The organism is Paenibacillus sp. FSL R5-0623, assembly GCF_037974265.1.
GTDB lineage: Bacteria > Bacillota > Bacilli > Paenibacillales > Paenibacillaceae > Paenibacillus.
Genome location: NZ_CP150233.1, coordinates 4,440,705 through 5,363,450 on the forward strand (window position 1 = coordinate 4,440,705; position 922,746 = coordinate 5,363,450).

The window sequence follows — 922,746 nt, forward strand, 5'->3', positions numbered from 1 at the left end:
CTCCCGGTAATCCCTTAACTGAAATGTCGCATCTTCCAATTGATAAAATGCGGATTGAAGCTGTTCTACGATTGGTTGCAGTCCTTTGTTATCATATCCAGAAATGTCTTCAATCCTTGAAAGGGCAATGCTCACAGCTTCAAGTCCGCGTTGACCACTGAGCAGATCATATGCACCAGCAACACTGTCCATCATTTTCTCACTATGGGATAGTTTGACCCGTTCTTCCCCGAGTAATTCATCCTCGCCTCGTGTAAGGCTTGCAGCTGCGATCTCCTCAAGCTGAAAGCGATACATGTCCAAGAGTTGATATGCCCGCTGACTGGACTCCTGAAGCGCACGCAGTTCCTTTTCCGCCGTGATAAACTTGCTGTAACGCTCTTGATACTTCGCTTTGACAGGTCCGATGACTTCCGAGCCATAAGTATCGAGAAGCCCCAGATGGCTCTCTGCACGCAGCAAACTCTGATGTTCATGTTGTCCATGAATATTGATCAGCTTCTCGCCTACTTCCCGCAGCATGGTGAGATTGACCAATTGACCATTAATGCGGGATGTACTCTTCCCCTGTGTATTCAGTTCACGTCGAATGACCAGATGCTCTTCAGGCTCACAATGGATACCCAGCTTCTCCAAAGTCTGCCATACCGGATGACTCTGCTCCATCTCGAACAAGGCTTCCATCTCTGCCTTGTCACAACCGTAACGGATCAGATCCGCTGAACTTCGTCCACCAGCAATTAAGCCAAGTGCATCTATAATAATCGACTTTCCTGCACCCGTTTCCCCTGAAAGTACATGGAATCCCGGATGGAATACAACGTCCACTTCTTCCACCACAGCCAGATTTCGAATTGATAACGTAACTAACATCTGCAAAAACACCTCCGGATGACTAACTCAGAAATTATGTTTTTGAACCATTGATTAGGAAATGTAACCCATGATGCGTTCAATAACGGTCACGCTGTTACCTTCAGTCCGGCAGATAATCAGAATGGTATCATCTCCACAGATCGTCCCCATGACTTCATTCCACTCAATATTATCAAGTAAAGCTGCAATGGAGTTGGCTGTTCCTGGCAAACATTTCATCACAACCAGATTGTTTGTGTGATCAATGTGCAAGAAGTTGTCAACAAGTGCACGCTTCAACTTTTGAATCGGGTTATATCGTTGATCTGTTGGCAAAGAGTATTTGTATCTTCCGTCATCCATCGGAATCTTGATTAACAGAAGTTCCTTGATATCCCGGGATACCGTCGCCTGAGTCACCTGAAAACCTGATTTGCGTAGTGCTTCAACCAGATCATCCTGGGTCTCAATTTCATTTTGACTAATGATTTCACGAATCTTGATGTGCCTTTGTCCTTTCATACATGCCTCCAGTTAGATGTATTGCAATAAAGCAGCATTTGTAATTCGCCGCAGACTTTGCCCTGCAATGTTCATTCTTTTATATTAGTCCAGATCATCCCCATCATACACATCTTCCTGATAGTCCATGAGCCTGATTAACTTAATATCGGAATCCTCCACGTCAACATACAGCAATCCTTCACAGCCAGGATATAACAACAGATAATTGAGGAAGCGATCCCTTAGCGCAGGGCCGGTCATTTCAATTGGCTGTCTGCGACGAGACGTTTTCACGAGGTATCTGAGATCCTCACGTTCTGCAACATAATCAATAAATAATCTGCTGTAATAAACGGATTCATTGGCCTCAAAAGCCAGAGGGACTTTCATTTTGCCACCGATGACTTCGTAACCCTGTGCTTCAAGCAAATCCAAGGCCGGGGAATCCTGAATCTTCATGTTTAGCTGCATTCCAGACAAGCTTACCTGCGTCGGTCGGTTCACCCAATTACGCAAGCCAAAGAACAGCCACAAGATCAAACAGACAGCAAGTACACCTATAAAGATTGTGTCATATTGACCATCCATTATCGCTCACCTCGAAGACATATTCGAGGTTCAGTAACGATTTCCCTTTACGTCAATCACCTTTCCAGCGAAAAGAAACCCATCTTATGATGAGTTTCCCTTAAATGTATGAGCTGCTTCCTTCGCAACTTGCTCTGCAAGTGCGTCAAGTGAAGCTGGATCGATCTCTGGTTGTGTTGCCTCTGGTGCTTCCAGACGCCAATGTGCGAGAAATTCGATATTACCTTCTCCACCGGTTATCGGTGAAAAAGTTAAACTCCGCAGATGCAAACCAAGTTGACTGGCAAAATGAAGCATCGTCTGCAATACATCCTTGTGTACCTTCGTATCACGTACCACACCGGACTTGCCTACTTTTTCACGCCCTGCCTCAAATTGAGGTTTAATCAATGCAACGATATCTGCAGGTTGTTTCAAAAGAGCCAGAAGTGGCGGCAATATGATTCGCAGTGAAATGAACGACACATCAATGCTCGCAAAGTTAGGCACGGGTCCCGCCAGATCTTCAGGAGTCACATAGCGAAAATTAGTTCGTTCCATAACAGTAACCCGCTCATCATTACGCAAAGACCAGTCGAGCTGATTATACCCCACATCAATAGCGTAGACGTGAGATGCGCCATGCTGAAGTGCACAATCCGTAAATCCACCGGTGGATGAACCAATGTCGAGCATGACAAGTCCATTCATATCAAGGCCGAAATGACGGATCGCTTTTTCGAGCTTCAATCCGCCTCTGCCGACGTAGGGATGTACCGAGCCTTTAACTTTCAGCTCGGCTTCCCTTGGAATTTTCATGCCCGCCTTTTCGATCGGCTCATTATTGGCATATACCAGTCCAGCCATGATTGCAGCTTTTGCCTTCTCACGACTTTCATAATAGCCCTGCTCAACCAGCAGAACATCAATTCGTTCTTTCGGGAGTGACATGTCTGTCTCCTATCATGTAAATTTACGAAGGAAAACGTGTTTTGGGTATGCCGTAAGATGATTGAACAGCCATCTTGCGCAGTTCAGCACATACATTTTCAACGGTAAGACCCACTTCCTCACGTTGTTCCTTAATACTGCCATGCTCGATGAAGCGATCCGGAATCCCCATCAATTGTACATGAACATCATGTAGTCCCTGTTCTGCATAAAACTCCAGCACTGCACTACCCATGCTGCCAGCTTGGGATGTTTCTTCAAGTACAATCAATTTGGTGCCTCGAACAGCTAAATCACGCAACATTTGCTCATCAAGAGGTTTGAGGAAGCGAGCGTTGATTACGCCTGCTGTAATCCCTTCCCTCTTCACCATCTCTGCTGCTTCTTCTGCAAGCTGCACCATCGATCCTGAAGCGATGACAGCATATCCTTCGGATGGACGCAGTTGCTCCCATGATCCGATCGGAATCGGAACAAGCACATCATCCAGAGGTACACCAACCACATTGTTTCGCGGATAACGGTAAGCAATTGGACCTTCATTATAATCAAGCGCCGTTTTCATCATGTGACGCAATTCATTTTCGTCTTTTGGCATCATCAGAACGATATTTGGAATATGGCGCATAAATGCCACATCATATACCCCTTGATGTGTTTCCCCATCCGGACCAACAAACCCGGCACGGTCAATGGCAAACATCACGTTAGCGTTATGTCGGCAAATATCATGTACGATCTGATCATATGCACGTTGCATAAACGTAGAATAAACGGCAAAGACCGGCTTCAAGCCTTCCATAGCCAGTGCAGCACACATGGTTGCCGCATGCTGTTCTGCGATCCCTACGTCAATCATGCGGTCAGGAAATTCCTTACTAAAAGGAATGAGACCTGATCCTGTAGGCATTGCGGGCGTTACCGCTACGACCCGCTTATCCTGCTTCGCAAGATCAATTAACGTTTGACCAAACACTTCCGTGTACATCGGTTTTCCAACTGCCTTCAGCACTTGCCCAGATTCAATTTTGTACGGAGAAATCCCGTGCCACTTGTGCGAATCTGCTTCTGCTGGCTGATAACCTTTGCCTTTGGTCGTGAGCACGTGAACGAGCACAGGACCATCAACGTTATCTGCCTGTTTGAAGGTTTCAATCAATTTGGGAATATCGTGCCCATCAATCGGTCCCAAATACGTGAAGCCCAGTTCTTCGAAAAGAACACCTGGTACCATCATATATTTGACACTATCTTTGATCCAGCTTGCCGATTTGGCCAAACGGTCCCCAATAGCAGGAATTTTTTTAAGCATCCCCTCGACATCATCTTTCGCTTTCAGATAATGACGATCCGAACGAATCTTGCTCAAATATTTATGCATGGCCCCAACGTTTGGAGCAATGGACATTTCATTATCATTCAGAATAACCATCAGTTTTCTCTGCTCATGACCGATATGATTAAGGGCCTCAAAAGCCATACCACCTGTAAGCGCTCCATCACCAATCATCGCGATAACTTGGTTGTTCTCACCCTTCAGATCACGTGCAAGGGCCATCCCCATCGCAGCGGACAATGAAGTACTGCTGTGTCCAGCTTCCCATACATCATGTTCACTTTCGTTGCGTTTGACAAACCCGCACAGGCCGTTATGTTGACGCAATGTATCAAAGCGATCCATACGCCCTGTCAGGACTTTATGCACATACGCCTGATGCCCTACATCAAAAATCATTTTGTCTGCTGGACTGTTATAGCAGTAATGCAGGGCTACCGTGAGCTCAACCACGCCTAAGTTGGGTGCGAGATGCCCACCTGTAACAGACAGTTTCTCAATCAGAAACTGCCGGATCTCTGCCGACAAAAGGGCAAGATCATCCTGAGACATCGACTTTAGATCACTGGGTTGTTTAATTTGTGGAAGCAGCACGAGAATCTCCCCGCTTTCCTAGATTGTTTAGTTATTGTTGTAAATCGATATATACATTATGAATCAAATGACATTAAATCATTATAACATAAAAGAACAAGAATCATAATTTACTGCACTATACTCCCGATAACGAGCATTCTCGCCAGCAAGTTATTTAAAATTCTTCTCCATATGTATTCACGCATCCACTCGGGACAGCTCTTTCCATCTACTCGGAAAAAGGACATTACATTCATTACACGGTTACATAGATTTTGAAACAGACCGCTCCGTCAGAATCTAATGGTCACGACTCATCAGATAATCGGCAATTTCCAGCAATCTGGATGAATCAGGTAACTCGGCTCTTTCAAGTGCATCTTTTGCAGATTGGGTAAGGGATTTCACTTCCTCTACAGAAGCCTCCATGCCAATAAAATAAGGATATGTTACCTTCTGCTGATTCACATCGCTCTGTGTTTTCTTGCCCATCTTCTGCTCGTCACCCGTCAGGTCGAGAATATCATCCTGAATCTGGAACGCCAGCCCCAGATCACGGCCAAACACACGTAAGGCTTCCAATTGTCCTTCCGTTGCTCCACCAATTCGTGCTCCAGCAATGAGTGAGAAAACAATCAGGTCACCTGTTTTGTGCAAATGAATATATTCGAGCTGTGAAAGATCAGTCATGCCTTGTTCGCCTTCCATATCCGCAACTTGGCCGCCGACCATCCCTCTTGCTCCAGCAAGTTCGGACATGTCCTCTACGATGGACAGCAACGCATCTGCCGCCACACCACTACGGCGTCCAGCTTGAACAATGCTATAAAAAGCATGAGTTAGCAACGCATCGCCCGCCAATATAGCTGTTGCTTCACCATATACCTTATGATTCGTTAATTTTCCCCTGCGGTAATCATCATTATCCATAGCAGGCAGGTCGTCGTGGATCAGTGAATACGTATGAACCATCTCCACGGCGCAGGCTACCGGCATTGCAGCTGTACGCTGTGCACCGAAGGCTTCCGCCGCAGCAACGACCAGAAGAGGACGAAGGCGTTTGCCTCCGGCCATGAGTGAGTACTGCATCGCATCCGTCAACGATTGGGGTACATCCCAGTGATCGGGAAGCGTGTGTTTCAACGCTTCTGTCACCTCAGCTGTGACCTCTTCGAGATATGCTTGAAACGAAGGACGATTACTCATGGACTTCACCGCTCTCATCGTCAGCAGTTCCGAAAGGCTTCTTGCGAAGCTCTCCATCTTCTTCTACGATCATCTCGATCTTGCGTTCCACTTGTTCCAGCTTCAGACCGCAAAGTTGCGAAAGTTTCATCCCGCGTTGAAACAGATCGATGGCCTGTTCCAACGGAACATCACCATGTTCCAGCTGACCTACGATGTCTTCCAATGCCGCCATTGCCTCTTCAAAATTCAATTCCGGTTCATTCGCCATGGGCATTGTCGTCCTCCTTCATTCCCCAAACCTGACAGTCCAGCTGTCCGTCTGTTAATTTAATCTTAATTGAATCTCCAGGCTGTACATCCTTCATCGACTTGATCAATCGCTGTTCTTGCTCGTCATAGACAAGGCTGTATCCCCGTGACATGACTTTAAGCGGGCTAAGCGCATCCAGATGCCGCACAGATGATTTCCACTGCTGCTGCTTCGATCTGGTTATAGACCTGATCGCAAGTTCCAGTTGTCTGCGTGCTGCCGCATTCTCACGGCGTGCTGCATTGACCTGCTCACGAGGATTGAATCGTTGCAGTGCTGCCCGCAGACGCTCCTGCTTCTCTCCTGTCCATTTCATACGCGTATCCACTGTTCTCAAAAGCCGTTGATGCATCATATCCAGTCGTTCCGTGTGCTGCATCAAGGTACGTCTTGGATGAACCAGCACTGGCGAACGCTGTAATCTTGCGAGCCGTTCACGATTATGTACAGCACGCTGACGTAAGCTGTGCTGTAACTGGCGCTGACGTTGTCCGATCTGATCAAGCAACTCAGCTCGATTAGGTACAGCTAATTCAGCAGCTGCTGTAGGTGTAGCCGCACGCAAATCGGCTGCAAAATCAGCAATAGTGAAGTCCGTTTCGTGCCCAACCGCAGAAATGACAGGAATATCCGAAGCAACTATTGCTCTTGCCACAATCTCCTCATTAAAGGCCCACAACTCCTCCAGTGAACCGCCTCCGCGTCCAACGATAAGTACATCGGCTTCTCCCATCCGGTTCAGGTTGCCAATCGCTTTGACAATGGAAGGTGCTGCACCCTTCCCTTGAACCAGAACCGGATATAAAACAACTTTGGCAGAAGGGTATCTGCGCTGGAGTGTGATCATGATGTCTCGCACCGCCGCTCCCGTCGGTGAAGTTACAACCCCGATGGTCTGTGGATAACGAGGGATCTGTCTTTTTCGCGAAGGTGAAAATAACCCTTCATCCTCAAGCTTTTTCTTCAGCTGTTCGTAAGCCAGATACAGACTTCCAATTCCGTCCGGTTGCATATGGGTAGCGTAGAATTGATACTGCCCATCCCGTTCATACACCGAGACATTACCACGGGCAATAACCCTTGCACCCTCCTTCGGTACAAAGGGTAATCGCTGGTTATGGGACGCAAACATAATGGACTTGATCCGGCTGTCCTTGTCCTTCAATGTAAAATACATATGGCCGCTGGAGTGATGTGTGAAATTCGAAATCTCCCCGCGCAGCCAGACGTCCGACAGGACCTGATCCGATTCCAGTTTCATCCGGATGTATCGGTTCAGGTCTTTGATGGAGTAGATCTTTTGATCTGCCACAGACAAAACCCTAGGCCAATCCGTGAGCGCGCTTGGCAGCGATCAATGTATTTTGCATTAGCATTGTGATTGTCATCGGACCAACACCACCTGGAACGGGTGTAATTGGACCAGAAACTTCTTTCACACTCTCGAAATCAACGTCTCCTGCCAGTTTGCCATTCTCCAAACGGTTCATGCCGACATCAATAACAACAGCACCTGGTTTCACAAAATCAGCATCCACAAAGTTTGCACGACCGATGGCTACAACCAAAATATCCGCCTGACGTGTAATTTCTTTCATGTTTGCTGTACGGGAATGACACATGGTTACTGTTGCATTCTCACGTTGCAGTAAAAGCGATACCGGTTTACCAACGATGTTGCTTCTTCCAATGACCACCGCATGTTTACCGGACATTTCCAACCCAGTACGTTTGATCAGTTCAATTACACCCGCTGGGGTACATGGAAGCAGACTATCGTCTCCTATAACAAGATTACCAACATTGACTGGATGGAACCCGTCTACGTCTTTATCCACGGCAATCGCGTCAATGACCGCTTTCTCTTCGATATGCTTCGGTAGTGGGAGTTGAACCAAAATTCCGTTAATGGATTGTTGATTGTTCAGCTTGTCCACCAGCGCAAGCAGATCTTCTTGGGACGTATCTGCATCCAAGCGATGCACTTCGGAGTAGAAACCGAGGTCGTGACATGCTTTTTCTTTATTACGCACATATACTTGGGATGCCGGATCTTCCCCGACGAGCACAACAGCCAGACCAGGTACTACCCCCTGTTCGCTAAGCTGTTTTACTTCTGTTGTCATGCTTGCGCGGATCTCTTGGGATACTTCTTTACCGTTAATAATAGATGCTGTCATTGTACTCTCTCTCCCTTATGTGAATATAAATTTAGAGGTTGTTCAAAAAAACCGCTTTTGATTACGAAGGATACTGAAAACCGGTCCTTTTGAACATGCTCCATAGTTAATCATAACTTAAGATAATTTTGCTTTAATCGCGTCAACTTCCTGAATCATGCGTCCAAGTACGCCATTGACGAATTTGCCGGATTCTTCTGTACCAAAATATTTGGACAGTTCAATTGCTTCATTGACCGATACCTTTGCCGGAATGTCATCACGAAACACCATTTCATACGTAGACAGTCGTAGAATCTGGCGATCTACACGTGACAGACGGCTAATCTGCCAACCTTTCAAATAATCCACAAGCAGACCGTCAATTGCTTCCTTATTGTTCCAGGCTCCTTGTACAATCTCAGTAACATAAGTACGCATTACATCTGCATCGCGGATAACTACTTCGGTTTCATTATCTTCTGCAGCTTCATTGATCAACATGTTTACAGCTTCTGCTGCACCCACCTCATTCATTTCCATCTGATACAGACTTTGTACTGCAATTTCCCTTGCCAAACGTCTTTTCATGTCCTGCCTCCTGCAGCGCTCCGTCTGGAGCGTCATCATGCTTATTTTATAATCCATGCATCCATCTCATCAAATCCAGTATAGGTTGAATCAATGGCTTCCATGGTATTGTTATTGTTATCCCTTTTCACAAAAAAACCTGCAATACGTTTCCTCCAAAAAACGGGCAACCTAAACTACAGCTCTATTTTCGGAAGAAACATATTGCAGGGTTCAGGTAGGTCACTTAAACGGACGCCAGCGATCGCCAAGCCATTGTCCCCACTCCCTCCAGGGAATGGACGAACCCAGCTTCGAATCGCTTCGTCTGCCTAACGTATAACCGATGAACACCAAGAGTGCAAAGAACAACATATCCCAAAAACCGATCCATACATAAAGAAATCCAAAAAAGATGCCGCCGATAATTCCGGTAATTCGGCCTCTGTGACTATCCCAAATCTCTTTCCACAGCATCAGTGAAACTCACCTCATTCCACTCGACTCTTGTAGTTAGGCGACTGGGTTACATTAGCGATATACACCGTGACAAAAGAAACCGGGATGCCCGTAATCTCTTGTACATGATCATGTATCGCCTTTTGCAGATCAGAAGTCAGCGCAGGAATAGGTGTCTCACCATCCACTACTGCACGGATCATAATCTCCAGTCCTGACTCAACCACACGTATGCGTGCCTTGACATCACGTACTCCCCGGAAACGGGAAGTTGCCTTCAAACAGAGATTCTCAATCGTCTCCATCGAAATCTGTACATCACCAAACTCAGTACGTTGATCTACAGATGGCAACGATGCACGCTCACGCCGAACCGAGATGTAGAAAAATCGCAAACTCAGGATAAACAAAATCGCTGCTGCAATAACCGACGCAACAATAACGTTTTGTTCCTGCTGGTAATTCAATTCGTAAGGCAGCACACCGCTAATCAGAAGAATGACGGCTGCCGATATTGCTCCAACGCTTATGCTGTATATAAACAACAGAAGCCGATCCAGTATTTTAGCCACGAACTGCACAGCCTCCCTTGCTCACTAACATTACTTAACCAGTTCACTAGCAAAAAATCAGATCCTCATCTAGCTTTCGCTATAATGAAGACCTGTCCAAGACGGGATAACCCCCGGCAGATGATGCCGGGGGAATCTGTCTTCTTTTATTTTACGCGCTGACTGTTCAGGTCGATCTCTTCCACTTTCTCGGTGCTCTTGAACTGAACGTCATGAATGTGCACATTCACTTCATTCACATTCAATCCTGTCATGTTCTCGATGGAACGTTTCACGTTCTGTTGAATCTCCGTAGCTACTTGTGGCAGACGGTATCCGTACTCGATAATTACGGAAACATCAACTGCCGCTTCACGTTGGCCCACTTCAACTTTAACGCCTTTGGAAAGGTTTTTGCGACCAAGCAATTCAGCAAATCCGCCAGCGAATCCGCCACTCATGCCTGCAACACCTTTCACTTCAAGGGTCGCCAATCCAGCAATCACTTCAATAACTTCAGGTGCGATCTGGATTTCACCGATATCCGTTCGTTCAAATTCAGTCGGTAGTGTACTCATAACTGTTCAACACACCTTTCGCGAGATAAGTTTGCGGCCATCCGTCAGGGCGCTGGACTCAGGTTAATCAACCTTCAGAACCCTTCCGGTCCGGCTTTACCGGAACTCCTGCAAACATCCGCGAGGTGCGGGCTTATCCTTTGCAGGAGACATGCGCTCTTATTATTCATACTATATCATTTGGGCTACATTATGACAAACAAGCCCAATATACCTTTTAAATCTCGTTTTCCTCAAGAAATTTGATATCAAAGTCACCACGAATGAACGTTGGGTGCTCCAGCAATTTCTGATGGAAAGGAATAGTTGTGGATATGCCTTCAATCGCAAATTCCCCAAGCGCACGTTTCATCTTGGCAATCGCCTCTTCACGATTCGCTCCCCACACGATCAATTTTGCGATCATGGAGTCATAGAAAGGTGAAATGGTATAACCCGGATAAGCAGCACTATCTACACGAACACCAGGTCCTCCCGGTGCAAGGTAGAATCCGATTTTGCCTGGTGATGGCATAAAGTTACGGTCCGGATCTTCCGCATTGATACGACATTCAATGGACCAGCCATTGATAACCACGTCTTCCTGACGGAATGAAAGTGGGTTGCCTTCAGCTACCGAGATCATCTCACGGATCAGATCCACGCCAGTAACCATCTCAGTTACCGGGTGCTCTACCTGAATACGCGTATTCATCTCCATGAAATAGAACTCGCCGTTCGGGCTGAGCAGGAACTCCAATGTACCCGCTCCCGAGTAATCCACAGCAAGGGCAGCCCGTACCGCAGCTTCACCCATCAATGTACGCACATCTTCGGAGAGAATCGGACACGGCGCTTCCTCTACCAATTTCTGGCGACGACGCTGAACCGAGCAATCACGCTCTCCCAGATGTGCCGCATTTCCGTGTTTATCAGCAATGATCTGAATTTCCACGTGTTTCATGCCTGTCAGGAATTTCTCCAGATATACACCTGCATTGCCAAATGCCTTTTGTGCTTCCTGCTGAGCAGCGGTAATCTGCTTAATCAGCGTTTCTTCATCTTCGGCAATACGAATTCCCTTACCTCCGCCACCAGCAGTAGCTTTGATAATAATAGGATATCCGATATCTCTAGCAATCATGATGGCTTCATCCATATTTTCAACAAGGCCGTCTGATCCAGGAATAACAGGTACTCCTGCATCTTTCATCGTCTGTTTGGCAACAGCTTTGTCACCCATTTTGGTGATGGCTTCAGGAGAAGGTCCAATAAACGTAATATTGCAAGACTCACAAATTTCCGCAAAATCAGCATTCTCCGCCAAAAAACCGTATCCAGGATGGATTGCATCACATTCCGTCAGCGTAGCTACACTCATCAGATTTGTGAAGTTGAGGTAACTGTCCTTAGACAGTGTCGGTCCGATACAATAAGCCTCATCTGCAAGACGAACATGCAGAGAATCCTTGTCCGCTTCCGAGTAGACGGCTACCGTTGAGATACCGATTTCACGGCAGGCACGAATAATACGTACCGCAATCTCTCCACGGTTCGCAATCAGTATTTTTTGAAATTTCATTTCGTTTTGTCCTCCTTCGAAGCTCATGCGGTTAGCTGTTTACCAGCTATAACGGTTATTCCGGTTTCACCAGGAAAAGGGGCTGCCCATACTCGACCAGCTGTCCGTTCTCAACCAGCACTTCAACGATTTCTCCCTTGATGTCCGCATCAAGCTCGTTCATCAGCTTCATAGCTTCGATGATACATACCGTTGTTTTCTCAACAACTTTATCACCAGCGCTCACAAAAGGACCCGCTTCCGGCGAGGAAGCTCTGTAAAAAGTACCTACCATCGGAGATACAATTTTATGTAAATGACTTGTAGTATCGACCTGCGGTGCAGCTTCACTTACCACTGCTGCCGGCTGTACTTGCGGAGCAGCAATCATTTGCGGTTGCACAGCAGCTGCTTGAACATACTCCGTTTTGCCCGGTTTGCGGATTGATAACCGTGATCCTTCATTTTCAATTTCCAACTCTTGAACGGAACTTTCATCTACCAGTTTAATCAGTTCTTTGATTTCACTCAATTTAAACATTTCCATTATTCACTCCTTCGGCATCATGCCAGTCTCACTAGGACGGTCATATGGCTTTATGTATTATATCATAATCATTAAAAATGGAAAGAGCCCGAGAGTACAACCAGCTCCCGGGACTGCATTTCCATGATTTGGATTACTGTTCAGTGACGTATTGCACGCTGATTTTGTTCTGTGAAACCGCCAATTCTTTCATGACCAGATCCACAATGGATACCGCCTGTTTTACATCCAGTTTGTCACTGAGGACCACAACTTTATACTTGTCGGCATCTTCTTGAACGATCGCATTAGCGAACTGTTGAGAGAGCGTCTCCTCAATGCCAGTGATTTTAGCTTCTTTTTCTTCCAGTGTACGGAGTTGCTCCGTTGCTTTGGCATTCTCTTCTGGCGTTTTGCTCAGATCACCTGCCACGGTCATCAGTTCCTCATACTTACGATTGTTACTTTCCTCACGTTGCCACTGGTAGTTCTGGAACTGGCTGCTCGCAGATGCTGTCGTATTCTGTTCTTCCATTTCCTTGAGGACTTCCTCATCTGTCTTGGTTGCAGTGCCGCCTGCCTGACCCTCTGTCTCTGGTGTAGTTGTTGCCCCTTTGTCGGTCTCTTTGTTGGTTTCCTTGCCTGCCTCACCCTTATTCTCGCCTGGTTCGACAGCAGGTGTTTTCTCTGTATTTCCAGCTTCTTTACCTTCCGTAGCCGCCGGTTCTTCCACAGCGCCAGCCGCACTTGGATCACTTTCAACTTCGCCGCTATTCACCACTTCATTCATAACCAAACCTTCTGTAGGATCAAGAATGCCTGCCGTCTCCTTGGCTTCCCCTTGCTTGATTCCATCCACTTGCTGACTGTCAGCCACCGGCGCGTTGACTGGACCGGAATCCTCAGTGAACAGATAATACGCGGACAAAATGACCATCAGACTCAGCATGGAAACGAGCCATACCGTTTGACGTTTGTTATTCATTAGAACTTCCTCCTCAAATTGGCTTCAATCTTATGAGAATTGAATCTTGTGATTCAACACATCAGATTAGTCTTGTTTGCGCGGTACAACCGAGATCCGGTAGGCTGCCACATTCAGTCCTTTTTCCACAGCATCGGTTATCAGGTCCTTCACAACCTTGTTCTCTGCACCCCTCGCAACTACAAGCACCCCGCGGATCTGCGGTTTGAGCTTTTTGGTCACTATAGGTGTCTGATCCCCTGATATTTCGTACGTAATAATCTCGCCATCACGGGTATATTGCGTCATATGCCGTTTGCCCCCGCTAGCATCGGTTTCTTCGGTAAGTTGCTGAGAATCCTTCACATTCCGCTGAACGACCAATTCTTCTGTGGAATCCACGGTAACCATCACATCAACCGTTCCCACACCAACAATGTTTTCCAGCACACCTTTGATTTTGTCTTCAAATGCAATTTCGATCGCCTGAAAAGGATTCTGTTCCGACGGATTACTCTGTATGGATGCCATGGATGTTGCCGGGTCCGGTGGTTCCCGACCGATATTTTCGGAATCAATTTTTTTGACATTGACGAAGGAATTGAACAGCATGATTCCCACCCCGATCAAACCCAGGATAATCAGCCAGCGGAAGGTTTGACTGCGCCTTGCCCCACCCTCTCCCCCACCCATCCAGGTTTCCATCTTTTTGAACCATTGTTTCATCGGACACCCTCCTTCTCAGAGCACTTCAGCACTTTTGGGTTCTGTCACTTGAACGTTGTTTGCATCAACATCCCACTTCTCAGTCAACAATGTAATAATCTGCACCGCATGTTCGGACCTTGTGGATGTCTCACCTTGCTGCTTAGTCTCATCTGCTTGATCACGTGTAACAGGCTCGGAAGACGCTTCATTTCCATCACGTTGCTCTCTACTCACATTAATCTGTACATCAGGCACTTCAATCTGACCGATCTGGATGGGCTGCTGTATTTGATGTGATTTATCCTTCTCGACTTCTGTGTCTGTTCCAAATATGGGTTGTGTGTTAGCAGCGACTTCTTGCTGCCCTGCCTTCACTTCTCCTTCTACACCCTCTGCGGCCATCTCGACCAGGACACGCTGGATCACAGGCAGTTCGACTGATGAGGCAGCTTCCATCTCCGTTTCATATTTACTCATGGTCAGCTGTACCTCTACGGACCGCACCTTGGCTCCTGTTGTTTCTTCAATCTGACCTTTCATGACATTAGCCAGTTCTTTGGCTGTCCATTGTAAGGATTGTTCCTGTTCATTGGATTGCAGCCGTTTGCCCTGAGCTAATATCTGTTCGAGTGTCGCATTCCCATTCGATGGAGCATCCATTGCAGACATTGCCCGTTTCAGTTCGCCAACCGGATCACTTTTGAGCAGCTTGGTTATGGGTGATAAAAGGGTCAGCAGGATGAGAAGGCTCAGCACAAGCTTGACATAACGTTCCATGGATCGATTGGGCAACAACATATCCACAAAAGTCGCCAGCAGAACGATCATAATCAATTCCTGGAGCCAGTTGCTCAGCCACCCCATCCTTTCCACCCCCTTTCTTGCCAACATACATTCAGCGCATCATGACAGTCAGATTGCCCGCGGTCAGCAAGATGGTAATTGCCAGAAAAAACATCAGCCCGACGGCTGCGAGCGCCGCAAATACGTAGATCATACTCTTGCCGATGGCCTGGAGGCATCCTACAATCGGGGTGTCTCCAAGCGGTTGCATAATGGCACCAGTTACGTTGTATATCAAGGCAAGAGCCAGGATCTTGAGTGCCGGAAAGGCACATAGAAACAAAATGATGATCACTCCGGTAAGTCCAATTGCATTTTTGACAAGTAAAGAAGCTGTAATTACCGTATCCGTCGCATCCGCAAATGTTCTGCCCACGACAGGGACAAAGTTGCCTGCGATGTATTTGGCAGCCTTCAGGCTGACTCCATCCGCTACCGATCCCGATGCTCCCTGTACCGAGATTACACCCAAAAACATCGTCAGCAGGATACCCAGCAGTGCCACACTAATATTGCGCAGAAGGTCTGCCAGCTGTGTCAGCTTGTACTTATCAGACAATGAACTGACGAGATGCAGAACAGCTGAGAAGAAGAGTAACGGGAATACCAGCAAGTGAATCAAAGTACTCACCAGGTGAATCATGAAAATGATGAGTGGGTGTGTCACCGAGACGGTGATGACATTACCCATGGACGCAAGCAGTGTGAATAACAACGGAACCATGGCCATCATGAAGTTGATCATGCCAGTTATGGCATCCTTGGCGTATCCAATCGCCACACTGAAGCTGTTGATTGCAATGATGATGATGACCATATAACAGATGGAATAGGCGATTTTGCTAATATTATTTTTCTCAAATGCGGTCTGAAGCGTCTCCAGAATCATGCTGAGTACACTTAACATCACAATCGTGACCAGAAGTTTGCCATTATATAAAATTTCATGCAGCATGAAGGTTCCGATCGCCACAAACACCGATTTCAGGCTGAACCCTTCATTGCCGGGGATTAACATATCCATGAAGGAAGGGGTCTTCCCCTCCGGGAAGAAACCACCGTATTGTTGCATCAGTTGATCCCAGTATTTCTCCACCTGATCCTTGGGAAGCTGATCGGCCTGCTGCTCCATCCACTCACCGGAAGGCGAGGTTGCAGTAACCTGTCCCAGGATACCAAACAGAAAACAGAGCATCAGCACAACCGTAAGGCGCCACTGCGGCTTAAGATGCATTGATTTCATATGGAGTCCGCACGCCCTTTCTACACCGGCATCAGCTTCATGACGGTTTCGATAATAATGCTGATGATCGGTATAGCAAGTACAAGGATCAGTACCTTACCAGCCAGTTCGATTTTGGACGCAATGCTCTCCTGACCTGCATCCCTGACAATCTGTGCGCCAAATTCAGCGATGTACGCTATGCCAATAATTTTCAGCACTGTTTTCAGATAAATGCTTTCCATGCCTGAATTCTCGGCAAGCCGCTTCAACACTTCGATGACTGCACCGATTTTGCCAATCAACAACATGAAGATGACAATGCCGGTCGCGGCAGCAATCAGAAAGGCAAACATCGGTTTCTGTTCCTTAATGACCAGAATGAGCACGGTTGCGATGAGCGCCAAACCTACAACTTGGATAATTTCCACAGGTCACCACCATCCGGCTTCATGACCGTTTTTCATTGAAAAAGAAATATCGATTTGATCTCTTGTAGCAGGCTGTCCAGCATACGGACCACCATGAACAATACAACGACAAATCCGATTACGGTCACCCAGTGAGCCATATCTTCCTTTCCCATTTGTTTCAGTACCGTGTGAATCATGGCGATGATGATTCCGATACCCGCAATTTGAAAGATTGCGTTCACTTCTAGATTCATGACCTTGGCACCTCACTATCCCGGCTATTTCAGAAGATCAGAATGACGATTAACGCTCCGACAAGCATCCCGAGGCTTCGGCTCATTCGTTCATATTTCATTTGATCGGCCTGGGCACGGGATTCCTCATGCATTAGTTGTTGAATGGCTAACGATATATGTTTGGTCTGATCCTGACGGTCACTTGTGCCAAGGCTGAAGCTTAATTGCAGCATCACTTCCTTCTCGTCAGCCTTCATGGCCGATCTTCCCCACGCCAAATCCACGCCTGACTGCAGACTTTCCCGGGCAGTGAGTCCATGAGGAGGTTCCATCTGAGAAGCTGCATGAAGGAACAGCGTCTTTACAGGTTCTTTGGTCTGTGCTCCCATCTTGCCCATGGCATCAGGAAGTGGAGTGAGCCCATAGTTAATCTCCGTCATTAGTCGCTGGAGGGCTGCAATGAGTTCTCGCAACTGCCTCGGTCTTAATGCATACTGTCTGGCCTTGTAAAAACCGGCGAGGGTGCTGGCTAACAGAATAATTACCGCACCAAACATGTTAACCAAAGGCTTCACCTCCTGCCCCGGTCTGCTGCAACCCACGCATTTTGCCATCAGCCAGCCGAAAGGTCATGCCCCGGCTCGTCCGTTGCAGCTGGACATAACGTTGAAACATCTGCTCCGTAATTAAGGTTCTGAGGGCGGGTCTGGCCGACAGCTCTGATAGGTCACGGCCATGCGCAGTCGCAATCACTGAGACTCCTGCATGCAGGGCTTCCATCACCGCCTCGGCATCCTCCGGACGACCAATCTCGTCCACAATCAGGACATCGGGTGACATGGAGCGAAGCATCATCATCATGCCCTCAGCCTTCGGACAACCGTCCATCACATCTGTTCGGGGACCTACGTCGAAGCCAGGTACTCCTTTGTAGCTACCAGCGATTTCGGACCTTTCATCCACAATGCCCACTTTCAGACGTGGACGTATTCCCTGAACTAGTTCAGTTCCCCCTGTAAGCTTTGTACCACTGCTAATTTGTCTCGCCAGATCTCGCAGCAATGTCGTTTTCCCTTGTTGTGGTGGTGATAGGATCAACGTGTGCAGGACCTGTCCGCTCTTCATATCGAGAAGATAAGGCAGAATACGATCAGCTACTCCATGTACTTCACGGGCTACCCGAACGTTAAACCCGTTGATGTCACGCAGGTATTCGACACGCCCACCGCTTAGTACCGTTCGTCCAGCAAGCCCGATTCGATGTCCCCCAGGTATGGTGATGAACCCTTTGCGCAGTTCCTCTTCCAATGTATAAAGTGAATGGTTACTGATCAGGTCCAGCAACCTGTGCGTCACTTCTTTCTGAGGAACATACGCTTCTTCAGGATTCCCGGTCGGACAACCTTGAGGTGTCAGGAAGTGGTATGTGTTGCCTGCATTAATCTCCAGGGGTCTGCCTTCTCGAATACGTACTTCCTCCACTTGTTCCAATAGAGCGGGTGGCATTCTTCCGAGAATGGTTCGGATCGGTTCCGGAAAAAGTTCCCTCCAGTTCACCTTCATGAGTAGGCTCCTCCAACCTTGAGATCATTTGGTTCACACTTCTGGCGCTTGTTCATATCTCAAGTTTATGCCTGTACATTTAATTTATGACGCTGAAATCTATCAATTCTTCAGAATACGGTTGAGAGTTGAAACCATAGATGCACCTTCTGTTCTAGGCACCCGTCTAGATGTGCATGCATATAGTAATTGCAGATAGGTAAGTTCCATTTCGGTTCAAAACAGAACTACCGATCCCCAGATAAAGAAAGGAGTTGTGGGGAGTGCGAGTTGATGTCGTTGGCAATGTGAATGAAGTACGTACTATTGATATTGCAGGGCGAAGTGCAGTTGTCATTGATGTATTGTGTACGACCAGTACAATTGTTACGGCTCTGGCGTATGACGCTTCGGCTGTGATTGCCGTAGAGACCGTTCCACAAGCCAAACAAATGGAAGTGAAAGATTGCATACGAGGCGGGGAGCGTTTTGACAAAAAAATCACCGGATTCGAGGTGGGTAATTCCCCCTATGAATATATGACTAAGGACATTGCTAATAAAACGATCATACTGACCACAACCGATGGAACCCGAGCGTTGATTAAAGCTTCCAGGGCGAAACATGTACTAGCTGGATCATTTCTCAATGTCAGGGCTGTCGCAGCAGTTCTCTGCCAACTTCAACGAGATGTATTGCTGTTATGTGCGGGGAATCAGGATGAATTTGCACTGGAGGACGCCTTGTGTGCTGGATGTATCATCGACGAACTGCACCGTCAATCCTGTTCTCCCATCCAACTAAACGATCTCGGCATGGTACTTCATCAGGCGGTATCCCAATGTCAAGAGAGCATCCCGGAGCTGGTGCAGGGATCTGTTAGCGGGCGTAGGCTTGAAAAGTTAGGCAGGGTTCATGATATTTCATATTGTTCTCAATTAAACTTGCTGGATTGTGTTCCCGAGATGGGGGAGGGGAACCTCATGCAACCTTATAGAGGTATACGCGGCGGAAAGATGTTCAAGTTGATGTGAGAATTGCTATGAGAACAACAAAAAAGGTGTACTGCTGCCCGTTGGCAACAGTACACCTTTGCTAATTTACATACACAGAAGATACTTATCTGCGATCTTGAGGTCCACCGATAACGGCTTGCTCGGCAGTGTCGAGATCATATGCTGTATGCAATGCCTTAATGACGTCATGCAGCTTATCTCCGTCAATAACACAAGATACTTTGATCTCGGAAGTGCTCACCATCTTGATACTCACGCCTTCAGCGGAAATGACTTTGAACATCTTCGCAGCTACACCAGGATGACTGACCATGCCTGCGCCAACAATGGAGATTTTAACGAGGTTCTCCTCTGATGTGACTTCACGGTAAGGCAAACGGCTGTGAAGGCCTTCAATGACACGTAATGCGTTCTCACGATCAGACAGCGCCACAGAGAACGAGAAGTCCGCTTTGCCATCCATCACACCGCTCTGAACGATAATGTCCACATCCAGCTGATTGGATGCAAGCGCACCAAATACTTCGGCCAGAACTCCTGGTACATCCGGCACACCCAGAATACTGATGCGAGCCACATTTTTGTCATAGGCAATACCACTAACCACTACGCCTTGTTCCATTGCTGCTTCCTCCTTCACAACCGTTCCTTCATTATGGTTAAAGCTAGATCTTACAATTAAAGGTACACCGGAATGCTTCGCGTACTCTACTGCACGCGGATGCAGCACCGCTGCTCCCAAATTAGCAAGTTCCAGCATTTCGTCATAGGATATTTCCTTCAGCTTGCGCGCAACCTTAACGATCCGAGGGTCCGTAGAATAGATTCCGTCTACATCCGTATAGATCTCACACGCATCAGCCTTAATGGCTGCCGCCAGCGCTACAGCTGTTGTATCCGAACCACCACGACCCAGCGTTGTGATCTCGCCGTCTTCCGTCATACCCTGGAAGCCTGCAACAATAACAATGTTGCCCTCGGCAAGTGCTGCATTCACACGGGCAGGTTGAATATCATGAATACGTGCTTTTCCGTGAACCGGCTCTGTGCGGAATCCCGCTTGCCAGCCCGTAAACGATACTGCCTTACGTCCAAGCGCTTGAATAGCCATCGATAATAACGAGATCGAAATCTGTTCTCCTGTTGTTAAGAGCATATCCATCTCACGAGCAGGCAGATCACTATTCAGTTGTTTTGCCTGATCAATCAAATCATCTGTTGTATCCCCCATGGCCGAAACCACGACTACACACCGATGTCCTTCATCAGCTTTTTCTACAACACGTCCGGCTACACGCTTCATGCGTTCTGTATCTCCGACCGAGCTGCCCCCAAATTTCATGACGTACAATGACAACGCAAATCCACTCCCTACCTTGTGCAGTATGCATAATTAATGTCCATCGTCATTATTCTCTACGAGAAATGACTTTAACCCAGTATATTACGAAAGCGCCTGATAGGCTAATCTTTTTTCGAAAAAACCCTCTGCCAAAGGAATGGCAAAGGGTTGTTAATAACCTTTTTTAGCTTACAAGCTGTGAAAGTTACGCACGGGAAGAGTATTTACCTTCACGTGTGTCAATCAGGAGAACGTCACCTTCGTTAATGAACAAAGGAACTTGTACGTTCAAGCCTGTTTCCACTTTTGCATTTTTGGTAGCGCCTTGTGCAGTGTTACCTTTAACACTTGGCTCAGTCTCGATGACTTTCAACTCAACGCTTGTTGGCAAGTCAATTCCGAGGATTTCACCTTGGTAGCTAACGATCTTAACGACCATGTTTTCTTTCAGGAAGTTCAATTCCCATTCCAGTTGATCACTAGTCAATGTGAACTGATCATATGTTTCGTTATCCATGAACGTGTGCTCTGTACCGCTTGCATACAGGTAGGATACGCCACGGTTTTCGATGATGGCACGACCAATGGTTTCGCCTGCACGGAATGTTTTTTCAACGGTGTTACCGTTACGCAGGTTTTTCAATTTGGAACGTACAAAGGCAGCGCCTTTACCTGGTTTAACGTGTTGGAAATCAAGCACGGTATAGATATCGTTATCTACTTGCACGGTCAAGCCTGTTTTAAAATCGTTTACTGAAATCACAAAAAATCCCTCCTGATATGGTTAAAAAGTAGGTGATATAAGACGATGGGTTAATATAAAGGTGGGTTTATTCTGAATTGATGACCATGTGCGACGTGACCGTTACGGGTTCGGATCGTTCCTCCGATCGCTGTTGTCTCCTCATTTTCCCGACTAGACTTTAATAAGGTTTAAAATGAGGAGACAAAGGCGAGCGCTTCGCTTCTTCAGAATCGATTCCGCTCCCTTCACTACTTTTGCAATGGTCCATAACAAACAATCAGCAATAACCTGTACCTTTATATTAAAAATCGTCTTATATCCCTGTGGCTGTAATTTAGCCGATTACGGTGAACTTCTTGTCCGACTTCGTGAGAATATGAATACCCGTCTCGGTAATCACTACGTCATCCTCGATACGCACGCCGCCAAGCCCGTCAATATATATACCCGGTTCAACGGTAACAACCATACCCGGTTTCAATACATCGTCGCTAAGCTTGGACAAGCGAGGAGCTTCGTGAACTTCCAAACCCAGACCGTGGCCTGTGCTGTGTCCGAATTGATCTCCATATCCGTGACCTGCAATGATATCACGAGCCAATGCATCTGCTTCCCGTCCGGTCATGCCCGGTTTCAGGTTCTCCAGCGTATGTAACTGAGCTTCCAGTACAATGTCATAAATTTTGCGCAGTTCAGGTACAGGTGTACCTGTTGCAATGGTACGTGTCAGATCTGAACAGTATCCGTCCAAAAGTGCACCAAAGTCAAATGTAATTAACTCATTTTGTCCGATGACCTTGCTGCTCGCTACACCGTGGGGCATAGCAGAACGTTCACCCGATGCTACAATGGTGTCAAACGAAGAGGACGTTGCTCCATGCTTGCGCATGAAAAACTCCATCTCCAGATCCACTTCCCGCTCCGTCATACCTGGTTTTGCAAACTGCAAAACGTGGCTGAACGTGGCATCCGCCAGATCTGCTGCTCTCTGCATAACCGCGATCTCATCTGCATCCTTGAACATACGAAGTTGTTCCACGATCCCGGATACAGCTTTCAGTTCGATAGATTGAAGTGCTTCAGCATAAGCGGAATGCGTGCCAAATGTGACACTATCCTGCTCGAAGCCCACTTCTTTGATATTTGCGGATGCCAGTAGTTCACGCACTGTATCCATCGGCTTGGCTCCATGCTCCACAACGGTGAATCCTTTGGCTTGTTGAGGCGCTTGTGACATATAACGGAAATCAGTCAGCAGATATGCATCCTGTTCCGTAATCAGCACATATCCCGCCGAGCCTGTAAAACCCGTCATATAACGACGGTTAATCGGGTTTGTAATCAGCATTGCAGTGAGTTCATGAACACGCATGGCTTCACGCAACTTATTTACTCGTTTGTTTTCCATCGGTAACCCTTCTTTCTCTCACATTCCCGGGTTCCCGGCTCAGGTTTGTTTGTCCAGATGACGCACAAGAGCCAGCAATCCCAGTTCATAGCTTACTTCGCCAAATCCGGCAATCTGCCCGATTGTTTCCGCTGCAATCACTGAATGATGTCTGAACGCTTCGCGTGCATGAATGTTGGATAGATGTACTTCCACTGTAGGGACTTTTACAGCATTGATTGCATCACGTATAGCATAGCTATAATGGGTAAATGCTCCGGCATTCAGTATTATTCCGTCTGCCTCACCCAACGCTGCATGAATGCGGTCAATGATGTCCCCTTCATGGTTCGATTGATAAAAAGCGATGGAGACGCCAATTTCATCAGCCTGTCTGCGAATTTTGTCCTCAATATCCTTCAGACTAAGCGTTCCATAGATGCCCGGTTCACGTACACCAAGCATGTTCAGGTTCGGACCATTGATCACAATAATTCGTTTCATCGCTGCTCCACCCTCTCTGCAAATAACCATCTGCTATTTTAACACAGGCATTGCCGGATTGAGAAGCTTTTTTGCGCTATGCCCCCGCTTGCTCCGGCTCGCGTTTACGTTCATCCGTGTACTCCATGGCTACCGTGTAACCAATGAACAGCCCCCATAACAAAAAGAAACAGAGTTCCGTGATGATTGAATCCCACGTTAAACCGTTCAAAGGTTTCATCATCCCCAGTTTTGGTCCGACCAGTATAAAGAGAATCAGCCACCAGACGATTCCATATACCATGCCGGGTAACGGCCCTTTCAGTTTTCTAATCGTGAACGTGTAGAGTAAGGATGCCAAGATGGAAAAGACGATAAAAAACAGCCAGCCTGTCAAATGTCCTGCTGCGGTATATATATATTCATGTTTGAAAAAAGGCTCGGCCAGAAATCCGACAGGTACAATCGTAAAATGCAACAGATAGAATAGCCAATGCAACCCACCCCAGATAAAACCGGCAAAAAAGCCAAGCTCTAACGCAAAGGGAAATGGCTTCGTGTAGTAGTGAGCTTGACCTTGTCTCTGGGTAGGGCGCCTGCCTCTGTCTTTTTGCTGCCGTTCTTTCGGACGTTGGCCTTCATCTCGCGATGTATCTTCATGCGTACGCTCTGTCATCGATATTCTCCTTCATTCAGTTGATAATCCCGTACTATGCCTCGAATTTTCTGCCTGATTCTACGAGGTAGTATGTTCAAAACAGGACAATCTTAACAACATCCTTCAAGGATTGACTCACAAACTAGAAATTGCGCTTAAAATTCGATACAATAGGGTTATTAAACTGCCTTTGATCGCGAAGGCTTAGAACAGAATAGGAAGGTGAATAATTTGCCTCAACAATCCAAGCCTGTCAGCTATGGGGGGCAAGCTGTCATTGAAGGCGTAATGTTCGGTGGGAAACATGTCAACGTTACAGCTGTTCGTAGAAAAGACGGCGAAATTACGTATCTGGAAGTTCCCAAGCAAGACAAGTCCTGGGTCACGAAATTGCGGCGGATTCCTTTATTACGCGGAATTGTCAGCATTATAGATTCAAGCGTTAAAGGTAGCAGACATCTTAATTATTCTGCTGACGCCTATGCTGATGATGAACTGGAACCGGAAGAGAAAGCCAAGCAAAAAGAGAAAGATGGTTCGGGCTGGAGCCTTAGCATGATTATTGGTGTTACCGCCGTAGCCATTCTTTCATTCCTTTTTGGTAAAGTGGTGCTCACATTGCTTCCTGTTGTTATCGAGAATTTTCTATTCAAAAATGCATTCGACAATCAGTTTTTGCATAATTTACTGGAAGGCGGCATTAAGCTGATCCTGTTACTCGCCTATCTGTGGTTAATCTCACAGACGCCGATGATTAAACGTCTCTTCCAGTATCATGGAGCGGAACACAAAGTAATCAGCGCACATGAAGCTGGTGAAGAACTGACACCGGAGAACGTGCAAAAGTACAGCCGACTGCACTACCGCTGCGGAAGCAGTTTCATTATGTTGACTGTCATTATTGGAGTGTTTCTATACTCCCTCTTCACGTACGATAACCTCTGGGAACGGATGGGTCAGCGTCTATTGTTATTGCCAGTTGTGCTAGGCATTTCTTTTGAACTGTTAAAGCTCACGAATTCAGTACGTGATATTCCTGTACTGCGTTATCTCGGATACCCGGGATTGTGGCTGCAATTGCTGACAACAAAAGAACCGACCAACGAACAGGTAGAAGTCTCCATTGCTTCGTTTAACCGTATGCGTGAGTTGGATGCCAAGCTTGCTAATGTCTCTGCTACGTCAGAAGTACCTGTTGCAACACTCGATCCTGTGAAAGGGTGAATGATATGAACAAGCAGGCAATCTTATTTTGGACGTTCATCGCACTAGCTGCTGTTGGAGTCTTGACTTGGCTGGGGAATGCTAGTCCATCCAGGATCATTATTCCTCTGGTCGTGTTCGGAGCCGTATTCCTGCTGTACAAATATCCGCCTCGTCGCTGGGCAAGCAAAACCAAATCACCAAAGATTAAACCATCGGCACGAACCATGGCGAAAGTTAATGCACAGTCCAGTGCCAGAAAGAGCAGCGGCTCTTCAAAGAAACGTAAGGATTATCCTTTCCAAGTGATTCAGGGACAAAAAGGTAAAAGCGATGAAGATATACCGAAATTTCACTAAAAGCTACTGAAGATACAAAAAAAGCAGTTCTCCCAACTTGCGGAGAATTGCTTTTTTCACGTTTATACAGGGATCAGAGGCGGAGCTTCTGCCTGTTTCTTGCGCAATTCTTTTCTTTGTTTGTCCAGCTGTTCATCATACATTTTCATATTCCATCCGTTGAAAAAGTCGTTCCCTGCGGTTGCACCTGATCGATATAAGGCTGTGCTGTCCTGTAAAGATAAATGAAATTGCGTTGGTTTAATCCCAAGCGTTGGTATCTTCACTGTACGAAACCGGTTAATCTGTTCGATATAGCGTTCATCATGTGCTGTGAGCATCGTCTCCACAAGGGCCTGAAGCATGCTTAGCGGTCCTTTAATCCGGGCTGGTTCCACTTCCGTCTTCCCCACCATTTTGAATCCGACAACCGGAATAATGTCTCCCCCTCGTTCCGAACGCTCACCATCGAAGAGCCACAATGGAAAATTGCTAAGCAATCCACCATCCACGACATATACGAACTGATCTTGAAAAGGTAAACCTTTGGAGAATACCGGCGATTTGCGTATGACTACCGGATCGAAAAAATACGGAATACTGCAACTCATACGTACCGCTTTTGCAACATCCAGCTTGGCAGGATCAATGCCAAACCGCCGAATATCGTCCGGCAGCACCAGAATGGTCCCATTGGATATATCGGACGCCGTAATAAGCAACTTACCTTGCGGCAAGTCAGCGAATGTGCGAATTCCTTTCTGCTCCAGCATCTTGCGAATCCATGATTCCAGCGCCTCCCCCGAATACAAACCTTTCTTCAAGAACAGCCTTGCTGCCGGTCCGATCCATCGGGTATTAAATATGGGGGAACGACGAAGCAATGAAACAAAGGGGGTATTCTCAATAATGACTTTCATCTCTTCAGCCCGGTAACCTGCCGCTAGCAGAGCAGCTACAATGGAGCCGGATGATGTGCCTGCCACCCGATTGAACTGAATGCCACAGTCTTGAGCACCCTGCACAGCACCTGCAAGCGAGATCCCTTTGACGCCTCCACCTTCAAACACCGCGTTAATTAACATAACAAAAAACCCCCGTTCTCCAGGCAGCCACGTTTCTACTGCCACTCTATGAGAACAAGGGTTTGTCTTATCACTGTATTGTTAAAATGTTTTATAGACCATAGTAGGCTTTTAATTTGGCAATCAAGCCGAGAGGGTTCTTCGTCAAGTACTGTGAACTAAAGAAAATATCTCCTTTGACCGAACCATACTTCTTGTTGTAGTTCAGCTGATCGATGATCTCCTGTGATGTCTGCCAGCCAATCTCTGGCGTACCTAACTTATAAGGTGAGTGGCCGATATACAATTTTACATTTGTGTTAGCGACTTCATTCGCCCACCAGTCCACGACTTTGTCGTAACGGGCTACGTTCAGTGTCATACTCCAATACACCTGCGGAGCGACATAGTCGATCCACTCCTGGTTAATCCATGTCCGCACATCTGCATTCATGCTGTCATACGCGGTTACTCCTGCTTTGGTATCAGAGCCTGTCAGATCAACGGATTTGTTACGCCATACACCAAATGGACTAATTCCATATTCAACGTTAGCTTTCACGCTGTGAATACTCTGTCCGAGCTGCTTAACGAACTGATTGATATTGTCCCGACGCCATTCAGCACGGTCTTTGGTATTCAATGTGTTATAGGTTTTGAAAGCTGCATCATCATTAAAAGTCACATTGGACGGATAGAAATAATCATCCAGATGTACGCCATCAATATCATACTGATTGACCACTTCCATGATCGTATCGATAATATGCTGTCTGGCTTCCGGGATACCCGGGTTAATGTACAATTTGCCGGATGCATTCACAATCCAGTCGGGATGAAGCTTCGAGATGTGGTTTGCAGCCAAGTTCGATGTACTCGCTGAGTTCGTTGCTCTAAACGGATTAAACCAAGCATGGAACTCCAGGCCTCGTTTGTGTGCTTCCTCGACCATAAACGCGAGGGGATCATAACCTGGATCTTTACCTTGTGTTCCTGTCAATACGCTGTTCCAAGGTACCAGACCTGAAGGATAGATGGCATCCCCGTTGGCTCTCACTTGAACGAATACGGCATTAATGCCCATTCCTTGCAACGTATCGAGCTGTTTCGTGTACTCCTGCTTTTGCTTCTCTACATTTCCCTTCGCCCCGGATGAAGGCCAGTCTCCATTCACAGTGGAGATCCATGCTCCCCGCATCTCTTCAGAAGCTGGTACAGTGCCCGTACCTCCAGGCTCTGCTGGAATTGCCGGAGTTGGTTCAGGAGTTGGGACTGATTCGTCTCCTGTGTACAGATCAATGGTCTGGGCTGCCTGATTCCAGTTCACTCGAATGCCCAGATTCTCACTGACGAATCGAATGGGTACCATGACCCGACCTTGTTTCAATTCAACCGATGCATCCAGACCAACTACAGCGTTATCCACGCTCGCCTGCTGGCGCCCGCTCGTCATAGAGATGACCGAATCGGATTTCTGAATGGTCACGGTACGAGTAGCTTGAGACCATAGAACAGACGCACCCAGTCCTTCGCTAATAACACGCAGAGGCACCATCGTTACATTTACTTTGGGCAAGATGTAGGGTGATACATCCGATTCCAAACGGTTGCCGTCTAGAAAAATAGCGATTTCCTTCTGCCCGGCTGCTTGTGCCGTCATGCCTGCTGTCTGAAATCCAAGGACAAAAATGAGCAACAGCATCAATCCTTTACGAACGTTCATTAGTGCAGTCCTCCAAAATCATTATAAATTTGCGGTAAATTCTACTAGTTTAATAGACGCTCCTACCGTTCGTTTAGTTGCGAAAATCACCAAATTATGGTGTGATTGCACAAAAAAAAATGCTTCCTGCCATTGAAACGGCAAGAAGCATCCTTTGATCACGGGATACGATTCATTGTATATCACCATGTGTATTCCACTGCTGAAACTTAAGACTCCGTATTACTCATGACATCCTGAAGATTTTTGAGGTCACGCAACCGGCTCTCATCCTGACGGAAGTATTCAACCAAGGACTCAATGCATGTAATGGAGTCCCAGCTCAGATGATGTTCAATGCCTTCAACATCATTGTAGATATTTTGTTCCTGAACACCAATCGTTGTCAAAAATTGTTCAAGCAGATGATGGCGCTCCATCAAACGTTTGCCCATCTTTTTGCCTTTTGGAGTAAGCACCAGTCCGCGGTACTTTTCATAGATCAGGTACTCGTCTTTGTCCAGCTTTTGGATCATCTTCGTCACCGATGAAGGATGTACTTCCAGTCCTTCAGCTATATCAGACACACGAGCATAGCCCTTTTCATCAATTAATTTGTATATACGCTCCAAATAATCTTCCATACTGGGCGTTGGCATCTGCTTCCCTCTTTTCTCTCTGACCGGCCCCTATTCGTGCCTGGTCCCTATCTTATAATGATACATGTTATCAATACGCATTGGCAAGTCCTGCACAGTTCGGAGCGCGTTGTTACACAAGTAATTGGCAGGCGTGACTTCTCCCCAAACGAGGCAAACTAAGCAAAGTTCCGCATCGAAAGGAGTGATTTCGTGAGTACAAGTGTAGCCTCACCGCCAGTTCGTAAAGCAAAAGGTACTAAACCCTTTATTCCCGATTTGGTGTATTTTGAACCCGGTGCGTTGGAATATGATAAAGGCAAACGGATTATGGAGTGGGTGACATCCAAAAACATACCTTATCAGATGACCACATCCCATAACCGAATCACAAACTTGCCGGGTGAAACAGAACAAGAAAAATATCGGATGGCAAAGCGAACTCTGGTCGTTGGTGTGCGCAAGACACTCAAGTTTGACCAGTCGAAACCTTCAGCGGAATATGCCATTCCCATCTCTACAGGCTGTATGGGGCACTGCCATTATTGTTATCTTCAAACTACACTTGGTGCGAAACCTTATGTCCGTGTCTATGTTAATACCGAGGAGATCATTCAGGCAGCCAAAGGATACATCGAAGAACGCGCGCCTGAAATCACACGATTTGAAGCTGCCTGTACATCCGATCCCGTAGGACTGGAGCATATCACGGAGAATTTAAGTGACTTGATCCGTTTTATGGCTGAAGAAGAATATGGGCGCTTGCGATTTGTAACCAAATATCATCATGTTGATCCGTTGCTGAACCTTAAACATAACGGCCATACCCGTATCCGGTTTAGTGTCAATTCGGATTATGTCATCAAAAACTTTGAACCGGCTACCTCCAGATTTGAGGAACGTATTGAAGCTGCTGGCAAAATTGCACACGCCGGTTATCCCTTGGGATTCATTATCGCTCCTATCATGTGGTATGAAGGCTGGGAAGAAGGATACTCGGAGCTGTTGCAGAAGCTGGCAGATACGCTTCCAGAGGAAGCAACCAAGGATCTTACCTTTGAGATGATCCAGCACCGTTTTACCAAAACGGCCAAAGCAACCATTGAGAAACGTTATCCCAAAACCAAGCTGGAGATGGATATCGAGAAACGCAAGATGAAATGGGGCCGTTGGGGTCAGTACAAGTATGTGTATAAGGATGACCAGCAGGATGCGCTACGCGAATTCATTACGGAACGGATCTTTGAACATTTTCCACTAGCCAATATTGATTACTTTACCTAAACGAAAAACAGGACTGCTTATAATGATATGCTGGTATATGCATTTCTAACAAACGATTAAAAAGCAGGTTACATGACCCAGAGTGTCTCTGGTAACATGTAGCCTGCTATGCCATACATAATAATTAATAATACTTGAATTCAGTCATCCGTTTAAATAATCATCCAGTCTGGTGTAATCTGCTGCAACCAGATGGTAATCTTCGTCATCTGATCTGTAAAAAGTAATACCCCAAGGAACAACATTAATGCTCCTCCGACTTTCATCATGACATTGGAATACCGTAAGATCCAGCGTGTCGAACCGATGAAAAACGCCAAAATGAAAAACGGGATTGCAAACCCTGCCGTATAACCTGTAATCAACGCCAGCCAGGTCGTGGGCTCACTTGCAGCCATAGCAATGATTGCTGTTAGAATAGGGCCAATACACGGCGACCAGCCTGCTGAGAAACCGATGCCAAATATAAAAGAGCCCAGATAGCCTGCTGGTTTCCATTTCATATCCAACTTTCGTTCCTTCATCAGAAACTGCGGCTTGAACACCCCAAGCAAAAACAACCCCATAAGCATAATCAGAATCGCAGACAATTGACGAATCAATTCACGGTTATCATTGAAAAATTGGCCAAACAGTCCAGCACCAAGGCCAAGCGAATAAAATACTGCCGAGAAGCCTAAAATAAACGCCAGCGTATGCGTCATGGTCTTAAAGCGGACTTCACGCTGATTGCGGTCATCCTTCAATTGCTGCACCGTCATACCTGTAATGTAGGAGAGGTATGATGGATACAGCGGAAGACAACATGGTGATATAAATGAGACCAAGCCTGCTACAAAAGCCATCCATACATTAACATCAGGCATGAAGCGGATGTCTCCCTTCCCCGGGCTCACGTGCTTGCTCGTTCAGTCGTCAGGCTCGGAACCCTTTTTTTCCAATCATCGTCAGAATCAGCATCATGATCAGCAATAATACAATCGTTGCTCCAGGTGCGAGGTTCCAGATACCTGCTACAACCAGTCCAAGGACTACGGCAATTTCGCCGATAACCACGGACAAAATAATGGCGGATTTGAAACTTCGAGCCATCAACAGGCTGACCGCTACCGGAATGGTTAATAGCGCTGACACCAGGAGCGCACCAACAATCTTGATCGCCGTGCTTATGACAAGTGCTGTCATCACCGTGATTAACATGTTCAGAATTCTCACAGGCAACCCTGTAACCGCTGCCGCATCTTCCTCAAAGCTGAGCAGGAAAAATTCCTTATGTAACAATGCCACTACAATCACCACAATCAGCGTAACCACACCTACAAGCTTCAGATCCGTAGCATCTAATGTATATATACTGCCGAACAAATAACTCATGACATCTGCATTATATCCTTTGCCCAGCGTAAAGAACAAGGAAGCAAGAGCCACGCCACCGGACATGATAATGGCAATCGATAATTCGGCGTAACTCTTGTACGCTTTGCGCAATTTCTCTATCGCAAATGAAGCAAGCACGGCAAATATCAAGCCCACTGCAATGGGATACACTTCAATCAGGAATCCAAGTGCAACACCGGCAATGGTCACATGAGACAAGGTGTCTCCGATCATGGATAACCGCCGCAAGACCAGGAACAGTCCGATTAACGGAGCGGTAATGCCAATTAACAACCCACCCGCCAGGGCACGCTGAAAAAAATCACTCATTAATATTTCCAAAACAAACACGACTCCTTCGGCCTTACTCTAATCTAATGGGCCATAAATACGGCTAGCGTACCTGTGCAGTGGTATGTTGCAGATTGGTCTCAGCACAATCCTGTACCTCATGCGAATGACGGACATGAAAATTAATTTTGCCATTCGTTACCGCAGCTTCAGAACCCAGATAACTCTCCATTCGATCCATATCATGAGACACCATCAGAAAAGTCATGCGGTGATGTTCATGCATATGGGTAATCAGTTCAAAGAAACTGGCCTGTGATTCAGCATCAATACCTACAGTAGGTTCATCCAGAATCAACAGATCCGGGTGATTGATAAGTGCTCGTGCCAAAAATACACGCTGCTGCTGTCCGCCGGACAATTGACCAATACGTTTGTTCGCCAGATCCTCAATCCGCATGACCTGCATCGCATCCGTGCACTGTTGCTGACATTTGCGAGACATACGACGGAACATGTTTTTGTTATTATACAAGCCTGACATGACCACTTCACGAACGGTCGCAGGGAACAACGGGTTAAATGCATTCTTTTGAGGCACATACCCGATTCGGTCCCAGTCCTTGAACCTGCGGATCGACTGTCCGAATAGTTTGATATCTCCCTGCGCAGGAGGAAGAAGTCCTACCAGCATGCGCAGCAATGTCGTTTTACCCGCCCCATTGGAACCGATAATCCCAACAAAGTCCCGCTCTTGGGCCATAAAATCGAGATTCTCAATCACTCGCTGGTCCCCGTAGGAAAATGATAGTTTCTCGATCTCTATAATTGGATCATGACATAATGGCATGATTTGCTGCATGGCAAAGCCGCCCTTCATTATATATAAGAATCCCATAGCGTCCTAAGAGCCTTCACCGTGAACGGTAAAGACTCTTCGATCTGAATTCTTCATTCTATCTTATTTTAATGCGATCAGCAGATTTTGCAAATTTTTCTCCATGAGGGTGAAATAATCATCCCCGTTTGTTGCCTGCTCCTTGGTCAATCCCTCAACCGGATTAAGGACCATGGTCTCCACTCCTGCTTCACTTGCCAGTGTTTTCGCCAATTTGTCAGATACCAGCTCTTCGAAGAAAATATACTTAATGCCTTCATCTTTAACCAATTGCGCAAGCTTCACAATATCCTGTCCTGTCGGTTCAGCATCCGGGGAAAGTCCCATAATGGCATGCTGGGTTAATCCATAATCACGTGCAAGGTAGCCAAACGCTTGGTGCGAGACTACAATTTCGTTGTTCGGTACGGTAGCCAACTCATCTGTGAAACGCTGATCCAGTGTCTCTAGCTTGGTACGAAGCTCTTCATAACGTTGTTCGTAACCTGCTTTGTGATCAGGATCTGCCTCGACCAGACTATTTTTGATGTTTTCAGCCATGATCATGGCCGATTTCGGACTAACCCACGTATGTGGATCAATATGATGATCAGCGACATCTTCACTGGTATCCTCATCTGTATGTTCATCCGTATGTTCGTCTTCATGCTCTTCGCCGTGACCGTGCCCATCATCACCCTCAGCGGTTAACAGCTTAACCCCTTCACTGACGGCAACAGACTTCACCTGTGTATCGCTATTCAACGACTTCAGGAAATTCGGCACCCATCCTTCCAGTCCAGCTCCATTATAGAAAAACAGCTGTGCCTTGGACGTATTAACGATATCCTGACTCTTCGGAGTCCAGTCATGTGGCTCTACTCCCGTTGGCAGCAGGTTAATGACATTGGCATCCTCACCACCGATTGCAGTCGTAAAAGCATATACAGGATAAAATGTCGTCACAACGTTTACCTTGCCTTCCACAATCTTCGCACTATTGGAACTATCCTGCCCACACGCTGACAATACCAGCAAAGTGAGAATAAGCAAACCCGTCCACAGTAACTTCATGTTGCCTCTTTTGCTCGTCTTCCCTGTCCGGTTATCCTGAACTTGATGTTGCTCTTTATAAAATGTCATTATGATTCACTCCGCATCTCTTAATCGTAAACATTACTGAAAGAATTATAGGTAACCTGAACCTACTTGTCAAGCTATCCCGTCCTATTCATTCTTTCCTGAAGTATGGAGTTCATAACAGTATATGCTTGTTCTCTTCCCTTAAGATGCGATTTATATCAACAAAAAAAGGAGCCCGAATTACATCGGGCCACCTTGTGTCATTTTTATGACAGACTTTGAATCAATTTCATAACTCAATTCTTATTTCACTTGTGCCCCATTAGGCATGTTGTCCGGCACTGTAGCCAATGTTAGTTGGTCGCCATGGGATGCTGCAAGGATCATACCCTGAGACAGTTCACCACGAAGTTTCACCGGTTTGAGGTTGGTCACACAGATGACTTTGCGTCCAACCATCTCTTCTGGCGAATAGAACTTCGCAATTCCAGATACGACCTGGCGCTGCTCATAACCCAGATCGAGCTGCAATTTCAGCAACTTATCCGCTTTTTTGACCGGTTCGCAGGCAATGACTTGAGCCACACGCAGTTCAACTTTGGCAAAATCGTCAATACCGATCTCTTCCGTACCTTCAGGTGCAGTTACCGGTTCAACAGCTGCTGAAGTTCCAGCATCTGCTTGACTTGCTTCTGGCTCAGCTGCTTTTTGGCCACCAGTCATTGCTTCGGAGATATAAGCAATTTCCTGTTCGGAATCCAAACGTGGGAAGATTGGATCACCTTTTTGCAAGGCGTTTCCAGTTGGAACCAGACCCCATTGCTTGGCTGTATCCCAAGCCGTAAGTTCACCTTCCTGAATGCCGAGCTGTGCCCAGATTTTATGAGGAGCACGTGTCAGGAACGGTTGCAACAGAATGGAAGCAATTCGCAAGCTTTCGATCAGGTGAGCCATAACGGAGGCCAATTCATCGCGTTTTGCTTCATCCCGAGCCAGCGCCCATGGCTGCGTCTCATCAATATATTTGTTAGTGCGGCTGACAAACTGGCTGATCGCTGTCAGTGCTACGGAAAACTGCAGGTTTTCCATGGCCTGTTCCACTTTTTCCACTGTAGCATGGCCTGCTTCTTCCAGCGAAGCATCAAATTCCGTTACATTCGAAGCAAACGCAGGGGCTTTACCTTCAAAATATTTGTCTACCATGGCAACGGTACGGTTCAACAGGTTACCCAGATCGTTCGCGAGGTCGGAGTTAACACGCTCTACGAAGCTCTCTGGTGTAAACGTACCATCGGAACCAAACGGCACTTCACGCAGCAGGTAATAACGCAGTGCATCGAGACCGTAACGATCAATCAGAGTTACTGGATCAACGACATTGCCTTTGGATTTGGACATCTTGCCATCCTTCATCAACAACCAGCCGTGCGCAAACACTTTCTTCGGCAAAGGCAAGTCCAGCGCCATCAACATAATTGGCCAGTAGATCGTATGGAAACGAACAATTTCTTTCCCTACCAGATGAACATCCGCAGGCCAGAACTTGTTATACAGGGATGTATCGGATGAACCGTAGCCCAGTGCTGTAATATAGTTGGACAACGCATCAATCCACACGTAGACCACGTGTTTTGGATCGCCTTTAACTTTGACGCCCCATTCAAATGTAGTCCGCGATACGGCCAAATCTTCAAGACCTGGCTTGATGAAATTGTTGATCATCTCGTTTTTACGGGATTCCGGCTGAATAAAGCCCGGGTTCTCTTCATAATATTTCAACAAACGATCTGCATATTTGCTCATACGGAAGAAGTAGGATTCTTCTTTGACCAATTCAACCGGGTGTCCACTATCCGGGCTCTTGGCCGAGATAATCTCACCCTTCTCATTCTTCTCTACATCCACCAGTTGAGTCTCCGTGTAATACGTCTCATCCGGAATACTGTACCAGCCTTCGTACTCACCTTTGTAGATATCTCCCTGTTTCAGCAAACGGTCAAAGATATCCTGAACGACAGTTTTGTGACGCTCTTCGGTTGTACGAATAAAGTCGTCATTGGAAATGTCCAACTTGTTCCACAGTTCCTTGATCCCCACAACGATATCGTCGATAAAAGCTTGCGGTGTCTGCCCTTTCTCTTGTGCCTTGCGCTCAATCTTCTGGCCATGTTCATCGGTTCCTGTTAGATAGTGAGCATCATACCCGCGTAGACGCTTGTAACGAACCATCGCATCTCCCGCCACTGTTGTATACGCATGCCCAATATGCAATTTGTCACTCGGATAATAAATCGGGGTTGTCAGATAAAATGTTTTTTGGTCAGCCATGAATGACTTCTCCTCCTTCTAATGTTCCTGCTTCATGTGATCTCTTCGTCCAAAACAACTAAAAAAGAACACAAAAAACTCCCGCCCCTATGGGACGAGAGTTGCTCTCACGTGTTACCACCCAAATTCCCCATGTTTTTCACAAAACACAGGCTCTGTCGGTCCTTCGACCGCCCATTAACGCTGGATCACGCCTCAGCCTTACGACAGCAGCTCTGAAATCACTGTCTGCACGCTCGAAAGAGGTTCCTCCGGGACCATATTCCATCCTCCTCCCAGACCGGTTCTCAGCTCATCCGGCTCTCTGCACTGGGGGTGTGTCTGTACTTATCCCTTCACTGGAAATCATATAGGAAAAATATACTGAAATGCGGACCCCTTTGTCAAGTGGACAGCATACTCAAGTTCAATCCTGGCCTGCTTCCAGGCCACCCGAATACTTCAGGCTACATCGTTACTCCGATACCATCATGGATTTCTCCGCCTTTGGTGGCACCAGATCCACTCCACCTGGATGAAACGGGTGACATTTGGCAATACGTTTCGCTGTTAACAACGAGCCCTTGAGCGCACCGTGCACTTCAATCGCCTCCATGGCGTAAGCCGAACAGCTCGGATAGAACCGACATGTTGGCGGTGTTAATGGAGAGATATAATTGCGGTACACCCGAATGGGTGCCTGAGCAATTCTGCGCGATAACTTCATGGTCAGTGCTTCCCATGAGCGTGTTGATGTCCCGATGCCGTTTTGGCCGGAGCATGCTCAGCACAGTCCTTGCAATATCCAAATACCTCAAACTTGTGGTCCACAACCTGAAATTGCTCAGGCGCATCCGCAAGCTGCATCGGGCAAAAAATAATAGGATATGTCTTCTGACACTTCAGACAGATCATATGATGGTGATGATGATCTTCACTACAGTGCGCTTTGAATTTAACGCCATCTTCGAAGATGACCTGTTCCAGTACACCCAGTTCCTGCATCACCCGCAAATTACGATATACTGTGTCAAAACTCAGTCCGCTGTAAGTCTTACCCATATATTCATAGACGTCCTTGGGTGTAAGATACCCCGGAGACTCGGCAAATAACCGGGCCAGTGTTTTCCGCTGATCGGTAATGCGAAGCCCCTGTGAGGACATGGTCGAAATAATCTGTTCTGTCGACAGCATGATCTAAAGCACCTCCTGTCATACGAGCATTTTGCATCATTCATAGAGCGACAGTTTATTCGGCAAAAGCGAAAACTTTTGCTTTCTTGTATACCTCTAATAATGCATCAAATTACGATTAGAGTCAACGAAGACACCGGGTTAGGTCATTCCAACATCACATAAAAAGGACTCCATGCACATGCATTGCCATTAGTCTAGCTTGAGCTAATGACATTACATTTTGATGGAGTCCCTTCCTGACGGTTCAGATGATCAATCGTTCGGGCGACTTTTGGGGTGAACGGGTATATATGATATAAGCTTTCACTCCAAACCGTCCGTGCATGTTCATGATATTACTTTTCAGCCGGAAGCGGCGTGAACAGCAGGTTAACAGGCAAGTTACTTCCTGGTGCCGCCGAGAAGAGAATAGTTACACTCTCGCCGTACGAACCTGTGCGATACATTACGCTTTGCTCATTAGGTGCAGTTACAGATCTACCTGTGGAAATCTGAACGACCTGTCCGTTCACGAGTGCCACACCTGAGTATCTGCCTCCACGAGGGTTGAATGAAATCAACGTGCGCGGAGCAACATTATTCAATGTAATTTTGTACAATACACCGAAGTTACCTGCGTTGGAAGCTTCTGTGAAAGCCATAGGGTCCGTTCCCACAAGGTTTGGATCACTTGCATTGTCTCCAAGTGGAAGACGTTCAGGCTTCGATCCTATTTCCTGATCATACGTAATGATCCGTGTTGCATTCGGGTACGTTCCGCGGTTGTGAACACCATCACGATCCAGAACCGGCAGGCTCGATAACACTTCCATCGGGTCCTTGTTTTCTTCAATCATGATAATGTTGTAATCCAGTTCATAATCACTGAATACATCGGAATACAAGGAAATGACTTGTCCCTGCTTCATCGGAAGAACGCTCAGATCATTAAGAATCAGCTTGCTTTCTCCTGGCTGGATGTACACTTTCTTTTGTCCGGTACCATTCTGCATGGACTGGAACCAACGGTCAATCGACAGCTTTCCTGCTACCGTTGCAAAAGGAGACGGTCCTGCAAAACCCATGTTTTGCTGGTCAATGGATGCCGTGTATGCATTGTTGTTTGTCGCTACAACATACATTTTCACGTTTTTGCCCGTGTTGTTCACATGGTGAATCATGAAGCGTGTCTGTCCGAAGGAAGATTCCTTGTACACAATGCCTTCCGTATTCACGGTTTCCGGGCTGTTACTGCGGATCAGCAGACTTGGTTCATCATAATACGTGAAAGGAACTTTCTCCAATGCCGGTACTCCACCACCATCAAAAGTGAACTTCTCACCGACTGGTGTGAACAATTGATTGAAGTCAGTCACACTATAAAGTGTTTCTCCCGTAATATTAATCATCTTGGTATAGCTATCGCTAGCACCATGTTTATCGGTAACTGTAATCGTTACGGTCTTCGGTCCTGGAACAAAGAATGCAAGTGCATTGTTATCCCATTCTGTTTTTACAATTGCGTTCTCATCATCTGTACTTTGATCAATATAAGTGATTTTCTCACCCATTTTGTATTCTTCTTTATCTGTCGTAAACATCGCGACAGGTGGCAGATTGGGTCTTTCAACCTTAATCGTAACTGAATACGGATCACTCCATTGACCACTTGAATCCTGGACCGCATAGGTTACTGTGTATACACCTGGTTGGTCGAATGAATCCTGACGGCCTGTCCAACGTTCATCTACAATGCTGAGTCCCTTGGGAGAGCTGGATCTAGTTGTGTAGGTAACCTGGTCTCCGGCAAAAACCTCTTTTTGTACCGTGAAGCTCGCCACCGGTTTGGTACTCAGATTCAATACAACCGTTTTGGCAGATTGATTTACTTTATACGTAATGTCCAGAGCCTGTGTAATTGAAGTCAACGGCACCATGAACGTATTTTTTTGTTGATAAGCCGCGCCCTTCATCGTTCTGGACACACCATTAACGGTATAGATTTTGCTGTTTGTTTTGAAACGCAGCTCATCTTCACCACTAATAATGATCGTTTCTTTGGTTGTGTTATCATATTTGACATCATAGCCAACCCGATCAACGAGAGCACGGATCGCTACATAGGATACACCATTTTTAACAGCCATTGGCTGTCCAGCAAGATATGTTTTGCCATCTTGCATCATTTTATTACTGTTCATATAAAGAGTGAGGTCTCCACCCCCGCCTCCAGCAACAGATGAACCGCCTGTAGATGGTTGCTCCACTTCTACTGGTGCAGGTGCTGGTGTTTCCTCAGCTGTACCTTCTTCGTCCGTAGGTTCAATTACCGGCTCAACAGGAGTCGCGTCTGTTCCTGTAGGAACATCTGTCTCAGGGTTCACTTCTTCGGTTGTTTCATTATTTGATGTTGTCGTGTTTGTTCCGGATTTCACTTCGGATTCCGCGATGGTTTGTTCTTTTTTCACAACCTCCACGGATTTAACTTTGGCTGTATTCACTGATGTAGTATCGCTCTGATCTGCTGATTGTGCATTGGCAGGAATCACTGCAAACGCCTGAAACACAGCAAAAGCGGTAAGTATGGACAATTTCTTTTTCAAATTCATTCTTTGTCTTTGGCTCCTTCTGCTCCCATTTATAAATATCCCCCTCAAAAAGTCATATTATTAGACGCTTGGAACCGGGAAAAGTTGCTAAAAAGTTAAGAGGAGAATTGTAAACTTTTAATAGAAGGAAAATACTATGAAAATAGTTATCTATCAATTATCTTTTTAGTCTTCATATCCCAAAATCAACCAATAGAAAATTTCAACAAAAAAATCTCTCCGGGAGATGGTCAATTAACACCATATCGCAGAGAGATTTAAGGATTGAATAGGTCTAGCGCAAACGGACAGGCAGACTTCCTGTTGGCTGCAGTCCTCCGGTTAACACCTGGGACAGCACCCGAACAACTGCGGGTGTATTCTCATACGTACACACATAACTTCCCGGCCTCGAAATCTCCTGCAGATCATATGGATTGCGCAAAGCAATTACAATCAGGGAATGATTCTTACTAAGCTTTTCAACCAAATACTGTTGCCCTTTCGGAAGTTGACCTGCCGATGTGTACGTACATACGATAACTTGTTCACGATCCGACACATCCTTCCATATGCGATCTACTTCCTCATATGAAGGCTGAGTCGTTATTTTACGCTCACGAACTCTGCCTCGCAGCTGCGATAGCGCCATACCCAACGATTCTGTATGGGACCATGGTTCATCCACCTCTGTCCGTTGCACAACCTCAGGCCAGATGACATATACGTCCTTCTCTGGATTCAAGGGAAACAGCCCATCATTATGAACGATGGTAATACTGCTTGAAGCAATCTCGAATAGTGTTGATTCGTTTAGTTTACTGGAATCGGTGGATTCAGTGCAATTAACAGGTTCAACATCGGTTATCTCGACCGTTTCACTCGCTTTCGGCGAAACCAGATGATCATTCTGCTGCCCGCAGCGCTTTCTTTTCCATGTCATAATGCGTTCCACCGCCTGATGAATAACCTCTTCCGATATTCGCCCCATTCGAACTGCTTCCACAATGGCTTCCAGCGCAGCAACCTGATCTTGCAAGGTATGACTCACCAGAATCAGATCTGCTCCTGCTTCCACAGCACGAATCGCAGCTTCAGCTACCCCATATGGCTTGGATATCGCATGCATTTCAAGACAGTCTGTAATAATAATGCCTTCAAAACCCATTTCCTCACGTAATAGGCCCGTTAACACCTTATGCGACAACGTTGCCGGAATGGGCTCGGGCTCAATCGAAGGGAACATCACATGAGCTGTCATAATAGCATCAACTCTGGCCTCAATCGCCTTGCGGAACGGTAACAACTCCATCTGTTCCAGCCTGTTTCGATCATGAGGTACCGTAACCATACCAAGATGAGAATCTACGGCGGTATCTCCATGTCCCGGAAAATGTTTGGCAGTAGCAGCTATGCCCTGTGATTGATATCCGGTGATGGCTGCTACGCCATGAGTGGCCACACTTTCAGCATGTTCACCATACGAACGCACACCGATAACCGGGTTAAGCGGGTTGTTATTCACGTCGACCACTGGCGCAAGGTTCATATCAATACCGATGCTTTTTAACTCACAACCCAGAATTCGAGCACACTCCAGTGTATATTCCGGATTGCCTGTCGCACCAAGTGCCATATTACCCGGCACTTGGGTCATTCCCTCTTGGTCAATCCGTGCAACCATGCCACCTTCCTGGTCCACCGAAATCATGAGTGGTAGGGCCCCCGCTTCAGCAGCCATATCTTGCAGTTCGGCGGACAGCCGTGTCAATTGATCTACACTTTCGACATTACGCCGGAAATAAATGACGCCGCCGACGTGATAGTCACGGATTAAGCGAGTAATCTGTTCATCTGCGTGCTGACCGTGAAATCCACACATTAACAATTGGCCTACCTTTTGCTCCAATGTCAGATCATTTAAGACCTTCATTTGACCTCTCCTCTCGGTTCCCTTGCCACTACGAACCTAATCGTTTACTCTGCCTGTACTCGGAGGGTTTCATGTGGAAGTGTTTATGAAACACCTTGGAGAAGTAACGGCGCTCCTTGAACCCTGTTGCTTCCCCAATCGCTGTAATGCTCCATTCGGTTGTACTCAACAATAAAGCGGCACTTTCCATCCGTTTCTGCGTCATGTATTCCACAAAAGTAACACCCATTTGGGTTTTAAATAGCTGGCAGAAGTATCCCGGGCTGATTCCGAGCCAATCTGAGACTTCATCTATTCCCAAGTCCTGTTGCAGCCGTGCATCCATATACTCACATGCAGACAGGATCAGTTCCGATACAGAAGGACGTGGCTGAGTTTGTTTACCCTGATAGGCATGGGTAACAACCTCTGCAATTTCAAGGAGTTCCCTCATGGATACGGCCCCCTGCAGTGCATTCCAATAATTCACTTCGTGCTCTTCAGCGATGACCTGTACTTCACGAAGTTCCCGAAGCATGTGTACAAGCATAAACCGAAGATTGGTTTCATCTATCTTGCTAAAGGATTGTCCTGAATTCCCCATTTGCTGTTTAAGCCGCTCCAATACATCACGTAACCCCTGCTTGTTTCCTTGACGAATCCACCGAGTAACAAGCTCCAGATCTTCTCTTGTAATCCATGAGTTAGCCCCTTTGGAGGCCGTATGATCATAGGATAAGGTGGTTTCGGGACAACTGGCTTTCAGCACCCTTTCTTCACTCTCCCAATGGGACATCAGTATTTTTTGACAATGCCGGAATCGCTCCAGAATTTGACTTTCCAAGTTCACGGGCACAGCATCCTGAACAACCCTAACCTTCACATTTGAATCCAGGGATAATATCTCATTTAATTCGAGACACAGTTGATGGGCCAGATCCTCTGAGCGACGTTTCCAGTCCCCCGATGCCTCCAGCAGGATGCACCACTCCCCTTTGCGGGTCGAAAGAATCTGACAGTCCCCCTTAATTCTCTCTGCCACTTCCCTAAGTCTGGAACTTATGGTCTCATGCCATCGTTGATGCTGAAGTTCGGACCAGCCGATCGAATGGCGAAAATAACCGACTGCATCCACCAGCAGCAACGTATACGGTGCAGTAGTTGTTATGAATTCAGGAACAGAGGCAGGATAGGCAACCTTCAATGGTGCTTCTCCTCGCAACAGGTCAATCAACTGTTTGTGTCTGATCCAGCTTTCCATCTCTTGGTTGCGATAACGTTGCGATTCGTTTTCCAGACGTCTCTTCTGGATCTGCCCGGCAAGCTCACGCAGTTTATGTTCCAGATTCAAATAATCAATTGGCTTGCATATGTATTCATGTACGTTATACTTGATAGCGGTTCGAGCATATTCAAACTGCTGATAACCGGTCAGCAAAATAATCTCACACGTTTCACCCTGCTCTCGCAGTAAACGAATAAGTTCCAATCCATCCATAGACGGCATCCGAATATCACACAAGAGAATGTCTGGATGACTCTCTGTTACTTTGCCCAGCGCTTCTGCACCACTTCTCGCTGTACCTGTGATTTCAATCCCCATCTCTTCCCAGGGTAAAATGAAGTTCAGATTCTCCAGAATCGGCAGCTCATCGTCAACCAACATTGCAGTCAGATTCATCCGGCTTCCTCCTGCTCATATAATGGAATGATGCATCGAATAACTGTGCCATACCCCGGTGCTGAACATATAAATATGCCATAACCGGCCCCGTATTGAATACGAATTCGATCTGCCACACTTCGTAATCCTAATCCCCTGCGTTCCGTTATGGACGATAATGATTCCGCCCCTCCCGTGAGCATATCTTCCGGCGGATCTTCTGCCATATACTCAAATCGTGCGAGCATTTCCTGGGGAATACCGATCCCATTATCCTCAACGCATAACACCAGATGGCCCCGTTCTGCATATGCGCTTATCCGCAGTACACCTGGATAGGTGATCCCCTCAAACCCATGTTGAATGCTATTTTCCACCAGAGGCTGGAGGGTAAGCTTAAGCAGGATTGAGCTGTATAGATGGGGTGGAATGTCAATCTCATAGGTGAACAAATCACTGAACCTGTACTGTTGAATCTCCAGATAACTCTGCAAATGCCTGATTTCCTCACCCAGTGGAATCTCCTCCTGATCCTGAATGCTGATACGAAGCATATTGCCAAGTCGGGTCACCATCTCGCTTACTTTGCGGCCCTCCCCCCGCAGTGCTAATCCATTAATGGATTCCAATGTGTTAAACAGAAAATGAGGTTTGATCTGGGCCTGTAGTACACGCAGTTCCGCTTGGGCCTTCTGCTCTTGCTCTGCCCGAACACGACGGAATAATCCCCCGATCCGATCCAATAGTTCATTGAACCCTTGCGCAAGCAGCTGCATTTCATCGAATCCTTTTCCTTCCACCCTCGCATTAAAATCACCATCATCCACACGACGCATAAACCGTACAAGTACAGCAATGTTACCCGTGATGCGATTCATGAAAAAAAGATTAAAGATCATCGCTGCGAGCAGGCATAACAGAATAATAATGACAGACCAACCGGCAAAGGCATTGGTTTCCGCAGATAAGGCTTCCCATGAAGTCACACTTACGAGACTCCAGTTATAGTTCTTCAGATGATATTGCGAAATGATGCTCTCCTTGCCGTCAAAGACCGTTCTGACGCTACTAAAGCCAGGACCGTAACGGCTGGATTCAGCACCAAGGTTTTGCATGTTCTCACCGTTATATATACCTGCAGGATCATAGACGATCAGCCCTTCTTCATTAATTAACAGGAATGATGTATCCTGTGCCGAATCGCTGATTTGCAGGTGACGGAAGATCCGGTCGATCTCTCCTTTTTTGATCTGAACAACAAGCACGCCGATATTTTGAAAATAACTGAGTTCTTTGACCAGTCTGATCTGGGTGAAGACAGGCTCTACCCCGGTTAATTCGGGATATTCCAGTGGTGCGAGCCATTTGGGCACACCATTGAGTTGCTGAATTTCGTTGAATAAGGGATGCACTTTGAATTGCTGGAAAGGAAGGGCTTGAAAATTCTCTTTGGTGAAGATGGAGACAATCTGGTTGTTCTCGGACGAACGCAAATCATATAAAAAGGCATAACTGATGAACGGATAGTTATATAGAAGGGAACGGAAATTGCGCTGGCTGGCATTGAGGGATAACTGATTACCGGTTCCCAGATCCTGCTTGGTCGGATCTTTGGCGTTCAACGCCATTTGAAAAACCGATGTGGCTATCCCGTTGTCGGTCACATTGTTAATCTGCTGAAATACATTCTCGATATTGTAGCTGATGGCCTGAAGCGCATATTCGGCCTGTTGATTGTATTTTTTCTCAATCGTATGTGATGTGACCAGAAACATGCCAATGCCCAGTGCACACATCGGTACAATAATCAGCAGCAGAAATGCCAAGGCCAGCTTCATTCGCAAGTTCATATCCCGTTCTCCCTATTCACTGGTTCATGGTATTAACCTTTGACACCACCTGCAGTTACTCCTTCTATAATTTTCTCCTGGAGTATAGCGTAGATCACAAGTACAGGTACAACGCTGTATACAATACCTGCCGACATCTGGGCATAGTTCATCTGATATTGATCCCGAAACTGGACCATGCCCACTGGCAGCGTACGCAATTTATCGGTGGATAAGAAATAGTTGGCGAGTAAAAATTCGTTCCAGTTGCCGAGGAAATTAACGATAAAAACGGTAACAATAGCCGGAACGGTAAGAGGTATCACTATTTTAGCAAAGATACCCGGTGCCCTCAAGCCGTCCATGACAGCCGCTTCCTCAATTTCTCCAGGCAGAGAACGCATAAAAGCCGCCAGTATAATAATGGTAAACGGGATCGCATTGGCCACATAGGGCACGATCAATGCCAGATGTGTATCCAATATGCCCATTTTGCGAACAAGCAGATAAATCGGCAGCATAAGTGCATTGTTGGGAATAAGCATACCGGCCAGAATCAGGCTGTACAGAAACAGGCTCCATCTCCGGTGTCTCATCCGGGTTACGGCAAAAGCGAACATGGCCCCGAGCACAATCGTACACGCCGACGATAAAACCGAAATGTACAGGCTGTTCCAAAAATACGTACCAATCTTGGCATTCACCCAGGCTTCCACGTAATTGTTAAACTCCCATGTTGTAGGCAGACCGAATGGATTCAGGGCGATTTCATTGTTATCCTGCTTGAAGGAAGAGAAAATTACAAATAAAAAGGGAAACAAAATCGCGATTAAATACAACATTAACAACACATGAGGTATACTGCTTTTTATGTTTTTCGCCATCAATATTCCACCTTCTCGCCCCGCCTCGCCACCAGCAGTTGATACACCGCAGTGAGCACAAGCGTCAGAGCAAAGATCAGCACTGCAATGGTATTGCCATAACCATATTTGAAGTTGGTAATTGCATATTTGATCATATATGTCGCCAGAACCTCGGTGGACCCAGCGGGCCCACCTTTGGTCATGACAATCACGATGTCGGCTGCTTTCATGGCACCTGCAATGGACAACATGATCACGACCGAAATGATCGGCCGAATCAGCGGCAACGTAATTCGCATTGCTCGTTGTACCGCCGTTGCCCCATCAATGGCAGCCGCTTCATCCAGATCACGGGGAATCGCCAGTATGGCCGCCAGCACCATGACAATGTAAAATCCCGTCCACTGCCAGGCGTTGGTCACCAAGATGGACAACATGGCAAATCGGTTATCCGATAACCAGTAGATGGGATCGATGCCCAGCACATGAAGCATTTTGTTTAATAGTCCGATATTGGGCTCATAGATGAATCCCCACAAGATACCGATAACGGCTGTCGACATGATGGATGGTAAAAAAACAGCTGTTTTATACAGACCTTTCAGCCTTTTCACATTGGCAATCAGAAGCGAAAACAGGACGATCAGGGGTACCTGAATCAGTACCGAAAATCCGATGAAAAAGCCGTTATTCCTTGTGGAAATCCAAAAACGTTCATCGGTCAGTGCCTTCACATAATTGGATAAACCCACAAAACGTGGCTCAGCCGATACCCCATTCCAACTCGTCAGGCTGTAATACAGGGAGCTGCCAATAGGGTATAAGAAGAACATTACAAACAGAATTAGGGCTGGCATTACAAACAACGTATAGATTAACGGGCTGCGGAGTGAAGTATTCATAGTCAGCCTCCTTCAGTCACTTCAACGATCGCAGTTTCAACTTGGATTGATTTATTCCACTGAGGCGTTTGCTTCCTCTTGCACCTTTTGCAGCTCTTCTGCCATTTTCTCTGGCGTGGTCTGCCCACCAATCAACTTCTGGATTTGCAGATTGCTGATCTCTGTCGTCACATCGGCCTGAACGAGTGCATCAAATGCCGGGAACGACGTCTTGGACGCATTAAGCACAGCCACAATTTCTTTCATCAGATCATCGGTAATGCTATCGGTCAGCACTTTCTCGTCCAGCTTCATGGCAGGCAACACACCATCTTCCACAAGACCGCGGATCTGCATATCTTCATTGTAGAAATTTTTGATAAAAGCTTTCACTGCTTCCAGCTTCTGCGGGTCATCCGCCACTGCTGCCGAGAATCCGTATCCATTGTTAACATCTCTCATCAAAGACGTCTGATCTCCTGCTCCGTTCTCTACCGGAGGCATATTGAAGAATCCAACCTTGCCAATGAGCGATTCACCGCTCTGGCCTTCCTTGAATACAGATGATTTCCATGTTCCGTCATACATTAATACCACTTCTCCGCTTGTAAATTGCGTGGTATATTCGGCATACTCGAAGCCCAGCTCACCTTTTTTGAAATAACCCTTATCCACCCATTCCTTATGTTTGGCAAAACCTTGCACAACACCCGGATCGGTCCACTTCGCTTCACCCGTTGCAAACTTTGCGGTAATCTCCGGTCCGGCATACCGTGACCACAGGTGGTTGGTTAACATAAGCGGTACCCAGCCTGCCTTGGATGCGGAAGCAAGCGGCACTTTGCCATCAGCCTTGATCTCGGCCAGTTTATTGTCCAGTTCAGCCATGGTAGTTGGGGCTTTCCATCCTTTTTGTTCGAAGTACTCTTTATTATAGAAAAAACCTTCGCCCGAACCGCCAATCGGCAGTCCATATACCTTGCCTTCATACGTAAACGGTTCAAGCGATGTAAACTGGTCCTGAATGCCCAGCTCTTGCAGGATTGGAGTCAGATCAAGCAGCATACCTTCCTTGGCATACACTTTGGAATCCGGGCTTCCGAACAGTTCAAAAATATCCGGCGGGTTACCTGCCGCCATCTCCCCGCGAAGCTTCTCCTTACGATTCACATCGGATTCGACACCATCCAGCGTAAAGGTCAGATTGGGTATCTCACCTTCAACTTTGTCCACAACATCCTGCAGAATGGCCAGTCTTTTCTGTTTGTCGGCTCCCACCTGCGTGTGGCGGAGAAGCATTTCAACCGGTTCCTTACTTGTTTCCTCCACAGGTGTATTGCCTGCGCCTTGCTGTGGCTCGTTACTTGAGCTTGCACATCCCGCCAAAGTCCATGAAGTGATAAGCAATAATGAAAGCAGTAATGTCATTCTTTTTTTCATCGGGTTGACCCTCCTCAAGATATTGAGCATTTGGCTTTACACTCTGATTATAAAAAGCCGGAGCTTACATCGTAAGGATGACAATTCATCAATGGAGGGATAAAATCCTTCACTGGACCCATAATCTTGCATTTACAATGGATAACAGCAAAAAAACAGCCCCTGCGAAACATGTTCGCAAGGACTGCTTGGTTGATTGTTTTTATTACATATAAAGGTCAGATTACTTACCTGAACAAGCCACGTCAGCCGTTTCCTGGCGACCTTGTTCGATCAGGCGATACGCCCGCTCCACTTCTTCTTCACTTGGTGAAGGAACTCCATCCAGTGGATATACTTTACCGAGCGCTTCCCATTTGTAGATCCCCATCTGATGGTATGGAAGAATTTCGAACTTTTCGACGCCATTCAATGTTCCGATAAACCGTCCGAGGTTAAGCAGATCCTCTTCCTCGTTATGAATGCCAGGCACATACACGTGGCGTATCCACATTTTCCGACCTTGCTCCGACAACCACTTGGCTGTTTTCAACGTTCTCTCGTTGGATTTGCCTGTCAGCTTGATATGTTTCTCGTCATCAATATGCTTGAGATCCAGCAGAACCAGGTCTGTGTTATCCAACAGATCGTGAATCCGCTCCGGTTCGTTAAACCCATTGCTGTCCAGCGTCGTATGCAATCCCCAACGCCGCTTTACTTCCTTGAAGATTTCGGCTACAAAGTGAGCCTGTAACGTTGGTTCTCCGCCAGATATCGTGAGTCCGCCTCCAGAGCTGCGATAGTAGGATAGATACGGCTCAATTTCAGCCAGTACCTCCTCTAGCGTCATTTCTTTTCCACCATCCAGCGCCCATGTATCTGGGTTGTGGCAATACTGACATTTGAGTAGACATCCTTGCATAAAAAGCACAAAGCGGATGCCTGGGCCGTCAACCGTCCCGAAAGTTTCGAGTGAATGAATATGTCCGTTAACCATGCTGCCTCTTCCTTTCTGTATCCGCATCCGCTGTGCGTTTAATATGATTTGGAATGCCTTGCTCTAGCGGTCTTCTACTTGCAAATTACTTACATCGAGCCATGGAACGTACGGTTGATGACATCCAACTGTTGTTCACGAGTCAATTTAATGAAGTTAACGGCATATCCGGATACCCGTATAGTCAGTTGTGGATAGTTTTCCGGGTGATCCATCGCATCAATCAGTTGCTGACGATCAAATACGTTAACGTTCAGGTGATGAGCGTTTTGACCGAAGTAACCATCCATCATCGCAGTCAGATTGGATTTACGTGTAGTCTCCTCTTTACCCAATGCTTTTGGCACGATAGAGAAGGTATTGGAAATACCATCAAGACTGTGTTCATAAGGCAATTTGGCTACAGAGCCAAGGGATGCCAGTGCACCTTTTTTGTCACGACCATGCATTGGGTTTGCACCTGGAGCAAATGGTTCACCTGCTTTACGACCATCCGGTGTAGTCCCTGTTTTCTTACCATATACCACGTTGGAAGTGATCGTCAGAACGGATTGTGTTGGAACTGCGTTACGGTAAGCTTTGTGCTTGCGAATCATGCCCATGAAGTTCTCGACCAGTTCAACAGCAATGCTGTCTACGCTGTCTTCATTGTTACCGTAACAAGGGAAGTCTCCTTCGATTTCAAAATCAACTGCGATGCCTTGTTCGTTACGAATTGGTTTTACTTTGGCATATTTGATCGCACTCAGTGAATCTGCTGTAACCGACAGACCAGCGATACCGCAAGCCATCGTACGTACAATGTCACGGTCATGCAATGCCATTTCGATACGCTCATAGCTGTATTTATCGTGCATGTAGTGAATGACGTTGAGGGTGTTCATGTACAGCTTCGCCAGCCACTCCATCATTGGTTTGAAGCGTTTCATAACCTCATTGTAATCCAGCACTTCGCTAGTAATGGCAGGATACTCAGGTCCAACTTGTGCTCCGGATTTCTCGTCACGACCACCGTTGATCGCATACAGGAGAGCTTTTGCCAGGTTGGCACGAGCGCCGAAGAATTGCATTTGTTTCCCGATCTTCATCGCCGACACACAGCAAGCAATACCGTAATCGTCACCGTAGATCGGACGCATCAGATCATCATTTTCATACTGGATTGAGCTGGTTTCGATGGATACTTTACTGCAATAATCTTTGAAAGCTTCTGGAAGTTTCGTGGACCAGAGAACAGTCAAGTTTGGTTCTGGTGCAGGACCCAGGTTGTGCAGAGTATGCAGGAAACGGAAGCTGTTTTTGGTTACGCGTGTTTCGCCATTCACTGACATACCACCGATTGACTCAGTCACCCATGTTGGATCTCCACTGAACAGTTCGTTGTAATCCGGTGTACGCAGGAATTTGACAATCCGCAGTTTCATTACAAAATGGTCAACCAATTCCTGAGCCTGTTCTTCGGACAAAATACCTTCTTGCAGGTCACGTTCAATGTAGATATCCAGGAAAGAAGATACACGTCCGAGTGACATCGCAGCACCGTTCTGTTCTTTGATCGCAGCCAGATAACCGAAGTACAACCATTGGAATGCTTCTTTTGCTGTTGTCGCTGGCAAGGAAATATCGAACCCGTGCATATCGCCCAATTGTTTCAATTCTTGCAATGCACGAATCTGTTCAGACAATTCTTCCCGCAGACGAATGACATCTTCATCAATAACATCAACTTCGAGTGCATTCAGTTCGCCTTTTTTATTACGAATCAGGAAGTCTACCCCGTACAAAGCTACACGACGATAGTCACCGATGATCCGACCACGGCCGTAAGCATCTGGCAGACCTGTAATAATTCCTGCTTTACGCGCTGCACGCATGTCGGAAGTATAAGCATCGAATACACCCTGGTTGTGTGTTTTGCGAATGTTTGTAAATATATCAATGACGCCCTGTGGCATTTCAAAGCCATATGCCTCACATGCGTCAATCATCATGCGAATTCCGCCTGTTGGTTGAATGGAACGTTTGAACGGAGCATCGGTCTGAACGCCGACAATCTGTTCCTTGGTTTGATCCAGATAACCGGGTTGGTGAGAAACAATAGTCGCTGGTGTGTTTACATCAACGTCAAGGACACCGCCGTTATCCCGTTCTTTTTTGGTCAGATCAGATACGATATCCCACAATTCTTTGGTATTCTGGGTTGCACCTGCGAGAAATGCTTCGTCACCGTAATACGGAGACAAGTTGTGTGCCAGAAAATCATTCACATCTACGGATTTGGTCCATGTTCCTTTGGTAAAGTTTCTCCAGCCTGTTTGTTGTTTGACATCTTTTTCAATCACCGACATCGTAATCCCTCCACTAATTTGGATTTCTGGACACATAACATCTTGCTTCATTCGTAGCATTGTGTGCCCAGAGCCGCGATTAATGTGAATTGTTTCACATAAACCGGAACATGTTCTCTCTACTTGGGAACCGGAACCGCGGGATGAATGTTTTTCTTACATTTTCAGTATACGACTTGGGGCTTTCATCATCTGTGATTTTTGTCACAAAGTCAGTGAACTAACTCACTCCACCTGCGCTGTGTCCCATTGAACCCTGTAAATTCACACTTAGCCACTGCGCGGGCAGAACAACTTCCGATCGCTGTTATCCCCGGATTTTTTCAATTTTATATTTCAAAGGGGAAAATCCGGGGATAAAGGCGAACGCTCCGCTTCTTCAGTTTTTTCTGCCCTCTCCGTTATTGTGTGAACATCTGGCTCAAACAGCCACCTCACGAATTCCATTACTACCTCTCTAGAACCCTTTTGCTCCTCTATGCTCGGAGCAAACCAAATCTTAAAATACTCCTGAAAAACAGATGTTTTGCTCTTCTGTTTTTCTGCCCTCTGCGTTATTGTGTGAACATCTGGCTCAAACAGCCACATCACGAATTCCATTACTACCTCTTTAGAACCCTTTTGCTCCTCCATGCTCGGAGCAAATCAAATCTTAGAATACTCCTGAAAAACAGATGCTTCGCTCTCCTGTTTTTCTGCCCTCTCGTTATTGTGTGAAAGACGGCAATCGGGGCTCCCCTCTCGGGGAACCCTGATCTTATTGCCGTAAGGCACGCGTCGTTCTAAGTTTATTATTCAAACTTTCCGTAGAAAGCGTTGCGGTATACATCAGCCAGTTCAGTTACCAGCGGTAACTTCGGATTGGCGGTTGTACATTGGTCTTCGAAGGCACGGTCAGCCAGATAATCTACATGAGCTTCAAAGTCTTTGGCATCAAATCCGATTTCCTGGAACGATTCTTCAATGCCCAATGTTTTGTTCAGTTTGCGAATGGCATTGATAAGACTGGTTACGCCTTCTTCTGTTGTACGTGCAGGCAATCCCAGAATCCGGGCAATTTCGGCATACCGCTCATCCGCTATAAAGTGCGAATATTTCGGGAACGATGCAAATTTGGTCGGTTTTTTCGCGTTGTAACGAATGACGTGCGGCATCAGGATCGCATTGGTGCGTCCGTGTGCGGTGTGGTACTGACCGCCCCATTTATGCGCCAAGCTGTGGTTAATGCCCAGGAATGCGTTGGCAAACGCCATACCGGCAATCGTGGAAGCATTATGCATTTTCTCACGTGCCAGTTTGTCGCCTTGCAGTGCAGATTGCTCCAGGTATTGGAACACCAGTTGGATTGCTTTGATCGCAAGTCCATCCGTGTAATCATTCGCCATGACAGACACATAAGCTTCAATTGCATGCGTCAGTACGTCCATACCTGTATCTGCAACGGCTGTTCTAGGCAGGGAGTATACGAACTCCGGATCGACAATCGCTACGTCTGGTGTCAGCTCATAGTCTGCCAATGGATATTTGGTGTTACCTTGATTTTTATCTGTGATAACCGCGAACGATGTCACTTCAGAACCTGTACCGGATGTGGTTGGGATCGCTACAAATTTCGCTTTTACGCCGAGACGTGGATATTTGTAGATCCGTTTGCGGATATCCATGAATTTTTGTTTCAGATCGTTGAAGTCCGTGTCTGGATATTCATAGAACAACCACATGGCTTTGGCAGCATCCATCGGTGATCCGCCGCCGAGTGCGATAATGCAGTCCGGTTGGAAGCGGCGCATCATTTCGGTTCCGCGGTCTACTGTTGTTGTTGATGGATCTGGCTCAACATCGGAGAACACTTCGATTGCTACTGGCATTTGGCGTTGACGCAGATAGTGTTCTACCTTTTCAACATATCCAAGTTTCACCATCATGGCATCCGTAATAATCGCCACACGTGTGATGTCAGGCATTTTGGCAAGATACTGTGTTGCCCCTTTTTCGAAGTAGACTTTGTTCGGCACTTTGAACCATTGCATATTCACGGTACGGCGAGCCACCCTTTTCACATTGATTAAGTTCACAGCGGTTACGTTGGAAGAAGTCGAGTTACGTCCGTATGATCCGCATCCCAGTGTCAGTGACGGCATGTTTGTGTTGTAGATATCCCCGATGGCACCATGTGTGGATGGTGAGTTCACAATAATCCGTCCAGTTTGCAGACGATCTGCGAATTTGCCGATCACTTCTTCATTTGTGGAGTGGATAACCGAGGAGTGACCCATGCCGCCAAAAGCAACCACTTCTGCTGCACGCTCAATGCCCTCTGCTGCCGTTTTGACTTTGTAACAAGCCAGTACCGGACTTAATTTCTCAGCGGACAATGGGAATTTGGTACCTACCCCTTCAATCTCGGCCACGAGAATTTTGGTGCCTGCTGGAACTTCAATACCGCACAATTTCGCAATGCTTACCGCAGATTGACCAACAATCGCCGGGTTCACCGCACATTTCTCGGCATTAATCGCACCCGCTGTCAATTTTGCTGCTTCATCTTTGTTAACAAAGTAACAGCCGTTTGCGATCATTTTTTTCTTCACTTGATCGAAGATCGGTTCTTCAATGATGACCGCTTGCTCGGAAGCACAGATCATACCGTTATCGAAAGACTTGGACAGGATCAAATCCGTTACTGCCTGATTGATATCCGCGCTTTTCTCGATAAAGCAAGGTACGTTACCCGGTCCTACGCCCAGTGCAGGTTTACCACAGCTGTACGCTGCACGTACCATGCCTGATCCGCCTGTTGCCAGAATGAGAGCCACATCATTGTGATTCATCAGTTCGTTTGTACGATCCATGGAAGGATCATCAATCCACTGAATGCAATCTGCTGGTGCACCATGTTTCACAGCCGCTTCCAGCAGGATTTTGGCAGCTTCCCGGCTACAATTCTGTGCAGATGGGTGGAAACCAAAGATGATCGGGTTACGCGTCTTGATGGAGATCAGTGCTTTAAACATCGTCGTTGATGTTGGATTGGTAACGGGTGTAATCCCCATAATAATGCCGACCGGCTCCGCAATTTTCTGGAAGCTTTCATATTCGTTATCTTCAATCACACCTACGGTTTTGTCATATTTGATGCTGTGGTACACATATTCTGTTGCAAATATATTTTTGGTGATCTTATCCTCATATACTCCGCGGCCTGTTTCTTCTACGGCCATCTTGGCGAGCATCATGTGTTTATCCAGACCCGCAAGCGCCATCGCTTGCACAATACGGTCAATCTGCTTCTGGTCCATCTTCATGAATGCAGCGTGTGCTTTATTCGCTTTGTCGATTAACGTTTGAATATACTGACCTGCTGTCGGTTCTTTTGCTGGGGCGACTTCGTTCTTTACAGCCATCTCCCTCATCCTCCTAAAGGTTCGTATTAGTTTGTCTCTCTCGTTTACATTCACATCGTAACATGACATTAAACTTAATTATGTGATTTTTTTCACAAAGTATAACAAATTTAATTTAAGTTTTGTAGTGTCCTTCATACGACCATTTTCACTTCCTATTTAAAATATAGGGCTGTAAAATTCATCCTCCCCATCAAAAGTGAATTTTATCACAATGTTTGAAATTTCGTCATTTTTGCCCCCTTTCCTTCCCCCTCAAACGGTAAGATTAGGTATATACTGAACTTAAAAATTGAACCACCGCAATTTGTACCGTCCTTCCTCCCGGCCGAGATGACCCTGATCAGGACGGCAACGGTTTGCGGCGAACCTCGGAGGCTACTGCTTATTACAGAAGGTCGTCCGATGGACACAAAGGGGAGATAGACTTATGAGAGAACTAACAACTGTACTGGAAAAGCGCGGTAATACCAACTGTTTCTCGGAAGCCAATTTCAACCATCTGCTGGTTACAATGAAAGATAGAACTTATCCGGAAGGTACACATCTGTACTGGGAAGGCGATATCTCTGACAAACTTTATTATATGAAACGGGGTCGTGCCCAGATCACCAAATCCACGGATGAAGGCAAAGAACTGATCATGTACATGTATCAATCCGGTGATATGATTGGGCAGGCTGATCCCTTCTTTGGCTCTAAACACAGCTTCTCAGCGGAAGTGCTGGAGGATAGTGAGATCGGTGTACTGGAACATAAAGACCTGGAAATGTTAATCTGCCAGCATTGTGACTTCGCGATCGATTTTATGAAATGGATGGGCATCCACCACCGGTTGACACAGACCAAGTTCCGGGATCTCATGTTATATGGCAAACCGGGTGCACTTTGCTCTACCCTCATTCGGTTGTCGAATTCGTATGGTGAGCCTCATGGAGAGCATGTCATTATTCACAAAAAAATTACCCACACGGACCTGTCCAATATGATTGGAGCCACTCGTGAAAGTGTAAACCGCATGTTAAGCGACCTGCGTAAGAAAGACGGGATTGAATATGACAATGGCATGATTGTTATCAAAGATCTGAAGATGCTGCAAGGGATCTGTCACTGTGAGCTTTGCCCGAACGAGATCTGTCGTATTTAATATTTGACTATGCAATCGGAAATTGCTTATATATTTCAATGAAAAAAAGCCCAGTTCTCTAAAAAGAGATTGGGCTTCTTGGTATACTTAGGATGCATTGGTCAATTCAAGCTTTACCGCATCACGTGGATTCAATTTCATGTCGAGACCATTTTCCATTAATTCTTTGTCATTCACCATAATGACCCACCGCTCATTCATACGAGGCGTGACATTCTCGACCGAAACGACAAATTTGTTATTCTCCGACATTCTTACAATGCCGCTGGACTTCAACACATCGCGAACTGTGCACTCCTGAACATAGACGCCAGCATATTGACGATTAAGGGTTGGCATAATGTTTCCACCGCTAACCTTGAGTAACGTTGTCTGATATGCAACGCCATCCCCCCCACTGTCAGCGGCTTTCACGTAAATGATCACTTCATCTTTGGCATGAAGCTCCATGTCCCAATCTTCCTGCTCAATATCCTTGCCATTTAATTTGACAGCCCAGCTAAGCGAAGAATCCAGAGAAACTTCACCGACGGATTGAATCCGTTTGCCATCTGCCGTAAAATCAACCAGTCCGCTATTGAGTAATGCTTTTTTGAGTGTCAAACCCTCACTAAAATCTCGCTTAATGGACTTTGTTGCATCAGGCAAAAACGTACTGCCATCTACAGCCACTGTGATTGTATTCGCTGTTTCTGTCTCTTTGACAATTGGCTGCTCAGAAGGCTGTGTCTCACTACAACCAGCCAAGATCGCCAGTAGGAGCAAACATACACCTATGTAACCGGGGATTTTCTTCATCATGTAGGTAACACCACCCTGCGTAAAATCATTCACCCTGTTGTCCATAACCTCTATTATGGCACAACTTTCGGCAAAAAAAAGTGTCAAAGCCGTTACTTTTATAGGGTACCGCCTGCAAATAAGGCTTGTACAAGAAAGAGAGCCTGCACACAGGCTCTCCAATCTAAATCATTTTTACGTTCTCATTGGTTACGTTATCATTGGACACAAGCCTGCATGTATGTCCGTCCTCCATAGCCATCTTTCAGATATGGATTGAGTCCGAAGAACTGTTCCTCAGACACATATACCCCTGTCAGCAATCGACCTTCAAGCAATCCACCGTCCACCTGCACGCAGCATGAAGGTGCGTCTACATACTCCTGGTACAAAGGAATCTGCCCATATTGTTGATGTACCTTGAATACCTTGCCTTGCTCATGCAAAGGTCGTTCCGAGAAATAGGTAGGCACAATATAACGGGCAATGACATCCAGTTCCTGCACGCTGTAAAAGGGTTCATCACCAAGCCATGGTGCAAACATTCGAATCTTCTCATATTGTGACCAAACAACCGCCTGAATCAGCATTTCTGCCTGAACCAGCCGACCTTCTCCCACATCCAGAACCAACCGCTTCCCATGGATGGTTTCTTCCATCTGAGAAGTCGTTGAATCAGGTTGTCCCAGCTCACATCCGATACACTTCCAGCCCCTGGACGTTTGAATCCATTTTTGCAGCACCGCCGGAGCTAATCTCGGACCATCGCTGTTCACAGAATGCGTATTCACTTCGGCAAGATCATCCTTAACTGAACGGGAATATGCTGTGCGCTTAAACAACTCCGCAGCTTTTTTATAAATTAGATGGACCTGAATGGATGCGCTCTCAAGTTCTGCAATATCTTCTTTGCCGTAGCGTACTTCAAGGGATAAGCTTTCTTCTCTCATGACAAGTGGGCCTCCTTCGCTCCGGCCGTCTGTGGCCATTTTCTATAGATTATACTACAACTCATGACAACATGTGCATAGCCCAAGAGAAAAACGCCGATCCACATAATACTTAAGACAAAAACTCCTGATTTCCACGGAAATCAGGAGTCTATGTCATTCATGTAACAAAAGTGGGTGATGCTTATACGTTAGTCAACCCACTGCTCAGCCCAGTCTTGAATTTGATTCATAACGGGCTGGAGCGCTCTACCTTTATCCGTCAGTTCATATTCAATACGAACTGGCGTCTCGGGATAGACGTGACGAACCAGAATACCTTCACTCTCCAGATCTTTCATCCGTTCGGATAACATCTTATCACTCATGGATGGAATCAGATTGGAGATATCCTTGAATCGCTTCGAACCACTCATCAACGTTTGAATAATTAAACCATTCCAGCGCTTGCCCAAAAAAGAAAACGCCGTCTCAAAACGCGGACACATCCGCAAGTCTTGACCTTCCACATTAATCACCTCTTTAGAGATCACTCAAATCAACTTACATTTTGTTAGTATATTTCATAATAACATATTTAAGCTTCAAAGAAAACGCCTGCAACTAAAAAGTTTAAATTTTAGAAGCATAATATCCAAAATGGATCATATATCCCAGTATACATTACACGCTGCGTCGTAACCATGGGAAATATCGTATAACTTCCCATAGTACTATCTTACCCAAAAAGAACCCAACTGCCACAGTCATCATTGACTCGGAGAAGGGTTCTTTTTGAATAAAACGTATAATTTCCATTACACGATTGAGTTAGTGAATTAGACCAGCACGCCACCAAATGGTCTTACAGGTTCACTCTTGCCAAATTCCGGCTTAAAGCTGCGGGCAGGATATGCCCATTTCACAGCGTTACTGATCACTCTTAATATTTCCGGTTTGTAATAGGTCGGATATGTCTCATGACCTGGTCGGAAATAAAAGATTTTACCTTCACCACGCCGGAACGTACATCCGCTCCGGAATACTTCCCCACCCTGGAAGTTGCTTACAAACACCAGTTCATCCGGTACTGGAATATCGAAGAATTCGCCGTACATTTCTTCTTTTTCCAATACAATCTTGCCTTCGATGCCATCCGCAATCGGATGAGATGGGTTAACACACCATACAATTTCCTGCTCGTCAGCTACACGCCACTTCAGATCGCAGCTTGTTCCCATCAGCGCTTTGAATGGTTTGGAGAAATGACCTGAATGGAGCACAATCATTCCCATCCCGTTCAGCACTCGCTGCGCAACCTTCTGTGAGATCTCATCGCTTACGCGATCATGTGCCATATGTCCCCACCATATAAGCACATCTGTGGAATTCAGCACTTCATCACTTAATCCGTGTTCAGGCTGATCCAGTGTAGCTGTACGAATAGCAAAGCCTTCGCCGCCAAGTCCGTCAGCCAGTGCTCGATGCAGACCATCCGGGTAGACTTCCCTTACTTCATCGTGAATTTTCTCATGGACAAATTCATTCCAAATGGTGACGTTGATCATATTCAATTTCCCCCTAGTGTAGCTCTAAACCCACCACATATCGCCCAGCGGTTCTTCGATCAATACTTGCTGGAGATTTTGCACGGCTTTAGAGAATCCTTCTTCAACCGACATCAGACCGTCTTCGTGCTCAATACTTACTACATAATCATATCCGACCAGACGCAAGGCACTCATAATATCTGCCCATGTCTTGTTATCATGTCCATAACCGACCGAGCGGAACTGCCAAGCCCGATCCAGCATATTGGTATAGTCCTGCATATCCGTTACACCGTGTTTGTTCACGTTTACCGGATCAATCGTTGTATCTTTGGCATGGAAGTGATGGATGGCTCCTTCACGTCCCAAGATGTGAATTGCCTGAACCGGATCAATACCTTGCCACCACATGTGACTTGGGTCCAGATTGGCTCCGATCACTTCACCTGCTGCTTCACGCAGTCTCAGCAACGTTGCTGGAGTATGAACGGAGAATCCACCGTGCAGCTCCAATCCAACTTTTACGTTACGATCTGCTGCAAATTTACCCCACTCTGTCCAGTAAGGGATAACTTTGTTTTCCCATTGCCACTTCAGGATTTCTTGGAAGTCATTCGGCCATGGTGCAACAGGCCAGTTCGGATATTTGGCATCCTCATGATCTCCCGGACAACCGGAGAATGTATTCACTACAGGTACTTCAAGCTTCTCAGCCAGTTCTACTGTTTTAACAAAATCATCGTGGAAACCTTTGGCAATATCCTTTTGCGGATGTAGCGGGTTACCGTGACAGCTGAGTGCACTGATTGTCAAACCGCGTGATTCCACTGCATTTTTGAAGTTTTTCAATGCTGTAGGATTGCTTAACAACTCATCTGGCTTACAATGTGCATTGCCTGGATGTCCGCCTGTTCCGATCTCTACTGCTTTTAATCCCTTGGATGCTACATAATCAAGAGCATCCTCCAATTTACGTCCTCCGAATAGTACCAAAAATACGCCGAGTTTCAAGTGCGATTCCTCCCTGGATTAGATATCGTATGATTGCTGAATTCATGAATATTGAACTGTATACAATTACCGTTCAGATCACATGCCTGTTTGATTAGTGTGGAAAATCGAGAGTGTTTCTATCCTGAAATTGAACGTAAGAATACTGGTTATTCTGCATCACTCGTAAGAGCATCAAGCTTTGAACACTTTTTACTCAGACTAGTGTGATTCCACGGTTTCAATCTCAGTTTGAACTGTGTGAGTTACTGCAAAAGAATCATAGCTGCTCTCCAGATGTATATGCTTGCCTTCAAGTGAAGAACGCTGGAATGAATGCATGGCTTCCAGTACGTGATAAGCAAGCTTACCACTGGCTTTGTGTTCCCGTCCGGCACGAATGGATTCAACCATTTCCGTTACGCCGATGCCTCGTTCGTTTTGTCCACTTTCGAAGACTGGTTTAACCGTCTCCCAAGTGTCTTGACCGTATCTGCGAACCTTCACTTCCCCGTTAAAGTAATTGGGGTCAGGTACACTAAGTGTACCTTCTGTACCATAGATTTCAATACGTGGCAGATCCGAAGCTCCGCGAATATCGAAACTGGTAATCATGGTTGCAATGGCACCTTCTGCAAAATCAATGGTTCCTGCCAAGTGGGTAGGCGTCTCTACTTGAAGCGCTGTACCTTCCTTTGGCCCAGAGCCAATCTTGCGATCTGCAATCTGTATGCCTGCCGAGGCGCTGATTCTGCGTATCGGTCCAAGTAGCGTAATCAGAGCGGTCAGGTAGTAAGGTCCCATATCAAACATGGGTCCGCCGCCCGCGACATAAAAGAACTCTGGATTAGGATGCCAAGCTTCTGGTCCTCCACCCATGAAGAATGAAGTCGCTGCAACCGGCTTGCCAATCAGCCCATCCTCAATGGCTTTACGAGCTGTCTGTATGCCTGAACCAAGGAAGGTATCCGGTGCAGAACCAACATACAATCCCTTTTCCTCAGCCAACTCAACAACCTTGCGACCATCCTCAAGAGAAATTGCCAGCGGCTTCTCGGCATACACATGTTTGCCTGCTTCGAGTGCAGCCAGATCGGTCATGGCATGACTTCCAGGAACCGTAAGGTTCAACACAAGTTCAATTTCGTTATTTTGCAGCAACTCATCTACATTGTAAACGTTTGCGATATTAAATTCATCTGCCCGTTCCTGAGCGCGTTCACGAATCAAATCCGCAACAGCCACGACTTCAATGACCGGGTTGTTTTTGAGATTTTCCAAGTAGATGGCGCTGATGTTACCACACCCGATGATGCCTGCTTTCATTTTCTCCACTGTGACGTTCATCTCCTTACGCATGGTGAAAATCTGCGTTTGAATGGTTGAGATACATATGTTTTGTTGGATGTTTCCTGTTCCTTGAATCTAATACTATGGTATTCCGTTTCAGCTTCAATTAAAATGAATAATATGATTGAAACATGAACTATCTGGTCATAATTTTCAAATTGCAAGGAGTATGCCCATGCCGACAGATCAATCCTGCCAAGTTCTTACAGCAGGCTTTTCATTTCATCGTAAACCCTACGCTATGGTGCAGCCTGAAGGGGTGAAGAACTACCTATTAAGACTGCAAACAGACGGACGTTGCCGTGCACGCATAGACGGGGACATGTCCCTGATAGATGCGGGCGATCTGCTTCTTTTTGATCCTGACGAGCCCTATGAGCTAAGAATAGACAATGAAACCAATCCGATGGGAGAACGACTGGTGGAGAGTGGCGACTATCACATCTTCTTTAATGGTTCCTGGGTGGATGAGTGGTGGAAGCGTCACAAACGGCCGACCCGAATCAAAGTCGAACTGACGGAAAGCCTCCTGGTCCTGTTTCGACAACTCGTGCTGGAGCAGCGCCGCATCTCCAATCCTTATCCGGAAATTTCAAGTTATTATATGCGAATTTTATGTCTCGAAGTGGATCGTCTGCTCGCGGAGCATCCAACGATAACCAACACCAATTATGTGGCTTATGAGATCAAAAACTACATTGAAGAAAACGCTTCCTCTTTATTTAAGCTCGATGATGTGGCAACACATATTGGCATCAGTGTCTCACGGGGTGTACATCTCTTCAAAGAAGCGTTTGGCAAAAGCATCATGCAATACACGCTTGACGTACGGCTGAATATGGCCAGGGAACGGATTATTTTCAGTCCAATGACCCTGGAGCAAGTGTCTGAGTCTTCTGGCTTTAACAACTATACCTATTTTCATCGGGTATTCCGTTCCCGGTTCGGCATGTCTCCGAAGGAATTCCGCGTCATTCACCGGGAACAGATGTAATCATACCAGTATACGTAAGTTGAACTTATTTGCGCGCGGCTATGGCCTCGGATACAACCATCGCCAGATCTTCATTACCAAACATGGACAATACACCAAGTACCGTATCATCCGGGATTTCACCGGCTTCCTCCTTGGATACAATCAGCTTCTGCACCTGCTGCAAACGCTCGTTGCTCTGCTGATTCGGGTAGGCTTGCCGGTACATCTCTTCCGGGTCCAAACCATGATTGACACACCACTGGGCAAATACGAGGATCATCATCTCTTCTTCCTGTTTATAGGTTTCTACAACAGCTTCCTCGATCTGTTTATTACGTTCCTTTTCATATTCATCCATGACTTGTATTCCTCCGTATGTGTATTCTGCAATTATTTGCGAATCAATCGTTCCGCCAGTTCATGACTGTCCATGACATGACTTGCACTGATCAGGCAATCATCAGGTGAGTCCAGACAAGCCAGGAAATTATCAACTGCTCCGCTAAAACCTCTGCGTGTTAACACGGTGTCCCAGCTCCCGAACGTTTCTTTGGTTTCCAGACTCCCCTGTTCCATGCAGCTGATCGTGTCCATGTTCACCACTTCAACAGATCGTCCACCACCATGCAATTCGATCTTCTCCAGATCTGCCCCAGCTTCACGCACCATATCGAATCGACCGTAGGCTGTTCTGCCCAGCTTGGCCGTTCCGGTTGCATGCAGCAGTCTGTCCAGATCATTCTTCCGAATCCATTGATGAAGCAACTCCACATTATGATCCGAGTACCACAACATCAGATCCAGCATATGGATGAGATCATCATAGATGGTTTCTGCCGCAGGACGATCCTGAATGCCTGTACGATGTTTGGTCACTGTCAAGGATTCAAAACCTTTTCCACCCTGCATCCATTCTTTCGCTTTTTGGTACATCGGTGCGAATCTACGGTTGAAGCCTACTGCGAGTAGCAGCCCTTGTGCCTCGGCAAAAGCAGTCATCTCTTCCGACTCCCGAATCGTATAGGATAACGGTTTGTCTACGTACACGGCTAATCCCTGTTCCAGACATTGCATGACAATGTCAAAGTGCGCTTCCGTTGCTGTATGTACAAACACCGCATCCAAGTCCCAGGACAACAGTTCTTTCAGATCCGTTGTTCCCCGTTCTAATCGATACGCCTCCTGAACGACTTTGACCGGCTCCGGAGATCGGTTCATAATGCCTACAATCTCCACGTTCGGATGAGCTGTTAACAGCGGCAAATATACTTTACGTGCAATATCGCCGAGGCCGATAATTGCAACTCGTTTACGTTGGGTTGTTTCCATGATGATCATTCCACCTTCAGTTCGGTTCTATATTTCCACGTCCTATAGTGTAACCCTTCGGACAGCAACTTGCCAGTGATTGCAGCACACTTCGCACGAATTGTTCAGACAATGGGCGAACGTGGTAAACTTAGGAGGAACAGCAGTACAGATCGGGACACGACCAGACCTGCCTGATCTGAAAGGAGCGTTTGGGATTTTGCGAAAATGGTTATGGCTTCTGTTATATGTTTTACTTGCAGGAGTCACGTTTATTTACAGATATGAACTGCTGGCCTGGACAGATCTTCATCAGTCCATTCCGCTGTTACTCGCCATGGCAACATTGTTTGCTCTTGTGCCTGTAATTCCTTATAAGTTTGTTATTATCGCCTTTGGTTACAGTTACGGTACCACCACGGCAGCCTGGATATGCTGGCTTGGCACCACACTTGCAGCCATGCTCGTATATGGCGGAGCAAGAACCATCTTCAGACATCAGGCGAGATCGTACCTCGAACGTATTCGGGGTCTGAACCGTTTTACCACATGGATGGAAGCACATCCGTTCATGGGTGTCATGTCGATGCGACTGTTGCCGATCGTGCCTCAGATGGCCGTTAATATCTACGCAGGTATAACGTACACGCCATTCTGGGTCTTCATGCTTGCCACGGCCATTGGGAAAATGCCAGCGATTTTTGTATTTGCCTATGCAGGTGCGCAAGCTGAAACCTCAATCTGGCTGAGCCTGGGCATCCTTGCCGGATATCTGGTGTTCATGGCCATTGTATTGCTCTTATTTCGCTTTCGGTCACGCAACAAAGCCTGAATTCACAATTCGCAAACCGTTCAGATTCAGCTTGTTTTCATTCCGGCTTGGTTGGCTTGCCAATTCAGGATATAATAGAAGAGCAAGCCTAATGCTTGTGTAACAAGTTTTAATAAATCGGTAGATTGCTGGAGCTCGAACACGAGCGCTAAATCTTCATCAGAAATGGAGTGACTATAGCATGGAACAACATTCAAGTGAGTTAGCAACTTTTGCAGGCGGATGCTTCTGGTGTATGGTATCCCCCTTTGAAGAACTGCCCGGTATTCATAAAATCGTATCGGGTTATACAGGAGGACATACCGAGAATCCAACATATGAAGAGGTCTGCTCGGAGACAACAGGACATGTAGAGGCTGTGCAAATTACGTTTGACCCTGCCATCTTCCCTTATAAGAAACTGGTTGAACTGTTCTGGCAGCAGATTGATCCTACGGATACAGGCGGGCAATTCCATGACCGTGGATCTTCCTATCAGACGGCCATCTTCTATCATAGCGAAGAACAGCGCCAGATTGCGGAAGCTTCCAAAGCGGAGCTGGGACAAAGTGGACGTTTTGACAAACCAATCTTCACACCCATCTTGCCAGCAAAACCTTTCTATGAAGCGGAAGAACATCATCAAAATTATCACCGGAAGAACCCTGCCCATTACAAACGCTACAGCAAAGGTTCTGGACGTGTAGATTTCATCGAACGCAACTGGACCGGTAACGTGGATAAAGACGGGCTGAAAGAGCGTTTGACGCCGCTTCAATATGAAGTTACGCAGAACAGCGCAACCGAGCCTGCATTCCATAACGAATTCTGGGATCACCACGGTGATGGTATCTATGTGGACATCGTATCTGGCGAGCCATTGTTCAGTTCTACCGACAAATACGATTCCGGCTGCGGCTGGCCGAGCTTCACACGTCCATTGCGTGACCACAACGTGAAGGAAAAAACCGATCTCAGCCACTTCATGATTCGTACCGAAGTGAGAAGTCGTGAGGGCGATTCCCATCTGGGTCACCTGTTCAACGATGGTCCTGCCGAAGCAGGTGGAATGCGTTATTGCATCAACTCTGCGGCACTTCGTTTTGTACCCAAAGAAGACTTGCAAAAAGAAGGATACGGTGAGTACGCCGTCCTTTTCCAATAAGTTATAATACAAATACAAAAAAAGCAGTGGGATGGTCCCGCTGCTTTTTTGTTGTACATTCTTGTTTTTCATAGACGAACTATTGTTGCACGAAAATGCACTGGTTAGGTTTGGCTCGAAGAGATTTCCGAAGTCAAATGGCTGGCAGGAGCCGTCTGATCATCATGAAATTGAATACGCATCGCTGGAATAATACCCATGATCATCACGGTAACCGAGATTGCGTAGACGATAAAAATGGATGTGCTGTTCATCAGTACACCTGCCATGGAAGATCCAAGAAGCATACTTCCTATGAATAAAGGTGTGATGGTGCCATTCACTCTCCCGATCAAATGCTCATCGATCCGGGTGACCAAGTACGTGGAGATGATGACGTTGATAAATGCCAAACTGATGGAGCTCAAAAAGCTGATCAAAAGGGTCAGCCAGAACCAACTGGATAACACTTCCCCCATCGTGGCTACAGCAAGACACAACACACCTACGATTAGAGTTAAAGTCTGATTCAACTTGCCACTTACAGCAGCGGCAATCCCTCCTCCAATCAATAAACCTAATCCGGATGCTCCAGAGAGGAACTGTAACGACGTTGCTTCAAGTCCCAGACGTTCGGTGATCAGAAATATTCCAAGTGGGCTGATGAGACCCGCAGAAAGCCCTATACAGATGAATACCAGACTAAGCATTTTTAACGAGCGAGATCGAGCAACATATTGCCAGCCCTCTTTGATATCCGCTAATAATGAGGTATTTGTTTCCCGCTGCGTGGCGTCTTTAGGCAGAAATGTGAGTAGAAGCGCAGAGGTGAGGAATAGAATGAGTAATGCGTACATGGATGCCTGAATTCCCATTGCAGTGTATATAAACGTTCCGACGATTGGTCCGAGAATTAAAAACAACGATTGACCACTCTGTGTAATCGCAATTGCAGATTGCAAATGTTCTCCCTTTACATTTCGCCTCACAATCTTTAGAGAGGATGGTTGAGAAAACTGGCTAACTATAGAGGATACAAACGTGGCTACGTATAGAATCTGCCAATACCCGGAAGATAAAACGCCAATAATCATGACAATAGACAACGCACTCAGAATATCCCCCAGTATCATCGTACGTTTGGGATTCCAGCGATCAGCAAGTGCACCGCCAATGATGGAGAAAACAAAAATTGGGGCATATTCAAGTACGGTAATCAGCGAGACGGCTATTGGACTTCCCTGAGTTTTATCCATCACATAATAGAGGATCGCCATATTCCGGATCCATATCGCCAGATTTTGCAGCAGATCAGACCCTGTCACGATTAAAAAAGCTTTGTTCCTGAACAATGTGTTCATTCTCCATCTCCTCTTTTAAACCGACTGTCCGGTTTATTAATATTCAAAAAGAAAAACTGACGTTACATCAGCTTTTCATGGTTAACGTTGTTGAATGCCTGCCAGCAGACCGGCCATGCCTTTGTGGTAAATACGACGAATATCCGTCAGGTCCTTCTCATAATAGAGTGTAGTCAATCCACTAAACAGACCGTAGATAATGTGCATTACATCCTGTGGGTCATCGGGTTTTAACTCCCCATCTTCCATCCCTTTAGTAATAATGGACTCATATGTCGCATACGGAATTCGGATCAGGGAAAGCATCTCATCAAGCATCTCCTGACTGACGACCTGACCCGAGACAAACTCGTTAATGGCGTGATTCAGCGGGTTAGCCAAGTCATCCACGTAATGGTCAGCAAGTCCGTACAGTTTGTCTATGGCGGTCTTATACCCGGATTCTTTGTCCAGCCAAGCATTCATCCAATCTTCATTGTTAAGCTTGATTAGATACATGAATAACTCTTCTTTGCTTTTGAAATGATAATAGATGCTGCCTTTACTCCGATTGTTAATCGTACATATGTCTTCCATGGAAGTTGCACTATATCCCTTTTGGGCAAACAGTTCCTTGGTATTACGTGCAATGTCTTTTTTTATCTGGGTAACATCTTTTCTTCGTTTGACTTCGATTGGAAAAACCTCCATAAAAATAAACCGACTATTCGGTCTAATAGTATCACAGCACAAATACCCCGTCAATTCAATTTGCACAGACACCCTCATTTGCTACTTCAAAAGATGTACAAGAGAGTGCCTGGCGACAATTCAGGAGAGAAGTCGTCACATCATACTTACGATCCAACCTATCCAATACGCAAATGGAATTAATAACAACTGTGCCAACAGAGTACCAAACAAACGAGATACGAGCATGCAGCCATAAATCTGATTCATGCGATCCAAACGGATCTCGCCACGTAATGATCGGTCACTGAGCAGGGAAATCCGCGGATCAATCAGGATGGTTAACAAAATAGTGGCTATTCCGTTAATTAGCCCGGTTGATTGAGATGCAGCTACAGCCTGCCCTGGGTAAAGATAAGCTGCGTACAAGCTGGACAGGACACCCGTGGTGTAGATTGCGGTTACCGCTACATTCAGCATCATTAACCGTCTTGGCATCCCATGTTGCACCAAACGTTTGGCCATCTTCCAGGATGGCGGCGTGATGTAATACGTTGCATTTCTAATCTTGCTTCGCTTCAGCATACCGCGAACCATCGCAGGGATAGAACCAGCTGCTTCAAAATGCACAACCATTCTCGCTGAGAGCTTCACCATGGTTGGAAAACACAATATGGCTAATGCCGTTCCAATTGTTGCAGCACCCATTAACCAGTGCAGCTGCGCCGCAAAGTGTGGATTGGCTCCACGTGTTGCGGTATCCACCAGATTACCTACCATTGGACCCTGGGCCATATTCGAGGTTCGAGAAACCAGCAGTAAAATACCTGCCAAAGAAATGGCCAGTGCAATTCTGCGGGTGCGTAAACCACCAAGGCGCAGCGCGTATGATAAGCTGTCTGCGGTATGAATCAGCATGGTGAACAGCATAGGGATTGCCAGGCTAAGACTAAACATATGTATGTACTCCTTTATATTCCTGTTATTGAACTTATTTCTTTCATGGACAGCATTATACTCCTCTAGCTTGCAAAAGTATAGGAACGAGATCCTTTTATATAAGTTGAAATAAAGAATGTTTACACTGGACACTCCGATGACAGAACAACCTTCCGATCGCTGTTATCCCCAGATTTTTTGATTCCTTTTAGAAAGGGGTAAATCCGGGGATAAAGGCGAACACTTCGTTTCTTCAGGTTTTTTCTGTCCTCTCCGTTTCGTGTAAAGTTTATTTCAATTTATATAGATCATCGGTAAATGCACTTACGACCTCGGCTGTTCATCGTTTATCCCTCCCCTCAGAGGGTAATATACAACTAATCCATTATTGTACAGGAGGGGTTCATATGCCTTGGAACAAACAGGATTATCCGGTATCCATGAAGAATCTGGAACCACGTGTCAGACATAAAGCCATTGAGATTGCCAATGCTCTGCTCGATGACGGGTATGAAGAAGGGCGCTCGATTGCCATAGCGACAGCTAAGGCGGAAGAATGGGATGAAAATCATCCCGTGCCGGAAAGTTCGAAATCGGACTCCACATCTTCTTCCGAAAACTCCAACCGTAACAAGTCATCTTCCACGGATCGTCGTCATTCCGAGCCCATTTCTTCGTCCAAAAGTCATGATAACATCCATGTCGTGCCTACCGACTCCGGTTGGGCGATCAAGGAAGAAGGAAAGTCTACCTATCTGTCCACATTTGATAGTAAAGCAGAAGCTGTAGATAAGGCCAAAGAACTGAGTAGTAAACAAAATATTCGAGCGATTATCCATAATCAGGATGGTCAGATTGCTTCTTCGATCAAGCCCTGAATGAAACGGAAAACAATAAAATCCCTTTTGCTGCTGAAGAGCAGTCAAAAGGGATTTTGTATGAACTTTAACTATCAAGACCTGAATATGATGCATACAGGTTATGGTTATTCTGAAACGTATGGTTAATTGGATACCCCTCTAGCCACCGTAGTCCGTTGTGAAATAGCAGCAGCGTTAACTGCCTTGGCTGCAGCCGATGGCATCGGCAATTTCACAGCTGAAGTTGTAACCACGGTTCCGCGAGCCGGAACACTGACGACGTACGTGATGACTTTACTGGCAATCCATACGGCCAGAATCGTATATAAAGTTTCTTTTACCGGAAGAAAGAAAAGCGACAATCCCAATACAAAAGCATCGCTGACAAAGAAAACTGTTCCCAGCTTCCATCCCTTCCAGCGGCTAACCAGCACGGCGAGAATATCGTCTCCACCTGTCGCTCCACCGAATCGAAGCACGATCCCAGCGCCTACCCCTGTCAATATACCGGATAGAACTGCCGGAATCCACAGATTTCCGTTAAACGACAATACCAGTGTGGAGTATCGTTCAAAGCCGTCATAGAATAGGGAAAATGCACCGACGCCAAGCAATGCCTGAATCATGAATTTCCAGCCTTTGAGGAACCAAGCCAGGATCATGACCGGAATGTCCAGTAACAACATACCGATAGCAGGTGATAAGCCTGTTGCGTATTTTCCGAGCAGGGCCAGACCAACAAATCCGCCCTCCGATAAATGATTCTGAAAGTTAATGTGATAATAAGCAAAAGCTAAAATAAATGTACCGAGCAGCATAATGGCGAATTTGATCGCCTCTGTTTTAACGTGTTGTAAGGTTAACGATGTTCTCTTCATTCAGGTTCCCTCGCAGTTTGTAGGTTGGTTTTTTAGACCGACCGTACCCTGCAAAAGGTAAGCCTGGAAGAAATCATCGTGTACGTCCTTCGAATATTCATTCCAATCCCCTCTTTCGCAGAGTCAGCCGTTTTTTTGAACCGGTTGGTGTACTCTACAAGGGGCGCTATGTGTATGAGAGATCGTAACGTTTCCAGATCGTCCTTGGGGAGATTGTCCTTCGGGAACTCATGGTATCCTGATCCTTTCTGTTCTGTTGTGGTTAGCTGTGCTCAGTTAAACTGAAAAATAACTACAATGCATAAGCTTGAACATTTAATTGTACACTTACACTTGGATTACAGTACCCTCTTTTGATCGCGGTTATCCCCGGATTTTTGGAATTCCATTCTTCCCTCTGAGGAAAATCCGGTGATAGCCTATGCCTCCGAAGCTGCTTTCTTTCAGAAAGCTTTCAGGTGAACGCTTCGCTTCTACAGATGGGTTCTGCACTCTTCGTTCCTGTGTAAATTGTAAATCCAACTTACAGCAGTTGCAAGTTCATTCAGTTTAAACACCAAAGCTAACTTGCTTGTTCTTCTATTATATAACACCAACGTGACCGGGTCTAAACAGCAGACCCCTCAAAAACAGGCATAAAGCAGCCTTTGGACTGCTCCAGCAGTCATACGGCAACACCAGGATAAGCAATGCTTGCTAATGGTGCAACCTGCTCCTTTATTCTATGACCAAAGCTTCCAAAAATAACTGTCAGTCACCCAACTGTGACAAATTGGGGCCTTTTTTTTATTTTCTGGGGAGTGGTAAAGGAATCATTATCCTTTTGAACATACACTATAGCAAGCGTAATCGGCTTATTCTTGGTTCCGCTCAAACGTTTCCATACTTACTCTGCTGTTTATGGTATAATATAACAATTGAATCCCACTACCGTTTAAGCGAGGCGGATTGATGAAAACGTTAAAGCCAAGAGTCTTTATTGGCTGCTCGCTGGAAGCCAAGCCGATTGCAGCCGCAGTACACGAAAACTTACGTTTCTCAGCTGAAGTTACCCCTTGGTACTCCGGAGTTTTTAATCCAAGCAGCTATACCATGGACGACCTGGAAGCAGAAGTCCGTACAACAGACTTTGCCATTTTTATTTTTCATCCGGATGATATATCCAAAATTCGCGGGAAGTACTACGCGTCGGTCCGGGATAATACAATGCTTGAAATGGGTCTGTTTATGGGCCGTCTGGGACGAAAGCGTATTTTTTTCATTCTTCCTGAAGATATTACAGACATCAAGGACACAACCAAGGTCGAGGGATTGCGTATGCCTACAGATTTGCTGGGGTTAAATCCACTCGTGTATGAAATTCGTTCTGACGGAAAGTGGGCGCCAGCTGTCTCGGTGGCATGTTCCAAAATCGCAGACAGTATTGAGGAACAAGGACGCTGGAGTGATCCAGAATTGGAGAATATCATTGAGAAGCATAAACGCACTGAGGGAGAAGCAAGGTTACAACTGCTCAAGTTGCTGCGGTTCTTTAGGGAATTGCTGCGTACCCGCAAAGCAGATGCCAAAATGCTGGAGCGAATGAGCGATGCCCTGCGTACCGCCTTTGTCTCTCATCCTCCATTTGCCGTACGGGGCACTGCCATATACCGTACAGATGACAGTGGTTATATTGAGCAATTATGTGGTAATGTTGGAGAACCGGGGAGAAAGTATGACTTGTCCGCTAATGACGACAAACAACCGGATGATCCCAAGCGCATCCTGGTGATTGACTCTTACCGGGAAAACAAGATCAAGATCAATCTGTATGATGATTACCTTGAGAAAGAATATCTGCTATGCTATCCTGTAGCCAAGAGGTATGTAATCACCGTTCACATTATTGGACATATTGAAGCGGATGAGGCGGTATTTCAGCAGATTGACCTACAGAATCGTCAACTGTTCAACGCCATCAACGATTTGTTAGGAGGCGAACCGGAATGAAACCGGACACGAAAAAAATAAGCAAGCGCTGGGGCAGCGAAAAAAAGGTACGCCTCAGTTCTGCGCCCGAATCATCACGACCGGTTCCGGAACCCAAGGAAGAAGATCGTTTCCACAAGCCGGCCGTGCCGCTAACTACCATTGGGCCCTCCCTGAAGGGCAAGGAAAGACCTTATAAGGTCATCCTTGAAAAAGAGGCGTTCTACGAAAAGCCTCAATATCTTGCTTAATTTCTGAACACATCATCAAACCTGCCGCTGAATCGGCAGTATTCCATAGGCCCCGCCGCCCAAGGCAGGGGCTTTTTTGTTGCTCATTTTCGCTAAAATAAAACTGTTACTACTCGTTGACTTCGCATCATCGTGTTGCGGCAAATCATACTGAAATCCTTATTGTAATTCACTGCTCTAATTCATTGCTTGTAATCACTTCTGTAGCAGACTGCATTGCATAGGGCTTATTTGGTTTATGGCCTTAGGTTTCCTGCAAAACCCATAAATTATACCTTATTTTGGAGCAGGCTTGTCCCTAAATCCCTAGCCTCACTCACTATCTGTACCTTTAGGAAAATGCGATAATGTGTGCTTCCAATATTTCTCGGTTGTATTGTGTATCTCCATTACATATATTGATTATAATATAGGAACACATGTTCTGTAAATATAAAATTCCAATTAAAGGTTAAGGAAGTGAACATATGACATCCTCAACTTCCGCCCCATCCCCTGCGGATGAAGACCATCGTCTGATTAAAGGTCTGGTTGTGCGCACGCTTTTGCTGGATGTACTTGAACGAGATATTCGCACACTGGATACGCTGCTACTTAAGATGCCCGAAGTCTACATTCTGTCGCTGACCCGCATTCAGAACAATGTGCTCAAGGAGATGTTGGCCCTTCGTAAACAGATGAGAACCCGTGGTGTCAAGGTCCTGGAAGAGACACGGGAAGCCGAGGGTATCGAAACTCTGTATATGTGCAGGGGGTATTGGCAACGGTTCTATATGCTGTGGACATTCGCACGCAATGAAGTCAAAAAAGAACTCAGTCGGCATCTGCAGATGGACTTGGCGCAGACTTGATACAACTCTGACAATATTGAACCCATCCGTAGCAAAACAAGTTGACCATCGCTAGCTGTGTTCATTAAGATGGAGAAGAGATATCCAACCATTCCAATAAGGCATGAATTGATTTCAACCGGGTATACTCTCAACGTCTTATCAATCAAGGAGTTGTTACTTCATGGATCTGAATACACAATCGATTAAACAAACACCCGCACATACAGGCATTGCCGCAGATGTGACCGAACTAATCGGCCAGACACCTGCCGTTAAACTGAACAGACTCACAGACAGCGACTCCGCTGACGTATACGTGAAACTGGAATACTTCAACCCGAGTGGCAGCGTCAAAGACCGTGCCGCCTATAACCTGATCGTTCAGGCTGAACTTGCGGGACACTTGCTCCCTGGTGCTACCATTATTGAACCGACGAGCGGCAATACCGGGATTGGTCTTGCGATGAATGCCGCTGCCAAAGGATATAAAGCCATTCTGATCATGCCGGACAATATGTCCAAGGAACGCATCAACATTCTGAAAGCCTACGGCGCAGATGTGGTGCTCACCCCTGCTGCGGAGCGGATGCCTGGTGCGATTCGCAAAGCGAAAGAACTTCAGGCAGACATTCCAGGAAGTTTCATTCCGCAGCAATTCGAGAATCCGGCGAACCCGGATATTCACCGGATCACTACGGCTCCCGAGATTATGCAGCAGATGGATGGCAGGCTGGACGCCTTCATCGCTACGGCGGGGACCGGCGGAACCATTACCGGGACGGGAGAAGAACTGCGCAAGCAGTTACCCGATATCCGCATCTATGCGGTGGAGCCCAAAGGTTCTCCGGTGTTGTCCGGTGGCGAGCCCGGACCACACAAGCTCGTCGGTACAAGTCCGGGGTTCATTCCGGACATCCTGAATACCGACGTGTGGGATGCCATCATCCAGGTGTCCGATGAGGACGCACTGGATACGATGCGGCAGCTTGCTGCCCGGGAAGGGCTGCTGCTCGGCCCTTCCTCTGGCGCTTCGGTGTGGGCCTCCCTTCGCATCGCGAAGGAACTGGGGCCGGGGCACCGGGTGCTCTGCATTGCGCCGGATACCGGGGAACGGTATCTGAGCATGGGTATTTTTTAACACAGCATAAATCTGTACACATCAAAAAGGGGCTTCCATGTCCCATAAGTCATGAGCATGACAGAGCCTCTCCCTTATTAGCGTTGGGAAAACCCCTCGAAAAATGGGAATAGAAATACAATTGAGGAACCATCAGAATAAAAAATAAGCTCTTGCTCACATACGAATGATGAATCCGCAGAGAACAAGAACTTATTTTGGCAAGAAACCTTATCATCAAAAATAAAGCAAGAACATTTAACGTAAGCTGTTTAGTGTGTCAGGGTTGTCCATTCCACACCTTCAGGGAGCAGAGCCGCAATGCGGTCTTTGGCTTCCTTTTTGGTATACAGCGATTCATCGAGAATGACCGCAGAACCGGAATCCGTGCTTGTCCGAATCAGACGTCCAAGACCTTGCTTCACACGCAGGAGCATATACGGAAGATCGATCTCTTCGTATGGTGCTGCCGACGCACTGCGTTTTGCATTGAAGACAGGGTCCTGTGGTGGATACGGAAGCGACCAGATCATGACATTGGATAATGACGGACCTGGAACGTCCAGTCCTTCCCACAGATTAACGGAACACAGCACACTCTCCTCATCCTGCTGGAACGCGGCGATCAGATCACTGATCTCCCGGTCGCCCTCATACATAAAGCGCAAACCTTCTGCTTCGGGTACATGAACGATGTCCTGCTTGAACGCGCGTAGTTCTTCCATCGTACGGAACAGAACCAGCGCACGTCCTCCACTCTCCTGAAGCAACGACACCGCATCACGCATGCGATTTTCATTCTCAGGGTGACCCGGTACAGCTTCATCGGTAATTTTCATCTTCATTTTGTCCGCATAATCATACGGGGAAGCCACCGAGAATGATACAAAATCATCAATGCCCAGGCTGTCCGCCACATAACGGAATGAACTGTCCACAGATAACGTAGCGGAGGAGAATACGATTGGAATACCTGTGTTGAACACACGCTCGTTCAGCATTTCCTTCACGGTGCGCGGCATGATCGATAAGGTCGTCTCATCCTCGCTCTCTTCCGCCCAACAGATGTAACCATCTTCCTTGCGGAACAAGGCAAGCGCAGACTGAATCATATCGAGATGTTCTTCCACGACACGCATCTGATAACCATCCAGCGAGAACAATCCGCTCTCAAATACCAATTCTTCGCCGATTGCATCCAGCACACTCGTCAGTCGTTCAATCTCACGCAGAAGCGGTGCTTCTACCCGAACTTCTTTCCGTTCCGAACCAGGGATCGCCACCGTATACGTATCCAGCAATGCAAACAGTCGCTCACTGCTCTCAATCGCTTCATCTACACACTCCGCGAGGGATTCACGAATCTCTCCTTCTAACAGGCGAGTGACGAGCTCCTCAAAGATACGGTGTTTCAGCTTGTAGCTCAGTGCGTTCAGGGCTGCTTCTTCCAGCAAATGTCCTTCATCAAATACAACTGAACTGTGATCAGGCAGGAGTGGCAGTTGGCCCTCGCGTTTGCGCGCATCATAGGTCCACACATGCTCCATGTAATAATCATGGGAACAGATGATGATGTCTTTGGAACGACGGTAATGGTCACGCGACAGCGTCAGGCCGCAACGTTGACGTTTTGGACAAACAAAACAATCCTGGAATGGGTCCCAGTTGATTTTATTCCACTGACGATCATTCAGATGTGGATACTGTTTGCGGTCACCATACGGATGGAAGGCCTGAAGTGTACCCGGCGTATTCACAAAATCCGGCAGACTCTCATGCACTTCTTCAATAACGGGCGCATCTTCATCCGCAAATCGCATTGCACTTAATTTGTTCAGACAGACGTATTGGTCCGGTGATTTGCCCAGACGTGCGTCCACTTCCAAGTCCAGATGTGCAGCCAGCTTCGCAATATCTCCGCCGGGCTTCACAAGCTGTTCAATCAAAGACTCATCGGCACAGGCGATCACCGCCGGTTTGCCCGTATAACGTGCATAACAGACCGCGTAGAGCAGATAGACTAACGTCTTGCCTGTTCCGACACCGGCCTCCGCCATAATGGTCTTTTTATCTCCATAGGCCCGTTCGAGCTGGTACGCCATAAAAATCTGTTCATCCCGTACCTCGAAGCCGAACTCTGGCAAAATATCGTAAAAAACATCGGCAACCCATTCTCCCAGACGGGATACAAAAGGTTCAGCCGGATCATATGCAAAAGGATAACGTTGTGTAGACAATCCTAGGTCAGCCTCCATTCTTAGACGCGGTCCTCTTTCATTTTCCGTTCAAAAAAGGCCGCAGGGCAAAAGTTAATTATCTCACGCGATGAAGCGGGTGACAAGCTTTTTTTGTTAGGTTATTTGCAAGGTTGAATGTATAGAACCAATTTTCAGGGAAAATATATACAGGAATCCACTTTAAGGAAAGGCGGTGCTCCACTCCATGAATCATCAGTCTTCACAACCAGAGCATTCCTCAGACAAATCAGCAGACAAATCAGCTGACACATTAACGGATCGACAAGGTCATCCCATTACGGACAATCAGAATGTTCGAACCGTTGGCAGTCGGGGACCGACTACGCTGGAGAATTATCATTTTCTCGAAAAAATTACTCACTTCGACCGCGAACGTATTCCGGAACGTGTGGTCCATGCCCGCGGTGCTGGCGCTCATGGCATATTTGAAGCGTATGGAACAGCCGGGAGTGAACCAGTATCGAAGTACACACGTGCACGCCTATTTCAGGAAAAAGGCAAACAAACGCCCGTTTTCGTTCGCTTCTCTACCGTTATACATGGCGGACATTCACCGGAGACACTGCGGGACCCGCGCGGATTTGCTGTAAAATTCTATACCGAAGACGGCAACTGGGATCTGGTGGGTAACAATCTGAAAATTTTTTTCATTCGCGACCCGCTCAAATTCCCGGATATGGTCCATGCCTTCAAGCCAGACCCGTTGACCAATGCACAGGATATGGAGCGGTTTTTCGATTTTGTATCGTTAAGTCCTGAAGCTACCCATATGGTGACATTCCTCTTCTCTCCATGGGGCATTCCAGCGAATTATCGGCAGATGCAAGGCTCGGGCGTTAATACATACAAATGGGTCAATCAGGAAGGCACGGGCGTGCTCATCAAATATCACTGGGAACCGCTCAATCAAGGGATACGTAACCTGCTGCAAAAAGACGCGACCGAGATTCAGGGACTGAACTTCAATCATGCGACGTTGGATCTCTATCACGCTATTGAACAAGGTGACTATCCCGAATGGGAACTGTGCGTTCAGGTGATGGAAGACGGCGAGCATCCAGAGTTGGACTTCGACCCGCTGGACCCGACCAAGCTGTGGCCGCAGGATCAGTTCCCTTTTTTACCTGTGGGCAAAATGACGTTGAATCGTAATCCCGAGGATTATTTCAATGAAGTAGAACAAGCGGCGTTTGGCACAGGTGTATTGGTAGACGGGCTGGATTTCTCAGATGACAAACTGCTGCAAGGACGCACCTTCTCCTATTCGGATACCCAGCGTCACCGAGTCGGTGCGAACTATCTGCAACTGCCTGTGAATGCACCGAAGAACCGTGTTGCGACCAATCAAAGCGGCGGACAGATGCAATATCAAGTGGATCGTGCACCGGGTCAGAATCCGCATGTGAACTATGAGCCTTCGTCGCTTGGTGGATTAAAGGAAGCCGTCCCACGTGGCAAAGAACATGAACCACTGGTGGAAGGCCGACTTGTTCGTGAGAAGATTGAGCGTACCAATGACTTTGGACAAGCGGGTGATACGTACCGGGCGTTCGAAGATTGGGAGCGGAATGAGCTGATTAGCAACATGGTCGGCGCGTTGGCACAATGCAAACCAGATATCCGGGAGCGCATGATCTCTTACTTTACCCAAGCGGATGCCGATTACGGTCGGCGCGTCTCCGAAGGGCTGGCCTCTGTACCAACCGATGATAGTGCAACGGTCCAACCGAAACATGAATCAAGCGTGGAGCAAGCGAAGAAACGCAGTCGTGAGACGGACGGATATTAAAATAGCTGGACAGCGTTTAGACTGATAAGTCTGACACGGTTAGTACATTTGAGTATTTTGGTAAGCAGATTACGTTCTGAATTAAACATAGCCCTGATCATCAAGTTGCCAGTTGCAGCTGATATCAGGGCTTTTTCATGACTAGCTTGAGTGTAATCTCCACTTCAGGATGCATGCAGCTATATATTTTAAATTAAATGAAGTTCATATGAGTGGATCGAAGGTAAGACTTGTGCTCTCTGGATGGAAAAGCGTACTTCTCTACGTTCATTTCAGATGATCCTTCGTTAAATGAGAGCTATCACCCAATGGAAAGATTACATAATTCACGTGATATTACAGGTATTGGAAGATTGCAGGCCTGACCTGCCTGCATGTACCTCCATCTGATCAGATGATTATTGATGATGACGCTTACAACATTTACCATAAAGCTGTGTCCTAGAGATTACATCTAGCCAGCCGGCATGACTTATTTCATTTTTGATAACAGACAGTCTGGTACACGGCTACCACGTGCTCTTCATTCTATTCCCAATTAACCAAGGAGGTTTGCGTAATGAAATTATTCCCATCTACATCTACTCATGCATCTGTAAGATCCGAACGTTCACTGAAATCGAAAATGGCCCATATCTGTCTGAGCGCCGCGTTCCCTCTATTATTGATTGGTGGTGGATCGGCTGGTGCTGAAGAGCTGATCGAGAGCAGCTTGCAAAATCCCTCTGAATCGGTGGCGACTTCGAATATCGCACTTGCTGCTGGTGATCTGTATGTGTCTCCTGGCGGCTCGGCCAGCAATCCGGGAACACTGAACAGCCCTACGTCACTCGCTAACGCATTGACCCAGATCGCCCCAGGCAAGACCATCTATCTACGGGGCGGCAACTACAGCTTCTCCCAGACTATTACCATTGAACGTGGCAATAGCGGCACATCGAGCCAACGCAAAAACCTGGTGGCGTATGGATCGGAAAAACCGGTCTTTGATTTCTCAGCCCAAGCCTTCGCCTCCACCAATCGTGGACTGCAAATGTTCGGAGACTACTGGTTCGTCAAAGGGCTTGAGGTGAAGGGTGCGGGCGATAACGGCATCTTCATCGGGGGCAGCTACAACCGCCTGGAGCAGATCGAGGCTCATCACAACCGGGATACGGGTATTCAAATGGGACGTTATGCTTCCACGGCTGCCAAGAGTGAATGGCCTGCATATAATGAAGTGATTCGTTCCTACTCCCACAACAACTATGACCCGGATGACGGCGAGGATGCAGACGGTTTTGCGGCCAAACTGACCGTAGGCCCGGGCAATGTCTTCGACGGTTGTATTGCGGCCTATAACGTGGACGATGGCTGGGATCTGTATAGCAAAACGGACACAGGCGCCATCGGCGCGGTTACGATCCGTAACAGCATCGCCTATGCGAACGGGGCAACATCAGACGGCACCTCTACCTCCAACAGCGATGGCAACGGCTTCAAGCTGGGCGGTGAGAAGATTGCAGTGAATCATATCGTTGAGAACAGCATTGCGTTTAATAATAAAAAGCACGGTTTCACCTACAACAGCAATCCCGGTTCGATCCAGATGAAAAACAACACCTCCTGGAACAACGGCCAAAGCAACTTTGCCTTTGATGTAGGGACCCACATCTTCACCAACAACCTGTCCTTACAAGGCGGCGCCAGTGACAAAACAAGCGGAACCGACGTCAGCAGCACTAACGTCTGGTGGAAGAACAAAAAAAGCGAGAATGCCAAAGGCCTGCTCGCCAGCGCAGCCGACTTTGTCTCCCTCGTCCCTTCAGTAACGCGTAGCGCGGACGGAACACCTGTCCTGGGCAATTTCCTCAAGCTTGCGAAAGGCAGTGATCTGATCGGCTCGGGTACGCCAGCGGGTAAGAATATTGGGGCGCGGTAGGTGGTAGGTAATATGATAAAAGAATAATTTAATAGCAAAGTCCCCTCTCCCATTCCAGCCTGATCGGTGGTAATGGAGGAGGGGATTTTTGAATTGCTGTGTATTGTCTGCCGCTGGCTTATGAAGTAGGTAAATACTCACGGTTTAGCTAAAACCTCAATGATCAGTCTGCCGCCTGTGCGAAAACCTTGCTCAAACGCCGCTTCCACATACATAGATGTGGATTGTCCGATCAGGTCGATCAGTTGCTCCAAAGCATCGTATTCGTTCTCGGTTAGCTGTGTTTTGTAGTCCTGCATCAGGTCCGATATCTGGCGATTGATCTCTTGATACTCATCTTGCTCAGGATGAATCGACTCGTCCAACCGCAGGTTCCCGTGAAACAAATCTTCGATCAGGTTTGACATGTTATCCTTCATGGTAAGGTCACCTCAGAACGATTGTACATTAAGAGATAAGGTAAGACGGGAATTTAGCGGGAAATGCACTAAGTAAAGATTAAAAACAGAATTTCCTTGGCGAGGCACAACGATGGAGAGATGAATTAAAGTTTAGTTACAGAGAAGGTTGGATTCTTCCATTAAATGAAATATAAAATCTTTAAAAATCATATTATTGCTCCCCAATAAAACACACTTTCTGATCACCAATATACTCTTCCTCTTCTGGCATATGATAGGATGAAAATTGTACCTCCAGTGGACCTGAACCATAACCATGTCTTTCATGTCTCCAAAGTATTTTAAATGCTCTGGGAAAGTAAATAGTCCAGAAATAGGATTCGACTAATCTATCTATTTCAGTTTTTGTTGTCAGTATTTTGTACATCAATTCTTGATGTTCCCTTTGTCATCATTTAGAAGTTAGTTTTTGGGATTTTTATAACACCAATCCGGGTCATACGGTAAAAATTTCAGTTTTTGTATGTCCTCCCGGCTGTATACCCAATCATTGTCTGCAATCCAAAAATAATCATCAGGATTCAGCTTGAGATATTCGTAAATAAAATGAAGTATTAACTCTTGATTACCATAGATATCCTCAATGTGCCCGACTTGGCATATTGATAAATTAGGATCTAAACCTAAATCTTCGTGATAATAAAATTCAGTACTTAGGCTACTAATGCTGTGAATATGGAAAATCAATGAGGATTCATTGTCCCCTGTAAATGACTTATGATTAATATTCAGCGTTGTATACAGGAACTCTCCTTCATTTGTATACGTCTTATTGTTATAAAAATAGAGAGCTGCGTCCGAATGGAAAGCTGCAACTATAGTATTAGCTAAAAGCTGCTCTGGAGAATATCTATCTTTTTTTGTTAAAATAACAGCTGAAGTCCCCATTACTTCAATACCCCCTTGAGTTCTTCTAAAGAGTTCACAACAGTAACACCTTTAGATTTAATTATTTCCAATTTTATCAAATCGTTTGGATGTAGATTAGACAATGGCTTGTCAATATATAAAATAACATTCTTCTGATCATAGTTAAAATAATCTTGGTGTTTTACATTAACGTATTTATCAAACTGTTCCACATCTGTGACGGCTTTTAATGATTTTTTAACTTCAATAATCTCATGTTTAGTTACTACGTCGAAATCCCCTGCAGGATTGCCGTCGGTCCTTTGAATTTTCTGGCTAAACGCTGTAACTTCCTTACTCTCTCTAACAGCGTAAGCAGCTTTGGCTTCAGTTGCTTTTCCTGAGTCCTTGCTGTTTAACAATTGATCAATGTCTCGATTAATATTTTTGGGATGCTGATCATCCCAATGCAGCACATTACCGACTGGATTGGTGTATGTCGTTTTATTTCCTTCTTTAACTATACTACCGATTTTAAAAGCTTGCCCTGTAACCTCAGAACCCTTCTTTTGTCCATTCGCTTTCCTCGCCTCAGCCGCTTCCAAATTCTTTTTAATCTTCGCCACAGCTGGATGAGATGAAGGCAACCGAAAAGGCCCTTTGCCACCCGGCATACTCCCTCGAACCATCTGAAATGCCATAAATAGCTGGCTGAACTTCAGAGAAGTCAACATGAACTGAGCATACTTATCGGATACAGGCTCACCTGTGAAGGGATGGATTCCATTTTCAAAAGCTTTGATCTGCATCGCATAAATATCTTCCCCTGGCGCTTCAGCATCCGTAGCTTGCATCCGATTGATATCCAAATGTCCCTGATCCTTCTTATATGCCTGAAGGGCTGCCTGATCCGTAACACCATTCTTGTTCACAGGCATCCACATCAGCTTCCCATACATATTGACTTGCGCCATCCGGTAGCCTTTATCCTCCGTACCCGCATCATTTCCCAAGGTCTTCATCATCACTACCGCACCTACAGCGCCAACAGCATTGCCAAGACTCACTTTTTCAGCATCGACATTCTCAAATCGTGTGGCAATATCCTTCAGTTCCTTAGAGGTGTTCACCATACTTTCCAGCGCCCTCTGCAATACAGGACGTGACCGTGCAAACTCATCATAAAAACGCTCCTGCGTCACACCCAGCCACATCTGCTGAAGGAACAGGATCTGTCTTGTGAGATCCTCCCGTATATGCTCCAATTGTTGTCTCGCCTGATCCACTTGATTCGATACTTGATGTAACTGTTCAGGGGTAACTTTAATGGTATTCATCCATTTTCACCGCTCATCTAAGATATGATAGGACTATGTTAGCAGAAGTTTAGTGGCAATTACATCCGGCTAACCTCCTGATTTCACTGCATGAATCCACGCTCAGAATGATTTATATCCGTCCCTCAGCCCCATACGATCTCTATGTAGGTGTATACATGTTCCAGAGGGTTTTCCTTTTACGACTACAGGATACTGTGGCATTTTACTACGACAAGCCGAAAACTTTAACAAATCATAGTATTAATGAAGAAACTTGACTCGTGCGGATGATTAGGTGTACTATATGTTTGTATAAATGGAATATATTACAATTTAAATATTTATTTTGAAATCTTATATTTTCAAGATAGGTATCAGAGCCTATCATAGCTAAGATATCAATGCGTATAAATGAGTTTTACATTTTGTCTGCAACACATAATCATTGGCAGGCATTCATTTTACATATACATTCCTACTTCATAGAGTTTTCTAGCCTGTAGAGTTCTACCTCCTTAATTTCTTTTTCAGTAAAGAAAAAAGGGGAAGAACCATCTCTTTAAAAGAAAGGAGGGCAAGAGGCTTTAAGCTGCAAGCAGGTCTATTTGTCATATCCGCATGTTTTTGTTAAAGAATACCCATAACAAGAAAGGTGGAATTTATTGCTATGAGAAAATTGATTAGTTTAGCTCTTATTCTTGTTCTAGTGCTTTCATTTAATGTAGCTGCCTATGCAGACGGTGATGTGACTCAAGCCAAACCTATGACAAAGGAAGAAATTATTAATTCCAAAGAATTCCGTGAAGCTGTGAAAGCGGCTAAGGCTGAATTTGAATCGCAGAAGGCTGATAATGCGGGTGGTCCAGTTCTGTTTGCACCAGCTCCGAAAGTATCTCACATTAATGTATATGGTGTCGTATCTCCTAATGGCGGTCAAGAAATTTACGGCTTCAATAACAACCCACTGTCCACAACCAATGATCATGGTGGGGCTTGGATTCAGTGTATTACTTTCCAGATCGGTTATGACAGCAATCACTACGGCAAACTCGCCGGCAATACAATGACAAATAACTGGTCTGAAGCTATTGATCTGGACGGTGATCGTGTCGTAGATGCTTGGGCCCATTCTTGGGTTTATGAAGCGCCTAGTACAGGGGGACAATTTGTAGGTACGGTCTATTCCATTAATATTCCAACACAGTGGACCGCTTGGATTAATGTTCGTTAACAGGAAGGATGTAATCTGAATATTGGTGGAATTGGCTATCCTGGTTCTATCCTGAGGAATACGGGAAGTAAGCCCAAAAGCTCATCAGCTTTGGATACGAATTCAATCGCACCTAAATTGGATGTGACAGCTCACTCTTCTGCTAACAATTATGTTAGTACATTTTCTCAGGCGGCCTTGAAGAATGCGTCTCAAGAAGTCCAGGAGGAGTGGAACAAAGCATAGGAAAGAAACAGTGGCTTCAATCCCTTAACTGATGCTGATGGTAAACTTGCAGCTTCCGTTAACAAGTGCTAAAGGCTCTGCCCAGCTTGCGTTAGAAAAGCATTTTTTAGAGTCCTTTCTATCCTATCTGGATTGATGGACACGGATTTGATTCTTGATCAGGCGCAGGGATATACATCCCTGCGTCTTTTCTCGTACACCATATGCTTCCCCACTACCATCAAGTTAAAAGAGGCTTTTCCTTCTATACAGCCTCCTGCTACAGAATAGTGACAAGGATTATTTTTTATTTCATCAGCTTATCTACCTACTTCAAATCCAATACAACCGATACTTTAATCGAATCTCTCAACACCTTGTTTTTATAGTCGCTGTCCTCTTATGCAAAGGAGAAATACTTCGCCGAGCACTGATAATTATAGACTTCTAGGTATCGACTGGACATATCCACACACTCGCGCTCTACATGCCTTGAGTGTACCAAAAAGATGCCAGCTAACTAATCCCTCGCGCTTTCGATTAGTCTTAGTTTCTTAGTATCCCGAGCCGGAGATGAACCGAAGAAGCGGGAGTACTCTCGATTAAACTGTGAAGTACTCTGATAGCCAACTTGATATGCTGCACTGGTTACTGCATAGCCCTCATATGCAATGAGGTTTCTAGCCTCCAACAGCCTTAATTGCTTTTGAAATTGAATAGGACTTAAACCCGTTGCACGTTTAAACTGACGGTGAAAGGTGTTTATAGCCATACCAGATTTTGATGCCATCTCACCGATGTCTATTGGCCTCATAAAATTATCGCGTAACCATTTTACAATTTGAGAAATCTTAGAGAAATTACTTTCCGACAAACCAAGTTGTCTCAGGTACCATCCTTGTGATCCCATCAGAACACGATAAAGGATTTCGCGTTCATAGGCTGGTGCAAGAGCTGGAATATCTCTTGGTTTATTCGTTAATCGCAATAAGCGTAGCCATGCCTCCATAAACTCAATGTCTATTTCACAAGCTGCGAAATGCTCAGAAGCAGTTGGTATTAGATTTTCAGGAAGATCTCTTAATAAACTCTGAAGAACATTCTGATTCAACTCAAGACCAAGGGACATGTAAGTACGGCCATCACGGTCTGGATGTACACTCGCCGTTGCGGGAACATGTACCGGTACGACGTAATACGAGGGCCCTTCTAGTGTAGTGCTACGCCCCCCGATGGATAGAATCTTTGTTCCTTGAACCGTAAATCCAATCATCGGCTCGTAGAGCGCTGCGAGTTGATGTGCGGGAATGTCTCCCTTAATCATCCATAGCCCCGGCACTCCGGTTTCAATTGGTCGAGTTCCTGCACTTTTCATTAGATCAATAATTTCATCTACAATTTTATTCATGCACTTATTTTATCACATTATCCCTCAATACAACTCAGACACACATCGGCATTTTTAGGATCTTCTTATAATAAAGAGAAGGGATATTCTCGGTTTATCGAAATCATACATGGTGTTTTTAGGCAACTAATAGGCATTATTAGATCTATATTATTTCAATAGATGCGACTAAAATTGAAGACAGATCAAACACAAAACAAGGAGGATTTTATGAAAATTGCAATCGTAACAGGTGGAAGTAATGGCATTGGTAAAGCGACGGCTCTTGAACTGGGCAAGCGCGGAATTAGCGTGATTCTCACATACAATTCTTATAAGGACCGGGCAGAAGCTGTTGTTAAGGAAGTTGAGAAGAATAATGGAGTTCGGGCTGCAGCACTGAAGTTGGATCTGACGCAAGGATCAACATTCGAAGGTTTCTCCCTAGAAGTTAAGAAATGCCTCAAAGACATTTGGGATAGAACAACTTTTGATTACTTAGTTAATAATGGAGGTATTGGCGGACCCATGATGTTCAATGAGATGAGCGAAGAGTACTTCGACAAGATTCTTAATACGAACTTCAAAGGACCGGTTTTTCTAACACAACACCTCGTGCAATTCATGGATGATGCTGGAGCCATCGTTAATACCACAAGTTCATCCAAAAACCAATCATTCCCAGGTTACTCTGCCTACGGTTCGTTAAAAGCAGCCTTCTCCACATGGACTCGTTATATCGCCAAGGAACTTGCACCTCGCAACATTCGGGTCAACGCCGTTTCTCCCGGTCCTACGCACAGCAATTTCGGCGATGGAGTATTCGATAAGCATCCCGAATTCATCAAGCCACTGGCTGAGCAATCTGTATTTGGCAGAATAGGCCAACCCGAAGATATTGCGAAGGTCATTGTGAATGTATTGTCCGATGATTTCGGCTGGGTTACAGCTCAGGACATTGAAGTGTCTGGCGGACATTTGCTTTAAAAATGTAAAGACGACACGCTGTGAATAATGGCATATCTGCGGAGTTCCACACTGATATTGCTCTGCTTATAGAGCATTTTTCTAGCTGCTACGTTTGATTATACTAGGTTTGTTTAGCTCATGGTGTTTGGCCATGAGCATTTTTTATTTATTTTCGTAAGAGTAGTATTACATTGCTCTTTCCGGTTCGTGTATTTCTTGATTTGCTTGTTTAACGATTCGATCAGATGCGTCGAATACAGGCTTCTCCAGATCCGTTTGGGAAAGCTGTGAAAAGGTCTTCCTTTTTCTATTTACACAATATATTTTACGCTCTCCTCCGTAAGAAGTATTGAGATCGCTACGGCTACTTTCGTTCATTATTATGGAAGTTGATGAATCCGAAAGTGCGTAACCGTTGGTCGGCATCATGGTTCCAAGCGCAAACCATAGGAGCAGAAAAATGATAAAGCGGTAATAGTAATTTAGTCCTCAATGATAAGGTTATTTTCCTTTTATACTTCGATAACATTTGGAATCACTCTGATTAAATAGTCAATTTTCGGTAGTAAGTGATACTCGTAAGAGCATCCTCCAAAAGGTTGCTGCATACAACAAAAGCCGCCGGATGGCGACTTTTTAGAAAAAAGCACTTATCATTATAATCTGCTCACATAATACAAACTACTTTTCCTCTGTATATATAAACACATACGTACTCTCATCCGATTTCTCTTCTGAAAAAACAAACTCTAACCGATCAAAGCTTCTTACATCCTTCACATCTGTAATTTTACGCTCTGCCATATATCGTACCATCTCACCTCTAGCCATTTTGGCCCGGGTTGCCTTTTCAACAAGCTTCCCATCAACCATTTGTCCAAAAACACAAGTGATAAAGCGAGTTTCCTCGCTCAAAAAAGGCGTGATGTTTTTGCTATACTCTTTGGAAGCCAAATTCAGAATACAGTTGCTGTCCGCTTGAAGTTGATCTGCCAACTTGCTACCCCAGAATTGATAGAGCGATTTGAAACTTGGACCTTGCAGCTTGCCCTGCATCTCCAACCGATAAGGTGTAACCCCGTCCAAAGGCCGTAACATGCCATAAAAACCGGATAATATACGTAAATGCTGTTGAAGATACGCCAGTTCCTCATTTTGAAAAACACCTGGAGCCATATACTGATACTGAATGCCCTCATAGGCATATATTGCTGGTGTCAGATTTGCTTTTATATTCATATTCTGAATCCGCTCCACGTTCTGTTCGGCGATTGCATCGTTACACTTCCACATCGCTTTAAGTTCGTCATAGGATAACTTTTGAAGCAGACTCAATAGCTGTTCTGACTCGTTTATAAACTGCGGCATCTGCGCGATAGCCATAAGATCGGTATCAATCTTCATCTTTTTAGCTGGTGATATGATAATTCTCATCGTGCTGATCCATCCTTAATCTACCGTTGTTTTTGTCGTTATCCATTGTACAGGATTGGACAGACGAATCCAATGCCAAGGCTTAACTAAATCCCTTATTGTACCTTTGAAAAGACTCAAAATGAACAAGTCGGCCCACGATTGGACCGGCTTGTTCACTAGAATCAATAAATTCAATTGGATGAGAAAGTATTAAGTGCATTTTCAAGCGCTAATTAGGGAGATACACTCCCCGCGCCGCTATTTTGCTCTGTTTTTGTAGTTGGCAATTGAATCATTGGCGTATTGGACCCACTTACATATGGAAGGGCTCCATCCCATTTCTTGATTGTTTCATATTCAACGAGTTGACTTGTTAATGATTGCTGAAGCTCTTTATTTGCTTTAGCTTGACCTTCTGCTTCGATCAATAGTTTGTCTGCATTACCCTGTGCTTCCACACGCTTACGATCTGCTTCTTTCTTGGCGATCTCCAGTTCAGTCGTTTTACGTTCCAGTTCTTGAGAAGCTTCAACACGCTTATCGATTGCTTCCTGAGTCTTAGCGTCAGGCTGAGGAACACCTACGGTAACGTTTGATACAATAAAGCCTAACTCTTTAACATCATCAGAAAAACGTTGTTCGACGTCTACGCCTGCTTCGGATGACTTTTCACCATAAACATCAATGACTGTAAACTTGGAAATACCTTTACGAGCTGCATCACGGAAACGTGTTTTGAGATATGTATCCTCAATTTCTTGAATGCTAATTGGCCCAAATGTATTAAAGATCGAAGATACTTTACTTGGTTCTACTTGGTAGTTGTAAGCAAAGTCGATTGTGATGTTTTTCCCGTCAGAAGTAGCGATCTGAATATCTCTGTATTCCACCGTTTGAATTCGGATAGGATATTTTGTCACTTTATCAAACGCTCCAACGAGTTTCCACCCTTGACTCAGTGTACTATCTTTTACGCCTCCATTTGGTGAATACACGACCCCAACATATCCATTAGGAATTCGTGTTAAAAAGAAGGTCACCAGTAACACTCCCACTATAATAACGGATGCAACCGCAATCGCCCCTACTCTAAACGTCTTTGAATTTTTCATCACCATTCTCCTCTTGTTTGAATTTATTGTATTTCTTCAACACTCTACTACCTATTTTATTGAATAGCGGGAACATTAATGACCATAGAATAAATGCTAGGATAAAAATTAAAATGATTCCCCCAATAAATGGCATATCCGTCCTCCCCTCTATGGATGTAACCTAGGCAAACTACAGTGGCATGATCTACATCTGTTTAAAAATTAATTCTCATTCATCCAAATCTATAATTAATAATTTATATCCTTCTTTATATATACTTTATAAATTCGATTCGGTTTCAATATCCCGTGCCGCTTCTTGTAGTGGGTCCCCCCTAATGCATTGTAAGTATAATTAATATGCTGACTATTCCCATTGATGTGAATTACATTGCCATATATACTCAGTCTGTTGTAACGGAACATAGACACTATTCCGTTATTCTTCTACTTCTATCATTTGAAAAGAGAGTCATCAAGATACGGAAGAAATCCCCACACTCCTCACCTGCACAACCACAATATAAAACAAACCCCGGTACACGTCTGCATTCAGCAGCGTACAGCCGAGGTTCACCATTACCATTTCAAATGTTACACTACCTATCTCAACTTAACTCATCTCGTAAAATCATGCTGCCCAATGGTAAGCAGCGTCGGCCTGCTCTTACTCCACACCGAAGTGGCAATCTTCGGATTGTAATAATAGAGTGCCCCGTTCGTCGGATCTGCGCCATTCAATGCCTTACGAGCAGCCCTGTAAGAAGTCTGGGTTGGCTTGGTATTAAACTGGCCATCGTCTATAGCCGTGAACTGCCCTTTCTGGAAAATAACTTTCGAAATAGATGACGGGAATTCACTCGAATGTACTCGATTCAACACAACCGCTCCTACAGCGACTTGCCCTTCAAAAGATTCTCCGCGCGCTTCACCATGGATCAGCTTCGCTAACTGGCGTAGCGTTTCACCCTCAGCTTTGGCCTTTTTGTTCAGCCTGTTGAGCGTCGCGGGACCTGCAACACCGTCTGCACTCAGTCCCTGCGCCTGCTGAAACTTGCGGACAGCACCTTTGGTGATGGTACCGTAATATCCAGTCATTCCAGCATCGAAGTAGCCCAGACCGCTTAATTGCTCCTGCAATTGCAGCACATGCTCGCTACGAACGCCCTGTTCCAACTTCTGTGCTCCCGCAGAAGGAGCTGCCACGGTCAATCCCAGAGTCAATGCGCAGGCACCGAGAAGCATGCTGACCCGCCCTGCTCTTTTGCCAGCCATGTTCCCCTTCCCATGAGTGACTTTCCGACTGACAGTGATAGGTTCCATGTTGTCAGCAAACGTTAATTGATCCAGCCCCTCATTCGTACTATCGACTACAGTCAGTTCATCTGTACTGTTCATATTGCTAGTCACCTTCATCTCTTTCATCTCACTCACGCTATCTAATTCAATTATCATATTCTTTTCATTCATTTCATTCGGTTGATCCATTCCAATATTATTCTTCATCATTCCATTAACCTCCACTTTTCTGAATCCAGATCCCACTTCTCTCCCCTGAATCCTCACGGTTGGACATCCCGAGTGTCATTATAGGATATAGAAAAAATGAAGTCTATCGGACCGATGACGCAGTGAAAAAACGACGCTGAACATAACAAAAAGAGGCATGAGCCCATGGTCACACCATGGTCATGCCCCTTCTTGTATCAACCTTATCCCGCTTGTCCAACCCGTTATTTCCGTAGGCAGGCAGACCCGTACAAAAGTTGCGTTGTATTTATTGACAATTACTCGGCCAGTTCCTGACCCTTCGTTTCCCGGCCCCAGAACAGTATAGCCGCTGCGCCAATGAGGATTGTCACGAAGAAAATCGTGAAAATCAGGCTGATTGCCACTTCGCGCTGAACCAGCATACCGACCATTAATGGAGCAAGTACCCCACCGATTCGGCCAACCGATGTGGCAAGTCCAACACCTGTCGAACGAACGGAAGTCGGATACAATTCCGGGCTGTAGGCGTACAGACCACCCCAGGCTCCCAGATTGAAGAAGGAAAGACAGATCCCCGCGGTCAGGATTGTCGCTTCCGTTGTTGCCAGTCCAAACGCAATCGCACTGAATGCAGTCAAGGTAAGATACACAACCAGTACGAACTTGCGACCGTAACGTTCAATGAAGTACGCCGCGGTGAAGTAACCTGGCAACTGTGCGATCGTCATGATCAGCACGTATTGGAAGCTTTTGACCAACGTGAATCCTTTTGCCATTACAACCGAAGGCAGCCACAGGAACATTCCATAATAAGAGAAAATGACGGTAAACCACAAAATCCAGAGCATCAACGTTGTACGGCGATGTGGTGCTGACCAGACGGTAGCCACTTTCTCGCGGAACGTGATTTTATGAAGTTTGGTGTGATTCTTGTACCGCGGCGGGTCCTGAATGGCACGACGCAGATACAGTGCATAGAACGCCGGAAGTGCACCAATGGCAAAGGCAATTCTCCATCCGTACTCCGGGATGACAAAGTTGGCGATGAGCGCGGATACAATCCAGCCCCCTGCCCAGAAACTTTCCAATAATACAACGGCACGTCCCCGTTCCGCTGTAGGCATCGACTCCGATACCAGTGTGGATGCCACGGGCAACTCTCCGCCGAGTCCAATACCTGCAACCAGACGCAATGCACACAATACGGCGAATCCAGTCGCTAATGCAGATAGACCGCTTGCAATCGTAAAGATTAGCAAGGTCCACATCAGAATGGCTTTCCGTCCAAAACGGTCCGCAAGTGCACCTGCAAGCAAAGCACCGAGCGCCATACCGATGGAGTTAATACTCGTAAGCACGCCGACTTGTCCGGGACTGAGACTCCATTCCTTGGCGAGTGCAGCCACGATAAAGGAGATCATACCCACTTCCATCGCATCAAACAGCCAGCTCATGCCGGCACTGAACAGCAGCTTGCGCTGCTTGGGATTCCGCAATACTTCCAGTTTGCTCATCACTTATAGCTCCCTTGATCTCTATGTAGTCATTCTGACACTAAATCATTATTATGCAGAATGCTCCAGAAATCAATGCAAAATAAGCTTTTCCTTCCGATTTCTGCGATACCTCACCCCTTGAGTGAACCCGCTGTCAGACCTGCAACAAAGTAACGCTGTAGTAGCAGGAACAATACAATCATCGGAATGGCCGTTACCAGCACACCCGTAAGCATCATCGGATAGTTCGTCACGTATTCCCCGCGGAACTGCATAAGCGCGAGCGGTAAAGTGAGCTTGGACTTACTGCTGAGCATCAGCATCGGAATAAGCAAATCATTCCATACCATGACGAGCAGGAACGTAGCCGTTGCCGCCAGCGAAGGTGCAGCCAGTGGCAGTGCAATCCGCGTATAGAGTCTCCACTCGCTTGCTCCATCCATACTGCCCGCTTCCAGAATCTCCGAATTGAGCATGCGCATGAAACCTGTCAGCATAAATACTGAGACAGGCATCAGCATAGCCGCGGATACGACAATCAGGCCCGTGAGACTGTCCGACCAGCCCAGCGTACGCGTGAGGGAATAGATCGGCAGCATACTCACCTGGGAAGGAACGATCAGGCCGGCTACGAACAGAGCAAACACGATTTTTCCTACACTGCCGCCCCAGCGGACAATGGCGTAAGCAATCATGCTACTCAGCAATAACTCAATTGCAACCGTACCAAGCGTCACGACCATACTGTTGCCGAAATATTGCCACATCGGCTGATTGCGGAACATGCCGGTGATGTTATCCCACGTAAACGGGTCCGGCCAGCTGAATGGACTGGTGAAGAAGTTGCTGCTTGTTTTGAACGAGGATACAAATACAAAGTACAGCGGCACCAGGATTAGCAGCGCGTACACCAATAGGATCAGGCGATTGAACCATTTTAAAAACATGTGAACTCCCTTCTGCCTCGATTGCAGGATGAATGCTCCAACATCAACCTCAATAGCTTACCCGGTCGGCACGCAGTGCCTTGAACTGCAACAGCGTCAAGAGCGCCAGCAACACCAGGAAGATCATGGAACCAGCAGAAGCCAGACCAAATGAATAGCTGCCAAAGGCGGTATGATAGATATATGTTGTCAAAATTTCAGTTGCATAGTTCGGGCCTCCGTCCGTCATTGTGAAAATGAGGTCAAATGCCTTGAACGACTGAATGGTCGTATAGGCCACAACAATCGTTGCCGAAGGTGCCAGCAGTGGCCAGGTCACGGTACGGAATACCTGCCATTTGCTGCCGCCGTCCATACGAGCCGCCTCATACAGTTCTGCCGGGATGCCTTGCAGACCTGCGATGAATACAATCATCATCTGCCCAGCATGTGCCCATACCTGTACCGCAGCGATGGAATAGATGGCGATCTTGGGATCACCAATCCAGTTACGAGCGATGCTGCTCATCCCTGCTTCATTCAGTCCATAGTTGATCAATCCAATGGATGGATCATACATGAATGCCCAGATCAGTCCAACCGATACGGAGGACAGAATCGCAGGCAGGAAATACAATGCCCGAAGCACAATGCGTGTCTTAGTATTACGTACCAAGAGCAGAGCCAGGACAAGTGAAATAAAGGTTTGTGCAATAACAACCGTTAACATGAACTCCACGTTGTTGCCAAAGGCTTTGCGGAATACGATGCTGCTGAGACTGTCCTTGTAATTATCCAGCCCTACAAATGCATACGACGGGGATACCCCATCCCAGTCCGTAAAGGAATAGAACAGCCCCGTCAATGTAGGAAATACGAACAATCCAACGTACAGCAGCAACCCGGGGATCAGAAACAGGGATAGCTGAAGACGGTTTTTCATCGTTTATTTCCCGATATGCTGATCAATGATCGCTTGTGCCTGCTGTGCTGCTTCTTCTGGAGAAGTGCCGCTCAGCACGGCCTGAATGGAGTTGGTTACTGCTTTTTGATTATCTCCGTTCAGGATGGTGAACCGTGGCTGGAACACGGTCTTTTTGCTTGCCCATTCTCCGGCTACCTGAAGCTCAGGCGTATCGTACTTCACATCATTTACCGTTACATTCTGTCCTGTCTGGTTGGCGTAGTCACTTGCTACATCGGGATTGCTCAGGAATTCGAGGAACTTCTTCGCTTCTTCCGGATGTTTTGACTTGCTGTTCACAGCGAGCATGAATGTCGTCGTATGCACTCCTTCATACTTCGCTTGATCGGCACTTACCGTAATTGGTGCAAGCAGTTTTTGCTCCAGATTAGGATTCTGCTGCTTGTTCTGAGCCAATTGATATGATCCACTCGCCAGCATCGCTGCTTTCTCTTGGATAAACAGTGCTCCAGCCGCAGGGTCCTTCGTACCCAATGCATCCTGCTGGAAGTAACCTTTATCGTTCAGTTCCTTGATTTGAGTCAACGTTTTCACCCAAAACTCATCCGTCAGTTTGGCTTCTCCAGCTTCTACTTTGGTAAAAATGTCGTCACTCGGTGCATTGTTCATCACCATCGTATTCATGAATTGCCCTGGGCCAATGTCCGCTCCGGCAAAGGCAATCGGAATGATGCCGTTGTCTTTCAGCTTCTGGCAAAGTGCCAGGAAACCTTCCCAATCGGTTGGCGGCGTCAAGCCGTATTGTTCAAACAGTTTTACGTTATAGATGGGATCGTTATATACGAGTTGATACGGGATCGCATATTGCTTGCCATCGTGCTGTCCTGATTCAATCAGCTTCGAATTGTAGGCCGACAAAAACGATGATCCGCTCAGATCCGTGAACAAGCCAGCTTTGGTGAAAGCTTCGAACTGTGCACCTGGGAAGGATGCAAATACATCCCCTACCGAACCGTCGCTGATTTTGGATTGTACGGTGGACTGATATTGATCGGAAGGCAGTGTCTGCATCTCCACGTTGAAATTCGGGTTTTCTTTTTCAAATGCGTCAATAGTCTTGTTGAGTGCTTCGGAATCTTCTCCACGCCAGTGCATGAAGCTGATCGTAACTTTACCTGAACCCGAGGAGCCGTTCTCTCCAGATGACGCGTTATCCCCACCGCCGCAAGCTGACAGCAGGATGGACATCACCAGCATACTGACAAGCGGCAGGATCAATTTTTTATTTTTTTTCATGAAAGACGACCTCCTGAGGATGCTTGATATTTTAACTAAAGAATGTTTATACTGACCACTCCGATGACAGAATAACCTTCCGATCGCTGTTATCCCCAGATTTATTTGATTCCTTTTTATAAAAGGAAAAATCCGGGGATAAAGGCGAACGCTTCGCTTCTTCACGTTATTTCTGTCCTCTACGTTTTCGTATAAAAAAATTAGTTAAACTTACTTAGTTAGTAGTAACTTGATGCTGCTTCTGTCTTATTTTCCATTTCTCGCGAATGATCGGCATCACGGTCCGTCCGAAGATTTCTGCCTCTTCCAGATGCGGGTAACCGGACAGAATGAAAGTCGTAACGCCCAGATCTCCATACTCCATCAAACGCTCTGCCACCTGTTCGGCTGTACCTACAATGAGAATCGCACCGCCGGAACGCACAACGGACAAGCCTGTCCACAGGTTGGGACCTACGACAAACTGCTGCTTCTCGGACAGTTCCCGTAGCTCGTTCTGTCTGCGTTGGTTGGTTGCATCCGTCTCGGCAAAAGCGGCTTTGGCTTTCTCGATCGCTTCTGGTGATACTTTACTAATAATCTCCCAAGCTGCTGCCCATGCTTCTTCTTCGGTATCCCGAATGAGTACCTGAGCACGCATGCCGTAACCGAGCTGACGATCTTGTCCCGTTTCCTCTTTCACCTGCTGACGGATGACCTCAATCTCTTCGATCTGCTCCTGAATCCAGTCATGAGGCTCGCCCCACATGAGGAACGTATCCGCATGTTCAACAGCGACCTTCTTGGCAATCGGAGAGCTTCCTCCCAGATAGAATGGTGGATGCGGATTTTGCACCGTCTCCGGCATACCTACCGGTCCTTTGAAGTTGTAATACTGGCCGTTGAATTCAGGATTGGGATCGCTGGGCGCGTCTGCACCAGATTTTGAACCACTTCCCGCAAACTCCGTCAGATTCAAGCCCGTCGATTGGGTCCACGAACGCTTCATCACTTCCATATACTCACTCGCGCGAACATACCGTTCATCATGCGCATGTGCGAGTGGATCTCCCAGTTCCTCCAGATCCCGAACGGAACTGCCCGTCACCACATTGATCATGGTGCGACCACCAGAGAGCTGATCCAGTGCCGCTCCCATTCGTGCAGCGAGTACGGGTGTAACCAATCCCGGGCGAATGGCGACAAGGGGACGCAATGTCTTTGTGTGACTCATCACAGCCGAGCCAACTACCCACGCGTCCAGACAGGCTCCCCCTGTCGGAATCAGTACAAATTCGAATCCTGCCTTCTCCGCTGTCTGTGCCACATCAATCAGATAATCCAGACTCGGTTCCCGCTTCGGGGCAACCCCTACATACTTCCCATCCCCTGCTGTAGGCAAAAACCATCCAAACTTCATATCTTCCTGTTCGCTCACAAAAGTCAATCCCTTCTATGAATAAATAAAGTCTCATGTTAAAAAAAGTTACTGTTACGCCTCCTTGACGTTCCGGGTACGAATCGTTCTTCCGATCACTGTTATCCTTGAATTTTTTGATTCTCCTTTTTTAAAGGTAAAAATTCTAGGATAAAGGCGACCGCTTCGCTTCTTCAGAATCGATTTCGTCCCCTCCACTACGTTGGCATCTCTTGAAACTTATTTTTAAAGTACGCCTAATTTCTGATCATATTATTCGTATGAAAGCTCCGAATACCGATTAATTAACTTGGTTTAATAGGTATGGACATCATATCAATTGATTTGTCTGTGAGCAATGTCATTTCGCGGCAATTTTATTTTGTCATTTTGTGGTCTTTTCTCAGATTTAGGTCTTCCTGATCTTGAATATATATAAAACCCACCTGTATAATAGGTTTAAATACGTGTTCAAAAAGTCCGGTTTTCAGTACCGAGAAGATGGAATGAAGTTAGAAATGGAGTAGCGGAGCGTAGGAAAACTACGTGAGCAACCACAATGTTTCCAAAGGAAACATACTTCGTAAGCCTCCCGCTTATTTCGGCTGAATTTCAGCTTCGATGTTGATGATGCCATTAGGCATGATTCGTAATCAAAAGTGGACTTTTTGAACTACATCTGTAAGTGAAACTTTTAGATCGTATCTACGATACTTATACAATAAAGAGGTGTTCCTGATGACCGAGAGCATGAAGGAGGACCACCATGAGTTTTTGGAACTTATTTTCTTCACGCCATCTGAATTCGAGAAAGCTGGTGGCGCCTGGCCGATTCGCATCGGACGAAATATAGCCAAGACCAACTATCATATTGGCCCGCGTACTACGCCTTATTATTATTTGCTGTTTGTACTGGAGGGGGAAGGTACATTCATACAGAACGGACAGCATCACGCCCTTCGTGCCAGGGATGCGTTCTGTCTGTTTCCACATGTTACCCATGAGTACTGGACGGAACCGGAGGACACGTTGCAGAAAATATTTATTGCCTTTGACGGTGCACATGCAGCCGAGCTACTGTCTCGAATTGGACTTACACCCGACTCACCGCACCGTTCAGGTGTACTGACACCGGAGACTGCAAGTGCCATGCGCTCGTTCATGGAGGATGTTCGCAAACCGCAGGATGGAGCGAGTGATCTGGGACGACTCACCCGGTTTCTAACTCTATTCGACCGAATTGCCCGGTCCCCCGCAACCAAAGGATTGCAACCGGATTCAGCCACGCCTTGGCTCCAGAAAGGCAAGGAATACATGGACATTCATTTTGCAGGCGGCATCTCCGTGGAAGGTGTATCCGCTCATGCGGGTGTGGATCGAACCCATTTTGCCAAACAGTTCCGCAAAGCCTATGGTCTGTCCCCTGTGCAATATATCCAACAATTGAAAATGAATCAGGCTAAACGTCTGCTCGTGCAGACGTCGCTAAGCTTAACCGAAGTGGCTCATTCCGTAGGTTACCCGGACTTGTTCTCCTTCTCCAAAGCGTTCAAAAAGCAAGTCGGTTTGCCGCCCAATCGCTATCGCACAGCGGAGAGCACGAAAGAGTGAGGGAGCGACCTTTCGCTCCCCAGCCTAATCCATGCCTCTGCACCACGCCTTGTGTACGGTTGTGCAAGATGTCGCCTCTACCAAATTGCAATGTGGACTCCTGTGCTTCATATCCTGCACATCCTAGTGCTGCAAAACCCATTACTAATCCACCACCAAAAAAGGCAAGCCCCATCTACCCGGGACTTGCCTTCTTTCTATACTATAGTCTTGACTGCACGTACCTGAAACCAGCAACTTTTTTACGCTGATCTAACACTATTCCTTCTCCTCATTCTTACGCGCAAGTGGAATACCGTTCTCCTTCGCATACCATGCTTCATAATGATGCACAGCCACACCTGCAAATGAAGAATGAGAGGAGCCCAGATCGAACACCTTCGCCATTTCTTCATTCATATTGCTAACCGGTTTACGGAAAAAGGTCAGGTGATCCCCCTCGTGTGTATCCGCGAGTTCCGCTCCGATCCAAACTTTCTTGTCGAGATCATCCGCTTCGTCCAGTTCTTCCTTGGACAGATCATACATCTGCTGTCCACTATCCCGGTAAGCCATAATGGCCACCGCATCGAAATGGGAAATGACCCAGCGACTGAATGTACTATCATCTTCAGCCGACTGACGGGCATCAAGCCAGAACGGAATGGCAGCGCTCATGTACAGTCCGGCATCCTCGCCTGCTTTTGTCCAAGCCTTCATGTTGTTCTGCCATTCTGCAATGACGCTGCTCTCCTCGTTCTCCCAGCGCTTCAGCTGATACGGCTCCACATCCAGTTGAATGCCCTGGAAGCGTTCATTCTTGGCGGAAGCTGCATTATATGCTCGTACTCGCTCGATAAAAGCAAGCCCTTCATCCTGCTTCTCCTCATAGGCCCAGTCTGCATGACCGTTAAGTCCATGCACTTCAATCTCAGCCTGTCGGGCAGCCGCAATGAATTTGCGGTATGTTGCGTCAGGCAACTCATCCTGGATTTGCAGGAAGATGGTATCCACGCCCTGTTCTTTGGAAAAGGCAATAATCTCAGTTGTCTGTTCTGCAATAATGGACGCGTCCCACAGCCAGGTCGCTTTGTGTTCCTCCGTAGAGAACCATTTGAACATCCAGGACAGAAGCAGCAGGCACAACACCACAGCCAGAATGGCCCATTTCGCCATACCCACCAGTTTGCCCGGTTGCCTCATATATTTCCTCAGACGAGCAACGCTTCACTTGGCTCAAGCACAGGATGCTGTACCGAGTGACCAATCTTGTAGATATGCGGATGTGTGTACGAACGGAACGCATTACGTGTATCCAGAATCGGTACACCCATCTCGGCAATATCAAAGTAAGGCAAATCGCTGTGGTTGGTGATCAGCACGATGCAATCGTACTTCTTGAACTGTTCCAGATTAAACACTTCGCTGTGTACGGTCTCGCCATGCTTGTCCTGGAAGGAGTCCGCATGTGGATCGTAGTAGCTTACGTTAGCTCCACTTTCCTTGAACAGTTCATATACTTCCAGTCCTGGTGATTCACGCAGATCGGCAATATTTGGTTTGTACGACATGCCGAGCAGCAAAATATTGGATTTACGTACGGATTTAGCGTATTCGTTCAGAATCGTTGACGTTTTGTTCAACACATAATATGGCATGTTGTCATTGGTGGATTGCGCCAGCTCAATGAATTTACTATAGAAACGGAAGCCTTTGGCCTTCCATGACAGGTACATCGGATCAAGCGGGATGCAGTGTCCACCGATGCCTGGGCCTGGATAGAATGGCATGAAACCAAATGGTTTCGTCGCCGCCGCGTCAATAACTTCCCAGATATCAATGCCCATACGGTCACACATCATCGCCATTTCATTCACAAAGGCAATGTTCACACTGCGGAATGTATTCTCCAACAGTTTGGACATCTCAGCCACTTTTGGTGAAGATACCGGTACTACGGTTTCTACATATTTGCTATATAGCGCTGTTCCAAGTTTCAGGCAGGCTTCGGTTGTGCCCCCGATTACTTTCGGCGTATTAAATGTTGTGAAACGTCCGTTGGACGGGTCCACACGTTCAGGCGAGAAGCAGAGGAAATAGTCTTTACCTGCTTCTTGTCCGATCTTGTCCAGCTGCTGCTGGATCAGTTCTTCGGTTGTACCTGGATAAGTGGTACTTTCCAGCGTAATCAGCATGCCTGGTTTCATATGCAGTTTGATCTGATCTACAACGGTCTCGATGTAAGACGTATCCGGGTCCTGATTCTCACTAAGCGGTGTTGGTACGCAGATACTGAGTGCGTCGATCACGCGCAGCATGCTGTAATCTGTCGTTGGCTGGAAACGACCGCTTTGCATTACTTTTTTCAACTCATCGGACGAAATATCGTGAATATAGGAATCTCCTTGATAGATACTTTCTACTTTGGACGCATCCAGATCAATTCCGATTACCGTGAAACCTTGATTGACCATTTCCACGGCAAGTGGAAGTCCTACGTAACCGAGCCCGACGACGCCGAGTACAGCTTCTTTATTTTCAATCGCATTCAGTAATGTGTGGAATTGTTGATTCTCCATGATATTCCCTCCGGGCAGTGTATTTGGTGGTGCTTAAAATCCATATAAATAGATGAGTGTCTGTGCTCTACATGTTTCTCTAATCTATCTGATTCATAGTGTAAAAAAAGCTCTTACTTTGCACTTCACACAATCAGCTTATTCAAGCCGTCTTCTAATGCAGGCAGCGTCTGATTCGGGCATCCAGCTCTACAGGTGAGAACGGTTTGGTCATGTAATCATCCACGCCGCTGCGGAAGCATTGACTGATCGTCTGCTCGACACGTTGCTCAGTCAACACGACAATTTTGGGTGGGTGCTCCATCTCCAAGTTCTGGATATGATGGATGAACGGCAGACCGTCGATGCCATACAGATTCAGTTCGGTGAGCACCAGATCTGGTGTGACTTTCTCGATCAACTCCAGTGCAGCCAGTCCATCGACGGCTTCATAGGTTTCGTATCCCTGCATCTTCAACCGCAATTGCAGGAATTCGCGTACCGTAGGATCGTTGTCCACAATCAAAATTCGTTCCGGCTCGTCCGCCGTATTGTCCAGCGTGTAGATATGAATCTCCGACGAATCTATAAGCTTCGAGGACTCAGCCATATGCTGAATGGTTGCCTTCGAAGGGCGCTCCCCTTCCGGGAAACTGGCCAGTGTAATCTGTGGATCGGCACCGGGGACGGTCTCTTGCAACTCATGCTTGATCCGAAGTCCTTCATAATGAACTTCATCCAGTGACAACCCTGGCAGCAGGACGGCAATCGCTTGGGTCGCCCCATCCTTCCACACCTGGAAGGATGTCCCGCTTGTCTGCTCCAGATGTGTCCTGACCTGCTGCTCAGGTTGAGAGTTTCCTGCACAATGGATGAACATTAAGCCGCATGTTTCGGCACCCGTTTCCTTCAATCCCTGTTCTACACTTCGGTACACATTAACGGCAGCCTCACGCTGCAATGTCGCCGTATTTGGCATGTTCTTTTCCACCCTTCTCCTCGATTATCTATATTGTTGTCGCAATTTTGCCATGATCTCTTTACTTAAGCGGCTTCGCTTGTTTTCTTCTCATCCTCGGACCAACTTTGGCGTGTCATGGTACCCCATGAGTTGTTGTTTTGCATGAACTGCACATGTCCCTGCAATCTCCACAGTACGCCGAGTTGATGGTAACCCACGAATTTCAGCGCGGAGTAGACCAGCATTTTGACCAGATCGGAGAGCTTGTTGTAACGTTTGAAAGCAATCTCCTCCAGGACAAGTGCGCCTACACTCAGCAGATAACCACTCACGAAGTTCAGCAGTCCGAACAGAACCAGAATCGGCCATTGCGTCATATCCAAAAGCACATATCCGGCAAGAGCCAGAAGTCCGGTAATCCGGAAATATGGGTTGAGCGCTTCAAAAAGGACGTTATATGGCATGGTCACCATACCCATAACCTTATATTTCGGATTGAACAGCATCCCCCGATTCTCCAGCATGTTCTTCAAGTTCCCACGGCCCCAGCGCTTGCGCTGACTGGACAATATCCGGTAGGAATCCGGTGCCTGCGTCCAGCACACGGCCTCAGGGCAGAAGGCAATGCGATACTTCAATTTGTTTTCCAGCATATAACGGTGAAGCTTGATGATAATGTTCATGTCTTCCCCAGGATAACCATCCCGGTATCCGCCTACGGCGATTACAGCGTCTTTGCGGAACATGCCGAAGGCACCAGAGACAATGATCAGACCGTTCATGTGACTCCACCCAATCCGTCCGCCCAGGAAGGCTTTGAGATATTCAATCGACTGGAACATGGGCCAGATCTTGCGTGGCAGCGATACATCTTGCACTGCCCCGTTTTCAATTTTGCAGCCATTGGCGATCCTTACATCTCCACCGATGGCTACCGTCTCTTCCGGATTCTCCATATACATGCGTGCCATGCGGATCAGGGCATCCTTCTCCAGCAAAGAATCGGCATCGATGGAAGAGATCAACGGATAATGGGACAGGTTGATCCCCGCATTGAGGGAATCGGCCTTACCGCCGTTTTCCTTGTCAATGACATACAGATCCGGGAACTCCGGGTTATGATAGATCCCACGAATTTTCTGACAGGCGATCTTGCCCCGAATCTTCGTATTGGGTACTGGCTTCAGCCGATATTCTTCCAACAGGATATTTAGCGTGGCATCACTGGAGCCATCATTCACAACAATGACTTCATACGTTGGATAATTCAGCGTCATCAAGCAGTTCACATTTTCAATAATCGTCAGTTCCTCGTTGTATGCCGGTACCAGCAGAGAAACGGAAGGTACCAGTTCCGAGCCTGACAATGTATTGTATTTGGAATAATGTGACCGCCGGAAGATCGTCCAGATGTTACGGAATGATAAGGCCAGAATGGAAAAATAGAGCGTATTTACAAAAACAACATAGTAGATTGCGACCATGCCGTAGATTAATAGTAGATCCCTAAGCAGTGTAATCCCCTCCTACCGTAGCGACACCTGTGCGTTTCTTGCTGGTTCTGTTCTCTCGGACAGGGCCAAAATAGCGATCGTACAGCAGTCTTTTTTTGTTATGAGCAATCATCTGCTCTACAGCTCTGTCATCGGTTCTCGTGTGCTGCATGGTGCTCTCAATCTGCTGCATCGCAATCTCGCGCTCAGCAACTGTACCTTGCACTGCAGCCTGACACAGCGCTTCGAATCCCGGTTCACCGAGCTTGCTCAGACTCTCCGCACTGTTATATCGAACTCTCCAGTCTTCATCCCGCAGTGCTTTGCGCAGCAATGGAATGCTGCCAGACGCATGCTTCGAACCGAGCGCTTGTACCACTTCGGCGCGAACTTCCGGATCGGGGTCCTGGATCAGCTTCAGAATGGTCTCATCCCGGAGCGCCGGACTTGCGCTAAGATACAGCTTCACCGCTTCGGCACGTACATCCTGATGTTCTGCGCCTACCAGTCTGTCGAGTGCAGGCATCACTTCAGGTACAGCTTGTCCCCACATGGCAACCAGTCCGACTTTGACAAAATCAGGATTCCGGTCTTCCAGCAATTCGATTAGAATTCTACTCGTATCCAGACTCGTCTCAAGCAGAATATCTGCTGCCAGATGGTGAATGGACTTACCTTTGGTTAACAGCAATGCGAGCATGTCTTTCAGTTCACCTTGCCGAGTCGTACATCTCGAGATGGACCGACCAATCATAATGGCCATCGGGCCTGGTTTCTCATCCTTCAGCAATTCCATCAAACCCGGAACAGCTTCGGGACAACGCATGCCACCCAAGCGATAAGCTGCATCAATCTGGCGACCATAACGCAGACGGCCCAGTTCCTTCAGATCATGCTCTACGAATCCTGCTTCACGGCACAGTGCAATTAATTTGTCGCGATACTCACCCTTGAACTGGTCGATCCATTCAATCAGTCTGTCCTGAATGACTCTGCGTTCCAGTGGAGCCAGTTTGCCTGGTGGCAATTTGAGCGGACTATTCTCGGTCAAGGCTGTTTGCAGATAAGTGAAGTAGTCACGCTGCTTCAATTCATAAAACGCCGTCTTGCGTCGTTTGCCATTGTGGGACATTTTCATGGCAAACAATACGATGACGCCTACAACAACAAGTGCGATACAGATGTACAAAAACAGATAGGCCAAAGCCAAACTTGGAAACATGTGAAAAGGTCCTCCTTTATACTCATTTATTCGATCTGAAAACTAGGGATTTTTTCATAACTCTTCTTCATTTTTTCGTAGCTTAGCTTCAGCCGTTCACTATACTGCACCTGTTCCCAAGGCTGCCATCTATATACCGGCAATGTCTTCAGATCCAGGGTCGTCTGTTCACCCCCAGGCCAAGATACTTTCTTCGTGGCGCGGTCCGTTAACCATGGAATGAGAGTAATGCCTTCCACAGCAACTGTGGAGAACTCACGTCCATTCTTGAGCGATCCATAATCGATCGCTTGCAGCGAACTCGGATCACCGAACCCAAGCAGCATCCAGGGAATTCGCATCTCCACCTGATTGCCGTTATACTGCCATGCCGTTAATGAATCCGTATCGGACTGACCGGGAGCCGTCGTTCCCCGTTTCAATGTTCCGACCTTTTCATTCATGAACGGATGAGCAGATCGGGTATCTGGCGGTGTCATTCTCAGGCTGACTGCCAGATTCCATGGATGGAACGGATCTGCGGAGTCTGACTGCTGATCTGGCAGCATGTCGTATCCTTCTTTGCCGTACAAACGCTGATTAAAGTCATAATCCTTGGCAATCTCCACCTGTGATTCTTCATCCTGCCCCAGTGTAATCACCGTCTCAAGACCATCACTGAGCGTCCCGCCCGGGAGTAACTTGTCAGGCTGACTGCCTCCAGCAAGTGTATCGGTCCCAATTCGTAGCACTGTCTTAGCCGGGTCAAACGGTTGATCCAAGGTCAGCCCAATATACAGATAGGCTTCGTCATGGGTCATCTTCATTTCCTGAATGCCGTCCACTTGGCCCTGCCAGGTCGTGACCTCTTCATCCTTCAGATCATTCCAGTCATCCAGTGATCCATCGATGGTCAACTGTTCCTGTTTACCAGGGTCCATGGCAAGCAGACCAAACATTTTCTCGTTTGTCAGCACGTTCAGCCAATATGCACGGCGATCAGCCGGGATTTCCAGTGGCATCGTGTTCCATGTTTTTTTGAACCATTCATCCTGCCACATGAACACAATCGCTCCCGAGTATCCTTCATCATAGATATCCTGCGTCAGTGACGCGTCAATATCTCCCTGCTCTACTTCGTTATGTCCACCCTGATTCCGGCCTCCCATACCCAGATGGGAAATACCAAGAGAAGAGGGTACGCCATACTCTGTAATCATTACAGGCATATCGGAAAACTCGGCTTTCAGCTTGCGCAGATAACTTTTATACGTGTTGTACTCACCGTTCTCATCCTTGATGGTTTGGAGTGTTTTATCGATATGGAACAGATCCGGGTAATACGGGTACACATGGTAGGCTGCAAAATAACCTCCCTGCCACGCCTCCGGCTGAATATGTCGGGCATCCACACTGACGAGATCCTCTTCATACAACGGCTCCCCGGGATGATCCAGCACATCGGTGGTTACCCAGTTGGTGAAGGTCATCGGATGTTCCCATCCATATTTCTTCTCCAGGACAGCAGTATGATCCAGCAGTTCTGCGAGCCAGTTCTCGAACGGTGACGCTTCTGGACTCGCGGAGAAATGAACTCCCTTGTACTGCGGCACGTCCGCATGTTTTGCGTTTGTGTTGTCTACCATCGCCGGGTCCCATTCCGTCCCCACATGCCAGGCCATCAGGTATTTTCCTGCATTCGTTTTGTATTTGCCGCTGGACTCTCCCTGCTTGGCAGGAATGTCCGCATCGCCATAGACAGCAGATACGGCCTTTTCAATCTCCTGCTTGAACGTCTGCTCAATATGGGTCGCATAGGCATCCTGTTTCTCAATCAGCTCTTCTTCAGGTGACCATATGCCCTGTATAAAATATAACGGTTGCTCCCGGCCGCGGTTATATTCGACTAATGCGGAGTAGAAAATCGGTTCGTGAACCGTGTATACCCGGATTACATTGGCTCCCAGATCCTCGATCTGCTGGAACCACCGCAAGTAATCCTCTTTGGTCAGCGGGAATTCTCCCGGGTAATACCCCGGTGAAGTTGCGCCCAGGTTGACACCTTTGACGAACATCTCCCTCCACGTCCCATCTGGCCCGTATTCCATGAACCGGTCTCCATCGGTCTTGAATTTCATCTCCGTGCCGTTCTCCGCTGTGTACGTAACGAGCTTGGGTTGCATATAGTGCCACCCGGCAAATATCCCACCGGTCACCACCACTGCTCCTGTCAATACCGTTAATAACCAGCGTCTTCGTCTTTGTCTGCTCATGTCTTTAGATTGCTCACCTCTCTAATATGCATCCTGCTTCAACATCGAATGGTCCAACATGAAGTTTACGAATCATTCCGCTTCGGATGTCCGCTTGGTAGAGATGTCAGCGGTGTAGTTCTCACTATAGCGCTAAGACTCTGCATTTGTAACTAGGCTGATGGAAGCAAACATGAAATGGAACATTCTGCCCATGATTCGTAAAAAAGTCCATCAACTACCACTCGGAAGCCTCTGGGATACCTCTGATTCCCAATCACTAATATTTGCTCGAATTGCATGGATCAGATGCCTGCTGATCTTGCACTTCTGGAACCTTTATTGTTATGTGCAACGCGGGTACAGGCATCGTTTTCCGTTTGAACACATACCCCATTAAACGCGAGTCATATGTTAAAGTTGCGGACCTTTTTACAGTATTAACCATAAAGATTACAAAATTGATACTATAGTCCGATAACGCATCAGCGATATTCCGCGTCACATCAAGGTTTTCTGAAAAATGCAGAAAATCAAAAAAGGACGTCAGTCCCCCTCTATAGGACTGTGCCCATTTATAACCCTTTTACAAAAAACTGAATGAACGCCCGGTCATCACCCAGAGGTCACAGATCTCTCACATTAAATGTAAAAAAGCACATCTTATTTCCTAATTTTTGACTCTTATATAGCCTTAGAGCAATTGTGTCCAATTTGCAAAATAATTCCGGTTGCCGCATTTCGAATTGTCGGATATGCTTATAAAACAAGAACACTTGTTCCATACTGTAAATAAACTGTTAAATATCGATGTTCAAATGAAGATAATGGATGCTTAACAGAAGAGCTTAGCATCACGGATAAGGAGAGAAGTCTTATGCCCCGCCAAGACAGACGTGTCATCATGCTGGCAGACTGCCAGTCATTCTATGCCAGTGTGGAGAAGTCTGCACATCCCGAATACAAGGACCGCCCCCTCGTTGTTGCGGGAGATCCGGCGCGCCGTTCGGGTATTATTCTTGCGGCCTGTCCACTCGCCAAGTCCTATGGAATTACGACAGCAGAGCGACTGGGCGAAGCGCTCGCCAAATGTCCGGATGTTGTTGTTGTTCGCCCCCGGATGGCCGAGTACATTCGGGTGTCCCTTCATATTACGCGTATCCTTCAGTCTTACACCGATCTGGTGGAACCCTATAGTATTGACGAACAGTTTCTCGATGTCACCGGAAGCCTGGATCTGTTCGGCAGTCCTGAGACGATTGCCCGCAGCATTCAATCGAGAGTGATGGATGAGACGGGTGTGTACATTCGAATCGGTATCAGTGATACCAAGGTCGTTAGCAAGATGGCCTGTGACCTGTACGCCAAGAAAGTTCCCGGGGGCATCTGCACGCTGCCTCGCAAAGATCTGCCTTCAACCATCTGGAAGAAGCCTGTGCGAGACATGTTCATGGTTGGTTCCCGCATGGCGCAGCATCTCTACAAGATGGGGGTCCATACGATCGGTGATCTGGCCCAGACCCCACTATCCCGACTAAGAGAACGTTGGGGGGTGAATGGCGAGGTACTGTGGCGTATTGCCCGTGGTATCGACGATTCTCCGGTCAAACCCGGGACATATGCTCATCAGCAGCAGGGGATCGGACATCAGATGACGCTGCCCCGGGACTATGACTCCTGGGAAGATATCAAAGTGGTACTGCTTGAACTGGCGGAACTCGTCAGTCGACGTTCCCGGGACAAATCACTCATGGGCCATGTGGTCTCGGTTGGATGTCGCGGACAGGATTATGATCGGCCAACCGGTTTCTCCCGCCAGATGAAGGTGAATGAACCCACCAACATTACGGATGAAGTATATGATGCGGCCGCAGCTCTGTTCCTGCGCCATTGGGACGGATTACCCATCCGTCGTATCAGCGTGTCACTGACCGGACTTGTACCCGATTCCGAAGTACAGCTGTCCTGGTTTGATGACCGCGAACGCAAAAGAGAACTGGAACGTGCCACGGATGATATCAAGCGCAGGTACGGAGAAACCGCCATCATGCGGGCATCCTCCCTCTGCTCGTCCGCGCAAGCCCATGAACGTTCTCATAAAATTGGAGGTCATTATAAATGAGTAAAAAATTGCAGCAAAACGGTATCTTCGAGTCCTCACGCATGATGCTCCCCGAACACCGGGAAGCCTATATTCTTCATCAGGAACAACTTGCTCCCCGTACCCGCCCATCCCTGGATGCCCAAGCCGCGGAAGAAATGTCCCGGTTACTCAGCAACTCGATGATGCTTGGAGATAAGGTCACTATTACGTTGTTTCACGAACATGACGATATCCGTTACACGGGGCAGGTGCTTCGGCTGGACCGTCCTGCCCGTACCCTCAGACTACTGATGGAAGATGGGTCCCGGGATATTCAGATGAACCTCATTACAGATGTGGCCCTAGCCGATGAATGAATTAATAACTGAGGGCGTATATACCCAACCTCGATGTTGTGGATGTTCCATGATAGATGCAGCATGGTCGTTACCATGCAGGACTGTCTTCCTACACATCCTGATGAATGGCAAAAACAGCCGACGAAACATATCCAGACCATTCACTTCGTTCAAAAGAAGCAAAATATCGGATATGTGATTCATCGGCTACATATGAGGGTATGACTCTTTTCAGAAAACTTTTTAGAAAAAGCTCCAGTCAAATTCCTTCGACAGACGCTCGAGCAGATGCACGCCGGCAATACTGTTGCCTTTGCGATTCAGAGCCGGGCCAACAAGACCTATGCCGAATTGTCCCGGCACAAGGGTCAATATCCCTCCGGATACTCCACTTTTGGCGGGCAATCCAACCTCGATGGCAAATTCGCCTGATGCATTATACATACCACAGGTGGTCATGAAGGTTTTGGCAATCTGAACATAGCGACGAGGGATGAGTTCTTCTCCCGTAATTGGATCTGTTCCATTATAGGCCAGAACGAGTGACATTCGAGACAGATCTGCACACGTCACTTCAATGGAGCAATGACGGAAATACACGGCAAGCACGTCTTCAACGTCATCCTTAATGACTCCGTTGTGCTTCAAAAAGTAGCCAAGTGAACGATTCATATGACCACTCTCCGATTCGGACTGAAACACCTCTTCGTTATAGCCCAGGCGATCATTGTGTGCCAGTTTGCGGAAAAACTCCAGAATGCGGCGTGATTTCTCTTCCTTACAGTCTCCTCCAACAAGCGAGGACACCGTAATTGCACCCGCATTAATCAAGGGATTAAACGGAATACCGGGTTCGACTAGTTCAAGCTTAACCATCGAATCGTAATCGTCGCCTGTGGGTTCTTTTCCTACATTAAAGAAGACAGCTTCTTCTCCATGATCCATTAAAGCCAGAATAAGGGTAAATACTTTGGAGATACTTTGCATCGTAAATGGGACACCGCAATCCCCTGCCGATACATAGTTCCCTTCGGCGTCCATGATATGTATACCAAGCTCATCCTGAGAGGCTTTGACAAGCTCTGGAATATAAGAAGCCACCTTACCCTGCCCGGTGTGCAAACGACTGGTCTCCAGCCACTCCGGCAGCAATGCATTCAGACGTTCCATGGTTGAATTGCTCATATGTCATCTCCTCCACATCTCTATATAAGAAAGCATCTGATTACCCTCAGAACAGTTCCTTTATTGCTTCATTTGAAGATTTAACTCCAAAATCTCACCAGGAAGACCATCGTAATCGCCTGTCCAGGTGGATACAAAGTTCTGTCTGGTCAAAATCCGGCGGGAAGCAGCGTTAGCCGGATCGATAACTGCATAGAGTGATCCAATTCCTGCGGCTTGTGCCTGGATAATCAACCGGGACGCTATAGATGTGCCTTGGCCTTTGCCCCAATGTTCAGGCAGGATCATGTAACCTATCTCAGCCCTGGTCGGGTCCTCCTGATCTGGAATCAATTTGGCATACGCCACACCGGCACCATCTTCACTAAATACCCGGTAATGTCCGCAAGTGGAACGCTCATTAAACTCCAGCATAGACTCGAATTGCGTTCTCGCCTCTTGCTCAGGTACTGCACGTTCTGTAATCTGTTTCATCACTTCCATATTGGAAACCAACGCATAATAATCATCAAAATCAGGTTGTGTGTATTTAATGAACTTCATGATATGCCTCCTCTGGGGTACATAACTTATCTTGGTCTTGTTGAATTCACCTAGAGTATAACAGATGCGAATGATGGAATGCACACAAGGCAACACGCTTGCAAGCAGCCAGATGATCCGATAGGCCAACAAGTCAGCAATCTGACCACTGTAGGTACCAAAAAGCGGCCTCAACTGGAGACCGCTTTGTTTACTTTATTTTTTAATTTGCTTTTTAAGATGAAGAAATATTCTCTGTACCGTACTTCCCGTGCATGTTGTTAGCTTGCCCGTGATGAAGGGTTAAGGTTCATCTGTTTTTCACGCTGACGTGCACGACGACCTTGACCCGGAGGGGTAATGATCAGTGCCAGCAGTAATGAAACAGCGCAGAGTACAGCAATTACGATGAAGGTTAGATGGAATCCGCCCAGCAGGGCGCTGATGAATGATCCAGCCAAAGCACCAAATCCAAATCCCTGATAGATGACACCATAGTTTTTGCTCTGATTCTTCAGTCCGAAGTAATCGGCCACAATCGCCGGGAATACTGTAATGTTACCGCCGAAGCAGAATGCAACGGCCGCGACACAGGCGAAGAAAATCCCGAAGGTCAGTGGAACCAGACTAAGTGTCATGACAGCTACGGCTGTAACCAGCAGCGCACCAGCGATGACTTTCATTCGTCCTACTTTATCCGACAGCGCACCGAGAATAATACGTCCTGCCGTGTTAAAGATTGCAACCATGGCCACTGCGTTTGCAGCGGTAGCTACATCAAGTCCAGCGAGCTGTACACCGATATCTTTGACAATACCGATCAGATACAGGCCACTCATACACGCCGTGAAGAAAATAACAAACAGCATGTACGCTTCTTTTGTACGCAGCATCTCTTTGACCGTGTAGTCATGACGTGCTACGACTTGTTTGGATCCTTCCTTGCTTGCCGGAGCCTGTTCACGAACAACCGCTTCACGAATCAGGAATGATCCCGCAACGACCAGAGCCAGAACGATAATGCCCCAGTACATAAATGCCTGAGCAGGACCGACGGCACCAATCAATGCCGAGTTCACATATTTGAACAATAAACTACCGGTACCAAAGGCGCCGACCGAGATCCCCGAGATCAGACCTTTGCGCTCCGGGAACCATTTGATCAGATTAGACAGTGACGTAATGTACGCCGTACCATCTGCAAAACCAACAACAAATCCAGCCAAAATGTACAGCAGTGTTAACGAGGTGACTTGAGAACTCAGAATCAGACCCAGCCCAAGCACAACCCCGGCTACACGGATCAGGCGCTGAAGACCCCAACGTTCCTGCAACCGTCCTGCAAATAATGTGGCAAATGCCAAAGCAAAACTGGTAATTGAAAAAGTTATCGCGACCGAGCTGACGTCCCATCCGAAACGATCAGACAACGGTTGATTAAATAAACTCCAAGTATAGATGGTTCCAAGACCCATTTGTACAATGATGGTCCCCAAAACAATAAGCCAGCGGTTCATTTTTGTAGGTGCAGATGTTGATTCAGGTGTTGATGAAACGGATGAAATGGTTGCTTTCATCGTGATCTCCCCTTTGCCGATGTCATATACATGAATGCGTTCACAAGCTAATCATACATGAAAGGGGATTCATCACACCGTTTTGAGCATGAGTTGCATCAGATGCGGAATGAAATGCTTCTAGATGCGCATGAGTTGCCTGAATTCTTTGACCTTCCCACGACTCACGGGCACTTCAGCTTCCAAATCGCGCAGACGGAGCAGATACGTATTGTTAAACCAAGGTACAATTTCACGAATTTGCGACAGATTTACGACGTACGAACGGTGGCAGCGAAAGAACGTATCCTGTGGCAGACGGCTGTGAAAATCCGATATGCTCACTGGCATGGTGAACTCCCCATTTTTGGTATATACCTTCGTCACTTTCTCTTGCGCTTCCGCATAGTAGATATCTGCCGTATCCGTAACAATAATATTGTCATTCCGCAGCAGATTAATTCTTCTGTCTGTATGGGAATTCGTATCTCGTTCTCGTAACAGATCTCCCTGTGTAGCAGATCCGTCCACCAGAGTAGCTGGTCCATCCTCAACATGTTGCTCCACCGGCGCATGATCACGTTTGAATGCGAGCTCCAGTTTATGGAGCATTGCAGCAATTCGTTTCTCGTCATACGGCTTCAGAATATAATCAAACGCCTCCAACTCAAAAGCTTCTGCTGCATGTTCCTTGTACGCCGTAGTAAATACAATATAGGGTTTAATTGCAAACTTCCCAATATGATGGGCCAGCATCATGCCATCCAGCGAGGGAATATTAATATCGAGGAAAATGACGTCAATTTCTTGTTCCTGCAAAAACTTCAGTACATCCAGCCCGTCTTCAAGGCGATCCACCACCTCAATCTGACTATGTTCCTGGATTAAATAATTCAATTCCTCACTTGCCAGAATCTCGTCTTCCACAATAAGAGCTCTCATTGATCCATCATCACCTTGTTACGACATCTCCTTTGGGCACATCAAATAAAATATCGGTTCCTTGTTCCAGCCTAGTAATGGTTACACCTTGTCCGTAGATAAGCTTGACCCGGCGATGCACATTATATAGCCCGATCTGGTTACCAGGCATACGGTCATGGTAGACACGTTCAATAATATCTGCACTGATGCCTGCTCCTGTATCACTGACACTGATTCGTACAAACTCCGGATAATCCTGTACCCGAATTCGAACAGTCCCAGGTCCTTTGACCTTGAGAATGCCATGAATAATTGCATTTTCGACGAGCGGTTGGATAACAAGACTCGGAATATGCACCGCGACCTCATCAATGTCATAGATCACGTTAAGCCGACTACCAAAGCGAGCTTTCTCAATCTCTACATAATTACGGACCTGCTCCAGTTCCTTATGAATATCAATTAACTCATCCGACAGCTCCAGATTGTAGCGCATATACCCGGATAGGTTCACAATCAGCTCCCGCGCACGATCTGGTTTGGTTCGGATGGACGATGCAATCGCATTTAGCGCATTAAACAGAAAATGAGGATGAATGGTCGTCTGTAAGGCACGGAGCTCTGCTTTGTTCGCAGCAGCCTTGATCTCTTCTACCCGTGATACCTCCATCTGGGTCGAGATGATCTGCGACAGACCTACAGCCATCGTTTGTAATGGATACGTAATTTTGTACGCTTTGCGATAATAGATTTTGAGCGCACCTGTGATGTCTCCTCGTTCTTTGAGCGGAATGATTAACAACGAGTGGATATCGGGTGTTTTTTCATCAATCACATCATTGCTGATCGTAATCTCCCCGCTGGATATCGTCTTCTTTGTCATCTCACTAATAATCTCATTACCAATATGATATCGTTCCTCACCAAATCCTACGTAAGCCAGTACATTCCGGGTATCCGTAATCGCAACCGCATCAGCCTGGATATCCTCCTGAATAATTCGGCAGATCTTGCGCAGAGACTCCTCATCAATCGAACGGAAATACGGCAAGGTTTTGTTTGCAATCTCCAGCGCCAGCTTCGCCTGACGAGCTGCAATCATTTCCTTTTCCCCTTCAACACTCTGCACCAAGAGCACAATCAGCCCAATGTTGACTTCACCCAGAATCATAGGCAGCGCAATCTGCGAGACAATATCGGCACCCAGTGGATCGGGATAGGAAAATAGCAGGATTAATAACATCGTGAGCGCTTCACAGATCATTCCGGCACCAATACCGATAATCCATCGCTTAGGCTTGGGCGTGTATTTATGTATATATCCAGATACCAGACCTGCCAGGATACTTGTGATCAGACAAGGTATAGCTGTGACTCCATCCATATCAATCAAATATCGATGCACCCCAGATATAATACCCGTAATAATACCCACAGGCGCTCCGAACAAAATACCACCCGATAACACGGCGATGATCCGCACGTTCACCAGTGAACCTTCAACATTAATGCCCGTATATGTCCCGAAAATGGCAAAAGCACAGAATAACAAGGTAACCGCAATATATTCCTGCCACCTTAATTTCCCCTTTTGTAGAATCTGCCTAAACCTTGGCACCCTCGAAAGAAAGAATAAAAATATAATCAACAGCGCCGCCCGTTCAAATAAACCCAGCAGCATCGTAAACATTTCCAATCGTACTTCCTCCACATCTGTTTGAAAAATAAAATGCATACCGACACAGCCACGCCTTTTTTGACGTAAAATCCAGGACATTAGTCCATAAAGCTCGTATGCAACAGTTTACCGCTCCACCTGAAGGAAAGCAAAGTCCATCTTGTGAAAATGCATCAACAAGACTGCACCAAGCACACCATAGTTCATCCCTTAACTTCTATGAAAATCTGCGACTCCAGAAAAACCTATGTTATAATTAGTTGTCATGTTATTCCAATTATTGAGTGAAATTAATTACAGAAAGGTGTTCATGCATGCTTGCAATTCTACTTTTAGGTTTGCTTCTGCTTTTTAGTTTTCTATGGCTTACCCTGTATGTTGTCTCCAGACGATCCAGAAACCCTGATCACTCAACAGGACTTGTCCTGCAAATTATTGTATTTATCTCAATCCTGGTCTTACTTGTGCAAGACTACATACTCAAAGAATCCCCTTCCAATAGCATTATCATTGTAGTTTTAATCATAACTTTAATCATCATCAGCTCTTTTTCTGATCAAAGTAAGAGTGCAGCGGATGAAAATACATAAACACAATTTAAAGCCCAACTAAAACCTTCTTCATCCCTACCTCCACCAAAAAAAGGGGGTGTTCCATCATGTCATCTGCATGACTTAATGGAACACCCCACACACTAAAATTACTTCATAAATATTCGATGTAATTTGGTTTTTTATAAAATGAACTCCAGCTACACAGTAACGGAGAGTGCAGAACCAATCTGGAGAAGCGAAGCGCTCGCCTTTATCCCCGGACTTTACCCTTTGAAAGGATAATTCAAAAAAATTCGGGGATAACAGCGATCGGAAGATGGTACTGCACTCGTAGTGGCCACGTATAGCACCCAGTAGTTCATTTTATCCCACCCAACATTACATCCAAACCCTACCTAAACATCCCCCACAGCTTAATCAAATGAAACGTATTGTTCGGATCAATCTTCTGCGCGAGTACAAACGCAACAAATTGCTCCTCCTGCGCCGGAGAGAAATTCTCATTCATAATGACAGCTGAAGACTTGACCAACCTTCTGACCTTGGCCTTATCTTGCAGATCAGACTTGGTTACGCCATCAATCAACTTTTTGATACGCTCTTTGACAGCGGGATTTTTCATCTTTAATTTGATCCGCTCCACCAGCTGCGGACTAATTCCATATTGTTGATAACCCAAAACGTATAGCACCTCCCATAAGAATGAACTCACTTCTTATTCATATGTCGGGAGGGCTTGTACACTTGTCTTTTTTTACAAAGGTAATACGAAAAACTCGTTATTATGGCAAGCTTTAGTCAATCAGATCACCCTTGAATACTTGCTGTTGCTGCAGGAAATCACGCAGAGGTGCATAGTCCATAGAGGTCCAGAAGGTCGCATCCTCAATTAAATGGGTCACGTCATCTCTGGCTTGTTCGAGCACAGCAAAATCGGCAACCATGTCGGCAAGACGGAACTCGGGCAATCCGCTCTGTTTGGTACCAAAGAAATCACCCGGCCCCCGGAGATCCAGGTCACGCCGGGATACCTCGAATCCATCCTCCGTTTCCGTCATAACCTTCATACGTTCCTGTCCGACCTCCGTCTTGGGATCAGCAATGAGTACACAATAGGAAGCATGCGCACCACGACCGACCCGACCACGAAGCTGATGCAACTGGGAGAGACCGAAGCGGTCCGCGTCCATAATGACCATCAACGTGGCATTTGGCACATCGACCCCGACCTCGACAACGGTGGTGGAGACAAGCAACTGAATATCATTGCTGTAGAAGTCTCGCATCATCTCTTCTTTCTCCGCGGCTGTCATCCGTCCATGCAACAGACCTACACGATATTTTGGAAAGTTCTGCTGCATCTGCACATGCAGATCAATGGCATTCTGCACATCCAGCTTCTCCGACTCTTCAATGAGCGGACAGATTAGATAAGCCTGACGCCCCTGTTCCACTTCTCTGGAGATAAACCCGAGCACCCGCTCCATCATATCGTGTTTAACCCAATACGTGGAGATGGGAATCCGTCCTTTCGGACGCTCCGAGATCGTGGATACCTCAATATCCCCAAAAGCGGTAATGGCCAGTGTACGCGGAATAGGCGTTGCCGTCATTGTTAACACATCCGGATTATATCCTTTGCGTCGTAAAACGCTGCGCTGATTCACCCCGAAGCGATGCTGCTCGTCCGTCACCACAAGACCCAGATCACGGAAGAAAACATCTTCCTGAATCAGGGCGTGTGTACCCACCACGATATCAATCATGCCCATTTGCAACGAGGCGATCAGATCTTTACGTTTACGCCCATTTACACTGCCCGTTAACAGCCCTACGGTTACCCCAAACGGTTCAAACAGCTTTTGCAGTGAACGCATATGCTGCTCCGCCAGAATCTCCGTAGGCACCATCAGAGCCCCTTGGAACCCAGATCGAACAGTCGTGTATAGTGCAATTGCCGCAATAACCGTTTTACCCGATCCTACATCACCCTGCAATAACCGATTCATTGCATAGGGCGAACGCATATCATGCAGAATTTCAAGCTCCACCTTTTTCTGAGCATCTGTTAATTCAAAAGGTAAACTGCGAACAAACTCACGAATCGTCGTATTGTCCGTGGTATGCACTACACCATCCATGCGATTCCGGTTGAGCGCGCGATACGCCTGCATTTTCAACTGGAACAGAAACAGCTCTTCATACACCATCCGCTGTCTGGCCTGTTGACCTTCCCGGTTGTCCTGTGGACGATGAATTCCAGCAATCGCTTGTTTACGAGGCATCAAGCTGTATTTCTTCATCAAGGACTGAGGCAGAATCTCAGGAATCATATCTCCGAATTGGATTAATCCCTGATTGATCGTTTTCCGCATCCATTGTTGCGTCAGCTTGCCGGTTACCGAGTATACAGGTTGCAGTGTACCTGAACGCCCATCCCCTTTATCGGGGAACTCCGAGTCAGTGACCGTCATCTGCATACGTTTTTGTTCCCATTTCCCTGTGATCACAATCTCCCGATTGGGCGTAAGCTGCTCTTTGAGGAAATGGCGATTAAACCACGTTGCTGTAATCATCCACTCTTCCGTCATGATCTTACAGGTCAGACGGGACTTTTTACCGTATCGTTGTAATACAGGAATACCCATCACCTGTCCCTGGACCGTAATCTTGTCCCCATCCTTCACTTCACTAAGTGAACGCAGACGATAATCCTCGTAACGGAACGGATAGTACTCAAGCAGATCTTTAACAGTAGAGATGCCAAAGGCGTGAAGCTCTCCCTCTTTGAGAGCACTCACGCCGTTAATTTGCTTAACTGATATTTCTTCCAATTTCATGTCTAATCCCTCATTCCGGAACAGGCCACATAAAGATCGCAATGACACCCGGTCCAACATGACTGCCTATTACGGCTCCAATATTGGTATAGATCACTTCATTCAGTGTAAAATGACCCCGCAGCTGCTCTGCACAAGCGATCGCTGATCCCGGGTCAGCGGTATGACCTACCGCCAGGTTAACCCGTTTGCCTGCAAGATCCTTCTGGAACAGCTCAATAATGCGTGCCATTGCTTTTTTATGACCTCTGACTTTCTCAACTGCGTAGATAACGCCTTCTTCATCAATAGACAGGATTGGCTTAATGTTAAGCAACGTTCCCAAAATGGCTGAAGCTTTGCCAATCCGACCACCTTTTTGCAGATACTCAAGGGTATCCACGAGAAAGAACAATTTGCGAGATTGTTGCATCCCTTCAATGGCAGTAGTGATTTCGACTGCTGACTTACCCTTTTCGGCAAGTTCAGCAGCCTGTACTACCATTAGACCGTATCCATACGATGCTGACTTCGAATCCAGCACGGTGATGTCACCCTCACGCTCCAGCAAAGACTTGCCAAGCATGGCCGATTGGTAGGTACCACTCATGCCGGATGACAGGTGGATCGATACAATCGGGCGTTCCGGGTTCTCATCAAGAAGTGTTTGGTACACATTCATGAAGTCAGTTGGAGATGGCTGTGAAGTTGTAGGCAACACAGATACCTTCTTCAACTTTTCGTAGAACTGTTCCGAAGTCAGATCAACGCCATCTGCATATGTTTCTTCCCCGAACAGTACACGCAGCGGAACAATGTGAATCCCGTATTTGCGAATGAGTTCTTCAGGAATATCTGCCGTACTGTCTGTTACTATCGCAACCTTGTGGCTCATGACTCTCCTCCTCTTCGCTAGAGTGCTATTAGGACTCTACGGAGAACAGATAATAATACACAGGCTGTCCTCCAAGATGTACCTCTACCTCAGCATCAGGATACTGTACTTCAAGCCATGCAGCGAGGGCAGCAGTAACCTCAGGGTCAGCTTCGTCCCCTTCAAGGATTGTCACCACTTCATCTCCACTCTCCATCATCTGTTTGAGCAGACCTTCACATGCTTGAAGCATGGTTTCATCCGTCGCTACAATTTTGGAGTTATGAATACCGATATAGTGCCCTGCCTTGATATCCAGTTCATCATATTGCGTATCACGAACCGCATGAGTCACTTGACCGGACTGAACCCGGCTAATGGCCTCCAACATTTGATCACGGTTTGTTTCCACAGACTCATCTTCCTGGAAAGCAAAGGCAGCAGCCATCCCCTGTGGAATGGTTTTGCTTGGAATAACCGTAACCCGGCGCTCATCTTCAAGCAGTTCACGAGCCTGCTCCGCAGCCAGTACAATATTCGAGTTATTCGGGAGTATAAACACCTGCTCCGCAGAAATGGAACGAACGGCTTTTACAAAATCCTCAGTACTCGGATTCATCGTCTGTCCACCGGACAGAACGACATCAACGCCAAGACTTTGGAAGATCTCTGCTATACCGTCACCGGAGGATACCGCAATAAAACCATACGGTGCCATCTCATCTGCAGGAAGCACAGCCTCTTCCATACTGCGCGCTGCCTCAGGTGGAATCTCTGCAAACAATTCAGGTGATGGAGCAATGTCCATGCCTGCTGTGAGGAGATCCCGATGCTGTTCACGCATATTGAGAATATGAATCTGTGTAATCTCACCATAATGCAGCGCCAGGTTTAATACATCGCCTGGTGTCTTGGAATGGACATGAACTTTGATGACTTCATCATCGGCAATAATAATGATCGAATCTCCATTAACTGACAACGCTTTCCGGAATGCTTCGTCATCAAATGCCACTCCTGCGTTCTCTCCAAGCTCACGGTTAATGAAAAATTCCATATCATAAAGGAACTCAATATCTTCCGTTTCCAATCTCGCCTGAGCAGACAATGGCATCTCCGGTGCAATCACCTGCTGCTGTGCAGGCTTCTTGATATCCACTTCTGTCGGTGCAGCCGGTTTCAAAGCAGGTGCTGCCAAGGATGGGGTTACTTCTTTGTTCAGCGAAGTACGACTCACTCCGTCACTTTGCAGCAATACTTCCATAAAGCCCTCGTAGATATATACAAGCCCCTGACCACCTGAATCCACAACACCCACCTGTTTCAGTACAGGCAGTAATTCCGGAGTCATTGCCAGTGCTTCTTTTGCTTTTAACAAAACTTCATTCATTAATTCAGTAATATCATTCGTCCGTCTTGCGTAGTAGTTGGCATGTTTCGCCGCTTCCTTGGCTACGGTAAGAATGGTCCCTTCAACGGGCTTTACGACTGCTTTGTAAGCTGCGTCAACACCGTTCTGCAGGGCTGCTGCAAATTGGAGCGTATTCAGTTCCTCATAGGGAGCAGCTGAACGGCTAAAACCACGGAACAATTGCGACAGAATAACTCCTGAATTCCCCCGTGCGCCCATAAGCAGGCCTTTCGATAGAATACCGGCAGCTTCGCCGATGGAGGCAGAACTTTTTCTTTTAATCTCTGCGACTCCTGCACTCATTGTCAAATTCATGTTCGTTCCCGTGTCACCATCCGGCACAGGGAAAACATTCAGGGAATTGACGTGCTCTGCATGCTGTCCAAGTTGTTCCGCTCCGGCAAGTACCATTGCGGTGAAATCTGTTCCATTTAAAGAACGTATACTCAAGTGAGAATTCCCCTTCCTAGCTTGATACACGAACACCTTGCACCAAGATGTGTCTGGTCTGTTCATGCGCTAACGCGGACTGCGTTATTCTTCGTCCATACCTTGTCCGGCACAGGCATTACAATACAACATGTCAGCCGGATTAACGGTCTGGGCGGCCGGGCTACCAATATCCTGCACTCTCTGCACCCCTAACTTCGGGGCATACGGATATGCACCGGTATCAAGAGCCGACATGAATGCCGCATGGAGACTGGTGCCAATGATGGAATGCCGCAGCTCACAGCGTTGCCAAAAAGCAGACCACCGACCTCTATGTACGGTTTATTCTCCGACTTCCTCGCGGCAACAGCCTGTTCACCACTGTATTATGGACTACTCAACATTGTACTATATTAGACAGGAGAAATAAATAAAGTTTTTGGATCAGTTGACGAAGCTTTTTTAATTATGATATTATATTCAAGTATTGTTTTATGCAGGTTAAGTAATGGAAATGATCCGGTTCATGCCGGCTTAAACAACGCCATTAGCTACTGAAACCTGATCTTCATGATCAGGAAGAACAATTTAGCCCTTATGGAATGACTTTTCGTTTCTGAAGGCAACTGGTTATTTTAGGATAGGAGGTGTAATCTATGTCTCGCAAATGTTATGTGACAGGTAAGAAACCGGGCACCGGTAACCACGTATCCCACGCTAACAACCGTAACCGTCGTACTTGGGGCGTAAACGTTCAGAAGGTCCGCATTCTCGTTGACGGCAAACCAAAACGTGTATACGTAAGCACCCGTGCACTGAAAGCCGGTAAAGTGACTCGCGTATAATCACGCAAAGCTACTATAAATCGGGTAAGCAAAAAGCACCTTGTTCCTTGCAGGTGCTTTTTTGGTATTCAAAAAAAGGATTCTTGAATACGCTCATTAACATGTGAATGGCCGCCGCATGGCGCTTCGCAGGTACGAATTCCAGATAAGCCTGAGCCAAAGCGGCGGTATTCCCTGTTACCTTATCAATCGGATCAGTTCTTTTGAAACGTATTAAGTATCGCCTTTACAAACCCTCCCAAAAACTTCGGCAGTTTGAATGTGTAAAATTTCATAATTCACCCTCCCCATCATGCTCATGCGTCCGCCGTATCCTATGCTTCAGGCCTTCTTTACCTCAAACACGACAAAAAAGGCTACATGAGAAACCTGCTCATGTAACCATATTTATGCGGAACCTTCGATCCCTATTCCACAATGACAAGCCCGAAGATCAGTTCATTTACGTTTGGGAAGGAATATATTGATAGACAGCGATCATGAAAACACTCAGTACATAATACAGTATGCTGAATATGACAAAAGTAACCCGATGTCCGGTACGATCAAATTTGCGGAAATACATAATAACAACGCCTACCCCGATTAATGACGTAATGGCATTAAACGGGGATTGAATAACCGCAAACAAAGCAAGCACAAGTCCCGTCACGAGACTCGCAGCCATCGTCCACAGTGTCTCCTTGAAGGTCATAGATCAGCCTCCGTAGCTACGGCGAATTTCAGTAATCGCTGCAGCGCGATCCTCACGTCCAAATACGGCACTCCCGGCAACGAGCACATCTGCTCCAGCCTCCACTACAAGCGGGGCTGTATCGGCAGCAATCCCGCCATCTACTTCGATATGTACATCATGGCGTCCCTTTTCGTTCAACCAGGTACGAATCTGCTTGATTTTGTTCATGGTACCCGAGATAAATGCCTGTCCGCCAAAGCCAGGATTGACCGTCATAACAAGAACCATGTCCACATCATCCAGAACTTCGAGAATGGCAGACGCTGGCGTTCCTGGATTAAGGGCAACTCCTGCCTTCACTCCTTGCTCCTTAATGAGATGAATAACGCGGTGCAAATGCACACAAGCCTCAGCATGAACAGTAATTACCGCTGCACCCGCTTTGGCAAATTCCTCAACATAACGCTCCGGATTCTCAATCATCAAATGCACATCGAGCGGCAAGCTTGTATGTGGAGCAATTGCCTTCACAATAGCAGGTCCAAGTGTAATATTAGGGACGAAATGACCGTCCATAACGTCAACATGAATCCAGTCTCCTCCTGCAGCTTGGGCTTCTGCAACTTCCGCACCAAGGCGGGCAAAATCAGCTGATAATATCGATGGGGCAATTTTAATCATGTTAATACCTCCGCTTCTTATCTTTCATTTCGGTCAGGAACAGCACATAGTGGTGATATCGGCTTTCGGAGATCAGACCTTCCTCTTTGGCCGCAAGCACACGACAGCCTGGTTCATGTGTATGGGTACAACCTCGGAATTTGCACTGATCTGCAAACTGGGCGAATTCCCGGAAACAAGTGGAGAGTTCCTCCACACCGATCTCCAGAAAGTCCAGTTGGCTGAATCCTGGCGTATCCGCAACAAATCCACCATTATCCAACGGAATAAGCTCCACGTGCCTGGTGGTGTGTTTCCCTCGCCCCAGACGCATGCTGATTGCATTTGTCTCCAGCGTCAGGCCCGGCATCAATGCATTTAACATCGAAGACTTGCCTACACCGGATTGTCCGGAGAATACGCTGATCTTACCAGCCAGACGATCTCTGAGCAATTCACTTCCTTCACCGGTACGTGAACTTGTGGAAATCACTTCATAACCAACCTGTTCATACAATGCTTTCACTTCAGCAACAGTGTCTTTGGATGGATCAGCCAAATCCAGTTTGGTCAAAACAATGAGTGCATCCAGCCCCGCCTGCTCGATGTGAACAAGGAACTTGTCCAACAGGTTCAGGTTCATATCCGGTTCCTTCACAGAGAACACGAGAACAGCCAAACTTACATTCGCTACAGGAGGACGGATAAGTTCCGTCTCACGCTTCCGAATTTCATCAACCGTTCCTTCTCCGTTCTCAGTCAACATGTAGCTGACGCGATCACCTACAAGCGGTGACGTTCCCCGCTTTCTGAAGATACCTCTGGCTCGACATTGAACGGCGGAACCTTCAACCGAAGGAACCCCGTTGTCTTCCACTGGCATGACATAATAGTAACCGCTTAGCGCTTTAACGATGATACCTTCTGGCATAGCTCCGTCGCCCTCCTTTAGATGGTGGTACATTTACTCCAGACGCCAGCATAAGCCGCCCTTATGGACGGCTTGATGCGTTAATGACTTCCTTTTTCTTCTCTTTTTCCTTGCCGTGCCCCTTACCATTATTCATGGCAGAAGTGTCCTCATCTACACTGTCACCTTCACCGTCTGCCGGTGTGGACTCTGGTTCACCTTCCTGATTGGGATCAACACTTCCCTCATCAACGCTACCTTCACCTGGATCAGGCTCATTTTCTGGCGGCGTCTCGGTGCTTTGTTCCGGGTCAATGGAAGGTACGTTTACTGTTCCGTTTTTGGCTTCACTGTAGGAGACAAGATACGTATCCAGGAACTGTCCATCACGATATACGGACACAGCCCCATTTTCATTTGGAGCGAGCACAAGTGGAATGGTCAAGGTCTGGGTTGAGTTCACGGTGCGTGTTCCCCATTCCTGATTCTTGCCACGTGCGTCTTCATATGTGATACGGATTTTACTGTTTTTGCCCTCTTCTTTGGGTGATACATTAATATCAAAAGGATATTGCAGCGCTTCAGGTGGATACCCTGTACTAATAAAGATCGTAATCTTATCACCAGGATTCACCTCTGTGCCCGCTTCCACAGGCCATTGCTGCGTCACTTTGCCCTTTTCCATCGTATAACTTGGTTCTTCCTGCACCTGAGCAAGCACAAGTCCAGCAGATTTCAGTTTTTCTTCGGCTTCACTGCGGGTAAGGTCTTTCAGGTCAGGCATTTTGACCGTCTCAGTACCTTTACTTACGATTAACTCAATCTGAACTATAGCAGGATCAAATTCCTCATTCACACCCGGCGTCTGGGAAATAACAGAACCTGAAGCCACATCATTGGAGAAGTCATCTTTCCGCTGAATCTGATCTTCCTTAATGCCAAGCGCAGTCAATTTCTTGACAGCCTCATCATAAGTCTCTTGTTTGACATCAATCATCTTCACCAGTTCTTTTTTTGCACCAACACTGATCTGGACCTCGGAGCCTTCTTTGACAACATCGCCTTCTTTTCTGCTCTGTTCATAGACGATACCGGGTTCGACGCCTTCCTGGTACAGACGGATGACCTCATCACTGACGACGAGTCCTTTCTCCTCAAGCATTTCCCGAGCCTTTTCTTCTGTCTGGGTGATCACGTTAGGGACGGTTACTTCAGGTACAACCAGCATACCTTTGACATACCATACAACGCCCACCATGGCGATTAGAATAAGCACGGTTAATGAAATGAGTAGAGCTGGCTTCTTCCAGCTCTTGGATTTTGCCTTACCCTTGCCAGTTTCTTCATCAGACTCCATCACAGGCACTGCACCCGTCGATGTAACTCCACGAGGTTCAGGCTTGATCGCTGGCATAACGCGAGTCTGGTCTATATCGTCCTCATCCGGAAAATCAATCTTCGTTTCATTACGTCTCTCCGGCATCAGGCAAGTTTCCAGATCGGTCTGCATTTCTTTGGCCGACTGATAACGTTCCTGCGGATTTTTACGCATGGATTTTAAGATGACATTTTCCACACTTTGTGGAATCAATGGATTGAATTTGCGTGGTTCATCAAACTCTTCCTGCAAATGCTTCAATGCCACACTGATTGGACTTTCACCCAGAAACGGAAGTTGCCCGGTAAGCATTTGGTAAAGTACGATCCCAAGAGAATATAAGTCCGATTTTTCACCAGTAACGATGCCTTTAGCATGCTCCGGTGAGAAGTAATGTACAGAACCAACTACAGAACCCGTCTGTGTAATCGTTGTTGATGTAACGGCACGGGCAATCCCGAAATCCGTTACTTTCACACGGCCATTCCGGCCAATTAATATATTGTGGGGTTTGATATCCCGATGAATGATTTGATTATGATGTGCATGATCAAGAGCATCTGCAATCTGGGAAGCGATTCGCACCGATTCGTCCACCTGCAGAGGGGCACGTTCTTTGATAATTTCATTCAGGTTTTTGCCTTCCACGTACTCCATAACAATATAATGAACGTCATCTTCCTGCCCCACGTCATAAATGCTAACTACATTCGGATGAGACAGCGATGCTGCCGACTGTGCTTCCCTGCGGAAACGGCGAATAAACTCTTCGTCATGCACAAACTGTTGTCTAAGGACTTTGATCGCTACATTCCGGTTCAGCAGAAGATCCTGGGCTTTGTACACAAGAGCCATGCCGCCACCGCCGACACGCTCAATCACTTCATAGCGTCCGCCTAGCTGGTGCCCAATCATGACTCACACCCCGTTTCCGTATCCACGGAACCTTCCCTCTGCAACTCGAACAAAGCAAGCGTGATATTGTCGTCTCCCCCAGCAAGTAAAGCCAACTGAAGCAGTCGGTCCGCTCGATCTTCCAATGCCAGTTCCAGATTGCCAGCAACCTGAATAATCTGCTCATTGCTGACCAGGTTACTGAGACCATCACTGCACAGGAGAAGAACTTCGCCTTCCTCCAGCTTGACGGTATCCAGGTCTACCTTCACCTCGGCATCTGTTCCAAGCGCACGAGTTAGCACGTTGCGACGTGGATGATGGGACACATCCTCTTTGCTGATCTGACCATTCTTGAACAATTCATTCACCAGTGTATGGTCCTCAGTTAGCTGGATCACAGCTTTGTTCGCAATTTTGTAGGCTCTGCTATCACCGATGTGTCCAATAACACCCTCCGTATCGTTCAATAAAGCCGCAACCACCGTTGTTCCCATGTTGTGATACTTGTCATCTGTGGATGCCGTGCGGAAGATAACTTCGTTGGCATGCAAAATAGCATCGCTGAGAGCCGCAGACAGAGACGCATGTGACAGACCTGGTTCCAGTGTTCCCAGATCTTTCACCAACGTCTCTACTGCCAAGCGGCTTGCCGTATCCCCTGCAAGATGTCCACCCATGCCATCGGCAACAATACCCAGAATATATCCTGTATCGAGATTACGAATCCAGGCTGAATCTTCATTCACCGAACGCACTCGTCCGATATGGCTCACATGAACTGTTTTGATCAAAACGTTCTCACCTCAACTCCATATGCTTTGCACGAAGCTGACCGCAAGCGGCAGCAATATCATGTCCCTGTTCACGACGAATGGTTACATTAACACCCTGTTCCGAGAGTATCTTCTGAAAATTGAAAATGTCACTTCTCGATGTTCTTACGTATTTGCGTTCAGGTACATGGTTAACCGGAATCAAATTCACGTGGCACAACATGTTCTTAAGCACACTTGCCAGTTCAGCTGCATGCTCTGGCTGGTCGTTTACCCCACCAATAAGTGCATACTCGAACGTAATTCTCCGACCTGTTTTGGCCAGATAATAACGAAGGGACTCCATCACGTCTTCAAAAGGAAAACGACGGTTAACCGGCATCAATTTCGAACGAAGTGCATCATTTGGTGCATGGATCGAAATCGCGAGGTTAATCTGTGTATCTTCATCCGCAAACTTGTAGATGTTTGGAACGATTCCACTCGTGGATACCGTGATGTGACGCTGACCGATGTTCAGCCCTTTTTCATGAATCATAATGCGCAGGAAAGTCATCGTAGCTTCATAGTTTTCGAAAGGTTCACCTGAACCCATGATTACAATGCTGCTGACACGCTCGCCGCGTTCATCCAAAATTTTCTGAGCCTGAACAACCTGGGCAACAATCTCCCCAGCCGTAAGGTTACGCTTGAGTCCACCCAAAGTGGATGCACAGAACGTACAACCAATACGACAACCAACCTGTGTGGTTACACAGATGCTGTTCCCGTAGTTATGCTTCATGATTACCGTCTCAATGGCATGATCATCATGAAGGCCAAAGAGGAATTTAACCGTTCCATCCTTGGATTCAAACTTGGTAATTTCCTTAAGCGTTACGAATTCAAATTGCTCTGTCAGTTTTTCACGCAATGGCTTGGACAGATTGGTCATTTCACTGAAATCATTCACGCGTTTTACATAAATCCAGTCAAAGATTTGGCCACCGCGAAACGCCGGCTCCCCATTCTCAACAGCCCATTGCTGCAGTTGTTCCAGAGAATAATCATATATAAAAGGTTTCATTTTGTTGTCAACACCTATTCCTTCTTTTCTTTTCGTTGGCTTCCTTCTTTTCGTTCCATTCGTCCTATTCTATCACAAAGACCACGTTACATCCATGTATACCCTTGATATCTGTACTTCATGCATTATAACACCTCAATGCCACCATCGCACCCTGTCATCACTTTTCTCTGACAATTATATCGAAGTCCCATCACAAAGAAATCCGCCGAAGTTCCCCTCGGCGGTCATACTTCCGTGCTCTATTAAACTGTTATTTCGCTGTTTTTGTCAACCGTGCGATGAAAAATCCGTCGCTGTGAGCGTATTGTGGCAAAATCTGAATGCTTCCGTTCACAACCTTCAAGTTCACTGTCTCCGATTCGGACCAAACGGACGTTTCCACAGGACGATATTCCGGATGTCGATTCAAGAAATCTGAAACCATATCCTCATTCTCAGCAGGCTCAATGGTACACGTGCTATACACCAGAATACCACCTGGTTTTAACAACGGCGCGACATGATCAAGCAATTCACGCTGCAAGCCTGCGATATCTTCGATATCTTCTACGGTTTTGGTCCATTTCACATCTGGTTTGCGGCGAATAACACCCAGACCTGAACATGGTGCATCCAGCAAAATGCGGTCAAACGACGCTTCCGGATACCGCTCGTTCAGATCTAGCGCATCTCCAGTTACAGCATCGATGCAACTCAGACCGAGACGCTCCGCTTGATCCAGGATCAGCTGGCGCTTGTGAGGATGTACATCATTCGCGACAATACGACCGCGATCCTGCATTTTCTCCGCCATGTGAGCTGTTTTACCACCTGGAGCTGCGCAGCAATCCAATACAAGTTGGTCTACTTCTGGCGCAACTGCTTCAGCGACAAGCATGGAACTTTCGTCCTGTACAGAGAACAACCCGTCCCGATACCAGGACGTTAGAGCCATATTTCCGCCACTACGTACAAGAATACCATCGGAACTCAGGCGAGAAGCTTCAACGACTGCACCTGTACCGGTCATCTCATGCATCAGTTTCTCCCGTGTGGTCATTGTGGTGTTGACCCGGACACTCACCGCTGGCGGCTCATTATTCGCACGACAGATCGCTTCCGCCGTCTCTTCGCCGTACTGGGCAATCCAGCGTTCAACCATCCATAACGGGTGGGAATGCTCCAGTGAAATACGTTCGGCAACAGGCAGATGTTCTGGAATACGAAGTTCATCCCGATTGCGGATCATATTGCGGAGCACTCCATTCACCATACCCGAGATTCCCTGATGGCCCAGTTTCTTCGCCAGATTAACCGCTTCGCTCACCACGGCATGCTCCGGAATACGATCCAGGTATATCATCTGATATACGCTGATTCGCAGCAGGCTACGAACCCATGGTTGCAGTTTGGATACTCCTTTGGCGACGTAACGTTCCAGAAAATAATCAAGTGTATTCAATCTGGCGATTGTTCCATACACCAATTCGGTAGCTAGTCCAGCATCTGCGGGGCTTAAATCCGCCTCTTTCAGACGGCGGTTCAACTCCAGATTACTGTATGCTCCATCTTGCTCAACAGCACTCAGAACCTTGACTGCCAATGTACGAGCAGATGTTTTGGGTTGCTGGGAGCGCGATGCACCACCCGATTTACCCGAATTCGAACGACGGTTTCCTTCACGTCCGGATGAATTTCCATTAGCTTTCTGGCCTTTTCCTGACGAACGACCTGGTATGTTACCGCTCATCGCAGCACCGTTCCAGTTTTCAGTGTACCACCGCGAGCAAAGTCAGCGGCCTGCATCACCTTTTTGCCTGCAGGCTGCACTTCAATCAACCACAGAGACCCATTGCCTGTGCGGACTTCAATCCCTGCCTTGTTCAATTGCAGCACCGTTCCCGGCTCTGCTTGTCCAGCATCCGAAGAAGTTTCCAGGTCCACCTGATCGGGATTAGCCGCAGCCCAGACTTTAAAGACCTGATCATCCCACATCGTAAATGCACCAGAGAACGGCACAAGACCACGAATCTGATTGAACAGTTCGCGTGAAGTACGACTCCAGTCCATTTTCTCGTCATCCCGAGTCAGATTGCGAGCATACGAAGCCTCGGCATCATCCTGAGGGACCGCCGTTGTCTCGCCTGCAATCAATCGTGGCATTTCTGCCTGAAGCAGTTTGGAACCAGCCTCACTTAATTTATCAAACATCGATCCTGATGTATCTTCATCCGTAATTGGCAGTTCCACACGCGAGATCATATCTCCAGTATCCAGGCCTTCAGCCATATACATCAATGTGACTCCTGTCACGGATTCCCCGTTAATAATGGAACGTTGGATCGGGGCTCCTCCGCGATATTTCGGCAAAAGAGAGCCATGCACGTTCACACAACCACGAACAGGCATATCCAGCACGGCTTTGGGCAGAATCTGTCCAAAGGCCGCGGTTACGATCAGATCCGGCTTCCATTCAGCCAAGCGAGCTACGGCTTCCGGATCACGCAATTTAACAGGTTGAAACACCGGCAGACCGTGGCGTTCTGCCGCGGCCTTAACCGGTGTTGGCGTAAGTACTTTTTTGCGTCCTTGTGGTTTATCAGGCTGAGTCACCACACCCACCACATTGTATCCCTCTGCAATCAGCATATCGAGAGAAGGCACTGCAAATTCAGGTGTTCCCATAAAAACAATATTCAAATCGATCACTCCTTAATTACGACGCGGTCCCGTTTGATCGGCTGCAATTTCGTACACTTTCTCGGCGACATCCGTAAAGAGTACGCCATCCAGATGATCGATCTCATGCTGGAATGCACGGGACAGCAAGCCACTACCCGTAATAATAAGCTCTTTGCCTTCACGATCCAGACCTTTAACCGTAACGGTCTCGAAACGGCGAACATCACCATTAATTCCAGGGATACTCAGACAACCTTCCGGTCCAAATTGTTCTCCCTCACTTGCTATGATCTCCGGGTTAATCATCTTGATCAGCCCTTGCTCATCACCTGCGTCGATAACAATCAGACGTTTGAGAATACCAACCTGCGGCGCAGCAAGACCCACACCTTCCGCATCGTACATGGTATCAGCCATATCATCCAGCAATTTTTGTACATTTGGTGTAATTTTGGTTACTTCTTTGGCTCTCTTGTGGAGCACCTCATCTGGTTCTTGCACGATAATGCGAATCGACATGTTGTAAGCACCTTCCTAATCCTCATCATAATTTCAGGACGATATCTGTATTTTGGGGTATTCAATTTAATCTATGTTTATACCGCTTGTTTACATCCGCATCGCTGCAAAATGCTTACATTAACATTTGCGGGTCTACATCCAGACTAATAAGCAATTTCTGCGCCTGAACATCATCGTCCATGCGCCGGGCCGTAGCCAGAGCAAGTCCTATGGCGTCTACATCCCCCCGCCATTTTATCATACATTGGAATCTGTATCTATTCTTGATCCGAGGAATCGGAGACGCTACTGGCCCCAGCACATCAAAGGCATCATTGCTGAATCGATCCAGACTGCCGAGCCATCCGGCCGCGTTAGCCTTCTCTTTCAGTATTCGCGTATAGTTCTCGGCAAGACGAATCAATACCGGAAGCTGTTCATGCGAAAAGGTCACCAGGATCAGGCGACAGTAAGGCGGATATTGCAAATTGCGACGGTGCAGCAATTCCTCACGTACAAACGACACGTAGTCATGCTGACTCGCATGCCCGATTGAGTAGTGTTCCGGCGTATAAGACTGAACAAACACCTCACCAGGCAATTGGTGTCGACCCGCTCGGCCAGCTACCTGTGTTAATAACTGAAACGTTTTTTCCGCAGCACGGAAATCAGGTAAATTCAACGCCGAATCAGCTGTTATCACGCCAACCAGGGTTACATCCGGGAAATCAAGTCCCTTCGCAACCATCTGGGTGCCCAGCAATACATCCGCCTTTTTCTCACGAAACTGTTTCAGCAGCTTCTCGTGCGCCCCTTTTTCCGTTGTTGTATCCACATCCATCCGAATGACCCGAATACCCGGGAAGAGCTTGGCAAGCTCTTCCTCGACCCGCTGTGTACCTGTACCAAAGTATCGAATATGCTCACTTCCACAATCCGGACACACTTCAGGAGCCGCTTCCGCATATCCGCAGTAATGACAACGGAGATTATTCGAGCGCTGATGGTACGTCAATGAAATATCACATTCGGGACAACCTGCCACATATCCACAACTTCGGCACATGACAAAGGTCGAATATCCACGGCGATTCAGCAGCAGCACCGTCTGTTCGCCACGCTCCAAGCGCTCCTCCAGCCCTTTGTGCAAAGCCCTGCTGAACATGGAACGGTTGCCATCCTTCAACTCTTCACGCATGTCAACGATCCGCACTTCAGGCAGCTTGTTACCTAGCGCCCGTGTTGGCATCTCCAGCAAGAGTGGTGCAAAATCATCATTACTTTGCGAGCGTGCCGCATAATAACTTTCCAGCGAAGGTGTCGCTGAACCCAGAACAACCACGGCCTGGTGCTGCTGTGCTCTTTTTACCGCCACATCACGGGCATGATATTTCGGCGTTTCCTCCTGTTTGTAGGAAGTCTCGTGTTCCTCATCCATAATGATCAACCCAAGCCGACTGAACGGAGCAAATACAGCTGAACGCGCCCCAATTGCAACCTTCACCTGACCCTCACGAATCTTGCGCCATTCATCATAACGTTCACCACCAGACAGACGACTGTGCATAACAGCAACTTGGTCCCCAAATCGCCCTTTAAAACGTTCTACCATCTGTGGTGTGAGTGCAATCTCGGGCACCAGGACGATAGCCTGCCGATCCTGTTCGATGCATTGTTGAATGGTTTGAAGATAGACTTCCGTCTTGCCACTTCCCGTAACACCATGTAACAAAAATACCCCATGGCGTTGTTCCTGCAATCGGCCGTTGATATTGTCATAGACAAGTTTTTGCTCATCGGTCAGAACCAGCGGTTCAGTCGCTTTGAACTTCCTGCCCTGATAAGGGTCACGGAAGACCTCAACGTCCTCGGTGACGATCAGTCCCTTTTCCTCAAGACCTTTAATCGTTGCGGCCGATACCTGTAGTGTAGATAACACTTCTTTCATCGGCATGGGCAGCAGTTCTTTCATTTCCAGCAAAAAAGCCAGAATCTCCTTCTGCCGCTGTGCTTTCGCCGGGAATGAAGCAAGTGCTTCCTGAGCAGCAGCCATATCTACAGCCAGATCAACGGACTTCATCGTTTTTTTATTTAACTTGTCCTTGATGGCCTGACTTTCCAGCAGCACGCCACCAAGCAATAATTTCTTAATTAGTGCAGCATGATTGGGATATTTTCGACTCAGTTGTTGCAGCGGTACCTGACCCCGACTTTTGACAAAACGGATGATATCCTGCTGTACTTTCTCGGTCGTAGACTCTTCTCCCCAAACAAATAACACCTCATCATCCGGTTGTGCACCCGCCATCTGTCCATCAAGTGCATCTCCCAGCGAGATGTATCGCTCCGCTTTCCCTTTCAATGCCGTCGGCACCATGACCTGCAATGACAAAATCCGGTTACTGGCGTAACGTCCGCTCATCCATTCGGCCAACTCAACCAAATCCTTTGACAACGGGGGAACAATGTCCAGCAACTCCTGAATCTGCTTAAGCTTGAATGATTCCTCTCCGGTACGCGGCACAAGATCAATCACGAATCCCTGCACCGTCCGATGACCAAAAGGTACACCCACCCGGCTGCCAATCTCGATCCATTCCCTCATCGATTCAGGTACCAGGTAATCAAACGGCCGGTCTGTTTCCTTCACGGGAACATCGACTATGACCTTGGCAATCTCCATATCCTAATTCCTCCCGGCAATGCGCTCCGCCGCAATCCGGAGCAACCGCTGAGCCACATCATCCTTGGCCAACACTGGAAGCTCCTCCACCAAACCTTCCCGGTCATAGATATGTACCGCGTTGGTGTCTGTTCCAAATCCTGCACCCGTGCGGGTTACATCATTGGCTACGATCAGATCACAGTTTTTCCGTTCCAATTTCTCACGTGCATACATCTCAACCGACTGAGTCTCCGCAGCAAAACCAATCAAAAACTGATGGGTCTTCTGTTTGCCCAGCGTTTCAAGAATATCTATATTTTTAACAAGTTCGAGCGACAATGTGTCGCCTTTCTTCTTGATCTTCTCGGTATAAACTTCCTTTGGACGATAATCGGCAACTGCCGCCGCCTTAACCACGATATCAGCATCATCCCACTCGCGTGTTACGGCTTCATACATATCCTGTGCAGACTGTACAGGAATCAACTCAACGTTCTCCGGTGGCTTGGCTTGGGTATTGCCCATAACCAATTTCACATCGGCCCCCAGATCACGCGCAGCTGCGGCTATGGCAAATCCCATTTTGCCAGATGAATCATTCGTAATGTATCGTACTGGGTCAATGCGCTCAATCGTACCGCCAGCCGTAACAACAACCTTCTTGCCTTGTAACAACGAAGCTTGTCCCTGCCGACTAATATCTGCAGATTCGCGCTGTTCAAAGAAACGTTCCACCACATCCACAATGCTCTCCGGTTCTTCCAGACGTCCCTTGCCCACATATCCACACGCAAGCAGACCTTCACCCGGTTCAATCATCATGGCGCCCCGTTCAACAAGTAAGTCCATATTATGCTTTACAGCTGGATGATCATACATATGTACATTCATCGCTGGAGCAATCATGACAGGGGCTGTCGTGGCAAGAAGAGTTGTTGAGAGCATGTCGTCTGCCATGCCATGTGCCATCTTGGCAATCACATTCGCAGTAGCCGGGGCAACCAGAACAAGATCCGCCAGATCAGCCAGATGAATATGAGATACGACTGCCGGTTCACGTTCATCAAATGTATCGGTATATACGGTGTTTCGGGTCAACGTTTGCAGCGTTAATTCGGTAATAAACTGTGTAGCGGAAGCTGTCATAATCACATGAACATCCGCTCCCTTTTGCACCAGTCTGCTGCATAATGTTGCCGCTTTGTAAGCAGCTATGCCGCCAGTCACACCAAGCACGATTTTTTTACCGTTCAACATGTTTATTTCCCCCGATATTTATACGACGTCTAAAGAAGATTCCGTTAAAATATGCTTATTCGTAAAAAAATAACAACCTCGCGGTTGTCAATTAATCCGGCTTACGCCGTATGCAGTTGAAGAGCAGCCGCAGGCGGCTTACTCTTCTTCTTCGTCCTGTCCTTTGATGACAACGAGCAGGTCTCCATAGATTTCTTCCAGTGCAACGCCCACTTGTTTATGGGATCTCGCACCTCTTAAATCCGATTTTTCACCTTCACGTAGCTGTCTAGCCCGGCGGGAAGCAGCAACAACAAGGGAATACTTGCTGTCGACTTTGTTCATCATTTCATCAATAGAAGGATACAGCATATTAACAAACACCTCTTCGCATTAGTATAATCGCAAGTTGCCACCTGACAGAACTGATGTGGCATGTCTTCACACCCGGGCATTCCGAGAAGGAGTGCTTCAGTATATGATATGACAACTGCCCCACTTATATCGCATTCTGCAGCGGCAAAAGGGATTATTTATTGATCTTACAATGTTCGGCGATTATGATGCTTTCTATTCTCTTGCACGCCAAATCAATTTCATCATTAACAACAGCGTAATCATACTGCTCCAGCAGACTGATCTCATCAACCGCCACAGACATCCGGTGATCAATGGTCGCTTGGCTTTCGGTACCACGGCCCTGAATGCGATCTTTCAGTTCGTCCAATGAAGGAGGAAGCAGGAAAACAAAGATCCCTTCCGGGAATTTCTCTTTCACTTTTAACGCGCCTTGAACCTCAATCTCCAGAATGATGTCGCGGCCTTCGTTAATCGTTTTCTCCACAAAATCACGCGGTGTTCCGTAATAATTACCAACATACTCCGCATGTTCCAACAATTGATCTTCAGCAATCATGTTCTGGAACTCTTCATGACTTCTGAAGAAATAGTTCACACCATGTTCTTCACCAAGACGAGGCTGACGGGTTGTCGCCGATACAGAATAGATCAATTCCGGAACCCGTTTGCGCAAAGCGCTGCATACAGTACCCTTCCCGACCCCAGATGGGCCGGACAACACTACCAGTAATCCCTTAGACATATTACACTCCATTTTATTCGTCGTTATCATCATCTTTCGAAGAAAGACGATGGGCGACCGTCTCAGGCTGAACTGCAGACAAAATGACATGATCGCTATCCGTAATAATTACGGCACGAGTACGTCTTCCGTACGTTGCATCAATCAGCATGTGACGATCTCTTGCCTCTTGTATAATTCTCTTGATCGGCGCCGATTCCGGACTCACGATGGATATAATCCGGTTCGCCGATACGATGTTACCGAATCCAATGTTAATGAGTTTGATTGCCATAATCAGGTTCTTCCCCCTATACATGCGACTCTTTTGCCGAAATGTGGCCGTTCATTCGATATTCGCCGCTTGCTCACGAATCTTCTCCAGCTCCGCCTTCATCTCGACAACACGATTCACCAGAGCCAAATGGTTGGCTTTTGATCCAATCGTATTGACTTCCCGATTCATCTCTTGAATTAGAAAGTCCAACTTACGACCTACGGGCTCATCACTCTTCAGCAGTTCCCTGCTCTGTCCAAAGTGACTCTGTAGACGCGTAAGCTCCTCTTCTATGTTAGAACGATCGGCAAACATTGCAATTTCCATACCCAATTTATGCTCATCAAAAGGGAAAGAGCCTTCTTCCTGCATTTCCGTAAGCCTTTGTCTTAGCTTGTTGCGGTAATCACTTACCACAGTCGGTGCAAGATCAAGCATCTCGGTATGCAGTGACTCCAGACGGGTAATCCGCCGTTCCAGATCACTGGCCAGATGAAGACCCTCGCGAGCGCGCATCTGTTCAAGGCTGGACAGAGCCTCTTTCAATCCTTCCTGCAGCACTCGCTCCCATTCGTCCTTCTGCTCTTCGGGAATGGAACTTGTCCCATCCGAATGAACCATGACGTCCGGCAGCCCAAGCATATCCACAATACTTGGTTTGCCCTGCATTCCATATTGGGTCTCCAGTTGCTCTGCAGCCTGCAGATAGGCCCTGACCGTCTGTTCATTCAGAACAGCGGGAAGAGCCGGATCTTCCTCTTTTTCTTTCATTACATAAACATCAATCCGCCCACGTTTCAAACGACTCTGTACGATTTTCCTCAAACCGTCTTCATAATACGTCCACTCTCTTGGCAGACGCATCATCACTTCGCAATAACGATGATTAACAGATTTGATCTCTAATTGTACCTTATAGCCGCCAAAATGAAAGGCGGATTGACCGTATCCGGTCATACTGAATGACATCGGCATCACATCCGTTTTACTATTGTAATTGATTATTAGGGTTGAAACAAGTAGGACATTGATGCTCGGACTTCTCCCATACATATTGAGTCAGTTCGGCCGTCATGCCGTAGAACATAAACGGTGTCATGAGATAGATGCCTTTGAAATGCGCTGTTGCTACGTCCAGCAGTTCTTTGGCAATTTTTACCCCCATCGCACGGCCCTCTTCGCCTTCCAGACCTGCCATACGGGAACGCACTTCGTCCGAAAGCTGAATTCCGGGAACCTCGTTGTGCAGATACTCTGCATTCCGTCCACTTGCCAGTGGCATTACACCTACAAAAATAGGTACATCCAGGTGTTTGGTCGCTTCGTGCATTGCCACAATTAACTCCGGGTCATAGATCGGTTGTGTCATGATGTAATCTGCACCAGAGGCAATTTTTTTCTCCAGACGTTGTACAGCTTTCTCCAAATATTTCACATTGGGATTAAATGCTGCTCCGATGACAAAACCCGCTTTTTGCTTCAGCGGTTTACCTGAGAAAGCCACTCCATCGTTCAACTGTTTGATCATGCGTATGATTTCAAAAGAAGTCAGATCGTATACCGAGCTTGAACCCGGCAGATCACCAAATCTTGCAGGATCACCCGTTACAGCCAGTACATGATTAATACTCAAAGCATCAAACCCCATCATGTGGGACTGCGTTCCAATCAGATTCCGGTCACGGCAGGCAATATGCACCAGTGGACGAAGGCCCGTTCGATCCTGAACGAGGTGACCCAACGCCATGTTGCTCATCCGTGTAACCGCGAGTGAATTATCGGCCAGGGTCAGGGCGTCTGCTCCTGCTGCTTTTAATGTCTCGGCGCCTTTCATGAACTTGGCAATGTCCAAGTCACGCGGCGGGTCAAGTTCAACGATAACGGTGTGACGCTGCTTGACCAGATCAACGATCGTAGGCTGTCCGCCACGTCCGGAACGCTCATCCACATGTTCATGCAGCACAATACGCGGTTTGGACTCTGACGGATCAGGCTCCAAAATAGGCGAAGGCACATAGTCAGCAAGCGCCTCCTTCATAGCGGTAATATGATCAGGTGTCGTACCACAGCAACCGCCGATAATACGAGCGCCCAGTTCGGCAAATTGCACTGCCGTCTGACCAAAGTACTCCGGAGTCGCACCATAGCGGAACTCACCATCGACATAATCTGCTGCACCCGCATTCGGATAAACAGACATTGGAATGCCAATACGTCCGGAGACGGTTTCCATGGCACGCATAATTCCGTTTGGACCTGAGCGACAGTTAAAACCGATCACGTCCGCACCCTGCTCCCGCATAATCCGGAAGGCTTCAGGCATCGTATATCCGTCCAGTGTGTGTCCTACATCCTCTACGGCGAACTGTCCAATCACCGGCAGATCACTTAGCTTGCGCGCTTGCAAAAGGGCAATATCCATTTCCTCGATATCATAGAAGGTCTCAAGCAGAATGCCATCCACGCCTTCATCAAGCAGTGCAAAGATCTGTTGTTGATAAAAGCGTTTCAGTTCACTCGTTGACACGTTCGTCCGCTTGCCACCTCGAATGGAACCAACTGCACCAAGCACATAACCGGTATCTCCAGCTACCTCTTTGGCAATGCGTACGCCGGCACGGTTCACGTCCTCCACCTTGGACTCCAGACCGAACTTGGACAACTTGTCGTAATTGGCAGAATACGTATTTGTTTCAAATATTTCTGTACCCGCGTCCCGATAACGGCGATGTACTTCCGCCACCACTTCAGGTGAAATCAAGTTTAACTCTTCATATGAAATCCCTACCGGGAATCCCATTTGGTACAGAAACGTTCCCATGGCCCCATCTCCAATGAGAACTCGTTCCTGCATAGCTTTCCGCAAATCCGCCTTCATCCCTTTTCCCCCCGCCTAGCTGTGATCATTTTCATACTAATGTAACACAAAAAACGCTAAAAAACGAAGAATAACACAGGTTTTAATGAGTATCCAGCTCATATGGACTTTCTTGCCATACAGCCCCCAATATGTCTCTGTACAGGAGACACGACCTGTCCTTTTTGACAAAAAAAGAGGCCCGCAGGCCTCTTTGGTTAAACCTTCCACTGTTTATGAAGTGATTCCCTTAAAAACAACTTCAGCAGGTCCAGTCATGTACACATGATTGTCAGCTTCATTCCACTCAATGTGGAGTTCCCCACCCTTGAGGCTGATGACTGCTGTACGATCTGTATGTCCATTCAGGACAGAGGATACCAGTGTCGCACAAGCTCCGGTTCCACAAGCAAGTGTTGGACCCGCTCCGCGTTCCCATACACGCATGTCCACATATCCACGGTCACGAACTGTGGCGAATTCCACATTGATTTTTTTCGGAAACATCGGATGCACTTCAAGAAGTGGGCCCCAAGTCGTGAGGTCAAAATTCACAGCGTCATCTACATAGATAACCGCATGTGGGTTACCCATGGATACGGCAGTGAATTTGAACGCATGTCCATTCGCTTCAATGTAGTGATCAACCACTGGGTTGGCATCCACCGTTGTAGGCACTTGAAGACCGTTAAGGATCGGCTCGCCCATATCGACACGAACCGTTTCCACTTTACCATCACGTATGTTGAGACTTACAGGTTGTACCCCTGCACCAATCGTTTCAATGGTGATCTGCTCCTGGTTCACGTGACCATGATCGTATACGTATTTGGATACACAGCGAATGGCATTACCGCACTGCTCTGCTTCCGAACCGTCCGAATTCATGATACGCATCTGAAAGTCTGCCTTTTCTGAAGGCAGTATATAAACCAGGCCGTCCGCACCGATGCCGAAGAAACGGTTACACCATTTCACAGCCAATTCTGCAGCATCTGCCGGAAGCTCCTTTTCACCAAATACAACGATAAAATCGTTACCAAGTCCATGCATTTTCGTAAATTCCATAACCTTGCCCACTCCTTTTGGCAGTCTGCTGCCAAAGCTATATTCTTGCTCTTCTACAGGATTACCATAGAAATTCATATTCAACATTTACACAAAAAAAGCTATCCTGCAAAATGCCAAAGCTGCCGCTTCGAATCATTTTGAGGATAGCATAACGAAATAGGTAAGGAAAAGGTATTGATTTTATGCTGAAAACTTTGTACTTTTCGGTACGAAGCGGCCAGAACCACCCATGCGGCGGCGGTTACGACGACCACCCCAGACGCTGCCTGCGCCCATAAGGAACGTGGGAATGCCCGCAGCAACGATACAGATCGCCCATTCACGCAAACCCAGCGGTACGGTTTTGAAGATCGGTTGCAACGGTTCAACGTACATCACAACCAGCATCAGTACAACCGATGAAATCACGGCAAGAACCAGATATTTGTTCTGTAGCGGATTCCGGTGGAAGATCGACCGCGAACTGCGGCAGTCAAAGACATGAATAAGCTGCGCCAAAACGAGTGTAGCAAAAGCCACAGATTGTGCCTTGATCAGTTGGCCCGGATTATCCGGTGCAGCCTGAAGGGTAAGCCAGAACGCTCCGAGTGTACATAATCCAATCAATACACCCCGACTGACGATTTTCCACCCCAGTCTACGGGCAAAAATGTTTTCCTTGGCGCCACGGGGTTTGTGTTCCATCAAATCTTTTTCCGGCTGATCTACCCCAAGCGCCATTGCAGGCAAACCATCCGTCACCAGGTTAACCCACAGAATCTGAATAGGCACGAGTGGCAGTGGCAAGCCCATCATCATCGCAAAGAACATTGTCAATATTTCGCCCACGTTTGATGCCAGCAAATAACGGATAAACTTGCGAATGTTCTCATAAATATTACGGCCTTCTTCAATGGCAGCCACAATGGTTGAGAAGTTATCATCACTCAGAATGAGCGCCGAAGCTTCCTTCGTCACATCTGTTCCTGTAATGCCCATCGCGATCCCGATATCAGCCGCTTTAATAGCCGGAGCATCATTCACTCCATCGCCCGTCATGGCAACGACATGCCCTTTGCGCTGCAACGATTTTACGATGCGAAGCTTGTGTTCAGGAGACACTCTTGAGAACACGTAGATGCCCTCTACCTGTTTATCCAGTTGCTCGTCTGTCATGCCTGCCAGCTGCTGACCACTTAACGAGGCACCTCCACGTGGAAGAATCCCCAACTGATGAGCAATGGCTTCTGCCGTTGTTCCATGGTCACCTGTGATCATGACGGTACGAATACCCGCTTTGCGGCATGTGGCAATCGCATCTCGCACTTCACGACGTGGTGGATCTATCATACCTGCAAGTCCTACGAAGACAAGTTGACTTTCGGCGGCGTGTTCGTCAGCCACTTTTTCTTCCGGCCGCACTTCACGGTAGGCCATTCCGAGGACACGTAGTGCCGCTCCGGCCATGCTCTCGTTGGCTGCCATCACTTTCTGCCGCAGCGTTCCAGTGAAAGGCACGACCTTTCCTTCCCACAAAATATAACTGCAGTGTCCGATCAATACATCGGGTGCACCTTTGGTATAGATCATTCGGCCCCCCTGGTGATGAACCAGGACCGACATGCGTTTTCGCTCCGAATCAAACGGAAACTCCTGCTCGCGAGCATACAACTCTTTGAGGCCAGCAGGGGTAAGCCCCATTTTGGAGGACAGTGTGACGAGTGCCCCTTCCGTCGGATCGCCTTTCAGCTCCCAGGATACATTATCTCGTTGAACGGTTTCTTCTTGGAGGTCACCTTTTTTTGTGTTTTTCTTGCCGTCCTTTTTGGTATCCTTGCCCTTTTTCTTGCTCCCCACCTCGCTTGCAACACTTTCCACAATACTCGCATTGTTGCAAAGCGCACTAATCTGAAGCATTCTGCGCAGGGACTGGTCACTCTTGAGTTCCACCATGCGACCGTTCTCCAGCATCTGTCCTTCAGGTGCGTAACCATCCCCGGTAACCTTGATGTTACGTCCCTCCAGCCACACATCCGTTACTGTCATCTTGTTTTGGGTTAGCGTACCTGTCTTATCCGAACAGATTACAGATGCACAGCCCAGAGTTTCGACGGAAGGCAGTTTGCGTACAATGGCCTTACGTTTGATCATACGCTGTACGCCTAGTGCGAGTGCAATGGTTACAATGGCCGGCAGACCCTCCGGTATGGCTGCCACCGCGAGGCTGACCCCAGCCAGAAACATGCCAACGGCTGGTTGTCCGTGCAATATCCCTGCGACGACAACCATTATGGTTAATCCCAATGCGACAAAAATCAGAATTTTGCCCAATTGCTCCAGCCTGTGCTGCAAAGGTGTTTCTTGCTCCTCCGTATTTTGGATCAGATTGGCGATTTTGCCCATCTCCGTCTCCATCCCCGTACGAATGACCACACCTTTGGCTGTGCCACGAGTGACCATGGTACCCATAAAACCAATATTCTTCTGATCACCCAGCGGAACGTCCTCGTCCGCAATCGGCAAGCAATGTTTGCTTACAGGAAAAGATTCCCCGGTAAGTGCCGACTCCTCGACATCCAGACTGTTCGTTTGCAGCCAGCGCACATCGGCGGGTATACGATCCCCACTCTCCACCATGACAATATCCCCGGGGACAAGCTGTTTGGCGGCAAGGTGTACTTCCTGGCCTGAACGAAGCACTTTGGCAAGAGGTGCGGACAACTGTTTCAATGCACGAAGAGATCGTTCAGCCCTGAATTCCTGTACAAACCCCAGAATCGCATTCAGTACGATAATAGCCACAATCGTTACCGCATCCAGATACTCACCCAACAATCCGGATACCAACGTTGCTCCCATCAACACCAACACCATAAAATCTTTGAACTGATTCAAGAGCAATGTAATTGGAGAAATGCGTTTCCCCTCGCTCAGCTCATTCGAACCGACCACTTTCCTCTTCTCTGCTACAGCTTCATCCGTCAATCCTTCCTGCGGGCTGACGCCAAGAGTGTTACGAAGCTCTTCATCACTAAGTTGATGCCACTTGGTATGTTCCATGCTTCAAGTTTCCCTCCCAGTCTGTATTTCATCTGCAAAATAAGCTCACATGACTCACCGGCGCGCTGGTCGACAGGCTGTACACTATGCCGGACAAACTACCTGCTCTATATGTATTCGGACAGGTCTGTGATTAGCACCGGGAAGGTGAATCCTTTCCCTGATGGACAGAATAGGCTAAAATAAAAGTCTGCGATGTTCCGCGCAGTACCAATTCCAGCGTTCAACAGGCAAGCAACGAAGAATCTGTAGCCAGTCCTTGTTTTTTTTACATACCTGGTTGCACGTTTCAGTTATATAGATGAAGCATTTTGCATGATAAATGCAGATGCTCGATAGAGAGAGGAAGTGGAAAAAATGGCATTGGACGGCATTGTAACACGGGCCATTGTTCATGAACTGCAAGGCTGCATTGGTGGACGTATCAGCAAAATTCATCAGCCGAATGGCCATGACGTAGTTCTCACCCTGCGTGCTCAGCGCGGAAATAGTAAATTGCTTGTTTCGGCAAGCCCAACCTATCCCCGTGTGCATTATACGGAAAAGACATTCCTTAACCCTACGGAAGCACCCATGTTCTGCATGTTGCTCCGCAAGCACTGTGAAGGTGCCATCATTGAGGAGATCCGTCAGATTGGCATGGAGCGTATTATCCACATCAATGTGCGCCAGCGCGACGAACTGGGGGATGTTTCAGTTAAACGGATCATCATTGAATTGATGGGGCGTCACAGTAATATTATTTTGCTTGATCCCGTTACAGGAACGATTCTGGATGGCATTCATCATGTGACTCCGTCCATCAGCAGCTACCGGGTAATCATGCCTGGATTCGCGTATACTGCCCCACCCGAGCAACATAAAAGTAATCCGCTCGAAGTAAGTCGTACGGCATTCGAGGACAGCTATCATGCCGCTGAAGAAGAGGCATCACGCTGGCTTGTGAACTCCTTTAACGGTCTTAGCCCGTTAATTGCGGGAGAGATTGCCTCACGTGGGATTGCTGCTGAAGGCCCAGTGAGCACTCAGGCTGTGGTGGAGGGTGAGAGCCAAGTTGAGGCTGGTGCACTCTGGAACGCTTTTGAAGCCGTGATGGGGCCTGTCAGAGATCATATCTACACGCCTGTAACCGGAATGAACGCCAAAGGCAAAATGATTTTCTCGGCCGTTCATCTTCAGAGTATTCAGGACGTGGAGAAAACCTATGACACGATGAGCAAGTGCATGGAAGATTATTACGGAGACAAGGCTGAACGGGACACGGTTAAACAGAGAGTAAGTGATCTGCTCCGTTTTCTGCAGAATGAGCGAAGCAAGAACATCAAAAAGCTGGACAACCTGAACAAGGATCTGCTGGAAGCGGACGATGCGGACAAGTTCAGACTATGGGGTGAGTTGCTGTTTGCCTCCCTGCATCAGGTCCACAAAGGGGACAAGAGCGTGGAGCTTGTGAACTTCTACGATGAAGACCAAGCCAACATTACCATTCAGCTTGATCCGCTGCTCACACCGTCTGACAACGCACAACGTTATTTCAAGCGGTATAACAAATACAAAAACAGTCTGGCTGTCATTCATGAGCAGCTTGGCAAAACCAAATACGAAATTGACTATCTGGATAACCTGTTGCAGCAGCTCTCTATTGCATCGATGAATGACATTGAGGAAATACGGGACGAGCTTGTGCAGCAAGGATACCTTCGTGACCGCAATAAAAAGGGTAAAAAGAAGAAGAAAAATGACCGTCCAACCGTACACCAGTTCACCTCTTCGGAGGGGATTGACATTCTTGTGGGCAAAAACAACCTGCAGAATGAGTACGTGACCAACCGTCTCGCTTCTTCCAACGACACTTGGCTGCATACCAAAGACATTCCAGGTTCACATGTCGTTATTCGCAGTACGGACTTTGGTGAAGCTACATTGGAAGAAGCAGCACAGCTTGCTGCCTATTTCAGCCAAGCCAAAGAATCAAGCAGTGTACCTGTGGATTACACGTTTATCCGTCATGTGCGCAAACCAAGTGGTGCGAAGCCAGGTTTTGTCATCTATGATCATCAGAAGACCTTATTTGTTACGCCAAATGATGAATTGATCAAAAGTCTGCCATCCACGATCAAAAATGGATAAGGCTATATAGATATAAAAGTAACAAAGACAGAATCCCCTGACCATTAACGGTTCAGGGGATTTTTATGGTTGCATTACTTGTTTGAATGATATGTGAAGCTCAGCTTATTTAGTTTCCTCTTTGAATATTAATTCATTTATATGTATAATAATTCAATTGTGATGAATAAAATTATAGTTAAAGGAAGTGTATCATGACCATACATATCAGAGAAACGCAACCTGATGATCTGAAACCCCTGATGGCATTAATGCATGACTATGTGGTGGGATTCTACAACAACCCGTGGCCTGGTGATCAATCCATCCAGCTTTTGATCAACAACCTGCTTAATCAGCAGATCGGTGCTCAATTCGTGGCAGAAGAGGACGGGAAGCTTATCGGATTTTCCACCCTGTTCTTTACATACAGCACGATGAAAGCAGAGCGTGTCGCCATCATGAATGACCTATTCGTTACTGAAACATTCAGAGAAGGCGAAGCAGAAGCCAAATTATTTGCACACTGTCAGCAATATACGCGTGACCATGGATGTGCATATATGTCTTGGATCACAGCAGTGACCAATGAGCGGGCACAGCAATTATTCGAGCGTCTTGGGGCTACACGTGGCGCATGGGTAAACTATTCCATTACGTAGACTCTTTTGAGCACAAAAAAAGGACATGCAAACATGAAGGTTCAGCCCTATCATACTTGCATGTCCTTTACTCCCTCGATCTAAAATTTATCCAGTAATACAGAATTTATTATAGTCAGATAGAGCGTTGCAACGTCTCGCTTACTCTACTTTTTGCTGTGAAGAGCGGCCTTCAGCCTTTCCAACACATCAATCGTTACGGTCTTGCTACCAAGATCCCCGTGGAAAACAACACCTTGCCGTTCGCCATGATAATCAGATCCACCTGTTTCAATGAGGTCGTATTCCTTGGCCAGCTCACCATACCTGTGTTCCTCTTCCGGGCCATGGTCCGAATGAAACACCTCAATGCCATCTGGACGAGAGTCTTCGATGATACGTCGCACCAATTCATCATCATTATAGAGACCCGGATGGGCAATCACAGCGGCTCCACCTGCGGCTCTGATCCACTTGCACGCATCCTCTGGTGCAACGCGGGGTACAGATACGAAGCCTGGCTTGCCTTCAGCAAGATACTGATCAAATGCATCCCGCATGTCAACAGCGTAGCCTTTTTTCACCAGCACATCGGCCATATGAGGTCTGCCAATACTCTCATCCGGCTCTAACGGTCGTCCCAGCTCATCCAGTACCTCCTGCCAGCTTATATCAATCCCGAGTTCTTGGAGCTTGGCGATAATCAGATGATTGCGCTCATCTCGCGCTTCTCGTAATCCGCGCAACCGTTGCAGGAACTGCTCATCCTCTGTATTCACATAATACCCAAGCACATGAATATCTTTCCCACCAGCACGAGTGCTGATCTCCACTCCGGCAACAACATCAATATCGTACTCTTTTCCCGCTTGTTGTGCTTCCGCTACACCGGCTACTGTATCATGGTCTGTTAGGGCAACCGCAGATAGTCCTTTTTGTTTGGCAAGCTTCACATTATCAGCAGGTGGCTGCATTCCATCTGAAGCCTGACTATGCGTATGAAGATCACAGCGTCCTTGGCGTTGATCCATGTACAACAGCTCCTTTGTGTAAGTCATTTGGATTAAATCTCATCTATCATTGACTTTCCCGCTATTATGCCTTCCCTGTCTTGTGTACCGACTTAGGCTGCTCCTGCTGGCGCAGATAATTCAGGAAAGCGACTGCTGACAGGGGCAACAAGGACGATTTTAGATGGATGGCATAGAACTGCCTTTTGAATTCGAGTCCGCGGATATCCACAATATGAACAAGTCCCAAAGCCAGTTCATGCTGCACCGAAGAAGGAGATAACATCGTAATACCTACCCCTGCCTCAACGGCCGATTTTACCGCTCCTGTACTGCCAAGTTCCATCACTACATTCATATCCTGTGGATCAATCTTTTTCTTTTGCAATTGGTCTTCCATCACCTGACGAGTACCCGAGCCCTTCTCACGCAGCACAAAAGGATAATTCATTACATCCTCAATATTCACTTTGCTACGCTTAGCCAAATCATGTCCAGCAGGTACAATCAGTTTCAGCTCGTCCTGCATGACAGGCTCTACAATCATGTCCGGGTGGTTCACTGGCGCTTCAATCAGACCAAAATTAAGCTGGTGCTTCAATATATCATCCATAATTTGCGTTGTATTCATCACTTTCATGACGATGGAAATATCCGGATATTGAAGTGCAAATGGTCCGAGCATGCGTGGAAGCACATATTCCCCGATCGTTAAACTGGCTCCCAACTGGAGTCGGCCCTGTAACATCTGGGTAAACGCCGACATCGCTTCGTCCGTCTGTCTGACCAGCTCTACACTCCGTTTCGCATGAGGTAATAAAGTCCGGCCAGCCTCGGATAATTCAATTTTTTTGGTGGAACGATGCAGTAACTTGGTGCCAAAATAGTCCTCCAATGATTGAATCTGCATCGTTACTGCCGGTTGAGTCATATGTAATGCTTGTGCAGCAGCCGAGAAACTCCCCTTCTCTGCTACCGTATAAAAAATATGCAATTGGTGAAAATTCATATCTTCGCCCCTCTTCGATTACACTCTCTACATTGTAGCCGATTTCCCGCTTGGCAACAAAAAAAGCATGCAGCTTGTCTGCATGCGATAATCCTTGAATCTATGATTTCAACATATTGAATCTACTCCAACTTACTTATGCTTACGGCTATTTTTGACCAGCGTCATTCTTCTTGAATGTCTTAACCATGAATAATATGACTTCAGGTCCCTTAATTCAATGGTCTCCGACATACGTCCCAGAAACGTAACTACAATCATTTTGTGCAGCGGGTTGCCCGCAATATCATATTCTCCTTCAAGTTCGGAAAATTCGGCGACCACAACCAGATCCTCATCAATCAGGTAGACGTCCTGTTCATTACGGTAGTATGGTGTTATACGGTCCTGCTTCAGACACTCCCATAACCACGCCGCAATATGGTCATCATCACTACGTGCAGGCTCAATACGGTCTGCATACCGCATCTTGGCATGATGGGTAATGACGATGTCGGCCACTTTCTTGTCTCCAAGAGCCACGAAAAACGGCTCGTAGGTGCTCCAACGTTGCATCACCTTATCACGCATGGGAATCACTCTCCACCAGATAGGACTTTCTATCTATTTATTACCAAATATATTACAACATTAGTCCCGCAACCTCAAGGCGTAAGTTTAACTTTTTTTCACAATAGCCAATTTGTGTATAATTCAAGAAAAGAGCGACCCCAAAGGGTCCCTCCAGTTTCTCGTCTATATTCCGTAAAAGCTCGTTTTGTCCATCGTTTTGCTGGCATACTCGGTTTTGATCTCATTACGATACGAGCGTTCGATCTTGCGCACATAGGAAAGTCGCTTCACATTTTTCATCGTATCATCTGCCCGTTCTGCATTAACATACATGACCACATAATGCATACGGCGGGAGATATAATGCACGGTGCCATATTTTTCGAGATTACGGGCAGCTTTCAAATCACTGACCCAAATAATGAATCCTGTCCTTTCCGCAAACATCATCGTTCCCCGCCCTTCTATAATGATTACTTAACTGCAACCACACTTGCCGCCACTACCGCAGCCGCCCTTCGGATTCGGATCATTGCTTGGTACCTTAATGGTCGTTGACACTGCAAATGCAATGGTCTCTGACATCTGGAATAACATATCATCCAGGGACTTCTCTGCCTGTTTGAAGCGGATTACCGCCTCGAAATTTTCCAACTCCTGTTCCAGAGCCTTCACCTGGTCTTTTGCTGCATGATAATCCGGGTGAAAATGACCGAAACGCTGTGTTTCTTCAAACAATTCCTTCTTGGCATTCAGCTTCCGAATCCCCATCTGAATCTCAGGGGTAGTCTCGACTTGCTGCTTCCAATATAAATAATCCGATACTTCGGCAGATTGGTTAATCATGTCGCCCAGTTCATATGCGCCCGTTAACACTTGGGCCATATCGACCGTGTTCATTTCCGCTACGCTCATGAAATATTCATCCTATCTATATATAAAGTTCTACTTAACGTAGACTACCTCATCATAGCATATCCATGAATAGTTAAGAAGAGTTTTTCCTGCAATTAGAAATAGGGGAAACTCGAAAATTCGCCTTTCAACCTGATATTCACGTAAAATAGTCAGGTTATGACATCATCTGGCAGGATAAGACGCATTGTATCCCACTCTGAAGGGGAGAATGTACGCCATTCCGTCTCTGATGCATGTTCACTTGAATCCAACATGCACCAACCGCTTAAAGTCCATTGTTCATGACCCTCTACCTGATGTGGAATGAGGTATTGCGTTTGATTCTCCCGTTGTATCCCCAGCTTGGTCTGCCACTCAATGGCTTTGGCAGCAATCTGTCGGGCGGTTGAAGTATGATATCGACGCCACTCCTTGTACCAGATCTCCGGTATCTCCTCAAATCCCAACAGAGAGAACTTCTTCTCAATGACAGAATGATCACGCTCCAACCCATGGAGAGAAGCAGGGACATCAACCAGACCTTGATTATCGGGTGTGTAGAAAGAAGAATATACACCGCTCAACATATCTTTTTCTAATAACTTCGGATCATCTGCGGAGCCTGTACTTTCCTCCATTACCTCCATACTTCTATCTACAGTCAATGGTGCAGCATCCGTCTCCTTGCCCCAATCTTCTAACGCAATCCGTACGTTCTCTGGTATGCCTGTCAGCGCATATTGTTCGAGAAACTCTATCACTTCATGTAATGCATACCCTCTGGCTAAGGCCGAAATGAATCGTTCTCTTGTCATACGGTAGATGGACATTCGATCACGCGTCACCCGTTCTGCGTATTTCTCCAGCATCCAGATCACATCAGGCCCTGCTTCGGGCGGCGCCAACATTTCAAAATCAGGCTGCATGTAAAATCCACACGGCTCCGCCTCACTTACCATCTCTTGTTCTCGATATAACAGGCTATGCGGTTCGATCAGCCAACGGAATGCCAGCGCTCCCGACTGATCTTCTCCTACTTCACCATAACCCCAGCCAGCCAGTGCGTAGAGCCAGCCCCTGACCCGTGGTTTCAATTCCGAATTCTCTATGTGGCACCATATGTTTTTTTCTGGAGCAAACAATGCCAATTGATAACGGAAATGCTGCAACGCTGGTTCAGCTTCACCGTATCTTTCCATACACGCTTGATATATTTCCCGATGCATCTGTCTCCACGAGAGCTTCAACCATGTTTGTAATCGATGATCTACAATCTGAATTTGGCCATCTGACTTCTGAGCAAGATTCAGACTGAGCAGTAGATCGAGAAGGATAGCTACGTGGGTCGGATACAAATCCGAATGTTCATATCGGATGCCCAGACCTTCAAAATCTGTCGAAGATAACACCGTGATCACACTTAATTTCTGAACACTTTTTTTATGTATAGTGCCCTTCCCTGTCAAAGGAAGTCCTTCTCTTTCGATCCACACGATCAGATGAAGTAGCTCTGCAGCAATATCCGGCTTTCCTTCCTGTAATACATGAGCATGCTGTGCCATCTGTTTAACGGTTATACCCACTCTTTGTGCGTAAGCAATCGTCAATGTGTCCATCAACGAAGCAGAAATATAGAATAATCGCTCCCCCCAACTCTTATATACAGATTCAATCCATCCTTGCTGCCTAAGGTTGGCGAATGAAGAATTGGCTTCTGCGACACTTAGTCCTTCGATGGCCCACTGTTCTCGCGGCAGGAGGGAGGAAAAAGGCTGACCGGCATGTTTGTGAAAAATTGCACCAAGCACTTTTTGTTCTACCAAAGCAAGCTTTGACCATGAATCAAGGTTCAGTACCATAGGCTCATCTATTGGTTCAAATGAAGACATATCCCAATCCCTCCTCTTTTCGCGAGTATAAATGGACTATTCGTTCTCGTGCACAACGGCATATTCATATCCCTGCTCCACCAAGAACAACTGACGGTTTAATGCAAACTCCTGTTCCTTACTATCCTCTGATACCAACGCATAGAAATATGCTTTGTTTTCTCCAGATTTTGGTCTCAGAATTCTCCCCAAACGTTGTGCCTCTTCCTGCCTTGACCCGAAACTCCCGGATATCTCAAGCGCAACAGCAGCATCAGGAAGATCCACAGCAAAATTGGCAACCTTGGATACCACAATCGTTTTAATCTCTCCTTGTCGAAAAGCGGCAAACCATTTGATTCTCTCTTGCTGTGACATGGTTCCCGAGATCAGAGGTGCTTCAATTTCCCGGGCAATCAACTCAAGTTGATCCAGATATTGTCCAATCACTAGCGCAGGTAAATCCCGATGACGTTCCAGCAAACGTTTAACTACACGTACCTTCGCCGGATTCTCGGCAGCCAATCGAAATTGGTGCTTAACCTCAGCTTGCAGATAATTCGATCTTAGTTCCGGGGAAAACGGGATACGTATCTCCTGACATTGTACATCAGCAATCCACCCTTGCTGCTCCAGTTGTTTCCACGGCATATCATAGAGCTTTGGACCAATCAGCGAAAACACATCCTGTTCACAACCATCCTCTCGAACCAAGGTGGCCGTCAATCCCAGTCTTCGCGTAGCTTGAATATCCGCAGTTGCACGAAACACTGGTGCTGGCAGCAAATGTACTTCATCATATATGATCAGCCCCCATTGCCGCTCACTGAGCAGTTTGATGTGGGTAAAATCAGCATCCTTTGATTTCCGGTGTGTAAGAATCTGATATGTAGCTACAGTCACAGGTTTCACCTGTTTTTTCTGACCTGAATACTCACCGATCTGTTCGCTGGTAATCGTGGTTTTGTCTTGAATTTCCTGAATCCACTGTCGCACAGACGTTGTATTGGACGTCAAAATAAGGCATTCACATTGAAGCCGCTCCAGCACTGCCATGCCAATGACCGTTTTGCCTGCCCCGCAAGGAAGTACGAGTAAACCACTTCCTCCCATACCCTCACTGCCTTCGAATGCATCCACAGCCTCTCTCTGGTAAGAACGCAGCGCAAATCGCTCAGAGTGGTCCCCTGGATTATTAGACCGCCAATCAAATGAAAGCTTGGTCCCCTCTCGATACCCCACGTAATCAAGTACGGGGTAACCCAACCGTGTTAATTCCCTTTTTAATAACCCTCGCTGTTCGCCTGGAAGCAGAAGTTCATGAGCGTCCTTGCGTTCCATGCGAAAGGCAGCTATCGTTTTCAATCCACTTAATTCATCCAGCAACCGCTCATCCTCACTGTAAAGACGCATTCTGGTGTGATCTGCTTCGGAATGCAGCCTTAATTTGCCATACTGATCCATGATTCTCCGAACATCCTGTATGAGTGCAGTAGGCACGTTCCAGCGGGATACCAGCTCCAGACTTGCTATAACCTGATCTGAATTCCATCCCAGTGCAGCCGCATTCCAGAGCGATAACGGAGTGATTCGGTAAGTATGGAACGCTGCCGGTGTCTTAACCAGTTCTGAATACATCCCAAGCTGCTCTCTTGCTCTTTCGAATCCGGGGTGCCCAACTTCCAGTAAAACTGTAAAATCTCGCTGAACGATACAAGCATCTGTCCTTACCATATGTTCTGTTTCTTCCATTTGGAGCCTTCCTCCTATCACAAAAAAAGTCCAGTTCCGGCAGCTTCCGAAAATGAACCACTTTAAGTGCATGTTCAAAAAGTCTAGTTTTCAGTACAGAAGAGTGGACTTTTTGAACAACCTCTAAAAAATCCACAAAAAAACATCCTGCCCATACCTCGGTATGAACAGGATGCCCAACTGCATCTAAAGTCATTCGGCTGTGTAACCCTTGGCCATGGCGATAAATAATTTCACGGCCGTCTGCATCGCGTCTTCATCAAAATCAAACATCGGATGATGATGCGGATAGATCGCATTTTTATCCGGGTTGCCTGCTCCAACAAACATAAAGCACCCTGGAACCTTCTGCAGATAATACGCAAAATCTTCCGCTGGCATCAGCATCGGGGATGCTTGCACTCGTTCTGCCCCAAATAATTCTGTAGCCTCTCTGAAGAAACGTGCTGTCTCTTGTTCATCATTCACCACAGGCGGATATCCCATAATATATTTCACTTGCGTCTCTGCCCCATAGGCTGCCCCTGTCTGGGCTACCATGGTAAGCACGCGCTCTTTCATCCCGTTTCGGGTCTCTTCATCAAATGTTCTTACCGTACCGCTCATTTTGCATTGCTCTGCAATTACATTCTGAGCCGAGCCTGCCTGCATTGTACCAATGGTCAGCACCGCCGGTTGTAATGGATCCACCGAACGACTGACAACGGTCTGAAGCTGCATCACAAGCGCAGAACCCGCGATAAGACTATCTATCGTGGATTGTGGCATCCCGCCATGTCCACCTTTGCCTTTGATCTCAATGTAAAAATCGTCCGCCGCCGCCATCATCGGTCCTGCCTTACTGGCAACAACACCTACAGGCAGCGGGGTCCACAGATGAATGCCATATATGACATCCACGCCTTCAAGCGCACCATCCGCAATGACCTGAACTGCACCGCCCGGCAGCAGTTCTTCTGCTGGCTGGAACAAAAAGCGAATCTCGCCTTGGATCTCCTGCTTGTGACGGCTGAAATACAATGCCGTACCGAGCAAGATTGAGATATGACCATCGTGGCCGCATGCATGCATCGCTCCTGCTTGTTGTGACGCATACTCGATATTCTTCTCATCCTGAATTGGCAGTGCGTCCATGTCAGCTCGCAGCATGACGACAGGACCCGGCTTGTCCCCACGAATGGTACCGATGACCCCGTGACCACCAACATGACGCCTCACTTCCACGCCAAAGCTCTCCAACATATCCGCTACAAAAGAAGATGTCTTCTCCTCATGAAAGGAAACCTCTGGATTGCGATGAAGGTGACGCCGCCATTCCACCATGTGGATCTGCAGATCTTCCCACCATATATTATTAGTCATGTCTCTCCACCCTTTCAATCTTAAACGGGACTTGGATCAAGCCCGAACCTTCCTCTTCAAACCTGTTGCTGTATATTGTAGCAGAATTGGAAGAAAACCGATACGAAACGCCTTTGGAAAGCTTGCACGGGAAGGGGAAACATACTATCATGAACTAGAGAAATACTCGAGAAATTATACTCGGAAGCTTATGAGGAGGATCAAACGCTTATGATTTTTGAGAATACAGGCTTGGATGGCTTGAAGAGCGACTTGGCATACCTGGATGAGAGCGCCGAGAAAGTCGGATTTGTCCGGTGGCAATGGGAATATTACCGTGCTACATATGATTACAAAATTGAAGATGAACAAACCAACTCAGAATACTTTGTACGCATTAATACCCGCGCTGTGGAAGGCAAATTGGAAAAACCGGATACCGTTCTTGCTGTTGAAGCAGTATACCTTGGCAAAGCCACTTTCCCTCACGGCCTGGATTATGACTCTTCCGTTCCGCAACCAGTCGTGAAGCTGGCAGCCGAAAAATTACAGCAGCTTAAAGAACTGCTGGAAGCATAGGCTGGGCCAAACGATGAAACAACAAACGGCCCAAACGAAAACGAAGAGAGGCACGCCGGATTTTCAACTGCTAATCCTCACTTTATTGTTGGTGGGCTTTGGACTGGTGATGGTATTCAGCTCCAGTTCCAGCATTGCAATCGCAAGCGAAAGATTTAACAATGATGCCCTTTACTTCACGAAAAAACAACTTGTGTGGGCGATTCTCGGTCTATTTGGCATGTTTTTTGCCATGAATATCCGCTTCAACAAGTACAAAAAGCTCTATGCACCATTTTTTCTGTTCACTACTGTACTGCTTCTCATTGTGTTGGTCGCAGGTAAGAAGGTAAACGGTGCCCGAAGCTGGATTGAAATTGTCGGCTTCAGTCTTCAGCCTGCCGAGTTTGCCAAAATTGCTATTATTCTGTACCTCTCTGCTCTGATTACCAAAAAAGGCGAGAAATTTAGAGTTTTCAAGACAGGGTATTTTCCCGTCCTGTTCATCGTTGGATTCATCGCAGGACTGATTATGCTGCAACCAGACTTCGGTACCACCTTCATCCTGGTGTCCACCTGTGGTCTTTTGATCTATGCCGGTGGAGCCAGTATGAAACATATCCTGGGTTCGATTCTCCTGGTTGTACTCGGTGGGGCACTGGCGTTCGGAGCAAATTCCCTGTTCTCTTCCATGTCTCCTTCAGACACGACGACTGCTGCAACAGCGGTTACTGCCGAGCAGAACTACAAAATTGGACGTATTCAAGCTTTCTTGAATCCATTATCCGATATTAATGGTGGAAGTCTTAACCTCTACCGTTCTCTTGTTGCCATTGGTGATGGCGGCATGACAGGTTCCGGGATTGGACAAGGTACGATGAAGCTGCACTATTTGCCAAATGCATATAATGACTTTATTTTCTCCGTAATTGGGGAAGAACTCGGATTCATCGGAAGTGCATTATTCCTGCTTGTTTACCTGTACTTCATCTGGCGAGGAATTATTGTCTCTCTCCGCTGTCCCGATCCATTCGGAACATTGGTCGGCATAGGCATCATGGGACTAATCGCAATTCAAGCATTTATCAACATTGGTGGTGTAACTCAGACCATTCCGGTGACGGGGGTCACGCTTCCGTTTATCAGTTATGGAGGTACCTCACTCTTTGTGATGATGGTTGCCATGGGCATTCTGCTCAGTATCTCACGCACCAACAATCTGGACGTGATCAAGGAAGAGAAAACGATGTCCGTGACTGTACAGACGCAGACTCGCACCTCTCCTGCTCTTCGTTCACGGGAGTCCATCCGTCGGATTCGATAAAAAACAACAAAAAAAAGGCTGTGCACCCAATGGATGCACAGCCTTTTTGTGTGTACTCAGTACAATTCTGTCTATCAAGATGAAGAACAGGTCAATATCGCTCTGTCCTTCATTGCGGATTGCGAATTCTACAGATCGTCGCCTTTGAAAGATACGCCTTCTACCTTTACATTGACTTCAACCACGCGTAATCCGGTCATGGTCTCTACCGCTTCTCTTACATTCTGCTGAAGCATACGGGAAACTTCATGAATCGGGGTTTCGTACAGGACGATGATGCGCAGGTCAATGGCTGCTTCCAGCTGGCCGACCTCAACGCTCACGCCTTTCTGTACGTTTTTACCGCTGAGTCGCTTCGCCCAGCCCTCTGACAATCCTCCAGACATTGCGGCAATTCCGGGTGTTTCCATTGCAGCCATTCCGGCAATTTTTGCAACCACGTCATCGGCAATCCGGATGTTTCCGCTCTCCAGTTGAAGTTGTTCTGCCATGCCACATCCTCCTTCACTTCGTTACTCGTATTTTAAATCCTTTCCACCCCAAAAAGCAAATTAAACTCAAAAAGATGCGTTTACAACCTACCACCATTTGGTTATATTGAAATATGAAAATAATCTCATAAGCGATTTACATGCAATTCAAAAACAAAATAATTTATAACCGAGGTGTTTGTTGTGAGAAACCGGATTTCATCCATCTTGCTGATTGCGTTCTTTGCACTCAGTGCCATCGCCCACTTCTTGAAATGGGATTCGATTCTACAGTTCGTAATATCAGCCATTTCGGTTATTTTTGTGGCCGGTTTTTTAGGCAAAGCCACCGAAAATGTGGCTCACTACGCCGGACAGCGGCTGGGTGGATTCTTGAATGCCACGTTCGGCAATGCTGCCGAATTGATCATCGCCATTTTCCTCGTTAAAGAGGGACTGTTCGACATGGTCAAAGCAAGTCTGACAGGCTCCATCATCGGAAATCTGTTGTTAGTGCTCGGGTTAAGTATTTTTGCCGGAGGACTCAAGTTCAAAATTCAGAATTATAATGTTTCACTCGCAGGTCTGAATGGTTCCCTGATGATTGTTGCCATCATTGCCCTGTTTATTCCGGCAGTCTTTCTCAATACACATTCCATTACACAGAAAGACACCAATACACTTAGTCTCATCGTGGCCGGATTGCTCATCCTCGCGTATATTGCGTGGTTGCTATTCTCCATGGTGACACATAAGAACTACCTTGCAGACGTCACTGAGGATCGCGATGAAGAGCTACCTCATGAGCATGCTCCGGCGTGGTCCAAGAAAAAATCTATTCTCTACCTGGTGCTCGCAACAGTCATGGTTGCCTTTGTCAGTGAATGGCTGGTGGGCACGCTCGAAGTCTTCACTTCGGAATTTGGACTTAGCGAACTGTTTGTCGGTGCATTCCTTGTGGCCATCATCGGTAATGCGGCCGAACACAGTGCAGCCATCATGCTTGCCATGAAAAATAAAATCGGAGCAGCCGTCGAGATTGCGGTTGGCAGCAGCTTGCAGATCGCACTCTTCGTTGCTCCTGTTCTGATTTTTGTCAGCTACTTCACAGGCAGAACCATGGATATCGTATTTACAACGATTGAACTGGTCGCCATCGGCGTATCCGTATTTATTGCAAAATCCATTACCCAAGATGGTTCAACGAATTGGTACGAAGGTTTACTCCTGCTCGTGGTATATATCATACTCGGTGTATCCTTCTTCCTGGTGTAACCAGGCCCTCACGTAGTCACCACTAAAATATACAAGCCACAAGAGGCAGCCCGAATTTACATTTGGTGCTGTCTCTTTGTTTGTATACGCCTTCCGGCTGGCTTGCATACCCATCCCGTTCAGACGCACAAAAAAAGCATGCATAAACGCCTGCATGCCTTCTATTCTGACCCGCGCATTTGCAGGCTATTGCTCATTCTTCTTGTTCAAGGCTTCATATAGAATTGCCAAATTCCGCTCAAGCGCGCTAACCAGCTGCTTACCTGCACCTTCTGGAAGGAGCCCTGCACGAACAGCAAAATCAACTTCTTTGGAGAACCCATACATCTGTGTATCCAATACTTCCTCATAGAGAGGGCAGTAGCGGGTAGCCAGATTCTCCATCTGTACTTCAATAAGCTTCTGTATTTTATCTGCATCTTCTTGAAGAAGACTGATCGCTTTCAAACTCAGCTGGTCCTGCAGATCAGATGAAGTCATGCATTTTTCCCCCCTATGTCCCAAAAATCGCGTAAAGACGTTCTACCTCTAATATTAGACGAAATGAAGAGCTAATACAAGAACCTGACCAAAATAAGCCCGCAAAGTTAAGCCATCTGTTGGAGCTTAATCCACCTGTTCCAGTCACGTCCAGACGAGTATTCAGATCATTCCATGCCAAAAAACACCCCTGCCTAAAAAGGCAAAGGTGCTTCTTGAGAGCTATTACTCAGATGCAATGCTTACATTCAGTCCATGCTTGGCAAATACTTCTGACATGGCTGCTTTTGCTTCAACTGCATCTGGACCATGAACATGCAGTTCATAGCTGTGCGTGCTAATCAGCGTTGTAAACAATCCGAGAATACTTTTTACATCGATATACTTGTTCTCCGAATGAAGCACGATTGAAGAAGTAAACTTGCCTGCTGTTTGAGCAATTTCCACTACAGCCGCGTTATTACTCGACATAGGAATCCCTCCGTCTTTTTACTATTGGTATCATCTATTAATTACCACTACATGATACCGTGAATCCGCTTTCCTAGCAACAGCAAAATCCTGATCCTACTTCAAACGGTCCGGATTCAGGCATTCCAGCTCAGGAATAACAAAGATACCGTCTTTGCGAATCAGCACATCGTCAAAATAAATCTCCCCGCCGCCATAATCCGGACGCTGGATCAATACCAGATCCCAGTGGATGGACGAGCGGTTGCCATTGTCGGTTTCTTCATACGCCTGACCTGGCGTAAAGTGCAAGCTGCCTGCGATTTTTTCATCGAACAGGATATCTTTCATCGGATGAAGAATATGCGGGTTAAATCCAATCGCGAATTCACCGATATGACGAGCACCCTCATCCGAATTCAGGATTTCATTCAAACGCTCTGTATCGTTACTTGTCGCTTCAACAATTTTGCCATCCTTGAACGTGAACTTGATATTTTCAAAAGTCACTCCATTGTACAGGGTTGGCGAGTTATAACTAATCGTTCCGTTCACGGAATTACGCACAGGGGCACTGTACACTTCGCCATCCGGGATATTTTTTTGGCCAGAACATTTCTCTGCACCGATATCTTTAATGGAGAAGCTCAGCTCTGTTCCTGGTCCGGTAATACGAACTTTGTCCGTCCGCTTCATCAGGTTAGCGAGCGAGTCCTGCGCTTTGTCCATTTTGGCGTAATCCAGGTTACAGACGTCGAAGTAGAAATCTTCGAATGCTTCTGTACTTGTATTGGCGAGTTGCGCCATACTTGCGTTAGGGTAACGAAGTACAACCCATTTCGTATGTTTGACACGTTGTTCACTATGTACCGGGTGGGAGTATAATGAATTGTACATTTTCATTTTTTCTTCCGGCACATCGGACAGATCATTCACATTTTCTCCCGCACGAATTCCGATATAACAATCCATCTGTTTCATACGGTTCAGATCAATCTCTGCCCATGTTTTCATCATTTCTTCTGTGGCATTTTTCAGCATCGCACGCTGTACGGTTTTATCAGTCAACTGTACAAAGACGTTACCACCTTTTTTGCCTACCTCTTCAATAATGGCGTTAATCAGATCACGTTCCGATCCAATCATTTCAACCAATACATTTTCACCAGGCTGTACATCTACTGAATAGCCCACCAGGTTTGCTGCAAGCTTTTGAATTCTTGGGTCTTTCATCTTGGTAAAATCCTCCTGTCATCTGCCATACTTGAATTGAACAACGGTAAATTACGATACTATTGTAGCACGCGAACAGTCATCCCGTCAGCAGGCAGTCCTTCACTTCGTTTATTGATATGACTTGAAGTTAACATCGGTGACAAGGGCTTCTTTGTTACTTTTACGGTTGTTGTCCGTGTAACTCATCTGACTTTCAGACGATAAGCGAAGAGGCAGACTGCTCTTCCGATCTACCGTGAGATGATATACCGTCTGCACGCTCGCTTGTTTCATCATCTGTTGCATCGTTGTTTCACCCTGTTTCCAAACTTTCTCCAGATCCTTCTCAAGCTTCTCCTTACGCGCCCCTTTCACTGTAGCTGCCTTATGCATATATTCTGCCCGAATGGCGTTCATCTCGTCGTTTAGCTGGGTTACAGCCCATGATTTGGCGTCTTCCGGTGCAAGTTCAATCCGTAATGTTCTGGTTCGACGACCAGCGCCATACTCCGATTGAATGGTTTTGTGCATCCCATCGATCTTCTCCAATTGGGCAATTGGATTAAATCGAGAAAGAGACCCACGCAGCGGCTCATGCTGCGCTGACAATGCCATCCATTGCCCTTGTTTCCGCTCGAAAGAGGCGCTGAACCCACTGGGCTGTCCATTATTTTTTACGGCAGTTGTTTGAATGCCTGTCCCCACAGCAGTTACTTCTCCAGGTAATCGGGTCTGAAGGGTCAGACGATCATGATTCTCCAGCTTGCCTTCAAATTTAAACTGATTCTCGAACAGCCCACTGTTCTCCCGTCGAAGTCCTGCCTCTCCTTCAAAACTCAACGTTTCTTTTCCCGCTATCCCGGATAAGGCCAAGGAAAAAACCTCTTCAGGCGTTTGATCTCGCTGGATTAATCCACAACCCGGAACACCAATAATCACGATGCTCACAAATAACCATAATGTACGTACCGAATGGCGGTTAAACATGTCTATCTTCACCCTTCCGTGAACTTTCTCCATAGATTGCCCCGCCCGTATACGCTTATACTTCCTTCTATACACAACTTGATCTCCGATGCACAAAAAAAAGAGAACGACTCCGCAATTGGAATTGTTCTCTTAACCTGTTACATTCTGTTCCTCTACAACGATTCTGTTCCGACCACCATTCTTGGCGCTGTACAAAGCCATATCAGCCCGATAAAACAAGGACTCGACACTGACCTTTTCATCCATCCAATTCCACTCTGCGATGCCACTGGATACCGTAACAGGCGGTCTGGTCTCTTCTGCGACTCTTTTTCGAATCACTTCTGCATAATCTAACGCCTGCCTTACACTCACCTGTGGCATATAGATCGCCAGTTCTTCTCCACCCCATCTGGCACAGACATCCTCTGAGCGAACAGAGCTGGTGACGATCTCACTCACTTGCTTCAATACTTGATCCCCCGTCTGGTGTCCGAATGTGTCATTCACCTGTTTGAACTGATCAATATCCACCACAATGAGGGAGCCACAGAATTCATGAGCCTGTCGCTCGTGAATCACACTATCCAGATAATGCCTCACGTACAGACCTGTCAACATATCCAGATTAGCCAAGCGCCGAACCTCGGCATGCAGCGTGGCATTTGAAAGGGCAAGCCCGATATGGATGGATAACATCTGCAAGAGCCGATAGTTATCATATGAAAAGTAATGCTCTCTACTGTGTCCCAGCAAAATGGCACCCTTCACTTCACCATTGACTCTGATCGGTGATGCAATCAGTGACATGGATCCCGTATCTTCCATGAAAAAGGAGGACACTTTATCGTATTGCGCATAATTGACTATAATAAGCGGTTCCTCTGTTCGGTACACCAAACCTGCGATACCGTAGTCTACAGAAAAAGATTGGTGAAAAACATCTTTCACGTTAGATGACATGACTTCGAAGTCATTGGTACTGTCATTGAGTTGAAGAATGCAACACGTTTCAGCCTGGAATATTTCCTTTAACTCTTGCTCGGATAATTGATAGATCTCCGAAAGATGCAGGCTTTTGTTCAACCGCTGTGTAAGATCATTAATTAAACGAAGTTCCTGAATTAACATATTGGATTGTTCATGCAGCTTGGCGTTCTCAAAGGCCGTTCCTGCAGTGTCTACCATCATCGTAATCAATTGCAAGTCCGATTCTTCCATAATCTCTTCATTCATTTCGATATGGAACACACCGTATATGCCTTGTTTGCCTTTCAGCGGAATCCCTATATCTACAATGCGGTTCTCTGCATCATCTGAGCGAGCAACGATCAGCTTACCTTCCATAAATGAACGCACACAAATATCTTCTCCTCGCTCGTGGACAAGCAACGGTTTAATCCGTGGATCAGAGTTGTTCTGATCCTGAGACATATACAATTTGATATAAGTGGCCGGGTACAAGTAGTCCATACTGTCAAATACCTCATCCAATATGGCCTCGACATCCATTTTGTCATGCATTCGCTGAACAATCTGAAAGAGAATGGACCTCCGGTGTTCCTCACGAGCTGTTTGTTCATGAGCATGTAACAGGTCCGTCATAAATATGTATTCGAATCTTCGGTAAAAGCAGGTGTGATAATGCAATGCCTCAGATTGAACCACAGCTTCAGACGTTTCATATCCATTGGATTCATAGATCACAGCGGTGAATACGGCAAACATATCCTTGTTAGTTCTGGAGAATAAGGGATGTGTTATTATAAGATATTGTCCGTTTTCGCTTGTCCCTTTAAGGGACAGGACCTGTCTTTTATCCAAACATTCCAATACCAGCCTGCGTGCATTTACGCCCGGATCAGCTTCATGATCGCTATCGTATCCTATGCAATCACCTTCCGTGTTCCACACGCTGTAAAAGGTTGATGTTCTGGCAAGCCTTGAACCCTCTCTGGAGTTCCAGTCACTGTATGCCTGCTCTAGCAAGCTGCCTAAATATGAAAAATCAAAAGGTGTGATATCCATTTTTTGCATCCACAACACATGCTCTTCATGAGAATGAGGAGCGGCAAAAGATGCGGAATCGCCCGAACTTCGTGAATTCAAGCTGGCAGGTAAACTTCTTAGATGTTCTAACATGTCAGGCGCTCCTTTGCACCGTTTTTGCATCCACCAGGATGCATTAATCTGCAGACGTTATCGCAAACCTGCAAATTCGTTGCGATAACCTTGTTACATAGAGATGATTTAAAGTTAAGATACAATCTATTTTACTCTGTTTATAGCTTTTTTGCATCCATATTTCAGAAAATTGTCCCATTATTTTAGGCCCAATGACCTATCGACAAATTTAGACGTTTTTTTGCTTTTATTCTGCGCTTGACTTTGTTTCTCTTAAACTGTAATATAAATTGTTGATGAAGACTACTAATGGGTCTTTAAATTTGGGCATTACCGGTTGTGTCACCCTCATTCTTTTTGTTGCTTTCAGGACAGCGGCTGAACTTTCCTGATCGTTCTATGCGAGGCCAAGCCCGCATCAACAAATTGGAGCGCAAACAGAGCCCTAATATGAACTTTAACTAAAAAGGAGCTACTTTAAACATGGCACGTTACACTGGTCCTAAATTTAAATTGAGCCGTCGCCTCGGCATTTCCCTTAGCGGAACAGGCAAAGAATTGAAACGCCCTTTCCCTCCAGGTCAGCACGGAGCTAACCAACGCAGAAAAATGAGCAACTACGGTATGCAATTGCAAGAAAAACAAAAATTGCGCCACATGTACGGTTTGGGCGAGAAGCAATTCCGCACACTGTTCTCTAAAGCTCAAAAAATGCAAGGTATTGCCGGTGAGAACTTCATGTTCTTGCTTGAGTGCCGCCTTGACAACCTCGTTTACCGCCTTGGGTTTGCTAACTCCCGCGCTGGAGCGCGTCAGTTGGTATCACACGGTCACGTAACTGTAAACGGCAAAAAAGTCGATATCGCTTCTTACCAAGTAAGCACTGGCGATGTAATCGGCTTGCGTGAGAAGAGCCGCGCTCTTTCTTCCATTAAAGAAGCTTTGGAAGGACGTTCGCATCTTCCAGCATACGTTGAATACAACGAAGCAGCTGTAGAAGGTAAATTCATCCGCTTGCCTGAGCGTGCTGAATTGTCCCAAGACATCGATGAAAAACAAATCGTCGAGTTCTACAACCGTTAATCGTTGCAATCACATTAAAGTTTCACTCCAAACAGCTGTCGAGATTTTCTCGGCAGCTGTTTTTCTATGCATTTTTTTAATTATCTTCATTATAGGAACGTAAATAACGATATAAAATATAGACTCCCTTCAGGAGAAGCACACATCCATATATAACATCACAAGAATAACATCGAGGGGGATTAAAACATGCATTTTTTTCGCAATCGCAAGCTCGCTGTTAAGCTTGGACTTTTACTCGGGATCGTATTACTCTGTTGTATTGGAGCCCTGATTGCATTTAATACCAAATCCATTTACGACAAAAGCCTCCAGTACGGCGAAACCGTTGCTGGACAGGCAGCAAACCGGGCTACAAATGAGTTTATGACTGACATTAATCAGGTCAAAAACACATTGGACACCATGAGTACCACCTTATTGGATGCCGCTCAGAATGGATCACTCAACCGTGAAGAAATCGTCAGACTTCTTGAACAATATCTGAAAAAGGACGAGAAAGTTTTTGGCTTTTATACGGGCTGGGAACCTAATGCCTTTGATGGAAAAGATGCGGATCACGTGAATAAAAATGACTATGATGATGCTACAGGCCGCTTCATCCCCTACGCCATACGGGACGGTAATACCCTGCATTTTGAGCCTCTTACTACCTATGAGGGAAACAGTGAAACCAGTACATACTATCAACAGCCGAAGAAAACCAAATCCATCTATTGGTCCGAGCCAGTTACCTATACAGTTGGCGGAAAAGACACACTACTCGTTTCGATTGTCCTCCCTCTATTAGATGAAAACAAAACTTTTCTGGGCATTGTTGGGGCCGACTTTACCATTGATCGTTTTCAGCAAAATATAGCATCACTTAATCCGGACCAGGGTTATGCCATGCTGATTACTAGTGAAGGACAGATTGCTGCACACGGCTCCAAACCGGAACTGGCTAATGAAGGAGCCGTAATTCCATCTGAAATGAAGACAATCATTCAGCGTATACAATCTGGCGAGTCTCAGTTTTACGCCACTGACCCTGAAGTAGGGGAAGAACTATTTATTGCCGAGCCTGCCAGGTTACAAGGAACGGATTCAAACTGGTACCTTGTATCGGCGCTGCCAAAGAGTCATATCCTTCAACCTTTCTATGACAGCTTGAACTGGTCCATACTGATTGCCGCACTGGCTGTACTTCTGCTTGCAAGTGTGGTTACCTACACCATCGTCTCCATTGTAAGGCAGTTGAATCAAGTTAATATCGTCGCTGGACAGCTGGCTGGCGGGGATTTGACACAAAAGTTACCTGTGCGATCCAAAGATGAATTTGGCGTCATGGCGGGTCATATGAATCAGATGATGGATACACTGCGGCATACCATATCGGTTATATCCGAACATGCTTTATCTGTCGGCTCTACTTCTCAACAATTGACCGCAGGTGCCGAAGAAACAGGTAAAGCAGCCGAACTGATTGCATTAACAGGAGTCGAAGTTGCAGATAAAGCAGGTAAACAGGTGCAAGAGCTGCAAGAGTCCTCCCGTTCCATGAATGAAATATCTGCAGGGATCGGAAGAATTGCAAAGGCCGCCTCCGATGTATCGGATTCATCGCGAGCTGTGGCTGAGCGAACAACTGTTGGAACCGATAAGATTCAGTCCGCCATGCGTATGGTTGATAGTGCCACCTCTTCTGTGCAGACGTCCATGACCGCACTGGAGAATTTCCGTCAACGTTCGGAAGAGATTGGACATATTACAGGCATGATCACGGAAGTTAGCCGTCAAACCAATCTTCTTGCCCTTAACGCTTCCATTGAAGCATCACGAGCAGGTGAACACGGGCGCGGCTTTGGTGTTGTTGCTTCCGAGATTCGTAATCTGGCTGAACAATCCAGAATATCGGCAGCGCAGATTGCAGCGTTAATTCATAGTGTTCAGCAAGAGGTCCTTTCTCTCGTTGAAAATATGGAACAGGGGAATGCCGAGGTGAGCCATATAGCGGAAGTGATTAATGAAAGTGGTGAACTATTCCTCTCCATTTCATCACAGATTACAGATGTTAATGAGCAGATTGAGCATGTCTCAGCCATTGCGCAGCAGATGTCAGCTGGGTCACAGCAGGTGGATGCCACGTTAGTGCAACTCAAAACCATTGGTCATGAGACGGCAGATCACGCAACTCGTGTTGCCTCTGCCTCTGAAGAACAACTCGCATCCATGGAAGAGATTACGGCGGCATCTGCCTCACTGGCTAATCTTACCCAGGAACTATTAGAGCTGATTCAACGCTTCAAAACCTAATGTAGAAGACCTCCAATACGACAAATCATTCAGGTCACCCTATGCACCTCAGCATGGAGGTGGCCTGCTTATTTTGGCTTACAACTCATGAAATGTGCTCCAATATCGCATGATATATAGCATAATGCATGGCAGAATGGCAAATTTCGACCATTACTTGTATTTCTCAGGCATGCAAACCCGCCTTTTTATGCTATAATAAGTGCTGTTAAAAGGAGGAAGACACTGAATGGTTGATGTTAATAAGAAAAAGCCCGATGAACAGCCTGTACGCAAACGTAGCTTTGCCCGCAGACTGGGAAGTTTCGTCAAATGGATGGTTGTCCTTGGATTTATGGGGGCACTATTTGTAGGCGGTGCTTTGATGGGATACGTCAGTTCCATTGTGAAAGACGAGCCTGTCCGTTCAAGGGCCCTGATTGAACAAAAAGTCAGCGAAAACTCCATCACAGGCTTTGCTTACTTTGCCGACGGCAGTCCGATCGGTCAATTACGTACGGAAGAAGACAGGCGTCCGGTCACTACGGACCAGATCCCACAGAAGGTTATTGATGCTGTCATTTCGATTGAAGACAATCATTTTTACGAACATAAAGGTGTAGACATGAGCGGAACACTACGTGCCGTGAAACAGAAAGTGCTGAAAGAATCAGTACAAACCGGCGGTAGTACACTGACTCAGCAATTGGCGCGTCGTGTGTTTTTGAATCTGGATCGCACGGAAGATCGGAAAGTGAAAGAAATTTTGCTCTCACTCCGACTCGAACGTTTCCTGACGAAAGACGAGATCATGACAGCCTATCTGAACAAAGTTCCTTTTGGTAATGGTTCCAGCGGATACAACGTTTACGGAATCAAAGCGGCCGCCAAAGGATTGTTCAATATTAATGATCTAGAAAAAATCAACATCGCTCAAGCTGCTTATCTTGCTGGATTGCCACAACTCCCCTCCTCTTACTCCGCTTTTAATGGTAAAGGTGATTTTGTAGAGGAAAATTTTGACCGCGCAATCAACCGTCAGCATCTGGTACTGCGCCGTATGCTTGAACTGGGTAAAATCAATCAGTCCGAGTATGACAAAGCTCTTGCTTTTGATATCAAAAGCTCACTCGCTCCGAAGACCATCAAGGCTTACAACACTTATCCATATCTTATGATGGAAACGGAACGACAAGCTGCACAGATTTTGATGAAACAGTTGAATTCCGACACAGCTGAATCTACAGACAAAGCTACGGATGCAGCCACACCTCAGAAGGAAAGCAGTGCATTATTAGAGGAAGCTCAGACGCAACTGCGGACAGGTGGATATCGGATATACACGACCATCAACAAAAGTATCTACAAAACGATGCGTACCATTGCGGAAGATGACAGCAATTTCTCAGCAGATGATCCTGTCAAAGGAAAAGAACAAACTGCTGCCATGCTGATTAATCACAAAACCGGTGCTATTCTGGGCATGATCGAGGGTCGGGATTTCCAGGACGAACAGATGAACTATGCAACGCAGATGATACGTCAGCCAGGTTCAACGATGAAACCTATTGCAGCTTATCTGCCAGCTCTGGATGAGGGTCTTGTCCAACCTGCTTCTATTATTGATGACTCACCGATCATTCTCAAAAATGGTCCGAGCGGCTACCACATTGCCAAGAATGCCAACAATCGGTATCAGGGACTGGTCACTGCCCGCAGAGCACTGAATTATTCTCTTAATATACCGGCTCTGAAGTTGTTTAATGAAGAAGTAGGGATCGAGAAAGCTTGGACTTTCGCCAAGAAACTGGGGATTACCACCATTCAGAAGGAAGACTATCAGGCTCAGACAGGTGTTCTTGGAGGTCTCCAATACGGTGTAACCGTTGAAGAATTAACCAGTGCCTATGGTGCTATCGCCAATAAGGGTGTATATAATGATTCTTACATGATTAGCAAAATTGTAGATTCCAAAGGCAACATCGTTTATAAACATGATACTGAACCTGTCCAAGCCTTCTCGGAGCAGACAGCATACCTGATGACCGATATGCTGCGGACCGTTATTACAGAAGGAACGGCAGATAAAGTACGTGAAAATTACAAATATTCCAAGAGTGTGCCAATTGTAGGTAAAACGGGTTCCACTCAAAACTACGCAGATGTCTGGTTTGAAGGTTATACACCAGATGTCACACTTGGCGTGTGGGTTGGATACAAACAGCCGGTGAATACGCTGGAAAGTAAATCACAGAGAAAACGTGCGCAGCAGCTGTGGTCGAAAATCCTGAACGAAGTGATCGATACGCAAAAAGATCTGTTCGTCACGGATTCGTTCAAAAAACCATCTGGCATCGAAACGCGCACGGTGTCTGCATACAGTGGCAAGTTGCCAACATCCATGACTGACAAATTTGTTACGGATATTTTCAACAGCAAGTTTGTTCCGAAGGACAGCGATGACGGTGTAGCCAAAGCCAGGTACATCACTTACAATGGCGTAAACTATATTCCGCGTGACGGAACACCTTCGGACATGTTGAAGGAAAAAACAGTAATCAAGCGTAAAAAACCAATCTCGGATCTCATCAAAGAATTGCAAAATGCATTCTCACGTATGAGTCGACATGAATCACTCGCTTATTATCTTCCTGAAGATGCGGATGCAGACATGCCAACACAGATTGATCCAAGAACAGATAACGGCAAAGCTCCTGATGCACCAAGCAACGTACGGATCTCAACCTCGGGTGACAGAGCAGTCATTACATTTAATGCCACACCTGAAAATGATGTCGTGGGTTATCGTCTGTACCGTTCGGTAAACGGTGGAGGATTCCAGAACCAGGGTCAGGTTGTCTTGGCCGGTGAATCCAGATCATTCTCTGCATATGCTGCGCAAGGCGGTAACTTCGCTTTCTATGTAACGGCAGTGGATGTTGCCGGCAGAGAGTCTGCTCCTAGCGCTACAGTAAATAGTGCTGGTGTAGCTCCTCCTGTGGAAGAAGAGATTAATGAGCCAATTGAAGTTCCAGGTACAATCATTACACCAGGAGAAACGCAGACCGATAACACAACAACGACAGCCCCAGGCACACCTGGTCAAGTCAGCGTATCTGCCCTCTCTCAAGGACTGCGTATTCAATGGGCGTCCAGTCCAAACGCAGATAGTTATGCTGTATATTACAGTGAAACAGGCTCAGCTCCTTACACCAAAATTGGAACAACAGCGGGAAATACCATGGACTATGGAGTACCCGCATCGACGAGTGGATGGTTCAAGGTATCTGCCAGCAATAGTGCGGGTGAATCCGAACCTTCTGCAGCCATACATTTTCAACCCTGATTAAGGCATAGCTTTCCAAAACAAGCCGCACCCTCAGACTGTATCTGAGTGTGCGGCTTTTTATTTGTATTTACAGTAAGCCAAAAAGCCTGCTTCATGCCATTGGCATAAAACAGGCTTTTATAATTCATTTTAATGGGTAGAGTCACTGTATTCGGAACCGCAGAATATTAACTTCTTACCTACTACTCAATGTATGACCATCGATACCAACACATTGATGATCCTAGCACTGTCGCGTTATTCTTCAATGGTGGATAGATCTCCTGTTGGCAGATCAAGCTCCCAGGCTTTCAAGACACGGCGCATGATCTTGCCGGAACGTGTCTTGGGCAGTTTATCCTTAAACTCAATCTCACGCGGAGCAGCGTGGGCAGACAGACCCTCTTTGACAAAACGATAGATCTCTTCTTTTAGCTCCGGTGTCGCCTCATATCCTTCACGAAGCGCCACAAAGGCCTTGATGATCTCCCCACGTGTCACATCCGGCTTACCAATTACACCCGCCTCTGCTACCGCAGGATGCTCCACGAGCTTGCTCTCCACCTCAAAGGGGCCGATACGCTCCCCTGACGAATTAATCACATCATCAATCCGTCCCTGGAACCAGAAATACCCTTCTTCATCCATATAAGCGGAGTCACCGGATACATACCAGCCCGTAAGCCTGAAATACTCCTCATATTTCACAGGGTTATTCCAGATCTTCGCCATCATCGATGGCCAAGGTGTCCGTATGGCCAGATTACCCATACTGTACGGCGGCAATTCCTGCCCGTGATCATCTATAATGGCTGCTTCGATTCCAGGCAACGGACGTCCCATGGAGCCAGGCTTGATCGGCATTCCGGGATAGTTACAGATCAGCTGTGCACCTGTTTCCGTCATCCACCATGTATCATGAATTCGCTGACCATAGGCTTTCCATCCCCAACGAACAACCTCCGGATTGAGCGGTTCACCGACAGACATGACATGACGCAGACTGCTCAGATCAAACTGGGCAATGGTCTCTTCTCCCGCTCCCATCAGCATACGGAAGGCCGTTGGTGCACTGTACCAGATCGTGACTTTGTTCTTCTGGATGGTGCTGTACCAATCTTGAGGACTGAAACGACCGCCTCGTATCACATTGGTTACTCCGTTGAGCCATGGAGCAAAGATACCGTAAGAGGTGCCTGTCACCCAACCAGGGTCAGCAGTACACCAGTACACATCATCCTCACGTAAATCCAGAACAACCTTACCTGTATAATAGTGCTGAATCATGGCATTTTGAACATGGTATACCCCTTTGGGTTTACCCGTAGAGCCTGAGGTATAATGAATAAGCAAACCATCCTCACGATTCAGCCACTCTACTTCCATCTCATCCGAAGCGGCAGACATCTCTGCATCAAAATCGATGAGTCCTTCTTCAGTCTGCACGCCCCCACCCACAATAAATATATGTTTGAGTTCGGGCAATTCGGAACGTTTGATGCGTTTTAGCAATTCCGGAGTGGTGACGAGTGCTACTGCTCCGCTATCCTCCAGCCGATCCTTCACTGCCGTTTCCATAAAAGCTTCGAACAACGGGCCCGCGATGGCTCCAGCTTTCAATATGCCCAGAAGACTAAAATACAGCTCAGGACTTCGAGGCATAAAAATAAACACCCGTTCCCCTTTGGCTATGCCATATTTGCGGAGAACGTTCCCGAACCGACTCGACTGTTCGCTCAGATCAGCAAAAGTATAGGCCTCTTCACGTGAAGCATCGCTATACAATAAAGCGGTTTTCCCGCCCCTTCCTTCCAGTACATGACGATCAATCGCTTCATGCGCCATGTTTACTTTTCCGCTGGCGTGCCACGTAAAGTGCCTTTCCACCGATTCCCAATCGAACCGGCTTCTCGCCTCCGTGTAATCGCCCAGGTTAGATTCGGACACAACCGTTTGCAGCATCTCACCATGTGCTTGACTCATGCTTGCCAGCCTCCTTCAACTCGACATTTCGATTCCCGTTAGGGGTCAATCCTCATTGCCTTTGTGTTGACTGAACTTCCAGTTAGCGCTTACATTAGTAGAGAGAACTTCTCATCATGTACTTGCTCGGCCAAACAGATGTTAACTATACTGTATTGAATTGTGAACATTTTTTGTCTACGCAATTATAGCAAATCTTTTCAATTGTCGTCTATGGCTTTTCAATTTTTTGGATTTTTGCTATAAGTAGGGGGAGAGGAGCATGAACCATGGAACATATCAAAGAATATCATATGCGTTCCATCTTCAAGTCCGGCCACCGAATTACTGTTGAAGGCCCTGTGCAGGCCGAGGAGATAACACGTCTTGCCTTTCATCCGGATCTGGATGCCTTTCGGCGCCCAACGGAGCAGCAGGAAGCTCTCGCCGAGATCGCATCATTGCCTGAAGGTCGAATTATCATTGCACACGAAAATGAAACGATTATCGGTTATGTAACCTTTCACTATGCGGATGAATGTGAGCGCTGGTCTGAGGGAAACATGACTGATCTGATTGAGCTTGGGGCAATCGAAGTTGCGGATGACTATCGCTCCCTTGGCATTGGACGTGAGATGTTGCTTACCGCTTTGGAAGATAAATACATGGAGAACTACATTATTTTCACCACAGAATATTATTGGCATTGGGATCTGAAGGGCAGCGGACTAAACGTATGGGATTATCGCAAAATGATGGAGAGGCTGATGGAAACGATCGATATGACCTGGTATGCAACAGACGACCCCGAAATCTGTTCACATCCTGCGAACTGTTTGATGGTGCGAATCGGAAGTCAGGTGCCCATCACATCAGAAGAACAGTTTGATCGTGTACGCTTCCGCCATCGGTTCATGTACTAAGTCAATGATCTGTTCGACAAACGATATACATAACAAAAACCGCCTCTCGCAGCGTTGCTCCATACTTCATGGAACAGCTAATCGAAAGGCGGTTTTTCAAGTTACTTCCATTACATATTTTCTAACATGTGCTCCACAATACGGTGTGAACGCTGCGAAGATTCCACGGTAAATTCAGCAAAGTTAACATGCGCTGAACCATCCGCTTTATCTGACATCCCACGCAGGACAACAAATGGTACTCGATTCATGTAACAGACCTGAGCAACTGCTGCCCCTTCCATCTCGGCACATGCACCGTCCATTTCAGTATATAACATGTTAACCGTATCTTTATTCGCAATAAATTGGTCTCCAGATAACACTTTACCGATCAGGTAATTGGCTCCCTGCGCTTTACATGCTTCTTCAGCCAGTGTAATAAGCGAAGCCTCGGCAGGGAATGCAGATGTCTCCTGGTAAGGAATAACCCCGCGTGCAAACCCCAGTGGCGTTACATCCATGTCGTGCTGAACACATACAGACGATATAACCATATCTCCGATGTTCAGATCGGGGTTAACCGCACCCGCGACACCTGTGAAGATAATCCGATTAACCTGAAAACGATCAATCAATATCTGCGTTGTAACCGCTGCATTTACTTTACCTACGCCGGATTTGCACACGACAATATGCTTGCCAAGCCACTCGCCCGCAACGTATGTAATTCCGGTTTGTTTGACCGTCTCAAGCTGCTTCATACCTGCCAGCAAAAGCTCGACTTCCTCATCCATCGCTCCGATAATACCAATCGTTTCACTCACCTTCTGATACCCCCTGTTTTCATTTTTAAACTAATTCAGCACAAAAGCTCCGTCTCCGGAGCTTTCGCATATCCCTTATGTAGAGAGAATGACTTCTCTCTTGCTGTATATAATCCCGATTAAACTACATCTGCGTGACTTACAGACAGACGAAGAATTGTTTCATGCGGCAAAATAACCCGTGGGTTCTCCACATTTTCTTTCTTCATCAACTTGGTCAGCAAACGCATCGCTACTGCGCCAAGGTCGTACATTGGCTGAGCCACTGTTGTCAACTGAGGACGCACCATGGAAGCCATACGGATGTTATCCACACTAATAATGGAGAAATCATCCGGTACTTTCAGACCGTCATCCTGAATGCTGTGAATGGCACCAATGGCCATTTCATCTGTAGCAGCAAAGATAGCTGATGGTTTTTTCTTGAGTCCAAGGAAATATTTCATTGCTTCCACACCGGATTCATATCGATAGTTACCGATTCGAACAAGATCCTCCTGGTATTCAATCCCCGCTGCTTCCAGTGCTTTCTTGTAACCTTGGAAACGGGCATATCCATTCGCCGGATCTTGCAGTGTACCACTGATCATCGCAATTTCCTTGTGTCCATGACGAATCAGAGTGTTTACCGCATCAAACGCAGCCGCCTCATGGTCAATATCCACCGAAGGGAATGTGCCCTTCTCATCACTCGTTGCACAAAGCACGATCGGCACAGCCGCAGACTGGAACGCCTGAATGTGTTCGTCCGTTACTGTTCCGCCCATGAAGAGCAGTCCGTCTACTTGTTTTTCGAGCAACGTGTTAATAACACGAATTTCTTTTTCTTTCTTCTTATCTGCATTACACAAAATAATATTGTAGTGATACATATTCGCAATATCTTCAATTCCGCGGGCAATCTCCGCGAAGGTTGAGTTCGAAATATCTGGAATAACGACCCCGACCGTGGTTGTCTTCTTGCTTGCCAGACCTCTGGCTACCGCATTCGGACGATATCCCAACCGTTCGATGGCTTCATATACTTTTTTCCGCGTTTGCGGTTTGACATTAGGGTTATTATTAACTACCCGTGATACCGTTGCCATAGACACTCCAGCTTCACGTGCCACATCATAAATGGTTACCGTCACAGCACTTCTCTCCATTACCAGTAAATTTTCATACCATTTTCATTAAGATTTATATTACGACAAATTTTTGCATTAATCAATTAAAATAGGCTTTAGGACTCACTCAAAACATTCGCAAGTGTGGTTCTAGTAATATCTGAATGGGAAGTATGCCATACAGGAATTCCCTTTTTGATCAGGATTGCCTGTGGAGATTCGTGCTTAACACCCAGCTTGTCTGCTGCTTCATTCGATACCGGGCGATCTTCCACAACATAGATGATGCCATATTTCACTTGTTCATTGGCATTGTTAAGCAAATAATCGTTCATCTCCTGATAAGCATTCGAGCTGATCGGACAGCGCGTGCTATGCTTAAACAGAAGCAAGGGTTGATCCTTGGTAGCCTCCACTGCGGAGTTTAGCTGTTCAATACTTGTCATTTTAGTCATGTCAGCCATTAGATATACATCCCCCTTTACCAGGAATACCGCTATGTTGAGCGTTTTCACTCTTCGATATCTTAACAAAAAGTGCGCGAAAAAGCCAATTTTCATGAAAACAAGCATTTTACACGTCAAAATTAGACAGCATTTGAGAAGTACTCCTGCCACACAAATCCGGATAATTGACTTAATCTGCGCTCCGTGGTCTCAATCCACGTTGCATCACCAGACTTCGTTGCGTAACCCATAATGTCCAGCAACAGATTGATACGTTCCTCCACTGCTTGCTGCATTCGATATTCCATCTCCCGATCGGTCGCATCCGGCCAGGCCAGCAGTAGCTCATGAAACACGTCTGCCAGTTCATTACGTTCACCAAAAGATACGTCTTGCTTCACGGGCTGTTCACCCAATGTGCTTATGCATGCTGTTAAGTCCGGCTTGACCGGCGGAAGCACTTCGTATGATACACAGTCTGTACACGCAAATACGGGTACGTTTCGAATCTCCACTTTTTTGGCGTATACCACCGTTCTTAATTCCAACTCCATTACATGTCCACATCTGCACGACTTGCGCACAACCATCACCTCATTCGTTCTATACTCTATATAAGTACCATTCGACCTATTTCGGCTCAAATCCTGCTATAAACGAAAGGTTGCACAAATTACCACTCCCTCCAGATGAAGGTTGTCGAATGCAGGCAGTTACTGACTTGTAATCGCTTCCTTCAAACTGAATATGCACTTCCATGAAGTCCCTTGGAGAATCTGTTACAATTAAAGACGCAACAGACATATCACCGCAAAAAGGAGAGATCGACATGAGATTAACCGGTAAAAAAGTCATCGCTCTGATCGATGAAGAATTCGAGGATTTAGAATTGTGGTACCCTGTACATCGGGTTCGTGAAGAAGGTGCAGAAGTGCATCTTGCTGGAGAGAAAAAAGGAAAAACCTATATTGGCAAATATGGTGTGCCTGCTGAAGCCGAATACAGTTTCGATGAACTGGGCAGTTCAGATTACGATGGCATTCTCGTGCCAGGCGGCTGGGCGCCAGACAAGCTGCGTCGTTATCCCAAAGTACTGGAGCTTGTAAAGGAAATGAATGCAGACCGGAAACCGATTGGACAGATCTGTCATGCGGGCTGGGTGCTAATTTCTGCCAAAATTCTGGACGGGGTTACAGTAACTTCTACACCAGGTATTCGGGATGACATGGAAAATGCAGGTGCCATCTGGAAAGATGAAGCCGTTGTTGTTGATGGACATATCATCTCAGCACGTCGTCCGCCTGACCTTCCACCTTATGGCAAGGCATTCTGTGATGCACTCGCTGACAAATAAAAATAACCCCATTGTGCCTCATGCACAGTGGGGTTATTTTATATAACAAGTTTTTTTAAATAATTATCACAAATGTAAATATATTAACTTAAAGGTATTTATATCCATTTACCCCAATTACGATGCGTTCGAACCACTTTGTTCATCCGGACTTCCCGTGGAGTCATTAAAGACTTGCAGTCGCTCCTCAATATCTCCGCTGGTCCTTAAGGCGAAGCACTTTCGCGCTTCTTCTTTGGCGGCCGATGCTGTTGTGTTCAGCACTCTGTGCTTCACACGTAACAGGGATTGTGGGGACATACTCAAGTGGCGAATACCAAGCTCCAGCCAAAGCGGAATGGCACGTTCGTCCCCTGCCATCTCTCCGCACACACTGACATCAATTCCAGCCGTATGAGCCGCATCTGCTGTCGCACGAAGCATCCGCAGAACAGCCGGATGATAGGGGTGATACATATGAGCAATCTGCTCATTCATTCGATCTACTGCCAGTACATATTGAACCAGGTCGTTCGTACCAATACTGAAGAAATCAGCTTCCTCTGCGAGCAGATCAGCAATCATCACCGCTGCAGGAACTTCAATCATAATTCCCACCTGAATGTGAGGGTCGTATGCTAATCCCCGCTCGTCCAGATCGGCCATCGCCTCACGAAGAATCTCATTGGCCTGCTGAAGCTCTTCGACCGAAGAGATCATCGGGTACATGATTTTGACATTTCCGGCAGCGCTGGCACGCAGAATGGCTGTAAGCTGTGTTTTGAACAGATCCTTGCGATCGAGACTAATCCGAATAGCTCGGTAACCCAGAAACGGATTGTCTTCCTCCGGCAGTTCAAAGTAATCGAGTTGCTTGTCACCACCGATATCCAGTGTACGAATAACAACGGATTGTCCTGCTGTTTTCTCTGCCACAAGACGGTACACCTCATACTGTTCTTGCTCACCCGGGAAAGTCGCACGGTCCATGTACAAGAATTCTGTTCGGAACAAGCCCACACCTTTGGCTCCTTGTTTCAAAGCAAGGTCCAATTCCTTCACCGAACTGATATTGGAAGCCAAGTGCAGAACGGCCCCATCTTTGGTTACAGCATCAACGGTAGCAAGGACTTGAAGTTGTTCCTTTTTCTTCAGTTGTTTGCTGCGAAGCATGGTATACCGTTCAATCGTCTTACGATCCGGGTCTGTAAATACCAAGCCATTGTCACCATCCACCACAAGCATATCCCCTGTCTCTACCGGCATGCCAAGACTCGCTTCCAGACCGGAAACGAGAGGAATGCCAAGGGCACGAGCCATAATCGCAGAATGTGATGTTTTCCCGCCAATCAAGGTTACAATACCTAGCACATGGGTCGGATTCAGATGCGCCAGTTGAGATGGCGATAATTCTTTGGCAACGAGCACATATGGCTGGGTATCCGAAGGAAGTGTAATCTCAGGTGCACCGAGCAAATGCTTGAGCAGACGGTTACCCACATCCTTGATGTCAATGGCCCGCTCCTTCATATACTCGTCTTCCAGCAAGTCAAACATCGTGACAAAGTGGTCAATGGCTTCTTTGACCGCCACTTCCGCTGCCTTATATTGACGCTCGATAATGCCGCGAATTTCGTTCATGAATACCGGATCTTCCAGGATGGCCAGATGTGCATCAAAGATACTGGACTCCTCTGGACCAACAACTTCCTTGAACTCATTTTTGATATATTCGATCTCATCCTTTGATGTCCGTATGCCCTCATACAGCCGTTCGAACTCTTGGGCAAGATCCACCGAATCCATCTTCTGATCCGGCAGATCCCATTCCCAACTGGGCAGGACAAATGCTTTGCCGATGGCTATGCCTGCAGCTCCGTTGATGCCTTGTATCTTCATTCTACCCCTCCAACGTTCCTGTCATAGAGCACCACGGACATAACGGATGCCTGACCTTTCTTAACTTGCTTAAATGGAGCAAAACTCCATGATTTTACACGATCCGGATTCGTAATTACCATTGGTGTTGTCAGTGACGCCGCTTGCTCGCGGAGTACTGCCAGATCAAACCTGATCAACAACTGCCCTGGCTCCACCGTATCGCCCTCCTGAACAAAAGCTTCAAAATGGCCTTTCAACTGAGAGGTATCGATGCCGATATGCAGTAACACTTCAAGCCCCTCACGGGTAGAAATACCCAAGGCATGCATGGTCGGGTACAAGTGCATAATCGTTCCGTACACGGGTGAGACCAGCTCTCCCTTTTCCGGAACAAAGGCTACACCATCACCGACAAGTTTGGCTGCAAAGATCTGATCCGGTACCTCTTCAATCGGGAGCATTTTGCCCTGAACGGGGGCACAGAACAGAACCTGTTGCAGATCTCTTTCCAGCAGCTTCGCGATTTCTTCCCGAATCAATTCCGAGTAGGTCCCGAATACCACCTGTACGTTACCGCCACCCAGCTTGATCAGTCCAGCGGACCCCATACTCTTCATGGCACCCGTGTCGATCAAGCGGTCATCATGCACAGTCAGGCGAAGACGTGTAATACATGCTTCAACCTGTACAATGTTACTCTTCCCACCCAATGCTTCGAGGATTAAAGGTGCCTGATAAGGAATGTTACCTACCCAATCTTCGAGCATGGAGCCCTCTTCACGTCCTGGTGTTGGAATCTTGAACGTACGAATCGCCCATCGGAACAGGAAGTAATAAACCAGCCCATATAGTATGCCAATCGGAATGAGCTTCCACGCATTCTCCGATAGATGGAAATTGAGTATGTAATCAATAATACCTGCGGAGTAAGAGAATCCATGCCGGATATCCAGCCAGTAACTAATCCACATGGCAACGCCGGACATCACTGCATGCACAATGAACAGATAAGGAGCCGCGAACAAAAAAGCAAACTCAATCTGTTCCGATACCCCGGTTAGAAAACAAACGAGTGCCGATGTCAGAAAAGTTTTCTTGATTTTCGGTTTCAGATCTTCCCTGGCTTCCTGAATAATAGCAAAGGCTATCGCCGGAATGGCAAACATCATGATGGGAAACAAACCTGCCATAAAGAATCCTGCTGTTGGATCACCTGCAAAAAATCGGGGCAAATCCCCTTGCACAATGTTACCATCAGGCGTTTCAAACGTCCCTAACTGGAACCAAAACACATTGTTAAGCAGGTGATGAAGCCCAAAAGCGACCAGCACCCTGTATAACACCCCGTAAATGAACAGTCCAAAACCCCCGAGACTGTATTCCCAAGTAGCAATGCCGTTCAATCCATGCTGTAGGATCGGAGCGAGCCATAACATAAAACAGGAGAACAATGCCGAACAGAGTCCGACGATGAGCAAAACAAACCTTGAACCTCCAAAAAACTGTAAAATTTCAGGCAGTTTAATGCTTTTAAACCGATTATGCATCCCACCGGCAAGCGCGCCGAGTATGATTCCGATTAAGGAAGCGGGCTGAACGGTTCCATCCCCGAAGTTCCGAGTCACCTGATCATATATCACGATACCAGCCAGAGCAGCAAGTCCCGCTTGTCCGGCCTGGTTGGAGAGTCCCAGTGCTACACCGACAGCGAACAAATACGGTAAGAAATAAAAAATACCGTGTCCGGCCACGGTAGACACTTCACCGACAATATCCAATCCCCAGGCGTCCCAAGGCAGACTGCCAACACTGAGCAAAATTGCGGCGGCGGGCAGGACCATTGTAGGCAGCATTACCGCTCGTCCGAGCTGCTGCAAGGATCCGAGCCAATTCATGGCGACCTCTCCTTTCTATCCTAGATGGTAAGCTTTACGCAACGTTTTGTCAAAGCAAAACAGTAACCAATTGGTAATTAATAACGGCAAAAATAGAACAGAAAAAATCCCGTCAACTTCAAGTTAACGGGATTCATCCTATGATCATTCAATTGGAACAGATCAGGAGATCATTCGATCACAGGTGAACGAGCCATCAGCCGCGTCCAGCGCCGCGCAGAACGATGGAATCCTCTACCTTGATACAACGATTCGTTACCGCTGTCATGCCGTTCTCTGCAGCAATCTGGACCGCTTCATCACTATGGATGCCAAGCTGCAGCCACAGCACATTAGCTTTGATGGCAGCGGCGTCACGAGCGACATCCGCGCAAAACTCCTCGCGACGAAACACATTGACAATGTCTACCGGCTCTGGAATATCCGCGAGTGTGGCATATACCGTCTCGCCCAGGATTTCACCTTGCGCCTGTGGATTAACCGGTATAATGCGATAACCTCTGCTCTGCATGGCTTCTGCCACCATATAGGAAGTACGATCTGATTTGTCTGACAAGCCGACGACTGCGATGTTGCCTGCTTTGCGCAAAAGTTGTCCAATTTCTTCACGAGTAGGGTTGTTAAATTCCATGTTCAAGCACCATCCTTTTCTGATTAAAGTGCGTGTTCAAAAGACAGGTTTCAGTTGTTTTACTCTTTTACCCATTGAACCGAGGCGCCAAGCGCCTGCAAATGATCGAAATATTGCGGATAAGACTTGGCTACATGGTGTGCATCCCGAATACGAAGCGGCTTCTTGGAACGCAGACCGACAACAGTGAGCGCCATAATTACGCGATGATCGAAGTGAGCGTTAATCTCAACGCCGCCTTCAACACCTTCCGGATGTCCGTGTACGATAATCTCAGCTTGACGCTCTTCAACGTTCGCTCCTGCCTTCCGCAGTTCGTTCAAGTAATCGGTGATTCGGTCACATTCCTTGTAACGCAGGTTCTCTACATTATAGAACCGAGACGTGCCTTCCGCAAACACAGCTGCGGCTACCATAGCCAAAACCGCGTCCGTTGCGGCATCCCCGTCGAATTCGATCGCTTTCAGTCTGCCATTTCCTTGAACGTGTACAACATCGTTCTCATGTGTCAACGGCACTTCCATCATACGCAGAACGTCAACGATGGCACGTTCTCCCTGTTTGCTCTGCTCCATCAGGCGCAGAATTTTCACATCAGACTGTGTAACCGCTGCTGCTGCAAGAACTGCTGCTGATCCAGGGTAATCCCCTTGTACGGTATAAGTCGTTGGCTGGTAGGCCTGTCCACCTGGTACACGGAAGGACATGTAATCATCACTTGCATGGATAACGATGCCTGCTTGCTCCAGCACTTCCAGCGTCTGTCCGATAACAACCTTGGACTTCAGGTCATTCAGCACTTCAATGGTGCTGTCTTCTGCAAGCAAAGGCGTAACAAACAGCAATGCGCTCAGATACTGGGAGCTGACGGAGCCGGATACACGAATGTGTCCACCCTTGGCATTGCCACCTTTGATTGTAATCGGCAGGCGTCCTTGTTCGTGCTGTACTTCTACACCCAGTTGGCCAAGCGCATCGATCAGGTCATCATGCGGACGTTTACCTAGCGAATCCGGGTACGTATTTATAAATGTAACGTCTGGACAGAGCGCTGTAACTCCCATGAGGAAACGAAGTACAGCACCCGCATTCCCCACATTCAACTCACGCACATCACGGGGATGACTTCCGAAGCCCTTGATTACAATCTTGCTGTCGTCTTCTTCAAGTTCAGCCCCAAGATCACGAATACATCTGCGCATGGCGTCACTGTCTTCACTGTGTGCCGGGAAATGAATGGTACTTGTGCCTTCTGCCAGCGCAGCAGCCAGCAAATAGCGGGTAGTGTAGTTTTTGGAGGACAGAGCCCCGATTTCCCCGCTCAGAGTGGGGGTTGGTTTAACAATAACGTCCATGGATGAAATTCTCCTTCATTGATTATATTGTCGCCAAATTGACATTCCGTGCATCGCTTGGGTATCATTATAGGCGTTAAGTCCATACAGAAAAGAGGACCTGAATATGACACAAATAGCTGAAATTGAAACGTCTGAGCTGCGCCGCCGTTTACAGGCGGGAGAGAAGCTGCAGATGATAGACGTCCGCGAGGACGATGAAGTGGCGCAAGGCATGATCGAAGGAGCCAAGCATATCCCGCTTGGACAGATTCCGGACCGACTGTCTGAGATTGAGAAATCAGGTGAGATCGTAATCATCTGTCGTAGCGGTTACCGCAGTGAGCGTGCCTGTGAATATCTGCAGCAACTGGGATACGAAGGCTGTACAAACATGGTCGGCGGTATGCTTCAGTGGCATCAGGAAGACTAGAGTAATGTGGAGCGGATCGAAGTCATAGGTAACTTTAGACCTCTAACCTACTCTGCTCCTAGAAACAAACGGACGGGCCAATATGGCCCGTTTTGTTATATCTGCCACCATCTATTCAACCATCAAACTTCGATGATAACAAGCTTAGACGCGGTAATGCACTAAAATTAAACGAGTCACTTCAGCAGCGGATAACTCCGTTGTATCCACAGTATAATGTGCGAACCGATACGCGTCTTTCCGTTCTTCCATAATTGCCTGAATGCGCTCCTCTGCATTGCCTGCGAGAAGTGGACGATTGTCACAGCCACTAACACGCTCCACAATCACTGCCGGATCAGCAGTCAAGGCAACAACCCAACCATTCTTCAACATCACGTCACAATTATCCGAACGCAGCACCACGCCACCTCCGGTCGCTATGACCTGTGACTTCTTCTCCAGCACCGAGCACAACATGCGGCTCTCGGCATCACGGAAATACGTCTCTCCCTTGCCAGTGAACAATTCTGGAATCGTACAGCCTTCCTCTTTTTCCACCGCGGCGTCTACATCAATCAATCGATAACCCAGCTCACGTGCAAGCATGTCAGCGACGGTTGATTTGCCGGTTCCCATCATGCCAATGAGAATAATATTGTTAGACTTGCTCAAGGTGTACACTCCTTTAATTCAAGCAATTCGTGAGCACTTTTGTCCTATCATAACACAGCCCTGCGGACTGGGAAAGACCATCTCCTGACCGACTTCCTTTCGACCATCCGCAACCTTCCAAGACAGATCAAGTAACTTCCGGCATCTAAGCCTACGTCAGATCACCCTCAAGCAGTTTTGAGCCCCCAAACGTCTCAATCAGTGACCATCCCAGCAAACTAACAAACACCAATGACCTTATTTACAGTAAAAAAAGAGGCCCAGCGTTGACCGGCAATCACCGGAACGCCAAACCTCTTTTGAGCCTCTTAGCAGGCCAAAGCTCCTGCTTAATGGCGCTTTGACCAAATCTAATAGACTTGTATATGTGGTACTACTCCATCCAGTTGTGGTGGAAGCTGCCTTCTTTGTCCACACGTTTGAACGTGTGAGCACCGAAGTAGTCACGTTGAGCTTGCAGCAAGTTGGCTGGCAAACGCTCTGTACGGTAGCTGTCGTAGTAAGAAAGGGCGCTGGAGAAACCAGGTACCGGAACACCTTGTTTAACAGCAGCCGCTACAACTTCACGCCATGCGTCTTGATAAGACTCAACGATGTTTTGGAAGTACGGATCCAAGAGCAAGTTTTTCAGAGCTGCGTCTTTATCATAAGCTTCCTTGATGTTTTGCAGGAACTGCGAACGGATGATGCAGCCACCACGGAAGATCATGGCAATGTTGCCGTATTTCAGATCCCAGCCATACTCATCGGAAGCTGCACGCATTTGTGCAAATCCTTGTGCGTAGGATACGATTTTACTTGCGAAGAGGGCTTTACGCACGCTCTCGATGAACGCTTTTTTGTCGCCAGAGAATGCTTCAGTCGCTGGTCCATTCAAGATTTTGCTAGCTGCTACACGCTCGTCCTTCATGGCAGACAGGAAACGGGAGAATACGGATTCCGTAATCATGGACAATGGTACGCCGAGATCCAGCGCGCTTTGGCTTGTCCATTTACCTGTTCCTTTTTGTCCAGCCGCGTCCAGAATAACGTCAACCATTGGTTTGCCCGTTTCTGGATCGTATTTGGAGAAGATATCTGCTGTGATTTCGATCAGGTAGCTATCCAGCTCTCCTTGATTCCATTCCGTAAAGATTGCATGAAGCTCTTCAACGGAAACGTTCAGTACGGATTTGAGCAAGTGGTACGCTTCACCAATCAACTGCATATCTCCGTACTCGATACCGTTATGCACCATTTTCACATAGTGTCCGGCACCATCAGGTCCAATATATGTACAACATGGATCGTCACCGACTTTGGCCGAGATCGCCGTCAGGATCGGTTCAACCAGTTTATAAGCACTTTCCTGTCCTCCTGGCATGATGGAAGGGCCTTTCAGTGCGCCTTCTTCACCACCGGATACACCTGTACCGATGAAACGAATGCCTTTGTCTTCCAACTCTTTGCTGCGACGTTGCGTGTCAGGGAAGTATGCGTTCCCTCCATCAATGATGATGTCGCCCTCATCCAGGTGAGGAAGAAGTTGTTCAATGGTAGCGTCGGTTGCTTTGCCGGCTTGTACCATGATCAAAATTTTGCGCGGGGATTCCAGGGATGCTACGAACTCTTCAATGGAGAATGAGCCTGTCAGGTTTTTACCTTCAGCTTCTTTCAGAAGATCATTGGTTTTCTCCGGGGAACGGTTATATACCGATACTGAGAAACCTTTGCTTTCAATGTTAAGGGCCAAATTTTTGCCCATGACAGCCAGGCCAATTACGCCAATTTGTTGTTTTGTCATCTGGTCCTCCATCCTTTGCTCCAATTAATTTTATTGAAATAAATTCTCAACAATACTCCCATTTTAACGGTTTTATGTATAGAAGTGAACCCCGTGGCACAGCTACGCAACGAGAAAACACCCCAATCTGCTGAGGTGTTCATCGTATTTTCATAAATACGGCCTTATCTTGTCATCCTTCCAACATTAACAGATGCCCAGACAACTGTTTTAAGACTTCGCGGCAAGCATTTGCTTTTTCGATATTATCCATCTGCATGGCCGTGTAGAGGCGTTCCAGTTCATCGTCCACTTCCATGCGCAACAACATGAGTCTTTCCTCGCCTTCACGCGAGAGGAACATCTCTTCCATCTCTTCCGCCGTCGGCGCAGGTTCCTTTTGAAAAATGACACGCTGTTTGAACCCAGAGACTTCCACGAGCCGAATGACTTCACCGAATAAAATGTTCTCCACGGTCATCTGCTGATCCTTGAACCGCTTCACAACTGCATGCCCGCGTGTATCTCCAATCAGCTTCTCCAGCCACTCTGCAAGCTTTGCATCCTTAATGATATAATCTCCAGTCATCTTGTAGTTCCCCGTGCGTGTCTGTTGAAAGCGGAGCTTTACCAGCTTGCGGCCGGTCCGGACTGACAGGATAAAAAAGGATTCGTCCTCGCTCCAATATAGTGAATATCCCTCACGAATAAGGTCTCTGATCAAATTTTGGATATGCCGACGGTTGAACCGCAGCTCCAGATTGCAATATTCAACTTCATAACTCTTATTCACGGCACTCCCTCCATCTGTACCGGATCAACTCCGGCCCTCGTCTTCAATCGCTTCTACTCAATCGGCTTACCCTATTTTATACTTCATTTTATGTAAGGGTACTTGGTTATTTGACTATTTTTCACCGAAAGGACCGCCGGATTGCAGCTTTCCGCAGACGCACAGGGGCAAGCCCCCGATTATCGTGATATAACGGACGCAAAAAAGGGAGTTCCACAACCAAGACGGTTGGTGGAACTCCCTTTTCTTTTGCTTATTTGGCCGGAGCGGTGCGAAACGGATTACGGGATAACACAAAGTGCACTACGGCAAGTCCTGCCATGACGATGGCACTGCCAATGAATGGAGCCGGATGACTTACGTGGTCCCACAGCAGTCCGGAAACAATGGGGCCTACAACCATGCCTGATCCCTGCAATGTAAGGAAGAATCCCCAGATCGCCCCCCGCTCCCCTTTGGGAATCAGAGTGGCTACAAAAGCATTCCAGGCGGGCAAAATCATGGCATAACTGATACCCACCAGCATGACAACACCAAACACCACCGGAATGGATGTTATGGAGGAGAATGCAAACAGACTCGCCGCCGCCATCAAAAAACCAATGTTCAGGAACGGCTTGGTGCCAAATCTGTCTACCATTTTACCAACAGGCAGCAAGGCAATAACAGTTATTCCACCACCCGCAATCAGCAACAAGCTGTACAGATTCGGTGAGATGTGCAGGTCTGTGCGTGTATATAGCGTGATTACTGGACTGAGCAGCCCGATGACAAACGACTGCATAAACAGTGCAGGATACACCAGTGGATTAACATTAAGCGTGCTGCGTACCCGTTGCAGTGTGTCCTTTACACTCTTTTGCAGCCGTATGAACGGCGTGAGCAGATTCGGTTTGGCTGGATATTTCGCATCACTATTCTTCGCCGCTTGCTCGGCATGCTCGCCTTCAACAATGACACGTCCAGGAAGAATCATGGCCACCAGAATAACGAGAATGGCACAACCCATCAGCACGAGGAATATCGTTCGATAATCATGATGCGTGCGCTCCAGCAGCCAGTTCATGCCTATAGGTCCAAGCCCCGTTCCACCGAGAGCAGCCATCTCCAGCGCCCCCATTGCTGTACCATTCTTGTTCTGTGGGCCTGACATCGCCGTCACGCCTGTCATGGCGCAAGGCCAGAGCGGTGACGTACCAATGCCAAGAATCAGACAGGCCATGGCCAGTCCAACGGCACTTTTGAGAAAAAGGATCATAATAACAGCGATTAAGGTACAGATTAATGCTGTAACCATCGTTGCGCGGAACCCGATCCGTTCTGCTGCCCAGCCGGAAGGCGCCCGGAACAGATTATCTCCCAGATATTGAAGAGCAAATGCCACACCAATGACGCCTGCAGACAGACCCAGTATATTGTCCATATACACGGGCAAAACAGCTACCAACAGCGCTCCTTTGATAATTTCAACTAGAAAAAGTGTCAGCCACATCGCGATAAAAAATGGTGATCGCAAAATTTTGGCTGGTTTTGTGTCTGTTTGCATTCTTTTTCCCCTTTCGGTGTTCATTTGCCTATTCCCTATCCTTAGTGTAACCGTGGGGAATGTGCCCAAATCTCGGCAATTTAAAAAATTGTCGATTTATACTGTTGCATTCGGTTCTTAATTTGCTATACTCATCTTTGTTTACCAATTTTATTAGGAAGGGTTGTGACAGCACTGATGAATCACCACCGTACGCCGCTGTTTACCGCTTTAAAAAATCATGCGGCACTCAATCCGGTACAGTTTCATATTCCGGGCCATAAAAAAGGATTGGGAGCGGATACCGAATTCCGTGAATTTATTGGCGATAATGCCTTCTCCATAGATTTGATTAACATCGCACCGTTGGATGACCTGCATCAGCCAACCGGTGTCATTCAGGAAGCACAGATTTTGGCAGCAGATGCCTTCGGAGCCGATTATACCTATTTTAGTGTACAAGGCACAAGCAGTGCCATTATGACCATGATTCTGTCTGTATGCTCACCGGGTGACAAAATTATTGTGCCCCGTAATGTGCATAAATCGGTTCTGTCCGCGATTATTTTCTCAGGCGCGAAACCCGTATTTGTGTCTCCTTCACAAGATGCCAATCTGGGTATTGACCATGGAGTGACTACACAGTCTATCCGTCGCGCACTTGAGCGTCATCCAGATGCCAAGGCATTGCTTGTAATTAACCCGACCTATTACGGCGTGGTTACCGATCTAAAAGAGATTGTAGAGCTTGCACACAGCTACCAAGTCCCTGTACTTGTTGATGAAGCACATGGCGTACTCATTCATTTCCATGAGGATCTACCGTTATCTGCAATGGCAGCAGGTGCCGATATGGCTGCAACCAGTGTCCACAAGCTTGGTGGCTCCATGACACAGAGTTCCGTACTTAACCTGAACACAAAGAATGGGTTCGTAAATCCGCAGCGTGTACAGACGATTCTGAGTCTGCTCACCTCAACATCAACTTCATACATTTTGCTTGCTTCACTCGATACATCAAGACGTAACTTGGCTCTCCACGGTCGTGAGATTGCACAGAAGGCGATTGAACTAGCTGAATTTGCCAGACGTTCGATTAACGATATGGATGGCCTGTATTGCTTCGGTAGAGAGCTGCTGGGTACAGAAGCGACCTTCAATTATGATCCAACCAAAGTAACGATCCATGTTCGCCATCTGGGCATTACAGGGTATGAAACAGAGAACTGGCTGCGTGAACATTACAACATCGAGGTTGAACTTAGTGATATGTACAATATTCTGTGTCTCATTACGCCAGGAGATACGGATAACAGTGTGGATATCTTGCTGAACGCTTTGCAGGATCTCTCCCGTACCTATTATCAAGTGAACCCGGCCCATGAACTGGTCGTCAAAGTTCCGGATATTCCACAGTTGATGCTGACTCCACGTGATGCATTCTACGGTGATACCGAAGTGATTCCGTTTAAGGAATCCGCAGGACGTATTATCTCGGAATTCATCTATGTCTATCCGCCAGGAATTCCGATCCTGTTACCGGGTGAGGTTATCACCCAGGAAAACATCGACTATATCATCGATCATGTCGAAGTTGGATTACCCGTCAAAGGACCCGAAGATCGCAGCGTAACCAACGTTAAAGTGATCGTGGAAGCCGATGCCATTTTCTAAAACAACCTCCTTGCGCTGTGCAGGGGATAAACTTAAAGGACCAAGCCCTAGCTTGGCCCTTTTTTTATTTTATGGGACAAGCGAGTTTGCATTTTTCCGTCTATTTCGTCGTTCAAACCGGTGGTGTAAATACTCGTATACCTCTTAAAAAACAAACAAAAGGCCCCCTGAGATCAAGGAGCCTTCATGTTATGTTCCAAAAGAATGACTATTCTTGTGATGCAACGAGTTCGTTGTAAGCCGCTTCAACGCGGTTCCACTCTTCTTCGTCTTCAATATTGTAGAGCACCATTTCCTCGTCTTCTTCTTCCATACGCAGGATGATGCCGTCAGCTTCAGGGTTGTTACGTTCCAGCAGGAGCGCATAAACATGCTTCTCCACGTCAAACGTCTCCACCAAAACCATCTCCACGTCTTGGCCGTTCTCGTCTGTTAATGTGAGAAGGACTTCTTCATGCTCGTGGTCGTGGTCGTGGTCTTGCCCGCATCCGCAGCCATCGCCGTGTTCATGTGTGTGATCGCTCATTGAAATACCTCGCTTTATAAATAGAAATTGTGTAACCTTGCATATCGTAACATGTTCAATGACCCAGGTCAATTTAACTCACAGGGTTATTTTCGCTTCAATCGTTCAGCGCTGTAATGATTTTCTCCGCTACCAGGACGTAGCTGCTGTTTGCATTTTCTTTAATATGAAAGCCAACCTGATACTTGCCGGCACGACTGAAATCGTACGTAAAATCATATGTGCGGAACCAGAAGTTATCCTTCTGTGTCGTAAGCTCCTGGGACTGGATATCCTTCACTTGACCGCTTGGATTGGTAATCGTTACTTTCACCGCAGCTACATCTGCTGTTAGACTGTCCACTTGTGAAAATACATTGAATTTCAGCTTACCTACGTTAACGTTGCCAAATACAGTGTCTCCCTTGAAGAGAAAAATATGTACATTCGGTTTAATCACCGTTACTCTCTTGTTACTGCTGTCCCATTTGACGACGCCTCCGGCTTCTCTTACAGGTACATAGGTCGTTCCATCAATGAGATAACCTCCATCAGCTGCTTCCTTGCCGTTAATGAGAACACGAATCTTCTCATTCACCGAATCCGCAAACAATAAAGACCCGCCGAGCAAGGAGAATACCGTGACACAAAGCAATATTCGTTTCCATTTCATCCCGTCAATGTTCCCTCCCCTGCTGCTAGCTGTTGTACATTTATACTGCAGATTCATCCACAAAGTTGCGCTGTTTTTCATCATTTTTCATTTTTTATCCAGAATTTTTTCCACCCCTTGGAATGCACAAAAAGAGGCGATCCTCATTAAAGGATGCCCCTGATCTATTATTGTTATATATACGGAATTATACGAAGAGTTATGAAGAAGTGTGGCGGGTCAATATACAGGGAACGCCCTTGCCTAAAGCCCCTTCAATTCTCATACGTGCAGCATAATCCATGCCTCGTGTACATGGTGTCTTACATCTCTCGCATACATCCGATGTGACCAACTTCATGGATACACGTATTTTATCACTCTTTAATGCGGGAGCTTTCTTACCCTTTGCTTTTGCCATCCCGGATTCCCCATTTCCCCAAGTGCTTACTGATGTAATGCATCATATGGGGATTCGCCCGGTTGTGTGTCTATTTAAAAAACGTATTTAAATAATAAGAATATGACAAGGAGGATACCTCCGAGAATGAGCCAGTTGCTGATCTCATACCAAATGCTCTTGCCTCCGGACAGGTATTTCTGTTCATTCTCCTGATGACGCTGACGGTGAGTATCGGTCTCAGAGCCATGGGGTGGTTTGCTAAAATCCATCATAAGTACATTCCCCTTTCAGCAGTTTTGTGTAAACTTAATACCATTATAACCCATAATTGAGTATGAAATTGATTTTTCTGCATAAAAAGGGCTGTTGCATACATCTGGTCCTATTGGATAACAGATAATTCTTCTTCTGTGACCCATTTGTGATTCTTAACCAAATCTCCCCCTGTTGTCGGGGTATAATCAACCATATATACCGTTGTCTCTTCAGCAGAATCAATTGTGGCCTTCGCACCCTTCATCCCTTTCATGTGATCAGCGCTCAACACTACCTCAGAACCTGCCGCATACGGTTGTTCCTTATGGTCCTGTATTTCCTCATGGATAACCCATTTATGATTTTGCACGGGATCTCCGCCTGTTGTTGGTGTATACGTAACTGCATATACCGTAGTTTCATATGCTCCAACGATCTGTGCTCTCGCACCCTTCATGCCTGACATGTGGTCGGCACTCATCAGCGCCTGGCTTCCTACTGGGAAGGTGGGGTTGTTTTTTTCCCGTAGTCCTTCCGGTAGCTCTCCCGATTCAGAATGGTGCATCTCACCTGCGGCAGCTGTATGACTGTCATCGTTGCTTTCCATAGTTTGCCGAGTCTCCTTGCCACATCCACTCAAAATCAAACTGCCTGTAATCAATATAGTCGATAGGGTCAGTAAATATTTTTTCATGTTTTGCACTCCTTTAATTCTATTTGTATCATTCATTATACCCCCTACAGGTATGTTGCAATCATTATTATTGCTTTTTCCGGGCAGACGTATCTTACAACGGAGCAAAATAATACAAAAAAACCTCCGATTTCTCGGAGGCTTCTTATCAACAACAAATAGTATCAGTGATTACGCCAGTTCCACGTTAACATTCACGTTTCCTTTGATTCCTTTGGAATATGGGCAGTAGTCATGGGCAAGTTTCACAAATTTCTGTGCTGTCTCCTCATCCAGACCAAGGATTTTAACTTCCAAATCGACTTGAAGCTTCACGCCGTTATCCTCAGAGTCCGTCACCAACATTACGGTTGCAGCTACCGTACTTCTTTCAATCTCAACTTTGTGTTTCTTCAATTGAAACTCCAGTGCGGAGTTAAAACAAGCACTATACCCTGCTGCAAACAACTGCTCCGGATTGGTAGCTGTCGTCACTTGTCCTCCGAGTTCAGGCGGTGCAGCTACATCCAACATAAACACGTTATCTGGGGATTGTACGATGCCTTGACGTCCGCCTGTATTGATTACTGTTGTTTCATATAATGTTTTCATTTGTGAAAACTCCTTTAGTTGATTGGATTTATGTTGATTAAAATTCGACTTTTCTTTCATTGCTAACAATTACATTTTACACAATTTAATCGTGTATGTAAATAGTTAATGAAAAAAAATAATACAGTTTAATGCTGCGTTTAAACGAATAGCGATGATAAGGATTATAATTGTAGTCATCAGTAGAGGGAATTTGTCCTTTCTTAACTGTCACCATCGGATAACCTAAGTAAAACTTAAGGAGGGATAACACGTTTGGAGAACAATTCATTTCTAACCCCGGACAAGCCCAAACATAAATCCAGGGCTCTCTATGAGGTGCTGGCTATATCAACCAAACTTGGCCTGACTTCATTTGGAGGACCGATCGCTCATCTTGGTTACTTTCATGAAGAATATGTTCGCCGTAGGAAATGGATGGATGAACGAAGCTATGCAGATTTAGTTGCGCTATGTCAATTTTTGCCTGGGCCTGCCAGCAGTCAAGTCGGGATTGGAATTGGCATCATCCGCGGCGGTTTGTTGGGGGGACTGATGGCTTGGCTTGGTTTCACACTTCCTTCTGTCATTGTGTTAGTTTTGTTCGCTTTCTTTCTTCAAGGATTTGATATCAGCAGTACTGGCTGGATTCACGGCCTTAAGATTGTTGCTGTAGCTATTGTCGCTCAAGCGATATTGGGCATGGGGCAAAAACTAACTCCTGACCGTTACAGGGCAACCATCGCTATCTTTACTGCAGCGGCGACTCTTGTATGGCAGACTGCGTTCACTCCAATCCTTTTTATTGTTATTGCAGGCATAGTAGGCATGATCCATTTCAGAAAAATGACAGATAATAAGACAGCAGACTTGTCTGTTCCGGTGAATCGTAACTTGGCAATAGTCTGTTTGGCTACGTTCTTTGGAATCCTGATTCTGCTCCCGTTACTCACACCATTGGATCGTTCGGGATGGCTGTTATTCTTTGATAGCTTCTACCGTTCAGGATCACTTGTATTTGGTGGAGGGCATGTTGTACTTCCGTTACTGGAACGTGAATTCGTCCCTGCAGGTCTGATTAACAAGTCCGACTTTTTGGCGGGATATGGAGCAGCACAAGCTGTACCTGGACCATTGTTCACCTTTGCCAGTTATTTAGGAGCGATGATGCGTGGGGTTCCAGGTGCTTTGGTTGCAACAATCGCTATCTTTTTGCCAGCGTTCCTTCTGATCGTAGGCGCATTGCCCTTCTGGAATTCTTTATGTAAAAGCTCGAAAATTCAAGGAGCATTAATCGGAATTAATGCAGCCGTAGTAGGTATTTTGTTGGCATCGTTGTACGATCCGCTTTGGACAACTGCGATCCTAACTCCTGTTGATTTTGCACTGGTATGCATGTTGTTTCTAATGCTCGTTTTTTGGAAAGTACCACCGTGGATCGTTGTTGTTGCTGGTGCAGCAGGCGGTACTATCATCAACCTTCTCTAAATAAAAAAGGTACCCGTACACTTTAAAATGTACCCCTTGTAAAGGACAAATTAAAAAAGGTTAGGCTGCTTCAAGCTGCTGTCTGTATCGCGCAGGCGGCAGCTTGTTTAAGTTCCATTGACCTCGATAATGATTGTAATAGATCATGTAGCTTTTCACTTCTTGCTTAACCTCTTCCAGGGTCATACATGTTTTGAAATTCGTTTCATCTTTAAAATGCCCAAAGAAGGATTCTTGTGGAGCATTGTCCCAACAGTTTCCTCGACGCGACATGGATTGACCTAGCCCCATGTTCTTCACAAGCTTTTGAAACTTTGGGTTCGTATAGTGAAATCCTTGATCCGAATGAATCAACGCATTCGAGGTGAGATGACGATGCTTTTTGAGTTGTTTCAACGTCTCCATCGCAATGTCCAAACCGAGTGAAGCAGAGACTTCATAAGCTAAAATCTCATTACTTTCAGCATCTTTAATGGTCGATAGGTAGGCTCGCTTATTTTTCCCATACGTTAAATACGTGATGTCTGTTAATAGTACCTTACCTGCAATCCCTTGCTTAAAAGCTCGATTTAACGTGTTAGGACAGGTTCGATGCTCTTGGGTGGCCTTGGCCATACGACGTGCGGGATTCGCTTTGCGAATCGGACAAACGATGTTGTACTTTTGCATGACACGACGAATTCGCTTGAGATTGTATGTGACTCCATAGTGGAGCTCCAGCGTCATTTTGATTTGACGGGCACCTTTCTTTCTTCCACGGTAATGGTAGGCTTTCAGAACGATTGCTTTTACTTTCTGATCGTCTTGTTCCTGATTTTGACGATGTAACCGAGCATCTTTGCTACAATATTGGTAATAGCCCGAACGTGAAACTCCAGCAATTTCACAAAGAACATGCACCTTGCGTTGGAAAGGGTATGTATGCATCATCTGTTGAATCAGTTCGAATTTTTGCCGCGTACTTAGTTGGATGTCTTTTTTCTCATCTGCCTTTCGAGTTGATCGAGCTTTTTTAAGAATTCATTCTCCGCTTCAAGCCATTTCATTTTCGCTTCCAAACGGGCATATTTTTCTTCAAGACTTAATTCACGGGTCAGCGGACGGCCTGAGGCGTGTTTTCTACCGTCAGTTAATCCAGTAGGTCCTTGTTCTTGAAAAGCCATACGCCATCGATTGGAAGCCTTTCGAATCCGGGTAGCACCCAAGACGTCAAGGGGAAAGCCTGCTTCCTGAAAAATCTCACGGGGAAGCGTACCTTGACTGTATTCTTGAATAAATCGTTCTTTGAACGCATCCGTGTACGTAATAGCTTTAGCACTGACATTTTTCACATAGGGATTTCTTCTTAACTGATCTTGCTCTTGAGTTGTAAAGTGTTTTTTTGACATTCGCTTGACCACCGCTCGTTTTTTTATTCATTGTACACAAAAAGACCCTACAAGATGACCTTTTTTAAAGTGTCCATCTTATAGGGTACATTTTACTTGAACACTTTTTTTCAAAGTGTTCAAGTGTACGGGTACCCGATTATTCTAATCATACCTTTTTTACCGCTCCATGCAGATTATCGATTTATCCTCTTCGTCATTCCAATCAGTTGCTCCAGATATCCACTTTCATCTGTGCACATTTGAAATACTTGGCCTCTGCCTTGCTTGTAGTCAGTTTCAAAAGACACTGCAGTTCTCCATGTTGGAACAAACCACCGCTAAGGTCAGCAGCAACACCACCATACTGATCATCCGCACCAAGCCATACGGACGGTCTCTCGAGTCCAGCTGAGAACTGTAATCCGGTACAGAGCAGCACAGTGAGATTCTTACGGTTCTGTGCCTCATCTCCTGCTACGCCATGTGTGGTGAAGAACACCATGTTTTGATTAAAATCCGTGTACGTTCCATCTGCTTTATAGGCACGGACCATACCATACTTCTGATTTACATTTTGAAAAAAGGTGATTCCGGCCTTGCTATCCTTCGATTTAATGCCAACCTGAACTGAGATTCCAATGTTCCCGTTTAATTGTAGCGCTTCCAAAGTAATTGCAATTGCTGTTACTTTCGAGCTGTCAATCAGATGTTTCATTTTCAACTCTGCCGTGGCTCCTGCCGTTGTTGGTGTTGTAACGGTTATGGTCCCTCTGTCGGGCAAAGGCTCAAACGTAGGGGTGCCCACCACCTCCACCCAATCCGGTAACGTTCCGTAAAGAAAATCGGCCACAAGCTGTTTGTGAACCTTTCCAAAGGGCACGATCTGACCCGCTGCATCACGTATAACCATCTCTACACCCCCACCGAATAGGCTACACCGATATTATGATCGGTATTGTAATACACGTACACTACGCCGTCCATAACGGACACCATCAAGGATTGCATATTGGTCGTTTCCCAATTCAATGCCGGAAAATATATATCTGTAGGTTTGTCCAGCAGTTGACGTAAGTCTGCGCTGATCTTGGCAATGGCAGGCCGAGCTACTGTCGTAACCCCACCGGAAGCATAAGCTGATAACATGCCTATCCACCACATGCTCCCTTTGTACATAAATACACCAGCATTGGGTCTCGAAATATTTTCTCCTGCACTTAAAGTGGCATCATTCCCACCCATTAATGGTCTTGGATCAGCTAACCAGCTACGTCCGTCATGTGAATGCCAGATACATTTACGACCAAAGTCACCACCACCCATCACCGAGAAACCGATCCATTTGCCGCCATTTCTGAAACACGAGAAGTAACCGGTATGACCATCACCTGGAAACCCGGGAGGTTTGTCCAAAATCAAACCCACTCTTGTCCAGTTGATCATGTCTACAGAGGTCGCAAGTGCCGTCGATTGATTGATTCCCAGACCGTTTTGTTGATAATACATAAAGAACAATTGTTCTTCATCGTTCCAGATCACAAATGGAGTTTCCGTCGAATTCCCAACCACAGTGTCGAGATACACTTGTCCGTGTTTGGTCCATGGTCCTGTCGGGCTGTTCGAATAGGCTAGTCCAATTCCTCCGATGTGATTATGGTTGGTAGAATACGTAGCATAATAATCTGCTTTTGCATCAGGGATAAGCCCTTTTACCTTGATCGCCCGAAACCAATAGATCGATTGCAGACCCGCCATTGCAGCGGTATAGATAGGATTGTCCATTTTTTTATCAAATTGAGGCGTGTACATCCGTCTGGTTTCTGCATCGCAATAATCATAAGGTGAAGTGAAACTGTTGGCTGTGACATTAGCAGTCTGTTCTGCCTGGATATTTTTTTCGACCATTGACATGTTACACAACCTCCTTAACGTTCAGGGTGACAATGTCCAATGGAGAGAAGTATACTATTTCCGATGCGCCCTTTAATAGATTTGAGAGATCAACAACATTACCCATACTCGCAGCCGGCCCCTGAATAACACGAATGATAGAGCGAATGCCTGCATTATATGAATACGCTTTCATTTTGTTAATTCCTTTGCTTTCCTTACCGTTGTGATCAGTGACTGTCTCTTTCCATGGCATGCCAGGATAATGTTGATCCTTCATATTAATCCCTCCTATTGTTTTCTCACGATAAGTATATTCATGAAGTTACCTTTCTGTTAAAGCATCATGCCCTTTTTAAGGCCTAATATTCCAAGACTGGTTTGCAAAACAACATAAAATTTTATCTCCTTTTAGACTTTTTGAAGGTTATATCTTTCCTATGGAGGGGAGTGAGTTATGCAACCATCGGTTTGCTTTTGTTAAAATGACTAAACAGGCTAACCAATAACAATTGGCTAACCTGTTTAGAGGAAGAAACTGCAATATAGATGTTCTCTTAAACAATTATTTCGTGGTGTTACAGGGGATGCTTTCTTCACTTTTCTAAAACCAATGACTTATTACTCCGCAAAAAATGAAGATATGGGATTCGCTACTTTTTTATTGGATTTCTCTTTGCCTTGGTGATCCAATAGATAGTATTGGTAAAAATCGTTAGTGAATCCGACAGACTCTTGTATTTTCAGCTTAAAAGGTTCATATGCCGCATCACTCAGATGATCCTCATTCCAGAAATAATGAAGCAGCAATCGATTCTGGTTATAAGGATGTTTGATCACATATGCACCAGCAGCGAGAGGTTGATTCATGGTATTCTTCCAAGGAAAACCTGTCTGTTTCGCCCGATCGATCATGCTGGATTTTAAAGCCTGCACCAGACCGTTTGACTTGGCATTGCCAATGACAATAAGGTTGCTGTTGCCGATCTCTTTTTTCATCTTTTGCTTCAGTTCCTTGCGATCCCGTATAACGTCGTATTTCATACCGGTCATATCCAGGAATCCGGTCAACTGATTAACCATATCTTCCTGCTGTTTAGTTGCAAGCTTACTCACCTGATCGCTGAGCACAATGGTTAATTCCTCGCCTTGAAGGACTTTGTCCATCAATCGATTCATTACTTCATAAGGCAGATTAGGGATCATGCCCATGACAGCCTGATACTGTTGTTGTAACATGTCATGTACATAGGCGGCGATCTCTTCCTGTGATAATTGGTATTCCGGCTTTAAGACAAAGTTAGGCTGATATAGAGCCATTTGCATTTCTGTACGTACTTCCTTACCAAGCACATCTTCAATGGTGTGGAGCAGCCCCTCTACCGTTGCATTTTGGTACACGTAGCGTTTGAAATATGTCCTCATGAACTCGTCAAATTTCTCTTCACCGACGGAACGGTAAAGCTGATAGATGGCTTGTCTTCCCTTCTGATAATATACCAAACCTGCCAAATCCCCAGCTTCATCGTTTGTTGACGCAATCGCCATATCTACGGGCGCAGTATCAAACTGTATGGATCTGAACCCATTTAGCTTGTCTCCCTGTTTCTCGGCAAAATACACCATGGAGAAATCAGCAAAGCCTTCATCCAGGAAGGATTCTGTCTCCGAATTATTACCGATCAATGCATGGAACCACTGATGCGCTATTTCATGAACAAATGTTGTGTCTTCTTCTGGAACAGCACCATTTGGAATCTGTCCCATCTGAATGAGCCTCGCATACTCTACGGCAACGCCTTGTACATACGTCTCGACAATTCGGAACTCTGGATAGGGATACTTGCCATATTTTTCACTATAAAAATCAATGACCTTGAATGCCTGATTAATGTACCGGTCAACTATCTTTTTCTTGGATGGATCATCGTTAAAATAGTAGTATTCCACCGTCAGACCGTTACGGGTAGCGCGTTCCACTTGAAGATTAGGACTTGCAAAGAAAACAAACTCCCTCGTATTCTCGGCTACAGCAGACACAATCTTACGTCCATGTTCTGTACTGTCTTGAGTGGTGTTCGTGCCCGGCATAGCTACCTGATACTCATCAGGAACATTTAATTGAACTTCAAAGTCCGATGAGGTGTAATAATCGCTCTCAAATGTTCGACTATACGGTGCCTTGTTCCATTGATGCTTAACCTCGTCGTATACAGACATCACCGGGAACCAGTGTGCACCATTGATCATGTCTTTGTAGTAGGAAACTCGCTCTGAGCCATAGGGTATATTCAACTGAAACTCCAGTTGGAATGATACCGATTCACCTGGTTGTACGGGCTTCTTCAACTGCACGGTCAACGCTTGGTTTTCCTTATGGAAGTCCAGTGATTGGCTATCTGCGGTTACAGCCTGAATATCGATGCCACCCAGAAAGTCCTCCGCTGTTTTCTCCGGATGATCTTCACTAATCTTTTCATTATGCTGTTGGTACATGCTCGCCTGTGTAGACTTGGAGAGGTTTGCATCAGCATATGTATGGAGGACCAGCTGCTGGAGTGCATCCTTGCTTGTGTTTCGATACGTCACCTTCTCGCTCCCCTGGATCGTCATGTCCTTCTCATTCAACCGAGCCTGGATCTGATATTGAATCGGGGTCTGCTCTAGAGAGTCTTTCTGTGTGTTATGTATCTTCGTAGATACAGGCGCTGGGTCTGCTTCCGCGGCAACAACCCCCATGTTGGCAAGTGGGCTTGTTGCCAGTATTAAAGCCAGTGTACCCGCGATCCCTACTCTGGCTAACTTTGATGTAAATGGGTTTGAATAATTCATAAGTTCTCTCCTTCTCCTGTTCTATGTTGACCTCAGAACCAAGTATAGAAGACGAACCTTACGCTGAATTTATGTTTTATTTAAGTTTTGTTTAAAAAGAGGAGAGAAACTGAAGCTATCGCAAATCACATTCATGTTTGTATGTAAAAAAAAGAAAAGAAGCCTTACATTGTAAGGCTTCTCGTATATGATCTGTAGTGGGCTCGAACCACTGACCCCTACCCTGTCAAATAAGTGAGCTCTTACTATCCTTACTCTCTCTGTATAGATGATCGAGTAATTCTTTTATTCCACCCTTGATTTCAACCAATATTTTTTCTTTGCTAATGTAGACCACGTCTAACAATGTGCTTAACATCATTTTCTTCTTCTCTGTTGAAGCATTTGTAAATACATCCCGCCAAACTGGGAGATCATCTTTTAGAGCCTCCATCTCTGATATCTCCATTTTTTTGGAGGATAACAATTGCTCTATTCCCTTAATGTCTTCAGTAGTTTTCTGAATTTCGTTTTCTTTTTTCTCGATAAGACCATTGAGCATTTCTGGTTTGAATGCGCTCTTACCCATTATAGATTTTGGAACCTCAGCGTTTAATGTCACAAGCTCCTCGTAGTTCTCTTCCAGTAAATTTTGCATTGTTTTTATTTTTTCCTCTTCTTCATTAGAAACCTTCTTTTTTAATGATTCAATTTCTGATTGGAAATCTATTGTTCTGAGTTGACTTAAGTATACATCCACTCTTTCTAAGACTTGTCTCTCTACCTTCTTTGAAGAAAATGTTGCCTGTCCGTTACAATCCGTCTTTCCTTGCAATTTTCCACTACAACGGTAACTTTTATTCTGATTGTATCTGACTATTTCTCCATTAGCTGCTTTGTATTTATTTACAAATGTAGTCGTGGTCAATCTAGAATTACAACAACCGCATCTGGCTATTCCAGTTAAAAGTAAACTTCTTTAGTGCTTATGGGAATGGAATTTTCATTTCTTTTTGGATTCTTAGGGTTCTTTTTATCCCTTATATCCTGTACACTATTCCAATCCTCTTCTGAAACTATCATTAATTCAGGGATTGGTTTTGAAAATATATCGTCTCCTTTTTCTTTTCTGTATCTCATTACTCCTTTGTAAATTGGATTCTTAAGTATAACGTTTACAGTAGGAGCACCCCATTGTTTTGCTTTTCTTGTCGGAACATTTTTTTCGTTTAGAAGTTTAGCTATTCTTAATTGTCCGTAACCTTCTTCAAGCACTAGTCGGAATATTTCTTGTACGATCTTTGACTCTTCTTCGTGCTTACACAGTTTTTGCAGTGCTTTTCCTTTTTTATTTACATTACCGGAATCAACACTTTTATACCCGTAGGGAATACCTCCTCCCCTAAAAATACCATCTTCGACCATCTGTATATGTTTTTCGTTGACTCGTTCAGAGGTCTTCCTACTTTCATCGCTTGACTGCCAAAACCTTAAGTAGTTGACCATCCGATCGGTGTATGCTTCAATTTTTTGCTGACCTTCTATTACAGACCACATTTCTACCCCTTTGTTTACAAACCACTCAAGTACAAAGGGAGTCTCATCATCTTTTCTTCCAAGCCTATCAAACATAAATACCAACAAGACATCGAATAAACCATTCTCTGCATCCTCTTTAGCCTTTTGGATAACATCACGCTTCGAGGCAGGTACTTTAAAACCTGATATCCCTTTTTCGGTATATTCCTTAACTAGCTTCCATCCCTCTTGTTTCTCTACCATCTTCCTGCATGCTCGTTGTTGCATTGGAATATCGTTCCCGTCCATCTGACCTTTTGTGGACACTCGATATAGTGCCGCAACACGCTTTATTTGTCCCATTCCATCAACCACCATATCTTTTTTTCTGTATTATTTTTATCGATAGTCGTAACTACTTTCACTGCTTAATTTTATCCAAATTGTACCATTAAGTATGTTTATTATCAACAAAAACCACCTACACATATTATTGGAGGTGGCCATAATATTATATATATAAAAACAACTCCTCTTGAGATATAATTCTCAAAAGAAGTTGCCTTTAATTTTTCATATAGGACGAGTGGGGATCGAACCCACGACCCTTACCCTGTCAAGATAATGCTCTCCCGCTGAGCTATCGCCCTGTAATAATTAAGATGTATCCATCGTGTCCATACTACTAAACTTAGCTGAGCTAACAGATCATGATATATAATTGTTTCCCAATCAAGTAACAGTATCATATCAAGTAACCGTGTTCATTGTCAATGATTTATTTGGTTATAATTCACCCGAAATGGTGCACAATAAAGGAAAGATTACCATTTCTACAACGAGGTGAATTCCCTATGAGAAACATAACAAAATGGTCAAGATCCAATAAACATACATTTACCAAATGCTTCTTCCCCTGCGTTGGGCTTGTGATTCTCAGTACAACCGTTACTGGTTGCGGCTTGGAGAAGGATGAACATACGGTACAATTCCAACAATTACAACAGCCCAATGAAAATGGTGAGTCTCTGCCCGTCTGGCTGGACGTGTACTCCAATTCTGTAATTCAAGATGTATATTCTCCGCGAGGAAGCAGTGAAGTCTTGCCGTGAAGGTTAACAGATGAATTACTCATCTTCATCCCACTTGCGTGAGTATGCTTTCTTGGTCACGTAATACAACAGAGTAATCATTCCCGCCGACATTAACAATGTAATTACCATGATGCCTGCCATGCCCATCACTACCCCCTCCTCTCCCAATATGTTCCAGACTTCACTATACAGGAAAAACATTTTTTTGTATAATTCAGTCTGATATGTCGCGCAAGAGCAGAAAGAAGGAATGGAATTGGCAGCTGAGATTAGTTATGTATCAACAGAAGAACAACTGGAGCAAGCCCTGGGAATTCGCCATCACGTTTTTGTGATCGAGCAACAGGTGCCTGCGGAGATTGAGATTGATCAATATGATGTCATCAGTCCAGATGTGCATCATGTATTGTTAAGTACGGATGGGCAAGCTGTAGCCACAGGACGTCTGATCTATTACAGCAAGGATACGGCCAAAATGCAGCGGATCGCGGTGCTTGAATCTCATCGTTCATTTGGTTATGGACGTGTGCTTCTGCTCGCGATGGAGGAGCTGGCACGTGAACTCGGCTTATCCTATTCTGTACTGGATGCGCAGTGTCAGGCACAGAAATTCTATGAAAAGCTGGGTTATGAAGTGATTTCGGAAGAACCTTTTTATGATGCAGATATTTTGCATGTTCGTATGAGAAAGAGCCTGTAAAACCTCCGCGTTGGCAGGTCTTTATTAGCATATGGTGCATACTTCCGATGAATTGGGATAGGCTAATCAGGTAAGCAGATTCCTATCTCGTCATATAAGGAGAGTGTGACATCATGGATCAAACAACACGTGAGAGTTTCACAGCTGTACAGAAAAATGGTGACGGTGACCTGACAGCCTTTCAGACTTCAGCAGGACGTGTACTGGATTATCAGCAGGCCCTTACAGAAGTACAGGCTGGCGCTATTGCCGGTGTGAATGTATTTAAAGGCAAGGATGGCGAAATGTACATTCGCGGCGATGCCGACGGTGACCCAACTAACAACCTGGACCAACTTCCCCATTTCTAAAATAGATGCACATGTCGTACATGTGACACAGTAAGCGCCGATCCGGATATCCGGGTTGGCGTTTTCTTATTATGATCAGTAGTCCGTAAAATATTTTACGGAGTCCCCGGAAGACTGGCTTTTGCGAATCGGCTGTTGTACCTGTTCCCAAGCCTGCAATATCTGTATCCCTTCCAGAGTAGACCGGTTCTCCCAGGCGATATGCCCGGTGCGTTCAAGCTCCAGCAATGACTCATGAATGAATGCTTTGCTTCGTCCGGTCTTGTTCTCCAGTTCATCCATTCGCGGCAACCTGCGCCGTTGCCCTGCATAGTTCACCATAATACGCAAAATCTTGCGTTCAAAATCGTTCAGCATACTTTACCTCCCCATTCAGATCGGTAACAGGACGCCATGCCAGAATACCTTGCTCCAGAAATGTTCGGGGTGAGCCTTCTTTTCCCGCTGATGCTCTAATCATCCCGCCACGTACACTGTTAATTCGAATCTGTCGCTGCGTAATCTGCCCTGCACGATCCATGTAGACAAGCTCCACCATCTGGCCAATATATTTCCCTAGCATAATCATCCCTCCGATAAGAACGTTTGTTTGTATTTCATATTATATGCGAACATAAGTTCTTTATTCAATAGTAAAAAAAGGATTTTGTAAAATAAAAAAACCAGACTTTCACCTTAATCATTAAGGCAGTCTGGTTCATAACGGATCAGTGCCGATCCGATTCCGAAAATTGTACTTTCTTTAACTGTTGTGTAGATGGATTAAAATCAACATTCACATAAACTGCGAATTGCTTGCCGTCTTTAGCACGAACCCATAACTTGAACTGTTCCCGTGATTGATCCGCTGTTAGAGAGGTGCGACCGATATGCTTATAGTCCAAGATATCCACATTATACTTGGTCTGTGTTTCTTTGACCGCAATAATTCCCCACTTCGCATAATCAGGGATAGCGGTCCCTGATCCTGATGTAATTCCAGCCAAACTCAGGACTACCGACATGACGGTAACGATGAGCATTCTCATTTCACTCACTCCTTGGGACAATATGTTTCTGTTATATTGCCCGTCCGGTTTTCATTTTACACGAATAAACGAAAGATCCAGGCCAGTGGCCGCAGGGAAAAAGGAACCACATGAAAAAGTCGGTCAAACGAATCAGGAGGCTCCGTCTGGAAGCTCATTCCCCAGTCACCTGAGAAAAAGTGTTGTTGTGTCTTCGGCTCCTGAGGACGATCCAACCCGTATTTCTTTTCAAGTAACTGCCTCGTTGCTTCATCCACCTGAACCTCGTTCGTAACGTCGTATGCTGTGGCAGGCTCGTTGCTTATGTACATCTGAATCACTAGAAACATCACAATCCTAACTATTTGTATCCAACGCTTGTTCATCTCTTACTCCTTTATGGATTAATGGCTCTCTTCTCTTGTACGTGAAGACTTGTTTGAATGTTTTATTATACAAAAATTTTACCATAGTAGGAAATAACAAGTGGTAGAAAATATGCGGCTTGCGTTATGCGATGCTTAAGTCCCATTTGGTTGTTTTTTTGTTTAAAAAACCCAATAGACGTGTAATAGGCCATGACAGAGTGACTTCACGATCTTAAACCCTACACGATCTGTAATACCAATTTGAGGAGGTTACACCCGAATGTTCAAACGCTTGGATGAAATTCTGATTGAGATTCCCAATGTCGAGAAGCCAGATCCGAATGCTGCGGCAGCCATACAAGAATTGCTCGGCGGCAAATTCGGAGAAATGTCAACGTTGAACAACTACCTCTATCAATCGTTTAATTTTCGATCCAAAGAAAAGCTGAAGCCCTTCTATGACCTCGTCATGAGTATTACCGCTGAAGAATTGGGTCATGTTGAGCTCGTGTCTCATGGCATTAACAAGTGCCTCAGAGGTTCAACCGAGTACAAAGAACCCGACGATACGCCGCTAGGTTCCGTAAAAGATGCTCGTCTGTCGTATCACTATCTGGCAGGTGCACAAGGCGCAATGCCTTTTGACTCTATGGGGAATCCATGGACGGGAGCAAATGTCTTCAACAGTGGCAACCTGGTCGAGGATCTGCTGCATAACTTCTTCCTTGAATGTGGCGCTCGTACCCATAAGATGAAAGTATATGAGATGACGGATCACCCGGCAGCCCGGGAAGTCGTCGGTTTTCTGCTTGTACGTGGCGGCGTGCACGTGGTTGCCTATGCAAAAGCAATCGAAATTGCAACCGGCGTAAATGTGACCAAACTGATTCCGATTCCTTCACTGGATAATAAGGCTTTCAATGAAGCTCGTAAATATGAGGAAAAAGGGGTACACACCAAGCTGTATACCTATAGTGATAAAGACTTTAATGCCATCGATCAGATCTGGAAAGGAACGCACCCCGAAGATGGACAACCTTTGGAGGTTATCCAAGGCATACCTCAGGGATTCCCGATTCCAGAAGCCCCTGCGGTCGAGGAAGAATTTGCACCGGGTATATCGCAAGAAGACTTCAAAGAGATTGCACGTCGTCTGAAGATGGCGGGGAATATTGCGGATTAAGGAACAATTTGTTTAACAGATTCTTTCCCTATATATATTGTTAACTGTATGTTTAAGTGAAGCCCTCGAACCCTGCTGCTGAATGCAGAGCGGATTGGAGGGCTTTATTATAATAAATTTATGATACAATTTTATGTTGCAAAATGAGTATGTTGTATGAACTTCATTTCCTGAAAATTTAGCTGTAAAAGTAAACCGGATCTCTGCTCACATCGTTAAACTTAGCTATACTCCAACACCGATTCCTCACGCTGACTCATGACTTCAATTAACATGTTGGCCCCCAGACGAAAACCTTGTGCAAACGCTGCTTCCGCATGCATACCCTCACATCTGCCACACAAGTCAAATAACTGTTCAAGCTCAAGAAATTCATTCTCGCTCAAACGATTCTTCCATTGCTCTGTCAAAGCTGCAATCTGCCTCCCTAACGCTTGGTATTCAGGATGTGTCGGCATCATCATCTCATCCGGTCGAAGTCGTCCATTATATAATGCTTCTAATATCGAATTCATGTGCATCCTCCTGTATATCAATTCGCACCTCACTTGAATGAACGTTCTACACATGGTAGGATATTTATGCAGTCGCTCATTCAAGTGATTGCGTGATAGGAAGCAGCGTGTTCTTCGCGGGACTAGCGCTGCTTCCTTTTTTACTTTTGGAGTTCGTCGTAAATCTTCTCAATCCCTTTGCGAACGATGTCTGATCGATTCGTATTCAGCTTCTCAGCCGAAATATCGAGCTTGTTCATAATTTCCTCGTCAACACGTATCTCAATCGTTCTGCTTTTGGGTTTGTCAGATTTAGGCCGCCCCATCTTTTTGGCGGACATTGCTTCACCTCTTTTTTTGTCCTGACATTAATATATTATCGTCCGGACAAAAAGTCAATTCAATTGTAAAACATACGTTCGTTTTTATGACAGTAGATTCATAGATAAGTTTATAGTCTGTAATCCTTTTGAATGATAAAAAGACAACCTTGAACGGCTCGGCGCTCAAGGTTGTTAGAGTACTATTATTGAGTAACAATTTAAACTTCAGGAGATACGCAGACAGGTAGGGAAAAGAAGTTGGTATTTTAGCTTTGTTATCACTACATATTCAATATTTTTATCTCGAAAACCGTTTTACTTGTTCATTGGTTTTCCATATCTCACTAAGACATGCCAAAGTAATTTTAATTCTTGTAGAACTTCTTTGTAGGTTCCTCTATCACTCCAATGACTTGGATTTCGTTTCAGGTCCATAGCTGCAGAACCAATCATATTTGCATCAATAAAATCACTTTTTGCAATTCTTTTGGCTAGTGAAGGCATCGAAGGACCACGAAAATCCATAGGAACGTCATCAACTAATAGTGTAAAGCCCATGTGCCAGTGGAGATCAACGGAATACTTTAAACATATCTGCTCTAAGATTCTTCCTGTATGTGTGCCTTTAAATGATGGGTCGGCAACAAGCATCTTGACATCTTTTTCAAGGGAAATATCACCATGAACCTGAGCTTCGATATAATGGTCCAGATTTCGGTTTGGCTCTTGGCTGGATGGATTTTGGAAGGGTTTCTCAAGATTGACAAGCATATGGCCGATTAACTTTTGGACCGTTAGATATCTTTCACCTATTGCAAAACCACTATAGAATACATCCCTCATGAGAGCAGCCAAAACGAGGTCAAATTCCTCATACGTTCCCTTTTCCTCGGGGTCTTGGTGAGAATCCAAATATGTATACGTGCAACGTTGAGAGACCTCAGTGGATAAAAGGAAGTAACATGATCCAAAACGCGGAGCAGGTCCATCGGGATGTAACATGACATTGAGTGCCCCATACTTGGGCCGTTCACTATTGGTTGAGCCATTTATTTGGTACGCTCCGCCAAACATTTTATTCTCCCAAACGTCACGTTCACCGCCTGAAAATGCGGATACACTTCCATTCGATAAGAAAGTCTCAAACTGACTTTTATAAACTCCCTGCTCAAGTAGTGCTTCAGCCACGCTTTTCATATTCGGATCTAATCGATCTGGGTGAAAGTGTAACGCGATACTTGCATGAGATTTTAGTTTAGTGATAGCATCTTCAAATGTCTTCAGCTCGTTGTTGGACATACGAAGGATTTCCCTAATGGTTTGCTCCGCTTCATTTTTGCGGTTTCTTGCATAATGGGTTACATGCTCTTGAGCTAATTGCTGAGACCTTGATAGTTCCATGGGCAGAGGAGTCCTTTCCTTTTTTATAGAATCCTAATGGCGTTTTCCTTGTTTATCATATAGATTGTAGCCTAATACCTCCACCTATCTCTCGTTGGTCTCCCTTCATCTTTTCCAAAAGCTCCACGATAACCTCATCCAACTCCTCGAGCACCTCACTTGGTGTAGGAGATTCCAGTATCCTTACCAAATCCGTCTGTAGCATACTTAGGTGAGATATAGGTAGTCGATCAATTAATCCAACCAAAATGAAGTACTCCCACTGTTGATCTTGGGTATGCAATACAGCATACGATCAGGATTGAGAGCAATATGAGGACTCGACGAAGGCTGGACATATGTAAATCCCCCTTTAATAACACCTCTTTCTAAATTTAACGTTCCATATCAGTTTATTGTTACAAATACAGCTGTCAGCTCACCCTTAACTTCCTGACGGGCTCAGCACGATCAACCCAAATATTCACTTCTTCCTATCCCTTTTGTACACGGACCTTCCCCAGATCACCAACCCCGCACACAACAAGATCACACAATAAGCCCAAACAAACATCATGGCTAGACCTAACCCAATGTTGGCATCCAGGCGCTCATCAAAGATCTCTGTGTATAGCGAAAAACCGAGTGGCACAGCGCCAATAATGAAAAGTCCAATGGACCATCCACCCCAGCGTTGGAAACCGGACCCCGCACGAGTACTGGAAATTTTGCGAATCCCTTGAGTCAGTAGCCACCAAATCAGAATAAATAATAGACAAGTTATAAGAATTTTCAGCATATCGTTCAACTGCATATCGTGTACCTCCTACATCTTCAAGATGATGAACATATCTTACACGTTAAGTGTTCTATTTACTATATTACCCGTTTCCACATCCATGATCACAAATAGACAAAAACACAGCACCCCTGACCCACACAATAATCATGAAATAGAAAAAAACGCCACCGTCCTGACTCCTTCCAAGTCAAGAACGATAGCGTTACTTCTCGTATTTACATTGTTACATCCACATAGGATAGGATAGGTTACGCGCCAAACTGCGCATAGTGAAGGCGGCTGTACACTCCACCTGCTGCGAGTAATTCTTCATGGCGCCCCTGCTCGGTAATCCCTTGTTCAGCAACGACAATAATGCGGTCTGCATTTTTGATCGTAGCCAATCGGTGAGCAATGACCAGTGTCGTCCGGCCCTCGGATAGCTCAGCAAGGGATTGCTGAATCGCTGCTTCCGTTTCTGTATCCAGAGCGGATGTGGCTTCATCCAGGATCAGAATTGGCGGATTTTTCAGGAACATACGGGCAATGGACAAACGCTGTTTCTGTCCACCGGACAGCTTCACACCGCGTTCACCAATTAACGTATCCAATCCTTCCGGCATCGATTGAATCAAAGGTTCCATCTGGGCACGTCTGGCGGCCATCCAGATTTCTTCTTCGGATGCATCCAGCTTGCCGTAGGCAATATTCTCGCGAATGGTTCCATCGAAAAGGAATACGTCCTGTTGTACAATACCAATCTGGCTGCGCAAGGAGTCCAGCGTCATATCCTGTATCTCCTGCCCATCAATCGTGATGCGACCTTCCAGCACATCATAGAATCGTGGCAGCAGACTGCACAACGTTGTTTTTCCTGCACCCGATGGACCAACGAGAGCCACGGTTTCCCCTGCATGTACATTAAGATCGATACCTTTGAGCACAGGCTCCTGATCCGAATAACCAAAGGTCACTTGCTCATAACGGATATCTCCACGCAAATGGGATACTGTAACGGCTCCTGGACGATCTTCCACATCCGGTTCCATATCGAGCAACTCCGTATAACGTTTGAAGCCTGCAATCCCTTTGGGATACGTCTCAATAACCGAGTTGATCTTCTGGATCGGTGTCAGGAACACATTGGACAACATAATAAATGCAATGAACTGACCGTAGGTCATACTGCCTTGAATGACAAACCATGTTCCGCATACCAAGACAAAGAGGGATACCAGCTTCATCAGCATATAACTGACAGAGGAGTTCCAGGCCATGATTTTGTATGCAATTAACTTGGTCTGACGGAAACGGCCGTTGTTCACAGCGAATTGTGCTTTTTCATGCTCTTCATTAGCAAAAGCCTGAACCACACGGATACCTGTGATATTGTTCTCAACACGAGCGTTGAAGTCCGCAATATCACCGAACATTCGACTGAATGCCTTGGACATTTTGCTACCAAAGTAGAGTGACAGATAAATAATCAACGGTACAATGATAAAGGTTAACACCGCCAGATTTCCGTTAATGCTCATCATGATGCTGAATGCCCCAATTAGGGTCATGACCGCGATAAATACATCCTCTGGACCATGATGGGCAATCTCACCAATATCCATCAGATCGTTAGTCATACGGGAGACGAGGTGTCCTGTTTTGGTATTATCGAAGAAACGGAACGATAACTTCTGCACATGATTGAACAGACTTTTACGCATATCCGTCTCAATGTTAATACCCAGCTTGTGTCCCCAATAGGTAACCACGAAGTTCAAAAATGAATTCAATAAGTAGATGCCGAGCAATGCCAGACATGCCCATAGAATCCAGTCCCAGCGACCTCCTGGCAGCAGATCATCGACTACCCGGTTGACCGCCAGTGGAAAAGCCAGCTCGAGCAAGGCGACCAGAATCGCACAGCTAAAGTCAAGAATAAAGAGCTTTTTGTAAGGCCTATAATAGGCAAAGAAACGGCGGAGCATGGACTGAAGTCCTCCTTATGCAATCACACAACGATGATTACGTTCTATTTCGTCTTGCTTAAGAGGTACAGGAAGTATGGCGCACCAATAATGGCAACCAGGATCCCCGCAGGAATCTCCGAAGGCTGTAGGATGACACGACCGAGCGTATCTGCAACCAGTACGAGCAATGAACCGATCAGTGCAGATGCGGGTAACAGGAATTGATGTTTTGGACCCACCAGACGACGCGCCAAATGCGGTCCGATCAGACCAACAAAACCGATCCCCCCACTCACAGATACACATGAGCCGGCAAGTCCTACCGCAGCCGCAAGCAAAATCAGTCGCTCACGCTCAACCGGAGTCCCGAGTCCACTTGCAGTCTGGTCCCCCAGATTCAGTACGTTCAATACACGTGCCTTATACAGAACAAGCGGGACAAGAATAATAAGAAACGGTAACAATGCCGTTACAAATTTCCAGTTCGAACCCCAGATGCTGCCTGCCATCCAGGTAGCTACAAATTGATACTTTTCCGGACTAAGCCGTAATGTAAGCACGATCATGGCAGAACTGATTCCCGCCGCTACCCCGATCCCCGTAAGCAACATACGCGTAGGCAGGATACCCTCTCCTTTTTTGTAAGAGAGAATGTAGATCAGAAATGCAGCAAAACCAGAACCGATCAGGGCCAGAATTGGCAAAAGAAATACCGGCGCTGCTGTCGTTGTCGGGAAAAAGGAAACAAATAACATGACGACCAGACCAGCACCTGCATTAATTCCGAGGATCCCCGGATCTGCCAGCGCATTCCGAGATACTCCCTGCAAAATACAACCAGATAATGCAAGTCCGGCCCCGACCAGCACCGAAATCACAATACGTGGCAGACGGAATTCAAACAGGATCAATTCCTGTTTCGCCGTGCCTCCACCAAACAGGGTTCGCATCACCTCAAGCGGCGAAAGCTTGGTAAAACCTGTGTTCATGCTCACCACAAAAGCCGTAATAATTAATAGGGCAAGCACAATGAGGACAATCGTACTCTTGGTTCTCTTCTTGCGCTCTGCTCCAACTATTGTTGAGGATTCCATCGTTACAGAGTCCTCCTTTCTTTACGCGCCAGATACAGGAAGAATGGTACCCCGATGAGGGCAACCAATGCGCCAATTGGCGTCTCGTACGGCGGGTTAATCATACGTGCAGCCAGATCCGCAAATACAAGCAACAGACTGCCCATCACAGCGGAACATGGAATAATCCAACGATAATCGACCCCAACCAGCTTCCGCGTGAGATGGGGAATAATAAGTCCAACAAAACCGACTGCACCCACCACGGACACAGCCGTACCCGCGAGAATCAGTACAACAATCAGGCCTATGAGCTTGATCAACCCAGTACGTTGCCCCAAGCCCACCGCAATATCTTCTCCGAGACTAAGCAGAGTAATGGAACGGGAGATGAGAAGACCTGCGATCAGTGCCGCGAGTACCCATGGGAACATGACCTCAAGTTGAGACCACTTCGTTCCAGCTACACCTCCGGCTGTCCAAAAAGCCAGATCTTGTCCAATTCTGAAATACAATGCAATCCCTTCACTAAGTGCCGACAACATCGCTGATACAGCCGCACCTGCAAGTACAAGGCGTAGTGGTGTAAGGCCTGATTTGGAAGCTGCACCAAAACCATATACCAACAGGACACCAAGCCCTGCTCCAAGGAAGGAATACATGATGATATACATAAATGGCAAGCCAGGGAAGAAGGCAAAACACACTGCAAGTGCAAATCCAGCTCCCGCATTCAACCCAAGCAGACCTGAATCGGCCAGCGGGTTACGAGTCATGCCCTGCATGATCGCACCAGCTACAGCGAAACATGCACCAACCATTGCTCCTCCAAGGATACGTGGTAACCGAATCTCCCATATGATCTGATGTGGTGTCAGCTCAGGATTGAAATCAAAGATAGCCTTCCAGACTACACTAAGCTTGATATCAGCAGCGCCAAAAGAAATGGACAACGCCATACCCAGAGCGAGTAGCAAAACTCCCCCTGTAAGAATAAGTGTGGCTGCCCACGGACGAGTGTGTATCTTAGCTGTGGGTGAATCCGGATTATGTTTTTCTGGTGAAGCTTGTGAACTCATACGCGCCCACCCTCGTTATGAGTGGAACTGCTCAAACCTATGTACATAACAATCACCTCTCTATAAATACCGAACTTTAATGATAATGATATTGATTCTCATTCCCATAGACCATTGTAAGTGAATCCACGGGCGCTGGCAATGGACAAATAGGACATGTTTATTGCATATATGAAGATTTGCACACAATTTTACACGTAAAAAGGCTGCGCAAGAGCCAAAAAGCTCGAACACAGCCTTATCATTGCATATGTAGAACATGTAAAATACAGACTCGTTTAACGGGCATGTACCGTAAGTAAGGATGCCAGGACATCAGGAACATCAGTAATGATCCCTTGCACACCCATGTCAATCATGACCTGCATCTCGGCAGGATCATTCACCGTAAATGGATAGGTAACAACGCCAATTGCCAGTGCAGCAGCAACATCTTCTTGTGTGACCGCCAGCTTGTAGGGATGAAGGCCTGAAGCTTCGAGTTTGGCTGCATAATCATAGGGGCGGTACAACTTTTCCATATATAGAAGTGCTGTACGAATCTCCGGGGCAAGACGTTTACATTTCACGAGCGAACTATGATTGAAGCTGGACAGCACGACCTGTTGCTCCAGATTCCAGTCCCGGATCGCCTGTATAACCTTCTCTTCCATCCCCTTATAACTCACAATACCATTTTTCAATTCCAGATTAAGCAGGGTTCCTTTCCCCTGTACCAGCTTAAATAACTCCTCCAGAGAAGGAATACGTTCGCCGGCAAAATCAGCATGGAACCAGGACCCGGCATCCCGTGTGCGCAATTCATCGTAAGTCGTATCCTTAACCCAACCTTCTGCGCCGCCAGTTCGACTTAACGTCTCATCATGAATCAGTACCAGTCTGCCATCACTCGTCATCTGCACATCGGTCTCGATCCCTGTCGCTCCAAGCTCCAGACTCCGTTCAAATGCGCTCATCGTATTCTCCGGGCATACGGCAGATGCACCACGATGGGCAATAATCTCCATGTTCCTCATTCCAGCGCCTCCTGTGTTCAAGCTTCACTCTATGACCCTTACTATAAACACGGTTTGTTAGACCTGTATTAACAGAGCGTATAATGGGTTACCTACTTCGCTAATACTAGCGACCGGGCCCAACATCTAACGGGCTGGGGATTCACTCATTTTTGCGAACTCAATCTGAAAATCGACATAACATAGTATGAACGATGGAAGCACTGAACTCCGTTATAAGGAGGTTGACTATTGAATCCCTCAAAGAAAAAATCGATACCTACGCGTCCTCACACATCCCAGTTACAGTCGGCTTCCAGGCTTTCCAGAACATCTGTCCATATCAAAAACAAATCCGGCAAGACGGCTAATCAGCGTTCTCTTAACTCCACTTCATCCAGTACACTGGATCAGCTGGCTATTGTTGCAGCAATACTCTCCTTAATTGCAGCCGCCATCGGGCTATATATCGCCTGGAAATCGTTAAGTGTTCCGGATCAAACTGCTGTTGTGGTGTAAACCGCTTGTTGCGCAGCTACTGGCTCAGGAGGCTCTCTCCTGCTTCTGACCTTATTCAGGGGCAGGTTTTTGCTTTTTCAATCAGTTAACGTATGATGGAAACGTCAAAAAACCGTTCCCCTGAAACGCCGGGATATACCGACGTCTCTTTGGAAAGGTCATTTTTTATTCGGGCGCTGCCTCTGCATCATGATCCTCGGCCCGGGATACTGACCGAATTACAGAATGAATGTGCGAGAGATAATAACCAACAGAATGAACAATACCAGAATTGCACCTGTCGATGTCCATGCTCCACCACTGAAGCCTCCGCCGTATCCGTAACCTGTGCCTTTGAGTTCGCTCATGAGTGACACTCCCCTCTTCACTAAAGTACACTATAGACTATGTCCGATAGCGCAACTTGCTTGGGCAGATCGAAAATTCTCCCGAGGAACGATTGGGTACAGGCCCGTCATCTTATGCACTCATTTCCCGTTGAGTTGTGACCACTTCTGAGTCAGCTCTGCTGGAATATAGGATGACATTTGTTTGATCAGTTCAGCCGGATCAGATTCCAGACTCCACAGACTGAGATGTGAAGTGTTGGAGAATCCTTCCTGTACGCTATGTTCTACCATCTTCATCAGCGGTCCATAATATCCGTTGACATTTAATAAGCCAACAGGCTTACGATGAATACCGATCTGTGCCCAGCACAGTACCTCGAATAGTTCTTCAAATGTACCCATACCTCCGGGAAGTGCAATGAATCCATCGGATAATTCGGCCATCGTAGCCTTCCGTTCATGCATGGTTCCCACTTCAATCAGTTGTGTGAGCCCTCCATGAACAACCTCGCCCCGGAACAATCCGGTAGGCATAACCCCGATAACCTCTCCCCCTCGCTCAAGAGCAGCATCGGCTACTGCACCCATCAGCCCCATGCAAGAACCACCATAAACCAGCGCATACCCACTATCGGCAATCTGTTTGCCAAGTTGAACAGCCTTCTCTGTATAATCGGGGTGATTTCCCGGATTGGAGCCTGCAAAAACAGCTATACGTTTCATTGGGTTTCACTCCTTCTCATGATCTATTTTAATAGTATACAACATGAATGTAATGGGTATGTACAACAGGTTAACAGAACCAATGGACAAAAAAAAACCCGACCGTTTGCAGCCGGCCGGGCTCCCATTTCAATACACATCAATTTAGAAGGGGTTGTTATTACCTAATATACAGACCAAACATTAAATCCATATGATCTTTGCATGAAATGAATATTAAATCTTCGTATAATTAACGTATCCCACGGCGTGAACGTACAACAAACATATGCTTGTCTTTACGAAGAACCCGACCATCTGCAAGTTCAACCTGATCCTCGTCATGACGCAGAATCGTCGTGGATAACGCTACAATTTTGGCCCGGCGCCAGATCATCACCTGTGACTTGAAATAGATCGCATTTTCGAACTGAATCGCCTTTTTCATCACATATCCAACCTTGTGCACTTCAGAACGTGCTTTCTTTAAGGGAAGACTCTCTTCGGGAAGAGGCCTGATCATTGCGATATTGTCAAACGATACCTTAATCCGTTTCGGTCCGATCCGTACACATTCCGCTTCTTCATCCCACTCGACCAGCGTTCCCTTCAATGGCTCCCGTATGCCTGTTGCACGATATACCGCTACTTTTCGTCCTATCCAATGTCGCAATGTTCTCACCTCCATCTGTCTAGTTTTCAGGTATCTTCCAGTCGATCGGTTCAATACCTTTGGAGGTCAAGAAGTCATTGGCTTTGGAAAAGGGACGACTGCCGAGGAATCCACGATGCGCAGCCAGCGGACTGGGATGTGTAGACTCCAGTACCAGGTGCTTGTCCCTGTTAATAAAAGCACCTTTCTTCTGGGCATGACTGCCCCATAACATATATACCATTGGCTCTGAACGCTCATTCAACGCGCGAATGACAGCATCCGTAAACGTCTGCCATCCCAGTGCCTGATGGGAGTTCGGCTGACCTTCACGAACCGTCAGAACGGCATTTAATAACAGGACTCCCTGTTGTGCCCAATGAACCAGAGATCCATGATTCGGAATTGGCAGGTCCAGATCGGCATGAAGTTCCTTATATATATTTTTCAGAGAAGGCGGTACACGCACTCCCGGTCTAACCGAAAAGCTTAATCCATGAGCCTGTCCCGCTCCGTGATAAGGGTCCTGACCAATAATAACGGCCTTAACCTGATGATACGGCGTCAGCTTCAGTGCCGAGAACAGGTCTTCTTTGGGCGGAAAGACCGTCTGCGTTTTGTACTCGGCGGCGAGAGTGTAACGAATCTTGTTAAAATATTCGGCTTCCGTCTCTTCCTGAAGCACCTTGTCCCAATCGTTTTCAAACATATGTATAGGCTCCTTTCCCCTGATGAATGCAGTTTCGTTCAGCCCAACTACTGGGCTCTTCCTTCTGAGAGCCGCATGTCATGCAACTCATAGACTATCCACCATTTTAACATAACCGGGGACAGCAGACCAGAATTGCGCATCAGGGTATACGTTCACCTCGAAAGAAATCGTATTTTTGCTACATGTCAGTATACTCATCAAAAAAAGTCATCTCGCTGTTGCGTGATGACTTGATGACTTTATACTTGAACGGGCACCTCTTCGACTTCTTTCACAAGCACACTGCTGATTCTCCGTAACCCTTCCTGAAGGACAGAACGGGGACAAGCCAGATTCAACCGAATACAACCCTCACCATTGGCTACAAACATATGACCATCTTCGAGCAATACACCCGCTTGCTCAGCGAAGAATAATGGTAAGCTTACATGCTCGGGAGCATATGCCGAGATATCAATCCAGGCCAGATACGTGGCTTCCGGGATATGAAAAACAGCCAGTGGCAGATGCTGCTTCACATACTGTTCTACGCAGGCGAAATTGGCATCTAGATACCCTTTTAATTGTTTCAGCCATTCATCACCCATTTCGTAAGCCGCTTGAGTGGCAGCAATGCTCAGTGGGTTTTTGAAACCATAATGGCGTGCCTGCCAGATGTCTCGAAGTGCTTTGTTCGGAATGATGACATTAGAGAACATCATACCAGCCATGTTGAATGTTTTGCTCGGGGACATACATGTAATGATTCGATCCGTATCCGGGAACAGCTTTGCGAGTGGCGTATGTCTCTTGCCCGTCCGCAGCAGATCACAGTGAATTTCATCTGAAATGACCCATACGTTGTTCCGCAGGCAGATCTCACCCACACGTTGTAACTCTTCGGTTGTCCAGACACGTCCAGATGGATTATGCGGGTTACAAAAAATACATACCCTTACCTTCTCATCCTTCGCCTTGGCTTCAAAATCCTCAAAATCAATCGAGTAATGTCCCTGCTCATTGATCATATCCGAACACACCAGTTCAAGATTGTTATGCTCCGCAGCTGACTTGAAGAAACCATAAGACGGGGTCACGATCAGTACTTTCTCATCCGATTGACAGAGATATTCCACCAATTCATATAAAGCGGGAATGATCCCGTTTGAGGTCTCCAAATGCTCCTTCGCGAAGGACCAGTCATAGTATCTTTTCATCCAATTGGAGACAGCTTCGTAGTATGCGGGATCGAACACCTGGGAGTAACCCATGATTCTACGGTCCAGACGCTCTTTAACTGCATCCAGAATCTCGGGAGGTGTGGCAAATTCCATATCTGCAATCCACATGCGAATAAATTCTTCATCTTTGAATGGAAAAGTCATGTCTTCAGTGGCGTTAAAAATATATTGACGGAAACCATCCGTATTCATCGCATTTGTACCTGTGCGGTCTATAATCTCATCAAAGTTATATTTCATAGCTTCTGCTCCTCTGTCTGCTCAACATTCCATTGTCGTTTCATGTCGTATTACATCCATTATTCCATGACGCAGGAATTGCATCAAATGTAATACAATCTATTCTGACGAAACAAATGAAGTTTATTGTTTCTCCATAATAGGTATTTCCGTGAAAAAGTGATATATTTCTCATATAACATCATTTTTATGAATGACTTTCATCATTTTCACGTACTCTCAAGAAACATTGCATAAGGAGAACCAAATATGAACAATATCAATCAGGAAGTTGGCAAGAAAATACGAAACTTTCGGAAGTGGCGGGGACTGACCATTCAACAGCTTGCGGATCAGATCTTCAAAAGCAAAGGCACCCTGTCCAAATATGAGAGCGGAGATATTACACTTGATCTGGTCACGTTACACCATATTGCGAACGCACTCAACATCCAGGTGGAGCAACTCTTGTACCAAGAGCCAAGACATGCTTCTCCCCTGATGAATGCGGTCCCGTCCAGCTTTTTCAAGAACTCCACCCGTTTCTATTCTTACTTCTATGATGGGCGGAACAACAGTCTCATTCGTTGTGTCATTGACATGATGGCTCAATCGGATGCCAACCGTTATCGCACCGTGATGTATATGAATGTGAAGGACTTTGAGAACTATCAGGAGTGCGAGAATATGTACTGGGGCCACACCGAGCATTATGATACACTTACCACGCTGATTTTGAAAAATCAGGCCACGCCGCTGGAGAACCTATATATTAATATTTTGGCGTCTTTTCAGGAATCGGAGAAAAAGTGGGGACTGATGGCTGGCGTCTCATTCAGACCTTTCATGCCGATCGCGCTCAAAATGTTATTCTCCAGAACCCCGCTGCCCGAGAATCAGGAGTTGTATAATGAATTAAAAATCTCAAAGGAAGATCTACGGACCTTGAAAATATACAACATGCTCGCTGTCACTTGAACAACGCAGCGCGTCACACATTCTCATATCATATGGGATGGAGACAGTTCCTCCCCATTAGAAAAGGCACTTCTATAAGCTGTTGAAACCAGCTCATAAAAGTGCCTTTTGCTTTGACGCCTATCCGTTCGGGGAAGCGAGACTATCGCTTAGTTTTTAATTAAATCCAGCGTCTCGTCAAACATTTGCTTCTGTTCCTCAATCTTGTTCTCATTACCGATCACGCAGCGCTGTTGTTGTTCAAGTATAGCCGATAAAAGCTCAGCAAAACCGATAATGTCGCTTTCTTTCGTGCTTAACACTTCGTCACGTTCCTGTTGCAGATCCGCTTCAGTCACATTCGACAGATAACACTCGAGCGAGAATGCCCCTTCGCCATAAGGCGTTCTCGGCGTATCGAGATCCTGAATCGCACCAATGATATAACGCGTCATCTCCCGCTCGTCTGCCCGGAAATCGGTCAAATATTGCGGTATTTCTTCATATACTTTGTACGTTTTATCGAGATTTGGATCACGATACGATGCAACGTAGCTGTCTCCGTTCCGTCTGAAGCCTGACATACAGCCATAAGCTCCGCCTTTGGCGCGGATATTGGTCCACAAGTAATCCAAGGACAGGATTCCCTGCAAGACCCGTAGTGAACCGGTGTATTGATATCCTTTGTTGATATAATTGCCCGTTTGCACCACGTACTGCACCTCTGAAGGGGAACGGAATCCTTCCTTATGCGTAGCCGGTGTGAACGTAAACTCTTCCTTGGCAACCTCATGTGTAAACAGCTTCGCTTTCAGATCAGATACCTGTTGCTCCAGTCCTTCATATCCCTGCTCATCGGCAGTGTAACTGACAAGCAAGTTCTCCGGTCTGAAAATATACCCCGTCAATTCTTGCAGATGGGAAGATAACTCTTCTTTTCTAGCCTCAAAGTTCGCCTGAAGATCCTCAAGCCACTGGTAAAAGGCAATGCCACTCACAGCTTCCCTGAAATCCGCAACTGCTGAATGTTTGGACGAAGACCGGCCAATTCCCGCAGAGTGTCCGCTATTGATCAGATTACGTTGCAGATTACCTTTCATCTGAGAGATGATCTCATATAACCGCTTCGAATTGTCGAATCGGGATGTGAACACAATTTCTTTGATCATATCAAAGGCAAATCCAAGCTTGTCATACAACACTTTTGCGTTGAACTCATAGGTCGCCTTGAATTCATTGTGCTTATGCGCATTAGCATAAGATCCAATCCCGCTATGAATACCGCCTGAATGGATATGGATTTCATTGGACAGTTCATTGAACGAGTAGTTTTGAGTGTCCACGTAACCCAATACATTCTTGAGCAATCCTGCATACGGCAGGAGATGACGTGGCACTTCTTTGATATCAAACAGCAGTCTCAGATAACCAATTCCGTTGGTGTAAAGGTTATGATGAAGGATGGTTGTGCCGTCGACCTGGTTCATCGTTTGATGCAACGTAGAGGCCTTCGGTTCAATATCTTCAATCGATAACGTCGGAATGACCTGCTGCTGCTCTTTGGTTGAAGGTGTATTCTGATACTCGGCGAGTGCTTCCGTTTTCTGAATCAACGTCTGGACTTCTTCCTCACTAAGACCGGCCTGAATGGTTTTCAGACGTTCTTTCAACGCTTCCTCCTTGCGTGAGTTCAGCCCCTTATCCGGGGTAAGCGCCACAAAAGAAGTATGTGTGTTTTGTAATATATACTTCTCAATGAGTTGCTCGAAGTAACCTTCGTTCATTTTTGTCCGCAGTTCAGCAAATACGTCATTGGCTTCCAAATGAGTAAAAGGTGCTTCTTCATCATACAACCAACTTTGCAGGGAGGAGAATCCGTAGATCAGCCCTTTCGGCATTCTGCCATAGTCCGCTTCTCTATGATTGAACTCATACGAATTAATTCCAGCAAGCAGCGCTTTAGGATCAAAGCCTTCTTTCACCACACGCTCAAGCACTTCTTTAACCGTTCCCAGGAAATCCTCTTTGCTCGCCAGATTGCTCTTCTTCAGCCCAACCGTGAACACAGGTTGATACAGGCTGTCATCATACGAACCGTAGACGTCCTTCGCGATTCCTTTATCCAGCAAAGCCTGTTTCAATACCGCTCCCGGAGCGTTCAGCAGTGCGTATAACAAAATTTGGAACGAAATGTTCAGTTCCTTGTCCAGACTTGTGCCGATTACCGCGTTATAGGTCAAGAAGCTGTTATCCACTTCCGATTCCGTACTTCCCGCAGAGTAAGTCTTAACTGTGTCTACCCGTTCTGCAAAAGCAGGTTGAAGTTGAATGGCCGAATCAATCTCGATGCGATCATATGCACTCAGATAGTTCTCATCCAGCCATTGCAGCTTCTCTTCCATATCCATATCCCCGTAGAGATAGATGTAACTGTTGGAAGGATGGTAGTATCTCGTGTGGAAATCCAGCAGCCCCTGATAAGTTAAATCCAGAATAGCTTCCGGGAATCCGCCAGACTCGGAGGAGTATGTGGTATCCGGGAAAAGGGAGTTCAGCACTTCTCTGCGCACCATTCGTTCCGGTGAAGAAAAGGCACCCTTCATCTCGTTATATACAACTCCGTTGTAGGTTAACTCATCGTCAGCAGAGGTCAGGTTGTAGTTCCAGCCCTCTTGTAGAAATATCTTTTCATTCTCATAAATATTTGTATTCAATACCGCATCCAGGTAAATATCCATCAGGTTATGGAAGTCATGATCATTACGGCTTGCGATCGGGTAGATCGTCTTATCCGGATACGTCATGGCGTTAAGGAATGTATTCAATGAACCTTTCAGCAACTCAACAAAAGAATCCTTGGCCGGAAATTTCTTGGACCCACAGAGCACGGAGTGTTCGAGAATATGGGCTACCCCTGTATTGTCTTCCGGAGGTGTGCGGAAACCGATACTGAATACTTTGTTATCATCCTGATTGGATAAAAGTACAATTTTGGCTCCGGATTTCTGATGTTCCAACAGATACGCATCCGATTTCAGTTCTTCGATTCTGCGGTCCAGTAACACCTTGTATGGCTTAAGCTGTTTCAACATATACTTGAGTCCTCCGTCCATAAGATTGTTTTATTGGTTTTGTGACTCTACATAAGTTCAGCAAGGTAAAGGTAATATATGCCTACGGATAGTATACACCATTGTTCCGTCTCTTCATAAAAGTCAGATGAATGTACCTTCTGATATGTATTATGCAGGGTTTATGTTTATGAGCTGCATGGTGATGTGGTCTGCAATGAAGTGACATTCATATTAAAGAACATCAAAAAAGATCGCATGCAGCTTGGTTAACAAGCGTCATACGATCTTTCTTTTTAAGATGCCGAGGACCGGGATCGAACCGGTACGGTAGTCACCTACCGCAGGATTTTAAGTCCTGTGCGTCTGCCAATTCCGCCACCCCGGCATGGATATTATTTCTTGGCGACAAGAAATATCTTACCATGAACTAATTAACTTTGCAACACTTTTATTAAAAATAATCCAACTATATAAGTTTAACTAATGATTTACATGATAACGGAGAGGACAGAAAAAACTGAAAAAGCGAAGCGTTCGCCTTTATCACCGGATTTTCCCTTGAGAAAAGGGAATCGAAAAAATCTGGGGATAACAGCGATTAGAAGGTTATTCTGTCATCGGAGTGTCAGTGTAAATAATCTTTAGTTCAACTTATATAAATGAAACAGGCACTGCAAGCGTCAGCTCACAGTGCCTAGAAAGTCCGAGTTGCGGTCCCGGACTTCCGGTAAACCAATCTATATTAAGGGAGGTGTGAGATAAGAATACCTCCCCAACATTAAAGAAACCTAAAATCAGCCTTAAATTAAACTAAAAAAGTAAAATGGGTCGAACACGAGCTGCTTCTTCCTCGCTGCACTCCACGATAACCAAGATATGGTCCTTTAACAGCCAATCTTCGTAATACCGCGCATCCTCCTCCGAGATTCCCGCTTCAGTCATTGTAAGTACCAAATCATCAGTCTCACTCCCAATCTCATTACCAGCGAGCCTGCGCACTGCATTTCCGATCGACATCGTCTGATCCATTCGCTTCCCCAGACCAGCCAATATGCCTTTCAGAGCGCCAAAGGCACCATCTGTTCCGGCACCCTTCAACGGTTTGGGCAAACCCGTCTTTTCGCTCACCAGCTCCAGATTAAGCTGCTCCTTCGCCACCGCTCCCAAATATTTTTCCTTGATGCCTTCCTCTTTCACCTTATTCAGCATAATTATAGCCTCGTTCTCGGTACGGGCCAGCCCAATAATCAATTGTGTCATTCCGTTCCCCTCCTTTTACCCTAATATAACCCCGTAATCCCCATTCAAAAACGGATCATCCACAGCTAAGACAAATCACCTAGAAGATTGTTGATTTCTCTTCTGGAAATCTATACCTAGTTCTGATAGACTAGATAAAGAAGACAAATTAACCATTGAAAACATTGACATATGGATTTGACATCTCATAATCAGGAGCAATGACTTATGAAAAAAGAGGTAGAAATTGCCATCCGGCGCAAGCAACAGATCATGGTTCGTAATACAAGCGGTCAGACGGTAACCGGTTTTCCCGAGCGTACCGCTGATACATCCATTCTCTCCTTACGAACCGTTCACGGCAGTCTGTGGATACCGTTTGATGAGGTTGAACATGTTACACGTCTGTTAAGCATCCGGTCTCATCATTTGAGCGGAATGCAACTCGTTTAGTCGGCTCTGTAATCCTAGAAACTCAGTTCCCGTATAGATACGTTAACTAGATCCATTGATGCCAGCACTTTATACCAAAAAACCAGACGCATACACGTCTGGTTTTTCTCTTCTACTAATCCTGTACCACGCTGCCACTGACCTCACAACAAAGGCCTGACTATCCTTGTTTCTGCCCGACCATAACCTGTTGTTACTTCACTACAAACTTCACTCGTGTTCCATCCGGATATGTACTTAACTGATTCCCTACCCATGAACCCGCACCACGATTATCTTTCGGGGTAATGTACTGGATATCTGCACCTGTTCCTCCCTCCGCGCACATCGCCATGGGCCACTCGTCACGATCCTTACCTTTTTTAACCGGAACACCCTTAAGTGATAAATCTCGATTGCCTTCCGCTCCATTACGATCAATGGTGCATACATCCGAATGCCCTGCCTTGATAGCAGCTTTAATATGTTTGGCTGTTTCGGGATAACGCTCTGAAGGGAACGTAATGGTATGGTCTACACTCTTGTTAGTCCCTACGAATGGATTAGGTATCTCCTCCGGCCATTCTCCCCCAGCCCAGGCATAGAGGGCTACCAGCAGCATCGCTACCAGCGTCAGAACCTGCTTTTTGAAACCTTGCTTGCCTTTACGTGTTCTTCTTGTGCGTCTCTTACTCATGCTGTGTCTCCCCCATTCAACACTTGCATTATAACAGAACGCCCGTTCGTAAAACAATCCAATAAAATAAAAAAACAGCCGAGACCGCCCGGCTGTCCTGCTTGTTTGATTATCCTACATTGGGAATGGCCTGTTGACGCAGCAATGGCAGTGTAACGTCAAACTGTGTACCTTTCCCCTCGGTACTCTCCACTGAAATCTGACCGTTCATCAGTTCCAGCAGTTCTTTGCAGATGGTCAGACCCAGACCGCTTCCGCCAAATCGGCGCGCATGGGAGATGTCGGTCTGAGTAAATGCATCAAACAATTGTTCGATCTGATGCTGGGGAATGCCAATCCCCGTATCACGCACAGAGAACATCAGTACAACGGTATCCATCAGTTGTTGCCTCACATCCACCTGTAACTGCACTTCACCTTGTTCTGTAAACTTGATCGCATTACTCAGTAAATTATCCAGTACCTGCCGAAGTCTTAGCGGATCACCGATAAGCACATCCGGAACATTCAGATCAGCATGACAGAGCAGACGTATGTGTTTATTCCGTGCCGCAGGCTCATGTGTCTTTACAATCTGTTGAATCAGCTTTAGAGGTTGAAACTCAATGTTTTCAACATCCATTTTGCCTCTGCCCAGTTTCGCCATATCCAGGCTATTGTTAATGATGTTAAGTAGCGCCTCACCTGATTGACGTGCTAACTCCAGATATTCTTTCTGCTCATCCGTAGTTTCACCCATACCGACAAGTTCAATCATACCCATAATGCCGTTAAGCGGGGTACGAAGCTCGTGATTCAGCTTGCCGATGAATTCCAATTGCCCTCTGCTGTTCATCTCAGCCATGGAAGCGGCAAACTTCAATTGCTGTTCAGCATACTTCCGTTCTGAAATATCGTATTGAATGCCTACAAAATATAAACACTCTCCGGATTCATTAAAGATTGGATCAATATTCAGTTCGTTCCAGAACTTCTGACCACTTTTTGTATAATTTAAGATATCAATCTTAATGGATTGTTGTTTCTTTAATGCATCACGGATCTGCATTACCGTTTCGGAGTCTGTATCCTGCCCTTGCAAAAATCGGCAATTGAGTCCGACAGACTCTTCATACGTGTATCCTGTCAGCCGGGTAAAGTGTTCGTTAACATACATGAGCGGAAGCTCAGGCAAGGTAGCATCGACCACCGTCACGGAGGATTTCACTTTCGAGATGATAAATTCCCATTGTAATGGGAGTTGATTATGTTGGCTCATGCCTTCCTCCTTCATCTCATACACGTTACTATTTGTATATTCTCTTTTCGTACTTTATATGAAGATACAACTAACCGAATGGTATGTGTTGATATAAAACCAATATATTATAATTGTAACACAGTTATTCAAGTCATGTGGTTCTTGGGTAATAGTTGATAACTAACATCCCACAATAATCTAACAACTCATCAGGAGGAACATACATGAAATTTCTGTTAATTATCATCATTATCATTTTGATTGTAGTGTTTTTTACCAGACGCAAACGTTAAGATAAGATCCGTTATGTAAGAAGTGAGAAAGGAAGATGGGTATGAGAACCCTCTTTTTTATATTCATGGTACTCTGTATCATCAATCTCTGTTTCCCAAAATTCGGCTGGTATCTGCGCTATGGCTGGATTTCCCGGGGTGAAGCCGAACCCAGCAGACCTTATATGACTATGGTCAGAACGACCAGCCTGCTGATGTTACTTATCGCCTTCACACTCGCTATGGCATGAATTATAGGCATTAGAAGATGACTGCCCTGTTGGGCAGTTTTTTTGTGATGAAATGACGAGAAAATGATAACTTTGTTTGTGGTGCAATGATGACAATGCCCGTAATATAGATATATCGTTTCGGAAAGGACATCATTGGCATGAACATCGCATTTTATCCGTACTGGGCCGCCAAAACGCTGCTCTCGCTTATTAATGTCATATATATCATGGTCATTACTACATTTATATACGGTCTCACTGGATCGGTACTCTCTGCTGCAATGTTTCCACTGATTCAGATCATTGCACGCATAATAGCAGGTCTCACTTTGCCATTACTTGTGAACCGTTTCCCATTCTCCAGACTATTGACCATCATTTCCATAACCAAAACATTCATCATGACCTGTATAGCCATTTCGTTGAATCACTTGATTTCACAACTGCCGCTTCTATTGCTCGGAGTGGTCATACTATCCTTTTTGGACGGATGGGAAACTCCGTTACTGAATGCTTTAACACCACGATTGGTTCAAGGAGAAGACCTTGTGAAAGCAAATAGCCTACTATCTTTCTCCATTCAGACTGTAACCATTGTCGGTTATGCCATGACTGGATTCGCCGTGATGAACTGGGGGGCGTCACAGACATTCTGGGCAGCTACAAGCCTGTCCTGGGCCGTTCTGATCTTCATGATTGCCATGGGTTCGCTCACACGGAATGTAGAACAACCTCAGAAATCTGCTGTATCGCGGAATGTATTGAGGGAAGGTTGGAGTATACTTTGGAAGAATCCATCAGTACGGCTGATTACGCTTATGGACATTGCCCAAGCACTTGCGGGTTCCATCTGGATCGGAGCTGTTACGCTGGCCTTTGCAAAAGAAGCTCTGGGACGAGGAGAAGGTTGGTGGGGACTCATGAACTCGAGTTACGCTGCTGGAACCATGCTTGGAGGTATTCTGGCTCTTGCACTAGCCAAACGTATTCAGAAGCATCTAATCGCTAGTATGACCATGGGTTCTCTTCTCTTCAGCCTTCTGATCGTCGTTTATGGTCTAAACAACCTGCCATGGCTCGCTCTGGTGTTATGCATACTGATGGGTCCAGTTCATCAGATTCGTGATGTGGCTCAGCAGACAGCGCTTCAGAACAGTGTACCTGTCGAATCCCTAACCAAGGTATACGCCACCCATGGCGTCCTGATATCCACGGTTATGAGTGTATCCATAGTTATCTTTGGTCTAGTCGCCGATCAACTGGGCGTTCGGTGGGTATACCTTATCGGTGGAGCCTTGTTTATTGTATCTGCGATATGCTCATTATCGTTGAGCAGAGTTCACAGAAACCATCCCATTGCTAAACATACGAAAAATATGTAAATCAAAAGAGACGAGCAACATTCTGCTCGTCCCTCACAATCTCAATCCAATCGATAATCTGTAAGCGGCTTGCCTTTTTTATAATACAAAGTAGGTGACAATATATTGAAGAAAATGTGCACATCCGGCATATATGCTTCTTCCAAAATAGCTTGCACCGACGATGCAATCCGATTATGAATCTCCTGGTCACGTTGAAACATCAGAATCTCTATAGAAGCCGGAGAAGGTGTTAGCGCTTGTACATCATGACGCTCTGCCTTCATTCTCTCCCTTGGAATATGAGTAATTAGGGCCATCTGCTCTGTAATTTGGGGTACAACTTCCTCTAGCTGAGGACCTGTGAATCCTTTAAAGCGAATAAACGGCATTGCTATCCCTTCAATCTCTGTTAATAGTCTCTTATGTGATTTTAAGCACATTGTTTTCAGATGTCAAATGTCATGGATGGCATATGTTGCTTCTTATAAATAGGAAAGGCCCCGCTGAAGTCTCAGCGGAGCCCACTGTTTGCACGTTTCTACACGTGACTTACAGCCAGAAAGATTTTGTGATGATCACGAGCAGGATGAAAAGTACAAGAATTGCACTTGTGGAAGTCCATCCGCCGCCGAATCCACCAACATTGCCACAACCGTATCCAACTTGACTCATTTGATTGGCCTCCTTTGAATTTCAAGGTATGCCATAACATATGCGTATTCTGCGCAAGTGATCGGGCTATTCGACAAGTTCAACAGCCCATTCATCTGGGATTCATGCCTGGTAACTTAATCAGATGGGTCGATGGAGATTTTCAGTTGTTTTTCTTGTGACTCCTGAGGTGAAGGGTCTGTATTTCCTCTGTCCAGAAAGATTGTACGAGTACGTGTATCACTTCGGGATGCCAGAACAACCTCTCCATCAGGTGTTATACAATAGGCGATCGGAATGGAGATCTCGCTATCACGGTACGAACCATCCGCATGGCTTGTCCCCATGACAATACATTGACGCTTCAAGGCGATCTGTCGAGCCTCTACGACCCACTCACTGTACTGCTCTTCACTGAACATGCCCACACCAATGGAATGCATCACAATGTCCACATTTCCTATATTCTCATTGCGAAATCCTTGCAAGACCAGCTCATCACACAACAAAGTGCTTATTACCCAACCCTGTTCCTGAGCCGTCTCAGAAGGTGTATATTTACCTTTCTCCAATACAATCTCTCCAGCCTTACTGATGATAATCGATCGGTCCTTTGGACGTTCGTCCAACCTGCGATGACCTGATACAATCATGGTTCCATATTCAGCCGCCAGGCGGCAAGCTTCCTCAACATTCTGGTTCAGATAACCTTCAGGAAAAAATAATATATCCGCATCAGGATGTTGCTTGAGTTCAGCTTCAAGCTGCAACAAATCCTGTTCGAGCCTCGGTTGTCCAATAATAATCTTCATCTAGTATCCCCCATTCATAAATAAAAGCCGGTTCATACCTGAATAAGGTACGAAACCGGCTTAAAGGTTGTACGGACAGAACTCCTGCTCATCGTACATCACTTCAAGAGTAATTGTTTCTCATGTTATTGCTCGACGACACAATTACCTTTACAGTTGAATGATATGTAGTTAGGCATTTCTACGTTCAATACTATCATAGATAGCCTGCCCATCATAGCTTCGATCTGTAGCGATATCTTTCACAAAGAGGGCGCTACCTGCAGCACTGTTTGCATTAACAGACAGAACGCTAAATGCACCCACAACCCACATTAATGGATATAATGCAATGGATAAGGCTTTTTTCATGTTTTTGTCTCCTTTGCTGTTGAAATAGATGATTGGTTGAATATCCCATTAATACGATGAATTTCAATTAAAGGTTTCAATTTTTATATAAATATCACCAATTACATCCAACATACATACAGGAGACAAACTAAAATTGTTCCGTTCAGATCAACTCGAAACTCTGGAGCAACGCTGCCGCCTCTTCATGATCAGGTTCCAGAGCCAATACTTTATGCGTATATGACAGGGTTTCTTCTTCCAGTTCAAGTTCATAACAGCACACAGCCAAATCGTATAAGACGGCTGGATTATGGTTACTCGGATCTGCAACCAACGATATCTCCAGAAACCGTTTTGCATCCTCATACATATACATCTCATATAACAGCTGCCCTGCCAGAAATGCGAGCCCCCCTTGCTGCTCCATCACATAGTAGGACGACCACATCGTATGAATTCCAGACTGAATATCAAGCATTTCCTCATCACTTGCATCAGGAAGAAGACTGGAAATGTGGGTAGCACTGTGAATCAGGAACTCAGCATCATATCCACCCAGACGCCAAAACGGCAAAATATGCTTTAACTCCATACTCTCTATTCGAGAGTCTACCCATTGTTTCATGCTGAAAAAGTCATCTGGTCCAAAACGTTCAACAAATCGATGGTAGGCAAGACGTGTGTTCACATAACTGATGGGTTCGTCCACCATCAACATGCACCCAACATTCAGATCTTTGTAATGATGTGTTGTGAATCGTGTATGGGCACCCTGTTGTTCCAAGACATATTGAATGGCATGGTAGTTAGCCGTTAGAGAAAAACTCCCATGAAGAACAAATTCAGGTGGCTCTGCGAACTTCCAGTTATCCAGGCGATGATCCCCTTTATCAGCGGTAATCAACACATAACCTGACTGTGACAGCTTGTTCAACCGTTCGAGACAGGACAACCCGATTGCAGGGAACAGAATGTGTGAATCCTCCAGTTCCTCTTTGTACAACGTGATCAGTTCCTGATACGGATAGTTATCCGCACTGTATTCCGGCGCTCGGCGATACTCATAACTCAGCGTCATGTTCTTCAGCATCTCAGCAGGCTCAAGATCAAGACGACGATCCGGAGACTGAACAAGCAGATCGCACTCATAGATCTCGCCATCCCCAATATAGATTAATTCCTGTGGAATGCTGTCAAAAAAGTAATTAGCAATCAACAACAACGGTTGTTTCAGATCACCGGGCCGAATAACCGTGCCTGCAACGACCAGATTCAATTCCGTATCCGCTACAGCGTCAAAACGTGCAAAATCCACTATACCTTGTTGAATAAAGGATTGCATGGATGGATGCTCTTGCCAACCCAGCACATTCTCCGCTACGAGATCCGTCATCACATATCTGAAAGGTGGTAACTGTATTCCAGCAAATTTCTTTAATTCAAGCAGTTTCAGGAGAATTTGATGTGCCAAACGCCCTACACCCGCTCCAAGTTCAAGAATGGTTACGGTCTCGCTGATCTTTCCTTTGTTCGATAGGTCCTGAAGAAAGCCAAAGATCATCTCTGCATACGCTGTGGCAATCATCGGATTACTGGTAATATATTGAGGGACTTGGTTCTCTGTCCAAGCTTGTAGCCCCTTCTGTTCATAATAAGCTCTCTGCCAATCCCAGACCGGAGCTTCACTGTAACGAAAACGTTGACTTTCATTTGACGTCATTAAACGGAAACCTGCTTTCTATCACTAATTTCATACGTTTCTCAGATGTTCACGTACTATTTTATGTCCAATACCATTCAATTCTCTGTAATGCATTATATCATAGAACACTAAATACTCGATGATGTTCAGTTTTCCCCTTCAACAGGAAAAAAACCTGCTTTTGAGGGCAGGTCCTTGAGGCCTTTCAATAAGAAGACTATTGATCTAGTTTACTTAGGAAAGGACGCTCAACATTAGTCGGAATACACGGCTCCGTCAAAGTTCTCAGGCCCTACACGGATCGTTCCGAGCAAGTTGGAGCTAATAAATGCAGTGTACGTCAATTGAGGCGTGATAGGCGGATTGAAGTCATCCGCAGAGAACGTAATAATCTGAGGTGCAAGGACACTCAAGCTAAACGTAGACGTTGCGGAATAAATCACAGGGTCCGTAGCCAAAGTCCCCCTAACAATTGTGATGGTTACACCAACGAGTGCCAAAGGAAGTTGCACAGCCACCGTTCCTTTGAATTGTACCCGTGGGTTTGCCCCTGCTCCTGCTGTTTGCAGACCAATCTGACCGAATAATTGTGGTGTGTTAATAACGAGGATTGGTATTGCAATAGAGTTAGCCAAACTCGCATTCTGCGAGGTTCTTGCATCAAGAAATTGACTCATGAAATCTACCTCCTATGGGTTGGGATAAGGTAGTATATGCGAGATTTGAGATATGGCGTGGACATACACTGAGATTCGAAAAAAAGGGCATTTTAGAAAGACACCTTTAACAAGATACCTTTACTCCAGAACTTACATGCAGACAGAAAAAAACCCTCGCACTAGGCAAGGGTTTCAAGAGTATGGGCCCTACAGGACTCGAACCTGTGACCAATCGGTTATGAGCCGACCGCTCTAACCAACTGAGCTAAGGGCCCTAGACATAATGTATAACGTGCAGATGATGGCTGTGAATCATCCAAGTGAAACTAAATTGCGGGGGCAGGATTTGAACCTGCGGCCTTCGGGTTATGAGCCCGACGAGCTACCGGGCTGCTCCACCCCGCGTCAGTAAGAAATATTAAAACAGCGACTTAATTAATATACACTATGTCCACCCTATAAGTCAAGGGGTAATGTCAGGGAATAAAACGTACACCGTAACGTCCTTTACGTGATCGATAAACTTCCACTTCCGCTGGTTCATTATGACCGTAAATCCACCCATCTTGCTCCATACGCTTGGCCAGGCATCCTGCCTGAAATTTGGTTGCATACAACTTGCTGAAATATACCCAGTGCATACCGCTCGTCCTTTCCGGAGTCGTCATTTATTCCTGCCTTTTGTAGAATACCCCATTTTCATAAAAATAGCCGCCAAAGATTAAAATCTTCAGCGGCTATCTTATCATGATATGACTACTTCATCAAATCTCATTGAAACGTAGCTTTAGGATCCTTTTTCAATTTCTCCAGCATCTCGTTTCCTTTAGCTGCCCATTCACCAAGCGCTTCTTTTGGTGTCTTTTTGTTCGCGAGTACTTGATTGAAATATTCCATACCTTTTTCATTGACTTGCCATAAGCCTGGGGATTTTTGATACATCTTATCCAGGTTGGTATTTGTTGGCGGGATCGGTTTCAGCGCATAGAATGCTTGAATGTTATAATCCAGGCCGTCTTTGGGCTTGATGAAGCTCTTCCGTGATACCATCTCGTAGCTGCTACGTGCTTTGATCTTAGCCCAGTCCTCACTGTTCATGTACTTGATCAGTTCCCACGCATCATCCGGGTTCTGAGCCGCACTATTAATCGCCATGAGGTTGCTCAGATAGATGCTGCCTCCAATTTCAGGAGCTTCCGGGTGAACTGGAGGTGTTACCACATCCCAATCCACTTTCGTAAAGTCTTTCATTTTATCCGCATTTTTATTGGCATCAATTAATTGATTAATATAGCTGTAATCACCAATAACCATGGCTGACTTGCCACTCAGGAATAGGTCACCCTGTACTGGATCATAACGTCCACTCGGATCCTGATCCTGTGGTTCGTCGCCTTTAGGAATAACTTTGTCAATCGCAAGTTTGCTGATGGTGCTCCATACTTTCTCCCATTGAGGAGAATCTACTGTCATCTTTTCTGCTTTGTCATCAAACGTCTTCAGCTGCAACGAGCTGTAGTACTGTTGCATGGAGTAGTAAGGCGATCCACCCTGATATGTCGTGAAAGAGAAACCAAATACATGGTCTTTACCTTCACCTTTCGTTAGACGGGTACCCAGATTGAAAATATCGTCCCATGTCATGTTGTCCGTTGGCGGTTCCACGCCTGCTTTTTCAAACATGCCCTTGTTATAGAACAAAGCGGATGAGGAGAACGTTGGTGTCAATGCATAAATGCTCTGATCCCCAAGGTCCTTAATTCCCTCCAGTACACTAGGCACAATATCACTGGTATCAAACTTATCTTCCTGCATCAGTGGGTCCAGCTGTTTCACCAGATTCTCCTGAATTAATGATTTCACTGTGGCGGTATCAGCCACGATAACGTCAACCGGGTTATCCCCAGTCATAATCTTTTTCAGACTCTCCATCGTATCCGGAACTTCCGGCTGTTCTTCCGTGTTGCCATACCCATACATGCTGCTCTGATCAACAGCAGCTACAATCTCAATGGTTACATTGGGATGGGTCAACTCAAAAGCATCAGTAAACTGTTGACGGAAATAACTGTCGTCTTGCCCTCCCCACATTGTAGCCACACGTAATACACGTTGCTCTGTATCTTTCGCCTCACTTGCCGTACATCCTGCAATCAGCGGCAATGCAAGCGTCGCAGTAGCCATTACAGCCAGCACACGTTTTCCCCACAACCTGTTCTTCATTTCCCAATTCCCCCTCATTAATTATCTTGGCGGTGTAATAACAATACGTTCACCGTCAAATTCCAATGTCGCCCGGTTATCAATGGATAAGGCCTCCAGATACTCTTTTGGCACCTGAAGTCGTCCTGCACGGTCTATAATGACGAATGCTTCATGGATGTCCGGCATACCCGCCTCGGACAAGTTATGCTCATCATCCAGATTCGGGTTACGCTTCACAAACTCGGTACTGGTCAAGCCGTCCCGAATCGCAACGATCCGGTCTACCTTGCCAGCAAGTGTCAAATCATGGGTAACGATGACAATCGTAACGCCGAGCTCCTTGTTCATTCTTCGGAAAATACCCATGATTGTATCACATGTCTCGGAATCGACCGAACCGGTAGGTTCATCTGCAAGCAGAATTTTGGGACGATTGGATAAGGAGATCGCAATCGCTACCCGTTGTTGCTCTCCTCCTGACAATTGATGCAATTTGTTATGCATCCGATCCTTAAGGCCTACCCATTCGAGCAACTGTTTTGCATAAGCACGATCTCGCTTGCCTCCCAGAATCATGGGAGTCTCCACATTTTCCAGTGCAGTGAGATAAGGCAGCAAGTTACGACCGTTATTTTGCCAGATAAAACCTACCGTATGACGTTTGTATTCGACCAATTGGGCATCTGTCATCTTGAGCAAATCCCAGTCTCCTACAACAGCCGTACCAGCCGTAGGACGATCAAGTCCGCCCAGAATATTCAGTAGCGTGGATTTACCGCTACCGCTGTTACCGATGATGGCCATCATTTCACCTTGATTGACAGTCAGGTTGAGACCCTGAAGGGCAACGACTTCCACATCGCTGGATTTAAAAATTTTGACAAGTCCTTCGCATTGGATCACGTTTACCTCTCCTCTCCCATTTTGACTGCCTGGTGAACCCGCAATCTGCGAATCTGCCAGAGCAACATCGTTGCACCAATGACCAGCATCACTATAGTGACACCATACAGTTGCAACATATCTTGCTGTTCAAACACAATCCGGAACGGAGGTACCTGAGCAGAGACATTATCCGTCGTTTGCAGGAATGGCAGGAATAAACGACTGGATACCTGACCAATTCCAATACCTAACAGGATCGATAGCCCCGCTGTGAACACCTGCTCCAGCAGCAGCATACCGCTCAGTTGTGCCCGGGATAAGCCCATGGCCCGTAATACACCAAACTGCACAACACGTCCGGACAGGTTGAAGAACCAGTACAGCACGTATCCGATCAACGAGATAATAACCGATACCAGGAATCCAAGGCTCAGAATCCCAAATACACCACCTCTTGACGGATGTTTACCCTGAGATACCAATTCGGTACGTACGTCACGCACAGAAGATAACTCGATGCCTTCTGCTGCGAGCTTCTCCATTAATGGAGCCACTTTGGCATCCGGTTCCATTTTCAGCCATACCTCATAAGGAATCAAAGGTACCTGGTCATAGATATAATCCAGATTCGCCACGAAGAATGGCATCTGATCCGGATACTGGGCTGGCCAGTAAGGAATGATCCCAAACACGACGAATTCAATCGCCTGTCCCTGTACACCCATGGAGACGAGGTCTCCAGTTTTGAGTTTGAACTTGTCAGCAAATTTGGAAGAGATCAATACAGCCCCTTCATATTTTCCAAGCAAGTCAAGGTACTTGTAAGGATGTGCCGGGAACAGATCGTTGCGGAACCAAGCCACTTGAGCAAAGTCCACATTATCAATTCCGACCAGCATTCCCTGTCCACCCGATTTACCAGAGACGATAATATTGCCTTTGGTCTGCAGCACGCGTGCTGCATGTTCAACCCCGTCTAATCTGCGGAACACTTCGAATGGAGGTTCGGAGTAGATGACTTTGGATGGCTGCGAAGAACCGCCACCACCACCTGGAGCACCTCCACCGCCATTGCCTCCGCCGGAACCACCACCAGCAGAACCTCCTCCTCCATTGCCACCACCTTGTTGACCTCCACCCGTACCGCCGTTCTGTCCGGAACCACCGGGTTTAACCTCAGGTGTTCCTTCCCATACAGTCTGCATAATCACATCAGAACCATAACGGTACAAGGTACGCTCAGTGGAATTCAGATCAATCGTCCGAGCTGCAGCCGAGTTGTACACCCCAAGTCCCAGTGTCAGTACAAGGAGGATCATCAGCGGATAATATGAAGAAGATGAACGCGATAACTGCGTTAATGTCAGATACAACGGGACCGGGAGAAACTTGCGACCGATCAACTGAATAAGCTTTAATATCCACGGGAACAAGCGCAGGAAGAATAATCCAAGCGCAAAGATCGCGAGTGCGGGTACAAAGAATAGAAACGGCTGTACCTGCAACTGATCGGTTGTCATTCCGGTCTGGAAGGTCAACATCTGACGTTCATAGAACAGGTAGTATCCATATCCAGCCAGACCCAGCAACACAACGTCCAGGAACCAGCGCTGCCATACTGGAGCACGGTCTGTTCGTGCTTGCCGCCGTTTGGCAGATACAATGGTTGCCCGTGCATAGGTTATCGCAGGGATAAGTGATGCGATGATCGCTACAAGGACCGCTGCTACTCCCAGGAGAATAGCTTCTTTTGATACACCGATCGGAATAGACTTCCGATCTACGAACGAGAGAAAGCCACTTGCTGAACCAATACTCTTGGCCATAAACCAACCGAGCAACGGCCCAATAACCAGCGCAATAGCGCCCAGAAATATGCCTTCAAGCAAGTAGAGAGAGAAGATCTGCCGAGCTGAAGCTCCACGACTGCGCAATACCGCAATATCACTCTCTTGCTTCTGTAATGACTGTCTGGCGTTCATCGCAATAAAATAAAAGACCATCGCAATCATCGGTGCTGCCAAGGTAAACAACATGGTCTGCAATTGCAGACTCTGACTGCGGAACTGCTTGAGCAGATCACCAAAGGTGATGTCCACTTTTGTATCTTTCAGCCGCTGGTACAGATCGATATCCAGCCTTTCCAGCATGGAAGTCAGACCTGATAACTGGCTGGTTTGAATTTCTTTCAGATCAAAGGCATAATACCAACGTGAATTTTGAAGTGGAATCCCTTTTTCCTTCAGTAAAACATCATTAAAAACCGATTCATCCACATATAGTCCATTCATCATGCCGTCAAATCCTTGTACCCAGTAAGGGCTGTTTGGATCATCTGCCTTGAAGGACCCCGTAATCTTTACACGTAACGTGATATCAAGACCGCTATACACCGGATATTCCAGAATATCGCCGATATGCAGGTCGTTACGGTACATCCCCTCTTCCAACATGACTGCCTCGATCGTGTCATCTTTGACCTGGTTTCCAGGTTTCACCCCGGCAGAGTAATTCACCTGTGCATCCAGCCCACTCATCGTACCCAGACTCATACTGCGCGCCCTGCTGGCATCCACTTTGGTTGGATCTTCCGGGCTCACCTCTGTGCTGCGAATGGATCTGGAATTCACATACGTATGAAAAGGAAACCCAATATCGCGAGGGACATCCTCACGAATATAACGATCTACTTCGTCCAGACCCCGAGTGTCTGTCTTCACGCCACCAGGTGCCTGATAACTCATAAGCAACGAACCGGCTGGCAACCCTTCACTGTTATCCTGCAGCGTTTGCGCGACGACCCGTTTCAACGCACCATCGGCATACATTGGAATACTGACGGTGAACGCTACCGCCACAATCAATCCGATCAGTGTGCTGAAGGTCATCCAGCGCGTGTTCCACATTTTGCGGAACAGTAGCCGAAGCAATGGCAGCCCCATTAGCGTCCCACTACTTTCTGACCTACGGTCAGACCTTTCAGAATCTCGACATCTGTCGATGTCTGCTGTCCAACTTCAACGTCCACTTCACGCTTGCTGCCATCACTCTCCACCACTTGTACATACGTTCTTGAACCGATGGAGCGTAAAGCGGATACAGGAATCACAATTGCGTTCTCGGTACGCTGCGTTACAATCGAGACCGTTAGTGGTGTGCCACGTTCGACGCCTTTTGGCATTTTTGCAAGTGTAACGATAACATACTTATCCAGCGTTTCCTTGGTTGGAGGCGTACCGCCTTCACCCGTCCCTTCGCCACTGCCACTTCCCGATGCTTCCGCAATAGGCATAACTTTAATTTTGCCAGCCACTTTACCAGCTCCATTAATATCTACTTCTGCCTTCATACCAGCGGAGAACTTCTCCAGATCTTCCTTGGCAAAGGTAGCTGCCACAACCAGATTGGATGTATCCGCAATCGTAGCAATCGGATCATACGCTTTCACGGTTGCACCCTTCTCTACCTGCACTGCAATAACGGTGCCGCCAAACGGAGCTGTCAACGTGGCTTTGCCCAGTTGTTCCTCCAGATCAGCGAGTTCCTGGCGTAGTTCTTCAAACGCAATCGTTGATTCTTCGAACTCTACCGGGTCCATCTCATCCTTCTTGCGGAGTGTTTCCTTCATTTGAACTTCGGATTTGCGAATAGCCAGTTTCTTGCCACGGATCTCCTTTTCTACACTCTCCACATCGAGGACAGCAAGAAGTTGACCCTTTTTCACTTTATCCCCTGGTTTAACATTTAACTCTTTGACATGCATGCCATCAAGCGTGAAGTACACCTTCTCTTCCCGCTGACTCATCATCTTGCCGCTACCACTTACTTTTTTCTCCAACGTTTCCGTCCGGACTTCATATTCCGGTTTCTTGGAGATCGTTGGTGGTGTGATAGGCGGAAGCACTTCTTCCTCTGTTTCTGACGGCAGCAATGAGCAGCCCGACATCGTTGCAACCATTATCGCACCAAGTACAATAAGTGCTGCGCGTTTCCCCCTCTTCGGAGCGGCCCCTTTACTTGATAAATCTGCCGTCCGCCATTTCATAAACATGGTCCGCAACCTCCAAAATTGTAGGATCGTGTGTAGTCATACATATTGTTACTTGTTCTACTTCAATAATATTGCGGAATACGGCCATGACCTGAGCGCCCATCTTGGAATCCAGTTCCGCTGTAGGCTCATCCGCAAGCAACAATCTGGGTCTATGGGCAATCGCCTTGGCTATAGCCACCCGCTGTTGCTCTCCCCCCGACATCTCGAAAGGTCGATGCTTCACCCGTTTGGAGAGTCCAACCAGATCCAGACAGTGGCCAACCCTGTCCTTCCACTCCGCTCGCGGAACGTCCGCCATGCGCAGCGACAGTTCTACATTTTCCCAAGCAGATAATAAGGGCATGAGTGCATATGCCTGAAAAATAAAACCGATCTCTTTGCGCCGCAAAGCGGTCCGTCGCCGATCTCCCCAATCCTGAAGAGGCTGACCGGAGAACAGAATGTCTCCACTTGAAGGCTGATCCAGTCCACCGAGCATATTCAGCAGTGTTGTTTTGCCTGAGCCTGATCGCCCCTTCAGCATGACCAGTTGTTGCGGATTCACTTCCATATCAATGCCTTTGAGCACATGGATGATACGACTGCCTGTCTGGAAACTGCGATGCACGTTACGCACCTCCAGTACAGGTCCATCATATGGAGGCAGCATATCCTTCTTTGGTTTGATCTTCTTCTGGGGTTCCTCAACGGTAGTGACAGCAGCTGCAGCCACTTCATCTGAAGCGATTTCACTTTCAGGTAACGGAGGTTTATTCGTCGGGTAATCGTGTTCATTGTTGTATGTATTTTCCCCCGACTCCGTCGATGTCTCCAACGGTGTTTCCCCCTGTTGATGTTCATCGCCTGACTGGCTCTTGGCAGGTCTTTTTCTGAGAAATAAATTCTTCATGCCAGCAATCACGCTCATCCTTTCTTGAAATCCCGTTCATTTCTTCAAAAAACCTAAAATTAGAAATCTGTTCCATCCTACACTGAATTATAAACGACCGATCCCAACTAAAAGTTACAAGCTTTTTACAACGGTAGAGTGAAAAAGTTAATATTTTGATGAACAAACAAAAAAAGCACCCCAAAGTGCGGGATGCCTCTTGTATATTCGATGGTTTTGCCGCTATGACGTCAATCATTACAATTTTGATACCGTTCACTCATGAACATTTTTTTGGGGTATCAATGATATTATTTACCAAATGAAGAAGGATCTTCACGCCAGGATTTGAGCAATTCAAAGTCACTCTCCTGAATCGTTCCCTGAGCCAAAGCCACATCCATCAAAGCCGTATAATTGGACAGCGTCTGAAGTGGAATTCCAGCATCTTCAAATGCTTTAACACCTTTATCCAGCTGGTAGCTGAAAATGGCAAGTACGGCCAACGGTGTTGCACCTGCTACACGTACAGCTTCGGCTGCTTTGATCGAACTGCCACCTGTAGAGATCAGATCTTCGATGACAACCACTTTCTGTCCTTCGGTAATCAGACCTTCGATCAGGTTCTCCTTGCCGTGTCCTTTGGCTTTATCACGAATGTAGGCCATTGGCAGATTCAGCTTCTGAGCCACCCAGGCAGCATGCGGGATACCTGCGGTTGCCGTACCTGCAATGACTTCTGCATCAGGGTATTGGTTACGAATAATCGTTGCAAAGGCTTCAGCGATATCGTTGCGAATCTCGGGATAAGACATCGTTAAACGGTTATCGCAATATATTGGTGATTTGATGCCGGATGTCCATGTAAATGGCTGCTGCGGACGTAACGCCACGGCTTTGATTTTCAACAGTTGGGAAGCAATATGATTCGGAATCTCATTCAGTTCGATCATGCGTTCAACATCTCCTTCAAAATGGTTTCTGCCGCTTCACGCGGATTGGGAGCGCCTGTAATGGGTCTGCCTACAACAATGTAATGACTGCCTCTGGCGATGGCTTCACCTGGCGTCAAGACGCGTGTCTGATCTCCCAGACCGCTACCCGCTGGACGAATTCCTGGTGTAACGGTATGAAAAGCACTGCCACACGCTGCCCGAATTGCGGGCACTTCCAGTGGAGAAGCAACAACCCCATCGAGTCCGGCCTCTTGGGCTAGTCCTGCATAACGGACCACAGCAGCTTCCACACTTCCCGGGATGCCAATCTCGTTATTCATCGTTTCCAGACTTGTACTGGTCAGTTGGGTGACTGCAATGATCTCGGGCTTGCTAAGGGAAGGGTCGGCAGCGATTGCTGCCTCAGCACCTTCACGTGCAGCACGCATCATGAGGGTTCCACCCGCTGCATGTACATTGAACATGTCTACCCCAAGACGTGTGATACTTTCAGCACCGCCACGAACGGTGTTGGGAATGTCATGCATTTTCACATCTAGAAAAACGGAGTAACCTTTGGATTTCAGCTCCCGAATAAAGTCCGGTCCTGCTGCGTAGAACAGCTGCATACCCACCTTGAGATAACAGGGAATGCCCTCAAGAGCTTGTACCAATTCTTTCGCTTCTTCCGCTCCAGGATAATCCAGTGCCACCATCAGACGGCCAGCCATTTCATTGAAACTCGCTTGGTTCATCACCAGCGCTCCCCTCCACTTGCTCATTTTTTCCGTTTTTGCCCGATATAAAGGACATCCCGCCAGCCCGCAGGCTGACTGATGTCCTTCATCAGAGAGTTATTTATTTTACAAAGACAGGCATTGCTTCCGAAGAGAAGTTGATCGTTTGCAGCATGATCAGCAGCGCACGAATCGTATCCAATGAAGTCATACATACAATGCCGTTTTCTACCGCTTCACGACGGATACGGAAACCATCACGCTGCGGTGTTTTGCCTTTGGTGAGTGTATTGAAGACAAAGTTTGCTTCGCCGCTACGGATCATATCCAGAATGTTCGGCGAACCTTCACTTAATTTGTTAACAGTCGTTACCGGAATGTTCGCTGCTTCAAGCGCAGCTGCTGTTCCGCCGGTAGCCATGATTTTGTAACCCAGTCTGTAGAAACCTTCGAGCAAAGGAACCGCTTCGTCTTTGTCTTTGTCTGCTACAGTTACTACGATCGCTCCGGTTGCCGGAATTTTCATTCCTGCACCGATGAGACCTTTGAACAACGCTTTAGCGTAATTCGGGTCACGGCCCATAACCTCACCTGTAGACTTCATCTCAGGTCCGAGGGTTGGTTCTACACGACGCAGCTTCGCGAAGGAGAAGACCGGAACTTTAACAGATACATGATCCGATTCAGGCCACAGCCCGTCAACATAACCAAGATCTTTCAGTTTCACACCCAGAATGGCTTGTGTTGCCAAGTTCGCCATCGGAATGTTGGTTACTTTGCTCAGGAATGGTACGGTACGGGATGAACGCGGGTTCACCTCGATAATGTACACTTGGCCATCATGGATAACAAACTGGATGTTGACCAAACCTACCGTTTTCAGTTCTTTCGCAATTTTGATGGTAATCTCTACAATTTTCTCTTTCAAATCCTGGGACAGATGTTGAGGAGGATATACCGCGATGGAGTCACCAGAGTGAACCCCTGCACGCTCGATATGTTCCATGATTCCCGGAATCAATACCGTTTCACCATCACAGATGGCGTCAACCTCAACTTCTTTACCCATCATGTAACGGTCGATCAGGACCGGATGCTCCGGATTGATTTTAACCGCCTGTTCCATGTATGTCAGCAATTCAGCATCGGAGTATACAATCTCCATCGCACGACCGCCGAGTACATAGGAAGGACGAACCAGTACTGGGTAGCCCAGACTTTGAGCTGTTTCTACCGCATCATCAACGGAAATGACCGTTTTACCTTTTGGCTGTGCAATCTCCAGACGGGAGAGCAGACGCTCGAACTTCTTGCGATCCTCCGCCTCATCGATGCTTTCCAGATCCGTTCCGAGAATGGTTACACCTGCATTACGCAGTGGTGCTGCCAGATTGATGGCCGTTTGACCACCGAACTGTACGATAACCCCTACTGGTTTCTCCTGTTCAATCACGTTCATGACATCTTCGAAGAAGAGCGGTTCAAAGTACAGGCGATCCGATGTATTAAAGTCCGTAGACACCGTCTCCGGGTTATTATTAATAATGACTGCTTCATAGCCTGCTTTTTGCAATGCCCATACTGCGTGTACAGTAGAGTAGTCAAACTCAATCCCTTGACCAATCCGGATTGGTCCTGAACCCAGCACCACAACTTTTTTCTTATCTGAAGGAATTACTTCATTTTCTGTCTCGTAAGTTGAGTAGTAATATGGCGTTGTGGCTTCGAACTCAGCCGCGCATGTATCTACCATTTTGTACACTGGGCGCAGGTTCTCTGCTTCCCGACGAGTTCTAACTTCCGCTTCAGTTGTTAATGTGCCTCCTGGCTGACCTTGCGCACGCAGTTCAGCAATGGCACGGTCTGTGAATCCAAGGCGTTTCGCTTGATACAGAATGTCGGAAGACAATTCGGATTCTTCGCGAATGCGATCTTCGAATGCGATCAGACCTTCGATTTTATCAAGGAACCACCAGTCAATCTTGGTCAGATCCTGCAGTTGTTGCAACGTATACCCTCTGCGGAATGCTTCGGCAATCAGGAAGATACGCTCATCATCTGCTTTGATCAGACGTTCGTTCAAGGTAGCTTCGTCCAGCGTTTCGGCATCCTTCAGGTAGAGGCGATGTACGCCAATTTCCAGGGAACGAACTGCTTTGTGGATCGACTCTTCGAATGTCCGGCCAATAGCCATTACTTCGCCTGTTGCTTTCATCTGAGTTCCCAGTTTACGGTTCGCCGAGATGAACTTGTCGAACGGCCAGCGTGGGATTTTGCTCACGATATAATCCAGCGTAGGCTCGAAGCAAGCATACGTTTGGCCTGTTACCGGGTTCACGATTTCATCCAACGTGTAACCCATCGCAATTTTGGCAGCCATTTTTGCAATCGGATAACCCGTTGCTTTGGAAGCCAGAGCCGATGAACGGCTTACCCGTGGATTTACTTCGATAACATAGTATTGGAAGCTGTGTGGGTCCAGTGCAAACTGTACGTTACATCCACCCTCGATGTTCAGGGCACGGATGATTTTCAGGGAAGCTGAACGCAGCATTTGATATTCACGGTCCGACAACGTTTGGCTTGGTGCTACGACGATACTGTCGCCTGTATGAACACCTACCGGGTCAAAGTTTTCCATGTTGCAGACAACGATACAGTTATCGTTTTTATCCCGCATAACCTCATACTCGACTTCTTTCATACCTGCAATGCTCTTCTCGACCAGACATTGCCCTATCGGGCTGTAACGAATTCCCGCTGCCACCGTCTCGCGTAGCTCTTCTTCGTTCGCACAGATTCCGCCGCCAGTTCCGCCCAGTGTATAGGCTGGACGCACGATGATTGGATAACCAATCTCATTTGCAAATTCAAGTGATTCTTCAAGTGTCGTTACGATGACACTCTCTGGTACAGGTTGTTCCAATTCACGCATCAGGTCACGGAACAGATCACGATCTTCCGCTTTCTCGATGGATGTCAGTTGCGTTCCGAGCAATTTTACATTTTCACGTTCCAGCACGCCTGCACGAGCCAGCTCTACAGCCATGTTCAGACCTGTTTGACCACCCAGTGTTGGCAACAAGCCATCTGGACGCTCTTGACGAATGATTTGCGTTACAAAATCCAGGGTGATGGGCTCAATGTATACTTTGTCAGCCATGTTTGTATCTGTCATAATGGTCGCCGGGTTGCTGTTGATAAGTACAACTTCCACGCCTTCTTCTTTCAGTGCCTGGCAAGCTTGTGTACCGGCATAGTCGAACTCGGCCGCTTGACCGATGACGATTGGACCGGAACCAATCACCAGGATTTTTTTGAGATCTTTGTTAATCGGCATGTTATTGTGCTCCTTTCACTGCGGCTGCCAATACGGCTTGACGCGGCTTTTGCGGGTTAGTGATCTTGTGCTCGCGAATCATCTCAATGAAGCGGTCAAACAGATAACTGTTGTCGTACGGACCCGGGGCTGCTTCAGGGTGATATTGAACCGAGAATGCCGGGAATGATTTATGTTTCAGACCTTCAATGGTCTTATCGTTATTGTTGATATGTGTAACTTCCAGATCTGTACTCTTCACAGACTCTTCGTTTACGGTAAATCCATGGTTCTGGGATGTGATGAAACAACGTCCGCTCTCCAGTTCTTTCACCGGGTGGTTTCCTCCGCGATGTCCAAACTTAAGTTTTTCGGTGTCTGCTCCTGCCGCAAGTGCGAACAACTGGTGACCCAGGCAGATACCAAAGATCGGGTATTCGCCAAGCAGTTCACTGATCATGTTAACTGCGTGAGGTACGTCTTTCGGGTCCCCAGGGCCGTTGGACAGTTGGATGCCGTCCGGGTTCAGGCGACGAATCTCGTCTGCTGTTACATCGTGTGGAACAACAACAACGTCACAGTTACGTTTGCTGAGTTCGCGCAAGATTCCTGTTTTAGCACCATAATCCACGAGTACAATACGTTCAGCCGTTCCCGGGCTATTGTAGACATGCTCCGTAGAAGTCATAGGCACCTGGTTACGCAGCTCGGCGATGGTCGTGTCTCCCATCATCTCCAGCAGTTCTTCCACAGGCTTCGATCCTGTTGTGAGAATTCCCTTCATTGTGCCGTGGTGACGAATCCGGCGAGTCAACATGCGTGTATCAATTTCGCTGATTCCTACGATGCCGTATTCTTTGAGCAGATTGTCTACGCTATATTCCGCACGCCAGTTGCTTGGCGTTGGCTCATGACGACGCACGACGAAACCGTGCACGTATGGACGAATCGACTCAAAGTCATCACGCGTAATGCCGTAGTTTCCGATCAGCGGATACGTCATGGTTACGATTTGACCGCAATAGGAAGGATCCGAAAGCACCTCTTGATAGCCTGTAATTCCCGTATTAAAAACGACCTCACCTGTAGTTTCACCTTCAGCACCAAATGCTTTCCCGGTGAACAGTGTGCCGTCTTCCAACAATAATCTTGCCTGTGCCTGCATCCCATTTCACTCCTCTGTGTTTATCAACGTTGAATACTTTGAGTTGAACATGGGGGACTTCACGTTTGGTGCGGCTCCGTGGGCAGAAAACCCTTTGATCGCTGTGATCCTCGGATTACTTTTTATCATTTTTCAAATGATGTAATCCGGTGATAAAGGCGAACGCTTTGCTTCTTCGGGTCTTTTCTGTCCACTCCGCAGTTACGTTGGTGTCCATGTTCAAAAGCATTATTCAACTGTGTTTTGTTTCGTATGTTAGACTCTCGGCACGATTTGCCTCGAGTTAGTTGAAAAGATGTTACTAGTAAATAAGTTATAGATTAAGTTTTACAGTTAAAAAGATTCTTTGTTTCAAAAAAGTTAAGAATTACTGTTACTGATTTAAAGAGTTAAAGATGTAGAGTTACTAATTTATCAATTTACTAAATTACCGTTTTATTGTTGTGCAGTGTTGCTCCATACGCTTTTGCCATCCACCCATGTTTGTGTGGCCCAGCCTTTCAGCTTCCAGCCTGTGAATGGGGTGTTTCTTCCTTTGGTTGCAAACGTTGCAGGATCAACTGCTTTTTCTTCGTTCAGGTCAATCATCGTGATATCCGCTGGTGCTCCCTCTTCCAGTTTGCCTGTATCCAGTCGGAATACACGTGCCGGATCAGCTGTCATACGTTTCACCAGGAAGTCCAAGCTCCACAGTCCTGTTTCCACAAACTTCGTGTACAGCAGCGGGAAGGCAGTTTCGAATCCTACGATTCCGAACGGTGCCAGCTCCATGCCTTTGGCTTTCTCTTCTTCACTGTGTGGCGCGTGATCAGTTACGATCATATCCAGCGTGCCGTCCAGTAAACCTTCGATACAAGCCTGCACATCGCGTGGTGAGCGAAGCGGCGGGTTCATTTTCCAGTTGGCATCCATGCCCGGGATATCTTCATCCGACAACACCAGATGGTGCGGACATACCTCAGCAGTTACTTTAATGCCAATGGACTTTGCTAGACGAATCAGACGAACCGATTGCTCTGTACTTACGTGGCAGACATGGTAATGAACTCCCGTTGCTTCTGCGAGCAGGATATCACGGCCAACGTGGATAGCTTCGGATTCATTTGGAATCCCTTTGATGCCGTGACGCTTCGAAAACTCACCTTCCGTCACATATCCACCAACAACCAGTGAGTCATCTTCACAGTGAGCGATCACGGGCATATCCATGCTTGCCGCGAGGCTCATGGCATCCTTCATCATTTGAGCGTTTTGTACACCTACACCGTCATCTGTGAATCCAATAGCGCCTGCTTCTTTTAATGCGGCAAAATCGGTAAGTTCACGACCCAGTTCGTTTTTTGTAATGGCTGCATAAGGCAACACTTTAACCAGATCAGCTTCTTTGGCTTTATCCAATACCAGTTTCACAACTTCCGCTGTATCTGTTACTGGTCTCGTGTTCGGCATGCAAGCGATCGTTGTAAAACCACCTTGTGCTGCTGAACGGGCACCTGTCTCGATCGTCTCTTTGTGTTCGAATCCAGGTTCACGCAGATGTACGTGCATATCGATCAATCCCGGAATGACCAGTTTGCCTGATGCGTCTGTTACACTTCGCGCTGACTTTTCGGCATCCAGTACGGCTTGGTCTTCCAGACCAGCGATTTTTTTAATTTTACCTTCATCTATAATGATGGTTTTCCGTTCAAGTTCCCCTTGTTGGTTCAAGATGTTCGCGTTTTTTATAATCTGTAGCATAATTGCCCTCCGCTTCGGTCTGTCCGGCTTACCAGGCAAGCCGGATGATTTTCTTTATCGTGTACTCTCTTATTGCTCTATAAGAACTACCGTACCGTCAGCCTATGACCCACAGCCAGACCCTGTTACAGTTTCATCGCACGTTCCATAACCGCCATGCGGATTGGAACGCCGTTTGCCATCTGCGGGAAGATCCGTGATGCTTCACTCTCCACAACCGCGTCATCTACCTCGACATTGCGATTCACAGGAGCAGGGTGCATGATAATGGTGCTTGGTTTTAGGCGTGACGCACGTTCTTCCGTCAATCCGTAGTGTTCGCGATAATCCTCAGCTGAAGTAATCAAGCCATGTTGATGACGTTCCAGTTGAACACGGAGCATCATGACTACATCTGCATCCAGCGCTTCTTCAAGACCGACATAAGGAGCATGCTCTGCGAGTTCTGGTGCCTGCATTGTTTGCGGAGCACAGAAGCGTACATCTGCACCAAACTTTTGCAGTGCCCACAGGTTGGAACGAGCTACACGGCTATGCAGGATGTCACCAATGATGGAAACACGCAAGCCTTTCAGTTCGCCAAATGCTTTCCTCATCGTGTAGAGGTCCAGCAAGGCCTGTGTGGGATGCTCATTGTTGCCGTCTCCAGCGTTCACGAGTGGTACATTCACTTTCTGAGCCAGTTGTTGCAGAACGCCTGCCGGTTTCAACCGGATCACGCCTGCATCAATGCCCATCGACTCAAGTGTTCGTACCGTATCGTAGATCGACTCTCCTTTTTCCACACTGGATGCGGCTGCCGTAAAGTTCAGCACTTGTGCGCCCAGGCGTTTCTCTGCCATTTCGAAAGAGAAGCGGGTACGTGTGCTGTTCTCGAAGAACATGTTCGCAACGAAGCGTGATTCCAGTACAGGAACCAGTTTCTCTTTCTGCGCTTCCCAGTGAGCCGCTCTGTTCAGAATGGACTCGATTTCTCCTCGACTAAGTTCCTTCAGTCCAAGCAAGCTTCGGTCTCTCAATGCTGTCTGTGTAATCATTATGCTTGCTCCCCCCGGTTCTGAGTGATTTTGACTTCGTCCTGTCCGTCCGTTTCCATGAGTGCAACTTCAATCTCCTCTGATTTGGAAGTCGGCACATTTTTGCCGATAAAATCAGGTCGAATCGGAAGTTCCCGGTGTCCGCGGTCTGCGAGCACAGCCAGCTGAATGTTCTGCGGTCTTCCACAGTCCATCAGGGCATCCATCGCTGCGCGAATCGTCCGTCCGGTATAGAGCACATCATCGAACAAAATCACTTTTTTGTTGTGGATCGAAAGTGATTCAGGTGTCATAATCAACATTTCCTTGCGATTCGCTTTATTTTCGTCCAAGCGGTCATCGCGGTAAGGAGTCACATCCAGTTCTCCCCAGGGGACTTTGGCGCCCTCGATTTCTTCAATTTTGGCGGCAATCCGTTCTGCGAGGTAAACCCCGCGTGTGCGGATACCGACCAACACACAATCGTCGATTCCTTTGTTTTTCTCCAATATCTCATGGGCAATCCGTGTTAATGCGCGGCGGATCGCCGTCTCATCCATAATGACATGTGTCTCTGTGCTCATGCGTTAAGCCTCCTCAGGATTTCCCTTCAGCATCATGGCCCCGTGACGAGGAGAAAAAAAAAGACTCCTTGCCGTGTTTATTGGCAAGGAGTCTCCGAACTTCAGACCGCTCTGAAGAAAGTTTACTCTCGGGGATGCATCGCTTCATTTGCCGCAGCAAAAAACGATGTATCGTTCACGTTACCTTGCCAGTCTCACGGGACTGATTTAAAGGTGCTATTCATGTCGTTCATATTGCAGGACCTCACAGGGTTCTGTAATCAATATGTCCGTTTGTCTTCATGAATTATGACAGAAAGACAACCCCCTGTCAACACCTCACCATCGCAGGTGAAAACCCTCTGCTACGTTCTTCTTAGAATCAGCAGTTAGGCTGAAAAACATCCATGCACAATACATCTCATTGGTTATTCATAATTATACAACATTTCTGCATATTTATCCATAGGCAAATGAGAAATTTGATATAACCAAAATAAACCTCTGACTATACTCAAGTAGAGACAAAACACTTCTTTTTAGAACAAACGGTGAGTTTCATTTAAATAATATATGAAGACTCCGAATTACTACCGAGTGAAATGGGTACAGTTTATAAACATGAACCCATTCATAGATGCTGCAATAATGCCGATATACATAAGATTCACAAATATGCGACATAGAAATAAGATACGCCCTACATTTATGTACATTTAGGAGGAAGTCATGCGTCACATTTGGCACGTTTACAAAACAGACTGGTTGCATATTCTGAAGGTCCCCACAGGTATATTTCTAATTGTGGCTATTATTCTACTACCTGGGCTGTATGACTGGGTCAATGTGAAATCCGTCTGGGACCCATACAGTAACACTCAAGGGATCAAAATTGCAGTGACAACCGAGGACGAGGGTGCGACTGTTGAAGGAACCAATGTTAATATCGGAGACGAACTGGTAACCAGCCTCAAACACAACGAAAAGCTGGGCTGGACTTTTGTAGATCGGGCTGAGTCTAGTCGCGGGGTACAAACAGGAGAATATTATGCAAGCCTGCTCATTCCCGGAGACTTTTCGTCTAAAATTACAGGTATCGTTGACGGAAAGCTGGAACGCCCAGAGGTAATCTATACCGTTAATGAGAAAGTGAATGCCATTGCTCCTAAAATCACAGGCTCCGGTGTATCTGCCATAACAACACAAATCAATGAAAGTTTCACTGAAGCCGTCAGTGAGGCCGTTCTAACCAAGTTGAAGGAAGCCGGGGTTGAAATTAACACCCAGCTTCCAACTTTGCGCAAGATGGAGAATGGCATTTTTACACTGGAGAAAAATCTTCCGGCTATTCAAGCCGCAGGTCAAAAGGTTCTGGAAGTAGAAAAAGCCATGCCCGAGATTGTAAAAGATGCTCAAAAGATCGTTGAGATCGAGAAAAAACTGCCTGAAATCAATGAAGCAGCACAGTATGTGCTCAAGGTGCAGAAGTATTGGCCACAAATTAATGATGCGGCTTCCGAAGTGCTGGCTATTCAAGGACGGATACCGGATATACAAAAAGCGGTAGAACGCATTCAAGAAGTGGATGAAAACTTTGGCCAGGTATCAGATGTCATCCAAACGGCGTTGGATAAAACCAACAAAGCTCTGTCTATCGTAACGGCAGCAGAGCAAGATCTGGACAAAGTATCACAAATCGCTGGCAACGGGATTGAGCTTGCAAAAGGATTAAATCAGTTCGTGGATTCCAGTGAAGAAGCGTTTCAGGCGATTGGCCCGGTGATCCGCCAAAATCTGCTGCTGGTGCAGCAGATTACTAACGCTGCAGGAGACGTATTTGCACAATTACAACATTCGGATCTTAGTAACCTTCCTACAGCAGAAGATATCGACCGGATTGCTTCGCGTTTAGGGATTGCGGTAAAACTCGTGGACAGTATGGCAGAACTATTGGGCAACATCAATAAATTGCTTCCAAGCCAACCACTTGCCGATAAAATTACACAACTGAACTCCATTTCTGATAAACTTCAGTTGCAAATCCGCTTGGCTGGCATCATCAGTGATGCCATGCGTCGTAATACAACTCCACCGACAGACGTCATCGCTCAGTTAAATACACTCTCGAAGGACATCAGCAGCGGGATTAGCAATATCTTAAACACCTATGAAAGTGAAATATCGCCTGCACTTGCAGCTGGTGCGGATAAGCTCAGGTCTACCCTCTCCACTTCAGCAGAAACTTTACAAGGAGCAAAAGATCGTATTCCGGATATTGCGGACATTCTTGCATCAGCCAAAGAAGGGATTACGTTTGGGCAGACCGAGTTGACAAAAATTCAGAGCGAACTGCCTCAAATACAATCTAAGATCCATGAGATATCAGAGACACTCGCGAACAAAAGTGAAGGTTTTATCCAAGCTCTGAACACCGTGTCTTCATTAATTCGAAACGATCTGCCCAAGCTGGGAATCAAACTGAACGAAGCCGCTGATTTTGTTCGCAATGATCTGCCTAATGCCGAGAAACAGATAGGCAAGGCATCCGATTTTGTCCAGAACCAGCTTCCTGAGGTCGAAAAAGGAGTACATCGTGTTGCCGCGCTTGTACGTGATGATCTGCCAGCATTGGAAAGTGCCATCAGCAAGGCTGCGGACAAGCTCAGGGAAGTCGAAGGCAATAACCAGTTTGCTGAGCTCGCCAAACTTTTGCGTGGTGATATCGAAGAAGAAAGTGCTTTTCTTGCAAGTCCGGTGCAAATCAAGGAACAACAGCTTTACCCGATTCCGAATTATGGATCGGCCATGTCACCATTTTATGGCGTGCTGTCTCTGTGGGTTGGCTCAACACTGTTGATTTCTCTGCTTCGTGCCGAAGCTGAGAATCCTGGGGGTAAGTTCCGGGGATATGAGTTGTATCTTGGACGTCTCGCTACTTTTCTGACCATTGGGTTACTTCAGGCGGTATGTGTCACCTTGGGTGATATCTTAATCCTGGGTACCTATGTTGCAGATAAACTGTGGTTTGTCCTGTTTGCCATGTTAGTGAGTGCCGTATTTGTCACCATAACGTACACCCTGCTGTCCGTTTTTGGGAATATCGGAAAAGGGATCGCCATTATCTTCATGGTGTTCCAGTTCTCCAGCTCCGGCGGTACGTTCCCAATCAGCATGACATCACCCTTTTTCCAGGCATTAAATCCGTTCATGCCCTTCACGTATGCCATCAGTCTGCTGCGTGAGTCGGTCGGCGGCATATTGTGGTCTACTGCCATCAAGGATATTCTGTGGTTGTGTATGTTCATCGCGCTGAGTCTCATCGTTGCACTTGCTTTGAAACGCCCACTCAGCAGTCTCACCAAACGTTCAGCCGAGAATGCCAAAAAGACCAAAATTATTGCTTAACTCATGTGCTGGATACTAAAATAGATAAGGCCATTGGACTTTCCATCCAATGGCCTTATCTTATTTTCTTATATGAATCGATACATTTTGATTATTTCACTGAGCGTTCCTGTTCCAATTGATCATAGGATTGTTTGATTGTTGTTAATGTTTCTACATTGCGATAGATATTGTTACTTGCCGTAACGATAACACATAACATGATCAAGCCTATAACCACTTTTTTCCCCAATCCCGGACGAAGGCTGATGACGAAACCTCCACCCAATAGGAAAAACGCAAACAGATAATGCCCCGCATACAGGTACATATCATATTGAAATACAGCCAGGCCAAAGCCCACGACGACATGAAGCAAAAAGGCAAACAGAATATATGGCACAAGGGTCCATACTTCACGTTCACGAATGCCCTTAATGAAGCCCATGAATGCCAGTAGTAAAATAAAGATACCTGTCATCTGCACATAGATTGGATTGGAAAGGGATAGGTCCGTAACAAAAGCTGCCATTCCCGGGTCCAGTAAATGCATCTTCGGTGTCAGCATCGGATTAATGGTTAACATGTTCAATGCTTTCCAATGAACAGCGAACTGGAATGGTGTTGCATAGCTTGTTCCACCATTTTGAATGCCCAACAGCCAGTTACTTACCCAACTGCGACCTCCAAAGGCAACATACTGAATGCCTGTTAATACGACGATGATCAGAACCGCCAATGCCATGATACCGATGTATTTTTTCAAATTCGCCTTATTGCGCCATGCATGCATATTGAAGAATGTGGCAGCAGCAAATGGTACGATATTGGTCGAGGTTAGTCCAAAGTTAATCGATGCAAGCAATGCATTAGATACATAACGTACGTCCTGACGCTCACGAGTATACTGCATGTAAACCACCGACAGCAGAATAACGAACTGTACATAAGGGTACGAATCCGGGATCAATGCAGTAAACATTAAGTAGGAACTGAAACCAAACAGTAAGGCAAAAAGTAGCGGTACGATGGTCGGTTTATCTTCTTTTTGACTCAGGAACAGATACGCCAGCACCACCGAACCCGCATTCACCAGGGATTGCAGGATTAGAAAGAACCAGTTGCCTCCCAGAAGTTTCGCTACAGCCGCAAGGGTGACTGCGAGAAAGGAGATCAGCGGATGGATCACGGAAGAACTGTTGTCCCCATAATACATCGAAGGATCAAAGTTGAATAAATTGATTGGGAACAGCGTCGTATTAAATGGGCTATACGCCCCCAGCATTTCTGCATTATTTTCAATATACAGAACATACGAGCCGTTCATTAAACCATAGAACAGAGCAAATCCAGCAAACAGGTAGAAGGCTGTCCAGTTGGCTCTGCGATTATAAAATAAGTAATCTAAAAAGTTCATGCTTTCATTTCACATCCTGATTAATTAAGTTCTAAAATACCAGTAACAGTAGGCCACCCATAATACATGCCACACCGATCCAGCGTAAAGGACCCACTGTCTCTTTAAATACCAACCGCGCTATAATGAGAGTCCAGACATATGTTAATGCGTTGGCAGGCAGTACGACGGTTAATGGAAGAAACTTCAACAACACAATATTCAGCAACGCACCCGTTCCGTAGAATCCAAGTCCCATGAGTACATACAGACGATTGCGACTGGATGCATAAGCTTTCAGTCCAGCCCCGCCCAGTGCACCACACAACGTCATGACAATTAATACGGCAACCATCCAGCTATCGATCAACACTGGTTAATGTCACCCCGATTCCAAGCAACACAACTGCTGCCAGCTTCTGCATCGTAATTTCTTCCCCAAGCAAAAAATACCCATAGATTAAGGCAAATACATAGCTGGCGCACATCAGAGGATAAGCAACTGAGAGTTTTTCCAGAGCAAAAGCTTTAATCATCAAAATCGCTCCAAGTCCATAACACAGAAAACCAACACCCAGGTAGATCCACTCGGTTAGTCCCCATTTCCAGAACAATTGACCCGTTGCTGTCAGAAAAGCCGAGACGAGCATCAACCATTTACCTGCATGACGCGATTTTATTTCCCCCACGTTAATGCCTCCATGTCCGGAACACGCTTGTTAATAAAGTATCGCTGACTCACAAGTTGCATGACTGGAAGGTCGGATAAGGAGTCCGAGTAGGAACATGACTGGTCATAATCAATTACCATGTTCTTCTCACTCAGATAAGCCTGAATTCGGCGCACCTTCTCTTCCCCTTTGCAATTACTGCCTTCAATTCTGCTCGTGTAACCATTCGCATGACGGACAAGTTCAGTCCCAATTACATGATCCACCCAGGGAAAGTTTTTAAAGTATTTCATATAGGCATGCGGAGATGCAGTTACCAGCAAGACATGATAACCTGCTTCTTTGCGATGTTGCATCTCTACACTGGCCTCGGCAAAAATGGACGTACGCAAGCGGGTATCAAAGAAATGTTCGAGATCTTTTTCAGACATACGCTCAATTTCTTGAAAGTAGGATCGTTTGACTTGTTCAACCGTCATGAAGCCTGCCTTGAATAACACGGTATGTAATGCGATGACAGGTAATCTCCATACCTGCCATGGGTAACGGCGAACACCGTAATGCACAAATCGAAACATGGAATCACTGCGTATGATCGTTTTATCAATATCAAAAATGGCGACTTTCGTGCTTTTCACCCTGATCCCCCTCAGTTTTTATTCAAAGATTGCAAAGATTGTAACAACACTTATCACATACAACATAACCGTAATTAATATGGGCTTGTCCTCAAACAGCACACGATCAGGCGAGCCGCCTTGGTTCTTCATATGGATCAGATACAGGTAACGGAACATGCCGTAAATAACCAATGGAATCGTCCACATGAGATGAATGGTTCGATCTGAAGTGAATGTGAACAGGGAATAACTGATAATCGTAGCTGTCGTCACAATTGTATTGAATTGATCCAGTAATGTAATGGAGTAGTTATCCAAAACCTTACGATGTGATCCCGTATTTCCCTCAAGCAACGTGAGTTCATTTCTGCGTTTTCCAATGGCCAAAAACAACGACAACAGCATGGTACAGATCAAAAACCACGGTGTGAATGGCACATGGATCAGCACACCACCTGCAATGGCACGAAGTACAAAGCCGGCTGCAATGGTCATCATATCCAGGATAACGAGATGTTTCAGCACAAATGAATACGATACATTCAACAGGAAATAGACGATACATAACACCCCGAATAGAGGGTTCATCATGAAGGCCGTTCCTACGGAAAGGATTAATAAAATAATGCCAAACAACAAAGCATGACTCGGATTCACCTGCCCAGAAGCCATAGGACGATACTTTTTCACCGGATGCTGTCTATCCCTGTCCCGGTCTACAAAGTCATTTAAAATATACACACAGCCTGCAACAAGGCTAAATAGAATAAAACCAAGCAACGTCGCAAGAATGGTTTCAGTCCGAATCTCCTCAAAAGAGAATAGTAACGCAGCAAATAACAGCAGATTTTTAGTCCACTGTTTGGGTCTTAACAATCTGATTAATCCTGGCACTATACTGCCTGTTCCTGTTGCCGGTGAGGACACCGTACTTGTTCGTGATGATAACAATTGTAATAACTCCCTTCAAAAGCAACTTCTGTATATAACAAATAACGTAAAGATCTAATCATATGTTGCTTGTATAATTTTGTAAAGGGAGTAAATGAAAAAAATCTAATATGGGCATAAAAAAGAGACCGTTTCCGGTCTCTTCGTTAGTAAATGATTTAACTATTGGGTCATGCGATTAAAATTCGAATTGCACGTCGCTCAGACGACGTTTGATCTCAGCAATAACACGTTTCTCTTCCTCTTCACCCTTCGCTTCAAAGGTTACGGAGAAACGAACAAAGTTACCGGCATCATCCCAAGGTACGGATGAGATCAGTTTCTCACGGATCAGGAATTGGGAGAAATCTTCGCCGGATTCGAAGCGACGTCCGCCAACCACACCTTTTGGTGCTTCTACATACAGGAAGAATGAACCTTTAGGTTTTTCAGCCTGGAAGCCCAGTTCGTTCAGTGCGGCAACGAGCATGTCGTGACGACGGGAATATTTCTCTGCAATTTTTTCCGTAATTTCAGGGTGATTCAATCCATATGCAGCAGCCTTTTGAATCGCGATGAACTGACCGGAGTCATTGTTGTCCTTCACGTCACTGAATGCTTTGACTACAAGCGGATTACCCGCTACGAACCCGATTCTCCAACCTGTCATGTTGTAGGACTTGGATAAAGAGTGCAGCTCTACGCCGACATCCTTCGCTCCTGGTACCGACAGGAAGCTGAACGGTTTTTTGCCATCGTATGTCAATGCCGCATAAGGAGCATCGTGGACAACAACTACGTTGTATTTCTTCGCCCACTCCACGACTTCAGTGAAGAACTCCACTGTTGCACTTGCACCTGTTGGGTTGTTCGGATAGTTCAGGTAGAGCAACTTCGCACGTTTTGCGATGTCTTCCGGAATAGCCGTCAGATCAGGCAGGAAGTTGTTCTCTTTCGTCAATTGAATGTTGAACACTTCTCCACCCAGATACTTCGTATGTGTGCCCATAACCGGATAACCTGGAACGGTCATGATCGTCACATCACCCGGATTAATGAAGCATGAAGGCATCATCGCCAAAGCCGGTTTGGAACCAATGGAGTGCACGATTTCGGTATCTGCATCGATACCTTCTACGTTGAATACGTTTTTCAGGTAAGAAGTAGCAGCAGTTTTGAATTCAGGAATACCATTGTCGGCATAACCACGGTTCTCAGGTCTGGAAGCCTCTTCTGCAAGAGCAGCCACAATGCCTGCATCAGCCATTTCGTCCGGTTCACCTACACCAAGGTCAATCAGTTCCACATCGGGAAAATCTTTTTTGGCCGAAGCTTTGGCACGTTTGATTTTCTCGAATTTATAAATGTTCGTGTCTTTACCATAGTTGGAGCCACCGATACGGTCGGCAAAATTAGTCTGAATGTAAGTTTCTTGGTATTTATCGATACTCATAACGTTGTTCATCTCCTCATTTGACGCAAATTTCTACACTTTAATATGAAGCATTTGCGTGATCAAAGCCATGGACAAAGTATCTGAACATTTGTACTTTCTTGGAGCTGTTAACGACTGCGTAGCGAGGCAAGCACGTCTTCCATATCTTGCGGAATAGGAGCTGAAAATTCAAGGTATTCTCCCGTTGTTGGATGCACAAATCCAAGAATGGCCGCATGAAGAGCCTGTCCCTGCATTTTGATCCCTTTATTCCGTCCATAAGTTGGATCTCCTACAAGCGGGTGACCAATAAATTTCATGTGAACCCGAATCTGGTGAGTACGTCCTGTCTCCAGTTTCAATTCCAGCAAGGTGTAATCATTAATCCGCTCAGTAACGGTAAAATGCGTAACGGCATGTTTACTGTTACGTTCTGTGACCGTATACATTTTGCGGTCATTGGTATCCCGTCCAATCGGTGCATCAATGGTCCCTTGATCATGGTTAAGATGACCATGAACAAGCGCAATATACCGTCTGTTCACCGTATGTTCCTTCAACTGGGCAGCCAGTGAGGCATGAGCACGATCGTTCTTGGCAGCCATGATTAGGCCGGATGTATCCTTATCGATACGATGCACAATACCAGGACGCAACTCCCCATTAATACCCGAGAGGTCTTTGCAGTGATGCATAAGTGCATTAACGAGGGTACCCGACGTATGTCCTGGTGCCGGATGCACCACAAGACCACGCTGTTTGTTAATCACGATCAGGTCGCTGTCTTCATATACCACTTCCAGCGGAATATCTTCGGCAATGATCTCTACAGCAGCCGGTTCAGGAATCTGTAGTTCAATCAGATCACCTTCGGATAACTTGGCATTGGCTTTGACAACAGCACCATTTACCGTAACCATCCCGTCTCCGATCCACAATTGAACCTGGGAGCGAGATACGTTATCCACAGCTTCCGTAATATATTTGTCAATTCGTTCTTTTTTATGTTCAGCAGCAACGGTCCATTCCATACGTTCATTGCCATTCATTAGTTCTTCGTCGTTAATCTGTTCCTTATTCGGATTACTCATGATGTTCATTCCCTTCAATCTTCGCGGCTGCTTTTTCGCGCCGTCCTTCAAGCAACGTCTCCACAATGATTAACGCTACACCGATGCAGATTGCCGAATCGGCGATGTTAAAAATGGGAAACGTATAACTTCCAAAGTTAAGTTGTACAAAATCTACAACTTCTCCGGTCAATGCCCGGTCAAGGAAGTTGCCAATTGCTCCACCAAGCACCAAACTAAGCGCCACAGGCAGCAATTTGTGCGGGGTATCTTTTACCTTTTGCAAATACCAAATCAAGGCAACGACCACAATCAACGTAACCACGATAAAGAACCAACGCTGGTCTTGCAGAATGCCAAAAGCTGCTCCTGAGTTACGATGTGATGTGATGACAAAGAAATTGCCGATGACCGGAATTTCTTCTCTGAGTTCCATCCGGGTTGCAATCAGATACTTGGTTCCCTGATCCAATAAAAATACGATAAAAGCGAGGATATAATACACCACGTTTGTTTGTCACTCCGTTCTTGTCATTTCCAAACGATACCAGGCTTACGCCAGACTTGTTTTATTGTAGCACAGCTGTTTGGAAATCGTCCACGACGCGCTATATCAGCAACGCTTATGGCAAAAACGATAACATTTCCCTTCTGTAATCTTGCCCTTAATGGCACATCCTACAATAGAGTCAAAATCCGGATTACAGCATGAAAGCAGAAAGGGGAAAATCATGTCACATTTTACTAACGAACAACTGCAATTTTTACGTTCCCAACTGATGTCTGATAAGCGCGATATTGAACATAGACTTTCGGAAAACGAGCATTACGGCCTTGGAGATTCCCTTAAACTACAGACAGGTGAATTATCACCAATTGATAACCATCCTGGCGACATAGCTACAGAGGTGTATGAACGCGAGAAAGATATTTCCCTGCTGGAACATGATGAATTCCAATTGGAACGTATCGATTCTGCACTGCACTCCATCGAAGAAGGACATTACGGTACATGTGCGGTCTGCCAGCAACCCATCCCTTATGAACGCATGGAAGCTGTTCCCTACACCAAATACTGCAAAAAACATCAACCGGAAACCGTTGTCTCCGAAAACCGTCCTGTAGAGGAAGAATTCCTTGCCCCGGCATTTGGTCGAACCAGTCTGGACGAACGTGATGACCAAAATGGCTTCGATGGCGAGGATGCCTGGCAGATCGTTGAGAGCTGGGGCACATCGAACTCACCAGCCATGGCTGAAGGACGTGATATCGACAGCTATGATGTTATGGCGATTGAAGCAACCGATGAAGTGGAAGGCTGCGTTGAAGCGTACGAAAGCTTTGTTGCAACAGACATCTATGGTCATGACGTCTCCATCGTGCGCAATCGGCAATATCGCCAGTACCTGGAGAACCGTGAAGGCGAGGGTCTGTTAGAACCGGATATGGAGACGGATGACATGTACTAAATGCACTTTGATATCCTTCACCTTTAATCGCTTAATAGGTGTTCATATCAAGCTGACGCTGGACAATGCGCACAATATCAGCGATGTAGTCTCCAACAATGGGAAGATTGAGCGCCCCAAGTAGCTGCAAAACGTAAATGATCGTTGCTGCGAAAAAGGTGAAACCAATCGCGATCCCCACACCTCGTGCGGCTCCTGACAACAGGTTAAGTCCAATCAATTTCCATGGCCTATTCAGCAATTCTGTGTATTGCGCAATTCGTGAACGTTCCAGTTCATTCGCCAGACGGTTCGTCAGGGTATGTAACTCTTCAATTTTGTCATGGGAATTCAGATTATCTGATGTTGATTGTTGTGAAGTGGATGATGTTTGCTTGTCATGTTCGCTCATGTTTTGGTCAGTTCCTTTGATCAATATAGATTGACTGCACTATAGAATCATTGCCTTTTTGCCTAAAAAACAAACGAGCCCAGAACCAGGGAATATGTCCCTGCCTCTGCGGCTCGTTTGTTTATGCTCTATATTCTGTCTTAATTGGATGGGACATGCTCCGAATTACGCTTCGATGTAAATACCGATCGATTTACCTCCGGCTTCAACACGTTCCATGGACTCATTCGAGCCAAATGTAACTTCGGTTACGAGAACATTTTCACGCAACACATCATCAAACGCCTGAATAGCTTCCTGAAGGGATGCATCCACATCCAGCGTCAAACGTACTCTTTTCTCAATCGGCAAGTCCAGTCGTTTCCGGGTATCCTGCACAGCCCGAACTACTTCACGGACCCAGCCTTCCTGTTCCAATGCTGGCGTGATTTCGGTATTGAGTGCAACCGTCAGACCGTAACCTGATGCTGAAGCAAAACCTGATTTGGCCTGTTTATCAACCAATAATTCTTCGTTCGTCACTTGCAGCTCCTCGCCTTCCGGAGAAACGATATTCAGCACACCCTCCGAAACCACTTTACGTGTCTCATCGGCAGACATTCCCTTGAAGAAGTTTTGCAGGAATCCTACGTTTTTACCGTATTTCTTACCTGCAACTTTCAGGTTCAGCTTCAATGTAAAGTCAACGAATTCCGCATCATTATGCTCCGTACGGATTCCTTTTACATTGATCTCTTCCTTGATGATTTCTTCATAACTTGCCAGGTCAAACCCTTTATCAAGAGAAACGATCAATTCGGACAGTGGCTGACGTGTCTTGATGCCTGTTTCGTTACGAACGTTACGGGCAAGTTCAACCACGCGGCGAGCCGTCTCCATATCCTGTTCCAGTCCTGCATCAATCAACGCTTCATTGGCTACAGGATAGTCTTCCATGTGTACACTCTCACCTGTTGCAAGGTTCAGATAGATGTCTTCTGCCAGCATCGGTGTGAACGGAGCAACCAACTTCGCAGTAGTCACCAGTACCTCAGTCAATGTGCGGTAAGCGTCCAGTTTATCCTCTGTGAGGCCACTTCCCCAGAAACGGTCACGGGAACGACGGATATACCAGTTACTCAGTTCATCAACAAAAGCTTCAATCGCTTTGGAAGAGTTCAGATAGTCGTTAACCAGCAACGCTTTTTCTACAACCAGGATCAGGCTGTTCAGTCTCGACAGAATCCAGCGATCCAGCTTGTGTGCGGACAGTTGGAACGGGTGCTCCTGTGGATCAAATCCATCAATGGTAGCATAAAGCGTCAGGAATGCATGGGTGTTGACCAGCGTATCCACCATTTTGGATTTTGCTTCCCCTACGATACCTTTGGAGAAACGTTTGCTGTTCCACGGTGCACTGTCAGACAATAAAGCCCAGCGGAATGCATCTGTACCGTATTCTTCAATTACTTCCCAAGGATCGATAACGTTACCTTTGGATTTGGACATCTTCTGTCCGTTCTCGTCAAGAACGTGTCCTGTAGCCATAACCGCTTTGTAAGGCGCTTTGCCTGTCAAAAGGGTAGAAACCGCCAACAAGCTGTAGAACCAGCCACGTGTCTGGTCAATCCCTTCACAGATCATATCCGCAGGATACTGCTGTTCAAATACTTCTTTATTTTCAAATGGATAGTGTTGCTGGGCAAACGGCATGGAGCCGCTGTCGAACCAGACATCGATCACTTCCGGTGTACGTTTCATTTCATATTTGCCACAAGAGCTCATGACTTTAACGACATCCACATATGGTTTATGCAATTCAAGATTCTCAGGCACATCACCTACTGCACGAGCACGCAATTCTGCAATGCTGTGTGGAGCAAATTGTTCGCCAGTCTCCTCACATACCCAGATATTCAGCGGAGTTCCCCAATAGCGATCACGGCTGATGTTCCAATCCACCAGATCCTCAAGGAATTTCCCGAAGCGACCTTCACGAACGTGACCCGGGTACCAATCCACTTCACTGTTGTTGGCAATCAATTGGTCCTTGATGGCTGTTGTTTGGATAAACCAGCTGTCCATTGCATAGTACAGAAGCGGTGTATCACAACGCCAGCAGAACGGATAGCTGTGCTCATATTTTTCTTTGCTGAACAAACGTCCATGCTCAGACAGATATCGCACGATATCAATATCACAATCCTTCACGAAACGTCCGGCAAAGTCAGTCACTTCAGCGACAAATTTACCTTCCAAGTCCACCATGTTCACAAAGCTGATGCCATTCTCACGGCATACACGGTAGTCATCTTCACCATGGGCAGGAGCCATGTGTACGATACCCGTACCACTTGCATCCGTTACAAAGCCTGCACCCAGAATGATGTTGGCTTTCTCAGCCTGTACGTAGTTGAACGGAGGATCATACGTTTTGCCAACCAGATCGGCACCTTTCAGTGCACCGATGATCTCATACTCACCCTTGGTATCTTTCATCACTTTTTCAACCAGATTGGTTGCCATGATGTACACTTCATCACCTTGACGAACACGGGAGTAGTCCATATCCGGATTCACGGCAAGTGCAACGTGTGAAGGCAGTGTCCAAGGTGTTGTCGTCCAAGCCAGTACAAATTCTCCGCTGTCATTCAGTTTGAATTTCGCTGTAGCGCTCAAGTCTTTGACGTCTTTGTACCCTTGTGCAACTTCATGGGAACTCAGTGTTGTCTGACAAGAAGGACAATACGGGCTCACACGGTGACCACGATACAACAGACCTTTCTCATGAATTGTCGCCAGGATGTTCCATACACTCTCGATGTAGTTGTTATCAAGGGTGATATATGGGTTATCCATATCCGTCCAATATCCGATACCTTCTGTCAGATCACGCCATTGTTGCTCGTACTCGAATACGCTCGCTTTACATTCGTTAATGAATTTTTCCACGCCGTAATCTTCGATTTCCCACTTGTGGGAGATACCAAGCTTCTTCTGTACACCCAGCTCTACAGGCAGACCATGTGTATCCCAGCCTGCTTTACGAACAATACGGTAACCCTTCATCGTGTTATACCGTCCAACAAAATCCTTGATTACGCGTCCCAGTACGTGACCGATATGCGGTTTACCGTTCGCTGTAGGCGGCCCTTCATAAAATACAAAGTTTGGCTTGCCCTCACGGTTTTCGATGGATCTTTTGAATGTGTTCTCCGTTTTCCATTTATCTAACACGCGTAATTCTCTGGCACGTGCCTTCTCTTTGACGTCAACTCGTTGCATGATGATTATCTTCCCTTTCTTTGGTTGGATTGTGGACCGTTCACAAAAAACGTTTCAATCCCCCTAAATCCCCCTTGCCAAGGGGGACCCCATAGGCGCTCCGCCCTCTGGACACCCGGGATGGGTTGTCGGTGGGAGATCGGTGGCGCTTATGGGCGAGGGGTGGATGTGCGTAGTGGCGGCCATTTTGCGGCTGTTCCCTGCGTGAACGCCGCATGGCCTTACCGCGAGGCGGGTGTTGCCGGGTGCTTCGCTCTCCCGGCGGGTGGCTCTCTCCTTGAGGTCCCTTCGGGCCTCATAGACGTTCGCCCTTTTTTGAACACAAAAAAGCCCCATCCCTGGAAAGGGACGAGACTATACTCGCGTTACCACCCTAATTCTGTTCATCACAAACCACATCCAGGCAAGCCTGGGTATGCTCTGTCATCAACAGCGCTTATGCCCCGCTAAACTACTGCAGGGTGCCGTTATAACGTACGGCTTACGGTTCGGCTTACACACGGCAATCATAATCACCGCTTCAGCGTCACTTCTCCGGGGAGATATTCGGCTATAACTCATCCATTGGTTTGCACCAACCACCAACTCTCTGAGGGATGAGATCATAACGTACTGAACCCGTCATGGAATCACTATTCATTATGAATATAGTTATAGCCTCTTTGCAGACAAAAGTCAACCAGGCGACAGACTAATAAATTTCTTTCATCTCCCGCTCACGGTCACGCACTTCCTGCTCCCGGCTCTCCAGCACTTCCCAACCATCCTGAGTCAACAGTTCAAGCTGCGCTTCAACAAGCGTGCGGAAACGGGCACGATAAATCGAGGCCTGCTTTTTCAGTTCTTCCACTTCCAAAGCAATTTTGCGCGATTTGCCCAACGATTCGTTCACGATCCGGTCTGCATTTTTCTCTGCTTCCTTCACGATCAACTGCGCTTCTTTCTTCGCATTACCCTTCACATCATCAGCAGCTTCCTGCGCAATGATGATCGTTTTGCTAAGCGTCTCTTCAATTGTAGAAAAATGATCCAGTTTCTCCTGAACGGACAGCAACTGATTACTCAGCTCTTTGTTCTCGCGAATGACGCCTTCGTAATCTTTGATGACTTGATCCAGGAATTCATTGACTTCATCCTCGTCATACCCGCGCAAACGTCGGGAAAATTCCTTGTTGTGTATGTCCAGCGGCGTTAATGGCATGCTGTCCACCTCCTGTTAAAGTTCCTTCCCGTCCAGAGAAGGTTTGCAGCATATGGGTACCACCCAAGGGGCCGTATCGTTGATGCCTAACCTTGGCAACGTATACGGAATGCAGGATCAGAATTGCATCCTCCAACGTTCATGTAAAGCTTTGACTTAATGTTTATCGGATACACCGCGTATTTTCTACACCTTTATGATAAACATTTCGACAAGAAAGCGGATTTTCCTGCAACAGACTCAGGCAAATTTGCCGATTTTCACTCGGCAACGCCCTTTTTTGGTCATCCCATCCTGTTCCATAACCTTGAAACGGCCAAATCCCTGAATGGATACGACATCACCCGCTTTTAGCGATTTGGAGGGATCTTCCTCAACCTTCCAGTTCACACGGCAGCGACCAGCTTTGATCGGCACCAGCACTTTACTGCGACTAAGCCGATACACATCTGCGCAGATTCCATCCAAACGAAGAGAAGCGACCGTAATGTCCATCGTCTCCAGTTTACTCTCTGACCACCGCATCTGATCCAAAGGAAGTAACCCTGTGAACACATGTAACCGATGCACCTGATTCAGTTGAAGCGATAAAAAAGCGCCGGTTTCCGCCGCCACCACTGTATGGCAACCGTCCTCCAGCACTTGGATATCCCCGATCTTTCCACGTTTCATCCCAAGCCCGAGCAGGGAACCCATATAGTCCCCATGCTCCAGCACCGAGATTTTCTGATCATCAGACGTAATACTGAGCACCTGCATACCCATATCCTCATCATCCAGATACATATAATCAGGTGCAACCAGCGCACGCTTGCGTTCAGCAGCCTCGTAACCACCATCCAGACGAATCTGAACGTCGTTACGGCGATTGGCAAGAGTCTGTAATATAAAAACCTGTCTTGGATCAAGGAAGTCAGTTAGCTTCATGTCATGATACTTACCTGCCCGCTCAACCCAATCCGAAGCTTTATCTACAAAATCCCGCTCATCATGGCTAAAATGTTCGTAAATTTCACCGCTCATCTATGTCACCCTACCCTAATAGTCCGTGTTCAAAAAGACCGGTTTTCAGTACCGAGAAGATGGGATAAAGCTAGAAATGGAGTAGCGGAGCGTAGAAAAAACTACGTGAGCAACGGACATTTCGGCTGAATTCCATATTCGATGCTGACGATGCCACTAGGCATCCTTCGTAATCAAAAGCGGACTTTTTGAACAACCTCTAATATGCAAAATACCGGAGTATGGAGATTAGCCCATTAAGCGCAAGTTGCAGAACGATCAGCGCCACAATCGGGGAAATATCCAGCACACCGAACAAAGGCGGTATAAATCGGCGAAACGGTCTTAGATATGGTTCCACTAATTTGCCCAGCCATTCACCGATGAAGCTTTCCCGCGCATTGGGAAGCCAAGACATCAATATGTAGACAATGACCATGTAAAAGTAAATCTGGTATAACGTGTACAACACGCTTTCAATCTGATACAAAAGTGGCTCACCTCATTCTGTTATAATCTTGCTCGCTGTCAGCCAGTATTTCCGTAATTGATCCCTGAATTTCAACCGTATCTGGCGTACAGAGAAAAATGTTTCCGCCGATTTTGGAAATACCGCCACCCAATGCATATACCGTGCCACTCAGAAAATCAATAACGCGCAGCGCTTGGTCCTGGCGAATTCGTTGCAAGTTCACCACAACGGTACGATGCGAACGCAGATGGTCGGCAATTTCCTGAGCCTCGTCATAAGAACGCGGTTCATACAGGACAACTTTAACATTTTTCTGGGAATGAATGCTCACCACATTATTCCCCCTTTGGTTTCTACGTTTATCGAGACTGGAGGTTTCAGCTTCCTGATGTTCAGCATCATTTTCCTCTTGCGCAGCCATTCGTTCACGTTCCACAATCTCTTCCTCTTCCTGAAGTCCGAGGAAATTCATAAATTTATTCATTACGCCCATCGTGAACCCTCCTCTTTTCCTACGAGAATCGATCCTAGCCGTACCCAGGTTGCACCTTCTTCAATGGCCACTTCAAAATCATTGGACATCCCCATCGACAGCTCACTCAATGGCTCTGCTGTCAGGGCTTGTCCATTCAATTGATCCCTCAGCTCACGCAATCCACGAAATACGGGACGCGTCAGCTCCGGATCTTCCTCATGAGGTGCCATGGTCATCAGGCCGACGACCTTGAGATTGTTGAACGAACGAATATCACGCAAAAAAGAACTTGCCTGTTCAGGCTGTAATCCATACTTGCTCTCTTCACCCGAAATATTCACCTGCAAAAACGTTTCCACTTGGATGCCAAGTGAAGCTGCTTTTTTATCCAACTCCTTCGCCAATGACAAACGATCCAGTGAATGTATGTAACGAAACTTGCCAATCACGTCTTTCACCTTGTTTGTCTGCAAATGACCGATAAAATGCCAGGTACCTCGCTGACCAAAAGCTTCCCATTTGGCCTGTGCATCCTGCCACCGGTTTTCTCCAATATGCTCAAGACCATGATTCAGCACCGATCCCGTTGTTTCAAGTGAGACATATTTCGTGACCGCAATCACATTCACATCATCACGATGACGGTTACTGCGCCGACATGCATCCTCGATCTTCTGATTTACCTGTTGTATACGCTCCTCCAATGACACAGAGGGTCACCTCTCTTCCAGCCCAATCCAGCTCGCCATCCGTCCTGTAACACCATTTTCCTTCCGATAGGAGAAAAATAGTTCGGGATGACAACTTGTACACCATGTTGTACATTCGATATGATCCGGCATTATTCCTGCTTTCATCATAATGTGTCGATTACATTCTTTCAAGTTTAACATCGTTTTACCGTTATTCACGGCTCGATATGCTTGTTTAGAAGCAGAATCCTTGTATTCATCATTAACCGGGGAATCATCAAACCAAACCCTTACATGCTGCATGACCGCCTCATCCACTTCATAACAGCAATCCCCAATCGACGGACCGATTGCAGCTCGAATGTCCTGCCTACGGCTGCCATACTCCCGTTCCATCGTCTCTACCATGGATACAGCAATACCTGCGACTGTACCTTTCCAGCCTGCATGAGCAAGACCTACCGCCTGCTGCACAGGGTCATAGAAATAAAGCGGAACACAGTCTGCGTAGAAAGAAGTCAACAGCACACCGGGCACATTCGTGACCAAGCCATCCGTATCCTGCAACGCAGATTGACGATCAAGTAATCCTCTGCTTCGATCTTCAGCGGTAATTACAGCCACATGTTTGCCATGCACCTGCTCTCCACAGGTCCATGCTTCTGCTGCAAAGCCAAGCTTCTCGGTTACAAGCCTGCGGTTGTTAAGTACAACTTCAGGGTCATCCCCCACATGGTAAGCACAATTGAGCGTGGCATACGGAACTTTTCCAACTCCACCATGCCTCGTCGTAAACCCTACTGACAGCTGTTCAAATTGCTGTGTCCAAGGCTCAACATATAATAATAACGGATCAGGACCGAAATCTGAATTTGGGTTCTTGGTCCGTTCAAGTAATTCTTTATCCAATACAAAGGGTTCCATTATCTCACCTCACCACTTCCAGTGTACCAAATGAGCCACATTCTGTCTCATTTATATCGTTCGACGCTGATTACGTTCCGACCGTTCAATGCGCTCCACACGCTCTATCCGGTTATGCTGCTGTTCATCATACAGGCGCGCTTCGCGATCACGCTCATCGTACGTATTTTCCTTCACCTCATCCATCTTCACCAAAATCACATCTGAACCAATCTTTACGATATTTCTCCAAGGAATCACCAGATCTGTCCCCCCGCCAAAAAGACCCATAAAACGGCTGTACCCTGGCACAACAATCGCTTCAATTCGTCCCTGCTTCAGATCCAACTCCAAATCACTGATCTGACCGAGGCGTTTACCATCCGTAATGTTAATGACATCCTTTGTCTGAAAGTCCGAGATTTTCATGCCTCGTGCCGCTACTTCGCTCGTATTCACTTTCATTCATTTCCGCCCCCTGTTATTCCTCTTCTGCCCGTTCTTCACGCTTCTATACAATATATGTTTCAGGGGCGAAAAATGTCCTGTTTTTCACCGAAAGTGGCAACGTTCCATAACAAAAAGACGACCAACGGTATACACTGCCCCGATTGATCGTCCTTCTGCCCTTGCATCGTGTTACGACTTTACATGTTTTTGCATCTGCTGTATCGCTGATTTCTCCAGACGTGATACCTGAGCCTGGGAAATGCCAATTTCATCAGCCACTTCCATCTGGGTTTTCCCTTCGAAAAACCGCATCGACAGAATCATTTTTTCCCGCTGACCAAGACGATGCATCGCTTCACGGAGTGCAATTTCCTCGATCCATGACACATCTTTGTTTCTGTCATCGCTGATCTGATCCATAACATAGATCGGATCTCCACCATCATGATAAATCGGTTCGAAGAGCGAGACCGGGTCCTGAATGGCGTCCAATGCAAAAACAACATCTTCCTTCGGCACATTCAGTACTTCCGCAATTTCGAATATCGTCGGTTCCCGGGAATTTTTATTCGTCAGGCTGTCACGGACCTGAAGTGCTTTGTAAGCAATGTCCCTCAAGGAGCGAGATACCCGAATTGGGTTATTATCACGCAGGTATCGACGGATTTCACCGATAATCATCGGCACCGCGTAGGTTGAAAATTTGACATTCTGGGATAAATCAAAATTATCAATGGCTTTCATCAGGCCGATGCAACCAACCTGGAACAGATCATCGACAAACTCCCCCCGATTGTTAAAACGCTGAATGACACTGAGTACCAGACGCAGGTTGCCATTCACTAATTTCTCTCTTGCTGAGCGATCATGGTGTTGCTGAAGGGAATGAAACAATTCCCGCATTTCAGTGTTGGTGAGGACAGGCAATTTTGCGGTGTCCACGCCACAAATCTCGACTTTGTTTCGGGTCATCGTGATTTACCTCCCAAGGAGAAACATTAATGTACATTATCTCCGGGGCAGGCTTTTTTATTCGCACTTGGCACCCTTGCCAGTAATACCCATTCTGACCAATGATGTATTTCAGACCATTTTATTGAACTCCTTGCGGAGTCTTTTAATGATTCTTTTTTCGAGTCGAGAGATGTAGGATTGGGAGATTCCGAGGAGATCGGCTACATCTTTTTGTGTCTTTTCTTCCCCATCCGTCAGGCCAAAACGAAGCTCCATAATCATTCGTTCGCGCTCCGTTAATTTTTCCAGCGCCTTGTGCAAAAGTTTCCGGTCTACCTGCTCTTCAATATTCCGATAGATTGTATCGTTTTCTGTACCCAGTACATCGGATAATAATAGTTCATTTCCATCCCAATCAATGTTGAGCGGTTCATCAAAAGAAACTTCAGTTCGGATCTTACTATTACGTCTCAGGTACATCAAAATTTCATTTTCGATACAACGTGAAGCATAGGTTGCCAGTTTGATTTTCTTTTCCGGATCAAATGTATTAACTGCCTTGATCAATCCGATGGCTCCAATGGAGACCAAATCTTCAATATTGATTCCTGTGTTTTCAAACTTTCGTGCAATGTACACCACCAGGCGCAGATTGCGCTCAATGAGCATCGCGCGAATGGCCGAGTCTCCCGAGGATAATTTTTGCAGCAAAAATTCTTCCTCTTCCCTTGTCAATGGCGGCGGAAGTGCCTCACTTCCCCCAATGTAATAGATCTCTTCACTCTTGAGCCCCAACAAAAATAACAGACGGTAATATTGCAGCTGCGCCACCAGTTTCCATTTCACAAGCATGTACGTTCCTCCTATACCACATTCAGCGGCTTTTCTGTTGCTCCCGCAGAGAGAGCCGTAGACTGCGCAGAAGCAGCGTCTTGCACAAGTTCAGGATGAATCACGGCCTGGTATTTCCCATCCGACGACAAAACACCTCCATCCAGCCCAATAAGTACCCTTGTCGTCTCATAACATGTTTCCTCCATCGTCACCTTCACCCGGTCCGGCTTCATTGCCAGCATAAACGCAGTCCCTTTGTTAATGCCCCGATAAGGCACTAGCCGCAGTCGATCCTGCCACTGAAAACTTTCCTGATCAAGCTCCAGAATAAGGTTGTCCGGCGCCTCGTCCTTGAGTCTACCCTTCCATGAAGCAGGTAACATGTCTTGCCATAACGAAACTTCCATCACCATGACCGGCATGCGCGATAAGGGATCTGTAAGTTGATTGCCCGTATCCAGAAGGCCTGTACAAGAAATGACTACCTCATCGATGCAGACCTCAACTTTACCCAAATAGGTCGTCATGCGATCTGTTTTCCGTTTTGAGCTCTGCACAGCTTTGAATAAAAACAGGACAGCAAAAAATACGATAAACGTGAACCAGAAAGCAATTTTCAGATCAAATGACATACCGCCAGAAGCCGTGAACCAAATGCCGTTAAACAACTCACCGGAGCTCTGAAGCATGTAATGCACACCCAGAATACCTCCGGCAGCGACAAAATTAATCACATAGAAGGTACCGAGCGTCCTCGCAAAAGCCTGCAGACCTTTAAAACCAAAAGCAATCGTAAGCATGACCAGCGAGAACCCGAACTTGATCAGAAAGGTGAACATAAAATCAAACTCCGGTACAAACATCATGACCACGTATAATGCGCCCACAATGGCTGACAGCAACCACCGCCACCAAATCAGCTTTGTCTTGCGCATCCAGGCGGTCATTCCGATGAGTGCACCGTCAATACACAGGTTTGTCAAAAAAATCAGATCCACATAAACAACCAAACTCTTCACCTGCCTGCGCGCAACATATCGAAATACCGGTACCCGATATCCTGATATTCATGAGCATATTCACAAGTATACGGAGCCCCCTGTTCAAAGTCTGTCTAATCATGGGGGTGTGGTTCCAACTTTTTTTGTCGGAATTGCTCAGGCCCTTTGTTCAGAATTTGTTCATTGCTGTATGCTATGATATCTAAATAAACAGAAAAAACCCGGTCGCTCCATAAGGAGTACCGGGTTTCCAATAAATTGATTTGCGTATTAATCGTTGTTATTATTGCGTGAACGATTGCGTAAAAATGTCGGAATGTCCAGCTGATCATTGCTCGGCTGATTTCCGAAAGGACGCAGGTTCGGCGAACGTGTATCCGTCGTCTCCGCTGTTGCTGGAGCTGGTTTACGTCCTGGTGGTGGTGGAGCAGGTTTATCTTCAAAACCGGTTGCAATAACCGTAACCTTAATCTCCTCTTTCAGGTCTTCGTCAATGATGGCACCAAAGATCATATTCACTTCCGGGTCGGAAGCAGAAGTTACGATCTCTGCCGCTTCGTTCACTTCATACAGGGACAGATTAACACCACCCGTAATATTCATGATTACGCCGCGAGCACCTTCAATAGAAGTTTCCAGCAAAGGACTCATAATGGCTTTGCGTGCTGCTTCTGCGGCACGATTCTCACCAGTTGATTCACCAATCCCCATAAGGGCCGAACCACGTTCGTGCATAATCGTTTTGACGTCAGCAAAGTCAAGGTTGATCAGACCCGGTACCGCGATCAAATCAGAGATACCTTGTACAGCTTGACGAAGTACGTTATCCGCTTGACGGAATGCTTCAAGCATAGGAGTCTTTTTGTCTACGATTTCGAGCAAACGATCATTAGGAATCACGATCAGTGTGTCGACTTTTTCCTTGAGAGCTTCAATACCTTGCTCTGCATGGCTGGAACGCTTGCGTCCTTCAAATGTAAATGGACGAGTTACGACACCAACGGTAAGTGCACCACACTCTTTAGCGATTTCGGCAATAACCGGAGCCGCACCTGTACCTGTACCACCGCCCATACCGGCTGTAACAAATACCATGTCTGCACCTTTCAACGTGTTCATGATCAGATCGCGGGACTCTTCCGCTGCTTTTTTACCTACATCCGGGTTGGCGCCAGCACCAAGACCACGAGTCAATTTATCACCGATTTGCAATTTATGCTCGGATTTCGCCAGGTGTAACGCCTGAGCATCCGTATTTACCGTAATAAATTCAACACCTTGTACACCATTTTCAATCATACGGTTGACTGCATTGCTTCCGCCGCCGCCTACACCTATGACTTTAATTTGAGCCAAGCTCTCCATCTCGAAATCAAATTCCAACATATTATTCCATCTCCCCCTCAATGTGCATGGATGGCCCGTCCAATTTTTGATTTGAACCGAATCAATTTCATATATCGACGAACGAAAGCGTTTATTTTAGTACCGGCGCATTCAGACGGCTTCAAGAATGTATGAAATGGATCCAACCTGTTATATAAATTCGCTGAACATATTCTTCAGCCGTTCGAACAGACCGGGTTTTTGCTCCGATTCCTGTGCCGCATTTGGCTTCGGACGGTTGGTCGGTTTCTTGTTGTTATTATTGTTGTTGTTGTTATTTCCACCGCCGTTATTGATCGAGGGACGAATGCGCAAACTGCGAATTACACTGTGCAATATGCCGACTCCGCTTGTAAACCCAGGGTCACGCACACCAATATAATCCGGAACTGCAACTCGTACCGAAGCAGCAAGCTCATGCTGAGCGACCTGCAGAACCCCCGGCATAGAGACCGTACCTCCCGTTAGTATATAACCTCCAGGAAGCTCGTTGTAACCAAGACGTTTCACTTCTTGGGATATCATCTGGAATATTTCTTGAACCCTAGGTTCAATAATTGCTGCCAGATCCTCCTGTGAAAACTCCTTGTCTACATTACTGCCAATTCGGGTGACTTTGAACATCACATCCGCAGCAGCATCATCCAACCAGGCGCAGCCATATTTCAGTTTCACCTTCTCTGCCTGATCCGTTAACGTGCGTAAGCCATAGGCGATATCATTTGTTACGAATTCCCCACCTATAGGCAACGTTGATGTTGCAACAAGACTGTCTTCTTCAAAAATGGCGATGGTTGTTGCACCTGCTCCAATATCAACAAGCACTGAACCCATCGTTTTTTCATCTTTGGACAAAGCCAGTTGACCCGCTCCAAGCGACATGAGAACCAGATCGCTTACTTTCAGACCCGCTTTTTCCACGCAGCGCAAAAGATTATGTATCGCGGTTTTTGCACCCGTTATGATCGTTGCTTCAACTTCCAGACGAACACCAATCATACCACGGGGGTCCTGTATGCCCTCCAAGCCATCTACAACATATTGCTTGGCGACAACATCAATAATTTCCCGTTCCGGAGGAACTGCAATGACTTCGGCTGCTTTCAACACCCGTTCCATGTCTTCTTCTCCGATTTCACGATCCTCGTTAGACACAGCCACGACGCCGTGACTGCTCATCAGTCCGATATGATTTCCCGAGATTCCAACATACACTTCGGATATTTGAATACCTACCATACGTTCTGCATGATCCACTGCGTTGCGAATCGACTGCACCGTCTGATCGATATCTACGATTACACCTTTGCGAATTCCCTCCGAGTCGGCAGATCCAACTCCTATAATATTAAAGGTTCCATTATTCATTTCCCCAATAATAGCGCGAATTTTGGATGTACCGATGTCCAAACTAACAATGATGTCATTGTTGCTCAAGTCTGTGGCACCTCCTGACTCCAATAGTAAATTACGTTCGAATTTAAACACTCTTAAAACATATTCAACACACTTCAGGCTTTCCCTCTTTTTTCTACAATGTTTTTGGGTGTCAAAATCTGGTTGCCAGACATAAAACCTTGAAGAAAAAAGAAGGAGGCAACTCATGTGCCATAAGTTCAAGTGTATCATTTTTTCTTCATCTCAGAAAGAACAAGTTTCATTGCTCTGACGGGGTCAACCCCCGACCTGCCTAGGCTTTCATATTCAGTCCAGCCTCATCATGGCAAAGATCAGGGGGTTGCTCCTGGTTCAGCATCATCTTCCGGGTCATCCGGGATGAAAGGGACATAGGTATCTGCCTCAAGCATGGTGATTTTACCAGGCCGTTCGGTCTCAATCACCTGATTCAGATACTCCACTTTATCCGATAAAAGAGAGACGGTTGTAATCACTTCAAACTGCGATTTGGTATACATCCGAATCTGATCCGGAAATGAAGGCGTTGGGTTCGGAATAATTTCCGAAATATCCGTCGTCAATTCATTTGGAATTTTAGCAAGTGTCTGGCTCAGTTTGGCTTTGAGTGGATCATCAGCCTTCCATTGGGTCAATATGGGCTTCTCCACAGCAACACCAATTGTTGCCGGAACCGTCAAGCTTGTCCCACTGGCCAATATCGCTTTGAGCGTACCGTCAGAACCAAGCTCATAAGCAACCGTGGCATATTCCTGAACCTTGATATGGATAATACCCGGAAATTGCTTGTCCACGGTAACGGTGGAAATCGCCTTGATGGTCTTGAGACGCTCAATAACCTCGGCAGTACTTGTCCCAAAAAATTGTTCGCCTTCTTTCAGCCCGCTTTTCTCCAGCAGTTCTGAAGTTGCTGTATATACATTACCCGTAATTTCAATTGCCGAAATCCGACTCATGGAAGAACGAAAGAATAGTACAGCGAGCAATACAATAAATAATAATAAGAGAATAATTACAATTTTGCGGCTTGTGTTTCCTTTTGGCCGATTCTTCTTCAGAACCGGAATTTGACTTTTAGGCATAAGTAGCGCTCCACAAAGCCTCAGGTCCCCTTCCTTCAAGAAGGGGACTCCAAGGACGTTAATTGGCAAAATCCAACTGTTTCGAAACGGGCGACTGACGCTCAACCGATGCTCCAAGACTTTGGAATAACTTCTCGATCTGATCGTAGCCCCGGTCAATATGATGCACTTGCTCCACAACCGTTTTGCCTTGAGCAGCCAGACCAGCAATGACCAGAGCTGCACCTGCACGAAGATCGGTTGCTTCTACTGTAGCCCCGTACAGACGGGGAACACCACGGATAAATGCTGCGTTCAGATCGACTGAAATATCAGCCCCCATCACATTCAGTTCATCCACATGTTTGAACCGGCCCTCGAATACCGTTTCCTTCATCACACTGAATCCGTCTGCCAGACTGAGCAGCACCATGATTTGCGATTGCAAATCTGTCGGAAACGAAGGATACGGAGAAGTCACAATACGGTCTACTGATTTGGGACGGCTCATACAGCTCACCGTCATTATATCATTGCAGACTGTGATTTGAACACCAGTGCGCTTCAATACATGTATAAGTGAAGTAAGATGAGCAGGATTGCAGTGTGTAAGCGTAACATTGCCTCGTGTTGCTGCTGCTGCAATCATTACGGTTCCGGCAACGATTCGATCCGGTATAATCTCATAGGAACAAGGCTTCAGTTCCTCAACGCCATTGATCGTAATTGTATCCGTTCCTGCACCAATAATGCTTGCACCCATAGCATTCAAAAAGTGTTGCAGGTCCTGGATTTCAGGTTCTCTTGCCGCGTTGCAAATGGTTGTCGTGCCTTTAGCCAGAACGGCTGCCATCATGATATTCTCGGTTGCTCCCACACTCGGGAAATCCAAATGAATATCTGTACCCACCAGATTGTGCCCATGACAGATAATCTGTTGGTCCTGCTCTTCAATCAAGGCTCCGAGCGCTTCCAGGCCCCGGAGGTGAAGATCAATTTTGCGTTCTCCAATGGCACAACCACCTGGCTGATACACTGACACTTGCCCAAACTTGGCCAGCAATGGTCCCATCAAAAAAATGGAAGAGCGCATCTGCTTCATTAGATCTTCTGGCACATCATATGACCGGATAGACGAGGTATTAATCGTCACTGTTCCCTGTTCATGCCGACACGTGCATCCAAGCCGTTCCAGGATATACAGCATCACTTCAATGTCCAGCAAGTGTGGAACGTTATGCAGTGTAACTTCTCCATCTGCCAACAAACTTGCGGCCATAATCGGTAAAGCGGCATTTTTTGCTCCATGGATGCGTATGGATCCTGAGAGGGGTTTCCCGCCTTCAATCACCAATTTGTCCAATGTATCACCTCCGGGGTTTACCGCTCACCCACTACGAAGACTTCCGGTACCAGGTTAATACCGGTTTGAGATGATATAGTGCTCTGTATCTGCTGCATTAGGGTGATAACGTCCTCTGCTGTTGCTTGGCCTGTATTAACAATGAAATTGGCATGCATGGTGGATACCTGTGCGCCTCCCTGGGTCATTCCTTTCAGCCCTGCTGCTTCAATCAGGCGGGCTGCATGATCACCCGGTGGATTTCGGAATACACTACCTGCACATGCCATCTGCAGTGGCTGTGTGCGGCGCCGGCGATCTTTGTAAGCCGCCATCGTTTCCGAAATGACGTTGCGCTCTCCATGCTGGAGTTCAAATGTAGCTTCCAGCACAATGCCTCTCCGATCATGCAGAACAGAGTGGCGATAGGCAAAATCCATGTCCTCCTTGCTGTAACGTACCAATTCCCCTGTCTCCAGTACAATCTCAGCGAATTTGAATATCCGTGACACATCCGATCCATGCGCGCCTGCATTCATGTATACGGCTCCACCGACAGTGCCGGGGATACCGCTGCCGAATTCCAGACCGGTCCATTCCTTTTTGGCAGCAACCACACTGAGTTTAACAAAAGAATGCGCCGCTCCGGCGGTTACACCGCCTTCGTGAAATTCGGCATAATCAAAGCCCTCGCCTGGTTTCACCACAACACCGCGTATTCCTTTGTCTGACACCAGCATGTTTGAGCCCCGTCCAAGTTGCATCCACGGAATCTGATACGTGTGAAGCAATTGAACGAGATTCATCATCTGCTCTTTATTCTCAGGAATGACCAGTGCATCCGCAGGACCGCCGATCTTCCATGTGGTGTATTTGGCTAGCGTTTCGTTTTCAAGAACTCTGCCAACATTATTCTGGGATAGTAACGATATCCACTGATGCATGTTTGCTTCCTCCTTTGCTTCAAAACCGATGAACACGGTATATTCTGTTGTTACAGACCGTGCTCTGGCGCCATGGAACGATGGTCACGATTTATACGGTATCTTATGTCAGCCCCGTCTTGTGTGTGACAATCGCCCACAAACACACTTTATCGGCGTGCAGCAAGACGCTGAATTTCATGAACAAGCACTTCAGCTGCATCGGGTTTCCCCAGTTTCCGGGAGGCTTCAGCCATTCGTTTGCGTCCCGATTCATCATTCATAATCTTGGCAATGGCTTCATACAGGACTTTGCCTGTAAGCTCCTTCTCCAGCATCGTGAGTGATGCGCCTCCACCTTCAAGCGTGCGTGCATTGGCTTCCTGATGATTATTAGTCACGTTAGGTGACGGAATCAGGATTGAAGGAATCCCCAGTGATGTAATCTCCGCAAGGAATGATGCACCTGCACGGTTTACAATCAAGGATGTGCAGGCAAGCACCTCAGGCATATTGTGCACATAAGGCAGGACATGCAGGTGGTTTGGCATCGTACCCAATGAGCTGCGAATGGCTTCACGCGTTTCATCAAAATAGGTATCCCCTGTCACGTAAACGACATGTACATCGTCCAGTTGTTCCAGCAATGGAGCCATGTCCACCATGGCCTGATTGATTGCTTTTGCCCCGCGACTGCCACCAACCACAAGAACAACACGGCTGTTCATCGGTACACCTAACGTGGCAAAACCACGATCACGGCTAGCCTGGGCTACCGTAGTCGCTCGCGGATTACCGGTGTAAATCACCTTTTTTGCGCCGGAAAACGATTTTTCAGAACCTTCAAAGCTAACGGCAACCGTGTCCACATAACGCATCAAAAATTTGTTCGTCAGACCAGGAATGGCGTTCTGTTCATGAATTATACTCGGAATTCCCAGTTTTGTTGCTGCATATACCACAGGTCCACACACATATCCACCTGTACCAATCACAACATCCGGTTTGAATTCCTTCAGCATTTTTTTGGACTTGCGTACACCTTGAATGAAACGCATGACCGTTTTCAGGTTGTCGATGGACAATTTCCGCCGAAAGCCCGTAATATCAATGGATTTAAAAGGAATATTTTCTTGGGGAACCAGCTTACTTTCCAGCCCTCTGGTTCCTCCGATGTATAGAAATGTCGAGTCCGGGTTCTCCGCCTCGCATTGTCTTGCTATGGCAACGGCCGGATAGATATGTCCACCCGTACCGCCACCGCTTAGAACGACTCGCATCGCATAGTCACCTCGCATAACGGGATAAATTCACTAAAATGCCCAGTGCTGTGAGCATGAGGGTCAATGATGACCCGCCGTAACTGATCAGAGGCAATGTAATGCCCGTAACAGGCATCATGCCAATGACAACACCAATGTTAATAATGACCTGTACGGCGACCATACCTACGATACCAACACCAAGCAGACTGCCAAAGGCATCCGGAATGGTCATGGCTACACGCATCCCTCTCCACACCAGCACCAGAAACAACAATAATACAATCATTCCACCTATAAAGCCGAGTTCTTCGGCCAAAATACTAAAAATAAAATCCGTTTGCGGTTCAGGTACATAGCTGTACTTCTGCCGGCTCATACCCAGTCCCAATCCCGCCAGTCCACCAGGACCAATTGCGTATAAGGATTGAATGATCTGATATCCGGCACCCAGCGGATCGGACCACGGGTCCAAAAACGCTGTGATACGCTGCAGCCGATAGGGTGCTGCTGCAATCAAAGCTGCAAACCCCGCTACGCCGCCAAGAGCAAGCAAGCTCAGATGTTTCATTCGCGCTCCGGCTGTGAAAATAATAAGCATCGATGCGCCCATCATCACGGTGCCAGTCCCCAAATCAGGTTGCAGCATAATAATCCCAAAAGCCAAACCAATCAATCCCAGCGGTGGCAGAAGCCCCGTTGTGAAGGTTTTGATTTTGCCCGGTTCCTTGCTCAGCCAGTGAGCGAGAAACAGAATCATGCCCAGCTTCATAAATTCTGAGGGCTGAATACCGAACGAACCAATGCCCAGCCAACTTCGTGCACCACCGCGAACCACACCGATTCCAGGAATGAGCACCGCAATGAGCATAATAAAACAGGCAATCAATATAGGCTTGGCATATTTCCTCCACACCCGGTAGTCTACATTAGCAGTTACGAACATGGCCACAAGCCCAAGAACCGCAAACAGGGCCTGTCTTTTTACAAAATAAAATGAATCGCCATAGTCATGAAAGGCAAGCACCGAGCCCGCACTATATACCATAATAATGCCGATGGCAAGCAATGCCAAAATACAAATCAGCAACCAAATATCTGGTGCCGGTCGCGTCTGTTTCATCAGGAGGCCACCCCTTGCATGGAAGTAGGGGCTTTTCCACCCCCCTACTTACAAGTTATGCGCCGCCTCTTTAAAAATGCGTCCCCGCTCTTCATAGGAAGAAAACATGTCCCAACTTGCACATGCCGGGGATAACAAAACGACATCACCGGCACTGGCAAGCTTCGATGCTTCCTGCACAGCAACGGTTAACGTCCGGGCAGCGTCCTCCTCATTATCGACGACCTTAATTTGCTTTAATCCGGCAAGTTCCGCGACTTTGGCAATTTTCGTCCGTGTTTCTCCAAGCGCAACAACAGCTTTTACCCGTTCCTGGAACAAGGGTAACAACTCCATCATGTCTGACCCGCGATCCAACCCTCCAGCAATCAATACGACCGGTTCCTTGAACGAATTCAGGGCCATGACCGTAGCCTTCGAATTGGTCGCTTTGGAGTTGTTGTAGTACGCAGAGCCATTATGCTCTAGAACGTATTCAAGTCGGTGTTCAACCGCCTTGAAATCTGCAAGTGGATCAGCCAACACTGCTGGATCAGCTCCTGCCGCTACGGCGATGGCTACAGCAGCCATTGCATTCTCCACATTGAATCGTCCAGCGATGCCAATGTTCTCGATGTCAATAATGGTGTGGTGATTTCCCTTTTCATCCGCGTAGATAATCTGACGCTTCACATCATCCTCTTCTCCATCTACATAAGGAGGATCTGCATACACACCTACATCCAACTTCTCAATCATTGAGAAGGGAAGCAATCTGCCTTTGATGTAAGGAACCAGACCACGACATACCGCATCATCCCAATTCAGAATGGCTACGTCGTCAGGCTGCTGATTCGCGAACAGTTTGGCTTTGGAAGCCACATAATCATCCAGATCCCCATGATAGTCCAGATGTGTCTCTGCAACGTTAAGCAAGCTGGCAATCCGGGGACGGAAATCAACCGTTCCTTTGAGCTGGAAACTGCTAAGCTCAACAACCATCCAGTTATCTGGAGAAGCTTGCTCTGCCGCTTCACAGAGAGGTGTTCCGATATTACCGGCAACGATCGGGTTGAGGCCGGCATGTTCCAACATTTCCCCCACCCAAGTGGTTGTTGTTGTTTTACCGTTGGAACCCGTAATCCCGATCATGGGTGCAGCACATAGATGATAAGCTACCTCTACTTCGGTCACCACTTCAATGCCCAATGCCAAAGCTTGCTGCACAGGAGCTGCATGGTATGGGATACCCGGGTTTTTGACAACCAGCTTCACACCACTGTGAATCAGATCATCCGGATGCCCTCCGCATACAACAGAAATTCCCAAAGCCTCCAATTCGGAAGCTTCGGGACATTGATCTCTCTCTTTTTTATCATTTACTGTAACCTTCGCTCCGGCGCGATCCAGCACTTTGGCGACCTGTACGCCGCTTTTGGCCAATCCGAGCACAACGACTTGTTGTCCGCGATATGATTCAGGATGGTTCATGATCTACAACCCCTTGTTGAGATAAAGTCCAAGAGCGGCCAAAATTGCGCCTACCGCCCAAAAGGTAATAACAACCCGCCATTCTGACCAACCACTTAATTCAAAGTGATGGTGAATGGGGCTCATTTTGAATACACGCTTGCCACGAGTCTTGAAAGATACCACTTGAATGATGACAGACAGGATCTCGATAACAAAAATACCGCCAATGATAACAAATAGAAGCTCTGTCTTGGTTACAATCGCTACCGCACCAATCGCACCGCCAATACCCAGAGAACCGGTGTCGCCCATAAACACTTTGGCCGGATGTGCATTGTATACCAGAAAACCGAGTACAGCTCCGATCATCGCTGCTGCACACACTGCTGCCGGCATCGACGTGGCTTGCATCGCCACAATGGCAAACGCGCCAAAGGCAATTGCACTTACCCCTGACAGCAAACCATCCAGACCGTCGGTAAAGTTAACCGCATTGGTAATGGCAAGCATCATGAATACGACAAACGGATAATAGAACCATCCGGTCCAGTCGAACGAAAATGACGTACCCGGAATAGAGATGGCTGTGCTGTGTCCATTCTGGATCAGCAAGAAACACATCACTGCACTGAAGAACAATTGGCCCAGCATTTTTTGTCTGGCCGTCAGTCCCAGCGAACGTTTGAACACAATTTTGATGTAATCATCCAGGAAGCCAATTAGCCCAAATCCCAGCGTAGCCACAAGCAAGACATAAAAGTCTGTATTCTTGACTGCCGAAAATTTCAAAAAGGCCAATGTGAACGCAACTAAAATGACGACTCCACCCATTGTAGGTGTTCCGCTTTTTTTCAAATGGCTCTGAGGCCCATCTTCCCTAACTTGCTGTCCGAATTTCATTCGACGTAACAGCGGAATCAGGAGCGGTGCGGCAATCACCGCCAGAATAAATGAAACACCGATTGTTAACAGTAATACCTGAAAATCCATGGGTTCACCCCTCTAGTCTACTCGATTCTGTAATGGTGCTATTTGTAGTGCTTCGACCACGTCCTCCAGCTTCATGCCTCTTGAGGCTTTGAACAAGACAACGTCTCTGGGATGTAGTTTCTCCAGTAGATAACGGGTCATTTCTTCTTTATCTATAAAAGCATGCACAGCCTCTGCCGGCATATGCTTTCTTGCTCCTTCAGCAATATGTGCTGATAGCGGGCCATATACGAGCACCATGTCCATTTTGGCAGAGGTAATATACTCACCAATTCCAAGATGCAGATCCTGCTCTTGAGGACCAAGTTCAAGCATATCACCAAGCACAGCCACTTTCATACGGTATCCTTTCAGACCTTCTAATACATCGATTGCGGCCTTCATGGAGGTTGGACTTGCATTGTATGCATCATTCAGCAGGGTTAGACCACTAACGCCTTGAGTAACCTCAATACGCATGCCTGTCAGTTTCAAGCGAGACAATCCCGCTGCAATCTGCTCCGTCGTCACTTTGAAATGACGAGCTACTGCCAAAGCAGCCAGACAGTTAACGACATTATGCGTTCCTAGCAGAGGTAGCGTAAATGCATGTTCTCCAGACTGTTTGGTGGTGAAAACTACGCCGTTCTGCGCATTCATAAGTCCGGTAGGATAGTCATCATTATCGGTTTGCAGACCAAATGTAAACCGCTGCAATCCCTCAGGTTGTTTCGTTGCGGGCTCTTCAAGGACTTGTGCAATTAAAGGCTCGTCTCCGTTGTATATCAGTAACCCGCCAGACTTCAATCCCGCGGCAATCTCGGCTTTGGCTCTGGCAATCTCCAATCTGGACCCCAGCTGAAGCAGATGAGATTCACCAATATTGGTTATAATCGCTACATCTGGCTGAGCAATAACCGACAATTCGTTAATTTCCCCGCGACCACTCATACCCATCTCCAAAATGATAATCTCGGTATCCGGGTCCATGCTTAGTACAGTCAGTGGTAAACCAATGTGATTATTAAAGTTGCCTTGCGTCTTATGCACTTTGAACGTCGTTGAGAGAATGGCATCAACGATGTCCTTTGTTGTTGTCTTGCCGTTGCTGCCTGTAATGCCAACAACAGCCGCTTTATTCTCCGTTAGATAAGCAGATGCGAGTGCTTGCAGTGCGACAAGTGTGTCGTCAACAACAATGACAGCTCCTTGTGGCGGAATACCATGATCCTTTTGCCAGATCGCGCCTGCAGCCCCCTTCTCTAGACAGGCTTGCACAAATTCGTGTCCGTCAAACCTTTCACCCACTAGAGGAATAAATAAACTGCCTTCCAGAGGTTTACGCGAATCGGTAAACACCCCTTCCACCATTACATTGCCATGAGCGGCAACGTCACTTAATGTTCCTCCACACATCTCGGCCAATTGTGCCAATGTTCTTTTTATCAATTGGATTTGCCCCTTATCGCTTCTTTGGCTATGATTCGGTCATCAAAATCGGTTTTGGTTGTGCCGATAATCTGATAGGTCTCGTGACCCTTGCCCGCAATCAATACTACATCGGCTGGGCTTGCCATTTCAATAGCTTCATGAATCGCCTGGCGTCGATCCACAATCATCGTATAACGTTCAGCAGGAACGGATTCTTCAATCAGGCCCTGTTCAATGTCTTTGAGAATCAGATCCGGATCTTCTGTCCGTGGATTATCGGAAGTAACCAGTACAAAATCACTATAATTCGCAGCAATTTTCCCCATGAGAGGGCGTTTGGTACGGTCCCTGTCACCACCACAACCAAACACGCAAATTACACGTCCTTCGGCAAATTCCTTCACCGTCCGCAGCACATTCTCCAGTCCATCCGGTGTATGGGCATAATCGACAATAACAGCAAATGGCTGTCCTTCGTCCACTCCTTCAACACGTCCATCCACGCCCGGAACCGTCTCCAGACTGCGCTTGATCTCTTCCAGCGGAATACCTTCCACCAGCGCTGCAGAAATTGCTGCCATTGCATTGTACACATTGAATTTGCCTACCATGCGCAATCGAATATCCGCGCTGCCTGCAAATGTATCCACGTGGAAAGAAGTTCCCTGAGACGTGATTGAGATTTGGGATGCGCGTACATCCGCCTTTTCACCCATGCCATATGTAATCACTTCAGCCGCAGTCACAGAGATGAAATAAGCCGCAGCCGGATCATCTACATTGATGACAGCGAATTTACGCTGTGTAACATCTTCCGTATAACCGTTACCCAGACGTGCAAAGAACAATCCTTTGGCCCCGCGATATTCCTCCATGGAATGGTGGTAGTCCAGATGATCCTGCGTCAGGTTAGTGAATACCGCAGTACGGAAATTTGTTCCCTTTACTCGCCCTTGTTCCAATGCATGAGAAGAAACTTCCATAACACAGCAGTCCGTACCCTTCTGAACCATATCGTGCAGACTACGCTGCAGATCAAGCGCCTCTGGTGTTGTTCCTGACATCGGGTAGGTGCGACCGTCATACCGCATTTGAATAGTACCGATCAATCCCGTCTTGCGTCCGTAATCACTCATGATTTTTTCAATCAAATAGGTGGTCGTTGTTTTTCCGTTCGTTCCCGTTACACCAATCATATTCATCTTCTGGCTTGGCGAGTCAAAAAAGAAATCTGCCAGAACAGCCATCGCAAACCGGCTGTCCTTCACCAGCAATTGTGGTACAGGCAGATCCAGCTGCCGTTCAACCACCAATGCGACTGCACCAGCATTTACAGCTTTTTCTGCATAATCATGACCATCTACCGTATGTCCCGGAAGACAGATAAACAGATCACCCGGTTTTACCTGCCGGGAATCTGTCTGAAGGTTTTGGCATTCTGTATTTGATTCGCCCACGAGGCGGGCGGTGGTCAGCATCGATGCAAATTGTTTTAAAAGCACATGAATAACCTCACTTTTCCAATTATACTTCTGTTTTAACATATGTCTGTATTTATTAATATCGTCAATACAACCCAATAATGAAACGCACCTGGATGAATTTTGTTGCGCCAGAAGCTTCAAACTACCCCTAAGCCCCGTTATTCATCCTTTGTGTGATCATGTGCATCGTTCAGTACATCCCCCATATAAATGCGGATGGTTGATCCCTGATCTACCCTCGCCCCAGGTTTAGGTGCCTGATTAATCACGTATTTACCACTGCCAGACTTCGCCAGCATAAAATTCATGTTCAGGTCTTCGTACAGATCTTCAACAGTAGCTCCTGTCAGGTCTGGGACTGTCACGATTTTGGTTTCACCATACTTGTATTCTTTTGCGACCTGATCCTTCCGAACAGGTACATTCATATAATGCAGTGCATCTTCAAGGATGTTCTGCACAATCGGGGCGGCAACCACACCTCCAAACTGAATTCCTTTGGGATTATCAACTGCGGTATAGACCACAATCTGTGGATCATCTGCTGGTGCAAATCCGATAAAAGATACGATATGCTCAGTCGAGGAATAACGTCCGTTGATAACCTTCTGGGCTGTACCTGTTTTGCCACCGACCCGGTATCCATCAATGAATGCCGGACGCCCGGTACCTTTTGCGACAACACTCTCGAGTGCTTCACGTACTTGTTTGGATGTATTCTCCGAGATCACCTGACGAACCAGTTCCGGCTTGGCTTCTTCCATAACTTCCCCTGTGACCGGATGGACCCACGCTTTCGTAACATAAGGCTTGTAAAGTTTCCCCCCATTGATGGCCGCTGACACAGCAGCTACTTGCTGAATGGGCGTTACCGATACACCTTGACCAAAAGCCGTTGTTGCAAGCTCGACAGGTCCCACTCTGGACAGTTTGAACAGAATTCCACTGGCTTCTCCGCTGAGGTCGATCCCTGTCTTGGTGCCAAAGCCGAAGTCTTTAATGTAGGAGAACAACGATTCTTTGCCCAGCCTCTGCCCCAAAGCCACAAAGCCCGGGTTACATGAGTTCTCCACAACTTGTAAGAATGTCTGACTTCCATGGCCGCCCTTTTTCCAGCAACGCAGACGGGCTCCACCCACCTCAACATATCCGGGATCAAAAAATTGATCCTGTTGCAGATTGACCTTTTTCTCTTCAAGCGCCGCCGCCAAGGTAATGATCTTAAATGTGGAGCCCGGTTCGTAGGTCATCCAGATCGGCAAATTCCGATTGTATATCTCCGCTGGATATTGCTGATAATCGGCAGGTTCGTATCCCGGCCTGCTGGACATCCCCAAGATTTCACCCGTTTTGGGATTCATCGCTATGGCCAATGCTGAGTTCGCCTGGAACTTCACCATGGCCTGATCCAGTTCTCTCTCCATGATGGACTGAATGGATTTATCAATGGTCAGCTTGAGGTTAAGGCCGTCCTTCGGTTCCACATACTTCTCGGATGAGCCCGGCATTAGCCTTCCGGCCGCATCGGACAAGTAGGACACACTGCCATTCAAACCATTCAGCTTATCATCATATTTCTTCTCGACACCTGTTAAGCCCTGATTGTCAATGCCCGTAAAACCAAGAATATGGGCAGCCAAATCGTCATAAGGATAAAAACGTTTATTGTCCTCAGCAACAACGATACCCGGAAGCTTCAAATCACGGATGCGCTGAGCTTTCTCCATCGTAATTTTGCGGCCGCCGGGTTGTAGTCGTACAATGAGTTCTCGTTTCTTGATGGTTGCCAGCACTTTTTCTTCCGTCATCCCAAGCAATGGAGCCAGCGCTTTAGCTGTCGATTCAGCTTCTTTAACCTGAGCCGGAATGGCCATAATGGTTGGTGTTGTCACATTATAGGCCAGAGAGGTTCCATTTCGATCCAGGATCTCCCCCCGCTTGGCTGAGTAAGGAATATTACGCCGCCAGGATTCTTCTGCTTTTGCTGACAATTCAGGGCCTTCCCCGAGCTGTACATAAGCAAGCCTGATCATCAGGGCCGAAAATAACAAAACTAAAATCATTAAACTCCATAGCAACCTGCGTCGCAGATTTACGCTTGATCCCTTCACGAAAAGATCCCCCCACTCGTCCCAAAATCATGACATTCGTTCCATTCATGAATATTCAGGACAACCGGGGGTTAGAACAAGCTGTCAGAGCTCCTTAAGGAAGCGAAGCTCCGTTTGTTGCTGGATCGTCAGAGGATTCGGATTCATTGGCAGGAGCTTTGTTGTTATCTGTTTCTTCTGTTCCGTCTGTTTCGTCGGTTTTAGCTTCTCCGGCCGAAGCCTCTTGTTCCTTCACTTCAGCTTCTGACGACGGATCAGAAGAGATCGGAGCCTCATCGGCTATACCTGTCACTGCAGCTTTGGCAGTTTGCAAGTTCAACTGTACAGTTCTCTGCTCACCTGCGACCTGCTCGGTTTGCTTCACAACATAGCCCTCACCCTTGACCGTAACCCCCACCTTCATGAGCGAAAGTACTTCAAGGGCATCACGGAGAGATTCACCTGTGAGATCGGGAATCTTCATCTTGCTGCTTTCTTCCGTTAGCAGATAGATTCGTTGGCCTGGATTCATAGAGGCGCCAGCAACCGGATACTGCCGAATTACGTTATCACCTTGACCAAGAGTCACATAAGCAATACCTGCGCTTAGAAGCTGGCTTCTGGCTTGTTTGGCTGTCTTGCCACTCAAGTCAGGCGCCTTGGCTTGCACGACAGAGACTTCTTTTGACTTTTTGTCAGGAGTTTTGGCTGTATCTTTGGGTATTCCCATGTATTGAAGAGTCTGGCTGACAATCTTTTTGAACACCGGGGCAGCTGCAGTTCCTCCCCCAATGTTGGTTCCATCCGGTTGGTCAATGACAACAAGTATAGCAATCTTCGGATTATTCACGGGCGCGAATCCAATAAACGATACAACGTCTTTTGACTTGCTGTATGCTCCGTTAACAACCTTTCTTGCTGTACCTGTCTTACCAGCTACACGGTAACCTTCAATATAGGCGTTACGACCGGTACCAATCGTTTGGTCTGCAACCACTTGTTCCAGATAACCACTCACCAGTTTGGAAGATTCCTTGGAAATCACCTGACGAACAACTTTGGGTTTGATCACTTCCGTTGTCCCATCATTCGGGTTCTTGATCTCCTTCACCAGATGTGGCTCCAGCAGTTTGCCGCCGTTAGCAATCGCAGAGATGGCTGCGACCTGTTGAATTGGTGTTACCTGTACAAGACCGTGACCATAAGCAGCGGTGGCAATCTCTGATTTGAAAACCAGTGGTTTAATTGGTGATGCCGCTTCATTCGGCAGATCAATGCCCGTCTTTTTCCCGAAACCGAATTCGTCTATGTAATGACGCAGACGTTCCCCGCCAAGCATGTTGTAACCCAGATTAACAAAAGCAATGTTACTGGAGCGTTTTACACCTTCAAGGTAGGATATTCGTCCGTAAGAATGACCGTTATCACTAATTGTATATCCGCCAATATAGGTCGGTTTCGATTCAAAACTTGCATTGGGATCAAAGAGTTTTTCTTCAACAGCCCCTGCTAGCGTAACTATTTTGAATGTACTACCTGGCTCATAGATGGATTGAGTAGCATGGTTGATAAAATTCTTTTGATCAGGTGTACTCCCATACGTATTCGGATTAAAGGTTGGCCAGTTCGCCATCCCTAGAATCTCCATTGTGTTTGGGTCCGCAGCAATGACCGTCATGCTCAGTGGATTATACTTGGCAATGGCTTCTTTCATTGCATCCTCAATGTAGAACTGGATCGTATCATCGATGGTCAGCGTAAGGTTCTTACCGTTCTGAGGTGGCAGATAGTTATCCTGTGAATCCGGAAGTTTAATGCCTTTGGCATCTTTCTGATAATTCAGATATCCATCTGTACCTGTCAGTGCTTCATCATATGAGACTTCAAGTCCATTGACAGCTTTCCCGTCACGGCTCATATATCCCAAGAGGTGAGAAGCAAGTGTTTCTTCAGGGTAAAAACGCTTCGACTCCTGAGCCATCACAATTGCATTACGCGCCTTATATTCATCTTGCAGTTCTTCACGCAATTCGTTGACTTGTGCCGCAAGTTCGGGACTTATTTTATATCCTTCACTGCGTACTTCACGCTGCTGAAAAAACTTACCATCTTCCTTTTTGGCTGTGACCAAAGCACGCATCTCACTCTCATTTTTCCCAAGCAGGGCAGAGAGCTTCTCCGTAACAACATCCTGAATTCCGAGTTCATTAATTAATAACGGATTAACAGAAACCGTATACGCAGGCGCATCAGTAGCTAAAATGTTACCATTTCGATCCGTAATCGTTCCACGTGCAGCTTTAATCGTCTGTTCCCGCTCTACCAAACCGGCTGCCCGTTCCTGCCATACACCGCCATTCACAACTTGAATGAAAAAGATTCGGGTTACGAGTACAAGAAAAAAGAGGGTAATACATCCCCCTATAAGCAACGTGCGCATCTTTATTCTTTTTATCATCGGAACACCTCTTTACTTACTGCTTGCTGTATTGGAGGACGACTCAGTACCAGTTGATTTCGTACTTGTTGAGCGAGGTACATAAATGACATCCTTACCGGAAGCTTCAACGTAACCCAGTTGTTTTGCATTTTCGATGACCTGGTTGTTCAATGTTTCTTTTTCCACCTGCAGGTCTGCAATCGTCTTTTCATACCCCTTGATATCCGAAATAGTGGACTGAGCCTGCTTGTTCAGATCATAGATATGAGCATAACGAGACATCAAGGCTCCTCCAACAAGGATAACTGCAACAAGGGTAATCAGATACAAAATCTTCTCACGTGCCGGAAGCCCCGTACGACGGGTCACCACTTTGGTGGTTTCTTTGTATCGTTGCTGGGTCACACGTTCCTGGGACGCTTTTTCTTTTACAGCGAGATTACCACGTGTATATGCCATACTCCGATTCTCTCCTCCACTCTTGATCTACAATTTCTCGGCTACGCGCAGCTTGGCTGAACGAGCACGTGAATTCTCGGTCAATTCCGTTTCCGTTGGAATCAACGGTTTTCTGTTAACTAAACGCAGGGTCCCCTTGCCGCCGCATACACACAACGGAAAATCGGGTGGACATGTACATTTTTCCAGATAACTGCTGAAAATCTGTTTACATATCCGATCCTCAAGGGAGTGGAAGGTAATAACAGATACACGTCCTCCTGGTGCCAGACAACGAACAGCCTGATGCAAGCCTTCTTCAAAGGCACCCAACTCATCGTTGACGGCAATGCGTAATGCCTGGAAGCTGCGTTTGGCAGGATGTCCACCAGTACGTCGAGCTGCCGCCGGGATGCCTTCCTTGATCAGTTCCACGAGTTCACCTGTCGTCTCAATGGTAGACTGCGCTCGTTTTCCGACGATAACACGGGCAATTCTTCTTGAAAACTTCTCTTCACCATAGCGATACAAAATTCGAGCAATCTCTTCTTCTGGCCAATCATTCACAATCTCTTTGGCCGTCAGCATTGCATCCTGGTCCATTCGCATATCGAGCGGAGCATCGTGATTGTAACTGAATCCACGTTCTCCTTCATCAAATTGTGGAGATGACACACCCAAGTCGTACAAAATACCGTCGACCTGTGGCACACCATCCATCATTGGTACATCCAGATCCTTGAGTACCTGTTCCAGATCCCGAAAATTGGTTTTCACCAATGTTACACGTTCTCCATAAGCTGCGAGCTTCTCACGAGCATTGTCCAAAGCCCAATCATCCTGATCAAGTGCGATCAGACGTCCCCCTGGACCAAGCTTGGAAGCAATCACGGAGCTATGTCCGCCACCGCCTAAAGTGCAGTCCACGTATATACCGTCCTGCTTGATGTTTAATCCCTCTGTTGCCTCTTCTTTGAGTACGGTTATGTGGTGAAACAACCTGCACCCCTCCTGACTTTATAAATCAAAATTAAAATCGACCAGCTTTTCGGCAATGTCGTTGAATGCTTCTTCGGATTGATTGAAATAACTCTCCCATATGCCTTTGCTCCAAATCTCCACCCGGTTCGACACGCCAAGAACAACACAATCCTTGTCCAGCTTGGCATACTCTCTTAAATTGCCCGGCAGATTTACCCTGCCCTGTTTGTCCAGTTCACATTCGGTTGCACCCGAGAAAAAAAACCGGGTAAACGCACGTGCATCAGATTTCATCAATGGCAGTGCTTTGAGCTTCTGTTCCATGACCCCCCACTCCTCCATGGGGTACACGAAAAGACACTGGTCCAAACCCCGTGTGACAACGAAAGACGGTCCCAGAGATTCGCGGAATTTAGCCGGAATGATAACCCGACCCTTATCATCAATGCTATGTTGGAACTCCCCCATAAACATTGGCCCACTCACTCCTCACCCGTTTCTCCCACTTTGCCCCACTTTCCACCACCTAAGCATAATAGATTCGCACAAAAAAATCAAAACCCTTCTTGCATGACTTGATTTTTTAATTTTTCAGCATAAAAAAAACGTCCTTGATCCTGTCACTCAGGATCAAAGACGCTTCCCTTAAACGGGCAATCGTATGTATACCCGCACATGAGCCATATCATCAATAAACCATTCTATACCTATTGAACCATTTCATCAGCTTGTAATTATTGGATAGTGCTTAAAATTTCCAGCTATCCAGGTATTTCTCTTGCTCAGCTGACAAGGAGTCGATGCCAATATTCAGGCTTTCAAGTTTATAGCTGGCAACCTGCTGGTCAATATCATAAGGTACATTAACAACGTTTTTACCCAAGTTTTCATAATTCTCACTTACATAACGCAGACCAAGCGCCTGCAGAGCAAACGTCGTATCCATAATTTCGGCAGGGTGACCATCTGCTGCACCCAGGTTCACAAGACGACCTTCTGCAAGAAGGTACATTTTACGACCGTCTTTGAAACGATATTCCTCAATGTTGCGACGAACTGTGCGAATCGATTCCGAACGTTTAGCCAGTTCAGGTTTATTCACTTCAACATCAAAGTGACCCGCATTACTCAGGATCGCTCCGTCCTTCATCACATCGTAATGCTCACCTGTGATAACATCCTTATTGCCTGTAACTGCGATAAAGAAATCGCCCAATTTGGCGGCTTCCACCATCGTCATGACCCGGAATCCGTCCATGTGTGCTTCTACCGCTTTGATTGGATCGATCTCGGTTACGATCACATTCGCACCAAGACCTTTGGCGCGCATCGCTACACCTTTACCACACCAGCCATAACCTGCTACCACTACGTTTTTACCAGCGATAACCAGATTGGTTGTACGAATAATCCCGTCGAATGCAGATTGTCCCGTACCGTAGCGATTGTCAAACAGATACTTGCAGTATGCGTCATTAACCGCAACCATCGGAAACTTCATTTGGCCTTCTTTCGCCAATGCTTTCAAACGAATAATACCCGTTGTCGTTTCTTCTGCTCCTCCGCGAATGGTTGCTGCGAGGTCAGGGCGCTCGGATGCAATAATGGTTGCAAAGTCTCCACCATCATCAATAATGAGATCAGGCTTCACCTCAAGCGCACGCAGTTGCAATGATTTGAATTCCGCAGGCTCCGGATTGTACTTCGCATACACCGTAACGCCGTCTTCCACCAATGCTGCGCAAACATCATCTTGTGTAGACAATGGGTTACTGTGCGTAATTGTTACTTCTGCACCACCCGCTTGGATCACTTTTGCTAAGTAAGCTGTTTTCGCTTCCAGATGAAGACAAATGGCAACCTTCAAACCTTTGAAGGGCAGATCCTGTTCGAACTGGCGACGAATGCGGTTCAGTACCGGCATATGCGCTTCTACCCAATCAATTTTCAGGTGACCCTCTGAAGCGAGTCCCATATCTTTAACAATACTGTTTTGCAACGCAGGTGTAGTCATTTCATATCCTCCTCATTTATGTGTTTCTTCTATTATAAAGGGCTCTAGAGTGCAATGACCTTGTGCTCTCCAAGGAATTCGCTTGAGGCCTTAATCAGTTCATCGATCCACTCGGTGCCATAACGATTCAGGTAAAAGAGTGCATTATGTACTCGTTCCTGTGGTTTGCCCGTTGGGAATAAGGAGTTCTGAATGCCGTTCCAGTGCCTTAGACTCACGTTATGTTTATCTTCGATAGCTTTGTGAGTCTGCTGTTTCAGATACTGCATCTGCTCGTTAATTTTATTCAAATTGGTATCGCCAATTCGTTCCAGCCCCGGATGAATCTCCGCGATCTCATCAAGCAACGGTCCATACAGATCAAGAAACGCTTCCTGAACCTTGTCAAACTGTTCATCTACCTGGAACGTCTCCTGCTGTGCGAGCCACTGCTCTTTCTTTTCTTCCATATGATATTGAACATCCTGAAAAGAAAGTCCATATTGTTTCATATGTTTGTGATGAATATCTTCCATAATGGTGAAAGACAACCGCGGCAACAAAATGGGCATTTGCAGGCCGAACTGACGGAATGCTTCCCGAGTCAAACCCCAATATGCAATTTCACCTTGCCCCAAAATAACAGCGGCTACAGGCAACACGGAATCTTGCATTAATGGTCGTGTCAATACGTTGTTACTGAAGCGCTCCGGATGTTCTCCCAGTTCCTGAAGCAAACGTTCCTCTGTGAAAGAAACCAAACCTTTGCGATCACTATATAAACCGTCCTTCAACAACAAGAGTAGACGCGTACCTTCATGAATGTAGAACAGATTGGCTCCATCCTCTGCTACTTCGGCAGGCATAGCATAACCAGCTTGTTGTACCAGCGAAGCACCTTGTGTGTATGCGTTGCGCAGCACTGCATTTTTTCGTATCAACCGCTCAAACACGGGCTGTTCCAACCTGCGTAAATCTGGATCCGATGCATCCATTAGAACAAGTCCACTACTGGCAAACAAGGCAGATATCATGCGGGCAAATGCATCACTCAGATTCGAACTGGATTGATGGATCTCTGTGATGCATTTCATCAGTCCTGGTTTATGTATCGTATCAGGTAAAAGATGTTCCACCTGTTCGAGTACATTCACCCACTGCTGCGAATCCACATGAACATTACTCACAGAATCCCTTCCTGCGAATCGTCCTTGTAACTTGACCTTCTTCATGTCTCCCTGATGATCAGGCAGATACGTGTGGTTAACCTCATCCCAGTCATGGTCTTCACCGGCAATCCAGAATACTGGGACTACCGGGCGTTGCAGTTTTTCTTCCGCTTCACGCGCAGCTGCCACTACACTGGCAGCTTTGTATATGACGAACAGTGGTCCGGTGAGCAGACCGCTCTGCTGTCCTCCTGTAACCACTAGTGCATCTTGTTCTGCAAGACGTGTGATGGACGCATGAACCTCTCCATGGTCGTTTACCCGCTTATTATATATACGTAAATACTCTGCCAGATCACGACGATCAATACGTGTGTTTTCCGATTGGTCCAGCCACTCGGCACGCGCCTGAAGTCCTGATTCCCAGCGAATGTCATACTCGTAAAGGCCACGCGCAGCATCTCTTGAACAGATATAATCTTCTGCAAGTCTTGATCCGCTGCGGAGTGCCTCGGTAATACCGTTCATGAGGTCTGCCTCCTATTCTGCTTCAAAGAGCCTTTCTTGATTGTACCGAATTCAAGGCCGCTTCGTCAAAAGAAAGTGATTAAAATACGAAAAAAACCGCCGAACGAGTCGGCGGCATTTAATAGATCAATAATAGCATATCGCTTTAGTATTCCAATTATACGTAAGGTTCTGCAACCCAGTGACCTTTGGAAACCTCAATCAATTGAGAATTTTCCAGGTTGTACGGATCATTTGCAGGACCGCCAGATCCATTCTGAATCGGGCTCATATGCTCTTCTGGCAGCAAGATGCGACGTTTGTTCGCTTCCACTTCCGGATCAGGTACAGGGATCGCGGAAAGCAATGTTTTGGTGTAAGGGTGGACAGGGTTCGCATATAGTTCTTCACTTTCTGCGAGCTCAACCACTTTACCCATGTACATTACAGCTACACGGTCACTGATATGTTTAACCATTGACAAGTCATGCGCAATAAACAGGTATGTCAAGCCGAGACGTTGCTGAAGTTCTTCAAGCAATTTAACGACCTGTGCCTGAATGGATACATCCAGTGCAGACAATGGCTCATCACAGATGATGAATTTAGGGTCTACAGCAAGCGCACGCGCAATCCCGATCCGTTGTCTTTGACCACCGGAGAATTCATGTGGATAACGAAGTGCATGACTTGGATTCAAACCTACCAGATCAAGCAGTTCCTCCACTCGTCTCTTGCGCTCTTTAGAGCTGGAAGCCAGACCATGAATATCGAGGGACTCCCCGATAATATCCATAACATTGAAACGCGGGTTAAGAGATGCATATGGATCTTGGAAAATCATCTGCATATCTTTACGCATTTCTTTCATTTTACGCGGGGACAACTTGTAGATATCCGTTCCGTTGAAGTTAACATTTCCGCCAGTTGGCTCATAAAGACGCAGAATGGTACGACCTGTTGTGGATTTACCACAGCCAGACTCGCCTACAACACCAAGTGTTTCACCTTCAAAGATATCAAAGCTTACGTCATTGACCGCTTTGAGAATGTTACCTTTACCCAAATTAAAGTACTGTTTCAAGTTTTTCACTTGTACCAGAGGCTTATTGCTACCTTTGATAATACCAGCCGGAGCTGGTTTTTCCTTTTTGGGCTCGTCCAGACGAGGCAAAGCATTCAGCAATTTAATGGTGTATGGATGTTGAGGGTTACTAAAGATTTCAGCAGTTGTTCCTGTTTCAACAACTTCGCCTTCCTTCATAACAACAACACGGTCACACATACCCGCTACGACACCAAGGTCATGCGTAATCAGCATGATCGATGTTCCCAGCTTTTGCTGCATGTCTTTCATGACATCCAGAATTTGAGCCTGAATTGTAACGTCAAGTGCAGTTGTCGGCTCATCCGCAATCAGAAGGGATGGACGACATGCAAGCGCGATCGCAATCATGGCACGCTGACGCATACCACCAGAGAATTGGTGAGGATAATGATTCATGCGAATAGCCGCATTTTTAATACCTACAAGTTCAAGCATCTCCAAAGCCGCTTTATTCGCCGCTTGTTTGGACATGTTCTGATGCTTGCGCAATACTTCAGTAATTTGTTTACCAATTTTAATGGTAGGATTCAATGAAGTCATTGGATCTTGGAAGATCATGCCGATATCTTTACCACGAATCGCTTCCATTTGTTTGTCTGTCTTATTCAGCAGGTCTTGCCCGTGAAAAGTAATTTCTCCGCTTTTGACCTTCGAAGGCGGGGAGGGAATCAATTTCATGATGGTTTGGGCGGTAACACTCTTACCACTACCCGATTCACCTACGATCCCCAGCGTCTCTCCTTTACCAAGTTCAAAACTCACATGTTTAACGGCATCAAATTCACCAGAACGTGTTGAGAACGACACACTCAGGTCTTTGACAGTTAAAATCGGCTCCATAATCCCACCTCCTGTTTCTATTTACGTAATTTCGGATCGAGTGCGTCACGCAGACCGTCTCCGAGCAAGTTAAATGCAAGCATTGTAAGAACCATCAGACCTGCTGGGAACCACATCCGCCACGGGAATAGCGTCCAGCCTGTAAGTGCATCATTGATCATAGAACCAAGTGAAGATCTTGGTGCTGATACACCCAATCCAAGGAAGCTCAGGAACGCTTCAGCAAAGATTGCATTTGGAATGGACAACGTCAATGTTACAAGAATCGGTCCAATTGCATTGGGCAGCAAATGACGGAACAATTGACGCCCTGTGCTTGCTCCCATGGACCTTGCAGCAAGAATAAAGTCTCTGTTTTTGAGTTGCATAATTTCACCACGCACAATCCATGACATGCTGATCCAGCCTGTGATGGTGAGGGCAATGATAATCGTTGTCAGACTTGGTTCCAGTACAACCAGCAACAAAATTACAACAAGCATGTACGGCAAGGAGTAGAGGATTTCGGAAAACTTGTTCATAATTCCATCTACACGTCCACCGTAGAAACCCATGATCGCTCCATAAATAACCCCGATAACAAGGTCAATCAAGGCTGCGGCCAAACCTACAGTAAGGGATACACGTGCTCCTACCCAAGTTCTTACCCACACGTCACGACCAAGCTCGTCCGTACCGAACCAGTGCTCCGCACTCGGCGCTGCATTGGCATTCAACAAATCATTGGAATAATAATTATAACTTGTAAACAAAGAAGTTGGACCAATCAAAGAGAAAATCACGACAAGAACCAATACACCCAGACTTATCATAGCAGCCTTATTGGTTGCAAGTCTGTACATGGCATCTTTAAAAAGGGATACACTTTCTTGCGGTTTAACCGCTGCCTGACTAGTCAGGTTCGTGTTCGCCGTTTCATTCTTTTTATTATTCGTGCCAGACAACGTTATGCCCCCTTCCGGCTTTCCAGCTTAATTCTAGGATCAATCAGCACGTAAGCGATATCCGTAAAGAAACGAGCCAACATCAGGAGGATACCATAGAAAATTGTAATCCCCATGATCATAGTGTAATCACGGTTTGTGATACTCTCTACGAATACTTTACCAATTCCCCCGATGTTAAAGATCTGTTCAATTACAACGGAACCTGTGATGATATTCGCTGTCATTGGACCAACATAAGTTACTACTGGTAGAATACCGTTTCTTACAACGTGTTTGAACATAATTGCAGGCCATTTCAGACCTTTGGCTTTAGCTGTTTTGATATAATCTGCATGTAAAACTTCAAGCATGCTCGAACGCGTCAAACGAGCGATAAAAGCAATTGGAGATGCAGATAACGCTGCAACCGGAAGAACGTAATCCAATGGACCATCAAAGCCCATAACGTTAAACCAGCCTAATTTAGTAGCAAAGAGATACTGCAGTAGTGACGCAAGCAAGAAGCTCGGAACAGCTATCCCTATGACAGCCAGGATCATCGTGATATCATCAATGAGTTTACGATGGTAAACTGCAGCAATAAGCCCCAGCAGAACACCCACGATAATGGAGATAACAATTGCAAACACTCCAAGCTTCAACGAAGCGGTGAATGTTTCGCCGATCATTCCGGCTACATCTCGATTGAGATATTTCATTGAGACTCCGAAATCTCCCTTAATGATTCCACCCATATACTTCAGGTATTGTTCATACATCGGTTTGTCCAATCCATACTTCTGTTCCAGCAAGACCCGAATTTCAGGCGATACTTTTTTCTCGGATGTAAAAGGGTCACCCGGAATAGCCTTCATCAGGAAGAAGGTTGCAGATGCGAGTATGAAAAGCGATAGCAGCATAAATAATAGTTTTTTCAACACATACTTAACCAACCCTTGCACACCTCCACAAACAATATTTTGTATACAAATCGATTGTAGAATTAGACAGAAATAAAGTCCAATCCATTTATCGGAAATTTCAAGAATTATAAGGAAAATCGGTGCACATACAAAAAATCGGGATATATATGGAATTCCACATATATATCCCGAAGTATTCATATTAGACTTCAGAACAACTTATTTCTCTTCCAGATATGCACGAGTGTAGTCAATAGCTCCACTGAAATCAAGTTGTACGCCTTTCAGGTAAGGCTTAGTCAAAGATACGTTAGTGTAATAATAGATTGGCATAACGCCCATTTCATCTTGAATCAGGATTTTCTCAGCGTCAGCAAATGCAGCCATACGTGCAGCTGGATCAGCAGATTTTACAGTTTCTTTAACATCTTTGTCATACTGTTCGTTGCTGAATTTGGAATCATTGTTTGTGTTTCCAGTAGTCCACATTTCCAAGAAGTTGTATGGATCGTTGTAGTCAGCAGACCAACCTGCACGAGCTACTTGGAAGTTTTGGTTTTGACGGTTCTCAAGGAATACGCCCCACTCTTGGTTTTCTGTTTTCACATCAACACCAAGATTTTGTTTCCACATGTCAGCAACCGCCAAAGCGATTTTTGCGTGGCCATCACTAGTGTTGTAGATCAACGTAACAGCTGGCAATGTTGTGTAACCTTCTTCTTTCATACCTTCAGCAAGCAATGCTTTAGCTTCTTCAACATTTTCTGTGAAGTAATCGTCTTTGTGCTCGTCACGGAATTCGCCGTTTTCACCACGGATACCTGGAGGTACAAAGCCAAATGCTGGAATTTGTCCACCTTGTGTAACTTTGTCAACAATCAACTGACGCTGAATTGCCATTGCAAATGCTTTACGGATTTTAACGTTGTTAAATGGTGCTTCGTTTACGTTGAACTGATAGTAGTACGTACTTGCAATACCAGTAGCTTTGAACTCGTCCGGCAATTCCGCTTTTACAGAAGGAATTTGGTCGGATGGAATTTCACCGTTAGGTGCACCAGTGTAGTCCAATTGTCCTGATTTGTAAGCTTGCAGTTCGGAAGCACTGCTGTTTGTCAGAGACATATCGATTTGAGCCAATTTGATATCGGCAGCTGCATGGTAACCATCGTTTTTCTTCACAACAATTTTTTGACCTTTAGAGTATTGATCCATTACAAATGGTCCGTTAACGATCATGTTTTTGTAGTCTGTGAAGAATTTGTCATTGGTGTCAGCAGATGCATGTACTGGGTAGTACGTGTAGAATGCTGTCAGACCCAAGAAGTAAGGTGTTGGGTTTTCCAACGTTACTTCCAATGTGTGCTCATCAGTAGCTTTAACGCCTACTTGTGAGAAATCTGTGACTTTAGTACCTTTGTATGTTTCATCTTTGCTGAGGTTGTAACCTTCAGCGCCTTTAATATAGTACAATTGGTATGCATATGGAGAAGCTGTTTCCGGTTTCAAAGCACGTTCCCAAGAACGAACAAAGTCTTCGGCAGTGATTGCATCACCGTTGCTCCATTTAGCTTCCGGGTTCAGGTTGAAAACATATTTCAAACCATCTTCGGAAATTTTCCAGTCTTTAGCTACGCCAGCTTGTTCTTTACCATCAGCATCGATGCGTACAAGACCTTCATACAAGAATTTCAGAACTGTGTTGGTTTGGCTGTCTTTTGCTTGAGCCGGGTCCAACGTAGGAGGTTCAGCTGACAGGTTGATTTTCAGAATTTGATCTTTAGCAAGACCATTTCCTTCGCTTGCAGAACCAGTATCGGTGTTACCTGTGCCTTCGTTTTTCGATCCGCACGCTGCAAGTACGGTACCGAACGCCAAAATCAGCGTCAAAAGGACTAATAGACTTTTCCTTTTCATCTAACACGTTCCCCCTAAATTGATATGGTTTATATGTTTATAGATTATACAACCACCGGTCAAAAAAATCTACATTACTTTTTCAGAAAGTAATGTTTTTTTCAGTTTTCGACAAAATCGACACATTTTTCGCCTCTTTTGCGTTATGTAACCTTACATCTGTTTCATGAAGTATCTAAATAATCCAAATAAAGTAAACAAAATATACCCGAAACTCATAATGATGAAGGCCATGCGCCATACGGCCCGGAACATTCTTCCCCCATCGACCTTCCCCTTTAGTCGATTTTGCGCACCTCCGATGAATCCAAGTGCTAGTAGTATGAGTAATAGTGTCAGATAAAAACCAAAATTCGAATCAAATGTTAAGTTGAATAACGCCGATACTGAAAAAACAAGAAAAAAAGTGGTTACATCCATTGCCATCCGCATGGCGTTCCGTTTGTCTTTTTTCCACACATACATTCCCCAATAAACAAGAAAGAACGGAAAAAAGGGCAATATGCTCAACACAATAAAAAGTCCCATTAATTCACTCCTTCCGGTTGCATTCCTTCAATCAGATGAAGCAGTATTTCATGTGTAGGTGCAACAAGGTTCAACTTCTGTGCCATTCTTACAATATGACCGTTGATTGACCTCACTTCTGTACCACGTCCAGCGAGAACATCTGCAAGCATGGAGGAAGTATTCGTGGCAGTAGAACGACAGACCGATATCAATTGATCCCACATATCCTGATCCAAACATATTCCACTTGCAGAGTAGATTAACAATACTTCATCATATAACTGGCGCATTAGCCTCTTTCGTTCTTCCTTGACGATCAATTCTCCATTAGGGATTCGCCATAGTGCTGTAAGCGGGTTAATGACTGCATTAATCAATAGTTTCCTGTATATCAGCTTATCGATTTCATTCGACACTGTACAGTCAAATCCTGCCTGCTGCAACGATCCCGACAGAGTAAATGTTCTCTTCTCCTCTATAGAGGTAGAAGCTACTAAATGTATGTTGCACCTCCCCAGTCTGGTTTCACCTATACCTGCACGAGTCACCTGACTTTGTGTACGCTTAGCACCTTCTGTTGTAATCGCACTACACAGAAGCGATTTTGGCAAAGCTGCTTGAAGTTTTGCCAGATGGCCCATCCCATTCTGAAAACACGCGATATTCACCACATGATCTTGTAATGGGCTAATCTCATGAATGAAATCATCAATACTTGTCTGCTTAACCATGAGCAGTAACCATTCTCCTGGTTTGTTCTTCCATGTGTTAGTCAGCTCACTTACTGGTTTCGCCTGTATTTGATCCGGTAGAATATGTATCTCCTCATCTTGTTCCACAATGGTTACTCCATCATGGTTGAGGAGGTCTGCCTGAGCAGTTGTTCTCGTCCAAAATCTGACCTGGTTACCTGACGCCAGCAGTTTCCCACCATACAAAAGACCAAGTGCCCCCGCTCCTACGATGTCAATGATCATATGATGCACTCCTCTCCGCTTCATTAGTTGCTCTTCTATTATCTATAATAGAACAAAAACACCAAACTAAAAACCCGTCATACCTGCCGTTTTTGTAACGGAGGTGTGGCGGGTTCATACCTGACTTTCACCAATCAAACGTCTGAACTTGTTATTCAATTCGTTCCAGATTCCCGTTGGCATCCATCTTGAAGCGTGTCTTAAGTTCCTCTTCTTCTTCGGACAAAAATGCGAGTCTGCGAGCCCGATCCATAATCTGAATCAAAGCTTTGTAGTCGTCATTCACCACACGGTAATCCGTCTGTACTTCATTCACTTCCTTGGAGAGACGGTCATTCTCAAGACGTAGTTCAAGCAATTCATCTTCTTTCTCCCGAAGTTCCTTCTCCAGCATCTTGAGTTGACGATTACTCTCCTGCACTGTTCCCTTCCATTGTCGCAGGAAGCGGATTACTGCATCCATCGATAATGAATCGTCTGAGATCCCATCTGATTTGTACAGATGTTCTTCAGTGTCCAGTGTAGACAATGCTGCAACCTGTGGTCCGAGCATAGCTGGCTGCTTTCTGAGATAACTTCGTTTTTGTCGTTGTGCCTTGGCGTTACTGATGGCTGAATCATACTTTTTACGTACACAGCTGTTCCAGCGAAAACCGCATGCGGCAGATGTTCTGCCTATTTTTTCGCCCACCTCTTCAAAAGCGGCCAATTGTGTACTACCTTCCCGAATATGACGCAAAGTAACCTCAGCCAATATCAAATCGTCCTCTGTACTCCAAGCATCCTGTCTCACTGCAGTCATGCTATAATACCCTCCTAACAACATCCTAAAATAACCGTCCGCATTACCGGAAGCCCGGTATGTGAATTAGGTATAAAAGCTGCTTCATTCATTCTTATGCCTCTCATAGAGTTCATAGAATTGATTTCATACTAAAATGTATTTCCACATTCAGGCTTGCTCATACGTGACATATGCAAAACATATCCCTCTATACTTACTTTTAGCAAAAAAGAATTCGCTTTCATATCCAAATTTGTTTACACGTTTTTCCTTTCCCGGTATAATGTTGTGTAGACAATCTATGAACGTACTTAGGAGAGGAGGATTTACCGTGGCACGCATGTTTCGGGTACTCGGGTTCTTCACGCTTGCAATTGGCCTGATGGCTTTTGCGGGAGATCTGGTCGAAATGGCTTTGCTTTTTTTCCTGCAGACTGCGTTTTTTGTCATTTTGGGATACTTGAAATTTACCGAGCGAACGTACATATTGCTCTTCTGGGGTTATATGATCGTAACATTCACGGGGTTCAGCTACTGGACCGTATTCGAAATGGGGTTGCCGCTCTAATCCACCTGCAGCATCAAAGTGATCCGATATCTGTCGGGTTGCTTTTTTGTTTTGTTCAGATTAAATGAATGTTCGTGGTGTTATGTAACCACTAAGGATATTTCACGTATTTGTTTCATATATTGTCTGGAAGGCAACCAGCCTGTACGATAGTCATTTAAGAAGTGGAAAGGAGAATGGATCGGTGAAACGTCAATACGGCATTGCCGCCTTTATATTATGCATCATTTTATTCCTCCAGCTACCTTTAGCCCATGCCTATGGAGAGTCTTCACCTGAGGATACACGAGAGATATTGCAAAAAAGTCTATCCATTGTTGAAATCGATCACGAAATCGAACGCATCGCCGAAAGGCAGAAGCAGTTGGCTCAACAATACGAGACATTATCCGTCCATCTTCAGGAACAGGAAGAACAGATACATATTCAGCAAGATCGGGCCGGAGCTGTAGTAAGGTCCTACTACACAGGAGAACGCGACAGCCTCCTCATGACGGTCCTGGGAGCCAGGTCATTTAAAGACCTGTTTGTACTGTATGATTATTACCAGATTATTATCGGACGGGATCAGGCTGTGCTGGACAAGTATCAGGACCGTTATCGCAATCTGCAACAGACTTCCACTCAGATTCGTCAGACTACAACAGAATTAACCGAAATGAAGACTAATCTTCAAAACCAGCGAGAACGTGTAGTCACCTTGCAAAAAGAAATGGATGCCCAAATAGCCACCAGCGGAGATGCGGCAGCGATTCAGAAAATGATGGATGAACTGACCCTTTATTGGGAGAATATCGGCATCTATGAGGTGAAACGATATTTCAAAGCTTTGGCATCTGCCATGCAGAACCTGCCCGATTTTATCCAAAAACAAAACGGAGGCATTTCCACGACTGGAACAACCTATACAATTCGAATTGGGCAGGATGAGCTTAATGCATTTCTGCGTTCCCAAAATTCAATCTTTGAAGACTTTGCCTTTCAGTTTAACCAGGATAAGATTATAGCTTCCGGTCAGCGGGATCAGTTGCAATTAAGCATTGAAGGACATTATACGGTAGAAAATGAACCTCAAAACTCCATTCGTTTTCATGTGGACAAACTTGTATTCAACCAGCTTGAATTACCAGACACCACTCGCCGAATGCTGGAAAGAGAATTTGACCTTGGGTTCTATCCGCAGAAAATCCTGTCGTTTGTCAAAGCAACCGATGTTTCAACAAGTGAAGGCGTACTGGAAGTAAAACTAGCTATATCATTTTAAAGAGGTTGAACACGAACTGAAAGTTAATTCGTCGTTCTAATACTGTCTACGTATTGATTCGCTGTAATTTCACCCTTTAAGAATTGTTGTACTTTTTTATGAGAACGAGTTATTAGAGCATGACTTTTGGTCGTTGCAGCAGGGACATCTTGGGTGGTCGGGTACCAGGATTGTCCCTTTGTCATGTCATAACGTTCAACGAGTTTCTCAGACTCCAAATCCAGCTCCTGTTGCTTTGCGGGCAACCGGTTAACCTGTTGGTACCATTTCAGCTGTGTCGTAGCGGACGTCATTCCTTCAATCCATCTACTGGCCTCCTCAGCCTCAACCGAACCCGCCGTAATGACAAGACTTCTGGTTCTTACAGTTTCCAAGGTTTCGAAAGAAATCCGCTCCAAAGAACCTTTATCAACTGTACTCGCTTGATCTGCACTTAATAATTGAGATAACAATGATACAACCATTGGTGTGCCGTTCTGGTCAGCAGTTCGAGAGAACTCCGAATTGGTAGACTCAAGCCTAATAAGAGGCTGAATCTGATTCATCAACTGAATCCCTTGCTGAAGATCCCCCGTTTGCGAATCAATTTTCGTTCGTTTAACTTGATCTGGTGCCATTCTCGGTTCCAAATGATTCAGCCACGCATTTGTCCCGTACATATCATTGATGTTCATTGTAATCAAAGGGATGCCTTCCGCAACGGCTTGTTGAGTAAGTTTGAACCACTGATCTTTATTGCGAGGTAATGACTCCAAACCAGCTCTCTTCATAAATGAAGATTGTGCAGCCAGAATGTACGGATCAAAATCAAAAGGCATTCCCCACTGATAACCATTCCACTCTGTCATTCCCCGTAACCCAACTACCGTATCTCCTAGCGACTTCGATAATGTGGTTCCGTTTAACGGATACAGGTACCCTTTTTGGGCATAGTATTGCACTTCCTCACTATCAAGCAGAACAACATCACCGTTCTCTCCTAGTGAAAATTCAAGATCCAAAACATGCTTATATGTATCCGGCTTCTCATTCCGAAGATTAATCTCTACCAGCTGGGAAGCAGCAACTTCTTTTGCTATCTTTTGAAAGGCTTGGAACTCTTCATCCGACATGGCCACTACAATCTCCAGCGGAGCTTGAGCATCTTCATTACGGGAAGAAGACCCAGGAAAAGCATCCTTCTCCTGATCGCGTTCCTGATTGAGCTGCGAACCCCTAAAGTCAAAACTCGGTGACAAGATCGTTAACGAAAGCAGCAATACCGCGAATAAAACAACCTGATGTCTACGCTTCATTAACTTCCCTCCCTGTTCACCTAGTTTTTTCCTGCAGCAATTATTGTAACAAATAAGTAGTACTCTTGTCCTACCCTGCCGAAAAACACTTTTTCGGATTTTTGCATAATAAGAGCATATCGAGTTCTGTGTAATAACGCCTACTTATTTTTTCAGCAAAAAGCCGACTCCAGGAGCCGGCTTCAATAACAACATTTTCCGGGAAATAAATCCCCTAAATTTTACAATAAATCAGCTGCAAGCTGTGCCAGCTTGGACCGTTCTCCTTTTTCGAGCATAATGTGTCCGCTGATTCCCTCTTGTTTGAACCGTTCCACGATATACGTTAGGCCGTTACTGGCCGAGTCGAGGTACGGATGGTCTATCTGTTCGGGGTCCCCCATCAAAATAATTTTACTGCCTTCACCGACCCTTGATACAATGGTCTTCACTTCGTGGCGCGACAGATTCTGGGCTTCATCAATAATGATAAACTGTCCAGGTATCGATCTTCCACGAATATACGTTAAGGCCTCCACCTGAATACTGCCAAGCCCCATTAGGATTTTATCGATATCTCCGGCTTTTTTGGTGTCAAACAAAAACTCCAGATTATCATAAATCGGCTGCATCCATGGACGAAGTTTTTCTTCCTTCTCACCAGGCAAATAACCGATATCTTTCCCCATCGGAACAACAGGACGAGCAATCAACAGTTTTTTGTATTTATGATCATCCTCTACCTTAAGCAGACCTGCTGCAAGTGCCAGCAAGGTTTTCCCTGTTCCAGCTTTACCGGTGATGGTAACAAGCGGGATGTCATCATTCAAAAGCAATTCCAGTGCCATGCGTTGTTGTGCGTTACGTGCACTAATACCCCAGACATTATCATTACTGAGGAAAAGTGGCTCCAGCTTTGTTCCCTCTGTGTTCACTTTAAGCAAAGCCGATTTATTGGTTCCCATCTCATCCTTGAGAATGACAAATTCATTCGGATACAACGAATAAGACAACTGCAACGGTTTGATTGGTAAAAAACGATATGTGTAAAACTCATCAATCACTGACGGATGAACTTTTAGGGCCGTATAACCTGGATATAACTCACTGAGTCCTGCCGTCCGATCTGATAAGTAATCCTGTGTGAACAGACCAAGTACATCCGCTTTGATACGCACAAGTACATCTTTACTAACAAGCACGACCTGACGTTCGACTACTTCCTTCTCATTCTCCTCAATCTGGTAATTCAGTGCGACAGCCAAAATGCGATTATCGTTGGACACTTCACCAAACATTTCCTGAACTTTCACGAAACTCCGATGATTCAGCTCTACTTTCAGGTTACCTCCATTAGCCAAAGGTACCCCACTGTGCAGGTGACCCAGCTCACGTAATCCATCCAACAGTCTGGACACATTACGGGCATTACGCCCAATTTCATCGGCATTTCTTTTTTTGGAGTCAATCTCCTCCAGTACAACCGCGGGAATGATTACCTCATGTTCCTCAAAGGCAAATATGGCATTGGGGTCATGCAGAAGCACGTTGGTATCCAATACAAAAATCTTTTTCATTCAATCCCCTCCAAAGCGGCGTCGTTAAAGGCATGGATAGTGTGATCTTTCAGCAGCGGCATGGACAATCATGATCCCATACATAAATGTATTCGACTAGGGCAAAATAATTGTCAACCATTCTGAAAAACTCCAAGAAAGGATGAACATTTATGAAAAAATGGGTTTGCACGCTGCTTCTGATCTTTATACTTACAGGTTGCAACAGTTCCACACGCAGTGCTTCACAGGAGCCACATACATCGCATCCAAGAAGTTACGGAGGAAATATAACAACTCAGCAAGATCAAAGGAAAGGATCTCACATGCTCAATGCACAGGAAGATCGGATGAATCCTTCACGTTTGGACCGCCTCAATGAGGATACAGGTGAAGTCCATGATACCAACATTGCGGATGATGCAAAGAGTGGCCGGATGCCCAATGAAAAACGAATCAATCACCTTAAAGCCCTTGCCAAGCAAGTGGAAGGTGTTGAAGATGCGAACTGCGTCATACTCGGTAATACAGCCGTAGTTGGCATCGATGTTGATGGTGAACTGGAACGTGCTCGGGTTGGTACCATTAAGTACGCTGTCGCCGAAGCACTTCGTAAAGACCCAGAAGGCTTGGATTCCATTGTTACTGCTGATGCAGATGTCACTGAACGAATTAAAGAAATTGGTGAACATATTCGTCAAGGGCACCCAATCTCCGGTTTTGCTTCAGAACTTGCTGACATGGTGGGACGAATTATCCCTCAACTCCCGAAAGACGTCAAAGTCCGTCAAAATCCGGATGAACACGTGAATCAAAAACAACAAATGCAGCAGCTGCATTCATCTGACAAAAGACAACAAAAAGCCCAGTGATCTCTCACTAGGCTTTTTTCATGGCAGCAAAAACCTGCTCATCTAATTTCTCAGCAGCTCGCTGATCATATATTTTGACATATTGAGGCACAGAGGACAATTGAGCGCCGTAAAACAGAGCATTCCTCACCGCTTCAATTGTAATGTCGAAACAGCACATATTAAATGGAACGTCCTGCAGCGGATCTTGTCGTACCGCAGCACGTCCGTTCACTGCGTACACCGTCTCTTCTCCAAAGACAGTCACCGTAATGAGCGGATTAGTAATCATGTTATTCACTAAACGTGAACGATGATCGATCGCTAAACGAAAAGTAGAAGCATTCTCCGCATAAATCCAGGAGATGGCTGTTGAAGTCGGACCTCCGGATTCTACATCCACTGTGCTAAGAAGCACAAAGGTCTCATTCTTGAATTGCTGTAAAAGAGATTCAGTTAATTGTGTGACGGCTTCGGACATTCAACCAGCCCCCTAACCTTCTTTATGCAATTCTTGTACTTGGTTTATGTTATTATAGCATACCGATTAACGTGCTTCCAATCCCAAAAGAATGAAGGTTATTCGCCTGAAGGTGAAGCTGTTACTTTACCTGAAAGTGTATCTTGTAAAGCCAGCTTTGCATTGGCGAGTTCCGTCTCATTAATATACACATATGGACTTCTCCACTCTCCGGTAACCGGAGTATAGTGCACATCCGAAGTGGAAATGTTCCAATACGTCGAGATAAAGTTTTTCATTTGTTCCGATTCCACATCTGTCGTCATATTCTTGTCAACTGCACCAATCACTTTGCTGATCTTTGTAATGCCCCCAAGAGATTTCATCTGATCCAGCATGGAATTCAGCACTTGGTTTTGACGTTTGTTACGATCAAAGTCATTGGATTCATCCGTCTTTGGATTACAATTGGATTTGCGGTACCGAACAAAATCTAGTGCCGCTTTACCATCGAGATGTTGTGCGCCTGCGACCAGATTGATATCTGTACCATCGGCTGTATCTCTATAACACATATTTTTATCCACAGTCACGTCCACGCCACCCACGGCATTGACAGCATCACGGAATGCCTGGAAATTCAGGACGGTTGTATAATTAATATCTACATCCAAATACTTGCCCATCATTTCTTTCATCTGATCCTCTGCATTTTTGCCAGTGGTTTTTTCCTGTGCTTTGAATCTTGGATAATAGGAATTCAGCTTGTTGGATTTGTACCCATCCAGTTGAATACGCGTGTCTCGAGGCAAAGATACAATGGTTGCCGTCTTGGTCTCCGGATTTAACGAAGCCACCATAACAACATCCGAGAGATATGTGCCAGTCTCAGGACGGTTATCTGTACCTAATAACAGCATCGTGATCGGTTTGGTTGTGGCTGACATCCCGGGAGGTACCGGTTTATCGATGCCTGTATCCACGACTTGATTGTATACCCAGTACGCATATCCACCGCCTACCACAATGGCAATAACCAATAGACTTAAAAGGATTCTGCCAAAAGCATTCATTCTCTTTTTCTTCTTAGGCTGCTTGCCCTTGCTATTCTTCGATCCAGAAGCACCCGATTGCGTTGGTGCCTGTCTCCGTGGAGGCAGTCCGTTCGAATTTGAGTTCATATCTTCAACACCTTTATCACATCTGTTTTTGTCTAAATAAAAGACAACCGCTTTCCCTAAGGAAAACGGATGGTCTGTACAAGACAGGATTTATGAGTTTCGAGCGGCAGCTTCCGCTTTTTTCTTTTGACGACCTTCAATAAAATAACGCACTCTCACTAACAACATCAAACCAACCGCGACCAACAAACATTGAATGATGGGCAGCTTGTCGATCTGAAAAATAAGAAGCATGAATGTGCCCATCGCCATCAAAATATAGAGAACGATTTCCTTACCAAGTGGCAATTTCTGACGTACCCGAAACACCTTGTTATATACGTAAGTAATCAATACAAAGATGACGATGTAGGCTACGATCGGGTGTGATGCGAACCATGCTTGCATGCACAGCCAGCTCCTTTCGTGTTCATGCTAGGATATAAGTTAACTGGTTGATGGAATCCCCTCTAGCAACTTAGAGAGCCCAGTACGTGCGTCGTGATCGTTTCGGTCTCAGCTCGTTCTTACGATCGCTGTTATCCCCAGATTTTTTTGATCCATTTTTCAATGGTAAAATCCGGGGATAAAGGCGAACGCTTCGCTTCTTCAGAATCGATTCTGATCCCTACACTACTTTAGCTGTACAAGCTCTCGTTACTTGTCGGGCTCATCAAATGCTAACTTATATAAATTATTTTGTTGTTATTAGGCTTTAGAAGCCATTTTGCGTTGTTTTTCTGCACGCTCACGCTCGGATTTGTTCAGGATCTTTTTACGAAGACGAATAGATTTTGGTGTAATCTCACAATATTCATCTTCATTCAGATATTCAAGCGCCTGTTCCAATGAGAAGATAATCGGAGTTTTAATTTTAACCGTATCATCTTTACCGGAAGAACGAACGTTAGTCAGTTGTTTTTCTTTGCAGATGTTAACAACGATATCATTGTCACGTGTATGTTCACCAACAATCATACCTTCGTAGATTTCAGTTCCCGGCTCCAAGAAGAGCGTACCGCGATCCTCAACGCCCATCATGCCATAGAACGTAGATGTACCCGTTTCAGTTGAGATCAACACGCCTTGGTGACGTCCACCCACTTGACCGGATACTACTGGAGCGTAGCTGTCAAATGCATGGTTCATTACACCGTAACCACGAGTCAATGTCAGGAAGTTTGTGCTATATCCGATCAAACCACGTGCTGGAATCAGGAACTCCAGACGAACTTGACCACTACCTGTGTTAACCATGTTAACCATCTCTGCTTTACGTGCGCCCAGGCTCTCCATTACGGAACCCATGCTCTCTTCAGGGATATCAATCAACAAGCGCTCAACAGGTTCCATTTTCTTACCGTCAACTTCTCTTACGATAACTTCTGGTTTGGATACTTGAAGCTCATATCCTTCACGACGCATATTTTCAATCAGGATACCCAAGTGAAGCTCACCACGTCCGGAAACGATAAATGCATCAGGGCTATCCGTTTCGTCAACACGAAGGGAAACATCTGTTTCTAACTCTTTGAACAAACGCTCACGAAGTTTACGGGAAGTTACCCATTTACCTTCACGACCTGCGAATGGACTGTTGTTCACGAGGAACGTCATTTGCAGTGTTGGCTCATCAATTTTCAGAACTGGCAAAGCTTCCGGGTTGTTAGGGTCGGCAATGGTTTCACCAATGTTGATGTCCTTGATCCCTGCAATGGCAACGATGTCGCCTGCTCCTGCTTCTTCCGTCTCAATACGTTTGAGACCCTGGAAACCGAACAGTTTCTCGATACGTGCAGTTTTGCTCTTACCATCACGCATAATAACCGTTACCGATTGTCCTTGACGGATCACACCGCGGTTAACACGACCAATGGCAATACGGCCAAGGTATTCATTGTAGTCCATCAAAGTAACGAGGAATTGAAGCGGTTCTTCAACATTTTCGGTAGGATGTGGGATATGACTAACGATGGTATTGTAGATCGCCATCATGTTGTCATCTTGTTTGGCAGGATCATTATCCATGCTGGATGTTCCGTTCAATGCGGAAGCATATACAACAGGGAATTCGAGTTGTTGATCGTTGGCACCCAGTTCAATGAACAGGTCCAATACTTCATCAATAACCTCAGTCGGACGAGCCGCTGGACGGTCAATTTTGTTTACAACAACGATTGGTGTCAGGTTATGCTCAAGTGCTTTACGAAGTACAAACTTCGTTTGTGGCATACAGCCTTCATAAGCATCAACAACGAGCAATACACCGTCAACCATTTTCATGATACGTTCAACTTCACCACCGAAGTCGGCGTGTCCTGGTGTATCCACAATATTAATCAGGTAATCTTTATAAGTTATAGCCGTGTTTTTGGCCAAAATCGTAATACCGCGTTCACGCTCCAAATCGTTGGAGTCCATTACGCGCTCCTGTACCGTTTCGTGATCTCGGTAAGTACCGGATTGCTGGAGCAACTTGTCAACGAGTGTTGTTTTTCCGTGGTCGACGTGGGCAATAATCGCAATATTGCGAATGTGTTCTCTTGAATGCATGTTTTGTATCCATATCCTTTCCAATTTCAAATCATATCTACTTAAACTTCCCGCAATTTCGCAGGTTACTCACAAAATAAGCGTCGGTGATATCCCGACGCATGTCTATATCCCTTATATTATAGTTTATTATAGGTAAAAATCAAGATATTTCGCACGAGAAGACCACTGGGAATGTTACCAGCCTCTCCCTTGACGTCCTCGTCCAAGTAATAACCAGACTCCGCCCAAGATCAAAAGGACAGCAAGTACATAGATTATTCCCGTTTGCAGCAAGGTAAATCCGAATAATATGATGGACACCGCACCAAAGATCAAAGCTGCAGGTAACACATATTCCGGTCTTCGCCGCTCAGCCATTCCATATTCGAGCAAACCTATGGCGATCCCAAGCAAGAATGCTGGCCACAGCCTGCTCATAAGTCCAGCGCCCCATGTATTCGTTATACTGAATAAAACACCATACACCGTTAGTATGCCGGCAGGAACGAGTGACCATGATGGTGAAATACGCGCATAATATAACGCATGAAGGGCGATGCCTGGCAGCAGGATCAGCAAAGGCCAGAAATTGCGACCAATAAATCCAAACACGCCAAACTTGCCAAGCAGAATAACAATTCCCGCAGCTACAATAAATAGTCCAATCGCTTTTTCATTTCTCATCCTCATTATCAATCACCTCTTATACTATGGCTATGTACTTTATTTCTTCATAAGCGATACGCATTCCATGCTGACTGTTGATTTCCAAACCTGTAATCCTGCTACTAGTGTATCCGATGTTTCGGCAAAAAACTATACTTTATGTCGCACTTTGCGTGCGCCCTTTACCTGTATTACCCTAAAATGTGCAACTTATGACAGCCCATTGGTTGTTGTATTCACAAGTGTATTCTCTCAACACAAAACCGCCTGAACCGGACGGTTCAGACGGTCATATGTTCAAGCTTTTATCCAAAATTAAACTATGCGTTCTTACGCACAAATTTATGTGCGCCTCCAATCGCAACCACAAGACAAGCCATTGCTACGGGAAGCAGCGTATGCACCTCTGATGCCATACCTCCCAGCCATTCTCCTAACTTGGGGTCTTTCATCACCATCTCACCTGCTGTGAAGGCCAGAATGCCTGATCCGACGAATACAAGAATCGGAAATCGCTTCAACAAACCAACAATTAACCCGCTCCCCCATACGACGATTGGGATGCTGATTGCAATACCAATGACGATCAAAGCTAAATCTCCATCTGCCAAAGCCGCTATGGCCAAAACATTATCCAAGCTCATTACAAAATCGGCAATCAGAATGGTTTGAATGGCTTTCCAGGTCGTAGAAGCTTCTCGAATATGTACTTCATCATCATTTTGAAGCAGCAGCTTTACTGCAATCCAGAGTAGCAACAGCCCACCTGCCGCTTGGATAAAGGGAATTCCCAGCAACAATACCGCTACAAAGGTTAATACACAACGCAGCAACACCGCACCAAAAGCTCCCCACCATACCGCTTTTTTGCGTTGTATTGGTGGCAGATCCTTGCTGGCAAGCGCAATAACAACCGCATTATCTCCACTCAACACCAGATTGATCATTAAAATTTCAGTTAAAAGCCAGAGTGTATCCATGTCCTCATCCCCCCACACTAACTTGTATGTCAGAGTTGTCCATGCTATTCTTAATGATTGAACCGTATATAAGGAGTGACATATCTCATGGAGCTATTTAGTCCCACATTCTGGCTGGCTTTGCTGAACGTTGTCTTTATTGATCTAATTCTGGCTGGAGATAATGCCATCGTCATTGGTCTCGCAGCTCGAAATTTGCACCCTTCCGTGCAGAAAAAGGCGATTTTATATGGAACTGGCGGCGCACTTTTGATTCGAATTTTAGCAACAGTTGTTGTGTTATGGTTGCTTAAAGTTCCGTGGCTCTTGCTTGTGGGAGGCATACTTCTGATCTGGATTGCCTATAAACTATTGGCGGATCAGGGTGATGAACACAATGATGTCCAGGCGGGAACTTCCTTGTGGACCGCAATTCGTACCATCGTAATCGCGGATGCAGCCATGGGATTAGATAACGTGATCGCAGTTGCTGGAGCAGCCCAGCAGCATCTCGTGCTTGTCATCCTTGGACTCCTGATTAGTGTCCCTATTATCGTCTGGGGCAGTACCCTGTTTATCAAACTAATTAATCATTTTCCTTGGATTATCTATGTCGGAGCCATTGTTCTCGGGTATACGGCTTCTAATATGATCACTGAGGAACAGCGACTCTTGCCTTACTTTACTGAACATCCGGCATTGCGCATTCTCTTCATCGTTGTGGTTATTGCAGGCGTAGTCTTTGCAGGTTATCGCAAACGATCCAGCAGTTCCAGCCACAAGGGATCTGACGGGGAACAGCAGCGCTCCTATTCGTAGGCTAAATTAAACTAAAAATTTCATCTGAATACAGCAAAGGACTGAACGATATTTCATCGAACAGTCCTTTTTGCAGTTAACATAGCCCTTATTATGTCAGCCATGCTAATTTTTATTGAGTTTAGAACCAGTCATCCTTCATGCCATTGTCTTCTGTCTGATTCGTTACCACAGAAGTTTCACCGGCATGCAGGGTGATCGTTTCAGTTTGTTCCACCGCCTGATCCACCCATTCTGACAGATGGCTCATTGTTGATTCTATTTTATCCACAATTCGAAGATTTGGATTGGTTGAAGGTGACTTTGGCACAAAGAGAGTACAGCAATCCTCATATGGTAAAATAGATATGTCATACGTTCCGATCTGTTTGGACAGGGTAATGATCTCCTGTTTATCCATCATAACCAGTGGTCGCAACAATGGCAGATCCGTTGCACGTCCAATGACATTCATACTCGGAAGAGTCTGACTCGCTACTTGGCCCAGGCTATCCCCGGTGATCAGTGCGAGTGCCCGCTCACGCTCGGCAAGTTTGGATGCAATTCGCAGCATTGAACGTCGCATCAGCGTAATAATCAGATTGTCCTGACCCAGCTGGGTAAATGCCGTTTGAATCTCTGTAAATGGAACCAGATGCAGCTTGATTGTTCCTGCATGATCAGCAAGGGCACGCGCCAAATCAATGACTTTCTCTTTGGCACGCTGGCTTGTGAACGGGTAACTGTAAAAATGTACACATTCCACTTCAAGTCCACGGCGCATGGAAGACCAGGCTGCAACCGGGCTGTCTATTCCACCTGATAACAGTACCATTGCTTTGCCATTCGTACCCAGTGGAAAGCCACCTACTGCCGGAATGGTTTCGTTGAAAATATAGGTACCCTGATCCCGAATTTCCACTCGCAGCTCAATATCAGGTTGACGAACATCAACACTTAATTGCTGAAATTTCCGAAGAATCGGGGAACCAACCAGATGGTTCATTTCGTGGGAAGAGTTCGGGAACTCCTTCCATACCCGCCTTACATTTACCTTGAATGTGGTACCTTCCTTGAATTCGTCTTCCCTTTCGTCCATAAACGCGACTGCTGTTTTCACAATCTCATCAAGCTCGGATGGAGTAACTTTAACCGGACTAATCGACATCACGCCGAATACCCGTTTCAGCACCTTAATCAGTTCAGTATGTGATTCACCGCCAAGATCTACATAGACACGGCCATATTCTTTGCGAAGGCTCGCTCCTGGATAAGGTTTAAGCAAAGCTTTCACCTGTGTAATGATCGTTTTTTCAAATCGGGCACGATTTTTCCCTTTTAACATAAACTCTCCGAAACGGAGAAGCAGCATATCATATTTCATATCCATTACATCCGCCTTTCGAGGGGCCGCAACTGCGCCACCATCTGATGTAAAGCCCGCTCAAGCAAGGCTACATCTTCTTCTGTATGTTCATCTCCAAGACTAATACGCAATCCGCCACCAGCACAAGCTGCATCTCTGCCCATCGCAAGTAGAGCCCGACTCGGTTCAGCCGAACGCGAAGAACAGGCAGATTGAGTCGATATGGTTACGCCAAGTTGCTCCAAGGTGTGCAGCGCCACTTCTGCCTTCATCCCGGGATAGGAGAAGTGCACAATATGAGGTGCACCCTCTGTGCGACTGTTCAATTCAAATTCGGGAATGTCACGTATCATGTCCATCAACCGATCACGGAGCACCGTTGTACGCCGGGCAAAATCAACCTGATCTTCTGCTGCCATTCGCATGGCCTTTGCCATGCCTACCAGCAAGGCCACGTTTTCTGTGCCTGCTCTTAGGCCTTGCTCCTGTGATCCTCCTGACAATAGTGGCGTAAGCTCCACTCCACTTCGCACATACAGGAGACCCGCTCCCTTCGGTCCACGAATCTTGTGAGCAGACAGACTGTACAGATCTGCACCCCAAGCGGCAGGTGTTGCCTTCATTTTTCCAAAGCCTTGAACACCATCCACATGGAAAAGCACCCGTGGTGCTTCCTTTTTGAGCTGTTTGCCGATTTCTGCAATCGGATGGATGGCTCCCGTTTCATTATTTACATGCATCAGACTTACAAGCACCGTGTCGGGCCTGATCGCGTCTACAACCTGCTGAGCGTTGACCACTCCATCGGAATTCACAGGAACTAATGTCACTTCCCATCCCCACTGCTGCAATTGCATAAAACTTTCATACACCGAGGCATGCTCGGTAGCCGTAGTGATGATGTGTCTGCCTCGTGACTGATAACGTAATGCCGCACCTTTTATCGCGAGATTATTACTCTCGGTCGCACCGGAAGTAAATACAATCTCCTCAGGCTTAACGCCGATTGCCGCAGCACAGCCGGATCGTGCACGACGCAGCAACTGATGAGCACGCTCTCCATACCCATGGATGGAGGACGGGTTACCAAATTGTGTCTCCATAATTTCGGCCATCGTACGAATCACATCGGGATGGGGAGGTGTGGTTGCAGCATAATCAAAATATTTCAAATGAGGTTAGACCTCCCTTTATCTCTTCGTTCATGAATCTACAGTGAGCATTGTAACACGATACCCATACAACACAAAAAGACCAACCGGGAACATGCGTTTCAAGCGCTACTGCTCCCACATTTGATCTCATCCTGCCTATCATGTGTTTTCACAAATGTCTATCTGTGAGTTTAGATCACATATTTCGACTGTGCCTTCTCCACCTTGGAGATATAATTCTGTGTTTCGGAAGGCAAACGGTTAAGTACACTCATCAGTTCGCTATCACTAGACACGCCCAGACGTGAAACACGGCCCGGTCCTGCATTATATGCAGCAAGTGCCATCTTCACTTCTCCACCGAAACGCTGGAGCTGAAGGGAAAGATACTTCGTACCCGCATCAATGTTCTGGGCAGGATCAAATGAATTACTCACACCCAGCCCTGCAGCCGTACCATCCATTAATTGCATAAGCCCTTTGGCACCCGCGGAGGACACGACATTTGGGTTAAAATTGGACTCTGTGTCAATGACGGCCTTGATCAATGATTCAGGAACACCGTATTTGGCACTTGCCTCGGCAATCAAAGATTCATAATCCGTAGGTACAGATGCACCGGAATCCACGATTCCTGTATTGGATGAAGATAATAAAGACCCAACGATGTTATTGGAGACAGAGGACGATCCTGCCGTATTTATATCCGGATTGTACGTGCTTCCGAGTTGCAGCCACAACAAACCATCACTGGATCTTTTGGAGACCGTAGCGCTGGAATCCGTATTACTCATCGAATTGGTACCCGTACCTAACAGCCCATCCATCACATTGGCGAAATCCACAGTTGAACCAGCATTTGGTTGTGATCCACTAGTTTGGTTATTCACATTGGACAATTGCAGTTCCAATAACTGCCGCGATCCGCTTGGATCAATCTGCATGAGTTATACCCACTCCCGTATAATTAAGCGTATTATGACCTTATTCTACATCGTTTTACAACAAGGTTCCATTGTTTTCAAAAAAATATATGAATCTTCCCACCTAACCTGCACATATACGAAAAAAACCTTCTGTAATTCACCGCATTTGGGTGAGAACAGAAGGCTGTTGAATGAACATTTTGCACTCTAGCGAGCAAATGGAATCATGAAAAAATAACTCAGCGTGGCTACAATACCGAGTCCGATGGACCAAGCTCCCGCTGTCTTACGACCATTCACATAAGCATAGTAACCCAGAACGGCTGCCGCTGGTCCAAGTACGATTGACCACATGAACAAGGACGCGATGCCGAAGGCCAGCCCCATATAACCTGCGACCTTGCCTGTTGACTCCATGACACGGTCTGCCTCATGTTTCTCAGGTACAGGTTCTGAGCGTTCGGTACCTCCAGTTCTTACGACAGTCGGAGGAGCAACCTCTGCCCCGTATTCTTCCCGATGTGTTTTTCTGGGATAATCGACGCGCATACGCTGTTTTTCACCGTCAACATTGGTTTCAGGGCGATCTTTAAAATTAAACTTATTATCGTCATTTTCCATTTGGAAGCACCTCCGTTATGAAATAGGGATGACTGCTCACTTGGGTTTGAACGTGTGACAGCATGTTGCAGAGGATGTGCGTGCATGATCATGGTGATCGGAGTCAAATGTCTCACCGGCAAATTCCTCATGCAGACGACGAGTGGCATGTTGGTCAATGTCAATCATGATGGCATCAGCTTGGCAGAAGTTGTTCTCTCCCCAAAAGTTGCAGTTGGAGACGCTGCATTTGACAATTGGTTTGTCTTGGCTCATTTTTTATCACCTCGACTACTATTGTCTCCCCGCCACAAACCTGATATTCCCCCGTCAAAATGCCAGATGATGACATGATCAACCTCGTCTGATCCTTACTGAAAACACAAAAAAACCGCCACAAGGGCGGTTTCGTCCAATTTCATATTCAGGTTTAAACGTTCATTAGGCGTGATTCCGTTGATTTTGCATACGGCGCTGAGTCAGGTAATCACTTTCATAATATGCCAGATCATCGCGCAATTCTTCGTACGTTTTGGAAACCTCAAGAATGACATCCCGTACTGCACGGATTGGCTTGTCACGGAAACGAATGGCATCTTGTCCTGTGTAAGCGTATCTTCCGTCTTCGGAATAACATTCATTTTTAGGATAGAAAAAGCTGTTTACGCATTGGTGATACGTATTATAAAGAGCCTTTTCGGCAAAATCGACATCAAAGTTGGCACGACGCAGCACAACGCCAAGTTTTTCGTAAGAAACTTCAGAAAAAACGAGCAAATGACGGAGATCTGAAAGAAATCCTTTGTAGAAGGCTGTTGATTCTTCCGTCTGATTCTGATCCAGTTCAGGCAAAGCATTCTCATTCAAAAAATTTTCAATCCGATCGATAGCCGGTTTTAACTTTTCCCTAGTTGACTCACATGTTTTCTGTACATTGGCTGCTGACATAAAGGTAGCTCCCCCTTAAATAAGTCCTTACATATAGGTCGGCCAACGGTGGTTTTCCCCTGACCTTTGAATTCTCAGCTATAATCCTACCATAAAAAGATGACGAGCGGTATCCCTTAATCATGCTTTCCGCTTCTGCCGTTAAACATGCCTATTATACGCAGTCAGACTTGAACTCGCCTGCATAAAAATATCCGCTTTTTCTAACGATAGATATAACCAGTGACAACGATGAAGCACTGTTAATGATTGTCCAAAATGAACGAAGGAGGTTCCACCCACCATGTCCAGACCGAAATGGATTAACTGGGCCCTTGCAGCTGGTGCAGGAGCACTCGCCCTGACGCTTCTGCTTCCAACATCAAATCGTCAAGAACCCAAGCCAAGTGCCCTGTCAGATTCTGCTCATGAAGAGCACACGAGTAAGCAGCGTCTGAAAGTGCAGGATGTCAAAGCAACCGATCTTCTGACCCGTATGGATGCCAAGCAACATCTCAGTATCATGCTGGAGAAAACCGCCACAATGAATGCTGCGCAGGTTAGCCGATATGTGAATGATCTCCAAAGTTCACATGAACATATCAGATCCATTCATCTCATGAATACCAATGGCTCTTTTAACAAACCCTTTGATCAGGCCTCCACACAAGGAAGCAAGTTGGAACAACAGAAACTTCAACATGCGCTCAATCTTGCCAAAAAAGCGGTAAACAAACGTCAAAGTTTTGAATCCTCTTCTTTTCCTTTAGGAAAGGAAAAATATTTTGTTATGGGGCAACCCTCCAAAGATGGCAAAAGAGCTGTCATTGCCTTGTTCAGCCAGAACGTATTAAATGCTGTTGAACAACATCAGCGCAAAAATCTGCGCATGATCCCTTATCCGCGTGAGGGTAAATTCAAAATTGAATCTGTTCACCCGGATACGCTTAACGAAATCACAGTGAAGACCGGACATGATAATGCCAATGCCAGTCATTTTTATGAAAATGAAATCGTCATCCGTTTTCGCCAGGATCCCGGTGAACGGGACATGCGTATCATTAAATCTGATCTGAGAGCGCAATCTGCGCGCAAGCTGGGATACACGTATGTTTTTCGGTCAGAACACATGAGTTACAAGCAATTGCATAGTTATTTCGAAAGCAAATGGAATCCACTCTATATGGAGCCCCACTATATGTATTTAACCAATGATGCCGTAACTGAACAAACAGATGTAACGATACCCAATGACATTTTGTTCTCCGATTATCAGTGGAACCTGCCTGCGATTGAGACAAACAGAGGTTGGAATATTACCAAAGGAAACAAAGATGTCATCGTTGCAGTGGTTGATACGGGGGTTGATATGAATCATCCTGACCTGAAGGGCAAGCTCCTTGAGGGTTATAATGTGGTCGAGCCGGGAAGCCAACCGATGGATGATGTGGGACATGGAACACACGTCGCAGGCATTATCGGCGCTATTGTCAACAATAACGAAGGCGTTGCAGGCATGAGCTGGTATAACAAGGTACTACCGGTTAAAGTACTCGACAACTCAGGTTCTGGTACCACGTATGCCGTTGCCGAAGGCATCATCTGGGCAGCCGATCATGGAGCCAAAGTTATCAACATGAGTCTGGGCAATTATGCTGATGCGCAATTTCTTCATGATGCCATTAAATACGCTTTTGACCGGGATATCGTCCTGATTGCAGCCACGGGGAACGATAATACAGAGCGTCCAGGATACCCTGCTGCTTATCCGGAAGTATTTGCCGTATCTGCTACGGACCCGGATATGAGTAAAGCTTCCTATTCCAACTATGGGGATTATGTAGATGTGATGGCTCCAGGGTCCAGTATCGCCAGTACCTATCCAAACAATCAGTATGCAGCCTTGTCTGGAACGTCCATGGCTAGCCCCCATGTAGCCGCACTTGCAGGTTTGATCCGTTCGTTGAACCCGGACTTGACCAACACGGAAGTGATGGATTTGATGCGCCAAAGTGTTATTGACCTCGGTGATCCGGGTCACGACAAGTATTTCGGCTATGGCCAAATCGATGTCTATAAGGCACTGCAAGCCGCATCAGGCAACAGCGCTCCTTTGCAGTTCTGGCCGCAACATGTCAGACAACAAATGGATAATACGATGAAAAAGTATACTCCTTAATCGTAATAACTCTACTCAGTAAAAATACAAAAGCAGCTGCGCCCCGGGGCGTACGCTGCTCTTTTGGTTTATATTCATTTCCCCGGGGCACCCGCTGCGCTTAGCGCTTGCGAGAAGATGTGCGGGCTTTACTTGATTTTTTCACGGATTTTTTCTTCGGATTATGGCTGGAAACATAACAAGGGTCTTCTTCTTTGACAACAACAGGATACATGTGGTGATGAATCGGAACACAGTGATGTTTTTTGATCACTTCAATCGGGTGGATTACAGGCACGATTTGTGGGATGTAATAATCCTCAACAACCTGGATCGGGTCACAGACAATCGGGCAAAGCGGTGGACAGTAATGGTTCATTTCAAAACCAACTCCCTTTCTGGTGATACTATAACCTATTGCAGCAGATCGAAAGTGGATTGGATGTATGTCCATAGTCCGAAAAATTATATAAGCGGTAGCCTGTCCGCCACTGTCCCACCCTGCCCAGGTGTTACTCTGTCAATGACTTGGCACAGTGCACGGAGTCCTTCACACAAAAGCTCAACGTTTGTTACAGTGAAGCAGATACGCAGACTTGGTGTATCCATCTCTCCTACATAACAGGCGGAACCTGGCAGGAAAGAAACCCCTGCAGCAAGTGACTGATGATGCAACTCACGCATATCTAGGTTACTCGGAAGTTGAAGCCACAGATTGAGTCCTCCCTCTGGCAAGCGCCATTGCATACCCGTAGTAGCATGCTGTTCCAGCACTTCGGATGCTGCGCACAAGCGAGAATACAATTCATCCCTTAATCGGGATACATAGGCACCATACTGATTCTGAATGAAAGATTGCAGCGCCTTTTGTGTAAGCAGCGGACTCCCCAAATCCGCCGTAGATTTTGCGGCCACAAGCCGGGTCAATACACTTCCGTCTGCGATGGCGCAGGCTATACGGCAACCGGGAGAGAGCACCTTGCTGAAGCTTTTGATATAAACGACATGACCTGTCCCATCCATCGATTTAATGGACGCCGGAGGAGGCTCACGAAAATAAAGATCTGCAAAAGGATCATCCTCCAGAATGAGGCAGTGGTAGCTCTGCGCGAGATTAAGAAGCTGTGCACGTCTTCTTGCACTCATCGTGATCCCTGTTGGATTGTGATAGGTCGGGATCGTATAGATCAGCTTGGGCGGATAGGTATCACATAATCGGGTCAACAGATCAATACGCATGCCTTCGTCATCCATCGGGACCGTAATGATCTTCGCGCCTCTACTCGTAAATACATCAATGGCTCCGGTATAGCTTGGTGCCTCCATGTACACAACATCCCCAGGTCCGACAAAAGTTCGTGCCACAAGATCGATCCCCTGCTGAGCACCACTTGTAATTAACATGCGTTCAGGTGCAGCCTGTAGTCCACGCTCGGCAAAATGTTCGGCAAAGATCTGTCTAAGTTCCCGATCCCCCTGAAAAGATCCGTAAGCTGCCATACGCTCTGTATGATCAGAGGAGAGTCGGTAGGCGCTGTCGATAATCTCGCGTGTAGGCAACAGTTCAGGCTGAATCGCTGACATATGAAGTTCATACCGTACTTGAGGTGACGTATCAAAATGTCTCCAGAGCTGGGCTCGCGGTAAATAATCCACCAGTGCCATCTGCCAATTCCATGACGTACTGGATTCACTATTGGCATTGTTTCGCTGCGTTCGGTCCACATCCTCCATCTGATCCACGTTCAATGTACCTCTCACATAACAACCTTTCCCTTGGGAGCAGGTGATCAATTGAATCGCTTCAAGTTCAGCATACGCTTTGGATACAGTGACCAAGCTGACACCCAAATCCGCGGTCATTTTACGAACAGAAGGAAGTCGGGTTCCGGGTTCAATGAGTCCTGATCTGATGCGATCGGCAATCGTTAGCGCAATCTGCACGTACAATTTGGTACTGCTTCCCCGCTTTAATTCAATATGCATATGTGCTCCCCCAACTGTTATGATCTTCATTTTACTGTTATAGTGTAGTCCGTCTATTATAGTTTATAATATCAGTATAACAGTGAATAACAGGAGATGAGAATAACATGAGTATCCCTTGGTCCAAAATGGCACAAAACACCCCGTCCTCTGTCGTTCGCGACATGCTCCAGGCCGCTCAGGCACCTGGAATGATCTCACTAGCCGGTGGATTACCAGCCCAGACTTCATTCCCGCTGGAAGCTATCCGCGTTGCATATGAAAAAGTATTTATGAGCGGAGCAGCCGCTCTTCAATATGCGGAGACTGAGGGTTACCGTCCTCTTCGCGCCAAAATTGCCGAACGTCTTGAATCCAAGGGCATTCCCGCTTCACCCGATCACATGCTTCTCACTACAGGTTCACAGCAATCCATTGACTTGGTTTGCCGCATCCTTCTTGACCCAGGTGACCGCGTATTGGTTGAATCACCAACCTACCTCGCTGCTCTGCAAGTCATTCATTCCTATCAGGCTGAATCTCACGGTGTAGCCTGTGATGATCACGGTATGTTGCCTGAATCTCTGGAGGAACAGCTCCAGTCGCATCGTCCAAAACTTGTCTATATTAATCCAACATTCTCCAATCCTACTGGAAAAGTATGGTCACGAGAAAGAAGACAGCAGGCTGTGGATCTGTGCCGCAAGTATGGTGTACTCATTCTGGAAGATGATCCCTATGGTGAAATTCGGTTCAATCCGGAGCAATTGGATGTCCCTGCACTCGCAGAACTGGATGCAGTATCCTATGACGGCCCTTCTAACGTTATCTACACCAGTACATTCTCCAAAACGGTAGCACCTGGCCTTCGTACGGGCTGGATACTGGCTGCTCCCGATATTGTCAAAATGGCAGCACGAGCCAAACAAGGTGCCGACTTGCACTCCAGCAGCATTGACCAAAGAGCGCTTCATGCACTGCTTGAATCTTTCGATCTGGATGCGCATATCCGCCATATTTCAGAGGATTACGAACAACGCATGAAAACACTGACGACTCTCATGGCAGCCAAAGCTTGGGAAGGCATCTCGTGGAACTCACCACAAGGTGGCATGTTCTTGTGGCTGCAATTGCCTGAAGGCATGCTGGCAAGCAATCTGTTCACATATGGTATCCAGGAGAAAGTGTGCATTGTCCCGGGTGATTCCTTCTATGCAGGTACACCAGAGTTAAACCGCATGCGAATCAACTTTACTCATACGGACCCTGAGCTTCTTCCGGAAGCCGTGGAAAGAATGGATCGCGCCATCCAACGCTGGCATGCTTCCTTGACATCGGACAGTGTTGTTACACTGTAATGAACTGTCATAAACGTTTTGCTATCCACTAGCGTATGAAGGTTAATGACTTGATATGAGAAACAAAAATAAGGCGGCATGCCCGAGAATCTCGGGCATGCCGCCTTATTTTATAGAACCTGTTATCAACAGGAGTTATGTTTGTTCAGATGTTCATGGGTCCTTCTGATCAGTCAGGCCATCGGATGATTCATACGAGTTGTCCTCGACTGATAGGTGGACTACATTGTGTTGCTATGATGTTGTTGTTGCAGTTAGGAAAGCTTACCGTAAGCCGGGTTCTGTGCTCTTCGTGGTTCATACGGGAACTACCCTCCCACCAGAAGCGACAATCATCTATCTAGGCCATACATTGCTGCACAGCTCAAGCGACCAACCTAGACACACCTCGGGCTAAGGTTGCCTCCTCCGAAAAGGCGGCTGTGTCCCATTAGGTCTTGCTCCAGATGGGGTTTACCAGGAACGAAGTCACCAGCGTTCCTCGGGGTCTCTTACACCTCGGTTCCATCCTTGCCTGTGCCGGAAAATCCGGCCATCGGCGGTCCATTTCTGTGGCACTATCCTTCAACTCGCGCTGACTGGACGTTATCCAGCATCCTGCCCTGTGGAGCCCGGACTTTCCTCTCGTGGCAACAAAGGCCACCAGCGATTGTCTGTCAAACTTTCCGAACAACATTACATAGTATACAGGCATTTAGGTTCCCAGACAAGCTTAATATTACTGGAAGCCGTACATCAACGGTCTTTTTAGATAAACTGGAATACTTCCGTATTTACCTCAGAAGCCGTAACTTGCGTATCATATCGTTTTTCTTCCAAACGGGAACGAATCCAGTCCGCTGTTTTTGGTTTCATAATCTTCTCGGAATTATGTCCCGGGTCGATGATACACATACCTGCCATTAACGCATCATGAGCCGTGTGGTAATCGATATCTCCAGTCACAATAACATCCGCACCTTTGAAGCGGGCAGTAAGCGCATAACGGCTGCCAGAGCCGCCAAGAACCGCAGCTTTTTTGATCTGCTTGTTCAGATCTCCTACTACACGCACATGAGGCACATGGAATTGGGTCTTCACAACCTCCACAAGCTCACCTAATGTCTTAGGTTCCCTAAGGGGTCCCAAGCGTCCCAAACCAAGCGTACGGCCCTTTAAATCCATTGCATAGAGGTCATAGGCGACTTCCTCATACGGATGAGCCTTAAGCATCGCCTGAACGACCTTACTGCGCAGACTTTGGGGTACGATGGTCTCAATCCGCATTTCTTCCACACGTTCCATCTGCCCTTGGGTACCGATAAACGGTTGAGTCCCTTCACCAGGTACAAACGTTCCTGTACCTTCCGTGTTGAAGCTGCACTTGTTATATTGACCGATACTCCCCGCTCCGGCTTCCAGAATGGCCTGAAGAACCTGTTCATGATGGGTACGAGGCACAAACACAGCCAGCTTGTACAGATGATCTGTGTGTACATCTTCCAGCGATTCTTTACTCTCAATGCCAAGTGCCTCGGCCATCCAGTCATTCATACCACCCTCGGCCACATCCAGGTTCGTATGACTGATATAGACAGCAATATCATGCTTAATCAGCTTTTCATACAATTTACCCATAGGTGTATCTGTACTCAGTGACTTAACCGGACGGAAAATGATCGCGTGATGAGCGATAATCAGGTTGGCACCGATACGAATCGCTTCCTCCACCACTTCATCCGTCACATCCAAAGCTACTAATACGTGACTGATTTCTTTTTGCAAACTGCCGAGCTGCAGACCAATGCGGTCATCCGGTACAGCCAGATGTTTGGGAGCGAGTTGCTCCATCAGTTGAATTACAGTTTGACCTTTGGCAAACATGCCAAAACCTCCTTCAAGTTTGCGATAAGACGCTCTACCTCAGCCGCCTTGTCCCGGGAAGAATCCTGATCGGATTTGGAGATCGAGTTTACAACCCCTTGCAGCTTGATGATCTCACTTTCCCATTTGGCAAAAAATACATCCGATGGACGATCCACCAAATAAGGTCCCATCCGCAGCAGCAAATCTTCCGTTAATTCTGCCCCGCCTTGAAGCGGACGTGCACGATACACCTCTACATTGGCAATCGGGCTTACGGATTGTGGCATCGCCGTTATAATCTCATAGATCTTGCCATCTTCTTCGAGCAATTGTTCTGCTACAACCACCCAGTGATGCTCCAACAACCAGCGTCTCAGGATATCCTCTCCCACATTTGGTTGCAAAATAAGTAACTGGACTCCTTCCAGTTTGGATAAACCTCGGTCCAAAATAGAGGCAATCAGGGCCCCACCCATGCCTGCAATGGTGATGACATCCACTTCTCCTGCAGAGATTACATCCAATCCGTCTCCACGGCGTACCGTTATTTTTTCTTTCAGGCCAGCATCACTGACTTGTTTGCATGCAGCATCATAAGGTCCAGGATTGACTTCCCCGGCTACTGCACTTGCAGCTTTCCCACTTCGGATTGCGGCTACTGGCAGCAGCGCGTGGTCTGAACCGATATCAGCCAAGCGGCTGCCATCGGGAATTTGATCATGTATTCGCTGTAATCGATTCGAAAGTTTCATGAAGCACCTACACCATTCATTTAATTTATTGATTTGCATTGAACAAGGAAAAGCGATAAAATAAAATCCAATAAAACATTTCAAGGATGAATTTCCAAAACCAAGAAATCAAGACGTTTAAATTAAAAATAAAGGAGACCCCGCCGCCGCTAAAGCGTCTTGCGGAAAGTCTCCCATAGTTCGATTATTCGAGGAAATCCTTGAGTCGTTTACTACGACTCGGGTGACGCAATTTACGAAGAGCCTTGGCTTCGATCTGACGAATACGCTCACGCGTAACACCAAATACCTTGCCGACTTCCTCCAGCGTTCTCGTCCGTCCATCGTCCAGACCAAAACGTAGACGAAGCACGTTCTCTTCACGTTCAGTCAGTGTATCCAATACATCTTCGAGCTGTTCTTTCAGCAACTCATACGCAGCAGCATCCGCCGGAGCAAGTGCTTCCTGATCCTCAATGAAGTCACCCAGGTGGGAATCATCTTCCTCACCAATCGGGGTTTCCAGAGAAACCGGTTCCTGTGCAATCTTCGTAATTTCACGAACTTTCTCTACACTCAGATCCATCTCAGCAGCGATTTCTTCTGGTGTCGGTTCACGCCCTAGTTCCTGCAACAGCTGACGGGATACCCGGATCAGCTTATTAATCGTCTCCACCATGTGTACAGGGATACGAATGGTACGCGCCTGGTCAGCAATAGCACGAGTGATCGCTTGGCGAATCCACCATGTAGCATACGTACTGAACTTGTATCCTTTTTTGTGGTCGAACTTCTCAACCGCTTTGATCAGACCCATATTACCTTCCTGAATCAAATCAAGGAACAACATTCCACGTCCAACGTAACGCTTGGCGATGCTGACTACAAGTCGAAGGTTCGCTTCAGCCAGACGACGCTTGGCTTCTTCGTCCCCGTTCTCAATCCGTTTAGCAAGTTGTACTTCATCATCTGCCGACAACAGTGGCACACGACCAATTTCCTTGAGGTACATACGGACAGGGTCATTGATTTTGATACCTGGCGGCAAGCTCAGATCATCATCAAAGTGGAATTCGTCTTCTCCCTCTCTGGTGTTGTTCTCGGAATCTTCACTAGGACGAAGTGTAACCTCTTCATTATTTTCATTCACTACATCGATACCCAGATCGCTCAGTTGCTCATAGAATTCATCCATTTGCTCTGCATCCTGCTCAAAAGGAGAGAGTTTCTCTATAATTTCCTTGTAATTCAGCGAAGCTCTTTTTTTACCTGATTCAATCAATTGATCTTTAACCTGATCCAATGTCAATTCTGTTTCTAGTTCAGTATGCTGATCATTCGCCATAACTCGACTCCCTCCTCCCTAGAAACATCTAATCATCAGACGTTCACTGTCTCTCTAGGGCAATCATTTCAATTGCAATCTGTGCCGCGCGTACAGAATCACCTGCCCGCTCTGCAGCAATCATTTCTTCTTTTTTCAAATCGTACTCTTTCTTACGCGGATGCTTCAGCACTTCCCTGATGCAATCATCGAGCATTTGAATACTCCATTCACCTGGACCATCCATCATCGAGATTGAACTGACCGTTTTTTCCAGGCGATCGTCATGCAGTGAAGACATAAAACGGCTTGTATCCGACGGTTTGCCTTGCGCATAGTAGGCATATAGATAAGCAGCAATAGCTGCATGATCCTCCAAGTTAAAAGCTTCACCAAGATGCTCATTCACGTACTGGGCAGCCTCATCATCCTGCAACATCCAGGCAATCAGTTTGCGTTCGGCAGCGTGATAAGCCGGCAACAGATTCGGTGTAGGCACCTGCCTATTTTGTTGCCTACCATTATTCCACCTTTTCGGGTTATTATCCCCGTACTGGAGGTTATTTTTCATTGCCTCCCGTTCTTCATTACACTCCTGCTTCAATGTTTCGAAGGATACGTCCACTTCTGCAGCCAGTTCACGAAGATACACTTCCCTCTCTGTTGGAGAAGGTAAGGGTGCAATCAATTTTACTGCTTCTTTCGAATAGGCGATTTGTCCGCCACCCTCTAGCAGTATATGGCTTTTTTTTAAGTTTATAAGTTTAAATTTTGTAGTTGTCACGGCACCGTCCACAATCTGGTTTCGGAACCGTTCACCACCATGCTTCCGGATAAAATCATCCGGGTCAAGTCCCTCGGGAATCAGAGCCACTTTGACCTGCAATCCAGCTTCCTCAAGAATAGGGAAGTTTTTGAGTGCAGCAGCCTGTCCTGCTCGGTCACCGTCATAACAAATGATGACTTCGTCGCACATGCCTTTGAGCATCAGGGCCTGATTCTCGGTTAACGCAGTACCCATTGCCGCTACACCATTCTGGATATCCTGATCCCATGCGGAGATGACATCACCATATCCCTCAAACAAAATGGCTTGTCTTTGTTTGCGAATTGCATTTTTGGCATGATGCAGATTATAGAGAACACGGCTTTTGTTAAATAACCGGGTTTCCGGTGAATTTAGATACTTCGGTTGCCCATCTCCCAATATGCGTCCTGCAAATGCAATTGGCTTACCGCTCCTGCCATTAATCGGGAACATAATCCGGTCTCGGAATCGGTCCACATATCCCTGACCTTCATTTCGCGGTGACAGAAGTCCACCCTTTTCCATCTCTTCGAGCGGATAGTTACGTTTCTCGAGAAATTGTACCAGTGTGTCCCAACGATTTGGTGCGAAACCAATCTGGAACTGGTCGATCAATTTGTCGCCAAAACCTCTTGAGCGTAAATACTCCATAGCTGACTTGCCATGCTCTGTATTTTTCAACAAAAAATGATACAGCTTCGCGGTAAGCTCATAAGCCTCCAACAGACGTTCAGTCTCCGGATTCACATGAGCAGATTCACGCCCTTGCCAGTCCCCCATAGAGATGTGACTTTCTTCCGCCATCGTTTTGACAGCCTCGGGAAAGGATAACCCTTCGATTTCCATCCTGAATTTGATGGCATTTCCACCCGTGCCGCAACCGTAGCAGTAGAAAATTTGTTTCTCAGGTGTAACGGTGAACGAAGGCGTCTTCTCGGAATGAAAAGGACAGAGGCCCTTCATATACTTCCCCTGTTTGGTCAGATGCACAAATCGGCTCACCGTATCGACAATATCATTCTGCTGTAACACCGATTCAATAATACTTTCGGGTATACCGCCTTGTCCGGTACTCATCTCTGGCCACCTTCATCTCTTCAACACGTAAATATAATTCGATAAACTTACACATTCTCCTGCAAATCTTTTAAAAGTTTTGTCAGTTTATGTTGAAACATTTCTCGATCCTGCTCTGTGAAAGGCTTTGGGCCTTTTCCGTAATGGCCTCTTTTTCGTGCTTTGGCCGCAGAATGACGAGAATCCAACATGAAATCAATGTCACGATCGTTGAATTCACGACCACGAAAGGACAAAACATAACAACGTTTGCCGAGCGCAAGTGCCGCAAGTCCATAGTCCTGAGTGATAACCACATCATATGGCTTAATATGATTAGCAATATACAGGTCTGCGCTCTGATCACTGCGATCCACTTGCACGGTTCGTACCCCTTCTCCTCCTTGAAGCAAATGATCAAATGAAGAGACTAACAATACGGGGATGTTGAAAAGGCGAGCGGTTTGCGCAATCTCGGTTTTGACCGGGCAAGCATCACCATCCACAACAATGTGACGTATATTTAACTCACTCAAACCCAGACCACCCGGTTTCATAAAATAGCTGCATATTGTTATATACGACCCCGGCCAGGCAAAATCCTTCTGGCACAACAAGGGAAATCAAAGGCTAAAATACGGAGCGGTTGTAAAAAATACATTTCACAACCCGTTCCGTATATTTATACCCTCATATATCCTTCTTTAATACTGAATTTTAGCTTTGCGCCAAGTCTGTGGAAAAGGACTCATGAAATACGCCCAATTACCAAACCAACTTGGAAAAATCAGCAAATCCTTTTAAGTCACGATCAATAGCCGCGAGCAAGGCAAGTCGATTCGCCCGAACAGCTTCATCTTCGGCCATAACCATAACCGAATCGAAGAATGAGGTAATACCATCCTTCCAGGCAGATGCAATAGCCAGTGCTTCAGCAGCATGATGCTGAGTCAACGCCTGACGATATTCTGCATTCGTTTTGCTCCATGCCTCATGTAGCTGACGTTCTCCATCTTCCGTGAACAGTTCTGGATGTACGGAAGCATTGGATGCTTTGGCAGCCAGATTACCCACACGGTTGAACGACTCAACCGTTGTTTTGAATGCGTCTCCTGTCAGAACAGCCGCCATCAACGCTTCACCTTTTGGTACCACAGCGCTGATATCATCGAATCCGGAAGAAATTACGGCATCCACTACGTCGTAGCGAACGGTTTCGGACAACAATTTTTTCACACGAAGACCAAAGAAGTCTTGCAGATCTTTACGAACCTCTTCATCTGCACGTTTCAACAGGTTCATCTGGGCATGTACTTGAAGGGCTACTCCGAACACGTCTGACAATGTCAGCGGAAGCTTGTGATCCAGCAAAATCTGTACAATACCTGCAGCCTGACGGCGCAGTGCGTACGGATCCTGGGAACCGGTTGGAATAATATTGATAGAGAAACAACCCACGATTGTATCCATTTTGTCCGCAGCACTCACAATGGCACCAACAAGAGAAGCAGGGGATTGATCTCCAGCGAAACGTGGCTGATAGTGTTCGAATACCGCTTTGGCCACTTCTTCTTTTTCGCCAGCTTTACGAGCATAATCCTCACCCATCACACCTTGCAGTTCCGGGAATTCTCCCACCATCAGTGTCACCAGATCGAATTTGCAGATATCTGCTGAGCGGCTAACGGATTCAGCAACATCACCGGATACTTGCAGTTTGGCAGCAAGTCCATCTGCAATCTTGCGAATACGACGCACTTTATCTCCAACGGTTCCTAGTTCTTCCTGGAAAACGATACTTTCCAGCTTCGACAATGCATCCTTAATCTGTAGCTTCTGATCTTCCTCATAGAAGAACTTGGCATCAGACAGACGTGCACGCAGAACTTTTTCATTTCCTTTGGCAATAACGTCCAGTGAATCGCTTCCACCGTTACGTACCGTCACGAAGAATGGCAACAATTGTCCTTCATTGTCCAGTACAGGGAAATAACGCTGATGCTCACGCATGGAAGTAATCAATACTTCTTGTGGAATATTTAAGAATGAGGAGTCAAATGTCCCGAATAATACGGTAGGTGTTTCCACCAGGAACAGGACTTCCTCCAGCAAGTCTTCCTTAATCGCGATATCCCATTTTTTCTCAGCAGCCAGTGCCTGAATCTGGGATACAATCATCTGTTCACGTTCCTGGATATCAACAATGACATGTTCTGCACGCAACACTTCCACGTATGAAGACGGAGTGGAGATCACGGCCTCCTTACCGAGGAAACGATGTCCGCGAGTTACATTACCCGATTTAACACCTGTCACTTCCAGATCGATAACATCACTGCCGAGCATAGCCACAATCCAGCGGATTGGACGTACAAATTTGAAATCATAGGAAGCCCAACGCATGAATTTTGGGAACGTCATGGCATGTAATACAGAAAGTAATCCTTCGCCAACCACGGAAGCCGTCTCCACACCTTTGCTGCTCTTCGTTGCATAGATATATTCGACACCGTTCAGTTCCTTGAACGTGAACTGGTCGGGTTCAACACCTTGACTGCGGGCGAATCCGAGTGCAGCCTTGCTCCAATTGCCACTGTCGTCCAGGGCAATTTTGCGTGAAGGACCTTTCACTTCTTCCTCGATATCTTCCTGTTTTTCAGCCACATTTTGAATCAAAACAGCCAGACGGCGCGGTGTGGCATACGCGTTCACTTCACCATAAGCAATGCGGGATGCGTCAAGCCATTTCACGATACGCTCTTGTAGCTGTGCGATTGCTGCGCGCATAAACCGTGCAGGTACTTCTTCCAACCCGATTTCAAATAACAGATCCTTAGACATGCTCGGCTCCCCCTTTCTTGATCAGCGGGAAGCCTAGCTTCTCACGCTCTTCCATATATGTTGCAGCGACTTGGCGAGCCAGATTACGGACACGTGTGATATAACCCGTACGTTCCGTTACACTGATGGCCCCACGTGCATCCAACAGGTTGAACGTGTGGGAACATTTCAGCACATAGTCATATGCCGGGAATACCAGATGCTGCGCCATGGCTTTGTTTGCTTCTTCTTCATGCATGTTGAAGAGTGTAAACAGCATTTTGACATCAGATACTTCAAACGTATATTTAGAGTGTTCGAATTCTGGCTGACGGAATACATCACCATAAGTAATACCTTCCACCCATTCCAGATCAAACACATTCTCTTTATCCTGAATGTAAGAAGCCAAACGCTCCATACCATACGTAATTTCAACAGCTACCGGATTTGTCTCGATTCCACCGACCTGTTGGAAATACGTAAATTGTGTAATTTCCATTCCGTCCAACCATACTTCCCAACCAAGACCTGCACAACCAAGGGAAGGATTCTCCCAGTTATCTTCAACAAACCGAATATCATGTTTGAGCGGATCAATGCCCAGACGTTTCAGACTTTCCAGATAAATTTCCTGAATATTGTCCGGTGAAGGCTTGATGATTACCTGGAACTGATGATGCTGGTACAGCCGGTTAGGGTTCTCACCATAACGTCCGTCCGAAGGACGACGGGAAGGCTCCACATAGGCCACTTTCCAAGGTTCGGGTCCAAGCGAACGCAAAAAGGTCATCGGGTTCATCGTACCTGCCCCTTTTTCCGTATCGTATGGCTGGACAATAATACAGTTATGCTCGGCCCAGAATTGTTGCAGCGTTAGAATCATCTGCTGAAAATTCATAATCATGCTCCTTTTCAATGGTTTGTTAGCAAGCTTAGGACGGTGAAGACAACAATAAATAGCCCCCGTCCTACGCCTGTTGTACAGACGTAGGGACGAGAGCTATTCCCGCGGTTCCACCCTACTTGGCTTAGATCAAACAGGATGATCCTGTTCGCTCCAGCCCACTTTTCCGTGTCCATTCATGCTCCCGAGTGCCGTTTCAAAGACCGATTTAGCCAGGCTCCCACCATCCCCGGCTCGCTTATTCATGATTCTCAAGTGTTATACAACGACTTGTCTCCATAAATGCAATAAATCCAGTCTTTTACTTTCTCGTTCAATGCATGTCTCATAAAGAGAAATTATATTTCATAATATATAAAATCTAGTATGAAGTCAAGATATAGTTTCGCTTCCACCAAAACGCCTCAAATCCCGTACTTCTCCATCTGATCGAGGAAAGAACGGGATTTAAGATTCAGACCGAGCTGATGATCCATAAAAGCACGCATCAACTTTTTGATCTCATCACGGGTAGACTCACTTACTGATATATTTCCCAAGCGTTGCAGATCCAACTGCGCGAACAAACGCAACAACTTCAGAGCCTTTGGACTAACTGACATCGCTGGAGGATCGAAATGTTTGCATGCTCGACACAAGACGCCACCAAGTCTGGGACTTATAAACAACTGCTCATCTGGTCGCTCCTGATTGCAGGAGATGCACTCATCGAACTGTGGACCGTATCCGGATGCCTGTAATATTTTCATTTCGTACAGACTTGTAATAACAACCGGATCTTTCTCTTCCTTCAAAGCTTGCAAACACGCCTTTAACTGTTTGAACCAAAATGTACCTGTCTCTTCATCCTGAAGCACCCGATCCAATAGTTCACACGCATAAGAAGCATATGAGGCCTTGACCAGATCTTCACGCAACTCATGATAAGATTCAACAATTTCTCCAGCGTTCAGTGTGCCTAGACCTGTATTGCGAAAATATACATATTGACCATACGTAAACGGCTGCACCAGTGCAGCATGTCGGCTCTTGGGCTTTTTGGCACCGCGGACGAGTACCCCTACTTTCCCGCCGCTTTCGGTGCAAAGCGTAATGATTTTGTTCCCTTCGCCGTAGTCCATGCTGCGGATGACAATCCCTTCCACCCTGTATAGCATGCCTCGTCACCTAACCATTCCCGAATCAGCCAATTATCCTTCGGCTTCTTCATCTTCAATCACTTCCCTTGCATTATCCGACTCCTGTCCTAACGAGTTACACGCCTCGGTATATAACAAATAGGACTCCACATCCCCCGTCATCGCAAAAACCTTCCACGAAAAATCTCGCATCGGAATTTCATCCTCTCTTCGGAAATGACGTCTGCATCTACCAAATAGGATGGAGTCTTGCAAGGTAAACTATGTGTTGCAATTACTGGATACAATTCCGACGATTAGTCGCGGCCAAAGCCAAGGTCACGCAGAACTCTATCCTGATTTCTCCAGTCTTTTTTCACTTTAACCCACAGGTCCATGAAAATTTTGGAGCCAAGCAAATTCTGAATGTCATGTCGAGCTCGTTTACCCACTTCTTTCAGAAGGGCACCTTGCTTCCCGATAATGATCCCTTTTTGGGAATCCCGTTCCACAAAAATGACAGCTGAGATATAAACGACACCATTATCCTGCACTTTCATATCTTCGATCGTTACAGCAATGGAGTGAGGCACTTCTTCACGAGTCATTTGCAAAATTTTCTCACGAATCAACTCGGCACATACAAACTGCTCCGGATGGTCAGTAACCTGGTCGTCAGGATAGTACTGTGGACCTTCAGGCAGATACTTGCCGAGCTGTTCCAGTAATGTGCTGACATTATTGCCATGCTTGGCAGACACAGGCACAATTTCAGCGAAATCGTGTAATTTGCGATACTCTTCAATAAGTGGTAACAGCGCTTCCGGCTCAATTTTGTCAATTTTGTTCATAACGAGAATGACAGGCGTACGGATATTTTTCAGCTGTTCCGCAATATAGCGGTCACCACCGCCCATACCTTCGGAAGCATCAATCAAGAATAAAGCTGCTTCTACTTCACTCAGTGTGTTCAAAGCGGTCTGGTTCATATAATCGCCTAATTTGGACTGACGTTTATGAATCCCTGGTGTATCCAGAAAAACGATCTGTTGATTGTCCGATGTATATACACCGTGAATTTTATTACGGGTTGTTTGCGGCTTGTCCGACATAATTGCAATTTTCTGTCCAATGACTTGGTTCATCAAAGTGGATTTACCAACGTTAGGACGTCCGATAATGGCTACAAAACCGGATTTGAATTTTTGTTTTTTCATATGTTCCTCCTCAGGCGCCTAGGCCTGGAATGTATTGGTTTATTTTTTGGCGGAATTCAGATCAGAAGGCCCAAAAGCCCAAGGTAACAGTTCAGCAACGGTGGTCTCTTGCAGATCACCTTTCAAGTTCCCCAAGATGACTTTCATATCGGGTTCACACAGTTCGTACATGACCTGACGACATACGCCACATGGAGCAATCGGACCATCTGTGTCTCCCACAATGGCAATCGCTGTGAAGCTGCGAGGCTTCTGCCCACCTGCAATGGCACTGAACATCGCCGTACGCTCAGCACAGTTACCTGGTGTATACGCAGCATTCTCAATATTACAACCATGATGCACATGACCTTCACTGTCAAGCAAAGCCGCGCCTACACCAAAATGGGAGTACGGCGTATACGCCTTAGTACGTGCCTTAATTGCCTCTTGCATTAACAAACCGTTATCCATCATTATTCTCTCCCTTAGGGTGCAATATAAAATCAAACTAGTGCATTTACACTGGACACTCCGATGTCAGAACAACCTTCCGAGCGCTGTTATCCCCAGATTTTTTTGATCCCTTTTAATAAGGGAAAATCCGGGGATAAAGGCGCACACTTCGTTTCTTCAGGTTTCTTCTGACCTCTCCGTTATCGTGTTTGCATCAAGCAAATTTATATTAGTGTGTAGTATTAAAATCAAACAAAACGAATCAAAACAAAGTTAATACAAAATCAATACAACCCTAGCCAGCTCATCACCGGCTTAATGAAAACAATACAACCGATGATGACGGCGAATACCGCTGCCAGCAGAACTGCCCCGGCCGCGGTATCCTTTGCCGCTTTTGCCAGCGGATGGATATGGGGGTGTGCCAAGTCAACCGCTGCCTCTACAGCCGTGTTCATCAATTCAGTCACCAAGACCAAAAAGACAGCGGTCAGCACAAACATCCAATCCGTTCTTGAGATTCTGAAAAAAAAGCCGGCTACACACATCAAAATAGCCACTCCCGTGTGAACTCTCACATTACGCTGAGTCCGCAACCCATATGCGATTCCTTCCGCAGCATTGCGGAATACCAGACCCCAGGAGCGCCTTTTCATTATCGAGTCAACCCGGCCTGGGCCAATACCGCTTCTTGTTTGCCCATCATTTCAGCCTCACTTGCTTCATCCTGATGGTCGTATCCGAGCAGGTGCAAGAAACCATGGACAAACAGAAAACCAAGTTCACGTTCAAATGAGTGTCCATACTCTTCACTTTGCAGGATGGTCCGTGGTACGGAAATGATGATGTCTCCAAGAACATCCGGCATTTCTTCCATTTCTTCATCTTCGTCCAGCTCATAGATAATATCGAGCTCTTCATCCACCGTTTCGTTCATCGCAAAAGACAGTACATCCGTAGGACGATCAATACCGCGATAATCACGGTTCAACTCATGGATCTGCTCATCGTTTACAAAAGTCAGAGCCACTTCCCCGTCTGCAACACCTTCCGCTTCTCCGGCGAGATTCAGCAACTGTTCCAGCATTGCAATCATCGGTTCTGTAATTTCTTTATCCTGTTGTTCATTATTCCATGCCAGATTAAGACTCATTCTTTCATAACTCCTGTCTGCTCATATTATTAAATCAACCTGCTTCGGGTGAGGTCGGCTTTGGTTTCTTGATCTCCTCCGGATATTCTATCCTGGAGTGGAAGATACCCATCACCGTTTCCTTCAATGTTCTGGCGACGATATCCAGTTCACGCATCGTAAGGTCACAATCATTGAATTGATGATCGTCCAATCGTCCTTTAATAATCTTCTCAATCATGGACTCCACTTGCTCCACTGTCGGTTTGCGCAAAGATCTCACAGCAGCCTCCACACTATCGGCAATGCCAACAATAGCCGATTCTTTGGACTGAGCCTTCGGCCCAGGGTAACGGAAATCTTCTTCCGTGAAATCAGGCTCAACGCCTGCTTCTTCCGCCTGGCGCAGTGCTTTGTGATAGAAATAGTGGAGAAATGTCGTGCCGTGATGCTGTTCCGCAATATCCCGAATAGGTCTGGGCAGCTTGTAATCCTTCTGCATTTCCACCCCATCGCGCGCATGGGCAACGATAATGGATTTGCTCAGTTTCGGATCAATTGAATCATGCGGATTCTCCATATTGTTCTGATTCTCAATAAAATAGATGGGCCGCTTCGTCTTGCCAATATCATGATAATACGAACCCACTCGGCAGAGCAATCCGTTAGCTCCTATGGCTTCTGCTGCTGCTTCAGACAGATTGCCTACCATAACACTGTGATGATAGGTACCCGGTGTCTCCGTCAGCAACTTGCGTAGAAGCGGATGGTTCGGATTGGACAGTTCTACCAGTTTGAGCGCTGACAAAATGCCAAATGAAGTTTCAAAAAATGGCATCAGCCCAATGACCAGTATGGCAGTCAGCACGCCACCAGCAAATGCAAACCCAACGCCATACAGTGTAGTGGTTCGATTCCAATCGCCCGAGTCAATCAAAGCCAAGGTAAAGACGGCTATGGACCCGAACAAGCAGACCATAATGGCCCCTTTCAGGATCGTTGATCGCTGGCTAGCCTTATGTGTTGCGAAGATCGCAACAAATGAAACCAATACAGCGAAGAACCCTAATTCGAAGTCAAAAAGTTGACCCTGATGCGTATTCAAAATAATGCTGGACAACATACCGATCAATATCGAACATACAAAGGCAAGCGACGTATCCAGCAAGAGAGCAATTAACATCGCGCCTACCGCAACAGGTGCAAGGAAGCCCACATAAGACCTCTCATTGGTTTGGATAATCGCTGTCACATGCATAACCACAATCGTAATAATAAAAATGAGAACAAGCATCAACAGCTGTGCATTATTATATTTGAAATGCGTTCCGCTGCCTTGCTGAATATACATCAGAATTGCTGCTGACAACAGGCAGGAAAACATAAGAAGACCAAGCTGTGGCCAGTAGTTCACTTCATTTTTCAGCAAATCATTCTCATCCAGCAAAGTATACATCTCCGGGGTGATCATCTCACCCTTGGCAACTAATGTGTCCCCTTGCTTGATAAAGACAGTTTGCGTGTTCTCACGCGCCTGAACTTTCGCTTCCTTGGTTCCCTCTTCATCGTAGAAGCGGTTAGCGGTCACCACAAGGCGAGCAAGCTCTTGCACGACCTCACGTTGCGTACGCTTACCAAGAGAGCTGACACTCACCATCTCAGCTACTTTGGCACGGGCAGTGGTTGCATCGCTGATCTGATCCGTCATTAACCTCGCAACAATATCCCTCGCAACCGGTTTCATCTCCTGGATATCATCCGATGTCAGACGTGAGATTTTGATGTAGGTTTCTTCGGGAATACGGTAGCTTTGCTCCTGTACCACATTTCTGATCTCTTCCAAAAGAGTCTCGGAGTATGTACCAGCTTTCCGATTATTATTGATATAGTTGGTCACAAAGTCCTTCTGGCGCTGCGGAATTTCATCTCGATAGATATCGATCTTGTCCTGACTTGAAATCTGATCATCCTGATTTAATCGATCTACACGGTCAAGCAGGGTAGTCATCAAATTTTCGTTGCGCAACTGGACAATCTGAAATATCGGCTGTACCCGTTCGGCAGCTTCTTCCTGTGCTTTGAGTGTGGCCTTGTTATTCGGAATCTGCATGGGAGCAGCAATATCCACTTCACTCCGTGTCCCTTCCTGAATATCATACCGCTCAGGGAGCAGCTTGGAAGCCAGACTTACGTAGAAAAGAATCACCAGAAACAAAAACAGAAGATAGCGTGCCCACACGCTATACTTCCATCCTGTAGCCTTATTCTGAAAAGATTTGCCTTTTGACGGTTCCTTCGAGGTCACTTTAGACAATCCCTTTCTATGCTTGATTTTCTGCGGCGTGGTTGTAAGCCACGATAATTTTCTGGACGAGAGAATGCCGCACAACATCTTGCTCGGCAAAATAGACAAATCCAATCTCGTTAACTTCATTCAAGATCGTATTTGCTTCCACAAGCCCGGATTTCTTACCACGCGGTAAATCAATCTGTGTAACGTCTCCAGTGATGACCATTTTGGAGCCAAAACCAAGACGGGTCAGAAACATCTTCATCTGTTCAGGCGTTGTGTTCTGTGCTTCATCGAGAATGATGAAGGAGTCATCCAGCGTACGCCCCCGCATGTAGGCGAGTGGCGCGATTTCGATTAATCCCCGCTCCAGTGCCTTCGCGGTCTGTTCCTGCCCCATAACGTCATATAAGGCATCGTACAGCGGTCTCAGATAAGGGTCTACCTTCTCCTGAAGATCACCTGGCAAAAACCCAAGACTCTCTCCTGCTTCAACAGCAGGCCGTGTGAGTACAATGCGTTTGACGCTGCCTTCTTTAATTGCGGCAACAGCCAGTACAACAGCAAGGTAGGTTTTGCCCGTACCGGCAGGACCAATGCCAAATACAATATCACGTTTTTTAATTGTAGTTACATAGTGCTTCTGTCCAATGGTTTTAACACGGATTGGTTTACCTCGGTATGTCGTCGTAATCTCGCCTTTGAACAGGTCCAATAGTTGGTCTGCCCGCATATCCTTGGCAAGTTCAATCGCATACTTCACATCTCTCTCGGTTAACACATATCCATTGCGTATCAATTGCAGTAACACATCAAATAATTGTTCAAGCGATTCCACCTGCTGTGCGTTGCCAAAAATCACAATCTCCGCTTCACGGGATGCAATCTGGGCAGGAATCTCGGATTCAATCAGTTTGAGAAAAGTATCTTGGGGTCCAAAAAGGGATTGGCCCTCTCCCGCACTCTGGAGGGAGATTTGTATGCTGCGTGTTTGCTCTGACAAATATCCTCATTCTCCTTGACTATGGACTAGCGGAAGTTCTTCCGCAATGCTTTCTTCTACTTCAAATAAGACTTTCATATAAACTTTACCATTCTCTTTCTTCTCATGCAAAATTTTTTCACTTATAATTTTTGTTCCTTTGCCGTTTTTGGCCATAATATCATTCCTTGCTCCTTCCAATCCTTTCGTTCTGGCCCATTCTACCGTCTGTTGTTGCTCATGCTCTCGGGTCTCCAGATCTTTCTCTGTCAGCCAACCCATAGGGAGTGTAAAGGATCGCCACGTCAATGGTTTATGATTACTTTCTGTATCAAATGAACTGAACGGTGTACTTCCGTACCCCCACAGCTGGATCGCCCAATTCCCCAGCACCATGTAAAAACGTTCTTTGCTTTCACCTGTCATTGTATTATGTTTTTGCACCAGTGGAACCTCTACCTGATACTCACGCCACACCAGACCACGAACTTCACCTTTGGCAACGATGGTTTTGGTATTCTCCTCATCCCCGAGAATCCCCGAGATCAATACCTGACCCTTTTTGACACGCATGTCCTTCTGAACAACAGGGCGTCCCTGCTCCGCATAGATTTGAGTGACAACAGCGTCTGACTTACTGATCAGATGTCTGGGATTCAGTAATGGCTCACGCTTTGGTTGCGCCGATTCCACAACCTGAATGGTGATGGTTGTCCCCTCTTTGCTCACGCCAATCCAGGTTACATCCGGCAGAGCGAGTGCTAGCTGCCTGGAGAGCTTGTCTTGGCTTTGCAAGCGGAACCCCCATTGGAAAGGGTATATGCCCTCTTTCTTTGCTGCTGCAAGCACCTCGTCGGTGGGAATGGTGACGTTACCCTTGACCTCCACATCCCATACCATGGACGACAACGCAAACAAAGCTGCCACAAAAAACAGCATCCCCCCAAGAAAGAACTTCCTCCGCAATAATCGGGCCGCAAAAAAAGGGAAACCACTGCGATGGGTTACTTTCACCCTGCAGCCTGTCCGTTTCAACACAGGACGCAACCTGAAAAAATGCGGCAGCAGAATGTTCATCTCTGCCACGCGTCCATCGTGAGCACGCAGGTTCCAAACTTCCAGCCCCTGCTCTGCCACCGTGTTGATTAATGTTTCAATGTCTCCCCCAGTGACCGTGATTCGGACTGCTCCCCGCAGTTTATACAGACTGGGCTGCTTCATCCGTTCCCCTCCACTCCATTCATATGAATATCCAGAATCGTTCCTTCAACAGCTACTTCATCCGGCAAAATGTTACGTATCACCAAGGCAGTTCCTTTGATCTCCAACTGGCCTTGGGAAAGAGCCAACACGATACGATCCGGGGTGAAATGGATGACACCGCGATGATTCTCTATATACAGTTGCTTACTGCCAATCAGGGTTAACCGTGGCATATCATAAAGCACATCCTGCGGCAGATCCAACACTTCACTGGTCCATCTGCGCAGCTTGCGGCTGATCCGGGTCATTCGAAGGTCTTCCCCCTTCCTCTACAGTTCAACTTATGCGCAGATTCATGAATTTATGAAAATTCCGGAGCGTGTTAGGGACGAATGTTGAGAAAAAAGTAAGGAACACAGAAAAAGCCGTCTCCGGCGACTTTCTGCGCACCAGAGACGGCTCTATTTTCTGTTCATAATGAAGACTTGTTTACAGTTTCCCTCTTGTACCAAACGGCTGTTTGGAACGAGGAGGACCCAATACTTCTGCCCACAGCACACCTGTACGAATATCAGCAGGGCGAAGCGGGGATGCTCCCGATTCATCGGTGTTGGGTATATCCCAACTGGAATCAGAGACAACAGGTTTATTTGCAGAAGAGAAGCGATTTAATCTCTCTTGAATCAAACGCTCCTGTCGTTCCACTTCTTTCATTTGTTGCTCAAGCGAGCTTTCCGTTTCTCTTGAGGAACTCTCACTTCTGTGGTTACTGGCTGTGCCAGAAGAAGCAGCAGGCTCCGAATATGGCTCACCATACTGATTCTCATATTGTTCGTCTTCGTACCGATCGTCATACTGTTCATCATAACGGGGATCAGTATGTCCGGAAGACTGCTGCGGAGATGAATTGTCTCTTGAGCGTTCTTCCCGGTCTGAATCACCGCCGCCTCCAAACGTAGGCATCCCGCTGGCAGGACGCTTTTTGTTTGGATCAGCCGATTTGGCAGCTTTTCCCAAGAATGAGAAGAGCGCAAAACCGACAACAGCTACAATGTACAAGTTATCAAAAATCCATTCGAATAGGCCCATATGCACTCACCGCCTATCTTCCGTTTTTGGAATCACCCTGATCGTTGGAATTCGAACCTTCACCAGGTTTTCCCAATGTATTGCGCATTTGAGTATCTGCTTCAATATTTTTGAGATTCATGTAGTCCATCACACCAATTTTCCCACTACGCAAAGCCTCTGCCATTGCAAGTGGTACTGCGGATTCAGACTCAACAACGCGCGCTCTCATCTCTACAACGCGTGCTTTCATCTCTTGCTCTTGTGCTACAGCCATCGCACGACGTTCTTCCGCTTTGGCTTGAGCAATCCGCTTGTCAGCTTCCGCCTGCTCAGTTTGCAAGAAAGCACCAATATTTTTACCGATATCCACGTCCGCAATATCAATGGACAGGATCTCAAAGGCAGTTCCAGAATCCAACCCTTTGGACAAGACTGTACGAGAGATCAGATCCGGATTTTCCAAAACCACTTTATGCGTTTCTGCTGAACCGTTGGTACTTACGATCCCTTCACCGACACGGGCAATGATTGTTTCTTCACCAGCACCACCGACGAGTCGATCGATATTTGCACGAACTGTAATTCTTGCTCGAACATTGACTTCGATACCATCTTTTGCCACCGCAGATACAACAGGCGTTTCGATAACACGCGGGTTAACACTCATTTGAACCGCCTGCAATACGTCACGACCAGCAAGGTCAATCGCAGCAGCACGTTCAAATTCGAGTGGAATGTTTGCACGCTGGGCAGCGATCAGAGCGTTAACCACACGGTCAACGTTACCACCAGCCAGGAAGTGACTTTCCAGTTGATTCATCGACAATTGAATACCTGCTTTAGTGGCTTTGATCATCGGATTTACGATTCGGCTAGGTGTTACACGTCTGAGTCTCATCGCAACCAGTGTAATAATACTAACACGCACACCGGATGCAATTGCCGAGATCCAGAGCATGACCGGGAAAAAGCTGAAGAATACGCTCAATACGATGATGGCAACTACCGCAATGAGCAAAACCGTAATCATAGTTGGTTCCATTGTTTAATTTCCTCCATTTGCAATTTGAATTTGATAAAAACATTTGAGAAGACATTCACGAGTCCGCTGCTAAATTAAAGAATGCACCACCTCGCTGGCAGCTTCAGCTACGTGGTTATGTACATTGCCGAAGCGTTAATCCACTTCGACAACAGAGCGGGTTACACCGGTAATGCTTGCTGAACCACAATCCGGGTACCTTCCGCTTTAATCACAATAATCGGGGTGTCAACCGGAATGAAATCACCATCTGTCACAACATCAATTCGTTCTCCTTCAAACATCGCTGTTCCAGAAGGTCGAAGCGGTGTAAGACTAATGCCTTGCAGTCCAATCAACTCTTTACGCTCGGTAGCGGATGAGTATCCACGCTCAGCTGACAGACTGTCACTCAGTATGAATCGATTCCATATCCCTCGATCTTTAAACAGTACTGCGATAATCGCAATCACTACCAATGCTGCTCCGAAAGCGATTCCCAAGGATACGAATGCATCACTCGTATCATAAGCAGCCCTCACAACACCTGCAACAAGCGCAATTGATCCCAGAATACCCAGAATACCCATGCTTGGTATGAACATCTCCAGAATCATCAAGATGAGTCCAACAGTGAACAATACCCACGTCTCTGCTCCTGCAAAACCGGCAACGTAATTTCCTGAGAAATACAGGACAAAACATACGATACCGACAATACCAGGTACTCCGAACCCAGGAACGATCAATTCAATGGCTACACCTGCGATTCCGAGGAACAACAATATGGTCATGACAACTGGATTGGTAAGAAAGGATGAGATGTTCTCTGCTGTCGTCCGTTCTACCTTAAATACATCATCCTGGCTGTAACCGAGCCACGTTGCCGCTTCTTCCGGTGTGTTGCTGATGTGGTCAGCATAACCAACTTTCAGCGCTTCTTCAGCAGAGAGAGCAATAATTTCACCTTTTTGCTTGGTTTTATTAATCTCTGGCATTTCCACAACCATGTTAACATCCGTCATTCCAGCTGCAATCTTGCCATCACGACCACTGATCTCAGCTGCTCCCTGCATTTTGCTTTTCCAGAATGCAACAAGCTTTGGATCATCAACATGTTTACCCGTACTGTCCACCATTGCTGCCGCACCAATCATACTGCCTGGTGACATTACGATCTTATCTGCATTCAGAGCCAGAAAACTCCCGGCTGAAGCAGCATCTCCACGAACAAATGCAACAGTCTCAATCGGACTGTCCTTGATCAGGGTACCCAATGCTTCTGCAGTGTCGACACGGCCTCCCGGCGTATTGATATCAAGAACGATCAGGCCAGCATTCATCTCTTCCGCTTGCTTGAACCCGCGTTCCATGAACTTGCCAAGTCCCTGCTCGATTGGTTTATCAACCGGAATAATATATACGGCGCCACTCTTCTCAGCTGCATGCGCTGACGGTGATCCAATCCAGACAGGAAGCAACAGCGTCAGTAGCATTAAGAGCATCAATGGCCCCGTAAGCTTCTTCCGGCGCTTTCCCTTCACAATAGTCCCCCCTTTTCCATTAATGTTATACTGTCCAGCTTATGGTATTTATTACGTGCAATGCAACATTTCGTTTCAAAATCTTAAAATTATATTTGAAAACTCAATCAATTGCAAGAATAAAAATCCATAATAATATATATTAACCATTAAAAAGGAATTCTGTCATCCCAAAGACATCATGCCTTCAGATAAATGGAAAAAACACCTCCTGACAAGTCAGAAGGTGTTTATTGATTTGCTTTATTGCAGAAATTGTTGAACTGCTTGATTTACCAGTTTGCCGTCCGCTTTGCCTTTAACTTTCGGCATAAGGGCCGCCATGACTTTCCCCATCTCGGCTTTCGAAGAAGCACCGGTTTCCTGGATGGTCTGCTGTACAATAACTTTAATTTCTTCTTCGGTAAGCTGTGTGGGAAGGTACTGGATGAGTACTTCAATTTCCGCTTTTGCATTTGCCGCGAGATCTTCACGGCCCGCTTTGTCAAATTCTTGGAGGGCATCTTTGCGCTGTTTGATTTCACGACTCAGGATATCAAGCACTTCGTTGTCATCCAAATCTCTTTTCAAATCTATTTCAAGATTCTTGATCGTCGAACGAATCAACCGAATGTTGGAGAGTCTGAACTTGTCCTTACTCTTCATCGCTTGCTTCATATCTTCGTTCAATCGTTCGCTAAGATTCATGTAGTTAAAATCCTCCTAAAACTTTCTCTTACGAGCAGCCTCGGACTTTTTCTTGCGCTTTACGCTTGGCTTCTCATAATGCTTACGTTTCTTCACCTCAGCCAATACGCCATCTTTAGCGATGGAGCGTTTAAAACGACGAAGTGCAGCATCAATAGTCTCGTTTTTGCGAACTTTAGTTTCAGACACCAGTTTTCCCTCCCTCCGACCAGACCGTCCAAGAGCAATAACACGGTTCATCATCTTACATTATAGGCGAAAGATAATAAAGGTGTCAACCTCAATGTAATGATCACTTATTTGAATCCATTTTATAACTCAAAGGTATTATGAAATGAATTCATTATATAAGCATTTGGTCACACATTCGTGGATTTAATGCATATGACTAAATCCTCAATATTAGTACCCATTAGCTCGTTTATTTGTGAGAATCGGACAGACTTGTCAGCACGCCAAGTCTGGTACCACCCAACAAATGGTAATGCAGATGATGAACGGTTTGTTCTCCATCCTTACCACAATTATTGATTAAGCGATATCCCGTTTCTTCCACGCCAAGACGCTTCGCCGCTTCTTGAGCAGCCAGATGAATCTCGCCGATCAATGGCAGATCTTCTGCAGTAACTTCATTCATGGAAGCAATATGTTTCTTCGGAATGACAAGAACATGTGTCGGTGCAGCGGGCTGGATGTCATGAAAAACGATAACATGGTCATTCTCCAGTACTTTATTGGAGGGAATGCTGCCCTCTACAATTTTGCAAAATAAGCAATCCATAGTTCATACCCTCCTTTGTATTCCAGTGTATGTATTCCCTTCTATCATACTAGAAGTAAAAACCCACGTCCAATCTCTAGACGCACAACCAGGCAATCCAGGTCAACTGTTTATCTATCATCGAGCCGAACACTATACGACATTGGATGTATACCAAGCCATTTTATCGAAATATGGTTTTGTCACGCACTTTTCCCTATTAAACAAATATGTATGGATTAATGACACACAAAAGGAGATTGGTTAATTTGACCGTTTATCAACATGTACAGGAACTTATCGGTAATACGCCACTGCTTGAATTAACTCGATATCCACTACCGGAAGGAATCCGCCTGTTCGCTAAATTAGAATTCATGAATCCTGGGGGAAGTGTGAAAGACAGGATTGGTAAGTTTTTATTGGAGAAGGCCTTGACACGAGGAGATGTTAAGCCAGGTGGAACGGTGATCGAAGCTACCGCAGGCAACACAGGCATTGGTCTTGCAATGGCGGCTGTAGGCCTTAATTTAAAGGTCATTTTCACGGTACCTCAGAAGTTCAGCGCTGAGAAGCAACTGTTGATGAAAGCCCTTGGTGCTACGGTCGTCAACACACCCACATCCGAAGGAATCACTGGTGCCATACGCAAGGCGGAATCACTGGCGAAAGAAATACCGGGTTCCTATATTCCAGGTCAGTTCTCCAATGCGGATAACCCACTCGCACATTATGAACATCTGGGCCCTGAGATTTGGCGTGATCTGAACGGGCAGGTGGATGTATATGTAGCCGGAGCCGGGTCTGGCGGAACTTTCATGGGGGTATCTCGCTATTTGAAGGAGCAAAACCCGTTAATTAAAACATGTATCGTAGAACCCGAAGGTTCGATTCTGGCAGGAGGTCCATCGGGACCACATCGTACAGAAGGAATAGGGGTCGAAACGTTATCTTCTTTTATGGATGTGAGTTACTTTGATGCCATTCATACGATCTCAGATGAAGATGCCTTTGAGCGGGTCAAGGATCTGGCCTTGTTGGAAGGCTTACTGGTAGGAAGTTCCTCAGGTGCAGCTATGCAAGCCGCATTAAACGAAGCCGTTCACGCAGCTCCCGGAAGTAACATCGTTGTTATTTTCCCGGATAGCAGCGAACGGTATTTAAGCCAAAATATCTATAATGGAGGACAATGAAATGAGACCAAAAACTAAGCTGATTCATGCAGGTATTGTTGGTGATCCACACACTGGAGCAGTGAGTGTACCGATCTATCAAGTGAGCACGTATAAGCAAGAATCGGTTGGCGTACACAAAGGATACGAGTATTCACGTACGGGCAACCCTACCCGTCATGCGTTGGAAGAAGTCATTAAAGAGCTGGAGGATGGCGTTCGAGGGTTTGCTTTTAGTTCGGGCATGGCTGCAATTCACGCTGTACTGTCTCTGTTGAAAACAGGAGATCACGTCATTCTGACGGATGACGTATACGGCGGGACCTATCGCATTTTCACCAAGGTGCTGAATCGTCTGGGGATCGAGTCTACCTTTGTGGATACTACCTCACTACAAACACTGGAGCAGGCTTTGCAATCCAATACAAAGGCCATTTATGTAGAAACACCTACTAATCCGTTACTCAAGGTCACCGATATTGCTGCTGTAGCGCAATGGTCGAAACAACATGAATTGTTGTTCATCGTGGATAACACGTTTAGTACGCCTTATTGGCAAACCCCTCTGGCTCTGGGGGCAGATATTGTACTGCATTCTGCAACAAAATATATCGGTGGTCATAGTGATGTCGTGGCAGGACTAGCGGTTGTCAACAGCGAGCAACTTGGTGAAGATCTGCATTTTATCCAAAATGCAATCGGCGCAGTCCTGGGACCTATGGATTCCTGGCTATTAATGCGAGGTCTGAAAACATTGGGATTGCGCATGGAAGCGCAAGAACGCAATACAGAGCAGATTGTGGCATTTTTGAATCAACATCCAACCGTGAGCAAAGTTTATTATCCCGGGTTGCCCGAACATCCCCAGCACAAGCTCGCTTCCACGCAAGCGAGAGGATATGGCGGTATGGTTTCCTTTGATGTAGGCAGTGCTGAAAAAGTAGATGAGGTGTTAAGCAAAGTCCGTTATTTCACATTGGCTGAAAGTCTGGGCGCAGTGGAAAGTTTAATTTCTGTACCTGCCCGAATGACACATGCTTCCATTCCCTATGAACGTCGGCAAGAATTGGGGATCACAGATGGTTTGATTCGTATCTCCGTTGGGATCGAGGATGTTGAGGATTTACTTGAGGATTTGAAATTTGCATTAAGTTGAGGGCATTTTGAAGTCCATGCTGGCTGATCTTGGAGAAGGAGTAGTGGACGATGGACGATTTCCCAAGGAACACAGGGTGTCTTATTTGGCGTTCAGGCCACATTTGAAATTATAAGGAACATCAGGCACGTTATTTACCAAAATAACCTCAAAAAAATGCTGAATGCGGCTCTTTATTCGGTTATAACGTGTATCAGATTCGTCAGCCGCTCACATCATGCTCCGCTCCTCCAACCGGGCAAGAGAACAGCATCGATTCCACCTGAAGCGAAGCTTTTAATCGGAATAGAGAATTAAAGCTTTCCTTTTTCTTGATTGTTTGCTCGCACATAGGCACGTTCTCGCATATTCAGGATGCAGTACACCGATTGCTGCTACGGACACGTTAAGGCCAGGTTCTGCTTTCAGCAGTTTTAAATACAAGTTATGTGCTATCCGTTCATCTTCGATCTTACACTAATCAGTTTCAAAAAAAGGTCATGCCTTACAGAAGTTGCTTCTGCACAGGCATGACCTTTTGGATGTTCGTATGTTGCCAGTTGTATTGCAACGACTGTCGCGATACATCAGGCTGAGACTCTGTATGTGATAAGACCTCTCTATTTTATGCTGTACGGTACCATGAATGAAACTTCCATTCTCGGCTTGTTATTTTCAAGGTTTTCATAGGATGCCATAGGGTACATAAGAATGTGTCACTTGCAGTTATGACTGTTTTTTAATTTCAATAGTACGGTAAAAGGGTTAACGCTGTAAGCGCAAATAACGGGAGCACTAGTCGGTTAAAACGTCTACGGCCATAACCATAATACGGATAAGGCGTAGGGTAGCCGTAACCTGGATAAAATCCGCGAGTATGACCTATCGGATAGTTTGCTCCAGGCATTGCATTTGGAGCCCAGTTCGCATGATTCACCATGGCTTCCGGTCCAACGGGAACAGCCAGGTAGATCATTTCGTCATCCACATTTTCCATAATGCCATCGTAGTGCATACCATCATTCATCTGTACACATACATAACGGTGCATGTGTTCCTTACATATTTTCTTTGCTTCCACTTTTTCCACTTGCCAACGCCTCCCTGATTCTGCTCTTGATCACCTTTTCATGGTATTCAGAACTGGGCGAATTGACACTACTGACGAAAAAACACAAAAAAAAGAAGCACCCCGTGAGCGGCTTCCTTGGAAGTCTGCTACGCGGACATCTATTCAGGAAACGTCCTGATCAGATGTCCGCCGGGGTACTTAAATAAAGTTTGTCGGCTTAACTGTAGTATAACAGCGGGATGAACCTGTATCTGTGATGTAACTCACTCCACTAAGTTATAAAAGCAAGAAAAGAAATATTTTTACAAAAATAATATTCCGTAATAGTGCGTGTCTAAAAAGGGCGGTTTTCAGTACCAAAAAGACGGGATAAAGCTAGAAATGGAGTAGCGGAGCATAGATAGAGCTACGTGAGCAACCGCAATGTTTCCGAAGGAAACAACCTTCGTAAACCCCTACTTATTTCGGCTTAATTCCATATTCGATGTTGATGATGCCGCTAGGCACCATTCGTAATCAAAAGCTGACTTTTTGAACAACCTCTAATATTCATTTTGCTTGGACTATTAGAGGCGCTTCTATGATCTATATTGCTTACACATTGCCCTCTACAGGGTCTCCAAGACCACACGTGAGCCGTTTCCGGCTTCACCTGCCGGAATCACCACAAGTTTGCGCGGCAAGCGTGCACGTAGTTCAGGCACGTGACTGATTACACCAACAGCCAATCGGTCGTCATGCAATTTTTCCAAAGAAGTAATGACGGTATCCAACAACTCAGGGTCAAGGGTACCAAACCCTTCATCTAGGAAGAAGAATTGGAGTGGGTACTGACCTCGCAGCTGAATCTGGGCCGACAGTGCCAAGGCCAGTGACAACGAAGTCAAAAATGTCTCGCCACCTGACAACGTTGATACCGGTCGTTTGACTCCCCCGTTGGCATCATCACAGATTACAAAACCACCGCCGGAATCCACCTCCAGTGAATAACGCTGTTTGGTCAGGAAGCGCAGACGCTGAGATGCCGCATGACTAACCTGCATCAGTTGTTCTTCGGCAATATACTCAACAAAAGCATTGCCTCTAAACGCGGATTGCAGTTTGCTGAGCAGTTCGCCTTGACGGCTTACCTCCACCCGCTTGTTCTCCAGTTCGGTCCAGCGAACATGTCGCTGCTCCACATCCTCCAGATCACGTTCTGCACGCGCTTTGGCACGAAGGGAAGCCTCATCCTCAATTCGGACCTGCTGCAAACGTTCGGTGCAGGCTAACCACTGTTCCTCCGATACGACAGCACCACCCAGCTTTTGTTCCAGTTCACGCAACTGGGATGCCAGTTCACGCTCACGTTCACGGTGCTGCTGGATCTCCCCTGCCAGTCGCTCTGCTTCCTGGGAAGGAATTGCCGCGGATACAACAGCATCATCCGAGTCAAACGGAGATTGTTCCAGCAATTGCTTCCACCGTTCCTGTGCCTGTTGCAGATGTTCTGTGGCCGAGGCGGCTGCCTGCTGTGCCATGACGTCTTTCTTGGCTGATTCCTGCTTCAGCGTGTCCGCTTCTTTGAAGCGTTGTGCCGAGTCCGAAGCTGTGTTCCGCAGTCCATCCAGACGAGCCTGAGCCGCAGTAATCAGATCTTCTACCCGCTGCTCCCCAACCCACTGGCGCAAGCGTTCTTCCTTCTCGGCCAGCTGTTTGCTATTGCCCTGCCACTCCGTTTGCCACTGAATCAGTTGTTTGTCCAATTCAACCAGCTTCTGCTGGAGAGATTGAATGATTTGGTCTTTTTCCTCAAGGAATGTCACACTTTTGTTCAGACGTTCCTTGATGTCTTCGGCGCGCGCATCGCGCTCCTGCATCGCCTGATAGAGGGCCTTGGCCTCCTCCTGAGCGATGCCCGGCAGTTCCATGGCCCAGCGGCCCTGCAAGGCAGCCGCTGCGGCCTCGCTCTCGGCCAGCTTGCGCTCCGCCTGGGCGAGCCCGGCACGGCCGGCCTCTTGCGCAGCTGCCGCTTCCATGCGGCGCTGCTGCGCGCCTACAGCCGCCTGCTGCAACGCGGCGGCTTCGGCCTGGAGCGGCGCTGCTGCGGCAGCCAGCGCCTGCGCGGCTTCGCGCAGCGCAGCGGCACGCGATGCCCAGCCTGCCGGGGAGCGCCCGTGTTCGGGCGACCCGGCGGGCTCGGGCTCCGCTGCCGCAGGCGCGGCCTCGGCTGCGGCCGGAGCTTCGCCGGCCGCAGCGCCAAGCTGCGTCAGCAGGCTGCGACGTTCGTGCAGCTGCTGGCGCAGCCCAAAGTGCAGCTCCTGCAGCTCCGCGTGCAGGCTGCGCAGCAGTTCCAGGTCCGCATCGCCTGCGTGCGGACCTTCTCCCGGCGGCGCAGCCGGGAGCGGGTGATGCGGCGAGCCGCACACCGGGCATGGCTCGCCATCTTGCAGCTCGGCGCGCAAAGCGGAGGACAGCCGGTGCAGCTCCTGCTCGCGCATCGTGCCACGCAGCTGTTCCTCCGCAAGGGCCAGCAGGCTATGTTCGCGACTGATGTCCTGCTCACAGGCAAGCAAGGCCTCAAGACCTTCTGACGCCTGTTCTACCAGATGCTGACGCTGATCACTCAGGCGTTTTTCTTCCTCAGCCGCCGCCTTCAGCTTGTCGGCTCCCTGTTCTGCCGACTGCTTATAGGCTTGCATGTCAGCCTTATTTTGCTGCAACTGCTCCGCGGCAGTATCCACACGATGTTTCAGTTCAAGCGCAGCTTGAAGTTGCCTGCGTTCCTCTGACTTCACTTCATTTGGCTTAAGGCTCTCTTGGAGTTCCTCACGCCGTTTGCGTCCACGCTGTTGCAATTCCTTTTCTTTCTCAAGCTGCTGTCCCAGCGCAGTCTGTTCGCTCTGCCCCTGTTCCAGCAACTGTGCGAGGCGCGAGCAATCGGCTTGAAGTCCGTCCCGTTCACGTTGCAGCTCTTTCGCTTGTTCGAGTTGCTCCAGGCGCAGCAAAAGTTTCGGTTCTTCCTCAGTCATTTGCTTACGTGCCGTCTCGGCCTTCTCCGCTTCCTGAACAGCCAGACGCTCATGTTCCAATGCTTGCTGATGAGCTGTCTCGGCAGTATCCTGCCGCTGCTTCTGTGTAGCCGTGGCATCTCGAACCGTCTGCAATGCAGGCAGTATTACATCTGCTGCAACGGATTGTTTCAGCCGTTGTTCGCCTGCCTCTATCTGTGGTTCCAGTGCTTTCAGCTTCTGTTGTTCATCCGTCCGAGCCTGCCGTTCGTTACTTAACTCACGAATTTTGCCCAGTTGTTCAGCTTCCTTTGCAGCTACATCCAGCGCTTTGCGGGACAATTCAGACTGCTGAACAGCGGTTTGAAGAAGCCGTTTCGTTTCTTCCAACGTCTCCTTGCTGGCATTGCCCAGTCCCTGTTGCTCCGCAGCAAGAGATTGGTGAACCATGTCATTATCCTTGACCCGCCGACTTAATTTGATGGCCAGCTGATCCCCATACTTCTCCAGATGGAATAATCGTTGCAACATTTGGCGACGTTCACTGCCTTTGAGTGACAAAAACTCGGCAAACTTTCCTTGCGGAAGCACCACTGCCCGTGTAAAATCATCCATCTTCAAACCGATCACATCTTCAACACAGCGATTCACATCTGCCAATTTGTCGGCAAGTACCTGTTCTTCGCCATTGACCGTCTCTATGAATTTGCTGATCGTGTTACTCACGGACACTTCATTATTTCGTTTGAAACGTCGCTCTACCCGGAACCTCCGAGTGCCTTCCGCCGACATCAGTTCGAATGTAAAAGCAACCGACAACGAATCCTCTGCATGATTCATAATGCCTTGCGTCCCGTTCACCGCACGTTCCACTTTTCCATACATGGCGAGTGTGATGGCATCGAGCAAGGAAGATTTACCACTACCCGTTGGACCGAAAATACCGAATAGCCCCGTCTCTGTAAGCACGGTAAAATCAATCTCCTGCATCTCCCGATAACTTTGCAGTCCGGCAACTTTTAATAGAATTGGCTTCATCTTTCCTCGACCTCCTCACGCACACCCGGCTCGTCTTCATCCACAAGTTCCAGGAAAAGCTGTACCAGGCTGTCTTCCGGCTGTGCACCACCCGTCTGACGCTGATAGAATTTACGGAACAGTTCATGCACAGGTAGCTCGGATCGTTGCTCCAAAAGTCCTGCTGCAGCCATCTCGGGATACACCGGGCGAATATGAATGATACCTTCATGTGATTTTCGCAGCTGCTGAATCTCCTTCAGGGACATCGCCTCGTCCAGCCACACTTCCATGTCGATAAAAGCCTGTGGATCATGCCCCTCATCCAGCCAACGATATACTTCTGCCAGACCACCACGGGCCTGCCAACGCACAAGCGGACGCCCGGACGTTAACAAAACTTCCTCCACCTGTGCAGCTCCGCCCGGTGCCAGATCAACCATCGTGACAGACTTGCTCTGCCCTGCTTCCGAGAAGCTGTAAGCGAGAGGAGAACCGCTGTATCGAATCACACCGTCTCCTTTGACAGCCTGTGCACGATGAAGATGCCCGAGTGCCGTGTATTGCGCACCAGTTGCTAAAGATGAAGGGTCCACCGTGTAGGCCCCACCGATCTGAATCGGACGTTCCGAATCACTCTCAAGTCCGCCGAGCACATAGATATGACTCATGGCCAAGTTCACGGTATCCGGGCGGAAAGAAGCTGCCAGACGCTGCATTAACATGCCCACCCGGTGACTGTATGCCTGACGAAGCACATTTTCGTCTCCATCTGTTGTCAGCAGTTCATTCAATCTGGCTTCAGAAGGATAAGGTAATGCGGCAATCTGTGCAATCTCTCCGGTCCGTTGTGCATGGATGGTTACTGCTTCTGAAGTAGGCATGCCTACGAGTGTGATGCCCTGTCTGTTCACAAGTGGAGTCACAGAAGCCACCCGCTCTGGCTGATCATGATTTCCTGCAATCACCACGAGGGGTCTTCCATGCTCCGTCAGACGGGCTGCTGCTTCATAAAAAAGTTGTTCCGCCGCTGCGGGAGGATTGACGGAATCATACACATCTCCGGCCATCAATATGGCATCCGCCTGCTGCTCATCAGCCAGCCTGACGAGTTCATCAACGAAATCTTCCTGTTCACGTAGTCGGCTTCGTCCTTCCAGCGTTTTTCCCAAATGCCAGTCCCCTGTATGCAAAATACGCATCGTCCGTTCCACCCCTCTCCCATATGAAATCCATGGTTTACAATTCCGATCCAGTTCTTTTACAATTCCACTGCATGTCCACCATCAAAAAAGTACAGCCATTTCCGGTCAACTTTCCGACCTAATATATCTTCAATAGCCCGTCCATACAGATCCAGCTGGAAGCGATAATTTTTGGTGAGTTCATCCAAACCACCACGATGCTCCAATACCCGATCCGTCTTGTAATCAAGCAAGACAAGCTCGCCGTCCACCTCATACAGACAATCGATAATCCCCTGTACAAGCACGGTTTCATTTTCAATCGTTGCCTGCATTTTGCTATCTTCATTTAGCATCTGTATATCTGAGTTCGCCGCCTGTTGATGTAGCCATTCCACAGGAGACTGGTGTGCCGGAAGTCCATACACAAACGGAATTTCCCGTTTCACCCACGCTGCACGCAATAATTCTTTCCCTGGTTCTGTATTGAAAAATCCGCCCAGTTCTTCAGGTTCGATAGCCGCAGCATGATGGGGCAGCAAAATCTGAAGCTTAATCAACCGCTCAATCGTCTGTTCAATAAGCTGTGAATCAACAAATGAGCCATCTATAGGAAGATGCTGCATCAACGTATGATACACGTTCCCCCGTTCTGCCCCTGTCAGCTGCGTTGCCTCCATGAATTTCGGACGACGCAGGTGCAGTTTGAAAGACGTACCCGCAGATCCCGCATCCGGAACGTTCACCGTACGGTTTGAATCTGACCCTGATCCAGTCTCACGCTCGTTAGATTCATCGGATACGCCACGTAGTACACGGCCTGCTTCATCTTTGGTGTAACTGATTCCTGGGGTGTTGTGAGCCAATAATTTCTCGGACTGTTCTCCCAGTTCCTCCATCACCTCTACGGACTGAATATCCTGCAACGCAAGTAACGTTTTCAACTCCGTGACAGATGTACTGGCTGCTACTTTAGTTGCTGCTTCATAGGGGTACGTCCATGAAAGCCGTTGATCAACCTCGTGGATCAGCTGTGTCTCCTCTTGTTGAAGAGCTACTGTATCTGCACCTTCATCTTCAATGTTTTGGTTAGCCGTATCTTGTGCAATCTTCGTCAGCTCCTCTACCGTTGAGGAAGTAACCAACTTCACAGGCTGAACGGCTTTTAGCGCAGCAATTCGTTCTTTCCGCACCTCAGTCATCCCGTCTTCTTCTCCGAGTGTCTGACCCACCACATGGTCACGGGATACCTGATCAGCGGAAATAATAGAGATCACCCATCGTGATTGATCATCTGCAAGACAAGCTGAGAACGAATCATTGCTTCCAGCAAGTTCACGCAGCACAACCGCATCTGGATGTCTCATCAGGGATGGTCCAATCCAGTCCAGGTAACTCCGTCCAGCAGCAAGCAGATAGTCTGGCAATGCCAGTTCAGGGCTATCCTTGACCTGAGACCACGCGAGCGCTTTTTTCGCGGCATCTTTTACAGTACCCAGCAAAATCATTTTCTCTTTGGGACGGGTCAACGCAACATACAGCACACGCATCTCTTCAGCAAGCAGTTCAAATTGCGCACGACGACGAATCGCCAGATTGGCTAATGTAGGATAGGCAACCCGGTTCTCACGATCCACAAACCTCGGGCCAAATCCCAGTTCCTTATGCATTAGAAACGGTGCGTTCAAGTCCTGCTGATTGAACATCTTGGATATGCCACCGACAAAGACAATTGGAAACTCCAAACCTTTACTCCGGTGAATCGTCATGATACGTACGGCGTTGTCCTGCTCACCAGAGCTACTTGTTACAGTCCCGAGGTCTCCCCCGTTTTCCCGCAGTCTGGAAACATAGGTCAGGAAACGGAACAAGCCGCGATTCGCAGTTGATTCCTCATATTGTCGTGCTCGATCGTACAATGCCTTAAGATTACTTTGACGTTGCTGTCCTCCTGGAAGACCACCAACCCAGTCCAAATAACCAGTTTCCCGATACATACGCCAGATCAGTTCACTTAGACTGCCTTGTCTTGCCTCAAGTCTCCACTGCTCCAATTGACGCATAAAGCGAATTAACTTTTGCTGTAATTCCGAGCCTGAGATCTCCGTTATGCCCAGATCCTCACTTGCATGTCCCGCAACACCAGCATCTTGCATTCCATCTGTATGCAATGTATGCACATCGAATTCGTGTACGTCGTCCAGAATCTCTGCCTCAACAGAAGCTGCTGTCTCCCGCTGTCCCTGTTCCATCTCTGACCAGGCTTCCGGCCACTGTAACTGGACGATATTGGAATCAGGATCGTTATCCTGACGGGATTGTTGTACGGCATTAGTGGAGGAATTGTTCCATTCACCAGCAGCAGACACAACCGCATCATAGAATGACTGTCTTTTGTCACCAAGCCGAATCTGTGCGAGTTCTTCTTCATCCAGTCCAACAATCGGAGAACGAAGCACGGAAGCGAGCGGAATATCCTGCCTTGGATTATCAACAAGCTGAAGCAGCGACATCATGATTTCCACTTCTGTAGCCTGAAAATAACCCTTGCTCTGTTCTCCTCCAGCAGGAATTCCCTGCTGTCTGAATTCCTCAATCATGAGCGGTGCCCACATCAAGGTTGAACGCAACAAGATGACCATGTCACCGTAACGTGCCGGACGCATCGTTTGCAGGGCTTTGTCATATATATGGAGGGCAGGTTTGTCCGTATCCCCAACCATCTCACGAATACGCCTTGCAATCGCCCGCGCTTCCAACTGAGCTGTTTCGAGTTCGGCACTCTCCAGTTCTGCGGAGATTGATGCATCCCCATTCTCATCCGTACTCTCTGTCAGATCAGGACCACCGCCCTGACGATCAATCAGCATAAGTTCAGGTGTATACGCCTTATCACCAAGCGTTTCTGACGGGAACGTTGCCCCATATGCCAGTTGAGCTCGTTCATCGTAAGCAATCTCTGCCACACCTTCGTTCATGAGTTGCCGGAATATCATATTGACCGAATGCACGACTTCAGCACGGCTGCGGAAATTCCGCGCAAGATCAATACGTTGACCTGAACGATTCAGACGATCTTCCACCATTCCATCTTCACGTGTGCTCGCTCCATATTGGCGATACTTGTTCATAAATAGACCCGGCTCAGCCAACCGGAAACGGTAGATACTCTGTTTGACATCACCGACCATGAATCGGTTACCCGGGTTTTCTCTGGAGATGAGCTTCACGATATCTTCCTGAACCGTATTGGTGTCCTGATATTCATCAAGCAACACTTCATCGAATCGCGAACGGTACTCCATAGCCGCATCGGAAGGCATCGACAGTTCAGGCGTTGAATCCTCATGTCGCAAAATGTGAAGACAGTAGTGCTCCAGATCACTGAAGTCAACTTGCCCCCGTTCCTGTTTGGCCTGTCGATAACGTTCTCCAAATGTACTAACCAGCCTCGACAGTTCCTGCATGAGTGGCGCCGCTTGCTCCAGCTCCTGCCAGAACGAAAAAGCACTTCTTCCAAACAATGAACCTTTCAGGTCGGAAACGGCCTTTTTCGCAGCCTCCCGGAGTTCCTTCACCTGATCCTGTAAAGTCGGGTCCGTTTGATCCTTTTTGCAGGGTTTCAGTTTGCCAAATGCAGCGGGTTGAAACACTTCAGGCAACCTCTCCCATGGCATTATCTCAACCGCAGACAGCAGATCTTCCACCATCACCAGATCTTCTTTTAACGTATCTGCATAAGGTGCCGGACCTTCAGGCTGCATGGAAATATGAATGCCTTGACGGAGTAGTCCTGCTGCACCACTCAAAGCAAGAGCCGCATCACGCAAAATACTCTGAACCCATGCTGTATGTCCAAGTGCCTCCACACTTTCCACCTGAAAAGCAGATGCCATCTCTGAGAGCCAATGATCCGGCCAGGAATGACTGCGGGAGAAATCATACAATCGTTGCACCAGTCGATGCATCGCATCATCGTTTCGTTCTCCACTGAACCAGTCCACTAATTCGCGGAATGTACTCCCTTCATCTTCTTCGCCATACTTTTCCTCAAAAAGTTCTTCGAGCAGTTCCTGTCGCATAATTTCCGCTTCATTTTCATTCAGGATACGAAAAGCCGGGTTCAACGGAATTTGCTGATAGTAACGGCGAATGACTTCCATACAGAATGAATGCAGCGTTGTAATAGATGCCCGTCCAAGCAGCGACAGCTGCTTACGCAGATGCTCTTCTCCAGGCTGTTCTTCAAGCGCACGTTCCAGCGCTTCCCGAATCCGTTGTTTCATCTCGGCGGCGGCCGCTTTGGTAAACGTAGCTACAAGCAAGCGATCCACACTGAATCCTTGGGAGGGATCTGCGATCTTGCGAATAATTCGTTCAACCAGCACAGCTGTCTTGCCTGATCCCGCAGCTGCGGCAACAAGAATGTCTTCTCCGCTTTCCGAGATGGCACTCCACTGGTCATCACTCCAGAAGCTACCCTCCGGTTTTGGCATATTCGTCATGATGTTTCCCCTCCCTTGGTGTGAGATAACATATCCCAGATTTGCTGTTTGCCCGGTTTGGACAACAGGTTATATTCATTTCCTTCAATATTCTCATCAAACTGACAAACAGGCTTATACGGACAGAACGTACACGCCACTTCCTGCTGAATGCGATAAGGCTCAATGGCCACATCCCCATCCGTAATCCGGGTACCAATCTCGCGGATATTACTGCGAACCGAAGCAAGCAGCGTATCCCATTGCTCTGGCGTAGCTACAGCGGCGCTGCTATAAAAGCTTCCGTCCGCCTTAAGGGCAACTGGAATAATCGCTGAATACCCCTTATCCAGGGTGTTGTCCATTTGAGCGATTGCGTCCCGATCTGCCAGCAGCAAACCTTTCATTTTGAACCGTTTCAGCAGTTCTTGTCCGGCTTGCTCCGATGTCATGCCGTTTGCGGATTGCAACAGCGGGTTATGCACATGGAAATACAACGTTCCTCCCGGCATCGCCGTTTCCCCAAGCCATTCTTCGGCAGCACTAAGCAGCACCTCCAGATAGGTGAGCATCTGCAATGACAGACCATAGTACACTTCATGTAACTTGAGGTCCGTCTGGCTTGATTTATAGTCAATGACACGCAGGAGCAGACCATTCTCTCCTTCTGCGACATCTACACGGTCAATCCGGCCCACAATCTCCATCACACAGCCATTCTCCAGTTCAAAGCGCAGAGGTGGCAGTGTTTTATCCGGTCCAAAATCAAGCTCCAACCCAATCGGTTCAAAACTTCCACGTCTGGACTGTTCACCAAGAATTACGGATGCCCGGCTAACAATGTCCTTCAACTTGCGGAAAATATAACCGTATCGCTTGGTGCTTAGCAAAATCTCTCCTTGCAGTTGTGGTGCAATCTGCTCCACCGTTTGCTCGGCTTCCTTGCGGCATTGTTCTGGAGTCAAACTTCCCCAACTACGATTTTCTTCACGCAATCGCATAGCCAGCTGGCTTAGTGCAGCATGAAACAGCTGTCCGATATCAGGGGCCTGAAGGCGGTACAATTGCCGTTCTTTGAGGCGTAGCCCGTGCGAAGCAAAATGGGAGAACGGGCAAGCAACAAACCGCTCCATTCGCGAGACACTCGTCCTCACCTCTGTACCATATAGTCTGCGACTGGTAGCTGTACGTAGTGGTAATGCTCGATTACGATAAAAGATCGATCCCATCAACCGCTCCAGCTGAGGTCTGCTTGTCTCCCGAGATACATGCCAATTGTAGACCGCCCACCACATTTCAGGGATGTCTTCTCCGCGGCGCCATTTGCGCAATTGTCCAATGAGCGCAGACAGACTCTGACCTGGATGGGTGACATAGGACCAATGCGCTTCTTCCGAGTTCGCAATCGGTGGTTGAGCGAGCAATGGCTGTTCTTGTAAACCAAACATCTTCCGTACATGGCGGACAATCTCGGAAGGAAGCAGTGCTTTCCCCTCATCATCAGCAACCGGATAACTCAGCCACAACTGGCTGCTTGCGGCTGCAAGTGCCGTATAGATCAGGAAACGTTCATCCAGCATCTGCCTTGTTGCACCTGGTCCAAGCGCCATGCCACGTTCCGTCAGTAACGATCTCTCCAGTTCCGTTAATACGCCATCATCCTGAGGTACGGCAGGTAATTCACCATCAACCGCGCCAAGGATAAATACGTATTTGATGTCCTGAAGACGTGTACGGTCCATAGAACCAACCAATACCTGATCAAGTGCTGGTGGTACCAGACCCAGCTTCAGTTCCGTTAATCCGGTCTCAATCATCCCGGCAAACAGCGTGATATCCAGCCGTTCATTCCCCATCATATCGACCATCTGATCCAATAAATCTAGCACAGCTCCCCACATCTGCCGATGTTCTCTCGACCGTTCGGGGTCACCTTGTGCCTTAGCTTCAGCAGACATGTTCTCCAGCTTCCATGCGATCTCAGCATCTTCCAGCAGTCTGTATAGTGCCTCGCACTGGGCTTTGGCTGTCTTTGCCTTTTTCATTCGTTTCTCAAAAGCACCCAAGGAATCTGTAATGACCGTTCGGCAGCTCTCCATTAGAGAAAGCATCTGGTCACGTCCTCGACTACGGCCATCCTGACCGTTGTCTTCGAGCGACAGGCTTGGTACATACTTCCATGGTTTGCCATCAGTCCAGCGATACCCGTGAATACCACAAGCCAGTACATAATTCTCAAGCTGGTCCATATCTTCACGAGTGATTGAACCATCACGCGGAAGCAGCAGATCCGTTTTGACACAGCGAAATACATCCTCGTAACGCCAATGGCGCCGAACAATATCCAGTGCGGAACGGATAAACTCGGATAATGGATGATGAAGTTCATTTCTTCTGCGGTCCAGAAAGACGGGTACGTCATAATCCCTGAATAGAGGTTCAGCTATATCAGCGTAGGTATCCAACTGACGAACAAGTACTGCCATATCCCGATAACGCGCACCTTCGTTTTGCGCCAGACGCCGCATCTCACGCAGTGCTCCCTCCATCTCAGCTCGTCGGTTCTCCGCTGCAACCAGTCGGATTCCGGAATCAAGGCCATCACTTTTCCAACGAATTCGGCGGTCGAAACCAGCCTCCAGATGAGCAAGTCCCGGACGATCCTTGTATCTCGGTGGAATCTCCGAATTTAGCACGGTTATATCGCTCGGTACACCCAGTTCTTCAGCCATCCCTTTCAGACGCGCATAGGCACTTGCCGTGGGATAGAACAGTTCCAGTTCTCCAGGCAGTGCGCCGTGATCATAAGGACGATCCAATGTCAGTGCAATGGTCACGGAAGAGGACTGCAACATCAGCCGACCGATCACACTCATCTCCTGTGGTGTGAATCCCTGAAAACCATCAATCCAGATCTGGGCATCCTGCAGCAATGCACTTTCCGACAAACGATCTGTCAGCTCGGTCAACGTGTCTTCATCATCAATATATAAATGGGTCAGTTCCTGTTCATAGTCACGATATATCAGATTCAAGTCATGCAACTTGTCCTCCAGAATTGGCGAAGTGGATGAGGTATTCCCTCCAGACAGCCCTTCTTCCAGCAATGATGGATCAACTTCATAACGTTTAAATTCACTATATAAGTCATTTAATTCGCCTATAAAACCCAGCTGGCTGCCGGATGCACCAAACAGCTTCAATTCTTCCTTACGGCGCTGGATGACCTTGTAGAGCAGCATCTTTTTGCCTTCGGCTCCGATCGGAATACGAGCAGAACCACCTGCTTCCTGCATTACACGATAGGCTAAACGGCGAAAGCCCAGCACTTCTGCACGCATCGTACCTTTAATTGCTCCAGAAGACACCAATGTCTGCTCTGTTCGAAAAGAACTCTGTTCGGGAACGAGCAAAATCAAAGGTGTGCCTTGCGGTTCTTGTTGAAGCAGGGATATAATTTCCCGGGTAATCAGCGAGCTTTTGCCGCTGCCTGCCCGGCCAATAACAAAACGAACGGACATGTCTAATCCTCCAAACCACACGTACAAGATTTTAATTCCCAGTATAACATATCTGACTTGGTTCGGAACATACGTTTGCCACTATCCGGTAAAAACGGAGATCATCTCCGTTAACACAGCCAAACAGCAAAAAGCCCGCAGCTATCACACTGTGGACTTTTTGCCAAAAGTATCATTTATTTAAACTTCACTTTATCTCACGAGAGATTAAAAAAAGTGAAACGAGACTCTTCTAATTCTTTTTACTGCGCACTTCGAAAATAGCAAATTTCAGGTAATGTCCTTCATCCACGCCCAAAATCTGCGGGTGGTCCTTACCTGCTGCCTTCCAGTCAATTAGACGCAGCACTTTGCCTGCATCTTCCGCTGCATCCGCAATCGTATCCAGGAAAAGGTCAGGACGCATGTGATACGAACAGCTGGCTGTTACCAAATATCCGCCCTCATTAACCAGTTTCATTCCTTGCAGGTTGATATCCTTATATCCACGGCATGCACCTTTGACTGCTGATTTCGTTTTGGCAAATGCAGGAGGATCGAGGATGACGACATCAAATGTTTTACCGCCAGCTGCCAGCGCTTTGGATGTATCCACTTTCTGTTCGCCTGCACGTGCACGTGCGGTACGTTCATCCAGCCCTTTCACTTGTTCACGCAAGTACTGGAATGCATCAGCAACTACGAACTCGACCCGGTCGGTAAAACCGTTCAGCTCCACATTTGTTCGTGCACTCTCAATGGCATGCTCCGAAATATCAAGACAAGTCACTTTCTTGGCTCCATACTTGCAAGCATTCAACGTGAAACTGCCTGTGTGTGAGAAGCACTCCAGCACAGTGGCACCATCCCAATAAGGGAATGTAACTACTTTACCGCTTTTATTCACAGGCAACATCTGCTGTGTGCCATCCTGCTCGGTCGTTTGTAGTGTGATTCCACTCTTATAGCCCCAACCCTTCATGAGCGGTTCGATGGCTGCACGATTCTCGCGTTGGTCGAAGAAGTAACCTGTCTTCTGCCCTTCCACGATATCCACTTTAATGAGTAGTCCATTTTCTGTAACGGTGACATGCCGTGGGCACTCTCCGTACAGCGGACCTTTGGTCTGCTCCAAACCTTCGAGTTCACGAATCGAGACATCACTGCGCTCATATATGCCTTCCGGTTGCATTACTTCAACGAGTGCCTGTACGATGGCTTCACGGCAACGATCCATGCCAAGTGTAAGCAACTGTAAAACGAGGATGCTGCCGAACCGGTCAACGATCAAGCCTGGTAGAAAATCTGCTTCGCCGTAAACGAGACGGTATGCCTCTCCATCCTGGATAAAACGTTCACGGTGACGCAAGCAATCGCGGAAACGCGCTGCAAAAAACGCGGTGTCCATCTGTTCGGACTCCAAGGGTTGATAAGCTATAACCCTTACAGTGATCTGAGATGCGGGATTGTAATATCCGGTCGCCAGATAGCGACCTTGATGATTCAATACATTGACCAGATCTCCCGGCTCCGGGTTTCCGTCAACAGAGGCAATTTCATTGTTAAATATCCATGGATGTGCATGTTCAAGCCGCTTTTTGCGACTGCGTTCAAGTGTAACTGATGGCAAGGTAGATCCACTTCTTTCATAGTTAGTTGAAAAGATAGGTTTGGTGCAAAGGAGACGCTACGGCAACGAATTGTTCCTCTGATCGCTGTTATCCCCAGATTTTTTTGAACTCCCTTTTCTCAAAGGGAAAATCCGGGGATAAAGGCGAGCGCTTCGCTTCTTCGGTAACAATTTCGTCTTCTTCGCTGCGTTTGCACGAATCACCGTATCTTTCGAATTGGGGTGGAACAGATAAGTTCCGTAATTTTGAATGAGGGGACGAAATTAGGTTGCTTCCCTCTCAATTCCTTTAGGCTTGTCATGGTTGTCTTTTCTTACTCATAGGATGAGTTAAGGAACCGGACGGAAGGAATGATGTTTCTATGTTTAGAGATGTGATATTGCCCTTACTCTATGGGCTTATTATCTTTTTTGGTGGCATGAAGCTGATGGAGACGGCCTTGCAGCGCATGGCAGGGCCCATGTTGGCAGGTTGGCTCAATCGTGCCACCTCTGCTCCTTGGAAAGGCATGGCCTTCAGTGCTTGCGCAACAGCCCTGTTACAGAGCAGTACTGCGGTCACCGTACTCACCATTGGACTGGCTAATGCCAGATTAATTACCTATGGACGCACACTCGGCATCATCCTCGGCACCAACATCGGGACATGCCTGACGACGGAGTTGGTGGGACTGCAGATCGGTCGTGCTTCCCTGCCGCTACTCGTCCTGTCTCTAACGGGCTGGGCCATGTTTGTTGTTCTTAGTGAACGCAATCTGGCCGCTCCTGAACGCACGCGCCAGACTCTGTTTAACATCCAGTACAGCTTCCTCGCAGCTGCGGGATTTGCACTTGTTATGACAGGCATTCAAGTGATGCAATCCATTGCCTTACCCTTGCGGAGCATGGGCGTATTTCAATGGTTTCTCGACCGCTCGGCCGACAGCTTATGGTGGGGCTTCCTGGCAGGTGCCTGTCTGACAGCGCTCATTCACAGCAGCGCAGCTGTCATTAGCATGGCGATTACGCTCGCAGCCACAGGGGTATTACCTGTGGAGATCGGCATCGCCATTGTGATCGGGTCCAATGTGGGGACCTGCATCACCGCTGTAATTGCTGCCGCGGGCGGAGCATCCGCAGGCAAATTTGTCGCAGCCTCCCATGTTGTATTAAACATTGCGGGAGCGCTGCTGTTTATGCCGCTGATCGGCCAGCTGCATGCAGCTTCGGCCTGGCTGTCAGCGGATAACGGGGCACAGATTGCGCATGCCCAGACCCTTTTTAACATCACCAGTTCACTGCTTGCTTTGCCATTCTGTTACTTGCCAATCTGGCACAAAAAACCACCGGTTCACGCCCCCGCGGCGAAGCCACCCGTGGCTTGATGATCTGCTTATGCAGACCCACAGAACGCGCGGCTAACTGACTCGAACAATAGTGCGTTATACGTTAAAGCCTAACTTGTTCAGGGCTACACGCAAGATATCATCGTTATTATCATATCCGCTCTGCTGCTGTAAGGACCATGCTTCTTCCGGAGCATACCAATCCACACCCTTGATTTCTTCAATCTGAGGCTGTAGATCACCACTCTCGGCTTCAACGAGATAATAATGAACTTCCTTGTCCACCGGGCCAAAATCTGCATGTTGGTAAGTGTAAGCAATGATATCGACCGGCTCTATAATGCGACCCACCATACCTGTCTCTTCCAAAATCTCGCGCAGTGCCGTCTGTTCGATTGTTTCTCCATCTTCCATCTTGCCCTTGGCGAGAGTTGTTTTACCATAACGATCTACGATAAGCTGAATTTGAAGACGTCCGTCTTCCCCTGTTCTATAAACAACTCCGCCTGCTGAAATTTCTTTTTTGTTCATCGTACTCTCCCCCATCAACTTCGATATCTTTATCTTATTTTTTGCAAAAGAAGGACCTCATCTCCCCGGGTAAGCTCCCCAAGGAAATGAAATCCTTGTTTCTGACGCCTCGATCACATCGCGGCGGACTTAAGATTCTCTTCCAACACACGTACCAGCGTAGCCAGACTCTCGTTGACGCCGGCTTCAACCACTTTGACTCGGCACACTTTACCGACCATATCCATCGTTCCGTCAAAGACCAGTTGAATGTAGTTGTCGCTATAACCGTGCAGCTTGCCACTTCCCTCGCGGCCTTTGGCTTCACCTTCGGGAATAACATCCAGTACCTGTCCGACAAACTGCTCAGCGTACTCCAGCTGCATCTGCTCAGACAAGTCAATCAGTTCATGCACACGTGCATTTTTGACCTCTTCGTCCACCTGATCTTCCATCCGTGCTGCTGGTGTACCCGTACGTTTCGAATAAGGGAATATGTGCATTTCGGAAAAACCGATCTTCCGCATCAACTCGTAGCCATTACGGTACATCTCATCCGTCTCACCTGGAAATCCAACAATGATGTCTGTTGTAATCGCTACATCAGGCATTGCTTCCCGAATGCGAAGCATTTTGTTGTAAAACTCTTCTGTCGTATACTTGCGGCGCATGCGTTTCAACACCGTATCATCCCCCGCTTGCAGCGGAATATGGAAGTGACGAACAAGTTTGTCCGAACGTTTGATCACGTCGAGCATACGGTCGTCAATCTGACTGGCTTCAATCGAGCTGATTCGAATACGCTCCAGCCCCTCTACCTTGTCCAGGTCCCACAGCAGATCGGTCAGATCATAATTCTCCATGTCATCACCATACCCACCTGTATGAATACCAGTCAGAACAATCTCCTTGTATCCGGCGTGTACGAGTTGATGTGCCTGTTGAATAATGCTGTTCGCTTCCCGACTACGTGAGAGACCGCGAGACCACGGAATGATGCAGAACGTGCAAAAGTTATTGCATCCATCCTGAATTTTCAGGAACGCTCGGGTACGATCAGCAAAATCAGGTACATCCATCTCTTCAAACACGCGGGTTTTCATAATATTACGCACCGCATTAACCGGTTGACGGGACTCCTGAATTTCATTAACATATGGCAAAATCTTGTCACGGTCCTGTGTACCGATAACCAGATCCACCCCTGGGATGTCCAGAATCTCTGCCGGAGAAGTCTGCGCGTAGCAGCCTGTAACGGCCACAATCGCCTCCGGGTTGCGCCGAATGGCACGACGAATAATTTGACGGCTCTTTTTGTCGCCGGTATTGGTTACTGTACAAGTATTAATCAAGTATACATCCGCTGTCTGTTCATCAAAGTCCACTTGATCGTAACCTTCGTTTTTGAACAATTGCCAAATCGCCTCTGTATCATAGAAATTAACTTTGCAGCCTAAGGTGTAAAACGCCACGGATGGCATAATTACATTCCTCCCATTTCTCCGGATTCATATAGCACGCAAGTTAGTGCTGCCATTCCAGCTGTCTCAGCACGCAAAATGCGTTTGCCCAGTCCCACAGATACAGCACCTGCCTGATCAGCCTCTGCCGTCTCCTTCTCAGAAAATCCACCTTCCGGTCCAACCACGATCAAAACTTCTGCACTTGCACCAGGTGCAAGCTGCTCTACAAACGGCTTCAGTGCATCTCTCAGCTGTTTACCGTTTTCTTTCTCATAACAATAACATACCAGGCTATAGCCCTCAAAAGAAGATAACAGCCCTTTCCAGGAAAGTGGCTGCTCAACGGATGGAATACGATTCCGGTGACTCTGTTCGGCAGCTTCCTTGGCAATTTTCCGCCAGCGCTCCAACCGTTTGCCTTCCTTCTTGGCATCATATTGCACAATCGTACGCTCTGATAGGAAGGGTACAAATGATACCGCCCCAATCTCAGTGCATCTCTGGATGACTGTTTCCATCTTGTCGCCCTTGGGCAAACTCTGTGCCACGGTTACACGAATCCGTGCTTCATGGTCCATAGCCAAAGACTCTACAATATTTGCAGTAACTTGGCCAACTTCAATGGTCTCAATTTCCACGAGTGCTTCTCTGGAGTTTCCGTCACTGACAATCAGTTTATCTCCAGGTTTACCACGCATGACCTTGCCGATATGGCGTGCATCATCACCTGTGATGATCACAGCGTGTTCATTAAACTGTTCTGCAGATACAAAATATCGCTGCATTAGTCAATCCACCCATTCTGTCCTGTTATGATTGGAATTCACCCCGCCTAATGACAGGCGTGAATCCAATCGCCACAGATGATCATACAACTTTTGCGTGTTTCTGACCAGTATATCAGCCCAAAACACGAAGTGCTTTTAGCGATATAATTCAATAACCAGCTTTGCCAGATCCACATACATCGTTTGCGCAAACTCATACAAAGGTTGAATCGTCACATTTTGCAATGGAGGTATAACAAGAATCAACAGGAAGATAAAAATGGACCATTGCTCCACACCTTGCAGCTTGCGGCTGATTGAAGGTGGCACTACATCTTCCAGAATCCGATAACCATCCAGTGGGGGCAACGGAATCAAGTTAAACAGGAACAGGAAAAAGTTGGTTAAGTTAAAGATAGCAAAGAACGTTGTGATGGCTGTCAGCAACCGCTCATTATCAATGCCTCCGAGCGCTCCCGAACCAACCAGTGAAGCATAGATGATTGTACCGATGATCGCCAGCAACAGATTGCTCAGAGGCCCTGCTGCGGATACGATGATGCCCATCAATCTAGGTTTGTCGAAGTTAGCCCGATTAACCGGAACTGGACGTGCCCAACCAAAGCCCGCAATAATGAGCAACAGCACACCAAACAAGTCAAAGTGTACAACCGGATTCAGTGTGACCCGACCCAACAGCTTGGCTGTCGGATCACCGAATTTGTTGGCAAAATACGCATGCGAGAATTCATGCACCGTAAATGCGATCAGGATGGTCAGCAGGAAAAACGGAAGCTGATCGATCGGATAACGAAAGAACGAATTCCAAAAGTCCATACGTTACCCCTTTCTGGCTACAAACGCCAGCCAATCCTCATCACGGTGGATCGCACTCACTTCAAACCCGGAGGCTACCAGTGCATCATGCACAACCTGCTCTTTGTTCTTCCAAATGCCGGATACAATATAGGTCCCACCAGACTCAAGCGCATGATAGACATCGTCCACGAACAACAAAATGATCTCAGCCAGAATGTTCGCAACAACAACTTTAACTGGCAGTTGCACACCAAGCGCAGGGTCCTGACTCCCAAGGACGGACAACAGATCACTCTCTTTAACCGTAATTTGTTGCTCCAGCCCATTCAGTTCCACATTCTCCCTGGCACTGATTACCGCAACCGGATCAAGATCAAGCGCCAGTACATGTTTTGCGCCAAGTTTTATTGCTCCTATAGCCAAAATACCAGAACCTGTACCTACGTCAATAACTTCCTCCCCGCCCTCAATAACCGTTTCCAGTGTGCGCAAGCAGAGGGAGGTCGTTGGGTGGGTTCCTGTACCAAAAGCCATGCCTGGGTCAAGCTCAATTATTTTCTCATCCGGACTTTCTGGCGTATACTCTTCCCACGTTGGTTTAATCGTCAGACGTTCCGATACACGTACCGGCTTGAAATATTGCTTCCAGGCTGTTGCCCAGTCATTTTCATCCACTGTACGTGTCTCATAACGAACCTCACCTGTATCAATTCCGAATTCGGGGAGTTCCTCAATTCTCCGATTAACTTCGGACTGCAATGCAACCATATCCGTACCTTCGGAGAAGTACCCTTTGATGACCGCAAAGCCTTCCGGAATATCATTCAAAGGAACGTCGTATAACTCCCCATATGTCGTGTCCCGTTTTTTATTTAAAGTACCGGACTCTTCAATCGAAACCCCTCCAGCACCCGCTTCATGTAAAAAATTCGAAATCATCTCCACAGCTTCTTCTGTGGTATGTATTGTTAGTTCATGCCATAACATACTTGGTTTTTCCTCCTCATTTTTCAAACATCCCAACTATTGTACTACACAAGCGAGTCGGAGCACAAAGCCGCACCAGTAAAAGAAAAACAAAACAGGATATCCGCAGCCTGACTGCTCGAATATCCTGTCATCTATTCATACATATCTGTTTCATTTACTTCAGCATTTTGTATAATTCGAATCTCACTTAGCAAAAACGCCCACCATTCTGTGTGATCATCTCTGCGGCTTGCGGGAGCGAATCGTTGGATACGGACACGGTCAGCAAAATTTCTTGTTTCAGCCTGTTTGCCGAGTCCTCTTTGGGTGTATCATACACCTGACCATTGGACAACATTTCCGTTTCATCACTAATCAGGGCAAGTACATTCAGTTCGCCACTAAACCCTCCGACAACGGCCGTAGGAGAATTATCGAAGCTCTTAACATCGTTTGAGTCCAATGCAGACGCTTCATTGCCAAGGCTCTCAATACTCAACTGGTTCGGGTGCAACAATTCAAGGGCTCTGCGTGCAGACTCGGCCTCAGTCCAGCTTGTAAAAACAGCTTCGAGGGTCACTGCCGAGCGATCTTCAGTCATTAAGCTCCCGTCCCTGTCGTCGATCAGCCGCTTCACTGCGGCGTAGTGCTTCAATATCTTCATGATCCGCAGCTTCAGCGCTGAATTCCACGTCCTCATTTTTCGCGGATTGCATACGTTTCATCTTTTCCGTTTTCGTTAAAATCTTGCCTGGACGTTCATGTTCTGCCATTGTAATGCTCCTCCTTCAAATTGTATAATTTCAACTAAATCGTATTTACACTGACACTCCGATGACAGAACAACCTTCCGCTCGCTGTTATCCCCAGATTTTTTTTAATTCCCTTCTTCCAAAGGGAAAATCCGGGGATAAAGGCGAACGCTTCGCTTCTTCAGGTTTTTTCTGTCCTCTCCGTTATTGTGTAAATATTTAGATTGAATCTTATATTGTTGGTCTAACTATGGATTTCTTGAAACTAGATCATTCCACCGGCTTGTTCGATTATAGACATAGCGCGGTGATGTACCGATTCATCTACGATGACCGTTAGTAATACATCTCTTCCTGTAGGGCCACCCTGTCCACCATCACTCATGCCGCTTGCAGAAGGGTCCGCCGCCGCCATGATTCCAGCACTGGCATTTGTTTGCATCGAATCGGGCACCCATGATGAAAAACTGCCGGAAACACCCGGCTTGTAGGAAGCCCCGCTTGGTCCTACACCCGCATAACGGCTGAATCGATTAATGGACAGGTCCTCCACTCGCAATGCCTCCAGTTTTTTGGCTGCCCCTTGAGCCTGCTCAGGGCTGTGAAAGTACGCCAAAATATTTTTCTCGGTCATCCGCTTCACCTGCTTTCCTAATTTCTCGCATATCAGCTATGCATATCATTCTCGCCATGCTATCTTTCCGCAAGTTTGCTCAGAATATACCGAAATGCTCCCACAAATTGCTGTCGTTCTTTGTAGCATAAATCCATGGATTTTGCCAAAATCACTGATACACTAAAAAAGGCGTACAAAAAAGGACACCATACGGTAAAAACCGCTGTGGTGTCCTTTTGGGCTTGCTTTATTTTATTCTCAGTCGCCGCGGAAGGCGCGTTTCACTCTATCAAAGAAAGATTGTTCATGCTCATGTGTTTGCTCTCCATCCAGCGCAGCAATTTGGCGAAGCAGATCTTTCTGCTCGTCATTCAGCTTACTAGGTGTAACCACAACCACTTTCACATGCTGATCTCCTTGCCCCATACCGCGTAGGCGTGGTACGCCTTTGCCTTTGAGTCGGAAATACGTTCCCGTTTGTGTACCAGCTGGTACTTTCAATTTCACTTTCTCGGTCAACGTTGGGATTTCAACTTCATCTCCCAGAGCTGCCTGAGCAAAGGTAAGTGGGATTTCGCAATAAATATCGTCACCTTCACGCTCGAAGAAATCATGTGATTTCACGCGAATGACAATATACAGGTCTCCCGCTGGTCCGCCACGCAGGCCTCCCTCGCCCTCACCTGTCATACGCAGTTGCGCGCCATCATCTACACCCGCTGGAATGCGGACATGGATTTTGCGTTGCTTGCGGACTTTACCGCTACCACTGCACGTTGTACATTTTTCTTTGATAATTTGGCCCGAACCGCTACAGTTCGAACATGCACGACGATTAACCATACGACCAAACGGTGTATTTTGCACGACTTCCTGCTGACCGCTACCTTGACAGACCGAGCAGGTTTCCGGTTTCGTTCCAGGTTTGGCACCTGAGCCATGACAGGTATCACAGCCTTCGGTACGCGGAATCGTAATATCCGTTTCTTTACCGAATACAGCTTCCTTGAACTCAATCGTCATCGTGTACTGCAGATCATTCCCCCGTTGCGGAGCATTTGGATCACGTCGTCCACCGCCACCGCCGCCAAAGAACATGTCGAAGATGTCGCCAAATCCGCCGCCGCCAAAATCACCGCCACCACCGAATCCACCTTGATTCGGATCGACATGACCATATTGATCATATTGTGCACGCTTCTGACCGTCACTCACTACGTCGTAAGCTTCTTTAACTTCTTTAAATTTAGCTTCCGCATCAGCAGCCTTGTTTACGTCAGGGTGATACTGACGGGCAAGCTTACGGTAAGCCTTTTTAATCTCATCGTCGTTAGCCGTTTTACTAACGCCAAGCACCTCATAATAATCACGCTTTTCAGCCACTCTTCCACCCCCATATCATTCACCATATCGCACATCGTGACAAAAGGAAAGCCAAAGCGCGGGAGCCCCGGCTATGACTTTCCCTCTAATTCGAACGTCACCGATGTTTAATTCGCGTAGAACTACGAATTAGTTTTGTTTTTTATCTTCATCCACAACTTCGTAATCAGCGTCTACGACGTTATCACGTTTAGCGGAACCTTGTTGCTCTTCAGCACCTTGTGCTTCTTGCTCTTGCGCCTGAGCTTGCTCATACAGTTTCACGGACAGTTGTTGAACGATCTCTGTCAGCTCTTCTGTAGCAGCTTTGATATCTTCCAGGTTGTCAGAAGCCAGAACGCCTTGCAGTTTTTCTTTGGCAGCATTTGCTTTTTCAACTTCGCCAGCATCTGCTTTTTCGCCAAGATCTTTGATCGTTTTGTCAACAGAGTAGATCAATTGATCTGCACTGTTTTTCGCTTCAACGAGTTCTCTGCGTTTTTTATCTTCTTCAGCGTGCAACTCAGCATCTTTCATCATTTGCTCAACTTCAGCATCGCTCAAACCGCTGGAAGAAGTGATTGTGATTTTTTGAGTTTTGTTAGTACCTTTATCTGTTGCAGATACGTTAACGATACCGTTGGCATCAATATCGAAGCTAACTTCGATCTGTGGAACGCCACGTGGAGCTGGTGGAATATCACCCAACATGAAACGTCCAAGCGATTTGTTACCTGCTGCCATCTCACGCTCACCTTGCAGAACATGAATCTCAACGCTTGGTTGATTGTCTGCATATGTGGAGAATACTTGAGATTTGCTTGTAGGGATCGTTGTGTTACGCTCGATCATTTTTGTGAATACGCCACCCGCAGTTTCGATACCCAGGGACAATGGAGTTACGTCAAGCAATACAACGTCTTTCACATCACCTGTCAGTACGCCCGCTTGTACAGCAGCACCCAAAGCTACAACTTCATCGGGGTTAACGCCTTTGTGTGGATCTTTACCCGTCAGTTTTTTGATTGCTTCTTGTACTGCAGGAATACGTGTGGAACCACCAACCAATACGATCTTGTCGATATCGTTAGCTGTCATACCCGCATCACTCAATGCACGACGAGTTGGTTCAAGCGTACGCTCAACCAGACCTGCAGAGATTTCTTCAAATTTCGCACGGCTCAGGTTCAACTCCAAATGCTGTGGAACACCATCAGCAACCGTGATGAACGGCAAGGAGATTGTTGTAGTCAATACACCGGAAAGTTCTTTTTTCGCTTTTTCCGCTGCATCTTTCAAACGTTGAACCGCTGCTTTATCTTTACTCAAGTCAATGCCTTGATCTTTTTTGAATTCACTTACGAGATAATCAATGATTACTTGGTCAAAGTCATCCCCGCCCAGTTGGTTATCCCCGCTCGTTGCTTTAACTTCGAAGAAGCCGTCACCCAGTTCAAGAATGGATACGTCGAACGTACCGCCACCCAAGTCATATACGAGAATCGTTTGGTCTTCGGATTTCTCCATACCGTATGCCAAAGCTGCTGCTGTAGGCTCGTTGACGATACGCAGAACTTCCAAACCTGCAATTTTACCCGCATCTTTAGTCGCTTGACGCTGACTGTCATTGAAGTAAGCTGGTACAGTGATAACGGCTTGAGTTACCGTTTGACCCAGATAAGCTTCAGCATCAGTTTTCAATTTTTGCAGGATGATTGCAGAGATCTCTTGTGCAGAGTAGTCTTTGCCATCAATTGTTTCCTTGTGGGAAGTACCCATGTGACGTTTGATCGACATGATGGTACGATCCGGATTGGTGATCGCTTGACGTTTTGCAGTTTCACCAACAACGCGCTCTCCATCTTTTTTGAAACCGACTACGGATGGAGTTGTACGTGCGCCCTCCGGATTTGGAATTACGACAGCCTCGCCGCCTTCCATTACTGCTACGCATGAGTTTGTTGTTCCTAAGTCAATACCAATTACTTTGCTCATCCGAAAATTTCCTCCCTCAACAATTTAAAATGAATGGGTCTGATCTGACCCTTATTGGATGTTCATGTTGCTAATCGTGCTCTATGTGTACAAACCTTTATATTAAACTTCGCCCACATTGTTCAACTATGAAGCCGACTCATTCCTTCCTATAAGGAAATTATGAGCTGACTTTAACCATAGCTGGACGAAGCACTTTATCTTTCAGCATGTAGCCCTTTTGGACTTCCTCAACAACGATACCTTCTTCGTACTCGTCGCTCTCCACTTGCATAATTGCTTGGTGGAATTCAGGATTGAACGGTTGTCCTACCGATTCCATTGCCGTCAGACCTTCGTTATTCATCACGGTTTCCAATTGACGGAAAATCATTTGGATGCCCTTGGAGAAAGATTCGACCTCTGCTCCTTCCGGTACAGTAGCCATGGCGCGCTCGAAGTTATCAATAACCGGTACCAGTTCGGTGACCAGCTTCATCGAAGCGTATTTAGCCAATTCTTCTTTTTCCTTCTGAGTACGACGACGGAAGTTATCAAAATCAGCCTGTGCACGGACATAACGCTGCTGTTGCTCCTCAGCTTCTGCCTTCAGACGTGCAAGCTCATCCTGCTCCTGATCAGCCATCTCTTCAGCTTGTGATTCTGCAGCGCCAGCTTCATTAATAGGCTCCTGCTCTGCTGTTGTTACCTCTTGTTCTTCTGTAAATGATTGCTCCTCTTTCAAGATGTTCACCTCCTTATACGAATGAAATGGTTCATTCCCGAATCTTATTTGAAACGATGTGTCAGCATCGTCGTCAAGTCACGGGATAGTGTATTTAGAATATGAATGACACGTGCATAATCCATCCGCGTGGGTCCTAGAATACCGATCGAACCCAAAGCCTCACCATCCAATGAATAGGAGGCTGTAATCAGGCTGCAGTTGGCAAAGGCTTCATGATCATTCTCAGTGCCGATTCGCACTTGAATACCAGATCCACCCGGCACGGGCATCATCAATTTCATGAGTGTTGGTGTCTCTTCCAGCAGGTCAAGAATATCTTTTACCTTTTCGATATCTTTAAACTCCGGTTGAGTCAACATATTGGTGGCACCACTGAGGAACAGACGATTATCATGTTCGTTGTCAAAGGCACTGTTCAGCACCTGCATAACTTCCTCGTAACGTGTAATATGCCGTTCCATCTCTTGCCCAAGTTCAGTATAGAGACGGGATTTCAATTTGTAAATTGGCACACCAACCAGCTTGGTGTTCAACAGTCGAACCACTTTCTCCATCTCGGCTACCGAGATTTCTGGAGGAATCTGGACCGTCTTGTTCTCCACCTGACCGGTATTGGTCACAATGATTGCCACAGCTTCACTTTCGTTCAGCGGAAGCAATTGGAAGTGGCGAAGGGACGTATGGAATACTTCCGGTCCAAGCAGGATCGAAGTATAATTCGTCATATGTGACAAAATATTGGATGCATGTTGAATAACTTGTTCCATGACATTCAGCTTTTCGGCGAAGAACGACTTCAAATCGTCCAATTCCTGGGGCTCCACCTGATTCCAAGGAACCAAATGATCGACGTAATATCGATAGCCTTTATGAGACGGAATGCGTCCTGCCGATGTATGCGGCTGTTCCAGGAAACCCATATCTTCAAGGTCCGCCATTTCATTACGGATCGTCGCCGGACTATATCCAACATCTCCCCTTTTGGAAATGCTCCGGGACCCTACGGGCTCAGCTGAACGGATATAGTCATCCACTATAGCGTTCAGAATCATTCGTTGACGCTCAGTTAACATGGTGAGTATTCCCTCCTTCTGACTGTACTGTCCCATGTCGTTAGCACTCCAGTTAGATGAGTGCTAAGCGGTAATACAAAAATACCAAACTGACGTGAACATTGTCAAGTGAGTTTGATGAGTGGGCTCATCTATTTATAGTATAGACCAATGTCGACAAGTCCTAACAACTTTATTGAACATACTTTGAAGTAAAAAAGGACTGCATGTAGGGCAGAGGCTGACTCGGCTCGATCCATGCAGTCCATTTAGTTGTTAGGCTGAAACGTTAAGCTCTTTTAATACCGCGATCTCATCACAACAATCCTGCTTGCTGCAGTGAACACAGTCGGTCCATACTTTCTCGGGGAAAATCTCTTTTTCCACCACAGCAAAGCCATTTTTGAGGAAGAAGGATACTTCATATGTCAACGCCATAACTTTAGGAATCTGTTGTTTCTCCGCTTCTTCTACCAGTCGGTCCAGCAATCGGGAGCCAATACCGAGCCCTTTGTGTCCTTCCGAGATACCGAGTGATCTGACTTCCACCAAATCATTCCCCAGACGACAAAGCGATCCGCAACCCACCACTTCACCATCAACTTCGGCTACAACAAAGTGCTCCAGCTGTCGGTGCAGTATTTCCCGTGATCGCGGAAGCATGATCCCACGCTCTGCATAGCCCTTAATCATTTCATACAGTGGTTCAACATCTTCCGGCACGGCTTTTCTGCATATTACCGACATCCTGCTCTCCTCCTATTACCAAGCTTTCCAGAGGAAAGCTGACTTCGTAGTTGTTAAATTAACACGCTCTGTAAAATCAATATGAATAAATATACAACAGAGCGTATAGAATTTCAAGCTATGAATTCAGCGATATGGACCCGATAAACTCCGCAAAAACGTCATTTCCGAACAGGATACCCTGCTCGCTCAGTCGGAAGCCGTCTGCCGTCCGCTCAAGCAACCCTGCGTTCAACATTTTGCCCAAAGGCTTCGCAAACACTTCTTCCATGGACTCTCCGAACTGTTCGCTAAAGCGTGAGGCCGAAGCTCCCTCCAACATTCGCAGTCCAACCATCAGATAATCTTCCATGGCCTCCGGGCGAGCAATCTCAAAATGATCCAGACGAGGCAGCCCTGCTCGTGAAGCTTCAACATAAGGATTTATACCTTTAATATTCATATGCCGCTCGCGGCCCACATATCCATGTGCACCTGCACCCAGTCCATAGTAGTCCTCATTACGCCAGTAGGTAATATTGTGACGACTCTCAAAGCCCGGCTTGGCAAAGTTACTGATCTCGTATTGTCCATAGCCTGCTTCTTTCATACGTCTCATTAATAGAAGATACATCTCCAGCTCATCATCTTCATGAGGAAGTGGTAACTGGTTCTTCTGATACAGTGTATGGAAAAGTGTATTCTCTTCCACTTTCAGGCTGTAGATGGAGTAATGTGGCAGATCCAGTTCCAGCGCTTTGTCGATACTCTCATTTAACATTTCTACAGTCTGGTTCGGCAACCCAAACATCAAGTCAATGGACAAGTTATTCAAGCCTGCTTTTCGAGCATTCTCCAAACTGCGATATACATCATCCGTATTATGAATACGGCCAATGCCTGTCAGCAGATCATTCTGAAAAGCCTGCACGCCAAAGCTGACACGGTTGACGCCGCCTTCTTTCATCGCAGCGAGTTTCTCCGCATCCGTTGTTCCCGGGTTGGCTTCCATCGAAAATTCAATATCGTCCGCCCAATTTGGGAAATACGTCTTCACGGAACGAAGAAATACCGCCATCTCATCCGGTTTCAGAGCTGTTGGCGTACCCCCACCTACAAATATGGTCTTGATCTCACCCGGTGGATTGGCCTTAACTGTATGTTCCATCTCCCGTTCCAGTGCTTCTAGATATTGCATCACGGGCTGATCTTTCAGAACGTAGGAGTTAAAGTCGCAATAAAAACATTTATTCGTGCAAAAGGGAATGTGAAGATACACCGCTTGGGGCGCACCTGTCTTCCGGCTGTGTGCTGCCAATGTCATGGCAAGTCCCCCTCTATTTGAAAAAAGGAAAGCCATCCGGCTTCCCTTTCAGCTTAGTTATTTAATATTCTGTGTTGTACCCGAGACAAAATATCGTTTATCCTTTCATACACAAATTATTGATGTACCAAAAGGATTCACGTGAAGCTTGCAAGCAAACGTCCTAAATCTAGTTTGAATACACACATTCTGTGATGTATTTCAAATTAGATTGTTTAATCATCAATTTTCAGTACCGCCATGAATGCCTCTTGCGGCACCTCAACGTTACCAACCTGTTTCATCCGCTTCTTACCTTCCTTCTGCTTCTCAAGCAGTTTCCGTTTCCGCGAGATGTCACCACCATAACACTTGGCAAGTACGTTTTTACGCATTGCTTTTACCGTTTCACGAGCAACGACTTTGGTACCTACAGATGCCTGAATTGGCACCTCGAACATTTGCCGTGGAATCAGCTCGCGCAGTTTCTCACAGACAATGCGTCCGCGGTTATAGGCACGGTCACGGTGAACGATGAAGGACAGAGCATCCACCTGTTCGCCATTGAGTACAATATCCATTTTCGCCAGATTGGACTGACGATAACCGGACAGCTCATAATCCAGGGATGCATATCCTTTGGTACCGGATTTCAACTGGTCGAAGAAGTCATATACAATCTCGGACAGCGGAATCTCATAGGTAATGGTAACCCGGGTTGTGTCCAGATATTCCATATTCACATATTCACCGCGTTTAGTCTGACACAGCTCCATAATGGTACCTACATAATCATTCGGTACGATAATATCTGCCTTGACGTATGGTTCCTCGACGTAATCAATCCGGCCCACCTCAGGATAGTTGGATGGGTTGTCGATTTTCATCACTTCACCATTGGTTAAGGTGACGTGGTAGATTACACTTGGTGCCGTTGTGATCAACGGAATGTTAAACTCCCGCTCGATCCGCTCCTGAATAACGTCCATGTGAAGCAGTCCAAGGAATCCGCAACGGAATCCAAAACCGAGTGCACTGGATGTTTCCGGTTCAAAGCTCAGAGACGCATCGTTCAACTGCAATTTCTCCAACGCTTCACGCAGATCAACATAGTCCGATGTTTCGATCGGATAGAGACCACAATACACCATTGGGTTAATTTTACGATAACCCGGCAAAGGTTCCGGTGTTGGATTTTTGGCATCCGTTACCGTATCCCCGACTTGTGTATCGCCAACATGCCGGATACCTGCAACGATAAATCCAACATCCCCGACGTTCAACTCGTCCACGATGGTCATACGAGGTTTGAACGCTCCAACTTCAATGACTTCAAATGATTTCCCTGTTGCCATCATTTTGATTTTGGAACCGGATTTGATTTTGCCGTCAACAACACGCACATATACGATTACACCTTTGTACGGGTCGTAGTGCGAGTCAAAAATCAGCGCTTTCAAAGGCTGGTCAGGATCACCAGTTGGTGCCGGAACACTTTTCACCACTTGCTCCAAAATTTCTTTGATTCCGATTCCTGATTTGGCCGAAGCCAAAACCGCATTACTTGTGTCCAAACCAATAACATCTTCCACTTCCTGCTTCACCCGTTCAGGATCAGCGCTCGGAAGGTCAATTTTGTTGATAACCGGTAAAATCTCAAGGTTGTTATCCAATGCCAGATACACGTTGGCAAGTGTTTGGGCTTCAATTCCCTGAGCCGCATCCACAACCAGCAGAGCACCTTCACATGCAGCAAGACTACGTGATACTTCATACGTAAAGTCTACGTGTCCCGGTGTATCAATCAGATTCAATAAATACTCTTCACCATCATCCGCTTTGTAAGTCAAGGCTACTGCTTGTAGCTTGATCGTTATTCCACGTTCACGTTCAAGGTCCATCTTATCCAGAACTTGTTCCTGCATTTCACGTGAAGTGAGCGCACCTGTGTGCTCCAAGATCCGGTCCGCAAGTGTTGATTTGCCGTGATCTATATGTGCAATAATAGAAAAGTTACGAATTTTACGTTGTCTTGCCCGAATGTCAGTCATTCCTTACCCCCAGAAACAGCCTAGTGTCAATCACTTCATTATAACAGTTGAAGCACAGTGCATCAATCCCGTGATGTCTCAACTTTATAATAAAGTGTCATCATGCACTCCCAGAGGTTATATTTTACCTTAACATTATGGTATTTTATTCAGCGACGCCGCTAAAAAGAGAGACCACCCACTTGATTCCACTGTGTGAGAGATTTTGCAATAGTCCAGCAGTTTTGTCTGCCAACACATCAACCGGAGCCTTATTTTGATCTGCCCCAAGCACTTGGCTTGGTGACTGAACAGGTACAAATGGTGGTTCTTTAATTTCCTTTTGGACAGGAGCAGTCGGAACAGATTCGGTCACCGATGAAGTTGGCTCAGTTGTCACAACGGTTGACGTGCCTCCTGAGGGATTGCCCATATGAAAGTTGCTGCCAGCCAGCTGCATTCCAAACAGAACACCCAGCAACATTAACACAGCGATGGATAACAGTCTTTTACCGAATCTGGACATGTGCATTGCCTCCTGTCACTCTCTACTATTTTTCCTTCTAACATATATGGTATCTACCCACCCTGCGACGAGGTTTCCACACTGGCTTTGTCCACCTTCTGATCCTCCCAATACACTTGGGAAATCATGTCTGCGAGAATCTTTGATGTCCGTTGGAGCTCAGCTCCTGTGTTGTCGATGCCACCAATCTCAATCAAAATGCTGTTAGGTGAAAGGGTTTGGTTATACTCTCCATTGTTGGCTCCTCCGCCATCCTTGCCCCACACACCACGGGATACCCCAGGATACTTGGCTTCCAGTTTCTTATGAATTTTCGCTGCAAAGGCTTCATTCTGCCGCCAATTTGGATTTTCATGTCCAATAATGAAATATACTTTGGCGTAGCCCAAGTCATTAATAGTTGTTGTTGTTTTGCCATGACGCTGTGAATCGCGATGAATGTCTATGAGATATGTCAGATCATCATTTTGAGCGAGCGCCGCTTTTACCGTTTGACGGGAGTATTTATAGGAATAGTTCCAGTTATAGTCCTTTACTTTGGTGGGGTAATCATCCTTGGCGTGTTCTACGCCGATTCCCAGCTTCTCCAGACTGTCTGAGAGATAGGTTCCCACTTGAAACACATTGCCTGTTGATTTGCCTGATGATGGATTGTCACTTTTCGTACCTAGCAGTGGATTGTAGCCTTCCCGTGGATGGGAATGATAGATAAGAATTGACTTTTTGCCTGTTGTCGGTGAGCCTGAATTGTCTTTCTCACCATTCTTCGCTGGGGGATCTTCTTTATCTTCTCCATCTCCAGGCTCACTCGACTCAGGTGGATCCGTATTGTCCTGGCCTGGTGGAACATGGAGCTCACTACCGGGTTTCCCTCCACCTGTGGAAGCCGTATCCGTAAGACCGGGACCGGGCTGATAATCTTCGGGAGCCTCGGCTTTTTCGTTACCAGATCCAGGACGGAGCAGAACAGGTTGGTTGGAACCCATGCCCGGCATTTCTCTCGCAATCAGGCTCTTCGGATCTTGTGGATTTACATTTGTTAGTAATTGGAAAACAAAAGAGGTAAGATTCTCACCGGATATGGCAGAGGTCTGTTCCTTCTGGGTGAGATGAGGCATCTCCATACCGAGCATATCGACGAAAAAGCGGCTTGATACGGCACTCGCAAATCCTTTCATGGAAGAAACGGGTGAATTATTCAAGCGTTTCTCTGCCATGCCCCCCAGACCCAGTACGACAAAAAACAAGGCAGATATGATCATAAGCAACAACAACGTACGGCCCATGGCCAGCACGTGCAGACATCTTTTTTTCCATTTCCCAATATTCCAGGCCAATATCTTGTTCATTCTGCTGTCTCCTTCCCTGCTGGACAACTCTTATACTTCAACTCTATGAGCCGGTCCAATTTGATAGAACAGGAAAATGAAAGATTCCAGAAACAAAAAAAGAAAGTCCGATAGATTCGGACCTTCTTCTCAGCAGTTTTAAGTTTTAATGTGTATAAGCGGCTACGTTATCTGGATTCACGGCATCATGGAGCGCGGCGTTAAGTCCTGAAGCGATAACATTGGCAATTCCCTCAATAAACTCATCGATTTCCTTTGGGGTCACAATGAGGTCATGACCTAGTGGCTCCAGTACCTCTTTCACCAGACTCAAGCGATCTTGTTCACCGATGTCGTCCAGCATACCCATGATCTGTTTGGTCTGATCCGTTTCCTGGCGAAAGTGTGAGCTCATCATCTCAATCACATTATTCACGATGGTGGACGCATAACATACGGTTGGTACTCCGATGGCGATGCAAGGCACACCTAATATCTCACGAGTCAGGCCACGCCGTTTGTTTCCAATACCGGAACCCGGGTGAATACCAATGTCCGCGACCTGAATCGTTGTATTTACACGTTCCAAGGAACGGGAGGCCAGCGCATCAATCGCAATAATGGCATCCGGCTTGGTCCGGTCTACAATCCCCTGTACGATGTCACTGGATTCAATGCCTGTTGTACCTAACACGCCGGGAGCAATCGCGCTGACTTCCCGATACCCTGGCGCAACCTGATCTGGCACCAATTCGAAATACTGACGGGTTACCATCAGATTTTCCACAACAAGTGGTCCGAGTGAATCCGGGGTGACATTTAAGTTACCCAGGCCAACAATCAAGACCTTGGATGTTTTGTTAATTCCAGCCTTAACCATAAAATCTTCCATTTCACGTGTGAACTCGGCAGCAACTCGCTCCTGTAACTCGGTATCACCATTTCGTAGTGAAGGTACTTCCAAGGTGACATAGTGACCTTTCACCCGTCCAATCGCTTTGGCTGCTTCTTCATTCAGGACATCAATACGTGTAATCGTAATGCCCTCTTTTTTCTCCACATCTTCCCGTAGTCCGGGAATCGTCTGTTTCTGTCCACCTTGCGCCATTTCCTTGGAGTCGATTGCCAAATCGGTACGAACTGTATAGTTTTGCAAATCCAGTGTCATTCTGTCCCTGCCTCCCTTACCGCATTTGAGCATATTGTGTGGGAAAAAGAGTTTCTTTATACAGCATGTCGAACATCGTAGGAATATCTGTTGCATTTTACATGCTAGCGTGATAGAATATTTTAAGTTGTGAAACGTTTGTATTCATGCAAATGCCTTACAGGAGGTGAATGTAATGCCAAACATCAAATCCGCTGTTAAACGCGTAAAAACGAGCGACAAGCGCCGCGCACTCAACGCTTCCCAGAAGTCTGCACTCCGTACAGCTGTTAAAGCTGCTGATGCTGCTCTGGTAAGTAACGAAGTTGATACTGCAAAAGCTGCGATTCAAGCTGCTTCCAAAAAGCTGGACAAGGCTGTAACTAAAGGTCTGGTTCATAAAAATGCTGCAGCACGCAAAAAGTCTCGCTTGGCGAAAAAACTGAACGCTCTTTCCGCACAAGCGTAAGAAGCGTTACTTATACGATCCAATGGAAAAATCCTGAACAGCATAGGCTTTCAGGATTTTTTAGTATCTGATTCGATAAGTATAAGACACAAACAAAAGCGACCTTTATTCCGATGATTTAACTATCATGGAGCAAAGGTCGCTTTGTTTGTTTCTCACACTAGTAATCTATTACGTTTACTTGTCCATTCACGCACCAAGTCTCAATAAGAACAGTTCCAGACCAAGCACTTTATCCACCGCTCCTGTTTTCATCTGGTAATCCAGTTCGCTGAGGTGGCTTAGAATCATTCTCAGACGTTCCGGCTGAAATTTACGGGCTTGTTCACCCGCAATCTTAACAGCATACGGATGCAGACCAAGCTGACTGGCAATCTGCTGCTGGGAGTAACTTTGTTGGCCCAACTCTTTCACCTGGATCATGATCCGAAACTGGCGTGCGATTAAAGCCGCAATTTTAATCGGTTCTTCCCGCTGCTTCAGCAACTCATAGAAAAGAGCCAACGCTTTCTCCAGTCGCAAATTAGCGAGTTCCTCCACCAGCGAAAATACATTCTGCTCTGTACTACGGGCAACCAGTGACTCGATATCAGCACGCTTGATTGTCCCCCCATTACCCGCAAACAAACATAACTTGTCTACTTCAGCAGACAGGGTCTGAAGACCTGTTCCTGCATAGCTGATCAACGTTTCCGCCGCTCCCGTCTCCAAGGAAACATCCCGCTGCTTCGCAAGTTTCACTATCCAATTCAATAACTCTTCTCCACTGAGTGGAGCAAAAGCAAGAACGACTGCCTTTTTCTTGACAGCTTTCACCAGTTTCTTACGCTCATCCAGCTTATCCCCCTGGGCCAGGAAAACAATCGTACTGTAATCTGCCGGATTCTCCATATATGTAAGCAGACGATCAACCTGATGTTCAATCTTGGATTCTTTACCTGCGGTGAACAGGCTCGCGTCCCTTACAATAATTAATTTGCGTGGAACCAGAAAAGGTACGGTCTCTGCTTCTTCAATAACGACCTCCACAGCCGTTTCAGACAAATCATACGGAATAATCGCAAAATCACGATGTTCTTCTTCAATAACCTGTTCTTTTAACATATCCGTAAATTGCTGTATCTGGTACTTCTCCGTTCCATACAGCACATATAACGGTGCCGTTTCTCCATTACGTATTGCCTTTGTTGCACTTTTTACATCCATTCACGGCGCCTCCCTATCCCTCTTATCCTACCAGAAAAAACGCAAGACAACAAAGGGACCTTACATCCAGTTATGGATGAAGGCCCCCTGTCCTACATCTATATAAACGCTGACACCAGCAGTTCTAGAAAAAGCCGGTGCGCGGTCATACGACGTCAGTTGTTCAGAACTGAGATAGGACGTTTTGTTACTTCCACTATATGCTTGTCATACTGAAAATGTTCTTTCGTTTAGAGGAGCGCACTCCCCATTTTTAATTATTTCGCAGGAGCTCCACCTGAAACAGCAGGTACATTAAACGAGTTCTTCGCCGTTGTTCCGTCCTTGTCCGTTTCGTAATTAAAAAGGGTACCATCCTTTGACCAACTCGCTGACTTCAGTGTCCCCTCTATGCTGCGTTGTTCAACCAAATTTAGAACATCCGGTTCGCTCACAGGTTTGGAGTATATGCTGATTTGATCACCAATAAGCATAACTACATAAGAGCCGTCAGGTGATTTCCATTCTTTTGGTACTGCTGTTGTAGCCATTCCCTGATCCGGTCCTGCTGCGAATCCTTTGTTTCCGCCAGAAGCGTCTGCACCTGCACTGGAATCAGGTACAGTGTTACCTTCAACCGGAGCATCTTCAGTCATATTAGGTGTTGTATCCTGAGAAGTGAAGGATTGGGCATCTCCATTTTCTGTTTCTGTTACTCCATTCTCTTCCCCATCTGCAGAAGATTTAGGAGCATCTCCTGATCCCTGAATTCTCTGCTCAGAATCTTGGTTCTGAACCTGATTATTGTGATTATCGGTCGGAGGAGTTTTGGACGAATTATCCTGCGGTCCTTTATTCGGAGCAGGCGTTGATTCGGTAGCCGGTTGTTTAGGTGTCGGATCTGACTGAACTTCAGGCTCCTGCACCTCATCTCCACCGTTCTCTTCAGGAATTGTTTCTACGCCTTGGTTATCTGGTTCAGTTGGTGAAACATTCGATTGATCCACAAACACATCGTTGCTGCTTGGTTGGGACGAAGTGGCAGGATCATAATTTTCAATATTCTTGCTTAATGGATTTTCATCTACATTGCCGCTCTCTTGAGAAGCTCCAGAGCTCATCAACATGGAATCGGCATTCTCAATCTGTTCAGGCTGATATCCCCAGATGGCGAATCCCAATACAACTGCCGCAGCCGCTGCACCCACCGACATACGTCCTGCCATCGAGTTAAGCCATTTTTGCTTCGTTTTCCGCTCACTTGAACGTTGTAAATTCTCAAATGCAGCGGGGACAGGATTCATTTCCTGTATGGTGCTACTTTGTTCCTTCCGCGCTTCGTCAATGGCATCAAGCTGTGGCATAATCGCATCAACCAGACTAAATTTCGGGCTTACTTGCGGTAATTCTTCCAGTTCTCTGGAAAGAGCTCTGAGTAAACTAAAATTTTCGGCGCACTCCGGACACTTCGCCACATGCTGTAGCATCTGCGCGGTTTCCGCCTCGCCCAGATCATGATCCAGATAGCGGTGCATCCATTCCACCACCTCTTCGCATTTCATCCTGTCACACCACCTTTCTGATATTCCTGTAGTAGATTCTGTAATTGCTGTCTGGCTCTAAATAAATAAGATTTCACCGTATTCAACGGAAGATCGAGACAATCCGCAATTTCATTGTAGGATAAGTCCTGCAAATATCTTAGAACAATAACGGTACGATGATGCTCGGGAAGCTTGTTGATCGCATCCTGAATGTCCTGGGCCACATATGTAGACATGACCTCGTACTCCACATCCTGATTATCCTGAAAAACCATGTCATGTTCGTCAATGGAGACGGACGGCTTGGTTCTTCTGAATTTATCAATACAGATGTTCGTGACGATGCGTTGTACCCATGTTTTGAATTGGGCCTTTTCTTCGTAAGAATTGATTTTGGTGTAAATTCGGATCAACGCTTCCTGAGCAGCATCCAAAGCGTCCTGTTCATTATTTAGAATGTAATATGCGGTCCGATAGACATGTTGTTCAATCTCCCGCAATAGGGTAATTAGAGCGTCGCGATCGCCCGATTGAGCGGCTCTGATGAGTTCCGGCTCTACCACAAAGGATCCCCCTCTCCCTGCAACCTTACAGACGTGATCATCAATAAAATTGTTGCAAAGTTAAGTATTTTTTTAATTTGCCATAACAAAATAACGGCGTATGTATTAGGGCCGCTGAAATCTTCTCTTAGAATAACAGAAATTGCATAACGAGTCACCAAACGTATCCAAAAGGGATTCCATTACTTACACGACTCAATTCAAATGCAATGGCATACATTATAGATAAGCACTTTTTTGGTTCCTAAAATAAAAAAAGTCGAAATTTGTCCAAATTTAAGCTGATTTTAATGCAATTTTCATGAAAATAGTGTATTGTAAATTTACATTCATAAACACGAGGTGATGAGCATGCCAGCTCTTGCGAAAATTCAAGCTTTAAAAGAACAAATGCCCAAAGAATACCAAAGCATTTCCCATTTTGTGGAACACGCATTGGAGTCCATCGATACTCTGGTTGAGGAACATCGGAAGTACGTAGCTGCACAGGCATTATACGGCGATAAAATCGTTGGAACGGAAGAACGCTTGTACAGAGAAACCGTACTTGATGTGAGAGCACAACTGTTGATGACTCTTGAGAAAACGGTAGAAGATCTGTTACACAAGGGTGACAAACATTGGAACAAACACTTTAAGGATGGCGTGGAGTAGTTCTTATATTTCTTCTACATTTTGAAAAAATGGCCCGTTTTCCGATATTCTCCCTCGTGGAGTGTAACGGAAAGCGGGCTTTTTTTGTGCTGTGACTTGCAATCAAATGAAACAGCAAGGAATGATTTTTAAATCCAAATAAATGAAGGTCGGTTTATATAGGATAGTGCAAATCCATTCTTATAGAAAAGGCACAAACCTTAGAAAAACGAAGGTTAGTACCTCTTTTGGTGTGATGAACTTATCGATTATAATAAGGGCCATTTCCTGTGGATTCATTCAAGGACAACAACTGAGAAACCGTTACGAATTGGTAGCCTTGCTTTTTTAGTGATTTAAGCATTTGGGGCAGTGCATCAGCTGTAGAAGCGTGAATATCATGCATAAGTACAATCGAACCTGATCTGATGTTTTTAGCAACCTCTTTATTTACAGCTTGAGCGTTCCGGCTTTTCCAATCCAGCGAATCCACAGACCATAAAATAATGGGTGTTTTCTGTTCTTTGGTGACTTTTTTGACTGATTCATTCATAGCACCATAAGGCGGACGGAATAGGGTTGGTTTTTCTCCAGTCGCATCTTTGATTCGGTCCGATGACTCTTTGATTTGTTTGCGCACCTCACTCAGGCTCATATTCGCCAGATTCGGATGACTCTTGGAGTGATTGCCGATCTCGTGGCCGGCCTTAGCAACCTTTTTAGCCATATCAGGATAATACTCTACTTGTACGCCCAGCATGAAGAAAGTAGCCTTCGCGTTGTACTCCTTCAAAGTCTTTAGAACTCTAGGTGTCACCTTTGGGTGAGGCCCATCATCAAAGGTAAGAGCCACATATTTCCCTTTAGGATCAAGCGGAGGCTGAGTTGGCCTCTTCCCTTTTGGTTCATCGTTATTTTCATAAGTAATATTCCATTTTTTAGTAAGGTCCTTCTTCAAGTAGGAATGCAAGGATTTCAGTGGAATGTTCACTTGGACCGTTCCGGCTGCACCAGCAGCGATCTCGTATTTATTAAAGTATAAAGTAAAGACTCCGTTACCTATGGACCATTTCCATTCAGATGGATTTTTTATAGATTCTTGAAGTTCTGCTTCGAATACATAAGAGTGGACGTTTTTCTGTTTCTTCAATTCTTCCTTCACGATTGACATAATATGGTCAAGAGCTGCTTTGTCATAAGTCATGATATCGGATAAATTCAACATTTTATTTTCAGCTGTGTCGATATTAAAAGATTTTATTATCGATTGTCCATTAGCACCGCCTGTGGTGATTTGATAGGAAGTGAACACTAAACTATATAAATGGTCATTAATTTTATTCGTATCTACTGTAATATTCAATTCAGCACGATGATCGCCTTGAAGCGTTTTTGCACCGGTCTCAACCTGGGTTAAGAATTTCTTTTCCTGATCATTGACCCACGTCTGAATAGGAGTATTAATCTCCTTGCTATTTGTTAGGACGTTGCTAATCGACAATATATAATGCTTCGTATTCTTCGTCCTTGTTTCGATATTTAAGCCTGGGTATGCACTGGGTGACACTTCAACGTTCTCTGTCACGCTGTGGTTACCAGCTAGAACATTTTGCACCATTAGATTGATTCCTAGAATCCCGCCAGCTAATACAATAAATCCAACCAGCCAAACGGGCCACCGTGTTTTCTTCTTTTTGTTCATTTCAAATCATCCTTATCTTTATTCTAGTCATAAAACTGCAAGTCATTGTCTATCCTTTCTTCCGTTATTCACATAAAACATCGATGACAGAAAAGCACCACTGAGTGCCTGCACTCTCGACAGATCGATAATGAGGAGCCACGCAAATCCCCCTAAGCCCATCATGCATTTTGCTTTCGTCCCTATCCTTTTTGATTTGTCGCTCATAGGCAGGACGCCGAGCTTGTGAAAAAAGTTTTCTCCAATTAATGTAATCAATGAAGAGAACAAAACATTTTCATGGAACTTCTACCTTTAGAACTAAAAAAAGCATCCCGTAAGACGAGAGTCTTCGGGATGCCACATTCAGAATAATCGTCATGTTTCCAGCATAAGACTTGAATTAATGTTGTACTTGTACATTTAGAATGTCGGACACAAATTGGATTGCACGTAAAACTGATTTTTATGAATCGAAGTGGCTACGCCGAGCGCTTTGGGAGCCATTCTCGAGAAGAAGCAAGCTGCCACCTTTTTCAGATCCAACTTTACTGCGACTTCTGGCTTCATATCATTCGGCTTTGCCTCAGAGGCTGGCATTCTTCAAATTGAAACGGAACTCCGGTGAACCCACATATCCCGGCGCGATACTGTATTTCGGGAAGACGATAACCAGTTCGCCTTTTTCAATATAAAACGACTGTTCCGTGAACGTCCCTTTGAATTCTTCCAGGAAGTATTGATCGGGATCCTTTCTCATTTGCGCAAGAATATTTGCATCAAGCTTTTCTTTATAGTTAGAACCGAGGATATCCTCCAATGTCACGCGCTGACCCGCAGAGGCATTTTTCAAGTTGTAGGTATCGATCCGTGGCATGCTCGTCCCCCCCTTGTAACCTTCCGTGATTACTTCAAGCGAAACTACTCCTGCCAGCTTTCCAGTTCCGTCCGACTTTAGCTTATAGCTGACGTAAAATTCATAGGGGTGGAACTTCTGGTGATTTACTTTTGCCTTTTTGGCCGTTTCTGCGGCATCCTTCTCCCACTGAGCAAGATCCTTTTGCGCACTGGATAAAAGGATGCCATTCAGTTCATTCTGGTATCTGGTGTCCAGCATGCCGTCCAGCTGCGGTACCTTGATGTTCACAATAAGGTTCTTGCTTGTTGTGCTCAGTACCTTCTCCACGATTTTTACTCCTGTAGCCGAAGGGACGGTTGCATGTACCTTAGAGCTGACAGTTACGTTTGCTGAAACAGGTGCCGAGGCCAGCGCATTTGCAGATAAGCTCGCTGCGCCGACGCCGAGCATGGCTACACAGCCCATGGCCCCCATCTTCATGTATTTTATCGTTTTCTTTTTCATAGCTTTCATCCTCCATCTCTTTGTATGAGTGTCTAATCACGCACACTCATTGGCTAGACGCATGAGATGGTACAGAAAGTTTTGGAAAATCAAAAATAAAACAATGTCTCTTCGACCAAAGTACTAACAAAAAAAAACCGGCGCGGGGTACCCGATCACCGGTCTCTTCCATTACTTAATGTATTTGTTGTTAATCAGAACGTCTTTCAACACATCCGTGGGAATGACGAATTCCACAGAACCCATATAGCCTGGCGCAACGTCATATTCGTTGAAAGCAATCACCAGCTTTCCGTCGTTGTTGATATAGAAGCCTTGATCCTTCGCAATGCTCTGGAACTCACTGGTGACCGGCACGTCGGTAGCTCCCGGAGCCCAGTAAATCTTATTAGGGTCCGCTTTCATTTGCACCTGCATCTGCTCTATAACGTTGTCGCTGATGAGTCGTACATAACGATCGTCCTTGAACAGCATCGGCAGAGTGATGAGGATTTGGTTTTTCTTATCGATCGTATCAAACTGAAGCTCCTCCGAGGATGAACCGGCGGTCTCGACCACGTATCTTTGTATAGATAAAATCTCGTCGTTGTCCGTCTTTACTTCATATCCGACATCAAGTCCCAGATGGCCTCCGCCTTGCTTCTTCAATTCGCTGATTTCCGTCTGAACCTTTTCGTAAAGCGCTTTGTTCTCCTTCATATATTTCTCGTTCAACCCGCTTTGCAACTGCTCATTCTCCATATCGGTAATGGAAGGCACTTTGATATTCGCATTGTAATTAGACTCGTCAACCACGTATTCCTTGAACGTGAGCACTTGGATAACCCGGTCCACACCCGGTATGGATGACAAGGCTTTCGCTACAGGAGGGCTCACATTGATCGCAATAAGGAACATGAACGCAGCCGCACTGGAAACGGCTAACCATCTGTACTTTGAGCCGCGGCCCCTCCTTCCCTCCTTAGAGAATTTATGAATCGATTGGTTTACAATGCTATCCAATTCATCTGGAATGGGTATTTCTTGATATTCTTTTCGCAGCTGTTCGATGTTATTGTTCATCTTACTCGTTCTCCTTTGGTTGTTTCATCATTCATTGTGATTCGCAATAGCTGATGCGCCTGATACAGCCTTGTTTTAATCGTATTCAAATTCTCATCCAGTACAGCAGCAACTTCCTCGATCTTCATGTCTTCAAAATATCTCAGTATAATGACACTCTTGTATTTATCCGGCAAGGATTCGAGCGTTAGCTTCAAATCAATGTCCGTATACGTATCTTCTGCCCCGAGGCTGTAGGTTTCGATCATTTCATGATCCATCGCCTGAACCTTTTTGTTTCTGCGCAGAAAATCCAGGGCGGTATTCACCACAATCCGGTAAAACCAGCTTTTGACCGCGTCTGGGTTCTTCAAACGTTCGAGATTCGTCATCGCTTTGTATATGGAGTCTTGTACGATATCCAGGGCATCATCCTTATTTTTGACATAGCTATACGCAAGTCGGTATACATTCTCTTTATGCTCGGTAATACAGTGTGTAAGAATTTTTTCAGTTTTCCTATTGAACATGGTCGATTATCCCTTTTCTATATAAATCTTTTGTCGTAACAAGAAGTAAGACGTATACGGGTTCCCAAAAAGTTTTCGCATCCAAAATTTTTTTTCACTTCTGCAAATCGTTCAAGGCCCTCACAAGCAGCTAAGCGTAAACCTCGACGCCTCTATTAAATGCACCTCGTCCTTTTAAAAATAATCTTCCCTTCCTTTGCTTGCCGAATACCAGCCTACTACCGATGACTGAATTCATTTGAAACTTTTGTAATGTTCTCATTGACGGTATCCTGCCATTTCCAGCATGAAATACTTCAATTCCTCTTCAGTGGTTAGGCCTTCTCCGCTATAAAACCAGTAGAAGCCAGTAAACTGAAATTCTCACCGGCTGTATGAATCTAAGCCTGTACCATCTTCTTTGTGTGAATGTGCCGTGAATGCTGACAATCTCACCAGGCTAAAGCCTACCGGATTCTATAAGTCGTTTGGTAATCTGTAGCGCCTTTGTCGTTGTAGGCTTTCTATAGTAACGATATTTCATATTTTTAATCCGTCCCCTTCTGATCTGCGCCGGTGGAACCACGCCTCCCCTCCCTCATTTCCTACCCTGCCAATACCAAAAAAAAAATATGTCACCACCATGAAATAAAAAAAAGTCGTTCGCAGTGAAACGACTTCTTTCTTTTATAGGTCAACTAAGTACTTTCTTTCTCTAATTCCCACTTTTCCTCAACTTCTGTATGTTAAAATATAGTAACGCCTTAGCCTATCTCTTATTGAATATAGTTATTTAGGGAGGTCAATTTTCGAATGACAAAAACCCATAGAATCAATAGGCCGCGCGGAAAAATAGTTGCAGCTGTATTAACTGCAGTGTTCATTTCACTTGCAATAGGGATATATCACTATGTCCCTATAGATGAAAGATTAGAGAATACCTACTATTATTCATTCGGGTATACATTTTCAGTTGGATTATTGATTAACCTCGCTATTTTACTTTTCTTACTTACGCCCCTTTCTATATTAGTGGATGGATTACTTTTATACAGAAAAAAAGATAATACGTATATGAAATTGCTCGTTGCTATTGCCGCATATGCTCTATTAGGCTGCATAGGTGGGGTCATCTACTCGATATTTACACGTAACTTCAATACTTTTTCCGCTCAGACTATCCACATTGTGGTATGTTCTCTTGTCTTTTTAACCTTCCAGTTGGTATTAAATCGGAGTTTTCTTCACTCATCTTCACACCGATAAATAGATTATGTGCCGTCACTCAACCCCGACCAGCTTGTATCGAACATCAATCTCCCCATCTTTGACCCTCATCTGGACCTCACCCATCTGATCTGTCCGATAAATATCCGACCCGGTAGCCTCCAGACGTTCCATCACTCCTGGATTGGGATGCCCATATGTATTGTTAACTCCTGCAGATATCACAGCGGTTTTGGCGTTCCAGTATTGGAGCCAGGCTTCGGTGGACGATGTTTTACTACCATGATGAGCGACCTTTAGAACGTCAATGGAGACAGATGCTGAAACATCTTTTGAATCAACCTGCAACGGGCGAGTAAGTACCCTTTGTACGACCCCCTCTGTAACTCCAAGATCTGCACCTTTCTGTTCAAACTGGGCAGCCAATGAGCCATCTTGAATCATATAGAGCAGGTCCTGCTCGGCTGCTGCATCCATATCTCCGGTGAACAACATGGAAGCCCCCGCCATTTCCAGCAAAAAGACAACGGAATCATGATTCTGGTGTTCAGATACAGGCAAACTGCCCGATACATTTACATCCATATGTGCCAGATCCGGAGCTATAAAATGTAAACTTGTCTGCTTATCAGCCTTATAGGACATGCCCTGCTGAATGGCGTATAGGGGGATTTTCTGTTCCATGGCTGTGTCCAGTAACTTTTCAAAGTCATCCTTACCGCTGGTCGTGCCATTAAACATGAAACGTTTAACTGGAATCTGTTCCAGCACAGCCTGTAGTCCTCCGGCATGATCCTGGTCAGCATGCGTTACAATGACAGCGTCCAGTTGATGGATGCCTCTCTTTTTCAATAGAGGAACAACGACCTTGGCTCCCACCTCGTACGGATCACGTCTTGTTTTCCAAGATTGTTCGGTGTTCCCAAAACTAACCGTTCCCCCGCCATCTACCAGAATGTGTTTGCCTTCCGGGGTCGTAATCAACGTGCTGTCCCCTTGGCCAATATCCAAAAACTGCACGATGCCGGTTCCAGCAGGCTTGGGAGTCTGATATGCCCACCATAATCCAGCAATAAAGCTGAGCGCCAGAAACCCGCACAACCATTGCTGAGCTCTACTCATTCGTACATTTGAATAATACCCTGCACCTCGTGCGGTAAATGCACTTGCATACTCCGGCCAGGCAATACTGGCTCCTAATGTCGTTAATGAAGTTTCTTTTCCATCTACACGTTTCTTACCTTGATCCTGATCCTGTGCCGCTTTAGACATCGAAGAGCGAATGCCCACATTCCCCATGGAAACTGGAGGTTGTCGCCTCACAAGAGGTGCCGTCTCCTCCTCAATAAACGTTGTTTCTCGCTGCTCACCATTGCCACGATGCAACAGGTAGAGCAAAGCATACAACACGGCATAATATGCAGCGATCCATAACAAGGGCGGTGTTGCCCAGATCAACACAAAACCTGGCAGGCTGTTCAACCACTCCACGCTTACAAAAGTCAGTTGATTCAGTTGCATCGCAATCCATGCGAGAGGTTTCGCCAAGGGAACCCATATGAATGACAATAACATGGCGACCGTCCCCAGAGGTAATACAATAGCACTGATCAAAGAAACCAGCAGAAAGTTAGCTACAAATGAGAGTAGCGAGAACTGGTTGAAATACAAAATAGTTACTGGGAACGAAATCAACTGAGCGGTCACGGTAACGGATGCTGTTGCAGCCAGAGATTTCGGCCAACTGCTGAACAGCCGGTTTATCAGTGGCATATAGATCATCAAACCTGCGGTCACGAGAAAGGATAATTGGAAGCTCACGCTCAGCAAAAAGTACGGGTCCCACCACATCATCAGCAACGCTGCTGCACTAATCATCTGAAGACCATCTCTGGCGAGGCCACGACGTGCCATATACAGACCAATCATGGACATCATTCCTGCCCGAATCACTGAAGGTGACCCTCCGGATAACAGTACATAAGCTGGCACCAGGATCAGAACAATCGTGAGCGCCGTCTCTCTGGTAAGCCTTAGCCAGGATAGAATGAGAAGCAACGAAGCAACATATACAGCGACATGGGTTCCAGAGATAGCCAGGATATGCGTTAGACCCAGTTGTGAAAACTGACCATAGGTACCTGGATCGATATCAGTAGCCATCCCGAGAATAAGACCCTTCATATATCCTGCATGAGGCTCTGGAAATAACTGCTCAACCGCCGAGCCCAACTTATGCCTAGTCCAATCCGTCCACCGTAGCACGTTATATTGTCCAAGTCCCTCAGGAGTAACTGCTGTTACCGAACTGGCTCCCTTCACTTTGAACAACCAGTGGATATGCAGGGTTCGCAAATAACTGCGATAATCAAACCCGCCAAAGTTTCTTGCTTCGCCAGGAAGGGCAAAAGAACCATTAAGTGTGATTGCATCGCCCCTCTTCCAGCCCGTTGCTACCTGTTGTTCTTCTTCCTCCAACAGTCTGACTTGTACGATCAATTGTTCATTTATGTTGAATGCAGATGATGATGCGAGATCTGTATCTGCTGACGAATCCGATGTTGCCAATATTGTAGACATCTGTATCTTAAAGTCAGCCCGGTCTCCATCAATGCGCACATCTGACACCAGCTCACCCTTAATTTCGGCTGCCAAACCGTCCAACTCTTTAGCAGTGATGTGAGTAGTCTTGGACAGACTGCTATGATTGCGTGCATCATTCCATTCCCAATGTGCAGCGCCTCCAATAAAGGCAACAAGTAAAAATAAAACAGACCATCCACGCACATTAATAAAATGAAGTAAAAGTGGCAGACATGCCAGAGCTCCAATTAGCCCCCAGATTAACATCCAGCCTGTTAACGCGCATGCTATCCCGCTCCCGCACAACCAACAAATCGTAAAACTTAATAACGGTCTGCCTTTCATTTCTACCCCTCCATCATTTCACCCGTTGAACGCAGAAAAACCCCCGAAAAGCCAATTCAGGCTTGCCGGAGGTTCTCCCTCACGTATTCGACCATATTCACATTAATTGCTCACAGTCATCATCGTTTCCCGCGGGGGCTGGTAATTCTCCAGCCTGCGGAACGTTATGCCCTTCTGTTCCATCATATTGGTAACCTTGCCGGTATCTTTAGGATAAGAACGATGAAACACGATTTCTGTAATCCCGCTATTCGCCAGCATATTGGCACATGTCCAGCACGGTTCGTCGGTCACGTACACGGACGAGCCTTCGCGGTCAATTCGATCTGTGAATAAAAGTAAATTTTGCTCCGCATGGATTGTGCGAATGCATCGTTGCTTTTTCACCATTTCTTCTTGCCCATCGGTCACGACCAACTCATACTCTTCCGATATCATACAACCTGCTTCAGAACAATCCGGGACGCCGGTGGGTGCACCATTATAGGCTGTTCCCAGCAGTTTCTTTCCCTGAACAAGAACGGCACCCACATGACGACGCGAACAGCGGGAACGGGTGGAAACCATATACGCGATGTCCATAAAATACGTATCCCAGTCCTTGCGTACCTCTGTACTCATGCTGCTTTCCTCCCGCTTAACACAATTTATATTTTAATATTAACGGATCTGCACATACGGCGCCATCTTCTCCAGCATCTTCATACCGATTCCTTTGACCTTTGTCAGATCACTGACTTTTGCAAAAGGACCATGTGCATTCCGATAGTCCACAATAGCCTGAGCTTTCTTCTCTCCAATTCCGGGAAGCTCCGTAAGCTTGGAGACAGGTGCAGTATTCACATCAATCTTACCATTGTCGCTAGCTTCCTCACGAACTACAGGTGGATTACTGTTCGAGCCCGTCTCGGAGGGAACCGAAGGATTCGAATTCGTACTTTGCGCCACTGGTTCAATCGAAGTAGCCGTATCTGAAGGATTATCTTTCGTCTGATTTGGAGTTTGAACTCCCGAATCACCTTCAACCCCAACGCTCGCAAGCTCTTTAGACTCTCCTGCCTTCGCATCGTTCCCAGTCTGCAGCCCACTTGCCTCGGTTCCCGAAGAAGATGCTTCTGTATTGCCCTGAACCGAATTAGCCGACTGTACAGCAGGGAGTTCCTGCTCTATCGTCGGCTTCTCGGTGCCGAGCTGCAAGGGTTCCCAGCCACTAGGTGGTTGTTCACTTTTGCCCGACCATAATATAAGTATACTTCCAACCACCGCAGCAGCAATGGTCATCCCTTTGTTCCATCTCATTCTTCCACACCTCTCCCTGAATTCAAAATCATTCATTTCGAACACGGGCGGTGCTTCCGAACCGTTGAACTTTCCTGATGAAACAAGTTATACATTTTTCATGTCATGTGAAACAGGTCCTCACGCATAGAATAGAGGGAATGAACTGCGCCAGTACCGTAAAGCATGAAAGGAGGCCTGAAACAATGAAGGTTGGATTTATCGGAACCGGCAGCATGGGCAGCCTGCTAATCTATGCCTTGATCCAATCGGGTGCACTTGAGCCCCGGCAGATCGCGGCCAGCAATCGAACCCCGTCCAAAGTACGTCAGTTATCCCTCCGTTACCCCGGTCTGCATGAATCCCAGAGCAATCGGGAAACGGTGATCCGAAGTAATATCATCTTCCTGTGCGTGAAGCCGCTTGAATTCAAACATGTTATTGACGACATCCTGCCTGTCGTGAATCCCAATCATATAATTGTCTCGATCACCAGTCCCGTGCAGCTGCGACATCTGGAATCTTCACTTCCTTGCAAAGTCTCCAAGGTAATCCCCAGCGTTACACACCAAGTCGGCAGTGGAGCATCCCTCTGCATACATGGCGAACGAATGACCAGTGAAGACCGCGCTGTGTTGGAAAGTCTGCTCAGTCATATAGGCAGGCCGTACCAAGTGGATGAAGCCTGTACACGAATCACATCCGACTTCTCCAGCTGCGGACCTGCATTCATATCGTTCTTTTTGGAACAGTGGATCGAAAGTGCAGTGAAGCTGACCGGCATCAAAAGAGCAGATGCCTGCGCTCTGGCTGGCGAAATGCTCCTGGGAACAGGCAAGCTGCTCACCGAAGGAGGATACACCCCGCAAGAGCTTCAGGCTCGTGTCGCCGTACCTGGCGGTATTACCGCTCAGGCACTTGCACTGCTGAAGGTTAGTCTTGACGGCGTTTTCGACAGCCTGATCCACACGACACATGACAAATATGATGAAGATTTGTTAAAGCTGGATGAATTATTCCGAGCCGGTGAGATTAACCGGCAACAATATTAACGAGTTTGCCTGGAACGGCAATGACCTTGCGAATGGTCTTGCCTTCCAGCGCCTGCTTAACAGGTGCCAGCTCCATCGTAAAGTCCTGCATACCCTGTGCATCCAGATCCTTCGCGATTGTAGCACGAGTTACAATTTTACCATTTACCTGAACAACGATTTCTACTTCCGCATCCACTGTCATGGACTCATCATATTCAGGCCAAGCCACGTAAGAGATTCCACCTTCATGACCCAAACGGCTCCACAGTTCCTCTGCCATATGCGGTGCCAGTGGTGACAACAGCTGTACAAATTTCTCCATCGCTTCACGAGGCAGTGTGTCCGCTTTGTATGCATCGTTGATGAAAATCATCAGCTGGCTGATGGATGTGTTGAAGCGCAGATGTTCCAGATCTTCCGTAACTTTTTTGATCGTTTTGTGAGCAGTCCGCTTGAACTCATCCGTTCCACCGTCCACCGTAATCTTGTCATTGATGGCTCCTGTGTCTTCGTTGATGAAGAGACGCCATACACGTGACAGGAAGCGGTGCATGCCTTCAACCCCGTTTGCATTCCACGGTTTTGTCGCTTCCAATGGTCCCATGAACATCTCGTACAGACGCAATGTATCTGCACCGAATTCATTCACGATTTCATCCGGGTTAATGACATTACCACGGGATTTACTCATTTTCTCATTATTGGTACCCAGGATCATACCTTGGTTCACCAGTTTGTGGAAAGGTTCTTTGGTATCCACAACACCCAGATCATACAGCACTTTGTGCCAGAAACGAGCGTACAGCAAGTGAAGCACCGCGTGCTCTGCTCCGCCAATGTACAGATCAACTGGCAACCACTGCTGTTGTTTCTCCTTGGAGATCAGTTCCTTGTCATTGTGCGGATCGATAAAGCGCAGGTAATACCAGCAGCTACCCGCCCATTGTGGCATGGTGTTGGTCTCACGACGTGCCTTCATTCCCGTTTCTGGATCTACCGTATTCACCCACTCCGTAACATTCGCCAGTGGTGATTCTCCTGTACCCGAAGGTTTGATCTGGTCGATATCAGGCAGCAGCAGTGGAAGTTGATCCTCCGGTACGGTCTTCATCGTTCCGTCTTCCAGATGCAGAATCGGGATTGGCTCACCCCAGTAACGCTGACGACTGAACAGCCAATCGCGCAGACGATAGGTCACTTTCCCTTGTCCTTTACCGTTCTCTTCCAACCAAGCAATCATCTTGGCAACCGCTTCTTCATTATTCAGTCCGTTCAAGAAATCGGAATTCACATGTGCGCCATCACCGGAATAAGCCTCTTGTGTAACGTCTCCACCTTGAATAACTTCGATGATATCTAGACCAAACTGCTTCGCAAATTCCCAGTCACGTGCATCATGACCCGGAACTGCCATAACCGCACCTGTACCGTAACCTGCAAGAACGTAATCAGCAATCCAGATCGGCAGTTTTGCACCATTAACAGGGTTGATTGCATAAGCACCAGTGAATACACCTGTTTTGTCTTTGGCCAAATCTGTACGTTCCAGATCACTCTTACGAGAAGCCTGCTCCTGATAAGCCTGAATCGCTTCACGTTGGTCATCGGTTGTAATTGCTTCTACCAATTCATGTTCTGGAGCAAGTACTGCAAAGCTCGCACCGAACAATGTGTCCGCACGGGTAGTGAACACCTTGATGACTTCCTCGCGACCCTCAATGGCAAATACAACTTCCGCACCTGTCGATTTACCGATCCAGTTGCGCTGCATATCCTTGATGCTTTCAGACCAATCCAGCTCTTCCAGGTCTTCCAACAGACGCTCTGCATACTCGGTAATTCTCAGAACCCATTGACGCATCGGTTTGCGTACAACCGGATGTCCACCACGTTCACTCTTGCCATCAATAACCTCTTCATTAGCAAGTACCGTTCCAAGGGCTTCACACCAGTTAACTGCAACTTCATCCACATAAGCGAGGCCTTTATTATACAGTTGGATAAAGATCCATTGCGTCCATTTATAGTATTCAGGGTCCGTTGTGCTGATCTCACGATCCCAGTCATAGGAGAAACCAAGCGATTTGATCTGGCGACGGAAGTTGTCAATATTACGGAATGTAATATCTCGTGGATGTTCACCTGTATCCAGTGCATGCTGCTCAGCAGGCAGACCGAAAGCATCCCAACCCATTGGGTGCAATACGTTGTAACCGCGCATACGTTTGTATCGGGAAACGATATCCGTTGCCGTATATCCTTCCGGGTGGCCTACGTGCAGACCTGAACCGGATGGATAAGGGAACATATCCAGTGCATAAAATTTCGGTTTAGCAGGGTCTTCACCCGTTTTAAACGTTTTATTTGCATCCCAGTATTGCTGCCAACTTTTTTCCATGACTTGTGGCTGATAGCCGTGTTTCGGCTGGTTATTCTCACTCATCTATTGTTCCTCCTTCAGGTTATTCGCGTTAGCTTTAATTGCAACAAAAAAACCTCAGCATCCCGTAGCGTTTGCAGCGCTAGGGACGAGAGGTTGAATTCCCGTGGTACCACCCTAGTTAGCGGACGAACGTGCTTCGTCATCCACTCCCTTTGGACCTGTAACGGCGGTTAACCGATGCGGATTTCCATTCTGAACCCGAGCTTTATACAAGCAGGTTAAACAGAATGGTGTAATCACCGCATTTCTCCAAGGCGAGTTCGCAAATCACTGTCAACCGGCTTCCACCAACCGCCGGCTCTCTGTTATGTACAGGAATTACTACTGATCCTTATCATCGAAATATGTATACAATATCGGGACCATTATACAAAAAAGCAAGCCCAAAGTCAATATTACACGTTATAATGACCCTTTTAAGTCACACGGTTCGTACCGTTCATAACACTCGTTGCTGTTCAGGTTATCCGAAAACGCTGGATGCCTTCCTCCAGATTATGAATGGTCCAATTCACATGTTCCTGATTATCATATTGACGATAAGCGCACTCAATGCGCAGCACCAGATCAAAGTACAAGTCATAGAGACTTCTTCTTTTCAGCTCACTTTCAGTGGTAATCGCATGCCCATATCCCTTCACGAATCCTGGAGTATAGTTAAAATGACTAAAGTAATGCTCCATCAGAGGATCTGCCCACAGAGAACGTTCAAAATCAATAATCGCTGTGATGCGACCTTTGTCAACCAGAACATTGCCATCCCACAGATCCCAACTCACAAGCACAGGTTCTTTGACATCGTCCAGCACATCCAACTTTTCTTCAATCAAGCGTCTCAATTCAGGGTAATCAATCGAAAATGTAATTCCAGCTTCTTCCCCGTCGGTAAGAATATCATCCATCAAATTCATAAATGTTTCTTTCCATGTTGAATAACACTGTTTTTGCTCCGAGAAATATCCAAACTTCTCGCCCTTGATTTCATTAATTCGACGATTGTACCGACCCAGCTGGTGTTCAATGGCCTCCTGCTCATCCGCAGAATATTGATCCTTGACCTGATTATAGGGTGTTCCAGACATGTACTCCATGATAAAATAACGTGCTGAAGCCATGGTTAACGAGTCATCATAAGCCAGCACTTGAGGTACGGGAACATCCTGTAGCTCCGTGATGAGGCGTAGTGCCTCAACCTCAGCAATCATGAGATCCTGTTCACAGCGCATCAGATTTGTCGAAGCCGACGGTGCAATTTTGAGTACCACTCGCTGTGCGTCACTCAGTGTAATGAGATATGCATGATTGGCCCAGCCATCCACCATTTCCTTGTAGTCCTGTATGCTTGCAGAGAAATGCTGCCCTATTATGGCATTCAACTGTTCTGACGTAAGTCTTGTTTTATATGTACTTTCCATTTCTACACCTCACATTGACAATTGATTTATTTTCTCAGAAAACGCTTTCTATCCGACTATTATCGCCTCGTTTATTATAACTGGCAATACTTTTTGTCACGTCGTTATGTCTTTCCTAGCATTCCCTTTCCCAATTACAGAATATTGCTATTCATTCTCCATAAAAAATCAAACAAAAAACTGCCCTTATGCACCATACATAAGGACAGTTGTCATCTTTCGCTCTTACTTCACAGCCACGTAGAACAAGCGCTGTGCGCTGTCTCCAGCTTCTTTCCATTCAAAATCCGCATATACCTTCACGTCTCTAAAACCGGCCTTGGATAACTCTAGCTTCATCCAGTCCGGATTATACGCGCGCTGGACATGAACTTCTTCAAACCGCTGATACATATCCTTGTTACCATCATCCACACGCGAAAAAATACTGAGATGATGTTCGATCTCACAGCGATCCTGATCCAGATCACAAGTCCAAATATACGACACGGAGCGCTCATCCAGTACAAAAGGCTGCTCCTCATCATAACGAATAAGGGTATTGGGATGATGCACATCAAACAGGAACGTTCCATCAGGCTTCAGCATCTCATATGTCCGCTGGAATGTTCGAATGACATCTTCTTGTTCGAGCAAATAATTGACACAATCACAGAAAGATATCACCGAATCCACAGGTTCCGGAACTCGCCATTCCCGCATATCCTGCTGCACCCAACGTACACTGCCCTCGCGATACAAGCGATGACCCTGAGGTGTTGCCTCCATCTTGCTGCGCGCAACCGACAGCATATCTGCTGAGAGGTCAATGCCTGTAACTTCAAAACCGGAGTTCACGAGCGGGATCGTAATGGAGCCCGTTCCACAGCCAAGTTCAGCGACACTTTTGGGCATTCCATGCTTTTCCCATGCTGTTCTTGCAAACCTTATCCAGTCCGGATAAGGCATATCTTCCATTAATTCATCATACACATAGGCAAATTTCCGGTAAGACATGTCAGGCACCGCACTTTCAATTTCATTTTCCAATCCTGATCTATATAAGTTGAACTAAAGAATATTTACACTGGACACTCCAATGACAGAACAACCTTCCGATCACTGTTATCCCCAGATTTTTTTGATTCCTTTTATAAAGGATTAAATCCGGGGATAAAGGCGAACGCTACGCTTCTTCAGGTTCTTTCTGTCCTCTCCGTTTCGTGTAAATGTTTAGTTCAATTTATATAACAAAAGTAAAGACAGGGGTATCCGGTGTTTACCCAGCCTATCCCTGCCTTATCCGAGTTCCATATTACAACTATTTAATCAGGAAGATTACTTGTCTTCACTTTGATCTGCAGGAGCAGATTCGGACAGATACGTCCAGCTTTCCTTTTGAACCACCAGTCCATCCTTCATCAATTTGCCCAAGGCACGCTTGAACGCAGACTTACTGATGCCAAAGCGCTGCTTGATGATATCCGGCGGAGTTGCATCCGAGTAAGGCATGCCGCCCATTGGACGCTCTTTCATAAAGGCGAGCAGCTTGTCTGCATCTTCGTTACGTCCAACTTGTTTGAGTTGAGTCATGGCCAGATTCACACGTCCGTCTTCACGTACCAGTGTCACCCGACATTTCACTTTTTCACCAAGACGCAGCATATGACTACGTTCGGATGAATGAATCATGCCAATTGCGCCAAAGCCCAGTACACCGCCCTCTACAAGTACAAAAGTACCCATCTGCAGTGGCTTGTATACCGTCGCTTCAACCCACTCGTTTAACCATGAAGTTGGAGCATGGAAAGACAATGGTGAAAGTTCACGTTCCCCGGCCAATTTGGCACGCAGACGTCCTTGTTTGTCATGTTCCATGATTACAAAGACTTCATCCCCCACTTGAGGACGCAGTTCTTCCAGTTCAGGCAGTTCACGAATAGGAAGCAGCAATTGCCGTCCAAGTCCCATTTCCAGGAAACAGCCCAGTCGTGGGTGAACATCAGCCACAACCAGTCGTGCCATTTCGCCGAGCATGAGATAAGGCTTTTTCATCGTTACGGCCAGACGATCTTCTGTATCAAAGAATACAAATACCTCAAGCGTCTCACCAATCTTAATATCCCGCGTTAACTCGGTATAGTGAAGAAGTACATCTTCCGATCCTGTCGTCAAAAAGAAGCCAAACGGAGACACTTCACGTGAAACCGGCAAAGAGACGACTGTTCCAGCAATCAAACTCATACAGTTTCCACCACTTTGGCATCAGACCAGAGTCGTTCAATGTTGTAGTATTCACGCTCGTCGCGGTGGAAGATATGAACAACAACATCGCCCATGTCCATCAGTACCCAACGTGCAGAATCCATACCTTCGATACCTTTGATCGTCGCTCCGGCTGCATGAGCCTGTTTGCGAATTTCAGTGGCAATGGCTTGTACCTGTGTATCGGAATTCCCGTGACAAATAACAAAATAATCCGCCACCAGAGAAACATTAATCAGATCCAATGCTACAATATTGGATGCCTTTTTGTCGTCAGCGGCAGCAACCGCCATATTCATAAGTTCTTTCGATGATACTGTCATGAACCAACCTCCATAATCTATAATTGTGTGTTCAAAAAGATCAGTTTTCAGTACCGAGAAGATGGAATAAAGCTAGAAATGGAGTAGCGGAGCGTAGGATAACTACGTGAGCAACGGACATTTCGGCTGAATTTCATATTCGATGCTGATGATGCCGCTAGGCATCCTTCGTAATCAAGAGTGGACTTTTTGAACAACCTCTATAATCGTGCAATTAAGTCATTCCGCGACAGCATGGTCAAAGGATAAATGACACGTCGTTGCGAGATCAGCAAGCTGATCGTCGAATCGAATCCGGCAATTAAACCTTCCTCCAGACTACGTTCAGCCTGTTCGCGAATGTGTTCCACTCCCGGGAAATCTCGTCCCGGTTCAATGTAATCGGCAAGACATACCACTTTGTCCAGCAAGCTCATGCCTACCCGACCCGAGGTATGCCACCGGATGGCATTAATAACTTCGGAATCCAATACACCGTAATCACGCTCGGCTACAAAAGCACCGACTTCGGAATGCCAGAGCTGCTTGTCATGCTGCAGAAGTTCCTGGTTTAATCCGTTATCGCGTATGACCGCTTCCATCTCCGCTACGGGCCAGTACTTCGCCACATCATGCAATATCGCTGCCAGATCTGCTTTCACAGGATCAGCACCGTATTTATTAGCCAACATCACTGCCGATTCCATCACGCCCAGTGTATGCTTCCAGCGTTTCTCCGGCATTTGTCCGGATACGGCTTGAATCAGTTCCTCACGGCTTAGTCCCATATAAACCGCTCCTTACAATATATTGGTGCACTTCATCAGGAATCATGAAGCGTACCGAATGTCCTTTGGCCAGACGTCTGCGTACGGCTGTCGATGAAATATCGACCAAGGGCATCTCGGCCAGCAGGACCCGATCCTGTAACTCGTCTGGTAAATCATCGAGATGTAACTGGAAGCCCGGCCGACCAACCCCGATAAAGGTTAAGCGTTCTGCAAGCTCTTCAATCTGCTCCCATTTGGGAAGATAGTTCACCATATCCGCCCCGATAATGAAATAGAATTCATGTTCAGGATGGCGACGCCACAGTTCCTTCATCGTATCAATGGTATAAGACACGCCGCCCAATTCCATCTCGATACCCAGCACCTCATATTGCTGCACACCCTTCACAGCCGCTTCCGTCATATCGAGACGTTGCTGTCCCGAAGCTCCGGCTCCGCGTTTGTGAGGTGGAACATGGGAAGGCATGAACCAGATCTCATCCAGTGCATGTGAGTCCCTTGCCGCTTCAGCTGCCAGGAGATGTCCCATGTGGATCGGATCAAACGTACCACCCATGATACCGATCTTCACCCGCGTCACACTCCCTTATCTAGGTAGTTCGATTTGTTTGTTATCGCGAGATTCTTTGTACAGGATGATTGTGTTACCGATGAGTTGTACAAGCTCACTTCCCGTTTCACGGGCAACTTCTTCTGCCATCTCTTTTCTGTCCTCGTCATTGTTGTTCAACACTTGCACTTTCATCAATTCGCGCTTCTCAATCGCATCTTCGATGTGACGGAACAGGTGCTCGTTGGTTCCACCTTTACCAATCTGAAATACAGGGGTCAGGTGATGTGCCTGTGACCGCAAAAAGCGCTTTTGTTTACCGTTTAACATGAATACTCCATACTCCTTATGTTGAGCAGGACCTGATCGACAGCGCAATTTCTGTCCGGACCTGACCATTCAATTATTATTTTCACACTTCAAAACTGTTTAGTACCGCTCGTCTCATCGTCTCCACAGGAGCCGGGATGCCAAGCCAATGTTCAAAGGCCACTGCGCCCTGGTATACAAACATACCCAGACCACCGTGCACCGTGCATCCTCGCATCCGCGACTCTCGAAGCAGACGGGTCTCCAGCGGATTATAGATCAGATCACTCACAGCTGCGCCTTCACGAATTAGTGCGGGATCAACCGGCACGTCATCAACATGAGGATGCATTCCGGCAGCCGTTGTGTTGATCACAATATCAGCCGTAGCCAATACCGTCGCAGCGTCTTCCATGCCACTGCCCGAGATTTCTCCCAAGCCATGGCCCCGTAAATCCGAAGCAAGTGCAACAGCCCTGTCCGCTGTACGATTCAGAATGTGGATCTGCTCAGGCTTCTCCAATGCAAGTGCGTATATAACGCCTCTTGCCGCTCCACCTGCTCCCAGTACAGCAATACGTTTACCCGCAAGCTCAGGCACAGCCTCTTCCTTCAGCGATCGGACATAGCCAATACCATCCGTATTGTACCCTGTCAGTGTTCCACTTTCATTGACGATGGTATTCACCGCACCAATCAGGCGAGCACTTTCATCGATCACATCCAGGTACTGCATCACCTGTTCTTTATGCGGGATCGTGACATTGACACCACGATAGCCCAATGCCACAATCCCCCGAACTGCCGCTTCCAATTGACCCGGATGAACATGCAGTGGCATATACATTCCATTCACTCCTGCAGCCTGCAGGGCCGCATTGTGCATTGCCGGTGATTTGGAATGAGCAATAGGATCACCCATAACGCCAAGCAACACGGGAAATGAAGGGTTGAATTTGTTCCGCTCAGACATAGGTCCGCCTCCAATCCGCTCTGATGTACAGGTTCTGAGATTACATTAGATTAAGGATGGACGGATCTGTACACGAATGCCCTTTGGAGCATGCACAGCAACAAGTGCTCCAATATCGCCATTCACCTTAATCCAGCCCAGACCCGAGATGAATACATCCGATTGACTGCCGCGTTTGATGCGGAATTCATGTCTGGTCCATTCAGCCATCTCTGCTGCATCCTCACGGGTTGGCGGAGACAACAATTCTCCCAGGTGGTCGCGGTACAGATCATCTGCACGCTCCAGCTTCGTCCGGTGAATATCTAGCGCAGTGCTGATAAAACAAGTAAACGACTGGCGATCACCTTCCACAAAGTCAAATCGAGCCATGCCGCCGAAGAACAGCGTCTGACCGGAATTCAACTGATACACAGCCGGTTTAAGCGGTTTTTCCGGCATGATGGCAGCGAGATCCTTACGTGAAACAATCTCGCTGAAACGCCATGGATACACGATTCCAGGCGTATCAATAATATATTTTCCATCATCCAGCGGAATGTTCACCATATCCAGCGTTGTTCCCGGATAACGGGATGTGGTCAGCTCCTGTTCCAGATCGCTGTAATCACGAATCAGACGGTTAATCAGTGTGGATTTACCCACATTGGTACCGCCAACCACGTACACGTCACGATCTTCGCGATACGTTCCTACAAGCTCAAGCAGTCGGTCGAAGCCCTGATTTTGCTTTGCACTGCACAAGACTACATCCACGGTACGCAAACCCTGTTCTTTGGCTTGCTTCTGTACCCAGTTGCGAACCTTGTTCCAGTTGGTTACTTTCGGAAGCAAGTCCGTTTTGTTCACAGCAAGCAATACCGGATTGTTGCCTACAAAACGTTGCAGACCGGAGATAATGCTGCCATCAAAGTCAAACAAATCAACGATATGGATGACAAGTGCATCCTTATCCCCGATTTTGCTAAGCAGCGCCAGGAATTCGTCCTGATCCACCGTAACGGATGATGACTCATTGTAGTTTTTGATGCGGAAACAGCGCTGGCATATAACCGGTTCACGATCCAATGCCTTCTCGGGGATAAACCCTGGTAATTCCGAATTTTCTGTTTGCAGATGCACGCCACATCCGCTGCACCTTACGGCAAGATTGCCGTTATGCGGTTCTGTCATTTCTTCTTTTCCTCCTCAAGCCATAAGCCTTTCCTGCGTAAACTCGTTAGAGCAATCCGTTCAACGCGTCGATTGAAGCGGGTCATAAAACCTTCGTCCCCAATGGAGATTGGTAGTACCAGAACGGTATATAACCCCATTCGGTTCCCTCCATAAACGTCCGTAAGCATCTGATCACCTACTACAATCGTGTTCTCAGGAGATAACTCCATCATTTTAATTGCTCTACGAAACGGTACATTCGATGGTTTGCGTGCACTATGCACAAACTGGATATCCAGCGGGGTCGCAAACAGGGATACACGATTCAAATTGTTATTTGACACAATCATCAGCTTGAAACCCGCCTCTTTCACACGTGCAAACCATTCAATCAGTTCGGGCGTAGCGTCAGCGGCTTTGGCTCCAACGAGTGTGTTATCCAGATCAGTTATAATTCCACGGTAGCCTTGAGCGTACAGCTCTTCCAGATTAATGTCAAAAACCGTGTCTACACGCAGCTTGGGCATTAACATTTTAAACAAAGAAGTCACCTCAGTTTCATACGACACACTATATCACAAATCCGTCTTTCCTGAAAATGCATACAGCGCCTGATGGCATAGGAAAAAAGGAAAAACGGGACGGGCAACAACTATGCCCGTTCCGCTTTCAGTTCCTTCCGCAGCTTCAAGGCGGTCTGATAGACGCCCTTCCAGTCGTCGGCAGTTACGGACGCTGGACTGTAACGAGTCTGTTCAAACTTCGTGAGAAGCTCATGCAATGTTGCTTCTGCAGCAGGTTTTGCCTGGCTCCAGCGGGTTACCGATTCACGAAGTGTCTCGTCTCCGCTCCGGGTCAACCCTTTGCGTTTCACATACTGAATCCAACGCTCGGTCTCTGCCACTACCTTCTGTTCAGGGGTGAGCGGTCCACCTGTCCGTAAACGAAGCAGGAAGAATCGCATGGAGAAACGATTACGCCAGAACATATATGCTACCCACAATACAATAATGGCTCCTGCAGCCCAGATAACAAAAGTCGGGATGGCAGACGATGTCTGCTCAGGTGCAGGGGTCTGCTCTTCCTCTTGTACCGGCTCCTCTTCTGGCTCTTCTTCAGGCTCATCTACAGGTTGTACATCAGGCTGTTCCGTCAGCAGCGGCATATCAAAGCCCGGCGTTGCTTCAACAGGAATCCAGCCATACTCACCAAAATAGACCTCTGCCCAGGAGTGTGCATCTGCATTGGTAACGGTGTAGGTCGTCTCAATCTCCGCGCCAGGTTGACGTGGAGCCTGCATGTCCGAGTTCAGGGACAATTGTCCAGGCGCATAACCTTTAACCCACCTTGCAGGAATGCCCTCCGAGCGCGCCATCATCACCAGCGCAGTGGAGAAGTAGTCACAGTAGCCTTCCATAATATCGAACAGGAAACCTTCCACAAAGTCGCTGCTTACTTTTCGAGATAAATCCGGATTGTTCGTGTATTCAAAATTAGTTTGTAAATAGTTTTGCAGTAATGCCACTTTTTCATACGGAGTATTCGCAGATGCCGTTATCTCGGCTGCCAGATCTGACACCCGGTCAGGGAAACGGGATGGTAACTGCAAGTACATATCATCTGCCGGATTACTGTTATACAGATCTTCAAATGACTTTGTACGAAGCTCATCTTCCACAATCACAGGGGCTTCCGATACGATAGTATATGTCTTGGGATACTGTGGTTGTTGACGATCTGTCACCACATGCAGTTCCGCCTGTTCGGAATTCCACAACATCCGTTCCGTTCTGTCCTCACCATTAATCGAGCTCACTTCGGAGATCGAATAAGCACCAAAGAGAATCGGATAGACATTATCATTCAGCATCGTTACGTTCTGAGTCACTTGTTTGGTATTCACATTACCGGATTCCTGGTTCTCCAGAGGCTGTCCGGCTTCAACATTCTCTGTTGAACCCCGTCCACGGTCATCCCAGCCTGTGCCTGTATACTCTGCACGTGTCTCACCGCGCCAATAACTGCGCTCATTGGTGGTGACAGACATGACAGGGGTATAGTCGAAGTTGAATCCTCCACCAAGCTGATTGTCTTCCCTGCTGTATCCCGATTCGGTAGCCGCCGGGATATCAAGGTTTCCATTACCAGCCTGATTTGTGGAAGTTCCGGTATAGTTACGCCAAGCTGTGTATGGGTCCGTCAAGGTGGGTGGAATCTCCGGCATATTGACGCTGGCTACAATAATCAAAGAAAAGATAATGGCAATATTGGCCAGGACTTTATAAGGATAACGGATGATTCGTTTCCAACCTTGTGGATACTGTAGCTGATAGTTACGGAAATGCTGACATACGAGCCATCCCATCCCCGCAAACATCACCCACGCGATTTCAATCCAGAGTGGAATCTGAGTGAAAGAATCGAGAATCCCCATCGAAATGATGTTAACACCCAGAAAAACAAGAATGCGACGTGTTGTGGTCACGAGTCGAAGCGCAGCCTCAAGCATCACCCATGCACACAGGGAGAACCAGATGTACGGCGTCATGTGTAATATGAATTGTTCCGCTCGGTCCGTTAAAGAGCCATAAGGGATGTACACCGTATAATCAATTAGCGTTTTATGCAAAATGTAACCAACAACGACCGCCTTGATGATCGCCCGATACATCGTTTTGAAGGGCAGAATGACCTCCAGCACACTGACCGCTGCAAGTGTCCATAACACCAGAGAAGTGGTCTCCGTGTACCACGATTCCTGCGTAAATGAAATCCACTGCATTCCAATCAGGAAAATCCAGAGCAACGACGCTGCATGATACCAGGATCGCTTGCCTGCAATACTTTCATTTCCTTTTGTACTCATACAGAACCTCCCCCCATCACCGTTGGAAGCTCCTGCAAGTGAGAAACAGTGAATGACCTCGTGCCTCTTCCACTCAACATGGCATTCCACTCGGCACTCCGGCGGGATTCACTGGTATCGATCAGAATATGACATGGAGTCATGCCCCGCGTATCGGCCCAGCGCAACAGTTCCATTATTTTTTCATCCTTCTGAGGAGAAATCACGACAAAGTAGGCCCCCTGAGGCAGTTGACGTGCGATTCTTTCCACGCCGGGCAACAGATGGGTATCCTGACCGTTATATTGAATATCCACCAGATGATGCATCATCTTCTGTCGTTCCATCAGACTTTCACTGGGGGCCATGAAGGATGTCTGTTCTGACAATGTCAACAGCCCCATCCCCATTCGTTCCCTGACACCATACTCCAGCAGAGAGGCAGCCGTGGAAACAGCAATTTCGAAAGCATCCCCATGTTCATAACTTGATGCCAGCGCATCCAGAACCAGAATGGTTTTGGGCACAGACTCATGTTCAAACTCCTTGGACTTCCAGTTCCCTGTCTTTGCCGTTGCATTCCAGTGAATGCGGGAAAGTCGATCTCCGTATACGTAGTCACGTACACCATTGATCTGAGTAGTCTCTCTCCGTGAACGGGTTAACGCCGTCTGAGGACCGGATAACCGTGATTTGCGGTCGTAGAGCTGCCAATATGGAATAAATACCGTTCTTGGCAGTACGCGAAACTCACCTTTGGCCTTAAACTTTCCTCGATGTTCAATCAGTCCAAATATGTCCTCGCTGGCACATTCCGTTTCCGAAAAAACATACTTTCCCCGCTCAAGTGGCGGTGTCTGAAAAGACAACTCGCCATTACCTCGCATATTGGGAATCAAACTTTCCTTGAACGACCACGATTCTCCGTTATGCCGATGCAGCATTTCACGTACAACAACATAGGGAAGCGGGAGGAATCCCGGAATCGTCAGACTCAGCTGTACTTGAACCTGGTCACCCGCATGCAGCAATTCTTCGTGGTCTGGACCAGAAGATAACCTACGAACTCCTTGAGCACGTCTTACCCCGCTAAATCCAGCAATGGCAAGATACACACAGAGCAGGGTCACCATCGACAGCAACATAAGGGATGTCTTCCCGCCCTGAAACAAAACATAAGCCAGACAGCACATCCACACCATTGCGATGCTCCATACGCGTGGGTGGCGTAACCCTCTATTGACTGTTCTAAAAAGCGGCTTCATGAACTATTGCCCCATGGAGACGGGCACGCGTACTTGCTGGAGTACGGCTTTCAAAACGGCCTCGGAACTCATACTGTCCAGTCTCGATTCGGGACGAAGCACTATACGATGAGAGATCACATAAGGGGCCATCGTTTTCACATCATCCGGAAGCACATAATCACGTTCCTGCAAGAAAGCAAAGGCTTTTACGGCCATCATGAACGATATGGCTGCCCGTGGGCTGGCACCCAGCAATACAGATGGGTGGGAGCGGGTTTGGCGAACAACATCCAACAAATAGTCCATAACCGGATCACCGATAAAGACCTCTTTAATCTCCTGCTGGATTGCCGAAATCTGGTCCATATGAGTCACGGATTCAAGACGATCTACAGGCTGACCGAGCTGATGCTGTTTCAATAGAATTTTCTCAATTTCCTTATCGGGATAACCTAGACTTATTTTTAACATAAACCGGTCGAGTTGTGCTTCCGGCAACGTATACGTACCTTCAAAATCAATCGGATTCTGAGTTGCACAGAGCATGAATGGATGTGGCAGATCATACGTATCACCATCAACGGTTACACTGCGCTCCTCCATAACCTCAAGCAGAGCTGATTGGGTTTTTGTTGTGGCCCGGTTAATCTCATCAGCCAGCAAAATGTTGGTCATCACAGGACCTGGCCGGAAATAAAAACGCTCATCCTTCGGATGAAACACAGATACGCCCGTAATATCACTAGGTAAAATATCAGGATTACATTGAATGCGTCGGTACTCACCACGCATGGATTTCGATAATGCCTTGATTAATTGCGTTTTGCCAGTTCCCGGTACGTCTTCAATCAGAACGTGCCCACCTGCAAGCAAAGCTGTAAGTAAAAGTTGAATTTCAAAGGATTTCCCCATAATACAGGATTCCAGATTTGAACGAACTGCGGATATGATTTGGATCGACTCTTTGCGCACAGGCATGTGGTCTAACCTCCTAAAAAAGCATACAGATTTCCTTTTATTGTACATGATCCAGAGTCACGAGTACACTCGAAGGAACTCACAATTTGTTTCCAGCCCGTCAGATTCACCGCAGTTCTCGCATGAATACGACAAAAAAGGCCCGGATAGAAGTTATCCGAAGCCTTTGTTGAGTCGCAATATGTTAAGTAGATTTCTCATTCTATGTTAGCCTTTTGGTTTAACCACCAATGCCGCGAGAAAAGAAAAGATGATCGCTGACGAAATCCCCGCCGCAGTCAGATCGAAAATCCCTGTAATCACACCCAGCCATCCCTCTTTTTCCAGCTCCGTCAATGCCCCGTGCACCAAGGAATTACCGAAACTTGTGATGGGGATGGTTGCACCCGCACCTGCAAATTTAACCAGGGGGTCGTACACGCCAAATGCATCCGCAAGCGCACCTGTCACAACAAGTGTACTCATGGTATGAGCTGGCGTAAGTTTAACCCCATCCATTAGAAGCTGTCCGATAACACAGATTAAACCGCCAACAATAAATGCCCACAAGAACTGCATTACCTTCATCCCTCCTTTTCTATGGCTACGGCATGAGCAATACAGGGAATACTTTCACCCTGTTGGTATGAAATCGGAGATAACAGTGCCCCCGTAGCAACGACGAGCACCCGTTTAAGATCACCCTTCTGCATCCGGTTCAAAATGTGACCATAGGTGACGGTGGCAGAACATCCGCAGCCACTTCCCCCGGCAACAACATAAGGCTGCTTCTCCCGATCATAGATCATCAGGCCGCAGTCATTAAAAACCGTCTGTTCCATGGGAATGCCTTCTTTTTGCAAAAGCTCTTTCGTAATTGGCAGACCAACGGAAGCCAGATCCCCGGTCACAATGAGATCATAATAGCCGGGTTCCAATCCCGTATCTCTGAAATGAGAGATGATGGTGTCGGCTGCTGCTGGCGCCATGGCTGAACCCATGTTAAAGGGATCTTTGATGCCCAAGTCCATAATGCGTCCAATCGTGGCTTTGGTAACAACGGGACCATCACCAGTACGGGAGACCACACCACACCCTGATCCTGTGACGGTATATTGCGCATAAGGGGGCTTTTGGGAACCATACTCCGTCGGATACCGAAATTGTTTTTCCACCGTACAGTTGTGGCTCACCGTTCCTGCAAGGACATAATCTCCAGCTCCGGAGTCAACTATCATGGACGCTAACGCTAACGTTTCCATGGAAGTAGAACAGGCTCCAAAGACACCCAGGTAAGGCACACCTAGTTTTCGCGCTGAAAAGGAACTGCTGATAATCTGATTCATCAGATCTCCACCCACAAAAAATTGAAGCTCTTCCTTGGTGATATTTGCATTAACCAAAGCCAGCTGAGAGGCCTGTTCGAGCAGTTTGCGTTCTCCCTTTTCCCACGTTTTCTCGCCGATCTCTAGATTGTCATAGACATAATCGAAATCAGATGACAGTGGACCCTCGCCTTCTTCTGGTCCTACAACTGCGGCTTTACCGATGATCCGCGGACGATTCTCAAACTGCCATGTCTGGCGACCCAATCGTTTCACAGGTGCCCACCTCCAAATCCCAAAAAGGCGTAAACGATCCCTACGAGAAATGCTGCCACGACACCAAACACGATAACGGAACCAGCAAGTTTAAACATGTTGGCCCCTACACCGAGCACCAGTCCTTCAGCACGATGTTCCAGTGCAGCAGAACACATGGAATTGGCAAAGCCGGTAACCGGCACAGCAGTTCCTGCTCCTGCCCATTGAGCCATTTTATCGTAAACCCCGAGGCACGTTAGAATAACCGATATGAGAATCATGACCGCCACCGTAGGACTGGAAGCTTCCTTCGATGTCATGTCGAAACCGGCCATAAAAGCCTCTTGAATGGCCTGTCCAATCAAACAGACGGTACCCCCAACCAGAAATGCTTTGAGGCAATTTTTCAGGATTGGACGAGGCGGCTCATGTTTTTTTGCGACTTTTTTGTACTCCTTTTCATCCATGGACAGGGACGATGATTTTTTTTCGCTTCCGGATGCAGATTGAGCTGGCAAGATACAAGACCTCCTCTATGTGAAATGGTTCAAAGCTACGGCTGAATGCCAATGTGTGTAATCCTATATTCATTGTTTGTTAATAATCGGAAGGTTATGTATCCGGCGACAGACAGCATATGTTTCCAACAAGATCATGTTGTGGAAGCAGGATGCGAATACGCCGGTTCTGAGGACTTTTAGATACGTTCTATAAATAAAGAAGAACAATCACGAGCAAGATAAAAAGAACGATAAACAGTACTTTTTCCGTGCCCTCTTCTGGAGGCTTCATTGTATATTTAGCTCCTTCCTGTAAACAGACAAACAAATATTGAATAAAAAGAACATCAAAAATGATGACATCTTCTCCGTATATTCATATTCATTGAAGTGTCATCAGGACTACGACTAAAGCGGATAGAATCATGAAACTTGGACACGGTAAGCGCCCAAAACATGCCTTAAATACGTGACATAAACATGGACAATCACTTGCGCAAGGTTCATACTGTAATGTGACCAGTGGTTAAATAACAACAGGCGGGTAGCCGTTCTACTGTGACCTGAAATACATACCAACAGAGGAGTTGTTGACACATGAATGAAAAAACGATGGATATGTTTCGTACGTTGACGGAATTTCCTTCCGCATCCGGTTTTGAACGTGAGCTTCGCGGCTGGATGAAAGGTAAGCTTTCCGCTTATACCGATGAGTTCGTCCAGGATCGCCTGGGGAGTCTATTTGGAGTATTACGCGGGGAGGAATCCGGTCCCAAAGTTATGGTAGCCGGACACTTTGACGAAGTAGGTTTCATGACTACGGGCATTACGGAAACAGGCATGATCAAATTCCGCCCACTGGGTGGATGGTGGAGTCAGGCTGTACTGTCTCAACGATTGGAAATCATCACACCTGATCGTCGGATTACCGGAGTGGTAGGTTCTACACCTACACACTTGCTGGATGAGTCGCAGCGGAACAAACCTGTGGATCTGAACACCATGTATCTCGACATTGGGGCTGACAACCGTGCGGAAGCAGAATCTTGGGGCATTCACCCAGGTATGCAGATTGTACCGATCTGTGAATTCACACCTATGGCCAATCCTAAGAAAATTATGGCTAAAGCGTGGGATAATCGTTACGGCGTAGGACTTGCACTTGAACTGGTTGAAGCGCTTCACAAGGAAAAACTGCCTAACACACTCTATGCTGGTGCAACGGTTCAGGAAGAACTGGGGCTTCGCGGTGCACGTACGGCGGCCAACTTGATTCAGCCTGATATCTTCTTTGCACTTGACTGTAGCGCGGCGAATGATATGACAGGTGACAAACAGTCCTTTGGACATATCGGAGAAGGCGCATTGCTTCGTATTTTTGACCCGGGTATGTTCACCCATCGCGGAATGGTGGAATATGTTCAAGATACGGCTTCATCCAATCAGATCAAAATGCAGTATTTCATCTCACCAGGTGGTACCGATGCAGGTCAAGTTCACCTGAGTGGCATTGGTGTACCATCAACAGTTATTGGTATCTGCGCACGTTATATCCATACCTCATCTTCCATCATTCATACGGATGACTACGATGCGGCCAAAGAACTGATCGTGAAACTGGTTAAAGGTCTGGATCGGACAACGATGACTACCATTATTAATAACGCGTAGTTCGGTTAAACGGAAAATCCTTAAATATGATGTACCTGAAAGAGATGTCCCGTCAGACCGGGATGTCTCTTTTTTGGGTTTAATCAACTAGATTAATAGGTCGAACATTATGGAGAATGCACACATAAGATATACGATAATGGAAGATCAATAACCAAACACCAACCAGTGGGGGACCTGTTATGGCAGTGGGAAGGAACGGAAAATCAAATAAAGGTTCTAACAAAAAACCAAACGCTGCTAATACCCTCCTTAATGGAAGCCTCAAGGGGAAAAATCTCGAACTGATTGTAGCAGCGCTATTGGTGAGCGGAAAGTTAAGAGTGGATGCAGTTACGTTGTTTCGTGAGGCTACATTGGTAGTAGAATTGGTTGGTCAATATAAAACTCTTCAAAAGGTCACACCCTCCAATTCAGACAAACTGGTACAATTCCTGGATGAAACTGGCGGCGATATGACGCTTAATGATGTTATACAGGCATTTCAACAGAGAATCAATTCTTAATGGCCAAGAAATGAGGTGGATGTCATGTCCGAGTTTGACGGAATCGGATTTGCCGAACTGTTAATTGTGATTATTCTTATTGTTTTATTTGTATTTGGCTCCTCAGATATTGAAACTTTATCCAGCACTCCAACAGCGACTTGATCCCATAACCCTCTTCTCATGGCTACAGGTAAAATAACAAAAGAGAAATACCAGTCCTTATGTAGGTAGGACTGGTATTTGGTCATTACAGAAATAGCGGTGAGAATGCAATCCAGGCCAAAATAAGAGTAAGCACAATGCAGACATTCTCTACAACGGCCCCACGCTTGGTCCCTGTACTCATCAGATTCACCCGTATGCGCCACTTGAGCGGAGGTAACGGACGAATACCCCGATTGGTTAGTGAATCGGCCAACAGATGCATCGCATATGCCGTGCCTCCCGCTACCCAGATCTCTGGTCCCTGCTGCTGGGTCGTGCTGTACAACAAGCCCGCCCATATTGCGGTTCCGTACAGGGTATGTGTCAGTCCCCTATGAGTCAGTGTGGTGCAGAGCATTAACAAACTGCCTGCAATCAAGTTCCACGGTGCAAACGCGTGGCCATAAAAGACCAGCCCGAGTCCAATCGCAAACATCAACACTTTGCGAAGCGAACGCGAAGGCAGGAATGACACAAGCGCAATGAGGATCGCAAGCAACAGGTTCCATGGTTTGGCATGAACATAGAAGTACACAAATACAGCTGTGGGCAATAGAATCGTCTGTAACAGCCTGATCAGACTGTTAGGCAAGGCTCTGGATACCAGCAGCGAATTCGGCTCATCAATGTCAGGCAATAACGAACCAATCAGAGCAACCGTAACTGCCGGCGCTGTCACCGGCATACCGGCCAACTGCAGAACAGAAAGTGACACGCCTGTCCCGATAATAAGGTGGGATCTTCCCATCATGATGCAAAAACGTCCTTTCGAAGAAATCGGGAACAATACGGCCCATTTCCGATTTTACAACGAAAACAAAATAAGAACAATAGTTCGCATTTCTTATTTGTATGAAAATAAATATCACTTTCTGTGATGGGGCTCACACTATTATATTTATGACTCTTTTATCTTTATTAGTGAATTAAATCACATAAACTGTCGTCAACACCTTGTATAATTTCAAATATAAACCACTAAAATTGTTGGTAATGTACAGCGTCTAACCAAGGAGGCATACACATATGAACGGAAAAAAAGAGAAACTCGTTATCATAGGTAACGGAATGGCAGGAATCAGTACCGTAGAACAAATTTTGAAATTAACTACGCGATTTGATATTACTGTTTTTGGTACAGAGCCCTACCCTAACTACAACCGCATTATGTTGTCCTATGTATTGGAAGGAAGCAAAACACTGGATGACATCGTACTGAATGATCTCCACTGGTATCAGGATTATGGTATTACCCTCCATACAGGAACAACCGTAACCCGAATTGATTCGGATACCCATGAGGTTGTGACGGAGGATGGAACTCGCTTCCCTTATGACAAAATCATCATTGCGACAGGCTCTAACTCCTTTATTCTCCCAGTACCTGGACATGACAAAGAAGGTGTTGTCGGTTTCCGCGATATCGCTGATTGCAATGTCATGCTGGAAGCTGCTAAGCAGTATAAACGAGCGGCTGTTATCGGAGGCGGACTGCTAGGCCTTGAAGCTGCCAAAGGGTTGGTACAACTAGGCATGGAAGTTACCGTAGTACACTTGATGCAGGATCTGATGGAGCGTCAGCTTGATCCGCAAGCTTCAGCCATGTTGAAGGCTGAACTCGAACGTCAGGGTATCCGGTTCAAGATGGGTGCGCAGACTTCCGAACTGCTGGGCGGCGAACGGGTTGAAGGGATACGTTTTGCAGATGATACGGTTCTGAATGTTGATTTTGTGGTCATGGCTGTAGGCATTAAACCCAATACGGCTGTAGCCCGCGAAAGCGGTATGGAAGTCAACCGGGGTATTGTCGTGGATGACTATATGCAGACTTCCCTTGAGAATGTCTATTCGGTTGGGGAATGTACAGAGCACCGAGGGGTATGTTACGGCCTCGTTGCCCCATTGTTCGAGCAAGGTATGATTCTGGCGAAACATATCTGCGGGGTTGAAACGGCTCCTTATGAAGGTTCTGTTGTATCTACAAAATTGAAAATTTCGGGTGTAGACGTCTTTTCAACCGGTGAATTCATCGACAGTCCGGAGCACACCGTCATTTCGCACAAAGATGACTGGAAACGGACTTACAAAAAAATTCTGCTCCGTGATAATAAAATGGTCGGCGCCGTGCTCTTCGGTGACATTACGGATTCTGCCGAATTGCAGAAGCTGATTAAACAACAGACCGAAATGACCGAAGAATTGTATGGTTCACTCATGGGTACAGGCTGCGGTGGTCATAAGAAAACAACCTCTGTTGAAACGATGCCCGAGGACGAGATCGTCTGTGGATGTAACGGGGTAACCAAAGGAACCATTGTTGATGTCATTACAAACCAGGGCCTTACTACTGTAGATGAAATCAAAGCCTGTACCGGTGCAACCCGCTCTTGCGGTGGATGTAAACCGGTTGTGGAACAGATTCTGCAATATGTTCTTGGAGACAGTTTCAGCAGTGGAGCCAAACAGGGCATCTGCGGATGTACTTCCATGGGTCGAGATGAAATCGTAGCCGAGATTCGTGAAAAAGGATTACAAACGACCAAAGAGGTCATGAATGTACTGGGTTGGAGTCAGCCAGAAGGTTGTTCCAAATGTCGTCCGGCGATCAACTATTACCTTGGCATGATTGCACCAGATACACACGAAGATGAAAAAGAATCCCGTTTTGTTAATGAACGTATGAACGCGAATATTCAAAAGGATGGAACGTATACGGTTGTACCTCGGATGTATGGCGGGGTGACTACACCAGCCGACCTCAAACGAATCGCTGACGTATCAGTCAAATATGATGTGAAAGCAGTCAAAGTGACTGGGGGTCAGCGTCTCGACTTGATTGGTGTTAAAAAAGAAGATTTGACCAAAGTCTGGGCTGAACTGGATATGCCTTCAGGTTATGCTTACGCCAAATCGCTGCGTACGGTCAAAACATGTGTCGGCTCCCAATTCTGCCGATTCGGCACACAGGATTCCATGGCCATGGGCGCTCGCATCGAACGTAAATTCGAACGTCTGGATCTGCCAGCCAAGTTTAAATATGCTGTCAACGGTTGTCCGCGGAACTGTGCAGAGGCATGTACCAAAGATATCGGTATCGTTGGTAACGACGGAGGTTGGGAAATCTTCATCGGTGGTAACGGTGGTATTAAAGCAAGACTGGCTGATTCCCTATGTAAAGTGAAAACGGATGAAGAGTTGATTGAACTGTGTGGAGCCATCATGCAATATTACCGCGAGACAGGTAACTATCTGGAACGGACGTCCGAGTGGGTGGAACGCATGGGCCTGGAGCATATTCGTTCGGTGGTTGTGGATAACCTTGAGGAACGTAAAGCGTTGATGCAGCGGATTGAATTTGCACTTGAGCATGTTGAAGAACCTTGGCAAAAAGCAATTCGCAATGAAGAAGGCCAAAGCAAAATGTTCCATGGTATCGAAGTATCGGCTCGTCCATAAGTAAGTTCGCAAGATTAATATTGCCGGAATGTTAAATATAGATAAGGAGTGGTTTAAGATGACGACCAAACAATCAGGCACCTACTTCCCTGCCGGAGTAGTTGAAGAATTCCTGCCACGAATCGGAAGAGTAGTTGAAATTAAGGATCAACAGCTTGCTGTCTTTCGTGCATCGGATGGAACCATCTTCGCTGCGGATAATCACAATCCCCACCCTAAGGGTGGGCCGCTGGCTGAAGGCATCGTGTCCGGGCATTATCTGTACGATCCACTGTATGATTGGAAAATCGACCTGACTACCGGTCTTGTGCAAGCACCGGACAACGGTCAGGTACAGATGTATCCGGTGAAGGTAGAGAACGGCCAGGTTTGGATTGAAATATAGCTCCATTGAAACGTTCAAAGATTGATGCAAAATAATGGGGGAAACCGTGATGTATACACCAAGTGTTGAGGGAATTATTGAAGCTGCGGTTAAAAAACGGGATCAAATGAACGCAAGCCTGCCACGTTATATGGTCGCTGCCTTGATGGCTGGTGCCTATGTAGGACTTGGCATCGTTCTGATCTTCAGTATCGGTGCTCCGCTCCTTGCGGCGCAGTCACCACTGCAAACCATGTTGATGGGCATGTCCTTCGGACTCGCGCTCACGCTGGTCATTTTTGCCGGATCAGAACTTTTCACAGGTAACAATATGTTCTTTACCATGAGTACGCTGGCTGGCCGAACCACAGTGAACGAAACGTTGAAGAACTGGGGGCTCGTCTTTGTTGGTAACCTGCTCGGCGCAATTCTATTAAGTCTACTTATAGTCGGTAGCGGCCTGTTTAAAACGGCCACACCGGAACATCTGCTGTTTGTCGTCTCTGCCAAAAAGATGGCGGCGCCTGTATCTGAGTTGTTCTTCCGAGGAATTCTCTGTAACTGGCTCGTCTGTCTGGCGATCTGGATGGCCGCTCGCTCCAAAGAAGATATCGCCAAACTTGTTCTTATCTGGTGGTGTCTGTACGCATTTATCGCAAGTGGTTATGAGCACAGTGTTGCCAATATGACTTTACTGTCTTTATCCTGGTTGCTGCCAAACCACCCGGATACAATCACGATGGCAGGCTGGTTCCACAACATGATTCCGGTAACGCTTGGTAATATTATCGGCGGTGCCCTCTTTGTCGGCATGGCATACTGGTATACTTCTCCGGTACGAAAAAAGGCATAATAGTTGATCTATTGCACTTATCTACGTTAGGCAGCATAACATTTGCACAGATGAAGCCACGATGGATGACGAACTCACGTTCAGTCACCCATCGTGGCTTTCTGGCTTCATTTTACATTCAATGTATACATCGTTAATCCGTGGTTAATATAACTGAAGTATAGTCAGTGTATACGCCCACCTAACTTGTAAAGGATGATCTCTTCTTATGGGAATTCATACGTACTTCAGATCACTGAATGATCTTGAACGCATTATTCGGACCCCTGGCAAATTCAAGTTCGAAGAACATTGTGTATCCGCCCATTCCTGGAAAGTGGTTCAGTACGCCAAAACGTTGGCCGATATTGAAGAACAGCAAGGCGTAAGCATTGATTGGAAAAAGTTATACGAGATTACCAGCAGTCATGATTATGGCGAAATCTTCATAGGTGATATCAAGACCCCGGTCAAACATTATTCACTGGAGCTGCGTTCGATGCTGCAAAAGGTGGAAGAAGGCATGGTTGAACATTTTATTAATGAAAATATTCCTGAAGAGTTCCAGCCTATTTTCCGCAGACAGCTGCGTGAGGGCAAAGACCAATCGGTTGAAGGACTGATTCTCGAAGTCGCAGACAAGATGGATCAAGTATATGAAGCCTTTGCTGAGCTCCAACGTGGCAATACGGAGAAAGAATTTATCGTTATGTACCGTTATGCCTTGGTCAAAATCAAAAATATCGACCTCCACTGTGTACAGTATTTCCTGGAACAGATTCTCCCCGACATGATCGAAGAGGGTATCCGCTCCCCGTTTGATATTCGCAAAATAACCGAAGAAGCTCTGGCCCAGTGATCAGCTCAAGTCAACATGGTTCTCATCATCCATGGACAGGGCTTTTTTTCGTTCCTGCAATTGCAGTCGGTATTCGCTAGGGTACATGCCCGTTTTGTTTTTGAAGATCCGGCTGAAATAGTGGGAATCACTATACCCTACCGCTCCACCAATGGTCTTGATATCCATATTCTCGTGAGTGACGAGCATGCGCTTCGCTTCATTAATCCGCAGACCTGTCATATATTTCAGGGGAGTCTCCCCCGTCACCTTCTTGAAGCACTTTCCAAGATAGTCCACACTAAAATGCATCTGTCCCGCCATGTCCTGGAGTGTAATCTCATGCATGTAATTCTGCTTCAAATACAACTTAACAGCCTCTGCGATATCCTCTGGCTTCACCTGCTCATCCAGCACGGCACTGACATGGGCAAGCGAATCCACAGCGCTCCCAAGCTTCAATTCCATCGCATCCAGCAGTGTCCGAAGCTGTTCTTCCGATAATGGTTTGAGCAGATAATCCTCCACCTTGTAACTGATCGCCTGCCGTGCATATTCGAATTCATGATAACCACTCAGAATGACAATTTTCACATGCGGATAGGCAAAATACAGATGTTTGGCGAGTTCCAATCCATTCATTACCGGCATCTGTATATCAGTTACAACCAGATCAGGTACGGAATGTTCAATGAGCTGTAACGCTTCCTGACCGTTCCTCGCTTCACCAATCACCTCGAACCGGGTATCCAGCTCTCTGAATTTGCGCGAGACATTCCGGCGAATCAGGGCTTCATCTTCCACAATAATCGTTCTATATTTGATTGTCATGGGTTCAGTCATGCTCCTTTCGAATGGAACCGCCTATAGTAATCTGGACACCGCCGGAAGACTTGTTCGTAATCTGCATGTGGGCGGCTGTGCCATACCATAATTTCAATCGGACCCATATATTCTTGAGTCCCATGCCGTTTATTTCGAGGTCAGGCATACGCTCCCACTCCTGTGACTGTTCGATATAATGCATGATCTTGGCAAGTGCCTCGGGTTCCATGCCAGGCCCGTTGTCTTCTACGTGGATCTGCCAGGTCTGCTGTACCGGATCCAACTCTCCAGTAATATTCAGTTTCCATGGAGGGGTATCACCCAGTCCATATTTCATGGCATTTTCGAGTAGTGGTTGTACCATTAACATTGGAACCTGAATATGTTGCATCTCATCCGGAATATGAAACTCATAGTGTAGATCATCCTCAAACCTAATCTTCATACACTCCAGATATCGCTCACAATAATCCAATTCTTGAGTCAGGGGAACCCCGTTCTTACCCGGAGTAGAAATATAACGCAGCATAGACGCAATATTGGCGCAGAACGCGACAATCTGCTTATTCATGCCTTCTTCCGCCATGATGCTGATATTGGTGATGTTGTTATAGAGAAAATGCGGGTTCATCTGGGATTGCAGCGCCAGTAATCTCGCTTCTGTCTCCTGAGATTTCATCAACAGCCTGTCCTGAAACGATTGCACAAGCTGTTGATTCAGCCGGATAAACGTATCATTCAGCTCATCCATCTCCCGAATAGAACCGGGATGCTCCAGCTTGAACAATTGAGCGGAATCCTGACCCGATACCAGATCATTCTCACCCGTTTTCTGAATAATGCGCTGCAAACGATGCAGCGGCAAAGTAACCCTTTTGGAAATCAGATACGAGAGAACCAGAATCAGCATGAGAGTAGCTAACGTGGCACCGATAAACATCATAGCCATCCGATTGAGACTCGCGAAAAGGGATTGTTTGGACTGCATGACAATAACGGTCCATCCCGTCTCCTGTGACGTCATGTACGTCATCATTTGTTTGGACTGACTCAACGGATCGGTAATCTCCTGCATCGTATCCGGCGGAAATGAAAGATTTTGAATCAAGTCCACATCATCGAAATGGCCTGCTTGAGAAGCATCGGCTGCCGAAGAAAGTGGAAACAACCTTGTATTTTGTTCATCCACTACATAGATCCGAAGATCGTCGTTATTTGCCTGCAATTCATTCAAATGCTGAAACAGGGTTCCGGCATCCTGCAAAATCTCAACGACACCCTGGCTGACATAGTTGCCATCTTTGTATACCCGGGTAAGAGAAATGTAGGGTTGATCCGATTTTCCCTCACCAGTCGGCATGGGCAAGGCTCCGCCCTCTAACAATTGGATCACCCGCCATCCACTCCGCTCCCAGGTTTCCTTGTACCACGGTCGCTGAGTCAGGTCTACCGACAGTTGACCGTTGAATGCACCCGCTCCCAACATCTTGCCATTCACATCATAGATATTGGCCTGCTTGGCTGTATTGGAGCTACTAATGATCGCAAGAATGACATCAATTAGTGTGGTTGTATCCTTATACAATGCTGGATCACTCGTCATTGTCTGCTCACTGCCTTCTGCTGGTGCCAAGTAGTGACTGAAGTGTTCTTTGACCAGATTGGAGTACACGATATTCATGGAAAAGTTGTTCATTTTCACCACTTCCTGATCCAAGTTACTGACGATTGATACCCCCAGTTGTCTCTGCTGTTCTTCACTTCGCTGACGAATGTCACTTGCGAGAAAAACATACAGAAGCCCCGCCACAATCAGCGAAAAGATAATAAATACCGCAGAGTAATAGGCAAACAGACTTTGCTGAAGCGTTCCAAATCGATATCGCAATCCCCACACACCTCGTCCTATGATGATATCTGTCACACCATTCGAAAATGTCCACCCAACAGAACGCTTTTGTCTATTGAGCACATCCGCTGTTCACAGTAAAGTTATCCACATAAGAATACGCTTACATTAAGCGTTTCGGCAAGTGACAATTTTCTTTATATTCCGGGAGGTTCAATGATGAGAAAACGATTTCTATTTTCGCTTGCAAGTGTGCTCCTGCTCTCCACTCTGCTGCTTGCCGGGTGCAACTCAGGTAAAAGTACGGAAGGTTCCGGTAAGGTGACACTCACTTTTGGAACGAGTCAATCCGGTATTCCTCGCACGGGCATCATGCAGACGATGGCCAAGGAATATGAGCAGGAGACGGGTGTCAAAATCGACTTTCAGGTGGTACCTGACGCACAGTGGCGTGACCTGATCAAGGTGAAGCTGGCCTCAGGCGAAGCACCTGATATTTTCAATGTCGATGTGGACCCACTGAGCATGCCAGCTAACGTAAGACCGGAGGAAAATGCCATTGATCTGACCAATGAGGAATTCACAGGTCGGATGTCTGAAGAGATTTTACCAACCGTCAGTCACAATGACAAGGTGTACGGGGTTTCTTTTGCACCAACGAAAATCTGGTATGTGTACTATAACAAACGTATCTTCCAAGAGCTCGGCATAGAGCCTCCTACATCCTATGCCGAATTCAAGGCGATCAGCCAGAAAATTAAGGATAAAGACATTATTCCATTCTATCAGGCACCTGCCAGCGGGTGGTATCAGGTTCTGCCTTTGTTCGAAACGGGGCCTAACTATGAGCAAACGACAGCAGGAACCTACGAGAAATTAAACAACAATGAGATGAAAGTCGCAGATATGACGCAACTCAAGACGGTCATTGAACAGTTGAACGAATTTGCGGATCTCGGTTATTTCGGTAAAGACTTCTTGTCCAATACGGTAGAAGCGGGAATTGAGGCGTTTGGTCAGGAGAAGGCAGCGATGTTACTGCGGGTTCCAGGGACGGAAAAGGAAGTGTCCGAAGCGTATCCGGCAATGAAAGACAATATGGGGTTCTTCGTCATGCCGTGGGGAGATAATCAGACGATTGGTGTGAATCCGGGCGGTTCAGCTGCGATGTTTGGTAACAAAAACAGTAAACATCCCGAAGAAGTGCTGAAATTCTTCCGCTGGATCACCGAGCATGATCATCTGCAACGTGTGTTCGATGAAGGTGAAGGCAATCTGACGATCTGCTGGCCGGAAATCGAACCAAAACTGACACAGGACTATATTGATTATGAGAAAAATCATGAAAAAGGTACGGTCATGCAGGCCGCTGTGAAATACATTGATCCACAATGGATGGATATTGGCAAAGACTTGTCAGGCATGTTCGCCGGCGCAATGACACCGGATCAGATTCTGCAAAATATTGATAAACGCCGTGCTGAACAAGCCAAAGTGCTGAAAGATGAGAAGTGGCAGTAACCACGCATATTTCAGATAAACACAAACGCACAACAGCGTTACATGTAGCGGGCGTTTGCCCGCTCATGTATTTTGGCAGGAAGGAAAGGTGTTACCGGTTATGAATGCAAACAAAATCTATCCCTGGTATTTCTCATCTGGAGCGATTGTATTATATCTGCTGTTCATCGTTGCTCCCGCCCTGCTGGGCATCTATTATTCCTTCACTGACTGGAACAGTTACAGTTCGGAGAAGAACTTTATCGGTCTGGAGCATTTCCGTACCATATTGGCGGGTGATCCGACCTATCTTCTTTTTATCAAAAACACAGTCCTGTTCACCCTCGTGACATCCATCGCCAAGACGGTTCTCGGCTTGTTTCTGGCTCTGCTGTTGGTCAGCGGTGTAAAGGCCGCGAATCTGCACCGGATGATCATCTTCTCGCCACAAGTGTTGTCGTTCCTGATTGTTGGGCTTGTGTTCAAAAGTCTGCTCGATCCCAACAACGGGTTCGTTAACGTGACCCTACGTTCCATGGGACTAGACGTTCTCGCCCAGAACTGGCTGGGCTCCCTGACCTGGGCCATGCCATCCATTATGGCGGTGGATACGTGGAAAGGCATGGGGTACATCATGGTGCTGTTCATCGCCGGACTGCTCGCGATTCCACGTGATTATTACGAAGCAGCGTCCATTGACGGCGCCGGGTTTGGGCAGAAGTTGTTCCGGATCACCATTCCGATGCTAATGCCTACCATTACCATCGCCACGGTGCTTAATATTACGTATGGGCTGAGAGTATTCGATGCCGTATACGTGCTAACCAACGGTGGCCCCGGTAACGCAACAGATGTCATTAACACGGCTGTCTATTCCTCTTTTGCCAAAGGGTATTGGGGACTGGGGAGTGCGTTATCTACCATTCTGTTTGTCATCATGGCGATCATCTCCTTTTTCATCATTCGTTTGATGAACCGAAAGGTGGAATACTGACATGCGATTGAGAAAAAGATTGGCTTCCATCGGGTTAAATGCTCTCGCCTGGCTGCTCAGCCTGGTGGTCCTGATTCCTTTTGTCGTCATTGTACTGAATTCATTCAAGTCGGACGCCGAGGCCAAAGTGCTTAAACTGACGCTGCCCGAGAAGTTTATTTTCGAAAATTACAAAATAGTCTATGAACAGGGACACTTGGGAGGTTCTTTTTTCAACAGTCTGCTGCATTCCGGAGCTTCTTCTCTACTATTAGTGTTTGTTGTGGCTTTCTCGGCCTTCACGTTATCCCGCAACCATTCGAGGCTCAGCAAGTTTCTGTACTTCTTCCTGATTCTTGGTATCACCCTACCACTCAACTACATTCCGCTGATGGAAGTCATGAAGTCGATGGGTATGATCAATTCACATGTCGGCATGATTCTGCTCTACACGGCCATGGGTATTCCAATCTCGCTGTTCATTACGTATGCTTTTGTGTCTAACATCCCGAAGGAGCTGGATGAAGCCGCGATCATGGACGGATGTAATGGGATCAAGCTGTTCCTGCGAATCATTGTACCTTTGTTAACCTCGGTGCTGGTAACGGTATTTGTTCTTAATTTCCTGAGTGTCTGGAATGAGTTTACTGCCCCACTCTATATGTTGAATACAGTGGAGATGTGGCCGATGACGCTGGCTGTATATAACTTCTTTGGACAATTCAGTGCCCAGTGGAATCTGGTCAGTGCCGATATTGTGCTTACTTCCCTGCCAGTGTTGATTGTGTTTCTCATTGGGCAAAAGTATATTGTGGGAGGACTAACTTCAGGAGCAGTTAAAGGGTAAGCTCCACCGACAATCCAAATTCACAAACGTATCTTGTCTAAGTACATCTGCCGACTCCTCAGCACAAAAAGCCCTTGTCTGCTCATCGTGTGAACAACTTCTTCCTACAGAAGAAGTATCGCACGTTGCTGCGGACAAGGGCTTACGCTGTTGGATTCGAATTAATCGTGCGCCAACCCGCCAACATCGGATGGAGCCGCTATATCTGGGCTCTGCTCCAGAGATTTGATCATTTTCAAGCGGGATGTGATGATTGCAATCAGAATAACAAACAGACCCGCGATGATAAACAGAAAGGCAATACCTCTGCCTGGCCCAGTTCCAATAATTTGACCAACAGACGAAGCCAGTGCTCCCCCCTCCATCAGCAACGGATTAAACACATGGTCGGCCAGAAATCCAGCCAAACTGTACGCGATAATAAACCCGAGTTGTGACAGAATACCAATGATCCCCCATACCCTGCCCTGCTTATCGTTGGCGATATTGTTTCGCACCAGCACATCTGCGCTCATATTGACAAACGGCAGCGATGACAGGAACAGAAAACCTGCGAAGATAATAAAATAAATGTTGGTGGATATCCCCAGAAGCGAGAAGGACAAACCGCATAAAATCAGACCCATCACAAGCACACTTGCGTATCTCTTTGTTATCGTAAATATGCCGATGCATAAGCTACTAATCAGCATGCCGATAGCGCTAACAGACTGAAATGTTCCAAGTGTCTTTGCATCCGTGAATGACAGAAGCATCGGACCAATGAGTGTCTCCAGGAATCCCAGATAAAAGGTGACAAGAGAAATAATCACCACAAGCAACAATACTCCCTTGTTGGTTACAACCTCTCTCCAGCCCTCTTGAATATCGGTGATCCAGTTTTTCCCTTCTCGATCCTCTCGCTCCACCTTCATGCTCTTCCGAATAACCAGCACAGCTAGAATGGCAACCAGGAATGTCAGAATATTAATAACCAGAATGACTTCAATGGTTGTTATACTAAGCAGAATACCCGCAATGATAGGTGAAAACAGGAACTTCGAGGATTCAGCCAGTTGTACAAGACCGCTTCCTTTTGAGAATTGATCCTTATCCAGCAGGTCCGTAGCAGAGGCCTTATATGCCGGGCTCTGCAACGCGGAAAACACCGAACTAAAGGCCACTCCCACATAGATATGCCATAATTGGATATCACCTGTGAGCATAATGGACAGAATGAAAATCAAACCGGCTGCCGACCCCAGGTCGCCAATAATCATCATCGTTCGACGATCGAATCGGTCTGCCAGTACCCCTCCAATAGGTCGAAGCAGGATATTCGGCAGAAACGTGAATAAGGTAATCAATGCAACACTTGTTGCCGTATTCGTTTTTTCGAAGGCATACACCCCCAGGGAGAAGGCTGTAAGTCCAATCCCAATCATGGAGATGAGCTGACCGAACCATACTACCAGAAACTTTTTAAATGATTTTTGAACGGTATGTTCCATGGATGATACTCCTTTCTCGGCTAAGCTTGATTCGGAAAATAAAGACGAGTGACGTAGGCAAAGCTTCCTTGTTCTGCTCCCAGCACACGTTCCATAATATGTGTGAATGCTTCAACCTTTTTTTGGAGTTCTTCCTCCTCCCATTGAAAGATGCCACGATCCAGCAAAAATTGTGAAGATACGAGCAGGAATTCGATGGATTCCTTTGGGTTAGGCGTATGAAATACCCCCTCCTGAATGCCCTGCTCTACCACCTCGGCCAAGATGGGACTTAATCGAATTACCGTCTCTACAAGACTCTTTTGGTGCATCTCCACATTATGAACACTGTGCAATTGCTCGATGAGATCATGTTTTCTGCCGTCAGGCTGATTCTGCGCCATCATGATGCGAAAAATTTTGTCATGGGCATTCAGTTTGGGATCGGACACCACGTGCCTGGCCGATGCCTCCCCGCTCAGAATAAAACGCATGACGATGGCGTTCATAACCTCTTCCTTGGACTGAAAATAATAATAAAATGTACCCTTGGCAATGTTGCACGCCTGAAGGATATCCATAACCGTAGCTTTGGTATATCCCTTTGTTACGAACAGAATCTCGGCCGCATCCAAAATCTCATTCCTGCGTTCTTCCGGGTTTTTGATCAGTCTCATATCCTGGCCTCCGATACGTTCGACCGACTGTCGGTCTATTGTAGTCATGGAGTTCTTTTTTTAGAACCCCATTTCAGTCAACCATTGCGCCAAATGGCTTTCCCTTGTTTTCAGATCCTGACGCTCTCTTGCATATTTTCCAATATTTCTGTCTGCAACCAGCTTACCGTCCATCATAAACAATACACGTTCCGATCTGGCAGCGACTTTCACATCATGGGTCACCAGCAGAATGGTTGTACCCGTTGCATTGATATCGCCCAGAATATCCATGATCTCATACGTTGATTTGGAATTCAGCGCCCCCGTTGGTTCATCGCCGAATAAAATATCTGGATTATTAATCAGCGCACGGCAGATGGCAATCCGTTGAAGCTGTCCGCCTGAGGCTTGGGTGATGTTATGCCCAGCAAGCTCATCAATCCCCATTTTTTTCATTAATGACATCGCTCGTGTATTAATCGTTTCTCTGCTGCTATTTTTGGCCAGATACGCGGAAAGTACGATATTGTCTAATAGATTCAGATTCTTGAGCAGATGAATATTTTGAAAGATGAATCCCATCTTGGTCAAACGTAGACTTGCCAGATCCCTCTCCTCAAATGCCGATATTTTTTTGCCATTAAAATAGACACTTCCAGCACTAATCTGATCCATACCACTTATGTTGTACAGTAAGGTAGACTTGCCTGAGCCAGATGGCCCCATGATGGAAACAAATTCTCCCTTTTTTAATTGAAGGTTGATATCTTTCAAGATGTTATGTTCTTCATTCTCGCCGATCGCTACGGATTTATTCACGTCTTTAGCCTCAAGTATAGTTGTCATCGTTGATCCTCCCTATTCGACAATCATTTTGGATATGCTCGTTTCCTTGATCGATTGGATGCTAATCCATGCTGTTAGTACAATCGTGCCTGCAAGTAACAATGGACACAAAACATATGCCTGTAACGGGTTAACAACAAAGACAATATTGGAAGCACCAAACGTCGACATAATAGCACTAACCAGCAACGGACCCAACGTATTGGACAATATCGTTCCAGTAACAACCCCTAAGATTAATATGACAAGTGACATCACGACATACTTGAACTTGATTTTAGACAAGGCAAACCCGAGACTTCTTAGTACAGCAATGTCGTTGTTGTCCTTGGCTACTAACATCTGAAGGAACAGTGCTGTAATTAAAATAGATATGAAGACACCGATGACCAAGGCCAGCATCGTCACCAATTTCAATTGTTGGATGGTTCCGCCTAACGTCTGATCCAGATAACCTTGAAGATCGGTTACTTTGGCTGGCGAGAAAGCCGCCTCATATTCAGCAATTTTGGTAGCCATGTCCCCGCGATTATTCAGATCCAAACTGACCACATACCACAACACGCTATCCTTGTTGTAAGGCAATAAGGCTTTCGCCGTTTTCCCACCATTCGTAACGTCCTGGTATATTCCGCTGACCGTCATCATCTGGTCCTTGCCATTAACGAGCAAGGTAAGTTGCTCACCAGTCTTCAGGCGCAGCTCGCTACTGTTTGCATCAGATAACGCAATTTCATTCTCGGTTGTTGGCGCAGTACCGCTAACATAAGACAATGGGAAAATACTGAAATCCCCAGTTTCTACACTCAGATTGTCGTAACTTCCTTCCGCATTTTTAATCTTGAACTGGCTTGTTACCAATGGGGAATACGTTTTGATGTCTTTATCATTTTGGATCTGGGCAACCAGATTGTCATAACGCTGCTCCACATCGTCTGTGTGCCTCAAGTCAATGCGAATATCACTCTGTCCAACACCCATATAAGAAATAAAACTTGGCGCCTGCAAAGTGTTCAGGAAGTTGACCGGCACAATCATAATAAATGAACTGACTACAAAGACGAACAACAATAATCGGAACATCTTGATTCGCTGTATGACTTCCTTCAGACCAAGAAAGACAGGTACGGAAGACCAGCGATTGCGGGACAAACTAAGCCGGTTTCGAATGATCTGTGTATCTCCCAGGCTCCCGGTACGGAGAGCATCCACTGCGGAGATGGAACGAAAACGCCGCAGTACCGTTCGACAGAACAGAACAACCATGGCAAATATGATTCCAGCGGCTAATAACGGAATTGCGAAATGCAACAGGGTTGCAGGTGCTTTTCCCATATACAACATGATGTTGGAAACAAATAATCGGTTAACGCCAAGTGATGCAATGTATCCAAGCACGGATGCGAATCCCGCCATAAATACATACTTCATCAGATACAGTCTCTTAATATCCTTCTCTGCGATCCCTATCGCTTTCATGACACTAATCTCACGATAATCTTCTTCGATGGTCGCAAGCATCGTGAATCGGATGCAGAGCATCGCAATCAGAATCAGCACAAGACTGACCAAAATAATAACGGCTGCAATGACTCCGTCGGTCATGGCATTCAGTACCTGGAACAGACCATAGGTTACGACTGGACCTGCATTGGGAAGTCCGGCATTTTGGTAAGCCTGGGTAAATTCACTCGTCAGTCCGGGATCCGTCAACCGGAATTCGATGAGATACTCCATCTCTCCGATGCTCTGCTTCAGTTCCTGCAAATTCCCTGCACTCACAATAAAACGTTTGGAGTGCACAACCGATGGATTCATCTGAGCATCACGGACAAAATCAACGATGGTATAAGAACGCTCAAATTGACCATTATCGATCCGAACCTGGTCGCCCACGCTCAATTTTTTTTGCTGCATGTAATATACCGGAACCGCAATCTCGCCATCGTTAACCTGAATAATCTCACTGTCCAGATTCAACAAATAGTCGAAATCCTGATTCTGTGTAACAAAGTCAATGTCCATAACACTGTTCTTTTCAGACTCTGCTCCGAGGAACAGATTAGAGCCGTCAATGTTGACCATTTCCACAATCTGATGCTGCTGGACCATGGCATTTTCTTCAGCCCATGTGTTCACTTTGGCCTGATCGATCTCTCCGGCATGCATTTGCACAAAGTGTGGTGTTTTGGATTCAGAAAATAGATATTGGATGGAACTCGTCAGTTCCATAATCATTCGTGACCCCGAAGATACCAGCAAGGCGGCCAGCAGTACAAAAATAAATAAAGCAGCCGTAATTCCTTTTTTTCTCGTTATATCGTTTCTCAGCATTCGTAGCAGCATAAACGAACATGGCTCCTCTCATCTACAAGTTGTTCCTATTTATCTGGAGTCATAAAGCTTGTCAGACAATGCGCCACCGTTGAAGGTTGATGCATCATGAACATGTGAGCACCCTCTTTGATGGTTTGAAGCTTCATGGATGTGCCAAAATATCGGCCCCATCTCAACGCGGATTGAAGGGTAACGGTACGATCCCGTTCTCCCCACAGATACAACACCGGCAATGAGAGCGGCTCATATTCAAGCGTTGCTGCAGATTCCAACATCCTGAAATCCGCCCGGATGACGGGCAGAAAATAATTCAATAATTCTTTTTCATGTATCAGTTCTTGCGGGAGAGCTTCATAGGAAAACAGATGATCAATCAGATTTTCGTCTGACATCCGATCATAATTCTGCATCCCGCATTCGTCAGGCGTGTTGCAGGCAGATAACACAAGCCGTAGCGTTTTTGCTACATCTGGATGTTCCTGATATAAGCGCTGCGCAACGAAGTAGGCTGTAATCCCTCCCAGACTATGTCCAAATAACAGACTGCCAGGTTGTATAACATCCAGCAGCTTGCTGGTATACAGTTCTACAAGTTGCTGCATATGCTCCAGGGGTGTTTCGGTGTTCAGACCATGACCCGGGGACGTAAACGCCCAAATTTCCGTGTCAGGAAGGTACGGCACTAGGGGCTGAAAACTGTTGGAGTTGCCACCGAGATAAGGAAAACAGACCATTTGTCTGTTTCCTTCCCCCTTTTGTAGCCGCTCCAAATAGATCTGTTCCATCACTTATCCACCACCATAACCAGGCTTACTTTCTTTCCAGAACATATGCAGGGAATGTCTGAAGTGAAGTATCCACATTTTTACGCTTGAAGATGACATGTATGACAATAGCCGATATTGCAAAAAAGAAGAATTGCATAATTTGAACTTGCGGATTAAAGTAGTACAAATCAATTTGACTTCCTGTGGCTACAAGCCAGAATGCAAGCAGATAAAACAGAAGTGTACCTTTGGTTGCATTGAAGATATAACTTTGGAACACGATAAATGCCATAAGCTGAACAACGTAGTATATGTAAGTGGTTGAGGTGCCAAAAGAGGAAATCAAGTATCCCGGGAGCACCCATAATCCGAACAACAGGCCGGTAATCAGACCACTTGTTATATTATTTTTTAACTTCCCTTGCAAGAATGGAAGCAAAAATCCGATCCAGCCAAACAGCCCACCAATCAGCCCCGTCTCCTTGATCAGATTCACAATCCCCAACCAGATCATTTCAGGTACACTATATGTCAGTTCAGGGACCGGTATGCCGAATAACAAGGAACCAAAGTGCATTGTTGATGCAAAGATGATGGAAATACCAATAATGATCGGTATCCAGAACAGGTCCTGTCTGCGCGGAACCAGCTTCATAAACATTCCTTTTAATGCTTCCGTTCCGCCCATCACATAACATGTAATTAATCCGGCAATGGAAGGTGAATACAGAGCAACGATCGCAAGTGGATGCATCAAGGTTAACTCACCTGTTATGGGTACAATAAAATCCGCAAAGAACATGAACAAACTTGCGATTCCATAACATGTGCCAAAGGAAATCCCCAAAAACAAATACATATATTTGTTGGACGGGCTGGTTGCCGGACTTGTGACTGGACGAATGGATGCCTGATTAGCTGTAATCATAGTGCCGCCTCCTTCTCAGTCAACTTTCTCTCAATAAGATCATGCAAACGGTTAATCGTGCAGAAATTAGCCAAATCCAGATCTTCATTTGCTATCTCAATCTGGAATCTTCGCTCTACAAAGTCCACCAAACGCATCGCAAAGAGCGAATTGACGAACCGTTGCTCAAAATAATTGTCATTATCATTAATTTGAGTGTCTTCATGATCCATGGTGAGGTTGTTTCCGATAAACTCCCGAATTTCCTGACGATAATCCACTGCCCTTCCCCCTTGTTATTGATGTTGCCCCTCGGGCACTAAAACCTCAATGTAGTCTGGAAACTCTACAGCCTGCTGCAAATCATGATAGAACAGCACTCTTCCTTCCTGATCTGCAGATTGCTGCTGGAAACCGGCAAAGCTGCATCATTTTTACTGGCAACAGGATGCAAAATACCTCGCTGGTCCAGTTTTTCAATCACCTCCTTTAAGCCCGGCTTCAGTTGCACATCTGAAGATTCAAGCAAAACCCCATCCCATATGGTGTGGTCCAGATCCCAAACGATACACTTGATATCCTTGAGCTTTTCCATGGTCATGCCACCCTTCATCTTAGTAGGCATAGAATCCTTGACCCGTCTTCCGCCCCCACTGTCCTGCATCAACCATTTTCTGCAACATCGGACAGCATCGGAATTTGGGGTCCTGATAACTGTCGTACAATACTTTCAATGAATGCACGACCGTATCCAGACCAATCAGATCCGCCGTCTCCAGCGGCCCCATCTGATAATTGAAGCCCTTCTTCATAATGGCGTCCACCTGCTCGGGTGTAGCGATTCCATCCTGTACAATGTAAGCCGCTTCATTCATTAACAAGTGCGAGAGGCGATTAGAGACAAACCCGGGCAGATCCTCTATGACAACTGGACTTTTATCAAGAGTTTCCAAAAACGCTATCATCTCATGTTCCGTACCCTGCGTTGTATGATGTCCTTTGATCACCTCCACCATGGATTTAACGGGAACCGGATTCATCAGATGCACCCCAATGACTCGACCTGGGTCAGGCAAAAATGAAGCGAGCTTTGTCACGGAAATACAGCTTGTATTTAGCGCAAATAAAGCATCCGGACGAACCTTGTGGGATAGTCGTGCGTAAACTTCCTTTTTCAACTCCAGGTTTTCGGTTACATTTTCAATAATGATACTTGCCTCTTCCACACCCTCATCTTGTGTCTGGAACGAGATTCGTTCCATGATCTGATCCAGGGGCACCTGACCGTACCCTTGCTTCAGAAAGCAAGCTGAACGATATTCACGACGTATAACATCAGGGGCATGTTCGATGACCGACGCCGAAATATCCTGCAAAATTACACGATAACCAGCCCTCGCGACATCCAGTGCTGTGGCGCATCCCATTACCCCTGCGCCAATGATTGCAATGAGTCGATTATGCATACCTAATCACCTCCTTATTGAGCTACCATTAGATCAGCTCGTCGTAGATCTCTTTCATTTCTGCAAGTGCTGCAGGGACACGCTCACCGAACCAGGCAACATCTTGCATATCAAGCAGGATATTCGGATACATCCGCGAGAGCGTAGATACTAGAACACCGTGCTCAGCAAGCTTGCTATTTAACAAAATATCAAAAGACATCAATTCAAACGTATAATCAGCCGTATCCGTAAGCGGCTCCGTGCAGCAGTGATAAGAAGCACAGCCAGACGGCCCCTGAACAATTAAAGGCAGACCCACCTTCACTGCTTCCTGGCAGAGTATGTCATGCATCATCTCAGCGTGGCGGTTCATGCTGTGCATCGCATGTCCTCCATTGCGTCCCAACATTTCCAGCGTAGCTTTTACAGCAGCTGTACCTAATGGATAGCCATTAAACGTACCCGCATGAATTACTTTTTTGTCTACAAGCAACTTCATGATATCCGCTCGGCCAACCAGGGCTGATACCGGAACTCCGCCACCCGCGATTGCCTTCCCAAGTGTAGTCAGATCGGGCGTTACACCGAATAACTGTTGAGCACCACCGAGTCCCATACGGAAACCTGTTATAATCTCATCAAAAATGAGCACGATCTGGTAATGATCACATAACTGTCTGACTTTTTGCAGATAACCCGGAGCAGGCATGACTCCGCCTCCATTTACACAAACCGGCTCCATGATTACTGCTGCAATGTCGTCTCCATGCTGGCGAAATAGTTCCTCCAGACGGGCTGCGTCATTCCATGGCAAGAGGTAGGATTGAGATTCCATGGCATCCCTTGCCCTCCCCTTTGTTCCTTTCATGTCACCGGGATAGTCTGAAGGTACAGGCAGACCTGTACGTGCAGTCTTGCCACCCATAATATTGTCCGCATTGCCATGATAATGGCCTTCAAAACGTACAAAGCGATTTTTACCGGTCCACGCCCGGGCAAGACGAAGTGCATTCTGCACAATCTCCGTGCCTGATAACCCAAAACGAATCATCTCTGCTGAGGGTACATATTGATGGATCAGTTCCAGAGCCTCTGCATCCAGATCGCAATGACTTACGGAAAGAACACGGTCAATGGTATCCTTCAGACACTCGTTATACTCCTCGTTGCCGTGACCAACAATGAGGGCACCAAAGCGGGCATATAGATCCAAATACTCGTTGCCGTTCATGTCCGTCACTCTGCTTCGGGAAGCATGCTTGAAATGGAGCGGCGTCTCTTCCCAAGGAAGGTGAAAATTATAGTGCACACCGCCAGGCAGCCATTGTTTCACCCGCTGATTGTACTGCATCATCTCCGTGATCATCCCGTATCGCCTCCCCCACTTGTCTGGTTTACTGCTTCATATCGCTCCAGTAACCTGGATCGATCTTGGGGATCATCCAGCGAATAGGCTGCAGGCAAGGTCTTATTCTCAGCCAGCATATTTCTTACGCTCTGGCCTGGACCGAAATCGATCCATACCGTCGCTCCCAGATTTTGAACGCGTGCCAATGCCTGATTCCAGCGAATGGGTTGCAAAAGCTGGCTGCTCAGCAGCTTAGGAATGTCCTCGGCTCCGCGAATGAACTCACCATGTACTGTAGAGCAGATGGGAAACACCGGTGCAGAGAAGGAAATCCCTGCAAGCATCTCTTCAAGCTCAGGCAGAATGAACTGCATCAACTCGCTATGATAAGGTGCATCTGCCTTCATTGGCATCATGCGAAAAGGAATGAATTCCCCACCGTAGCCATCCACCTGATCATCCAGCAGTTGAAGACCCTTCGCAGTACCTGCAACGACAAACTGTCCCGGTGAATTATAACCGGAGATCGTCACATACTCGTTCTGACGAATATTCTCGACTAATTCTTCAAGCGCTTCTTGGGTTACATCAACGACAATACCCGCTCTTCCTTTTTGCTCCTGAATGGAGCGATGCATCAACGCACCACGCTGAGCTGTAAAACGGATTCCATCAGCAAATCGCAATGCTCCCGCCGCTACCAAAGCCGAAATCTCCCCCAAACTGTGACCTACTGCATAATCTGGAGTCATTCCTGTCCGGCGAACAAATGAGTCAAATAGAACGTAGCTTGCTGTCAGTACAGCAGGTTGAGCATATTCAGAGACCGTCAATTGATCCAGGGCCCCTTCCATAACCAGTGCCTTCAAATCAAATCCGATCACCTCGCTCGCTTCCGCAAAGATCTGATTCGCCTCCGGCTCACTGTCCAACAACTCGCTGCACATTCCGATATACTGGCTTCCCTGGCCGGGAAATAGCGCACAGAACGTCATACGCCACCGCCACGCTTGTAATAGGCTTTTAATCCGTAATGCGAGATCATTTCCTGCTGCATCTGAGAAGAACCCTCAATAATCTCCAGAATTTTGGCTTCCTTATACAGCCTGGCAACAGGATATTGGTTACTAATTCCATTCGCACCATGAACCTGTAGCGCATCACTTGCAACTTCAACAGCAACTTTGGACGTAAAATATTTGGCGATCGTTGTCTCCATGGCGGCCTGCGGGTCCTTGGCTTCTCTCAGCTCGGCTGCACGTAAACATAATGCTCGTGCTGCATGGACTTTTGTCACCGCATCTCCAATCATGCCGCGAATCAACTGAAAATGACTCAGCTTCTGATCAAATTGCTTCCGCTTCCTTGAGTAAGTCACCATGGCATCCAGCGCTTCCTGCGCAATCGCCAGCCCTGCCCAGGCAATGCTATATCTGCCCTGGTCCAGCGCCCCGGTTACGATGTACTCAAAACCTTCATTCAGACGTCCAATAATGTGATTCTTTGGTACACGCACCTCATGGAGATCAATCTCAGCTATACCTGTCTCTCCCGCAACCATGACACCTTCGATAGGTTGGGTCTGTACACCCTCAAACTGGCGTTCGACCCAAAAAGCAGTGCTTCGTCCCTGATTCGAGGCAATAATGATAAATACATCTGCCAGATGTCCAAACGTGATCCACTTCTTTTTTCCATTCAAAACATAACAGTCCGATTCTTCTCTCCACTCGGTCTTTACACTTTTGGCATCTGAACCAACTTCCGGTTCAGTCAGGCCAAAAGCAGCAATCCATTCTCCCTTCACCAACTTGGGCAGCCAGGACGATTTTTGCTCAGGCGTTCCGAAACGTACCAACGTTTCACTTACAAGTGAAGTATGTACCGTTAACAAGCTGCGAACGGCTGGAAGAGCCTTGCCAAATACTTCAGTCAACAGCCCGTACGCCTTAGGGCCGAGACCCATGCCGCCATATTCAGCCGGGATCGAGGCAGCCAAGTAACCTTTTTCAGCCATGGCACGGATCAATGTTCTGGGAATGGCTTGCTGTTCTTGAATTTGTTGAGCATAAGGACGAATTTCACGGGCAGCAAACAATTCAGCTTCATGAATGATCTCTTGCTCTACATCCACTTCAATCATTCGGCAACCCCCTCTTGAAGAAGAGATTCATTCAGATAGGCGGCGAACTCGGCAATTGTTTTGTATTCAAACAACGCAACCGGACTGATGTCAACTTGAAGATGCTTACGCGCACGGTTAATGATCTTGAGCGCCTGCACAGAGGAGACACCAATTTTCAAAAAATTCATCTCTTCATCGATGTCCTCTGGCTCCTGATTCAGCGCTGCAGCAATCTCGCTTTTGAGAAAAAGCTCAATTTCTTCTTTTGTCATATCATGACCTCCGTTCCCTGATTCACATCTATCCAATGTACATACGGCTCGAATGGATGTGCTGGCAGATGTACAATCTGGCCAGAGCCATTCGGATGTAACTGTTCCCAATCCAGTGCAGCACCACGTACATAAAGCTGTCCCAGTAATAAAGCAAGCTGATCCTCCATGGTAAGTGTCGGCTCGGCAGACAGGCGGATGAAGCTCTCCTTGCCACTGTATTCGAGCTGCTGCACTGTCTGATCTGCTGCAATCATAATTACAATGTCGGCGTTTGCCATCTTGCCAGGTGTGTCTTGCAGACTCTCTAATTTCACTCTGTTGTTCACTGGAATGGATTGGCTTGTATGAGCGCTGTGATGTTCCCCGCCATCCAGATGTAAACTGGATACAAGTTCCTCTCCAGCAGCTATTCCTCGAATCTCTTGAATGGAAGGGACCAGACGTACAAGTGTCTCAAGCAAGGTCACCCAGTAGTTCAAGGTTGATACGGTATCTTCATTAGAATCGTCTGGCCTGATTACCTTACGAGCTTGAGCCTCATCTTCTCCGCAAATCTCATGCCCCCCAACCACAATATTGACACGAGCAGCTCGGTTTCTAGGCTTGAAGCCAAATTCCATCTCTTCAATGTTCCACTCTCCGGTTGAGCTGACAGCTACTGCCGCACGATACCGATAATGTTTTCTATATCTGTTCCGGGTAAAACAAAGATCCTCTAGTGCCAGGTCCGCATGTTTCTTCACATACTGCTCCGTGTTATCAATCAGCTTTTTTAAAGCCTGCTCTGATTTCGCAGAGAACGTTAACAACTGGCCACGTGCCGGGGCAGCTGCACGGACAGGGGCTTTCCATTCCTCCAGCACAATGTGGGCATTCGTACCTCCCAGGCCAAATGAACTGATGCCTGCCTTCCGTGTTTTTCCTTCAGGTACATCCCACGATCTATGCTCGCTAACGATATGGAACGGCGATTGGTCCAGTCGGAGGGCCGGATTCGGATTATCCATATGCAGACTTGGTGCCAGTTTCCCATGCTGCATACTGAGCAGAACCTTCGCAAGACTGGCTCCACTGGAGGCTGCAAATAAATGTCCAATATTGGTTTTGACTGAACCTAATCCAATCGAATTGTCGCTTGTATATCCCTTTTCCCGGAACAGTCGGAGCAAGGCATTCACCTCAATTGGATCTCCAATTCTTGTCCCCGATCCATGTGCTTCAATATAAGAGACCTCGCTCGGATTTAGGTTGGCATCGCGATAAGCGGCACGAAGTACCTCATATTGCCCCTGAGGGTTGGGTGCCATAATGCCCAGGGAATATCCGTCGTTATTCACCGCTGTCCCGCGAATCACACCATAAACATGTTTATTGTTGCGAATTGCCTCTGTTAGCGGCTCCAGATATACAACAATAGCACCTTCTCCCAAGACTGAACCATCTGCTTCCCGGTCAAATACCTTCGTATGTTGAGTGGAAGAACAGATTCCAGCATTGCGTGATAGTTGATGAACATGCGGTGTAGCCAAAATGTTCGCTCCGCCTACAACCGCCCCAGAGATACGCTTGTCCTGAATGGCCGCCACAGCTTGTGTCAGTGCTACCAGAAAAGAAGAACATGCTGTATCTATGGACAGTGCCGGCCCTGTAAAATTGTACATGTGTGAAATGGAGGCCGCTGCAATATTGGACATATTGCCTACCATAGCGTGAGAATGAACAGCCTTTCCAAGACTCCGGTTCATATAATCAATAACCAGATCGAAGTATGTGCTTGGGTTAATCCCTACATACACACCCACATCACGCTTATCCTCATGATCCACGAGCATACCTGCATCCTCCAGCGCCTCATGAGCAACTTCCAGCAGCTTCCGATGTTGCGGATCCATAAATGCAGCTTGTTCAGACGGGATCTCAAAGAACTCATGATCAAACGTATCCGGTTGCTTCAGTTCCCCAATCCAGTCATCCCAACCGGGTTGCTTGGAACGTGTTGCACGCTCTAAGCTAACCCGGTCAACACTATCTAACCCGTTAACCAGATTACTCCAGAACTGCTCTTGGGTGTCGGCATCAGGCAGACGCAGAGACAGTCCGGTAATAGCAATAGCACGATGTACATTCAGGTGATTATCTGTTGTTTCAGCTTGTTCAAAGTCCTTCGTATCTGCTGGAAGTTCCTGCAGATATTCCACCATCTCACGTACTGTACTGCAAAAAACAAGTAGTTCTTGTCCTAATTCACGTCCCATATGTGCAGATAGCTTGTCAAGTAATTGATAAGAGAGAATGGAATTACCTCCAAGTGCGAGAAAAGAAGTATCCATCTCAATCTTTCCTGCGGGCAATTGAAGAATTTCGGCCCAGGCTTTGCGTACGGTATACTCCAAAGAGCATGCGGAAACCGTCTCGTGTTGTTGTTGCGTGTTTTCGCGAATCAGCTCTTCAATGGCCTCGATGTCCTTGGTAAATACTCCACGCTCATATTCGTTTCTCAGCATGAAGCGCTGGACCTTGCCACTCGTCGTTTTGGGAATAACCTTGATTGGGAGAACATGGGTGATCTCAATACCCAATCCAGCCCTCATACGTTGGATCAGATCCTGTCGTACATCCATGAACTGTGGAGTTCCTGATTTGTATTTAACAAATACAAGCAGCTCCTCTACTTGTTTGAGGCTGTTAAAGTGCCCGACTACCGTCAGATTGCCTCTCGGAATGCTGCTATTCTGGTACAAAATTTCTTCAAGATCATGTGCATAATGGTTCTGTCCCCGAATAAACACAATGTCCTTGATCCGTCCGCTTACAACCAGGGAGCCATCAGCCATATAACCCAAGTCTCCAGTGCGAAGCCACCCATCCACATACATTTCACGATTGATCTCCGGGAGACTGTAATATCCGGAGGTTACCGATTCCCCACGGATCTGGATTTCGCCAACGACCCGCTCATCCAGCACTTCACCCTGTTCATTCGCAATCCGGATCTGAATCCCTGTCATGGGATATCCTTCATGGACAAATTCGATCACATCCGAAGTATGACTTTCATTGCTAGGTAGCTGGACTGGCACAGCCAGTCCTTCCTGCACCAGCCGCGAACGCGAGATACGTTCAATTCGCGGCTCTTCCCCCAGTCTGGAGGTACATACACCTACTGTCGCTTCTGCCATGCCATACGCAGGAAACATCATATTGGGACGATAGCCACAAGAGCTGAATTTTTTGACAAATCGCTCGATAACAGACGTTGATATAGGCTCTGCACCATTCAAGGTCATACGCAGTGAAGAAAGATCCAGCGTTGAGAGCTTGGAATCCGGGATCTTCTGAACCATCCATTCGAAACCGAAATTGGTACAGCAAAACCATTTTCCCTGATGCTCCGTAATCTTGCGCAAGAACAGATAAGGCGACCGTACGAAGGTATAAGGTGACATCACCATGATATTGGCTCCACTCAGGACAGGTGTCAGGTGCTGTCCAAATATCCCCATATCATGGGTATGCGGCAACCAGGTAAACACATTATCTCCTTCTTCGGCTCCAAGAAATGTCTTGCATGCAATACTGTTGGCGATAATATTGTGATTTGTTAACTGCACGCCTTTGGGAATTCCCGTACTTCCTGATGAGAATTGCAGGAACACAATGTCATCAGGAGAGGTTGGGCATAGATCAGCCATCTGCTGGCCTGCGTGAAGCTGGTTGACACTAATCAACATAAGACCTTTGAATACGGGACTTTCCGCAAGCTGCTTATACTTAGGCATGTAGGCTTCCTCGACGATAACGACCGGACGCCCGAGCACCTCCCACACTTTCGTGAATTTCTCCAGACCGGCTGAGCCTGGTTCCCAGGCAGCCGGAGGACTAACCGGGGCGACAATAATGCCCCCCAGCATACAAGCCCAAAAGGTACGGTAAAATTCCTGTGACTGGTCAATCTCCAAAATAACGACCTGTCCTTGTTGAATGCCTTGCTCCTGAAGAAACTGCAGGTACTTGCGCGCCTGCATCAGTAGTTCAGGATATGATTCAAACTGTTCGTCACCTGAAGAGCTGATATAGGTCATTCCCTTTTCTGGATGAATATCTGCAATGTAGATTAGCATCTCAGCCACTGTTGAATAATGTTCTGGCACAATCAGCTCGGGTCCTCGCTGTATGGATTTACTGGACATGTTGCACCTCCATTGCCTCATTGTGAACTACCACTTTCACATCGCTACCAAGCTTGTCATCAATCAGCTGTTTCATACGTTTGATGTCCAGACCAGTCTGACAGGCCAGATGTACGTACAGACACTCTTCGTCATAGCGAATAACCCATTCGAATTGGGCGAGTCCCGAATTCGAATCTTGGTCATCCGACGACTGAGACGACATTGGGATCGCTTCGCTACTGGAGATGAAGCCTTGATAATTAAACAGAATCATCTGACGCGGCTCCTGTTCTGTTTGCCTGTAGGCAGTTCCCATTTGTTCATGTATGCCATCATATTGTGCCGAGAGGGAAGAATCATGTGTAAGTGCCATAAAGTTAATGCTGTGTCGCTTCGTAAATTCCAGACGTTCCAACAGATCTTCCTGTGTGAATTCACTGTCTACCAGTACTGGAATCAGATCAAGGAATTCTCCCACATAATCATAGTAGGATTCTTCGCCATACTCCCTTCCGTAATGCACCAGAGCTATTGGCAATTGGCTTATGTTCAGATAAGCCGCAATAATGTTGGAAAAAGTTTCAAAGCATGTCCACCAAACATCTGCAGGCTCCTTCCCTGCAAGGGACAACTCGGCAGTCATCGCTGAAGGCGACAATGTTTCTGTTTCCTTCAACTTGTTCATGACGATGGTGTTACATCTATTCCATGCTTGAAGTGAAAATTGTTTCTCCATTTCATCTTCTGATACCCCTATGGGGCCTTGAGACAGAAAATTTACATAATCCTCATAATTTCGTACTTGGTACAGAAGATCACTCTCGATCTCTATACCTTGCGGTCTATATAATGCCTTCGACTCAAGTTGCTGCTTGATGATCTGGGCACTCATACCATCAAATGCAAGGTGATCAAAACTCCAAATCAGCTTATGCTCTGTGGCTCCTGTACGCAAAATACACAGACGCCAAGGTAGTTCCTTCAACGTATACGTTTTGTGTAACAGAGACTGAACCAGTTTGTACTCCAACTGCTCAATCGTAGCCGAAGCATAATGACGAATATCAAGATACGGGATAAGCTGTTGCAGCATGTCCGCCGCTAACGACATATCACATGGATGCCAATACAATTGTTCTTCCTCATATATTATGCTGTGCAGCAACTGATGCCGGGATATCACCCCAAGAATCAGGTGTTTTACAGCTTGTTCATTCAATTCGCCTTCCAGCGTTGTTGTAAATCCGCTTGCTCGTGAAGTTGTAGAAGCATGTGCTTGTTGAATTGGAGATAGTGGGAATCGACCAGTAGGGGTCATGCCCGCCATAAAAGATGAAACCTGATTGCAGCTGTTTAAGACATGCAGGACCAGGCTGTCCAGTTGTTTCTCATGAAGTGTTATGTCCTGTGGTATGACTATCGGGGACTGAATATGCAGGCTATCTTCTGACCAAACTGACGCCGGAGGATTAATGTCAACTAATTTTGCAAGTCCTCTAACTGTCGGATATTGGAATAATTCGTTCACATTGATGGCAATTCCTTCTTTTGACAAAATTTGAGTGAATGCAATTGCTTTGAGCGAATGCCCCCCATTTTGAAAGAAGTGATCTTCCACACCAATGCCCGGATTACCCAAGATCTGTCGCATGGCGGCAAGAATGACACGCTCCGTTTTTGTCCGAGGTGAGCTCACTTCCAGAGATCTCTGCTGCTCTTCAACCAAATTCTCAGACAATGCTCTTCGGTCCACTTTGCCATTGGCATTAATCGGAAGATGATCCATTCGAATAACTCGTGCAGGCACCATGTACTCTGGCAGTCGCTGGTGAAGTTCTCTTCGAACATACTCAGCATCTGCCCCAGTGTCGCTTGTATAAAAAGCGGCAATGTATAGACTTCCTGATGATTCTGTAGCTGTCATGACAAAGGCATCACGAACTCCCGAAAGACGCTCCATGCAATTGCCTATCTCCGATAACTCAATGCGGAAACCTCTAATTTTGACCTGGAAATCCGAACGTTCAATAAAAAGCAGACTACCGTCAGCCAGGCGTTTGACGATGTCACCTGTCCGATACATTCGTTCTCCCTTGCGGAAGGGATCATCAAGAAAGTGTTTTCGGGTAAGATCCTCACGGTTAAGATATCCAATACCCACCGCATCTCCACTGATATACAGTTCCCCTGGAACATTAGGTGGCACAGGTTTCAGCTCATCATCCAGAACATACAAAGCTGTGTTAGACAGGGGGTAACCTATGGGCAGTGAGCCAGTATAAGGCTCTGTTTGCTGTAATAAGTGGTACGAGGCAAAAAAGGTTGCTTCCGTTGGCCCATATCCATTTAACAGCCTGCCTGGCCCCACACATGCAAGCGCTTTGTTGGCATGGCTCACCGATGCAGCTTCACCACCAAACATCACTCTACGCACATTCTTCAAGCATTCAGCATCCCAATCCACCAGCATATTAAACAAGGATGTCGGAATATAAAATACTGAAATCCGCTGCTGTCGGATGACATCCGCCAAACGAGCCATATCCAAAATGGTCTCTTTTGAGATTAATACAAGAGTAGCGCCATTTATTAATGAAGCAAAAATATCGAAAATGGAACCGTCAAACGCATAGTTAGAAATTTGCAGGATACGATCCTCTGGCACAACGGTAACAAAATTACTATTTTTCATGACTTTGGTCACATTGCGATGACTCATCACAGTCCCTTTCGGGGTTCCTGTTGACCCTGATGTATAAATGATATAAGCCGGGTCAAGAGCGGTCTTGTTCATATGTTCAACAGGCTCCTGGATGTCTCCTGAATCAAATGCTGCCAGTTCATCTGCCGGCACGATACAAGGAACTACAGATTGCCATGTGGAGGCATACGCCGTTTCAGTCAATAACACAGCCGCATCGCAATCTTGCAAAATAAATTCAATTCTCGATGGCGGCGAAGCCGGGTCGATCGGAACATAACTGCAACCCACTTGGAGTGTAGCAAGAATACTGATCATCTGGATCGGTCCACGGTCCAGAATGAGAGCAATACTAGAGCCTGATTTTACCCCTTGTCCAAGCAACCTGGACGCCAGCCACTGAACACGTTCATACAGATCCGCATAGCTCCACTCATCGTCTTCCCAGACCAATGCTGTCTTCTGTGGATGCATATGAACTTGTTCCTCGAATAATTGGGAGATGGTCGCATCTCGCGGATACTGGGCGGCATTATCGTTGACTCCGTACAGCAGCCAGTCCTCTTCTTCCGGTGTAGTGAGCTTAATCTGTCCAATTCGTTCATTATCCCCTGTTGTGATCTGAGACAGAATATACCGGAATTTATCCAGCATTCGTTCCATGGACTCCGCTTTAAACAAATCCGAACGATAGTCAAGTTCAACCGTGTAACATTGCTTATGCTCGACCAGTGTCCAAGTCAGATCAAATTTGGCATCCACCTTACCTTCGACCCATGGTTCAAGTATCAGTTCCCCGGCTTCAGGATCATCGGTTCCCATATTAATGTAATTTAACACCACATCAAATAGGGGGTTGCGGCTTAAATCACCGAATAGACCAAGTTGTTCCACCAGTGCTTCATAAGGATAATGTTGATGCTCATAACAGGATAACAGCTTGCCACGCATCTCATTCAAATACGTCTCTGTGGACCATTCTCTGTCCAGGCTGATGCGAATGGCAAGCATGTTCACGAACATACCCATAACGTTATTGAGTTCTGATTTCTCACGCCCAGCAACCGCTGTACCTACGACCAAGTCGTCTTGACCCGTATACTTCCAGATTAATAGATTCAGAGTTGCCATAAACAACATATAAGGTGTAAGCCCTTGTTGAGTACAGAAGTCATTGACCTGTGTGCTTAACGACTCACCAAGTTCAATGGAACGTCTGTCTCCGCTGTAAGATGACGCGCCATGTCTTGGGAAGTCTGTAAGCAATTCAACCGGTGCAGGCTTGTCCTTGAATTCCTGTATCCAAAACTCGGCGTCTTCAACAGATTGTGCATGTGACGCAGCTTCATCACGCCATTCCGCATAATCCTTATACTGAATGTCAAGAGATTGCAATGTTTCTCCTCTGTACATGCGAGCAAAATCCTGCATCAGGATCGCAATGGAACTCTGATCCGAAATGATATGATGCATGTCGATGAATAAGATGTGTTCCTCTTGAGAAAGGCGAATGAGCTTAACACGAACCAATGGTGCGCTAGTCAGATCAAAAGGCTTGATCCATTTTATGACCTGTTCTAACCCTGCCGCTTCTAATTCCAGCAACTCCACCACGCTTGGAACCTGATCCTCCACAATTTGGAAAAGCTCACCGTCAATCATTTCAAATCTGGTACGGAATGCTTCATGTCTCTCTACCAGTGCATCCATTATTACTCTGAATTGCGTAGGGTCAAGTTTTCCCCTTACCCTATAAGAGCTGGCGAGATTGTATGCCGTACTCTCACCTTTCATCCATTCATGCACCACATACATTCTTCGCTGTGCAGAAGTGGTCTTGTATTTCTCTTTCTTAGTTACAGGCAAGATTGGGTCCACTGAATCAGAGTCACTTGTAACCTGATGTTCAGCAATCCATTGAACCATGTGTTCAAATACAGAATGATCAAAAACCTCTTCCAGCCCCAAATTTAGTCCAAACATTTCTTTAATCCTCGATGCCAAGGAAATCGCTTTTAAAGAATGACCTCCAAGCTCAAAGAAATCATCTTCAAGGCCGACTTCTCCATTACCAAGCAACTCCTGCCACAATTGCGATAATACATGCCTTATCTCATCATCAGTCCGTTGAACCCTGAATTTCCCGGATGGAGATTGGTCTAATGCTGCGATAGAACCCGCTGCAACCTGCGACATACCTGCAAGCTGATACAACGCAACATCATGTTGATGAACAATGGGATCAAAGGAATACGTCGGCAGGGAGATTTTTTGCCTACGCCCCGTTCCGTTTAACTGTTCCCAATCCAACTCCATGCCAGAGCACCAGCAAAAAGCAAGTACTTTCATTAAATACACGTCTGCCTCAAGCAAGCTCTGACGATCTCCAGTAAGAGCAATGATGTTTGGCTCTGAAAATGAATCCGGGGCTATTTGTTCTGTATCCTGCAGCTGATTCGAAACGATCCACAGCGTATGCCCAGCAGATTCAGAAAGCGTCTTGCGATTTAGCAGCGTAAACAGGAAATTTGGAGATAACAGTGGTGCAATACTCGACGCAAGGTCTGTTACAGTTGCATCTGTCATTCTTCCTGTCAAAGCATCTGACAATGCTCCTTCTTCTAGTGACCAATGCTCCAGATTGTATAGAAGCCCCACGGCATGTACTGGATCAAGTGCATCACTAATAACCAACCCCACGAGTTCGCCAACGCCTTGTCCACAGACAGCATCTGGCTTGACACCAAGCTGCATCACGGTTTTATAAAGAGCATATTGCACAACAAAGCACTGCATGCGCTCAAGCCTTGAATCGGTTAACGATCGCCCTATGCCTTGGCGGATGGCATACTGTTCCTTGGACTCAAAGAGGTTCAGTATCTCTTCAAAGTGCTGTTTGAATATCTCTGAGACCTGGCTGCGATACACAGAAGCATATAGTTCCCGAATCTTGCGCGCTTCCCAACTTGCATTTCCGCTGAGATAAAACATGACCTTAGGCTTCCCATTCATCACACTTGCCTGTGTCTCAAACTCTACAGACTGCTCGCTTGGCGGAATATAACCGTCTACAACGATTAGTGCTTTACGATGAACGAATCTGCTTCTTCCCTTCTGTAGCGTCCACGCAGCATTGGGAAACTGCTCCGGCAATACATGGATTGCCTGTAGAACCGAATCATACGTGCGTTCCAGCGCAGATTCACTTTTGGCCGAGAAGGGCAGCAGAAGCAATGATTCATAATTGGCTTGGCTCTCTTGGACGGGCGGCTGCTCCAGAATGACGTGAGCATTGGTCCCCCCGATCCCAAACGAACTGACACCTGCTCGCAGGATACGCTTCGCGTCTTCTAATGGCTGTGGCTCCTTGTTGATATAGAAGGGACTATGCTCCAGTTCCAACATCGGATTCGTCCGATTCATGTGAATCTGTGGCGGAACCACCCGGTGATAAAGCGTCAGTACGGTTTTAATAAAACCGGCGACACCTGCTGCCGCATCAAGATGCCCAATATTGGCTTTCACAGAACCCAGAGCACAATAATTTCTACGATCTGTTCCCCATGACTGCCTGAGCGCTTCAATTTCAATCGGGTCCCCCAGTTTGGTTCCTGTTCCATGCGCCTCCAGATAGGAGATCTCTTTTGGAGACACTCCCGAACGATGCAGGGCTGATTGAATAACCTTGACCTGCCCGGCCACACTCGGTGCCGTATATCCAATTTTGTCCATGCCATCATTATTAATCGCTGAACCTTTAATGACTGCATAGATATGATCTCCATCTCTCTGCGCGTCGCGGAGTGACTTGAGCACAACCATTCCGCATCCATTACCAGACACAGTACCAGATGCCTGCTCATCGAACGGTCTGCAATGACCATCCTTTGAATAAATCATGCCTTCATGCCAGTGATAACCTTCTTTGAGCGGATAGGAGATAGAGACACCTCCCGCAAGTGCCACATCACACTCCCCCCGAATCAGCGATTCAGCAGCTTGGTGGATAGCGACCAAAGAAGTTGAACATGCGGTCTGTACGGCCATACTTGGCCCTCTCAGATTTAATTTGTGAGATACTCGGGTTGTAATATAGTCCTTTTCATTCAAAGTCATGGCTTCAAAAGCCTGTAACAAATTACCGGAACGACCTAGAAATTGCACCATCCATGGTAAGCTCAGTCCACTTCCGGCAAACAATCCTATAGCTCCCTCATAACTGTAAGGATCACACCCGGCATGCTCAAGCGCCTCCCACGAGCACTGATGCAGCAACCGTATTTGCGGATCCATCATGTTGGATTCCTGATGCGGATATTCGAAAAATCCGGAGTCAAAATACTCAGTATCTTGCAGTAGACCTTTGGCCCGTACATAATCAGGATGTTTGAAGTCTTCCGGTCGTACACCCGCAGCCTTTAGATCCTCCTCATTCAGACGGGTGATACCGTCCTTACCTGCCATTAGATTATCCCAGAACTCCTCAATATTTCTGGAGCCGGGAAAATGCCCTGCCATGCCAATGACTGCGATATCCGACGACGAAGAATCTCTGCTACTGTGGTCTGAAGCAAACGAGATACTCTGTTTTGGTCTGCTCTGTGCCGGTCTGCTCTGTTCCACTTTGCTGTGTTCAACTGTGCTCATCACATCATCTTTGGGAGCTGTTGTCGGGTCCAGGTTCGTAACAGGATATCCAGCCGTAGCGATATGCCCGCTCTCCTCTCGCACATTTTGTGTAACTGTCGGCAGCATCTGCTCAGCCACCAGATGATTGACCAGTGATGCAATGGAGGAATGCTCAAACAATTGCACCAGCGGAACGCTTTTATCCAGATAGGCATTCAGGCGATTATTGATCAGAATAAGCCCCAGCGAGTTGCCTCCGATTTCAAAAAAGTGATCATGGATATTAACCGTATCCAGATTCAATATTTCCTTCCACGCTGCAATGAGCATCTGCTCCAGATCAACCTTTGCCCGCTCCATTCCTTGAATGGATGAACCATAAACCAGAGTCGGATTAGCTTTCTCACCCGTTTCAAAATCAGCCAGACGAAGGGCATTGCGATTCAGTTTGCCATTAGGCAGCACAGGCAGATTTTCCAGACGAATCAAGCGAGAAGGCATCATGTACTGTGGAAGCCGCTGCTTTAACCAGGTCCGAAGCTGTACGTCTTCATCTCCCATAACGGAAGGCACAATCCCAGGCTTCAGACTGTAGAAAAGGATTAATTGCAATGAATGTTGCTCGGCCCCTTCTACCTTAACGACAGCTTCTCTTACACGTTCATACTTCATCGCTGCCTGCTCAATCTCGTTCAGTTCAATCCGGTAGCCACGAATCTTCACCTGCTGATCTAACCGTCCCATCAACTCAACATCCCCATCCGGCAGTATACGGGCCAGATCGCCAGTTCGGTACAAACGGCCTCCCAAAACATTGGGGTTTGCAATGAATCGGGCATCGGTCTCAGCTGCATTGTGCAGATAACCGCGGGATAATCCTTTTCCTGCAATGCACAGCTCTCCATAACTTCCAGGTGGCAGTATTTCACCTTCATCATTCAGAATATAAATCTCTGTATTGGTAATGGGCTTGCCAATGGTAATCGCGGCTGTGTCATTCAATTCTTTGGTCGTTGACCAGATTGTAGTTTCCGTTGGTCCATACATGTTAAAAACTCGAGCGGGCGTAAGCCGCTTCAGATCAGTGAGGAGTCCCACAGGGACATTTTCCCCTCCGGTAAGAACACACCGCAGATTGCCCAGCGCCTGAGCGAATTCCGGATTTTCGACAAATGCCTTAATGCGTGAGACCGTGCTAAGAATGTGTGTAATACCATGTTCACGTATTCGACGTGAAGCAAGAGCCGGGTCAAGCTGCTCCTGCTCATTGGCCAGATACAGCGAATATCCGGTGCATAATGGTGTCCACACTTCAAATCCGAAAATATCAAAAGATATGGTCGTTACACTGATGATGCGATCTGTCTCATGTGCAAAAATATGTCGGTGCCTGATGTCCTCAACAAAATTGACCATCGCCTCATGAGTAATCATGACCCCTTTGGGACGCCCCGTTGATCCTGAGGTAAAAATCACACAGGACAGGTCCGAAGACAGGTGGCTTACGTCCGGGTTAACGGATGAGCGCACATCCTGGGCAGTTGGATCATACACAAATCGCTCTCCGCTAAAAGTCACTGTACCTTCTTCATCAGGCGTACACAGCAATACGTTCATTCGGCTGTCTTCAATCATATTTACGATGCGCTGCGGCGGAAAAGCAGGGTCCAGAGGCACATAAGCCGCCCCAGCTTTCAGTACCGCCAATAGCATAATGATCAACGATTCATCTCGTCTGGATAATATGCCTACAGGTTCATCCCGGCGCACACCTTGATCAATCAGCTTCCAAGCCAGCGTATTAGCTTTTTCATTAAGCTCCTTGTAGGTAAAAGAGGCTCCGGATGATACAAGGAGAGCTTTCTTGTCTGGCGTGTGTTCTGCCTGCAGCTCGAACAGCTGATGCAGACCCACCGCAGGATTGTAATCCAGACGTGGACCAGCAAGACGATGGACTGGGTGCTCATGAGAACGTTCGTTTCTCTCAAAGAGTTCGCTCAGAGACAGATTGGGCTGTTGTACAACCTCTTGGCAGAGTCCGATAAACTCCTGCATCATACCTTCAACTGTGTCCCGGCGGAACAGATCCAGCGAGTATTCAATATATCCTTCAATCACCTGCTTCTCCCTGTTTTCTTGACAGGTCATTAACAAATCATAAGTGGACGTACCCGTCTCCACCGGAAAAGAACTGAATTGCAAGCCATGAAGTTCAAGTCCATGCAAATCCATGTTCTGATAATCGAAACAAACATCAAATACCGGATTTCGGTTCAACTCACGTGTCACGCCCAGTTGTGCCACAAGCTCATTAAACGGATACTCCTGATACGCAAAAGCATCCAGTGTATGTTGTTTAACTTCGCGTAAAAAATCAGTGTACGTACGATCAAAAGTTGGAAAATTCCGCATCGCAATCATATTGACAAACATGCCTACCGTCTCTTTCCACTCCTCTTGCATCCTTCCTGCAACAGGCGTTCCTACCACAATGTCCTGCTGACCTGAGCGATGTGCGAGAAGAAGATTCCACACACTTAGCATTACCATATACATGGATGCTTCCGATGAGGAAGCCAGCTCGTGCAAGTGTTGTGTTAACGAACGATTCAATGTGAAATGGAGACGTCCCCCTTGCATGGATCGCTGTGATGGACGCTCATGGTCAAGTGGAAGCTCCAGAACAGGTAAAGAAGGGCCAAGATGGTCCAGCCAGTACGTTTGATGTGCATTGTATTCCTGTGAAGCGAGACGCTGCTGCTGCCATACCGCATAATCTTTGTACTGCAATCGGACTGCTTGCTCTTTGCCAAAATATAAATCATTGAAGTCACGAGTGATGATTTCGACAGATGTACCATCTGCGATGATATGGTGAATATCAAAGAATAACAGATGCTTGCGCTCGCCTATCTTAATCAGTTCAACCCGCATAAGCGGAGCACTCCCCAGATCAAAAGGACGAATCAATGTCTCGATCATCGCAGGCAACTCTTGGTCATCTGCCACATACTGCTCTGCATAGCCCATACTTAAGCGAACCGAAGGTTGGATGATCTGAACGATCTGACCACCCTGTATCTCAAACGATGTTCTGAGCGCCTCATGATGCTGCATCAACTTCTGCAAAGCAGCCTCAACTCTTATACGGTCCAATTCACCTTCAATAATGGTTGCAGACGGTAAGTTGTAGGCCGTATTGCCTGGATCAAGCATCGCTTGTGTGAACATACGCATCTGTGCAGAAGAGATTGGATACGCATCCATAGGGGATGCAGATTGAATGGTCTGTTGGTCCACTTTTGGTTTCGCCATGACATAGAGATGCTCCGCCAGCTGAATAGGCGTTGAATGATTGAAAACATCTGCTACCTCAGGCTGAATTCCTAAATGAGACCGGATCCATGCAGACAAGCTGACTGCTTTGAGAGAATCTCCTCCAACCGCAAAGAAATTAACCTCTTCATCCAGATCATCGATGCCAAAAATCGTTCGATATGCGTCCAGGACAATCTGTTTCAGTTGATCGGAACCACCAGTATAAACTGTCCCTTTTACAAGATTAGAGCCACTTCCCTTACCCTGCTCTGCATGCTGCCTATCATCCCCGGTACCCATTCCTTCCACTGCTGATGAGCTAGAAAGAGAAACACTGACAGGATAGGATTGTTTGTTGAAAACATAAGTAGGCAGAGAGCATTTGCGCCGTACCGTCTGCCCTTTGAGCACCTTCCAGTCCGGTTCAATGCCTTCGCACCATAACTCCGCAAGTCTGCGGTTCACATAGATACTATCCTGCTCCGTTTCCCTTATGTGGCGTAGCATATTCAGTACCGTCTGGGAATCTCTTGATTGACTGTGCTGTCTGGCAAAGGAGCTTAACGTTCGTCCTGCACCTACTTCAATTAATACTGCCCGCTCATCCTTCAACACTTCAGCCAGGTTTGATTCAAACAACACCGGCTGTAAAATATGACGGGACCAATAGTCAGGTTGTGTGATTTCATCTCCAAGCGCCCATGTTCCACTGGTGTTGGACAGTAATGGGATCTGTGGCGTATGAAGTGAATGCTCTGCTAAATAACGTCTAAATTCCTCAGCGGCCTGATTCATCATTGGCGTATGGAATGCATGGGAAGTCTTCACACGAATGCACTTCCAGCCCAGTCCTTCAGCCTTGGCTTCCATCCGTGAAATGGCTTCAGCTGTCCCACCAATCACACTGGAACCTGTAGTATTCACCAGGGCAAGCCACATATCTTCCTCCAGTTGTGACTTCACCTGCTGTGCATCCGCCATAATGGCAAGCATGACCCCGGGTTGTTGTTGCTGCATCAGACGTCCGCGAAGTCGAACTAACTTGACAGCATCTCCGAGTTCGAATACACCCGCTACCGCCGCGGCAGCCAACTCACCAATGCTGTGCCCGATCATGCCATCTGGCTTGATGCCCAGATCCAGCAGCGACTTGGCCAGCGCATAACTTGTCATGAACAGTGCAAATTGGCTGTACTCTGTCTGGTTTATTCGCTCAGGCTGCTGATCTCCGTACACAACGGACAGCATATCTTCTCGTTCTTCCGCAGGCAGAAGGTCCAATATTTCCTGAATATAACTTCTGAAGATTGGAGCTAGGCCTGCTTGCTCTGTAGATCTGTATAGTTCTGCACCCATTCCCTGATACTGACTGCCCTGTCCGGGGAACATGAAGTATACGGGACGAGTGCCTTGAGCCGAATGGTATACGCGTGCTTTCCCCAGCTGCTGTATCAGCTTGTCCGGATTATCCTTCCATGTCTTATCCAGAATGAGTGCCTTACGATACGCAAAAACAGATCTACCTGATTGCAAGGTCCACGCTGCGTTCGATACAGATTGATTCGGCTGCTGAGTCAGATGTTCCATAATCCGTTCAGCAGTGCGGTTCAGCGAGTACTCCGTTTTGGCGGAAAAAAGCAATATATTTACGTCATCATCCGGACTGCACTTCTCCATCTCGGGAGCCTCCTCCAATACCATGTGAGCGTTCGTGCCCCCCACACCAAATGAATTGATCCCTGCGCGCATGACTCCAACATTGCCCTGTTTCCAATCCACACCTTGTGCATTAACTTTAAAAGGCGTATTCAAAAAATCAATTTTGGGATTAGGCTGCTCATAATTCGCTGTTCCAGGGATATAACCTTGTCCAAGACTGAGCGCTACCTTGATTAAACCAACCACACCTGCGGCTGTATCCATATGTCCCACATTGCCCTTGACCGAACCCAGATAACAAAATTGCTTTTGGTCGGAAGCAAAGGCCCGAGTTAACGAGTTTACTTCAATTGGATCACCAAGCAACGTTCCCGTACCATGTGCTTCGATATAACTCACCGTTTCCGGGTCTACTCCGGCTACCTTATAAGCATCCTGAATGACTTCAGCCTGTCCGTTTACGCTTGGAGCAAGAAAACTGAGTTTCTCTTGTCCGTCATTGTTAATTGCTGAGCCTTTGATGACCCCGTAGATATGATCTCCGTCCCGCAGAGCATCGGTTACCCGCTTCAGCACCACAATTCCCATACCATTGGAGAAGACGGTTCCACTGGCTGCCGCATCAAATGGACGACAGTGTCCATCTGTGGAGAACATCATGCCATCCTCAAATATGTAACCCCCTTCATTGGGCAACTCCACGGTAATCCCACCAGCCACGGCCACATCACATTCTCCAACAATCAAAGATTGACATGCCAGATGAGGTGTAACCAGTGAAGTAGAACATCCCGTCAGAGCGGTATAGGCCGGCCCTTTTAAGTTAAGCTTATAAGCCATTCGGGTAGCGAGAAAATGATTGGTGCTGAGGGTAAATGCTTCGTATTTACTGCTATAGTTAGCATCGTTAAAAAGCACTTGACGGTACCATTCGAAGTCATCGGACCCGCCAAGGAACACACCCACCTTACCCGCTTCATCCGGTCTGCAGCCTGCATCCTCCAGCGCTTCCCATATTCCCTGATACAAAAGTCTGAATTGGGGAGACATCATTTTGGCTTCACCGGGAGTATAATCAAAGAACCCTGCGTCAAACTCATCAATGCCGTTGGCACGTCCTTTTGCCTTGACATAACGAGGTGAACGCAGCAGCGCTTCCTCCACGCCAAGCTCCCTCAATTCATCATCACTATAAAAGTGAATGCTTTCCCGCCGTTCAACAAGGTTACTCCAGAACTCCCTTATATCCTCAGCGCCCGGCACATTCACCGCCATACCCACAATTGCAATGTCCTCACGCATAATGCCGTCTTTTCGTTGAAACAATTGTTCCCTTTCAGTCGGTATCCGAACTCCCTCATCTTTTGGTCCCAGCGCGGCAAATTGACGCAATGTCGGGCATTCGAAAAAACGAGGAACAGGGAACTCCACATCGGTATAATGCTTTAGTTTATTGTGAGCCTGAATGACAGAAAATGAATTCCCGCCCAATTCAAAGAAATGGTCATCGCGCCCTACTCTCTCAACTCCGAGCACTTCGGCCCACACTTCGGCTATAACCTTCTCAAGTTCAGAAGACGGGGCGGTATAGAACGTACTGGAAGCGTGAGCATGCGTGATATCTGCCATAAGTGCCTTCCGGTCAATCTTCCCACTGCTATTCAATGGAAATTCGGATTTATGTACAAAAACGGATGGTATCATATATGCCGGTAACAAACGAGACAAGTGCTCTCTCAATTCGACAGAAGGCAGCTCCTGCTCTGACAGATAGTAGGCATACAGCAAGCCGGACCTACCTTCAAATGATTTCATGACTACCACGGTCTGAATGACACCCGGATAGGATGACAGGGTATTCTCAATTTCGCCTGTCTCCAGTCTGGCTCCTTGAATTTTAACCTGAAAATCAATGCGTCCCAGATATTCGATCGTACCGCTTGGGAGTGAACGTACCAGATCTCCTGTACGGTACATGTATCTGAAATGCTCTGCGTCCTGTCCTTCTTGAAAGAAAGGATTAGGGACAAACTTCTCTCGGGTCATCTGTTCCAGATTCAGATATCCACGTGCAAGTCCAACACCGCTAAGACAAAGCTCCCCTGGAATACCTAACGGCTGAAGCTCATCATGATTTCCGACGACATACCATCTGGACTCATTGAGCGGGTAGCCAATCGGTACATTGCCCAAGCCTTCGTAATGGCTTAATGGATAATGAGAAACCCATATGGTGCATTCGGTTGGACCATAAACATTTTCAAGACTTGCTCTAATGCCTAACCTGTTAAATTTCTCAATGATGTCTGGCGTGACTGCCTCTCCGCCAACAAACATCCATTTCAGGGTTTCCAATGCTGACAGATCGGAGCGAAGCTCCATCGTTTCCAGAAAAAGACGGAATAACGTTGGAACAAAGTTGATGTGTGTAACCTTATGTGATGCCACCGTAGATACAATACGAGCAGGGTCTTTTTCTGCTCCAGGCTCAAGAATACTTAGTGCGCCTTCACCCATGAACCAGCCGAAAAGTTCCGTGGCCGACACATCAAAGGTATATGCCGTTTTCAGCAAGTAAACATCCTGCGCCTGCATTGGAAAACGACGCTCCAGATCAAGCAGTGTATTGACTACGCTATGATTTTCAACCATGACTCCTTTTGGCTTGCCTGTTGATCCGGACGTGTACATGATATAGGCAAGGCTACGCGGATTCAGCGCCTTTTCGAGATTTGAGACATCCCCCGTATAGGCCTGATCGCCCTCAACGTAGATGTACTGGACATCCAGCGTCTCGTCATCTTTTTCGGGTTGCATAGCCAGCACGATGGATATGTCTGCATCCGATATAATATAGTCCTTTCTGGACAAAGGATAGGAAGGGTCTACAGGCACAAAAGCACATCCGGCTTTTAATACAGCCAATAGGGCAATGACCATATCCGAGGAACGTGGCATCTGCACGCCAACTGCCGCGTTATCACTTTTTTTGCTCGCAACGATCTGCCTAGCCAATTGATTCGCTTTTGCGTTGACCTGCGCATAGGTCTGATGCTGCTTGCCTTCCATTAGAGCTACCCGCTCCGGGAAACGTGCTACTTTATCGTGAAATATATCCATAATATGTTGTGGAGTGTAGGGAAAATAAGAAGTTTGATTGAATCGGTACAGTAGGTTTTCTTTCTCATCCTGCATCAGGAGGCTGAACTCACTGATTTTTTGATCAGAATTGGTTACTAGCTGATTCAGCAAATATAGAAATCGTTGGCCCATTCGCTCCATTGAATCTTCACGGAACAAGCTCGGTTTATATTGCAGCTTCAACTGCGCACCTTGCGGTAAACGGCTCAACACCACCATCAGATCTCCTGGAAACGTAACCTTATCCTGATCCAGAATACGAGTTCCAAGCATATCTTCCTCATAGGAATCATAAACAAAGGAGATATCAAACAACGATGGTGATCCGGGTTGAGCCTGTAACATGCTGTCTCTGACAATGAGGTTATTGGGATATCCGATGTTCCTGTACGTATCCATCCAGGTTGTGGCTACTTGTTGCAGCAGAGGCTTTAGAGTTGATTCGAGGTCAATATGGAATCGCATAGGCAGCATATGGACAAAACATCCAATCGTTTCTTCCAAGTCCATACCGGGACGATGAGAATATGGGGAGGCAAAGGTGATATCGTCTGTACCGACATATTTACTCATAAGAATGCCAAAGGCACCCATAAAGAACATAAAAACGGTTACTTCATTATCTTTGGACATCTGTGTAATATCAGCCATTAACGATTCCGAAATATCAAATCGCAGTTCATGACCAATTCCTTCTTGTATAGAACCTGCTGGAAAGTCGTGCTTTAGAGAAAGAGGTTCCGCTCCCTTCATTTTGTTTAACCAGTATTCCCGCTCTTTGGAGTACTTGTTTTCGTGCAGTTTCTTGTTCTCTGCCTCAACATAAGAGATGAATCCTTCATCCAGCTTGACATCCACAGGCTGATCTTCAAGAAGACATGTATATGACTGGATAAGTTTGTTTTTCATCAGTTCAAGCGACAAGCCATCACATATTAAATGATGAATACATAAGGTCAGAATATATCGGCTTTTATCCATCTGAACAATCATTATACGGAACAGAGGACCTTTCTCCAGATCAAAAGGTGTCCCGATGCATTCATCCACCAGTGCTTCTAACTGTTGTTCCTTTGGATTCTCCTGATTCTCGCTACTTAGGTCCCACAAGGTAAGTGAATAATCCATATCTTCATGAACGGATAACACGGGTACATCATTTTGAATCTCAATCCGAGTACGCAGCACCACTTGCTCATACATAAGCAATTCGATGGCCCGGCGAAATATCTCCATTTGAAGATGATCAAATTGCATTGAAGCTGAGATGTTATACGAAGTGGGATCATTCACCTGACAATCAAAATAGATTCCCTTTTGTGTTTCGGAAAGTTCAACGGTTTTTTGTACCATCACGACCACACCTCATCGTTTAATTGAGATTCAAGCTGTGTAAGGCAAAAAATCAATTACAGCTTAGTGCATTACCCAGATTCCGCCAGCCAATACGGAGAGAACCGTGATAAACGTTTGATACACCACATCCATAATGAGATTCCCGATACTGTCTCCATCTGCCTTGCGATTTTTAATCATGACATAAGTATGTGACCAAAGACCACTTAATCCGTATATGTACATCGTTACCAATACACCAACCCAAAAGTTCCCCTGGAACCAGATGGCCATAATCCCCATAACTCCAAGCCCTACCTGGGAAAAACCGTATTTAACCTGAAATGGTCCACCAGGCCATCCTAACATTTTGGCTGTCTGATCCGCTCTGGCAATGTTGACAACATAACCAATCACTCCAACCAATCCAAACGTAACCACAAACTGATGAAGCAGCAACACTCTGCTAATCTCGCTCATTTCCCCGGGAAAACCTAACACATACAGGTGTACTCCCCCTGAAATTAGACCTAACAACCATAGAACCAAAAACCACATGCCTGTCCCACTCCCGCCGTTTGTTATTTGGAATCATTTGTAACTAAATGTACAATCTTGTAGATACACACATTATATAATCGCTTTTACATTTGTCAATTCATACATAATTTTCTAGTATGTCGAAGCTTTTGTCATTTTTCTTCTTCTGTACGCAAACAAGAAAACCATATAGTTCTATTTAACTTGAAAATAATAGGAATTTAGCCCTATTATTACATTAAAAGGTTTGAAACCTACTTCTTTTTTAACGCTTCAAAAGAACCACAACTCATTTATCTGACATAGGTGATCGTTCAATTATCATCTGTTTGATCATCTACGATTACAGGATAACAGCAACGATCAATTAACATATGATATAAAAGATTTGACATCCGATCACTTTGTAACTATTATGGTTACAACGGTGGTGATTATCCCATGAGACAAATCAGCAGTCGCTTTTCCATTGCGGTTCATACCCTGTCCCTGATCGCTGTTATGCCCAATGAATGCACCGGAGATGTGATCGCGCAGAGTGTGAATACAAATCCCGTGATTATTCGGCGGATTATGTCCAAGCTGAAACAGGCTGGTCTGATCGACGTCAGACCCGGTGTGGGCGGTGCTTCCTTGTTGAAAGACCCGGCAGACATTACTCTTCTCGATGTATATCGAGCGCTTGAGGTCGTGGAGGATGGGGAATTGTTTAACTTTCACAAACATCCGAATCCGAAATGTCCGGTCGGCAACATGATTGAACACACCCTGCGTGCCGAACTGATTGAGGCTCAGACAGCCATGGAACAGCGCTTGAATCGTGTAACCATACAGCAGATGATGGATCAGATTCATGTCTCTGAATAAAAAAGCTCATAATGAGCTTTTTTTAACCCTTTCGTTGTAATCACACCTGTTATAACATATTTGATTACATCCATATGCAACCAACAACACATATCATAGGAGGAAAAGAAAATGAAAATTTTGGTTACTGGCGCAACAGGTCATTTGGGTTCACTGGTTGTAGAGGCATTGTTAAAAACAGATTCTGCCAAGGATGTGGCAGTAAGTGTACGTAATCCAGAGAAAGCGGAAGCACTCCGTACTCAAGGCGTTGACGTACGTCACGGTGATTTCGATCAACCGGAGACTTTAGAGAAAGCTTTTGCCGGTGTAGACCGTCTGTTGCTCATCTCGACTGATGGTGACAATGAAACGCGAATTCGCCAACATCAGGCTGCTATTGACGCTGCCAAGAACGCAGGCGTGGGTTTCATCGCTTATACAAGCGTTGTTAATGCAGAGAAAAATACCCTTTCCCTGGCGGAAGTTCACCGCGCTACAGAAAAATCTATTCGTGAATCCGGCATTCCGTATTCCTTCCTGCGCAACAACTGGTACCTGGAAAATGAAGCAGGCAGTGTGCAAGCCGCTACCCAAGGTGCACCTTGGGTTCATGCCACCAACAACAGCCAAGTAGGCTGGGCTACCCGCAGTGACTATGCCCATGCTGCTGCAGCTGTACTCGCAGGAGAAGGACATGAGAATACCGTATATGAATTGTCCGGCAAACTGCGCACGCAAGCTGAACTGGCTGCCATCGTTGGTGAAGTGCTTGGACAGGACATCAACGTGCAGAACGTGGACGATGCCGCTTACGCTGACATCATGAAAGGCGCAGGTCTACCGGACTTTGTCGTATCGATGCTTGTTGATATGCAAAGTGCCATCCGTGAAGGCGCATTGGCTGTAGAAAGTGATACTTTAGAGAAATTGCTTGGCCGTCCGGCTCAGCCACTTAGCGAAGGTATTAAAGCAATTGTAGGCAAGTAAGTTTAGGATATGAGAAAGGGACACACCAACCAATGTTGGATGCGTCCCTTTTTTGATGTAGCTAACGATCAATACAATGATATTCCAGTTGTACGGATGACCGTACACTCACCCGTTGATTGCGACTGCTGCAATTTGAGGTAGGTATTTATGCTTTCCACAACAGTTCATCACTCACTGCTCACCAGTCACTGCTCATTGCTCAAGAATATAACGTGCAGGAATGTGATCGGCCAGCCAGATATTTTCGTTTCCATGATAAAAAAGGATTCCGTCTGTGGCCGCTTGAGCAGCATTGATTTTCAAAATGACAGGCTGATCATCCCGTCTTCGTCCCACCTGAGTGGCCGTATCGATATCTGCGGACAGATGTACATATTGCCTTTGCCGCGGCTGTAAGCCATGTTCCATAATAGAATGCACTGCGCGTGCCGGGGTCCCATGGTACAGGGTTTCCGGTGGCTCAGCAGATATCTTCGATATCTTATGGGGTGTCGAATGTCCATACAATGCCCGGATGCGGCCAGAACGGATTTCATGTCTCTTTTTCTCCGAGGCTTGAATCATCTGCTCCAGATCGGCTTGCGTGACTTCCTTCCACTGCGGACTTTCATGTAAAGCCACCAGCAATTGCGAGATTTCCACCCAACCCTCTTCGTCCAGTTCCAGCTCATACTCCCATGGGGCGTGACGCAGAGCGTATGAGAGTTCCTTGCTTAATTTCATCAGATCCAATGCAATCATCTCCCCAATCCAATAAAACTCGTCTATTGCTGCGATTGAACCGCTGTTAAAATCTCCTGAATGTTACGTGCCAATCCCTCATCGTCTTCCTGATTGAATTGGCGGTGTCCATCAATCCCACGTTGGATAATCGTATTCATCACCGGATGAACCTCACGATCGGAAGCCACCCGAATCAGATCATCGGCAAAATCAACCGCCTGCTGCTCACTGTAGTTAAACGGTTTGATCAACATCCGAATGCTCAAGGCATGGGCCTGCGGCTCCGCCAGCTGATCCCGATTAGTGATGCCATACACCGCACCAAAACCAAAGCAGCCATGATCTGACGCTCCAGTTCTGTCGTCTGTTCCAAAGGCGTGCCAATCAGCTCACACATTTTGTCCACCATCTGCTCCAACTCGTTTGCTGCCGCAGCCAGGATTACGTCATTAATATCGTCAGCGTTGATAAAATCAGTCATATTGTAATTCTCCATTTCTGCACCGTATTTGATCCATTCTCTCAGATTCTATGAGAACATTGTATCGGAGTTGGGGTGTTCGTTTCAAATTCATCTATAGGTGGAGCTGTTAATTCCGGCATGATTCATCGTTTGGCTCACTCCGAGACGAACTCCATAAAGTACACTAATAAATAATAAAAAACCAAATCTCCTCATTTAAAAGTCGACTTGGTTTAATTTTTTGTATGAATATGCTCATCTAGCATACCAATTTATAAAAGAGGTGTTATAACTCAAGCCATCTCATGTTGCTTTTTCGGCTCCACTTCATAGACCTGTGTATGTTCATTCTCGGCCAAAGACCATTCCACCGTTCCAGGTTTACGCACTTTCCACACCCAGGCTTGAACTCGCAACGAGCTTCTGACCCAGGCTAGGGAGGCACAACGTTTCTCGGAACGAACCGTCAACCCCCAATGAATAACACGAGCGAGCCAAGGATTCACATACTCATTATGTGAGCGAACAGATGGCAATTCATCCTGGAACAACCGCTGTTTCACGTCCATAGGGGGTTGCCCACATGCCCAATAATGGAGCAGAGCTGCCAAACTATAGATGTCCGACATCGGTCCCTGACTGGATTTCTCCGAATAGAACTCTAGCGGAGAATAACCTGCCGATGTAAATATCACCTGTTTCTCTCCGGATTGCATAGGCCAACGGGTAGCTGAGCCAAAGTCCAGAAGTTTGGGTGTACCATCCTCCATAACCATAATGTTGGAAGGTTTCACATCCCGGTGAAGAATGCCTTGCTTATGTATGTAATCCAATGTATCCACCAGTGGAAGCAGCGTCTCCGTTATGAAGGCAGCATCAAGAGCATGATTGTGTTCATTCAGATACTCGGTCAATGTGATTCCCGTGCAGTATTCCATAACCAGATACCCCGTATCATTTGCTTCAAAATGATCCAAATACGAAACAATATGAGGATGGTCCAGTTTCGATAACAGTTCACCTTCAAGCAGAAATGCAGCCAGTAGCTCCTGATATTGCCCACCGTATCCTCGTGAAGAACAGAACACTCTCCGCTTGTCTGCCTGACGTTCAGCCAGTCTCTGTGGGAAAAATTCCTTAATGGCTACCTTGGCACCCGTGTTACGATCTCGTCCTGCATATACAATAGCCAACTCACTGCTGGCTAATACCTGTCTTACCTGATATGTATCATTTATAATCACATTGCGCTGCAATGCCATTTTGCAATTGTCTTTTCTCATAACAGACCTCTTTTCAACCTTGTCGATCGGAAGACTTTCCGCGTAAATGCATCATTTGGTTCAACCAGTCAGCAGTTCATCGCCAACTATACATATAAACCAAATGATGCAATTTGAAACACCTTAACGCGAAATGTTTAAATATTAATGATATTAAGCCTTCTACGATCTACTGCTAATCCCTATCCACACTATTCTATAGAAGAAGAGCATTCTCTTATATAGATTATCGACAGATGGATGTAATTACTTTATTAAACTGGAGAAAAACATTTCTCATCCTTCATTTGCAGCTTTTATTAATAATTTTTCTGTAAAAATCGCCCGATTTCCTCGTTCATCTGCACTAATACGTCCTGTGAAGGAAAATGTCCTGTATCATATTTGATGGCTTGCACATTCGTAATAATTTTTTGAGCCCGTTCAATACACTTATCCGCAGGGAAAAAGACATCCTTCTCCCCCACTAATAACAAGGTTGGAGACGTATAGTTCACCAGTTCTTCCCGCTCCGTGAGCTTGGGCAGATCATGCTCCAAACTGACATGCTTAAAAATTTTACCAATGATGTTTTTATCCATTTCTTTCATGCAGTTGCACGACATGCTGTCCGTAATTTTTTGTAAAGAAGATGGTGAAGAAGTCATCCGGTACTTAACAAGTGGAAGAACGATATCCTGAACGGTTTTGATTTTGGAACCAACAGCCAGACCTGCCGGAGCGACCAATACAGCACATGCAATTCGTTCTGGAATGTAGGTTGCCAGTCTAAGAATAATTCCTCCACCAAAAGAAGGACCGATAAACGCACTTTTTTCGATCTCATAATAATCAAGCAAGTCGGAAATCCACAACGCAAAACTATCAAATCGTGCCGATATCCGTGTCTCCTCACTGTAGCCGGGATGACCGATCGTATCGGGGGCGATAATCCGGTATTCTTTGAACAAGGAAGAGAACCAGGACAATGTCATGGGATTCACACAATTTCCGCCTTGGAGAATAAATAAAGGCTTACCGTCCTCAGGACCTGCCAATAAAACATGCGTCTGTCCAAACCGTGTCTCCACATACTCTCGTGTAAATCCCTCGCCCAGTTCATTAAGATAGGCTTCGTATTCCTCAAGTATGCTGCTTCTTCCTTCTTCACTTCTATATATGGGACTCATGTCTGCCTCCTGCAAAATATACTCAAATAACCCATTCTAGTGAATGGACTTGCTAATCAATGGACCAAAAAGATAAAGAGGGCCTGCAGATGACAGGCTCCTCCATTTGTTTAACGAATCATATTCAGATGATTATAGAGCGGAAACTGGAAATTGTAAATATCGATTCTAATAGACAAGAAATAAAGGAGGCATCCTTTGGAAAAATACCTACTTCCGGCCGTAATCCGCCTTAATTTCGCCCCACTGTTTGGTCTGCCATTTTAGCACTTTATTGCTGTACGTATTTGTCTGGAGCCACTGCTCCGCACGATCAATCATCAGCCAGATTTCTTCCGTGGAGTTGTCTCTTGGTAACGTTGTTGCTACTTTTTTCTGCTTTAGCCATTTCATGGCATTGACCGAGTCGGTATACACCGTTTTAGTGCTGCCTTCTTTTTTCAGATGTGCAAGGGCATGTACAATGGCCAGGAATTCGCCCAGATTGTTCGTTCCTTTGGAGATCGGTCCAACAGAGAAAATAATCTCACCGGTGCGGGTGTCCACCCCTTTGTATTCTACAGGTCCAGGGTTACCACGTGTACCCACATCAACAGAGATGCTGTCGTAATCCACTTCCTCTGACGTTTCCATGCCAGCACTTCTTCCGCTACCAGCCGACTTCGTTTTCGACGCTTCGCCTGCACTTGAACCCCAGTTCCCTTTCCATCCCGCACGATACGCTTCTTCTGCGGCTGCTTTGGACTCATAGGATTTATATTTTGCTCCAGTATAATGATCCGTCTGCGCTTTGCAATCTGCCCATGTGTTATATACACCAGGCTTCTTACCTTCCCAGACAACATAGTATTTCTGTTTTGCCACTGTGACCCGCTCCTTTGTTCACTTCATCAATACCCTATTGTATACGATCCGGTGGGCGGAATGAAAGCTATGGATTCAGCCAACTGCATAATTCCTCCAACTCCAGAACAGCCTAAGAAGCAAAGAGCATACTGGAATAGAAAGGAATACACCTTATGGACTGGATATGGAAATCTGTTTTACTTGTACTTGTCGGCATGATCCTGCTGCGAATTGCAGGACGCAAGTCAATCTCACAGATGAGTGTGGTTACAACGGTCATCATGATCTCCATCGGAACAACGATTGTGCAGCCCATCGCAAATCATGAACTTGGTAAAGCAATTGGATCAGCATCGGTATTCATTGTGACATTGCTTGTGGTGGAACAACTGCAATTGAAATTTAATTTTTTTGAACGGCTCATGAGTGGCACTTCCAAAATCGTGGTAGAGGACGGGAAGGTCATTATCCCGAATCTGAAACGTATGCGTTACACGATGGATCAGCTCGAGATGCACCTGAGGAAGGAAGGTATTACGAGTGTGGACGATCTGGAGACCGCAACGGTGGAACCCAATGGTCAACTCGGTTATGTTCTGAAACGACATGCTCGTCCCGTGACGATTGGAGATCTGGAAGAGATCCTACGAAGTTATGCAATTACAGGTAGTAGCCCAGCAACGGGAGAACACCCTCAACAAGACAACAGCAACAAGTCTTCAACTCATAGTGATAACTCCTCAGATATTTTTCAAGAAGTCAGCAAAGGTGCTCATGCTCATCCCGTTGATCCTAAGCTTCAATAGTTGATCCCTACCCCCACCTAAAAAAACAAAAGACCGGCCCTGTGAGCACTCAACAACATCGCTCCAACAGGTACGGTCTATGTTCACTTCAATTGATTATTTCGAAGATTTCTCCACGTCATTACGAAAGATATAATCCTAATCAACGTGTACTCAGATAAGCGATGCCCAAACCACCCGTAACCGGGTTCTTATAGATTTCACAATCTACATCGAATACCTCACCAATCATCTCACGAGTCAATATATCCGCCGGTTTGCCATGGACCACAATCTGGCCCTTTTTCACCACATAGAGATAATCGCAATATTCTGCGGCGAGTTCAAGATCATGCAGCGCTGCCAATATGCCAATGCCGAGTCCACGGACAATATTTAGAATCTGAAGCTGGTATTTGATGTCCAAATGGTTCGTCGGCTCGTCCAGGATCAGGAATTGGGGTTGCTGTGCCAGGACACGCGCCAGTACCACACGCTGTTTCTCTCCACCAGACAGAGACACGTAATTACGGTCTGCATGTCCAGTCAGATGTACTTTTTCCAAAGCCTGCTCCACGATTTCATGATCCCGTTCATTATCCGTCTCCAGCATTTTTTTGTGCGGGGTACGACCCATCATGACCATCTCGCGCACCGTAAAATCAAAACTCAATTCATTAAACTGACCGACAACGCCCATATGTCTGGAAACAAGCTTTGGACTGGATTTGAGAATATCCGTATTATCCAGAAAAACCTTACCTTGCTGCGGTTTGATCACTTTATAAATGCTCTTGAGCAGCGTTGACTTGCCACAACCATTAGGCCCGATCAGTCCAACGAACTGTTTACCGTTCACCTGTAAAGAAATGTCCTTGATGATGTCCGTGTTCAGCACAGAGATGGATACATTTTCTACGTTCAGCTTCATGTTTAATTTCCTCCAAAACCGTAGCCTTTTTTGACCAGCATATACATAAACATGGGTGCACCAATCATGGCTGTAATAATACCGATTGGCAACTCCACGCTGGATATGAGGGATCGTGCAATAACATCCGTCCAAGTCAGGAAAATGGCTCCAAACAGCACGGATACAGGCATCACTTTACGATGGTCGGAACCCACCAGACCTCTCACAATATGCGGAATGATTAGTCCCACAAAGCCAACCATGCCACAGCTAGCCACCATAACTCCTGTCACCAAAGCAGTTAACAGCATGTACAGTCTGCGATACACACTCAGATTAATGCCCAGCGTAACAGCTGCTTCATCCCCCAACAACATCGTATTAAGAACTCTGGACTGTAAAAGGAAGAATAGAATCGCCACCAGCACAACGATACCCACGAGTGGAAGCTTGTTCCATCCGGAAGCCGCCAGGCTGCCCATGGTCCAGAATGTTACTGTTTTGATGCCTTCAGCATTGTTGGCAAAATAAATAATAAAGTTCGAAAAAGCGCTGCATAACGCGTTAATCACCATTCCGGCAAGCACCAGCTTGACCGACGTCATTTTCCCCCGAATCCCTGCCAAAGTCAGGACCAGTAAGGACGCACCCATCGCACCGGCAAAGGCCCAGAAAGCAACCCCCGTCTGACCAAGCCACCCAATCGCACCGAATCCAATGAGAATTGCAAAGGTTGCTCCAAGTGAAGCGCCTGATGATATACCCAGTATGTAAGGATCAGCCAGCGGATTCTGCACAGCAGCCTGCATAACAGCACCGCACAGGGCCAAGCCTGCACCGATAAACATCGCCATCAGCACACGCGGGAAACGAATCTGCCAAATGATATCGGTAAAGGAACCTGCCTCAATGGGTGTTGTCCCCCATTGAAATCCCGTTAATTTGGTTAAAAGAATACGATATGACTCCGCCAGTGGAATACGAACCTGTCCAATGGAAACCGCGATCCCTACAGATATAATCGTAATCATGATTAAAGCTGCAATCAGTAAAGCAAACCCGGATTTACTATGAATAAGAGACTCTCTTTTCCCCATACGCTGTGTCTGAACCTGAATCGTCTGTGCCATCTCTTCCCCCATCAATTCGCGTAAAATGTAGAACAAATTAAATTTAGCTATTTACAATGTGTTTTCTGGGATTATAATTGAGAATGATTATCTTTGTCAATTTAAAACACATCGAAAAGGGGTTCATCATTTAATGAAATTCACATCCAGAACTATTGGCATCGCTGCTCTAAGTCTCCTGTTACTACTGCTTGCAGCCTGTTCGAATGCATCAACTTCTTCCCCTGCCGAAGAAACAACTTCAACAACTAACACGACAGAAACTTCAGCTTCTGCTGAGAATACAAATAAAACGACGTACCCGCTCACCATTGAGAATTTCACGATCTCGGGTGAGGGCGGCGAGTGGAAACCCAAAGTGCAAGTATTCGATAAAACACCTGAACGTGTTGTTGCGAATACCCAATCTGCGGCTGAGATGCTCATCAAATTAGGTCTGACCGATAAAATGGTTGGTGTTGCTGCTCTATACGGTTCCGTTACACCGGATGTGGCTGATGATTTCGCCCAAATTCCGGTATTGTCCAAGGATTATGTAGGTAAAGAGCTGGTTGTAGGTGCAAGCCCGGATCTGGTACTCGGACGGGGCGACCTGTTCGCTGATGCAGACTGGGGCGTGGGTACCGTCGATGGATTGAATGACATGAATATCCGCACGTTTCTGCAAACGACGAATCACAAAGGCTCACTCGATAGCCTGTATAGTGATATTGCACAACTTGGGCAGATCTTCGATGTTCAAGAAAATGCCGCAACTTTCACGGAAAGTCTGAAGACACGTGTTGCAGCCATTAAGGCAAGTGTAGCCGATCAGCCTGATCATACTTTTGCTTATATCGTACCCGCTACGGAAGACACCATTACGGTAAGCAGCATGCAGAACGATACATATCAGCTCGATGCACTTGGCCTGCTGAAGCTGAAAAATACGTTTGATGGTGTGCAAGGTGAGGTAAGTGTTGAGCAACTGATCACAGCGAACCCGGACTACCTGCTCTTGTCCGCGTATGCCGGTTCACCGGATATCGATAAGCTAATTGAGAACCTGTATGCCAACCCTGCCCTGCAAAGTATGAACGCAATCAAAAACAAACAGATCTATGTCACAGATTTCAGCCAGTTCTGGGGTTATGGATATCAAATTCTGGATGGTATTGAGAAAATGGGACAGGAAATGAAGCTAATCCAATCAAGTAATGACTTGAGCCAATGAGCAGGAGAAGACATTCTCACTGCTCATTTTTCAGTTCACTTTAGAACATACTAAATTAACGGATAAACTCTCAAATTAAATTAAAAATCATGTTAAAACCTCCTTCTTACCTTTAATCCTGTATGCAAAAGTTTGATTTTTTCAGATAAGCTTATATGCATAGTTCTGGATAGGATTAAAATATAAGAAATGAGGTTTTATTCATGACCGCTCCCACATCCCTCCCAAACCAAAGGGAGATACCTTCCATATCTTCAAAACGCCTTCCGTGGGCTGGGCTTCTTGCATTAGCCATGGCGGGATTTATCTGCATCCTCACTGAAAGCCTGCCTGCGGGACTGCTGCCGCAAATTGCAAAAGACTTGGGGATCACAGAAGCCCTCACAGGACAGTTGGTGACTCTTTATGCCATTGGATCACTTGTTGCTGCTATTCCCTTGACTGCTGCTACACGCGGATGGAGACGCCGACCTCTTCTGCTGGTATGCATTAGCGGTTTTCTTGTCTTTAACACCGTTACCGCCTTATCGTCAGATTATATCCTTACACTTGCTGCTCGTTTCATGGCGGGAGTCTCTGCGGGTGTGTTATGGGGAATGACAGCAGGTTATGCTCGTCGGATGGTTCCGGATTCGTTAAAAGGTAAAGCCATGGCTGTGGCTATGGTCGGCACTCCGGTAGCATTAGCCCTGGGTGTCCCAATCGGTAGTTTTCTCAGTTCTTATGTTGGCTGGCGCCTCATCTTCGCGTTTGTATCTCTTCTGACCGTAGCTTTAATCGTATGGGTTCTCTGGAAAATGCCGGATTTTGCCGGAGAGCCAGCTGGTGAACGCCTTCCGCTGCATAAGGTGTTTTTAATTCCGGGAGTTAGGCCTATTCTGTTTGTTGTTCTGGCCTGGATGCTTGCCCATAATATCCTATATACCTATATTTCTCCCTACCTTACCCAGACCGTATTTGCTAACAGAGTAGACTTGGTTTTGCTCATTTTCGGTATTACTTCCATTGTTGGAATTTGGTTAACCGGAATGCTCATTGACCGATTTTTGAGGAAATTGGTTATCATTAGCTTGGCATCATTCGCTCTGGCCTCTGTCGTGATGGGAATCGCTACTCATCAACCTGTGATTATTATCCTTGGCGTCATGATCTGGGGACTTACGTTTGGCGGAGCCGCGACACTGTTACAGACTGCCATCGCTCAAGCCGGAGGCAAAAGCACAGATGTCGCTCAATCGATGCTGGTTACAGCATGGAATCTGGCGATTGGCGGAGGAGGCATCATCGGGGGCATCCTTCTTGAAGTATTTGGAGCAGGATACCTTTCCGGGGCGCTGTTTATCTTGCTCATTCCTGCGTTGCTTGTAGCTATGCGGGCTTATAAATATGGATTTACCAGAGCAAATTAACAGGAAGACATTTTGCATGAGTTACACGCAGGAGAAAAGAGGAGTTCACTTGATGTGGACTCCTCTTCTGTTTTTCATTTTAAAGACCAGAATCTTATTCTGCCTGTGCCAACAGATTTGGTCCTTCCACGAGATTCTTATGTGCAATTGGAGAAGACATGGTGATTAAAGTCATGTAAGTACCGTACGGATCACACTTGTTCTCAAACTCCTCGAGTCCCTGAATGGTGTCTGTGAGGATTTTCAGCAAGTAATTGTACTCCCCGCTTATCCGATAACATTCGACAACTTCAGGTGATGCACGACAGAAATCCAGGAAAGGATAACAATCCCGAGTACGAAAAAGAACATAGGCTGTGCTTTGCTTGCCCAATTTGGAGGGGGAGATCACGGTTCGATATTCCTCGATGATTCCCTTTTCTTCCATTCGTTTGACTCGTTCAGTAACGGCGGGCTGAGATAACCCCACCAATTTGCCTAGTTCGGTCATGGATAATCTCGCCTGATTCTCCAAGTGATACAGAATATGCCGATCTATTTCGTCCATGTGATCCACTCCTTTAAATACATAAGATATATTCATAAATTACCTTAAGTATATTCGCCAATTCATTATAATGCCTTTAACAAACCATGTATTACAAGATCAATCATTTATATAATAAACACAGTTATCACGAGAAATCAAATACATCAGTTGGTGAGAGGAAGATAAGCATGAGAAAAAAAGACATGACGACATTGCATAATTATGTTGATGAAGCTATTGACCGCGCTCTAAGCGAAAAAAGAATCGTAGGAACAGTTGTACAAGTTGCAGTAGGAGGGGAACTGGTATATATCCGGGCTGCTGGTTTCGCAGACAGGGAGCAAAAACGCACCATGTCGGAAAACGCTCTGTTTCGACTTGCTTCCGTAACCAAACCTATTGTCTCGACAGCAGCTCTGGCATTAATCTCACAAGGAAAGCTGAGTCTACATGATCCGGTGACCCGCTGGCTTCCTGCATTCCGGCCTAAACTTGCCAATGGTCAGGACGCTTTAATATCAGTACATCAGTTGATGACGCACACCGCAGGTTTGACATACCGTTTCTTCCAAGAAGATCAGGGAACCTATGAGCTTGCAGGAGTATCGGACGGAATGGATTGGTCTGAAATTAGTCTGGAGGAGAATTTGCAAAGGCTAGCTTCTGCTCCTCTTCTGTATGAGCCAGGCAACATGTGGAGATATTCCATTGCGACAGATGTACTTGGTGCCGTTATCGAAAAGGTAACTGGGATGTCACTACGAGAAGCTGTTCAAACGCTGGTTACTCATCCACTCCACATGACCGACACTGACTTTGTTGCGGTGGATTCGGATCGATTGACAGCCGCATACGCTAATGGTTCTGAAGAACCGCGTCTCCTTCATAATGAGTTGGAGCTGATTCCTTTTATTGAGGGTACTGCTGGCTTCCGACTGTCACCCAATCGTGCGAATCGTACTTCTGCTTACTTATCGGGCGGAGCGGGTATGGTTGGAAGTACCGGAGATTTTCTTACTTTACTTGAAGCATTGCGACAAGGAGGACAGCCTCTTCTTACAGAAGCCGTTGCGGCTGAGATGTCTACCAATCAAATCGGGGATCTCGTGATGCCATACTGGCCGGGCAGAGGGTTTGGCCTTGGTTTTACAATACTTAAAGATCCTGTCGCAACCGGTACACCAGAATCAGCGGGTACGTGGCGAATGGGTGGAACCTACGGTCATTCCTGGTTTGTTGATCCAAAAGAAGAACTTAGTGTTGCAGCATTCACCAACACGGCACTTGAAGGGATGTCGGGCCAGTATACCACCGATATCTGTGATGCCATCTACGCGAGCATTAGTGAAGGCAAAGAGGCTGCAAGAATTTAAATACGAATAACCGCCCAATATCATTGGGCGGCTTTATTTTGCAACGATGGTAAGACCTACTGTCTGTTATTGCTCAAATTTCTCTTTTTGAAAAGATAGATCCCCGCAACAAGGATGAACCACACCGGCGTGACAAACAGTGCAACACGCGTATCCTCGGCCAATGCCAATACCACTAGCACAAACGCCAGAAAAGCCAAAATCAAGTAGTTCGAGAACGGATATAGTGGCAACTTGAAGCGGCTGCGACTCGCCAGTTCCGGCTGAGTACGACGATATCTGAGATGACAGATCACCATGATGCCCCATACAAAGATGAAACACACAGTCGACACGCTCGTGATCAGCGTAAATACGCCTTCTGGCATGATATAGTTCAGCACAATCGCGATCAAAATAACAATCGTGGAGAAAAACAGCGCATTGGAAGGGACCTTCCTCTTGTTCAGTCTTGCAAATGATTCAGGTGCGTTGTGATCCTTTGCCATGGAGAACACCATACGGCTTGTACTGAAAATGGCACTGTTACACGCTGACGCTGCGGACGTCAGTACCACGAAATTCACAATGCCGGCGGCAGCTGCAATACCCACAGCGGCAAACACTTGTACAAACGGACTTTCAGTAGGCACAATGGCGTTCCACGGGTAGATGCTCATAATAATCAGCAGTGCGCCAATATAGAAGAGCAGTACCCGGATCGGAATCTGGTTAATGGCTCTCGGAATAACCTTCTCTGGGTTCTCCGTTTCCCCCGCTGTCAGTCCCACCAGTTCCATGCCTACAAAGGCGAACACCACCATCTGGAACGATATGATGAACCCATGCAGTCCATTCGGAAACCATCCCCCATGACTCCACAGATTGGTGAAACTCGCTGGACCTTGATCCGTGGTAAAACCTTTGAATATCATATATAAACCAACAACAATGAGTGCCAGAATAGCCACGACCTTAATCAGGGCAAACCAGAATTCCATCTCCCCAAACAACTTGACCGTTGCCAAGTTCATGATTAATAAAATGACTAACGCAATTAACCCTGGCATCCACTGAGGTACATTTGGAAACCAAAACTGTGTATACAATCCAACGGCCGTAATATCAGCCATGGCAATGGAGATCCAGCAGAACCAATAGGTCCAGCCTGTAATAAATGCCGCCATATTTCCCAGGTAATCACGCACAAAATCGACAAAGGAATGATACTGCAAGTTGCTTAACAGTAGCTCCCCCAATGCACGCATGATCAGGAACAATACAACACCCGTAATAATGTAGGCCAGCAAGATGGATGGCCCTGTTAGCTGGATCGTTTTGCCTGCTCCGAGAAACAGACCTGTACCGATCGCACCTCCGATCGCCATCAACTGCACATGTCGGTTCTTTAATCCCCTTGTTAACGTTTCTTGCTGCATGATTCAACCACCACTCTCTTTCTGCAAATGCTCTCTACGATGCAAAATATTATTACTCATCATATAATAATCTGCTCAGAATACATATCCCTCATTTATATTTTTTTGCACAGCAAAAAGGCCACCTTTGTAAGAGATGACCTCTTGATATGCTCGTATTTCATGCCCTTTGATTTTATAAGCTTAAGTTGCATCCGATCCTTATTATCATCAGCCTATGTACATTCCTTTTTATTCCCATGCCATGTCACGCTGATAATACATATCTATAGAAGTATTTTAAAATAAAAGCCAAGCATAAAGCGGCAACAACTAAAAAGGTAATCGCTAATGAACGTTCATTTTTCCAGATTCGAATAGCATTAGCCACACTAATCATGAATAACGCAACAAAGTTAATAACACTCGAATACGATTGAAACGAGTTGAAAACGATCATTATAAATCCTACGATCCAGATTAACAAAAACCACAGTGGAGTTTTCCGAAAAAGCTGCTTCATTATGATGTACTCCTTATATATTAAATTAGTCTGTGTATAAGATATTCTTCAACAGAAATAAAATCCCTTTATTTAGGTTATAACCCCAAATAATTAATACAATCTAGATCCAATTTAAGTATCTTCACAGTAAAAAGGGCTCCGATAAAGGCGCCCTCTGATCTGTTCAACAACTACTTTTGCTTATAAAACTCATGATACAATTTCATTAACGCCCGCTTCTCAATCCGTGATACATAAGAACGTGAGATGCCCAGTTCCTTCGCAATTTCACGTTGAGTTCGTTCCTCTCCGCCTGCTTCTAGGCCAAATCGACCGATCACAACTTCCTTCTCCCGATCATCCAGGATGTCGAGATTGCGATAAATTTTGCTTTTTTCAATCTTGAGCTGCACTTTATCTACAACGTCGTCGGCTTCTGTTCCGAGGATATCGATTAGCGTAATTTCGTTGCCTTCTTTATCCGTACCGATGGGATCATGCAGGGATACGTCTTTGCGTGTTTTCTTCAGGGAACGCAGATGCATAAGTATCTCGTTTTCAATACATCTCGCCGCAAATGTGGCAAGCTTCGTACCTTTGCCTTGTTGAAAACTTTCGATGGCTTTGATCAAACCAATGGTTCCGATGGAAATCAGATCCTCCTGATCTTCACCCGTATTATCGAACTTCTTGACGATATGCGCGACGAGGCGCAGATTGTGTTCAATGAGCAGATTGCGAGAGTGAGCATTGCCTTCAGCCATAAGGCGCAAATGTTTGGCTTCATCACCCTCAGCCAGTGGCTGGGGGAACGCATTATTTTTGACATACGAGACGAGTAACGTTAACTCTTTAATGAATAGAGCAATTGCGGTAAACAATCCGGGCACAGATGACACCTCCTGCAGTTTTACAACGATCTGGCCTGAGTACGTGTGGGAACAGGGTCGATCTATTGTATGTAGGCAGAGGCCCAGAAGTGCACGTACACTTGAAAAAGGGGATGACCTTGCGAAGATTTCACAGACTCACAGAAACAATGGAGCCCACCTGCTGAAGCAGGAGAAATTCTTTTTCCACACTTTCGATAAAATATGTTTTCTCACCAAATATAACGACATCGTTCTCCGTTAAGGGAACCTCGCTTTTGAAATAAATCACATTGTCAGTTTCCCGGAATGCACCTTTGTAATAGAACATCCTATTTCTCTCCTTCATGTATCTACCTATGTAATTAACTACCCGCTCCATGTGGATCTGCTTCCTTCATGCTAACATATTCTCTCTCACTCATCATGTCATATTCGCACACTAACCAACATAAAGCCCCAGCCCTGTGCAGAACAGAACTGAGGCTGCATATCGATATGAATTCCTGTTTCTCCTGTCGATTGCTTCAAGAAACTAATTCAAATTAAATTATTTGAAGATTCGTTGTGAGAACTGATACAGGCCGCTGTTCCAGACAGATGGTTCGTGTCCACCTACATCCAGATAAAAGGTATGCGGAATGTTCATGCTGCTCAAGCCGTTTTTGAAATTCTGGCTGACCCATAACAGACCATCACTCGATCCACAGGAGATCCACAACAATTTGAGTTGGCTAGCGACTTGTCCCGGGTTGGAAACCAGCTGCGATACAGATTGCGTATTCGGTGCAGCCGAGAATGCCCCTACCCAAGCGAAGGTATTCAGATTTTTCAATCCGAAGTTAAGCGACTGCCCACCACCCATGGACAGACCGGCCAACGCACGGCTATTCTTGTCTTTGTATACCGGATAGTTGGCCTCGATATGAGGAATCAGATCCTTGAGCAGGTCTTGCTCAAACCGTTCAAACGCAGCCACTTTGTCCGGAGCAAAAATGTCACCGACTGGACGATCGTCCTTCATGGCACGGCCATTCGGCATGACAACGATCATCTGGGACAGCTTTCCTTCCGAATACAGGTTGTCCAGAATGTTCTTTGGTTTCATTGCGTTAACCCACTCATACTCATCCCCGCCGATGCCGTGCAGGAGATACAAGACGTTATACTTTTTATTCGGAGAATATCCTGGCGGTGTATACACCGTCGCTTTCCGTGTATTGCCTACCGTTGTGGAGTAATAGGATATCAGATTGGTATTTCCGTGCGGAATATTGTTTCGATAGCCATCATAACCCGGTGGTGCCGGCACAACCGGAGTGTTAGCCAGCGCATTTTGCCCGGTATTATCCATGGTGCCGGTCGCTCCCTGATCTATCACAGACTGAATGGGGGCTGGAGCTGGAGTTTCCTGCATATCCGTTGCAGACGCCATCGTTGGTACAAGGAGTGCTGCTGTGATGGAGAGACTCAGAATCTTGGACAGACGTTTTTTCATTAATATCAATCTCCTTTGGAATATGATTTTAAACCGTGTACGAACCTCATAACAGGTCTTTCAGATACACACAAGCCTAAATTGAAAGCCCTTACATTTTAAAACGAAGTTCCTCCTTTCCACGCATGAATACGGACCGCTATCCTTCACCTTTCCCAATACGGAAGTAAACATCCGTGATCCATAATTTACAATCAATTCCAATTACATCTTTATTATATCACCTCACAAGGCCTGTACATCATCAAAAAACTTAAATAACTATATCTTATAGTTTGAAAAGTATACTTCTTAACACCACCAGACCGTCTATTCACCCCCCTACTCCGGATCTCATCATGATATGAAAAAGCCTCAACTCTCCGTGTTCAACGGAAGAATTGAGGCGAACCGATTCCATATTCAGCTTGCTGACGCTGACGCTGCAACCTCAACAACCTCTGGCCCATGATGTTTACGCTCCATGAACAGACTGAAGAGCAGTCCTAGCAAGCCTAATCCGGCAATAACTGCGGCATACAAAGGTACGGATATAAGACCCGTGTGGGTAATTGCATACCCGCCCAAATAGGCACCACCTGCATTCCCCAGGTTAAATGCGGAGTGACTTGATGTTGTCGCCAGCAGCGGCGCTTCGCGGGTCATATTCATGATTCGAATCTGCAATCCTGGCATAATACCAAACGCCGCTACACCCCAGAAGAATATAGTGATTACAGCAAGATAAGAATTCTCCAGGGTAAGCGTAAGTGCAGCCAGAAGAACCGCCAGTATCCCGAAATTGACGATCAGAGAAGGCATCAGTTTCCAGTCTGCCAGACGGCCACCAACCATGTTCCCCAAGGTAACACCGAATCCGAAGAGCACCAGAATCCAGGTCACATTCTGCTCGGCAAAACCACTAATGTCCACAAGCATCGGCGTGATGTACGTGATTACGCTTTCTATCTGTACTATGTTTATCATCTGATTTTAACTTGTTTGTGTAGTATCAACAATCTTTCTGTATCAAGGGTTTTTAGCATTCACAAACTGTATTATGAATATCATCTTAAAAAGTTAGGTTAACTGATTATGTTACCCTAGCGTTACCCAAAGCAAAAAAGAGACCCTGCTATTGTATAGGTTCTCTCCTTTTACGCTGGAGCAAAAGTGACTTTGAAGATGTCCGTGACTCCGTATAATCTTTTTGCTTCAGCTTTGGCCGACTCAATGATCTTACGATCATCCGTAATATCGTCCACCTCCACGAATACAGATGAAGGCCGTAAATCAAGTTGGGGTCCTACTTTATAATAGAAATCAACTCTAACTCTATTCATTTGGTCATCTCCTTATGTATAAAATAAAAAAGGACCCTGCTATCATAGCAGGGCTGATACCTAGCTGGCAATCTTCCCACCAGCCTTTTTAGCTTTGTAGTCAATGTATGGCCCGGATCTCATCACCAGTAACAGATATGCCAAGTGCCGCAAGTTTATCGCTCGCATAAGTGTACGCTTCACTCAGCTTCCGATCGCCTTTATATGTCTTGTAGATTGTCTCAGCCCAGGCGAATGCTTCAGCTCCAATCTTGTGTAGCTTATCGCGGTCCTCGGTCGTTGTCTTAGCCTTGTAATATGCCCTAGCTTTAACTTTAATTACATTAATAGCTCCGATAATTACAATCGCAACCAATTCGAATAGAGCATTTACAATCGTATCAATATAAGGCTGGGCGTTTACCATAATGTCTTCCATGTCATTCACTCCTTAATTTTTAGATTTCTACTTTATTGCGAGACTCTTTATCCCAGAAGATTCGTGCATCTAACAGCTTTGTCAGATCCCTGGCAGTCACGTATCCCACTCCGTCTATGTTCATCGTTTCTACTGCTTCACCATTGATTGTTACTTTGCCTTTTGTATATCCAATACGACCTCCAATCAACTCACCAATCGGTCTGGATGGTATCCATGTCGTTCCTTTCTCGTTGTATCCGGTGTATGTCGAACCGGCAGCCGTATGGACAGTTACACTCATTTCTGGATACGGTGTGACTTTAACCGATTCCTGTCCTGGCAAGGTTGGCGTTTGGATGTCGAAGGAAGCACCAAGTATTCGCAGATCCCTTGAGCAACCGCCAGTGCTACGCGGTTATGGAAGTCATCTTGGAACAGTTTATTTTCTTCAACCAACCTCCAGTAATACCACGTCCATCTTAGTGTCACGGATTACGGCAAAGTTTCCATATCGTGCGCCACGATCCTTGAATCCCGTAGCAGCAGCATGTGTCGTTGAATCACTCCAGCCAGTGGTGCACTTGTGGTACGGTTGTAGTATGTCTCTGTCCCATTGGAGGAAGATGATGTAGCATTGGCATGGATAGAGAGGAACAGATCTGCTGGTTGGCTATTAGCAATCTTTACGCGGTCTTTTAACTCAAGAAAAACATCTGTGCGTCTGGTCAAACTGAAGTCGATGTATGAATGATTCTTAAACAACTCTTCCAGTTTGAGCGCCATCATCTGGTTGAAGTCTTTTTCGGATACCTTGATTAACTTGTGCAGCATTAGAACGACTAACATTAGCACCATATTGACTTGCGTCTATACCCATGCCAGTTAATTGATTATGGATAAAGTCTGCTTGCTTAACGTCGATCTATCTTCTGCCGTAATCCCTTTCGACTCTGCCTATTCCTTCAAGCTGAGCAGGTTATTGATCGCATCTCGTGCTTCCGTAGGAAGGTAATTACCAGCAACCTGTGCTTCCTGCAACGGATTCTGGAAATACTCTTGGCTCTGCAATCAGTATAAGTTGCCAAGGTTACCGATTGTATCCTGACCCACGCCGTAGTTCATCTGTTGTACTTGTAGATCACGATTAGCATCATCGTTATAACGCTGGTATGCCTGTTGCATCAACTGTGGCACAAGGTTATTGGCGATACTCTCCATGGCATTGTTGCCAAGACTATTCGCAACCGTTTCACTCCAGGAAGCAGAATTTTTATTATCTTCTTATATGCCCATGGAGCAAGAAGCAATGGTAGCTTACCTAATGATTAGTCCGAATACTTACTACACACATGCAGATGGGAAAACTGCATTCCTTGAAGTTGTGGAAACAGTAACTAATTCAAAATACGTCAGGACTAAACCTGACAGTACTACTGCCAACAATCTGTTGAGTTTACCTAGGTTCTAATCTTCATAACCATACTGTAAATAAAGCTTCTCAATGTAACGTGGGCTACGTCTGCCATGTCATTAGCACCTTGAACTTGCGATGGATGGAAGTACCACAAGTGTTTAACCGCATCATTATGAGTTGAATGCGGGCTTCCATTCACCGTTTCTTGGCGTCCATCTCTCATATGATACACACGATAGAATCGATGCGGCATTTCAGGTTTGGCATCGAACTGCTCCTTCAGTTGTTCTACATAAGCTTGATCAATTATTTTGTTCATCACATTTCCTCCTGATTTATAATACTAAACACCAAAGATCTCTATTTTGTAAAAGAATTAGCAAAAACAAAAAGACACTCGTAGGAGTGTCCATATGCTGATATAATTTAATTTGTACAGCCAATTTGTGGTGGGTAATAATCATCTCCTTGAAAGGAGGTGATCTTATGAACTTCACTTTCAACGACGTACTTGTGTTCGCAATGTTCATTCTTGCGTTGCTGACTTACATTGATCATAGAAAGAAGTGACCCGCCACAGGTTGACCGCCGAATGCGGGTCACTTCAGCCGTAAATGCACTACTTTGAGGTGATCACCACAAAAGCTGTACTGGAGTAGCCATTGGCGTGGCTACTCTTATTTTTGTCTTAGTCCCATTTTATTAAACATTATGAGAACTTACAACCTTTAAAATGCTTTAAAATCACTCTGTGCTCAGTGTTTTCTACATTTTTTCTTCTTTTTCAGGGAGCTTCTTTCTCCTCAACACCGAATTCTCCTCAATTTAATACGGAAGCAAGTAAAAGAAAAAGGACGCTTAGTTTTTACGCTAAGTGTCCTTTGGATGTTATTTGGCATCACTTAAGTCGGTATCAGTAATTGGCGGCGAGACAGGGCTTGGCACTTGTCTTATCACACCAACACCATGTGCTGTGTTTAGTCTGTTGATGATATTAGCCTCTCGAAATTCTCTACATATAGTGTAAAGATTTTCCTTAGTCTCCTCAACTTTTTCAGGAGTAATTCGCCGGCTCTTGTAACGAGCTGTCATGCTATCATTCTTCATAGATTGATATGTTGGAAGGATATCACTATAGTGTTCACTTATGTGCTTAAATCTGTCTGTATGATCTTTTGAATGTATATTTTTTTCAGCGTGCAATTTCTTTTCAACAACATGTAGAGCCGTATAAAAATAGATTGTAACTACCCATTCATTAGGTAATGGTTTCTCTGGAGAAGCTTCAGAAACCAATCTCTCGAGAAGATCAATATTTGACATCAATTTCCCATAATGGACATTTTGATTTGGCACTCCTTTTACCCCCTATGATAAATCTTGGAGTAATTTTCAGGAAGCTCATCTTCTTCAAAATCCTCAGCAATTTCATAAGTAGAATCACAGTAAACACCATACTCTTCATAAGCTCTAACTTGCACCTCTGCTAAGAATCTCCCTAGCTTAGGGTGATCTTCTTCAAACACTACAACAAAGCTGTGTTTTTCTCCGTCCTTTAGATAATACACCCCAACTACACCCTCCAAATTTGAGAATGCATGACTTATTTTATCGACCATTCCAGCATCACCGCCTGGCTCCACTATATGATCATCAAACGGTGTATATTCAGGTTCTTTAATTCCTAATCTAGAAAGAATCTGAGCAGACGATTCCATACCTTGACCAAGATTCCGATACCCTCCCAAAAATTCATTAAAAGCACCATGTCCTCTTGATGCTCTTGATGCAAGCTGTTTCAGTACCATTCCGGTCTTGCCGCTGCCTCGAGGTAACGTGACCTTTGAATATAAATGAGGATCTACTGATAATCCCATAGATAGCCTGTCCGAATGAGGTCCCAAATCTGTTTTAATTGTCATAGTAGATCCTCCTCTTCCATGATATTATCCAGCAACCATCTCACTAACTCTTTGGCTTGTTCTCTTTCCATCGTTACAGATACTTTCTTTTCTCTCTCTACCTGCAGCACATTCTTATCGTGATTAAAAACGACTTCTTCTTCGTTTCTAACCTCTAACGGTCTTTCGGTAATCATGAGCGGTTTAATTGATTCCTCAAAGAAATCAATTGAGATATCACCTTGAGGATTCACTGTAAGGGAAGCACCATTTGCATAAGTTCTTTTGTAGTCACTGCTTTTAGTATCAATGTACTTAATCATTTGAGTCTTTGTCGCTTCTATCATATATGTACACCACCCTAGATAAATTTAGTAAGAGTATAACCACTGCTTACCAGATTTAAAAGAAATATTTTCCATAATCTATATCTAGTATGTATGCTTCTCACCAAGCATCTAAATATAGATACATCTCTGTACATGAAAGGGATTCTCACTAGAAAGTGAAAACCCCACATATACGAGATATGGTACTTTTTAGGATAGACCAATAGCTCGTTTTTCCTATAACATAATATTAGCGCTTCGCGAACGCCGTTGCAACTCCTTACTTCAACGCAGTCAGTTGAGCTTCGAGATCTGCGAGTAGGGCTTTTTGTTCGGAGAGATCAGCTTTGTGTTGAGCAATGCTATCTTTCTCTCCGCGATCTACATAATTAGGCTTGGACATTTCATATTCAAACCCTGCAATTTTCGCTTCCACTCGAACTTACGTTCTTTCTGATCATTGATATGTTCCTCAAGGTTCGCCTTTTGTTCTTCTACGCTCTACCCCTTCCCAGGAGTTGTCGCAGTCGTTTTCTCACCCAGGAGAATCTTCTTATTCCGCATACTCACGTCATAACTAACAGCTTAACCAATCGCACGAACCGGTGCATAGCTCTTGCCATCAACGATGATTGCAGTATCCAAAGCCTGTCCATTCAGTTCCACGACTGCCTCTCCCTGAATCTTTTTGCCTACCAAAGACTTAATATCATTTGCAAAAGCTGTGGCGGAAAGGAGAAATACGGCACCTGCCAGGAATCCAGCAATCAACGATTTTCTGTCGCCTTCAACCACAAGGCATCTGTTAGTTGTTCGAACGTTTCACGCATGGCCAGCTTGTCCCGCCAGTGTGCTGGAATACCACTCAGTCCATAATAAGCACCTGCGATCTGCCCATACACCGCGCCCGTAGTGTCCGCATCATCACCCAGATTAACAGCTAACAACGCACCTTCTTCAAAGCTCGATGACTTATGGAACGCCCATAGTGCTGCCTCAAGTGAACGAACCACATAGCCACTGCCCTTAATTTCCGGTGGTTCTTTGCTCTGATAGGAACCCATAACAACCTCTTCAATAGCGGGCGAAAAAGCAGGTTCTTCCCTCCACTGTCTGCATGTCTCCGGTATCAGCATGACGCTCTTGTCCGCTCCGCGCAGACCAGCAACAATTATTGCGGCTAGCACTTCACATGCTTCCACACTTTCCGTTGCAGCATGTGTTGTCCGGGAGCTCAACCCGGCATAGTGGACCGCCTCGTTTGGTTGATTGGCGTAAGCCATCGCGACAGGAGCAAGCCTCATAATAGAGCCATTGCCCGCCGTCATCGGGTCAGTTGATCCGCTGTAGGCTTCCCCGGTTATCTCAAACCTCTCCAAGGCACTTCGCGTGGCCCCGCCGATATCGAAGCAGTCGCCTGTACTGCTCATATATCCGACCCTGTACCAATTCGTATATCTGCGCATCTGATCCGCAGGATCGAAGTTTTCATTACGTACCAGACTTTCTGCCAGACATAGAGCCATGGACGTATCATCTGTCCACTGCCCTGCCTCCAGCCCGAATACGCCGCCACCCACGATATTCGTTACGGGTTCAAATGTGCCCGGGCTACTGAATTCCACGGTAGTTCCCAACGCATCACCCGCTGCAAGCCCGATGAAGCAGCCATTAAAACGGCCCTTTTGCAGCATGCTCGTCTTCCTCCCTTACTTCATATACTTTCAGAATCTTTCTTCCATTCTCCCACAGGGCCTGATCTGGCGTAAAGCTAATAAAATCCAATACATTCAGCTCCATTTCTTCTATTATAAAAGTGTCGAAAGCTGTTGAACGGCCAGATGATCAAATTTTCATAAAAAAAGTTTTATTTTTTTGAGCTGTAAAAAACAGTTTATTCAGTACACCGCTTACATGCAAAAGGGTTAACGGTTTGCAACGTTCATCATTTTCTGAAAACAAATCACACATGTGAAAAATTTCAATGTAAACAATCATGACGCGCTTGACCCTTCGGTTTGTCCTATGTTACGGTTTTATTAGCTCCAAACGCATATTTTTTCCCAAATTAATATTCATTCTCGGTTTATTGTGTCAACTAATATCCCGCAGTTTAATGAGTACAGGGAATGAATTTGCAGAAAATTTTCATTTTTATCCCCAAACTAATTCTGAAACAGGAGGAACAAATTTATGATTAAGGCACTGGTGTTTGATTTCGACGGAACGATTATTGATACAGAGACAGCATGGTATATTGCTTTTCGTGATGCTTACAAGGAACACGGCGTAGATTTAACCCTGGAGATGTATTCACAATGCATCGGTACCAGTCTGAAAACATTTAATCCATATGAGTACCTCATCACAGATTTGAATCTTCCGATCGATCGGGAAGCGTTCAGGGAATCTGTTCAGTTGCAGCACGCTGCATTGATGAACAAAGAGGTGGTTCGTCCGGGCATTCAGAGCTACCTTGATGAAGCGCGTAAAGCTGGACTAAAACTCGCTGTAGCCTCCAGCTCCAAACGGGAGTGGGTTGAACAGCATCTGGAACAATTGAAACTGAAAGACTATTTTGAAGTTATCCGTACCGCAGATGATGTTGCAAATGTGAAGCCTGATCCGGAACTCTACAATCAAGCGCTTGAAGCCCTTGGAGTAACTGCAGACGAAGCCGTAGCGATTGAGGATTCACCTAACGGCGCGCGTGCAGCTGCTGCGGCTGGTATGCACTGCGTAGTCATCTCGAATACCATCACAGGAACACTGGAATTCGATATGCCTCACCAACGGCTGTCTTGCTTGACTGACCTTACATTTAACGATTTGATTTCGAAGCCACTCGTCACTACCGTCTAAGGTCTGCACGAATTTCGCGATTTAATCCTTAAAGGGGGAGTTCATACATGAAAGCTGTACATTTTGGTGCGGGCAATATAGGCCGCGGTTTTATCGGTCATATGTTGTCCGCTTCCAACTACGAAGTCTGCTTTGTCGCACGTAACCCGAAGAAAATCTCCATGCTTCAAGAGAGACAGGAATATCCAATTACACTTGCCAATAGCGATCGGGACACTACGATTGTCAACAACGTGACGGCGATCAATGTGAATGAGCAGAATCTGGTTGCTGAAGAGATCGCTTCAGCCGATCTGATCACAACCGCCGTGGGTGTATCTGCACTCGGAGATATTGCCGAGCCGATCGCCAAAGGCATTCAACTTCGCATGAAAAACAATAATCAGACTCCACTGCATATTATCGCTTGCGAGAATGCCATCGGTGGCAGCACCAGGCTGAAGAAACGCATCTATCCATTCCTGGACGAACCTACTCGTAAAAAAGCCGAACGTTATATTTCTTTCCCCAATGCAGCTGTGGACCGGATTGTTCCGACTCAAAATCACAAAGACCCGTTGCAGGTCACTGTTGAACCTTTTTATGAATGGGTCGTTCATCGTCCTGCCTTTCTGGATGGTTACAAGGAAATTGATGGTGTCCATTATGTGGATTCGCTTGAACCTTATATTGAGCGTAAAATGTTTACGGTCAATACAGGCCACTGTGTCGCCGCATACTTCGGCTATATCGAAGGATTCAAGACGATTAGACAGGTGATGAGTAATTCCCCCCTTCGGGCCAAGGTACGCCATGTTATGGAAGAGACGGGTCAGATGCTCATCCAGAAGCATGGATTCAACGCACAGAAGCATAACAAATATATCGACACCATACTGGAACGCTTCGCCAATCCCAACCTGACGGATCAGGTCACCCGGGTTGGACGTTCCCCCCTTCGCAAGCTTTCGCCTCATGATCGGCTTGTTCGCCCAGCGCTGCAGGCCAGCGAATTCGGAATTGAAATTCCTCATTTAACTTCTGCTATGGCGGCCGCAATGCTGTTTAATGACAAACACGACGAGGAAGCCATGAAGCTACAACACATGATTCGCGAAGATGGCGTCTCCGCCTTCATCCGTGAACGCATGGGAATTCCCGACGAACATCCCGTTCATCAGAATGTAATCGCCCGTTATCAGGAACTCAGAGGGCGCAAGGAATCGACTATACTAACCTGAGTAACTGATCAGGGCATTGGTTTGATCCTGCAAACTGAATAGAAGCACGGCCAAGAAGCCGGGAGGAACCTATGCAGCCGCATCGCTCCTTCTGGCTATTTGTCTATACACGGCACGGTACATTCTATCTATATGGTAGTAACGTTAATAAAACAGCGCATCTCCTCTCTCAAGGAAACACGCTGTTTAGGGAATCTTTTTAATTTACTACATCGTTTGGCTTAACTGTGTGACTCATCCATTCTCTACTCATTCATAATGGAATTGAGGGATGCGTATGCCATGGGCAGGAAACCTTCCGAAGGTTCACCAATAGGTGCTTGGATGTGGAAAATGAAACCATTGCCGTCCAGTTCTTTCACAATAAAGTACTCTGTTTTCTTATCATTCTGGGACATCATGTACAATCTTGCATCCTTCATCGGCCCGTTACTAAGTTGTTCAGCTGTCAATTGCTTCACTTCTCCGGTCTCGGACAACTCTTCCTTGGCATCCATCTTCAACATATCCAGATTAAAATCCGCCGGCAACTTCTCAATCTCTACCTCATAATCCGGATCAATCTTCATTGTTAATTCATGGTCTTCCGCATCAAAGGCCATCGGTTCAAACACATAAAGTGAATAACCTTTCGCTTGTGCCAGTGTCACTGGGCGTTTCTCGGTCATTCCTTCTACCGTCACTTCCAGCTCTGATGTCTTCGGACGATCAGACATTACTGTACCGCCTGCATTGGAACCGTTATTGTCATTACTCGATTCAATCTTTGCAATCTCTGTAAGTACCAACTGTTTCGTTGTTGCATCAATCGTTTTCTCTACATATTTGAAACGCACGGAATCTTCGTCATCGATATCATCCAGAGACTTCTGCAGATCTTCGCTCACCTGGAATGACATCGGCTTCTCATTCACTCGAATCTCAACGGTATGCGGATCAGCCCATCCAGTCAGAATACCTTCTGCTTCTATTGCAGCACTTTCATTCGGTTGTTGCTCCGGTGCTGGTGACTGTTCTTCCGTATTATTCACTGTTGGCTGTGCAGCAGGATTACTGTTCCCACAAGCCACAAGCGAGAATCCCATAAGTAAAACCATGAGTGATGCACTGACTTTCATTGTATTTCCTTTTCGCATATGAACACCTCCGTTAGCTTATACGCAATGATGCTTGTCCATGTTGCTTCTCATCCATTGGCTTGGCTGTATACTAGTACTTACACGGGAGAAAGGCAGCTCAATCATGCAAAATGTCTGAACGATTATTGTAACCCTCTACCTAGCTGGCCTGATCCATCTGTACCAGTTTGGCATTGGCTCCGTTAAATGCTTTGGTCTGGAGGTTAAATTGCTTTCGGAATTCAGCAAGCTTCGCATATTCGCTATTCCGTACCCGAATGGCTCGCTTAATCTTAACCAGATTAGGTTCTGCACTTTCTCTCATCAGATCATACAACTGCTCATCGGCACTCAGACTCAACTGATACGAGACAACAAAATTTTCCAATGCACGTGCTCTTGCTTCATATTGATCCAGCACCTTTTCAGCCTGTGCCAACGTATCTTCTTTTTCAAATGATAGTTCTTTCAATGAACCGCGCAGGGCCACCGTCTTCTCGTTGGTCTGTTTCATGGCCTCTTCCGCCTGTTTCAACAACGTTCTTCGTTCATGAATATGACCTACTGCCTGATCCAGCAGTGCTTCGAGATCACTGTTTTTGTTCTTGCCTTTGTCTAAAATAGACTTGTATAACTTCATATCTTCCTGCTCATGACTGGCCAGCGTCTTCAAACTCTGATCGATCTCCTGACCGCTGAGCACCAATTGGTTTACCTGATTTGCCGCAGGCTCCTGCGGATCTCCACAACCACTTACCAGCAGAATTAGTAATACACTAACTGCCGCAAGCGCCACTTTTTTACTCGTTAGCACCCAAGTCCTTCCTCTCTTGCATCATCATCTTGTCGTTATATTACAAACGGCTATCTGCGCTAAAATTAGCTACCCAGTGTGCATCCGGATCGTATACTTCGAACTCGTAACCCCGATCTTCGAGTAACTTCAGAATGCGTGGTAAAGCCTGAACCGTCTGCTCCCGCTCATGCATCAGAACCACTTCCTTATCCCGATGTACACTTTTGCTCACCCGGGCCACAATCTTGTCCGGCTGACCGGGAAGATTCCAATCGAGTGAATCTGTCGTCCAGTCCCACATTTTGAATCCGGCCGCCGCAATGTCACCTCTGAACTTTTCACCGATCTGTGGACTGCTGCCATAAGGTGCACGAATCAGATGAGGTGTAAAACCAATCAGGTCCTGCACCATCTTCTGCTCTTTCTTGAACTCTTTCACAAAGTTTGCCGAGTTGCCGCTCTTATACAGCTTTTTATAGTTATGCGTCATGCTGTGAAGTCCAGGATAACTGCCTTCCTTCAACAGCCGTTTCACTGCTTCTGGATGCTGATTCAACTGACGTCCGATCATAAAAAAGGTAGCTTTCGCCTCATGCTGCTTCAATATGTCCAGCAGTTGTTCTGTATATTCAGTTGGCCCATCATCAAACGTTATGTATGCCAATTTGCGAACCTGGCCCTGGAACCGTGCCGGCTCCTCCTTCGCATCCGGAGTAACTTGTATCATGCCAAGCTTGGCCGGCTGTTCGATCACAGTAATCGGAGGCGGCGCCACAACGCTTTTGATCCAATGCGTCATACCAAGGAATACATATGTAATACCGGTAACGAACAGTACCAGGAGCATTAGAGCTATGACTACCCTTCCATACCGGATTTTTCTTCGTTTATGTGTTTTCGTGCGACTTGTGCTAGGCGGAATACTGCCACGTTCTCCCGCTCTCTCTTGTTGAACTCTCACTGTCATGCCACTTCCTTACTTTCATTTTTTCCCGATTATTGGTATATTATCTCGTTTCATGTCTCTATATAGAAGATTAATAGAAAAATGGATCGGGAGAATGACAGAATAGTTACAAGCCCGGTTACAATCTACTTATCTCTTCGTTCTCTTTATCTTTCCTGCGGTTACCTTCTCCTGTATAATAAAGTGATTTACGCCATCAGACTTCAAGAAGGAGCTACACCCATGACAAGCTTGAACCGTGCCGGCAGATCCATCTATCTGTTATTCTTTGTCGGCATTATCGCCATTTCTTTTTCTTCGATCTTTGTACGCTGGTCTACCGCAGATGTTGCGGTCATTGCCATGTACCGTCTATTTCTGACCAATCTGCTAATGCTGCCTTTTGTCTGGAAATACAGACACGAGATGACGCGTCTACGCTTACGGCAGTGGGGCTTGCTGCTTGCATCCGGTGTGATGCTGGCCCTTCATTTCCTGCTCTGGATGGGTTCGCTGCGGCTCACCAGTGTTGCCAGTTCCACAGTTATTCTCGCGCTGGAGCCTATACTGATTCTTGCCGGTTCGGTATGGCTGTTCAAAGCCAAAATTAACCGCATGATGATCATCGGCATGGGCATCGCCCTGCTTGGATCAATCGTCATTGGCGCAGGTGATTTCCAGTTGGCAGGTACTGCTCTGCAAGGTGATGTCCTGTCTTTACTTGGCACAATCGCAGTTGCTGTCCATATGCTGCTGGGTCAATTTTTGCGAGCGGGACTTAGTGCATTTTCGTATAACTTCTGGGTGTTCTTCGTGGCTGCCTGCACGCTGGCGGTATATAATCTGATCATGGGCCATCCGTTCGGAGGTTACGCTGCGTCAGAGTGGGGAATCTTCCTGCTACTCGCCATTGTGCCAACGATCTTTGGACATTATCTCTTCAACTGGTTACTTCAATATATGAATGCCACAACGGTATCCATGGGCGTACTTGGGGAACCCGTATTCTCTTCGTTGCTGGCCTGGATGCTGCTCGGCGAATCCCTCAGCGCATTACAGATGTCTGCCGGGGTTGTCATTATATTCGGGGTATGGATCTTCATTCGATATGGCAAAACCAAACCTCAACCCATTCCTGCTGATGCTCCTATCGCTGGCAAAGGGCCTGTTGAACCTACCACGGTATAACGTATTTTTTCGTAATGCATAGTTATAAACGACTCTACCACTCTCATAAGGCGGTGTATTTTGATGAAAAATATTGTATCCATGCGCTGGCTGCTCGCCAGAATGTATGAACCGGATGTAGTCATTGCAGATTGCCGTTTCTTGCTCGGTCAACCGGAGGCTGGAAGACAAGCCTATGAAGCTGGACATATTCCAGGAGCTGTCTTTCTCGATTTGGAAAAAGATCTGTCTTCTCCTGTGTCTGCGCACGGAGGGCGTCACCCGCTTCCTGATCCGGCTCTTCTCGCAAGTCGTCTCTCCAAAGCTGGCATCGGCTCCAATAGTCGTATTGTTGCTTATGACGATCAAGGCGGGATGAATGCATCTCGGCTATGGTGGCTGCTGCGCTACATCGGTCATGAACAAGTGTATATCATGGACGAAGGTTTCTCCGCTTGGAAAAACGCCAAATTCCCGGTGACCACGGATGTGCCCGTTCAGATCCCGGCTTCTTTTGAGGTGAATGTGCAGCCAGCCATGCTGGCAAGTGCCCAGGATGTTCAGCAGGCTTCGACAAATGGCAGTGCCGTGCTAATTGACTCCCGTGATGCTCGCCGCTATGCGGGGCTGGAGGAACCGATTGATGCCAAGGCTGGACATATTCCGGGTGCGGTGAATTATTTTTGGAAAGATGTGTTGGATTGGGATGGACGTTGGACAGATACTGGGGTCTTAGAAGAGCGTTTCAGTAAACTGGACAAGGATGGTGCGATTATCGTGTATTGCGGCTCTGGCGTATCAGCTTGCCCGAACGTGATTGCACTGGAAGAAGCGGGATATACGAATGTGAAGTTGTACTCCGGAAGCTGGAGCGACTGGATTAGTTATGAGGAAAATCCGGTGGCTACGGGGGAAGATAGCTCGACTTAAACTTGAACGTATAAATTAGGCGACGGCCGCATGGAGTCTAAAAGCTTCAGGCGGCATTTTACTATGCTTGTAAAATCACAATCAAGGAATGAGCAGAAACATCTCCTTTTAAAGACTCTATATAGCTTTTAGATAAACAAGTACATCAAAAGGTTATATAAGGTTAACAAAATTTATGTTTTTTTAGGAAAACAAAAAAGCCCGCTAACTGGTCATACCCCTGTCAAGTAGACAGATGAAAAAAGCTATGCTGCCAGTGCGCATCGATATTCAATCGGTGCGCGCTGTTTGAGTTTGGCTTGAAAGCGTCGGTAGTTGTAATTGTAAATGTAATCTTCCACGGCTTGTCGAATCTCTGCTTCTGAATTACACTGGTTAAGGTACAGCTTCTCTGTCTTGAGATGCGAAAAGAAGGATTCGATCATGCGTTATCCAGGCAGGTTGCTTTGCGAGAGTGGCTGCCTTTCACGCCGAATGCTTCTAATCGCGAGTTGTACGCCTGAGACGTGTATTGGAAGCCCTGATCCGAATGGAGCACGGCTTCCGAAACGTCTCTTTTTTGTGTCCATTGTTCCACCGTATCCAATACGAGCTGAACATCGTTCCGTTTAGATAATTGCCAAGCTACAATTTCGTTGTTGAACAAGTCTTGAATGACAGACAGATAAACGAATGTGTTTCCATCCGAAATATAAGTAATATCCGTCACCATTTTTTGCTGGGGTGCTGTGGCATGAAATTTGCGCTTCAGGCGATTCGGATAAATCACAGATGGCGTATAGCTGGACTTCTTCCGCTTCTTACGAATGACCGATTGGATCGATAGTTCCCGCATGATTCGCCATACTTTCTTGTGATTAACGTTCAGACCAGCCTCCCAGAGCGCCGTTGTCATGCGAGGATAACCAAACTCTCGGTTTGCAAAATGAATAGCCATCATGTGTTCTTTGATCTCACGATCACGGTCTTGCCTTGCGTCTCGCTGCGGCTGGGTTGCTCGCCATTTATAGTAACTGGATCGGGGTATTCCTGTAATCGATAGTAGGCGTGTAATGCCATGCGAGCAGCGCAATTCATCGATGATATCGTAGTTCTCCCGTTGGCTCAGCGCTTCTCCTTTACTAGATTTGGATACCGCTTTTTTAAATAATCCACCTGTGCTTGAAGATAGTCTCGTTCTTCCTCCACGCTACCAAAGGCTGTACGGGGACGTCCCTTCAGTGGATTGGGCACATTGTTTTTTCGTTCATCGAACGCTTCCCCGTTTTTCCACTTTTTCACCCACACCTTCAGTTGTGAACAGTTGCGAATTCCTTCGCGTTCAGCGACTACTTTGTAACTTGAAGAACCTTCGACATAGGATCTAACTGCATTCAATTTGAATTCTTCAGTATACGTCTGAAATGTTTGCCCTTTTTTCGCCATAAAAATATCCCCTCCAAGTATCACTTGAACCTCCATGATAACATGAAGGTTTTTTTAAGTGTCTACTTAAAGGGGATAATACCAAACAAGGGCTTCTGTAGTAAGGTTTGATAATAATAGATGAGTATTATTCACTGTTTAATTTTATCTACCCATTCTCTTTCGTTCCATATATATGGATTATTTATATTTTGATTTTCCCCTCGAATAGTGGAATCGTAACTATCCTTTCCAGATGTATACCAGTCCACAATCACTAATTTCCCATTCAGATTTCGCACTAAAAATTCAGTAGGTTCAGCATAGGTACCTACATCCTTCGTAATACGTGCATTTAATTTTAGATAAAATGAATTGTTTTCCCCTTCAATATAATCTACTTTTTCAGCACTTATCTTAATCTCTTTTATTTGATTAGAGGTAAGATTATTTTTGAGAAACAAATTATGTTGCGAGGTGATCTTTTTTTCTGTGTACTGTCTAAGATTTTGGTTATCGATATATTTGCTAACATCCATCTGAATTCCGTTCCAGATGGACTTATAATATCCTGATAAAGCCTCTGTACATAATTTATATGCTTTCTCGAAATCCAATGTTGACAGATTATTTTGTTCTATAGTTAAAAAGTTAGATGAATCATTAGATTCTTTCACACTCGATAAGCTATCTGAAACCTTATCATTTTCGGTATGGTTGTCGCCTACCGAAACCGCAGTTGATTTTTTATTTATCTCTTTATTACGTTCAGTCTCTTGACATGCACTAAGAGTAAACACAATAACTAATAAGTATAAAAGATATACACGTTTCATTGTATTTCCTCCAGTAAACTATTAATTGTTGAATGCCTCCAGTTATTGTATGAGCCACTTAAATAAAATTGCAATAGCGTTAACATACATAACATATAAAAAGTGTGTAAAACGTAAATACATTTCCTAAACTTGATGATCTTCAGAGATCTGAACAAACACAATGAAGTAAGTTGGAGCGACTGGATTAGTTATGATGAGAATCCGGTGGCTACGGGGGAAGAATAACGTATAGTACAAGTGATAAAAAGCCCGCGCAAAGCGCGGGTTCTTTGTGTTAGGTTGGGTGGTTTACCTTCGGTACATTAGTGTTCTGAGATATTCCGAAACATTTAAAGGATGAGAGGCACTCTCAATCCATTTCACGGCTGTCGCTATCATTCGGAACAAATTCCATAATGTCTCCCGGCTGACAGTCTAAGATTTCGCAGATAGCTTCCAAGGTAGAGAAGCGGATCGCCTTCACTTTCCCCGTTTTCAGATTGGACAGATTGACATTTGAGATCCCAACCTTATCTGCCAGATCATTTAATTTCATTTTTTTGTCGGCCAGAACTCGGTCGAGACGTATAATAATCGGCACTGTCATCAATCTCCATTCTTATAAAGTCGAATCGTGCTCTTCCTGCAGAAGAACGCCATATTTGAAAATCTCGGAGACGAACAGCACTAGTATGCCGATGATAATTCCGATTACAGAGATCCCGCCCAGATTAATTGAGAAGATACGAGTAACGAACAGGCAGATCAGAATGTTGAGCACGAGCTTCGCCAGCAAAGAAAACAGGATAACGACGATTCCCAGCTTTTTCAGACGGGTGGCATTCGCCTGATTAAACGGGCTGCTTCCGCTTAGTATGCTACCTATTATATTGCGAATCTGGCCAATTGAGTAGATGTAAGTAATGAAGATAAGCGTAGTGTTGGTCAAACTGACGACCAGATATGCAGTCTTGGCATCGAACATACCGGGATTGATCGGTTGAAAATAAGTGAAAGGCACCATAACGCTATTCGTCAGCGTATCCGATAAAGGTATTGAAAAGAACCAGTGCGCGATTCCTTTTTCTACAGAAAACAGTTCCTGAGGTTTTAATCCAATCCAGAGTTTGAAACAGACCAACGCAATGAGCAGCCCGATTCCTCCCCAGTATCCGATCATAAGTGCAATGTGCATTCTTTTGAGTCCAGGTTTGGCTTTAAATTCAATTCCGTTCATACGCAATCTCCTTTTCTTGTCAACTTACAATATATACTAAATGATAAGTTCACGAAAAACAATAACTATTTAATGATAAACATTAATTTTTTTATCAAAGAGCGGTTCAAAACTGTTTGATAATAATCAACTTGCTAGCACGACTTTGAACGAACAAGAAGGAAAAGCTAGAAGTCTCCCCGATGTAATGACCGACGGTTTTGGGAGCTGAGGGAATTATCTGAGGAGGCAGATTGGTTCTAAACCCAACCAGTTGTAAATCCATTTATATCTCCCCCTAACAACTCCTCTGGAAGTGATTTGTAGCATAATAAACAGCTGGAGCGACTGGATTAGTTATGAGGAGAATCCGGTGGCTATAGGTGATGCGGAAGAGCACAAAGACGTATAGCAGTATATCGATGTTGAATACATCGCCAGGTGGCTTATCTGCCCCGGCGATGTATTTTTCTATGTTTGGATTTATGATAACAGAAAAAACCGTGATGGACGTCCGTCCACCACGATTGAATATGAAATCTATTATTGCTTTTTACTTAAAGATACATTTGCTGTTAACGTCTTGTCGATCGTCGTCCAGTTTACATAAGCACCTAGTATTTCATTAATAACAGCAACCGGAACGACAGTTTCGCCATTTAAAAGCTTTGGTACGTTACGATTGAACACCAGTTTATCGTTGATTGAATACACATCTGAACCAATTTGAGCACTTATATTTTTCGTGCCTAAATTGATTTGCGTGGTACGCGTCTTATGATCCCATTCTACTGTGCCGCCCAATAGCTCAGAAATGGTTCGAATCGGTACATAGAACTCATCATTATGAACAACCGGTTTGATTGTCGTACCACCTACATTCATGGCAACGTCAACATATTCAAGGAAATCGGTCTTTCGAATGAGTCCATGAATGCCTTTTGTTCGGTCCACGACCTGAGATACTTCGTAATCCGTTGCGGCCGACAGGTACGCATAAGCTACACTTCTATCCATTTCAAGCTTATCGGATAAAAATTGAATCGATTCACGTACTGATTCTTTCATAGCTTCATCCAGATCAGGGTCCAGTCCAATGGGAATCCAATAATCCTCTGTTTCAGCAAAGGGTTGCTTGAATTCTCCGCTGTGTGGTAGTGATGGATCACCTTTCTTTAATACCGTTAACCGAACTGTTCCCCTCAAGGAAGCTTCCAATGCAGTCAACGCTACTTCTCCATCTCCTTGAGCAAAGTGCGGATCTCCAGTATAGAATAGCCCGCCTTTAACTTGGATCGGATAATAAATAGTTGCACCAACACCCAACTCATTAATGTCCATATTGCCTCCTGTTTCAATAGGTGGGATGGAACTCACAACCTCGCTGGTATTTGGCGCAACCCCCATCACACCTAGAAACGGGTTAATGGGGAAACGTACATTTTTGCCAGCTTTTGTTGGTAATACCCCATACCAATTGCCGTTGATCTCTTCAATCGGCGTAAATATAGAGACATTATTATATAATTCCGGTTTTGTTGCGCTGGCTCCCTCTTGTGGGCCTGTATTTTCTGGAAATTCGTTAGGAAGGGCACCTTTCCCATGGCGGTTAGAAATGACACCATATGGAACTCGAGTTTGCAACGAAAGGACTTCTACTTTAAGAACATCTCCTGGCTCCGCTCCCTCAACCGCTACTGGCCCAGTGATAATATGAGGTCCGTCTTTTACAAAATCATGCTTAATGCCAGAAGCTGTAATTGCCTTTGCATCATCCAAGACTCCATCGGATGAGATACCGAATTTGCCGAAGTACTCCACTGGATTTCTCCCTTGATCCTCCATCAGTCCCTCATGCGATACCGTGTCAAATGTTACAGCACTTCCTGATGGTACAGTAAGAATCGGAGAGCTGTCTCGATTAGGCAGTGAGCCCCAGCGAATGTTCTCAATCGCAGATGTTACATAATAATCACCTTCTACCTTATCCAGGGTTGTTGGTTGCAACGGCATACTAAAGCCCACTGAAGGTATAACAAATGCAAACATACTCAGAATCCCTACTGAAACTCCCAATCTCCTAATCGTTCGGTTAATAAACATCTCGCTCCCCCTCTACGATATGTAACGTCGTGTGACATTATCTAACATACATAAACGATAACATATAAATGTATTTACAACAATATTTTATTGTTAACAAAAATAACAACAAAAGCTAGAATCCAAGAAAAAAGTTATAAAAACACAAACCTGAGTTAATATACCTAACATATAAAGAATATATAAAGTAAATACATGACCTAAAGTTGATGAAAATTCTTCAGAGACCTGAACACACAAAATGAAGTAAGTTGGAGCAATTAGATCAGTTATGAGGGAATGCGGTGGTTGGCCGTATTTTGTTTTCTGTTGAAATCCTTCAAAATTCTGAGCGGCGACTGCTTCGCTTCTGGTTTTATTCCGAAGATGTTCCTGAGGACTGGAGAGAGGGGTACAGTGACCGTTTTTTCGATCTTACGGGATTGACGCCGAATCACTGATTATTCAACATAAGGCGGGACCAAGCCGCTAAAACCAAAAGCCTCCGTTGAAGGAGACTTCAGGCGCTGCTGATCACTAACAATCGTAGTTCACTTTATTTCAGGGGAACCTTTATTTCCCGCTCAATGAAACAAGATCTGCAACAGAAAGTAAGGAGAAGCATTTAGGAGTCCATGAATCAGGATAATCACCCATACTTTGCGATAGCGGGACCATAGATAACCAAGAAAGAGACCCGTAACCCCATGATTTGCAATCACAGTTGCCACATCCATATCCCACTGACCACTTCCTTGAATGGCGACATGCCAGATGGACCATAGTATTGAAACTAGTAATATGGCGGGCCATCTTCCAAGCAAAGTCTCCAACCGCGTTTGCAGCCACACTCGATAAAAAACTTCCTCCAATACGCTATTGATCATAAAACCGATCAACACCAAGAAAAGTAATTCTGACATATTGGTTGCTTCGATTGCTCCTTCTGGTTGTGCAATTGGGGAATAGAACTTTAGATAACACCAGACCACAATAACGATCAGTGGTGCAATGACGTGTCCGCGAGAGCGAGGCTTTTTCGAGATCATGTCTTGTTGCCCGCCAGTTATTTTGCGATAAATCAGCAATAAAATCAACGGAATGAACAATAGTGTCGTCAACTTGAATGCCAAATAATATAGCTGAAAATGTAATCCTTGCGGGTCTATCGTTATCAGAGAAACCGTAAATAAAACGCCTGACAGCAATAATACAATCGATTGAACGACCAAGTGATTTTTCTCCATTTGTTGATAAGACGAGGGATCTTGACTTTGACTTTCATAAGGAATCATACGGATTAGGAAAATGCCAAAGAATGCCGGCAATATACTATGCCATATTGGAATCACTTCCTCACGGTCGGCTGTGTACCTTATATTCAAGTTTCCGGTCCATACCAACCATAATACAGCAGCAAATATAATTATCATGCACAATAAGCCGATTGCCTTTCCCCATCCTGGAAACATTATTTTGAATTGCTGATTCATTCCAATTACCCTCCTTGAGTGGTATGTTGCTTTGCCTCTTTTTTAATTCAGTTGAGTTAAATAAACTCTAGCACATCCCATCTTCTTCGTCTATTTATTTCAGTTGAGTTAAATAATATGATATTCTGTGTGTATGCCAAAAATCGTGGACCATGAGAAAATGAAAAATATTATTGCTGAAGCAACTTGGAAAATCATTAGTGAGCAAGGCATTCATCATGCAACGTCAAGAACAATTGCGAAGGAAGCCGGATTATCACAAGGAGCCTTAAGACATTATTTTTCCAAACAAGAGAGCCTGCTAGCATTTGCAATGGAGTTAGTTAAAGAAAAGGTACTTACTCGGCTAAAGAATCTGAATGCAAAAGAACTAGCGCCTCAAGAAAGAATTGTTGAATACTTGCTCGAGCTAGTGCCTACGGATGAACAAACATTATTGGAAATGGAGGTTTGGTTTGCATTTGTTAGTTATGGAAAAACGCAAAAAGGGTTCGATGCCAACTATGAGGACCTGCAAAACGCAATAAGGAACTGCATTACGTACTTGAAAAATGAAGGTCTTCTGCGCACTACCGATGAAGAGAAGGAACAGGAAAAACTGTATGCCTTTATGAATGGGATGGCTCTCAATTTGTATTTAGAGCCGGATAAAATAAATCGAACACGAAGCAAAGAAATGATACAAGACTACATCCATTGGATTATACGTTGAAGGAAAGCATGACACATAGATCGGGGAGTTAAGTTAGCTTGCCAAAGCCCAGCAGAATCCAATCTGCAGCAGGGTGGCTACCGGGGAAAAATAAAGATTAAGAACCCGCGCCTGACGCGGGCTCTTTGTGCTTTCTATGCATGCATATCCATGCATTTCAGGAGCTTATCTCTCCGACTTCTGTAACGTTTAGATTCAGCTTATGTTTTCGACATACTTCGTAAAAGTCTTTTGAAACAATGGGTTTGAAGATATTGATATAATCCAGCATAAAAAATTCATGCTCACCAATTCGCTCTTCATGAAGGCAGATTCGAGATACAACTTTGACGATCTTACGTGGAGGCTGTTCTACAGATGCAGCAATGACTGCTTTGCGCCCATATTCGGAACGTTCATAATCGAAAACATCCAAACGATCCAGCTGATGTGCAGTCCAATAGGTCTCTTCCACCATACGACCGTCGTGGTAACATACCGTTGTCGGAATAAACTGTGCGGTTGTATTGGCTTCCTCCAACAGCATTTTAAAACGATCTGATACATGTCTTGTTCCTGTGATCGTCTCAAAATAATCCACATTCAGATTGCGCACCGAGGACAGTAACTCAACCTCTGCGGTTGTCCCCTCTGGCAACGGATTCTCTACCGCCACATAATTCATCTCTAATTGGGGAGTAAAAGTCGTTCCACCACTAATAAACCCTCTACGCGTATATTGAGATTCCAGAAAATAATAGTTCAAATAACGATGTCTCCATTCCGAATGAAGTCTTTTCAAATTTTTACGCTTGTCTACTCGTTCGTAAAGTAATGCTGTAAAAGGGATTTTGTTTCTGGATGAGGCATATAAATCATGATTCGCTGATCTGGTTCATTGGGAAATTGAAGGGTGACATGCTCAAATTCAATAACTCCAAAAGTAGGGTGCAAAAGCCTCTTGTAACCGTCAAGGGAGCTTGGCACTTCATGATACTGCCACATCCTTGTAAAATCAGCACTTGTCCTCTTCAGATCTTCGATTAACTTGTCGAATGAATCATCGTTAAGATAGCGTGCTCTTGACGTTCTAAACTCGGCAATCATTCTCTGTGAGACACTTTCCCAATCCTCCGATCCCTCTTTCCACTCAGGATCCGTAAATTGGCGCCATATCAAATTATAATCATGCGGAGGTGATAGCCTATTGATCGTAAATACAGCATCTGCCGCTTTATTCCAAGCAAGAAAATCCCACTTTTTCCCGATGACATAGGCCGGATTCGGATTCAATTCATTCAGCATGTCCTGAATGGATGGGCTGATTTTCTCTTCCATAATAGTCGATTGAGGAGGCAATGATTCTCCAGCAAGCAGAAAGAGATGTCTGCGCTCATTGGGTGTCAGCTTGAGCGCCGAAGCCAAGCTTTCCAGCACACCTACCGATGGACGGATATCACGACCTTGCTCAAGGCGTGTATACCATGAAAGTCCTATATTCGCGATCCCGGCGACTTCCTCTCGCCGCAAACCTCGTGTGCGACGACGATTCCCAGGCAAAAGGCCGACATCAAGGGGAGATAGAGAGGAGCGTAAATCTCTTAAGAAATTACCTAGCGCTAAACGGCGCTCACTGTCGTTCAAGTAAAAGCTCCCCCCTTATCCTATCACTCGTAAACCCACCATCAAGCAGGTTCTCGTGACCATTTAATAGTCAAAGTATACTTAAGCCAGTTGATGAGATCAACAATTCCAGGCAAGGAGAATGAATATGACAACCATTGCAGGACAAATGTTGGCGAGCAAGATAGTGATGATTACAGGTGCGGGGCGAGGCATTGGAGCTGAAGCAGCAAGGCTGTTTGCACAACAAGGAGCTTCTGTGATGCTCGTCGCAAGAACAGAGACTGAGTTGCGCAAGGTCAGGGATGAAATTGTGACGTCGGGCGGAGATGCAGCATATTTTACAGCCGATCTGTCAGATGTAAGCAACGTTGAAGAAGCTGTTAAGGCTACAGTGGAACGATATGGCCGTCTGGATGCTGCTTTTAATAATGCAGGCATCGGAGTCACGGTATCATCGCTGGTGGATGAAAGAGAAGAAGATTTCGACCTGATTCAGTCCGTAAATTATAAAGGAGTCTGGCTATGCATGAAAGCCCAGATTAAAGCTATGATGGAGACTTCAGGGTCAGGTTCTATTGTTAACACCAGCAGCGTGGGTAGTCTAAAGGGGAATCCGGGATTGGGAGCTTACGGGGCATCTAAACGAGCGGTAAACAGTCTAACTCAAACGGCTGCGGTCGAATATGGGCCAGCAGGTATCCGTGTTAATGCCATTGCTCCGGGAACCACAATGACGGATATGATTCAGCAATGGGTTTCTATTAACCCTGACATTGTTGAACAAATTAGTGCTAAGACACCTCTCAGGCGTCCGGCTGAACCTGCTGAGATCGCTAACGCAGCCGCTTGGTTGCTTAGTGATTATTCCTCTTTTGTTACCGGAGTCGTTTTGCCTGTAGATGGTGGACTTAGTGTATAGAATTCGGTGGCTACATTCGAAGTGTCTAAGTTGATGTCAAAACAGTGTTAACTTGCATGCAAAATGCAAAATAGGGGCCGGGTTACTCATGAACATGAGTACCCTGCCCCTTGCTTTGATATACATATGAATATACAGACCTTAATCAACACTTTAACAGATCGAAAAGAAACAGTCTATATTTTTGGAAAAATGTTCTATATATTTAGATTGCTGGCCGGCAAAATACAGATGAAACGGAGCATAAATCAATGATTTCCAACAACCATCTTACGCGTGAAGAATTGCAGGATTATGTGTACAATGTGTTTGGTGCCGGTTATCTCATAACACAGAGCGCAAGAGTTCATGGAGGCGCACAAAAAGTCATTTACAAAATGGACTTCAAAAATGGGTTCACTTGCCTGTTGTACGTTTGGGATATTTCCAGCAACTATTTTCAGGAAGAGATCGTGAATGAACCCACTTTCCATAGTTCATATGGTAGCGAACGCTTCTCATTAAATACTCGCTTTCTCGCACAACATGGAATTCGAACACCTTCCTTGTATCATCTAAATAACGATAGAGACCGGCACGCTTATGATTTTGCTCTTGTGGAGTATGTGAATGGACAGAAGGCCGAAGCCTATTTCCAGCATAAAAATCACAAAGATCGGGATGAGTTGTTTCAACGGATCAAGAATATGTTGTCTCATATGCATAACATCCAAAGAAATGTTTATGGAAATGCCAACGATAACAGAAAAAAGGCCGAACCTTGCTACAAAGTTCAGCGGTTGGATGCGGAAACAGCCTTATCCTATGCATCCAGGCACATGACCGATATTAGAAAAAATGAAGAAAGGCTGCTTGAGAAACTATCCGAATTGGAAGCAGCAATTCAGCCCAGAGACCTCTATAGTTTCATTCATGGAGAGCTAGGGCCGGATCATATATGGATAGATCATGCTATGCAACCATGCCTTATTGATATTGAGGGCGCAGGATTCTTCGATCTCGAACATGAGCATAGCTTTCTGGAGTTTCGATTTGGAGACTTTTATCATTACTTAAAAAATAACGATCTCGACCCGGAGCGGATGACATTTTATCGATTTTGCCATCATTTATCTTTGGTATCAGGAGGGTTGAAACTGCTTCACAGACAATTCCCCGATCAGAAATTCGCTAGAGGTCTCGCGGAGTATCATGCCAGATGCGCAGTTCAGATGCTTACCCGAAAAGTTTAATTATGCTTCTTAATCAAACTGTGATAAGACCATGAATATGGATACGATCCTGGAGGGAGATTTGAGCATGGAATTTGTTTACGAAGATGAAAGAATTGCAGTGAACGTTATTCAAGCCATTCACACTGGAGATATTCTATCGTTACAGCAACTACTGGCAGAGAATCCGGGATTGGCAAAGATAAAAATATTGGAAAGAAAGCCTGACAACGTAGATGCAGACTCTAATATCTCTCGAACGCTGCTGCACGTGGTGACAGATTGGCCGGGGCACTTCCCTAATGGAGCGGATACCGTGCGAGTGTTGACCAAGTTCGGTGCGGAAGTGAACGCTCCCTTTGTCGGTCCAAATATTGAAACACCTTTGCATTGGGCTGCAAGCTCCAATGATGTTCAAGTGCTCGATGCCCTTCTTGATGCTGGCGCAGACATTGAAGCACCTGGCGCGGTGATCGCCTGTGGCACGCCGCTGGACGATGCTATTGCTTTTGCACAGTGGGATGCAGCACGGCGCTTGGTTGAGCGCGGCGCGATCTTTGCCCTTTGGCATGCGGCAGCCCTTGGAGACATTCACGCCGTACAAGAACATTTTAAAGGAGCCAAACTCCCGGAACGTTATCCTTGGGGAACCAGCACCTCCCCTTCTCCTCCCGATGCAGTAATCGTTGCCTTCTGGTGTGCTTGCCATGGTGGTCAAAGAGAAACAGCCGAATGCCTGCTTGACCAAGGCGCCGAACTGAACTGGATAGCCACCTGGGATGGAACGACTCCACTGGACACAGCAAAACGCAATCTTTCAGCTGAACTGATCCCGTGGCTTGAAAGTCAAGGTGCCAAATCCGCTAGCGAGATTCACACAGGTAGATGAATAGCTAGCATGGAATTCCCAATCGCCAGTGGCTACGAATACAGTTATGAGGAGAATCCGGTGGCTACTGGGGAAGTGTAGAAGTCTCCAACAAATATACAGAATGTATTTGAAGTACATCGCCACTTGAGCGATGTACTTTTCGTTGTGTGGTGATTCTAAAACCGTGAGAGGCGACAAGGGTCTAATTCATTGCTTGATTTGCCATCAATAATTTCACTTGCAGCCAGATTCGCAATCAGCGGCGCCAGCGTAATTGCAGAATGCATTAGCGTCAGATAAAGTCCATTCATGTGATCATGGAAGCCCACAATCGGATAACCGTCTTCAGGCATGGGTCTCCATCCAACTTTTATGCTCTCCAGTTCCAGTTGATTACCGTGCTTGAGACTGCGACGCAATGTGTCGTAAGCTCGCTTACCGACCGCCTGTGGTCCGTTTTCATCCGACTCGTCGATATAATCTTCCGCAGCCAGCAGCGTATAATCTGTCAGTTGACGCGCTTCAAATTGCGCATTGGAGATTAATGTGTGTATCAGTTTATTAGCAGTTTTCATCCGAATCAAAATCGAAGGTGACGAAGTTACCGGCACGTGACAACCTAACGGGTTACAAAGTTCGGGTGTACCTGTTCCTGCGGCCAATACCACAACATCCGACTCCACAAAACCCTTGGACGTATGAACACCAACCAGACGGGAACCCTCTTGCTTCAGCTGTGTAACGTTGGTGTCGAACTGAATCTTTGCTCCGTACTCTTGCGCTTTGCTCAACAACAGCTCCGTTACCGCTATAGGGTCCACCGCACCTTCTTTGCTGACAAACATGGCTTCATCCGGGTATTCCTTCAGATTGGGCTCCAATGCCTCAAGCTGCTCCCGGTTTAATTTTTGAGAGTTGTGTTGCTCCCTTAGAGGCGGAATATCCCAAGTTAGCGCTCCATGCCAATGAATTTTCAGTTCGGTCAACTCTTGCTGAAGTGTGTGATATTCTTCGACAGCTGCATCGTACAAATGCCAGTATTCAGGAGCCACTCTATGCGTCGTGTGTATCCAGGCAAATGATTTTTCCGTGACTTCACGCGCCGCGGCTGAGTGGCGTTCAATAACAGTTACATCTTGATTTCGTTTGGCTAGATGATAGGCCATACACGCCCCAACAATCCCTGCACCAATGATCACAATTTTTTGTTTATTCAAAATAACTCTCCCTTGTCACCCTATCCCCCCAAGGAATCGATTTTCCGAGGTTCGGATGGGTGTGCTCCTTTTTCGTCTTCTTCGCTGTACAGCTTCTCCATATGCTGCATATGGCCAGCTCCCCAGTCGCTCATTGTCTGGAGCACAGGTTTCATGAGCTGTCCGTACTCCGTAATCGAGTATTCGACCTTAGGCGGAATTTGAGGATACACTTCCCGATGCACAATATCGTGATACTCCAGTTCTTTTAACTGCTGGGTCAGCATCTTTTTCGAAATATCTGGAATGGCTTTTTGTATTTCGCTGAACCGCATTGTACCATTGCTCAGCAGGCGTAGAAGAATCAAAGATTTCCATTTACCCGTGAGGATATCCAAAGCCGTTCCGAATTTGCAATATACCGTCATTCTTATCCCTCACTTTCTGACCATACCCGGGTATACTTTTGGTTACCTGGTTAGGTTTAAGTGCCTACTTCCAGATTGGGCCTTCTCACTTTAGTATAGAGGCAGATATTAAAATCGAGCAAGTGAGGGATAAGAAAAGATGAATGTAACGTTATGGATCGTACAAATCATATTGGCGCTAGGTTTCGTATATTCGGGATGGATGAAAACCATTCGTATCGAGTCGTCAAAAAAGACCTGGGCCTGGGTCAATGATGTGCCAATAAGTCTAGTTGTTCTGATCGGAATCCTAGAGCTACTAGGAGCGCTTGGCCTAGTTTTGCCTTGGGCGCTGAACATCACTTCGGTGCTTACGCCGATCGTCGCAATCGCTTTGGCAGTGGTAACACTGCTTGGAATGCTGTTTCATATTCGGCGTAAAGAGTATTGGGAGCTCGGCGTAAATATCTTTTTTATAGTTCTGGCATTGATCATAGCCTTTGGAAGACTATAAGGAAACGGGGAAGTACAAATCCAAAAAAACCTCAAAAGTGGATGGACAGGGGATGAGAGTGGGGATTCCGTTTTTGAAGGTCCTATCTGGGATAACCTCACCGAGGAAAGCCGTGGCTTCGTGTTTAGTGACCCGATTTCGTTGGAAGCACAGCTTAAATTTGTCGTAGACACCCTGACCAAAACAGAGTGAAATTGAGTAGACCACGGTATGTACGAGGCGAGGAGCAATCCTCGCCCTTTTATTTTTTGTGTAGTTCTTACCTTTCATTTGAAGAGAGTTTGAAAACAAAAGCACACACATAGACAGGGACCACTCATCATGATCGCAAGGGGTCCCTGTTCATGAACTTGTTATATAGCCCATTTTCCGTTAAGTGATGGTAAGGCCTCCGCTTGCATATCCGGCTATGGATGTAGCCACATCAATTCCGGCTGTTACTGATGCTGAGAACACCATAAGCAGGCGGTCACCGGCAGATACCGGAATACTCAGTCCTATAGTCACTCCGCTGGATATTGTGCCCAGTGCCAAAACGCCGGTCAGAGGAGGAGCCAAGGTTACCAATGCACCCGGAACAGCTGTAAAGGAGTTATTAGGTGTAGTGGAACGGAATAATTGTGCAGTTATGGTTACTGTAGATCCAACCAAACTAAGTCCGGCTGTCGTGCTGAAATAAGCGGCCAGTGAAGTAATTGTTCCTGCACGTGATGCCGAGAAAGCAAAGTTAAGCAATGTGCCTGCAGCCCCTGTGAGATCAATAATTCCTCCGTTAACACTTACTCCGGTAGCACTGTTGCCAAAACCAACTAAACTGGAAGTATTCAAAAGTCCACCCAAAACTGTAGTCAACGCAACCGGAAGTCCTGATGCATAAGGAATAATTGTTCCGGAACCTGTCGCACCCGTAGCCCCGGTTGTTCCGGTTGTTCCTGCCGTGCCTGTTGCTCCCGTCACTCCCGTTGTCCCTGCTGTGCCTGTTGCTCCGGTTGCACCTGCTGTACCTGTCGCTCCGGTTACTCCAGTTGTACCTGCCGTGCCTGTTGCTCCCGTTACTCCGGTTGTTCCTGCCGTGCCTGTCGCTCCCGTTGCTCCGGTTGCACCTGTGACCCCCGTGATGCTTGGGGTTTCGCCCAGCAATTCGGAAGAAACCAAACGATGGGCTGTTACCAAAGCGCCCGTGCTGCTCTTACCCCATAGGGATACTTGAACAGGATGATTAACCACCGATGGTGTTGAAAAAGTAAACTCGAAGGCATCAAAATTAGCATAATAGTTGTTGGTTATTACTTGATTGGGTAAGATGTCAAAAGACTCACTGACATACAGTATTCTTATTCCACTTTCCATGTAATACCCTTGTATTTGTACGGTTGAGTTACTCACATCACTGCGGTTATCAATTCTGACAGTAACTGTCTGAGTCGGTCTTACACCGCTAACAGCATTATTTTCAATCGGCCCTGTTGATAAAAAGCTCATCGCTGCATCTCCTTTTTGAGTAGATTTATCTTTTAGCTGTTCTTGACCGATTTTTCGTGCTCTACAACACGGTGTGCATCAACCAATTGTCCAGAGGCTTGTTTGCCCCACACTGAAATCCCTACTTCCTCCACGCCTTCCACATCTGTTCCAAAAACAAACTCAAAAGCGTCTAAATCTGCAAAATAATTTCTGGTTACTGCTTCATTAGGGGAAATACTGATTACTTCACTCACATACAACGTTCTTGTTGTGCTTAGCACATACCCCTGAATGGATACTGTTACAGAATCCACCTCAGCTCGACTTACCAATCTAATCGTTACCTGTTGAGTCGGTCTAACCCCGGAAACCGGATTGTTTTCAATCGGCCCAGTTGACAAAATAGCCATTTTCCCATCCCACCTTTATGAACCTCTGACTCTAGCAGTATTTGGCATAAGCTCACTAGATAGTAATATTCAAACACTCAACCAACGGTGTGGACAAAACACAGGGGGCAATCCACCACTATCATTTAAGAACCTTTTACGCGCAGGGTTTTAGCTATACAAAAACTGGGATATGTACAACAAAGAGAAGAAATTATACAAAGTCAAAGTTGGTCAGCAAGTAAGAGTAGATTTTGTTATATAACCAGGATCGATTCCAGAAAAAAACGAAATGACCGTTCCCCCGGTAGATTCCAGGGAAACGGTCACAGCTTAAGTCGTCTTTTTCTCGTATCTAATTGTTGGCCGGGTAAAGCTATGCTTGAAAGTGTAGTTTTATAGAATACGAGATCGTATTTTACCATCAAGCCCAATGTTAAACACATAGAATAATAATGGTCTTCTTCATCCTCTACTAAAAAATAGAAAAAGATTGTATTATCTTAAAATTGTGATATGATATCGTCAAGTTAATAAACATTTAAAAGAAAATATGAAAAATAATTACATTTAAATGTGACTAAACCTCTTTCTTGGTCAAATTTCAGTGTTCTAACCCATTTTATTGAAAGCGATTACAAAAAGAAACCTGACAGATTATAGCTCTTCTAATCGCACCCACAGATGCAGGCTTACTTCGGGTTATAGCCACTCCCCTTGCTGCCGTGACCACGTCCCCGGTGCACAGGTTGTCTGGCTTAAACCATATATGACAACATGAAGACTTAACCTAACAGCCAACCTAACCATTATTTCAAGAAGGGGGTGACATGAGGGAAATCTCTTCGTTTTTTCGGCATTTCATCATCTCAGCTATTCTGAATTTCAGCTCACCAACTAATCCAATCTTATGGAGGCGAAACGTATGATTCGTAAACCGCTAGTTTTGTTGTTGTCGTGTCTGCTAATCTTTGTCACCCTGCCCGTTGAATCGAGCCATGCAGCCAATGCAGCCGTTGCCAAACTTCCTGGAAACTCCAATCCCCTCATCGATCATAAACTGGGAGCCGATCCTTATGTGCTTGTCCATAACAATCGGGTCTATGTCTACATGACAGGTGATGCATATCTGTACAACAGCGACGGCTCTGTCCGAGAGAACCAGTACAGCACGATCGGGAAAATTAACGTCATCTCTTCAGCTGACATGGTGAACTGGACAGACCATGGTTCCATCCCGGTAGCAGGTGCGAATAATGCCAATAATGGACAAGGGATTGCCAAATGGGCTACCCAATCCTGGGCTCCTGCCATGGCGAAGAAAACCATTGCTGGCAAAGAAAAGTTTTTCCTGTATTTTGCCAACTCGGGTGGAGGTATTGGCGTACTCACGGCCGATTCCCCCATTGGACCGTGGTCCGACCCGCTCGGACGTGCCCTCCTGACACACGGAACACCGGGTATGTCGGGTGTAACCTGGCTCTTTGATCCGGCTGTACTTGTCGATGATGATGGCTCTGCTTACTTGTATGCTGGAGGCGGTATTCCAAACGATACCAATGCTGCTTCCATTGCCAATCCCAAAACAGCTCGGGTCATTCGTCTCGGTGCCGACATGACCAGCGTGGTGGGCAGTGCGGTTACTATTGATTCTCCTTATATGTTCGAAGATTCTGGTATCCACAAGTATAACGGCAAATATTATTACTCCTACTGTATCAACTTCGCAGGAACACATCCCACTGCATATCCGAAAGGTGAGATCGGATACATGGTCAGCGACAGCCCGATGGGACCTTTCACGTATAAAGGACACTTTCTGAAAAATCCTGGCACGTTCTTCGGTGTAGGCGGCAATAACCACCATGCCGTGTTCCAATTCAACAACGAATGGTATGTGGCTTACCATGCACAAACGGTGAGTAAGGCATTCCTCGGTGATGGCAAAGGGTACCGTTCCACCCACATCAACAAGCTAACTCACAACGCGGATGGCTCCATCCAGGAAGTGCAGGGAAATATGACAGGTGTACCTCAGATCACTAACCTCAACCCGTATGTCCGGGTGGAAGCCGAAACCATTGGCTGGCAAGCAGGAATTAACACTGAACCGAGTCAAGCAAGCGGTGGACCTGTAGCCAATCAGAATGTCACTAATATTCATAACGGGGATTGGATCGCGGTTGGCAATGTTGATTTTGGCTCAGCTGGAGCCTCCAAGTTCAAGGCCAATGTCGCTTCTACCGGAAATGGCAACATCGAGGTTCGACTGGACAGTCCGACAGGCCCACTAGTTGGAACACTTAACGTAAGTTCAACTGGCGGTTCGCAAACTTGGCGCGAGATGGAGACCAATGTTACCAACGCTACAGGGGTACATCGTTTGTATCTGGTGTTTACAGGCTCGGGCAATGGAAATCTGTTCAAACTGGACTACTGGCAATTCACATCCGGTTCGGGCGGCAACCCTAACCCTAACCCAAATCCTAATCCCAATCCAAACGTTACCCGTTACGAAGCCGAGAATATGACGCTTGGCGGCCAATACGCTGGCGTAATCAGTTCCCCTTTTAATGGAGTCGCTCTTTACGGGAACAATGATTATGCAGCATACAATCAATATTTTGCATTCCCAACCCATCAATTCTCTGTCCGCGGCGCTTCCAACAACAATAATACAGCCCGTGTTGATCTGGTCATCGGGGGTGTAACCGCTGGTTCTTTCTACTTCACGGGAACGGAGCCGACCGTTCAAACCCTCACCGGCATCACTCACGCTATAGGCAATCAGGAAATCAAGCTGGTCGTAACAACGGATAATGGCACTTGGGATGCTTACATTGATTATCTGGAGTACTCGCTTTAATTCATAGGACATGATCAATTGGGAGGATAGAATATGTGGAAAAAAATCAGTACTCTTCTACTCGCTCTTCCTTTGCTTATAACATCATTCCCTTTGACAAGTCCCGCTGCTTCAGCCGCAACGTTCAGCAATCCGGTCATTTACGCGGATGTTCCTGACAGTGACGTCATTCGGGTGGGCAATGCATTTTATATGACAAGCACAACGATGCATATGAATCCTGGAGTACCCGTCATGAAGTCTTATGATCTGGTCAACTGGAGCATCGTAAACTATGTATACGATGCGCTTGGGAACGGGGACATACAGAATCTGAACAATGGACAAAACGAGTATGGACGTGGTTCATGGGCGAGCAGCTTGCGGTACACCAACGGTATATATTACGTGGCCTTTGGCTCACTTTCCACGGGCAAGACGTATATTTACCAAACCAGCAATATTGAAACAGGGCCGTGGACACCTTACACATTGAACAGTTATTATCATGACCCCTCTCTTTTGTTTGACGGGAATCGAACCTTTCTTGTTCATGGCAGTGATAACATCAGTATCGTTGAGCTGACACCTGATGCCAAGGCCGTTAAATCCGGCGGGCTCAATCAGGTCCTGATTCCAAACGCAAGCAGTGTTGCGGGCTCCAACATGATTGTAAAGGCAGAAGGAGCACACATTCAGAAGATCAATGGCATGTACTATGTATTCCTGATTGCCTGGCCTTCGGGTGATGGTCGCATTCAGCTTGCCTATCGTGCAAACACATTGACAGGTCCATACACAGGTAAAGTTGTACTCAGAGACTCGGGAATCGCCCAAGGAGGCATCGTGGATACCGCATCCGGCGCTTGGTACGGATTGCTGTTTCGTGATAGCGGGGCCATTGGACGCATCCCCTATCTCGTTCCTGTGACGTGGTCGGATAACTGGCCTGTGTTTGGGGTGAACGGCAAGGTCCCCCTTAACATGAATATGCCCGTTGAAGGTCAGCCTGCTGCCAAAATCTACGGGTCCGATGAGTTCAACACAACCACATCAGGCACACCTTCAGTAACGCAACTGTTAGTGAACGGCGGCTTTGAGGAAAGTAACATTCAGCCGTGGACCAGCAACAATACGGCAACCATCAACTTAACGAATGCCGAAGCATTCAGCGGTACAAAAAGCCTGCTCGTCAGTGGCAGACAGCAGACAGCTGGTGGAGCCAAACAGATGGTTACAGGCAAGCTGGTACCGGGAGGAACGTACTCTTTTTCGGCAAAGATCAAATACACTACTGGTCCTGCAACCAAAACGTTCTATCTTAGCATCCAGAACGGTGCAAGTTATACCGGAATTACCATTATGGGCAGTGCGACGTTAACCCGCGGACAGTGGGGTACCATTCAAGGTACGTATACCGTTCCGTTGAATGCAGACTTGTCCCAAAGCTTTATTTTTGTCGAAACACCGTATAACTCGAATCCGGACCCGACCAATGATTTGATGGCGTTCTATGTGGATGACGTCTCCGTGACGAGCAATTCATCTTCCGGCACATCCAGTCTGTCCACATTCTGGCAGTGGAATCATAACCCCGATGCTTCCAACTGGTCCCTGCTCCAGCGGCCCGGTTTCATGCGGTTAACTGCAGGCAAAATCAGCAAAAACCTGTTAGAAGCCCGCAACACACTGACACAACGAACCTTTGGTCCAAAAAGCACAGGGATGACCGCTTTGGATACAGCCGGCATGAAGGACGGTGATTATGCTGGACTCGCTGCTTTTCAGGCCAGATATGGTTTTGTCGGCGTAAAAATGACGGGCAGCACCAAATCCATCGTTATGGCTAATGCCAGTTCCGGCACCATGACCGAAGTAGCAACTGTGCCATTAAACCAGAACAGAATCTATCTCCGCGTCATCTGTGATTTTACGAACCAAACCGACAAAGCCTACTTTGCTTATAGCCTGAATGGCAGCAACTGGACAACCATTGGCAATACACTTCAAATGTCTTACACACTGCCACACTTTATGGGATATCGGTTTGCACTATTCAATTATGCAACGAAGTCTACCGGAGGATATGCAGATTTTGATTATTTCCGCGTAGAATAAATGTAGTTTTATTCGCTTATTAATTTTTCACTTATTGATCAGGACCTGAACTTCACCTTGTGTGGAGCCAGGTCTTTTTCAGTACATTTTCTATGAAGAGATTCACCTTTCAACTTCAAAAATCCCGGAACTTGATAAGGATGAAGCATACCTCATGTAAACTTCATGTTCCATATATCACCTCTATAGTAAGATATAGATTAATGTAAATATTATTAATTTCTAATCGAGAAGGAGGGCTTTAATTGAAAAATATAATTGTCTTTGGTGCAAGCAAAGGGTTAGGCAATGCATTTGTCAGAGGTGTGCCACAATCCGGTGATAAGGTCTGGGTAGTCTCCCGCAGCAAGCCGGAAAGTCTGTCCGTGGAGGATGGCGTCGAGCGAATATGGATTCAGGCTGATCTTTCCGAGCTTCAAGCCGCAGAGCAAGTTGCCAGTCAACTTCAAGGCGAGACGTTGGATGTGCTTATTTATAACGTGGGGATCTGGGAAAAGGAAGGATTTGAAGAGCACTACACGTTTGATAAGGATGAACCCGCAGATATCAGTCAGCTGATTCATGTGAATGTGACTTCTACGATTGTATGTATACAGGCGTTACTGCCTCAGCTCCGCCAGTCTGAAGCTGGGAAGATCATCCTGATCGGTTCAACAGCCGGTTTGAGCAATGCAGGCAGCAGCCAGGTTTCTTTTGTCGCCTCCAAATTTGCCATACGGGGTATTACGGAAGCTCTAAGAGAGCATACGAGAAATGACCGCATAGCGGTGACATGCATCAACCCGGGGGAACTGGCGGCAGAAATTCCGTATGAAGACGGGATGGAACGTGCACTGGCTGAGTATGGTGGGACACGCATTCCCCTGCAGGATATGGTCGCCATCGTTCGATGTATCATCAGCTTGTCCAAAGCGGCCTGCGTGAAAGAGATCAACATGCCTGCATTAACGGATACGAACACCTAGATAGCAATGACATCTACACGCCTCAAACGGTCCGTTCACCGGATTGCGCTCTGTATACACACGCTGGACAGAAGCCCATTTACATTAATACATGCGATAAGTGCGCAATACCTATAGAATTCAGGCGTTCATGCTCAGGGATATTCTCATATAACAAATGGGATTTTCCGGCCTTGTCCAGGTGATCACGCATAGCTGCAATCCGTCCTTTGTTAACATCAATAAAACGAAAATCGATTTGGCGCAAATGCTCCAGCCCGGTTAGTCCATCAAAGGAATCCGCCTTGAGCGCCGTATTTATCTCTTTCAGTTCAATAGACTCCAAAGCACGGGCTGTCCATAGATGTGTGGTATCGCGCAACGATTTCATATAGTCCAATTCGAGCTGTCTGAGAGAGGTCATATGGGAAAAGTCACATAACTGCTCCAGCTTGGGCAAGGACAGATGCAGATATTCCAGCCCCCGCATCTGTTCGAGTCCCTGAATACTCGTCAGTTTGCGAACAGAGCTGAGCTTCAACATCGAGATGGTCGACTGTGACAATACGTCCAGTCCCCCTTTTAACTCACAGTGATCCAGGGACAGATACTGAAGCCTAGGTAGTTCCGCTAACACATCGGCACTTTCGAGCGTGCAGCTCAGAATGAGCGTATGCAGTTGGAGGCATGCCGCAATGGAAGCAAATCCGTTGAATTTGCCACGCAGTTCAAGAAAGGTCAATCGTTTGTAGTGTTTAATAAAATCGAGTCCGGTCGCCTTTGCAGGTGAGTTTAATCTTAGAAACTGCAGTTGCTCCATCGCACCCAGAATCGTCAAATCCTGTGCCTGCGAAAGATCAAGCTGCAAGGCAGACACATGTTTCAACTGTGCCAGTCGTCCCAAAAATCCGGATGAATATACCCCTTTAGGGTCCATATGTGATATGTGTAGGATCAGATCCGGCCGGGCAAAGAATACTTTGGCATCAAGCTCGGCAAGGTCCTCGTATGTATCCGCGTCAACGCGAAAATGAACCGTTGCTCTGCGGCGCAACAGATGCACCGCCTGGTGCATCTTTTCATCATTCCATGGAATCCCCTGTATTGAAGCATGCCATAACTCACTCACAGATAATCCCCCCTTTTCCACCCATAGTTCCAATTCATTCCATTATAAACAAGATCCCCTGGATGAACCACCACCGATCCCCGTTTTTCATTCGTTTCCTCTTTTTTCATCCCTCTCCTTTTATCCTTCTCCTACTCATGCTTTTCCTTCCCGTTGCTTTCAGGATTATTCGACAGAAATCTACATAAAACTATAGATCATGCCGACATATAACTAAGGCGTTTTGAGCTTTTTATTAATCATCTGGGGAGATGGAATATGTCGAACATGTTGAACAAGTGGGGGAAAACGGGAGCACGGACATCCAGTATGGCAAATACGTTGTCCATTGTGCTGCTCGTCATTATCGTAGTTGTCTTTGCCGTGCTGGGAACATTTATGTTTGCAAGCACACGAAACATTCTGGTGAAACAGCAGGAATCCATGCTCCAGACCAAGACACAAGCTATCGTTAGTGAATTTGATGCACTATTCAAGGAAAAGGGCGCACTGGTCAAGCAAATGTCCACCAACACATTATTTCAGCAATACATAAAAACAACAGCATCTGCTGCGGATGCGGCAAGTTCTACCTACGCTGCGGAAACACAGGCGACACTGGCCGCTATCGTTAAGGCAGAGCCTTCGTTTGCCGATGCCTGGGTCGCGGGTCTGGATGGAAAAGGCTTTTGGATTCAAAATGATGGTGTCGTATCTGCACCGGACTTTGATATCCAGTCGCGTCCATACTACAAGCCGGTTACCTACGCAGACGGACTTTATTTCTCCGATCCGTACATTGATATTGCAGCAGGCGATGTACTCATGGGCATCTTTTATCCGATCAAAGACGAAAACAACAACACAATCGGCTTTGCCGCAGCGGATATTGCATTCAAGGATATTCCAGCGATTATGGAGAGTTATTCCCTTGGAAGCACGGGCTATTCCATGTTGCTGTCCAAGAGCGGGGAAATTCTGTACCATCCAGATCAAGAAAAGGTGTTGAAGGAGAACATCCTAGACAGTACGGGGGACATGGGGGACATCGGCAAGAAAATGCTTGCCGGTGAAAACGGCGTACAGCTTATGAACGACAATGGGGAACGTCGTTATATCGGCTACGCTACCAGCAAGGATACGGGATGGTCCGTTGGTCTGACCATATCCGAAGAAGAAGTTCTCGCGGAATTAAAAACATTCACGTGGATTACACTTGGCGGCTTTGCTGCAGCCACCCTTCTGCTTGTGATTATCTGTTACATTACCCTTCGCCGTCTGTTACGCTCCATACCACAGCTGCTGGCTAAGATTAAACAGATTGAACAAGGTGACCTGACTGTCCAACTGGATATCAAATCTAATAATGAAATTGGACAGATCGCCACAGGCTTGAATTCCATGGTGCAGAAAATTCAGGTCATGCTGCAAATGGTCGGCAGCTCGGCGCAAATCCTGAACCAGTCGTCCAATGATCTGCAAGACATCTCCTCACGAACGGCTGTGACCATGAATGACACATCAACAGCCATTAACGAGATTGCCAATGCAACGAATTATCAGTCCATCGAAACGGAAAATATTTTACGTAAAACAGGCTCGTTATCCAGCCAAATTGATGAAATTGCTACCGATGCGCAGGCTATGGGAACGGTCGTGCAGACATCTGCTGATCAAAGCAGCCAAGGACTTGCGGTCGTGGAACAATTATCGAAATGGTCCGAGGAAAACCATCAGTCCACCCAAGCAATGTCCTCTATTATCCAGGAGATTGACCTGAGTCGGAATGAAATATCCAGTTTTGTGGATACAGTCAAACAGATTGCCTCTCAAACGAACCTGCTCGCCCTGAATGCCTCCATTGAGGCTGCACGTGCTGGCGAACATGGAAGAGGATTTGCCGTCGTTGCCGAAGAGGTCCGCAAACTTGCAGAACAGACGGCTCAGGCAACAGAGGAAATCAACAAAAAAGTGAATGTGATTGAAGAGAAAACAACCCTGTCGGTTGAACATACCATGCGTGGTATGAAGATTGCGGAGGAGAATGCCAAATCCGTAGAAGATACCAAACATGTATTCTTTAGTATTAACAAAGACCTGAAAGATCTGCAGCAGCGTATGATGCAGATTACCAACAATACCTCCAATGTACACAAACACAAAGATGAGATATTCCAGGCACTAGAGATTATATCCTCCACCACAGAGGAGAACTCGGCATCGACGGAAGAAGTAAGCGCCAGCACGCAGGAGCAGCTGGATAGTATCGAACAGGTAGCGGATCTGTCGAAACAGTTGAACCAGCTATCTGGCAAACTGCAAGACGAATTAAGCCAGTTTAAAGTAAAGTCATGATCCGCAAGCTTTCCCCTGCTCTTCTCTTTTAGTCGCTGTCCATTTATTATTAATAGATATGCGTACGAAGAGGATTGGAGGCTGAATCATCATCATGAACTTTGCCAAACGAATGGATCATTTCAACGAAGGAATTTTCACCCGGTTGCTGGAGATCAAGCGCCGCAGACTGGAGAACGGGCAGCCCGTTATTGATCTCAGTGTGGGTACGCCGAATATCCCACCTGCGCAGCATATTATAACTGCACTATGCGAGGCCGCAGCTGATCCGGCTAATTATATATATGCTGTGAATGATCAGAGTGAGTTGCTGCAAGCTACAAGCGATTGGTACAAGCAACGCTATCAGGTCGAGCTGGATCCAAGAACACAGATCTGTTCCTTGCTTGGTTCACAGGAGGGACTGGCTCATATCTCCCTATCCATCGTCGACGAAGGAGATCTTGTTCTGGTACCTGATCCCTGTTATCCTGTCTTCGCGGACGGGCCTTTATTGGCCGGAGCAGAGCTGTATTACATGCCCCAAAAAGAAGAAAACGGATATGTTATTCAGCTTCAGGATATTCCGGAAGATATCGCTCATCGAGCGAAATTCATGCTGGTCTCCTACCCCAACAATCCGACAACAGCGATGGCACCGGATCAGTTCTATCTTGACCTGATTGCCTTTGCCAAGAAGTATGATATTATCGTGCTCCACGATAATGCGTACAGTGAACTCGTATTTGACGGAAAGTCATGTGGAAGCTTCCTCGCGTTCCCTGGCGCCATGGACGTTGGTGTGGAATTCAATTCCTTATCCAAGACCTATGGCCTAGCCGGGGCCAGAATCGGCTTCTGTGTAGGCAATGCAACCATGGTCTCCATGCTGAAAAAGCTAAAATCCAATATGGATTACGGGATGTTTCTACCGATTCAGAAGGCCGCGATTGCCGCTATCACAGGTGATCAAGCCGAAGTGGAACAGGTACGGGCAACCTATGAGGAAAGACGAGACATTCTTTGCGAAGGCTTCAGCAGACTCGGATGGGAAATAACGAAGCCCCAAGCGACCATGTTTATCTGGACGAGGATTCCCGCTCATTATGAGAGTTCTGAACACTTCGCCATGGACTTGGTCAGCCAGGCAGGCGTCATCGTGACACCCGGAAGTGCCTTTGGCCCTTCGGGTGAAGGGTATATCAGACTGGCACTGGTGCAGGATAATGAGAACCTTCTCCGAGCAGTGGCTTCTGTTGAGGACAGCGGTATTCTCAGAAACATGTAGGATTAGCCAATAACGCGAGCTGCGACGGATTGAATCCGCAGCAGGCTCGCTTTTTTTTGGTTTGTTATGATCGTTATCATTCAACTACCGGTCTTTCATTTCAAAGCCATCCATCGCTGCGTGAACGCATGGCCCAAATGTATGAAGGCCTGCCGCGAATGGCGGTAAAACGTGGCGCGGCTCATATGTAAAGCTTCGGCCAACTCGGACTTGCGATAGTTTCTAAGCAGATAGCTTTCCCTAAGTATACGCTGCTCCAGATCAGTAAGCGGATAGGTCGGTGGATCAGCCTGAAGGATGCTCACGACCAACTCCCGTGCCCTCACTCCTTCGCATCCCATTGCCTGTAAAGGAACCATCTCCTCAAGTACCGTATCATCATATAAATGTTGAAGCATTAGTCTGACCTCATCCCGGGACAAGATACGGGGTGCTTCCTGCGGGATGAAGCCTGCAGTCTGAATGTTCTGCCTTAGAATACGCTGAACCCAGACCTCAAAGGTCACCTGCCTGAAATCCAGTTCCCATACATGCATATTCTCCCTGGCATATGGCTGAGATGGCATCGTCCGCTCCTCAAATCCCAAATGAGGGAGTAACATGTTTAGTTGTCTGTCCGCAGTGGGAATGATTGCACGCAGACCGCTCATTGCATCAATTAGCCAGGATTGAAACAGCATGCCACCCAGTTCCTCAGGGCGATAAGAAGACTGTTCCACGTCTACCGCAGCTAACAGGACACATATGGTATCAGCCGCTTCAGGGGGGAGCTTGCGTGCCGAATTGACCGTATCACCCAGCATGTTCATATCATTAGGAGAATATCGTTCCAATATGGACAACGTTTGGTTATGTAACCAAAGTCCAGCACAGAACGCCAAAGGTACCCTGTCCGCATTCCGTATGACGCGTATCCCCTCCGGCGCATAATTAGCGATATCATCTAATAATGAAGAATACTGTCCGTTCTCGATAAGCTCCGATTGCCAATCCGAACGTGCCAGCGACTCGGCAAGAAAACGCTGTAAGTAAGGAAAATCTTCAGGTTCAAAAGACATCTGCTGTTCCACTTCCCGTTGACGTATCCCTGTGAAATCCGTATATGCATGGGTCGAGGGCAATTGTTCACGGTACAGCTCCAATATGTGGGCCGCAATCTGCATTTGCAACAGTTTGTTCACTGAAGGATACCGCTCCGTAAGCAGCTCCAGTACCCGGGAACGCATCATCTGATAATGGCCGGGGTCGCGCCTCTCATAATCCTCCCTTAACATCCGGGATACCAACTGATGCAGAGAAAGGCCTCCGGCTCCAGCGTGCACACAGGATAAAGTACTCAGTCCCGTATAAGCCAATGCACTCAGGGGATGAATCAACAACTGGTTCAGCATCGTCTGATCCGCTGCCGGGAACAGCGACAGTATCTGCAAAGCCTCATACATATAGGGAGAGGTTGCTTCCTTGAGTAACTCTGTACTCAATATGCCGGGTATCTGTTGTGCGTAGTCCTCTCGCTCCCTTCCCTGACGTCGCAGCATATCCACCGTTAGCGCCAGCAGCAGCGGGTGACCATCTGCTTTGTGTACGATATCCTGCTGTACGAGGGGTGGCAAGCCGCTTGACTGCACATATTCGTGAACCTCTTTGCGAGTGAAAAGCTCCAGAGCAAAAGAGTGAATCAGATTGCCCCATAAAAGATTCGTATGCCACTGAATGGGCAGACCTGTCCGGGAAGCCACAATAAACAAGAACTCACTTGCTGCAAGCAGCGGAAGAAAGCTCGATAACAGCCAGCTATCAATCCGATCTATTGTTTCACAGTTATCAATAATCATGACAGTGCGTTGACGGGTCAGTTCTTCAACAACATGTGCAAGAAGTGGTGTATCTGCGGCACGTGTTCGACCATACTCCGTTTCCAGACTCATCTCCAGATGAGACAGAAAAGCACGCGGCGTCTGCAGGCAGAACTGTCCATCCATCCACAAGGTAATTGTTGAACATCGCCTGGCCTCTGCCGCCATCTCCGAGAGCAGTGTCGTTTTGCCAATGCCTCCAATTCCCGAAATGGAAAATATTTGTGAAGTGACATCAGGCGAAGCGAGCCAATTGGATAACACCTCCAATTGCTGAGTCAAACCGACAATACACGGCTTGTGGGAATTTCGGTCCACTGATCTAAGATTCATGCTGCACACTACTTTCCATTCAAATTTGAAACAAAAACGAGACACCGCATTTCTTATAATATACTATACTATTTCTTGAGTGGCATAGACTGTTCCGGTTCCTCACATGCTTATCCATTCAACAATAATTTCATTACTGCAAACCAAAGGGGAAGTGAAGTGTAAATGAAGAAACGTTTATCCATGATGAAAATCCTGCTTGTACTCATCATGATCGCGGGACAAATGGGAGTGTACAGCTCTGTGAATGCAGAAGGAGAACCTGACGGGCCAAATGCCCTTCCTCCGGTTGAGAACGGCTGGGTCCAGGTATCTACCAAAGAACAGCTTGTGTATATTAACCAAAATCAGGAGCTCTATCTGACAGAGAACATCAGCCTGACTGCGGATATCGACTTGACGGGAATAGACTGGATTCCATTTGGCGGCAATGACTACGTACCGTTCAGTGGAACATTTGATGGACAGGGGCATTGGATCACTGGCTTGGAGATAAACAACGATACACGATTGTCCAATGGATTTTTTGGTCAAGCCAACGGCCGCATTCAATATATTAACCTGAGGGCAGATATTAAAGGTGGCTCCAATGCAGGCGCACTTGTTGGCTTTCAATCCGGGGGAAGCATTGATCATGTCTATACGGAAGGAACTGTACGAAGCGGGCACATCTACAAAAGTGTCACCCCTACAGGGGGCATCGTAGGATTACTGAGCAATGCACGTCTGTCTCACTCTTCCTCCGCTGCTTTCGTTACAGTAGGCGAATCTGACAATTTGCATGGTGGTGGACTTATAGGTTCCCAGGCAATGGGTAGCATAAGCGATTCTTACTTTACCGGTAATCTAGCTAACGAGCCTGTCAAGGACCATCCTACCTCCCATATATATGCTGGAGGAATTGTAGGTTATCAGTTAAGCAGCTCAGAAGAATACAATATCCTCAAAAATACATATTCAACTGGCGCGATCTCCACACTGAATCCGAGAAGCTACTCCAGTTGGGGGGCGATCGGTGGATATGTCTACAAAACAAATATAACGGATACATACTACGATACGATGACATCGGGTATGACTGTCGGAGCAAGCGATCCTTATCAAAGCACAATTGAGATCTATGGGAAAACAACAACAGAAATGAAGCAGCAGGCTACTTATACTGGATGGGATTTTACAGATACCTGGAACATTCATCCTGCGATCAACAATGGCTATCCTTATCTGCGCCCTGCCATATTAACAACCGCGCTGCCTCAGGCGGTTCAGAATGAATCCTACTCCATGGACCTGGCAGGTTATGATGGAGCGTGCGCAGGACTTACCTGGACAGCCTCCGGACTTCCCCAAGGATTAAGCCTAAGCCCTTCCGGGGAGCTCGGAGGTACACCGACACAATCCGGCACGTACACCGTAAACCTCTCGCTGCTGGATGGAGGCTCCGCCACAACTGAACGGGTTCTGCAACTTGTCGTTGTTACGAAGGCTCCAGGCATTGCGGATGCATCGGTTCAGCCCGGACTAGAGGTGGGAGCAACAAGTATTACAGCAGCGCCGACGCAAACGGGTCATTCCTTTGCCTATATGTTGGATCGCACGGACAGCACTCCTCCATCGGTTGGGGATGCACTGCCTGAGGGTGCGGTAACCTATATTTCAGGTGCCGATATTCCTGGTACAAGTCCAGGGCAGGCTGTGGACCTCTTTGAAGTGACAGAAGATGAAAATACGGGGAAATATCTCATTCAGGCGTGGCAGCGCTTCACGCTGGAGCAAAAGCACATTCGTCAGTTCGTTCCGGTTAACAGTCTTCATCTGGAGCCATCTCAACTGGACCTGACCTCTGGTGGGCCCTCGGCTAAACTGACAGCAATCATTGATCCGGAAGACACTACAAACAAGACCATTCACTGGAGCTCCAGTAATGAGGCTGTCGCCACCGTGGATATGCTCGGGGAAGTCCAGCCTGTGACTGCAGGTACAGCCATTATTACGGTTACATCCGAAGATGGCTCCCATACAGCAACGGCAACCATCACTGTATTTCCCCAGGCTGGAACAGTTACTGGCTCTGTATATGGCACAGGAATGACCCCACTGGAGGGAGTCTCCGTTTCTGTGGACAGCATCAGTATACTTACGGACAGCCAGGGACATTTTACGCTGGAACAGATTCCTGCAGGAATCCGAACCCTTGTTGTACGTGCAAAAGGCTATGATACCACTGAACGAAGCGTCGAAGTACTGGCAGAGCAGGCCGTGGATACGGGCATGATTACATTAAAGCCCCTTGCTACCTCGCAGCCGGAGCCGCAACCATCACCGGGTACAACTCCAGCACCTTCACCAGCTTCAGGATCGGAATCGTTCTCAGGGTTCCCAAATGTTTTGCCACCGACCGAAGATCCAGCTACAGTCAAGCTTGAAATTAACAGTCTGGACATCAAATCAACAGCCTCAACAGAGATAGCTCCTGACGGTCAGACTGTAATCCGACTCAAACCTGATACAGCTTCTCTCATGCAAGCCTTCAGTGGTGCAGAATTGGGAATACTGATCCGCTTCAGTACGGAATCCCCTGTCGTTTTTCTGGATCTGCCGGGTGAGTTACTGCGGAGTATGATGCAAAAGCAGCCGGAAATCAGTGTAACCTTCGAGGTCAATGGCGCGAGCTATGAGTTGCCGCTAAACATGTTACCCCCATTGGCTGACAACACGGTTGTTACCATTGGCATCGGTAAAGCCTCTCCCAACATCGTCAGCACCCTGATTGCTGCGGTGACGAAGCGGGGCTTTGAACTCATAGGCACACCCATGGATTTCACCCTTTATATCGATGGAAAACAGACAGAGCGTTTGAATCAGGGATATAGCAAACGAATCCTTCCACTCCCTTCGCAGGCTGATTCCGAAAAATCAACAGCCGTGTGGATCGATGCAGAGGATCAGATGCATTTTGTTCCTTCCCTGTTCACAAATGATGACAAGCAGGCGCAAGCCATCATCTCCACAACCCATAACAGCATGTTTGCAGTCGTATCGGCAAATCATGCGTTTGCGGACATGAAGGATCACTGGGGACGATCCGACGTCGAAATGCTTGCGAACAAATTCATTGTCGAGGGTGTAAACAATGACACCTTTTCGCCAGAGAACCCGGTTACACGTGCCGAATTCGCGGCATTGCTTGTCCGTTCCCTTGGATTGCCTGAGCACCTTCCAACATCAGTATTCGCTGATATTCCATCAGCGCAATGGTATGCTGGAGCCGTAGGCACTGCACAGGCTGCAGGCTTAATCAACGGTTACGGTGATGGCTTGTTTAGACCAGAGGCATCCATTACCCGTGAACAAATGGCCGTAATCCTCGTCCGTGCATTGGATTTTGCAAGATTGAAACCTCAGCCGAACAAGGATGTACTGGATGTGTTGGCCGATCATACCACTCTTTCAGCCTGGGCTTCCGAATCGGTATCCATTTTACTGGAAGCAGGTTTGATGCAAGGTAAGCCAACCAACAGGTTTTCTCCTAAGGAAATGGCAACCCGGGCTCAGAGTGCCGCAGTATTGAACCGACTGCTGCAATATATGAGGTTTATCGACAGCCCACAGTAGCCGAAGTTTTTATATATTATCTAAGAGCGGTTCGTCAATATAGATACGGGGAAGAAGGCGACATGGCACCGTTACTATAGTAAAATAAACGCCGAAAAGCCCGCTGCATGAATGATGCATGAGCGGGCTTTTTTCACTCCAAATCCTGCACTGTGTCTTTAAATACCAACCATTTACTTCATCGACTTGCGCCAGTTGGAACGATACATCAGATACAAGAAATACGGCGTTCCAATCATTGCTATGAGTATCCCTGATGGAATCTCTGTTGGCGCCATGACGGTTCTGCCGATCGTATCGGCCAGCACCAGCATGACTGCACCCGCTAATGCGGATAGGAACATGGATCGTCTTAACTTATTCCCCGTCAGTAGCCGTACCATGTGTGGTGCAATCAGGCCGATAAAACCAACGGTTCCTACACAAGCAACCGCACCTGCTGCAAGTAATACACCAACTGTCATGGCTAATAATCGTGTACGACGTACTCCGAGACCAAGCCCGGATGCACTATTGTCGTCAAATACCAGCAGTTCGAATCTGCGTGCCAGCCACCAAGCCACCGGTACCAGAATAACTAAAAATAATCCGATAACCCTCACCTGTTCCCAGGTACGAGCATAGGTGCTTCCTGTTAGCCAGATATATCCGCTGCTACCGTATACCGCACCTCGGACAATCAGAATCTGAATACCTGCTCCAGCAATGGCAGACATCGCAATCCCCAGCAACACAACCGCCGAAGGGTTCAGTCCTTTCTTCCAGGCGAGGGAGAACACAACCACTGCAGCAATGGCTGCACCGATGATTGCAGCAATTGGCAGCAAGTATATCGGAAGACCCGGCCATAAAATGATGACCATCATCGCTCCAAGCCCTGCACCTGAGGACACACCAACAATTGAAGCATCTGCCAGCGGGTTACGTACCGCCATCTGAATGAGCACACCACTGATTGCCAGTGCAGCTCCTGCACCTGCGGCAACAAGTGTACGCGGAATCCGAAGCTGAATCAGCGCGGAGAACAGTCCATCCGATTGGAACAGACTTGGTAACCAATCGGCCAGGGGAATTCGCATACCGCCAAACATCGTACTGAGCAAGATAAGCACAACGGTTATCACAGAAAATAATACAGCCATCGGGCCAAATGCAAAGCGACGCGCGGCTCCTCCTGTGCTCATTGAAGTAGACATCCCTGATCCGTTCGAAGCCTTCATACGTGTAAGAACAAGCCAGATGAGCCACGGTGCACCAATAATCGCCATAACGGCACCCGTTGGCAGTTCCATGCTGGAGTTATGCACCATCTTGGCGAGGACATCTGCTCCAACCAGGAGCGCTGCGCCCCATATGAACACACCGGGTAAAAGTAATCGATTGGTACGTACACCACTCAATCGAACCAGATGTGGTGCAACCAGTCCCACGAAGCCAATCGGTCCGATTACACTTACAATCACAGCAGCCAGCAATACAGCAAGAATTAACCCTACTGCACGAGCCAATGTAACCTTTTGTCCCAAGGAAGAAGCCGTTGATTCATCCAACTCCAGCATATCCCACTGTCTGGACAGGATTAACGCGAGAAGGGTAATACCAACCACCCAAGGCAAAGCATAAAACACACCACTCCAGTCATTCTGGACAAGTGTTCCGGAGCCCCAAAGGAACAACCCTTGTGTCTCCATGGAGAAAAAAATATGTAATGCACTTGTAAATGAACCAAGCACCATCGATACAATCATACCGGACAACGCAAGTCGCACCGGGCTTGATGTTCGTCCGCCGCCCATGAAATAAGCCGCAAATGCTGCCAGCAAACCACCTAGTGCTGCGAAAAGAAAAGGCGACTGACTTAATAGACCTGGAAAAGCGATAGCTCCCAGCACCACCACAAAGTACGCTCCTGCATTAATGCCCAGCGTATCTGAAGCAGCCAATGGATTACGAGTAATCGTTTGCAGCAAAGCGCCCGCAACAGCCAGTGCGCCACCCGCAAGAATACCGATCACTGTACGCGGCATGCGCAAGTCCCAGACCATATTGTGCTCTAATGAATCCTGTCTGCCTGTTAGAGCGTCCCAAACGACATGCAAAGGAATGGATGCTTCTCCATAACATAGACTTACAAAAAAAAGCACGATGAGAGCGGTTAGACCGCCCCCATATATGCTTATTGTGCGCCAATTCATAGCTGGCTTAGATCCTTGAACCGAACTCATTTGGTAATCGCCTCGACTACCCCATCAACCAACACTTTGGAGGAGATCGGTCCACCAAATGTCCATGTTGTGCTATCGAGTTGATATGTGCGTTTTTCCTTCACAAAGTTCAGTCCGTTCCAAACCGAGTTATCTTTCATTGCTGTGCCAAAGACGTCATCGTCTGGCTGTGTAATATAAATGAAGTTACTGTCCTTCACATCGGTTAAGGATTCAATACCTACTGTAGAGAAGCCATAGTTCTCAACTTTGTCCGGCTGCCAGTCGTTAACCAGTCCGATTTTGTCCAATGTACCAATCACAACCGAGTTATCGGTAAACATACGCAGGCTGACTGCATTTTGATATGTGAACGCTTGTGTCAGTGCAAAGTTGAAGTTTTCTTTACCCGCAGCAGCCAGTTTTTCTTTGACTTCTACATAGTGTTGATCGAGATCACTAAGAACTTGCTTCGCTTTGTCTTCTTTACCGAGAGCTGTTGCAATGGTATTAAAAATTTCTGTCATTTTGTCATAATTATAGCCATCGCCATCATACGGATCGAATTCAATGGTTGGTGCAATAGCATTAAGCTGATCGTAGACCGCATTATTATTATCTGCGTTAGCAATGATCAGATCCGGCTTCAATGCAGCAATAGCTTCCAGATTCGGCTCACCGCGTGTTCCGATATCCGTTACACTGTCATCCAGTGCTGCCTCGGATGTTACCCACACTTTATAGTTAGCGTTATCTGCATTACCTACTGGCTGAACCCCCAGGGCAACGACATCTTCCGTATATGTCCATTCAAGCGTAACGACACGTTCTGCTGGCTTGTCCAGCTTAAGCTCTCCACGTTTATGCTTCACGGTAACAGGACCTGCTGTCTCTTCAGCCGGAGCACTACCGGAGTCACTACCTTGACTTGTATCTGTTGTAGTCGTGGTTTTACCACAACCCGCCAAAACTAGCACAAAGGCCAGCATGATCAACAGTCCATTCAACCCTTTTTTCATATCTGTATCTCCCCTGTTTGTATGTATTTATATGATAACAATTATCATTATCACTATTGGATTATGCCGTAGGAATGGATTTTTGTCAATGCAAAGTACCTTATTCCAATTCTTTTATGAAATAAAAAAGGAAAGGGATAGCTCAAAAGCCATCCTTCCCTTCCATTGATTGCTGTTTGCATTAACTCAACTGCATCGTAGTGATGCATGTATTATCATTTTCATATGTAGACAATTGCGTTTCTGCAACCTTCCCATCTCGAACAATACGAATCAGATAGCTTCTGTCTCTTGGCACCCAAAAGTCCATAAATCCGTTCGCACCAGACTTAATCACTGCATCTTTCATAAAAGTGTTGCCTTGAGAATCGTGAATGGTAACGCTAAATTCCTTATTGCTCATTTCCCCCTGACAACCGGTCAAGCTATGAATTGCACAGGGATGGGTCTGGTCCACATAGGGTGCAATGGAAAGGAAAAATTCATTTTCAGGCAAATCATATGTAGTGGTCTTTTTATCTTGATCGGTTACGATTAACTGTTTGGCATTGATGGAGGCAGATTCCGGTGTCTCTTTTCCTGTGCTGATATCTTCCACCAATTTTCGGATGTTGGGCGCACTGGCTGTGCCCGCTTCATCCTTACCCGTATTGCTTGCAAACAGATAGGTTCCGATTACAATCACAACTGCGACACTTGCAATGATCCACATTTGTTTCTTCATCTGGAGGCCATCTCCTCGTCCGTTTTCCTTAAGTATAATTCATTACATACGATTCTGGACTTAAACGGTATGCATTTCACCAGATATACACATATACGTCTGATTCGGATGACTATAATGGACACGTCAACCAAAAAAGAAGCAAGCAGGTCACATATTGTGTGATCTGTGTGCTTCTTTCATCGTTTGGGGAGAATGAGACTACTTCACAGCAGCAGCGGTTGTGTTCACTCGCAATTGCTCATTCAATTTCAGAACATTTTCGATGCGAAAAATTTTACCACCGCGTGTATCTTCTTTTATGCTAGGGCGCATAGGTACCATGTTAACTCACCTCCTTTCAAATAATTTTAATAAGCTCAATGCGTTAAACAGCTGTTTTAATTTTCAGATAAACCAACAATGAATCCAGCTCTGCCGTATACACATGTTCTGTTCTTCCGTTACGCTCCTGTGTATCCGTGTGTGTGGAAAACTTGCTGTATAACCTGTTAATGTAACGGTTATTAGCCACGGCGTGAAATTGTAACGTTTGAATCTCGTCATTTTCCTGACAGATCTGTAGCACCAGATCACGGAAGCCGGCGAAAAATACTCTGCTGCTGCGATGTGGCTTCGCCAGCATGACCGAATCAATAAAAGCCGTCTGTCGATCTTCGGTATAACGATACTGCCCGAAACCACCCAATCGCCCCTGCTCATCATCAAGCAACAACAGGCGAGAGTGCAGCAAGGTACTGATGAGATGCAACAATGCGTCATGCAACATGTATTGTTCATCAAACTCCTCGCTGTTTGCCAGATAAAAATGAGCAAACCGGGCATAGTCTGCATCCTGCAATACTTCATGAGATTTGGCTTGCAGCATCATGGTGTGACCTCCTTATCACGAGATCCCTTCACCCTTGACACTCGATGAAAAGAGGAAAGGTATGCCCGAAGTTCAGAAAGGTATATTGCATAAGCGTCTATAGATCCTCCATATTCACTTTCTGTGCCTCCGATTCGCTTTGCAAATTTGGAGAACAGTCTTTGGTTAATCCGATCTTTAACAGCCCAAAAGCGCATTTCCTGAACCGATTCTATCTCTTCTTGTTCGTCAATATGTTGGAGAAGGAACTGCAAAGCTTCTACCATAAGTCTGCTTCCACGATACTCTTCCTTTATGAAGGCTACTTGGAGCTGAATGACATGACGATCCTCGTAATCATGCTCCCCTGTGCCATGGATATAACCCAGTGCTCCTGCGATTTCATCCTGATCATCAAAACACAAAATCGCTCCACCTCCCATCAACAGTGGACTGGATATATAGCTGAGTGTGACCGGAAAGTTATATGGCATATTCAGTTCCTTGTAATGAGCCAGCAAAAAATCCATATAACGATGCTGGTACATATAGGTCGAACAGATGGAGAAGTAACGACTCATGAACATGCTTCCTTTCTGTTGCCGGGACTTTCTCCCTAAAGATGATGTGGTCTATTGTACTTAGGTTAGTTTAAGTTTTGTTTAAGTCCGGGATAATTCGTCAAATTTCTTCTTTCTGCAAACGGAGGATCACTCTATAATATAGTTAACCTATCCTAGCCCTAGCCGGAGGTCACCCTAGATGAAGCTTATGAATTCCGTTCGTGGCCACATTGGAAAGCAACCATTGCTATTCACCATCCTGTTCGTTCTTGTAATCACTATAGTGCTCCTCGTCACCCTTGCGACCAATTCTACCAATACCTCAGCTGCAGCTGAGTCCACTCCCCTCCATACTTCCAGGAATGGAGTTCTTGATCTGTCCCGTTGGTCTGGTTCGACCACTTCTGTCATGCCTCTGGATGGAGAATGGGAATTTTACTGGCAGCAACTGCTGGAACCCATTGATTTTCACTCTTCTTCCACACCTGAGCCTTCACCGACCTTCGAACAAGTGCCGGAAGCTTGGACAACGTATCGCATGGCAAATGATCAAGTCCTCCCCAACAGGGGTTATGCGACCTATAGACTCCGCCTTTTACTTCCTGATGAGACGATAAAAGGATCTACACTTGCCATCTATCCCAAAAGTATCGCCTCGGCCTACCGAATCTGGATTAACGGGCAATTTAAGGGCGGTCATGGTATCGTCGGGACCAGCCTTTCCAATGAGAAAGCAAAGAGCTTTCCCAACGTTATCTATTTTGAAACTGAATCAAAATGGAATGAAATCATCATTCAAGTCTCCAACTTCTCTCAAAGGAATGCGGGTATCTGGCAGAGCATGGAGCTTGGAACAGCGGAAAGTATCTCCTGGATCCGTCTATTACGTGTATCAGCACAGTCATGTATCGTTGGAATTTTTCTAGTTATGGCATTATATTATGGTCTTGTGTATCTCAACCGAAAAAAAGAGATATCGGCCCTGTTATACAGTATGCTCTGCCTGTCTGTTGGAGTACGCACGGTGGTTCTTGGCGAATCGACTGCCCTCTACCTGATTCCTGACATGCCATGGGAATGGGCAGTAAAAGCCGAATACATATCTGTTGCCACGACCGCTTTACTATTAATTCTGTTCATTAATAGAGAACACCCTAAGGAATCCATACCTTGGATATCCAAAATAGCAGGATTCATCCTGCCTTGCTTCATTTTGTTGTTTCTCCTGACACCTGCCCGCGTGTATACGTACTATTTAACACCTTTTGCCTGGGGGGTGCTGTTTCCGTCGTTGGTTTATACGCTATGTATGTATGTCAAGTCAGTCTTTAGACGAAAAAAAGGTTCCGTAATAAGCATGATTGGTTTTTTATTTTTCATGGCTTTTGCCTTAAATGATATGTTATTTTATACGGTTCACTTGCCCACAGAGGATATGCTCTCTGTTGGATTGCTCATCTTTTTATTAACACAAGCGTATAATCTGAGTTCTCGCTTCTCCAGCGCATTACAGCAAAAAGAACTTCTGTCATCCAAGCTTCAACAAACGAACCAGCAGCTGGAACGAACCGTAGAGGAACGAACACGTTCATTGCAACAAAGTAATGGAGAGCTTCAGCAAGCCAATCAAAAAATGGCTGAGTTCGAATTATTTCGTGTTCGACTGCTGTCCAATATATCTCATGAATTGAGCACACCCATCACATCCATCAAAGGGTTCGCCAAAGCACTGAGGGATGGTATTATCACTACAGAGGCACCAAAGTATATTAACCGAATCTATACACGCTCTCTGCTTTTGGAACGCATGATTCACGATCTGATTGAACTAACGAAGTTGGAGACCAACCAGATCCAGTTTCATATGCAGGACGTACATCTGCTGTCATTCGTGCAGGAGCTGTTTCAGAAATACGAATGGGAAGTGGAGGAACAGGGGATTCATTACCGCCTCGAACTTCCTGAAGAACCCGAATCGCAGTTGTGGAGGGCACAGTTGGATCCAATACGGATTGAACAAGTCCTGTCTAATCTCATCTCTAATGCGCTGAGGTTTACCCCGCCTTCAGGAACAATACAATTGCGTCTATCTCTTGAAGAAACACCTCAAACCGAAACCGGGTTCACAGCATGGATGTACGTTAAGGATACGGGTATTGGCATTCCACCCGAATGGCATGAACAGATCTTTGAACGATTTGGACAGGCTCAACAACAACAACAACAACAACAACCGGATCGAGATCATAAAGGTTCTGGATTGGGGCTCGCCATTTGCAAAGAGATTATGTACTATCATAACGGACATATTGGTGTAACCAGTGAGCAGGGCTCCGGCAGTGAATTTTCTATTCAACTGCCCGCATGGAAAGGGGGGTGACTTTGAACATGGCTTACATAAAGAAGAATCAGCGTATACTTATTGTGGAAGATGACACAGATATCGCGGAGCTGGTCATGATCTATTTGCAAAACCAGGGTTATGAGTCTTATACCGCCCAAACTCTCCAGCATGCGACTGTTCTGCTTGAAGAACGAGTTCCGGATCTGATTCTATGCGATATCATGCTGCCAGATGGAAACGGAACAACGTGGGTTCAAAGCGTCAAACGAAGCACAGAACTACCCATCATCTTTCTTAGCAGCCGGCAGGAAACGGAAGATATCATTCAGGGGCTGGAACTTGGGGATGATTATATCACCAAGCCATTCGATCCGGATATTATGGTCGCCAGAGTAAAAGCGCAACTTAGGCGTTCGATCACGAAGACCAGCACCTCGGCAATTGCCAAAGACACTGTATATCGTGACGGCTGGCTAGATTTGCACTTTGGTCATTTTGAAGTCAGGGTAGACAGCAAGCTCATCAGCCTGCCTGCCAAAGAACTTCAGCTTCTTTTCCTCATTGCAAGTCGTCCGGGGCATGTGTACAGCACAGAATACTTGTTTGAACGCATATGGGGGCTGGATAACTGGAGTGACGTTCGAACCGTTATGGTCCATATTCATAACCTCAGACGCAAAATCGAGAATCCTTCCAGCTCCCATCGTTACATAACAACTGTACGGGGGATGGGCTATAAATTTCAGACACGGCTGAATTAATAAATTCGTCACTCATAATAAAAAGAGCCTGCACCTTCGGGTGTGGGCTCTTGATTTTTAGCCTATCCTGTTTTTACTTCCTCTCCCTGCCTGCCAATTCACAAGTAATCCGGACACACAGAAGGCAATAACCATACCTATACAGGTATGCAGCACATTCAATGAATCGGTTTCCATGAAAAACGGAATTCCTAGCAAACTGACAGATTCACTAAATACGAATGATTTTACAGATACAAGACCATAATACAGTCCACCTGCGGCACCCCCAAGCAGTGCTGCATAAAAAGAAGCTTTTTTTCTGATATTCACGGCATACATGGCAGGCTCCGGCACCCCCAAAAGAGCTGTTCCCGTTGCCCAGAAAGCCAGTCTTCTGAACTCAGGTTGTTTGCTGCGAAGCCCGGAAGCAAATGCTGCACCCGCTTGTGCAACATAGGCAACAATCATCGCTGGGAAGATAATGGAGTATCCATTAATCATCAATTCATTAATTATGATGGGAACGAGCCAGTAATGTAATCCAGCAAGCAAGAGCAGCGAAAAAGTTGCACCGAGCAGGACAATGGCCACAATGGGCGCATCATCAAGCAGTGAGTTCATAGCACCCGGCATCTGATCTTGAATCCATGTCCCCAGTGGACCAAGCACCATCAGGATCAGTGGCACCAGAACTCCCAACGTTAACACTGGAGTAAGAATTCCCTGAAGCACTCCGGGACTAATGCGTCCAACTGCCTTTTCCATATAGGACGCTGCTAAGATCGTCAAAAACATCCAGAGAGAAGCCGAAAGAAAAGCCGGCTGTGATACCATGGGTACTCCCATAAAGTGAACTTGACCTTCACTTGCCAGTAAGTAGCTTAACTGCGGGTGAAACATCAATCCGCCGATGCTTGCAGCAACATATATATTACTCTTTAACCGATACGCCGTACTAACTGCTACCAGAATCGGCAGAAGGTAAAATGCACTGTCTCCTATGGATTTAAATATCGTAAAGGTCTGACTATCCATCAGCGTGGAAGAATCCGCAGAACTGTATGTATTGATTAACGTAATAATAATGAGCAGGATCTTAATCACAGCCGCTCCGAGAATCGCAGGCATCAAGGGCCTGAACACATCGGAAACAAAGTGTAAGATCGAAAATCGGTTCTTCTTTGCGTGTCCTGCTTCCTGCAGTGCTCTCCCTTCCGTTTCCCCCACGCCCATACTCAGTAACGTGTTGCAGATCAGGGAAGATTCATCCTTTATTGCCAGATGGCAATGATTACCAGTTACCCGAATATCTGCCACATAGTCTGTGGAGGCAAGAACCGACATGTTCAATTGTGTACTGTCCTTCAGTACCAGCGTCGTTGTGCCCTTATCATGTTCTACGAACCTGATGTTCTCCTTGCCACCTGCGAGTTTCAACCAATCTTCAATCTGTGTGTTATGCATTATGTACAATCTCCTCGTGTTACGGTAAACCCGTGTTTTGTGATGTGTTATGATCTAATGTGCTTCTATCTATATACACATTTCCACGAAAAAACTTCAATAGGATAAAAAAACTAATTTCCCTTACATTGCATGTTTATTTACACAAGGTATATTGACCTATGACATCGTTACGTAGCAAAAAAGCCTGCAAAAGCGCAGGCTCCTATTATATCTTCTATAAATTTCATCCATCCTATGACAGTGCCAACATCGCGTTCATATCTTCTTCTGCTGTTGTAATTAACTTCAGACCAAACATATCCACGAGTACATCCAAGACACCTTCCGATATGAACTCAGGCGGTTTTGGTCCAATCCGAATGTCCTGAATGCCAAGGCTGAACAGGCCAAGCAGGATCGCAACTGCTTTTTGCTCAAACCAGGACAGCACAATACTGACAGGTAACTCGTTCACGGTACACCCAAAAGCATCCGCCAAAGCCATTGCAATTTTCACCGTTGAACCGGAATTGTTGCATTGACCCAGATCGATATAACGCGGTATACCCGTGTCTCCAACCGTACCATAATCCACATCATTGAAGCGGAACTTACCACAGGATGTCGTCAGAATTACAGTATCATTAGGCAAAGATGTCGCGAGTTCACGATAGTAGTTGCCACCTTTGCCTGGCGCATCACAACCTGCAATAACGAAGAATCGACGGATATGGCCGTCTTTTACCGCCTGAATAATCTCGGGCGCAAGCCCAATGACCGTCTCATGATGGTATCCTGTCGTTAAGACTTGCTCCGATTGTACATCAGCCGCAGGCAGTGACAATGCGCGTTCAATTAGAGGTGAGAAGTCGTCATTCATAATTTTGGCAACACCCTCCAGACCCGCCACTTCGTAGGAGAAAAAGCGGTCTGCATATGTGCCTTTGATCGGCATGACACAGTTGGTTGTTGCAAGAATAGCACCCGGGAATTGTTCGAAAAGTCTTCTTTGATCGTACCAGGCTTTGCCGATATTGCCCTTGAGATGGGCGTATTTCTTCAGCGCCGGATAACCGTGCGCAGGCAACATTTCCGAGTGGGTATAGATGTTGATTCCTTTCCCTTCAGTTTGACGCAGCAACTCCTCCAATGCATACAGATTATGCCCAGTTACCACGATGCACTGTCCTTCGATCTGATTCTGACTAACCGTAATCGGTTGCGGTACACCAAAGCGGTCCGTGTGCGCACGATCCAGCACGTCCATAATGCGGATTGCTGCATTGCCGACTTTCATCGCCATCTCCAGATGTTCCTGTACATTAAAATTCGAGTTCGTTAATGTCATATATAATGCCTCATGTGTAATCCGATCCACCTCAGGATCAGAATATCCCAACTGGCGTGCATGTGTCGCATACGCAGCGATGCCTTTTAACGCAAAAATCATCGTGTCCTGCAAACTTGCGATTGTTTCGTTTTTGCCGCATACCCCTACCACGGTACACCCGCCACTCGGCGTCTGTTCGCACTGATAACAAAACATATGGTTTCCCCTCCAAACTTAGATTAAACGCAGTTCGTTATGGAATAGCGTAACAGACCCTGATATGAGCTAGTGTGATGGTGCACACAGTTTCTGATCCAACATCTATATATGGTTCTCTTGACTTTCATCCAAACTGGAAATAATAACATTCAAAAAAAGGCATATCTCGGATCATTATGAAAAATACTGTGTACAGCTAAAAAACGTATATATCCATAATCTTAAAAAAATACGAAAATGAAACGATTCTAGATTTTGCCCGTAAGGGTAATACACAGAGAAATCTAATATTCAAGGAGCTGGTCAATTGCAACATTACAGACACAGTGCGGAGGAAACCCTTCAGGATGTACAGAGTTCCTCCAAGGGACTTACGACCTCCGAAGCTGCCAAGAGAATTGAAACGGAAGGATATAACGAGTTAAAAGGTAAAGATGCAACACCAGTCTGGAAACTGTTCCTCGAAAATTTCAAAGATCCAATGGTCATCGTGCTGCTGATTGCAGCCGCGGTACAGGTTGTTCTTGGACACCTGATTGAATCGTTGATCATTTTCCTGGTTATTTTGCTCAACGCGGTGATCAGTGTAGTGCAGACCAAAAAAGCCGAGAGTTCGCTTGACGCGCTGAAACAAATGTCTGCACCCGAAGCCAAAGTCATTCGTGACGGGCAGAAAAAGACCATTCCAGCGAGGGAACTTGTTCCCGGTGATATTGTTATGCTGGATGCAGGTGATTATGTCCCGGCAGACGGGCGTATCCTGGAATCAGGAAGTCTGAAGATCAACGAAGGCATGTTGACCGGAGAATCCGAAGCTGCGGAGAAACACGCCGATACCATCCCGGATGAAGCTCCAATCGGAGATCGTCGCAATATGGCCTTCAGTGGCTCACTGGTCGTATATGGACGGGGTATGCTTGTCATTACAGGTACGGCTCTCAAAACCGAAATCGGCAAGATTGCTGAATTGATTGAAAATGCCGAAGCCAAGAACACGCCATTACAGCGCAAGTTGGAATCATTCAGCAAAAAACTGGGCTTTTTCATCCTGGGCTTGTCGATTCTCATCTTTGGCATTGAAGCCGGTCGTGTATGGTTGACCGAAGGTACGGAGAATATCGGACCTTCCATCGTAAATGCATTGATGTTTGCTGTAGCTGTTGCAGTTGCTGCCATTCCTGAGGCGTTATCCTCCATTGTGACCATCGTATTGTCACTCGGAACAAATAAGATGGCCAAACAACATGCGATCATTCGCAGACTGCCTGCCGTTGAGGCGCTCGGCTCTGCCAGTATCATCTGTACGGATAAAACAGGAACACTAACTCAGAATAAGATGACTGTCGTTGATTATTACATTCCCCATGGCACCAAGGACGAATTCCCCGATGATCCCGATCAGTGGTCGGAAGAGGAACGACGTCTGTTACATATTGCAGTGCTCTGCAATGATTCGAATATTAACCAGGAAGGCAAGGAATTGGGCGATCCCACCGAAGTGGCCCTCATTGCCTTCAGCAACCGGGTGAACAAGGATTACAATGAAATCCGTGACCAGTTCCCGCGTGAAGCTGAGCTTCCTTTTGACTCGGATCGAAAGCTCATGAGTACGGTGCATACCTTTGAGGGACAGACGGCTTTGCTGACCAAAGGTGGACCGGATGTGCTGTTCAGTCGCTGTAGTCATGTGTTTATCAACGGTGAGGTTCAGCCCCTCACACCCGAGATTCGCACACAGTTTGAAGAAAAAAATGAGGCCTTCTCCAAACGTGCCTTCCGTGTGCTGGCCTACGCGTACAAAAAATTCGATGATAAAAACCAGGTCACCATTGATGACGAGCATGATCTGACACTTGTTGGCCTGACAGCGATGATTGACCCACCGCGTGAAGCGGTATATGGCTCTATTGAAGAGTCCAAAAAAGCGGGCATTCGCACCATCATGATCACCGGAGATCACAAAACGACGGCTCAGGCGATCGGTGTGGATATCGGCCTTGCCGAACCGGATGACCTCGCCATTACCGGTGCTGAACTGGACAAAATGTCTGATGAAGAGCTGGATCAACAACTTGAACACATCTCGGTTTACGCAAGGGTATCTCCTGAAAACAAAATCCGGATTGTTCGTGCTTGGCAGCGTAAAGGCAAAGTGGCAGCCATGACCGGAGATGGAGTTAATGACGCACCTGCGCTGAAACAGGCCGATATCGGTGTAGCGATGGGTAGTGGAACAGATGTCGCCAAGGATGCGGCTGCCATGATTCTGACGGATGATAACTTTGTCTCCATCGTGAATGCGGTCAGTGTTGGACGAATGGTATTTGATAATATCAAAAAAGCCATCGCATACCTGTTTGCCGGTAACCTCGGTGCCATTATCGCCATTTTGTTTGCCTTGATCGTCGGCTGGGTTAATCCATTTACTGCCCTTCAGCTACTGTTCATTAATCTAGTGAACGACTCCCTGCCAGCCATTGCTTTGGGGACAGAGAAACCCGAGCCAGATGTCATGCGGCGTAAACCACGTGATATTAACGAAGGCATCTTCGCAGGCGGAACCCTGCAAGCGGTCATTACGCGTGGTGTCCTGATCGGTGCGGCTGTAATCGTCTCCCAATATATCGGGCTGGGCATCTCGGAGGAAATCAGCGTAGCTATGGCCTTCACCACCTTGATTCTGGCACGCAGTCTGCAAACATTTGCAGCACGTTCCAACACACAGACCATCTTCCAGGTGGGCTTCATGACCAATAAATTCGTGCTTGGCTCCATTCTGGTATGTCTCTGTCTCTATGCAATCACACTGATTCCAGGTGTTCGCGGCGTCTTCGCCATCCCTGATACATTCGGCTGGAATGAGTTCCTGATTGCAGGCGGACTTGCTCTTGCTGCCGTCATACTGATGGATGTCATCAAGTGGATTCGCAATCGCGGCAAACAAGTTACTGCGGCATAAGAACTGCAGATATCGTACGTATGCACAAACAGGCGCCCGTTATCGGAGCGCCTGTTTCTGTATCTAATCACCCCTGTTTTATGCCAAAAGCGATCCATCTTCCATCGATATCCTCGATCACAAACTCCTTGTTATTATAGTCTGTATGATTCAGGACACGTACGATTTTCACATCTGCATTGATCAATTCCTGTTGAAGCTCTTCCTGGTTTTGGGTAATAAAATATGCATCATATCCATAGCCATATAATTCTCTGTTGGGTATAACTTTCTGTCCATTGCTTTGGGTTAAAATAATCTCGGTAAGATCACGATACAGGCAGATATGAGGTTCCGCGGCATCCAGATATTCGACCACCCGAAAGCCCATCTTTTCTTCATAAAACTGCGCGGTTCGCTTCATATCAAGCGTCGGAAATACGCTATGGGACATTAATAATACATGAGTCATGGTATAATCTCCTTCATTTTCAACATGCTAATTACTTACATATCTAGTTACCTAACCGCTGATCCATCTGCTTATGTATGTTCAATGATCATTTTAGTTAAATTCAGGAAATCCGTCTATTGTTTATTATTAATATCTTTCTATGCTCATCACATCCGAATGAATTAGTATGACATTATTGCCATATTATAAATTTAGGTGTAAAATGATATATTGCTTTTCATCAAATATCTATTAAAGATTCTATCCGAATTCATATTCATACCCAAGACAGGAATGGTACCGTGAAAGATAAAATTGTCATGCCACTCTGGACATGCTGTCTGTTCATCGTTGTGATGAATACCACCATGTTCAATGTTTCTTTGCCAGTCATTATTCATGATCTTCAGATTACATCAGATCTGGGGTCTTGGGTTATCTCAAGTTATTCGATTGGTTACGCCTTGTCGACGGTGATTTACAGTCGATTGTCAGACCGTATTCCGGTACGCAAACTGTTAACAGTCGGGCTTCTGATTCTGGGGTTATCTTCATTGCTCGGATTGTTCGCGCATAACTTCGCGATCTTGTTGCTGACACGCATTCTGCAATCTGCAGGTGCAGGAGTTATGGCCGGGCTGGGTCTCGTCATTGCAAGTCGTTACATACCAGTGGAACGGCGCGGAGCTGCCATCGCACTCATCTCATCAGGTAGCGCCATGGCTTTTGGACTTGGCCCCATTGTCGGCGGACTCATTAGTGAGTACTGGGGCTGGAACGGACTTTTTGCCATAACCGTGCTTGTCCTGCTCGCCCTGCCTGTATTGCTCTATTTTCTCCCCCGTGAATCCATCAAAACAGATCAGCCGTTCGATGTTATTGGTGCCATACTAACCGTCATTAACGCCACTACACTTCTCGTCGCAATCACCCAGCAATCCTGGTTCTGGTTTGCCATCGGCGTTATCTCTCTTATTGCACACCTCTTGTATATTCGGAAAGCGAGTCTTCCGTTTGTGAATCCACAAGTGTTCCAAACGCCAGGATACACCCGGTTAATCCTTATCGGATTCTGCGTGCTGGTGGTGAATCTGGGCAATCTGTTTTTGATGCCGCTTGTGCTTGCTGATCTATATGGTCGCTCTTCACTCGCCATTGGTTTGCTGATTGCTCCTGGAGCTATTGTTGCAGCATTCTGCACCCGTTTCGTTGGACGCTGGATCGACCGTTATGGCAATATGCGATTTATGATCATCGGACACATTCTGCTCGCAGCAGTGCTTGCTCTATTCATGCTCGGACTGGACCAATCCGCCCTGATCATTACCAGTGGTTATCTCTTTTTCTCACCGGCACTGTCAGCCTCCATGGCTTCACTGAATAATGAAGCGTCACGTGTGCTGCCCAAAGCGCAAATCGGTTCCGGTATGGGCATGTTACAACTGATTCAATTCTTCGGTGGTTCGGTGTCTGTAGCCGTGTGTGGACTAATGCTACACAGCATTCCGGGAGTCTCAGTCGAGGAAGCTTATCATGTGGTGTATGCTTGTCTGTTGCTCATCTGCGTTGTTTCACTCGGATTGACCGTCTGGCATAGCAGAGCTTCACGCTCAGGCATTAAATCGGTTACATTGGACAATTGATAATTGAGGTTTAAAGTTCAGAACAAAAAGGCCCGCGCCAAGCGCGAACCTTTTTTAGTTTGGAACAGAAATGCCGTTTTTTTTTTAAAAGTAGATCACTCAATGAACTTGAACTTACCTGTTAATTTCCTGATTTCGTCCTACAGCAGCATGCCAACTATTTCCCGTCCAGTGCGAACTTCCAGGCCTCCATTATGCTAATTGGGGCTTTACTACTGCTCTCGCCGTCACCTTCCTGCGTCCAAAGTGGTGGGTAATACGCAAATACTTGTCCTGTCTGGAGCTGAGACATATCCTCTTGCCAGCCTTTCCAGCGAAAGGTCCGATAGAACTGCTCCAGATCGCCATTCGCCAGCCAGTTGATGAAACCTGAATATGCCAGTTCTGTCGATTCCCATTCGAGTGTATCCGGTGCAAAATAATATATGTGTCCCGTGCGGCCATACTTGCCTGTATCCAGTCCGAAGAAACCGCCTGCCGCATCATATGCAACGACCATCATACCTTCCAGCACATCTACCCAAGGTTGCTCACTTACACCATTCCAACTGGTGAGACTCCCCGATGTACTGTCACCACCCGCACCAAGCAGCGTGATCCAGCCATGGTCGAGTACAATACCTTCTGTCTCATAAGCAACAGCCCCCAAATAGGATTTGGTGCTTATTTGCAGACGATAGAGGGTATCCTCTCCAGCCTCTTGTTTTGCTGGAACATACACATATGTATTTTGCCCACTATCCAGGAGTTCTTTGAGTTCTTCCCATGCGTGATTCTCCCGATCTACTAATTCAGCTATCGTTAATGTATTCATGAGCAGTCTCCTCGCTGATTTTATAAGAGCATATCATGGGTTATTAACCCGTTCAAATCTGCTATAATCGATCTTCAAAGCTAAATTCAAGGGGGAAACGATTTGATTCGCGTAGTTATACTTATGATTCCGATTCTGATGTTGCTCGTATCCGGTTGTCAGAATCATACATCTTCCATGAAGGACCCCGTTTCTGTTCAAAAGTCTGATCCCCAGGTCATCCATTACATATCACCGCAAGGAAACGACTCCAATAAAGGCACCATTCAATCTCCTTGGAAAACGTTGCAGCACGCAGCCGACCATGCTTCGCCAGGAAGCACGATTTATTTGCGTGAAGGTGTCTATCATCAGAAAGTCAAAATCACCCGGAGCGGTAATTCTTCCGCTAATCCAACCCTATTTTCAAGTTATCCTCAGGAGCAGGTTATCATTAATGGTAAAGGTTTATCTGTCCGGGGCATTGAAGGGTTAATTGAAATTGAAAATGCCAGTTATATCACGATTCAAAATCTCGAAATTCGTAATTTCACAACCACACTTGGGGGCCAAGTTCCAACCGGGATTTATGTCCACGGAGCAGGTGAGCATATTCAGCTGTTAGGCAACACCATACACGCGATCGCTAGTTACGCAACTCCTGAAGGTCCCGATTTGCGGGGCAGGGATGCCCACGGTATTGCCATATATGGCACAGAGCACCCTCAAGCTTTACGCGATATCATCATCAAGGATAATGAATTGTATGATCTTACACTTGGTTCAAGCGAGTCACTCGCAGTCAACGGTAATGTTGATACCTTTGCCATCCAGGACAATATCATCCATGATTCCGATAATATTGGTATTGATCTGATCGGGTACGAGGGTACGTCCGAGGACGACACGTACGATCAGGCCCGGAACGGCATTGTACGAGGTAACGAAGTATACGATATTACGTCCAATAACAATCCCTCCTACGGTACAGACCTGCCCAATGAGACCAACTCGGCCGGCGGCATCTATGTAGATGGCGGGAAAGATCATATCATCGACCAGAACCGGGTATATCGGAGCGATATCGGAATTGAGATTGCCTCAGAGCATGCCGGACGTTCAACCAGCAACATTACCGTGCGTGATAACCTGATTTATTCCAACAGATTGACGGGCATTGCCATGGGAGGTTATGACGAGGAACGAGGAGCTACCGAGGATAGCAAGATTATGTACAATACGCTTGTGGGAAATGATACGCTGAATGCAGGCAATGGACAGTTATTCATGCAATCACGGACAATGAACAATACATTCATGCGTAACATTCTCGTATCGAGCAGCTCGGAAGTACTGATATACAACGAATATACTAGCAATACCGGCAATGTGTTTGACCATAATGTCTATTACTCACCAGGTGAGAAGGAAGACGCCCTGTGGGTTTGGAAAAATAAAGCCTACTCCGGCATCGCCGCCTATATCAAGGGATCTGGCAATGATGCCCACTCCATATATGTGAACCCGGCTTTTATGGATGAACCCAACAAAGATTTTCGTCCTCAGGCGAACTCTCCGGCGAAGGCGTATGGTTATCTTGCACCACGGTAAATTAACCCTAAGTCTGCCACCTCAACTTAGTCAATCTGTTTCACACAAATAAAAGGAGCTTGTGCATTCGGGATCATCTCCCTCATCATGCACAGGCTCCTTTTGGCTTTCTTTTGATGCAAACTAATTCTTAACTTCTTACCATCTGAGCTGCATGTGTCACCCGGTTTCGTCCTCCGGTTTTGGAGGCATACAGGGCGTTGTCCGCTCTTTGGAACAAGGTCTGTTCCGTATCTTCCTCGACTACAGTGGCAGCACCAATACTCACAGTAATGTTATATTCACCCCAGTCGGCTGAAGCAACCTGTGAACGATATTCCTCTGCGATGCCACTCGCTTGCTCCTCTTCACAATCCGAAAGAATGATGACAAATTCCTCTCCGCCGTAACGTGCCACCACATCCGTACCTCGTGATACCGATTGGAGCAGCCCCGCGAGATTACCGAGCACCAGATCTCCTATCGGATGTCCGTACGTATCATTAATACTTTTGAAATGATCAATGTCCACAACCAGAAGAGAGAAATGACGTTGCTTCTCCTGGAATAGCAATAGTTTCCCAGCCATTTTCTCCTGAAAGAACCTGCGGTTCTTCAATCCTGTCAACAAATCGGTGGAGGCCAGTGTCTCCAACTGATCATTCACTTTGATTAACGCCTGCTCTTTAATTTTATATTCCTCATGCAGTCGTTCAAGCTCCTTGTTCGCTTCTTGCGTCGCTTGATACAACTCTTGTAGCTTCGTTTTGGTATGCAAAATATCCTTCTCATGTTCGATTCGCTTACGCATGACTACAACGACACAATCTACCACGCTTTCCCCATTACGGGTCTGACGAACACCGTTAAGCAGAACGGGAACAGCCTGCTGATCACGGGTACGGAAACTAAAGTACATCTCGTCCACATGTCCATATAACTGGATGTAGGGATAGAAATACGTATGGAAAAACACCTTGTTGCTCACCGACATGGTGGATTCAATATGTTGCCCTATGAGCTCATCGCGTTTGTATCCAAGCATCGTAAGCAAAGTTTGATTCATCGACTGTACGACGCCCGAATCAGAGATAGAGAAGTATCCACAGGGCGCTGAATCTAGTTGGGTATCCATCAATAACAGCCTTTCTTCCGAATTTTATGCGCTCGTCAAATAATCCTTAATCATTCGGATCGTTTCTTCCGGTTGACTTAGATGTGGATAATGTCCCTTGGCCGTCATCTGTTGCAACCTGCTATTCTTCAGATGAGCGTGTAAATAATCCCCTACTTCAACCGGGGCAATACTGTCCTCAGAACACTGAAGAATCAACGTTGGTACAGTTGCCTGATCCAGATCAATACGACAGTCAGATAAAAACGTCACTTCGGCAAATTGTCTCGCAATATGCGGATCTCTGGAACAGAAGCTTTTCTCCAAGTCTTCCGCCAGATCTTTCCGTTCCGGATTGTTCATCACAATCGGTGCCAGATAACTTGCCCAGCCTATAAAATTCATCTGCATCATCTCAAGCAATTCATCGATATCATTCCGATCAAAACCTCCATAATAACTTGGAAGATCATTCACATAACGTGGAGAAGGCCCCAACATGACAATCTGTTTGAAATATTTGGGGTTCTGAATGGATGCCAGCATGCCGATCATACTGCTGACAGAATGACCGACAAATATGGTATCTCTTAATTCAAGTGCTTCCATAATTTCCAGCACATCCTGGGCGTACCCTTCAAGGTTGTTATATTTAACAGCATCATAATAGTTGATTTGAGATTCGCCAGATCCAACATAATCAAACAAAATTACACGATAGTTTTCGCTAAAAGCAGGGACGATGTAACGCCACATATCCTGATCACATCCAAAACCATGGGCAAATACAATCGTTTGGCTACCCGAGCCAAGCACTTTAACATTATTTCTAACAAGCACATCAATCGTCATTTCATATCACCTCTCTGAGGTAGTACTCTCTCGAATCATTTTATCTGATTATTATATCGGAAAATGTTGGGATATGGATTAAAAATTATTAATTACTTCTCTCATCCACCAAAAATCATGAACCCCTGCTCTGAATACGGACTTTACAATCTGACCATCGTCAGGTAAAATCAGTTCAACATGTCGCGCGACAGAGATCAACATTACGGAGGAAAACCATGATTACTTCAACACACAGCCCAACTCCTCAGCAACTCTGGGGTAGATCATTCCTATTTATCATGTTAGCCAACGCATTATTGTTTATGGCATTTGAGATGTTGCTTCCCACCTTGCCCTTGTTTGTCTCAAGCCTGGGTGGTGAAGCCTCCCAAATCGGGCTTGTTACCGGCGTATTTATGTTCTCTGCCATCTTGATTCGACCCTTCACTTCGGTTTTGGCAGCTCGAATAGATAAAAAATATCTATTAATTATCGGTATCACTATCTGTGCATTAATGACAGGCGCATACTACCTGTCGTCAGGTATTTGGATGATTCTTGTATTCCGAGTGATCCATGGATTCGGATTTGGTTTGGCAACGACATATTTTGCGACGATTGCTACAGAAAACATACCAAGAGATCGCAGGGGAGAAGGCATGGGGTATTTCGGCGTAGGGGAGACGGTCGCCATATCCATCGGTCCACTGATTGGAACCAGCCTGTTGTTTAGGTACGATTATCAGAGCCTGTTTATGGGAGGTATGTGCATTTTGCTGTTAGCTCTCCTGATGACAGTGTTTGTATCCAGAAAGCCGAAAACAGGAGGTAGTAGCGAGTCTATGCAAACTCATGTCCCTTCGGTGAAACTGATTGAAAAGAAGGTACTCTTCCCTTCCCTTCTCATTATGCTCGTTGGCATTGCAGCTGGTTCAATCATGTCTTTTGTGGCTTTATTTGCCGCCGAAAGAGGGTTCGAGAATATAGCCTGGTTTTTCTTCATCGTCGCCATCGCCAGCTTCGCCGTTCGACTGTTCTCGGGGAAAATGTTTGATCGATGGGGACCAGGTTCCGTGTTGTTGCCTTCTGCCGTGTTTGCAATCGCGGGGCTACTGGTTCTGATTATCGCCCAGAGTGATGTGCAATTCCTGATCGCTGGCGCGTTATACGGCTTTGGTTTTGGTGCCATATTCCCGGCGATTCAGACCTGGTGTGTGAATCTTGTAGAAGAACATGAGCATGAAAATGCGATGGCTTCCTTCTTTAATTTTTTTGACCTCGGAATTGGTGGGGGTTCGTTGATTCTGGGCGTGGTGGCTTCTGCATTTTCCTATACAGTGGTGTATGCTATCTCTATAGGCATTTTTGTGGTATATATCTTGTTATATTTGGTATACTCCCAAAAACAGCAGAGGTATACAGCACGCCAACTGGAGGTAGACATTGAGTAAAAAACGAATCAAGGAAATTGCCATTCAACATTTTAATCGTCTGGGTTACGAGGGGACCAAGATGGCGCAGATCGCCGAAGAGGCAGGCATTCGCAAGCAATCTCTGGCTTATCACTATTCATCCAAAAAAATGTTATTGCTGGAGTTATATGAGGAAGTCGTGCAGGAGGAACAACAGTTTGTACGCCAATTTTTCAGCGAGTCTGTTACCCAAACGCTGGATCAGCAGCTATATGCCTTTTTGCATGAACACAAAAATCGTTTCCTGACTCACCCAAACGTTGCTTTTATGTATATCCTTTCCTTTATCACGCCGCTGGAGGTGCATGATTTTGTGCTGGCCCAGTATCGAACGTACCTAGGGACACTGAAGGAAGAGCTGGCAGCCGTATTTACCAGACATTCCGATATACGCCTGAGTCCGGAAGAAGCCACTTTAGCCTTTGTCACCGTGATGGATGGACTGGATGTACAGCTCGTGTATGAGACACGGCAATCCTATGAACAAGCATTGGCGATCACCTGGAATGTCTTCTGGTCAGGCATCCAGCGTTAACGGATCAATTACGATCAGACTACACCAATAAGAGGGGCGTCCCACCAGCCATGTTAATGACTTTTGGGACAACCCCTCTATTTCTTTATTTCACAGTTAGGATCACACGTTGATAATGCTTCAACTGATGCTCTCCATCATCCTGTACTTCGGCAATAATATGAAGGGTATCACCTGATTTGGCATCGTCAGGAACGGTGAATGTCACCGCTTCGGTGTCACTGCCCTGCAATTTTATCGTATCCACCTGCTCATCCTTGGCAAGTTCACGATGCAATCCAAGTTGCAGATCACCCGCCATTTCCGGCTGAACTTTGTTCGGTGTTACTTTGGAATCCTCATAAGTGTCCGCTTCGAAATATCTCCACCACGTATACGTCAGTTGATCTCCATCCGGGTCTGTGCCTTCCGCGTGAAGAGTAACTTCCTCCCCGGGACTAACACTCAGATCCAGCCCTTCCTTAATCGTTAATGACGGATTATGGTTGGCACCTTCGTAAGTGTCTGCAACTGCCCAGTCTGCACGTGCTGCAAAATCATCCTGAATATCGTCAAACCATCTCATCAGAGAGTATTCGGCTTCATATCGTTTGGTGTATGGATCGTAATCAAGTACATTATTTCTAAACAGCTTGTCGTTCACAACCCCAAAGCGTCCACCCCAACCACCGTAGGAAGGGTCTTCCATACTGCGCAGCCCATTATCGATAAGATAAAAGAAGGAAGGAGAGTCACCCTCGGATATAAAATCGTACTTGTCATATTGCGGATTGTTCTTGAGATATTCAGCACTTCCCCGCTGTTCTTCGGCCAGTTCGCCTTCGATCATTTTGCCGTCACCCATCGATGCATACATATCCATCAGCTTGCCATGTCCGTTCAGAATATTCTTGACCATCCAGTCTCCATGAAGCTTACTGTTTACTTCTTCGGCATGCATCTTCCATGCATAGGCAAAATGCCAGAAGTTCGATTGGTCGTTGAGAATTCGGATATCCGGCCAATTCTTCGCAATATATTCGTTGTAGCTGTCATCCTGATCCAGAATGATGTAGAGGACCAGTTTGTCGCTGACTTTTTTGCGAATCGTATCCCACTCAGCCGTGCCCTTGTACTGTTCCTCAATCGATTTCAGCGCTCTGGCTGTGGTATTGGTGCCACCCCATGTCTGAACAATCAGGTCTCGGGAGTCATCATCGAGGAAAAGAGTTTCGAGGAATTCGGAACCTTCGGTTTCCTTCTCCATCTCCCCTTTATCGGAAATATTACCGATCTTGGTCATCGCTCGAAGCTGTTCCGGCTCCGGATAACCTTCCGCATGTTTGGACAAGTTCGGATAGATCTCGCCATAGGCATCGATCATGTCGTATACCCACTGTGTGCCTGTCCAGCGGAATGGTTGGATCCCCGCTTCCTTGTCTCCAGCATAATGATACACCGAGCTGGTTAGTACAATTCCGGCAAGGTCCATCTCATTCGAATATAAGAGGAAACGAATGACCGAGTTCATATCATCCACTTCACCGTCGGTTGTAATCACTGTTCTGCCTTTGGCAGCTTGGTTGTTTGCAGGTTCCTGAGTTTCATTTTCTGTCTGCTCTGTTGTCTGATTGGGTGTGTCAGTCGCGGTTTGTGGCGCTTTGGATGCGCATCCACTAATCACCAGGATTATACTGAGACAACCTGCGGCAAAACCGTTTAACCATTTTCTCTTGTTCATAATGCTCCCCTTTCTTCTGTACAGCGTGATGTTAGTGTTGGGCTGGATCAGTTTCTGCTTTCCTGTTCCTTAATATTGGCCTGAAAAATGCAAAAAAACCCGAACATCAACACGAATGGCACAAAGTCCACACATATTGATACTCAGGTTTTGCCTGCCCGAAGCAGTAACAATCCTTATTTGAGTGAAAGTATATCATGTTCATAAATAAATGTAAACGTATTCAAATGTTTTTTCGACATTTTTATTATAGTATAATGCTTATAACCAAGAATCAAACGAATCGGCCTGTTATTATATCAATGTTATTAGGAGGACTAGACATCATGCAACAACTGGATGCGGCCTTGAGCCGTCTTGTGGAACAGCAGGATTTATATAATGAAGTTTATGGACTTTTCAAAAATCATGATCTGCGTCCCCGCGAACAACATCACCAGCCGGAAGTGGATACACGAATATCTCTTTCTCCAGAACTTCAGTATCTGTACAGTCATTATGAAATGATGGATGCGGATGCGGAAGGTACACTCAAAATGAAAAATGCCGTCGAAATCGGTGATGCCGCACTGATTTCCTTTGTCGCACCTGAACATCTGCTTCGTCAGCAACTGGGATTCCGCTGGGTTGGCATGAATGAACCTTATGAGGAGTCCTCCACTTGGCCAAAAAATCACGTCGTCATCGCAAACTTTAACGATGATCCGTTAATTGTAGATGTGGAAGCACCAAACTCTCCCGTATATGCCGCTTTTACAGGTGGAGAACCAAACCGTGTTGCTGATTCGCTGTCAGACTTTTTCAGTGCACTAGCCATCCTGATTGAAGCGGCGCGCACCTATGGGGGAGAAGTAAAAGATGAAGAAACCTATGAAACCAAGCCTGAGTATCTTGAACATGTGGAACCGCTAATGAATGATCTGTTGGGAGAAGAATATACTGCACATCTTTTCGAGTATCTGTCATTTTGTTAAAACGGTAAATTGAAGAATTTGGAGGGGCGCCCATATGATCTATGTGGCTTTGCTACGAGGCATTAATGTAGGCGGGAACAATAAAATTAATATGAAACAGCTGAAAGAAACGTTTGAACAAGCAGGCATGCTGGATGTTGTTACCTATATCAACTCTGGCAATATTATTTTTGCCGATCATCAGGAACATGCCAATGCGAATGTGGAGATATCCCATGTGTTAGAACAGGCCATCGCCGCCGATTTTGGCTTACAGATCAGGGTAATGGTGCGGAATATGGATGAAATTCAATCCGTTATTCAGGCGCTGCCAGAAGAATGGGTTAATGATGACACAGCCAAAAGTGATGTGATGTTCCTCTGGGATGAGATCAATGAGCCCTCCGTGCTGGACCAGCTGCCCATCAAACCGGAAATCGGCACACTGATCTATGTTCCCGGAGCGATTTTATACTCAGTCAGCAGAGAAGATGCGTCCAAAAGTGGCATGAACAAGCTTGTGGGATCCAAAGTATATGCCTATATGACGGTTAGAAATGTGAATACCACACGTAAGATCTATGCCCTGATGCAAGCAACAGCAGAGAAATAACTCAACTGAGCAAAATAGATATTCAATTTTGTCTCATCTCGTCCAATTCATATGAAAAATAAAGCATGCAGAAAACATCCTTATGGATGTCACCTGCATGCTTTTCACCATGTTAGGAAACTATTTTTTCCACTGTGTATTAGTCAATTTGAATGCGTCTGCGAGATTGATCATCACCAGGTCGTTTTGGAATCTCGAGCTTCAGCACACCTTCTTCCAATTTGGCCTTAATGTGCTCCTCATCAATATGATCAACATAGAATCGCCGGATAAATTCGCCGGAACGGCGCTCCTGCCGTATGATTCGATTGGAGTCATCCTTCTGCTCCACTATATCATTGCGTTTGGCACGAATAATCAATTCATTACCTTGAACCTGAATGTCTATGTCCTCTTTGGCAATGCCCGGAAGCTCGGCTTCTACCGAATATTTGTCTTCTTCCTCACGAATGTCGGTCCGGAATGGCTGGGAGCCAGTTCCAAAAGGGGAGAGGAATGAGTTCTCAACCATGTCATTGAAGGATTTCAACATGTGTCCGAACGGGTCTTCATTTCGTTTACGAAACGGAATCAGATCAAACATGAAAATCAGCTCCTTTTATGTGGTTGGTTTATTGGTGTTGCTTACATTGATTATTATAATACCCGTGCAAATAAGGCTCAAAGTCTGTAAAAGACGAAAAAAACCGATTTTCTTTCATCATGGTTCACTATTTTAAAATAGATCTTTTTTTCTTTTATTTTGACCTTATTTGATCTTCTGACTTTGTCTGACTATACCGAATGAATGGAGTCCACTACAGTATTGGATTGATTCTTCCTCATTCCTAGCATTATGATTGTCAGCAAGACAACCAGAACAGCTACGAGCATAAATGGAACATGTTTGTCCACTTGATAGAGTGTCGTTGTAAGTAAAGGCGTAATGACGGCGGATATCCCCTGAATCGCTGCTACCAATCCCGCTGCACCTCCCTGCTGTTCTTTGCTAACTGCCAGCGAAGCACCCGCCATGAACCCAGGCATCATTAGACCTGAACCCATGCCAAACAGGAAAAACGAGAAATAATATATGGATAACACATTGAAGACCAAAAACAGGATCATGCTTGCGATCAGGAAAAGGGACCCGAGCAAAATCATCGGGCGTGGCTGCCATTTCAACCACTTCATCTGAATAACCTGCATGATCAACATCGCTGCTCCAGAGAACATGAGTCCAAACGAAACCATTCGGGCCGTCGCCGCTGAGGATAGAGCCAGTTGATCCTGGAAATAAAATCCCCCGACAACCTGTAGTGTCATGATACCCATCATCGTGACCAAGCCGGCAGCAAGGTACATTCGTAAACCTCGTTGGAACGGGTTGACTTTAGGCGGTTTTACCTGAATGACCGGTTTCGCTGACGGGATTAACAACAAGGCAATAATAAACGCAGCTATCGCTATAAAAATGCCAAAATAAAGCGGCCAGAGCAGACCGATAAGGGTAAATGCTCCTGCAATCGCAGGTCCAAATACCAGGCCAAGTCCATTCGCAGCACTGATAATCGCCATCCCGCTTCCCCGCTCTTCCCCTTCTGTCACATCACCCATATAGGCTTGGGCAGAAGACAGCACCGCCGGAATGAACATGCCGATCAGACTGCGCGTCACAATTAGAAGGGTTAACAGGAGCCCCCCTCCGATCCATGCATTCAATCCACCGTACAATGCCAGTGCAAATAAAGCACAGCTCACAGACATACCTATAAATCCAATCAATATGATGGGTTTTCTTCCTCTTATATCACTCCATCTGCCCCATACCGGAGCCATGACAGCCATCATAATGGACCCTAGTGAGATAATAAGACCGGAATGGCTTTCTTTCATGCCCAACTCGCGAATAAGTGGCGGCATAATGGGTGCAATCAGCATCATACCCAGCATGGCTGCAAATACGCTAAAAAAAATACTCCCTCTGATTCTATTCATGTTTGTACACTCCTCTATATTTCAGTACAGTACCCACTGTACCTGGAGTATACAAGGCTGAGAGAATCCCCACTGCCTCTATACGGAACAATTCACGGCAAGCCGGATTTATTAATAAATTTTTTTCATCTCTGAGGGCTTCACGCCGAATTTGCGATAAAATTGCTGCGAAAAAGCACTGACATTGCTGTAACCGACCGCAATCGCGGCCTCGGTGACGTTGTTATCCTGATTGCGCAACAACTTCATGGCGTTGTCGAGACGAACCTGACGCAAATATTCGAACACCGTGCTTCCGAAAAGTGCCTTGAATCCTTTTTTTAATTTAAAATCGTTAAGTCCTACTTGTCTGGACAATGCTAGCAAAGATGGAGGATCTACCATACAGGCCTCCATAATCTCCCGTGCCGTATGTAACTTCCGGATGTCCTCTCTGGAGAATCCCGCGGGGATTGGCGCCAGATCAAACAATTGGATCATAAATCGATTCAAGATCTCCAAGGCTGTCGCTTCCATCATTAAGGATGATCGATAACTGTTGTTTAATTCCACAATCAGACTGTCAATCATCGTTCGTATCCGGTTATCCAATTGAAATACAATTGGCTTGAACACCTTTCGCCCCAATACCTGATTAAACGCAATCGACTTGAAACCGCCCAGTTGCGCCGCAGCATAATTGAACAGAGAAACCGGAATCCCCAGCGAAAAGGACGTATACAGTTCCCTTGCCGGAGGATGGAACCACGCTTCGAAATCATGCATAAAAATAAGGGCCCCTTGCCCTATCGATAATGAATAATCCTGACCGGATATATCCACATGTCGCTCTCCTGACAAGGCAAATTGCAATTCCACGATGGGTGTCTCGGACGCAAAATACGTAGGATAAGGCTGATGATATTCAACTTGGGAATATAAAATCTCAATGCCACTGTATGTTGTCACTCTTTTGACCTTACCGCTACCCGCCTTGGGAGAGAGCAGATACGTGTGTTCATCTTGCTGACTGTAAGGCTCCTGGGTCAGGTAATGCTGATATACTACGCCTAATGCATCATCCGTGCGCATGGGTATTCACCTCGCCTATATCTTGATCAGACTTGTCAGTAAAGAAAGCCTGAATTAATTGATAATGATTCTCAATTATAATTCTAGCGTATTTTCTTCCGTTCGACCAGTCCTATATATATGAAGGTTCCCGTTTAATCTTTTACACAATTCGACCTGCCTTTTTACCATTGCTTAACGTTTCTTTCTTATACTAAAACAATTGTACACAACAACACACACGAAACGATAAAGGGGATCTGGAACATTGAAAAAGAGAAATCAATGGCTTGCCGTTCTGTCGATGACTGCCATTCTTACCGCAGGAGCAACCAGCTACACATCCATGATTCATGCCGCTGACGCAACTAAACCTGCCAACGATCATGTCGTACTGCGTACAGCCATCCAAAATATGCAGGGTACGGTCACATGGAACGGAAGCAGTCGAAGTGTTGATATCCAGATCGCAGATACTAAAGTACAACTTCCTGTAGGAACGTCATCAGCCACCATCAACGGTGTGAAAACTCCTTTGGACAGTAAAAGCTACATCACCAAAGGTACAACGTATGTATCTTCCCAAACGCTAAAATTAATTACGGATCAACTGATCCTGAAACAAAATAAAACCGGTTTTGAACAGACCGCATCGTTTCAGATGCCTGGTGGAAAAGCAGAAATATCAGCCTCTACGCCAGATGGACAGCGCCTGCTTGTAACCGAAGCAGACAATGGCAGCATTTCCGTACTGGACATTGCTGACTTGAAAAACATCAACGTATTAAAGACAGTCAGCTTCCAGGACCTCTCCGCCAAAGCTGAAGTCACAAGCGTAACCGTGTCCAAAGATGGCAAATACGGTCTTGCTGTTATTCGTACAGGGGATACAGACAGTGAAGCAAACAAAGGATTGCTTGCCATTGTGGATCTGACAACCTACAAAACCGTCAAAACGTATGAACTAGGCATTGGTCCTGACTCCATTGCACTGTCACCTGACGGTCTGCATGCGGTGATCGCGATAGAGGATGAGGAGCTGAATAAAGCTGCCGATGAAATTGACTATGCCAACACCAAACGTCCGGGTAGCATTATGGTAGTATCTTTTGCTGGCGGGAACGTATTGGAGGGTGAGATCACCAACTTGCCAGTATCTCTGGACAATGTAGAAGGTGCCATCTATCCGCATGATCCACAACCGGAGTATGTTGCCATTAGTCCAGATAGTAAAACAGCAGCCATCACGCTACAGGAAAACAATGTCGTTGCTATTGTAAATCTGGAGACAAAAAAAATCAGCTCAATCTTCGCTCTGGGTACCACTTCACATCAAGCAGATCTGAAAGATGATGGTATCGTTCAGTTTAAAGAGACGTTGACTGCTCGTTATGAACCGGATGGAATTGCTTTCTCTGCAGATGGTAAATACCTGCTGACAGCTAACGAAGGGGATTTGGGCAAGAATGAATTTGAGGATGGTGTAAAAGCAGGAGGACGTAATATCGCTGTCTGGGATCTGCAAGGCCAGCGGATGTACGATAGCCAGAACCTCATTGACGAGGCAACAACTATGGTCGGCTTGTATCCGGATGATCGCAGTCCCAACAAGGGTAGTGAAGTCGAGAACCTGACCGTTGCTACTGTAGACGGCAAAACGTATGCCGCTGTAGCTTCCGAACGGGCAGATGCCATTTTGTTCTTTGATCTTGCTGATCCTGTCAATCCGGACTACCTGGGTCTTATTCCTACAGCTGGAGAATCACCAGAGGGAATTCATCGTGTTAACGGACGCAGCCTGTTTGTGAGTGCAGATGAAAGCACGGGAACACTTAGTTTTTTTGCCAAGAAATAGTTCGAGTGCCCTCGGTATGTAAAGGCTGAACTGAGCGGTGTCACGTTGTATTGAGTAGGTGGGGGCGAAAAGCCCCTATCCTCTCATACTATTGTACGCGCTATTCCACGTACCCACATATAATGCTGCAGAGGTTATCGACGCTTCATATTTTCCAATTCCCGCCTGTTCCGCTCTACTTCTTCTTGTAATACTCGTACTTCCATCCTTAATGCGGATACTTCCTCTTTGACGCCAGACCTCTTCATCCCAAGATAGAAAACCAGATATAATACAAGACCAATCATAATAAAGAAAATTAATAGCGTTATAATCCCCGCAATACCAAAATTACTAACTCCATTCATAATGTACGTTTTCCCCTTTCCCATATCTTATTAATTTATATTTACAACAATACCATATTTAAGCATAACGAACAGTACAAAAAGCCAAGAGAGCATGCTCCCTTGGCTTTCAATTTATCTATATATACCTTCCTATCCGGTGATCCTTATTCCCAGAAGAAACGACCTGCGAACACTTTTTCCGTCAACAGTTTATACGTTTCTTCAGGCAATTCTTTTTTCATCTTTGCCATAACGGCTTCTTTGCCTTGGTTATATTGTGTCGACATGCCAATCTCTGCCGTTGTATTGCTCGCATCCAGACGCATGATTGGGGCTTGAGCATCTTTCGTCCAAGGTGTCCATGCCGCTAGATCAGGTGATCCACCCGTACCTGGATTGCCTGTGTACAGGAACTGCTTCAGATATGCTGCCATCGCGGCGGACAACTCATCACGTCCTGGTTTGTTTGTATCGCTAAAGTACCCATCAGGGAAATAGGCAGCAATTCCGTCTGCGTGTCCTGTATAGAAGTCCATATCCGCACCATGTGGTGCGCCCAGTAACGTGAGCAAACGCTCAGAGATGACCCCAGGTTGTGTACCCCATGCAAAACGATACGCATATACTGGTGGCTGACCTGCTTCACTCGTCAATTGCTCCGCTACACGCTCTGCATTAAAGCCTGCATAAGCTTCACTTCCGTATTTCAACGCAGCAGCATATTGCTCCGCCTTGGTTTTATCGGTAAACAGAGTCTCATCCGTGATGGATGGAGAGAAGTTTGGATCACCGAAGGCAAATCCGGAGAACTCCGTTTCCAGGCTGCCGAGCAATACCGGTACTTTTTTATACTTGCCATTATTGATGGCGTCAAATCCTTCTTTTGGAATCACGGTGCCATCCCGGAACAGATGCGGGAATGGGTCCATACGGATTGCCGTTGCACCAAACGCAGTGACCAGCTTGTCCGCAGGCAGTGCACGCAGGTAGCTTTCCAGCTGTACCTGAGATTGCTTGCCAATCCATGCTTTTGCTTCTTCTGCGTTAGCCGCTTTCCCCTCTTGCACGAGTAGCTTCACAAGTACATCCTCGGATTTTTGCTTGCCTTCTTCCGGTGATGCTGTCGTCAATCCTCCGCTGAAAGCAACTGCTTTTTGATACAGCCCTTTGCTAAGTGGCGAGATCAGAGTTGCCAGCACATCACGTGCACCAGCAGATTGTCCGGCTAATGTAACATTACCTGTATCTCCGCCAAAACCTTCGATATTATCCTGCACCCACTCCAATGCACGGAATGCGTCAAGCAGACCATAGTTACCTGAGTCATCCAGGGCATTGCCTGTTTTCAGTGCTGCGTTTTCGAAGAATCCAAGTGCTCCCAGTCGGTAGTTCACGGAAATGATAATGCTGTTGGTGCTCCGTGCAAGCTGTTCACCTTGAAAATCTTTACCTGATCCGGTCATATTCCCGCCGCCGTGCAGGAACACCATAACCGGAAGTTTCGAACTGGTTGTGTCGGGACGCCAGATATTAAGATACAACGAATCTTCGCTTCCCGCTGTAGTCTTGCCGGAGATCTGCAAGCTGTTCGCTGCAAATTCCTTAGCCGATCTCGTTCCTGTCCATGATTCCGGTTCTTGCGGGGCTTTCCAGCGCAGTTCACCAACCGGAGGTGCCGCATAAGGAACACCGAGCCAGCCGAGCGTGCCATATTGCTCATAGGTTTTGCCATCAATCGCGCCATACTTGGTCTGTTGCACCGTTTGAGGTTGGAACGCTCCAGCTTCTTTATGTTTCAACCAGTTCTGCTCCAAAGTTCCACTGCCATTCTTGAACTGTATCTGCAAAGCCTGTGCAGTTGCCTCTGCCATCAGGCGGTTGGTAAGTTGACTCGCGCCCTTCCCTTGAAGTGCCTTGATTCCTTTCCCAGCCGCGTAGGTGGAAGCCGCTTCCTGCTCATAATCCGAACCCGCTTCATATCCAAGCACCTTCAGCAGCATTTCGGCATAACCTTCCGCTGTAAGGGGTGCATTAGGTTCAAACTTCTCCGTTCCTGTTACGATCTCAGACACATATGGATGCTGCTTCAAGTAACCAATGACCGGTTGTAATACTTTGCCTGCCTGAGCCGCATCGTCATACGTTTCCGATCCCTGATAAGCGAGTGCTTCTTTCTCCAATCCGGACAAACGCAAGTAAAGTACTGCGGCCTGAATGCGTGTAGCCTTTTTGTTTAGATAAGCCGCATTAACGCCTTGACCACTGCCACGAATAAGTTCGGACTGAATCAGCTTGTCCATCGCTGCTGAAGAAGAGGTTGTTGTGTTCCCTGCTGCATAAGCTGGTAGAGCTGATACACATAACCCCAGAATTGTTGCCACGGCAATCGAACGTTTAATGGTTTTCATGTCATAAATCTCCTCGCTGTCGAATAGTGTGTGATGGGATAATTCCATTGGAAATGTTCACTTGAGATGTGTATCTAGGAATCAGTATTCCAATGTCTGGATGAGTCTATATCTCTATTTAGGAAAAATGGTCTGCTGCGCTCCTTTCTGCTTAACCTATCTGCTACGGCGCTTACGGTCATGCCATCAGGCATTTTTTTATATAAAAAAACCTGAACCGAAGGCAAACAGACATCGCTTTAGCGTGGTCTACTGCCCTCAATTCAGGTTTTGCCTGCAATCAGTAACAACCCTGAGGAATGAGGCTCATTCCATATGAAAATGTAAACGCAATCAATCGTTTGGTACCTAAAGAGTCAACGAATGAACTGACACAGGTATTGCCCTAAATACGGTTACAATCCTGTTGTTATGGTGATGTTAGCACATAATGTAAGCGTTCGCAATACCTTTTTTTTAATCGTCATTATATGATCTCTGAACTGTCTCTTAATTCGTCGACTCTTCACGTTGTCCAGTTCCCCTGAATTCCAGCACCCTTCACTAATCGTAAATTTTACATATAGTTAACCCATTTCATACGTTAGTTTAGCAATTGTTGTATACACTTGGTTTGGGATACCAAACTATACATATATTCTAGGAGGATGCATTCATGTTAAACCGGTTTAATGTCCGTGCAGCCAAAATGATGCTCGCGGTGACAACAATTGTTACGGCTACACTCGGAGGTAGCAGTGCAGCGTGGGCTGTGGAAGACACCACCTCAACAACATCTGCATCACCGATTAAAAATGTGATTATTCTGATTCCTGACGGTATGGCTAACGATGCTACCGCTCTGGCTCGTTGGTATAAGGGCTCGTCCCTGACACTGGACTCCATGGCAAGCGGCATGGTTCGGACACACTCCGCCGATGCGCCGATTGCGGACTCGGCCCCTGCCGGAACCGCTTTTGCTACAGGTTATAAATCTCATACCGGATTTGTCGGTGTACTGCCGGACAAGGCTACCATGCCTGGGCAAAAGGCTATTGCGCCTGGAGACGAAAGAAAACCGATCGCTTCTGTACTGGAAGCTTCCAAACTGGCGGGTAAAGCAACTGGCATTATCGCTACATCCGAGATTATGCACGCCACACCAGCGGACTTCTCCTCTCACTATCCGGACCGTAAAAACTATGATGCACTCAGTAAACAGCAAGTCTACAATGGCATGGATGTTGTATTGGGCGGAGGTAGCAAATATCTTGAGCCAGCCGGACGTAAAGACGGCGAGAATCTGATTTCCTCCATCAAGGCACTGGGTTACGATTACGTCACTACACCAGCTGCAATGAAAGCATCCGATTCGAACAAGCTGTGGGGTATGTTTGCACCCGCAGGCATGGCTTATAATATGGACCGTGATCCTGCGAAGCAGCCAAGCCTTGCCGAGATGACATCCAAAGCCATTGAAGTTTTGTCCAAAGACAAAGACGGCTTTTTCCTGATGGTCGAAGGCAGTAAAGTGGACTGGGCAGCTCATGCCAATGATCCGATTGGTATTATCAGTGACGTGCTGGCTTTTGATGATTCCGTGAAAGTAGCCATGGATTTTGCCAAAGCGGATGGAGAGACTGCCGTAGTGGCTGTAACTGACCATCAGAACGGTGGACTCACCATTGGTAACAACGCAACTAGCGGCACATACGATAAAGAGCCGTTGTCCACATTTATCGGACCTTTGAAAAAGGCCAAGCTGACAGGCGAGGGCGTTGAAGCGAAGCTGAATGCCAAGCGCACAAACATCAAAGCAGTGATGAAACAATATTATGGCATTACCGATCTGACTTCCGAGGAGATTGCCACCATTAAAGCGGCGGAGCCGGGCAGTCTTAACTATGCAATCGGTCCAATGATTAGCAAACGTGCAGGGATTGGCTGGACAACCGGTGGTCATACAGGTGGAGATGTTGTGCTGTACACGTATGCTCCGAACAATGACCGTCCATTCGGTGTGATTGACAACACAGATGTCGCCAAATATATAGCGCGAGTACTGAATCTGGATCTCGACAGCGTGAGCAAACAATTGTTTGTACCTGCCAAACAGGCATTTACAGCCAAAGGCGCGACGTACAAACTGGACCTGACGGATGCCAAAAATCCGAAGATCCTCGTTACAAAAGGTAACACCAAACTGGAACTGCAAATCTACAAAAATATTGCACTGGTGAACGGCAAAAAGACAACTTTGGAAGGTGTCATTGTTTATAACGGTGTAGAGGCATTTGTACCACAAACGGCCGTTGATCTGATTCAGTAATTCGTTAGAACTACTGGAACTACAGGAGATTACACCATCTGGCTGCCGAATATTTCGGTAGCTATTTTATTGTTTTCTGATAAGCAGTAGGTTCCTGCTAGCGCCTATCGTATAATGAACGTAACAAAAATACATATCATGCAAGAAAAAGGAGAGATTCACCCATGTTGATCAAATTAAATTGGATCACGCTGAGGGTCAGTAATTTGGAAGCTTCACTCGGGTTCTACCACGACATGCTAGGACTTCCCATTCAGCGCAGATTCGAAAGTCGTGGACGGCAGATTGCCATGCTCGGCATGGAGAATGAAGCCAAGCTGGAACTGATTGAGGGCAGTGAATCCATTCTTAAACCAGAGGCCGGCGTATCGATCGGTTATGAGGTGAACTCACTGGATGAAGCCATGGAACGACTGGCAGAACTGAATATTCCGATTGTACGTGGCCCCATCCAGCCCAATCCGCATCTGCGGTTTATTTACATTACAGATCCAGATGGCTTCGAGGTGCAACTCTCAGAGCATGTCTAATTAGGCGAGTGTGAAATGAGTGTGCGTATACGATGACCAGTTGGGTGTGCAAGTGTGCAGTCAAACCAGATGCAAGCTCACACCTCTCATCGGGTAGCGTAAACACGTTTATGTGTCTGTCTACAGCTTCATGCGGCGCATGAGCGGCACACCTATGCGATTCAACAACCGATCAAGCAGCAGCCAGCACCAGCGTCTGCCCCACGAAAGGTGGCGCTCATACACTGCGGAATACTCAAAATCCGCCACAGCACCCCGATTGCGTTTGAACTGCGCCGCCCCGGCGCTCTCATGTAACAGATGGCCGTTCTCACGAGCCTGTCCGATCAGGCAAGCCGATAACATGCGGTATAGTCCGACGGATTGGGGCACCGCTGTGTCGTAACCGAACAACGGCGTTGTCATGATTCCATTTCTGCAGAAATAACCCATCACCGCGTCCAGGCACCCTTCCTTACGCAGTCCATAGAGCCTGAGTGTTCCTGATGCCATCGCAGCAGCAATGAACCGCTCGGTAAATTGCGGATTGTGATAGGAGTATTTTTCAAGGTATAACAGCTTGTACAGCTCAACGATTCGCGGAATATCTGCATCTGTCATATCTGCTTCGGAGACGAATTCGTATCCATGCTTGCCCAATAATTCGTAATCCCGCTTCAACAGCCAGCGCGATTTCGAGTTGCCAAAATTCGGATCATGCGCTTGATACAAATAGATTTGTCGGCTCGGGATTAATCTGCAGCCCGCTTCCGTTAGCCTCGCCGTCAGATCGGGATGAAGTCCCGGGCACAAGGAGCGAAACACAATGACATGTTCAGGGTATCGCTCTTGTACCGAGGCAAGCAAACATTCTGCCTGATCACCAGACATGGCTGGATACAGATTGGTGGACAACAACCAGTTGTTCACATGCACAACTTTGTTGATCTGAGATTGCTTCATTCCCCAACCTATTAGACTGAGCAGCACAGAAAGACCTTTTTCCAACATAGGTTTCTGCAACATGGTCAATTCCTGCTTGGCGTAACTCACATAATGCGTATATGGCGAACAAACGTAAGCATTATCATACTCTGTATCATTCACCGTCAGCGGAATAACAAGATCATCAATCCGGGCGAGCAACAATGTCGTTTCCACGTTGGACATAAAACTCTGGGTCCCGTCCAGCATCATAGGTTCCAGATAAGCTCTGGCATATCTGCCATCCTCTGTATCGGGCCAGTCCATGTCTTTGAGCGAATGCTGATCATAAAAACGTACGCGTGCTGCGCAATTATCATTCCTAACCTCATATGTACGGTCATCGTAGGCCGAGCTGTCTTTCATTCCTTTATTTTTCAAGCTTTTACTCCCCCATGAGGTAACATCTTCTTTTAACTACCATTACATTTTTAGTTCTACACTCTTCATACTCTACACAACACACTGTATAGGAAAAAAATGTCGGCATCAAGCTGTATTCCAGATAAAAAAAAGCCCGTCCAGCACGATAAATACGTACAGACGAACTTTCAACGATATAGTATTAAAGTTTGTTCTCAGCGGAAGAAGCTTGATGATCCGAGACCAATTCATTCAAGTCTACAATCAGTTGCTCCAATTCTCCAAAGCTCTCTACCATCTTCTGTGTCAGGTTACGTTGTTCTTCCATGCTTGCCAGAATCTCTTCTGTCGCTGCACTGGATTGCTCAGTCACACTCGAAATCTCGGAAACCTCATTCACAACTCTGGTGGAGGATTCCTTCATGGTCGCCGAACTAGTCTCGATATCTGTCGCTTGATTCAACACATGCTGAGAGTTGCTGTTGATCGTACGGAATACTTCCTCTGCCGTATGGACGCTATCTCTTCCTTGTTGTAACGATTGACGAATGCGTTCGAATCGATCCGTCAGTGCCTGCGTCTGTCCTTTTAATCGAGACAGGATGGTTCCAATATCACTTGCGGACTGACCCGAGTTCTCTGCTAACTTGCGAACTTCCTCTGATACAACAGCAAACCCGCGTCCATGCTCACCCGCACGAGCGGCTTCAATGGCTGCATTGAGTGCAAGCAGGTTGGTCTGACTCGCAATATCCGCTATGCTGTTCAACATAAGTGTCATGGATTCACTTTCCTCGTTGAACTTTCGCATGTCATTTGCAGTTGTATTGATCGTTTCATATAGATCTTGCATTTGGATGTTTAGCTGGTCCATCTGTGTGCTTCCAGTTTGCGTGCTTGTTGCCATACTTGCGGACAACTCTTTCATCTGCTGGGAATACGACGCAACGTCCTTGATATGCTGATCCGACACAGACAAGGATTCCGAGATCTCGGCCACACTGGTCGCCTGGAACTCAACACCTTTTGCAACCTCACTGAACCCAAGCGTCACCTCATTGGTAATGGAGCCAGTCGCATTCACTTTTTGCTTCAATTGATCCGTATAACGTGATAAACCTTCGACCGATTCCTTCACACGCTCCAGCATGGTTTCCACTCTTTGCTTAGAATGCTCCACCTCATTCTGGCGTACTTCACTTTCATGGAAGAGCCTTTGATTCAGCTGTGAGACCAGCATCAGAATGGCCCCCGTGAGAGCGAATAGTCCCACATTAACGATATTACCGATTAGCTCAACAGAGTCAACGGTATTCATAACAAATAACTGAAGAACACTGTTGACTAGTAATACCGAAAATCCAACCACAAAAAATTTCTTGTTAGGAAATAACAGTAGTACTGCGGTTATAACCAAACTTAAGGCAAAATTGACCGTTCCCCAACCGACATAGACTCCACATATTGTCAGTAATATGGTAATCAGCCATGGAATGAGATGAATATGTTTCTTTTTCGCATTAGCGTATGTAATCCAAACTACAAAGATCAGAGCTACTCCATTGGACACTAGTAACTTCGGCATCGTAAAGGCCAGACCCATACCAATGGCAATAATAATCCACAAAATGATACCGATTAATTTGTTCCTTTTCCAAATAATTTCGTCCATACGATCCATGCATACCCCGTCCTTTTAAGTAGGTTAAATGTGAGTTGTAGGGCCTTTCTGTACTACATCTAGTAGTCTTTGGTCCTGCTTATGTGCAAATCGCAAATACGCAGCGCCTTAGCATAGTACATATTAACTTCATAAGTATGAAACCAGCGCTACTTTATGTATATCGGTATTCAACATTTAAAATGAATATGAACTGTAAAATGATATGTAAGCATATCATTTTACAAACATAAAAAGGCCTGTCTTATGCGTTATGGCGCACAAGACAGGCCTTTTTGGTCGTGAATGGATGTGCAGCAACTCTTATTTTCCGAATACAAGTGTCGTATTGGAGGAACCTGCATACTTGGTGACGAACTCACGCGCGTAGCTGGCACTCTCTACCTGATAACTATAATTGGAGCTTGGTCTCCAGTTTGTTTTAGGAGAAGTCGGACTATTAAGCGCAGGTGTACTTCCCGTATCCGTAAACTCACCTTTTCCTTTGTCATCCAGGATGCCACCCTTTTCAGCGCCAGCACCAAAGTAGTTGTTTTCAGAATAAATCCGTGCTTTTTCACCAATTGTGATGGCCTGATTAAAGTTGTTTGCATAGTTGTTTTTGAGATGGAAGTAACCATATCTTAAAAGTCCAGGACCACGTACATATAAATTTTCGAAGTAATTATTGGACATCGTCACATGAGGTACTCCATTGTAACTGCTGTTACCATCATTCGGATGACCAAGGATGACGCCATACTTATGGTTTGCAAATTTGGAATTGCTAATCGTAATATAGTCGGCGCGATCTCCAATATACAGAAGTTTGTCCAGATCACTACCGCCAGAGCTGTAGCTGTGACCAGCAAACGTCACATGATCAATCCAGTAATTGGAGCCTGAAGTGATATACATCTGGATATCATCATTGGCATTAATATTGGAAGCGTGTTCAAAAGTCAGATTCTGAAAAATCACATTGCTTGAACTGCTTGTGGATCTGAAATGAATATTCGTTAATGTATGTTTGCCAAAGGAACCTACAAGGGTCTTGTTCGCTCCGAATTCAACCTTTTGCAGCGTGGAGGAAGAAATATTCTGTTCAACAACGACAATCTTGGCTGTAGAGCCTGCCATTTGTGTTCTCAAGTCATTCAGATTACTAACGTAAACCACCTGACCGTTCTTGCCACCTGTCGTAGCTGACTTGGATACACCATTTTCATTCTTGGCACTGCCTGCAAAACCAGTCAACCCGTTCGTACCTGTGTTTGGATAACTGGCCGCACCATATGTAGACGGGGCTGTGGAGACAGTTAACAACAATAGAGTTATAGCGAGTAAAAGCATCGAAAATTTCTTCAAAATTTCACCATCCTTTATAATATTATCCTCAAAGACAACTCGATTATATCGTGTAACTTTGGCTGTGACAATACAAAAATTGCAAAAAGACAACAATTATCATTTTTATGCAACAGCAGATCAGATATAGTGAAAAAACGTAAAACCAGGCCATTCTTTCACACAAAATAGAGCCGCTAATTAGCGGCTCTATTAACGAGTACTATGTGATCCGACTTGGAACTGATCCACCCTTGGATCAGTTCCTAAAGCCTATGACAAAAACACATCGCTTGCGGATAATAATATGTTACGACTTCTGATAGCTGCGGCGGAAGGCACCGGGTGTAAGTCGCTCCAGCTTCTTGAAGATGGCTCCATAATAGCTGGTCGATTCGAAACCGACTTGACGAGCAATATCCTCCATTCCGCGCTGCACATTGTCGAGCAGCAGTTCCTTGCTCTTGTTGACTCTTACCTGATTAACATAGCTGATGGGACGAATACCTGTCGTTTTCTTAAACAAATGACAGAAATATTCTGGTGTGACACCGATCAATCCAGCCAGCGTTGGCAAAGTAATCTCTTCAGCATAATGTTGTTCAATATAGTCCAGAACCGGTTTTATTCGCTCATACTGCTGCCCGACCGTATCGCTGCCCTCAACAGATACGCGTTGAATAATCTCTGTCAATAAGGTATAGAGAATGGCGGAGCAGGCGTAATTGCTTAATGTCTGCTCTTGTGGTGTTAAGGCAGCTTGCAGCAGCTCCCGCATTCGGGATAGAAGGTGTTCAGGTTGTGCAAGCGTGTATACGCATGTGTCGACAATGCCAACGGTTTCAAACAAGTTTGCTGACCCGTTGCCATCAAAAATGATCCAGTCGACTTCCCAACTGTCGGATAGCGCATAGTATTCGTGCTTCTGTCCAGGGAATAACAGCATGCCCATACCTGGTTTGACGATATGTTCCGTTTCACTTAGCTTGAGCTTACCCACACCGCTGCGACATTGTATCCACTGATAATCCTCAATGCCTTGGTCTCGGCGGATATGCTCCTGTTCATGATGCAGGCCGATGCCAAGCAAATAAAAAGGGAGCAGCTTGTCTCGGGCAGATAACACGGGGAAATTACGATTGGGATGAGGCATACGACTAACTCTCCTGATCTTAATATTGTTATATCATATTAATTATTTAAGATATTCACTCGAATTAATATAACATATAATCGCAATATATTGATAAATAAAGGAGATCACAGGATGACAATTAAGATCGGAATTGATTATTATCCAGAGCAATGGACCCCGGAGTTATGGGAGAAAGATGCCATACTTATGCAACAGACAGGGGTTGCAGTTGTGCGAATGGCGGAGTTCGCCTGGAGCCGAATGGAACCGACTGAGGGTAATTATCAGTTTGAATGGCTGGATGCGGCTATAGAAGTATTCGCTTCGCGTGGTATGGAAATTGTGTTATGCACCCCCACCAATACCCCGCCAAACTGGATGACAACCCGTTATCCGGATGTGCTGCCCATGGATGAACAACGCCACATCATTCGGCCAGGTGTGCGTGGACATCGCTGCAACAACAGCCCTTCCTTGAGAATGCTGGGTTCCAAATTTGTGGAAGCGATATCACAGCGCTATGGACAGCATCCCGCAGTCATTGGCTGGCAAATCGATAACGAGATGCACTACCAGGAATGCCATTGTGATACATGTAATCGTGCATTTGTCGCTTGGCTGCAAAAGCGTTATTCCAATTTGGAGGAGTTGAACCGGGAGTGGGGAACGGTCGTCTGGAGTGGTGAGTACAGCAGTTGGGCTGAGGTAACAACACCACTCGGTGCCAACAAACCGATGAATCCTTCCTATCTTCTGGAGTACAAGCGGTTTTGTTCTGACAGCGTAGGCTATCTGCTGGGATGGCAGCTTGAGATTTTACGCCGTAACTGTCCAGGCCAATTTGTGACGCATAACATGTGGCAATATCCGAACAGCCTGGACTATTATGATATGCACAACGAATTGGACTTCGTCTCTGTTGATTATTATCCGAATGAGCTGTATCTCGATTATGGCGATCGGTTTCCGAGGAACGGAGCGCTTACGCTGGACTTGGTTCGCGGCATCAAACGCCGGAATTTCTGGGTAATGGAACAACTCAGCGGAGCGCAGGGCGCCTGGATGCCGATTCAGCGCACCCCATATCCTGGACTGATCCGAGCTCGCTCTTGGCAGACAATCGCCCGCGGTGCGGATATGGTCGTCCATTTCCGCTGGCGGAGTGCTACCGTCGGAGCGGAACAGTTCTGGCATGGGCTGATCGACCACAGTAATGTTCCTGGACGCAGGTTCAGGGAGTTTGCAGAGCTTACTCGCGAGGTGAACCGGTTAGGAGAAATGCTCGCCGACTCAACCATTGTTACCCAGGTTGCGATTCTGCATTCGCATGATCAGCACACGGCACTTTCCCTTCAGCCACAGGCGGAAGGAGGAATGCACTATATAGACAACCTGTCCTCTATGCATAATGCATTTCTTAAAATGGGCGTAGGTACAGACGTTATCAACTGGACCGAGGAGCTCGACGGGTACAAGCTGGTCATCGTCCCTTCCCTCTTCCTGTTAAGTGAAGAAGTAGCACAGCGACTGGAGCGATTCGCAGCTAAAGGGGGGACGGTTGTTCTCACCAATCGGACTGGTGTGAAGAACATGAGGAATGTATGTGAGATGCTTCCTCTACCGGGGCTACTGGCAGAAGCAGCGGGTGTTGTCGTAAGTGAATATGATGCCATCGGCAACAGTGAGCATCGGATACGGAACGCGGAGGGCAAGACATTCGCTGCGAAGCAATGGTGTGATCTACTGGAACTGCGAGGTGCAGAGCCGATCGCCTGGTATGATAACGACTTTTACGAGGGTGTACCAGCGGTTACTGTCAATAAGTTTGGTGAAGGTGAAGTATATTATATCGGCACTTGGCCGGAACCATCGTATTTCTATCAGCTGTTTGAAGGCATATTGAAGGAAAAGGAATTGGCGCCCAAAATCCAGCTACCAGAAGGTGTCGAGCTGTCGATTCGAACGAAGGGGGAACAAAGCTTCCTCTTCCTGATCAATATGACGAATGAGCAACGAGAGATTACGCTGGACGTTCCTTATCGCAGCTTGTTGACCAGCGAGAGATTGGATCAGAAGCTGACTCTTCCAGCTCTGGGAGTGGATATTCTAACTGTATAAGAGTAGCAGTTTTTCGTATTTAAAAAGGGATGTATCACAAGGCTTACGACCTTTAAAATGTACCCCTTGTAAAGGACAAATTAAAAAAGGTTAGGCTGCTTCAAGCTGCTGTCTGTATCGCGCAGGCGGCAGCTTGTTTAAGTTCCATTGACCTCGATAATGATTGTAATAGATCATGTAGCTTTTCACTTCTTGCTTAACCTCTTCCAGGGTCATACATGTTTTGAAATTCGTTTCATCTTTAAAATGCCCAAAGAAGGATTCTTGTGGAGCATTGTCCCAACAGTTTCCTCGACGCGACATGGATTGACCTAGCCCCATGTTCTTCACAAGCTTTTGAAACTTTGGGTTCGTATAGTGAAATCCTTGATCCGAATGAATCAACGCATTCGAGGTGAGATGACGATGCTTTTTGAGTTGTTTCAACGTCTCCATCGCAATGTCCAAACCGAGTGAAGCAGAGACTTCATAAGCTAAAATCTCATTACTTTCAGCATCTTTAATGGTCGATAGGTAGGCTCGCTTATTTTTCCCATACGTTAAATACGTGATGTCTGTTAATAGTACCTTACCTGCAATCCCTTGCTTAAAAGCTCGATTTAACGTGTTAGGACAGGTTCGATGCTCTTGGGTGGCCTTGGCCATACGACGTGCGGGATTCGCTTTGCGAATCGGACAAACGATGTTGTACTTTTGCATGACACGACGAATTCGCTTGAGATTGTATGTGACTCCATAGTGGAGCTCCAGCGTCATTTTGATTTGACGGGCACCTTTCTTTCTTCCACGGTAATGGTAGGCTTTCAGAACGATTGCTTTTACTTTCTGATCGTCTTGTTCCTGATTTTGACGATGTAACCGAGCATCTTTGCTACAATATTGGTAATAGCCCGAACGTGAAACTCCAGCAATTTCACAAAGAACATGCACCTTGCGTTGGAAAGGGTATGTATGCATCATCTGTTGAATCAGTTCGAATTTTTGCCGCGTACTTAGTTGGATGTCTTTTTTCTCATCTGCCTTTCGAGTTGATCGAGCTTTTTTAAGAATTCATTCTCCGCTTCAAGCCATTTCATTTTCGCTTCCAAACGGGCATATTTTTCTTCAAGACTTAATTCACGGGTCAGCGGACGGCCTGAGGCGTGTTTTCTACCGTCAGTTAATCCAGTAGGTCCTTGTTCTTGAAAAGCCATACGCCATCGATTGGAAGCCTTTCGAATCCGGGTAGCACCCAAGACGTCAAGGGGAAAGCCTGCTTCCTGAAAAATCTCACGGGGAAGCGTACCTTGACTGTATTCTTGAATAAATCGTTCTTTGAACGCATCCGTGTACGTAATAGCTTTAGCACTGACATTTTTCACATAGGGATTTCTTCTTAACTGATCTTGCTCTTGAGTTGTAAAGTGTTTTTTTGACATTCGCTTGACCACCGCTCGTTTTTTTATTCATTGTACACAAAAAGACCCTACAAGATGACCTTTTTTAAAGTGTCCATCTTATAGGGTACATTTTACTTGAGGGACATCCCTTCTCTTATTTCACTAACGTCCACCAATTCGAATAAGAGTTTTGCCAGTTAGTTTGTCTTATTTGATTTTGATTTCCAGTTCATCCTTCTTGGCTTCTTGTAAATCATCATAGACCTTATCTGGTTTACCACGAAGTTTTAATACCATCGATTTCGGATTGTCCAGCAGATTGCTGCTGAAAGTATACATCATTCCGTCTTCCGTTCCGCTCCCAAATATCGTGGATAAGTTGGTTTGCTTCCCGTCTTTAGAGGTAGTTACAATCTCGATGGGCTGAACGACCTCACTGATCAACAACTTCGTCTTGTAATCGATCTCTTGCTCCGGCTCATAAACAAGCCTGACCCGAGTTACAAGTGGAGATACCTCAACTTCGGACAACATGACCTCATAACCTCCAAGGGTAAAAGTCCGATTAACGTTGATGATTTCCGTTTTAGGGATAGAGAATTTGGGATCCAGCGCAAAAGAAAGATTCATTTTTTTGGAATATTTATATTTCCGTTCCTTTTCCCCTTTTTCTAAACTTCCCACCACATCTGGAACAAAGGAAGAAAGCTGGAACTGAAGATTCACTTGCTCAGGCAGCGGTTTATTTCGATTTCGCTCAATTGTTTTCCGGCCATAAATGGTATGTTTATCATTCGAGAAATGCCCCCCTCCTATATTTCCGTTATCAAGGACATAACCTGTTCTTGCATCCGTCATCTTGGTATTGACTATCGAATAAATCTCTTGCGATGCATCCGTTCTGGCGGTATACAATACGATTATCCTGTTCTCATCCGCCATAACCGCGTTCACGGTAAACTGATATATTCCTGAAGTAACCGTCCGATCCACGAGTTGCACATACCCATGATTGAGCGTTGAAGTAATCGTTGCACGGTCCATATCCGAAGTTAACAGGTCACGAAAGGGTTCTAGTACTCCCCAATCGGTTACAGGCTCAGTATATGTTGCCGGTTGTTGCCCATAGTTTCCAAGCGGGCCTATAAGAAGAAACCAACCTGCAGCCAGAACCGTGACTAGCACTGCCGTGATCCATTTGATACGAACGGTCCTACCTGATCGTTTTGTTCTGGCCTTTGCGAGACCACGTTGAATTGCAGCAGTTGTGTCCGCCGGATTCCAGTGCTGCTTCTCTCTTTTCACCTGATATGCGTCTGCAAGAAGTGCTTTTTCCTCCGGGTTAGTGGTCATGCCAATCCCTCCTGTTCTTCATCAACTTGCGCAACTGCTGGAGTCCTTTATGCTGCCAGGTCTTGATCGTACCTTCCGGTTTTCCGAGGATGGAGGCAATATCCGTCAGTGTCATGTCGTTATAATATTTCAGCAATAATACATGGCGATATTTCGGTTTCACCTTTTGCAAAAGAGATTCCATAGCGATTCGATTATCATCAACGCTGATCATCCAAGATGCCGGAATGCTGTCCTCCAGATCTTCCTTCGCCAGTGGTGTCGCCCGCTTGCGGCGCCTCTGTTCATCGATGCAAACATAGATCAGAATCCGAATGATCCACGACTTGAACGCTTTCTCATTGTTCAGCGTTCGACGCTTGATCCAAGCCCGGCACGTCATCTCTTGTACCGCTTCCAGCGCATCTTGCCGATTACGCAGGTAACTGTAGGCAATGGAAATAAGCGTATCTTGATGTTCCATAATGGATTGCACAAATTCCGTCTCGTCTTCGGTCTGTACATAGATCCTCTGGTTCATCTCTGCTTTTGTTTCCACCCCGCATCCCTCCTTCTCTCTCTTTCTGTGGTATAAGACGGGTGAGTGAAGCAAACGGTTTTTAATATTTGTTCATTATAAAAAGCCCCGCCATCATCATGAGGGAGCTTGATTACATAACAATCGGCCGCCGATATACTGAATTACTCACAAGTATGATCAATCCAAGATCAACTAACTTACAAATTGCCGATGACTTCGATCCCGTCGGCCAATTGCAGATGGTTTCTCACCCAAGCTATGAACTGATTCAAAAAATTCCGTAATTCAGGCTCTGCAACCACCTGTTGATCCAGCGCTGACAAAATCTCCGCCCATACATCCTTCATAATGGGATTCTCCCAACAGGGATCTAGAGCCTTCATCTCTTCTCCAGTTCGTGGGTCAATTAAGGGAAATGCCCGATCCAATGCAGGACGAATGTAGTCAAAGTCTTCATTATATATGAATAGCATGTCTTCCATCTCTACTTCAACCGATTCTTGTATGTATAAAGGGGATAAAACAAAACCCACATTTCGCTGTGGACCTTGATACTGATACATGAGCGCAGGAATTGTTCTCTTTGATTTTTTAGCCATATATGCTCCTCCTGTTTCAGGCAAACCTCTTACCGATCAGAGCCATATTCCCAGCCCATATGTACAACCTCCTTCAGACTTCGTTCGCTTCAGAATTTTGCTTTTGTTCATGCATTTGATGAATCGAACGATCCAACCACAACTCATACCAGTCCAGAAAATGCAGTTGATTCGTATTGCCCCAATACTGATCAGGATAGATTCCATTGCGGTTGGCCCGGTCATCAACCCAGACCTCTGCGTAGGAGGCTCCCTTAACAATCAGATTCATGGATATGCCACAACCAAAATCACTGATGCGCAGCATGCCTGCTGACCATTTTGGATCAAAATATTCATGTTCCAGCGCTTCCCATTCCTCTTCTTCCTTGCTGTCATCGAACCAGTCATAGTTCCAGTTCCATGCTTCCGTGAATTGGAAAGGGTCCGAGACCGCGTTCAGCTCATCGTCATAACCAAGCACAGCGTATATGCCGTCATCCGGGTTTTCCAGACCATAATAAGGCCCTGCACCACCCGTTCCCATATGAAGAAGCCATACCTTATAGTCCTCCGGCAACTCAATTCGCCATTTCTGTTCAAATTGAGCAATATCCTTCTGCGTCCACACAGACCCCATTTCATATTCATGGTTCTCTGCGCCAAACAGGTCCAGATCCGGGTCCAGGCTTCGAAGAGTGATTAACTTTTCACGCATACGCTCAAGTTGTACATTGTACATGGCTTACTCTCCCACCTTTGCTACTGTATTACGTTTGTTCCACGGCGTACCCGCGTTGCTGTAACTCATCCAGTACTGCTGCCACATCTCGATCAGGACACAACTGCTTAATCAGTCTGGCGGTCACCGGTTTTTCTTCATATACTTCAGCTACGGCTTCCAACGGCAGATCCGGCAAGTCATAGTACCCTTTGGCCCAATCAACGTAATCTACCGAGTTCTTCTCCAAATATCCCAGCAAAAATTCTGCGCCACCTCTGGCGTCCGCTTTGTCTTCCTCGGTCATCGCCATCTGAATCCAATTACCAACCTTCCATGGCAAGTCGTTCCCTTCCTGCCATAGGCAAAAGGTCACATCCTCCAGATCCAATGTTTCCTCCTGATCTCGCAGAACAACCATTAACGTCTCCGGCACTTCATCGTACATGCCCGGATAGATTTCTCCGTCCTCACGAGCATGTGGGCTCAAGGGTGACTCATGATCGAATCCTTTGATCAACGTGCCCGAATCCGTAAACAAGACATGCAGATGATCACCTGCGCCGTTATTGATGCTTCCCCATGCCACACCTGGCTGAAGTTTATCTTCATAATGATGTACGCGTAACCATTCTTCCTCCGAAAAGATGATATCCAAAGCAGCGAGTATTCTCATCCGTTTACGTAGGGCATCTGCATTCATCATCGTTGTCTCGTTCCAATCCTGCATATGAATCCCTCCTGTTTGTATATGTACACTATATCCGGATTAATTCATCCAGCGTATTATTTCCCTGAACACTTGGTGTCATGACAATGGTGATCCAACTGGCTTCTCTGGAGACGATACACGCATAATTTCCCGGCTTTAACTGAAACAGAACCCCTTCACACGTCTCATCCGGCTCCAATTCACCGCCAGTGACATCATCCGCCGCTCCCAGATAGACGTGCCCAGACGGAACTTGCAGATGATACACCTTTTCCCGTTCCGCTGCGTGATCTGGATCTGAATCCTCCTCTACATCCTCCAGGCTCCATTCCACCTCATACACTCCATCCGCACCCAGATTCAGGAACAGACAATGACCTGCATTCACTTCAGCCAGCTCATCCACTGGAATGGACCACCAGTCCGAAGTATCCTCGGCACGATGTTTTAACGCTGCTAGATCATAAAGGCACAATGTTGCCGTATCTGTAACCATTTGAAATGTTCCTCTCATATTCACCCGTCCCTTCTGTCTGATCCAGGTCTGACCTCAGAAATATATTCCATCATTATATCAAGCCTGATACACGTGTAAAAGGAACCCATGAACCATCTCTGCTTGCGCAACTCTTCATTTCTCGCTCCAAATGGTCGATATAAGCATAACTGACTTTTTTTGAACCTGATGGAGGAAGCCAAGCCATGTCAATTAACAATAGAAAAGAACCCTTTCGCTACACATTGAAGGAACCAATCCACTTTGAGATCTATATTCTCAGCATCAACGGGGTTAACGCACCAGCCAAACCCATTCAGGCCGAACTCTGTGATATCAGTCGATCCGGCTGTCAGCTGTCATTTCCGCTGTCCCTTCCTGTAGAGAATAACGATATTCGGATTGGAATGAATATGCTGCTCTTTGAAGACCCTCTATATATGGAAGGCACTCTCCGCTGGGGTCAAGAAAAAAATACCTCATGGCATTATGGTGTTCAACTCGAAATGCAGGATGGGAACCAGGACCGTCTCTCTAGAGAGATGCGAATGCTTGCAGGACAAGGCAAAATTATTGTGAAATAGTTAGATGCCATATAGCCTGATAACAAAAAAACAAAAAAACAGCCCAATTAAATTGGACTGTCGCAAGATGAAACTCTTTATGCCGCTTTACTTACTGTCGCTGGTTGTTCCATTTTGGACCAGTTCACGGTTTTTTCAAGAACCAGTGAGACCAATACCCCAATGACGAGACCATTGCTTATGATCGGAATGAGATACATGGGCAAGGTTTGAAAGGCCTCAGCAGGAATATTCATGACTGCAACTCCCGTGAGGACCGGCAGCGCTACACGATAGATCGTTTTAGAATTAAACGTTGTACCTTCAAGCGTTCTTAGTGCCGTGCCGAACATCTGAAGATAAGCCACGAACAAAACCGCACTGCCAACGCTTGGTGGTATTTGTGCAAAAAATGCTGTCACTGAAGGTGTAAGACCTATCATACATAACATCCCCGCTCCAATTATCAAGGCAGCACGACGCAGGATGCGAGTACTCTCCAAGAATCCGATCGATGATGCAAATAAACCAAAGGGCAGCACACCTACACAGGCTGACAACATCGTGAACAGACCCGTTAGCGCATAGGAATGCCTATACTGACGGCTTGTTGTTTCTGTCCGGTATAGTTTCTCAACTGTGCTTAATGTGGTGATCGAATTCGTCATGTTCACCAACCCCACGAAAAATGCAGTAATGACAATACCCGGTTCCCATCTGGGTGCTCCCCACGGAAACAGTTCGAGACCTGCCGGGGCCTGATTAGGCTGTCCGCTATGCTGTCCAGGAAACAATAGACTATAAGCGATCCAGCCTGCCACAATCCCAATCAGGATCGCGTAGTTCCCCAGTTTCCCCCTACCCTTTAATTGAATCCATGCCACCAAAAACGCAATGACAACGGACAATGCGGCAACAGGCAGATCGAAACGACCAAACTCCGTATATCCAATCATACCTTTGAAAAAATTCATGGTTAATTGAATCGTCATTAGAAACAACATGGCACTCTTCACCATAGGTGTGAACAGCTTTTGCAGCACTTGCGCTGCTCCCAGCCAACCCAGAATCACCATCGTTAGTCCCGCTAACAGAAAACCTGCAGCCAGTCCACCGCCAATACGCTCCAGACTCATACCGGCCGATGAAGCAGATACCGTCAAACTTAGCGTTAATCCCCACCATAACCCTGACGGACCATCCATAATCGCATATCGATGACCAAATACGGCTTGAAGAATACACACTGCTCCGGTAAGGATAAATGCGTGCTGCATGGAGGCAGCGATGGCATCCGGAGACAGATGAAAATTATGTCCAATGGATAGCGGAACAACAACGGTATTGGTAAACAGGAAGAAAAACCACTGTATACCTGCCAAAATCAGTGAAGATACGTCCTTCATATTCTTTTGTGTAAAATGCTCTTGATGTCTGTTCATTCGTTCGGAATATCCTTTCACTGTTCTGTATTATAAATGTATAAGTCTCTTCAGACTTGGGTTAATAGTCGTTCCATCTCGGCATACCGATGCCGGCTCGCATGTGCAAGCGGTGTAATCCCCTCCCGATCCGCAATCTTTGGATCTGCTCCATATTGCAAAAGCAAGGCAACGATCTGCTGGTGACGCGGTCCGCCATCTCCCAAAATGACCGCTTCCAGCAAGGCTGTCCACCCTAGGTTGTTGATATGGTTCACATCCACATCACTGCGTGTCAGTAGAAGCTTCACAATGTCCACATGGCCCCGATCTGCTGCTGGGATAAGGGCTGTGCCGCCAAAACGATTCGTTAACCTCGTATCCGCACCAGCTGTAATCGCCAATTCGACCATGTCATACATACCCTCAGCACTCGCATATAACAGCAGGTTGTCCAATCGTGCATCCCGAAGATTAATGTCGGCTCCGGCATCCACTAACATCCTTGCCGTGTCTATCTTGTTACCGTGCACCGCAGCCAGCAGAGGTGTTCGCCCCAATGCATCCCGTTCATTCAACCGGCTTCCCTGTTGTGTGATAAATCGAATGACCTCATCGTTATGGCCCGCTTGCGCAGCATCATGTATTGTTCTAACCACGTTGTTTTATCCTCCAATTCAAGGTCTTTCTCATGTAGTAATATTCATATAGAAACCAAACTCTGTTAGTCAGGTATGCAAATCTAATGTATGGTAACATAAGATCGTAGTATATTAAAAATACATGTTTTGTTGGCTTTCCATACGAATTACATATACATTGCAGGCGAAGGAGTACAACCAATTGGATATCAAACAATGTCGCTATTTCATTGCCATTGCTGAGGAAAAACAGATTACAGCCGCTGCCCGAAGACTTCACATGGCTCAGCCACCCTTAAGCCAGCAGCTTAAGTTAATGGAGGAGGAGCTTGGCGTAATGTTGTTTGAACGCAAAGGGCGCATGATGGAACTAACGCAGGCGGGTCGCAGCTTCTATGATTATGCGGTCACCTTGACCAAATATATGGAGGAAGCTGTAATGGAGATGCAAAGTTTCCGTCACGGCATACGGGGCAAACTCACCATCGGCATCAATACCATATCGGATCGCCTGATCCCGCAAGCACTGCAACAGTTTCGCACCACCCATCCACAGGTTACCTATAAAATTCAGCAAAATGAGTCTGCACAATTATGCCGCCTGCTGGAAGATGGCAAAGTTGAACTCGCCTGTGTACGCATGCCCGTCCAGACAGAACGCTATGAGGTGCTGCACCTGCCACAGGAGCGACTCTTCTATATTTCTTCAACACCGCTTGATAGTCCGACAGAGATGGGACCAGGAGCGGAGATGGGGACTTATTTTGAGCAGCTTACAGGTATCCCTCTACTGCTGCCAAGCACAGAAGGACTCGGTATGTTCGAGCTAATTTTGGACAAGTTCCGGGAGCATCAGGTTACCCCCTCCATCATGGGTGAGTGCTCAGACATTAATATGTTGCTGGAACTGGTCCGACTCGGCTTCGCCAGTTCCATCGTGCCTCACACGGTACTACAGCTATATCACGAGCACCCATTCCACGTATATCGCATCCAGGATCAGCATTCCACGGTTGGCTCGGCGCTGGTCTGGCTGCAGAACCGTTATCTGTCCAAGCCTGCACAACACTTTGTGCAACTGGTCCAGGGTATGCTTCCCGTGTAAAAGGCTATATGCAAAAAAAACAGCAGCTTTACCGGATTACATTCCGGTGAAGCTGCTGTTTCATTTCTATGGTTAAGCTTTAGCTGTGAACAACAAGTCTTTTTCTTTGATCGTAGTGCGACCAGCAGACTCAATCGACTCATACTGGTGCATGTTTGTAATAATAACTGGTGTAATCGTTGTATAACCAGCTTTTTCGATCTGTTCCCGGTCGAACTCCATCAGTACATCACCTACGGCAACCTTCACACCTGCTTGAACTTTAGGCGAGAAGAATTGGCCTTTCAACTTCACGGTATCAATCCCGATATGAATCAACATCTCTGCGCCTGTATCACTTACCAAACCAATGGCATGTCCGCTCTTCGATAACGAGAACACAGTACCGTTAATTGGAGAAACCACACGTCCTTCAGATGGTTGAATCGCAAATCCTTTACCCATAATCTCTTCAGAGAACGCAGGGTCTGGCACTTCGCTCAGCGGTTTAACTTCACCTGTGATTGGGCTGAAGATTTGCTCATCTTGTGCTTTTGCTTCTTCAGTTACAACAGCAGAAGTTGTTGCTGCTGGTGTTGCCGGCTCAGCTGCTGGTGCTGGCTCTGTTGCACTTTCTTCTTGGAATCCAAGAATGTACGTCAGTACTGCTGCAGCTACGATAGCAATCAAACCACCAGCCAGAGCATAGAGCAGTGTGCTAATTGCTGGACTGATAAATGCTGCCACACTCGGCAGACCTGCAAGTCCTGTAATAACGTACGATTTAACATTGAAGATACCCATGAATCCACCAGCAATCGCTCCCCCGATAAGGGCTGCAATAAACGGTTTTTTGAACTTCATGTTGATACCATACATCGCTGGTTCCGTAATCCCCATGATAGCCGTAAGACCTGTGGAATATGCAAGGGATTTGGTTTTGCCATTTCTCGATCTGAGACCTACACCAAATGCTGCACCACCTTGTGCCAAGTTAGCTGCAAACATCAGTGGAATAATAAAGTCGTAACCCAGTGTTGTCATCGAACCAACTACGATTGGCAGCAATGCATAGTGCATACCTGTAATGATTAGCAGTGACATCGTACCACCAATCAGAATACTTGCGAAGATGGACATGTTATCGAACAACCATGAAATACCACCGGACAAACCATTACCAAGAACCGTACCCAATGGACCTACTGTCATCAATGTCAGTGGAACCATAATCAACAAGGTAACCGTTGGAACAACCAAGAGTTTAAGTGAAGCATGTGTTACACGATCAACGGCTTTCTCTACATAAGAAGCAATCCAAACTGCTAGAACAATCGGAATAACTGTAGAAGAATACGTTGCCGCTATGACTGTAATCCCCATAAATGATGAGTTGTGACCATCCGCCAGTAGTGCTGTAATGGTCGGATGCATAATCCCTGCTGCGAGCGCTGCGGCAATATACATATTGCTACCCAGTTTACGGGCAGCACTGATTGCCAGAATGATCGGCAGGAAGTAGAATGCACCGTCACCAATCGCCGACAAAATGATATAGGTTGAACTAGTGTCGGACAACCACCCAAGTGCGACAAAGATGGCCACGATACCCTTGATCATACCTGCACCCGTAATTGCAGGCAGAATTGGTGTAAACATACCTGAAATAAAGTCGAACAGCGCACTTATTGGATTTCTCTTTTTCTTTTCTCCAGTTGAAGCACCTGATGATGCATTATCTGTAGTTGGTGATTTGGACATGTTGCCAACAAGTGCGTTATACACGACAGGCACATCGTTACCGATGATAACCTGGAACTGTCCACCGTTTTCCATCACGCCCATAACGCCTGGTGTATTTTTTAGCGTCGCTTTGTCCGCTTTTTGGTTGTCATTCAGGTTAAATCTGAGTCTTGTCATACAGTGTGTGACTTGATCGATATTCTCTTCGCCACCAACAAGCTTTAAAATATCCTTGGACAATTGTTGTTTATCCATTGTGTTTTGCTCCTTTTATGTGTAATGAAGGTTAAAAAAAAACCTAAACACTGAATAATGACAAAGCAGAAAAGCTTATCATTATTCAACGTTTAGGTTTTGCCTTTTTAGCAGTAACAATCCCAATTTTATTCAATTGTTTGTTCATTTCTGACAACTCGTTCAATATGAATGGTCAGATAGAGTATTTCTTCCTTGGACAACACCCGATTATAGATCTTACGCGTATAGTCACTGATCCTTACTGCACATGCATGTGCTTCAGGATACTGCTTGCTCACCAAGTCATGAAGCGGGTTATCTTCTTCTTTATCTTCAATCGCTGTTCCTTGCAACACACGTTGGGCAAAGAACTTCAGATGAGTTAAAAACCGATAATAACTCAATGAATCTTCATCAAGTTCAATCACAAAGCTACGTCTTACGATGTTAAGTATGTCCTTAACAATGTTCGTAATACTGATCGTTTCCCTCATCTCACCGTTCATCTGGGCATTAACCAGATGCATTGCAATGAATGCGCATTCGTCTTCGGGTAACAGGACACCTAACGTTTCCTCAATAATCTGTAGCGCCTTGAGTCCAATGGCATATTCCTTTCGGTACATGCGCTTGATCTCCCAGAACAATGCGTTACGGATCTGCAATCCTTGACGATGTCGATCAATGGCAAAATGAATATGATCCGTCAGTGAAATGTAGATGCTCTCATGCAGCTTCTCACCTAACACCGTCTCGGCATAACGGATAATCTCATCCGAGCATTCGACATATTCAACCGGGATATCAGACAGAAGTGTTTTAAGTTTCTGTGATACTTCCTTACTTTCAAGCGAGAATATTTTTTCGACGAGACTTTCGTCAATCGATTCACCAGTATGCTTTTTGAAGGCAATTCCACGTCCCATAACGACCAGTTCGTTTCCTCCCGGATCAATTACGGTAACTACGTTGTTGTTCAGCACCTTCTCAATTTTCATTTCTTCACATCACCTTGCACCGTCAAAGTAGTAAAAGGCAAAACCAAAGCAGGTCACGAAATATGCCCCGCTTCTGGTTTTGCCTGATTGAACAGTAACAATCCAGTATTCATTAGCCTTAGGCCCATCTTACCATATAATTATCCATATGACAATGTTTTTGTGAAAGCGGTTAATGTGCGTTAATGTGACATTAGAAGGTGCTTGTACAACTGGGCTTATAGAACTAGTATTTACTCATAGTTGTTCTTAAGACTTGCGCCATTTGTACTAATAACTTCCTTGTACCAATGGAATGATTTTTTCTTGTAACGATCCAGTGTTCCTGAACCGTCATTGTTGCGGTCTACATAGATGAAACCATAACGTTTCTTCATCTCTGCTGTTGAAGCACTTACCAAGTCAATACAGCCCCATGACGTATAACCCATCACTTCTACGCCATCCTCAAGAGCTTCGCCCACCTGTACCAGATGGTCATTCAAGTATTGAATACGGTAATCATCATTCACCGTTTTATTGCCATTTTCGTCCGTGATCAGCTCATCGACTGCACCCAGGCCATTTTCGACAATAAACAATGGTTTTTGATAACGGTCCCAGTATTTGTTCAGCGTTACGCGTAATCCTTGCGGATCAATCTGCCAGCCCCACTCGCTCGCTTTGAGATAAGGGTTTTGCACACCTGCGAACAGGTTTCCTTTTCCTTCAACCCGTTTCTCCGGATCACCTGTCTCACAGATACTTACATAATAACTGAATGAGATAAAGTCTACGGTGTGCTTCAGAATTTCAGCATCGCCATCTTCAAACTTGATATTGATATTATTTGCTTTGAAATAACGATTAATGTATTTCGGATAATAACCACGTGCATGGATATCAGCAAAGATATCATTGCGCTGTTCCGCATGCATCGCTGCAACCACATCATCCGGGTTCGGAGTCAACGGATACGTAGGCATGCTCAGTACCATACAGCCAATTTTGGCTTCAGGCATAATTTCATGACCCAGTTTAACAGCCAGCGCACTGGCTACCAATTCGTGATGGATCGCTTGGTACAGATCCTGTTTGGACAGTTCTGCTTTTGGCGTATAGATCCCGCCGCTCATGAATGGCTCCTCCAGGATGGAGTTGATTTCATTAAACGTCAGCCAGTATTTCACTTTACCTTTGAAACGGTTGAAAAGCACTGTTACATAACGCTCGTAGAACTCGATCATTTTACGGTTAACCCAGCCATCATACGTTTTGGACAAGTGCAGTGGTGTCTCATAGTGAGAGATTGTTACGAGTGGTTCAATCCCGTATTTGTGGCACTCATCGAACAGGTCATCATAGAATTGCAGACCTTTCTCGTTTGGCTCCAATTCATCACCTTTAGGGAAGATACGGGACCAAGCGATAGATGTACGGAACACTTTGAAGCCCATTTCAGCAAACAGTTTAACATCCTCTTTGTAGCGGTTGTAAAAGTCAATTCCGATCAGTTTCAGGTTATCTTCTGTAGGTGCTTCCGTTCTAGGCGTTGTAATCCCGTGTGGCATTACATCTTGAACAGACAGACCTTTGCCATCTGTATTATAAGCTCCTTCAAGTTGGTTGGCTGCTACAGCGCCGCCCCATAGGAAGTCTTTCGGAAATGGTGTAGTCATATCAATCATTCCTCTCTAATTAACGATATTTTCATTCTTTGTCTAAATGCATTACTCTATCCTTTGCCGACAGGAAAAAGCGGACAATCTCCAACTAAAAGGGCCATCAGGAAAATTAGATTCCTTCCATGCCAACTTTCGTGTTAAGTTTTGCCCGCTTTTCATGCGATAACAATCCTGGAAACGAGAGAACTACAGTTGCTCACCATTGCTGGAGATTACATTTTTGTACCAGTCGAATGAATCCTTTTTGGAACGTTTGAGTGTTCCATTACCTTCATCATCCAGATCCACGTAGATAAAACCATAACGTTTGGACATTTCGGAAGTGGACATACTCACAAGGTCAATTGGACCCCATGCTGTGAATCCAATCAGATCAACGCCGTCTTTGATGGCTTCTTTCATTTGTTCAATGTGTTTTTTCAGGTAATCCACTCGATAGGAGTCATGGATCGAACCGTCTTCTTCAACACGGTCATATGCACCCAGACCATTTTCTACGATGAACAATGGTTTCTGGTAACGATCCCAGAAGTTGTTCAGGGTTACGCGCAGACCGATCGGATCGATCTCCCAACCCCAGTCGGATGCTTCCAGATAAGGGTTTTTCACGCCGCCAGTCAGGTTACCCGATGTTTCTTCCTTGTCTGCAGATGCAGATTTGGTTACGGACATGTAGTAGCTGAAGGAGATGAAATCAACTGTATTGTTCAGCAAGATCTCATCATCGCCTGCTTCTTTTTGAATCACGATGTCATTTTCTTCAAAATAACGAGCCATGTAGTTCGGGTACTTACCACGAGCATGCATGTCCGTGAAGAAGAGGTTGATCTGATTCTCGTGTTGAGCCAGACGAACATCTACCGGATTACATGTTGCTGCATAGGTTTCCATACGAGCAAGCATACAACCCACTTGGGAACCAGGGATAATTTCGTGTGCAAGCTTTGTTACCAATGCACTTGCTACAAATTGATGATGCAGCGCTTGATAAGTGGTTTGCAACTTGTTGTCCACTTTATCGATCAGAATGCCGCCGCCAGTGTACGGGCTGAACAGCATGACGTTAATTTCATTAAACGTCAGCCAGTATTTCACTTTATTTTTATAACGGTTGAACACCGTTTCTGCATATCGAACATAGTGCTGGATTACTTCTCGGCCAGCCCAGCCGTTATATTTTTGCGTCAAGCCAAGCGGTGTCTCATAGTGAGACAATGTAACGAGCGGCTCGATGCCATATTTCAACAACTCGTCGAATACTTCATCGTAGAATTTCAAGCCTGCTTCATTTGGCTCTTGATCATAACCGTTCGGGAAAATACGTGCCCAGTGAATGGACAAACGGAATACTTTGAAGCCCATTTCGGCAAACAATGCAATATCTTCTCTAAAGTGATGGTAGAAATCGATACCAAAACGTTTCGGGAAACGTTCTTCAATTTTGCCGGAGAGGATCTCTTCAATTCGGGAAGAGGAAATTTCCATGGCATGTCCGCCTGTACGCTTCTCTTTCGGAACATGAGCGATCATATCCGCTGTGGAGAGGCCTTTGCCGTCCTTATCGAATGCACCCTCCAATTGATTGGCAGCTGTAGCGCCGCCCCATAGGAAGTTTTCGGGGAATCCTTTTTTTGCCGTGGTCATGAACAACAACCTCTTTTCGAAATTTATTTTGGTTTTTCCAGGTGAGAAATTGTGCAATTTAGAGCAGAAAACAAGAAAAACCTAAACTCAAGGTAAAATAGCACCAAAAAAAGGGGCTTTCATTTCACCATCAGTTTAGGTTTTGCCTGTCTTCACAGTTACAATCCATCAAAAGATGTTATTGCGTATTCTGTTTGTGTTTGCTCTTGTAATGTAAGCGTAACATATCTATTTTGCAAAATCAACTTCACTGGATCATATGATCGTTCGCACACTCTCTCCATTGGAAAATTAACGCGGCATACGCATAATGGCTGCCCTTAATGCCTGCGCTCCTTCCTCTGTTTCCAGGTAAGCAGCGGGACTTTGGTCCCCTAAAGCCGGGATATCTTTCGCCAGCCATTCAAAAGCGTACTCCCCCATTTCACACCAAAGCACCCGACTTATATCCGCCGGAATCCCTTGTACTCGCGCACGTTCTACCCAAGTGGGGTCCATCTTCTGTTCAAGTTCTTCAAACCGTTCAGAAAATGAGTCCCATCTTGCCTGCTTAAACTCCCTGAAATAAATACCTTTCATACTCATGTAATTTCACTCCCCATATCGCCATTTGTAACCCTGTGGTCCTATTTAAAACAATTCATCCTAAAGCCGCTTGAAACGACTTCTGTAACAGGTAGACTTAATTTTAAATGTTTTTTCGGGGGAAAGACTAGTACAGGAGGATTCAGAAAATGACTCACGAAGAAAATACATCCGGTTGGGATGCGATTGATAAAGCCATCGGTGATCTATACGGTGAACAAGAGCCAAAACACTACGGCACTGCCCTTCCGTATATGCTCGGGGGGCCTGATCCACTTGATGGTATCAGCGTCTATGCTGTCGATAACCCTATGCCTCACTGGCATTTTGTCACCTACGGTTTCTCTGAATTATATGAAAAAGAGATGCAGGATGCATCCAAGAGCGGATATGGATTTGAGCTCACCTTTCGTCTTACACGCAGTGAAGCAGAGACTGATCCGCCAGCCTGGGCGCTGAATCTGCTACAGAATGTAGGACGTTACGTATTCACCAGCGGAAATATCTTTCAGCCAGGAGATTACATGGACGCCAATGGCCCCATCTGTCTGGAGTCTGATACTTTGCTGACTGCTCTCTCGTTTATTGAAGATCCGGATCTACCCGCAATCTCTACGCCTAATGGTTCAGTGCAATTTATTCAGATGGTTGGCATTACAGGTCGGGAACTGGAAATGATTCAAAGCTGGAATGCTCGTGGATTCCTGTCTGCCTCCTCCATGTTCATGCCCAAATATGTGACGGATCTGATGAGAAATTCGTATGCAGATATTCCTTCGGTTATACAAGCGGTTGAGGATGGAATGGAACAGGACGGATCCAGCACAGCCTTTTTATTCATACAACAACTGGCTTGGGAGTCTCCTCGCAAAAGATTGCTGCAAAAATCGGTCCCGGCCAAACTCCAGCTTGGAGCCAAACAAGCCGTATTAGTTGGCACCATCCTTCGTAGCCGAATTTCGAAAGGTGCCTCCCTATCCTTGATCGGACCGGATACTAATATTCTGTTCGAAGCAGGAGAACAACCAGCCGTATTGGAATCGGACAGACAAACTATCCTGACGGTGAACAAACAAATTGTTGAGGAGCTGGCAGAGAACCTTCTTCCGGTTGAAGGGACATTTGAAGTAACTTCATTGGATCATATTATCGTTCAGATTGTTAGAACAGAAATCAAGGACCAAGAAGGACATGTCATTCAAACGATTGGATGAGAACACCCTCAGATTCAGTAAAAGATCAACGTTTGTATTCAGCGATTGTGAAGCAAGGAGGAAACAACATGCCTGCCATTACATTTGCCACACGACACGAAGAGTCTCCGACTTGCTCGCATGCAGCAGGAACGGCTCCGTTCGACTATTTACCAAAATCCAGTCTGGACAGGCTTCGCAAAATCAATCATTTCCTGATTCATGCATTCCAGAACAGTATCTCGGATATCAAAGAAAATTTAACAGGCACCTATCTTTTTCTACTTACAGATACGGACGGTGTGTTACTCTCCATGGATTACAGTTCAGATCTTGAAGCTGTGGTGAAACATTCCCCTATATGTCCGGGTATGATCTTCACCGCAAAGAGCTGTGGAGTTAACGCCATATCAGAAACGATGGACAGCAACGAGCCTGTAGTACTGCTGCCCGAGCAGCATGAAAGTCCTTATTTTCAAAGCTGGCATTGTTACGCCGCACCTCTGTTCATGGGATCGCAACATGTAGGTTATCTGGATGTGTCCACCATTAATGCAGATATGCAAGGTGAACTGATTGCCATTGCCAAGCTTATTCCAGCGTACATGCAGAACTGTTATCAGAGTCAACAGACTGCTGAAGTGTGCGACAAACCAGCGGTGGAGTTCACCGAGCGTCAGTTAACCATTCTGGAGATGATAGCCGGGGGCCTCACCGTGAAAGCCATTGCTTTGAAATTAAAGATCAAGGAATGCACCGTGAATCATCACAAAAAAGTGATTTTTAACAAATTAGGTGTGCAATCCAGCACAGAAGCTGTTTCAATTGCTAGCCGAATGTCTTATGTATAGAAGACCCCTATAGATTCCTATAGGTAGTATATGAGAACGTTTGTGCTACAATTTAGGAAGCAGGCAACATGTAGAGAGAGAAACACACACACACATTTCAGGAGGGTAATATGACAATTCCAAAAAAAGCTTCTTTATTCGCCATGCTCATTATGATTATGCTGGTTGCAGCCGCTTGCGGTGACAAAGCAGATAACACAGCCGCAACAGAAGAGCCTACCCCGACAGAAACAACGACGGGTACTGATTCAGATACAGCGAATACAGAAGAAACAGAGAAAACAGAACCAGCAAGCGAAGAGTCCAAGGAAACTGATAATTCCCAAGACGTTGAGCTGGGGACGACGGAAAAAGGTTCTTACACCAATGACTATTTTGGCGTATCTCTGAAATTCCCGGAAGCATGGGAGTTCCAGGATGCTGCAGGCATGAATGAGCTGACAAGTGCTTCATCCGAAGCGATTGCTGGTGATGATGAAACAAAGAAAAAACAAATCGAACTGTCTCAGACCAAAACATTGAATCTGCTTATGGCTTCAAAGTATCCATTGGACGGGGGTCAAGTTGGCCCTTCCGCTATGGCCATTGCTGAGAAAGTAAGCTTGTTGCAAGGCATTCGTACAGGTAAAGACTACCTGGAAGCAACCAAAAAATTCATGGTGGATAGCCAGTTCCCTTACGATTATAAGGAAATGACAACGGAAACCATCGGTGGTAAAGAGATGGATCTGATGCAAATCACGATGGATGCAGGTGACGGTTCAACCATTACTCAAGATTACTATAGTACAATCATTGAAGGTTATGCTTTCAACTTCATCTTCACTTACATGGATGATAAGACCAAAGCTGAAATTGATACCATCAAGAAATCGGTTCAATTCAAATAATCGCTTTCGATTACTGCCATTATACAAAGCACATATAACACAACCCCGATAACGATCTATGAGATCATTGTCGGGGTTCTTTTTTACTAAAAAAAGATTTCTTGCACTAGCTAGATATGGCTACCCAGTGCCCTTCCGTGATCTCTACCCACTTGGAATGTTCGAGATTATAACGGTCCTCCATTTCAACATTTTCTCTTGTTGTTTCTTTGACAACATGTCTCTTTTTCTTCGCTTCTACCGCCGGATCAGGCACAGGAATAGCGGACAGCAATGCCTTGGTGTAGGCATGTTGAGGGTTCGAATAGAGTTCTTCACTCTCAGCCAGCTCCACAATCTTCCCGTTATACATCACCGCCACTCGATCACTGATATGTTTAACCATGGACAAGTCATGCGCGATGAAGAGATACGTCAATCCGAGTCGCTGCTGCAACTCTTCAAGCAGTTGTACGATCTGAGCCTGTATCGATACATCCAGGGCAGACAACGGCTCATCACATACGATGAATTCAGGTTCCACAGCCAGAGCTCGTGCAATACCGATCCGCTGTCTCTGTCCACCCGAGAATTCATGTGGATAACGCTGCGCATGGGTGGGATCGAGACCTACCATATCCAGTAATTCCTCCACCCGCTTCTCCCGCTGAGATGCAATTCCTGCAAGTTGATGGATATCAAGCGCTTCTCCAATGATATCCATAATCCTCATTTTGGGGTTCAGCGATGCATAGGGGTCTTGGAAGATGATCTGCATATGTCTGCGCATCGTTTTCATCTCCGAGGCTGACAAGCGATTGAGCGGGACTCCTTTAAACAGTACATCTCCACCTGTTGGCTCATGCAGCCGCAGAATCGCACGCCCCGTGGTTGATTTTCCGCTACCGGATTCCCCTACAACGCCAAGCGTCTCTCCTTGACGAATATGAAAACTGATATCATTCACGGCCTTTAAGGTATTGCCTTTCCCCAGATTAAAATGTTGTCTGAGTGATTTCACCTCAAGCAATGGCTGATCGTCTTCCAGATCTCTTGGGACCAACGATACCGGTTTCGGCTTTTTCTTCTGATCCAGACGTGGTAATGCATTCAAAAGTCTAATCGTATATGGGTGTTTGGGATTAGCAAAAATCTCTGTTGTAGTCCCGGTTTCCACGATCTGTCCTTCTTTCATAACAACAACCCGATCACACATGCCTGCTACTACGCCCAGATCATGTGTGATCAGAATAATCGATGTACCCAGTTGGTCCTGCATATCTTTCATCAAATTCAGAATCTGAGCCTGAATGGTAACGTCCAGTGCGGTTGTCGGCTCATCGGCAATAAGCAATTCAGGACGACAAGCAAGTGCAATACCGATCATGACCCTCTGGCGCATGCCTCCGGAGAATTCATGCGGATACTGGTTGTAGCGTATTTCGCTCCGAGTTATCCCCACCCGTTCCATCATGGCAATCGCCTGCTTCTTGGCTTCCCTTTTGGACACCTTCTGGTGTTTGATCAGACTCTCAGATATCTGCTTCCCCACTTTAATAGTCGGATTAAGGGAACTCATCGGGTCCTGAAAAATCATGCCAATATCACGCCCACGGATGCTCTCCATCTCTTTCTGCGTTTTATTGGCCAGGTCGACCCCTTTAAATAGAATCTCTCCATTTTTCATCTGCGAAGGCGGGGAAGCAAGCAGCCTCATAATGGAACGTGCGGTCACACTCTTTCCACTGCCCGATTCACCTACAATGCCCAGCGTCTCCCCTTTGCGTACTTCAAAACTCACTTCTCGCACTGCCTGAAACTCACTCTCTCCAGAATGAAAAGAGACCGATAGATCATTCACTTTCAGTAAAGGTTCCATATCATCACCAGCTCTCATCCGTTTTTCACATTCACTCATCTCATATGTATACCATTTAAATCCTTGACAATTGTTTAGACCCTGAATAATATATACTATATCAATCGGAATAATGCAATTTAAACCTGAATGAAAGGAGGCACGCTTGGTTTGAATCTTGCAGAAGGCAGCAGACTCTCGCGGTTGGTGCACAATTTAAGTTTTATTTATGGCAAAATGCTGCTTCATCCTTCCTACCGATATGTTCTGTTCATTCTTGGATTACCGATCAATCTGGTCGTGTTTCTAATATGGCGTTCGAATCGAAAAAATGACGGCTGGGTAGCTGCCAGGCAGACGGCTGAGCAAGAACTGCTCGCTTCTTCCTATCGGAACAAGCTGAGGTTGGAAGTCGAAGAACAGTTGCGTCGCAAACATCGTTTTTTCCAGCAACAGGTCAGTGAGGGAGAATTCACACGTCAGACCGAGGAATGGTTGGAAGAGACGGTTCAGAAAGAGTTGAAGGAGCGGACGTCTCGCATACTTCAGGAACAGGGAAATTACCGTCTTACGATGGCCGATACGTTCCGTTCGCTTTTGGAAAAACCGTGGTTTTTCGCGATATCCATTATTCCCGGCTGTCTGATGTATGGCATCCTCTTTTTGTATGGAAATCCTTATCTTAAGTACATATTTGAAAGAATACTGATGACGGTATTTGTCATTCTGGGCGTAGCCACACTCGTATTTACGATTCTGTATCTGTCTCCGTTCAACCCGGCAGCTAACATTCTCGGAGAGACAGCAACGCAGGAACAGATTGCGGCATTCAATCAGGTGTATGGCTTGGATCAGCCTTATCTTACACAGCTTTGGAACAATATTAAGGGAGTTGCTCTCTTCGATCTTGGCAAATCTTTTGCGGGAAATGAAGATGTCACAGCAGCGATTGCAAGGAAGTTTCCAATTACCTTGACCCTCGCAGTCATCTCCCTGCTGTTAGCACTTGTCATTGCATTACCTATCGGTATCATCTCAGCGATTAAGCCTAATTCATGGTTCGATTATACGTTTATGTTTATCGCTCTGATTGGATTATCGATCCCAAATTTCTGGCAAGGACTTATTTTCATTCTGAACTTTTCGATCAAAATGCAGTGGCTTCCCGCCACCTTCAACCCGCAGAACTGGCTGTCGATCATTATGCCAACCATTGTGCTGGGCACGGGACTTACGGCTGCGGTGGCACGGATGACCCGGTCTTCTACACTGGAAGTCATTCATGAGGATTATGTAATGACCGCCCGCGCCAAGGGGTTAAGCGAACGTCAGGTCATACTGAAACACGCTGTACGTAATGCATTGATTCCAATCGTTACTGTGGTTGGACTTCAATTCGGAGCGATGTTGGGCGGAGCAGCGGTGACGGAGAAAGTGTTTAATATCAGTGGTCTCGGCAGCTATATTGTGGATAAACAATTCATCCCCGATATTCCGAGTATCATGGGCGGAGTAATCTATACAGCAATTACGATCTCCATTATCAATGTAGCGGTTGATCTGCTGTACGCTTTTATTGATCCAAGAGTGCGCTCCAAGATGAAACAATATTAAAGTGTGTGTTGAACTACCTCTTAAAGCAGGTGTATTATGACAAACTCGTCCTTAACACAAGAAATGCGTTTCCGGCTTAAGTCTTCTCGAGAATACAGTCAGGCCAGCTTCGCTTGGATCACGTCCCTTCTCTTGACTGCATTATTGCTGTTCAACAGTTATGACTGGAGCGAGCAGGCGTTCAAACCATTTCTGCTAACGATACTTGGGATCTATGTATTCTTCACACTGGTCCAAAGTGTCATCACCCTTCGGATTCGAAAAGACTTGATCCGTACGGGTACGATCTCTACTTTGACCCGCAGGTTAGCCTGGGTTCAGCTACTTGCCATCATTTCTGGCAATATATTTATCGTAACGGCAGCCTTTCATCTGATTCGAAAAGCCAGGAATGTGGAGTACACCTTTGCGGTATATATGCTGTTAACCCAGCTGTTCGTCATTGGTGTATCTGCGTTAAATGTTTTCAAACCCTATGTGGCTGATAACTTTCTGCCAGCCATGGCGGTGCTCCTATTTATTCTGGTCATCGACCTGGTCGTACTGATTATCGTATCCCGATATAACGCGACCTCTCTCCTCCCTCGCTGGATGATCGGTGTCAGTGTAGTACTGATTCTGACCTCAATCACAGGTAATGTATTTGCCCTATTGCTCGGCATCTCCATTATTGGGCGCATTCGCAGACAGGGGAAACAAAAATCAAACTTCTGGAATGATCTGTGGGAGCGCCTTGCTCCAAATATGACTGCCATGTCCGGTTTGTTTTTTATCATTTTTCTGTTCTCGATATCGATCTGCAGCTTCTTTACTTTTGATTACAGCATGGCTGTGGAAAATAACTACTCGGCTCTGCTTCAGCCGCCTTCCCTTGCGTATCCGTTGGGAACGGACGACTTCGGACGATGTTTATTTTCCCGGATTGTATTCGGTGCCCGGATCTCCTTGATTGTAGGTTGCATGTCGACTATCATTCCGGTGTTGATCGGTGGAGTCCTCGGAGCATTCTCAGGCTTCTACGGAAGGCATACGGATAACATCATCATGCGGCTGCTGGATATTCTCTATGCCATTCCGGGAATTCTGCTCGCCATTGCGATTATTGCGGCGTTTGGAGCCAATACTGTCAATCTCATTCTGGCGCTGAGTCTGGGTTCCATTCCAACTTACGCTCGTACCATGAGAGCCAGTGTGCTCTATGTATCTACTTTTGAATTTGTGGAAGCTGCACGTGCACTGGGGTACAACAATCGTACGATTATTTTCAAACACATTATTCCCAACTCCCTTGCGCCCATGATTATCAAGTCCACACTCACGATTGGTGGAGCTGTTATCGCTACCAGCAGTTTGAGTTATCTGGGACTCGGCGTGGAGCCGCATATTCCAGAATGGGGTAACATTCTGAAGCTCGGCAGTACATACCTGGAGACCCACTCTTATCTGGCGATTTATCCAGGCTTGGCTATTATTCTGCTGGTTCTTTCGTTTAACTTTCTCGGTGACGGTCTGCGTGATGCGCTTGATCCCAAGCTGGAAAAAGCCTAAATGATTCGTCATTGAAATGAATGATATAGAAAAAAGAATTCACACATCACACATTCAAGATATGGAGGGTCATCCCATGAAAAAACGTACACTGATCTCATTACTATTAATTCTCGTCATTGTGATTTCCGGCTGCAGTGTAAAAACGAAAACCGAATCCCAAGCCGAGACCGCACCAGCGGACACAACTGAGACTGCACAAAAATCGGCAGACATTGAACTGCTCGCCATGAGTTCTTCCGAAAATGATGTTAACATTGTGCGCGACCAGCTGACTAAAAACGGCTTCAATGTGAAACTGAACCTGCAGCCGGATTACGGTAGTTTCAAATCCCAGCAGGATGCAGGGAATTATGACATTGCCTTGTCCAGCTGGACAACGGTAACGGGAAATCCCGATTATGCGGTACGTTCCCTTTTCAAAACAGGTGGAGATTACAGTATCCTTGCGGATGGGGAACTTGATAAACTCATCGATCAGGCAGCTACTCAAACGCCAGATGAGTACAAAGACACGTACAAACAATTGGAAGATCGCTTGGTAACGGATCAGGCGTATATCGCTCCTTTGTACATTTCCCTGAAAAGTCAGGCTGTGAACCAAGACATTCTGAATGTCGACACCGTTCGTCTCTCCAAATCCCGCGCCATGGCTTGGGAACCGATTGAGTTCAAGGACAGCTCCAAAAATGCCACAGACCCGTTGATTCTGACGCAAAGTGCATCCGTACTGACTTCCCTTGATCCCATCAAAGGAAATGACGGGTCCATCAACCAGTTGAATACCAATATGTACGTACGTCTCGTTAACTTGACGGATGACGATCAGCTGACAGCAGATGGATCACTGTCCCATAACTTCAGTATTGCTGAAGGAAATTCGGACTACTACTTCATTCTCAGAGATGATATCAACTTTGCGAAGATTGATAACAAAAAAGCTGTAGATACAGGAGAACGTGTCGGTGCAGATGATGTGATCTTCTCCCTGGATCGTGCTAAAAATAAAGATTCCGTTCCGGATCACCGGACGTACAGTCTGCATGAACACATCAAAGAAGCTGAGGTTGTAACGGATCTGAGTGCATTACAATCCATCAAACAATCCAGCGGTAACGGCACAATCCTCGAAGCATTGGAACAAGGATTGGGTAGCAAAATTACAGAACTCGTGACGGACAAAACCAAAGCAGATAATAGCGCAGGTAAATATCAGGTCGTTAAACTGACAACAACTGAACCTTTCCCGCAAGTACTGAACTATCTGGCTCACCAATCTGCGGGTATCGTGTCCAAAAAACAGGTGGAGAGCATCAACACATATGATGTAGCTTCCTTTGACGTCAACAAAGATATTCCTTACGGTGATCAGAACACGGTGACTGAAGGCGCAGCATACAATAACACCCTTTATACTAGCGGACCTTATATTTTGTCTTATAAAAATGACTATGAAGGTGTATTCTTAAAAAATCCGGGTTACCGTAAAGGCACGGAAGATGAGCCAAAAATTGCTCAGGTTAACGTCCGATTCATCGCGGATGCAGACAGCGCCCTCTCTGCTCTTCGCAGCAGTGAAATTCACTTATACTACGGTGTACCTGAAACCAAGTATGACATCATCGAAAATGACAGCAAACTGAAACTGCAAAGTCTGCCAAGTAACGCTGTCTCCTATCTGTTGTTCAATACGGCCAATCGTGAAGTTGCCAAGAGCAGTGATCTGAGAAAAGCCGTGCTGTACTCCATTAATCAGGATGAGATTTTGAGCTTCTACAAGAACAACAAACTCAAAGCATACTCCACAGTAAGCCCGCTCGTTCAGACCGGGAATGAATTGAAAGCTGATCCTGCAAAAGTAAAAGAATTCTTGAGTAAATACAACGCCTCCAAGTAAACGTATACCAACAAAAGGCTGCTATCAGGATCATGTATTTGATCCTGATAACAGCCTTTGTCATTCTTCCAGCACACGGCAATCTGCCAGAACATCGGGATAGTTTCGCATGCTGTCCGCATCAGTAATTTTGCGAATAACTTTGCACGGTACGCCTGCTGCAAAAGAATGCGGTGGAATATCACGAGTTACCACGCTACCTGCTCCGATCACACAGCCGTCTCCAATCGTTACGCCCCCGCATACTGTAACGTTTGCCGAGATCCATACATCGTTACCAATCGTGACCGGTTTGGCATAACATAGTGACTTCACATCACCGTTCTGGTCCACCATCCGTCTCCGCTCGCTGGAAATCATGGGGTGAATGGGGGTAACAATCGTGACATTGGGTCCAAAACTGGTATAGTCCCCGATCGTCACTAACGCGTCGTCTTGTATCGTCAGATTGTAATTACCGAAGAAGTGATCGCCTATTCGGGTATGCACACCATAATGAAAGAAGATGGGGCCTTGCATGAATCCACCTTCCCCGATCTGCCCCAGTAGCTGTTGCAATATCTGATTCCTTTCCTCAGTCTGTTCTTCAAAGGTCTGGCTGTAACGCTGACTGAGATTATGGGCTCGCCTTTTGATGATCTTTAATTCCGGATCACTTGGACTGAACAACATGCCCTTCATGATTCTCTCTTCTTCACGCATCACGAATCCTCCTCTACAAGAGTTAGCTTATAAAATAAAAGCCACAGACATGACCTGTGGGTTATAAGGCTTCTGATAGAATGCCTGACTTCAACGCCTGAAGCACCATTCCCCTTAACCCAGCATCAAAATCATGTTGGAACGAATCCTGATGTACAATCTCGGGCAACGTCGGCATGGGGTGATCCTTCCCGTACTGCTTCCACGCCAAATCCAGCTCTTCTCTCTCCACCCGTTCCTGATAAATGACAATCTGGTGCGGGGCAACGACGGCATTAATCGTTTGCAAGATATGACATACCTGCACTACAAAATCATCTTTGCTCATGTCACGTTTCCAATCAGGTGAATAAGGAAGATACTTGATCTCACCAAACATCCCGTTTTTCCCACGGATCATCTGTCCATTCAACATCATGCCCATACCCGGCGGATATCGGTTCGGAAAATAAATTCCCGCTACACTCCGTTCCTTCATATCCGCATGCTGTGTACAGTATCCGCTAATCGCTGCATTCACATCATTCTCCACGAGAACGTTCAGTTGGAACTCGCTCTCGATCTCCCGTATCAGATGTGAATGGATAAGCTCTTCATGACTGCTCACCGTGATATCCCCATCCACGGCTTGCCCCGGAATACCGATGCCGATCATATCAATGGCGGGGTACTCCTTAATGAAACGCGCAATAAGTTGCAGCACATGTTGTTTATCAAAAGCAGGCAAAATGCGCTCTTCCTTCAGCACAACCTTATTCTCCAGATTCATGACCGTTGCCGAAATCAACTCCTGGCCTTTCATCTCTTTGATGTAAAGAACCAAAGCAAGCTTGAAATTATAATTATATCGATATGCCTGAGCAGGACGACCACCGTTAGAGGGAACCACTTTATCTTGGAACAACTCTCCGCCATCACATAATTCCTGAATCAGCGCATTAATGGTAACAACACTAAGATTGGTTAGTGAAGCTAATTGCGGTTTGGTCGCCGTCTCAATCTGCTGCATGACTTCACGCACATTATTCAAATTGATGTATTTCATCATTGTAGCGTTGGCTTTTTTCATAACCCTCTCGTTTCTACTCTGGTTCAATTGAGCCAAAGCAATGGTATGGATGTCATTTCACACCATATCATAACATAATGCCTTACTCGAACACATGAGTTCCATCATGCTGGAAAAGGATCGAAATCGGCAGAGCTACTTTGTTCACTCAAACAAATCATCCATCGACTTCACAGGTTTCACTTCAATCGGTTGCTTTGACAAGGCCATACTTGCATAGGTACCTGCCCAGATTATAACTGTCATAATAACGTAGACCATCCATACTTACCTCCCTGTTTCATGCAGATTATGATTTTGTGATACTTACCACATGTGACTATTCCTCTATTTAATAAATATACTTTATAAAGTGTATTACGTAAGTATGCGAGGATAATAGTTCTTTGTCAACTACAACAACACGTATCATCTCGATGCTCATAATAAATAGCTGCCGACAGAATCATTCAACGATTCTGTCGGCAGCCATTTGTTCAACATGCGAGCAGTTTATTTCGAATAGATTCGCTGTACCCCGGGCAATAAGGTCACAACTTGAATACCCACTCCCCATGCAAAATAGACCAAGTGAATAATAGAGACATCCTGAATCCAGTACACCTGCGCCATAATCCAGATGATGAGAGCAGACCCCGTATACAACTAAAAAGTCCAAGCCCAATAGCGGTCAGGATAGAGATTCAGTCTCTCACCCAGCCCCCAATGAACGTAGCGGATGAGCGAAATAGCAATCATTGTAGGCATCACGCCAAGACCAGCAATAGGATGATCCCCGGGAACAAAAAACTGGCAAACGGAGAATTCTCCAACAAAGATGCGGGCAAATTCACCATACTTCCGGATGGGTCTATGATTAAAATGACGCCTCCAACAATCGCCCCAATCCCCAGCATTCCATGCATCAACATGAGTAACCACGATCTGCCTATACGCTGCTTCATCATGAATGGCTCCTTCCGTTCTCTCGTTTCTCAACTTCATATATGGAGGACTATGCTCAAACCCTCTAGTACCATTCTCACACATGCCACGTATTGTTCCTGTGCTTCTTTTCACTATATTGATCTCGAAAATCATTCGTAATGGAAAAACTTGATAAAAGAACGTACGTTCGGTATAATGGAATTATCCTGAATAAGCGAGAGGCAGATATGGACGACAAATTTATTAAGGAATTACGCGAGATTAGTCGGGATGACAGACGAAGATCGGAATTTATGATTCAAGGTTTGAAGGAAACACTGCAAGAACGCAAAGAAGAAGGCTTACTCAAGCGCTGGATACGGCGTAAGAAAACAGAGAAAAAAATCTCTCAAAGATTTAATCAAGATCCTCACTCGAATCAAAAGTAACAACATAAAAAGGAGGCGGAATACGCCTCCCTTGCTATTTACATAAGTGAATTATTTAGAATTCATTAGTTGTGACTTAACCCATAAGTTTGCCAAAATTCACATTATGCTTTCAATAGGTCAAATCCCAGCTGGACTTGGTTCCTGATAAGCTTACTTACCTGACTTTCTTATAAAGGGAGTGAAAATATGACAAATACTTCGGGCTCAATATCAAAAAAGAAGGCAATAATTCTGGTGACAGGAATGTCGGGTACAGGTAAATCAACGGTTCTGAGCGAACTTGCTCATAGAGGGCATAGAGTTATCGACACCGATTATGATGGTTGGAGCGAGAATGTGGATGGTTCTGGGTGGTTATGGAACGAGAATCGAATCGATGAGCTGCTCACTGAACATAGCGAAGGTACTTTATTCATTTCAGGTTGTGTATCAAATCAGGGGAAGTTTTACCCGATGTTCGATGCAGTAGTGTTGTTAAGCGCCCCCCTCGAAGTAATCCTTGAACGAATAGCTTCCCGTAAGACAAACGATTATGGAAAAACTGTCGAACAACGTGAAGAAATTATACAAAACGTCGCTAGTGTTGAACCCCTCTTACGTGCTGGAGCTACTGTTGAGATCGACACCAGGAAGCCACTTGATGATGTTGTAACCGAGCTTGAGCTCATGGCCAACTCCACTAGCTGATCACTTCTTCGCACTGTACAAAACCGCCCAGTTCGACCAATTTAAGTACCTTGTTAAACCTAAGCATCCGATCATAATGATCGGCTGCTTTCTTTGTTTCATTGAGCTAACGTTTCCCGTTAGCTTAAGAGTAATTTCACTTTTTTAATTGACTCATCTTTTTAAGGAGTACCGCGGTGCAGACAGATATAACACTGGCTAAGTATAAAAGAGCATATGCTATGGCAGCATAATATGTAAGTTCAGCTTCAACATTTTTAATTCCTTCTTTCACATACTCACCTCCCAGGGATTTTGACAGTTCCCGACCTGCTATTTTAGCGTTTATAATTTTTCCTCCCTTAGGCTATTCTTGATTGTGATCTAGCCCTTTCCCAAAACAAGTCTTTTGGTTGTATGATTCGAAAAATTCGGAACGAATATCCAGTGTTTTAATAGTGAGTAGATATCCATTTATAGTATTAGTAATCATTTCAATTTCAGATACACTGTATGAAGTTATATCCATTTTCGAAATGATCACTTGCTTACTAAGCACTTTTGATAAAGAAGAGGTAATTTGTTTCTTTACATCGTCATTTAAACTTCCAAACTGGAGTACAAGGCTTTCAAGGTCATCCTCGTTACCTTTAATCAAACTGTGGGATTGGATAGCACTATGCTTTGGAGATGAAGACTTGATAGCATATATCTCAATGATATCATCCATTTTAAATTTAAAGTTTTTACCTTCTTCTGTTTCAACAAATAGGTAGTCTTCCTTTAATTCTTTAGCAACACCACGGAAAAATTCATCTCGATTATTAACTTTAAATACTACAGAATGTTGTTCTTTAACTGTCATCTCAATAAATTTTCTCTTATTCATCATACTATGCAATGTGCCCCCCTCCCCTTTAAAGATAAAGTATTCTATATGAGGCATGTTATTCCCTTTTCATTAAATTAACAGCCCATTAGCTGAAAAACAGCCGACTATTTAGCCGGCTGTCTACTTGAGTATCATTATGAGTTCTGTGCCTGATTTATCTATTTCAGCTTTGATCTACCTCGTTTTACGGCAAAATGGCAAAAGACCGGACTGGGAAACCAGAAGCTTTCTCCGCTTTGGGTACAATATTGAAAATAACAGCGCCCTTAGCCGGCACCTGATCCAGGTTTGTTAACAGCTCGACCTGATATGTATCCTGGGCAAGTACATAATATTCTGCCAGAAGTGCTCCATTCTTCTGATAATCCACCGCTGAATCCGTGTCAAAGGTTTCATGCCCAATGGCTTGTACTTTTCTCTCCTCAAATAAAAACATGAGCGCACTAACCGACCATCCGGGCGCATGACTGTTGCCCTTATCATCCTTGTTATCAAATGCTTCATGGTTAGGCCAGCGTTTGCTCCAATCGGTACGTAAGGCTACAAAGCTTCCAGCTTCAATCACGCCATGCTGTCTTTCAAATTCAAGAATATGCTCCACATCCAGTGTGAAATCCGGATTGTTCTCTACTTCGGCAGACTGGTCAATGACCACAAGCGGGAGCACAAGCTCCTTCAAACCTAGTTCATCCAGATACCGGGTATCCCGAACGAAGTGGATCGGCGCATCAAGATGTGTCCCGTATTGACCCGGGAACTTGAAGCTCTGGGCAAAGAAACCCTGATTGTGATCAAACAGTGTATCGAATTGTGCTGCCTCAAAAGCTGAAAAATGTGGAGAGCCTGGACCAAACGTATGGGTCAGATCCACCCATTTCTTTTCTTTTAACAATTGAATGGCTTGAATGAGTTCGTTGGACATCCTAATCACCTCATGCACAAAATGGAATAAATTTCTCCTATTATATCTTATTCCACTACAATTGGGGAGCAGTCCCTTATTAGTTCTTAGGGCTGTTAATTTTCAAATTTAAAAACTTCACTGACCGTAGATGTCAGTGAAGTTAATTTATAATACAAAAGTAATCCATTCAATCATGAAAACAAAAGGAGCATGTATGATGCAAACAAAGAACGTATATCTATATGTATTTGATACGATGGCAGACTGGGAGGTAGGATATCTAACTGCTGAATTGAACTCGGGAAGGTATTTCAGGAAAGAGATCCAGCCTTTACAGGTCGTAACCGTAGGCGTGGATAAACATCCGGTAACTACCATGGGCGGATTGAACATCCTTCCTCATATTTCTATTGATGAATGTACATTGAAAGGTGACGACGTCATCATTCTTCCAGGAGGAAACACCTGGATGGACACCATCCATGATCCCCTATTAAAAAAAGTTGCTGCCTCTATAGAAGAGGGTACGGTTATTGCGGCGATTTGCGGTGCGACAGTTGCACTTGCAAAAATAGGGATACTGGATTCCAGACAACATACAAGCAATGATTTAGAATACCTGAAGATGATATGCCCAGATTATACTGGAGACACCTATTATGTAACGGAGCCTGCAGTAACCGATGGAAATATAGTTACTGCATCTGGAATAGCTCCGTTAGAATTTACGATGCATGTGTTGAAGCTATTGAATGTCTATACACCAGAAACATTACAGGCCTGGTTCAATCTGTATCAGACTCATGAGTCCAAATACTTCTACCAGTTAATGAATTCTATTGCACCTGAATAACCAGTTTCCCGCGGGTATGATGGGTTTCACTCTTCTCATGTGCTTCACGTACTCCCTGTTGAGTTAGCGGGTACGTTCCATCAATAATCGATTTGAGCTTGCCTTCCGCAGCCAGTTCAGCCAGCTGATCCAGTTGATCCCCTTTGGGCTCCATCATGAAGACGTTGGCCGTTACTCCTGCTTCCTTGGCAAGCTTCTCATCCGGTTGTTCCACCAAGGACACGAGATGTCCGCCAGACTTTAACACCTTGAAGCTGTCGCGCTGAATATCACCGCCCATGGTGTCCAGTACAACATCATAACCGGAGAGAATCTCCGAGAAATCTTCTTTTTTATAGTTGATAAAATGATCCACACCCAACGAGCGAAGCAACGCTTCGTTTGATTCACTTGCCGTGGAAGCCACTTCAGCGCCTAGGGACTTGGCGATCTGAATGGCATATGTTCCCACACCACCTGCACCAGCATGAATGAGTACCTTCTGCCCTTTGCCTAAACGTCCATGATCCACAAGGGCTTGCCAAGCCGTCATCGCAGCCAGCGGGATCGCTGCCGCTTCCTCGAAACTCAGTTGCTCCGGTATACGGGCTATAATGTCTGCATCAACAGCAACATATTCTGCATAGGTTCCGAATTGACGCGGACGCGCAAATACCCGATCACCTTCTCTGAACCGCGTGACATTGGAACCTGCTTCAGCCACAATACCCGCAACATCGCCGCCCAGAATCAACGGAAAATTCTCCGCTGCTTCTTTCATATCCCCTTGTCTGATTTTGAAGTCTACCGGATTCACCGACGTGGCATGCGTTCGGATTAACACCTGATTCACTCCACATCTTGGCTTGGCTACTTCCTGTTCCTTCAATTGTTCCGCCCCACCAAATTCCTCAATCACAATTGCCTTCATTAGAGATCCCAGCCTTTCCATTGGATTATCGTTATGCTCTCCTCCATCATTACCCTTTCCCAGCAATCACTTGACCTATTCATTCAAAATTCACAACAATCTGAGATTCGCAAGCCAATTCAACAATCGTGATATAATGTCGATTAGCGATGAAGTTAAATCTTAACCCAATAACTGAACAAGCGAGGTAACACGATGGAAGTAGAAGTAAGTACATTACATGCATTTTCGGATCAGGCTCATGGCGGAAACCCCGCAGGTGTTGTTTTACAAGCAGCTCATTTGTCTGAAACCCAGATGCAGGAGATTGCCAGACAAGTCGGTTTTTCAGAGACTGCATTTGTTATGCCGTCGGATCAGGCTGATTTCAAAGTGCGTTATTTCACCCCAAGTGATGAAGTCGATCTATGTGGACATGCCACAATTGCATTATTTTATCTAATGAAGACACAGCAGCTCGTTAATGTTGGTACATATACACTGGAGACACTGGCCGGAATTCTTAAAGTTGATATCGAAGTCAATGGAGAAATCTATCTGTCTCAGACGTTGCCGGAGTTTGGGGAGATCGTGGATCGACAGCAGATTGCCGATTCGTTACGTATTTCTATGGGGGATTTGCATGCTGAACTACCTGTACAGATTGTGTCTACCGGGCTACCTGATATCATGATAGCCGTTAAAGATATTGATGTTCTAAACAAAATTGATCCTGACTTCCAGCGTATCACTGAAATAAGCAAGGCTCATCATACCATAGGTTATCACGTGTTTACACTCAAATCAGATGATATGGACGTTCTGGCAGAATGCCGTAATTTTGCACCGCTTTATGATATACCGGAAGAGAGCGCGACGGGCACATCCAATGGTGCAATGCTCTGTTATTTATCCCAGTACAACCAGCTTACAGATCCTCATCTTCACACGTACACGATCAGACAAGGGTATACCATGAACCGCCCCTCCGAGATCCGAGCCAGATTAACGCTGGGCAGCTCTAATGAAATCACACAGATTCAGGTTGGCGGTAATGCAATTCATATCGAAAACATTCAAATACACCTCCCTTAATGGGAGGTGTTTTACGTACGTAGGATATGAGAATTATGTACTTGAATGATCTTAAATCATTGAATTTGTTGTAAAAATCGTAGTACCGCTACCTCCAACTGGTTCAGCCCTGGCTGCTCTATAGGAAAATGGCCTGCCCCTTCCAAGATCACACATTCCTTGTCCACCACCAGACGATCAAAAAAAGATTGGCTGAACCTGATCGGTGTCATGGGGTCCAGTTCAGGGTGAACCAACAGGACCGGACACTGGTTGAACTGTTCCGGGCTTACCTCCGGTTTTTTATTAAGGAATGTTCTTAATAATTCCAACGGAATACGTGTAGCTGCCGCTTGTGGATCATCCATAATAAGCCGGGTTAAGTCCTTGTTATTGGTAATCAGTTGCATTCGGGATACCTGTTTGACCGAAATAGGTACATGATCCAGCAGACCAGGGAACAGATCCATCATCCGTTTTCCCGCCCGGCTTACCAGACGATTCGGCGCAAGCTGATCACGCATTTCCGGGTTACTCGTATCTACAAATGTAGTTGCAATCAAACCCTTAACACGCTTGCTGCGTGCACTAGTGTGATAGGCAAGCATACCTCCGATACTACTTCCCAATACAACGATTGGCTTGTCGTCTTTTTTGTATTCCCGTTCGATGAGTGACACAAGCAGCTCTATCCATAGTTCGTAGTTGATACGTGTACCAGACATTGCGTAACTTAACCCATACGGTGGAAGATCTGGCGACACCACCTCGTATCCATGCCGCTGCAACATACGGGCATACGGAGCAAGCAACCTGCCATTGCCTCCCGCCCCATGAATGAATAGGATTTTGATTGAAGACTCCGGCGCAGGTAAACGATCGATATGCAGATGAACCCCATTTGACTCCCACCACTCTTCCTCAGGAACCGTATGCTCCCCTAACCTCACTTCTTCCGGGAAAAAGGCCTGATATTGTTTCCAATAGGGATGTGTTGTCTGATAGGAAGGCAAACTTTTTTTCATACGGGTACATTCTCCTCTTTTCGTATACAAAAAAAGCCGTACAGTGTACGACTTTTCGTTAGGAATACGTCTATGACCATACTTCTTTTTATAACACCTTCGTATATCTGTCAATCGGGAAACTGTACATTGCCCGGTACGATATATGCACCGCCTGACCCATCATTAGACAGAGCCGGGATCGTGTCATTTAATACCTGACCGCGAATATCGGTAATACGCACGTTTAGTTTTTCTTTGCCCAGTCCAGTTCCGAGGAAATGATTATAGTCTTGCTTTTCAAGATTGAGCCACGTACCATCCTTCTGTTTCACTTCGAACTTTAGCACCGGATATTTGTGATTACGAACCTGAATGGCTGCCCACCACTGACTGCTGCCTTCCTTAATCCGATAGGAGACGTTGCCTTGAATTGGGGCTTTGACCACTTTCCAGCTGATATTGATTTTGCCTGCCTTTGGGTCACCGATCAGGTTAAAGGCATTCGGTGAGAGATCCAGCGCTCCACTGGCGCCTTCTGGATAGAGATCTGTTACATAGACGGTTGTTTTGCCTTTAGGACCCTGTACCTCGAGATAGGCTCCCGCTAAAGCGGCTTTGACACCGTTATAATTGAGTTGGAACGGATTAAGTGCAGTAATCTTCATGTCCGCCGGGATGGGATCAAGCAACACTGCACCTCCAGAGTAGCCTGAGCCTGTATACGTCGCATAACCCTGATATGTATCGTTCCATGCAGCAGATGCAGGCAGAGCAAATAATACGAGACTGAGCAACATCCCTGTACCGGCCCATTTTAACCGTTGAAATCTACTTCTCTTGTTCATGAGCTATTCCTCCTCGTTCGTTCTCGTGTACATAGTGCGTTCAACTGCTAGATTTGAATATAACATTATTTTACATAATAACTTCTTATTTTCAATCCCTCTCTACCAAATCACATCTATAGTCCTGCCTCTGGACTTGAACATTCACGACCACGCACAAGATATGGATACATACCATAAATTGGTTAAATAGGTACAATAACAAGGCTGTATGGATGGTGTCCCAGTAATAAAAAAACGCCACACCCGGAGTGATTTCTCTCTCCAAATGGTGTGACGCCTATTAAGCATTACGGTGAAAATCCCCTGGCTGGCCAGTGACAGCCGCACCGGCTCATCCTGTTTCCCTTCGTTTCATCCGCTTCCTTAGACGCTCATACTGAGCATAGATCCGCGGAGATTCTTTCGTCAGGATAGGCCCCAGCACAGCCAGAATTAACACATACAACACGGCAAACGATTGGATGGATGCCATCAGCCCTCCGGCCTTGCCGATGTTTGCCATGATAATGGAGAATTCCCCCCGCGAGACCAGGGTAAAGCCCACATTCAATGAGGCCTTAGGGCTCATTCCAGCCAGTCTGCCAGCGATCATACCTGCACCATAGTTACTGGCAATCGTCAGAATAACGGCAATAATCGTCATCCCAACAGCTCCGCCAAGTGAAGCCGGCTCGATGGTCAGGCCAAAACTGAAGAAGAAAATTGCACCAAAAAAATCTTTGAAAGGCATGATCTGATGTTCAATCCGACTTACATGTCTTGATTCGCCCAACACAAGCCCCATCATCAATGCTCCAATGGCTTCTGCTACATGCAGTGTCTCCGAGAAACCAGCCACCAGGAAGAGCAGTGTCATGACGGTAAGCAGAAACAACTCTGATGACTTGATATTCAGTGCCTTATCAATATATTTGATGCTTTTCCTGCCAATAATCAGGAACAGCACAATAAACAGCAGGGCAGACAGCGATACTAACAGAACACTTAAGAATGAAGTTGCCCCGCTGAGCACAAGCCCGGTCAGGATGGAGATATGAATCGCGATGAACAAGTCATCAAACATGATCATGCCCATAATAATCTCTGTTTCAGGGTTTGCCGTGCGTTTCAGATCAACGAGCACTTTAGCTACAATGGCTGTAGAAGAGCTGGTCATGATCCCGCAGACAACAAGTGTCTCCTGAAGGGGCAGATCCATGAACCACCCCAACAGCAATCCAGAGACAAAATTCAGACCAACATAGAACATGCCCCCGGTCAGAATGGCTTTACCAGACTTTAATAACCGGGAGACCGAGAACTCCAAACCCAGATAAAATAGCAGAAACAAAATGCCAAGCCTGCCCATAAATTCAATGAAGGTCGAACTTTCGATAAAACGTAAATCCACTATGCCAATCTGTGGTGCATGTGGTCCAACGGCCATACCAATCAGGATATAGAAAGGAATGACCGAAAATCGTAATCGTGAAGATATCAGCCCAGTAAGTGTAATCAGCGCAACGGCAATTCCCACTTCGAATATGAGCATATCCATAGGCTAAGTCCGTCCATCAGTCAACAATTGTTTGAGATGTTTGATCTGATTCCGTTCACCGGCAACTACAATTGTAGCTCCAGCGGTAAAAGCATAATCCGGGCCTGGATTAAAATGCTTCTCCTTATCCTTAGTCACAACAGCGAGAATTACGGCGCCCGTTGCCTGACGGATATCCAGTTCACCAATCGTCATGCCTAAGCTTGCAGCGTGAGGCTCAATCCGTAGCCATTCGATTAACAGACCTTCAAGCATCACTTCACGCTCATCCTGAAACTTCGGTTTATAGGTCATACCACCAACGATAGCGGCTACCGCCCGGGCTTCATCATCGTCCAGGGTGACAAGAGATACCATATCACCCACCTCTTCTGGCGTATCCCCTGACTCCATATGGAATAGGTCACGTCGCTCGTCGTTATGGATCACAATGACCAAATGCTCACCACTACGGGTATGCAGCCAGTATTTACGTCCAATGCCTGGTAAGTCTGTCTCTTTAAAGTGCATGATCTGCACCCCCTAGCGCCGGCTCGTTCAAGGTTTCGCTCCTCAGCTCAATCCCCGTAATTCGGATTCTCATGGAACCTGATGGTGTATGAACAGACCTAACTTCCCCTTTACTGCCAAGCAGTAATTGACTCCCTACTGGAGAGAGGAAGGAAATACGACCCTCATCAGGATTAGTATCCTCTGGCATGACAATCATGAACGAATCTGACGTATGAAAATCGAGATATTCAAAATCAATATGACTGCCGATCAATACAGCTGAGTCCAGATCTTCATCAGGACCCAGGAGCAGCTTTTCCACATACTCTGTATATGCGGACAATTGTTTTTCCAATTGTATCCGCTCTGGATCACGCGCATCGAAATAGGCGTCGAGAAATGTTCTTTTCTCTTCACCGAATGTAAATAGCTGGCTCACCAGCTTCTCTCTGCAATTATGGCGGGAGGTCCTATGGTTCATAGTAGATTTCCCCCCCTATACAAGCCTTGTTCTCCATGTTGATTGGCATGTTTCTCTTCATCATCTTGTTTTCCTCCTTTATATTTTAAAAAGATCCCGGGATACGAGACCTTCTTACCATCTTACCAAAACTAATATTTTAATCCAGTATATTCGACTAACTTGCTTTTTTATTATCATTTGTGGTCATATCTTCCATTTAATAACTTAATTCTTCACATCATATGGTAGATCCATAGAACATTTTAATTACTGCATAAAAAACATTTTATGAATTTTCATCTCGTATTTTTATTTGCTTTCCTGTATATTTAACTACAAACTTTTATTCAATTTATGCAAATAAGCCTCTACAGACTTTAACACAATAAAGGAGTGCATCGAAAAAGTGTCCACGATAACAAAAGAAACTACAGAGTCCGTTCAAGTTACTGCCGCAGATTATGTTCATTCCGTTTATGAGTCGGTTGTCGCCAGAAATCCGCATGAAGATGAGTTCCATCAGGCTGTCAAAGAAATTCTGGATTCCCTTATTCCTGTTATTGAAGCACACCCCAAGTATAGGAACCATAGTCTGCTGGAACAGCTTGTTGAACCCGAACGTGTAATCACATTCCGTGTCCCATGGGTAGATGATCAGGGCAAAGTTCAGGTTAACCGTGGATTCCGGGTGCAATTCAACAGTGCCATTGGCCCTTACAAAGGCGGACTTCGCTTCCATCCTTCTGTATACTCGGGCATCATCAAGTTCCTTGGCTTCGAACAGATCTTCAAAAATGCTTTGACTGGTCTGCCCATTGGCGGTGGTAAAGGCGGTTCTGACTTCGATCCCAAAGGAAAATCGGATCTGGAAGTCATGCGTTTCACGCAAAGCTTCATGACAGAGCTGTACAAATATATCGGTTCCGATACGGATGTACCGGCAGGTGACATTGGTGTAGGCGCAAGGGAAATCGGTTACATGTTCGGTCAATACAAACGTATTCATGGCGGGCATGAGGCAGGCGTGTTGACAGGAAAAGGTCTGCTGTACGGAGGAAGCTTGGCACGTAAGGAAGCGACTGGCTTCGGCTGTGTGTACTTCGTGAAGGAGATGCTGCAATCCAAGGGGCTCAGCTTCCAAGACAGCACAGTCGTTGTCTCTGGTTCTGGTAATGTGTCCATCTATGCCATTCAGAAGGCCCAGGAGCTTGGAGCTACAGTCGTGGCGTGTAGTGACTCAGGTGGCTACATACACGATCCACAAGGCATCAACCTGGATACCGTGAAACGTCTGAAAGAGGTTGATCGTCTCCGCATCAGCGAATACCTCAAAGAACACCCGCATGCTACATATACCGAAGGCTGTGAAGGCATCTGGTCTATCCCTTGCGACATTGCCCTTCCGTGTGCGACGCAAAATGAGATTGATGAAGAAGCTGCGGCCCTTCTGGTCAAAGGCGGCGTGAAGGCCATTGGCGAAGGCGCAAATATGCCTTCCACCCTGGCTGCCATTGACGTCTTCCACGGTGCAGGCGTGCTGTTTGGTCCAGCCAAAGCGGCTAATGCCGGCGGTGTAGCCGTGTCTGCTCTTGAAATGTCACAGAACAGCATGCGGTTGTCCTGGTCATTTGAAGAAGTAGACGCCAAGCTGCATGACATCATGAAGAACATCTACACCAGCTGTGTAGAAGCTGCTGAAGAGTATGGTTGTGAAGGCAACCTCGTTGCCGGAGCGAATATCGCCGGTTTCCTCAAGGTAGCCGATTCCATGATTGCTCAAGGTGTAGTTTAATTTAAATACGTAATTCTCCACGATTAAAGGGCGTTCCCATCTAATTTGGGTAACTGCCCTTTTTTCATTCTCTTCAATTGCTCTAATCGCAAGGCAATGGTAAAGTGGTACTGACGTAATTCCATCTATTTGTACTATTATAAGGAAGTGTTTACATTGTCTAACCAACCATTTGCCAGCACTGCGAGTCCTCATCTTAGCGCAGACTGTGAGCAATGTTTTGGCCTGTGCTGTGTTGCCTTGCCCTATGGCAAGTCATCTGACTTTGCTTTTGATAAAGCCAGCGGCACACCCTGTCCCAATCTGCGCACGGACAATCGCTGCGGTATCCATACTCAGCTTCGGCAGAAAGGGTTCAAAGGTTGCACGGTATACGACTGTTTCGGAGCTGGACAGAAGTTGTCCCAAGTGACCTACGCGGGCAAAGATTGGCGTGATCATCCAGAGTCTGCAAACGAGATGTTCGAGTGTCTGCCTGCCTTGCGACAACTTCACGAGTTGCTCAGTTATATGAAGGAAATGATGATGAGACCGGAGACGTCATCCCTTCACTCGGCATTTGGTAAGTTATATGAGGAGATTGAGCACTTGAGCAATCTGGAGCCTGCGGCACTCCTCCGTCTGGACATCGCCAATTATCGATTCAGTGTGAATCAACTCTTGGTCCAGGCAAGTGAGATGGTACGCGCGAATGTGCCCCCCACCGCTCATGGACAAGGGAAGTCGAAGAAGAGTAAAAAACGTACCGGAAGTGACTTTTTTGGTGCCAATTTAAAAGGGGCTGACCTGCGTGGCGCAAGCTTCCGAGGGGCTTTAATGATCGCAGCCGATCTCCGAAATGCAGATACACGAAAGGCGGATTGGATTGGCGCGGACTTGCGGGATACGGATCTGGGCGATGCAGACCTGAGAGGTGGCATCTTCCTGACGCAATCCCAGATTAATGCAGCCAAAGGTAATGTGAATACCAAGTTGCCGGATCATCTTAACATTCCTTCACACTGGGTGTAGCAAAAACAAAAAAAACAGCTCGTCCTATATATCCAAGGACGAGCTGTTTGTTATACAAATCACTGGAACGAATCAGAATTATAACAAGTCGCGGCGAAGATCTTCAGCCGATTTCGGAGACAAGTGACCGAGCGGAATATCAAATACCGTTTTCGCTCCCTTATGTCCTTCCACGCTCAAGCGTTGTGCGGCTCTTGCATACGCCACAAGTACGCTTGCTGTAAATTCAGGATTGCTGTCGAGTTTCAGACCAAATTCAATAATTTGCTTTTGACCGGCACCTGTAACCCCACTGCGAATAACAAATCCACCATGCGGCATACCTTCATGCTCGGATTTCAATTCTTCTTCGCTAATGAACGTTACAGTTGTATCGTAATCTGCAAAATAGTTAGGCATCGACACAATCGTCTCACGGATCTCATCCTGATTAGCACCATCTTCTGCTACCACATAACATTGACGCAGATGTTTCTCGCGTGTAGACAGCTCTGGTGTCTCCCCTGCACGAATGCGGTTGATCACCTCTTCAACAGGTACAGTATACTGTACACCCGCCTTAACGCCTGGAACACGACGAATAGCATCCGAGTGGCCTTGGCTCACACCTTTGCCCCAGAACGTGTACTCTTTTCCTTCTGGCAGGATGGACTGTGCAAGCAGACGGTTCATGGAGAACAAGCCTGGGTCCCAACCTGTGGAAATAACACTTATGTGACCGCCTTGCTCTGCCGCAGCATTAACTTCTTTGTAGAATTCCGGAATCTTCGCATGTGTATCGAAGCTATCTACCGTGTTGAACAACTTGGCGATGGCTGGTGTCTGCTCTGGAAGGTCGGTTGCAGAACCACCACAGAGGATCATAACATCAATCTTGCCTATGTATTGCTCCGCTGCAGAGATATGCTCAAAACGTACTTCTGTGCTTTCAGCGACCATCTGCTCCGGATTACGACGTGTAAACACAGCAATCAGTTCCAGATCCTCGTTCTGGGAAATGGCTTTCTCTACACCTCTACCCAAGTTACCGTAACCAACAATACCCACTCTAATCATGTTCAATCCTCTCCTGTCTTCTTCTATAGTTGTCTATTACTCTGTTTATAATGATATAACATACCATGTAACCTGTCAGGTTTCCAGTTCGAAATAAAAATACCTTGCAGCGGTGCAGCAATAATGCGGCTCCGTATGCAAGGTATTATGGCGTTCATTCGTTATTTTTGTTTATGATTCTGTCCAGGTCAACGTCAGTTCAATGACGCCTTCCTGTCCCGCCAATGTTCCTCCAATCAAGGACCAGACATCCTGCGTTTCCGGATCGGTTCCCTGAATGATAATATTTTTGTCATCGATCGTCTGACCCGCATCCGTCAACTTTTTGGTGTTGAAGTAATCTTTATACAGCTGGGATACGGTTTTCATATCTTGTTCAGTGGAGAAAATCACCATGGCTGATTGCTTGCCTTCATTCTCACCAGAATTGGCTAAACGTATCGTTGCATCTTCCGGCAATGGGAAATCACTTGGCAAATTCTCCGGCAACTCATTGGTTCCAGCAGCCGCTTCCTCACCGATTTCTGAATCGGAGTCTGCTGGTGCAGTCGTACCTTGCGTTTCGGTCACTGTACTTGTTGTTGCTTCGCTTGCACCTTCATCAGTCGCTTGTTCACCCGTTCCGGAGGAAACTTCAGTGTCCACCTTCTCCGTATCACTCGGTTCGTCTGCCGCGCTGCTGCAAGCACTCAAGGCCACCATCATCGCCAGTGCCGCACAGGCCAATACATATTTCCTTCTCTTCACCATCCGTTACCACTCCTTCTTCGTTTCATGTGCTAATCACGTTCAAACGGCTGGATCACAGGCACCGCATGAACGTTATTCTTAACCCATATCACAGATACAGATAATACACTTAAAGACAATAGACAACTGGCTACGAGAATGGACAGGAAGCGGGTGAACACTCTAAACTTTTTCATCCATCCCTCCTCCTCATCCTGTTCATCATGTGTTTGTGGGATCATGTTACTCATAGGTCACTGGACGGTGTCACTAATTTCATGATCTCGACAGCGACAATATCCGGCTGACTGTTATGGATGTAATGCTCGGTGTGAGGGACAATCTGCTGGGTTCCTTGTCTGGACCATGAAGCAAATTTCACTTGATCTGCCTGCCATGCCCGACTCCCCTCACTTGGTTGATCTGAGCCGGCTGTCAGGATCGTCAGAGGGAAAGGAAACTCCTTTTTGTTCTCCAGCACACGTAATGCGTTGATCTTGGAATGACGAATCTCATCCATCACGTTGTCATTGTATGCATGCTTCAGGGTAGAAATGGTGGCAGCCTTTTTCATCGGCGCAGAAACCAACTCCGGGTCAATGACCAGTGTTGCCATCATCTGATCCGAATGCAGCAATGTACGCGCAATGCCTGTTTTAACCAGGAATCGGACTGAAGTAAAATACCATTCGGGCGTATCCATTTCCACCGTACTGTAATACTCCGGGCTTCCGCCATCAATCATAACCATGCCAGCCACCTCATCAGGATATCTTTGCGCAAACCGCAGTGTCTCCAGCGATCCCAGGGAGTGACCGACCATGATGTAAGGTGGACGTTGACCGGATGTTCGCAGTAATTGGTGGATCTCTTCCGAGATGGTATCGACATCACGAGGGTCGTCTGTATAGTCGCTGTATCCATACCCGAACCGGTCATATACCGCAATTTTTACCTGTGATTTCAACTTGTCATATAGCGGACTGAAATCCACATACGGATTAGGTGTACCCCAGCCTGAGGCAAACACCACGGTTACCTCTCCTTTGCCAGCGGTGTAGAGGTGCATGTTTCGACCACTCACTTCATAATACTTGCCTGGCGGGGGATAGGACTTCATATCCTGCGTGGATTGATACGCTTCATACGCTGTACCTGCCAGCAGCAAAAGTCCTGTGGCAAGCATGATGCCTCCCAGCACCTTTAACCCTCTCCGTAACCCCTTCTTCATCTTCTCTACCCCTTATCCCCAAGGTTCATCTATATATGTATGCTTCAATCGTACCCAAGAAATTGCGGGATTGAAACAATCCCGAGTCCAGTTCTTTCCCCAACCAAAGTCCAGTGTCCCTCCCCTACCTGTAACGCAAAAAAACTGCAAATCTCCCATTCAGGAAACTTGCAGTTCATCTATGATCCTTACCTATAGTTGCAACGTAAGACCCACCGGGCAATGATCACTGCCCATCACATGGCAGTCGATATGCGCATCTGCCACCTTCGGTGCCAATTGATTGGATACGAGAAAATAATCAATGCGCCAGCCCACGTTCCGTTCTCTAACCTTCGGCATATAAGACCACCAGCTATATACATCCGTACGATCCGGATACAGATGGCGGAAGCTGTCCACATACCCAGAAGCAAGCAAATCGGTCATCTTGCCACGCTCTTCAAGGGTAAATCCGGAATTGCCCAGATTGGGCTTCGGATTCTTCAGGTCAATCTCCTGATGAGCCACATTCAGGTCACCACAGACGATAACCGGCTTAATCTGCTCCAATTGCAGAATATACCCCCGGAATCGATCCTCCCATTCCAGACGGTAAGGCAGCCGGGTCAAATCCCGCTTCGCGTTAGGGGTATAGACGTTCACCAGATAAAACTCATCATACTCCAGTGTAATCATCCGGCCTTCCGGTTCGCTGTCCTCCTCCATCCCGTAACGAACGGATATAGGCTTGATTCGGCTAAATACAGCCGTACCGGAATAACCTTTTTTGATCGCATAATTCCAATATTGATAAACATCTTCCCCCAGGTCCATCTCAATCTGTCCGGCTTGTAACTTGGTCTCCTGAAGGCAGAAAATGTCCGCCTGACTCTCCTGATAATAATCCATGAATCCTTTCGTCACACATGCCCTTAAGCCATTCACATTCCAGGACACCAGCTTCATATCCTCATCTCCTCACATCTCTCCAATATAGCATGGGCTCATTCCGGGGGACAAGCCTTACGGATTTGGGATGAGATGGAGTCATTGGAATCCTTAGGGGGCTAGCTTGCCTATATTTCGCTTCGTAACTTAGAGAACACCGCAAGGTCAATATATCTGCCTTTCTCAAACTCATGCTGCCGCAGTACACCTTCCTGTTGAAAATCAAGCTTATGTAACAGGCGAATCGACGCCTCGTTCTCCGGTTCAACCTTTGCTTCGATCTTGTTGAGCTGCATGCTTGTGAATCCAAAATGTAACACAGCACGGGCCACTTCAGTCATCACACCGCGGCCCCAGAAAGAGGAACGCAAGTCGTATCCAATCTCTGCACGGTTATGTACATCTTCATAGTTCAGGAACCCACAGGTTCCGATCACTTTACGAGTTTCACGGTCCTCAATCATCCAGCGTAAACCTGTATGTTCCTTGAAAATCTTCGTATACCAGCTCATCTCACCCTGTGCATCCTCCACGGATTCAAAGGGAGTGAATGGCATATATTGAACCACAGCTTCATCCGAATATAACTCCAACAGGTCTTGGCTGTCCCTAGCCTCTGCTGACCGAAGGACGAATCGTTCGGTCTGGATTAGGGGAAACAGGTCAAACGTAAATTGCTCACTCATGCGAGGTCTCCTTTGCAACATTCATTATATAAGTCATTTTACTATTAATATGTTCTATTAACATCTCTCTCTTCTCTATAAGCTGTTCTATTGACTATTAAAAGTGGGGAGACTACATTATGCTTTAGAAGACTAACATTGGAAATAGACTAGGAGGCGGAACCATGACCACACCATCATATGACGTTATTATCGTTGGAGCCGGCTCCATGGGTATGAGTGCAGGTTATTATCTATCGCGCAGTGGATGCAAAATTTTATTAATCGATGCCTTTGATCCTCCGCATACGGAAGGAAGTCATCACGGGGATAGCAGACTGATGCGCCATGTGTACAGTGGTGGGCCTGACTATATTGCCATGGCATTACTTGCACAGAAGTTATGGCACGAGCTGGAGGAAACGACCGGAAACCAACTTTTTGTTCCTTCCGGTGTAATAAATGTGGTTGATCCGGAGATTCATTCCTTCTACAACCGATTGAGCCATGCAGATGATGCAGGCATTCGGTATGAAACGTTGCACGCAGCCGAGGTGATGAAACGCTGGCCAGGTATTACCGTACCTGAACATTACGAGGGCATGTATGAGCCTGATGCGGGTTATCTGTATAGTGAACCCTCTATTCGTGCCTTCCGCAAAGCAGCCGAGGCTCATGGTGCCACCTTGTTAACACACACACGGGTGGAGCATATCGAATACGGACCACATTCCGTGGCAGTTCAGACTTCAGGTGGCGAGACATACCACGCGAATCAAATCATCCTGAGCGCTGGCGCCTGGTTTCAGACATTAAAACCTTTCGTGGATCTCCCCATTCAGGCAGTGCGTAAAACGGTTGGATGGTTTGATGCACCAGAAGCTTTGTACGGCGAGGCACACTTCCCCGGATTCACACTCGCAGGAAAAGAAGGTACATATTATGGATTTCCAAGCATGGGCGGATCAGGTCTAAAGATGGGTCGTCATGATACGGGCCAGGTGTGGACACCAGGAAGTACAATGGCTCCATTTGGTACGGAAGAATCGGATGAGGGTGATCTGCGCAGGCTGCTCGAACTTCATATGCCTCAGGCAGCTGGAGAATTGAAACGTGGTAGTGTGTGCAAGTATGAATACACTTCGGATGAAGATTTTATTATCGACCGACACCCTGCCCATGAACGTGTGTGGCTCGCAGGCGGTTTCTCCGGTCACGGCTTCAAGTTCGCAAGTGCCATTGGGCAGATTCTATCCGACTTGGTGCAAACGGGGCACACGGATCAGGATATTAGCAGATTCGCCCTATCACGTTTTCGTTAAGTACATGCCCGTTGAATGAACATATGTATGTATAAAATAGCTACTTTCTTAGAGGGTGCCGTGTTGCTTAGAACACTGCACCTCCAAGAAAGAAGGACACGTAATGACGTTTAATTCAAGCGTACTCACACTAATTAACTTTGACTAGGCTCCATTGCTGATTGGTCCCGCCATTGTCGGCCCACTGAATCGTGGAGGCACCTGCGGTCAGAGAACCTTGATTGATGTCAACCGTCAGGCCACTGTTTCGATTCGCAAGTACCACATATCCTCCCACATCAATGGGCAGCCATTGCTGATTGTTGCCCCCGTTATCCTGCCACTGAATCAGAGCGGCTCCGCCTTGTGTAGAACCCGAGTTTACATCCAGCAAAAGCCCACTGCCCACATTGCGGATGTTGTAATAACCGTTACCTGCGGACTCTAGCTTCCACTGCTGGTTGGCTGCTCCATTATCATTCCACTGAATGATTGTTGCCCCACCCGTAGAAGAAGCACCGTTAACATCGAGTGCAAGTCCACTATTGCGGTTGATTAATTTGTAGATGGCCCCGGATTCATATCCTGTACCGCCATTGTAAGTTGCACCGGAAATGACGTAGGTTGTGACCGAATTGGCCTTTGCCGTAGCGGTAAAGGTTTTGTTTTGCACCGAAATATTGGTCAGTTGCTGCAACTTCTCCGTTGAAGAGGTCCGATATACTTGAGCAGACGTGCCTGTGTTCGTAAAACGACTGAGATCATAGGTTACCGTTGTATCCGTCGATTCCGAATTGGTCGTAACCAGTACTACTTTGCCGGAAGCTGCATCATAGGCTGCAAGGGTATTGGCATCACTCATGCCGATAATCTTGTACCCAGGACGAATAAATTTGCTGTAATTGCCCATGACATAATATTTTTGGTTCACGGTGTAACTGGTCGTTTGTGTATTGTTCAACACGTTCTTGAAAAATCCCCATCCTTCTGCACTATCGACGGCTTGCCAATACACCCATCCACTTGCGCCCATATTGCGAATATCCTTGAGGATGGTACGTGACATGGTAAGTCCACTTGCATCCCCGTCTCCATATTCCGAGGTCCACAGATGTTTGCCCGCAGACATCGCTGTGTTGCGCAAAGCAGTACGATTGCTTCCGCCATACGTATGAGTGTTGATCTGAGTGATCGCTGATTTAACCGCATTGCTGTAGCTGTTGAACGACACATTGGAATCATCGATACTGTATTCTTCCGGTGCGCTCAGCTTTGTGGACAGGCCCTTTGCATTCAACGAAGCTTGTACCTGACTCAGAATTGTGTTCTGATCCGCCCGGTCAAAGTGCATGCCCTCCTGGTCATTGCCCTGCTTCCACCACGTCGAGATCGGTTCATTCAGCGGAGTTACGCTATCAAATGTGATCCCCCAGTTATCACGAAAATGCTTCACAACCTCAGTTAAGTAATCGGCAAAATCATCGTAGTAATCGGGCTTGAGGTTGTTACCACCATTGGCCGAACCGGACACATTACCACTGATGGTCATCCAGTAAGGTGCGGAATTTGCAAAAGCTTCGATGACATTCACGCCTTGAGCTTTGGCAGCTTGCAGCATATATCGTTGGTTTGCATCTGCATTCCAGTCATACACGCCCGGAGAAGGCTGGTAACCAGGAACGGCTTTGCGATATTCAAGGATATTGGATGATGGATTATCCCCGCCTCCAATGTTGTACCGCAGGATATTCAGCCCCAGTCCGGTATTCGCGTTGAACATTTTCTCCACATACTCATCCCGATTGGAATATTCTCCAACCACTTTGCCCCACCACGCGAGGGATGTTCCCCATCCTTCCATCGTCTGATATTGCTTCGACGGATCGGCAACAGCCGTGTATGCTCCTGCAGCAGATACCTCTGTGCCCATACCTAAACTGCCTGTTAGCAGACTTCCTGCCAGCAGCAGCGAACTCATTCGTTTTAACCACTTCATCCGCTTCACTCCTTATGAATTTACACTTGCACTCCGATGTCAGAACAACTTTCCGATCGCTGTTATCCCCAGATTTTTAATTATTCTTAAAAAGGGGAAAATCCGGGGATAGCGTATGCTTCCGATGCAGCTTTCTTTCAGAAAGCTTGTAAGCGCACGCTTCGCTTCTTCAAGTTATTTCTGACCTCTCCGTTATCGTGTAAATGTATAGTTTAAATTGTTTGTATTTTTAGAAAACAAACACTAATTATTGTGCAACCTCTCTGAAGGTCGCGTCTGACTTATCTAGTCCGGTAACGACAGCTTCCAATTTCAGCACATTATTGTAATGTCTCAGATACAGGTTCGGGTTACTAAATGACGCGTACGATGTCCAACTGGCGTTAGCAAGTCCATTTACACGTTTGAACGTGGCGTCATTTCGGAATGTAGTGCTGCCGTCATTTTTCACAAGTGTGATGCTGCCATTATTATTGCGCAGGAAATAACCCGGATAATTCATGGACTCAAACGAAATGCCTGTTGCATTCGACAGCCCAGGAACGATACGGAATTGTGCATCCTCCGCTGGACTGACACTCGCATCAATCCGTGCCTGATAGTTATAGTGACGAATGAAGCTGCCCGGCACATTGAATGACTCCAGCTTGCGGATATCACCCGGTTGTCCGGACTCTTTCAATACGGTCATATGCCGGACGAGTCCGGTAAGACCTGCAATCTCTTGTTTGGCACCCCAAGTCTGGAAGTTGTCAGCAGAGTCGCTGTAATAATATTTTTGTGTTGCATAGCCGTCAAAGTAGATTCGCCATGAACCATTATCCAGCTGAACAAGCCTTCCACCCAAGAACCCCAACCTGCCCAATCCCCTGTACCTTTAAAGGTATAAGGACCCGTTAGCGAGGTGGATGTCGCATATTCAATGTATTTGGTGGTCTCATTTTTGGTAAAAGCATGATAGGTTGAGCCTGTCTTCACGATAAAAGTGTCGATATAATTGGGAGCAATGCCTGCCAGTTCAGTAGGTGCAGACCATGAGGTAGATGTTAGATTGCTACCTGAAGCTGTGAGTACATAAGGTTTGAAATTCTGATAGTTGCCTGGTGAGAGGGACACGATAATGTTCAGACTGCCGTTGCTGTCTTTGAACCATTCTGGTGCCCAGGTGTGTGCGATTGTGGTAGGGGTGGATAAAGTAATATTACGGACAAATGTCCAGTTTACCTTATCCGGGCTGGAGGCAATGCCGATGGTGTTACCCGACCAGTTCGTGGTGTAAACAACGTAATATAGACCATCTGTATGCTTCATGATGCTGGGATCGCGGATCAGATCGGCCGGGGGTGTATAGGCTGGCCCTTTTAGCAAACCATAGTGGGTTGCATTATAGGATTCGTAGATATACATATTGGACTCACTTGTGTTCGTAAAGGCGGATATCGTATATACACTTGTCGCTGCTCTGGCTGTATTGGGGAATAACATCGTTAATAGAAGTAATGTTCCGAGCAGCAGAATCATTCCGGCCTTGAAACCTTTGGACTTTCCTACTCCTGTTCCCTCTTCCTTCTTCGTCAACATTGGGTCATCTCCTTATCCATGAGTGATTGAACAGAGGAATACCTTACTGTATTACCAATGACAAAGCGTACCTGGGACTGCCCCTGATGAGCAACACCTCACGACCACCTGTTCAAATTCCAATTACATGAAGCATCACTCCCTTCACAGATCATGGATGAACACTCTTTACATATGTAAACGGTTACAACTAATTAAACTACAAGTGTTACCTTAGTTCGTTGTACCAACCTGATCACCACAGTTCCCCCATTCCCTTAGCTAATTCACTCCGCAAGACTGAATCCAAAGATTCACAAGCTCGAGTTATTTGACTAAGAAAATGAGGTAGTGTGACTGTAGTAAAAGGTGAAATGCTGCGCCCAACTTGAACTATCTCGATCCAGTTATTGTTCTCAACTATAGTTGGATCAGTAAGACAGCTAACGATCCATACATGAACTATTCCACCACAACCCACGGATAACGGGATAACGCATCCAACAGGAATCGTACCCGTTCTGGTGTTCTGCCTTCTTCATCGAACAAAAGTAATTCATTCTCTTCCTGTAGCCAAGCTACTGGAATTTTGTAATCCTCTTGCGGACCAATCTGCCAATAACGCCCCAGATGATGCCCGTTCAGATGAATCGTTCCTTTGCTCATCCCGGTCAGGCGAAGCATCAGGTTCACCTTATGGTGCTCCGAAACCGCAGGCTTCGCGAAACGCCAGCGGTACCAGACCGGCTGACCATACGATCCTCGGACTGGAGTATGATTGGATACAGGGTGAGACTTTTCACTCAATGTAGCACGATTAACCGATTCATTCGTGGTGTGGGGCACCAGATTGGCAGTACAATTGCCACCTGCGGCGATACCAGGCTGTCCTACACGCTGGATTGACCCCTGTGCTCCAGGATGGATCGATTCCTGTCCTACCTCGTAGCTCTCCCATTGTTGCGGAAGCAATGCATCCGTCCCTGCCATACGCCAATCCTTCAGTTCTCCCTGACTCGGATATGTGATTAGTTCCAGTCGATTCAGTGATGAACGGCTATACGGCATTTCCAGTGTATTCGTCTCTCCGGCCTTGATATACAAGGATATGTCTAACGTCTGGAAGGCAAACCAATCCTGATATCCTTCCATCGGAACTTCGATGCCATTGATACGAAGGCCTTTGCTCAGTGCACCCACAAGAATCGCACGATCCATGCCATCCAGCGTAAAACTTCTGCTCAGAAGTGGCGCCCCATGTATAGAGTTCACCTCATCGAGATGCACAAGTCCACTTTCCATACGCCAATCCCGACGTATATCCCGAACTTTGCCATCCAGATACACAGAACCAGCCAGACCTTTGCTCTCACCCAAATACGGAGAGAAGTTCAACCTGCCCATATGTTGCACCAGAATCTGAAGTGTATTCTTCCCTTTGGCCACCTGCAACTGCACTCCAGCGGCACCTACCTGACGCACTAATGCCTGCTTTACTCCATTGACAATAATTCTGGCGGTATCCTGAATGTCCGGCAAAATGAGACTGGTAATTCCTTCGGTTACACTCTCAAAATCACATTCGTACAATAAATAACCAAAATCTTGTCCGTACCGGGAAAAATCTTCGGGTTGTCCACTCGCCGAGCGTTGCTTCGCAGTTAACGTAATACGTGACATCTCAGGAGAATCAGACAATGTCGGCGCACTCGGTAATGTCCACGGAAGCTGCTGCTGTTTGCCTGCAATAGGCTTCTCGCTGGCATAGAACTCGTGACCTGTTAACGTCCGTTCTCCATCGGTCCAGTCACCAATCAGCGTAATTGTGCGATCTGGGTCAGTAATCATGCCCTTGACCTGACCCGATGGTAATACGTCTACGTCATCAAAGCCGATCACATAACGTAGTCCCTTCTGTTCTGTTGCTTCCAATCGCCATGTTCGATTCATCGTTTCTTGATCCAGAATGATGAATCGGATCGGTGTGCCGTTTGCTTCCAGCTGGATCGTTCCCGGCTCTTGAAAATGGAACAGATCGAAGCGGTATACGTTCCTGGCTGAATCATGTTCGACCAGCACTTGCACTGTGCTGCCCGTGACGTTCAATGCCCCTGCTTCCAGTTCAACAACAGAACGCTGCCCGGCAGCGGCCACGATGAACAGGGTTAATTCTCCGTTTATCATTTCATTGCCCGTAATCATCGTACCCGCAGTCAGGTATACGTGTTCAGCAATCTGTACTCGCTCCAGCAACGGAACAATCTGTCCTGGATTCAGCGATACGGGAAGAGTACGGCCTTCCTCCAGCGTAATGTGCATCGTCTCCCGTTCATCCTTGTGACTCTCCAGGAACCAAATTTTCTGGTTGTCAGCCTGTCTGCCTCGTACAGATATGCCTTCAGGATGAAGTACAACGATCATTTCTTCTGGAATTTCCTCTGTTTCCATCAGAAGGGCCCCGAAAGCATGGACAAAATAGGACAAATTCTTGGTTACTGCATATTTCGGTGTCACCCGTCCATATTCGTTCAGCGGTGCATCATAGTCATAGGACGTAATCATAAAGATGTCACTGCTACCCATCGTTCTGCCGCCATATCCTCCGAAGTTCGTGCCACCATAGAACATGTAGTGACTGATTCCGGTATACCCGGCACGCAGAATCTCCATGATACGTCTCTCCAGCAAAGGCGCTGTCTTCTGAATAGCCGAAGGCCCTCCCCAATTCTCGAACCATCCGGTCCAGAATTCAGTGACCATCTTTGGGGTGTTCGGTTGTTTGGCTCGAAGTTTCTCATAATGCCCGTCAGCACCTGACCAGAAATTAGCCCCTTCAATCGTGCCTTCCGCCCCGCCAACGCAAGTGATCAGCGTAGCGTCAATGCCACGTTGCAACAATCCATCTCTCAGCGTATTCATATGGTCACTTGCAGCAGCGTCATCCATCAGATACCCGTATTCATTCTCCACCTGCACAAGAATGACCGTACCCCCAGCTGATAACTGGCGCTCCCGAATAATCGGCACAAGCTGGTCAAAATACAAATTCACATAGTGCAGATACGTCTCATTATTTTCCCGGAATTTCACGCCTTCCTTCGTACCCAGCCAATATGGAAAACCGCCAAAATCCCATTCTGCACAGATAAATGGACCCGGACGCGCAATGACCCACATGCCGAGTTCTGCGCACAAATCCAGAAATGCTCCGCAATCGTTGTCCCCTTCAAAGGACCACTGTCCTTCTTCCGTTTCATGCACGTTCCAAGCAAAGTAGGTGTCGATGCAGTTCATGCCTGCCAGCTTCGCCTTCAGCAAAACCTCACGCCATTCCTCCTTTGGCATACGGAAATAATGGATCGTGGCACTGTTCAGAAATACACGCTCTCCGTTTAGGAAAAAACTGCGTGCATCGTATGTTAATTCAGATAGAACACCGTTCTCAGCCCTGCTGATGTTCTTCTCCTGTTCCTGCAGCAAAAGGGATGCTTTCTCTGTCAAAGTAATCCCCTCCTTCTCTTTATTTAGGTTCATATGTCCTGTGGTTCATTTAAAATATAAGTTCAACTAATGAATATTTACACTGGCACTCCGATGACAGAATAACCTTCCAATCGCTGTTATCCCCAGATTTTTTGATTCCCTTTTCTCAAAGGGGAAATCCGGGGATAGCGTATGCTTCCGATGTAGCTTTCTTGCAGAAAGCTTGTAGGCGAACGCTCCGCTTTTTAAGGTTTTTTCTGTCCTCTCCGTTTTCTGTGTAAATCTGTAGTTGAACTTATATTCCTTAATCATCAGTTCCCCTGCAACGTCACGCCTTCCAGTACTACCGTTGTGATGGAATTGTCTGCCGTAGGTACCTCCAGTCCGTTGGCATACACCGGGATGTCTTCCAGCTGTTCCATGTTCCGTTCCGGTGAAGTTTGATACACCTGAGCGGTGGATGATTTTCCATACGCATACCCTTCCAGTTCAAAGGCCGTTTTTCCCGCTGACAATTCGTTACGAATCACCAGCACCAATCTCTGACGTTCCGCGTCATAAGCCGCCAGTGTGCGTCCGCCATCCGTTGGAATAATTGTCGCGCCGGGACGAATGAACTTCGTGAACTGAGCCATGCCATAATACTGTTTGGTCATCTCATACTGCTCTTCTCCGTTAAAGTTGGCATGTATGAAGCCCCAATTATTATTGGCGCCTTCATCTTCAACGGCTTGCCAGTATACCCAGGCGGATGGCTGCATGATTTTCAGATCAAACATGATCCGCTCCGCCAATTCTTGCACCGAGGTCATATCCTCATGACTGTGCGGCTCGCTGCCGCCGGTTCCGTACTCGGACATCCACAGCTTCTTGCCATGGCGTTCTGCCAGCGTGCGCAGCTCTTCCATTTTGCTACCATTATAGGAGTGGGTATTGATCTGCTGGATTACGTCCAGCGTGTCCTGATCATAGAGGTTGAAATTAAACACCGTCTCATCAATGCTGTTATCGTCCGCGGCACTAATGACGGTTCCATCCAGTCCTTTGCTCTTCAACGATGCAGCAACTTTCTTGATAATCTCGGCCTGTTTCTCATTGGTAAAATGACTGCCTTCCTGCATATTGCCCTTCTTCCACCAGTCGGAGGAAGGTTCATTGAGTGGATTCAATGTGCGGAAGGTGATCCCCCACTCGTCCCGATAATGCTTCACAACTTCGGTCAGATAATCGGCAAATGCATCATACTGATCGTCACGCAGATTATTGCTACCATCCACAGCTCCGGTAACGGATCCACTGATCGTCATCCAGTAAGGTGGTGAGTTGGAGAATGCTTCAGCAATGTTCACACCGCGCTCCATCGAGCCTTGTAAAACAGCCCGCTGACCTGCATCAGCCTCCCAATCCCACTCTCCAGGTTCAGGTTGGAAGCCAGGTACATCACCGCCGGGGCGAAGAGCTTTCATCTCCGGATTCTCCTCACCGCCAATATTGTAACGAACGATGTTCAGACCTAATCCTTTCTCCGGATCAAAGACCAGATCCATCACTTCACTCACCTTCGCCTGATCCTTCCATCCGCCAAGATCGTTGGCCCACCAGGCAAGTGACGTACCCCAGCCTTCAAAATGATCATAGGACTGATCCAGCTTCAGACGTACCGGTTCCTCTTGGAATACAAGTGTTTTGGATGATTCATTGGCAAAATGATTGATAACAATTCCTCCTCCTGCCAGCAAGGCAATCAGGGCTACACCCATGAGGATATAGTTCCGTTTGCTCCTGCTGCGTTGTTCTTTATGCGCCATGGGCTATACAATCCCTTCTCCATGTACGGTGATTACTTCGTTGACCTTGAACGTCAGGTTCAGCACATACAATCACTACAGATACTTTGGTTACTTGATTCCACTGCTTCCGCCGCTAATGTTGGCTTCATAGACATAACGTTGTCCGAACAGATATACCAGCACCATCGGAATGGTGAGGAACAGGGAAGCGATCATCACAAGGTTCCATGGTGGCATCTGCCCACCACCTACCGTAGTCAACAGCTGCACTCCGAGTGCCAGTGGCATTTTCTCCGGATCATTGATATAGATGAGCGGCCCCATGAAGTTACCCCAGTTATAGGAGAATGAGAAGATCGCAATGGCCGCAAGTATCGGATAAGTCAGTGGCATAATGATCTTCCAGTAGATTCCCGGGTGTCCCATACCATCGATCATGGCGGCTTCATCCAGTGATTTTGGAATACTCATGACGAACTGCCGAATCAGGAATACGTTGAACGCTCCGGCGAAGAAGCTCGGTACGATCAGCGGGTAAAATGTATTAATCCAGTCCAGATGACGGAAGATGATGAACTGCGGTACCATCGTCACCTCACCCGGAATCATCATCGTACTGAGCAACACAATAAACAGGAAACGGCTGCCTTTTGCTTTGATTCGGGCAAAGCCGTAGGATACGATCGAAGCTGATAATACCGATCCGACAATCGTAAAGACGGTTATGATGACCGAGTTTTTGAGATACGTGCCAAGATTGTTATTCGTGAAGATGGTATAAAAGTTCGACCATTGAAACTCCATTGGAACGAAGGTAAAGGCTGACTTGACGGTTGTTGCGTCACTTGCCAGTGCAATGGAGATCATGTACAGGAAAGGCGAAGCAAGCAGCACCCCGACCAGAATCAGAAAAATATAGGATATCGTCTTCTCCACAGTGGATGGATTACTCATTGGCTTTTCCCTCCTCGTAGTGCACCCATAGCGCCGATGAACGGAATACAACGAGTGTCAACACCATGATGATGATGAATAATACCCAGGCAATCGCCGATGCATATCCCATTTTGTAGAATTGGAACGCATTCTGGAACAAATAGGGAACAACCATCTGACTTGAATTATCAGGTCCCCCGGCAGTTACGATGAATACCTGCGCGAAGGTCTGGAGCGCTCCGATCATGCCAGTCACGAGATTGAAGAAAATGACGGGAGTCAGCATTGGGAATGTAATATGGAAGAACGATTGTGTACTTTTTGCCCCATCGATGGCAGCGGCCTCGTACAACTCCTGTGGAATACCTTTCATCCCTGCAAGCAGCAACACCACGCCACCACCCACACCCCATAAGGACATGAGAATCAATGCTGGTTTAACCCAGTTGGGATCAAGAAGCCAGGCAGGACCCTGAATACCGAAGATCGCAAGTGCCTGGTTGATCAATCCTTCAGTTGGCGCAAGCAAGTGGATGAAGAGCAATGAACTCGCAACCACCGGAACAACGGAAGGCAGATAGAACAGAATACGGAAGAAGGTGATCCCTTTGATTTTTTTGTTGAGGTAATATGCAATCCAGAGCGAGATCGACATGCCCAGCGGAATGGATATCAGCGCATAGAAGAATGTATTGCCGACGGATTTCCAGAAGATCGGATCATCGGTCAGTAACGTTTTGTAATTGTCGATACCGATGAATTCAGGGGACTGGAACAGATCCCAATTTGTGAAGCTCATATAGATTGAAAACAGGATCGGACCCAGAGTCAGCCCCAGAAACCCGATCAGCCAAGGCGAGATGAAGATGTAGAACCATTTCCCGTCCTTTTTTCTCACGTTAAGCCCTCCCATGACGCAGAGAGCAGATGGAACCCGCATTCACGCCGATTCCACCTGTCCTGCTGTCGCTGCTATTTGTGCATGTTCAGAAAAAACCTCTATTTGTAGAGTCTTTCCAGTCCACTCTGAATTTCGGTTACGGTATCATCAAGCGTGGCTTTGTTGTTGAAGTAGACACCCAGCTTATCGTTAATGAGCTTCATCATTTCGTTCCATTGCGGGTTGAATGGTTCTGCATAGATTGTCGATTCACTGAACGCAGCCATGTTGATTTTTTTGCCGCCATATTCAGCATTGAGGAATTCATCACTGGACAGACCTGCTTTGGTTGCAGGAGCATCCTGACCGGCTTTGACCATTGGCATCTGTGCTTCAGGTGTGGTCAGTGCTTCGATTACTTTGAATGCTTCTTCCTTGTGTTTGGATGCGTTGGTAATCGTTAACCCGTTAAAGAATGCATTGGTTTCGCCCCATACCGGAGAGATATCCCAATTAATGCCTTCCACCTTGGCAAGTGAACCGATGTTCCAGAACCCTGTCGTTTCCATGGCGATCTTGCCTTGAGCGAACAGCGGATCGGCTCCGATATTCCCCATGTCGGCAATCTCGGTTGGCGTTGGTCCCGCACCGTGTGTGAAGGTCAGGTCATTCATGAATTGTAATGCTTTACGCACAGGCTCTGTATTGAAGGTTGGTTTACCGCTCTCATCGAACAATGAGCCACCGTTTTGGTAGATCAGCTGCATCCATTGCGGCCACCAGCTACCTGGGTAGTAACCCCATTGAGTCGTCTTGCCGTTCTCCTTCACCGTCAGCTTCTGAGCTGCCGCCATCAGATCGTCCTGCGTCCAATCTTTGGTTGGATATTCCACCCCAGCCTTGTCGAACAGATCTTTGTTATAAAAGAGGACCATCGCGCCTGCCCGATCCGGCAAACCAAATTGTTTGCCATCATACTTCATCAGGTTTGCGATATCATCGGAATAACGCTCGGACATGTTCACATTGTTCGCCTGAATCATGTCATCCAGCGGTATAATCTGATTCTTGGAGGCGTAAGCCTGATAGTTCTCGGCAATCATCATGATGTCCGGTGCCGTTCCTCCGGCGATCATGGTCTGTACCTTCTGGTCATAATCCCCTGCAACCACGTTCAGCTTCACGTTAATATCGGGATACGTCTGTTTCACAATGTCGAGTCGTTCCTGATAAATCTTCTTCTCATCCTCCGAGCCCCAGATTGTCATGCTCAAATCAACCTTGCCACCGGACTCGCCGGAAGAACCGTTTTTACTCCCGCTGCTACAGGCTGTCAGACCCATTACCATGACCAGCATCAATAACGAAATGACCTTTAGACTTCTTCTCATACGTTACGCCCCCTTGATATAATGAATGGATGACTACACTGAAACCCGTTTCATGAAATGGGTTTCATTAAGCTGAAACATAAAACCCGTTCCACTTTATGAAAGGGGTTTCATTCACGCACTCATTATATTTCACCCTTCGAGGAAATGTCAACGCTTTCTTTTCCAATTACAGGCCCTTTATCTTGCAGCAGGTCCTGTACTTTGACGCACAATCAGCTCCGGTTGCAGAATGATCTGCTTCTTCGGTTTGCCTTGGTTAATCAACTCATGCAGCACATCCACAGCCTGTTTGCCAAGCTGATACGTGTTCTGGGATACGGTTGTCAGTTCCGGTATAACTGCACTGGCAAGCGGTGTATCATCATAACCCACAATGGATATGTCCCTCGGAATCGAGAGCCCATGCTCAATCGTTGACTTAATGGCACCAATCGCTGTGTTGTCATTGACACAGATGACTGCGGTGGGCGGATTGTCACGATCTAGCAGTTTGGACATCTCCCGTTTGCCGTCGTCGATGGAGAAACTGCCGAGCAGTTGCCGTTCTTTTGGTATTTCGAGCCCATGCTCTCGAAGTTTCTTTTGCACAGCTCTGACCTTGACCATAGTGGTGGATAACTCTTTCAGGCCGCCAACAAAGGCGATATCGCGATGCCCCAGTTCAAGCAAATGCTCAGCTGCAAGGGCTGCCCCTGCACCTTCATCCGTGTATACCCGGTGAAACCCGCCTTTGGCAATATTGCCATTGACCAGCACGATTGGCATACGTTTGCCCATATCAATCAATTCCTGAGCCATGTCATCCGGACAGACCTGCATGTTGATTCGCCCGCCGAGGAAAATAATCCCGTCTACCCGCTTCTCTCGCAGGATGGACAAATATTCAGATTCCCTGTTGTAGTCACCTGCGGTATTGCACAGAAAGAAGGTATACCCCAATCCGCGAGCCTCATTCTCCGCGCCCCAGAACACTTCCGGGAAGAAAGGATTTGTAATGTCCGGCAGGATGATGGCAATGGTGCCCGTCTCTTTCTTGATCAGACTGCGCGCCTGCGCATTGGGCTGAAACTGGTGTTTTTCAATGATGGACATAATCTTCTCTCGGGTGCTTGCACGCACAGGTGCCGTATCATTAAGCACACGGGAGACTGTCGCTACAGATACATTTGCTTCTTTGGCGATGTCGTATATGGTGATCGGTGTCATAGCGGAACCTTCCTTTTTCTCTAATTTTCCCTATTTTCCCTGCTTATCATACCAGATAAGGAATGCCGATGAAATGGGTTTCATTGACGGCGAGTGATTTCACACTGCACCCATAGAAGTTCCGGATATGACATTCATACGTGAATTGTTCGTTACATTACGCATTAGCGTCAATATTTTCACAGGACATGTTTGCTTTTCTTTATTTCACCTTCTAATCTGCGTTTATGGTCCATATATTAAATTGTAAGCGAATTCATTGGAGATTAGAGGAGTGTGAACAACGTCATGATCATTCAAGTCAGTCCGCTGGCAGAAGCAAGACTTACTGAAAAGCTGGGAGATCGACCAGGCTATTTCAAATTGTTTTATGATACCGATGGATGCGGTTGTGACGGAATTGCGGTACTTCTGATCTTAAACGAACCGGATAGCGATGATGTTACCGTAGAAGCGGGGTCGCTTCCCTTTGTAATCAACAAACAGCAGCAGATTTACTTTGAACCCTCTCTGCGTCTGCAATCCGAGCACAGTTTCCCTTCATTCCGATTGAGTAGTGATTCCATGATCTATGGCAGTAACGTCAAAGTCCATGATTTACGAGATACCGCAGACGTAGCCCCTCAGCCTACCGGATGGTTTGTACGATAAACGTTGAATTAGCACTATAATCAAAACCTCCCAAGCCCAGATGTTATGTGGGGCGGGAGGTTTTTTGTCAATTTCGAACGAGTTCATTAGGTATTATTCTTGTAACATTTCATTTTTAATCTAGAGTTTTCTGTCAGTTCAATATCACTCAGATTACTTCACAAGAATTTCAATTGGGTTCATGGTCATAGAGATATCCGCGGTCATATCCACAATGAGATTTTGTTTCCCTTTTTTGGTTACCATAAATTCATCTTCAACTTCAACTACTTGACCTGATTTAAATTCAGTTACATATCCCACATCCTTATAATTACGCTCCTCGTCACTACCGGAAAAGGAAAAACGAATGATTGGTTCTCCATGAGATACTTCAACAGGTTTAATACCTGTATATTTTAAAGTTCCTTTTACTTTCAATGTCTCACCCGTACTTAAAACTGTTGGTGTTGTTACTTCAAGAACGAAATCAGATGTTACTACACGTTCAGTAATTGTATCTTCATTTTTTTCTTTTGGTGAACATCCCGCAAATATCATGGATACCACTAATACCAACATTAAGATGTTATTACTCATTTTATTAATTTCGTATCACCTCTTTCATACTCAAACGAATGATACGTAGAAAGGGTTGCTCAATTTGTTCCTAGGTTTTCCTGAACTATTGTTTACTGTTAGTTCAATCCTGTATTACACGAATTCAATTAACTTCTTATCTATTTCTGCGATATCACCAATTTCTGATGTACCATCCCAAAGGATAATTGAAGAAGCTTCATCGTTTTCAACAAAATCATCAAGTTGGCACAATTCACCCATGAACAGAGCTCCATACTCTGTCCGTTCAGGTCCATGATAACTTGGCTGGAGTCTAAACTTCATTAGCCCTTTGAATTCAGCCGAATTAATATTTTGATTGGTTTCCTCAAACAATTCTCTAATTACACATTGCTTCGTATTCTCTCCAGCTTCAATAATACCACCTGGAAGTTCCCAGTTGTTTCTCCACTTATTATGCATGAATAGATACTTCCCTTCGCACTTCACCACAATTAGAGCATGTGTTAGTGGAGCATCCAGTGTACTTGTAATGACCTTATCGTACTCGATACGAATAAATTCCAAAAAAATGTTACCTCTTGAATCTGTCATGATTGCCATGTTTACTCCTCCATTTCTTTTGTAAAAAAAAAACGCGCTAGACCTAAGTCCTGCGCGTCATATATCACAGGATGGGAAGCGCGAATAGCGTTAACCCGTCCCAAATTTTTTTAGGAATGGATTAACGCTTTTCATGATGGTGAGATTGTTTTAATTCTTGAATTAACATCGGCCATTCTCCTAATCATCAATACATGGAAATGATACCCACCTTAGCACTTTAGAGTCAAGTATATAATTTTGCTGATTTACCAATAACGTAACCTTGCCGTTAGTTGAACAAAAGCAGCCCATCACATTGATCAGCTGCTTTCTTTGTATTATCGAGCTATCGTTTCTACGTTAGCTTAATACTCAAACTTTATGGTTCTGTATTTTCAATACCCTTTGAAAAGCGAAAAGTTACCTCTAAATCACTAGCCCCTCTAATTTCATCTATAGTTTTTGAAATCATATGGGAGTATCTCTGATATAACCAGTCTGTGGTAAACTGATCTTGACCTGAAATAATGAGGATGTTGTCAATTTGAATTGCTGTAGTACTTGTAAACCACCTATCAAAGCTTGGCTGAGAGATTTGGTCCTTTATTTTTTCTAGAACTGATTTCCAAATGCCATCCTTGTTATTAAGTATATTCGTTCTAGTTGTATGATCATCATTCTCTTCTTGAGTTAGGAAATAATCTACGGTATTATTAAAAATATTGGATAATTGAACTAATATATCAATATCAGGTAAACATTCACCTCTCTCCCACTTTGAAACAGCCTGATGACTAACTTTTAAAACCTCACCAAGTTGTGTTTGCGTCATGGATAACTCTTTACGGTTTCTTGCTATGATCTCCCCCACCCGCTTAATATTTATCATTGTTTCACCTCCTACAATGAATAGTAGTTCAGGAACTTATTTATGTACATCAAATTGTGGTTGAAACCCTCTTCAAATTGCAACTCATAGTTTCATTGAACTAACCTACCCCTTAGTTCAATAAGTTAGATCAACAGTATCGTCCGGGTCTGAACCAGCTGATCCCCATAGTTCCCCTTCAACGCGATAACCGCCACCACTCCATTGAAGCAAGTAACCTCCAGTACTCATACCCTTTGTGAAACCTTCTTTACTATTTATCCAATCAAAAGATTCCCCGGCAGCAATCGTTCTAGCGAAATACACTTCACTAGTATCTAAGTGCGTTAAACTAACATTGACTTCATGGCTACTATTGTTTTTCATAAGCAGTTTTATATGTACAAATTCCGGATTTACGGAAAAGGGTTGCTGTACCGTTGCGCCTCCAGAAGCAATAAAGTGGGAGGGTTTGCTCTCTTGTTCGCTTAAAGACTTAGAAAGTGTTGTACTTTCGGACTTTCTTGATAATAGACCAGATTTTGGAGTAGACATATTCTCATGAGTTGGACTTGTTGAATCACAGGCAGTTACGGTCGCTGTTGCTAAAACTAATGCTACAACAGTAAAAAATAGTCTCTTTTTCTTCATTACTTCATTCCTCGTATTCTTTTAGTTACTAAAAACCTATAAAAAGTTCCTCGTTATGAACAACGCTATCAATCAATAAAAGTTACACCTGTAATTCGCAAATTGGTATTGAACTAAACTGCCCGCTAGCTGTACAAAAGCAGCCGATCAGGTTGATCGGCTACTTTCTAAAATTTATTGAGCTACCGTATACTTTTAGTGTAACAAATGACGACTGACAGCATTTGACACTCCAGTATCATCGAAAACCGAAATGCTTTTCAACTTCCAATAACATCTGATCTTTATTGGACTGAGATGTTCTCATAAACCATTTTAATTGATACTTCTCTGCTTGTTGCAGGTAATGATTCGATGCTCTAACCACCGTGTTTAATGTTTCGTCCCGTGCACGTTGTGGATCTGATAAATTAGGGAACAAATCCTCCATGTCTCTCAGATGATCCCGATCCAGATACTCCGCTCGAAATTAGATCATCTTCTGCAAACATATAAACAACTCGGTTGGGATTAACAATCTCCCTTAGATAAGCAGGTTCCATAAAAGTATCTACTACGATTGGCTTCTCTTTCCCCATCTGTAACAGATCCAAAATAATAAACTCCACACTTTCATCAAACACTGAATTTAACCAGTGACTTCTATCGTTCCCACGCCCTAAAAAGAACCATTCCCAATCAATGAAGTGTCGAGCTTAATTGTCTGATAAATTTATTCCTCGGAATCGCTCTTTACAAAGTAATTACCGTGAGAAAAAATCTGTTTGGTATCAGCAGTTAAATGATCTAAGTTATCCACCGTTTCATTTTCGGAAATGAAGGCGTCTTTCTCGGGTACCCTATTAAATGTTCCAAAAGAAGTCGTTATACTACTGACATTTTCTAGAGCTCTATTAATTTCCTCTTCTGATAATTTTACTGCAGGACCAAAATCCGGATAGTTTGGATTATCCGCTTTAGCATCATCATAATAATTACTCGCATAAATACTCAAAGCAGTCACTGCCGAAACAGTCATTATTAATGCCGTACTGATAAAGAATTTTTTCATTGGTGGTCACTCCTCAATCGTTTCTATAGAATGGGACCTGTGTTTTAGTAGAAACCAGATACAACAACTAATGATCTGTATACTGCCAAGCGTGAATCGGTGTACCTTTAGTGACTTCACCTGTCACTGTATTGATTTCTAGTGGCTCTACTAAAACCTTCCATCCATTTTCGCTTTTAAAAATTTTATACGGGAGTGGTGGTGACTGTTCGTAGTCTTGTCCTGCATACTTTTGAACTACATAAAGTTGAACTTCATCCGTGTTGATTTGTTTGGTTTCCACAATTTCATACCCTGTAGTTGGATTGGTTTTAAAATCCTTCACATATCCTTCTTCACGACTTTTCTCATCCAAATAATTTGTATCTTTAGAATAGAACATCATTCCCTCTACATCCCTAGCAATGTAAGCCTGAAAGTACTCCGTTGCTGCTTCCATCGGAGTTTGGGCTACGACTCTTTCCGCAGTTGTAGTCGATGCTACTAAAATAGAACCAGCAACAACACCAGCAAGTAAAAGCGATACTATTCTTTTTCCTTTCATGGATCGAGAACTCCTTTTTAGTGTTCGAGTTAGTAATAATGATCAAATTTTATATAGACCTACTTAGTATAACGCATTGAATTATTGGAAAGTTTTTATATTTATGAGAAATTTGTTTGCATCTATCTTTTAGCCTCTTTATCCAAACTCTTCTTTACGCCCACCTCACTTAATGTTAGATTTTATAACATATCATTATGAAAGCGAGTGGGTTGAAGATGGATCTGCAACAGTTATTGACTATCCCCATTCTCTCCAAAGCAAAGGTTATTGCCGGACATCGTGGCCTAGATCGCTTGGTGCAATCGATTAATATTATGGACGCACCAGATATTGTACAATTCCTGAAGTCGGGAGATATGCTGCTGACCAACGGTTATATCCTGAAAGACCGCCCCGATGCTCATCTTGGATTCATTACAGACATGCATGCGATTGGTTGTGCGGCGCTTGCTGTCAAGACACAGCGTTTCTCTCTCGAATTATCTCCGCAACTGCTCGAGACAGCCGACAGGCTGGGCTTCCCGATCATCGAGCTGTCTGAGATAGACAATACACTTGGTGAGATATTTCAACATTCGATCAGTGCCATCCTTCAGAACAAAACCCATGAGCTACACTACGCCTTATCTATTCACAAGCAATTTTCCACGATGGTGATGCAGGGAAAAGGCATACCATCCATCGTAGATACGTTGTCTCAACTGCTATCCTCACCTGTACTTCTGCTTGGTTCGAAGAAGCAGATTACGGCTAGTTCCCATTATGCACAACAGATGGATGACCATTCTCTCGCCGCGCCCTTACTGACATTCATTGATGAGTATCCTTCCTTCCATACCGCAATCTCGATCTGCCTGCTTACTGCCGAGAAATACCGACATGCCGAGCTTCATCCCATCTTCACGGATCGGCACGAGGGTTATTTGATCGCACTATACGACAGTTCCGCAAGCTCTAAGCTCTCCACTCTGGCACTGGAGCAAGCCGTCAATGTGATCGGTCTGGAGTTAACCAAAAAACAAGCCGTCAAGGAACGCTCCCGCCGTTACAAAAATGAATATTTCTCCGATCTCATTCAAGGTTTCATTCGTTCGGAACAAGAAGCGCTGCATCGCGGCAAGAAATATGGGCTGCAAGCCAAAGGAAGTTCTGTTCTCATCGTTGCCAAAAAGGATGAATCCTTAACGGGCATACCTAAGCATAACTCTACTTCCTCAGGGGAAGAGCGGTTCATCTCGGAACGAGACGCTAATTACGAGTTGATTAAACAGGAATTCGCCAGATTGGATCTCTCCTTTGTCATGTTCACGAAGAACGACCAGTTCGGCATACTCGTCTTTTTGGCCGAATCGTCTTGGGACGAACACACCGTTGTTCAGCAGCTTGAGCGGATGGCGAGCAATCTGTATTCGGAGTCGCAGCTCAGCCTATCCTTCGGAATAGGTAATCCCTACACCAATGTGTTGGATATCGGACTCTCCTATAAGGAGGCAGTCAAGGCGCTCCAATCCGGCTATCAGATGCGAAAGACCCGCTTTGCTCATTCCTATCAAACCATGGATATAAGCCGTCTGCTGCGCATGATTCCTTATGATGAGATGCTGCAATTCCATCAAGAAACCTTTAAGCCTTTCAACGACCGAGATCCAAACGAGCGTAACGAGCTTATGAAAACCTTGTCCTCCTTCTATGAGAATCATTGCCAGATCGTTGATACAGCCAAAGAGCTCTTCGTACATCGCAATACAGTGATCTACAGATTGGAGAAATGCGAGAAACTGACCGGCAGGAACATCAAGGACCCGATGGAGAGCCTGCGCTTCCGACTTGCCTTCGCACTTGAGTCCCTTTTGAATGTTAATCCAGCCCCTAGCGAGGCTAATCATATGTCTTAAACCGCGAACGTGTCATGTATAATGACACGTTCTTTTGTTTTCTTTTCATATTCAATTCATGTTCAATCTTCATTTGTGCATTTTAACTGATTTCATTCTATTTTTATGTTCAGAGTAACTAATGACAATGAGGCAAACAGTCTATATGATTAGGAATATATTCATTAATGTTATGTTAATTAACATCAAATCACATCAAGAAACGAACTACCATCAGGCTGTAGGAAAGGGGCTACCTATCATGGCTATACAAATACAAGGCGTATCCAAATCATTTGTCAGTGCAACCGGAGAAGATATTCAGGTACTCGCTGAGGTTTCGATGCAAATCAAGAAACAGGAATTCTTCAGTATCGTGGGACCGAGCGGTTGTGGCAAAAGTACGATTTTCAATATTATCGCAGGTCTGCTTAAGCCAACAAATGGCAAGGTAATCGTCTGTGGCGAAGAGATCGATCAGACCACCGGGCATGTCGGTTATATGATGCAGAAGGACCTGTTACTTCCTTGGAGAAGCATCCTGGACAATGTCACGCTAGGCTTGGAAGTGAAGGGCATATCCAAAAAGGATCGTGGCGATATTGCCATGGATTATCTGGATCGTTATGGCCTGGCTTCATTCGCAGAAGCCTATCCCTCCACACTATCAGGCGGTATGCGCCAACGTGTAGCCCTTATACGTACCCTCGTTACCCAGCCCGATATTATATTACTGGACGAACCCTTCTCCGCACTTGATTATCAGACCAGACTCATTCTGGAAGATGAAATCTTGTCCATCCTGAAATCCGAGGGCAAAACAGGCGTGCTGATCACGCATGACATCGAGGAAGCGATTGCCATCTCCGACCGCATTGCCGTTATGAGTAAAAGACCAACAACCGTGAAGCAGGTGTATGACATTGGTCTCGCCTCGCAATATGGCTCAGCATTGAAAGCCCGCTCCGACCAGAAGTTCAAGCAGTATTTTGAATCAATCTGGTCAGAGCTTGATATCCAAATGGGGAGGATCAGCTAATGAAGAGCACATCACCTGAAATTACCCTTGCCGGAAAGCCTGCTGGAGTTGCGAAGAGCAAACGCAGACAATCTACCTTCTCCAAAGAATGGCTGGTAACAATGCTGTGGCGGTTCATTATTGTTGCAGTCATCCTAGTGATCTGGGAATCCGCTGTTCGTTTGGAGCTGGTTAACGGATTCCTCATGGGATCGCCAAGTGCCATTCTTGATGCCGCCATCACGATGGCCAGCTCAGGGCAACTGCTTACAGACGCGTTTGCAACGGTGAATGCCACCGTTATCGGCTTTGTAGCCGGAAGCTTAATCGGTTCATTGGCAGGACTGCTCATGTGGTATTCCAAGTCCGTTGCCCGTGTGCTCGATCCATTTATTGTAGCGATGAACGGTATTCCGAAGATCGCACTCGCTCCCATGATTATCATCTGGTTTGGTTCAGGCATCTTCTCCAAGATTGCTCTGGCCTCCGTAGCAACATTCATCGTAGCGCTATTATCCGCCTACCAAGCGACTCATCAAATCGACGAATCCCAGATTAATCTGATGAAATCCTTCGGTGCAAAGAAATCACAAATTTTCCACAAAATTATCGTTCCTTCCTCTCTGCCATGGATCATCTCGGCCTTCCGGATCAATATCGGTTTGGCATTGGTGTCTGTCGTAGGTGGAGAATTCATCTCTTCTGACAAAGGACTTGGACACATGGTATTCGTCGAAGGTAACCTGTTCAACCTTCCGGCCGTGTGGGTTGGCGTGTTCATGCTTATGCTGGTCGCCATGCTCCTCTACACCTGTGTCGGTTATATCGAATCCCGTCTCCTTCCATGGAATGACAACAAGACCAGCAGCACATCCACATCTGTATAGCTGACCTACAACGATTAAAGGGGACTGATGACTAATGCGTACATTCAAAAAGATAGCTATTCTAGCAGCGATGACACTTCTATTGACTACACTGCTCAGCGGGTGTGGCGGCAATGCCACAACACCTGCTAACGGCGCAGGTGCATCTAATAGCGAGGGGCAAGCAAATACGCAGGTGGACAAAATTATGGTCTCCGAGGTGTATCACAACCTGCTCTACCTTCCCTTGTATGTAGCGAATAACCAAGGATTTTTAAAGGAGAATCGTATTGAGCTCTCTTCCATACGTGCTGCTGGAAGTGGCCCAACAGCATTGTCTTCGGTGATCTCAGGCGAGTCTGCGTTCTCCTTCCACGGTCCTGAGCATGTCGCATTCGCTAATGCAAAGGGCGGAGATGCTCGCTCACTGGTCCTTCTATCGGGAAGCGCTCCAGTATGGGCAGTTGCGCGAGAAGGCGTAACCGTGAACTCGACAGCGGATTTCAAAGGTAAAACCATCGTTGTGGGCTTGGCACCTACAAGTTCGAACAGCTTACTGCGGAAGTTATTCGCTGACAACAACATCGATATTGACAAGGACGTGACGATTACTGAGGTTCAGAATGGTTCCGAGCTTGGGGCTGTATTAGCCGGTAAAGCCGATATTGCTATCGTTTACGAACCTCAGCTGGATCAAGGCATTGCAGAAGGACTGCATATTGTCCATGATTTCACGAAGGATTACCCTGACTTTGCCTTTGCAACGATGAATACAACCGCAAGCTTCATTGAAAAGAATCCTGATCTCACCCAGCGCTTTGTCACCTCTATTGAGCAAGCCCTGGACTACATTCAATCGAATCCTGAAGGCGCCAAAGCAGTTGCCGTGAAGGAATTCCCGAATTTGGACAAAAACGTCGTGGAGCAAGCGGTACAACGCATGATCGACAGCAAAGTATATCCTGCGGAGGGACTTATCAATGAATCAGCTTTCAAGACCGCAATCGATATCCAGCGCTTCATCGGCAATCTGAAGGAAGACATCGCTTACGAGGAGATTATCGATTCAAGCTTCACCACCAAATAGAGAGAGAAAGGGTGATTACTCTGAACCAGGACGACTATCTCACACACCGCCGTACAGAAAGCGCCAAATATGCGAACGGAGTTATTACAAGCGAGGAGCTTGCCCTATTTACAGCAGACTTGGAGCTGATTCGAAGCTTCAAGTTGCCAGAAGAAGTAGGACCCAATCCCCCGCATAGGAGCGTGCCTCTGCGATGATTACGAAACCACTTAACGAGCTGACGATTGCTGAAGCCGCGACACTGATTAAAAATAAGTTGATATCTCCTGTCGAGCTTACGAAATCCTATTTAAATCGCATTGAGAGAGTAGAGCCTGCTGTGCAAGCCTTCGTTACAGTCACCGCCGAACAGGCTTTGCAGGCCGCAAGAGAGTCTGAACAAAAACTGATGAATGGCGAATATCTCGGTCCTCTGCATGGCATTCCCTATGGAGCCAAAGACATTATCCATACCGCTGGCATACGCACCTCGGCTGGATCAAGTACCTTTCCAGACTTCGTACCCGGAACGAATGCTACTGTGATTAATAAGTTGCAAGCTGCAGGCGCTATCCTGCTCGGCAAGACAACAACGACGGAATACGCCTTTCAGGGAGGAGAACCGCCAACCCGCAACCCGTGGAATTTAGAACATACCCCGGGCGGTTCCAGTTCAGGTTCCGCCGCTGCAGTAGCGGCTGGCATGGCTTCCTTCTCACTCGGAACACAGACCTTTGGATCTCTGCTTAGACCCGCAGCTTACAACGGATTAACCTGTATGAAACCCACTTACGGCAGGGTTAGCCGTAATGGTGTCATCACAGCCAGTTGGAGCCTGGATCATATTGGCGCCTTCACTCGATCCGCTCAAGATAACGCAATCGTTCTGGAAGCGATGGCCGGGCAAGATGAGCTGGACTCCTTCACGCTTCCTTATGGCAAGCCAGACTTAACAAGTGCTCTTGAGCATCCTATTTCAGGAATGATGGTCGGGCTACCGAGCAGCTTCTTCCAGACTGATGAACCGGCGATCTTGTTAGCGGTGGAGTCGGCAATCGCTGTGCTTGAGAAGCTGGGCATGCAATGGAAGAAAGTTGACCTGCCTTCTTATATGGAAGAGACCATTGCTGCTCATCGTACGGTAATGCGGGCAGAAGCTGCCGCCTTCCATCAGGAACGCTTCGCGGAAGCCTCTGATCGTTACGGCCACACGATGCGGGAGCAGCTTGAACTCGGTTACCAGACGAGTGCCGTCGATTATTTGCAGGCACAACGCATCCGAACGATATTCCGGAGCGAGATGATGATGTTGTTCGATGAAGTGGATGTGTTATTGACTCCATCAACACCCTATGTGGCCCCACATGGCTACAAGACAGGCAGCCCGATTTTCAACGGACCGTTCACCAATACAGGTCTACCATCCATCACCGTACCAATCGGGTTCGATACCACCTCAGGGAAGCCATTGCCTATCGGCATGCAACTAGCCGGTCCACTCATGCGAGAAGACCGCCTGTTGTCCATCACTCATCATTATCAGCAGGCTACGACCTGGCATCAGTTAACACCAAATATACACACTCATTAGGAAAGGAATGACAGTTACGATGTCAACCATCATACATGCAAGTGCAGCACCGAAGTTCCCGCTTCCTTTCTCCCATGCTGTCCGCGCAGGAGATTTCCTCTACGTCACAGGTCAGGTAGGCGTTGATCCACAGACGCTTGAGCCTATCGGCGGCATTAAGGAGCAGACGGAGCAGTGCATTCGTAATATTGAGGTGATCCTGCAAGAAGCCGGACTTACACTCGATCATATTGTGAAGGCAACCACTCATCTGGCCCGAGTCGAGGATCAGCCCGAATACAACGAAGTGTATGCACGAATGATTAAACAGCCCTATCCCGCCCGTATTACCGTATTCAGCGGGTTAGGCCCTTATTTAATTGAAATGGAAGTGCTGGCGTATGCACCTTCCATTCGAGGAGAGTAAAACATCACATAAGAGCACCTGTCCCATAGTGGGTACAGGTGCTCTTTTTTCACTTTACCGGAAAACTTCTCATAGATTTATCCGTATTAAATGAACAAGAGGAGGCTTATTAAAAGTGACCGTACCAGCCACACTCGCAACAACCTTTATCACGCGATCATGCAATAATTCTAGGTCAAAGGCCACTGCAGGCGATTGGAAAATGTAGACTTTGGGTTAATACAAAATATGACATCAACATCGTATAATATATGAAATACATATCGTGCAGGAAGAGGGACGACTTATTGAATACGAAAATGCCCACTTTATTAAATGTCATCCGTGCCCTGTTAGGGGTACAATCCATCTTCATTGGGATTTCCATGACATTCCTTATTGCAGATCTATTCCATAATAGTGCGGATTACTCCGCGTTTCCGCTATCTGATCAGGTCGCCTATTTTACAAGTATCGGGATCCGGGTCCTCATGGTTCTAGTTCCGCCGATTCTGACCATCGTATTTATCTCAAGACGAAGCTATAAACTAACAATTACGTTCATGAGCCTGGCCTTATTTTTTGGCGTTGTGTTCTTTCAGAACTTCCTCATCTTGCTGCACATCTTCATGCTGCTCTGTCTGTTGCTTCATAAGCCCAGCAAGGTGTATCTTAAGCAGGATAGCCCTCCGCGAGAATACAACCAGAAGAATCTGCGGTTATAGATACGAAGTAGAATAGGAGAAGTGGTATGGTAAAAACAGCATTACCCACGCTATTAAATGTCGTGCGCATTTTATTGAGTGTAAAACTGATCTACGTGATCGTGTCCTTTATCGTGTTCCTCATTGACTTCAACCAGAACATGGAGGCTTATCTTGCTTTCTCGCGTAAAGGTGACGATCTGGCCTACGCCTCTGGCGTAATCATAGGCAGAATGTTGTTTATGATTGGCCCAAGCCTGCTCGCTGTAATATTCATCACCAAGAGAAAGTTTAAGCTCACCGTGACGTTTCTAAGTCTGGCGTTACTCGTTGCCATTCCCAATGAAAGTAACCTGTTCACCCTAATTCATCTCTTCGCCCTGCTTATCGTGCTCTTGCACCGTCCAAGCAAGATGTATCTGAAACGAAAGGATCCCCCTGTCAATGAAGCCGTAGTTGAACCGAAGGATTAATCAAAAAGGGCCTGACGATGTCGTCAGGCTTTTTTCTGTTAGTACGTATAAGCTGGATCGCATTGTTTTCCGTTCACATGCTGTACTTCATTTCGTTATACTCGTTGTAAGATACCTCGACAGGCATACAAAAAAATATCCTACAGAGAGACTAATACGTGTCTGCTCCGTAGGGTACATTTTATGATAAAAGATTATATAACCACGAATTCCGTGTTGAAATCATACATATCCCTCGCTTACCCCAGATCGGCAATCCGCTGTCCAATACGCGGAAACAGCCCAAAGGCATTCTCATAGAAGACTTTATCATGATGCTGTTCCGGTACAAGTCGGCGGACAAATTCGGCATACAGATCGATGGGCGCAAGCGGCCAGTCGGTGCCAAACAGCATTTTCTCGTAATGATCCGAATAGACCAAGGCCCGGCGGAAATGATCCATGAACAAAGGCTCGTTCATGAACCGTTCAAAATGGGGCCTATCCCCCACCACAAGACCAGACAAATCCGCGTACACGTTAGGATTCTTCGCCACCACTTCAGCTGCATCCATCACCCATGGATCACCCAAATGACAGATCATGAAGTTCACACCGCGCTGCTGCAAGGCTAATTCATCCACCGTCAACGGATGCGAATATTTGAGTAATCCATTCATGGAGTACGTGTCACCCGTATGAATCACGACAGGCAGGTTGTACTTGGCTGCGAGTTCATAGACCGGAGTATAGATTTTGTCATACACATAGTGATGATAGTATCCGGCATAGAGTTTGATTCCGGCTACTTCAGGGGATTGCAGTCTTGCTTCAATCCGATCAAGCTCGTCCTGAGCGTTTTTACCATCTAGCGCATTGGGATTGATCCCCACACATTCCATGAGGAATGATGGGACCTTCTCTTCCAGATCAAGTCCCATCGGGTTAGGGGAACTGGAATCCGGGAACGCTCCCTTCGTCTGCTCCGTAACCCCCATTCCGATACCCATAATGACGTCGCTTTTATCAAACTCCGCTTTAAGACCCGCGGCAGAGTAATCCACTTTCGACAGATCGATTGCTGTTCGGTGAAAGCTGTCGATGTCCGACAGATGAATGTGAATATCAATGATCGGCATGTGAAGCCTCCTTTCCATCGGTAGAAGTTGCAAAATTAAGTTTGAGAAGGTCATGCACATCCGCTGAACTCAGCGGGATCTGTCCCAGAACCAGATATGTCGGCTCCGTCCAGACCGTCTCCCCCTGCTGGAGTGTCAGATGATGATGAACGTTCAGACCCGTCACCTGATTATTGGCAAACCCCCACGCACTCTGATTCGGGTAACGATGGACCGCATGCAGCATGTTTTCACGCGAAACCGATCCTACTCGCAAAAGGTCTTCAAGTGGCAGGCCCAAATCCACCTTGCCCAGCGGGAATCGATCTTTACCCGGTTGCTCTATCCAACCTTCCGTAAATACAGATGAAGGCTGGAGGAAACGTTCCTCCGCAAGCGAGTAATCCGTCAGCGTCAGGCCGCTTTCGTTGGTCACGGCAAGCAGCGTGCAGAGTACAGGGACACCCGGCAGCATCAGATAATGCTGGTGGATTGTGATTCCACGATTCGCTTCATGCTTCTCAATTCGAGTGGTCAGCTTTATACCTTTCCAGACGTTACCGTATTGATCTTTGTGCTCTGTCCAGGAAGCGGCTCTCTGTTCCAACTGGCGGCTGAAACCATTCATGCCTGGAACCCCCACACCCAGTCCGCCGTACCACGGATTCCACCACGAGCGTGGAGCCGGTTCAGGGTACGAGCTGTCCAGCCATTCTTCTCCTGCAACTTTCAGAGAGTGTACTACACTCCCGAATTCAGGAGCAACGGAGATCGACAATACTCCATTGTCTACGGTATACAAAGGTCCAGATGAACCTTCTTCAATCTTCAGCTTCACCTCTGTTCCGCTCTGCGGGAACCAAAGGGCAGTTCGCTCCTGAATCCGATCTTCGCCCCGGTATAGCCCACGAACTTTCCAACCACTCACGTGTTGGTCTCGGTCCGCTTCGTCTGGTGAAAATGTCAGCTTCGCGGAGTTTAGATTCTGCTCCGGATTGAATTCCTTAGCATTTGCCATAACCTCCGGTTCGCCACCCTGCTGTACATACAGCTCAAGCTTGCCCGCAAGCGGAACCAGTTTATGTTCAGTCAACATTGCTTGAAGCATATCAGGGGCAAATGGATTCCCCTCACAGAGTGTCAGATCCAGATGACTATCCAGCAATGGAATGACCGGGTTACGCTGTTTCCGTGCAAACGCACGGAAATCATGCCACTTGGCAAAAGTGTTCAGAGCAAACACCGTTTCCTTGGTTCGTGCTACAGCCCCTGGCTTCAAACGTCCCAGCTCATGCTGCAATCCCAGCGTGTATTCTGGACGAAGCAGCTTCAAGGAAGGGTCCCAATAGATCCCGCACGCCCCATACTCTTCTTTGCAGAACAGCCAGTTCTCCGTAATCTGTGAGCTATTCCAATGGTTCGGATCACCCGCATAATCATCGCCCATGTCCACGAAGCGCCCCTGATAAGGAAGGATCAACCTGCTACCATAGAACCCGAAGTTATTCATTAGATACAGGTCCTCTTCCCAAGCAGTGTCTCGTGTATTTTCCACCTCGTGGTAGAATTCGGCGATTCCATTCGCAGACAGCTTGACCACGGACTTAATCTGTACGCCCGGGAAGTCCTCCGAGTCATACCTTGCTTCGAGAACCTGACGTTCCCCTTCGGGATAAATATTCACTTCTTTGGCTTGTTTCTTGGATAACTCTTCGGCAAACGGCTTACCGAGCTTCGGATAAGTCCACCAGAATGAATGACGGGAGCCCGGGTATTCAATCCACATGTTATTATCTTGCTTGCTCATATGAATGGAGAATGCACCGTTGACGGCCACCCATTGATCCTCAATCTGCCCGCCATATTTGCCCTCGATCCCCTTCATCAGGACAGAAATTTTGCTTGTAAAAGATATCGCATGGTTCCCCACGGGGACAGCCGTCACTTCTACTTCTTGGAAATATAGACCATATGAACGCAAGGTGAAGGGTACTGGCACAGACGCTTTGCCTTTGGCAGGCACCGTAAAGCGTATCGAACGCTCCGCCCATTCAAGGAATTCATCCTCAGGCAGGTTCAGGCTGAACTCCGTTTCTGCATCCACATTATTTTCCACATTCAGAATTAACTCCGCCGGGATACCTGGATAGAGCTCCTTCACGGGCAAAACGGTCTTGATCTTGGCCGGGAATTTCGGGGCAATACCTAACCTGAACTCCGCTTTCTTACCACCGATCAGCCATGTGCTGGCGACAACGGGATGGGTCTTGTTGTTATTTTGTTCCTCTGTAATCGGATCAAGGTGAAACTCACCTTCCACGGTAATGGTTTCTCCCGGAGCAACTGCTCGTGCAACGTCCAGCGCAAATCGAATGTTTTTGTTATCCTGACCCTTGATTTCGATCACCAGTTCAGACGCGGAAGTGTTCTTGATGCGATAGCGAACCTTATAGCTGGAACCGAAAACCAGATCATGATCATCGACCTCTGTAGTGATCTCGTAATCCGGTGTTTCGAGGGCAGTCAGCCCGCGACCCGACTTTTCAAACTCAGCCCGCAGGGAGACCTCTCCCTTTTTCCACGTATAGTCAAAGAAATCAAAACCACGCTCCCGTCGGCCATCCGGCTCGACGACGAGTTCACGCGTGCTGTCTGCATACCAATCCAGCTCCTCGAAATATGGAGCGAGTGCTTCGGTCTGCAAGATGGTAGGAATGAAATTCATCAGATGCACATTTTCATCTTTTTTCTCCCAGAAGAATCCGCATTTCTTGTACATCGGTACAGCCTTCGTATTGCCTGCCCATGTGAACAGATCCAGACGGGGCCATCCGGCCTCCACAGTCTTGCGCACCGCATTCAGGATCAGGTTGCGTCCGACCTTGTAACCATGATAGTCGGGACGAACGTTAAGCAGCGGTACATATAGCGCCCTCTCGTCATAGCGGTAATGAGCAAAACTGCAGAAGCCAACTACCTCTTTCCCATGAACGGCTAGAAATGCATGAAGATTGGACGAACTCTCCATCTCGCGGCGAACCGTTTCCTCTGTTCTAAGGTTGGTGCCACCTCCCCAGCTCTCATTACTACGGTTCCACATATCCGCGAGTGCGGCAGCGTAAGAGGGATCGTATTCAATAATGTGAATTTGATCGATAATCGAAGTTACGGTCATGTTCGGATCTCCTTCTCTGTATGTATAGGATGTTGAAGAAGCTAGTGATAGTCTTATCATACTATAATTGGAAACATTTTCAGAGGATTAATAATCTTTCTTATCAACTTATAAGTGCCTTTCGGAAGCTCTTATTCGAAGCGTCAAGGATGGAGGAAGCTATTTAGGTATGAAAGAAAAAATCCACGTCTTTTAGTTAGACGTGGATTTAGGAATATGATCAGCTACTAATTTTCATTCATGCCAATATAGAACGGACATTGCGTAGAACTGATTTCATAAATTCAGAGGTTGGTTCGGCATGCCCCGCAATTTGGATACGTCGTTGCCGCACATCAAGACTCTTCAACTGATCCGTCAAAACAACACCTGAAAATGGCAGGTCTTCTGGTAGTGTAACTTCAAAAGGATAATCCTTGGCTTGGCTCGTTATGGGACATACAACGGCAAAACCCGTTATTTCATTGAATTCAAGTTCCGATAGAACAATAGCCGGTCGTCTCCCGGCTTGCTCATGACCCGCTTGAGGATCAAAGTCAAGCCATATCAGATCGCCTCGCTTGGGAATAATCAAAGTAACTCGTTCCCTTCAGTGCCAAAGTCTATTTCTTCATGTCTTGTATCCTGTTTCACTTTAGAGAGCAACGTCTTTAGATGGTTACGAAGTTCCTCATTGGACTCTACAGGCTTGGTTTTTGGACGCAACAACAATTCATTATCTTCTGTCACCAAAATCTCGATTTCCGAGCCTTCTTCCAGATTAAGACGCTTAAGCAATTGGTTAGGAATACGAATTGCACTGCTATTTCCCCATTTGCTAAGTGTGGCTGTAGTCATGGCAATCCCACGCCTTTCGTTTGATTGATGCTCCAATTATACCTCACCTCCCTACAGTTGTATATCTATATGATATACATGAAACAATAAAAGGATACATTGTATTCAACCATAATATGGATCTGGTCGATAATTGAAGTTTCGGTCATGTTCTGATCTCCTTCTCTTTATGTACAGGATGGTGAAGAAGCTAGTGATAGTTTTATCACGCTATATTTGGAAACATTTTCAGAGTGTTATATTGGTGTTAGGGGCAGGGTGATATGGAGTTCATCTTGTTCGAAGACCGACCGCCTGCTCAACGCATGTCGAATGAGATATCGCTTATGTATGACCTAACATATCCAGCCGTGACGGGCTTAATCGGATATGCGTGTGAGTTTTGACAAGCTCTATTCGCTATTGTTACTCTTGGTATAGGAGTGTTTCTAAACTATAAAAAATAGATAGATTTGTGGAGGGAAAGCATGACGGAGTGGATCACGCAATTTATACTTTTTTTCAAAGATTTGTCGTACGCAGGTCTCGTTATTGCCTTGTCGTTTGAATTCGTACCCGCTGAACTCGTGCTGCCCATGGCGGGATATTGGGTGTACCTTGGAGATATGAAACTGTGGCTGGCTATACTGGCGGGTACCGTAGGTGGAACGTTTGGCCCTCTGACGTTATATGCCCTGGGACGGTACGGCGGCAGACCTATGGTCGAAAAATACGGCAAGTATTTCTTGATTAAACCTCATCATCTGGACGCCTCCGATACGTTCTTCGAGAAATATGGCAGCGGGGTCGCTTTCTATGGCCGTTTTGTACCTGGCATTCGGACCGTGATCTCCATCCCTTGCGGAATGGCGAAGATGAATGTGTTCAAATTCAGTCTCTTTACATTCCTGGCCATGCTTCCGATCACCTCATTATACATCTACTTAGGCTTCAAATTAGGCTCTCAATGGGAGCACGTGGATGAGATTGTTAAACCTTATATCGTTCCGGCTGCGGTGGTTTTCTTGGGCGGATTCGGATTGTATGTGCTTTTGAAACGTTGGAAAAGAAGAACGGCTTTGAACAAGTCATAGGCTTGGTGAGGTAATGCGGAGACGATATCCCGTACTAATTCAACTTGGTTATTCATATGCAAAGCCCCACCGATCATGGCGATCAATGGGGCTTTTATCTTTGCAATTGATTTCTAAATCAATTCCTGCCTTCTTCTCAAATACACATACAACACTACACCAGATGCCGCACAGATCACCGCACATAATCCAATGAATCCATATCCCGCTTGAAGCCCACGCAGCAGTCCCAACTGAGTCGTTGAACCGTACATATTCTTCACACCTTCAATAACCCAGCCAATCACATAGTTACCGATGACACTGCCGACCCCCATCAGGGTAACTGTAAACGTAATCGCCGTGTCACTGCCGTTTGGATATCTGCGTGCGATAAACGCCATAACGGTTGGATAGATCATCGCTATACCCGCACCCGAGATGGCAAAGAAGATGGCGAGACCCTCTCCTCCGACAAGCGCAATAAACGTACAAATGGCCGAGAACGCAGAGAAGATTATCAGCGACAGTACAAATCCGATCCGGTCTGTTAGAGGACCCAGCAGTAAACGTCCAAGCGAGAACGTAAGGAAGAATGCTGACAGTAGCCCCGAAGCTTTCACCGTGTCCCACGTGTAGGCTTTCTCCAGAAAGTTAACGAGCCAACCCCCAACCGCCAGTTCCGATACCACGCCAAAAGAAAGAATGAGCACCATCAGCCAGATAGCTGGATCACGTGTTAACGTCTTAAGCGAGGTCCGATCTTCATGCGGAAGATCATCCCCCGGAAATTTGCTGCGCAGCGCCGCAATGATTGGCAGCAGACAGAGTGACAACATTACCAGGTACATGCCGCGCCAGTCCAGTACATGTCCGAACACGCTCAACGACATCACCCCTGTCGCGAGCAAAGGCGCTACCGTTGAACTAAGCCCATAGAAGAAATGGGACAGGTTCATCATCGTACCTGTGTTCTTCACAAAGATCCGGGCACCCAGAATCGCCAAAGCAATCTCCAGCATGCCGTTACCGATGTACATGAAGAAGTACGATGAAGCAAAGAGCGGATAGTTATGAGACATGTAAATGAACACACCCGATAAGATCATCGATGCAAAAGATATGATGCTGACGGCCTTAATGCCCCATTTGCGAACCAGAATAGCTGTGAACGAGCAGGCGATCAGGTACCCCAGTGCGTTAAGAGACAATAATGTCCCGAGCTGTTTCTCATCCAGATTAAAATCGAATTGAATGCGCGGAATGGCCGGCCCCTTAATATTTTCCGATATACCGAATACGATAAATCCCAGAAAGATCGTTGCCAGTTGCATGGCGTACAGCTTGTTGAACTTTCGTTTGTTGCCTTGTGTACCTGCTTGCTGATTCAAAATAAGTTCCTCCATTGTGTCTATATAAGTTTGAAACAAGGGTCATTAACTTGGACACTCCGATGACAGAATAACCTTCCAATCGCTGTTATCCCCAGATTTTTTCGATTTCTTTTTCTCAAAGGGAAAATCCGGTGATAAATGCGACCGTTCCACTTCTTCAGGTTTTTTCTGTCCTCTCCGTTACTTGTTATAATGAAATTGTTCAATTATATAAAAGGGTTATTACAACTCATTGATCTGATGAGAGATCATCCTTCAGATCGACATTCAGTTACTTTACCACTGCTTCTCAACCACCTGAATGCGGTATGTCAAGCTCTCCAACGTAACAGCGACCAGCCCCGTCACATATTCGCGCCGTGTGTCTCTTTGGATGATTAACTCCGGCATATGCTCCTGTGGAATCAGGTGATCCCGACAGCCTTGTAACAGGTCATCCCGCATAGCCGGGTCCATTGTATCGCCCGTAACGACAATCGCAGCCGGGTTGATAATCGCAATGATGGATATCAGCGTCTTTGTGACGAGTTCCTGCAACCCTTCCGTCGTTTTCAACATGCGCAGCTGCTCTTCCCGTGACACGCCAAAAGGTAAAAAGGACACCTCGCCCCCAAATTGCGTGTTCCCCGTCAGCGGACGACCATCAATGATAAAGCCTGCACCCGGAAAATGATTCTCCGGAAACGTCACCACCGCGAAGTTCTTCTCTTCCTCAAATTGCTGCTGGTTGTAAAGTCCGTAAACTGTCAGGTTCATGTCGTTGCCAATGACTACTTCCACATCTTCATATTGTTCCTTAAGCCTTGGCCCAAGCGGATGATACATCAGCTCCGGTACATCGCAAATTCCAATCACGCCGTTGTGCGCCACCCCAGGTATGCCGATACCAATCGCCTGCACATTGTGGTGTTGTTCGATCAGGTTCGCAATCAGATCCTCTACCACCGCGACATTAATCTCATCCAAAAAGAGTGTTTGTTCGTCCGCCATTTCCCCGTTCAGATTGGCATATGTATGTGTGATCGAGTGAATGCCGCCCTCTGTTCGAATAATCAGGCACAATACACTGGCGTAGTCCGCATTGAATTGATACCGACTGGCAGGTCTCCCCCCACTCGATTCGTCTGGACCTAGATCGATAATCTCACCTGTTTGGAGTAATTCGTTCAGGATCGTGCCGCATGTCGCTACGCTGAGTTTGGTCAGATTCGCGATGGAAGCCTTCGTGCCGATGCTCATGGATCGGAGTGTATTCTTCACCAGTTCAACGTTAATACGTTTGACCTGCTGAGTGTTGTGTGATGTGGGTAACATGATAAGTTATATGCCTCCTTTCGTTCATTTCGAACCATTCAATGAAGGTTTTTAAAAGTATTTTAATAATTGAAGTGTAGGGGGATTTGTGGGGAAAGTCAATGCTTAATTGGAAGTGGAAAACGTTTGGATGGGAAGGAAAAAAGACAGTGCAAGATCATCTTGTGTGATCCTGCGCTGTCCTTTTGTTAAGGTGACTTTATGTAGACTGGCTTAGCTGATGGGCCAAGATGCTCTTCTCCAGCCGTACTTCAAATAACTTTCGGTTTAAGTCCTGTTCCATGGCATGAAGGTGGTATGCTGCTTGTTTCACTGTCTCCATGTCTAGCACGCCTGCCTGCTTTGCGATGATGTCCATGGCGTCTAGGATGAGTTTGTTGCATGTGACCAGTTGATCAACGTAATCGTCTTCTTGCTTTACGAGTTGTGCGTACTGCGAAGCAAGCTCATCGCTGTGAGTACTTGTCATGTCACCACTCCTTTTAAGGAGAGGGTAACATATGATTTAGAAAGATGTGGTACTTCCATACGTAACACAACGCATTTTAACATTCCAAAAATAAAATTATATAAGCACTAAAAAATTTTCATAATTGTTAAATTGAAGTTATTTGTCTCTGAAATTTTAGAATACTATACCTTTTTTACATTTTCTTCTCCAAACCATGTTTTAGCCTGATTGATAACAATCTCACTAGGGTTATGATAGAAAACTATTAAATTTTCTTTTGCTCGAGTACAACATACATAGAATATTTTTTGGGTTCTTAAATAAACCGATTCTTTATCTGTTCTTTTACTAAATAAATAATCAAAATTATAATTATTCCATTTTCCATTATCTAGAACTAAAAGAACATTTTCGAATTCGTCACCTTTGATCTTATGTTGTGTAGAGAAAGGAGTATTGGATCGGCTACACTTAGTTGGACAGAAAAAATAAGGGCTTGTAGAATAAAATTATCATGTTAAGGAGCGGATCTCTACAATGCCTAAACAACAACGACGCACATTCACAACCGAGTTCAAAAAACAAATGGTGCAACTCTTTGAAAACGGCAAATCCAGAGCTGCAATTGTGGAGGAATACGACCTCACTGCTTCGGCTCTAGACCGCTGGATCAAGCAATCGCAGGCAACGGGCTCTTTCAAAGAGAAAGACAACCGTTCACCTGAAGAAAACGAATTAATGGCTATGCGTAAAGAGCTAGAGCGTCTACGGATGGAGAACGACATTTTAAAGCAAGCCGCGCTGATCATGGGACGAAAGTAGCTATCATCCAGAATAACCGTGATAAATACTCAGTATCAGCAATGTGTAACGTCCTCGAAATCGCCAAAAGCACCTTCTATCATGAAGCGAAGGAAAAGCCAAATGAAGATGAGCTCACGGAAGCTATTGTGGAGATATTCCACAAAAATCGAAAAGTCTATGGTACACGAAAGATAAAAGCCAAGCTTCAGGAACGAGGACTCATCGTATCTAGACGTCGCATTGGTCGAATCATGCAAGAGCAGAGTCTCGTCTCCACGTACACCGTTGCGCAATTTAAGCCTCATAAAACGGCCTATAATGAGGAGGAAACAGTGAATGAACTGGGTCGGGAGTTTAATCAGACGGAAGCAAAGCGCTTCGTGGTCAGCGATCTCACGTATGTGAAGGTCGGTCATCGGTGGCATTACATTTGTGTGCTCATGGACCTGTTCAATCGAGAAATTATTGGCCACAGTGCAGGTCCACATAAGGACGCTGCTCTGGTTTCGCGTGCCTTTGCAACGGTAGAAGGCGACTTGAGCCAAATCCAGTGGTTTCATACGGATCGTGGGAGTGAGTTTAAGAACCACGTGATGGACCAGCTTCTAGGCACGTTTGGTATTGGTCGATCACTCAGCAAGAAAGGATGTCCCTACGATAACGCTGTGGCCGAAGCCACCTACAAGGTCATGAAAACGGAGTTTATTTACCAAATGGAATTCCGAAACCTCCGTCATTTGGAATTGGAATTATACGACTACGTTAACTGGTTTAACAGGCACAGAGTTCATGGATCACTGGGGTATTTGACGCCTGTTCAGTATCGCCAAGAAGCCCTTAAAAAAGTTGTCTGATTTAATGTTGACAATCCAGTATGTCCTTCTAAATAAGTGAACAAATTTCGAAATTCCTTAAATTTCACTTTCTTAACTCTATTATATATATACTCGTTTTCAATTATGAATTTATAAAAATCATCGTCTTTACAACAGAGTTGCCTCTCATCTGCAAAGTCAATAACTTCTTCGATTGTCAAATCGAAAATTTGATCTATCCTAGTAATCGTTTCATTTATTTGTTTCTTTATATTTATTGAAGTAATTTTCAACTCAGTTCTCCTGATAAATTCATTATATAATTTATCCTTATAAAGTTGAATAATAGACTGTATTTTAAAGAGATGTTTTATTAAAGCATCCCTTTTAGAGCCTCCCTTATTTATATCTTGTTCATCTTGTTTCTTATCATCAATTAAGGAGTCCTTATTTAAATATATTTTACTGACTTTGGAGAACAATTCGTTTTTCACTTCATTATATAATGCGTTATGAATAGGATTTTCTATAATAATATCTTTTCGTAATTTATTTCTATTTTTTAAAGCGACCAGATCTACAACTTGATCGAAAGTATACTCTTCTCTAATTTGTATATTATCTTTTTTTATCTTATCCTTTAGTTTATTTTTCAAATCAATTATTGGATCTTTATCATAAATCTCCATTAATATCGAAAACCCTGCTTTTGGGGCAATTAAATTATGAGTCAGGTATAACTCTTTTGTTTGCTTGGAATCTTCAAAATTCCAATTGCTAAAATACTCTGTCTCTCTAATTTCACTAAGGTCATTGTTTAATGAGTATAAAAATTTTATATTACCCTCTTTTATGAATCCTTCATACATGTTAGGCGCCTTGTCGTCAAGAGAAGGTTCCTGATGTAAGCCATCTGTTCTTATACTATTAGCTAAGTTAATTACAGTTCTTGGATTCCTTCGATTTTGTTTTTTCCTAACTTCCCTAACACTCTGTTTTTGAATATAATTATTTAAATCGCCAATTCCATCATCATAAATTGACTGCATAGAATCTCCAAAAAAACCTATTATATTTTTTTTATTGCTTTGTTGTAGATGATCCAAAAAAATTTCAATAACTAAATGACTGGTATCTTGATATTCATCTATAAAAATAAATTTATAATTATCCTTTAAAATATCACAGAGTAAAGAATATTTCCTGTACATTACATTTGATAACTCTAAAACTTCATCATGGGAAATTATCCCTTCCTTGACTCGAACATAATCTTTGTACTGGATACCTGACTCCAAAGAATCAAAATAATTAATATCAACAACATCATCAGGGCTAGAGATTGTAGAATGTTCGTCATTTATAAGAAGGATTAATTCTTTTTTTAAATTTTTTTGGAAAGGTTTAATTGTATTCCATAAAAACTCATGAATAGTCATTACAGACAAGTTAGTGTGGTTTATTCTATCTTTGATTTCTTTAACAGCAGAATTTGTATAAGTAATACAAGCAATTTTAGACGTCGGATTATCTTTTATCGCTTTCTTAATAACCATAACTAGGGAGTAAGTTTTCCCACTACCTGCGCCTCCACTTAACAAAAAATTTTGGTCATTTCGAATAAGTTCAAATATCTGCTCTACTTCAGGTTCTAATTGTTCTTCAGCCATAATAAACCTTCCTTAATGTAACCAGGAATATCCCAATTACAATATTTTTTATTGTCTGAACTCTCCTTACTATTCAATAAAATTTCCATTGCAAAAGAGGGCTTTTTATCTACACAACTTTCAGCCAAAAAATAAGAATCTTTTTCTTTATCTTCGAAATGTTTTATGTTTACTAAACTTTTGAAATTTTCTTTATTATCCAAAATAAATTGCTTATTTATATGAAAAAATGAATCTTCAAAGCTTCTCGCATGATATGCCACATTTAACGTATTCAACTCAGATGTTTGATAAATAATCAATAAATTCCCATCTTTAGAGGGTATCCATTTTTTCGTTTCTGGGTTTTTCAGGAGTATTCTCTCGTTGTAATGTAGATTTATATAAAAATCTAAAATATCTACTTCTTCGTCAGACTCACTTAATATGTTTTCTGTAGTTGAAGCCACTTCGGTTTTATAATATGGAGAAGAAATATAATTATTGTAATTAATAAAATATTTTAATGAAGCATTTGTAGTTGTATAAGCTCCTTTATCAGTAACCCTACACTTTATATTCGAAATTTTTTCTTCACCACTTTCTTTTATCTCAACTTTTTTCTTAGCAGAATCTATATCGGTAATTATAAGGGATTTGATCCCAATAAAAGCAATGAATTTTTCAAAGACATGAGAGTACGCCCCTACTTCTATAACAGAAATATTTTGTGATAGTAAAGGATTCTCTTCATTCTCCTGATCAATCTTTTTCATCATTGCAGGTAATAATAACCTTTCTGTATCCCCCTCAATAAATATTGCTTTGTCTGCAAAAAACAACTCTGCTCGATGTAATATCAAATACTGCTTTAGAAATTTAAAATTGCTGATTTGTCCATCCTTCTCGTATTCCTTTTCTAAATCTTTTAAATTCTTCGCTACAACTTGATTCTGATTAGTTTTATAAAAGTATTTTATATCGTTAAAGTCGCTCTCTGCGGTAATATGGCAGGAATGAGTTGTGATAATAGTCTGTAAAGTAAACTTTTCACCATCCTCACCTTTACTCGCACTATTCAAAATATCTTTTATATTCTTTATAAATATGTATTGCATCTGTGGATGAGTATGAGCCTCTGGCTCTTCTATGAAGAGCAGATTTATATTTGCTGGCTTCTCATTCGATTTATTCTCACGTCTAAATTCACTTAAAATAAGCTCAATCTCAAATATCATACTTATTAAATTTAAATATCCTAGACCATTATAGTTTTCTGGTAATGAGTGCTCTCCGTTATGGTCATACATCACGGTTGTATTATCTTTTAATAGTTCTTTATGTTGTAAGGTCGATACAATTTTAATAATTGAATCCCCTTTTTTTATACCACCGAATCTCCCAACCTTCTCTATTATTTTTTCAAACAAATTATTATAAACTTCATTTAAATGCTTATCTGTTCTGCTTAGAATATCTTTGAATTCCTGAATTTTTTCTGACTCTTGATCCTTCTCTTCTTTCTTTTTATAGTAATTTGATGAAAGAATTGATAATGTTTTATCTGAATCAATATTAGAAACATTTCTTTTAGCACTGATCATTTTAAAACTTATGACATTTTCAATTTGAATCTTTTCTTTCAATAAATCAATATATTCACTTTCTATCTCAGTTGAAGATTCAGTGTTATAACCAATTGATTTTTTAGACAGTTGAAAATACTTCTTATAGTTATTTCTTAGAAAGATACTACCTATATTTTCACTTTCATAATTTTTTATATTTTGTTTCACTTTAAACTCACTATAATCTTTTCTCATCTTCCTTAGATTTTCTTGTATTAGCTTATATTCAAATTTCAAAACAATTATTCTATGATTTGGATCTAAATCCAACATTAACTTACTTATATTGGATAGATCATCCTCTTCATCGTACTTTATAAATAACATCAATGATATACCTAGATATGTACTACTTTCTTCATACTCCTCAGCTTCTAATATATTTATCATACCTTTAAGAAACTCAATGTTAAAATCATCAAGAGAAATTACATTTAAGCCTGATCTTGAGCCAATAAACTTGTCTAATATTGAAAGCAATGAAGTTTTACCACAGTTATTTTTTCCAATTACTAAAGATAGTTCCTTTTCTAAATCAAGTTCAAGTGACTTGAGAAGTCTAAAATTCTCGATCTTAATCTTGGAAATTTTCATACTATTCACTCCAATTCTAATAATAAGAACTTAAATTTCAATAATTTCTACCTCTAAGGCCTTGTTAGATCTGTTACATTTGACCTATAAAATCTTATTCTACATTTATAGGCTATTTCCTCTACAAAAATTAGAAGAACTCTCAGAACTAGGACCTAGTAACTATGATTACATTTAGACCAAACTACTCACTTGCTTTTGGTTGAATTTCACTCTAATGCAATTTACTCGCCATTCTATTACAAAATTATTAACTAATATCGCTATTTTCTAAGTAGCCATGAGTATCACCGTACCTATAATTTCATAATGTTTTCAGTATATATTTAAAATATTGACAGCCCCCTCAAAAAAGTCTATCCTAATAACGAATCATCCATTCACTATTAAGGAGTCGTTCCCGATGGTGCAAGCCAAGAAAGACGAAGTCAGGAAAGAGATTGAATACGCGGCGCTCAAGGTCTTTTTTGAAAAAGGCTATGTGGATGCCAAGATGAGCGATATCGCGGATGAGATCCATATTTCCGTGGGCAATATCTATACTTATTTTAAAAACAAGAAAGAGTTATTCTACGCCGTCGTGCCGCCGGATCTGGTGGATTATCTGAAAAATGTGCTGGTGGAGACGATTCACTTTGATAACCAGACCTTGTTCGAGGAAACGGATAGCGAGCGAAAGTCAGCGTTATTGCAGGAACAGGTGGATGTATTACGTAAATACCGGAATCAGATTGTAATCATCTTTGAAAAGAATAAAGGAACGATCTACACCAACGCCAAGAATGAACTTGTCGAGCTGATGATCGAAACCAAGAAGGCCTATCTCAAGAATCAATATAAACGGTATGAGATTGGTACCGAGGAGAACTTGATCTTGTTGAATATCCTCGCACACAACGTGATCGACATGAACCTAGATCTATTGAAGCGGGATATGAGTGAGGACAGCCGGAAGCAAATTTTCGAAGCGTTGTATGTATACAGACTATACGGCATGAAAAGTCTCAACGAATAACGCTTCTTCTCATCACTTATACCGGGTAGACAAAGCGTGCAGATCAGATCAACTTCACTTGGTTTGCACGCAAAAAAATATCTGACATTAAGTCGCTCTATTTTTTTGACCCAAAAATGAATTTATTATTCATTTTTAAGTTGGATATTTACCATTTACCAAACTATTTAGGCTGAACCTACATTTACACGATAACGGAGAGGACAGAAATAACCAGAGGAAGCGAAGCGTTCGCATTTATCACCGGATTTCCCCCTAATAAGAGGGTATCAAAAAATCTGGGGATAACAGCGATCCGAAGGTTGTTCTGTCATCGGAGTGATAAGTGTACATACCCATCATTCAACTTATATAGCTTCACCCACCATTCTAAGGAGGAACACAACATGAACACTGCTTACGAATTAAAAAACGTCAATCTGATCCACGGCGACTCCAGCCGCAATCTGCAAAAAAACATGACATTGCTCGTCAATGAACAAGGACTTATTCAGGATATCGGCCAAGATCATGAGTTACGCATCCCTAGTCACTACACAACAATCGACCTCTCCGGCAAATACGTAATGCCTGGCCTGATTAATGCTCACGTGCACCTCTTTGCAGATGGTAAACCATTTAGCCTATCTGCCAGCGAAGGCATGTTGAAGTTCGCATATGATCGAATCCTGAACACGAAATTCGGTAGAAACGTTTTGAAAAAACGCATGAAACGCAACGCGCTGACCGCACTCCATGCGGGTGTAACGACGATGCGCAGTGTGGGAGAATTCTTTTACACGGATGTCCAGCTGCGGGATGAGATTAATCATGGTGACTTTGTTGGCCCTAATCTGCTTGTCTCCGGGTTTTTCCTAAGTGTCACAGGCGGACATGGTGCTCCATTCCTGGCTCTGGAGGGCGACTCCCCGTGGGAAGCCAGAAAAAATGTACGAATCAATGTGAAACACGGCGTGGATCTGATCAAAATCTGTGTGACGGGTGGCGTGACGGATGCGAAAACGGTGGGCGAAGCTGGACGTTTACAGATGACGGTGGAGGAAGTTGCGGCGATCTGCGATGAAGCGCATAAGATTGGCCTGCGGGTGGCAGCGCATGTGGAGAGCACGGAAGGCGTACGTGTTGCGTTACAAGGTGGCGTCGATACCATCGAGCACGGTTCGGAGATGGATGACGATATCATTCGTTTATACAAAAATAATCCCAATGCCCTGAATGGCTCCACCGCACTCATCCCCACCCTTCAAGCCGCCTATCCATCCGCCACACTGGATACCAGCGTAACGAAGGTAAGTGCAACGGTAAAAGAGAACTCCAGACTCGTCTACGATTCCATGCTCAAAGGTGTGAAACAAGCGATCGAAAACGACATCACCATCGGGATCGGTACTGATGCCGCCATGCCTTACGTGACTCACTATGATATGTGGAGAGAGATGGACCACTACATGAGACAGGCCAACCTGAACAACAAACAGGTCATCGACATGGTGACTCGAACCAATGCCAAGATCCTCGGTGTTGACGATGTTACAGGGACGGTGGATATCGGGAAACATGCCGATCTGATTATCATGGAGCAAAATCCGCTGGAACATATCGAGGCCTTGTCAGACATCTCTATGGTCATGGTCAAAGGAAATCTAATTCAAACACCATCTGTCACAAGAATCCAAGAAGTCGACGATGTTCTAAACTCAGTTTGGTGAATTCAGGAGTGAAATCATGCTTGGTATACTGATCAATTGTTTTTTCATTATATGCGGAAGTACCCTTGGCGGCCTTAGTCCTGAATTCATCAGGATTGAGGTCTTTTATGTCCAACCTGAGACGGAGAACAGATTCAATCTGGCGTACGATTTGAATCAATGACGAATCACGTAAGATAGAGTTATGAGTTTATGAAAAATAATCACTTCAAGACATTGAACCAGAGGAGACATGACCTATGAACAAAATGAAGAAAACAGGTTTGTGGCTTGGTGTTACGACTCTAACCCTATCACTCGCAGTTCTTTACTTTCCAACATGGACACCAAAAATAAAAGCAACAAACCCTATTCATGTATTGGAACAAGTTAAAATCAATGGTACCGGACATGAAATCATGATCAGAGGACAGGATCTGGACAACCCCGTTATCCTGTATTTACACGGTGGACCGGGGGCATCTGAACTTCCGTACGCAAAAAAGGTCCAAGATTTGTTAGAATCTCAGTTTACGATTGTGAACTATGATCAGAGAGCAAGCGGCAAATCCTATCATTTTTTCGAGGACTATTCCAATCTCTCAGCTGATGTGCTAGTTGAAGATGCACTGGCTGTCACGGATTATATTACTCAACGTCTGGGGAAGAAAAAGGTAATCCTGATGGGCCATTCGTTCGGAACATACATAGGAACTCTTGCTGCGCATCGAGCACCTGATAAATATGAAGCCTACATTGGGATCGGTCAGATGGCAGATACACAACAGAGCGAGATGGACGGATGGAATTACGTTATGGAGCAAGCTCAACTGGCTGATAATCATGAAGACATAAACCAGTTGGAGCAGATCTATGAACCGATCCAACAAGGACAGGCATTCACGCCGCGAGATATCGTTAAACGTTATGGAGGCACATCAAGGTTGATGGACAGCCCTGACACCAGCTTTCTGGGAATGACGTTCAGCCAAGAATATAATATGCTGGATGCCATTCGTTTTAATAAAGGGATCAATTATTCGCAAGAAATACTGATAAGTGAAGCCCTAAGCCGTCCTTTGCCATCCTTGATCACGAAGCTGAACCTGCCCTTTTATTTTTTCATGGGAGATTACGACTTAATGACTTCATCCCATGCCGCCAAGATGTTTTTTGACCAGATTGAAGGAAATCAAAAGGAATTCATTGCCTATAAAAACTCGGCTCATTACCCACATTATGAAGAGAAACAAAGATTCTTTGATTGGATGGTAGATACCTTTATCAAGCAAAGACCTTAATCATTCAATCCTTTGCCCTCCAGGATCGGCTGCATGTACTTCTCAATTCGTGACACTTTTGTTTTGGATTGCTTCGGTTGTGAGAAATAATAGAGATAGGCCCGCTGCCGTCCGGGTGTGAGTGCTTCAAATGCATCTCGGAAAGCAGGATTTTCATCGAACTGCTGCTGAAGTTCCTCAGGAACGCTATATTCGGCAGTCTTTTTCATCTCCACTTGCAGTCCGGCCTGTTCCACTTCAATCGCTTGCTGAATATAGGCTTTGATCATAGCCTCCTGCTCCACAATCTGCTCCAGACTGGTGAAGCGAAGCTGGCGCTCTGCCTGTACATTCTCCGTTTGCTGAACCAAAATGCCGTGTGTATCCTTCAGCAGAGCACCTTTGAAGAACAGAATGGCGACGTACTCTTTGAATCCATGGATGAGAACGATGTTTTTTCCATCAAGCATATAACAAGGATGCATCCATTTCATATCCTCTGTCAGGTCAAAATCTCGAATAATCTCTCTCAGCTTCGCGGACTCTTCCTTCCACGTTTTGAGTTTCTTTAGATAGCCGTCAACTTTGCGATTCCCACTTGTATCCGTCATGGAGAAATACCTCTCTTTATCTCATGTTCTTATAGGTTCAATTGTACTGGTTTTCAGTGGATTGTACAGCGTTGCTTACAGAGCTTTTATTGACCTTTCCACTTGAATTTAAACCTTAATAACAACAAAGGCCAGCGTCTTCGTAAATGTAATATCAACAGTGGGGGATATGATTATCCATAAAGCGAAAAGGCCCACAGACAATCTATGGGCTTTCTCATTTGGTTAACATGTCTGGTTTAAGCTAACATCCAGTAGTGATTGTGTCTCATCTTCCAACATCGCGGAAGCTATCATCATGAAGTCTTCAGCCCCAATCTCAAAATGGCCTTTGCGAAATGGAAATCCCCAATTCCGATTGCCGCGTGTAAAAGTGAGTTGGTCTAACAAGGTTGCAATCTTCACTTCTCGGCATGGAAGATAACGGAGATCTCGGCGAAAGGGTACAAATGATTCCGACATCTGAAATTGGTAAACCCTGTTGTCGATAATCTGACCAATAGCGGTAAACGCCTGAAGTGGCTTCCCTGTTGATATCTCTGTACGTGGAGAATAGTATATCATCCAGTCACCTGGGGACATCTGTCTCAACATTGCCGACTTGCCATGGCACAGCTGCGCAAACCCTCCCTCTACGGCTACATTCACATGAGAAGCAGATACAACACCAATCCAATATCTGCTGTCCTGATATGGTTTCATAGATACATCCCATCCTATTCTCTCGTTTACATCTCCAGATTCGATATCAATCGATCCAATTGTAAAAAATGATGTCTGTAGTGCATTTCTATCAATAAAAACCACTCCTTAGCGTTTAGAGCGCCAAGCCTTGGATGGCGTGTTTTGTTTTTTACCGATGCTTGGTTTACAAGAGGTTCTGTACTCCTCATCCGGTCCACGACCATGTGAAGACCATTGATCAACGAATCCTTGCTCTCGGGTGGTTGCGGGGTGTACTGCGGGGAAGCAGGAACCTTTACGGGAATAGGAGGGAATTGTCCTAATTCAAACACTTGCCTACCTAATTCTGTTTTTTCCTCATCCGAGTTTAACGCCGAATCCTTGCTGCTCAAACACTGCTCAACATTATGAAGATGCATGAAAAGCGCTGATTGAATCAAATGTACATACATCTGTCCAATGGACCATTCCTCCTCACTCTGTTTTTTATGTAAGCTATCCATATCCAATTTGTTCAGTTCTGCCAAATATCGTTCTACTGCAGTTTCCAATGATTTCAATGCTTCCGTTGTACTTCTCATCCTTCAACCAACTCCAATTCCTCTTGATCTGTGATATATCCAAGTATAAAAAAACACTACTGACAGGTGTATGTCAGTAGTGTTTTAAGATGTTTTTGGCGACTTCCTGCATTCGAAAGCGTAAAGATTCCGGCTCCAAGACCTCGATATCCCCACCCCAGCCAAGCAAATAATGCAATATTTCCTCCGGATAGCGGACACGAAAATGAAAAATCACACCATCCTCTTCCTCCTCAAATGCATCCATATAGAAATGAAGGGCCTCCATAATTTTGTCAGCAATCTCAGGTTTAGCCCGAATGAATACGTGTTCGTTACGGTCGTCAGGAGGTCGATAACTGTTTAGATCAAAATCAGGGGGCAAATGGAAGTGCTCCTCCAGCTCTGAAAGTTCAGTCATACGTGACAAACGAAAATGACGAATGTCTTGCCTTAGATCACAACGTGCGATCAATACCCAATTCTCCTGGACAAGCGAGAGTCCATAGGGTGAAACCTCACGCATGTTATACCGATTGCCATCCGCTCCCGGCATTTTTTTCATGTACATAAAGCTGATCTTACGTTGCTCCAAAATGGCGTTACGAATCTGGTTAAGGTATGTCTTCACCCTCACTCGGGTTAAGGGTTCAAGCGTATGAAGCGTTCGCATCGTTTCCCGGACACGTGTGGACTCGTTAAGAACGGATTCAGGTAAGATGGCTTCAATTTTCCGTTGAGCCGATTTAGCCTGCATCGCGTATTCCGTATCCAATCTCTGTTCAATAAAATCAGCTCCCATAAGCAGGGATACCGCTTCTTCTGCGCTGAAGCTTACCGGGGGCAGAAAATATCCTTCCATCAAGGAATACCCATGACCCGGGGCTCCCATGATCGGAACGCCAGCTTCACTTAATGCCTGGATATCTCGATATATCGTACGTACACTTGTCTCGAATTGAGCCGCTAAATCTTCTGCTCTTAACATCTTTCTTCGCTGCAATTCAAGCGTAATTGCAAGCTGCCGCTCCGTTTTGTTCATGTTCCAAGCCCCCACCGTTTCATCATCCAGATAACTTATTCTATCACAATAACTTGTCCTCTTGACTTCTGATGAGAACTGGCAGAATTAAAGATAGCATAAATACAAAAAATCACAAATTTCCGTTCCTGCTCAACATTAAGCCTGTACTTCCACATAATTTTTTTGCGCACAAATATATTGATTAAAGCGACTTTGTGATGAAGGGTGTGAGATGAGTGGCTTTTATTGAAAGGTATGTGATCAATGATACTGGTGCCGTAACATTCACAGGTAACACTTTGGGGCTAAGCCGGTCCAATACGGTGGGTGTTCCCGGTACGGTGGACAGTATTGGAGGGTACATCATCACGGATACCAACGTGCAGTTCGGCTCCTATCCACCTGGAACCACCAACGTATTTCAGAACAACAGCTCAGCTGCTGTTCTCAATCTGCCTGTGGGAAGTACTGTTCTCTATGCGGAACTAATCTGGGGTGGAACATTCATTGATAATCAGGAGAACAATTCGGCTTTTATTAACAAAGACGTCATTCTGACCACACCCGTCGGAGTAACCACCGTCTCTCCCGATCCAGCCACAGCGAGAGAAGTTCTACTTTCAACAGCATCTGGATTTCCAAGAACCTTCGCTTATGTAAGATCATCCGACGTAACGGATCTGATTCGGGCTGGTGGGGCAGGTACATATGTGACAGGTGGCGTAGTTGGGACTTTGTCCATTCCTGATCCCACTTCCAATCATGCGGGTTGGACACTTGGCGTCGTTTATCGTAATCCCGCTCTTCCCCTGCGTAATCTCTCGATTCGGGTAGGTGCCGAAGTCATTCTTTCGACATCAGGTCCGGTTACTACACCGATTGAGGGCTTTGCAACACCATTTTCTGGCCCTCTGGCTGGCAGAGCCTTACTCGGAGCTCAAGAGGGAGATGCGAACAAAACGGGAGATCAGGCTTTGTTTGGTCCCACCGTCTCCAATCTAAGGGCATTATCCGGTCCGAACAATTTCGCAACGAATTTTTTCGCCTCCCAGATTAACGGAGATACCGGCGCATTGGACACCACGGGCACCTTCGGCAACCGGAATCAGATCAACGGGACGCCTGGGACGAATATTGTGGGCGGACGACAAGGATGGGACATTACTAACGTGGATGTCAGTACTACACTTGTGAACACCCAAACCTCTGCTTTACTGCGTTTAACAACTTCGGGCGACGGATACTTGGTTGATTCCTTTGCCCTGCAGATCAATATTAATACCCCTGTGATTACTGCCACGAAGACCGCGAGTGAACAGAATGCAATTGTCGGAGATACGATTACGTACTCGGTGCTTGTGGAAAACACATCCGTTTCGGACGCTACCGATGTGGTGGTGTTCGACAACATTCCTGCGGGAAGCTCCTTTATACCCGACACAGTTACCATTGATGGGGTATCACAGCCGGGAACGGAGCCCCTAACCGGAATTTTTGTCGGCTCACTTCCGGCAGGCACTTCGGCTGTCGTAACATTTCAGGTGCAGGTAACCTCATTGCCTACGCCCCCTCGTCTGTTTGACCAAGCGAAAGTCGGTTATACAGCACCTACCGTTCCGGATGGCCCCATCATCTCCAATGAGGCTCCGTCTAACGCGGTCACCATCCCTGTCTTTCAACCGGACATTACGATTGAGAAAAGCGCAGATACAGCGAATGCACTGGTCGGCAGCACGGTTACGTACACGCTGGTCGTAACGAATGTCGGAAATATTGATGCGGTCACCACCGTAACTGACCCGATTCCTGAAGGCTCCAGTTTTGTACCAGGAAGCGTTACAGTTAACGGGACTGTGCAACCCGCAGATGATCCCGTTGCTGGAATCAACGTTGGAAATGTAGCCATTGGTGATACGGTAACCGTCACATTCCAGGTACTCGTGAACGGACTGCTGCGCGGGTTTGACTTAACGAATCAGGGTACCGCCAACTATACCTCTCAACTGCCTGATGGGCGTGTGATTACAGACACATCTATTTCCAACATCGTAACGGTGAGGGTATCGACTCCGATGGTCAGTGTCACCAAAACAGCCAGTGCCATTGATGCTGTTGTAGGAGATACACTAACGTACACCGTAGTTATCACCAATTCAGATACTGATCCGATTGACAACGTTGTATTTGCAGATGCCATTCCAATCGGATCGGCATTTATTCCCGGCAGTGTAACCATTGATGGAATCGTTCAGCCCACAGCAGATCCGGCCACAGGGGTTAATCTTGGAACGATTGGTCCCGGTGTGTCTGTCACCGTCACATTCAGTACTAACGTTATTTTCTTACCCGATCCGCCCGAGCTGGCAGATCAGGCACAGGTTACGTTTACGAGTGGCCCGTTCGAGCAGGCATCCTTCTCTGATCCTCTGATCATACCCGTATATCAGCCGATCATTACAACAACCAAAGATTCCGATCCGACCTTTGCAACTGTTGGTCAAACGTTAACGTTCCAATTCAATGTCACGAATTCCGGCAATATCGCCGCAGACGCGACACTGACGGATATAATTCCGCCTGATGCTGCCTTTGTACCAGGGACCGTGATAGCCAATGGCATTCCATTGCCTGCGGCTAATCCTAATCCAGGTATTCCTTTAGGAACGCTGGCTCCGGGGGAATCCCTGTTTGTTACATTTCAGATTATCGTGAATACACTGCCTGCCAATCAGCAGTTAACGAATCAGGCAACGACGGAATATACATTTAGTCCACCCGATGGGCGTGTCATTCCGGGAAGCTCCCCTTCCAATGAAATCAACATACCGATATCATCTCCAGACCCGATTGTAACCAAAAGCGCTGATGTGATTGATGCTGTGGACGGAGATGTGATCACTTACACCATCGTTATCGACAATATTGAAAGCTTCACGGTTAATAACATCATTTTTACGGACCCGATCTCAGCCGGCTCCGTTCTTGTTCCAGATAGTGTAACCTTGGATGGTGTGGCCATTCCGGGAGCTGATCCTTCCGCCGGTATTAATATCGGCAGCATTCCCGGAAATAGTCAGGTTGTCGTTACCTTTCAGGTGAGTGTTACCGATCTGCCCGTGCCTCTGCCCAATCCTTTTAACTTGACAGACCAAGCAACCATCAATTTTATTGTCGGAACAACCGTTATAGAGAATTTGTCCAATATAGTGACCATCCCCGTATATAGTCCAATTATTAATATCGAGAAATCCGCTTCCGAATCTATTGCGGTTGTGGGAGATACCATTACCTATACCCTGATCGTAACCAACACGGGGAATTTGAATGCGGATGTCATTTTATTTGACCCGTTGCCCCCAGGAGAGACGTTTGTTCAGAACAGTATATTCATAAACGGGAACCGATGGAGTGGAACCAATCCATTGGATGGGGTTGTCATTGGTACCGTATCACCCGGCTTTCCGGTCGTTGTCACTTTCCAGGCTGCAGTCACATCTTTACCTGATCCGCCTGTATTGAACAATCAAACGAGAGCCGATTATGTTGCCCTTGTACCCGATGGTCGAATTCTCAGTGACAGCGTATTATCCAATATCGTCTCCATCCCGGTTACGGCTGAGAATATTATATCCGTATTGAAATCAACACCTGCCCAGCATGTTCAGATAGGGGAAATAATCACTTATACGATTTTGATCGAAAATAATGTATCGACGCCCATTACCAATGTTGTGCTTACGGACCCGATCCCGGTCGGTACCACATTTGTTCCAGGAAGTGTTACTGTAGATGGCACCGTTACCCCTGACGCCGATCCGTCTACAGGCATAACGATCAGTTCGATCCTGCAAAATGATTCAGTAGCCGTCACTTTTCAAGTCATAGTTAGTGACAGTGTTATTAACGAACCTATGCCTGTCCTTGTAACCAATCAGGCGCAAGTCCGATTCACCACAGGAGATTTCACAGATACCGTGGAGTCCAATGCAGTGACAACCCCTGTAGATCTCCCGATCATCACCATTGTTAAAGCGGCAAGCACTCAAAATGTACAGATTGGAGATACGGTTCAGTACCTGTTTACTGTCCGTAATTCAGGTCCAGTTCCAGCCCAGGTGACCTTGTTCGATATATTGTCATCCAATACGACCTTTGTGCAGGGAAGTGTCGTATCCAGTGGCAGCCCTTTACCCTCAGCCAACCCTGTTACTGGCATTCCATTGGGAACGATTGCTCCAGGGCAGCAAATTGAAGCAGCATTCTCGGTGACCGTTACCTCCATACCTCCAAGTTTGGAGATTATAAATCAAGCGACTGCAAGCTTTACTTTCCTTACCGCAGACGGACGAACACTAACGGGCAACTCACAATCGAATTCCATTATCCTTTATGTAAACAATCCCAATGTATCTATTAACAAAACGGCGAACAGACCTGATGCCTTACCTGGTGATGTCATTACCTATAGCATTCTTATACGCAATAATAACCGATCACTCATAAGTTCGGTTGTATTAACCGATCCTGTTCCTCAAGGAACATCATTGGTAACGGGCAGTGTAGTCGTTAACGGAGTAGCGGCACCGTTGGGAAACCCTGCGACCGGAATCAATCTCGGCATTATTCCGCCAGGAGGCACCACGGTGTTGTCCTTCCAAGTCAGAGTAAACGCAAACACTACGCTTTCACTAATTACAAATCAGGCGAACCTTCGCTATACGTTGGGACAGACGATTTTTACACTCCAATCCAATCCCGTCAACGTACTCGTAACTTCCACTTCGCCAACACAGATTACCCTTCAAAAAACAGCAGATAAAACTTCAGTAGTTGTGGGCGACACCATCACATACCAGATCGTCGTTACCAATACGGGAAAACCAATCGTTCAGGTTACGATTACCGACCCAATTCCGACTGGAACCCGATTCGTTGAGGGTAGTGTAAGGTTGGACGGACAACTGGTTGCTGGAGCTCATCCAGCCGCGGGCATTTTCATTGCATCCCTTCAGCCGGGGCATAGCGCAAGCATTACGTTTGAGGTTATCGTCATTAACCAGCCCGTAAACGGAAGTATCCTTAATCAGTTTACAGCCAAATTTCAAGCTCAGGGTCAAGCCACAGTTGGGTCACTCCAATCCGAAACAGTGGTTATTCCGAGTCGTTTGCCACAGCTCACCATTGTCAAAAGTGCAAACAAATCTGAGGTTGAAGTCCATTCCCATCTCCGTTACAAAATTTTGATTCATAACGCAAGCTCATTGCCAGCGATAGATGTCATTCTGAAAGATGTACTCCAAGCGGAGTCCACCTTTATTGCTGGCAGCGTGGTGGTTAACGGACAGCTCCAACCCGATGGAGACGTTGTGAAGGGACTTTCACTGGGGACAATCGCCCCAGGAGGGACGGTAGATATTCAATTTAATGTGCTGGTGCACAGCATACCTGAACACTGTCGATTGCTTAATCAGGCGTTATTACATTTTAACATTGCACTGCCCGATGGCAGTCTGCTTCCTTCTTTCCTGGCCTCCAATAAAACCGATGTGGAGATTATAGAACAGGAAGAATAAGCTGCACTGAGAGCAGACTTTTCATAACCTGCCCACATGCAAAATAAACAAAGGCCATCCTTGTCAGGATGACCTTCGTTTATTTTCATTTAATATTTTGCATTTACACGTGAAGCGCCAAAAGCAGTTTGTAGATCATCGTCACAGCTTCCGCTCGAGTCGTTTCACTGCCTGCACGAACCGTATGGTCCGTATATCCGCTAACAATCTTCGCCTGCACCGCTGCATCCAGTGCTTCTTGTGCCCAAGACGGCGTCTGCGATGCATCATTAAAACTTGGTTTAACGGATGTATTGCCAGACATTCCGGCTTTTGCCTCCGAACTTGCTTTTAGCGCATTCGCCACCATGACTGCCATCTCGGCACGGGTAATGGTTCGATCGGGCTTGAATGTGTTATCGCCGTAACCTTTCACGATTCCAGCTTGCACGGCTGCGGCTATGTCGCTTTTCGCCCAGTTGGGCAGATTACCTTGATCCGCAAACGTTGTATCCGACTCCACGGACTTTAATGCCAGCGCCTTACTGAGCAACGTAACAAACTCTGCCCGGGTAATCTTCTTCGATGGTTGGAATGTTCCATTTGCGTACCCTTGAATCACGTTCATGCCCAGCAAACGATCTGCGTAGTCGGCAGCCCAGTGTCCACTCAGGTCAGACAGATTCAAGGGTGCATAGCTTGACACAACGAATGTGCCCAGATGATTCACATTGGCCGTTATGCTTCCAGCTGTATCCGTCTTGCCACCGATGAATACCCAGCTCTGACGAGCTTCATTATAATAGTAGATTGCAGGTTGAGTGCCATTCGGCAGATCTGCCGAATCCACTTTCAAGCTCAATGCCGCCTGATCATTCAACGTTCTTCCGCCACTGCGACTAATCTGTACAGCTTGTCCAAGTACATTCAGGGAAGCAGTATTCTGCAACTTATCCTTGGCAACCACAGACACTTGCAACGTATCCTTGGAACCAATGGCTCCCGCTGGAGCGTTGAATTGTACGATGTCTTTCAGACCCGTTTGGACCGGCTGATTCGCTTCCACCTCAACCTTCACTTCAGTGGATGAATCTGCCCCCGTTTCCGGATTGGTTGGTGTAGTTGGAACGGTAGGCGTTGTTGGCACACTTGGTGTGTTTCCTCCAGAATTCCCACCAGAGTTGCTTCCAGTACCTCCACCTGAACCCCCGCCACCATTGCCTGAGCGGGCTTGTACAGTCACAGTACGGATAACTTCCTGTGCCGCATTACCAGCGATATCCTTCACGTTATACCTAAGGGTGTAGATTCCTGCCGCTTGTGTGTTCACCGTGCCATCCACCTGCACGGAACCACGGATGCCGACATTATCGGAAGCCTGTGCTCCAGGCTCGTTGTATGTATCTCCTACGTTCAGCGTCATCTGGCTACTACCTTGCAGGGTGATGACGGGAATCTCACGGTCTATTTTAATGACCAGAGGTAAAGTATACGTTTGTTCCAGATCATCTGTTGCTCGGAATAAAAGGTTGCGCTCTCCCGGCTCCGTTACCTCCAAAGGTGTATTCTCTGTATAAAGTTCATACGTCTGCCCTCCATCACGGGACAACTCGATAATTGCGGAAGTAGCAGGCGCGTATACTGCGCTGGTTACACTAACCGTTACAGACTGGTTCGTCCATGTATCCGTGTGATACGGCTGGCCGTCAGCGGTTGTCATGTTGCTTTTTAACACCAGCGCCTGATTATTCTTGCCTTCCACAATGACAGTGAACGTTTTGGGTTGTGACTCCGTGCCACGTTGCACGGTTGCCGTCAGTTCCAGTCGCTCATTATTGTCCGGTTGCGTTAGCAGCTTGCCTTCGTTATTCATTCGTTCCGGGTTGGAGCTGGACCAACTAATGGTTGCACCATGCTTTCCTTCAACAGGAAGGGTAAGGTCGGAAGTGACCGCGCTCAGATCACCCAGATCGATTGCTTGAATTGTATCGGTTACCGCCTGTGCATCACTATAAGGTGTGGCACTCATGAAAATTGGGTTGGAGTAGAACCACAGGTCGCGGTAGTTGCTATCATTAATTTGATTAAAACGGGTCGTTGCATCGGCTGTCGTATTTTTCGGATCAAGCTGCGGTTCACCATCGACAGTCTCACCGGTCACGTTCATGCCCAGATTCGTACCACGCAGGCGGAAATACTTGTCCTGGTCTGTAGCTTTGATCTTGTACGTGATGACATTATAGCCCTCGGCATCTGTCGTCCAATCGTTGGATGTGAAGGTAGCCAGTACTTTGGTGGAGTCGTTGGTGTCTTTGGTATATGCGGCTGTACCCTTCTGGGCCTTGGCTGTCACATCCCCAGCGATGAGATCAACGTGATCCACTACAGGTACTTGTCCAGCGGACGTGCCGCTGTTGATTGGATTTTCATAGTTATTGCTCGTCGTTGGACTCTTGAAGCGAATCTTCAGCTCTACTTCATCGCCTTGAGTCACATGAAGGTCTCCGCCCATCTCAACCTGAGCACCCGCTCCGGAAGCTGTAAAGTCCAGTGCGTTGATCAGGTCGCCGAATACGGAAAATGATTTCCCCGAACGCAGTCCATCCAGAACAGCCTGCATGCCTGTACCCTCAACCCAGGAATAAGTCTTGGCATATTCGCCCGGAAAATAGCCACTGGAATTCGTGCCAATCGTCTTGAAGTGATAATCCGAATTGCCATAGTTCCAGAAGTGACGTCCTTCTCCCAGCAATGCATCCCATAGTCCGCCAACCTTGGCGACCATATAGTCTACACCGCCGTATGTACGGTATTTGTATCCATCATCTGCGGTCGGATTAGCCACATTGTAGCTTGTGTTGTACCCTCCACGATCCGGTTCCATCTGGTTACCCAACATGCCTTCGATACCAAATACCACTTGTGGAGCCAGATCGTTGAAATCACGGAAGTCCGCGATGGTATATTTGTTTTTGCCGCGTGAAGGATGGTTGATCATCGCATAACTTGTCATTGGATAGTTCGTAGCGAGCCAATTGATGGCGGTTAAGGCATCCTGATGAGTGGTGTAGGCACGCCCTCCGTTCTGATCCCATTTGGCTACGTCATCCGCATTAAACAAGTTCGCTGCACGATTCGTGAAACGGTATTCGAATTCCTTGGCAGCATTCAGCGCTTCGGTTGAGTTCGGCTCATCCGTAAGAATCCCCACCCCAACGTGTTCATGTGTCGGCATGTCCCATTCGAAACCGGAGAAGATCGTTTTACCTGCATATTTGCCTGCATCCTGAAGTGCCTTGATCTGTGGTACCTGATATTCATTCATTCCTTGGGACATGGGTATTGACCCACTTGGAATGTCTACGCCGTTGTGATCTCGCTTGGATAACCGCAAATGATCCGTAAGCGCGATCCAGTCCAGCCCATATTTTGTTAAACCCGCATCGAGCACGTTCTCCAGTGAAACCTGTGCATCATCAGACTCAAACGTATGTACATGCAAATCTCCCGTTTGCCAAGAACCTGTTGCCGAGCTGTTGACTGGCGAGATATCTCCCACATCTGCATACGTTATCGCAGCAGGGAAAGCTCCCATGACCATCCCTGTAGCCAAGGGTATAAGTGTAAGTATAGCGAGCATTTTCTTGCCTTTATTAATGAACAAAATCATCCCACCACCCGTTCTGAGTTGTTGTGTCGGGAGTAAATATAAGAGACTTTTGGGGGCAGGGTCAACGGCCTGGAAGCATGTATTTAAAATTTTACATATACCTGCATTCTTTCATATTCCGTTAAAGGTTTTTCTAACTTATCCTAACGAAGTAATACTCTATACTGCTCCATATTGGGGGAGTGAATCTAGGGATAACGCTGCAAATAGGAGGTGATACAAAATTCAGAGATTGTTCACGATTCAGGAAAGTTCCACCACTGCTGTGGATCATTAGGAGGAGAACTGGCGTAGGCAGAATGATGAAGTGGAGAAGATAGTGGGTTTTGTAAAAAAATCAGGGTTACGCATACGCTGAGTATAGAAAAAAGCACCCACGAACCACAGGCATGATATGCCCTGAAGCCGCAGGTACCTTGGGTTGAGCGGGATTTTGTATCCACCTTTACATCTTTACTTTTGTGAACTGGGGACGAGTTGTTTGTGAAATTCGACCGATCTCCACTTTATATTTAAACTGGAAAAATACGATACATAAACCGATAATGTTGAAGATGGCTAACAACGCAAAGATCATTATTCATTGAAGGAGTTGCACACTTTTGAAAAGATTCTATCTAGGTTTTGGATTAACGATCATCGTTATCATTGGACTATTATCAAGCTCTACTCCAACAGAAGCAGCATCGAAGAAAGTAAACTCAAAATTGTCAGATGGAGGGACGTACTATGGTGAAGTTTTAAACGGAAAACCTCATGGTAAAGGAACCGCGAGATGGGAAGAAACCGAAGTTTACTCTGGAGATTGGGTGAGTGGTAAGCGGCAAGGAAAAGGCAAATATACATATACATTAGTTAAAGGTGGAGGTGTCCCCTTTGAGGATTACAATGAATCTAATATGGGCCATGGAACAGGTGAATTCACTACAAAAACCTACACCGGATCATGGATTAATGATACATATCATGGTAAAGGAAAAGAAATTACGCAATGGTTAGAAGTACAGTATCTTACTTCTGATGGCAAGGTTTACCCTGTACATGACCGTTACAACAACACCATTAACGATGGAACATTCAATCAGGGCAAGATGTCTCAGGGATATTACGCAATCCACTCTTCAGATACTGTCTCACTAGGATATACTGATCATACAACTACGATTACTCTCAAAAATGATTATTTCAACGAGAAGTTAACCGGGGATAAGGACTTTTTTGACACGATTATCAATTATAAAAAGAAAAACGGTTCTTCTGAAAAATATATTGGGATTAAACCATCCGAATTCTCCAAAGGTACATTAACTAGTGGCAAATTCACGGGGGTTACGCATCTAATCGATTATAGTAATTAAGTTAGTTATGCTAAACAAGTCATAATGAACGATAACGTATTAAAGGAGAATCACATAACATCTGCCGTCTTTGATAAAGATCGCAAGAAAATCATTAATGAATTCCTGCAAGCTATTAAGCCCTATTCAGTCAAAATCAATACCATCTCTGACGAGATTATATCGTTAAAAGACATTAACTATGAGGGAATGATTCCCTAGGTAGTGGAGGTCACAAAATGAGAAAAAAGCGATGGATTGTGAGCATAGTCATTTTGATTATCATACTTTTCATGAGCGAGTTGATGATGTTGTCCTCAGGAAAGGTTGGAGTTCTCAACATAACGCGGAGAGTTATTTCAGGTGCACCTCATGTTATCGTTCAAGGGCAGACACTGTCTTACCAAGGTAAGGTTCATTGGGAGGAAATCCAAAGTAGTATCGAAGAATATTCCGTAAGCGATGAAGGAACGGTCTTGTATAAAGCACTAGGCACCCCTGTCCCACCACCTTGGATATATGTGAGAAAAGGAAACCATCAGGGTTTCCGATATAAAATCCCGCAGCTTCCCTGGAAACTATAAAATGATCCGGGAACTTCACGAGCGGACATCACCAGATGTCCGCTTTTGCTATGAATTTGTAGTGTTCCTCTCACTTTTCTTCCAATCCGTTAAACTGCCGGAGCATGACGGTGAAACGCTCCAGGTTCCTTATCATCCCATCTGGATATACGGTCATAAAAAGCTGACTCCTTCTCCTTGAGCGCACCAACCGTCGATTGTTGACCAAGTTCCGTAAGAGATAGTAACACCCCGCGCCGATCCTTGGGGTCTTGCTCTTTGCTAACATATCCTGACTTAAAATCAAGGAAATCATGCCTTCTGCCAAAATCGAATTTTTCTATGGAGACTTGTCCTTACTGAGTGATGTAAAACGTGTTGGGCTGGAGATTGCAGCTGCTTATCCGCGTAAAGACGTACTTTTGAATAATGCCGGACTTCATGCTTTTGAACAGCGAGTCACGTCCGAAGGATATGCCGAGATGATTGCCGTCAACTATTTGGCGCCTTGGCTGTTAACGCACACATTGCAATCTTCCCTGATTCAATCCGGCCATGCCCGTGTCGTCAATGTTGCTTCTGAAGCTTCGCGGAATCACGGCACTCTGGTGTTGCCAGATGACTTAACGGATATCACTTCTTTTACTGCACGTGGTTCCTCTCCAATCTATGGAAAAACCAAACTGCTCAATATTATGTTTACTGGTGAACTAGCCAGACAATGGCGTGGAACCGGAATTCGCGTAAATGCCTTGAACCCTGGCTTTAATGTTACGGGTCTTGGACGAGAGCTATGGTTTGCAAGTGTGCTTGAACGCTTGTTAACCTTTTTGCACATCGGCGACCCGCACCGGGGTGCGGATATCATTACTCGGTTGGCTGTGGAATCGAAATATGGCGAGGTATCAGGAGGATATTTTAATGTGGGAACTGGAGCATCTATTGTTCCTATACATCCTGGCGGAGATGAGGCCATGCAAAACACTATGGATCGTTACGAAACAACTAATGAAAGATCACGGCGTGCTGGATTAATTGAACAAAAACAGGGGTGTTCCATAAGCCAGAAACATAGCTAGGAACACCCCTCCCTTTTTCAGTAAATTAGATTACCGCAAATACCTTGTCAAAACCTGCTTTCGTCTTAGCGAACAGTTCACTTGAACTTAAATTCGATGCCGGTGCCAGCACCTCCTGAGCCACCACACCGTTGTAGCCAATGGCCTTCAGATTCTTTAAAAAACCATTCAGGTCAATTACACCTTCCCCAGGATACAAGCGTTCGCCATCCTTCAATTCCTCGATCGGCAAATCGTAAGCGTCATTGATATGCACATGAACAATCTGCTCTTTCTTCAACTTCAACAGATCTTCCATCGGTAAACCATTCGTATGCCAGTGATAGGAATCTACGAGCAAACCTACGTTAGGCGCATGGATCGTCTCGATCCAGTCCAGCGTATCTTCCACACCCCAGATAAACGGATTCTTCCATTGCGTCCGCAAATGATGGCAGCCAACAAACTCCAGCCCTAATCGAATGCCGTAAGCGTCCAAGATATCTGCGCAGAGTCTCAAACGTTTCGTAGCCGCGGCCATAAATTGCGCTGCCGGTTGATCCGTTGAGGGTAAAATATACGTGCAACAGCTGTAACACTCCAGCGAAGCAGAAGCTTCTGCCATAGCGACCAACGATTGCAACCCCTCACGGAATTGTTCATCTGTCGTCCTCCACTCCACCGTCAGACCCGATGAACCAATGATCACCTGATTGCTTTCCAGCAGATGTTTCGCCCGTTCTTTGCCATACGTTTCAATCAATGAGAGCGGATTCAAATCTACAGATCCGAATCCGTGCTTGGCCGCATCGATGATATATTGTTCATCAGACTCGATGTTGCCCAGTCCCGCATTCGTTAACCCTCTAATCATCCCAATCTCCTCCTGTGACTCGTCTGGAATTGCAGCTTGTATATCGTATTCTTTATCATTTTATAATAGCAGTACTCTCCGAAAAAGAAACCATCAAAAAAAGAGCCGCAACAACGTTATATTAACGTCGTTACCGCTCTATCTTTTCTATTTCACAGCCTCTAGCGTATATTGGTTACGCGGAATCTCAAGACGCAGATTCTCTCGAAGCGTCTCATGTTCATACTCCGTGCGGAACAGTCCTCGTTCTTGCAGAACCGGAACAACTAGCTCCACAAAATCTTCCAAGCCATTGGGGCACCACACTACGGAAGCTGTTGCTACCGATCTTCCCAGTCCCAGGGAAAGGTTCGTCCTAGATGAATGCGTCTACTACGTAACCGTTACACTGACCACTGCGCAGTCAGAATGTAAATATGAAGCCAACTTTACTACGTATGGTGATCGTACTATTCCGACAATTGGACCGACATAAACACATCGACCTCATCTTCACTATCCAATATAAATCCAAATCGTTCATACAATCGCCGAGCAGGGCTTCCCTGCAAAACATTTAACATAACACGTTTCCCCTGAACTTCATCCTGTTCCAGCAGCATGTTCAGTACCTGAGTTCCTATTCTCTGGCCTTGATAATCGGGATGTATGTAGAAATGTTCCAATAGATATGCCTCAGACTTGGGCTTCAACGCTACACAACCCACCATTGATCCTTCAAGTTCGATAATCTGTGTCTGCGCAGGGTCGAATGTATTCCGGAAACGTTCACGTACCTTCACATCATCGTACCTTCCCAGTCTGGTTAGATCATCGTATAATACCAAGGCTCGCAAATCAGCGAGTTGCTCTTGGTCTGCCTGTACAGCTTGACGCATTGTTATTTGGTTCATTTGTTGAATTCCTTTCCAGTGGAGAAACGTTAGTTTTCGAATGTCTTATCGCACTATAGAACACTAAAAATCATACCTTTGGCAGCTCACTTGAGCAACATCGGATTTTAGAATGCACTATATTTTTCAAACATATTGAACTCCTCAAAAAAATAAAAAAGCCCAAAAAGGACGGTGCAGTCTTGCTTATACAAATAAGCGAACCCGCAGCCATCCCTTCTGGGATGTAGATTATTATAGAAAACTATGAAATATGTGAAGCTTGTGCTGCATGTTGTAATGCTTCCAAACCCAATGCTAACGCACCACATAGGCCTGCATGCTGGCCCAATCCGGGCTGCACAATATATTGGTCGATATGTTGCGTGATTGGGGCAGCATTTACATAACCATTAAGATTCCGCACTACCTGCTCCCGGATCATAGGAAACAGATGATCTTGCTGCATCACACCACCGCCCAGGATGATCTTCTGCGGCGAATGAAGCAAGATGGCCGTTGTAATCGACTCCGCAATGTAAAAGGATTCGATCTCCCACGCCGGATGATCTGCCGGCAGTTCACTGCCAGGGATCTGCCAGCGAGCTTCAATGGCTGGACCTGCTGCCATTCCCTCCAGGCAATCGCCATGATATGGGCATAATCCGGCAAAGTGATCGTCTGGATGGCGTCTTGTGCGAATATGTCCACCCTCGGGATGTAACAATCCATGGACTCGTTGGCCCCCTGCCACAAGTCCGACACCAACGCCTGTACCAATCGTGTAATATACACAGTTGTCCAGTCCTTGCGCCGCTCCCCACGTCACCTCACCGAGCGCGGCAGCATTCACATCCGTATCCCATCCAAAAGGAACCGGAAATTCATGCTTCAAGGTTCCAATCACATTACAGTTTCCCCACCCAGGCTTAGGTGTGGTCGTAATATAACCATAGGTGGGACTATCCGGTTGCAGATCAATCGGACCAAAGGAGCCGATCCCTATGGCTTCCACATCTTTATCCCTGAAATAGTCGATCACCTTGGCAAGAGTGGTCTCCGGATGTTCTGTTGGAAAGCTAATCCGATCTTCAATCTGTCCATGCTCATTCCCTACACCACATACAAACTTTGTTCCGCCCGCTTCTATAGCTCCAATACGCATCGTTCTGGGCTCCTTTCCTTCATTACAATTAACCTGTAGCCTTGGTTGGTGATATCTCATAGATATGAAGTGAAGAGAAGACCAGATCAGTATTTTCGGAATGAGCAGAGATGCCCTTGGAATCCCCATCCGGATAGATCAGATCCGTAATAACGGCCTGACCATCATTTGCAAATACCTCCACAGATGAATGATCTACAAAGATACGCAAACTTTGATTCCCATTTACATCTTTTAACTCAGCTGTATGGCGGCTCAGGAAATGTTCATGAAAATCGCCGATACCCGATCCACTACGATCGATATACACTTCCCCTCGGTTGGCGTCTACGCCAACGAGCGTTTCGTTGTCAGCTCCGCTTCTTAAGGCAAAATGAAACGACTGATCCTGAGCCCACTCTGCATGGATCTCATAGTTCACTAGTTGCAAAACGTTCAACTGCTCACTCACTTGCTGAATCGAAGCATCCTGTAGGGACAATACTGGCGTACGGGCTTGCTCAAGTTCACGTGCAGGACGTTGAATCAGTATTACTTCTCCGGCTCTTGTCTCCAGTGACAGCTCCCGTGCAATGGTCATTGCTCCACGATAATCATTGGTTGGCGTCTGATTGGCATACATCCAGTTGCTCATCCACCCCATGAACAAGCGTCTGCCGTCTTCAGCCGGAATGTCAGACCAACTAACTCCCGCGTAGTTATCCCGGCCATGATCAATCCAGCGAATCGCATGGGATGCTTCATCTGGGACAAATGTAGTTCCATCAAAATCTCCGGTAAAATATTGTGTTCTGGATCCTTCTATGAATGCAGGATCTGCACCGATGCTAACGAGCATCACCCATTTCACCTGCCCTGAATCTCCATCCACTGCAAGTGGGAACAGGTCCGGGCATTCCCACACGCCATCGTGTGAACCGATCCCTTCGCCAAATTCACTTCCTAGCGTCCAATCCTTCAGATTGTGTGATTGGTACAGACATACCGTTTGACCACAAGCGATAATCATAATCCATTCCTTGGTCTGCTCATGCCAGAACACTTTGGGGTCACGGAAATCAACAAAGGACTCATGCTTTAATACCGGATTACCCTCGTATTTAGTCCAGGTTCTGCCGTTGTCTTTGCTATACGCCAGACTCTGACGCTGAACAGGATGCTCATTTGGTACTTCCAGATGATGTGTAAAAATGGCTACCAATCCCGGCTCATCTTCGAAAAATCCAGAAGTATTGTTCCAGTCCACCACCGCACTGCCGGAGAAGATCATGCCATGTTCATCCGGTGCAAGAGCTACAGGAAGTTCCTCCCAAGTGACGAGATCTCGGGTTACCGCGTGACCCCAATGCATTGGCCCCCATGTAGTACCAAACGGATGATACTGATAGAACAAGTGATACTCCCCATTAAAAAACACCATGCCGTTTGGGTCGTTCATCCACTTCTCTTTCGGTGAAAAATGGTATTCATTTCTGTAATCTTGTTTAAGAATTGTCGACATTATGGTTTCTCCTCCGTACTTTTCTTTATTTGTTATTACGGTCATATCCCGCTTGTTTAATCTGTAGCCATTCTTGCAATCCAAGGCGATCCAGCTCTTTCAAGTAAGCATCCCATTCCTGATCTACTTTCCCGTTCTGATACCATTCTGTACGCAGACGTAACACGTAGGCGAAGAGATCGGTCTCAATCGTGGACAATCGATCCAGTTCATCAATGGAGAAGAACACACTTGGATATACGTTCTCCGCTTTCATATGCGGAACCATAACCTTGTCGAGAAGTTCCATCCGCCAAGCCGCATCTTCCGGTTTGGTTGTGTATTTGTCATAATAACTGTCGAGAATGGCCAATGGTCCTGCGATACTGGTTTTTTGTCTGAGTTCCACAGGTGCAGATCCTTCCAGTGGAAGATGCTTCAGCATCCCTTTGGATTCATCGAATTCAAAAATATTTTGCTGACTCTCGTCTCCATAGGTACCCCAGTTGTTCTGTACGGATTGGAGCGGATCGTACAATTGGTCTACCCACTTCGCTGTGGATTCCAGGTTTTTATTGCTGCTGGTAATGACCATGCGACCACGATCAAGCCCAATTCCGTTTGTTCTTGTGACATTGACCTCTCCGTTAGGCCCGGCAACCGGAGGCAGAACATCATACGTATCATTCATGCCTGTAATGTTAGCCTTATCCCATGTGAAGTACATGCCGTACTTATTATCCTTGCCTTTCGCCAGGTACGTGTTCCAATCCTGTTGGTACGATTCAACATCCACGAGGCCTTCCTTAACCAGCTCATGAATGTATTTAACCGCTTCCTTGTAGCCTTCATCAGCTGCCGTGAAGACCACTTTCCCATCATTGGTTACCACGGTATGATCCCAGTTCTCTCCGAGTCCAAATGCCGCAAAGAGAAATGTCAGATCTTCTCCGCCCGGTTTGTTAATGAAAGATAACGGAATTTCGTCTGCCTTACCGTTGCCGTTTGGATCTTGAGTTTTGAACGCGATCAATACTTCTTTCAGTTCTTCGGTTGTCGTTGGCATCTTCAGTCCAAGCTTGTTCAACCATTCCACATTAATCCAGGGCAAGTTATCCACTGACTGAATCCGTTGTTTGCCACTTCCGAGTTCTTCAATCCATGGGAATGAATAAATATGTCCGTCTGGAGCCGTGATCATGCTCTTGTATTCGGGAGCTTCCTCCAGAACCTTTTTTAGATTGGGCATGTGTTGTTCAATCATGTCCTCAAGTGGAATGATCGCCCCGTCCTTCGCCAGTTTCAGGAGATCATAGTCCCCGTAACCTGCATCAAAAATGGCATCCGGCAAATCACCGCTGGCAACCGCTAGGTTTCTTTTTTCTGCAAAGACATCACTCGTATAGTTCTTCCAGTTGATATGCACATTGGTTTTCTCTTCGAGTCGCTTGTTAATCAACTTGTCATTCGGATCAGCGGGAGCCAGCGGAGAGCTCTGTGTTATAAAATTCAATGTCACCTTGCCATCAGGGGATTGCGCCTCACTTGCCGCGCCGCCTCCACCCCCACCACAGGCGGTTAGAAAGAGCATTGCAGATAACATTGAAATGGACGCCGTTGTAACGGCTTTTCTGGACTTGTTCACTTTTTTCATAATAATGACCTCCATGAGTTGGATTGGATCAACTTACTGTATCGCAGGCTGTTCACTATTTGAGGGAACCGACCATGACACCTTTTTCGAAATACTTCTGGAAGAACGGGTACATGATGATGAGTGGCAGACTCGAAATGACAATCGCTGAGTATTTAATCATCTCGGAGAGCCGTTTCAGTTCTGCCATCGCAAGCTGATCACTGATCATGCCCGGTGCAGCCTGATTCTGAATCAGAATGGAACGCAGAACGAGCTGTAACGTATGCAGGTTCGGATTATCGAGATAGATCATTGCATCAAAATAGGAATTCCATTGCCCAACGAACGCATAAAGTGCGAGTACAAAAATGATCGGTTTCGACAACGGAATGACGATCTGGAAGAAAATCTTCATCTCAGAAGCGCCATCCACGTTTGCAGCTTCTTTCAGTTCCCGAGGGACTCCTTTGAAAAAGGTTCTGGAGAGAATGATGTTCCAGACGTTAACGGCTCCAGGGATGATGATCGCCCACACCGTATCGAGCATGCCGAGATTACGTATGAGTAGATAAGTCGGGATTAATCCCCCGCCGAAGAACATGGTAATGATAAAGATAATCATGAAAAATCCACGACCCGCGAGCCTATCATCCGACAATGCATAACCTGCAAATATGGATACGGTCACGGTGATCAGTGCAAAGGAAACCGAGTACAATACCGCATTTGCAAACCCCCGGATCATGGCTGGATTGGACAAAATCATCTGATATCCGTCCAGACTCCAGTCCGATACATTAAAGGACAGTCCACGATTCAGTAGCACCGTCGGGTCCATGAATGAGGCGATAACAATATAAATCAGGGGAACAACCACAACCAGTACAGCACAGGTGAGAAAGATGGCATTGAGTGTGAGGATCAATCGATCCATTCCCGTGTGTTTAACAACCATGGATAATACTCCTTTCCTAATAGAGGCCTTCGCCTTCATTCAATTTCTTCACAATCAGATTCACCGTCACCAGCAAAATCACATTGATCACCGAGTTGAACAATCCAACTGCCGCAGAATAAGCGTAATCTCCAGACTGTAGCCCCACCTTGTAGACATACGTGGCAATAATCTCGGAGGAAGGCAGGTTCATGGACGTCTGCATCAGATAGGCCTTCTCAAATCCAATGGACATAATCCCGCCAGCTGCAAGGATAAAGACGATGGCCATAATCGGACGAATCGTTGGAAGGTCAATGTGGCGAATACGCTGAAGGAGATTGGCTCCATCCAGATTAGCCGCATTGTGCAGCTCCGGATCAACGTTGGCCAAAGCCGCGACGTATATGATGGAAGCCCAACCCGCTCCAGTCCAGATATCGGACAAAATGTAGATCCAGCGGAAATATTCCGGTTCAGACATGAACATAATCGGCTGACCTGTAATCCATGTGGCTAATTGATTAATTGGCCCTGTCGGTGAGAGGAAGATGAACAGCATACCCACAACAACAACAACCGAGATGAAATTGGGTGCGTACAGAAACAATTGAATATTTTTCTTAATGCCAGCTTTGCGTACCTGATTCAGCATGAGTGCCAGTAAAATGGGCACCGGGAAACTGAATATCAATCCCAAAAAGCTGAGTTTAAGCGTATTCATTAAAATGATATCGAAATTGGGTGAAGCTATAAATTTCTCGAAATGCTTCAGGCCTACCCAATCACTACCCATGATGCCTTTGATCGGACTGAAATCCTTAAACGCAATGATGGCTCCGTACATCGGAATGTACTTGAAGATAAGAGTCAAAATTAAGGCTGGTGCAAGCAACATATATAAAAAGTAATTTTTTTTGAGTTGCTGCAACCTGTGACCGCTTGTCGTCCTCACTTTCAGTACCCTTCCTTCGCCCTTTTTGCTGTCGGCTATGTTATCCAACACGATACCCCCGTTCATTCTAGAAGTTGACAATTGTTTTCAGTAAGGGCTTTCAATATTTACAATTGCCTATTTGATAATTTACAATTTATCAGGTTTCAACGGATTTAGTCAATACGTTTTGTAAAAAAATTTTTGTGCATTTGATCATTTCATCTTTGCATTAATGTAACTAAAGAGGATTGAATTTGCATGTATACAGCACTGAATCGTTAATACCAGCCTAGATATTTCTATATCATTACTGTAATAGATCATCATTGTTACACTAGTTAACGAAACTTCTGGAACAATTATGAAAATAGAATTCACCTATCTAAATGTAAATGTAATTGTGCATTTGTAAAACAGAGATTGCTATTTGTCCCGTTCTATTATACATTTGACTTAGAGAAGAATATGGATGACTATTGATGATTAGAGGTGAAGCATTAGATGGCAAAGGAAAAAGTCACGATACAAGACATCGCTGATGCTTTGGGGATCTCCAGGAATACAGCTTCCAAAGCATTAAATGACAGCGGAAACATCCCGGATGAGACCCGAAATCGTGTAATTAAAAAAGCAATTGAACTTAAATATAAACAGTTTGCCTATATGGACAATGAGCATGTTCTAAGCAAGGCTCCGGGCAATATCGCCCTGTTAACTGAAAACCTGCCTAATACATCTCACTTTGGTTCGTTGTTAATCAGTGGTCTGGAGAAAAGAATCAGTGCGGAGGGATACAATCTCTCGATTCATATCGTGCGTGAAGACGATCAAGATACACTTACACTTCCCAACAATTTTGATATAGCCAAAGTAGACGGCATTATTTGCATTGAATTATTTGATTTGGAATATACACAGCTGATTACCGATCTGGGCATTCCCACCATCTTTATCGATTGCGCTTCCAACATATGTTATCCCGAATTCCAAGCAGATTTGCTACTCATGGAGAATGAACATAGCATCTACCAGTTAACCACAAAATTAATTGAGAGCGGCTACACAAGTATCGGATTCGTTGGAGATTACAATCACTGCAAGAGCTTTAATGAACGATGGGTTGGATATCACCGTGCTATGCTGGAGGCGGGGTTGCAGGTCGACCTGTCCCATTGCATCGTAGACAATGATCGCCTGTGTTTCTCCAAGCCAGGATGGTTGAACCAGCGAGTGGCAGAACTGGCATCCCTACCTTCCGCCTACGTATGCGCTAATGACTTTATAGCAGTTGATCTGATCAGGGCGTTAAAAGATAGAAATGTCGCTGTGCCACAGGATATTGCGATATGCGGATTCGATAATGCACCTCAATCTCGAATTATTGAGCCAGCATTAACGACGGTTCATATTTATAGCAATGAGATGGGCATTAAGACTGCGGAGATGCTATTATCCCGGATTAATAGCCCGACACAGCCGTATCAGGTCTCACACATTGTGACCAAACCCATCATCAGGGAGTCCACACCAGCAATCATGGCCGATCATTCTCAGATGATTCATAGTTCTGCAAAATAAAAAAAACGTATGTCTCACGAGTAACAGCTCGTGAAACATACGTTTTTTGGTGGTTTCGATTTGGTTGGATGAAAACTCTATCCTATCCATTCCATCACGGCCTAGATAAATCTCATCTCGCGATTAGATCTCTTTCAAGATGCCTTTTACAAGTCCGATAAAGGTTGTTTTCACTTGCGCAGCCACTTCAATAACTTCATCATGACTTAACGGCTGATCCAGAATACCACAGGCCATGTTGGTCAGACAGGAAATGCCTAGTACCTTCATACCGCCATGAATGGCAACAATGGCTTCAGGTACTGTGGACATACCCACTGCATCCGCACCCATCGTACGAATCATGCGAATCTCCGCTGGTGTCTCATATGCCGGGCCACTCCACCATGCATAGACACCTTGCTGCAGGCCAACATTCTGCTCTTCTGCAACCTTAAGAGCAATGCTGCGCAGTTCGCGATTGTATACCTCTGATACGTCTGGGAAACGAACACCCAGTTCGGCGTTATTCGGCCCCATCAACGGGTTATTGCCTACCAGGTTAATATGATCTGTAATGAGCATCAGTTGACCCGGCTCAAAGCTTGTGTTGATGGCTCCGCAGGCATTGGTGATAAGCAATTGCTCGACACCCAGCGCCTTCATGATCCGAACGGGGAAAGTCACTTCGTCTAGTGTAAAACCTTCATAATAATGAAGGCGGCCTTTCATCGCTACAACCGTTTTGCCCATCAGTTCACCAATAACCAATTCATTGGCATGACCAATAGCCTCCGATTGGGCGAAATACGGAATATCTGTATACGGAATAACGGTCGCATTTTCAATCTCGTCCGCGAGCGCTCCCAGTCCGGAACCCAGGATCATGCCTACGGCAGGTTTGGTATGGATTCGGTTTAATATGTAATCTCTTGCTTCCTGAATATGTGCGGATTGATGCATAATGATATCCTCCTGATGATCTGAATTGAGTAACGAAAACTGAGTTAATGAGGTGCTACTCATCAAGTGTAATGAACAATGGTCTTGATGTAAATGGAAGCTGTTCTATATACAATAAAAAAACGACCCTATGCTCCAGGATCGTTTAAAAACTTGGACATGTCCTAATCCAATGTATATTTGTTTCTACTCTTCATGTAATCGATTGTCATGATCAGCAACAGCATCAATGTAGCAAACATCAGCGGTTTGGCAAAAGTACCTTCTTCAAAAATATAATAACTAAATGTAAAATTTCCGGCAAAAGTAATTAAATAGTTTCGGATGTAATCCATCTTCTCATCTCATTTCAGGAAAGAATTTGGTTCACCATTTCTTCAACCCTATCATACACTTCCATTTAAATCCACATTTTCATCCTCCATACAAATCAACGCCTCAATCATGCACGAGATAGCCGTAGTGTACAATCTATATGGAGTACAGCAAAAAATCGGTCACATCGTGACCGATTCTCTTCATTTCCCTGATGTTCAGGACATAGGGTTAATGATACGCCAAAATGATTCCTTTGGCTGTAACTGCTGATCAAAAACAAAAGGCCAATTTTTGCGTCCGCGTACCGGGAAATGGTCAAGCCAAGTATAATTATCGGCCACTCCCCAGAATGTCACAGAGGTAATGGATGATTTATACTCACGGAACAAATTAAAGATTTCTTCATATCGACGCTCCTGTAACTCAGCCATCTCCGAAGTTGGCGCGGTGAGGTCCGTTCGACGATCCTCATAACGAAACACCGACATATCCAGCTCCGTAACATGTAACTGTACATCCAGTGAAGCATAACGCTCAATAGCCATTCGGATCTCCTCAATCGAAGGACCATGAATATTCCAATGCCCCTGCAACCCAATCCCGTGTACAGGCGCTCCCTTGTCCAGCAAAGACCGAACCAGATTGTAGATCTTCTCCCGTTTGACCGGATCTGTCTCATTGTAGTCATTATAGAAAAGAAGCGCATTTGGATCAGCTTCATGAGCCATACTGAACGCTTGCAGCAGATAATCTTCCCCCACCAGCTCTAACCACTTCGTATCCCGCATGAACAGGTCAGTCTTATCTTCAACAGCTTCATTGACGACATCCCACGCATATATTTGCCCCTTATACCGACCTACTACTGTATCAATATGTTGCTTCAAGCGAGATAATAGCAGCTCTCTGGAAGCAGGGGCACCTGAGGTATCCTCAAAGACCCATTTCGATGTTTGATTATGCCAGACCAAAGTATGTCCGCGAACCCCAATCCCTTGGGCAACAGCAAAATCAACCATTTTATCCGCCGCCTCAAAATTATAACGATCCTCTTCCGGGTGAATTTCTTCAAATTTCATCTGATTTTCAGCCGTGATGCTATTGAAGTGTTTGGCGATGAAATCCCCTTCGGACTGCAACATTCTGGTATGTACAGCAGCACCTATTTTGAACGTATTAGCGTACGCAGCATGTAGTGATGGAATTTCAGTTGGCATTTACAATTCCTCCCTGCCATTTTTTATCCATCATATCGTTTGTTGAATACGCTTACAATGAACAAATTATACTTCTTCCCCCTCATATTTAACTATTTATGATCCTGGGCCCTGTTCGCACAACAAAAACACCTCCACGTCTGTTCCACTGCTCATCGCAACAGAACATTTCTCGGAAGGTGTTTTGTGATCGGATGTTCAGTTAAATTCAACTCATGTACCAAAGAGGGTATGAAGTGTTACAGCTTGTCCACCTGTAACAAGGTCAACTGTTTCACTGTGCATGCCGGGTTAATTTGCTCCTCGGACAGAATGTTCAGCTTGATCAGGCTTTTCAGCTTATGACTGTCTACCTTGGACAACAATCGCCAGATGTCCGGGTCTGGAAGAGAAGCATACAGCTTCTGATCATCGTATTCCTTCCGGTTCTGAAGCACTGTTTTCACGGTGTAACCACCAACCTGCGTCTCATAGACCCCTTGTTCTGCACAATACGCGACAATCTCATCTCGTAGTACAGACAACTGCTGCTCAATATCTTTTTGCTGCTGCTTCAGGTCAAAGTAAGTTTGTACTTTCTGCTCCATATCGATCACGCTCCTCTACTATCATAGGTATGCGAGGATCGCTAGTTTAGGACTGGCTGTTTATTTTATTTGAAAAAAGTGGTCTTGCTATTACTTAATCGTATACTGTCTCATTGTGTATCCCCGTATTACGATTACAGCAGGTGTTCATTCAAATATGGATTATGGATAGCCATACTGTGAACCCTTTTCATTACATCTGGTCCCATGGGTACATCCCCAACGCGTCTTAACAGAATCCAGCGCAGACAAGCTATTGCTCCAAAAACCTGCTCCTCCTCCAACGTGTACGTATAACTTGCAGAACGTGCAAATTGAGCGTGATACATCTCGCCGTAACTTTCCCCATTATAGATGGTGATCAGAAACACAGACCATGCCATATCGTATCTTGGATCACCATACTGCCCATTAGTCCAATCGATGATGGTGTAATGGTCGTCCATCTCAAGAATGTTTCCCAGATTATAATCGCCATGAATCAAACGGTCCTGTCTGATCTGGACCTGCTGAATCAACTGTGCCAGAAGATCATTTATATCGTCATGTAATTCAATTTGAGGAAAAAAGTATTGAACAAAATCGTACCTGAATATGTATTCTTCATCTTCTACAGCACTCACTTCATTCACCGGATAACGATGGACCTCCATTAATCGCTCAACCAAATGTGTCAGTTTGGTTTGTGTTAATTGGGTAATCGGCTTTCCATCATAGCTCGTTAACAGCACTTGATTCCCTTGCTCGTCTAATCCCCAACCGTAGGGTTTGGAAACACGAATTCCACTTTGATAAAGCTTGGACAATAATCGATATTGTTTGGCGATATCCGGTTTGGAATCCTTGTCCCAGACTTTCAATACGTACCGCTGATCTTCCATTTCAATTCTCATCACACTTGCTTCCAGTCCAGGTGGCAAGGGAATGATCTGAACCTCCTGTTCAATCACCTGCTGGATACGTTCATCCAGTTCTATCCAATTCATCTGGCTAAGTTGAATTATCATCGTTTCCCCTTCTTCCATGTTATGAACGCCTCTCCTGGTTAGTCAGGTATAATCAGGCCTTTGCCAATGACATTAGCGGATACCGGCTGCTTGCCCAATTCTCTGGCCCATACCGACAGCTGTCCCATATGGTGAATCTCATGGGCGATCACATGTCGCATAACTTCTCCCCATGAATCTGTACTGGCCTTGCCAGCTGAGCGATGATCGATATAAGCTCTTTTTTCCATACTCGAATCCCAGGCTGTAACAAATGCCTCTACATCAGGACGTAACTTGCGATCGAGTCGCCTTACCGCCTCAAGATTCTGGTAGTTTGCAAAATCTTCTGCATCATCCGGTTTGCCCTGAAGCAACTGAAGCCAGCTCCACTCTACATCAATGATATGAAATAATGTTTGTAATATGTTGCCTACTCCGCCCGTGCGAGGCCGAAGCAATTCTTCAAGCGGTACATCTTCACACCATACATACCATTGCTCACGCACCATCCAGTTATAACGAAAGAATGTTTCCATTGGTATATTCCCCTTTATCGATGTTTTTCATAGAGATTTGATCAATTCTGTATTGGCAAAGGTATCCTCCGAATATTTACACTTACCACTCCGATGACAGAACAACCTTCCGATCGCTGTTATCCCCAGATTTTTTTGATTCATTTTATAATGGGAAACTCCGGGGATAAAGGCGAACACTTCGCTTCTTCAGGTTTTTTCTGTCCTCTTCGTTTCGTGTAAATATTCTGTTGAATTTATTTAGTTAATTTCTTTTTTATATACAAGATTACATGAATACCTGCATAAATAAACAGGACATTGAACAAATATAGAAGTACGTTTAAATGGATGCCAGATATAAACCAGATTGTTCCGTCCGAGTTGGCATAATGATAATCCGTAAAGAATCGGATCGGGAAACCATACTCTGTTCGGAGCGGTCCATCTTCAGTATGTAAAGTTCCAGGAATACATAGGATGGCTAATACAGCAAGCCAGGCTGATAGATTCATTATTCTTTTGTTAATCGTCAATACATCTCCCCCTTATTCAACACTAACGGTATCTTCACCAAAATACGTCCCTTCCAACTTTTGATCCATAAAGTCTCTTAAGTCCTTTTGATCAAGTATATATTTCGAATCTCTATTAAATCTGCTTTTTCTGGATACAATAATCTGTTTCCGAACGTGTGCTCCACCGTCGCCTGTCCTGGTGTACACGACTATGCTCATCTCTGTGCTTATCACTTGATTTCTCGAAATCGGCTTATTTGGATCAGGGTTATTCGTGATTAGAAAATACAGAAACATGATTGCCGCACCTATGAAAAACCAGAATCGCCTACGTTTTCCTAGCATTACAGCGCATTCTCCGTATCCACCACGTTGGCAAACAGTCTCAGTACCGTATTGTGATGTTCAATAATCTGCTCCGCTTGAAGCGTCTTTGAATTCCATGTGCTGTGCGCATCTTGAACCAGATTGACCGTGTAACCCAGACTGTACGCTCTGCGGCAAGTCGTGTCTACACATACCTCGGTCTGCATACCCGCAAGAATCAACTCCGTCACGCCATCTTCTTGCAATTTCAGATGCAGATTGGTTTCGTGAAATGAATCCGGTGTCTCCTTTTCGATCACGAGGTCACCAGCAATCGGTGTGATGGACGGATGAATGGCCCACCCTGAAGTTCCTCGTTCCAGTGGACTGCCTCCCCCTTCGCAGTGCTGGATATATATGATGGAATGCCCTGCTTCACGTGCCTTGGCAATTAACATCCGGATCTTCTGAAGCAATCGTTCTCCTTGATATACGGGATCTGCTTCATCAAACATCGCTACCTGTACGTCAATAATTAGAAGTGCACAATGCGTTGTCATTTTGCTTTCCTCCTGACAAATCCATTTAATTCAACTCTTTCTTCTTTGCTTTTTTAACAAAACTTCCAATCCCTTATCAATCAATACAAATAGGACAGCGGCAAGAACGCCAAATAAGGTCAGAACTAACGTCTCTTTGAAATCCAAGATTGCTTCTCCTGCGCCCATGACCAGATAATAAATATACATACCTAAAACTCCAGCACATGCATAACTCAATAGCCTCGTACTTAGATACAATACATGATTGTCGAATTGAATTCGGCTTAGCAGATAGTCCACCAATATCGATAAAGGTAGCCCGATCAATACGATCAAGGGAGTCGCGTATACCAGATAAATAAGAATGTAAAAATCAAAACTGTAGGATTCATTCATCGATATGAGACTTGCAGCCAAAGTAAAACCAATGATGGTTAGAACGGTTGTTATCAGCTTTCTTCCCATATTCATCTCATCACTCCAATACAGTTATCTCTATTCATTGGATGTGCTCATGCGTCAGATTTTGCCGGCTGCCATCCGATTTCTTGAGACCAACGATGTGCTCTCTGTAATATACTCCACACCATTGGTCCTTTTCCTTCAACATATTTGGGACGCTCATCTTTATACAGTGACATGAGTCTGTGCTTTTCTTCCGCATAGTTCAAACAATCTTCTGGGTGTTCTCTTAAATAGTCTCTGAACAGCAAGGTCATCTGCTCGGAGAAACTGCCTACCTGTCTAACGTGTATATGTATCCTTCTGCTTCCGGGTACTTCACGAAAGTAACGTTTAGTCTTATCGGGATTTTCTGCTCTGAATACAAATCCGACTGTTTCGATCTCACGTTTGTAGTCCAACAGATTCTCATAATTAGAAACAGATATTTGTATATCTATGATAGGTTTGGCGTCTATTCCAACAATTGAAGTGGACCCAACATGGTCAATCCGCACGGCCTTTTCTCCTAACGCTTCTCTTAATTTCGAACCCGTTTCGAGAAACAAATCATGCCATGCCGGGTCATACTTTGCAATTCTCCATTGATCCTCCATACAACTCCTCCTTGGTTATCCAATCAAACTATATAATTAAATAACACGTTCTTTTAACCTTTTGTTACATGTAGATTATTTAGTGATGCCATATAGAGATCATGCAAAATCATCATTGTTTATCCCTAGTTCTATTTGGTTTTGGGATTCAATCATATATTCGTACACATCATCAATTTCTGTTATCCCTTTAATATTCTCTTTTAACAGTTCAATAATTAATTGATTATCACTCTCTCGCATCTTTATATCTTCCATATAATTATCGTTATAGTCGTTCATAAAATCTAATTTGTTCTTATAAAACCGAAATCTTTCCAACACATAAATTTCTTTAAGATTAATAAATAATGCTATAAAATCCTTAAGGTTTCTGGCCACTAACGTTACTTGATTCCCAAATGCCGTAGGTTGAATAAAGATAATAGGCGCTTCTTCCAAATCACTAATGAATCTGTTGAACGTGAAAAAAGCAAAATGGTCACCATCTGCCCCTGTTCTTCCAAATATGATGGCATCATCTGGCGTACAATAGTATCTATCATCATCATTGTTAAAACTAATATAAAACCCCACATAGTCATGAAGGGTCGCATCATGTTGTTTACGTAAAAAAGAGAAGGACCCATAGGCCCTTCCCTTAACTTCTTAATGATAATCACACTTGAAATTTGTAAACTCAGCTGAAGCATTTTGCCCGCTCGCGTATAACCCAATAAGTACGCCTGTAAAACCTCCTGCCACCTCCGATGATAGGTATCTCGTCTGTGCCGTGCCCAGCAGAATCTCTTCACCATCTGCTTTAAGCAAGAAGCTGTAACGTTCCTGACTTGACCGGATGACCAGCGTTGCATGCTGTTTATTTCCCAGATCCACTTCATGTTCTCTCGATTTGATATCACCGATATTTAGACGCTCGATCACCTTATAACCGTCCTGTTGCCCACGAATAGCCACTTCATAATGATGATTCTCATCCATGTAGATCGTGATCCCGGCTTCTCCACTCGTCAGACTGACATCAACTGAAATTGTTGCATTAAAATCTTTTTGACGTAGCCCGATGAACGTTGGGGATGCCGGAACGTCCAGCGTTACATCGGTTCCTGTTAGCGTAAGCTTATCTGATTCAAGCTGATAATGCTCTGTATTTGGATGACGAAGGTAACACCAGTCGAGGTTCCAGTCTGTATTTGCAAACGTGTAATTCTTCTTATCCTGCTGGATCACCGTTTCAGGAATACGATTAGTCTCAAAACTCGTCAGCGTTGTACCTTCATGTCCGGCTGTAAACCATCCGTCTTCACCAAACGTAATCGGAGTCAGAAATACTTCTCGGCCCAGATGATGGTACGTAGCCCATCTGCCGATCTGTCGGAATCCCAAGTGGAAAAGCCACCAGTTCCCCAGATCATCCTGAACCAGATCACCATGACCCACACCCTGTAACTCATACCCGCCCAGATTGCGATTGGTTAGAACTGGATTGTGCGCATAGGCTTCGAACGGACCCGAAGAAGAAGTTCCCCGAGCATACGTAACCATGTGACCATACTCCGTGCCGCCCTCAGCAGCAAGCAGGTAGTAGTATCCGTTTATTTTATACAGATGTGGGCTTTCCAGATATCGTCCACCTGTTCCGTTCCATATCGAACGACTCGAGGTCAGTTTGCGACCAGTTTCAATCTCAAGCTTACACTGGACAATTCCGCCAACGCCTTCATCATCCACGCCATTACTCATAAACAAGGTTTTACCATCTTCAAAATACAAATCGGGATCAATCCCGCCTTGATCCACATAGATAGGCTCAGACCATTCTCCGTAGATATCGTCCGTCCAGACATAGAAATTCTGATGTGTTGTATCATTCGTTGTGACCATATAAAAACGCCCGTTATTGTGCCTGATGGTTGGGGCAAATACACCCCCGGAGCTGTTCACCGTCTCAAGTTGAAACTGGCTTTTACGAGTCAGGCAGTGACCAATCTGCTTCCAATTCAGCAAATCCTTGCTTTCAAAGAGCGGTACGCCCGGAAAATATTGAAAAGAACTGCACACCATATAGTATGTATCGTGCACCTTAATCACACTAGGATCTGGATAAAAACCTTTCACAACAGGGTTATTGTATTTCATTACTCCACTCCATCTCTTATCATCAAATTCATAAATATAAGAATTCAACTTCGTAACAACTAAAAAAATTAAACACCATCGGGCGTAAACTTGCAATGAATATGGTTTGCATCTTGGAGCTAATTTTATTAAATTAATACATATGTGATTTTAGAAGATTGAGGGTAGGGAGTTGTACAGATGATCAAAGCAAATGGGGAGCCCCAGTTCCTTCCTTTATATGAGGCGCTGGCAAGCGAAGTCAGATGGAGAATCATGGACATGATTGCAGATCGCGAAATGAATGTGAAGGATATTGCCGCAGTATTAGAGCTTAGCCCCTCCATTGTCACGATGCATATTCGCAAACTGGAGGATGCGGGTCTAATTGGGAGCAGACGAGTTCGGATCAACGGAGGCACGCACAAATTATGTTACCTCAAGCAAAATCATATTGAGATCGAGCTGCCATCCGCAAGCCAAACTTCACGAACCAGAGAACAGACGATAGCCGTTGGACACTACACTGCTTTTGATATTCACCCTACCTGTGGGCTAGGAACACTTGAGAAAGAAATCGGCGTCTGGGACGATCCACGTTACTTCCTTGATCCTGAGCGGGTACACGCCGCTATCCTGTGGTTTGGGAAAGGTTATGTAGAATATAAAACACCTAACTTTGTACTTCCCGACCAGACAACCGATGCTATTGAAATATCGATGGAACTGGCGTCTGAAGCTCCGGGTTTACGGGATCATTGGCCTTCGGATATTAGCTTTACCTTCAATGGTGTTTCTCTTGGAACGTGGACAAGCCCTGCCGACTTTGGCAGAGCAGCACGCGGCAAATATACGCCGGAATGGTGGCATCGCAATGTGAATCAATATGGTTTATTGAAGACCATCCGCATTGATGCCTCCGGTACGTATATGGATGGTGAGCGGATGTCAGACATTACTCTGAAAGATGTCAAACTAGACGAACCGTTCTGGACGCTTCGTTTCACAGTTGACGAGGAAAGCCCCAACGTAGGTGGATTAACAATCTATGGTGCCGGTTTTGGTAACCATGATCAGGATATTGTTATTCGTGTACTTCAGATCTGAAGCAACCGCTGAGGGGAGGTGGTGATATCATCGGATCTGGCATTAGAAGAATGACCTGTCTATGTGTTAGCAATCATTTTGTGTTTGGAACCACTTTCTTAGCTGATTAATATGAGCTTGATGATACCGGTTATGGTCAGCCATATGCCATAATCCCCAACGTACCGTAGCTTGCTTTTCGTTCTTATGTCCAAAAGTAACTACTCGATCCAGATCAGAGTCTACTATGTGTGTGCATGTTTCATTCAGAAGTGCTAGTACACCATCATATTGAAAGATAAGTGTGTCTCGTGACACACCTTGAACCAGCGGAAGTCTATTATTTTCATCGATCATGGGACCATATTGCTCTATTAATGGCTGAGGAAGGACAGCTCCCTTTATTCTATAAACCCAATTGAAATCAACGAACGTAATATGTCGTATTAATTGAGCCGTACTATTAAACTGGTTCTTTTCCCCTTTATAATCTACCTCTTCTTGCGACATACCTTCTGTAATTGATTTAAGTCTTTGGCTATTTTCTGTTACAGTAGAAAATAACATCCCTACAACTGGTGACATGTTGGCTTCACCTTGTAGATCGTAAATCATAGTCATCCCTCCTCTTTACCCTCGTTCTTTCAACAGGTCCTTAATTTCCCTTAACTCTGATAATATTTCTTTGGTGTGCTGGCTATTTTTTGAGTTATCTATTCCAACTTTCACAACATAAATACCGAGGAACAGATACACTACCAACATAATGATCATTCCCATGTACATCTCTCCTTTCCAAAGTAGCAGCACCTTGCTATGAACGTTTACTGCCGTCTATATCCTCTCTCTCCAACTGATTTCCATGGAATGCCTTCAAAAGAAAAGCCCGATCCGGAACGTTCAACCGTTCATACGATTTCAGATACTCCCTGTTGTCATATGGAACGCCAATGAATTTAACGTCCACTTTGCCCTCTTGGAGATCCACAATGCCATATCTAGCTATGGCAAGATCGTTACAGCCTAGAGCGCCCGGATTCATATATACTCTTTGATCTGTCCTATAATAATGAAGAATATGATAATGACCAAAACAAACCAAATCATGGGCCGTCCCCTGATATCTTGCATCCAATTTGGTCCTGGATGGTTCTTTATCGATGACATCCAACTTGTCGTTGTTCATATGATAGTGAGTCAAAAGGAACCGATGTCCTTCTACCTCTTTTTCAACGAATTTCGGTAGAGCTTGAATTTTCTTGATCGATTCTGCACTCAAATGCCGACCAATCCATTCGTGATGCTCGGCCATGCCTTTGTGCCCTTCTAATGGACCCTTATTTTGAAGCAAACTCAATACGGCCTCTTCGTGATTCCCTGAAATTGCTATCATATTTTTGCGGCTGTACAACATCTCGATCACTTCATTGGAGTAAGGGCCAATACCGATCATATCCCCCAAGCAAAATGTATGCTCAATGTCTTCTCTGGAATCGATATCAGCCAATACCGCTTGCAGCGCAGGAAAATTCCCATGAATATCGGTTAAGATGGCAACCTTCATTGTGATTCCTCCTCAGGAATATACATTGTCTGAATCTCCTGCACACCCGGAATAAAGCCCAGATTCAGATACACGGACTCCGCATCATTTCCTTGCATCACATACAATCGTAGAACGGGATACTTACCTTTAAGTTCATTTAATGCTCTCTGTAACATCAGTGTAGCAAGCCCTCTTCCTCTATATGCCGGACGAACACCTATGCTATACACAGCAGCCTGATTATCTTGCAAGCACAAGCGACAATTTGCAATAAGCTGTCCCGTTTCCTTGTCGTATACTAGCGTGGACGCTTGGGTCAGAATGTCATTGGTATAATTAGGGTCATCGCTTGGTATAAAATCTGCAAGCGTGGTATGTTTTCTTCGTGTAGCTTCAAGACTTCCTGCAAAACTCTCCAGGTCACATTGAGCAATCTCATCTTCATTCACATATGTTCTAGTGCCGGTTTCACTTTCAATAATCTCTGGACTCTTCACGGTTACCCTGCTGTCCCATTCGATTTCAAAATGATCTGTAGGCCGCTGCATCCAGCGACATCTGAACTCCACTGGCCAGAATCCAGCTCTTGCGTATAGATCAACTTGGTCTGGAAGAGTCTCAAAGGTCAGAATGCGTTTCGTGCGATCCGACCACTGTAATAATTTATGCTTCAGAAGCTTCAACACATCAAAGCACTGCTGGAATGGAGGGATAAAAAACAAATGATACATCCGGTTAGGCTCCATTCTCACGCCACCTATTTTGCTTTCCCCCTTGTAAATCCAGTAGGCACTGATCTTGGAAGAACTGAACTCTTCTTCCCTGAAAAATCCGACATAACGCATATCATAATAAACCGTGCAATATAATCCCCATTCGGCAAAATCAGCTCTGCGAATCGAATATTCATCCGACAGATCATATTGAAGTATATCTATGGACCATTCTGTTAAACTCATACGTAATTCCTCCTCAATTCTAATTAAACGGTAAACAATCAAATCATTTTTCTATACGCCACCCCGTGAACATGAATTAACACATGCTGTGTCTCCATACGTTCGAAGAAATCCAACATGTCCTTCAGACCCTTATCCTTTCAAATGGAGATTAGTTGCCCGACCTTGCGGTTAGCAAAGATACGATAACGTAGCCAAAAAGTTGAACCGTAAATACAATGGCGACAAACTCAACCATTATACTGTTCGCTGCATTAAAATCATTCACAAGATCCACAAAGATCTTCCCGGGCCGGGATAATACATCCCACGAATTCCAACGATTAAATCTCCCAATGTAGACCCCTATACTGCTCAATAGCAAAATAACACCGACAACCATCATGCTAATGTACTTATTTACTAATTTGTTTAACATGCCGTGGATTTGAATGATCGAACAAGTCGAGAGCAGCAATCCGATGATCGCTACGGCAAACGTCAGGGTGAGTCCATACCAAAAATCAATATTAACCCAAAATCTAACCTCCCCTTGAGCATCAAAATATCTGAATGAATGCAGAATCTCCGTAAAAAGGTAGGCCGCATTGGGCAGAAAAAAGAGCCATACTCCACATATCAGCCCCATACATATCATGCTCGTTGTGGTTAATTTCTTATTGAATATGTATCTAATGCAGGATGAGATGATGAATGGTACCCATGCCAGGAACATATCCCAACTTAAAAATCGATACATATTTGTATCTGTTTGGGCACGTAAATACATCACAACACCTAGACAACAACAAGTAGCCACGAGCAAGGTAACGATGAGTCGGAGATCTTGAACTGGATGTTTGTTATCTTTCATTTCTTTGCTTCTACTTCCTTTTCCTTGATGAATGTTATAAGTTATAGATACTTTTTAAATGCCTTGCTGGATTCTCCGTCGTACCCCAATTTCGTATAAAAGTGATGTGCTTCATGTCTGGATGATCCGCTCGTAAGAAACACCTTCATACAATTTTTCTGTACACATATGTCTTCCACATATTTCATCAATTCAGAACCATATCCCTTGCTCTGCACATGTTCCGTAATAATAACCCGCTCAACTACACCCAATGGTCTATTTTCCACCAAAGCATCCAGACAAATATGTAAATGAGCCGTGCCGATCACCTGATCACCTATTTCATACACAAACAAAAAACTGTTTGGGTTGTTCCGAACTTCTTCAATGCGCTCTGCCAGTACCTTCGTGTTTAAGTTGTTCGGCAATAATTCTGTATATAACCTTTCGATAACCGCTGCATCTCTAGCTTCTGCCTCTCTTATCATCAAGCTTCCCCTCCCTGTTACCTCACTTGATAATTTAAAATGATATCACCGTTGTCTTCAAACTCTCCCGTTTCTTGAAACCCGATACGCTTATACAGCGCATTTGCCGCAATGTTATGTGGAACATGGGATACCCTGATTTGCTGGCAGTCACTCCTCTCTTGCAACATACGAACCACTTCTTGAATGGCAAGTTTGCCGTAACCCTTCCTCTGGTACTTCTCATCAATCATGAAGCGCAGAATCCAGTAATACCCGTCATTGTAGATCTCGTTATCAAATAAAATAAAACCGACCATCTGATCCTCTGCCAAAATGCCGTATGGTTTGGACGTAATCTCCTTCGTCGCATGGATCAATGAATCAGCATTGCTTGCGACCAAATCCAGCTGATCTTCCCGTGGTTTAAGGTGGATGCACTCAAGTTCATTTTCTTTGGTTATAGGTTGTAGGCTTACTTTTTTCACATCCACAATCCTCTCTCCTTACAGCTTACTTACTAAATTTTCTTGATCAATATAATCTCCAAAGGTTGTGTATCCAGCAACAGAGCCCCTGCATCAACATACCCCAACTTTCGATAGAAATGTTGGGCATGTTCGTCTGATTGCGTTGAAGTCATCACCGTATCAAAGCCTTGTTGCTTCATTAGATTTTCCCAGTGATGTACCACTTTTTTGCCATATCCGCCGTTTCGATAGGGTTCATCAATCCAGATCATATTCATGAAGGGAAGGTTGTCCCAAAAGTAACCGTACCTCATCCATCCAACTCTTGATCCCTCGTCCTCGTCCCATAGGATGAATATTTCTTTCTCACTAATCTTCGTTTTCACAAGTGGCTGATGGATATGCCGATCTCTTTCAATGATATAGTCGTAGTCAGCTTCCGTTGCATACTCAATCTTCATTTGTATTACTCCCTTCATTAACTACGTCCATCATAACCCAAAATGTGGTAGTTGCGAACAGTTCTTTCCTCTTTTTCTCCCATGCCAAAAAACCACGGTTTCCCGTGGCTGCACCCGCTCTATTTTCCTCAATCCGCTGTTGATCCGCTGACCAATTGCCCCTTGTACCATACGGCCTGCCGCGCAGATCGCCGCGCAACAGCTTCCGCCGAACAACTCGCATGCACCAATACAAAACTCGCGGTGTCGCCTACCTTCGGCCAGACTTGTTCCCCTTGTGAATCCAGCGGTGTAATCCCGCCTGTTACCCATGCCAAAGATTGAGACAAGGACAGTTCGTCGCTATATCCGTACAGTTCTGCGAATCGTCCCGCTTTCTCAAGCAGATCCCCATTGCCAAAAGGAGACCAATGATCTGTCAGGCTGTCTGTGGCCAGTTTCACGTCCACGCCCATACGGCGGAGCATGGGAAGAGGCATCATCATTCTGCCAATGGGCACCGTGGAAGCAATGCTCATTCCGAGCGAGGCCATTCGCTGCGCCATATCTTCTGCTTCCTGCTGCTCTGCGTGGGCGAACCAGAACGCATGACTTACCGTAACTTTACCCTGAAGCCCTGCTGCTTCGGTCAGATTTGCGAGTTCCAACAGCGTTTGTTTGCCAGCCTGCCCGCCATCATGCAGATGAATATCGATGCCCGCCTGGTGCTGAACAGCCAGTTCAACCATGGCGTTCAGTGATTTCTCGATCTGTTCGTCCACCGTATGGGGATCAAGTCCGCCCACATGTGTTGCCCCTTCCTTCATCGCTTGGCCCATAAGCTCCACTGAATGGGAGCGAAGAAGTCCATGCTGCGGGAAAGCCACGATCTCGGAAGAGATTTTGCCCGAAAATGATTCAAGAGCCTGCCGCGTCGCTTCCAGTCTTTTCAAGCCACTGACGGGTTCAATATTGCAATGACTACGTACATCAGTGGAGCCGTACCCCTGGATCAAGGTCAGAATACTTTCCGCTTGACGCTGGGCATCTGGTAGCAGTTTGGGCAACAGAACCTTCTCTTCTTCAATACGTTCGAAAATACTGGAGATACGCTTAACGGCTGTCCACGGCCCATCGTAGTAGGTTTTATCCAGATGAATATGTGCCTCCTCGAACGAAGGCAGCAGCAGAAGTCCCTTTCCATCTACTTGTGGTAGATCGCTAGACAGCGGGTTGTTTCCTTCCACAATCTCCGCGATCACTCCATCTTTAATCCGCAGATGAGCGGGGCTTGTCCGTGTCCCCGTCACCTGTTGCCCTTCCCAAATATAACTCCGCTCCACAGTCACGTTTGTTAACCAATAAGCCTGCTTCATCATGTCATCCCTCTTTTCTTACCCGGCATTACGTCCCCCGGATACCGATTGATCTATGATCCATGGTACCATACGGTTTCACCGGGCAAAAATACGTAAAACGTTGGTGTTCCATATGCGGAACGTTTGCATTACTCTACCTCAATACATGCAAAAAAAAGGCACAATGAAGTGCCTGCCCTGTCCATATCGCCTTAATCTTCTTGGTTCCCCTCTTCCATTAAAAATGGAACCGCGCATGCCCTCCATCGGTCACGCCTTCAATCTGTTCGATATCCAGCAGTCTGCGCTTCATCTCCAGGCCTCCACGGAACCCGGTCAGCTTACGATTAGCCCCTATAATGCGGTGGCAGGGTAACAAAACCGGAATTGGATTGGCCCCATTTGCAGCACCAACCGCTCGCACAGCCGATGGTCTTCCAATCGCAGCAGCTATATCACCATAGGTCCGAATTTCACCGTAAGGCACACGCCCTAGCTCTCTCCATACCTCCTGTTGGAAGTTCGTTCCGATCAAGTCCAGTGGGATGGTATCTGTATAAGCCATCGTTTCCCCTGCAAAATACGACTGCAACCAGTCCATCATACCTGTTTGTTTCAGAGCATGCTCGTTCTCTTCCAGTTCCACGCCAGGTGCAACTTTCTGTATCCAGCCGTTCCAATCCTCCAATGTTTCGTTGGGCATGACCACTCGGCACAAACCCTGTTCCGTAGCGAGCAGTACCCATGGACGACCGTCCAACTGCATCGTGGTGTACATCAACTTTTTTCTCATTCGTTTACCGCCCTCTCCCTGGTGGAATGCTTAATGCTAGAACTAGGAGGTAATCTGCTTCTTCACCTTACGTTTCATACTGCGGATGATCTGCTTGCTCTCTGGATCAACGCGATAAGATTCCGTGATTTTCTGAAGTGCCTTATTATACGTAAAATCGTCCAAGGTATTATGCTTCAGATAACGCATAGTCACCTCAGGTTGTTTCACATAGGCCATTGAGATGGCCCAAGCAACCGCCATTTTGACATAATACGCCTCGTGACTAATCTGATCCAATACGGTCAGAACCTGATCAATATATCTCTCATTCAGATAAAAATTCAACAGCATTACCACGCCAAACCGAATCTCATATTCCTGATCTGATTTCAGATATGGCTGTAAGAACGCCCACATGGACTCCGAATGGACCTTCGTATATTTCAGTCCCGCACAGAAGCTATCACACACCGACCAGTTGTCAATCTTCGGTACAAATGTTTCAATAGCCTTTAACAGTTCGTCCAGATCAGCCTGGACATGTCCAATGACCATTGCTTGCAACATCACTTCTTCAAAATATTCATCCTCTGCCGTTTCCAGATACGTGCGCCAGTCCCCGGCGGCAAGTTGCTTGGCAATTTTTCGTAAGGCTGGCAACCTTACACCTAGTACATTCGTGATATTGGGAATAAGTGCAGCCGAGAATTTCTGATACTCCGGCTCAACCATGCTGAGCAATTGTGTTTTGATATCCACTTCCACTAGCGCATGTCCTCCTCGTCTGTTGCTGTACAACAAGTATATCCTTGCAGCGGCTGTTTGTAAGCCCATATCGAATGTTTGAGCAAGATTACAATATCATTTTGGGTATTCTCTTTTTTCTCCATTTGTTTAACCGCCAACCCATTTCGTTTAAAAATATGAAGCTGACCGAATAGAAAGGAGTGTCGATATGAACAGACCTCATACCAAGAAAGATTTCTCCGTGGAGGAGATCACCGAACAACTCGTGCAACATGTGCAATCCCGGAACCTTCCCGATTTCTATACATTGGTGAAAGAACTGCATCCCTACGACCTCTCACTCGTATATAAAAAGTTTCCTGAAGAAGAAACCAATCGGTTTCTGCTCCTGTTCAAACCCGATGCTCTGGCGGATCTCGCCGAGACACTGAAGCTGCACGAACAGATTCAACTGTTTGAACGACTTGGGCCGGAACGAACACTTGAAGTCATGCAGCAGATGGACAAAAGTGATCTGATTCGGTTCATGCACGATTTGCCTGCCAAACGCAGAGAAGAATTGCTGTCCAATATGAACCTGGATCACTCTGCCATTATCCGATCCGTGCTTAATTACCCGCCGGAGACGGCAGGACGCATCATGACAGATCAATATCGGACCCTGCTCGCTCATGAGACAGCCAAGGAAGCCTTACGACAATCGCAAGGTACCATGCATATCTCAGCCTCCAGTTATCTCTATGTAACCGACAATGAAGGCAAACTGGTCGGTGTCGTGAGTTATCGATCCCTTGCCTTGGCTGACGATAAGACCCAGGTTGAAGAACTGATGACCCGGCGGGTGATCCACGCAACCGTAGATATGGACCAGGAAGAAGCAGCGCAGCTTCTACAGCGTTATGAGTTCATTGCACTTCCGGTGGTGGATGAAAATCACAGATTATGCGGTATCATTCAGATGGATGATGTCATCGATATTATTATGAATGAAGCAAGTGAAGATTTGGCCAAGATGGGTGGTGGCGGTAAAGATATCGACTTTGATACCAAACCACTCGTGGCCGTCAGACGCAGGCTTCCTTGGCTCATCTTGCTACTATTGATTGGATTAATCTCAGGAAGTATCGTGGATTTTTTCGAAGATACATTGAATCAGGTTGTAGCGCTGGCATTTTTCATGCCGATGATTGCGGGTATGACGGGGAACACAGGGACGCAGTCTCTGGCTGTTGTGGTACGTGGATTAATCGGACGCAAACTCGACAAAGCCACCGTACTCGCACTGATTGGTCGGGAGATCAAGGTAGGCATAATGATTGGCTTGGTATGTGGATTGCTGATTACTGTCATCGCTTATTTCTGGCAAGGGGACTGGTTACTCGGCGCCATTATTGGGGTATCTCTGTTCCTCACTCTTGTCATTGGTACACTGACCGGTACATGCATCCCGCTTCTACTTAGTCGTTTCAAAGTCGACCCGGCTGTTGCCTCTGGCCCGTTAATCACCACATTGAATGATATCTTGTCCCTGTTTATCTATTTTGGCATCGCCACACGTTTCCTCGATGCCTTGATGTAAATAAGTTGTGCGTACAACAAAACAGACCTGATCCTGATGAGATCAAGGTCTGTTTTTCATTTTATCAAGTTTTACGCTGATCTTTTATTTTTATTATAGATATCAAACGCTACAGCGAGCAGCAGTACCAATCCCTTAATCCCCTGTTGCCAGTCAATACCGAGACCAATCAGGGACATCCCGTTATTCAGCACACCCATAACCAAACCACCGATGATGGCACCAAATACGGTACCTATACCCCCTGAAGCGGAAGCACCACCGATGAAGCAGGCCGCAATGGCATCCAGCTCGAAGTTAGTACCCGCTCTTGGCGTAGCCGCATTCAGACGTGCGGCGAAGATCAACCCGGATACTGCGGCAAGTGTACCCATGTTCACGAAAACCCAGAAGGTTACCTTTTTTGTTTTGACCCCAGACAGACCTGCGGCCTTCTCATTACCTCCAAGCGCATACACATGCCGTCCCATGACAGTACGATTCATAACGAAGGAGTACACAACGATCAGGACAAAGAGCAGGACCAGGATATTCGGAATACCTGCATAACTTGCGAGTACAAACGTAAACAGATTTGTCACAACAGCCACCACAATCAACTTGAGCAAAAACAGTCCCTGTGACACAACCTCGAATCCATATTTTCGCTGGGAACGGCGTTCCCGCAGTTCATTGACAATGTACCAGACGGTGAGCACAAGACCCACAATGATCGATACCAGACCGAAACCTGAGAATTGAATGTCCGCCAGGAAGCCCGAGCTTATTTTCTGGAAACCACCCGGGAAAGGAGAAATCGATTGCCCCTCCAGGACAATCATCGTTAAGCCGCGGAATAGCAACATGCCTGCCAGCGTCACGATAAATGCCGGAATCCGCACATAGGCGATCCAGAAGCCTTGCCATGCACCGATCAAAGCCCCAACCAACAAGGAAGCGATGACTGCAAGCCAAGCCGGAAGCTGCCAATCAACCATCATAATCGCAGCAACGGCACCAACAAAGGCTGCAATGGAACCAACAGACAGGTCAATATGCCCGGTAATGATGACCAGCACCATTCCGATCGCCAGCACCAGAATGTAGCTGTTCTGCAAAATCAAATTCGTAATATTAATCGGCTTGAGCAACAGCCCGCCTGTAAGTACCTCGAACAAGAGCATAATCACTACCAGGGCAATAATCATGCCGTATTGACGGATATTATTTTTGAACAGTTTTGTTATCATTTCCATGCTTGCCGCCTCCAGACTTGGTCATATATCTCATCAACGTTTCCTGCGATGCTTGTTCCCGGCTGACTTCACCGGTGATTCGCCCGGCATTCATCACATAGATCCGGTCACACAGGCCAAGAACCTCCGGAAGCTCGGATGAGATTACCAGTACACCCTTGCCTTCAGCAGCAAGCCGATGAATGATCGTATAGATTTCGAATTTCGCTCCCACATCAATACCGCGGGTAGGTTCATCCAGGATAAGGATATCCGGTCCGGCAAAAATCCATTTGCTGAGCACCACTTTTTGCTGGTTGCCTCCACTCAGATTACCGGTCTTCTGCAAAATACTTGGTGCTTTGATGTTCATGCTTTTTTTCATCTTTTCCGCCACCAGTACTTCTTCACGCTCGTTCACTACTGCGTTTCGCGTCAGCTTGCTCAGACCCGTTAAGGAAATATTGCGCTTGATGTCATCCATCAGAATGAGTCCGTATTCCTTGCGGTCTTCTGTCACATAAGCAAACCCGTTCTGAATAGCCTCTGTGACAGTATTGTTGTGGATCGGTTTACCATTCTTAATGAGTTGACCCGAAATATTCCGGCCATAGGATTTGCCAAAGATACTCATGGCAAGCTCGGTACGCCCAGCGCCCATCAGCCCGGCAATACCTACAATCTCACCACGTCTGATATTCATATGGATCTGATCCAGTACTTTCCGCTCGGCATGATGTTCGTGATATACCGTCCAGTCCTTTACCTCAAGGATAACTTCACCAATGGTCGCATGACGCTCCGGATAACGGCTGGTGAGATCACGTCCTACCATTCCGCTAATAATCCGGTCCTCCGTCACTTTTTCCTTCTTCATATCCAATGTCTCAATTGTCTTGCCATCCCGTAAAATGGTCACGGAATCAGATACCTTGGATACCTCATTCAGCTTGTGTGAGATCAGGATACAGGCGATGCCTTGTTTCTTGAATTCCAGCATCAATTGCAGCAGGTTTTCACTGTCGTCCTCGTTCAACGCAGCGGTTGGCTCATCCAGAATAAGCAGCCGCACCTTTTTGGAGAGCGCTTTCGCAATTTCGACCAGTTGCTGCTTGCCTACCCCGATGCTGGATACCAGCGTGTTTGGATTTTCGCTCAGTCCCACCTTCGAGAGCAGTTCCCGTGTACCTACAAAAGTTTCCTTCCAGTTGACAATGCCTCTGTTGGCACGTTCATTGCCCAGATATATATTTTCCGCAATCGAAAGGTAGGGAATCAGGGCCAACTCCTGATGGATAATGACGATCCCCAGATCCTCGCTCTGCTTAATATCCTTGAACTCACACTTTTTGCCCTGAAATAAAATGTCGCCTTCATACGTGCCATGTGGATATACACCACTCAACACCTTCATCAACGTAGATTTACCTGCGCCATTTTCACCACATATGGAATGAATCTCGCCTTCACGGACTTTCAGATTGACATTTTCCAGCGCTTTGACGCCAGGAAAGGTTTTGGTGATGTTTTTCATTTCCAGAATGATTCCGGCCATGGGATGTGCTCCTTCCATTTATTATTTCAGTCCGATTTCTTCCTTCGTGTAATACTTGGTACCAACGATATCTTGCTCCACATTTGTACGATCCACGGAGATGGGATCCAAGAGATACGCCGGAACAACCTCAATACCGTTGTTATATGATGTTGTATCATTAACTTCCGCCTGTTTTCCTTGCAAAATGCTATTGGCCATCTCTACCGTCTTCTCCGCTAGCTTCCGCGTATCCTTGAACACCGTCTGCGTCTGTTCCCCGGCCACAATCGACTTGATCGAGGCAAGTTCGGCATCCTGTCCTGTAATAACGGGCAGCGGTTTGTTCGAAGTACCGTAACCAATCCCTTTCAAGGATGAGATGATACCAATACTGATTCCATCATAAGGAGATAATACTGCATCTAGATTATCACCCGAGTAATAAGCACTCAGCAGGTTATCCATCCGTGACTGGGCCAGTGCCCCGTCCCAGCGCAAGGTCGCAATCTGGGCCATCGTCATCTGCTTGCTGCGTACCACCAGTTTGCCAGAATCGATGTACGGCTTTAGGACAGACATCGCACCGTCGAAGAAGAAGTAGGCGTTATTATCATCAGGAGAGCCGCCAAACAGCTCAATGTTATACGGTCCTTTTCCATCCTTGAGCCCAAGCTTTTGTTCGATGTAGGAGGCTTGAAGCACACCCACCTTAAAATTGTCGAACGTGGCATAATAGGTTAAATAAGGCGTATTGCGAATGAGCCGATCATACGAGATCACTTGTATCCCTTCGTCATGCGCTTTCTTGATTACATCCGTTAATGTGTTGCCATCCACGGACGCGATGACCATCACATCCACACCTTTGGTGATCATGTTTTCAATCTGTGAAATCTGATTTTCGACCACATCCTCAGCATACTGAAGATCGGTTTTGTACCCCTGCTCCTGAAACAGACGGACCATGTTCTCCCCGTCGCCTACCCATCGCTCTGATGATTTGGTTGGCATCGATATACCGACATATCCCTTCTCCTTGCTGCCTGGACCACTCTCTGCCAGATTGCAGGCCGAGAGCATCAAAGTCATCACCAGAAACAAGATGAGCATTGCTCCTTTTTTCATATGAAGTTCCCCTTTCCTCACGTCATACGGTTCTGAATGAGTTATAAGATAACGCTTACAATACATGTAGTGCATCCTGTTGCTTGCTGTTCCTGTCTGAGACTAATGGTAGCATTCGAGATGCCGCAAGGTCTTTGCACGTTTTGAACCTTTTTTATAAAAATTTAACTTTTGATGGAAACGCTTAAAGTACAATTGTGACCCATGAGATACCATTCCAGAGACAAAAAAAGGACATGCTCCACTTCGCTTCACACGAAGTAGAACATATCCATCTCACTCATCACACGTCTGAATGAACAACTGTAATACGATATTTAATTCGCGGAAGGATGATAAGCCGTTCCCCCGTTCTTTCGATACTGCACTGGCGAAATGCCCATTGTTTTCTTAAATGCAGTGCTGAAATAATGCTGGGTATCATAACCTACACGCTCAGCTATGGTGTGGATCGGCAGTGTTGTTGAGTCTAATAACTGTATCGCCTTGCGAATGCGAGCATGCGTGACAAGCGTGACAAAGGAATCATTCAGCTCTTTCTTCAGCACACGGCTAAGATATACGGCAGATACTTGTAGACGGGAAGCAAGCGATTCCAGGGTCAGTTCCCGCTCGGCATACTCTTCGTGAATAAGTTGTCTTGCACGGCGAACCAGAGGGGACAACTGCACTTCCCCGTACACCCGTTCACGGCAATGACGGTACGTATCCGGCGTTTCTTCCAGTGTCCCTGTATGTGTCTCCACATGAGCATGAATGGCAATATTCAGGCAAGAACTGATCTGCTGTTCCAGAAGGGGCTCTATTTCTTCAGGAGCTTCCTGCCACAGACACATGCCGATCAACCCGCTTACGTCCCGAAACAGGACATGCGGCAGGTCCCCCAGCAGTTCACTGATTATATTTTCCACTGCAAACAGAAACAACTGACGATCATTCTCTCTCAGTATCGTCTGACGAGCTTCAGCGGCGGGCCAGCGAACGACCCCGACCTGCACAGGTGGGGCGGCGGGCAACCGCAAAAACACAAGCTGCTCCGTCAAATTTCTTCCCTCAGCCTGCCCCTCCAGCCATTCCAGCATAAATCGCTGGCGAAGCAACGGGATATTACGTTCAATCTGATGAGCTGCCTGTTGTACATATGCCGTCCTCTGGTGCTCTTCAGTAAGTCGCTGATGCAATCGCTCAAGTGCAGCATGTAATTGTTCTGCTTGCACAGGCTTTAAGATGTAATCCTCTACGCCAAGACGAACCGCCTCCTGCGCATATGCAAATTCATCATGTCCCGAGATGATCAGGTAACGACAGCCCGGGCACTTCTGCTGAAGGGCACGGATTAGTTCGATTCCGTTCAGGAATGGCATATTCATGTCAACGAGAACAATATCCACCCCCAAGTCAGCCGCCCGTTCCAGCGCTTCCTCGCCATCTTCCGCTTCACCAACAACCTCCATCCCAAGCGTTGTCCAGTCAATGGCATCTCGAATCCCCTCACGAATGATCGGTTCATCATCAGCGATGAGCACGCGGTATTTCTTCGCCACATGGCTATCCGGCGTAATCTCCATTACTGTGGTTGATGCGGATGTCTCATCTGTTTCAGTGGAAGTTGTCACGGTCGATTTTATGAATTTTCCCATTCACTCTCCTGCCTCTCTTCGTTATTGATTTGCTTGGTTGGTGGGAGCTCTCGCATCAACGGATGAATGATGGTCACACTAGTCCCTTCGCCTTCCCGGCTCTCCAGCACAATACCGTATTCATCGCCAAAGGACAGCCGGAGACGGGCCTGCACATTCAACATTCCATAACTTTTGCCTGTCGTCCCAGGCGAAGACGCTTCCAAACTGGCCAAAGGAGCTTCGAGCAGATGCTGCATCTCGGCAAGCCGTTCGTTGGACATGCCTGCTCCATTATCCTGAACGGTCAGCAGCAGTCTGTTATGTTCCAATCTGGCCTCCACCCGAATGTGTCCCGGCCCACGCCTGCCCTTGATTCCATGATAGATTGCATTCTCTATCAGGGGCTGAAGTAGCAGCTTTAACACAAAAAGGTCCCGCAGTTCCTCTGGAATATTCAATGTATACTGAAGACGATCGCGGTATCGTGTCTGCTGAATTTGCATATAGCTGGTCATATGCTCAATCTCGGAATGCAGCGGAATGTAATCCTGTCCTTTACTAAGCCCTATACGAAATAATCGAGATAACGCACCAACCATGCCGGATACATCTTCTGCACCCTCTTTGCGTGCCATCCAATGAATTGTATCCAAGGTATTGTACAAAAAGTGTGGTTTGATATGCTCCTGCAAACTTCGCATTTCAGCGTCGCGTTTCTGCCGCTCCCGCAATTCATTAAGTGATATCAGTTGTCGAATCTGTACCAGCATTCGGTTATAACTGTTGCCAAGCATGCCAATCTCGTCAGCCCGGTCGCTCCAGCGACCTGGTCTGAGATTGCCGGTCTCCGCCCTGCGCATATAGGACATGAGCCGGAAAATGGGCTGAGCAATGGAACGGGAGAACCATAAAGAGGCGCTCAGGCCAAACAAACACACCACAAATACAAAGCTAACCACGTAAAACTGGATTTGGCGTACTTCGGATATCGAGTCTCTCGTGGGAAATACCCCTACCGTTCTCCAACCCGTAAAGGTAGACGACTGATACATGAATAATAACGTTCCACCTTCTGTATCGGCGGTAAATGTTCCACTCTCACCGGAGGGGAACCAGTCTGTGGGAATGTGTTCTATTAGCGGGTGCTCCGGCTTATATACACTTTGACCTTCTGCATCCGTCACCATCACATAACCGGATTTCCCCAAGGTTACATTACGGGCAGCCTGAGAGACGGACCTTAGTTTAAGATCAATCATAATAACACCCCGCACACGTCCTGACACTTCATCCGTTATGGAACGTGCAACCGATACAATCTCATCATCCTTGTACCGTACATGTGTCGTGAGATTACGCTCTTTCGGCTGACCCAACACCATGAAGATGCCCGGATTGGCCGAAGCTTTTTGATACCAATTTTCCTGAATCAGGCTCTGTTCCGCTCGGGGATACATCTCGTTGCTAATATAGTCACCACTTGCATTGACGAGAACAATCCCGGCGATTTCAGGATACAATGTTGTGAATCCCTGCAAGGTTTGTTTGATACCATATAACCGATTTTGCTCCGTTTCGGTAATTGTGTCCATGGTCATCGGTTCGATGCCTGCATCATCATTCGGTGGCATTTTGTCGTTCAAAAAAGCCTCAATATCCGGGTCAAATGCAATCAGATAGGTCATATTCTGCAAATTCTCCATTTTGCTGTTCAGAGCTTCATTCACTTTGCCAATCAGTTGCATGGTATGCCCTTCAACCTGTCGCTCAACTACCCGCTCCACCGTCCAGTTCACAAGCAACCCAAGCCCTACGGAAGGTACAATGGCAAATAGCAGAAAAAGCAGCATCAGCTGGTACCGAAGGGGCATATTACGCAAGCGTAAACGCCGAATCCCATTCTTAAAAGTTGAGAGAATTGCTCTCCTGCTCCAAGGCCTTGGACTCTTGAAATCCTCCTTGTTATTTGGCATAGTAATCATCCACATCCGAGCGTGTCACCACAGAGATCCCTGTGTCCACCATCACGGGAAGCGGTGCATTTTCACCGGATGAGGATGGAGCAGGAACCGTTAACTGGTGATGCAGATGGAACAGATATTGGAGCGACCAATATCCCATATTCCAGGTTCCCTGTGCAATTGTAGCTGAGATCGTACCGTTCTTGATCATGTCCAATGTAGCCTTATTTGTATCAAACGAAATAATCTGCAATGGATGTCTGTCCCCGGCAGTTTGAACGGCTTCCCCCGCCCCTGCTCCTCCGGTGGCTTCAGTCACAAAGATACCCGCCAGCTCGGGATGTTCCTTCATCATTCTCTGTGTTTCGTCTCTGGATACCATCGCATCACCGTGTCCGTCTGCAACTTCAACAATCTGCATGGAAGGGTATCTCTCCTTGATCGTATCGCGGAAGCCCTTCGTGCGCTCTTCATGATTTTGTTGTCCGGGCAAGGTTAATACCGCGACCTCTCCCTCACGACCCAGAAGTTCAGCCATTTTATCAGCAGCTATTACACCTGACTTGTAATTATCTGTCCCAAGAAAAGAATAGGCCTGGCTAGCAGGTGCATCCGCGTCAAATAATACAACAGGGATATCTGCGTCGATTGCCTTGTTAATCGCTGGAACTAACGATTGAGGATCGATTGCAGATATAGCAATGCCCGCGGGTTTACGAGCGATAGCCTGCTCGATCACCATGGTCTGCTCCTTCGCATCATACCGGGTAGCCCCGCGATATTCTACGGTCACGCCAAGCGCATCCGCGGCATCCTCGAAGCCTTTGAGTGGGCTCTTCCAATACTCCAGCCCGGACTGGAATGTAATCATGATATACGTCTCTCCGATATCACCGCGCAGCCCCCGGTCCTCCCAAGAACTGTTTACTTGACTGGTGTATTCGAATCTCAACACATACAACGCAAATGCTGAGATTAGCAAAATATAGACTAGCAGCATTTTCTTCATTACGTTCACTTCCTCAAGTGGTCAGATCATCTTGTGCTTCGTTTAAATTGTAAACGCAATCATAAAAAAAGAAAACTACCCCTTATCTTTTATACGGAAGCCCCTATTGCTACCCGTGTGCCTGCTGCAATAATGTACTATATGGTTTTTCCCTCTGGACGTATGATCATGGAACTAAACTACAACCAGAGGAGAGCATCATCCTTATGAATCTTGCATCTTTTTTAATCTACTGCATCGTCGTAACATTTACCCCCGGCCCCAGCAATATCGTAATTCTTTCTTCTACACAGATCGTTGGCGCACGAAAAACAATGCACTATGTATGGGGAGCTACGCTGGCATTTGGTCTGCTGCTTACCGCCTCAGCTTTTCTTAATCAGCTTCTTGCGGGAGTGTTACCCGGAATTCTGAAGGTGATGCAGATTGTCGGCGGCCTGTACATGGTGTATCTGGCGTACCAGATCTACAAGATGGGTACCACCGAGGATGCACCGAAACAAGTTACCGGATTCTGGAACGGTTTCATCATGCAATTTGTGAATCCAAAGGTCGTCTTGTTTACTTTCACTGTCATTCCAAGTTATGTATTGCCCTTTTATCAAAGTTTATTTTCTTCGTTCCTGTTCGTGCTGCTCATTACCTTCATTGGTTTTCTGGCCTATTCCAGTTGGGTTGTTTTTGGCACGGTTTTCAGAACGTTGCTGAATCGCCACCAAAAATTACTGAGTATTCTCATGGCACTTTTTTTGTTATACTCAGCCATTATAGTATCCGGATTAATCTAAAGCTTGGGAGGTGTGCTGCATGGAACGGTTTAACTATAAAAAGTCGCAAGACGTGCTGGCACTATCCGCCAGCTTTACTGATTTTGCATACAAAAAACATTGCCACGAGGAGTATGCGGTTGGCGTAACCCTGCGTGGCATTCAACAATATAACCTGGACGGACAATATCAGGCGTCTCACCAAAATGGTGTCATGTTGTTTAACCGTGAACAGTCCCATGATGGAAGCTCCTATGATAAGGCTGGCATTGACTATGTGATGCTGTATTTGAAGCCGGAATTGGTAGAGGAGATTATCGGCAAAAAGGAATTGCGTTTTGGAAGTCCCATCGTCTATGATCCCGAGCTTGCACGTAAGATCCTGATGCTGAACGACGCCGTCCAACTCAGACAGGACGAAGCCGAGTGCAGCGAACGAGTCTTCGATCTGGTTCACCTGCTGGCTCAGAAGGAGATGGACACCAAGCTCTGGTTGCCTCAGGACAACCTGGTCCGCAAAGCCAAGGAAATCATGTTTTGCAGCACCGAAGATGTGCTCAAGCTGGACAACCTAAGCGCCGAATTTGGCATGTCCAAGTTTCAATTTATCCGTGAATTCAAGGCACATGCAGGCATATCCCCCTACCAGTTTTTCCTGAACTGCAAGGTAGAGCGTGCCCGTCAATCCATCGAAACACACAAGGACGTCTATGCTGCTGTTGCCGATTGTGGATTTGTCGATCTGACCCATCTGAACCGACATTTCAAACGGGTATTTGGTGTCACGGCTTATGAATACATGTTGCAACTGAACTATAAAAGATGAACTAAAGAATATACACTGGCCACTCCGATGACAGAATAACCTTCTGATCGCTGTTATCCCCAGATTTTTTTGATCCCTTTTTATAAAGGGAAAATCCGGGGATAGCGTATGCTTCCGATGCAGCTTTCTTTCAGAAAGCTTTTAGGCGAACGCTCCACTTCTTCAGGTTCTTTCTGTCCTCTCCGTTTTGTGTAAATGTTTAGTTTAATTTATATCAGACCTGCAATCAGATTCTTTTCTTTCGTCTCCAGACCCACACAACTGCCAATGCTGCTAATAAAATGACTGCACCGTATATGAAGAGATAGAAAGGCCCACTTCGCCCTTCGTTGGGTTCTCCAAAATCTTCTTTACTTACAACCTTTCCCGCGCCCAGCAATTTCAAGTCGTCTCCGGCTTGTTCCATAGGAACATTGCCACTGCACAGATTCGTATGCAGCCTGTTGTCTTGTTCATCCAGACTGGCAAAGATCAGGTAGGACTGATTCTTTTCAAATTGAATGCCACAGGAGTCAGACCCTCCGTCCTTCCCCACAATTTTCATCTTTTTGGCACTGACTCCCTTCCATGCAGTATCTACATCAAAGGTATACTCTCTTAAGATGCCATCATGCTTCGATTGCTGAGAATCGCCTTTCTTTACTACTTTTCCTGTAAATACCGTGGTATACGTTTCCAAACTCTCTTGAACATCACTCTCGACACAACTGCAAGCATACACTTTCTCTCCGGGAAATAGAGCTAACCCTGACATAACCAACAGTAAGACCAACATGCACATCACCAACCGTCGTTTCATTCCGCCCACTCCCATATTAGATTCTCTGCTCAAACAACCGTGTTAAGATTACATATTTTTATTGCTGCAATATTTATTGTAAAATTATAGCACAATACCAATATGGCTATGATCGCATTCGCAGACACAACCTACAAAATCAAACATCACGGAGGAACTCAACATTTGATGCACAATTGGAAAAAGTATATCTCATTCCCGCTGCTCGTTGCAGCGTTATGCATGATCGCCTTTATAAGCATCGCCCTGTCCATTAGCGACAACCAGATTCATCGATTTGATGATACCTTAATCGGCTGGGTTCAGGGGTTGGAATCCCCTGGTATGACACAATTCATGCACCTTTTTACCTGGATCGGCAGCGAAATGCCTGTGGTCTTCATTACCATCATCGCCATGATTGTGTTATACGTTTGCCTGCGACACAAACGCGAACTGCTCTTTCTGGCTTGCGTGCTCCTAGGTTCAACCCTGTTAAACGCATTGCTCAAGCTGGTATTCCAGCGTGCCAGACCTACCATTAACCGGATCATTGAAGTGAGCGGTTACAGCTTCCCCAGTGGGCATTCCATGGCAGCATTTAGCCTGTACGGTGGACTGGCCTTTCTAATCTGGAAACATGTACCCACCGTCACTGGACGTGTGCTGATGATTGTTGCCAGCGCCGTATTTATACTGACCATTGGGATAAGTCGTATCTACTTGGGGGTGCATTATCCAAGTGATATCGTCGGCGGATACTTCTTGAGTGGTTGCTGGCTCTCCACATGCATATGGTTTTATCGGCGGCATTTGGAGCGCATGTCCCAATTGCATTCCAGAAGACTGGCCTAGGCGGCTCGCTATTGTACTACACCAAGAAATACCCGGCTATCCTTCAGTTAAGGAAAGCCGGGTATTTCTTGGTGTTAAATGTCCTATCTTATTCTTGAATCCCATCCTGTATGAGGTGCAAATCCACATGTAAGCGAATATCCATGGCAGAATAGTTCTTGTAGAATGTCTGGCTATTCCATTGACGGGTACGGCTTTTCACATAATCTCCGAAGCCTACAGGGTCCACATGTTCGGATTGAAATTTCTGAACCAGTCGATTGATTTTTGCTTCCATATGTTGTTGGATCTCACGCTCCAGAGCTTTCATATCTTTGCCTGATAAGAGAAAGTCATTTTGTGAGTCTTTAATGATGGAAGCACTGATCCGAATGCTCGTATCCAAAGTCTCGGACTGTGGATCAGAAGACCGATGCTTTACGGATGAAGACAAAATTTTAAGCAATGCATAGTGAGGTTCTTTCGGAACGGATTGTGTCAAGTTAGGAACATCTGTGATAGGCACCAGAAACTTTCCGTTTTTAGCGTTTTCTGTCAGCAATTTCAAGCATAACCCCTCATCCTCATTGATCTGAAGCGTTGCGATTTCACCCCTAAATATGACCAACCCATCCAGTTCAATTTTCTGTTGTTCATTAAGGGCGAGCCTTGGAAGATAAATATCCTGACCCTTGCTAAAATACTGGAATAACGTCTGATGCAAGCTTGAATGAGGTAGATTTGCATAATTGGCATTTTGCTCGATCAATTTCATCAGATATAACGGATCTTGAAAAGGCATGGATGCTTTAATAATATCCAGCGCCTTGCCTTCAGCAACCGCAAGCTGCATCCGTCTGGACACCTTTGTATTGTGAGACAGAATATGTAAAATATTCCGAATTCCATGGCGTGCATATGTTTCCCCGAGTACCATCACTCTCAACTGACCGTATTCAATAGGTTCCTTCGACTGCATATTCATCCTTGACACAACGTCAAAGTTATTTGATGAATCGATCTCCATCAATCTAACATCACTTTTGTCTTTGTCGCTATACTCCCCAATCAGCACACTGTTATGGATGTGGTTGTCTTGCAGATCGTATGCGGAAGTCAGAACAAGACTGATCTTGTTAATGATACTGGTATCTTTACAGGAACTGAGGAGAAATATGACCATTAAAATCAACAGGATTCTGCCTATACGGTTCATACTAATCACTCCTCGTCCAGACGATTTGTTCGATGCATTTTACCTGGCTTATAACGAATGAAAGAGAGTGGCCTCAAATAACTCGGACGGGTATTCGTCTGTTCATAGGATGCCCGAATTAGACTGTCTTTGAGATCATTGAACCGCATCGGGAAGAATGGCGACATGTATGGTGAACCTAAGGACTTCAAACGCGACAGATGAACCAGCAGAAAACAAAGTCCAATTGCAATGCCTAACGCCCCCCAGAGTGAAGCTAGCAGAATAATTGGAAATCGTAAAAAGCGAATGGCATTCGACATTTTATAGATCGGTGTGACAAATGAAGCTAGCGCAGACAAGGACACAATAATAATTAATACATTACTTGTGAGAGCAGCTTCTACAGCAGCTTGTCCCAGAATAATGCCCCCCACTACGCCTAGTGTTTGTCCGATACGATTAGGTAGTCTCGCTCCGGCTTCCCGCAAAAATTCAATCGTCGTTTCCAGAAATATTGCTTCAAAAAGAGGCGGAAAAGGTACACTTTGCCTGGTCGAAATCAATTTGCCCAAAAGCTCTTTAGGCACAACTTCGTAGTGAAATGTCATTAAGGCAACATATAGCGCCGAGGCGAATAGGGAGAAAATTACCCCAAAGATGCGGATCAGGCGAAAAAAGGAACCCAGCGCCCAAGGCAGATAATAATCCTCCGGAGAGACAAAGAAATCAAACAACGTCGATGGGCCTGTTATAAAAGAGGGAGAGCCATCACTAATCACCGCCACCTGGCCTGTTATGAGCGCATAGATAACTCTGTCCCTGCGTTCCGTTGTCGTAAATAACGGAAAAGGCGTGAACGAATTATCTGCAATCAATTGATCCAATTGTGAGGTATCAAATACAACATCAAAATCAATAGCCTTCAGTCTTTCTTCCATCCTCGTCACGTTGTCAGGATTGACGATGCCTTCTACATAGAGAATGGCCACTTTGGACTGGGACAAGGACCCGATCGTTATTTCCTTTACAATCAGATTGGTTGTTCGCAGCTGCATGCGAATCAAATGCAGATTCACTGGCAAAGATTCCACAAAACCGACTTTGGGACCTATTACACTGAACTCATTCTCCGTATCATTATTACTCCGAATCCCCTCCTTGCCTGTCATGGGAACAAGAATGATCTCCTGTTCATGAGTAAGGCATCGAATCAGCAGACTGCCTTGAAGAAGAGCTTGCAACACTTCATCACTCTGATCCGAAACTTTCAGTTCTTCCAGAGGGATATGAGTTATCAGATCGTGCAAACTCACTACTGTGTCAATAGCAGTTTGCTCTTGCAACGCATGAATTACAATTTCCAGCAAATGACTGTCTATCAGCGTTTTATAATAGCAAAATTCGAGTGGCAAACTGCCGATGGTTATATCACGGGTCATGAAATCATCGGAACGACCACAGGCTGCAAGCACATCCGTAATGGACTCCAATCTTTGCTCTTGAGTATGGGCAGATAAGTTCATTCTTCATCTCCTTTGTCCGCGTTATTTGTGGTGTCCTTCGTGGGGGAGAACTGACCCTGATTGATTCGGAACAAGGAAAATAGAAAAAGAAGCGGAAGATACATATAGATCAACACTTCTCCGATTCGCATATACAACTCTGTCATCATCTCAATCTGGTTGGTATCTCTAATGATCAAGATTAAAATCACGAAGATTACCACAGCGAACTTCAGGCCCAGGGTGGGTCTGATCGACCTCTCTAATTTCAGACAATGACAGGCCGCCCAGAGCCCCAGCGTAATAATCGCTAACATTTTCAATAACCAGAAAGACAAGACCAGATACTCCATGCGTTGGATCAAGGGCATTTCGATAATACTGATCAGATTGAGTGTGGGCCACAGATGCTCTTTCATTTGTCCGTGACTGAAGAACATAAAGGCAAATGTGAAAAAAACCAAGTACACCACTGTGGCGGTAATGACTGCAGCATAAGCCCATTTAATCGAACGTTCGGGTGTTCGGATAAAGGGATAAACGACCAGCAGAATACCGCAGCCGATAAATTCGTGGAGCATATCCCGTGTTGAAAGCCAGATGGAGGAGGCATCATGATCCAAAATCGGCAGCAAATTGCGAGGATGTAAATAGGATGACACCAGAAAAATTTGTGGAAAAACAAGCACGAGAATGAACAGGGTTCCCCAAAGACACATACCTGTTACCGACTGTATCCCGCCAGCCACGCAATAGTAGGCTATTACCAATATTGCCAGACTGATTAACCAAGTATTTTGGGTAGGCAGAACCCATAATTGAACAATATGAACATAGGAAAGGAAGGCCACAGAAGAACCCAGCACAAAGTACAACATAAAAATCCAGTTGATGATGGAGCCTGCGTACCTGCCCCAATAGCGTTGATTGATGTGTACAAGCGTAGCTTGGGTCGGGGATTGGCGTCCCAGCAAAACATACATCATTTTAATAACTCCGGCTACAATAAAAGAGGCAATCACAATGCTGATCCAACCATCGTTCTCTGCCCCGTGAAGCATCTTATATTGAAAATTCATCAAACCAACACTGACCAAACTGACATATAACACAAAAAATATATGAATGGGCGACATATTGTAGCGGTTCCCAGACGCGTCCACAGAAATCTCACCTTTCTAAAATCAGTTATCAACGATTCCACATTGTCCGTAAAGTAGATTTAAAATATCATAGTTAAGTAGTCACTTTAGTTCAGTATGTAAATAAATCTGCATTTTATGCACCACAATACAAAAACCCGCCTGTCCCATGCATAGGAACAAGCGGGTATTGATTTATGCAATTATAATTCTTCACCATTGGATTCAATGACTTTTTTGTACCAGTGGAAACTCTTCTTCGGTGTTCTGCTCAAGTCTCCGTTACCGTCGTTGTCCTTGTTGACATGAATGAAGCCATAACGCTTCTTCATCTCTCCAGTGGATGCACTAACCAGGTCGATACATCCCCACATCGTGTAGGCGATCAAATCTACGCCGTCAGCTACCGCTTCTTTCATCTGTTCAATGTGACCTTTCAGATAATCAATGCGATAGTCATCCTGAATGGAGCCGTCTTCCTCTACCACATCGACAGCACCCAGACCGTTCTCCACCACCATCAGTGGAATCTGATAACGATCATACAGATGATTCAACGTGTAACGCAGTCCTTTTGGATCAATCTGCCAACCCCAGTCCGAAGCTTCGAGATATGGATTTTTGATACCGCCCAGCAGATTACCTTCTGCTCTCTCAAGGGACTCGTCCGCACTTTCAACCAACGACATATAATAACTGAAGGAGTAGAAGTCTACGCAGCCTTCACGCAAGGTCTGCTCGTCTCCCGGTTGCATCTCGATCTGGATACCTTCTTCGGCGAAGAAACGTTTGGCGAATCCAGGATATGCTCCACGAACCTGTACATCACCGCAGATCATATTGGAGATTTGGTCTTTCTTCTGTGCAAGCAACATGTCGTCCGGGTTACATGTGTTTGGATAGGTTGTCATGAAAGCGACCATACAACCGATCTGGAAATCAGGGTTAATCTCATGTCCCAGCTTCACCGCTTTAGCACTTGCGACAAATTGGTGATGCAGTGCCTGGAAACGAGTCTGTGGATTATCGATTCCATCCGTCAATGCCTCTTTGCCTTCCAACAAGATACCGGCGCCCATATAAGCACCCATCGGCATTGTCAAAATGTTGATTTCGTTGAACGTCAGCCAGTATTTCACTTGATCCTTGTAACGGTTGAACAGGGTTGTACAATAGCGGATATAACAATCGATGACTTCACGGGAAGCCCAACCGTTATACTTCTGTGTCAGACCGAATGGCGTTTCATAATGGGATATCGTTACGAGCGGCTCAATATTGTACTTTTTCAACTCGGCAAAAACATTATCGTAGAACTGCAATCCCTCTTCGTTTGGCTCCAGATCGTAACCGTTCGGATAGATCCGGGACCAGTTGATGGACATGCGGAACATTTTGAAGCCCATCTCTGCCATCATCGCGATATCTTCTTTGTAATGTCCGTAAAAATCAACCGCTTCATGGCTCGGATAATACGTGCCCTCTTCCAGTACAGGTGTAATCCGGCGTGGAATCGTGTGGGTTCCCCCTGTCATCATGTCCGACGTGCTTGGCCCCTTGCCACCTTGGTTCCATCCACCCTCGAATTGATTGGCAGCCGTAGCGCCACCCCAGTAAAATCCTTCTTTCATTGTCATGACAATTCCTCCTTCATATTTAACTCATATCGATATAAAGTGCTTGATATTACGCAAGTAGCCGTTCCGGTCACGAATCGTTCTTCTGATCGCTGTTATCCTCGGATTTCTTTTATTCTTATTTCTAAATGGAAAAAAACCGATGATAGCGTTTGCTTCCGAAGTAGCTTTCTTACAGAAAGCTTTTAGGCGAACACTTCGTTTCGTCAGAATCGGTATCGTCCCCTTCACTACTTCGCAATAAATGAAGAACAAATTATAAAACTGAGTCAAAATGTCTTGGTAAGACTTTTACCCCAGTGTACCACCCATACCCTGACACCTATTGTCATGGTATAATCAGAGCATGGAAAATAACCGACTATTTCGAATGTTGCTTTTGTTATTGGAGAAAAAGAAAGCCACTGCACCAGAACTCGCCCGTATGTTCGAGATTTCTGTACGCACGGTGTACCGCGATATCGACCGGCTGAGCGCTGCGGGCATCCCCGTCTATACAACGACCGGCAAGCATGGCGGTATCCATCTGATGGACAACTATGTCATGGACAAGTCCCTGTTGTCGGAAGAAGACCAGAACGAAATTTTGATGGGACTATACAGCATCAGTGCAATCCCACACCTTAATAGTGCTCATATGCTGCAACGGTTAACCGCTCTGTTTGATCACAAGCTGGATTGGATCGAATTCAATTTCTCACCATGGGGCAGTATCCCCCTGCAAGAGAGAGAATTGTTCAATCAGGTGAAACAAGCCATACTAACAAATCAACTGATTACGTTTCATTATGTTAATTCGGATGGCGAGAAAAGCATGCCGACTGTGGAGCCACAGAAGCTTATTTTCAAAAACAGTACATGGTACTTCAAAGGCTACATTCATGATGATCCTGATCGTAAAGAATTCGAGACATTTAAGATGAAACGGATCACCCAGTTGACTTTTCTGGCGAGAAAACACGATCACTCTGTTACTGCCGGATCAAACGATCCTGAATCAGAGGCAGCTCCTGTCCTGATTCCTCTTACACTCTCGTTCTCCAGCAATATTGCATACCGAGTACATGATTTTTTCGAACCGTCCCTCATTAAAAAAGAGCCTGATGGCAGGCTCCGTGTGTCTCTCGAACTGAATGTAGGGGAATGGCTGTACTCCTTCCTGTTGTCGTTTGGTTCCGAGCTGACCGTAATCGAGCCTGTTCATGTTGGACAGGAATTGCTCAGACGTCATATCAAAGCCGTTGAACATTTGCAGAACGTCATGAACAAACTTCCCAACAATGAATGATATAATATAGGCCTATGCAACTTTTGATCACAGCTGACTCTCCGTCATCCATCTGACCGAAGGAGGTTTATCCATGCAAGACATTAGACACAACAATGTGGAACGTTTCAAAGGTTTTGGTACGTTATACGATCAGAACCGGCCAGCTGCTCCCACTGAAGTGGTGGATATTCTGACGACATATCTTGGCAGCACACCGCGTATGGTCGCAGATATTGGCTGTGGCACCGGCTTATCCTCGTGGATCTGGCTTAATGAAGCTGAACGTATCATCGGCTTTGAACCCAGCGATGACATGAGGTCTGTAGCAGAATCCAAGTGGGAATCTGCCGGGAAGCCGGATAACTTGCGGTTTGTGTCCGGCTTGTCTCACGACCTCGGACTACCAGATGGCAGTGTGGATGTGCTGACCTGCTCGCAATCGTTTCACTGGATGGAGCCGCAACCCACACTACGCGAGTTTGCACGTGTACTTCGTACAGGCGGCATATTTGCAGCCTACGATTGCGACTGGCCGCCAATGTTAGACTGGCAGTTAGAACAAGCCTATCTGCAGCTTAATAAGGAAGCAGATCAACGAGCAGCCAGTCTGGCTCCCCAGGATAGTCACGCACACAAATGGAGCAAGGATGGGCATTTGCAGCAGATTCAGCAGTCCGGGCTGTTCCGATATGTCCGGGAAATCGTGTTTCATCACCACGAGACATTTACTGCTGATCGATACGTCAATCTCGCCCTGAGCCAAGGCGGCCTGCAAACGGCGTTGAAGCTCGGAGCGGATGATCTATTAACAGCTGCTGACGAGTTCAGAGCGCTGGCTAATCGTGTATTTGACGGAGAATCCAGAAGAGTACTTTTTTCTTATCGCATGCGCCTTGGTATTGTCTGAAAACCGTCCGTTGCTTGCATCTCTCGTACATACCAAATGAAAAAGGAGGTCGTACACGTCATAAACATGACCTGTACGACCTCCTTTTGTCTATATCCTCAGGAAGAGAATAAGTCACTTAATTGTCGCTCCTGTACATTCAATGCCAACACCAATTTTGTTGGGTCTTGTCTTGAATAAATGACGTTAATGATATGACCTTGCTGCACCTGCGGCAACGCAGATGACAAAATTTCTTTTTGCGTTGTCACATTGAAGGTTTCACCGTTCGTCTTTGTTATGCTGAGTTTGAGCTGAAGCTTGATCTTATTATTGCCTCCACTCCCAAGTGGAGTGACATCAAGGATCTTGGCCATCGCTTTTTCCCCTGTTCTTGCAATATCCATCATTTCAGGTGATACTCCTTGCTGTACCATCTTTTCATCCAACAATTGCTGCATATCCTCCTGTGATAATTGCCCCTTCATATCAAGCCCTACCTTGCGCTCATCCTTTACGGAGACAACTAACGGAATAAAACTGCCCGGCTGAAACTGTGCCATGGATGTCAGTGGGATGACGGCTTTCATCTCGGTATCGTATTTCTCGCGCCCCTTACGCGACACCGTCAGACCCAATCGAACCTCAGGCTGTTCATTAATATACGTCCCCGTCTGTTGTATAGTCTTAATGACCCCAACTGCTGGTAAACCTGTCTTCACTCGACCTACGCCAAAAATATTGCTCAAAATCGCAGGAACAAAGATCAGTGCAAACCCGGCAAAGATCACCGGAGTGTACCACCATGCCTGCATAATCATAAACGGATCATTCCACAGCTGTTGTGCCAGAAATGGGGAGAACCCCACCCCGAAAACCATTAATACACCAATGAATCTCAGAAATCCTACCATATGATCCACCCTCTCTTAATCCTTCTCTTAATATCTCTATCAACACCTCGAATAATATATCTATTATTCGTTGTTATAAGCATTATATAAATAGATTATGACTCTCTTATAACCAAATACCTTCTAGATGGACATTAGCCCCATGTAGATCAGTTCGGAGGGATTCGCTGGATTCTGGCCCAGTCCCACTCGATCGCCTACTCGTGGAATTTGCATTTTGGACACCAGTGTCTCCAATGTCCGCTGATACTGGTTGCCATTCGTTTCTGTCACATCCAATACAAGCACAACAATCGGATCAAAGTTGATCAGTTTGCCTGTATCGGTGATTGTAACCACCGTTGCTGTTGCCGTTAATGGAAGCGAACCGCTTGCCGCCAATTGTGCCTGCTTTGCCGAATCCAGACTTTGGTTGATGGCCTCCCGATGTTCCTTTGATACAAAACCTTTCATCATCATGCCAGTGAGTCCTTTATTCATCAATTTATCCGCTTTAGCAATTGCATCTTCCTGTTTGTTCTTTTTACCGAACCATCCCATATCAAGCACCTCATTTGTTTTATTTGTTTTTATTTATGATTATAGTTAAATTATAAACACCGCGGCTTGTCCTTGAATACCCTTCTGGCGGCATACAAAAAAAACGAAAAATCCGGTCATTGAATGACGGGATGATCGCCTCTTTAGTAAGGAATGATGCTAATTTCACAAAAAAAGATCTACTGATCCGATCTTCATTTCACGATTGGTAGCCATATTTTGTGCCAAATCCATCGGCAATGCACAAAATCATGCCAAAAACATAACTTTAAGCTTTCCCGAACCTCCAGATGGACTAGTGATAGCCTTAATGCAACCTGCCACTTACTCCATTAATCTCCTTTTATTTCATTGTCGTTCGGTATTAATTCATACAAGGTACGAACATCACAACCGATGGAATCGGCGATCGATATGGCAATTTTGAGTGGCATCACTCTTTTGTTTTCAATAAAGTCGTAAACTCGTTCCGGTTTAAAAAGTAAGTCTTTTGCCAACCATTCTGCTGACTTTCCGGATTCCATCAATCGTTCACTCAGTAAGCAACGTCCTAGTTCAAATTTCAAGAAGCGATAACCTCCCGCATAAGATAATATTTAACCTTAAGCGTGGTCCATTGCCAGCATGAATATACTCTTATGGGTAAATCCAAGCTGATTTCCGCTCTATTTTTTGCGTAACAGGTAGACCAGCTTCCGATAATACATCGCCGCTTCCTTGTATTTCCGCTGATCCTCCGATACTACGGCCATCCCCTCATATAACGGTTCAAGCCGCATGACATGCTGCGCGGACTCAAAATAAGGCAGACACGCAAGTGCACGCTCCATGAAAACATCCCGATCTCCATGCGCAAGAGCCAGATGGCTCTGGTAGAAGGTTGCGCTCATCTGCTGGTCCTGTGTTGTTGCACATTTCAAGAGTTGATCTACACTTTGCGCGAGCACGCCCCAGTTCTTCCGTGCCAGAGCCACTTCGCATCGATACACACTGACGAGCGGCTGCATGGCGAGCTGTGTTTCTTCCGTTTCCTGCTGCAATAGCGATTCAAATCGTTCAATCTCCGCCTGTGCCTGATCCAGTTCACCTGTCATCGTCAGCATGACAATCCGATTGTTGGCAATTGCCGTCACCAGATCTCCCTGGTTGCCGGCATACACGAGGTTTGCCTCCGCCATGGTTAATGCCGAGAGTGCCTCCTGAACCAGCCCCATTGCGAAACAATAACCACTATATGCCACATATAACCCGGACAACCGATGGAACATCCGCTGATCATATACATGACGCATTGTAAGCTCAAATACCTGTTTTGCCTCTTCATACTGTTTGACCTGAATGTAGGCTTCCATCTTGATATTTTGCACAGACAACCAGAATTCACTGCCAGGAAGCGCCAGCTCACTAAGCCTGGTTGCATGAGTTAATACATCCACAAAAGCCATTTTGGAACGATAATATTGTATTTTATAGAATAAAAGTGCCTTGACTAACGGACGTGGCAGATCAATATCGTCTGGACGACCATATTTCTCCAGGTAAAAATTGAGGTAGGACGTATGTATATACTCATGAGCCGTTGCATCGTTTAATTGTTGATAATAGACCGCCTTCATCAAGGCCGTTGTCAGCTCTACGGTCAACGTGTCATCCCGATCTGCCAGAGCATGCACCGTATCTTCGGATATCGCTGACGCTGGAACAGACATTTGTTCGAAGATGGCCTCTGCCCGTTCGAGTGTTTCCTCGTCCTGAGCCGCAGCCTTTAGAATATAGGAAGGGGATACCCCAAGACGCCCGGCGATGGCTTCTGCCAAGTCCTCAGGTAGAGGATAACGATCCGCCAGGATATTGGCAAAGTGGGCCTGCGTGACCAGACCTTCCACAAGGTCTTTACGGGAGATTTGTTTTCTTTTGCTTAGCAGTTCAATGCGTTCCTTCAGCATGGTATCCCTTTCCTTTCTATCCTTAGAAGCGAATACATTCTATTCACATCATCGCAAAATTAGAGATATCACGCCACCCTTCCGGCGAAATCAAACGAAACGGTTTCCGTTTCCGAGGTAATTGTTTTACAATAAGAAAGTATGTGTAAGAGCATTTTATCGAAATGCTGAAACATGAGCTGAATATGAAAGGATGCAAATAAATGATTATTAAACCAAGAACACGTGGTTTTATTTGTACCACTTCCCATCCTGTAGGTTGCGCTGCGCAAGTGCAGGAACAGATTGATTATGTAAAATCCCAGCCGGAACTGAAAGGCCCCAAAAATGTGCTCGTCATCGGAGCTTCCACCGGATACGGACTAGCGTCACGCGTTGTTTCTGCCTTTGGAGCAGGAGCGAATACGATCGGCATTTACCGTCCGAGCAGTTCCACAGAGAAACGTACGGCTTCTGCAGGCTGGTACAACTCCGCTGCATTCGAAAAAGCTGCTGAGGAAGCAGGACTGAAATCGTACAGCGTTACAGGTGATGCATTTGCAAACGAAACACGAGACAAAGCCGTTGAACTGATTCGCAGTGAACTCGGTCAAGTGGATTTGGTTGTATACAGCGTAGCCTCCGCACGCCGTACCGATCCGAACACGGGTGAAGTATTCAACTCTGTGCTGAAGCCTATCGGACAATCCTACACGAACAAAACGGTAAATTTCCACACAGGCGAAATCAGCTCGGTTACTCTGGAGCCGGCAAACGAAGAGGAAATCCGTCAGACGGTAACTGTTATGGGCGGAGACGATTGGGAACTATGGATGGATGCCCTGCAACAAGGTGGCGTGCTCGCTGATGATGCAACAACGATCGCTTTCTCCTACATCGGTCCTGAACTTACGCATGCCATTTATCGTGATGGTTCCATCGGTCAAGCCAAGAATCATCTGGAAGCGACTGCACACAAGCTGAATGATCGTTTAAGTGCAAAAGGTGGACGTGCGTACTTAACTGTAGCCAAGGCGCTAGTGACTCAATCCAGTTCTGCAATTCCAGTCGTGCCGCTGTACATCTCAGCATTGTACAAAGTCATGAAAGAAAAAGGCTTGCATGAAGGATGCATCGAGCAATTGCAACGTCTGTTCGCTGATCGCTTGTATGCGGGGGGAGAAGTTCCAACCGATGCCGAGGGCCGTATTCGCATTGACGATTGGGAGATGCGAGCTGACGTTCAGGAAGAAGTGGCGAAGCTCTGGAATGAGTTGACCACAGAGAACATCTACGATCTGTCCGATCTGGAAGGTTACCGTCGCGAATTCTTCCAGCTGTTTGGTTTTGAAACCGATGGTGTGGATTATGAAGCAGATGTTGATCCCAACGTTGAAATGCCTCATCTGGTGAACTAAAGAAGTTTGGGCGTGGACGTGAGCTTAGATTTTCGTTAGAGCTAACTTGCGGATATCATGTTAAAGATCTGATTTTAAAATCAATGAAGGGGGAGCCATCTGGCTCCTCTTTTTTTTGCCCATTTAAAATCACTCAACAATTCCAATTTCTGTATCCATACATTCTTTCGTATATCCTCTAATCAAATCGATTTAAGCAGCTTTTTCAACTCTTTTGGTACAGTCTTCTCGATAGTAATGGAACGTGCTCCATGCATGGACGCAAAGAATTGAAGTCCCTCCCGAAAATCCGTAATCCAATCCTCCACAGGTGGAGCAGTCTCTTCCATCGATAACAAACGAACGGTAAGTACTCCCGTCTTGCGATCAAGTCTTGGGTCCATACGTCCAATCAGCCGATCACCGTGAAGAATAGGCATGGCATAATAACCGTAGGTTCTTTTCACCTCTGGCGTATAAATCTCCCATTTATAATGAAAATCAAATAAATCCACGATTCGTTCTCTTCTCCATAACAGGTTGTCCAGCGGCGGCAGGAAACGTACCGGGCCTGACGGATCATAGTGCGGGTCTTCCCTTTCCATATGCCGTAACAAATCCTCATCTTCAGCACGAATATAATAAGGCGTCGCCACGTCCTCCACCTTAAGCGGGATCATTCGCCCATCTGACACACGGGCAGCAATATCGGTCCGACGTTCAGCCGCTGTAGATTTCAGCCAACCCAGACGGGGATCACGGGCATCTACGACCCGATACGCATGAATGTATTTATCCAGCAGGGTCTGTCTCTGCGCCAACGCATCCATGTCTTCTTTCAGCGTAAGTCCCTGTTGTTGCAATCCGGATTCGGTAATATGAAAATAACGTTCATTCCCCTGCCTCGCCACCACACGAATCACAGCGGAGTCTAACAGTAAATTCAGAGCAAGTGTGGTATCCTTTGTCTTTGGCACATCTGCACTGTCCCAATAACCACTCACCCGCTCAACAGCACGAAAGGCTCTTGATGGTAAGGGTCCTTCTTCCTTCAAACGTTGCAACACATGCTGCACTGTTTTCTCTAAACCTTGCAAGGACGGAGCCAGACGCTCCCTCAATCGGGCACGCACAGGTTCAAAGAGAGCATAGTCCTCGATTGGAATGACACAGGCAGCATTTGCAAAATATTCAAACACCTTGTGATCACTCAGCAACGTATTTAAGCTGTCAGCAGTATAACCAGGGTCACGAGCCCCCAGCACCAAATGCTGGTTTCCCGTTACAGCAGCCACAGGATCAATCTGTACGCAACCAAGGGAGCGAATCAAACTCAAAACTTGGTCCGGTCCCGAAGGTAAGGAAACTGCGGGCCAACGTCCCAGTAAAGCTTGCGTTTGCAGCAAAAAACGCCGAACGATTTTTTTATTCATGTGCAGCGCTGTTGTCATATGTATAGGTTCTTCCCAAAATAAAAAGAAGCACCACCATCCTGGATGATCTGCTTCTTGTGTTTGACCTTTTGCAATTTTTCCTGCTTCGTAGGCATGAGCCGTACATGCTGGGATAACGCACCATAATCTCCGTTAACTCTTCGGCTCTGTTCCGAGCACCATTGACCTGACCGCTCTGCTTTGCGTAATGCTTTTTGTGTTTGTGTACGTGCCATAATGGGTCACACACTCCTTTGGTTGATATACACTCAATATATCATGTGCAGCTACACAAGTGAAGGTGCTTCCTACTGGAATGGGCATATACATCATTAAAAAGGCTTCCACCGAGTACCTTAGCGGGATTGCCGCTTTCGCCGGGACTGCCACGTCTCGATTGGCTCATGATCATCTTCTTCGATCAGTTCCAGTGCTTCTTCCACTCTTCTGGCTTTGAATAACAGGATTAATTCCATCAGGTCTTCCCGGTCCAGCAACTTCACTCCATTGACTGCTGCAAGCGTCCGGCAAGCTTCGGTGTAACGGGCGGACGATAATACAATCGACCGGTCGGCTTCATAATAACGCATCGATGTATATATCTCCTGCACTGCACTCAATCCTACCGGATGGTTCGCACCGTATCGCTTCGCTTGTATAACACTTCGTCTGCCAAGTCTATCAACAAACACCAGATCTGCCCCAAAATCCCGGCTGCTCGTTGTCTTATGCACCTCATCGTACCCGAGCTCTTCGAATAAATGATAGAGATATAATTCAAACTCCGAACCATCCTCCATCTTGTCGATGTCCTTTATTGTAATCTTACGAGGATTGGCTTCACTTCGGATCCGCTGCCCGCGCCCGATAACCTGTCGAATAATCCAGGCCAGCAGTAGTAATATGACAATAATTCCTATGACCCATAGGGTCACATTTTCACTCCAGTTCATAAATTCTTCTCCTTGTGTCATTTCCTATGTTCTATACAACGTACGCAGATATGGCTTGTCACCGCACTAAATATATCAGACTTCTACCTTCATCGAAAGAAGATGAATTCCCTGTAACCCTTACACTTCACGAAACATAGTTATTTCGACAAAACAATGATAAAAGGTTACAGTGTGTTCGGTTGAACTCAGCTTGACTTTAATGGTAAAATTCAACAATCGGTTCTATTCGAACCGAAGAAGAAAGGTGGTTTATCACTTGCATACATTGACCAAACACAAGTCCAAAACATGGGCTGCCCTCATTCTCAGCGGCATGCTCCTCTTCACCATGAATACAACTGGTTACACCGCTGCTTCAACCGAATCCATGCCCAAACCAGCGTGGACGTCATCTTCCCTGATGTTATCTGAGGCTAATACAGAGAAAGATGTCATGATCAAGGGAATCCATGCCGTGCCATCCAAAAATCTTGTATATGTACATGCCTCGCAGCCCGTGACCAAAACAAGCAGCAAAACAACACTCGACTGGCAACTGGACTCTCTCCAAGCATTCGATGTTACGACTGGACAATTGAAGTGGAATACAATATTCCATGAGAAAAGTGGTCCTTATACCACCTACTCCGATTCGGTATATGCCAGCAACGGTACGGTTTATGTGTATATGGAATATTCGGACAAAACCAAAAAATTGTACTCATTCAATACATCCGGTAAAACCAACTGGATCAAAACGGTGAATTCACCTGCAAGCATATCCCTATTGGATAACGATACGCTGATGGTTGCTTCAAGTCAGGGCGTACAATCGAATGGTTCGGTTCGTTCAGCCATCTCGTTATATGACAAAAAGGGCAAGCTGATTACCGAGAAGACCATTAACGGTAGCGTGCTTAAGGCTGATCATGGTCGAATTGTGGTGGATGCCAGTAAACAAACCAAGGTAGGCAATTTCTGGCAGCAAGCCGCGAATCCCAAAGTGGAGGTCTATGATCGTACGTTGAATCGTCTGTCCTTCTACCAATTCCCTGCCAATGCAAATACATTAGGAGATGGCGGCGGTGAATCCCTGGCCATTCTGGACGATGGTTCCATCATTATGCGTGCCAATTTTGAGAACACAGGTAACCGACTGATGGGCTTTGGCGTCGATGGCAAGCTTGCTTGGGGACGTGCCATTGCAGGTGATGCCTACATTCAGACGGCTGGCAACGGTTATACAGTCTTTACAGGGCAGAAGCTGGAATTGTACACGATGAAAGGCAAAGTGACTGAGCGTACATTCAAGGACGCACAGCCTGCGCTTATGCGTGTGGACCAGACGCAGGATGGACAGTACCAGCTTGATTTTGCCAAAACAGGATACATTCTTGATCCACAGACGCTGGAAGACGTGCATATCTACACAACCAGTGCCTCAGTTCCTTCATTAGAAGGTGTCTCTACCTATGTGGATGATGTCATCTATTCCATGAACGATGAGACATTGTCCAAATATGTACTGAAGTCCAATTCTGCAAAATAAATACTCGATCTAATAATAAGCCGGGAGAGTTCCATAAGGAGCTCTCCCGGCTTATTACATTGGCAGAATAGAATATCATCCTATTTCCAATTCTCGTCTATAAATTCGTCCCGTCCGGATAAAGCACGGTCTTCCTTATAATGTTGTTCGTTTTTCTTGTGGTAATCCTGATGATAATCTTCAGCCGGATAGAATATAGCTGCATCCCGAATTTCCGTAACAATCGGTTGAGTGAATCGTCCGCTGGCTGCCAGTTCCTGTTTGGACTGTTCAGCAAGCTCACGTTGACGTTCATTATGCACAAAGATTGCGGTACGATACTGTGTCCCCCGATCCTGGAACTGGCCTCCGTCATCCGTCGGATCAATCTGCGGCCAGTACAGCTCCAGCAGTCGTTCATAAGGGAATACATCTGGATCAAATGTAATCTCAACCACTTCGACATGACCAGTCTCCCCGGTTTTGACCTGCTCATATGTTGGATTCTCGACGTGGCCGCCAGCATAACCTGATATAATGCCATGAATGCCCGGTTGTTCTTCAAACGGTGTAACCATACACCAGAAACATCCGCCGGCGAATGTAGCTTTTTCCATTCCGTTCATCCCCTCTTATCTAAACGATCTATAGATTACTGATGCTAAATTACGCATACATTCTTATATTTTAAAACAACAAGAGGTTGATTGAAAGCCATGGTTATGGCTCTCAATCAACCTCTTCATTGGTAATGCATTTAGCTGACAACTAATGCAAGAAATTATCTTGATTAAGTTACCCGCGACTACGTCCCATCGAACGGAAGATCAAGCTTACGATGGCTACAAGAACGATCGCTCCAATCAATGCAGGTACAATGTAGAATCCGCCCATCTCAGGACCCATATCGCCCAAGATTACTCCACCTAACCATCCACCGATGAAACCAGCAATGATGTTACCAATAACACCACCTGGAATGTCACGACCAACGATCAAACCTGCCAACCAACCAATGATACCACCGATAATTAATGACCATAACCAACCCATATCATTCACCTCTAATTAAAGTTTTTGTTGTTGTCTGTCTACTATTAACCGCTACAGAAGCATTTAAACAATTGGCATAAAAATTTTTGCATATTACCTTTTGTCCCCATGCATCTTCCTCTGCAAAACAAGTCTTAGTCAGGTATGGAACAGATCGCGTTACTTTCCGGCATCTCACCAGCTCAGGGCTGCGTTATGTACCTCCCGAAAGTCATTGTATGTTAGAGCAGACAAGGTTAGTATCACCAATTGAGGTAGGATTATTTATAAAAGTGCGTCATATTATAGGATGGATGGGTTAGGTCTGATCAATAAAAGCCTGCACGGCTCTTACCTGGCTGCGCCAGCCAAGTATGTTTATGGCTCTTGTCCAGCTCGCCACGCATCGACTGAATGACTTTTACTATGTCTGTCTGTCCATTCTGATGCCATTCCAGCGCAGCGCTCACATACAACTCACCTAGCTGCGCGAGAGAAAACGTGTCGGTCAGGCGAGCTGCTTCTATCGTGCCTTCTTCACCCGCAAATACGGTGAAGCCTCGTTGGCGCAAATATTGCAGGCGCAGCGCTTCATCTGGCAACGGAATTTCGTAAGCCCGGTCGAACCGTCCGGCACGGTTCATGAGGCCAGGATCTATTTTCTCCGGATAATTCGTTGTCCCAATCAGGAAAATGCCTTCTTTCGACGTAGCACCATCCAGTGTATTCAGGAAAAAGGAACGGACTTCATCCGGCATCGAATCGATGTCCTCAATGATCAGTACCATCGGTGCCAACCGCTTGGCAGCCTCGAACACTTCACGCACCGATTCACTGTTGGTATACTCCGTAATCTGCCAATACGCAGCCGGGCCCGGGATACTTCCCGCAATGGATTTTACCAATGTGGTTTTGCCATTCCCCGGATGCCCATACAATAGAATGCCTCTTTTGTACGGGATATCATAATCCCTGTAAAAAGAACGATCCGCTTCGAAAAATTGATCCAGCGAGCGGAAAATATCCTGCTTGATCTGTGCCGAGAGAACAACATCCTCTCGTCCCACGGAGCGAGTGATGGATTCCACATGGCGATCGCTGCCATTCCGGGCATCGGTGTAGACCGTTACTTTTTTCATATTTTGCTGACGTTCCCGTTCCCGGACACTACCCAGAAATTGCTTCATCTCCTCATCACCGATGGCAAAGACAAAGTCTTCACTGTAGATCCCGTTCTCTCGGAAAAATGGAACCCGCACAAGTGCTACGCCCCATTTCGGATAAGCAAATACGTTATTGCGAATGGAGTAGTGCACACCATAAGTGGGTACATCTCCATCATCGTTGTAATGCAACGTCTGAAGTTCCAGATCCTCGAATATACGGGCTACCAGTTCCACTTCGTCACTGCCATTTTGCAAGTCTTCCCGGAGTAACTCCCAGTATTCATTGTTCGGGTCAGAACTGGCATACAGCTTGTACTCAACTCCATAGCGCTGAAGTAGTGCCTCACTGATTCCACGAATCAGCCTTGAATAGATGGCGTACCCTTCCACTCGAATTCGGGTATCATGTTGTTCGTCATAGGTATAGATCGCTTGAGTTGGATCTGTTTGTTTTTCGTTTATTATCATTATTTCGCTCCCTTTACCGCTACAAGCGGTTTGCATTTGGCTACAACTTGAGCCAGGCCTGCGCCGGTAACACTGTCTATAATTTCATCTACATTTTTATAAGCCTGAGGTGATTCATCAATAATGGATTCAAGTGAGCGTTGGTTTACCACGATCTCATCTTCTGTACCCACACCCAGTGCCATAGCAAAATCTTCCACGCTAATCAATCGTTTTGTTGCCGTCCGTGAACGGATGCGACCCGCACCGTGACATATTGAATAATAATTATCAGCACCCTGCGGCTGACCTACCATGATATATGAAGCAGTTCCCATGGAACCGGGAATAAGCGCCGGATGCCCTGTTGCCAGATAAGGCTTTGGATTGTCCGGGTGACCTGCAGGTAACGCACGTGTCGCCCCTTTGCGATGCACAAAAACGGAACCTTTTTCTACGTGAGATTCCTCCCAGGCATAGTTGTGCATCAGATCGTATAACGTACGAAATTCACATTTGGAGCCAAACACATCCCGGAATGCTTCGCGAATAGCATACGCAATCAGGTGACGATTGACAACAGCGTAATTCAATGCAGAATACATCATGTTCACATAATGACGACCTTCCGTATGCTCAAGTGGGGCAAATACCAGTCTGGGATCGGATGTACCCAGGTTAAGCCGCTGCATGACTTTGGCAATCGCTGACGAACTCGTCTGGCTTACATACCCACCCCATGCACGAGAGCCGGAATGAATCATGACCACGACCTGTCCATCATACAATCCCCAAGCTTCGGCGATTTCACGATTCTCTTCAGCGATCTCAATCGCCTGGATCTCGGCAAAATGATTCCCCCCACCCAGTGTTCCGAGCTGACGATGCGAACGATGCCATGTCATATCAGGAACGTGGTTTAACACATCCTCATCGTAACTGAACTTGCTGCTTTCCACATGTGTCATCGCGGTTGATTTTTTCGGTGTATAGCTGTCCGGAATATACTTTTTGGGTAAACCATGCAGTCCTTTACGAACAATATGCTCCAGTCTGATATCCGAGTAATGACCTCGCTGGTTCGCCTCCATCGGCAATACTTTCTCAATGGCCTTGACGAGTTTGCGGCGAAGCTTGATGTCTTTCAATTCGTCCTTGTGTAAGTTTGTCATATGCACTCGCATGCCACAGCCGATGTCACTGCCCACGATGGAGGGAGAAACATATCCGCTCTGCGCATCCCACACGGCTGTCGTTCCAATGCACGTACCTACACCGACGTGTACGTCTGGCGTGTAACTCATATAAGAAATTCCCGGAATCTGCAGATTATTGTTCGCCATCTCGAATACCTTGTAATCAAGCGAGGAGAAGAGCTGTTGCGCCGCATATACGGTTAGGTCGCCTGCAGGCAATTTTACTTCATGCCGGTAGCCACCTGCGATTTCATTTGGATTAGTAAATAAATTAAATTCTGTATTCATAAAAGTGTATTATTCCTTCCTGTACGTTCAGCAAATTCGGTTTGCTGATTCATCTGTAAAATAAAACTAAAAAAAGCCATAGGCTGATCGCCCATGACTTCTACTGAATGACAATAACGGAGAACAGAACAGCATAAACATGCTGTGTGTCTGTCATCCATCGCTATAATATAAGCGAAGAACGCATATCGATTATAAACCCGCTAAACGATATGCCTATCCCCTATGTCGACCGTATGAGGCCAATGAAACGATGAGCCGAATATGCTATTGTGTCTACGTTGCGCCCTGTTTGAATCAAATCATAACCAAGCATCATGTCTCTCGGCCTCCCTTCGTTAATGTTAGTCTTATATTAAGGGGACTAGAATTCATGTGTCAACCCTTTTCTTGGAAATTGGACCATGGTGTAGATTACATATGTAAACAAAAACAGGAGATTGTCCTAGGACAATCTCCTGTTTCCCAAATAATAATGATGTTGTTAGCGTAACATGATTATTACAGCCCTGCTTGTTTTTCCAACTCTTCAACCGGATTTTCGTCTTCTTTTTCTGGAACTTTGGAAGACAGGAACCAACCACATACCGCAATGGTGATCAGTACAATATAGAATCCGAATTTCCAAATTTTATTTTCCGGGAAATGCTCATCCAGAACACCCAATGAAGGGTGTGCGAGTGTAATAACGGCCAGCTTAACCCCTACCCAACCTACGATGACAAAGGCTGCAACTTCAAGTCCTGGACGGGAATGAAGCAATTTCACAAAGTATGAGGCTGCAAAACGCATGATCACAAGCCCGATGAATCCACCGAGGAAGATAACGATAAACTGTCCACCGTCAAGTCCGCCAATTGCAGGCAATCCACTTGGTGGCAACGCCACAGCCAAAGCAACAGCAGCCAGAATGGAATCAACTGCAAATGCGATATCCGCTACTTCGACCTTGAAAACGGTCATCCAGAAACCGGATTGTTTTTTCGGTTTCTTCGGCGTTGAATCAGCTGCTTCATCTGTCTTATTGCGACTACCCAGTATCTTTTTAACGATGTGGTTAATCGAAATATACAGGAGATACAGGGCACCGATCGCTTGCACCTGCCATACATCGACGAGGAAAGAGATCAGGAACAACGAACCTAAACGGAAAACAAATGCACCCATCAGACCATAGAACAACGCTTTTTTGCGCTTATCTTCAGGCAAGTGTTTAACCATGATTGCGAGTACCAATGCATTATCTGCTGCGAGTAATCCTTCAAGGACCACTAAGACAGCGAGCACCCACCCATATTCTAATAATAATGAAACATCCAACATTGACTCCTCCTTAATATTCTTATGATGTACAAAAAAAGGACCTTTACCATCACTGGTAAGGTCCTTTTATATCCACAAAAAGAGACCTTTACCGAGCATGAAAACTTGGTAAAGGTCTCGCTAACAACAAAATTGCTGCCAATAAAGCCGGGGATATGATCCCGAATTGACGACTTTACTGTAAAAGCTACTCCCCTTTAACAGGAATATGTAGTTTTAGTTGGAACGGGTTGTTTAACCTGTACTCATCATATTTCATAACGTTAAATAAAGTCAAGCTTTATTTAGTTGACGATACAGCTTACGGAATACGACAACATCGTAAATCATATTCCCCAGTGGAATGAAAGAAACAAAAAACAGAGCAATTGGACGGCGCAGACGCCATTTCTGTGAGGTGTACATACTCACCATAAATAACAAGTACATTAAAAACAAAAAACCGTACAGATTTCCAAACCATGTGACAGCCTGCGGCATAACCCCGGCATCTCTCAACGGAAAAGCAACAAACAGTAGCAACACGTACGAAATACCCTGCAACCACAACATCAGCCGGAAGCGCCCCAGCGTAGAATGTAACATTATTTTCCTCCTGCTTTTATACATGTAACGAATTCAATTGTTCCCGTACAGTATATCACAAAAGCTGAGTATCTCGCTTAATGCCCTACAGCAGATTCTTCCTGCACGCTTTATAAGTGATTCATCTACCATTTCGCAGGAGCCAAATGCTTTAACTTCTCATAAGATATATGACGAAGATTGTTACAGATGTCGGACAAGGAGGAGCCAGATCATGAAAATAGCTATGGTTGCACCCGAGAAATTGCCTTTGCCTGGTAATGGTTCCGTGGAAATCTGTATTCTGGGCATCGCTCGTGAACTTGCACACCGCCATCAGGTGACCATTATAAGTCGTCAAATGCAAGGTCTCGCCGCCACAGAACAGATCGACGGGATCACCATTCAACGTGTCCCTGCATCGAGTCCTGTCAGTTACACCAAAGCAGTCATACGTCTGTTATCCCAACAACCCTTTGATGTAATTCAAGTGGATAACAGGCCACGAAGCATGGCTACCATCAAACGGGCTTTTCCACGCACACCTGTTGTACTCTATCTTCACTCGTTAACGTTTGCTCAGCCCGGACCTTCCACACTCACACTAATGAAAAAAGCCGATTGGATTGCCGTCAATAGTCAATCCCTCAGACTAAGGTTAGGCCGCAGATTTCCCTTGGTAAAACACCGGATGAGTGTTGTTCCATTGGGTGCAGATCTAAGCCGCTTCAGACCTGTTGAATCCAGCGAAGAACAGATTCATCTGCGTACACAATTTGGAGTAACTAAACCATTCTCTATTCTCTATGTCGGCAGACTGATCCCTGGAAAAGGGGTAGACGTATTAATTCGTGCAACTGCCCTCCTTCAGCAACAGATGCCTGTTCAACTGGTTGTTGCAGGCAAAGGACCTCCGTATTACATGCGTAAACTTCGCGAACTTGCCCATAAACAAAAAATCCATGTTTCCTTCCGTGGTCAGATAAACCATGAGCATATCGATCAGTTGTATCGGGCAGTCGATTGTCTGGTCTGTCCGTCTCAAGAACATGAAGCTTTTGGCCTGGTTAATGTTGAGGCGATGGCTTCAGGATTACCCGTCATTGCTTCGGATAACGGAGGTATTCGTGAAATTATTGAATCAGGTATCAATGGATACCTTGTCACCGCTTATAAGCGTCCCCAACGTTTCGCCTCTTACCTGTACACACTTGCAAGCAATCCCACTTTTGCCGAGAAGTTAGGGAAGGCTGGCCGAGACAGCGCAAGGGCACATTTCAGTTGGGCAAGAACAGCCATGCATCTGGAAGCGACCTATACCAGGCTCATCCGTAAATGAGCCTTCTTCTGTTACGATGATCAAGCTTTCTCACGAAATTGCCATCCCTTAATCAAAGAATCCATCTGCGGAACAGGAATGTGACTCATCTCAATTAACTCCATAATAACCATATCTCTCATCATGAATCGTACTTTGGCACACGTTAGTTGATGAAATACATCGTAGAATGCCGTCCCGGTCCAACATCCATGAGGTACGACCAGCGGATCATTAACGATATAACCTACGGCTCCAATCGGGGGAATAACAACCTTAATCGCTTGATGATCCAACCGATTATCTGGATCCTTGACGAGATACACGGTATCCCCCACATGTAAAGCTTGTACGCCATGGTAGTGGTCCATCCCATACATAGCTGCGAATAATTTGGTGCTCATATTGCCTGCTCCTTTTCCTGTATTTCTCCATGATTAAAATTTTCACAAAGATACATCGGTTTCATAATGTTCCAACCACTCGACAAGTTGCCTGCGTATCTCTCTACGAAACTCACGAGGTTCAAGTACCTCTGCCTCGGGTCCAAATTGATACAACCATTTCAAAAATTCTCTGCTGCTATTCAGTGTCACTTCAAATAACAATCCCCCATCCGACATATTCGTCATTCGCGGGCGAACAAACATCTCTTCTTCTTTTATGTAGGGGGCCACTTTCTCAGAGAATCTTACCTTGAAATGGATATTTTCGTCGCCACGGTCAATAGACCATGTGTTCTTCATGTACTGCGTTATGTTGAAATCACCCTTCTCGAAACCGGCATTTGTTCGTGTCACATCCAAAAAACGGCTAATTCGAAACAATCGAACTTTTTGCAGCAAATGGCAGTATCCAATCAAATAAAAACGTTGATCACGTGGAATGAGATAATAGGGATCGATATCCCGGACTGTAATCTCATTTCTTGTCAGCGTATGATATTGAGTACGAATGGTTTGCTGGCTTAGAATAGATTCGATAATGGGAATCAGCAAATTAGGGTCTTTTCCTTCCTCACGATAAGCAGGCGTGCCCATCCGAATAATTCCCGCAATATTCTCTACAATGTCACTGTTCCTTGATTTTAGTTTGGTATGAGCCGACATGACCTTGTCAAAAGCTGAATCGAACTCAGCAGGTAACTTGGAGGTATCAACTACGGACGGCAGCAAGGAAAAGACCATTGCTTCCTGTTCAGTAAAATCTAATGGATACATTGCAAACTCACCAATAAATCGGTAACCTTTGCCGTATCCTTCATTCATAATCGGGGCGACCCTATCCAAAATCCGGAGATCACGATAAATCGTGCGTACAGTCGTACCGCATTTCAGCGCCAATTCCTTGGCCGAAATTCCAGGATTTGCTTGTATAGCCTGAAGTATACGCAGCAGACGAATTAATTTCTCTGTCATGTAGTTTCTCCCCTTCGATATTTTATCGGCAAGGAAAACTAGTTCCTTTAGTACAGGACTAAATCTTTAGTCCCAATTTTATTTTCGCAATTTCACCATTTTTGTATAGTCCAATTGCACTTTTACCCCCTTTTAATATACATTCTCTTACTTGCTTGCGTAAAATATTAACCCGAAAGACCTTAAACCTAAGTCTGAAAGCCTATACAATTTTCTAAAAATAATACAAAAAAAGCCCTGATCTCTATAAAGAGACAAGGCTTTTCTCGAAATTACTGGTTATGCAACTGTAATAATTGATCCATCACATTTGCCATATGCTCACAGAGTTCAGGAATGTCCCCCATCTGGTCTTCATTCACACTGCGATCAAAATAAACGTGAGCCGTGACGTTATACATGATTGGCTGTTCATCAAAGATATACTGGATAGTCTGGCACATCCTCTGCTCAGGCCAGCTCTTCTGTAATATTGGACGAATAACCGGGCACTGCTTCTCAGGCTCCTTCACAACCATGCTAAACCGTAGTTCCAAACGGCAACCCGGATTCGCACCAGGCGTCTCCAGGATCTCCGCTGCAAGCTCCTCAAGGGAGCTGCTTAATACAACTTCTCCTGTTACTTCCGGGCGATCCCTGAGACAGAATTGTAATGTGAACTCTCTGGACATCACTGCCATCTCCAGCCGATCTTTACGCCCCGTAATCTGAATACGTTCATCCAGGTTATCCATATCATAGAGATAATTCTCAAACCCGACTTTCAGATTGTCATACACCGTTGGATCAAACATTGAAATAAACCCACTTTCTTACCCTTTAACTTGCATTGTAGTACATTGTAGTACATTCTCAATTTTCATGCGACTAGCCCAATCTCTTGTCTTGAAAGTATAAAAAGCCCAGTCACCAGGACTGGGCTTCGGCTAAACATGCGATCTGATAAGATCCCTGAGCTTTTCTTATTCTTCTGTAGCTTTTTCTTCAGTTGCCGGTTCAGCCTCTTCAGCAGAAGCCGTCGGCTCTTCCTCAGCGGCTTGTGGCGGCATAACGGAAGCGATGATGGACTCAGGTGATGTTATAAGTGTCAAACCTTTGTCCAGCTTGATATCCGCAGCAGTCAAGCGATCGCCAATATCCAATCCGCTAACATCCACTTCAATGGACGTTGGCAGATCCGCAGGCAATCCTTCTACTTCCAGCTGTGTCTCCTGTGTCTGGAATACACCGCCAGCTTTCGAGCCGGCCGCTGTACCCTGGAAGTCGATCGATACACTTACACTGATCGGCTTGTTCTTGGAGATTTGCAAAAAGTCTACATGCAGCAAACGTCCGTTACGCTCTTGCTGATCCTTGATCAGCACTGGAACCGTTTTACCGCCCTCCACATTCAGGTTGAACATTTCGGAGCGGCCTGTGCGTGCCACTTTCAGCATTTCTTTTTCATCTACATGTATTGAAGCACCTTCAAGTCCCGGGCCGTAAACGACTGCAGGAACTCGTCCGCCTTGTCTTAACAGGCGCAGTGCTGCACCTTTCTTTTCCGTTCTTGGCGTTGCTGTAAGTTGAGCCATTTTTCCGTTGGATTTCATGATTGAACATCCTCCTTCAAGGGATCACTACATTATATTTGTTGGAAAGCGCTAAAGCTTCGCTTATAGACCATAATTGGTCTTTTTTCCTTTGGCCGAATCGTGGGCCATATCTATATTTACCCCAATGATAGAGGATCTCAAACACGAAACAGGATAATTAATTATTTTTCGGCAAGTTATGCGGCTCATAATCAGACCAAAAAAGCAGTCGGAATCTCTTCCAACTGCTGGTTTAACAAGGTTTTGACGAACTACATTCGATGTTATAAATAAAGAAACTATGCGCTATTACGATCCTCTGTTTTTTCGCTTTCACGAATGATCTGCATCTCGTCTGATCCGCTACGGACAATAATGTGCACATCCCCGTCTTCAGGTACAATGTCCACGTAACGGTCTCCGCACGTATCTTTAGCTTCCCATTCGTTCAATCGAATGATCAATCCCAGGTGATGCAGACCCGGAGCTACGCGGAAGCGGGCTTCGGCGGCATTTCCGACTTGTTCCAGCCGTACTGCTCCGTCCTCCATACCTGTGCCCCATACCCAGACATCCCAGCCTTCATAGTGCTGGTCTTCCCGTTCGTATCGAAGCGTGACGGTTCGCGAAATCTGTTTATGAATCGTTACACCAAGCGTTGCCCGGATTCCTCCAGCTTCAGCAATAATATGGGTTACTCCAGGTGTCATCGCACGTACGATCCCTGCTGCACTCACCGCTGCAAGTTCTGGATGAGAAGAGCTCCAACGTATAGTAGAATCCTGAAGCGGCTGACCAAATTGATCCAGAACCAAGGCACGGAAGCGACTGATTCGAGTCATATACATGACAGGTTCGCCCACAATTTCGATTCGTTCAGCATGACGATAATCCACTTGTAACATACAGCTTGCCGTTATGTCCCCACAATGGACTGTAATCGAAGCTTCCCCTCGTTCTAGTGCATGGATTGTTCCATCAGGCTGGATCTGAATGATATCCGGATCAGAAGAAGTCCAGGTAACTGGAGCTTTTTCTACCACATTGCCAATGCTGTCCCGTACGATCGCTCGCAGTTGAGTGGTCTCCTTCGGACTATATACCTGGCGAGGAAAACTAATCTCCACTGTTGATGGTTCAGCGCCTCCAGCATGCTCTGTGTCATACAGCACCATTAAAGACCATCGTTCTACCTGAACAGTACCACGAACAGTCTCGATCAGGTCTGTGCCTGCCTGATGATCATTGACTACAACATGCCAGTCCCCTTCCCCCAGGTCAACATGCTGCTCATGTTCCGTTCCGTTATAGATGACCATAATCTGATTCCAGGTGTCCTGATTCGCACCATTCTGAAGTATAAAGGCAACTACGTTGCCATCCGCACGAATAACACGAAGGTGATTTCGTACCTGTTCAGCATCAATCATACGAAAAGCGGGATGTGTTCGCCGCAAATGAATAAGACCACGATAGTAGTCGAACACCGGTCTGAACCGTGATTTGTTGGCCCATGTGATGGCGTTCACCGCATCCCCGCTCCGATAACTGTTATGATCACCGGCTTTGGATCTGAGCATCTCATCCCCTGAATGCAGAAACGGAATTCCCTGAGAAGTCAGCAGAATGCCGGAAGACAGTAAAGAGCGACGAACCATCTCATGATTCAAAACATCATCTGCATCCACATACCGATAAGGATCTGCTGCTTTTACAGCGGACTCAGCACTCCCGCCACCCACGGGCTGTCCGTCCTTCCATACGGGAAATCCTAATTCATGTCTAAGGTTCATTGTTGTCGCAATTTTGTCCCACAGATTGAGATTGTCATGGGCGGTTACATAATTGACAACTTCCACAGGTGAAGATGTGAAATCATCCAGTGCTCCCGCTAATCCCCTAATAAGCTCATATTCCTGCCCTCCGGCACCCGTGACAAACCCTCTGCCACTGCCATCACTATCGCCCTTGATTGCACTGCGAAAATGATCATTAAATACAGCAAATCCCTGACCTCGCTGGGTTCCTTTTAATGTTTTGCGGTCCAAAGGTGAATCTCCACCCATCCAGGGTTCCCCATAGATCAGAAACGCCGGATCGATCTGTTCCTTCAATTCACGTGTCAATTCATTCATCGTTTCCGTATCAATCAGGGCCATAAGGTCAAATCGAAATCCGTCCACATGATATTCTTCTGCCCAATATCGGAGAGAATCCAAAATATATTTTCGCACCATTGGACGTTCTGTCGCCAATTCATTGCCTACACCAGAACCATTGCTGAGGGTGCCATCCTCCCGATAACGGTAATAATATCCTGGTACAATCCGTTCAAAAGGTCCCTCTTCCACGCTATACGTATGATTATAGACAACATCAAGTACAACGCGAATGCCTTGTCTGTGCAAGGATTGAACGAGTGATTTGAGCTCCCGGATGCGAACTGCAGGATCACGAGGATCTGTCGCATACGAACCTTCGGGAACGTTATAATGCTGGGGATCATACCCCCAGTTGTATGGTGCTCTGACGTTTGAACCCACATCTGCTGTAGCGAGTTCATTCACCGTCTGATAATCCGCCACAGGCAGAAGATGTACATGAGTAACTCCCAGTTCGGCAAGATGGTCTACGCCAATACTATTACCTGCTCTATCCGTCAGACCGGATGCCGTGAATGCCAGATATTTTCCCTTATACGGAATATCTGCATGTGGATCCGAGGAGAAATCACGGACATGTAACTCATATAACACGGCATCAACAGGATGCAGAAAAGCAGGTTTGACATCCAGGTCCCAATCGACCGGATTGGTGGTCTCCGGATCTATAATAGCCGTTCGTTGCCCATTAGCCGTTACCGCTCTGGCATAAGGATCAACAACGACTTCAATCCGCTGATCATCATGGATAATTCGGTACATATAATAATGTCCTGCCCAATCGCCTGTAAGCTCCAAAGTCCATATTCCGTCCGCATCGCGCGTCAGAGTATGTTCCTGCCCATTTTCATGATCTTGTACTTTACCACTATCGTTGTAATGCCCTTCATCTTCAAAGACCAATATATAAACCTGCTGTGCCGTAGGTGCCCACAATTTAAAAGTACTTGCTGCACGAGTATATGTTAAGCCAAGATCGTTGCCTTCGTAACGAAAAGAAGTCCATTCCGGCATCGTTCTCACCGCCTTTATATCCATTGATTTCGTGTTGTCCCGATGTTACGGAGCGGGACGTGTTTTGTCAACCCGGGGTTGTCTGTACTCATCAATATCGGTTCAATTTGCGTATTCAATTAGCAATCGCTTTCAAAATATAGGATATGAAAACAAGCGCCATAGATTGACAGCATTTGTACCTGTCCTGACAAAAAAAGTTTGGAATATACAAGAATATAATGCAGGATGTCATTTGGTTGAGATTAAAAATGTACTAAACCGGTGCACAGCATAAAGAAGGTCGAGACATGACGATGTATAGCCCAGCGACCAAGGCAATGGTCTCTGAAACATCAACAAATCCCCCTTTCAAACGGGAAAGGGGGATTTGTTTTATCTCAATTTATTTGAAGAGATTTAATTGGACCCTTCAATTCTTGGCAAGCATGGCGTTCATCAGGAATTGGAATACATCACCGTTAGGGATATCGCATTCACATTCGCCTGTCCGTCTTGTACGGTGCGTATCGTATCAACGCCTGCTTGTCCTTTTTCTACAATCACATTCCATGTCCCTGTGGGAACAGCGATGTCACGGTTTTCTTTTGCCGCGTTATAGATAACAACAATACGTTCCCATGAATCGCTGGCTGCTGTACCGTTCAATTCATAGGCTAGCAGCCCATTGCCTTTTTCTATCAGACTAACATACTTCTCGATCTCTTCCCGTGTACGAAGCCGAAAGGCTGGATGTTCTCGCCGAAGACGGATCAGCCCACGATAATAATCAAATACCGGCTTGAACAGCTTCTTCTGCTCCCAATGTATGGCATTAACCACGTCTCCACTCTGGTGGCTGTTGGCGTCCCCATATTTGCTTCGAAGCAGCTCATCTCCAGCCGCGATCAGGGGTACACCCTGGGAGGTTAGAACGATACCATTGGCAAGCAAACTACGCCTAACGGTCTCATTCTCCAGAATGTGTTCCGGATCAATCTGCAGGTAAGGCTTAGCCTTCTCTACAGCCTTTTCCACGCTCTCGCAACCACAAATACTTCCATCCTCGTTATAGCTGAGGAAATTCAGGGTATCGTGGAGTCCTTGTGTACGCGCGATTTTATCCCACAGATTGAGATTATCATGCACGGTTACATAGTTAATCGTCTCGGATGGACCATCCGTAAAATCCTCAATGGCTCCCCGGACGCCAGTCCACAATTCTTCTTCTTTCCCGTCCGCACCTGTCGCAAATCCCGTACCCACACCATCGCTGTCTCCCTTGATCACTCCGCGGAAATTATCGTTAAACACAGCAAAACCCGCCCCGCGCTGCGCTTCTTTTAGGGTCATATCATCTCCAAGCGGCGAATCCAGTGCGCCCCATGGTTCACCATATAACAATATGCAAGGTGACACTTCGGTGTGCAACTCCGCTGCAAGCTGTTTCATCGTAGTTGTGTCGATCAGGCCCATGAGATCAAATCGAAAACCATCAACATGGTACTCCTCTGCCCAGTAACGGACCGAGTCGATGATAAACTTACGAACCATGGTGCGTTCAGTAGCTACCTCATTGCCCGTACCTGAGCCATTGCTATAGGTTCCATCGGCGTTTTGACGATAGTAGTACCCTGGTACAAGTTTTTCAAAAGAGCTGCCTGCCGTATCAAACGTATGATTATATACCACATCCATAATGACACCTATTCCCTTGTTATGAAGGGCCAGCACCATTGATTTGAACTCACGAATTCGTGTCTCCGGCTCATCTGCACGTGATGCATAGGACCCTTCCGGGACATTGTAATGAAGTGGATCATATCCCCAGTTATAGTTGGAGGCATCAGACGTATCACCATCCACCCTGGATTCATCCACCGTCGCAAAATCAAATACAGGCAGCAGATGAACATGGGTAATCCCTAGTTCAACCAAATGATCGATCCCCAGTGTGTTGCCCTCCGAATCACGCAGACCCGTCTCGGTGAAAGCCATGTATTTGCCTTTATTTGTTATACCAGATGATGGGTGAATGGAAAAATCACGTACATGCAGTTCGTACAGGACTGCATCTACAGGACTGGTCAATTGCGGGCGAATATCCTCACTCCATCCCTTCGGATGTGTTTGCTCCAGTCTCACAATTACACCCATTTCTCCATTCATGGTCACTGCTCGTGCGTAGGGGTCTACAGCATGGGTTGAATGTCCATCTTCGAAAGTAGGCTTGTACATGTAACGGTAGCTGTTTAAATCACCCTCCAGTTCCAGAACCCAGATGCCTTGTTCTTTCTTTTGCATAGGTAACGCCTGCTGTTTCCGTTGATTGGGCTCTTCCTCCGGGCTCCCCCCTGTCAAAGGTGGGTACAGAATTAGTTCCATCTGAACGGCTAACGGTGACCAGACTTTGAAGTGACAGGACTGTGCTTCTAATGTGACACCTAAATCTCTTCCTTTGTATGTATCTTCTGAAATCAATAGTTCCTGCTTATCTTCTTCAATCATGTGTGTTGTTCCCCTCTCGTTGAGAAAATTGATGAACATGGATGGTACAAGTGCTCCTTACCCTTTATACCCGTTCTGCTGCCCAACCATAATCCGAATTACACAAAAGAAGACAAACGTCATGTAGATTCACATCACGCCTGCCTTCTTTATGGGTAAAACGATTCTCTCTAATGCGGTACCTGGGATTGGAAATCATTCCGGCTGGATTGATCCGCGTGGTACAAAACCACGTCCCCATCTTGCATCGGCCAGCTTCTCCCCTGACCATCTACCGGGCTGTTATCGAAACCTTCCATTTGCCATTGATTCATCAACGGTGCGTGAATATATTGTAGATGTGGCGCACTCGTATTGCCACTGCGCAATGTTTCGATATTGAAGTTAACCACAATGTAACCATCCCTCAGAAATACCATTGCCTTCTCATCCAACTGGTTTTGTCTGGCAAGTGGCTCTAAATCGGTTCCTTTGGGTACTGCATATACATCTGCTGGCAAGCTATATTCCCCATACCAGCGCTGAATCGCTGCATTCGCCCGATCTACATTAACACCAGATGGAATATCTGTTTTTGGGCCAATGAGTGTACGGATCTGTGAAGGAAGAATCATCCAGTCATAACGACCTACCCACGTTTTATGATGAGAGGTCTGATCCACGAAACGAACCATATGTTCCGCCATTGTACCCTGATTGCGTTCCTCCTCCGACAGTTCATAGGTATACTGATAACGCGCTGTATCACCTAACTCCGTACCGGGGACATTCCGCAACCGTGAGTTCAGAACAACAAAGCGTTTTTCTAAATCTTGTGCCGATCCGATACGAATGAGTCGTTCCTGTCCTCGATGGTAGTATAAATCCACTTCTTGCCGGGTGGTGCCATCTTTACTCACAAAAGAGAACGTCGGCGTGATTCGGATACCATCCTGTTTCCCAAACATGTTGCCCTTGGTTTTCAAATCAAACTTGAAATGGTAACCCGTCTTCACTGCAGCATTTCGGAAACCCTGTATCGGATGACTGCCGGGACGAATAGGCAGGACATAGGGAGCCAAATTACCTCGGGGATCTCCGTCTATACTGTTTCCTCCGGTCCAGTAGCTTACACCCGTTGGTTCGGGGCTGCCCATCCGCTTACGGAACACATTCTCCCAGTTGTAGTCTGAAATATCGGTGATGTGAAAATCATACAATCGTCCGATAACCTCTACAGCAACGGTATCTGCTGCGACATGATGAGTCAGATTGGTGTTGGCATCCTGTTGCTCTGTGAAGTTTGCAGGTGCATTTTCGGCGATATTTCGAAACTCGACCTGATAATTCCCTTCATCTAACCATACAGGGAGATAAAAAGGAGTGTCCAACTGATTTACCGGAATATCCACCCACGTCATGGCCGGAATAAACTGACTTCTGGCACCGTTATAAACATCGAATGGAAAACGAACCTGTTTGATCCGGAAATATTTCGCATAATCATGGTTTCCATAACCAGGGTAACTCGCTACATCCAGATGCTGCCCTGAGGTCGGTATCCGAACAATGAATGGACGCTCTAAAATAAGCGCAGCTCTGGTCGGATCTGGCGTAGTCTTCTGATTATGAGGCTGATCATCTGACACCCAGGCATAGTTCACAACTGGAGTATGTACTGTCACCGAGTTAATGCCCTGAATGGGGAACTTCTGATCCTGACCTCCGTTAACATTGCCAGAGAGCAGTCCATACGTAATCTCACCCGTGGTTGGCTGGTTAGCTTTGTTCATCAATGCGTTCTTGATTGTCAGACGGTTCTGGTACAGAACATTTTCTCCAATCACGCCAGGCTGCGGGATCGTCCCAGGTCTTGGAGCTGTTTGCTCCACAGGAGCAGGATCAACAATTGTCCCTCCATTAAAGATTACCTTGTCGTTATTAACGGTGTTCTCTCTAACCTCCGCTTCAGCTTCAGATTGAAACAATGACGTTTCATCTGGCGTAGGCGGTTCAGTCGAACCACCCGGAACCCCTTTGATACCAAGATCAATTTCTCGACATGGCGCAGGTTTCACATGATTGGTAACTGCTGTATCCATAGCCGATTGCAAAGTCGGTGGTGTATATGCATTGGGCGTCAGGGTCACGGTGTCACCATAACCGCCTAGCGCGTAGTTAGATACCTTTGCCTCATTTAACTTGTAAACCTCCAAGTTATCGATTTGCCAATAGCTATATGTCCTTGTTACTTGCATCGTTTTATCCCCGGGCACATCAAGTTCTTTGGGCTCAGGAGGTGTTCCTGGATCCCCCTCACCACTAGACGCTCTTCCCGGGATCGTCCAGGTTTTATGATACACCCTTTTCACTTTAACGGTGTAAGTAACCGTTCCTGTCATGTTAACCCAACGGTGCTGAAACAGATATTCCTTGGCCAAAACATTGGCATAAAGATCTTCCGAAGTTGGAATACCACGGGTAACATCAAACTTCTCAGATCCCCGATCGTCTGCCTTCAACACACCTCCGACAGACGGGTCCATAAGCGATGCTTCAATAACCGTGCCTCTACTCGGTGGGCTGATAGTCACAGGGCAAGCGTTCACAGGGTCGCCTCCCGGATCGCCATCATTACCACCTTCTCCATTATCTGTGCAATCCTTCACCTCAAGCACCTGAGTCCCTTGTTCATTCAGTTGCTGAGCAGAATCAAGAAAATGAGCTTTTATGGTCGTGCTACCTACGATCCCTTTTGTCGTGATTTTGCCATCAGCACCGATCGTTGCCACAGCCGGATTCGAGCTCTGCCACGTCAATTTGGGATGAACCGTCAGTTTATGAACAGAGCGATCCGGTTTGGTTAGAACGGCTTCTGCCTGTAGAGGTGTGGTATTGGCTTTACAAGCATTCGGCAGATTCACAACGAGTCCTGGCTCAGACGTGACTGTTATGGTGGCAGTATCCGAGATCAGATATGTACCATTGTTCCAGATCGCACGCACAGTGACCGTGCCTGGACTTTCGGCCGTTAACATCCCTGTTTTGAGCTCTATACTCGCAATCGTCTCGTCAGAAGAAAACCATTTGATCTCGGCTTCCCTTCGCGATACGTCGATGCCCTCACCAAAGGCTGTCGCACCATAGCCCTTCGTCTTCACCTTGGCTACCATCTGCTGAGTTTGACCTAGGGTAAGGGTTTTATTTGGGGTTACATCGATTTCTTTTTCTTCGTGAATCTTACCTTCCCAGAAGATGCTAACAGGGGTGTGGTATACCATCTTATATTTGGGTTTATTGCCTGGCCTAGTCCCATAAGGTTCCCTTTCAAAGAACTCAAACCCTTTGCCAGTATATGTTCTAAGATCCGCATTTTTTTCACTTGTAACTCTAGGACTACCTATTCCTTCATAACTATTTACCTGCTGATATTTTACACCATCAGGATCGTTCTTTAACTTAATATCAGTTACCATTTCCTTATCAATTCCTATACCTCTATATGGCTTCCAACTTAGTGGCGGCCATCTACTCATATCAACATTATCGGGAATTTCTGTTTTTACAGGGTATGCATCATAATCAGTTCCTCCGTTATCCACATCTTTGTGTGTGCCTTGATATTCTGCCCTAAATTCTCCTGAATCAAGTTGATACCAGTAAACTCCCGGTGTTCCTTGAGTTGGGTTTGCATCAACTGTTACTGCTGGCCCTTTCATGGATTTGGAACCATATTGTTCTTCTACGGCATTAGCTTTAAGAGTATCAAAAGTGCAGTAATAGACTGGTAATATCATAAATATAATTACTAAGATTCTATATAAACTTTTAAAACCACCTAATAGATAACGTTTAATATTAAATTTAAACACCACCAAAAGTTCTATTGATAGATTTGAACTTCTTTACCAGCATCATTCTTCAACATATATCCTCCCTTTACAGGATCCAGAGTATGTGATGACCAAAATTTGCTAGAAACCCCTTGCTTCAACATTGCGTTTGAATCATCTGGTAAAGTAATAAACCCTTTTTCTTCCAAATAGCTCACGTTAAATAATCGTTGAATTGGAATAGCTATATTATCATTCGCTCTAGCAATAGTTAAAAGATTTGACTTATCAAGTTTTGAAGTAAACGTTATCTCAGCGTAGGTAGAGAAGCGTCCCTTTTGTGCCCTAGTCAAGTTATTTTGATCTACAAATAACGTGGCGTACAGTCCCTTGGGCTTAGTCCCTCGGGTATCCACTACGATAAATCTATGGTACCTTACGACCCCCACATTATTTTTCAACGTGTACTCTGTGTTAACTATATTTCCGAAGTTACCTTTAATATATTTGTAATTTGATAGTGTCGTTAAATTCGTCCCCGTCGTGCCGACCTCTCTCATCTCATTCAGGTCACTGTACTTACCGGCATCCGTGCCCTCCACGTCCATATAACGCAGCAAAATGGCCGATACTTCTGCACGAGTGGTGGAATCCGCGGGTTTTAATGCGCCATCCTGGAATCCACCGACAATGCCTGTCCCACGGACAAGGGCAAGATACGGAGTCTGCTCGGCACGAATGGTGCCGCGGTTCACTTCCGGTGTGGGAAGCAGCGTATTTTGTGTATCGTTAAAAGCATCCTGGAAGCTGGCTCCGGACTTGATCAGTCCATTGGCAATCCATTTCATCATCTCGTAACGCGTTAGCTCCGCATTTGGATTGAACCCTTTGGCGTAATCGCCAGCGTTAATGAATCCTTGTCTTACAAGCTGGCTAACCGCCGCTTCAGACCAATGACCCTTGAGATCAGCAAAGGGATTCTGCCCCTCTACCTTCTCCAGTCCAGTCGCACGGGCAAGTATGGTTGCATATTCCCCACGCGTGATTTTGCCATTCGGACGAAACGTTCCGTCCTGGTAACCAGAGATCAGATTTTTTTCATAAGCTTTGGCAATTGTCGCTTGAGCCCAATGGCCCTTAATATCCTTGAACTTGCTAAGGGCAGTGTCACTTGTTCCCGATGCAGCATTCGCTGTTGACGTTAAATGTACGGGGCCAACGGGTAATAGTGTTGCTGCCAATAATGCTGTTGTCACCAACCCGACGATCCAACCGTTCCGTTTTTTCTTCTTCTCATGTCCTTCAATCTGCTTCTTCAATCTATTCACGCTCCTATGTACCTTAGTATGGGGATGCTTTACTTAGTCAACCTAGTCACTTCTCTTCATAACCAAAACCTAAATTTGCCATAATAATCAATATTCTACCATGTTGTACTAGGCTATTGGTATTATTTTTCGTCCATCCCCATCACTTCAAGGCGTGCACCCCTCCTTCCATAGACCCACTTCATTCGCCTAAAACACAAAAAAAGGCCATGAATCCGCAGATTCATAGCCTTATGCTTTAAGGGTGTGGTCTTTCTTATGATATTGAAAAATGAACTCACTCATAGAATAAACCATATCATTCCATTTGATCAACCTTTTTTATTTCATTCAGCTTTATTTTCCGTTTAATTCCTTGTAGGATGCTTCCAATTCCGTGATCAATTGATCACCACCGGCTTTTCTCCAGCTTGCGATTTCCTGCTCCCAACCTGCATCATCGATTTTACCCATAATGTACTTGGTCTGCGCATCCCAGATCATCTGATCCAGCTCCTGACCACGCTCGGTATAGATTGCCGAAGACAAGGTGAGTGCCGGATTGGCAATGGCGTACTGCTCATTCTCACGCGCCATCTTTGTACCTTTCATACCAATCGGAACATCAACCAGTTCAGGCACATTATAACCTTCAATGCTTAATAAATTATCCCGATATGGCTTCACTTCACGCTGATAAGCGTCAAAATCCTTAAGTTCGGTTTTCCCATCAGCAGTCTTGGTGTAGTGCACATCGAGCAATCCACGGAGCTGCAACGCACTTAATTCCTCATCCATCAACTGATCCAGGAACGTGAGAACCTGCTTCAATTGCTCCTCATCCGTAACGGATGCCTTCGGGATGACCAGCATTCCGTAGTTCCCTGGTTCTCCGGCGATGCGAATACCATCGGTTCCCTGGAACGGAGCCACATCAATTTCTCCATCCGGAGCGTTAGGTGTAAGCCGCTGCTGAGAGGACTTTCCGTTCTGAGCCACACCATTCAGCTTCATGCCAACCAGGCCTGAATCCATTTTTTTGTCCGCATCAGAAGGGTCTAGGGCAGGGAAATCACTATTAATCAGTCCCTCGCTGAACAGTCGCTTGAAGAGTTTCATCGTATCCACGTATTCCGGGGTCAAGAACTCCGGGGTCAGTTTCCCGGCATCGTCCACACCCCATTTGTTAACACCGCCAATACTTACAGCGATCCGCGTCAGTGGGGAAGAGACACCTTCATTATATTTTTTGAACAGCAGCGCACCATACGTATCCTCTTTACCATTCCCGTCAGGGTCGTCCTTGCGAATGGAGCGCATCACTTCATACCAATCATCCAGCGTTTTTGGTATATCCAGCTTCAACGTATCAAACCAATCCTTGCGATATACGATCGCAGTCCGTCCAATATCCCGGAAGTTTGGAATACCATAGACCTTGCCTTCAATTTTGATATTGTTAAAATAAGCTTCGGATTGGGCAGACAGGTTTTTATAATCCTTCAAGTAAGGCCCCAGTTCCCAGAACAGTCCCGTTTTGGCGGCATTAAATGTGGTCGGTACATAATTCACACGCATAATGGTTGGCATCTCACCTGAAGCAACCATAACATTCACCTTATCATCAAAAGCAGACTGCGGAATCCACTGTACATTGACATCCGTATTTGTATATTCCTCAATCTTCTTTTCAATCCCGTTCTCCTTGGCCGGTATATCTCCTACCTGCATTAAAGAGATGGAAATGGGAAGTTTACCTTCCCCTGCAGCAGGTGCTTTTTCTCCCCCGCAACCTGCAAGCAATCCAGCGGACATTGCACCAATTACAACGATTCCGCCTAAACGGGACATTGGACCTTTTGGACTCATGAACCATCTCTCCTTTTGGATAAGGTTATGTACACAGACCACTCCGATGACAGAACAACCTTCAGATCGCTGTTATCCCCAGATTTTTTTGATTCCCTTCTAAACAAGGGGAAAATCCGGGGATAAGCCTATGCTTCCGATGCAGCTTTCTTTCAGAAAGCTTTTAGGCGAACGCTTCGCTTCCTCAAGTTATTTCTGTCCTCTACGTTCTCATGTACATGTTAGTTGGACTTGTAAAGTTCAATCTCCACTCCTGCCAAAATGAACGGAGCGACCGACTTCGGATCATTGATCCGAATGGACTCGGTCACATAATACTCATAGGACCCGTCGCGATACGGGCTTCCTCCAAGACCGGCTCCGCCGTTACACTGCGTCAGGGACAGCACGCCTTCACGGTCCGTTTGCAGCAGATGCTGCAGCAGACCCTGATATCCTTTTTCCGCAACCGCTTTGAACTTGCCGCTTAGATATCCTTTACGCACACCTTTGGCCAATGCATAGACAAACATCGAGGTCCCGGAAGCCTCAAGATAGTTCCGTTCACGTCCCGGCTGATCCAGTAGATGTGGCCATAGTCCGGTCTGTTGATCCTGCACATGCACTAGTGCGTTTGCTACCCGTTCGAAGATACCCACAATCTGGCCGCGCTGCGGATGATCTACCGGCAGATGATCCAATGTATCCACAACCGCCATCACATACCAGCCCATTGCCCGACTCCAGACATGTGGTGAACATCCGGTCTCACCCGAACTCCATCGCTGCTCTTTGCTCTCATCCCAGGCATGGTACAAGAGACCACTACGCGGATCACGTGTGCGTTGCTCCACCAGCAAGAGCTGCAGAGCCGCCTTGTCAAACCACTTCTCTTCACCCGTCACTGCGCCATACTGGGTCAGATACGGAGTAGCCATGTATAATCCATCCAGCCACATCTGGAAAGGGTAAATCTTTTTGTGCCAGAACCCGCCTTCACTCGTATGTGGCTGTCCCTTAAGCTGAGTCATAAGCAACTCCGCAGCTTTGCGATACTTCTCTTCTCCCGTTTTCTCATGCAACAGGAACAGTGATTTTCCCTGATTGATCTGATCCAGATTATATTCCTCGATCGTATAGGAGCGAATGGAGCCATCTTCCTGAACGAAATGATCCATCAGCTCACGGATGTAGTCAAAATACTTTTGCTCCCCCGTGTGTGTATAAAGCTCCTCCAGTGCTTTCAAAAAGCAGCCGTTCTCGTAATGCCAAGTGGCGTACAGCTCATGGTTGCGATAACTTTCCATGAATTGCTGTGCCATGCGCACCGATGTGAATTGTAATGTTTCCTTCATGATCAAGCCCCCGCTTCCGGCTCTTTATTGAGCCTGCTTTTTGTAATCTTCGGCATATTCCTCACGAATCTTGTTTCCACCAGCATTGCCCCAATTCTCGATTTCCTTTTCCCAACCACTTTGATCGATCTTGCCCATGATGTATTTGGTTTGCGCATCGGCAATCACCTGATCCAGATCCGCCCCACGGTCACCATACGTTGGAGAATATAACGTCAACGCAGGGTTTGGCACAGCGTGCTCCGCCAGTTCCTTGGCAAGTGTCGTACCTTTTTCACCCAGTTCGGTATCCTTCAATTTCGGTACGTTATATCCTTCCACATAAGGAAGGTTGTCACGGTAAGGTTTCACTTCACGCTGGAATGCATCGAAGTCACTCATCTCCACCTGATCTTCGCCCACTTTGGTGTGATGTTTGTCTTCCATACCACGCATCAACAGGGTAGCCATCTCAGGGTCCATCAATTTATCGAGGAAGGAGAGCAGATCCTTGAGTTCTTCTTCCGATTTCACCGTTGATTTAGGGAATGCCAGAATTCCGGAGTTACCCGTCTGTCCTGCAACACGATCTCCGTTCGGTCCGAGCAAACCAGCGATGTCTACCACACCATCCGGATTGTTTTTGGACAGACGCTCTTGCTGACTTTTTCCGTTCTGAGCAACACCAACACGGATACCGACAACACCGGAATCATACTTTTTCTCCGCTTCCGTAGAGTCGAATACGGCAAAATCTTGATTCAGCAGTTTCTCATCGTACAAACGTTTCAGCAGATCCAGCACCTGCATATATTCCGGTGTCATGAATTCCGGCGTGAAGCTGCCATCATCTTCGACCTTCCACTTGTTAGGTGCACCAAAACTTACGCCAAGGCGTGTCGTGAAGGAATATTGATCCTCATTATATTTTTTGAAAAGCATCAGCCCAAACGTATTATCCTGACCGTCTCCATCCGGATCGGAGGTAGCCAGCGTTTTAATCGTTTCATACCATTCATCCGGTGTCGTTGGCACCTTAAGATTCAGCTTCTCGAACCAGTCCTTGCGATAGATCACTGTAGCCCGCGCAATATCGGAGAAAACAGGAACCCCATAGATTTTGCCCTCTACCTTGATGTTGTCAAAAAAACGCTCGTTCTGTGCTGACAGATTTTTGTAGTCTTTCAGCAAAGGGCCAACTTCCCAGAATACGTCGTTGCGCATTGCACTGGTCACCGTTGGATTATATTGCACCTTCACAATTTTCGGCATATCACTTGAAGCGATCATCACGTTAATTTTGTCATTGTAGGCCGAAGCCGGAATCCACTGGATATCCAGTTTGGTATTGGTATACGCTTCAATCTTTTGCTGGACCTCATTGCCTTTGCTTGGCACATCACCCACCTGTGCAATGGCTATGGACACATTTTGCACGCCGCCCTCGGCAGCCTGACCCTCGTCTGATCCGCATCCTGCCAGCAAACCTGTCACCAGTGCCAGTGTGCTCAAGACAGCTACGGCTTTCTTTTTTGTTGCTTTCATAACATGAAAACCTCCCTTTTTTTTATGCAGTCATACTGAACTGACCTTGAACCATCTGACGACTCAACCTTTCACCGAACCCAGCATCACTCCTTTTGCAAAGTGCTTTTGCAGGAATGGATATACCAGCATAATCGGAATCGTGGAGAACACGATAACTGCCATGCGAATGGTAAGCGGCTGGATCTCGGTCTCTTCGATACTCGTGTCGCCGATTCGGCTCTGTGCCAGAATGACAATCTCACGTAGCCAGACTTGGACAGGCCACTTCTCACTATCGTTGATATAGATAACAGCGCTGAAGAAACTGTTCCAGTGGGCCACCGCGTAAAAGAGTGAAAATGTCGCCATGGCTGGCATGGACAACGGCAGGACAATCCGGAACAATACGCTGACATCGTTACATCCATCAATTTTGGCTGCATCCTCCAGTTCATCGGGAATGGCTTGGAAGAAGTTTTTCAGTACAATCAAGTTAAATGCACTAATAGCGGTCGGTAGCATCAGCGACCACAACGTATCCGTCAGGTGCAAGGATTTTACGACAAAGTATGTTGGAATCATCCCGCCACTGAAGAGCATCGTGAACAATACACCGAGCAAAATGGGCTGACGTCCACGCAAATATCTTCTGGAGAGCGGATAAGCCATAAGTGACGTAAACAGCAGGTTAATGAAGGTACCAATCACCGTAATATAGATCGATACACCCAGACTGCGAATCAAGGTATCTGTAGAGAAAATGTAACGGTACGCAGCCAGAGAGAACTCTTTGGGAAAAAGAATAAATCCTCCCTTAGCCACTTCATGCGGACTGGTAAACGAGACGGCCAAAATATAAATGAACGGGATGACCGTCACGATTCCAATCAATAGCAGCAAGCCATGATTGAGAATATCAAAGATCCGGTTGCCCCACGTTTTATCCTGTTGCATCAATGTTCACTCCTATCTGGTGAAGAACGTCTGCACCCGAGGGTTAGTAGACGCCTTCCTCCCCGAATTTTTTGGCCATTGTATTGGCACCAAGGACAAGCGCCAGCCCGACAACCGATTTGAACAACCCGACAGCAGCACTATAACTGTACTGTGCCTGTGTAAGACCCTTCGTGTACACGTAGGTATCAAATACCTCGCCCACATCCCGGTTCGTCGGAGTCAGCATCAGGAAGATCTGTTCAAAGCCTGTATCCAGGAAATTGCCCAGACGCAGAATGAGCAAAATGACGATTGTACTGCGAATGGCCGGCAGCGTAATGTGCCATGTTTGGCGCCAGCGATTGGCACCATCAATCCGTGCAGCTTCATAGAGCTGTGTATCCACACCGGAAAGTGCAGCCAGGAAGATAATTGTGCCCCAACCGACCTCTTTCCAGATGGATTGTCCGACAATCATCGTTCGGAACCAACCAGGTTCAAGCAGGAACGCCACTTTTTGTCCTGTCAGGTTATAGAGCAATTCATTAATCGCACCACCCTCGGTTGTGAACAGCATGTAGAACACACCAACAACAACAACCCAGGAAACAAAGTGTGGAACATAAACAAGCGTTTGTACAAAGCGTTTGAACCGTTCACGGCGAACTTCATTCATCATGAGTGCCAGTACAATCGGTAGTGGGAAAAAGAACACAATGTTATAAATGGCTAGTAAAAACGTATTCCGAAATAATGTCCAGAACTGCGGTTCTCCGAAGAAACGTTGGAAATGTTTGAAGCCTACCCATTCACTCCCCAAGATCCCCTTGTAAGGGGTGTAATCCTGAAAAGCCATCGTGATGCCATACATGGGTATGTATTTGAAAATAACAAAGTAAAGCACACCCGGTATTAACATGATATACAGCCACCGGTTTTTGATAATGTCTCTCCACAGCAGGTTTTTGTCACTGCGGGTAGCGGGCCGTGTTTGAGCCGCCGTTTCGGCTTTCATATTGTCTTCCTCCCCACATTGGAAACGATTACAAAAGATCACTTCCTGAATTCATGTCTTCATTGTGGAGGATAAACGAATGACTGGCTATCGTCTCGTTTTAGCCTTTTATTTTTCCTTATGTAGCAAGGGTTTATCTCATTTCCCTCACAGAATCTAAAGGCATAATGAACTGCTTTCAACCTCCATATTCCTGTCTTAACTTCATGGAGAAAAGCAGTCTTCTTCCTTGTTCTGGACATGAAAAAGCCTGCCTCCCATGGCTGGCAGAGCAGGTTTGTTTTATCGCTGCTGCTCCCGGTACTTGCCGGGGGTTGTTCCTGTGATTTTGCGAAACGTACGGATAAATGCGGTTGGATTGGTATAGTTTAATTTCTCGGCAATCTCCGATATTTTAAGATTCGTTGTTTGCAGCCAAGTCTTCGCTTTTTCCATACGATACTCTGCCAGATATTCCGTAAAATTGACTCCAGCTTCCTTCTTGAATACCCGACTCAGGTAGACAGGGTGAAAATTAAGCTCTGCGGCACAAGCCTCCAGCGACAATTCACGATCATAACGTTCCTCGATCAAACGAATCATACGTCTTGCAATATTCATGTATTGGGATTCTTCCTGTTCTCGCCAGAAACGGATGACAGGCAGGAACAGCCGCTTGCGGAACCAATTGGTCATTTCGTCCAATGTGGACAACTTCAGCAAATGTGACATGGATGCTTTTTCACCCAGTACTTCGGCTACATCCCCACCTTGCTCCTGCACAAGCTGATATACACGAGACAATAACTGAACCATAATGACGGGGTATTCACTGAAATGAAGCTTTTTGTCTGCAAGCAATCCCAAATATTGCTTAAAATAGGCGTCAGTCTTTTCTTCATCTCCTTGCTTGAGCGCAGAAGCGAGCTGATCCTCAATCATGCGTAGTTGGGTATACAATGCGGCCTCCATCTGACCACGTGGCTGAATATCCTCGTAATGCAAAATAATACGGCTGCCCAGACTGACCCGACCTTGCAGAGCCTCGCGGCTCTCCTGAACCGCTCTTGGCGTATCGCCGATACAAGCGTAGGAACGGCTGATGCCGATACTTACGGGCAGATTCAGATAGGTTACGACACGTTCACGAATCCAGTCTGCCTGGGTATGCATCCATTCCTTCAGCTGCACCTCATCCCTCAGTTCGGAGGCAAGAACGGTAACCTGAGCATCATCCAGCATGACCGGGGTGAACCGAACTGCCGAAGGGAGTAGCTCACCTACCATATTATTGACAGCAAACAGCAGCAGATCGCGATCCTGTTCCTCATATCGGGTCCCTTCCAAGGTATCGATCTGGAGCATGAGTACACCAAGACTTGCCCACCCTGTCGGGAAATCGTACAATTCTCCCTGATATCTGAAATCTTCTTCCGAGATTTTGCCTGTCAGCAATTTGGTCATAAAAAACTCCTGGAGGTGCACATGCTGCCCCTTCATCTGCTCACGCATCGTTTTCTCCGAGCTGAACAAGGTTGACAATTGCTCCTCAATATAGATAAATTCATCCTGTCGGCGTCCTGACGGAGCAACTGGGGAATCCAACCCCTTCGTAAATTGCAGCAGTCTGGAGATCGGTGAGTACATCCGCCGACTGCCGTATATGGCGAACAATCCCGTTACACATAACATGACCAGTGTAGCGATCCCGGTAACCAATGCAATTTTCTGTGACTGGGCCGTAATCTGTCCAAGAGATACAACGGACACGTATAACCAGCCATTGAGCGGAGATTGCCTATAGCTAACCGCCACCTGATTACCTTCCACCTCCGCACTGAAGAAACCCTCTGGCTGGCCCGTCGTTTGCACCATTTCCTGGATTTCCTTATTCAGCCCGTCATATTTCCCGCCTTGCTGCATATCGTTCAGAAAATACTTCTGCTCCCGATCCAGAACGTACATATCTCCAGAATTCGTATTTCGGCTTAAGTATGTACTCAGTTCCGTATCGGCGATATCAATCACAAGAAATCCCTTTGGTTTCACATTGGTTGGTATCATCGGGATTTTGAATACCATACTGACCACATTATCCGATGATATAAGAGCAGGTGCCTGTTCGGGTGTTAGTTCACCCATACCTGCTGACACAGGTACACTTTCTTTGGCTGAACTGGCATTCTGAGTGACCCAGAACAGGCTGTTGGTATAACTTAGGTAGGAGCCAATTCGGTCTCGAATACTGAAATCATCCAATTTGCCAAAAGAACGCATCGACACGACCCAATCTTCATCCAGATTAACCAGATAGGCTTGGTCAATGTTCGTAACCGCTTGCAAGTTGTTAAAACCGGAGGTCAGATCACGAATCTCCTGAAACTCGCTGCTGTCTAGTGGTTTCTTCATCGCCTGTAGTACCAAGGGAGAATTAACATACTGGATGGATGATAATTGCAGGCTGCGCAGAACTTGTTCTACTCTCATTTGGGTCTGATGCAATATCTGAAGATTGCTCTCACGCACTTTCTGTTCAATGTCACGTGATGCAATCGTATACGAGACCGAACCAATAACAATGACCGGAAGGGCTCCGAGGATCAGGGTAAAGCAGAGCAAACGCAGTAAATACTTCGGCAAGAAGAGCATCCTCCTTTATACGTATGTTTATTAAAATAAATCGCTTTCATTGGATTAATTTACTATTGTTATTTTAAAACCCATTCTTATTCAAGTCCACTCATTTATTCTAAAGGTTGACTTCAAACCAATTTCCAGTTTATATTGGTTGCATATTCCTCAATCAAAGGAGAGATTTTTAATGTCGGTGAATGTTCTTAACTAACCAAGTTTCATATTCAGGAGTTTGGCCTTTCATTGCGCTTGTGCCCATATGGCATACGTGTATTTCATGATGCGCCAGATCCCTGTACTTAGTTAAGAACAGCGGATATCATAAATCGCCTCCGGGATTGTAATTGTCCGGGTCTATTTCCGCGCTGAGTTCAGCGCGGATTTTTTAATATAGACCTGTAGTGGACACTGCTTTCCCATACGTTTAGGGCGGAGAATGACGTTTGTTCATTCTCCGCCCTTTTTGCGTTTTCCAGGAATATGTTTCAGCGCGTCAACTGAAATCCCAATTCAAATTCAAGGAGAGATTACGCATGAATGAGAACACATTAAACAGTTTGGGCTATCCACAAATTCAAAAAAACGTTGCAGACTGCGCCCTGTCTTATCTGGGCAAACGTTATGCCAGAGAACTAAAACCGATGGCAGATGCTCACCTGATTCAGATTCGCCTGGAAGAAACAGCAGAAGCAGCTGCGTTGATTCGCTTCGGGGCCAGTATCCCCCTCCCTTCACTCGACGGAATGGAAACCATTATGGATCTGCTCGGCACCGGTTATCTATTCAGTGAACGCGACTTCAGTCATCTAGCTCAGTTCCTGCGGAGCTGTGCACAACTTATGAAATACATGGAGGGAAAATCCGGGGCTGCTCCCACCGTCAGTCGTTATGCAGCATCCATGATTCTGATCGAACCTTTGCTGAGTGAGATTGAGCGTTGCATCCATAGTGGACGCATTCAGGATCAGGCGAGTAAGGAACTGATTCGAATTCGTAAAAAAATAACGGTTAATGCGGAACGCATGAAACGAAAGCTTGATTCTCTGGTGAGTAAACATCGCTCCATTATGCAGGAACATGTCATCAGCCAACGGGGAGGAAGAACGGTTCTGCCCATTAAGAAAGAGTTCCGTAAACAGGTGAAAGGCAGTGTGCTGGATGAATCCGGGAGCGGGCAAACCGTATATGTTGAACCTGTTGAGTTAGTAACTCTGCAGATGGAATTGGCCGCTCTGCAAGCGGAGGAGTCCCGAGAGGAGATGAGGATTCTCGGTGATTTAACCTCCCTGGCCGAATCATATAACCGTGAAATCGCCCTGAACACCGAAACGGTAGGTGTATTGGACTTCCTGTTTGCCAAAGCCAAATATGCGGCCACCTTGGATGGACGTACCGTTCGAGTCAATACTCAGGGCCACATCAGCCTTCAACGTGCACGTCATCCGTTCATGGGTTCTTCCATGGTTCCCCTTGATTTTGCCATTGGCAAAACGTACTCGTCGCTCATTATTACTGGCCCCAATACCGGGGGTAAAACGGTCGCACTCAAAACACTTGGTTTGTTAACCTTGATGATGCAATCCGGTTTGCTTATTCCGGTCGAGGAAGGTGGCGAGATGGCTGTTTATAACGAGGTAGCGGTCGATATTGGTGACGGACAGAGTATGGAACAAGCGCTCAGTACATTTTCCGCACACATTCGCAATATGATTGGCATACTGGAACAGGCCAATACATCAACTCTTGTGCTCATTGATGAGATGGCTTCCGGCACAGATCCCGGTGAAGGTGTTGGACTTTCTATCGCCATGCTGGAGGAACTTCACAGCCGCGGAGCAACCGTTGTGGCGACAACACATTTTGGTGAGATCAAACATTTTGCAGCTGCCACCCCAGGATTTGAAAATGCCCGCATGGAATTTGACACCGTTTCTCTCCAGCCACTGTATCGATTGCGTATCGGAGAAGCTGGTGAGAGTTATGCTTACTCCATCGCATTAAAGCTGGGCATGCCACAGCGAATTATCGAGCGATCCAAGTCCCTGTCCGATCAAAGTAGCTCGAGAGATCGTACATTCGTGTTTACGTCACCTCCTTTGGAAACTCCGGTCCTAAAGCCTGATCGTCCCGTTACAGGAGCAAACGACCCAGCAGAGTTGTCCAAGCGAAATACGTTTAACCAATCAAAGGATTCCACCAGTTTCCACAAAAAGACAACAACCAGAGCGTCAGATTCTCCTGCCCCTGCAAAACCTTTTCGCAAAGGGGATCGGGTGTATGCGGCCTATCTCAATCAGTCGGGCATCGTCTGTGATGTGGAGGATAGCCGGGGAAATATCGGAGTCATGTTGAGAGGGCGCAAGGTCAAAATCCATAAAAAACGCCTGACCCTGCATATATCTGCTGATGAACTTTATCCGGGCGACGACTACGATCTGGACATCGTGATTGAGACAAAAGAAAACCGCAAGAAGCGTAAACTAATGGGACGCAAGCATGTGGAAGGCCTACAGATCGAATTACCGCCTGAAGAATAGCCGATGGGAGAAACAGATGTGGTGAACTGGAAGTCATATATACACAGTGAAATCCATAATCACAAGCACATTTCTGTTATACTGGGACCAGTATGTTCAACTTCAGCTCGTAGCTATTGTACAGGGAGGGAAGAACCGAATGTCTGCAGAACAAGACGATCAAGAGCACATCCATATCGATGATCTTGTCTGCCCGTTATGCGGGGAAGCTAATCGCTGTTCCTATGCCGCAGGACATCCTCATTCGGAATGCTGGTGTAACCGGGCTACTTTCCCCGAAGGTGTATTCGACCGCATTCCGGCAGAGCAGCGCCGAAAATCGTGCATATGTCAACGCTGTTTGGATGACTATGCCGATAAACTCCAACCAAAAGAAGAGCCACACAGTTAACAACTGTATGGCTCTTCTTCTATTATGCATTATCTAGACTGTTAGCCCCGCTACCACTGCTCTTACATTTGGTTATACTGGGCAACAGCCTGTTGAAGCACCGGATGATGCTCATCTATGGACGTATAATGATGCAGTGCAGCCGAAACCCCCTTCTGGCGGATCATGTCCTGCAGTTCAACCGCTTCCGGATCATCGGAGACATCGAACTTGCAAGCTGCTGCCATACCCATAGCCAGATAAGTCGTATCAGTTCCATCCGCATATGCCTGAAGGGCCGGACGAACCAAACGATCATTCGGAGACAACTTGCGCAGCGGGGAACGACCAACACGAGTAACCTCATCGGTAAGATACGGGTTTACGAATCGTCCCAATATTTTGACAATATACTGCTCATGTTCTTCCGGGTTGAATGCAAAACGCTTCACCAGAACTTTTCCAGTTTCCTGCAAAGCACCGTAGACAATCGATTTCACCTTTTCGTCGGCAATAGCCTGCTGAATCGTGTCATACCCATGCACATTACCGATATATGCTGCAACGCAGTGCCCTGTATTTACAGTGAACAGCTTCCGTTCAATATACGGTTCCAGATCATCGACATATAGAATGCCCTCAACCGGTTTGAATGCAGGAGCCATCTGGGAACGATCAACTACCCACTCGTAAAAAGGCTCAACCTGTACATGCAACGGATCTTCATGATGCTGAATAGGCACGATCCGGTCTACGGCTGAATCTGGAAAATAAACATACTGATCTGCAAGGGAACGTACTTTTTCATCAAGCAGAGCATATACATGCTCTTTCAATTGTGTGCTGGCTCCAATGGCGTTCTCGCAAGCAATAATGTGAAGAGGGTTTTGAGCAGGACCGGAATTCAGTCTTTTCTCAAGTCCCTTCGCAATCCCTGGTGCAATATGTTTTAACACGCCCACACCCACTGCGGTTGTAATCAGATCAGCTTCTACAACCGTTTGGGCAACCGTCTCCAGCTGGGTTCCATCGATTGCATTTACGCCTGTAACGGTCTCCTGATCCTTGCTCTCGTTAGCCAGTTCCACCGTGTACTGTCCCCGTTCCTGAAGAGCGGTTACCAAGGTCTGATTCACATCGGAGAAAATCACTTCATACCCTGCACGGGAGAGAATCAATCCAATGAACCCACGTCCAATGTTACCTGCGCCAAAGTGTAGAGCCTTCATAGTTCCATTTCACTTTCCAGAATAGCGATTACTTCTTCGGCTGTTTTCGCCAGACGCAGGGCCTCCATGTTCTCATCCTCAGCACAGATCACCGCAATGCTAGTCAAGATCTCCATATGTTCCCCGCCTTGAGCCGCGATACCAATGACCATATAAGCCTTTTCTTCGCCAAAATCAACACCCTGTGGATACTGAATGACAGAGATACCTGTGGATAAAATGAAAGCTTTGGATTCCTTCGTACCATGCGGAATAGCCAACCCGTTTCCTACATAGGTCGAGACAATCTCTTCTCGTTCAATCATCTTCTCAATGTAATCAGCGGTAATATGTCCCGCATCCTTCAGAATCTGCCCTGCCATACGAATCGCTTCGTATTTGTCCTGAGCCGTCGCATTCATGATGACTTTATCTGTTGTTAACATACTCATAATGGTTGACCTCCAATTTCGGTTTTACTGCGATAAAATCCAACGAGTTCCTGGGACAGGTAATGAATGAGTTCATCCCTGATTCCTTTTTCCAGCAATGTAATCATTTCTTCCTGCAATAACAGGGCGCTGATCTCACTGAGAACCTCCAGGCTTTCCTTGGATAATTCTCTGGGACCCAGCATCAAGAGGATATGGGTAACTCCTGCCGGATCATCCGGCGTACGAAGGAGTGGCTCCGTGAGCTGAAACAAGCTAATCGACGGCCTGTAAATTCCCTCACTGCGTGTATGAAACAGCGCAAGTCTTGTGCCGGGAATTTTCTGACTCCCCACTGCTTCACGTGCCTCCAACCGTTTTGCGATCTCCTCCGGTTCCTTCAATACACCAGTTCCATGGAGTACGTTGCACATCGCATATACGGTTTTATAGAAACCGATATCTTGGTTATCCAGCGGGTACACCTGAAACTTGCCAATAATTCGGACGATTTCAACTAAAATAGCTTCCATTCCATCAGGGTCAGAGTAACGACTTGTCGTCTGAACCTCTATTTCACGGGGCTTATTATGCTGTTGTTGTAATGTTGTTGTTCGGATAAAATGACGCAGACGTTCGCTCTCTTCCGCCGTAAGCAGTGGACTCACTTTGTAATACTGATGCTCATCCATCGGCAGATCGACAGTGGATAACACCAGGTCATATTGATCTGTAGGTATCCGGGCAGCTTCATACCAGGACACGCTATCCATGATCCGAATCTCGGGAATCTCCTTGGATAATCGGCTGGAAAGCATGCGTGATGATCCAATTCCGCTTGTACACACGATGATGGCCCTGATCTCCCGTTTCAATGCACGTAACCTCTCGATGGAAGCGCCAAAGTGCATGACCAGGAAACCAATTTCCTCATCCGGAACGTTAGTACCTGGCCAAGCTTGATGCACGGATTGTTTGACCTCTTCGAAGAGTGAATCATAATCCTTGCGAATCTGCTGTAGTAGCGGATTACGAATCATCTGTTGCCCTTCAATTCGCTCCATTACAGGTTGCATATGACCAAGCAGACCTTCACGAAGCAACCGATCCTCATGAAAGGCATAATGTGTTCTCGCCTGCATCTGATCAATCAGTGAATGTACCCTGTCCAGTAAAATCAAATCGTCTATTGGCAACAGCCGCGAAGAATGAATCCGCTGCTCTGTCTCAACTAATAGTCTGTGAAAATAAGCTTGCTCATCTTGGGAGAATGTCAGCCCCAGCTGGGTCGATAACACACCACACAAGCGGGAAGCCATATAAGGTGGAACCTTCATCTCATCCTGCTCTGCGACTTCATCTCCCTTGTTCTCCAGGGGAGGTATACGGCCAATGCCAAAGCCTTTACGAATACGTACAACCGCTACGGATAATTGAATCAGCAACTTCATGTATTGGCGTTCCGGGATGTTCTCCAACCATTCGATGTCTGGTTGCCATAACGCATTTTCGACCGTAAGCACATCACCGTGTCCGATCATATCCAACAGTTTTTGGTTTACGATGGAGCCTCCCTGTTCTGGCTGTCTTCCGAATAGGTCCGACTCATCCAAAAATTCGAGAGCAAGTGCAGCTATGGCTGTGCGATGAATCGTCTCACTTCCGTTAATCTTGACGCCATATCCACGTCTGCGAACCAGCTTTAGTCCCGCCTGACGAATTCGTGACTCCAGATCGTCCAGATCAGTGGTTACGGTGGATACGGTCACTTTCAGATCCGAAGCCAAGGCGAGTAACTTTACAGGCTCCGGTTCATCCAGCAGGATGCAAAGCATGAAGAGCTTACGCTCTTCTGGCGTAAACTCTACATATTCTTTACCCTCTAGTTGCTGGCGCAATACAGCCAGATCATCGGAACCGGCATCGATTCGGATGCCGGTTCCTGATTTTTTTTCCAGCTTCATGCCCAAAGGTTCAAGCCATTGTTCAATCATTTGCAGCTCCCGGTGAACCGTTCGGGTACTGACCTTTACTTCAACGGCGATTTCGCCGGCAGTTACTTCATGTGGATGCTCTAGCAGGAACTCCACGATTTCACGTTGTCTTTTGGTAATACTCATATCTCAGCCTCCGGCTCAGGGAAAACAAATGCGTGCAATTACTTCAGACGTTCAACGAGCGCATCGTATTCCGGGCTTTTTAGGAAGTTGTCGATGGATATATGTTCTGCGTTCGGCGCAACGGAGCGGGCACGATCGGTTAATATTTGTTGTGTAATTACCACATCTGCATCCGGTGGGATATCACTGATGGCCGTATTGGTCACCATAACGTCAATCCCCTCTGCCTTCATCTTCTTGCGCAGAATGGAAGCACCCATGGCACTCGAACCCATGCCTGCATCGCAGGAGAAGACAATTTTCTTCACGTCTGTTTTGACGGTAGAAGAAGCCATATCTGCGGTTCTGTCTGCTTCACGATGATTAGCCGTAATGCCAGCGTTTGGTACGGTTCCTTGACTCTTCATGTCTTTCATCCGACTGGATGCGGACTCCAGATCTTCGTCCTTTTGTTTACCCGTTTTCAGTAACACTGCTGCAACCAGGAAAGAAACGACGGCTGCTACAAGCACCCCTGCAAGCATCGGCAGGTATCCACCTTTTGGTGTTAAGAGGGAATACGCGATAATACTACCCGGTGATGGTGCTGAAACAAGTCCTGCTCCGGTAAGCATGAATGTTAATGTACCTGCGACGCCACCCGCGATTGCGGCAAGAATCAGAATTGGTCTCATCAGAATGTAAGGGAAGTAGATCTCATGAATTCCCCCGAAGAAATGAATGATAACGGCACCTGGTGCAGAAGATTTGGCCATTCCGCGTCCGAAGAAACAGTAAGCAAGCAAGATACCAAGTCCCGGACCCGGGTTCGATTCAAGCATGTATAATACGGATTGCCCTAATTCTCTTGCTTGATCTGTTGCAATCGGTGTCAGAATCCCGTGGTTGATTGCATTGTTCAGGAACAATACTTTACCTGGTTCAATGATTAGGTTTACCAGCGGTAACAAGCCCAGATTCATTAAGCCTTGTACCCCGGCAGATAATACTTTGCTAATCGCTTCTACAGCAGGCCCGATGCCCAGTAGCGCAAAAATCCCCAAGATCCCGCCAATAATACCGGCTGAGAAGTTGTTAACCAGCATTTCAAATCCGGCTCTAATTTTACCTTCAATGGATTTATCGAACTTTTTGATAATCCATGCTGCCAGTGGTCCGGCAATCATGGCACCTAGGAACATTGGGATATCACTACCTACGATGACCCCGATGGTCATAATGGCACCCACGACACCACCACGCTGACCATGCACCATCGTACCCCCGGTGTAACCAATTAACAGTGGCAGCAAATATTTGATCATCGGATCAACTAGCTGTGCGAGCGTCTCGTTAGGGAACCAGCCTGTTGGAATGAACAGAGCCGTAATTAATCCCCAGGCGATGAATGCGCCCATATTCGGCATGACCATACCACTCAGGAATCGGCCAAAACGCTGAACACCAACCCGTAGCCCACCTTTGGAATTGGACGATTGGTCCAAATTACTCATTGTATTATCCTCCTTGGATCAAGTGATTATGATTTATGAAAGGGGTATCATTTCTCCCCTGCTGTAATCCTAAGCGAGAATGCTCTCCTGTTCAATGAAATGAAAGCGTACTTTCGTCATGAACAATGATGACAACATTAGGTTATGTAATCGTTTTAATTGATGCATAATGGCTGAACCCATTGGTACACAAGGCTTTTCTTGCCTATGACTTTTGTCATTTCCAGAATCATTTTCTAACCTATAGCTTGGTCCAATCAGGTGATTTACATCCACAATCTGCTTCAATCCACATTCAAAACCATTCTTGGAAAGCACAAAAAACCTGTGCAAGCATCCGGCTCACACAGGTCGAAACAATATGAAGCTCATTTCATTTGGTTATAAAATATATGTTAATAAGTACAAGTTCGTTGATGCTATTCTTCCGTATGTTTACGATATGCGTCTGCATTCATCAATGTAGACAATGCTGCTGTCAGATCTCCCTCAACACGGATCTCAATCATCCAGCCTTCCTCGTAAGGAGAGCTGTTCACAAGTTCAGGGGAGTCCTGCAACGAATCATTCACTGCAATAATTGAACCTGTGACGGGAGAGAACAAGTCGGAAACCGTTTTGACCGATTCGATCGTTCCAATGCTGTCTTCTGCTTTTACATTGGTTTCAAGGTCAGGCAATTCCACAAACACAATGTCACCCAGCTGATGCTGCGCGAACTCGGTAATGCCAATACGTACAGTATCCTCCCCTACGGTTTGCACCCATTCGTGCTCTTCACTGTACAGGAAATCACTTTTCAATTCGCTCATCGATATCCGCCTCGCTTTTCATTAATGAGTACATGCGTTCTTTGACCTTAACCTTTTTCCCAGAACATAGCGTATGATATTTATGAATCAAATGTCAAGATACCTCACAATTTATTTGCTGAACACCTCTACATCCTGTAACCGGATTACACTCTTTCTTCATATACTGGTGAATATTAGAATAGTAAGCGTAGTCTTTAAGAATACACGAACAATAACATCAAAATTAAATTAAATATTCGGTTTTTTAATCATTATCTATGATATCGTTCTTGACATCGGTAGTGGATTCACGTTTTAATGAGAGGAGTAAATGTGTTTGTTGGACTATGTTATACCCGCGGATGAATGTAAAGGGAGAGATTACCCGTGACACCCGATTCGGGAGGTACATGAGGTAACGCCGAAGGAGTAAACCACCGATAAGCGGAGGTGAATCTCTCAGGCAAAAGGACTTTTACGGGACGCAACTCTGGAGAGCATCTATTCGCCCTGTGCGGGCGTTATGATCACCCAAGGGGAAACCTGCTGCACAACCGCAGCGGGGTAACTCTCAGGTACAAGGGACAGAGCCTTAGAATACAGCGTGCTACTTGGCATGCCGATTCTTTGGCCTGTCCTTTTCCTTTTTCCCAAAAAACGAAAAACAGGATGTAGAACGGCGCTGCCATAGCTGGCTTCCATACTTATGTGATGAAATTATCTAGCTGGAAATTTAAAAATACCCTGGTTCATTGATCCACGATTGTATATCCGGCCGGCTGACGGCCCATGATGAGGTGATTTGATGTCCGATTTGCATAGAACACCACTCTTCCCACTATATCAGCAATATGAAGGCGTACGGTGCATTGATTTTGGAGGCTGGGAGCTTCCGGTACAATTTAGCGGAATCCAGAAAGAACATGAAGCCGTACGCGAGCGCGCTGGACTGTTCGATGTATCCCATATGGGCGAATTCACAGTACAGGGTGAGCAGGCCGAAGTTTTTTTGCAACAAATGATGACTAATGATGTGACCACACTTGTTCCCGGTCAAGCCCAGTACACCCTGATGTGTTATCCAGATGGCGGTGTGGTGGATGATCTGCTCGTGTATAAACTGGAAGATCAGCATTATATGCTTGTGGTTAACGCCTCTAACATCGACAAGGATTGGGCATGGCTGCAAGAGCACTTGATCCCCGGCGTAAGCATGACCAACGATTCGGAGCAGACGGCGCTACTCGCCTTGCAAGGTCCACTGGCTGTAGACATTATCGGGAAAGTTACGGATACGGATGTATCCTCGATTGAACCGTTTCGTTTTGTGCCCGATGCCGAAGTATGTGGAGTAAAATTACTGTTGTCCCGTACCGGTTATACCGGTGAAGATGGCTTTGAGCTATATGTACCTGCAGATCAGGCCGCTGTGGTCTGGAATGGGTTAATGCAAGCGGGTGAAGGTCACGGACTCGTACCAACCGGACTTGGTGCCCGGGATACACTGCGCTTTGAAGCAAGGCTACCACTGTATGGACAGGAATTGTCGGCAACCATCTCTCCGCTCGAAGCTGGTGTTGGCATGTTTGTGAAGCTGAATGCCGGACCTTTTATCGGACACGAAGCCTTGTTACAGCAAAAAACTGACGGGCCTGCCCGCAAACTGGTCGGCATTGAAGTGTTGGAGCGCGGTATTCCCCGCCCCCACTATCCCATATACGCCAAAGGCGTACAGATCGGTGAAGTGACAACAGGTACGCAATCACCTACATTGAAGCGTAATCTGGGGCTTGCCCTCATCGACAGCAAATACGCTGCGCTGGGAACCCCGCTTGAGATTGAGATCCGCGGCAAGAAATTAAAAGCCGAGGTCGTGAAGACCCCTTTTCATAAACGGACACGTACGTCGAAGACACCTACTCAAGGAGCTGATCAAGCATGAGCAAGCACCGTTACATTCCCATGACTGAGCAAGATCAGAGCGCCATGCTCGCAACCATTGGTGTGGATACGCTGGAGGATCTGTTTCAGGACATTCCGCAGGAGATTCGTTATCAGGGCGAGCTGCCCGTATCCTCCAAACTTGATGAATATGCGCTGACACGTCATATGTCCAAACAAGCTGGCGCCAACGCCAATTTCGAAACACACGCCAGCTTCCTCGGCGCAGGTATACACGATCATCATGTTCCTTCCGTCATCAATCATGTCATTTCCCGTTCCGAGTTCTACACTGCCTACACACCTTATCAGCCTGAGATCAGCCAAGGTGAACTACAGGCCATCTTCGAGTTTCAGTCCTACATCTGTGAATTAACCGGTATGGCTGTAGCCAATGCCAGCATGTATGACGGTGCAACGGCCTTTGCGGAAGCGGGTAATTTGGCCGCAGCAGCAACTCGTCGCAAACAGCTCATTGTATCCCGTACCGTTCATCCGGAAGCCCGTCAGGTATTGCAGGCATATGCGCACGGACTCCGTCTGGAGATTGTCGAGATTGGTTATAAGGATGGCGTCACTGATTGGGATGCCCTGCAAGCCGCCATATCGGACGATACCGCTGCTGTCATGATCCAAAGTCCGAACTTCTTTGGTGCTGTGGAAAATGTGAAGCAGGCTGCCGACCTCGTGCATGCGCACAAGGGCCTGCTCGTTGTAAGTGCCAACCCGCTATCGCTGGGTCTGCTGGAAGCCCCAGGCAAGCTGGGTGCCGACATCGTTGTAGGTGATGCGCAGCCCCTCGGCATCGCCGCTTCACTCGGCGGCCCAACATGCGGATATTTCGCCGTATCCCAGCCTCATATGCGCCGAATTCCTGGCCGAATCGTAGGCCAAACAACCGATCGCAACGGCAAGCGCGGTTTTGTACTGACATTGCAAGCACGTGAACAGCATATCCGCCGCGAAAAGGCGACATCCAACATCTGTTCCAACCAGGCTTTGCTTGCACTCAGCGCATCTGTCTATATGTCCATTATGGGGAAACAGGGTATGATCGATGTCGCGGATCTGAATTTGCAAAAGAGTCATTACACCCTAAATACATTAACTGCGATTTCCGGTGTTAGCCTGACGTTTAAGGCGCCAACATTTAATGAATTTGTGATTAAGCTGCCTGAAGGAACTGACATCGATGCCCTTCAACTAAAACTGCTGGATGCGGGCTTCATTGGTGGTTACGAACTTGGACGTGATTATCCAGAGCTTGCTGGACATATGCTGATTGCTGTTACCGAACGACGCAGTAAGGAAGAGATTGACGAATTCGCACGAGCATTGGAGGGATCGCTGTGACTCAGGAAACGACGACAACGACAACATCGGTACAGGGACAATTGGAAACAGGTACCTCTGTCTCCACTTCGGTTCAACCTGAGACGGATACAACATTTAGTGCACAGACCTTATCTCCTGCTCCGGAACAATCATTGATTTTTGAACTCAGCAGCCCGGGGCGTGTCGCTTATTCCTTGCCAGAATGTGACGTTCCTCGTCAGGCTGCCAATACGTTGATTCCCCGGGAAATGCTCCGTTCGGAAGCAGCGGCACTGCCGGAAGTGTTCGAGGTAGATGTTATTCGACATTATACTGCGCTATCCCGTCGCAACTTCGGTGTAGATAACGGATTCTATCCACTAGGCTCTTGTACGATGAAATACAATCCAAAGATTAATGAGGATGTTGCACGTTATAACGGTTTCGCCAAAATCCATCCGTACCAGCATGAATCCAGCATTCAAGGTGCTCTTGAACTGTTATATACATTGCAAAACGACCTTGCAGGTCTGACAGGTATGGACGCTGTGACCCTGCAACCAGCCGCTGGTGCCCATGGCGAATGGACTGGACTTATGATGATTCGTGCCTACCACGAAGGGCGTGGTGAACAACGTACCAAAGTCATCGTGCCCGATTCTTCTCACGGGACCAACCCGGCAAGTGCTACTGTTGCAGGATTTGAAACGGTGACGATTCCATCCCGCGCAGACGGACTGGTCGATCTGGACGCACTCCGTGCAGCAGTCGGTTCGGATACGGCAGCATTGATGCTGACCAACCCGAATACACTTGGTCTGTTCGAGAAAGACATTCAGGAGATTGCATCCATCGTACATCAGGCTGGTGGCTTGTTGTATTACGATGGCGCGAACTCCAATGCCATTATGGGCATTACCCGTCCGGGTGATATGGGCTTTGACGTGGTGCATCTGAACTTGCACAAAACGATGAGTACACCTCATGGCGGTGGTGGACCTGGCGCCGGACCCGTCGGGGTGAAGAGCCGTCTGATTCCGTTCCTGCCTAAGCCCATGGTGATCAAAAAGGATGACGGTATGTATGCATTCGATCGTGAAGGCGATCAATCCATTGGCCGAGTGAAAGCCTACTACGGCAACTTCGGTATTCTGGTACGTGCCTATGCCTACATTCGCACCTATGGACCTGAAGGTTTACGCCGTGTCTCTGAATGCGCGGTACTCAATGCTAACTATATGATGGCCCGTCTCGCACCTTACTACGAGATCCCGTATCCGGGCGTATGCAAACATGAATTCGTCATGTCTGGTCGGGGATTGAAGCAGTATGGTGTGCGTACACTGGATGTTGCCAAACGATTGCTTGATTTTGGATATCATCCACCAACGGTGTACTTCCCGCTCAACGTCGAAGAATGCATCATGATCGAGCCGACAGAAACCGAAAGTAAAGAAACGCTGGACGGGTTCATTGATACGATGATACGGATTGCCAAAGAAGCGGAAGAGACACCTGAATTAGTCCTGAACGCACCTTATGGCACACCGGTTACTCGACTCGATGAGACTACCGCAGCCCGCAAACCTGTACTGAACTGCGCTTGCAGTTAAAACTAAGTGAGTTTCTTGTCCATGCTCTTGCTGATGTTAACTACACCAGTGAGAGCATTTTTTGGTTAGACATTACAGGACTTTTCCCTCGTACTCCCCTTTATTTCCTATACATCTACGCAACAAAAAAAGCCGGTATCCACAATGAATCGCGGATACCGGCAATATCGCTGCATCAATGCAGCTCATTATCGGAAAAAGAAAAAACCTCAAATCCGGAGGAAACCCCGGCAAAATTACGCTTGAATGCTTTGAACCAATTCAACAACTTGTTCAGCCGTTTGCATATCCAGAGCTTTAGCAGCCAGTTCCTGCATATCCGCACGGGACAACTTGGTGATCTGACTACGAGCTGGCAGAATGGAGGTTGCGCTCATGCTGAACTCATCCAATCCAAGACCGAGCAACAATGGAATTGCTGTTTCGTCTCCTGCCATCTCACCACACATGCCAACCCATTTGCCTTCACGATGCGCTGCATCGATAACCATTTTAACCAAACGCAAAATGGCCGGGTTGTAAGGTTGGTACAGATAAGCCACTCGTTCGTTCATACGGTCAGCAGCCATCGTGTATTGAATCAGATCGTTCGTTCCGATACTGAAGAAATCCACTTCTTTGGCAAACTGATCCGCCAGAACTGCAGTCGAAGGAATTTCGACCATGATTCCGAGTTGAATGCTGTCAGAAACAGCAATGCCTTCAGCAACCAGCTTCTCTTTCTCTTCGAGCAAGACAGCTTTTGCTTCACGGAATTCACCGAGTGTTGCGATCATCGGGAACATGACACGCAGGTTTCCATGTACGCTTGCACGCAGCAATGCACGCAATTGTGTCCGGAAGATATCCAGACGGTCCAGACACAGACGAACTGCGCGGAAGCCGAGGAATGGATTCATTTCTTTTGGCAGATCCAGGTATGGAAGCTCTTTGTCTCCACCGATGTCGAGTGTACGAACAACAACCGGTTTACCTTCCATTTTTTCCAGTACCGCTTTGTAAGCATTATACTGAATGTCTTCGGAAGGGAGCTTGTCTCTGCCCATATACAAGAACTCGGTACGGTACAGGCCTACAGCCTCGCCACCGTTCTCCAGAACACCCGTTACATCATTTGGTGTACCAATGTTGGCTGCAAGTTCAACATGAACGTTGTCCACCGTTACCGTTGGCTCATCACGAAGTTTTCTCCACTCTGCACGTTGTGCATCATACTGTTCCTGTTTGGCACGGTATTCAGCAATAACTTCATCAGTAGGGTTAACCAGTACATGACCATCCAGACCGTCAACAATGATCATATCGCCTTGTTTCGCTTGAGCCAAGATGTCCTTGGTTCCAACAACAGCTGGAATTTCAAGTGAGCGCGCCATGATCGCCGAGTGAGAAGTACGTCCACCAATGTTGGTTGCAAAACCTTTAACAAATTGGCGGTTCAATTGAGCCGTGTCGGAAGGTGTTAGATCCTCCGCAAGCACGATCACTTCTTCATTGATCTCAGCCGGACTCATGAAGTCGATACCAAGCAAGTGATTTAGCACACGTTTGGTAACGTCACGCATATCTGCTGCACGTTCCTGCAGGTATGCACTCTTCATGTTCTCAAACATGGAGATAAATTGCGATGCCGTTTCGTTCAAAGCAAATTCTGCATTGATCATGTCATCCGCAATTCTAGCTTTAACCGGATCAATTAGTTCCGGGTCATTCAGAATGAGCAAATGCGAAGCAAAAATCTCTGCTTTTTTCTCGCCAAGCTCTTGTAAAGTGCGCTCTTTGATCGCCTCAAGCTCAGCCTGGGATTTACCCAGAGCTGAGTCGAGTTTTGCGATCTCTGCGTCAACGTCGTTAATTTGGCGTTTTTCTACAGAGTAGTCAGGATGCTCCAAGATAAACGCCTTGGCGATAGCAATACCCGCCGAAGCCGCGATCCCGGAGACATTAAGCATTAATTTCGCCCAACCCTTCGTTAACCATAACGTCAGTCAAAGCTTGAAGAGCTTCAGCTTCGCCTTCGCCTTCAACGATGATGCTGATGGTGTCGCCTTGTTCCAATCCGAGGGAAAGAACACCCAGAATGGATTTCAAAGTTACTTTTTTACCGTTAGCTTCTGCAAAGGATTCTGCACCTTTGAATTTGTTTGCTGTATTTACCAGGGCTGTCGCCGGACGTGCGTGGATACCATCTTCGTCTGTAATTCTGAATGTTTGTTGCATTACAATCATCTCACTTTCAGTAGTTTGGTTTAGGCATTGCATATATTTACACTTGCTTGCCATCGTCGTAACACTTCTTATTTTATCTCAATGATTGGCTGATCGCCAACTTTCAGCACTCCACTCTTCTTCAGAGTTACTGTGGAGCCCTCTGGCAGGTTGGTGAAAATAACGGGTGAAATGATCGAAGGAGCGTTTGCTTTGACATACTCCAGATCCACTTCCATAATCGGCTGACCTGCCGATACCAGATCACCTTCCTGTACCAGTACGTTAAAGCCTTGACCTTTCAGCTTCACCGTATTAACACCTATATGAACAAGCACTTCCTTGCCTCCATCGGACATGATGCCCACGGCATGTTTGCTTGGAAATACATTAAACACTTTACCATACACAGGGGAAGTTATCGTACCATCATGTGGCAAAATTGCGAATCCATCACCTGTCATTTTCTCAGCAAAGACCGGATCAGGTACGTTTGTAATGTCCAGCAATTCACCATTGACTGGCATGACGATATCCTCAGCAACGATGCGCTCGCCTTGCTCACCTTGTGCCTTCTCCTCTTCAGGAGTTGGTTTGGCAGCTGCTGGCGTTGGTGCTGGTGTTCGTCCTGCAATAATATCCTGCATTTGAGATTTGATCGTGTCGGAACGTGTACCAAAGATGGCTTGAACATTATTACCCACTTCAAGTACACCAGATGCACCCAATTGTTTCAAACGGTCTTTTTTCACATTGGATTTCTCATTAACTTCAATCCGCAAACGAGTAATACAAGCGTCCAGATGTTTGATATTCTCTTTGCCACCGAAAGCTTCAAGAATGTTATGGGGCAGATCATCCGTTGAACCAGAGCCTCCGCCAGATTCGGTTTCAGGCGTTGCATCCTCTCGTCCAGGCGTTTTGAGATTAAATTTGCGAATGATAAACCGGAAACCGAAGTAATAGATCACCGCAAGAATCAATCCGACAATAATAACGTCCCACCAAGGTGTACGGTTCGGAATAATACCGAAGATCAGGAAGTCAATGAACCCACCGGAGAAGGTCATACCGATCTTGACACCCAGAATTTGCATGGTCATGAAAGACAAACCTGCAAAGATACAGTGTACTGCAAACAGGACTGGTGCTACAAACAGGAACGAGAATTCAAGTGGTTCCGTGATCCCTGTCAGGAACGAAGTCAATGCTGCAGAGCCCATGATACCTGCTACATACTTTTTGTGTTCCGGTCTTGCTTCATGGTACATCGCAAGTGCGGCCGCTGGCAAACCAAACATCATGAACGGGAATTTACCAACTTGGAATGTTCCCGCTGTGAGGTTCACACCATCACGCAATTGATTGAAGAAGATTTGCTGGTCACCACGAATGACATCTCCAGCTTTGTTTACGTACTCACCGAACTCAAACCAGAATGGGGAGTAGAAAATGTGGTGAAGACCAAACGGAATTAATGACCGTTCCACAACTCCGAAGATGAATGCCGACAATGTCGGGCTTGTATCTACCATGAAGTGAGATACAGCATTCAATCCATTTTGAATCGGTGGCCAGATAATCACAAGAAGCAACCCGATTAAGAGGGATACAACCGAAGTGATAATCGGAACGAAACGTTTACCCGCAAAGAAACCAAGGTAAGACGGCAGTTCGATTTTGAAAAATCGATTGTAACACAGCGCGGCGGCAATACCTATGATAATACCTCCGAACACGCCCGTACTTAATGTTGGGATACCCAAGATGCTGGCATAACCCGGTACTTCACCGATCATTGCTGGGGTAACCCCTACTGCGGTACCCAGTGTGACATTCATGACCAGATAACCGATGATCGCTGCGAGACCTGCAACCCCTTCGCCACCGGCCAATCCGACGGCTACACCGACGGCGAACAGCAATGCCAGATTATCGAATACGATCTGACCTGCATTCATCATAATTGTTGCGATCGAGTTCACCCAAGGGGTGTCGAGCGCCGTTACATATTGCAAGAAATCTGGATTAACCAGCATGTTACCAATTCCGAGCAGCAAACCTGCCGCAGGTAGAATGGCTACAGGCAGCATGAGAGCTTTACCTACTCTTTGCAATACACCAAAAAGCTTTTTGAACATCGCGTCGTTTCTCCCTTTCGTCTAAGTTATATGTTGTGATACAAGCAAGGGAACACAAAAAAGGCATGAATTAACAAAGTGAAATGTGCCAACCTTGGGGTATAGCATACCCTGTACAAGGAAAGAACAATCACACTTTAATTAACTCATGCCTGATCGAGTCAGTAACACGTCGCTTATGTTTATTCAGTTGCTTGATTACGGAAATCATTGTAGCACCAGTTCTAATCCATTGCAAGCCTTTACACCAAAAAAATAAATTCCGCATTCCATCACTGGAATGATCTCACTTATTCTCTTCTTCCTTCCGCTGATTCAGCCTTTGCAGATGAATGGTCAGATAACCTACCTCCGCAGGATAAACCGGCAGTTTCAGTCTTTTCTCCATTACTTTGGTCAGTTTCCATGCAAGCGAGTACATTTCGGGATACTCCAACTTAAGCAGGGAATCCAACTTATGAAGCTCTTCCACTTTGTCTCCACGGCGAACACGCTCAAGAGCGAAACGAAGATGAGTCAGCAAACGAGAGTAATCGAGTGATTCCGTTTCAAACGAATAATCGAGTTGATCGGACACCAGGTTCACCAAATCAGTGATCAATTGTGAATGTTCACGTACCTGGGATATATTTTGATTGGTCATTGCACTATAGATATGGAGGGCAACAAAACCAATCTCGTCCATCCCCAAATCTACGCCCATTCTCTCTTTGATCAAACGAACAGCGTATTCTCCCATTCGATATTCCTCAGGATAAATCTCGCGGGTTTCATATAAAAATGGATTTTGTATGATAATGCCCTGCTCCTTGCGTTTTAACGCGAAAGAAATGTGATCGGTTAATGCAATATGGATATGTTCATTCAGAGGGACGTCCGTACGCTCTGCAATATACGTAATAACTTCGTTAATAATCTCGATCAGTGCTTCATCCACCTGTGGAAGAAGCTGTTTGTACTGCTCTTGCTCCTGCTGGTTTTTCAAAATGAACATTTTCTCCACAGCCATCAATGGAATGTGATCACTCGGTTTTCGGTTAAAGCCAATGCCTTTACCAATAACAACGACTTCCCCGTGTTCAGGATGCTGTGCAATGATTACATTATTATTTAGCGCTTTATCTACATGCAGGCTGCTCATTGTTTGCACCTCTTTTTCACACCATCTTAGGTGTGATTAAGTCACACCCTGTTACGAACGAAAAGACACCCGGAGCGGGCAAACCGCGCCGGACGTCTCGCTTAAAAAGTAACAAAAATTCGTCTTAAGGTCAATAGAGCAACCATGCAAGACTCGAAGTGCTTCTTACTCGTCAACGCCAGCTCTTTCCACAATCTTGTCGATTATAGAAGGAGTTGTAACAGCCTCGCTCTGTTGAATGGCAACTGGCGCAGGTGTTTTGGACTTCGTAAGGCCTTTAATCAGCTGCTCTACATCGATGCCGGATACACTTTTGAGCATCTCTGGAGCCGTCGCCATAAGTTCGGTAACATAGTTGCTCACTCGCGCTGCACCTTCACCTTTACCTGTATCTACCACCGTCAATTTATCAATGGATGCAATTGGTTCTGCAATTTTGCCAGCCAGTTCAGGCAGCATTTTGACAATGATATCGAGTACAGCCGCTTCGCCAAACTTCTGGAATGCTTCTGCCAGTTTTTCCTTCGCTTCTGCTTCTGCAAGACCACGCAAACGAATAACTTCTGCATCAGCTGTACCTTTGGCAAGTTCCGCATCCGCCATGGCCTGACCTTCAAGTCGCTTCTGTTCAGCTGTTGCTTTGGCGTGTGTTTCGATGGAATACTGTACCGCATCGGCTTCACGCATTCTCTTGGCTTTATCCGCTTCGGCTGCCTGCTCCACCGCATAACGATCCGCTTCTGCCTTTTTCTTCACTTCAGCATCATATTGCTTCTCACGTACAACGATTTCTTTTTCCTGAAGATCGATCTCACGTTCTTTACGAACAAGTTCAACCTTCATTTCTTCTTCCACCACGGTCTGTCTCGCACGTGCTTCATGGATATGGTACGCCTGATCGGCTTCCGCTTTGGCTGTATCCTGATCCCGTTTAAACGTGGCTACTTTCAGTTCCTTCTCTTTGGCTGCCTCGGCGATATTCGTATCACGCAGCAACTCTGCTTTTTGCCCCTGTTCTTCCGCATTAGCCTTCTGAATACGTGCATCACGCATCGCTTCCGCTTCAGCAATCTCGGCATCCCGCTTCACAGCAGCAATTCTCGGTTTACCGAGAGCATCCAGGTAACCCTGTTTGTCACGAACATCCTTGATGGTAAATGAAACAATTTGCAGACCCATTTTTTTCAAATCTCTAGCTGCTACGCCTTGAACCTCTTGGGCAAAACGATCCCGGTTCCGATATACTTCTTCCACCGTCATTGTACCGAGGATGGCCCGCAAATGCCCCTCGAGTACCTCCTGTGCTTCGCTTCTCAGCGCTTCTACAGGTTTACCGATGAATTGCTCAGCTGCCGTAGCAACGTCCTCTACAGCGCCTCCAACCTTGATAATAGCTACACCGTCAGCAATAACCGGAACCCCTTGCTCCGTGTACACTTCAGGGGTGGAGACATCCAGCTTGTGGGATAACAAGGAGATAAACTCGGACTGCTGGAATACCGGCAGGATAAACGCACCGCCACCACGAACAATTTTAATTTTTCGGCCAGAATCATCATCGGAGATATTTTTACTACCCAGGAAAGAACCCGTAACGATCATCGCCTCATCCGGTCCAACCGTTTTGTATCTCGCCCAGAAAGCCAGACCCAAGATTAGAATGACTCCGAGTACAACTATAGGAATCAATAAAACATCCCAATTCAAATTTTCCATTCCACATCTCTCCCCTTATTCATTCATGATGAGTGCTTAAACTACTTAGGTGATTAGAATACTTTATAAATCTTTAAGTACATTTTCATCCCATTCCGACACACGCAGTACGCCATCAACAACATCCACCACAACAACACGTGCTCCCGCCGCAATGGGGAGGTGTTCAAAACTGGATGCCGTTTGAATCGTACTGCCGGATGCAAAGCGGATCATCACTTCGCCAAAACCTTTTTCCGGCACCGGAATGGTGATTTCCCCAATTTTCCCAGATAACTCTTTCATTGAAAATGCAATCGAGACATCGCTGTTACGCATCGGTTTGATATATGCGAAGAATACCAGCATGGCTGCAGCAATACCTATAAGCAGGGATAGTATTAGTCCGGACATGGCACTTAATGAACTATAACGTGTCAGCAAAATACCTGCTCCACCAAAGGTTGTAATGGAACCAGCTAACACAACGGGTTTGAAAAAATCAAGACCTGGCATTTCGAAGGCTCCGTCCAGCAAGCCATCAATCAAGTCACCCAGCACAAGGCTGACAACCGCAAATATCGCCCCTCCGATTAGACACCCCCAATACATTGTTTCCATCCCCTGTTCCTCCTCTCTCTGCCGCAAATTCATCCTAACTGAGCATTCCACATGTAAATAAATACGTAGCTACCATCAAAATGTTTCAAAATCTTTCCTCAAATGTATTCTGGAGCCGATAATGGGTATTATCACAACATTCTGTTCTCCTTGCTTCATGTTCCTCCATTATTCTCGTGCAGAGCCGAATACACGAAAAAACCGCAAGCCCCCATGAAGGAGACTTGCGGTTATTGGACAACAGAATGTGTCCTTTCACTTTGCAGTGATTATAGAATTACAGAGAAGCCTTGTAGATGGATACAACATCTTCCCGTTGCAGTTTCTTGAAATTACCGAATGGGCCAAACAGCATCGCTTTGTCTGCCATTACGTCGATCTGGCTATCATCGATATCGTAATCAGCCAAACGGTTAGGGGCACCAATGGATGTCCAGAATTTGCTGAGCGCATCGATACCTTCTTCGGCAATCTGTCTGTCCGACTTGCCTTCAGGGTTCACCTCGAATACATTAATTGCCAGACGTTTGAATCGATCCACATTCACGTCCAGGTTATGTTTCATCCAGTGTGGGAACAAGATTGCAAGTCCACCGCCGTGTGGGATATCATACACTGCGGATACCGCGTGTTCAATATTATGTGTTGCCCAGTCTCCTGCGAGACCCATATTCAGCACACCATTCAGTGCCATTGTTCCGCAATACAGAATCGTTTCGCGCAGTTCATAGTTCTCCAGATCTTCAACCAGACGAGGAGCTGCTTCCATGACAGTACGCAGAATCGTCTCACAGAAACCGAGTTGAACCGGTGTATTGGCATCCAGATGGAAGTAATGCTCCAATACGTGGGACATCATATCCACCATGCCGTATACCGTTTGGTCCAGTGGAACAGTGTATGTATTCACTGGATCCAGGATGGAGAATGCAGGGAATGAGTATGCGCTACCCCAGCCCAATTTTTCTTGTGTATCCTGATTCGTAATAACCGAACCGGAGTTCATTTCCGAACCAGTTGCCGCCATGGTCAATACGGTACCGAGTGGAAGAGCGTCCTGTGCAACGGCTTTGCGCTGAGCAAAATCCCACATATCGCCATCATATTTGGCACCTACAGCGATAGCTTTGGAGCAGTCTAGTACACTACCTCCACCTACAGCGAGGATCAGGTCGATGTTATTTGTTTTACAGAGGTCTACCCCTTTATGCACCGTAGAAAGACGCGGGTTAGGTTCCACACCTGCCAGTTCAGTCACTTCTGCTCCAGCTTCCTTAAGCAAACCGATCACTTGATCGTACAGACCACTGCGTTTGATACTGCCGCCACCATATACAAGCAGAACCCGTTTACCGTATTTCGGCACTTCTGTTTTCAATGCTTCCAGTTGTCCTTTGCCGAAAATCAGCCGGGTTGGATTATAGAATTGGAAAGATCTCATATCTATTGTCGCCTCCAATGGAGTTTAGTATTTTTGTGCAACTCCAATTATAGTACCCTGTTTATAGAAAAACAAATCGATAGTCACTCACTTTATAACAACCCGTTAATCTCCAAATGAGCTCGAAACATCTCGCTCGATGAAGGCAAATTCTCAGCATCCACCCATGTTTCTAAGGCCCATAATCCAGCCTGTTTAAATGCCCTCGGACAATGGATAAAACACTCTTCCACATCTATAATGACAGCCGCACCTATGGTTTTACCACTCCAGCCCATACTGGCGATGAATTCCTCATCCTTGGTAATGGATGCTGTACCATTAATACGCAGCACTTCATTCAGTCCCGGAATCAAAAAAAGCATACCGATACCAGGGTTCGACAACATGTTCAACAACGAGTCTATCCGCCGATTGCCTGGGCGCTCAGGATAGACGAGCCGGTATGTATCATACACTTTTACAAATCCCGCTCCATCGCCCCGAGGTGATACATCGCTATTTCCATCACGATCAGAGGTGGAGAGAAAAAATAATGGTGACATGGATATAAAGTTCTGAACATGTGAGTCTACAAATGAAATTGCCTTGTTACGCACATGTTCATGCGGCTCACCCACCATGCCTTGCAGTTCCTCAGCATCTGTAATCAACGGAATATTCAATGCCTGCTTCTCCAAGTTATTACCCCCATTTCCTCAATTCATTGTGGTATTCTAGGACTTCAATCCATTATAACTGGCTCGGAAGTTCATTCCAATGCACACAAATGTCAAGAACACCCGCTCCTGATTGAGCGGGTGTTCTTGATTTGTTGATTATGTTGATTATTCAGTGTATCCCATGCTGCTCACAAAACGACGGAAAGCCTGGCGTCCTGCTTCATCATATTTGTAGACACCTGCATGCTCCAGAATCTCGGCGAATTTCAAGCCAACTTCCTGCTGTACAATGGCAACGGCTTGTTCTTTGTCCAGTTTAGGACCAAACCGTTCAATTAATTCTTCCGCCCAGCCCAGATGTTTGTTCAACACATGATCAGAAGCTTTGGCGGCTTCAGCAAGTTTAGCATCTCCAGCGAGGATATCCGCGATATTGTCCAGCTCTTCTTTCAAACGACCTGGCAGAATGGCAAGTCCCATCACTTCGATCAGACCAATGTTCTCTTTTTTCAAATGGTGCATCTCACGGTGCGGATGGAAAATCCCTTCAGGATGCACATCATTCGTGCGGTTGTTACGCAAGACGAGATCCATCTCATACCCACCGTCTGCACTGCGACGAACGATTGGTGTTACTGTATTGTGTGGTACCTGTTCCCCATCCACTTCACTGAATGCCTCGATATCCACAGCAGAATCACTGTAAAGCTTCCACGCTTCATATACAGCATTACCTGCTTCAAGCAACTCTGCAGGATCGTGTGAAGCCAGACGCATTACAGACATCGGCCATTTTACGAGACTCAGTGTAAGTCCAGGTGCATCCGCATGGCGGAAGACAGCCTCAGGCTGTGCATTTTGAATCGCGAATGTATGACGTCCGCCCTGGAAATGGTCATGTGTCAGAATCGATCCACCAACGATCGGCAAATCTGCGTTAGATCCGATAAAGTAATGCGGGTACTCCCCGACAAAGGCAAGTAGTCTACGCAGTGTATCCTTCGTCAGCTTCATCGGCACATGATCATGATGGAAAATGATGCAGTGCTCGTTGTAGTACACATATGGCGAGTATTGGAACAACCAAGGCTCGCTGTTAAGTTCCAGCGGAATAACTCTCAGATTCTGGCGAGCCGGGTGATTCACCCGACCAGCGTAACCTACATTTTCACGACACAGCTGGCATTTAGGATATACCGGTGGCGGAAGCAATTTCGCCATGGCAATTTCCTTTGGACTTTTCTCCGGTTTTGACAGGTTAATAGTAATCTCCATGTCTCCATAGGCCGTGTCCTGTGTCCAGTAAACGTTCTTCGAGATCCGATCCATCCGAATGTAGTTGGAGTTAATCGACAAGTCATAGAATTGAGATGTGGCCGCCTCAATGCCTTCCGTCTGCTCCGTGTGGCGGAATGCGCGTACCACTTCGGATGGGCGTGCCATCAAATGACCCATGATTTTGGCATCCAGCAAATCACGGAATGTATCACTATTTTCAGGAATGAGTCCAATGGAAAATCCATAATCGATCAACGTATCAAGCATCACCTGTGGGCCGTCTGGCACGCTTGTGTCCAGTTCTCCGGCGTAAGGCTCTGAGAATCCGAATTGTTCCAGCAAGAGGTTGCGGCTATAATCCCAATCCGCTTCCTCGATTAATTGTTTCTGCAAGGCAAATGCAACCAGACGTTCAATGGCATGCAGTGCTTCCTGCTGCTCCGGTGTCCGCTCTGTGGCACCTGCTGCAATATGAGTCTGTGACATAAGGTATTCGCCTCCTAGTTTTTTCCGTAGCCGTCAGGTCGTGATTGGTGCCAGCTCCAAGCGCTTTGAATGACATCTTCCAGATTGGTCCATTTTGGATTCCAGCCTAGGACAGATCTCGCTTTTGCAGATGAAGCTACCAGCACAGCCGGGTCACCTGCACGACGTGGTTCCTGTACAACCGGGATATCGAGGCCAGTCACTTTTCTGGCTGTTTCGATCACTTGTTTTACAGAGAATCCTGTACCATTACCCAGGTTGAATACATTACTGTTCTCACCTTTGCGAAGATAATCTACTGCACGCAGATGTGCATCAGCCAAGTCGCTCACATGGATATAGTCACGGATACATGTTCCATCTTCTGTTGCATAGTCGTCACCAAACACGGCGATGTGTGGGCGTTGTTTCAATGCTGTTTGCAGTACGAGTGGAATCAGGTGACTCTCTGGTTGGTGATCTTCACCAATTTTGCCGCTGTCATGTGCACCTGCTGCATTGAAGTAACGCAGGGAAACGTATTTGATATCCTGAACTTTATCGAACCATGACATCATGCGTTCCATCATCAGCTTTGTTTCGCCGTATACGTTGGTTGGCTCTGTACGATCACTCTCTTCGATTGGCACTTTCTCAGGCTCACCGTAGGTAGCTGCTGTAGAGGAGAAGACGATGCGGCGTACGTTCGCTGCATTCATCGCTTCCAACAGACAGAGTGTACCAAACACGTTGTTGTCATAATATTTAACCGGGTCTTTCATGCTCTCGCCTACGAGTGAGTTGGCTGCAAAGTGAATGACTGCATCGATTGAATTCTCAGCGAACAGCTTCGCCAGAATTTCTTTGTCACGCAGATCCCCTTCATACAACTTACCGCCGAGCAACGCCTCACGATGCCCTGTCTGTAAGTTATCCAGTACAACAACCTCTTCTCCACGTTCCAACAATGCTGCTACCGTATGAGACCCAATATACCCTGCTCCACCTGTCACCAAAATTGCCATTTTACTTCGCCTCCTTCAATTCTTTAACACCGTCGCCTACGCCGCATACATAAAAATCACCTTTGAGATGGGTACGCGCTTCATATGCAGCGCCCACTTCACTTACAAAACGCTCGACATCATTTTCATGCACAAGTGATACGGTACAACCGCCAAATCCTGCGCCAGTCATCCGAGCACCAAGCGTGCCTGGAATCCGCTGAGCTTCTTCAACCATAACGTCCAGCTCATCACAGCTTACTTCGTACAAGTCACGAAGCGATTCATGAGAAGCGTTCATCAGCTTGCCGAAAGTTTCCAGATCATTACCCTGCAATGCTTCGACCGATGCGAGCACACGCGCGTTCTCTTCCACGACATGTTGTGCACGCTGTCTTACTTTCTCATCCTTGATCTGATCCTGTAGTGTTACGAACTGCTCTGGCGTCAATTGAGCCAGGTAATTCAGTGCAGGCAGCTGTTCCTTCAAGATGGCAAGTGCCTGCTCGCATTGGGAGCGACGTTCATTGTAAGCCGAATCCACCAGACCGCGGCGTTTGTTCGTGTTACCAATGACCAATTTGTAGGAGCCTGTACGGAAAGGAACCTTTTGGTACTCCAGTGTGTCACACATCAGCAGGATCGCGTGATCCTGAGCACCGTTTGCAACAGCGAACTGATCCATGATTCCACAGTTGACGCCTACGAACTCATTTTCCGCTTTCTGGGACAGAAGTGCCAGTTGAACCGTATCAATATCCGACACACCTTCCAGAGACTGAATAGCAAATCCGGTGAGTACCTCCAGAGATGCAGATGATGAAAGTCCTGCCCCGTTCGGAATCTCCCCGTGGTACAGGAAGTCGTAACCTTTTGTTACATTCACGCCTTTACCTTGCAGTTCAACCATGACCCCAACAGGATAGTCGGTCCATTCTCCGGTCTTCTGCTTACCAATGGAGGAAGTGTCTAGTACCCCTTCATAAGACATGTTCGTGGAAGCCAGTTGCAACTTGTTGTCCTGACGCTCACGAATGATCAATGTTGTTCCGAATTCAAGTGCTGCCGGAAGCACATATCCACCGTTATAGTCAATGTGCTCACCGATCAGATTCACACGCCCAGGGGCATGAAATACACGGATGTCCGCTCCACTCTCTCCGTACTTCTCAATAAACTTTTGTTTCAATTCAGTTACGTTCACTACTGGTGCACCTCGCCTCGTTGTTGTGGTTTTCTTAATGTTATTATATAAGAAAGCGATCCCTCTTGTAATGCAACCATGTGTGTTTCATATGGATAAATGTGACCTTAAGGCGTATAATGATCGGAGCATCCCGGAAAGAAGGAAACGACTATGTCAGATCAATCCAACCCCAAGAAAGAATTCCTTGCATCTTCTAACGAAAAAATACAGGAATCACCTTCCGGTAAAAGCGGAGCACTCAGTTATTCGGTTGCCTCCAATCCCGTCTATTATGAACAAGGCGCACTGCATGTCCTGTTTGCTGGGGCAAGCCAGACCCTTCCGGGTCACGCCCTTGGACCCAAACTGTTTGATTATTATCTGCTTCATTATGTAGAAAAAGGAGCGGGGACGTTCCGTACCGAACTGCACACCTACGAGTTATCCGCAGGGGATTGTTTCCTCATTCATCCCGGGCAACTGGTAAGTTACCAGTCTCATGCCCGTAACCCATGGCAATACCGCTGGATCGCCTTCACGGGCAGCCAGGCTGCCCAGCATGCCGACGAGGCGGGATTCCGCCCGGAGAAGTCCGTTTTTCACGCCGGACCATCCTGTGGAATTTCCGATTGGCTATCCGTGATGCAGGATGCTTTTGCCGAGCGCAAAGAAAGCTCTCATTTCACATCATTGGGTACGCTATATATGATTCTAGCTGAAGCACAGAATCACCTTTCGCAGGGTCAAACCTTAATTCCCGGCGAATCCTCCATCCGACGTACGGTGAAACAGATGATTCAATATATGTCCACTCAATATGCCTATCCTGTCTCCATTGAACAAATGTCTGCGAGTCTTGGATACAATCGTGCGTATCTATCCCGTATATTCAAACAGGAAACCGGTCATTCACCAGTCACTTATTTGCTAAAACTGCGGATCGACAAGTCGCGCCAACTCCTGAGAGAACGTCCGGATCTGTCCATCGAACAGGTATCTGCATCGGTTGGACTGCCAGACGCGCTGTACTTCTCCAAACAGTTCAAACGATTTCACGGTGAAGCGCCCAGCTTGTATCGAGAGAAAATACTGTCCCGCCCACTACATCAGGGGTTACAGCAGAATGCTCAACAAAACAAACGGTGAGCAACATAACGGACAGAACCACGGACGACAAAAAAGGTGCATTCCGCCATTATGGCTAAGATGCACCTTTTGCACTTTATTTATTTGTCATCAGGCTCCGGAGACAGGATGGATTCAATCCGTTCCAATTCCTCTGTAGAGAAATCCAGCTGACTGAGCGCAGCCACATTCTCTTCAATCTGGGAAGGACGACTTGCGCCAATCAGCGCAGAAGTTACCCTGCCATTACGCAGCACCCATGAGAGTGAAAATTGGGCCAAACTCTGACCACGGGCTGCTGCAATCTGGTTCAGCGCCCGCACTTTGCGGAGCGTCTCTGGAGAGATGTTGTTTTCATTCAGGAATACCGATGGTCCTTTGGCACGTGAGTCTTCCGGGATACCATTCAAGTATTTGTTCGTGAGCACACCTTGTGCCAATGGACAGAACGCAATACTGCCTGTTCCATACTCATCCAGCACATCCTGCAAACCATCTTCAATCCAGCGGTCCAGCAGCGAGTATTTCGGTTGATGGATTAACAGGGGCGTACCCAGACTTTTCAGAATTTCAGCAGCCTGTCTTGTTTGCTCTGCGGGATAGTTGGAGATCCCTACATAAAGGGCTTTGCCCGAGCGAACAATATGATCCAGTGCCATCATCGTTTCTTCCAAAGGCGTGTCGGGATCATAACGATGTGAATAGAAAATATCCACATAATCCAGGCCCATACGCTTCAAGCTCTGATTCAGACTGGATACCAGATTTTTGCGTGAACCCCACTCGCCATACGGCCCGGGCCACATATAATATCCCGCTTTGGTGGAGATCACCAGTTCATCCCGATAAGGTTTCAGATCCTGGGCCAGTACCTGTCCAAATAACTGCTCTGCCGAACCTGCCGGTGGGCCATAATTGTTGGCAAGGTCAAAATGTGTAATGCCCAGATCAAATGATCGGGTAATCATATTACGGCCATTCTCAGCGTTATTGATACCGCCAAAATTATGCCATAACCCCAGTGAAATCGCTGGCAGTTTCAAACCTGAACGTCCAACGCGGTTATATTTCATCGTTTCATAGCGAGTATCGCTTGCTACGTAGACCATTATGAATCCCTTCTTTCCCCAGGTTCCGCCTCTTGTATCCGGTCTATGCCGGAGAATGCGGTTATTCAGTCCATACGTTCAACCAAGAAGCTGGTCCACAATATTCATTACCTCACCAATCGGCTCTGTAATCAGCAAATCCGCCCTGCGGTCGTAAGCGGTAGGTGTAGCGTTGAGCAGAACGGTATGTTTTCCCTGAAAATACGTAATTAACTGGGCCGCTGGATATACCGTCAGTGACGTGCCTCCCACGAGTAACAGATCTGCAGAAGACAGTGCATCAATGGAACGGTACAATGTCGTCTGATCCAGTTCCTCTTCGTACAGCACCACATCCGGCTTGATCACACCACCACATGCGGTACAGCGAGGTACCGTATCTTGGGATTGTATAATATCATTCAGTGTATAAAACTGCTTGCAATCCATGCAGGCATTACGATGAACTGAGCCGTGAAGCTCAAAAACATTGCTGTTGCCTGCCTTCTGATGCAGTCCGTCGATATTTTGCGTGATCACTGCCTGAAGTTTTCCTTCCTGCTCCAGACGGGCCAATAGTCGATGGCACCCATTCGGTTCAGCATCTGGATGAAGCATTTTGCCTCGATAAAAATCATAAAAAATATCGGCGTGTTGATCAAAAAAATGTCGACTTAATAACTCTTCCGGTGGATAAGGCGAATGCTGCTCCGTCTGATACAGACCCGCAGCCGAGCGGAAGTCGGGAATCCCGCTTTCCGTTGAAGTCCCGGCCCCTCCGAAAAAAACAATCCGGGAGCTCTCCTGAATCCAGGCAGCCAGTTGTTCTGTTGCGTTCATCCTCTCTCCTCCTTTTATTTACTATATAAATTGAACTAAAGAATATTTACACTGACCACTCCGATGACAGAACAACCTTCCGATCGCTGTTATCCACAGATTTTTTTTGATTCCTTTCCTAAGGGGAAAATCCGAGGATAAAGGCGAACACTCCGTTTCTTCAGGTTATTTCTGTCCTCTTCATTTCGTGTAAATGTTAGTTCAATTTATATAGTCCAATCAGGTCAGGGTGACTTATAAAATAACGCTTATCTCATTATAATGACGAATAATGGCATGGGCATCAACCAAATGTGATCCTTGATCTGACTGTTGACAGTAACCGAGCGTATAGGGTACGCCTGCGTTTCGCCCCATCTGCATATCCCCATTACTATCTCCAATTACAACGGCCTCCGCAGGATCGATATGTAATTCACGGCAAGCCAAGAGTGCTGCTTCTCCATCCGGTTTGCCCTGGGTCACCCGATCACAGCCCACAATGGAGATGAAAAAGGAACGAATCCCCATCCAATCCAGATGTGTTTCTGCTGCCGCTGTACTGTCTGAAGTGACGACCGCCAGTGGTATGTCTGCTGCCCTGCATTTCTGCAAGAAATCCAGCAATCCTGACATTGGTTCAGCGGATTTGCGCTCTCTTACCGATCTCATGGCTACACTTGAAAATTGGCGTATCGTTGTGATCGCTTCATTCCATGGCATGCCTGCCGCATATAACTGACCGGCAAGCAATCCCGTGCATTCATCCACAGTCGCAATGGCAAGTGGACCTTGCGGATCATAGCCGACAATGTGACCTTCTGCATTATGAATGGTGCCCAGGACGTGCTCCCGTTCAACCGTAAATGAAGCTCCAAGCTCATTCATACGTGATTGCAACTGATCCAGTAATGCCTCTGCCCACGGCCCCCATAGCTGGAGAAATTCCAACAGTGTTCCATCTTTATCAAACAGGATACCTTTACATGGGATCTGCGCTCCATTCACTTGAAGCATGGTCATCCATATCACCTCCATCAAGTTATGCTATAAATGTGAATGCATACAGCCCTTAATGCAGAATAATTAAAATCTATTTGATCGTACTTAACCAAGCCAGTACCGTCTTGACCGTCTGATTCAGCTGTTCTTCTCCACTCACTTCCGGCTCGCCATCTCCTTTTTGATGACCATAATCACCAAACTGGGCGTGGTTTCCACCTTCAATGGTGTAATACACCGTGTCTTCTGGAAGATACATCCGTCCACTCTGATACTTCGTAGCATTCACGACTTCATCTTTAGTACCCAGAATAGATAAAGCAGGTATTCCAAGTGACTTTACGCTTCCTTTTTCATCTGGGTAAGATGCCAAGAAAAAGATCCCGTGAAGTGCATCAGGATGTGCGGTTACATAACGTGCAGCCATGGACCCGCCGAGAGAGTGTCCACCCATAATAAATTGTTCGTCTGGATATGCGGCCAGAATCTCATCTGCCAAGTTTGGCTTAAGCACTGCCAGGTTAACTGGCATCTTGGCAATAATGGTGTGATGACCCGCAGCAGCCAGCTCATGCGCGAGTGGTGCATAACTTTCCGGTTTTACCAGCCCACCAGGGTAGAAAAGTACACTTTTCCCAATCGGTTTATCTGGCACAAAATCAATCCAGTTCTCTTGTTCACTCACCGTCACCTGATCGGCTGTTTCCATGGCCGTTTGAGCTGTTTCCTGTGGACCGTATGGTGTGAATAATTTCCACGCAACGAATCCACATCCAATGACAATGAGCGCCAGAAGTACGAGCAGGAATTTCCCGATGCCCCTCTTCTTGCGCCCTGTATTATACCGATTTCTCAACATTAATCACCTTTCTTCACTTCCGCAGGTGCCGCGGCTCACAGAATTGGGAGCCGTCGTTCATCAGGCTCCCCTTCTCCGAATTGAAAAAATATTATTCTGCCTTGGCCTTGCGGTAAGCATCCATATATTGTTCCGCTTTGCGACGGACATGACTCAGGTCACCCGTTTTCACAGCTTCCGATGTCAAGTCGGAACCGATCCCTACAGCCACTGCTCCACCCTTGATCCAATCCCCCAGATTAGACAAGGATACCCCGCCAGTTGGCATAAAATTCGCCTGCGGCATAGGGCCCTTCATCGTTTTGATAATCGAAGGATCATACAGATTACCCGGGAACAACTTCACAATGTCCACACCGAGTTCCAGTGCGCGTTGAACATCAGCAATCGTCATCACACCAGGCAGAATCGGAATTCGATACAGATTGCAGATCTGAACAGTATCCGGATTCAAGGAAGGTCCAACGACAAACTCGGCACCCGACATGATAGCCGCTCTCGCCGTTTGCGGTTCGAGCACCGTTCCCGCACCAATAATCGCGAATTTCTCTGGATCTTGTGTGTTCCAATGGTATACACGGCTTAATTTTTCAATGGCTTTGAGTGCACTGGGTACTGTCATCGTAATCTCGATAACTTTAATGCCACCCGCAATCGCTTGCTCGGCCATGGCAATGACTTGATCAGCAGAATCTGCACGCAGAACTGCCACAACCCCATTGTCCGTAATCTTTTGCAACAGCTGAAGCTTCTTCATTTCATTCTCTCCCTTGTCAATGTGGTGGTTGTGTATACAAGCCTTACATTTAAGAACGAAGATGAGCCATATATGATTCCAGAGCGACTAGCGCTCAACATGGGCAACGTTGTTCAGCTTGGCCTCGACCTGCCCCCACGTCGGGAGCGCCTCCCAATCGCCAACAGCCTGTATAACCATGGAACCGGTCAAATTGCCGAGACGGGTTGCTTCCTGCGGGGAGTATCCTTTTAATAAACCCGATAAAAATCCCGCGCAGAATCCATCTCCTGCTCCTACCGTATCCAGAACATTATCCGCCTTAAAGTACGGAACTTCCGTTAGGGTACCATTCGCCAATACGTAGGTCAAATCAGGGCCACCCTTCACGATGCACACAGCATTCAGGGCAGATAAACGCTCAAGTACTTTTTGATCATTTTCTTCGTTATATAGAAGTTTCATCTCGTCCAGACCCGGTAAAAAGTAGTCCGCCAGTTCAGCTAAACGCAGTATAACCGGACGGGCCTCATCCGCAGACCATAGTTTGAGACGCAGATTTGGATCAAAGCTTACTTTCACCCCTGCCTGTTTGGCAATATGTATGGCAGCCTCTACCGTAGCAAGTCCGGACGGGCTTATCGCTGCCGTTATACCCGTAACGTGCAATATCTTCGCCCCGGCAATATAGTCGGGATCCAGATCATCAGGTGTGATCGCACTTGCAGCAGATAACTTCCTATAATAATGTACCGAGGCTTTCCCGGAAGCGTTCTCACGAATCATCAAACCAGTGGGCTCGTGATCACTCAACCTTACCCGAGATACATCTACGCCTTCACCGCGAATGGCTTTCAGAATCATACTGCCCATCGGATCATTGCCCAAACGTCCAAACCAACCACTGGTATGCCCCAGGCGGGATACGCCAATAGCCAGATTGCTCTCAGCACCCCCGAAAGACTTGTCCAGTGTGGCTGCATATTCCAGCCCTCTTGTATCCTTGGCAGTCAGCAAACCCATACTCTCCCCAAACGTAATGATTTCCGGGCTTGGATAGGGACTCGTTGACATGATTTCTTCCCTCCTTATATTTACATTCCCTCATCTTCTTTTTCTATTGTCATCCTCTATGCAACCGTTGTCAATCCCGTTGTGTTCATTTTGTTGTCACAGCTTTGAGAAAAGATAACGCTTACCAATGTGAATTAAATCACAATAGAGAATGCACATCCATATTACCCTTATTACAGATGCAAATGACCTTTCAACCATGGTCTATAAGGGGGCAACACCATGAAAAATCAGACACTGATCCGGGATGATCAGGAATCTTTCTTTTACAATCTGCGCTTTATGCTTATCGTCTGTGTCCTTGCTGGTAATGCACTTGAACCACTCATTACACGTTTTGCAGGAGCGGAAGCTCTGTTCCTGTGGATATATACGTTTCACATGCCACTCTTTGTATGGGTAACCGGGTATTTTGCGATACACTCACTCCAAGGTGCATCTGGGCGAAACGTCCTGAAGCAGATTGCACTGCAGTACGTACTGTTTCAGTCCTTATACGCATTGATGGACTTTACCGTATTCCATACACCCCATATGCGGCTATCCTTCTTTGCACCTTATTTGCTGTTATGGTTTCTCGCGAGTCATTTCTGTTGGCGACTGCTGCTTCGTCTGACGATTTCCTGGAAACCGATATATCGGCTGATTGGATCGATTGCGCTCGGTATAATTGCCGGGTATTTGCCCATCGATGGGTTCTGGCTCAGCTTCAGCCGTACATTTGTATTTCTGCCGTTCTTTGTCATCGGTTATGACTATGGAGCAACCATCCGTTCACATTTATTATCCGGTTGGGGGCGAAAAACCGCAGCCATCCTCTCTGCTGCACTGTTGGTATGGATCGGGTATGGTGGTTTAAACATTTCTTCCGGATGGTTACTCGGCAGCATGACGTACGCCGAACTGGGTCACCACGAATGGTATGCCGGCATCTTCCGACTTGGAGTCTACCTATTGGAGATCGCATCGGCAGCAATGTTCTTGGCCTGGGTACCTTCCTTGACTTCCAGACTGACGGACCTTGGACGTCGCACACTTTATGTATTCCTGCTGCATGGGTTTCTCGTTCGTCTCGCGATCTGGTCCGGAGTCTACAGTTATATGGGAAGCTCGGCGTATATTCCAGTCATACTTGTCATTGCCGTACTCTTCGCAGTCACCCTGGCTCTGCCGGCTGTACGTCACACGTTCAAACCCTTAATTGAACCGGATATATCCCGATTTTCTTTCCATCGACCTGAGGTGTTTAAACGGTCGGCCTAATGCTCTGACGGATCTCTTCACCATCCGTTCTATCCTGGTGTATTGTTTCAGGCTGGAAATAAGGTGGTAAATTAGGGATACGCGCTACAAAAAACAACTTATCGTTGTAAGGAGTGATTTGTAATGGCACGTCAACCGACGTCAGAACGCAAGATGAGCCGTGAGGAAGCTGGCAGATTAGGTGGCAAAGCGACTTCCAAGAACCATGATCGAAGCTTCTACCAGATGATTGGAAAAAAAGGTGGAGAAGCGACTTCAGATGCCCATGACACTGACTTTTACAAGCAGATTGGTCGCAAGGGCGGCGAAGCAACCTCCGAAACTCATAATAAGGAATTCTATCGTGAGATTGGACGCAAAGGCGGAAGCAACTAATGAATTCCGCTCGCCACATCGAAACATGATCATAGCTTTCCCGCAAATCAAGAAGTCTAATTCCATGAAAATGGTTTGAGGCTTCTTTCTATTGATTGTAGAAATATGACGACGGTTGTGATAGACTCAATAGAAAAACCGGGTGTTCACGGGTTTAAAGCAGCAAAGAATTTCACAAACTACGGGGAGCTCGACACCGGCATGCCGGTCCTTTTTTTTAGAGTACGGATGAAATTAAACGACAGATGCACTGCCATTTACTTTTCCATTCATGTTGCTCAATATTATATATTTGGGGGGAATACACCATGTCAGCCAAGAAGATGCGTTCCGATATGATCAAAAAAGGTTTTGACCGTGCACCACACCGGAGTTTGCTCCGCGCAGCGGGCGTTAAAGAAGAGGATTTCGGCAAGCCGTTTATTGCCGTATGTAACTCATACATCGATATCGTGCCCGGCCACGTCCACCTTCAGGAATTCGGTAAAATTGTAAAGGATGCTATTCGTGAAGCCGGTGGCGTTCCATTCGAATTCAACACCATCGGAGTAGATGATGGTATTGCCATGGGACACATTGGTATGCGTTACTCGCTGCCAAGCCGTGACATTATCGCGGATTCCGTGGAAACGGTTGTATCAGCTCACTGGTTCGACGGCATGGTATGTATCCCGAACTGCGATAAAATTACACCCGGCATGATGATGGGTGCACTCCGCTGTAATATCCCTACCGTGTTTGTCAGCGGTGGACCGATGAAAGCCGGTCGTGACAGCAATGGTAAAGCTCTGTCCTTGACCTCTGTATTTGAAGGCGTAGGCGCTTATCAAGCAGGTAAAATCGATGATAAGAGCTTGCTTGAACTTGAACAGTTCGGCTGTCCAACATGTGGATCATGTTCCGGTATGTTTACTGCAAACTCCATGAACTGTCTGGCTGAAGCGATGGGACTGGCTATGCCAGGTAACGGAACCATCCTGGCTGTTGCTCCTGAGCGTCGTGAGTTTGTTAAACAATCTGCTAAACAATTAATGGAACTTATTAAAATGGATCTGAAACCACGTGATATCGTTACTGTAGAAGCGATCGATAACGCGTTTGCACTGGATATGGCGATGGGTGGATCTACGAATACAGTACTGCACACGCTGGCACTGGCTCATGAAGCTGGCATCGAGTATCCAATCGAGCGCATCAATGAAGTAGCTAACCGCGTTCCGCATCTGGCGAAACTTGCACCTGCTTCCGATCTTCACATCGAAGACGTTCACAATGCAGGCGGCGTAAGCGCAGTGCTGAACGAATTGCTCAAGAAACCAGGCGCGATTCACGGTGACTGCATTACCGTAACGGGTAAAACGATCCGTGAGAACGTTGAAGGAAAAGAAATTCAGGATACAAATGTCATTCACCACCTGGATAACCCGCATTCCGAAAAAGGCGGCCTGGCTGTATTGTTTGGTAACCTTGCACCACAAGGCGCTATCATCAAAGTTGGTGCTGTTGATGCTTCGGTTGGTGGATACCACAAAGGTCCTGCCATCTGCTTTGACTCCCAGGAGCAAGCGCTCGAAGGTATTGCTAACGGCAAAGTAAAAGAAGGACATGTTGTTGTTATCCGTTATGAAGGACCAAAAGGCGGACCAGGTATGCCTGAGATGCTGGCTCCTACTTCCCAGATCGTAGGTATGGGATTGGGTGCCAAAGTTGGTCTGATCACCGATGGACGCTTCTCTGGCGCATCCCGCGGAATCAGTATCGGACATATTTCTCCGGAAGCAGCTGAAGGTGGTCCAATCGCCTTTGTTGAAGAAGGAGATATCATCGAGCTGGATCTGAACAACCGTATCATCGAATTGCACATCAGTGACGAAGAGTTTGAACGTCGTCGCGCAGGTTGGAACGGCTTTGAACCGAAAGTAAAAACCGGTTACCTGGCTCGTTATTCCAAACTGGTTACCAATGCAAGCAACGGTGGCGTACTGAGCATTTAATTCACGCTATCCTAGATCTAAAGGAAACAGGCTAATAAATAAAGGGTTGCTCTTCTGCCAAATCTGGCGAAGGGCAACCCTTTTCTTTTGCTGGTTGGTGTGATCAGTCTTTTTAGTTCCGCTCTGGCAGTATCTCTTGTTCAATTAACAATGATTCATCTCTGGATTCTTCTACCGTTGCTGCCACCTGCATCGTATGTTGACCGTAACGTTCCAACAGCAGATCCAGCGGCATGGCAATCATCTTGGGCACCAATTGGTCTGTACGCTGTTTCAGACGTTTGGTTCCTGCCGGGTGGATTACACTTAACAGCAGCTTCAAGTATACTTTGGATGCAGCACTGAACGGTCCAGGGGGCAATTCTTGTATGGTAAATCCGAATTTTTCTGGGCCTCTGTTAATCATGCTCACACCGTATATCGCCTTGGCAGAGCGTAACTCAGGTTCGAGTGCCACCAGGCGTGCCAGATCCGGCAATTGCTGTTCCATGGTCCGGATCATGCGAATAGCCAAATGCATACTGGAACGTGATGTCACTCCAAGTTCAAACAACTTCTGATTGTCAAAATGCAGTTCGATCACCGGATCTCCATTTTGAATAACATGGCCGTCATTCATTTCCACCCGTGCTCCGTGATATACACGTGATCTGAAGTGCAGCATGGGGTCCTCTGGCGAAGCCGTCCGCAGATGATATACCCAGTGAAACAACTTCTCCCAACCCAGCCACAAGGCCACAACGAGTCGCTTCCATAACTTCAGTGGTGTCTGTAATTGCGTTTTGTTCTGAGATTCGCTCACTGTGATACCTCCCATCAACGTATCGACGCGTACACTTTGCAGCCCAAGCCGTTCAGCTTCCTGCAAGACGACTTCCAGCGCCTGAAGCATCTGCTCCGGCGCGTGTGCATCAGCACCAAGGGTCGTTCCTCGATCATGCAGCAGCATGACCTCTCCGCCTCTCAGTTCCTTCAGCATCCGTTCAGTCAATCTCTGGGGACCTACTCGGCTTCTCCAGTCTTCAAACATGGAAGACCACAGTACAATCTTTCGTTCTTTCTTGCTGAAAAAATCAAACAAATTCATAATCCCCCACGGTGGACGATAATAACAAGTCTTCACGCCGGTTACTTCATGAATAATCTGACCTGTTCGCTGAATCTGATCACGAACGGTACGTGGCCGCATGAGCCAGTTCGTCTTGTGAATATAATTATGAATGCCAATAAGATGACCTTCCTCATGTATGCGCTGTATGAGTTCAGGATGACTCGCTGCATGTTCTCCAACGACAAAAAATGTGGCTTTTGCTTGATGCTGACGAAGCAGATCGAGCAGTCTTGGCGTATAATGTGGATCTGGCCCATCGTCAAACGTTAATGCAAATTGTGTATCACTTCTTCCCCGTCGAAATACACGAAAACCAAAAAACCTGCTGATCAAACTTGGAATAAAGGCGTAAAAAGATGAAAGATACAATAACCACAGTAAAATACTATGAAGTATCGTTGTCATGTTGCGAGCTCCCCACTTCTACTACTGAATTACGGTGCACTATGGCACTATCTAAAATAAACCGCCTTTAATTTTATCATAGTTCAGACTTTTCTTGAATCCTGTTTTCCCAAAAAGATAGCTATCGTGTACAATAAATACAATCTAATTATTGCCATCAAAGGAGCCATGTCCATGCTACCGCTTTACAAAAAATACGGGCGAACTGTCTTTGACATCGCATTGCTCGTATTAACCGTGTATGTGATCATGTACGGTTTCAGTCAATTATACCATGTGGCTGCACCGGTCTTTCTATCATTCATTGTGTATTGGATGATTGAACCGCTGGCTAAATTTTTACATCGCAAAGGATTGCCCAAGACACTTGGAGCCGCCATCTCCGTCTTGTTGTTTCTTGCATTAATTGTCGCTGCCTTTTTTGGGGTAGGCTTGATTATCATTTCACAAATTTCCAATCTTCAAGATAATTTCCCCGTATACATTGAAATGATACAACGTGAATTCACCAATCTGGTGTTATTCATTCAGGACAAGTCAGACGCTCTCCCTGATGGAGTTATGGAAAAAGCGAATGATTATTTTGCAACACTGACCGGGTTCCTGTCCAAATGGGTAACGAGCGGAGCGCAATTCGTCGTAGGCTTCCTCAGTTCATTCTCTTCGTTTATTACGAACTTCGGAATTGCGATTATTTTGGCATTTTTCCTCAGTATCGAGATTGAATCCTGGCGCAAGTTCGCCCGTGCGAAGACGCCCAAAACATTGAAGTTAGCTATTGAATTCATGCGTAATCACGTGTTCAAGACAATCCGCTCGTATCTGAAGGCACAGATGATCATGATGCTCATTACATTTGTATTGATTTATGCAGGTTTGTTGATTTTGGGAACCTCTAACGCCTTTACCATTGCAGTAGTCTGTGCGGTTTTTGATCTGGTACCATTGCTTGGCGTTCCTGTTGTGTTTATTCCATGGATCGTCTACTTATTCATTATTGGCAATAGTAGCCTGGCGATTGGCCTGATTGTGATTCTGGCAGTGACGATGCTGACAAGACAATTGCTGGAACCGAAAATATCGGGTAACTCGATTGGTGTATCTTCGGCGTACTTGATGCTTTCGTTTATGCTGATCTCCCTTTCGATCTTTGGCCTGGCTGGTGTAGTGTTATCTCCGGTGCTGCTGATCCTTCTGAAAGAACTGTTACAACAAGGATACTTGCAAAAGTGGATTCACCTGCCAAAAGATGAATTTGAGTCCTCTCCATTAGTCATGGACCCACCCGTTAATAAGGACTCATCGAATTCTGCCGAATCTACTGTACAACGTCCCGTTCCTACGAAGGATCATGAGGACTCCGCCAAATAGTCCATCACCTTCCTGAAGAGAGCTGTCGCCTGATGATGGCTGTCTGGAGAGACATTCTGAACAAGAACAGCTACAGCATATTGGGGTTGTTCTACCGGTCCATAACCAATGAACCATTGATTGTTACGCTTCTCTCCATGTTTCTGTACCTGAGCTGTACCTGATTTCCCTGCAACATGCCACCGTGCACGCTGCAGGGATTTTCCTGTTCCCTCACGTACTACCTTATTCATCCAGGATAACAGTTTATGCGCTGTTGCGGGAGCAATCTGTCCTGATGCTGAAGGTGAATCATGCAAGGGCATCTCCAGCATGGTGCCACCATCCGCATATCGGATGCGCTTAACGAGACGTGGTGCACTAACCTTTCCATCATGTAACAGTGTAACGATCAGATTGGCAGCTTGCAGCGGTGTGACCAAGACATCGCGCTGGCCGATTGCTGTCTGTATTTTCGCACCTTCATCAGCATAAGATACAGCCTCTGTTCTCACACGCCCGTGATCCTCATGATCAAAGTGTCGTAACACGGGCATTCCTGCCATCTGCTTCCCCTCCCAGCCAATCGGACGCGCGAGTCCCAGACGATCAGCCGTGTTCTCCAGTTGCTCCATACTAAGCCTGCGCGCCGTTTCCGCGAATACGATGTTGCAAGACTCCGCGAATCCTTGCTCCAGATTCAGGTCTCCATGCCCATGCTCCTTCCAGCAAGACAGCCCATATCTTCCGTACTCACCACCGCAATGGAATTCTTCTCCGTTAGAAACCGCATGATACTCCAAAGCAGCAGCGGCAGTGACAATTTTGAAAATGGAACCCGGTACGGCTCCCTGTACTGCACGATTCCCCCAGGCCGATTGCTTGGGGTCCACCTGTTGCGGTTGATAGAAAGGGCGGGAGATCATGGCGCGAACATCTGCATTAGCGGCATCTAACACAACCACGGCCCCTTCTTGTAATCCAGATTCTTGCGACAACTCCTCCAACCCACGCTGTAACTCAGCATCCACAGTGGTTTCTACACGTAAAGGATAATGGCTATTGGCCGGTGCAATGACGTGCGGCTGAATATCCGGGATAATTTCACCACCACCCGAGACCATGCGTGATACAAGTGTAGGGCCTATTCCCCTTAACAGGGGTTCAAGTGTCCTCTCCAGTCCAGCTGCCCCTGATTTCATAGCAAATGGCTGTTTTACTTCATCCTGATGCCCAGTTATAACCTTGGAGGACTCAGGCTGTTCAGACAGATAACCCATCCACTGCATTCCTGTATGCTCCTGAAGATACCTTGTCATCATCGGATAGATGCCAGCTCCTTGCAGCTGCAAACTACGTAGGCGCTCCACCTGAGCAGCGGTCAAATGAACAGGCTGATGTGTACCTGCTGTCCAGAAATGAGGTACATTTTCCTGATTCCATTCCTTCTTCAATTGATCCGGATCGGTATGTAATATAGCTGCCAACTGTATCATCTCGGAGCCTTCTAATGCCCCTTGCTTGCGTAATTTCTCTAATGGACTTGCCTGTGGAAAAAGAACCAGTCCCCATTGCAGCTTACCGGTCAACGCCTCACCCTTGTAATCCGTAAATTGTCCCCGCCCCGGGTCAAGCATCACCCCGCGTTCACGCTGCAATACAGACATTTCACGTACCGTTCGGTGAAATCCAGGCATCGTCTGATTCACCTGAACGATCTGGACCCATCCCAATCGTAATATAAGCATTCCAAAGACTAGAGTTAGGAGAATACAAGTTATATAGATTCGCCGTTTCGCAAGGAGATGCATCCCAATCTCACCTTTTGTCGTTTTGACCATATTATTGCTGATATGACTTGGAATTATCCGGTAAACAAAAAGAAAACCTGTCCCCATGTGCGGGACAGGTTCTCCACATTTCAACCTTGGCTTTTTTACACCGTAAAGCGTGACAAGGTTTCTTTCAGTTCAGTAGACACATTCTCCAGTTTGCCAGACAGATTGACCAGCTGGTTACTGATATTTTGCTGTTCACTGCTCAAGGAAGCTACTTCTTGGGACGTTGCAGAAGATTCTTCAGCTACAGCGCTGACATTACTCATGGCTTCAGACAACGTACCTTGAGATTTGTTTAAATCTCCAATAGAACCTGTCACCATGCCCAGACGTTCCACAAATGCACCCATCTGTTCCTGTACGGAAGCAAAGATGACGTTGGTGTCTTTAACCGCATCCATCTGTTCCTTGAATAACGGATAAGCTGCAGACAAAGCATCCACGGTCTCATTCATTTCAGTCATGATTTTGTCTGTGATCTCTCCAACCATCTCAATGGATTGTCTGGATTGAGCCGCAAGCTGACGAACCTCATCTGCCACCACCATGAATCCGCGTCCGGCTGCACCGGCACGTGCTGCTTCAATGGTCGCATTCAGGGAAAGGATATTGGTCTGTTTCGTTATGTTTTGCAGCACTTCAAGCACTTTCAGAACAGAGGACGTGCTCTCTTTCAGCGAATCAACCTTATTCACCAGTGCACCAATCATTTCTTCTGTCTTCTGGGTTTTGGTCATCAACTGATTCAGATGTTGTGTTCCTGTCTGACTGGACTTCTCTACATGACGAGCAGAATCACCCATCTGTTCATTAGCAGCGATTACACTCTGCATCTGACGAGAGATATTGTCAGTTAATTCATTACCACGTTCCGCTTCGGTTGCCAAACTGCCTGCACCGCCTGCGATCTCCTCTGTAGCTACGGCGATCTCCGAAGCAGATACAGCCGTTTTCTTGGATGCACTGCTCAGCTCAGAGGCCGTATCCAATACTTCCTGCGCAGAACGATTGGTTTGTTCAACCAGCTTAGTAATCTGCTCCATCATCAGATTGAAGGCGGTCGAGAGCTGACCAATTTCATCCTTGGAGCTATATGGTGTACGAACTTTAAGATTACCTTTCGCACCTTCTTGCATCAGGTCTTTCAATTTGCCGAGTGGACGAGCGATCATACGCACCATCCAGATCCCGATCAATACTGCAATCCCCGCATCAATCAGCGCCATCCACAAGGTCAGGGTTAGAATGCCCTTTGCATCCTGGACCAAAACAGAGGTAGGTATCATACCAACCAGTTTCCAATTGGATGTATCCATCGTACTGTATACAGCCAGCATTTCCGTAGATTTGCCATCTACCGTATACTCCGTATTCGTGCTACCTGCTGGTTCGGTCAACTCTTTGACAAATGCAAGCTCTGTATCTTGTCCCGTACGATCCGAGATGGAGGATGCAACCACTTTATTATCCGGAGCAATCAGTTGAAGAATAGCTCCTGGCCCCAGATCAAGCGATTTCAATTGTTCCTCCAGAACTTCCAGTTTCAGTTCAATAACCAGAACATACGACTGGGTCGTTCCCTGCAGGTTTTTCATTGAACGTGCAATTTTAAACGTTGGGGTTGAGCCATCTTCCTTGACCTCTGTTGGAAGCCAGCGATAACCGCCCGCCTCAATCAACTCACTGTACCACGCTTCCTGGCGAATGTTGCCCATGGATGAACTGTTGCTACCTGTACCCATAATGGACTTTGTATCGTCCGTAGGTACCAAATAAATCGCTTCCATAGATTTATTTGTAAATGCAACATTGGATAATTGCTTGTTGATTGAACTTGAGTTTATGAATGTATCATACGCAGTCAGATTTTGATCTGACATTTTTTGTAGCAAGGACTGCATTTCAGGATCAAAGAAAATCTGTGTGGATGTATCCACAAATCTCTCCAAAATAATGTCCATTTTTTGTTTGGTCTGATCAATGGTCTCCTGATTGGCACGTGAGGCATTTTTCTCTATCGTACCCTTGGCTTTTGAATAGGATAATAGACCTAAACTCACTACAAAAATCATAATTCCCGCAAAAAAGATCAAGAACAGTTTAACCCCTACGGATTTAACCGGATTTGCCTTCTTAATCTGTTCGAAAGAAGACCCTCCAAGGTTTTTCCAATCCCGGTTTTTAAATTGTTTCTTCACCCAATCGGTCTTGATCCAGCCAAGCTTGAGCTTGCTGCGGTCAACCTTAAACAATCTTTTGCCACTGCCTGTTGTTTTGCTTTTGACTACTTTTTCTTTCTTCACTTTCTGAACCTTCTCAGGATTAACCTGCTCGGATTTTGTCACTTGCTCCCCACTGTCTTTCTGCTTCTTTTGAACCATTCCCATTCACCTGCCAGTTATTTACTTGTTGGATTTTTCTTTCTCTCCCCTATAAATATGTAGTATTCGACAGCTTTCTTCGTTCCCCTTTCATATCCCAGAAATATTTTACAACTTTATTCCTATTTTTCTATAAAAAAAAGACCCCCATATGCCGATAAGCGGAGGCCCTACATGTTGATTTCATAACATTATTTTGTTAAATCATAATACAATATTGCCACATTGTAGGTATTTCAACCTACTTCTTTTTTCTCATCATATCAAAATACGAAACCGGCTGATCCACCTTCATTTTAATCAGTTGCATCGGGTGACGAGCAGCATCCAGAACATTGCCTTCTTCATCCTGTATTTCACCGACGATCTGTTTGAAAAAGTGACCTCCCGGACCGAAAAATTCGATTTCCTGTCCTGGTTTGAAGTGATTGCGCTGTTGAATGGTCGCCATTCCTGTTTCAGCATCATACCCCATGACCAATCCAGCGAAGTCAAAAGGTACAGCCTTTTCTTCCGGTTCATAGATATGATCTTCATGGTCTGGTGTATCATAGAAAAACCCGGTATTCAGCGGGCGATTCGCCGCTTTGTTCATTTCTTCAACCCATTCAGGTTTCAGAACATAATTTTCCGGGTCGGCCATGTAGGCATCAATAGCTTGACGGTACACGTTAACCACAGTTGCCACGTAGTGAATCGATTTCATACGTCCTTCAATCTTGAAACTGTCCACTCCCACATCAATCAACTCGGGAATATGGCCAATCATGCACAGATCCTTAGATCCCATGGAGAATGAATTATCCTGTTCCTGGAACAGAGGAAGCTGATTCTCACCCAGTTTGAATGGCGCAGGTGCCTTCATCTGCATGTCCTCTTCGCTGACCCACACCGTATCTTCTCTCGCGTCCTCGAACAGATCATACTTCCAGCGGCAAGACTGGCAACAGCCACCCCGGTTGGAGTCCCGATCTGTAAAATGGTTGGAGAGCACGCAACGTCCGGAATACGAGGAACACATTGCCCCGTGAATAAAGGCTTCAATTTCAATATCCACATTGGCCTTGATCTCTTCAATCTCTTCAAAGCTGGTCTCACGTCCGAGAACAACACGTGGAAGTCCTTCATCTTTCCAGAACTTCACGGCTTGCCAGTTGAGTGTGGATTGTTGAGTACTTAGATGTACCTCAAGGCCTGGCACAGCACGAAGGGCTACTTCAATAATAGCCGGATCAGCTACGATGATCGCAGAGATTCCCGCATTATAGAGGTTTTGCAGGTATGTTTCGATCCCCTCAACATCCTCATTATGTGCATAGATGTTTGTCGCTACGAACACCTTAGCTCCATACTTTTTGGCAAACTCCACACCTTCACGCATCTCTTCAAAGCTAAAGTTATCCGCGTTGGAACGCAGTCCATAGGCCTGTCCACCGATATATACGGCATCTGCACCGTAATGGATCGCAAATTTCAGTTTTTCCAGATTACCCGCCGGAGCTAGCAGCTCCGGTCTGTCCAGACGGTTACGTTTACCCGAAAACTTCCGCTGTACCGCCACTGTTTCCATTCTGTTCACCTCGTCTATTAATACACTTGTTCTTTATAGAAAAATCCAAACGACAATTCACGTTCAGGGTCCTGTAACTTCCGCACCTCAGCGAGCCACTCTTCAGAGAACGCATATGCATCAGAATCGGCTATATAACTGTCAATCGCTGTCCGATATGCACGTACAACAGCTTCATTGTAGGTGAGTGATTTTAACATACCTTCAATTTTGAAACTGTGCACACCCGCCTCCATCAACAGATGAAGATCTTCGAGGATACATATATCCTCTGAGCTCATAATGTGTGTACCGTTAATATCCTCGTAGATCGGGAATTTCTCATCCCGGCGTTCAGCCTCGATCAGGAACAATCCCCTCTCTTTCCCCAGATGTCCCTCAACCGGCCGCCCTTGATGAGCCATGTAACTTTGTACCAGACTGCGCTTGGAATGATAAATATTCGTCATGCCATGCACCTGAACCTGAGCTTCCACTTTCAGAAAAGGAACCATTTCCGTCAACTCGTCCATATTCAACTCTCGGGCAAGTACAACGCGACTAGCTCCCTTGGTTCCCCAATAGTTGGCCGTCGCATAGTTCGTTGAAGTCATCTCTGCGTTCCAGTGCAGCTTCACATGTGGAGCGTATTCCTTCATGGTGGCCAGCACGGATGGATCATTAAACTCCACACCATCAATACCGATTCTGCCAAGTGCTTGAACATATTCAGGCAATTCTTTCAACAGTTCGTTGGACATCAGATTAGTCATGGATACATACACACGCGCCTGATGTTTGGCTGCAATGGCAACCACCTCTGCTGTCTCTTCCACGCTAAAGCTGCCTGGAAGACGCATGCCGAATCGATCATCTCCAATAACCAGAGCATCTGCTCCCGCCTGGAGCAGCACTTCTGCCTCTTTCACATTAGCTGCTGTAACGAGCAGTTCATGTTTCTTACTCATATAATCCCCTCCGCTTATTGCGCAGCCTTACTTTTGGCTATATTTTGCTGGTGTTCCTTATACGTTTTTGCAAATAGATGTCCAGACGAGCCATCCTTTTTTGTCACATAGAACAGATACTCCGAAGCTTCCGGATTTAGCGCTGCCTCAATGGACGGAAGACTTGGACTGGCAATTGGACCTGGTGGCAAGCCTTTATTCAGATACGTATTATAGGGACTTTTCACCTTCAGATCCTTGTAGAACAATCGCTCCTTTGGCCTGTCGAGCAGATATTGCACGGTAGCATCAATCTCCAGCTTCATATCCTGATTGATCCGATTGTAGATTACACCTGCAACCAGAGCACGTTCCTCGTCCACTACAACTTCTTTCTCCACGAGTGACGCAATCGTCAGCAGTTCATGCAGGGAAAGGTTCTTTTCCTGGAGCTTTGCTTCCAAATCAGGAATGGAATTAATCTTGGTCTGGAATTCTTCCAGCATCCGTTGCATCACATCATGCGTGGAACTTCCCTTTTTCAGCTCGTAGGTCTCCGGGAATAGATACCCTTCCAATACGTAGCGAAGTTCTTCATCCACTGGAATATCTTTGATGATATCTACATCAAAGGCCGAAGGATCATTGGCCAGCTTGATGAATTCATCCCGATCTACAACATGCTCATAAGAAAGTTTACCCGCCATTTGCAGAACGTTATAACCCTCCGGAATCGTAAATTTCACCATTTCCTCCGGTACAACTTCACCACTACTCAGCTTGCTAACAATCTCATCATATGTCACGCCAGGATTCATAGAATATGTACCCGCCATGAAATTAGAACCTAGTTTCTTCCACTTTAAATAACCTTTGAAGGTTAACCCGCTTCGAATGAGGCCTTCTTCTTGAAGCTGATCCGCGATTTTCGAAGTTCCCGATCCGCTCTTAATCTCGAATACGACCGGTTCTGTAGAAGCTTCCACAGGACGCATCATACTCCACACGTAACCGCCTGCGCCTCCGACAAGAACTACAATGATAAGCAGTATGACTACAATTGCTTTCCCTTTCAAAAAAGAAACAACTCCTTTACACAACCAAAAAGAGCGGACTTCTCCGCCCTCCCGGTTTCTTCAATTTGAAGCTGATTTAATCTTCGTCAATGGGGAGTGTACACTCATCATACAGTTCCGAGATGTTCTCCCACTCATCATCATCGTCGATCGTAACTAACTCTGGCATGATCTGGTCTTCACTTCCAGGTGATACCCGCAGAAGTTCAACCTCGTCATAAGGTCGCAACGAACTGCGGAGCACCGCGTACTGCTGACCGTTCACTTCGAACTCAGCCAACAAGTCATACGGTTGTGATTTACCGTTCTCTTCCTCGAGCTCAACATGAGCACCGAATGCCAGACGCAGTGAATCTGTCCATTTCAGGTCTTTGCGGCTATATTCCGTCATTTAGTTCGCTTCCTCTTCATCTTCAGCAAGAAATGTATTAAACGTCTCCTCGACGATATCCCATTCGGCATCATCTTGGATGACGAAAAGTTTAATATCGTCGCCCTCTTCTTCATAACGGAATGCATATACATCCGTTTCGCCATCTTCAGGTTCAACCGGAGCAACCATCATGTACTTGGCCTCCGAACCATCTACTTCAAACTTCATGATGACTTCAAATTCCTCTTCATTACCCTCGTCATCCGCAATGTAAATAATTTCCGCTTCTTCTTCCATACCCAGTTGATCTTCAGCCATTGTTGATCCCCCTCACCTTCTACTATTGGCATCCAAATAATTTTGCAAAATCAAGCTTGCGGCCATTTTGTCCACAACCTGTTTGCGTTTTTTCCGACTGACATCCGCTTCGATCAGCGTACGTTCTGCTGCCATGGTTGTCAGCCGTTCATCCCAAAGGTGAACAGGTAAATTCAGTTCATCCCGCAGGCGATCGGCAAAAGCAATGCATATCTCACCGCGCGGTCCTACGGTGCCGTTCATGTTTTTGGGAAGTCCGACTACGATCTCACTAATCTCATGCTCACGCACAAGTTCGGCAATCCGAGCGAACTCGCCTTCATCACGGCGGCGTTCTAGCACTTCCAATCCCTGGGCAGTCCAACCGAAGGCGTCACTCGCGGCAACTCCGATTCTTCGGTCCCCATAGTCCAAACCTAATATTTTCATCCATGCTCTCCCATCCTGGGGCCTGCTCAGGTCGATTACAAATAATCGCCTTCTCAAGCTTCAGGCTGTCTTCTGTCGGTTCATTTTCCGCTGCCTGCAAGGCTGCAACACAGCGGAAGCGGCGTACATTACCGGTGATTGGCCAGATAGGAACGTACAAGCTCTTCAATCAGCTCATCGCGCTCCTTTTTACGGACCAGACTACGTGCGTTGTTGTGACGAGGAATGTATGCCGGGTCTCCAGAAATCAGATACCCAACAATCTGGTTGATCGGATTATACTCCTTATCGACCAATGCATCATATACCGTGAGAAGAATCTCTTTGGATGATGCTTCCTGTTCGTCACCTTTCACATTAAATTTAACCGTCTTATCCATGGAGTCCATTGATGACACCTCGCTCCTGCATGAACATGGGGACCATGTCCTGCCGAATTGATTTCTGTTTATATAATAACATATTCTGACTGCCACAAGTAAACAAAGGATAAGGCAATTGTGTTTTTTGCTTGTCCTTTACTGGCTTCAGCATAATGCATCATTCGATTCCACACGCTCTCGGGTACAAAAAATAAACGAACAGAACCATTTCGATTTATTTTTTGACGATTGAAAGCCACTCAATGGATTTATGCATTATGCCCGCTAACCAGCGAAACTGCCAGTTTCAGCGCTTCATCCAGCTTGGTCGCATCCTTACCTCCGGCTTGCGCCATATCTGGACGTCCACCACCGCCACCGCCGCATACTGCTGCGACTTCTTTGACGATTTTGCCTGCATGTAATCCTTGTTTTACTTGTTCAGCAGGTACGGCTACAACAAAATTCACTTTGCCGTCCGCTGGAGCACCCAATACGAGTACCGCGTTAGGCAATTTTACTTTCAACTCATCTGCCACTGTACGCAGTGCATCCATGTTCGGAGCATCTACGCGTGCTGCCAACAATTGTGTATTTCCTGCTTGTACCACTTGATCCGTCAATTGACCCGCTTCCATGGCACTCAGCTTGCTTTGCAGGGATTCGGTCTCTCTGGCTGCTTCTTTCAGTTGTTGGTTCAGACCTTCAATCCGTTTAGGTACATCAGCCACATTGGCTTTGAGCAGTGCTGCTGATTGTTTGAGCAGTTCCAACTGGCTTTCCACATACAGATATGCGCCGCGGCCAGTTACAGCTTCGATCCGGCGTACGCCGGAGCCAATTCCGCTCTCGCTCACCAGTTTGAAGATTCCGATCTCTGAAGTATTATTTACGTGACAGCCGCCACAAAGTTCCAAACTATAGTCTCCGACTTGAACAACACGTACAATATCTCCATATTTTTCGCCAAACAGGGCCATTGCACCCATTTCTTTGGCTTCATCAATAGCTTTCAGCTCGATGTTTACGTTCAGACGATTCCAGATCTGTTCGTTCACCTGACGCTCAATTTCTGTCAACTCTTCCGGTGTGATGCTGCCGAAGTGAGAGAAGTCAAACCGCAGACGCTGTGGCTCTACGAGCGATCCTGCCTGGTTTACGTGTGTGCCGAGCACATCTTTGAGTGCCTTGTGCAGCAAGTGGGTTGCTGTATGGTTTTTGATAATGTCGCCACGTTTCGCAGAGTCTACTTCGGCGTTGATCACATCACCTACACGTAGTTCACCAGACTCCACAGTCACCAGATGTACATGTTGTCCGAGTGGAGCTTTGAACAAACCTTGTACTTTTGCTGTTACACCAGTACCTCGCAGCAAGCCCTGATCACTCACTTGACCGCCACTTTCCGCGTAGAACGGAGTTTTGTCCAGAACAACCTGACACGTTTGTCCTTCGCCTACAGATTCAACAAGGGCGTCACCTGCTACGATGGCTACCACTTTTGCTTCCGTCAACAGGTCAGTATAACCAACAAACTCGCTTTTAACCTCCAGGTCAGCAAGTGGTCCGCCTTGAACTTTCATGCTCTCGTTCTCTTGACGCCCAGCACGTCCAAGCTCACGCTGTTTCTGCATGGATGCATCAAAACCTTCACGGTCCACAGTCAGACCATGCTCTGCTGCATAATCTTCTGTCAGGTCAAACGGGAAACCGTACGTATCATACAGTTTGAAAGCTTCAGGTCCGCTAATAACTGTGCGTCCTTCGGATTTGGCTGTGCCGCTGATATCAGCCAGAATAGCCAGACCATCCGTGAGTGTTTCGTGGAAACGCTCTTCCTCGGTTTTGATCACTTTAGCGATGAACTCCTGTTTGTCTACTACCTCAGGGTAGTACATGCCCATCACTTCACCAACGGTTGTTGTCAGTTCATACAGGAATGGACGGTCAAGTCCAAGTACTTTTCCATAACGAACTGCACGGCGGAGCAAACGACGGATGACATATCCACGTCCTTCATTACTTGGCAGAACGCCATCACCTACTGCAAAAGCAACCGTACGGATATGATCGGCAATGACTTTCAGTGCTACATCAATCTCGACGCTGTCGTTATATTTCACACCCGCAAGAGCAGCTGTTCTCTGAATCATAGGTTGGAACAGGTCTGTGTCGAAGTTGGAATCCACATTTTGCAGAATGGAGGCAAAACGTTCCAAACCAGCACCTGTATCAATATTTTTGTTAGGAAGCGGTGTGTAGCTACCATCTTTGTTATGGTTGAACTGGGAGAATACCAGGTTCCACACTTCCAGATAACGTTCGTTTTCCCCACCTGGGTACATCTCAGGATCACTCATGTCGTTTCCGTAAGCTTCGCCGCGGTCATAGAAGATCTCGGTACAGGGTCCACATGGGCCTTCGCCGATATCCCAGAAGTTCTCATCCAATTTAATGATACGCTCCGCAGGCAGTCCTACTTTTTCGTTCCACAGTTTGAAAGCTTCTTCATCTTCCGGATATACCGTAACGGAAAGACGTTCCGGATCGAATCCGATCCACTCTTTGCTGGTCAAGAATTCCCACGCCCAAGTAACCGTCTCTTCCTTGAAGTAATCTCCAATAGAGAAGTTGCCTAGCATTTCGAAGAACGTATGGTGACGACGCGTTTTACCAACATTCTCAATATCATTGGTACGGATACATTTCTGGGAGTTCGCTAGACGCGGGTTCTCCGGTTTCTCACGTCCGTCAAAATAAGGTTTGAGCGGTGCCATACCTGCATTGATCCACAGAAGGGAAGGATCGTTGTGAGGCACGAGCGATGCGCTCGGCTCGATTTTGTGACCTTTACTTGCAAAAAACTCTATCCATTTGGACCGGATTTCACTGGCTTTCATACTGGATGCCCCCATTAAATTATAATAGTCCGTTGCGTATTCGCTCCGGTTGGTCAACATTTTTTTGTAAAAATAAACACAAAAAACGCCCCTGAATAATCAGGGACGATGTTATCGCGGTACCACCCTGGTTATTGCTGTTCATCCCTTGCTGCCCGGACAAACAAACAATCTCCTCGTTCATGCGAAATAACGGTCGCTCCCGGCAGGGTTGTCCTGCACTCCGAAATTAGCTTTCCGCCGCTTCATCTTTCAAGACTCTTCCAGCCATCAGTCCAGGCTCACCCTGATCCAATGAAGTCTATTCTCTGAGGAAAGGAACCCTCGGCGTACTTTATTTCATCATCGATTTCATGTTCTAAACATACACACTCATTATATCGGTAGCACAAGCGGGTGTCAACGCGGCCTCGTTGATGTTTTAACCCTGATATTTAGTCGGTCCTTCGTTTGATGTAATAGGCGAAAAAGTGTTGCACAATCACCTTCAGCACGGCAAAAACAGGTACTGCCAGAATTAAACCTACAATGCCTGCCAATTCACCTCCGACGAGCAGTGCAAATATAATCGACAGTGGATGCAGATGCAACGTGCGTCCCACCACCTGAGGAGATATAACATTACTCTCCAACACTTGGCACAGTGTGTTCACAATGACAACAAGTAACACCATTTTAAACGATACGGTTGATGCCATGACCACAGCAGGAGCAGCTCCCAGGAACGGCCCCAAGTAGGGCACAATGTTAAACACAGCTACAATGCTTGCAAGCAGCAGGGCATACGGCATATCAATGATGATATAACCAATGTAGGCAAAGATACCAACAATGACACAGACAATAAACTGTCCCCGAATATAGTTCCCCAGTGCAGTATCGATCTCTTTCATCACCGAGACAATCGCTTTACGACGTGAACGCGGAAGATACGCCACAATGGTACGCTCAAACACCTCAAAGTCTTTTAACATATAAAAGATCAGAAATGGCACGATAAACACATTGAATAACACATTAATGGTCGCCCCGATATTGTCCATGAGCACGGTAATCCCCTGAGTTAGTCGATCCTCCATCTGAAAAAACCAACTGTTCATGCCTGTTCGCACACTTGGCGGCATTAATTTGTGATCCATATTGTTCATCAGGCTCTGTGCACGCATGGACAGTTCCGGCATATGCTCGTTGAGTTCTCCCAGCTGTTCAATCAATACCGGAATGACATTCATCAGAATGACACCGAGGCAGGTCAGGAAAAAGGCATATATGAGTAGTACAGCAATCGTACGCGGCACCTTGCGCCCTCCCAGCATGCTGACAATCGGATTAAGTACATAGGATATGATAAGGGCTACGATAAAGGGTGCCAACACTGTTTTCAGGAACGCATATATGTGAAGCAGTAAAGGCCGCAGCAGCCAGATAAAATATAAAATGATCAATCCGAGCAGCAGCCAGATCGCGTAACGGAACAGCTTGTTTTTGGTTAATTGCTCCACTTGCATCTCTCCTTTTGGACTGGCTCTGAGAGTCAGTATATGTAGGAAAGGTAATATTTATTAACACAGCGCAGAAGTGGAAAGGAGCAATCCGAACATTTTTTCTTAAACCCAAAAAAACGCCTCCTTCATCAGAGAAGGAAGCGCATTTTGCAGTACGGGTTAGCATATAATCAACCATACACCAGCCGAACCATTATGTAACCGCATCTATATACATCTGCCAACAATTAACGACAGCCTCCCATGACAGACACTGTCATGAAACCGCATATAGAGGAAGTTATTCTGCTTATTAAGAAGAAGCGTGAAGATGAGGGAAGTCTTGTGGCAGCTCGTCCCCGAAAAACAGATCATCCAGGGAACTCAGCGTACCGTCTTCTTCCACCTGATATACAGACATTTTCTCACCGTTCACCGTTAATTCGATAAAGCATCCCCAGCAATAAAACTGATGGGAACCAATTTTCCCGATATCTTTGGAACTACAGTTTGGACATTTCATATTCATTCACCTATCCATTAACAGAATGAATGGCATTTTCCAAGCGTTGTTCACTCAGAGACGGCACCATAATGGCACTTTCCCCGATGGACATATCACTTGTACATGGCAGCCATTTGCGGCCCTCGATCAGATCGGACACAAAACCGTCCGTAATTTCAATCCCTATTATTGTATTTCCCAACTCTTGGTCAAAATAAACATCGGAGACACGCCCGAGCAGCAAACCTTCTTCGGTGAGCACGGACATCTCCTTCAATTTAGACCGACCGAGGAGGTACGTGTATTTTATGTCGTCGGCTCCCGTCTTGCGGACAGCCTGTTGATTACGGATCATGACGGCATCTTCGCCGTAGGCAACAATATCTTGCCACTGCACGATTTTGACATGATTGGTAAACAGACCTTTGTTCTCAAGCTCAATGCCTTCGATCTCCCAATCATCATTCACAATGAAATCCTGGATTTTACCGACCTGCTTCCCGTCCTCAACATCAAAAACGGCAAGTCCGATCATTTCCTGAAGCTTCATCGCTGGGTCCCCCTCATCTTCTTATCATTAAATAGGCGCGGCGCTATTGCTAGGTATGCCCAAAGTTGATGAGTGGCAATCAGACGCCGATCATCAAAACCGCTTCTATCCAACCGATGAAATGGAACTTCTTCCCTCCTTCTGTTCCATGTGTAAAGTTCCCCTTAGGGTCTATTACGCAGTCGTCCAAGAATGGTTCCAATTTTTTCGGCGGTTATCATGATTTCTTCCGTAGTATTACCCAATCCCCAGCTAAATCGAATCGCAGAGTGTAAAAATGTTTCAGGCAATTTCATCGCTTTCAGCACATGAGAGACTTCAAGTGAACCGGAAGTGCAGGCAGAACCGCTTGCAACAGCAATTCCTTCCATATCCAGATTCATTAACATCGTCTCTGTGGACACTTCCGGAAAGCTGATATTCAGGATGTTTGGCAGTGTATGCTCCAGGTGTCCATTCACGTGAAAGTGCTCCGTACCCACATGAATTTCAAGCTGTTCCAACAAAAGTTTACGCAATTCCAAATCATGCTGACGATGCACCTCCGTCTGTGCTAATGCAATCTTGAGAGCCTCTGCAAATCCGGTAATACCTGCGATATTTTCCGTACCAGCGCGACGCTGACGCTCTTGCAACCCACCGTGAGCTCTTGCTTCCAGCACAATTCCTCGCCGTACATAGAGTGCACCCACGCCCTGAGGTCCGTTGATTTTATGCGCAGAGAAGCTGATCAGATCCACAGGCAGTTCCTTACAGGAAATATTCTGGCTGCCCAGAGCCTGAACTGCATCGGTATGGAACAGGATATTATGCTGACGGGCAAGCTCACCCACCTCACGGATCGGCTGAATCGTGCCTACTTCATTGTTGGCATACATCATGGTAATCAACACCGTATCCGGTCGAATGGCCTCTCGCAACTCATCCAGATTTATTCGTCCATAACGATCAACAGATAGATAGGTTACTTCATAACCTTGCCGCTCCAATTCCTGACACGTATGCAAGACAGCATGGTGCTCAATTGCGGTCGTAATGACGTGTTTCCCCTTATCCTGCCTGGATGAGACTGCTCCAAAGATTGCCAGATTGTCACTCTCCGTGCCACCTCCGGTGAATACCAATTCGTCCGGGAAACAGCCCAAAGACGCCGCAATGACATCCCTTGCTCCGCTGACGGTCCGTTTGGCTTCACGCCCAAAGGCATGGATACTTGATGCATTGCCAAATTGTCCTGTCATGACGTTCATCATCGCTTCTGCGACTTGTGGATGCATAGGTGTCGATGCGGCGTGATCCAAATAAATTCGTTTCATTTATATTCACCCCGTTATATGTTAAATTTCTATCTCATGGCAAACTGTCAAAATTGGAAATTGAAACGGATGCTCTATTGTCACACCTTCGTGTATAATGTTCTATATCCATTTCAAAAAGGAGAGAGAGACATGAGTGATCCCATTCTCGGGCAGATTCTGAATCAGCTTCAACAAATGGACAAACGATTCGACAGTATTGATGGACATCTTGGAAAGATGGACCACCGGCTTGATGCTATGGAAGAGAGGCTGGTGCCGTAGAGATCAGACTAGACACTGTCGATGACAGACTTAATGCCATTGAGGAACAAACTAAAAACATTCCGCTTCTTCAACAAGCTGTTCTGGAAACATTGACCGTTACGAAACGTCTTGACGCTTCTCACTCCGCCTCTGAACGCAAAGTAACTACCGAATTGAATACCCATCAGCACAGCATTGATATTTTGAATCGCCGTCAGTTACGCATGGAAGCTGATATAGAAACCTTAAAAAGTCGCTGATTTACAAGTTATCCAGTTAAGTTCACACATCTTGTAAATCACGCGGCTGAATACATAGCCCTGCTCAATTAAAATAATCTGTAGAAATTGAAGAACAAAGTGCCTATTGGCATGTCTAAAGCCCCCAAGTTGGGGGCTTTATTGTGTCTTCTGTGATGCGAATTAATGACCTTAAATGTAAAACATGTAGCTGTCTTTTTTGTCTTGGTCCTGGAAGGTAATCAGGTCTTTCAATGTTGTGGAATCCAACACTTCCGCAATGCCGTCACGAATACGCAACCATAGATCACGCTTCGCCGGATCATCTTCCTCTGTGAAGTCTACTGGAGAGATTGGCCCTTCCAGTACACGGATTACATCGCCTGCAGTCACGGTTGCAGGATCACCTGCAAGGATATAACCGCCGTAAGCACCTCTAATGCTTTTCACCAGTCCTGCATTACGCAGAGGAGCGATCAGTTGCTCCAGGTAATGCTCCGAGAGCTGGTTGCGCTCGGCAATGCTTTTAAGTGATGTAGGGCCTTCGCCTGTTCTGGCAGCAAGCTCCATCATGATTGTGAGGCCGTAACGGCCTTTTGTCGATATTTTCAAAGGAGTCACCTCTTTCAATTTTCAGAAACGATTGGAAACTTTATATTTTATCCTGAGGTCCACGACCGTCTGGTTCACGACCTGTCCACAGCAGAGATTCATAGAACTAAGCTTAACCTTCTAATCCTCCGTATTCCGATCATAACCCTCAGCTAATGTTAACATATCTGCATGCTTTATGGTAAAGAAAGATTGACGATATTCCAAAATGTGCGTCTGGGGTAGACACTATCCAAAATTGGCCGGGTGTATCGTATCTTGAGTCCGGTTATGCTAGAATAAGAAACGAAACACATTTATATATAGAAATGGTGATAACGATGTCCAAAACAATTGAAAATACACGGGTCGTCGTTGGCATGTCCGGAGGTGTCGATTCTTCCGTTACCGCACTGCTACTAAAAGAGCAGGGGTACGATGTCATCGGCATTTTCATGAAAAACTGGGATGACACCGACGAGTTCGGCCACTGTACCGCTGAAGAAGATTCAGAGGACGTACGCCGCGTATGCGAACAGATCGGCATTCCTTACTACACTGTCAACTTCGAGAAAGAATATTTTGATAAAGTATTTACCTATTTCCTTGATGAATATAAGTCGGGCCGCACGCCAAATCCGGATGTCATGTGTAATCGTGAGATCAAATTTGGTGAATTCCTGAACAAAGCTCTGGATCTCGGCGCAGATTATGTAGCTACAGGACACTATGCTCGTCTGATTGAAGAAGATGGCACACTCAAGTTGCTTCGTGGTGTGGACAACAATAAGGATCAAACGTATTTCCTTAACGCACTTAATCAGAACCAGCTGTCCAAAGCCATGTTCCCGATTGGTCATCTGCCCAAACCGGAAGTACGCAAAATCGCAGAAGCGGCTGGTTTGTATACTGCCAAGAAAAAAGACAGCACAGGTGTCTGCTTCATCGGTGAGCGTAATTTCAAAGAGTTCCTGAGTAACTATCTGCCTGCCAAAGGTGGAGACATGGTTGATATCGCAACCGGTGAAGTCAAAGGTCGTCATGACGGTCTGATGTACTACACACTTGGACAGCGCCAAGGTCTTGGCATTGGTGGTTCCGGCAATGGTGAACCCTGGTTCGTTGCAGATAAGAACCTGGAGAAGAATCAACTGCTTGTGGTTCAGGGCGATGCCCATGCAAGCCTGTACTCCACAGGTCTAACCGCAACGGGTGTGAACTGGATTGCTGGTGCAGAGCACATGCCTAATGTGCCATACCGTTGTACTGCCAAATTCCGTTATCGTCAGCCGGATCAAGGTGTAACATTGACCTGGCAGGAAGATGGAAGTGTGGATGTACAATTTGACCAGCAGCAAAAAGCCATTACACCAGGACAAGCCGTTGTTTTCTACGACGGAGAGGTTTGCCTGGGTGGGGGTACGATCGATCAAGTGCAAAAGGTACCTGTACCCGCAATGCAGTAATAGAGCTTGTCCATTAAAATGCGGATTATACACAATACCGTGTATCCCTATTAAAAAAGCCGTCTTTCATGTATACCATGAAGGATGGCTTTTTTCCTGCTTTTCTTTGCAAAAAAATTAAAAATAGTTCGTTATGCAGTCAACCAGACTCCTGCCCAGGCGGCCAACACCCCAACTACAACCGAACTGACAACGTAGAGCGCCGCGCTTGCGTATCGTTGTCGACCCATAAGTCCTAACGTCTCATAACCAAAGGTAGAGAACGTCGTGTATGCACCGCAAAATCCGGTTCCCCACATCACCCAGATTCCATCTGAGATCATTGCAGATTCATGCCACCCATATAACAACCCAAGCAACAATGAACCACTGATGTTGATGATCCATGTTCCCCATGGAAAGGCCATTCCCAGCAAGCCAGAGACCCATTTTCCCAGACTGTAACGCAGTACCGCACCCAGCACACCTGCAAAACCAATCCACAGGATCATGAGGCATCACCCTCTTGTCTTTGTGCTCCCAACATACGATGTCCAAGGCTCATTCCCAGCGCACAGAGCAACAATCCTGCCAACAGACTCACGATCATATAAATAGCGGCACTGATCCATTCGCCCCCTTCGGATAAACGAACAATATCCAGTGTAAACGTGGAGAATGTCGTAAATGCACCAGTAAAACCTGTACCAATCGCCAGTCGAAGTTGTGGTGTTATTTTGCCTGGAACAGCTATGGTAAAGAACCAACCCAAAAAAAGGCTGCCCATCGCATTGATTAACAGCACCGCCCAAGGGAACCCCACATGGACAGTGGGTATCGCTAACTGTATGGCATATCGGGTTAATGTACCGATAAATCCACCCGCCCCTATATACAAAAGCTCTTTCATATTGTGTGCATCTCCCGAGTGATCTGTCTGTCTTACAGTTCTCTGCGCCGCTGTTGGTTCAGCCTGATCTTCGATTCGTTACCCTGCTCCGTTGCCTCATAGAATACTCTCCGTGAGAGCTGCTTTGGCAAATATTCTTGCTTCACATAATGCCCCGGATAGTTGTGTGGATATTGATAGCCCTCATGTCCAAGCTTCACGGCACCCGAGTAATGCGTATCTCGCAAGTGAAGCGGAACTTCTGCGGATTTCACCTCATCAATCGCGTTCATGGCTTTGGAAATGGCGGTGTACACCGCATTGGATTTCGGACTTTCTACTGCAAACAAAATCGCTTGTGCAATGTTCAGCTTGGCTTCGGGCCAGCCGTTATTCCGGTACGCATCAAGTGCTCCAATGGCCTGGGTCATGGCTTGCGGGTTCGCAAGTCCAATGTCTTCACTGCTTGCTGCAATCAGGCGCCGAATAAAGGTCATCGGGTCCATGCCGAGCTTCTCCACTGCGTATAGAAACCAGAACAGCGCCGCATCACTGGAACCCCGAATACTCTTGTGAAATGCGGACAACACATCATACTGTGTGGATTCATCTGCCTTCACAATGGGGCGTCGAATAGACTCTTCAGCTACACCAAGCGTAATATGAATGGACCCATCCTTCTCCGGTGGCGTGGTCAACGCAGCCAGTTCAAGCGCATTAAGCGCACGCCGAATATCTCCGTTGGCCATCGTGGCAATATGCTCTAGCGCCTCATCGTCCGCCTGTAGTTCCATGAACCCCAGACCTTTGTCCACATCACTCAATGCTCTGCGCATCGCAATTAGGGAATGATCCTTGTTCAGCGATTCCAGCTGGAAGAGGGTGGAGCGACTCATCAAGGCTCCATTGACATAATGAAAGGGATTCTCTGTTGTTGCGCCGATAAAAATAATCGTGCCCTTCTCTACCGCTGGCAATAGCGCATCCTGACGTGAACTGTTAAACCGATGTACCTCGTCGAGGAACAGAATGGTTTTGGTTCCATACAGCTGTTTGTTCGTTTGCGCCTGTTCGATGACTTCACGCACATCCTTGACGGAAGCTTCCACTGCATTCAGACGTACGAACTGTCCTTGCGTTTGCTGAGAAATAATATGTGCCAAGGTTGTCTTGCCACATCCCGGAGGGCCGTATAACAAGATGGACGAAATCTGATCAGCCTCGATGGCGCGCCGGAGTAATTTCCCCGGTCCAATAATATGTTCCTGTCCAATATATTCATCCAGATGCTCTGGCCGCAAGCGGTCCGCGAGCAGTCTAGCTTGTGGTTTTGAGTCCTGTTGAAACGAAAATAAATCCATTGCTCATCACTTCCTTAACGGATTGCCTTGCCTTGAATATAATTACACTTCTGATGGTTCTCCACTCTCTATCATATCATACTCTCGCGGTAACATAGCCATAAATGCATGAAGTGCACTACTGACAAAGGCATCCTTGCGAGTAATAAAATGAGTCATCATGCGATTCATACCTACGGGGAGTGTATGCGTGCGCAATAATCCATTTTCGATCTGATGCCTAATCACAATCTCTGGTAATAAAGAAATTCCCATACCGGACGTAACTCCACTAATAATCGCTTCAAGGGTTCCGAATTCCATAATTACTGGGCGGGTAACACCACCCACCTCTAACCATTCCTCCAAAACCTGACGATAGGAACACCCCATGCTGTAGACAAGAATGGGTTTACTCTTGAGATCTTCATCCGTAGGACCCATACCAGAATAAACAACAAATAGTTCCTCATCAAATACGGGAATAGAAACGATGTCGGGATGATCACAGGGACAACCAATGAAAGCCCCTTCCAATTCATACCCAATCACTTGATCCATAAGCATCTGCGAATTGCCAGTAACCAGTGACAAGGAGACATCTGGATACTGTTTATAATATCTGACGAAAAGTTCAGGTAGTCGCACGGCCGCTGCGGTTTGTGTAGACCCTATTCGCATTGGACCCGATGGTGTACTTGTCGCCCGAAGCGCCTTGGAAGCATCATTCAGCAAACCAATAATTTTATCTGCATAGGTCAGCAACATTTCTCCGGCTGGAGATAACGTCATGCCTCGATTATGACGAATGAACAACGTTGTACCTACTTCTGCTTCCAGATGCCGGATTCGTGCCGTTACGTTGGATTGAACATACCCCAGTTTAGAAGCAGCTTTGGTCAGATTCCCTTCCTGTGCAACACACTGAAATATTCTAAGATCCCCGCTTTCCATGGTCCCCCCACTCTGACATCATTCAAAATGATATCCGCTTCATTACCAATCATTATACTTCATGTGTAAACCGGACTACAATTCATGTAGATCCCTAACCAGTCATCTGACTGGATGATGATAAGGAGTGTTCAGCATGACATACTGGAAAAATAGAGTTGCTCTGATCACAGGTGGTGGAACAGGTATAGGTCGTGCTGTAAGTGAGATGCTCGCTGAACGCGGAGCCTTGGTCGCTGTCAACTATTCCCGCTCACAAGATGCAGCAAGAGAGACTGTTCAACACATTTTGGATACAGGAGGTCATGCATTCGCCGTTCAAGCCAATGTTGCCAATGATCTTGATGTCCGGCGGATGGTCACTACAATAACTGAAACCTACGGCCCGATCACTGCACTTGTAAATAACGCCGGAATCACGCGTCATATCCCCATGCACGATCTGGAGTCTGTTACAGATGACGTCTGGAATGAGCTGGTTGATGTGAATGTGAAAGGCATGTTTCATTGCGCTCGTGCAGTGACGGAAGGTATGAGACAGGCTGGCGGTGGTTCTATCGTAAATCTGGGCAGCATCGCAGGCAGTACGGGCTCGGGCTCCTCCCTCCCTTACGCCGTCTCCAAAGCGGCAGTTCATGGGCTGACCTTATCACTTGCGCACGCACTCTCACCACACATTCGGGTGAATGCTATCGTCCCTGGCGCAGTTTCTACAAGGTGGTGGGCTGGAAACGAGGAGCGAATGTATCGTCTTGGCGGAGAAGTGTTATTACAACATATTGCCTCACCTGAAGATATCGCACACATGATCTGTGCTGCGCTGGAACAGCAATCCATGACCGGGCAGCTAATTACTGTAGATAGCGGACAGACGTTATGAGCTCCAGTCATGATAAAGATACCCGGATCATCAAACCATTGAAATATACACTATTGATCATTTTGACAACGCTAATCATGGGTACTTCTTTTCCAGTTGGCAAGATCGGCATGTTATATGCCCCACCTTTCCTGCTCATGGGCATACGTTATATACTGGCAGGTGGCTTGATGGCCTTGTTCCTTCGTAAACGTCCTTTGCCTACTGGATGGCAGTCTTGGTTGAAAATAATCCTCATTGGCCTGTTCCAATCCGCAGGAGTGATGGGCTGCGCCTACTACAGCATGAACTGGATTACATCCGGTGAATCCGCCATTATTACGTTTACCAATCCGCTACTGGTCATTATCCTCAGTGCTCTCTTATATAGAGTGACCTACCGTTTCAGTCAGTGGATCGGTGTTATACTCGGTTTCATCGGGATAATGTTAACTTTTGGGTGGCAGATGAGCTTTAGCCCCGGAACCTGGATTGGATTTGGTGGTGCGATCTCCTTTGCCGTGTCCACATTGCTCATCAAACGCTGGGGCGATGGCTACGATACTTTTGTCTTAACTGCCTATCAGATGCTCGCGGGAGGTGCTACGCTTCTTCTACTTAGTGTATGGACTGAACAGCCTCACTTTACGGTCAATACCACCTCGGTTATGGCGCTGCTCTGGTTAACGCTTGTTTGCTCCATCATTCAGTTTTCACTCTGGTTTTATCTGCTTCAGAATAGTGACCCAGCCCAAACCAGTTCGTATCTGTTTCTGGCACCGTTCTTTGGTGTACTATCGAGTTGGATTTTACTAGGAGAGCAGGTTCAGTGGTTTGCATTAGCAGGCGGTTTATTCATTGGTGTTGGCATATTCCTGGTGAACCGTCGCTCATCCTGAATGAGAAATAGCGTAACATAACTTGAACTTCTTCATCGTTCTTCCTTGGAAGATTAATCATTTTACGCACAAAAGCAACAAAAGGCATGCGCTTATGGGACTTTCCCATGAACTCATGCCCTTTGTTGTATAAGTAAACTCTATCTAACCAAGCTCTGGCCAACCCTGAATGGTTACGGACTCGCCATCGGGATTATGTGTTGCAGCCGCATAGATCGGCAGTTCACCGTCATGGAACAACCACAATTCGTGCAAGGCCCGTGTACAACCAACGTACAACAGCTTTGCATCACCCGCATTTGGCAAATAATGCTTCTGGTCTACGTCTGCCACAATAACGGCATCAAACTCCAACCCTTTGGACAAGTAGACCGGTAAAACGGAGTGTCCACCCGTGTACTGCTTTTTGCCACCATCGATCAGGTTTAGATCCCAGCCTGCGTCCTGAAGTTCACGATGAAGTTCCTCTGCTTCATGCAGTGTACGGGTCAGGATGGAGACCGTTCGGTAGTCTTTGACGGTTAATACCTTCAAAGCCTGCTCCAGACTCGCCGTCCGCCCTTCCCCTCCATAAGCCAACGTCCGAACCGGATCACCACTACGGAAAACAGGGATCGCCGTAATCCCGCTCTTGACGCCACGTTCCAGAATCGTGTTTGCATAGTCGATAATTTCCATCGTTGAACGATAACTTCGGGTCAATGCAAAGTATGCATTCTGTTCCTCAGGAAATAGAGAACTCATCTCTTCCCACGCATGAACACCACGGTACTCATGAATCCCTTGGGACAAGTCACCCAGTATGGTGAAGGAATGCCCTTTGACGAAACGATCCAATAACGCCACATGAAATGGTGAAAAGTCCTGCGCTTCATCGATCACAATATGGTCGAATCGCTCCGAACCCTCAATATCATGGACCAATGTATGAATGTATACCAATGCAGGCAGATCCTCTTCACGGACGATATCCTGTTTCAGATCTGTTGCTGTTTGTTTCATGACTAGTTTTGGAATAAGCCCGCTGAGCGAGGCTGGCACAGACCCACCCTTTGCAGCTTTGAACAACTGTTTGTATAACGCAAGCGGCTCATATTGAGGCCATTTTTTGGCATAGGCCTTCTCACGAGTTGTTGCTTTTTTCTTGCGTTCTTTGCGTACAGCTTCTGGCATCGGTTTCTTAAGTTCCATCTCAATCCAGCGGTGAACCCGCGCCATGACCCGTTCTTTGCGTTTGGCCAGCGGATAATGTTTGTATTCCTCACCGAACCAGTTCTCAATCTCTGTCTTGCTGAGCACCTTACCATCCCATGGACTGAAGTCCATATCCGGTACGGAATCCGCTTCCATGCCCGAGAGCCACTCTCGAATAAGCTCCATGAAACGGATGGATCCTTTGTAACGTCCAGGTACATCATCATTTAATTCAGGCCGTGCATCTGGTTTTTCAAACCATGTGTTCAATGTATCCGACGTATTCGCCAAAGGCATCTCCAGCCCCAGCAGGTTCATCGCCCAATCCGGGAATGTCCGCTGCTGGATGTCCCCTACTCCGAGTTCCGGAAGCACATCTGAGATGTAATCCAGGAACATGTGGTTGGGTGCAAAAATAACCATTTTCTCCGCAGATACCTGCTCCTTGTACTGATACAGCAAAAAGGCCAGCCGATGCAGGGCAACCGTTGTTTTTCCGGATCCAGCTACACCCTGAATGATCAATGCAGTGTTTCTCGCCGCACGAATAATCAGATCCTGCTCCGCTTGAATCGTAGATACGATATCACGCAGTTTGTTATCCTTGTTCTCTCCCAGACGATAAACGAGGAATTCATCAGATACCGCTGGCTGGTCGCTGTCACGGTTATATGTATCCGCCACACGTTCCAATATCCGCTGCCGAATGACAACGTTTCGTTTCAGATATACGAGACCTTCAATAAGCCCTTCCGGGGCTTCATACGTAGCGGAGGCTTCCCCTCCCGTAAATGAGTAAAACAGGCTTGCGACAGGAGCACGCCAGTCGATGACGAGCGGATGCTCTCCCACCTCTTCGCGGTCTACGCCAATTTTGCCAATATACAGCGGTTTCCGTGCACCACTGCCCTGTTCTTCGAAATCCAAGCGTCCGAAATAGGGTTGCTGCGCGCTCTTGGACAAGGCAGTGCGGCGCTCTTCGCGTCCAGCTTCCAGCACTTGTTCTGTGAAGTCGTGGCCGGTATACACCGGAATGTTCTGCAGTCGTTCCAGCTGACTATCCACTTCCTCCATCGTTCGCTCTAACCTGTACTCTTCTTCTTGATAGGCACTTTGAAAGCTGTCTGACATGTTTCAGTTACCTCCTAAGAATATGTTTTGCTCTGCATCGCCTAGATCTGGCAATACAAAAGGATACTTACTATATCACATAGGGCAATTGAAAGCCACATCCGTTTTGTAGGCTTACTTTTGTAATATATGAGGCTCATCTGAATTGATAATTAATGATGGCACTGACAAGCGCACAACAACCGAACAAAATAAACCACCAGGCCCACTTGTTTCTGGCCTGCCTGCGCCTACTGTTCAATGCGCCGTAAATCCCAATTAGCAGTACGATGGTGGAAAAGCTAATTCCTACGATCCAACCAGCCATTATATCTGCCGCCTCTCATTTCCTGGATTTCAGATGAAAAGCTCCTCCTCGAATATCCATTTGGAATTCACTTTTCCCACTTTTGTGTATTAGATTATTGTTGTCCCCATGAAGGGGAGTCAGATCAAATTCACTTTTTAATGCTCCTGATCTTTCTTTAAGTATAATTTGGAAACCTTCGTTATCTGGGATGGAAACCACTGCCTTTGCCCCTGTGGATACGGAATGTAATTTCTCCGGCATCTTGAGACAGTCCATATTTAATTTTCTGCCTATTGTGGTAATTTGCAAGTGACTAAACTCCCCCGAAATGTCTATCTTGGCTGAACTGGATTGAAGATTGAATTTATCTGCACTAAGGTGCTGCCCTTTCACTACGGATGCCAATGCGCACAGTTCAAGCTCATCCATCCTCCCTGATAGGTCTACACGACCTGAGGTGATCTTACATTGACAGCGAGTGGCCAGAAGCCGATTCAACCGGAGGTGTCCTCCTATGGAGTTTAGTAAAATACGATCAAAAACCCGATCAGGAAGCTGAATCTCCAATGCTGTTCTACCAATATTTATTCCAACGAGGCCTCTCCTTTTTCTCCCGTCCACAATGCTTAAGGTATCCCCTCGTATGTTAACTTGCATCAGCCTTCGCTTGGAAAACCACGCATCCGCAGATTGTATGACGTGGATAAGTTCATCCACACTCGGAAGAACTCTGATATCTCCTGACAACCAATTTAACTGTATATCATGAATGGATTGATCAATGTCTATGCTCTTGCATATGGCAAGCTCAATACTTTTCAACATCTTTTCCCTCTCCATTTCAAACAATCAGGTGTATGTTTATTCCGCCTCCGCATATCCTCCTGTGCTAGCATGCCGATTCGTAATTCGCTGAATGAGCTGTTCGCTTACGATATCCGCCCCCAAGAGCTTCATCATGTGTTGCAAAAACTTAAGCCTTTCCAATGTCTGTTCCTGATCTCTGCCAAAAAGTAAGGGATTAATCCAGATGTTGACGAGCAACATGAAGATTTCTGCACATGCCAAAGGAAATTCAACTGAAATGGACCCATCTTCCTTGCCTTGCTCCATAATATTGGCAATATTTCGTGCATCTTTTAGAACACCCTTCCTGATTCCACCAAGTACAAACTGCGGATTCTTGATCTGAGTGCTAAGCACCTGATCTATTGAGTTAGACTGGATGCCAGGATCAACGATAATATTTTCCAAAATACTGATGAGCTTCTGTCTGGCATTCGGAGCATGCGTGTTCTGGATGAGTTCCATAAACATGTCTTCTGCCCGCCCAAGCTCCTTCTCCATCACTGCACTAAGGATATCCTCCTTGGATTTGAAATGATGATATATTGCACCTTTGGACATACCTAATTCATCTATAATGTCTTGAATACTGGTCTTTTCATATCCCTTTTCAGTAAACATTTGAGTTGAGACTGCCAGAATCAGGTCCAGTGTCTGCTCAGGGTATTTATTTCTGGCCATAAGTTCCTCCTTTTACATACCAACGGTCGGTATCTAAAATATAGAGTATGTTGGTCTTACTGTCGATATGAGGAATTTCAGAAAAAGAAAAAGGATCTCCGTTGAAATACCTCATGGGTATTACGGAGACCCTGCATTAATGAGAATTACTCTTCGTTTTGTACTGTAGTTGCATTGCCTTCCTGTGCCACAAACTGTTTCTGCGCTAATTCACGGTATACCGGATGATTGCTAATTAATTCCGTATGAGTTCCTGTTCCGGTAACATGTCCATGCTCCAATACAACAATCTGATCGGAATCCACTACTGTGGACAATCGGTGCGCGATCACAATTGTGGTTCTGCCTTCCATCAGGTTGGACAAAGCCTGTTGTACTTCATACTCCGAGGTACTGTCCAGACTGGATGTCGCTTCATCCAACATGAGAATATCCGGACTGCGCAGTAAGGCACGAGCAATAGCAATCCGTTGGCGTTGTCCCCCGGATAACTTGATTCCCCTCTCGCCCACTTCCGTGTCATATCCCTGTGGCAGCTTGTCGATAAAGTCTGCCGAATACGCCATCTCTGCCGCTGTTCTGATCTCATCCATCGTCACTTCCCGGTTTAATCCGTAGGACATATTATCTCGGATTGAACCCGCCATGAGGGGACTTTCCTGAGACACATACCCGATCTTACTGCGCCAGGAGGCCAAAGAATAATCCGTTATGGCTTGTCCCCCATACGAAATGTGGCCTGAATCGGGCATATAAAACTGCTCCATCAAGGAGAACAGTGTTGATTTGCCGCTACCGCTGGGACCGACAATGGCTGTCACTTTTTGTGTAGGTACCGTCAGATTGATCCCGTGCAGCACTTCCTCACCTGTGACATAGGAAAAGTGTACATCATGGAATGCAATCGTCTTATTTCCTTTTGGAGCTACCTTGGTGCTGTCATGTGGCTCTTCCTCATCAGCAAGGATCGCTTGTATGCGCTCCGTTGCACCTACGACTTTTTGCAAACGGGAGTATAACGTCGTGAATTGTCCCATTGGCATAATGACCTGGAACAACAGTAAAATGAACGCAACCAGTTCACCAGGCGACAACAGTCCAGACGCTACGCGCATTCCCCCCACACCCAGAATAACGACTAGAACGGCAGTCATGACAAATGTAAACAAAGGACCGATCAGAGCAAGAATGCGCGCTTCCTGCAAGCCAAAAGCAAACATTTTACGAATCCGGGAATCTCCTGCTTCCACTTCCTGTTTCTCCGTTCCGTAAGCTTTCACCAAGCGGATCTCGCCAATAACCTGACTGAGCACGGACGTAAGACCTGCCATCTCATCCTGCTGTTTCTTGGAGATCTTGTACATTTTCTTCCCGACCGGCAACAGAATCAACAGCGTAAGTGGCACCAGACTCAGAATAATGAGCGACATCACCCAGTCCAAATAGAACAGTAACGCCACGCCACCTACAACAGCAACGATGTTCGACACAAAGGAAACCAGATAATCCGCGATCAACGTCATGATCTGGCTTGTATCATTCGTAATCCGGCTCATTGTATCGCCTGTCCGATTACGATCGAAATATGGCATTCGTAGCGACAATACCTTGTTCCACAGCTTGGTGCGAAGTGTTGCGACCACGCGTTGTCCGGCGTAATTTAACATATAAATGCTAATACCCGAGGCAATCGCCTGAATCACAAATGCCCCCAGCAACAATAAAATCACAGATTTGTTCAGTGCCGAAGTGGTTAGTCCATCAATCAGACCTTTGGTCATCAATGGCACGATCAGTCCGGCTGTTGTCTGAATCAAGGTCAAGATGAGGGCAAGAATCAAAATCAGTTTTGGCGGGTTCGTGGAAGCGATAAGCTTGACGAAATCCTTAAATCCCTTTTTTCCTACCTTCGGTTCATTCTGCCCTGTTTGTTGCTGCTCTTCCATTCCCGTTCCTCCCGTTCTCCATCTGCTCACCAGAGATCATACGTATGAACTTACATGACGTTGCCTTTTGTTATTACAAAACTCCATGCAACACAAAATTGGCTAAAAAGAGGATGGAAATGCCATACATGACCACAGGCACCTGTTTACCTTGACCTGCTGCCAGCTTCGCTAATGGATAGGCAATAAATCCAAACGCCATACCGTCCACGATGCTATATGTAAATGGAATCATGACCATGATCAGAAATGCCGGGAATGCCTCTGTAAAGTCACCAAAATCCATATCTTTCACACCTTGCACCATCAGGCCACCAATAATGATTAAAATGGGAGCAATTGCACTGTCCGGAATGTAACCGAGCAGCGGGATGAAGAAAAAAGTAGCTCCGAATAACACGGCTGTAACGAGCGGAGTCAAACCTGTGCGACCGCCTGCAGCAATTCCAGCTGTAGTTTCGGCTGCGGCAACCGGAGGACTACTTCCGAATACACCTGCCAGCACGGTGCTAATGGATAGAGCACGCAGACTACCTTTGAACCGCTCTGGACGACCAATCATCTGTGTCTGAGCCGTAATTAATCCGATATTTTCGAACACCACAATTAGCAGTAGCAAAAATACCGCGATCCAAAACGCGACATCAGCCAGCTTCATCAAAGACAATTCGCCAAACAACCCACCGTATTGACGCAGCGCATCCATCGCTGATACGGATTCACCCGGGTTCACTGCTCCAAGTACATAGGCAAGACCTGTCCCGACCAGAATACTGATCAGAAGTCCCCCCTGTACATTTCGTATAAATAAAATCAAGGCAATCACCAGTGTAACGCAGGCTGTAATGACATTCGGATCATTGAAGTGCCCAATCGCAACAAACGTAGTCTGGTGTGCGATGACGATTCCACTTTTTTGCAAACCGATAAATGTCAGAAACAAACCAATTCCCACCGTAATCCCATGCTGCAAATTTTTCGGAATTGCTTCGCTGATCATTTTGTATAATGACGTAAACGCAACAATGGCAAAAAGTATACCTGTAACGGTTACAACGGCCAGCGCTTCTTGCCAGCTTAATTTCATGGAATGTACGAGTGTATACGTAAAAAATGCATTAATCCCCATTCCGGGTACCACGATAATCGGTGATTTTCCGCCAAATGCCATGAGCAAACAGCCTGCAATGGACGTCAGCAATGTTCCAACCATGGCCGCCTGCAAGGGCATCCCGGCATCGGAAAGAATTGTAGCATTGACCATAACGATATAGACCACGGCAAAATAGGAAATGGCTCCCGCCACAACTTCCTTCTTCCACCGGTCTCCTGGCTCCATGCCAAGACGTCTGGTCATCCATCCGTGTTTCATTTCGTTCTATTCCCCTCTCTCTATTTATAAATTCAACTAAAGAATGTTTACACTTGCCACTCCGATGACAGAATAACCTTTCGATCGCTGTTATCCCCAGATTTTTTGCATTTCCTTCTCCAAGGGGAAAATCCGGTGATAAAGGCGAACGCTTCGCTTCTCCAGCTTTTTTCTGTCCTCTCCGTTCTCGTGTAAAAAGTTAAGTTGAACCTATATGGCCGCAAATTCTTTATGTATGTATCATCATTTCGCGCAGCAGTGAATATCATACACGGTTTTGACTTTGAAGTACATGACGTAACTCTGACATTTATCTTGGGTTACAGTTCGGCTATCATAGACGATTGACGTCCCACCCGCTCCGCTCTTGCGAAGTATGATCACACAAAAAAGCGCAGATGCCTTATCAGCATCCACGCTTCTTCAGTTGGCAGCAAGTTACTGCTGCTCGTTCTCTGCAATCTCTAACAAATCCTTAATCGCAACACTGACCATAATCAGTCCAGCTACCGGAGGCACAAATGAATTACTCGCAGGTGGCTGTTTAGCCTTACGAATTTCCGGAGCATTCTCGGGAACGATTTTTTGTGTTACGTCCTCGCGCGGTTTCATCGGCTTTTCAGTCGAGAAGACCACTTTCACACCTTTTTTAATGCCGTCTTTCCGAAGTGTCGTCCGCACAACACGGGCAATCGGGTCCATGGTCGTTTTCGAAATATCCGCAACCTGGAATTTCGTCGGGTCCATTTTATTCGCCGCACCCATGCTGGAAATCATCGGGATTTTACGTTTGAGGCACTCTTTAATGAGATGGATTTTGTAGATAATTGTGTCGGATGCATCCAGCACATAATCCAGTTCATATTTGAACAATTCCTCATACGTTTCTTCCGTATAAAACATATTCAGGGCAATCGCATCACATTCCGGATTGATCAGTTTCACACGTTCCACCATCAGATCCGCTTTTTTCTGCCCCACTGTCGTGGTCAGCGCATGAATCTGGCGGTTAATGTTGGTGATGTCCACAACGTCTTTATCAATCAGAATGATGCGCCCAACGCCGCTACGGGCAAGAGCTTCTACAGCAATTCCACCTACGCCGCCAATACCGAGCACAGCGACTGTACTATTCTTCAATGCGTCCAGACCTTCAGGTCCGATCGCAAGTTCTGTTCTTGAAAATTGATGGAGCATTGAGAATCGATGCCTCCTTATTTCTTTTCCGCTACCGGTTTACGGGCTACACGGATGTGAAGTTGTTCCAATTGAGAATCATCCACTTCGGAAGGTGCATTCATGAGCAGATCCGTTGCACTTGCCGTTTTCGGGAAGGCAATCGTTTCACGCAGATTCGTACGGCCCGCCAGCAACATCACGAGGCGGTCCAGACCAAAGGCAATACCACCATGCGGTGGAGTTCCATATTCGAATGCTTCCAGCAGGTAGCCGAATTTCTCATTCGCTACTTCTGGTGAGAGTCCAAGGGCAGCAAACATTTTCTCCTGAACATCACGTTTGTAGATACGCATGGAACCGCCACCTACTTCATAACCATTGAGAACAAGGTCATAGGCTTGAGCGCGGATTGCACCCGGATCAGTGTCAAAGAGATGTACATCTTCGTCTTTTGGACGTGTGAACGGATGGTGTTCTGCCACATAACGTTTCGCATCTTCATCATATCCGAGGAGTGGGAAGTCCACAACCCAAGCGAATTTGAATTTGCTGTCATCGATCAGTCCAAGTTGACGGCCGATTTTCAGACGCAATGCGCCCAGAACGTCAGCAACCACTTTTTTCGTGTCTGCGGAGAAGAGCAACAAGTCGCCATCTTCAGCACCTGTACGTTCTTTGACCGCTTCGATTTCTTCAGGCGTGAAGAACTTCACGATTGGCCCTTTGAATTCGCCGTCTTTCACTTGAATCCAAGCCAGACCTTTCGCACCGTAACGTGCAGCAAATGGTCCGAGATCATCGATCTCTTTACGGCTCCATGTACCACAGCCTTTGGCGTTCAGCACTTTCACTTCTCCACCTTTTTCGATGACAGAAGCAAATACTTTAACCCCACTGTTGGCTACGATATCGTTCATTTCAACCAATTCCATACCGAAGCGTAGATCTGGTTTGTCTGAACCGTATTTACCCATCGCATCTGCATACGTAATCCGTTGGAAAGGCAGTTCCAGCTCAATACCTTTCGTTTCACGCAGCAATTTGGCCATCAGTTCTTCCATCATTGGCAGCAGGTCATCCTGTTGCAGGAAGGAAGTCTCGATGTCGACTTGAGTGAATTCTGGTTGACGGTCTGCACGCAGATCCTCATCCCGGAAACAGCGAGCGATCTGATAATAACGCTCAACGCCACCCACCATCAGCAATTGTTTGTAGATTTGTGGGGATTGTGGCAAGGCGAAGAATTCACCTTCATGTACACGGCTTGGTACGAGATAATCACGCGCACCTTCCGGGGAGCTCTTAGTCAGGATTGGTGTTTCCACTTCAACAAACTCTTCTCCATCCAGGTAGTCACGGAACACTTTGGATGCTTTGGAACGCAGTTTCAGTGTTTCGAACATTTCCGGACGACGCAGGTCCAGGTAACGATATTTCAAACGAAGGGATTCGTCGACTTCAACACCATCTTCAATGAAGAATGGAGGTGTTTTTGCCGCGTTCAGCACTTCGATTTCTGTAATTTGAACTTCAATTTCGCCTGTAGGCAGGTTTTTGTTAACTGTTTCTGCATCACGTTTAACAACTTTACCCGTTACAGCGATAACATACTCGCTACGTACGCGATCTGCGATTTGCAGAGCTTCACCGGAATAAGCCGGGTTAAAGACAACTTGTACAATCCCGCTGCGATCACGCAGGTCGATGAAGAGTACGCCCCCCAAGTCACGGCGGGTCTGAACCCAACCGTTCAATGTTACTGTTTCACCGATGTGTGCGGGTGTTAATGCGCCGCAATGATGACTTCTTTTCATAACCAAACTCCTCATTATGTGAATTTCCGTTCTGTATGGGCAGTTTATTACCTGCTCTTTAACAGTCCGGTTACGTGTAGACCATGTATTCGAAAAGGCTCGTTACCTCTGGCTCACCAACTCCCAATTCGTTGGAAACGTCGACGAACCTCAATAATTTTGCCGGATCAATATGTTACTCGAAAGTTTTAATCTCCATGTTACAGTTCGTGCTTATTTACTTTCGCGAATGGCTGCTACCAGATCATCAAGCTTCACGGTTTGTTGCTCACCCGTATCCATCGACTTGAGGGCGATCTCACCACGCTCCAGCTCGTCGTCACCAAGGATGGCGGTATAGCGGGATTTGAAACGGTCAGCTGATTTCATCTGTGCTTTCATCTTGCGGCCCAGATAATCACGTTCACCAGACAGTCCAGACTGACGAAGTTTGAACAACAGACGGTTCACTTCACGATCAGCTGCCTCTCCCAGAGCAACAAAGTATACATCCAGTGGAGCCAATGTAGTAACCTCAATATTTTGGTGTTCCAGAATCAGTTGGATACGCTCCAGACCAATACCGAAGCCGATGCCAGGCTGATCAGGTCCGCCGATATCTCCAACCAGACCATTGTACCGACCACCGCCGCCGACCGTATCTATCGCTCCAATCCCTTGGGCTTTTAATTCAAAAGCAGTCAGTGTGTAATAATCCAAGCCCCGTACCAGACGATTGTTCACAGCATAATCTACACCGAAATCATCCAGGTATGCTTGCAGTTTGGCAAAGTGATTCAAAGACTCTTCATCCAGGCTATCCAGTATGGACGGGGCCCCTACGAATTTGTCCTGATCGACTTTACAGTCGAGCACACGTAATGGATTTCGCTCCATGCGGGACTGGCAGTCCTTGCACAGGCTGTCTTTCATCGGTCTAAGGAATCCAAGTAACGTCTCGCGATATTCTGCACGGCTGGTCGAGTTACCAACAGAGTTGATCTCCACTTTGACATCCTTCAAGCCGAGCTCTACACACAATTGGTAGCCCAGTGCGATTACTTCCGCATCAATTGCCGGGTCCAGGGCACCGATGGCTTCTACACCAAACTGGTGGAACTGACGCTGACGGCCTGCCTGCGGACGCTCGTACCGGAACATCGGACCGATGTAATAGAGCTTGCTTACATCCGGTTCACCGTAGATTTTATTCTCTACATACGCACGGACAACACCCGCTGTTCCCTCCGGACGAAGAGTCATGCTGCGATTGCCTTTGTCGTCAAAGGTATACATTTCTTTCTCAACGATATCGGTAGTCTCTCCTACACCGCGTACAAATAAAGAAGTCTGTTCGAAGATCGGTGTACGAATCTCACGGTAATTAAACCGTCGACACAGATCTCGTGCTTTTTCTTCTACGTACTGCCATTTCTCGACAACTCCAGGCAGTAAGTCCTGCGTTCCAGTCGGTTTTTGAAAAGCCATCTTGATCCCTCCAGCATTGATTTTTTTCTCTAAAAGTTAAAAAATTCTACACGTGATCACTGCGCGGACAGAACAACCTTACAATCGCTGTTATCCCCAGATTTTTTGAATTAATTTTATAATGTGGAAATCCGGTGATAGCATATGCTTCCGAAGTAGCTTTCTTTCAGAAAGCTTTTAGGCGAATGCTTCGCTTTTACAGGTTTTTTCTGCCCTCTCCGTTTTCGTGTATTTCTTTTAAATCAACTTATATAACAAAAAAATCCCTCGCCCTGTCGCTGTGTATACAGCAAACAAAGGGACGAGAGATTGTGTAATATACATTCACCCGTGGTACCACCCACATTCCGGAAACCTGACACTTTAGCCGTTCAGGTGATCTCTGTGATTCAGAATTGCCTAAGGCATTCTGATCAAGCAGATATTCCGCTCTACGTGTAACGCACGTCCTGCGCAGGCCAGCTACTGGTCAACAGATCATATCTGCTGTGTTCGCCGTCTGTTCTCGGGGAAGTCATTCGTCCGCTCATCAAGAGAATCCTTACAGCCTTGGGATTCCTCTCTGGTCATGTGGGCACGGAGTACTTGGTCCCGTCATCAAATCAGTAATATAGTTCAAAAATCGACTTGTATTGACTGTAGTCAACGTATTATTTTCTGATTGTAATGAACCGCAGTGCTAAAGTCAAGGGTTAACACGAAAAGATAGCTCTAGAAATTTTTGCACACACACAGCATGGTATGAGGAGTCCACAGAAAATATGGCTAATAGAAGCTGGATTCATCATATGAATTCCAACTTCTATTCGCTTTTTATTCCTCTATTGTTGCAGCATCCACTTCAACAGATCCGGCGCGCTCGCCCATAAACGGGAATGCATAATGACATATTCAATCGCTTCGTCGGAGTCGCCCATTCCGACAAAGTCAGGGAGGTTATGCGGCAATCGCTTCAAACCCAACAGGTAATCAGGCACATGTTTGTTCACACCCCGCGCCACACGGTACAGCATTTTGAGCTGGGAGGTGATTCCGTTTTTCTTATACTCCAGAATAATCTTGTCATAGGCAAAGGCCGCTGCGGCGTCACCTCTTCCATACTCCTCCAGCAATTGCTCTGCCTGTTCCAATTGGTTACTGTACAAATACACAGCAGCGAGCAGGTAACGCGCTCCGGTATTGTCTTCCGTATTAAGCTCTAGCATATGCTCCAGGATCTGTGCTGCTTCTTTCGTATCTCCACCAAACCAGCAGGATTCGGCATAACTTTTACATATCCGGATATAGGGACGAGTCTCATGAAGCCCCCAGAAGTCCCCTTTGTTCTCCTCAAAGAACAGTTCGCCCAGTTCACGTTTGCCAGCAGCGATTCCTTCCTTGAGGTAAGATCGTGCATCATTCTCATTGTCCGATTCCTCAGCTAGAATAAGATACGCATCAGAGCTGTCAGGATACATCTCCAGCGCTGTTTCCGCCAGATGTACTCTCCGTTTGGAAGAGCTCGCTTCCCTCGCCTTAGACAGCAGAGCCTGTGATTTGTCTTTCGATGTGCCTGGACCGTTCAGCATCAATAACTCGTCCGTTTCACCGCCCATGCCGTATTCTTCGATGTAACTATTCATCTCCTTAACCTTCCGGGAGATCGTGCCTGTCGTTACCTCATATTTATCAGCCAGCTCAGCCTTTGAGACATTGAAGCCGTATTCCTCGGACAGCAAATACTCAATTGCAGCAGAGAACGAGCCTGTCTTCTTCACAGTAGGGCGGGTCTGACGGGAGTAGCCGTTCCATAGCACCAGAGCTTCCAAAATTACCTCTGGCTCGTATTGGTTCCTCATGTTCTCAATAGTCTGCAGGGCCAGCTGTTCGTGAGCCGGGTGCTCCCATTTCAAATCGCTTGCCACCATCTTTTTCAGCTTGGTCAAGGTCAGTTTGCTCTCAGGCTGAATGGAGGCTTCCCGAACCGGTTGCTCCGTTGATATTATCCCCAGTATGGATTCTACAGCAGAGGACTCCTTGTTCAGACAACATTTCTTATATTTTTTCCCACTACCGCATGGGCATAAATCATTTCTTCCAACCTTACTCAAAACTAATTCCCCCTTAAATCTGTCTCTAGCCATTCGCATGAGAACTCTGTTGCTTTAGCATTGTAGGTGTCATTTCTCAAACGAGGCATTCTATATAACTTTCAAATTCCATCGATCAAGCAGAAACGGCTGCCCCGTACTTATTAAGGGCGGGGCCGTTTCAGCGAGTATATGTTCATCTGGAATATGACCGATCACTCTGGCGATGAATTCCTCATACTCACTGTCATAGAATTGGAGTCTCCTGAGCCCAATCTCAGGAAGCTTGATTTACGTCCAATGTAACCCAACTATGAAACCAATTCGCTTTAGAAAATTAAACCCATTCCTCTATTCTAGCAAAAATTCAATAAAGGGGTAAGCTTCGACCAAAACATATACATTCTCAGCTCAAAAAAAATAGCCTGCACACGGTGTGCAGGCTCAAAGGATATATAAAAAAAGGGGGTCATGTGTGTTATTATAAGCCCACTATGTTAAAGGCTTATGTAACTAATATTACAGTAATATTACAAAAATGATAGCGCTTTATAAATGTGATTTTTTAATATATTCATAATTAAAAACCCCTGCACATTACTCGACTCTGTAGTCAAGCAGTGCAAGGGCCAAAGAAGTATCTACACGTTAATTCAACTCTTCCACATAGGCATGGTTGGAACGAAGCTTATGAACAATCTCGTCATAATCCTCATCCCTTACTTTGGCAGACAGAACATAATGCAGATCATCATAATCAGCCGAAGACACATCCGCGGCATTCAGCATGTCTCCATCCTCATTCACTCTGTCACGAGAATCCCGTTCTGCATCACGGTCCACATTGGCTACCACAGGGATCACATTTTCGCTGGCTGGAACACCAGGGGCTGCACCTACACCCATTGCTCCGTTGGTACCTACGCCACCTGCTGTATTATAAGGCACCAGTGGCACCATAACACGCGTGTCTCTACCTATCGCACTATCAAGTTGACCTACTTCCAAGTGTTCTGTACGGAACGTCTGAAGTGAAGTTCTTGCTCCCTCTGCCTCGTCTTCGGTTCGAAAATACGCCTGAATATGTTTTGTCATGTCAAACCCTCCTTTTTCGGAATGAAATGCAACGTGAAGTTTCGTAACCCCACGATGTAACGTAGTTAAGATACATCCATGTATGTCAGTTGTACTGGCCGAAGTTATATAACTTTTAGCAGTTCACGTACAAACGCTGGCTCATCTTCGGGTGTTCGGGATGTAATATAGTTTCCATCCACAACGGCCTCATGATCCTTGAACTCTGCTCCTGCGTTTACCATGTCATCCTTAAGTGGTGGATAGGATGTAATGGTGCGGCCTTTCAACAGACCGGCACTAGCCAAAATTTGCGGACCATGGCAGATCGCTGCAATTGGTTTCTTCGCACTGTTGATCTCGGTGACGAACTTCAAGATGTGCGCATCCGTTCGCAAATTCTCTGGGGATGATCCACCAGGAATCACGACAGCATCATAATCTGAAGCGGATACATCACCAATCGCCTTATCTGTGGTATAGGAGGCCTTTCCTCCTTTACCTTTAAGGGTTTCACCGGCTTTTAATCCGATAATCTCCACTTCATGTCCAGCTTTTTTTACTTCGTCATACGGGACCTGCATCTCCGAATCTTCAAAGTCATTCGCCAATAAAAAAGCAACTTTACTCATAACGTATGTTCTCCTTTCCGTGTTCGAACTTTCTTTATAAAATCGGGTCTTGCAGTACATTGGCACTTCGTTGTGCCTCGTTTTGTTATTACCCTCACCAGAGCAATTTATAACAATTGGGTGTAATTTCATTTTGTGACGAAGTCCTCAAACGAATAGTTAAAAGAATCAACTCACGACAAAAAGTCCTGATTCGGGAAGGAATCAGGACTTTTTAGAATCTGTATAATCCAAATATCGGATATTTATATACCTGTGTAAACATTCAAGATCGCGGAAGATGACTCTTCTTCCCTTTGTCCGAATCCTGGAGTGCCCAGATCGTTGCAACATACTCTGCAGCCGAACGAGCAAGGTGCAATGATTCATACAGGTTGCCAGGGAGTAACAAAGGTTCTGTACGGGTACGTGTTTCTTTCGCAGATTGGCGCATAATTGGATGGGTACTCCTTTGATCATGAAATAGTCATCAACGAATTATCCCTTATTATGGCCTGAACCCTATGAAATTATGCACCTGATTCCTGACGAACCGGACTTTCAAGCATTAAAGTCACGGGTCCCCAGTTGGTAAATGTTACATCCATCATCGCTCCGAAACGCCCGGTTTCAACCTGTATACCTTTATCCCGTAGTAGTTGATTAAACGTTTCATATAACAGTTCTGCCCCCTCAGGTCGGGCCGCAGCCGCAAAGCTCGGACGCTTACCTTTGCGACAATCTCCGTACAGGGTGAACTGGGAAACAGACAATACAGCACCGCCTACATCAAGCAGGCTAAGATTCATCTTCTCCTGATCATCCTCAAATATCCGCAACCCACTCACTTTGTCAGCTAAATACTGGGCATCCTTCTCGGTATCCTCATGGGTAATGCCTACGAGCAGCATTAATCCGGATTCGATCTTACCTGTAAGCTCGTCTCCCACGGTCACCTGAGCCTCTTTACAACGTTGTACAAGCACCCTCATCTTACAGGCTCCTTACTGCATAATCCGATGCACCGAATAGACATCTTTCACACGTTTGATCCGTTCTACAACGGATTGCAGATGATCCGTATTACGAATCAGAATTGTGACGTGCACCAATGCTAATTTATTTTTGTCCGTCCGTCCTGTAACGGCAGATATATTGGTTTTACTTTCGGATACAGCCTGAAGTACCTCGTTGAGCAAGCCATTCCGATCATGGCCTGTAATTTCAATATCCACACTGTAACTTGCTTCGATATTCTCTTCCCACTCGACCTCAATAACACGTGCTGCTTCTTCACCGTCTGCACTTGTCGGGATATTCGGACAGTCACTACGGTGTACGGAAACGCCCCGTCCGCGTGTAACGTATCCGATAATGTCATCTCCAGGTACAGGATTACAGCATCTTGCGAATCGAACAAGCAGATTATCGATGCCTTTGACACGAATACCGTTGGTTGGTCGATTTCTGCGCTCAGGTGCAGGTTTCAGCTCGCGCATCTCAGAATTTAATTCCAGCAAACTGGACTCTTCCTGCTCTTTACGCAGTTTTTCGGTTGCTTTGGTTACAATCTGTGCAGCAGTAATCCCACCAAATCCAACAGCCGCAAGCATGTCATCAATATCATTAAACGCATATTTTTTGGCAGCTTCCATCAACTTGTCATCCGTCATCCACGCAGAAGGATCAAGCCCCATGCGTTTCAGTTCACGCTCACAGCTCTCCCGACCTTTTACAACGTTTTCTTCACGGCGTTCCTTCTTGAACCATTGCTTGATCTTCGCTCGTGCATGAGAAGATTTCGCAATTTTCATCCAGTCCTGGCTCGGTCCGTAAGAATGTTTAGACGTCAAAATTTCGATGATATCACCTGTCTTCAGATGATAATCGAGCGGAACAATCCGACCGTTTACTTTGGCGCCAATGGTCCGATTACCAACCTCTGTATGGATTCGATAAGCAAAATCCAAAGGAACAGAGCCAATCGGCAATTCAATGACTTCTCCTTTTGGCGTAAATACAAATACCAGATCCGAGAAGAAATCCATTTTGAGTGACTCTACGAATTCTGATGCATCCTGTGCTTCGTTTTGAAGTTCAAGAATTTCACGGAAGAACGTAATCTTATCTTCAAAATGATTTCCGTTCGCAGCGCCTTCTTTGTAGGCCCAGTGGGCAGCAATACCAAATTCAGCAGTCCGGTGCATATCCCATGTCCGGATCTGTACTTCCGTTGGTTCGCCATTGGGACCAACTACCGTTGTATGCAGCGATTGATACATGTTCGCCTTCGGCATCGCAATGTAGTCTTTGAAGCGTCCAGGCATCGGTTTCCATAGCGTGTGTATAATTCCCAGGGTAGCATAACAATCCTTGATATTATCCACAATAATACGAATGGCAAGCAGATCGTAAATTTCGTTAAACTGCTTGTTTTTGGTGGTCATTTTCTTGAACACGCTGTAGATATGTTTCGGACGTCCCGAAAGGTCTGCCTGAATTCCCATCTCATCGAGCTTGTTCGTAATTCCATCCATAACCGTATCAATATATTGCTCCCGTTCCGCACGTTTTTTGTGCATCAGGTTTGCAATTCGGTAATACTGCTGCGGATTCAAATAACGGAGGGCGATGTCCTCCATTTCCCATTTGATTGCAGAGATACCCAAACGGTTTGCAATCGGACAGAAAATTTCCAGCGTCTCATATGAAATCCGGCGCTGGCTTTCTTCCGACTGAAACTTGAGTGTCCGCATATTATGCAGACGGTCAGCCAATTTAATCACGATGACACGGATGTCCTGCGCCATGGCGATGAACATTTTGCGGTAGTTCTCGTTCTGCTGTTCTTCCTTGGAGCGAAACTGAATACGTTCCAGCTTCGTCAAGCCGTCAACAAGCATGGCACACGTATTGCCGAAATGATTGCGGATCTCTTCAAGTGAGACCGTAGTATCCTCTACTACATCATGAAGAAGCGCTGCTATTATGGAGATGGTGTCCATCTGCATGTTCACAACAATGTCGGCAACCGCAAGCGGATGCAGAATATACGGTTCTCCCGATTTTCGCGTCTGTCCATGGTGGGCCTGATCAGCAAATTCGTAAGCTTCTCGTATGCGCACCAGATCGGGTTCTTTGATATATGCCCCGGCCTTCTCGAGTAATTGCTCTATGCCCATTCTGATCTGTTCCGTGTCCTTTCTATACCAAATGGAACCCGTGACAGTGCTGCAACACAGGTTCCCCGTAAAAGTAATTTCCTATAATTATGACGCTTCGCCCGTTTCCCGTCAACTGCTGACGAATAAGAGCACTTATCCAATTTTTATATTGGTGATCTGAATTACTTCTAACCCGTTTCCCTATGACTCACAGGGGATTGGATGTATTTCTTATTTTCTTATGTATTATTGCCGTTATTTGCTGAAATAGAAGGAAAATTCATGAAAATATAAATTCCATGGCTCTGCTACGTCAAAAATGTTATTGCTTAATTAAGAGAAACTCTGTAATCTATTGAAAGTTTGTGTTTCGGAAAAGGAGATGAAATTCATTGCAACGCGAAATTCAGGTTAATCAAAAGATGCCACTCGGCTCAGGTTCACTGCTTAGCCTTCAGCATTTGTTCGCCATGTTTGGCAGCACGGTGCTTGTACCGAACCTGTTCGGTGTCGACCCTAGTATGATATTGCTGATGAACGGAATTGGAACCCTGCTGTACATACTAATGTGTAAAGGAAAAATCCCCGCCTATTTGGGTTCCAGCTTTGCTTTTATTGCTCCTGTAACATCAGTGTTAAAAACACATCCAGAGAACGGCTACTCCATGGCTCTTGGCGCCTTTATCATAACAGGTATTGTTTTCTGCCTGGTAGCTCTCATTGTGAAATATGCGGGAACAGGCTGGATTAACGTGGTATTCCCACCAGCAGTTATGGGTGCCATCGTTGCTTTGATCGGTCTGGAGCTTGTACCTGTTGCAGCTGGTATGGCCGGATTGATTAATTCCGATCCGCTAGCTAATCCCAACTGGGTTCCTCAGGCGAAACCTATTATACTCTCCATGGCCACGCTTGGGATCACTGTCATTGGTGCCGTAACATTCCGTGGATTCCCCAAAATCATTCATATTCTAATCGGTATCGTAGTGGGTTATATCCTTGGTTATTCTATGGGTCTGGTTGATAAACAGGCTATTGGAAATGCTGATTTCCTCTCACTACCAACCGTAACCACTCCTACATTTGACTGGTCTGTTGTCTTTACCATTTTACCTGTAGCACTCGTGGTTATTGTAGAACATATTGGACATTTACTTGTAACGAGCAGCATTGTAGGCAAAGATCTATCCAAAGACCCTGGCCTCCATCGTTCCCTGCTTGGAAACGGCGTATCTACCATATTGTCCGGCTTTGTAGGATCTACTCCCAATACAACCTATGGTGAGAACATCGGTGTTATGGCACTGACTCGTGTCTACTCCACATATGTCATTGGTGGTGCAGCAGTTATTGCAATCGTACTCTCCTTCTCAGGAACATTTTCGGCGCTTGTAGCCAACATTCCTGTACCCGTTATGGGCGGCGTATCCCTGCTCCTGTTCGGGGTAATTGCAGCCTCCGGTCTGCGTATTCTGGTTGAACAGAAAGTTGACTTTGCCAAACCAACCAATCTGATTCTCACTACACTTGTACTGGTCATCGGACTGAGTGGTACAGAAGTTATCTTCTATGGCGTTCATCTGAAAGGGATGGCACTCGCAACCATCGTTGGAATCCTGATGAGCTTATTGTTCAAGTTGTTTGAAGTGCTGGGTTGGTTGAATGAAGACTCCAGAAAACAGCCTATTACTGAAAAAACATCTGATTAATTTCCATCATATACACATCAAAAAGCCTGTTCTCCCTAACCTTACGGTTGGAAGAACAGGCTTTTTGATAATCATTAATGCTGTATATTATTTCCCGGGAAAAGGGAAAATCAATTCAGGTTTTAATCACAACACTCCAACTGGAGAATTTAAACTTAGTAATTCATCAATGTGAATACATCGATTCTCTCTGGCAATTTAGCACGACCATTCAGATCAGACAGTTCGATCAGGAAGGCAGCTCCGACAACGTTCCCACCCAATTGTTCAATCAAGTTGATGGAAGTTGCAATCGTTCCACCCGTTGCGAGCAGATCATCTGCGATCAGGACATTTTGACCTTTTTCAATCGCATCTGTGTGCATCGCGAGTGTATCCTTGCCATACTCGAGATCATAACCAACTTCAATCGTCTCTCCAGGCAGTTTTCCACTTTTGCGAATCGGAGCAAAACCGACACCAAGAGCATATGCCAGAGGGGCGCCCACAACGAAACCACGTGCTTCAGGTCCAGCAATAACGTCAATCTTGAGATCAGAAACCATCACTTTCAGTTCATTGATCGCATTGCGGTACATTTCTCCATCCTTCAACAATGTTGTAATGTCCTTAAAGCTGATTCCCGGTTGTGGAAAGTCAGGAATGACACGAATATAATCTTTAAAATCCAAAATAATCTCCTCCTAAAATAAATACACAAACTTCCATCTAAGATACGCCCTTCATCCGGGATATCATCCATTGTGTCAGTTGCGGTGTGGCTGCATCCAACATCACCTGTTCTATCTCAGCCATATTTTCGAGCGCCTGATAGTGACGTGAAGCGGTTAGTTCACGCTTAGGCGGGTTATCCACAAACGCAATTTTGCCGTTATCACGGGTAATGAAGGATAACTCTTCGAATACATCCAACATCATCGTAATCATGCGCGGCGAACAACCACACTGACGACTGAGCACAGGAGTAATCTCTTGTTCCTCCACGGGTTCAGCTTTCCATTTCAACACCTGCATATAAATACGCTTAAAGAGTTCTCTGGAAGGCATCTGAAGGCGATCTCGGCGGTTGCCTGATCCGTGCAGAAGGATGATATTCTCAGCTCCACTGAACAAAGCCAGCATGGCATCAAGTTGTTCCGGGGTTTCCGGCGTATCAAACACAAATAACGTCCGGACTTGTTCCTGTCCATAATGCTGTGCAGCAGCATTACACGGAAATAACCCGACCTTTCTATCATATACCCAAAGGCAAGGTTCATACAATGAATTTCCCTCGGAAACATCTGTTTCTTTCCGAACAATAGCACCAACAGAACCTGATTTATATCGCAGATGTACCTCAAGTGAGCTCAAGAAATGCTTCATCGCATTTAATGGCTCGGCATTACCGCGCAAATCAAACACTTGAACCTGAGGAACATGAATGTCCTGAAGCATCAGTTGAGGTTTTCTCATCCCATTCCATTCATTGATGGACAGTTCTCCCATCACATCAATAACGGAACCTGGGAGAAGGAACTCTGCTAACGCTCCCTTACCAAAAGCAACGGTTTCCAGTTGCTGACCATCCTGTTCCAGAACCAATTTCAGATGGCGTTTCTCTCGTCCCATCGTTCTGGTTTCCTTCACAGTCACACTTCTCAATACAAACCGCGGCGAGGGATTGCTCATCCCGAAAGGCTGCAATCTGTCGATCTCCTGAATTACTTTCAGTGGAACATCACTGATTCTGCATTCATCATCCGCAAGACGCTGAGGTACAAAGTCTTCTTCGGTCAACACAGATGCAGCAAACTCATTCAAACCTGCCTCAAGTTCCTCCAACTGATCCCGATGCAGGGTCATACCTGCTGCAGCCGGATGCCCCCCGTAATGGTCCATGGTGTGTTTATTGACTGTGAGCGCCTGATAGATATCCAACCCCTCAATGGAGCGCGCAGAGCCCTTGCAGACACCGGTCTCTGGATCGATCCCAAGGATAAGTGTAGGTCGGTAATAACGCTCCAGCAATTTGGAAGCCACAATACCAACCACTCCGACGTTCCAGCCCTCCCCAGCCAATACGATTACATCTGGAACGGATCCTGAACGAAGCTGTATCTTTTGTTCCAACTGTGCCGTTGCTTCTTGTAATATGCCCTCTACGACTTGCTGCCGCTCCCGATTCAATAGATCAAGCTGGCCGGCAAGCGTATGAGCTTCATCCAGATTCTCGGTGGTGAGAAGCGATACCGCTCTCCCGGCATGATCCAAACGTCCACTGGCATTAATACGAGGTGCCATGGCAAAGGCAATATTAATCGAAGTCACCTGACTCTGATCAACCCCACTGATTTCCAGCAATGCACTTACACCGGGCAGACGTGAACCACGCATCGATTCTATTCCATAACTGACAATAACCCGGTTCTCCCCTTCCAAAGGCATCAGATCGGCAACGGTACCAATGGCGGCAATCTCCATCCATTCACCGGGCACTTCCCCGATTAATGCCTGAGCGAGCTTCAAGGCTACTCCCGCTCCTGCCAAACCTTTAAAAGGATACGGACATCCCGGAAGTTTCGGATTAATAAGTGTAAAGGCTTCGGGCAAAATTTCAGGCGGCTCGTGGTGATCTGTCACAATGACTTCGATGCCCAGCGTTGCCGCATAGGCAATCTGTTCAACAGCACTGATTCCGGTGTCCACGGTAATAATCAATGAAACGCCTTGTTGATGCGCCCAATCCAACGCATGGTTGTGCAATCCATACCCTTCATTCGAGCGATGAGGGATATATATATCGTACGAAGCCCCAAGATGACGCATCAAATGGATCATGAGCGATGTGCTGGATACGCCATCGGCGTCATAATCCCCGTAAATCAAAATATGTTCTTCCCGCTCCAATGCCAGCTTGATTCGTGGCACAGCTTCATTCATGCCGAGTAACAGATAGGGATCATGCATCTGATTCAGGTCAGGATGCAAAAAACGTTCTGCCTCATTCTCATTGTGCACTCCTCGACTCACAAGCAAACGTCCAACAAGGGGGGAAACGGAAAGCGCCTGCGAGAGTCCCGCAGCCGCCTCCAAATCGATATTCGGTGTATTCCACCGGTATTGCGAATAAAGCAATGATAACGCTCCTTTCCTGATCTACTGGACCCGCGCTTCACTACTGAATTAATGTCGCTTCGTGATCGGGCAGTTCATGATTGGATTTATAGGGATAGCCTGGATCATAAGGTATCGCTTGAATCTGTACTTCTTTCACATGACTGAAACGGGTTAGCAGTAGTGTCTTGGCCCGATTTGCAATCTCCTGTGCTTCCAGTATCGAGATCCTTGGATTCACACTAATGACCAGCTCAATCGTAACGTCATGTTCCTGTTCACGTGCAACCAAATGCTCAATGGTAATGATGCCATATACCCGCTGTACGGTCTCTTTGAAATCTGAGGCTTCTTCCTGCTCCAGTTCCTGAACGAGTGAACCATAGACTGTGTCCACAATCATTCGGTAACCCTTGTGAAGCACAAAACAGGAAGCAATCAACGCAGCCGTGGGGTCCAGGTAGAGCAGCATACTCAAACCCGTCTCTTCACCAGCCATGGATCCTATAATGCCAATTAACACGGTGAGCGAGCAATAGAGTGCACGGCGATGTTGCTGTGCATAGGCCAGCGCCTGAGACTGGTTTCGTTTACGGAAATATCTGTACTGAAATTGAAAAATCGCTTCTTTCACAGCCAGAGCTGCAACAGCCACCAAAAGTACCGACTTGCCGGGTGCTTCCGGTTCACTTCCGGAGAGACTACCCAATGCGGAGATAGCAAGCTGTAATCCACCCATGAGGATCAGCACAGATAACAATACTGAGATTCCGGGTCTAGCAACACGTGAATGTTGTTTAAAGCGTTCCCTGCGAGCCTTGCTCTTATCGCGTACAGACTTGGAGGGAAAGAGACCAGCCAGGGCAGAACCAGCTTCAGAAGCAGAATACAAGCCGTCAGCGAGCAATGATTTGCTGTTTGCCATATAACCGACTCCCGCTTTGATCACCGCAAGTCCCATATTACCAGCAATACCGCTCCATGTGGCAGCCTGAGCAGATGGGATATGTTCTCTGGTCATGAATATTCCCCCTTAATTCTGTACATAAAGTTGCAAAACCGCGCCTGGCAGACGCGGCTTCACAATAAGATGTTTAGTTAGATTCTTTAGCTACTGTTTTTGGCTTATCCACTTGTTTACCTTTGAGCGTGAACCATAATGGAGCGGCGATATAGATTGAAGAATAGGCACCAAAGAATGTTCCGATCACCATCGCCAGAGAGAACATACGAATAGACTCTCCGCCAAAAATAAACAAACAGAGTGAAGCAATAAATACAGTAAATGTTGTATTCAGCGAGCGCGTCATCGTTTGGGCTAAACTCCGGTTGACCACTTCACGCAGATCAGCTTTCGTTGATTTTTTGGCGAAACGCAGATTCTCCCGAATCCGGTCAAAAATAACGATGGTATCGTTAATCGAGAATCCGACAATGGTTAGTACCGCCGTAATAAAGGTCAGATTCACTTCAAGACGGAATATAGAAAATACACTTATAACTACGAAAGCATCATGGAATATGGAAACAACCGCTGCCAAAGCGAATCGCCATTCGAATCGAATCGCAACATAGATCATGATTCCGATACTGGCAATCAGTACCGCATAGATCGCATTACGCTCAAGCTCTTTGGCCATCTCTGGATCAACGGTATTCACTTCATAGGAAGCCGTCTCATCCAGGTTGCTAAATTCTTGCTTGAATTTGCTTTCTTGGTTTTCATCCAGTACGTTCGAGAATCGAACATTAACCCGATCAGATCCAGTCGTGATCTGAACTTCCTTTGTGTCAACACCCAGTTCATTCACGATTGGATTGATTTGCTCCGCTGTGATGGCTTTGGATACGGTGATATCCACATTTGATCCTGAACGGAAATCAACGGCGTAGTTCAATCCAAGTGAGAGCAAACTGATAATCCCTACTACAGTCAAAATGATCGAGAATGTATAGGCAATTTTACTTCCTTTAATATAATCAAAATTCCAATTAAAGCGCACGAATTTCACTCTCCTTCACTCCGAAGTACTTAGGCTTCTTCAACACGTTAGCCCGTACGAGCAGGGTCAACAGGAAGCGGGAGAAGAAAATATTCGTGATAATGCTGGTGACAATATCAAAAATCAGCACGAGTGCAAACCCTTTAACCGCACCTGTACCTAGGAAGAACATAACAGCGGCTGCAATAATGGTTGTGACATTGGAGTCAATGATTGTACGGAAGGAATGTTTACCACCCGCTTTAACCGATGACAAGATCGACTTACCACTGCGCATCTCTTCCTTGATCCGTTCGTACGTGATGATATTGGCATCCACCGCCATCCCTATACCCAGGATAAACGCCGCAATACCTGGAAGGGTAAGCACAAATTCTCCTAAATAGAAGATTGCAAGTACCAGCCACGTATGTGTAATCAAGGCAAAACTCGCGATAATACCAGGAATGCGATAAAGCCCAATCATGAACACTAGAATAATAACGGAACCAATCAATCCCGCTTTAATGGTCTGATCCAGAGAAAGCTTACCAAGTGTTGCACCAACACTTTGTGAATACTTCTCTGTAAGTTTCAGTGGCAATGCACCCAGGTTAATGGTGTCACGAAGCTGGTTTGCTTCGTCACGTGTGTAAGCACCCGAAATCTGAGCGGAACCATCTGTTAACTGTTGTCTAACGGTTGGAGCAGAGAGCAACTCATCGTCCAAATAAATGGCGAGAGGTTGTCCGATCAAACGTTTGGTAATCTCGGAAAATTTTGCTTTGTCTTTCACTTGAATGTCAATCATAGGCTCATTCAATTGAGTGAACACAACTTTGGCTGCATTCTCAACAAATTCATTTCCGCGAAGCTCAATTTTGGTGTATTCGCCTTCCTTGTCGTTCTCAGCTTTACTACGGAAGGTCAGAACAGCCGGTTCTTTCATTTTGGCTCTAACTTCAGCCTCATCCGTAACCCCTGCCAACTTCAATCGAATCCGGTTGCTTCCTTCAGTGGTTACCTCCGGTTCGCTTGTTCCGAGCGCATTGGCGCGGCTTTCAAGGCTTTTGGCCGTTTGCACCAAAGATGCTTTGGTGACTTGTTGACCTGCTTCGAGCGGCTCTGCTTCATATAAGATCTCGTAGCCTCCCTTTAAATCAAGGCCCAAGCGTATATTTTTGAGCAGTTCCGGGCTTGTTCCCACCATTACCCCTGTGGTGACAAGCACGACCAGAATGAAACTGATAATTCTTTTCATGCCGTTCCTAGATCCCCTTTCGTTCTCAATATTCCTATTATAGCGATGCCGTAAAAAGCAGTCAATTTTCAACAAAAAAGATCCCTTTCGTCTAGAAAGAGGACCCCCGGTATGCAGACACGGTCATAAAGTTCATAAAGCTTGTTGCTTTCAGTGACAAAATGTCGTTCACCAGCTGGTGAAGCGGTGGAATGCCCTGTTTTTCATATTTATGACTGACGCAAATCCAGACATCTTTACTGGTGACATATTCGTAACCGACAAGCCTTAATTCCTCCGCTTTGCTACGGCAGAGCATCTCTATTGACTGTTCCAACTCCACATCATTCATTTCTTCCAACGGGGAGCCTCCCTTCGTACATCCAAGCCTTTAAGCGGCATCAATATTACATGATTCGACTTCGCCTGATCATATTCCTTCTTGCTGATTATGGTTCTTTTTGTTAATCGTGTCCAAGTTGTCATGAGAAGATAAAGGACTGGCATAGGATGAAGAACAACGGCTTTGTCCCGTTTATGTTGATAGCCTGTACTTTCAACCGGGAAAGAGGGGTAGTCTTGAAGAAACAGACATTTATCCAGGGGGCCATGATCCTGCTCGCGGCAGGCATAATTAATCGAATACTTGGTTTCATTCCGCGCATTGCGCTGCCACGAGTCATTGGTGCAGAAGGTGTTGGCATCTACCAATTGAGCTATCCCTTTTTTATTGTACTGGTGACATTAATTACGGGTGGTATTCCGCTCGCTGTAGCCAAGCTCGTAGCGGAAGCTGATACCGGTGCCAATCGTTATTCCCCCCAGCGAATCCTGCAAGTAAGCTTAAGCTTTACGTTGACCCTGGGTGTTGTATTCATGTTTTTGTGCATCCTATTTGCACCCTGGGTTACCAAGTACGTGCTCACAGATGAGCGGGTGTACCATACGTTCGTTAGTATGAGCCCCATGATTGCCATTATCGCCGTATCTGCTGTCTACAGAGGGTATTTCCAAGGTAAGCAAAACATGATGCCTACTGCCATTTCATCCATTGTTGAAACCATCATTCGTATCGTCTGTGTCATTTGGTTTGCCTGGCTTCTCCTCCCCCACGGTATTGCCCAAGCTGCTGCTGGTGCCATGCTGGGCGCACTCGTTGGAGAATTCGGCGGTATGCTTGTACTCTTGTGGAAGTATAACAGGCAGAAGAAAGAGTTACCGCTAGCCAAACATCAGAACATGCCCAATCTCACAACCAAACCTTCAGCCAAGCCTTTAAATTCAATACCTTCAGTTACGAAAGAAACGGGTACTCCACAGCCGGGATTAATCCGGCGTTTGCTTGCAATCTCTATTCCTGTTACAGCAGGCCGATTGGTTGGCTCCTTATCCTATCTGGCCGAAACTATTGTTACTGCCCAGAGTCTGGCTCTGGCAGGCATATCCAAGGGACTTGCTACAGCACAATATGGTGCATTACAAGGTATGATTATTCCTTTGTTGCTGTTGCCGGGGGCACTAACCTCATCGCTCGCGACATCACTTGTGCCTTCACTGTCCGAAGCTTCTGCCCAGGGAGATCGCGCACTCATTCACAAACGAATGCATCAGGCATTACGCTTGGCACTTGTGACAGGTGCTCCATTTTCTGTATTTATGTATGTGCTTGCCGAACCGATGTGTCTTGTTCTGTATAATGATGCATCGATCGGAAGCATGCTGAAGCTAATGGCTCCTTTTGCTTTGTTCATTTATATTCAAGCTCCTCTTCAAGCTGCGTTACAAGCTCTTGACCGTCCAGGTAAAGCATTGCTAAATACGTTTATCGGTGCTGTTATCAAAATTACGTTGATTCTAACGCTTGCGTCCCGGCCTGAATATGGCATCTTCGGTGCAGTCATCGCCATCTGTGTGAATTCTACGGTAGTTACCCTGTTACATGCCCAAAGCGTACGTAGCCTGCTACAGTTCCGCTTCAAAATGATGGATTGGGTCAAGACGGGTGCAGGAATGTTTATCATGGGAGCAGCGACCCTACTCGTATACGAAGAGACTGCCATGATATTGCCTTTTTGGGTGAGGATGCTTCTCGCTCCTTTTGTCGGGCTTATCGTGTATTTCATCGTCATGGGCTGGACCAAAATGATTGACTTTCATGATCTGTCCCGTGCTCCTTTGATTGGTTCATGGTTCAAGCGCCGCTCAGGCAAATGATTTTCATTTTTTATCATCTTTTGGACTGACATATATCTTCCCATTGTGGTCAATGGAGCATATAAATACATCTTTGAAATCCATAATTCCGTTCTGTTGAATTTGATTTTTCAGCCAAAATCTCGTTTTCTGAATGATCTCCAGATTCTGATCCTGGACCTTTCCGTCCATAATTAAGGGTAGTGGCAGACCTTCATATTTAATATTTGGAAATTTGATATTTGGAGATCCGTCAATCTGGTTTTTTCCCGTTTTGGATTTACTGGAAGAAGAATCTTCTGAGTCAGAACCGGAAGAATTGCTGTCCTTAGAAGTATTCTCATCCTTGGGAAACACGGTCAGCTTGCCTGTGGTCTCCAAAATAGCGAAATCAACCTCACCAATACTGTCTACATTCTGTTCACGGAGTTGTTGCAATAGATCATCCAGATTATATCGTTGCTTCCGCATCTCATCCCGGTGAAGAACGCCTTTGGAGATCAAAACAGTAGGTTTGCCATCAATTATCAGGCGAAGACGCCGACTTTTAAGACCTATAAAGGCCATTCCGATCTGTACAATGATCAAAGTAAGCATGGGGGCAATCCCGTGAGAGAGCGGTTTATCAATATCTTCAATGACAAAAGCAGCCATTTCAGCAAGCATAATGGACACGACAAGATCAAACATGGATAGCTTACCTATCTCACGTTTACCCATAACCCTCATTGCACAGTACACCAGAAAGTACATGAGAATGGTTCGAAAGATATGTGATCCGACATCTGGGAAGTTCACAACAGGGGTCCTCCTTCGAAACTGAGTTTTTAACAGTTAGCTGGATAGTGCAATCCCTATTTTGACCTGAACCTTACATGCTCATGCAGAAATAATCCGTTCATTTAATGGAAAACAGTTCATAAGTCCAAAGGCTTGACCATACACTGTATTAACTTATAACTTGTACAAGGGGGTTGCTTCATGCAATTGATCCGCCGCTTGGTTTCGTTTCGAGTGTCCAATCCGATTCTGTCAGGCCTCTGTCAGGCTTTTGTATGGATGTTTATCGGGGCATTAATTCTCTCCTTGTTTCTCTGGATGAGCGGAATGCGGGAACAGGACCTCTCGTTGTATACCTATGTTGTTCATGGCTTGTCATTATTGGTCGGTGGTTTTGTCGCAGGCAAACGCTCTGGTGAAAAAGGATGGTACTACGGAGGGATTACCGGAATTGTATATGGACTCCTTGTGCTATTGATCGGTTTTCTCGCGCTGGATGCTTCGTTTAATTGGAAAGATAGTTTACAACTGCTTAGCGCGTTCTTCATTTCAGCTCTCGGTGGCATGTTCGGTGTTAATACGCATCGCTCCTAACTGACTGGTAAAGAACATCGACCTTCCCTCATAAATCAAAAAAGAGAACCGGGTCTCCAAGGAGATCCGGTTCTCTACTAGGGAATACGCCACAAACGCACCCTCGTTATTCTATGTTACAGTAACTATTCAACAGCCGTATCACGAGCTACAGCCGTGCTGATTGCATTACGGTCAAATGTAAGCTTAGTTACATCGTTTACACGCAATACAACCACATCATCCGTAATCTCGGCGATCGTACCGTGAAGGCCACCAATCGTTACAATTTTATCGCCTTTTTTCAATTGGCTCAGCATGGAATTCCGTTGCTTTTGCTTTTTGTTCTGTGGACGAATCATCAAGAAGTAGAAAATCGCAACCATGAGTACCAAAGGTACGATCAAAGATACAATTCCACCGCCTGCTCCCGCTCCTGTTAAAGGCATTCCCTGAAACATTCAAAACTCCCCCTTATCGACTATACGTTCAGATATTGCTTGTTACGCCGGTTTCCTCAAAAACTCAATCAGAAACCTTTGTCATTGTCATGAAGACCATATTGATCGAAAAATTCATCCCGGAAATCAAGCAAACGATCTTCCATAATGGCTTTACGTACATTACGCATCAAATTCTGCAAGAAATGAAGATTATGGATCGTTGTCAAACGCAGGCCAAATGTTTCATCTGCTTTGATCAAATGACGCAGATAAGCTCTGGAATAGTTGCGACAAGTGTAGCAATCACATTCAGGATCTAATGGTCCAAAATCGGTTGCAAACTTGGCATTACGAATTACCAGACGTCCTTGACTGGTCATCGTTGTTCCGTTACGGGCAATCCGAGTAGGCAGAACACAATCGAACATGTCCACTCCACGAATAGATCCCTCAATCAACGCATCGGGCGAACCTACCCCCATCAAATAACGTGGTTTATTGGACGGCAACAAAGGTAACGTATAATCCAATACACCATACATCAAATGTTTCGGTTCTCCAACACTCAGTCCACCAATAGCATACCCCGGGAAATCCATGGAAGTCAAATCTGCGGCGCTCTGACGGCGAAGATCTTCATGCATGCCTCCCTGTACGATGGCAAACAGACCTTGGTCATGCGGACGAGCGTGACTTTCGAGACAACGTTCTGCCCAGCGGCTTGTTCTTTCGAGTGATTTTTTGACATATTCATATTCAGCTGGATACGGTGGGCATTCGTCAAACGCCATCATAATATCGGAGCCAAGTGCATTCTGGATTTCCATCGCTACTTCAGGAGAAAGGAACTTTTTGTCTCCATTCAGATGAGAACGGAAGTTAACGCCTTCTTCCGTAATCTTGCGCATCTCGCTGAGGGAAAACACTTGGAATCCGCCGCTGTCCGTCAGAATTGGACGATCCCAGTTCATGAATTTGTGCAATCCGCCAGCTTCACGGATGATTTCATGTCCTGGTCTCAGAAACAGGTGATAGGTATTACTCAAAATAATCTGAGCATCCATTTCTTTCAACTCTTCAGGGCTCATTGTTTTGACAGTCGCCTGTGTACCTACAGGCATAAAGGTTGGTGTCTCAATAATACCGTGAGGTGTATGTACACGTCCCAGACGTGCACCAGATTGTTTGCAAGTTTTGATATGTTCATACGTAATTGCTGCCATTGGTTTTAATCATCCTCTAAAAGTTAATCGTTATACCGTTATATTAATATATCAACATGGCATCGCCGAAGCTGAAGAACCGGTATTGCTCTTCGATGGCTTCCTCATATGCCTGCATAATATGTTCCCTGCCTGCTAGTGCACTAACCAACATAACCAACGTGGATTTCGGGAGATGAAAATTCGTAAGCATCCCATCGATCACTTTGAAGGAATAGCCTGGGTAGATGAAAATGCTGGTCCATCCGCTGCTCGCTTGCAGTATGCCATTTTCAAATTTGCTGCCTACCGTTTCCAAAGTCCGGCAGCTCGTTGTCCCAACCGCAAAAACACGGTGTCCATTCTCTTTGGTCTGGTTAATCAGATCTGCCGTTTCTTGTGACAAAGAGTAATACTCCTCATGCATGACATGATCTTCAACAACGTCAACCGACATCGGTCTGAATGTTCCCAGTCCTACATGAAGCGTAATGAAGGCCACATTAACACCTTTCGCACGAATCTGATCCAACAACTCATCCGTAAAATGTAATCCTGCTGTTGGTGCAGCCGCCGATCCTTCATGCTTGGCATACACGGTCTGATACCGTTCGCGGTCATCCAATGTCTCCTTGATATAAGGTGGCAACGGCATCTCGCCCAGACGATCCAGAATCTCCTGGAAGATTCCATCATACGTAAACGTAAGTGTACGTGCCCCCATCTCGCCCTCTTCTTCAATGATTGCCTTGAGTTCCTCACCAAATACGATGACTGAACCGGCTTTCAGCTTTTTACCCGGCTTAACCAGTGCTTCCCACTTGTCACCTTCCACATTTTTGAGCAATAACACTTCCGCTTTTGCTCCGGTATCTTCTTTTGTACCGAACAGACGGGCTGGTAGAACACGTGTATCATTCAGAATCAATGTATCGCCCGGATTCAGAAAATCGATGATATCAGGAAACGTTTGATGATTAATCTCACCGCTATCTTTGTTCAAGGTAAGCAAACGGGATGCCGTGCGATCAAGCAACGGCGTCTGTGCTATCAACTGCTCTGGTAATTCAAAATCATATAAGTTCACATTCATTTAGTTTCATTCCTTAACAATAGTCGCATTTTGATAATAGTGTTTCAATATTGCCTGGTAATCATACCCTTCATCTGCCATGCCTTTGGCTCCCCATTGGGACAAGCCCAAACCGTGGCCATTGCCCTGACCGATAATCATGAAGGTCTGACCCTGCGTTACCGCTCTCGCTTGACCATCACCACTCATAACCACAAGTGCATTACCGGACGATGTTCCTGCGCCAGAAGAAGACAATACAGAGGCACCATTTGAGCCAGTTTTACTGGCTGTTTTGCCGTCAGCGCCTAATACAGTATAACTTCCGGTCCCTGCAATATCAAATAAAGTGCTTGGTAATCCACCGAGCGCAGAGCGGTATGTATCGGCATATTTCACCGTCATAGCCTGTCCGTTGGCAGTGACTTCAAGTGCTCTTCCGGAAGGTCCACGCTTGGTCACTTCCAAGGTTGAGATTGAAGCAGGAACCGATGCTGTCGTTTTACCCTGAAGAGATTTAACCAACTGGGCAGACGTGAAAGGTCCTCTCACCCAAGCATAATCATTGGATTGAGCCACTTTTGCCAGCACAACAGCTTCGTTACCTGGATTCATTTTGGCTACAGGTTCAACGGTGGATTGAATTAACGGAATGGCACGCACATTGGTATTCTGAGCCGTTACCGTCACTTTTGCCAGTCCTGCATTGGTCTTGGTCGTTAATTCTTTGATGTTGTCCTCACGTATGTACCCGCTAACGCCTGAACTGAGCAGCACATGGTACCACGTATGTAATCCTGCCTGGGCTGATGTATCCCCCGAGCTAACTACATTGGTGAAAACACCTGCTCCACCGTTCCATACCTCAGAAGGATGAGCCGTCTGGCCACCCGCATTGGAGGAGAACACAGCTTCGATGATTTTCCCACCGCTCTTGACCACTTCTCCAGCCGTCGCATCCACTGCGCTGGTTACTTTATCGTTCTCCGAACCAATCCCGTTATAGGCTTGGCTGAGTGTTGTATCCACGACATTTGCAATTTTGAAACGATCACCCTGTTGAAGCGCGTAGGACCGAGCCGCTACGGCTTGAACTTTCAGAGCTTCAGCAGGCCAGGATGAATACACCTCTGCCCCTACGACAGAGTACAGGTATTGCTCCAGTGGAACGACGTTAACCAACGCCAGATCACCACTTACGATGCTGATTTCCATATCTCCACGATACGTTCGCTGGGAACGTTCCACTACTTTGATCCCATTGCCATTCCCTTGTACCAATGCTTTGGATTCAGTACCTGCAATGGTGTAATGCGGAGCTGTTTTCAGTGCATCCGTACTTAATCCCGCATCCTGACGGATGATGAGCCCTGCACTATTGTTGACAGGTGAAAGGCTCACCCCTGGAGCTTTGGCTTCCACACTGTTCTTCAATGCGGTTAATTCCGCATCCGTTGAAGCTTCACCCACCCATACCGCATAGGCTTGGCTTCCTCCACTCAGTTGAAGGACTGGATAGACACTACTAACTCCTGCTGATAAAAGGTTGGCTTGTGCTGCCTCTGCTTCCTGAATCGAACCATAGGTTCCAGCAGACAGGCGTTTACTTCCCGTTACAGCTGGCTTTTGACCAGCCAATTGAGCTGCTGCTACCTTTTGTACTCGTGTAACTGCTTGTCCAGCCAGTGCCTCCGTTGCATAGTTGCCTGTGTAGAGCTGGTAAATGGTATTTCCATTCACAGACGTTGTGAACAGCAACGGTTTATCCGCGGTTGCCTGCAACAGTTTTGCTGCTGCAGATGCTGTCTTGAAATCCGCTGTCTCCAACACTTTCACTCGAAATCCGTCTGCGCTGAAACGGACCTGCCCTGCAGGAAGGCTTACATTTGCGCCGCTCTCCGATTGGATGCTCCATTGTCCTGTAGATTCAAGCGTAATGAGTGGTGTAGTTGATTTATACGTACTGCCCAGATTCGCAAACATGGCTACACGGATCGTCTGTCCATCATTTCCTGCTGCATATGCAGGCACTTGAAGACAACCTACTGTCAAAAGAGCTGCCGCCAGTACCTTCAATCGACGACTCCACTTCTTCGTTCGTATTGCTTTTCCCACAATCAGACTCCTCTCCATGCATTTTCTTCACTTTATATCGGGTTAACACGTGATTATTTCAATGTTTATGATAAATGTTTAATAGATTCGATTATTTACCGTCTCTTGGTGGAACAGGCAGACCCAAATGATGATAGGCGAGATCTGTTACGATCCTGCCCCTTGGTGTACGCTGAATCATACCAATCTGAAGCAGATACGGTTCATAGACATCCTCTATCGTCTGACTTTCTTCACCAATCGTAGCAGCAATGGTATCCAACCCTACCGGACCTCCCCGGAAGCTGTTGATCATCGATTTGAGCATCTTGTGATCAATCTCATCCAGACCACGCGGATCAATCTGGAGACGTTGCAGTGCTTCTTCCGCCAGTGTCTGCGTAATAATCCCATCACCACGCACCTGTGCAAAGTCGCGTACTCGTTTTAACAAACGGTTGGCGATCCTCGGTGTCCCACGTGAGCGCAATGCAATCTCTTGCGCAGCATCTCCCACAATCTCCACACCCAAAATTTCAGTAGAGCGTGAGACGATATAAGCCAGCTCGTCAACCGTATAGAATTCCAAGCGACTGATAACACCAAATCGGTCTCGAAGTGGAGCAGACAGCAAGCCAGCACGCGTTGTAGCCCCAATCAGAGTGAATGGCGGCAGATCCAGCCGAACGGAACGTGCACTTGGACCTTTACCAATCATAATATCCAATGCCGAATCTTCCATAGCGGGGTACATGACTTCTTCAACCGTACGATGCAAACGATGAATCTCATCAATAAACAGAACATCACCTTCCTGCAGATTGGTTAACAATGCTGCAAGATCACCCGGGCGTTCAATAGCCGGGCCTGACGTAGTTCGTAAATTAACACCCAATTCGTTGGCAATAATGTTGGCAAGTGTTGTTTTACCCAGTCCAGGTGGTCCATATAACAAAACGTGATCCAATGCCTCATTACGAAATTTGGCAGCTTCAATATATATCTTTAAATTTTCCTTCACCTGATTCTGCCCGATATATTCATTCAAATACCGGGGACGAAGACTCAACTCAACATTTTGGTCCTCCATCATCAGGTTCGCGGAAATAATCCGATCATCCATGTTCATCCCTACCTTTTTTTGCAGGCTACAGCTATATTATAATATGCAATTTGTATTATCCCGTAAACAGCATTTGCAGCGCCTTTTTCATCAACACATCAACGGAATCTGCTGTAGTAACATCCTTTTTCAATTTGAGCCATACTTTATCAAGCTCACTGTCAGTATACCCAAGTGCCTTGAGACCTTCACGTGCCTCATCCCAGGCTGAACCACTTCCCGACTCTTCCGATGGAGGAGCGAACAACCCTGTTGCATACGCTGCCGCGCCAAAACTATCCAGCTTATCCTTGAGATCCAGAATCATGCGTTGTGCAGTCTTCTTGCCGATGCCTGGCAATTTGGTCAAGAACGTAAGATTCTCCTGGTAAATCGCCGTAACCACATGTTCTGGTGTACCTCCAGCGAGTATGCCCAGAGCTACTTTTGGACCGATACCGGATACTTCAATCAGTTTACGGAACAAACGTTGCTCATCCCGTGTCACAAATCCAAACAGCAACATCGCATCCTCACGCACATGATGGTGAGTGTACACGGTAATTTCGCCTTCTTGCTTCGCAAACGCAAATGGATTTGGACAGAAAACGCGATACCCCACACCATGAACATCCAGCACAATATAATCATTCTCTACATGAATGAACTGTCCTCTTAGAAAATCAATCATTTTCGCAATACCTCATTCAACTTGGAATTTAATGTATAAGAGTGTGCATGGCACACGGCTACAGCCAATGCATCCGCTACGTCATCCGGCTTAGGAACGACCTGAAGACGCAAAAACATTTTGACCATCTCCTGTACTTGCTTCTTCTCCGCTTTACCGTACCCGACAACAGCCTGCTTAATCTGCATTGGCGTATACTCTGCAATAGGCAAACCCTTCTGTGCGGCAGCAAGAACCATGACGCCTCTAGCCTGACTGACAGACATCGCTGTTGTAACGTTCCGATTGAAAAAAAGTTTCTCCAGCGCTACTGCGTCCGGTTTGTATTTATCAATCAATTGCACCATACCTTCATATACATGAAGCAACCGTTCCTCTTCAGGGGTATGAGCTTCCGTCTGAATACATCCGTATTGTACGGGTACCACCTTACTGCCGATTTTATCCACAAAACCAAAACCAACAATCGCAATCCCCGGGTCAATTCCCAAAAAACGCAAAACCATCTCTCCCTCACAAAAGCGAACATATGTATCGTTCATTTCATTATAACAAAAGATAGACCCTGCGGCAGGAAAAACTTTGTCTAACTGATTACTCGTCTTTATTCGTGAATTTTTTACATGTTTATACGTATTTTCATGTATTTCAGTTCAAACGACAAAAAGGACATCTCTTCGATGTCCTTCATCATATTCCACATATTTTTGGGTCTATCGCTTGGTTCCCTAAACCACCCATGTTATTGCTATTGCCATCATCGTTTCAGTACGTAACAATCTTAATACTGTAGGTGAGGACGTTTGGATTACCCGCCATTACGGATTAAATGATGATCTTCATCTACCGCATAGTCACTGAACGTAGAGATCACGCTATCATACTCATCCTTGTCCTGAATCCGAATACCCTGTTGCAATTGCTCCAGCACCCCTTCAGGCAAAGAACTCTCCAATGTCCCAACATCCAATTGAAAGAACGTACGAATAACCTTCTCTTCTGCAGGCTTACCCTCGTACAAATTAAGGTTCCCTACAGCATCTATGCTGATATAAGCCTGCTGTTTACAAAGCGGTGAAAGGTCATCTACACGTTGCTTCAAATGCAACTCATCTGATGTTCCAACGGTAGCATCCCATTCCGGATGTTGAGCTAGTAACATCTTCAACTGCAGTCTAGCCATCTTGCCTAACTGCTCTGTCTCCACTCCGCAGATGTACTGTGTTTCCAAAACCACACTTGTTAAATGATCCGGATCAGAATCAAGTTGCTCTACTAACGCCTGAATCTCCTGTTCAGATCTTGTTTCCTGCGTAACAGGGCCCATCACACTGGTTGCCTCACTAAAATTAGTTGTCAGCAAACGCTCTATCGCCGATGAGATAGACAACCCGCTGTAAGCCAATATCGTAACTGCAAGCAGAGCCGCCGTCATCCATACTGTTCGTTTCCACCGTCTCCAGCGTCTCTTGAATTGTTTTCTGAAGTTAAACGTGTTCACATGAACCCCTTCTATCACTTTTTAAACCTATTGTGACCTAAAGATTGAGGCTTTATGCACAATTAACTTGTAGTCTGAAGAAGGAACACACATGTGTTAGGTTAGAGAATTTGTCATAGTGAATATCGAACCTGCATTTATAGAATCTTATATAGATAAATATAAAAAAACACTATCTAATTATAGATAGTGTTTTTAGAGATCGGGATGACACGATTTGAACATGCGACCCCCTGGTCCCAAACCAGGTGCTCTACCAAGCTGAGCTACATCCCGTTATATATACCGGCGAGAGGACTCGAACCTCCACGGTTTCCCACTCGATTTTGAGTCGAGCGCGTCTGCCATTCCGCCACGCCGGCAAATTTGAAGTTATAATGGCGCGCCCTGAGAGATTCGAACTCCCGGCCTTTTGATTCGTAGTCAAACGCTCTATCCAGCTGAGCTAAGGGCGCAAATATTGGAGCGGAAGACGGGAATCGAACCCGCGACCCTCGCCTTGGCAAGGCGATGCTCTACCGCTGAGCCACTTCCGCACACGGTATTATTAATATAAAAATGGCGGAACCGACGGGATTCGAACCCGCGATCTCCTGCGTGACAGGCAGGCATGTTAGGCCAACTACACCACGGTTCCAGATCACTTTCTCAAAGGAAAGTATAATTGCGGGGGCAGGATTTGAACCTGCGGCCTTCGGGTTATGAGCCCGACGAGCTACCGGGCTGCTCCACCCCGCGTCGTTATAAAGTTTATATGGTGGAGGCTGAGGGGATCGAACCCCCGACCCTCTGCTTGTAAGGCAGATGCTCTCCCAGCTGAGCTAAGCCTCCATATTATGACCCGTAGGGGATTCGAACCCCTGTTACCTCCGTGAAAGGGAGGTGTCTTAACCCCTTGACCAACGGGCCTTAATGGCTCCCCGAACAGGGCTCGAACCTGTGACAACTCGATTAACAGTCGAGTGCTCTACCAACTGAGCTATCAGGGAATATATGCATTTGCAGTGCAAATGCAATTCATCGTACAACATCAACATGCAGAGCCTGTTTTCTATGTATGATGAAAGAGTTCGCTTGGCGGCGTCCTACTCTCCCAGGACCCTGCGGTCCAAGTACCATCGGCGCTAGAGGGCTTAACGGTCGTGTTCGGGATGGGTACGTGTGGAACCCCTCCGCCATCGCCACCAAACGCGTAGCTTACATTTCAGAGTGTTGTTCTCTGAAAACTAGATTCGAAACGAAACATGCGAATTATCACTTGCTATTGGATAAGCCCTCGACCGATTAGTACTGGTCAGCTCCATGCATTGCTGCACTTCCACCCCCAGCCTATCTACCTCGTCGTCTTCAAGGGGTCTTACATACTGGGAAATCTCATCTTGAGGGGGGCTTCACGCTTAGATGCTTTCAGCGTTTATCCCGTCCGTACATAGCTACCCAGCGGTGCTCCTGGCGGAACAACTGGTACACCAGCGGTACGTCCATCCCGGTCCTCTCGTACTAAGGACAGCTCCTCTCAAATTTCCTACGCCCACGACAGATAGGGACCGAACTGTCTCACGACGTTCTGAACCCAGCTCGCGTACCGCTTTAATGGGCGAACAGCCCAACCCTTGGGACCTACTTCAGCCCCAGGATGCGATGAGCCGACATCGAGGTGCCAAACCTCCCCGTCGATGTGGACTCTTGGGGGAGATAAGCCTGTTATCCCCAGGGTAGCTTTTATCCGTTGAGCGATGGCCCTTCCATGCGGTACCACCGGATCACTAAGCCCGACTTTCGTCCCTGCTCGACTTGTAGGTCTCGCAGTCAAGCTCCCTTATGCCTTTGCACTCTTCGAATGATTTCCAACCATTCTGAGGGAACCTTTGGGCGCCTCCGTTACTCTTTAGGAGGCGACCGCCCCAGTCAAACTGCCCACCTGACACTGTCCCCGCACCGGATTACGGTACCAGGTTAGAACCTAGATACGATCAGGGTGGTATCCCAACGTTGCCTCCACACAAGCTGGCGCTCATGCTTCAAAGGCTCCCACCTATCCTGTACAGATCGTACCCAAATTCAATATCAAGCTGCAGTAAAGCTCCATGGGGTCTTTCCGTCTTGTCGCGGGTAACCTGCATCTTCACAGGTATTAAAATTTCACCGGATCTCTCGTTGAGACAGCGCCCAAGTCGTTACGCCATTCGTGCGGGTCAGAATTTACCTGACAAGGAATTTCGCTACCTTAGGACCGTTATAGTTACGGCCGCCGTTTACTGGGGCTTCGGTTCACAGCTTCGGGATTACTCCCTAACCACTCCCCTTAACCTTCCAGCACCGGGCAGGCGTCAGCCCGTATACTTCGCCTTACGGCTTCGCACAGACCTGTGTTTTTGCTAAACAGTCGCTTGGGCCTTTTCACTGCGGCCCCCTCGTGCTATTCACACTACCGGGGCACCCCTTCTCCCGAAGTTACGGGGTCATTTTGCCGAGTTCCTTAACGAGAGTTCTTCCGCGCGCCTTAGAATACTCTTCTCGCCTACCTGTGTCGGTTTGCGGTACGGGCACCATCACCTGGCTAGAGGCTTTTCTTGGCAGTGTGAGATCATGACCTTCGCTACTATAATTTTCGCTCCCCATCACAGCTCAGCCTTACAATGTGCGGATTTGCCTACACATCAGCCTTACTGCTTAGACGGACATCCATCAGTCCGCGTCACTACCCTACTGCGTCCCCCCATTGCTCATAACGGCTTACGGTGGTACAGGAATTTCGACCTGTTGTCCTTCGACTACGCCTTTCGGCCTCGCCTTAGGTCCCGACTTACCCTGAGCGGACGAGCCTTCCTCAGGAACCCTTAGGCTTTCGGCGGATCAGATTCTCACTGATCTTTTCGTTACTCATACCGGCATTCTCACTTGTATAATGTCCAGCGCTCCTTACGGTACACCTTCAACCCTTATACAACGCTCCCCTACCCCTGATGCAAAGCATCAAGCCATAGCTTCGGTGGTGTGTTTAGCCCCGTTACATTTTCGGCGCAGAGTCACTCGACCAGTGAGCTATTACGCACTCTTTCAATGGTGGCTGCTTCTAAGCCAACATCCTGGTTGTCTGTGCAACTCCACATCCTTTCCCACTTAACACACACTTGGGGACCTTAGCTGATGGTCTGGGCTGTTTCCCTTTTGACAATGGATCTTAGCACTCACTGTCTGACTCCCGGAAGTAAGTCTATGGCATTCGGAGTTTGACTGAGCTTGGTAACCCTTGCGGGCCCCGCACCCAATCAGTGCTCTACCTCCACGACTCTGTTTTCCGAGGCTAGCCCTAAAGCTATTTCGGGGAGAACCAGCTATCTCCGAGTTCGATTGGAATTTCTCCGCTACCCCCACCTCATCCCCGCATTTTTCAACATGCGTGGGTTCGGGCCTCCAGTGCGTGTTACCGCACCTTCACCCTGGACAGGGGTAGATCACCCGGTTTCGGGTCTACGTCCACGTACTACATCGCCCTATTCAGACTCGCTTTCGCTGCGGCTCCGGCTCTTCACCTTAACCTTGCACGGGAACGTAACTCGCCGGTTCATTCTACAAAAGGCACGCCATCACCCCTAAAACGGGCTCTGACTTTTTGTAAGCACACGGTTTCAGGTTCTATTTCACTCCCCTTCCGGGGTGCTTTTCACCTTTCCCTCACGGTACTGCTTCACTATCGGTCGCTAGGAAGTATTTAGCCTTGGCAGATGGTCCTGCCGGATTCATACGGGGTTTCACGTGCCCCGCACTACTCGGGATCCGTCTCGGAGGGAACAGACTTTCAACTACAGGGCTTTTACCTTCTTTGGCGGGCCTTTCCAGACCTCTTCGCTTAACCGGTTCCTTTGTAACTCCATGTGAGACGTCCCACAACCCCAAAGAGCAAGCTCTCTGGTTTGGGCTTCTCCGCGTTCGCTCGCCGCTACTGACGGAATCACTATTGTTTTCTCTTCCTCAGGGTACTTAGATGTTTCAGTTCCCCTGGTATGCCTCACACTAACCTATGTATTCAGTTAGGTGTAACTGGAAATTACCCCAGCTGGGTTTCCCCATTCGGACACCCCCGGATCAAAGCTTGCTTACAGCTCCCCGAGGCAGTTTCGTTGTTCGCCACGTCCTTCATCGGCTCCTAGCGCCTAGGCATCCTCCGTGTGCTCTTAGTAGCTTAACCATTTTGTTCCGGTTTCGGTCGTTCGCTTCCCTTGTTTTGCTTGCGCAAAGCCAAAAGTCGCTCTCACCCGATACCATCACAAAAGCAATTTAACTACCTTTATACACTTGACTTGTTTGCACAAGTTTAGCTTAAAGGAATGTTCTAATTCGCGTTTGTTTCGTTTCGATATCTAGTTTTCAAAGAACAAGCTCCATGCAAAAGCAAGCTGTTTGAGAGTTTGAGCTCTCAAAACTGAGCAACGAGTGAGTGTTTTGCAGCTAAGCTGCATATTTGAATGTTTCCACTCGGGAAACGATTCTCCATAGAAAGGAGGTGATCCAGCCGCACCTTCCGATACGGCTACCTTGTTACGACTTCACCCCAATCATCTATCCCACCTTCGGCGGCTGGCTCCTTGCGGTTACCCCACCGACTTCGGGTGTTATAAACTCTCGTGGTGTGACGGGCGGTGTGTACAAGACCCGGGAACGTATTCACCGCGGCATGCTGATCCGCGATTACTAGCAATTCCGACTTCATGCAGGCGAGTTGCAGCCTGCAATCCGAACTGAGACCGGCTTTGTTGGGATTGGCTCCATCTCGCGATTTCGCAGCCCGTTGTACCGGCCATTGTAGTACGTGTGTAGCCCAGGTCATAAGGGGCATGATGATTTGACGTCATCCCCACCTTCCTCCGGTTTGTCACCGGCAGTCTATCTAGAGTGCCCACCCGAAGTGCTGGCAACTAAATATAAGGGTTGCGCTCGTTGCGGGACTTAACCCAACATCTCACGACACGAGCTGACGACAACCATGCACCACCTGTCTCCTCTGTCCCGAAGGAAAGGTACATCTCTGTACCGGTCAGAGGGATGTCAAGACCTGGTAAGGTTCTTCGCGTTGCTTCGAATTAAACCACATACTCCACTGCTTGTGCGGGTCCCCGTCAATTCCTTTGAGTTTCAGTCTTGCGACCGTACTCCCCAGGCGGAGTGCTTAATGTGTTAACTTCGGCACCAAGGGTATCGAAACCCCTAACACCTAGCACTCATCGTTTACGGCGTGGACTACCAGGGTATCTAATCCTGTTTGCTCCCCACGCTTTCGCGCCTCAGCGTCAGTTACAGCCCAGAGAGTCGCCTTCGCCACTGGTGTTCCTCCACATATCTACGCATTTCACCGCTACACGTGGAATTCCACTCTCCTCTTCTGCACTCAAGTCACCCAGTTTCCAGTGCGATCCGGGGTTGAGCCCCGGGATTAAACACCAGACTTAAATGACCGCCTGCGCGCGCTTTACGCCCAATAATTCCGGACAACGCTTGCCCCCTACGTATTACCGCGGCTGCTGGCACGTAGTTAGCCGGGGCTTTCTTCTCAGGTACCGTCACCTTGAGAGCAGTTACTCTCCCAAGCGTTCTTCCCTGGCAACAGAGCTTTACGATCCGAAAACCTTCATCACTCACGCGGCATTGCTCCGTCAGGCTTTCGCCCATTGCGGAAGATTCCCTACTGCTGCCTCCCGTAGGAGTCTGGGCCGTGTCTCAGTCCCAGTGTGGCCGATCACCCTCTCAGGTCGGCTACGCATCGTCGCCTTGGTGAGCCGTTACCCCACCAACTAGCTAATGCGCCGCAGGCCCATCCCCAAGTGACAGATTGCTCCGTCTTTCCAGTTTCCTTCAGGCGAAGAAAACAATTATTCGGTATTAGCTACCGTTTCCGGTAGTTGTCCCAAACTTGAGGGCAGGTTGCCTACGTGTTACTCACCCGTCCGCCGCTAACCATCAGAGAAGCAAGCTTCTCTTCAAGTCCGCTCGACTTGCATGTATTAGGCATGCCGCCAGCGTTCGTCCTGAGCCAGGATCAAACTCTCCAATAAAGTATTGAAAAGAGCGATAAGCTCATTTTGAATCTGACGAGATTAAAAATCTCATTTGTGCTCCAGTCGATCCAAGCCAAGGCTTGTCTCAACTTTTGCGTTCATTCTGCAAGCAGAATGTTTACTCACTCGTTGTTCAGTTTTCAAAGATCAAACTTATTTTTGTTATTCCTTGTGTTTCCTGTGTCAACCGTGTGTTTCAGCGGCGACTTAAATAATATATCATACGGCTGAATGTAATGCAACAGTTTTTTCATTTCTTTTCTTTAGTAGTTTTGCATTAGCTAAAGCTACCATATCCGTTCCCTATCTTGTCCTATCATAATAGGTTACGCTCATAGGGTACAAATATTTTAACACATTTATGAAAGGGTTTACAACAACTTCTCAATAAAATGCTCTTTATCATTACCAGAACAACTATATCTCCGTAATGCAAAACTCAATGTTTATTAAGAAAAGCGGGAAGCCTCTCTCCATTACAGAGCAGACTTCCCACTAAATAAAACATGCACCTGACTTTTTCATCAATCGCAATCCGCGCTAGGTTAGTTTTGTATCCATGGATTACGACGCTTTTTATCAGATTTCCGTTGGTTGGAAGGAGCTGCACCCTCTCTGGATGTTTTCCCGGACACGGATACCTTGGATTTATTCTTCAGAGGAGCCTTGGTTGTTCTGCGTTTTGCAGCGGCCGGCTTATTCCCTGCTTGCTTGGACTTCCCTTCCGAATCTGATCCAACCTCTTCAATTGCTACCTGACTTAAGTTAGCGTCTTCACGCCCCCCTTTTTTACCACCCTTTCCTTGCTCATGAGGAGGATACATTTCACCAAATGCTCCAAGCGGAGACGGCGGAACCATGTTCTGAGTAGGGTACGGATTCTGATAAGCATACTCAATAGGCTGGTTTGGCATCGTTGATGTGGACATTTCAGGTGGCATACCGTACGAAGGACCATACATATTCCAAGCCGGATCCTGATAACCATGAGAAGGATAAGTATACTGAGGCATATGTGTATGTGAGCCACATCCGCATGGAGGGTACGGAAGCATTGAGTATGGAGATATGAAAGGCGGCTGATGATTCATATGACCAGGTGCTGCATACGTCGGGAATGGACTATTCACTGCGCCAGCTGGCGCAATCGGAAATGAGTTGTTTTGCATTGCTGCGGAAAGATTCGGCATAACGTTATTGTGGTTATAACCCTGTTCCGCGCTAGTCCACGGACTGTTTGGCAGATCACTGCTACCATAAGGACTAACTTCCGGAATCCCTGGAAACGACGTATTGTTACTCGCTCCTGCCGTGTACATGTCTTGCTGCGCACCATACACCTCTTGTGCAGGAACCGGGATTTGAACATAAGGGTGTTCGGCTGGCGCATGATGCAACTTATTACCACAACCACAAGGCTTTTTCGTTGCTGGTGCAACCTCAGTTGGAGACTTTGTATTAGGCATTACAGGCAAAGGCATAATTTCAGGCGAAAGATTAGGCATTGTGTATTTCTTGGATTCTGCTACCGGTTTTACATGAACTTCGGGTTTAACCTCTTCTTTTTTGTGCGTTTCCTTTTCCGGCTTCACTTCAGGAAGCTCTGGTAACTGCGGCAGTACCTCCAGTTCCGGCATTACATTCGGCATTACCGGATTGGCAGGTGGTGGAGCAGGCGCCGGGACCGGAACAGGCACCTCTGCTACCGGAGCAGGGGGAGTTGGCGTAACTGGAGCCGGGGGCTCCGGTTCTTTGACTCCCGTATATTCCTTACCTTCAGATGATAACTTTTCATGAGCAGCAATGTTGCCGGCACCCGAATTAGAAGTGCTGTTTCCTTGTGCGTGCATAGATGGAATATAAACTGTCTCCCCCACCAGCAGAGCATTCGGATTTTTCAACTGCGGATTGGCATTGATCATATCTTTTAAAGGAACTCCCCAGGCTTGTGCCAACTTCCATAACGAATCACCTTGCTGCACCTTGTGACTGTGGAGCACACCCTCCGGCTTCGGTGTTACTGGCTCTGCAGGGATTTTGACCTTCATGCCAATATCCAGCTTGTCGGGATTTGTGATTTGCGGATTAGCCGCGATCAATTTGTCCAGCGCTACATTGTATTTTTGGGACAGCAGATATAATGTGTCGCCTTTTTTCACCATGTGTATTTTCACAGGGAACTAACCTCCTAGACGTCATACTTGGGCAGTACATTCGCCCATACCGTTACTACATCCTATGCAGAAACCGGGCTAATGACATCAACTAAACAAAAAAAATCCTCCTGTCTCCAAAATCCCCATACACCAGTATGCAGAATTTTATCGGACAAGGAGGATTCCTGTTCCATATGTTATGCAATTCTAACTTAAGATTCCCAAACTTTATATCCATCTTTGTCAACAATCTGACGGAATGCTTCCAGCAGTCTCAGCGTTACCGGACCTGCTACCCCCGTGCCAATCGTTCTTCCATCCACTTCATATGCAGCGATAACTTCTGCAGCTGTCCCGGTGAAAAAGACTTCGTCTGCGATATACACATCATGCAGGGTGAATGGCACTTCTTTTAATTCAAGCTCCAGTTCGCCACATAGATCGATAATCGCTTGACGTGTAATCCCTTCAAGTGCTCCGAGATAACAAGGCGGCGTGTACACTACACCATTTTTGATGATGAAGATGTTATCACTTGAACCCTCAGTAACGTAACCTTGGGAGTTCAGCATGATTGCTTCACCAGCACCTGAATAGTTAGACTGGATTTTAACCAGGATGTTATTCAGATAGTTCAACGATTTAATTTTCGGATTCAATGCGTCCGGGATGTTCCGGCGTTGGGATACCGACACGGCTTTCAATCCAGTAAGATACGCTTCCTCGGGATAGATCGCCAATTGCTCCACGATGATGATTACGGATGCCTTAGGGCAACGTAACGGGTCCAACCCCAGATTACCAGGGCCGCGCGATACAATAAGACGAATATAACCATTACGCATATCATTGCGGCGCACCGTTTCAGCCATGACTTCCAGCATCTCATCAATGGACAGCGGAATGTTCAAACTGATGGATTTCGCCGAATCATACAAACGATCCAAGTGGGCCTTACATCTGAAAATATTTCCATTATAGATCCGAATACCTTCGAAAATCCCGTCTCCATACAAAAATCCATGATCATATACCGAAACGGTTGCGTTCTCCTTGGTCACATACTGACCATCCAAATAGATCCATTGTTCTGCCACCGATGACTGCACCTCCATAAAATATCCATTCACTGTACTCCGAAACGTTATTAACCCGTCCATTGTACACCAAAATGACAAACCCTTACTTGTCCACCTACCCAGAATTATGACAACCTTCCAACAATCACAACCACCATCAGGTCAATTATCTCGAAGGATATGTATAACAAGGATAGCTACCCAGAACGCGCACCTGACAATTCAATGCTTCAATCTCTGCCATGGCTGCGGTAAGCAATACCGAATCGACTGTTTCCACAACATCAATGTAAAAATAGTAACTGCCCAATCGTTTCTTCGTTGGACGAGATTCGAGACGGGTCAAGTTCAGCTTCCGCCATGCAAAAGCTGATAATACCTGATGCAACGCACCCGGTGCATCTTCTGGCAATGTCACCAGCAAGCTGGTTTTTACATGATCCGGTTCACGTGGAATGTTCACAGGTTCATGGCCGATGAGCACAAAACGGGTGTAGTTGTTGTCATGATCTGTAACCTTTTCAGCCATAATATCCAGACCATGCTTCTGAGCAGCAAGCTTGGTACCGATCGCCACCCAGCCCTTACCCGGATTTTTTTTCACAATTTCTACAGCTTCGGCTGTACTGTTCACACCTTCAAGGTCCGCCCCAGGCGAATGCAGCCGAATAAAATTCTGACACTGCGGAATAGCCACAGGGTGAGACATGATCTTGGTAATTCTACCGAAATCATACTCGCCACTCTCTGCCTTAAATTCCGAGCCATGTCCAATAACATTCTGGATGGATGGGTATACCCACTCTGCTTGCATCGGAATATCTACTTCATTCACAAGCCAGTCCATATGAAGACTAACGGAGCCTTCAATGGTATTTTCAATCGGAATGACACTGTATTGCGCAATCCCGCTATCCGTTGCTCTAAACACATCCGAAATCAGCTTGGAATGAAGCAAATCTAATGGTTCTCCGTTGAAAAGGAAATCAATTGCCTCATGAGAGACTGAGCCTTCAGGTAATACTGCAATTCGTTTCATGCATTAACTTCCCCTTTGATTCTGTCCAGAAAAGGACGTTCGTCTTGATCAGGCAGCACGGTTACACCGTCCAAATCCGGATCGAGCCACAGTGCAGAAGCAGATATGCCCTCCCGCTCCATAGTGTCCAGCAAATATTGTTCCAATCCCGCTTTTCGGGTGTCATGACGATCTACCAAAGTCAATACAGTCGGTCCAGCTCCGCTCAGGGCAGCTCCCAACGCTCCATGATCAACAGCATGTTCCAATATCTCAGCCATGCCTGGCACCAATGATGCCCGATATGGTTGGTGAATTCGATCTGACATCGCCTTTTGAATCATATCCAGTCGTCCACTCGCCAAAGCGGCAACGAGCAGTGAGGATCTGCTAATGTTATGCACCACATCAGACATGCCAAATTGCTCTGGAATTACATTCCTTGCTTTTGAAGTAGACAGCTGGAATTCAGGTACAATAACCAAAGCCTGCAGATCCTGGTGTGGTTCAATACGTATATGATCTACCTGTTGACCATTCCATGCAGCCGTAATAATACCGCCATACAGAGATGCTCCAACATTATCAGGATGCTTCTCGAGGGATGTGGCCATATCCAGAAGCTTCGCATCGGATAAAGGAGCACCAATTAATGCATTCGCTGCTGCCAATGCACCAACGATGGCTGATGCACTGCTCCCGAGTCCCCGCGTAAGCGGAATATCCGAATACATGGAAATCTCCAATTCAGGGACGGATACCCCAGCTTCATTGAATACCATCTGTGCCACTTCGTAAATCAAATTCGATTTATCTGTTGGCAGGCCTGTCAAATGATTGCCGTGAAGATGAAATGTTGTCTGCTCGGCAGGTTTCATTTCCAACCAGGCATACAAAGACAATGCCATGCCCAGGGTATCAAACCCCGGACCGAGATTGGCTGTGCTTGCAGGTATTTTTACGGTTACCTTTTCACGCAAACTCATACAGATTGCTGCTCCAGTTGTGCAATGGCCGCCATTACCGCTTCTTCCGTATCTTCAACAACAAGTGGCTCAGTCGCTACTGTTTTGATCGCAATATTAGGATCTTTCAGGCCATTACCTGTCAGTACACAAACTACAGTCTCTCCGCCTTTAAAGTACCCTTCACTCTTCAGTTTGTATACACCGGCAAGGGAAGCCGCAGAAGCAGGTTCAGCAAAAATTCCTTCCCGAGAAGCAAGTGTTCGATACGCTGTCAGGATTTGTTCATCCGTTACATAGTTGATCTGTCCACCAGATTCCTCAGCTGCAGCTACCGCCGTTTTCCAGCTCGCCGGATTACCGATTCGAATTGCTGTTGCTACCGTTTCAGGTTCAAGGATCGGCTCACCTTTGACAATGGCCATCGCACCTTCTGCTTCGAAACCAACCATACGTGGAAGCGTGCTGGACTTGCCTGCCTCTTTATATTCTTTGAAACCTTTCCAATAAGCCGAGATATTACCCGCATTACCGACTGGAATAGCCAGAACGTCAGGCGCTTCGCCAAGTTGTTCAATGACTTCAAACGCTGCTGTCTTCTGTCCTTCAATCCGGAACGGATTCACAGAGTTTACAAGCGTGATCGGATGTTTGGCTGTGATCTCACGCACAATCTCCAGTGCACGGTCAAAGTTACCATTAATCGCGATCACCTTAGCTCCATAGATCATGGCTTGGGCCAGTTTACCCAGTGCAATGTTGTTATTCGGGATCAGTACGATACAATTGAGGCCACCACGTGCGGCGTAGGCCGCTGCAGCTGCTGACGTATTACCTGTGGATGCACACATGATCGTACGGCTGCCCTCTTCCATAGCTTTGGCAACAGCCATAACCATACCGCGGTCTTTGAAAGATCCCGTAGGGTTCAAACCTTCGTATTTGAAGTAAACATTCAAACCGAGTTCCTCAGACAGATTCTCTGCATGAATCAACGGTGTATTTCCTTCCTGAAGCGTAAGCAGGGGTGTATTTTCATTAACTGGAAGGTGCTCTCTGTACGTTTGCAAAAGTCCTTGATATCTCATTGTGGGTAAACTCCTTTATGTTTTAATAATCTGAAATGATGACCTGTTGAACCGGATATGATTAACTTGTACGTTATAACTGAAATAATTGAGATGCCGTATGGGATAAGGACAATTATCCTTCGACCCGGTAGACACTCTTAATGCGGCGAATGACGCTGAGTGATTCAAAATGTTTTAACACTTTATCCATGCTTGCCTTACTTGCATTATGTGTAACGATAATGATCTCGGCATCCGGGTTGTGCTCATTCGGCTGTTGAACAACCGACGCCAGACTGACATCATATTCTGCGAAAATTTGTGTAATTTGTGCCAATACACCGGCTTTGTCGTCTACGTGTAGTAAAATAAAGTTTTTCGACACGATCTGCTCGTCGCTTTGTAGTCGCTTAATCTTATAAGGCACAATTGCTTTGAGACCGTTCACGCCAAGTTTAAGGTTTTTGGTAACCGCCACAATGTCAGCTACAACCGAAGTTGCCGTTGGGAGTTCTCCCGCACCCGCACCGTAGAACATCGTCTCCCCTACAGCTTCACCGTGTACATATACTGCGTTGAACACACCGTTGACTGAAGCAATCGGGTGATTCTGTCTAACCATTGTCGGCTGAACGCTGATCGTGATCTCATCGCCAATACGGTCCGCAATACCAAGTAACTTCATCTCATAGCCCAATCTTTTGGCATACATAATGTCTTCACGAGTTACGGAGGATATTCCTTTAACGGTCACATCCTTCAACTCCACATTGGTGCGGAAACCGAGTGTACTCAAGATCGCCATTTTGCGAGCTGCGTCAAGTCCCTCCACATCGGAAGTTGGATCCGATTCGGCATATCCCAGAGCCTGTGCTTCAGCCAGCACTTCTTCATAGGATGCACCCTCCTGACTCATTTTGGTCAGAATAAAGTTCGTTGTTCCGTTCACAATCCCCATAATGCGGGTAATCCGGTCAGAAGAGAAACCTTCAATCAGCGTACGAATGATCGGAATCCCTCCAGCAACACTCGCCTCATAGAACACGTCACATTGTTTTTCCTGTGCCTTCGCCAAAATCTCTGTACCATGAAGTGCCATGAGATCTTTGTTTGCTGTTACGATATGCTTCCCACGTTCCAACGCTTCAAGAATATACTCCTTCGTCTGATCAATGCCGCCCATGACTTCAACGATGACATCAATATCCGGATGACGAATGACTTCCCAAGGATCTTCCGTAAGCTTGGCACGGTCTACAGCAATAACACGTTCTTTCTCTGTATTTTTCACTGCGATCTTCTCGATGACAATCGGCGATCCAACCTGACTGCTCAGATCCTCCTGATTCCCTTCCACAATGCGAACGACTCCCGTTCCGACAGTTCCCAGACCCAACAATCCGACTTTTACTGGTTTCACTAACGATCTACCCCCTAATGTCTATTCTTGTCCGTCAGTCCTGTATGTTAAAGCCTAATTACCCTTGGCCTACAATACGTGTGCGTCTTACTCCAGGCATATCTTGCATTCGATCCAGCATTTCACCAATTTCGCCATGAAGATGTGTTGTTTCCACCGAAATGACAACATTGGCTCTTCCCTGAAGCGGGATACTCTGATTAATCGTGAGTACATTAGCTCCATAACCAGCTACATGTCCAAGCACACGAGACAAGATCCCTGACTGATGCTCCAGATCAATGGAGATCGTTACAATTCTCTCGCGCTCAAGCTGGTTGATCAGATGAATCCCATCCTTGTACTTGTAAAAGGCACTCCGGCTTAATCCGACCTGTTCAACCGCCTCATGCACTGTTTTAACATCACCAGAAGCCAGTAGTTCTTTTACCTGCATGGTCTTCACCACTGCCTCTGGTAAAATATCTTCCCGTACTAAATAATAGCGTTCGTTCACAGAACGTCCTCTCCTCAAAGACTCATGTATTCATATAGTGGACATTATATAGGATCTATGACAAAAGGGCAATACATGACACGCCTATTTTTTGAAATACGTTCCTCACAGTATACAAGTTTATCCCTCTCCTATGTCAGGAAAAAACAAAAAAAAACGCAGAGTTGCGGGTCAACTTCCCACTTCTCTGCGTTCCTATATCGATCTGTCTCTCCACGGAAGACAGCTACTTAGTAGTAACTGCTGCCTTCCACGAATTCGAATTCAAAGTCTCCAATACGCACGATGGTGCCTTCTACAGCTCCGCGCTTACGTAACTCAGCGTCCACACCCATATAACGCAGTGTACGTGCGAGTTTCAGTATAGCTTCATGTGAGTTCAGTTGCATCCGTTTCATCATGCGGTCAATCTTGGCACTTTCGACAACGAACATTTCGTTCTCACGCACAATTTTGAAACCATCGTCTTCTTTTTTGTCCAGACTGTATACTTTACGTTCAGATACATCTGCTACCTCTTCAACCACACGCTCGTCTGGAACCTGATCCAGCAGATCAGCTGCACGATACAGAAGTTCTTGAATCCCTTTCCGGGTCAAGGATGAAATTGGCATCACTTCAATATCCGGTTGAACTTCACGAACTTGCTGTAAAAATTGCTCCAGGTTCGCTTCAGAGTCTGGCATATCCATCTTGTTAGCTGCTACAATTTGCGTTCTCTCGGCGAGAAGTGGATTGTACAACTTCAATTCGTCATTGATTTTCTGCCAGTCTTCAAAAGGATCGCGTCCTTCTGAACCCGACATATCTACGACATGAACAATAATACGAGTACGCTCGACGTGACGCAGGAACTCATGTCCCAGTCCGACCCCTTCATGCGCACCTTCAATCAATCCAGGCAGATCGGCCATGACAAAGCTTCGGCCTTCTCCTACACCGACTACACCCAGATTCGGTGTAATGGTTGTGAAATGGTATGCACCGATCTTTGGCTTGGCTGACGAAACGACAGAAAGCAATGTGGATTTCCCGACACTCGGGAAACCAACCAGACCAACATCTGCCATAACTTTCAGTTCGAGTACGATGTAACGCTCTTGTCCTTCTTCACCGTTCTCAGCAAGTTCAGGTGCGGGATTGTTCGGTGTAGCAAATCGGATGTTACCCCGTCCGCCCCGACCACCACGAGCAATAACAACCTGTTGACCGTGACGTGTCATATCCGCCAGTACTTCTCCACTGTCTTCATCCAAGATGATCGTTCCTGGTGGAATGCGCACAATCATATTCTCCGCGTTTGCACCATGCTGACTTTTATTACGTCCCTTCTCACCACGTGGGGCCTTGAAGTGACGCTGGTAACGGAAATCCATCAACGTACGCAAACCTTCATCCACGCGGAAAATGATGTCAGCTCCTCTGCCTCCATCGCCCCCGGCAGGTCCGCCGTTTGGTACATACTTCTCACGACGGAAAGAAATAATTCCGTCCCCTCCGTCTCCGGCTTTTACATAAATCTTCGCTTTATCTACAAACATTGGTTAACCCCTTCTTCCTATATTCCACACGGCATTCTGAATTGTATAAACGTATCCTCAGACGGAAACTGCTCCGTTCTGACTTTTTTTCCTTTGAGTACGGCAGTAAGCTGCCGCAGTGTTTCCGGATCGGGTGTTTGATCCCCGTCCAGTCGGACAACCACATCTCCATGATCCTGTCCGAAGTTCAAGGTCAGTTTGCGAACCTCTCCCCAAGAAGACCGGCCGCCGCCATATTGATAGGCCCTGATTGCATCCGCAATCGCCCCGGTAAGTGACTCGCCATCCTCGGGAGAGACCAGAGCACTAAGCTGCAACTCATCTTCTATTTCCACATGCAAGTCCAGCGCGATTCCACTGGCGCGAAAAGACTGAAGATAAAATACGAGGGAAGGAATACCTAATCTGGAGATTCGGCTTTCTTCTGTAACCCGCTCTTTTATTCTTTCCACACATTGCAAGGATTTATCAAGTTTGCCCAGCCGAAGATATCCATATAACACCTGAAGGTCGTTCATCCAGTCGTGTCGATGATGATTTAATGAAGCAATTGCTGTTTTTTCCATGGATTGTATGATGGCTCTGCGTTCCGCCTCCGCCTGTTTCTTCATCGCATTCACAGAAATGAGCAATACTGCGACGGACCACAATGCGCACACGACGCTTGAGATCATCGCCGGATACAACATAACGAAAACCAAAGGAATCAGAAGTGAACATGCCGCAATCCACGGCACTCTTTTCCAAGATTTCATGGCTTCTCCCCGTTCTACAAAACTCGGTTGGTATACACCCACCGTAACCAAGTATAACATGTCTTTTCTGCCAGTTCATTATCGAATAACCGTTGAATACAAAAAACCTTCGGCAAAAATGCCGAAGGCTCCTTAGGCGGAATGCCGATATTACGCTTCTACTGCAGCTGCTACAGGAGCAACATTAACAGGATAGATGCTTACTTTTTTGCGATCGCGTCCCCAACGTTCGAATTTTACAACGCCGTCGATTTTCGCGAACAAAGTGTCATCTTTACCGATGCCAACGTTAGTTCCTGGGTGAATTTTCGTTCCGCGTTGGCGAACGAGAATGCTACCACCAGTTACAGTTTGACCATCAGCACGTTTAACACCCAGACGTTGAGCATTACTGTCACGTCCGTTCTTCGTGGAACCTACACCTTTTTTCGATGCGAATAACTGAAGATTTAATTTCAACATGATTGGTTGTCCTCCTTCTTTGCTTATTTGAATTGCTGTATTTTAATATACTTCCCGTATGACTCTGCAATATTAGAGAGCATAACCACCATGGATTCGAGTAACAATTGTACCTGGGACCAGGTTTCCCCTCTCTCTAACATAGGTAAAGAACCGCTTAAAAAGCCATTCTTCATCTTGGCATCCATTTCGACACCGGTCAATGTTTCAATCGAGTTCACCGTACCCACTGTAACAGCGGATACCCCGGCACATACGATGTCTTCTCCCCGCTTGGCAAAATTAGCATGCCCTTCAATGGAAAAACGTTCGATGTTCCCGTCCTCATCACGAAAGATTTGAACGATAATCACTTATCGCACCTTCTTTACGCTTTGATTGTTTCGATAGTTACTTTAGTGTACGGTTGACGGTGACCTTGCTTCACATGGTAGTTCTTTTTAGGTTTGTATTTGTATACGATAACCTTTTGTCCTTTGCCATGTTTCTCCACTTTAGCCGTTACAGTAGCTCCGGAAATCAATGGTGTACCTGCTGTCAAACCTTGATCGTTAGATACAGCCAGGACACGGTCGAACGTTACGCTTTCGCCATCGTTCGCAGTCAATTTCTCGATGAACAGAACATCGCCCTCTTGGACTTTGTACTGTTTGCCGCCTGTTTCAATAATTGCGTACATTTGCCTTGCACCTCCTCATGTCTCAGACTCGCCCGTTCTCAGGTGACAGTATCCTTGCGGAACTGTTCTTATACCCGGCCAGTGCGGTTACAGCATGTGCAAGACCATTAGGCTAAACACATACTTGAAGATTATATCACGCAATATATCAAAAATCAATGCAAAGGTGAAATATATCTTTTTCCCGTACCATGGCAGGAAGAACACGGCTCCACATAGGGTAACGTACTTTCTTCTCGCACTTTCTTACGGGTAAGTTCGAGCAACCCCAGCTTGGTCCAACCCATTACAAACGCTTTGGTCCGATCCTTCTTGAGCTCACCCTCCAAGGTTGCCGCGACTTCATGCCGATTCGAGGCTTCCTCCATATCAATGAAGTCGACAATAATCATGCCACCGATATCTCGTAGGCGCATTAGACGGGCAATCTCCACTGCTGCCTGTATGTTGGTCTCAGTCACGGTCTCTTCCAGACTGTCACCGCCAGCTCCCGTATACTTCCCCGTGTTCACATCCACAACTGTCAGAGCCTCGGTATGATCAATAACAATGTATCCGCCTCCGGGCAACCACACTTTCCGGGCAAAATCCTTATTCAACTGTTCCTGCACACCATAGGCAGCAAAGATGGATTCTGTTCCCCGATACACCTGTACTTTGGGTTGATGACCAGGACTAATCTCTTCCAGCAATGCTTTTACCTCACGGGCTTGCCCTTCACTATCAGTGATGACTTCGTCACTCCCTGGCGTATACACATCTCTGATGATTCGCTGTACCATGCTATGATCCCGATGCAAGAGGCTTGGTGAAGGCAAACTGTCCGCTTTTTCACGAATCAGATACCACTGCGCGCGTAATGTTTCCAAGTCCGACTTAATGGCTTCATGCTGCTCTTCTCCAGATACGGTCCGAATAATAAGTCCTTCTTCATCCCGCCTCAGTTGCTCCCCAAGTGCCTTAAGACGGGAACGATCCCCTTCACGGGCAATTTTCTTGGATACCGCTACATAGTCAGCAACAGGCATGTAGACAAGCCAACGGCCCGGGAGTGAATAATGAGTCGTCACCCGGGCTCCCTTGCCTCCTACCGGTTCTTTCAGAACCTGAACAATGACTTCCTGACCCGGGCGAAGCAACTCCGAGATGGAAGGCTTCACCTTGGGCTGTTTCTCCAGATGGGGATGCAACACATCGTCCACATAGAGGAACGCATTCTTTTTCTGACCAATATCCACAAAAGCAGCTTGCATACCTGGTAACACATTCACGACCCGTCCCTTGAAAAAGGAACCCAGCAGTCCACGATCACGTGTACGCTCTGCCGTAAATTCCACAGCTTTGCCTTCTTCCAGAAGCGCCATTTGCATGAGGTTATGTTCATTATGTACTATCATTTGTTTCATGGCTTCACCTCTAGAAGACAATTCAAATCATCCACATCCATTTCAGTATCTTTTCAATTCTCATTGTACATATATTAACCCATTTCAGAACAGGTCCACCAGAACACTACAATTTATCACTATTTTGTTGAAAATAGGAACCGATTATCCGTTGCTCAGGCAAGACGGCCATAATTCGCCCCTGTCTGTTCATCACGTATACCATATGGTATCTTTCTCTCTTTAATAGACGCAAAATAGTGTCCAAAGGTTTCGCCGGAAATGAGATTATTGGCTGCGCCAAACTGCCAGTAGCCGCGTGACGAGCGAACGCACCCTCTCGATTCATGAGAAAACGGATGAAGCGATAGGGCACATTTCGGTAATCCGTTACGTTGGAATAGAACAAAAAAAGGCCGATTAACAGAATGTTGAGCGGTAGGCCGTAGTCGCCAGTAAACCATCGGCTGATAGCATATAAAATAAGCCCTACGCTACACAGAATGCTAATTCTGTAAGTCCACATTAATGTTGTATAGTAGGGTGCCCACAGACTGACAAGTGCCTGAACAATTTTACCTCCATCCAGAGGAAGTACAGGCAGCAGATTAAAGAGGGCAATGAGCAGGTTCCCCTGAATGATATAGTTGAGAAATACCGGATCGCCCAGATTGCCATACTGCAACAGCATAACCACGCCAACCATCAGGATGTTTTGTAATGGACCAGCCAGAGCAATCATGATTTCCCGGTAGGCCGTAATCGTACCTCCATCTTCGATAACCGCTACTCCTCCAAAAGGGAGCATCTGGATCGACAAGACACGATAGCCCAGAAGGGCAGCAGCCGCAGCATGTCCACATTCATGAATGAATACGATGGCAAACAACGTAATAAGTTCAATGAAATGTCCAGTCAGAAGGGAGGCCATCATAATAATTACAAAAAACGGATGAAACGTAATGCGGACTCCCCACACCCTAATCAAGAGCAACAACTTCCGCCGGGTCTACGTACTCCTCCCCCTCTTTGACTGCAAAATAGAGCGTGGCCGGTTGCTCACCACCCGTAGCCTTGAGACTCCCCACCGGATTCCCCGCTTCCACCCAATCATTCACGCTCACTTCACTTTCGTTCAGACGACCGTATATTGCCGTGAAATTGCCTGTATGCTGGATGACAACTGTGAATCCACTAACTGCATCGCCGATAACCTCCATGACACGCCCCGCATCAGAACTTGCGACCTGTATAAGTTCTGCACCTGCGGCATCCGGAACGATCTCAATTCCCTTCATGCTCAGCGCGAATGGCTGAACCACTGTGCCTGAGATCGGTTTGCCCAGTAACTGCCGAATACCTGAACCATTGACAGCATCCGTCGTATGACCGAGGACCGGAAGAAATGAAGGCGTTCCTCCAAAATGCCGTTCATACCAAGCCGCTGCTGAGGCAAAATCCATATCCCGATGGAGTGCATCCGCAATTACTGTTTTGGGTGAGGTCGTCCACGATGTATCCAACTGAAACAGACCCCATACTCCGCCAAATATCAAAGCGCTAATGACCGTCCGTTTGAGAAGTGACTTGAACAGGTTGAATCTCGAATGCCCCCCTGGAACAAAATGACCATTCTCTTTTTTCCACAACCATTCCGGATCTCTTTCCTGTATCCCTTCACTAGGCGTAAATGGTTTTGGGTGTATGATCTCATTCTTGTCCAACAGTGAACCTAATTTCTGCTCCTGTAAGACCTCCACAGTGGCACCATCCATCAGTCGCCGAATGCGTTCCTCTCGTCTCTGCTTGATTCTGAGTTTCGTGTTCATGGAATGTCCTCCCGCCGAGGCTTGTTTACTACATCCTATGAAGAGGTGCTTGATAATATGAACAAGCCTACCCGCAGGTAACAAAAAAAAGCCGGGCTATAAGCCACGGCTGTCATGTAATTGCTTTATGAATAAGTTCGTTTAACGAGTTAACCCATTCCGAAGAACTTTTTGAAACGAGTGAAAGCTCCCTTTTTCTGCTCCAGCTGCATTAATGGGACCGTATCTCCCAGAATGCGTCGTGCGATATTTCGATACGCAATCGCCGCAAGTGAATCCGGATTCATGACCGTAGGTTCTCCTGAATTGGCAGCTTTGATGACCAGTTCATCATCAGGCACAATGCCAATCAGGTCAATATTAAGTACTTGTAAAATACCATCGATATCTAACATGTCACCCGATTTAACCATATTATTGCGAATTCGATTCACCACCAACTTTGGTGATTGAATGTGCGAACTCTCCAGCAGGCCGATGACACGATCCGCATCACGTACTGCAGCATTTTCCGGTGTAGTGACCACGATGGCCTGATCTGCTCCTGCTACCGCATTTTTGAAACCCTGCTCTATGCCAGCTGGGCAATCAATAATGACGTACTCAAAATCTTTTTTCAATTCAAGGATAATATCCTTGACCTGTTCTGGCGACACTGAGTTTTTGTCTCTCGTCTGCGCAGCAGGCAACATATATAATTCTTCGAAACGCTTGTCTTTGACCAAAGCCTGATTCAGACGGCAGCGGCCGTCCGCAACGTCGCACAGATCGTAAATAATACGGTTTTCGAGTCCCATGACGACATCCAAATTACGAAGGCCGATATCGGTATCTACCAGACAAACCTTTTTGCCGAGCAGCGCCAGCGCTGTCCCGATGTTTGCCGAGGTGGTTGTTTTACCCACGCCGCCTTTACCCGAAGTGATCACGATCGCCTCTCCCATGAGCTACACTCCTTTAAACACATTAAAATCTCGGCGTAACCGAACGATATTGCTCATTTTGTCTATCTGCATCTGATTGTCCTGTAAGTAAGCAAATTCCATTCCGGTCTCTCGGCTCTCCCATTCATCGGGAGGACGACTGATGATATCCGCAATCCGTAGCTGCGTCGGTGCAAATACCGAAGCGGCAATGATCGCTTCCTCGTCCCCGCCAATTCCGGCATGAGCCATACCTCTGAGTGAACCCAACACATATATATCTCCGGTACACGTCACTGTGCCCCCCGGATTGATATCCCCAAGAAACAGGAGATTTCCTTCATGATGAAGCACCTGACCTGAACGCACCATACCACACATGGTTACAATCGGCGGCGGTCCTTTAACCTCCGGTTGGAGTGCAGGTGAGTCGATGGATCGAATAAGCAAATTCCCTTTTTGCTTCAATATATCGAGGATTGCTTCTTTCTGGTCCTCTGTCACTTCGCGGGCACCCAACTTGATATCCACATGAACAATCGGTCCGGTCAAAATATTTTGATGGCTGTGTTCCAGCTTATAGCGGAGCTCATAGAGCAATTCCTCGAATTCACATTGATCGTCCAACAGGAAAACCAGGCCGTCTCGGATGCCTTTAATCGTTACGTGATTCGATTTTACCGTCATAAGCCTGTCCCTCCCATCTCATTACATTTCGTGCCCGGGGCCCCAAGTTCCTGCTTTGCGCTCCATAAATGTATTTAGGAAGCTTCTTCTGTCTTGCTCCGTCTCTTGCCGATCCGCTCCAGTTGTTTCCGAAGCGGGACATATATGATCAAGGCAAACACAAAATGAATGAACAAATTAGGAATCATGTATTCAATCAACGCCCAGTCAAAGGTCACGTGGTTAAGTTGGAAGAGCTTGTACAGGAAAAATAGCATGGTGTCATTAAGCAGACTTCCCAAAATGACAACCGATACCATAACCGGCAAGGGTGCACGAGGTGCTTGAAAAATGAGTCCCATCATGTATGCCGATAATCCCATCGAGAATCCATAAGGTCCAATCATCTCGCCGTAGAATACAACGTCATGCAATAGTCCAAAAAATATACCGAGTACTAGTGCCGTATGACGATGATGATATACAGCGATAAACAAAATTACGATATAGACCAGATTGGCAGAAATACGCATGTGCCAGCCAGAAGGGATAAGCAGCGGCAAAATTGTGCCTTCCGCAATGAACAAAACGAATAGTAACAGGAACAAAACTTGCTTGCGCGTTACCATTATTCTTTTACCTCAGGCGGGATAATGACAATCAGCTCTTTCCAGTCAAGGAAGCTGGCATATGGCTCAATTGTAGCTGTTTTGGTTAAACCATACTCACTTTTCTCGACACTCTTCACTTTACCAATCCGCATGTACTTCGGAAAATTGTTAATAATTCCGGAGGAGATAATCTCATCATCCTTTTGGATATTAGAATCTTCTGAGATTTTGGTCATTTTGAGCATGCCCGTCTTCGGATCATAACTCTCTATCATACCAAACACTTTATCTTTACCCACCGCCGTTGCTGCAATGGCATTAGATGTCGGATCGTTGGCGTCCATGGACGTTAACAGATTAACCGTTGATGTATATGAGCTGACATGACTGATCACGCCGACCAGCCCTTCCTGGGAGGTAACGGCCATCCCCGGCTTGATTCCCGCATTTTCACCGATATCAATGTTAATGGTTCTGCTATTTGGATCCGAATTGGCACTGATAACCTGAGCAATTCGTGAACCGTAATTATAGCGATTCTTCTGTTCTTCTGTGAAATTGAGCGCTTTCTGAAGTTGCTCATTCACTTGCTCCATATCATTGTATTTCAGCCGATCCCGGGTATAGTGACCCATCGCGATGCGAAGCTCTTCATTCTCATCATATACCGTACGCATGTTCGCTACATCTTTGAAAAAGCCCGCTACATAGGAAGCGGGCTTGTAAAATACGTATTGTACAAATCCAACTGAATCCTTCAGGAATTTCTCCGGCCAGGATAGAGTGGTTCGCGGACTGAGCGTAAAGCCCATTAACGCGATAAATGTAACAAGGCCCACCAGCAAAACAAAAAGTCTTTTGTTGCCTAGCAGTTTAAACAGTTCGAACACCCTCTAACATCCATATTCTCTTCCGAGCCATGCCCGGCGGGGAGACTGTCAGACCTGTAGTCCCTGCGAGAATATCAGCCGATCCTCCCCTGTTAAGCGGGTAATAGCTCATCCCCGGGGTTAACCGGGTCCTCTATAAAGATATCTTGCCACTTGGTCGCTATGCCAAGTTAGGCAAATACCAATTAACGTTTGGAACGAACTGCCGAACTGCTTCTGCTTTTGAACAAATGAATATTCTCTAGCGCTTTACCTGTTCCGATTGCTACACAATCCAGCGGATTCTCAGCCACAATGACAGGCATTCCTGTCTCACCAGCGAGAAGCTTGTCCAGGTTACGAAGCAATGCCCCACCACCTGTAAGAACGATACCCCGATCCATGATATCGGCAGCAAGTTCTGGCGGGCATTTTTCCAGTGTTACTTTTACTGCTTCAACAATTGCATTCACCGTATCAGCCAGCGCTTCACTGATCTCGTCCGAAGTAATCGTAATAGTCTTCGGCAGACCTGTTACAAGGTCACGTCCACGAATTTCCATCGTTTCTACTTGTTCCAATGGCATAGCTGATCCAATATCCATCTTCAATTGCTCTGATGTACGCTCACCGATCATCAGATTGTATTGGCGTTTGATGTACTGGATAACGGATTCATCCATCTCGTCACCTGCTACACGAACTGAACGGCTCGTAACAATACCACCAAGTGAGATAACAGCCACTTCCGTTGTGCCGCCACCGATATCTACAACCATACTACCCGTTGGTTCCCATACAGGCAGATCTGCACCGATTGCAGCTGCAAAAGGCTCTTCAATTGTATAGGCTTCACGTGCTCCAGCCTGTTTGGTTGCATCTTCAACCGCACGTTGTTCTACTGCCGTGATCCCGGATGGTACACATACCATCACGTTTGGATGACGCTGGAACATAGAGCGTTGTTTCTGCGCTTCACGGATGAAATATTTGATCATCGTTGCCGTTGTATCGAAATCGGCAATAACGCCATCTTTCATTGGACGAATGGCACGAATGTTACCTGGTGTACGTCCAATCATTTTTTTAGCGGCTTCACCTACTGCCTCGATGCTATTTGTATCTGTCCGTATAGCGACAACCGAAGGTTCGCGCACCACAATTCCTTTTCCTCGTACATAAACCAACGTATTTGCTGTCCCCAAGTCAATACCCAAATCTTTCGTAAAACCACCAAACATAACATAATCTCCTTTTCTGCCTCATATAGCCGCTCCATTCTGATCCAGAGCGTAATAATTTTATTCCCACGCAATACGTGGAGCTAATATTCGCATTTGTTTTTTTGCATTTGTAAAGTGAACCTATCTTTTACGGACAACGCCGTTAACATTCATAGGAAAACATCAACGCCAACCATTATATTATACTAAGCCCTTCTCCTTCAAACTTACGTACGTTCCATCTCCGATAATAATATGATCAAGCACGTCAATGCCAACAATACCGCCTGCTTCAATCAGTCTCTTGGTTATTTGGATATCCTCTGGACTGGGCGTAGGATCACCACTGGGATGGTTGTGTGCGCACACAATCGATGCGCTGCTGCATTTGATGGCAGCCCGGAACACTTCACGTGGATGTACAATCGAAGCGTTAAGGCTGCCCATGGAGAGTGTTTCCTGGGCAATAATATGATTTTTGCTATTCAGAAAAAGACACACAAAATGTTCTTTTTGCAAGTAACGCAATTGTTCGATCAGGATATCAGCTGCATCACGCGGTGTACGTATTGAGGTCGACTGTGTGAGTCTGCTCTTGGCAATCCGATGACCCAGCTCAATGCCAGCTTTCAATTGCACAGCCTTGGCATTACCGATCCCTTTCATCGTGGTCAGTTCTTCCAGACTCAAATCCATCAACGAGCGAATGCCACCCGCTTCGGCCAGAATCCGCTGTGCCATATGCACCGCGGATTCCTGTCTTGTGCCTGTTCGAAGTAAAATTGCCAGCAATTCAGCATGGCTTAAGGCGCCCGCCCCGTATTCCATCATGCGTTCTCTCGGGCGTTCTTCCTGGGGGATGTCGCGCATCATGTATTGAGGCGACTCCATAAGTTCCCTCTTTTCATTTCACAACATTTGGCTTCATTCATGTTCGTGGCAACACATGTACGCCGAACCCATCCAACATATCACTTAGCAAAGATAGCGGCAAGCCAACCACATTAAAATAACATCCTTCGATACGATCGATCATTGAAGCACCAATGCCCTGAATGGCATATGATCCTGCCTTGTCTGAAGGCTCACCTGTCTGCACATAAGCACGGATGGTTGCATCAGACAGCTCTTTCATCGTTACATCGGTCTGGCGGTAATGAACTAACGACTGTCCATTGCCCGCATCAATACAAGCGACGCCCGTAAACACCCGATGTACGCGGCCCTGCAGCCGGGATAACATACGTTCAGCATCTGCTTCGTCTACAGGTTTGCCTAGAATCTCACCATCCAGAACAACAACGGTGTCACTACCAACAATAATGCCTTCCTGCTCGTGGCCTTCAAGCCCGCGATACACGGCAAGTGCCTTGCGCAAAGCAAGCTCCTGCACCGTCTGTTCAGGTGTCCACTCTGGTGGTGTGTCTTCATTGGCATGACTTGGTATTACATCAAACGCTAGGTGGAGTGATGCGATCAGTTCTTTGCGCCGAGGCGATGTGGAGGCCAGAATAATAGGGCGCTGTTGTGTGTTATCCAAAATGAACGGCTCCTTATGCCACGGCAACATCCTGTCCGGATCACGATAATAGATGTCACTGGTTTAATTTTTTTCGTCATAACTCGTCATTCTCCTACAGTCTGCGATACAGCCACACAGCGGCAATCATACCGATCAGACTCAGAAGGCTCATTTGAAATTGAAGTGAAATATCATAACTGATAATATCCAGATCAGCCTGCGGCGACCAACGTATGGTCGTGGCTTTCGTAAGAAAGGCTACTGCCTTAACAGGCTGCAGTGCCTTGGCGATCCACGCTCCGGCCATCCAGCCGAGCAGCAGAAACAGCAATAACATGCCGAAGTTTTTTTTCATCGGTAATCTTCCCTCGCCATTTTTTGACACCCACATTATTATACGGGGTTTTGTACGTCAATACAAACACAAATCCGGCAAGGGGAACTATTTCCAGTTCCTTGCCGGATGGGTATTTCCAAGCGTTGTTATGGGAAAGAGCATGTTACTGCTTTATCGCTTCAAGCCATTTTTTCTGCTGCAGTACATATTCCATCAGATCGGACTGCACGGACCACATGTGCACATCATCCGGGTTTTTGTTGTACTCTGCGATAGCCGTAATTGCACTGTTCATTGATTTCTCCATTCCGCCAATAATAGGTTGTACATCCGCGGTCAGGCCAGGTGTAAGACTATTCAATCCGGTCAGCCATGACTGGTGCTTATTTTGAATCGCGGTCATCGTTTCTGTAGAGACTGCTGCCGGAGCAGACTGACCCAGCTGCTGAATGGACAAGGTAGATAATTGTTCCACCAGTGCAGAACTGTTTGTGAAGAAAAGCTGCACATCCTCTTGCTTGCCACCGAATATAGCCGGATTGATCTCAGGGTTCACGATCTCCTTGACGTACAGTTCGACTCCCTGGGCTTTTAGCCTGGAGCTAAGTAGCTTGGCCTCTTCACGATCAGCCGAAATGCCTGCATATACTCGATTGCCATCTTCAGGATCAGAACCTGCGGCTATACCTGCCTGCGCCAGTTCAAGCTTCGCCTGCTCAGCTCGTTCAGGAGAACTGAACACGCCGTATTGAAGTGCATAATACGTGCTGCCAGTCGCCGCTGTCTGAAGCTGCTGCTCTGTACCTGCAGTTCCCTCCTGACCCGTCACAGTGGAAACTGCCTGATTGACGGGAAGAAGATCGCCTGGCTTGACGGCTCCTTCTTTATTAAAAAATGAAAGAATAACCATGCCAAAAAGTGCTCCGGTAACAAGTGCCCCAGTGACAGAACCAATCATTTTCCATCCCCTTGGAGGGCGATTGCGTTTATAGGAATAGTTCTCCGAATCTGCAAGCCAGTCGTGGCCCTGATCATCATGTGTATTGGACAGATCACGACGCTCTTCCTCCGGATTATCGGTGTGATTAACATAACCGGAACCGGAACGGTTCCCAAAATAATGGGTCTCATCCAAGTTCAAGTTCGAATCATGACTCACCCGCTCGTCAGGTTCAGGTACAGTAGAGCTTGTCAGCACCGTCTCTCCCCAGTCTCCGGGGATATCCTCAGGCGTCCATGATGGGGTTGTATTTATCTGCTTAGGTGTTAGCGGTTGATTATGCGGTAATTCTTCACTTAACGTCACCAATGGACTGGACGCGGATATCCTCTTGTTCTCAGGCTTGTCCGACTCATGATCTCCGAAGCGAAACGTCATTCTAGCATTGCTCACCCGTACCCTCTCCTTTGTCCCATTTATAACAGCTATATGCAGAGACTGGAGGTTACATTCCATATAACGCAAAAAAAAACGCCTGCTTCGTATCGAAGACAGGCGATTTCTCAATTGATTTATTTCAAACCTTTGGCAAGTGTATCGCCGACTTTCCAAATATCCCCTGCACCCATCGTAATCACAAGATCTCCTGGCTGCAGACGATGTTGCAGATCAGCTACAACTTCTTCTTTTGTAGGGAGGTAACGTGCAGAAGCATTACTGTTTTGAACGATCAGTTCAACCAGTCTGGCTGAGGTTACCCCTTCGATCTGTTTTTCGCCCGCAGGAGAATAGATATCCGTAATAAGCACCTCATCCGCTTCCGCAAAAGCACGACTGAATGCATCAAGCAGGAAGAACGTCCGCGTATAACGCTGTGGCTGGAATACCGCAATAATACGTTTGCCCGTTGCTTTGGCTGCACTAATGGTAGCTTCGATCTCAGTCGGGTGATGAGCATAATCATCAATGATCAGCATATCACGCGCCTCGCCCAATACCTGGAATCTGCGTTTGGCTCCGTGGAACTGGATGATAGCTGCCACAATCTTCTCAAATGGAATGCCTGCTTCCAGACAGGTAATCACAGTAGCCATCGCATTATAAACGTTATGCTTACCCGGCACTGATAATTCCACCGTGCCCATAGCAGTACCCTGATGATTCATCGTAAAGGAGATACGTCGATCGCCCAGTACAATATCCGTTGCCGTATAATCTGCAGCACGATCAATACCATAGGTTGTAATCCGTGACTTGAGTTCTGGCAAAATCGCTTGAACATTCTCGTCGTCAGAACACACAATTGCTGTTCCTTCCGGACGAATCTGGCTCAAGAACTGCACATAAGCCTTTTTGAGCTCCTCAAAATCACTGTTGTAATTCTCCAGATGATCTGCTTCAATATTGGTTACAATACCGAGCCATGGATGGTACTGCAAAAATGAACCGTCGCTCTCGTCCGCCTCAGCAACTACCCAGTCGCCCTGGCCTGCCTTGGCGTTGGTGCCCACATTCATGATCTCTCCGCCAATGATATATGTCGGGTCCGTATCACATTTATCCATAACAAGTGCAATCATGGATGAGGTGGTTGTTTTACCGTGAGCTCCAGCAACAGCCACACCTTTACGTTCGTTCAACAAACGTGCAAGCATCTGGGAACGATGCAGAATCGGAATGTTCAGCTCTGCAGCTGCTACCCGTTCCACATTATCAGCAGGCGCTGCCGTAGAGTAGACAACAAGGTCTGCTCCAGTGACGTGCTCTGCCGTATGTCCGATATATATTTTCGCCCCCTTGGCTGCCAACTTCTCGGTCAACTCCTGTGAAGCGACATCCGATCCGGTAACGGTGTATCCCATTTCCAACATAACTCTTGCGATGGCACTCATGCCATATCCGCCAATCCCTATAAAATGAACGTGTTCCGATGTATTTAACAAAACTTTCACCAACCTTTTTCAGAATCGGTTTGATGCAAAAGGGCTGCCCGCACATCCGCAATCAGGTACAGTGTGCCGGAGACCACCCCCAGATCTTCCGCTTCCGTCCGTGACTTCAATAGATCAAGTGCCTTTGCCCATTCGGGCTCGACGATGATTTCCAGTTCCTGCTTCGCAATGGCGGGACGTACCCGTTCGACAATCTGCAGCAATTCGGCTGCATCCATTTTGCGTCGGAAATCTGGCTCGGTCAGGATCAGCGTATCCACTAGTGGCAGTATATGCTGCAAATACGCTTCGTGATGCTTATTTGCCAACATACCCATCATCAAAATTAACTTGTTGTGTGGATAGACATCCGTAATGCTCTTGGCCAGTGACTCTGCCCCTTCCGGATTATGTGCTCCATCAAGCACAATTCGGGGTTCATCGACGACTTTTTCGAATCTTCCTGCCCAGAAAGCATTCTCCAGTCCAAGTGCAATATCGTTGTCATCCAGCATAAATGCCATGTATTGTCTAAGCAATTCAAGCACCATAAGTGCGGCCGCTGCATTGTCACATTGATGTGAGCCCTGCATGCGTATGCGAACGTCCAGGTCACGAAACGGGCCTGTAAAATGAAAAGATTGTCCGTTCTCATTGCTGTCCAGTCTATGATAAGAGAATTGATCTCCAGCCAAATACACGCTTGATTGAAGCTGCTGTGCTTTCTCCTGAATCACCTTCACAGCTTCGGGTTGAGTCGCGCAAGTCACAACGGGTACTCCCGGCTTGATAATACCTGCCTTTTCTCCAGCAATCTGCTCAATCGTATCTCCAAGCACATCCGTATGATCCATACCAATGTTGGTGATGACGGACACAACAGGTGCGACAATATTCGTTACGTCCATCCTTCCCCCTAGCCCCGTCTCCCATACCACAACGTCAGGGTAACACTCCTCTGCATAGTACAGAAGCGCGAGAGCCGTGGATACCTCAAACATCGTGGGTGATCCAAGCGGAGTGGAGGCCATTTCCATGACCAGTGGATGTAATCGATTCGAGAGCTTAAGCAGGATTTCTTCAGGAATATCCTCACCGTTGTATTGAAAACGGTTTGTAAACTTGGTGATATAAGGCGACGTAAAAGTACCCACATCATATCCAGCCTGAAGAAGCACTGACGTCAAAAAAGCGCAAGTCGAACCTTTGCCGTTCGTTCCCGCGACATGAATAAATTTGAGACGTTGGTGTGGGTTGCCTAACATGGACATCAGACTCTCGATTCGTTCCAATCCAGGTCGGATGCCAAAAGGAATAAGGCCATTGATCCAGTCCACGGCCTCGTTATACGTAAGTAAAGGAGCTGCTGCATCTGTCCCGTCTAATTCCGTCATCTGATTCACCTTCGGTCCCGAGTTTGAGTGAAAAAAGCGGCCGGATGGCATAATGGCTCTCCATCCGACCCAAATATATTAACCTTTCAGTTCCTTGATTCGTGCAATCACTTTATCCCGTTTATCGGAATAATCGGCTTGCTTGGCGCGCTCTTCCTCAATAACTTTGGCAGGAGCTTTGGCTACAAAGCCTTCATTCGCCAGCTTTTTCTCTACACGGAGAACTTCGCCCTCAAGGTTCTCCAACTCTTTCTCCAAACGAGCCACTTCCTGCTCGATATCAATAAGACCTGCGAGCGGCAAGTATAGTTCTGCCCCCGTAATGATCGCAGTCATTGCCTTATCCGGTGAGTTTAAATCCAGCCCACTATCGAACTCGGACGTATTACAGAAACGTTTGATGTAGTGACTGTTACGCTCAATGATGCTGGACGTCTCAGGACTGTTTGCTTTGACCATCAACTCGATCTTTTTGCTCATCGGCACGTTCACTTCTGCACGAATGTTTCGCACTGCACGAATGGTATCCATCAGCAGGTTCATCTCGGCAACAGCCTCTGGGTTCTCCAGAGCAGGATCATATACTGGCCATGATGCCAGCGTAATGGTCTCACCTTCATGCGGCAGATGCTGCCAGATCTCTTCGGAGATGTATGGCATAAACGGATGAATCAGGCGCATGGTCTGATCAAGCACATAAGCAAGCACGGATTGTGTTTTCTTCTTGGCAACCGGATCTTCCCCATAGAAGGACAGCTTAGCAAACTCAATGTACCAGTCACACAGGTCATCCCAGATAAAGTTATACAACACACGACCCGTTTCCCCAAATTCATACGCTTCGATTAGACGCGTAATATCGCGGGAAGTTTCGTTCAGACGGTGCAAAATCCAATAATCCGCTGTACCAAGCTCTCCGCTAATGTCACGTTCCTCATAAGTGAATCCTTCCAGATTCATCAATGCAAAGCGCGAAGCATTCCAGATTTTGTTGGCAAAGTTACGAGCCTGCTCCACCCGTTCCCAACGGAAACGCAGATCCTGACCTGGCGTGCTGCTGGTTGAGATCATGTAACGCATTGCATCTGCGCCGTATTTCTCAATCACATCCAGCGGATCTACACCGTTGCCCAGTGATTTGGACATTTTACGTCCATCTGCATCACGAACAAGACCATGCATCAGCACATCCTTGAACGGAATCTCATCCGTGAATTCCAATGCAGTGAAAATCATACGTGCAACCCAGAAATATATGATGTCATACCCTGTCACAAGTACACTTGTTGGATAATAACGTTGCAGATCTTCCGTATCTTCCGGCCAGCCTAGTGTGGAGAATGGCCATAAGCCGGAGCTAAACCAAGTATCGAGTACGTCTTCGTCCTGTCTGAGCTTGCGTCCAGCATACTCTGGCAGCGTTGTTGGATCTTCAGCAGATACGATGATTTCACCTGTTTCTTCATCATACCAAGCAGGTATGCGATGTCCCCACCACAGTTGACGGGAAATACACCAGTCCCGAACGTTTTCGATCCAGTTCAGATAGGTTTTCTCAAAACGGTCTGGAACAAAATTAACCCCTTCGCCGCTCTGTTGTTTCTTGATCGCTCTCTCTGCAAGTGGCTTCATCTCAACGAACCACTGTGTAGAAAGATACGGCTCAACAACAGCTCCGGTACGTTCACTGTGTCCAACCTGATGCGTGTGATCCTCAATATTGATCAATACGCCCTGCTCTTTCAAGTCAGCAACAATCTGCTTGCGGCAGTCACTGCGATCCAGTCCCTGATACTTGCCAGCCTCAGCATTCATTGTTCCGCTCTCATCCATTACAGTAATTTGAGGCAGATCATGACGAAGACCTACTTCAAAGTCATTCGGATCATGTGCAGGCGTGATTTTAACTGCACCACTTCCGAACTCTTTATCCACATAATCATCAGCGATAATTGGAATTTCGCGTCCAATGATTGGCAGTACAAGTACTTTACCAATCATATCTGCATAACGCTCATCCTTCGGATGAACAGCAACCGCTGTATCACCCAGCATCGTTTCAGGACGCGTTGTTGCCACGGTAACGTAGCCACTTCCGTCTTTGAGCGGGTAACGCAGATGGTACAAGTGACCCTGAACCTCTTTATATTCAACCTCAATGTCGGACAGAGCTGTCCGGTTCACCGGGTCCCAGTTAATGATACGTTTGCCTCGGTAAATAAGGCCTTTTTCATACAGTTGAACAAATACTTTGCGAACCGCTTGGGACAGACCTTCATCCAGCGTAAAACGTTCACGTGAGTAGTCAAGCGACAATCCCATTTTGCCCCATTGCTGACGAATGGTAGTGGCATATTGATCTTTCCAGTCCCATACTTTCTCCAGGAACTTCTCACGTCCCAGATCATAACGAGTCAGACCTTCTTCACGCAGCTTCTGCTCCACTTTGGTTTGGGTAGCAATACCTGCATGGTCGGAACCCGGAAGCCACAGTGCATCATAACCTTGCATCCGTTTGGTGCGGATCAGAATATCCTGCAGTGTAAAATCGAGCGCATGCCCAATGTGTAGCATCCCGGTCACATTCGGGGGTGGAATTACAATCGTATACGGCTCGGCATCTTTACGTTGACCGGCTTTGAAATATCCACGCTCCATCCAGGTGGAGTACCATTTATCCTCTGCCGCCTTAGGATCGTAAGTGGTCGGCATTTCTGTTGCAGCTGATTTTTTTTCCTCAGACATGTGTCATTCCTCCGTTACTTCATCATCTTCGCCAAAAAAAACAAAAAAAACCTTTCATCCATCAAAGGACGAAAGGTTAGCTTTCGCGGTACCACCTTTGTTTCACGCCGACAGCAAGATAGACTTCACCCTCTGTACATGACGTGACACTTCAAGCAGATAACGGCTGCTACCGGCCCATCCTACCTCAGAAACAAATGACGATAGATCTCATTCATCCCTTGTATTCAAACAGGCAACTCCCGGGCGACTTCGATCAGTTGGTTCCTGCGGAATCTCACAGCGTTGCAATTCCACTCTCTGAAAGGTCATACTGTCTACTACTCCCGTTCCACGTTGTTCTTCAAAAAACCTACACACATCATACCTTGCTCGTGCGCGATAGTCAACCTGACAACAGCGGATAAAGAGCGCTGGAATGCAGGTTTAGGACGAATCATGCAAAAACCCGCAATCCTCAAGGGGATCACGGGTCGTAACGAAGGCTTTAACTGCGGATTAAGGGATGTACAATATCTGACCTTCTTCCACAACCTGCTCAGATAATCGGTTATACAACTGAAGTTCCCTCGTGCTCAATTGATAACGATCTGCAATGGCATCCAGTGTATCTTCTCGCTGAACAATGCACAGTTTCACCTTGCGGAATGGGGTCTGGTCCACGATTGTTCCCAGGAACAGGTTCTTCCATTCCACATCATCAGCTGGATACGTTTCTTCCTGTACCACACCCGCAGGAACCTCATCACCTCGCTCCACTTCAGCATCGCGTGCAGCTCTGCCAGAGGATAACAAGGAAGAGATACCTACGCCCTCTTCTTGCCGGGGTGCGGATTCTTTTTTGCTGCCAAAAGCAACCTTCAGCTCCGGCTTGTCTTCCGTCTCAGCCACAGGTTCAGGAACAAATGCTTCGTTCTGTACGAACTCGTCTACCCCAGTCGCTTCAAAAGACGGTCGGTCTTCCTCCGCGTTGTCTGGTTCGGACGAAGCAAATACACCTTGCCAGTTCTCCGCCTGTGATTCGCCCGGGACATCGGCAACTGCCTGATTCTCCTGCTGAGGTACAGATCTCGCTGATTCGAAGTGCCATACCTCTGGTGCGTCCGGTACATCCCGTGCTGCCAACTCATTAGATGATTGAGCAGTAGGCTCTGAGACTGCTTGATCTGCACTTCTCGAGTTGGCAGGCAATACATCCGCGGAAGGCTCGGACCAACCCGAAGACTCGTCTTCCAGAGGCAGCAATGGTTCCGACTCAGGGTAAGAAGCTAACCGATCAGCGGTCTCAGCCATAAAAGACGAGATCGGAGAAGGTTCGCTATATTGCTCATTAGATGCCAATTCATCTGTATTCGCCGTTAGAGATGCGGGATCTTCGTTTGCATCAGGTTGTCTGTTTTCGTTAGCGTACTCCGCACTTTGCTCCTCGGATTGAAGTGGCTCGGCCAATGACGAATTCGCATATTCCTGCTGCGATTCTTCGCTATTCCCCAACGTCTCTTCCCTTGTGGACAGGTCAGCGAATTCAGGAGCACCATATGCAAGTTCTGCTGCATTCGCAAGTCTCTCTTCCTCACTCCGCTGGAGCAGGTACTCCTGTGCAAATATGTTGGGGTCGCTACCTGTCTGTGCTGCTTCATCGGAACGGTTGGTTTGCTGAGCATCAGGCGAATGAACAACTGTAAACTCATCTGCTGACCACACTTGTGGCTCTTCAACAGGAAAACCTTCGATGCCTCGCAGCGACAATACGCCTGTAATGTTCAGACTGCGATTGGATAACAGATCCACGTCAAAATTTTCGATCTCGATAGAAATATCCTCAATCGATCTGACCCGGTTCAGCGGCACTGTGATCTCCACGGGAATGAAATGTTTGAGCTCCTCTGAAGCCTCATTTTCTCCTCTGTACGCACCTGTAAGTAAAAGATGCCCTCTTAACGTGGCATGATCATCCTGCCCTATGACTTGAATGCGCGGGTATAGTTCAATCTCCTCCAATTCCTCAATCGCAGGGACTCCCTCAGACAAATGAACGCGCTCATAAATATCGAACCGCAAACCATAAGGTTGATTCAACAAAGGTGGCGTCCTCCTTTCGGCATATGTTCACCATGATCCTTCTCATGGGACTGATCCATGGTCCAAATCCTTCGTTACCCCATCTATATGCCTTGAATGAGGGGAGCATGCCACCTTTTGAAAAACCTTGTTATATTAAGCGAAATAGAGAATGTTGCACCTAGCCACTTCGATGACAGAACAACCTTCCGATCGCTGTTATCCCCAGATTTTTTTCATTCCTTTTTATAAAGGGAAAATCCGGGGATAGCTTATGCTTCCGAAGCAGCTTTCTTTCAGAAAGCTTTTAGGCGAACATTCCGCTTTTTTACGTTATTTCTGTCCTCTCCGTTCTCGTGTAACCAGTTAGTCGAACTTATATAGTGTATTAATAATTTTGACGCTCACGCTCTGCCAATTGTGTGAAATCGGGCGGCCAAGGATCATTCACTTCAATCATAGCTCCGGTTAAAGGATGACTAAACTTAAGCATCTCTCCGTGAAGTGCTTGTCGCCCAATGACATCCGCTCTACCTCCATACAACGCATCACCAATAAGCGGGTGTCCCGCGTAGCTCAGGTGTACACGAATTTGGTGTGTACGTCCTGTATCCAGCTTTAATCGTACAAGGGTTGCTCGTTCCCATACTTCGACGATCTCCACATGAGTAACCGCTTCCTGTCCACCTTCGGAGACACGCCTGCGCTGTTTGTGATGTCTGTCCTTGCCAATCGGAGCATCAATTTTGTGGAGTTCAAGGGGGATTTGTCCACCTGCAATGGCTACATAATGGCGGCCAATCTCTTTGCGTCGCATCGCTTCATCCAGTTTGGCGAGGGCAAAAGCATTTTTGGCATACAGAACAGGTCCGGTTGTATCCTCATCCAGTCGATGAACATGGCGTACGTTCGCCTGTATTCCGTTCATTTCATAATAGGAGGCAACCACGTGATCCAGCGTGATGGCCTGATCGGAACGGCTTCCATCCGGATGCAGTTTCATGCCTGCCGGTTTGTGCATAACCAGACAGAAATCATCCTCATACAATACATCCACATCAGCCCAGCGTGGCTCAACATCGATTGGCTGGGACGCAAAAAGGGCCAGCCGAAGCCGGTCCCCTGCAAGTTGTATTCCTCGGTTTGCTTTCAGCTGACGAAGCAGTTTCTCCGGAAACTGAAGTTCAGACAATAACCATTGCTCTGCAGCCATCGGTTTGTCCGAACTGCCTGTTACGGCTTTTCCTGGCATTAGCTCAAGCCATTCCCCGCGGCGTTTCCAACTCTTGATGGTCATAACGATTGAAGAGCTTTACGATTCGCCTCGATCGTATCGTCAATATCCTGCTCTGTGTGCACACCAGAGACAAACATGCCTTCGTATTGCGAAGGCGCAACACTCACACCTTGATCAATCATGGCCGCAAAATAACGACGGAATTGATCCAGATTGCTTTCTTTGGCAATGTCATAATTGGTTACGGGAACGGCACTAAAGAATGGACAAACCATGGAACCCACACGGTTAATGGTTATCGCAATACCCGTCTCAGCTGCATTTTTCTCGAATCCGGCTTGCAGACGTGCAGACAATGTCTCCAGACGGTCATAGACCTCTGGTGTTAACAATTTGAGCGTGGTATATCCTGCTGCCATAGCCAGCGGATTCCCACTAAGTGTACCTGCCTGATAGATCGGTCCGGTAGGAGCAATCTGTTCCATCAGATCCCGACGGCCACCATAAGCACCAACCGGGAGTCCGCCACCGATAACTTTACCCAGACAAGTCAGGTCAGGTGTAACCCCATACCGTCCCTGAGCACAGTTCAACCCTACGCGGAAACCGGTCATGACTTCGTCAAAAATAAGCAGGCTGCCATATTGGGTCGTTAAACTGCGCAGGCCTTCAAGGAAACCGGAAGCCGGAGGAACAACCCCCATGTTACCTGCTACAGGCTCCACAATAACAGCGGCCAGTTCTTCACCATAACGTTCAAAAGCAAGCTTAACGGACTCCAGATCGTTGTAAGGTACCGTAATTGTATTCACAGCTACACCTTCAGGTACACCTGGACTATCCGGTAGACCCAGTGTTGCGACACCTGAACCCGCCTTGATCAGCAAGCTGTCCGCATGTCCATGATATGATCCTTCAAACTTCAGAATTTTACTGCGTCCGGTTACCCCGCGTGCCAGTCGAATGGCACTCATGGTTGCTTCCGTGCCGGAATTAACCATCCGCACGATATCGATAGAAGGTACACGCTCACAGACCAGTTTAGCCATCTCGGTCTCCAGCAAGGTAGGCGCACCAAAGCTTGTTCCTTTGAGGGCTGTCTCACGCAAAGCTTCTACAACGTCAGGGTGTGCATGTCCCATAATTAGTGGGCCCCACGATCCCACATAGTCAATAAAAACATTGCCATCAATATCGTAGATTTTGGACCCTTCGCCGCGTTCTGCATAGATCGGAGTAAGTCCCACCGATTTGAATGCGCGTACAGGGCTGTTCACACCCCCGGGTATGTACTGCTTCGCTTCCTCAAACGCGCTGCGTGAGCGCTCATCATTGCGTCGATTACCTTGTTGTGCAGTCATGAATATCCTCCTTAATATAATTTATTTTATTTCTCAGCCAACCAGCGTGAAGCGTCTTTTCCGTAGTAGGTAATGATCATATCTGCACCTGCGCGTTTCATGCTGAGCAGGATTTCCATGGCAACTTTTTTCTCATCGATCCAGCCTTGAATCGCCGCCGCCTTTACCATGGCATACTCGCCACTTACATTATAGGCAACAAGCGGAAGATCAAATTGATCCTTGATGGTGCGCATAACATCTAGATAGGAAAGGGATGGTTTTACCATCAACATGTCCGCTCCTTCGAGCACATCCGTCTCTGCTTCACGCAAGGCTTCACGCGCGTTCGCCGGGTCCATCTGATAGGACTTACGGTCTCCGAATTGTGGTGTGGAATCTGCTGCTTCACGGAATGGACCATAAAATGCGGATGCATATTTAACAGAGTAGGACATGATCGGAATGTGACTGAATCCATTCTCATCCAGCCCGGCGCGGATCGCTTGTACAAATCCATCCATCATGTTGGATGGTGCAATAATGTCCGCTCCTGCTTTGGCTTGAGACACTGCCGTTTGCACGAGTAGATCCAGTGATTCATCATTTAACACATCTCCGCAGATGTGGCCGTCAATCTCCACGGTGTGTACCATACCGCAGTGACCGTGATCCGTGAATTCACACAGACAAGTATCCGCAACAACCAGCAATTCCGGGTACCAGGATTTGATCAATCTCGTCGCTTCCTGCACAATGCCATCTTCAGCGAAGCCAGATGAACCCACACTGTCCTTCGTCTCCGGAATACCGAACAATAACACGGCTGGAATTCCCAGCTCGGCAATTTCCGTTACTTCCTCCTGAAGCCGATCCAGCGAAAAGCGGAATACGCCAGGCATGGATTTAATTTCAGATTTTACATTTTCTCCATACGTCACATAGATTGGTTGAATAAAGTCGTCCACGGTTAGATGGGTCTCTCTGACCAAATTGCGAATACCTGTGGATTGGCGTAAACGGCGATGCCGTACAATTGGAAAACTCATACGAGTAAAACCTCCCTGAAAGTTAAATAGAGCAAAAAGGGAAGCGCGCTGGTATCCTATCGAATTCAGCACGCTTCATATGTTGACATGATTACATGTGTATTAATTTCGAAGAGCGCCTTCTTTGGTGCCAGTCCGTTTCCAGTCGCATAGCACTGTGATCAAGCTATCCATCGTTGCTTCCTCTGCCATCAGTGTAACCTTTAGTCCAGCGGCCTCTGCCGTCTTCGCTGTAACAGGTCCGATACACGCAACCTCTACATCTTTCATTAAAGGCAATGGATCTTGCAACCCCATACGTTTCAACATACTCATGAAGTTGGTAACCGTCGATGAACTTGTAAAGGTCACCGCATGAATACCACCTTCTTCAAGTAACTTAAGCAATTCGTCATCATCCTCACCAGCGAGGATCGTATCGTAGATGATGGCTTCGGTGACCTGAAGCCCTCGTTCTCTCAACTGGTCACGCAACCACGTACGTGCAAGATCACCGTGCGGAAGCAGTACTCTCTGACCTTCCTTCAGTTCACTTTCAAAAGTCTCAAGCATGCCTTCGGCCTGGAAAGGACCTTTGACAACCTCTGCAACGATGCCATGTTTGCGTAAAGCGTCTGCTGTGGAAGGTCCTACGGCAGCAATTCTTGCTTGATGAATCGAGCGAATATCCTTGCCTTCCTGTTCCAGGTGGCGGAAGAAAAACTCCACGCCGTTCACACTTGTGAAAAACACCCAGTCATAGGTATTTAAAGCACTGAAGGCGTCTTCGACACTTTGCTGCGCAGATTCACTGGACGGCATGACCGTCTCAATAACCGGAAACTCATACGGTTCGCCGCCGAGTTCCTCAATGCGATTCACCAGTTCACTCGCCTGACTGCGAGCACGGGTTACCAGAATTCGTTTGCCAAACAGCGGAAGAGCTTCTGCCCATTTCAATTGTTCCCTTTGATTGACGACATCCCCCACCACAATAACAGCTGGCGGTTGGAAATTGGCTGCGATCACTTTCGCTTCTATATCTTCAAGGGTACCTATAAGGGTATCCTGTTCCGCTCGTGTTCCCCAACGAATCAGAGCTACCGGTGTTTGCGCTGGACGACCATGACGAATCAATTGTTCGCTGATATATCCAATTTTGGCAACCCCCATCATAAATACAAGTGTGCCCGTTGCATTCGTCACTTTATCCCAATGGATACTGCGATCAAGCTTGTCCGGACTCTCATGCCCCGTAATAATAGAGATGGAAGATGCATAGTCACGGTGAGTGACGGGAATTCCGGCATACGCAGGTACACTTATTGCAGCGGTAACCCCAGGTACAATCTCAAACGGAATTCCGTTTTTGTGCAGCAAACCCGCCTCTTCGCCTACACGTCCAAAGATCGTCGGGTCGCCACCCTTAAGTCGAACTACAACCTTGCCCTCAAGCGCCAGATCCACCAACAGTTGATTGATCTCTTCCTGTTTCATCGTATGCCGATCCGGGCGCTTGCCCACGTAAATCTTGACTGCGCCGGGTTTCATTTGTTTCAACAATCTCGGACTTGCCAAACGATCGTAGACTACAGCATCGGCTTTACCGATGGATTCCCACCCTTTTACCGTAATCAGCTTTGCATCCCCAGGACCTGCCCCTACCAAAAAGACCTTTCCCACCATGTCTTCATCCCCTAACTTCTGCCAGTATCTGCTCTGCTCCCCGTTCGATCAATCTCCAAGCCACTTCTTCACCCAGACGAACCGGGTCCTTGCCGATCAGAGCTTCCTTAAGAATCAGTCCACCATCCGGCGTGCCGACCATACCTGTTAATTGTAACGTGTTTTCACCATTCAGGGAATCTGCATCTTGCTGAGGTACCCATACCGCATGAGCACCAATCGGAACCTGGCAGCCCCCATTTAATACACTGAGAAAACGGCGTTCCGCCTGTACAGGAAATGCTGTCTCCGGATCATTATACAGCTGCAGCAAGTGCAACAGTTCCTCATCGTCTTCACGACATTCGATACCAAGCGCGCCTTGACCTACTGCCGGAAGGCAAGCTGTTTCCGTCAGGTACTCCGTGATTCGGTCTTCCCATCCCATACGGTACAATCCTGCAGCCGCCAGAATAATCGCATCGAACCCTTCGGTCTCCAGCTTCCGCAGGCGGGAATCAATATTGCCGCGTATCGATTCCAATTGCAAATCTGGACGATAGGCCTTTAATTGGCTCGACCGGCGCAGACTGCTTGTTCCGACTCTAGCTCCTTCTGGCAGTTGATCCAGAGTAAGCCCACCATTGGAGATCAGCGCATCCCGTGGATCTGCACGACGAGGTATAGCCCCATTCGTTAATCCTTCGGGTAACTCGGAAGGCATATCTTTCATACTATGAACAGCCATATCAATCGTACGATCAATCATCGCCTGTTCAATCTCTTTGACAAACAAACCTTTGCCTCCCACTTTTGACAACGTTACATCCAGAATGAGATCTCCTTTGGTAACAATCTTATGTACTTCAAAGTCAAAAGCTAATCCTTCCCGCTCACAAATATCGCGTAAATCCTGAATGACATGGCCTGTCTGGGTTAGCGCAAGCGCGCTCTGTCTACTTCCAACTTTAATTGTACGCATATCTACACTTCCTCCTGATTACGGGATATCCAGTCCCCGATTTCTTCTTCGGTCCACCACCGAAAATGGCCTGTACGAATATCTTCTAATATGTGCATTTCAGTTAACTGCCGAAGCAACGTACTTCTGAGACTTGAAGATGACACGCGTGACTTCACCTCGGTCCTCATCTGGTGCAAAAACTCAAGGTACGTCTCATACTCATCACCGAACTGTCGTTCGAGTGTGGCACGTATCTCCGCAGCTGCTGCCGGTCCCGCTCCTGCTGTGGATATCGCTATGCTTAATCTCCCACGCCTGACCACGCTTGGCGTAATAAAGCTGCTGTGCTCCGAAGACATTGCGTCATTCACCAATATGCCCACAGCCTCAGCATCCCTAACCACAGTTGAATTGACCTCTGAATGGTCAGTCGCTGCATATACGAGAAAGGCCCCCCGCAAATCTCCATTGCGGTAGGACCGGTCTATCCATTGAATTCGGGATTCATGATGCAGTTGTTGTAACACGGGAGTAAGCTCCGGACTAATGACCGTAATCTGTGCCTCGGCATGCAGCAATCCCTTAATTTTACGCTCGGCAACACGTCCACCACCAACCACGCAGCACTTCTTGCCTGAAGTATTCACAAATATCGGCGTGTAACGGTCCATCCCCTTCACTCTCCCGTCCAACGATGAAACGCTGAATATGCATTGGATAAAAAACTTATAATGACAAATCCGTACCCGATCAGTGTCCATCTTGCCATGATAATCGTAGAGAACTGTTTCCTTCTCTTGGATACGAAGTAACCGACATAGATGGCTATAGCAAGACCTGTCGAGATAACTTTGAGATCCAAGAGTAGAATCCAGCGTCTTTCCGCCACAATGGATAATACGGCAAGCATCACAGAAACACCAAGTAACGGTGTTCCTATCAACGTAGCACCATCCATATACTTCCCGATCACTTCCAGGCTTGGCAACCGTCGCATCGTATCATTCCACTTTTTTTTCTTCAACTTACGGTGCAAGAACAGATATAACAAGGCAAATACTGTAGCAACGGTTAACGCCGCAAAACCAAGATTCGCCAAGGTAATATGCATAATGAGTAATCCATGTACCGTTTGCCAGTTATGCAGTGATATCTCTCCGGCCGTAAACCACAGTCGGTTTAATACCGTAACGGAAAAACCTACAACATTTAGCAACAAAATGACAAATTCAGAACGCTGGATGCGAGTCATGACGAGAGACATCAGCACAATACTGAATGAAAATATAAACAAAAAATCAAAGGTGGTGTAGATGGGGAAATGGCCTTCAGTCCACATGCGCAATATGACATGTGTCACCTGCAGTCCCCAAACAACGACAAGAAACCCTGTGCCTGTCCGCTTCGCCCCCGCATTGCGTCGAATGCAGTCCGAGAAATAGAACAGTAGGCTCAGGGCATACATATAGATTAGAGCTTCATAAACTTGTTCAGCAAGGGTCAAGCTGCCCACCCGCCTTATACGCCTGCCGGAGCATAAGCCGGCACGGGGTCTTGCCGGTTTTCGTTAAGGTGAGCGGCTGGTTTCGCAAGAGCTGTGGCATCACTCTGACTCACTTTTTCAGCGGCCATCTCTACTGAATCTTCCAGAGCGAAAATCTGAGTAAACATGCGCAGAGCTTCATCACCTTGCTTCGTGCCTGCCATTTCCTTAATCCGATTAATCGGATCTGTCGTCATTTGGTTTACAATACTCTTGGTCAAACGACGAATGACTTTACGTTGATGTTCATCGAGCTCAGGCAGTTTATTAAACAGGCTATCCATCGTTTCTTCATGAATGGAAACACCTTTTTCCTGCAAAGCGCGAATAACGGGACGAACACCCAACGTTTTGAGCCAATGGTAATAATCCTCCATCTCAAGCTCAATCATTCTCTCAATCTTGGCAGCTTCCACCTTACGCATCTCGAGGTTGCTCTCCACGATTCCTTCCAGATCATCAATGTCATAGAGAAATACGTTGGATAATTCACCAATCGCTGGGTCAATATCCCGTGGAACCGCAATATCAATCAGGAACAATGGGCGAGATTGACGACGCTTCATGCTCTCCCGTACCACTGCTGCATCCATGACATAACGTTCAGCTCCAGTGGAACTAATCACAATATCAACTTCATTAAGTCGATCTAACGCCTGTTCCATGGTACAAGGTGTGCCCCGGAACTTGGCTGCCAATTCTTCAGCTCTTGCGAGCGTACGATTCGCCACGATGACCTCGGATGCCCCGTTGGCATAGAGATGTTTCACGGTTAATTCACTCATCTTGCCAGCACCCAAAATGAGCACCTTCTTGTCTGTGAACATGCCAAAAATCCTCTTACCGAGTTCAACAGCAGCATAACTGACAGATACGGCGCTCTCCCCGATGGAAGTCTCCGAATGTGCCCGTTTACCCAGCGTAACGGCCTGTTTAAATAACTTATTAAACCAGGTACCTGTTGATTTCTCTTCCTGCGCTTTAAGAAAAGCCTGTTTCACCTGTCCAAGAATCTGAGTCTCACCAATAACCATAGAATCTAGTCCGCAGATGACACGGAACAAATGGCGCATAGCTTGATCATCTTCATATATATATAAGTGTTGCGTAAATTCTTCCCGTGGTACATTAAACCATTGTTCCATAAATGTTCGAATAAAATAACCACACATGTGAAGACGGTCCACCACAACATACAACTCGGTACGGTTACATGTGGCTACGATTACACCTTCCAATACACTCTTGGTCAGCTTGAGCTGCTGCAGCGCTTCAGACAAGTCCTTTTCTGCAAATGTGAATCGTTCCCTAACCTCTACAGGCGCCGTGCGATAATTCAAACCAACGACAACGATGTGCATTGCAAGTTCACCTGCCTAATAAATTTCCAATCAAAGTGCTTACTGCATATGTCTATCCATTTATGATTGACATGGTTAATTATATCACACATCATAGCCGTGACCGGGTCATTTTTATGAAATGTTTATGAAATCACCATGTTCATCATCCTATGCACTGTCATTTATTGTAGTGTCTCACCAAAGTTCACCGTTATGCGTTAAAAAGTGTCGATTATGAATATTCATATCGATACGCATATTAAAACAAATAGCCATGGAATTATTCCATGACTATTAGAGTTTGGGAGGTTATGTGTCCATCCCGATATGTGAACATTGTGTATGCAATATACTTTTTATTTAAACCCGTTCCGTCTGGTTGTTCATCTCTGGTGTTTCAACTTGCAATTCGCCCAATCCACGTACCAACTTCTTTGCATACGTTTTTTCAGGCTTTAATACGGATACCAGGTAGTCAATAGCAAGCTGTGGATCTACGGTCTCCCCACAAGTGTAACAATCAATCGCTGCAAAACCTCTCTCAGGATACGTATGAATGGAGAGATGGCTCTCAGACAATAGTACAAGTACGGTCGCTCCCTGTGGGTCAAACTGCTTGGACTGCACGGACATTACTGTCGCGCCACATGCCTCCGCTGCTTCAACCATTTGGGCTTGCAGATACTCTGCATTGTTCAGTAGATTAAAGTCGACACCCCAAGTATCAACAGCAACGTGTCTTCCGAAAGTTGAATATTCCATCCTTCGGTTCCCCCTTCCTAGGAATAAAATGTTTGAAAAATTTCATCCGCTAGGACCTACGTCATTCACTTCCCGAGGGAAAAATCTCTCGCAACATATAATGTCCTGAGTGAATCCTGGTTCCTATATTGTTTTCAACGAGATTAAAAATAACATTGAATCAGAGTGAAATCAACCCTTTTCCAGAAGATTGTAAAATAAATATGTTCAATTCGGAATAATTGATCTCACATCAAAAAATCCCCCTGAAACCTCCACATTGGCGAGTGCCACTGCACGGAAGATACAAGGGAATTCATCATATACACATACGTTTATAAACATACAATTTTAAGCTAATAAGCTTCAAGCTCAAACAACCGTTTTTGATGACGAGCAAGGGTCTCATCAATCTGATGGAGCTGATCAGCAGTCGCATCTTTTCTATTGTCCAGCAGTGAATCGATCTCTGCATAAACACGGTTGATTTCGCGTTCTACATCTCTGGCCTGGAACAGATGTTGCAATTCAAGCAACGTATTTTTGTATTCATAGATCACTCGGGTGTTCTCCCCGGTCTTCTCCACAATTTTGTGGACAGTGCCTTGAGCATAAACATACGTCATGGTGAACCCTTTATAGATCCGATGAACGACCCCGTCACCTTTAAAAGTCACAAAGAGCTTCCTGACAACGTTGGTCAGATGCAGATTCACCAGGCGGCAAGATAACTCACAGATATAGAATCCTTCTATGCGGTCAAAAGGGAAATGCACTTCTTCTCCACTCACATCCCCCAGCACAACCTCCTGACAACCATTGTCCAACACCTTAACCCGATGATGAAGCCTGCCGTCTTCTGTCATGCGCAAAAACTGATGCATCTGGGGTTCTGACAATTTCATAGTGGCCTTAACATACTCTGTGGCTAACCGCTGAGCCATACAAATCCCTCAATTCTTTCCCGATTGTTTTGTCTTCCTGCACATGTAGCAGTCATCTCAAAATTCTTCAGGCCGGCTAAGCCGGTATGTTTGGTACTGTTGGCAATATGCACCTATGCCCATTATACACTACCCTAACGTTATATTTCTCCAGAGCCAGATGATGAATTCTCACGAAATCCCATAAAAAACCGGATTAATCTGGATCTCATCAAAGATTCACTTAGCATGCTCACTTTCCTGCACTAAAACGGTATAC

At 46.3% G+C, this 922,746-nt stretch carries 807 protein-coding genes, 13 tRNA genes, 3 rRNA genes, 1 other RNA gene, 6 pseudogenes, 1 riboswitch and 4 other annotated features (1 of these 835 cut by a window edge); of the genes and pseudogenes, 161 read left to right on the forward strand and 669 right to left on the reverse strand.

Annotated elements, in window-relative coordinates; all coding sequences use genetic code 11:
- From recN to spoIIIAA, 23 genes are all read right to left on the reverse strand, one after another.
- Positions 1 to 873, reverse strand: the 5' portion of a protein-coding gene (recN, locus tag MKY92_RS19455) for a DNA repair protein RecN (protein ID WP_339297341.1). 846 nt of this gene lie to the left of the window's left edge; 873 of the gene's 1,719 nt are visible here — the first part of the coding sequence; it begins with the start codon at positions 871 to 873; the stop codon falls past the left edge of the window.
- A gap of 54 nt (positions 874 to 927) precedes the next feature.
- Complete coding sequence (argR, locus tag MKY92_RS19460; RefSeq protein WP_145322615.1) at positions 928 to 1,377, reverse strand: transcriptional regulator ArgR; 450 nt, start codon at positions 1,375 to 1,377, stop codon at positions 928 to 930.
- Between the two features lie 84 nt (positions 1,378 to 1,461).
- The gene (locus MKY92_RS19465) at positions 1,462 to 1,947 is read right to left on the reverse strand and encodes a hypothetical protein (protein ID WP_339297342.1); all 486 of its coding nucleotides are present in this window, start codon (positions 1,945 to 1,947) and stop codon (positions 1,462 to 1,464) included.
- An 84-nt stretch (positions 1,948 to 2,031) separates the two neighbouring features.
- Positions 2,032 to 2,877, reverse strand: coding sequence for a TlyA family RNA methyltransferase (locus MKY92_RS19470; protein ID WP_339297343.1), 846 nt, complete (start codon positions 2,875 to 2,877; stop codon positions 2,032 to 2,034).
- Positions 2,878 to 2,899: 22 nt separating this feature from the next.
- Positions 2,900 to 4,807: a 1-deoxy-D-xylulose-5-phosphate synthase gene (gene dxs, locus MKY92_RS19475; RefSeq protein WP_339297344.1), complete on the reverse strand. Its 1,908-nt coding sequence runs from the start codon at positions 4,805 to 4,807 to the stop codon at positions 2,900 to 2,902.
- A gap of 282 nt (positions 4,808 to 5,089) precedes the next feature.
- Entirely contained in the window at positions 5,090 to 6,013 is a 924-nt protein-coding gene (locus tag MKY92_RS19480; protein ID WP_339297345.1) for a polyprenyl synthetase family protein, read from the reverse strand.
- Positions 5,988 to 6,245, reverse strand: a complete 258-nt coding sequence (gene xseB / locus MKY92_RS19485) for an exodeoxyribonuclease VII small subunit (protein ID WP_017687599.1) — start codon at positions 6,243 to 6,245, stop codon at positions 5,988 to 5,990. The genes MKY92_RS19480 and xseB overlap by 26 nt, the downstream gene beginning before the upstream one ends.
- Positions 6,235 to 7,599, reverse strand: coding sequence for an exodeoxyribonuclease VII large subunit (gene xseA, locus MKY92_RS19490; RefSeq protein WP_339297346.1), 1,365 nt, complete (start codon positions 7,597 to 7,599; stop codon positions 6,235 to 6,237). Before xseA ends, xseB begins: the two co-directional genes overlap by 11 nt.
- Positions 7,600 to 7,609: 10 nt before the next feature.
- Positions 7,610 to 8,467, reverse strand: a complete 858-nt coding sequence (gene folD / locus MKY92_RS19495; RefSeq protein ID WP_017687597.1) for a bifunctional methylenetetrahydrofolate dehydrogenase/methenyltetrahydrofolate cyclohydrolase FolD — start codon at positions 8,465 to 8,467, stop codon at positions 7,610 to 7,612.
- Between the two features lie 117 nt (positions 8,468 to 8,584).
- Positions 8,585 to 9,037, reverse strand: coding sequence for a transcription antitermination factor NusB (nusB, locus tag MKY92_RS19500; RefSeq protein ID WP_017687596.1), 453 nt, complete (start codon positions 9,035 to 9,037; stop codon positions 8,585 to 8,587).
- 222 nt (positions 9,038 to 9,259) lie between these two features.
- Positions 9,260 to 9,493 (reverse strand): DUF2273 domain-containing protein, encoded by a 234-nt coding sequence (locus tag MKY92_RS19505; protein WP_017687595.1) that lies wholly within the window; start codon positions 9,491 to 9,493, stop codon positions 9,260 to 9,262.
- 14 nt (positions 9,494 to 9,507) lie between these two features.
- Positions 9,508 to 10,047 (reverse strand): alkaline shock response membrane anchor protein AmaP, encoded by a 540-nt coding sequence (gene amaP / locus MKY92_RS19510; protein WP_017687594.1) that lies wholly within the window; start codon positions 10,045 to 10,047, stop codon positions 9,508 to 9,510.
- A gap of 146 nt (positions 10,048 to 10,193) precedes the next feature.
- A complete protein-coding gene (locus MKY92_RS19515) occupies positions 10,194 to 10,604 on the reverse strand; it encodes an Asp23/Gls24 family envelope stress response protein (protein WP_017687593.1) in 411 nt (136 codons plus the stop codon).
- A 217-nt stretch (positions 10,605 to 10,821) separates the two neighbouring features.
- Positions 10,822 to 12,165, reverse strand: coding sequence for an acetyl-CoA carboxylase biotin carboxylase subunit (accC, locus tag MKY92_RS19520; protein WP_036614375.1), 1,344 nt, complete (start codon positions 12,163 to 12,165; stop codon positions 10,822 to 10,824).
- Between the two features lie 55 nt (positions 12,166 to 12,220).
- Complete coding sequence (gene accB, locus MKY92_RS19525; protein WP_036614903.1) at positions 12,221 to 12,685, reverse strand: acetyl-CoA carboxylase biotin carboxyl carrier protein; 465 nt, start codon at positions 12,683 to 12,685, stop codon at positions 12,221 to 12,223.
- A gap of 139 nt (positions 12,686 to 12,824) precedes the next feature.
- A complete protein-coding gene (locus MKY92_RS19530; protein ID WP_339297347.1) occupies positions 12,825 to 13,655 on the reverse strand; it encodes a SpoIIIAH-like family protein in 831 nt (276 codons plus the stop codon).
- 66 nt (positions 13,656 to 13,721) lie between these two features.
- The gene (gene spoIIIAG / locus MKY92_RS19535; RefSeq protein ID WP_339297348.1) at positions 13,722 to 14,360 is read right to left on the reverse strand and encodes a stage III sporulation protein AG; all 639 of its coding nucleotides are present in this window, start codon (positions 14,358 to 14,360) and stop codon (positions 13,722 to 13,724) included.
- Between the two features lie 15 nt (positions 14,361 to 14,375).
- A complete protein-coding gene (spoIIIAF, locus tag MKY92_RS19540) occupies positions 14,376 to 15,206 on the reverse strand; it encodes a stage III sporulation protein AF (RefSeq protein WP_339297349.1) in 831 nt (276 codons plus the stop codon).
- Positions 15,207 to 15,237: 31 nt separating this feature from the next.
- Positions 15,238 to 16,428, reverse strand: a complete 1,191-nt coding sequence (spoIIIAE, locus tag MKY92_RS19545; protein WP_339297350.1) for a stage III sporulation protein AE — start codon at positions 16,426 to 16,428, stop codon at positions 15,238 to 15,240.
- Positions 16,429 to 16,448: 20 nt separating this feature from the next.
- Positions 16,449 to 16,838, reverse strand: coding sequence for a stage III sporulation protein AD (gene spoIIIAD, locus MKY92_RS19550; RefSeq protein WP_017687586.1), 390 nt, complete (start codon positions 16,836 to 16,838; stop codon positions 16,449 to 16,451).
- A gap of 32 nt (positions 16,839 to 16,870) precedes the next feature.
- Entirely contained in the window at positions 16,871 to 17,074 is a 204-nt protein-coding gene (gene spoIIIAC, locus MKY92_RS19555; protein ID WP_017687585.1) for a stage III sporulation protein AC, read from the reverse strand.
- Positions 17,075 to 17,103: 29 nt separating this feature from the next.
- The gene (spoIIIAB, locus tag MKY92_RS19560; protein ID WP_221822136.1) at positions 17,104 to 17,622 is read right to left on the reverse strand and encodes a stage III sporulation protein SpoIIIAB; all 519 of its coding nucleotides are present in this window, start codon (positions 17,620 to 17,622) and stop codon (positions 17,104 to 17,106) included.
- Positions 17,615 to 18,619 carry a stage III sporulation protein AA gene (gene spoIIIAA / locus MKY92_RS19565; RefSeq protein ID WP_036674989.1) on the reverse strand — a complete coding sequence of 335 codons (1,005 nt, stop codon included), beginning with the start codon at positions 18,617 to 18,619 and terminating at the stop codon, positions 17,615 to 17,617. Before spoIIIAA ends, spoIIIAB begins: the two co-directional genes overlap by 8 nt.
- 263 nt (positions 18,620 to 18,882) lie before the next feature.
- On the opposite strand from spoIIIAA, the gene MKY92_RS19570 reads away from it, so the two are divergent.
- Positions 18,883 to 19,632, forward strand: coding sequence for a 2-phosphosulfolactate phosphatase (locus MKY92_RS19570; RefSeq protein WP_339297351.1), 750 nt, complete (start codon positions 18,883 to 18,885; stop codon positions 19,630 to 19,632).
- Between the two features lie 85 nt (positions 19,633 to 19,717).
- Here MKY92_RS19570 and MKY92_RS19575 read toward each other — a convergent pair whose 3' ends face one another.
- The 5 genes from MKY92_RS19575 to MKY92_RS19595 all read right to left on the reverse strand — a co-directional run bounded on the left by MKY92_RS19575 (position 19,718) and on the right by MKY92_RS19595 (position 24,247).
- Complete coding sequence (locus MKY92_RS19575; protein ID WP_237174542.1) at positions 19,718 to 20,971, reverse strand: aspartate kinase; 1,254 nt, start codon at positions 20,969 to 20,971, stop codon at positions 19,718 to 19,720.
- A gap of 190 nt (positions 20,972 to 21,161) precedes the next feature.
- Complete coding sequence (gene efp, locus MKY92_RS19580) at positions 21,162 to 21,719, reverse strand: elongation factor P (RefSeq protein WP_017687580.1); 558 nt, start codon at positions 21,717 to 21,719, stop codon at positions 21,162 to 21,164.
- Positions 21,720 to 22,035: 316 nt separating this feature from the next.
- A complete protein-coding gene (locus MKY92_RS19585) occupies positions 22,036 to 23,109 on the reverse strand; it encodes a Xaa-Pro peptidase family protein (protein ID WP_339297352.1) in 1,074 nt (357 codons plus the stop codon).
- A gap of 39 nt (positions 23,110 to 23,148) precedes the next feature.
- Complete coding sequence (aroQ, locus tag MKY92_RS19590) at positions 23,149 to 23,592, reverse strand: type II 3-dehydroquinate dehydratase (RefSeq protein WP_017687578.1); 444 nt, start codon at positions 23,590 to 23,592, stop codon at positions 23,149 to 23,151.
- A 76-nt stretch (positions 23,593 to 23,668) separates the two neighbouring features.
- Positions 23,669 to 24,247, reverse strand: a complete 579-nt coding sequence (locus tag MKY92_RS19595) for a YqhR family membrane protein (RefSeq protein ID WP_339297353.1) — start codon at positions 24,245 to 24,247, stop codon at positions 23,669 to 23,671.
- A gap of 213 nt (positions 24,248 to 24,460) precedes the next feature.
- On the opposite strand from MKY92_RS19595, the gene MKY92_RS19600 reads away from it, so the two are divergent.
- Positions 24,461 to 25,453, forward strand: a complete 993-nt coding sequence (locus MKY92_RS19600) for a DUF1385 domain-containing protein (RefSeq protein ID WP_339301848.1) — start codon at positions 24,461 to 24,463, stop codon at positions 25,451 to 25,453.
- Between the two features lie 5 nt (positions 25,454 to 25,458).
- Positions 25,459 to 25,791, forward strand: coding sequence for a hypothetical protein (locus MKY92_RS19605; protein ID WP_036614407.1), 333 nt, complete (start codon positions 25,459 to 25,461; stop codon positions 25,789 to 25,791).
- Positions 25,792 to 25,853: 62 nt separating this feature from the next.
- On the opposite strand, the gene MKY92_RS19610 is transcribed toward MKY92_RS19605, so the two are convergent.
- The 3 genes from MKY92_RS19610 to mntR all read right to left on the reverse strand — a co-directional run bounded on the left by MKY92_RS19610 (position 25,854) and on the right by mntR (position 29,195).
- Positions 25,854 to 26,855 carry a patatin-like phospholipase family protein gene (locus tag MKY92_RS19610; RefSeq protein ID WP_339297354.1) on the reverse strand — a complete coding sequence of 334 codons (1,002 nt, stop codon included), beginning with the start codon at positions 26,853 to 26,855 and terminating at the stop codon, positions 25,854 to 25,856.
- A gap of 91 nt (positions 26,856 to 26,946) precedes the next feature.
- Positions 26,947 to 28,557 (reverse strand): family 10 glycosylhydrolase, encoded by a 1,611-nt coding sequence (locus MKY92_RS19615; RefSeq protein WP_339297355.1) that lies wholly within the window; start codon positions 28,555 to 28,557, stop codon positions 26,947 to 26,949.
- Between the two features lie 209 nt (positions 28,558 to 28,766).
- Positions 28,767 to 29,195 carry a transcriptional regulator MntR gene (gene mntR / locus MKY92_RS19620; RefSeq protein ID WP_036614415.1) on the reverse strand — a complete coding sequence of 143 codons (429 nt, stop codon included), beginning with the start codon at positions 29,193 to 29,195 and terminating at the stop codon, positions 28,767 to 28,769.
- A 192-nt stretch (positions 29,196 to 29,387) separates the two neighbouring features.
- On the opposite strand from mntR, the gene splB reads away from it, so the two are divergent.
- Positions 29,388 to 30,458, forward strand: coding sequence for a spore photoproduct lyase (gene splB, locus MKY92_RS19625; protein WP_076251011.1), 1,071 nt, complete (start codon positions 29,388 to 29,390; stop codon positions 30,456 to 30,458).
- A gap of 152 nt (positions 30,459 to 30,610) precedes the next feature.
- On the opposite strand, the gene MKY92_RS19630 is transcribed toward splB, so the two are convergent.
- From MKY92_RS19630 to adhE, 18 genes are all read right to left on the reverse strand, one after another.
- Entirely contained in the window at positions 30,611 to 31,324 is a 714-nt protein-coding gene (locus tag MKY92_RS19630) for a cytochrome c biogenesis protein CcdA (RefSeq protein ID WP_036614418.1), read from the reverse strand.
- Between the two features lie 49 nt (positions 31,325 to 31,373).
- On the reverse strand, positions 31,374 to 32,177 hold the full coding sequence (locus MKY92_RS19635) for a metal ABC transporter permease (RefSeq protein WP_017687569.1): 804 nt from the start codon (positions 32,175 to 32,177) through the stop codon (positions 31,374 to 31,376).
- Between the two features lie 52 nt (positions 32,178 to 32,229).
- Positions 32,230 to 32,988: a metal ABC transporter ATP-binding protein gene (locus MKY92_RS19640; RefSeq protein WP_091018152.1), complete on the reverse strand. Its 759-nt coding sequence runs from the start codon at positions 32,986 to 32,988 to the stop codon at positions 32,230 to 32,232.
- Positions 32,989 to 33,087: 99 nt separating this feature from the next.
- On the reverse strand, positions 33,088 to 34,077 hold the full coding sequence (locus tag MKY92_RS19645) for a zinc ABC transporter substrate-binding protein (protein ID WP_339301849.1): 990 nt from the start codon (positions 34,075 to 34,077) through the stop codon (positions 33,088 to 33,090).
- A 312-nt stretch (positions 34,078 to 34,389) separates the two neighbouring features.
- Positions 34,390 to 36,414, reverse strand: coding sequence for a methionine--tRNA ligase (metG, locus tag MKY92_RS19650; RefSeq protein ID WP_339297356.1), 2,025 nt, complete (start codon positions 36,412 to 36,414; stop codon positions 34,390 to 34,392).
- A gap of 454 nt (positions 36,415 to 36,868) precedes the next feature.
- The gene (yidD, locus tag MKY92_RS19655; RefSeq protein ID WP_017687565.1) at positions 36,869 to 37,120 is read right to left on the reverse strand and encodes a membrane protein insertion efficiency factor YidD; all 252 of its coding nucleotides are present in this window, start codon (positions 37,118 to 37,120) and stop codon (positions 36,869 to 36,871) included.
- 2 nt (positions 37,121 to 37,122) lie between these two features.
- Entirely contained in the window at positions 37,123 to 37,587 is a 465-nt protein-coding gene (locus MKY92_RS19660; protein ID WP_339297357.1) for a Fur family transcriptional regulator, read from the reverse strand.
- Positions 37,588 to 37,925: 338 nt separating this feature from the next.
- Entirely contained in the window at positions 37,926 to 40,178 is a 2,253-nt protein-coding gene (locus tag MKY92_RS19665) for a stalk domain-containing protein (protein ID WP_339297358.1), read from the reverse strand.
- A 274-nt stretch (positions 40,179 to 40,452) separates the two neighbouring features.
- Positions 40,453 to 42,090 (reverse strand): beta-N-acetylhexosaminidase, encoded by a 1,638-nt coding sequence (nagZ, locus tag MKY92_RS19670; RefSeq protein ID WP_339297359.1) that lies wholly within the window; start codon positions 42,088 to 42,090, stop codon positions 40,453 to 40,455.
- A gap of 28 nt (positions 42,091 to 42,118) precedes the next feature.
- On the reverse strand, positions 42,119 to 43,750 hold the full coding sequence (locus tag MKY92_RS19675) for a response regulator (RefSeq protein WP_339297360.1): 1,632 nt from the start codon (positions 43,748 to 43,750) through the stop codon (positions 42,119 to 42,121).
- A complete protein-coding gene (locus MKY92_RS19680; protein ID WP_339297361.1) occupies positions 43,747 to 45,582 on the reverse strand; it encodes a sensor histidine kinase in 1,836 nt (611 codons plus the stop codon). Before MKY92_RS19680 ends, MKY92_RS19675 begins: the two co-directional genes overlap by 4 nt.
- Positions 45,583 to 45,614: 32 nt before the next feature.
- Positions 45,615 to 46,445 (reverse strand): carbohydrate ABC transporter permease, encoded by an 831-nt coding sequence (locus MKY92_RS19685; protein WP_339297362.1) that lies wholly within the window; start codon positions 46,443 to 46,445, stop codon positions 45,615 to 45,617.
- Positions 46,445 to 47,329 carry a sugar ABC transporter permease gene (locus MKY92_RS19690; protein ID WP_036674966.1) on the reverse strand — a complete coding sequence of 295 codons (885 nt, stop codon included), beginning with the start codon at positions 47,327 to 47,329 and terminating at the stop codon, positions 46,445 to 46,447. The genes MKY92_RS19685 and MKY92_RS19690 overlap by 1 nt, the downstream gene beginning before the upstream one ends.
- A gap of 51 nt (positions 47,330 to 47,380) precedes the next feature.
- Positions 47,381 to 48,748, reverse strand: a complete 1,368-nt coding sequence (locus MKY92_RS19695; RefSeq protein WP_339297363.1) for an extracellular solute-binding protein — start codon at positions 48,746 to 48,748, stop codon at positions 47,381 to 47,383.
- Positions 48,749 to 48,971: 223 nt separating this feature from the next.
- Positions 48,972 to 49,724, reverse strand: coding sequence for a pyruvate formate-lyase-activating protein (gene pflA / locus MKY92_RS19700; protein ID WP_339297364.1), 753 nt, complete (start codon positions 49,722 to 49,724; stop codon positions 48,972 to 48,974).
- A gap of 89 nt (positions 49,725 to 49,813) precedes the next feature.
- Entirely contained in the window at positions 49,814 to 52,072 is a 2,259-nt protein-coding gene (gene pflB, locus MKY92_RS19705; RefSeq protein ID WP_339297365.1) for a formate C-acetyltransferase, read from the reverse strand.
- A gap of 336 nt (positions 52,073 to 52,408) precedes the next feature.
- Positions 52,409 to 52,705, reverse strand: a complete 297-nt coding sequence (locus MKY92_RS19710) for a hypothetical protein (RefSeq protein ID WP_339297366.1) — start codon at positions 52,703 to 52,705, stop codon at positions 52,409 to 52,411.
- Between the two features lie 158 nt (positions 52,706 to 52,863).
- Positions 52,864 to 55,476 carry a bifunctional acetaldehyde-CoA/alcohol dehydrogenase gene (adhE, locus tag MKY92_RS19715; protein WP_091018175.1) on the reverse strand — a complete coding sequence of 871 codons (2,613 nt, stop codon included), beginning with the start codon at positions 55,474 to 55,476 and terminating at the stop codon, positions 52,864 to 52,866.
- Positions 55,477 to 55,906: 430 nt separating this feature from the next.
- On the opposite strand from adhE, the gene MKY92_RS19720 reads away from it, so the two are divergent.
- The gene (locus MKY92_RS19720) at positions 55,907 to 56,623 is read left to right on the forward strand and encodes a Crp/Fnr family transcriptional regulator (protein WP_036614443.1); all 717 of its coding nucleotides are present in this window, start codon (positions 55,907 to 55,909) and stop codon (positions 56,621 to 56,623) included.
- 87 nt (positions 56,624 to 56,710) lie between these two features.
- Here MKY92_RS19720 and MKY92_RS19725 read toward each other — a convergent pair whose 3' ends face one another.
- The 6 genes from MKY92_RS19725 to MKY92_RS19750 all read right to left on the reverse strand — a co-directional run bounded on the left by MKY92_RS19725 (position 56,711) and on the right by MKY92_RS19750 (position 62,207).
- The gene (locus MKY92_RS19725; RefSeq protein WP_017687552.1) at positions 56,711 to 57,424 is read right to left on the reverse strand and encodes a hypothetical protein; all 714 of its coding nucleotides are present in this window, start codon (positions 57,422 to 57,424) and stop codon (positions 56,711 to 56,713) included.
- Between the two features lie 197 nt (positions 57,425 to 57,621).
- Positions 57,622 to 58,353, reverse strand: coding sequence for a hypothetical protein (locus MKY92_RS19730; RefSeq protein WP_339297367.1), 732 nt, complete (start codon positions 58,351 to 58,353; stop codon positions 57,622 to 57,624).
- A gap of 191 nt (positions 58,354 to 58,544) precedes the next feature.
- Positions 58,545 to 58,841: a helix-turn-helix domain-containing protein gene (locus MKY92_RS19735; protein WP_074096966.1), complete on the reverse strand. Its 297-nt coding sequence runs from the start codon at positions 58,839 to 58,841 to the stop codon at positions 58,545 to 58,547.
- Positions 58,842 to 59,171: 330 nt separating this feature from the next.
- Positions 59,172 to 59,900, reverse strand: coding sequence for a trehalose utilization protein ThuA (locus MKY92_RS19740; RefSeq protein WP_017687549.1), 729 nt, complete (start codon positions 59,898 to 59,900; stop codon positions 59,172 to 59,174).
- Between the two features lie 24 nt (positions 59,901 to 59,924).
- A complete protein-coding gene (locus MKY92_RS19745; protein ID WP_036674961.1) occupies positions 59,925 to 60,893 on the reverse strand; it encodes a sugar phosphate isomerase/epimerase in 969 nt (322 codons plus the stop codon).
- A gap of 201 nt (positions 60,894 to 61,094) precedes the next feature.
- A complete protein-coding gene (locus MKY92_RS19750) occupies positions 61,095 to 62,207 on the reverse strand; it encodes a Gfo/Idh/MocA family oxidoreductase (protein ID WP_339297368.1) in 1,113 nt (370 codons plus the stop codon).
- Between the two features lie 190 nt (positions 62,208 to 62,397).
- Here MKY92_RS19750 and MKY92_RS19755 point away from each other — a divergent pair, with 190 nt between their 5' ends.
- The gene (locus MKY92_RS19755) at positions 62,398 to 63,216 is read left to right on the forward strand and encodes an AraC family transcriptional regulator (protein ID WP_221822176.1); all 819 of its coding nucleotides are present in this window, start codon (positions 62,398 to 62,400) and stop codon (positions 63,214 to 63,216) included.
- Between the two features lie 25 nt (positions 63,217 to 63,241).
- On the opposite strand, the gene MKY92_RS19760 is transcribed toward MKY92_RS19755, so the two are convergent.
- On the reverse strand, positions 63,242 to 63,556 hold the full coding sequence (locus MKY92_RS19760; protein ID WP_127545610.1) for a hypothetical protein: 315 nt from the start codon (positions 63,554 to 63,556) through the stop codon (positions 63,242 to 63,244).
- A gap of 32 nt (positions 63,557 to 63,588) precedes the next feature.
- Entirely contained in the window at positions 63,589 to 64,527 is a 939-nt protein-coding gene (locus MKY92_RS19765; RefSeq protein ID WP_339297369.1) for a Gfo/Idh/MocA family oxidoreductase, read from the reverse strand.
- A gap of 199 nt (positions 64,528 to 64,726) precedes the next feature.
- Between MKY92_RS19765 and MKY92_RS19770 the strand changes: the two genes are divergently transcribed.
- Positions 64,727 to 65,338: a VTT domain-containing protein gene (locus MKY92_RS19770; protein WP_339297370.1), complete on the forward strand. Its 612-nt coding sequence runs from the start codon at positions 64,727 to 64,729 to the stop codon at positions 65,336 to 65,338.
- Between the two features lie 181 nt (positions 65,339 to 65,519).
- Complete coding sequence (gene msrA / locus MKY92_RS19775) at positions 65,520 to 66,482, forward strand: peptide-methionine (S)-S-oxide reductase MsrA (RefSeq protein WP_036614455.1); 963 nt, start codon at positions 65,520 to 65,522, stop codon at positions 66,480 to 66,482.
- Positions 66,483 to 66,586: 104 nt separating this feature from the next.
- Here msrA (MKY92_RS19775) and MKY92_RS19780 read toward each other — a convergent pair whose 3' ends face one another.
- From MKY92_RS19780 to MKY92_RS19790, 3 genes are all read right to left on the reverse strand, one after another.
- Positions 66,587 to 67,822, reverse strand: coding sequence for an MFS transporter (locus tag MKY92_RS19780; protein WP_339297371.1), 1,236 nt, complete (start codon positions 67,820 to 67,822; stop codon positions 66,587 to 66,589).
- An 81-nt stretch (positions 67,823 to 67,903) separates the two neighbouring features.
- Positions 67,904 to 68,512, reverse strand: coding sequence for a TetR family transcriptional regulator C-terminal domain-containing protein (locus tag MKY92_RS19785; RefSeq protein ID WP_339301851.1), 609 nt, complete (start codon positions 68,510 to 68,512; stop codon positions 67,904 to 67,906).
- Between the two features lie 135 nt (positions 68,513 to 68,647).
- Positions 68,648 to 69,448: a lipid II flippase Amj family protein gene (locus MKY92_RS19790; protein WP_339297372.1), complete on the reverse strand. Its 801-nt coding sequence runs from the start codon at positions 69,446 to 69,448 to the stop codon at positions 68,648 to 68,650.
- Positions 69,449 to 69,837: 389 nt separating this feature from the next.
- Here MKY92_RS19790 and MKY92_RS19795 point away from each other — a divergent pair, with 389 nt between their 5' ends.
- Complete coding sequence (locus MKY92_RS19795; RefSeq protein ID WP_339297373.1) at positions 69,838 to 70,308, forward strand: DUF2188 domain-containing protein; 471 nt, start codon at positions 69,838 to 69,840, stop codon at positions 70,306 to 70,308.
- 125 nt (positions 70,309 to 70,433) lie between these two features.
- Here the strand turns inward: MKY92_RS19795 and MKY92_RS19800 are convergent, their stop codons facing one another.
- Positions 70,434 to 71,168 (reverse strand): YitT family protein, encoded by a 735-nt coding sequence (locus MKY92_RS19800; protein ID WP_036614465.1) that lies wholly within the window; start codon positions 71,166 to 71,168, stop codon positions 70,434 to 70,436.
- A gap of 951 nt (positions 71,169 to 72,119) precedes the next feature.
- Between MKY92_RS19800 and MKY92_RS19805 the strand changes: the two genes are divergently transcribed.
- The 4 genes from MKY92_RS19805 (at position 72,120) to cysK (ending at position 75,358) form a co-directional block, all read left to right on the forward strand.
- A complete protein-coding gene (locus tag MKY92_RS19805; RefSeq protein ID WP_145322731.1) occupies positions 72,120 to 73,157 on the forward strand; it encodes a nucleotide-binding protein in 1,038 nt (345 codons plus the stop codon).
- Positions 73,154 to 73,387 carry a hypothetical protein gene (locus MKY92_RS19810; RefSeq protein WP_339297374.1) on the forward strand — a complete coding sequence of 78 codons (234 nt, stop codon included), beginning with the start codon at positions 73,154 to 73,156 and terminating at the stop codon, positions 73,385 to 73,387. Before MKY92_RS19805 ends, MKY92_RS19810 begins: the two co-directional genes overlap by 4 nt.
- Before the next feature lie 467 nt (positions 73,388 to 73,854).
- On the forward strand, positions 73,855 to 74,238 hold the full coding sequence (locus tag MKY92_RS19815; protein WP_339297375.1) for a hypothetical protein: 384 nt from the start codon (positions 73,855 to 73,857) through the stop codon (positions 74,236 to 74,238).
- A gap of 163 nt (positions 74,239 to 74,401) precedes the next feature.
- Complete coding sequence (gene cysK / locus MKY92_RS19820) at positions 74,402 to 75,358, forward strand: cysteine synthase A (protein WP_339297376.1); 957 nt, start codon at positions 74,402 to 74,404, stop codon at positions 75,356 to 75,358.
- A 251-nt stretch (positions 75,359 to 75,609) separates the two neighbouring features.
- Here the strand turns inward: cysK and MKY92_RS19825 are convergent, their stop codons facing one another.
- A complete protein-coding gene (locus tag MKY92_RS19825) occupies positions 75,610 to 77,574 on the reverse strand; it encodes an ATP-dependent DNA helicase (RefSeq protein WP_339297377.1) in 1,965 nt (654 codons plus the stop codon).
- 205 nt (positions 77,575 to 77,779) lie between these two features.
- On the opposite strand from MKY92_RS19825, the pseudogene MKY92_RS19830 reads away from it, so the two are divergent.
- Positions 77,780 to 79,291 (forward strand): annotated as a pseudogene (locus MKY92_RS19830) (catalase); the annotation flags it as partial.
- 652 nt (positions 79,292 to 79,943) lie between these two features.
- The gene (locus tag MKY92_RS19835) at positions 79,944 to 81,305 is read left to right on the forward strand and encodes a right-handed parallel beta-helix repeat-containing protein (protein WP_339297378.1); all 1,362 of its coding nucleotides are present in this window, start codon (positions 79,944 to 79,946) and stop codon (positions 81,303 to 81,305) included.
- Between the two features lie 137 nt (positions 81,306 to 81,442).
- On the opposite strand, the gene MKY92_RS19840 is transcribed toward MKY92_RS19835, so the two are convergent.
- From MKY92_RS19840 to MKY92_RS19850, 3 genes are all read right to left on the reverse strand, one after another.
- Positions 81,443 to 81,724 (reverse strand): DUF6809 family protein, encoded by a 282-nt coding sequence (locus MKY92_RS19840; RefSeq protein ID WP_339297379.1) that lies wholly within the window; start codon positions 81,722 to 81,724, stop codon positions 81,443 to 81,445.
- 444 nt (positions 81,725 to 82,168) lie between these two features.
- Entirely contained in the window at positions 82,169 to 82,654 is a 486-nt protein-coding gene (locus tag MKY92_RS19845) for a hypothetical protein (protein ID WP_339297380.1), read from the reverse strand.
- The gene (locus MKY92_RS19850) at positions 82,654 to 83,952 is read right to left on the reverse strand and encodes a WXG100 family type VII secretion target (protein WP_339297381.1); all 1,299 of its coding nucleotides are present in this window, start codon (positions 83,950 to 83,952) and stop codon (positions 82,654 to 82,656) included. Before MKY92_RS19850 ends, MKY92_RS19845 begins: the two co-directional genes overlap by 1 nt.
- A 649-nt stretch (positions 83,953 to 84,601) precedes the next feature.
- On the opposite strand from MKY92_RS19850, the gene MKY92_RS19855 reads away from it, so the two are divergent.
- Positions 84,602 to 85,165 (forward strand): DUF4879 domain-containing protein, encoded by a 564-nt coding sequence (locus MKY92_RS19855; protein ID WP_339297382.1) that lies wholly within the window; start codon positions 84,602 to 84,604, stop codon positions 85,163 to 85,165.
- Between the two features lie 724 nt (positions 85,166 to 85,889).
- Here MKY92_RS19855 and MKY92_RS19860 read toward each other — a convergent pair.
- Positions 85,890 to 86,777 carry an AraC family transcriptional regulator gene (locus tag MKY92_RS19860; RefSeq protein ID WP_339297383.1) on the reverse strand — a complete coding sequence of 296 codons (888 nt, stop codon included), beginning with the start codon at positions 86,775 to 86,777 and terminating at the stop codon, positions 85,890 to 85,892.
- Positions 86,778 to 86,987: 210 nt separating this feature from the next.
- Between MKY92_RS19860 and MKY92_RS19865 the strand changes: the two genes are divergently transcribed.
- Positions 86,988 to 87,743, forward strand: coding sequence for an SDR family oxidoreductase (locus tag MKY92_RS19865; RefSeq protein WP_339297384.1), 756 nt, complete (start codon positions 86,988 to 86,990; stop codon positions 87,741 to 87,743).
- Between the two features lie 173 nt (positions 87,744 to 87,916).
- Here MKY92_RS19865 and MKY92_RS19870 read toward each other — a convergent pair.
- From MKY92_RS19870 to MKY92_RS19910, 9 genes and pseudogenes are all read right to left on the reverse strand, one after another.
- Positions 87,917 to 88,018 (reverse strand): annotated as a pseudogene (locus tag MKY92_RS19870) (transposase); the annotation flags it as partial.
- Between the two features lie 388 nt (positions 88,019 to 88,406).
- A complete protein-coding gene (yaaA, locus tag MKY92_RS19875) occupies positions 88,407 to 89,159 on the reverse strand; it encodes a peroxide stress protein YaaA (RefSeq protein WP_339297385.1) in 753 nt (250 codons plus the stop codon).
- Positions 89,160 to 89,374: 215 nt separating this feature from the next.
- Positions 89,375 to 90,253: a prohibitin family protein gene (locus MKY92_RS19880; RefSeq protein WP_221822227.1), complete on the reverse strand. Its 879-nt coding sequence runs from the start codon at positions 90,251 to 90,253 to the stop codon at positions 89,375 to 89,377.
- A gap of 600 nt (positions 90,254 to 90,853) precedes the next feature.
- The gene (locus MKY92_RS19885) at positions 90,854 to 91,744 is read right to left on the reverse strand and encodes a cell wall hydrolase (protein WP_339297386.1); all 891 of its coding nucleotides are present in this window, start codon (positions 91,742 to 91,744) and stop codon (positions 90,854 to 90,856) included.
- Between the two features lie 278 nt (positions 91,745 to 92,022).
- Positions 92,023 to 93,240 (reverse strand): MFS transporter, encoded by a 1,218-nt coding sequence (locus MKY92_RS19890; RefSeq protein WP_339297387.1) that lies wholly within the window; start codon positions 93,238 to 93,240, stop codon positions 92,023 to 92,025.
- Positions 93,241 to 93,353: 113 nt separating this feature from the next.
- The gene (locus tag MKY92_RS19895) at positions 93,354 to 94,169 is read right to left on the reverse strand and encodes a carbohydrate ABC transporter permease (protein ID WP_339297388.1); all 816 of its coding nucleotides are present in this window, start codon (positions 94,167 to 94,169) and stop codon (positions 93,354 to 93,356) included.
- Positions 94,170 to 94,218: 49 nt separating this feature from the next.
- Positions 94,219 to 95,091, reverse strand: coding sequence for a sugar ABC transporter permease (locus MKY92_RS19900; protein ID WP_017687487.1), 873 nt, complete (start codon positions 95,089 to 95,091; stop codon positions 94,219 to 94,221).
- A 3-nt stretch (positions 95,092 to 95,094) separates the two neighbouring features.
- Positions 95,095 to 96,369, reverse strand: a complete 1,275-nt coding sequence (locus MKY92_RS19905; RefSeq protein WP_339297389.1) for an extracellular solute-binding protein — start codon at positions 96,367 to 96,369, stop codon at positions 95,095 to 95,097.
- Positions 96,370 to 96,583: 214 nt separating this feature from the next.
- A complete protein-coding gene (locus MKY92_RS19910) occupies positions 96,584 to 97,768 on the reverse strand; it encodes an LLM class flavin-dependent oxidoreductase (protein ID WP_339301852.1) in 1,185 nt (394 codons plus the stop codon).
- A gap of 735 nt (positions 97,769 to 98,503) precedes the next feature.
- Here MKY92_RS19910 and MKY92_RS19915 point away from each other — a divergent pair.
- Positions 98,504 to 99,376 carry an AraC family transcriptional regulator gene (locus tag MKY92_RS19915; protein ID WP_339297390.1) on the forward strand — a complete coding sequence of 291 codons (873 nt, stop codon included), beginning with the start codon at positions 98,504 to 98,506 and terminating at the stop codon, positions 99,374 to 99,376.
- Positions 99,377 to 99,634: 258 nt separating this feature from the next.
- Here the strand turns inward: MKY92_RS19915 and MKY92_RS19920 are convergent, their stop codons facing one another.
- The 6 genes from MKY92_RS19920 to MKY92_RS19945 all read right to left on the reverse strand — a co-directional run bounded on the left by MKY92_RS19920 (position 99,635) and on the right by MKY92_RS19945 (position 107,841).
- A complete protein-coding gene (locus MKY92_RS19920; RefSeq protein ID WP_339297391.1) occupies positions 99,635 to 100,558 on the reverse strand; it encodes a hypothetical protein in 924 nt (307 codons plus the stop codon).
- 8 nt (positions 100,559 to 100,566) lie between these two features.
- A complete protein-coding gene (locus MKY92_RS19925; RefSeq protein ID WP_091028694.1) occupies positions 100,567 to 101,934 on the reverse strand; it encodes a nucleotide sugar dehydrogenase in 1,368 nt (455 codons plus the stop codon).
- Positions 101,935 to 102,088: 154 nt separating this feature from the next.
- Positions 102,089 to 102,892, reverse strand: a complete 804-nt coding sequence (locus MKY92_RS19930) for a response regulator (RefSeq protein ID WP_339297392.1) — start codon at positions 102,890 to 102,892, stop codon at positions 102,089 to 102,091.
- A 65-nt stretch (positions 102,893 to 102,957) separates the two neighbouring features.
- On the reverse strand, positions 102,958 to 104,358 hold the full coding sequence (locus tag MKY92_RS19935; protein ID WP_339297393.1) for a glycosyltransferase: 1,401 nt from the start codon (positions 104,356 to 104,358) through the stop codon (positions 102,958 to 102,960).
- Between the two features lie 22 nt (positions 104,359 to 104,380).
- Positions 104,381 to 105,589 (reverse strand): HEAT repeat domain-containing protein, encoded by a 1,209-nt coding sequence (locus tag MKY92_RS19940; protein WP_091018251.1) that lies wholly within the window; start codon positions 105,587 to 105,589, stop codon positions 104,381 to 104,383.
- A gap of 26 nt (positions 105,590 to 105,615) precedes the next feature.
- Positions 105,616 to 107,841: a hypothetical protein gene (locus tag MKY92_RS19945; protein WP_339297394.1), complete on the reverse strand. Its 2,226-nt coding sequence runs from the start codon at positions 107,839 to 107,841 to the stop codon at positions 105,616 to 105,618.
- Positions 107,842 to 108,697: 856 nt separating this feature from the next.
- On the opposite strand from MKY92_RS19945, the gene MKY92_RS19950 reads away from it, so the two are divergent.
- The gene (locus tag MKY92_RS19950; protein ID WP_339297395.1) at positions 108,698 to 109,942 is read left to right on the forward strand and encodes a DNA polymerase IV; all 1,245 of its coding nucleotides are present in this window, start codon (positions 108,698 to 108,700) and stop codon (positions 109,940 to 109,942) included.
- Positions 109,939 to 110,280: a YolD-like family protein gene (locus MKY92_RS19955; RefSeq protein WP_310341384.1), complete on the forward strand. Its 342-nt coding sequence runs from the start codon at positions 109,939 to 109,941 to the stop codon at positions 110,278 to 110,280. The genes MKY92_RS19950 and MKY92_RS19955 overlap by 4 nt, the downstream gene beginning before the upstream one ends.
- Before the next feature lie 225 nt (positions 110,281 to 110,505).
- Here the strand turns inward: MKY92_RS19955 and glsA are convergent, their stop codons facing one another.
- From glsA to MKY92_RS20005, 10 genes are all read right to left on the reverse strand, one after another.
- Positions 110,506 to 111,447: a glutaminase A gene (gene glsA / locus MKY92_RS19960; RefSeq protein WP_221825291.1), complete on the reverse strand. Its 942-nt coding sequence runs from the start codon at positions 111,445 to 111,447 to the stop codon at positions 110,506 to 110,508.
- 60 nt (positions 111,448 to 111,507) lie between these two features.
- On the reverse strand, positions 111,508 to 111,990 hold the full coding sequence (locus MKY92_RS19965) for a GNAT family N-acetyltransferase (RefSeq protein ID WP_339297396.1): 483 nt from the start codon (positions 111,988 to 111,990) through the stop codon (positions 111,508 to 111,510).
- A 260-nt stretch (positions 111,991 to 112,250) separates the two neighbouring features.
- A complete protein-coding gene (locus tag MKY92_RS19970) occupies positions 112,251 to 113,486 on the reverse strand; it encodes an OFA family MFS transporter (RefSeq protein WP_339301853.1) in 1,236 nt (411 codons plus the stop codon).
- A 180-nt stretch (positions 113,487 to 113,666) separates the two neighbouring features.
- Positions 113,667 to 114,467, reverse strand: a complete 801-nt coding sequence (locus MKY92_RS19975) for a LytTR family DNA-binding domain-containing protein (protein WP_339297397.1) — start codon at positions 114,465 to 114,467, stop codon at positions 113,667 to 113,669.
- A gap of 10 nt (positions 114,468 to 114,477) precedes the next feature.
- Positions 114,478 to 116,130: a sensor histidine kinase gene (locus MKY92_RS19980; RefSeq protein WP_339301855.1), complete on the reverse strand. Its 1,653-nt coding sequence runs from the start codon at positions 116,128 to 116,130 to the stop codon at positions 114,478 to 114,480.
- A gap of 942 nt (positions 116,131 to 117,072) precedes the next feature.
- A complete protein-coding gene (locus MKY92_RS19985) occupies positions 117,073 to 117,360 on the reverse strand; it encodes a stage VI sporulation protein F (protein WP_036614589.1) in 288 nt (95 codons plus the stop codon).
- Positions 117,361 to 117,475: 115 nt separating this feature from the next.
- Positions 117,476 to 119,521: an ATP-dependent DNA helicase RecG gene (gene recG, locus MKY92_RS19990; RefSeq protein ID WP_339297398.1), complete on the reverse strand. Its 2,046-nt coding sequence runs from the start codon at positions 119,519 to 119,521 to the stop codon at positions 117,476 to 117,478.
- A 10-nt stretch (positions 119,522 to 119,531) separates the two neighbouring features.
- Positions 119,532 to 120,395 (reverse strand): DegV family protein, encoded by an 864-nt coding sequence (locus MKY92_RS19995; RefSeq protein WP_339297399.1) that lies wholly within the window; start codon positions 120,393 to 120,395, stop codon positions 119,532 to 119,534.
- A 28-nt stretch (positions 120,396 to 120,423) separates the two neighbouring features.
- Complete coding sequence (locus MKY92_RS20000) at positions 120,424 to 122,235, reverse strand: DAK2 domain-containing protein (protein ID WP_339297400.1); 1,812 nt, start codon at positions 122,233 to 122,235, stop codon at positions 120,424 to 120,426.
- 84 nt (positions 122,236 to 122,319) lie between these two features.
- Positions 122,320 to 122,472 carry a hypothetical protein gene (locus MKY92_RS20005; RefSeq protein ID WP_339297401.1) on the reverse strand — a complete coding sequence of 51 codons (153 nt, stop codon included), beginning with the start codon at positions 122,470 to 122,472 and terminating at the stop codon, positions 122,320 to 122,322.
- 401 nt (positions 122,473 to 122,873) lie between these two features.
- Between MKY92_RS20005 and rpmB the strand changes: the two genes are divergently transcribed.
- Positions 122,874 to 123,062, forward strand: a complete 189-nt coding sequence (gene rpmB / locus MKY92_RS20010) for a 50S ribosomal protein L28 (protein WP_017687459.1) — start codon at positions 122,874 to 122,876, stop codon at positions 123,060 to 123,062.
- A gap of 194 nt (positions 123,063 to 123,256) precedes the next feature.
- Here rpmB and spoVM read toward each other — a convergent pair whose 3' ends face one another.
- The 19 genes from spoVM to MKY92_RS20105 all read right to left on the reverse strand — a co-directional run bounded on the left by spoVM (position 123,257) and on the right by MKY92_RS20105 (position 144,813).
- On the reverse strand, positions 123,257 to 123,337 hold the full coding sequence (gene spoVM, locus MKY92_RS20015; protein ID WP_019424875.1) for a stage V sporulation protein SpoVM: 81 nt from the start codon (positions 123,335 to 123,337) through the stop codon (positions 123,257 to 123,259).
- A gap of 167 nt (positions 123,338 to 123,504) precedes the next feature.
- Positions 123,505 to 123,756, reverse strand: a complete 252-nt coding sequence (locus tag MKY92_RS20020) for a hypothetical protein (protein ID WP_221825304.1) — start codon at positions 123,754 to 123,756, stop codon at positions 123,505 to 123,507.
- Positions 123,757 to 123,759: 3 nt separating this feature from the next.
- Positions 123,760 to 124,419, reverse strand: a complete 660-nt coding sequence (gene rpe / locus MKY92_RS20025) for a ribulose-phosphate 3-epimerase (protein ID WP_017687456.1) — start codon at positions 124,417 to 124,419, stop codon at positions 123,760 to 123,762.
- A 1-nt stretch (position 124,420) separates the two neighbouring features.
- Positions 124,421 to 125,329 carry a ribosome small subunit-dependent GTPase A gene (rsgA, locus tag MKY92_RS20030; protein WP_339297402.1) on the reverse strand — a complete coding sequence of 303 codons (909 nt, stop codon included), beginning with the start codon at positions 125,327 to 125,329 and terminating at the stop codon, positions 124,421 to 124,423.
- A 61-nt stretch (positions 125,330 to 125,390) separates the two neighbouring features.
- Positions 125,391 to 127,601, reverse strand: a complete 2,211-nt coding sequence (gene pknB, locus MKY92_RS20035; protein WP_339297403.1) for a Stk1 family PASTA domain-containing Ser/Thr kinase — start codon at positions 127,599 to 127,601, stop codon at positions 125,391 to 125,393.
- Positions 127,598 to 128,374, reverse strand: coding sequence for a Stp1/IreP family PP2C-type Ser/Thr phosphatase (locus MKY92_RS20040; RefSeq protein ID WP_017687453.1), 777 nt, complete (start codon positions 128,372 to 128,374; stop codon positions 127,598 to 127,600). The genes pknB and MKY92_RS20040 overlap by 4 nt, the downstream gene beginning before the upstream one ends.
- Positions 128,375 to 128,381: 7 nt before the next feature.
- Positions 128,382 to 129,422: a 23S rRNA (adenine(2503)-C(2))-methyltransferase RlmN gene (rlmN, locus tag MKY92_RS20045; protein ID WP_036614609.1), complete on the reverse strand. Its 1,041-nt coding sequence runs from the start codon at positions 129,420 to 129,422 to the stop codon at positions 128,382 to 128,384.
- A 253-nt stretch (positions 129,423 to 129,675) separates the two neighbouring features.
- Entirely contained in the window at positions 129,676 to 131,154 is a 1,479-nt protein-coding gene (gene rsmB, locus MKY92_RS20050) for a 16S rRNA (cytosine(967)-C(5))-methyltransferase RsmB (protein WP_339297404.1), read from the reverse strand.
- The gene (gene fmt / locus MKY92_RS20055; RefSeq protein ID WP_339297405.1) at positions 131,151 to 132,104 is read right to left on the reverse strand and encodes a methionyl-tRNA formyltransferase; all 954 of its coding nucleotides are present in this window, start codon (positions 132,102 to 132,104) and stop codon (positions 131,151 to 131,153) included. Before fmt ends, rsmB begins: the two co-directional genes overlap by 4 nt.
- 12 nt (positions 132,105 to 132,116) lie before the next feature.
- Positions 132,117 to 132,605 carry a peptide deformylase gene (def, locus tag MKY92_RS20060; protein WP_017687449.1) on the reverse strand — a complete coding sequence of 163 codons (489 nt, stop codon included), beginning with the start codon at positions 132,603 to 132,605 and terminating at the stop codon, positions 132,117 to 132,119.
- Positions 132,606 to 132,720: 115 nt separating this feature from the next.
- Entirely contained in the window at positions 132,721 to 135,270 is a 2,550-nt protein-coding gene (gene priA, locus MKY92_RS20065) for a primosomal protein N' (RefSeq protein WP_339297406.1), read from the reverse strand.
- 3 nt (positions 135,271 to 135,273) lie between these two features.
- The gene (gene coaBC, locus MKY92_RS20070) at positions 135,274 to 136,509 is read right to left on the reverse strand and encodes a bifunctional phosphopantothenoylcysteine decarboxylase/phosphopantothenate--cysteine ligase CoaBC (protein WP_339297407.1); all 1,236 of its coding nucleotides are present in this window, start codon (positions 136,507 to 136,509) and stop codon (positions 135,274 to 135,276) included.
- A gap of 138 nt (positions 136,510 to 136,647) precedes the next feature.
- Entirely contained in the window at positions 136,648 to 136,860 is a 213-nt protein-coding gene (gene rpoZ / locus MKY92_RS20075; RefSeq protein ID WP_091028645.1) for a DNA-directed RNA polymerase subunit omega, read from the reverse strand.
- A 157-nt stretch (positions 136,861 to 137,017) separates the two neighbouring features.
- Positions 137,018 to 137,590 (reverse strand): guanylate kinase, encoded by a 573-nt coding sequence (gmk, locus tag MKY92_RS20080; RefSeq protein ID WP_017687445.1) that lies wholly within the window; start codon positions 137,588 to 137,590, stop codon positions 137,018 to 137,020.
- Between the two features lie 13 nt (positions 137,591 to 137,603).
- The gene (locus MKY92_RS20085; protein WP_006209218.1) at positions 137,604 to 137,864 is read right to left on the reverse strand and encodes a DUF370 domain-containing protein; all 261 of its coding nucleotides are present in this window, start codon (positions 137,862 to 137,864) and stop codon (positions 137,604 to 137,606) included.
- A 51-nt stretch (positions 137,865 to 137,915) separates the two neighbouring features.
- The gene (locus tag MKY92_RS20090; RefSeq protein ID WP_339297408.1) at positions 137,916 to 138,815 is read right to left on the reverse strand and encodes a YicC/YloC family endoribonuclease; all 900 of its coding nucleotides are present in this window, start codon (positions 138,813 to 138,815) and stop codon (positions 137,916 to 137,918) included.
- Between the two features lie 19 nt (positions 138,816 to 138,834).
- Positions 138,835 to 140,724: a bifunctional homocysteine S-methyltransferase/methylenetetrahydrofolate reductase gene (locus tag MKY92_RS20095; RefSeq protein ID WP_339297409.1), complete on the reverse strand. Its 1,890-nt coding sequence runs from the start codon at positions 140,722 to 140,724 to the stop codon at positions 138,835 to 138,837.
- Between the two features lie 213 nt (positions 140,725 to 140,937).
- Positions 140,938 to 141,771, reverse strand: a complete 834-nt coding sequence (gene dapF, locus MKY92_RS20100; protein WP_339301857.1) for a diaminopimelate epimerase — start codon at positions 141,769 to 141,771, stop codon at positions 140,938 to 140,940.
- 183 nt (positions 141,772 to 141,954) lie between these two features.
- Positions 141,955 to 144,813 carry a calcium-translocating P-type ATPase, SERCA-type gene (locus MKY92_RS20105; RefSeq protein ID WP_339297410.1) on the reverse strand — a complete coding sequence of 953 codons (2,859 nt, stop codon included), beginning with the start codon at positions 144,811 to 144,813 and terminating at the stop codon, positions 141,955 to 141,957.
- Between the two features lie 357 nt (positions 144,814 to 145,170).
- On the opposite strand from MKY92_RS20105, the gene MKY92_RS20110 reads away from it, so the two are divergent.
- Together MKY92_RS20110 and MKY92_RS20115 are read left to right on the forward strand one after the other, a co-directional pair.
- Positions 145,171 to 146,943, forward strand: coding sequence for an NFACT RNA binding domain-containing protein (locus tag MKY92_RS20110; RefSeq protein WP_339297411.1), 1,773 nt, complete (start codon positions 145,171 to 145,173; stop codon positions 146,941 to 146,943).
- 194 nt (positions 146,944 to 147,137) lie between these two features.
- Positions 147,138 to 147,584 (forward strand): GNAT family N-acetyltransferase, encoded by a 447-nt coding sequence (locus tag MKY92_RS20115; RefSeq protein ID WP_101313589.1) that lies wholly within the window; start codon positions 147,138 to 147,140, stop codon positions 147,582 to 147,584.
- A 146-nt stretch (positions 147,585 to 147,730) separates the two neighbouring features.
- On the opposite strand, the gene MKY92_RS20120 is transcribed toward MKY92_RS20115, so the two are convergent.
- The 8 genes from MKY92_RS20120 to MKY92_RS20155 all read right to left on the reverse strand — a co-directional run bounded on the left by MKY92_RS20120 (position 147,731) and on the right by MKY92_RS20155 (position 156,013).
- Complete coding sequence (locus MKY92_RS20120) at positions 147,731 to 148,594, reverse strand: PHP domain-containing protein (protein ID WP_339297412.1); 864 nt, start codon at positions 148,592 to 148,594, stop codon at positions 147,731 to 147,733.
- Positions 148,595 to 148,658: 64 nt separating this feature from the next.
- Positions 148,659 to 149,582 carry a selenium metabolism-associated LysR family transcriptional regulator gene (locus MKY92_RS20125; RefSeq protein ID WP_221825328.1) on the reverse strand — a complete coding sequence of 308 codons (924 nt, stop codon included), beginning with the start codon at positions 149,580 to 149,582 and terminating at the stop codon, positions 148,659 to 148,661.
- 132 nt (positions 149,583 to 149,714) lie between these two features.
- Positions 149,715 to 150,152 carry a hypothetical protein gene (locus tag MKY92_RS20130; RefSeq protein WP_017687436.1) on the reverse strand — a complete coding sequence of 146 codons (438 nt, stop codon included), beginning with the start codon at positions 150,150 to 150,152 and terminating at the stop codon, positions 149,715 to 149,717.
- A 165-nt stretch (positions 150,153 to 150,317) separates the two neighbouring features.
- Positions 150,318 to 150,581 carry a YlbG family protein gene (locus MKY92_RS20135; protein WP_026080981.1) on the reverse strand — a complete coding sequence of 88 codons (264 nt, stop codon included), beginning with the start codon at positions 150,579 to 150,581 and terminating at the stop codon, positions 150,318 to 150,320.
- A gap of 30 nt (positions 150,582 to 150,611) precedes the next feature.
- Complete coding sequence (locus MKY92_RS20140; RefSeq protein WP_036614642.1) at positions 150,612 to 151,049, reverse strand: YlbF family regulator; 438 nt, start codon at positions 151,047 to 151,049, stop codon at positions 150,612 to 150,614.
- A 152-nt stretch (positions 151,050 to 151,201) separates the two neighbouring features.
- Positions 151,202 to 152,920 (reverse strand): helicase-associated domain-containing protein, encoded by a 1,719-nt coding sequence (locus tag MKY92_RS20145; RefSeq protein ID WP_339297413.1) that lies wholly within the window; start codon positions 152,918 to 152,920, stop codon positions 151,202 to 151,204.
- A 36-nt stretch (positions 152,921 to 152,956) separates the two neighbouring features.
- The gene (locus MKY92_RS20150) at positions 152,957 to 154,651 is read right to left on the reverse strand and encodes a DNA repair helicase XPB (RefSeq protein WP_339297414.1); all 1,695 of its coding nucleotides are present in this window, start codon (positions 154,649 to 154,651) and stop codon (positions 152,957 to 152,959) included.
- A 192-nt stretch (positions 154,652 to 154,843) separates the two neighbouring features.
- On the reverse strand, positions 154,844 to 156,013 hold the full coding sequence (locus MKY92_RS20155) for a M20 family metallopeptidase (protein ID WP_076250861.1): 1,170 nt from the start codon (positions 156,011 to 156,013) through the stop codon (positions 154,844 to 154,846).
- Positions 156,014 to 156,223: 210 nt separating this feature from the next.
- Here MKY92_RS20155 and MKY92_RS20160 point away from each other — a divergent pair, with 210 nt between their 5' ends.
- Positions 156,224 to 156,571, forward strand: a complete 348-nt coding sequence (locus MKY92_RS20160; RefSeq protein ID WP_074095774.1) for a YugN family protein — start codon at positions 156,224 to 156,226, stop codon at positions 156,569 to 156,571.
- 13 nt (positions 156,572 to 156,584) lie between these two features.
- Positions 156,585 to 157,874 (forward strand): putative lipid II flippase FtsW, encoded by a 1,290-nt coding sequence (gene ftsW / locus MKY92_RS20165; protein ID WP_339297415.1) that lies wholly within the window; start codon positions 156,585 to 156,587, stop codon positions 157,872 to 157,874.
- A gap of 128 nt (positions 157,875 to 158,002) precedes the next feature.
- Here ftsW and MKY92_RS20170 read toward each other — a convergent pair whose 3' ends face one another.
- A complete protein-coding gene (locus tag MKY92_RS20170) occupies positions 158,003 to 158,365 on the reverse strand; it encodes an Asp23/Gls24 family envelope stress response protein (RefSeq protein ID WP_017687428.1) in 363 nt (120 codons plus the stop codon).
- A gap of 183 nt (positions 158,366 to 158,548) precedes the next feature.
- On the opposite strand from MKY92_RS20170, the gene cax reads away from it, so the two are divergent.
- Positions 158,549 to 159,619, forward strand: a complete 1,071-nt coding sequence (gene cax / locus MKY92_RS20175) for a calcium/proton exchanger (protein ID WP_253439098.1) — start codon at positions 158,549 to 158,551, stop codon at positions 159,617 to 159,619.
- Positions 159,620 to 159,805: 186 nt separating this feature from the next.
- Here the strand turns inward: cax and MKY92_RS20180 are convergent, their stop codons facing one another.
- From MKY92_RS20180 to MKY92_RS20200, 5 genes are all read right to left on the reverse strand, one after another.
- Positions 159,806 to 160,099 (reverse strand): YlaN family protein, encoded by a 294-nt coding sequence (locus tag MKY92_RS20180; protein WP_036614657.1) that lies wholly within the window; start codon positions 160,097 to 160,099, stop codon positions 159,806 to 159,808.
- A gap of 225 nt (positions 160,100 to 160,324) precedes the next feature.
- Positions 160,325 to 160,570, reverse strand: a complete 246-nt coding sequence (locus tag MKY92_RS20185; RefSeq protein ID WP_036614658.1) for an HPr family phosphocarrier protein — start codon at positions 160,568 to 160,570, stop codon at positions 160,325 to 160,327.
- A gap of 96 nt (positions 160,571 to 160,666) precedes the next feature.
- Positions 160,667 to 161,782 carry an aminopeptidase gene (locus MKY92_RS20190; RefSeq protein ID WP_076328038.1) on the reverse strand — a complete coding sequence of 372 codons (1,116 nt, stop codon included), beginning with the start codon at positions 161,780 to 161,782 and terminating at the stop codon, positions 160,667 to 160,669.
- Between the two features lie 111 nt (positions 161,783 to 161,893).
- Positions 161,894 to 162,784: a hypothetical protein gene (locus MKY92_RS20195; protein ID WP_076250858.1), complete on the reverse strand. Its 891-nt coding sequence runs from the start codon at positions 162,782 to 162,784 to the stop codon at positions 161,894 to 161,896.
- A 99-nt stretch (positions 162,785 to 162,883) separates the two neighbouring features.
- Positions 162,884 to 164,875 (reverse strand): sensor domain-containing diguanylate cyclase, encoded by a 1,992-nt coding sequence (locus MKY92_RS20200; RefSeq protein WP_339297416.1) that lies wholly within the window; start codon positions 164,873 to 164,875, stop codon positions 162,884 to 162,886.
- Positions 164,876 to 165,340: 465 nt separating this feature from the next.
- Here MKY92_RS20200 and rpsD point away from each other — a divergent pair, with 465 nt between their 5' ends.
- From rpsD to MKY92_RS20215, 3 genes are all read left to right on the forward strand, one after another.
- Complete coding sequence (gene rpsD, locus MKY92_RS20205) at positions 165,341 to 165,940, forward strand: 30S ribosomal protein S4 (protein WP_307416792.1); 600 nt, start codon at positions 165,341 to 165,343, stop codon at positions 165,938 to 165,940.
- A gap of 189 nt (positions 165,941 to 166,129) precedes the next feature.
- Complete coding sequence (locus MKY92_RS20210; protein ID WP_339297417.1) at positions 166,130 to 168,235, forward strand: methyl-accepting chemotaxis protein; 2,106 nt, start codon at positions 166,130 to 166,132, stop codon at positions 168,233 to 168,235.
- 229 nt (positions 168,236 to 168,464) lie between these two features.
- Positions 168,465 to 171,560: a transglycosylase domain-containing protein gene (locus tag MKY92_RS20215; protein WP_339297418.1), complete on the forward strand. Its 3,096-nt coding sequence runs from the start codon at positions 168,465 to 168,467 to the stop codon at positions 171,558 to 171,560.
- 240 nt (positions 171,561 to 171,800) lie between these two features.
- Here MKY92_RS20215 and acsA read toward each other — a convergent pair whose 3' ends face one another.
- Positions 171,801 to 173,525 carry an acetate--CoA ligase gene (gene acsA, locus MKY92_RS20220; protein WP_339297419.1) on the reverse strand — a complete coding sequence of 575 codons (1,725 nt, stop codon included), beginning with the start codon at positions 173,523 to 173,525 and terminating at the stop codon, positions 171,801 to 171,803.
- A gap of 269 nt (positions 173,526 to 173,794) precedes the next feature.
- On the opposite strand from acsA, the gene MKY92_RS20225 reads away from it, so the two are divergent.
- A complete protein-coding gene (locus MKY92_RS20225) occupies positions 173,795 to 174,427 on the forward strand; it encodes a GNAT family N-acetyltransferase (RefSeq protein WP_339297420.1) in 633 nt (210 codons plus the stop codon).
- A 110-nt stretch (positions 174,428 to 174,537) separates the two neighbouring features.
- Here the strand turns inward: MKY92_RS20225 and MKY92_RS20230 are convergent, their stop codons facing one another.
- The 4 genes from MKY92_RS20230 to MKY92_RS20245 all read right to left on the reverse strand — a co-directional run bounded on the left by MKY92_RS20230 (position 174,538) and on the right by MKY92_RS20245 (position 177,342).
- Entirely contained in the window at positions 174,538 to 175,233 is a 696-nt protein-coding gene (locus tag MKY92_RS20230) for a 5'-methylthioadenosine/adenosylhomocysteine nucleosidase (RefSeq protein ID WP_339297421.1), read from the reverse strand.
- Between the two features lie 119 nt (positions 175,234 to 175,352).
- Entirely contained in the window at positions 175,353 to 176,366 is a 1,014-nt protein-coding gene (gene ccpA / locus MKY92_RS20235; RefSeq protein WP_036614690.1) for a catabolite control protein A, read from the reverse strand.
- Between the two features lie 92 nt (positions 176,367 to 176,458).
- Positions 176,459 to 176,806 (reverse strand): bacillithiol system redox-active protein YtxJ, encoded by a 348-nt coding sequence (ytxJ, locus tag MKY92_RS20240; protein WP_215078203.1) that lies wholly within the window; start codon positions 176,804 to 176,806, stop codon positions 176,459 to 176,461.
- Positions 176,807 to 176,928: 122 nt separating this feature from the next.
- Complete coding sequence (locus MKY92_RS20245; RefSeq protein ID WP_339297422.1) at positions 176,929 to 177,342, reverse strand: hypothetical protein; 414 nt, start codon at positions 177,340 to 177,342, stop codon at positions 176,929 to 176,931.
- 275 nt (positions 177,343 to 177,617) lie between these two features.
- On the opposite strand from MKY92_RS20245, the gene MKY92_RS20250 reads away from it, so the two are divergent.
- Positions 177,618 to 178,142, forward strand: coding sequence for a type 1 glutamine amidotransferase domain-containing protein (locus MKY92_RS20250; RefSeq protein WP_339297423.1), 525 nt, complete (start codon positions 177,618 to 177,620; stop codon positions 178,140 to 178,142).
- Positions 178,143 to 178,259: 117 nt separating this feature from the next.
- Here MKY92_RS20250 and ptsP (MKY92_RS20255) read toward each other — a convergent pair whose 3' ends face one another.
- The 4 genes from ptsP (MKY92_RS20255) to aroA all read right to left on the reverse strand — a co-directional run bounded on the left by ptsP (MKY92_RS20255) (position 178,260) and on the right by aroA (position 183,883).
- Positions 178,260 to 180,020 carry a phosphoenolpyruvate--protein phosphotransferase gene (ptsP, locus tag MKY92_RS20255; protein WP_237174436.1) on the reverse strand — a complete coding sequence of 587 codons (1,761 nt, stop codon included), beginning with the start codon at positions 180,018 to 180,020 and terminating at the stop codon, positions 178,260 to 178,262.
- Positions 180,017 to 181,897, reverse strand: a complete 1,881-nt coding sequence (locus MKY92_RS20260; RefSeq protein WP_339297424.1) for a glucose PTS transporter subunit IIA — start codon at positions 181,895 to 181,897, stop codon at positions 180,017 to 180,019. The genes ptsP (MKY92_RS20255) and MKY92_RS20260 overlap by 4 nt, the downstream gene beginning before the upstream one ends.
- A 196-nt stretch (positions 181,898 to 182,093) precedes the next feature.
- Complete coding sequence (locus MKY92_RS20265) at positions 182,094 to 182,528, reverse strand: CoA-binding protein (RefSeq protein WP_336763523.1); 435 nt, start codon at positions 182,526 to 182,528, stop codon at positions 182,094 to 182,096.
- A 59-nt stretch (positions 182,529 to 182,587) separates the two neighbouring features.
- Positions 182,588 to 183,883 (reverse strand): 3-phosphoshikimate 1-carboxyvinyltransferase, encoded by a 1,296-nt coding sequence (gene aroA, locus MKY92_RS20270; protein WP_339297425.1) that lies wholly within the window; start codon positions 183,881 to 183,883, stop codon positions 182,588 to 182,590.
- Between the two features lie 106 nt (positions 183,884 to 183,989).
- Between aroA and MKY92_RS20275 the strand changes: the two genes are divergently transcribed.
- Positions 183,990 to 184,295 carry a rhodanese-like domain-containing protein gene (locus MKY92_RS20275; protein ID WP_339297426.1) on the forward strand — a complete coding sequence of 102 codons (306 nt, stop codon included), beginning with the start codon at positions 183,990 to 183,992 and terminating at the stop codon, positions 184,293 to 184,295.
- A gap of 144 nt (positions 184,296 to 184,439) precedes the next feature.
- Here the strand turns inward: MKY92_RS20275 and MKY92_RS20280 are convergent, their stop codons facing one another.
- From MKY92_RS20280 to MKY92_RS20295, 4 genes are all read right to left on the reverse strand, one after another.
- Complete coding sequence (locus MKY92_RS20280) at positions 184,440 to 184,949, reverse strand: shikimate kinase (RefSeq protein ID WP_282320798.1); 510 nt, start codon at positions 184,947 to 184,949, stop codon at positions 184,440 to 184,442.
- A gap of 373 nt (positions 184,950 to 185,322) precedes the next feature.
- Complete coding sequence (gndA, locus tag MKY92_RS20285) at positions 185,323 to 186,732, reverse strand: NADP-dependent phosphogluconate dehydrogenase (RefSeq protein ID WP_221825361.1); 1,410 nt, start codon at positions 186,730 to 186,732, stop codon at positions 185,323 to 185,325.
- A 172-nt stretch (positions 186,733 to 186,904) separates the two neighbouring features.
- On the reverse strand, positions 186,905 to 187,504 hold the full coding sequence (locus tag MKY92_RS20290) for a hypothetical protein (protein ID WP_076211433.1): 600 nt from the start codon (positions 187,502 to 187,504) through the stop codon (positions 186,905 to 186,907).
- 253 nt (positions 187,505 to 187,757) lie between these two features.
- The gene (locus MKY92_RS20295; protein ID WP_339297427.1) at positions 187,758 to 189,050 is read right to left on the reverse strand and encodes an MFS transporter; all 1,293 of its coding nucleotides are present in this window, start codon (positions 189,048 to 189,050) and stop codon (positions 187,758 to 187,760) included.
- Positions 189,051 to 189,227: 177 nt separating this feature from the next.
- Here MKY92_RS20295 and MKY92_RS20300 point away from each other — a divergent pair, with 177 nt between their 5' ends.
- Entirely contained in the window at positions 189,228 to 190,703 is a 1,476-nt protein-coding gene (locus MKY92_RS20300; RefSeq protein WP_026080977.1) for an aminotransferase class I/II-fold pyridoxal phosphate-dependent enzyme, read from the forward strand.
- 208 nt (positions 190,704 to 190,911) lie between these two features.
- Here MKY92_RS20300 and MKY92_RS20305 read toward each other — a convergent pair whose 3' ends face one another.
- The 5 genes from MKY92_RS20305 to MKY92_RS20325 all read right to left on the reverse strand — a co-directional run bounded on the left by MKY92_RS20305 (position 190,912) and on the right by MKY92_RS20325 (position 193,803).
- Positions 190,912 to 191,229 carry a DUF1292 domain-containing protein gene (locus MKY92_RS20305; RefSeq protein WP_036614722.1) on the reverse strand — a complete coding sequence of 106 codons (318 nt, stop codon included), beginning with the start codon at positions 191,227 to 191,229 and terminating at the stop codon, positions 190,912 to 190,914.
- 97 nt (positions 191,230 to 191,326) lie between these two features.
- Positions 191,327 to 191,881 (reverse strand): copper amine oxidase, encoded by a 555-nt coding sequence (locus MKY92_RS20310; protein ID WP_036614723.1) that lies wholly within the window; start codon positions 191,879 to 191,881, stop codon positions 191,327 to 191,329.
- A gap of 474 nt (positions 191,882 to 192,355) precedes the next feature.
- Complete coding sequence (locus MKY92_RS20315) at positions 192,356 to 192,535, reverse strand: hypothetical protein (RefSeq protein ID WP_017687398.1); 180 nt, start codon at positions 192,533 to 192,535, stop codon at positions 192,356 to 192,358.
- 110 nt (positions 192,536 to 192,645) lie between these two features.
- On the reverse strand, positions 192,646 to 193,212 hold the full coding sequence (locus tag MKY92_RS20320; protein WP_339297428.1) for a YdhK family protein: 567 nt from the start codon (positions 193,210 to 193,212) through the stop codon (positions 192,646 to 192,648).
- Positions 193,213 to 193,383: 171 nt separating this feature from the next.
- Positions 193,384 to 193,803, reverse strand: a complete 420-nt coding sequence (locus MKY92_RS20325) for an organic hydroperoxide resistance protein (RefSeq protein ID WP_017687397.1) — start codon at positions 193,801 to 193,803, stop codon at positions 193,384 to 193,386.
- Positions 193,804 to 194,058: 255 nt separating this feature from the next.
- On the opposite strand from MKY92_RS20325, the gene MKY92_RS20330 reads away from it, so the two are divergent.
- A complete protein-coding gene (locus tag MKY92_RS20330) occupies positions 194,059 to 195,270 on the forward strand; it encodes a chromate transporter (protein WP_339297429.1) in 1,212 nt (403 codons plus the stop codon).
- A 60-nt stretch (positions 195,271 to 195,330) separates the two neighbouring features.
- Here the strand turns inward: MKY92_RS20330 and MKY92_RS20335 are convergent.
- The 8 genes from MKY92_RS20335 to MKY92_RS20370 form a co-directional block, all read right to left on the reverse strand.
- A protein-coding gene (locus MKY92_RS20335) for an IS3 family transposase (RefSeq protein ID WP_260411030.1) occupies positions 195,331 to 196,658 on the reverse strand; the annotation gives its coding sequence in 2 pieces (ribosomal slippage) (positions 195,331 to 196,289 and positions 196,289 to 196,658; 1,329 coding nt in all).
- Positions 196,659 to 196,863: 205 nt separating this feature from the next.
- Positions 196,864 to 197,550 (reverse strand): hypothetical protein, encoded by a 687-nt coding sequence (locus MKY92_RS20340; protein ID WP_091028587.1) that lies wholly within the window; start codon positions 197,548 to 197,550, stop codon positions 196,864 to 196,866.
- A 2-nt stretch (positions 197,551 to 197,552) separates the two neighbouring features.
- Entirely contained in the window at positions 197,553 to 198,551 is a 999-nt protein-coding gene (locus MKY92_RS20345; RefSeq protein WP_339297430.1) for a hypothetical protein, read from the reverse strand.
- A gap of 1 nt (position 198,552) precedes the next feature.
- Positions 198,553 to 198,810, reverse strand: coding sequence for a hypothetical protein (locus tag MKY92_RS20350; RefSeq protein WP_339297431.1), 258 nt, complete (start codon positions 198,808 to 198,810; stop codon positions 198,553 to 198,555).
- A gap of 341 nt (positions 198,811 to 199,151) precedes the next feature.
- On the reverse strand, positions 199,152 to 201,362 hold the full coding sequence (locus MKY92_RS20355) for a M1 family metallopeptidase (RefSeq protein WP_339297432.1): 2,211 nt from the start codon (positions 201,360 to 201,362) through the stop codon (positions 199,152 to 199,154).
- A 226-nt stretch (positions 201,363 to 201,588) separates the two neighbouring features.
- The gene (locus MKY92_RS20360) at positions 201,589 to 202,269 is read right to left on the reverse strand and encodes a hypothetical protein (RefSeq protein WP_339297433.1); all 681 of its coding nucleotides are present in this window, start codon (positions 202,267 to 202,269) and stop codon (positions 201,589 to 201,591) included.
- Positions 202,270 to 202,304: 35 nt separating this feature from the next.
- Positions 202,305 to 203,237, reverse strand: a complete 933-nt coding sequence (locus tag MKY92_RS20365) for a recombinase family protein (protein WP_339297434.1) — start codon at positions 203,235 to 203,237, stop codon at positions 202,305 to 202,307.
- A gap of 200 nt (positions 203,238 to 203,437) precedes the next feature.
- Positions 203,438 to 203,509, reverse strand: a tRNA-Val gene (locus MKY92_RS20370).
- A gap of 204 nt (positions 203,510 to 203,713) precedes the next feature.
- On the opposite strand from MKY92_RS20370, the gene MKY92_RS20375 reads away from it, so the two are divergent.
- The 3 genes from MKY92_RS20375 (at position 203,714) to MKY92_RS20385 (ending at position 205,003) form a co-directional block, all read left to right on the forward strand.
- The gene (locus MKY92_RS20375) at positions 203,714 to 203,971 is read left to right on the forward strand and encodes a hypothetical protein (RefSeq protein ID WP_339297435.1); all 258 of its coding nucleotides are present in this window, start codon (positions 203,714 to 203,716) and stop codon (positions 203,969 to 203,971) included.
- 238 nt (positions 203,972 to 204,209) lie between these two features.
- Positions 204,210 to 204,653 carry a GNAT family N-acetyltransferase gene (locus MKY92_RS20380; RefSeq protein ID WP_036614958.1) on the forward strand — a complete coding sequence of 148 codons (444 nt, stop codon included), beginning with the start codon at positions 204,210 to 204,212 and terminating at the stop codon, positions 204,651 to 204,653.
- A 113-nt stretch (positions 204,654 to 204,766) separates the two neighbouring features.
- Positions 204,767 to 205,003, forward strand: coding sequence for a DUF3892 domain-containing protein (locus tag MKY92_RS20385; protein WP_105410271.1), 237 nt, complete (start codon positions 204,767 to 204,769; stop codon positions 205,001 to 205,003).
- A gap of 75 nt (positions 205,004 to 205,078) precedes the next feature.
- On the opposite strand, the gene MKY92_RS20390 is transcribed toward MKY92_RS20385, so the two are convergent.
- The 4 genes from MKY92_RS20390 to MKY92_RS20405 all read right to left on the reverse strand — a co-directional run bounded on the left by MKY92_RS20390 (position 205,079) and on the right by MKY92_RS20405 (position 206,360).
- The gene (locus MKY92_RS20390) at positions 205,079 to 205,360 is read right to left on the reverse strand and encodes a hypothetical protein (RefSeq protein WP_339297436.1); all 282 of its coding nucleotides are present in this window, start codon (positions 205,358 to 205,360) and stop codon (positions 205,079 to 205,081) included.
- Complete coding sequence (locus tag MKY92_RS20395; RefSeq protein WP_339297437.1) at positions 205,344 to 205,565, reverse strand: hypothetical protein; 222 nt, start codon at positions 205,563 to 205,565, stop codon at positions 205,344 to 205,346. The genes MKY92_RS20390 and MKY92_RS20395 overlap by 17 nt, the downstream gene beginning before the upstream one ends.
- A 145-nt stretch (positions 205,566 to 205,710) precedes the next feature.
- On the reverse strand, positions 205,711 to 206,031 hold the full coding sequence (locus tag MKY92_RS20400; RefSeq protein WP_221825383.1) for a DUF3889 domain-containing protein: 321 nt from the start codon (positions 206,029 to 206,031) through the stop codon (positions 205,711 to 205,713).
- 56 nt (positions 206,032 to 206,087) lie between these two features.
- Positions 206,088 to 206,360, reverse strand: a complete 273-nt coding sequence (locus tag MKY92_RS20405; RefSeq protein ID WP_339297438.1) for a hypothetical protein — start codon at positions 206,358 to 206,360, stop codon at positions 206,088 to 206,090.
- A gap of 298 nt (positions 206,361 to 206,658) precedes the next feature.
- On the opposite strand from MKY92_RS20405, the gene MKY92_RS20410 reads away from it, so the two are divergent.
- Entirely contained in the window at positions 206,659 to 207,561 is a 903-nt protein-coding gene (locus MKY92_RS20410) for a manganese catalase family protein (RefSeq protein ID WP_339297439.1), read from the forward strand.
- Positions 207,562 to 207,782: 221 nt separating this feature from the next.
- Here the strand turns inward: MKY92_RS20410 and MKY92_RS20415 are convergent, their stop codons facing one another.
- The 8 genes from MKY92_RS20415 to MKY92_RS20450 all read right to left on the reverse strand — a co-directional run bounded on the left by MKY92_RS20415 (position 207,783) and on the right by MKY92_RS20450 (position 215,674).
- Positions 207,783 to 208,076: a DUF6809 family protein gene (locus MKY92_RS20415; protein WP_339297440.1), complete on the reverse strand. Its 294-nt coding sequence runs from the start codon at positions 208,074 to 208,076 to the stop codon at positions 207,783 to 207,785.
- Between the two features lie 140 nt (positions 208,077 to 208,216).
- Complete coding sequence (locus MKY92_RS20420) at positions 208,217 to 208,396, reverse strand: ribbon-helix-helix domain-containing protein (protein ID WP_017687382.1); 180 nt, start codon at positions 208,394 to 208,396, stop codon at positions 208,217 to 208,219.
- 297 nt (positions 208,397 to 208,693) lie between these two features.
- Entirely contained in the window at positions 208,694 to 209,779 is a 1,086-nt protein-coding gene (locus tag MKY92_RS20425; protein WP_339297441.1) for a DUF3626 domain-containing protein, read from the reverse strand.
- A 463-nt stretch (positions 209,780 to 210,242) separates the two neighbouring features.
- A complete protein-coding gene (locus MKY92_RS20430) occupies positions 210,243 to 210,572 on the reverse strand; it encodes a hypothetical protein (RefSeq protein WP_339297442.1) in 330 nt (109 codons plus the stop codon).
- Between the two features lie 236 nt (positions 210,573 to 210,808).
- Positions 210,809 to 212,524 carry an ABC transporter ATP-binding protein gene (locus MKY92_RS20435; RefSeq protein WP_076328068.1) on the reverse strand — a complete coding sequence of 572 codons (1,716 nt, stop codon included), beginning with the start codon at positions 212,522 to 212,524 and terminating at the stop codon, positions 210,809 to 210,811.
- A 44-nt stretch (positions 212,525 to 212,568) separates the two neighbouring features.
- Positions 212,569 to 213,600, reverse strand: a complete 1,032-nt coding sequence (locus MKY92_RS20440) for an iron ABC transporter permease (RefSeq protein ID WP_074095819.1) — start codon at positions 213,598 to 213,600, stop codon at positions 212,569 to 212,571.
- A gap of 2 nt (positions 213,601 to 213,602) precedes the next feature.
- Positions 213,603 to 214,658 (reverse strand): iron ABC transporter permease, encoded by a 1,056-nt coding sequence (locus MKY92_RS20445; protein WP_036614761.1) that lies wholly within the window; start codon positions 214,656 to 214,658, stop codon positions 213,603 to 213,605.
- Positions 214,659 to 214,936: 278 nt separating this feature from the next.
- Complete coding sequence (locus MKY92_RS20450) at positions 214,937 to 215,674, reverse strand: glycerophosphodiester phosphodiesterase (RefSeq protein ID WP_339297443.1); 738 nt, start codon at positions 215,672 to 215,674, stop codon at positions 214,937 to 214,939.
- Between the two features lie 231 nt (positions 215,675 to 215,905).
- Between MKY92_RS20450 and MKY92_RS20455 the strand changes: the two genes are divergently transcribed.
- On the forward strand, positions 215,906 to 216,172 hold the full coding sequence (locus MKY92_RS20455; protein WP_339297444.1) for a hypothetical protein: 267 nt from the start codon (positions 215,906 to 215,908) through the stop codon (positions 216,170 to 216,172).
- Positions 216,173 to 216,390: 218 nt separating this feature from the next.
- On the opposite strand, the gene MKY92_RS20460 is transcribed toward MKY92_RS20455, so the two are convergent.
- The 5 genes from MKY92_RS20460 to MKY92_RS20480 all read right to left on the reverse strand — a co-directional run bounded on the left by MKY92_RS20460 (position 216,391) and on the right by MKY92_RS20480 (position 220,027).
- The gene (locus MKY92_RS20460) at positions 216,391 to 216,519 is read right to left on the reverse strand and encodes a hypothetical protein (protein ID WP_017687371.1); all 129 of its coding nucleotides are present in this window, start codon (positions 216,517 to 216,519) and stop codon (positions 216,391 to 216,393) included.
- 120 nt (positions 216,520 to 216,639) lie between these two features.
- Positions 216,640 to 217,224 (reverse strand): TIGR00730 family Rossman fold protein, encoded by a 585-nt coding sequence (locus MKY92_RS20465; protein WP_339297445.1) that lies wholly within the window; start codon positions 217,222 to 217,224, stop codon positions 216,640 to 216,642.
- Between the two features lie 232 nt (positions 217,225 to 217,456).
- Positions 217,457 to 217,876 (reverse strand): hypothetical protein, encoded by a 420-nt coding sequence (locus MKY92_RS20470; RefSeq protein WP_017687369.1) that lies wholly within the window; start codon positions 217,874 to 217,876, stop codon positions 217,457 to 217,459.
- 19 nt (positions 217,877 to 217,895) lie between these two features.
- Complete coding sequence (gene ung, locus MKY92_RS20475; protein WP_339297446.1) at positions 217,896 to 218,564, reverse strand: uracil-DNA glycosylase; 669 nt, start codon at positions 218,562 to 218,564, stop codon at positions 217,896 to 217,898.
- 242 nt (positions 218,565 to 218,806) lie between these two features.
- Positions 218,807 to 220,027 carry a MalY/PatB family protein gene (locus MKY92_RS20480; protein ID WP_339297447.1) on the reverse strand — a complete coding sequence of 407 codons (1,221 nt, stop codon included), beginning with the start codon at positions 220,025 to 220,027 and terminating at the stop codon, positions 218,807 to 218,809.
- A gap of 249 nt (positions 220,028 to 220,276) precedes the next feature.
- Between MKY92_RS20480 and MKY92_RS20485 the strand changes: the two genes are divergently transcribed.
- The gene (locus MKY92_RS20485) at positions 220,277 to 220,984 is read left to right on the forward strand and encodes a helix-turn-helix transcriptional regulator (RefSeq protein ID WP_017687366.1); all 708 of its coding nucleotides are present in this window, start codon (positions 220,277 to 220,279) and stop codon (positions 220,982 to 220,984) included.
- 149 nt (positions 220,985 to 221,133) lie between these two features.
- On the opposite strand, the gene MKY92_RS20490 is transcribed toward MKY92_RS20485, so the two are convergent.
- From MKY92_RS20490 to MKY92_RS20500, 3 genes are all read right to left on the reverse strand, one after another.
- Complete coding sequence (locus MKY92_RS20490; RefSeq protein WP_339297448.1) at positions 221,134 to 224,055, reverse strand: insulinase family protein; 2,922 nt, start codon at positions 224,053 to 224,055, stop codon at positions 221,134 to 221,136.
- A gap of 281 nt (positions 224,056 to 224,336) precedes the next feature.
- A tRNA-Leu gene (locus MKY92_RS20495) sits at positions 224,337 to 224,422 on the reverse strand.
- Between the two features lie 425 nt (positions 224,423 to 224,847).
- The gene (locus MKY92_RS20500; RefSeq protein ID WP_339297449.1) at positions 224,848 to 225,297 is read right to left on the reverse strand and encodes a hypothetical protein; all 450 of its coding nucleotides are present in this window, start codon (positions 225,295 to 225,297) and stop codon (positions 224,848 to 224,850) included.
- 207 nt (positions 225,298 to 225,504) lie between these two features.
- On the opposite strand from MKY92_RS20500, the gene MKY92_RS20505 reads away from it, so the two are divergent.
- Positions 225,505 to 225,729, forward strand: coding sequence for a hypothetical protein (locus MKY92_RS20505; RefSeq protein ID WP_017687353.1), 225 nt, complete (start codon positions 225,505 to 225,507; stop codon positions 225,727 to 225,729).
- A 193-nt stretch (positions 225,730 to 225,922) separates the two neighbouring features.
- Here the strand turns inward: MKY92_RS20505 and MKY92_RS20510 are convergent, their stop codons facing one another.
- Complete coding sequence (locus MKY92_RS20510; protein WP_339297450.1) at positions 225,923 to 226,405, reverse strand: NucA/NucB deoxyribonuclease domain-containing protein; 483 nt, start codon at positions 226,403 to 226,405, stop codon at positions 225,923 to 225,925.
- A gap of 109 nt (positions 226,406 to 226,514) precedes the next feature.
- Positions 226,515 to 227,663, reverse strand: coding sequence for an ATP-binding protein (locus MKY92_RS20515; protein WP_339297451.1), 1,149 nt, complete (start codon positions 227,661 to 227,663; stop codon positions 226,515 to 226,517).
- Between the two features lie 316 nt (positions 227,664 to 227,979).
- Between MKY92_RS20515 and MKY92_RS20520 the strand changes: the two genes are divergently transcribed.
- The gene (locus tag MKY92_RS20520) at positions 227,980 to 228,168 is read left to right on the forward strand and encodes a DUF6199 family natural product biosynthesis protein (RefSeq protein WP_051447369.1); all 189 of its coding nucleotides are present in this window, start codon (positions 227,980 to 227,982) and stop codon (positions 228,166 to 228,168) included.
- Between the two features lie 140 nt (positions 228,169 to 228,308).
- Complete coding sequence (locus MKY92_RS20525; RefSeq protein ID WP_339297452.1) at positions 228,309 to 229,532, forward strand: MFS transporter; 1,224 nt, start codon at positions 228,309 to 228,311, stop codon at positions 229,530 to 229,532.
- 41 nt (positions 229,533 to 229,573) lie between these two features.
- Here MKY92_RS20525 and MKY92_RS20530 read toward each other — a convergent pair whose 3' ends face one another.
- The 21 genes from MKY92_RS20530 to pyrR all read right to left on the reverse strand — a co-directional run bounded on the left by MKY92_RS20530 (position 229,574) and on the right by pyrR (position 251,179).
- Positions 229,574 to 229,903, reverse strand: coding sequence for a DUF1904 family protein (locus MKY92_RS20530; RefSeq protein WP_036614785.1), 330 nt, complete (start codon positions 229,901 to 229,903; stop codon positions 229,574 to 229,576).
- A 160-nt stretch (positions 229,904 to 230,063) separates the two neighbouring features.
- Positions 230,064 to 230,186, reverse strand: a complete 123-nt coding sequence (locus MKY92_RS20535) for a sporulation protein YjcZ (protein ID WP_083679583.1) — start codon at positions 230,184 to 230,186, stop codon at positions 230,064 to 230,066.
- Positions 230,187 to 230,302: 116 nt separating this feature from the next.
- Positions 230,303 to 230,977: a hypothetical protein gene (locus MKY92_RS20540; RefSeq protein WP_339297453.1), complete on the reverse strand. Its 675-nt coding sequence runs from the start codon at positions 230,975 to 230,977 to the stop codon at positions 230,303 to 230,305.
- Positions 230,978 to 231,148: 171 nt separating this feature from the next.
- Positions 231,149 to 231,328, reverse strand: coding sequence for a hypothetical protein (locus tag MKY92_RS20545; RefSeq protein ID WP_036674855.1), 180 nt, complete (start codon positions 231,326 to 231,328; stop codon positions 231,149 to 231,151).
- Positions 231,329 to 231,473: 145 nt separating this feature from the next.
- Positions 231,474 to 233,030, reverse strand: a complete 1,557-nt coding sequence (locus MKY92_RS20550; RefSeq protein ID WP_339297454.1) for a tetratricopeptide repeat protein — start codon at positions 233,028 to 233,030, stop codon at positions 231,474 to 231,476.
- Positions 233,031 to 233,266: 236 nt separating this feature from the next.
- Positions 233,267 to 233,689 (reverse strand): hypothetical protein, encoded by a 423-nt coding sequence (locus tag MKY92_RS20555; protein WP_339297455.1) that lies wholly within the window; start codon positions 233,687 to 233,689, stop codon positions 233,267 to 233,269.
- Between the two features lie 183 nt (positions 233,690 to 233,872).
- A tRNA-Ile gene (locus MKY92_RS20560) sits at positions 233,873 to 233,946 on the reverse strand.
- A 56-nt stretch (positions 233,947 to 234,002) separates the two neighbouring features.
- A tRNA-Met gene (locus MKY92_RS20565) sits at positions 234,003 to 234,076 on the reverse strand.
- Positions 234,077 to 234,147: 71 nt separating this feature from the next.
- Positions 234,148 to 234,312, reverse strand: a complete 165-nt coding sequence (locus MKY92_RS20570) for a hypothetical protein (RefSeq protein ID WP_017687342.1) — start codon at positions 234,310 to 234,312, stop codon at positions 234,148 to 234,150.
- Positions 234,313 to 234,442: 130 nt separating this feature from the next.
- Complete coding sequence (locus MKY92_RS20575; protein ID WP_339297457.1) at positions 234,443 to 235,894, reverse strand: extracellular solute-binding protein; 1,452 nt, start codon at positions 235,892 to 235,894, stop codon at positions 234,443 to 234,445.
- A gap of 21 nt (positions 235,895 to 235,915) precedes the next feature.
- The gene (locus MKY92_RS20580; RefSeq protein WP_036614799.1) at positions 235,916 to 236,779 is read right to left on the reverse strand and encodes an ABC transporter ATP-binding protein; all 864 of its coding nucleotides are present in this window, start codon (positions 236,777 to 236,779) and stop codon (positions 235,916 to 235,918) included.
- Between the two features lie 2 nt (positions 236,780 to 236,781).
- Positions 236,782 to 239,703, reverse strand: coding sequence for an FtsX-like permease family protein (locus MKY92_RS20585; protein ID WP_339297458.1), 2,922 nt, complete (start codon positions 239,701 to 239,703; stop codon positions 236,782 to 236,784).
- On the reverse strand, positions 239,703 to 240,812 hold the full coding sequence (locus MKY92_RS20590) for an efflux RND transporter periplasmic adaptor subunit (RefSeq protein WP_339297459.1): 1,110 nt from the start codon (positions 240,810 to 240,812) through the stop codon (positions 239,703 to 239,705). The genes MKY92_RS20585 and MKY92_RS20590 overlap by 1 nt, the downstream gene beginning before the upstream one ends.
- The gene (locus MKY92_RS20595; RefSeq protein ID WP_339297460.1) at positions 240,775 to 241,722 is read right to left on the reverse strand and encodes an ABC transporter ATP-binding protein; all 948 of its coding nucleotides are present in this window, start codon (positions 241,720 to 241,722) and stop codon (positions 240,775 to 240,777) included. Before MKY92_RS20595 ends, MKY92_RS20590 begins: the two co-directional genes overlap by 38 nt.
- 272 nt (positions 241,723 to 241,994) lie before the next feature.
- Positions 241,995 to 242,636 (reverse strand): orotate phosphoribosyltransferase, encoded by a 642-nt coding sequence (pyrE, locus tag MKY92_RS20600; RefSeq protein ID WP_036674850.1) that lies wholly within the window; start codon positions 242,634 to 242,636, stop codon positions 241,995 to 241,997.
- The gene (gene pyrF / locus MKY92_RS20605; protein ID WP_339301859.1) at positions 242,633 to 243,373 is read right to left on the reverse strand and encodes an orotidine-5'-phosphate decarboxylase; all 741 of its coding nucleotides are present in this window, start codon (positions 243,371 to 243,373) and stop codon (positions 242,633 to 242,635) included. Before pyrF ends, pyrE begins: the two co-directional genes overlap by 4 nt.
- A gap of 103 nt (positions 243,374 to 243,476) precedes the next feature.
- A complete protein-coding gene (gene carB, locus MKY92_RS20610) occupies positions 243,477 to 246,695 on the reverse strand; it encodes a carbamoyl-phosphate synthase large subunit (protein WP_047843734.1) in 3,219 nt (1,072 codons plus the stop codon).
- 1 nt (position 246,696) lies between these two features.
- On the reverse strand, positions 246,697 to 247,839 hold the full coding sequence (gene carA, locus MKY92_RS20615; RefSeq protein ID WP_047843735.1) for a glutamine-hydrolyzing carbamoyl-phosphate synthase small subunit: 1,143 nt from the start codon (positions 247,837 to 247,839) through the stop codon (positions 246,697 to 246,699).
- Positions 247,840 to 248,274: 435 nt separating this feature from the next.
- The gene (locus tag MKY92_RS20620; RefSeq protein WP_339297461.1) at positions 248,275 to 249,579 is read right to left on the reverse strand and encodes a dihydroorotase; all 1,305 of its coding nucleotides are present in this window, start codon (positions 249,577 to 249,579) and stop codon (positions 248,275 to 248,277) included.
- A 125-nt stretch (positions 249,580 to 249,704) separates the two neighbouring features.
- Positions 249,705 to 250,619 (reverse strand): aspartate carbamoyltransferase catalytic subunit, encoded by a 915-nt coding sequence (locus tag MKY92_RS20625; RefSeq protein ID WP_279303086.1) that lies wholly within the window; start codon positions 250,617 to 250,619, stop codon positions 249,705 to 249,707.
- The gene (gene pyrR, locus MKY92_RS20630; protein ID WP_017687330.1) at positions 250,616 to 251,179 is read right to left on the reverse strand and encodes a bifunctional pyr operon transcriptional regulator/uracil phosphoribosyltransferase PyrR; all 564 of its coding nucleotides are present in this window, start codon (positions 251,177 to 251,179) and stop codon (positions 250,616 to 250,618) included. Before pyrR ends, MKY92_RS20625 begins: the two co-directional genes overlap by 4 nt.
- Positions 251,180 to 251,887: 708 nt before the next feature.
- Here pyrR and MKY92_RS20635 point away from each other — a divergent pair.
- Complete coding sequence (locus MKY92_RS20635) at positions 251,888 to 254,563, forward strand: YhgE/Pip domain-containing protein (protein WP_339297462.1); 2,676 nt, start codon at positions 251,888 to 251,890, stop codon at positions 254,561 to 254,563.
- A gap of 91 nt (positions 254,564 to 254,654) precedes the next feature.
- Here the strand turns inward: MKY92_RS20635 and MKY92_RS20640 are convergent, their stop codons facing one another.
- From MKY92_RS20640 to lspA, 8 genes are all read right to left on the reverse strand, one after another.
- Positions 254,655 to 255,959, reverse strand: a complete 1,305-nt coding sequence (locus MKY92_RS20640; protein WP_339297463.1) for a DUF6080 domain-containing protein — start codon at positions 255,957 to 255,959, stop codon at positions 254,655 to 254,657.
- A gap of 31 nt (positions 255,960 to 255,990) precedes the next feature.
- Positions 255,991 to 256,293 (reverse strand): EamA family transporter, encoded by a 303-nt coding sequence (locus tag MKY92_RS20645; protein WP_339297464.1) that lies wholly within the window; start codon positions 256,291 to 256,293, stop codon positions 255,991 to 255,993.
- Positions 256,294 to 256,297: 4 nt separating this feature from the next.
- Positions 256,298 to 256,627, reverse strand: coding sequence for an EamA family transporter (locus tag MKY92_RS20650; protein ID WP_339297465.1), 330 nt, complete (start codon positions 256,625 to 256,627; stop codon positions 256,298 to 256,300).
- Positions 256,615 to 257,247, reverse strand: coding sequence for an HAD family hydrolase (locus MKY92_RS20655; RefSeq protein WP_339297466.1), 633 nt, complete (start codon positions 257,245 to 257,247; stop codon positions 256,615 to 256,617). Before MKY92_RS20655 ends, MKY92_RS20650 begins: the two co-directional genes overlap by 13 nt.
- Before the next feature lie 18 nt (positions 257,248 to 257,265).
- Positions 257,266 to 258,156, reverse strand: a complete 891-nt coding sequence (locus tag MKY92_RS20660) for a decaprenyl-phosphate phosphoribosyltransferase (protein ID WP_339301862.1) — start codon at positions 258,154 to 258,156, stop codon at positions 257,266 to 257,268.
- A 202-nt stretch (positions 258,157 to 258,358) separates the two neighbouring features.
- Positions 258,359 to 259,612, reverse strand: coding sequence for an LL-diaminopimelate aminotransferase (locus MKY92_RS20665; RefSeq protein WP_339297467.1), 1,254 nt, complete (start codon positions 259,610 to 259,612; stop codon positions 258,359 to 258,361).
- Positions 259,613 to 259,722: 110 nt separating this feature from the next.
- Entirely contained in the window at positions 259,723 to 260,694 is a 972-nt protein-coding gene (locus tag MKY92_RS20670) for an RluA family pseudouridine synthase (protein WP_076211516.1), read from the reverse strand.
- Complete coding sequence (lspA, locus tag MKY92_RS20675) at positions 260,678 to 261,172, reverse strand: signal peptidase II (protein WP_091028497.1); 495 nt, start codon at positions 261,170 to 261,172, stop codon at positions 260,678 to 260,680. The genes MKY92_RS20670 and lspA overlap by 17 nt, the downstream gene beginning before the upstream one ends.
- 223 nt (positions 261,173 to 261,395) lie before the next feature.
- Between lspA and MKY92_RS20680 the strand changes: the two genes are divergently transcribed.
- Positions 261,396 to 262,133, forward strand: a complete 738-nt coding sequence (locus MKY92_RS20680) for a TraR/DksA C4-type zinc finger protein (protein WP_076211518.1) — start codon at positions 261,396 to 261,398, stop codon at positions 262,131 to 262,133.
- 31 nt (positions 262,134 to 262,164) lie between these two features.
- Here the strand turns inward: MKY92_RS20680 and MKY92_RS20685 are convergent, their stop codons facing one another.
- From MKY92_RS20685 to MKY92_RS20865, 37 genes are all read right to left on the reverse strand, one after another.
- A complete protein-coding gene (locus MKY92_RS20685; protein ID WP_221822047.1) occupies positions 262,165 to 262,524 on the reverse strand; it encodes a DUF5665 domain-containing protein in 360 nt (119 codons plus the stop codon).
- Between the two features lie 165 nt (positions 262,525 to 262,689).
- Positions 262,690 to 265,788 carry an isoleucine--tRNA ligase gene (gene ileS, locus MKY92_RS20690; RefSeq protein ID WP_339297468.1) on the reverse strand — a complete coding sequence of 1,033 codons (3,099 nt, stop codon included), beginning with the start codon at positions 265,786 to 265,788 and terminating at the stop codon, positions 262,690 to 262,692.
- Between the two features lie 341 nt (positions 265,789 to 266,129).
- Positions 266,130 to 266,422, reverse strand: a binding site (T-box leader).
- A gap of 57 nt (positions 266,423 to 266,479) precedes the next feature.
- Positions 266,480 to 266,989, reverse strand: coding sequence for a DivIVA domain-containing protein (locus MKY92_RS20695; RefSeq protein ID WP_017687316.1), 510 nt, complete (start codon positions 266,987 to 266,989; stop codon positions 266,480 to 266,482).
- A 240-nt stretch (positions 266,990 to 267,229) separates the two neighbouring features.
- Positions 267,230 to 268,012 carry a YlmH/Sll1252 family protein gene (locus MKY92_RS20700; RefSeq protein WP_339297469.1) on the reverse strand — a complete coding sequence of 261 codons (783 nt, stop codon included), beginning with the start codon at positions 268,010 to 268,012 and terminating at the stop codon, positions 267,230 to 267,232.
- 199 nt (positions 268,013 to 268,211) lie between these two features.
- Complete coding sequence (locus MKY92_RS20705) at positions 268,212 to 268,481, reverse strand: YggT family protein (protein ID WP_036674839.1); 270 nt, start codon at positions 268,479 to 268,481, stop codon at positions 268,212 to 268,214.
- Positions 268,482 to 268,488: 7 nt separating this feature from the next.
- Positions 268,489 to 268,956 carry a cell division protein SepF gene (locus tag MKY92_RS20710; RefSeq protein WP_211080775.1) on the reverse strand — a complete coding sequence of 156 codons (468 nt, stop codon included), beginning with the start codon at positions 268,954 to 268,956 and terminating at the stop codon, positions 268,489 to 268,491.
- Positions 268,947 to 269,648 carry a YggS family pyridoxal phosphate-dependent enzyme gene (locus MKY92_RS20715; protein WP_339297470.1) on the reverse strand — a complete coding sequence of 234 codons (702 nt, stop codon included), beginning with the start codon at positions 269,646 to 269,648 and terminating at the stop codon, positions 268,947 to 268,949. Before MKY92_RS20715 ends, MKY92_RS20710 begins: the two co-directional genes overlap by 10 nt.
- Before the next feature lie 6 nt (positions 269,649 to 269,654).
- Positions 269,655 to 270,554: a peptidoglycan editing factor PgeF gene (gene pgeF, locus MKY92_RS20720; protein ID WP_339297471.1), complete on the reverse strand. Its 900-nt coding sequence runs from the start codon at positions 270,552 to 270,554 to the stop codon at positions 269,655 to 269,657.
- Between the two features lie 51 nt (positions 270,555 to 270,605).
- Positions 270,606 to 270,998, reverse strand: a complete 393-nt coding sequence (locus tag MKY92_RS20725; protein ID WP_143760324.1) for a YlmC/YmxH family sporulation protein — start codon at positions 270,996 to 270,998, stop codon at positions 270,606 to 270,608.
- Between the two features lie 174 nt (positions 270,999 to 271,172).
- Positions 271,173 to 271,955, reverse strand: coding sequence for an RNA polymerase sporulation sigma factor SigG (gene sigG, locus MKY92_RS20730; protein WP_017687309.1), 783 nt, complete (start codon positions 271,953 to 271,955; stop codon positions 271,173 to 271,175).
- A 111-nt stretch (positions 271,956 to 272,066) separates the two neighbouring features.
- Entirely contained in the window at positions 272,067 to 272,789 is a 723-nt protein-coding gene (gene sigE / locus MKY92_RS20735; RefSeq protein WP_017687308.1) for an RNA polymerase sporulation sigma factor SigE, read from the reverse strand.
- An 11-nt stretch (positions 272,790 to 272,800) separates the two neighbouring features.
- Complete coding sequence (spoIIGA, locus tag MKY92_RS20740) at positions 272,801 to 273,781, reverse strand: sigma-E processing peptidase SpoIIGA (protein WP_339297472.1); 981 nt, start codon at positions 273,779 to 273,781, stop codon at positions 272,801 to 272,803.
- A 261-nt stretch (positions 273,782 to 274,042) separates the two neighbouring features.
- Entirely contained in the window at positions 274,043 to 275,158 is a 1,116-nt protein-coding gene (gene ftsZ / locus MKY92_RS20745; protein WP_017687306.1) for a cell division protein FtsZ, read from the reverse strand.
- A gap of 150 nt (positions 275,159 to 275,308) precedes the next feature.
- Positions 275,309 to 276,595 carry a cell division protein FtsA gene (ftsA, locus tag MKY92_RS20750; RefSeq protein WP_253501941.1) on the reverse strand — a complete coding sequence of 429 codons (1,287 nt, stop codon included), beginning with the start codon at positions 276,593 to 276,595 and terminating at the stop codon, positions 275,309 to 275,311.
- Positions 276,596 to 276,888: 293 nt separating this feature from the next.
- On the reverse strand, positions 276,889 to 277,656 hold the full coding sequence (locus MKY92_RS20755; RefSeq protein WP_091014077.1) for an FtsQ-type POTRA domain-containing protein: 768 nt from the start codon (positions 277,654 to 277,656) through the stop codon (positions 276,889 to 276,891).
- A 58-nt stretch (positions 277,657 to 277,714) separates the two neighbouring features.
- Positions 277,715 to 278,998 carry a UDP-N-acetylglucosamine 1-carboxyvinyltransferase gene (gene murA / locus MKY92_RS20760; RefSeq protein WP_221822039.1) on the reverse strand — a complete coding sequence of 428 codons (1,284 nt, stop codon included), beginning with the start codon at positions 278,996 to 278,998 and terminating at the stop codon, positions 277,715 to 277,717.
- Between the two features lie 17 nt (positions 278,999 to 279,015).
- Positions 279,016 to 279,921: a UDP-N-acetylmuramate dehydrogenase gene (murB, locus tag MKY92_RS20765; protein WP_339297473.1), complete on the reverse strand. Its 906-nt coding sequence runs from the start codon at positions 279,919 to 279,921 to the stop codon at positions 279,016 to 279,018.
- Between the two features lie 149 nt (positions 279,922 to 280,070).
- Positions 280,071 to 281,180 carry an undecaprenyldiphospho-muramoylpentapeptide beta-N-acetylglucosaminyltransferase gene (gene murG, locus MKY92_RS20770; protein ID WP_339297474.1) on the reverse strand — a complete coding sequence of 370 codons (1,110 nt, stop codon included), beginning with the start codon at positions 281,178 to 281,180 and terminating at the stop codon, positions 280,071 to 280,073.
- A gap of 7 nt (positions 281,181 to 281,187) precedes the next feature.
- Positions 281,188 to 282,285: a stage V sporulation protein E gene (spoVE, locus tag MKY92_RS20775; protein WP_036614875.1), complete on the reverse strand. Its 1,098-nt coding sequence runs from the start codon at positions 282,283 to 282,285 to the stop codon at positions 281,188 to 281,190.
- 48 nt (positions 282,286 to 282,333) lie between these two features.
- A complete protein-coding gene (gene murD, locus MKY92_RS20780; protein WP_339297475.1) occupies positions 282,334 to 283,755 on the reverse strand; it encodes a UDP-N-acetylmuramoyl-L-alanine--D-glutamate ligase in 1,422 nt (473 codons plus the stop codon).
- Positions 283,756 to 283,758: 3 nt separating this feature from the next.
- Positions 283,759 to 284,727 (reverse strand): phospho-N-acetylmuramoyl-pentapeptide-transferase, encoded by a 969-nt coding sequence (mraY, locus tag MKY92_RS20785; protein WP_047843751.1) that lies wholly within the window; start codon positions 284,725 to 284,727, stop codon positions 283,759 to 283,761.
- Between the two features lie 12 nt (positions 284,728 to 284,739).
- Positions 284,740 to 286,152, reverse strand: a complete 1,413-nt coding sequence (gene murF, locus MKY92_RS20790) for a UDP-N-acetylmuramoyl-tripeptide--D-alanyl-D-alanine ligase (protein ID WP_339301863.1) — start codon at positions 286,150 to 286,152, stop codon at positions 284,740 to 284,742.
- Positions 286,152 to 287,639, reverse strand: a complete 1,488-nt coding sequence (locus tag MKY92_RS20795) for a UDP-N-acetylmuramoyl-L-alanyl-D-glutamate--2,6-diaminopimelate ligase (RefSeq protein ID WP_339297476.1) — start codon at positions 287,637 to 287,639, stop codon at positions 286,152 to 286,154. The genes murF and MKY92_RS20795 overlap by 1 nt, the downstream gene beginning before the upstream one ends.
- A gap of 140 nt (positions 287,640 to 287,779) precedes the next feature.
- Positions 287,780 to 289,732, reverse strand: coding sequence for a stage V sporulation protein D (locus MKY92_RS20800; protein ID WP_237174383.1), 1,953 nt, complete (start codon positions 289,730 to 289,732; stop codon positions 287,780 to 287,782).
- Positions 289,733 to 289,826: 94 nt separating this feature from the next.
- The gene (locus tag MKY92_RS20805; protein ID WP_339297477.1) at positions 289,827 to 292,169 is read right to left on the reverse strand and encodes a penicillin-binding transpeptidase domain-containing protein; all 2,343 of its coding nucleotides are present in this window, start codon (positions 292,167 to 292,169) and stop codon (positions 289,827 to 289,829) included.
- Between the two features lie 12 nt (positions 292,170 to 292,181).
- A complete protein-coding gene (locus tag MKY92_RS20810) occupies positions 292,182 to 292,610 on the reverse strand; it encodes a hypothetical protein (RefSeq protein WP_036674831.1) in 429 nt (142 codons plus the stop codon).
- A gap of 27 nt (positions 292,611 to 292,637) precedes the next feature.
- Complete coding sequence (gene rsmH, locus MKY92_RS20815) at positions 292,638 to 293,588, reverse strand: 16S rRNA (cytosine(1402)-N(4))-methyltransferase RsmH (protein WP_339297478.1); 951 nt, start codon at positions 293,586 to 293,588, stop codon at positions 292,638 to 292,640.
- An 18-nt stretch (positions 293,589 to 293,606) separates the two neighbouring features.
- Positions 293,607 to 294,044: a division/cell wall cluster transcriptional repressor MraZ gene (mraZ, locus tag MKY92_RS20820; RefSeq protein WP_017687291.1), complete on the reverse strand. Its 438-nt coding sequence runs from the start codon at positions 294,042 to 294,044 to the stop codon at positions 293,607 to 293,609.
- Between the two features lie 274 nt (positions 294,045 to 294,318).
- Positions 294,319 to 295,584 (reverse strand): adenosylhomocysteinase, encoded by a 1,266-nt coding sequence (locus tag MKY92_RS20825; RefSeq protein WP_339297479.1) that lies wholly within the window; start codon positions 295,582 to 295,584, stop codon positions 294,319 to 294,321.
- A 44-nt stretch (positions 295,585 to 295,628) separates the two neighbouring features.
- Positions 295,629 to 297,260, reverse strand: a complete 1,632-nt coding sequence (gene bshC, locus MKY92_RS20830) for a bacillithiol biosynthesis cysteine-adding enzyme BshC (RefSeq protein ID WP_339297480.1) — start codon at positions 297,258 to 297,260, stop codon at positions 295,629 to 295,631.
- Between the two features lie 157 nt (positions 297,261 to 297,417).
- Entirely contained in the window at positions 297,418 to 299,187 is a 1,770-nt protein-coding gene (locus MKY92_RS20835; RefSeq protein ID WP_036614890.1) for an ABC transporter ATP-binding protein, read from the reverse strand.
- Between the two features lie 17 nt (positions 299,188 to 299,204).
- A complete protein-coding gene (locus MKY92_RS20840; protein ID WP_083657091.1) occupies positions 299,205 to 300,131 on the reverse strand; it encodes an ABC transporter permease in 927 nt (308 codons plus the stop codon).
- A gap of 2 nt (positions 300,132 to 300,133) precedes the next feature.
- A complete protein-coding gene (locus MKY92_RS20845) occupies positions 300,134 to 301,066 on the reverse strand; it encodes an ABC transporter permease (protein ID WP_036614893.1) in 933 nt (310 codons plus the stop codon).
- A gap of 189 nt (positions 301,067 to 301,255) precedes the next feature.
- Positions 301,256 to 302,953, reverse strand: coding sequence for a peptide ABC transporter substrate-binding protein (locus MKY92_RS20850; RefSeq protein ID WP_339297481.1), 1,698 nt, complete (start codon positions 302,951 to 302,953; stop codon positions 301,256 to 301,258).
- A 153-nt stretch (positions 302,954 to 303,106) separates the two neighbouring features.
- Positions 303,107 to 303,481: a DUF3397 domain-containing protein gene (locus MKY92_RS20855; protein ID WP_307416729.1), complete on the reverse strand. Its 375-nt coding sequence runs from the start codon at positions 303,479 to 303,481 to the stop codon at positions 303,107 to 303,109.
- Complete coding sequence (locus MKY92_RS20860; RefSeq protein WP_339297482.1) at positions 303,481 to 304,440, reverse strand: 2-dehydropantoate 2-reductase; 960 nt, start codon at positions 304,438 to 304,440, stop codon at positions 303,481 to 303,483. The genes MKY92_RS20855 and MKY92_RS20860 overlap by 1 nt, the downstream gene beginning before the upstream one ends.
- Positions 304,441 to 304,591: 151 nt before the next feature.
- The gene (locus MKY92_RS20865; protein ID WP_076211575.1) at positions 304,592 to 305,242 is read right to left on the reverse strand and encodes an RsfA family transcriptional regulator; all 651 of its coding nucleotides are present in this window, start codon (positions 305,240 to 305,242) and stop codon (positions 304,592 to 304,594) included.
- A 313-nt stretch (positions 305,243 to 305,555) separates the two neighbouring features.
- Between MKY92_RS20865 and MKY92_RS20870 the strand changes: the two genes are divergently transcribed.
- Together MKY92_RS20870 and MKY92_RS20875 are read left to right on the forward strand one after the other, a co-directional pair.
- Entirely contained in the window at positions 305,556 to 305,792 is a 237-nt protein-coding gene (locus tag MKY92_RS20870; RefSeq protein WP_017687281.1) for a DUF2626 domain-containing protein, read from the forward strand.
- 184 nt (positions 305,793 to 305,976) lie between these two features.
- On the forward strand, positions 305,977 to 307,056 hold the full coding sequence (locus MKY92_RS20875) for a hypothetical protein (protein WP_339297483.1): 1,080 nt from the start codon (positions 305,977 to 305,979) through the stop codon (positions 307,054 to 307,056).
- Positions 307,057 to 307,079: 23 nt separating this feature from the next.
- Here MKY92_RS20875 and MKY92_RS20880 read toward each other — a convergent pair whose 3' ends face one another.
- Both MKY92_RS20880 and MKY92_RS20885 read right to left on the reverse strand, forming a co-directional pair.
- The gene (locus tag MKY92_RS20880; protein WP_339297484.1) at positions 307,080 to 308,351 is read right to left on the reverse strand and encodes an extracellular solute-binding protein; all 1,272 of its coding nucleotides are present in this window, start codon (positions 308,349 to 308,351) and stop codon (positions 307,080 to 307,082) included.
- Between the two features lie 221 nt (positions 308,352 to 308,572).
- Positions 308,573 to 309,907 carry a PhoH family protein gene (locus MKY92_RS20885; protein ID WP_024628438.1) on the reverse strand — a complete coding sequence of 445 codons (1,335 nt, stop codon included), beginning with the start codon at positions 309,905 to 309,907 and terminating at the stop codon, positions 308,573 to 308,575.
- Positions 309,908 to 310,059: 152 nt separating this feature from the next.
- On the opposite strand from MKY92_RS20885, the gene MKY92_RS20890 reads away from it, so the two are divergent.
- Positions 310,060 to 310,758 carry a YhcN/YlaJ family sporulation lipoprotein gene (locus MKY92_RS20890; RefSeq protein ID WP_339297485.1) on the forward strand — a complete coding sequence of 233 codons (699 nt, stop codon included), beginning with the start codon at positions 310,060 to 310,062 and terminating at the stop codon, positions 310,756 to 310,758.
- A 7-nt stretch (positions 310,759 to 310,765) separates the two neighbouring features.
- Here the strand turns inward: MKY92_RS20890 and MKY92_RS20895 are convergent, their stop codons facing one another.
- The 6 genes from MKY92_RS20895 to MKY92_RS20920 form a co-directional block, all read right to left on the reverse strand.
- Complete coding sequence (locus MKY92_RS20895) at positions 310,766 to 311,218, reverse strand: pyridoxamine 5'-phosphate oxidase family protein (protein WP_076211583.1); 453 nt, start codon at positions 311,216 to 311,218, stop codon at positions 310,766 to 310,768.
- Between the two features lie 98 nt (positions 311,219 to 311,316).
- Complete coding sequence (locus MKY92_RS20900; protein ID WP_339297486.1) at positions 311,317 to 312,378, reverse strand: LCP family protein; 1,062 nt, start codon at positions 312,376 to 312,378, stop codon at positions 311,317 to 311,319.
- Positions 312,379 to 312,468: 90 nt separating this feature from the next.
- Positions 312,469 to 312,765 (reverse strand): YlaH-like family protein, encoded by a 297-nt coding sequence (locus MKY92_RS20905; RefSeq protein WP_036614990.1) that lies wholly within the window; start codon positions 312,763 to 312,765, stop codon positions 312,469 to 312,471.
- A 300-nt stretch (positions 312,766 to 313,065) separates the two neighbouring features.
- Positions 313,066 to 314,910 (reverse strand): translational GTPase TypA, encoded by a 1,845-nt coding sequence (typA, locus tag MKY92_RS20910; RefSeq protein ID WP_036674819.1) that lies wholly within the window; start codon positions 314,908 to 314,910, stop codon positions 313,066 to 313,068.
- 177 nt (positions 314,911 to 315,087) lie between these two features.
- Positions 315,088 to 315,582: a hypothetical protein gene (locus MKY92_RS20915; RefSeq protein WP_339297487.1), complete on the reverse strand. Its 495-nt coding sequence runs from the start codon at positions 315,580 to 315,582 to the stop codon at positions 315,088 to 315,090.
- A gap of 296 nt (positions 315,583 to 315,878) precedes the next feature.
- Positions 315,879 to 316,538 carry a TerC family protein gene (locus MKY92_RS20920; RefSeq protein WP_091014030.1) on the reverse strand — a complete coding sequence of 220 codons (660 nt, stop codon included), beginning with the start codon at positions 316,536 to 316,538 and terminating at the stop codon, positions 315,879 to 315,881.
- A gap of 87 nt (positions 316,539 to 316,625) precedes the next feature.
- Between MKY92_RS20920 and MKY92_RS20925 the strand changes: the two genes are divergently transcribed.
- On the forward strand, positions 316,626 to 317,336 hold the full coding sequence (locus tag MKY92_RS20925) for a TerC family protein (RefSeq protein ID WP_221822006.1): 711 nt from the start codon (positions 316,626 to 316,628) through the stop codon (positions 317,334 to 317,336).
- A 121-nt stretch (positions 317,337 to 317,457) separates the two neighbouring features.
- Here MKY92_RS20925 and thiI read toward each other — a convergent pair whose 3' ends face one another.
- The 6 genes from thiI to MKY92_RS20955 all read right to left on the reverse strand — a co-directional run bounded on the left by thiI (position 317,458) and on the right by MKY92_RS20955 (position 322,309).
- Positions 317,458 to 318,699: a tRNA uracil 4-sulfurtransferase ThiI gene (gene thiI, locus MKY92_RS20930; protein WP_339301864.1), complete on the reverse strand. Its 1,242-nt coding sequence runs from the start codon at positions 318,697 to 318,699 to the stop codon at positions 317,458 to 317,460.
- Between the two features lie 5 nt (positions 318,700 to 318,704).
- Positions 318,705 to 319,853 (reverse strand): cysteine desulfurase family protein, encoded by a 1,149-nt coding sequence (locus tag MKY92_RS20935; RefSeq protein WP_339297488.1) that lies wholly within the window; start codon positions 319,851 to 319,853, stop codon positions 318,705 to 318,707.
- Between the two features lie 173 nt (positions 319,854 to 320,026).
- Positions 320,027 to 320,779 carry a lytic transglycosylase domain-containing protein gene (locus tag MKY92_RS20940; RefSeq protein ID WP_339297489.1) on the reverse strand — a complete coding sequence of 251 codons (753 nt, stop codon included), beginning with the start codon at positions 320,777 to 320,779 and terminating at the stop codon, positions 320,027 to 320,029.
- Positions 320,780 to 320,968: 189 nt separating this feature from the next.
- Positions 320,969 to 321,310 (reverse strand): hypothetical protein, encoded by a 342-nt coding sequence (locus MKY92_RS20945; protein ID WP_237175704.1) that lies wholly within the window; start codon positions 321,308 to 321,310, stop codon positions 320,969 to 320,971.
- A gap of 108 nt (positions 321,311 to 321,418) precedes the next feature.
- Entirely contained in the window at positions 321,419 to 321,637 is a 219-nt protein-coding gene (locus tag MKY92_RS20950; protein ID WP_076211597.1) for a DUF1540 domain-containing protein, read from the reverse strand.
- A 165-nt stretch (positions 321,638 to 321,802) separates the two neighbouring features.
- On the reverse strand, positions 321,803 to 322,309 hold the full coding sequence (locus tag MKY92_RS20955) for a YpuI family protein (protein WP_017687263.1): 507 nt from the start codon (positions 322,307 to 322,309) through the stop codon (positions 321,803 to 321,805).
- A 283-nt stretch (positions 322,310 to 322,592) separates the two neighbouring features.
- Here MKY92_RS20955 and MKY92_RS20960 point away from each other — a divergent pair, with 283 nt between their 5' ends.
- Positions 322,593 to 324,467: a S8 family peptidase gene (locus MKY92_RS20960; protein WP_339297490.1), complete on the forward strand. Its 1,875-nt coding sequence runs from the start codon at positions 322,593 to 322,595 to the stop codon at positions 324,465 to 324,467.
- Positions 324,468 to 324,567: 100 nt separating this feature from the next.
- Here MKY92_RS20960 and MKY92_RS20965 read toward each other — a convergent pair whose 3' ends face one another.
- Both MKY92_RS20965 and MKY92_RS20970 read right to left on the reverse strand, forming a co-directional pair.
- On the reverse strand, positions 324,568 to 324,825 hold the full coding sequence (locus tag MKY92_RS20965) for a hypothetical protein (protein WP_076211601.1): 258 nt from the start codon (positions 324,823 to 324,825) through the stop codon (positions 324,568 to 324,570).
- A gap of 86 nt (positions 324,826 to 324,911) precedes the next feature.
- Complete coding sequence (locus tag MKY92_RS20970; protein WP_339297491.1) at positions 324,912 to 326,432, reverse strand: PLP-dependent aminotransferase family protein; 1,521 nt, start codon at positions 326,430 to 326,432, stop codon at positions 324,912 to 324,914.
- A gap of 107 nt (positions 326,433 to 326,539) precedes the next feature.
- Between MKY92_RS20970 and MKY92_RS20975 the strand changes: the two genes are divergently transcribed.
- On the forward strand, positions 326,540 to 327,769 hold the full coding sequence (locus tag MKY92_RS20975) for a PLP-dependent aminotransferase family protein (protein WP_221821996.1): 1,230 nt from the start codon (positions 326,540 to 326,542) through the stop codon (positions 327,767 to 327,769).
- Between the two features lie 255 nt (positions 327,770 to 328,024).
- On the opposite strand, the gene rnpB is transcribed toward MKY92_RS20975, so the two are convergent.
- From rnpB to MKY92_RS21095, 24 genes are all read right to left on the reverse strand, one after another.
- Positions 328,025 to 328,434: RNase P RNA component class A (gene rnpB / locus MKY92_RS20980), an RNA gene on the reverse strand.
- Positions 328,435 to 328,516: 82 nt separating this feature from the next.
- Positions 328,517 to 329,632 (reverse strand): Nif3-like dinuclear metal center hexameric protein, encoded by a 1,116-nt coding sequence (locus MKY92_RS20985; protein WP_339297492.1) that lies wholly within the window; start codon positions 329,630 to 329,632, stop codon positions 328,517 to 328,519.
- Positions 329,608 to 330,366, reverse strand: a complete 759-nt coding sequence (locus tag MKY92_RS20990; RefSeq protein WP_339297493.1) for a class I SAM-dependent methyltransferase — start codon at positions 330,364 to 330,366, stop codon at positions 329,608 to 329,610. Before MKY92_RS20990 ends, MKY92_RS20985 begins: the two co-directional genes overlap by 25 nt.
- A 184-nt stretch (positions 330,367 to 330,550) precedes the next feature.
- Positions 330,551 to 331,690: an RNA polymerase sigma factor RpoD gene (gene rpoD, locus MKY92_RS20995; protein WP_017687256.1), complete on the reverse strand. Its 1,140-nt coding sequence runs from the start codon at positions 331,688 to 331,690 to the stop codon at positions 330,551 to 330,553.
- A gap of 43 nt (positions 331,691 to 331,733) precedes the next feature.
- Positions 331,734 to 333,554: a DNA primase gene (dnaG, locus tag MKY92_RS21000; RefSeq protein ID WP_221821991.1), complete on the reverse strand. Its 1,821-nt coding sequence runs from the start codon at positions 333,552 to 333,554 to the stop codon at positions 331,734 to 331,736.
- Positions 333,555 to 333,601: 47 nt separating this feature from the next.
- A complete protein-coding gene (locus MKY92_RS21005; protein ID WP_339297494.1) occupies positions 333,602 to 334,090 on the reverse strand; it encodes a DUF188 domain-containing protein in 489 nt (162 codons plus the stop codon).
- A 208-nt stretch (positions 334,091 to 334,298) separates the two neighbouring features.
- Positions 334,299 to 336,374 carry a glycine--tRNA ligase subunit beta gene (glyS, locus tag MKY92_RS21010; RefSeq protein WP_339297495.1) on the reverse strand — a complete coding sequence of 692 codons (2,076 nt, stop codon included), beginning with the start codon at positions 336,372 to 336,374 and terminating at the stop codon, positions 334,299 to 334,301.
- Positions 336,367 to 337,254: a glycine--tRNA ligase subunit alpha gene (gene glyQ, locus MKY92_RS21015; RefSeq protein ID WP_017687252.1), complete on the reverse strand. Its 888-nt coding sequence runs from the start codon at positions 337,252 to 337,254 to the stop codon at positions 336,367 to 336,369. The genes glyS and glyQ overlap by 8 nt, the downstream gene beginning before the upstream one ends.
- Positions 337,255 to 337,664: 410 nt before the next feature.
- Positions 337,665 to 338,417 (reverse strand): DNA repair protein RecO, encoded by a 753-nt coding sequence (gene recO, locus MKY92_RS21020; RefSeq protein WP_047843778.1) that lies wholly within the window; start codon positions 338,415 to 338,417, stop codon positions 337,665 to 337,667.
- A 33-nt stretch (positions 338,418 to 338,450) separates the two neighbouring features.
- A complete protein-coding gene (locus MKY92_RS21025; RefSeq protein ID WP_074095877.1) occupies positions 338,451 to 338,591 on the reverse strand; it encodes a YqzL family protein in 141 nt (46 codons plus the stop codon).
- A gap of 104 nt (positions 338,592 to 338,695) precedes the next feature.
- Positions 338,696 to 339,595, reverse strand: coding sequence for a GTPase Era (gene era / locus MKY92_RS21030; RefSeq protein WP_017687248.1), 900 nt, complete (start codon positions 339,593 to 339,595; stop codon positions 338,696 to 338,698).
- A gap of 39 nt (positions 339,596 to 339,634) precedes the next feature.
- Entirely contained in the window at positions 339,635 to 340,048 is a 414-nt protein-coding gene (locus MKY92_RS21035) for a cytidine deaminase (RefSeq protein ID WP_036615035.1), read from the reverse strand.
- A gap of 266 nt (positions 340,049 to 340,314) precedes the next feature.
- Positions 340,315 to 340,686: a diacylglycerol kinase family protein gene (locus tag MKY92_RS21040; protein ID WP_017687246.1), complete on the reverse strand. Its 372-nt coding sequence runs from the start codon at positions 340,684 to 340,686 to the stop codon at positions 340,315 to 340,317.
- Complete coding sequence (gene ybeY / locus MKY92_RS21045) at positions 340,686 to 341,183, reverse strand: rRNA maturation RNase YbeY (RefSeq protein WP_036674804.1); 498 nt, start codon at positions 341,181 to 341,183, stop codon at positions 340,686 to 340,688. Before ybeY ends, MKY92_RS21040 begins: the two co-directional genes overlap by 1 nt.
- Positions 341,184 to 341,217: 34 nt before the next feature.
- The gene (locus MKY92_RS21050) at positions 341,218 to 343,467 is read right to left on the reverse strand and encodes an HDIG domain-containing metalloprotein (protein ID WP_036674803.1); all 2,250 of its coding nucleotides are present in this window, start codon (positions 343,465 to 343,467) and stop codon (positions 341,218 to 341,220) included.
- A 16-nt stretch (positions 343,468 to 343,483) separates the two neighbouring features.
- Positions 343,484 to 344,455 carry a PhoH family protein gene (locus tag MKY92_RS21055; RefSeq protein ID WP_017687243.1) on the reverse strand — a complete coding sequence of 324 codons (972 nt, stop codon included), beginning with the start codon at positions 344,453 to 344,455 and terminating at the stop codon, positions 343,484 to 343,486.
- 6 nt (positions 344,456 to 344,461) lie between these two features.
- Positions 344,462 to 345,655 (reverse strand): sporulation protein YqfD, encoded by a 1,194-nt coding sequence (gene yqfD, locus MKY92_RS21060; protein ID WP_339297496.1) that lies wholly within the window; start codon positions 345,653 to 345,655, stop codon positions 344,462 to 344,464.
- A complete protein-coding gene (gene yqfC, locus MKY92_RS21065) occupies positions 345,652 to 345,945 on the reverse strand; it encodes a sporulation protein YqfC (RefSeq protein ID WP_017687241.1) in 294 nt (97 codons plus the stop codon). Before yqfC ends, yqfD begins: the two co-directional genes overlap by 4 nt.
- Positions 345,946 to 346,126: 181 nt before the next feature.
- Positions 346,127 to 346,726: a hypothetical protein gene (locus tag MKY92_RS21070; RefSeq protein ID WP_339297497.1), complete on the reverse strand. Its 600-nt coding sequence runs from the start codon at positions 346,724 to 346,726 to the stop codon at positions 346,127 to 346,129.
- A 13-nt stretch (positions 346,727 to 346,739) separates the two neighbouring features.
- Entirely contained in the window at positions 346,740 to 347,750 is a 1,011-nt protein-coding gene (gene floA / locus MKY92_RS21075) for a flotillin-like protein FloA (protein WP_339178046.1), read from the reverse strand.
- A 161-nt stretch (positions 347,751 to 347,911) separates the two neighbouring features.
- Positions 347,912 to 349,234, reverse strand: coding sequence for an NfeD family protein (locus MKY92_RS21080; protein WP_221822063.1), 1,323 nt, complete (start codon positions 349,232 to 349,234; stop codon positions 347,912 to 347,914).
- Between the two features lie 282 nt (positions 349,235 to 349,516).
- The gene (locus MKY92_RS21085) at positions 349,517 to 349,960 is read right to left on the reverse strand and encodes a GatB/YqeY domain-containing protein (RefSeq protein WP_017687237.1); all 444 of its coding nucleotides are present in this window, start codon (positions 349,958 to 349,960) and stop codon (positions 349,517 to 349,519) included.
- Between the two features lie 15 nt (positions 349,961 to 349,975).
- Positions 349,976 to 350,149, reverse strand: coding sequence for a 30S ribosomal protein S21 (gene rpsU, locus MKY92_RS21090; protein ID WP_005547957.1), 174 nt, complete (start codon positions 350,147 to 350,149; stop codon positions 349,976 to 349,978).
- A gap of 232 nt (positions 350,150 to 350,381) precedes the next feature.
- On the reverse strand, positions 350,382 to 350,741 hold the full coding sequence (locus tag MKY92_RS21095) for a histidine triad nucleotide-binding protein (RefSeq protein ID WP_024628477.1): 360 nt from the start codon (positions 350,739 to 350,741) through the stop codon (positions 350,382 to 350,384).
- A gap of 248 nt (positions 350,742 to 350,989) precedes the next feature.
- On the opposite strand from MKY92_RS21095, the gene MKY92_RS21100 reads away from it, so the two are divergent.
- Positions 350,990 to 351,913, forward strand: a complete 924-nt coding sequence (locus tag MKY92_RS21100; RefSeq protein WP_339297498.1) for a cysteine synthase family protein — start codon at positions 350,990 to 350,992, stop codon at positions 351,911 to 351,913.
- Position 351,914: 1 nt separating this feature from the next.
- Complete coding sequence (locus tag MKY92_RS21105; protein ID WP_339297499.1) at positions 351,915 to 353,048, forward strand: bifunctional cystathionine gamma-lyase/homocysteine desulfhydrase; 1,134 nt, start codon at positions 351,915 to 351,917, stop codon at positions 353,046 to 353,048.
- Between the two features lie 724 nt (positions 353,049 to 353,772).
- Here the strand turns inward: MKY92_RS21105 and MKY92_RS21110 are convergent.
- The 6 genes from MKY92_RS21110 to MKY92_RS21135 form a co-directional block, all read right to left on the reverse strand.
- Positions 353,773 to 354,117, reverse strand: coding sequence for a hypothetical protein (locus tag MKY92_RS21110; RefSeq protein ID WP_036674796.1), 345 nt, complete (start codon positions 354,115 to 354,117; stop codon positions 353,773 to 353,775).
- Positions 354,118 to 354,707: 590 nt separating this feature from the next.
- Positions 354,708 to 358,127: an SMC family ATPase gene (locus tag MKY92_RS21115; RefSeq protein WP_339297500.1), complete on the reverse strand. Its 3,420-nt coding sequence runs from the start codon at positions 358,125 to 358,127 to the stop codon at positions 354,708 to 354,710.
- Positions 358,124 to 359,308 (reverse strand): exonuclease SbcCD subunit D, encoded by a 1,185-nt coding sequence (locus MKY92_RS21120; RefSeq protein ID WP_339297501.1) that lies wholly within the window; start codon positions 359,306 to 359,308, stop codon positions 358,124 to 358,126. The genes MKY92_RS21115 and MKY92_RS21120 overlap by 4 nt, the downstream gene beginning before the upstream one ends.
- 59 nt (positions 359,309 to 359,367) lie before the next feature.
- On the reverse strand, positions 359,368 to 363,795 hold the full coding sequence (gene addA / locus MKY92_RS21125; protein ID WP_339297502.1) for a helicase-exonuclease AddAB subunit AddA: 4,428 nt from the start codon (positions 363,793 to 363,795) through the stop codon (positions 359,368 to 359,370).
- Positions 363,792 to 367,295, reverse strand: coding sequence for a helicase-exonuclease AddAB subunit AddB (gene addB, locus MKY92_RS21130; protein WP_339297503.1), 3,504 nt, complete (start codon positions 367,293 to 367,295; stop codon positions 363,792 to 363,794). Before addB ends, addA begins: the two co-directional genes overlap by 4 nt.
- A gap of 232 nt (positions 367,296 to 367,527) precedes the next feature.
- The gene (locus tag MKY92_RS21135; RefSeq protein ID WP_339297504.1) at positions 367,528 to 368,904 is read right to left on the reverse strand and encodes a class I SAM-dependent rRNA methyltransferase; all 1,377 of its coding nucleotides are present in this window, start codon (positions 368,902 to 368,904) and stop codon (positions 367,528 to 367,530) included.
- Positions 368,905 to 369,266: 362 nt separating this feature from the next.
- On the opposite strand from MKY92_RS21135, the gene MKY92_RS21140 reads away from it, so the two are divergent.
- Complete coding sequence (locus MKY92_RS21140) at positions 369,267 to 370,268, forward strand: Na/Pi symporter (protein WP_339297505.1); 1,002 nt, start codon at positions 369,267 to 369,269, stop codon at positions 370,266 to 370,268.
- A 57-nt stretch (positions 370,269 to 370,325) separates the two neighbouring features.
- On the opposite strand, the gene MKY92_RS21145 is transcribed toward MKY92_RS21140, so the two are convergent.
- The 18 genes from MKY92_RS21145 to gpr form a co-directional block, all read right to left on the reverse strand.
- Positions 370,326 to 370,760 carry an NUDIX domain-containing protein gene (locus tag MKY92_RS21145; protein ID WP_339297506.1) on the reverse strand — a complete coding sequence of 145 codons (435 nt, stop codon included), beginning with the start codon at positions 370,758 to 370,760 and terminating at the stop codon, positions 370,326 to 370,328.
- A 113-nt stretch (positions 370,761 to 370,873) separates the two neighbouring features.
- On the reverse strand, positions 370,874 to 372,220 hold the full coding sequence (mtaB, locus tag MKY92_RS21150; protein WP_339297507.1) for a tRNA (N(6)-L-threonylcarbamoyladenosine(37)-C(2))-methylthiotransferase MtaB: 1,347 nt from the start codon (positions 372,218 to 372,220) through the stop codon (positions 370,874 to 370,876).
- Positions 372,221 to 372,222: 2 nt separating this feature from the next.
- Positions 372,223 to 372,987: a 16S rRNA (uracil(1498)-N(3))-methyltransferase gene (locus MKY92_RS21155; RefSeq protein WP_339297508.1), complete on the reverse strand. Its 765-nt coding sequence runs from the start codon at positions 372,985 to 372,987 to the stop codon at positions 372,223 to 372,225.
- Between the two features lie 138 nt (positions 372,988 to 373,125).
- Positions 373,126 to 373,806: a site-2 protease family protein gene (locus MKY92_RS21160; RefSeq protein WP_074095894.1), complete on the reverse strand. Its 681-nt coding sequence runs from the start codon at positions 373,804 to 373,806 to the stop codon at positions 373,126 to 373,128.
- 3 nt (positions 373,807 to 373,809) lie between these two features.
- Positions 373,810 to 374,775 (reverse strand): 50S ribosomal protein L11 methyltransferase, encoded by a 966-nt coding sequence (prmA, locus tag MKY92_RS21165; RefSeq protein WP_339297509.1) that lies wholly within the window; start codon positions 374,773 to 374,775, stop codon positions 373,810 to 373,812.
- Between the two features lie 190 nt (positions 374,776 to 374,965).
- Positions 374,966 to 375,358 (reverse strand): hypothetical protein, encoded by a 393-nt coding sequence (locus tag MKY92_RS21170; protein ID WP_339297510.1) that lies wholly within the window; start codon positions 375,356 to 375,358, stop codon positions 374,966 to 374,968.
- Entirely contained in the window at positions 375,351 to 375,530 is a 180-nt protein-coding gene (locus MKY92_RS21175; RefSeq protein ID WP_339297511.1) for a YfhD family protein, read from the reverse strand. Before MKY92_RS21175 ends, MKY92_RS21170 begins: the two co-directional genes overlap by 8 nt.
- A gap of 244 nt (positions 375,531 to 375,774) precedes the next feature.
- Complete coding sequence (locus MKY92_RS21180; protein WP_017687219.1) at positions 375,775 to 376,143, reverse strand: hypothetical protein; 369 nt, start codon at positions 376,141 to 376,143, stop codon at positions 375,775 to 375,777.
- Positions 376,144 to 376,383: 240 nt separating this feature from the next.
- Complete coding sequence (gene dnaJ, locus MKY92_RS21185; RefSeq protein ID WP_062835521.1) at positions 376,384 to 377,508, reverse strand: molecular chaperone DnaJ; 1,125 nt, start codon at positions 377,506 to 377,508, stop codon at positions 376,384 to 376,386.
- 129 nt (positions 377,509 to 377,637) lie between these two features.
- On the reverse strand, positions 377,638 to 379,482 hold the full coding sequence (gene dnaK, locus MKY92_RS21190) for a molecular chaperone DnaK (RefSeq protein ID WP_076211666.1): 1,845 nt from the start codon (positions 379,480 to 379,482) through the stop codon (positions 377,638 to 377,640).
- A gap of 160 nt (positions 379,483 to 379,642) precedes the next feature.
- Positions 379,643 to 380,209 carry a nucleotide exchange factor GrpE gene (grpE, locus tag MKY92_RS21195; protein ID WP_339301866.1) on the reverse strand — a complete coding sequence of 189 codons (567 nt, stop codon included), beginning with the start codon at positions 380,207 to 380,209 and terminating at the stop codon, positions 379,643 to 379,645.
- Between the two features lie 41 nt (positions 380,210 to 380,250).
- Positions 380,251 to 381,282 carry a heat-inducible transcriptional repressor HrcA gene (hrcA, locus tag MKY92_RS21200; RefSeq protein WP_339297512.1) on the reverse strand — a complete coding sequence of 344 codons (1,032 nt, stop codon included), beginning with the start codon at positions 381,280 to 381,282 and terminating at the stop codon, positions 380,251 to 380,253.
- A gap of 255 nt (positions 381,283 to 381,537) precedes the next feature.
- On the reverse strand, positions 381,538 to 382,008 hold the full coding sequence (locus MKY92_RS21205) for an N-acetyltransferase (protein WP_017687214.1): 471 nt from the start codon (positions 382,006 to 382,008) through the stop codon (positions 381,538 to 381,540).
- 118 nt (positions 382,009 to 382,126) lie between these two features.
- Positions 382,127 to 383,311: a radical SAM family heme chaperone HemW gene (hemW, locus tag MKY92_RS21210; protein ID WP_036668565.1), complete on the reverse strand. Its 1,185-nt coding sequence runs from the start codon at positions 383,309 to 383,311 to the stop codon at positions 382,127 to 382,129.
- A 215-nt stretch (positions 383,312 to 383,526) separates the two neighbouring features.
- The gene (gene lepA / locus MKY92_RS21215; RefSeq protein WP_036615097.1) at positions 383,527 to 385,341 is read right to left on the reverse strand and encodes a translation elongation factor 4; all 1,815 of its coding nucleotides are present in this window, start codon (positions 385,339 to 385,341) and stop codon (positions 383,527 to 383,529) included.
- 145 nt (positions 385,342 to 385,486) lie between these two features.
- Positions 385,487 to 385,846 carry a hypothetical protein gene (locus MKY92_RS21220; RefSeq protein WP_076211674.1) on the reverse strand — a complete coding sequence of 120 codons (360 nt, stop codon included), beginning with the start codon at positions 385,844 to 385,846 and terminating at the stop codon, positions 385,487 to 385,489.
- Between the two features lie 53 nt (positions 385,847 to 385,899).
- Positions 385,900 to 387,195 (reverse strand): stage II sporulation protein P, encoded by a 1,296-nt coding sequence (locus MKY92_RS21225; RefSeq protein WP_339297513.1) that lies wholly within the window; start codon positions 387,193 to 387,195, stop codon positions 385,900 to 385,902.
- A 145-nt stretch (positions 387,196 to 387,340) separates the two neighbouring features.
- Positions 387,341 to 388,342 carry a GPR endopeptidase gene (gene gpr / locus MKY92_RS21230; protein WP_221821961.1) on the reverse strand — a complete coding sequence of 334 codons (1,002 nt, stop codon included), beginning with the start codon at positions 388,340 to 388,342 and terminating at the stop codon, positions 387,341 to 387,343.
- A 175-nt stretch (positions 388,343 to 388,517) separates the two neighbouring features.
- Between gpr and rpsT the strand changes: the two genes are divergently transcribed.
- Positions 388,518 to 388,790 (forward strand): 30S ribosomal protein S20, encoded by a 273-nt coding sequence (gene rpsT, locus MKY92_RS21235; protein ID WP_024628504.1) that lies wholly within the window; start codon positions 388,518 to 388,520, stop codon positions 388,788 to 388,790.
- 189 nt (positions 388,791 to 388,979) lie between these two features.
- On the opposite strand, the gene holA is transcribed toward rpsT, so the two are convergent.
- From holA to MKY92_RS21250, 3 genes are all read right to left on the reverse strand, one after another.
- Entirely contained in the window at positions 388,980 to 389,996 is a 1,017-nt protein-coding gene (gene holA / locus MKY92_RS21240) for a DNA polymerase III subunit delta (RefSeq protein WP_339297514.1), read from the reverse strand.
- Positions 389,997 to 390,253: 257 nt separating this feature from the next.
- Positions 390,254 to 391,537 (reverse strand): zf-HC2 domain-containing protein, encoded by a 1,284-nt coding sequence (locus MKY92_RS21245; RefSeq protein WP_339297515.1) that lies wholly within the window; start codon positions 391,535 to 391,537, stop codon positions 390,254 to 390,256.
- A complete protein-coding gene (locus MKY92_RS21250) occupies positions 391,534 to 392,082 on the reverse strand; it encodes a sigma-70 family RNA polymerase sigma factor (protein WP_017687205.1) in 549 nt (182 codons plus the stop codon). The genes MKY92_RS21245 and MKY92_RS21250 overlap by 4 nt, the downstream gene beginning before the upstream one ends.
- 351 nt (positions 392,083 to 392,433) lie before the next feature.
- Between MKY92_RS21250 and MKY92_RS21255 the strand changes: the two genes are divergently transcribed.
- Positions 392,434 to 392,736: a hypothetical protein gene (locus MKY92_RS21255; RefSeq protein ID WP_145323317.1), complete on the forward strand. Its 303-nt coding sequence runs from the start codon at positions 392,434 to 392,436 to the stop codon at positions 392,734 to 392,736.
- Between the two features lie 241 nt (positions 392,737 to 392,977).
- On the opposite strand, the gene MKY92_RS21260 is transcribed toward MKY92_RS21255, so the two are convergent.
- From MKY92_RS21260 to MKY92_RS21290, 7 genes are all read right to left on the reverse strand, one after another.
- Positions 392,978 to 394,417, reverse strand: a complete 1,440-nt coding sequence (locus tag MKY92_RS21260) for a polysaccharide deacetylase family protein (RefSeq protein WP_339297516.1) — start codon at positions 394,415 to 394,417, stop codon at positions 392,978 to 392,980.
- A 565-nt stretch (positions 394,418 to 394,982) separates the two neighbouring features.
- Positions 394,983 to 395,759 (reverse strand): DUF3298 domain-containing protein, encoded by a 777-nt coding sequence (locus tag MKY92_RS21265; protein WP_339297517.1) that lies wholly within the window; start codon positions 395,757 to 395,759, stop codon positions 394,983 to 394,985.
- A 171-nt stretch (positions 395,760 to 395,930) separates the two neighbouring features.
- Complete coding sequence (locus tag MKY92_RS21270; RefSeq protein WP_339297518.1) at positions 395,931 to 396,821, reverse strand: RsiV family protein; 891 nt, start codon at positions 396,819 to 396,821, stop codon at positions 395,931 to 395,933.
- Positions 396,818 to 397,330: a sigma-70 family RNA polymerase sigma factor gene (locus tag MKY92_RS21275; protein ID WP_339297519.1), complete on the reverse strand. Its 513-nt coding sequence runs from the start codon at positions 397,328 to 397,330 to the stop codon at positions 396,818 to 396,820. The genes MKY92_RS21270 and MKY92_RS21275 overlap by 4 nt, the downstream gene beginning before the upstream one ends.
- 1,260 nt (positions 397,331 to 398,590) lie before the next feature.
- Positions 398,591 to 401,464 (reverse strand): ComEC/Rec2 family competence protein, encoded by a 2,874-nt coding sequence (locus tag MKY92_RS21280; RefSeq protein WP_339297520.1) that lies wholly within the window; start codon positions 401,462 to 401,464, stop codon positions 398,591 to 398,593.
- A gap of 102 nt (positions 401,465 to 401,566) precedes the next feature.
- A complete protein-coding gene (locus MKY92_RS21285; RefSeq protein ID WP_017687196.1) occupies positions 401,567 to 402,085 on the reverse strand; it encodes a cytidine/deoxycytidylate deaminase family protein in 519 nt (172 codons plus the stop codon).
- Between the two features lie 39 nt (positions 402,086 to 402,124).
- Positions 402,125 to 402,763 (reverse strand): helix-hairpin-helix domain-containing protein, encoded by a 639-nt coding sequence (locus tag MKY92_RS21290; protein WP_339297521.1) that lies wholly within the window; start codon positions 402,761 to 402,763, stop codon positions 402,125 to 402,127.
- A gap of 185 nt (positions 402,764 to 402,948) precedes the next feature.
- Between MKY92_RS21290 and comER the strand changes: the two genes are divergently transcribed.
- Positions 402,949 to 403,794, forward strand: coding sequence for a late competence protein ComER (comER, locus tag MKY92_RS21295; RefSeq protein ID WP_036615122.1), 846 nt, complete (start codon positions 402,949 to 402,951; stop codon positions 403,792 to 403,794).
- Here the strand turns inward: comER and leuS are convergent.
- From leuS to spoVAC, 17 genes are all read right to left on the reverse strand, one after another.
- A complete protein-coding gene (gene leuS / locus MKY92_RS21300; protein ID WP_339297522.1) occupies positions 403,775 to 406,219 on the reverse strand; it encodes a leucine--tRNA ligase in 2,445 nt (814 codons plus the stop codon). The genes comER and leuS overlap by 20 nt on opposite strands.
- A gap of 78 nt (positions 406,220 to 406,297) precedes the next feature.
- Positions 406,298 to 406,566: a binding site (T-box leader), on the reverse strand.
- Positions 406,567 to 406,677: 111 nt separating this feature from the next.
- A complete protein-coding gene (locus MKY92_RS21305; protein WP_339297523.1) occupies positions 406,678 to 407,634 on the reverse strand; it encodes an aminoglycoside phosphotransferase family protein in 957 nt (318 codons plus the stop codon).
- A gap of 225 nt (positions 407,635 to 407,859) precedes the next feature.
- Positions 407,860 to 408,630, reverse strand: a complete 771-nt coding sequence (locus MKY92_RS21310) for a class I SAM-dependent methyltransferase (RefSeq protein WP_339297524.1) — start codon at positions 408,628 to 408,630, stop codon at positions 407,860 to 407,862.
- A 321-nt stretch (positions 408,631 to 408,951) separates the two neighbouring features.
- Positions 408,952 to 409,857, reverse strand: coding sequence for a S1-like domain-containing RNA-binding protein (locus MKY92_RS21315; protein ID WP_237174336.1), 906 nt, complete (start codon positions 409,855 to 409,857; stop codon positions 408,952 to 408,954).
- Positions 409,854 to 410,201: a ribosome silencing factor gene (gene rsfS / locus MKY92_RS21320; RefSeq protein ID WP_036615136.1), complete on the reverse strand. Its 348-nt coding sequence runs from the start codon at positions 410,199 to 410,201 to the stop codon at positions 409,854 to 409,856. The genes MKY92_RS21315 and rsfS overlap by 4 nt, the downstream gene beginning before the upstream one ends.
- A 200-nt stretch (positions 410,202 to 410,401) precedes the next feature.
- On the reverse strand, positions 410,402 to 410,968 hold the full coding sequence (yqeK, locus tag MKY92_RS21325) for a bis(5'-nucleosyl)-tetraphosphatase (symmetrical) YqeK (protein ID WP_339297525.1): 567 nt from the start codon (positions 410,966 to 410,968) through the stop codon (positions 410,402 to 410,404).
- Positions 410,952 to 411,542 (reverse strand): nicotinate-nucleotide adenylyltransferase, encoded by a 591-nt coding sequence (locus tag MKY92_RS21330; protein WP_074095918.1) that lies wholly within the window; start codon positions 411,540 to 411,542, stop codon positions 410,952 to 410,954. Before MKY92_RS21330 ends, yqeK begins: the two co-directional genes overlap by 17 nt.
- A gap of 15 nt (positions 411,543 to 411,557) precedes the next feature.
- Entirely contained in the window at positions 411,558 to 411,851 is a 294-nt protein-coding gene (gene yhbY / locus MKY92_RS21335; protein ID WP_017687186.1) for a ribosome assembly RNA-binding protein YhbY, read from the reverse strand.
- An 82-nt stretch (positions 411,852 to 411,933) separates the two neighbouring features.
- Positions 411,934 to 412,803, reverse strand: a complete 870-nt coding sequence (gene aroE, locus MKY92_RS21340; protein ID WP_339297526.1) for a shikimate dehydrogenase — start codon at positions 412,801 to 412,803, stop codon at positions 411,934 to 411,936.
- Positions 412,804 to 412,848: 45 nt separating this feature from the next.
- A complete protein-coding gene (gene yqeH, locus MKY92_RS21345; protein ID WP_017687184.1) occupies positions 412,849 to 413,976 on the reverse strand; it encodes a ribosome biogenesis GTPase YqeH in 1,128 nt (375 codons plus the stop codon).
- The gene (locus MKY92_RS21350; RefSeq protein WP_339297527.1) at positions 413,973 to 414,500 is read right to left on the reverse strand and encodes a YqeG family HAD IIIA-type phosphatase; all 528 of its coding nucleotides are present in this window, start codon (positions 414,498 to 414,500) and stop codon (positions 413,973 to 413,975) included. Before MKY92_RS21350 ends, yqeH begins: the two co-directional genes overlap by 4 nt.
- 110 nt (positions 414,501 to 414,610) lie before the next feature.
- The gene (locus MKY92_RS21355) at positions 414,611 to 416,824 is read right to left on the reverse strand and encodes a transglutaminase domain-containing protein (protein ID WP_339297528.1); all 2,214 of its coding nucleotides are present in this window, start codon (positions 416,822 to 416,824) and stop codon (positions 414,611 to 414,613) included.
- Positions 416,821 to 418,005, reverse strand: a complete 1,185-nt coding sequence (locus MKY92_RS21360; RefSeq protein WP_339301867.1) for a DUF58 domain-containing protein — start codon at positions 418,003 to 418,005, stop codon at positions 416,821 to 416,823. Before MKY92_RS21360 ends, MKY92_RS21355 begins: the two co-directional genes overlap by 4 nt.
- Positions 418,006 to 418,071: 66 nt before the next feature.
- The gene (locus MKY92_RS21365; protein ID WP_221821935.1) at positions 418,072 to 419,028 is read right to left on the reverse strand and encodes a MoxR family ATPase; all 957 of its coding nucleotides are present in this window, start codon (positions 419,026 to 419,028) and stop codon (positions 418,072 to 418,074) included.
- Positions 419,029 to 419,235: 207 nt separating this feature from the next.
- On the reverse strand, positions 419,236 to 419,586 hold the full coding sequence (gene spoVAE, locus MKY92_RS21370; protein ID WP_339297529.1) for a stage V sporulation protein AE: 351 nt from the start codon (positions 419,584 to 419,586) through the stop codon (positions 419,236 to 419,238).
- 5 nt (positions 419,587 to 419,591) lie between these two features.
- Positions 419,592 to 420,608: a stage V sporulation protein AD gene (gene spoVAD, locus MKY92_RS21375; RefSeq protein ID WP_076214289.1), complete on the reverse strand. Its 1,017-nt coding sequence runs from the start codon at positions 420,606 to 420,608 to the stop codon at positions 419,592 to 419,594.
- Positions 420,605 to 421,057, reverse strand: coding sequence for a stage V sporulation protein AC (gene spoVAC / locus MKY92_RS21380; protein WP_339301868.1), 453 nt, complete (start codon positions 421,055 to 421,057; stop codon positions 420,605 to 420,607). Before spoVAC ends, spoVAD begins: the two co-directional genes overlap by 4 nt.
- A 630-nt stretch (positions 421,058 to 421,687) precedes the next feature.
- On the opposite strand from spoVAC, the gene MKY92_RS21385 reads away from it, so the two are divergent.
- Together MKY92_RS21385 and MKY92_RS21390 are read left to right on the forward strand one after the other, a co-directional pair.
- On the forward strand, positions 421,688 to 422,761 hold the full coding sequence (locus MKY92_RS21385; protein ID WP_339297530.1) for a M42 family metallopeptidase: 1,074 nt from the start codon (positions 421,688 to 421,690) through the stop codon (positions 422,759 to 422,761).
- A 182-nt stretch (positions 422,762 to 422,943) separates the two neighbouring features.
- Positions 422,944 to 423,267 (forward strand): hypothetical protein, encoded by a 324-nt coding sequence (locus tag MKY92_RS21390; RefSeq protein ID WP_074095924.1) that lies wholly within the window; start codon positions 422,944 to 422,946, stop codon positions 423,265 to 423,267.
- Between the two features lie 229 nt (positions 423,268 to 423,496).
- Here the strand turns inward: MKY92_RS21390 and MKY92_RS21395 are convergent, their stop codons facing one another.
- The gene (locus MKY92_RS21395) at positions 423,497 to 424,204 is read right to left on the reverse strand and encodes a metal-dependent hydrolase (protein ID WP_036615169.1); all 708 of its coding nucleotides are present in this window, start codon (positions 424,202 to 424,204) and stop codon (positions 423,497 to 423,499) included.
- A 275-nt stretch (positions 424,205 to 424,479) separates the two neighbouring features.
- On the opposite strand from MKY92_RS21395, the gene nirB reads away from it, so the two are divergent.
- The 4 genes from nirB (at position 424,480) to MKY92_RS21415 (ending at position 428,964) form a co-directional block, all read left to right on the forward strand.
- A complete protein-coding gene (gene nirB, locus MKY92_RS21400) occupies positions 424,480 to 426,909 on the forward strand; it encodes a nitrite reductase large subunit NirB (RefSeq protein WP_339297531.1) in 2,430 nt (809 codons plus the stop codon).
- Positions 426,910 to 426,967: 58 nt separating this feature from the next.
- Positions 426,968 to 427,294, forward strand: a complete 327-nt coding sequence (gene nirD / locus MKY92_RS21405; protein WP_076214275.1) for a nitrite reductase small subunit NirD — start codon at positions 426,968 to 426,970, stop codon at positions 427,292 to 427,294.
- Between the two features lie 49 nt (positions 427,295 to 427,343).
- The gene (locus MKY92_RS21410) at positions 427,344 to 428,126 is read left to right on the forward strand and encodes a formate/nitrite transporter family protein (protein WP_133385581.1); all 783 of its coding nucleotides are present in this window, start codon (positions 427,344 to 427,346) and stop codon (positions 428,124 to 428,126) included.
- 208 nt (positions 428,127 to 428,334) lie between these two features.
- Positions 428,335 to 428,964: a YfbR-like 5'-deoxynucleotidase gene (locus MKY92_RS21415; protein ID WP_221821926.1), complete on the forward strand. Its 630-nt coding sequence runs from the start codon at positions 428,335 to 428,337 to the stop codon at positions 428,962 to 428,964.
- Here the strand turns inward: MKY92_RS21415 and MKY92_RS21420 are convergent, their stop codons facing one another.
- Both MKY92_RS21420 and MKY92_RS21425 read right to left on the reverse strand, forming a co-directional pair.
- Positions 428,965 to 429,774, reverse strand: a complete 810-nt coding sequence (locus MKY92_RS21420) for a response regulator (RefSeq protein ID WP_083677409.1) — start codon at positions 429,772 to 429,774, stop codon at positions 428,965 to 428,967.
- A gap of 4 nt (positions 429,775 to 429,778) precedes the next feature.
- Positions 429,779 to 431,656 carry a histidine kinase gene (locus tag MKY92_RS21425; RefSeq protein WP_339297532.1) on the reverse strand — a complete coding sequence of 626 codons (1,878 nt, stop codon included), beginning with the start codon at positions 431,654 to 431,656 and terminating at the stop codon, positions 429,779 to 429,781.
- 177 nt (positions 431,657 to 431,833) lie between these two features.
- On the opposite strand from MKY92_RS21425, the gene MKY92_RS21430 reads away from it, so the two are divergent.
- The 3 genes from MKY92_RS21430 (at position 431,834) to MKY92_RS21440 (ending at position 434,937) form a co-directional block, all read left to right on the forward strand.
- Positions 431,834 to 433,138, forward strand: a complete 1,305-nt coding sequence (locus MKY92_RS21430; RefSeq protein ID WP_339297533.1) for an ABC transporter substrate-binding protein — start codon at positions 431,834 to 431,836, stop codon at positions 433,136 to 433,138.
- Between the two features lie 100 nt (positions 433,139 to 433,238).
- Entirely contained in the window at positions 433,239 to 434,111 is an 873-nt protein-coding gene (locus tag MKY92_RS21435; RefSeq protein ID WP_017687164.1) for a sugar ABC transporter permease, read from the forward strand.
- A 1-nt stretch (position 434,112) separates the two neighbouring features.
- Positions 434,113 to 434,937, forward strand: a complete 825-nt coding sequence (locus MKY92_RS21440; protein ID WP_036668529.1) for a carbohydrate ABC transporter permease — start codon at positions 434,113 to 434,115, stop codon at positions 434,935 to 434,937.
- A 161-nt stretch (positions 434,938 to 435,098) separates the two neighbouring features.
- Here MKY92_RS21440 and MKY92_RS21445 read toward each other — a convergent pair whose 3' ends face one another.
- The 16 genes from MKY92_RS21445 to MKY92_RS21520 form a co-directional block, all read right to left on the reverse strand.
- Positions 435,099 to 436,427 carry an MFS transporter gene (locus tag MKY92_RS21445; RefSeq protein ID WP_036615192.1) on the reverse strand — a complete coding sequence of 443 codons (1,329 nt, stop codon included), beginning with the start codon at positions 436,425 to 436,427 and terminating at the stop codon, positions 435,099 to 435,101.
- A 20-nt stretch (positions 436,428 to 436,447) separates the two neighbouring features.
- Positions 436,448 to 437,083, reverse strand: coding sequence for a TetR/AcrR family transcriptional regulator (locus MKY92_RS21450; RefSeq protein ID WP_339178147.1), 636 nt, complete (start codon positions 437,081 to 437,083; stop codon positions 436,448 to 436,450).
- 60 nt (positions 437,084 to 437,143) lie between these two features.
- Positions 437,144 to 437,911 (reverse strand): ABC transporter ATP-binding protein, encoded by a 768-nt coding sequence (locus MKY92_RS21455; protein WP_047843824.1) that lies wholly within the window; start codon positions 437,909 to 437,911, stop codon positions 437,144 to 437,146.
- A 12-nt stretch (positions 437,912 to 437,923) separates the two neighbouring features.
- Positions 437,924 to 440,257: an FtsX-like permease family protein gene (locus tag MKY92_RS21460; RefSeq protein WP_339297534.1), complete on the reverse strand. Its 2,334-nt coding sequence runs from the start codon at positions 440,255 to 440,257 to the stop codon at positions 437,924 to 437,926.
- A 35-nt stretch (positions 440,258 to 440,292) separates the two neighbouring features.
- Positions 440,293 to 441,033, reverse strand: coding sequence for an alpha/beta fold hydrolase (locus tag MKY92_RS21465; protein WP_339297535.1), 741 nt, complete (start codon positions 441,031 to 441,033; stop codon positions 440,293 to 440,295).
- 25 nt (positions 441,034 to 441,058) lie between these two features.
- On the reverse strand, positions 441,059 to 441,943 hold the full coding sequence (locus MKY92_RS21470; protein WP_339297536.1) for a hypothetical protein: 885 nt from the start codon (positions 441,941 to 441,943) through the stop codon (positions 441,059 to 441,061).
- Positions 441,940 to 442,203: an acyl carrier protein gene (locus MKY92_RS21475; protein WP_017687156.1), complete on the reverse strand. Its 264-nt coding sequence runs from the start codon at positions 442,201 to 442,203 to the stop codon at positions 441,940 to 441,942. The genes MKY92_RS21470 and MKY92_RS21475 overlap by 4 nt, the downstream gene beginning before the upstream one ends.
- 65 nt (positions 442,204 to 442,268) lie before the next feature.
- Positions 442,269 to 442,535 (reverse strand): hypothetical protein, encoded by a 267-nt coding sequence (locus MKY92_RS21480; protein WP_339301955.1) that lies wholly within the window; start codon positions 442,533 to 442,535, stop codon positions 442,269 to 442,271.
- Between the two features lies 1 nt (position 442,536).
- Positions 442,537 to 443,388, reverse strand: coding sequence for a 3-hydroxyacyl-CoA dehydrogenase family protein (locus tag MKY92_RS21485; RefSeq protein ID WP_339297537.1), 852 nt, complete (start codon positions 443,386 to 443,388; stop codon positions 442,537 to 442,539).
- Between the two features lie 28 nt (positions 443,389 to 443,416).
- Entirely contained in the window at positions 443,417 to 444,736 is a 1,320-nt protein-coding gene (locus MKY92_RS21490) for an aminotransferase class III-fold pyridoxal phosphate-dependent enzyme (RefSeq protein ID WP_339297538.1), read from the reverse strand.
- A complete protein-coding gene (locus MKY92_RS21495) occupies positions 444,733 to 445,713 on the reverse strand; it encodes an ACP S-malonyltransferase (RefSeq protein ID WP_339297539.1) in 981 nt (326 codons plus the stop codon). Before MKY92_RS21495 ends, MKY92_RS21490 begins: the two co-directional genes overlap by 4 nt.
- Positions 445,710 to 446,861, reverse strand: a complete 1,152-nt coding sequence (locus MKY92_RS21500; RefSeq protein WP_339297540.1) for an acyl-CoA dehydrogenase family protein — start codon at positions 446,859 to 446,861, stop codon at positions 445,710 to 445,712. The genes MKY92_RS21495 and MKY92_RS21500 overlap by 4 nt, the downstream gene beginning before the upstream one ends.
- A complete protein-coding gene (locus MKY92_RS21505; protein ID WP_036668520.1) occupies positions 446,858 to 447,115 on the reverse strand; it encodes an acyl carrier protein in 258 nt (85 codons plus the stop codon). Before MKY92_RS21505 ends, MKY92_RS21500 begins: the two co-directional genes overlap by 4 nt.
- Positions 447,112 to 451,308 carry a beta-ketoacyl synthase N-terminal-like domain-containing protein gene (locus tag MKY92_RS21510; RefSeq protein ID WP_339297541.1) on the reverse strand — a complete coding sequence of 1,399 codons (4,197 nt, stop codon included), beginning with the start codon at positions 451,306 to 451,308 and terminating at the stop codon, positions 447,112 to 447,114. Before MKY92_RS21510 ends, MKY92_RS21505 begins: the two co-directional genes overlap by 4 nt.
- A complete protein-coding gene (locus tag MKY92_RS21515; RefSeq protein ID WP_339301869.1) occupies positions 451,298 to 468,091 on the reverse strand; it encodes an amino acid adenylation domain-containing protein in 16,794 nt (5,597 codons plus the stop codon). The genes MKY92_RS21510 and MKY92_RS21515 overlap by 11 nt, the downstream gene beginning before the upstream one ends.
- Positions 468,092 to 468,154: 63 nt before the next feature.
- On the reverse strand, positions 468,155 to 468,631 hold the full coding sequence (locus MKY92_RS21520) for a DUF6790 family protein (RefSeq protein ID WP_026080959.1): 477 nt from the start codon (positions 468,629 to 468,631) through the stop codon (positions 468,155 to 468,157).
- Between the two features lie 423 nt (positions 468,632 to 469,054).
- On the opposite strand from MKY92_RS21520, the gene MKY92_RS21525 reads away from it, so the two are divergent.
- A complete protein-coding gene (locus MKY92_RS21525) occupies positions 469,055 to 469,480 on the forward strand; it encodes an Rrf2 family transcriptional regulator (protein ID WP_036668516.1) in 426 nt (141 codons plus the stop codon).
- Positions 469,481 to 469,591: 111 nt separating this feature from the next.
- On the forward strand, positions 469,592 to 470,449 hold the full coding sequence (locus MKY92_RS21530; protein ID WP_339297542.1) for an SDR family oxidoreductase: 858 nt from the start codon (positions 469,592 to 469,594) through the stop codon (positions 470,447 to 470,449).
- 195 nt (positions 470,450 to 470,644) lie between these two features.
- On the opposite strand, the gene MKY92_RS21535 is transcribed toward MKY92_RS21530, so the two are convergent.
- The 6 genes from MKY92_RS21535 to MKY92_RS21560 all read right to left on the reverse strand — a co-directional run bounded on the left by MKY92_RS21535 (position 470,645) and on the right by MKY92_RS21560 (position 474,954).
- A complete protein-coding gene (locus tag MKY92_RS21535) occupies positions 470,645 to 471,184 on the reverse strand; it encodes an RNA 2'-phosphotransferase (RefSeq protein WP_339297543.1) in 540 nt (179 codons plus the stop codon).
- Positions 471,185 to 471,216: 32 nt separating this feature from the next.
- Complete coding sequence (gene imm48 / locus MKY92_RS21540; protein ID WP_339297544.1) at positions 471,217 to 471,492, reverse strand: Imm48 family immunity protein; 276 nt, start codon at positions 471,490 to 471,492, stop codon at positions 471,217 to 471,219.
- Positions 471,438 to 471,656 carry a hypothetical protein gene (locus tag MKY92_RS21545; protein ID WP_339297545.1) on the reverse strand — a complete coding sequence of 73 codons (219 nt, stop codon included), beginning with the start codon at positions 471,654 to 471,656 and terminating at the stop codon, positions 471,438 to 471,440. Before MKY92_RS21545 ends, imm48 begins: the two co-directional genes overlap by 55 nt.
- Before the next feature lie 275 nt (positions 471,657 to 471,931).
- On the reverse strand, positions 471,932 to 472,921 hold the full coding sequence (locus tag MKY92_RS21550; protein WP_221824350.1) for a serine/threonine-protein kinase: 990 nt from the start codon (positions 472,919 to 472,921) through the stop codon (positions 471,932 to 471,934).
- Positions 472,922 to 473,220: 299 nt separating this feature from the next.
- Entirely contained in the window at positions 473,221 to 474,090 is an 870-nt protein-coding gene (locus tag MKY92_RS21555; protein WP_339297546.1) for an alpha/beta hydrolase, read from the reverse strand.
- A gap of 210 nt (positions 474,091 to 474,300) precedes the next feature.
- On the reverse strand, positions 474,301 to 474,954 hold the full coding sequence (locus tag MKY92_RS21560) for a ribonuclease H family protein (protein WP_339297547.1): 654 nt from the start codon (positions 474,952 to 474,954) through the stop codon (positions 474,301 to 474,303).
- 155 nt (positions 474,955 to 475,109) lie between these two features.
- On the opposite strand from MKY92_RS21560, the gene MKY92_RS21565 reads away from it, so the two are divergent.
- Positions 475,110 to 475,742 (forward strand): DUF421 domain-containing protein, encoded by a 633-nt coding sequence (locus MKY92_RS21565; RefSeq protein WP_076214198.1) that lies wholly within the window; start codon positions 475,110 to 475,112, stop codon positions 475,740 to 475,742.
- A gap of 142 nt (positions 475,743 to 475,884) precedes the next feature.
- On the opposite strand, the gene MKY92_RS21570 is transcribed toward MKY92_RS21565, so the two are convergent.
- Entirely contained in the window at positions 475,885 to 476,652 is a 768-nt protein-coding gene (locus MKY92_RS21570; protein ID WP_339297549.1) for an ABC transporter ATP-binding protein, read from the reverse strand.
- Between the two features lie 2 nt (positions 476,653 to 476,654).
- A complete protein-coding gene (locus MKY92_RS21575) occupies positions 476,655 to 477,731 on the reverse strand; it encodes an iron ABC transporter permease (protein ID WP_339301871.1) in 1,077 nt (358 codons plus the stop codon).
- A 166-nt stretch (positions 477,732 to 477,897) separates the two neighbouring features.
- Between MKY92_RS21575 and MKY92_RS21580 the strand changes: the two genes are divergently transcribed.
- Positions 477,898 to 478,977, forward strand: coding sequence for an ABC transporter substrate-binding protein (locus MKY92_RS21580; protein ID WP_339297550.1), 1,080 nt, complete (start codon positions 477,898 to 477,900; stop codon positions 478,975 to 478,977).
- 203 nt (positions 478,978 to 479,180) lie between these two features.
- Positions 479,181 to 480,386, forward strand: a complete 1,206-nt coding sequence (locus tag MKY92_RS21585; RefSeq protein ID WP_339297551.1) for an MFS transporter — start codon at positions 479,181 to 479,183, stop codon at positions 480,384 to 480,386.
- Positions 480,387 to 480,480: 94 nt separating this feature from the next.
- On the opposite strand, the gene MKY92_RS21590 is transcribed toward MKY92_RS21585, so the two are convergent.
- A complete protein-coding gene (locus MKY92_RS21590) occupies positions 480,481 to 480,933 on the reverse strand; it encodes an Lrp/AsnC family transcriptional regulator (RefSeq protein WP_339297552.1) in 453 nt (150 codons plus the stop codon).
- A gap of 170 nt (positions 480,934 to 481,103) precedes the next feature.
- On the opposite strand from MKY92_RS21590, the gene MKY92_RS21595 reads away from it, so the two are divergent.
- Positions 481,104 to 482,288, forward strand: coding sequence for a serine hydrolase domain-containing protein (locus MKY92_RS21595; RefSeq protein ID WP_339297553.1), 1,185 nt, complete (start codon positions 481,104 to 481,106; stop codon positions 482,286 to 482,288).
- Between the two features lie 56 nt (positions 482,289 to 482,344).
- On the opposite strand, the gene MKY92_RS21600 is transcribed toward MKY92_RS21595, so the two are convergent.
- The 17 genes and pseudogenes from MKY92_RS21600 to MKY92_RS21680 form a co-directional block, all read right to left on the reverse strand.
- Positions 482,345 to 483,706 carry an amino acid permease gene (locus tag MKY92_RS21600; RefSeq protein ID WP_339297554.1) on the reverse strand — a complete coding sequence of 454 codons (1,362 nt, stop codon included), beginning with the start codon at positions 483,704 to 483,706 and terminating at the stop codon, positions 482,345 to 482,347.
- 675 nt (positions 483,707 to 484,381) lie between these two features.
- Complete coding sequence (gene sigK / locus MKY92_RS21605; RefSeq protein WP_047843844.1) at positions 484,382 to 485,080, reverse strand: RNA polymerase sporulation sigma factor SigK; 699 nt, start codon at positions 485,078 to 485,080, stop codon at positions 484,382 to 484,384.
- Between the two features lie 130 nt (positions 485,081 to 485,210).
- Positions 485,211 to 485,390 (reverse strand): hypothetical protein, encoded by a 180-nt coding sequence (locus MKY92_RS21610; protein WP_339297555.1) that lies wholly within the window; start codon positions 485,388 to 485,390, stop codon positions 485,211 to 485,213.
- Between the two features lie 219 nt (positions 485,391 to 485,609).
- Positions 485,610 to 486,557 carry an alpha/beta hydrolase-fold protein gene (locus MKY92_RS21615; protein ID WP_339297556.1) on the reverse strand — a complete coding sequence of 316 codons (948 nt, stop codon included), beginning with the start codon at positions 486,555 to 486,557 and terminating at the stop codon, positions 485,610 to 485,612.
- Positions 486,558 to 486,959: 402 nt separating this feature from the next.
- Positions 486,960 to 487,499 (reverse strand): annotated as a pseudogene (locus tag MKY92_RS21620) (MFS transporter); the annotation flags it as partial.
- A 194-nt stretch (positions 487,500 to 487,693) separates the two neighbouring features.
- Positions 487,694 to 487,879: a hypothetical protein gene (locus MKY92_RS21625; RefSeq protein ID WP_339297557.1), complete on the reverse strand. Its 186-nt coding sequence runs from the start codon at positions 487,877 to 487,879 to the stop codon at positions 487,694 to 487,696.
- A gap of 100 nt (positions 487,880 to 487,979) precedes the next feature.
- A complete protein-coding gene (locus MKY92_RS21630) occupies positions 487,980 to 488,285 on the reverse strand; it encodes a phage holin, LLH family (RefSeq protein ID WP_339297558.1) in 306 nt (101 codons plus the stop codon).
- 31 nt (positions 488,286 to 488,316) lie between these two features.
- Positions 488,317 to 488,580 carry a hypothetical protein gene (locus tag MKY92_RS21635; RefSeq protein ID WP_339297559.1) on the reverse strand — a complete coding sequence of 88 codons (264 nt, stop codon included), beginning with the start codon at positions 488,578 to 488,580 and terminating at the stop codon, positions 488,317 to 488,319.
- Positions 488,581 to 488,771: 191 nt separating this feature from the next.
- Positions 488,772 to 489,125, reverse strand: coding sequence for an N-acetylmuramoyl-L-alanine amidase (locus MKY92_RS21640; RefSeq protein ID WP_339297560.1), 354 nt, complete (start codon positions 489,123 to 489,125; stop codon positions 488,772 to 488,774).
- Positions 489,126 to 489,347: 222 nt separating this feature from the next.
- A complete protein-coding gene (locus MKY92_RS21645; RefSeq protein ID WP_339297561.1) occupies positions 489,348 to 489,497 on the reverse strand; it encodes a hypothetical protein in 150 nt (49 codons plus the stop codon).
- Between the two features lie 239 nt (positions 489,498 to 489,736).
- On the reverse strand, positions 489,737 to 490,012 hold the full coding sequence (locus MKY92_RS21650; RefSeq protein ID WP_339297562.1) for a hypothetical protein: 276 nt from the start codon (positions 490,010 to 490,012) through the stop codon (positions 489,737 to 489,739).
- A 569-nt stretch (positions 490,013 to 490,581) separates the two neighbouring features.
- Positions 490,582 to 491,049 carry a hypothetical protein gene (locus MKY92_RS21655; RefSeq protein ID WP_339297563.1) on the reverse strand — a complete coding sequence of 156 codons (468 nt, stop codon included), beginning with the start codon at positions 491,047 to 491,049 and terminating at the stop codon, positions 490,582 to 490,584.
- Between the two features lie 5 nt (positions 491,050 to 491,054).
- Positions 491,055 to 491,615 (reverse strand): hypothetical protein, encoded by a 561-nt coding sequence (locus MKY92_RS21660; RefSeq protein ID WP_339297564.1) that lies wholly within the window; start codon positions 491,613 to 491,615, stop codon positions 491,055 to 491,057.
- Positions 491,612 to 491,941: a DUF3467 domain-containing protein gene (locus tag MKY92_RS21665; protein WP_339297565.1), complete on the reverse strand. Its 330-nt coding sequence runs from the start codon at positions 491,939 to 491,941 to the stop codon at positions 491,612 to 491,614. Before MKY92_RS21665 ends, MKY92_RS21660 begins: the two co-directional genes overlap by 4 nt.
- A 262-nt stretch (positions 491,942 to 492,203) precedes the next feature.
- A complete protein-coding gene (locus tag MKY92_RS21670) occupies positions 492,204 to 492,359 on the reverse strand; it encodes a hypothetical protein (protein WP_339297566.1) in 156 nt (51 codons plus the stop codon).
- Between the two features lie 149 nt (positions 492,360 to 492,508).
- Positions 492,509 to 492,694: a hypothetical protein gene (locus MKY92_RS21675; RefSeq protein WP_339297567.1), complete on the reverse strand. Its 186-nt coding sequence runs from the start codon at positions 492,692 to 492,694 to the stop codon at positions 492,509 to 492,511.
- Positions 492,691 to 493,617, reverse strand: coding sequence for an ADP-ribosylglycohydrolase family protein (locus MKY92_RS21680; RefSeq protein ID WP_339297568.1), 927 nt, complete (start codon positions 493,615 to 493,617; stop codon positions 492,691 to 492,693). The genes MKY92_RS21675 and MKY92_RS21680 overlap by 4 nt, the downstream gene beginning before the upstream one ends.
- Before the next feature lie 499 nt (positions 493,618 to 494,116).
- On the opposite strand from MKY92_RS21680, the gene MKY92_RS21685 reads away from it, so the two are divergent.
- Together MKY92_RS21685 and MKY92_RS21690 are read left to right on the forward strand one after the other, a co-directional pair.
- Positions 494,117 to 494,785, forward strand: a complete 669-nt coding sequence (locus MKY92_RS21685) for an HAD-IA family hydrolase (RefSeq protein ID WP_221824381.1) — start codon at positions 494,117 to 494,119, stop codon at positions 494,783 to 494,785.
- A gap of 47 nt (positions 494,786 to 494,832) precedes the next feature.
- Positions 494,833 to 496,005, forward strand: coding sequence for a mannitol-1-phosphate 5-dehydrogenase (locus tag MKY92_RS21690; protein ID WP_339297569.1), 1,173 nt, complete (start codon positions 494,833 to 494,835; stop codon positions 496,003 to 496,005).
- Positions 496,006 to 496,250: 245 nt separating this feature from the next.
- Here MKY92_RS21690 and MKY92_RS21695 read toward each other — a convergent pair whose 3' ends face one another.
- The 3 genes from MKY92_RS21695 to MKY92_RS21705 all read right to left on the reverse strand — a co-directional run bounded on the left by MKY92_RS21695 (position 496,251) and on the right by MKY92_RS21705 (position 498,880).
- The gene (locus MKY92_RS21695; RefSeq protein WP_339297570.1) at positions 496,251 to 497,141 is read right to left on the reverse strand and encodes a hypothetical protein; all 891 of its coding nucleotides are present in this window, start codon (positions 497,139 to 497,141) and stop codon (positions 496,251 to 496,253) included.
- Positions 497,142 to 497,283: 142 nt separating this feature from the next.
- A complete protein-coding gene (locus MKY92_RS21700; protein ID WP_339297571.1) occupies positions 497,284 to 497,937 on the reverse strand; it encodes a YkyA family protein in 654 nt (217 codons plus the stop codon).
- A 40-nt stretch (positions 497,938 to 497,977) separates the two neighbouring features.
- A complete protein-coding gene (locus MKY92_RS21705; RefSeq protein ID WP_339297572.1) occupies positions 497,978 to 498,880 on the reverse strand; it encodes a polysaccharide deacetylase family protein in 903 nt (300 codons plus the stop codon).
- 228 nt (positions 498,881 to 499,108) lie between these two features.
- Here MKY92_RS21705 and MKY92_RS21710 point away from each other — a divergent pair, with 228 nt between their 5' ends.
- Together MKY92_RS21710 and MKY92_RS21715 are read left to right on the forward strand one after the other, a co-directional pair.
- A complete protein-coding gene (locus tag MKY92_RS21710; RefSeq protein ID WP_339297573.1) occupies positions 499,109 to 500,053 on the forward strand; it encodes a DMT family transporter in 945 nt (314 codons plus the stop codon).
- 63 nt (positions 500,054 to 500,116) lie between these two features.
- On the forward strand, positions 500,117 to 500,962 hold the full coding sequence (locus MKY92_RS21715; protein WP_339297574.1) for a sulfurtransferase: 846 nt from the start codon (positions 500,117 to 500,119) through the stop codon (positions 500,960 to 500,962).
- A gap of 421 nt (positions 500,963 to 501,383) precedes the next feature.
- On the opposite strand, the gene MKY92_RS21720 is transcribed toward MKY92_RS21715, so the two are convergent.
- From MKY92_RS21720 to MKY92_RS21750, 7 genes are all read right to left on the reverse strand, one after another.
- Positions 501,384 to 502,070, reverse strand: a complete 687-nt coding sequence (locus MKY92_RS21720) for an IS3 family transposase (RefSeq protein WP_339301872.1) — start codon at positions 502,068 to 502,070, stop codon at positions 501,384 to 501,386.
- On the reverse strand, positions 502,067 to 502,387 hold the full coding sequence (locus MKY92_RS21725; RefSeq protein ID WP_339297575.1) for a transposase: 321 nt from the start codon (positions 502,385 to 502,387) through the stop codon (positions 502,067 to 502,069). Before MKY92_RS21725 ends, MKY92_RS21720 begins: the two co-directional genes overlap by 4 nt.
- A gap of 131 nt (positions 502,388 to 502,518) precedes the next feature.
- Entirely contained in the window at positions 502,519 to 503,202 is a 684-nt protein-coding gene (locus MKY92_RS21730) for a hypothetical protein (RefSeq protein ID WP_339297576.1), read from the reverse strand.
- 352 nt (positions 503,203 to 503,554) lie between these two features.
- Positions 503,555 to 503,785, reverse strand: coding sequence for a helix-turn-helix transcriptional regulator (locus tag MKY92_RS21735; RefSeq protein WP_339236349.1), 231 nt, complete (start codon positions 503,783 to 503,785; stop codon positions 503,555 to 503,557).
- An 18-nt stretch (positions 503,786 to 503,803) separates the two neighbouring features.
- Positions 503,804 to 504,421: a DUF2975 domain-containing protein gene (locus tag MKY92_RS21740; RefSeq protein WP_339297577.1), complete on the reverse strand. Its 618-nt coding sequence runs from the start codon at positions 504,419 to 504,421 to the stop codon at positions 503,804 to 503,806.
- Between the two features lie 522 nt (positions 504,422 to 504,943).
- On the reverse strand, positions 504,944 to 506,503 hold the full coding sequence (locus tag MKY92_RS21745; protein WP_339297578.1) for an acetamidase/formamidase family protein: 1,560 nt from the start codon (positions 506,501 to 506,503) through the stop codon (positions 504,944 to 504,946).
- Positions 506,504 to 507,066: 563 nt separating this feature from the next.
- Positions 507,067 to 507,975 (reverse strand): CPBP family intramembrane glutamic endopeptidase, encoded by a 909-nt coding sequence (locus MKY92_RS21750; protein WP_339297579.1) that lies wholly within the window; start codon positions 507,973 to 507,975, stop codon positions 507,067 to 507,069.
- Between the two features lie 133 nt (positions 507,976 to 508,108).
- Between MKY92_RS21750 and MKY92_RS21755 the strand changes: the two genes are divergently transcribed.
- Positions 508,109 to 508,687 carry a TetR/AcrR family transcriptional regulator gene (locus MKY92_RS21755; protein ID WP_339297580.1) on the forward strand — a complete coding sequence of 193 codons (579 nt, stop codon included), beginning with the start codon at positions 508,109 to 508,111 and terminating at the stop codon, positions 508,685 to 508,687.
- A 157-nt stretch (positions 508,688 to 508,844) separates the two neighbouring features.
- Here MKY92_RS21755 and MKY92_RS21760 read toward each other — a convergent pair whose 3' ends face one another.
- Positions 508,845 to 509,432: a DUF1629 domain-containing protein gene (locus MKY92_RS21760; RefSeq protein WP_339297581.1), complete on the reverse strand. Its 588-nt coding sequence runs from the start codon at positions 509,430 to 509,432 to the stop codon at positions 508,845 to 508,847.
- A gap of 50 nt (positions 509,433 to 509,482) precedes the next feature.
- On the reverse strand, positions 509,483 to 510,310 hold the full coding sequence (locus MKY92_RS21765; RefSeq protein WP_339297582.1) for a helix-turn-helix transcriptional regulator: 828 nt from the start codon (positions 510,308 to 510,310) through the stop codon (positions 509,483 to 509,485).
- 127 nt (positions 510,311 to 510,437) lie between these two features.
- Between MKY92_RS21765 and MKY92_RS21770 the strand changes: the two genes are divergently transcribed.
- From MKY92_RS21770 to MKY92_RS21780, 3 genes are all read left to right on the forward strand, one after another.
- Positions 510,438 to 511,211: an SDR family NAD(P)-dependent oxidoreductase gene (locus tag MKY92_RS21770; RefSeq protein ID WP_339297583.1), complete on the forward strand. Its 774-nt coding sequence runs from the start codon at positions 510,438 to 510,440 to the stop codon at positions 511,209 to 511,211.
- A 251-nt stretch (positions 511,212 to 511,462) separates the two neighbouring features.
- Positions 511,463 to 512,443 (forward strand): phosphotransferase, encoded by a 981-nt coding sequence (locus tag MKY92_RS21775; RefSeq protein WP_339297584.1) that lies wholly within the window; start codon positions 511,463 to 511,465, stop codon positions 512,441 to 512,443.
- A 67-nt stretch (positions 512,444 to 512,510) separates the two neighbouring features.
- Complete coding sequence (locus MKY92_RS21780; RefSeq protein WP_339297585.1) at positions 512,511 to 513,311, forward strand: ankyrin repeat domain-containing protein; 801 nt, start codon at positions 512,511 to 512,513, stop codon at positions 513,309 to 513,311.
- A gap of 158 nt (positions 513,312 to 513,469) precedes the next feature.
- On the opposite strand, the gene MKY92_RS21785 is transcribed toward MKY92_RS21780, so the two are convergent.
- Both MKY92_RS21785 and MKY92_RS21790 read right to left on the reverse strand, forming a co-directional pair.
- Positions 513,470 to 514,510, reverse strand: coding sequence for an FAD-dependent oxidoreductase (locus tag MKY92_RS21785; RefSeq protein WP_339297587.1), 1,041 nt, complete (start codon positions 514,508 to 514,510; stop codon positions 513,470 to 513,472).
- Positions 514,511 to 514,530: 20 nt separating this feature from the next.
- The gene (locus tag MKY92_RS21790) at positions 514,531 to 514,917 is read right to left on the reverse strand and encodes a helix-turn-helix domain-containing protein (RefSeq protein WP_339297588.1); all 387 of its coding nucleotides are present in this window, start codon (positions 514,915 to 514,917) and stop codon (positions 514,531 to 514,533) included.
- Positions 514,918 to 515,056: 139 nt separating this feature from the next.
- On the opposite strand from MKY92_RS21790, the gene MKY92_RS21795 reads away from it, so the two are divergent.
- Complete coding sequence (locus tag MKY92_RS21795; protein ID WP_339297589.1) at positions 515,057 to 515,410, forward strand: DoxX family protein; 354 nt, start codon at positions 515,057 to 515,059, stop codon at positions 515,408 to 515,410.
- A 372-nt stretch (positions 515,411 to 515,782) separates the two neighbouring features.
- On the opposite strand, the gene MKY92_RS21800 is transcribed toward MKY92_RS21795, so the two are convergent.
- On the reverse strand, positions 515,783 to 516,892 hold the full coding sequence (locus tag MKY92_RS21800) for an exosporium glycoprotein BclB-related protein (protein WP_339297590.1): 1,110 nt from the start codon (positions 516,890 to 516,892) through the stop codon (positions 515,783 to 515,785).
- Between the two features lie 32 nt (positions 516,893 to 516,924).
- Entirely contained in the window at positions 516,925 to 517,284 is a 360-nt protein-coding gene (locus tag MKY92_RS21805) for a hypothetical protein (RefSeq protein ID WP_339297591.1), read from the reverse strand.
- 904 nt (positions 517,285 to 518,188) lie between these two features.
- Here MKY92_RS21805 and MKY92_RS21810 point away from each other — a divergent pair.
- The 3 genes from MKY92_RS21810 to MKY92_RS21820 all read left to right on the forward strand — a co-directional run bounded on the left by MKY92_RS21810 (position 518,189) and on the right by MKY92_RS21820 (position 523,191).
- Complete coding sequence (locus MKY92_RS21810; protein WP_339297592.1) at positions 518,189 to 520,129, forward strand: carbohydrate-binding protein; 1,941 nt, start codon at positions 518,189 to 518,191, stop codon at positions 520,127 to 520,129.
- Between the two features lie 33 nt (positions 520,130 to 520,162).
- On the forward strand, positions 520,163 to 522,226 hold the full coding sequence (locus MKY92_RS21815; protein ID WP_339297593.1) for a family 43 glycosylhydrolase: 2,064 nt from the start codon (positions 520,163 to 520,165) through the stop codon (positions 522,224 to 522,226).
- Positions 522,227 to 522,471: 245 nt separating this feature from the next.
- On the forward strand, positions 522,472 to 523,191 hold the full coding sequence (locus MKY92_RS21820; protein WP_339297594.1) for an SDR family NAD(P)-dependent oxidoreductase: 720 nt from the start codon (positions 522,472 to 522,474) through the stop codon (positions 523,189 to 523,191).
- 79 nt (positions 523,192 to 523,270) lie between these two features.
- Here MKY92_RS21820 and MKY92_RS21825 read toward each other — a convergent pair whose 3' ends face one another.
- The gene (locus tag MKY92_RS21825; RefSeq protein ID WP_339297595.1) at positions 523,271 to 524,299 is read right to left on the reverse strand and encodes a hypothetical protein; all 1,029 of its coding nucleotides are present in this window, start codon (positions 524,297 to 524,299) and stop codon (positions 523,271 to 523,273) included.
- Positions 524,300 to 524,557: 258 nt separating this feature from the next.
- On the opposite strand from MKY92_RS21825, the gene MKY92_RS21830 reads away from it, so the two are divergent.
- Entirely contained in the window at positions 524,558 to 526,633 is a 2,076-nt protein-coding gene (locus tag MKY92_RS21830) for a methyl-accepting chemotaxis protein (protein ID WP_339297596.1), read from the forward strand.
- Positions 526,634 to 526,727: 94 nt separating this feature from the next.
- Positions 526,728 to 527,900, forward strand: a complete 1,173-nt coding sequence (locus MKY92_RS21835) for an aminotransferase class I/II-fold pyridoxal phosphate-dependent enzyme (protein ID WP_339297597.1) — start codon at positions 526,728 to 526,730, stop codon at positions 527,898 to 527,900.
- A gap of 95 nt (positions 527,901 to 527,995) precedes the next feature.
- Here MKY92_RS21835 and MKY92_RS21840 read toward each other — a convergent pair whose 3' ends face one another.
- Positions 527,996 to 530,089, reverse strand: coding sequence for an NB-ARC domain-containing protein (locus MKY92_RS21840; protein ID WP_339297598.1), 2,094 nt, complete (start codon positions 530,087 to 530,089; stop codon positions 527,996 to 527,998).
- A 165-nt stretch (positions 530,090 to 530,254) separates the two neighbouring features.
- Here MKY92_RS21840 and MKY92_RS21845 point away from each other — a divergent pair, with 165 nt between their 5' ends.
- Positions 530,255 to 533,704 (forward strand): S-layer homology domain-containing protein, encoded by a 3,450-nt coding sequence (locus MKY92_RS21845; RefSeq protein WP_339297599.1) that lies wholly within the window; start codon positions 530,255 to 530,257, stop codon positions 533,702 to 533,704.
- Positions 533,705 to 533,877: 173 nt separating this feature from the next.
- On the opposite strand, the gene MKY92_RS21850 is transcribed toward MKY92_RS21845, so the two are convergent.
- The 6 genes from MKY92_RS21850 to MKY92_RS21875 form a co-directional block, all read right to left on the reverse strand.
- Entirely contained in the window at positions 533,878 to 535,929 is a 2,052-nt protein-coding gene (locus tag MKY92_RS21850) for an iron ABC transporter permease (RefSeq protein ID WP_339297600.1), read from the reverse strand.
- On the reverse strand, positions 535,926 to 536,927 hold the full coding sequence (locus MKY92_RS21855; protein WP_339297601.1) for an iron-siderophore ABC transporter substrate-binding protein: 1,002 nt from the start codon (positions 536,925 to 536,927) through the stop codon (positions 535,926 to 535,928). The genes MKY92_RS21850 and MKY92_RS21855 overlap by 4 nt, the downstream gene beginning before the upstream one ends.
- Before the next feature lie 181 nt (positions 536,928 to 537,108).
- On the reverse strand, positions 537,109 to 537,651 hold the full coding sequence (locus MKY92_RS21860; protein WP_339297602.1) for a CueP family metal-binding protein: 543 nt from the start codon (positions 537,649 to 537,651) through the stop codon (positions 537,109 to 537,111).
- A gap of 201 nt (positions 537,652 to 537,852) precedes the next feature.
- On the reverse strand, positions 537,853 to 537,975 hold the full coding sequence (locus MKY92_RS21865) for a hypothetical protein (protein WP_339297603.1): 123 nt from the start codon (positions 537,973 to 537,975) through the stop codon (positions 537,853 to 537,855).
- Positions 537,976 to 538,018: 43 nt separating this feature from the next.
- Positions 538,019 to 538,522 carry a GNAT family N-acetyltransferase gene (locus MKY92_RS21870; protein WP_339297604.1) on the reverse strand — a complete coding sequence of 168 codons (504 nt, stop codon included), beginning with the start codon at positions 538,520 to 538,522 and terminating at the stop codon, positions 538,019 to 538,021.
- On the reverse strand, positions 538,519 to 539,082 hold the full coding sequence (locus tag MKY92_RS21875) for a hypothetical protein (RefSeq protein ID WP_339297605.1): 564 nt from the start codon (positions 539,080 to 539,082) through the stop codon (positions 538,519 to 538,521). Before MKY92_RS21875 ends, MKY92_RS21870 begins: the two co-directional genes overlap by 4 nt.
- Before the next feature lie 181 nt (positions 539,083 to 539,263).
- Between MKY92_RS21875 and MKY92_RS21880 the strand changes: the two genes are divergently transcribed.
- Entirely contained in the window at positions 539,264 to 541,444 is a 2,181-nt protein-coding gene (locus tag MKY92_RS21880) for a sensor histidine kinase (protein WP_339297606.1), read from the forward strand.
- Between the two features lie 8 nt (positions 541,445 to 541,452).
- Positions 541,453 to 542,169, forward strand: coding sequence for a response regulator transcription factor (locus tag MKY92_RS21885; protein WP_339297607.1), 717 nt, complete (start codon positions 541,453 to 541,455; stop codon positions 542,167 to 542,169).
- Positions 542,170 to 542,226: 57 nt separating this feature from the next.
- Here the strand turns inward: MKY92_RS21885 and MKY92_RS21890 are convergent, their stop codons facing one another.
- Together MKY92_RS21890 and hcp are read right to left on the reverse strand one after the other, a co-directional pair.
- Positions 542,227 to 543,615: a PTS transporter subunit EIIC gene (locus tag MKY92_RS21890; RefSeq protein WP_339297608.1), complete on the reverse strand. Its 1,389-nt coding sequence runs from the start codon at positions 543,613 to 543,615 to the stop codon at positions 542,227 to 542,229.
- A 235-nt stretch (positions 543,616 to 543,850) separates the two neighbouring features.
- Positions 543,851 to 545,143 carry a hydroxylamine reductase gene (gene hcp, locus MKY92_RS21895; RefSeq protein WP_339297609.1) on the reverse strand — a complete coding sequence of 431 codons (1,293 nt, stop codon included), beginning with the start codon at positions 545,141 to 545,143 and terminating at the stop codon, positions 543,851 to 543,853.
- Between the two features lie 310 nt (positions 545,144 to 545,453).
- On the opposite strand from hcp, the gene MKY92_RS21900 reads away from it, so the two are divergent.
- Positions 545,454 to 548,105, forward strand: coding sequence for a cation-translocating P-type ATPase (locus MKY92_RS21900; RefSeq protein ID WP_339297610.1), 2,652 nt, complete (start codon positions 545,454 to 545,456; stop codon positions 548,103 to 548,105).
- A gap of 67 nt (positions 548,106 to 548,172) precedes the next feature.
- Here the strand turns inward: MKY92_RS21900 and MKY92_RS21905 are convergent, their stop codons facing one another.
- Positions 548,173 to 548,556 (reverse strand): VOC family protein, encoded by a 384-nt coding sequence (locus MKY92_RS21905; RefSeq protein WP_339297611.1) that lies wholly within the window; start codon positions 548,554 to 548,556, stop codon positions 548,173 to 548,175.
- A 302-nt stretch (positions 548,557 to 548,858) separates the two neighbouring features.
- Between MKY92_RS21905 and MKY92_RS21910 the strand changes: the two genes are divergently transcribed.
- Positions 548,859 to 550,181 carry an MFS transporter gene (locus MKY92_RS21910; protein ID WP_339297612.1) on the forward strand — a complete coding sequence of 441 codons (1,323 nt, stop codon included), beginning with the start codon at positions 548,859 to 548,861 and terminating at the stop codon, positions 550,179 to 550,181.
- A gap of 157 nt (positions 550,182 to 550,338) precedes the next feature.
- Here the strand turns inward: MKY92_RS21910 and MKY92_RS21915 are convergent, their stop codons facing one another.
- On the reverse strand, positions 550,339 to 550,995 hold the full coding sequence (locus MKY92_RS21915; RefSeq protein ID WP_036668639.1) for a DUF2625 domain-containing protein: 657 nt from the start codon (positions 550,993 to 550,995) through the stop codon (positions 550,339 to 550,341).
- 102 nt (positions 550,996 to 551,097) lie between these two features.
- Here MKY92_RS21915 and MKY92_RS21920 point away from each other — a divergent pair, with 102 nt between their 5' ends.
- A complete protein-coding gene (locus MKY92_RS21920) occupies positions 551,098 to 552,585 on the forward strand; it encodes a DUF5123 domain-containing protein (protein WP_339297613.1) in 1,488 nt (495 codons plus the stop codon).
- A 130-nt stretch (positions 552,586 to 552,715) separates the two neighbouring features.
- On the opposite strand, the gene MKY92_RS21925 is transcribed toward MKY92_RS21920, so the two are convergent.
- Both MKY92_RS21925 and MKY92_RS21930 read right to left on the reverse strand, forming a co-directional pair.
- The gene (locus tag MKY92_RS21925; RefSeq protein WP_339297614.1) at positions 552,716 to 553,699 is read right to left on the reverse strand and encodes a sensor domain-containing diguanylate cyclase; all 984 of its coding nucleotides are present in this window, start codon (positions 553,697 to 553,699) and stop codon (positions 552,716 to 552,718) included.
- Between the two features lie 24 nt (positions 553,700 to 553,723).
- Positions 553,724 to 554,530 (reverse strand): alpha/beta hydrolase, encoded by an 807-nt coding sequence (locus tag MKY92_RS21930; protein ID WP_339297615.1) that lies wholly within the window; start codon positions 554,528 to 554,530, stop codon positions 553,724 to 553,726.
- Between the two features lie 218 nt (positions 554,531 to 554,748).
- Between MKY92_RS21930 and MKY92_RS21935 the strand changes: the two genes are divergently transcribed.
- Positions 554,749 to 555,963: an MFS transporter gene (locus MKY92_RS21935; protein ID WP_339297616.1), complete on the forward strand. Its 1,215-nt coding sequence runs from the start codon at positions 554,749 to 554,751 to the stop codon at positions 555,961 to 555,963.
- Entirely contained in the window at positions 555,956 to 556,519 is a 564-nt protein-coding gene (locus MKY92_RS21940) for a TetR/AcrR family transcriptional regulator (RefSeq protein ID WP_339297617.1), read from the forward strand. Before MKY92_RS21935 ends, MKY92_RS21940 begins: the two co-directional genes overlap by 8 nt.
- 85 nt (positions 556,520 to 556,604) lie before the next feature.
- Here MKY92_RS21940 and MKY92_RS21945 read toward each other — a convergent pair whose 3' ends face one another.
- Complete coding sequence (locus tag MKY92_RS21945) at positions 556,605 to 558,239, reverse strand: nucleoside hydrolase-like domain-containing protein (RefSeq protein WP_339297618.1); 1,635 nt, start codon at positions 558,237 to 558,239, stop codon at positions 556,605 to 556,607.
- A 326-nt stretch (positions 558,240 to 558,565) separates the two neighbouring features.
- Here MKY92_RS21945 and MKY92_RS21950 point away from each other — a divergent pair, with 326 nt between their 5' ends.
- Positions 558,566 to 559,213: a hypothetical protein gene (locus MKY92_RS21950; protein WP_339297619.1), complete on the forward strand. Its 648-nt coding sequence runs from the start codon at positions 558,566 to 558,568 to the stop codon at positions 559,211 to 559,213.
- A 34-nt stretch (positions 559,214 to 559,247) separates the two neighbouring features.
- Positions 559,248 to 559,805, forward strand: a complete 558-nt coding sequence (locus tag MKY92_RS21955; RefSeq protein WP_339297620.1) for a DUF1697 domain-containing protein — start codon at positions 559,248 to 559,250, stop codon at positions 559,803 to 559,805.
- A gap of 139 nt (positions 559,806 to 559,944) precedes the next feature.
- Here the strand turns inward: MKY92_RS21955 and MKY92_RS21960 are convergent, their stop codons facing one another.
- The 3 genes from MKY92_RS21960 to MKY92_RS21970 all read right to left on the reverse strand — a co-directional run bounded on the left by MKY92_RS21960 (position 559,945) and on the right by MKY92_RS21970 (position 562,853).
- The gene (locus tag MKY92_RS21960) at positions 559,945 to 560,388 is read right to left on the reverse strand and encodes an Hsp20/alpha crystallin family protein (protein ID WP_036617413.1); all 444 of its coding nucleotides are present in this window, start codon (positions 560,386 to 560,388) and stop codon (positions 559,945 to 559,947) included.
- A gap of 191 nt (positions 560,389 to 560,579) precedes the next feature.
- Positions 560,580 to 561,782: an MFS transporter gene (locus tag MKY92_RS21965; protein ID WP_339297621.1), complete on the reverse strand. Its 1,203-nt coding sequence runs from the start codon at positions 561,780 to 561,782 to the stop codon at positions 560,580 to 560,582.
- A gap of 111 nt (positions 561,783 to 561,893) precedes the next feature.
- The gene (locus MKY92_RS21970; RefSeq protein WP_339297622.1) at positions 561,894 to 562,853 is read right to left on the reverse strand and encodes an AraC family transcriptional regulator; all 960 of its coding nucleotides are present in this window, start codon (positions 562,851 to 562,853) and stop codon (positions 561,894 to 561,896) included.
- Positions 562,854 to 563,100: 247 nt separating this feature from the next.
- On the opposite strand from MKY92_RS21970, the gene MKY92_RS21975 reads away from it, so the two are divergent.
- Complete coding sequence (locus MKY92_RS21975) at positions 563,101 to 564,687, forward strand: stalk domain-containing protein (RefSeq protein ID WP_339297623.1); 1,587 nt, start codon at positions 563,101 to 563,103, stop codon at positions 564,685 to 564,687.
- Between the two features lie 134 nt (positions 564,688 to 564,821).
- Here MKY92_RS21975 and MKY92_RS21980 read toward each other — a convergent pair whose 3' ends face one another.
- A complete protein-coding gene (locus tag MKY92_RS21980) occupies positions 564,822 to 565,034 on the reverse strand; it encodes a hypothetical protein (protein ID WP_339297624.1) in 213 nt (70 codons plus the stop codon).
- A 146-nt stretch (positions 565,035 to 565,180) separates the two neighbouring features.
- Positions 565,181 to 567,424, reverse strand: coding sequence for a carboxylesterase family protein (locus MKY92_RS21985; RefSeq protein ID WP_339297625.1), 2,244 nt, complete (start codon positions 567,422 to 567,424; stop codon positions 565,181 to 565,183).
- 655 nt (positions 567,425 to 568,079) lie between these two features.
- On the opposite strand from MKY92_RS21985, the gene MKY92_RS21990 reads away from it, so the two are divergent.
- Together MKY92_RS21990 and MKY92_RS21995 are read left to right on the forward strand one after the other, a co-directional pair.
- The gene (locus MKY92_RS21990) at positions 568,080 to 569,732 is read left to right on the forward strand and encodes an alkaline phosphatase (protein ID WP_339297626.1); all 1,653 of its coding nucleotides are present in this window, start codon (positions 568,080 to 568,082) and stop codon (positions 569,730 to 569,732) included.
- Positions 569,733 to 569,896: 164 nt separating this feature from the next.
- Complete coding sequence (locus MKY92_RS21995; RefSeq protein ID WP_036617391.1) at positions 569,897 to 570,262, forward strand: VOC family protein; 366 nt, start codon at positions 569,897 to 569,899, stop codon at positions 570,260 to 570,262.
- Between the two features lie 120 nt (positions 570,263 to 570,382).
- Here the strand turns inward: MKY92_RS21995 and MKY92_RS22000 are convergent, their stop codons facing one another.
- The 4 genes from MKY92_RS22000 to MKY92_RS22015 form a co-directional block, all read right to left on the reverse strand.
- Positions 570,383 to 571,606, reverse strand: coding sequence for a GNAT family N-acetyltransferase (locus tag MKY92_RS22000; RefSeq protein WP_339297627.1), 1,224 nt, complete (start codon positions 571,604 to 571,606; stop codon positions 570,383 to 570,385).
- Between the two features lie 184 nt (positions 571,607 to 571,790).
- Positions 571,791 to 573,260 (reverse strand): methyl-accepting chemotaxis protein, encoded by a 1,470-nt coding sequence (locus MKY92_RS22005; protein ID WP_339297628.1) that lies wholly within the window; start codon positions 573,258 to 573,260, stop codon positions 571,791 to 571,793.
- Between the two features lie 312 nt (positions 573,261 to 573,572).
- Entirely contained in the window at positions 573,573 to 574,601 is a 1,029-nt protein-coding gene (locus MKY92_RS22010) for a pectate lyase (RefSeq protein WP_339301874.1), read from the reverse strand.
- Between the two features lie 304 nt (positions 574,602 to 574,905).
- A complete protein-coding gene (locus MKY92_RS22015; protein ID WP_339297629.1) occupies positions 574,906 to 575,748 on the reverse strand; it encodes an AraC family transcriptional regulator in 843 nt (280 codons plus the stop codon).
- Between the two features lie 114 nt (positions 575,749 to 575,862).
- On the opposite strand from MKY92_RS22015, the gene MKY92_RS22020 reads away from it, so the two are divergent.
- The gene (locus MKY92_RS22020) at positions 575,863 to 577,848 is read left to right on the forward strand and encodes a beta-galactosidase (protein ID WP_339297630.1); all 1,986 of its coding nucleotides are present in this window, start codon (positions 575,863 to 575,865) and stop codon (positions 577,846 to 577,848) included.
- Positions 577,849 to 577,938: 90 nt separating this feature from the next.
- Here the strand turns inward: MKY92_RS22020 and MKY92_RS22025 are convergent.
- From MKY92_RS22025 to MKY92_RS22055, 7 genes are all read right to left on the reverse strand, one after another.
- A protein-coding gene (locus tag MKY92_RS22025; protein WP_260411030.1) for an IS3 family transposase occupies positions 577,939 to 579,266 on the reverse strand; the annotation gives its coding sequence in 2 pieces (ribosomal slippage) (positions 577,939 to 578,897 and positions 578,897 to 579,266; 1,329 coding nt in all).
- Between the two features lie 168 nt (positions 579,267 to 579,434).
- Positions 579,435 to 580,580 (reverse strand): DUF4179 domain-containing protein, encoded by a 1,146-nt coding sequence (locus MKY92_RS22030; protein ID WP_339297631.1) that lies wholly within the window; start codon positions 580,578 to 580,580, stop codon positions 579,435 to 579,437.
- Entirely contained in the window at positions 580,570 to 581,118 is a 549-nt protein-coding gene (locus MKY92_RS22035) for a sigma-70 family RNA polymerase sigma factor (protein ID WP_339297632.1), read from the reverse strand. The genes MKY92_RS22030 and MKY92_RS22035 overlap by 11 nt, the downstream gene beginning before the upstream one ends.
- A 179-nt stretch (positions 581,119 to 581,297) precedes the next feature.
- Positions 581,298 to 581,699: a hypothetical protein gene (locus MKY92_RS22040; RefSeq protein WP_339297633.1), complete on the reverse strand. Its 402-nt coding sequence runs from the start codon at positions 581,697 to 581,699 to the stop codon at positions 581,298 to 581,300.
- A gap of 73 nt (positions 581,700 to 581,772) precedes the next feature.
- Positions 581,773 to 582,420, reverse strand: coding sequence for an SMI1/KNR4 family protein (locus MKY92_RS22045; RefSeq protein WP_339297634.1), 648 nt, complete (start codon positions 582,418 to 582,420; stop codon positions 581,773 to 581,775).
- Between the two features lie 28 nt (positions 582,421 to 582,448).
- Complete coding sequence (locus MKY92_RS22050) at positions 582,449 to 583,129, reverse strand: hypothetical protein (protein ID WP_339297635.1); 681 nt, start codon at positions 583,127 to 583,129, stop codon at positions 582,449 to 582,451.
- 28 nt (positions 583,130 to 583,157) lie between these two features.
- Positions 583,158 to 583,625 carry a DUF6386 family protein gene (locus MKY92_RS22055; RefSeq protein ID WP_339297636.1) on the reverse strand — a complete coding sequence of 156 codons (468 nt, stop codon included), beginning with the start codon at positions 583,623 to 583,625 and terminating at the stop codon, positions 583,158 to 583,160.
- A 188-nt stretch (positions 583,626 to 583,813) separates the two neighbouring features.
- On the opposite strand from MKY92_RS22055, the gene MKY92_RS22060 reads away from it, so the two are divergent.
- Positions 583,814 to 584,191, forward strand: coding sequence for a PilZ domain-containing protein (locus MKY92_RS22060; RefSeq protein ID WP_036617371.1), 378 nt, complete (start codon positions 583,814 to 583,816; stop codon positions 584,189 to 584,191).
- Positions 584,192 to 584,268: 77 nt separating this feature from the next.
- On the opposite strand, the gene MKY92_RS22065 is transcribed toward MKY92_RS22060, so the two are convergent.
- Positions 584,269 to 585,612, reverse strand: coding sequence for a uracil/xanthine transporter (locus MKY92_RS22065; RefSeq protein ID WP_339297637.1), 1,344 nt, complete (start codon positions 585,610 to 585,612; stop codon positions 584,269 to 584,271).
- A 50-nt stretch (positions 585,613 to 585,662) separates the two neighbouring features.
- Positions 585,663 to 586,250 carry an ankyrin repeat domain-containing protein gene (locus MKY92_RS22070; RefSeq protein WP_339297638.1) on the reverse strand — a complete coding sequence of 196 codons (588 nt, stop codon included), beginning with the start codon at positions 586,248 to 586,250 and terminating at the stop codon, positions 585,663 to 585,665.
- Positions 586,251 to 586,434: 184 nt separating this feature from the next.
- Here MKY92_RS22070 and MKY92_RS22075 point away from each other — a divergent pair, with 184 nt between their 5' ends.
- Complete coding sequence (locus MKY92_RS22075; RefSeq protein WP_339297639.1) at positions 586,435 to 587,337, forward strand: LysR family transcriptional regulator; 903 nt, start codon at positions 586,435 to 586,437, stop codon at positions 587,335 to 587,337.
- 72 nt (positions 587,338 to 587,409) lie between these two features.
- Here the strand turns inward: MKY92_RS22075 and MKY92_RS22080 are convergent, their stop codons facing one another.
- The 5 genes from MKY92_RS22080 to MKY92_RS22100 form a co-directional block, all read right to left on the reverse strand.
- Entirely contained in the window at positions 587,410 to 589,314 is a 1,905-nt protein-coding gene (locus MKY92_RS22080) for a beta-glucoside-specific PTS transporter subunit IIABC (protein ID WP_339297640.1), read from the reverse strand.
- Between the two features lie 128 nt (positions 589,315 to 589,442).
- Positions 589,443 to 590,294: a PRD domain-containing protein gene (locus tag MKY92_RS22085; protein ID WP_036668684.1), complete on the reverse strand. Its 852-nt coding sequence runs from the start codon at positions 590,292 to 590,294 to the stop codon at positions 589,443 to 589,445.
- A gap of 233 nt (positions 590,295 to 590,527) precedes the next feature.
- On the reverse strand, positions 590,528 to 591,958 hold the full coding sequence (locus MKY92_RS22090; RefSeq protein WP_339301876.1) for a glycoside hydrolase family 1 protein: 1,431 nt from the start codon (positions 591,956 to 591,958) through the stop codon (positions 590,528 to 590,530).
- 186 nt (positions 591,959 to 592,144) lie between these two features.
- Positions 592,145 to 593,602, reverse strand: a complete 1,458-nt coding sequence (locus MKY92_RS22095; RefSeq protein WP_074096040.1) for a glycoside hydrolase family 1 protein — start codon at positions 593,600 to 593,602, stop codon at positions 592,145 to 592,147.
- A gap of 291 nt (positions 593,603 to 593,893) precedes the next feature.
- Positions 593,894 to 594,187, reverse strand: a complete 294-nt coding sequence (locus MKY92_RS22100; protein ID WP_339297641.1) for an MbcA/ParS/Xre antitoxin family protein — start codon at positions 594,185 to 594,187, stop codon at positions 593,894 to 593,896.
- A gap of 149 nt (positions 594,188 to 594,336) precedes the next feature.
- Here MKY92_RS22100 and MKY92_RS22105 point away from each other — a divergent pair, with 149 nt between their 5' ends.
- The 3 genes from MKY92_RS22105 to MKY92_RS22115 all read left to right on the forward strand — a co-directional run bounded on the left by MKY92_RS22105 (position 594,337) and on the right by MKY92_RS22115 (position 597,121).
- Entirely contained in the window at positions 594,337 to 595,401 is a 1,065-nt protein-coding gene (locus tag MKY92_RS22105; RefSeq protein WP_339297642.1) for a suppressor of fused domain protein, read from the forward strand.
- A gap of 68 nt (positions 595,402 to 595,469) precedes the next feature.
- Positions 595,470 to 596,231 carry a LuxR C-terminal-related transcriptional regulator gene (locus tag MKY92_RS22110; RefSeq protein ID WP_339297643.1) on the forward strand — a complete coding sequence of 254 codons (762 nt, stop codon included), beginning with the start codon at positions 595,470 to 595,472 and terminating at the stop codon, positions 596,229 to 596,231.
- A gap of 110 nt (positions 596,232 to 596,341) precedes the next feature.
- Positions 596,342 to 597,121 (forward strand): hypothetical protein, encoded by a 780-nt coding sequence (locus MKY92_RS22115; RefSeq protein WP_339297644.1) that lies wholly within the window; start codon positions 596,342 to 596,344, stop codon positions 597,119 to 597,121.
- Positions 597,122 to 597,227: 106 nt separating this feature from the next.
- Here MKY92_RS22115 and MKY92_RS22120 read toward each other — a convergent pair whose 3' ends face one another.
- The gene (locus MKY92_RS22120) at positions 597,228 to 598,979 is read right to left on the reverse strand and encodes an ABC transporter ATP-binding protein (protein WP_339301878.1); all 1,752 of its coding nucleotides are present in this window, start codon (positions 598,977 to 598,979) and stop codon (positions 597,228 to 597,230) included.
- Positions 598,980 to 599,108: 129 nt separating this feature from the next.
- Between MKY92_RS22120 and MKY92_RS22125 the strand changes: the two genes are divergently transcribed.
- The 3 genes from MKY92_RS22125 (at position 599,109) to MKY92_RS22135 (ending at position 604,017) form a co-directional block, all read left to right on the forward strand.
- Complete coding sequence (locus MKY92_RS22125; protein ID WP_339297645.1) at positions 599,109 to 600,572, forward strand: ABC transporter permease; 1,464 nt, start codon at positions 599,109 to 599,111, stop codon at positions 600,570 to 600,572.
- Between the two features lie 36 nt (positions 600,573 to 600,608).
- Positions 600,609 to 602,120 carry an ABC transporter permease gene (locus MKY92_RS22130; protein ID WP_339297646.1) on the forward strand — a complete coding sequence of 504 codons (1,512 nt, stop codon included), beginning with the start codon at positions 600,609 to 600,611 and terminating at the stop codon, positions 602,118 to 602,120.
- Positions 602,121 to 602,196: 76 nt separating this feature from the next.
- On the forward strand, positions 602,197 to 604,017 hold the full coding sequence (locus MKY92_RS22135; protein WP_339297647.1) for an ABC transporter substrate-binding protein: 1,821 nt from the start codon (positions 602,197 to 602,199) through the stop codon (positions 604,015 to 604,017).
- Between the two features lie 60 nt (positions 604,018 to 604,077).
- Here MKY92_RS22135 and MKY92_RS22140 read toward each other — a convergent pair whose 3' ends face one another.
- The 3 genes from MKY92_RS22140 to MKY92_RS22150 all read right to left on the reverse strand — a co-directional run bounded on the left by MKY92_RS22140 (position 604,078) and on the right by MKY92_RS22150 (position 606,772).
- A complete protein-coding gene (locus MKY92_RS22140; RefSeq protein ID WP_339297648.1) occupies positions 604,078 to 604,719 on the reverse strand; it encodes a sugar O-acetyltransferase in 642 nt (213 codons plus the stop codon).
- A gap of 61 nt (positions 604,720 to 604,780) precedes the next feature.
- Entirely contained in the window at positions 604,781 to 605,788 is a 1,008-nt protein-coding gene (locus tag MKY92_RS22145) for an ROK family protein (RefSeq protein ID WP_339297649.1), read from the reverse strand.
- Positions 605,789 to 606,433: 645 nt separating this feature from the next.
- Positions 606,434 to 606,772, reverse strand: coding sequence for a hypothetical protein (locus MKY92_RS22150; RefSeq protein WP_339297650.1), 339 nt, complete (start codon positions 606,770 to 606,772; stop codon positions 606,434 to 606,436).
- Between the two features lie 170 nt (positions 606,773 to 606,942).
- Between MKY92_RS22150 and MKY92_RS22155 the strand changes: the two genes are divergently transcribed.
- Positions 606,943 to 607,143, forward strand: coding sequence for a hypothetical protein (locus MKY92_RS22155; RefSeq protein WP_339297651.1), 201 nt, complete (start codon positions 606,943 to 606,945; stop codon positions 607,141 to 607,143).
- Positions 607,144 to 607,332: 189 nt separating this feature from the next.
- Entirely contained in the window at positions 607,333 to 607,833 is a 501-nt protein-coding gene (locus MKY92_RS22160) for an AAA family ATPase (RefSeq protein ID WP_339297652.1), read from the forward strand.
- Between the two features lie 136 nt (positions 607,834 to 607,969).
- Here the strand turns inward: MKY92_RS22160 and MKY92_RS22165 are convergent, their stop codons facing one another.
- The 3 genes from MKY92_RS22165 to MKY92_RS22175 form a co-directional block, all read right to left on the reverse strand.
- Complete coding sequence (locus MKY92_RS22165) at positions 607,970 to 608,107, reverse strand: hypothetical protein (protein WP_339297653.1); 138 nt, start codon at positions 608,105 to 608,107, stop codon at positions 607,970 to 607,972.
- A gap of 72 nt (positions 608,108 to 608,179) precedes the next feature.
- Positions 608,180 to 608,713: a hypothetical protein gene (locus MKY92_RS22170; RefSeq protein WP_339297654.1), complete on the reverse strand. Its 534-nt coding sequence runs from the start codon at positions 608,711 to 608,713 to the stop codon at positions 608,180 to 608,182.
- A 175-nt stretch (positions 608,714 to 608,888) separates the two neighbouring features.
- The gene (locus MKY92_RS22175; protein WP_339297655.1) at positions 608,889 to 609,626 is read right to left on the reverse strand and encodes a cyclase family protein; all 738 of its coding nucleotides are present in this window, start codon (positions 609,624 to 609,626) and stop codon (positions 608,889 to 608,891) included.
- Between the two features lie 199 nt (positions 609,627 to 609,825).
- Between MKY92_RS22175 and MKY92_RS22180 the strand changes: the two genes are divergently transcribed.
- Complete coding sequence (locus MKY92_RS22180) at positions 609,826 to 610,461, forward strand: type 1 glutamine amidotransferase family protein (RefSeq protein ID WP_339301880.1); 636 nt, start codon at positions 609,826 to 609,828, stop codon at positions 610,459 to 610,461.
- Here the strand turns inward: MKY92_RS22180 and MKY92_RS22185 are convergent.
- On the reverse strand, positions 610,445 to 611,371 hold the full coding sequence (locus tag MKY92_RS22185; RefSeq protein ID WP_339297656.1) for an NADP-dependent oxidoreductase: 927 nt from the start codon (positions 611,369 to 611,371) through the stop codon (positions 610,445 to 610,447). The genes MKY92_RS22180 and MKY92_RS22185 overlap by 17 nt on opposite strands.
- A 195-nt stretch (positions 611,372 to 611,566) precedes the next feature.
- Here MKY92_RS22185 and MKY92_RS22190 point away from each other — a divergent pair, with 195 nt between their 5' ends.
- Entirely contained in the window at positions 611,567 to 612,445 is an 879-nt protein-coding gene (locus tag MKY92_RS22190; RefSeq protein WP_339297657.1) for a PhzF family phenazine biosynthesis protein, read from the forward strand.
- A gap of 56 nt (positions 612,446 to 612,501) precedes the next feature.
- On the opposite strand, the gene MKY92_RS22195 is transcribed toward MKY92_RS22190, so the two are convergent.
- The 5 genes from MKY92_RS22195 to MKY92_RS22215 all read right to left on the reverse strand — a co-directional run bounded on the left by MKY92_RS22195 (position 612,502) and on the right by MKY92_RS22215 (position 616,789).
- Positions 612,502 to 613,449: an alpha/beta hydrolase gene (locus MKY92_RS22195; RefSeq protein ID WP_339297658.1), complete on the reverse strand. Its 948-nt coding sequence runs from the start codon at positions 613,447 to 613,449 to the stop codon at positions 612,502 to 612,504.
- A gap of 110 nt (positions 613,450 to 613,559) precedes the next feature.
- Positions 613,560 to 614,276: an expansin EXLX1 family cellulose-binding protein gene (locus tag MKY92_RS22200; protein ID WP_339297659.1), complete on the reverse strand. Its 717-nt coding sequence runs from the start codon at positions 614,274 to 614,276 to the stop codon at positions 613,560 to 613,562.
- Positions 614,277 to 614,610: 334 nt separating this feature from the next.
- The gene (locus MKY92_RS22205) at positions 614,611 to 615,816 is read right to left on the reverse strand and encodes a cation:proton antiporter (RefSeq protein WP_339297660.1); all 1,206 of its coding nucleotides are present in this window, start codon (positions 615,814 to 615,816) and stop codon (positions 614,611 to 614,613) included.
- A gap of 3 nt (positions 615,817 to 615,819) precedes the next feature.
- Entirely contained in the window at positions 615,820 to 616,326 is a 507-nt protein-coding gene (locus MKY92_RS22210) for a cation:proton antiporter regulatory subunit (protein ID WP_339297661.1), read from the reverse strand.
- Entirely contained in the window at positions 616,316 to 616,789 is a 474-nt protein-coding gene (locus tag MKY92_RS22215; RefSeq protein WP_017687035.1) for a GreA/GreB family elongation factor, read from the reverse strand. The genes MKY92_RS22210 and MKY92_RS22215 overlap by 11 nt, the downstream gene beginning before the upstream one ends.
- A 388-nt stretch (positions 616,790 to 617,177) precedes the next feature.
- Between MKY92_RS22215 and gdhA the strand changes: the two genes are divergently transcribed.
- Together gdhA and MKY92_RS22225 are read left to right on the forward strand one after the other, a co-directional pair.
- Positions 617,178 to 618,563 (forward strand): NADP-specific glutamate dehydrogenase, encoded by a 1,386-nt coding sequence (gdhA, locus tag MKY92_RS22220; protein WP_339297662.1) that lies wholly within the window; start codon positions 617,178 to 617,180, stop codon positions 618,561 to 618,563.
- A gap of 156 nt (positions 618,564 to 618,719) precedes the next feature.
- Positions 618,720 to 619,574 carry a pentapeptide repeat-containing protein gene (locus MKY92_RS22225; RefSeq protein ID WP_339297663.1) on the forward strand — a complete coding sequence of 285 codons (855 nt, stop codon included), beginning with the start codon at positions 618,720 to 618,722 and terminating at the stop codon, positions 619,572 to 619,574.
- Positions 619,575 to 619,652: 78 nt separating this feature from the next.
- On the opposite strand, the gene MKY92_RS22230 is transcribed toward MKY92_RS22225, so the two are convergent.
- From MKY92_RS22230 to MKY92_RS22255, 6 genes are all read right to left on the reverse strand, one after another.
- Entirely contained in the window at positions 619,653 to 620,636 is a 984-nt protein-coding gene (locus tag MKY92_RS22230) for a diaminopimelate dehydrogenase (protein WP_339297664.1), read from the reverse strand.
- 165 nt (positions 620,637 to 620,801) lie between these two features.
- The gene (locus tag MKY92_RS22235) at positions 620,802 to 621,380 is read right to left on the reverse strand and encodes a hypothetical protein (RefSeq protein WP_339297665.1); all 579 of its coding nucleotides are present in this window, start codon (positions 621,378 to 621,380) and stop codon (positions 620,802 to 620,804) included.
- Between the two features lie 29 nt (positions 621,381 to 621,409).
- Positions 621,410 to 621,556 (reverse strand): hypothetical protein, encoded by a 147-nt coding sequence (locus MKY92_RS22240; protein ID WP_339297666.1) that lies wholly within the window; start codon positions 621,554 to 621,556, stop codon positions 621,410 to 621,412.
- 50 nt (positions 621,557 to 621,606) lie between these two features.
- Entirely contained in the window at positions 621,607 to 622,590 is a 984-nt protein-coding gene (locus MKY92_RS22245; protein WP_339297667.1) for an alpha/beta hydrolase, read from the reverse strand.
- Between the two features lie 192 nt (positions 622,591 to 622,782).
- Positions 622,783 to 623,538 carry an exodeoxyribonuclease III gene (locus MKY92_RS22250; RefSeq protein ID WP_339236583.1) on the reverse strand — a complete coding sequence of 252 codons (756 nt, stop codon included), beginning with the start codon at positions 623,536 to 623,538 and terminating at the stop codon, positions 622,783 to 622,785.
- Between the two features lie 110 nt (positions 623,539 to 623,648).
- Positions 623,649 to 624,206, reverse strand: a complete 558-nt coding sequence (locus MKY92_RS22255; protein WP_339297668.1) for a GNAT family protein — start codon at positions 624,204 to 624,206, stop codon at positions 623,649 to 623,651.
- 164 nt (positions 624,207 to 624,370) lie between these two features.
- Between MKY92_RS22255 and solA the strand changes: the two genes are divergently transcribed.
- Entirely contained in the window at positions 624,371 to 625,507 is a 1,137-nt protein-coding gene (solA, locus tag MKY92_RS22260) for an N-methyl-L-tryptophan oxidase (RefSeq protein ID WP_339297669.1), read from the forward strand.
- Between the two features lie 130 nt (positions 625,508 to 625,637).
- On the opposite strand, the gene MKY92_RS22265 is transcribed toward solA, so the two are convergent.
- The 9 genes from MKY92_RS22265 to MKY92_RS22305 form a co-directional block, all read right to left on the reverse strand.
- Positions 625,638 to 627,482 (reverse strand): RICIN domain-containing protein, encoded by a 1,845-nt coding sequence (locus MKY92_RS22265; RefSeq protein WP_339297670.1) that lies wholly within the window; start codon positions 627,480 to 627,482, stop codon positions 625,638 to 625,640.
- Between the two features lie 247 nt (positions 627,483 to 627,729).
- A complete protein-coding gene (locus MKY92_RS22270) occupies positions 627,730 to 628,173 on the reverse strand; it encodes an AbfB domain-containing protein (protein ID WP_339297671.1) in 444 nt (147 codons plus the stop codon).
- Positions 628,170 to 629,063 (reverse strand): family 43 glycosylhydrolase, encoded by an 894-nt coding sequence (locus tag MKY92_RS22275; protein ID WP_339297672.1) that lies wholly within the window; start codon positions 629,061 to 629,063, stop codon positions 628,170 to 628,172. Before MKY92_RS22275 ends, MKY92_RS22270 begins: the two co-directional genes overlap by 4 nt.
- A 441-nt stretch (positions 629,064 to 629,504) precedes the next feature.
- Positions 629,505 to 632,543 (reverse strand): beta-galactosidase, encoded by a 3,039-nt coding sequence (locus MKY92_RS22280; RefSeq protein ID WP_339297673.1) that lies wholly within the window; start codon positions 632,541 to 632,543, stop codon positions 629,505 to 629,507.
- A gap of 293 nt (positions 632,544 to 632,836) precedes the next feature.
- Complete coding sequence (locus MKY92_RS22285; protein WP_339297674.1) at positions 632,837 to 634,333, reverse strand: glycoside hydrolase; 1,497 nt, start codon at positions 634,331 to 634,333, stop codon at positions 632,837 to 632,839.
- 90 nt (positions 634,334 to 634,423) lie between these two features.
- On the reverse strand, positions 634,424 to 635,269 hold the full coding sequence (locus MKY92_RS22290; RefSeq protein ID WP_017687022.1) for a carbohydrate ABC transporter permease: 846 nt from the start codon (positions 635,267 to 635,269) through the stop codon (positions 634,424 to 634,426).
- A complete protein-coding gene (locus MKY92_RS22295) occupies positions 635,262 to 636,149 on the reverse strand; it encodes a sugar ABC transporter permease (RefSeq protein ID WP_017687021.1) in 888 nt (295 codons plus the stop codon). Before MKY92_RS22295 ends, MKY92_RS22290 begins: the two co-directional genes overlap by 8 nt.
- A gap of 101 nt (positions 636,150 to 636,250) precedes the next feature.
- Complete coding sequence (locus tag MKY92_RS22300; protein ID WP_036668615.1) at positions 636,251 to 637,522, reverse strand: sugar ABC transporter substrate-binding protein; 1,272 nt, start codon at positions 637,520 to 637,522, stop codon at positions 636,251 to 636,253.
- Between the two features lie 180 nt (positions 637,523 to 637,702).
- Entirely contained in the window at positions 637,703 to 638,731 is a 1,029-nt protein-coding gene (locus MKY92_RS22305; RefSeq protein ID WP_339297675.1) for a LacI family DNA-binding transcriptional regulator, read from the reverse strand.
- Positions 638,732 to 639,019: 288 nt separating this feature from the next.
- Between MKY92_RS22305 and MKY92_RS22310 the strand changes: the two genes are divergently transcribed.
- Entirely contained in the window at positions 639,020 to 639,382 is a 363-nt protein-coding gene (locus MKY92_RS22310) for an iron-sulfur cluster biosynthesis family protein (RefSeq protein ID WP_017687018.1), read from the forward strand.
- 153 nt (positions 639,383 to 639,535) lie between these two features.
- Here MKY92_RS22310 and MKY92_RS22315 read toward each other — a convergent pair whose 3' ends face one another.
- The 7 genes from MKY92_RS22315 to MKY92_RS22345 all read right to left on the reverse strand — a co-directional run bounded on the left by MKY92_RS22315 (position 639,536) and on the right by MKY92_RS22345 (position 643,642).
- Complete coding sequence (locus tag MKY92_RS22315; protein ID WP_339297676.1) at positions 639,536 to 639,961, reverse strand: hypothetical protein; 426 nt, start codon at positions 639,959 to 639,961, stop codon at positions 639,536 to 639,538.
- A 114-nt stretch (positions 639,962 to 640,075) separates the two neighbouring features.
- On the reverse strand, positions 640,076 to 640,546 hold the full coding sequence (locus MKY92_RS22320) for an NUDIX domain-containing protein (RefSeq protein ID WP_339297677.1): 471 nt from the start codon (positions 640,544 to 640,546) through the stop codon (positions 640,076 to 640,078).
- Between the two features lie 361 nt (positions 640,547 to 640,907).
- Entirely contained in the window at positions 640,908 to 641,417 is a 510-nt protein-coding gene (locus MKY92_RS22325) for a helix-turn-helix domain-containing protein (RefSeq protein ID WP_339297678.1), read from the reverse strand.
- Between the two features lie 117 nt (positions 641,418 to 641,534).
- Positions 641,535 to 642,047, reverse strand: a complete 513-nt coding sequence (locus tag MKY92_RS22330; RefSeq protein ID WP_339297679.1) for a hypothetical protein — start codon at positions 642,045 to 642,047, stop codon at positions 641,535 to 641,537.
- A gap of 410 nt (positions 642,048 to 642,457) precedes the next feature.
- Positions 642,458 to 642,670 carry a hypothetical protein gene (locus MKY92_RS22335; protein WP_339297680.1) on the reverse strand — a complete coding sequence of 71 codons (213 nt, stop codon included), beginning with the start codon at positions 642,668 to 642,670 and terminating at the stop codon, positions 642,458 to 642,460.
- An 89-nt stretch (positions 642,671 to 642,759) separates the two neighbouring features.
- Positions 642,760 to 643,098, reverse strand: coding sequence for a hypothetical protein (locus MKY92_RS22340; RefSeq protein ID WP_339297681.1), 339 nt, complete (start codon positions 643,096 to 643,098; stop codon positions 642,760 to 642,762).
- Between the two features lie 67 nt (positions 643,099 to 643,165).
- Positions 643,166 to 643,642: a hypothetical protein gene (locus MKY92_RS22345; RefSeq protein ID WP_339297682.1), complete on the reverse strand. Its 477-nt coding sequence runs from the start codon at positions 643,640 to 643,642 to the stop codon at positions 643,166 to 643,168.
- A gap of 218 nt (positions 643,643 to 643,860) precedes the next feature.
- Here MKY92_RS22345 and MKY92_RS22350 point away from each other — a divergent pair, with 218 nt between their 5' ends.
- The 8 genes from MKY92_RS22350 to MKY92_RS22385 all read left to right on the forward strand — a co-directional run bounded on the left by MKY92_RS22350 (position 643,861) and on the right by MKY92_RS22385 (position 651,622).
- Positions 643,861 to 645,540 carry a PucR family transcriptional regulator ligand-binding domain-containing protein gene (locus tag MKY92_RS22350; protein ID WP_339297683.1) on the forward strand — a complete coding sequence of 560 codons (1,680 nt, stop codon included), beginning with the start codon at positions 643,861 to 643,863 and terminating at the stop codon, positions 645,538 to 645,540.
- A gap of 241 nt (positions 645,541 to 645,781) precedes the next feature.
- On the forward strand, positions 645,782 to 646,558 hold the full coding sequence (locus tag MKY92_RS22355) for an ABC transporter ATP-binding protein (protein ID WP_339297684.1): 777 nt from the start codon (positions 645,782 to 645,784) through the stop codon (positions 646,556 to 646,558).
- A complete protein-coding gene (locus MKY92_RS22360) occupies positions 646,558 to 647,424 on the forward strand; it encodes an ABC transporter permease (RefSeq protein WP_339297685.1) in 867 nt (288 codons plus the stop codon). The genes MKY92_RS22355 and MKY92_RS22360 overlap by 1 nt, the downstream gene beginning before the upstream one ends.
- A gap of 34 nt (positions 647,425 to 647,458) precedes the next feature.
- A complete protein-coding gene (locus tag MKY92_RS22365; RefSeq protein WP_339297686.1) occupies positions 647,459 to 648,490 on the forward strand; it encodes an ABC transporter substrate-binding protein in 1,032 nt (343 codons plus the stop codon).
- Positions 648,491 to 648,683: 193 nt separating this feature from the next.
- Positions 648,684 to 650,060, forward strand: a complete 1,377-nt coding sequence (locus MKY92_RS22370; protein ID WP_339297687.1) for an amidase — start codon at positions 648,684 to 648,686, stop codon at positions 650,058 to 650,060.
- A gap of 19 nt (positions 650,061 to 650,079) precedes the next feature.
- Entirely contained in the window at positions 650,080 to 650,466 is a 387-nt protein-coding gene (locus MKY92_RS22375) for a Rid family hydrolase (protein ID WP_339297688.1), read from the forward strand.
- Between the two features lie 299 nt (positions 650,467 to 650,765).
- A complete protein-coding gene (locus tag MKY92_RS22380; RefSeq protein WP_339297689.1) occupies positions 650,766 to 651,170 on the forward strand; it encodes a hypothetical protein in 405 nt (134 codons plus the stop codon).
- Positions 651,171 to 651,196: 26 nt separating this feature from the next.
- Entirely contained in the window at positions 651,197 to 651,622 is a 426-nt protein-coding gene (locus tag MKY92_RS22385; protein ID WP_339297690.1) for a hypothetical protein, read from the forward strand.
- Between the two features lie 239 nt (positions 651,623 to 651,861).
- Here MKY92_RS22385 and MKY92_RS22390 read toward each other — a convergent pair whose 3' ends face one another.
- From MKY92_RS22390 to MKY92_RS22405, 4 genes are all read right to left on the reverse strand, one after another.
- Positions 651,862 to 652,740, reverse strand: coding sequence for a TatD family hydrolase (locus tag MKY92_RS22390; RefSeq protein WP_339297691.1), 879 nt, complete (start codon positions 652,738 to 652,740; stop codon positions 651,862 to 651,864).
- On the reverse strand, positions 652,727 to 655,894 hold the full coding sequence (locus tag MKY92_RS22395; protein WP_339297692.1) for a GNAT family N-acetyltransferase: 3,168 nt from the start codon (positions 655,892 to 655,894) through the stop codon (positions 652,727 to 652,729). Before MKY92_RS22395 ends, MKY92_RS22390 begins: the two co-directional genes overlap by 14 nt.
- 238 nt (positions 655,895 to 656,132) lie before the next feature.
- The gene (locus MKY92_RS22400; RefSeq protein ID WP_091013425.1) at positions 656,133 to 656,468 is read right to left on the reverse strand and encodes a type II toxin-antitoxin system PemK/MazF family toxin; all 336 of its coding nucleotides are present in this window, start codon (positions 656,466 to 656,468) and stop codon (positions 656,133 to 656,135) included.
- The gene (locus MKY92_RS22405; RefSeq protein ID WP_017687001.1) at positions 656,465 to 656,767 is read right to left on the reverse strand and encodes an AbrB/MazE/SpoVT family DNA-binding domain-containing protein; all 303 of its coding nucleotides are present in this window, start codon (positions 656,765 to 656,767) and stop codon (positions 656,465 to 656,467) included. The genes MKY92_RS22400 and MKY92_RS22405 overlap by 4 nt, the downstream gene beginning before the upstream one ends.
- 431 nt (positions 656,768 to 657,198) lie before the next feature.
- On the opposite strand from MKY92_RS22405, the gene MKY92_RS22410 reads away from it, so the two are divergent.
- Positions 657,199 to 657,804, forward strand: a complete 606-nt coding sequence (locus MKY92_RS22410; RefSeq protein WP_339297693.1) for a DedA family protein — start codon at positions 657,199 to 657,201, stop codon at positions 657,802 to 657,804.
- Between the two features lie 113 nt (positions 657,805 to 657,917).
- Here MKY92_RS22410 and MKY92_RS22415 read toward each other — a convergent pair whose 3' ends face one another.
- The 4 genes and pseudogenes from MKY92_RS22415 to MKY92_RS22430 all read right to left on the reverse strand — a co-directional run.
- Entirely contained in the window at positions 657,918 to 659,117 is a 1,200-nt protein-coding gene (locus MKY92_RS22415) for an MFS transporter (RefSeq protein WP_339301882.1), read from the reverse strand.
- A gap of 336 nt (positions 659,118 to 659,453) precedes the next feature.
- Positions 659,454 to 660,491, reverse strand: coding sequence for an ROK family protein (locus MKY92_RS22420; protein ID WP_339297694.1), 1,038 nt, complete (start codon positions 660,489 to 660,491; stop codon positions 659,454 to 659,456).
- Between the two features lie 199 nt (positions 660,492 to 660,690).
- A complete protein-coding gene (locus MKY92_RS22425; RefSeq protein WP_339297695.1) occupies positions 660,691 to 660,960 on the reverse strand; it encodes a hypothetical protein in 270 nt (89 codons plus the stop codon).
- A gap of 164 nt (positions 660,961 to 661,124) precedes the next feature.
- Positions 661,125 to 661,391 (reverse strand): annotated as a pseudogene (locus MKY92_RS22430) (3'-5' exonuclease); the annotation flags it as partial.
- Between the two features lie 88 nt (positions 661,392 to 661,479).
- Between MKY92_RS22430 and MKY92_RS22435 the strand changes: the two are divergent.
- Positions 661,480 to 662,600 (forward strand): IS3 family transposase gene (locus MKY92_RS22435; protein WP_339297696.1). Its coding sequence is split into 2 segments (ribosomal slippage): positions 661,480 to 661,729 and positions 661,729 to 662,600, totalling 1,122 coding nucleotides; the frame shifts between segments, so codons are not numbered across the junction.
- Here the strand turns inward: MKY92_RS22435 and MKY92_RS22440 are convergent.
- Together MKY92_RS22440 and MKY92_RS22445 are read right to left on the reverse strand one after the other, a co-directional pair.
- Positions 662,564 to 664,231 carry a UvrD-helicase domain-containing protein gene (locus MKY92_RS22440; protein WP_339297697.1) on the reverse strand — a complete coding sequence of 556 codons (1,668 nt, stop codon included), beginning with the start codon at positions 664,229 to 664,231 and terminating at the stop codon, positions 662,564 to 662,566. The two genes, MKY92_RS22435 and MKY92_RS22440, sit on opposite strands and share 37 nt — an antisense overlap.
- Positions 664,213 to 666,432 (reverse strand): AAA family ATPase, encoded by a 2,220-nt coding sequence (locus tag MKY92_RS22445; RefSeq protein ID WP_339297698.1) that lies wholly within the window; start codon positions 666,430 to 666,432, stop codon positions 664,213 to 664,215. Before MKY92_RS22445 ends, MKY92_RS22440 begins: the two co-directional genes overlap by 19 nt.
- A gap of 403 nt (positions 666,433 to 666,835) precedes the next feature.
- On the opposite strand from MKY92_RS22445, the gene MKY92_RS22450 reads away from it, so the two are divergent.
- From MKY92_RS22450 to MKY92_RS22460, 3 genes are all read left to right on the forward strand, one after another.
- Positions 666,836 to 667,447, forward strand: coding sequence for a TetR/AcrR family transcriptional regulator (locus MKY92_RS22450; protein WP_339297699.1), 612 nt, complete (start codon positions 666,836 to 666,838; stop codon positions 667,445 to 667,447).
- A 386-nt stretch (positions 667,448 to 667,833) separates the two neighbouring features.
- On the forward strand, positions 667,834 to 669,156 hold the full coding sequence (locus tag MKY92_RS22455) for an amidohydrolase family protein (RefSeq protein ID WP_339297700.1): 1,323 nt from the start codon (positions 667,834 to 667,836) through the stop codon (positions 669,154 to 669,156).
- A gap of 239 nt (positions 669,157 to 669,395) precedes the next feature.
- Positions 669,396 to 670,436 carry an alpha/beta hydrolase gene (locus tag MKY92_RS22460; RefSeq protein ID WP_339297701.1) on the forward strand — a complete coding sequence of 347 codons (1,041 nt, stop codon included), beginning with the start codon at positions 669,396 to 669,398 and terminating at the stop codon, positions 670,434 to 670,436.
- On the opposite strand, the gene MKY92_RS22465 is transcribed toward MKY92_RS22460, so the two are convergent.
- The 4 genes from MKY92_RS22465 to MKY92_RS22480 form a co-directional block, all read right to left on the reverse strand.
- Positions 670,433 to 671,026, reverse strand: a complete 594-nt coding sequence (locus MKY92_RS22465) for a YdeI family protein (RefSeq protein ID WP_339297702.1) — start codon at positions 671,024 to 671,026, stop codon at positions 670,433 to 670,435. The two genes, MKY92_RS22460 and MKY92_RS22465, sit on opposite strands and share 4 nt — an antisense overlap.
- Before the next feature lie 225 nt (positions 671,027 to 671,251).
- Complete coding sequence (locus MKY92_RS22470) at positions 671,252 to 671,728, reverse strand: EVE domain-containing protein (protein ID WP_339297703.1); 477 nt, start codon at positions 671,726 to 671,728, stop codon at positions 671,252 to 671,254.
- A 26-nt stretch (positions 671,729 to 671,754) separates the two neighbouring features.
- The gene (locus tag MKY92_RS22475) at positions 671,755 to 672,291 is read right to left on the reverse strand and encodes a DinB family protein (protein ID WP_339297704.1); all 537 of its coding nucleotides are present in this window, start codon (positions 672,289 to 672,291) and stop codon (positions 671,755 to 671,757) included.
- A 73-nt stretch (positions 672,292 to 672,364) separates the two neighbouring features.
- Positions 672,365 to 673,312, reverse strand: a complete 948-nt coding sequence (locus MKY92_RS22480; protein WP_339297705.1) for a YafY family protein — start codon at positions 673,310 to 673,312, stop codon at positions 672,365 to 672,367.
- Positions 673,313 to 673,530: 218 nt separating this feature from the next.
- Here MKY92_RS22480 and MKY92_RS22485 point away from each other — a divergent pair, with 218 nt between their 5' ends.
- The gene (locus MKY92_RS22485; protein WP_339297706.1) at positions 673,531 to 678,867 is read left to right on the forward strand and encodes a hypothetical protein; all 5,337 of its coding nucleotides are present in this window, start codon (positions 673,531 to 673,533) and stop codon (positions 678,865 to 678,867) included.
- A 103-nt stretch (positions 678,868 to 678,970) separates the two neighbouring features.
- Here MKY92_RS22485 and MKY92_RS22490 read toward each other — a convergent pair whose 3' ends face one another.
- Positions 678,971 to 682,510 carry an S-layer homology domain-containing protein gene (locus tag MKY92_RS22490; protein WP_339297707.1) on the reverse strand — a complete coding sequence of 1,180 codons (3,540 nt, stop codon included), beginning with the start codon at positions 682,508 to 682,510 and terminating at the stop codon, positions 678,971 to 678,973.
- Positions 682,511 to 683,118: 608 nt separating this feature from the next.
- Between MKY92_RS22490 and MKY92_RS22495 the strand changes: the two genes are divergently transcribed.
- Positions 683,119 to 683,874: a hypothetical protein gene (locus MKY92_RS22495; RefSeq protein WP_339297708.1), complete on the forward strand. Its 756-nt coding sequence runs from the start codon at positions 683,119 to 683,121 to the stop codon at positions 683,872 to 683,874.
- Between the two features lie 24 nt (positions 683,875 to 683,898).
- Positions 683,899 to 684,075, forward strand: coding sequence for a hypothetical protein (locus MKY92_RS22500; protein WP_339297709.1), 177 nt, complete (start codon positions 683,899 to 683,901; stop codon positions 684,073 to 684,075).
- Between the two features lie 451 nt (positions 684,076 to 684,526).
- Here the strand turns inward: MKY92_RS22500 and MKY92_RS22505 are convergent, their stop codons facing one another.
- Positions 684,527 to 684,667 (reverse strand): hypothetical protein, encoded by a 141-nt coding sequence (locus MKY92_RS22505; protein WP_339297710.1) that lies wholly within the window; start codon positions 684,665 to 684,667, stop codon positions 684,527 to 684,529.
- A gap of 63 nt (positions 684,668 to 684,730) precedes the next feature.
- Between MKY92_RS22505 and MKY92_RS22510 the strand changes: the two genes are divergently transcribed.
- Complete coding sequence (locus tag MKY92_RS22510; protein ID WP_339297711.1) at positions 684,731 to 685,495, forward strand: SDR family NAD(P)-dependent oxidoreductase; 765 nt, start codon at positions 684,731 to 684,733, stop codon at positions 685,493 to 685,495.
- Positions 685,496 to 685,520: 25 nt separating this feature from the next.
- On the opposite strand, the gene MKY92_RS22515 is transcribed toward MKY92_RS22510, so the two are convergent.
- The 8 genes and pseudogenes from MKY92_RS22515 to MKY92_RS22550 form a co-directional block, all read right to left on the reverse strand.
- Entirely contained in the window at positions 685,521 to 686,348 is an 828-nt protein-coding gene (locus tag MKY92_RS22515; protein WP_339297712.1) for a sugar phosphate isomerase/epimerase, read from the reverse strand.
- A 147-nt stretch (positions 686,349 to 686,495) separates the two neighbouring features.
- Positions 686,496 to 686,645: pseudogene (locus tag MKY92_RS22520) on the reverse strand (LLM class flavin-dependent oxidoreductase); the annotation flags it as partial.
- A gap of 152 nt (positions 686,646 to 686,797) precedes the next feature.
- Entirely contained in the window at positions 686,798 to 687,241 is a 444-nt protein-coding gene (locus MKY92_RS22525; protein WP_339297713.1) for a GNAT family N-acetyltransferase, read from the reverse strand.
- Between the two features lie 244 nt (positions 687,242 to 687,485).
- Complete coding sequence (locus MKY92_RS22530) at positions 687,486 to 688,385, reverse strand: ROK family protein (RefSeq protein WP_339297714.1); 900 nt, start codon at positions 688,383 to 688,385, stop codon at positions 687,486 to 687,488.
- Positions 688,386 to 688,413: 28 nt separating this feature from the next.
- Positions 688,414 to 689,886, reverse strand: coding sequence for a glycoside hydrolase family 32 protein (locus MKY92_RS22535; RefSeq protein WP_339297715.1), 1,473 nt, complete (start codon positions 689,884 to 689,886; stop codon positions 688,414 to 688,416).
- Between the two features lie 25 nt (positions 689,887 to 689,911).
- Positions 689,912 to 691,519, reverse strand: coding sequence for an ABC transporter substrate-binding protein (locus MKY92_RS22540; RefSeq protein WP_339297716.1), 1,608 nt, complete (start codon positions 691,517 to 691,519; stop codon positions 689,912 to 689,914).
- A gap of 55 nt (positions 691,520 to 691,574) precedes the next feature.
- Positions 691,575 to 692,456: a carbohydrate ABC transporter permease gene (locus MKY92_RS22545; RefSeq protein WP_339297717.1), complete on the reverse strand. Its 882-nt coding sequence runs from the start codon at positions 692,454 to 692,456 to the stop codon at positions 691,575 to 691,577.
- A gap of 16 nt (positions 692,457 to 692,472) precedes the next feature.
- Complete coding sequence (locus MKY92_RS22550) at positions 692,473 to 693,333, reverse strand: ABC transporter permease subunit (protein WP_223200008.1); 861 nt, start codon at positions 693,331 to 693,333, stop codon at positions 692,473 to 692,475.
- Between the two features lie 540 nt (positions 693,334 to 693,873).
- Between MKY92_RS22550 and MKY92_RS22555 the strand changes: the two genes are divergently transcribed.
- Positions 693,874 to 694,950 carry a LacI family DNA-binding transcriptional regulator gene (locus tag MKY92_RS22555; protein ID WP_339297718.1) on the forward strand — a complete coding sequence of 359 codons (1,077 nt, stop codon included), beginning with the start codon at positions 693,874 to 693,876 and terminating at the stop codon, positions 694,948 to 694,950.
- Between the two features lie 123 nt (positions 694,951 to 695,073).
- Here the strand turns inward: MKY92_RS22555 and MKY92_RS22560 are convergent, their stop codons facing one another.
- From MKY92_RS22560 to MKY92_RS22610, 11 genes are all read right to left on the reverse strand, one after another.
- The gene (locus MKY92_RS22560; protein WP_339297719.1) at positions 695,074 to 695,892 is read right to left on the reverse strand and encodes a purine-nucleoside phosphorylase; all 819 of its coding nucleotides are present in this window, start codon (positions 695,890 to 695,892) and stop codon (positions 695,074 to 695,076) included.
- Positions 695,893 to 696,056: 164 nt separating this feature from the next.
- A complete protein-coding gene (locus MKY92_RS22565; protein ID WP_179088539.1) occupies positions 696,057 to 696,227 on the reverse strand; it encodes a hypothetical protein in 171 nt (56 codons plus the stop codon).
- A 198-nt stretch (positions 696,228 to 696,425) separates the two neighbouring features.
- Positions 696,426 to 697,427, reverse strand: coding sequence for an endo-1,4-beta-xylanase (locus MKY92_RS22570; protein WP_339297720.1), 1,002 nt, complete (start codon positions 697,425 to 697,427; stop codon positions 696,426 to 696,428).
- Positions 697,428 to 697,666: 239 nt separating this feature from the next.
- Positions 697,667 to 698,014 carry a hypothetical protein gene (locus MKY92_RS22575; RefSeq protein ID WP_339297721.1) on the reverse strand — a complete coding sequence of 116 codons (348 nt, stop codon included), beginning with the start codon at positions 698,012 to 698,014 and terminating at the stop codon, positions 697,667 to 697,669.
- A 134-nt stretch (positions 698,015 to 698,148) separates the two neighbouring features.
- On the reverse strand, positions 698,149 to 699,000 hold the full coding sequence (locus MKY92_RS22580) for an aminoglycoside phosphotransferase family protein (RefSeq protein WP_339297722.1): 852 nt from the start codon (positions 698,998 to 699,000) through the stop codon (positions 698,149 to 698,151).
- A 59-nt stretch (positions 699,001 to 699,059) separates the two neighbouring features.
- Complete coding sequence (locus MKY92_RS22585) at positions 699,060 to 699,539, reverse strand: DinB family protein (protein ID WP_315371695.1); 480 nt, start codon at positions 699,537 to 699,539, stop codon at positions 699,060 to 699,062.
- A gap of 841 nt (positions 699,540 to 700,380) precedes the next feature.
- Positions 700,381 to 700,902 (reverse strand): cysteine hydrolase family protein, encoded by a 522-nt coding sequence (locus MKY92_RS22590; protein WP_339297723.1) that lies wholly within the window; start codon positions 700,900 to 700,902, stop codon positions 700,381 to 700,383.
- Between the two features lie 30 nt (positions 700,903 to 700,932).
- Positions 700,933 to 701,355, reverse strand: coding sequence for a hypothetical protein (locus MKY92_RS22595; RefSeq protein WP_339297724.1), 423 nt, complete (start codon positions 701,353 to 701,355; stop codon positions 700,933 to 700,935).
- A gap of 41 nt (positions 701,356 to 701,396) precedes the next feature.
- Positions 701,397 to 701,942: a GrpB family protein gene (locus MKY92_RS22600; protein WP_339297725.1), complete on the reverse strand. Its 546-nt coding sequence runs from the start codon at positions 701,940 to 701,942 to the stop codon at positions 701,397 to 701,399.
- Between the two features lie 99 nt (positions 701,943 to 702,041).
- Complete coding sequence (locus MKY92_RS22605; protein ID WP_339297726.1) at positions 702,042 to 702,518, reverse strand: hypothetical protein; 477 nt, start codon at positions 702,516 to 702,518, stop codon at positions 702,042 to 702,044.
- 72 nt (positions 702,519 to 702,590) lie between these two features.
- Positions 702,591 to 704,081, reverse strand: a complete 1,491-nt coding sequence (locus tag MKY92_RS22610; protein ID WP_339297727.1) for a glycoside hydrolase family 43 protein — start codon at positions 704,079 to 704,081, stop codon at positions 702,591 to 702,593.
- 180 nt (positions 704,082 to 704,261) lie between these two features.
- On the opposite strand from MKY92_RS22610, the gene MKY92_RS22615 reads away from it, so the two are divergent.
- Positions 704,262 to 705,167: an ArsR family transcriptional regulator gene (locus tag MKY92_RS22615; RefSeq protein ID WP_339297728.1), complete on the forward strand. Its 906-nt coding sequence runs from the start codon at positions 704,262 to 704,264 to the stop codon at positions 705,165 to 705,167.
- A gap of 66 nt (positions 705,168 to 705,233) precedes the next feature.
- On the opposite strand, the gene MKY92_RS22620 is transcribed toward MKY92_RS22615, so the two are convergent.
- The 11 genes from MKY92_RS22620 to MKY92_RS22670 form a co-directional block, all read right to left on the reverse strand.
- The gene (locus MKY92_RS22620) at positions 705,234 to 705,761 is read right to left on the reverse strand and encodes a DinB family protein (RefSeq protein ID WP_339297729.1); all 528 of its coding nucleotides are present in this window, start codon (positions 705,759 to 705,761) and stop codon (positions 705,234 to 705,236) included.
- Positions 705,762 to 705,776: 15 nt separating this feature from the next.
- A complete protein-coding gene (locus MKY92_RS22625) occupies positions 705,777 to 705,926 on the reverse strand; it encodes a hypothetical protein (protein ID WP_165790026.1) in 150 nt (49 codons plus the stop codon).
- Between the two features lie 34 nt (positions 705,927 to 705,960).
- Positions 705,961 to 706,710 (reverse strand): metallophosphoesterase family protein, encoded by a 750-nt coding sequence (locus MKY92_RS22630; protein WP_339297730.1) that lies wholly within the window; start codon positions 706,708 to 706,710, stop codon positions 705,961 to 705,963.
- The gene (locus MKY92_RS22635) at positions 706,707 to 707,651 is read right to left on the reverse strand and encodes a GNAT family N-acetyltransferase (protein WP_339297731.1); all 945 of its coding nucleotides are present in this window, start codon (positions 707,649 to 707,651) and stop codon (positions 706,707 to 706,709) included. Before MKY92_RS22635 ends, MKY92_RS22630 begins: the two co-directional genes overlap by 4 nt.
- 151 nt (positions 707,652 to 707,802) lie before the next feature.
- Positions 707,803 to 708,504 (reverse strand): DUF1361 domain-containing protein, encoded by a 702-nt coding sequence (locus tag MKY92_RS22640; RefSeq protein WP_339297732.1) that lies wholly within the window; start codon positions 708,502 to 708,504, stop codon positions 707,803 to 707,805.
- Between the two features lie 41 nt (positions 708,505 to 708,545).
- Complete coding sequence (locus MKY92_RS22645) at positions 708,546 to 708,974, reverse strand: GNAT family N-acetyltransferase (RefSeq protein ID WP_339297733.1); 429 nt, start codon at positions 708,972 to 708,974, stop codon at positions 708,546 to 708,548.
- Between the two features lie 17 nt (positions 708,975 to 708,991).
- Positions 708,992 to 709,447 (reverse strand): GNAT family N-acetyltransferase, encoded by a 456-nt coding sequence (locus MKY92_RS22650; RefSeq protein ID WP_339297734.1) that lies wholly within the window; start codon positions 709,445 to 709,447, stop codon positions 708,992 to 708,994.
- A 26-nt stretch (positions 709,448 to 709,473) separates the two neighbouring features.
- Positions 709,474 to 709,884: a GNAT family N-acetyltransferase gene (locus MKY92_RS22655; protein ID WP_047843998.1), complete on the reverse strand. Its 411-nt coding sequence runs from the start codon at positions 709,882 to 709,884 to the stop codon at positions 709,474 to 709,476.
- Positions 709,885 to 710,012: 128 nt separating this feature from the next.
- Complete coding sequence (locus MKY92_RS22660) at positions 710,013 to 711,239, reverse strand: amidohydrolase (RefSeq protein WP_339301883.1); 1,227 nt, start codon at positions 711,237 to 711,239, stop codon at positions 710,013 to 710,015.
- Between the two features lie 220 nt (positions 711,240 to 711,459).
- Positions 711,460 to 712,014: a methylated-DNA--[protein]-cysteine S-methyltransferase gene (locus MKY92_RS22665; RefSeq protein WP_339297735.1), complete on the reverse strand. Its 555-nt coding sequence runs from the start codon at positions 712,012 to 712,014 to the stop codon at positions 711,460 to 711,462.
- 42 nt (positions 712,015 to 712,056) lie between these two features.
- Positions 712,057 to 712,761, reverse strand: coding sequence for a DNA alkylation repair protein (locus tag MKY92_RS22670; protein WP_339301884.1), 705 nt, complete (start codon positions 712,759 to 712,761; stop codon positions 712,057 to 712,059).
- 190 nt (positions 712,762 to 712,951) lie between these two features.
- Here MKY92_RS22670 and mgtE point away from each other — a divergent pair, with 190 nt between their 5' ends.
- Complete coding sequence (mgtE, locus tag MKY92_RS22675) at positions 712,952 to 714,322, forward strand: magnesium transporter (protein ID WP_339297736.1); 1,371 nt, start codon at positions 712,952 to 712,954, stop codon at positions 714,320 to 714,322.
- Positions 714,323 to 714,393: 71 nt separating this feature from the next.
- Here the strand turns inward: mgtE and mmsB are convergent, their stop codons facing one another.
- The 6 genes from mmsB to MKY92_RS22705 all read right to left on the reverse strand — a co-directional run bounded on the left by mmsB (position 714,394) and on the right by MKY92_RS22705 (position 722,790).
- Positions 714,394 to 715,557 (reverse strand): multiple monosaccharide ABC transporter permease, encoded by a 1,164-nt coding sequence (mmsB, locus tag MKY92_RS22680; protein ID WP_036674453.1) that lies wholly within the window; start codon positions 715,555 to 715,557, stop codon positions 714,394 to 714,396.
- Positions 715,526 to 717,091 (reverse strand): multiple monosaccharide ABC transporter ATP-binding protein, encoded by a 1,566-nt coding sequence (mmsA, locus tag MKY92_RS22685; protein WP_339301886.1) that lies wholly within the window; start codon positions 717,089 to 717,091, stop codon positions 715,526 to 715,528. Before mmsA ends, mmsB begins: the two co-directional genes overlap by 32 nt.
- A gap of 21 nt (positions 717,092 to 717,112) precedes the next feature.
- A complete protein-coding gene (chvE, locus tag MKY92_RS22690) occupies positions 717,113 to 718,198 on the reverse strand; it encodes a multiple monosaccharide ABC transporter substrate-binding protein (RefSeq protein ID WP_339297737.1) in 1,086 nt (361 codons plus the stop codon).
- 317 nt (positions 718,199 to 718,515) lie between these two features.
- A complete protein-coding gene (locus MKY92_RS22695) occupies positions 718,516 to 719,766 on the reverse strand; it encodes a response regulator (protein ID WP_339301888.1) in 1,251 nt (416 codons plus the stop codon).
- A 56-nt stretch (positions 719,767 to 719,822) separates the two neighbouring features.
- Entirely contained in the window at positions 719,823 to 721,691 is a 1,869-nt protein-coding gene (locus MKY92_RS22700) for a sensor histidine kinase (protein WP_339297738.1), read from the reverse strand.
- 91 nt (positions 721,692 to 721,782) lie between these two features.
- Entirely contained in the window at positions 721,783 to 722,790 is a 1,008-nt protein-coding gene (locus MKY92_RS22705; protein ID WP_237177005.1) for a substrate-binding domain-containing protein, read from the reverse strand.
- Between the two features lie 206 nt (positions 722,791 to 722,996).
- On the opposite strand from MKY92_RS22705, the gene MKY92_RS22710 reads away from it, so the two are divergent.
- On the forward strand, positions 722,997 to 723,578 hold the full coding sequence (locus MKY92_RS22710) for a LysE family transporter (protein WP_047844006.1): 582 nt from the start codon (positions 722,997 to 722,999) through the stop codon (positions 723,576 to 723,578).
- A gap of 19 nt (positions 723,579 to 723,597) precedes the next feature.
- Positions 723,598 to 724,383, forward strand: a complete 786-nt coding sequence (locus tag MKY92_RS22715; RefSeq protein WP_339297739.1) for an AraC family transcriptional regulator — start codon at positions 723,598 to 723,600, stop codon at positions 724,381 to 724,383.
- Positions 724,384 to 724,609: 226 nt separating this feature from the next.
- Here the strand turns inward: MKY92_RS22715 and MKY92_RS22720 are convergent, their stop codons facing one another.
- A complete protein-coding gene (locus MKY92_RS22720; protein ID WP_339297740.1) occupies positions 724,610 to 725,182 on the reverse strand; it encodes a hypothetical protein in 573 nt (190 codons plus the stop codon).
- 168 nt (positions 725,183 to 725,350) lie between these two features.
- Between MKY92_RS22720 and MKY92_RS22725 the strand changes: the two genes are divergently transcribed.
- A complete protein-coding gene (locus MKY92_RS22725; RefSeq protein WP_339301889.1) occupies positions 725,351 to 726,016 on the forward strand; it encodes a phosphatase PAP2 family protein in 666 nt (221 codons plus the stop codon).
- A gap of 88 nt (positions 726,017 to 726,104) precedes the next feature.
- Here the strand turns inward: MKY92_RS22725 and MKY92_RS22730 are convergent, their stop codons facing one another.
- From MKY92_RS22730 to MKY92_RS22745, 4 genes are all read right to left on the reverse strand, one after another.
- Positions 726,105 to 727,211: a Ger(x)C family spore germination protein gene (locus MKY92_RS22730; protein WP_339297741.1), complete on the reverse strand. Its 1,107-nt coding sequence runs from the start codon at positions 727,209 to 727,211 to the stop codon at positions 726,105 to 726,107.
- Between the two features lie 5 nt (positions 727,212 to 727,216).
- The gene (locus MKY92_RS22735; protein ID WP_339297742.1) at positions 727,217 to 728,716 is read right to left on the reverse strand and encodes a spore germination protein; all 1,500 of its coding nucleotides are present in this window, start codon (positions 728,714 to 728,716) and stop codon (positions 727,217 to 727,219) included.
- On the reverse strand, positions 728,713 to 729,831 hold the full coding sequence (locus MKY92_RS22740) for a GerAB/ArcD/ProY family transporter (protein ID WP_339297743.1): 1,119 nt from the start codon (positions 729,829 to 729,831) through the stop codon (positions 728,713 to 728,715). The genes MKY92_RS22735 and MKY92_RS22740 overlap by 4 nt, the downstream gene beginning before the upstream one ends.
- Positions 729,832 to 730,040: 209 nt before the next feature.
- Entirely contained in the window at positions 730,041 to 731,474 is a 1,434-nt protein-coding gene (locus MKY92_RS22745; protein ID WP_339297744.1) for a glycoside hydrolase family 1 protein, read from the reverse strand.
- 370 nt (positions 731,475 to 731,844) lie between these two features.
- On the opposite strand from MKY92_RS22745, the gene MKY92_RS22750 reads away from it, so the two are divergent.
- Positions 731,845 to 732,762, forward strand: coding sequence for a YafY family protein (locus MKY92_RS22750; RefSeq protein ID WP_339297745.1), 918 nt, complete (start codon positions 731,845 to 731,847; stop codon positions 732,760 to 732,762).
- A gap of 73 nt (positions 732,763 to 732,835) precedes the next feature.
- On the forward strand, positions 732,836 to 733,651 hold the full coding sequence (locus MKY92_RS22755; RefSeq protein ID WP_339297746.1) for a class I SAM-dependent methyltransferase: 816 nt from the start codon (positions 732,836 to 732,838) through the stop codon (positions 733,649 to 733,651).
- Between the two features lie 98 nt (positions 733,652 to 733,749).
- Here MKY92_RS22755 and MKY92_RS22760 read toward each other — a convergent pair whose 3' ends face one another.
- The 4 genes from MKY92_RS22760 to MKY92_RS22775 form a co-directional block, all read right to left on the reverse strand.
- Positions 733,750 to 734,544, reverse strand: coding sequence for a hypothetical protein (locus tag MKY92_RS22760; protein ID WP_339301890.1), 795 nt, complete (start codon positions 734,542 to 734,544; stop codon positions 733,750 to 733,752).
- A gap of 123 nt (positions 734,545 to 734,667) precedes the next feature.
- Positions 734,668 to 735,084 carry a hypothetical protein gene (locus MKY92_RS22765; RefSeq protein ID WP_339297747.1) on the reverse strand — a complete coding sequence of 139 codons (417 nt, stop codon included), beginning with the start codon at positions 735,082 to 735,084 and terminating at the stop codon, positions 734,668 to 734,670.
- 332 nt (positions 735,085 to 735,416) lie between these two features.
- Positions 735,417 to 735,650 carry a transcriptional regulator gene (locus tag MKY92_RS22770; RefSeq protein ID WP_076329132.1) on the reverse strand — a complete coding sequence of 78 codons (234 nt, stop codon included), beginning with the start codon at positions 735,648 to 735,650 and terminating at the stop codon, positions 735,417 to 735,419.
- Between the two features lie 99 nt (positions 735,651 to 735,749).
- Positions 735,750 to 737,030: an XRE family transcriptional regulator gene (locus MKY92_RS22775; protein WP_339297748.1), complete on the reverse strand. Its 1,281-nt coding sequence runs from the start codon at positions 737,028 to 737,030 to the stop codon at positions 735,750 to 735,752.
- A 203-nt stretch (positions 737,031 to 737,233) separates the two neighbouring features.
- Between MKY92_RS22775 and fabV the strand changes: the two genes are divergently transcribed.
- Positions 737,234 to 738,427, forward strand: a complete 1,194-nt coding sequence (gene fabV, locus MKY92_RS22780) for an enoyl-ACP reductase FabV (RefSeq protein ID WP_339297749.1) — start codon at positions 737,234 to 737,236, stop codon at positions 738,425 to 738,427.
- Between the two features lie 182 nt (positions 738,428 to 738,609).
- Here the strand turns inward: fabV and MKY92_RS22785 are convergent, their stop codons facing one another.
- The 3 genes from MKY92_RS22785 to MKY92_RS22795 form a co-directional block, all read right to left on the reverse strand.
- The gene (locus tag MKY92_RS22785; protein WP_339297750.1) at positions 738,610 to 739,839 is read right to left on the reverse strand and encodes a crosslink repair DNA glycosylase YcaQ family protein; all 1,230 of its coding nucleotides are present in this window, start codon (positions 739,837 to 739,839) and stop codon (positions 738,610 to 738,612) included.
- Between the two features lie 14 nt (positions 739,840 to 739,853).
- Positions 739,854 to 740,075: a hypothetical protein gene (locus MKY92_RS22790; RefSeq protein ID WP_339297751.1), complete on the reverse strand. Its 222-nt coding sequence runs from the start codon at positions 740,073 to 740,075 to the stop codon at positions 739,854 to 739,856.
- A gap of 120 nt (positions 740,076 to 740,195) precedes the next feature.
- Positions 740,196 to 740,792 (reverse strand): restriction endonuclease, encoded by a 597-nt coding sequence (locus MKY92_RS22795; protein WP_339297752.1) that lies wholly within the window; start codon positions 740,790 to 740,792, stop codon positions 740,196 to 740,198.
- A gap of 259 nt (positions 740,793 to 741,051) precedes the next feature.
- Here MKY92_RS22795 and MKY92_RS22800 point away from each other — a divergent pair, with 259 nt between their 5' ends.
- Positions 741,052 to 742,323 (forward strand): hypothetical protein, encoded by a 1,272-nt coding sequence (locus tag MKY92_RS22800; RefSeq protein WP_339297753.1) that lies wholly within the window; start codon positions 741,052 to 741,054, stop codon positions 742,321 to 742,323.
- A gap of 80 nt (positions 742,324 to 742,403) precedes the next feature.
- Here MKY92_RS22800 and msrA (MKY92_RS22805) read toward each other — a convergent pair whose 3' ends face one another.
- From msrA (MKY92_RS22805) to MKY92_RS22830, 6 genes are all read right to left on the reverse strand, one after another.
- Complete coding sequence (msrA, locus tag MKY92_RS22805) at positions 742,404 to 742,919, reverse strand: peptide-methionine (S)-S-oxide reductase MsrA (protein ID WP_339297754.1); 516 nt, start codon at positions 742,917 to 742,919, stop codon at positions 742,404 to 742,406.
- A 178-nt stretch (positions 742,920 to 743,097) separates the two neighbouring features.
- Positions 743,098 to 743,355: a GlsB/YeaQ/YmgE family stress response membrane protein gene (locus MKY92_RS22810; protein ID WP_017686880.1), complete on the reverse strand. Its 258-nt coding sequence runs from the start codon at positions 743,353 to 743,355 to the stop codon at positions 743,098 to 743,100.
- A gap of 308 nt (positions 743,356 to 743,663) precedes the next feature.
- Positions 743,664 to 744,968 carry an AAA family ATPase gene (locus MKY92_RS22815; RefSeq protein ID WP_339297755.1) on the reverse strand — a complete coding sequence of 435 codons (1,305 nt, stop codon included), beginning with the start codon at positions 744,966 to 744,968 and terminating at the stop codon, positions 743,664 to 743,666.
- Complete coding sequence (locus MKY92_RS22820; protein ID WP_339297756.1) at positions 744,968 to 746,431, reverse strand: RtcB family protein; 1,464 nt, start codon at positions 746,429 to 746,431, stop codon at positions 744,968 to 744,970. The genes MKY92_RS22815 and MKY92_RS22820 overlap by 1 nt, the downstream gene beginning before the upstream one ends.
- 501 nt (positions 746,432 to 746,932) lie before the next feature.
- Positions 746,933 to 747,751 carry a TerC family protein gene (locus tag MKY92_RS22825; RefSeq protein WP_076212577.1) on the reverse strand — a complete coding sequence of 273 codons (819 nt, stop codon included), beginning with the start codon at positions 747,749 to 747,751 and terminating at the stop codon, positions 746,933 to 746,935.
- A gap of 276 nt (positions 747,752 to 748,027) precedes the next feature.
- Positions 748,028 to 748,339, reverse strand: a complete 312-nt coding sequence (locus MKY92_RS22830) for a DUF3817 domain-containing protein (protein ID WP_339297757.1) — start codon at positions 748,337 to 748,339, stop codon at positions 748,028 to 748,030.
- A gap of 214 nt (positions 748,340 to 748,553) precedes the next feature.
- On the opposite strand from MKY92_RS22830, the gene MKY92_RS22835 reads away from it, so the two are divergent.
- Positions 748,554 to 749,657 carry a glycosyltransferase family 4 protein gene (locus MKY92_RS22835; protein WP_339297758.1) on the forward strand — a complete coding sequence of 368 codons (1,104 nt, stop codon included), beginning with the start codon at positions 748,554 to 748,556 and terminating at the stop codon, positions 749,655 to 749,657.
- A gap of 20 nt (positions 749,658 to 749,677) precedes the next feature.
- On the opposite strand, the gene MKY92_RS22840 is transcribed toward MKY92_RS22835, so the two are convergent.
- The 14 genes from MKY92_RS22840 to MKY92_RS22905 all read right to left on the reverse strand — a co-directional run bounded on the left by MKY92_RS22840 (position 749,678) and on the right by MKY92_RS22905 (position 772,689).
- Positions 749,678 to 750,040, reverse strand: coding sequence for an HIRAN domain-containing protein (locus MKY92_RS22840; RefSeq protein ID WP_237176987.1), 363 nt, complete (start codon positions 750,038 to 750,040; stop codon positions 749,678 to 749,680).
- 42 nt (positions 750,041 to 750,082) lie between these two features.
- Positions 750,083 to 751,054, reverse strand: a complete 972-nt coding sequence (locus tag MKY92_RS22845) for a transcriptional regulator (RefSeq protein WP_339297759.1) — start codon at positions 751,052 to 751,054, stop codon at positions 750,083 to 750,085.
- Positions 751,055 to 751,326: 272 nt separating this feature from the next.
- The gene (locus MKY92_RS22850; protein WP_339297760.1) at positions 751,327 to 751,848 is read right to left on the reverse strand and encodes a hypothetical protein; all 522 of its coding nucleotides are present in this window, start codon (positions 751,846 to 751,848) and stop codon (positions 751,327 to 751,329) included.
- Between the two features lie 168 nt (positions 751,849 to 752,016).
- The gene (locus MKY92_RS22855) at positions 752,017 to 752,646 is read right to left on the reverse strand and encodes a 50S ribosomal protein L25 (RefSeq protein ID WP_339297761.1); all 630 of its coding nucleotides are present in this window, start codon (positions 752,644 to 752,646) and stop codon (positions 752,017 to 752,019) included.
- Positions 752,647 to 752,927: 281 nt separating this feature from the next.
- Positions 752,928 to 755,804, reverse strand: coding sequence for a type I pullulanase (gene pulA, locus MKY92_RS22860; RefSeq protein WP_339297762.1), 2,877 nt, complete (start codon positions 755,802 to 755,804; stop codon positions 752,928 to 752,930).
- Positions 755,805 to 756,242: 438 nt separating this feature from the next.
- Positions 756,243 to 758,291: a type I pullulanase gene (pulA, locus tag MKY92_RS22865; protein ID WP_339297763.1), complete on the reverse strand. Its 2,049-nt coding sequence runs from the start codon at positions 758,289 to 758,291 to the stop codon at positions 756,243 to 756,245.
- Between the two features lie 170 nt (positions 758,292 to 758,461).
- On the reverse strand, positions 758,462 to 761,551 hold the full coding sequence (locus MKY92_RS22870) for a DUF5704 domain-containing protein (RefSeq protein ID WP_339297764.1): 3,090 nt from the start codon (positions 761,549 to 761,551) through the stop codon (positions 758,462 to 758,464).
- 602 nt (positions 761,552 to 762,153) lie between these two features.
- Complete coding sequence (locus MKY92_RS22875) at positions 762,154 to 763,422, reverse strand: S-layer homology domain-containing protein (RefSeq protein WP_339297765.1); 1,269 nt, start codon at positions 763,420 to 763,422, stop codon at positions 762,154 to 762,156.
- Between the two features lie 345 nt (positions 763,423 to 763,767).
- A complete protein-coding gene (locus MKY92_RS22880; RefSeq protein ID WP_017686865.1) occupies positions 763,768 to 765,279 on the reverse strand; it encodes an extracellular solute-binding protein in 1,512 nt (503 codons plus the stop codon).
- Positions 765,280 to 765,500: 221 nt separating this feature from the next.
- Positions 765,501 to 766,613, reverse strand: a complete 1,113-nt coding sequence (locus MKY92_RS22885) for a glycoside hydrolase family 88 protein (RefSeq protein WP_339297766.1) — start codon at positions 766,611 to 766,613, stop codon at positions 765,501 to 765,503.
- A gap of 24 nt (positions 766,614 to 766,637) precedes the next feature.
- Complete coding sequence (locus MKY92_RS22890) at positions 766,638 to 768,137, reverse strand: extracellular solute-binding protein (RefSeq protein WP_339297767.1); 1,500 nt, start codon at positions 768,135 to 768,137, stop codon at positions 766,638 to 766,640.
- A gap of 63 nt (positions 768,138 to 768,200) precedes the next feature.
- Positions 768,201 to 769,073, reverse strand: a complete 873-nt coding sequence (locus MKY92_RS22895) for a carbohydrate ABC transporter permease (RefSeq protein ID WP_076212380.1) — start codon at positions 769,071 to 769,073, stop codon at positions 768,201 to 768,203.
- A 43-nt stretch (positions 769,074 to 769,116) separates the two neighbouring features.
- Complete coding sequence (locus MKY92_RS22900) at positions 769,117 to 770,070, reverse strand: sugar ABC transporter permease (protein WP_339297768.1); 954 nt, start codon at positions 770,068 to 770,070, stop codon at positions 769,117 to 769,119.
- Between the two features lie 282 nt (positions 770,071 to 770,352).
- Positions 770,353 to 772,689, reverse strand: coding sequence for a helix-turn-helix domain-containing protein (locus MKY92_RS22905; protein ID WP_339297769.1), 2,337 nt, complete (start codon positions 772,687 to 772,689; stop codon positions 770,353 to 770,355).
- Positions 772,690 to 773,216: 527 nt separating this feature from the next.
- On the opposite strand from MKY92_RS22905, the gene MKY92_RS22910 reads away from it, so the two are divergent.
- Positions 773,217 to 775,220 (forward strand): DNA mismatch repair protein MutS, encoded by a 2,004-nt coding sequence (locus tag MKY92_RS22910; protein ID WP_339297770.1) that lies wholly within the window; start codon positions 773,217 to 773,219, stop codon positions 775,218 to 775,220.
- 139 nt (positions 775,221 to 775,359) lie between these two features.
- Positions 775,360 to 775,611, forward strand: a complete 252-nt coding sequence (locus MKY92_RS22915) for a cysteine-rich CWC family protein (protein ID WP_339297771.1) — start codon at positions 775,360 to 775,362, stop codon at positions 775,609 to 775,611.
- A gap of 62 nt (positions 775,612 to 775,673) precedes the next feature.
- Here the strand turns inward: MKY92_RS22915 and MKY92_RS22920 are convergent, their stop codons facing one another.
- The 5 genes from MKY92_RS22920 to gcvH form a co-directional block, all read right to left on the reverse strand.
- On the reverse strand, positions 775,674 to 776,819 hold the full coding sequence (locus tag MKY92_RS22920; RefSeq protein WP_339297772.1) for a mannitol-1-phosphate 5-dehydrogenase: 1,146 nt from the start codon (positions 776,817 to 776,819) through the stop codon (positions 775,674 to 775,676).
- Complete coding sequence (locus MKY92_RS22925) at positions 776,816 to 777,250, reverse strand: PTS sugar transporter subunit IIA (protein WP_017686856.1); 435 nt, start codon at positions 777,248 to 777,250, stop codon at positions 776,816 to 776,818. Before MKY92_RS22925 ends, MKY92_RS22920 begins: the two co-directional genes overlap by 4 nt.
- Positions 777,247 to 779,349, reverse strand: a complete 2,103-nt coding sequence (locus tag MKY92_RS22930) for a BglG family transcription antiterminator (RefSeq protein WP_339297773.1) — start codon at positions 779,347 to 779,349, stop codon at positions 777,247 to 777,249. The genes MKY92_RS22925 and MKY92_RS22930 overlap by 4 nt, the downstream gene beginning before the upstream one ends.
- 38 nt (positions 779,350 to 779,387) lie before the next feature.
- Positions 779,388 to 780,842, reverse strand: a complete 1,455-nt coding sequence (locus tag MKY92_RS22935; protein WP_339297774.1) for a PTS mannitol transporter subunit IICB — start codon at positions 780,840 to 780,842, stop codon at positions 779,388 to 779,390.
- 419 nt (positions 780,843 to 781,261) lie between these two features.
- The gene (gcvH, locus tag MKY92_RS22940; protein WP_047844042.1) at positions 781,262 to 781,654 is read right to left on the reverse strand and encodes a glycine cleavage system protein GcvH; all 393 of its coding nucleotides are present in this window, start codon (positions 781,652 to 781,654) and stop codon (positions 781,262 to 781,264) included.
- Between the two features lie 344 nt (positions 781,655 to 781,998).
- Positions 781,999 to 782,121: riboswitch (glycine riboswitch) on the forward strand.
- Between the two features lie 320 nt (positions 782,122 to 782,441).
- Here gcvH and gcvT point away from each other — a divergent pair.
- The 3 genes from gcvT to gcvPB all read left to right on the forward strand — a co-directional run bounded on the left by gcvT (position 782,442) and on the right by gcvPB (position 786,504).
- Entirely contained in the window at positions 782,442 to 783,578 is a 1,137-nt protein-coding gene (gene gcvT, locus MKY92_RS22945) for a glycine cleavage system aminomethyltransferase GcvT (RefSeq protein ID WP_339297775.1), read from the forward strand.
- Positions 783,575 to 784,930 (forward strand): aminomethyl-transferring glycine dehydrogenase subunit GcvPA, encoded by a 1,356-nt coding sequence (gene gcvPA, locus MKY92_RS22950; RefSeq protein ID WP_339297776.1) that lies wholly within the window; start codon positions 783,575 to 783,577, stop codon positions 784,928 to 784,930. The genes gcvT and gcvPA overlap by 4 nt, the downstream gene beginning before the upstream one ends.
- Positions 784,931 to 785,064: 134 nt before the next feature.
- Positions 785,065 to 786,504, forward strand: a complete 1,440-nt coding sequence (gene gcvPB, locus MKY92_RS22955) for an aminomethyl-transferring glycine dehydrogenase subunit GcvPB (protein ID WP_237177171.1) — start codon at positions 785,065 to 785,067, stop codon at positions 786,502 to 786,504.
- 236 nt (positions 786,505 to 786,740) lie between these two features.
- Here the strand turns inward: gcvPB and ptsP (MKY92_RS22960) are convergent, their stop codons facing one another.
- The 11 genes from ptsP (MKY92_RS22960) to MKY92_RS23010 all read right to left on the reverse strand — a co-directional run bounded on the left by ptsP (MKY92_RS22960) (position 786,741) and on the right by MKY92_RS23010 (position 800,361).
- Positions 786,741 to 788,453, reverse strand: coding sequence for a phosphoenolpyruvate--protein phosphotransferase (ptsP, locus tag MKY92_RS22960; protein WP_047844045.1), 1,713 nt, complete (start codon positions 788,451 to 788,453; stop codon positions 786,741 to 786,743).
- Positions 788,446 to 788,721, reverse strand: coding sequence for an HPr family phosphocarrier protein (locus tag MKY92_RS22965; RefSeq protein ID WP_036617010.1), 276 nt, complete (start codon positions 788,719 to 788,721; stop codon positions 788,446 to 788,448). Before MKY92_RS22965 ends, ptsP (MKY92_RS22960) begins: the two co-directional genes overlap by 8 nt.
- Before the next feature lie 77 nt (positions 788,722 to 788,798).
- Entirely contained in the window at positions 788,799 to 790,850 is a 2,052-nt protein-coding gene (gene ptsG, locus MKY92_RS22970; RefSeq protein WP_339297777.1) for a glucose-specific PTS transporter subunit IIBC, read from the reverse strand.
- Positions 790,851 to 791,136: 286 nt separating this feature from the next.
- Entirely contained in the window at positions 791,137 to 791,991 is an 855-nt protein-coding gene (locus tag MKY92_RS22975; RefSeq protein WP_076212401.1) for a PRD domain-containing protein, read from the reverse strand.
- A gap of 165 nt (positions 791,992 to 792,156) precedes the next feature.
- On the reverse strand, positions 792,157 to 793,707 hold the full coding sequence (locus MKY92_RS22980) for a flotillin family protein (protein ID WP_339297778.1): 1,551 nt from the start codon (positions 793,705 to 793,707) through the stop codon (positions 792,157 to 792,159).
- Positions 793,708 to 793,770: 63 nt separating this feature from the next.
- Positions 793,771 to 794,307, reverse strand: a complete 537-nt coding sequence (locus tag MKY92_RS22985; RefSeq protein WP_076212403.1) for a protease — start codon at positions 794,305 to 794,307, stop codon at positions 793,771 to 793,773.
- Positions 794,308 to 794,584: 277 nt separating this feature from the next.
- Positions 794,585 to 795,748 carry an iron-containing alcohol dehydrogenase gene (locus MKY92_RS22990; RefSeq protein ID WP_047844049.1) on the reverse strand — a complete coding sequence of 388 codons (1,164 nt, stop codon included), beginning with the start codon at positions 795,746 to 795,748 and terminating at the stop codon, positions 794,585 to 794,587.
- Positions 795,749 to 795,840: 92 nt separating this feature from the next.
- On the reverse strand, positions 795,841 to 796,428 hold the full coding sequence (locus MKY92_RS22995; RefSeq protein ID WP_339297779.1) for an MSMEG_1061 family FMN-dependent PPOX-type flavoprotein: 588 nt from the start codon (positions 796,426 to 796,428) through the stop codon (positions 795,841 to 795,843).
- Positions 796,429 to 796,575: 147 nt separating this feature from the next.
- A complete protein-coding gene (locus MKY92_RS23000) occupies positions 796,576 to 798,174 on the reverse strand; it encodes a UDP-glucose--hexose-1-phosphate uridylyltransferase (protein WP_339297780.1) in 1,599 nt (532 codons plus the stop codon).
- A gap of 14 nt (positions 798,175 to 798,188) precedes the next feature.
- Complete coding sequence (gene galE / locus MKY92_RS23005) at positions 798,189 to 799,178, reverse strand: UDP-glucose 4-epimerase GalE (protein ID WP_076212410.1); 990 nt, start codon at positions 799,176 to 799,178, stop codon at positions 798,189 to 798,191.
- Position 799,179: 1 nt separating this feature from the next.
- Positions 799,180 to 800,361, reverse strand: coding sequence for a galactokinase (locus tag MKY92_RS23010; protein ID WP_339297781.1), 1,182 nt, complete (start codon positions 800,359 to 800,361; stop codon positions 799,180 to 799,182).
- 153 nt (positions 800,362 to 800,514) lie between these two features.
- Here MKY92_RS23010 and MKY92_RS23015 point away from each other — a divergent pair, with 153 nt between their 5' ends.
- Entirely contained in the window at positions 800,515 to 801,489 is a 975-nt protein-coding gene (locus tag MKY92_RS23015) for an AraC family transcriptional regulator (protein ID WP_339297782.1), read from the forward strand.
- An 80-nt stretch (positions 801,490 to 801,569) separates the two neighbouring features.
- Here MKY92_RS23015 and mgrA read toward each other — a convergent pair whose 3' ends face one another.
- The 6 genes from mgrA to MKY92_RS23045 form a co-directional block, all read right to left on the reverse strand.
- On the reverse strand, positions 801,570 to 802,577 hold the full coding sequence (mgrA, locus tag MKY92_RS23020; RefSeq protein ID WP_076212414.1) for an L-glyceraldehyde 3-phosphate reductase: 1,008 nt from the start codon (positions 802,575 to 802,577) through the stop codon (positions 801,570 to 801,572).
- A gap of 78 nt (positions 802,578 to 802,655) precedes the next feature.
- Positions 802,656 to 803,396 carry an NAD-dependent protein deacylase gene (locus tag MKY92_RS23025; RefSeq protein ID WP_339297783.1) on the reverse strand — a complete coding sequence of 247 codons (741 nt, stop codon included), beginning with the start codon at positions 803,394 to 803,396 and terminating at the stop codon, positions 802,656 to 802,658.
- Positions 803,397 to 803,630: 234 nt separating this feature from the next.
- On the reverse strand, positions 803,631 to 804,398 hold the full coding sequence (locus MKY92_RS23030) for an HAD family hydrolase (protein WP_339297784.1): 768 nt from the start codon (positions 804,396 to 804,398) through the stop codon (positions 803,631 to 803,633).
- A 70-nt stretch (positions 804,399 to 804,468) separates the two neighbouring features.
- Complete coding sequence (locus MKY92_RS23035; RefSeq protein WP_339297785.1) at positions 804,469 to 805,236, reverse strand: alpha/beta fold hydrolase; 768 nt, start codon at positions 805,234 to 805,236, stop codon at positions 804,469 to 804,471.
- A 91-nt stretch (positions 805,237 to 805,327) separates the two neighbouring features.
- Entirely contained in the window at positions 805,328 to 805,993 is a 666-nt protein-coding gene (locus tag MKY92_RS23040; protein ID WP_017686833.1) for a bifunctional 2-keto-4-hydroxyglutarate aldolase/2-keto-3-deoxy-6-phosphogluconate aldolase, read from the reverse strand.
- Positions 805,994 to 806,080: 87 nt separating this feature from the next.
- Positions 806,081 to 807,046, reverse strand: a complete 966-nt coding sequence (locus tag MKY92_RS23045; RefSeq protein WP_339297786.1) for a sugar kinase — start codon at positions 807,044 to 807,046, stop codon at positions 806,081 to 806,083.
- A gap of 222 nt (positions 807,047 to 807,268) precedes the next feature.
- Here MKY92_RS23045 and MKY92_RS23050 point away from each other — a divergent pair, with 222 nt between their 5' ends.
- The 3 genes and pseudogenes from MKY92_RS23050 (at position 807,269) to ilvD (ending at position 810,678) form a co-directional block, all read left to right on the forward strand.
- A complete protein-coding gene (locus MKY92_RS23050; RefSeq protein WP_339297787.1) occupies positions 807,269 to 808,309 on the forward strand; it encodes a fucose 4-O-acetylase in 1,041 nt (346 codons plus the stop codon).
- A 123-nt stretch (positions 808,310 to 808,432) separates the two neighbouring features.
- Positions 808,433 to 808,675 (forward strand): annotated as a pseudogene (locus tag MKY92_RS23055) (general stress protein); the annotation flags it as partial.
- 317 nt (positions 808,676 to 808,992) lie between these two features.
- Entirely contained in the window at positions 808,993 to 810,678 is a 1,686-nt protein-coding gene (gene ilvD / locus MKY92_RS23060; protein ID WP_339297788.1) for a dihydroxy-acid dehydratase, read from the forward strand.
- A gap of 112 nt (positions 810,679 to 810,790) precedes the next feature.
- On the opposite strand, the gene MKY92_RS23065 is transcribed toward ilvD, so the two are convergent.
- Positions 810,791 to 812,194: a polysaccharide deacetylase family protein gene (locus MKY92_RS23065; protein ID WP_339297789.1), complete on the reverse strand. Its 1,404-nt coding sequence runs from the start codon at positions 812,192 to 812,194 to the stop codon at positions 810,791 to 810,793.
- Between the two features lie 174 nt (positions 812,195 to 812,368).
- Between MKY92_RS23065 and MKY92_RS23070 the strand changes: the two genes are divergently transcribed.
- Positions 812,369 to 813,565, forward strand: a complete 1,197-nt coding sequence (locus MKY92_RS23070) for an AI-2E family transporter (RefSeq protein WP_339297790.1) — start codon at positions 812,369 to 812,371, stop codon at positions 813,563 to 813,565.
- On the opposite strand, the gene MKY92_RS23075 is transcribed toward MKY92_RS23070, so the two are convergent.
- The 14 genes from MKY92_RS23075 to MKY92_RS23140 all read right to left on the reverse strand — a co-directional run bounded on the left by MKY92_RS23075 (position 813,544) and on the right by MKY92_RS23140 (position 829,572).
- Complete coding sequence (locus tag MKY92_RS23075) at positions 813,544 to 815,241, reverse strand: penicillin-binding transpeptidase domain-containing protein (protein ID WP_339297791.1); 1,698 nt, start codon at positions 815,239 to 815,241, stop codon at positions 813,544 to 813,546. The genes MKY92_RS23070 and MKY92_RS23075 overlap by 22 nt on opposite strands.
- Positions 815,242 to 815,480: 239 nt before the next feature.
- On the reverse strand, positions 815,481 to 817,763 hold the full coding sequence (locus tag MKY92_RS23080; protein ID WP_339297792.1) for a methyl-accepting chemotaxis protein: 2,283 nt from the start codon (positions 817,761 to 817,763) through the stop codon (positions 815,481 to 815,483).
- Positions 817,764 to 818,004: 241 nt separating this feature from the next.
- Positions 818,005 to 819,333, reverse strand: a complete 1,329-nt coding sequence (locus tag MKY92_RS23085) for a U32 family peptidase (RefSeq protein WP_339297793.1) — start codon at positions 819,331 to 819,333, stop codon at positions 818,005 to 818,007.
- 17 nt (positions 819,334 to 819,350) lie between these two features.
- Positions 819,351 to 820,280, reverse strand: a complete 930-nt coding sequence (locus MKY92_RS23090; RefSeq protein ID WP_339297794.1) for a peptidase U32 family protein — start codon at positions 820,278 to 820,280, stop codon at positions 819,351 to 819,353.
- Between the two features lie 14 nt (positions 820,281 to 820,294).
- On the reverse strand, positions 820,295 to 821,335 hold the full coding sequence (gene mltG / locus MKY92_RS23095; RefSeq protein WP_307542671.1) for an endolytic transglycosylase MltG: 1,041 nt from the start codon (positions 821,333 to 821,335) through the stop codon (positions 820,295 to 820,297).
- 76 nt (positions 821,336 to 821,411) lie between these two features.
- Complete coding sequence (locus MKY92_RS23100; RefSeq protein ID WP_047844066.1) at positions 821,412 to 821,726, reverse strand: DUF1292 domain-containing protein; 315 nt, start codon at positions 821,724 to 821,726, stop codon at positions 821,412 to 821,414.
- Positions 821,727 to 822,026, reverse strand: coding sequence for a DUF1292 domain-containing protein (locus MKY92_RS23105; RefSeq protein WP_017686820.1), 300 nt, complete (start codon positions 822,024 to 822,026; stop codon positions 821,727 to 821,729).
- A gap of 12 nt (positions 822,027 to 822,038) precedes the next feature.
- Positions 822,039 to 822,455 carry a Holliday junction resolvase RuvX gene (ruvX, locus tag MKY92_RS23110; protein ID WP_036616953.1) on the reverse strand — a complete coding sequence of 139 codons (417 nt, stop codon included), beginning with the start codon at positions 822,453 to 822,455 and terminating at the stop codon, positions 822,039 to 822,041.
- Positions 822,456 to 822,583: 128 nt separating this feature from the next.
- Entirely contained in the window at positions 822,584 to 822,844 is a 261-nt protein-coding gene (locus MKY92_RS23115) for an IreB family regulatory phosphoprotein (protein ID WP_036616950.1), read from the reverse strand.
- Positions 822,845 to 823,086: 242 nt separating this feature from the next.
- Positions 823,087 to 825,717, reverse strand: coding sequence for an alanine--tRNA ligase (alaS, locus tag MKY92_RS23120; protein WP_339297795.1), 2,631 nt, complete (start codon positions 825,715 to 825,717; stop codon positions 823,087 to 823,089).
- A gap of 434 nt (positions 825,718 to 826,151) precedes the next feature.
- Positions 826,152 to 827,219, reverse strand: a complete 1,068-nt coding sequence (locus MKY92_RS23125; RefSeq protein WP_091027676.1) for an AI-2E family transporter — start codon at positions 827,217 to 827,219, stop codon at positions 826,152 to 826,154.
- A 295-nt stretch (positions 827,220 to 827,514) separates the two neighbouring features.
- A complete protein-coding gene (locus MKY92_RS23130) occupies positions 827,515 to 827,724 on the reverse strand; it encodes a hypothetical protein (protein ID WP_017686815.1) in 210 nt (69 codons plus the stop codon).
- Between the two features lie 10 nt (positions 827,725 to 827,734).
- The gene (locus MKY92_RS23135; protein WP_017686814.1) at positions 827,735 to 828,256 is read right to left on the reverse strand and encodes a PRC-barrel domain-containing protein; all 522 of its coding nucleotides are present in this window, start codon (positions 828,254 to 828,256) and stop codon (positions 827,735 to 827,737) included.
- Between the two features lie 164 nt (positions 828,257 to 828,420).
- The gene (locus tag MKY92_RS23140) at positions 828,421 to 829,572 is read right to left on the reverse strand and encodes a cysteine desulfurase family protein (protein ID WP_339297796.1); all 1,152 of its coding nucleotides are present in this window, start codon (positions 829,570 to 829,572) and stop codon (positions 828,421 to 828,423) included.
- A 132-nt stretch (positions 829,573 to 829,704) separates the two neighbouring features.
- Between MKY92_RS23140 and MKY92_RS23145 the strand changes: the two genes are divergently transcribed.
- The gene (locus tag MKY92_RS23145) at positions 829,705 to 829,836 is read left to right on the forward strand and encodes a hypothetical protein (RefSeq protein ID WP_339297797.1); all 132 of its coding nucleotides are present in this window, start codon (positions 829,705 to 829,707) and stop codon (positions 829,834 to 829,836) included.
- 413 nt (positions 829,837 to 830,249) lie between these two features.
- Here the strand turns inward: MKY92_RS23145 and MKY92_RS23150 are convergent, their stop codons facing one another.
- Positions 830,250 to 830,669 carry an Rrf2 family transcriptional regulator gene (locus MKY92_RS23150; protein ID WP_076212458.1) on the reverse strand — a complete coding sequence of 140 codons (420 nt, stop codon included), beginning with the start codon at positions 830,667 to 830,669 and terminating at the stop codon, positions 830,250 to 830,252.
- Positions 830,670 to 830,989: 320 nt separating this feature from the next.
- Between MKY92_RS23150 and mnmA the strand changes: the two genes are divergently transcribed.
- Entirely contained in the window at positions 830,990 to 832,114 is a 1,125-nt protein-coding gene (gene mnmA, locus MKY92_RS23155; RefSeq protein WP_036616942.1) for a tRNA 2-thiouridine(34) synthase MnmA, read from the forward strand.
- Between the two features lie 131 nt (positions 832,115 to 832,245).
- Here mnmA and crcB (MKY92_RS23160) read toward each other — a convergent pair whose 3' ends face one another.
- Genes crcB (MKY92_RS23160) through MKY92_RS23175 form a run of 4 tightly spaced genes read right to left on the reverse strand, consistent with a single transcriptional unit; the run spans position 832,246 to position 835,276 of the window.
- Complete coding sequence (gene crcB / locus MKY92_RS23160) at positions 832,246 to 832,605, reverse strand: fluoride efflux transporter CrcB (RefSeq protein WP_339297798.1); 360 nt, start codon at positions 832,603 to 832,605, stop codon at positions 832,246 to 832,248.
- Positions 832,602 to 833,003, reverse strand: a complete 402-nt coding sequence (crcB, locus tag MKY92_RS23165; protein ID WP_339297799.1) for a fluoride efflux transporter CrcB — start codon at positions 833,001 to 833,003, stop codon at positions 832,602 to 832,604. The genes crcB (MKY92_RS23160) and crcB (MKY92_RS23165) overlap by 4 nt, the downstream gene beginning before the upstream one ends.
- 32 nt (positions 833,004 to 833,035) lie before the next feature.
- The gene (locus MKY92_RS23170) at positions 833,036 to 834,343 is read right to left on the reverse strand and encodes a replication-associated recombination protein A (protein WP_339297800.1); all 1,308 of its coding nucleotides are present in this window, start codon (positions 834,341 to 834,343) and stop codon (positions 833,036 to 833,038) included.
- 42 nt (positions 834,344 to 834,385) lie between these two features.
- Positions 834,386 to 835,276 (reverse strand): LysR family transcriptional regulator, encoded by an 891-nt coding sequence (locus MKY92_RS23175; protein ID WP_036674534.1) that lies wholly within the window; start codon positions 835,274 to 835,276, stop codon positions 834,386 to 834,388.
- A gap of 136 nt (positions 835,277 to 835,412) precedes the next feature.
- On the opposite strand from MKY92_RS23175, the gene MKY92_RS23180 reads away from it, so the two are divergent.
- A complete protein-coding gene (locus tag MKY92_RS23180) occupies positions 835,413 to 836,156 on the forward strand; it encodes an SDR family NAD(P)-dependent oxidoreductase (protein ID WP_339297801.1) in 744 nt (247 codons plus the stop codon).
- The gene (locus MKY92_RS23185; protein ID WP_339297802.1) at positions 836,153 to 837,034 is read left to right on the forward strand and encodes an EamA family transporter; all 882 of its coding nucleotides are present in this window, start codon (positions 836,153 to 836,155) and stop codon (positions 837,032 to 837,034) included. The genes MKY92_RS23180 and MKY92_RS23185 overlap by 4 nt, the downstream gene beginning before the upstream one ends.
- Before the next feature lie 144 nt (positions 837,035 to 837,178).
- Here the strand turns inward: MKY92_RS23185 and MKY92_RS23190 are convergent, their stop codons facing one another.
- From MKY92_RS23190 to MKY92_RS23260, 15 genes are all read right to left on the reverse strand, one after another.
- Positions 837,179 to 839,359, reverse strand: coding sequence for a UvrD-helicase domain-containing protein (locus MKY92_RS23190; protein WP_339297803.1), 2,181 nt, complete (start codon positions 839,357 to 839,359; stop codon positions 837,179 to 837,181).
- A 136-nt stretch (positions 839,360 to 839,495) separates the two neighbouring features.
- On the reverse strand, positions 839,496 to 839,666 hold the full coding sequence (locus MKY92_RS23195; RefSeq protein WP_339297804.1) for a hypothetical protein: 171 nt from the start codon (positions 839,664 to 839,666) through the stop codon (positions 839,496 to 839,498).
- 15 nt (positions 839,667 to 839,681) lie between these two features.
- Positions 839,682 to 840,473, reverse strand: a complete 792-nt coding sequence (locus MKY92_RS23200; protein ID WP_339297805.1) for a DUF4097 family beta strand repeat-containing protein — start codon at positions 840,471 to 840,473, stop codon at positions 839,682 to 839,684.
- Between the two features lie 36 nt (positions 840,474 to 840,509).
- A complete protein-coding gene (locus MKY92_RS23205; protein ID WP_339297806.1) occupies positions 840,510 to 841,175 on the reverse strand; it encodes a TetR/AcrR family transcriptional regulator in 666 nt (221 codons plus the stop codon).
- A gap of 146 nt (positions 841,176 to 841,321) precedes the next feature.
- Entirely contained in the window at positions 841,322 to 843,121 is a 1,800-nt protein-coding gene (locus tag MKY92_RS23210; RefSeq protein ID WP_339297807.1) for an ABC transporter ATP-binding protein, read from the reverse strand.
- Positions 843,122 to 843,194: 73 nt separating this feature from the next.
- Positions 843,195 to 844,493 carry an NCS2 family permease gene (locus tag MKY92_RS23215; protein WP_339297808.1) on the reverse strand — a complete coding sequence of 433 codons (1,299 nt, stop codon included), beginning with the start codon at positions 844,491 to 844,493 and terminating at the stop codon, positions 843,195 to 843,197.
- A gap of 438 nt (positions 844,494 to 844,931) precedes the next feature.
- Entirely contained in the window at positions 844,932 to 845,690 is a 759-nt protein-coding gene (locus MKY92_RS23220) for a tRNA threonylcarbamoyladenosine dehydratase (protein WP_339297809.1), read from the reverse strand.
- A 17-nt stretch (positions 845,691 to 845,707) separates the two neighbouring features.
- Positions 845,708 to 847,486, reverse strand: coding sequence for an aspartate--tRNA ligase (aspS, locus tag MKY92_RS23225; RefSeq protein WP_076329184.1), 1,779 nt, complete (start codon positions 847,484 to 847,486; stop codon positions 845,708 to 845,710).
- 213 nt (positions 847,487 to 847,699) lie between these two features.
- Positions 847,700 to 848,953: a histidine--tRNA ligase gene (hisS, locus tag MKY92_RS23230; RefSeq protein WP_336765248.1), complete on the reverse strand. Its 1,254-nt coding sequence runs from the start codon at positions 848,951 to 848,953 to the stop codon at positions 847,700 to 847,702.
- Positions 848,954 to 849,774: 821 nt separating this feature from the next.
- Entirely contained in the window at positions 849,775 to 851,043 is a 1,269-nt protein-coding gene (locus MKY92_RS23235; protein WP_339297810.1) for an SEC-C metal-binding domain-containing protein, read from the reverse strand.
- A 627-nt stretch (positions 851,044 to 851,670) separates the two neighbouring features.
- Positions 851,671 to 852,117, reverse strand: a complete 447-nt coding sequence (locus tag MKY92_RS23240; protein WP_339297811.1) for a hypothetical protein — start codon at positions 852,115 to 852,117, stop codon at positions 851,671 to 851,673.
- A 104-nt stretch (positions 852,118 to 852,221) separates the two neighbouring features.
- Entirely contained in the window at positions 852,222 to 852,728 is a 507-nt protein-coding gene (locus tag MKY92_RS23245; RefSeq protein WP_339297812.1) for a type 1 glutamine amidotransferase domain-containing protein, read from the reverse strand.
- 265 nt (positions 852,729 to 852,993) lie between these two features.
- Complete coding sequence (locus MKY92_RS23250) at positions 852,994 to 853,161, reverse strand: hypothetical protein (protein ID WP_221824760.1); 168 nt, start codon at positions 853,159 to 853,161, stop codon at positions 852,994 to 852,996.
- A 76-nt stretch (positions 853,162 to 853,237) separates the two neighbouring features.
- Positions 853,238 to 853,699: a D-aminoacyl-tRNA deacylase gene (gene dtd / locus MKY92_RS23255; protein WP_339297813.1), complete on the reverse strand. Its 462-nt coding sequence runs from the start codon at positions 853,697 to 853,699 to the stop codon at positions 853,238 to 853,240.
- A 12-nt stretch (positions 853,700 to 853,711) separates the two neighbouring features.
- Positions 853,712 to 855,889, reverse strand: coding sequence for a bifunctional (p)ppGpp synthetase/guanosine-3',5'-bis(diphosphate) 3'-pyrophosphohydrolase (locus tag MKY92_RS23260; protein ID WP_339297814.1), 2,178 nt, complete (start codon positions 855,887 to 855,889; stop codon positions 853,712 to 853,714).
- Between the two features lie 374 nt (positions 855,890 to 856,263).
- Between MKY92_RS23260 and uraA the strand changes: the two genes are divergently transcribed.
- Positions 856,264 to 857,580, forward strand: coding sequence for a uracil permease (gene uraA / locus MKY92_RS23265; RefSeq protein ID WP_339297815.1), 1,317 nt, complete (start codon positions 856,264 to 856,266; stop codon positions 857,578 to 857,580).
- 155 nt (positions 857,581 to 857,735) lie between these two features.
- On the opposite strand, the gene MKY92_RS23270 is transcribed toward uraA, so the two are convergent.
- From MKY92_RS23270 to MKY92_RS23295, 6 genes are all read right to left on the reverse strand, one after another.
- On the reverse strand, positions 857,736 to 858,251 hold the full coding sequence (locus MKY92_RS23270) for an adenine phosphoribosyltransferase (protein WP_339297816.1): 516 nt from the start codon (positions 858,249 to 858,251) through the stop codon (positions 857,736 to 857,738).
- Between the two features lie 37 nt (positions 858,252 to 858,288).
- The gene (gene recJ / locus MKY92_RS23275) at positions 858,289 to 860,697 is read right to left on the reverse strand and encodes a single-stranded-DNA-specific exonuclease RecJ (protein WP_339297817.1); all 2,409 of its coding nucleotides are present in this window, start codon (positions 860,695 to 860,697) and stop codon (positions 858,289 to 858,291) included.
- 40 nt (positions 860,698 to 860,737) lie between these two features.
- The gene (locus tag MKY92_RS23280) at positions 860,738 to 861,697 is read right to left on the reverse strand and encodes a cation diffusion facilitator family transporter (protein WP_339297818.1); all 960 of its coding nucleotides are present in this window, start codon (positions 861,695 to 861,697) and stop codon (positions 860,738 to 860,740) included.
- Between the two features lie 73 nt (positions 861,698 to 861,770).
- A complete protein-coding gene (secF, locus tag MKY92_RS23285; RefSeq protein WP_339297819.1) occupies positions 861,771 to 862,679 on the reverse strand; it encodes a protein translocase subunit SecF in 909 nt (302 codons plus the stop codon).
- Complete coding sequence (gene secD / locus MKY92_RS23290; RefSeq protein WP_091020478.1) at positions 862,669 to 863,919, reverse strand: protein translocase subunit SecD; 1,251 nt, start codon at positions 863,917 to 863,919, stop codon at positions 862,669 to 862,671. The genes secF and secD overlap by 11 nt, the downstream gene beginning before the upstream one ends.
- Before the next feature lie 91 nt (positions 863,920 to 864,010).
- Positions 864,011 to 864,250 (reverse strand): post-transcriptional regulator, encoded by a 240-nt coding sequence (locus tag MKY92_RS23295; RefSeq protein WP_221824798.1) that lies wholly within the window; start codon positions 864,248 to 864,250, stop codon positions 864,011 to 864,013.
- Positions 864,251 to 864,477: 227 nt separating this feature from the next.
- Between MKY92_RS23295 and spoVB the strand changes: the two genes are divergently transcribed.
- Positions 864,478 to 866,112, forward strand: coding sequence for a stage V sporulation protein B (spoVB, locus tag MKY92_RS23300; RefSeq protein ID WP_339297820.1), 1,635 nt, complete (start codon positions 864,478 to 864,480; stop codon positions 866,110 to 866,112).
- Positions 866,113 to 866,115: 3 nt separating this feature from the next.
- On the opposite strand, the gene MKY92_RS23305 is transcribed toward spoVB, so the two are convergent.
- Positions 866,116 to 866,889, reverse strand: coding sequence for a DUF421 domain-containing protein (locus tag MKY92_RS23305; RefSeq protein ID WP_339297821.1), 774 nt, complete (start codon positions 866,887 to 866,889; stop codon positions 866,116 to 866,118).
- A gap of 183 nt (positions 866,890 to 867,072) precedes the next feature.
- On the opposite strand from MKY92_RS23305, the gene MKY92_RS23310 reads away from it, so the two are divergent.
- Complete coding sequence (locus MKY92_RS23310; RefSeq protein ID WP_017686772.1) at positions 867,073 to 867,465, forward strand: TIGR04086 family membrane protein; 393 nt, start codon at positions 867,073 to 867,075, stop codon at positions 867,463 to 867,465.
- A 125-nt stretch (positions 867,466 to 867,590) separates the two neighbouring features.
- Here the strand turns inward: MKY92_RS23310 and yajC are convergent, their stop codons facing one another.
- The 58 genes from yajC to MKY92_RS23600 all read right to left on the reverse strand — a co-directional run bounded on the left by yajC (position 867,591) and on the right by MKY92_RS23600 (position 922,487).
- Positions 867,591 to 867,905 (reverse strand): preprotein translocase subunit YajC, encoded by a 315-nt coding sequence (yajC, locus tag MKY92_RS23315; protein ID WP_339297822.1) that lies wholly within the window; start codon positions 867,903 to 867,905, stop codon positions 867,591 to 867,593.
- Between the two features lie 68 nt (positions 867,906 to 867,973).
- The gene (gene tgt / locus MKY92_RS23320) at positions 867,974 to 869,110 is read right to left on the reverse strand and encodes a tRNA guanosine(34) transglycosylase Tgt (RefSeq protein WP_017686770.1); all 1,137 of its coding nucleotides are present in this window, start codon (positions 869,108 to 869,110) and stop codon (positions 867,974 to 867,976) included.
- Positions 869,111 to 869,153: 43 nt separating this feature from the next.
- The gene (gene queA / locus MKY92_RS23325; RefSeq protein WP_339297823.1) at positions 869,154 to 870,182 is read right to left on the reverse strand and encodes a tRNA preQ1(34) S-adenosylmethionine ribosyltransferase-isomerase QueA; all 1,029 of its coding nucleotides are present in this window, start codon (positions 870,180 to 870,182) and stop codon (positions 869,154 to 869,156) included.
- Positions 870,183 to 870,188: 6 nt separating this feature from the next.
- On the reverse strand, positions 870,189 to 872,276 hold the full coding sequence (locus MKY92_RS23330) for a SpoIID/LytB domain-containing protein (RefSeq protein WP_339297824.1): 2,088 nt from the start codon (positions 872,274 to 872,276) through the stop codon (positions 870,189 to 870,191).
- A 91-nt stretch (positions 872,277 to 872,367) separates the two neighbouring features.
- The gene (gene ruvB / locus MKY92_RS23335; RefSeq protein WP_091020485.1) at positions 872,368 to 873,378 is read right to left on the reverse strand and encodes a Holliday junction branch migration DNA helicase RuvB; all 1,011 of its coding nucleotides are present in this window, start codon (positions 873,376 to 873,378) and stop codon (positions 872,368 to 872,370) included.
- 55 nt (positions 873,379 to 873,433) lie between these two features.
- A complete protein-coding gene (gene ruvA, locus MKY92_RS23340) occupies positions 873,434 to 874,048 on the reverse strand; it encodes a Holliday junction branch migration protein RuvA (RefSeq protein ID WP_036616866.1) in 615 nt (204 codons plus the stop codon).
- Complete coding sequence (gene ruvC / locus MKY92_RS23345; protein ID WP_017686765.1) at positions 874,045 to 874,548, reverse strand: crossover junction endodeoxyribonuclease RuvC; 504 nt, start codon at positions 874,546 to 874,548, stop codon at positions 874,045 to 874,047. The genes ruvA and ruvC overlap by 4 nt, the downstream gene beginning before the upstream one ends.
- Positions 874,549 to 874,856: 308 nt before the next feature.
- Positions 874,857 to 875,549, reverse strand: a complete 693-nt coding sequence (locus MKY92_RS23350) for a BofC C-terminal domain-containing protein (RefSeq protein ID WP_339297825.1) — start codon at positions 875,547 to 875,549, stop codon at positions 874,857 to 874,859.
- Positions 875,550 to 875,751: 202 nt separating this feature from the next.
- Positions 875,752 to 875,825 (reverse strand) — tRNA-Pro (locus MKY92_RS23355).
- Positions 875,826 to 875,832: 7 nt separating this feature from the next.
- Positions 875,833 to 875,911 (reverse strand) — tRNA-Leu (locus MKY92_RS23360).
- Positions 875,912 to 875,927: 16 nt separating this feature from the next.
- Positions 875,928 to 876,004, reverse strand: a tRNA-Arg gene (locus MKY92_RS23365).
- A gap of 6 nt (positions 876,005 to 876,010) precedes the next feature.
- Positions 876,011 to 876,085: transfer RNA gene (locus tag MKY92_RS23370), tRNA-Gly, on the reverse strand.
- Between the two features lie 23 nt (positions 876,086 to 876,108).
- Positions 876,109 to 876,186 (reverse strand) — tRNA-Asp (locus MKY92_RS23375).
- Between the two features lie 27 nt (positions 876,187 to 876,213).
- Positions 876,214 to 876,287 (reverse strand) — tRNA-Met (locus MKY92_RS23380).
- A gap of 17 nt (positions 876,288 to 876,304) precedes the next feature.
- Positions 876,305 to 876,380 (reverse strand) — tRNA-Val (locus tag MKY92_RS23385).
- A gap of 6 nt (positions 876,381 to 876,386) precedes the next feature.
- Positions 876,387 to 876,458, reverse strand: a tRNA-Glu gene (locus MKY92_RS23390).
- Positions 876,459 to 876,462: 4 nt separating this feature from the next.
- Positions 876,463 to 876,538, reverse strand: a tRNA-Asn gene (locus MKY92_RS23395).
- A gap of 83 nt (positions 876,539 to 876,621) precedes the next feature.
- Positions 876,622 to 876,738 (reverse strand): 5S ribosomal RNA (rrf, locus tag MKY92_RS23400).
- A 75-nt stretch (positions 876,739 to 876,813) separates the two neighbouring features.
- A 23S ribosomal RNA gene (locus MKY92_RS23405) occupies positions 876,814 to 879,741 on the reverse strand.
- Between the two features lie 308 nt (positions 879,742 to 880,049).
- Positions 880,050 to 881,602, reverse strand: a 16S ribosomal RNA gene (locus tag MKY92_RS23410).
- The 16S, 23S and 5S rRNA genes sit together here with 9 tRNA genes alongside, the layout of an rRNA operon.
- 548 nt (positions 881,603 to 882,150) lie before the next feature.
- Positions 882,151 to 883,779: a LysM peptidoglycan-binding domain-containing protein gene (locus tag MKY92_RS23415; RefSeq protein ID WP_339297826.1), complete on the reverse strand. Its 1,629-nt coding sequence runs from the start codon at positions 883,777 to 883,779 to the stop codon at positions 882,151 to 882,153.
- A 194-nt stretch (positions 883,780 to 883,973) separates the two neighbouring features.
- Positions 883,974 to 884,858: a branched-chain-amino-acid transaminase gene (ilvE, locus tag MKY92_RS23420; protein ID WP_017692630.1), complete on the reverse strand. Its 885-nt coding sequence runs from the start codon at positions 884,856 to 884,858 to the stop codon at positions 883,974 to 883,976.
- A gap of 148 nt (positions 884,859 to 885,006) precedes the next feature.
- Complete coding sequence (pheA, locus tag MKY92_RS23425; RefSeq protein WP_339297827.1) at positions 885,007 to 885,879, reverse strand: prephenate dehydratase; 873 nt, start codon at positions 885,877 to 885,879, stop codon at positions 885,007 to 885,009.
- A complete protein-coding gene (thrB, locus tag MKY92_RS23430; RefSeq protein WP_339297828.1) occupies positions 885,876 to 886,844 on the reverse strand; it encodes a homoserine kinase in 969 nt (322 codons plus the stop codon). Before thrB ends, pheA begins: the two co-directional genes overlap by 4 nt.
- Entirely contained in the window at positions 886,841 to 887,911 is a 1,071-nt protein-coding gene (gene thrC / locus MKY92_RS23435) for a threonine synthase (RefSeq protein ID WP_036673546.1), read from the reverse strand. The genes thrB and thrC overlap by 4 nt, the downstream gene beginning before the upstream one ends.
- A gap of 115 nt (positions 887,912 to 888,026) precedes the next feature.
- Positions 888,027 to 889,313, reverse strand: a complete 1,287-nt coding sequence (locus tag MKY92_RS23440; RefSeq protein ID WP_017692626.1) for a homoserine dehydrogenase — start codon at positions 889,311 to 889,313, stop codon at positions 888,027 to 888,029.
- 58 nt (positions 889,314 to 889,371) lie between these two features.
- Entirely contained in the window at positions 889,372 to 889,809 is a 438-nt protein-coding gene (locus tag MKY92_RS23445) for an ACT domain-containing protein (RefSeq protein WP_017692625.1), read from the reverse strand.
- Between the two features lie 230 nt (positions 889,810 to 890,039).
- A complete protein-coding gene (gene obgE / locus MKY92_RS23450; RefSeq protein ID WP_076216952.1) occupies positions 890,040 to 891,350 on the reverse strand; it encodes a GTPase ObgE in 1,311 nt (436 codons plus the stop codon).
- Between the two features lie 17 nt (positions 891,351 to 891,367).
- A complete protein-coding gene (locus MKY92_RS23455) occupies positions 891,368 to 892,105 on the reverse strand; it encodes a Spo0B domain-containing protein (RefSeq protein WP_036673602.1) in 738 nt (245 codons plus the stop codon).
- A gap of 150 nt (positions 892,106 to 892,255) precedes the next feature.
- Entirely contained in the window at positions 892,256 to 892,567 is a 312-nt protein-coding gene (gene rpmA, locus MKY92_RS23460; protein WP_017692622.1) for a 50S ribosomal protein L27, read from the reverse strand.
- 23 nt (positions 892,568 to 892,590) lie between these two features.
- A complete protein-coding gene (locus tag MKY92_RS23465; RefSeq protein WP_237177864.1) occupies positions 892,591 to 892,920 on the reverse strand; it encodes a ribosomal-processing cysteine protease Prp in 330 nt (109 codons plus the stop codon).
- Positions 892,921 to 892,934: 14 nt separating this feature from the next.
- On the reverse strand, positions 892,935 to 893,246 hold the full coding sequence (rplU, locus tag MKY92_RS23470; RefSeq protein WP_017692620.1) for a 50S ribosomal protein L21: 312 nt from the start codon (positions 893,244 to 893,246) through the stop codon (positions 892,935 to 892,937).
- A 14-nt stretch (positions 893,247 to 893,260) separates the two neighbouring features.
- Positions 893,261 to 893,345, reverse strand: a sequence feature (ribosomal protein L21 leader region).
- Positions 893,346 to 893,401: 56 nt separating this feature from the next.
- Entirely contained in the window at positions 893,402 to 894,652 is a 1,251-nt protein-coding gene (locus MKY92_RS23475) for an Rne/Rng family ribonuclease (protein WP_036605911.1), read from the reverse strand.
- A gap of 106 nt (positions 894,653 to 894,758) precedes the next feature.
- Positions 894,759 to 895,619, reverse strand: coding sequence for a M50 family metallopeptidase (locus MKY92_RS23480; protein WP_339297829.1), 861 nt, complete (start codon positions 895,617 to 895,619; stop codon positions 894,759 to 894,761).
- A complete protein-coding gene (locus MKY92_RS23485) occupies positions 895,612 to 896,460 on the reverse strand; it encodes a M23 family metallopeptidase (RefSeq protein WP_339297830.1) in 849 nt (282 codons plus the stop codon). Before MKY92_RS23485 ends, MKY92_RS23480 begins: the two co-directional genes overlap by 8 nt.
- Positions 896,461 to 896,609: 149 nt before the next feature.
- Complete coding sequence (minD, locus tag MKY92_RS23490) at positions 896,610 to 897,404, reverse strand: septum site-determining protein MinD (protein ID WP_053783092.1); 795 nt, start codon at positions 897,402 to 897,404, stop codon at positions 896,610 to 896,612.
- 3 nt (positions 897,405 to 897,407) lie between these two features.
- Positions 897,408 to 898,070, reverse strand: a complete 663-nt coding sequence (minC, locus tag MKY92_RS23495) for a septum site-determining protein MinC (protein ID WP_017692615.1) — start codon at positions 898,068 to 898,070, stop codon at positions 897,408 to 897,410.
- Positions 898,071 to 898,144: 74 nt separating this feature from the next.
- Positions 898,145 to 898,678, reverse strand: a complete 534-nt coding sequence (gene mreD / locus MKY92_RS23500; protein WP_091037552.1) for a rod shape-determining protein MreD — start codon at positions 898,676 to 898,678, stop codon at positions 898,145 to 898,147.
- Positions 898,678 to 899,550, reverse strand: a complete 873-nt coding sequence (gene mreC, locus MKY92_RS23505) for a rod shape-determining protein MreC (protein WP_339297831.1) — start codon at positions 899,548 to 899,550, stop codon at positions 898,678 to 898,680. The genes mreD and mreC overlap by 1 nt, the downstream gene beginning before the upstream one ends.
- 185 nt (positions 899,551 to 899,735) lie before the next feature.
- Positions 899,736 to 900,770 (reverse strand): rod shape-determining protein, encoded by a 1,035-nt coding sequence (locus tag MKY92_RS23510; protein WP_017692612.1) that lies wholly within the window; start codon positions 900,768 to 900,770, stop codon positions 899,736 to 899,738.
- A gap of 183 nt (positions 900,771 to 900,953) precedes the next feature.
- Complete coding sequence (gene radC, locus MKY92_RS23515; RefSeq protein ID WP_339297832.1) at positions 900,954 to 901,643, reverse strand: DNA repair protein RadC; 690 nt, start codon at positions 901,641 to 901,643, stop codon at positions 900,954 to 900,956.
- A gap of 37 nt (positions 901,644 to 901,680) precedes the next feature.
- A complete protein-coding gene (locus MKY92_RS23520) occupies positions 901,681 to 902,322 on the reverse strand; it encodes a Maf family protein (RefSeq protein ID WP_339297833.1) in 642 nt (213 codons plus the stop codon).
- 64 nt (positions 902,323 to 902,386) lie between these two features.
- Entirely contained in the window at positions 902,387 to 902,629 is a 243-nt protein-coding gene (locus tag MKY92_RS23525; protein WP_047841183.1) for a DUF4321 domain-containing protein, read from the reverse strand.
- A 145-nt stretch (positions 902,630 to 902,774) separates the two neighbouring features.
- On the reverse strand, positions 902,775 to 904,004 hold the full coding sequence (locus tag MKY92_RS23530) for an SPOR domain-containing protein (RefSeq protein WP_339297834.1): 1,230 nt from the start codon (positions 904,002 to 904,004) through the stop codon (positions 902,775 to 902,777).
- A 119-nt stretch (positions 904,005 to 904,123) separates the two neighbouring features.
- On the reverse strand, positions 904,124 to 905,443 hold the full coding sequence (gene murC, locus MKY92_RS23535) for a UDP-N-acetylmuramate--L-alanine ligase (protein WP_339301892.1): 1,320 nt from the start codon (positions 905,441 to 905,443) through the stop codon (positions 904,124 to 904,126).
- A gap of 56 nt (positions 905,444 to 905,499) precedes the next feature.
- Positions 905,500 to 906,876, reverse strand: coding sequence for a folylpolyglutamate synthase/dihydrofolate synthase family protein (locus MKY92_RS23540; protein WP_124117791.1), 1,377 nt, complete (start codon positions 906,874 to 906,876; stop codon positions 905,500 to 905,502).
- Between the two features lie 78 nt (positions 906,877 to 906,954).
- On the reverse strand, positions 906,955 to 909,621 hold the full coding sequence (locus MKY92_RS23545) for a valine--tRNA ligase (protein WP_339297835.1): 2,667 nt from the start codon (positions 909,619 to 909,621) through the stop codon (positions 906,955 to 906,957).
- A 61-nt stretch (positions 909,622 to 909,682) separates the two neighbouring features.
- Positions 909,683 to 909,964: a binding site (T-box leader), on the reverse strand.
- 155 nt (positions 909,965 to 910,119) lie between these two features.
- A complete protein-coding gene (locus MKY92_RS23550; protein ID WP_339297836.1) occupies positions 910,120 to 911,703 on the reverse strand; it encodes a LysM peptidoglycan-binding domain-containing protein in 1,584 nt (527 codons plus the stop codon).
- Between the two features lie 367 nt (positions 911,704 to 912,070).
- On the reverse strand, positions 912,071 to 912,979 hold the full coding sequence (locus tag MKY92_RS23555; RefSeq protein ID WP_339297837.1) for an RluA family pseudouridine synthase: 909 nt from the start codon (positions 912,977 to 912,979) through the stop codon (positions 912,071 to 912,073).
- Positions 912,976 to 914,280, reverse strand: a complete 1,305-nt coding sequence (gene hemL, locus MKY92_RS23560; RefSeq protein WP_047841187.1) for a glutamate-1-semialdehyde 2,1-aminomutase — start codon at positions 914,278 to 914,280, stop codon at positions 912,976 to 912,978. The genes MKY92_RS23555 and hemL overlap by 4 nt, the downstream gene beginning before the upstream one ends.
- 26 nt (positions 914,281 to 914,306) lie before the next feature.
- On the reverse strand, positions 914,307 to 915,308 hold the full coding sequence (gene hemB, locus MKY92_RS23565; protein ID WP_339297838.1) for a porphobilinogen synthase: 1,002 nt from the start codon (positions 915,306 to 915,308) through the stop codon (positions 914,307 to 914,309).
- A 102-nt stretch (positions 915,309 to 915,410) separates the two neighbouring features.
- Positions 915,411 to 916,973, reverse strand: coding sequence for a uroporphyrinogen-III C-methyltransferase (cobA, locus tag MKY92_RS23570; protein WP_339297839.1), 1,563 nt, complete (start codon positions 916,971 to 916,973; stop codon positions 915,411 to 915,413).
- A gap of 4 nt (positions 916,974 to 916,977) precedes the next feature.
- Positions 916,978 to 917,934 (reverse strand): hydroxymethylbilane synthase, encoded by a 957-nt coding sequence (gene hemC / locus MKY92_RS23575; RefSeq protein WP_076216941.1) that lies wholly within the window; start codon positions 917,932 to 917,934, stop codon positions 916,978 to 916,980.
- 2 nt (positions 917,935 to 917,936) lie between these two features.
- Positions 917,937 to 918,587 carry a bifunctional precorrin-2 dehydrogenase/sirohydrochlorin ferrochelatase gene (locus tag MKY92_RS23580; RefSeq protein ID WP_339178879.1) on the reverse strand — a complete coding sequence of 217 codons (651 nt, stop codon included), beginning with the start codon at positions 918,585 to 918,587 and terminating at the stop codon, positions 917,937 to 917,939.
- 5 nt (positions 918,588 to 918,592) lie between these two features.
- Positions 918,593 to 919,381 (reverse strand): cytochrome c biogenesis protein CcsA, encoded by a 789-nt coding sequence (gene ccsA, locus MKY92_RS23585; protein ID WP_091037986.1) that lies wholly within the window; start codon positions 919,379 to 919,381, stop codon positions 918,593 to 918,595.
- Positions 919,382 to 919,434: 53 nt separating this feature from the next.
- Positions 919,435 to 920,820, reverse strand: coding sequence for a glutamyl-tRNA reductase (hemA, locus tag MKY92_RS23590; RefSeq protein WP_221820868.1), 1,386 nt, complete (start codon positions 920,818 to 920,820; stop codon positions 919,435 to 919,437).
- Between the two features lie 342 nt (positions 920,821 to 921,162).
- Positions 921,163 to 921,564, reverse strand: coding sequence for an adenosylmethionine decarboxylase (gene speD / locus MKY92_RS23595; protein WP_339297840.1), 402 nt, complete (start codon positions 921,562 to 921,564; stop codon positions 921,163 to 921,165).
- A 335-nt stretch (positions 921,565 to 921,899) separates the two neighbouring features.
- Positions 921,900 to 922,487, reverse strand: a complete 588-nt coding sequence (locus MKY92_RS23600) for a non-ribosomal peptide synthetase module (RefSeq protein ID WP_339297841.1) — start codon at positions 922,485 to 922,487, stop codon at positions 921,900 to 921,902.
- Positions 922,488 to 922,746 lie beyond the last annotated feature (259 nt).

Excerpts from the sequence above, each read along its gene's own strand:
- argR (WP_145322615.1), bottom strand. The coding sequence starts at position 1,377 with ATGAAAGGACAAAGGCACATCAAGATTCGTGAAATCATTAGTCAAAAT.
- MKY92_RS19465 (WP_339297342.1), bottom strand. The coding sequence starts at position 1,947 with ATGGATGGTCAATATGACACAATCTTTATAGGTGTACTTGCTGTCTGT.
- MKY92_RS19470 (WP_339297343.1), bottom strand. The coding sequence starts at position 2,877 with ATGTCACTCCCGAAAGAACGAATTGATGTTCTGCTGGTTGAGCAGGGC.
- MKY92_RS19480 (WP_339297345.1), bottom strand. The coding sequence starts at position 6,013 with ATGAGAGCGGTGAAGTCCATGAGTAATCGTCCTTCGTTTCAAGCATAT.
- xseB (WP_017687599.1), bottom strand. The coding sequence starts at position 6,245 with ATGGCGAATGAACCGGAATTGAATTTTGAAGAGGCAATGGCGGCATTG.
- folD (WP_017687597.1), bottom strand. The coding sequence starts at position 8,467 with ATGACAGCATCTATTATTAACGGTAAAGAAGTATCCCAAGAGATCCGC.
- nusB (WP_017687596.1), bottom strand. The coding sequence starts at position 9,037 with ATGAAAAGACGTTTGGCAAGGGAAATTGCAGTACAAAGTCTGTATCAG.
- MKY92_RS19505 (WP_017687595.1), bottom strand. The coding sequence starts at position 9,493 with ATGCTGTGGAAAGAGATTTGGGATAGTCACAGAGGCCGAATTACCGGA.
- MKY92_RS19515 (WP_017687593.1), bottom strand. The coding sequence starts at position 10,604 with ATGAGTACACTACCGACTGAATTTGAACGAACGGATATCGGTGAAATC.
- accC (WP_036614375.1), bottom strand. The coding sequence starts at position 12,165 with ATGAAATTTCAAAAAATACTGATTGCGAACCGTGGAGAGATTGCGGTA.
- accB (WP_036614903.1), bottom strand. The coding sequence starts at position 12,685 with ATGTTTAAATTGAGTGAAATCAAAGAACTGATTAAACTGGTAGATGAA.
- MKY92_RS19530 (WP_339297347.1), bottom strand. The coding sequence starts at position 13,655 with ATGAATAACAAACGTCAAACGGTATGGCTCGTTTCCATGCTGAGTCTG.
- spoIIIAG (WP_339297348.1), bottom strand. The coding sequence starts at position 14,360 with ATGAAACAATGGTTCAAAAAGATGGAAACCTGGATGGGTGGGGGAGAG.
- spoIIIAF (WP_339297349.1), bottom strand. The coding sequence starts at position 15,206 with ATGGGGTGGCTGAGCAACTGGCTCCAGGAATTGATTATGATCGTTCTG.
- spoIIIAE (WP_339297350.1), bottom strand. The coding sequence starts at position 16,428 with ATGAAATCAATGCATCTTAAGCCGCAGTGGCGCCTTACGGTTGTGCTG.
- spoIIIAC (WP_017687585.1), bottom strand. The coding sequence starts at position 17,074 with ATGAATCTAGAAGTGAACGCAATCTTTCAAATTGCGGGTATCGGAATC.
- spoIIIAA (WP_036674989.1), bottom strand. The coding sequence starts at position 18,619 with ATGAAGGTGAACTGGAGGGAACTTTTTCCGGAACCGATCCGAACCATT.
- MKY92_RS19585 (WP_339297352.1), bottom strand. The coding sequence starts at position 23,109 with ATGGAAAACAAACGAGTAAATAAGTTGCGTGAAGCCATGCGTGTTCAT.
- aroQ (WP_017687578.1), bottom strand. The coding sequence starts at position 23,592 with ATGAAACGAATTATTGTGATCAATGGTCCGAACCTGAACATGCTTGGT.
- MKY92_RS19595 (WP_339297353.1), bottom strand. The coding sequence starts at position 24,247 with ATGACAGAGCGTACGCATGAAGATACATCGCGAGATGAAGGCCAACGT.
- MKY92_RS19605 (WP_036614407.1), top strand. The coding sequence starts at position 25,459 with ATGAACAAGCAGGCAATCTTATTTTGGACGTTCATCGCACTAGCTGCT.
- MKY92_RS19610 (WP_339297354.1), bottom strand. The coding sequence starts at position 26,855 with ATGTTAATTAACGCGGTGTTTGAAGGTGGAGGCGTCAAAGGGATCTCG.
- MKY92_RS19615 (WP_339297355.1), bottom strand. The coding sequence starts at position 28,557 with ATGAACGTTCGTAAAGGATTGATGCTGTTGCTCATTTTTGTCCTTGGA.
- mntR (WP_036614415.1), bottom strand. The coding sequence starts at position 29,195 with ATGCCAACGCCCAGTATGGAAGATTATTTGGAGCGTATATACAAATTA.
- MKY92_RS19630 (WP_036614418.1), bottom strand. The coding sequence starts at position 31,324 with ATGCCTGATGTTAATGTATGGATGGCTTTTGTAGCAGGCTTGGTCTCA.
- MKY92_RS19640 (WP_091018152.1), bottom strand. The coding sequence starts at position 32,988 with ATGCAGCAAATCATGCCATTATGTCATGATCCAATTATAGAGATCGAG.
- MKY92_RS19645 (WP_339301849.1), bottom strand. The coding sequence starts at position 34,077 with ATGAAGTTACTGTGGACGGGTTTGCTTATTCTCACTTTGCTGGTATTG.
- metG (WP_339297356.1), bottom strand. The coding sequence starts at position 36,414 with ATGGCTGACCAAAAAACATTTTATCTGACAACCCCGATTTATTATCCG.
- yidD (WP_017687565.1), bottom strand. The coding sequence starts at position 37,120 with ATGAAGTTATCGCGCAGAATTGCTCAGGCACCCATTCGGGTGTACCGC.
- MKY92_RS19660 (WP_339297357.1), bottom strand. The coding sequence starts at position 37,587 with ATGCTGTCGACAGAACAGATTATTTCGACCATGTCCTCACAGGGGCTT.
- MKY92_RS19665 (WP_339297358.1), bottom strand. The coding sequence starts at position 40,178 with ATGAATTTGAAAAAGAAATTGTCCATACTTACCGCTTTTGCTGTGTTT.
- nagZ (WP_339297359.1), bottom strand. The coding sequence starts at position 42,090 with ATGAAGGTCTTAAATGATCTGACATTGGAGCAAAAGGTAGGCCAATTG.
- MKY92_RS19675 (WP_339297360.1), bottom strand. The coding sequence starts at position 43,750 with ATGAATCTGACTGCAATGTTGGTTGACGATGAGCTGCCGATTCTGGAG.
- MKY92_RS19680 (WP_339297361.1), bottom strand. The coding sequence starts at position 45,582 with ATGAACTTGCGAATGAAGCTGGCCTTGGCATTTCTGCTGCTGATTATT.
- MKY92_RS19685 (WP_339297362.1), bottom strand. The coding sequence starts at position 46,445 with ATGGCGAAAAACATAAAAAGCAGTATACCTCATGTGTTGTTAATGTTG.
- MKY92_RS19690 (WP_036674966.1), bottom strand. The coding sequence starts at position 47,329 with ATGAATACTTCACTCCGCAGCCCGTTAATCTATACGTTGTTTGTAATG.
- MKY92_RS19695 (WP_339297363.1), bottom strand. The coding sequence starts at position 48,748 with ATGAAAAAAAGAATGACATTACTGCTTTCATTATTGCTTATCACTTCA.
- pflA (WP_339297364.1), bottom strand. The coding sequence starts at position 49,724 with ATGGTTAACGGACATATTCATTCACTCGAAACTTTCGGGACGGTTGAC.
- pflB (WP_339297365.1), bottom strand. The coding sequence starts at position 52,072 with ATGTCGGTGATTGAAAAAGATGTCAAACAACAAACAGGCTGGAGAAAC.
- MKY92_RS19710 (WP_339297366.1), bottom strand. The coding sequence starts at position 52,705 with ATGGAGGAGCAAAAGGGTTCTAAAGAGGTAGTAATGGAATTCGTGATG.
- adhE (WP_091018175.1), bottom strand. The coding sequence starts at position 55,476 with ATGGCTGTAAAGAACGAAGTCGCCCCAGCAAAAGAACCGACAGCAGGT.
- MKY92_RS19720 (WP_036614443.1), top strand. The coding sequence starts at position 55,907 with ATGAGAGAACTAACAACTGTACTGGAAAAGCGCGGTAATACCAACTGT.
- MKY92_RS19725 (WP_017687552.1), bottom strand. The coding sequence starts at position 57,424 with ATGATGAAGAAAATCCCCGGTTACATAGGTGTATGTTTGCTCCTACTG.
- MKY92_RS19730 (WP_339297367.1), bottom strand. The coding sequence starts at position 58,353 with ATGAGAGAAGAAAGCTTATCCCTTGAAGTACGCTACGGCAAAGAAGAT.
- MKY92_RS19735 (WP_074096966.1), bottom strand. The coding sequence starts at position 58,841 with ATGTGTCCGCGTTTTGAGACGGCGTTTTCTTTTTTGGGCAAGCGCTGG.
- MKY92_RS19740 (WP_017687549.1), bottom strand. The coding sequence starts at position 59,900 with ATGATCAACGTCACCATTTGGAATGAATTTGTCCATGAGAAAATTCAC.
- MKY92_RS19755 (WP_221822176.1), top strand. The coding sequence starts at position 62,398 with ATGCCGACAGATCAATCCTGCCAAGTTCTTACAGCAGGCTTTTCATTT.
- MKY92_RS19760 (WP_127545610.1), bottom strand. The coding sequence starts at position 63,556 with ATGGATGAATATGAAAAGGAACGTAATAAACAGATCGAGGAAGCTGTT.
- MKY92_RS19765 (WP_339297369.1), bottom strand. The coding sequence starts at position 64,527 with ATGGAAACAACCCAACGTAAACGAGTTGCAATTATCGGCCTCGGCGAT.
- msrA (WP_036614455.1), top strand. The coding sequence starts at position 65,520 with ATGGAACAACATTCAAGTGAGTTAGCAACTTTTGCAGGCGGATGCTTC.
- MKY92_RS19780 (WP_339297371.1), bottom strand. The coding sequence starts at position 67,822 with ATGAACACATTGTTCAGGAACAAAGCTTTTTTAATCGTGACAGGGTCT.
- MKY92_RS19785 (WP_339301851.1), bottom strand. The coding sequence starts at position 68,512 with ATGGAGGTTTTTCCAATCGAAGTCAAACGAAGAAAAGATGTTACCCAG.
- MKY92_RS19790 (WP_339297372.1), bottom strand. The coding sequence starts at position 69,448 with ATGTTTAGTCTTAGCCTGGCAATCCCTATGCTGTTCACCATGCTGATT.
- MKY92_RS19795 (WP_339297373.1), top strand. The coding sequence starts at position 69,838 with ATGCCTTGGAACAAACAGGATTATCCGGTATCCATGAAGAATCTGGAA.
- MKY92_RS19800 (WP_036614465.1), bottom strand. The coding sequence starts at position 71,168 with ATGAAGAGAACATCGTTAACCTTACAACACGTTAAAACAGAGGCGATC.
- MKY92_RS19805 (WP_145322731.1), top strand. The coding sequence starts at position 72,120 with ATGAAAACGTTAAAGCCAAGAGTCTTTATTGGCTGCTCGCTGGAAGCC.
- MKY92_RS19810 (WP_339297374.1), top strand. The coding sequence starts at position 73,154 with ATGAAACCGGACACGAAAAAAATAAGCAAGCGCTGGGGCAGCGAAAAA.
- MKY92_RS19815 (WP_339297375.1), top strand. The coding sequence starts at position 73,855 with ATGACATCCTCAACTTCCGCCCCATCCCCTGCGGATGAAGACCATCGT.
- cysK (WP_339297376.1), top strand. The coding sequence starts at position 74,402 with ATGGATCTGAATACACAATCGATTAAACAAACACCCGCACATACAGGC.
- MKY92_RS19835 (WP_339297378.1), top strand. The coding sequence starts at position 79,944 with ATGAAATTATTCCCATCTACATCTACTCATGCATCTGTAAGATCCGAA.
- MKY92_RS19840 (WP_339297379.1), bottom strand. The coding sequence starts at position 81,724 with ATGAAGGATAACATGTCAAACCTGATCGAAGATTTGTTTCACGGGAAC.
- MKY92_RS19845 (WP_339297380.1), bottom strand. The coding sequence starts at position 82,654 with ATGGGGACTTCAGCTGTTATTTTAACAAAAAAAGATAGATATTCTCCA.
- MKY92_RS19850 (WP_339297381.1), bottom strand. The coding sequence starts at position 83,952 with ATGAATACCATTAAAGTTACCCCTGAACAGTTACATCAAGTATCGAAT.
- MKY92_RS19855 (WP_339297382.1), top strand. The coding sequence starts at position 84,602 with ATGAGAAAATTGATTAGTTTAGCTCTTATTCTTGTTCTAGTGCTTTCA.
- MKY92_RS19860 (WP_339297383.1), bottom strand. The coding sequence starts at position 86,777 with ATGAATAAAATTGTAGATGAAATTATTGATCTAATGAAAAGTGCAGGA.
- MKY92_RS19865 (WP_339297384.1), top strand. The coding sequence starts at position 86,988 with ATGAAAATTGCAATCGTAACAGGTGGAAGTAATGGCATTGGTAAAGCG.
- yaaA (WP_339297385.1), bottom strand. The coding sequence starts at position 89,159 with ATGAGAATTATCATATCACCAGCTAAAAAGATGAAGATTGATACCGAT.
- MKY92_RS19880 (WP_221822227.1), bottom strand. The coding sequence starts at position 90,253 with ATGAAAAATTCAAAGACGTTTAGAGTAGGGGCGATTGCGGTTGCATCC.
- MKY92_RS19885 (WP_339297386.1), bottom strand. The coding sequence starts at position 91,744 with ATGATGAAGAATAATATTGGAATGGATCAACCGAATGAAATGAATGAA.
- MKY92_RS19890 (WP_339297387.1), bottom strand. The coding sequence starts at position 93,240 with ATGAGCAAACTGGAAGTATTGCGGAATCCCAAGCAGCGCAAGCTGCTG.
- MKY92_RS19895 (WP_339297388.1), bottom strand. The coding sequence starts at position 94,169 with ATGTTTTTAAAATGGTTCAATCGCCTGATCCTATTGGTGTACGCGCTG.
- MKY92_RS19900 (WP_017687487.1), bottom strand. The coding sequence starts at position 95,091 with ATGAAAAACCGTCTTCAGCTATCCCTGTTTCTGATCCCCGGGTTGCTG.
- MKY92_RS19905 (WP_339297389.1), bottom strand. The coding sequence starts at position 96,369 with ATGAAAAAAAATAAAAAATTGATCCTGCCGCTTGTCAGTATGCTGGTG.
- MKY92_RS19910 (WP_339301852.1), bottom strand. The coding sequence starts at position 97,768 with ATGAAGTTTGGATGGTTTTTGCCTACAGCAGGGGATGGGAAGTATGTA.
- MKY92_RS19915 (WP_339297390.1), top strand. The coding sequence starts at position 98,504 with ATGACCGAGAGCATGAAGGAGGACCACCATGAGTTTTTGGAACTTATT.
- MKY92_RS19920 (WP_339297391.1), bottom strand. The coding sequence starts at position 100,558 with ATGAGGCAACCGGGCAAACTGGTGGGTATGGCGAAATGGGCCATTCTG.
- MKY92_RS19925 (WP_091028694.1), bottom strand. The coding sequence starts at position 101,934 with ATGGAGAATCAACAATTCCACACATTACTGAATGCGATTGAAAATAAA.
- MKY92_RS19930 (WP_339297392.1), bottom strand. The coding sequence starts at position 102,892 with ATGCCAAATACGGCGACATTGCAGCGTGAGGCTGCCGTTAATGTGTAC.
- MKY92_RS19935 (WP_339297393.1), bottom strand. The coding sequence starts at position 104,358 with ATGGTCGCAATCTACTATGTTGTTTTTGTAAATACGCTCTATTTTTCC.
- MKY92_RS19940 (WP_091018251.1), bottom strand. The coding sequence starts at position 105,589 with ATGTTTCCAAGTTTGGCTTTGGCCTATCTGTTTTTGTACATCTGTATC.
- MKY92_RS19945 (WP_339297394.1), bottom strand. The coding sequence starts at position 107,841 with ATGAGCAGACAAAGACGAAGACGCTGGTTATTAACGGTATTGACAGGA.
- MKY92_RS19950 (WP_339297395.1), top strand. The coding sequence starts at position 108,698 with ATGCCCCGCCAAGACAGACGTGTCATCATGCTGGCAGACTGCCAGTCA.
- MKY92_RS19955 (WP_310341384.1), top strand. The coding sequence starts at position 109,939 with ATGAGTAAAAAATTGCAGCAAAACGGTATCTTCGAGTCCTCACGCATG.
- glsA (WP_221825291.1), bottom strand. The coding sequence starts at position 111,447 with ATGAGCAATTCAACCATGGAACGTCTGAATGCATTGCTGCCGGAGTGG.
- MKY92_RS19965 (WP_339297396.1), bottom strand. The coding sequence starts at position 111,990 with ATGAAGTTCATTAAATACACACAACCTGATTTTGATGATTATTATGCG.
- MKY92_RS19970 (WP_339301853.1), bottom strand. The coding sequence starts at position 113,486 with ATGAACCGCTGGCTTATTGTTTTGGGGACCATCATTGTACAAATGGGT.
- MKY92_RS19975 (WP_339297397.1), bottom strand. The coding sequence starts at position 114,467 with ATGAGAGCTCTTATTGTGGAAGACGAGATTCTGGCAAGTGAGGAATTG.
- MKY92_RS19980 (WP_339301855.1), bottom strand. The coding sequence starts at position 116,130 with ATGCTGCTGGGTTTATTTGAACGGGCGGCGCTGTTGATTATATTTTTA.
- recG (WP_339297398.1), bottom strand. The coding sequence starts at position 119,521 with ATGAAATTGGAAGAAATATCAGTTAAGCAAATTAACGGCGTGAGTGCT.
- MKY92_RS19995 (WP_339297399.1), bottom strand. The coding sequence starts at position 120,395 with ATGAGCCACAAGGTTGCGATAGTAACAGACAGTACGGCAGATATTCCT.
- MKY92_RS20005 (WP_339297401.1), bottom strand. The coding sequence starts at position 122,472 with ATGTCGGCTCTTGATACCGGTGCATATCCGTATGCCCCGAAGTTAGGG.
- rpmB (WP_017687459.1), top strand. The coding sequence starts at position 122,874 with ATGTCTCGCAAATGTTATGTGACAGGTAAGAAACCGGGCACCGGTAAC.
- spoVM (WP_019424875.1), bottom strand. The coding sequence starts at position 123,337 with ATGAAATTTTACACATTCAAACTGCCGAAGTTTTTGGGAGGGTTTGTA.
- MKY92_RS20020 (WP_221825304.1), bottom strand. The coding sequence starts at position 123,756 with ATGACCTTCAAGGAGACACTGTGGACGATGGCTGCGAGTCTCGTGACG.
- rpe (WP_017687456.1), bottom strand. The coding sequence starts at position 124,419 with ATGATTAAAATTGCCCCATCGATATTATCAGCTGATTTTGCCCGCCTT.
- rsgA (WP_339297402.1), bottom strand. The coding sequence starts at position 125,329 with ATGCCAGAAGGTATCATCGTTAAAGCGCTAAGCGGTTACTATTATGTC.
- pknB (WP_339297403.1), bottom strand. The coding sequence starts at position 127,601 with ATGATTGGGCACCAGCTAGGCGGACGCTATGAAGTGATTGAGCGTGTC.
- rlmN (WP_036614609.1), bottom strand. The coding sequence starts at position 129,422 with ATGAAACCTTTTATATATGATTATTCTCTGGAACAACTGCAGCAATGG.
- rsmB (WP_339297404.1), bottom strand. The coding sequence starts at position 131,154 with ATGAGCGGTAACATACCAGGTCGTTCGTCAGGAAAAGGCCAGAAAGCT.
- def (WP_017687449.1), bottom strand. The coding sequence starts at position 132,605 with ATGTCGATTCGCATTATCGTGCAAGAACCAGATGAGGTGCTCCACAAG.
- priA (WP_339297406.1), bottom strand. The coding sequence starts at position 135,270 with ATGGAGATTGCCAAGGTCATAGTCGATGTTCCCGTGAAGGAAACAGAC.
- coaBC (WP_339297407.1), bottom strand. The coding sequence starts at position 136,509 with ATGTTGAACGGTAAAAAAATCGTGCTTGGTGTGACTGGCGGCATAGCT.
- rpoZ (WP_091028645.1), bottom strand. The coding sequence starts at position 136,860 with ATGCTGTATCCTTCTATTGATGAAATGATGAACAAAGTCGACAGCAAG.
- gmk (WP_017687445.1), bottom strand. The coding sequence starts at position 137,590 with ATGTCTAAGGGATTACTGGTAGTGTTGTCCGGCCCATCTGGGGTCGGG.
- MKY92_RS20085 (WP_006209218.1), bottom strand. The coding sequence starts at position 137,864 with ATGGCAATCAAACTCATTAACATTGGATTCGGTAACATCGTATCGGCG.
- MKY92_RS20090 (WP_339297408.1), bottom strand. The coding sequence starts at position 138,815 with ATGTCATTCAGTATGACCGGATACGGTCAATCCGCCTTTCATTTTGGC.
- MKY92_RS20095 (WP_339297409.1), bottom strand. The coding sequence starts at position 140,724 with ATGAAGGCGGATTTGCGGAAAGCTATGCAGGAACGAGTTCTCATTGGA.
- dapF (WP_339301857.1), bottom strand. The coding sequence starts at position 141,771 with ATGGAATTTACGAAAATGCATGGACTTGGTAACGATTTTATCGTTGTA.
- MKY92_RS20105 (WP_339297410.1), bottom strand. The coding sequence starts at position 144,813 with ATGGAACATACCAAGTGGCATCAACTTAGTGATGAAGAGCTTCGTAAC.
- MKY92_RS20110 (WP_339297411.1), top strand. The coding sequence starts at position 145,171 with ATGGCATTGGACGGCATTGTAACACGGGCCATTGTTCATGAACTGCAA.
- MKY92_RS20115 (WP_101313589.1), top strand. The coding sequence starts at position 147,138 with ATGACCATACATATCAGAGAAACGCAACCTGATGATCTGAAACCCCTG.
- MKY92_RS20120 (WP_339297412.1), bottom strand. The coding sequence starts at position 148,594 with ATGGATCAACGCCAAGGACGCTGTGATCTTCATACGCATAGTCAGGCT.
- MKY92_RS20125 (WP_221825328.1), bottom strand. The coding sequence starts at position 149,582 with ATGAATTTTCACCAATTGCATATTTTTTATACGGTAGCAGAGAAGGGG.
- MKY92_RS20130 (WP_017687436.1), bottom strand. The coding sequence starts at position 150,152 with ATGCGTGATAAGGTGATGCAACGTTGGAGCACCTACGAGCCGTTTTTC.
- MKY92_RS20135 (WP_026080981.1), bottom strand. The coding sequence starts at position 150,581 with ATGTTTGCGGAAAGGACAGGATTCATTATTTGGGTCAGTGATTTGAAA.
- MKY92_RS20140 (WP_036614642.1), bottom strand. The coding sequence starts at position 151,049 with ATGAGCGTAGCGGAAATGAACACGGTCGATATGGCCCAAGTGTTAACG.
- MKY92_RS20145 (WP_339297413.1), bottom strand. The coding sequence starts at position 152,920 with ATGTCTTCATTTGAACCAATAGATGAGCCTATGGTACTGAACCTTGAT.
- MKY92_RS20150 (WP_339297414.1), bottom strand. The coding sequence starts at position 154,651 with ATGGAAGAAACAGAACATATGGTAAGGACAGATGCTTGTATCGTTCAG.
- MKY92_RS20155 (WP_076250861.1), bottom strand. The coding sequence starts at position 156,013 with ATGACTAATAATATATGGTGGGAAGATCTGCAGATCCACATGGTGGAA.
- MKY92_RS20160 (WP_074095774.1), top strand. The coding sequence starts at position 156,224 with ATGATTTTTGAGAATACAGGCTTGGATGGCTTGAAGAGCGACTTGGCA.
- ftsW (WP_339297415.1), top strand. The coding sequence starts at position 156,585 with ATGAAACAACAAACGGCCCAAACGAAAACGAAGAGAGGCACGCCGGAT.
- MKY92_RS20170 (WP_017687428.1), bottom strand. The coding sequence starts at position 158,365 with ATGGCAGAACAACTTCAACTGGAGAGCGGAAACATCCGGATTGCCGAT.
- MKY92_RS20180 (WP_036614657.1), bottom strand. The coding sequence starts at position 160,099 with ATGACTTCATCTGATCTGCAGGACCAGCTGAGTTTGAAAGCGATCAGT.
- MKY92_RS20185 (WP_036614658.1), bottom strand. The coding sequence starts at position 160,570 with ATGTCGAGTAATAACGCGGCTGTAGTGGAAATTGCTCAAACAGCAGGC.
- MKY92_RS20190 (WP_076328038.1), bottom strand. The coding sequence starts at position 161,782 with ATGAAAGACCCAAGAATTCAAAAGCTTGCAGCAAACCTGGTGGGCTAT.
- MKY92_RS20195 (WP_076250858.1), bottom strand. The coding sequence starts at position 162,784 with ATGGAGAAAGTTCACGGAAGGGTGAAGATAGACATGTTTAACCGCCAT.
- MKY92_RS20200 (WP_339297416.1), bottom strand. The coding sequence starts at position 164,875 with ATGTTAGAACATCTAAGAAGTTTACCTGCCAGCTTGAATTCACGAAGT.
- rpsD (WP_307416792.1), top strand. The coding sequence starts at position 165,341 with ATGGCACGTTACACTGGTCCTAAATTTAAATTGAGCCGTCGCCTCGGC.
- MKY92_RS20210 (WP_339297417.1), top strand. The coding sequence starts at position 166,130 with ATGCATTTTTTTCGCAATCGCAAGCTCGCTGTTAAGCTTGGACTTTTA.
- MKY92_RS20215 (WP_339297418.1), top strand. The coding sequence starts at position 168,465 with ATGGTTGATGTTAATAAGAAAAAGCCCGATGAACAGCCTGTACGCAAA.
- acsA (WP_339297419.1), bottom strand. The coding sequence starts at position 173,525 with ATGAGTCAAGCACATGGTGAGATGCTGCAAACGGTTGTGTCCGAATCT.
- MKY92_RS20225 (WP_339297420.1), top strand. The coding sequence starts at position 173,795 with ATGGAACATATCAAAGAATATCATATGCGTTCCATCTTCAAGTCCGGC.
- ytxJ (WP_215078203.1), bottom strand. The coding sequence starts at position 176,806 with ATGGCTGACATGACTAAAATGACAAGTATTGAACAGCTAAACTCCGCA.
- MKY92_RS20245 (WP_339297422.1), bottom strand. The coding sequence starts at position 177,342 with ATGGAGTTGGAATTAAGAACGGTGGTATACGCCAAAAAAGTGGAGATT.
- MKY92_RS20250 (WP_339297423.1), top strand. The coding sequence starts at position 177,618 with ATGAGATTAACCGGTAAAAAAGTCATCGCTCTGATCGATGAAGAATTC.
- ptsP (WP_237174436.1), bottom strand. The coding sequence starts at position 180,020 with ATGAAGATACAAGGCATCAACGGAGCTGCAGGCATAGCCATCGGCAAA.
- MKY92_RS20260 (WP_339297424.1), bottom strand. The coding sequence starts at position 181,897 with ATGAATTGGCTCGGATCCTTGCAGCAGCTCGGACGAGCGGTAATGCTG.
- MKY92_RS20265 (WP_336763523.1), bottom strand. The coding sequence starts at position 182,528 with ATGGAATTTAACAACCCTACTCGTGAAGAAATTGGACAACTTTTGCGC.
- aroA (WP_339297425.1), bottom strand. The coding sequence starts at position 183,883 with ATGGACGTTATTGTTAAACCAACCCCCACTCTGAGCGGGGAAATCGGG.
- MKY92_RS20275 (WP_339297426.1), top strand. The coding sequence starts at position 183,990 with ATGACACAAATAGCTGAAATTGAAACGTCTGAGCTGCGCCGCCGTTTA.
- gndA (WP_221825361.1), bottom strand. The coding sequence starts at position 186,732 with ATGACAAAACAACAAATTGGCGTAATTGGCCTGGCTGTCATGGGCAAA.
- MKY92_RS20295 (WP_339297427.1), bottom strand. The coding sequence starts at position 189,050 with ATGCAAACAGACACAAAACCAGCCAAAATTTTGCGATCACCATTTTTT.
- MKY92_RS20300 (WP_026080977.1), top strand. The coding sequence starts at position 189,228 with ATGAATCACCACCGTACGCCGCTGTTTACCGCTTTAAAAAATCATGCG.
- MKY92_RS20305 (WP_036614722.1), bottom strand. The coding sequence starts at position 191,229 with ATGAGCGATCACACACATGAACACGGCGATGGCTGCGGATGCGGGCAA.
- MKY92_RS20310 (WP_036614723.1), bottom strand. The coding sequence starts at position 191,881 with ATGAAATGGAAACGAATATTGCTTTGTGTCACGGTATTCTCCTTGCTC.
- MKY92_RS20315 (WP_017687398.1), bottom strand. The coding sequence starts at position 192,535 with ATGATGGATTTTAGCAAACCACCCCATGGCTCTGAGACCGATACTCAC.
- MKY92_RS20320 (WP_339297428.1), bottom strand. The coding sequence starts at position 193,212 with ATGAAAAAATATTTACTGACCCTATCGACTATATTGATTACAGGCAGT.
- MKY92_RS20325 (WP_017687397.1), bottom strand. The coding sequence starts at position 193,803 with ATGAAAACATTATATGAAACAACAGTAATCAATACAGGCGGACGTCAA.
- MKY92_RS20340 (WP_091028587.1), bottom strand. The coding sequence starts at position 197,550 with ATGGTTATACGTGATGCAGCGGGTCAGATCGTGCCCTTTGGAAAGGTT.
- MKY92_RS20345 (WP_339297430.1), bottom strand. The coding sequence starts at position 198,551 with ATGTCAATGGTCGAAAAAAATATCCAGGCAGAACAGACTGCTAATGTC.
- MKY92_RS20350 (WP_339297431.1), bottom strand. The coding sequence starts at position 198,810 with ATGAAGGATCAACATTATCCTGGCATGCCATGGAAAGAGACAGTCACT.
- MKY92_RS20355 (WP_339297432.1), bottom strand. The coding sequence starts at position 201,362 with ATGAATTATTCAAACCCATTTACATCAAAGTTAGCCAGAGTAGGGATC.
- MKY92_RS20365 (WP_339297434.1), bottom strand. The coding sequence starts at position 203,237 with ATGGTGGTTGATGGAATGGGACAAATAAAGCGTGTTGCGGCACTATAT.
- MKY92_RS20375 (WP_339297435.1), top strand. The coding sequence starts at position 203,714 with ATGAGAAACATAACAAAATGGTCAAGATCCAATAAACATACATTTACC.
- MKY92_RS20385 (WP_105410271.1), top strand. The coding sequence starts at position 204,767 with ATGGATCAAACAACACGTGAGAGTTTCACAGCTGTACAGAAAAATGGT.
- MKY92_RS20390 (WP_339297436.1), bottom strand. The coding sequence starts at position 205,360 with ATGCTGAACGATTTTGAACGCAAGATTTTGCGTATTATGGTGAACTAT.
- MKY92_RS20395 (WP_339297437.1), bottom strand. The coding sequence starts at position 205,565 with ATGCTAGGGAAATATATTGGCCAGATGGTGGAGCTTGTCTACATGGAT.
- MKY92_RS20400 (WP_221825383.1), bottom strand. The coding sequence starts at position 206,031 with ATGAGAATGCTCATCGTTACCGTCATGTCGGTAGTCCTGAGTTTGGCT.
- MKY92_RS20405 (WP_339297438.1), bottom strand. The coding sequence starts at position 206,360 with ATGTTTCTAGTGATTCAGATGTACATAAGCAACGAGCCTGCCACAGCA.
- MKY92_RS20410 (WP_339297439.1), top strand. The coding sequence starts at position 206,659 with ATGTTCAAACGCTTGGATGAAATTCTGATTGAGATTCCCAATGTCGAG.
- MKY92_RS20415 (WP_339297440.1), bottom strand. The coding sequence starts at position 208,076 with ATGAATTCGATATTAGAAGCATTATATAATGGACGACTTCGACCGGAT.
- MKY92_RS20420 (WP_017687382.1), bottom strand. The coding sequence starts at position 208,396 with ATGTCCGCCAAAAAGATGGGGCGGCCTAAATCTGACAAACCCAAAAGC.
- MKY92_RS20425 (WP_339297441.1), bottom strand. The coding sequence starts at position 209,779 with ATGGAACTATCAAGGTCTCAGCAATTAGCTCAAGAGCATGTAACCCAT.
- MKY92_RS20430 (WP_339297442.1), bottom strand. The coding sequence starts at position 210,572 with ATGCAGTTGAACGATATGCTGAAAATTCTTATAACTTGTCTATTATTT.
- MKY92_RS20435 (WP_076328068.1), bottom strand. The coding sequence starts at position 212,524 with ATGCTCCGCCGTTTCTTTGCCTATTATAGGCCTTACAAAAAGCTCTTT.
- MKY92_RS20440 (WP_074095819.1), bottom strand. The coding sequence starts at position 213,600 with ATGGAATCCTCAACAATAGTTGGAGCAGAGCGCAAGAAGAGAACCAAG.
- MKY92_RS20445 (WP_036614761.1), bottom strand. The coding sequence starts at position 214,658 with ATGAGTTCACAAGCTTCACCAGAAAAACATAATCCGGATTCACCCACA.
- MKY92_RS20450 (WP_339297443.1), bottom strand. The coding sequence starts at position 215,674 with ATGAGGAACATGGAGATTATTGCCCATCGTGGTGCATCTGCCGTATGC.
- MKY92_RS20460 (WP_017687371.1), bottom strand. The coding sequence starts at position 216,519 with ATGAGCGAACTCAAAGGCACAGGTTACGGATACGGCGGAGGCTTCAGT.
- MKY92_RS20465 (WP_339297445.1), bottom strand. The coding sequence starts at position 217,224 with ATGAAACGTATAGCTGTTTTTGCAGGCTCCAATCCGGGAAATCACCCC.
- ung (WP_339297446.1), bottom strand. The coding sequence starts at position 218,564 with ATGTTTGAAAACGATTGGGACAAGGTGCTTCAGGAAGAGACGGAAGCC.
- MKY92_RS20480 (WP_339297447.1), bottom strand. The coding sequence starts at position 220,027 with ATGAAATATAACTTTGATGAGATTATAGACCGCACAGGTACAAATGCG.
- MKY92_RS20485 (WP_017687366.1), top strand. The coding sequence starts at position 220,277 with ATGAACAATATCAATCAGGAAGTTGGCAAGAAAATACGAAACTTTCGG.
- MKY92_RS20490 (WP_339297448.1), bottom strand. The coding sequence starts at position 224,055 with ATGTTGAAACAGCTTAAGCCATACAAGGTGTTACTGGACCGCAGAATC.
- MKY92_RS20500 (WP_339297449.1), bottom strand. The coding sequence starts at position 225,297 with ATGACACAATTGATTATTGGGCTGGCCCGTACCGAGAACGAGGCTATA.
- MKY92_RS20505 (WP_017687353.1), top strand. The coding sequence starts at position 225,505 with ATGAAAAAAGAGGTAGAAATTGCCATCCGGCGCAAGCAACAGATCATG.
- MKY92_RS20510 (WP_339297450.1), bottom strand. The coding sequence starts at position 226,405 with ATGAGTAAGAGACGCACAAGAAGAACACGTAAAGGCAAGCAAGGTTTC.
- MKY92_RS20515 (WP_339297451.1), bottom strand. The coding sequence starts at position 227,663 with ATGAGCCAACATAATCAACTCCCATTACAATGGGAATTTATCATCTCG.
- MKY92_RS20520 (WP_051447369.1), top strand. The coding sequence starts at position 227,980 with ATGAGAACCCTCTTTTTTATATTCATGGTACTCTGTATCATCAATCTC.
- MKY92_RS20525 (WP_339297452.1), top strand. The coding sequence starts at position 228,309 with ATGAACATCGCATTTTATCCGTACTGGGCCGCCAAAACGCTGCTCTCG.
- MKY92_RS20530 (WP_036614785.1), bottom strand. The coding sequence starts at position 229,903 with ATGCCGTTTATTCGCTTTAAAGGATTCACAGGTCCTCAGCTAGAGGAA.
- MKY92_RS20535 (WP_083679583.1), bottom strand. The coding sequence starts at position 230,186 with ATGAGTCAAGTTGGATACGGTTGTGGCAATGTTGGTGGATTCGGCGGC.
- MKY92_RS20540 (WP_339297453.1), bottom strand. The coding sequence starts at position 230,977 with ATGAAGATTATTATTGGACAACCGAGGCTCGAACAGGATTTGTTGCAG.
- MKY92_RS20545 (WP_036674855.1), bottom strand. The coding sequence starts at position 231,328 with ATGAAAAAAGCCTTATCCATTGCATTATATCCATTAATGTGGGTTGTG.
- MKY92_RS20550 (WP_339297454.1), bottom strand. The coding sequence starts at position 233,030 with ATGACGTCAAATGAAAGTCAACGTTTTCGTTACAGTGAAGCTCCGGTC.
- MKY92_RS20555 (WP_339297455.1), bottom strand. The coding sequence starts at position 233,689 with ATGAGTCAATTTCTTGATGCAAGAACCTCGCAGAATGCGAGTTTGGCT.
- MKY92_RS20570 (WP_017687342.1), bottom strand. The coding sequence starts at position 234,312 with ATGCACTGGGTATATTTCAGCAAGTTGTATGCAACCAAATTTCAGGCA.
- MKY92_RS20575 (WP_339297457.1), bottom strand. The coding sequence starts at position 235,894 with ATGAAGAACAGGTTGTGGGGAAAACGTGTGCTGGCTGTAATGGCTACT.
- MKY92_RS20585 (WP_339297458.1), bottom strand. The coding sequence starts at position 239,703 with ATGGGGCTGCCATTGCTTCGGCTACTGTTCCGCAAAATGTGGAACACG.
- MKY92_RS20590 (WP_339297459.1), bottom strand. The coding sequence starts at position 240,812 with ATGTTTATGAAATGGCGGACGGCAGATTTATCAAGTAAAGGGGCCGCT.
- MKY92_RS20595 (WP_339297460.1), bottom strand. The coding sequence starts at position 241,722 with ATGAGCGTGATTGCTGGCATGAAGAATTTATTTCTCAGAAAAAGACCT.
- pyrE (WP_036674850.1), bottom strand. The coding sequence starts at position 242,636 with ATGATCGAACTGAATGAGATTCCGAATCATATTGCTTCCCAACTGTTG.
- pyrF (WP_339301859.1), bottom strand. The coding sequence starts at position 243,373 with ATGAACCAAGCGAGTTTCAATGAAATGGCTGGCCGTCTGATGGTGGCA.
- carB (WP_047843734.1), bottom strand. The coding sequence starts at position 246,695 with ATGCCGATTAACAAAGATCTCAAAAAAATCCTGGTGATTGGTTCCGGT.
- carA (WP_047843735.1), bottom strand. The coding sequence starts at position 247,839 with ATGCAGGCACAGGCAAGATTATTGTTGGAAGACGGCACACTGTTCACC.
- MKY92_RS20620 (WP_339297461.1), bottom strand. The coding sequence starts at position 249,579 with ATGCTACAGATTATAAAAAACGCGAACATCTTGAACCAACAAGGGGAA.
- pyrR (WP_017687330.1), bottom strand. The coding sequence starts at position 251,179 with ATGAGCACAGAGACACATGTCATTATGGATGAGACGGCGATCCGCCGC.
- MKY92_RS20635 (WP_339297462.1), top strand. The coding sequence starts at position 251,888 with ATGCGTCACATTTGGCACGTTTACAAAACAGACTGGTTGCATATTCTG.
- MKY92_RS20640 (WP_339297463.1), bottom strand. The coding sequence starts at position 255,959 with ATGAACTTTTTAGATTACTTATTTTATAATCGCAGAGCCAACTGGACA.
- MKY92_RS20645 (WP_339297464.1), bottom strand. The coding sequence starts at position 256,293 with ATGGTTGCCGTATTAATTGTCATGACGTTGTGTGGTGCACTGGGCGGG.
- MKY92_RS20665 (WP_339297467.1), bottom strand. The coding sequence starts at position 259,612 with ATGAGTATCGATAAATACCAAGAAACTTACATTCAGACTAATTTTGCC.
- MKY92_RS20670 (WP_076211516.1), bottom strand. The coding sequence starts at position 260,694 with ATGAACATCATGAGTAATCCGAATAAGGAACAGATTAACGACGAAGAA.
- MKY92_RS20680 (WP_076211518.1), top strand. The coding sequence starts at position 261,396 with ATGTCACATTTTACTAACGAACAACTGCAATTTTTACGTTCCCAACTG.
- MKY92_RS20685 (WP_221822047.1), bottom strand. The coding sequence starts at position 262,524 with ATGAGCGAACATGACAAGCAAACATCATCCACTTCACAACAATCAACA.
- ileS (WP_339297468.1), bottom strand. The coding sequence starts at position 265,788 with ATGCAACGAGTTGACGTCAAAGAGAAGGCACGTGCCAGAGAATTACGC.
- MKY92_RS20695 (WP_017687316.1), bottom strand. The coding sequence starts at position 266,989 with ATGCCATTAACGCCGCTGGACATACACAACAAGGAATTTTCCCGACGT.
- MKY92_RS20700 (WP_339297469.1), bottom strand. The coding sequence starts at position 268,012 with ATGAGCGGTGAAATTTACGAACATTTTAGCCATGATGAGCGGGATTTT.
- MKY92_RS20710 (WP_211080775.1), bottom strand. The coding sequence starts at position 268,956 with ATGGGCGTAATGAATAAATTTATGAATTTCCTCGGACTTCAGGAAGAG.
- pgeF (WP_339297471.1), bottom strand. The coding sequence starts at position 270,554 with ATGGAACCCTTTGTATTGGATAAAGAATTACTTGAACGGACCAAGAAC.
- MKY92_RS20725 (WP_143760324.1), bottom strand. The coding sequence starts at position 270,998 with ATGAAAGTGAATACGAGCGAAGTAGCGGCACGAGGCATGAAAATCTCG.
- sigG (WP_017687309.1), bottom strand. The coding sequence starts at position 271,955 with ATGACCCGAAACAAAGTCGAGATTTGTGGCGTGGACACCGCAAAATTG.
- sigE (WP_017687308.1), bottom strand. The coding sequence starts at position 272,789 with ATGCTTGTGAAATGGAAACTGGTGGCGCAGCTGCAATATTACCGTCTG.
- ftsZ (WP_017687306.1), bottom strand. The coding sequence starts at position 275,158 with ATGTTGGAATTTGATTTCGAGATGGAGAGCTTGGCTCAAATTAAAGTC.
- MKY92_RS20755 (WP_091014077.1), bottom strand. The coding sequence starts at position 277,656 with ATGCCTAAAAGTCAAATTCCGGTTCTGAAGAAGAATCGGCCAAAAGGA.
- murB (WP_339297473.1), bottom strand. The coding sequence starts at position 279,921 with ATGCATCAGTGGATATCGTTACTATCCCAGAATAATGTTGGCAGAGTT.
- murG (WP_339297474.1), bottom strand. The coding sequence starts at position 281,180 with ATGCGAGTCGTTCTAAGCGGTGGCGGTACGGGTGGACATATCTATCCG.
- spoVE (WP_036614875.1), bottom strand. The coding sequence starts at position 282,285 with ATGAAACAGACGCGACCGGCACCAGATATTTGGTTGCTGATTTGTATT.
- murD (WP_339297475.1), bottom strand. The coding sequence starts at position 283,755 with ATGAACCATCCTGAATCATATCGCGGACAACAAGTCGTTGTGCTCGGA.
- mraY (WP_047843751.1), bottom strand. The coding sequence starts at position 284,727 with ATGGATTTTCAGGTATTACTGTTAACAATCGGTGTTTCATTTATTCTG.
- MKY92_RS20805 (WP_339297477.1), bottom strand. The coding sequence starts at position 292,169 with ATGATAAAAAGAATAAAGATGCGCACGTTGCTTATAGGGGGATGTATT.
- MKY92_RS20810 (WP_036674831.1), bottom strand. The coding sequence starts at position 292,610 with ATGGCATATACACGTGGTAATCTCGCTGTAAAAGAAAAAGCGTCCCAG.
- mraZ (WP_017687291.1), bottom strand. The coding sequence starts at position 294,044 with ATGTTTATGGGGGAGTTCCAACATAGCATTGATGATAAGGGTCGGGTT.
- MKY92_RS20825 (WP_339297479.1), bottom strand. The coding sequence starts at position 295,584 with ATGACTACACCTGCGTTGCAAAACAGTATTGTTAAAGATATGGGACTC.
- bshC (WP_339297480.1), bottom strand. The coding sequence starts at position 297,260 with ATGAACGGTATTACCGAGGCACTCCGCAGCGGATCAAGACTTGCAGAA.
- MKY92_RS20835 (WP_036614890.1), bottom strand. The coding sequence starts at position 299,187 with ATGGAGCCGATTTTAACTGTCAAAGACCTGAGTGTGTCGTTCTCAACA.
- MKY92_RS20850 (WP_339297481.1), bottom strand. The coding sequence starts at position 302,953 with ATGAAAAGGAAAAGTCTATTAGTCCTTTTGACGCTGATTTTGGCGTTC.
- MKY92_RS20855 (WP_307416729.1), bottom strand. The coding sequence starts at position 303,481 with ATGGGACTTTTTATTGTGTTGAGCATATTGCCCTTTTTTCCGTTCTTT.
- MKY92_RS20860 (WP_339297482.1), bottom strand. The coding sequence starts at position 304,440 with ATGATCATTGACATCGTAGGAGCGGGGGCACTTGGTCTTTTGTATGGT.
- MKY92_RS20865 (WP_076211575.1), bottom strand. The coding sequence starts at position 305,242 with ATGACTGCAGTGAGACAGGATGCTTGGAGTACAGAGGACGATTTGATA.
- MKY92_RS20880 (WP_339297484.1), bottom strand. The coding sequence starts at position 308,351 with ATGAAGCGTAGACATCAGGTTGTTTTATTCGCGGTATTGCTGCTTTCG.
- MKY92_RS20885 (WP_024628438.1), bottom strand. The coding sequence starts at position 309,907 with ATGAAAAAGATTTTTGTATTGGATACCAACGTGCTTCTGCATGACCCC.
- MKY92_RS20890 (WP_339297485.1), top strand. The coding sequence starts at position 310,060 with ATGAAAAAATGGGTTTGCACGCTGCTTCTGATCTTTATACTTACAGGT.
- MKY92_RS20895 (WP_076211583.1), bottom strand. The coding sequence starts at position 311,218 with ATGTCCGAAGCCGTCACACAATTAACTGAATCTCTTTTACAGCAATTC.
- MKY92_RS20900 (WP_339297486.1), bottom strand. The coding sequence starts at position 312,378 with ATGAACTCAAATTCGAACGGACTGCCTCCACGGAGACAGGCACCAACG.
- MKY92_RS20905 (WP_036614990.1), bottom strand. The coding sequence starts at position 312,765 with ATGCAAGCATGGTTCGCATCACACCCGATCGTAGCCTACATCGTCATC.
- typA (WP_036674819.1), bottom strand. The coding sequence starts at position 314,910 with ATGCATTCAAGAGAACACATTCGCAATATTGCGATTATTGCCCACGTC.
- MKY92_RS20915 (WP_339297487.1), bottom strand. The coding sequence starts at position 315,582 with ATGAGGATGAGAAATGAAAAAGCGATTGGACTATTTATTGTAGCTGCG.
- MKY92_RS20920 (WP_091014030.1), bottom strand. The coding sequence starts at position 316,538 with ATGGATACACTCTGGCTTTTAACTGAAATTTTAATGATCAATCTGGTG.
- MKY92_RS20925 (WP_221822006.1), top strand. The coding sequence starts at position 316,626 with ATGGAGCTATTTAGTCCCACATTCTGGCTGGCTTTGCTGAACGTTGTC.
- thiI (WP_339301864.1), bottom strand. The coding sequence starts at position 318,699 with ATGAAATATGATATGCTGCTTCTCCGTTTCGGAGAGTTTATGTTAAAA.
- MKY92_RS20940 (WP_339297489.1), bottom strand. The coding sequence starts at position 320,779 with ATGCAGATTGATCCAAGCGGATCGCGGCAGTTATTGGAACTGCAATTG.
- MKY92_RS20945 (WP_237175704.1), bottom strand. The coding sequence starts at position 321,310 with ATGCGCGTCGATTATCCCAGAAAAACACATCGGGAAGAATACGGGGCA.
- MKY92_RS20950 (WP_076211597.1), bottom strand. The coding sequence starts at position 321,637 with ATGAGCCAAGACAAACCAATTGTCAAATGCAGCGTCTCCAACTGCAAC.
- MKY92_RS20955 (WP_017687263.1), bottom strand. The coding sequence starts at position 322,309 with ATGTCAGCAGCCAATGTACAGAAAACATGTGAGTCAACTAGGGAAAAG.
- MKY92_RS20960 (WP_339297490.1), top strand. The coding sequence starts at position 322,593 with ATGTCCAGACCGAAATGGATTAACTGGGCCCTTGCAGCTGGTGCAGGA.
- MKY92_RS20965 (WP_076211601.1), bottom strand. The coding sequence starts at position 324,825 with ATGAACCATTACTGTCCACCGCTTTGCCCGATTGTCTGTGACCCGATC.
- MKY92_RS20970 (WP_339297491.1), bottom strand. The coding sequence starts at position 326,432 with ATGCATATTGAATTAAAGCGGGGAAGCAGTACCAAATTGTACGTGCAG.
- MKY92_RS20975 (WP_221821996.1), top strand. The coding sequence starts at position 326,540 with ATGAGTATCCCTTGGTCCAAAATGGCACAAAACACCCCGTCCTCTGTC.
- MKY92_RS20985 (WP_339297492.1), bottom strand. The coding sequence starts at position 329,632 with ATGTTTGCCAAAGGTCAAACTGTAATTCAACTGATGGAGCAACTCGCT.
- MKY92_RS20990 (WP_339297493.1), bottom strand. The coding sequence starts at position 330,366 with ATGAAACTTTCGAATCGATTACAGCGAATACATGATCAAATTCCCGAT.
- rpoD (WP_017687256.1), bottom strand. The coding sequence starts at position 331,690 with ATGGCGAATGATCAGCATACTGAACTAGAAACAGAATTGACATTGGAT.
- dnaG (WP_221821991.1), bottom strand. The coding sequence starts at position 333,554 with ATGAGTACCGGACAAGGCGGTATACCCGAAAGTATTATTGAATCGGTG.
- MKY92_RS21005 (WP_339297494.1), bottom strand. The coding sequence starts at position 334,090 with ATGAAACCGGGTGGTCTGGGTTTGAGTGAGTTAAATATACGTCACATT.
- glyS (WP_339297495.1), bottom strand. The coding sequence starts at position 336,374 with ATGTCTAAGGATCTGTTATTTGAAATCGGGTTGGAAGAAGTACCTGCA.
- glyQ (WP_017687252.1), bottom strand. The coding sequence starts at position 337,254 with ATGAATTTTCAGCAGATGATTCTAACGCTGCAACAATTCTGGGCCGAG.
- recO (WP_047843778.1), bottom strand. The coding sequence starts at position 338,417 with ATGCTATACAGGGTGGAAGGGATTGTCATCCGCAGCATGGACTACGGC.
- MKY92_RS21025 (WP_074095877.1), bottom strand. The coding sequence starts at position 338,591 with ATGCGAGATTTTTCGTGGAAGGTTTTTGCGATGACGGGGGATGTGGAG.
- era (WP_017687248.1), bottom strand. The coding sequence starts at position 339,595 with ATGAAAAAACAAAAATTCAAATCCGGTTTTGTAGCCATTATCGGACGT.
- MKY92_RS21035 (WP_036615035.1), bottom strand. The coding sequence starts at position 340,048 with ATGGATAACGGTTTGTTAATGCAAGAGGCAATTAAGGCACGTACTAAG.
- MKY92_RS21040 (WP_017687246.1), bottom strand. The coding sequence starts at position 340,686 with ATGAAAAGGCGCTCCTGGGGTCTGGTATTCCGCAATGCTGCGGAAGGA.
- ybeY (WP_036674804.1), bottom strand. The coding sequence starts at position 341,183 with ATGAGTCTTAATCTGGCATGGAATAATGAACAACAGGATAAAGAAATT.
- yqfD (WP_339297496.1), bottom strand. The coding sequence starts at position 345,655 with ATGAAGCAGCCCAGTCTGTATAAACTGCGGGGAGCAGTCCGAATCACG.
- yqfC (WP_017687241.1), bottom strand. The coding sequence starts at position 345,945 with ATGACCCGGATCAGCCGCAAGCTGCGCAGATGGACCAGTGAAGTGTTG.
- MKY92_RS21070 (WP_339297497.1), bottom strand. The coding sequence starts at position 346,726 with ATGGGCCTATTCGAATGGATTTTTGATAACTTGTACATTGTAGCTGTT.
- floA (WP_339178046.1), bottom strand. The coding sequence starts at position 347,750 with ATGGAACCAACTATGATTACGGTTTTGCTCATTGCGGTAGTTGCCATC.
- MKY92_RS21080 (WP_221822063.1), bottom strand. The coding sequence starts at position 349,234 with ATGCTCTTAATGCTACTGACGCTGTTGCTTCCTGTCTGGATTGGATCA.
- MKY92_RS21085 (WP_017687237.1), bottom strand. The coding sequence starts at position 349,960 with ATGAATCTTAGCGAACGATTGAACGAAGATATGAAGCAAGCGATGAAG.
- MKY92_RS21095 (WP_024628477.1), bottom strand. The coding sequence starts at position 350,741 with ATGGATTGCTTATTTTGCAAAATTGTAGAGGGCAGCATTCCCTCCAAT.
- MKY92_RS21105 (WP_339297499.1), top strand. The coding sequence starts at position 351,915 with ATGAGACCAAAAACTAAGCTGATTCATGCAGGTATTGTTGGTGATCCA.
- MKY92_RS21115 (WP_339297500.1), bottom strand. The coding sequence starts at position 358,127 with ATGAAGCCAATTCTATTAAAAGTTGCCGGACTGCAAAGTTATCGGGAG.
- MKY92_RS21120 (WP_339297501.1), bottom strand. The coding sequence starts at position 359,308 with ATGCGTATTTTGCATACAGGGGACTGGCATTTGGGAAAAACGCTGGAA.
- addA (WP_339297502.1), bottom strand. The coding sequence starts at position 363,795 with ATGACGAATATGCCAAAACCGGAGGGTAGCTTCTGGAGTGATGACCAG.
- addB (WP_339297503.1), bottom strand. The coding sequence starts at position 367,295 with ATGTCCGTTCGTTTTGTTATTGGCCGGGCAGGCAGCGGCAAAAGCTCG.
- MKY92_RS21140 (WP_339297505.1), top strand. The coding sequence starts at position 369,267 with ATGTTTAGAGATGTGATATTGCCCTTACTCTATGGGCTTATTATCTTT.
- MKY92_RS21145 (WP_339297506.1), bottom strand. The coding sequence starts at position 370,760 with ATGAACAAAAAAGAAATTTCAGCAGGCGGAGTTGTTTATAGAACAGGG.
- mtaB (WP_339297507.1), bottom strand. The coding sequence starts at position 372,220 with ATGCCATCCGTGGCGTTTTACACCTTAGGCTGCAAAGTTAATTTCTAT.
- MKY92_RS21155 (WP_339297508.1), bottom strand. The coding sequence starts at position 372,987 with ATGCAGCGATATTTTGTATCTGCAGAACAGTTTAATGAACACGCTGTG.
- MKY92_RS21160 (WP_074095894.1), bottom strand. The coding sequence starts at position 373,806 with ATGGACTTTTGGAATTCGTTCTTTCGTTATCCGATCGATCAGCTTCCG.
- prmA (WP_339297509.1), bottom strand. The coding sequence starts at position 374,775 with ATGTTATGGCATGAACTAACAATACATACCACAGAAGAAGCTGTGGAG.
- MKY92_RS21170 (WP_339297510.1), bottom strand. The coding sequence starts at position 375,358 with ATGACTGAAGATCGCTCGGCAGTGACCCTCGAAGCTGTTTTTACAAGC.
- MKY92_RS21175 (WP_339297511.1), bottom strand. The coding sequence starts at position 375,530 with ATGGCAGAACATGAACGTCCAGGCAAGATTTTAACGAAAACGGAAAAG.
- MKY92_RS21180 (WP_017687219.1), bottom strand. The coding sequence starts at position 376,143 with ATGACCGAGAAAAATATTTTGGCGTACTTTCACAGCCCTGAGCAGGCT.
- dnaK (WP_076211666.1), bottom strand. The coding sequence starts at position 379,482 with ATGAGCAAAGTAATTGGTATTGACTTAGGAACAACAAACTCATGCGTA.
- hrcA (WP_339297512.1), bottom strand. The coding sequence starts at position 381,282 with ATGTTAACTGAGCGTCAACGAATGATTCTGAACGCTATAGTGGATGAC.
- MKY92_RS21205 (WP_017687214.1), bottom strand. The coding sequence starts at position 382,008 with ATGTCGGTAATATGCAGAAAAGCCGTGCCGGAAGATGTTGAACCACTG.
- hemW (WP_036668565.1), bottom strand. The coding sequence starts at position 383,311 with ATGACATTGGCAGCACACAGCCGGAAGACAGGTGCGCCCCAAGCGGTG.
- lepA (WP_036615097.1), bottom strand. The coding sequence starts at position 385,341 with ATGACTGACATTCGGGCAAGACAACGTAAAATTCGTAACTTTTCTATT.
- MKY92_RS21220 (WP_076211674.1), bottom strand. The coding sequence starts at position 385,846 with ATGTCCAGATTCGGTAAAAGACTGTTATCCATCGCTGTGTTAATGTTG.
- MKY92_RS21225 (WP_339297513.1), bottom strand. The coding sequence starts at position 387,195 with ATGAACAAGATATTGGCCTGGAATATTGGGAAATGGAAAAAAAGATGT.
- gpr (WP_221821961.1), bottom strand. The coding sequence starts at position 388,342 with ATGACACTGGATTTGCAAAACTATACAGTTCGTACCGATTTGGCAATC.
- rpsT (WP_024628504.1), top strand. The coding sequence starts at position 388,518 with ATGCCAAACATCAAATCCGCTGTTAAACGCGTAAAAACGAGCGACAAG.
- holA (WP_339297514.1), bottom strand. The coding sequence starts at position 389,996 with ATGGATGTAAAAAGTGCAACAAAGGCAATACGTAATGGAGAAACGGCA.
- MKY92_RS21245 (WP_339297515.1), bottom strand. The coding sequence starts at position 391,537 with ATGAAATGCGAAGAGGTGGTGGAATGGATGCACCGCTATCTGGATCAT.
- MKY92_RS21255 (WP_145323317.1), top strand. The coding sequence starts at position 392,434 with ATGCCAGCTCTTGCGAAAATTCAAGCTTTAAAAGAACAAATGCCCAAA.
- MKY92_RS21260 (WP_339297516.1), bottom strand. The coding sequence starts at position 394,417 with ATGAACAAAAAGAAGAAAACACGGTGGCCCGTTTGGCTGGTTGGATTT.
- MKY92_RS21265 (WP_339297517.1), bottom strand. The coding sequence starts at position 395,759 with ATGAAAAAGAAAACGATAAAATACATGAAGATGGGGGCCATGGGCTGT.
- MKY92_RS21270 (WP_339297518.1), bottom strand. The coding sequence starts at position 396,821 with ATGAACAATAACATCGAACAGCTGCGAAAAGAATATCAAGAAATACCC.
- MKY92_RS21275 (WP_339297519.1), bottom strand. The coding sequence starts at position 397,330 with ATGTTCAATAGGAAAACTGAAAAAATTCTTACACACTGTATTACCGAG.
- MKY92_RS21280 (WP_339297520.1), bottom strand. The coding sequence starts at position 401,464 with ATGAAAGGCAGACCGTTATTAAGTTTTACGATTTGTTGGTTGTGCGGG.
- MKY92_RS21285 (WP_017687196.1), bottom strand. The coding sequence starts at position 402,085 with ATGAGTACAGAGGTACGCAAGGACTGGGATACGTATTTTATGGACATC.
- MKY92_RS21290 (WP_339297521.1), bottom strand. The coding sequence starts at position 402,763 with ATGAGATGGAACAAAGGGATGACCATTGCTGCTGCGGTGGTTGGAAGT.
- comER (WP_036615122.1), top strand. The coding sequence starts at position 402,949 with ATGAAGGTTGGATTTATCGGAACCGGCAGCATGGGCAGCCTGCTAATC.
- leuS (WP_339297522.1), bottom strand. The coding sequence starts at position 406,219 with ATGAGTGAGAATAACCAGCCGAAACACGGCTATCAGCCACAAGTCATG.
- MKY92_RS21305 (WP_339297523.1), bottom strand. The coding sequence starts at position 407,634 with ATGGAAAGTACATATAAAACAAGACTTACGTCAGAACAGTTGAATGCC.
- MKY92_RS21310 (WP_339297524.1), bottom strand. The coding sequence starts at position 408,630 with ATGTCTTACCGGAAATTTGCCTATGTGTATGATGAATTAATGGAAGAT.
- MKY92_RS21315 (WP_237174336.1), bottom strand. The coding sequence starts at position 409,857 with ATGAGTTTGATTGCTGGAACAGTCGTCTCTTTGCCGGTTTCACGTGAA.
- rsfS (WP_036615136.1), bottom strand. The coding sequence starts at position 410,201 with ATGACAGTATCATCGAAAGAACTTATGAATATGGCGGTTGCTGCCGCT.
- yqeK (WP_339297525.1), bottom strand. The coding sequence starts at position 410,968 with ATGGGACTAAGCCGTGAGGAACTGATTCAAGCCGTATCCGGACAAATG.
- yhbY (WP_017687186.1), bottom strand. The coding sequence starts at position 411,851 with ATGTTAAACGGTAAACAAAAGCGCTTTTTGCGGTCACAGGCACATCAC.
- aroE (WP_339297526.1), bottom strand. The coding sequence starts at position 412,803 with ATGTCTGAGCGGAACAAATTCAACCCTTCATTTCCCGTGTTGCTTGGC.
- yqeH (WP_017687184.1), bottom strand. The coding sequence starts at position 413,976 with ATGACAGAACCGCATAACGGCAATCTTGCCGTAAGGTGCAGCGGATGT.
- MKY92_RS21355 (WP_339297528.1), bottom strand. The coding sequence starts at position 416,824 with ATGAGTACAAAAGGAAATGAAAGTATTGCAGGCAAGCGATCCTGGTAT.
- MKY92_RS21360 (WP_339301867.1), bottom strand. The coding sequence starts at position 418,005 with ATGGTGTGGATGTGCTGTCTGGCTTATGTTTTGTTTCAGGGCGGGAAG.
- MKY92_RS21365 (WP_221821935.1), bottom strand. The coding sequence starts at position 419,028 with ATGCCTGTGCGCAAAGAGTCGATCCAAATCATATCCGCAGTTCGTTCA.
- spoVAE (WP_339297529.1), bottom strand. The coding sequence starts at position 419,586 with ATGCAGTTCTTGTGGGCATTTATTGTTGGCGGTTTAATCTGTGTTATC.
- spoVAC (WP_339301868.1), bottom strand. The coding sequence starts at position 421,057 with ATGGATGAAAAGGAGTACAAAAAAGTCGCAAAAAAACATGAGCCGCCT.
- MKY92_RS21385 (WP_339297530.1), top strand. The coding sequence starts at position 421,688 with ATGAATGAAAAAACGATGGATATGTTTCGTACGTTGACGGAATTTCCT.
- MKY92_RS21390 (WP_074095924.1), top strand. The coding sequence starts at position 422,944 with ATGGCAGTGGGAAGGAACGGAAAATCAAATAAAGGTTCTAACAAAAAA.
- MKY92_RS21395 (WP_036615169.1), bottom strand. The coding sequence starts at position 424,204 with ATGATGGGAAGATCCCACCTTATTATCGGGACAGGCGTGTCACTTTCT.
- nirB (WP_339297531.1), top strand. The coding sequence starts at position 424,480 with ATGAACGGAAAAAAAGAGAAACTCGTTATCATAGGTAACGGAATGGCA.
- nirD (WP_076214275.1), top strand. The coding sequence starts at position 426,968 with ATGACGACCAAACAATCAGGCACCTACTTCCCTGCCGGAGTAGTTGAA.
- MKY92_RS21410 (WP_133385581.1), top strand. The coding sequence starts at position 427,344 with ATGTATACACCAAGTGTTGAGGGAATTATTGAAGCTGCGGTTAAAAAA.
- MKY92_RS21415 (WP_221821926.1), top strand. The coding sequence starts at position 428,335 with ATGGGAATTCATACGTACTTCAGATCACTGAATGATCTTGAACGCATT.
- MKY92_RS21420 (WP_083677409.1), bottom strand. The coding sequence starts at position 429,774 with ATGACAATCAAATATAGAACGATTATTGTGGAAGATGAAGCCCTGATT.
- MKY92_RS21430 (WP_339297533.1), top strand. The coding sequence starts at position 431,834 with ATGATGAGAAAACGATTTCTATTTTCGCTTGCAAGTGTGCTCCTGCTC.
- MKY92_RS21435 (WP_017687164.1), top strand. The coding sequence starts at position 433,239 with ATGAATGCAAACAAAATCTATCCCTGGTATTTCTCATCTGGAGCGATT.
- MKY92_RS21440 (WP_036668529.1), top strand. The coding sequence starts at position 434,113 with ATGCGATTGAGAAAAAGATTGGCTTCCATCGGGTTAAATGCTCTCGCC.
- MKY92_RS21445 (WP_036615192.1), bottom strand. The coding sequence starts at position 436,427 with ATGGAACATACCGTTCAAAAATCATTTAAAAAGTTTCTGGTAGTATGG.
- MKY92_RS21450 (WP_339178147.1), bottom strand. The coding sequence starts at position 437,083 with ATGAGACTGATCAAAAACCCGGAAGAACGCAGGAATGAGATTTTGGAT.
- MKY92_RS21455 (WP_047843824.1), bottom strand. The coding sequence starts at position 437,911 with ATGACAACTATACTTGAGGCTAAAGACGTGAATAAATCCGTAGCGATC.
- MKY92_RS21460 (WP_339297534.1), bottom strand. The coding sequence starts at position 440,257 with ATGCTGCTACGAATGCTGAGAAACGATATAACGAGAAAAAAAGGAATT.
- MKY92_RS21465 (WP_339297535.1), bottom strand. The coding sequence starts at position 441,033 with ATGGAACAGATCTATTTGGAGCGGCTACAAAAGGGGGAAGGAAACAGA.
- MKY92_RS21470 (WP_339297536.1), bottom strand. The coding sequence starts at position 441,943 with ATGATTACAGCTAATCAGGCATCCATTCGTCCAGTCACAAGTCCGGCA.
- MKY92_RS21480 (WP_339301955.1), bottom strand. The coding sequence starts at position 442,535 with ATGAAGGGTGGCATGACCATGGAAAAGCTCAAGGATATCAAGTGTATC.
- MKY92_RS21485 (WP_339297537.1), bottom strand. The coding sequence starts at position 443,388 with ATGCATAATCGACTCATTGCAATCATTGGCGCAGGGGTAATGGGATGC.
- MKY92_RS21490 (WP_339297538.1), bottom strand. The coding sequence starts at position 444,736 with ATGATCACGGAGATGATGCAGTACAATCAGCGGGTGAAACAATGGCTG.
- MKY92_RS21495 (WP_339297539.1), bottom strand. The coding sequence starts at position 445,713 with ATGACGTTCTGTGCGCTATTTCCCGGCCAGGGAAGCCAGTATATCGGA.
- MKY92_RS21500 (WP_339297540.1), bottom strand. The coding sequence starts at position 446,861 with ATGATTGAAGTGGATGTAGAGCAAGAGATCATTCATGAAGCTGAATTG.
- MKY92_RS21505 (WP_036668520.1), bottom strand. The coding sequence starts at position 447,115 with ATGACAAAAGAAGAAATTGAGCTTTTTCTCAAAAGCGAGATTGCTGCA.
- MKY92_RS21510 (WP_339297541.1), bottom strand. The coding sequence starts at position 451,308 with ATGTCCAGTAAATCCATACAGCGAGGACCCGAGCTGATTGTGCCAGAA.
- MKY92_RS21515 (WP_339301869.1), bottom strand. The coding sequence starts at position 468,091 with ATGGTACAAAAAACCGTTGAACTTTCCGAAACACAAAAGGGAATCTAT.
- MKY92_RS21520 (WP_026080959.1), bottom strand. The coding sequence starts at position 468,631 with ATGTGGTTTTTGGTTCTATGGTTGTTAGGTCTAATTTCAGGGGGAGTA.
- MKY92_RS21525 (WP_036668516.1), top strand. The coding sequence starts at position 469,055 with ATGAGACAAATCAGCAGTCGCTTTTCCATTGCGGTTCATACCCTGTCC.
- MKY92_RS21530 (WP_339297542.1), top strand. The coding sequence starts at position 469,592 with ATGAAAATTTTGGTTACTGGCGCAACAGGTCATTTGGGTTCACTGGTT.
- MKY92_RS21545 (WP_339297545.1), bottom strand. The coding sequence starts at position 471,656 with ATGACTGATTTTATCAACGCTGACGATATTAATGACGTAATCCTGGCT.
- MKY92_RS21550 (WP_221824350.1), bottom strand. The coding sequence starts at position 472,921 with ATGAGAAAAGACAATTGCAAAATGGCATTGCAGCGCAATGTGATTATA.
- MKY92_RS21555 (WP_339297546.1), bottom strand. The coding sequence starts at position 474,090 with ATGAGTCCCATATATAGAAGTGAAGAAGGAAGAAGCAGCATACTTGAG.
- MKY92_RS21565 (WP_076214198.1), top strand. The coding sequence starts at position 475,110 with ATGGACTGGATATGGAAATCTGTTTTACTTGTACTTGTCGGCATGATC.
- MKY92_RS21570 (WP_339297549.1), bottom strand. The coding sequence starts at position 476,652 with ATGAAGCTGAACGTAGAAAATGTATCCATCTCTGTGCTGAACACGGAC.
- MKY92_RS21575 (WP_339301871.1), bottom strand. The coding sequence starts at position 477,731 with ATGGGGAAAAGAGAGTCTCTTATTCATAGTAAATCCGGGTTTGCTTTA.
- MKY92_RS21580 (WP_339297550.1), top strand. The coding sequence starts at position 477,898 with ATGAAATTCACATCCAGAACTATTGGCATCGCTGCTCTAAGTCTCCTG.
- MKY92_RS21585 (WP_339297551.1), top strand. The coding sequence starts at position 479,181 with ATGACCGCTCCCACATCCCTCCCAAACCAAAGGGAGATACCTTCCATA.
- MKY92_RS21590 (WP_339297552.1), bottom strand. The coding sequence starts at position 480,933 with ATGGACGAAATAGATCGGCATATTCTGTATCACTTGGAGAATCAGGCG.
- MKY92_RS21595 (WP_339297553.1), top strand. The coding sequence starts at position 481,104 with ATGAGAAAAAAAGACATGACGACATTGCATAATTATGTTGATGAAGCT.
- MKY92_RS21600 (WP_339297554.1), bottom strand. The coding sequence starts at position 483,706 with ATGCAGCAAGAAACGTTAACAAGGGGATTAAAGAACCGACATGTGCAG.
- MKY92_RS21610 (WP_339297555.1), bottom strand. The coding sequence starts at position 485,390 with ATGTTCTATTACAAAGGTGCATTCCGGGAAACTGACAATGTGATTTAT.
- MKY92_RS21615 (WP_339297556.1), bottom strand. The coding sequence starts at position 486,557 with ATGAAAAAACGTCTGTCCAAGATTCTGAGTCTCTCCATCACAGCAGCA.
- MKY92_RS21625 (WP_339297557.1), bottom strand. The coding sequence starts at position 487,879 with ATGAATAGAGTTAGAGTTGATTTCTATTATAAAGTAGGACCCCAACTT.
- MKY92_RS21630 (WP_339297558.1), bottom strand. The coding sequence starts at position 488,285 with ATGGTAAACGCCCAGCCTTATATTGATACGATTGTAAATGCTCTATTC.
- MKY92_RS21635 (WP_339297559.1), bottom strand. The coding sequence starts at position 488,580 with ATGAGTGTAACTGTCCATACGGCTGCCGGTTCGACATACACCGGATAC.
- MKY92_RS21640 (WP_339297560.1), bottom strand. The coding sequence starts at position 489,125 with ATGTTAGTCGTTCTAATGCTGCACAAGTTAATCAAGGTATCCGAAAAA.
- MKY92_RS21645 (WP_339297561.1), bottom strand. The coding sequence starts at position 489,497 with ATGGAGAGTATCGCCAATAACCTTGTGCCACAGTTGATGCAACAGGCA.
- MKY92_RS21650 (WP_339297562.1), bottom strand. The coding sequence starts at position 490,012 with ATGAACAAAATAATTGATCAAGCTTATGTAGAACAACTGAAGGAGCAG.
- MKY92_RS21660 (WP_339297564.1), bottom strand. The coding sequence starts at position 491,615 with ATGACAATTAAAACAGATTTGGGACCTCATTCGGACAGGCTATCTATG.
- MKY92_RS21665 (WP_339297565.1), bottom strand. The coding sequence starts at position 491,941 with ATGATAGAAGCGACAAAGACTCAAATGATTAAGTACATTGATACTAAA.
- MKY92_RS21680 (WP_339297568.1), bottom strand. The coding sequence starts at position 493,617 with ATGCTGCAAAAGGGCCGTTTTAATGGCTGCTTCATCGGGCTTGCAGCG.
- MKY92_RS21685 (WP_221824381.1), top strand. The coding sequence starts at position 494,117 with ATGATTAAGGCACTGGTGTTTGATTTCGACGGAACGATTATTGATACA.
- MKY92_RS21690 (WP_339297569.1), top strand. The coding sequence starts at position 494,833 with ATGAAAGCTGTACATTTTGGTGCGGGCAATATAGGCCGCGGTTTTATC.
- MKY92_RS21695 (WP_339297570.1), bottom strand. The coding sequence starts at position 497,141 with ATGCGAAAAGGAAATACAATGAAAGTCAGTGCATCACTCATGGTTTTA.
- MKY92_RS21710 (WP_339297573.1), top strand. The coding sequence starts at position 499,109 with ATGACAAGCTTGAACCGTGCCGGCAGATCCATCTATCTGTTATTCTTT.
- MKY92_RS21715 (WP_339297574.1), top strand. The coding sequence starts at position 500,117 with ATGAAAAATATTGTATCCATGCGCTGGCTGCTCGCCAGAATGTATGAA.
- MKY92_RS21725 (WP_339297575.1), bottom strand. The coding sequence starts at position 502,387 with ATGGCGAAAAAAGGGCAAACATTTCAGACGTATACTGAAGAATTCAAA.
- MKY92_RS21730 (WP_339297576.1), bottom strand. The coding sequence starts at position 503,202 with ATGAAACGTGTATATCTTTTATACTTATTAGTTATTGTGTTTACTCTT.
- MKY92_RS21740 (WP_339297577.1), bottom strand. The coding sequence starts at position 504,421 with ATGAACGGAATTGAATTTAAAGCCAAACCTGGACTCAAAAGAATGCAC.
- MKY92_RS21745 (WP_339297578.1), bottom strand. The coding sequence starts at position 506,503 with ATGTTTATTAACCGAACGATTAGGAGATTGGGAGTTTCAGTAGGGATT.
- MKY92_RS21750 (WP_339297579.1), bottom strand. The coding sequence starts at position 507,975 with ATGAATCAGCAATTCAAAATAATGTTTCCAGGATGGGGAAAGGCAATC.
- MKY92_RS21755 (WP_339297580.1), top strand. The coding sequence starts at position 508,109 with ATGCCAAAAATCGTGGACCATGAGAAAATGAAAAATATTATTGCTGAA.
- MKY92_RS21770 (WP_339297583.1), top strand. The coding sequence starts at position 510,438 with ATGACAACCATTGCAGGACAAATGTTGGCGAGCAAGATAGTGATGATT.
- MKY92_RS21775 (WP_339297584.1), top strand. The coding sequence starts at position 511,463 with ATGATTTCCAACAACCATCTTACGCGTGAAGAATTGCAGGATTATGTG.
- MKY92_RS21780 (WP_339297585.1), top strand. The coding sequence starts at position 512,511 with ATGGAATTTGTTTACGAAGATGAAAGAATTGCAGTGAACGTTATTCAA.
- MKY92_RS21790 (WP_339297588.1), bottom strand. The coding sequence starts at position 514,917 with ATGACGGTATATTGCAAATTCGGAACGGCTTTGGATATCCTCACGGGT.
- MKY92_RS21795 (WP_339297589.1), top strand. The coding sequence starts at position 515,057 with ATGAATGTAACGTTATGGATCGTACAAATCATATTGGCGCTAGGTTTC.
- MKY92_RS21800 (WP_339297590.1), bottom strand. The coding sequence starts at position 516,892 with ATGAGCTTTTTATCAACAGGGCCGATTGAAAATAATGCTGTTAGCGGT.
- MKY92_RS21805 (WP_339297591.1), bottom strand. The coding sequence starts at position 517,284 with ATGGCTATTTTGTCAACTGGGCCGATTGAAAACAATCCGGTTTCCGGG.
- MKY92_RS21810 (WP_339297592.1), top strand. The coding sequence starts at position 518,189 with ATGATTCGTAAACCGCTAGTTTTGTTGTTGTCGTGTCTGCTAATCTTT.
- MKY92_RS21815 (WP_339297593.1), top strand. The coding sequence starts at position 520,163 with ATGTGGAAAAAAATCAGTACTCTTCTACTCGCTCTTCCTTTGCTTATA.
- MKY92_RS21830 (WP_339297596.1), top strand. The coding sequence starts at position 524,558 with ATGTCGAACATGTTGAACAAGTGGGGGAAAACGGGAGCACGGACATCC.
- MKY92_RS21835 (WP_339297597.1), top strand. The coding sequence starts at position 526,728 with ATGAACTTTGCCAAACGAATGGATCATTTCAACGAAGGAATTTTCACC.
- MKY92_RS21840 (WP_339297598.1), bottom strand. The coding sequence starts at position 530,089 with ATGAATCTTAGATCAGTGGACCGAAATTCCCACAAGCCGTGTATTGTC.
- MKY92_RS21845 (WP_339297599.1), top strand. The coding sequence starts at position 530,255 with ATGAAGAAACGTTTATCCATGATGAAAATCCTGCTTGTACTCATCATG.
- MKY92_RS21850 (WP_339297600.1), bottom strand. The coding sequence starts at position 535,929 with ATGAGTTCGGTTCAAGGATCTAAGCCAGCTATGAATTGGCGCACAATA.
- MKY92_RS21855 (WP_339297601.1), bottom strand. The coding sequence starts at position 536,927 with ATGAAAAAAGGGTTGAATGGACTGTTGATCATGCTGGCCTTTGTGCTA.
- MKY92_RS21860 (WP_339297602.1), bottom strand. The coding sequence starts at position 537,651 with ATGAAGAAACAAATGTGGATCATTGCAAGTGTCGCAGTTGTGATTGTA.
- MKY92_RS21865 (WP_339297603.1), bottom strand. The coding sequence starts at position 537,975 with ATGGTACCTATGCGCCCTAGCATAAAAGAAGATACACGCGGTGGTAAA.
- MKY92_RS21870 (WP_339297604.1), bottom strand. The coding sequence starts at position 538,522 with ATGATGCTGCAAGCCAAATCTCATGAAGTATTGCAGGATGCAGACTAT.
- MKY92_RS21875 (WP_339297605.1), bottom strand. The coding sequence starts at position 539,082 with ATGAGTCGTTACTTCTCCATCTGTTCGACCTATATGTACCAGCATCGT.
- MKY92_RS21880 (WP_339297606.1), top strand. The coding sequence starts at position 539,264 with ATGAAGCTTATGAATTCCGTTCGTGGCCACATTGGAAAGCAACCATTG.
- MKY92_RS21885 (WP_339297607.1), top strand. The coding sequence starts at position 541,453 with ATGGCTTACATAAAGAAGAATCAGCGTATACTTATTGTGGAAGATGAC.
- MKY92_RS21890 (WP_339297608.1), bottom strand. The coding sequence starts at position 543,615 with ATGCATAACACACAGATTGAAGATTGGTTGAAACTCGCAGGTGGCAAG.
- hcp (WP_339297609.1), bottom strand. The coding sequence starts at position 545,143 with ATGTTTTGTTATCAGTGCGAACAGACGCCGAGTGGCGGGTGTACCGTG.
- MKY92_RS21905 (WP_339297611.1), bottom strand. The coding sequence starts at position 548,556 with ATGACTCATGTATTATTAATGTCCCATAGCGTATTTCCGACGCTTGAT.
- MKY92_RS21910 (WP_339297612.1), top strand. The coding sequence starts at position 548,859 with ATGCCACTCTGGACATGCTGTCTGTTCATCGTTGTGATGAATACCACC.
- MKY92_RS21915 (WP_036668639.1), bottom strand. The coding sequence starts at position 550,995 with ATGAATACATTAACGATAGCTGAATTAGTAGATCGGGAGAATCACGCA.
- MKY92_RS21925 (WP_339297614.1), bottom strand. The coding sequence starts at position 553,699 with ATGGATACCCAACTAGATTCAGCGCCCTGTGGATACTTCTCTATCTCT.
- MKY92_RS21930 (WP_339297615.1), bottom strand. The coding sequence starts at position 554,530 with ATGACGATTGATGTGCTTGTTAGAAATAATGTTAAAGTGCTTGGCTCG.
- MKY92_RS21935 (WP_339297616.1), top strand. The coding sequence starts at position 554,749 with ATGATTACTTCAACACACAGCCCAACTCCTCAGCAACTCTGGGGTAGA.
- MKY92_RS21945 (WP_339297618.1), bottom strand. The coding sequence starts at position 558,239 with ATGAACAAGAGAAAATGGTTAAACGGTTTTGCCGCAGGTTGTCTCAGT.
- MKY92_RS21950 (WP_339297619.1), top strand. The coding sequence starts at position 558,566 with ATGCAACAACTGGATGCGGCCTTGAGCCGTCTTGTGGAACAGCAGGAT.
- MKY92_RS21955 (WP_339297620.1), top strand. The coding sequence starts at position 559,248 with ATGATCTATGTGGCTTTGCTACGAGGCATTAATGTAGGCGGGAACAAT.
- MKY92_RS21960 (WP_036617413.1), bottom strand. The coding sequence starts at position 560,388 with ATGTTTGATCTGATTCCGTTTCGTAAACGAAATGAAGACCCGTTCGGA.
- MKY92_RS21965 (WP_339297621.1), bottom strand. The coding sequence starts at position 561,782 with ATGAATAGAATCAGAGGGAGTATTTTTTTTAGCGTATTTGCAGCCATG.
- MKY92_RS21970 (WP_339297622.1), bottom strand. The coding sequence starts at position 562,853 with ATGCGCACGGATGATGCATTAGGCGTAGTATATCAGCATTACCTGACC.
- MKY92_RS21980 (WP_339297624.1), bottom strand. The coding sequence starts at position 565,034 with ATGAATGGAGTTAGTAATTTTGGTATTGCGGGGATTATAACGCTATTA.
- MKY92_RS21985 (WP_339297625.1), bottom strand. The coding sequence starts at position 567,424 with ATGAAAACCATTAAACGTTCGATTGCCGTGGCAACAATTCTGGGGTTA.
- MKY92_RS21990 (WP_339297626.1), top strand. The coding sequence starts at position 568,080 with ATGTTAAACCGGTTTAATGTCCGTGCAGCCAAAATGATGCTCGCGGTG.
- MKY92_RS21995 (WP_036617391.1), top strand. The coding sequence starts at position 569,897 with ATGTTGATCAAATTAAATTGGATCACGCTGAGGGTCAGTAATTTGGAA.
- MKY92_RS22005 (WP_339297628.1), bottom strand. The coding sequence starts at position 573,260 with ATGGACGAAATTATTTGGAAAAGGAACAAATTAATCGGTATCATTTTG.
- MKY92_RS22010 (WP_339301874.1), bottom strand. The coding sequence starts at position 574,601 with ATGCTTTTACTCGCTATAACTCTATTGTTGTTAACTGTCTCCACAGCC.
- MKY92_RS22015 (WP_339297629.1), bottom strand. The coding sequence starts at position 575,748 with ATGCCTCATCCCAATCGTAATTTCCCCGTGTTATCTGCCCGAGACAAG.
- MKY92_RS22020 (WP_339297630.1), top strand. The coding sequence starts at position 575,863 with ATGACAATTAAGATCGGAATTGATTATTATCCAGAGCAATGGACCCCG.
- MKY92_RS22030 (WP_339297631.1), bottom strand. The coding sequence starts at position 580,580 with ATGACCACTAACCCGGAGGAAAAAGCACTTCTTGCAGACGCATATCAG.
- MKY92_RS22040 (WP_339297633.1), bottom strand. The coding sequence starts at position 581,699 with ATGGCTAAAAAATCAAAGAGAACAATTCCTGCGCTCATGTATCAGTAT.
- MKY92_RS22045 (WP_339297634.1), bottom strand. The coding sequence starts at position 582,420 with ATGTACAATGTACAACTTGAGCGTATGCGTGAAAAGTTAATCACTCTT.
- MKY92_RS22050 (WP_339297635.1), bottom strand. The coding sequence starts at position 583,129 with ATGCAGGATTGGAACGAGACAACGATGATGAATGCAGATGCCCTACGT.
- MKY92_RS22055 (WP_339297636.1), bottom strand. The coding sequence starts at position 583,625 with ATGAGAGGAACATTTCAAATGGTTACAGATACGGCAACATTGTGCCTT.
- MKY92_RS22060 (WP_036617371.1), top strand. The coding sequence starts at position 583,814 with ATGTCAATTAACAATAGAAAAGAACCCTTTCGCTACACATTGAAGGAA.
- MKY92_RS22065 (WP_339297637.1), bottom strand. The coding sequence starts at position 585,612 with ATGAACAGACATCAAGAGCATTTTACACAAAAGAATATGAAGGACGTA.
- MKY92_RS22080 (WP_339297640.1), bottom strand. The coding sequence starts at position 589,314 with ATGGATAAACAACAATTGTCCAAGGATATTTTAAAGCTTGTTGGTGGC.
- MKY92_RS22085 (WP_036668684.1), bottom strand. The coding sequence starts at position 590,294 with ATGAAAATTGAGAAGGTGCTGAACAACAACGTAGTTACCGTAATTGAT.
- MKY92_RS22095 (WP_074096040.1), bottom strand. The coding sequence starts at position 593,602 with ATGACCACGGCAAAAAAAGGATTCCCCGAAAACTTCCTATGGGGCGGC.
- MKY92_RS22100 (WP_339297641.1), bottom strand. The coding sequence starts at position 594,187 with ATGAGTATGAAAGGTATTTATTTCAGGGAGTTTAAGCAGGCAAGATGG.
- MKY92_RS22105 (WP_339297642.1), top strand. The coding sequence starts at position 594,337 with ATGACTCACGAAGAAAATACATCCGGTTGGGATGCGATTGATAAAGCC.
- MKY92_RS22110 (WP_339297643.1), top strand. The coding sequence starts at position 595,470 with ATGCCTGCCATTACATTTGCCACACGACACGAAGAGTCTCCGACTTGC.
- MKY92_RS22115 (WP_339297644.1), top strand. The coding sequence starts at position 596,342 with ATGACAATTCCAAAAAAAGCTTCTTTATTCGCCATGCTCATTATGATT.
- MKY92_RS22120 (WP_339301878.1), bottom strand. The coding sequence starts at position 598,979 with ATGGAACCTTTACTGAAAGTGAATGATCTATCGGTCTCTTTTCATTCT.
- MKY92_RS22125 (WP_339297645.1), top strand. The coding sequence starts at position 599,109 with ATGAAAGGAGGCACGCTTGGTTTGAATCTTGCAGAAGGCAGCAGACTC.
- MKY92_RS22130 (WP_339297646.1), top strand. The coding sequence starts at position 600,609 with ATGACAAACTCGTCCTTAACACAAGAAATGCGTTTCCGGCTTAAGTCT.
- MKY92_RS22135 (WP_339297647.1), top strand. The coding sequence starts at position 602,197 with ATGAAAAAACGTACACTGATCTCATTACTATTAATTCTCGTCATTGTG.
- MKY92_RS22140 (WP_339297648.1), bottom strand. The coding sequence starts at position 604,719 with ATGCGTGAAGAAGAGAGAATCATGAAGGGCATGTTGTTCAGTCCAAGT.
- MKY92_RS22145 (WP_339297649.1), bottom strand. The coding sequence starts at position 605,788 with ATGAAAAAAGCCAACGCTACAATGATGAAATACATCAATTTGAATAAT.
- MKY92_RS22150 (WP_339297650.1), bottom strand. The coding sequence starts at position 606,772 with ATGAAGTTGAGAAACGAGAGAACGGAAGGAGCCATTCATGATGAAGCA.
- MKY92_RS22155 (WP_339297651.1), top strand. The coding sequence starts at position 606,943 with ATGGACGACAAATTTATTAAGGAATTACGCGAGATTAGTCGGGATGAC.
- MKY92_RS22160 (WP_339297652.1), top strand. The coding sequence starts at position 607,333 with ATGACAAATACTTCGGGCTCAATATCAAAAAAGAAGGCAATAATTCTG.
- MKY92_RS22175 (WP_339297655.1), bottom strand. The coding sequence starts at position 609,626 with ATGTCCAACGAACTCATTCAAGCCATTCAATTGTTAAAAGAAAAGAAA.
- MKY92_RS22180 (WP_339301880.1), top strand. The coding sequence starts at position 609,826 with ATGCAAACAAAGAACGTATATCTATATGTATTTGATACGATGGCAGAC.
- MKY92_RS22185 (WP_339297656.1), bottom strand. The coding sequence starts at position 611,371 with ATGAAGGCAATTGTGATTGAGGAATTTGGTGGGGCGGAACAATTGAAG.
- MKY92_RS22190 (WP_339297657.1), top strand. The coding sequence starts at position 611,567 with ATGGAAGTAGAAGTAAGTACATTACATGCATTTTCGGATCAGGCTCAT.
- MKY92_RS22195 (WP_339297658.1), bottom strand. The coding sequence starts at position 613,449 with ATGAAAAAAAGTTTGCCTTCCTATCAGACAACACATCCCTATTGGAAA.
- MKY92_RS22200 (WP_339297659.1), bottom strand. The coding sequence starts at position 614,276 with ATGAACAAGAGAAGTAGATTTCAACGGTTAAAATGGGCCGGTACAGGG.
- MKY92_RS22205 (WP_339297660.1), bottom strand. The coding sequence starts at position 615,816 with ATGGATATGCTCATATTCGAAGTGGGAATTGCCGTTGCGCTGATTACA.
- MKY92_RS22210 (WP_339297661.1), bottom strand. The coding sequence starts at position 616,326 with ATGCACTTTAAAGAGACAGACTTACCAGGCATTGGACGTAAATACTGG.
- MKY92_RS22215 (WP_017687035.1), bottom strand. The coding sequence starts at position 616,789 with ATGAACCATAGGACCTCCCGCCATAATTGCAGAGAGAAGCTGGTGAGC.
- MKY92_RS22235 (WP_339297665.1), bottom strand. The coding sequence starts at position 621,380 with ATGGTGAAGAGAAGGAAATATGTATTGGCCTGTGCGGCACTGGCGATG.
- MKY92_RS22240 (WP_339297666.1), bottom strand. The coding sequence starts at position 621,556 with ATGAAAAAGTTTAGAGTGTTCACCCGCTTCCTGTCCATTCTCGTAGCC.
- MKY92_RS22245 (WP_339297667.1), bottom strand. The coding sequence starts at position 622,590 with ATGAAGAAGGGGTTACGGAGAGGGTTAAAGGTGCTGGGAGGCATCATG.
- MKY92_RS22250 (WP_339236583.1), bottom strand. The coding sequence starts at position 623,538 with ATGAAGCTGGTGTCCTGGAATGTGAATGGCTTAAGGGCATGTGTGACG.
- MKY92_RS22255 (WP_339297668.1), bottom strand. The coding sequence starts at position 624,206 with ATGAGTGAGCAATTTACGTTTGACCTGTTTCCCCTAATCCAGACCGAA.
- solA (WP_339297669.1), top strand. The coding sequence starts at position 624,371 with ATGACCACACCATCATATGACGTTATTATCGTTGGAGCCGGCTCCATG.
- MKY92_RS22265 (WP_339297670.1), bottom strand. The coding sequence starts at position 627,482 with ATGAAGTGGTTAAAACGAATGAGTTCGCTGCTGCTGGCAGGAAGTCTG.
- MKY92_RS22270 (WP_339297671.1), bottom strand. The coding sequence starts at position 628,173 with ATGACCGTATTGAAAGAGTCCGGACAACCGGGTGATATCCGCAAGCTG.
- MKY92_RS22275 (WP_339297672.1), bottom strand. The coding sequence starts at position 629,063 with ATGTTGACGAAGAAGGAAGAGGGAACAGGAGTAGGAAAGTCCAAAGGT.
- MKY92_RS22285 (WP_339297674.1), bottom strand. The coding sequence starts at position 634,333 with ATGGCGCATAAAGAACAACGCAGCAGGAGCAAACGGAACTATATCCTC.
- MKY92_RS22290 (WP_017687022.1), bottom strand. The coding sequence starts at position 635,269 with ATGAGTAATCCATCCACTGTGGAGAAGACGATATCCTATATTTTTCTG.
- MKY92_RS22300 (WP_036668615.1), bottom strand. The coding sequence starts at position 637,522 with ATGAGAAGAAGTCTAAAGGTCATTTCGTTATTGATGCTGGTCATGGTA.
- MKY92_RS22305 (WP_339297675.1), bottom strand. The coding sequence starts at position 638,731 with ATGACACCGATCACCATATACGACATCGCCAAAGAAGCAAATGTATCT.
- MKY92_RS22310 (WP_017687018.1), top strand. The coding sequence starts at position 639,020 with ATGATCATTCAAGTCAGTCCGCTGGCAGAAGCAAGACTTACTGAAAAG.
- MKY92_RS22315 (WP_339297676.1), bottom strand. The coding sequence starts at position 639,961 with ATGAGTAATAACATCTTAATGTTGGTATTAGTGGTATCCATGATATTT.
- MKY92_RS22320 (WP_339297677.1), bottom strand. The coding sequence starts at position 640,546 with ATGGCAATCATGACAGATTCAAGAGGTAACATTTTTTTGGAATTTATT.
- MKY92_RS22325 (WP_339297678.1), bottom strand. The coding sequence starts at position 641,417 with ATGATAAATATTAAGCGGGTGGGGGAGATCATAGCAAGAAACCGTAAA.
- MKY92_RS22330 (WP_339297679.1), bottom strand. The coding sequence starts at position 642,047 with ATGAAGAAAAAGAGACTATTTTTTACTGTTGTAGCATTAGTTTTAGCA.
- MKY92_RS22340 (WP_339297681.1), bottom strand. The coding sequence starts at position 643,098 with ATGAAAAAATTCTTTATCAGTACGGCATTAATAATGACTGTTTCGGCA.
- MKY92_RS22345 (WP_339297682.1), bottom strand. The coding sequence starts at position 643,642 with ATGAAAGGAAAAAGAATAGTATCGCTTTTACTTGCTGGTGTTGTTGCT.
- MKY92_RS22350 (WP_339297683.1), top strand. The coding sequence starts at position 643,861 with ATGGATCTGCAACAGTTATTGACTATCCCCATTCTCTCCAAAGCAAAG.
- MKY92_RS22355 (WP_339297684.1), top strand. The coding sequence starts at position 645,782 with ATGGCTATACAAATACAAGGCGTATCCAAATCATTTGTCAGTGCAACC.
- MKY92_RS22360 (WP_339297685.1), top strand. The coding sequence starts at position 646,558 with ATGAAGAGCACATCACCTGAAATTACCCTTGCCGGAAAGCCTGCTGGA.
- MKY92_RS22365 (WP_339297686.1), top strand. The coding sequence starts at position 647,459 with ATGCGTACATTCAAAAAGATAGCTATTCTAGCAGCGATGACACTTCTA.
- MKY92_RS22370 (WP_339297687.1), top strand. The coding sequence starts at position 648,684 with ATGATTACGAAACCACTTAACGAGCTGACGATTGCTGAAGCCGCGACA.
- MKY92_RS22375 (WP_339297688.1), top strand. The coding sequence starts at position 650,080 with ATGTCAACCATCATACATGCAAGTGCAGCACCGAAGTTCCCGCTTCCT.
- MKY92_RS22380 (WP_339297689.1), top strand. The coding sequence starts at position 650,766 with ATGCCCACTTTATTAAATGTCATCCGTGCCCTGTTAGGGGTACAATCC.
- MKY92_RS22385 (WP_339297690.1), top strand. The coding sequence starts at position 651,197 with ATGGTAAAAACAGCATTACCCACGCTATTAAATGTCGTGCGCATTTTA.
- MKY92_RS22390 (WP_339297691.1), bottom strand. The coding sequence starts at position 652,740 with ATGCCGATCATTGATATTCACATTCATCTGTCGGACATCGACAGCTTT.
- MKY92_RS22395 (WP_339297692.1), bottom strand. The coding sequence starts at position 655,894 with ATGACCGTAACTTCGATTATCGATCAAATTCACATTATTGAATACGAT.
- MKY92_RS22410 (WP_339297693.1), top strand. The coding sequence starts at position 657,199 with ATGACGGAGTGGATCACGCAATTTATACTTTTTTTCAAAGATTTGTCG.
- MKY92_RS22415 (WP_339301882.1), bottom strand. The coding sequence starts at position 659,117 with ATGCAACTGGCAACGATCTTTCTGGGATTTATCGTATTCGGTATATCG.
- MKY92_RS22420 (WP_339297694.1), bottom strand. The coding sequence starts at position 660,491 with ATGTTACCCACATCACACAACACTCAGCAGGTCAAACGTATTAACGTT.
- MKY92_RS22425 (WP_339297695.1), bottom strand. The coding sequence starts at position 660,960 with ATGACAAGTACTCACAGCGATGAGCTTGCTTCGCAGTACGCACAACTC.
- MKY92_RS22440 (WP_339297697.1), bottom strand. The coding sequence starts at position 664,231 with ATGGCTGAAGAACAATTAGAACCTGAAGTAGAGCAGATATTTGAACTT.
- MKY92_RS22445 (WP_339297698.1), bottom strand. The coding sequence starts at position 666,432 with ATGAAAATTTCCAAGATTAAGATCGAGAATTTTAGACTTCTCAAGTCA.
- MKY92_RS22450 (WP_339297699.1), top strand. The coding sequence starts at position 666,836 with ATGGTGCAAGCCAAGAAAGACGAAGTCAGGAAAGAGATTGAATACGCG.
- MKY92_RS22455 (WP_339297700.1), top strand. The coding sequence starts at position 667,834 with ATGAACACTGCTTACGAATTAAAAAACGTCAATCTGATCCACGGCGAC.
- MKY92_RS22460 (WP_339297701.1), top strand. The coding sequence starts at position 669,396 with ATGAACAAAATGAAGAAAACAGGTTTGTGGCTTGGTGTTACGACTCTA.
- MKY92_RS22465 (WP_339297702.1), bottom strand. The coding sequence starts at position 671,026 with ATGACGGATACAAGTGGGAATCGCAAAGTTGACGGCTATCTAAAGAAA.
- MKY92_RS22470 (WP_339297703.1), bottom strand. The coding sequence starts at position 671,728 with ATGAAACCATATCAGGACAGCAGATATTGGATTGGTGTTGTATCTGCT.
- MKY92_RS22475 (WP_339297704.1), bottom strand. The coding sequence starts at position 672,291 with ATGAGAAGTACAACGGAAGCATTGAAATCATTGGAAACTGCAGTAGAA.
- MKY92_RS22480 (WP_339297705.1), bottom strand. The coding sequence starts at position 673,312 with ATGAACAAAACGGAGCGGCAGCTTGCAATTACGCTTGAATTGCAGCGA.
- MKY92_RS22500 (WP_339297709.1), top strand. The coding sequence starts at position 683,899 with ATGAACGATAACGTATTAAAGGAGAATCACATAACATCTGCCGTCTTT.
- MKY92_RS22510 (WP_339297711.1), top strand. The coding sequence starts at position 684,731 with ATGCCTTCTGCCAAAATCGAATTTTTCTATGGAGACTTGTCCTTACTG.
- MKY92_RS22515 (WP_339297712.1), bottom strand. The coding sequence starts at position 686,348 with ATGATTAGAGGGTTAACGAATGCGGGACTGGGCAACATCGAGTCTGAT.
- MKY92_RS22525 (WP_339297713.1), bottom strand. The coding sequence starts at position 687,241 with ATGAACCAAATAACAATGCGTCAAGCTGTACAGGCAGACCAAGAGCAA.
- MKY92_RS22530 (WP_339297714.1), bottom strand. The coding sequence starts at position 688,385 with ATGCGTATTGGAGCTATAGAAGCGGGCGGAACAAAGTTTGTATGTGGT.
- MKY92_RS22535 (WP_339297715.1), bottom strand. The coding sequence starts at position 689,886 with ATGTCGACAATTCTTAAACAAGATTACAGAAATGAATACCATTTTTCA.
- MKY92_RS22540 (WP_339297716.1), bottom strand. The coding sequence starts at position 691,519 with ATGAAAAAAGTGAACAAGTCCAGAAAAGCCGTTACAACGGCGTCCATT.
- MKY92_RS22545 (WP_339297717.1), bottom strand. The coding sequence starts at position 692,456 with ATGGTTGTTAAACACACGGGAATGGATCGATTGATCCTCACACTCAAT.
- MKY92_RS22550 (WP_223200008.1), bottom strand. The coding sequence starts at position 693,333 with ATGTTGCTTGCACCAGCCTTAATTTTGACTCTTATCTTCAAGTACATT.
- MKY92_RS22555 (WP_339297718.1), top strand. The coding sequence starts at position 693,874 with ATGGCAAAGGAAAAAGTCACGATACAAGACATCGCTGATGCTTTGGGG.
- MKY92_RS22560 (WP_339297719.1), bottom strand. The coding sequence starts at position 695,892 with ATGCATCAATCCGCACATATTCAGGAAGCAAGAGATTACATATTAAAC.
- MKY92_RS22565 (WP_179088539.1), bottom strand. The coding sequence starts at position 696,227 with ATGGATTACATCCGAAACTATTTAATTACTTTTGCCGGAAATTTTACA.
- MKY92_RS22570 (WP_339297720.1), bottom strand. The coding sequence starts at position 697,427 with ATGCCAACTGAAATTCCATCACTACATGCTGCGTACGCTAATACGTTC.
- MKY92_RS22575 (WP_339297721.1), bottom strand. The coding sequence starts at position 698,014 with ATGGAGCAGAAAGTACAAACTTACTTTGACCTGAAGCAGCAGCAAAAA.
- MKY92_RS22580 (WP_339297722.1), bottom strand. The coding sequence starts at position 699,000 with ATGAATTGGATAGAACTGGATGAACGTATCCAGCAGGTGATTGAACAG.
- MKY92_RS22585 (WP_315371695.1), bottom strand. The coding sequence starts at position 699,539 with ATGGAAACATTCTTTCGTTATAACTGGATGGTGCGTGAGCAATGGTAT.
- MKY92_RS22590 (WP_339297723.1), bottom strand. The coding sequence starts at position 700,902 with ATGACAACGCATTGTGCACTTCTAATTATTGACGTACAGGTAGCGATG.
- MKY92_RS22595 (WP_339297724.1), bottom strand. The coding sequence starts at position 701,355 with ATGAATATGGGAAGAAAGCTGATAACAACCGTTCTAACCATCATTGGT.
- MKY92_RS22600 (WP_339297725.1), bottom strand. The coding sequence starts at position 701,942 with ATGGAGGATCAATGGAGAATTGCAAAGTATGACCCGGCATGGCATGAT.
- MKY92_RS22610 (WP_339297727.1), bottom strand. The coding sequence starts at position 704,081 with ATGAAATACAATAACCCTGTTGTGAAAGGTTTTTATCCAGATCCTAGT.
- MKY92_RS22615 (WP_339297728.1), top strand. The coding sequence starts at position 704,262 with ATGATCAAAGCAAATGGGGAGCCCCAGTTCCTTCCTTTATATGAGGCG.
- MKY92_RS22620 (WP_339297729.1), bottom strand. The coding sequence starts at position 705,761 with ATGATTTACGATCTACAAGGTGAAGCCAACATGTCACCAGTTGTAGGG.
- MKY92_RS22625 (WP_165790026.1), bottom strand. The coding sequence starts at position 705,926 with ATGGGAATGATCATTATGTTGGTAGTGTATCTGTTCCTCGGTATTTAT.
- MKY92_RS22630 (WP_339297730.1), bottom strand. The coding sequence starts at position 706,710 with ATGAAGGTTGCCATCTTAACCGATATTCATGGGAATTTTCCTGCGCTG.
- MKY92_RS22635 (WP_339297731.1), bottom strand. The coding sequence starts at position 707,651 with ATGAGTTTAACAGAATGGTCCATAGATATACTTCAATATGATCTGTCG.
- MKY92_RS22640 (WP_339297732.1), bottom strand. The coding sequence starts at position 708,504 with ATGAAAGATAACAAACATCCAGTTCAAGATCTCCGACTCATCGTTACC.
- MKY92_RS22645 (WP_339297733.1), bottom strand. The coding sequence starts at position 708,974 with ATGATAAGAGAGGCAGAAGCTAGAGATGCAGCGGTTATCGAAAGGTTA.
- MKY92_RS22655 (WP_047843998.1), bottom strand. The coding sequence starts at position 709,884 with ATGAAGATTGAGTATGCAACGGAAGCTGACTACGACTATATCATTGAA.
- MKY92_RS22660 (WP_339301883.1), bottom strand. The coding sequence starts at position 711,239 with ATGAAGCAGGCTTATTGGTTAACAAACGTGACTGTGGAGCGGAGTTAT.
- MKY92_RS22665 (WP_339297735.1), bottom strand. The coding sequence starts at position 712,014 with ATGAGAAAAAAGTTGATGTACACCACGATGCAGTTGGACGGTCGTCCA.
- mgtE (WP_339297736.1), top strand. The coding sequence starts at position 712,952 with ATGAACAGACCTCATACCAAGAAAGATTTCTCCGTGGAGGAGATCACC.
- mmsB (WP_036674453.1), bottom strand. The coding sequence starts at position 715,557 with ATGGAAATGATAACAAAACTGTTCAAAAATAATATCCGTCAATACGGC.
- mmsA (WP_339301886.1), bottom strand. The coding sequence starts at position 717,091 with ATGGCCGGAATCATTCTGGAAATGAAAAACATCACCAAAACCTTTCCT.
- chvE (WP_339297737.1), bottom strand. The coding sequence starts at position 718,198 with ATGAAAAAAGGAGCAATGCTCATCTTGTTTCTGGTGATGACTTTGATG.
- MKY92_RS22695 (WP_339301888.1), bottom strand. The coding sequence starts at position 719,766 with ATGGAGATTACGCCGGATAGCCATGTGGCGAAGAAATACCGCGTGCTC.
- MKY92_RS22700 (WP_339297738.1), bottom strand. The coding sequence starts at position 721,691 with ATGCCCCTTCGGTACCAGCTGATGCTGCTTTTTCTGCTATTTGCCATT.
- MKY92_RS22705 (WP_237177005.1), bottom strand. The coding sequence starts at position 722,790 with ATGAAGAAAATGCTGCTAGTCTATATTTTGCTAATCTCAGCATTTGCG.
- MKY92_RS22710 (WP_047844006.1), top strand. The coding sequence starts at position 722,997 with ATGAATCTTGCATCTTTTTTAATCTACTGCATCGTCGTAACATTTACC.
- MKY92_RS22715 (WP_339297739.1), top strand. The coding sequence starts at position 723,598 with ATGGAACGGTTTAACTATAAAAAGTCGCAAGACGTGCTGGCACTATCC.
- MKY92_RS22720 (WP_339297740.1), bottom strand. The coding sequence starts at position 725,182 with ATGAAACGACGGTTGGTGATGTGCATGTTGGTCTTACTGTTGGTTATG.
- MKY92_RS22725 (WP_339301889.1), top strand. The coding sequence starts at position 725,351 with ATGCACAATTGGAAAAAGTATATCTCATTCCCGCTGCTCGTTGCAGCG.
- MKY92_RS22730 (WP_339297741.1), bottom strand. The coding sequence starts at position 727,211 with ATGAACCGTATAGGCAGAATCCTGTTGATTTTAATGGTCATATTTCTC.
- MKY92_RS22735 (WP_339297742.1), bottom strand. The coding sequence starts at position 728,716 with ATGAACTTATCTGCCCATACTCAAGAGCAAAGATTGGAGTCCATTACG.
- MKY92_RS22740 (WP_339297743.1), bottom strand. The coding sequence starts at position 729,831 with ATGTCGCCCATTCATATATTTTTTGTGTTATATGTCAGTTTGGTCAGT.
- MKY92_RS22745 (WP_339297744.1), bottom strand. The coding sequence starts at position 731,474 with ATGACAATGAAAGAAGGATTTTACTGGGGTGGCGCTACGGCTGCCAAT.
- MKY92_RS22750 (WP_339297745.1), top strand. The coding sequence starts at position 731,845 with ATGTTGCTTTTGTTATTGGAGAAAAAGAAAGCCACTGCACCAGAACTC.
- MKY92_RS22755 (WP_339297746.1), top strand. The coding sequence starts at position 732,836 with ATGCAAGACATTAGACACAACAATGTGGAACGTTTCAAAGGTTTTGGT.
- MKY92_RS22760 (WP_339301890.1), bottom strand. The coding sequence starts at position 734,544 with ATGGTAGGATTTCTGAGATTCATTGGTGTATTAATGGTTTTCGGGGTG.
- MKY92_RS22765 (WP_339297747.1), bottom strand. The coding sequence starts at position 735,084 with ATGGGATGGTTCGGTAAAAAGAACAAACAGGAAGATGCAATTGCTAAA.
- MKY92_RS22775 (WP_339297748.1), bottom strand. The coding sequence starts at position 737,030 with ATGCTGAAGGAACGCATTGAACTGCTAAGCAAAAGAAAACAAATCTCC.
- fabV (WP_339297749.1), top strand. The coding sequence starts at position 737,234 with ATGATTATTAAACCAAGAACACGTGGTTTTATTTGTACCACTTCCCAT.
- MKY92_RS22785 (WP_339297750.1), bottom strand. The coding sequence starts at position 739,839 with ATGAATAAAAAAATCGTTCGGCGTTTTTTGCTGCAAACGCAAGCTTTA.
- MKY92_RS22790 (WP_339297751.1), bottom strand. The coding sequence starts at position 740,075 with ATGGCACGTACACAAACACAAAAAGCATTACGCAAAGCAGAGCGGTCA.
- MKY92_RS22795 (WP_339297752.1), bottom strand. The coding sequence starts at position 740,792 with ATGAACTGGAGTGAAAATGTGACCCTATGGGTCATAGGAATTATTGTC.
- msrA (WP_339297754.1), bottom strand. The coding sequence starts at position 742,919 with ATGGAAAAAGCTACATTCGCCGGCGGATGTTTCTGGTGTATGGTTACA.
- MKY92_RS22810 (WP_017686880.1), bottom strand. The coding sequence starts at position 743,355 with ATGGGTTGGTTATGGTCATTAATTATCGGTGGTATCATTGGTTGGTTG.
- MKY92_RS22815 (WP_339297755.1), bottom strand. The coding sequence starts at position 744,968 with ATGATAATAAACGAAAAACAAACAGATCCAACTCAAGCGATCTATACC.
- MKY92_RS22820 (WP_339297756.1), bottom strand. The coding sequence starts at position 746,431 with ATGAATACAGAATTTAATTTATTTACTAATCCAAATGAAATCGCAGGT.
- MKY92_RS22830 (WP_339297757.1), bottom strand. The coding sequence starts at position 748,339 with ATGTTACATTCTACGCTGGGGCGCTTCCGGCTGATGTTGTGGTTGCAG.
- MKY92_RS22835 (WP_339297758.1), top strand. The coding sequence starts at position 748,554 with ATGAAAATAGCTATGGTTGCACCCGAGAAATTGCCTTTGCCTGGTAAT.
- MKY92_RS22840 (WP_237176987.1), bottom strand. The coding sequence starts at position 750,040 with ATGAGCACCAAATTATTCGCAGCTATGTATGGGATGGACCACTACCAT.
- MKY92_RS22845 (WP_339297759.1), bottom strand. The coding sequence starts at position 751,054 with ATGACAGAGAAATTAATTCGTCTGCTGCGTATACTTCAGGCTATACAA.
- MKY92_RS22850 (WP_339297760.1), bottom strand. The coding sequence starts at position 751,848 with ATGTTTGATCCAACGGTGTATGACAATCTGAAAGTCGGGTTTGAGAAT.
- MKY92_RS22855 (WP_339297761.1), bottom strand. The coding sequence starts at position 752,646 with ATGAAATCCAACGGAAAAATGGCTCAACTTACAGCAACGCCAAGAACG.
- pulA (WP_339297762.1), bottom strand. The coding sequence starts at position 755,804 with ATGCCGGAATGGACTTCTTTTCGTTACGAAGGCAACGATCTTGGCTTA.
- pulA (WP_339297763.1), bottom strand. The coding sequence starts at position 758,291 with ATGATTGAAGAAGATAAGCAGGAACTATTGATTTCAGAAGATACATAC.
- MKY92_RS22870 (WP_339297764.1), bottom strand. The coding sequence starts at position 761,551 with ATGGTATACCACACCCCTGTTAGCATCTTCTGGGAAGGTAAGATTCAC.
- MKY92_RS22880 (WP_017686865.1), bottom strand. The coding sequence starts at position 765,279 with ATGAGTCCAAAAGGTCCAATGTCCCGTTTAGGCGGAATCGTTGTAATT.
- MKY92_RS22885 (WP_339297766.1), bottom strand. The coding sequence starts at position 766,613 with ATGAAGGAAACATTACAATTCACATCGGTGCGCATGGCACAGCAATTC.
- MKY92_RS22890 (WP_339297767.1), bottom strand. The coding sequence starts at position 768,137 with ATGAAAGCAACAAAAAAGAAAGCCGTAGCTGTCTTGAGCACACTGGCA.
- MKY92_RS22895 (WP_076212380.1), bottom strand. The coding sequence starts at position 769,073 with ATGCAACAGGATAAAACGTGGGGCAACCGGATCTTTGATATTCTCAAT.
- MKY92_RS22900 (WP_339297768.1), bottom strand. The coding sequence starts at position 770,070 with ATGAAAGCCGAAACGGCGGCTCAAACACGGCCCGCTACCCGCAGTGAC.
- MKY92_RS22910 (WP_339297770.1), top strand. The coding sequence starts at position 773,217 with ATGAATGAGAACACATTAAACAGTTTGGGCTATCCACAAATTCAAAAA.
- MKY92_RS22915 (WP_339297771.1), top strand. The coding sequence starts at position 775,360 with ATGTCTGCAGAACAAGACGATCAAGAGCACATCCATATCGATGATCTT.
- MKY92_RS22920 (WP_339297772.1), bottom strand. The coding sequence starts at position 776,819 with ATGAAGGCTCTACACTTTGGCGCAGGTAACATTGGACGTGGGTTCATT.
- MKY92_RS22925 (WP_017686856.1), bottom strand. The coding sequence starts at position 777,250 with ATGAGTATGTTAACAACAGATAAAGTCATCATGAATGCGACGGCTCAG.
- MKY92_RS22930 (WP_339297773.1), bottom strand. The coding sequence starts at position 779,349 with ATGAGTATTACCAAAAGACAACGTGAAATCGTGGAGTTCCTGCTAGAG.
- MKY92_RS22935 (WP_339297774.1), bottom strand. The coding sequence starts at position 780,842 with ATGAGTAATTTGGACCAATCGTCCAATTCCAAAGGTGGGCTACGGGTT.
- gcvH (WP_047844042.1), bottom strand. The coding sequence starts at position 781,654 with ATGAGCGAATTGAAAAGTGATTTCCTGTACAGTGAAGAGCACGAATGG.
- gcvT (WP_339297775.1), top strand. The coding sequence starts at position 782,442 with ATGTCCGATTTGCATAGAACACCACTCTTCCCACTATATCAGCAATAT.
- gcvPA (WP_339297776.1), top strand. The coding sequence starts at position 783,575 with ATGAGCAAGCACCGTTACATTCCCATGACTGAGCAAGATCAGAGCGCC.
- ptsP (WP_047844045.1), bottom strand. The coding sequence starts at position 788,453 with ATGCTTAATGTCTCCGGGATCGCGGCTTCGGCGGGTATTGCTATCGCC.
- MKY92_RS22965 (WP_036617010.1), bottom strand. The coding sequence starts at position 788,721 with ATGCAACAAACATTCAGAATTACAGACGAAGATGGTATCCACGCACGT.
- ptsG (WP_339297777.1), bottom strand. The coding sequence starts at position 790,850 with ATGTTCAAAAAGCTTTTTGGTGTATTGCAAAGAGTAGGTAAAGCTCTC.
- MKY92_RS22975 (WP_076212401.1), bottom strand. The coding sequence starts at position 791,991 with ATGAGCAGCCTGCATGTAGATAAAGCGCTAAATAATAATGTAATCATT.
- MKY92_RS22980 (WP_339297778.1), bottom strand. The coding sequence starts at position 793,707 with ATGGAAAATTTGAATTGGGATGTTTTATTGATTCCTATAGTTGTACTC.
- MKY92_RS22985 (WP_076212403.1), bottom strand. The coding sequence starts at position 794,307 with ATGGAAACAATGTATTGGGGGTGTCTAATCGGAGGGGCGATATTTGCG.
- MKY92_RS22990 (WP_047844049.1), bottom strand. The coding sequence starts at position 795,748 with ATGAGATCTTTCCAATTCTATAATCCAACCCGGCTGATTTTCGGCAAA.
- MKY92_RS23000 (WP_339297780.1), bottom strand. The coding sequence starts at position 798,174 with ATGTCACAGACTCATATTGCAGCAGGTGCCACAGAGCGGACACCGGAG.
- galE (WP_076212410.1), bottom strand. The coding sequence starts at position 799,178 with ATGGCAATTTTGGTGACAGGTGGAGCAGGGTATATTGGGTCTCATACG.
- MKY92_RS23015 (WP_339297782.1), top strand. The coding sequence starts at position 800,515 with ATGTCAGATCAATCCAACCCCAAGAAAGAATTCCTTGCATCTTCTAAC.
- mgrA (WP_076212414.1), bottom strand. The coding sequence starts at position 802,577 with ATGGTCTACGTAGCAAGCGATACTCGCTATGAAACGATGAAATATAAC.
- MKY92_RS23025 (WP_339297783.1), bottom strand. The coding sequence starts at position 803,396 with ATGAACGCAACAGAACAACTGGCTGCCTGGATTCAGGAGAGCTCCCGG.
- MKY92_RS23030 (WP_339297784.1), bottom strand. The coding sequence starts at position 804,398 with ATGACCATGCTTCAAGTGAATGGAGCGCAGATCCCATGTAAAGGTATC.
- MKY92_RS23035 (WP_339297785.1), bottom strand. The coding sequence starts at position 805,236 with ATGTTGAGAAATCGGTATAATACAGGGCGCAAGAAGAGGGGCATCGGG.
- MKY92_RS23040 (WP_017686833.1), bottom strand. The coding sequence starts at position 805,993 with ATGAAGAAGCTTCAGCTGTTGCAAAAGATTACGGACAATGGGGTTGTG.
- MKY92_RS23045 (WP_339297786.1), bottom strand. The coding sequence starts at position 807,046 with ATGTCAACGAGTCCCTATCCAAGCCCGGAAATCATTACGTTTGGGGAG.
- MKY92_RS23050 (WP_339297787.1), top strand. The coding sequence starts at position 807,269 with ATGAAAAATCAGACACTGATCCGGGATGATCAGGAATCTTTCTTTTAC.
- ilvD (WP_339297788.1), top strand. The coding sequence starts at position 808,993 with ATGTCAGCCAAGAAGATGCGTTCCGATATGATCAAAAAAGGTTTTGAC.
- MKY92_RS23065 (WP_339297789.1), bottom strand. The coding sequence starts at position 812,194 with ATGACAACGATACTTCATAGTATTTTACTGTGGTTATTGTATCTTTCA.
- MKY92_RS23070 (WP_339297790.1), top strand. The coding sequence starts at position 812,369 with ATGCTACCGCTTTACAAAAAATACGGGCGAACTGTCTTTGACATCGCA.
- MKY92_RS23075 (WP_339297791.1), bottom strand. The coding sequence starts at position 815,241 with ATGCCTGGATTTCACCGAACGGTACGTGAAATGTCTGTATTGCAGCGT.
- MKY92_RS23080 (WP_339297792.1), bottom strand. The coding sequence starts at position 817,763 with ATGGTTCAAAAGAAGCAGAAAGACAGTGGGGAGCAAGTGACAAAATCC.
- MKY92_RS23085 (WP_339297793.1), bottom strand. The coding sequence starts at position 819,333 with ATGGAAACAGTGGCGGTACAGCGGAAGTTTTCGGGTAAACGTAACCGT.
- MKY92_RS23090 (WP_339297794.1), bottom strand. The coding sequence starts at position 820,280 with ATGAGTAAGAAACATGAACTGCTCGTTACAGCAGCTAATGTGAAAGAG.
- MKY92_RS23100 (WP_047844066.1), bottom strand. The coding sequence starts at position 821,726 with ATGACGGAATATAGCCGCAAAGACCTGAAATGGACAGATTCACTGCGT.
- MKY92_RS23105 (WP_017686820.1), bottom strand. The coding sequence starts at position 822,026 with ATGGCTGAAGATCAACTGGGTATGGAAGAAGAAGCGGAAATTATTTAC.
- ruvX (WP_036616953.1), bottom strand. The coding sequence starts at position 822,455 with ATGAAAATATTAGGTTTGGACTATGGGGACCGAAGAATCGGAGTTGCC.
- MKY92_RS23115 (WP_036616950.1), bottom strand. The coding sequence starts at position 822,844 with ATGGACTCCATGGATAAGACGGTTAAATTTAATGTGAAAGGTGACGAA.
- alaS (WP_339297795.1), bottom strand. The coding sequence starts at position 825,717 with ATGAAAGCCAGTGAAATCCGGTCCAAATGGATAGAGTTTTTTGCAAGT.
- MKY92_RS23130 (WP_017686815.1), bottom strand. The coding sequence starts at position 827,724 with ATGAAATGTCCAAACTGTAGTTCCAAAGATATCGGGAAAATTGGTTCC.
- MKY92_RS23135 (WP_017686814.1), bottom strand. The coding sequence starts at position 828,256 with ATGAAGCTTCAGGAAATGATCGGACTTGCCGTTTTTGATGTTGAGGAC.
- MKY92_RS23140 (WP_339297796.1), bottom strand. The coding sequence starts at position 829,572 with ATGAAACGAATTTATTTGGATCACGCCGCATCGACACCTATGCATCCA.
- MKY92_RS23145 (WP_339297797.1), top strand. The coding sequence starts at position 829,705 with ATGAGTGATCCCATTCTCGGGCAGATTCTGAATCAGCTTCAACAAATG.
- mnmA (WP_036616942.1), top strand. The coding sequence starts at position 830,990 with ATGTCCAAAACAATTGAAAATACACGGGTCGTCGTTGGCATGTCCGGA.
- crcB (WP_339297798.1), bottom strand. The coding sequence starts at position 832,605 with ATGATCCTGTGGATTGGTTTTGCAGGTGTGCTGGGTGCGGTACTGCGT.
- crcB (WP_339297799.1), bottom strand. The coding sequence starts at position 833,003 with ATGAAAGAGCTTTTGTATATAGGGGCGGGTGGATTTATCGGTACATTA.
- MKY92_RS23170 (WP_339297800.1), bottom strand. The coding sequence starts at position 834,343 with ATGGATTTATTTTCGTTTCAACAGGACTCAAAACCACAAGCTAGACTG.
- MKY92_RS23175 (WP_036674534.1), bottom strand. The coding sequence starts at position 835,276 with ATGGAAAGCGGGGATCTTAGAATATTTCAGTGTGTTGCACAGGAAGGG.
- MKY92_RS23180 (WP_339297801.1), top strand. The coding sequence starts at position 835,413 with ATGACATACTGGAAAAATAGAGTTGCTCTGATCACAGGTGGTGGAACA.
- MKY92_RS23185 (WP_339297802.1), top strand. The coding sequence starts at position 836,153 with ATGAGCTCCAGTCATGATAAAGATACCCGGATCATCAAACCATTGAAA.
- MKY92_RS23190 (WP_339297803.1), bottom strand. The coding sequence starts at position 839,359 with ATGTCAGACAGCTTTCAAAGTGCCTATCAAGAAGAAGAGTACAGGTTA.
- MKY92_RS23195 (WP_339297804.1), bottom strand. The coding sequence starts at position 839,666 with ATGGCTGGTTGGATCGTAGGAATTAGCTTTTCCACCATCGTACTGCTA.
- MKY92_RS23200 (WP_339297805.1), bottom strand. The coding sequence starts at position 840,473 with ATGTTGAAAAGTATTGAGCTTGCCATATGCAAGAGCATAGACATTGAT.
- MKY92_RS23205 (WP_339297806.1), bottom strand. The coding sequence starts at position 841,175 with ATGGCCAGAAATAAATACCCTGAGCAGACACTGGACCTGATTCTGGCA.
- MKY92_RS23210 (WP_339297807.1), bottom strand. The coding sequence starts at position 843,121 with ATGGAAGAGCAGCAACAAACAGGGCAGAATGAACCGAAGGTAGGAAAA.
- MKY92_RS23215 (WP_339297808.1), bottom strand. The coding sequence starts at position 844,493 with ATGAAACACGGATGGATGACCAGACGTCTTGGCATGGAGCCAGGAGAC.
- MKY92_RS23220 (WP_339297809.1), bottom strand. The coding sequence starts at position 845,690 with ATGCTCCATCAATTTTCAAGAACAGAACTTGCGATCGGACCTGAAGGT.
- aspS (WP_076329184.1), bottom strand. The coding sequence starts at position 847,486 with ATGAAAAGAAGTCATCATTGCGGCGCATTAACACCCGCACACATCGGT.
- hisS (WP_336765248.1), bottom strand. The coding sequence starts at position 848,953 with ATGGCTTTTCAAAAACCGACTGGAACGCAGGACTTACTGCCTGGAGTT.
- MKY92_RS23240 (WP_339297811.1), bottom strand. The coding sequence starts at position 852,117 with ATGACAAAACATATTCAGGCGTATTTTCGAACCGAAGACGAGGCAGAG.
- MKY92_RS23245 (WP_339297812.1), bottom strand. The coding sequence starts at position 852,728 with ATGAGTAAAGTTGCTTTTTTATTGGCGAATGACTTTGAAGATTCGGAG.
- MKY92_RS23250 (WP_221824760.1), bottom strand. The coding sequence starts at position 853,161 with ATGCGCCAATCTGCGAAAGAAACACGTACCCGTACAGAACCTTTGTTA.
- dtd (WP_339297813.1), bottom strand. The coding sequence starts at position 853,699 with ATGAGGGTGCTTGTACAACGTTGTAAAGAGGCTCAGGTGACCGTGGGA.
- MKY92_RS23260 (WP_339297814.1), bottom strand. The coding sequence starts at position 855,889 with ATGGGCATAGAGCAATTACTCGAGAAGGCCGGGGCATATATCAAAGAA.
- MKY92_RS23280 (WP_339297818.1), bottom strand. The coding sequence starts at position 861,697 with ATGACCAGAGAACATATCCCATCTGCTCAGGCTGCCACATGGAGCGGT.
- secD (WP_091020478.1), bottom strand. The coding sequence starts at position 863,919 with ATGAAAAGAATTATCAGTTTCATTCTGGTCGTGCTTGTCACCACAGGG.
- MKY92_RS23295 (WP_221824798.1), bottom strand. The coding sequence starts at position 864,250 with ATGAATGATGTGGAGTTGGAACAGTCAATAGAGATGCTCTGCCGTAGC.
- MKY92_RS23310 (WP_017686772.1), top strand. The coding sequence starts at position 867,073 with ATGCAATTGATCCGCCGCTTGGTTTCGTTTCGAGTGTCCAATCCGATT.
- yajC (WP_339297822.1), bottom strand. The coding sequence starts at position 867,905 with ATGTTTCAGGGAATGCCTTTAACAGGAGCGGGAGCAGGCGGTGGAATT.
- tgt (WP_017686770.1), bottom strand. The coding sequence starts at position 869,110 with ATGGCAGCAATTACGTATGAACATATCAAAACTTGCAAACAATCTGGT.
- queA (WP_339297823.1), bottom strand. The coding sequence starts at position 870,182 with ATGAATGTGAACTTATATGATTTTGAATTACCAGAGCAGTTGATAGCA.
- ruvB (WP_091020485.1), bottom strand. The coding sequence starts at position 873,378 with ATGGATGATCGGATTATTTCCGCGAACCTGATGATGGAGGACCAAAAT.
- ruvA (WP_036616866.1), bottom strand. The coding sequence starts at position 874,048 with ATGATTGATTTTCTAAGAGGACAGTTCATTCATGTAGAGAATGATTAT.
- pheA (WP_339297827.1), bottom strand. The coding sequence starts at position 885,879 with ATGAAACGAATTGCAGTATTACCTGAAGGCTCAGTCTCTCATGAGGCA.
- thrB (WP_339297828.1), bottom strand. The coding sequence starts at position 886,844 with ATGAGTTTGCGTGAAAAGGTAACCGTAAAAATACCTGCAAGCACAGCC.
- thrC (WP_036673546.1), bottom strand. The coding sequence starts at position 887,911 with ATGAGATATCAAGGACTTTTGCAAACGTACAGAGAGCACCTTCCAGTT.
- obgE (WP_076216952.1), bottom strand. The coding sequence starts at position 891,350 with ATGTTTGTAGATAAAGCGAAGATTTATGTAAAAGCCGGAGACGGAGGG.
- MKY92_RS23455 (WP_036673602.1), bottom strand. The coding sequence starts at position 892,105 with ATGAAATCTTGGAAAAGAGTGCCGTGGATTGCGGCATGTTCACTTCTG.
- rpmA (WP_017692622.1), bottom strand. The coding sequence starts at position 892,567 with ATGTTGAAATTAAATCTTCAGTTATTCGCATCGAAAAAAGGTGTAGGT.
- rplU (WP_017692620.1), bottom strand. The coding sequence starts at position 893,246 with ATGTACGCAATTATTGAAACAGGCGGCAAACAGTACAAAGTCCAAGAG.
- MKY92_RS23475 (WP_036605911.1), bottom strand. The coding sequence starts at position 894,652 with ATGAAACAAATGATAGTACATAATGAACATAACCTCATGCAAATGGCG.
- MKY92_RS23485 (WP_339297830.1), bottom strand. The coding sequence starts at position 896,460 with ATGAACACGAAACTCAGAATCAAGCAGAGACGAGAGGAACGCATTCGG.
- minD (WP_053783092.1), bottom strand. The coding sequence starts at position 897,404 with ATGGGAGAGGCGATCGTGATCACTTCGGGTAAAGGCGGCGTGGGTAAA.
- minC (WP_017692615.1), bottom strand. The coding sequence starts at position 898,070 with ATGACGGTAAAATCGAATCACGTAACGATTAAAGGCATCCGAGACGGC.
- mreD (WP_091037552.1), bottom strand. The coding sequence starts at position 898,678 with ATGGTAACGCGCAAGCAAGTTTTGTTCCTGTTACTATTCGTTTTGTTC.
- MKY92_RS23510 (WP_017692612.1), bottom strand. The coding sequence starts at position 900,770 with ATGTTTGGTGGTTTTACGAAAGATTTGGGTATTGACTTGGGGACAGCA.
- radC (WP_339297832.1), bottom strand. The coding sequence starts at position 901,643 with ATGGAGTCGCCTCAATACATGATGCGCGACATCCCCCAGGAAGAACGC.
- MKY92_RS23520 (WP_339297833.1), bottom strand. The coding sequence starts at position 902,322 with ATGTTGCCGTGGCATAAGGAGCCGTTCATTTTGGATAACACACAACAG.
- MKY92_RS23525 (WP_047841183.1), bottom strand. The coding sequence starts at position 902,629 with ATGAAAAAAAACTTCGGCATGTTATTGCTGTTTCTGCTGCTCGGCTGG.
- murC (WP_339301892.1), bottom strand. The coding sequence starts at position 905,443 with ATGAGTGCCATCGCAAGAGTTATGTTGGAAATGGGATACACCGTTACC.
- MKY92_RS23540 (WP_124117791.1), bottom strand. The coding sequence starts at position 906,876 with ATGACGGAATTAGACGGGACAGATGCAGCAGCTCCTTTACTTACGTAT.
- MKY92_RS23545 (WP_339297835.1), bottom strand. The coding sequence starts at position 909,621 with ATGTCTGAGGAAAAAAAATCAGCTGCAACAGAAATGCCGACCACTTAC.
- MKY92_RS23555 (WP_339297837.1), bottom strand. The coding sequence starts at position 912,979 with ATGACCATCAAGAGTTGGAAACGCCGCGGGGAATGGCTTGAGCTAATG.
- hemL (WP_047841187.1), bottom strand. The coding sequence starts at position 914,280 with ATGACTGCACAACAAGGTAATCGACGCAATGATGAGCGCTCACGCAGC.
- hemB (WP_339297838.1), bottom strand. The coding sequence starts at position 915,308 with ATGAGTTTTCCAATTGTACGGCATCGCCGTTTACGCCAATCCACAGGT.
- cobA (WP_339297839.1), bottom strand. The coding sequence starts at position 916,973 with ATGGTGGGAAAGGTCTTTTTGGTAGGGGCAGGTCCTGGGGATGCAAAG.
- hemC (WP_076216941.1), bottom strand. The coding sequence starts at position 917,934 with ATGCGTACAATTAAAGTTGGAAGTAGACAGAGCGCGCTTGCGCTAACC.
- MKY92_RS23580 (WP_339178879.1), bottom strand. The coding sequence starts at position 918,587 with ATGGACCGTTACACGCCGATATTTGTGAATACTTCAGGCAAGAAGTGC.
- ccsA (WP_091037986.1), bottom strand. The coding sequence starts at position 919,381 with ATGTATGCCCTGAGCCTACTGTTCTATTTCTCGGACTGCATTCGACGC.
- hemA (WP_221820868.1), bottom strand. The coding sequence starts at position 920,820 with ATGCACATCGTTGTCGTTGGTTTGAATTATCGCACGGCGCCTGTAGAG.
- speD (WP_339297840.1), bottom strand. The coding sequence starts at position 921,564 with ATGGAATATTCAACTTTCGGAAGACACGTTGCTGTTGATACTTGGGGT.
- MKY92_RS23600 (WP_339297841.1), bottom strand. The coding sequence starts at position 922,487 with ATGGCTCAGCGGTTAGCCACAGAGTATGTTAAGGCCACTATGAAATTG.